The organism is Pseudomonas sp. S2_C11, assembly GCF_054668395.1.
Window position 1 is genome coordinate 2,394,412 of sequence record NZ_CP162765.1, and the last position, 922,746, is coordinate 3,317,157.

Below are 922,746 nucleotides of genomic sequence, written 5' to 3' on the forward strand. Positions count from 1 at the left end.
AGTGCCGATCTGTGCGGCATAGCCGAGCACTTTGTACAACGTGTGATCGCCTTCGAGCATGAACGCTCGCAGCCCCTTCCAGCCGCAACCGGGCACATCGCTGACGCTGTGCAACTCAAGCAGATAGACCGGTTCGCCGTCGAGATGACCAATCCCGTGCTCAGCGAGGACTGAAAGGTCCTGGCGCTTGAGCCACTCGCGCGGGAACAGTGCGCCGTTGTCATCGAACAGGAAGCCTTCGGGGCTGCGCGCTACGGCCCAGCCGCCGGGTTGATCGGTGTCGAGTACTGCAGTGGTCCAGCGAGAGATCATGGTTAACTCAATCCAGAAATTCGGGTTTCTGTTTGCTCATGTGGGCGGCCATGGCCACGCGCAGATCGGTGGATTGCAACATGGCGGCGTTCCAGGTGGCAACGTATTCAAGACCATCGTCGATGCGATGGTCGCGCATGTAGCTGATCATTTCCTTGGTACCGGTCACGGCGATCGGCGACTTCGCAGCGATGTCACGGGCAATGCCGAACACGCCTTCGAGCAGCGTGTCCTTATCGCCGTAGACGCGATTGACCAGGCCCATGCTGCGTGCTTCCTCGGCGCCAAAGGTGCGACCGGTGTAAGCCAGTTCACGCAGCATGCCGTCTCCGATGATTCGCGGCAACCGTTGCAACGTGCCGACATCAGCGGCCATGCCGATGTCAATTTCCTTGATGGAAAATTGCGCGTCCTCGGCGGCATAACGCATGTCACAGGCGGCGATCAGATCGATTGCCCCGCCCAGGCAATAGCCCTGAATTGCAGCAAGCACCGGTTTGCGGCAATTGTCGACGGCGTTGAACGAGGCTTGCAGATTGAGAATCTTGCGCCGCAACAGGCGCGCATTACGGCCCACGTCCTTGCCCAGTTCATTGGCGACACCGGCGAGCATCATCAGGTCGATGCCCGATGAAAAATGCTTGCCGTTACCGCTGAGCACCACCACGCGGACTTCGTCGGTATCGTCAACCCAGTGAAAGATTTCGACGATTTCGCTCCAGAACGCCGCGTTCATTGCGTTGATCTTTTCCGGGCGATTGATCTGCACATGGGCGATGTTGTCGGCCAGTTCGACGCTGAAGGCGGAGTATTGAGTCATGGCAGTGATCCTTTACCGGGCTGGGAAATAAGCCTCGAACTATAACAAGGCAAGGGGGCGGCGGTTCGGCCAAATGCGGGACTGCCCGAAGTCTGCGCAAGATGCGCGGGCCTCTTCGCGAGCAGGCTCGCTCCCACAGGGAGACTGCATTTCAATGTGGGAGCGAGCCTGCTCGCGAAGGCGTCGGATCATTCACCGCACGCAATTATTTCAGCCCCAGCCTGTACAGCGAGCCATTCTCTTCATCTGTCAGCACATACAGATAGCCATCCGGCCCTTGACGCACGTCACGGATACGCTGATTCAACTCACCCAGCAAACGCTCCTCATGGACCACCTTGTCGCCATCGAACTGCAGGCGAATCAGCTCCTGGGTCACCAGTGCGCCGATAAACGCGTTGTGCTGCCACGGCGTGAAGCGATCCGCGTCATAGAAGGCCATGCCGCTAACCCCGGGGGATTTTTCCCAGACATGGTGCGGCGCCACGGTGCCTTCAGCAGTTTTGCCCTTCGCCTCAGGAATCGGTTGCATCGAATAGTTGATGCCATGGGTCGCCAACGGCCAGCCATAATTCTTGCCACGTTCGATGATGTTCACTTCGTCGCCGCCACGTGGCCCGTGCTCGTTCTCCCACAGCGTGCCGGTCCACGGATTGAGCGCCGCGCCCTGCGGGTTGCGCAGGCCATAGGACCAGATTTCAGGCCGGACACCAGATTGGCCGACGAAAGGGTTATCGTCCGGCACCTTGCCATCCGGGAAGATGCGTACGACTTTGCCTTGCAACTTGTCGAGGTCCTGCGCAGTCGGCCGATCGTTGTTTTCACCGAGGGTGATGAACAGATACCCGTCGCGATCGAACACCAGCCGTGAACCGAAATGGTTGCTCACTGACAGTTTCGGTTCCTGACGGAAGATCACATTGAAGTCCTTCAGCGTCTTCAGGTCATCGGAAAGCCGTCCGCGCCCTACCGCCGTACCAGCCTTGCCGCCTTCCCCACCGCCCTCGGCATAGGACAGGTAAACCATGCGGTCCTGCTTGAAGTCCGGCGACAGCGCCACATCGAGCAAGCCGCCCTGCCCTTTGGCCCAGACTTGCGGCACGCCACTGATCGGCTCCGACAGTTTGCCGTCCTTGCTCACGACGCGCAGATGACCCGGGCGTTCGGTCACCAGCATGCCCTTCTGATCAGGCAGAAACGCCAGTGCCCAAGGATGTTCCAGGCCTTGGGCAATGGTGGTGACTTCAAGAATGCCCTGCTCGCTTTTCAGCTCTTTGGGCGCGGCGGCGAACGCCGGGGCACTGATCAGCGCGGCGGCGCAGCAGGTGGCTAGTAGGGTTTTACGCAACATGCACGATTCCTTTTGTTCGTGTGAAAGGCTGACAGAACATCAGTCCTGCCGTTCAACGGTTGCTGCCGGTGCCCCGTGGGGGCGGGTTGGGAATGAAGGTTGGCGGATTGCTCGGCACCGAGCGAATCGGTTGACCATTGCCGATGCCGCGATTTTCAACGGTCGGCTGACGTGGCACGGGAACGGTGTTCGGCCCGCGAAGCGGCGGAGCGCTGGGCTGGGTGCCCTGCATGCTGTTGGGATTGGCCCGGCGAATCGGGCTGTTGTAGGGATTGTTGCTGTTCCCGGTGGGGCTTTGAGCGAGCACTACATCGGCATGAACCAGGCCACCACTTAAGACGAGGACGGCGATGCCAATCAGAAACCGGTTCATGGGAATACCTCTCGATGTGCGTGGACTAGAGCCTTGGAGCCCAAGCTACGCCGTGGGTTCGGATTTGTTAACCCTCGTGCCTTAAACAACATGTAACACGGCTTGACCGTACCGCTGGAAGCCGCGCAATCACTGGAAACTTTCTCGCCGCGCCACGGGTCACCTGATCATCACTCGGAGGACTGGTCATGGCTCGGGCAATCTGGAAAGGCGCAATCAGTTTTGGACTGGTACACATCCCCGTGGCGCTGGTTTCAGCGACGTCGTCCCAAGGCGTGGACTTCGACTGGCTCGACAGGCGCAGCATGGACCCGGTGGGCTATAAACGCATCAACAAGGTCACCGGCAAGGAAGTCACCAAAGAGAACATCGTCAAAGGCGTGGCATACGAAAAGGGCCGCTACGTGGTGCTCAGCGAGGAAGAAATCCGCTCGGCGCACCCCGTCTCGACACAGACCATCGACATTTTCTCTTTCGTCGACGCCGAGCAGATTCCGCTGCAGAACATCGACACGCCCTATTACCTGGCGCCAGACAAGCGCGGCGGCAAGGTTTACGCGTTGCTGCGCGAAACCCTGAGCAAAACCAACAAGGTCGCCCTTGCCCGCGTTGTCCTGCATACCCGTCAATACCTGGCCGCGTTGATGCCGCTGGAGTCGGCGCTGGTTCTGGTGAAACTGCGCTGGCCGCAGGAAGTGCGCAGCCTCGATGAGCTGGCGCTGGGCAGCGAAGTGACCAAGCCGCAACTGGCCAAGGGCGAGCTGGACATGGCTAAACGTCTGGTTGAAGACATGACCTCGGAGTGGTCGCCTGAGGACTACAAGGACGAGTTCGAAGACAAGATCATGGCGCTGGTCGAGAAAAAAGCCCACGAAGGCAAGATCGAGGACGTCGAGACCACCACTGGCGAGGAAGAACGCAAGACTGCCGATGTTATCGACTTGACCGAGCTGCTCAAACGCAGCCTCGGTGGCAAGGCACCGGCCAAGCCCAAGGCCAAATCAAGCAGTAAGGCGGCGCCGGCGAAGAAGACCAGGAAGGCGTCTGGGGAGTAAGCGTTGGGCCAGCTAGAGGTATGTTTGAAGTGAAGCCGCCTTCGCAAGCAGGCTCGCTCCCACAGGGAAACGCATTTCAAAATGTGGGAGCGAGCCTGCTCGCGAAGAGGCCGGTACTGACACCGCAAGTCTCAGATCAGAATAAAGATCGCCAACAACGCCGCAAAAATCGCCCACTTCTCCAGGTAATACCGCGTACGGTTGCGCTTCTTCAGCTCTTTGCCGCGCAAACGGATCTTGTAGATCTTGGCAAACAAGCGGTTGATACCACCCGTCTTGTCCCCCGCATCATTCGGCGCGCCCGCCGCTGACATCACGGTGCGGCTGAACCAGCGGTTGAACGCCGCCGCCCAGCGGTACTTCAACGGCCGCTCAATGTCGCAGAACAGAATGATGCGATTCTGATCCGTGGTGTTTTCTGCGTAATGAATAAACGTCTCGTCGAACATCACCGCTTCGCCATCGCGCCAGTGATAGTTCTCACCGTCGACGTTGATGTAGCAGCCGGGATCATTCGGCGTATCCAGACCCAGGTGATAACGATAGGAACCGGCGTACGGATCGCGGTGGCGCACCAGCTTCGAGCCCGGTGGCAGCTCGGCAAACATCGCCGCCTTGATTGAGCCGATGCTCTGCACCAATTCAGTGGTGCGCGGGCACAGCTTCATCGCCGATGGATGGCTGTCGCCGTACCACTTGAGGTAGAAGCGCTTCCAGCCAGTCTTGAAGAAAGAGTTGAAGCCGACATCGTCATACTGATTCGAGCGCTTGATCTCGCCGGCACGCAACAGATTCTGGCCCTCCTCGCGAATCTCTTGCCAGTGCGCCTGCAACGGGCTCAGATCCGGGAAATCCGCCGGATTCAGGTACGGCTTGTTGGGGATTTTCGAAAACAGATAGAGGAAGCAGTTGATGGGCGCGAGAAACGTCGAGTGGTCACTCAATTGTCGCCCCAGTTTGTGGCGCACGCGTCCACGCAAGTGAACGTAAGCAATGGAGATGACATAAACAGCGGCAATGATGAGTTTCACGGAAAAGGGTCACACGTCAAAAGTGAACAAACTGCGCGCGTGGCGACCTGAGGCCCAGCGTCTTATGCAGCGGTCTTGATGCACAGGGCGCGTCCATGGCCCGCGCCGTTTCCGGGCGCTCGGTGAAAGGGTGGCATTTTAGCCACAGTTCGTAACCGATAGTGAACCCTCAACTGTGAAAAACTGTCTTGCCTGCGTTTGTGTAATACCTGCGCGTTGTACAAGAGGCAATACGCCCGTTGCTCATTTGGATGGAACCACGCTTGGCACGCGCTCCTCTATCGCTTTACCAATAACGGAGGAACCCCCATGATCGCCCCACAAACCGGTATGAAACCAGGTCAGCGCTATCGCATTGAAAGCGTCGAGCGCGCGCCGCAATTCTCTGGCTTTTTTCTCGATGGAAAGTATTACCTGGGGCCTGAATTGCAGACCGCCGTCGGCTGGCTTGAAGGGCAAATATTTTTCTACGACCAGCTCGACCCGACCGGTGAGCCGGTTTATCCGGGCAGGATTGCCGGCACGATCGAAGGGCTGACGCTGGTGATGCCGGACGGCTTACGGCTGGAGATTGAAGAAGCGCCTTATCTGGCGGAACCTCTTGCGCCGGTGCGCGCCTCCCTCGCCGGGCGCATCGAGCGTATCTCGCGGCAGCCGATTCGCCCTTCGCCGCTGTTGGTAGCCGGGGCCGCGATGCTGGTAGGAGTTTGTCTGCTGACGATCTCGCGCATCAGAAATCGCTGAAGGCCACCGCGCGAGCAGTGGCCCAACTATCGGTCACTGCTCGCGGGTTACCGTCAGTGCGACCACGGCGATGCGCTCGGCGCGCTCATATTCAGGCTTGAGCAGTTCCTCACTGAACACATCCGGATCGAGTTCACGATAAGTCCAGCCAAAACGCTCGCCCTTGAGCAAAGGCGCCACGGCCTCGCGGAACGGGTCCTGCCCGGCGACGATCGCCACGCCGGTGTACACCAGCAACGTGCCGCCGACTTCCAGACGTGGTAACGCCTCACGCACGATACGCACCGACAAGCCCTCGCCCAGCGCTCCACCTCCGTGGCGATAGGCGCGCTGTTGCTGGTCGTTCATATACGGCGGGTTGGCGATGATCAAGTCGAACTGACCTTCGACACTGGCGAGCAGATCGCTGTGGTACACCGACACGTTGTTGGCCCCGGCCAGCTCAGCGTTGACGGCACTCATGCGCAACGCCTGCGGATTGATATCCACCGCCAGCACTTGGGCATCCGGCCGTGCCTTGGCGATGAGCACCGCGCCGGCGCCGCTTCCGCAGCCGATGTCTACTGCGCGCCTGATCGGCGAAAAGCGCTGCTGCAACTGCGCTTCTATGGCCTGAGCGAAACGGTAGGTATCCGGACCGAAGAACACCGCATCGCTCGCGGTTGTCGGGAAGGCGGAATGAGCGAACAACCGCTCATTGAGCGTCGACCAGCGCACTTGACTGCGCCACACCGCGCCATCGCGTGCAACTACGCCGGCCTGCTCCAGCGTGGCCAGTTCTTCTGCGCGAAACAGCTCTGAAGGAAACGGCATCGACCAGCCAAACACATCACGCAGATCTTTCGCCAACGGCGTGGCAAAGCGCTGCAGAAAACGTTCGTGGGTCAACGGCGTTGGGGTAATGAAGTGATAACCGCTGTCGAGCAGGCGCTTGCCCAGCTCGAACAGCGCTCTGTCCGATGTTTCTTGTGCCGACATGAAGCCTCCTTGTTTCAACGCAAGCGGGCGCGCAGTTGCATGAAGCGACGCGTCGCGAAAAGTCCGGCCGGACGCCAGTGCCGCTGGGGTTGCAGCCATGGCATCAACAATGACATCTGTTCGGCGGCAGGCTTGTTGGCCAGTGCCGCTTCCAGGTTGAGCAGATCGGCGTCATCGTCAAAGGTTTCTTCGACGGCAGCTTCGCGGCGTACGTAAGGCCGAGGCCGTGAGGCCGGGCAATCCTGAGTGATCCAGTCGCGCAACAGCTGTTTCTCATAGCCATTGAACACCCCGAACATCGCCGCATCGCTGCCGTCGATCAAACGCCAGAAACGACTTTCTTCCACCGCCTCACCGCGTTTGATCCAGCTTTTGCGCTCCAGCGCCGAAAGAAACTCGCCCATCTGTCCCGGCGTGGCCAGCCATTGATTGATGGTGCGGTTTTCAATACGGCAGTAGTCGGAATGCATGTGCCGGCCAAAGACCGCCTTGCGCTCAAGCATGGCGATGACTTCGTGGTCCAGATCAAACTCTGTGATGACGGCGGTAGTGCCTTTGCCCACGTCGTTGAGGCGATAACCGACGGCCATGCGCCGGTAGAACTCATCGCGTTCATCGCCCAGCGGCATCAGTTCGAGCATTGATTGCACTGCCTTGCGCGCATGGCCGGTGCTGGCGTTGTCGATGGTCACGTGCAGGCGGAAATAGTGCGGATCGATGCCCAGCTCCGCTAGCTCATAAGCACTGATCAACAAGTGCAGCGGCAGTTGTTCGTAGCCGAGGTTGAAGCCGATGACTTCTGGCAGAAACTGCCCGCCGAAACGTCCCAGTGCCAGCTGCACCGCGCCTTGCAGAAAATACTCGTCGGCAAGACCGCTCAGATCAGAGCATTCATGCTCGGCGAGCAGCTTGCGATAGATCACCACATGATTCTGCCGTGGCACGCCCTCGCCCAGCTCTTCAAGATAGGTATCGAGCAAATCGTCGAAACGCGGGTCCTGCCACTGCGGCAGCAGCCCGGCCAGCCAGGCGCCATCGACCTCTTTGGTCGGTGCCACATGCAGAATGAAATACAACGCGTGGGATTTGTTGCGGAAATAGCGGCGCGGTGCGCCCTGCTGACGTTGTTCGAGGTAATCGGCGTACTCGGCCGCCACGCTGGCGCAGCGGGTTTCCGACCATTGCAGCAGCTCTTCGGCGCTGGCCGGCAAATCGTCAGACAGCGCAGCCGCCTTGCTCAGCTGCTGGCGCAGGAAGTCCAGTGCCGCACGATCAACCGTGGAGTCTTCCGCCAGCAATCGGTCATAAAGCCGGCGCTCGGTATCCGCCGGCGTGGATGTTTTACCCGAAGACTTCCTGGTCGGGATTTCGATCAGCGACATGACTCATTCCCCTGCGTTATTGGCATTGCCTATAAACGAAAGAGTGATTGGCGCTGAAAAAAATTCCTTTTTTGTGCGGGGCGATGCGCTCAGTGGTGTGGATGGTTGACTAACCCAAAGCCGTGTCGAGAAACATCATCACGCCGAAGCCAAGCATCAACCCGAGCGTGGCCGGTGTTTCGTGGCCGTTGCGGTGAGTTTCCGGAATGACCTCGTGGGACACCACGAAAATCATTGCACCAGCGGCCAGGCCCATCGCCACCGGGAAGCCCAAGGCGAAGCTGTTGGTGATGCCCAAACCGATAATCGCGCCCAACGGCTCCATCAATCCTGACGCAGCGGCAATCAACGCTGCACGCACTGCGGAAATGCCGGTGACCCGCAGCGCCAACGCCACGGCCAGACCTTCGGGGATGTCCTGAATGGCGATCGCAGTGGTCAGCGGCAAGCCGATTTTCATGTCGCCGGTGGCGAAGCTGACGCCGATCGCCATGCCTTCCGGCAGGTTGTGCAGGGTGATCGCCAGCACGAACAGCCAGACCCGATTGAAGCGCTTGGCTTCCGGGCCGCGCCGGCCGCTTTTTTCATGTTCGTGAGGAACGAAGCGGTCGAGGCCGACCATCAACGCCACGCCCAAGGCCATGCCGGCCACAACGACGGCAGCGGCGAGCATGGGACTGCTCACCGCCTCCTTCGCCGCCGCAATGCCCGGCAGGATCAGTGAAAAGGAACTGGCTGCCAGCATCATCCCCGCCGCAAAGCCAAGCATGGTGTCCTGGGTTCGCGAAGTAATCGCCCGCAGCGCCAAGGCCAATAACGCACCGACTGCCGTAGCCGCGAAACCCGACAGCCCGCCGAGGGTCGCTAGGCGTAGCGTGTCGCGGCCGGTACTGACCAATCCGGTGTAGCCGCTGATCAACAGCAACACGGTTACAATGATCAGGGTGAGCCAGAAAATCCGCCCTCCCCAGCCCGTACGTGTCAGGCTGACGAACCATGCGCGCACGGGGGCGGCGAACGAAGATGACGGTAGCGCCATGAAAAGTCCTCGGTTTCAGGTGGCCGGTACGAACGGCGTGGTTTCATCCAGCTGCGCCAGCGGAACATCGCTGCCACCCGGCGTCAGAATCACCTTGCGGCATTCTTCCTGCTTTTTATTGAAGATCTTGTAACCCTCGGCGGCCTGCTCCAGCGACAGCCTGTGGGTGATGATCGCTTCAGGCTGCAACTTGCCGGTTTCGATATAGCCAAGCAGCTCCGGCAGAAAACGCTGTACGTGAGTCTGGCCCATTTTGAAGGTCAGGCCCTTGTCAAAAGCATCGCCGAACATGAAGCCATGGATAAACCCGGCATACACCCCCGGAACGCTGACCACACCGCCACGGCGGACGGCGGCGATGCACTGGCGCAAAGCCTTGCCGCTGCTGCCTTCAAGCTTGAGTGTAGCCATGACCGTTTCGGTGGTGCTGCCCTTGGCTTCAAGGCCGACGGCATCGATCACGGCATCGACGCCGCGATGGCCGGGAGTCTGGCTGGTAATGGTGTCGGCCGGGTCATCGTCCTTATCGAAGTTGATCGGAATCACCCCGTAGGTGCGCTGGGCATAATCGAGACGGTACTGGTGGTGATCGACCATGAAGATCAGCTCGGCACCGAGCATCCTGGCGCAGGCTGCGGTGAGCAAACCGACCGGCCCGGCGCCGTAGATCGCCAGACTCGAACCCTGTTTAACGCCGGCGTTGATCACCGCTTGCCAGGCAGTCGGCAGGATGTCAGAGAGAAACAGCACTTTCTCGTCCGACAGCGTGCCCGGCACCTTGAACGGGCCGGTATTGGCTTTCGGCACGCGCACCAGTTCCGCCTGGCCACCGGGAATTCCGCCATACATACGGCTGTAGCCGAACAGCGCTGCTGGCGGCGGAATCATTTTCTTGTTCAGCGCCGCGCCGGGGCCTTCGTTGGTGGTCTCGCAAGCGGCGTAAAGCTCTTGCTGGCAGAAGAAGCAATCGCCACAGGCGATCACGAACGGAATTACCACGCGGTCGCCGCGCTGCACGGCCGTGACGGCTGGGCCGGTTTCTTCGACGATGCCCATGAACTCATGACCAAAGATATCGCCGTGCTCGACGGTGGGTATTTTGCCTCGGTACAGGTGCAGGTCCGACCCGCAGATGGCGGTGGCGGTGACGCGCAGGATGATGTCGTCGGCGGCTTCAAGTTTCGGGTCCGGTACGGTTTCGACGCGCACGTCATGGGCGCCGTGATAGGTCATTGCTCGCATGGCTTGGTCCTCACTCGTTTGAACGAAAATGGCTGCTGCTCCACTTTCCGAAGTGAAAATGGCCGAGTGAGTTCATTCGGGTTTTCGAGATTTTGATCAGCGGATATCGGGGACTTCTCGGACGAGCCGATGCGTACGCCCGTTTGCCTGCCATATAACTGCCGTCTGAGTTATGCGACAATGCGCGCCAATGTCCAACAAGAACCCCGTACTCGTCGCTCAGCAGCTTGCCTTCAACGGCCCCAGTTGCGGACGGCTTATGCGCGTTGGCTCAACTCAAGCACAGACTGGGGGGAGCTGGAAAAGCTCCAGATTGGTACTCAGGTTTGTACCAGGCACCACAGACCAGCTCTAACCCATTGATAGGTAAGGTAATTGATCTCCACAGCTAACATCACGATGCAGTTTGGCGCCAAGCCGCTGTTCGAAAACGTTTCGGTCAAATTCGGCGCAGGCAATCGCTACGGTCTGATCGGTGCCAACGGTTGCGGCAAGTCGACCTTCATGAAAATCCTCGGCGGCGATCTCGATCCGTCCGGTGGCCAGGTCATGCTCGAGCCGAACGTGCGTCTGGGTAAGCTGCGCCAGGATCAGTTCGCCTACGAAGAATTCACCGTGATCGACACCGTGATCATGGGTCACGAAGAGCTGTGGAAGGTCAAGGCCGAGCGCGATCGCATCTACGCGCTGGCTGAAATGTCCGAAGAAGACGGCATGGCAGTTGCCGAGCTGGAAACCGAGTTCGCCGAGATGGACGGCTACACCGCCGAATCCCGTGCCGGCGAATTGTTGCTGGGTCTGGGCATTCCGCTGGAACAGCATTTCGGCCCGATGAGCGAAGTCTCGCCAGGCTGGAAACTGCGCGTGTTGCTGGCGCAGGCACTGTTCTCCGATCCGGAAGTGCTGTTGCTCGACGAACCGACCAACCATCTGGACATCAACACCATTCGCTGGCTGGAAAACATCCTCACCCAGCGTAACAGCCTGATGATCATCATCTCCCACGACCGTCACTTCCTGAACAGCGTGTGCACGCACATGGCTGACCTGGATTACGGCGAGCTGCGCCTGTTCCCGGGCAACTACGACGAATACATGACCGTGGCGACCCAGTCCCGCGAGCAACTGCTGTCGGACAACGCCAAGAAGAAAGCGCAGATCTCCGAGCTGCAATCGTTCGTCAGCCGCTTCTCGGCCAACGCCTCGAAAGCCAAGCAGGCCACCTCCCGCGCCAAGGCGATCGACAAGATACAGCTGGCCGAGGTCAAGCCTTCCAGCCGCGTCAGCCCGTTCATTCGATTCGAACAGAACAAGAAGCTGCACCGTCAGGCGGTCATGGTCGAGAAAATGGCCAAGGGTTTCGATGGCAAGCCACTGTTCAAGGACTTCAGCTTCCAGGTTGAAGCCGGCGAGCGCGTTGCGATCATCGGCCCGAACGGTATCGGCAAGACCACCCTGCTGCGTACCCTGGTCAACGAACTGACCCCGGATGCCGGTAGCGTGAAATGGACCGACGCCGCCGAGCTGGGCTACTACGCTCAGGACCACGCTCACGACTTCGAAGACGACGTCACCCTGTTCGACTGGATGGGTCAGTGGACCCAGGGCGAGCAGATGATTCGCGGTACTTTGGGCCGGATGCTGTTCTCCAACGACGAGATCCTCAAGTCGGTCAAGGTCATCTCCGGTGGTGAGCAAGGTCGCATGCTGTTCGGCAAGCTGATCCTGCAAAAGCCCAACGTGCTGATCATGGACGAACCGACCAACCACTTGGACATGGAATCGATCGAAGCACTGAACCTGGCGCTGGAAAACTACCCGGGCACGCTGATCTTCGTCAGCCACGACCGTGAGTTTGTATCGTCCCTGGCCACGCGCATCATCGAGCTGAGCCCGAACGGCGTGACCGACTTCAGCGGCACTTATGACGACTACCTGCGTAGCCAAGGCGTCGTTTTCTAAGAGCAGCTTTTAGTTTCAAGCTGCAAGCTGCAAGTTAAAAGCCCTGTCCTCTGTGACGGGGCTTTTTGCATTCGGCGTTTGGACATTGCTGGTGCGCAGATATTCGCGAGCAGGCTCGCTCCCACAGGGGAATGCATTTCAAATGTGGGAGCGAGCCTGCTCGCGAAGGGGCCGTCAGCAGCCCCATCAATCCCAAGGGAAAGTAGTTAGCCTGCTTTCTTTTATCCCAGCCCCGCGCCATGATGTCGGCAACTCTCCCACCGCCGCCCGCGAACGAGTGCTCATGTCTGCGCAGCCACTGCCACCGCAAAGCTCCCTGGCGATCACCCTGCAGATCGTCTCCATCGTTTTCTACACCTTCATTGCCTTCCTCTGCATTGGTTTGCCGATTGCGGTATTGCCCGGTTACGTCCATGAGCAACTGGGTTTCAGCGCGATCATTGCCGGCCTGGTGATCGGTTCGCAGTATCTGGCCACCCTGCTCAGCCGGCCAATGGCCGGGCGCATGTCGGACACCCTCGGCACCAAGCGGGCGATCATTTATGGCTTGTGGGGGATTGTTCTCAGTGGCGCGCTGACGTTGCTGTCGACCTTGCTGCAAAGTTTTCCGCTGACCAGCCTGTTGATCCTGATCGCCGGGCGCCTGCTGCTTGGCATTGCCCAAGGCCTGATCGGTGTCGGCACCATCAGTTGGTGCATGGGCCAGGTCGGTGTCGAGCACACGGCAAAATCCATCGGCTGGAACGGCATCGCCTCTTACGGCGCGATTGCCATTGGTGCGCCACTGGGCGTGGTGATGGTCGCTGAATATGGCTTTGTCAGCCTTGGCATCGCGCTGTCGGCGTTGGCGGCAGGCGCGCTGTGGTTGATCCGCAACAAACCTTCGGTGCCGGTGATTCGTGGCGAGCGCCTGTCGTTCTGGGCGGTGTTCGGCAAGATTGCACCGTACGGCACCAGCCTGACGTTGGCCTCGATCGGCTACGGCACGCTGACCACCTTCATCACCCTTTATTACCTCAACCGAGGCTGGACCGGCGCGGCGTACTGCCTGACCGTGTTTGGCGTGTGTTTCATTCTGTCGCGGCTGTTGTTCATCTCGGCGATTGCCCGGTTTGGCGGGTTTGCCTCGGCCATCGTTTGCATGTCGGTTGAAACTGTCGGGCTGGTGCTGTTGTGGCTGGCGCCCTCCACTGCGTATGCGTTGATTGGCGCAGGGCTGGCGGGGTTTGGGCTGTCCCTGGTGTACCCAGCGCTGGGGGTTGAAGCGATCAAACAGGTGCCGAGTTCCAGTCGTGGTTCAGGGTTGGGGGCTTATGCAGTGTTCTTCGATCTGGCGCTGGCGATCGCGGGACCGTTGATGGGCGCGGTGGCGTTGAATCTGGGCTATTCGTGGATTTTCTTCAGCGCGGCGTTGTTGTCGGTGACCGGGCTGGGCCTGACCTTGTTGCTCAAGCGTCGTGCACTTCCCTGAAAACAGACAATTCAATCTCCGTGGGAGCGAGCCTGCTCGCGAAGGCGTCGTGTCAGAGAAAGATGCGCTGGCTGACTCACCGCTTTCGCGAGCAGGCTCGCTCCCACAGGGGAATGCGGTGTTTGAGTTATTGATCCGCCGTCTGCATCCCCGCCCTGCTCGATTTACCCAGTGCCTGGGCAAAAAACCGTCCGGCCTCGGAGATCAGGTTGCGATGAATATCCTCGCGATCCACCCCGTCGGCATCGGTGCACAATGCCGGCATGGCGCGGATCTGCTCTTCAGTGCACGGCGCCATGAACACGAAGTGCCCTGCCCCGGCCAGCAATTTGAAGTCCGGCGCGGTGGGCAGTTTGCGCGCCAGGGCCGCAGCGTTTTTATCGAAGGCCACCAGTTTGTCGCCGTCGCCGCTGTAGAGCAGCACCGGTACGTGCACATCGGCAAGGGTGTGGCGGCCGAACTTCAGGCTCAGCGGCGCCATCAGCAATAACGCGTGAACCCGTGGATCGGCCACTGGCTGCAAATCGTCGCGATCGACAATCAGCTCGCCTTGGGTGTTGCAGGCGTCGTGATCGTCCGGGCGTTCCTGGCAATAGCGGCGCAGACGATCCAGATCCGGTTGCGCCCCGGAAAGAATCAGCGCGGTCTCGCCACCGGCCGAATAACCGATCACACCGACCTGGTCAGCATTGACGAACGGGGCCAGCATGTTGTCGGCGAGGGTGGCGGTGATCGCTTGGGAAATCTGGATTGGCCGCCCGTAGAGATTGCTCAAAGTGCCAAGTCGGCTATGGTCGCGCCAGTTGTCGCCGGGATGAATCACCGCCACCACGACAAACCCCTTGCGCGCCAGCGAAGTGGCCAGATCATGCAAGGCCAGCGGCGTGCCGGTATTACCATGGGAGAGCATCAACATGGGAAAGCGGCCGATGGCAACTTTGGTGTCTTCTCCAGCCTCGACCGAATAGCCCTCAAGCAAACTCATATGCTCACGGTCACTGGACGGGTAAAAAGCGATGGCGCGCATCGGTTGCAGATCGAGCGGGTCGAGAAAGGTCATCTCGTGATAACCGACGCTCCAGACAGGGTGCCGCCCCGGCGCGGCCTGCACTGAATTCAGGCTGCCCAGCAGGCAAATCAGCAACATTGCACAAAGATGCCTCATGAATGCCCCACCCTGTCGGACCACATCGTCGGATGTGCTGAAACTGCATAACCCGGGCCAGATTATGTAACAGCCAGAAACAAAAAACTCAGTAATCAGCCCTTGCGGAATCAGAATACAGAGTTTTTTGGGGATTGCCTGAACAGACGCTGTTCTTTACGCAAGCCTTACGCGGCGGCGAACAGTTGCTCGCTGATCTTTGCCTGCGCAGCGCTCATGGCGTTGTTGCGCACTTCTTCGCCATAGGCCAGACCTTCAGCGCGGACGATTTCGATATCGGTGATGCCGAGGAAGCCCAGTAACAGCTTCAGATACTCTTCGTGAGCGATGCCGCTGGCCTGACCGGCATGGATGCCACCAGAGGTCGACACAATCACCACTTTCTTGCCGCCGCACAGGCCTTCAGGGCCGGCTTCGGTGTAGCGGAACGTCTGGCCGGCGACGGCGACGCGGTCGATCCACGCTTTGAGCTGGGTTGGAACGGTGAAGTTGTACATCGGCGCGGCAATCACCACGGCGTCGGCAGCGATGAATTCGGCCAGGGTCGAAGCGCTCAGCTCGGCTTCGTGCTGTTGCGCAGCGTCGCGCAGTTCGGCGGTGGTGCCGGCGGCAACCAGCGTGGTCGACGAGAAGTGGCTGATCGCATCGGCCGCCAGGTCGCGGTAGGTGACCACGGCGCTCGGCTCGGCGGCTTGCCAGGCGTCGACGACTTCACGGCTCAACTGACGGGAAGCCGAGTTGTCGCCGAGAATGCTCGAATCGATGTGCAACAGTTTCATGTGGGTTCTCCTGAAAGAATCGCCGGCGGCGACGGAATGGAGACAATCCTACGCAACAAACCAATAGCTGATTAGTCGCTGACAATGCGATAGTTCGTCCCATTGATAGAACGACTGGAAACGCGCATGCAGGACCTCAACGATCTCTACTATTTCGCCAAAGTGGTCGAAGCCGGCGGTTTTGCCGCCGCCGGGCGCTTGCTCGGTATTCCCAAGTCACGGCTTTCGAGAAGGATCGCCGAGCTGGAAGAGCGCCTCGGTGCACGTCTGCTGCAACGCACCACTCGCCAACTGAGCCTCACTGCCGTGGGCGAACGCTATTTGCGCCACTGTCAGGCGATGCTGCTGGAAGCGGAAATGGCTGACGAGGCCGTGGCGAGCATGTCTAGCGAGCCTCGCGGGCGCTTGCGGGTATCGTGCCCGACCGGTCTTGCCCATGAAATGCTGCCGACGGTGATCAGCGATTTCCTCGGCAAGTTTCCTCAGGTGCAGTTGGAGGTCGTCCTGCTCAACCGCCGGGTCGATCTGGTCACCGAAGGCATCGATGTAGCGTTGCGTGTGCGCGATCACGGCGATGAAGACCCGTTGCTGGTCACCCGGCGCTTGCGGCAGGCGCAAGCAGTGGTGATCGCCAGCCCGGCGTTCATGCAAGGCAAGACCATCAATCATCCGCAGGACCTGAAAAACCTGCCGGTACTCGGCGCGCTGGAAGCCGACCGCATGGTTCATGTGCGTCTGCTCGATCAGCAAGGCAAGAGCGTCGATCTGAGCATGGAAGCGCGGCTGGGCATTGATGACTTCGTGGTGCGCAAGGCCTGCGTGCTCGCCGGTCAGGGCTTTACCGTGCTGCCGATGATGTTCTGCGAAACCGAATTGCGTAACGGCACACTGGTGCAAGTGCTGCCGCAATGGTCATTGCCTGGCGGCTGGCTGCAAGCGGTCTATCCGCACCGGCGCGGGGTAATGCCAGCGGTGCGCGCATGGATTGATCACCTGGTCGAATCGTTCAATGCCTGCGGGGACAGATTTCTATGAAACAGGGAAGAATGAGCGAAGCCGAAGTTGCCGAGTTTTGTCTGGCCCTGCCCGGCGCGCGGGAAGATTACAAATGGGGCGGCGTGCGGGTGTTCTCGATTGCCGGCAACAAGATGTTTGCCTTGCAGGGATTACGTGGGGATTCGCTGGCGTTCAAGGTCGACAAGGATCTGTTTCTCGGCCACTGCGACCGCCCGGGGATTCATCCAGCGCCGTATCTGGCGCGGGCGCAGTGGATCATCATGCACCCGCCCTACCCGCTGGGTGCCGAGGAATTACAGGGTTTGTTGCAGCGATCGCATCAACTGGTGGTGGGCAAGTTGCCCAAGAAGACTCAAATCGGCCTGCTTTTGTAAGCACGCAAATCCTGTGGGAGCGAGCCTGCTCGCGAAGGCGGTTTGTCAGGCGACTCATCAGCGAGGATTGATCGTTCCCACGCTCTGCGTGGGAATGCAGCCGGGGACGCTCTGCGTCCCAAAAGATCGCAGCCTTCGGCAGCTCCTTGTATCTCGACTAACGCTCCGTCAGGAGCGATAGTTCTCGACTGATCATCGAGGGAGGGACTTGGAAGCCGCGCAGCTCCTTAGGCTTTTTGCCTGTGACGTAGATCGTGCTCCAGCCCTCCACACTCACTCGTACAGTTCGCACGGTATCTTGGGCCCGCCTGCGGCGAGAGCCCGCATTCGCAAGGTTGGACAGAGTGACGTGATGATCGCAACAGGGAACAAGTGGAGAATCAATCATGTCCGGTTTCGTTGGCGTCGACATCGCAAAGAACACCTTTGATATCGCTACACACCAGCCCAACGGCAAGCACAAAACCAAGGCCAAGCTGGCCAACGATCCAAAGGGCTTTAAAGAGTTTGAGGCGTGGCTAGAAAAAAATGCCGAGCGTTCGGCCCTGATCGTGATGGAAGCCACCAGCGTCTACCATTTGGAGCTCGCGGAATTCGTTTACAACAAAGGCTTCCGGGTCTGCGTCGTGAACCCGGCTACGACCAAAGCGTACGCTGACAGCGAACTGCGCCGCATCAAGACTGATAAAAGCGATGCCAAACTGATCGCCGACTTTGCCCGGGAAAAGGATCAAAAACTTCACCCATGGGCGCCTGAGCCGCTGAAATACCGCCAGTTAAAAGCAATGGTGCGCCGCCTGGATGACCTTCAGGAAATGGAACAAATGGAGCTCAATCGTCTGGACGTTTCCGACGAAAAGGTCAAAGACTCGATCAACTCCGTTCTGCGCCATATCGAAAAAGAGATCGTAGAAACGCATAAGGCGATCAAAAAACACATCGATGACGACCCGGATATGCGTCAGATGCGGGATCTCATCGTAACCATCGACGGCATCGGACAAAAAACGCTTGAACGATTGCTCGCCGAACTGGGTGACTTGCGCAAATACAGTGATCCTCGCCAACTGGTCGCTGCTGCAGGGCTCAATCCAAAGCTGCAGGAATCAGGAAAGCTCAAAGGTCACACCCTGATCTCAAGAGTAGGGTCAGCACGGCTGCGTGCAGGCCTTTACATGCCTGGCATGGTGGCGCTGAAACACAATAAGGCGATCAAGGCGATGAAAGAACGCCTGGAAGCCAATGGCAAGGCCCCCAAGCAGATCATCTGCGCAGCAATGCGCAAGCTGCTGCACTTCGTTTACGGAGTGCTCAAGTCAGGACTGCCATATGACCCGAAACTTGCGCTTGCCCGGTGAGGCTCAAGACGGTATCTACAGGGGTAAGTGTGTTTTTTAGATCAAAGACAACAGGTTGGAACCGAGAAAAATCTGGTCAATCCAGAACACCTGATGCAGCAACACGATCGCCCAGAACAGAATCTGAAACGACACCTTGCGCGTTTTGTGCCGGAATACCTGCTGCGCGATCAAAGCACCCGGCCAACCGCCCGCCAGTTCCACCGCATGCAGGATGTTTTCCGGGGTACGCCAGGCGTCGGCGCGGGCCTTGCGTTTGTCGGCCCAGTACAGAAAGAACGCCAGCACACTGACAATCCCGTACGCCGCCAACGGCACCCGCGAGATGCCGCTGAGCCACATCGACAGCGAGCCGAACAGCGGCAGCGCGCAGACGACCAGCAACACCACAAGCTTCAATTTCAGATGCTGAACGCGCCCGCCTAAAGGTCGCCCCTCAGGGCGGCTCGTGCGGGAATCGTTCATGCCTTGGCCGCCGACCAGTCCACCCAGCCGAACTGCCAGGTGGCCAGAATGAACAGGCCGAACGCAATCCGGTACCAGGCAAAGGCTGCGTAGCTGTGGCTACCGATGAACTTGAGCAGGCCGCGCACAGCGATCATGGCGAAGATGAACGCCGTGACAAAACCAATGGCGAACACCGGGAAATCCGCCGGCACAAACAGATCGCGGTATTTGTAGCCCGAATACACCGCCGCACCAACCATGGTCGGCATGGCGAGGAAAAACGAGAACTCGGTGGCGGTCTTGCGTGACAGACCGAACAGCAAGCCGCCAATTATCGTCGAGCCGGAACGCGAGGTGCCGGGAATCATCGCCAGGCATTGCGCGAAGCCGATTTTCAACGCGTCGGTCCAGCGAATCTCGTCGACGGTTTCGGCATGCACCTCATGCTGACGCTGTTCGGCCCACAACATGATGATCCCGCCGATGACCAGCGCCGCCGCCACGGTGATCGGGTTGAACAGATATTCGTGGATCAGATCGGCAAAAATTACGCCGAGCACTACGGCCGGCAGGAAGGCGATCAGCAGGTTGGCGGTAAAACGTCGTGCGCTCGGCTGGGTCGGCAGGCCGATCACCACGTCGAGGATCTTGCGCCGAAACTCCCAGACCACCGCGAGGATCGCGCCGAGCTGAATGATGATGTTGAACGCCATGGCCCGCTCGCCGCCGAAGTTCAGCAAGTCGGCGACGATGATCTGGTGTCCGGTGCTCGAAATGGGCAAAAACTCCGTCAGCCCTTCTACAACTCCTAGAATCAGTGCCTGCAAGGCGGTCCAAAGATCCATCAATCCCCCAAAGAGCGATGCACGCGGGCATGCCCCGATAGTATTTTTTCGTTCACTGCGTCCAGCGTAGCCGGTAAAAGCTGTAGCGATTGCGCGCGCACAGGATCCACACGAAACGGTAAAAATTCCGTGAAATATCAAAACCGGATTCAGGTTTTCGCGCGCGGGGCCGAAATCCTAACAGACAAGCCTTAATAGCGCTCCCCGCGTTAGGCGGCTCAAGTCGCGCAATCGCGAGCCCACAGCGGTGGCTGGATGCTGGCGATCGTTTATTACAAGAACAAGAATCCGGAGTGACAGCGTTATGAACAGCTTGCGCAGTGTGTCGATCAGCCGACGCTTGTGGCTCATCTTGATCGTGGCGGTGGTCATGTTGCTGACCTTGGGCGTGCTGATGCTCAAGCAGATCCATGACGACCTCTACCACGCCAAGGCGCAGAAAACCCAGCACGTGGTGCAGACCGCCAGCGGCCTGCTCACCTATTACCAAGGTCTTGAGACCGCTGGCACCCTGACCAGGGACGCGGCGCAAAAGCAGGCGCTGACCGCGATCCGTGGCCTGCGCTACGACCAGAGCGACTACTTCTGGATCAACGACCTCACGCCCGTGATGGTCATGCACCCGACCAACCCCAAACTTGAAGGCCAGAACCTTTCGGCGATCCGCGACCCGGACGGCTTTGCGGTGTTCAACGAAATGGTCGCCATCGCCAAGGCCAAAGGCGCGGGCATGGTCAATTATCGCTGGCCGAAGCCGGGAGCGACTGATCCCGTTGCCAAGACCTCTTATGTGAAGCTGTTTGAGCCGTGGGGCTGGGTGATCGGCTCCGGCGTGTATGTCGACGATGTGCAAGCCGAATTCCAGGGGCAGATGATCAAGGCGTCGGCCATCGGCCTGGCGATTGCGCTGATCATGGCGCTGCTGGTGATTCTGATCGCACGCAGCATCGTCCGTCCGTTGCAGGAAACCGTGAATGCGATGGCCAACATCGCCAGCGGCGAAAGCGACCTGACCCGCAGCCTCGATACCCATGGCAAGGATGAAGTCACCGAACTGGCCCATCATTTCAATGCCTTCACGGCCAAGCTGCGCCGAGTGATTGGTGATCTGCAGGTCTCGGCCAGCGCTTTGGGCCAGTCTTCCAGCGAGCTGGGTAACGATGCCTCGCAGGCGCAGCAGCGCAGCCAGCAGCAGTCGCAGCAGATGGAACTGGTGGCCACAGCGATCAACGAAGTCACCTACGGCGTGCAGGACGTGGCGAAAAACGCCGAACACGCCGCCGCAGAAATGCGCGATGCCGAAGCGCAGGCGCAACAGGGGCAGATCAATATTGACGGCAGCCTGCAACAGATCGACAAGCTCTCGGGCACGATTGATCAAGCGGTGGAAGTGATCCGCACCCTGGCGGCGGAGAGTACGCAGATTGGCAGCGTGCTGGAGGTGATTCGTTCGATTGCCGAACAGACCAACCTGCTGGCCTTGAACGCGGCGATTGAAGCGGCGCGCGCGGGAGAACAGGGTCGCGGGTTCGCCGTAGTCGCCGATGAGGTGCGCTTGCTGGCCCAGCGTACGCAGAAATCGACGGCGGAGATTCAGTCGATGATCGAGCGTTTGCAGAATCATTCGGAGGCTGCGGTGAAGGTGATCGGCGACAGCAGCAAGGCCTCGCAACTGACCATTGAACAGGCGGGACTGGCCGGAGCGAGCCTTAATGCGATTGGCCAGGCGTTACGTAATCTCAACGGTCTCAATGCGTCGATTGCCAGCGCTACGCTGCAACAGGCGCAGGTGGTTGAGGACATCAACCAGAACGTCACCCAGGCGGCCGGGCTTTCCCATAGCACCGCGTTGGCGGCTGAGCAGTCCAGTGCAGCCAGCCTGCGGCTTGGGCAACTGAGCGAACAGCTCAACGGGTTGCTGCGCCAGTTCCGGGTCTGACCGGTCACCGAGGTGAGCCCCCCCTCACCCCAGCCCTCTCCCCGAGGAGAGGGAGCAGATCACTGCGCTTTTCATGATCTGCGTTCGACGCGTTATTCCAGGTCGGCGTACCTCGACCAAACAACGCGATCAGTTCCCTCTCCCCTCCGGGAGAGGTCTCTACAGTGAGGGGCTTTTGATCGCAGATCACTGGGCTTTTCATGATCTGCGTTCGACGCGTTATTCCAGGTCGGCGTACCTCGACCAAACAACGCGGTCAGTTCCCTCTCCTTCCGGGAGAGGGTTAGGGTGAAGGGCTTTTGATCGCAGATCACTGGGCGTTTCATGATCTGCGTTCGACGCGATATTCCAGGTCGGCGTACCTCGACCAAACAACGCGGTCAGTTTCCTCTCCCTCCGGGAGAGGGTTAGGGTCGGGCTTTTGATCGCAGATCACTGCGCTTTTCATGATCTGCGTTCGACGCGATATTCCAGGTCGGCGTACCTCGACCAAACAACGCGATCAGTTCCCTCTCCCTCCGGGAGAGGGTTAGGGTCGGGCTTTTGATCGCAGATCACTGCGCTTTTCATGATCTGCGTTCGACGCGATATTCCAGGTCGGCGTACCTCGACCAAACAACGCGATCAGTTCCCTCTCCCCTCCGGGAGAGGGTTAGGGTGAGGGGCTTTTGATCGCAGATCACTGCGCTTTTCATGATCTGCGTTCGACGCGATATTCCAGGTCGGCGTACCTCGACCAAACAACGCGATCAGTTCCCTCTCCCCTCCGGGAGAGGGTTAGGGTGAGGGGCTTTTGATCGCAGATCACTGCGCTTTTCATGATCTGCGTTCGACGCGTTATTTCAGGTCGGCGTACCTCGACCAAACAACGCGGTCAGTTCCCCTCTCCCCTCCGGGAGAGGGTCAGAGTGAGGGGCTTTTGATCGCAGATCACTGCGCTTTTCATGATCTGCGTTCGACGCGTTATTCCAGGTCGGCGTACCTCGACCAAACAACGCGGTCAGTTCCCTCTCCCTCCGGGAGAGGGTTAGGGTGAGGGGCTTTTGACCTGACTAATGCAGTACAATCCGCCCCCTTCTCAACTCCCCCAAGGATCACTCATGTCCGGGCTTGAACTGTTTGCCGCTGCCCTCGGTGTCATCGCGGTGTGGCTGACGGTCAAGCAGAATCCGTGGTGCTGGCCGATCGGGCTGGTCATGGTGTTGCTCTACAGCTGGATCTTCTTTGAGGTGAAGCTGTATTCGGACATGTTGCTGCAAGTGATCTACGCCGCGCTGCAGATCTACGGCTGGTGGCAGTGGACCCGCGCCGGGACGATGCATGACGGTCGCCAGGTTACCCGCCTCGATGCACGCTCGATTCTGCTCGGCCTTGGCTTTGGAGCGATCGGCAGCCTGTCGCTGGGCGCGGCGATGGCGCACTGGACCGACGCCGCACAGCCGTGGCTCGATGCCGCGCTCACCGGTTTCAGTCTGGTCGCGCAACTGTGGATGGCGCAAAAACGTCTGCAATGCTGGGCGCTGTGGTTCGTCCTCGATGTGATCTTTGTCGGCCTGTTCATCTATAAAGGCCTGTACCTTACCGCCGCGCTCTACGCGCTGTTTACCCTGCTCGCCGTGCAAGGCTGGCGGGAATGGCGTGCCGATCCGGCGTTGCGCACATGAAAGTCGTTGTTCTCACCGGCCCGGAATCCACCGGCAAGAGTTGGCTGGCGGCAGGGTTGGAGCAGCGTTTCGGCGGCGTGCGCGTTGATGAATATGTTCGTCGGTTCATAGAAGACAACCCACGCGACACTTGCCTTGCGGATATCCCGGCCATTGCCCGGGGTCAGGTGCAATGGGAAGATCAGGCGCGCGCAAAACAGCCCTCCCTGCTTATTCTCGACACCCACCTGCTGAGCAACATCCTCTGGAGCCAGACTCTGTTTGGCGACTGCCCGGCCTGGCTGGAAACCGAGTTACTGGCGCGCCATTACGACCTGCACCTGCTGCTGTCCCCGCAACAGATCGACTGGACCGAAGACGGCCAGCGCTGCCAACCGGATCTTGCGGATCGAGTGACCTTCTTCGAGGCCACCCGCGCCTGGCTAATCCAGCATCAACAGCCGATACAAATCATCGAAGGCAATTGGGCCGAACGCCAGACACAAGCCTTTGCGGCGGTCGAGCGTTTGCTGTCCAGATAAGCCGCCCGGCGGCTTTTAACGCAAAACTGTCCGTTTTTGAAACACTCCCGACCGCGCAAAAGCCCCGCCCAAGCGTCATTCATCATTGCGTCACGTGATCTGTTACGCCGATGAAACACCTCGGCGCAAACCCCTGTTCCAGAGCTTTCCGGCGCCCATTGCCCCTCAAGCGATCCGCCCTGTGTCTCAGCGCTGAAACAGTGCCCGCAACAGGGAACTTCCCAAAGCATGTAAGCCGTTGAAATAAAAAGATAATTCAAAACCGGCACAGCTTTCGCTCTCTCCTTCACAACGCTGAATAACCCAGCCCACTGAAGAAGGAATTGCAGCCGTGGGGAAATTCAATAAAGGCCTGACCTGCCTCCTGCTGATCGGATCAGCCGCCAGCGCTTTGATCAGCGTCAGCGCCCAGGCTGAAGGCAACGGCGTGATCGTCCTTAACCGCGACGTTCAACCCATCGCGATTGGGCGCAATGGCGGCAAAGACCCCTATCCGACCACGGTCAACGCCAACCCTTCGGCGCGGATCAACCAGACCCTCAGCAGTACCGAACTCACTGACGGTGATTTCGCCAGTGTCGCCAGCGGCTCATCGATTCGCGGCAACATGACCACGCCAAGCTCCAACCTGCCCGGCATGAACACCCTGACCAATCAGAACGGCCTGCCCGGTATGCGCACTGGCAGCGGCGGTGGTTCTGGCGCCTCGATCTCCAATACCGTCAACCGGGCGATGAGCACCGGGCTGGCGCCTCTGACTCGTATGGCCGGAGGCCAATGACATGAATCGCACCCTGCTGCTTCTCGCCCTGCTCGGCTGCACCAGCGCCATGGCCGATTCGGCTTCAGTCAACAAGGCAAACATTCAGGATTCCGGCGCTCAGTATCGCGGCAACTTCAATGTCAACCAGGCTGCCGGTGACCAGATGCAACAAGCCAACACCAAGGCGATTGCCATCGGCACCGAAGCCCATGCCACTACCAGCGTCAGGCAGACCATCGACACGCCCGCCAGCCGCGCCATCGACGCGAGCGCCAACATCGGCGGCAACTCTTTCAGCAATGGCAACGGCATCCTCGGCGTGAACCAGGGCGCCGGTGCCAACAACCAAATGGCCAACGTCACGCGCGTCAGCATCAGTGCCGGCCCGCAGAGCGTTGACGACAGCGCCCTTTCACAACAGAACGTGGCGTTTTTACCGAGCTCAGGAGCAACTGGTACCTCAATCGGCAGTCGCCAGGTCACGACAAGTGATCAGGCCTTCACCGGCAGCCGCGGGGTAATCCAGGTGAACCAGAGTGCCGGGGTGGGGAACCGCATGGCTAACACCCTGAGCATCCGGGTCGCAGACTGACCCAAACAAAAAGCAGTGCAATTAGAAAAGTCCCAACACTTAACCAACTAATAAGCACGACGGAGAAACAACCATGAAACCTACAATGGCTCTCAAACCACTGGTTTTCGCACTCGCAGCAGTGATGGCAATGGCAGCACAGGCTGGCGGCCGTGGTGACAACGACGGTCATGGTAACGGGCACGGCAATGGTCACGGCCAGCCACAAGGTCCGAATCTTGAACAACTGCTGCAGATCACCGCAGGCGCCGGCGCCGCTGTACTCGACGCACAAAACAGCGACGGCAACGTGGTGAAAAACCAGGGCACCCTGAACAACGCCAATGCCAGCGACTCGCTCAACGGCTCCAACGGCAACATGGGTGCCAACGTGGCGGGCGGCGACGGCAACCAGCAGGACAACGCTGCTGCACTGGCCACCGCTGACGAAAGCTTCATCTTCGGCAATGCTGTTGCCGCCTCGAGCGCGACTCAGGTGAACAACAACAACTATGTGAAAAACTCTTCCACCTTCAACAACGCCAACCTCACCAATACTGGTAACAACGGTTCCGGCAACATCGGCATCAACGTGACCGCCGGCAACTTCAACCAACAGAAAAACAACCTCGCCATCGCCGTTTCCGGTGGTCGTGTAGCGCAGGCTGCCGCCTCTGCCAACCAGTCCTCGACTGGCCTGGTCGTGGAAAACAAAGGCGTGCAGGCTTACAAAACCGACACCCTTACCGGTACTTATGCAGCCGCTGGCGTGTTCAAAGCCAAAGGCACTGCGACCATCGAAGACGACAACGACCATGGTGGTTGGGGTAACCGTGGCGGCGGCCATGGTGGCAACGATGATCAGAAAGCCAAGTTCGAAGCCGTGGGTACTTTTGGCCTCGCTGGCGTCACCACCCAACAAGTGTTGACCAAAGATGGCTGGAAAACCCCTGCCGTCAACAACGCCAACATGACCAACTCGATGAACAACTTCTCCGGCAACGGCGGAGCCAACGTCTCGGCGGGTGTGGGCAACCAACAAAGCAACTCGCTGTCCATCGCCGCAGGTTGCAAAGCCTGCATGTAATCGCGATCGAAACGAAAGCCCCGGCAACGGGGCTTTTCCTCGGTTCCACAAGGCGTATTCGATCATGCGGACTCCTGCCCTCCTCGCTCTGCTTTGTCTGTGCGGCCTGACTCAGGCGGCCCAGATGCCCGTGGCTGCCCTGCCGGGTGGCGTGCTGGTTTACAAGGACGTGCAAAGCATTCGTGAGCGCAAGTTTGCCGACATCGTCGAACAGAAAACCGACTTCAGCTGCGGCGCTGCTGCACTGGCGACGGTCCTGCGCCAGGCCTATTGGCTCGACGTCGATGAGGAGCACATCATCAAAGGCATGCTGGTCAACGCTGACCAGGACCTGGTGCGAACCCAGGGTTTCTCCATGCTCGACATGAAGCGCTACGTAGAAAGCATCGGCATGCGCGCCCGTGGCTACCGGATCCCGCCCGAGAAACTCGAAGCGGTGACCATTCCGGTGGTGGTTCTGATGGACATTCGTGGTTACAAGCATTTCGTCGTCCTGCAGCGTTCGGACAAGGATTGGGTCTACATCGGTGACCCGGTTCTCGGCCACAAGCGCTACAAGCACGACGACTTTGTCAAAGGTTGGAACGGCATTGTCTTTGCCATCGTCGGCCCCGGTTACGACAAGGCCAACGCCTTGCGCAGCCCTCCGGTGCCGCTGACGGCGAAGAACTCGCTGGACAGTTTCAACCCGGTCAAAGATGCGGAATTGATGGATTTCGGGTTCATTCAGAGCGACTTCTTTTAATCGCCGAGTTAGAGAATGGGACTGGATGTCCCGGGAGCAGCAGATGAAAAGCTCATACTGGCTGGCCGCCGCCTGCCTGGCAGCGAGTGCGTCAGGTTTAGCCCATGCCGGATTCAAACCCATCGAAATCAAGGACCAGGAGCTCGCCGAGCTGCGCGGTCGTTACGTCATGCCGGGGCGGATCATCAGCTTCGGCATTGTCATGAGCAGCACCTGGCGCAACGCCAGCGGCGACTTGATCGGGGCCGCGACCTCGATGCAGATCCAGGCCGCAACCGTCAAACCGGAATTCTACGTCTCGACCATCAAGGAGTCGGGCAACGGCAGCGCCCTCACCGCAGGCACCGGCAGCGTAATCGGTGGCGCCGGCCTCAACAGCAGCCAGGGTGTGACGCAAAGCGTACGCGCCGCCGGCGATGGCAACACCGCCAACAACAACGTCGCGATCAACGTCAGCGAAGCCAGTCAGGCCCCGGCACTGGTCCCGTCGCAAGGCCAGGCCCTTATCGCCGGACAAACCATTACTGGCAGCAACGGCGCCGGCAGTGTCGCGGTTTCAGCCAATGGCGGTGGCGTGCAAATGGCCATTCAGGCCAGCGGCAATCAAGGCACGGCACTGCAACAAGTCGCCCAGGGCGGGCTGCTGCAGAACACCCGATTGCTGGGCAGCGCCAACGTGGTCAACAACCTTACGCAACTCAACGTCGTACTGAACAATAACGGCAGAAGCGCCGGTGCACTGGATTGCAACCTGACCCAACTCGGGGCCCTACGCAATATCGGATATTGAACTACGCTGAGTCTCGATCATTGGGCTTAAAGGGACGGCTTATTCATGTATCGATCAGTATCACTGCGTGCCGCAGTGTGTTTGAGTACCCTTCTCCCGGCGGCAATGCTGCAAGCAGCACCCGACGCCGATGTAGAAGCCCTGAAACGGGAACTTCTGGAACTGAGACAACGATACGAACAACAACAACAAGCGCTGGCGGTACTTGAACAACGGGTCCGCCAGGTAGAAGAAACACCCGCGGCCCCACCGCCAAAACGACTGGCGAAATCGCCGTCCGACATGAAAGGCAATCGCGTCGCCGCCGGAGCCGCCACAGGCACCGGTGCGGCCGCTGCATCGGGAGGCGCCGCCGGGGGCAGTGGCGCTTCCTATGGCCAATCGCTGGCCGATGATTCACAACCGGCGCAGAGCGTTTCCAACCTGTATGACGAAGCCAGCGGTTTCTTCGGCGGCGGCAAGTTCAGCGTGGAAACCGGCCTGACCTATTCGCGCTACGACACCCGCCAGTTGATCCTCAACGGTTTCCTTGCGCTGGATTCGATTTTCCTCGGCAACATCAACCTCGACCGGATCAAGGCCGACACCTGGACCCTGGACCTCACCGGCCGCTACAACTTCGATAACCGCTGGCAGTTCGACCTGAACGTGCCGGTGATCTATCGCGAGTCGACGTATCAATCCGGCGGCGGCAACGAGGGCGCGGCTGGCGTAACAACAGAAGAAACCGTCACCAAGGATCCAACCATCGGCGACGTCAACTTCGGTATCGCCTACAAGTTCCTCGACGAATCGGTCAACACCCCGGACGCCGTCGTCACCTTGCGCGTCAAGGCGCCGACCGGCAAAGACCCGTTCGGCATCAAACTGCGCCAGACCGACGCCAACTCCAACCTGTTCGTCCCCGACACCCTGCCCACCGGCAACGGCGTCTGGTCGATCACGCCGGGTATCTCGCTGGTCAAGACGTTTGACCCGGCGGTGCTGTTCGGCAGCCTTTCCTACACCCACAACCTCGAGGAGTCGTTCGACGACATCAGCTCGACGGTCAATCAGAAAAACCCGGGCAAGGTTAAGATTGGCGACAGCTTCCAGATCGGCGCCGGTATCGCCTTCGCGCTCAACGAGAAGATGAGTATGTCGTTCTCGGTCTCCGACCTGGTGCAACGCAAAAGCAAGCTGAAACAGGACGGCGGCGATTGGGAATCGGTAGTGTCCAGTGATGCCAACGCCGGTTACTTCAACGTCGGCATGACCATCGCAGCCACCGACAACCTGACGATCGTGCCGAACTTGTCGATCGGCATGACCGATGATGCCCCGGACTTTTCGTTCAGCCTGAAATTCCCGTATTACTTCTAAAGCAAAGCAAAAGATCGCAGCCTTCGGCAGCTCCTACAGTTCGTGTAGGCGCTGCCGAAGGCTGCGATCCTTTGACGTGTCGGCTTTTCGCTGCTGGTGCAACTCGCGACCACTTATCGGAAATACGTCCGCACCTGTCAGATCTGACAGGTGCGCCCTACCGCTGAATCCGCTTACATGACTCCAGCGCCTCGCACCTTGCAACAGGCCGTAACGGAGCATCGACATGAACCAGACGCCGGATGAAAACCGCATTCTCGCTCTAAATCCACCCTTTGTTTTGAAACAGGCCGTTTTGAAGGATGGGGGCTACGACGGTGGCATTTCGCTCGAGACCGTCGAAAATGATTTGCTGATCATCGTAGATCCGTGGGTAGGGATGGCGATGTATGACAACTGTAAAATGTATTTTGATGGCGTCGAAGTTGGGACAATTCCGGTCGATGAAAGCAACTTGAATAAGCGGCTCGAATTCAAAGTCCCCAAGGGTCAAGTCACCAATGGCGAAGCACTGATCGTTTACACCGTACAGCGCTTGGGTCAGGACCCGGTTAGCTCCGAGCCGGTACGGCGTGTGTGGGTCCAACTCACACAACCAGGTGGCACCGATAGCGACAGCGAAGAAGGCAACTCCGGCCTGATCTATACACTTAGTCCGGATCCGTCCAATGGCGTGAATGAGGATTTGGCCCAGCGGGGAATCCGCATGAACATCGTACCCTATGAGAACATCGCCATCTTCGACACCCTTCGGTGCCGTTGGGGTGATCAGGTGGTGACGTACTACCCGGTCACCAGAGAGCAGATCGACGATCCGGTCAACCATCCGATCTTCGCCACCTTCACCGAGGACGTCATCAGGGCGCAAGGCAACGGCAACAATATCGAAGTGAGCTATCAGGTCGTCGACCGGGTGGGTAATCTGCCGGATCCGAAGGCGCGGTGGGCGAAAATCACTTACGTCTCGGTGGATCTGAACAATCGCTTGCCGGCGCCGACGATCTGGGTCAACGGCCAGAACGTCACCACCATCGACCTGAAGGTACTGGGCACGAGCGACGCCGCCGCCCGGGTTTACTTCACAGGCGCCGACTACCAGGCTGGTGACAAGGTCGTCCTGACCTGGGCCGGTACGACGTCTGGAGGACAGCCCGTGACCGTCGGCCCGCTGGAAAAAACTGTCGACAGCGTGCCCGGCCATCACGACTTCCCGATCCCGAACGACAAGATCACAGCGATCGTCAACGGTTCGGCCAAGGTCGGCTTTCAGCTGCTGCGCACCGGCGCACCTGCGCGCCCCTCCAATGACATTGTGATCGCGGTCACCGGCGAAGCCAGTCAGTTGAAACCGCCGACGGTTGTGCAGGCGCCCGATTACAGGCTGAACCCGAATCTGCATCAAAGCGGATTTACCGTGGTGTTTGACACTTCGACGTTTGGCGCCAATCACGAAGTGCAACTGGAAATCGCCGGCAGACCCGGCGCCGGCTCAGTGCCTCCCCAGCACAAGCCGGTGGCGGGACAGTCGAAAGTGCAATTCGATATCGATTCTTCTATCACCGGGGCAAATCTGCAGCGCAGTGTGGAATTGAAATACAACTTGATCGTCAATGGCCAGCCGACGCCTGTGCAGAGTGTGACGTTGGCGATTGGCGAGCTGCTGCAATCGAGCATGCCGATGCCGAAACTTGAGGGTTTTGATGGTGAGGTGCTGGATGTTGGATTGATCGAGGATGACACGAAGGTTTTGTGTAGTGCCTGGCCGTTTCAACGGGCGGGATTATTGATCTGGTTAAGGTACGTGGAGACGTTCGCGAGTGGTGGAGAGCGCGTCAAGGAGCAGTTTGTCGGGGCGGCGCATGAACAGGGAGCCGGGCTTGATTATTTGGCCGAGGTGGAGTGGTTGCGCGAGTGTAAGGCTGATTCGAAGTTGGCTGTTGTATTGAAGGTGGGATTGCATTCGGGGGCGGTTGAGGGTGAGGCCGTGGCGTGTCGGGTGAGGAGTTATGGGGTCAAGGCTGGGTTGGATGATTTGACTACGTTTGATAACTATCATTGGAACCATTGGGCAGTCCAATATGGAGAGGGCTCCCATCCAAGAATTTCCTTTATTGAAAATGAGTATTTTCTTGAATCAGTACCTGGCCCACAGGTGCGCAGTGCCATTCAGATCGTCAAGAGTTTCCAAGAAGTTGAAGAGGGCGACCAATATGAGTTGAGTTTTGATTATAAAAACACAGAACTGTGCGTTGTAATATTCAAGCAGAATAATGAAAAAACGCAGCTCAACGTACCCAGCTCTATGCTTTGGCAGTCTCAAAACTTTCGTTTTAATGCCGCAAAATACGAGACGCCAAAAACATTAATGTTATACCTTTATGTGGGGGGAGTTGTGGCGCAAACACGTATCAAAAATATAAGGTTGCGGAAATTTTAAAATCCAATCCTATTATGAAGCAAGATCAAACGCACTATATTGGATGTTTTGTGTGACACCCTAACAAAAACAATTGCATTTATATTCTGATTCTTGCACTCACCTAATCTGATGCTTATGCAACAACCGATAAAAAGTAGGCCGCGAAACCCCTAAAACTTTCGCGGCCACACTTAAATTATCACTGTGCCGATTCAACACATCACACAACGCCTGCCGTTCCGCCCGGGTCTTGTAGTCTTCCAGCGTGCCCATCGGCGTTGCGATCGAGTGCTGACTGATCAACCCCAAATCCCGCGCCTCGATCTGGCGGCCCTCGGCCAACACCAAGCCACGCCTCACCCGGTTAGCCAGCTCGCGCACATTGCCCGGCCAGTCGTGCTTGCCCATGGCAATCAACGCATCTTCGCTGAAGCTTCTTGGTCGGCGCCCGGTTTCGTGGCTGTAGAAGTGCGAAAAGTGGTTGGCCAGCATCGACAGATCGCCATGACGTTCACGCAACGGCGCTGTGACCACTTGCAGGACGTTCAGCCGGTAATAAAGGTCTTCACGAAAGCGCTTCTTCTCGATTGCTGCTTCCAGGTCAACGTGGGTTGCGGCCAACACGCGCACATCCACCGGTATCGGCTGACTGCCCCCTACCCGTTCAATATGCTTTTCCTGCAGAAAGCGCAGGAGATTGGCCTGCAATTCCAGCGGCAGGTCGCCGATTTCGTCGAGGAACAACGTGCCGCCATTGGCCGCTTCGATGCGTCCGACCTTGCGCTGGTGCGCGCCGGTGAACGCGCCTTTTTCGTGGCCGAACAATTCTGACTGAATCAAATGCTCGGGAATCGCCCCGCAGTTGATCGCTACAAAAGGTTTGTTGTGGCGCTGGGATTGGCGGTGCAAGGTGCGCGCGACGAGTTCCTTGCCGGTGCCGCTTTCGCCGCGAATCAGCACGGGCGATTCGGTCGGGGCCAGTTTGCTCAGCAGTTTGCGCAGTTCGCGGATCGGCTTGCTGTCGCCGAGCAGTTCGTGCTCCGGCTGATCGACATGAATCGTACCCTGCCCGCGCAGGCGTGCCATGCCGAAGGCGCGGCCGAGGGTGACCTGTACGCGGGAAACGTCGAAGGGCAAGGTGTGGAAATCGAAAAACCATTCACAAACGAAATCGCCGACGTTCTGCAAGCGCAGGACTTCCTGATTGAGCACGGCGATCCACTCGGTGCCGCTGCGGCTGATCAGCTCTTTGACGGCTTCGGGTCGTTCCAGGTGGTAGGGCTGCAAACGCAGCAGGCCGACATCGCAGGCCCGGGATGCGGCGTTTTCCAGATTACAACTGTCGACATCCCAGCCTACGGCGCGCAATCCGGGCAACAGGCGATAACAGTCGTCGCAGGGATCGACCACCAGTAAACGTCTCGATGCAGGAGCTTCGCTCATGACTGTTCCTTGGCGCCAAATTTGATAAATGATCGTAAAAACAGTCATTTGGCAGACCCGGTTGTAACACTAGCAAGATTTTGACGGGGGCTTGTACCGATTGCTTATAGGCTGGGTATTAAAAGAGTTATAAGAAAGTTGGTTGTTAGTTAGCTATCGACTATTTGCGGTGAATCAAAGAGCTGCCCCTCACCCTAGCCCTCTCCCGAGGGAGAGGGCTAGGGTGAGGTATACGCGAGGTCAGCCGATCTGAAAGACCGAGCCGAACTCCAGTTTGAAAAGCCCACAACTCGGCTCCCTCTCCTCGGGGAGAGGGCTGGGGTGAGGGGTGAATTCAGCGCGGTGTTCGGACATGTGCAGGTTTAACGAAACGAACTTACGTTATGTAAAGAATCTGAAATTTCTTTGTTTCACTTGTGACCCGCCCCCCGGTTGCGTGCATCAGTACAAGTAACCAGCCGCACGGTAAGCCCAACCGACGGCACATCATTTGATTGGGCGCCAATAGAGAGAAGACCCCATGACTGCCCCGCTGCGTATCAACGAAGCTCTTTTGATTGCCAACCACGCGTTCAAGCCTTTTCAATGCGTTGCCTGGGCGCCACAAGACGGCAATGGCGAACTGAGCCTGACCGTCGTCGACCGCACCAACTCCCACATCGGTCGCAAACAGATCCCGAGCAGCGCCTACTCTGACCCGGCGCAACTCGAACAACTGCTGCAGCAGGCCCGCGCCGAGCTGAGCGAAGACGGCCACAAGTTGCAATCGTGGTCGATGCCACACTGATAACCGAACAAGGGCGGATGACGTTAAAGTCATCCGCCCTTGTTGTATGCGTAGTCAAATAAGCAACGTACTTGCAGCGCAGTTTCATCCAAAGTACTTGGCTCGCTTGCGACTGGTTCAACAAGACACTGTTCTGGCACAGTGCGACCGTCGTCTGTTTATTCGTCCAGTTGTACTTCTCGCGGTTCAGGGATTGAATGTTTCGCTCGTGCAGTAAGCCTCCCAACCACTGGGTATCGGCTCAGGCACAAGGAGACGCGTGCATGTCCACCATGAGCCCTTACGCGCTGCCTACTGCATGGGCCGCCCCCGGTTCGCTCGACCCGACATTCGCCATTGGCGGTGTTGCGCAGGTGTACTTTGCCGGCAGTTTGTCCAGCCAGACCCAACATGTCACGCTCGATGCACAGGGTCGGATTCTGGTCGCCGCCAAGGTCGGTACATCCAAGGGGAGTCGTTTTGGCCTCGCGCGGCTGCTGGCCGATGGGTCGGCGGATTTGTCGTTCGGCTTTCAGGGCAGCGTGATCGGCAGTTTCATCGAGGGTTTCGAAGCCAAGGCCGGCAAGGTTCAGGTGTTAGCCGACGGCAAGATTCTGCTGGCCGGCCTGCATTATGAAGACACCCAATGCACCCTGCCCGCCCTCGCCCTGTTCGATGCCAACGGCCAGCCAGACCGATTCTTCGGCGATGACGGTTTCCAGGTGGTGCGACTGCCCGGCGAGCTGTCCATGGGCACCCGCGACAACTGGTTGCCGCCGGGCGTGCCGGGCGTCGAAGCCTGTGACTTTGTGGTGCAGGAAGACGGCCGTATTCTGCTGATCGCCAACCATCATTTCAGCCTTGCCGACCACGCCGGCATATTGATCCGCCTGCAATCCGATGGCCTTCTCGACGAATCATTCAACGGACGCGGATTTGTAGTGGTCCGCCACCTGCTGCTCAATACCTGGCTGAGCACGCTGTTGTTGAAGGAGGGTGGGCGCATCGTCGTCGCAGGTTCCATCGACTTTCCTCAGCAAGGCCTGCTGGCGGTGTATCGGCCCGATGGCAGCCTGGACGAGCGCTTCGCCGTCGATGGCTTCATGGCCTTCAAGGCTCACGGCAACAGCGCTCAGGTCAGCCAGATTATTGAGTCCGACGACAGGCTTTATTGCTTCGGCAGCAGCCGCGATCCAATCCGCTGTTTGACGTTTGTCCTGCACGCCAACGGTCGACCGGACCTGCACTGTCATCATGGCCAGCCACAGGTGTTGGACATCGGCCCCAGCGGATGCCAATGGAACGCCGCCCAGCAAATGAGCGACGGCCGCATCGTCGCCTTGGGCGCGACCATCGGCGGAGTCGAAGCTGACTTCATGGTGGCGCGCTATCAACTCGATGGCAGCCTTGATCCAGCGTTCGGTGAGGGCCATGGCTGGTTGCGCACGCGACTGGGGCGAAGTCTCGATACCGCCAATTCACTGACCGTACATACTGACGGGGCGATTGTGGTAGGTGGCTATTCGCTGGATGGCAACTACCGAGCAATGGTTGCGCGTTATCTGAATCCATAGAGCATTCAACAGAATCGAGGTTATCGGCGACTTGATCTTCCTTGAAACATCCGGCAACTTTCGCGCTTCTAAATAAAAGGAGCAGCCGATGTCCGGTTCAATCGCCCAGGCGTTCGCGCACAACTTCCTCGGGCAATCGCCACGCTGGTACAAGGCGACCATCGTCGGTTTTCTCATTCTCAACGCCGTGGTGCTGTTCACCGTCGGGCCGGTCGCCGCAGGCTGGTTGCTGGTGATCGAATTCATCTTCACCCTGGCCATGGCCCTCAAGTGTTATCCGTTGATGCCTGGCGGCCTGCTGTTGATTGAAGCGTTGCTGTTGAAGATGACCACGCCGCAAGCGCTTTACGATGAGTTGCTGCACAACTTTCCGGTGATCCTGCTGCTGATGTTCATGGTTGCCGGCATCTACTTCATGAAAGATCTGCTGCTGCTTCTCTTCTCGCGGCTCCTGTTGGGCGTGCGCTCGAAAGCGATTCTGGCGCTGATGTTCTGCTTCTTGTCAGCGTTCCTCTCTGCGTTTCTGGATGCGCTGACCGTGACGGCGGTGATCATCAGTGCGGCTGTCGGCTTTTACTCGGTGTATCACCGCGTCGCGTCGGGCAATGATCCGCGCAAGGACAGTGAATTCGCTGACGATGAGCATTTACCGTCGCGACACCATGAGGACTTGAATCAATTCCGCGCTTTCCTGCGCAGCCTGTTGATGCACGGTGCGGTCGGCACAGCGCTCGGTGGGGTTTGCACCTTGGTCGGTGAGCCGCAGAACCTGCTGATCGGTCATGAGATGGGCTGGCATTTCGGTGAGTTCTTCACCAAGGTTGCCCCGGTATCGCTGCCGGTACTGGTGGCGGGTCTGGTTACTTGCGTGCTGCTGGAGAAGCTGCGCTGGTTCGGATACGGCACGCTGCTGCCGGACAACGTCCGCGCTGTGTTGGCCAACTACGCTGCCGAGGACAACGCCAAACGCACACCTCGTCAGACGGCGGCGCTGCTGGTGCAAGGGGCGGCGGCGCTGATCCTGATTGGATGCCTGGCGTTTCACTTGGCTGAAGTTGGCCTGATCGGGTTGATGGTAATCGTGTTGATCACCGCGTTTACCGGGATCACCGACGAGCATCGTCTGGGCAGCGCGTTCAAGGACGCCATGCCGTTTACTGCACTGCTGGTGGTGTTTTTTGCCGTGGTGGCGGTCATTCACGATCAGCATCTGTTCGTCCCACTGATCGAGTGGGTCTTGGCGCTGCCGATGGATCAACAGCCGGGCATGTTGTTCATCGCCAACGGCTTGCTCTCGGCGATCAGCGACAACGTATTCGTTGCGACCATTTACATTACCGAAGTGAAACAGGCTTTTCTCGCAGGGCACATGACTCGCGAGCACTTCGAGACATTGGCGATTGCGATCAATACCGGCACCAACCTGCCGAGCGTGGCGACACCGAATGGTCAGGCAGCGTTTCTGTTCCTGCTGACCTCGGCGATTGCACCGCTGGTGCGGTTGTCATACGGGCGCATGGTGTGGATGGCGGTGCCGTATACCGTGGTGATGGGACTGCTGGGCTGGTATGCGGTGAGCTATTGGCTCTAAGCAACACTGAATAAACCTGTGGGTTACCGGGGTTTGCACGCGCCGCGAAAACCTGTGGGAGCGAGCCTGCTCGCGAAGAGGTCGTGTCAGGCAACGAATCTGTTGAATGACACACCGCCTTCGCGAGCAGGCTCGCTCCCACATTGGTTTTGGTGTTGGGTCAGTGCGTGAGGATGTATTTCTCGATCGCCAGGACCACGCCGTCTTCAGTGTTTGGCGCTGTAACGACATCAGCCTGGTGCTTCACCGCCTCTTCCGCCTGGCCCATGGCAATCGAAAAGCCAGCGCATTTGAACATCGCCGGGTCGTTGCCGCCGTCGCCGATGACAGCGGTTTGCTCCAGCGGCACGCCGAGGTATTCGGCGATGGTCGTCAGTGCCGTGCCTTTGTTGGCCTCAAGCGCCGTAACGTCGAGATACACCGGCTGCGAGCGCGACACTTGCGCCATGCCGTTGACCTTGGGCAGGAGCTGCGCCTCCAGCTCAATCAGCAACTCAGTGTTGTTGCTGGTAGCGACGATCTTGTCGATGCGCTCCAGATACGGTTCAAAACTCTCGACCACCACCGGCGGATAGCCGAGGCCACTCTGTTCACGCGGCACCATCGGCCCGTGCGGGTCCTTGAGCAGCCAGTCGCCGCCGCTGAACACCCAGATTTCCACCTCCGGTTGATCGGCAAACAGTGCCAGTGCGATCAGCGCTGTGGTCGCCGGCAAATAATGCGCAGCCAACAAAGTGCCGTCCGGTTTGACGATGGTGCCGCCATTGAACGCCGCTGTCGGCAGATCAACGCCTAGCGCCTCGATCTGCTGCAACATGGCTTTCGGCGGACGGCCACTGGCGAGGCTGAACAGCACGCCGGCATCGCGCAGCGAGCGCACGGCTTCGATGGTGCGTTGGTTCAGCGTGTGATCCGGCAGCAACAGTGTGCCGTCCATGTCGCTGAGCAGAAAACGTATGGGTTGTTTTGGCAAATCACTCATCCCAGGCCGTGCCAGACGCGACCATCGCGAGTCAGCAGATCTTCGGCGGCTTGCGGGCCATCTTCGCCGGCCGCATACGTCTCGATGCTGGCGTCCTGCTGCCAGGCATCAAGGAAAGGCTGCACGGCTCGCCAACCGTTCTCGATGTTGTCGGCACGCTGGAACAGCGTCTGATCACCGGTCAGGCAGTCGTAGATCAAGGTTTCGTAGCCGGTGGAAGGCTGCATCTCGAAGAAGTCCTTGTAGGCAAAGCCCAACTCGATGTTCGCCATATTCAGCGCCGGCCCCGGGCGCTTGGCCAGCAGGTCGAACCACATGCCTTCGTTTGGCTGGATCTGGATGCGCAGATAAGTCGGCTGCAACTCGTCGACTTCGGTGTCGCGGAACTGTGCGTACGGCGCTGGTTTGAAGCAGATGACGATCTCGGTGTCGCGCACGCTCATGCGCTTGCCGGTGCGCAGATAGAACGGCACGCCGACCCAGCGCCAGTTATCGATCATCACCTTCAGCGCCACGTAGGTTTCCGTGGTGCTGTCGGGCGACACGTTGGCTTCTTCGCGATAACCCTTTAATGGCTGGCCATCGCGCTCGCCGGCACTGTACTGGCCGCGCACCGAGTTGGCCCGGGCTTCTTCCGTCGACCAGGGACGAATCGCCCCGACCACTTTGGCCTTCTCGCCGCGCACCGCGTCAGCGCCGAAAGCAGCCGGCGGTTCCATGGCCACCATGGCCAACAGCTGGAACAGGTGATTGGGCACCATGTCGCGCAGTGCGCCGGTGTGTTCGTAAAAGCTGCCACGGGTTTCCACACCGACAGTTTCCGCCGCAGTGATCTGCACGTGGTCGATGTAATGATTGTTCCAGAACGCTTCGAACAGGCTGTTGGAGAACCGGCTGACCAGGATGTTCTGCACGGTTTCCTTGCCCAGGTAATGGTCGATGCGGTAGATCTGCTTCTCGCTCATGACCTTGAGCAGGCACGCGTTCAAGGCTTCGGCGGTGTGCAGATCGGAGCCGAACGGCTTCTCGATCACCACTCTTCTGAACGCTTCGGGGGTTTCTTCCAGCAAACCGGCGCTGCCGAGGCGGCGCACCACTTCACTGAAAAAACGTGGCGCGGTGGCCAGGTAGAACACCGCATTGCCGGTGCCGCTGTCGGCGATTTTCGCCGCCAGGGCTGAATAGGTGCTGTCGTCGAGGAAGTCGCCCTGGACGTAGCTGATGCCTTTGGCGAGCTTGGCCCACAAGACCGGATCAAGCATCTGATCGCCCTTGCCGACCTTCGCCGCCACTTCGGTACGGATGAAGTCTTCGAGCTTCTGCGCAAAGGCTTCATCGGTAATGGCGTTGTGATCAACGCCGACGATCCGCAGGTTTTCGTCGAGCAGACCGTCGCGACTGAGGTTGTACAGCGCCGGCATGAGCAGGCGCTTGACCAGGTCGCCGTGGGCACCGAACAGGAACAGCGTGGTCGGTGGTGCGGGTTCTGCCTTGGATTTTCTGCGGATCGTACGGGTCATTTTTTCGCGGTCTCCACGTGGCCGCCGAAGCCGAAGCGTTGTGCCGACAGGATCTTGTCACCGAAGGTGCCCTGCCCGCGCGAGCGGTAACGGGAGAACAGCGAGTTGGACAGCACCGGTACCGGCACCGCTTGCTCCATGGCCGCTTCGATGGTCCATTGCCCTTCGCCGCTGTCAGCCACGGAACCGGAGAAACCGTCGAGCTTCGGATCACTGGCCAGTGCGTCGGCAGTCAGGTCGAGCAACCACGACGACACCACGCTGCCACGACGCCAGACTTCAGCGATATCGGCCACGTTCAGATCAAATCGCTGATCTTCCGGCAAACGTTCGCTGGATTTGGTCTTGAGAATATCGAAGCCCTCGGCGAACGCGGCCATCATGCCGTACTCGATGCCGTTGTGAATCATCTTCACGAAGTGCCCGGCGCCGGCGGGACCGGCGTGGATGTAGCCATGCTCGGCGCGGTGGTCATCGGACTTGCGATCCTTGGTGCGCGGAATGTCGCCCATGCCCGGCGCCAGTGCGGCGAACAGCGGATCGAGACGCTGCACGGTTTCGGCATCGCCACCGATCATCATGCAATAACCGCGTTCCAGGCCCCAGACGCCGCCGGAGGTGCCGACGTCGATGTAGTGCAGGCCCTTGTCGTTCAGCGTTTTGGCCCGGCGAATGTCGTCCTTATAGTTGGTGTTGCCGCCGTCGATGATGGTATCGCCGGGTTCGAGCAGTTCGCTCAGGGTGTTGATGGTGTCTTCGGTCGGCGCGCCAGCCGGCAGCATGACCCAGACAGCACGCGGCTTGTCGAGGCCGGCAACCAGTGCTGGCAAGTCGGCGACGCCGGTGGAGCCCTCGGCGACCAGGTTATCGATGAAAGCGGTATTGCGGTCGTAAACAACGGTGGTGTGCCCGTTGAGCATCAGACGTCGCGCAATATTGCCGCCCATGCGGCCCAGTCCAATAATCCCGAGTTGCATGTGCTGATGCTCCTTACTACAAATAAATGTGTGTCATTGGTTATAGCCCAACGCGACTGATGGAGGTTAGTCCAGAGCGTTGCGATGAAGTTTCCGGGCATTGTGCCCGATCCAGAGTGATAACGCCCCGAATCCTGCCGAAGACACACCGACCATGAAAAATAAAAAAGTTCCCTTCCAGGGCAAAAGAAATCAAAATTGGCGCCGATAGTAAGTCAAGCGCCTCAAAACGAGGAGTGACTTACAGTTGATGCACGCCATTTGCGAGGTGAGCAATGGGCACAGTACATACAGCAATGCCGCCACAAACCCTCTACGTTACGATCCGTCGCGATGAATTGCGCCAGTTGAAAGACGAGCGCGACCAGTTGAAGCACGAATTGGCGCAATTGCGCGCATTGACCCAGGGCTCGCAGCCGCAACCGCGTCCGGTTGTGCAGCGCGCACCCCACGCCTGATCCCCGCCTGCTTCGGGAACGGCCCTCGTCGTTCCCGACACGTTGCACCTCTGACCGCTTGATACACACCAACAGCGGCGCTTAACAAATCTTTCACAAGCCCTTGGGGATACTTCGCCCCATTCTGGCCGTGCCTGCGTGTACGGCCTCTGTTCGTCGGTGTCATGGAAGCGTTTCCGGCGTGGGTCTGATGATTGAGCTGGAGCGCTGAATGGCATTGTTCAAACGCAGCAAAACGACTGCGACCGGTTTCGACTGGGCCGGATTCATCTGGTTGTTCGTCTTCTTCTGGTACTTCTCGGGCATCACTCAACTGCTGATCCAGCTGACCGGCACGTCTGGTTTCACGGGATTTCGTCAGGCATTCGTGATGAGCGCGCTGTGGCTGGCGCCGATGCTGCTGTTCCCCAAACAGACGCGTCTGCTTGCGGCAATCATCGGTGTGGTGCTGTGGGCTTGCTCGATGGCCAGCCTGGGTTACTTCTTCATTTATCAGCAGGAATTCTCGCAGAGCGTCATCTTCATCATGTTCGAGTCGAACGTGTCGGAAGCGGGCGAGTACATGACGCAGTATTTCGCCTGGTGGATGATCCCGGCGTTCCTCGCCCATACCGCGTTCGCCTACTTTCTGTGGACGCGGCTGCGCCCGGTGTACATGCCCCGTGGTCGCGCACTGGTTGCAGCCACCGCAATCGTGATCGCCGTCGCCGGCTACCCGCTGATCAAACAAACCATGCGCATGGGCAATTTCGCCGAAGGCTTCGAGAAATTCGAAACCCGCATCGAGCCCGCCGTGCCGTGGCAGATGGCCGTGGCGTATCACCGCTATCTGGAAACGCTGGGGGACATGCAAGGCATGCTCGACAGTGCCAGCAAGATCCCGCCGCTGAAAAACCTCAAGGACGCCTCGCCCGGGCAACCGGCGACGCTGGTGCTGGTCATCGGTGAATCGACCAACCGCCAGCGCATGAGCCTCTACGGTTATCCGCGCAACACCACGCCGGAACTGGACAAACTCAAGGATCAACTGGCGATCTTCGACAACGTCATCACTCCGCGCCCGTACACCATCGAAGCGCTGCAGCAAGTGTTGACCTTCGCTGACGAGCAGAACCCCGACCTGTACCTGTCGACGCCATCGCTGGTCAGCGTGATGAAACAGGCCGGTTACAAGACGTTCTGGATCACCAACCAGCAGACCATGACCAAGCGCAACACCATGCTCACGACCTTCTCCGAACAGGCCGACGAGCAGGTGTACCTGAACAACAACCGCAACCAGAACTCGGCGCAGTACGATGGCGACGTCATCGAGCCGTTCAACAAGGCGCTGGCCGATGCGGCGCCGCGCAAGCTGATCGTCGTGCATCTGCTCGGCACGCACATGAGCTACCAGTACCGATATCCGCCGACGTTCGACAAGTTCAAGGATCGCCAGGGCGTTCCGGCTGGCGTGCGTGACGATCAGGTACCGACCTACAACAGCTACGACAACGCGGTGCTGTACAACGACTTCGTGGTCTCAAGCCTGATCAAGGACTACGCCAAGACCGACCCGAATGGCTTCCTGCTGTACCTCTCCGACCACGGTGAAGATGTCTTCGACTCCGCCGGTCACGGCACGCTGGGGCGCAACGAAAACAAACCGACCGCGCCGATGTACACCATCCCGTTCATGGCCTGGGCCTCGCCGAAGTGGAAGGAAAACCACGACTGGAACTTCGCCGGCGACCTCAGCCGCCCGTACAGCAGCTCGCAACTCATTCACACCTGGGCGGATCTGGCCGGGTTGAGTTCCGATGAACTGGATCGCAGCAAGAGCCTGGTCAGCGACAGCTTTGTACCGCGCAAGCTGTTGATTGGCGACCCGTACCAGGCGCCGAGGCGAGCGTTGATTGACTTCAGTTTGATGAAGCCCAAACACCCTGATCCGGCGGAAGTCGCGCAGAAGTAAAACGACAAAGGGCCGAGAAGGCCCTTTTTTGTGCCTATCGACCGCGTTGTTTCTGTAATACGCCGCAATATTTGTGCTGAACCAGCGTTAACCCATTGTTAATGGCCGCGACGCAGACTTCTTTCGCGGTCTGCTTCACGGACGAACCGACTCCCACTTGTTCAGTAGGAGGCACCATGAAAACCACCACTATCATCTTCACCACCCTGCTAGCCCTCGGCTCCACCAGCGCCTTCGCTGAAGGCGGTGCCGAACGTATGCGTTATTACTACGACAATTTCCCGGTCCAGCACGCGCAAAGCGAGCAGAAGACCGACGCCAGCGCGAAAGAAATCCGCGTCCCTGCTGACCAGACGGCGCAGGTGACCGAGTCCTATCGCGACTGAGCTTTACCGAGCAACCGATGGACCTTCCGTGGCTCCGCTCTGGCCCGGGAGATGACAGTTCAGGCGCCCTGATCGGGGCGCCTTTTTTTATGTTGGTGATTGGCGGTGAGGAGCCTTCAGGCCTGCAAATCCTTTATCCAGAACAGCATCCGCCCGTGATCTGGATTGAACATCCCCGGTGCAAAGCCGAATTTGCGATATGAACCCTGCGCCACCGCATTGCCTTCCAACACTTCCAGGGTGATCTTGCAGCAGCCACGCTGACGAGCGATTTCTTCAACTTTCTGCAGCATTTTCTGACTGAGCCCAAGGCCACGAAATTTGCCGACCACGGCGACGTCGTGAACGTTGACCAGCGGTTTACAGGCGAAAGTCGAGAAGCCTTCAAAGCAGTTGACCAGCCCGGCCGGTTCGCCGCCGACGAAGGCCAGCACGCTGAAGGCATGCGGGCGGCGGGCGAGTTCTTCGGGCAGGCGTTGCAGCAGTTCGGGCGCGATCGGATGACCACCGCCCATGGGATCTTCGGCGTAGTGGTTGAGCACGATGCCGATGGCTTCGGCGTGCACCGGGTTGCTGTAGCTGGCCTGAAGTACGAGTATTTCTGCGGAATCCATTTCCATCCCCGATAAGCAAAAAGCCCCGGCGCGCAAGGTGCTAGCTGAAAGGCCTGGGGGGGACCTTAGCTTGGGTGCGCCGGAGAGGGCAACTTGAAAAGCTGCGATCTTTTGCGGTCAGTGGCCCCAGATCAGCTCTTCGGTCCAGCCCAGTTCGGCGAAATCTTCGGCACGCAATGCGCTTTCGCCGACACAGAAAAATTCATCCAGTTGCGGTGGCTTGACCGCCGTGCCGCTGAGCATGGCGTGCACCTGGCCACGATGATGGAGCTGGTGCTCGAACAGGTGCGAGAGCATGCGCAGGCGGCTGTCATGTTGCGGCATGTCACGGGCGATGGTGACGATTCTCGACAGGTCGGCATCGCGCAGTTGCTCGCAATAGGCGATCAGGCGGCGATCAACGCGGGCCTGTTCTGCACGCAGCGCCGCAGCCTCGGTAAACGGCTCGTCTGCATTGAAGAAAACATAGCAATCAGGGTGTGGCTCGTCACCGCGCAATTCCCGCTCCAGCGCGTCGACGTAGAACCAGTCGCAAGTGAGGATGTGGTTGAGCGTGAGGCGGATGCTGGGGAAGAAGCTCACCCGTGGCGCCGCCAGTTCAGTGGTGTCGAGCTGGCTCCAGGCCTTTGCCAGGCGGTGATTGGCCCAGGCATTCTGATAGGCCATGGTCAGCAAATGATGGGACAGCGGTTGACTCATGTCGGCGCCCTCTTCTTTCAGGCTTCAGCGAAGCGCTGCAATTGCATCTCCTGCAAACGGCTGAGGGTGCGGCGGAACGGGAATTCCAGGTAGCCCTCGGTGTATAGCGCGTCCATCGGTACGCTTGCCTCGACGTACAGCGGCACCTTGCGGTCGTAGCATTCGTCGACCAGCGCGATAAAGCGGCGAACGCCGTCGTCATGCACCGATAACTGCGGCAATTCCCGGTCACCGGCGACCACGCGCTCAGCGCCATCTTCGGTGCCCCGCGCAATGCGCCCTTCGCGTTTTTGTGCGCTGAGGTTCGGCACTTCGCTCAACAGAATAGCCCGGTAGCGATCACACAGGGCAATGAAGTCCATGGCGGCGAAAGGTTGTTCGCACAGATCGCTGTAGCGGCACCACAGCACCGATTCGCTGGCTTGCACGACGTTGAGTGTGCGGTGGCCCACGGCGACTGGCTCATCGCTGACAGTCTCATCTGCAGCCAGCGACTTGAACACGGCACTCAGTGCGCAGGGCGAATCGGCCTTGTTGACAAAATAGCGCTGCTCGATCGCTCCGGGATGCAAGCGATGATCCTCGGCGCCATTCACCGCCACCACTGTCATGTGTGCCTTGATCGCCGCAATCGCCGGCGTGAAACGGTCGCGATTGAAGCCGTCCGCGTACAGGTCATCAGGCGGCAGGTTGGACGTGCAGACCACCACTACGCCTTCCTCGAACATCACTTGAAACAGCCGGCCGAGAATGATGGCGTCGCCGATGTCATTGACGAACAGTTCATCGAAGCACAGCACGCGCACTTCAGCGGCCAGCTCTTTGGCCAAAGCGCGCAACGGATCGGCGATGCCACTGAGTTGAAACGAACGCTGATGCACCCAGCCCATGAAGTGATGAAAGTGCTGACGCCGCGCCGGCACGCGCAGGCTCTGATAGAACTGATCCATCAGCCAGGTCTTGCCGCGCCCGACCGGCCCCCACAGGTACACGCCGCTGATCGAAGGGGCACCGGCGTGCAAGGCTTCATGGCATTTCTGTAACGCCCAGACCGCGTGTTCCTGAGCTTCATCCTGGATGAAACCCTTGTGGTCGACTGCGTATTGCCAGGCACTGAGGGGGGAGTCGAAAGTCATGCGCGGGAGTATGCCACGGGCGATTGGCCATTGCTGGTCGAGGCACGCATGATCGTTCCCGCGCTCTGCGTGGGAATGCCTCAAGGGACGCTCCGCGTTCCAGCTCTGGAAGGGACGCGGAGCGTCCCGGGCTGCATTCCCACGCGGAGCATGGGAACGATCAGAACAAGGGAGAGGCAACAAAACCTGACCTTTCAGGCAGTTATTGCTCGTTGCCCTCGCCGCCCTCTTCCGGCATTCTGCGCACCCATTTTCTGACCCGGCCCCGCCTTGCGGCGCGCACATCACCATGACCGCCTCTGACAAAACCCCGCGCAACAACGACCTGATCTACGGCCTCAACGACCGTCCGCACCTGACCGCCACGGTGTTCGCCGCGTTGCAGCACGTGCTGGCGAGTTTCGTCGGCATCATTACCCCGACCCTGATCATGGGCGGCGCCCTCGGTCTGCACAGTGAAATCCCCTACCTGATCAGCATGGCACTGTTCGTCTCCGGCCTTGGCACCTTTGTCCAGGCCAAGCGCTTCGGCCCGGTGGGTTCCGGTCTGCTGTGTCTGCAAGGCACCAGTTTTTCCTTTATCAGTGTGATTCTCAGCGCCGGGTTCATGGTCAAGGCGCGTGGCGGTGGCACTGACGAAATCCTCTCGACGATCTTCGGCGTGTGCTTCTTCGCTGCCTTCATCGAAGTGGTGCTCAGCCAGTTCATCGGCAAGCTGCGCATGCTGATCACCCCGGTAGTCACCGGCACGATCATCACGCTGATGGGCCTGTCGCTGATCAAAGTGGCGATGACCGACATCGCCGGCGGCTTCGGTGCGCCAGATCTTGGCGCGGCCAGCCATGTGTTTCTGGCGGCGCTGGTGATCGGCACCATCGTTGTGCTGAACCGAGTCGACGTGCCGTTTCTGCGCCTGGGCGCGATCGTCATCGGCCTGACGCTCGGCTACGTGGTGGCATGGCTGATGGGCACGGTGGATTTCGCTTCGATGCCTGAAGTGCCGCTGGTCAGCGTGCCGGTGCCGTTCAAGTACGGTTTCAACTTCGATTGGGTGGCGTTCGTGCCGGTGGCGGTGATTTTCCTCGTGTCGCCGCTGGAAGCGGCTGGTGACCTGACCGCCAACTCGATGATCTCGCGGCAACCGGTGAAAGGCCCGTTGTACATCCGCCGGATCAAATCCGGCCTGCTCGCCGATGGTCTCAACTCGGCCATGGCGGCAGTGTTCAACAGCATGCCGATGGTGACCTTTGCGCAGAACAACGGCGTGATCCAGTTGACCGGCGTGGCCAGCCGCTACGTGGCGTTTTTCATCGCCGGGCTGCTGGTGTTGCTCGGTTTGTTCCCGATGATCGGCGCGGTGCTGCAACTGATGCCGAAACCGGTGCTGGGCGGCGCTGAGCTGGTGATGTTCGGCACCGTCGCCGTGGCCGGGATCAAGATCCTCGCCGAGGCCGGCCTGCATCGACGCAACATGCTGATCGTGGCGATCTCGCTGGGCATGGGCCTGGGCATCGCGGCGGTGCCGGAAGTCCTGCGCGAATTGCCGCAAGCGCTGCGCAACATCTTCGAATCGCCAATCACTGTCGGTGCGTTGTGCGCTATCGTGCTGAACATCTTCCTGCCGGAAGAATTCATCGAGCTGGAAGAAGATGATTTCGACCCGGAAGCGTCGATTCTGCAGGTCATGGAAAACCCCGACGTCGCCGCCAAAGGTGAACCCGGCCAAGCGGCGGCTGTCGCACAGTTGAACCGCTGACGTCACGCCTCGAAAAAAGGGCTGCACCGGCGACGGTTCAGCCCTTTTTTTGTCGAGAGATTTTTATGCGCCGCGTCCACGCCGTCATCCTGTCGCTTCTGCTGTTGTCGCTCAGCGCCTGCGCGCTGTTTCCCAACCGCGATCCGGTGAACATCAACGTGGTCGGCCTCGAACCGTTACCCAGCCAGGAACTGGAAGTACGCTTCGCGATCAAGCTGCGCGTACAGAACCCCAATGAAACGGCGATCGATTACAACGGCATCGCCCTGGATCTGGAGGTCAATGGTCATTCGCTGGCTTCGGGTGTGAGCGATCAGAGCGGCTCGATCCCGCGTTTCTCTGAAGCCATTGTCACGGTGCCGGTCAGCGTCTCGGCGTTCTCGGTGCTGCGCCAGACATTGGGGCTGAGCCAGACGCAAAGCCTCGATAATCTGCCCTACGTGCTGCGCGGCAAACTGGCGGGCGGGTTGTTTGGCACGATGCGCTTTACCGACAGCGGCAAGTTGAGCCTGCCCAAGGCGAGTGCGGCGACCTGGTAAAAGTTTTCTGATCGCGCACCGATCCCTGTGGGAGCTGGCTTGCCAGCGATAGCGGTGCATCTGCCAAAAAGATGTCGACTGACATGGCCCCATCGCTGGCAAGCCAGCTCCCACAGGTTCAAAACAAGTATCAAGGTCAGGAGTTGAACCGCACCCCCGGCTTCGCACGCTCATCAACGGTCAACTCGAAGACATCCGGCCGCGCGTAGTGACCGACCACATCGTAGTCATACCGCGCGCGGATCAGTTCATCAGTGTCGATTTCCGCCGTGAGCAAGCCCGCTTCCCCGCGCAACGGCCCCGCCAGCACATCGCCCATCGGACCGACGATCACGCTGCCACCGGCAATCAACGGTCGATCACCCGGCCAATTGGCAATCTCCACCCCCAAATCATCCGGCGAGGCCTGCACCTGACAGGCGCTGACCACGAAACAGCGGCCTTCGTGGGCGATGTGGCGCATGCTGACCTGCCACATCTCGCGCTCGTCCACGGTCGGCGCGCACCAGACCTCAACGCCCTTGGCATACATCGCCGTGCGCAGAAGCGGCATCATGTTTTCCCAGCAGACCACGGCGCCAAGCTTGCCGACCTGGGTGTCGAACACCGGCAGCGTCGAGCCGTCACCCTTGCCCCAGATCAGTCGCTCGGTGCCGGTGGGCATGAGCTTGAGGTGTTTGCCGAGCAGCCCGGCCTGCGGATCGAAATACAGCACCGTGCAATACAACGTGCTGCCAGCGCGCTCGATTACGCCGATCACCAGATTGGCCCCGGTGCGCGCTGACAATCCGGCCAGCGCGTCGGTTTCCGCGCCCGGTACATCAATGGCGTTGGCAAAATAACGCGCAAAGGCCTCACGCCCCTCGGGCAGTCGGTAGCCCAATTGGGTGCCGAAGCCCTCGCCTTTCGGGTAGCCACCGAGCAGGGCTTCCGGCATCACCACCAACGCGGCGCCGGATTCGCGGATTGCGTCTTCCCAAGCAAGGATCTGTTCAAGGGTTTCGCCTTTGCCGCCGGGCAAGGCACCGATCTGCAACGCCGCCACTATGGATCTGGCCATCGTATTTACTCCATCAGGTTCAGGTGTTGCCGATTCTCCGGCGTCACGCGATCATGAATAAAGCCCTGCCGACTGCTGAATGATATGAGCCAAATGAATATCGCCGACATTGACCTCAACCTGCTGAAAGTCTTCGAAGCGCTGCACGACGAATCCAGTGCCAGTCGCGCCGCCCTGCGCCTGGGCGTAACGCAATCGGCAGTCAGCGCGGCATTGCGCCGCTTGCGTGAGGTGTATGGCGATCAGTTGTTCGTGCGCACCGGGCGCGGACTGGCGCCGACCCTGCAAGCCAATCAGCTGAAACCGGTGATCAGCGATGCGCTCAACAAATGCCGGCAAAGTCTGGCCATGCTCGATCCGGCGGCCAATCAATACGAAGGACGCTCGGTGGCGATCGGTCTGTCAGATGATTTTGAAATTGCCTACGGGCGCCACTTGATCGAGGAAATCGCCCGCCGTGCGCCGAAGCTGCGGTTGATATTTCGCCAGACCCACAGCCAGATCGTTGCCCGCGCGCTGATGGAACGCAGCATCGACCTGGCGATCACTGCCGGCGGCTTTTCCGAGCGCCTGCTCAGTCGTCAGGTGTTGGGGGAAGGCGGATATGCGTGTCTGGTCGACCCTGCCAGTCTCGCGCCAGGCCAACAGCAGATCGCGTTGCAAGAGTTCGTTGAACGCGAGCACATTCTGGTGTCGTCGGGCGGCTTTATCGGTATCACCGATGAGGGATTGGCGGCAGTGGGCTTGAGCCGGCGAGTCTGCGCGTCGACCACGCATTTCGCCCCGCTGCCCTTCCTGCTCAAGGGCAGTCAGGCGGTGGCGACCATCCCGGCCCATGCCGCCGCAAGCATCGCGGCGCTGAGCGGGCTGGCGTTGCTGCCCTGCCCTTTGGCTTTACCGCGCTATCCGGTGGAACTGGGCTGGCGCACCAGCACGCAGATCGATCCGGTGCTGTTCAAGGTTCGCGAGGCGATTGCCGCCACGTTCAGCCAGGCGTGAAGCGGATTATTTGTTCGCCGCCATCAGGCGATTGACTTCACTGCGCACCATGTTGGCGAACTCCGGCGGCGACATGCCGTCCAGTTCGGCGCGGACCCACTCCGCCCATTTGCCCTTGCGCTTGGAGCGCTCCCCAAACAAGCGCGCGGCTTCGCCTTTGGCTTTGCCCAGATTGTTCTGCCAGAGTTCGAACAGACGGGATTTCTCATCTTCCAGCGCTGCGCGCTCTGCGAGGGATTTGTCGGCCAGATTGAAACTCATGGGGATTTATCCTGCTGCGTAAAATGGCGACATCTTACACGCTCGATGGAAATCTCCGGTGCAGGTTTTTCCCTTCTCCACGAATGACATGCAACTTTTGGCCTGCCGCTACACTCCATTGGTCACTGTCCATTCACCTGCAAGGAGTCACCCAATGGCCCGTAAAACCGCCTCGCAAGCTGCCGAAGAGCAAATCAAGGATCAAGCTTTCAGCGAGCTTCAGGCTCTGATCGAAGAATCGGACAAACTGCTCAAGAGCAGCGCTTCACTGGTCGGCGAAGAAGCAGAAACACTGCGTGCACAAATCGCCCAGAAACTGCAGCTGGCACTGGATTCGGTATCCAGCGTGCGCGATCGCACCAAACCCGCCGTCGAAGCCACCGAAAACTACATCGGTGGTCACCCTTGGCAAACCGTGGCGATCTCCGCCGGTTTCGGCCTGGTGGTGGGCCTGCTGCTCGGCCGTCGCTGAGTTCCAGCGCTATAAAAAAAGCGAGCCTTCCGGTTCGCTTTTTTTATGCCAACCGCTTTGCTTTTCGATTACTGAATTCAACTCGGTATCCCAAGCGGCGTACCTCGCTCAAACCACGCGGTCAGTCCCCTCTCCCCCCGGGAGAGGGCTAGGGTGAGGGGCTTTTGACCTTGTCACTGCAATCGTCAGAACAACAAAAGACTCACTCCCCCGCCAACTCCCGCAACTGCCCCAGCGTCTGCTCATCCAGTACGATCCCTTGCGCCATTGAACGACTGCGCTGCAAATGCCGGCGATCCCCCGGCAGCCGCTTGAGCCCGACCCCGTGCATCTGCCGTACCAATTCCTCGCTGCGCTGGGCAAAGCTCTGCCCCGCCGCTTTGCTCGGGTCGATGACGATCAACAGCTGACCTGTCCACGGGGTTTTCGCGCCGGGATGGTTGGACCAGTCAAACTCGAATGAGAAATTGCCGCCGGTCAATGCCGCCGCCAGCAACTCGACCATCATCGACAGCGCCGAGCCTTTGTGCCCGCCGAACGGCAACAAGGCGCCGCCTTCGAGAACCGCTTTGGGGTCCTGGGTCGGCTGGCCGAGGCTGTCGACACCCATGCCGGCCGGGAGTTTTTCACCTTTACGGGCTGCAATTTGCACATCGCCATGGGCGATGGCGCTGGTGGCAAGGTCGAACACAATCGGCGCGGCGTTGGCCCTTGGCGCGGCGAAGGCAATCGGATTGGTACCGAACAATGGCCGATCAGCGCCATGGGGCACCACGCAGGTCATGCTGTTGACCACGCTCAGCGCCACCAGACCTTCGTCGGCGAAGGGCTCGACATCCGGCCACAAAGCGGCGAAATGATGCGAGTTGCGAATCGCCAGCACCGCGATCCCGGCATGACGCGCCTTCTCGATCAGCAGTGGTCGGGCCGCTGCCAACGCTGGCTGGGCAAAACCGTTGCCAGCGTCAACCCGGACAAACCCCGGCGCGACATCTTCAACCTGTGGCACGGCATGGCCATTGACCCAGCCGCTTTTCAGCGTCGAGACATAACCGGGGATGCGAAACACGCCATGACTGTGAGCGCCGTCGCGTTCGGCGTTGGCGCAGTTGGCGGCCAGCACCCGGGCGACTTCGCTGGAAGTGCCGTGGCGCAGAAAAATCGTTTCAAGCAGTTGCGTCAGCGCCTCGAGGGACACTGTGGACGAAGCATGATCGTGTGGCGCAGACATCTGAAGCTCCAGAATGATTATTGGAGGGAACAACAGCGTACGGTCGATTTTTGCCCACCGATTAACCGCGCCCGAGCTGCCAGCTGTCAACCCTTCGATTGATCGGCATCCGCTGGCGCGCCCAGATGCACATTTCACTGTCAGCGGGTGCGGTAACTATCTACCGCAAGTTCTCCAGCCTGCGCATCTACTGTTGAGTTCCAGCCCGATGGCGCCCGTTCTGAGTTGCAATGATGTCCACCCCGACTGCCCCGCTGTTGTTTCCAGTGATATTCGATTCACCCGGCCTGCACGCTGACCTCGGTCCGGCACACGGTCTCAACAGCAAAGACTTCGACTGGCTTGCACATGCGCAACTCGCTACGCAATCACTGCGCAACAAGCAAACCCCGCCAATGCTGGCCGAACGCATCCTGCTCAACGCCGACAAGCAACTGGCCTTGCCGCTGGCAGGCAGCTTCATACTCAGCGCAGGGCCGGATGACAACGGCGTGTTTCTCTATACGCCCTACGATGGCCTGAAAAAATTCGCTGACCGGCAAGCCCTGACTGATGCCCTGCAGAAACGCCTCGACAACGCCAGGGAAAACGATGATCTGCTGGCTTTCCTCTCGGTTTCATTGCGCAAGGAACTGGTGGAAAAACGGGGTATCACTCTGACTTGCGAAACCATCGAAGGTGATGTGTTCGAGGACCAGCAATTGGCAATCGGCGACTCTCTGGAGAGGTGCGCCCGTGACCTGCTGGACGAGCTCAAACGCCTGCCATCCCTTGCAACGCTGCTGGAAAAGATTCTCGACGAACTGCTCGAAGGGCATTTTGGCGCGTTGCAACAGTCGCTAACCCGGGTCGGTTTCTATTCGGCGACCTCCTCTGCGGACAAACAGTGGGTCGACGCGCTGTCGCTCAGTGAGGCGCTGCTGCTGCACTTTCATCGCCAGGGCTGGCCGCACGGTCAGACCGTAGAATTTACCCATCCCGCTCGTTCGGTCAGCGAAGACGATCAGTCTGCCTGGACCCATGCGATCGAGTCCGCATCGGGAAAATTGACCATGCTGTTGTTTCGGCAGCTTGAGATCTATTGGAATGGCGCCTCATTCGAGGGCTCGCCCAGACGTACTTTCTTCAGCCAGACGCTACAGGATCAAGCGCGAGCCGATCTGATGATCAAGCGCGAAACGCAGATCCTCACTGCCAGCGAATTCGACGCCCTGCACTGTCTGGTCCGTGAGCCAAGCGTTGCAGTGCGGCGGCCAACGTTCGAAACCGTGTGCCTGAGCGAAGAGACAGCCTGTGTCGAGCTGGCCGGTTCGCTGATGATCAATCATGACAAGGCTTATCTCTATACGCCCAGCCAGGGCCTGCAGGTACTCACCGACTACGCCGACCTCAAACAGACACTGACCGCCAAACTGCGAGCTGCCGGGCACGAAGACGAGCTGTACGGGCTGATGAACCTGCAAGAGCGCAATCGCTACCTTGGCTTCACTAACGCACAGGTATCCGGGGAAAACATTGGCGGTGAGATCATGACGACGCTGTTCGAGACCATCATCACCAAGCAACGTCAGAACGTTGAATTCGTTCTGCAGCGTTTTCGTCAGAGCGAGCGCACCACTGACATCCATGCGCTCTTCGACAAGGCGTTGGATATCCGCTCAATGATTCATGAACGGCTGCTCAAGCTCGACGTCAATCAGCGCTGGAGTACCCGGCCGTTGTTTACCAGTACACCGCCATCGTCACTCGTGCAGGCAGACAAGGCTGCGCAGCAGGCGGCACTTCTGGGGCGGACGCTGGATAATCTGACCAGCCACTTCAAAGACCAGCCGACCGCGCACGCCGCAGAACAGCGCGTCTTTCTCGAAGGCATTCTGTGGAAACTGGCCCAGGCATTCGAAGACGGCCTGCGTGGTGAGGCGTACCTGCGCAGCCTCAGCGGGTCATGGCTGGAGGCGGAACGAAAGATCGTCGACACCGTGTTCGATTCCAGGCACCCGACACGCAGGGACCGCCAGTCACTCAATGGTTTTCGCCCCGATGCCTGGTCACTGACCCTCAACGGAACCGAGCCCAACGCTGCGCTGCCGCTCGCTCACTGTGTGCTGCTGACCGAGCGCGGCGGCATGGACGTGAAACATTCCGGGCGCGCCATCCTCTGGACACCGGCCCTGGGCCTGGAGCTGTTTGACGACATCGCCAATGCGCAAAAGCAATTGCAACAACGACTGGACGACAACAATCAGAGTCACACGCTGCTGGAAAATCTGCCAAAGGCGCAACACAGACTGGACCAGCAATACACACTGGGCGAGTTTCAATTGATTAATGGCAGTGTCTCCCGAGACCGCATGCAATCTGCCATTGAACAGTTCCTGGCGGAATGTGAACTGCTGCGAGTTTGCATCAAGGAGCCAAAGACATTGGCGAGCTTCCTTGATCAAATGAAGAATGCTGTCATCGATACCAACCTGCGACGCGCGATCGATCTTGCAAGAACCCTTTCGCGTCATCTGGATTACCCGGACTGGTTGCGAATGGCCTCGGCGGCGGAGCAACGCACGCAACTCGCGCTGCTGGATGAACTGCGGCATGCGTTCATCGATGGCAAGGATTTCCTCGATGAGGTCCCGGCGCTGGCCACTCATATCGAGCAGACCCTCAAAACCCTGCTCGATGCCCGCTTTCCAGGCAACGGGCTCAAGCCACAGGACATCCGGATCACCCCCAATCTGATATTGGCCGGCCCTGCCTGCAACTTGCTGGAATTTGCCTTGCATCACTACAACGTCGTGCAGGGCAGCGGTTTCAAAGTCGCCTCGACAACGGCCACAGCCTTACCAAAAGAGTTTGCCCAGGCCGCGGTACGGCAATTACTGCAATCTCTTGATGTTGCTACCACCTACACCGCGAAAGTCACCGAAGCGCTGTCAGCCGACAGCCCGTCTGCTCGCACCAGCAAAGAACGATTCTTGCGCCAGTTGCCCTGGCAACTGATGCAACACGCCCACTCGATGAAATTGCAGCAACAGCTCTCGGATACCGGCTATGACTACATTTGCCAGGTCCTCGACATGCCCGACGCGATAGCGCGCGCTGCGGTCGAGGGCGTTCATGCCATCGCCTGTCCGCTATCGTTGATCAAGACCCCAGGCGCTGATTGCGTCGACACACTCGGTTTGTATGTCTTCGGTCCGGGCGCAGGGCAAACAGGCCCCCGGATCCTCTATGCGCCTTACTCCAGGTATGTGTTTCGCGAATTCGAAAACGAAGCGCAGCTGATCGAGGCACTGAATACCCCCGGGCACTTCCAGGATTTGATCATCCGGCGTCTGCCTGAAGCTCAGCAGGCGATATTCAAGAGCCTGTTGAAAACAACGATCGGCAAAGACAGTGAAATCACTCTTCATGGCGCGCCCATCAATGGCAACGTGCTCGAGCGGTTTCACCAGGACACTCTGCGTCTTCTGCCGCAACTGTTGCGCAGCCAGCCACAGATCAATGGCCAAGCGGATTGGGAAGCGGTGAAGTTTCTCTTCAGTCACGGCGTGCGCCTGGTGCCACATTTGCTACCGGGCAAACTCGCGTCCGGTTTTTTTCTGTGGCGAAGCTACCAGGACTTCAAGGCGTCCGCCGAAGGCCTTCAGGATCACCACTGGGCAAATGCCCTGAAAAGCTTCATCGCAGGGGCGATTACCCTCTTCAGCCTGGGACGTCTGTCATGGGAAAGCGAGGCAGAAACGGCCGGCTCCGAATTCGCCGCAGAGGCGCAAGCACCTGCGGGTACAGCCACAACGGTGCAAGTCTCCTCTCGCTGGGCAAAGGTGTCGCCCGTCACGCCCGCTCGGATTGATCTGCAGCCCTTTGAAAGCAGTACGGCGCTGGAATCCCTCAAGCTTGATGCCAATAAGCTGGTCTATGGGGATTCGTCGACGACGCAGAAATACGCCGCCATTGCCGGCAAGGTGTATCCGGCAGTCCAGGTCGAAAAAGACTGGTATTTGCGCAAAAAAGACGGCAGTCAGGGGCCGGCACTCGAAGAGAAAAATGCCCGTCTGGTTGTTGCAAGCGCCAGCCAGCCGGTTCATCGCTGCCGATCAAAACGTCGTGACCCTGCTCAACATGAAGTCGAGGAAAACCGCTCAATAGAAATGTATATCCAGGCCAGAGGCATGGCCCAGATCCACCGTCGCTATCCGGCCAGGGCGTTCGTGATACAGCAAGCCGTAAACCGTGCAAGAGAATACGCAGTCAACTGCCTGCATAACTACGTTACACAGCGCAGCCATCCTGCGGGCACACGGCTGGAGACGGTTTTGAAGGAGTTCTTCGAGGTGCATGAGGTAACGCCCTTGCTGCTCACAAAACTCGAGAAAGTGATAATTCCTGTCTGCCAGGAATTGACGAACCCAAAAGATGATTTGCTCTACACCGAGCGCTTCTTTACTGGTCTGAATGGGCCTGGCAGCGCCAATACCGTTGCTTTCGTTTTCAAACAGGACAAACAAAAAATAATTCATCTCACCGAGGTTTTTTTCAATCCCAGAATGGACAAATACACCGCCCATCTGCCTCCTCGATTCAATGTTGATTCACACGCACGCGCGGTAACGATTATCCATGAACTCTCGCATCTGGTTTGCGACAGCGAAGATCTGGTGACGGTCCAGGCCATGGGGCCTTATCTCGACCTTATCGACACGACGACGGCAGAGGGGCAAGCGGCCAAGGACTCGCTTGAACGTTATCGCAGGTTATTGTCGCGCTACGGCAATCTCTCGCACCTGTTTGCGGTGAAATCCGATAACCACGTCTGGACCGATCTGGACAAAATGCCGACGCATGCCGCGGATTACCTGAAAATCCTCAGCCTTACCAAAACCACAAACCTTGCAGACGCGCGCCGAGCGTTTCGCAGTCCTGTTTCAGCAGATGCGCGGGTCGACGTGATGCTCGCCAACGCCGACTCGATCGCCCTGCTCATCAGCGAACTGGGGCGCCAGCTCGACCCGCTTCCCGCGCCCATACCGCTATCGGCGCCGGTTGCAGATCAGGCGGGATCCTCGCAAGCGCTGGCGTGACGACAAAAAAAATGCGCCGGCGTAACGCCAGCGCATTGCTCATGACCAGATTCAAAAGTGATTACGGTCGGTTAGTCCTTCTGTTCGCGCAGCACATTGCCCGAGGCGCCGTCGATGCGGAACTCGTAGGCGGTGCCATCGGCCTTGCGCCCTTTGCCTTCCCAGTAGCCATCATTATCGGCGCCGATCTCATAGACTTCGACATAGCCGGCTTTGGTCTTGGCGACCTCGATGGCTTTTTCGATGGTGATCCAGCCTGCGCCCGGCTTGTCCGCCAAGGCGGCACCGGCGCTGAGCAGACCGGCAGTGGCAATCAGGGCTGCGAATGTATTTTTGATCATTTTTTCACTCCATTTATGGATAGTAGGCAGTTGCTTCCTGTTTTTTTGGGCGCCACAGGGAAAAATAAGTTCCACGTTGATGGGTAAATGCCATGACGGATGTTCTCGGCAGCCTGCCGGCGAGGTTAGAATGAGCGAAATCAGGACGAGTCAATGACCCAAGACACTCTCTCGGAAGCCGAATACGATGCGATCACCGATGCCGCCGCGCACTGGTGCATGCGTCTGCACGCCGCTGACTGCACGGACGAGGAGCGTCGCGCATTTGAGACCTGGCACGCTGCACATCCTTTGCATGCCTTCGAATACGAAGCCATGCAAGAAATCTGGGAAGTCGCCGGAGATCTGCCTCGAACCGAGCCCGAGGCACTCGCGGCGCAGCGCAAGCCTTCGCGTTCGTGGCGCAAGTTCGCGGTCATTGCTGGCGCCTGCGCCCTCGCCTTGCCACTCGCGGCCTACAGCGGCTGGAGTCTGGGCTGGGTGCCTGACAGTTATCAGCATTACGCCGCCACCGACAGTGTGCGTCAGATCACCCTGAGTGACGGCAGCCAGCTAGAACTCAACCTGCACACCGACCTGAGCTTCAGCAATTACAAACATGAACGTCGCGTCACCCTGAACAAGGGCGAGGCGTTTTTTAATGTCAGCCATGACGCGTCTCATCCATTCGTGGTTCGCGCCGGCGACGGCAAGATCCGCGTGACCGGTACGCGGTTCAATGTGTGGATGTACGAAGATCAGGTGCGGGTCAATCTGATCGAAGGTTCGGTGCTGGTCAGCAGCAATCGCGACTTGCCTGGCGACGGTCTGCGCCTCAGTCCCTCGATGCAGGCGCGCTACCGGCATGGCGATTACGCGCCGCAAATCAGTCAGACCTACCCTGGCGATACTTCGCTGGCGTGGCGCAGCGGCCGATTGGTGCTCGACAACCTTGCGCTGCACGACGCCCTGCCGCTGATCAACCGTTACCTCGACAAGCCGTTGATGCTGGCCGACACCAATACCGGCGCGATCCGCGTGGGCGGCGTCTACAACATCAAAGAGATGAACCACCTCGCCAACAGCCTGCCGAAAGTGCTGCCGGTCTATTTGACGCGCAACAAGGAAGGCAACCCGGTAATCAATTCGATGCCGCAACGCCCGCCGAAAAGCTGAAGGCCGCGTCCCTTGCGGGAGGCGGCCTTCGTTTGTTTCGAGCTGTGACTGTTTTACTGCGCTGCCACCTTCCCTGCCTGATCCTGCTTGATCGTCTGCACCTGATATTGCGGATCCGCCTGGATCTGCTGTTCGGTGAACGGCAGAACACTCCACTGCTTCTTCGAAAATGCAGCAGTCTGATCCCGCGAGTATTTCGACATCGGATCACTGGATAACGAGAACGCCAACAGTCCTTGGGCGTGCGGGCCTTTTTCATCGAAGCTCACAACTTGCAGATAGCTGGTGCCGCTGACCACTTCAAGTTTGCCGTCTTCGCGGGGCACGCTTTGCATCGCGTTGTAGATGCCCAGCGTCCCCGGCCCGCCATGAATCGGCGTTTGCTGCCCGCCGCTGCTGACCACCTGGACATCACCCCAGCGCGTGTCGGGTTTCAGGCCCATTTTTGCGACCCGCTCAACCGACGCGAGCATCGCTTCACGCAGTGCTTTGGCGACGGCAGGTTGTTCGACTGCCAGGCCGCGAGGAGTGTGTTGCGCATCTGCCGGATTGAATGCAACACGCCAGATATCCGCTGATTCAAGCAGCGCCTGCATGATGTTCTGAAAATGCACCAGACCGAGCCCGGAATCCAGATTTGCGCGGCCGTCCCAGGCTTTGAGGCTGGCGCACGCGGACTTGAGTGTCGCGGCATCGCTGCCCAGATCGGCGCCGCAGAACTTCCGCAGATCGGGCATGACCTGCGCGGCCAGATAGACCTGATCGTCCATGACCATGTGCTGCAGATCCTTGACTGCCAGCGGGCCTTTCTTGCTCAGTTCAGCCAAACGATCAAGCGCGAATCGTGAGCGCAGGCCCAGCGGTTGTCCTTCCTGACTGATCAGCGGTGAATAGCCGGTGAGCGGTTGAGCCGGGTTGGCCTGCCATGCCGAATCATTGGAGTGCTGAACGAAATCCCTGCGCAGCAATTGCGGCAACTGGCTGGAAGCGAAGATGCCCTTCTGCGCCGCGTGCGGATCGACATCCCAGGCACAGCCGCTGTTGGAACCGTCCAGCACGATCATGCGCAGACCGAGGCGTGGGTCGCTGCACTTGGCCAGTTTTTCCGCGCTTACGTTCGGTACCACCGACAGGTTCATGTACAGCGTCTGGCCCTTGTCATCCACTGCCAGGGTGTTGACCCACGGAATGCCCTGGATCTTGTGCACCGCGTCTTGCAGATCCTTGAGATTGCTGGCCTGGTTCATCGCATACCACTGTTCGAGCACGCGGTCGTTGTCGAGGTTGGCATCGCGCAAGCTGTAGGCATATTGCCTGTCCCAGTCGAGCTTGCCCGGCCATTGCACGATCGGGCCGAACTGCGAGCTGTAGATGTCGCGCGCAACCGCTACGACCTGTCCGTCAGCCTGCTTGACCTGCACGGTAACCGTCTGTTTGTTCAGCGGCAGCGACTTGCCATCGAGCAAATACCGAGTCGGATCCTTTGGATCAAGTTGCAGGCGATACAAGGTGAAGTGTTTCGACGAATCGACGGTGTGGGTCCAGGCCAGATGCTGGTTGAAACCGATATTGATCATCGGCAATCCCGGCAAAGCGGCGCCCATCACATCAAGCTTGCCGGGGATGGTCAGGTGCATCTGATAAAAGCGCATCCCCCCGACCCATGGGAAATGCGGGTTGGCCAGCAACATGCCACGGCCATTGAACGAGCGCTCGCTGCCGACCGCCACAGCGTTGCTACCGCGATCCAGAGCAAAACGTTGCTGACGCGCGTCGGCCAACTGGAACGCCTCGGTGTCGTGCTTCACCTGCGCGGTCACTTGCGGCGGCGTCGCGCCAGCAAGGGCTTCGGCGAACTGCCCCACCCCGCCTTCAACCAGCAGGCGCCGCGTCAGTTTGACCAGATCCTCGGCGCTGATGTCACGTACCCACTCGCCCTGGCATTGCTGCGGCAACCCTTGCTGACGGCGTTCAGCCAGATAGCGGTTGTAACCGGCGGCGTAGCCTTCAACCAGATCATGCACCTGCGCCGGTTGTGCCTGCCAGAATTCTTTGACTGTTTCAGGGGTATTGAGCCAGGTGAAGAACACATCACTGACGCGGTTTTGCCGTTGTTCAACAGTGAACTGCTCCGGGCCGAAATATTGGGAGCGCTGACCATTGACCGTGACGATCTCGTTGGCCAGCAGGCACAGATTGTCCTGGGCGTAGGCGTAACCGATGCCGAAACCCAGACCGCGTTCGTTTTCGGCGCGAATGTGCGGCACGCCGAAACTGGTGCGGCGAATATCGGCGCTGGTTTGTGCAGCCGGGCTCAGTGCATGGGCCGACAGGCTCAGCCCGAACAAGGTGCTGGCGAGGGCCAGCCCGGTAAGTTGCCTGGAAATAATCACGCTCGCTCCTGATCGAAAGGTCGATTGCCCCTGCGTCCACGCGCAATGAGCCTGTCGAAGAAACGAAGCTGAGGGAAAAAATTTAGCGGGTAGCCCATTGGGGCAATGCCGTCATCACAAGGCTGAGACGAATTAGCGACGAAATTTCTACATCTTTTCTTTCATGATTTGTCGTGCTGAAACGTCTTGTTTAGAGAGCGCAACAAAACCTTTCCCGATCTGGCTCTGAAAAGGAGTAATCGCATGCACAACTCGCAACTACCAACGGACGGTAGCCAGACGCCACAGGGCGTTTCCATGAGTTCGCACACCGGCAATTTCAGCCAGCGCGGCGAGCGTCCGGGCAATGAGCGTATTCGCGTGCTACTGAAGAGCTTCGGCCTGCGCACCAGCCTGATTCGCCTGAAAGTCATCGACGCGCTGCTGGTGGCGGCACAGAGCAATCGTCGCCTGGGCGTACGTGGCGTACATAGCCAGTTGCTCGATCTGGACGTGCCGCTGTCGTTTCTCAGCGTGCGAGAAGTGCTTAAACGCTTGTGCGCCGAAGGCGTGATCACCTTCAACGCCGACAAGAGTTACAGCCTGCACCCGCAGGCTGCTGCGGTCCTCAACCACGAATGAGGCTCGCCTTCAGGGCTTGACCTTGCGGCGCATCACGCCGTTGATGATGACCACCACGACCGCCACGCCGATTGCCACGTACTGGAAAGTCTTCTCGGTGATCATGCCGGCATTCTGCAGCCAGGACAGGCCCAGCATGATCGCCAGTACCGACAGAGCGATCAGAATCGAATAAATCAAGCGTTGCTTCTGGGTCATTGCGGTTTCCTGAAACATTGAAATGTAGCCGGTTGCGCGCCGAGCGTTTCCCGGATGAGGGGGATGCGCCGGGGCAAACGGGTGCTCATGTTACCGCCCCTGAGGTTTTTTGGCTGCATGGGCACCCAACCCTGAGACATGCCCGCCCTCCCTGATCCAGCGCAAACAATGCCCGCACTGACGCGGGCATCGTTGTTTGCGCCGCAATGGCAGCCAGGTAAACAGGTTTCACGCCGCGCCAATCCTTTAAACATGCCGTAAGTTTTTGAAATCTGCTGACGCAGCAAACGGCTAGGTCGGCTGTGCGCCTGCGCCTAGGCTCTGCGAACTTCCTACCACTCATAAAACAGGGATGTTCATGCAGAGAACACTTATCAATATCGGCCCCAGACAGGTTGCGGGTTTCTGTCTGGCGCTGACCGCTTTCGAACTGCTCACTTACATGGCCAGCGATGTGATCATGCCAGCGATGCTGGATGTCACCACCGACCTCGACGCGGACGTGCGGCATGTTCCCCATGCCTTCAACCTGTATCTGTTGGGTGGCGTGTGCCTGCAATGGTTGCTCGGCCCGTTGTCCGATCAATACGGCCGACGACCACTGTTGTTGTCGGGCAGCGCGCTGTTCGGATTGTCGTGCGCGGCAGCTTTTTTCACCGACAGTATTGGAGCGTTCAACCTGTTGCGGCTGTTGCAAGGCATGGGTCTGGGGTTTGTCGTCGCAGTCAGCTATCCGGCGCTACAGGAGGTGTTCTGTGAAGCGGACGCCGTCAGGCTGATGGCGTTGCTCGGCAATGTTGCGTTGTTATCGCCGCTGCTCGGGCCGCTACTGGGGATCCTGTTGCTGGAATGGCTGAGCTGGCGGGAAATCTTTCTGCTGCTGGGATTCACGGCAGCGCTGGTCTGGCTCGTTCTGTTGCTGTGGATGCCGGAAACCGTAGGCGTCGAGCGCCGCGATGGTCATCGAACACCCCGTGTGCCCTTCTCCTGGCGTTGCACTTCACGGCGCTATGGCGCGTTGTTGGGCAACCCGCGTTTTCTCTGCGCCAGTCTGGCGCTGGGCCTGATGAGTCTGCCCCTGATCACATGGATAGGCCTGGCACCGTTGCTGCTGGTGCGGGTGCTGGAACTGCCGCCGCTGGAATATGGCCTGTGGCAGATTCCGGTTTTCTCAGCGGTGATTGCCGGCAATCTGATTCTCGACCGCTTGCTGCAGACTCATTCGCTGACGCAATTGATTCAACTGGCGCTCTGGCCGTTCTGTCTGGGCCTTCTGTTTCTGGCCGCGTGCGCATTGTTCGGCGCGGGGCTTGGTCCGGTGGTGGCGAGTTTGTCGCTGTACGCCGTCGGGCTGGGCATGAGCAACGCGGCGGTGTATCGCCTGGCGCTGTTTGCCAGCGACGACAGCAAAGGTCTGGTGTCGGCGCTGACCGGCATGATTTCGATCGCCGTCATGGGCCTTGGCGGTTCGCTGATTGCGGCCATCGGTGGCGGCGGCCGTCTTGAATACTTCGCTCTCTGGGCCGCATTCGGCGGGCTGATGTGCCTGCCCATGGTGTACCGGCTCCTGCAAACCACCACAGCTGATGTGGCCTCGCCTCAGTAAGGAACACTGATGACTCACCTACCCTATGCCGACGCGCTGTGCGCGTTGAAGCAACCCTATTGCGCGGATTCAGCCGCGCCCGGTCTGTTTGATCGGGCGATGAAGGAAATCAGCCGCTTTCACTGCGACCACACCCCGGGTTACGCCCATTGGCTCAACGCCCATGGATTGGCGCCGCAAGACCTCGACAGTCTTGATGACTGGTCGCGTCTGCCGCCGATCTTTGCCAGTTTCTTCAAGCAACACTTGCTGCTCAGCAGCACGGGGGCGGACGCCCTGGAACTGACCTCGTCGGGCACCAGCGGACAGAAAAGCCGGATGCGTTACGACGAACGCAGCCTGGCGCGGGCGCAGTTCATGGTTGCGCAGATATTCCGCCATTACGGTTGGGATACTCCGGATACGCCGTGCAACTACCTGCTGCTGAGCTACGAACCCGAGGGTCACATTACGCTCGGGACTTCGTTTACCGACCAGTTTCTCTGTCGGTTCGCCCCGGTCAATCGCGTGGTTTACGCTTTGCGCAACACCGGTAGCGGCCATCAGTTCGACGTATTCGGTGTCATCGCCGCATTGCAGTCATTCGCTGAAGAAGGTTTGCCGGTACGGATTTTCGGCTTCCCGGCGTTTCTCTGGCAGACCCTGCAACGCATGCAGGCTACCGCTGTACAGGATGTGCAATTGCCCGCCGGTTCGCTGGCCTTTTTTGGCGGCGGCTGGAAAACCCAGGCTGCGCAGGAAATTCCTAAACAACAGTTTTATGCCCATATCCATCGGCAATTGGGCATCGAACCCGCCCGCTGCCGCGACGGTTACGGCGCTGTCGAGCATGCGGTGCCTTACATCGAATGCGCCCGTCACCGCTTTCATGTGCCGGTGTATTCGCGGTTGCTGATTCGCGATGCGGCGGATTTTTCTCTGCTGCCCTATGGCCAACAAGGCCTGCTCGGCTTCGTCTCGCCTTACATCTCATCAAGCCCGGCCCACGCCGTGGTGATGAGCGACCTTGCCACGCTGCACCCGGGCGCAAGTTGCGGCTGTGGATTGACCAGCGACTGGTTCGAACTGCACGGCCGCGCCGGCACCACGGCCGGCAGAAGCTGCGCGATGGCCGCCGCCGAATTACTGGGAAGTCACTGAAATGTATTTGATAAATGGACAACTGCACGACATTTACAGCCTCGACCAAGCGCTGCAAGACCTGCAACACAAGTTGCCCCAGCGTTTGGCGACGTCGCTAGACAGCAGCACGGTCATCAAGGCGATAACCGTTTTTGCCCAGCTGCTGCGTGACTCGCGCACGAACCTGCCCCTCGACAGCGAACAACGGCAGGCCTTGATCGATTTCTGCCAACCTGAAGCCTTGACGACCAAACGCCAGCGCGAACTCGGCGTCGCTGCCGACTCCCTGCGCCGTATCGATTATCGCCTGCCACGCTTCGAAGCCTGGCGCCCGCTCGGGCTGGTGGTGCACATCACCCCGGCCAACGCGCCGCTGCTGGCCTTTTGCGCGGTGGTGGAAAGTCTGCTCGCCGGCAACGTCAACTGGTTGCGCCCCAGCCGCAGCGATCAAGGCCTGACGGCGCGACTGTTGCGCGCGTTGGTGAACTGCGATGCGAGCGGACAACTGGCCGGTCACGTGGCGGTGATTCCAGCGAGCACCGAGCAGATCGGCCAATTATGCAAATCGGCCAATGGTGTCGCGGCGTGGGGTGGCGAAGCGGCCTTGCAAGCCATTCGGCAACAGCTCGCGCCGGGTTGTCGCTGGATCGATTGGGGGCATCGCATCAGCTTCGTCTATCTCACTCCTGCATCGGCTACGCCAGAGGCGCTTGATGCCGTCGCCGACGAAGTTTGCCGACTGGATCAGCAGGCCTGCTCCAGCCCGCAATGGCTGTTGGTGGACAGCGACGACACGCAAGTCTTGCGCGATATCGGTGAACGCCTGGCGCAGGCCCTGCAACGACGCGCCGCACAGTGGCCGGCACTGGTGCCGACACGCCAGGAAGCTGCGCAAATTACCACGCACACGCAGATGGCCCGCCTCGGTCAGAGTTTTGCCGGTCACACCGGGCAAGTGTGGAATGGCCCAGGCTGGCGGGTGATCTGGAGCCATGATCGGCAACTCGCACCTTCACCGCTGTTTCGCAGCGTATTGCTGCACCCGCTGCCGCAGGCGCTGCTGCCCGCCACCTTATTGCCGTGGCGCAACGTCCTGCAAAGCTGTGCGCTGGTATGCGCACAACCGCAGATTGTCGAGCTTACCCATGCGTTGATCGCTGCCGGAGTCACGCGGATCGCACCGATCGGCAACATTCACGAGGGGTACGAGGGTGAACCCCATGATGGCGTCTATGCGCTGCAACGTTTGAGTCGACGGGTATCGGTGAGTCTGGCGGCCATGCAACTGCCGAATCAGGCCAGTCTCGATCCAGCACCATCAGCGGCGACGCCGTGCGCTGCGATCATGGACAAAGAAGCCTTCGTCGCCCAGCCCATCAACGATCAGGCGCAGTTGTATTTCCGCTCTGGAGGCAGCAGCGGCACCCCTGCTCTGGCCGGCTACAGCTATCGCGACTTTGATCGGCAGATGCGCGCGACCGCTGATGGCCTGTTCGCTGCCGGTCTGGATCCAGCACAAGACCGAGTCATGAACCTGTTCTTCTGTGGCGGGCTGTACGGCGGTTTTCTCAGTTTCAACAAAGCGCTGGAATTGCTCGAGGTGACGCACCTGCCCATGGCCGCCCCTGCTGATGACGATTATCGGGAGATTGCCCAATTGATCATCGACCAACGGGTCAACGTGCTGGTCGGTATGCCCGGCACCCTGCATCGTCTGTTCCTCAATGAACAGGAGCGTCTGCGTGCTTATGCCGGAGTCGAAAAGGTCTTTCTCGGTGGCGAGCACCTGAGCGATCAGAACCGTGAATTGCTGCGCAGTTGTGGCGTCTCGACCATTCGCTCGGCGATTTACGGCAGCGTCGACGCCGGTCCGCTTGGGCATGCCTGCGAGGATTCCGCGGATAGGGTTTTCCATCTGATGAGCGAGATCCAGCAGTTGGAGATTGTCGCGTTCGATGAGGATGTGCCGGTGGCCGATGATCAGGTGGGCCGGCTGCTGGTGACCTCGCTCGCCCGCGAGGGTGGTCAGCGCGTGCAGCGTTATGAGATTGGCGACAGCGGACGCTGGCTCCCGGGCGTCTGCGCCTGCGGGCTGAAGTCGCCCCGCTTTGAACTGTTGCAACGCCACGGCAAGTTGTTGCGTATCGGCACTGACTTTATCTCCCTGAGCGAATTGGCGTCACGGCTGCAAGTGCCGTTTCAGTTGCATCTGGACCACAGCGCCGAGGGCGTCGAGCGCATGCAACTGCATTGCGAACTTACAGCCGCCACCGTTGAAACACGTCTCGCCGATTACCTGACCCTGACGACCATCATCGACAGCGGATTGCTGGTGCTGCAGATCGAGCAATGCTCGCCCGAACACTTCGCTCGAAACAAACACAGCGGCAAGACGCCGCTGGTCATTGACTCCCGCCGCTGACGCTTGCCGTGAGCTGGCTCATTCGAATCAAGAAGAACACACCGTGAAAACAACCGACTCGATTAGCGAATTAACGGGTTTCGCCCGTGAGCATTCGCCCTACTACAAGAACAGTCTCGCCAACACCCCCGAGGCGATAAGTTCACCGTGCGAACTGCCACTGCTTGATCCGGCAGACTTCTGGAAAGACAGCGCGGATCTCGCGCAATGGCCGGTCCTGACGGCCCCCATTGGGCACGCCTTGGTGTTCAAGACCGGTGGATCAACCGGCGGTGGCAGGTTGTCCGTGTATGCCCGCACGGAATGGCAGCGCACGGTGGAAGATTTCGGCCGCAGTCTGAGCGAGCAGTTCAGCCCCGGGGACCGTGTCGCCAACCTGTTTTTCGCCGGCGACCTCTACGCCAGTTTTCTGTTTATTCATGACTCACTCGCCCATGTTCAAACAGCTGTCAGCGAGTTTCCGTTTACCGGCGAGGTTGTTCCACCGAAGTTGGCCGATGCCATCAACCAGCATCGGATCAATGTACTGGCTGGCGTGCCCGCGCAATTACTGACCTTCGCCAGTTGGCTCAAACAACGCGGCCTTACGTTGCCCCTGGTTGATAGCGTGCTTTACGGCGGGGAGAGCCTGTTTGCCTCACAACGCCAGCTCCTTGAGCAAGTGCTGCCCAACGCGCGCATTGCCTCGATCGGCTACGCCAGCGTCGACGGCGGATTTATTGGCGCCAGTCATCCTGACTGCGTCGAAGGAGAACATCGCACACCCGACGGTCACGTCCTGTTGGAGATTATCGATCAGCACAGCGGCGCAACGATCGAGGCCTGCGATCAAACCGGTCTGCTCGTATTGACCAATCTGCATCGCCGCTTGATGCCGCTGATCCGCTATCCCGTCGGAGATCTTGCGTGCTGGCGCGAACCGCCGGGCACTGCACAACGCAAATTCGCCCTGAGGGGACGCAGCGGCAATAGCCAGCGGGTGCGGGTCGGCATTCTGTCGCTGATGACCGATGAAATCAGCGAAAGCGTACGGAGCATTACTGGCAGCGACGATTGGCAATTGCTGATCGAACAAGCCAACAGCGCAGATGTGTTGACGTTGAAATATGCAGTCATCGAACGATCGGCTCGCATCGACGAGAAACTTGAGGCCCGCTTGATCGAACTGTACCCGCCGATCGCGCAACTGCGGGCTGAGCGGTTATTGGAGCTGCGCATCCAGAGTTGCCGGTTCGAGGATTTGGCGCGCCATCCTCGCGCAGGGAAAAGCCTGCGGATCGTCGACTTGCGCTGCTATGGCCCGGACGAGAGGGAGGTGCGTGATGGAGTCGTTGATTCTGCGCAATTACCGTGACACCGACGCCAAGGCCGTCAGCCAGCTGTTTCGCGAGGTCTACGGTGATCATTACGTGCAAACCGACGTTTACATGCCCTGCCTGATCAATCAGAACCACGCCGACAAACGCTGGCATTCACTGGTTGCAGTGGAGGGTGAGCGGATTCTTGGTCATGCCACTTTGTATCGGCAAAGCGAAAGCTCGCACGATGCCGAACTGGCCTTGAGCGTCGTACATCCCGATACCCGTGGAAAGAACATTGCCACGCGGCTGGGCGGACAACTGCTGACTCATGCGCAGGCGTTGGGTTGTCGCAGCGTCTCGATCAAACAGGTCACCCATCACCCTTACACCCAACGCATGGCTATCAACCTCGGTTTTCACAACACTGGATTGTTGCCGGACTATGTCCGCTCACCCTTTGGCTGCAAAAAACCCGAGTCGATCGTGTTGGGTGTACGTGCTATCGATGGCTATCAACGGCCATTGCCAGAACAGGCATGGCCAGCCAGTTGCCGCCCCTTGATGGAGCGTCTGAGCGCTGTGTTCGGCGTCGGGGCTGATGCAGGACGCTGGCGCGGAGCTTCGGTTCAGGTCCAGCAGCACGGCAGCCGCCATGAAATGTGGCTGGAAAAACTCAATCCGGAACTGCTCGACCAGTTGCGATCACTGCCCGGGCATTGGCTGGTTTCGATTCGTCTACAGCTTTCGCGACAGTTTGCCGTGGATCTGCACAGCCTCAACGCCATCGGTTTTGCTTTCACCGGCCTGGCGCCTGCACAGGATAACCGAGGGGGATGGCTGGCGCTGTTTCATCGTGGCTACCGCACGCGCAGGCTGACATTGCATTGTCCGCACATGCAGCAGTTGCATGACCAGGCACAACGTCACATCACTCGGCAAGCCGTGCCGGCGGCGTAAACAGCATGAGCCCGCACACGGATGAGCGGGCATCATCAGCAGACGTTACGCCTTTGCCTTCAGGCCTTTGTCGGACGGAACTGCCGCATTGCCTTCGCCATAGGTCTTGAGATTCTGCAGGACGTAAATGGCTTTCTTGAATTCGGGGATCAGGCTCTTGCCGTAGTAATTGCCATTGAGACTGTTGGTCTGGATGGCATCGAGCTGAGTGGCGAAATATTCCAGCGCGTTGAACTTGGCCTCCGGGTCTTTCTGCACGCCGAAGCGGTCGAATTTGTCGCCGGCATTGAGCAAAGTGATCGAGGTGATCTCGGAAATCAGGCCGCGCCCGCGCAGGAATTCGCTGAGGTTGCCCAACTGCTTGACGGAAACGTTGGCCGGGTCGAAGCCCTTGATCTGCTTGCGCAAACCCTGCTTATCCATCTCCGCCACATTCAGCGCATTCGGATCGTTGCCGACCAGCGTCAGCATCTGCTGCACTTTGACGCTCTGCGAAACCTGCTTTTTCGCGCCGGTATCACGGACCATTACGCCTGCCTTGCTTTCCCAGGCGCCGGTATAGCCGATCGTCATGCGAGGATTCCTTGTGCGATGAGCATGAAATGTCCTTGTTCCAACCAATTGAATGGGCGCGAGTATCGGCCGATGCACCTGATCGCACCAAGTCTTTTGTGCGCTTTTTTACAAATCTCGTACATTCGTGACACAAGCCTGCAGCCCGTAAACATTGGTTCAGAGCCGTCATTTTGATGTAACAAACGTGGCGATCCGGGGGTTTGTACCCATCCCGATACCAACCGGTCATCGCCCAGCGTGGTTTCGGCGCGCGAGCACCTAAAGCTTCGGCCCGCAACGACGATACGCTGTGATACCCGCCCTGTTTTATTCCTGCCCTCCAACAAAAAAGCCGCTCAAGGATCAGTTCCATGCCCGCACTGCGCACTATTCAGGCTCGCTACACGCTGTTTCTGATTCTGTTCATCCTGCTGTTGTCCGTGCTGACCGTGGTCGGCATCAGCCAACTGGTGGCACCGACCCTGCGCGATACCGAAGAGAAAGTCGTGCTCAACCGCATCGCCGAAGTCGCCGTGCAGATTCAGGGCGAACTGAACAAGGTCCAGGCGCAGCAACGCAGCATCACTCAGACCATCCCTCTGCTCGACAGCGCCGCCATCGACACGGTGTTGCCAGGGCTGGTGGATCAGTACGGCGAACTGAAAGTCTTCGGCGGCGGCATCTGGCCGTTGCCGGGCCAGCGTGAAGCCGGGCGCAACAAGTTCAGCACTTTCTGGCACCGTGACGCCTCTGGCCAACTCAAGGTCAACACGTTCTGGAACAGCGATGCGGCGCCCAACTATTACGACCAGAGCTGGCACAAGGGCGGCATGGCCACTCCGCGCGGCCAGTGCGCGTGGGCCGCTGCCTATAAAGACGACGCCAGTGCCGAGCCGCGCACCAACTGCGCCATGGCCATCTACAAGAACGGCAGCGCCTGGGGCGTTTCGACCATCGACGTGACCCTGGGCTTCTTCAACGATTTGGTGGCGCGCAAGGAAAAGGACCTCAACGCCGAAATGCTCATCGTCGAGGCTGACGGCAAGATCATCAGCAACAGCTCGCGCATCAGCGGCCCGATCGTGCTGAAGAACATCAGCGAACTGGCGGCCAGCTCAACCTTCGTCAATCAGATCAAGACCGGCCTGCAGAATCGCGATACAGCACAACGCGTCGAGTTCGATAACAACGGTGAAGACGCCACCTTCTTCATGCGCCCTATCGAGGGCACACCGTGGTTCCTCGCCACCGCCCTGCCGACCAAGATGCTCACTGCCCAGCGCGACGACGTGCTCCATAGCCTCAGCCTGATCCAGATTCCGCTGGTGATCCTGCTGGTGCTATTGCAGGTTTACGCGATTCGCAAACTGGTGCTGCGCATGAAAGCGCTGAAGGCCAACATTGATTCGCTGTCCAGCGGTGACGCCGACCTGACCCGCCGCATCACCATTCGCGCCGAAGACGAACTGGGCGCCATCGGTCACTCGGTCAACACCTTCATCGCCTATCTGCAGAACATGATCGGCGAAGTCACCCAGGCCACCGGCGCCATGGCTTCCAGCCTCGACAACCTGCAGCGCACCTCGGCACATACCGGCCAGATTCTGCTGCGTCACGCTTCGGAAACCGATCAGACCGTCACCGCCATCAACGAAATGAGCTCGACTGCTGAAAGCGTCGCGCAAAACGCCGCTGAAACCGCTGCATTCACCCAGCGTGCCAATGAGAACGCAGACCGCTCGCGCGTCGTGGTGGGTGAAGCGACCAACAGCGTGGTCGCGCTGATCGACGAAGTGGCCAGCGCTACACACAAAGTTGAAAACATGCAGCAGGACGCCCAGCGCATCACCGAAATCCTCGGCGTCATCGGCGCGATTGCCGGGCAGACCAACCTGCTCGCCCTCAACGCCGCGATTGAAGCGGCCCGGGCCGGTGAACAGGGTCGCGGCTTTGCGGTGGTGGCGGATGAAGTCCGCGCCCTCGCCGCCCGCACTCAGGCCAGCACCTCGGAAATCAACGAAATGTTGACCCGTCTGACCCAAGGCGTGAGTTCGTCGGTCAGCGCCATGGAAAACACCCAGGCCAGTTGCCAGTCCGCTGCTGACGCCACCGCCCGAGTCAACTCGGGGCTGGACGAAATGGCCGGTTCGGTCAGCCATATCAACAGCCTCAGCACGCAGATCGCCACCGCCGCCGAACAGCAAAGCGCAGTGACCGAAGAGATCAACCGCAGCATGGTGCAGATTCGCCACATGGTCGATGAACTGGTGCAGAGCGGCCAGGCCAGCGAGCTCAATACCCGGCAGTTGCTCGAAGCCAATAGCCGCGTGAGCGCGATCATGGGGCGGTTCAAGGTCAGTTAAGCCAACCGCGACCACGGGGATTTCGGCCTTTACGCCAATCCCCTGTGGGAGCGAGCCTGCTCGCGAAAGCGATTTTTCAGTCACCTGGATTTGCGTCTGATCCAGCGCATTCGCGAGCAGGCTCGCTCCCACCATTGTTCGAATGTCTTGTAGCAACTGGAAACACTCAGTTGATGCCGGGATGGAAAAACCGGTCAAAATGCGCTCTTGCTGACCTTCACCGAGTCGAGAGCCCATTCCCATGCGAAGCCAACTGCGTCTGCTCGCCCTGAGCACCCTGTTCATCTCCTCCCTGGCGCAAGCCGCCGAACTGATCCCGATCGAAGTGCACCGCGATGCCAATTGCGGCTGCTGCAAAAAGTGGATCAGCCATCTCGAAGCCAATGGCTTCAAAGTCGAAGATCACGTCGAAAGCGACATGAGCAGCTTTAAACAGCAGCACGGCGTACCACCGCGTCTGGCGTCCTGCCACACGGCGGTCATCAATGGCAAATTCGTTGAAGGTCATGTGCCGGCCGATCAGGTGCTTGCGTTGAGCAAGCGCGACGATCTGCTGGGTGTGGCAGCGCCAGGCATGCCGATGGGCTCGCCGGGCATGGAAATGGACGGCATGAGCGATGCGTACCAAGTGATCGGTCTGAAGAAGGACGGCGCCGACGTGGTGGTGGCGGACTACCCGGCCCGTTGATGGGTGCGGCTTACTTCGGCCTGTTCTTTGCTGCGTTTGGTGCGGCGACGTTGTTGCCATTGCAATCCGAGGCGCTGCTGGTCGGCCTGATCGTCAGCGAGCGTTACTGGCTGTGGGGTTTGCTCGCGGTAGCGACGCTGGGCAACGTACTCGGCTCGCTGGTCAACTGGTGGCTGGGCCGTGGCATCGAACGGTTTCAGGATCGACGCTGGTTTCCGGTCAGCCCTGGGCATATGGCCAAGGCACGCAAGCACTATGAGCGCTATGGGCATTGGTCGCTGCTGCTCAGTTGGCTGCCGGTGATCGGCGATCCGCTGACCTTGATAGCAGGCGTCATGCGCGAACCGCTCGGGCGCTTTCTGTTGATCGTCACCCTTGCCAAAGGCGCGCGCTATGGCGTGCTGGCCTTGCTGACACTTGGCTGGCTAGGTTGAACCAACCCTCAGTGTGATTGCCTTTGTTTAACGTCGGCGTAATCCCGACCTTCCAGAGTCGGCCAATTTTCAAGGAGTTTGTGCTTATGTCCGTCACGCTTTCCCGCTGGCTGCCCGGCCTGGTCCTCAGCGCTGCCTTGCCGTTAATGGCGCACGCAGCCACTGAAACCGTTGCCGCCGAAGGGCCTGCCTATGGCCCGGAGCTGCAAGGTTTCCAATACCCGTACACGCTTAAACATTTCGCCTTCGAATCCCAAGGCCAGAAGCTGCAAATGGGCTACATGGACGTCGCCGCCAATGGCAAGGCCAACGGCCGCACCGTGGTGCTGATGCACGGCAAGAATTTCTGCGCAGCGACCTGGGACAGTTCGATCAAAGCCCTGAGCGACGCCGGCTACCGCGTGATTGCGCCGGACCAGATCGGTTTCTGTACCTCCAGCAAACCTGCGCACTATCAATACAGCTTCCAGCAACTGGCCACCAACACCCAGCAATTGCTCAAGGCGTTGGGCATTCAGAAAGCCACTGTGCTCGGCCACTCCACCGGCGGCATGCTCGCCACCCGTTATGCGCTGCTGTTCCCTGAGCAGGTTGATCAACTGGCAATGGTCAACCCGATCGGTCTGGAAGACTGGAAAGCCCTCGGCGTTCCGTATCGCACCGTCGATCAGTGGTATCAGCGTGAATTGAAGGTCACGGCCAAGGGCATTCGCGATTATGAGCGCACCACCTATTACGATGGCCGCTGGAAGCCGGAATTCGATCGTTGGGTCGACATGCTCGCCGGCCTGAGCAACGGTCCGGGCAAGACCCAGGTCGCGTGGAACTCGGCGCTGATCTACGACATGATCTTCACCCAGCCGGTGTACTACGAGTTCAAGGATCTGAAGATGCCGACCCTGTTGCTGATCGGCACCTCCGACACCACCGCCATCGGCAAGGACCTCGCGCCGCCGGAAGTGAAAGCCAAAATCGGTCATTACGAGGTGCTTGGCAAACAGGTCACCAAGCTGATTCCGCAGTCGACGCTGATCGAATTCCCGGGCATGGGTCATGCGCCGCAAATGGAAGAACCGGAGAAATTCCATCAGGCGCTGCTCGGCTGGCTGGGCAAGACTCCTTCCGTTCCTTGATGAGGCAAGCCGATGACGGTGCAGATTGCAGTGATCGATGACTGGCAAGACGTGGCCCGCGACGTGGTCGACTGGTCCGTGCTGGAGAGCATCGGTGAAGTGACCTTTGTGCATGATTACCCGGCCGACAACGCCACACTGGCCGAGCGCCTTGGCAAGTACGAGGTGATCTGCGTCATGCGTGAACGCACGCGCTTCGACGCCGATTTGCTAGGGCGCTTGCCCAATCTGAAGTTGCTGGCCACCGGCGGCATGCGCAATGCCGCGCTGGACATGCCGGCCGCAGCAGCTCTGGGCATCAAGGTCTGCGGCACCGATAGCTACAAACACGCCGCGCCGGAACTGACCTGGGCGCTGATCATGGCGGCCACCCGTGATCTGGTGAAGGAAGCCAATGCGCTGCGGGCCGGCCAGTGGCAGCAGGGCCTCGGCGGCGATCTGCACGGCAAGACGCTGGGTATTCTCGGTTTGGGCAGCATCGGCCAGCGGGTCGCGCAATTCGGTCAGGTGTTCGGCATGCGGGTGATCGCCTGGAGCGAAAACCTCACCGCCGAACGCGCTGAACAGGCCGGCGTGACGTACGTCAGCAAGCAACAACTGTTCGAGCAGGCCGACGTACTGTCGGTGCATCTGGTGCTCAGTGAACGCAGTCGCGGTCTGGTTGATGCCCGGGCGCTGGACTGGATGAAACCGACCGCATTGCTGGTCAACACCGCACGCGGACCGATCGTCGATGAAACCGCGTTGATCAAGGCGCTACAGAAACGGCGCATTGCCGGGGCAGCGCTGGACGTATTCGAGCAAGAGCCGTTGCCGGCCCTGCACCCGTTTCGCACGCTGGACAATGTCCTCGCCACGCCGCATGTGGGGTATGTCAGTCGGCAGAATTACGAGCAGTTCTTCCGGCAGATGATCGAGGATATTCAGGGTTGGGCAGCTGGGGAGCCGATGCGTCTGTTGAACTGAGTCCATCACTTTGAAGTTGAGTTGCTTCAACCGCCCTCTTCGCGAGCAGGCTCGCTCCCACAGGTTGTACGCGGTCCAATGTGGGAGCGAGCCTGCTCGCGAAAAGGTCATCTCAGATACCACTCTGCAATACGCTCGCACCACAACGGTGCAACTCGCCCATCCCATAGCACAAAACCGTGACTGCCCAGTCACTGTTTTGGCCCACTCCGACCGAAAAACATGCCCTTCGTCGGAGCGTTTTCCCTCCTGAACCCTCGCTAACATCCCGACACAACCGATTGTCGAACAATTTACCCATTTGCCCTAACCCGCTCTAGGATCTGGCCTAGACTGATTTTTCAGTGGCCAAACCACTCGGTCATACCGACGAAAAAAAGTCGAAACTTTTGCTTCACGCCACAGGTCATCAGAACAACTGGGCGAAAGCGACTGGTGTAATCCTTGCAACGGCCTCACCACCCATTCTGCTTGCGCGTGTTGGGTCAGCATTTGCTCACCGATGCGTGGCGCCTTTGCGCCCGGCCACAGGACTTGGCCACGAAACAGCTTGTTCGAGACAAGAATCAGATCACACACGGGAGATACATATGATCAGTGCGGCATTGGATATTCAGGGAGAGCGTGCTCACCAGTCGCTTGGAGAATCGAGCACCATCAGTGTTCCCGGCAGCCGACAGATCAACGTACCCGGCACCAAGACGCTTGCTCCGGTAGCAAGCCAGAATCCCAACAAGAAAAAAGTGTTGTTCGTGACCTCTGAGATCGCCGATCTGGTCAAGACCGGTGGCCTCGGTGACGTGTCCGCCGCCCTGCCCCGGGCCATGGCCCACCTGCATGACGTGCGGGTGTTGATTCCCGGGTATCCGCAAGTGGTGCACAGCGAAAACCCGATTCACATCATCGGCGAGCTGGGTGGCCACGCCGCGCTGCCACCTTGCAAGATCGGTCGTATGGACATGCCCGATGGTCTGGTGATCTACGTGTTGATCTGCCCTGAACTCTACGAGCGTGAGGGTGGCCCTTACGGCGCCAACAACGGTCGCGACTGGCCGGACAACCATATCCGCTTCGCCCGTCTCGGCCTGGCTGCTGCCGACATCGCCGCCAACCTTGCGCAAATCCACTGGCGCCCGGATCTGGTGCACGCCCATGACTGGCCGGCTGGCCTCGCGCCCGCTTACATGCACTGGCGTGGGCAGCGCACGCCAACGCTGTTCACCATTCACAACCTTGCCTACCAGGGCGTGACCAGCCTCGGTTCCTGCCCGGAGCTGGGGATTCCCACCCATGCCCTGCAACAGGAAGGCATGGAGTTCTACGGCAAGATGTCGTTCCTCAAGGCCGGCATGGCCTATTCGAGCCACATCACCACCGTCAGCGCGACGTATGCGCAAGAAATCACCACCCCGGACTTCGGCTGCGGCCTCGACGGTTTCCTTGCCGCCAAGACCCAGCAAGGCCTGCTCAGCGGTATCCCGAACGGCATCGACGAGAGCTGGGATTCGGCGACCGACCCGCACCTGTTTGCCCCGTTCGCCATCGGCGACTGGGAAGGCAAAGCGGTCAACGCCGCCCATGTCCGTGAGCTGTTCGGCCTGAATGACTCCACCGGCCCGCTGTTCGCCGTGGTATCGCGCCTGGTCTATCAGAAAGGTCTGGACCTCACCGAAGCGGTGTCCGAGTTCATCGTGCAGAACGGTGGTCAGATCGCGATCATCGGTCGCGGCGAGCCGGAAGAAGAGCAAGCCATGCGTGAACTGGCCCTGCGCTTTCCTGGCCAGATCGGCGTGCGCATCGGCTTCAACGAAACCGATGCCCGACGTATGTTCGCCGGCAGCGATTTCCTCTTGATGCCGTCGCGCTACGAGCCTTGCGGCCTGAGCCAGATGTACGCCCAGCGTTTCGGCTCGCTGCCGGTCGCGCGCAACACCGGCGGCCTGGCCGACACCATTGAAAACGGCGTCACCGGTTTCCTCTTCGATGAGTCCACCGTTGATAGCTACAAGGAAGCCCTGAGCCGCGCGTTCAAGGTGTTCGCCTTTCCGGAACTGCTCAACGCCATGCGCTGCCGTGCCATGGCTGCACCGTTCAACTGGAGCAAAGCGGTTGAACCGTACGCCGAACTTTACGAACAACTGGTCGCCAAGGCGTTGGGTAAAGCCAGCCACAAATAACCAGGGAGTTGCAGAAAATGCCGTCAAGGACCCAAGAAACCTGGCCCCACGGCGCGATCATGCTGGATGCCGAGCACACGCAATTTGCGTTGTGGGCGCCTGACGCGTTCTACGTCAGTGTGGAACTGGAAGATGGAAAATCGTTGCCCATGCTGCCTCAGGGTGACGGTTGGTTTGTAATCAAGGCCAATTGCCCGGCGGGCAGTCGCTACCGTTACTGCATCGATGGCGAACTGGAGGTGCCGGACCCGGCCTCCAGAGCGCAGGATGGTGACCTTGACCGCCACAGCGTGGTGGTCGACCCCCATGCCTATCAATGGCGGCACACGACCTGGAATGGTCGGCCGTGGAGTGAAGCGGTAATTTATGAGTTGCACGTCGGTGCGCTCGGTGGATTTGCAGAAGTCGAACAGCATCTGGCGCGCTTGGTGGCGCTGGGCATTACCGCGATCGAACTGATGCCGCTGGCGCAATTTCCCGGTGATCGCAACTGGGGCTACGACGGGGTGCTGCCCTACGCGCCTCAAGCCTCCTACGGCACACCGGAACAACTCAAACACCTGATCGACAGCGCCCACGGCCATGGCCTGGCGGTGATTCTCGACGTCGTCTACAACCACTTCGGCCCCGACGGCAACTATCTGCATCGTTACGCCAAGGGCTTTTTCCGCGAGGACAAGCACACGCCTTGGGGCGCGGCGATCGATTTCCGCCGCCCGGAAGTGCGCGAGTTCTTCATTGAGAATGCACTGATGTGGCTGCTCGAATACCGTTTCGACGGCCTGCGTCTGGATGCGGTGCACGCAATTGAAGACCCGGATTTCCTCAGCGATCTGGCCCGGCGCATTCGCCAGCAGATCGACCCGACCCGGCACGTCTGGCTGACCGTCGAAAACGAGCTGAACCAGTCGAGCCTGCTGGAAAACGATTACGACGCGCAATGGAACGATGACGGTCATAACGCGTTGCACGTGCTGCTGACAGGCGAAACCGACGCCTATTACGCTGACTATGCAGCGCAGCCCACTGAGCAATTGGTGCGTTGCCTGAGTCAGGGCTTCGTGTTCCAGGGCCACATCACTCGCCATGGCGAACCTCGGGGCGAGCCGAGCGAACATCTGCCCTCCACCGCTTTCGTGTTGTTCCTGCAGAACCATGACCAGATCGGCAACCGCGCCTTTGGCGAACGTCTGCATCAGCTTGCCGACCCGCGTGCGGTGCAGGCGGCGACGGTGTTGTTGCTGCTGTCGCCGATGATTCCGCTGATGTTCATGGGCGACGAGTTTGCCGCCGAGCAACCTTTCCTGTTTTTCACCAGCCACCACGGTGAACTGGCGGAACTGGTGCGTGAAGGTCGGCGCAACGAGTTCGCCGCATTCAGTGCCTTTACCGATCCGCACATGCGCGAACAGATCCCTGATCCAAATGCCGAAAGCACCTTCCACGCTTCGCAGCCGCGACTGTCCGGGAGCGGCACGCCATTGCAACAGCAGACCCATGAGCTCTACCGGCAACTGCTGAAGTTGCGCCATCAGTACATCATTCCCCATCTCTCCGGGACCCAGGCTCTGGGCGCGCAAATGCTCGGCTATGGAGCGGTCAGCGCGCGCTGGCGGCTGGGCAACGGCAGTGAGCTGCGAATTGACCTGAACCTCAGTGACACGCCAGTGGTCAACCCTGCACAGACCGATACCGAGTGGCTGTTTCAACAGCCAGCCGCGATCGAACTGTCGGACCCGAACCAACTGCCGGCGTACACCGCGCTCGTCAGCCTCACGGCCGCACCCCTTTTGCACCCCCTGGATGGAGAGCGCCTATGAGCGATGCGCAACTGGAAATACTCGCCAGTCGAGCCGGCCTTGCCGTCGACTGGATCGACGCCAACGGGCGTCAGCAAAAAGTCGCTCCCGCTGTGTTGCGCAATGTCCTGATCGGACTCGGCCACCCCGCCAGCACCGCGCAAGAAATCGATGCCAGCCTGTTGCAACTGCAAGAAGTCCAGCAAGACCGCCATCTGCCGCCCCTGCTGACCTGCGACGTTGGCGTTGCCCTCGACCTGAGTCGCTACTTCACACCGGAGACGCCCTGCGAGATTCATCTTGAAGACGGCTCGCAGATGAACCTCAAGCTGGACAACGAAGCCATGTTGCCCGGCTTGATTCCGGTCGGTTACCAGCAAGTGCACATCGGCGATCAGTATTTCACTCTCGCTGTGGCGCCTGAGCGTTGTTTCAGCGTTGGCGATGCGGTCGATAGTCCGATCCCGCGCGCCTGGGGTCTGAGCGCCCAGCTGTATTCGCTGCGCCGTCCGGGTGACGGTGGTTTTGGCGACACCCAGGCGCTGGAGGAATTGGTTCGTGTAGCGGGTGAACGCGGCGCCGATGCGCTGGCGATCAGTCCGATGCACGCGATGTTCAGCTCAGACAATGGCCGCTACAGCCCTTATTCGCCGTCCAGCCGCTTGTTTCTCAATTCACTGTACGCAGCGCCGGGCAGCATTCTCGGCGAGCGCGCATTGCGTGACGCAATCGATGCCAGTGGCCTGGCCGCGCAGTTCGACCAGTTGGAAAATCTCAAGCTGATCGACTGGCCTGCCGCCGCCCAAGCCAAGCAGAAACTGCTGCAAGCCTTATATGATGGTTTCGTCGCTGGCGAGCATCCGCTGCACGCCGACTTCGCCAGTTTCCGTCATGCCGGTGGCGAAGCGCTGGAGAACCATTGTCGCTTCGAAGCGATTCAGGAAATGCGCGCCGCCCGTGGCGAAAGCCTCGACTGGCGCGAATGGCCGGAGCACTGGCACGACCCGCGCGGCGCGGCGCTGGGCGCATTTGCCGAAGAATATGCCGAGCGCATCGGTTATTTCGCCTTCTGCCAATGGCTGATCCATCGCTGCCTCGAGCGCGTGCAATCTGCCGCGCGCAGTGCCGGCATGGGCATTGGCCTGATCGCCGACCTCGCCGTCGGTGCTGACGGTGCCGGCAGTCAGGCCTGGAGTTTCCAGGATGAATTGCTCGCCTCGCTGACCGTCGGCGCGCCGCCGGACATCCTGAACCGCAGCGGCCAGGGTTGGGGCATTTCCGCGTTCTCGCCGGAAGGGCTGATCCGCAACGGTTTCCGTGCCTTCATCGAGATGCTGCGCGCCAACTTCGCCCACGCCGGAGGCCTGCGCATCGACCATGTCATGGGCCTGCAACGCCTGTGGGTGATTCCCAACGGCGCCGCCCCGGCCGATGGCGCCTATCTGTATTATCCGTTCGACGACATGCTGCGTCTGCTGGCCCTCGAGTCGCATCGGCATCAAGCCATCGTGCTCGGCGAAGACCTCGGCACCGTGCCGGAAGGCCTGCGGGAAAAACTCGCCGCGCGCTCGATTCTCGGCATGCGCGTGCTGTTGTTCGAACAGGACAATACCCGCTTCAAACCGATTCTCGACTGGCCGGATGACGCGCTCGCCACCACCAGCACCCATGACCTGCCGACACTCAATGGCTGGTGGCATGGCCGCGATATCGACTGGAACGCGCGCCTCGGTCTGGTCGATGCCAACGGCGAAATCGACTGGCGCCGGCATCGCGAGCGTGAACGCGAAGGCCTGCGCGATGCGCTGCGTCAGGATCCGCAGAACTTCCGCGAAGAGTCCCACGAAGCCGATCAAGTGGTCGATGCCAGTGTGCGTTTCCTCGGCCATACCCGCGCGCCGCTGGTCCTGCTGCCGCTGGAAGATGCCTTGGGTATCGATGAACAGCCGAACCTGCCTGGCACCACCGATTCACATCCGAACTGGTCGCGACGTTTGCCCGGTCCCAGCGAAGCGTTGCTGGACGGCCCCGATGCCGCCCGACGCCTGGAACTGCTGGCCTGCGCGCGCCTTCAAGCCTCTGAGCGTGACCAATGAATCAACAGCAAATCCAGCCACTGCGCGCCACGTTGCGCCTGCAATTTCATAAAGGTTTTACTCTCGAACAAGCGGTGCCACTGGTGCCGTACTTTGCCCGCCTCGGCATCAGCCATATCTACGCCTCGCCATTGCTGGCGGCGCGCGCCGGTTCCATGCATGGCTACGACGTGGTCGACCCGACCCAGGTCAATCCGGAGCTGGGCGGCGAGCCGGCATTGCGCCAACTGGTCAGCACCCTGCGTGAACACAACATGGGGCTGATCCTCGACATCGTTTCCAACCACATGGCCGTGGGCGGCAATGACAACCCGTGGTGGCTTGACCTGCTGGAATGGGGACGCCTGAGTCCGTATGGCGAATTCTTCGACATTCAGTGGCACTCGCCGGACCCGTTGATGGAAGGCCAATTGCTGCTGCCGTTTCTTGGCAGTGACTACGGGGTGGCGTTGCAGGAAGGCACACTCAAGCTCAAATTCAACGCGCAGACCGGGACTTTTTACGTCGAGCATTACGACCACCACTTCCCGATCTGCCCGAACAACTATGGCGAGCTGCTCAAGTCCGACGACACGCTGAAATCGCTGGCAGATCGCTTCAGTACGCTCAGTTACCAGACCGATGCTCACTCGCTGGCGATCCCGCTGAAGCAGGAGTTGCGAGAGCTGGCAAGCGATCCGCGTGTTCTGGCCACCATCGAAAGCAATGTCGCCCAATACGATTCCACCACTGACGAGGGCTTCCACAAGCTCCACGAGTTGCTCGAGCGGCAAAGCTATCGCCTGGCCAGTTGGCGCACGGCGGCGGACGACATCAACTGGCGGCGCTTCTTCGACATCAACGAGCTTGGCGGTCTGCGAGTGGAGCGCCCGGCAGTGTTCGAAGCAACCCACGGCAAGATCTTCCAATTGGTTGAAGAAGGTCTGGTCGACGGCCTGCGCATCGACCACATCGACGGCCTCGCCGACCCGCGTGGCTACTGCCGCAAGTTGCGTCGGCGTCTGGATCACTTGGCACCGGGACGTCATCTGCCCATCTATGTCGAGAAGATCCTCGGCGAGGGCGAAACCCTGCGCCGCGACTGGAGCGTCGACGGCACCACCGGTTACGAGTTCATGAATCAGCTGTCGCTGCTGCAACACGACCCGGACGGCGAACATGTCCTCGGCGAACTCTGGCAGCGCCGCACCGAGCGCCCGGCAGCGTTCATGGAAGAAGCGCAACTGGCCCGTCAGCAAATCCTCAATGGTTCGCTGGCCAGCGACTTCGAAAGTGTTGCCCAGGCGCTGCATCAGGTAGCACGTGATGACTTGATGACCCGCGACCTGACCCTGGGCGCGATTCGCCGCGTGCTGCATGCGTTGATCGTGCACTTCCCGGTTTATCGCACCTACATCAGCGCGATGGGCCGTTCCGAGCAGGACGAAGCGATTTTCCTGCACGCCATGGACGGTGCGCGGCAGACCCTCAGCGAAGCTGACTGGCCAGTGCTCGACTCGGTCGCCAGCTGGCTTGGCGGCACGCCATGGCGCCGCAAGCCACGGGGGCGCTCGCGCAAGATCCTCAAGCATGCCTGCGTGCGGTTCCAGCAACTGACCTCGCCCGCAGCTGCCAAAGCCGTGGAAGATACTGCGCTGTATCGCTCGGCGGTGCTGTTGTCGCGCAACGATGTCGGTTACAACACCGAGCAATTCAGTGCGCCGGTCAGCGAGTTCCACGAAGTCAATCAACAGCGCATGACGGAGTTTCCCGACAACCTTCTGGCGACTGCCACCCACGATCACAAGCGCGGTGAAGACACTCGCGCCCGGCTGGCCGTACTCAGTGAGCGCAGCCATTGGTACGCCGATCAGGTCGAACTGTGGCGCGCCCTCGCCCGCCCGGTGCGCATCGAAGATGACGCGCCTTCCGCTGGCGACGAACTGATCCTCTATCAGGCATTGCTCGGCAGTTGGCCGCTGGACCTGCAGGACGACGACAAGGCCGGTTTCGCCGATTACGCCAAGCGCATCTGGCAGTGGCAACAGAAAGCCCTGCGCGAAGCCAAGCTGCAAAGCAGCTGGAGCGCGCCGAATGAAGCCTATGAAAACGCGGCCCAGGCTTTCACGGAGAAGCTGCTGACCGGTGAAGAAGGCGAGTTGCTGCGTGCGGCGCTGAGCAAGACCGTCAACAGCATCGCCGCTGCCGGCGCGCTCAACGGGCTGGCGCAAACCTTGCTGCGCATGACCGTGCCGGGTGTGCCGGATCTGTACCAGGGCAACGAGTACTGGGACTTCAGTCTGGTAGACCCGGACAACCGCCGCCCGGTGGATTACGCCGCACGCGAGCAAGCGTTGCAGGCATCCGTGCCGGGTACCGAGCTGCTTAAGGACTGGCGTGACGGGCGCATCAAACAGGCGCTGATCAGTGAGGTGTTGAACCTGCGCAAGGAACACGGCGAGCTGTTCCGCCGTGGCGATTACCAGCCATTGGAAGTATTGGGCAGTCAGGCGCACAACGTCTTGGCATTCGCGCGTGAACACGAAGGCGCGCGGGCCATTGTCGTAGTGCCGGTGCGTTGCGCAACGTTGCTGGAAAACAGTGCCATCCCGCAGGTCGATGCGCTGCGCTGGGGCGATATGCGGGTGGTTTTACCGTCTGCCGCTTCGGATGCAAACCTGAAGGGACTTTTTGCTAGCAGCGTAGTCACACACAACAGGGAGCTGAATGTCAGCGAAGCGCTGGGGGATGTCCCGGTCAATCTCTTTATCCAACACTTAACACAAGCATGAGTTCAGTTCAGGAGCATTGCGATGAGCACCGACGATAAACGCATTCGCGAATTCGCCTATCAGATCTGGGAGTCGGAAGGGAAACCTGAAGGCCACGAAGAACGTCATTGGGAAATGGCGCGCAAGTTGGCCGAGGCCGAAGCGCTGGCACCCAAGAAGCCACCCAAGGCGGCTGGCAGCAAAGTGGCTGGCAAGACTACAGCGGCAACAGCGAAAAGCACCGACGGCAAGACACCGGCAGCCGCCAAAGCCAAACCAGCGGCGAAAGCCAAGCCTTCGGCCACGGCCAAAGTAGTCCCGCCGGGCGAAAAGGCTGCCGAGAAAAAGCCGCGAGCCGCGAAGAAGCCTCCGGCGAACTGATCCGATCCATTTTTGAACTGAATGACTGTGTGGCGAGCGTGCTCGCCACAAGGGGCTCTTGCGCCCCGAAGAAAGCCCTTCTTGGGGCAAAACACACCACCCTGTGGGAGCGAGCCTGCTCGCGAAAGCGCTAGGTCAGTTGGTGAAAACGTCGAATGTACCGACGCTTTCGCGAGCAGGCTCGCTCCCACAAGGAAATCTCATTGCCTGAACTGTCCCGTTTTTTTGCAGGAGCAATCATGACCCGTCCAAAGAAAGCCGAACCCGCTGCGCACGCCGAGCCGTCGAGAATCCGTGAAGGCCTGCCCTTCCCGCTGGGTGCGACCTGGGATGGTCTGGGGGTGAACTTTGCTCTGTTTTCCGCCAACGCCACCAAGGTCGAGCTGTGCATTTTCGACGATGCCGGCGAAGTCGAACTCGAACGCATCGAGCTGCCGGAATACACCGATGAGATCTACCACGGCTACCTGCCGGATGCGCATCCTGGCTTGATCTACGGCTACCGCGTTTATGGTCCTTATGACCCGGCCAATGGTCACCGTTTCAACCACAACAAACTGCTGATCGACCCTTACGCCAAACAATTGGTCGGCGAGCTGAAATGGTCGGAGGCGCTGTTCGGCTACACCATCGGCCACCCCGACGCCGACCTCAGTTTCGACGAGCGTGACAGCGCGCCATTCGTGCCCAAGTGCAAGGTCATCGACCCGGCCCACACCTGGGGCAATGACCATCGCGTCAGCGTGCCGTGGGACAAGACCATCATTTACGAAACCCACGTGCGCGGCATCAGCATGCGTCATCCTTCGGTGCCGGAAAACCTGCGCGGCACCTTTGGCGGCTTGATGGTCGACGACGTGCTTGAGCACATTCGCAAGCTCGGTGTTTCGTCTGTCGAACTGCTGCCGATTCACGCCTTCGTCAACGATCAGCATCTGCTGCAAAAGGGCATGACCAACTATTGGGGCTATAACAGCATCGCGTTCTTCGCCCCGGACCCGCGTTATCTGGCCAGCGGCAAGATTGCCGAATTCAAGGAAATGGTCGCGCACCTGCACGATGCCAATCTCGAAGTCATTCTCGACGTGGTCTACAACCACACCGCCGAAGGTAACGAGCAAGGTCCGACCCTGTCGATGCGCGGTATCGACAACGCCTCCTACTACCGCTTGATGCCCGACGACAAGCGCTACTACATCAACGACTCCGGCACCGGTAACACCCTGGACCTGAGTCACCCATGCGTGCTGCAAATGGTCACTGACTCCCTGCGCTATTGGGCCAGCGAGATGCACGTCGATGGTTTCCGCTTCGACCTGGCAACCATTCTTGGCCGTTACCACGATGGTTTCGACGAGCGCCACAGCTTCCTCGTCGCCTGCCGTCAGGACCCGGTGCTGCGTCAGGTGAAAATGATCGCCGAACCCTGGGACTGCGGCCCCGGCGGTTATCAGGTCGGCAACTTTCCGCCGGGCTGGGTTGAGTGGAACGACAAGTTCCGCGACACCGTGCGTGCGTTCTGGAAAGGTGACGACGCCCAGCTCGCCGATTTCGCCAGCCGCATGACCGCTTCCGGGGAGATGTTCAACCAGCGTGGGCGCCGGCCGTATTCGTCGGTGAACTTCATCACCGCCCACGACGGTTTCACCCTCAACGATCTGGTGTCGTACAACGACAAGCACAACGAAGCCAACGACGAGAACAATCAGGACGGCAGCAACAACAACCTGTCGTGGAACCACGGCGTCGAAGGCCCGACCGACGATCCGGAAATCAACGCTCTGCGCCACCGGCAGATGCGCAATTTCTTCGCCACTCTGCTGCTGGCCCAAGGTACGCCGATGATCGTCGCCGGTGACGAGTTCGCGCGCACGCAGGACGGCAACAACAATGCCTATTGCCAGGACAGCGAGATTGGCTGGGTCAACTGGGACCTGAGCGAGGACGGCAAGGCCCTGCTCAAGTTCGTCAAACGCCTGATCAAGCTGCGCCTGACTTATCCGATCCTGCGTCGTGGACGCTTCCTGGTCGGCGAGTACAACGAAGATATCGGCGTCAAGGACGTGACCTGGCTGGCACCGGACGCCACCGAAATGACCACCGAGCACTGGCACGATGCGCACAATCGCTGCCTCGGCATGCTGCTCGACGGTCGCGCGCAGGAAACCGGCATCCGTCGCAAAGGCGCCGACGCGACGCTGCTGCTGGTGGTCAACGCACACCATGACATCGTCAACTTCACCCTGCCGGAAGTACCGGATGGTGGCTTCTGGACGTGCATGATCGATACCAATCAGCCGTCGATTCGCGGCCAGGAACGCTTCGAATTCGGCCACGAGTATTCGGTGACCGGGCGTTCGTTGCTGTTGTTCGAACTGCAACGCGACGAAGAAGATTGATATGGACTTTCAACATTATCTGGCCCGCCGTCCGCCAGATTACGCCGACACCAATGCCCTCGGCCGTTGCCTGCGAGCAATGGTAGAGGCCGGCCTTGACCGCTTGCCGTTGCCCGGCAGCGGTCACACGCTGGAGCGCTTTCAGCGTCTATCGGAGGTGGGCGGACACGATCTTGGGCTGTGCAAACTCTATGAAGGCCACACGGATGCGCTGGCGATCATCGAGCAATTGGGCGGTACGCCAACCCCGGGCAGCACGTGGGGCATGTGGGCCGCCGAACCGCCGCAGGCACGGGTGAAAGTCACGCCGTCCGGGCATATGGTGATGCTGAACGGGCGCAAGGCCTGGTGCTCTGGCGCTGCGGTGCTCAGCCACGCCTTGCTCACTGCGTGGGACGCTGATGATCAGCAGCAATTGGTTGCAGTCGCACTCGATCAATCCGGTGTGACCATCACCGATCAGGGCTGGCAAGCCGTGGGCATGGCGGCCACCGGCAGCGTCGAAGTGCTGTTTGAAAACGCCGAAGCGCAGGCCATTGGCAACCCCGGTGATTACCTGCAACGGCCGGGGTTCTGGCAGGGCGGGATCGGTATCGCGGCTTGCTGGTACGGCGCTTCACGGCGGATTGCCGAAGGGCTGCGTCAGCATTGCGCGCAACGCGATGAACCGCACGCCCTCGCCCATCTCGGTGCGACTGACACAGCACTGCAAGCAGCGGCCGACGTGTTGCGCTTCAGCGCGTTGCAAATCGATGCGCAGCCTGAGGCTGACGCTGAACTGCTGGCCCGTCGCGCCCGCGCGGTGGTCGAACAGTCTGCCGAACAGGTCATGCGTGAAGTCGGGCGGGCGCTGGGTGCCGGGCCGTTTTGTCAGGATCGGCATTTTGCGCGACTGAGTGCCGACTTGCCGGTGTTTCTGCGCCAGAGTCACGCCGAACGCGACCTTGCTGCGCTGGGCCAGCGGATTGCCGGTCAATCCTGCGAGGTCTGGGCGTTATGAAGGACAACCCGATCGTCGGCCAGGGCACTTCACTGCAGCAATGGCAGGGTTCGCGGCGTCTGGCCGAACTGCCCGCCATCGACGTTCTTGACCTGGTACCGCTGGGTTCGCGGGCGGTGATCATCGCGCCGCATCCGGATGACGAAGTGCTCGGTTGCGGCGGCATCATGCAGTTGCTGGCGGCAGCCGGACGGCCGTTGCAATTGATCTCGGTTACCGATGGCAGCGCCAGTCATCCCGGCTCGCAACGCTGGACGGTCGAACGCTTGAGCGTGGTGCGACCGCAGGAATCCGCAGAAGCTCTGCGCCGCCTCGGCTTGCCGATGCACAGCCTGAAATGGCTGCGCGGCGGTTTTACCGATACGCAAGTGGCGGCGCAGGAAACCGAGTTGAGCGAATTCATCGCCGGTTATCTGCATGCCAGTGACGTGGTTTTCACGACCTGGCGCCAGGACGGTCACAGCGATCACGAGGCCGTCGGCCGCGCCAGTGTCGAAGCGGCGCGACGCGTTGGTGCGACCTGCCATGAACTTCCGGTCTGGACCTGGCACTGGGCAACCCCGGAAGACGCTTCGGTGCCATGGGAGCGGGCGCGCAAGATTCTCCTTTCACCGACGCACATCGCACGTAAACGCCACGCCGCGCACGCGTTCGCCAGCCAGCTGGAAGGCGACCGCGACGTCGGGCTCGGGCCGGTGCTCGCTCCCTATGTGCTTGATCGTTTGCTGCAACCTTTTGAAGTGGTGTTCCTGTGAGCGTCGATGACCGCTATTTCGACGGCCTGTTCGCTGGCAACGACGATCCATGGGCGTTCCGCCAGCGCTGGTACGAGCAGCGCAAACGCGCGATCACCCTCGCCGCCCTGCCGCGTCCGCGCTACAGGTCGGTGTTCGAACCGGGTTGCGCCAACGGCGAACTGAGTGCAGAACTGGCTCCGCGCTGCGACCGCCTGTTGTGCTGCGACACGGCGAGCGCGGCAGTGAAGCTGGCGCGTACGCGCTTGAGCGTGTTCGAGCATGCCGAAGTCCGTCAGGGACGCCTCCCGGCTGACTGGCCGGAGGAAAAATTCGACCTGATTGTATTCAGCGAAATCGGCTACTACCTCGACGAAAAAGATCTGACAGAAATGATCCGCCGGATCAGTGAGTCACTGACGGCCGACGGACAATTGCTGGCCTGCCACTGGCGCCCGCCGATCGAGGGCTGCCCGTTGAATGCACGTCAGGTCCACGATCAGATCCACGATCAATTGGCTTTGCCGCGTCTGGTGCTGCATCAGGAAGCGGATTTCATTCTCGAACTGTGGAGCCGCGAGCCACGCTCGGTGGCGGCACTGGAGGGCTTGCGTTGATCGGTATCGTGATTCCCGCGCACAACGAAGAAGCGCTGCTCGATGAATGCCTGCGCGCCGCCCTGCGGGCCAGCCAGCATGGGCAACTGGCCGGCGAGCCGGTGGAAATCCTGGTGGTGCTCGACAGTTGCAGCGACGCCTCGGCGCAGATCGTCAGCGCTTATCCGGTGCTGAGCCTGCAGATCGACGCACGCAACGTCGGCGAAGCCCGAGCCGCCGGTGCGCGACTGCTGCTCGAGCGCGGTGCCCGCTGGATCGCCTGCACCGACGCCGACAGCCGCGTCGCCGATGACTGGCTGGCGGCGCAACTGGGACTGGAGGCGGACGCAGTGTGCGGCACGGTGACCGTCGAGCACTGGCACGAATCGATCGATGAAGCGGCGCAGATTCGCTATCACCGCCATTATCAGGCCCGCGATGGCCATCGGCACATTCACGGCGCCAATCTCGGTGTCAGCGCCGAGGCTTATCGCCTGGCCGGCGGTTTCAAACCGCTGACCTGTGACGAGGACGTGCAACTGGTGCGTGCGCTGGAGCGCAGCGGTGCGAATATCGCCTGGAGTCATCGCCCGCAAGTGCACACCAGCGCCCGTCTCGACAGTCGGGCCAAGGGCGGATTCGGTGACTTTCTGCGCAATCTGGCACAGCTGGAATAAAAAAATACGGATCAGATTGATCTGTGACGCGACGAATCGGCTGTCTTGAGCAATACTCTGCCTCGCAGTAATCCAAGGGTTGGAGCACTGCACCGTTGCTATTCATTTGCCTTCACGGGCCGCGATCAGCGTTGGCTGTTCACGACTGAGGGCGAGATACCACAAGGACGTCGCACTCATGAAATCGTCATTGATCAACGAACACGGCCTGCCAGCACAGATCTGGAACAGCGCGCCGCAACTCGACAATATTCCCGTCATCAACACCCACAGCCTGGTTCCCGCCGGCGCCCGCGCCGTGGTCATCGCCCCGCATCCGGGCGATGAAGTGGTCACTTGCGGCGGTTTGCTGCAATTGCTCTCCAGCCTTGGCCATCCCCTGCAATTGCTCTCGATTACCGACGGCAGCGCCAGCCACCCCGGCTCGCGGCAATGGTCGGAACAACGCCTGAGTGTATTCCGCCCGCAGGAAAGCGTCGAAGCCCTGCGCCGCCTCGGCCTGCCCATGCACAGCCTGAAGTGGGTGCGCGGCGGCTTTACCGACAACGCACTGAGTGATCAGCAAAGCCAGCTCACCGAGTTCATCGGCCGCTACCTGCGACCGGGCGACGTAGTGTTCAGTACCTGGCGCAAGGATGGCCCGCCGGATCATGAAGTGGTCGGCCGCGCCAGTTTCGACGCGGCGCAAAAGGCCGGGGCGACCTATCACGATGTGCCGGTGTGGGCCTGGCACTGGCCGGAGCGCGAGCAGCGCATGATTCCCTGGGAACGCGCGCGCAAGCTGCGTCTCGACACCTGGACGGTAGCGCGCAAGAGCCACGCCACCCACGCTTACGCCAGCCAGCTCAAGGGCGAACCGGCCATCGGCATCGCCCCGCTGCTGCCCCCGGTGCTGCTGGAGCGGATGCGCTTGCCGTATGAAATCGTCTTCTTCTGAACGGCGGAAGCTCACAATACCTGTGGGAGCGAGCCTGCTCGCGAAAGCGGTGTGTCATGTGTCAGATGTATTGAACGTGATGAAGTCTTCGCGAGCAGGCTCGCTCCCACATTGGCCCAGCAGTGAATCATCGGAAGGAACTGCCACCCCCTCAAACCAGTCGCATGAACAGGCATGGCCCAAATCAGAGGAGTGAACGTGTCCAGCGATCCCAAGCGTCAAGTGGTCGACGCGCCAGTCATTCATCGCCTGCGGGTACTCACGGTCAACACCCACAAGGGCTTCACCGCGCTGAATCGGCGGTTCGTTCTCCCGGAGCTGCGCGAAGCGATGCGCAGTACCTCGGCCGATCTGGTGTTTCTGCAGGAAGTGGTGGGTGAACACGAACGCCATTCGAGTCGCTACAACGACTGGCCGCAGACCTCGCAATACGAATTCCTCGCCGACAGTATGTGGAGCGATTTTGCCTATGGCCGCAACGCCGTTTACCCCGACGGCCACCACGGCAACGCGCTGCTGTCGAAATACCCGATCCGCGAATACCGCAACCTCGACGTGTCGATCACCGGGCCTGAACGGCGCGGGCTGTTGCACTGCATCCTGGATGTGCCCGGGCATGCCGAGGTGCACGCGATCTGTGTGCATTTGAGTCTGCTGGAGAGCCATCGGCAATTGCAGTTGCAGCTGCTTTGCCAGTTGCTTGAATCACTGCCCGACGATGCGCCGGTGATCATTGCCGGTGATTTCAATGACTGGCAGTTGCAGGGCAACGCCGCCCTCGCCCGTCGCGACTATTTGCACGAAGCTTTTGAACGTCATCATGGGCGCCCGGCGAAAACCTATCCGGCGCGTTTCCCGCTGTTGCGCCTGGACCGGATTTACCTGCGCAATGCCAGTAGCCACGATCCAAGGATTCTCGGCAACAAGCCATGGACGCATTTGTCGGATCATCTTCCCTTGGCGGTTGAAGTGCACCTCTAGCTGCATTTTTGACAGCCATCCAATGACAGGTCGTTCCGGCAATAACCGCTCGGAAGGACCTTTCGTCGGCGGCAAAAAACCGTCAGACGCATCCTTCGCAAGCGTTTTTCCATGCAAACAAGCACTTAGTTATGTGCAGAAAAACAAACGCTTGCAGTTGCTGATTTAAGCGCGCCATTCATCGTGCATTTTCTTGACGCGCGAGCATCGCTCTTCTTATCTCTACCTTACTACCCCCGGAATCACTACTGGGGCTGACCTTCCGGCACTCGCGAAATCGAGCAGCCGCGGTTCGCCCCGCTCTATTCGGTCGCCCCTCGTTCGGGGTAGGAGAGACGCCAAACTCGAGATGACGCATGCGCTTGCAAGGTAGACCTCCATGAAAACTTCACTGACCCCACATGAATTGAAAATCACTTTTTGCACAGTGTCAGGTTCGCTGTTGCTGTGCTCGTCCATGGAGGCGCATGCGGAATTTTCGGCGGATGAACGCGCGTGGTATCGCGCCGATGTCCCTGTGATGACCTTGCCAGTGACCGTGATAACGCCCGGACCGCTGCCATTGAGTCAGCAGAGTTCGCGCCTGATCACCGAAGATCTTGCACCCTCCGCATGGGACGAGCTGTACGGCAAAAGCGCTCGGCAAGCACAGACCGACGCACTGTCTTCCGGTTATGCGATGGCCGGTGGCGAGTTCAAAGGTCCGGCCGTGGTCACGTTGAAAAGCGCTAACGGGACTACCCAGACCCTTGGCCTCATAGGTGGCGACAATCAGGTCCAGCTGAATTCCGCTGGTGCGCTGACCCGACGTGCCCTCGCCGACCGCAACACTGACAGCCTCAACCTGCAAGGCCAGAGCCTTGGCGCCTATTATAGCCTGGTCGGCGCGCAGGGCTGGCACGTCGACCTGTCGGCCAGCGGCGGTCGGGTCAGCGGTTTCAGTCGGACCCCGCAAGGCAATCGGCAAGCCACCGAAGGCAACGCGATGACCTTTTCCGTTGAAGGCGGTTATCCGATCGGCTTGAGTGACAACTGGGTGGTCGAACCACAGGCGCAACTGATCAACCAGCGCATCAGCCTCGACGCGCCTTATGCAGGCTCGGGCAACGCCTCGTCGACCGACCTGACCGCGTGGAGTGGCCGTGTCGGTGCGCGATTGAAAGGCAGTTATGACTTGAACGGGTTGCCTGTTGAACCCTACGTGCGCACCAACCTTTGGCACACGGTGTACACCGGCAGCACGGTGACCCTCGATCAGGTCGACAAGATCAGCAGCAGCCGCAAGTCTTCAACAGTGGAATTGGGCTTGGGACTGGTGGCGCGGGTCACACCGGCGGTAAGCCTGTACATGAGCGCCGATTACAGCAGCGATGTGGATGACAATGACCTGAACGGCATTATCGGCAGCCTTGGAGTGCGGATGCGTTGGTGATCTGCTGAACGCTGAAGAACCTTGTGGGAGCGAGCCTGCTCGCGAAAGCGGTGCCACCTTCAACATCATCGTTGACTGACATGGCGCCTTCGCGAGCAGGCTCGCTCCCACAGGTGCTAGCCGTGCGGCTTGAGAATCAACACTGCCAACGGCGGAAGATTCAGTTCCAGCGACAACGATTGACCATGGCTTGGCACTTCTTCGGTCAACGCTCCGCCGCCATTGCCATAGTTGGAGCCGGCATAAATGTCGGCGTCACTGTTGAACAGCTCGGTCCAGCGCCCGGCAAACGGCACGCCGACCCGATACGCCTGGCGCGGTACCGGGGTGAAGTTGGCAACCACCAGCACTGGCGAGCCATCCTTGCTCCAGCGCAACCACGCGTAAACGCTGTTGATCGCATCGTCGCCAATCAACCACTGGAAGCCCTGCGGCGCATCGTCCTGGTCGTGCAGCGCCGGCTCTTCGCGATACAGCCGGTTGAGATCGCCAACCAGTTTCTGCACGCCCTTGTGCTCGGAATACTGCAGCAGGTACCAGTCCAGCTGCTGATCGTGGTTCCACTCGCGCCATTGGCCGAACTCGCAGCCCATGAACAAAAGCTTTTTGCCCGGATGAGTCCACATGAAGCTCAGATAGGCGCGCAGATTGGCAAACTTCTGCCAGCGATCGCCGGGCATCTTGTCGATCAACGAGTGCTTGCCGTGCACCACTTCGTCGTGGGAAATCGGCAGGATGAAGCGTTCCGACCAAGCGTAGACCAGACCAAAGCTCAACTCGTTGTGGTGATGTGCGCGGTACACCGGATCTTGCTGGATGTAGTGCAGCGAATCGTGCATCCAGCCCATGTTCCATTTGTAGGCAAACCCGAGACCGCCCTGCTGGGTGCTCTGACTGACGCCGGGCCAGGCGGTGGACTCTTCGGCAATCACCAGCGCACCCGGCGCTTCCAGCTCAACCACGTCGTTCAAATGCCGCAGGAAGTCGATGGCCTCCAGGTTCTCCCGACCGCCGTGGCGATTCGGCACCCATTCGCCAGCCTTGCGCGAATAGTCGCGGTACAGCATCGAAGCCACCGCATCGACACGCAGGCCGTCGATATGGAAGTGTTTCAGCCAGTGCAGCGCCGAGGCCAGCATGTAACCGTGCACTTCGGTGCGACCAAGGTTGTAGATCAGCGTGTCCCAATCCTGATGGAAGCCTTCCAGCGGGTTGCCGTACTCGTACAGCGCGGTGCCGTCGAACTGCGCCAGACCGTGGGTATCGGTGGGGAAATGCGCCGGCACCCAATCAAGAATCACCCCGATGTCGGCCTGGTGACAGGCGTTGACGAACTCGGCGAACTGATCCGGCGTGCCATAACGCGCACTCGGCGCGAATTGCGAAAGCAACTGATAGCCCCAGGAACCGCCGAAGGGGTGCTCCATGATCGGCATCAGTTCGATGTGGGTGAATCCCAGCTCTTTGACATAAGGAATCAGCCGCTCGGCCAGCTCCGGCCAGGTGTACTGGCGCGCGACCTCGCCGAGATCATCCAGCTCGCACTGCCAGGAACCGGCGTGCAACTCGTAGATCGACAGAGGTTTGGAGCGCTGCTGGCGATCCTGACGGGAATTCATCCAGTCGTGATCCTGCCAGTCGATCTGCAGGGGCGAGGCAACTTTCGAAGCGGTGTCCGGCGGCAGGCTGGTGGCCAGTGCCATCGGGTCGGCCTTGAGCGGCAAAATGCCGTGGGCACCAAGAATCTCGTACTTGTACAACTCCCCCGCTTGCAGGCGCGGGATGAACAGTTCCCATACACCGGACGGATGACGCAGCCGCATGGGATGGCGACGCCCGTCCCAGACGTTGAAATCGCCGACCACCGATACACGGCGGGCATTCGGTGCCCACACGGCAAAGCGCACACCGTCCACGCCATCAACGGTCTTCAGCTGCGCACCGAGGCAGGCGCTGAGGTCGCGGTGGTTACCCTCGGCGAACAGGTACAAATCCATCTCGCCGAGCAACTGGCCGAAGCTGTACGGGTCTTCTGCAACCTGCTCGCCACCGGCCCAGCGTGTGCGCAACAGGTACGGTCGCGCCTGATCGAAATGGCCGACAAACAGCCCCGGCGTCTCGGTCATCTCCAGCGGGCCAAGCTCTTCGCCGCTGTCCTTGTCCAGCACCGCCACACTCAGCGCACCGGGCAGATAAGCGCGGATGAACTGCCCACCAGCGCCATCGCCGTGCGGGCCGAGAATGGAAAACGGGTCCTGATGCTCGGCGCGTACCAAGGCATCAATGTCGCGTGCCGAGGGTAACAATGCTTCCTTTACCACACCCTGTTCCTTGTTCGAGAAACTCATGACTACTCTCCACCAAGATCGGAAAAGGGTTTAAGCCCTGTCAATAATCCATACAAGCCGTGCAATGGCACGGGCAGCCACGTTGGGCGGTTTTCCGCCTCGTAGGCCACTTCATAAGCGGCTTTTTCCAGGCCGAACAACGCCAGCGCGGCGTCGGCACCCTGAGGATCCTGCCAGGCATGCTCAAGACTAGCTGCTGCCTCGCGGTATGCCTGAACAAATGCCTCGCGTGCTTCGCGCAGATAACGCTCGGCGACACGTTTACGCGCCGCTTCGGCTTCGACGCTGTTATCAACGTTATGCACATTGATGGTCATCGCCGCTGCGTAATCGAACGAACGCAGTACGCCGCTGACGTCCTTGTACGGGCTGTGTTTACCGCGACGCTCGCTCAATGGCCGCGCCGGTTCGCCCTCGAAGTCGATCAGGTAGGCGTCGCCCTTGATCACCAGCACCTGGCCCAAATGCAAGTCGCCATGCACCCGAATGCGCAAGCCGCCGGTGGCTTTCTTCGCCAGATCCTGCACATGGGCAAGAATGGTTTTCTTCTCGTCGAGCAGACGCTTGACCAGTTTCTGATCCGACGCATTCAACTCGCCTTGATGCTGTTTGAGCAGTTTCAGGGCGTGTTCGACCTGGGCGGTGACATCCTTGCCTGTCGTGGCCATGTCCTTGCTCGACGACACTTGCGGCGCGAAGTCGGCATTGTCGGTTGGCGCAGCGAGCACCTGATGCATCTCGCCCAGACGCTGACCAAGCATGCCGGCGAAGTCCTTCAACTCGCCGAGGGCGTTGTAATGCTGCTCCTGCTCGGACATGGCGTCGGCCAGTTCATCGCGCAGCGCCCGTTCCAGGTTGTTCTGCGTCCATTCCCATGCGTCACCCTGATTGCTCAGATAGCCTTGGGCGATCATCAGCAAGTTGTCTTCGCCTTGCGCGTCGCGGCGAATCACCGAACCGAGCAGCGGAGAGATATTGGCAAACCCGGCCTCGGTCAGGTAAGCGCTCATCTCCAGTTCCGGGTGTACGCCAGAAGCGACTTTGCGTATCAGCTTAAGCACCAGACTGTTGCCGATTACCACTGAACTGTTCGATTGCTCGGCCGACAGGTAGCGCACATCCGACTCGGCGCCGAGGCCGAGTTTTTCCAGATGATCTGTCTGTTCGAAGCGGATTTCGCCTTCGATCGACTCCAGTACGGTGTTGTTCTGCATGCCTTGCAGCACGGCGCGGACGAAGGTTTCCAAGGTGAACGCATCGGTGATCAGGCCAACCTGACGCACACGGCGTACACGCGAAAGCGCCAATTGCTGCGGCAATGGCGGGCCGACATGGTCTTCGCCAATGAAGCCGAACGGCAGTTGATAACGATTGGTCTGGCCACCGCTGGTGACTTCGATTTCGCTGAGCAGCACCGGATGCTGGGCATCACCGAAACGCACGCCGTAAGCCAGATTGACCTTCTCGATCGCCGCATCCTTGCCGGCAAACCAGCGACGGTTCTGCAGCCAGCTCGGCAGGATGCTTTGCTCCAGCGTCGTCCGCGATGGCACTTCGAGCAGTTCTTCCATGCGTTTTTTCAGCACCAGCGTGGTGAAATCCGGCAGGCTCTGCGCCGGTTCGACGTGCCAGCTCGGCATCTGGTTTTCTGCCGCCAGTGCAAACCAATAGAAACCGTACGGCGCCAGGGTCAGGAGGAAATTCAACTGACCGATCGGCGGGAACGCGTTACCACCGAGCATTTCCACCGGCACCATGCCGACATACGCCGACAGGTCTAGCTCGACCGCTTGCGCACTGCGCGAGACGTTGGCCACGCACAGAATGATTTCGTGCTTGCCGTCGGCATCAGTGTATTCGCGGGTGTAAGCCAGCACGCGACGGTTGCTCGGCGAGAGCATTTTCAAGGTGCCACGGCCGAACGCCTTCGATTGCTTGCGCACTGCGAGCAGGCGCCGCGTCCAGTTCAACAGTGAGTGCGGATCGCCGGACTGGGTTTCGACGTTGACCGACTGATAGCCATACTGCGGGTCCATGATCGGCGGCAGTACCAGACTGGCCGGATCGGCGCGGGAGAAACCGCCGTTGCGGTCGATCGACCACTGCATCGGTGTACGCACGCCATCGCGATCGCCGAGGTAGATGTTGTCGCCCATACCGATTTCGTCGCCGTAGTACAGCGTCGGCGTGCCGGGCATCGACAGCAGCAGGCTGTTGAGCAGTTCGATGCGGCGACGGTCGCGTTCCATCAACGGTGCGAGACGACGGCGAATACCGAGGTTGATCCGCGCGCGACGGTCAGCCGCGTAGTAGTTCCACAGGTAATCGCGCTCGCGGTCGGTGACCATTTCCAGGGTCAGCTCATCGTGGTTGCGCAGGAAAATCGCCCACTGGCAATTCGCCGGAATTTCCGGGGTCTGCCGGAGAATGTCGGTGATCGGGAAGCGATCTTCCTGCGCCAGCGCCATGTACATGCGCGGCATCAGCGGGAAGTGGAAGGCCATGTGGCATTCGTCACCATTGACGCCAGCAGCGTCGGTGTCACCGAAATACAGCTGGGTGTCTTCCGGCCACTGATTGGCCTCGGCCAGCAGCATGCGATCGGGATAGTTGGCGTCGATCTCGGCACGGATCTGCTTGAGGACGTCGTGGGTCTCGGGCAGGTTTTCGTTGTTGGTGCCGTCGCGCTCGATCAGGTACGGAATCGCGTCGAGGCGCAGGCCGTCGATGCCCATGTCGAGCCAGTAACGCATCACCGACAACACGGCTTTCATCACTTGCGGGTTGTCGAAGTTCAGATCCGGCTGGTGCGAGTAGAAGCGGTGCCAGAAGTATTGGCCAGCAACCGGATCCCAGGTCCAGTTGGACTTTTCGGTGTCGAGAAAGATGATTCGCGTGCCGTCGTATTTCTGATCGTCATCGGACCACACGTAGAAATCCCGCGCCGCTGAACCCGGCTTGGCTTTACGCGCACGCTGGAACCACGGGTGCTGGTCGGAGGTGTGGTTGATGACCAGCTCGGTGATCACCCGCAGCCCGCGCTTGTGCGCTTCGGCAATGAAGCGCTTGGCGTCGGCCATGGTCCCGTAGTCGCTGTGCACGCCACGGTATTCGGCGATGTCGTAACCGTCGTCGCGGCGTGGCGAGGGATAGAACGGCAATAGCCAGATGGTGTTGACGCCGAGGTCGGCAATGTAATCGAGTTTGGCGATAAGCCCGGGAAAGTCGCCGATCCCGTCATTGTTGGAGTCGAAAAACGATTTGACGTGAACCTGATAAATCACCGCATCCTTGTACCAGAGCGGGTCTTTGATGAAGGCGGCTGCCTTGGGTTTCTTCGCCATGTGGAACTCCTGAAAAATTCTCTGATACACCGAGGAGCTAGCATTGGTGAGCCCCTGTGGCGAGGGGATTTATCCCCGTTCGGCTGCGCAGCAGTCGCAAATTGTTAACGCGGTGCAGCTTGAAAACAGGGGCCGCTGCGCGCCCCAACGGGGATAAATCCCCTCGCCACGGAGGCGGTGCAAATGTTACGAAGCGGTAATCCGCCAAATCCCGAACGGCTGATACGCCGGATCGATGCGCATGAACTGATACTTGCCGTGCCAGTCCCAGCGATGGCCGTTCATCAAATCTTCGCCATGGGTGGTGGCATCGTCCGGCAGGCCCATTTCCCACAGCGGCAGTTCGAAATTCGCTTCCTGCACGTTATGCGGATCGAGGCTGACCGCGACCAGAATGAAATTGCTGCCATCGGCGCTGCGCTTGCCGAAGTACAGAATGTTGTCGTTCCAGGCGTTGTAGATCTTCAGGCCCAAATGGGTGTGCAGCGCCGGGTTCTGCCGGCGGATGCGGTTGAGCTGAGCGATCTCGGCAATGATGTTGCCCGGCGCGGTGAAGTCGCGGACGCGGATTTCGTATTTCTCCGAATCCAGGTATTCCTCTTTGCCCGGCACCGGTGCCGATTCGCATAACTCGAAGCCGGAATACATACCCCACAGGCCCGAGCCCATCGTTGCCAAGGCAGCGCGGATGAGGAAACCGGGACGCCCCGACTCATGCAAAAACGCCGGGTTGATGTCCGGGGTATTGACGAAGAAATTCGGCCGGTAGCATTCGCGCCACGGCGACTGATTGAGTTCGGTGAAATATTCCGCCAGCTCGGCCTTGGTATTGCGCCAGGTGAAATAGGTGTAGCTCTGCGAATAACCGACCTTGCCCAGACGCGCCATCATCGCCGGCGTGGTGAAGGCCTCGGCGAGGAAAATCACTTCCGGATACAGCGTGCGCACATCGGCGATCAACCATTGCCAGAACGGCAGCGGTTTGGTGTGCGGGTTGTCGACGCGGAAGATCTTCACACCTTCCTTGACCCAGCCGACAACGATGTCGCGCAACTCGACCCATAGACTCGGAATTGCATCCGGCGCATAGAAGTCGACGTTGACGATGTCCTGGTATTTCTTCGGCGGGTTTTCGGCGTATTTGATCGTGCCGTCCGGGCGCCAGTTGAACCAGCCCGGATGCTCTTTGAGCCACGGGTGGTCCTGGGAGCACTGGATGGCGAAGTCGAGAGCGATTTCCAGACCGTGATCGGCGGCGGCAGCCACCAGCCGGCGGAAATCTTCACGGGTGCCGAGCTGCGAGTGAATCGCCTCGTGGCCGCCCTCTTCGCTACCAATCGCATACGGGCTGCCGGGATCATCCGGGCCAGCAGTCAGGGAATTGTTGCGGCCCTTGCGGTGGGCGCGGCCGATCGGGTGAATCGGCGTGAAGTACAACACGTCGAAGCCCATGTCCTGAATCATCGGCAGACGCGAGTGCACGTCGTTGAAAGTGCCGTGACGCTGAGGATCGTCGGTGATCGAGCGCGGAAACAGCTCATACCAACTGGCGAACTCGGCGAGTTCGCGCTCGACGTCCATGGGGAATTCGGCGCTGATGCTGAGGTAGGCGCGGTGATCGGCCTGAGCCATCAGCTCTGCACTGCGCGAGTGCAGAAACAGCGCAACCTGCTCGGTTTCGAGCAGGCCGGACAATTCATGGTGCAGCGCGGCAAGCTGCTCGCTGAGCTGACCTTCGCTGCGTTCTGCGGCTTGTTGCACCATGGTTCGGCCTTCCTGCAGCTCCAGGGAAACCGGCACAGCAGCGTTGTGCTTCTTTTCCAGTTCGTACTGGAAGCTGGCGAAATGGTCGATCCACGCTTCGATGCAATACAGATAGCGGCCCTGCTCTTCGGGGCGGAACTGGCCTTGCCAGGTGTTGTTGCCCTGATCGGACATGACCTCGGTCTGCCAGGTTTCCTGGCCTTCTTCGCGCCAGCGGATGCGTACGGCGAGCTTGTCATGGCCGTCGGCAAACACTTTGCTGGTCACCACCACTTCGCGCCCGGCAATCGACTTGACGGCAAACTGGCCGCCGTCGAGGGTCGGCATGGTGTTTTCGATGACGATTCGAGGCAGCAGCAACGCCTGCGACAATGGCATGTGCGGGTTGTAACTCAGCTCTGAAGGTCTTTCAGCAGTCATTGAGCATCTCTCCTTAACGCCCCAAGGACGCTCTTGTGCCGGAACAGTATTCGCGACAAAGCGCCGGCCCTGTCATGAACTCACTTAGGTTCCGAGCAACCGGCGCGGGGAAAAGTTCAGATGAAATTAACAAGACAAACCGGCGGATCGAATTTGCCGTGGCCGGGTCAACTCACTTAAGCACGTCCCACGCCATGTGCCATACGGAGGTCATCAGATGAACATCCCGATCCCGGCGGAAACGCCTGATCCGAACATCGACAAACCCACCCTGCCGGATACCGAGCCGCCACCGGTGCCCGAGCAAGAGCCACCCGGCACCACGCCACCGCCGAAAGAAGAGCCACCGAATACGATGCCGCCGGTGATCGTCTGACCCTGCCCCCCTGATCGTTCCCACGCTCCGCGTGGGGATGCCTCAACGGACGCTCCGCGTTCGGCTCCAGAAGGGACGCGGAGCGTCCCGGGCTGCATTCCCACGCGGAGCGCGGGAACGATCAGGCAACGATCAGGCAACGATCATCAGCCGGCGGGAAGTCAAAGGTGGTCGTTCTTGTCGACATCCTTTTCGAACACTCTCACCACGTAAGGCATCACGCTGAAGATCGCCAGTGCCAGAATGGTACTGAGCAATGCCGTCGCTTCCTTGCCCAGCCCCGCCGCCACGCCGATCGCCGCCGTCATCCATAAGCCCGCCGCCGTGGTCAGGCCTTTGACATGGGCCTCGTCGCCCTGCTGATTTTTCAGAATGGTGCCGGCGCCGAGAAAGCCGATCCCGGCAATCACACCCTGCAAGACCCGACTCATGGCATCGGATTCTGCGCCCGAGGTCTGCGGCACCAACACGAATAGCGCAGCGCCCAACGCCACCAGCATGTGCGTGCGCACGCCCGCTGCCTTGCCTTTATGCTCGCGCTCAAATCCGAGTATCCCGCCGAGAATCGCCGCCATCAGCAGGCGTACGGTGATCCGGGTCATTTGCGAGGCGTCGCCGATATCGGCAAATTCGGCTTGCATCGTGGCCCACACTTCATCCCACCAGTCTTCCATCGTGCTTCCCTTGTTATTGGCTTGATAAGCGATGGACAACAGCGACCATTAATCGGTTGCGCAGAACGAACTGCGCGCTGCGTTTCCTAACGTGCAGACCTCACTTGAAAGGACTGCCGCCATGACCGTTCGAATCGATGAATCCAACCCTGAGCAGAAAGTGTGTTTTTTCACCGTCGAGCATGGTGAGCAAATCCGTATCTGCGACACGTTGACAGTCGAGACCGATAGCGAAAAAGCCATGTCGTTCGTGGAAATCGAAGGCAAACGCGCCTACATCACCGAAGCAGAAGCCGATGTCTTGACCGTCGCCGGGGCCAAGGACGGGCGCAAACATCTGAAGACCGATGACAGTGATTCGGTGGTTTGATTGATCTCGATCAACACCCGGCGCAGGCGCCTGCAATAGGCGTTTGCGCCGCGCCCACCCTGATGCTTCAAGTTGTCGCAGGGATTGCGCCAAACCCCATCTGATCCGCTTTTTATTGCCAAACCTGAGTCTGTTCTGCAAACAGATCGGCGCTCATAGTGCATCGGCCTGATGGAGGCTGATGAGCGAACGAACATGAGCGAGCAAATCCCCGTCCGAACCGTAGAAGCAGCGCCGACGATAAGAAGCGTACCCGCACGCCCACTGAAGGCGACTGCCGGATCCACCGACAAGCAAATCCACACCCGCAGTTTCACCGGCCTGTTCCGCAATCTGCGTTTAAGCGGTGCCGGGTTTCTGTTCCTGCTGTTCTTCGGCACCGTGTGGCTGAACTGGGGCGGTCGGCAGGCGGTGCTGTGGGATCTGGCGGAGAGCAAATTCCACATCTTCGGCGCGACGTTCTGGCCGCAGGATTTCATTCTGCTCTCAGCATTGTTGATCATCGCTGCGTTCGGACTCTTCGCAATTACCGTGTTCGCCGGTCGCGTCTGGTGCGGTTACACCTGCCCGCAGAGTTCGTGGACGTGGATCTTCATGTGGTGCGAGAAGATCACCGAAGGCGAGCGCAACCAACGGATCAAACTGCAAGCGGCGCCGTGGAGCCTGAACAAACTGGCGCGGCGCGCCGCCAAGCACACGTTGTGGCTGGCGATCAGCGTGATGACCGGCCTGACCTTCGTCGGCTACTTCACCCCGATCCGGCCGCTGGCTGAAGATTTGCTGACCCTGCAGATCGGTGGCGTCAGTCTGTTCTGGGTGCTGTTCTTCGCCGCCGCCACCTACATCAACGCCGGTTGGCTGCGTGAAGCCGTGTGCATGCACATGTGCCCGTATGCGCGGTTCCAGAGTGTGATGTTCGACAAGGACACGCTGACCATTGCCTACGACGCCGCCCGTGGCGAAAACCGTGGTCCGCGCAAGCGTGATGTGCGCCCGGTCGAAGCCGGCCTGGGTGATTGCATCGACTGCCAGTTGTGCGTGCAGGTCTGCCCGACCGGCATCGACATCCGCGATGGCTTGCAAATGGAATGCATCGGCTGCGCAGCGTGCATCGACGCCTGCGATTCGATCATGGACAAAATGCATTACCCGCGCGGCCTGATCCGCTACAGTTCCGAGCGCGAATTGCAGGGCGGCAAAACCCATCTGCTGCGTCCGCGTTTGATTGGCTATACGGCGGTGTTGTTGGTGATGATCGGAGCGTTGGCGCTGGCATTGATCGAGCGGCCGATGGTGTCGCTGGACGTGACCAAGGATCGCGGGTTGTTCCGCGAGAACGCTCAGGGGCAGATCGAGAATATTTATTCGCTGAAAGTGATCAACAAGACTCAGCAGCGACAGGAATACCGGTTGAGTCTGGTTGATGGCGACGGGTTTGAGTTGCAGGGCAAAACGGCCCTGAGCCTGGCGCCGGGAGAGATTGTCGATGTGCCGGTGTCGGTGGCGATGACCACCGAGCGCCCGGCGAGCAGTTCGCAGACATTGAGTTTCAGGATTGAAGACAGTGACGAGCCGCAGGTATACAGCGTGGCGAAGAGCCGGTTTGTGGCGCCGATAAATCGTTGAGAATTTGGCATTGCTGCCCTCACCCCAGCCCTCTCCCGGAGGGAGAGTGAGCCGACCGAGGTGTCTGTCGCTATGCATCGACCTGAAAGACCGAGTCGATTATGGATTCGGCAAAGCACTGTCAGGCCGGCATATTTCATCAGCATCCCCCAATCAGCCCTCTCCCTCTGGGAGAGGGCTAGGGTGAGGGCTCCTTCCCTGACACCCCACAAAATCAAGTCCACCAAGGCCCACCGATGAAACGCTACGAAAAATTCGCCGACGACATCGCTGAACTGATCCGCTCCGGCGTCCTCGGCCCCGGCCAGCGGGTGCCGTCGGTGCGCTACGCCAGCCAGACCTACGGCGTCAGCCCGTCCACGGTGTTCCAGGCCTATTACCTGCTCGAACGCCGTGGCCTGATCCGCGCCCGGCCGCGCTCCGGTTACTTCGTCAACGCCCATACGCCGAGCACATTCTCCGAGCCGGTAATCAGCAGCCAGGTCAATGAATCCACCGAGGTTGACGTCAGCGAACTGGTGTTCTCGGTACTCGATTCGATCAAAGACCCCAACACCGTGCCCTTCGGCTCGGCCTTCCCCAGCCCGACACTGTTCCCGCTGCAACGCCTGTCGCGCTCCCTGGCCAGCGCCGCGCGGGAGATGGATCCGCGCATGGTCGTCACCGATATGTCGCCGGGCAATCCGCAACTGCGCCGGCAGATTGCCCTGCGCTACATGGTCGGCGGGCTGATGTTGCCGATGGAAGAATTGCTCATCACCAACGGTGCCCTCGAAGCGCTGAACCTGTGCCTGCAAGCGGTGACCGAGCCCGGTGATCTGGTGGCCATCGAGGCCCCGGCGTTCTACGCCAGCCTGCAGGTGCTCGAACGCTTGAAGCTAAAAGCCGTGGAAATACCCGTGCATCCGCGTGACGGCATCGATCTCGGTGTGCTCGCGCAAACCCTCGAACGTCACCCGATCAAGGCCTGCTGGTGCATGACCAGTTTCCAGAATCCGATGGGCGCGACTGTGCCCGAGGCGAAGAAACAGGAACTCGTCGAACTGCTGCGTCAGCATCAGGTGCCGTTGATCGAAGACGACGTCTACGCCGAGCTTTATTACGGGCAACAGGCGCCAAAACCGGCCAAGGCTTTTGATACCGAAGGATTGGTCATGCATTGCGGCTCGTTCGCCAAAAGTCTCGCGCCCGGTTATCGCATCGGCTGGGTGGCGGCCGGGCGTTTTGCGCAGAAAATCGAACGGCTGAAGCTGATGACCTCACTGTGCGCTTCGATGCCGGCGCAAGCGGCTATCGCCGATTATCTGCAACACGGCGGCTACGATCGGCATCTGCGTAAACTGCGTTATGCCCTGGAAGAACAACAGAGCGCGATGCTCGCGGCGATTGCCCGCTACTTTCCGGCGCAGACCCGGGTCAGCCAACCGGCGGGCGGCTACTTTCTGTGGCTGGAATTGCCGGAGCAGATGGATTCGCTGAAGCTGTTTCAGATGGCACTGGCACAAGGCATCAGCATCGCGCCGGGGCCGATATTCTCGCCGACCCAGCGCTTCAGGAATTGCATTCGGTTGAATTACGGCAGCCCCTGGACCGAGGAATCGGAAAAGGCCATGGAGACGTTGGGGCGGATTGTGCGGTCGTTCTGAGGGATAGATGTTGTCTGGACTGGCCCCTTCGCGAGCAGGCTCGCTCCCACATGGGGTCTGTATTCACAAATCCACTGTGGGAGCGAGCCTGCTCGCGAAGAGGCCGGTTTTAACACTGCAAACCCACCGGTTTACCGCCCACCCCCCAAATCAACAAACGTCCCGGTCGCATACGATGCCTTGTCCGACAGCAACCAGACAATCGCCTCCGCCACTTCATCCGGCCGCCCGCCCCGGGCCATGGGAATCGCCGATTCGAGCTTGCTGACCCGATCCGGGTCGCCGCTCAGCGCATGGAAGTCAGTATAGATGTAGCCCGGACGCACGGCATTGACGCGAATGCCCTCACCCGCGACTTCTTTCGACAGACCGATAGTGAAGGTGTCGAGCGCCCCCTTGGATGCGGCGTAATCAACGTACTCGTTCGGCGAACCGAGGCGTGCCGCGACCGAGGAGACGTTGACGATGCTGCCGCCCTGCCCGCCATGTTTGGGCGACATGCGCAGGATCGCGTGCTTGGCGCAGAGGATCGGCGCCAGCACATTGGTTTTCATGATTTTGAGGATGCGGAATTCGGACATCTCATCGACCCGCGATTTCTGTCCGACGGTGCCGGCGTTATTGACCAGCGCGGTGACACGGCCCAGTTCGGTGTCGACGCGATGAAACATCGCGATCACTTCGTCTTCGATGCTGACATCGGCGCGAACCGCGATGGCCTGCGCGCCCAAGGCGCGAACCTGCTCGAGCACGCTGTGTGCGGCCTGTTCATCCGACTGATAGTTGATGCAGATCCGGTAGCCCTGTTCGGCTGCCAGCAATGCCGTAGCCGCGCCGATTCCGCGCCCGCCCCCGGTGATGACAATGACTTTATCCATGCTGGCCTTCCCCCACGTGCACACGTAACAGTCGGGGGAAGAATAACTGCCATTCATGGCTTTTGCATGAGTTCTGGTGTTGCCGCCATCCCCTGTGGGAGCGAGCCTGCTCGCGAAGAACGATGACTCGGTATCTCAGACCACCGCCAGCCGTTGCCCACGCACGATGTCCTGCATGAAGCGCTCCGCCGGCATCGGATGGCCGAGCAGATAGCCCTGCAGCGAATCACAGCCCAGTTTGGTCAGGAAATCCTGTTGCGCGCCGGTCTCGACACCTTCGGCGACAATCCGCAGATCCAGGGCCTGCCCCAGCGCAACGATCGCCGAGACGATTGCAGCATCATCGCTGTCATGCTCTAGATCGCGGACGAAACCGCGGTCGATCTTCAGCTCATTGGCCGGCAGGCGCTTGAGGTACATCAGGCTGGAATAACCGGTGCCGAAGTCGTCGATCGACAGGTCGACACCCATGTCCGACAGCTCTTGCAGCACGGTCATGCTCGCATCGGCGTCGCTCATGGCCGTGGTTTCGGTGATTTCCAGAGTCAGGCTGTTGGCCGGCAAGTGGTGGGTTGCCAGCGCCTTGGCCACGCTTTGCACCAGCCCGGCATGGCAGAACTGCAAGGCCGAGAGGTTTACGGCAATGCGCCAGTCGGTGTAACCGAGCACGTACCATTCGCGCATCTGCCGGCAGGCTTCGTTGAGCACCCATTCGCCCATTGGAATGATCAGCCCGGTTTTCTCCGCCAGATCGATGAATTTATCCGGCATCAGCATGCCATGCAGCGGATGCTTCCAACGCAGCAGCGCTTCAGCACCGACCGGACGGCCATTGGCGGCGTCGAACTTGGGCTGGTAATGCAGACAGAACTGATTGTGCTCAATGGCCGCGCGCAGGTCCTGCAACAGTTGCAATTGTTTGCGCGCGTTGGTGTTCATCGACGCATCGAAGAAGCTGTAGCCGTTCTTGCCGCCGCCCTTGGCGTGGTACATCGCGGCGTCGGCGTTCATCAGCAGTTCCTGAGCGTTGTCACCGTTGCCCGGGTAGAGGGCAATGCCGACGCTGGCGGAAATCTGCAGATCATGTTCAGCGACGCGGAACGTGCGACCGATGAGGCTGACCTGACGCGCAGCCAGGCTCAAGGCGTCATTGGGCTCGCTCAAACGCACCAGCAGAACGAACTCATCGCCGCCGATCCGCGCAAGAGTGTCCTGGCTGCGCAAGTCTTCACGCAGACGTGCGCCGACCTCGCGCAGCAGTTGGTCGCCCATGTGATGGCCGAATGCGTCGTTGACCGGTTTGAAGCCGTCAAGGTCGATGAACATCAAGGCGAAGCAGCCACCCTGCTCTTGCACCTTTTTGATCGCCTGATTGATGCGGTCGTCGAGCAGCATGCGGTTGGGCAGACTGGTCAGCGGGTCGTGCAGGGCCAGTTGGGTGAGTTCGCGGTTGGCCACCGTCAGCGAGTGCGCCAGATCAGCCGTGCGCGCTTCGAGGCGGGCGTCGAGGATCGAGGTCAACAAGGCAATCGACAGCACCGCCAGCGTAGTGACCACGACCAGGCTATCGAGGCCGTTGCCTTTCAAGCCATTGAGCGTCGCGCCGCAGAAACTGCCGTCAGGAAATTGCGCAGCAGCCATGCCGGTGTAGTGCATGCCGACAATCGCCACCCCCATGATCACCGCCGCGCCGGCACGAATCAGCCGCACATAGGGCGATTGCTGACGCAGGCGAAAGGCAATCCACAATGCCGCTGCCGAGGCGCCGACGGCGATCAGCAGGGAGGCACTGAACAGGGTCGGGTCGTAATCGATGCCCGGTGTCATGCGCAGCGCGGCCATGCCGGTGTAGTGCATGGCGCTGATGCCCGAACCCATGATCAGCGCACCGAAAGCCAATTGCGCCAGTGGCAGTTTCGGTTGGCTGACCAGCCACAGCGCGAAGCCGCAGGACAGCACCGCGATCAGCAGCGACAGCGCAGTGAGGGCGAAGTCGTAGCCCAGGTCGATCGGCAATTTGAAGGCGAGCATGCCGATGAAATGCATCGACCAGACGCCAACGCCCATCGCCAACGCCCCGCCCGCCGTCCAGAAATGCACGGCCCGGCCTTTTGCCGTGGCAATGCGCCCGGTGAGATCGAGCGCCGTGTAGGAAGCCAGAATGGCCACGCACAACGAAATGAAAACCAGGGTGAAGGAGTAGCTGCCGATGAGCATGGACGTTCTCGTGACAAGCCGAAACCGTACTGCTTCCATTCTCGGTCGGGCAAATGCGGCGATTGTACTGATTGCGCGGAAGAACGCACTGACAAAGTAACCAAATTGCCATCAAGCCGATGAAACGCTTGTTCGATCGTCCTACAAGGCTCTGTGGTGGGCTTTAAGCACACCTTGTGAAAGCGATCTCACGCCAGACACAAATCCCTGTGGGAGCGAGCCTGCTCGCGAAAGCGTCGGCACAGCCACCATCGTAGCTGCCTGACCCACCACTTTCGCGAGCAGGCTCGCTCCCACAGGTTCAGCGGTTGTCGCTGACGTCGAGTTGGCCGTCCCAGCCGCCGCCCAGCGCGGCGATCAGTTGCACGCTGGCGATCAGTCGGTTCTGCAGAATATTCAGCACACTGCGTTCGTTGCTCAGCGCCGTGGCTTGCACCACGACCACGTCGATATAGGCAATCAGCCCGGCCTTGTACTGGTTTTCCGTCAGGCGCAGAGAATCACGGGCAGCATCCAGCGCTTCCTGGCGCACTGCCGCTTCGTCCTCATACACCTTGAGCTGGACCAGGTAGTTTTCCACTTCGCGGAAACCGTCGAGCACGGTCTGCCGGTAGCGCGCGACGGTTTCGTCATAGGCCGCCTCGCTGCGGTCGACCTCGGCCGAACGAATGCCACCGTCGAACAGCGGCAAAGAAAGCTGCGGGCCGACCGACCAGAAGCGGTTCGGCAGGCTGATCAGGTTTTTCGAGGTACTGCTGCTGTAGCCGCCGCTCAGGCTCAGGGTCAGGTCCGGGTAATACGCGGCTTTCGCCACGCCGATATTGGCGTTGGCGGCGATCACCGAGCGCTCTGCCGAAGCGATGTCAGGACGGCGTTCCAGCAGTTGTGAAGGCAAGCTCAGCGGTACCTGCGGCAGATTCGGAATGCTCTGGCTTTCGGCAATGCTGAAGTTGGCCGGTGCTTCGCCGGTCAGTACGGCAATAGCGTTTTCGAACTGTGCGCGCTGCCAGATCAGGTCGACGAGATCGGCCTGGGTGCTTTTCAACTGGGTTTGCGCCTGCGCCACCGCATCGCGCCCGGAAACCCCGGCGCGGTACTGGTTCTGGGTCATTTTCAGCGAACGCTCATAAGCGGCAACGGTGGCCTCAAGCAAACGCTTCTGCTGATCGATCACGCGCAGTTGCAGGTAGTTCTGCACCAGTTCCGATTGCTGACTCAGACGCATCGCTGCCAGATCGGCAAAACTCGCCTGGGCGTTGGCCTCATCCGCCTCCAGCCCACGGCGCAGCTTGCCCCAGACATCGGCTTCCCAACTGACGCCCAGTTGCGCGGTGTAGGTATCACGAATACCGCTTGAGGAACTGCTCAGGCTCGAACTGCTGCTGCCGGTGCCCTGACTGGAGCGGTTCTTGCCCAGACTCAGGTCGACGCTGGGGTAAAACGCCCCACGCGCGCTGCGCACCAAAGCCTGCGCTTGACGAAACTGCGCTTCGGACTGGGCAACGGTCTGGTTGGAGCTGTTGAGTTTTTCGATCAAGGCGTTGAGCTGTTGGTCGCCGTACAACTCCCACCAGGCGCCACGGGCCAGCGAGTCGCTTGGGTTGGCCTGACGCCAGCCTTCGGCTTCCTTGAACTGAGCGATTTCGGCGGTTTGCGGGCGCTGGTAGTCCGGGCCGATCGCGCAAGCGCTGAGCAGCGCCACGCACAGTGACAGGCTCAACAGGCGCGAGCCGCGAACGGTGGCCAATTGGATAAGCGAACGGTCAGTCATAGCGGAGTTTCCAGAGCGGCGTCAGTGCGCACGCCACGCCATTTGTTGAAGCGATGGCGCAGCTTGTCGAGATAGAGGTAAACCACCGGGGTGGTGTAGAGGGTCAGAACCTGGCTGAACACCAGACCGCCAATGATGGTCAGGCCCAGCGGCTGGCGCATTTCCGCACCCTCGGCGCGGCCGAGCAGCAACGGCAAGGCGCCGAGGATCGCCGCCAGCGTGGTCATCAGAATCGGACGCAGGCGTTGCAGGCAGGCGCTGCGGATCGACTCCAGCGGCGACAGGCCCTGATGACGCTCCAATTGCAGCGCCAGATCGATCATCAGAATGGCGTTCTTTTTCACCACGCCGATCAGCAGGAATATCCCCAGCAGGGAAATCAGGCTGAACTCGCCGCCCAGTGCATAGATCGACAGCAACGCGCCAACCCCGGCCGAGGGCAAGGTCGAGAGAATGGTCAGCGGGTGGATGTAGCTTTCATACAGCACACCGAGCACCAGATACACCGCCAGCAACGCACCGAGGATCATGAACGGCTGGCTCTTCTGCGTCGCGGCGAAGGCGTCCGCAGTGCCGGCCATTTTCGCAATCACATCTTCCGGCAAGCCGACCTTGGCGATCGCTCGTTCGATGGCGGCACTGCCCTGCTCCACGGTCACGCCTTCGGCCATGTCAAAGGAAATGCTTTCGGACGCGAACTGGCCTTCATGACTGACCCGGTCGTTTTCCAGGCTGTTTTCGTAATGGGCGAACGTCGACAGCGGCACCCGCGCACCGTCAGCGGTAATCACCTCGACCTGCTTGAGCGTCACCGGATCCTGGGCGTATTTCGGATTGACCTCCATCACCACCTGATACTGATTGAGGCTGTCGTAGATCGTCGAAATCTGCCTCTGGCTGTAAGCGTTGTTGAGCACGGCGGTGACCATGTTCATGTCGACCCCCAGGCGCTTGGCCTGATCCCGGTCGACAATCAGTGTCACCTGCTGCGCCCCGGCACCTTCGCGGGCATCGATGGCGGTCAGCTCGGGCAAAGCGCGCAACGCGGTGACCACTTTCGGGAACCACTTGCGCAATTCAGCGAGGTCGCCGCTTTGCAGGATGTAGGTGTATTGCGAACTGGTCTGCTCGCGGCCGCCGCCAAATTGCAGGTCCTGGTCGGCCATCAGCATCAACTGCGCCCCGGGCACCTTGGGCATTTCCTTGCGCAGACGCTCGATGACTTTCTGTGCCGACAGCTGGCGCTCCTTGATCGGTTTCAGGCGCACGATCATGAAGGCGTTGTTGGTGCCGTTGTTACCACCAATGAAGCCGGCCACGCTTTCCACCGCTTCGTCCTTGAGCACGGCGCGGCGGAAGGTTTCCATTTTCGGCTGCATGACGTTGAACGACAGACCGTCGTCGCCACGCACGAAACCGATCAACTGGCCGGTGTCCTGCTGCGGCAGGAAGGTTTTCGGCACCACCACATACAGCGCAATGTTGACGCCAACAGTGAGCAGCAGACTGAACAAGGTCAGACGCCGATGACGCAATACCCAGTCGAGGCTGGTGGCGTATTTGCCGACCATCCAGTCGTTGGTCTTGTGGCTCCAGCGTTGCAGGCGGTTTTCCTGCCCCGGCGTGTGCGGCTTGAGCCAGCGCGCGCAGAGCATTGGCGTCAGCGTCAGGGAAACCACCAGCGACACCACGATCGCCGCCGCCAGGGTGATGGAAAACTCGCGGAACAGGCTTTCGACCAGCCCGCCCATGAACAGGATCGACAGGAACACCGCCACCAGCGAAACGTTCATCGACAGCAGGGTAAAACCGACTTCCTTGGCGCCGAGGTACGCGGCCTGCATCGGCTTGACGCCTTCGTCGATATGCCGGGAAATGTTCTCCAACACCACGATGGCGTCGTCCACCACCAGTCCGGTGGCGAGAATCAGCGCCATCAGCGACAGGTTGTTCAGCGAGAACCCGTACAGGTACATCACCGCAAAGGTACCGACCAGCGACACCGGCACCGCCAGGGTCGGGATCAGCGAGGCGCGGAAGTTACCCAGAAACAGGTACACCACCAGCACCACCAGGGCGACGGCGATCAGCAAGGTCATCTCGGCTTCATGCAGCGTCGCCTTGATCACTGGCGAGCGATCCATGGCCAGATTGAGTTTGACGCTGGCCGGCAGCACCGCTTGCAGCGCGGGCAACTGCGCTTTGATCTCGTTGACCGTCTCGATGATGTTGGCGCCGGCCTGACGGTTGATCACCAGCAATACCGCCGCGTCGTCGTTGAAGAAACCGCTGTTGTAACGGTCTTCGACGCCATCGCTGACTTTCGCCACGTCCTTGAGACGCAAGGCGGCGCCGTCAGCGTAGTGAATGATCAGCGACTCATAATCCTTGGCTTTCTCCAACTGGTCGTTGGCCTGGATTTGCCACAAGCGCTCGCCGTCCTCGACCGAACCCTTGGGCCGGCGTACGTTAGCGTCGGCAATGGTCTTGCGCACATCGTCGAGGGCCACGCCGTACTGGTTCAGCGCCTGCGGTTCGAGCTCGATGCGCACCGCCGGCAGCGAACTGCCACCGATCTGTACTTCACCAACGCCCTGCACCTGCGACAGGCTTTGCGAGAGGATGGTCGAAGCCAGGTCGTAGAGCTGGCCTTTTTCCAGCACATCCGAAGTCAGCGACAGCACCATGATCGGCGCCTGCGACGGATTGACCTTTTTATACGTCGGCATGCTGCGCATCCCGCTCGGCAGCAGATTGCGCGAGGCGTTGATCGCCGCCTGCACTTCCCGCGCCGCGCCGTTGATGTCGCGGTCGAGGTCAAACTGCAGAATCACCCGCGTCGAACCCTGACTGGAGCGGCTGCTCATGGTGTTGACACCGGCAATCGCACCGAACGACCGCTCCAGCGGCGTCGCCACCGTCGAAGCCATCACCTCGGGACTTGCGCCCGGCAGACTGGCCTGGACGACAATCACCGGGAAATCCATCTGCGGCAACGGCGATACCGGCAACAGCCCGAAGCTGACCCCACCGAGCAACATGATTGCCAGGGAGAGCAGCATGGTTGCCACGGGGCGTTTGATGAAAGGGCCGGATAGGTTCATCGACTCTTGTTCTCCCCGCATACCTCTGTGGGAGCGAGCCTGCTCGCGAATGCGCCCTTACCTTCAACTTTGGCAGTGACTGACCTCCCGCTTTCGCGAGCAGGCTCGCTCCCACAGGGGAGATATATTCCGACAGTCATACCGCGACCTCTTCACCTTCGGCTTTGGATTTGCCAAAGCGCCTTCCGAGGCGGTCGAAGTACAGGTAAATCACCGGCGTGGTGAACAGCGTCAACACCTGGCTCACCAACAAGCCGCCGACCATCACCAGACCCAACGGCTGACGCAGTTCCGCGCCAGACCCCGTGGCCAGCATCAGCGGCACTGCGCCGAACAACGCCGCCAGCGTGGTCATCAGAATCGGCCGGAAGCGCAGCAACGCCGCTTGATAGATCGCCTCTGCCGGGGCCATGCCCTGGGTGCGTTCGGCGTCGAGGGCGAAGTCGATCATCATGATCGCGTTCTTCTTGACGATACCGATCAACAGAATGATGCCGATGATCGCGATCATGCCCAAATCGTTGCCGCTGAGCAGCAACGCCAGCAAGGCACCGACTGCGGCGGACGGCAAGGTCGAAAGAATGGTGATCGGGTGGATGTAGCTCTCGTAGAGCACACCGAGGACGATGTACATGGTCACCACGGCCGCCAGAATCAGCAGCAAGGTGCTCGACAGCGAAGCCTGGAACGCCTGCGCCGCGCCCTGGAACTGAGTCTGCACGCCGACCGGCATGCCGATGTCCTGCTGCACCTGCTCGATGATGTCCACGGCATGCCCCAACGCCACGCCCGGCGCGAGGTTGAACGACATCATCACCGCCGGGAACTGGCCGATGTGGGTGATCGCCAGTTGCGCCTGACGCTCTTCGACATGCGCCAGACTCGACAGGCGCACCTGCGCGCCGTCGGTGGTCTTGACGTGAATCTGATCCAGTGCCTGCGGGCCGATCTTCTCCCCGGCCTGGGCTTGCAGCACCACGCGGTACTGGCTGGCCTGAGTATAAATGGTCGAAATCTGCCGCTGGCCGAAGGCGTCGTACAGTGCATCGGTGATATTCGCCACCGACACGCCCAGGCGCGAAGCGGCGTCGCGGTCGATCACCAGATAGACCTGCAAACCTTTGTCCTGCAAATCACTGGCAACGTCGGTCAACTCCGGACGCTGGGCCAGGGCTTCGACCAGACGGCCACTCCACTGGCTGAGCAATTCGGAGTCCGGCGAGGACATGCTGAACTGGTACTGGGTGCGGCTGACCCGGTCCTCGATGGTCAGATCCTGCACCGGCTGCATGAACAGACGAATGCCGACCAGTTTGTCCAGTTGCGGTTGCAGGCGGGAAATCACTTCGCTGGCCGTCAGATCGCGCTCGCCATGAGGCTTGAGGTTGATCAGCAAGCGGCCGCTGTTGAGCGTGGCGTTGTCGCCGTCGACGCCAATGTAGGACGACAGGCTCTGCACCGCCGGATCTTCAAGAATGATCTTCGCCAGTTGCTGCTGCCGCTCGCCCATCGCCGCGAAGGAGATCGACTGCGGCGCTTCGGAAATACCCTGAATCACCCCGGTGTCCTGCACCGGAAAGAAACCCTTCGGCACGATCACGTAAAGGAATACGGTCAACGCCAGCGTGCCGATGGCGACCAGCAAGGTCAGCGGCTGATGCTTGAGCACCCAGCGCAGCATCCGCCCGTATTCCTTGATCATCCAGTCGATGAACGCACCGCTGGCGCGGTAGAAACGGCCTTGCTCGTGTTCTTGCGGTTCACGCTTGAGCAGGCGCGCGCACATCATCGGCGTCAGGGTCAGCGACACCACCAGGGAAATCAGGATCGCCACCGCCAGGGTAATGGCGAACTCGCGGAACAGGCGCCCTACCACGTCGGCCATGAACAGCAGCGGAATCAGTACGGCGATCAGCGACAGGGTCAGGGAAATCAGGGTGAAGCCGATCTGTTTCGCGCCCTTGAGCGCGGCCTGCATCGGGCTGTCACCCTCTTCGATGAAGCGCGAAATGTTCTCGAGCATGACGATGGCGTCGTCGACCACGAAGCCGGTGGCAATGGTCAGCGCCATCAACGTCAGGTTGTTCACCGAGAAACCGGCGAGGTACATCACGCCGAAGGTGCCGATCAGCGACAGCGGCACGGCGACCGAGGGAATGATCGTCGCACTGGCGCGGCGCAGAAACAGGAACGTGACCATGACCACCAGCGCGATAGCGATCAGCAGTTCGTGTTGCACGTCGGTGACCGAGGCACGGATGGTCTGGGTGCGATCGGTCAGCACCGTGACTTCGAGGCCGGCCGGCAGGTTGTCGGTGATGCTCGGCAGCAAGGCCTTGATGCGATCGACCACTTCGATAACGTTGGCGCCCGGCTGACGCTGGATGTTCAGCAACACCGCCTGATTCTGGTTGGCCCACGCGGCCAGACGCTCGTTCTCGGCGCCATCGACGATTTCCGCGACGTCCTTGAGCCGCAACGGCGCGCCGTTCTTGTAGGTCAGGATCAGATTCGCGTAGTCCTCGGGCGAGGTCAGTTGGTCGTTGGCATCGAGCATCGACACCCGGGTCGGCCCATCGAAGTTGCCTTTCGGCTGGTTGACGTTGGAGGCGCCGATCAGCGTGCGCACGTCCGACAGATTGAGGCTGTTGGCCGCCAGCGCTTCGGGGTTGACCTTGATCCGCACCGCCTGACGCTGGCCACCGGCAATGCTGACCATGCCGACGCCGCTGATCTGGGCGATTTTCTGCGCCATGCGCGTATCGACCAGATCATTGAGCTTGGGCAGCAGCATGGTTTTCGAGGTGATGGCCAAGGTCAGAACAGGCGTGTCCGCCGGGTTGACCTTGTTGTACACCGGCGGTGCCGGCAGGTCGGTCGGCAGCAGGTTGGTCGCGGCGTTGATCGCGGCTTGCACCTGCTGTTCGGCGACGTCCATGTTGATGTCGAGGCTGAAGCGCAGGGTCAGCACCGAAGCGCCGCCGGAGCTGGTCGAGGCCATTTGTGTGAGGCCCGGCATCTGCCCGAACTGGCGTTCAAGCGGCGCGGTGACGGCGCTGGTCATCACGTCCGGACTGGCGCCGGGGTACAGGGTCATGACGCGGATGGTCGGATAATCGACCTGCGGCAAGGCCGAAACCGGCAGCAGGCGATAAGCGATCAGGCCGGCCAGGACAATGGCCAGCATGCTCAGGGTGGTGGCTACCGGACGGAGGATGAACAGCCGCGAAATGTTCATGCGCCCTTCTTGGCCTTATCGGCTGTGGTCGCATCGGGATTGGCGGCAGATTTGCCTTGCAGGTGTTCGGTCGGCGAGGTCGGCACTTCGCTGCTGTCATTGACCACTTCGACTTCGCTGCCCTCCTTCAGGCGATCGGTGCCTTCAAGCACCACGCGATCACCTGCGGCGAGGCCTTCGGTGACCACGGTGTTGTCACCGTCGCTGGCACCGATTTTCAGTTGGCGAATGGTAACTTTCTTGTCGCCGTCCAGCGCATAGACAAAAGTGCCATTGGTGCCGAACTGAATCGCTGCCGACGGTGCCAGCACTACACCTTTGAGCGTGTCGGCCAGCAAATGAACGTTGACGAACTGATTGGGGAACAGCGACTGGTCGCGGTTATCGTAACGGGCCTTGAACTTGAGGGTGCCGGTAGCTACGTCGATCTGGTTGTCGAGGCTTTGCAGCACACCGGTAGCCTGCAGCTTGGTGTCGCCCCGATCCCACGCTTCGGCGGGCAACTTGGCGCCGCTGCGGTAACGGGCCAGCACGGTGTCGAGGCTGTTCTCCGGCAAGGTGAAGGCAACGCTGATCGGTTGCGTCTGGGTGATCACTGCGAGGAACGTCGTGTCATTAGCGGCGACGAGGTTGCCGACGTCGACCTGACGCAGACCGACGCGACCGGCAATCGGCGCGCGGATCTTGGTGAATTCGAGATTGAGCTTGGCGTCGTTGACCGCCGCCTGATTGGTCTTGACCGTGCCCAGGTACTGGCCAACCAGCGCTTCGGCGGTGTCGAGGGTCTGTTTGGCGATGCTGTCTTCTTTATACAGACCGCGGTAACGCTCGACGTCGACCTGGGCGTTTTTCAGTTGCGCCTGATTCTGCAGCAACGTGCCTTCGGCCTGGAGCAAAGCGTTCTGGTAAGGACGCGGATCGATCTCGGCCAGCAGGTCGCCCGCCTTGACCATCTGCCCTTCTTCGAAATGAATCTTTACCAGTTCGCCGCCCACGCGGCTGCGCACGTTGATGGTATTGAGCGCGGTAACCGTGCCCAGTGCCTTGTAATACAGCGGGAAGTCGCCCTTCACCGCCGGCGCCACACGCACCGGAATCGGCCCGGTACCGCCGCCGAAGCCAGGCCGCATCATTCCCGAGCGCCCGGTATGCCCGGCGGCCGCTTTGTCGCCGCCTGCCTTGTCAGCAGAGCCGGCGGGCCAGAATTTCCAGCACAGGACAGCGATGACCAACAGGACCAGCAGGCTGATCAGCCAGCGACGGGATTTGCGGGGGGACGATTGCATGGAGTTATTGACCATTGGGCGCGTGGGCTTCTATTACGGGAGGCTGAACGATAAGCACTGAGTGGATTTAAGCAAAGCAGCTTTACCGGCAATTTACCTTCCACTTACGTTTCAAGGTGTGAGGCAAAACCCTGATACACAAATGAAAACGGCCTGGACAGGGCCAGGCCGTTAACAATTGTAAAAGCCTTACTTGAGAACGGACAGTGCCGCTTCGTAGTTAGGTTCTTCAGCGATTTCCTTGACCAGTTCGCTGTGCAGAACGGTGTCGTTTTCGTCCAGCACCACAACGGCGCGAGCGGTCAGGCCTTTCAGCGGGCCGTCAGCAATGGCCACGCCATAGTTTTCGATGAACTCGCTGCCGCGCAGAGTCGACAGGTTCTGTACGTTTTCCAGGCCTTCAGCACCGCAGAAGCGCGCCTGGGCGAATGGCAGGTCAGCAGAGATGCACAGCACCACGGTGTTGCTGATGTCGTTGGCCTGGGCGTTGAACTTGCGCACGGAGGTGGCGCAGGTCGGCGTGTCGACGCTTGGGAAAATGTTCAGGACTTTGCGCTTGCCGGCGAAGTCTTGCAGGGTGACGTCGGACAGATTGCCGGCTACCAGGGAAAAGGCTGGCGCCTTGGAACCGGCTTGTGGCAACTGGCCGTTGACTTGAACCGGATTGCCTTTGAGGGTGACTTGAGCCATGACTTGAGTCCTTCTGTTTTTTGATTGGAAAGCATGCAAGAGGCGGAAGTTAACCACGAAATCGGCTGACGACCTATGCCCTGTTTGAAATTGTTGGGTGCTGAGCGGTGAAATTGTATACAACCCACCGCAGCTTCCCTGAAAGGGTGAGCCTGCTAGCGAAAGCGTTGTGTCAGGCAGGACATTCGAAACTGATACACCAAAATGCGAGCAGGCTCACTCCCACACTGAATACGTGTCCAGTGTGGGAGCGAGCCTGCTCGCGAAAAGGCAACCAGCCTTACTGCATCATTTGGCTTCAGATTTGAGTTTCAGATACGACTGATGCAGATCGCTTGCCCAGCCATCGATCACCGCTTTCATGTCGTCGGCTTTCATCACCTGGGAAGAGTTTTCCAGCGGTTTGCCGGTACCTTTGCGCACCACCTGCGCGATGACATGATTGGTCGCGCCGTCCATGAATACCGCTTCGGTGGCCAGCGTGGTTTCCTGGTCGCGGATGCCAGAGGCCGTACTTACCGCTGCGGCGACCAGTGCGATCGGGATCACTTCATAGACTTGCAGGCCTTCGGTCTTGCTGCTGACTGCGGTAATCGCCGGACGCACCACAATTACGCCCGGCCCGGGACCTGCGGCCAACGGCAGCGATTTGCCGAGTTCGCGCTTGAGCGCCTGATCGTAATAACTGGTTATGCCATTGAGAGTCTGCTGGGGGATTTTCTCGGTGGCTTGCGGCTTCGGGTAGAGCTGGCTTGGCTCTACGTAAACGCTGGTGAATTTATTGATGTCGAGTTTCGGGTCCATCCAGCGCATCACCTCGGCACCAGAGGGTGACTTGGCCTCCTTCAGCTGGCTGTAATCCTTGAGAAAGCCGGAATACTGGTCAGGCTCGACGGTTTTGCTGGAACAACCCACCACGCCAAGGGTGGCAATGCACAGCGTGCCCATCACGACGGCTAGCTTCATGCTGTAATTCCTTTGAGAAGGCCAAGACATTTTGCATAGGGGAGATACAGGTATAGCCAAAACCCCGGCAAATGCGATGGCCAATTGCAAAGTTCACATCCGACAGCGCGTGTGCCTCGCCAACCGGTATTACCAGGACGATGTCTCGCCACTGCGCAACGCCATCTCTCGCCGGCTATTGGCGCGCATCGCCTTGATCAGCGATACCGTTCCCACCAGCAGAATCGCCGCACCAAACAAGAAGTCGATGTTGTATAGCTGGAAATCTTCCACCGGCCCGATCAGCAATGTACGCACCACCGCAATTCCCACCAACGTCGCGAGAAAGTCGATCCCCGGTTCATCGCGGTAGAACACCAGCATCAGTGGCAGGCACAGCACCAGCAGAAGCAACAGCACCACGACCTTGAACGAGCCTTTGCGTTCGACGCTGAACGCGCACTCATGCGCCCCGTACGGCTTGTAGTCCTCATCGCGGATCATCGAGTTTTTCTCGTTGATGTAGTCGGCGCGGTTGTACTTCTGGATCGGCGTAAAGGTGTTGGACATCTCCATCAGCGTGGTGATGTTCTTGAAGCGCAAGTCGATGCGCTCGCTGCCCTTGAGGTAATACAGCACCGGTTTATAGCCGTAGCGATAGGTATCGAAGGGGAACGCGGCAGTCTGAGCGTGCACGCCGATTGCGCGAGGCTCAAGTTCGGCGAAGGCGCTTTTATTGGTCGACGAGAGGTTGCGGCTCAGCGGCTGCACCTTGACCTGCTCGAGGAAGATCGGCGTGACGCCGAACGACCACTGCAGCGGTTCCAGACGCAGGCGCAGTTCGTTGCGGCCCAGGTCGTAGCGGTTGAAGGTTCGTTCGGAAACCACCAGCGAGCCGCCAACCATGAATTCGCCGCGCAGGTTGTTGGTGACGCGCAAGGTCAGTTGATCCTTGCCCAGCAACGCCGCTTCACTGGTCGGCGGCGTGCCGCACCACGCGGTGCTTTCGCCGACACCGCCGAGCTGGCCGTTGCGGTTTTCCTTGAATACATAAAAGTAACTGGCCCACAGCGTCAGCAGCAAAAGCGACGCCGTGAGACCGAGGATTTTTTTACCCGGACTCACTGATCAGACTCCCTTCTTCGGTTCCATCGTCCAGCCGAAAACCCGCTGGCGACGGCGACTCTACCAAAAGGCCATCAGTGACCCAAGGGAAAATGCCGGATTGGCACCGAACCTAAGGGTTTCCCCGGTCTACGCCTCACTCCTCCTGCGGATGTGGCGCTGGCCCGGCGTCATGCTCAGATTGCTTGAGGGCTCAGGTGATGGAGATGCTTTTTGATGCGCTGGGCGTGATATTTTTGTGGCTGGCGGCGGGCTGCCCTCACCCTAGCCCTCTCCCAGAGGGAGAGGGGACTGACCGAAGTGTTTGTAGGACTCACGTCGACCTGAAATATCGCGTCGAGCTCAAGTTTTGAACATCACTCGGTCTGCCCCCTTTCCCCCTCGCCCCCTTGGGGGAGAGGGCTGGGGTGAGGGGGTAAGCTTTTGATCTTAACCGCGATCGCGAGGTATCAGGCTCTGCAATTGCTGAGCAAGGAAATCGGCGTCGAAGGCAAACGTATCCGGATCCTTCAAGCCATTGGTCTTACGCCACTGCCATGCGCCATCCGCCAGGCCAACCAGCGAAATACTCCCGTACCGCGCCGCCGTCAGCCCCATCACTGCCAGGGAAATCTGCCCGCCGCTGCCCATCACATCCGGCACAAATTCCACCGGTTTGCCGGCAATCACAATGCTCAATTTTTCCGTCTTGAACGTCGAGGTTTCCACCGGCACGCTCGGCCCGGATGCGACATACGCCTCGCGACTGACCTCCAGCAGATTGGGCGCCTTGACCGGTTCAAGCCATTGTTCGATCTGGTCGAACAGCGCGCCAATCCGAGCCGCCCAAGCGGCCGATTGCGTGGTGAACAGTTGCTTCTTGTGCGCTTCGCTTTCGGCATAGTGGCGCAGCATCTCGCCCAGTTGCTGTACGTCGTTCATTGCGGTGTTCCTCGGAAAGGACCTGCGAAGGGTGATAGTGGCAGATCCCCGGCGCGGCGTACGTTTAGTTCTTGCAGATGCACAGTTGCGGGAAAGATCGGCGGTACAGTCAGTCGGTACTGGCGTCGAGTCTCGAACAGAAGGAAACTTCAGGCAGCCCTGAATGCTCGACACTGACATTTGCTTGAGGAAATCCAATGCGCACCATCGGCCTTATCGGCGGCATGAGCTGGGAGTCCAGCGCCGAATACTATCGCCTGATCAACCAACAGGTTCGCGAGCGCCTCGGCCCGTTGCGCTCGGCGCAGTTGCTGATGTACAGCGTCGATTTCGGTCCGGTCGAACAGGCCCAGCACGCCGGGCGCTGGGACGATGCAGCGGCGATTCTGGTGGATGCCGCGCGCAGGCTTGAAGCCGGTGGCGCAGAATGCGTGGTGCTGTGTACCAACACCATGCACAAGGTCGCCGAGCAGATTCAGGCCGCGATCAGCATTCCGTTTTTGCACATTGCCGAACCCGCCGCGCAGGCTGCACTGGAAATCGACGCGCGCACCGTCGGGTTGCTCGGCACCGCGTTCACCATGGAGCAGGACTTCCTCAAGCAGCGTCTGATCGCCCAAGGCCTGACAGTGCTGGTGCCGGATGATGCCGAGCGCAAAGAGGTGCACCGGATCATCTACGACGAACTCTGCGTGGGTGTGATCAGCGAACAATCGCGAAAAATCTACCAAGGCGTCATCGAATCCCTGACCGCCCGTGGCGCCCAAGCGATCATCCTCGGCTGCACCGAAATCGGTCTGCTGATCAAACCCGAACACAGCGCCCTGCCCCTGCTCGACACTACCGAGCTGCATGCGCAGTCGGCAGTGGCGTTCGCACTGGGCGACTGACTCAGGGTTTCGACGAACCGCGCAGACGGGCCATGCTCAACGTGTCGACCCACTGTCCGTCGCGCACCGCGTAATCACGCAACAGCCCTTCGGCCTCGAAACCGAACTTGCGATAAAGCCCGATCGCCGCCTCGTTATCGGCGTAGACCGTGAGTTCGACGCGGTGCAGATTCATCCAGCTATCGGCGACCTCAAGCGCCGCCGCCAACAACATCGAACCGACGCCCTTGCCCTGCCAAGCCGCCCCGACTGCCATGCCGAAGCTGCCGGCGTGGGCGCGGCGCATGCGGGAATAAGCTTCCAGGCCGAGATTTCCGATCACCACGCCTTGGTCCAGGGCAACCAGTTTCAGCGCACGTTCGTTATCAGCCTGAAGTCGCTGGCGCCAGACCTCGGTGGATTGAAACGGCATTTGCAGCACTTGCCGTGCAATGACGGGGTCGTTGTAAAGCGCGGTGATACCCTCGAGGTGGGATTCGTTGGAGCGTTCGAGATGGATCGTGGAGGTTGGGTCTGACATGGGATCGGTCCTTGATCAGCGTGTGGCTGGTCACTCTAAACCGCTGATCTGGAATCTGGCGAGATGAAATTGTGGGAGCGAGCCTGCTCGCGAAAGCGACCTCATAGCCAACACCTGCTTCCCGGCAAAAACGTCTACCGTGCTGTCGCCAATTTTTTGCTTTTTAAACACCGCTGTTTAAAGGACACCTGCTGACACGCCTTCCAGGCTACAAATCCTTGCGTCGTTGCCTACAGCCAAGCCAGAATCCGCCGGCTTGTGCGCCTTGGGGGCGGGTTCTATTGTGGTGCGGTCGCTGACGAATCAGCGATCGGGTCTCGCAGCCCGTCGATCTCTGGACGCACAACACCCGCTGTTTTTATGGCGGCTGTACGTGGGAGACCTTCGGGTCTGCCGGTTCTAGAGTCCCGGTCTGCGACCCGCGTACAGCTGCCACCAACCATTTCGTATCGCAGCGAAAGGTGGCAGCTCCGTCGACTCTAGGAGCTTTACCATGATCAAACCCACACCCAACCCACCCCAAACCGACCCCACCTCTCCCTACGAATCCCTCGACTCAAAAAAACTTCACCAAGCCGCCGACCGCGCCCTCGACCACTACTTCTGCCCATCCGGCTCCACCCCGCCGCCCTTCAGCCCCCGCGCCATGTACGCCGTCACCGCCGACACCAAAAACGAAGACCTTCTGGCCAACGCCTGCGAAACCCTCGCCTCAGCGAAAACCATCGCCCAGGAATTCGCCGGATTGGTCAAGCCATCCCAGCGCCGAACGCTGATGGGGATTGCGCAGTTGATCATGCTCGGCGAACTGGCGGTGAATCGGGTGCTTGATAATCTGGAGTTGCCGCAGTAGCGGGCCTTTGATGATCGTTTCCACGCTCTGCGTGGGAATGCCTCGAGGGACGCTCCGCGTTCCAGCTCTGGGGGACGCAGAGCGTCCCGGGCTGCATTCCCACGCAGAGCGTGGGAACGATCAACGCGTAAGCAATGAAGATTCCTGTGGGAGCGAGCCTGCTCGCGAAAGCGTCGGAGCAGTCAGCATTGCAACCGAACATTACGACAAATTCGCAGGCTGGCTCGCTCCCACAACAACCGCGCAAACAAGAGCCGGCTCGACCGCTCGTCTGAATACCGCCTGTACCTGTCAGATCTGACAGGTGTGCTTTTTTTCAAACTGGAGTGAGATGGATCCCATTCAATGCACGGCACGGCACGGCACGGCACGGCACGGCAAAATTCTCAGGGAGCGCTTCCATGGATATCCAGTCTTCGATTTTCAACGAATTGTTTGTCTTGTATCCGGTCATCATCAGGGGCTGGGTCACACCGGTGAAGCCGCAGGGCATTGCCCAAGGCGGGATTCCCAAGGTGCTTTACGATGGCGAGACGCAGGGCCTGGAATGTCTGATAGATCCGTGGACGGAAATGCAGCTCGCTTCCTGGACCATGGCCGCTGATGACCGCGTCGATCTGTACGTCAACGACAACCCTACTCCCGTAACGGGCAAGACCGTTGCCCCGGGCGAAGAACAACAGCGGGTGCGCTTGTACTTGCCCCACGGCTGGCTCAATCAGGGCGTCAATCGCCTGTATTACAAGGTCACGCGCGTAGGAGGTAACGATGAATCGTCTCGGGACACGCTAGCCCTCTACCATTTGCGTCTGCCGGAATCTCTGGATCTGATCATTCCGCCGGAAGTAGTACGTGAAGGCGTGGGGCCGGAGCTCGCCGCACGAGGTGTGACATTTGCGTTTACTTACACCAACCGACGCCACTTCGACTCCATCGTTTTTGCGCTCGGCGATACCACCGTGCGCTTCGACGTGCCCGACGCGCCGGCCCCGATCAACCTGACCCTGCTCACCGATACCTTCCAGCGTGCCGGTGACAACCCGAATGCTGTGGCGGAATTCAGAGTATTTGACCAATTGGGCAATGCCGTCATGTCAGGTGAAAAGCGCGTGGACATTCACCTCGGTCGCCTTTCTCTGCTGGCACCCACCGTCCGTGGCATGAACGGCAATCAGTTCAATCCGACCACTCCGGAAATCAGAGTCCTAGTACCGCAGGGTTCGTTACTGCCCACCGACACGTTGTGGGTGAACTGGCAAGGCGCGACGGCTGTCCCTGAAGGCTCCTACCCAAGCCCGCCTCGGCTGGTCAGTGCCGGCCTGGAGATTGCGGTACCGCGCTCGGTGCTCGCCTACAGCCTGGGCCAACGGGTTGCGGTCAGTTATTTTATCGACCGCGACGACAAACCCGTGGAGTCGGCTGTGTTGCTGCTGGACATTCTGCCGCTGCCGGCAACCGCTTTGAACTCCCCGAAAATTGTCGAGGCCGATGCCAACAATTTTCTCGACATAACGGCGCTTGGCACCAAAAACGCAACCATTCATGCGCTGCTGCATACCTTGATTGAAGCCGAACAGCCCTGCTGGCTGCGGCTAGAGGGCAAGAAGGCTGATGGCACTGCACATGACTTGACTCTCTGGGCTGGGTTGCCAGCTAGAGTCAACAGCACTTGGATCAACCAGGGATTCTGGCCACAGACACTGGCAAACAGTTATCTCGTTCAATTGGGGCATGGCACGACACTGACGCTTAAATACCTGGTGGCGCTGGACAAGAGCAATATCGAAACGAACGCAGTGAAATTTCCGGATCGGGTTTACACGATCAAGTCTGTAGAACTGGTTGTGCCGACACTGGACAGGGTATTGGACTCGAACGGTGAGGAAGTGCTGGAAGGGGGATGGACGGTCAGCACTAGCTTAACGTTGTCGGGAACTGCCAGTAAGGGACTGGATATCGAGGTGTTCGATGATGATGGGTCGAGCACGGTTGCCAAAGGCCGAGCGACGGCCGACCCGCTGACGGGAATCTGGACACGGGAAGTAACTGTTGCCGAAGGGAAGCACCGGTTATTTGCGAGATCGTTGTATCACAGTGGTGAGGTGGATTCTGGCGCGCGGAGTTTTACGGTGACAGCGGATGTTGCGCCGACGATTGATTCGGTTAAAGGCTCGCCCAGCAACGTCGAAATACCTGAAGGAGGTTCAACGTCGGATACAAGTGTGACGCTGACAGGGAAAGCAGCCAACGGATTGAAAGTGAATATTCTGGACGGATTGACCTCCATTGGCGGCCCCACAGCCGATCCTGCCGATGGTGTTTGGACGATGACAGCCACTTTCAGCGTAGGCCTCCATGAAATCACCGCTGAGGCAGCGTATGGCTCAGGCAATAAGTCCGCAGTCAGAAAATTCAATGTTGTGGCTGCGCTGACCATCGACGAAAGTGTTATGAATCTAGACGCAGTGAAATTCGTACAAAGCTACGGCTGGGGCACTAAAGAAGTTCCCGGAAACGTTCTGACTCGTCAGGCACAAGGTGGCACTCCACCCTACACCTATCAATCAGATAATCCGGCCGTGGTTTCAGTGACATCTACAGGAAAGGTTACCGGATTAAAAAATGGCACAACAACGATTCGAGTGCGCGATGTCTCAGGCGCCGCCGTTTCGTTTAGTGTGAATGTTAAAAACGTTTATCGAATCACCAAGGGAAGTACGACGTATATCGGCGATCCTGGAGGCATTGCCGCGCAGCAATGGATCGGAAGCCAAGGTGGCCTCCATCTCGGCCAAATCCACAACGTTTGGCACGCCGCAACCCTTAACGCTAACTTCACAAACGTTTTCGGCGATTTGTTCGAGAGCATTCAATGGGGAAGCCCATTGTCATCGTGGGTGTACACTCACGGTCTCCCCAATGGGACTAGGTATATGTCCTGGTCAAATGGCATATCCTTTCACACCGGGACCTTTGCCCCCCCATTTCGGGCACTGTTCGTTGTCCCGACATGATGGTTGAAACTGTCCAATCGGCTTATTGATTTAAAGCCACCTGTCGCCTAAACCACACTCCGAAAAAGTGCCTAAATTACTGATGGAGGCCATACTCGCGCACCGGCAATCACCAAGTCTTACGGATGATGATCGTCCCCACGCTCTGCGTGGGAATGCCTCAAGGGACGCTCCGCGTTCCAGCTCTGGTGGGGACGCAGAGCGTCCCGGGCTGCGTTCCCACGCGGAGCGTGGGAACGATCAACGCGTAAGCAATGAAGATTCCTGTGGGAGCGAGCCTGCTCGCGAAGGCGGTGGGTCAGTCACTGAGGCTTCGACTGGCGGATTGCTTTCGCGAGCAGGCTCACTCCTACAGGGGGTCGGGTTAAGGCTGGAACCATTCGTGGCGTTCGTTGAAGGTTTGCTGGATGAGGTCGGTGAGGGCTTTGATTTCGGGGGAGTTTTGCGAGTCGGTGTTGACGGCGAGCCACGCGTGTAGCTGCATCGGTTCGGCGAATAATCCGGGCAGTGCGATGAGGCCACGGTCGAAGCGGCTCATGTATGCCGGCAGCAACCCGATGCACGCGCTGCAGCGAATCATCTCCAGCATCAATTCATAGGACTGCATCTGCACCACTCCAGCCAACCTCTCCTCCACCAATTCATTCCACGGCCGAAAGCTCTCAACCTGTCGGTCATGCTGCCATTGCACCAACATGAAATCAGCCAGATCTTCCGGCGTTTCCGGTCTAGCTGTCACCCGCGAATAGCGCTTGGCAATGTGCGGCAGATACTCGATCCGCGCGAGGTGTTGCGGTTCGCTGGTGGAAAAGGTCGGGCCGGGATTTGGGCATTCGCCTGGAGCAAGCCACAGGACAATGTCGGCGCTGACCGCACGCAATGCCAGTTCGCTATCCAGCGCGATAATTTCCAGACGCAGACTGGCATTGCGCCGCAGCAGTGCGATGAGGTCGCGGCCAAGGATGTCGTGGAGGATGGATGCGGCGACGGCGAGGCGGATCAGTGGCTGTTCGATGACCGGGAGTTTGCGTTCGTGGGCCAGGGTGATGAGTCGGGCCTGCAACTGTTGGCCTTCGCGGGTCAGGCTGAGGGCGCTGCCCTGGAAGCTGAACAGGCTGCGTTGCAGTTGCTGTTCGAGTTGCGCGAGTTGTTTGCGCAATACAGTTGAGCGCACGTTGAGGCTGCGCGCGGCTTGCATGAAGCAGCCGCAGCGAGCACTGACCAGGAAGTATTGGGCGACTTCGCTGTCGATGGTCGCGGCCTGGTTTAGCCAGGGCTCGGAGCGGGATTGCGGCGATTGATAATCAACGGTGCCCGGGCGTCCTGCGGGTTCGGTGAATGACATTGATGACTCCCTGTCGATCTAATGTGGTGTCGTTACGCAAATCTTTGTAGGAGCTGCGGCACGCTGCGATCTTTTGATCTTTAAAAGCAAAATCAACAGATCGCAGCCTCGTTTCACTCGACAGCTCCTACAGAAACACCGTGTGTCAGTTACCTATCACTTTGTTCAGTTCGGCACCGTCAATGCTCAGCGTCGCGGTGTTGAGCATGCCGTCCAGGTAAGCCTGGGCGATCTGTTCCTGGCGTTGTGCGCGCAGGGCCTGGGTCAGTTGGTCGCGCAGTTCCTCCAGCGTCGCGGTGCGGGCCGGTTGTTGTTCGGTGAGCTTGATCACGTGGAAACCGGCGGCGCTTTGCACCGGATCAGACACGGCGCCCACCTTGAGCCGCGCCACGGCGCCACGCACTTCCGGCACCAGCTGTTGCAACGGTTGCAGGCCGGTATCACCGCCCCGCTCTGCCGTGACGCGATCCTGCGAATGTTGCGTAGCGAGCGCCGCAAAATCGCCCGGTGCTGTCTGCGCCTTCTTGCTCAATTCAGCGGCTTGTTTGCGCACGGTTTCCAACGAAGCGGAATCGCTGACAGCAAGGAAAATCTGACTGACCCGATACAGCGCCGGCGTCTGCCAATTGGTCTTCCCCGCGTCATACGCCTGCTGCAACTCAGCCGCGCTCGGATACTCCGCCGGCACCTGACTCACCGAGCGCAAATAATCACGAAACACGATTTGCTCAGTCGCTGCGCGAGTCTGCCGGGCAACGTCCGGCCGCTGCGCCCAACCCTGCGCATCGGCCTGTTCAAGCACGGCTTTTTCCGCCAGCCGCGCACGAATCCAGCGCTCCAGCGCCTCACGGTTACCGCGCAATTGCTCGCGGGTTTGCGCCGGGACAGTGGCCAGCAGCGCCTGCAATTCCTCTGGCGAAACCTGCTGATTGCCCAACCGCGCCACCGCTGGCCCGGCTGCAACCGCCATTACCGGCGAGGGCTGCTGAGCGGCGACCGGATCACTGCCCGGTCGCAGCACCAGCGCCACGGCCACCACCAACAACGCCAGCGCTCCGGCGCCGATCACCATGGCAGGCTTTTTCACAGCGCGACTTCCTGTTGTTCGGCGACAGCGGGTTTGGCGGTTTGCACACCAGTGGCCTGACTGAAGTCGCGCAGGTAAACGATGAATTCCTGCAACAGGCGATCCCACAACTCCAGGTTGCCGCGCAGGTGCTCGTTGCTCACGCCTGCAGCTACGACCACGTCCATCTCCATGACCAGAAACTCACCCTGCAACGACAACCGTGCAAAACGTCGAGTAGCATTCCACTGCTCTGCAACTCCCTCAGGCAACTCACCCTGCACGCGCAGCGCACAGCTGAAGGTGAAATCAACAAAGCTGCCCTGCTCCACCGCAGGGTTGCCGAAACGCACGGCGTAGCCGATACCCTGACTGGCGCTGAGCAACTGGACGATGCCGTTCTGTTCACTCTGGTTGACGCGGTAACCGGCGGCCTGGAGGACGTCGGTCAGCGATTGCGGAGAAACGTGGGTGATCAATTGAGTCATGGCTTTCTTCCTTGCTATCAGTGAGCGATCGCCGCTTGCGGCGCGTCGAATTGGGTTTTGTACAGCTCGTCGCCGAAGCCCTGGGCCAGTTCATCGAACTTGACCCGGGCGCTGCCGGCGAAGGGCTGGCGGATCTTCATCACTTCGGCGACGTCGATGTTTTCGTAGGCCGTGAGGATCTGTTTGGCGACGCCGTACATTTGCTGATTCTTGGCTGAACATTGCTGCACTTGTGTGTCACGTTCCGCCAGTTGCGCTTGCAGCTTCGAGCGTTCGGCTTCCTTGCCGCGAGCGAGGACCAGCAACTCGTCGTAGGCTTTCTTGAACTTGCCGGTCTGCTCGGCACTGGCCGCGACTTGCGCCTGCGCCTGGCTGTGCAGGCTCTGTTGCTGCCCGGCGAGTTGCTCGGCGAGGCCTTTGGCCTTGGCCAGTTCGGCGGTCAATTGCTTGATTTGCGCTTGCGCTGCCTTGGCTTCGTTCTGCGCCGCCAGTTGCGCGGCGCTGGCCTGGGCCTGTTGGCTTTGCAGGGCCTGCAATTGCTGGGTGGTGCTGCGCAATTGCGTGCGCAAGCGTTCTTCCATGCCTTCGGCGCTCGCCCCGGTGGCAATCAACAAACCCAGGCCCAGCGCGAGAAAACGCGTGTTCATAAAGCTCTCCCGGCGCCTTAGAAGCGCGTGTTGATCTCAAGCTGCAAGACGTCGATGTCGAACGGCGCGCCGTACACCGCTTCGGTGCTCATCCAGCGACCCGTGGCGGAAACGTTCTTCGCCAGGCCGTAGTTGCCGCCCATGAAATAGCCCTTGGCGTTGGTGCCGCCGAGGTGGAACGACGAGTCGTTGAAGCCGTCGGGCAAGGCGTCCGGCTGGATGTACTTGTAGCCGGCGAACAGGTTCCAGTCGCCCTTGCGTTTGAGGTCCAGTGCGTTGCCGAGGGTGAACTGCACCATCCATGCATTGGCGCCGCTTTCGATCTCGCCGTTGCTGTCGAGGTTGTTGACGATCTGCCCGGCGGAGCGCTTGCGCATGTCGCCTTCGTCGTAGCTGAGGTTGTGGATGTAGTTGCCCTGGCTACGCAGTTTGAAGTCCTGCGGCAGGTCGGCGTCCCACACGACGTTGAGATCGAGCAGGTTGAACTCGGACGCAAGCCCGACGAATTGCGGCTGCGGTGTAGCGCTCGGGTTGAGCGGGTTCGGCGTGATGTCACGCAGCAGGAACACGCTGTTGCCCTTCTGCATGAACGCCGCGCGGGTGCCGTCGCTGTCGCAACCCGGCGCGCCGGCCCACGGTTCGCAGGGGCTGGAGCGCTGGCCCTGTATGTCATCGAAGCGGTAATAGGCCAGCGCGCCTTTGAGGCGGTTGTTGCTATTGATCGCCCATTTCGCGCCGAGCTGCGCGCCGTACAGCCACTTGTTGTCGCTCTCTTCCTTGTCGAAACCGTTGCTGCTGGAGGTGTCGTTGGTGTAGTCCACCGGGAATGCGCCGACGGTGCCGAACACCCCCCAATCGCGGTTGAGCTTGTGGTCGAAGATCGCTGCCACACCGTCGAAATTCAGGTCGTTGGAATAGAGCATGTCGGTGGACATGAACGGGTTGGCGAAGCGCCCGCCGGTCAGGGTCAGTTCGTCCGTTGGCTTCCAGCTCAGGTAACCCTGATCGAGCCAGATGTCCTTCTTGGCGAAGCCGCCACCGAGGTTCTGCGTGGTCGATACCGGGTTGTTGTCCGAACCGGTGCCGATGCGAATGCCGGCGGTCCACTCTTCCGAGATCAGCGCTTTCATGCCCAGGCGTGCGCGCAGGCGAAAGAGATTTTCGCGGTCTTCGCGGGTGTTGAGCAACGGCGGCAGGCTGGTGCTGCTGTTGGGATTCACGTCGTACGGGCCATTGTTGTTGAGCTTGGCGAAGTCGACGATTTCGTTGCTGTTGTTGCCCGAGTAGTAACGCGATTCGTCACGCAGACGAATGTCACCATCGAAACTGATGCGCGAGGCCCAGTCCGGAAAGGTATTCGGCGCTGCCCAGTTTTCCTGTTTGGCGGTGGCCATGACCTCGGCTTTGACCTGATCACGGATCTGGTCGCGCACCGCTGCCGGCACGTACTGCACGCGCACATCCCCCGGCGCGGCGACCGGTCCAGCCGCTACGGCAGTGGACGCGGCAGCCTGTTTGGCCTGCGCCGCTTCGTTCTGGGCCTGGGCGATCAGCGCGTCGGCCTTGTCCTGTTTGAGAATGCCCTGCTCGACCAGCAAGCGGATCAGATTGATCGTGGCGTTCTCCGAAGGCGCAGGCGCTGCCACGGCCTGACCGACCAGGGTCGCAATGACCATGCCGACCGCCAGGGACAATCGATTCACGTTGGAAATCATCTGCACACAACTCCTTTTGCCAAAGCTTGAATAAGTGAATTAACCCGGACGCCGCCCTTGCAGGGACAGGCGCACGGGCAAAGTAATGGAGGCCGGAGGCCGTTCGCTGAGGGCTGGCGCACCGCGTAAAGCGGCCAGCACCTGGGTATCGATTTGCGGGTTGCCACTGGACTTGATCAGCTCGACACGGGTGATCTCGCCGACGCTGCTCAGCCATACATCGGCCTGTAGCGAGAACGCGAGGTTGCGCAGCTCGGGGTTCTCGCGCAGCAAACGCTGGAAGGTGAACGCGAGAAACTGGCTGTACGTGCCCGTACCCAAACGCCCGCCGCCGGCACCGGCCATGCCGCCGCCCTTGCCCGCGCCGATGTTGAAAGCGTCGCTGCCGGCCTGCGCGTCGCCGTCCATTTGCATCGGGTTGGCCAGGTCGTCCGCCGGCGATGGCGGTGCTTCTTCTTCAGGCTTGACCTCCTCCGGCTCCGGCGTTGGCTCGGGCTCGACGACTTTTTCTTCCACCGGCGTTTCCGGCTCTGGCGGTTTCTCCGGCGGCGGTGGTGGCGGTGGCGGCAACGGAATGATCGTCGGCACCTTCGGCGCTTCGCGACGCACGCCGGCCATGTCGTTGGCCCACTGCCAGAGGAACCACGCGGCGAGTGCGCCGACCAGCAATCCGGCGCCCCACTTCACATAACGCAACGGCGACTTTTTCACGGGCGGCGGTTCGATCGGGAGTTGTGCGGTCATGACTCAGCCCTGACTCGGTTTGCCGGTGACGAGACCGACCTGGGACAGTTCGAGCCGGCGCAGCAGGTCCAGCACTTCGATGACTTTCTGGTACTGCACCGTCGCATCGCCACGCACGATCACCGGAAAATCCGGGCTCTGCGCTTTCTCGATGCGCAGGCGTTCTTCCAGCTCCGCCAACGTCACGGGATAGGCATCGAGAAACACCTGGCCGCCGTCGTTGACCGAGATCGCCTTGGTCTTGGCCTCCGACAGCGACACCGAAGCGCTGGCCTTGGGCAGGTTGATCTGGATCCCGGAAACCTGCGCGGTGGCAGTGAGGATGAACATCACCAGCACCACCATCAGCACATCGACCAGTGGGGTGATGTTGATGCTGTCGACTGCGGCATCGTCATCATCGTCGTGGGAGGCATTTACGGACGCCATGGCAGTACTCCTCAGGCCGGTACGGAGTGGTTGGCGTGATGGCCGCGCTGGTGCGACGCCTCACTGAACTGGCTCTCGCCATGCATCTCCGCCAGACGAGTGATGAACTCGTCGACGAACACGCGCATGTCGGCGCTGACTTCCTTGTTGCGGGTGATCAGGCGGTTGTAGCCAAACAGCGCCGGGATCGCGACGAACAGGCCCATCGCTGTGGCGAGCAGTGCTGCGGCCATGCCCGGCGCGATGGCATTAATATTCACGTCGCCGGCCATTGCCGTGCCGAGGAACACCACCATGATCCCCAGCACCGTGCCTAGCAGGCCGATATACGGACCGCCGGCGATGGCGTTGGACAGGGTCGAGAGTTTCGAACTCAGTTGCTGGTTCTCGCGGGTGCGCACACCGTCCATCGAGCAGCGAATGGCTTCGATGGTCGCGGCGGAAACCGACGAGGTATCGGCGCCCTGCTCGCGGCGGGTGCGGATCTCTTTGACCGCCACCAGATAGAGGCGCCACAGCGACGAATGCTGCAGACGCTGAGCCAGTTGCGCGTCGTCGGCGAACATTTCCAGACGCGTGCCGACCTTGGCGAATTGCACGCGAAAGTCTTCGTTCGCCGCAGTCACGCGGCTGAGGCTGCGGTTCTTGCGCAGCATGATGATCCACGACTGGAACATCATCAGCACCAGCACGGCGATGATCACCCAAGCGTCGATCGGCACCGCGTTGAGGAGGAAGCCGAGGCTGCCGAAACCGAAGCCGGATTGTTCTTCATCGACGCCGTAAGCGACCAGTTTCGACTCGGCGCCTTGCGAGGTGGCATCGGCCAGCAACAGCGCAGCAGGACGGGCGACCTTCGACAGGCGCAGCTCATCAATAGCGCCAGTGAATGGCTGGAACGCGCCTTCCTGCGGGTCAGCGCCAATGGCCATGACCGAGTTGAATGCCGGCATCGCCTGGGCCAACGCAGCACTTTCGCGACCGTTGATGTACAGGGTGACTTTCGAGCCCTCGGCGGTTAGTGCGAGGTGTTGCCATTGCGCCGGCGCCAGCGCTTGGGTGGCAGCGGCGCGCTGGCCGTCGATTTCCACGAACGGCAGGCCTTGGCTAACGCCGATCAGCAGGCTCTGCGAGCCTTCGCGTCGAGCGAGAATCAGTTGCTCGCCACTCGCCTGATCCAGACGCAGCCAGGCGCTGAAAGTGAACGCGCTGCCGGCGTTGTGTTGCAGTGAAGGACTGGCCGGCAGCAGCAACGGTTGACCGCTGAACTGCAACGCACGGCCGACGACGCCATTGATCGCTGTGCCGGTCGCGCTTTGCGCGGTGTTGCCGTACGCCGTGGTGTCTTTCGCCGGGGTGCCGGTGGCGCCGTCGAAGTGATACAGCGCGGTGTAATTCGGATCGAAAGTCAGTTGGCCGTTGCCGGTAGCCGGGGCTTTCTGGTTGCCGTAATACATCCAGATGTCCTGACGCTGGCCACCCTCGACATTCGGCACATCGACCCAGATCAGCGCCATGCCCATCAGCGCGTCGAAACTTTCGATCTGGTGGTTGAGCACGGTCTTGTCGTCGGCAGCGACGAAGCGCAGATCGGAGCCGTCCTCTTTCACGCCGTCGAAGGTGAAGTTGCCGGTGTGCAGGCGCACCAGCAGCGCGGTGCGGCCAAGGGCCTGATTGATCGCCGCGCCCTGCGGTGTGGTGTCGACGGCGATCTGTTTGCGGTAATGCCAGTCGTCCTGCCACCAGGCCTGAGCCGTGGCCGGGAGCACGAAGCCCAGGCAGATCAACAACGAAAGGAAGAGGCGTTGCATGGACGTGCTCCGTTAGAAAGTGGCTTGAAGGTTGAAGTGCAGGCGCGATTCCTGCTTTGAGGTGTTCGGCCCTTCGAGTAGCGGGTAGCCCCAGTCGAGGCTGCCGGACAGCCATTTACTGAGGCTGGCGCGGGTGCCGAGGCCGACGCTGGCCAGGGCGTAATTGGCATCCTGATCCGGCAGTTCGTCGCGCAGGTACAGTTGCGCACCCTCGGCGAAGGCATAGAAGCGCCAGTCCTGCATCCACGTGCCAGCGAATTTCGCCAGCGACGGTGTGCGCAATTCCTGGCTGAGCAAGTAGCCGTCATCGGCGGTACGTTCAGCCGCGAGATAGCCGCGCACCGAAGTGGCACCGCCGGCGGAGAATTGTTCGTTGGAAACCAGCGGCCCCGAGGCGAGTTGGAATGCGGCTTTGCTTGCGCTCTGCCAGTCGCTGTCGAAGGTCAAGGTGTAGTTGGTGTCGCCCTTGAGCACGGCGAAACCCGGTTTGGCGCGATAGCGTTTGTAGTCGAAGTCTTCGTCGTCGCTGCCGTAGCCGAACACGCTGCGGGTGGCGGCAACCAGGCTCAGACCGAGACCGAGCTGGCTCTTTTCGCTGTAGCGATAGCCGTTGTAGGCGAAGGTGAACGGCGCATATTTGAGCGGTACCTTGTCGCTTTCGCCGGACAGGCTCAGGCGCTCGTCGAAGTCCTTGAAGTCGATGCCGGCCGACAGTGAGTTCGACCAGTTGCCGCTCGAGGGCAGCGTATAGATCGCCGCGACGCCGTAGCTGTGACCCTTGCCGAGCACGTTGCTGCCGCCGATGGTGGCGACGTTGCTGTCGGACTGGTAACCGGAGAATTGCACGCTCCAGCGCTCGCTCAGCGGCGCGGTGTAGGACCCGGACCAGACCTTGGCGTTGTCGGTTTCCTGCGGCGCGGTGAAGAACGTCAGGTTGACGCTGTGACCGAGCTGCCAAAGGTTGTTGTAACCGAGACTGGCGACGCTGCGCAGCTTTTCGGTGTCGGCGCTGTAGTCGTTATTGAGGCCGACGCTGGCCGTCCACGGGTTCTGGTCTTCGACCTGCAAATCGACATCCATGGTGCCGGGGCGCTGCCCTTCGCGCACCAGCGGCATGACCTGGCGACCGGGAGTCTTGTTAAGTTGCGCGAGTTCGCCCTGGACTTTGGCGAAGTCCGGCACCTCGCCTTCTTTCAGCGCCGGGACGTTGTCGCGAATGTCCAGCGGCGAATAGTGTTTGGCGCCGACCACGCGCACCCGGCCGACCTTGGTTTCGCTGACTTGCAGATAGACGATGCCATCGGCCACGGCCTGCTCTGGCAGCTCGACAAACACCGATTGATAGCCGCGTTCCTGGTAGGCCTTCTGCAACGCATCGCGGGCGCCTTCGATGTCGCTCAAGGCTTTCTGCGGGCCGAGAAACGGGTACACCGCTTCTTCGATCGCCCGCGCATCAAGCACGGTGTTGCCGCGCACGAAGTATTCGTTGACGTCGACCAGTCGCTGCGCGGCGGGCGCTTCTGTGCCCTCCTCGGCCAGCGCTGGCTGCGCGCCCGCCGTCAGCAGCAGCCAGCCCCACAGCGCCAGCCGTGACGTGAAAATCCGTTCCACATTACCCCCTGAAATTCGCGATGACCTGTGGGCGTTAGCGCCCGGTGTGCTGCGTCAATTGCTGATCGTTGTGGCGCAGGCGTGCTTGCCCAGCCAGGTGTGCAACAGCGCAAAGTTCAGCGAGAACTCGGGCATTTGCAGCAAGGCACCGCAGAACACTTCGCCGATGATTTTCTGAATCAGCAGCACCGCGCGCGGCTCGTTGAGCAGCGTGGCGATGTCACGGCTGAGGGCGGTGAAACTCCAGACCTTCTGGTTCAGGCCAAGACCGACGAACCAGCGGAACAGCAGGTTGTAATTGAGCTGTTCATAGAGCTGCTGTTCGCTGGGCACCGAATACAGCAATTGCAGGAGCAGGATGTGCATCACCGTCTGCGCGGGAATGAGCATGCCGGGCGCGGCGTTGAGGTCGCGCAGCAGGTCCTGGTGGGCGTCGAGCAGATCGTCGATCTGCGGGCGCAGCAACACCAGCGAATGGCCCGGCGGAATGTAGCTGGACACTTCTTTCAAAGCGCCCTGCCAGTCATCCTGCGAGACGATCCAGACCCACGGCGCGCCGTAGCGATACACCGAAACCGGCTTCTTGCGCGCGGCTTCGACGATCTTCGACAGGCGTTGATCGAGCTCCTGCATGCCCACTTTCGAATAGCGTTCCATAGTCCCCATTGCCTCACTCCCGGCGTCCCGCCCCGGCTTGCAAAGTGCGCCCCGAAAGGCCCCTCAAGCGCGTTACACAGGCATGACCGGAATGGCTATGTGCTACCGAACTTTTGTCATAAAAGCTTCATTACCGAAGATGGCATCGGTGGTGCCGATGCCCTGTAGGAGTGAGCCTGCTCGCGATGGCGTCAGGTCAGCCAACTTCTCTGTGACTGATACACAGCGATCGCGAGCAGGCTCACTCCTACACGGGAATTGTGTGTGGCAGGCCCTCCTGGTTGTGCACATGAACCTGTGGGAGCGAGCCTGCTCGCGAAAGCGCTGTGTCAGGCAATGAGGATGTTGGATGTGCCGCCGCCTTCGCGAGCAGGCTCGCTCCCACAGGGTGGACTGTGGTTGCACCGTTGCGTGACATTCGCGTGACATTCACGGGGTTAAATCCCGGCCCGTTCAGGCGTATAACCTTCACAAGACTTTCAATCGGCACGCCGACTTCAACACAGGGTAGTGACATGACAGCAAACATCCTTGGCAACCTGTTCCCTTCGGTCAGCGACATCCCGGAAAAATATCGCCTCGACGCTCAGGTCGAGCAGCGTGAATATCTGGTCGATGGTCAATTGCGCCTCTGGGACGGCCCACTCGCGCAGGTGCGCAGCCCGGTTTATCTGAAAAGCGCAAACGGTGAAGAACAGGTGATCCTCGGCAGCACGCCGCTGCTGGATGCCGACACCGCGCTCACCGCTCTCGACGCTGCCGTTCGCGCTTACGATCGCGGCCAAGGCCTGTGGCCAACCATGCGCGTGGCCGAACGCATCCAGCACGTCGAAGCATTCCTCGGCCGCATGCGCGAGCAGCGCGAGGCGGTGGTCAAGCTGCTGATGTGGGAGATCGGCAAGAACCTCAAGGACTCGGAAAAAGAGTTCGATCGCACCTGCGATTACATCGTCGACACCATCAATGCCCTGAAAGAACTCGACCGCCGTTCCAGCCGCTTTGAGCTGGAGCAGGACACCCTCGGCCAGATTCGCCGCGTGCCGCTCGGCGTCGCCTTGTGCATGGGGCCTTACAACTACCCGCTGAACGAAACCTTCACCACGCTGATTCCGGCGCTGATCATGGGTAACACCGTGGTGTTCAAACCGGCCAAGCTCGGCGTGCTGCTGATTCGGCCGTTGCTCGAAGCCTTCCGCGACAGCTTCCCGAGCGGCGTGATCAACGTCATCTACGGCAGCGGCCGCGAGACCGTCAGCGCTCTGATGGCCAGCGGCAAGATCGACATCTTCGCCTTCATCGGCACCAACAAGGCTGCCAGCGACCTGAAGAAGCTGCACCCGAAACCACACCGCTTGCGCGCCGCTCTCGGTCTGGATGCAAAGAACCCGGGAATCGTTTTGCCCGAAGTCGATCTCGACAACGCCGTCAGCGAAGCGGTCACCGGCTCGCTGTCGTTCAATGGTCAGCGCTGCACCGCACTGAAAATCCTCTTCGTACATGAAGACGTGGTCGACAGCTTCATCGAGAAATTCAACGCCAGACTGGCCACGCTCAAACCGGGTATGCCGTGGGACAGCGGCGTGGCGCTGACGCCGCTGCCGGAGTCGGGCAAAGTCGACTATCTGCACGGTCTGGTCGCGGATGCGCAAAGCAAAGGCGCCCAGGTGGTCAACCCGAATGGTGGCGAGTCCCACGCCTCGTTCTTCTACCCGGCAGTGCTGTATCCGGTGAATCCGCAGATGCGCGTTTATCAGGAAGAACAGTTCGGCCCGGTCGTGCCCATCGTGCCGTACCGCCACCTCGATACCGTGATCGACTACGTACTGGAATCGGATTTCGGCCAGCAGTTGAGCATCTTCGGCACCAACCCGGTGGCGGTTGGGCGGCTGGTCGACACTTTCGCCAACCAGGTCGGGCGGATCAACCTCAACGCCCAGTGCCAGCGCGGCCCGGACACTTACCCGTTCAATGGCCGCAAAAACTCTGCCGAAGGCACGCTGTCGGTTCACGATGCATTGCGAGTGTTTTCAATCCGCACCCTGGTGGCGACCAAATTCCAGGAGAGCAATAAGGACCTGATCAGCGAGATCATTCGCGGGCGTGATTCGAGCTTCCTGACCACCGATTACATCTTTTGACGGGGGATCGGCAGGATTGAATGATCCTGCCGATCCGTCAGCTACCCGGCAATTCAGTGACTACACTGAGCCCAGCATTGCTGGATGCCCGGGAGGCTGACCATGCTCGATTACTTCGCATTGGGTCTGTTGGTTTTTGTCGGTCTCGTGCTGTTTTACGGGATCATCGTGCTGCATGACATTCCGTACGAGATCGCCGTCCACCGCAACCACCCGCATCAGGACGCGATCCATGCCACGGGCTGGGTCAGCCTGTTTACCCTGCATGCGCTGTGGCCGTTTCTGTGGATCTGGGCGATGGCCTATCGCGAGGATCGTGGTTGGGGGTTCGGCGATGGCAAACCCATTCAGAATCACGTCAATCAACTGGAGCAGCAGGTCGTCGAGCTGCAAGCCAGAATCGAGCGGCTCGAAGCGCAGTCGCCGGTTGCGCCTCAATCTGACAGCCGGGGGATCTGAGCATGGATCTGTTGCTCATCCTCACGTATGCCGCGCTCTGCGTCGCGATTTTCAAGATCTTCCGCATTCCGCTGAACAAATGGACGGTGCCCACCGCTGTCCTGGGTGGCGTGCTGATCATCGGCGCGCTGATTTTCACCATGAACTACAACCATCCCTATTCTGAGGTGGCGCGCTCCTACTTCGTCTCGGTGCCGGTTATTCCGATCATCAGTGGCCAGGTGATCGACGTACCGGTAAAGGGCAACGAACCCCTGGAAAAAGGCGACGTGCTGTTTCGCATCGATCCCACCCCTTTCCAGAACCGCCTGAAATCGCTCAAGGCGCAACTGGTTGCAGCCAAAGGCGACCGCTACCGCATCACCGAACTGATCCGCCGCAACTTCGGCACCCAGCGTGAACTGGACGCGGCCATCGCCCGCACCGACGATCTGCAGGCGCAACTGGACAATGCGCAGTTCGAGCTGGACAACACCGTGGTTCGAGCACCGAGCAAAGGCTTCGTCACCCACGTTTCGCTGCGACCGGGGATGATGGCGAGCAAGCTGCCGCTGCGCCCGTCAATGGTGTTTATTCCGCAGGAAGGTCAGTACTTCGCCGCCTGGATGCGCCAGAACAGCCTATTGCGTCTGACCGTGGGCGACGAGGCCGAAGTCGCCTTCGATGGCATTCCCGGCAAGGTCTTCGCCGGTCGGGTGAAAAGTGTGATCGGGGTGATCGCCGAGGGCCAGGTGCAACCTTCCGGTACCCTGATCAGCTACACCGGCTCGCCACCGGCCGGACGGGTGCCGGTGATCATTGAAATCACTGACCCAGCGTTTGCCGAATACAGCGCGCTCATGCCGGGCGGCGCCTACGGGCAAGCGGCGCTTTACAGTCAGCACTTTCACCACATCGGCGCGATGCGCAAAATCCTGCTGCGCATGTCCGCCTGGATGAATTACATTTTCCCCTTCCATTGATTTGACTGACTCACGAGGTTCGCACTGACTACTTACAGCACCCACCGCCTGCCACCGCTGTTGCGCCGTATCCTGCGTCCGTTACTGGACCCGTATCGGCGCTACCGTCACGCCCGACTGATCCATTCCGTGCGGGTGGCCTTGGGATTGTTGGCGACGATTCTGCTGACCACTGGCATCAATCTGCCCCACGGCGAATGGGCATCGGTGACCATGCTGGTGGTGATCGGCGGTTTGCAGCACCACGGCAACATCGGCAAAAAAGCCGCCGAGCGCGCCATCGGTACCTTGATCGGTGCAGGAGTCGGGTTGGCACTGGTGGCGCAACATGCGTGGCTGGGCATGCCGTGGCTGACCTACTTTTCCATGGCCGTGGTCTGTGGTTTTTTCTCCTATCACGCGATTGGCAAGGGCGGCTACACCGCCCTGCTCTCGGCCATCACCGTGTTCATCGTCGCCGGGCATGGCGACAACCCGATCACCGATGGACTGTGGCGCGGCGTCGACATCCTGATCGGCATCGCCCTCGCCCTGGCGTTTTCCTTCGCCCTGCCGCTGTACGCGGTCTACTCGTGGCGTTACAACCTCGCCGATGCCTTGCGCGATTGCGCTACGGTGTACGGACGCATCATCAACGGTGAAGCGGTCAGCGCCGACGAACACGTGCGGCTGATGAGCAAGCTCGGCGCGGTGATGGTGCAATTACGTTCGCTGATGCCGTCGGTGTCCAAGGAAGTGAAAATCTCCATGACCGAGCTCGACGCGATTCAGCGCAACCTGCGCATGTGCATCAGCACGCTGGAGATCCTCGGTAATATCCGTCCCAGTGCCAGCGACCCGCAGGCCACGGCACATCTGCAAACGGCACTGAAGGCCGAACACCGGCAGATTCGCGTGCAACTGATCGGGATGGCTCGCGCCTTGAAGACCGGTGCCTCGCAACGGCTGGAGCGGCCGATGGAGCTGCCAGCAGCGGACCTTGATGCGCCAGTCGCCAATACGCTCGACGGCTACCGTATGCTGACCCGACAACTCGCTGCCAATATCAGCGAGATGCGCCAACGCTTGGCAGCCACCGCACCGCGCTGGAACATCTGATTCTTATTGCGCCGCCAGCCGCCGGGCTTTCCAGCCCCAACCTTGTTGCATGCCGGCGGCGGCGAGCAGGATCGCTGCGACGCCTATCCATTGCAGCAATTCGAGGCGATGGCCGAAGGCGAACCAGTCAACGAAAATCGCCGCGATCGGATATATAAAGGACAGCGCGCCGGTCAATGCCGTCGGCAATTTTTGAATCGCGCCGTACAGCAAAACGTACATCAGACCGGTGTGCACGATCCCGAGAGTCAGCAGACTGGCCCAGGCATCGACGCCTTGCGGCAACGCATCGAAATGCGCAAAAGGCGCGAGCAACAACACCCCGGTGCAGACTTGAATCAGCGCGATCAGATGTGGCGGCGTGCCGGTCAGGCGCTTGATGATCAGGGCGGCAATCGCGTAGAGAAACGCCGCGCCCAACGCCAGGGCAATTCCCATCAAGTAATCGTTACCCTCCTCGCCTTGCGTGCCATGGGCGCTGACGATCGCCAGCATGCCCATGAACGAAATCGCCAGCCAGAACAGCTTCTGCAGGGTAATTTTCTCGCCGAGGAACAACGCCGCCAGGCCGACCAGCATGAACGGCTGCACGTTATAGACCGCCGTACCAATGGCAATCGAGGCGCGGGAATAGGATGCGAACAGCAGCACCCAATTGCCGACAATCGCCATTCCACTGAGCACCGCCAGCAGAAACGTTGTGCGGGTCAGCATCCCCGGACGCAGGAAGCCGAACGCGGCGCAGACCAACAGCAAGGTGCCGGCGCCGAACACGCAGCGCCAGAACACCACGTCGAGCACCGGTTGCCCGGACACCAGCACAAACCAGCCGATCGTTCCGGATATGAGCATGGCGGCGGTCATTTCCAGCGAACCGCGGCGAATTGCGTTGTCCATCATCTTCTCCTGAGGCTGTGAGCGAAGCGTGGCAAAAGTATGCCAAGCGCACCTCGGGCTGCTCCAGCGCATAAAGCAGGCTAAACTTGGTTTTCGCCTTTTTTATCGAGGGTGATTTGCGCCCTTCGCCTAATCCGGAGTTTGAATGTGACTGACGATATCGATCAGATCCTTATCAGCGCGCTGATGGAAGACTCGCGTCGCTCGCTCAAAGCGCTGGCGCAGATCAGCGGCCTGTCATCGCCCAGCGTAGCCGAGCGGTTGCGGCGGCTGGAAGAACGTGGCGTGCTCAAGGGCTACACGGTAGAGATCGATCCGAGATGCTTCGGCTATCAGTTGCAGGCGATCGTCCGTGTGCGGCCGCTGCCAGGGCAACTGCAGGAGGTTGAGCGGCAGATCATGTCGATCCCGGAGTTCACCGAGTGCGACAAGGTCACCGGCGACGACTGCTTTATTGCCCGCCTGCACGTGCGCTCGATGGAGCAGCTCGATACCCTGCTCGACCGACTGAATACGTTGGCCGAAACCAACACCGCGATCGTCAAGAAGACCCCGGTCAAGCGGCGACTGCCACCGATGGCGTAGGTGTCTTTTACCAATGATCAGGGTAGATTGGGGTTTTTTGCGGCTAAGGAATGGCGCTATGAAAATTCAGGCAATACTGCTGGCCGGCATGCTGCTCGGCGGTTGTGGCACGATTCAAACGGTGGCGCGCAACGATCAGGCTGCTGTTGACGGACTCAAGCAGCAGAAAAGTTATTGCGGCGCGGTACCGAGAATCTACAGCGGCCTCGCTTATGACTTCTGCACGCTGAACGCTCCGCTGGCCTCAGGCATCGATCCCGATGATCACCGCAACGCGGCGATTCCGGTGGTGCTGGTAGACGCCGTGGTCTCCGGCGCGCTCGACACCTTGCTGCTGCCCTACACGATCTACCGTCAGCAAGTGGACGGCAGCATCGTCATCAACTGAGCAGACACCTTTGTCCAGACGATAAAAAACCCGCCGAAGCGGGTTTTTTATTGCAGCCATTACGATCAGTCGTCGCGGCTCATGATGCCGAACAGTTGCAGCAGGCTGACGAACAGGTTGTAGATCGATACATACAGGCTGATGGTCGCCATGATGTAGTTGCGCTCGCCGCCGTGGATGATCGCGCTGGTCTGGAACAGAATGCAGACCGACGAGAACAGCACGAAGCCGGCGCTGATCGCCAGTTGCAGGCCGCTGATCTGGAAGAAGAAGCTCGCCAGCGTAGCGCCCAGCAGGACAAAGAAACCGGCGGTGATGAAGCCACCGAGGAAGCTCATGTCCTTGCGGGTGATCAGCACGTAGGCCGACAGACCACCGAACACCAGTGCGGTCATGGCGAAAGCCGAGCTGACCACTTCAGCGCCGCCCTGCATGCCCAGGTAACGGTTGAGGATCGGGCCGAGCAGGAAACCCATGAAACCGGTCAACGCGAAGGCGGATACCAGGCCCCACGCGGAATCACGGAGTTTGTTGGTGAGGAAGAACAGCCCGTAGAAGCCGATCAGCACCACGAAAATGTTCGGGTAGCCGACACGCATCTGCTGGGCTACGAAGGCCATCACGCCGCTGAATGCGAGAGTCAGAGCCAAGAGACCATAAGTGTTGCGCAGGACGCGGCTAACCTCTAGCTGCTCAGCCTGCACGCTGTTATTAACTGCGTAATCCTGTTCGCGCATGGCGACACTCCTGTTGGTTTGAAACGTTCAGTCGCAAAGATCATAACAGACGCTCTGTAACAAGCCATGCAGAGAGTTTGACAGTGTGTTTCATTCAGGTATTATGGCGCCCGCAACGCAACCGGAGGTGTGGCCGAGTGGTTTAAGGCAACGGTCTTGAAAACCGTCGACTGTAACAGGTCCATGAGTTCGAATCCCATCGCCTCCGCCATATTTGATACGACAAAGCCCTGATTATTCAGGGCTTTGTCGTTTCTGCGAGATATGTTTGCGCAGCATCGTTTGCGCATCTGTTGAGTCATTTCACAGCAGTGCCTCGTACACCTGAGGCGCTGCTGCCCGAATAGCCAATGCGTACCCGCTCAGCCAAGCGACTCAAAGACAGCCTCCGCACGCTGTTGCACCGGCGCCTGAGGTCTGAACATTTGCTGCCAGGCGAGCTGCGCCTGGACCTTGGCCACCGAATCCAGCACTTTCTGCGCCCAGCGATCATCCTCGGGATGCACCACGACCACCCGGAAGCCATGATCCTTGCCTTCAATCTGCACGCCCTCCGAATCATCGACATGCAAGTCGATATCGAACGCTGGCGGATACTTGGAAGGCGCATTCGACATCCCGTGCGCCGTCAGCGCACGGTTGTGCAGCACGCTGTTGACCACGCCATCGACGCGGATACCGTACAGCGCCAACCAGCGCCTGATATAGGACGGCGTGCGCCCGGATGAGGTGTAGACCCAGACACTGCAATCCTGGCGACGCAGCTCTCGGATCAGCGATCGTGTGCCCATCCGCAACGGTTCACCCAGCCAGCGATGAATACAGGCCGGTAGTCGACTCTTCTCCACTGCGCAGTGGTGGAGCTGGCAAGCGAGCGTGTCATCGATATCGAACGAAATTCGTATGCGCTGACGTTCGAACAACTGCGGCAAAGCGCAGCGGATAGCCTGCCCTGCCCGGCTGCCGAAGGTTCTCAATCTGGCAAATGCTGGTGCCCAGTTCATCAATGGCCACCTTGAGAGAGAGGCAAAGGCTTGCCTTTGAGAAAGAACTTCATTGGATCGGGCGCCTGTTCTTCTAAGAATGCTGCATATTTTTTCTTGATCTTGGGCAATTCGTACAACGCTTTGACGCCATGCTTGGCGGAGTTGCGGATGACCGAGGACGGGTTGAAGTAGCCCTCGGCGTTTTCCAGCGTCAACACGAATGGAGGCAGCCCCGCCCGCATGAGCAGGTAGCTGACAATGAGCGAGCCACTACGGTTATTGCCTTCGATAAACAGCTGCGGCTTGCTCAGAATGCGCACATAGACACCCGCTGCACGCTTCCAGACCGATTCACTGCGATAAGCGCAATACCAGTTGTACAAGTCCTTGATGCCTCCCTCAACATTGTTGAAGAAGTGCGCCTCAGTGGCTGCCAGATGCTGGGCGTATTCCAGCCGGCGCGCCGGATCCCGGCCACAAAGCACTGTGGCATTGATCTCCAGCATCAGGTTCAGTTGCTGCAGATCGAACAGGTCGACGCCGCGGGCAACATATTCGTCAACCAACGCATAACCTTCAAGCACATTGTTCAGGACTTCGTCAGTGAACGGGTCTCGGGGCTCGGTGAAGTGCCGGCTGAGCTCGGCGAAACGGCTCTGCACGTTACGCAGTGCGCGTTCAATCGCAGGCAAATCAAGGCGATGCGTGGCAGGCATTGGAGCTCCTTGGAAACGCTTGGTAAATGTCCGCCGGTGCCCGCCAAATCCATTTGGCTTGTGCAGGTAGGCGGCCGTGACCGGTGCTGTGACTTAGCTGAACTTGCCGCTGATGTAATCGCCGGTCATCTGTTCACGCGGGTTGTCGAAGATCTGCGCCGTCGGCCCCATCTCGACCAGATAGCCCGTGCGCGTGCCCTGGGAAATATCCACCGAGAAAAACGCTGTGGTGTCAGCAACACGGATGGCTTGCTGCATGTTGTGAGTGACCAGTGCGATGGTGTAGTCCTTCTTCAACTCGACCATCAATTCTTCGACGCGTCGGGTGGCGATCGGGTCCAGTGCCGAACAAGGCTCATCCAGCAGCAGGACTTCCGGCTCGGTGGCGATTGCCCGGGCGATACACAGACGTTGTTGCTGGCCACCGGAGAGCGACAGGCCGCTGACCTTGAGCTTGTCCTTGACTTCGTCCCACAGCGCGGCGCCTTGCAGCGCATGCTTGACACGGTCGCCGATATCGCCCTTGTAGCGATTGAGGCGAAGACCAAACGCGACGTTGTCGAAGATGCTCATCGAGAACGGGTTAGGCTGTTGAAACACCATGCCGATGTAGCGGCGCACGACCACCGGGTCGACACCCTTGCCGTAGACGTCCTGCCCGAGGAAATGCACATGGCCCTCGAAACGAAAGCCCTTCACCAGATCGTTCATCCGGTTGAGACTGCGCAGCACGGTGCTTTTGCCGCAGCCCGAGGGACCGATGAATCCGGTGATCTTGTTTTTCTCGATGGGCACGTGGCTGTCACGTACTGCCATGAAGTTGCCGTAGAAAATCTTGTCCAGTTTGCAGTCCATGACTACAGGCGCCTGGGTGACAAACGGAGCGGCTATTTGCGCAGTGGATACGTTCAAAATCAGATGCTCCCGTTCTTAATACTTGGGCTTGCCGAAAATCCGGCTGATGATGTTCACGAACAGCACGATCATCACCAGCACCAACGAGGCCGCCCATGCGAGCTCGAGCTGGTTATCGAAAGGCATGCCGGAGAAGTTGTAGATCAGCACCGCCAGCGAGGCAGTCGGATTCATGACATCGAGATTGCCCTGGTGGTAGATCCAGTAGTTGCTGAACAGCGCGGTAAATAACAGCGGTGCCGTCTCGCCTGCGGCACGCGCCACGGCGAGCATCACGCCAGTCAGGATCGCCGGCATGCCGGTCGGCAAGATGATTTTCCAGATGACCTGCGAGCGAGTGCAGCCCATGCCATAAGCAGCATCTTTCATGATCTTGGGCACCATCCGCATCGATTCTTCTGCGGTCAGCACCACGATAGGCAGCATCAGGACGGCGAGCGCCACGCCACCTGCCGGTGCCGAATACGTGCCAGTCGTCATTACAACCAAAGCGTAGGCAAATACACCTGCCAGGATTGATGGCAGGCCCGTAAGCATCTTGGCGGCAAAACGCGCGGCGTTCCCCAGCTTGCTATCCGGCCCCAGTTCAGCCAGAAAAATGGCCGCCATGATCCCGACCGGCACCGCGATCGCTGCCGCGATACCGACCATCACGAAAGTACCCGCCATCGCATTGCCGAAACCGCCACCCATCTCGAAGCCGGTCGGCGGCAGTTCAGTGAAGACTTCCAGGTTCAGACGCGCGCCACCACGAGTGATCAGCATGTAGAGCACGGAAATCAGCGGCACGCTGGCCAGCAAAGCACCTGCCCAGACCAGGGTGGTCAGGATCAGGCTGCGCAGCGCGCGGCCTTCGAACCTGCGTTGCAAACTCGGCATCGCACCGGTTGGCGCCGTCAGGTCTGTTGCTGCGGTCAGATCAGTCATCCCTTGTTACCCCGTTGGGCGTACATCATGATCATCGAGCCGAAAATGTTCACGATCAGCGTAATCAACATCAGCACGAGCGCGGCATACATCAACACCTCGATCTCGTTCGGTCCGGCTTCGGGGAAGTTCAGCGCCAGCAGAGCGGCAAGCGTGTTGGCCGGTGCAAACAACGAGAGGGAAATGTTGTTGGCATTGCCGACCAGCATGGCCAGCGCCATCGTTTCACCCAGCGCGCGCCCCAGGCCCAGCACCAGAGAGCCGAAAATGCCGGTGGCAGCCGAAGGCACCATCACCTTGAGAATCGCTTCCCAATGGGTTGTGCCCATGCCGTACGCGGCCTGTTTGGTTTTCATCGGCACAGCCGTAAGCGCGTCCTGCGACACGGCGGCAATGGTCGGCAGAATCATGATGGCGAGCACCAGAGCTGCGGGCAGCAGGCCCGGACCGCTCAGGGACGTGCCGAAAAAGGGTATCCAGCCCAGCTCGCTGTTCAGCCAGGTCGTCAGCGGCCGAATCGCCGGAATCACCACATAGATCCCCCACAGGCCATAGACCACGCTGGGGATGGCCGCGAGCAATTCGACGATGGTGCGAAACAGCGCAGCGAGCTTGGTTGGCAGGAAATCCTGGGTCAGGAAAATCGCCATGCTCACGCCAAAGACACCGGCGATCAGCAACGCGATGAAGGCGCTGTAAAGCGTGCCCCAGATGGCCGGCAGGATGCCGTATTTGCCCTGGTTGACGTCCCACACACTGCCCAGAAGCACATCGAAGCCGTGCTTCTCCATACCGGGAAGTGCCTTGCGTCCGACTTCGAACACCAGTGCAAATACCAGCGCCAGAATGAGTACCACACCGATGCGTGCGAGCGCGCGGAAGGTGCGATCAACCAGGAAATCCTTCGTCGAAGGTGGCTGGCAGGCAGAGTCGGGATTAACCGGTACGACAAAAGGTTTGTTCATGGGCTAAGTCCGGAACAGGGGGAAAACTCTCCCGGCGTGGCGCAGACGCACACGCCGAGAGAGACCTCACGGCGTTACTGAATGTTGGCGGACGCTTTGCGAACCTGTTCGACGACCGATTGCGGCAACGGGATGTAACCCATCGAATCGGCAATCTTCTGCCCCTCGGTCAGGCTGTATTCGACCATTTCACGCATGGCTTTGGCCTTGGCCGGGTTGCCATTGTCCTTGCGGAAAATCATCCAGGTATAAGAGGTGATCGGATAGGACTTGGCACCGTCCGGATCAGGCAGCCAGGCCACCAGGTTTTCCGGCATCTTCACCGCCGCCAGGGCCTCGGCACCGCTTTCGGCATTTGGTACTACGTAATTGCCAGCCTTGTTCTGCAACTGGGCAAAGTCGACCTTGGCCAGCTTCGCGAAGCCATATTCGATGTAACCAATCGCACCTGGGGTCTGGCGCACGGTAGCGGTTACGCCATCGTTTTTCGGCGATTTGATGAACTTGTCACTGGCCGGCCAGTTGACGGTGTTGCCCTCACCCAACGCCTGCTTGAACTCGGCGTTGACGGTTGCCAGGTGCTTGGTGAATACCGCGGTAGTACCGCTGGAATCTGCACGCACGACAACCGTGATCGGCGTATCGGACAGTTTCAGATCAGGGTTGGCAGCGACGATTTGCGGATCGTTCCAGCGCGTGATCTTGCCCAGGAAAATGTTGGAATAGACGTCGCGTGGCAGCTTCAGGCCCTTGGGATTGCCCGGCAGGTTATAGGCCAGCACGATTTCCCCGGCGGTCATTGGCAGCAACTGCACGCCTTCGGCGACCTTGGCGATATCTTCGTCTTTCATTGCCGAGTCACTGGCAGCGAAATCCACGGTTTTGTTCAAGAAGTCCTGTACGCCCGCGCCACTGCCCTTGGATTGGTAATCGACAGTGACGCCATCGGATTTCTTGCTGAAATCCTTGAACCAGGTCAGGTAGATCGGCGCCGGGAAACTTGCTCCGGACCCCGTCAGGCGAACATTTTCTGCTGCAAATGAGGCCGAGGTGGCACAAAGAGATACCGCAATGGCGAGCGCAGCAGACTTCATCAAACTTTTCATTAAATGACACCTAGTGATTACGGGCTCCCGAACTCTGCAGCAGTTTTGTGACGATTTCATGAAAGCAAAGTGGCAAGCGTTACCCTCATGGTCCGCAGCAGCGCCTATGGATGTAATCGGCCTCCGGGTTTCGAAAAATCGAATCTTCCTGTGCCGGGCTTGTCACTACCCCCTGATCCCGAGCAGTCACGTGCCAGGTTCACATTGCAAAAACGCTACTTTTCCCCAGCCTTTATGGCCCTCAACCGGAAATGGCGTTAGCATTTCACTCATTCGGCTGAACAAGCCTGTTTATTCAGATCAGGGTCGCATTGTGGAAAAGCTAAAACGCCTTCAAAGCGGGATCGAAGGGCTCGACGCGCTGCTTCAGGGGGGCTTTGTCGCCGGCGCTTCATACATCATTCAAGGGCGCCCGGGCTCCGGCAAGACCATCCTTGCCAACCAGCTAGGGTTTCACCATGCCCGCAACGGCGGCCGTGTGCTGGTCGCCACGTTGCTGGCCGAGTCCCACGACCGCCTGTTCCAGTTCCTGTCGACCATGAGTTTTTTCGACGCTTCGCGAGTCGGCGCGGAAATTCAGTTTGTCAGCGCATTCGATACGCTGGAAAACGAAGGCCTCGATGAAGTCGTGAAGCTGCTGCGACGTGAAATCACTCGGCAGAAGGCGACCGTCATGGTCGTTGACGGCCTGCTCAATGCACGCTCCAAAGCCGACTCGCCGATCGACACGAAAAAATTCATTTCCGAACTGCAAGGCCATGCCGCATTTGCCGGTTGCACCGTGCTGTTCCTGACCAGCTCGCGCCTGGACGACGGCAGCCCCGAGCACACGATGGTCGACGGCGTCATCGAAATGGGCGAAGAACTTTTCGGTACCCGTTCGGTGCGCCGCATTCATTTGCGCAAGACTCGCGGCAGCGGCGCGTTGACCGGTCTTCACGAGTGCGAGATCACCGATAACGGCCTGGTCGTCTACCCGCGCCTCGAAAGTCTCTACAAGCGCCCTTCCGCCCCTGACAGCGCGGACATGACGCGCATTCCAAGCGGCATTGCTTCACTGGATGACATCCTCGGGGGTGGCTTGCACAGCTCCAGCGTGACGCTGGTCATGGGGCCTTCCGGGATCGGCAAGACCACGCTGGGTCTGAAGTTCATCGCGCAGTCGACGGCCGAATCGCCGGGCCTGCACTTCGGCTTCTATGAAAGCCCGCAGCGGCTGCGGCTCAAAGGCCGTTCGCTGGGCATTGATATCGAACACATGGAACACAGCGGTGCGCTGAGCATTGCCTGGCAGCCAACTACCGAAGGCTTGCTGGACGGCCTCGGCGCACGCCTGCTGAGCCTGGTCGATGAAAAAGGCATCAAGCGCCTGTTCATCGATAGCCTCAGCGGCATGACTCGGGTTTCAACCACTCCGGAACGCATCACCGACTTTTTCAGCGCGCTGATGAATGAGCTGCGCTCCAGAGGCGTTACGGTGTTCGCCTCATGGGAAATGCGCGATTTGTTCGGATCCGAGGTCAGCGCACCGAACTCCGACCTGTCCAGTATTGTCGACAACCTGATGCTCATGCGTTTCTTTGAGAATCACGCTGAACTTCACAGGACGCTTTCCATTCTCAAGATACGTGATAGCTCCTACAACCCGTCGCGGTTCGAGGTGGTTATCCGTGATCAAGATGTGTTCCTGGAAAAGGCTTTGAAAAATGAACCTTCAGTCACAGCTGAGTCATTGCCTGGTTCAATTTCGTAAGTCTGCAAGCGGGTTGAAATAACATGACCACCATCCTGGTAGTCGACGACGAGTATCTGATTGCTGACATTCTTGGCTTTGCGCTTGAGGATGAGGGCTTCATGACTGTGACCGCGAGCAATGGCAAGAAGGCTCTCGAAGTGCTGGAAAGAGAACGTCCAGCCTTGGTCATCACTGACTTCATGATGCCGGTCATGGACGGCCTCGAATTCGCCGAAGCCGTGCGTGCCCAGCCGTCCGTCAAACACTTGCCGATCATTCTCATGAGTGGCGCGCAAGCGCACATCGGCATGCAGCGTTCGGATCTGTTTGATGTGGTGGTGCCCAAGCCGTTTGATATTGCGGTGATTGTGGCTGAGGTGAAGAGGCTGTTGGGCTCATAGATACTCGACGACAAAGGCAATTTCGGCATTGGCATCGCCCGCTCGCATTTGCGCATTTGAAGGCTCGATGCGCACGAAGCGGGCTTGCAAGGAAATATATGCATTGCCGCCTTGCGATGTGGGCGCTTTCATTATGTAGTTCTGATTCAGTTTGAGTGTCGACTTGTCACTGAAGCGCATCTGCAATGCCAGACCTTTGGCAGTGGAATTACTGTTCAGATTTACCATGCCAGTACCAGCGTCCCACACAGGGCTGCCCGCAGTGGGTGAGAAGGAAAATCGGAAGTTGTTAATTCCTGTGGGACAGTTTTTCATATTGAGAGAAAAGTATTGCTCCTTGGCAGATGCGCCGTTCTCGGGGAAATCGCTCAAGTTATAGCTGCCCATATCGACTTTCACATCGGGTGTTTCGCAAGACTGTGAGACTACCCGCGTGCCGCTGGTATTCATTGCCAAAGGCTCGATTTCAGCAGCGACAAACGTCCCCAGTTGGCCTGAAGGTATCGTCGCACTGCCGGAAATAGTGCCCGTCTTTACAAAACGCAAGATGTGCTCCGAACCATTCCAACCCCAACCGCCAGCAGTGTCGGTAGTTCCTGGAAAGCCCTTCCACGCTTTCCCCGATGGCGGTCGGACCCATTGCCAGCCGATTCCGGTATTCCCAATAGGAAAAATCTCCACGCCCGGCTGAGTAACGCCGACATTATTGCGCACACCTTCATTGTGCACTGCAGAGCACCTGAACGAACTGGGAATGGAACCCAGCGTCACGATCGGACTTTCATAGATAACCGTGCCATTCGGCGCGTCACGTGGTACCGAGAGAGTGGCCGGCAGTATAACCCGCATATTGCCCATGGAATTGTCCGGATAAAATTCGCATACCGCCGCCATTGCGTTTGACGACAGCATATACAAGAGCCCGACAATTAATACACGGCACAACTTCATAACACTCTCTCTGACTCTATCTAGCGTGTAAACAACTGAATGGCTGACGTAGCCACACCTATTTAATTGGCAGCAAAATCACCACGACCGGAACGAGAAGATAATAAAAAAAGAACACTTGAGCAAAAATTTATTTATTCAATAACAAGACAATTCTCATAGATTTATAACCAGCCAGTCAGACCTGAAAAATCTACAAACAGACACGCTATTTAGCATCACACTTACTCAGCGCAAATAACTAAAGCCAATTTAAGACTCGTCTTAAATGCACAGTGGAACTCGGCCAGTACCCTGACTGTTCTTGATAGGAGAACAGATTCCGTGAGAGCCCTCGATACCCTCAATAGCGCAAAACCCCACAGCAACGCCGCCCTCTACTGCCTGACGATTCTGGCACTGGCGCTGATCGCCATGACTGTCGTCGCCGGTTATGAGCTCAACAATCTCTTTCCACTGAAGGCCGTGGTGCAACAGCAGGAGATCCAGCTCAAGCAGCGCTCCGATACCATCCAGTCAATGACCGCTGAACTCAAGCGTCTGGCGGAACAAAAGCAGGCCCTGGAAACCGACCTGCTTACCGCGAAGGAACAGGCGAAGGCCGCCGAGGCGGCAAAGACCGAACTCGAAAACACTCAACGCGCAGCACAAACCAGCGCGGCGTTAGAGGATGAAGACTCACTCTGCGCGATCATCGAGCAAAATATCCGACTCGTAGCGGACCAACTCAGTCGCGACGACTTCTTTCGTCTGCGTGATGAGCGCGAAGCTGAAGCCGAAGCCGTGCTTGAAAGCTATGAAAAACAACTCGCCACCTGCATTGAACAACTGACGGCACACACCGAATCGCCAACACAGAGTTGAGTCAGCACTCGTTGCGCGCTGCGCTTGATCGCGGATCAAAAAAGCCCTGGCAATCAGGGCTTCCCGTTAACGTCTTAAAGCTTGAATTCCTTGGTCAATTTATTCAGCGATGCCGCCAGTTGCGACAGCTCCGCCGATGCAACTGCCGTCTGTTTCGACCCCTCTGCGGTTTCACATGACAGGTCACGAATGCTGATCAGGCTGCGGTCGACTTCCCGCGCAACCTGAGCCTGCTCCTCGGCAGCGGTTGCCATCAGCAGGTTTCGCTCGTTGATGAGATTCAGCGAGCCAGTGATGTCGGTCAGCACTTCGCCGGCGATATTGGCCATTTCGAGCGTTCTCTCGGCCTGAGCGCGGGTGTGGCTCATGGAGGAAACTGCGCGGCTGGTGCCTGACTGAATGGAGCTGACCATGGACTCGATGTCCTCGGTCGACTTCTGAGTACGCTGCGCCAGCCCTCTCACCTCATCGGCAACCACGGCAAAACCGCGACCCGCCTCCCCCGCCCGCGCTGCTTCGATCGCTGCGTTCAAGGCAAGCAGATTGGTTTGTTCGGCAACCTCTCGGATAACGTCCAGCACGCTGCTGATATCGCTCGCCATGGTCGATAGCGCCTGCACCTCAGCCGAGGTGCTGTGCACGCTGGACACCATCAGGTTGATTGCGGCTACCGTGTCGCTGACCTGGCTTCGACCGGCGACGGCTGCGGCACTTGATTCCGACGTCAACTGCGAGGTCGATGCGGCGTTGTCTGCAACCTGCTCCACCGCTGCACTCATTTCAGTGACGGCGGTGGCGGCCATTTCGATTTCATGGCTCTGACGTTGAGTGATACGCGAGATATCTTCAGTGACGCCGTGCATGACCTCCGAGGTCTCGGCCAACTGCGTGGACGAATCACGGATCATGATCAAGGCATCTCGCAGGCTGGTTTGCATCGCCGCCAATGACGACAGCATTTGCGCCGCCTCATCGGAGCCATCCAGCGCAATGGTTTCGCTCAGATCATTGGCGGCGATGCATTCCGCTACCCTCAGCGAGCCTGCAATCGGCACGGTCAGACTGCGGGTATACAACACGGCAAGGGCCAACGAAGCACCGATCGCGATGAGAATGAACACACTGACGATCAACAGCGTGTGCTCATAGACATTGTCGGCCTGCTTGCCCGCCTCATAAGCTTCTATTTCGTTGAGTGCAATCAGCTTCTTGAGCGCGACTTGTACGCCATCCGAGGCAGCACGCATCTGATTCTTTGACAACGCAATGGCCGCTTCAAGCTGCCCGTTCGCCACGGTTTGAAGGTATTGCTCCTGAGCCAGATCGTTGACCTTCTGTGCTTTGGCAAACTCCTCGAACGCCTCGCGCCCAGCGTCAGTGGCCAGCAGATCAATGAGCGCTTGCTGATGTTTTTTGATCAGCTGACGCGACTGCTGAATGTCCATCAGGGCTTGCGCCTTGCGCTCAGGGGTTTCGATGGGATTGCGCAAGCGAGCGTTGTTGCCCTTGATTTCGACGAACTCTCGATCGAGTTGGCCGAGCAGCTTGATACTCGGCACGATCGTCGTCTCGACGTACGTTTCTGCCTTGTTGAGCAAGTCGACTTGCTGCAGAGCGATCAATCCGATCGCGATAATCATGAGACAGAACAAGCCGAAACACAGCGCCGAACGAGGCGCGAGATTGAGTTTACGAAGCAGCATGATGCCTTACCTTAGAGTGTATTCAAGACAATGGGGCAAACGAGTGGGCGGCACAGCAGGCGCTGGGCAATAGCACCTCAGCGTCTACGTGGATCATCGCGGGAAGGTGCAGCAGCTAGCGGTTTGCGCACGAAGAGAGTGTGGAGTCGGTCGAGGCCGGCTCCGCAAGTTCCTTGAGCGCCGGGTCGGCCAGCATCAGAAAATCTGCCAGGCGCGGCAGATTGATTTTCGAGACCAGGCGCATCCAGCGTTGCGGATGCGGGTTGAAGAAGGTCTTCGACCACTGGTGATCATCGTTGGGATTGAAAATCAGCAGATGACGAATCAGCGGGTTTTCCCCGAAAAAGTCGAGCGGATCCATCGCCATTTCGCTGAGCAACTCAGCATTGACGACGACCAGGCTCAACCGTTGAGGGCAGTAATACGTCAGTATTTTCAGGTCACGATAAGTGCAAACGTTCAAGACGCTGAGACAGCCCAGCTTGTTGAACTGCTGTTCGATTGACAGACCTCTGCGCACATCGCTATCGGCGATCAGGATCCGCAAGGATCGACTGCGGTTATTTTCAAGAAACATCGGACACCTTTGGCAGCTCCATTCTTCCTTTCAAGAAAATAACCAAGGGCCAACCTGCCTGATATGAGACTTGTCTCAAAAATGAACGCAGGGATAGATGATAAAAAGCCACACCTTGACGACAGCCCAAGCGATCGGCGCATGGTCTGGCTCAGAAAGTGTTGAAGGAGGGATTTTGCAACGCAGGGGAGTGGCGACAAGCCAGAAGCGCGGGACGGTTCTGTGCGAACCAGACAATTCTCATTATTAACGCCCCTTTTTGTCAGTAACCTTGAAACAAGGGGCGCAGACTCATTCTTTCCAAGCCATCAAGGCAGCGTCATCGTCACTACGTAATTACCGCTCGTTATCTGGTGACCCTTGTTGTCCGTGAGCAGCAAGCGCTGGTCGTAATAATCGTCCTGCTCATGAGTATCGGCAATCACCTTCACAAACACCTGCTGGCGCGACTCACCTCGCCCTGCCGCACTGACGTTGTTCACGGTAAAAATCTGCCCGGTGCTTGCCTGGGGGCAATCAAGCAACTCGACAGAAGAATGGCTGGCGCCACTGGCGATGCAACTTGCCTCGACAATTCGACCGCTGAAGCGAATCACTCCGCTGACCGGCGCAGACTGGGCTGCGCTGACGGTGTCAAAACCGAGCAGGCAAAGGCAGGCAATCAATAAAGGACGTCGAATGATCATCGCGAAACTCCATGGTTATTACCAAGGTATCGCCCGCTGCAAAATGATCTTTAACGTCAGCTTTAATGCAAGGCCAGTCGGATGGTCATGAGCCGATACGTTTACAGCTCGATCCGTTTGATTTTCTTGATCAGATCAGCCTGTGCATGCTCCAGCTTCAATGCACTGCGATTGAGGTCCAGCGGATCGATAACAGGCGCCTCGCACTCGGCTTCAAGCTCGTTACACGCCTCAATGACCTGATGCTCGGCAACAATGCGCGCCGCCCCCTTGATGCGGTGCGCCAGGTCAGCCAACAGCCCGGGATCGCTTTCGGGTATTAGCGAATGCAACTCCTCCAGATCCTTTTCGCAACTCGACAGCGCCTCGCGCAGAAGTTCTTTCATCATGTCGAGATCGCCTCCGGTGAGCTCGTCAAGACGCTCGCGAATCGAACCCAGCTCCTTGATAGTCGCCGCAGGCGGGCTTTCAAATGGCTGGGTTTCAACATTTTTTTCCCAGCCTGCAAGCATGATCGACAAGGTGCCGAGACTGATCGGTTTGAACAGACAATCATCCATCCCGGCCTCCCGGCATTTCACTTTTTCTTCCGGCTGCGCGTTGGCCGTGAAGCCCAGTACGATGCACGGCGATCCACCACTTTCGCGTTCGTCCTGGCGAATGGTGCGGGCCAGCTCATAGCCGTTCATGACCGGCATGTTGCAGTCCGTGATCACAATGTCAAACGGCTCCGAGCGCCACAGCGCCAATGCCTGGGCACCGTCGGCGGCATCACGCACCGCCTGGCCAAGGAAACTCAGCTGCTGCGTCAACAGCAGGCGGTTGGCGCTCTGGTCATCGACTACGAGAATCCTGAGTGTCGGTACCGGTTTGTCCTGAACAACCGAAACAGGCAGCACTTTGCCGCCAAGCGGGCTGAGAATATTGAAGAACAGCGACACTTCCAGGCAGGTGCCTTTGCCAAGCGTACTGGTAATGTTCAGCCGCCCGCCCATCAATTCGCACAATGAACGGGAGATCGCCAGTCCCAGACCGGTGCCGCCTCTGCTGGAGGGGCCATGATTGGCTTGGGAAAACGGCTGGAACAGATTCTGCAGATCGGCGCTGGAAATGCCGATGCCGGTGTCCTCGACCTTGAGGTCGACCTGTAAGCGTTCGTCAGCGAGACGTTGGCCGCGAATCGAGACGGTGACATGACCGGTGTCGGTAAACTTGATCGCGTTGCCCACCAGGTTCGAGAGCACCTGCTGGAAGCGCATCGGATCAACCAATACGTCACAGCCGACAGTGGCGTCGATGTCGAGCTTAAGCACCAGACTCTTCTGCCTGGCCAAGCCGTCGAACACCCGCGCCACGGATTCGACCAATTCGCGCAGGTTGGCACGTTTCGGCGAAAGGCTGACATGGCCCGATTCGATGCGTACCACATCGAGGATATCGCCGATCAGTTCCAGCAGACCTTTTGCCGAGTCGTATGCCACTTCAATCGCCGGCCGATCGAAGTGACCTTGCTCGGCACGCTTGAGGGTAAGTTCGAGCATGCCGATCACGGCGCTCATCGGCGTACGGATTTCGTGGCTCATGGTCGCCAGGAACGTGGTTTTGGCGCGGCTCGACTCGTCAGCCAGCTCTTTCGCCGAACGCAACTCCTCGATCAGTTCACGGCGTTCGCTGATATCGATCCAGCCGCAGATCACGCCTCTGACTTCACCCGCCGTGTCGTGATACGGCTGGATCCAGTGGTAAATGATCAGCCGCGTATCACCCACATGCAGCGTGCGATCCACCTCGTAAGGTTCGTCCTGCTCGATGACGCGCAGGTAGTCGTCGTGAAATTGCAACGCCTCCTGACGATTGCGCTTGCCGCTTTCGAGCACGGTCTTGCCGATCACGTCCTTTTCTGACAGGCCAAATGTTTGCAGATAATTATTATTGCAGGTCACCAGCCGACCTTCCCGGTCACGTACGTAAATGGGATGCGGCGTGCCGTTGATCAGCGCCCCCATGAACTTCAGCTGATCGCCGAGCAAGCGCTCTGCACGACTGCGTTCGCGAATCTGCCGACGGATGTAGAAATTCCACGCCAGCGATCCCAGGATAATCAGGAACGCGCCAGCGCTGATCTGGTAGATCAGCGCCTTGTAATCGCGCCACGACAACCCCGAAAACGCTGCAATGGGACGCCACCTGTTGAGGATTACGTCCAGCTCATCCGGCGGAATGCTCAGCAGCGCCTTGTTCAGAATGCTGACCAGTTCGGTATCGGCACGCCGCGCGGCGAAAGCGAGGAAGCCTTTGTTCATGCCGACGATGTTGGAGATACGCAAGCTGTCGCTGTAGATGTGGGCGATGTAGTAGCGCGCACTGTGCAACGTGGTAATCATCGCGTCCGCTCGACCGTCCTTCACGTCAGCCAAGGCGCCCAGAACTGTTTCGTTATCAACGATCTCGATGTCGGGGTAGTCCTTGAGCAGCTCACGCTCAGCCGAACTTTCGGGCACTGCGACGCGCTTGCCGCGCAGCTCCTGCAGGCTTGAAGGCGCGCCTGCGTCCTTGGTGGTGACGATCACAAAGGGGCTGGCAAGGAACGGATGAGTGAAACGCATGCCGACTTCCCGCGAGACCGTTGGTGTCAGCAGAGAAATATCCGCGCTGCCATCCAGCAGACGCGTGCTCAGACTGGAAAAGCTGTCGGTGCGCTCGACATTGATCTGCAAGCCGGTACGCCGCTGGATGAGCTCGAGCAGATCAGCGCCGATCCCGCCAAAGTTGCCGTCACCATCAAAGAATGCAAACGGTGCCTGATCGTCATTGATCACGAACCGCGCGACCGGATGCAGCTCAAGCCAACGTGCTTCGCCGGGTGTCAGGTCAATGCGTTTGGGCGTCAGCGCCCCGCCGCCGCCCGACCAGCGCTTGGTAATTTCGGCAATCTTCGCATCACCCAGCGACTCGAGGGTCGAATCGATCAGACGCAGCAATTGGTCGTTGCCCCGGCGCAAGGCAAAGCTGAAACCGCTGGTTTGGGTTTTGACGAAAGAGTGCAGCCGCACATAGTTGAAGTAGTTGAGGTTGATCAGGTAATTGCTCGACACCGTATCGCCGAGAAACAGGTCGACCTTGCCAAAAGCCAGCGCAGCCAGTGCCAACTCGTTCGATGGAAAAAGCACGAATTCGGCGTTGGGGTATAACGCGTGTAATTGACTGGAAGGCAGGTAATCGTCGGCAACCGCAATACGCAAACCGGCCAGATTGGCCGGCATCGGGCGCCGATCATCACCGCGCATGAACATTGCCGGCACGTCTTCGACATAAGGCTTACTGAGCGTGACGAGGCCGTCGATCAACTCGAAACTGTTGGAACTGCCCAGCATGTCGATGTCGCCACGCTCGAGCGCCGCCATGGCGTCGCGACGGTCGGGATAAGCCTTGACGGTAACTTCGACATGCAAGGCCTGACCGATAATGCAGGCGATGTCGGCGGCTATTCCCTCGTACCGCGTACCGCTGGCGGTCATGACATAAGGCGGGAAATCCGGAAGCGCCGAGCCCAGCACCAGACTGCGCTTCTGCCGCAGCCAACTCCAGTCTTCATTGGCCAGATCGATCTGTAGCTCCTTGCAGTCAGACCGACCGAACACCTGCAGAGTGCGCGGCTCTGCTGCCCACAACGACCCGCTACCGAACATGACAAGCACACTGACTAGCAAAACACCGCGCAACAGATGAAACATAAGCGAGTTATCCCTGGTTGTCCGCCGTCAGGCTGTGCTGCAACTTGAACAGCTCCGCATCACCACGAATGCCAAGCTTTTTGAAAGCGGCCTGTTTTTGCCCGCTGATGGTTTTGCGACTGCGCGAGAACTTCAAAGCGATCTGCGTCACTCCCATCCCCTCGAGGCAGCAGCGCAATACTTCTTTTTCTTTCGGTGACAGCAGAGGATTACTGAGGAAGTCGTCGCCGTGCGCCGCGCCATCATCATTGGCACCAACAGGTTCGTCGACCGACGCAGGCAGCACATCGAGTTCGAAGGCCATTTCCGGCGAAAGATACAACTGGCCGGACGCAGCACTGCGGATGGCGGTGATCAGGTCATCGACCGACTGCGACTTGCCGAAGAATCCGCTGACGCCCGCCCCGATCGCCATATTCACTACCGCCGGGCGCTCTTCGGAAGATGAGACAAGGATGCGCATGCCCGGATATTGCTTGCGCAGCAGGCGGATCAGATTGAGCCCGTCCAGCTCCCCATCGTGCAGTTTGTAATCGAGTATCAGCAGGTCGATGTCGATTTCGCGCAATCCGGTGAGCAACTGCGCGCTGCTGCCATACACACCTACGACACTGAACTCGGCTTCGCGCGTCAGCCGCGACTTCATCGCCAGACGTATGAGCGAGTGATCATCAAGGATGGCAACGCGTAACGGATTCACGACTGACCAATGCATGAACAGCTCCATGATGAAGAGTGTTGGAGGACCATCAGCACTTGGCAACCGCAGCAAATCCCGGGCATCACCGAAGCATTCAGGTGCATCTGATTGATTTCTCGGCACATGATGAGTGTTTTGAAGGCGTGGCGAAATAGGGCTTTGTCCCAAAAGTCAGAATGCCGCTTGCATCAACGATCGGATGTGCCTATTGCGCGGCGCCAGGACGACTTCTGGCCTTCGAAACGCCAGTCGACCAAATGCGCCCAATTCATCGGGCGAGCATAGAAGAAGCCCTGCCCCCACTGACAACCAAGCCGCGCCAGATGCTGAACCTGATCTGCGGTTTCAATACCTTCTGCCACCACGCGCATGTCCAATTCCCGCGCCAAGGCCAACGCCCCGTGGATGACCGCGCTGTAGCGCGCCTGATGGAAATTCTGCACGAAGCCGGCGTCGAGTTTGATTTCGTTGAACGGCATCTGGCACAGCCGCTCAAGTGAAGAATAGCCGACACCGAAATCATCGATTGCCAGACTGAAGCCGAGCATGCGCAGACGCACCATGTTTTCCATGCTGATCTCGGGCATCTGCAGCAGGCCGGTTTCCGTGAGCTCGAAAATGAGCCCAGCTGGCGAGGCGCCATGGATGCGCAACAGCGCCTTGATCCGGTCGACAAGATTCGGATTGGCCATCTGCGTCACGTCGAGATTGAACGCCAGCTTGAACGGCTTGCCGTGAGACTGGACGAAGCGCTGCAGACTCAAGCCTTGCGTGAGCAGGCTGAAAAACATCTCATCGAGCAGCCCGCAGCGCTCGATCGTCGGCAAGAACATGCCCGGCGAAAGCAATCCACGACTGGGGCTCTGCCATCGCACCAGCACCTCGGCGCCATCCACTTCACCACTGCGCAGATGAAATTTGGGCTGGAAGTAGGCGCGAAACTCCTGCCGACGAATGGCTTCGAGTACCTCACCCTCTGTGGGCTGATCAAGCTGACTTTCTGCCACTTTGGCATCGATCTGATTGTGCGGCCGGTAGCGAGCCAACAACGGCGCCAGCACATCGACCATCAACGGTTTTCCGACACTGCCAAGCAACTCAAGCCCCTGCAACGTGACGATTCGATCAACCGTGCGCAACAAGTCTTCAGGCAGTGAACTGCAGATGATCACTGCACGAATCAAACCGGCCTCTCTCGCCAGGCGCAAGAACGTCAAACCATCCATCCCGGCCATGCTCAAGTCACACAATGCAACGTCCACGCCTCCAGCCTGGGATATCACAGCCAGCGCATCCTTGCCGTCAGCCGCCTGAAAGATATTTTTGTACCCCAGACTATTAAGCGCACTGACTGCCGCCGTGCGCTGAAAGGCGTGATCTTCCAAGACCAATATACGAAGCGTGTTCACAAACCTGGAACCTCTTTCTATCAGTCGTTAATAGCGAAAGTCTGAATAATCTTTCAAGCAGGACGCCCGCTCACAAACTTTGCGTTGACTGAGAATTTCTGCATCCGCGAATACTAGCCAGACAAAGACCGCACGACTTTGAGAATTGTCTCATTTGGTTCGCTGCACCATTACCGCAAATATGAATACGCCACTGCCATATTACTGACTGGCTCGCACATTTATCGCTTTAAGACAAATCCCAAAGACCCGCCACCACCGCACACCTAATATGGCCTGGCATTTCAATGCAGCACTTCACAATAACTTCGGATATAAACATGAAAAAGTTCGCTTTCGCAGTACTCACTCTTTCCGTACTGGCTGCCTCCACTGGTGCAGTGGCTGAAGAAGAAGCCGCTAAAGCTGTCAAGGGCGGCAGCGGTCAAATCAGCTTCACCGGCGTTATCAACAACGACGCCTGCTCGGTAGACGGCGCTTCGGGTAACGACAAGATGATTGCCGTGGACATGGGCAGCGTGTCGATCAAAGACATGGGCACCGACTCTGCTCCGGGCGCCGGTCGTGTGGCCGCCAACGATTTCAACCTGAAAGTGAACTGCAACGCTGGCACCAAGGTTTCGATGCTGTTCAAACCAACCGTAAACGGCGGTTCGGGCCTGGTTGATGGCAAAAAAGTTCTCAAGCTGCAAGGTACCGATGCGGCCAAAGGCGTAGGTATCGCGCTGCTGGACAGCAATGGCCAATTGATCGACCTGAGCTCCGAAGCCACCGCCAAAGTGCAGACCAGCCTGACTGGCGACGGCACCACTGGCGGCGACGGCACCCTGTCGTTCGCAGCCGCTTACGTCACCACCGGCGACAAGACCGCTGCTACTGCAGGTACCGGTAACGCCACTCTGCCGTTCGTTCTCGAATACGAATAAGCAACGCGCAATACCCGGACGGGGCCGCTGTGCCTCGTCCTTCCCCGGCCATTAATCGGTGAAAACTATGTTAAGTCGCTATTTTCCGCTTTGCCTGGGGCTTGCCGGGGTGTTGATGACGCACTCGGCATTCGCCAGCATCTCTCTGAGCTCCACCCGGATCATCTTCGATGGCGCGCACAAAGAGGCGAACGTCACGGTGCGCAACGGCGGGCAAACCATCCTCGCACAATCGTGGCTCGATGCCGGCGACACGGCTGGCAGCGCACCGCCTTTCGCTGTTACTCCACCACTGGCCAAACTTGAGCCCAATCAACAGCAATTACTGAGGATTCTTTATGAAGGCCGCGGCATGCCTGCGGACAAGGAGTCGGTGGTATGGCTGAACGTGCAGGAAATCCCCCAGGCCAGTGCTGCCGATGTCAACACGCTGCAATTGGCGGTACGTCAGCGTATCAAGGTCTTCTTCCGCCCGGACGGACTCACCGGTGATGCCGCAAAGGCACCGGAGCAACTTGCATGGCAATTGGTCACTCAGGCTGGCAAGTCGGTGCTGAAAGTAAAAAACCAAAGCAACTACCACGTGTCGCTGGCGGATCTGAAAGTCGTTGCAGGGAAAAAAGCGGAATTGGTAATTGATTCGACAATGATCGTTCCAGGGGAAGTTCGCTCATTCAATCTGAAAGATCTGCCAGCTGGTACTTCGCATTTGAGTTTTTCAGCAATTAACGATTACGGCGCACAACAACGATTCGATGCACCACTAAGCGTTGCCGAAAGCCATGCCGAGCGCGTGAAAGATGCCTCCGCCCAGTAATTCCCCCACCCCACCCTGCCAACTTACAAGCTATTCACAAGTTCCGGACTCCGGTTGAAGCAACACGGACTGATAAGGCAAATTGCATGTTTCCCTCCCAACACCACACATCTGAAAGTTGTGTTAAGCATCATGTTGCGCGCCAGAAAAACAAAGCGGCGTTGGGCTGCCTGCATCCATTGTGCTTTGCTATCAACATGGCCATTTGCGGCTTCGCCGTGGGCGCCGAAGCCCCGGCCGCAGTGGCGAGTGAATCTTTCAATACGCTGTTCCTTGAAGGTTCATCGGCGGTCGATCTGCAACCGTTGCTGAATGCCAACAGCGTCTTGCCAGGCCAATACCGCGTCGACGTGTTCAGCAATGGCACGCTGGTCGGGCGTCGCGATATCGATTTCGCGGCCAACCCGGTCAACGGCAAAGTCGAGCCACGCATCACTCTGGAACTGTTGCAGCAGCTGGGTGTGGACATGCGCAAACTTCGTGAGCAGGGTCTGGTTGACGAGCAACACCCTGCCGATCACTACGACCTGCCTGCAATGATCGAGCAAGCCAGTCTCAGCTTCGATGCCAACCGCCTGCGCCTCAATATCAGCGTGCCGCAGGTCGCCATGGCGCGTGGCATGCGCGGCTATGTAGATCCAGAGCTTTGGGACCAAGGTGTGGCCGCCGGTTTCATCAACTACCAGCTGAGCAGCACCCGCAGCAAAACCGATTACACCACGCAAATCTCCAATAACCTGGGGCTGCGCAACGGCATCAACTTTGGCGCCTGGCGTCTGCGCAACGAGTCCAATCTGAGCAGCTCCACCGGCCGGCCCAATCGTTTTGTCAGCAACCGCACGTTCATCCAGCGCGACCTCACGGCGATCAAGGGGCAACTGAGCGCGGGTGAAATCTTTTCCGATTCGGATCTGTTCGACAGCGTGCGCTATCAAGGCGTCAAGGTGGCCTCTGATGAGGGCATGCGCGCAGACAGCGAGCGCGGCTATGCGCCGATCATACGTGGCGTTGCTGAAACCAACGCCACGATCGAGGTCCGCCAGGATAACTACATTCTCTACACCACCAACGTGCCGCCGGGTCCGTTCGAGATCAGTGACATCTATCCATCGGGCTCCAACGGCGATCTGGAGATCACCATTGTTGAAGCGGATGGACGGCGCAAGGTCACCCGACAGGCATTCTCCGCCCTGCCGACGATGGTGCGTGAGGGACAGTTGAAGTACAGCCTGTCGAGCGGCAAATTCAATAACAACAGCGAGGGCTATGACAAGCCCGCCTTCCTCAGCGGCACGTTCGCCTACGGCTTGACCAGCAACCTGACAGGCATTGCCGGCCTTCAGGCCAGCAATGGTTTCAAGGCGATTTCAGTCGGTGCGGCGAAGAACACCTCGATTGGCGCAATGTCCCTGGACGTGACGCAATCGTCCAGCAAGGCATTCGGCAAAACCACCCAGGGCAGCAGCATACGCGCGCTCTATGCAAAGACCTTCACCGGCACCGATACCAGCTTCACCCTCGCCGCTTATCGTTATTCGACCGAGGGTTACCGCACGCTGACCGACCATGTCCAGGACACCAGCTCCGGGGCCACCCGGCGCCTGGGTAATTCCAAAACCCGCACCGACCTCACGGTCAACCAGACTTTGGGCGAAGCACGCCAGTTCGGCTCGCTGTACCTGAACGCCAGTGACCAGCGCTATTGGGATCGCGGTGGCTCGCGGAGCTTTTCCGCCGGCTACAACAACAATTGGCGCGACCTGAACTACAACATCAGCCTGAGCAAAACCCAGGAGTTCGGCGCGCGCGGTGACACCAGCAACGACACACAACTGAGCGTCTCGATTTCGTTTCCGCTCGGTTCGACACCCCGCGCACCGCGCGCCTACATTTCCAGTAACCATCAGAACACCGGTACCAGCACCCAAGCCGGGATCAACGGTTATCTGACCGAGGACAGCGACACCTACTATTCCGTGCAGACCGGGCGCAGTGTCCAAGGCGATCGATCTGGCTCGCTGAGCCTGAGTACCCGCACATCGATGGGCGACCTGAGCCTGGGTTACAACCGAGGCAACGGTTATGAATCACAGAACCTGAGTGCCGCCGGATCGCTGGTGGCCCATGCAGGCGGCATCAATATGGGCCAGACCGTCGGTGAAACGTTCGGTCTGGTGGAAGTGCCCGGCATGTCGGGCGTCGAAGTCAGCAGCTATTCGGGTGTGAAAACCGGCCTGAACGGCTATGCGGTTCTGCCTAACGCGCAACCGTACCGCGTGAACTGGGTAACGCTGGACACGCGTAACCTGGGCGGTGAGATCGAGCTGGACAATGCCACCCAGCAACTGGTGCCAAGACGAGGTTCGATAGTTCTTGCACGCTTCGAAGGCAGCAAAGGCAGACGCGTCCAGTTTGAACTGTACGATGCCAACGGCCAGCCGATTCCATTCGGCGCGGTGCTGTTGGATAGCGACGGCAAACAACTGGCATTGTCAGATCCGACGGGCAAGGCCCTGGCGCTGGTGACCAAAGATCACGGTGTCATCACCATCAAGTGGCAGGGCAAAAGCTGCCCCGTGCCGTACAAGCTGCCGGAAAAGGTCGAAGGCTTGAACTATGAGCAATACCGGTTGGCCTGCTCTTCGAGCGCGAAGTAGACCGACCGCGAGCTTGTCACTCTACGCCCCCTCAACCAAAACTCAGCCCTGATGATTCAGGGCTTTTTAATGCGCAGTTTGAGCATCGCGTTGATCAATACGCTGCCCCCAGAGCTGAACGTCAGGAGACCTTCCACGGATGCTCACGCCACTTGTTCTGAAAAAACTCGATGAATACTCGTATCCGTGGACTCAAATGCTTGCGATCCGAATAAAGCAGGTAGATCGGCTCGACCACACCCGTTTTGAAATCCTCAAGCAACGGCACTAGCGTTCCCGCTTTTACATCAAGCCCGATATGAAAGTCCGCAAGCTTCACCACGCCAGCGCCTGACAGCGCCATGTCGCGCAACAGATCGCCTTGAGTAAACGACGCGCTGGCGGTCACCGGTACCGAGACGCCGTCTCCATCCTGCAAAAATGACCATTTGTTCCACGGGCTGACGAAGCTGAAATTGAAGCAACGATGATTCAGCAAATCTGCGGGTGTGGTTGGTGTGCCGTGTTCAGCCAGGTACTGCGGCGAGGCACAGATCAGCCATTCACATTCGCCGATGCGTCTGGCAATGCGTGATGAGCTGGGCAATACGCCGCTGTGGATGGCGATATCGAGCCCTTGCTCGAAGTGATCGACGAATTGCGCGCCGAGTTGGATCTCAACGTCCAGTGAGGGATACAAATCCAGAAATTCCGGTAGCCACGGCACGATCTGGTGTTTGGCGAAAGAGGTCATGGTGTGGATGCGCAGGGTGCCACTGACCCTGGAGGGCAACGCCTCGGCCAGCGAGTCCGCCTCGTTCATGGCTTCAACGACGGCTTTGGCGCTGCGCAGGTAAGCGGCGCCCTCCTCGGTCAGCGTCAGCACGCGTGAGCCGCGCTGGAACAGCCGGACCTGCAAGCGATCTTCCAGGCGGGTGATCAGTTTGCTGACCGCTGATGGCGTCAGGTGATGGGCGCGCGCGGCAGCAGAAAAACTTCCACATTCGGTAGACCATATAAAAGCGAGCAGCTGCGAATAATTGTCCATGGCCGGTCCTGGCGAAAAGCTTGAAGGCATGTTGTCTCAACGCTTATGAAAAAGCGCGCCGAAGCGCGCTTTTTCCTGGGGTCCGGGTCAGCGAATGAACTGTTCGATGTAGTCGTCCGGCAAACCCAGCGTCTTGTAATGCGCTCGGGCGGCTTCAAGCTTGGTGAACACATCTTCGTAACCCACGGCAACGCCCTGCGGATCGACGTAAGTGTAGCCACCCTGCACGTGGAACCAGGTGATCATTTCACTCACATCCTCGGGGACGAACAGGGTATGCGTTTCACCGGGCGGCTCATAGGCAAAAGACCCCTCCTCCGCGACCCAGTCATGCTCCAGGTAGTACCAACGCCCCTTGAGCACGATCGCATGCACGCCGCCGGTATGGCGGTGACGCGACAGCACGCCGGCCTGACGCACCCGCAACAGGTTGATGTAATAGCCGCCGCTGGTGTTGAGCAGCAATGGCTTGAAGGAGACAGATTTTGTTACCGGCACCCACAGCGCATCGTCTTCGAGCCACTGCGTCATGACGCCCGGATGCACCATGTCGGGCGTCATGAATGGAACTTGCGGCAACTGATACGCAATGGCGAGTTCATCAGGTTTAACAGGAGTATTCATAGTCAGGCCTCTCGGTTTTTTTGACGAATTCACAGCACTTGATTGCGCCAGGATTTCGCTTGAGGGAAAGGTTATGGCGTCGCTGTACGGGAGAAAACAGCTACTTGGTCACACCTGTTGTGACGCAGGATCACAGTGTCGGGGCGGGTTCGCGCAGACTCTGACCAGCCGTGAACCAAGGCTGTCAGCCGCCGCCAATCCTTCCACCAGGCGCTGGTAGTTCAAGGGCGGTTGCATGTTTCTGGCGTAAACCGCCGATAAGGTTGCGTCCACGAGAATATTGATCTGCGCCGTCGTCAACGGCGTGCGCTGACCCAGTTCAGCGAACGTCACGGGCAGCTTCACCGCGTGCAGCAGACGCGCGACCTGTTCAATCTCTTCGGCCGGTCGCGCCTCCACCGCCATCTGCACCAGCGTGCCGAACGCCACCAGTTCGCCATGCAGCATCGACGCCATCGCCGGTATCGCGGTCAGCCCCCGAACCAGGGCATGGGACAGTGACAAACCACCGCTCTCGAAACCGACACCGCTAATCAGCACGGTGCCTTCGATGACCCGCTCGACATCATCGGTGAGTTCATGTCGACACACCGCCTGATATGCCGGGACGCCGTACTGCATCAGCGTGTCGAAAACCAGGTTGGTGAGCATCAATGCCGTGTGCAGCGGCGGTGTGCCGAAAGAGTTGTGGCCGCCGGCGGCGTAGCACTGTCGGGCTTCGAATTTCTTGCTGATGGCATCGCCGATCCCGGCCGCGAAGAACCGTGCCGGCGCCTGAACGATGACCTCTGTATCGACAATCACCGCAGCGGGATTCATCTTCAGAAACTCCACGCCCACCACTTTGTGCTCTTCGTCGTAAAGCACGATCAGCCGACTCGTTGGCGCGTCACTTGAAGCGATCGTGGGGCAGACAATGATCGGTACGTCGAGATTGGCCGCCAGCCCCTTCGCCGTATCGATGGTCTTGCCACCGCCCAGCGCAATGATCGTGTCGGGGGCGTGCAGCAATGCCTGCTCGGATAACTGCGCAATCGCAGCGCGCGTGCACTCGCCGGGAAACTCGATGTGCAATGGCTCCAATCCCTGGTCCTGCAACGCGGCGCCAACCTGCGGCCATAGATGCCGGGCGACAAACTCATCGCAAAGCACCAGCGGCCGTGATCGACCCATGTCGCTCAGCACTCTGCCCAATTGTTGCAATGCATTCGGACCCTGCTCGTAGCGACCGGGAAATCCCATCGTTTTAACCATGACAAACGTCCTCGCAAGAAGTCATCAGCGCATCAACCAGCCGCCCGCGACATCAATCACCTGGCCGGTGATGAAGTCGCTTTCGCTCGACGTGAGAAAACACGCCGCCCTTGCCACCTCAAGCGGTGTGCCCAGCCTGCGCAGCGGCGTCTCGTCGACCACGGCTTGATTGGCGTGGGCCGATACGGTCTTGAGTAATGGCGTTTCGATTCGTCCCGGTGCCAGCGCATTGGCGGTGACTCCGAACGGCCCGAGTTCGCCGGCCAGGTGGCGGGTAAAGCCGATGATTGCGGCTTTGGTCGCACTGTAGTGCGCTGCGACAATCGGCAAGAACGCGCTGCCCGCCACCGAAGACATATTGACGATGCGCCCGAACCGGCGCTCGACCATGCCGGGCGCGAGCACTCGCACCAGGTTGAAGGAGCCATTGAGGTTGATATCGACCACCCGCAGCCACTCATCCGGCGCCATGGTCCAGATCGGCGCGGGTGCGCCGTGGTGTTTGGGCGAAATGCCGGCGTTGTTGATCAGCGTATCGATGAGGCCGAGCTCACCTTGCAAGCGCTCGCAGGCAGCAGCGCAGTCTTGAAAACTCGCGACATCAGCCTGCGCCCACGCGACCGCAAAACCCGCATCACGCAACGCCCCGGCCTGCTGTTGCACCTTGTCGGCATCAGCGTCGAGCAGCGCCACGGCTGCACCTTCTTCGCAATACAACCGCGCGATCGCCGCACCGATGCCGCCCCCGGCGCCGGTGACCATTACGGTGCGCCCGGCGTGTCTGGAATGAGTCATGAGCTGTTCTCACTTGCAGATAAATGGACTGGGTCAGAGCCCCAGATAAGCACGCTTGACGTGCGGGTTCTCCAGCAGTTCCTGGCCGGTGCCGCTGAGCACCACTTCGCCGTTCTCCAGCACGTAACCTCGATGAGCAATGCGCAGCGTATGAACGATGTTCTGCTCGACGATCAACACGGTGGTGCCCAACTGGAGAATCCTGTTGATGATCTCGAAGACCTGCGACACCAGCAGCGGCGACAGGCCCAGCGAGGGTTCATCAAACATCAACAATTTCGGCTCGGCCATCAGGCCCCGGGCGATGGCAACCATTTGTTGTTCGCCGCCCGACAGTGTCCCGGCGTTCTGATCAAGACGTTCGCGCACCCTCGGAAACAGATCGAGAATATTGTCCAGACGCTGCCTGTAGCCCGCTCGTGCACTGCGTTTGTAGGCGCCCATCAAGAGGTTGTCGCGCACGCTGATGAAGGGAAACAACTGGCGCCCCTCCGGTATCAGCGTCAGGCCCGCGTCGACAATCTGATCGGGGCGATTGCCATCGATGCGCTGGCCTTCGAATTCGATCGTGCCTTGGGACGGTGTGACGATGCCGCACAAGCTGCGCAGGGTCGTGGTTTTGCCGGCGCCGTTGGCGCCGACGATGGTCACCACCTCGCCGGCATTGACCTCGAACGACACGCCACGAAGGATCTCCGTACCGCCATAGCCGCTGTGGACGTTGTCGAGTTTAAGCATGGCTGTACTCCTTACCGAGGTAGGCTTCGATAACCTGAGGATCGTTGATCACATCGTGAGGCGCGCCCTGCATCAGCAGCGTGCCGGAACTGATCACGACGATGCGGTCAGAAAGGCTCATGGTGGCTTGCATCAAGTGCTCGATCATCAACACGCTGACGCCCGAATCACGCACCCGGCGAATCACTGCGATGGCCTTGGCAACATCCGTCGGGTTGAGGCCGGCCATGACCTCGTCGAGCAGCAGGATGCGCGGGCGGGTCGCCAGAGCGCGGGCCATTTCCAGGCGCTTCATGCCGCCGACCGTCAAGTTGCGCGCCCGGGTGTCGAGCAGCGCGGTGAGTTCGGTCAGCTCGGCGACTTGCTCGGCGATCGCCCTCGCCTCCTTCGCGTCGGCGGTGTGCATGAATGCACCGAGCATGATGTTCTCGCAGACACTCAAATCAGCGAATGGCTGCACGATCTGAAAGGTCCGGCCAATGCCTGCCCGGGCGAACTCGGCCGGGCTGTTCGGGGTGACCCAGTCGCCATTGAGCAGGCGCACTTTCACTTGGCCTTTGGATGGCAGAAGAAACCCGGAGAGCTGGTTGAACACCGTAGTTTTGCCGGCGCCGTTCGGGCCGATCACACCCACGATTTCGCCTTCGGCCAAGCTCAGCGAAACATCGTTGGTGGCGTGCAGTCCGCCAAAGAACTTGTGCAGGTTTTCTGCGACCAGAACCGGCTCACCGTGCATGGCCGAGTGGGCTTGCGCCAAGGTCGGCCCGATCGGTGCTTTTGTATTTGCCATCGAACGACGGCCGCCGGGCAATGAGTCGATCCAGGCAAATATCCGGGCCCCAAAACGCCCCACCACGCCTTGCGGAATAGTCAGCACCACCACGACCAGCACGATGCCATAGACCAGACCGTGCACCCCGCTGCCCAGATCGCCAAGCCAGCCGCGTGCCAGTTCAGCCAGCGGCAGCACCAGCAAAGTGCCGATCAGCGGTCCCGATACCGTGCCCAGTCCACCAATCAACGCGAACATGGCGATCTGAATCGACATCTCGAGAGAAAACATCGAGCCGGGTTCGATGAAGGTCAGGTACATCGCATGAAAGCTGCCGACCAGGCTGGTGATAAATGCGGACAACACCACGGCGATCAGCTTGACCTTGACCGAGTTCACGCCCACCGCATGGGCGGCGTCTTCACGCTCACGCACGGCGATCAGGTAATAACCCAGTCGGGAATTCTTGATCTTCCACGACACTGCCAATGTGATGAGCAGAAACGCGAAGGCGATCAGCAGGTATGGCCAGCGCGGGCGGAACAACATCCACTCGAAACCGAGCTTCAGCGGTACGCCCAGCCCTGCCGCACCACCGGTCACGTCATGCTGATTGATCGCCACCAGACGCACGACCTCCAGCACCGCAATGGTCGCCAAGGCAAAAAACGGCCCGCGCAATCTGAAGCACGGCCAACTGATCAGCACCGCGACAATCGACGACAGGATTGCGCCAGCGAACATGCCGATCCATGGACTGATGCCCAGTTTCATCATCAGCAGCGTCGTCGTGTAAGCGCCCACCCCATAGAACACGGCATGCCCCAACGACAGCTGGCCGGCAAACCCGCCGACGATGTTCCAGGCACTGGCCAGTGCCGCATAACTGCATATGAGGATGAACAGGTGATAAACGAACGGCGAACCAACGCTCAATGGAATGATCAGTAACAGCGCCAGGGCCAGTGCACTGACATAGACACGCGGGTGCAAAATATTCATGAACATCTTCCTCACTCAGACCCGCGACCGGCGCCGAAAAGACCTGTCGGACGAAACACCAGGATGCCCAGGAAAATCGTGAAGTAGACGACCTCCTTGAGGTCCGGCGCGATGTAGTAACCGGCGAGACTGTCGACGATGCCGATCAGCATTGAACCGATCAGTGCGCCGGACAGGCTGCCCAGACCGCCCAGCACCACAATCACAAACGCCGTCAGCACGAAGAAAGTGCCAACGGTTGGAAAGACCGGATATTGCGGAGCGATCAGTCCCGAGGCGACGCCCAGGCAGGCGCAACCCAGGCCGAAGGCAAACACATAGATGTTCTTGACGTTGACGCCCATCAGTTGCGCCGCGTTGCGATGCTGTGCAGTAGCGCGGACGGCCCGGCCGAGAAATGTGTTCTGCAAAAACCAGTGCAGCCCCGCGACCAGTGCGAGCGACGCGACAAACGTGATCAACTGACCGCTGCTGACGCGAAAGGCGCCGAAGCTGACGGTCGTGGTACCGACGCTGATGTTCTTCACCGTCATGACGTCGGCACCGAAGATCAGCAACGCGCCGTTCATCAGGGCAATCGAGACGCCCACGGTGGCGAAAATCTGGATATGTCCCTCGGCGCCAAGCAACGGTTGAATGATGAAACGCTGCATTGCCGCACCAGCGGCAAACAACAGGATCGTCGCAGGAATGATCGCCATATACGGGTGGATGCCGAAGTGCGAATTCAGCAAGTACACGGCATACAGGCCGATCATCAGAAACTCGCCATGGGCGAAGTTGACCACTCGCACGATGCCGAAAATCAGAGTCAGGCCGATGCTGATGATGGCCAACGTGCCACCGAGCAATAAGCCGTTTAACAGGAGCTGGATGAAAATTTCCACGGTTGGCGCCCTCTTTGCGAGCGAACGAACCCGTGAAGCTCAATGATCAAGCTTCAGCAGATTGCGGGGTTCAGGTATCAGGGTTGGTCGGAAAAACGCGCTTGGGCAACGGCGGCTGCCTGGGGGTAAACGGTTTTCAGCAGTCCGTTCTGCCACTGCATGATTGCCGTATTGGCGCGCTGGTTCTGGCCGTTCTTGCCAAACCTGGCACCGATGCCGGCAGCCGTGCCGCCGAGAGGAATATCGATGGTTGCCACCGAGGCACGGATCGCATCGGCGTCCAGCGAAGTACTGTTTTCCATGGCATCGAGGAATATCTTCGCCCCGACATAGTTGATCAGGCTGTGGCCCGAGCGCGGTTCGCTGCCGTAGCGATCCTTGTATGCCTTGGCGAACGCCCCGATACCGGGAGCGCCGTTTTCATTGGTCTGGAACTGTGGGAAATCGACATCGAGCACGCCTTCCATATTGGCTGCGCCGACGACCTTGACCGTGTCCTGCATGGAATAGCCGCCGCCGGCGCCGATAACGGCTTTGGGCCTGAAACCGGCTTCGCGGATCTGGCGGAAAAACAGCGTCGTGTCGTTCTGATAACTGGTCTGCAATACCACATCCGCCTGGGCGCCTTTCAAACGCAGGATCAGCGATGAGAGATCGACCGCTTTGGCCGAATACGGTAGTACCTCGACCACGTTCAGACCTTGCTCCTGAGCGATTTTTTTCTGAAACCCGGCGATGGTCGTACCGTACAGCGCATCCTCGTGGATGATCGCGACCTTCAATTGTTTCGGATCGACCTTGAGCGATGGGCTGACAATGTCCGTGATGGCGGTGATGGTGCCTTCGGCGAAATTCCTGGCGGTCGGGTTGCTGCGCATCACGTAGCTCAGATCACGCTCAGTGATGTGGTCGGACACCGCACCCAATTCGAAAAAGGGCACCCCCGCCATCTCCGTCACCTGCGTGGCCGCAAATGACAGCGCCGAGGAATAGCTGCCAAATACAGCAGTGACGTTTTCAACAGAGGTGAGCCGGCGCGCGGCACCGACCGCTTGTCCCGCATCGACTGCGTCGGCCTTGAGCAACTTGATCGGCTCGCCCTTCAAACCGCCCGAGGCATTTCGTTCGGCGACGGCCAGTTCGAGGCCACGGAAGCTCTCGTCGCCCAGCAACGCCAGGGATCCACTCAAGGGATAAAGCGCACCGATCCTGATGTCCGCGAGCGCGGCAACCGGAGTGGACAGGCAAAGCAGGATGCCGGCAGCTTTCAGCCAGCTTTTCGCGGTAGCCGCCACGGCCACGGCTTCCTCTTGAGCGAGTCTCATTGGATTCATCTCCCGCAGATATTGTTTTTATTGTTCCTTCAAATGATCCGTGCCGAGCACAGACATCGTCGGATTACAGTGGCGATGACACGCAAGTTTCTGCGCCACTGTTTGCAAGAGTACGGCTCGCCAAGATTGGCTGGATATAGCTGAAAAAGCACACCTGCTGTGAATTTTCGGCACAGCTTCTATCGCCGATTGATCAGTCCCAAGGCGCCGGCAACCACGCTTCCACCAGCCTGTCGATGAACAGCCGAATCTTCGGCGACAGGTGTCGCTTGCTCGGATAAATCACCCGGATCGGCTCGGCAGCCTCGGCGTAATCTGCGAGCAACTGCACGAGCTTGCCACTGCGCAAGTCATCGTTGACCACATAGGATGGCAACGTCGCGATACCGAGGCCTGCGGCAGTCGCCTGATGCAAGGCCTCAGCGCTGTCCATCTGCAGCCGCCCGGCATGAATGACCGACACAGGCTGACCATTGACGCGAAAATTCCACGGCAGCAATCGGCCACCGCTGACGAAGTGCAGGCACGCATGCCCGGCCAGATCTTCAGGTCTCTGCGGTGCCGGATGTTCATTCAGGTAATTGGGCGAGGCACAGGTGATCATTTGCTGGTAAGCCACCGTGCGCGTGAGTAGCCCGGAGTCTTCCTTGGGCGGACCGATGCGAATCGCCAGATCGAAACCCTCGTCGATCAGGTCGACCAGCCGATCGGAAAACGTCGCGTCGATGGCGAGCGACGGCCAGTCTCTCAGGCAGCGCTCGATGTGCTGCACAAGGTGCAGCCGGCCCAGTGCTACCGGCAGGCTCATGCGCAAGCGGCCGCTGGGCGTCGAACGGCGGAACGCCAAAGCCTCTTCGACCTCGTCCAGATCCTGCAAGATGCCCACACATCGCTCATACAGCACCCGACCATCGTCGGTCAGGCTCAGGCTGCGGGTGGTGCGGTTGAGCAGGCGGACCTGCAGACGCGATTCGAGCCGCACGATCGATTTACCGACGGCCGAGCGGGTCAGCCCGAGTTGCCTGGCCGCCGCCGTAAAACTTCCGGTATCCACCGAGGCGACGAAGGCCGCGATGTCGTTCAGGTTATGCAGTTCCATGAGGCCTCCGGGTTTGGCATTCAGGCGGGTTGGCACCGGTTATGGGGAACCCTATTCCCCAATCATGAGCATAACATCTCGATTAGTTAAGCCATCACCAACGCATGATCGAGGTCATATGAACACTGAAGTAAAAGCAGCTGTGCAAACCTGGGCCAACAGCCTCAGCGATCTGGTGCCCGTGCTCAAGGGTATCGATACCACCACTAAGATGAGCGACATCCGCGATGCCTACGCAAAAATGCTCGGGCAGAATCAACCACCGGCTGGCGTGAGGTTTGAAGCAGTCGACATGGGCGGCGTGCCCGCTACGCTGGTGACTCCGGATGAACTCAAGACCGACGCGGTGCTGATGTACATCCACGGCGGTGCCTACATCGTCGGTCGACCTGACGGCTACCACGGCATCGGCGGCAACTACGCAAAAATGCTCGGCGCGCGGGTGTACATGCCGGATTACCGCCTCGCACCCGAGCATCAATTCCCCGCCCCCATCGATGACACTTTGCGCGCCTATGAGTGGTTGCTTGAGCAGAACATCGCCGCCAGCAAGATTGCCTTCGCAGGCGAGTCGGCGGGTGGCGCGATGGTGGTCAGCGTGATGGTCGCGGCAAAATCCAAAGGCTTGCCCTTGCCTGCGGTGGGTTCGTCCATCTCGCCATGGGCCAACCTCGAACACACCGGCGCCTCCATGAGCAATCGTGAAGGCCTTGACCCGCTAAACTCCAAGCCAGTGCTGGACATCCTCGCGCGAGCCTTTCTCGGCTGCACCCTGGCCAACCATCCGCTGGCCTCGCCGGTGTTCGCCGACGTCACCGGACTGCCACCGATTCTGGTGCAGATCGGCGAAAACGAACTGATGCTCAGTGACGCCATGCGTCTGGCCAATCACCTGGCGGACAACCGCGTCCGGGTCAATCTTGAAGTGTGGCCCGGCATGTTTCACGCCTGGCATTTCTACGCGGGCATGCTGGCCGAGGGGCAGCAGGCGCTGGAGAGTTCGGTGCGGTTTATCGAGGCGGGGTTGACTGAGGCTAATCGCTGACCAAACTGCGTCCGCTGCTGATCGGCGACACTTCTGGCTGTATAGCTCGGCGCCTTGGCGGTATGGTGGTTTGCCGACCGCCGAGGAACCGTGAATGCCGAAAAAACCACCAGCCCCTGAGAACAGCGCCAGCGCAGCCGACATCGAACGCGCCATTCAGGCCTTGAACAAAATGGCCGAACGCCTGTGGGGCGACGGGCGTGAAGCCGAGGCCAAGGCGCTGCTCGATGCACTGGATGCGCTGAATCGCGCCCTCGACCGGATCCGCATCGGGGAAAGTCGCAGGGCCGTCACCCTGCACTGAATCAGACCTGATAGAACTCGCGATACCACTGCACGAATGCTTGCACGCCCTGCTCGATCGGCACCTGCGGGCTGAAGTCGATGCAGCGTGCCAGCGCCGACACGTCGGCCCAAGTCTTCAATACATCGCCCTCCTGCATCGGCAGATAACGGCGCTGGGCCTTCATGCCCAATGCCTGCTCCAGGCATTCGACGAAGATCAATAGCGCTACTGGACTGCCGCGACCGATATTGAACAGCCGGTTAGTACCACGCTCGGCGCTGAGTGCGGGCGGTTTGTCGAGCAGTCGCAAAATCCCTTCGACGATGTCATCGATGTAGGTGAAATCCCGCGCCATTTCGCCTTGGTTGTAAAGGTCGATGGCGCGCCCCTGCAGCATCGCTTCGGTGAACCTGAACAGCGCCATGTCCGGTCGCCCCCACGGGCCGTACACGGTAAAGAAGCGCAGGCCGGTGGCCTGCAACCCGTAGAGATGGCAGTAACTGTGCGCGAGCAATTCGTTGGCACGCTTGGTCGCGGCGTACAACGAAACCGGTTGGTCGACCGGGTCGTCTTCTGCAAACGGCATCTTGGTATTGGCGCCATACACCGAGCTGCTCGAGGCGTAGATAAAGTGCTCCGGCGGATGACGACGGCATGCCTGCAGAACGTTGAGAAACCCGACCAGATTCGATTGCGCATATGCATCAGGATTGTCCAGCGAGTAGCGCACACCGGCCTGGGCGGCCAAGTGAATGACCTGTTTGAAGTGTCCGTGCTGTAACAGCGCGTTCAACGCCGCCTGATCAACAATGTCCAGTCGATGGAAAGTGAAATTGGCCAACGTCTCAAGTCGTTGCAAACGCGCCTCTTTGAGTTTGACGTCGTAATAAGGGTTGAGATTGTCGATACCCACAACCTCGAGCCCCTCGCGACACAAACGCATGACCGTGTGATAACCGATAAAACCTGCGGCACCTGTCACCAGAACACTCATGATCACCTCGGCTCACCGGTTGGACTTTAAGGAGATACACAGCACCGAACATTTACCGGCCAACAACGGAAACTATTGATAGACGACCCTAGTTACCCTGGCCAGCAGCATCCGACGCGAGGTATTTAAAAGTCGAACTGCCGATGAATCGAAAGATGTAAGATTGAAACTAATTTGCTATCACGGACGCCATCTAACACCCGCGACTTCAATAACTTCGAAAAGTTTAAAAAATCCGACGAATAAATTTCACCGTTCACAAACAATGACTTACGGAACACGGCCATTATCAGCGGATGAAAGGTAATGTTTTTGACTATTAGCAATTGACAGCTTGCAAAGACTGGCCGATAACTAATCACTGCCCGATGAGCTCGCGCCGACGCGCACTTTTCTGCTCTCCGGCTATTTATGTAATTGGATCCTGAAGGTCGCAACTGCGAACCGTGCGGTAGCTTTGCTCAAACAAAAGCGCGGACTCGTTATAGCCAAGACGGCCATGGATATAACAACAACCCAATCAAGTTGATTCATTTTTGAAACACTTCTTCTGCCAATAAACATTGATGCATCTGGCTCGGCACTTTGCCTTGATCAGCCTACTACCTACTAGCAAGCATGACGGCTCGTCCCACGTTATCGGCCGCCCTGCTTACACGATCGCTATGTATGGAGTACTCCAGCATGCTAACGGTTTGCCGCAACGGCTCTAACTGGTATTTATTGCAGTGCAAGCCCCGCCAGGATGAACGGGCACAACTCAATCTGCAGCAACAGAACTATTCGACCTTTCGGCCGCAGCTGATGAGCGAGCGAAGTATTCGTGGCAAACGCCAACGAACACTGGAATCGCTGTTCCCCGGCTACGTATTCATTGAACTGAGCCGCGACGATAACTGGGCACCGATTCGCTCGACCCGCGGTGTCAGCCGCATCGTCGAATTCAACCATGTGCCCGCCCGGGTCGACGAAGACGTGATTGCGCAACTGCGCGAACGCAGCCAGGAGTCGCTCGGTTTTCCTGCCGAACCGACACTCAAGCCCGGCGAACCTCTGCAAATCGTCCAGGGTCCACTGTCCCCGCTCGAAGGCGTGTTCCTGTCCATGCAGGGCGATGAGCGGGTAATGATCCTGCTCAATTTCCTCAACCGCCAACAGCACGTCAGCGTCCCGCTGAGTTACCTCGAACGCCAGCGACAATAGTCCGGATCCGCTTCGCCCTGACCCCGACCCCCTTAATCAGGAGCGTGATCCATGGCTCTGAAGCCTCGCTGTTCCCTGGTTTTAGTCGTCGCCTGCTGTGCCCCCGAAGCTGCCTGGAGCGTTGAGCCGCAAGCGATCAATGTGTACGGCTTCGATTTCACCCCGACCTTTGCCTTGTCGGAAAGCTACGACGACAACTTTCGTGAAGTCGAACACGATGTCGAATCGACCATGGTCACCCGCCTGGCGCCGGCCTTCGAGCTCAAAGCCGAGGACCGCAACAGCGCCACGCGGGTGATCTGGGAGCCGACCCGCTACATCTATCACAGCGCCTCGGACGCTTCGAACACCGCCCAGCGTCTGCGCGCCGACAGCATCATGGAGTTCACCGACCGGCATCGGCTGAAACTCGAAGCCGAGGCACGCAAGTACGAGCGCACCACCTCGACCGCCGTCGACGGCATCAACGACAAAATCGAGAGCCAGCGCGTCGGCGGCGTCTACACCTTCGGCGCGCGCAGTGCGCTGAACCAGATCGACCTCGGCGCCAGTTACGCACAACTGCGCTATGACAACGCCGACGGCATCAACGATGACAAGGAGCGCAACACCAGCAATCTGTCCAGCACCTGGTATCACCGCCTCGGCAGCAAGACCCGTGGCCTGCTCGAATACGACCACACCCGCTTCGACTACCTGCAATCGAACAGCCCGCGCAGCAGTCGCTCCGATGCAGTGCTGGCTGGGGCCGAGTGGGACATGACAGCGAAAACCACCGGCAAGCTGCGCGTCGGTTACGAGCGAAAGAATTTCGACCAGAGCGGTTCCGACGACCTGAGCAACCCCACCTGGCAAGTGGATCTGGCGTGGAAACCGCGCACCTACTCGACCTTCACCTTCCTCGCGCGCCAGGCCATGGCCGAAGGCGATGACGGCTCCGACGCGGTGAAAGCCACCTTCACCCAGATCGGTTGGCGTCACGGCTGGACCGAGCGCATCACCACGATTGCTGAAGCCGGCATGGGTCATTACGTCTACGAAGGCCAGGACCGCAGCGACGATCTGCAGGACTACAAACTCGGCGTGAATTACGCAATGCGCCGCTGGCTGGACGTCGAAGTCGCCTATCGCCACCGCGACAACGACTCCGATGCCGACAACGAAAGCTTCACCCGCAATGTTTTCCAGATCACGTTCGACGTCAGTCTTTAGGAGGGTTGGGCCATGCACACGCGCCTGATTTTATTGTTGTTGCTGCTCTGGACAGTGCCCACGGTCGAGGCGGCGGACAACAACACCGATTACCGCCTGGCCGCTGGCGATGTCTTGCGCATCATCGTGTTCGGCGAGCCGGAACTGAGCTTCAAGAAGATCCGCCTCAACGATGCCGGCACCTTTTCCTATCCGTTTTTAGGCGAAATCGTCGCCAAGGGCCTGACGCCCAATCAGGTCGAACAAAAGCTCGTCGACGGCCTCAAGCAAGGCTACCTGGTCGATCCGAAAGTCAGCCTCAGCCAGATCGAGTACCGCCCGTTCTACATCAACGGCGAGGTGCAGAAGCCCGGCAGCTATCCGTTTCAGCCCGGCCTGACCCTGGAAAAAGCCATCGCCCTGGGTGGCGGCCTGACCGAACGCGCCTCGATGAAACGCGTGACGATTTTGCGCGGCAGTGGCGGCCCACCGGTCACTGAAAACATCTCGCGCACCACCGTCATCGCTCCCGGCGACACCATTTCCATTGCACAAGGCTTTTTCTGATCATGGACAACAGCCCAAGCACCTACCTCGAACGTCCGCTCCAGGGCCACTCGCAAACGCAAGCGGCTGATGAGTCGGACACCCTTGATCTGCTGCACCTGTGGCGCGTGGTCTGGTCGGCGAAGTGGAACATCGCCTGGCTGGTGCTGCTCAGTTGCGCGCTGGCCGTGGTGGCGCTGTCGTTCATCACGCCGCAATACGTCGGCAGTGCGACGTTGCTGATCAAGGACAAGACGCCACCGGTGTTGAGTTTTCAGCAGGCCGCCGAATCCGGCGGCGCCACCACCACTGACTACTTGCAGACCCAGCAAGCGCTGCTGCAATCGCGGGAGCTGGCCGAGCGCGCCGTACGCAAACTGGGCCTCACCACCCACCCGGTCACCGATCCACGCCAGCAGGCGCAGAGCTGGTTCACCCCGCGCCAATGGCTGGCGGAGCTCAATCGCGACCAGTGGCTGCCATGGCTGGACCTGTTGCCGCCGCCGAAGCCGCCAGCGACCGAAGAGCAAGTGTTCAATGACGTCACGCAAAACCTGATGCTGCACACCAGCGTCAAGTTTGTCGGCAAGAGTCAATTGCTGGAGATCGACGTCGAACTGCCCGACCCGGCACTCGCTGCGGCGGTGGCCAACGCCCTCGCCCAAGGCTTTATCGACAGCCAGCAGGACACCAGCCTGAAGTCCTCGCAAAACAACACCAGCTGGATGAACACCCGCCTGGTCGAGTTGCGCGACAACCTGCGCGTTGCCGAAAACAAGTTGCAGGCCTACCGCGAGGAACAGGGTCTGGTCGATGTCGACGGTGTCGCCACCATCAGTGCCAACGAGCTGCAGATGACCGGCAACCGCATGATCGATGCGCGCCGCGACCGTGCTGAAGCGGAGAGCCAGTTCCGTCAGGCGCAAGCCTTGAGCAACGGCGACATCAGTCGTTTGTCCAGCGTGCCGGCAGTGCTGAGCAATCCGCTGATTCAGCAGTTCCAGGCCGACCTGGCCAAGGCTCAGGCCAAAGTCGAAGAGTTGTCGGGCCGCTACGGGCCGAAACACCCGGCGCTGATCTCCGCCCGATCCGAACAGCGCACCGCCGCCAACAGTCTGCGCCTGCAAGTGCAGCAAGTGGTCGCCGGCATCGAGCGTCAATACCAATTGGCGGTGGCCAGCGAAGACGCCCTGCGCAAATCCTTCAACAGCAACAAAGCGCAGATTCAGGACATTTCGCGCAAGGAATTCCAGCTGCGCGAATTCCAGCGTGAAGTCGACAGCACCCGCGCGCTGTATGAAACCTTCGTCACCCGCCTCAAGGAAACCGCCGCCACTTCGGACATGGATTCGGCCAAGGCGCGCATCGTCGACCCGGCGATCGCACCGCTGGAAGCGAGCAAACCGCGCAAGAATCTGATTCTCGCGATTGTCGCGCTGGTCGCAGCGATCGTCGGCGTTGCCCTCGCCTTCCTCTTCGATACGCTCAGCAATACCTTCAAGACCGACGACACCGTCGAGAGTCTGCTCAATGTGCCGTTGCTCAGCGTCGTGCCGCTGGTGATGAAGAAGAGCCGGCGACAGTTGGCGCGGCTGTTCGAAGACAACGACCACCCGCGCTTCTGTGAAACCATCCGTAATCTGCGCACCTGGCTGATGCTGCAGAACAACGAACGCCCGGCGCAGGTGGTGCTCGTCACTTCCTCGGTGTCCGGCGAAGGCAAAAGTACCATCGCCAACAACCTTGCCTCGTCACTCGCGCCACTGGAACGGGTGCTGCTGATCGATGCCGACATGCGTCAGCCGACACTGTCGCTGAACTTCGATTTCCCGCCGCAGAGCCCCGGCCTCGCCAACCTCATGGCCGGCAGCGCACGGCTGGAAGACTGCATCCGCAGCGTCGGTAATCTGGACATGCTCCCGGCCGGCTGCCTGACGCCCGCAGCGCTGGACCCGTTCGAGGCACCACGCTTGAAAGTCTCGAGCAGTTCGAGCAACGCCGTGGCCCCCGCGCAGGACTTGCTCAGCTCACCGCGCCTCGGTCGGCTGTTGCAGATTCTCAAGTCGCGCTACCGGCACATCATCATCGATTCGCCGCCAGCGGAAATCGTCAGTGACGCGCTGTTGCTGGCGCAGCATTCCGATGCGGTGATCTACGTGGTCAAGGCGCAGAGCACGCCGGTCGGCCAGGTGCGCAAAAGCATCGCCGTATTGCAGCAGAGCCAGGCGCCGGTGTTCGGCGTGGTGCTCAATCAGGTCGATCTGCGCAAGGCGCGCAAGTACGGCCATGGCCATTCCCGTTCCTTCTACGACTACGACTTCGCCCCGCGCTGATCCTTCGGGCCGTGCCGCCCGGCCGCAGCCTGTCCTTCCCTGTACGACGAATCGGAGATCGCGCCGATGACCTCGCAATATTCCGCGCAAATGGCACACCGTCGCGGCCTCACCTTCTGGGGGCAATGGTTGTGCGCAATGACCCTGGTCAATCTGTTGCTGATTGTTCTGGTGCACTGGCGCATCGGCGCCTTGCCCAGTGAATACCGGCTACTGATCATCCTCACGGTGCTCGGCTCGATGCCGGTCTACAGCCTCGTTCAGGTCTACCACAAACGTCATGGCCTGCTGGTCGGGCTCGGCCGTTTGCTGGCCGGCTGGCTGATTCTGCTCGGACTGCTGATGAGCATCGCCTTCGTCACCCAGACCAGCGCGTTGTTCTCCCGGCAGGTGGTGATTGTCTGGGCGGTGGTCGGTTTTCTCGCCCAGGCGGCGACGTTTCTGCCGCTGCATCTGTTCGTGCGCATGTACACCAAAATGATTTGCAACGAGCGCCGCGCGGTAATCATCGGCACCTGCCCGACCGCCCATGAACTGGCGCGCAAACTCCTCGACCCGGATCGCGCGTTACTGCTCGGGTTTGTCGCGGCGAAAGCCGACAGCGGCCCGGCGCCGAGCATTCTGCCGCTGCTCGGTGAGGTCGAGGACATCCGCGAAATCATCACGCGCTTGCAGGCGCGGCGGGTGTACATCGTGCTGCCGATGGCCGAGGCGGCGACGATCGAAGCGTTGTACATCAATCTGCTCGACATGAACGTCGACGTGGTGTGGATTCCGGATCTGGGCAGCATGGTCTTGCTCAATCATTCGATCTCCGAGATCGAGCGGATGCCGGCGATTTACCTCAACGAAAGCCTGCTTACCTCGCACCCCGGCAGCCTGTTCTGCAAGGACCTGTTCGAACGCAGCGTTGCAGCGGTGGCGCTGATTCTGCTCAGCCCGCTGCTGCTCGGCGTGGCCATTGCGGTCAAGCTGACGTCGCCGGGGCCGGTGCTGTTCAAGCAGAACCGCCATGGCTGCGACGGCGAAGTGATCCGCGTGTGGAAGTTTCGCTCGATGCGCGTGCACAACGATCAGCAAGTGCGTCAGGCCACCCGCGACGACGACCGCGTCACACCGCTGGGACGCTTTCTGCGGCGCAGCTCCATCGATGAGCTGCCGCAACTGTTCAACGTGCTGTTCGGCCACATGGCGCTGGTCGGGCCGCGTCCGCACGCGGTCACCCACAACATCTATTACACCGGCAAGGTGCGCGCCTACATGGCACGGCATCGGCTCAAGCCTGGCATCACCGGTCTGGCGCAGATCACCGGGCATCGCGGCGAAACCGAGACCGTGGAAAAGATGCAGCGCCGGGTCGCTCAAGACCTCAATTACATCAATCAATGGTCGCTGTGGCTGGACATCAAGATCCTCCTGAAGACGCCCTTCACCCTGTTCTCGAAAAACATCTACTGACAGCGGCCAGCGCTCTGGCCCACCCCGCCACGCATGAGGTTTTCCCATGAATGTGAGTGTATTCGGTATCGGTTATGTCGGACTGGTCCAGGGCGCCGCGCTGGCCGAGGTCGGCCACAACGTGCTGTGTGTGGATGTCGACGCGGCCAAGGTGCAGGCCTTGAACGACGGCACTCTGCCCATCTACGAGCCGGGTCTGAAAAGCCTGGTGCGGGACAATCATCACAGCGGCCGTCTGCAATTCGGCAGTGATCTGGTCGCTGCGGTAAAGCACGGCGATGTGTTGCTGATCGCGGTCGGCACGCCGCCGGACGAGGACGGCTCGGCGGATCTCAAACATGTCCTCAGCGTCGCCCGTACCATCGGCGAACACCTGCGCGGCGAGCAGATCATCGTCGACAAATCCACGGTGCCGGTGGGCACGGCGGACCGGGTACGCGAATGCATCAGTGCAATCCTCGCCGAGAGCGGCCGCGCTGCGCTGACCTTCGATGTGGTTTCCAACCCGGAATTTCTCAAGGAAGGTTGCGCGGTCGACGACTGCATGCGCCCCGACCGGATCATCATCGGCACCGACAGCCCGCGCGCCGAAGCGCTGATGCGCGAGCTCTACGAACCGTTCAATCGCAACCGCGAAAAAATCATCGTCATGGATGTGCGCAGCGCCGAACTGACCAAGTACGCCGCCAACTGCATGCTGGCAACCAAGATCAGCTTCATGAACGAGATGGCCGGGCTTGCCGAAAAGCTTGGCGCCGACATCGAAATGGTTCGCCATGGCATCGGCTCGGATCCGCGCATCGGCTACCAGTTCATTTATCCCGGCATCGGTTACGGCGGTTCGTGTTTTCCCAAGGATGTGCGCGCGCTGATCCACGCCGCCCACGGCGTCGACATCGATGCGCGCCTGCTTCGCGCAGTCGAGTCGCGCAACAACGAGCAGAAAAGCACGCTGTTCCACAAGATCGCCGAGCACTTCAACGGTGCGCTGGAAGGCAAGACCTTCGCGCTGTGGGGCCTCAGTTTCAAGCCCAACACCGATGACATGCGCGAAGCGCCCAGCCGCGTGTTGATGGAGGCGTTGTGGCGAGCCGGCGCCAATGTGCAGGCATTCGACCCGAAAGCCATGGAACAGGCGCAGCAGCTTTACGGCCCGCGCGATGACCTGGCGCTGGCCGGCACCAAAGAGGCGGCGCTGAAAAATGCCGACGCGCTGGTGATCGTCACCGAGTGGCAAGCGTTTCGCGCGCCGGACTTCGAACTGCTCGCCCGCCAGCTTAAAAATCCGCTGATCTTCGATGGCCGCAATTTGTTCGATCCGCAACGCCTCAGCGCACGCGGTTTCACCTACATCAGCGTCGGCCGGCCAACCTGCGCCGCTGAAGCACAGGATCTCGCGTCATGATCCGCCTGGAATTGCTCGACCGTTATTCGCCGGCCCTGCTGGACTCCAACCGGGCCTTCTCCTTTCTCAACTTCGCCTCGATCGGCAGTTTCATCCGTCAGCCGCCGTCGTCGCTGGCGTATTTTTGCGACGGCATGCTGATGTCCGGGTTCATGTCGCGCATCACCGGGCGCGCGGTGCAGCGGGTCAGTTTCGATTTCACCTCGATTGCCGATCCGGTGTTGCGTGAATCCGAGCAGCGCGGCAAACGCGTCTACGTGGTCGGTGCGCGGCAGGCCGAGCTTGATCGTTTCGTGGAAAAGCTCGGCACGCAGTACCCGCGCCTGCAACTGGTCGGCGCGCACAACGGTTTCTTCGATGCCAAGCAAGGCGCCGCGCTTCAGGCTGATATCCGTCGGCAGCGGACCAACCTGTTGCTGGTCGGCCTCGGCGCCGGTCTGCAGGAGCGCTTTGTCCTCGAAGCGCTGCGCGGCGGTTTCAGCGGCGTGGCGTTCACCTGCGGCGGTTTCATTCGTCAGGAAGCCGATGCCGGCGAGCGTTACTACCCCGACGCCATCAACCGCCTGCACCTGCGCGCCTTCTACCGCATGTACCGCGAGCCGCACACGATCAAGCGCTACCTGCTCGACTACCCGAGCAATGCCCTGCGCCTGACCGAACTGATTCTGCGCCAGCAAGTGGCAATCAATGTCACCGCCCCATGAGGATTGTGCCGATGCATATTCTGTTCACGCTCAAGGATTACCAGACTGGCGGCGGCGTCGAGTGCGTGCAGCAGCGCCTCGCCGAGCAGTTTCTGGCGGACGGCCGGCGGGTGAGTTTTTTCGTCATGAACGGCGACTCGCCCAACGTCGACGGCGCGCCGAGCATGGCCGGTGGCGGCAGTGGGCTCGCGGGCTGGCTGAAGTCGATCGTGCTGTTGCGCCGGCTGATTCGCCGCGAAAGCGTGACGCACCTGATTGGCGCCAAGGAACAGGCCAATCTCTGCACCTGGTTCGCCACCCTGGGCAGTCCCTGCAAAGTCATTTACACCCGCCACGCCGCGCTGGATTGCGCCGAGCAGAACACCGGACGCGCCAGCCTGCGCCTGTTGTACGCGCTGTACCTGTGCGGCAGCGGCAAGGTGGTCGCGGTGTCCCACGGTCTGCGCCAGTCGCTTGCCGGATTGATGCCGTGGGGGCGACCGCGCATCCGTTATTGCCCGAACGCAGTCATCAGCGAACAACTGATGCGCGCGGCACAAGCGCCGCTGCCCGGTGGTGTGCCCCATCATTACTGGCTGGGCATCGGCCGACTGGTGCATACCAAGGGCTTCGATTTGCTGCTCGACGCCTATGCGCTGGCGGCGCAACAACGCACGTTGCCGTATCTGGTGATTGCCGGCGACGGCCCGTTACGCGCAGAGCTTGAGGCGCAGGCGCAACGGCTGGGCATCGAACGCTTGGTGCATTTCACCGGGCATCTGCGTAATCCCTATCCGCTGATCCGCCATGCGCAACTGTTGGTGCTCAGTTCTTTGCACGAAGGTTTGCCGACGGTACTGGTCGAGGCGCTGGCGTTGGGTACGGCGGTAATATCCACCGACTGCGGCAGCGGGCCGCGCGAGTTGCTCGACGATGGACGCCTCGGGCGTTTGGTCGTCGTCAACGATGTGCCAGCCCTGGCCGAGGCGCTGCTCGACAGTCTGGCCAGCCGCGAACCGGCAGCTCCAGCCCGACATTCAGTCAGCGAAGCGATCCTGCCCTACACCAGCCAGTACGCCGCCCAGGCCTATTACCAAGTGTGGAACCGATGAAAAAGCTGCTGATCATCCTCCAGGACCTCGGCGCCGGCGGCGCGGAGAAAATGATGGTGCGCCTCGCCGGCGCCTTGGTTGAGGCCGGCAATGAAGTCACGCTGCTGATGCTCACCGGTGCCGGCATCAATCAGCCGGCGCTCGACCCACGAGTCAGACAAGTGCTGCTCGACAGTCCGCGCAGCGCGGCGGCTGTGCCGGCACTGACACGGTTTTTACGCAGCAATCAGTACGACGCGCAACTGGCCGCCCTCACCCACGTCAACGTCGTGGCGATTGCCGCCGCCGCGCTGTCCGGGACGCTGGCGCGGCTGCATGTCAGCGAGCGCAATGCCTTTTCGCGGGACAAACACGTCAACCCGGCGCTGTCGGTCAAGCTTGCCTACTGGCTGGCGCCGTGGCTGTACCGGCTGATTCCCAACCCGGTGATCTGCGTGTCACAAGGCGTCGCCGAGGATCTGGTCGACACCACCATCGCCCGCGCGCGCGATGTGACGACCGCTGACAACCCGGTGCTCGACAACGATTTTCGTGACAAACCCGCCGCCGCGCCCAGCCATCCCTGGCTGAAGGACAAAACCACCCCGGTGATCGTCGCCGTGGGTCGACTGGCGCAACAAAAGGGCTTCGACACTCTGATCGACGCCTTCGCCCGTCTGCCGCAACGCGATGCGCGGCTGATCATCTTCGGCGAAGGCGCCCTGCGCGGCGAACTGCTGGCCCAAGCGACAGCGCTCGGCGTCGCAGAGCGTTGCGATCTACCGGGATACGCCAGTGACCCTATCGCCGAGATTGCCCGAGCGGACTGTTTCGTCCTGTCGTCGCGTTTCGAGGGCAGCCCCAACGCGTTGGTCGAAGCCCTGTCGACCGGCACGCCGGTCGTGGCGACCCGCTGCCCGTACGGCCCGCAGGAAATCCTCGGCGATGGCGCCGTCGCCCCCTTGGTCGATGTTGACGATCCGGCCGCGCTCGCCAGCGCAATCAGCGCACAAATGGCCGCGCCACGAGCCCTGCATCGCCAGCGGCGGATTGATGCCGCCGCGCGCTTCGTCAGCGGCCGCGCGGTGCAGACCTACCTCAAGGCGTTACTTGGGAGGCGCTGAGATGAACCGCCTGCAAGTGCGTTATTCGACGCTGGCCGATGCCTTCACCCTGTTCGGTGTGCTGTTCTATACGCAAGTGATCGGCTTCTTTCTGCGCCTGGGTAATGTGAGCACGCTGGACGATGCGCAGCAGGATCTGGAAGGCAATCTGGCCAATCAGGTCTGCGGCTTGCTGACGTTGCTGGTGCCGCTGTTCTTCTTCATTCGCCACAAAGTGTTCCTCAGCAAGAGTTTCTACCGGCAGAACCTGTTTTTGCTGTTGTTTCTCGGCTGCGTGGCGGCGTCGATCAGTTGGTCGAGCGAGCCGATGCTCAGTTTCAAGCGTTTCGTTGCGCTGCTCAGCGTGGTGTTTTTTGCCGGTTTTATCGCTTGGCGCTACAGCATCGAGCGGATCGCTTTTCTGTTCGGCTGCGTGATCGGTGCAGCGGCGCTAGTCGGGTTGATCTTCGCCGTGATTCGCCCGGACATCGCCTTTATTTCCGGCGGCATCCGTGACGGTGCGTTTCGCGGGGTGTTCGCGGAAAAGAATGCCGGTGCACGCCTGAACGCTATTGCGATCCTGTTGCTGCTGCCGATGATCCGCCAGCGCAACCCAATGGCCATGCTCTACGGCCTGTTCGCGCTAATTGCCATTGGCCTGGCGCAGTCGGCCACGGCGATTGCGTTGATCGTCGCCGGCACCGCCAGTTACGCCTACTTCATCACCCTGATCCGCTTGCGCATCAACCGCTCACTGTTGGCGTTCACGGCGGCGACGCTGGTGTTCTTCCTTCTGTGTGGCGTGCTCTACGCCAACTACGCGATGCTGCTGGAACTGGTTGGCCGTGACCCGTCGCTGACCGACCGCACGCTGATCTGGGAACTGTTGCAACCGCTGATCGATGCGCAATTTCTCAAGGGCTACGGTTTCGGCGCGTTCTGGGCCAGTGCCGATGCAGATGCGTTCATTACGCGCTGGGGCTACATCGGCAACGCGCACAGCGGCTACGTCGAAACCCTGCTCAATGGCGGCCTGATTCAGTTGATCGCCCTGCTGCTGATGTTTGCCCAGACCCTGAGCAAGCGCTATCGCGCAATCACCGCAGATCAGTCCGCGCGCTATCAGGCCTGTGCGCTGGTGATCATCGGCCTGTTCGTCGTTACCAATTACGTCGCCTACGTGATCCCCAACTATCGCTCGGGTGAGTTCCTGATTTTCTGCGTGCTCAGCCTGACCTTCCGCCATCACCTCGTCGCCCGTCCGCAGCCGCTGCCAGCGGCGAATGCTCGGCCAATGCGCGGCACTTTCCGGGAGCAACGCCCATGCTGAATGATCCCTCGGCCGTCACCGTGTGCGTGGTGGTTCCGCTGTACAACGCCGCCGCCAGCATTCAACGCACACTGGACTCGGTGTGCGCACAGACCCGCCCGCCGGACAAAGTCATTGTCGTTGATGACGGTTCCAGCGATGCCGGGCCAGAGATCGTCAGGCAGTACGCCGCGCCCTTCCCCATCGTGCTGTTGCAGCAGCCCAACCAAGGCCCGGCCAGTGCACGCAATCGCGGCGTGTTCAGCGCCGAAGAAACCTTTATCGCTTTCCTTGATGCCGACGACCGCTGGCATCCGGAAAAACTGCAAAAACAACTGGCACTGCACGCGGAATTGACCCGACAGGGACGCAAAGTCGGTTTGATCGATTGCTTTCAGATGAGCGAATTCAGTGATGGCAAACGCCAATTGGAGGATCGCTGTAAACACGGCGAGCACTTTGCCGACTTCATGCGCGAGAACATCATCAACGGCACCTCCGGCGTACTCGCCCTGCGCGAGATCATCGTCGCCATTGGCGGCTTCGATCAGAGCCTGCGTTTTGCCGAGGACCGCCTGTTGTGGACGCGCATCGCGGAAATCAGCGAGATCCACAGCGTGCCGCAGATTCTGCACTGGCGCGCCGTCAATGCCGCCAACATCACCGCGCAACCGCACAAGTATTACCCGCACAAGCTGCGCTTCATCCAGCTGTACCTGGCGCGTTACGGCACCCGGCTGAACCAGCAGCAGCGGATCTATTTCGTTCTCGCCAATCACGCGGAATTTCTCAATGCCTTTTCCCGGCGCGGCGATCATCGCCGGGTCATCGAGGTGTTCCGACAGATGCTCGGGCATTCGTGGCAGACGCTGTTGTTCTCCCGGGGCAAACCGACCCTGCGCTACCTCTACGCCTGCTTGAAAAGTCTGGGCAACAGCCGCTGAATTTCAGGGATCGCGCCATGGCCAACCGTCGCCTGATGACCCTCGCATGGATTTTCACCGAGAAGTTCGGCCTGATTTTCCTGTCGATGATCACCTTTGTCGTGTACGCGCATTTGTTGACGCCGACGGAGTTGGGCATCGGCACGTTGATCATCGCCGTGGTCGAAGTGGTCGGCATTCTGTTCTCGTCGATGCTGGAAGACCCGCTGGTGCGCCTGCAGCGGATGGAAGACAAACACATCAGCAGCGTGTTCTGGTTTGCCGTGCTGGTCAGCCTGCTATCGATTGCGTTGATCTCGTTGGCGGTGGTGCTGTATACGCCGTCCACCGCGTTGCGCTGGATGACCGCCGTGGCCTCGGTGAAAATCCTTTTCACCCTGATGGCGCGGGTGTATGTGGCGAAAATGCGCCGCAGCGGCAATTTCAGGCTGCTGGCCTCGCGCACCTTGCTCGGCAAAGTGGCTGGCGGGGTTGGCGGCGTGGCCGTGGCGCTGCTGGGTTTCGGCCCGTGGGCGGTGGTCGCGCAGGCGCTGATCATGGACGGCGTTTCCACGCTGGTGCTGATGCGCAGCGAACGTCGGCGCATTCCCTTGCTGATCGACCGCCAGGTGCTGGGCGAACTGCTGCGCGCCGGTCTGCCGGTCTGTGTCAACGTGATGAGTTCGCAAACCCTGCAACGCGGCGTCAATCTGATTCTCGGCCTGACTGCCGGGGCGCACGCGGTGGGCATGTTCAATCTGGCCATGCGCATCATCGACCTGCCGCGCTCGGCGATCTACAACGGCTTGATGAGTTACGCCTTGCCGGTGTTCGCCCGGCGCAGTGCCGAACCGGCGCGGCTGATCGGGATGATTGGCGATTCCACGGCGATCAGCGGCTTCGTGCTCACGCCGCTGTTCTTCGGCATCGCCCTGACCGCCGAAGACATCATCCTGCTGATCTTCGGCGCGAAATGGGCCGACGCGATTCCCTTGCTGCAAGTGCTCGCCTGCACGGCGGCGCTGGGCAATCTGGCGCTGTATGCAACCACTGCGCTGGTGGCGGTCAATCGCACGCACCTGACGCTCAAGGCCGAAGTTGCCACCACCCTGCTCGCGCTGGCGCTGGTCTATCTGCTCGGCGCGACCTACGGCGGCATGGCGGCGGCGCTGGCATTGCTGCTGCGCATGCTGCTGATCACGCCGTTGCAGGTACGCGGCCTGCACGCCGCGATCGGTTACGACTGGCGCAGCTTCTTTCAGTCCAGTTACCGCAGCCTGCTTGCCTCTTTCGTGATGGTCGTCGTGGTGATGTGGCTGTCGCGGCAGACCGGCCTGTCCGGTTATGCGCACCTGGCCGGCGACATTGCCATCGGCACGCTGACCTATGCCTTGGCCTACAGCCTGCTGCACCCGCGCTGGCCGCAAGAATTCAAGTTGGTGTTCACCGCCCGCTGAGCTGCATTTCCTCGCAATGGAGTACGTCGTCATGCGCAAAACCACGTTGATCACGGGCGGTGCCGGCTACATCGGTTCGCACACGGCATTGCAACTGATCGAAGCCGGACACTCGGTGCTGATCCTCGACAATCTGTGCAACAGCAGCCGCGAAGCAGTCGCACGGCTGGAGCTGTTGAGTCATTCGCACGTCGATTTCATCGAGGGCGATATCCGCGACGCCGCACTGCTGGACGAGATTTTCAGCACCTACGCGATCGACGCCGTGCTGCATTTCGCCGGCCTCAAAGCCGTTGCGCAGAGCGTGCGCCGGCCGATGGATTACTACGCCAACAATGTGTTCGGCACGCTGAACCTGTGTCAGGCGATGGCCCGCGCCCACGTGTTCAATCTGGTGTTCAGTTCCTCGGCGACGGTGTACGGCGAGCCGGCCCGCATGCCCATCGTCGAAGAGCACGGCACCGGCAAACCGGTTAATCCCTACGGGCGTTCCAAGCTGATGATCGAAGAATTGCTCAGCGACCTTGCCCTCGCGGATGCGCGCTGGAACATCGCCGTGCTGCGGTACTTCAACCCGATCGGCGCGCACCAAAGCGGATTGATCGGTGAAGCGCCCAATGGACGGCCGAACAATCTGCTGCCGTGCCTGACCGAGGTTGCCAGCGGCCAGCGCGCTGCGTTGACCGTGTATGGCAACGACTATCCAACCGTCGACGGCACCTGCGTTCGCGATTACATCCATGTGCTGGATCTGGCCGAAGGTCATCTCAAGGCGCTACAGGTTTTGCAGGGCGACGAGCATGGCCTGCACGTGTGGAATCTCGGCAGCGGCAACGGCTACAGCGTGTTGCAGATCATCAGCGCCTTCGAAGACGTCACCGGCCTGCGCATTCCCTACCGCTTCGCCCCACGCCGCGCCGGAGATATCGCCGAGTGCCGCGCCGACGCGAGCAAGGCTGGGCGCGAGCTGGGCTGGCGGGCACAACGCGAGCTGACGCAGATGCTCATCGACAGCTGGCGCTGGCAGACCAGCAACCCATGGGGCTACCGCCCGCAACCGGCGCCGCTGCTGGCGGTGGGCACTTGAACCGGGGCAAATCCACGTTAGGGACGACTCATGAACAGATCACGATGCTTGCTGTTGGTTTTGCTAATGCTGAGCGCCGGCGTCAGCGCCAATATTCCACGACCGGTCACCGATGGGCTGGTGTTGTGGCTGGACGGCAATGATCCGGCCTCGATGAGTCTGGAGGGGCAAAACCAGGTCGTGCGTTGGCTGGATAAATCCGGCAAGGGCAATGACGTGGTCGTCGACAACCGCACGGCGACGACTTTGCCGACGCGCGTCGACAACGCCCTCAACGGCCACGGCGTGGTGCGCTTCAGCGGCACGGCGGCATTCATGGGCCAGGCGATTCGCACGAGCAAAGGCCCGGTGACGGTGTTCGTCGTCTCGCGGCGCTTGCCCGAGCAGGCCGGCGGCAAGGGCTGGCAGCGCCTGTTCAGCTCGCGGCCGCAACTGGCGGACAACGACAACGTCGCACCGAATTTCGGCATCAGTGTGCAGCAGACCACCGCCTACGAGCCGGCGCTGGCGTTGCTGGAAACCAGTGACGTGCCGATCGGCCCGTTCGCGGTGGCGCGCAATGTGGTGGGCACCTCGGAAATCCTCCGCGGTGACATCGCCGAAGTACTGGTTTATGACCGCCCATTCAGCAGCCAGGAAGAACGCCGCAACGTGTTCGAGTATCTGGCGCAAAAGTGGGCGGTCGCCATTCCGCAACAGGTCGATGCCTGGACTCGCGTCGGCCCATTAGGCCCGACCCCGACGCACGTTACGCCCGACCTGCCGTTATCGGACCAGGCCAATGCCGGCGGTTGGAAACGCGATACGCGGCTGTCCGACGAATTCAACGGCAGCACCCTCGATGCCGAACGCTGGCACGTCAACAACGCCACCAGCACCGATTCCCTCGGGCGCAAACCGGCGCTGTTTTTGCCGGAGAACGCCAAGGTCGGCAACGGCAATCTCAACATCACTTTCCGCAAACAGACCTTGCCGGAAAAATACGTAGCCCTGGGCTATAAGGATTACAGCTCGGCGATGGTGCGAACCAACGAACGGGGGATGTACGGCTATTACGAAGCCCGGGCGAAACCGATGAACTCTGCCGGTTCCAGTGCGTTCTGGCTGGCGTGGACCGGGCTGCCGGACAATGCCACGGAAATCGATATCTTCGAAATCGGCGGCAAGACCCGCAACGAAGCCTTTGATCGCCTGTACAACATGAACGCGCATGTCTGGACCAGACCGCAGAACGATCAACACCTGAGCTCCGGCAGCACCTGGATCGCACCGTGGCGGCTGGCCAATACTTTTCATGTCTACGGCTTTGACTGGCAACCCGAGACTTTGCGCTGGTACGTCGACGGCGTGCTGGTGCGAGAGGCGAAAAACAGTTACTGGCACTTCCCCATGCAAATCGTCTTCGACAGCGAAGCGATGTGGGACTGGTTCGGCGTGGTCGACGATGCTGACCTGCCGTCGGTGTTTCGCATCGATTACGTCAGGGTCTGGACCCGCTCGCCGCAGTAGTGCTGTGTTCAACGGGTTTGGACCTTCGCTTGCATCCGCCACAGCGTGCGGAAACCTCCCTGACGCTCGCGCAGTTCTTCCGGCGTGCCGTCCTGCACTAACTCGCCTCTCTCCAAGCGCCATCCCCCGCCCCTCGATACCCGCAAACATCACTCGATCCTGCTCGCAAAGGTTGACGTGCGCCAAGCCAACCGAGCGGCTGCCCTCGCCCTTTGCTCTACCATCCATCGGCTGTGTTGGAAAATCATCAAACCCAAGTGCAAGTCCGTTATCAGAATCGGTAACCACTCCAGCAACAGACATCCTCGAGGACACTCATGGCTAATGATCCCTCCAACTCCGATCGCATCTGGTCCAGACCGGAGCATGCGGTCGAGACAACCTTTCCTGCCAGCAATCCGATTTCACCGTGAGTCTTGACCGGCGCAGCCTCAATCTGGTCGCGGCAGCGTTCGCGCTGACCGCCTTGTCCTATGGCCTCGCGCGCTTCGCCTATGGACTGCTGTTGCCGCAGATTCGTCAGGATCTGACGCTCAGCGTGACCGCTGCCGGCTGGATCGGTGGCGGTGCGTTTGCGGCTTACTGTGTGGGCATCGTTGCGACGTTTGCCTGCAACGGCAAAGTCAGTCCGCGTGGGTTGACGGTGATGGCCGGCGCCGCTGCGACGCTGGGCATGGGACTGGTGGTTGTCGCTTCGTCGGGGCTGACGTTGGGCTGCGGTGTGGCGCTGGCGGGATTGAGCACCGGTTTGACTTCGCCGCCATTGGCCAGTGCGGTGGCAGCGCGTCTTGATGATGCGGATCGCCCGCGGGCCAATGGTTTTATCAATGCCGGGACGGCGGCGGGCATCGTTTTTTCCGGTTTGGCGGCGATATTGGCGGCCGGGCAATGGCGCCGGCTGTATGCCCTGTTTGCCTTGATCGGCATCGGCGTCACGATCTGGCTCTGGTTTGCGGTACCGCGCCGGGTCGAGCGTGACGTCGCGCAGAGCTTCTCGCTGGCAATGCTGCGTCGACCCGGCGTACTGCCTTTGTGCGCCAGTGCTTTCCTGATGGGGTTGGCGAGCACGGCGATCTGGACATTCGGCGCCGATATATTGCGCAGTGAGGCTGGTTTCTCCGATCAGGCGATTGCGTGGGCTTGGATCGTATTGGGCGCTGCGGGAATCAGCGGCTGCATGACGGGCGTGCTCACTGGCCGCTTCGGTGTCGCACGCATGCAGCATCTGGCGCTTGCCGGGATCGCCCTCGGGACATTGGGCCTTTCTGCCGCATCAGTTTCCGCCGGATCGGGCCTCGCCGCGATGTGCCTGTTTGGCGCGCCCTACATCGTTTCTTCAGGCGTTTATCTGCTGCAAGGCATTCGTTTGTTGCCGGACCGCCCGGACCTGGGACTGGGCATTCCGTTTCTGCTTCTGGCGCTCGGTCAGACCGCTGGCACGCCGGTTTTCGGCGCGGTGCTGGAGGCTGCCGGTGTGATCGTTGCCCTTTGTGTTTTCGCGGCGGCCGCTTGCGCCGCTATGGTGCTGTGCCCAAGAGATGGTGAAAGTCCGCGCAGACAGATGTGCCAATCCACCGAAGGCTTGGGTCGCTAATGATTTTTATCGTCAGGAGTACAAACCATGGCCGTAAACATCAGCAATCTCACCCTCTCCACTCCGGTACCCGTCTCGGCGACCAATCCGGTCGCACTGGAGCTCAACGGCGCCGAAGCCATTGCGCAATTTCCCAGCATCGTCACCGTGCTGCCGGACGGATCGCTGCAACTGTCCGCGCCGACCAAAGGCGCCTCAAGCAAGAGCACCCACCGCACCCGCTGCGAATGGAAAGAATCCTTCTATTGGTCGCTGGCCAGCGCCGCTGACCACCTCAACTATCAGGAGATGACCGTGACCAAGGTCAACTCTGCGCAGAAAGTCGTTATTTCGCAGATGCATGTGAAAAACGACGACAGCCCCGCCATCAAGGTGTTCTGGCAGAAAGGCAACATCACCATGGGCTTCCGCCAGAGTTTCAACCAGCCCACCCCGGTCAACACCACGGTGCTCAAGGGCGTACCGCTGGGCGCGAAATTCAAGGTGACCATTCGCGCCAACTCTGCCGGCGTGGCCCGCGTCACCGTCGACTACAACGGCGTTGTCGGAACATCAGGTGATTTGCAGCTCGACTCAACCTGGAATTCGCAGGTGTTCAATTTCCACGGCGGGGTCTACAACCAGATCGACTACACCGACGCCACGCCGCCAGAGGATGGCTCGATCTGCATCATCAGTGATTTGTTGATTTCGCATACCTAGGCGCTGAAACGAGCAAGGGCCTGCGTAGTTTTTGCATGCAGGCCCTTGTCGGAGCTCAGCCCGATGATTGATTTTCAGCCTCCTCTCGAACCTCAAAACAGCCTGCGTCCTAACGTCGCAGCCTTCAGCTCTTGGCAAATCCTGCGCAAGCCGTAGAATCCCGCGCGCTCTCGCATCGCGCGTCTGGTCACAGACGCGAACTTGCAGGGCTGGCCATGTCGTCCGACGTCACCACCCTGCCCGATCGGCAGACCCCCTGCACAACACCTGTTCCAGCCTGGCAACCGCACGCGCAGTGGCGCACGTTGCGCTGTTCGATTTCTTGAGGTTTTTTATGTCTCCGCGTTTGCTGGCCATGGCGCTGGCGCCCCTGCTCGGGCTGTTCATTATTGCTCTGGGCAATGGTTTTCTGTCTTCCCTGACCACCCTTCGCCTGGACGCCGCCGGTGCCTCGGCGACGATGATCGGAGTTGTTTCGTCGGCCTACTTCATCGGCCTGACGCTGGGCGCGGTGTTCAACGACCGGCTGATTCTGCGCATCGGCCATATTCGTGCCTACGGCAGCTTCGCCTCGCTGATCGCCGTGACGATCCTGTTGCAGGGGCTGTTCTATGACACCTGGGGCTGGCTCGTCCTGCGCCTGATCAATGGCTGGGCCACGGTGGGTGTGTTTCTGGTGATCGAGAGCTGGCTGCTGCTGGCCGGGGACGAGAAGATTCGCGGGCGCTTGCTCGCGCTGTACATGATCGTCCTTTACGGCGCTGGCGTTCTGGGCCAAGCGACGCTGGGAACCATCACTGGCATGAGCGACAGCGCGCCGTTCATGGTCGCCGGCATGCTTGCTGCGCTGTCGGTGCTGCCGATCGTGATCCTGCCGCGCGTGTCGCCGCTGCTCGATCAGGTCGAGCCGCTCAAGCCCCGGCAACTGCTGGGCGTGACGCCGACCGGGCTGGTCGGCTGTTTCGGCTCGGGGGTGACCATCGCGGCGATTTACACCTTGTTGCCGCTGTATCTGCAACGCAGAGGTCTGGACGTCGGTGAAGTCGGCAGCATGATGGCGTGGACGATTCTCGGCGCGATGTTGCTGCAGTATCCGGTCGGACGCTGGTCCGACCGCACCGATCGCTTGCAGGTGTTGACGCTGCTGACGGTGGCGTGCACCGCGTTATCACTGGTGATTGTGCTGCTGCCGCTGTCTTCGACAATGCTCGCGGCGATGCTGTTTCTGCTCGGTGGCGGCGTCTTCGCGCTGTACCCGGTTGCCGTCAGCCACGCGGCCGACCGCGCGCCGGCCGAAGCGTTGGTGCCGATGATTCAGGGTTTGCTGCTGATCAACTCGCTGGGCTCGGCCATCAGTCCGATGATGATCTCGCCGGTGATGAACTCGTTCGGCGCCAACGGCCTGTTCTGGGTATTTGCGGTGGTCAACCTGAGCATGGTCAGCTTTTTCTTCTGGCGCCGCGGCAAACGCCCGGTGCCGGCCAACCCCGCACCTTTCACGGCGGCAGCAACCTACTCGCCGACGGGTGCGGAGTTGCGCGTCACCGAGGATTTGCGTGTGGCCGCTGAGGAGCATCCGGCGATGATGGATGCGATCAGCGGGGAACTGGTGACGCAGCCACGGTGACCGCTGATCAGCAACTGCCCGGCGGGATGCCGTCCTTGTTGAAGTCCTTCAAGCGCTCGCGCTCTTCTTCGGTGGAATGCGCCGGGGTGGTTTGATCCGGTACTTCTTGCGGCACTTCGGTTTTTTCTTCAGTCATGGCTTTGCCCTCGTTGTCGATGCTATTTCGGCATCGGCGAGGGCCGGCAGTTCCGGATTTTCAACTCCACCGCAGCCATGCGCTTCAGTTACGGCGAGCATTACCTTCAGCGAACAGCGCCAGATGCTTGCCTCAAGAGCGGGCACGCTCAATCAACATCCTCTGCAACGTGTTGTCCTTCACCCAGTAATGGTGGAACAGCCCCGCCAGCGCGTGCAGGCCGATCAGCCAGTAGCCGGCACTGCCAATCCATTCGTGCCAGTACTTGAGTTGTTTGGCCAGGTCCGGATCAATAGCCACCGGCGCCGGCACATGGAAACCGAAGTACGGAAACGGTTTATCGCCCGCCGCGAGCATGAGCCAGGCCAGGACAGGCGTGACAATCATCAATCCATACAGCGCCAGGTGCGTCAGGTGCGCAACTGCGGTCTGCCACGCCGGCGGTTTGGGGGTGATCGGTGGACGCGGAGTCAGGCGGCCGATCAGGCGAATCCACACTAACGCGAAGATGCTTGCGCCAAACAGCCCATGCATACCCATCAGCAGGCCGCGTGCTTCGCTGCCTTTGGGCATATAGCCTTTTATTTCGACGCACGCATACACACCAACGAACAACGCCAGCATCAGCCAATGCAGGATGATTGAGAGTTTTCCATAACGGGTTACAGCGGTGTCGCGAATCATAGGAAACGCCTCGTGATTGTTGTGGAGCGACGATCATCTCGCTCGAAATTATCGATCCGGTTGCCCTGAATCAAGGCTAACCATGCTTGCCCAGCCTTAAGGGAGTCTGAAGATCGGCGCTGCGGTTAACGGTTTTTCATCTTCAGACTTCGTTAAGAAATGGCTTGGATACTGCGCTCAAACCCATTGAGGGAGGCGTTCTGCCCATGCCCGAATTCGACTGGAACATCCCGCTGCCCCTGCACTTCGGCCAGGCCGAATCGTTGCCGATGACGCTGAGAAACGCGTTGCCGGAGGACGAGCTGCGCGCGCCCTTCGAAGCCTTTATCCAGCAGCGTTTTCGCACGGCTCACGGTGCCGAAATCCGCCATTTCATGCCCGAGCTGTTCGGCATGCACAACAGCGATGGCCAGTTGTGCGCAGTGGCCGGGGTCCGTCGAGCGCATCTGGAGGCACTGTTTCTCGAGCGCTATCTGGATGAACCGATCCAGTCGTTGATCAGTGCCGCCGCCGGTCGCGCAGTGGATCGCACGGTCATTGTCGAAGTCGGCAACCTCGCCGCCAGCGATACCGGCAGTGCGCGCCTGAGCATCATCGCCATCACCTATCTGCTGGCCATGGGTGGCCTGGAATGGGTGACCTTCACCGGCAACATCGGGCTGGTCAACAGCTTCCATCGCCTGGGTCTGAAGCCCGTGACATTGTGCGCCGCTGATCCACAGCGACTGGGTGACGAGCGTCGGCACTGGGGCAGTTATTACGAAAGCAAACCCTGGGTGCACGTCGGCAACATTCGCGCGGGATTTGTTCATCTGCGCAATATTGGCCTGTTCACTCGCCTGGGTTTGCCGACTTCCGTTGAAGGAGCCTGCCATGTCGCTTGAATTGCAGCGTTTCCAGGAAACCCTGCGCGACCATGCCCGGCGCAATGACAACGCCTCAGCCCTGTGGGGCGACACGCTGAGAATAGATTACGCCACGCTGTATGCCGAGGTGTTGTATCGCCAGGAGCGGCTGCGCGATGAGCAGGTGCAGGTGATTGCGCTGGCGCTGGACAACGGCGTCGACGCGATGCTTTGGGATCTGGCTGTGTTGTTCGAAGGCTTGACCTGCGTAACGCTGCCACCGTTTTTCAGTGCCGCGCAGCGCGCCCATTGTCTGGAGCAGAGCCAGGCCGAACGGGTGATCGCCGAGCCGGTACTGCAAGCCGAGCTGCTGGCGGCGGGCTATGAATTACGAGGTGAATTCTGGTGTCGCTCGTTCAATGGCCCGAGTCGCATGCCGGCGGGCACCGCGAAACTCACGTTTACCTCCGGGACCACCGGCACGCCGAAAGGGGTGTGCCTGAGCGCCGACAGCTTCCTGCGCGTTGCCCGGGAGCTTGATCAGGCAAGCGCAGCCACTGGACCGGAGCACCATCTGGCGCTGTTGCCTTTGGCGATTCTGCTGGAGAACCTGGGCTGTTATGCCGCGCTATACGCCGGTGCGGTGTTGAGCCTGCCAAGCCAGACAACCCTCGGCATTCAAGGTGCCAGCGGCATCGATGTTGCGCGCCTGCTCGGTTATCTGGCCAAGCGTGCGCCGGAGAGCCTGATACTCGTGCCACAGCTGCTGCAAGTTCTGGTCAGCGCCGCTGAACAGAAGGCTTTCGATCCGCAAACCTTGCTCTTCGCCGCGGTCGGTGGCGCGCGGGTGTCAGCGGATCTGCTGCACCGCGCGCAACGGGTCGGGTTAGCGGTTTACGAGGGATACGGCTTGTCCGAGTGCGCCTCGGTCGTATGCCTCAATCGCCCCGGCGCGCGCCGTCCGGGCAGCGTCGGGCGCCCTCTGCCTCATATCGAGGTGCGGTTGGCCGAGGACGGGGAAGTGCTGATCAAGGGTTCGGTGTTGCTCGGTTATCTGGGGGAGCCGGCGTATACCGATCAATGGTGGCCGAGTGGCGATCTGGGCGAGTTCGATCCGGAAGGTTTTCTCTATCTCAAGGGCCGCAAAAAACACCAATTCGTCACCAGCTACGGGCGAAACGTCAACCCGGAATGGGTCGAGTCGGAACTGACCCAGCGCCGCCACATCGCTCAAGCGTTCGTCTATGGCGAGGCGATGCCGCACAACCACGCCCTGCTCTGGCCGCATCGTCCGGACTGCAGCGATGCCGAGCTGGCCGCTGCCGTCGCCGAAGCGAACGAGGCGTTGCCCGATTACGCCCAGGTGCATCAGTGGACGCGCCTGGCGCAGCCCTTCACCGCCGCCAACGGCCTGCTCACCGCCAATGGCCGGCCGCGCCGTGACGCCATCATCGCGCAGTACCGCACGCAACTCACCGAATCCGCCACTTCCGAGGAATCCGCATAATGAGTTTTTTCGACACCCTGCAAGAAGCCACGCAACGCGAACGCCACGAGCTGTTCAACCTGCCGATCATCGTCGATGCGTTGCAAGGCAAGGTCAGCCTCGACAGCTATCGGGCCTTTCTTGCCCAGGCTTACTACCACGTGCGCCACACCGTGCCGCTGATGATGGCTTGCGGTGCACGCCTGCCGACGCGCCTGGAATGGCTGCGCAAAGCGGTGTGCGAGTACATTGAGGATGAATACGGCCACGAGCAGTGGGTACTCAACGACATTGCCGCCTGTGGTGGTGATCGCGACACCGTGCGCGATGGCCAGCCGTCATTGTCAATCGAGCTGATGGTCAGTTTTCTCTACGACCTGATCGCCCGGGGCAATCCGGTGGGTCTGTTCGGCATGGTAAACGTGCTCGAAGGCACCAGCATTGCCCTGGCGACCCACGCGGCGGGGAGCATTCGCGATCGCCTGGCGCTGCCGGAAACGGCATTCAGCTATCTGAGCTCCCACGGCGCGCTCGACATCGAGCACATGCAGACCTATCGGCGGTTGATGAATCAGCTGGAAGACCCTGACGATCAAGCGGCGGTCATTCATGCCTCGAAAGTCGTCTATCGCCTCTACACCGACATGTTCCGTGATCTGCCGCGCGACGCTGAGGCTCAACATGCAGCTGCATGAAGCCCGCGTGGTGCTGACAGGTGCCAGTGGCGGCATCGGCCTGGCCATCGCCAGTGCCTTGTGCGCCGCCGGTGCCAGGGTATTGGCCGTGGCGCGGCATCAGGAGGCGCTGTTGCCGCTGCTTGAGCGGTATCCGCAGAACCTGTGCTGGGTCGCCGCCGATCTGACCTTCCTCAGCGATCGGCGCAAAGTGTTGGCCGCCGCCGACGCCATCGGCGGCATCAACCTGCTGATCAACGCCGCCGGGGTCAATCACTTCGCCATGCTCGAACAGCTCGATGACAGTGACATCAACGCGATGCTGGCGGTGAACATCAGCGCGCCAATCTGCCTGACCAAAATGCTCTTGCCGCTGCTCAAGCAGGCTGACAGTGCGATGGTGGTCAACGTCGGCTCGACCTATGGCTCGATCGGCTACCCAGGTTACGCCAGTTATTGCGCGAGCAAATTCGCCCTGCGCGGATTCTCCGAGGCGTTGCGCCGCGAGCTGGCCGACACGCGGGTCAGCGTGTTGTATGTAGCGCCCCGGGCCACCCGCACCTCGATGAACAGCGCCGCTGCGCAAGCCTTGAACGATGCCCTCAAGGCCAGCGTTGACGATCCGCAGACCGTGGCGTCGGCAGTGATGCATGCGATTGCCGGCGACCGTCGTGATCTCTACCTAGGCTGGCCGGAGCGATTTTTCGTCCGTTTGAACAGCTTACTTCCGCATCTGGTGGATCGCGGTCTGCGCAAGCAATTGCCACTGATCCGCCGTCTCAGTGAAAAACCTGACAACGAGGCTTCAAAGCCATGAAAAAACTCTCCACATGCCTGCTGTTTGCCGCCCTCAGTCAAAGTGTCTGGGCGCTTGAGCCGGCTGATCAGCAACGTCTCACCGGCATCCAGCAGAACTGGGCGCACATTCAATACGAGGTCGCGGAAAAGCAGCGCGCCGCGGCGTTCGAGCAATTGGCCAACGAAGCCAACGCGTTCACCACGCAACGTCCGAATGTGGCCGAAGCCTGGATCTGGAAAGGCATCGTCACCAGCAGTTGGGCCGGTGCCGAGGGCGGGCTCGGTGCCCTGGGCAAAGCCAAGGACGCCAAAGCGGACCTGGAAAAATCCCTGACGCTTGACCCTAAAGCCCTGCAAGGCTCGGCATACACCAGCCTCGCTGCATTGTACGATCGGGTACCGGGCTGGCCGATCGGCTTCGGCGACAGCGACAAGGCCGAGCAATTGCTCAAACAAGCCCTGCAGCTCAACCCCGATGGCATCGACAGTCTGTACTTCTGGGGCGACCATCTCTACCGTCAGAAGCGCTACGCTGAAGCCAAGGCAGCGCTGATCAAGGCCAGACAAGCCGCACCCCGTGCGGGCCGCGAAAGTGCCGACGCCGGACGTCGCAAAGAGATCGACACCTTGCTGGTGGACGTGAACAAGAAACTCGACTGAAAGGAGTGCGCGTGCGTTTATTACTGATCGAGGATGACGTAGCGCTGGGTGAAGGCATCTATCAGGCGCTGGGCCGCGAGGGATACACCGTCGACTGGCTCAAGGACGGCAGCAGCGCCTTGCATGCACTGCTCAGCGAAACGTTTGATGTCGCCGTGCTGGACCTCGGTCTGCCGCGCATGGATGGCCTTGAAGTGTTGCGTCGTCTGCGTGACAGCGGTTCGAACCTGCCGGTATTGATTCTCACCGCGCGCGATGCCACCGAGGACCGCATTGCCGGACTCGACGCCGGTGCTGACGATTACCTGGTCAAGCCGTTCGACCTCGCCGAACTCAAAGCCCGTCTGCGCGCCTTGTTGCGCCGCAGTGCCGGGCGCGCCCAGGCGCTGATCGAACACGCCGGCATCAGCCTCAACCCCGGCACCCAGCAGGTCAGTTATCAAGGCCAGCCGGTCGCGCTCACCCCCAAGGAATATCAGTTGCTGCACGAACTGCTGTCGCCGCCGGGGCGGGTGATGACTCGCGATCAATTGATCCAGTTGCTCTACGGCTGGAATGAAGAAGCGGAAAGCAACACCCTGGAAGTGCACATTCATCACCTGCGCAAGAAGTTCTCCACCGACCTGATCCGCACCATCCGCGGCGTGGGTTATCTGGTGGAGGAGCGTCGATGACCTCGATCCGCCGGCGCACGCTGACCCTGATCATCGGCCTGTTACTGGCCGGTCTGGCGGTACTCAGCCTCTTCAACGTGCATGACAGCAACCACGAAATCGCCGAGGTCTACGACGCGCAATTGGCGCAGAACGCACGCCTGCTGCAGGGCGTGATGCGTATGCCGATGGCGAGTACCGAGCACGCGCAGTTGTATCAGGCGTTCAATCAGGCTCTCGGGGAAGCCAAGCCACGGGTTGACGGACATCCTTACGAAAGCAAAATCGCCTTCCAGGTGTGGAACCCGCAAGGCGAGGTGCTGGTACACACCGCCAGTGCGCCCTCCTTCACTGCGCCGCCGACGAGAACGGGCTTCAGCGACGTTGTCGATCTGAAAGGTCGGCAATGGCGAGCGTTCATGCTGGAAGACAAGCAGAACGGCCTGCGCATCTGGGTCGGCGAGCGCGACGATGTGCGCACCGACCTGGTCGACCGCATCGTACGCCACACGCTGTGGCCGAACATGCTTGGCAGCCTGATCCTCGCCGCGATGATCTGGCTGGCCATAGGCTGGGGACTCAAGCCCCTGGCAGACATGGCGGCGACTCTGCGCGCCCGTCACAGTGGTTCACTTGAGCCGCTGCAACTGACGCCCCTGCCCAGTGAGCTGGAGCCAATGCAGGCAGCGCTAAATCGCATGCTCGCGCAGATTCAGGAAGTGCTCGGCCGGGAACGTCGCTTTATCGCCGATGCCGCGCACGAAATGCGCACGCCGCTGGCGGTGCTGCGGGTGCATGCACAAAATCTGCAGGAGGCCGGTACCGAAGAGGAGCGTCGTGAGTCACTTGAGTTTCTGATCTCCGGAGTCGACCGCACGAGCCGACTGGTCAATCAGCTGCTGACCATGGCGCGTCTTGAACCCAAACCCAACCCGCCGCCACTGCAACGCATTGATCTCAGCGAAACCGTACGCAACAGCCTGGTGCAATTGACACCATGGTTGCTGAGCAAACACCTTGAATTGATCTTCGAGGTCAGCGACCAACCGTTTCATGTCCTCGCCGACCCCGCCGCCATCGACATTGCGCTGAATAACCTGATCACCAACGCGGCGAATTTCTCCCCCGAACACGGTGCGATCACCGTGCACCTGAGCGAGTCCGATGGCTTCTGTCATTTGACGGTCGACGATCAAGGGCCGGGAATCGATGAATCGGACAGAGAGCGATTGTTCGAGCGTTTCTACAGCCGTGGCACGGCGCATGGAGCCGGGTTGGGGTTGACCATTGTCAACACCATCGCGATGCGACTGAACGGACGGATTGAACTGACAAACCGCGCAGAGGGAGGTTTGAGGGCGACGTTATCGATTCCGGCAGGGGAATAATCATCCGATTGATTCAGCTGTATGCCGCCGGCCCCAAATACCTGCTGCTCAGCGCTCTGCTCTACGCGCCTGGCTCGTTGATTTACCTGGGCACGCTGAAAACACGTCAGGGTCAGCCGCTCAGCGGTCCGGAAACGGGTGTGTTGATCATCATCTGGGCCGCCGCGATTTACGCTGGCCGGATGTTGTGGGCCGGAACGCTGACTTTGTAAGGTGCACCAGCGTTTGCGCTAGACCGCCAGTACGCTGCAGGGGTCCTGGTACAGTGAAAAACCTGAATATCGAGGCTTGTCCACCACCCTTGCGAAAGCGCCTGGAAAACCGACAAAGCGGCGATGAAACTGGCGAGCGGCATTGATCTGGATCAATCGCTGCGACGACAAACTGGATCGAAATAGGGTCATGATTCGGCGGCGCCCGCGTTTCGGATCAGGGACAGTCACAAGCTGCTCGAACACGTGAAAGTTACAGATGCGGCCACAGGGTGACAGGTCCGCAACCCACCCTCATTCTTGCTTTGCGAGGTTCACGATATGGTCATCAATGATCCAGCCATGACAACCGCCAATGTCCGCGACGCAATCGATGACAGTGGCGCACTGTTTCACGAAGCCGATCGGCTCAGCGAACAGGCCTATGCCGTCCTTGAAGAGCCGTTTTCTCCAGACACCATGCACAAGTTCAGCGAAGCGAGGAAACGCGCCGATGAGAAATATCGGCACGCCTGGCAACAATGGCAATACGCACATGGCGGGCGCAGTCACTGATTGATTACCCTCAACCGATTACCATCAACTGCTGCGATGACCGGTCAGGCTGTGGCAGGGATTGCCTTGACCATCAACAAGCTGCAAGGAGCCCGGTTCTCCAGGCATTCGGCCGTGCCGCCGATGAAGCCGTCCAGCGCTTGATGGTGACAGATACCGAGCACCAGCAGGTCGAACGCGTTCTGCCGGGCGAAGTCTTCGATCACCCGGTACGGGACACCTGCAAACATGTGGCTGTGCTGTTCATCGAGACCATAGCGCTCGGCCAGCGTATCGAAGGCTTCCTGCTGAGTGTCGTTGATCGCATCGCGCAAACTGTGATCCAGACTCAAGTTCGGCACACTCATCGCCGCATCACCCACCACCGACCAGTTGCTCACATTCAACAAGTGCAGCGACGCATCGCATTTCGCTGCCAATGTCGATGCAACGCCGAGTATCCGGTCGTTGAGCCCTTGGGTCAGATCCTCGAGATGCGACAGGTCAATGGCCGCCAGTATCTTCAAGGGTTTCGGATGTGCGGCCTCGGTGACCAGATGCACGCAGGCGGGACAATCTCGTATTAATAGCCAGTCCAACGGCTGGTGAAACGTTTGATTGAGCGCCGAAACATGGTGAGCATCCTTGATCACCAGATCAACATGAAAGTCGTTGATGTACTCAAGTACATGCGCCGGCGTGGCCCTGGCCCAGACCACTTCGGTGCTGATTTGCACGCCAGCGCCACGTTGAAACCGGGCCTGCTGCTCCAGCCACTGGCGATGCATCTGCAAATAGCCTTCACGCGCTTGCGCCATGGCGTCGTGGTCGAACAGACCGGCCAACGCCAGGGACTGGACATGATCGAACGCCACGATGTGCAGCAACGCGCCAGTGGCCCGAGCCAGCGCCTGGGCGCGATCAAACGCCGGGGTGCGGGTCATTTCGGCAGGTGCGATCAACAGAATTCGTTTGAGCCTGAACATCACGAGTGTTTCCAGTCAGCGCCATCGGACGATTCTGCAACTCTGCCAACCGCCACGCTTGATATGCATCAAGTTTCCCCATTAACCCTGCAATACAAGAGCGGCGAAGAGCCCGACGCCTCTGTGAGTTCCCTCCCCGCCGTTCGTCCGTAATCACGCTGGCACGCCAAACGAAAAGTACGTGCGCTGCGAAGACTTCTATGCTTATCACACTCATTGGAGGCTGCTTATCCATGCTTGAAGCCCACTCGCCCCCGCCGATTCTCAAAACTGCCTGTTCCAACTGCAGCGTGATTGAGTTGTGCCTGCCGCTCGGTCTGACTGGCCCGGAGGTTGATCGACTCGACACACTGATCGTGCAGCGATACAAGGTGAAGAAAGGCGCTGCTCTCTACCGGACGGGGGACCCGCTACGCTCGCTGTACGCCGTGCGAATAGGCTCGTTCAAGACCAGCGTGGTCTCCGTCGACGGCCGCGAGCAAGTGACCGGTTTTCATATTCCCGGCGAAATGCTCGGGCTCGACGCCATCAGTATCGATCAACACGCGTGTACTGCGTATGCGCTGGAGGACAGCGAGGTCTGTCCGATTCACTTCGCACAGCTGGAAAAACTCGCGCAAAGCCTGCCATCCCTGCAGCACAATCTGAATAAACTGCTGAGCCGGGAAATTGTGCGCGATCACAGCATGTTGATGCTCATGGGCAACATGAACTCAGATGAGCGCCTCGCGGCTTTCCTGCTCAACCTCTCACAACGCCTCAGCTCCCGTGGCTATTCCTCGAAAGAGTTCGTGCTGAAAATGCGCCGTGAAGAAATCGGCTCCTACCTTGGGCTGCGTCTCGAAACCATTTGCCGCGGCATTGCCCACTTGCGCGATCAGGGTTTGGTGGAAATCACCGCACGCGACGTAAAAATCCGCAACATGGACGGCCTCAAGCAGATGGTGTCGGGCTGCAACCGCCAGCAGCATTGAGCCCGTCCATGAGTTCCTGCCATGCCTTCGCCATCCCTCGGGCAAGCCATATCGAAGCGATGGGCGCGCTGTTTCGATGCACTTGAAATCACCTGTCTTTCTAACCGTTGAACGTCGCTTGAAAAGCTGCGTACTGCCGATGCCGGCAAAACCTTGTGCGTTGGCTGAGCGGTGATGCGTTGCGCAAATCGAGGGAACTCCGATGGCCGACTCAAGCAAGAAAATGAGCCTCATGGGGCTCACCACACTGGTGACGGTGAACATGATGGGCTCAGGCATCATCATGTTGCCGACGAGCATGGCCCAACTCGGGGCTGTTTCATTGTTGTCATGGATCGTCACCGCTGTCGGCTCCGTGGCCATCGCGTATTGTTTTTCCCAGTGCGGCATCTTCTGCCTGCGCTCTGGCGGGTTATCTGCCTACACCGAAGAGGCGCATGCAAAGTCAGGATTTTTTCTGTGCTCTTACCTGTACTTCCTGTCGCTGGCCATCGCCAACGTGGCGGTGGCCATTTCGGCAGTGGGATACATGACATCGTTCATGCCCTGGCTGGGAAGCGGCGCCATTCCCTTATTCGTTGGGACAGTCGGTCTGCTCTGGCTGACCACCGTGGCGAATTTCGGCGGCCCAGGCATCACCGGCAGGATTGGTGCGGTTACGGTGTGGGGGGTGATCATTCCTGTAGCGGGCTTGAGCATCATCGGTTGGTTCTGGTTCAAACCCGATCTGATCATCGCCGCCTGGAACCCGAATCAACTGCCGATATCCGAGGCCATCAGCAAAGCGATTCCCCTGACACTCTGGGCGTTTCTCGGCATGGAGTCGGCAGCCCAGGCCTCAGATGCGGTGGAAAACCCCAAGCGCACCGTACCGCTGGCCTGTCTGTTCGGGACATTGGGCGCAGCGGTGGTCTATGTGCTATCGACGACGGTCATTCAGGGCATTATTCCCAACGCCGAACTGGCCAACTCATCTGCTCCTTTCGCGCTCGTTTATGCGCACATGTTCAATCCCCTGGTCGGCAACATCATCATGGCGCTCGCGGTAATGGCCTGTGTCGGCTCGCTGCTGGGCTGGCAGTTCACGTTGGCGCAAACGGCCAAGGTGACCGCTGATCAGGGCATGTTCCCGAAACTGTTCAGCAAGGTCAGCGCACGCAACGCCCCCATCGTCGGGATGCTGGTCTGCGGCGTACTGCAGACCTTGATGGCGCTGTCGACCATTTCGCCGAACGCGAGCGCGCAGTTTGGAAAACTCGTCAGCCTCGCCGCGGTGACCAACCTGATTCCCTACGTGACGGCGGCCACCGGGCTGCTGGTCATGATGTACAAAGCCAGAGTCAGCGCCGCCGTATACACGCGCAATACCCTGCTGTTAGTGGTTGCCGTGGCCTATTCGTTGTATGCGCTGTATGCCTGCGGCAAGGACGCGGTGTTCGGCGGCATCCTGGTCCTGGTGTTCGGCTACCTGCTTTACGGTTTCCTCGCCAAACGTTTTGTCGCTGCCCCTGCGCCTGTCGGCCCCCGGCCTGATAACCCTTGATCGAAGTCTTCGGTACAGCACAGATATCTGAATTCGAGGAACCGCGCGCATGAACGTGAAACTGATCAGAGCCCACCACCTGCTGCTCGTCTGCGTCCTTGCGCTGCTACCGGTAGTGACCCATGGCAATACGCTGGAGCGCATCCGTGCCAGTCAAGCGATCACCCTTGGCTACGTGCCTGACTTCATGCCTTTCAGTGATCAGACCGCCGATAAAGCCAGCGGTTATGCCATCGATCTCTGTCTGAAAATAGCCGAGAAGGTCAGGATCGATCTGAATCTGCCGACGTTGAAAATCCAGTACCAACCGGTCTCGCTCAACGACGAGATGAGCGCCTTCAGTTCCGGCAGGATCGACATTCTTTGTACTCCGACCCCACCCACGCTGGCGCGGCGCAGGATCGTCAGTTACTCGGTGCCGATTTACACCGCTGGCCTCTCGGCTGTGGTGCGCCAGGATGCGTCCGAAACCTTGCTCAATGTGCTGAATGGCAAAGTGGCCCATACCGGACCAACGTGGCGAGCCACGGTGAACCGTGGTCTGGCCAACCAGACGTATGCCGCCATCGCCGGCGGGGTCACCGAAACGTGGATACAACAGCAGATGCGATTGCTGGGTGTGGTAGCCACGCTGGTCACCGTAGAAAACGCAGAAGCCGGTCTGAAGCTGGTTGCCAATGGCAAAGCCGATGCCTTCTTCGCTGAACGCATGATGCTCAAACATCTGCTGACCAGAAATTATCCATCGGGCAACCTGGTGCTATTGGAGCGGATTTTCGAGTACGCACCGACGGCGATGGCAGTGGATCGAGAGGATGAGGACTTTCGTCTGCTGGTCGACACGGCGCTGAGTGAAATGTACCGATCCGGCGAAATTGAACAGGCATTCGACAAACATCTGGGCGGCGCCAACAGTGCCGCCAAAAAGCTCTTCAGGATCTATGCAATACCCTAGCGAGCCAGCGAACAGGCCGGCTCGCTACGCTGCGATCATGCTCACCGCACAGGCTCTTTCCTCACCGCCAGAATGCTCCCTGGCAGCGAATACAATGCGCGCTCGGTGGTGCTGCCGATCACGCGTTCGATGCCCACGCGATGAACCGTGCCCATCACCACCACGTCGGCCAGGTACTGCTCGACGAACTCATTGATGACCTGCACTGGATGGCCCATGACGAAGTGTCGACGCTCAGGTGGCACACCGTGACGATCGGCTAGCGCGACAAAAGCCTGATGCAGTGTCTGACGCAGCTCGTTCGCCAGATCTTCGTTCCAGCCACCGTTGATCATTGGTGCATCGCCGTTGAAAGCGGCGGACAAATCGTAGGCGCATAGCAGGTGCAACGGCACGTCGCAGTGCAACGCCAAAGCGTTCGCCGATCGTATGATGACGTCGTTCAAGCCATTGATTTGGGTATCTGGATCAAACGGGTCAACGGCCGCGACGACACGATGCGGCAACGCATAGCGAATCTGATTGACCAGATGCACGGGGATCGGACACTCACGCAGCAGGTGACAATCGAGCGGCGTGATGAACACGCGCTTGAGCGCCGGTTCCAGTCGCACATCCTTGATCAACAGGTCGGGCTTGAGCACATGGACGGTCTTGAGGATGTCCAGCAGCGGATGGCTGGAGAAGACCACATCAACGGTGCCGTCCAGCCCATGGTTGCTGAGCTGCTCGAGCTCATCGGCCACCCAGCGACGGTAGCGCCGCTGATAGCGCTGAGCATCCACGTCATCGATTTTTTCCTCCCACAGATGGGCGATCGGCACCGGCTCGACGAAGGCCCGCACATCCAGTGCCGCCCCGCTCGCCTTGGCCAGCGCGATGGCACGCAGCATCGCCGCCGATTGATGCAGCGTCTGGTCGGCGACCAGCAACAGACGTTCATATTGGCCCATCACACACCTCCGCTCGGCACCGGCGCGGTGGGCCGGCAGGCTTCAAGACTGCGCCCGCTCGCCCTGGCCGGGCGTTGATTTACATCAAACCCGGGTCAATCAACGAGGCGCATGGCAGCTGTCTGATGTAGATCAGATGTCGCCATGGGCAACCGCGTAGAAGGGAGGCAAGCGGACGCTTTTTCAACGCCCGCCAGCCTTTTGAACCGGATGGAGAATGACCATGCTCACCGTCAAAGACCACAACGATCAGGCCGTGGCCGCTTACGCGGCGGTTTCCGGTCAATACTGGATTGAGGCGCTCAAGGACGGTCGCCATGTATTGATCCGGCCGCTCACGGAGAAGGATCGCTTGCGCGAATACGACTTCATCAAGCGCCTGTCCCCCGAATCCAGGCACATGCGTTTTCTCGCCCAGATCGGCGAACCCGGCACTGCTCTGCTCGACCAGTTGATGGACACCGATAACAAACAGCGCACCGCCTTCATTGCACTGGTTCACGAGAACGGCAAGTTGATCGAAATCGGCATCAGCCGCTATGCCGGCACAGGCAGACATCAATGCGAGTGCGCGGTGACGGTCGCCGATGAATGGCAGCACTTGGGCTTGGGCACGTTGCTGATGGAACACTTGATCAAGGCAGCCCGCCACAACGGATTTCGCCAGATGTACTCGGTCGATGCCGCCAGTAACGCGGCGATGCGCGATCTGGCCAAAAGCCTGGGCTTCGAAACCCACAATGATCCGGACGACGCACGCCAGGTCATTCATCGTCTTGACCTGTAAATGAATCGCCCCGAGGTGAGTCGGCCAACGATTCACCTCGGGGCGTTCGTGTTTCAGGATTGCAGTGTGGGTTGCGGCTTGATCGCCAGCACACTGCAAGGTGCCCGATGCAGCAGCTGTTCGGCGGTGGTGCCTAACAACTTGCTCAAGCCGTGGTGCTGCACTGTGCCCATGACAATGACGTCGATCTGCTTGTTGATGGCGAACTCGCAGATACTGCGCACCGGTGCGCCCTCGATGAAGTGCCGGCGTGAGACCGGCACGCCGTGGCGCTCGGCCAGGGCCGTAAATGCCTCATGCTGCGCAGTGCCCAGCGCTTCATGAATCCCGGTGGCCAACGGCAATGCGCCGAACCCCATGTCCGTGGCGTAAACCGCCGTCCAGTCGTAAACATGCACCACATCAAGACTGGCATCGCACTGCGCGGCCAGTTGGGTGGAGGCATCGATGATTTGATCGTTGAACAGGCAGTCCTGCTCTTCGCTGCGCAAGACATCGACGATGGCCAGCACACGGCGTGGGCGCGGATGAGTGTCGTCGGTCACCAAATGCACCGGCACCGGGCAATCGCGTAACAGTTGCCAGTCCAGCGGGGTGTAGAAAATACGCTCCAGCACGGATTCGTGCTGCACATCCTTGATGATCAATAGCAACGGCATCTCGTTGATGAACTGCAGGATCTCGGCGAAGGGATCCTGAACCCACACCACCTCGCTGGTGACCATGATCTGATGCCTTGCCAGCAATGAAGCCTGCTCTGCGAGCCACTGCCGGTGAGTGCGCAGATAACCATCGCGGGCGAGGCGAATCTGCTCGGGGGCAAACAGCCCTGCCACGGCCAGCGCCTGCAAGTAATCGAAGGCCACGATGTGCAACGGCAACTGCATGGCCTGGGCCAGTGCAGCCGCGCGCTCGAACGCCGGCGTGCGCTCCATGGCTGAAGGAGCGATCAACAGTAAACGCGGAATCTGTGACATGGGATACCTCGGCATGCGGCCAGCCAGAACAAACAGTCTTCAGGGTGAATGCTGTGGCCATTGGCAGCTTGATCTTTATCAGCAAGAGCACCGATTGCGCTCAAAACAGCACAGTGCCCGCCCACATGGCCAAGGTCAGCAACAACTGCCCCGGGATCACGCAGGCAGCGAAACGCCTGCCGCCGCTGACCCACGCCACCACGCATTTGCTCACCGAGTTACTGCTGACGGCAATCAGCGCTGGCACGACTATCGAGTCATAAGGCACCTGGCCCGCCTTGGCCAGGCTGGCGATGGACGCTGTGGCAGAGTGCGCATCGGCAAAGCCCGAAAGCATTGCGGTAAGCCACAGACCCGCCTGACCAAAGTGGCTGAGCATGGCCGAGGAGACGAATGTGATGCCGGTAAGAGTCAGTGTCACGATGACCGCGAGTTTCAGATTGAACGCCCCTGCCGTGTCGACCGGTTTGCTGCGGCTCCCTCGCGTGGGGTCGGGGAACATCAGGCAGGCGCCGTACAACAACGTAGCGATCAAGCCGAAAAGCAGTGGCGTCCATACACTGTTCAGCAGATTCGGATCAACCATCATGAGGATCAGTCCGACCTGTATCACCGTTGCCAGATTGGAGAAAATCGCAGCGGCGCTGAGGATGCGGATGTTGCCCGGCTCATGGGCAAGGCGTTGGCCCATGGTCGCGATCGTCACGGTACTGGAGGCGAAGCCGGATGCAATCGCGCTGATGACGTAGCCATAGCGCGAGCCCAAAGCGCGCACGGCAATGTGGCCGAACGCGCCGACCAGCATCAGCAACACCGTCACGGTACAAATGGTGCGCAGATTGATCGCGGCGTACGGGCCGATATAGCGGTCCGGTGCCAATGGCAGTATTACCAGCGCTGCGATCAGCAAGATCAGGCCATCGCGCATTTCAGTTTCGGACAACTGGCTGTTGGCAAAGTGATGCAGCGTCTGGCGATAAGTCAACAAACCCGCGATCACCACGCCAAGGGCAATGGCCAGCGCCGGCGCGGTTGCGCACAACGCGCCCAGGATCAGCACCGCGATCAACGCCACCTCGCTGGTCAGCCCAGGGTCGTCGCTTTGACTACGCCAGTACGCAACGCTGGTCAGCAACGTGACACAGCCGGCGACAATCCCCAGCAGCAGGCCACCGCCGACCTGTAGCGCGACATACCCCAACAGCGCGGTAATGGCGAACGTGCGCAAACCGGCGCAGTGTCGCGCATCGCCGGTGCCCTTGTGCCGTTCACGCTCAAGACCGATGAGCATGCCGATCCCCAGCGCCGCAGCGGCGCCGGACAGATCAAAAACCTCATTCATGATGGGTAGCGTCCCGCAGGGTTTGCGCACCCTGCTCTGCACTTGGCTTATGGCGAGCATTCAGCACTTGCGCTGATGCGGCGAGCCGTTGCCGGCCTCGCTGGCAACGGCTGGGCAAACGCATTCGGCCACTCATGAGGAGCGTTGATACGGGCCTCAAGCACCTCGACAAATTCCTGCGCAGCCTTAAGGCTCCTGAAGCCCACATCCCAGTCATCCATGTGCACGACCCAGCCATGGGGAGCGTGTTTTTCAGTGATCTTGATGTTCATGGAAACCCCCGCTTCAGCGGCCTGCCAATGGCTTTCAAGGAGTGATTGCGACTTTCATGACCCCGTCGCGTTGATGAGCGAACAACTCATACGCCTGCTCGATGTCGTCCAGTTTGAAACGGTGAGTCACCAGCGGTGACAGATCGACGGCGCCGCTCTGCACCACCGCCATCAGGCGCCGCATGCGCTCCTTGCCGCCGGGGCACAGGGTGGAAACGATGCTGTAATCGCCCAGTCCGGCGGCAAACGCGCCGAGCGGGATGTGCAGATCGCTGGAATACACCCCGAGGCTGGACAAGCGCCCACCCGGGCGCAGCACACGCAACGCCGACTCGAATGTGCCTTGGGTGCCCAGTGCTTCAATGGACACATCCACGCCACGGCCATCGGTCAACGCCATGATCTGCTCCACCACATTGCCGTCCTTGAAATTGACGGTATGGGTCGCGCCCAGTTGGCGCGCCATTGCCATGCGTTCGGGCACCGCGTCGACACCGATAATCGTGGTGGCGCCCTTCAGGCGCGCTCCGGCCACGGCGCAGAGGCCGATGGGACCCAATGCAAATACTGCGACAGCGTCGCCGATGGCGATCTCGCCGCGCTCGGCCCCCGAGAACCCGGTGGACATGATGTCCGGACACATCAGCACCTGTTCATCGCTCAACTCATCGGGGATCGGGCACAGGTTGGCCTGTGCATCCGGCACCAATACGTACTCGGCCTGGCAACCGTCGATCGTGTTGCCAAACTTCCAGCCGCCAATGGCCTTGAAGCCGTGCCGGGTGTCGGGGCCGTCCTGCGAGCCGCAGCCACACAGGCACGCGTAACTGTGCCCGCTTGGGGTGATGGCACCGGCGATCACTCGCTGCCCTTCGATAAAACCGCGTACTTGCGAGCCCAATCGCTCAATGATGCCGACCGGTTCGTGCCCGATGGTCAGCCCTTTGGCCACTGGATATTCGCCGCGCAGGATATGTACGTCGGTGCCGCAAATGGTTGTGGTGGTCACGCGGATCAACGCATCCAGCGGCCCGACCTCGGGAATCGGCTTGTCATCAAGCACGATGCGGTTTTTTTCAACGAATATTGCGGCTTTCATGGTGGCCATGATGACTTTCCCTCCGCCGACAGGTGAGTGCAGAGCAGAGCTTGAGCCGCGGCGACAGGGTCGTAGTTGATAATGGTCAACTATCCGAGGATCAGTAGTCTTGCTCGACCGTACATCCGCTCACGACCACGCGCTGATGTCTGGTTGATAAATATCAACCCCGCCCTGCTGTCTCGCTCCAGGATAAGCGCATGCGCCACTACTCACTCCTGGCATGCAGCGCAATGCTTGGGTGACTACCTCGGGAGTTTTGTCATGTCTGAGCAATCGCGTTTCATGCTGGTCGTGTCGCCGCTGATGAAAAACAGTCCCGCATTCGACCGCGCCGCCGCACTGGCCAAAGCGTCGGATGCCGCACTGCATATTGTCGCGTTTGATTATCTGGAGGGCCTGGCGACCGCAGGAATGGTCAACGAGCAAGCCCTGGAGCAGATGCGCCTGGGCTATGTCGAACGCCATCATCAATGGCTCGAAGACCAGGCCCGGCCGCTGCGCAAGATCGGAGTGACCGTCACCACCGAGGTCGTCTGGGTGGACAATCCTTTGAAGGAAATCCTCATCCATTTGAAGGAACAGCCGATGGCCGCCCTTGTAAAGGCTCTGGAGCACGAATCATTTCTGTCGCGGCTGATGTTCACGCCGCTGGATATCCACCTGTTGCGCGAACGCCCGGTGCCGCTGCATTTTGTCAGCCACGCTCAAAACGCACTGCCACGCCGAATCGTCGCGGCGGTCGACCCCTTCCATCGTGATGGCCAATACCAGGGCCTCAACGACCGGATCCTGCGCGAAGCAGCAAGACTGGCCGGTATCTGCAATGGCAGCCTGGACGTAATTTATGCTCATGACCTGTCATCGATCAACGCTGCCGAATTCGGCTTCAATAACGCGTCCGCGATCTTTTCTTCCAGCGCAGCCAAGAAACTGTTCGACGCCCAAGGCGAAGCTTTCCAGGCGCTGGCTGCGCGCAACAACATTCCGGCAGAAAACCAGCACATGATTGTGGGCGATCCCGCCAAGGTGCTTTCCAGCTATGCCGATGCTTACGACATCGATGTGATCGTAATGGGCCGCGTCACTCATCGAGGAATAGGCAGACTGGTTGGCAGCACGGTTGAGCATCTGTTGTACAAAATGCCTTGTAGCGTATGGGTGGTAGCGCCAGAAACGCTTACTCGCTGATGGATGCAGTCGACGCTGAAGAAAGGAGTGGATCTCCAGGCACCAGACGGCGACGGAATAGCCAGTCAGGAGCGTGGAAAACATTTCCACGGCACAAAAAATAAGGGCTTGCATGACATATGTCATGCAAGCCCTTGATATTTATGGTGCCCGAAGCCGGAATCGAACCGGCACGCCCTTACGAGCGGGGGATTTTAAGTCCCATGCGTCTACCAGTTTCGCCATTCGGGCGGTAGCGCGGTATTGCTCTGCTCAGCCTTGCGGTTGGATCCTGACAGGATGACCGCTTGAAAAGCCGAGCGGGGAATATATACATCACGTCCCGGTGAAGCAAGTTTGGAGTGCGCGATTTGAGAACTAAATATCGCTGACCGCAGAAAATCAAAAAGCCTCAGAAATCAGGGAGCTACGGAGTTTGCTTGAAGTAGAGGCCGAGGTAACTGGCAAATCGCAGCAACCAGACTGGAAATTGTGGCGATAAACTCAAAAGATTCAGATGCTCACCATCACCTTGGCTGCACGGGTGACAGATGTTTCATCGATTGAGATTATGAGCAGGCAACCCAAGTCTGGACGGGATGTCTACGCTAAAGGTTGGCGCCGAAATCAATAATCAAAGGGTATCAGCACGCCCCCCTTCAACCACGATCACGCCTCACAGAACGTCACCAGAGCAGAGCTCAGGGATGTACAAGCAATCAGGAGATTTGATTCCATGCAAATGAGTGACACCGTTCTAAAAGCGTCTTTAAGCCAAGAGGAGCGCTCGGCGATCGCCGAGATCGAAGCGACCACCAATATCCTGCAGCTTGTCACCCGTCTGACCGGTACACGCTTTGCCGGAATCGCAAAATTCACGGAAACGGAATGGATCGTCTGTTCGGCATACGATCCGATTGAACTGGGAATAAACGTAGGCGATACGCTGGATCTGGAAACTACGCTCTGCAGTGAGTTTCGACGAAATCCTCAAGCCCTCTTCCTTCCACAAATCAGCAAGGATGGACGACTGTCGTCACGTCCTGTGGTGAAGCAGTATTCAATTGAAAGCTACGCAGGCGCGCCTGTTTTCCTGCCGGACGGAAGACTCTGGGGTGCCCTATGTGCTTTGGATTCAAGGGCCGTTCTGTTTGATAACCCGGATCTTGCGGACACACTGACGTTATTCGCACGCCTTATTGGCTGCATCTTTTTCTCGAATCTGACGGTGGAAGGTGCCAGCCATATCAAGACCGGGGCGTGTCTGACTGAGTGACCCTACTCAAACGATGCGGAACACCACACTTTTCCCACAAGCAACAAAAAACCCCGTAGATCATTGATCTACGGGGTTTTTTGATAGTGGAGGCCGAGGTCGGAATCGAACCGGCGTAGGTGGATTTGCAATCCACTGCATAACCATTTTGCTACTCGGCCTCAAAGTATTTGCTGTCAGTAGCGCAACAACAAACACTGTACAAATTGGAGCGGGAAACGAGACTCGAACTCGCGACCCCGACCTTGGCAAGGTCGTGCTCTACCAACTGAGCTATTCCCGCTTGGTGTGGCGCATTCTATAGAATTAAGAAGCCCCGTCAACCCCTTGATTCAAAAAACTTTTATTTCTTTTCTACATCAGTCTTCAGGTGCGGCCAGGCGGCGCGAAGGTATTGAACCATCGACCACAGGGTCAGCCCTGCCGAGACGATCAGCAGCGTATAACCGAGCACGACCCAGAAGCTCAATGCCTTTGGATGAGCCAGCAGAATCACCAACGCGAGCATTTGCGCCGCTGTTTTCCATTTGCCGAGATTGGAAACGGCCACCTGTGCCCGGGCGCCGAGTTCGGCCATCCATTCGCGCAGCGCCGAAATCACGATCTCGCGACCGATGATGACTGCTGCGGGCAGCGTAAGCCAGAGATTGCCGTGCTCCTGCACCAGCAAGACCAGGGCAACAGCGACCATCAGCTTGTCGGCGACCGGATCGAGGAAGGCCCCGAACGGTGTGCTTTGCTCCAGTCGGCGCGCCAGATAACCATCGAGCCAGTCCGTTGCGGCCGCGAAGGCGAACACCGAAGCGGAGGCCATGTAACTCCATTCGTAGGGCAGATAGAACAGCAAAATAAAGATCGGGATGAGCAGGACGCGTAGAACGGTAATCAGATTAGGGATATTCATCGGCACAACTGGCTACGAGGTGAAGGGGCATTCTACTCACTATGCAGGTTCGCATAAATCGACTCAGCGAGCTTTTTACTGATCCCCGGGGCTTTGGCGATCTCTTCGATGCTTGCACGAGACAGCTCCTGCAATCCACCAAAATGTTTCAACAGGTCACGGCGGCGCGTCGGCCCTACCCCTGCGACACCCTCAAGCGTCGAGGTTCGGCGGGTCTTGCCGCGACGGGCGCGATGCCCCGTAATTGCAAAGCGGTGTGCCTCATCGCGGATCTGCTGAATCAGGTGCAACGCGGGCGAATCGCCGCGCAAGGTGAACTCGTGCGCTGCATCATTCAGATACAACGTTTCGAAACCGGCCTTGCGCGTGGCGCCTTTGGCGACGCCCAACAGGATCAGATCCGGTACGGCCAGCTCGTTGAGCACATCGCGGGCCATCGACAATTGGCCCTTGCCACCGTCGACCAGCAGGATGTCCGGCAACTTGCCCTCGCCGTCCTTGAGTTTGCTGAACCGGCGGGTCAGCGCCTGGTGCATGGCCGCATAATCGTCGCCGGCAGTGACGCCTTCGATGTTGTAGCGGCGATAATCCGACTTGATCGCGCCTTCCGGCCCGAACACCACGCAGGAGGCAACCGTCGCTTCGCCGCTGGAATGACTGATGTCGTAGCATTCCAAACGTTGCGGCGGCTCATCCAGATTCAGCACTTCGGCCAGCGCGTCGAATCGCGCGGCGGTGTGCTGACGGTTGGCCAGACGCGCGCCCAAGGCTTGCTCAGCGTTGGTCACTGCCAGTTGCTGCCAGCGCGCACGGGTACCGCGTACCCGGTGACTGATGGCCAATTCGCGGCCGCGCAAGGTATGAATCCCTTCGATCAGCGCTGGGAAATCTTCATGAACCACGTTGACGATCAGTTCGCTCGGCAAATCCCGCTCGGGGCTGCTGATGTAGTACTGGCCGAGAAACGCCGCCATGACTTCGGAAACATCTTCCTCGATGCCGACCTGCGGGAAGAAATTCTTGCTACCCAGCACTCGCCCGCCGCGCACGCTGATCAGGTGGACACAGGCGCCGCCGGGGTTGACGAATGCGGCAATAACGTCGATATCGCCGGTTCCGCCTTCCATGCTCTGCTGGTCCTGTACCCGGCGCAGCAATCCGATCTGGTCACGCAATTCGGCCGCGCGCTCGAACTCGAGATTGATCGCTGCCTCTTCCATCGCCATGGACAGCTCGTTGGTCAGCGCATGGCTGCGACCTTCGAGGAACATCACCGAGTGGCGCACGTCTTCGGCGTAGACGTCAGGCTCGACCAACCCCACGCACGGCGCCTTGCAGCGTTTAATCTGGTATTGCAGGCACGGACGGGTGCGGTTCCTGTAATAGCTGTCTTCGCACTGACGGACGAAAAAGGTTTTTTGCAGGATGCTCAGGCTTTCGCGTATGGCACCGGCACTCGGATATGGGCCGAAATACTTGCCCTTGGCCTTTTTTGCCCCGCGATGGATACTCAGGCGCGGAAACTGCCCGTCGGAGAGAAACACGTACGGATAGGATTTATCGTCGCGCAGCAGGATGTTGTACGGCGGGCGCCACTCCTTGATCAGCGTCTGTTCCAGCAGCAGCGCTTCGGTTTCGTTGGCGGTGATGGTCGTCTCGACCTGAGCGATACGGCCGACCAGTGCGGCCGTCTTCGGCGCCAGCCCGGTCTTGCGAAAGTAGCTCGCCAAACGTTTCTTCAGGTTTTTCGCTTTGCCGACATAGAGCAGGCGCGCTTCGCTGTCGAACATGCGATAGACGCCGGGCCGACCGCTGACGGTCGACAGGAAAGCACTGGAATCAAATTTCTCGGTCATGGTCAGGCGCTGGCATCCACCATGCCGTGACGCACCGCGAGCAGTGTCAACTCGACGTCGCTGCTGATCGAAAGCTTCTCGAAAATGCGATAGCGGTAGGTATTCACGGTTTTCGGCGACAGGCACAACTTGTCGGAAATGATCTGGACCTTCTGGCAACCGACAATCATCAACGCAATCTGGATTTCCCGCTCGGACAACGCATCGAACGGCGAATCATTGGTGGGCTGGAATGATTTGATTGCCAACTGCTGAGCGATCTGCGGACTGATGTAACGCTGCCCGGCGAAGACCAGACGAATGGCCTGAACCATTTCCGGCAGACCCGCGCCCTTGGTCAGGTAACCAGCCGCCCCGGCCTGCAGCAAACGCGTCGGGAAAGGGTCTTCCTCGCACACCGTAACGGCAACCACCTTGATGTCCGGGTGGCTGCGCAGCAGCTTCCGCGTGGCTTCGAGGCCGCCAATGCCGGGCATCTTGACGTCCATGAGCACTACGTCAGGCTTCAATTCACGGGCCTTGATCAGGGACTCTTCACCTGACTCGGCCTGACCCACCACCTGCAGGCCATCGATATCGGCCAGCATTCGTGTAATGCCTGTGCGAACGAGATCATGGTCGTCGACCACTAGCACCCTAATCAAGCAGACACCTCGCGATATGGTCTTATTGGGATGCCGGACACCTTAGCAAAAAGTGCCAGACAGACCTAGCGGAAAGCCGCATTTAAAAAGTTTCAATTCATCATTCAGGGCTTGCCGGCTGTGGGTTTCAGAGCACAGCTGTACTCAAATCGAGCTGCATCCTGAGGAAACACTCATCCCTGCCCACGATGCGCAGTCCTTTGCGTGCATACAGTTCTTGCGCCCGGTTATTGTCAAACACTGTCAGTCGCAGTGCCGGTCGTCTTGCCTGACGAGCCATTTCGGTAACTTGACCAATGGCCCAGGAACCGGCGCCCTGCCCTTGCCAGAGATGATCAATCTGCAATTCGCGTATGTACAGCGCCCGCGCATCCTGGCTCAGACTGAAAAAACCGATCGCCAGTTCATCCTGGAGGATCATCCAGTTGTCACGATACTGCCAGCCTGCGTCGAACGCCTCGTCCTGCCACAACAGGTCGTGGTCAATGTAATAGCGCAGCATGTTGCGACAGGTCAGATCCCGCGCAAGAGCAAGATCATCACGGGTGGCATGCCGGATTCGATAACTCATTCAGCTTTCTCCATGACTGCAAAGTTGCCCTTCACCCGCATGGTTTGCCAGTGATAGGCGTTTCGAGCGGCGGGCAATAGCATTTTCTGATTGCTGATGCGTATCAGCGTCGAGTAAGCTCGGCGCATTCAACGGAGACAGCACATGTTCAACACCCTTCCACAGTCTTGCACCACCAGCGCCCTGCGCTCGGTCGCGGCTGCCCGGGTGAATCACACTTGCGCTCCTGACAATTTTTATTTTGGGTATTGGTTTAGCCACTGGCGCGCCTGATACCCAAACGGCGCCCATGATAACGGGTCGCCTACCAGAGATTTCTCAACCCCCGGTCGGCCTCCCGACCGGGGGTTTTGTTTTTTCAGGCCCATCACTTTCAGCGACACACCACATTTCGAGGATTACACCATGAACCACGCCACTTATTACCGTTACGACAGCTTTAGCGCCTGGCGATTTACCAGCCTCCGCTCGGGACAGCCTGCCGCCTCCGATCGGTCACCCACAGGTGGCAAACACACATGCCTAGCCAGTACGGCCATTTGTCGAACACCCCAGTAGGGCCGAGTGCGCGGGAAAAACCCGCCATCCGCCCAGGAAGACCGAACATGAACTCTTCAGTTTCCGCTTTGCCGCTGTCCACCCTCGATTCTGCCAACGAAGCACTGACCCTGCGTCTGCCCAGCTCGTTGCAGCTCAAACAGCAATTGCCGCTCAGCCATTCCCTGCATCAACAGGTCAACACTCATCGCCAGGCGGTGCGCGCCATCCTTGACGGTGAAGACCCACGCCTGCTGGTCATCGTTGGCCCCTGCTCTATCCATGACCCGCAATCAGCGATTGAGTACGCCAGCAAACTCGCTCGTCTGGCCGAAGATGTCAGCAGTGAAATGCTGCTGGTCATGCGCGCCTACGTCGAAAAGCCGCGTACGACGGTCGGCTGGAAAGGTCTGGCCTACGATCCGCATCTGGACGGCACTGACGATATGGCTGCCGGTCTGACGCTGTCGCGCGGACTGATGCTGGAAATGATCCAGCTCGGACTACCGGTCGCTACCGAACTCCTGCAACCCATGGCCGCCAGCTACTTTGATGACCTGCTGAGCTGGGTGGCCATTGGAGCCCGCACCACCGAGTCGCAGATCCACCGCGAAATGGCCAGTGGCTTGAACATGCCCGTGGGCTTCAAGAACGGCACCGACGGCGGCGCCGCCATTGCTGTCGACGCCATGCGCTCGGCAGCCCATGCGCATCGGCACTTCGGCGTGGACAGCCAAGGGCATCCGGCGATCGTGCAGACAGCCGGCAACGCTGACACCCACATTGTGCTGCGCGGTGGCCATCAAGGGCCAAACTACGACGCAACCAGCGTAGCCAACATCAGCGCCGAACTCAGCCGACTGAAGATTCCCAGCCGGATCATGGTCGATTGCAGCCATGCCAACAGCGGCAAGGATCCACTGCGTCAGCCAGCCGTGTTCAACGAGGTGCTTGAACAACGCCTGCGTGGCAACCACTCGCTGATCGGCGCGATGCTGGAATCTCATCTGTTCGAAGGCTGCCAGCCGCTGAGCACCTCTCTACGCTACGGCGTATCGATAACTGATGGCTGCCTCGGCTTTGACGCAACGGAACAGTTGCTGACCGACGCCGCACGGCGCCTCGCTAACGCCAGGGCCTGATCGCAGATCGCCCTCCCGTTCCATACGAAGCGCGGAGGGCTGACCTTCCCCAGGTTATGCCACTATGCTGATCCGCCTCACGGCAGATTGCTGACTGGTATCGTCCAGACGTTCGATGGTGTAGGCAATCTCCACCGTCGTGCCGTGGTGCTCGCGCCAGAACCGATGGGGAACAATGAAACTCACCGGTTGCCCGGCCGCCTCCCGAGTGATTTCAAGATCATCGCGATGACTGAAAAAATCACCATCGCACTTGAGATAGACCAACTCGTCTTCCTGCACCAGCGGGTCTTCAATCAGAATGGAAACCCCCTCTATCGAGTCCTTCACCGACAGCACATCACCGATCGTCCCAACAATATCCGGCGCGGCCAGTTCAGCACGCACTGCCGGCCCAATGAAAACCGTCGCAGGCTCCGAGGTTCGGATGGCTCCACAGCGTTGTTCAACACGGTAGGCGACCACCACCTCGCCACCACGATGCGCTTCGACGTAGCTGGCCGGCACCCAGAAGGACAGGCTTTGCGCGACGGCGCAGGCCTCGACCTTCAACGAGTCGGTGAATATTTCAGGCGAAGCATCTCCATGCCACGACAGCATGATCCGGTCGCCCGCTGACATCCGAGCGTAAGGCTGCAGGGTCACCAGGGTGCCTTCGACCACTCGCGACGGCTCCAGCGCTCCGTTTACCGAGCCTTCTATTTGCGGCGCCAACAGATGCGGTCCAACGTCCCCGACAGACAGTTGCAGGCGAGCAGATTCCACTGCCTTGGGCGCGGACGCACTTTGCAGTGTCCAGTAAACCTCCAGCGAGCCCCCGTCCAGCGCAGCGACATGCATCGCCTTGATGACGAAGATGACGTCTTTGCCAACCTGGACCTGGCTGATGAATCGAACACTCTCGTATTGATAGGCAAAGCCTTCGATATCCAGCCCCTCCCAAGACAGCACGATCTGATCGCCGCAGCTCATGTTGGCATAAGGGGAAATGCGAACGATGGCCTTGGCCAGCGAAGGATCCAACACGCTCCCTTGGAGCCCGTCAATCGTTGGCGCGACCAGAGGTTCGATAGACACTTCGGCAACCATCGGCTGGCGCATCCGCCAGCAAAACTCGATTTCATGGCTATTCATTTTCGCTTCCACTCCCTGGAAAACGTGCCGCCCCGAATGACGACACTGACATCTACATTGAGGACCTATTTGAACGTTCCGGATGTCAGCCGAATCCACCGCGACAACGGGGTAACCGCTACTCGCAAAGTAGGCAACAGCAGAGGTCACGCGATTATGCCGACAAACGACCCACTGAACTTCCGATTCGGATTTCACAGCTCTCCGAAATTTCGTACGCCTCGTAGTCCATTTTCAAACGCAATGTGAAGCCTCTTCGTACTTCTTCAACGGGAGGAGTGTTTTAGAGTGGCCCGGTGATTTCCCGATGAACTTCTACGAAAAAGGTAAGAACATGCAACGGAATGCTACAACTCGTTATCCCATCCTGTTGGTCCACGGTCTGTTCGGGTTCGAGCATATCGGTCATTTCGAGCTGTTCCATGACGTCAAGTCCGCGCTGAAAACCGCCGGATGTCGATTGTTTGTTCCACACCTTTCGGCCACCCACGACAATGAAAAGCGGGGTGAGCAATTGCTGTCACAGATTGCTTGCGTGCTACGAGGCACAGGCGCGAAGAAAGTCAACCTCATAGGACACAGTCAAGGCGCACTCGCTGCACGCTATGCGGCGGCGCTTGCGCCAAACGTCGTCGCTTCGGTCACCTCCGTCAGTGGCCCGAACCACGGCTCGGAGCTCGCCGACTTCCTGCGCAGGGCACTGATTCCGGGCAAGCTTCCCGAAGCCGTCGCACAGAATGTCGCAACGCACTTCGCCGACTTACTGTCGCTACTGAGCGGCAGCGCGACATTGCCGCAGAATGCGTTAGCCGCACTCAACGCATTGACCACGGTCGGCGTCGGTCAATTCAATGACAAATTTCCCCAGGGACTGCCGCAAACCTGGGGCGGGCATGGTCCTGAGCAAGTCAACGGCGTGCGCTACTACTCGTGGAGCGGGGTTGTTGCGCAATCCACGTTGCCAGTGCTGGATCCGGTTCAAGCAACCTGCCGGGTCCTGTCGCAATATTTCACCACCGAACCCCAGCAGAATGATGGTTTCGTCGGACGCTTCAGTAGCCATCTCGGCCAAGTGATCCGCTCCGATTACCCAATGGATCATTTGGCCAGCCTGCGGCGGAGCGCGGGCACAAAAGCGCCCTCGCCGGATCCGATCGACCTGTACGTCGAACATGCCCAGCGTCTGCAAGCGGCGGATCTATGAATCGGGCAAGGAACGCAGAATGGAACTTTGCCGAGAATTCGCCGACTGATTCCGGTACGCTCCACCTTTTATTGAAACAGTTCGGAGAATTCCCCATGGCCAAAGCCACTGCCCGCCACATCCTGGTTTCCAGCGAAGACAAGTGCAACGAACTCAAGGCTCAGATCGAAGCCGGCGCCGATTTCGCTGAAGTCGCCAAAGCCAACTCCACCTGCCCGTCCAGCCGTCAGGGCGGCGATCTGGGCTCGTTCGGTCCAGGCCAGATGGTCAAGGAATTCGACACCGTGGTATTCAGCGCGCCGATCAACGTCGTGCAAGGCCCGGTAAAAACCCAGTTCGGTTATCACCTGCTGGAAGTCACCAGCCGTCAGGACTGACTCGTCGTCCGATTGCTGACAACGGCCCGCCTTCTGGTGGGCCGTTGTGTTTCAGTTACACATACGGCTGGCGAGTGGCGCGCGGGTCGCGTACAACTTGCGCTTATCGATTTTGCGTTCCAAGGCTGACGATGCGACTGGTTTTTCCCACACTGATGCTCACCGCCCTCGCCTTTCTCATTGGCGCCGCTGGCGTGAACGCTGCCCCGCAACACGCACTGACCGTTTACGGCGAACCGGCCAAATACCCCGCCGGTTTCAGCCATTTCGACTACACCAATCCGCAAGCGCCGAAGGGCGGGACGATGCGGCGCTCGGCCATCGAGATCGGCCACTTCGACCATTTGCTGCCTTATATAGACAAAGGCATCGGCGTGACGCAGATCGACGGCCTGCTGTACTCGCCGCTGGCCCAACGCTCGCTGGACGAGCCTTACACCGTCTATGGTCTGGTTGCGCAGAAGATGGAACGTTCGGACGACGGTCTTTCGCTACGTTTCTTCATCAACCCGAAGGCGCGCTTTGCCGATGGCAAACCGATTACCGCCGAAGACGTGCGCTACACCTACAACCTGCTGATGACCCAGGGCAGCCTGCGTTATCGCACCCAGTTTGCCGACGTCAAAGGCGTCGAAATCGAGGCACCGCTGACCGTGCGCTTCGACTTCAAAAGCAACGAAAACCGAACTTTGCCGCTGGACATCGCGACCTTGCCGGTATTCCCCGAACACTGGTGGAAGAGCCGCGATTTCGCCGGCGGCGGTGGTTATGAACCGCCGCTGGGCAGCGGGCCGTACCGGGTTGGCAAGGTCGACTCCGGGCGCAGTATCACGTTCGAACGCAATGGCGACTGGTGGGGCAAGGACCTGCCGGTCAGCCGCGGCCTGTACAACTTCGACCATTTCAGCATCGAGTATTTCGGCGACACCGATGTCGCCCGCCAGGTGCTGCGTGGTGGCGCCTATGACTACAACCGCGAGTTTTCCGCGACCGGCTATTCGATCGGCTACGACAGCCCTGCCCTCAGCGATGGCCGTTTGCAGAAAGCCCACCTCGCCACTGAAGCGCCGCAATCGGCCCAGGGTTTCGTGTTCAACCTGCAAAAGCCGATGTTCCAGGACCGCCGCGTGCGCCAGGCACTGGCGATGCTCTGGGATTTCGAATGGAGCAACCGGCAGATGATGCGTAACGTCTATATCCGCCAGCAGAGTTACTTCTCCAACACCGATCTCGCCGCCCGGCAGTTGCCCGATACGCAGGAGTTGAAAATCCTTGAACCGCTGCGCGGTCAGGTGCCTGAGGAAGTGTTCAGCAAAGTCTTCGAAGCACCGAAGACCGATGGCAGCGGCATCATCCGTGACAAGCAGTTGCAAGCCCTGGAACTGCTCGAGCAGGCCGGCTGGAAACCGGATGGCGACCAGTTGGTCAACAGCGCCGGCGAACCGCTGAGCTTCACTTTTCTGGTCAGCCAGAATGGAATGGACCGCCTGCTGTTGCCTTACAAGCGCACGCTGAAACAGATCGGCATCGAGCTCAATATTCGCCGCATCGACGCCTCGCAATACGTCAATCGCCTGATGAGTCGCGACTACGACATGATCGTCACCGGCTACCCCGTTACTACTTCTCCGGGCGGCGAGTTGCTCAACTACTTCGGCTCGGCAGCGGCCAACGATCCGGGCGCGAACAATTACATGGTGCTGAAAAATCCGGCAGTCGACACTTTGATCAACGGCCTGATCCGCGCCTCGACCCAATCAGACATGCTGCATTACGCCCATGCGCTGGACCGGGTGCTGCAATGGAACTACTACTGGATTCCCAATTACTACCCGCCAGGCACCTCGACCGTCTGGTGGAACCGCTTCGGCATTCCCACGGTGCAGGCGAGCAATGACGAAGCCATCGAGAGCTGGTGGGAAATCAGCCGCACGCCACTGACCAATCAACAGATGACCGCTGAGAAAATCAGTCGCGGCAGACCCGGAGGACCGCACTGATGTGGGGTTACATACTGCGGCGCCTGCTGCTGATCATTCCGACGCTGGTGATCATCCTGCTGGTCAATTTCGTGATCATTCAGGCCGCGCCCGGCGGACCGGTCGAACAAGCCATCGCCCATCTGCAAGGCATCGGCGGCGCCAGTGTCGGCGGCGGTGCCAGCGAGACATCGAGCAACGCTTCGCGCGCCAGCCGTGGCCTCGACCCGCAACTGATCAAGGACATCGAAAAGCAGTACGGCTTCGACAAACCGGCCCACGAGCGTCTGTGGCTGATGCTGAAGAATTACGCGCAACTGGACTTCGGCAAGAGCTTCTTCCGGGGCGCTACAGTCACCGACCTGATTCTGGAAAAGATGCCGGTGACCATTTCGCTCGGGCTGTGGGCGACGCTGATCACCTATCTCGTGTCGATCCCGCTGGGCATCCGCAAGGCTGTGCACCACGGCAGCCATTTCGATATCTGGAGCAGCACGGCGATCATCATCGGTTACGCCATGCCGGCGTTTCTGTTCGCGATGTTCCTGATCGTCGTATTCGCCGGCGGCACTTCGCTCAACTGGTTTCCGGTGCGCGGGCTGGTGTCGGACAACTTCGAATCGCTGTCGACACTGGGCAAGATTGCCGATTACTTCTGGCATCTGGTGCTGCCGGTCACGGCGCTGGTGATCGGTGGATTCGCGACGCTGACGATCCTTACAAAAAACTCGTTCCTCAATGAAATCACCCGACAGTACGTAGTAACGGCCCGCGCCAAAGGCTTGAGCGAACGCCGCGTGCTGTACGGACACGTGTTTCGCAACGCCATGCTGTTGGTGGTCTCGGGGATACCTCAGGCGTTCATCAGTGTGTTCTTCGCCGGCTCACTGCTGATCGAAGTGATCTTCTCCCTCGATGGCCTTGGGCGCATGAGTTACGAAGCAGCGGTATCGCGGGATTATCCAGTGGTGTTCGGTTCACTGTTCATCTTCACCCTGTTCGGCCTGCTGATAAAACTGATCGGCGACCTGTGCTACACCCTGGTCGACCCGCGTATCGACTTCGCCGCGAGGAATGCCTGATGTTCAAGCTCTCGCCTTTGGGTCGTCGCCGTTTCGAACGGTTCAAGAAAAACCGTCGTGGCTGGTGGTCGCTGTGGCTGTTCATCGGCCTGTTCATCCTGACGCTGGGTGGCGAGTTGATCGCCAACGACAAACCGTTGATGGTCAGTTATCAGGGCCAGTGGTACTTCCCGGTGTTCAAGCGCCATACCGAACAGGAGTTCGGCGGGCAACTGCCGTTTCAGGCCGATTATCGCAGCGAGTACGTGCAGAATCTGATACGCAAGGACGGTGGCTGGTTGCTGTTCCCGCCGATTCCGTTCAGCGACGACACCCCCAACTATGACCTGAACAAACCGGCGCCAAGTCCCCCGACTTCGGTGAACTGGCTGGGCACCGACGATCAGGCACGCGATGTGCTGGCGCGGGTCATCTTTGGCGCTCGGGTGTCGATTCTGTTTGCCTTGATGCTGACATTTGTCAGTGCGCTGATCGGTATCGCCGCCGGCGCGTTGCAGGGGTATTACGGTGGCTGGGTCGACCTGCTTGGACAACGCGTGCTGGAAGTCTGGTCGGGGCTGCCGGTGTTGTATCTGCTGATCATCCTCTCCGGTTTCGTCGAGCCGAATTTCTGGTGGCTGCTGGGGATCATGGCGCTGTTTTCCTGGTTGGCGCTGGTGGACGTGGTGCGCGCCGAGTTCCTGCGCGGGCGCAATCTGGAATACGTCAAAGCCGCACGTGCCCTGGGCCTGACTGACCGCAAGGTGATCTTCCGGCACATTCTGCCCAACGCAATGAACGCGACGCTGAGTTACCTGCCGTTCATTCTGACCGGAGCGATTTCGACGCTGACCGCGCTGGATTTCCTCGGCTTCGGCATGCCGGCCGGCAGCGCTTCGCTGGGTGAACTGATCGGTCAGGGCAAGCAGAACCTGCAAGCACCGTGGCTCGGGTTGACCGCGTTCTTTACCCTGGCGCTGATCCTCTCCTTGTTGGTATTCATCGGCGAAGCGTTACGTGACGCTTTTGACCCTCGATCCTGAAGCGTGACCATGACTGAAAACCTGATTGAAATCCGCAACCTCAATGTCGCCTTCCATGGTCAGACTGTGGTGCGTGACCTGTGCTTGGATATCCGCCCCGGTGAGTGCTTGGCTCTGGTGGGCGAATCGGGCTCGGGGAAATCGGTGACCGCGCATTCGATCCTGCAACTGCTGCCTGAGAGCGAGGCGCAAACCCGTGGCAGCATCCGCTATCGCGGGCAGGAACTGCTCGGTGCTGATCCGAAGGTCTTGCGAGAACTGCGCGGCAATCGCATCGCCATGATCTTTCAGGAACCGATGACTTCGCTCAATCCGCTGCACACCATCGAAAAGCAGATCGGCGAGACCCTGTTGCTGCACCGCGGCCTCGGCGGCAAGCAAGCGCAGCAGCGCATTCTCGAATTGCTCGGGCTGGTCGGCATCCAGAAACCCAAGGAACGCTTGAAAGCCTATCCGCACCAACTCTCTGGCGGGCAACGGCAACGGGTGATGATCGCCATGGCCCTGGCCTGCGAACCGGAGTTGTTGATTGCCGACGAGCCGACAACGGCACTGGACGTCACCGTGCAACGCAAGATTCTCTTGCTGCTCAAGTCCCTGCAACAGCGGCTCGGCATGTCGCTGCTGCTGATCAGTCACGATCTCAATCTGGTGCGCAGCATCGCGCAGCGGGTGTGTGTGATGAAGGCTGGCGAGATCGTCGAGCAGGCACCCTGCGAAACCCTGTTCACCGAACCCAAACACCCTTACAGCTGCGTGCTGTTGAACGCTGAGCCGGAAGGTGAAGCCCTGCCCCGTGACGAACGTGAAAATGTACTGGAAGTCGCTGACTTGCGCGTCAATTTCCAGGTCAGCGGCGGGCTGTTCAGGCGCAAGCAGTATCTGCGCGCTGTCGATGGCATCAGCCTGAATATCCAGCGCGGCAAGACCTTGGGCATTGTTGGCGAGTCCGGTTCGGGCAAGTCGACGCTGGGTCAGGCGATCCTGCGCTTGCTGGATTCCGAGGGCAGCATTCGCTTTCAGGGCGAAGCGCTGGACGGCCTCAATCAAAAGCAGCTGCGGCCGTGGCGGCGGCAGATGCAGGTGGTGTTTCAGGACCCGTTTGGCAGCCTGAGCCCGCGCATGTCGGTGGCACAGATCATCAGCGAAGGTCTGGAAGTGCATTGCGAGTCGACCGCTAATGAATGTGATGAGCAAGTGATTCGCGTGCTCAGGGAAGTCGGCCTCGACCCGGAAAGCCGCCATCGCTACCCGCATGAATTTTCCGGCGGCCAACGCCAGCGCATCGCCATCGCCCGGGCCTTGGTGCTGAAACCGGCGCTGATCCTGCTCGATGAACCGACCTCGGCCCTCGACCGCACTGTGCAGAAACAAGTGGTCGCCCTGCTCCGTGATTTGCAGGAAAAATACGGTTTGACCTACCTGTTTATCAGCCATGATCTGGCGGTGGTGCGCGCGTTGGCACACGACATGATCGTGATCAAGGACGGTCAGGTGGTCGAGCGTGGTGCCAGTCACGACGTGTTTGACAACCCGCAGCATCCCTACACCAAAGAGCTGCTGGCGGCGGTGCATCCGGGGTAGGTATTTTCTGCTGATTCGCGGCGCGGCATTCGCGAGCAGGCTCGCTCCCACATTTGGAATGCAGGCCCCTGTGAGAGCGAGCCTGCTCGCGAGGGGATCGTTACCGGCAACAAACAATCAGGACCAGCCTCCATGAACACCACCGAAAGCCTCAAGGACTACCAACGGGTGCGCACTCTGGCGATCCGTTCGCTGTTCGAGATCATCGAGCAATCCAGTGAGGGCACGGTGATTGTCGATCGCGATGCGAACATCGTCTGGATGAACGAACGCTACGCCCGGCGCTTTGGTCTCGATTCAGCGGCAGGCGCTATCGGCAAACCCTGCGAAAGCGTGATCCCCGGCAGCCTGCTGCGCGAGGTGGTGCGCACCGGCCGGCCGATTCTGCTGGACATGCAGGACACGCCAAAGGAGCCGCTGGTGGTGATGCGCCTGCCGATCCACGACGATGCCGGCAGCGTGATCGGCGCCATCGGTTTTGCCCTGTTCGACGAGTTGCGCACGCTGTCGCCGATGCTCAAGCGTTACCTGAGCATGCAGGAAGAACTCGCCTCGACCCGCTCACTGCTGCGTGCGCGGCAGACCAAATACAACTTCGCCCATTTCATCGGTACCAGCGCCGCCAGCCTTGAAGTCAAACGACGTGCGCGACGAAGCGCCAGCGCTGATTCGCCCGTGTTGCTGTTGGGAGAAACCGGCACTGGCAAAGAGTTACTCGCACAAGCCATTCACAGCGCTTCGCCGCGCGCGCACAAAGCCTTCGTCAGCATCAACAGCGCGGCAATTCCCGAGGCGCTGCTGGAGGCCGAGTTCTTTGGCACGGCACCCGGCGCCTTTACCGGCGCCGACCGCAAGGGCCGCACCGGCAAACTGCAGATCGCTCAGGGTGGCACGCTGTTTCTCGACGAGATCGGCGATATGCCGCTACCGCTGCAAAGCAAACTGCTGCGCGTGTTGCAGGAAAAGGAGTTCGAACCGGTCGGCTCCAATGAAGTGATTCAGAGCGATGTGCGGGTAATCGCCGCGACGTCGACGGATTTGCAGGCGGCGATCAAGCGCGGCGAATTTCGCGCCGATTTGTACTACCGCCTCAATGTCCTGCCGATCCAGGTGCCGCCGCTGCGCGAACGTCTCGATGATCTGCCGGCGCTGAGCGAGGCGATTCTCGAAGAACTGCGCAGCCAGCATGAACTGCACCGCGATGCGCTGGCGCTGTTGGGCCAGCATGCCTGGCCGGGCAACATCCGTGAGTTGCGCAATGTGTTGGAGCGGGCGGCGTTGCTCAGTGATGACCTCATGCTGACCGAGCAGGATATTCGCGGGGCGATTGGCACGTTTACTCCCGTTGCGCGGACGTCCGAGCCGAGCACGCACGCATCGGCTCGGGAGACATTCGCGCAGGCGCGGGCGCGCTTTGATCGGCAGTTGATCGAATCGACCCTGGCGCAATGCGCGGGGAAAGTACCGGAGGCTGCGGTTCGGCTGGGTCTGGGGCGGTCGACGCTCTACAAGAAAATGGCTGCGCTGGGGATTGCCGAGTCTACATAAAGAGATATCGAATCTCTGTATGAAGACAAAACAAAAGCTTCGCGAGCAGGCTCGCTCCCACAGGGGAATGCATGTCAAATGTGGGAGCGAGCCTGCTCGCGAAGGCTCCGGCCCATTCAAAGAAAATCTCAACTAAGAGACAAAAACAGCTTCGAGAACTCGACCGAAATCTAATTTCCTTATATTTCAAACAGTTAGAAGATTGGCACAAATCTCGCTAACGCACTCTCCACACCCGTTTCACCCACAAAAATAACAATCTGGAGAGACACACCATGAGTGTGATCATTGCCTTGGCAGCCCTGACGCTGCTGATGCTCGCCGCCTACCGTGGCTACAGCGTCATCCTCTTCGCCCCGATCGCTGCTCTCGGCGCGGTGCTGCTGACCGATCCGTCCGCCGTTGCCCCCGCGTTCACCGGGGTGTTCATGGACAAGATGGTCGGTTTCATCAAGCTCTACTTCCCGGTATTTCTGCTCGGCGCGGTGTTCGGCAAGCTCATCGAACTGTCCGGTTTCTCGCGCTCGATCGTCGCCGCTGCGATTCGCCTGCTCGGCACCAAACAAGCAATGCTGGTGATCGTGCTCGTGTGCGCCCTGCTCACTTATGGCGGCGTGTCGTTGTTCGTCGTAGTCTTCGCCGTGTATCCGTTTGCAGCGGAGATGTTCCGCCAGAGCAATATCCCCAAGCGTTTGATTCCGGCGACCATTGCCCTCGGTGCATTCTCGTTCACCATGGACGCCCTGCCCGGCACGCCGCAAATCCAGAACATCATCCCCAGCACCTTCTTCAACACCACCGCATGGGCGGCGCCGTGGCTGGGTGTGATCGGCACGATCTTCGTGTTCTGCGCCGGCATGCTGTTTCTGCAGCGCCAACGCAACAAGGCGCAACGTGCCGGCGAAGGCTACGGCACTGAACTGCGCAACGAACCGGAAACTGCCGAAGACCTGAAACTGCCCAACCCGTGGATTGCCCTTTCGCCATTGCTGGCCGTGGGCATCATGAACCTGCTGTTCACCCAATGGATTCCGCAGTGGTATGGCAAGACCCACAGCCTCGCACTGCCGGGCATGGCCGCGCCGGTCACTACCGAAATCGCCAAGCTCACGGCGATCTGGGCGGTGCAGGCGGCGTTGCTGGTCGGCATCCTCATGGTGCTGGCGTTCGGCTTTAAGGCGATTAAAAGCAAGCTCGCCGAAGGCAGCAAAAGTGCGGTCAGCGGTGCGTTGCTCGCGGCCATGAACACCGCGTCTGAATACGGCTTTGGTGCGGTAATCGCTTCGCTGCCGGGCTTTCTGGTGCTGGCCGACTGGCTCAAGCAGATTCCCAATCCGTTGGTCAACGAAGCGATCACCGTGACGCTGCTCGCCGGCATCACCGGTTCGGCCTCGGGCGGCATGAGCATTGCGCTGGCAGCGATGTCCGAGCAGTTCATCAGTGCAGCACATGCGGCGAATATCCCGTTGGAAGTGCTGCACCGCGTGGCCGCGATGGCCAGTGGCGGCATGGACACCCTGCCGCACAACGGCGCGGTGATCACCCTGCTGGCGGTGACCGGATTGACCCACCGCGAAGCCTACAAAGACATTTTCTGTATTACGCTGATCAAGACCCTCGCGGTTTTCGTGGTGATCGGCACTTTCTACGCCATTGGTATTGTGTGAGGTATTCATGACCACTCTTTCCGGCAAGACAGCTTTGGTGACCGGCTCCACCAGCGGTATCGGCCTGGGCATCGCGCTGACTCTCGCGAAAGCTGGCGCCAACCTGATTCTCAATGGCTTCGGCGATGCTTCGAAGGTGATCGCCGAAGTCGCTCAGTTCGGCGGCAAGGTCGGCCATCATCCCGCCGATGTCAGCGACCCGGCGCAGATTGCCGACATGGTCGCCTACGCCGAGCGCGAGTTTGGCGGCGTCGACATTCTGGTCAACAACGCCGGCATTCAGCACGTTGCGGCGGTAGAAGAGTTTCCCGTTGAGCGCTGGGATTCGATCATTGCGATCAACCTGTCATCGGTGTTCCACAGCACCCGTTTGAGTCTGCCGGGCATGCGCCGCAAGAACTGGGGGCGCATCATCAATATCGCCTCGGTGCACGGCCAGGTCGGCTCCATCGGCAAAGCCGCGTACGTCGCCGCCAAGCATGGCGTGATCGGCCTGACCAAAGTGGTCGGGCTGGAAACCGCGACCACCAATGTCACTTGCAATGCGATCTGTCCGGGCTGGGTGTTGACGCCGCTGGTGCAGAAGCAGATCGACGATCGCGCGGCCAAGGGGGTCGATCCGCAGCAGGCGCAGCATGATCTGCTGGCGGAAAAACAGCCCTCGCTGGAGTTCGTCACACCGCAGCATCTGGGTGAGCTGGTGCTGTTCTTGTGCAGCGAAGCCGGCAGCCAGGTGCGCGGCGCGGCGTGGAACATTGATGGTGGCTGGCTGGCGCAATAAACACCTGGCCATTGTGGGAGCGAGCCCGCTCGCGAATGCGGTTTATCAGACACAGTTCGGGATACTGAGACAACGCTTTCGCGAGCAGGCTCGCTCCCACAGGGAATGATCTCCCTGGCCTGTACGAATCCGATAAGAAGAGGCAAACCCATGTCCGACATCCTCTGGCAACCCGACACCCAGCGTATCGCCGGTTCGCGTATGGATGCCTTCCGGCGCGATATCAATCAGCGGAATTCGCTCGAGCTCGACGGCTACCCTGCCCTGCACCAATGGAGCATCGATCAGCGCCCGGCGTTCTGGCAGGCGATCGTCGATTTCTTCGACATCCGCTTCCACACTCAGCCCGACGCCGTCTTGCGTGAAGGTGCAGAAATGCCCAGCGCCGAGTGGTTCCCCGGCGCGACCCTGAACTTCGCTGAACACCTGTTGCGCCGCCGCGACGATGCCGTGGCCGTGATCGCAGTTGCAGAGAATGGTCAGCGCGAACAACTGACCTGGGCCGAGCTGGCCGAACAGGTCGCCGGGTTTCAGGCGAGCCTGCGCGCGGCGGGCGTTGGCCGGGGTGATCGCGTGGCGGCGTGCATGCCCAACACCTGGCAAACCCTGGTGGCGATGCTGGCCACTACCAGCCTCGGCGCGATCTGGTCCTGCTCGTCGCCCGACTTCGGCACACACGGCGTGATCGATCGCTTTGGCCAGATCGAACCGAAAGTGCTGCTCACCTGTGCCGGCTATCAATATGCTGGAAAAACTTTGGATCAAACCGCCAAGCTCAACGAAATCCTGACACAGCTGCCGTCGCTGCAGCAGTTGATCATCGTCCCGTACGCCCGTCCGCAAGCGCGCATCGAGGATTACCAAACCCACGCTGATGTCTGCTTCTGGGAAGACTTCTATCAACCCGGCGGTGAACCGGATTTCACCCCGGTGCCGTTCAATCATCCGCTCTACGTGCTGTACTCCAGCGGCACCACTGGCGTGCCGAAATGCATCGTCCACAGCACCGGCGGCGTGCTGCTGCAACACGTCAAAGAGCACGGCCTGCACTGCGATCTCAGTCCCGGTGACCGTTTGTTCTACTACACGACCTGCGGCTGGATGATGTGGAACTGGCTGGTCTCGGCACTCGCAGTGGGCAGCGCCGTGGTGCTCTACGACGGCTCGCCGTTCCACCCGAATCACCAGCGCCTGCTCGACCTGATCGACGATGAACGCATCAGCGTGTTTGGCACCAGTCCGAAATTCCTCGCGACGCTGGAAAGCAGCGGCGCCAGGCCACGGGAAAGCCATGATTTGAGCAGTTTGAAAACCCTGCTGTGCACAGGCTCGGCTTTGTCACCGCAAAGCTACGATTTCGTTTATCGCGACTTCAAAACCGAGGTGTGTCTGGCCTCGATGTCCGGTGGCACCGACATCGTTTCGTGCTTCGTCAATGGCAATCCGCTGTCAGCGGTACGTCGCGGAGAAATCATGGGCAAGAGCCTGGGCATGGCCGTCGAGGTGTGGAACGACGCTGGCCAGCCGGTGATCGGTGAGAAAGGTGAACTGGTCTGCACGCGGCACTTCCCGGCGATGCCGATCGGCTTGTGGAATGACCCCGACGGCTCAAAACTCCGCCAGTCCTATTTCAGCCTGTTCCCCGGCGTCTGGGCACAGGGTGATTACGCCGAGCAAATGCGCGATGGAGCGATGATGATCCATGGCCGCTCGGATGCGGTGTTGAATCCGGGCGGCGTGCGCATCGGCACGGCGGAGATTTATCGGCAGGTCGAGAAAATCAGTGAAGTGCTGGACTGCGTCGCCATCGGTCAGCAATGGCAGGAGGATGTGCGCGTCGTGTTGTTCGTGCGTTTGCGCGACGGCGTCGAGCTGGATGAAGGGCTTGAACAGCGAATCCGCGAAGTGATCCGCGCCAATACCACACCCAGGCATGTTCCCGCACGCATCGTCGCAGTAACCGATATACCGCGCACCATCAGCGGCAAAATCGTAGAGCTGGCGGTGCGCGATGTCGTGCATGGGAGGCCAGTGAAAAATACCGATGCACTGGCCAATCCCGAAGCGCTGGAGCAGTTTCGGGATCGGCGCGAACTGGCCATGACCGAAGTTATTCAACACTGAATTTCGTCTGGCGCAGCCTCAATTCAGCTGTATTACAACTTCACCGGTGAGGGGCTGATCTCCACTGGCTTCGATCGCTGCGCGCATGATGCTGAGATTCAGCGAAAACAACGCTTCGTTTGTTTTCAACAAACTGAGCAAGGCAATAACGAGCATCAGCGAGTCTGCATTGAGGAGCGCTTGAGCACTTTCGTGAAAACTGCCAGTGATAGGCTCAGATCGGGGCAAGCGTCCCTTTGCCAAGTTTAGTAAAGGCGCCACATCCAAACCGACCTTACCATCTCGGGTCGCCCCCTCGGCAGTGATCAGACTGGTCTTGGCGGGGTTGACCCGAATCATTTCGTGGATGAGGTCATCAGCGATTTCGCCGTAACCTGTCAGGCTGAATCGCTGGTTGAAGTTACGTGTATTGACCGTCATGTACTGAACACGCTTTTTATCTGTAGCTCCTGCGCTCTTCCATTTACTGTAATCGAATGGATTTACCTCAATGACGCCATCATCTAGTTTCAGGCTATCCAACAGGAAATTACTGGCGGACGTTCCGCCGAAATCCAGCCTGATGGCGCTTAGCAGATTGGACAATTCGTCACGCGCCGCCGCGGTACTGCCAAAAAACAATCCAATCGCGGGGTCGGTTTTGAAATTCAGCGCCGGCGAGCCCAGCATTTCAATTGCGCTGTCTATTTTGAAACGGGCCAGTGGCAGACTGCGCTCGAGAATGTGAGCTGTAAAAACACCCGGAACCGGTTTCTGCAGTAATGGCAGACTAAACTTCTCTTGCAGGTCGAAATTGACGAGTCGTTTTCCCCACGGCTTACCTAGCCGATTGGCCGCGTACCACTCACTGCTTTTCTTGATGGCACAGACATTGAAAGAAGACGCGGTGCTTCCAAGCGGGCGCCACCTCCCGAAACCAACATCGGTAGCATTCGCCAGCTTGTGAAATTCCCGCGCCGTACCGGTCAGTCTGCTCATCTGGACAACGGCAGATTCCACGACTTTTGCGCCCGACGCGCCCAAATGCATGACGCTTTTGAAAAATGCTTTTGACGCTTGGTATCCAGCAGTTGGCAATCCATCAATCGGATTGAAAGTCGAGACTGTCAGAGAAATGCCAAACCTGACGAGGCTGCCGATTTTTGCCGTTAACGAAACTGTTTTGGCTGCGATATGCAGAATTTTAGCCGGGGCACCCAGTACAGTGAAGAAAATACCGATAGCATCCATCGTGCACGCGTAAATTCCGTCAACCACCTGATTTCTATTTCCGGAAGCCAAGTCTTCGATACATTTCTTGAACGGGACACACAGGTCAATGATATACGTCAGCACCTCGTTATAAGTGTTCTCCGCACGCTCTTTATCAGTGTATTCGGTGAAGACTTCCCTGAAATCCTGGAGGCTGCCCAAAGGTCTGTTCTTCACAACAAATTGGGCAATATTTTCGATATGCTCATTTACGAAAAACTGATAATGATTACGAACGACCCGCGACGCAGAAGTCGGAGCCATAACAGTGCCAAGTTTCTCTATAACCATAATCCCAGAGGCATTCGGCGACGGCTTTTTTCCGACAATGTAGCTATCGAAATCAGTTGGAACGTTATGCGTGGGGGGCAAAGGGAAAAATGCATCATTGGGCTTCCCTGTATATTCAACCCTTCCAGGCATGTTCATTTTTTGGGTATAAATAATCAATTTGCCTAGCTCATCGTTTCTTCTGCACTCCCCCAGCAAGGTAAACATTTCATAGCATAAAGTCTGATTATTCCCGAAGGAAGCTATCATAATTACGCCGAACCGCCCCACCGCCTGGTCTTTCTTCAGCTGAACTTCGATATTTTTGGGTGGCTGATTACCCGCGCCGACCAAGTTATAGTTAGCCGATGATGGATAGTAAACCTCTGCAACCGAAGGACGTACAGTAAAAAACGTGATCTCGCTTGAGGCAAAGACATCTCGATCGGCTCGAGGCATTCCTGCTATCGCCAGCTTTAAGTTTGAAGCCATCGCCTTATGAATATTGCAGTGATAGCTAACGAGCTCAGCTTCGAATGCTGGTTTGATGGCAGGCAAGGCCGAAAGCTGCGGATACTTATCGAAAATGCCGGGCTCTTTATTCCAATCCCATGTTCCGGACGCCAGCAACCCTTCGATATGAAGATCAAGCATCGACACTCTCATTGCAGAATAAGTCTCAGGACGCAAAAGAGGTTGTTCAATAACATCAAAATCAGCAACCGCCTGCTTCAATGCAGTCATCGCCAGTCGTTTCCGATTGGGCGGAGCCGCCCCAAATGCCTTGATTCCCAAAACAATATCATCCACGTGCGTTTTATACGCATTCAAAGCGTCTTGAGCTGCTGTAAGAGCAGACGTGTTCAGCTGCTCATGAGTGATGACTTCATTCACCAATGCCCAGTCAATGATAGGGTCTATCGCAGTTATACCTTGCAGCTCCCCCAGTACCGGGCTGACCGTTTCCATGCTTGCAAACTTCATGACTTGTTCATATGTCATGAAGCGAGAGACGCCTCGACAATTGATCTCGATAAAGCTCACCGCCTGGCAAAACGTCACCCAGCCGATCGAGCCAGCGTAAAGCTCTTGGGGCAGATTTTTAACCAAGAGACAAGGCGCTACATGAGCCAGGAGCAGGTGAGAAGCGAGAGGAATAATCGAGTGCGAATGGCCCTTTGCTACAAGGTAAGCCTCAAAATTTTCACGTATGGCATATAACGGCCTATCAGCCATGGTGCTCGAATCGTATATATCAAAGGTTCCGATGCAGTTGCGCTTGCCAGTAACGCCTATGGATGAATCCAACTGCAAAATTATTGCGGTGAGCAATACCTGAGCTAGATCGTCACTACTGATTTCCTCGGAATCCTTCGCCCCCCACCAGTCCAGTGCAATGACGTATTCCTTGGCAATTTTCTGCGACGCTGGATGACGAACCAGCATTGCAACGACCTCGTTAGCGCTGTCCCAATTAACGGTAGTAACGTTATACGGTCTGACGCTTCTGAAGATTGTGTTAAGTAGATTCTCATTCGCAGGGAAAAGTTTACTCGTCACTGCGCGAATCTCTGCACACTGCTGTGGTGTCAAGGTGATCGACGTATCATTTAGCCCAGTTATCTGCCCCCAGTAATTACCAAAATCATCTCCTTCAGGCCACTTCCACTCCAAAAAGCCAATCAAGCTTTCTAGTTTTTCTCTGTCATCCGGCACGTTGAACCCGTGAAAACGCAACCACTGCGACAACAGCACTGCGTTATCAAGGTGAACGAATCCACCAAGACCTGCTGCAATAGCAACTAACTTCTCGAACTTCTCATTCGCGCCGGGATTACTCTTGACGTTATCCGATACATCCATCCACCCTTCATGAGTAACGTATATGTGAATTTCACCCGAAGACGTAACTCTACTGTAGGTGCCGGAACCGAGTAAGCTCATCAGATCCTGAAGCATCTCGCTGGCCGGTTTCTGTAAACGTCCAAAAGAGGATTCAGGCGAGAGCCAGATGATCTTTTGGTCATCGTTTGAAATATCCCGTGCAACGTCTTCCGGAGCTTCGACAAGAAATCTTTTCAACTGGCCTAGAAGTGCCATTCGCTCTAATTCATCTGCGGCAGAACAACGCACATTATCGGCAGCGCTCAATTTGGAAAGAGCACCTGCACCACATCGATTTTTCATTTTATTGACCTGTTTATTTACATGGACTTGCTATCGAGATCGCAAATCTAATAAAAACAGGCGAAACCACAACTAACCGAGTATTAGTCTAGATTTCAAACATCTATCACCTGACCGCTCAGCCGCCTACAGACACGACAACTTACTCCACCAACCCCCAATCCCCTGTCGATGCTTTTTCGTTGATTGGAGAATCAAGTTTAAGCTTGATGCCTAACCGTAAGTTGTTTGTCGAATCCGCGTTTTTCAAAGCTTCTTCTACTGTAATAACACGCGCAAGGACTAACTGTAACAGTGCAGCATCGAATGTCTGCATGCCTGAGTCTTCGGATTTCTCCATGATACTTTTCAACTCAGCCAACTCATTGCGACGGAGCGCATCAGCGACAGTCGGCGTACCTAATAACACTTCCACGGCCGCCCTGCGCTGGCCGTCGACAGTGCGTACCAAGCGCTGCGAGATAAAGGCTTTCAGGTTGTTGCCCAATGTCTGCAACAGCTGCTCGCGCTTCTCCTCGGGAAACATATTGATGATGCGATCCAGCGCCTGATTGGCGTTGGTCGCATGTAATGTCGACAACACCAGATGCCCTGTATCGGCAAACGAGAGCGCGTGCTCCATGGTTTCGCGGTCACGGATCTCACCAATCAGGACGACGTCCGGTGCCTGGCGTAAAGTGTTCTTCAGCGCGGCATGAAAGCTGCGCGTATCGACGCCAACCTCACGCTGATTGATGATCGAGCGCTTGTGCCGATGGATATATTCGATCGGGTCTTCGATGGTAACAATGTGTCCGGCACTGTGGCGGTTGCGATGATCGATCAGCGCCGCCAGGGAGGTCGACTTGCCCGAACTGGTAGCGCCGACAAAAAGAATCAGGCCACGTTTGAGCATCACCGTTTCCAGCAACACCGGCGGCAGTTTCAAGTCTTCGAACCGCGGGATGTCGAGCTTGACGTTGCGGATAACGATCGAAACGTCGTTGCGCTGCTTGAAAATGTTCACCCGGAACCGGCCGACGCCCGTTCGGGAGATTGCCAGGTTCATTTCCAGATCCCGGTCGAACTCCCGGCGCTGCTCGGCGTCCATCAGGGAGGTGGCGATGGCCGCGGTTTCGCCAGGTTTGAATGGCTGATCGCTGAGCGCCGTCAGCACACCATCAATGCGAGCGCTCGGTGGTGCGCCGGTGGAAAGGAAGAGATCCGAACCGTTTTTTTGCGACAATGTTGACAACAGTGCATCGATTTCCATGGCTGAAAGCACCCGCGAAGCATTGAATGAGCAGATTTGGCCTACGCTTGGCGCGGCTCCTGCAACAATGATAGACCCCGTCTCACCGAACCACGCTCAGGATTGAAACATGAATGCTGTACCCACCACCGATGACGCCCAGGCCCTGATCGCCCGCACCGACTGGAGCCGCAGTCCGCTGGGCGCCGCCGGCACCTGGCCGCAGAGCCTGCGCACAGCGGTGGACATCGTGATTCATTCGCCGATGCCGATGCTGCTGTTGTGGGGGCCGCAACTCACGCAGATCTACAACAATGGCTTTGCCCTGCTCGCCGGCAGCAAGCATCCCGAAGCCTTCGGCCAGCCAACGCATGAGATCTGGCCGGAAGTACGGGATTTTGCCGAGCCGATTTACCAGGCGGTGCTGCAAGGTCAGGTGCGCAGCTTCAGCGAGCAACGTTTCAGCGTGCAGCGGGACGGCAAAAAAACCGATTTCTGGCTGGATCTGACCTACAGTCCGATTCGCGATGAAACCGCACAGGTCGCCGGCATTCTGATCACTGCCATTGAGACCAACGAACGCCGCCGTATTGCCCTGGAATTGCAGCGCCGTTCCGAGGAAAGCCTCAAGGCTCAGCGCCAGTCCGAAGAGCGTCTGCAACTGGCCCTCGCCGCCGCCGACGCGGTCGGTACGTGGGACTGGGACATTGGCGAAGACCGATTCATTGCCGATGCGCATTTTGCCGAACTGCATGGCGTTGATCCGAGCAAGGCCGGGCAATTGCCGATCAGCGAATATATGCACGGGGTGCACCCCGAAGACCGCGCAATGGTTGCGCGCGGCATCAAGCACTGCATCACCCACGGCACCGAGTACGCTGAGGAATATCGCTTGTTGCAGGCCGATGGCACGCTGCGCTGGGTGTTCGCGCGGGGGCGTTGCTATAAGGATCATCATGGTCGGCCGATGCGCTTTCTCGGCGCGGCGCTGGACCTGACCGAACGCAAACACACCGAACAAGCGCTGCGTCAGAGCCAGACCGAATTGCAGTTGATCATCAACGCCATGCCGATCCTGATCAGCTATGTCGACGCCGAAGAACGTTTTCGCTTGAACAACGCAGCGTATCTCGACTGGTACGGCCTCACACCGCAAGAGTTGTACGGGCGCAAGATTCGCGAAGTCATCGGCGAAGAGGCGTATTTCCTGCGTGCACCGTACATCGCCGAAGCGCTGGCCGGGCGCGCCTGTTCCTTCAGTTTCTACACACCGCACCGCGATGGCAGCATCCGTCATGCCCTTATGAATTATCTGCCGCGACATGGTGCGGACGGTGCAGTGAACGGCTTCTACATCTTTGTCATCGACGAGACCGAGCGCAAGAAAACCGAAGAAGCCCTGCGTAATCTCAACGAGACCCTCGAAGAGCGGGTCAGCGCGCGCACCGAGCAACTGGCTCAGGCCAACGAGCGTTTGCAGAACGAGATGTTCGAACGCGAGCGCGCCGAAGATGCCTTGCGCCACGCGCAGAAGATGGAAGCCGTCGGCCAGCTCACGGGTGGCATCGCCCACGACTTCAACAACATGCTCACCGGCATTATCGGCAGTCTGGACTTGATGCAGCGCTACATCGCCAATGGTCGTGCCGACGAGATCGGCCGTTTTACCGAAGCGGCCGTGTCATCGGCCAATCGCGCGGCGGCGCTCACGCATCGCTTGCTGGCGTTCTCGCGGCGCCAGTCGCTGGACCGCAAGCAACTGAACGTCAATGAGCTGGTGCACTCGCTGGAAGATCTGATCCGCCGCACCAAAGGCGATCCGATCGACCTGCAACTGCGCCTGCCCGAAGACGTTTGGCCGGTGAGCACCGACGTCAGCCAGCTGGAAAATGCCTTGCTCAATCTGGTGATCAACGCCCGCGACGCGATGCCCGAAGGCGGCACGTTGCTGATCCAGACTGCCAACGTCTACCTCGACAGCAGCGACATCACCATTCTCGAACCGGTCAAGGCCGGGGAATATGTGATGCTCGCGGTCAGCGATAACGGCACCGGCATGACTCCGTCAATTCGCTCCAAAGCGTTCGATCCGTTCTTCACCACCAAGCCGATCGGCCAGGGCACCGGGCTCGGGCTGTCGATGATCTACGGTTTCGCCCAGCAATCCGGTGGTCACGTCAGCCTCGACAGCGTGCCGGGGCAAGGTACTTGCGTGCGCCTGTACTTGCCGCGCTTGCTTGAGCCGACGCCGGAAACCTCATCTGTGAAGAAAGCCGAACCGATTGCTGCTTCATCTTCTGGCGAAACCGCAATCGTGGTCGAGGATGACGCGGCGGTGCGCATGCTGGTGCTCGATCTGCTGAGGGAGCTGGGCTATAAAACCTTCGAAGCGGCAAACGCCAAAATCGCCCTGCCCTTGTTCGAGTCCGCGCAACGTGTCGATCTGCTGGTCACCGATGTCGGGCTGCCCGGCATGAACGGTCGCCAGTTGGCGGAAATTGCGCGCCAGCATCGTCCCGGCCTTAAAGTGCTGTTCATGACCGGTTACGCGCAGATTGCTGCCGAGCGCCAGGGCTTTCTTGAAGAGGGCATGGACATGGTCGCCAAGCCTTTTGTCCTGGAAGTGTTGGCGAGCAAGATTCGCAAGTTGAGCAACCCGACCCCGTGACTTGAGGCATAATCGCGCGCCCCGCTGTCACCCCGTTATCAGGTATTGCACGATGAAAGCCCAAGCCCGCCACATTCTGGTGAAAACCGCCGAAGAGGCCGAACAACTCAAACAGCGCATCGCCAAGGGCGAAGCATTCGATGTGCTGGCGAAGAAGTTTTCCACCTGCCCGTCCGGCAAACGCGGCGGTGATCTGGGCGAAGTACGTCCAGGACAGATGGTCGGCGCGATTGATGCGGTGATTTTCAAGAAACCACTGCGCACCGTGCATGGACCGATCAAAAGCAAGTTTGGTTATCACCTGGTGCAGGTGTTTTATCGGGATTGATCGGCTGGCTGTCGAGCTTCTTCGCGAGCAGGCTCGCTCCCACATTTCGACCGGATTTTCATTGTGGGAGCGAGCCTGCTCGCGAACCGATTGCGCAGCAAGCGGCCATTCTCTGACTACCTGGGGATCAGCGCTCCTGGCACCTGTATCACCTGACTGGCCAATTCATGTCCCGCTTGGGCCGCCTCTGCCGGGCTGCCGCCGAGCAAGCGCCGGGCCAGATATGCCGCACTGAACGAATCCCCCGCCGCCGTGGTGTCGACAACCTTGTCGACCTTTTGCGCCGGCACCTCAAACGTCTCCCCCTGACAACGAATCAGGCACGCCTCCGCGCCACGCTTGAGCACCACTTCTGGCGTGCCAATCTGCGCATACGTCGCAAACACCTCAGCGCAATCGGCAAACCCGAACAACGCCTGTTCGTCATCCACGGTGAGCAACGCCAGATCGACATAGGGCAAGACGCTGCGATATGCCGCGCGGGCCTCTTCCACAGAAGCCCACAAGCGTGGGCGGTAGTTATTGTCAAACACGATGCGCGCATCGCGCTGCCGGGCTTCGCTCAACGTCTTGATCAGGCGGGCACGGCCTTGCATGCCAAGTACGGCGAGGGTGATTCCGCTGAAATACAGCACGTCGTAGTCCGGCAAGGCCGCGAGAATCGGCTCGGCCGCAGGAGTGGTAAAGCAATCGCGCACCGCCGCTTCATTGCGCCAGTACAGGAAACGCCGCTCGCCGTTGGCGTCGGTCTGTATGCAATACAAACCGGGAAGCCGACCAGGCAAGCGCTGCACCAGATCGAGGCCGATGCCTTCGCTGCGCCAGATCTGGCACATTGCATCACTGAAACTGTCATCGCCCAGCGCGGTAACGTAATCGACTTGCGCCTTGTCGCCCAGGGCGCGGGACAGGTACACGGCCGTATTGAGGGTATCGCCACCGAAGCTTTGCTGCAGACTGCCGTCGGCACGTTGTTGCAGTTCGATCATGCATTCGCCGATCAGGGCGATGCGCGGGGTGTTGCGGAGGATTTTCATCGGGTGGGATCTCGGGTGGTTCAGTGGTGGCTAAGCGGGCGTCTTCGCGAGCAGGCTCGCTCCCACATTCAAATGCGTCCTCTGTGGGAGCGAGCCTGCTCGCGAAATAGCCGCCGCAACGCAATCTCAAGCCTTAGAAACAAGTCGCCATGGTCTCGATGACCGCCAACTGCTCATCCACCAGCAACCCAACACGCCATTTGTCAAACGTCAGGCACGGATGCGAAGTACCAAAGGAAATGATGTCGCCGACCCGCAGTTCTACACCCGGCGCCACGGTCATGAACGCATGCTGATCCATCACCGCCGTGACCTTGCACGCACCGATATCATCACCTGTCGCCGGCACCACACCGGCCTTGTAGCGCAACAACGGCACCGGCAAACCGGCGTCGAATGCGACGTCGCGCTTGCCCAAGGCGATCACCGCGAAACCCGGTTCCGGCAGCGACTGAACATGAGCCCAGACTTCCAGCGCCGGGCGCAGGCCTTCGTGCAGATCGCTGCGACGGTCGAGCACGCAGCACTGCGCCTCTTTGTAGATACCATGGTCGTGGGCCACGTAACTGCCCGGGCGCAACACACTGAGGAAGCGGCCAGCGGCGTTCTGGGTTTCGAAGGATTCGGCGATCAGGTCATACCAGGCTGAACCCGATGCGGTGATGATCGGTTTGGCAATGGCGAAAGCGCCGCTGTCCTGCAGCTGCACCGCCAGGCGTACCAGCGACGCGGCGAACTGGCGAATGCCACTGACCGCATGATCGCCATGAATCACGCCTTCGTAACCTTCAATGCCGGTCAGTGCCAGCGCCGGTTGCGCATCGATGGCCTTGGCCAGCTCGATGACTTCCTGCTCGCTGCGGCACCCGCAGCGCCCGCCGACCACGCCATATTCGATCATCACGTTGAGCTTGACCCCACGGGAAGCGAAGTAAGCCCCGAGGTCGGCGACGTTGTCCGGGTGATCGACCATGCAATAGAAATCGAACGTCGGATCGGCAAGCAGATCGGCAATCAACGCCATGTTAGGCGTGCCGACCAGTTGATTGGCCATCAGCACCCGGCGCACGCCGTGGGCATAAGCGGCGCGGGTCTGGGTGGCGCTGGCGAGGGTGATGCCCCAGGCGCCGGCGTCGAGCTGACGCTTGAACAGTGCCGGAGTCATGCTGGTTTTGCCGTGGGGCGCGAGTTCGGCGCCGCTGTCGCTGACAAATTTCTGCATCCAGCGAATGTTGTGCTCGAGCGCCTCGCGGTGCAGCACCAGCGCCGGCAGGCTGACATCGCGGGTCAGTTGCGCGCCGAGGGTGGCGTCGCCTTTTTCTACGGCAGAGTTGATGGCAGTGGTCATGGTCCAGTCCTCACAGTCGCGGCCGCAGGCAGCCGCGGTTATTCGTTGATCCGCCGGGCGAGGCTGTTGGCGCTCTCGATCAGCACCCGGCGATAGTCGTTGTAATTGTTTTTCGCATCGGCCCGTGGGGCGACGATGCACAACGTGCAAATGGCCACGCCTTGCGGGTCTTTCACCGGCGCGGCGAAGCAATGGGTGAACGTGTCGGCGACGCTGTCGAAGGAGAAGAAGCCATCGATACCGGCCTGACGAATCTCCGCCAGAAAGCGTTCCAGCGGCAGGCGTTCGCCGTCGGGCAGGATGTAGTCGTCCTCGTCGATCAGGTCGATGATCTGCTGATCGCTCAAGTGCGCGAGCAGCAAGCGCCCGGAGGCGGTCCACGGGATCGGCGCGTTTTCGCCGATATCCGATGAGATGCGGAAATGCCGCTCGCCCTCCTTCATCAACGCCACCGTGTATTTGCGCCCGTTGAGCAGGCACATCTGCGCAGTTTCGCGGGTCTGGCTGACGATCTCCTGCAAGGCGTGATCGGCCTCGCGGCTGAGGTCGAAATGGCGCAGATGCGCTTGGCCGAGGAAGTACAACTGGCGGCCGAGATAGACGTGGCCGTCCTTGCCCACCGGTTCCAGAATCCGCCGCTCCAGCAAGGATGCGACCAGCTCGTAGACCGTGGATTTCGGGCCGCCGATGCCGTTGGCGATGTCATTGGGGCGCAGGGGCTGGCCGATTTCCTTGAGAAAATCGAGGATATCGAACGCCCGGTCCAGACCACGTGCCCGGCGCTTGATGGTGTCTTCGGTCATGTCAGTGGTTTCCATTCAAAGTCGCCGGGAGTTTACCGAGAGTCCAGTGTCGCCTGTTACATCGCTTTCGCGAGCAGGCTCGCTCCCACAGGAAAACGCATTCCAAATGTGGGAGCGAGCCTGCTCGCGAAGAGGGCTGCACTTGTTTCAGGCCTTCTTCTTGTAGGCAATGCAGTCGATCTCAACCTTGCAATCAACCATCATGCTCGCCTGCACACAGGCCCGCGCCGGGGCGTGTTCGGGTTTGAAATACTCGGCGAAGACCTTGTTGAAACTGCTGAAATCCCGTGGATCGTCCAGCCAGACGCCAGCGCGGACCACGTCCTCGAGGCCATAGCCAGCCTCTTCGAGAATGGCGATCAGGTTCTTCATGGTCTGGTGGGTCTGTTCGACGATGCCGCCGACGATGATCTCGCCATCCACCGCCGGTACCTGGCCGGACACATGCAGCCAACCATCCGCTTCAACAGCGCGGGCGAATGGACGAGGCTGGCCGCCGGCGGCGGTGCTGCCGGTGCCGTAACGCGTAATGCTCATGGGTGTTTCTCCTGATTGCAAAAGTGCAGATTCAAAACCGCGTGCTTTTGAGAAATTCCGCCAGACGCGGCGATTGCGGGCGTTCGAACAGTTCCTTGGGAGGCCCCTGCTCTTCGATTCGCCCTTGATTCATGAAAACGATCTTGTCCGAGACCTCGAAAGCGAAACGCATTTCGTGGGTCACCAGCAACATGGTCATGCCGTCCTCGGCCAGCCCCTTGATCACGTTGAGCACCTCGCCAACCAGTTCTGGGTCGAGGGCCGAGGTGACTTCGTCAAAGAGCATCAGGCTCGGGTTCATCGCAATCGCCCGGGCAATCGCTACGCGCTGTTGCTGACCGCCGGACAACTGACCGGGAAAGTGATTGCGCCGCTCCAGCAGGCCGACACGCTCCAACCATTTTTCGGCAAGCACCACGGCTTCGTCCTTGTGCATCTTCTTCACCTTGAGCAGGCCCAAGGTGACGTTCTGCAACGCGGTCAGGTGCGGGAAGAGGTTGAATTGCTGGAAGGCCATGCCGGTCATCGCACGATGACGGGCAATGACCTTTTCCGCATGGCGAACGCGTTTGCCGTTGACCTCGTCATAGCCGATGGATTCGCCGTCGAGCAGAATCTGCCCGCCCTGAAACTCTTCAAGCATGTTCACGCAACGCAGCAGCGTGGTCTTGCCCGAGCCACTGGAGCCGATCAGCGTAACGACGTTGCCACGCTGCATGCTCAGGTCGACACCCTTGAGCACTTCCACCGCGCCGTACTGTTTGTGCAGACCGCGAATATCCAGCAGCGCCTGATTCTGTGAAGCAACTTGAGTTTGAGTCATGGCAGGGCCACCCGCTTTTCAATGTGCCGGCCGAGTAATTCGATGCCGTAGTTGATGACGAAGAACAGAAAACCGGCGAACAGGTAGAACTCCAGGGTCATGAAGTTCCGGGCGATGATCTGTTGCGTGCTGAGCAGCAATTCGGCGACGCCGATCACCGAGAGCAAGGTCGAAGCCTTGACGATTTCGGTGGACGAGTTGACCCAGGTCGGCAAAATCTGCCGCAGCGCCTGAGGCAACAGTACATAGCCGAGGGATTGGTAGAACGTCAGGCCGATGGCTTTCCCCGCCTCCATCTGCCCGCGCGGCAAGGCTTGCAGCGCGCCACGAACGATTTCGGCAACGTGCGAGCCGCAGAACAGCGTCAGGCCCAAGGCTCCGGCCTGAAACGCGCTGATCTGCCAACCGAGCGCCGGCGCCATATAAAAGCAGGCCAGCACCAGCACAAACACTGGCGTGCCGCGAATCAGATCGACGTAAAGCCGAAACGGCGCGCGCATCCAGAATCTGCCGTAAGTCAGGACCAGGCCGGCAACCACGCCGAGCATGGTGCCCAACACAATGGCCAGCGCCGAGACCTGCACACTGGTCAGAAAGCCCTGCCACAACGGCTCGCGGGCGAGCCACAATTCATGCAACCAACTGGGGGATTGGTACATCGCAGCCTCCTATCGGCGGATCGCCAGACGCTGCTCGAGGTAACGCAGCAGCATGGCAATGAGGTAACAGGCCGCGACATACAACGCCGTGGTCACCAGCCAGGTTTCGATCACCCGGTAGCTCTCGACGTTGATCTTGCGCGCGTAATAGGTCAGCTCCGGCACCGCAATCGCAGCCGCCAGCGAGGTGTCCTTGAACAGCGAAATGAAGTTGTTCGACAGCGCCGGCAGCACATTGCGCAGCATCACCGGCACGGTGACGTAAGCCTTGACCTGCCATTCACCGAGACCGATTGCCAGCCCGGCTTCGCGCTGGCCTTTGGGAATGCTCAACAAGCCGCCACGGAAGACTTCGGTCAGGTACGCGCCGGCATACAGCGACAGCGTGATGATGAACGAAGGAATCTTGTCCAGACGAATGCCAAGGCTGGGCAGTGCGAAGTAGATCAATAGAATCAACACCAGGATTGGCGTGTTGCGCACTACCGTGACGTACACCGAGGCCAGCACCCGCAAGGCGCGATGTTTGGAGAGCAAGGCAAACGCCATCAGCAGGCCGATCACGCAGCCGATGGCGATCGACACCAGCGCCAGCTGCAAGCCCAGCCCGAGCCCTGCCAGCAAGGTGTCGAAATCGCGCCACACGGCGGCAAAGTTCAACTGATAATTCATGGTCAGCAGTACCTTGAGCGGGGCGACTGAAATCGCCCCACTCTCACGGGATCATTTGAATTCGACTGGAAAACCGATCGCGGGCGACGGCAGATCGACACCGAACCATTGCTTGAAGGAGGCGGCGTAGGTCGGGAACTCAACCCCGGTCATGGCCTCATGCAGCGCGGTGTTTACGAAGTTCAGCCAGTCCTGATCGCCACGTTTGACTGCGCAAGCGTAAGTCTGCGGGCTCCAGGCATAGCTTGGGCTGCGGTAGCGGCCCGGGTTCTGCACCATCAGGTATTTGACCGACGACTGATCGGTTGCGGCGGCATCGGCACGGCCAGAGTTCACTGCCTGATACATCAGGTCGACGCTGTCGTACTGATCGACCTTGGCCTTGGGCAATGCCTGATGCACCAACTCTTCGGCGTAGACGTTTTGCAGCACCGCAACGGTAACGTCATCGCCCGCCGCCTGCAGGTCTTCGATTTCCTTGTACTTGCTGTTATTCGGCAACAGCAGGCCGACGCCTTCGCGGTAGTACGGCAGAGTGAATGCCACTTGCTGGGCGCGGCTCGCGGTGACGGTGATGAACTGGCAGCTCATGTCGACCTTGTCGGTCAGCAGATTGGGGATCCGCGCATCGGACGACTGCACCACGAACTCGACTTTACTCGGGTCGTTGAACAGTCCCTTGGTCACCATCCTGGCGATGTCGATATCGAAACCCTGCAACTTGCCGTCCGCGCCCTGAAAGTGCCACGGCGCGTTGGTGCTGCCGGTGCCCACGATCAACTTGCCACGGGCGAGAACACTGTCGAGCTTGCTGTCGGCCGCCTGGGCCAGACCCATAACCGAGGAAGAAGCCGCAAGGACAAAAACACACGCTTTGAACAACGAAGGATGGCGACGCATGGCAAGCACTCCACAATTGTGTTTATTCCGCTATACCGGAACACGGTTTGTTACTACGGAATAGACAGCAGAAAGTGTGCCACAGGAATCTCCCGAAATCTGTAAGTGCGTTGAACGCTTTTGGAATCAACAAGATATGTTTCGTGGACCAAAGGGTTTGGCCCGACCAGGAGCGAAGGAAACACCTGACAAAGCCAGGAAAGGGGTAATGCGTTCCCAACTTGGGTCAGATCGCGCCATTGTGGTGCGAATCAGGGTGACAGTTGAGCAAAACCCGGTATCAGCGCTTTAGCGCCTGCCTGTAGACATCACCACCCTGCCGTTTCGCGACGGCTATCACCGTGACGACAGCACTTCTCGTGGTTACGCAGTCCACCTGTAATTTCTGACAGTAGACCCCGACATGCCTACTCCTTTAACGTCAAGCAACCTATCCGCTCGTTGAAAAGGACCCTTCGATGAACGTCACCAACACAACTTCCGCGCTGGCCCCGGTTTACCGCAAAGTCCTGAAAACCTGGCGTCCGGTCATTCTTTATTTCGCCAATGAACATTGCCCCGCCTGCGAATGGTCCGGGCCGATCTTTCGGCAGATTGCCGAGCCTTACCGACTGCGCGCCGCCATCTATATGCTCAACACCAGCCAATCGCCCAAGCACCCGAATGTCACGGGCACGCCAACCGTGCTGTTCTATAAAAACGGCAGGCTGCTGAAAAAGCTCAAAGGTATCGGCACTGAAGAAACCCTCGCACGGGATTTCGCCGTGCACATCGGCAAGACCAAAGCCCCCTTTGCCGCGCGTAAACGGAAGCATGATCTGCCTTGGCTGCGTCAGACACTTCGTACTTTGCGTACCGTCCCACATGGGCGCCTACGGAGGATGTACTGAACGAGCCTCCTCAGAGGTATGGAGTGCCTGCCAAATTGCCTTCGCGAGCAGGCTAGCTGCCACATTGAACCGCATTGCAATGTGGCAGCGAGCCCGCTCGCAAAAAAGGCCGGCACAGCTTTTAGAAAACGCAAGTATTACGCGGCAGCGCGCTCCAGCAACACCCGCGTCACCCTCCGCTCTTCCACCGCTTTGACAGTCAATTGCCAGCCCTCGTATTCCAGTTGATCGCCGGTCATCGGCAAGCGATCCAGCAGACTCATCACCAACCCGGCCATCGTCTGATAATCCTCGGTCGGCTCGGCATCGAAGCCGGTACGCTGGCGAACGCGAGCCAAGGGCAGCGCGCCGCTGACCAGAAACCCGCCGCGCTCTTCGACCACGTCCGGGCCTTCGATTTCGCTGGCATCGGGTAGTTCGCCAGCGATCGATTCGAGGATGTCGGTCATGGTCAATACGCCGACGAAATCGCCAAACTCGTTGACCACGAAAGCGATGTGGGTCGAGGCCGCGCGCATCTGCTCCAGGGCATTGAGGATGGAATAACTGTCGAGCAGATTGATCGTCTTGCGCGCCAGATGCTCAAGGTTCGGCTCGTTGCCGGTCAGATACTCCTTGAGCAATTCCTTCTTGTGTACGAAGCCGAGCGGCTCGTCCACCGCGCCATCGCGAATCAACGGCAAGCGCGAGTAGGACGAATGCATCAAATTCGTGCGAATGGTTTCGGCGTCATCCGCAAGATCAATCAGGTCAACGTCGGCGCGCACCGTCATCAGGTTGCGAATCGGCCGCTCCGCCAATTGCAGCACGCCGCTGATCATCACCCGCTCACGACGGTCGAACAGCTCGGCCACCGGCGCTTCACCGTTGTCCAGCAAGTCGGAGATTTCCTCGCCAACCTCCTCCGCCGCCAGCTTGCGCCCGCCGAGCAGACGCATCACCGCATGGGCCGTGCGCTCACGCATTGGCCGCACGCCCTGCATCGAACGTTTGCGCCGCGCCCGGGCGATCTGATTGAACACCTCAATCAGGATCGAGAAACCGATGGCCGCGTACAGGTAACCTTTCGGGATATGGAAGCCCAGACCTTCGGCGGTCAGGGCAAAACCGATCATCATCAGGAAGCCCAGGCACAGCATGATCACGGTCGGGTGCGCGTTGACAAAGCGGGTCAGCGGCTTGCTGGCGACGATCATCAGGCCGATGGAAATGATCACGGCGATCATCATCACCGCCAGTTCATCGACCATGCCCACGGCGGTAATCACCGCGTCGAGCGAGAACACGGCGTCGAGCACCACGATCTGCGCCACGATCGGCCAGAACAGCGCGTAGGTCGTGTTGGCCGAGCGCTCGCCGACATGGCCTTCGAGGCGTTCATGCAACTCCATCGTCGCCTTGAACAACAGGAACACGCCACCGAACAGCATGATCAGGTCGCGGCCGGAGAAGCTCTTGTCGAACACCTCGAACAACGGTTGCGTGAGCGTAACCAGCCAGGAAATGCTCGCCAACAGGCCCAGGCGCATGATCAACGCCAGCGACAAGCCGATGATCCGCGCACGATCACGCTGATGCGGCGGCAGTTTGTCGGCAAGAATTGCGATGAACACCAGGTTGTCGATACCCAGCACCAGTTCCAGCACGATCAGAGTCAACAGGCCTAACCAGGCCGTGGGATCCGCTAACCATTCCATAAAACGTCTCGATCTCTCTTCAGTGAATTCAGGCGGCCGGACACGGCGAAGTGCAACGCGAAGGCTCAAGGGCCGCGTTATCAACCATAGTCGGGAGTCGGAAGACGGGATGCTGCGAATGGATCAAGACCGCGCGAAGGCGTGCTGGAGAGTGCTGACTGGGAGGCTCCGAGAGGGTGTTCATGTAGATCCTGAATGAAAAATGGCCTTCGAGCGTACAGCGTCGACCGACCTGCTCCACAGCGGTAAATCATTTCAAAATCTGTATGAATGACCTTGATCGGAGACTTTCAGCGTTGCCGAAAAAGCCTTCGCGAGCAGGCTCGCTCCCACAGGGTGCGAGCGGTGCGGCGGATTTCAGCGTAGACCCAGCTCATCGATATGCTGATACTGCGCTTGCAGCGCGGTCGCCAGATCCTTCGCCCGGCCCAGTCGAATCGGCCCGCGTTCGATGTCGATCAGCAATCCCGGGCACGCCAGCACCGGCAACCCCGACAGCTCTTTCAAGCGACCATCGGTCACGATCAGGCAGCGTTGCTGTTCGGCGGGAAAGCGCTTGCGTCTAACCGTCAGCCATTGCTGCGCCTGCTCCAGCGCCGCGAGCAACGGCGTGCCGCCACCAGCGCCCAGACCGTCAAGCCAGGTGCTCAGGCCGCTTGAGGCCTTCAAGCCTTGCACCTGCCATTTCGGCGCAGAACCACTGGCGGTCAGCAACGCCAGCCGCGCCCGCTGGCGGTAAGCATCGTCGAACAACTGCGCGAGCAGGCCCTTGGCATCGCTCAAGGCCTGATGGCGACGGGTCGAAGCCGACGCGTCGACGATCACCAGCCAGATTTCATGGGGTGAGCGGGTGCGCTGTTGAAACAGCAAATCGGCGCGTCGCTGAGGGCGGCCGTTGAGCAGCGTGCCCGGCCAGTTCACCGAACCGCTGCTGGCGCTCTGGCGTTGGCCCTGACGACCATTATCGAGTTGTCCGGCACGGGGTCTGGCATTCGCCCCCGCGTCGGATCGGGGGCGAATGCCTAGGGCTTTTTTGCCAGTGGCGGCCAGCTCGGAACTTCGCGGCGGGCACCGGTGGCTTGCGCCGTTGCCGGCATCTCGCCCCACTGGCCCTGGCCTTCGCCGGATTTGCTGTCTGTGCCTGACGGAGATTGCGCTTGTGATTGGGCGCTGGATGAAGGTTGTTCGCGACGGCGATGGCGCAGGGAAAATTCGGCCACCGCGTCGATGTCCTCTTCAGCAATCGCATCCGCCCCACGCCACGCGGCATGGGCGCGGGCCGCGCGCAACCAGACCAGATCGGCGCGCAAGCCATCGACGCCAGCAGCGAAACAGCGCTCGGTAATCAACGCCAATGCCGCGTCATCCAGTGGAATGGCTGCCAGGCGCTCGCGGGCGCTTTCACAGCGCGAACGCAGGATGTGTTGCTCGCTCGCCCACTGCGCGCAGAACCCTTGTGGATCGCTGTCGAAATCCAGCCGCCGGCGAATGATCTGTCCACGTTCGGCGGGCGCGGTGTGGCCGCTGAGGGCAACGTTCAAGCCGAAGCGGTCAAGCAGTTGTGGCCGCAGTTCGCCCTCTTCCGGGTTCATGGTGCCGATCAGGACGAATTTCGCCGAATGCCGATGGGAAATGCCGTCACGCTCGATCAGGTTGGTACCGCTGGCGGCGACATCGAGCAGCAGGTCGACCAGATGATCGGGCAGCAGATTGACTTCATCGACGTACAGCACGCCACCGTCAGCCTTGGCCAGGACACCGGGCGAAAACTGCGCGCGACCGTCGCTCAGGGCAGCGTCGAGATCGAGGGTGCCGACCAGGCGCTCTTCCGTGGCGCCCAGCGGCAAGGTGACGAACTGGCCGCTGGCGAGCAGATCCGCCAGGCCCCTCGCCAGCGTCGACTTGGCCATGCCGCGCGGGCCTTCGATGAGTACGCCGCCGATTTTCGGGTCGATGGCGGTCAGGCACAGGGCGAGCTTCAAGTCATCGGCGCCGACCACGGCGGAGAGCGGGAAATGCGGGGTGTCGGTCATGGGTTTCTCTTTCGTGGTCGTGGATGGTCGTGACGTTGTGGTGTGTCAGTTGTTGCCCTCACCCTAGCCCTCTCCCAGAGGGAGAGGGAACAGACCGTGATGGCCTCTCGAGTTCTGTCGACGTGATGCATCGGGTCGACGCAAACTTCGACAGCGCTAAAGATCGGCCCCCTCTCCCTCCGGGAGAGGGCTGGGGTGAGGGTAGCTTTTTAGCGGCTACATATCTTCCTCGATATCCAACAGCAAATTCTCCAGCGCTTCTTTATAAGCCCCCGGCTCCTGCCACATCCCGCGCTGCTGCGCTTCGAGCATGCGTTCGGTCATGTCGCGCAGCGCATGGGGATTATGCTCACGAACAAAATCCCGGGTCGCCGGATCGAGCAAATATGCCTCCGCCAGCAACGCATATTGATGGTCGTCGATCAATTGCGTAGTCGCATCGAAGGCGAACAGATTATCAACCGTCGCCGCCAGTTCGAACGCGCCTTTGTAGCCGTGACGCTTGACCCCGTCGATCCACTTCGGATTCGCCGCGCGCGAGCGCACCACGCGGTTCAATTCTTCCTTTAAGGTACGAATCTTCGGCAGATCCGGCTGGCTGTGATCGCCGTGATAACTGGCCGCCGCTTCGCCACGCAGCGTTTCCACCGCAGCGAGCATGCCGCCCTGGAACTGGTAGTAATCGTTGGAATCGAGCAGGTCATGCTCGCGGTTGTCCTGGTTTTGCAGCACCGCTTGCACCTGGCTCAGGCGCTGGCTGAATTGCGCACGGGCGGCCGTGCCCTCGTCGGCACCGCCGTAAGCATAGGCGCCCCAGTTCAGGTAGACCTCGGCGAGGTCTTCGCGCGACTGCCACAGACGTCCATCGATAGCGCCTTGCACCCCGGCGCCATACGCCCCCGGTTTCGCGCCGAAGATGCGCCACCCGGCTTGACGCCGCGCGGTATCTTCATCGACGCCCGACTGCAACAGCGCCTCGCGTTCGGCGCGCACCTTGGCGGCGAGTGGGTTCAAGTCATCCGGCTCGTCCAGCGCGGCCACCGCTTGCACGGCGGCGTCGAACAGGCGGATGAGATTGGCAAACGCATCACGAAAAAACCCCGAAACCCGCAGCGTCACGTCAACTCGCGGACGATCGAGCAGGCTCAGCGGCAGAATCTCGAAATCATCCACGCGCTGACTGCCCGTGGCCCAGACCGGACGCACGCCCATCAAAGCCATGGCCTGAGCGATGTCGTCGCCGCCGGTGCGCATGGTCGCGGTGCCCCAGACCGACAGGCCGAGCTGGCGCAAGTGATCGCCGTGGTCCTGCAGATGCCGTTCGAGAATCAGCGTTGCCGACTGGAATCCGATGCGCCACGCGGTGGTGGTCGGCAGATTGCGCACGTCCACCGAATAGAAGTTGCGCCCGGTCGGCAGCACGTCGAGGCGGCCACGGCTGGGCGCACCGCTGGGGCCGGCCGGGACGAAACGACCGCTGAGGGCGTCGAGCAGACCGCGCATTTCGGCGGGGCCGCAAGCGTCGAGGCGCGGGGCGACGACTTCGCGCAGATGGTCGAGTATCGAATCAACCTCAGCCCAACCCGCCCCTTGTGGGAGCGAGCCTGCTCGCGAACTCGGTGTGTCATTCAACAATGATTTACCTGACGCACCGCTTTCGCGAGCAGGCTCGCTCCCACAGGGGACATTCAGTGCTTGGAAGATCAGGTCTGCGGCGAAGAGTTCGAGGCGTTCGCGGGTGTCGCCGGCGGTGCGCCAGACTTCTTCGCTGATGGCCTGCAACTCGATCGGACACGGGCCATTCCAAGGATCGGCCAATGCACAATCCAAGGGGTCGAAGCCCAACTCAAACGCCTTGGCCAACGCTCGCAACAAGCTCGACTGCGCGCCTTTACCGTCACCGCGCGGGATGCGCAGCAACGCCAGCAAGGTGTCGATACGCAAGCGCCCGCTCGGCGATTCACCAAAAATGTGCAACCCATCGCGAATCTGCGATTCCTTCAGATCGCACAGATAAGTGTCGAGACGCGGCAACCAGATCGCCGCATCGGCATCGCTGTCCAGCGCGGCATCCAGTTGCAATTCGCGGTCGATTTGCGTGTCCCGCACCAATTGCAGAATGTCGCGCTGCAACTCGCGGGCACGGCGCGGATCGAGCAGTTGCGCCTCGTAATATTCGTCGGCCAGCAACTCCAGATTGCGCAGCGGCCCATAGGTTTCGGCGCGGGTCAGCGGTGGCATCAGGTGGTCGATGATCACCGCCTGCGTGCGCCGCTTGGCCTGGGCGCCCTCGCCCGGATCGTTAACGATAAACGGATAGATATTCGGCAACGGCCCGAGCAATGCGTCGGGCCAGCAGTTTTCCGACAGCCCAACACCTTTGCCCGGCAGCCATTCGAGATTGCCGTGCTTGCCGACGTGGATCACGCCGTGGGCGCCGTAGGTGTTGCGCAACCAGAAATAGAACGCCAGATAGCCGTGCGGCGGGACCAGATCCGGGTCGTGATACACCGCGCTCGGATCGACCTGATAACCCCGGGCCGGCTGAATGCCGACAAAGGTCAGACCGAAGCGCAGACCGGCGATCATCAGGCGACCGTCGCGGCACATCGGATCATTGTGTGGCGATCCCCAACGCTCGACTACCGCCGCGCGATTCGCCTCCGGCAACGCGTTGAACATTGCCAGGTAATCGTCCATCGCCAGGCTCTGCTGGCACGGGCGCAGGTCGAGACTGTCGAGGTCGTTGCTGACACCACCGAGCAATTGCTGGATCAGCTCGGTGCCGCTATCGGGCAACTCGGCCGTGACTGGATAACCCTCTTCGCGCAAAGCGCGCAGGATGTTCAGCGCCGCCGCCGGGGTATCGAGGCCGACACCGTTGCCGATGCGGCCGTCGCGGGTCGGGTAGTTGGCGAGGATCAGCGCGATGCGTTTTTCGCCATTGGGCACCCGCCCCAGAGCAATCCAGCGCCGCGCCAGTTCGGCGACGAAATCCATGCGTTCAGGTTGGGCGCGATAACAGACCACATCGGACTGGCTGCGCTCGCTGCGCCAGGCCAGATCCTTGAAGCTGATCGGGCGGCTGATGATGCGTCCGTCAAGTTCGGGCAAAGCAATGTGCATCGCCAGATCGCGCGGCCCGAGGCCCTGCTCGCTGTCGCGCCAGCCAGGCTCGTTGTCCTGGGCGCAGATCGCTTGAATCACCGGGATGTTGCGGCGAAACGGGCGCAGATGCGGCGCCTCGGGACTCGATTGGGCAAAACCGGTGGTGTTGAGAATCACCCCCGCCTCGACTTCATCCAGCCAGTCCTCGACCACCGACAAGCAACCGGGTTCTTTCAGACTGGCCACCGCGATCGGCAGCGGATTGAGCCCGGCTGCCTGCAAACGCTGACAGAACACATCGATGAACGCCGTGTTCGCCGCCTGCAAATGCGAGCGATAAAACAACAGCGCCGCCACCGGTTGACCGGGCAGCCATTCGGCTTGCCAGTCACTCAGGGCAGCGCTGTTTTTCTGTGGGTGATAAATCGCCGTGCGCGGCAGGGTTTGCGGCTCGTTCCACGGGTAATCGCGGGCGAACCATTGGTCGCCCAGACAACGGAAGAAATCCAGCGCATTGCCCATGCCGCCCTGACGCAGGAATTGCCAGAGTCGATCGCGCACGTCGGCGCTGACCGTGCTCAAGTCACTGAGCTCGGGGTCCGGGCGGTCATCGCCGGGCACCAGAATCAGTTGCACGCCGCGTTCGGACAACTCGACCAGCCGCTCGACACCGTAGCGCCAATAGGCAATGCCGCCATGCAGGGAGATCAGAATGACCTTGGCGTGGCGCAGCACTTCGTCGACATACAGATCGACCGAGGCATGATTCTGCACCTGCATCGGGTTGGCCAGACGCAGGCTCGGATAGTCATCGGGCAGTTGCTGCGCAGCCTCCGCGAGCAGCGCCAGGCTGGAATCGCCGCTGCACAGGATCACCAGCTCGGCGGGGGTTTGTCCGAGGTCGGCAATGTTGTCATCCGAGACGAATCCGCCGGGCTGGGTCCTGAGCAGGTGCATGGCTTAAACGCTGAGCGCAGCGCGCAATTGCGCTTCGAGTTGTGCCGCATCAAGCTCCTGACCGATCAGCACCAGACGCGTGACGCGCGCTTCTTCGGCGCCCCACTGACGGTCGAAATGCTTATCGAAACGCGTGCCCACGCCCTGGATCAACAGGCGCATCGGCTTGTTCGGAATCGCCGCGAAGCCTTTGACCCGCAGGATGCCGTGCTGCACCACCAGTTGCGTCAGCGCGTCGAGCAGCAAGCTTTCGTCGGCTTGCGGCAATTCGATGGAGATCGAATCGAAGGCGTCGTGATCGTGGTCGTCGTCATCACCGTCGTGATGGTGATCGTGGTGACTGTGGCGGCTGTCGATATGCTCCTCAGAGCCGGCGCCGAGGCCGATCAGCACGTCCAGCGGCAGGCGGCCATTGCTGGCTTCGATGATTTTTACCGCTGGCGGCAGCTCTTCGGCGACTTCAGCACGCACGCGAGCCAGATCTTCCGCGCTGGTCTGGTCGGCTTTGTTGAGGATGACCAGGTCAGCACTGGCCAGTTGATCGGCGAACAACTCGTGCAGCGGCGACTCGTGATCAAGGTTCGGATCGAGTTTGCGCTGGGCATCGACCTGATCCGGGAACGCGGCGAAGGTGCCAGCAGCGACGGCCGGGCTGTCGACCACGGTGATGACTGCATCGACGGTGCAGGCACTGCGAATTTCCGGCCACTGGAAGGCTTGCACCAACGGCTTGGGCAGAGCCAGGCCGGAGGTTTCGATGAGAATGTGATCAAGGTCACCGCGACGGGCGACCAGTTCGCGCATCACCGGGAAGAATTCTTCCTGCACCGTGCAGCAAAGGCAGCCGTTGGCCAGCTCATAAACGCGGCCGCTGGCCTCTTCTTCGGTGCAGCCGATGGTGCATTGCTTGAGGATTTCACCGTCGATGCCCAGCTCGCCAAACTCGTTGACGATCACCGCGATGCGCCGGCCCTGAGCGTTATCGAGCATGTGCCGCAGCAGCGTGGTTTTGCCCGAACCGAGGAAACCGGTGACGATGGTGACGGGGAGTTTGGCCAGTGTTTTCATCGGTATGCCCTTTGGCAAGCGGCGGGCATACGGGACGAGAACCGGCAGCGCGCATGCACGCCGGAAGCATTCGCCACCGGATCACCCCGCCCGGTTGTAGTGAGAATCTGTGACGAGGCAGGTCTCCTGGCTGACGGCGTTCAGGCGTTGGGCCTGGCGTCCATTGCGCCTTCCCGCTGGCTCATCGGTTGAGCTGGCAGTGGCGTGGCAACGAACATCACCGTTCACAGTTGCGGGGGCAGCCGCGGCTTTGACCGCGTTCCCTTCTTAGCTTCGGCGAGTGCCGAAGAACCTCGAAAGCGCAAGGCTACGCATGGGTCCGTCGTGGGTCAATGGTCGGTGAGTCTGAAACTGGGGGTATATCCGTTGCTGCGGTAACGGCTTCTTATGGTTTCGCTCTTACAGCGAGTCCCTTTTTCAAACGCCAAAAAGGAACCAAAAGGCTTTGCCCCGGCGTACGGCCCGCTCGCTGGGGCTCGGGGTACCTTCGTTACGGGACCGATCCGGGCGCAGCGGCTACGGTTTGCTTCGCTGCACCTCCTTCCGCTGTGTACGACTGCGTCGTACGGTCGCTGCGCTCCCACCCCCGGATCGATCCCGTAACGAAGCCTGCCGAAGGGGCAAAAGATCAAAAGCCAGAGCAAAAGCAAAGGCAAAGGCAAAAGCAAAAGATCGCAGCCTTCGGCAGCTCCTACAGTTGGATCGCGCACCAGCTCAAGAACAGGTCGGCTGTCAGGCCGCCTTCGCGAGCAGGCTCGCTCCCACAAAAGCAAAAGCAAAGCAGCGCAGCTGCCCGCGGCGAAGCCGCCCCACTCAACAATGAGCGTTAGCTCGGGTGCTCTTGATCTTGATCCACCGGCGACGTCGGAAGGCTGAGTGGAGGGATTGATCCGGGCGTGGGAGCGCAGCGACCGTACGACGCAGTCGTACACAGCGAGTGTAGGTGCAGCGAAGCAAACCGGAGCCGCTGCGCCAGGATCAGTCCCGGAGCGAAGGAACCCGAGCCTGCGAGGGCCGAACGTAGGAGCAAGCCTTTTTGGGTGCTTTTTCGGCGTTTGGAAAAAGTGCCTCGCCGTAAGGGCGAAACCGTAATCAGCAACACCCGCAGCAACGGATATACACACAAAAACATCAGAAAAATCCCCCACTGCAGCACCGAAAACTCCCCGGAAATTGACTAAAAACCCAAACCCATGTTCTCCTGCCCACCTTGTTACGGGTGCCCTTCACAGGGTGAAACGGGAAACCGGTGAATCATGTGCTTTACTCAAAGCCATGTCAGTCCGGTGCTGCCCCCGCAACGGTAAGCGAGCGAAGCGTCAGATCCACTGTGCCCCGGCATGGGAAGGTGATGCTTGCAGGTCGGCGACCAGCCAACCCCTCGCGAGCCCGGAGACCGGCCCGCAACACCCAGCGCGCGCAAGCGCCGCTGAACACAAACAAACCCGCGGTGGGCGGGCGCTGTTCGAAATCCCTGCGTGCCCGGCCCGCAGGGATTTTCATGCGCTCTGTTTACCCGCTGACATTTCAGAGGGAAGCGCTATGTCGATCATCAGTAACACCGTCAGCCACACTGACCACATCTCCAGCAGCACCACACTCGGCCAACGCGTCGCCGCCGCCCTCTTCGCCTCGATCCTCGGTGCCAGCCTGGTCTGGTTCGCCGGTTTCTCGCACATCGAAGCGGTGCACAACGCCGCCCACGATACCCGCCACAGCGCCGCGTTCCCGTGCCACTGAGGCCTGCCGAAATGATCAAGCGTATCGCGCAAACCGCAGGCTTCACCGGCTTGCTGGCCGCCCTGCTCCTGACCCTGCTGCAGAGTTTCTGGGTATCGCCACTGATTCTGCAGGCCGAATCCTTCGAGAAATCCGAACCGGTCGCGCAAGTCCACGAACACGCCGCCGGCACCGCCGCCCACAGCCATGATGGCGAAGCCTGGGAGCCGGAAGACGGCTGGCAGCGCGTGGTCTCGACCACTGGCGGCAATCTGGTGGTGGCGGTGGGTTTCGCCCTGATGCTCGCCGGCCTGTACACCTTGCGCGCGCCGACCAAGACCTCGCAAGGGCTGCTCTGGGGTCTGGCCGGTTACGCCACGTTCGTTCTCGCGCCGACCTTGGGCCTGCCACCTGAATTGCCGGGCACTGCGGCTGCCGATCTGGCATCGCGGCAGATCTGGTGGATCGGCACCGCCGCTTCGACCGCGGTCGGTCTGGCACTGATTGCCTTCAGTCGTCACTGGCTGATGAAGCTTCTCGGTGTGGCGATTCTCGCCGTGCCGCATGTGATCGGCGCGCCGCAACCGCAGGTGCATTCGATGCTCGCTCCAGAGGCACTGGAAACCCAGTTCAAAATCGCTTCGCAGCTGACCAACGTCGCGTTCTGGCTGGCCTTGGGCCTGATCAGTGCATGGTTGTTCCGCCGCAAAAGCGCAGGCCCATATCAGGCATGACCGATGACCGCGCAGCGCCGACCCTCGTGGTCGGCCTCGGCTGCCAGCGGGGCTGCCCGGCCAGTACGTTGCGTGCGTTACTCGATCAAGCGTTGCAGGCGCACCGCATCGAGCTGCGAGCGGTCAAGGCTTTGGCGAGTATCGACCTCAAGCGCGACGAACCGGGGTTGCTGGAACTGGCCACACAATTGAACCTGCCGCTGCAGTATTTCAACAGTGCCGAACTGGCGCCCTATCAGCAGCGCCTCAGCCATCAATCGCAGATCGCCTTTGAGCGCACCGGCTGCTACGGCGTGGCGGAAAGCGCCGCGCTGGCGCTCGCCGAGCAACTGATTCAGGCGCCGGCGAAACTGCTGATCCACCGGCAGAAATATGCGCAGGCCACGCTGGCATTGGCCGGCGCTGCATAAAATCCCGATAATCCCCGCCATCGATCATGAGCACGCTTCATCTGCAGTGTGCCTGCGCCTCTTCACAAGGATTCAACGATGACCGTCTACTTCATCGGCGCCGGCCCCGGCGACCCGGAACTCATCACCGTCAAAGGCCAACGGCTGATTCGCAGCTGCCCGGTGATCATTTATGCCGGTTCGCTGGTACCCGCAGCGGTGCTGGAAGGTCATCAGGCCGAAATCGTGGCCAATAGCGCTGAACTGCATCTGGAACAGATCATCGATCTGATCAGGACTGCCCATGCCCAAGGCCAGGATGTGGCCCGTGTGCATTCCGGAGACCCAAGTCTGTACGGCGCGATTGGTGAGCAGATCCGCTACTTGCGTGAGCTGAACATTCCTTTCGAGATCATTCCGGGCGTAACCGCGACGGCGGCATGCGCAGCGCTGCTGGGCGCCGAGTTGACCCTGCCGGACATTTCGCAAAGCGTGATCCTGACCCGTTACGCCGACAAGACCGCGATGCCCGCCGGCGAAGAACTGGCGAGCCTGGCGCAGCACGGCGCGACCATGGCCATTCATCTGGGGGTCAATCATCTGGAAAAGATACTGGTTGAACTGCTGCCGCATTACGGCGCGGACTGCCCGATTGCCGTTATTCACCGCGCGACATGGCCGGATCAGGACTGGGTGGTAGGTACATTGGCGGACATTGCCGCAAAGGTCGAGGCCAAAAGCTTTCGGCGTACGGCGCTGATTCTGGTCGGGCGGGTGCTGGGCAGCGAGGTGTTCAGCGAGTCTTCGCTGTATCGCGCCGGGCATGCGCATCTTTATCGGCCTTGAAGACGCCTTCGCGAGCAGGCCCGCTCCCACAGGTCATTGCATTTCAATGTGGCAGCGAGCCTGCTCGCGAATGGGGCGGCAAAAGTTGCCCATAAAAAAACGGCGCTCACGGGGCGCCGTTTTTCATGATCGCAGCGAACACCTTAGTAGTAGGCGTTTTCTTTCTGCGTGTGGTCGGTCACGTCGCGAACGCCCTTGAGCTCCGGAATGCGCTCGAGCAAGGTGCGCTCAATGCCTTCTTTCAAGGTTACGTCAGCCTGGCCGCAGCCCTGGCAACCGCCGCCGAACTGCAACACGGCAATGCCGTCCTCGACAACATCGATCAGGCTGACCTGACCGCCGTGACTGGCCAGCCCCGGGTTGATCTCGGTTTGCAGGTAATAGTTGATGCGCTCGTTGACCGGGCTGTCGGCGTTGACCATCGGCACCTTGGCGTTTGGCGCCTTGATGGTCAGCTGGCCGCCCATGCGGTCGGTGGCGTAATCAACGACCGCGTCATCAAGAAACGCTTCGCTGAAGGAATCGATGTAGGCGGTGAAGCTTTTCAGCCCCAGCGCGGTGTCTTCAGGCTTCTCTTCGCCCGGCTTGCAGTAGGCAATGCAGGTTTCGGCGTACTGGGTACCAGGCTGGGTAATGAAAACGCGGATGCCGATGCCCGGGGTGTTCTGCTTGGAGAGCAGATCGGCCAGGTAATCATGGGCGGCGTCAGTAATGGTAATAGCGGTCATAAAAACTCCTCGCAGGCGTGGGCGCAGTTTACGCCAATCGGCGCGGCTGACAAAGTCCTAGTATTTTTGTCGGGAAAGAATCTCGTAACACGCCTGCGAATCATCAAAGGTTCTCGTACCGATTCATATCCAGCACGCCCTCTTCCACCGGGTCGGTTTCGTGGATGTATTGGCTCAGATCGTGGAAATACAGCCAGAACTGCGGGTGACTGCGCCGAATGCCCCAGCGTTCGACGATCTTTTCGAACCGATTGGCATCCTTGGCATTCTCCATCGCATCGACAAACGCCGGCACCTGCTCGGCCGGGACGTTGAACATGAAATTCGGGTAACTGGTGAGTACGCCCGGATAGACAGTCAACGTGTCGAGCCCCGGCTGATAGCGCAGCGACTCACCGAGCAAAAACGCCACGTTGCTGTGGGCGCGGTTGCGCAGCACGCTGTAGACCTCGCGCTTGCCACTGGCGGTTTCAACGCGCAGCAAGGTCGCTTCGGGCAACTGGTCGATGACTTTCAACCCTGCGGCCGGGCGCGAGGCCAGACGGCTCAGGGCCTGCTCGGCATCCTGCAACGCCGGATCGATATTCGGTCGCGAGCAATAAGCGCCGTCGCAGCGATTGATCGGGTCTGGCCGCGCGTTCAGATCACCGTAGCGCGCCAGCAACTGCATGGCGAAATCATGTTTCGGGTCTTTTTCGTCGAGTTTCAGCGCGGTCGGTTTGTCGTCATCGATGGCCTCGTAATCGAGCCACATCTTGAACTGGCCGCCGTCCTGGTACCAATCGTTGAGGTAGTCCTCGCGCGAGTCGGCGGGCATCAGGCGCAGGAAGTTCTGCTCCGCGCCGTTACGGATCAGATCGAAATACAGACGGGTCTGCGCCTGATGGGAAACGTTGCCGAACACGTCGAAATTGACCGCGAGCTGGTAATAAGTGCGCTCCAGCAGCGGATAGTCGAACAGCCACATGGTTTGCGGCACCTCACCGATAAGCCCCTTGGTCACCGAAGCGCTGTCGAAATGGCGGAAAATGCTCAGCAAGGCGTTGTCGTTGCCGGCCCACAGCGTCGACCAGCTCGGCGCCGGCAGATCGGCATAGCTGTCACGGCGCAGTGCCTCGTATTCGTTGCGCTTGTCGCGATAGTTGCGCCACAGACTCAGCACGCTGCCGACATCGTCGTTCTGCCCCGGCATCGCCAGCAGCGGCGTGGCCTGGCCGCGGTAGTTCGGGTCGGTGATATAGAGATCATGTTCCGGCGCCTGGAACAGCGCCCAGAAGTTGTCGCGGATCACGTCGGTCGCGATCTGCCCACGGCACACCGGGCCGCGAATGAAGGTGCGGACGAAGTATTCGGCGTTATCGAGCATGAACTGATAGCGCGCCTGCGCCGGAATCGCTTCGAAAGTGGCAAACGGATTGGCACGGCTTTGCGGGCCGTAACCCGGCAGCGCGTTGACCTGCCAGTTGCCGCTGTAGAACAGGCTTTTGATCCGGGCCATTTTCGCCGCGCTCAGCGGATAAGTGATGTGCGTCTTGTGCACGATCACCCCTTGCACCGGCCACATGCGGTAATACACCTGCGTGCCCGGGTCGTCGTTGGGGCGGCGAGTGGCGATCAGATCAATCGGCTGGCCGCTCGGCGTGCGCGAACGCACCCACTGGAAATAATGCCCCGGCTCGCCGTCCTTGAAATAGATGTGCGCCAGATACCAGTGCTCGAACAACCAGCGCCCGACCAGACTTTGCCGAGCACCGGGAGCATTGAGCAGGTTCTCCCACTGCAGGATCTGCATGGCCTCTTTGGCACTCGGCGCCAGGCTCTGTTCGTCGATCGGCGCGCCAGACGCCAGCCAGCGCTGCAAGGTCTGGTATTGCTGGTCGGTCAGGCCAGTGACCGCCAGCGGCATGCCCTCTTTCGGGTGCGCGCCGGCATATCCGTCGAACTCCGCAGGCATTGCGCATAGATTGTTGCGATTGAGCCCAAGAACAATCTCTTCTGGCAGTTTGGCGTTCGGCGTCAGCGGCGTCTTGTGGCCGAGTTCAAGCATGCGTGCCATCAGCGCGGCCTGGCTGCCCTGGGCATCGAGTACCGAATAGAAGTCTTTCTGCTGCCAGGCGCGCTTGCCGAAGGCGTCGTAAAACAAGCGCGTGGTCGGTGCAGCCTGGGTGCGTTCGCCGTCATATACCGGCATCTTGCTCGCGCCACGGGCGGCGCCTTCGCCACTGCCGAGATTGAGCTGACAGGCCGAGTCATAGCACGCATGGCAGGCTACGCACTTCTCGGTGAAGATCGGTTGGATATCTCGGCTGTAGGAGATGGAAGAAGAAATGGCGGGATCTTGCGCCGCAACGCTCCCGCTCAGGACCAGCAACCATAAACTGATGAAGCGGTGCGGCATGCTGCTGATCTCGATGATAAAAAAAGGCTGCGATTCTACCGTTATGACGCTCGTACCAACATGAGCGATATTCATGCAAAAGCTGCACATGCTCCAAAAGCGCACAGGTTTGCTATGATCGCGCTCCTTCGTAATGGTCTTTCCGAGTAGTCCACATGTCCGATCGCAGCGTCCGCCTTCAAGCTCTCAAGCAAGCCCTCAAAGAGCGCATCCTGATTCTCGACGGCGGGATGGGCACGATGATCCAGAGCTACAAGCTCGAAGAACAGGATTATCGCGGCAAGCGCTTCGCGGACTGGCCGAGTGACGTCAAGGGCAACAACGACCTGCTGGTGATCACCCGTCCGGACGTGATCGGCGGTATCGAAAAAGCCTATCTGGACGCCGGCGCCGACATTCTCGAAACCAACACCTTCAACGCCACGCGCATTTCCATGGCCGATTACGGTATGGAAGAGCTGGCGTACGAGTTAAACGTAGAAGGCGCACGTCTGGCGCGCAAGATTGCCGACGCCAAGACCGCCGAAAACCCGGCCAAGCCGCGCTTCGTGGCCGGCGTGCTCGGCCCGACCAGCCGCACCTGCTCACTGTCGCCCGACGTCAACAACCCCGGCTACCGCAACGTCACCTTCGATGAATTGGTGGAAAACTACACCGAAGCCACCAAAGGCCTGATCGAGGGCGGCGCCGACCTGATTCTGATCGAAACCATTTTCGACACCCTCAACGCCAAAGCGGCGATCTTCGCCGTACAAGGTGTGTTCGAAGAGCTGCACCTCGAATTGCCGATCATGATTTCCGGGACCATCACCGACGCCTCCGGCCGAACCCTGTCGGGGCAGACTACCGAAGCGTTCTGGAACTCGGTAGCGCACGCCAAGCCGATTTCCGTAGGCCTGAACTGCGCCCTCGGCGCCAGCGAACTGCGCCCGTACCTGGAAGAGCTGTCGAACAAGGCCAGCACCCACGTTTCGGCGCATCCGAACGCCGGCCTGCCCAATGAATTCGGCGAGTACGATGAACTGCCCTCGCAAACCGCGAAAGTCATCGAAGAGTTCGCCCAGAGCGGTTTCCTCAACATCGTCGGCGGTTGCTGCGGCACCACGCCGGGGCACATCGAAGCGATTGCCAAAGCTGTGGCCGGTTATGTGCCGCGGCAGATTCCGGACATTCCCAAGGCCTGCCGCCTTTCGGGTCTGGAGCCGTTCACCATTGATCGCAGCTCGCTGTTCGTCAACGTCGGCGAGCGCACCAACATCACCGGTTCGGCAAAATTCGCCCGCCTGATCCGTGAAGACAACTACACCGAAGCCCTCGAAGTCGCGCTGCAGCAGGTCGAGGCCGGCGCGCAGATCATCGACATCAACATGGACGAGGGCATGCTCGATTCGAAGAAGGCCATGGTCACCTTCCTCAATCTGATCGCCGGCGAACCGGATATCTCGCGCGTGCCGATCATGATCGACTCGTCGAAATGGGAAGTCATCGAAGCCGGCCTCAAGTGCATTCAGGGCAAGGGCATCGTCAACTCGATCAGCATGAAAGAAGGCGTCGAGCAGTTCATCCATCACGCCAAGCTGTGCAAGCGCTACGGCGCTGCGGTGGTGGTGATGGCCTTCGACGAAGCCGGCCAGGCCGACACCGAAGCGCGCAAGAAAGAGATCTGCAAACGCTCCTACGACATTCTGGTCAACGAAGTCGGCTTCCCGCCGGAAGACATCATCTTCGACCCGAACATCTTCGCCGTCGCCACCGGCATCGAAGAACACAACAACTACGCAGTCGATTTCATCAACGCCTGCGCCTACATCCGCGACGAACTGCCGTATGCGCTGAGCTCCGGCGGCGTGTCCAACGTGTCGTTCTCGTTCCGTGGCAACAACCCGGTGCGTGAGGCGATTCACTCGGTGTTCCTGCTCTACGCGATCCGCGCCGGGCTGACCATGGGCATCGTCAACGCCGGTCAACTGGAGATCTACGATCAGATCCCGGTGGAGCTGCGCGACGCGGTCGAAGACGTGATCCTCAATCGCACCCCGGACGGCACCGACGCCCTCCTCGCCATCGCTGACAAGTACAAGGGCGACGGCAGCGTCAAGGAAGCCGAGACCGAAGAATGGCGCAACTGGGACGTCAACAAACGTCTGGAGCACGCGCTGGTCAAGGGCATCACCACGCACATCGTTGAAGACACCGAAGAATCCCGCCAGTCGTTTGCGCGGCCGATCGAAGTGATCGAAGGCCCGCTGATGTCCGGCATGAACATCGTCGGCGACCTGTTCGGCGCCGGCAAAATGTTCCTCCCGCAAGTGGTGAAATCCGCCCGTGTGATGAAGCAGGCCGTGGCGCACTTGATCCCGTTCATCGAACTGGAGAAAGGCGACAAGCCGGAAGCCAAGGGCAAGATCCTCATGGCCACAGTCAAGGGCGACGTGCACGACATCGGCAAGAACATCGTTGGCGTGGTGCTTGGTTGCAACGGCTATGACATCGTCGACCTCGGCGTGATGGTCCCGGCCGAGAAGATCCTGCAGGTCGCCAAAGAAGAAAAATGCGACATCATCGGCCTTTCCGGCCTGATCACCCCGTCGCTGGACGAGATGGTCCACGTTGCCCGCGAAATGCAGCGTCAGGACTTCCATCTGCCACTGATGATCGGTGGCGCGACGACGTCGAAAGCGCACACTGCGGTGAAGATCGAGCCGAAGTACAGCAACGATGCCGTGGTCTACGTGACCGACGCCTCGCGCGCCGTCGGCGTGGCGACACAGTTGTTGTCCAAGGAGCTCAAGGCCGGTTTCGTCGAGAAGACCCGCCTGGAATACATCGACGTGCGCGAGCGCACTTCCAATCGCAGCGCCCGCACCGAACGCCTGAGCTATGCCGCCGCCATCGCCAAGAAGCCGCAATTCGACTGGGCCAATTATCAGCCAGTGGTACCGACCTTCACCGGCAGCAAGGTGCTCGACAATATCGATTTGAACGTGCTGGCCGAGTACATCGACTGGACGCCTTTCTTCATTTCCTGGGACCTGGCCGGCAAGTTCCCGCGCATCCTTGAAGATGAAGTGGTCGGTGAGGCCGCCACTGCGCTGTACAAGGACGCCCGGGAAATGCTCACCAAACTGATCGACGAAAAGCTGATCAGCGCCCGTGCGGTGTTCGGTTTCTGGCCAGCCAATCAGGTCAACGAAGACGACATCGAGCTGTACGACGATAACGGCAAGCCATTGGCCAAGCTGCATCACTTGCGCCAGCAGATCATCAAGACCGACGGCAAGCCGAACTTCTGCCTCGCCGACTTCGTTGCGCCCAAAGACAGCGAAGTCACCGACTACGTCGGCGGCTTCATTACCACCGCCGGCATCGGCGCCGAAGAAGTGGCCAAGGCTTATCAGGACGCTGGCGACGACTACAACTCGATCATGGTCAAGGCCCTCGCCGACCGCTTGGCCGAGGCCTGCGCCGAATGGCTGCACCAGCAAGTGCGTAAAGAACACTGGGGTTACGCCAAGGATGAAACCCTCGACAACGATGCACTGATCAAAGAGCAATACCGTGGCATCCGCCCCGCTCCCGGCTACCCGGCCTGCCCGGATCACACCGAGAAAGCGGCACTGTTCACCCTGCTCGATCCAGAGGCTGCGGAAATGCGCGCCGGGCGCAGTGGCGTGTTCCTCACCGAACACTACGCAATGTTCCCCGCCGCAGCGGTCAGCGGCTGGTACTTCGCCCATCCGCAAGCGCAATACTTTGCGGTGGGCAAGATCGACAAGGATCAGGTGCAAAGCTACACCGCACGCAAGGGACAGGATCTGAGCGTGACCGAGCGTTGGCTGGCGCCGAATCTGGGTTACGACAGCTGAGGCTTGTTGCAAGCCCGATCCGGTAGTTTGCGACTCCCGGATCGGGTCAGCTCCTCAGTCCCGACGCGAGGACGGCCCCGGTTGCGGTGACGCCGGGCGTGTCTGCGAATCCCCTGCAGCGACCCGCGCAAGGTTTACCAGTTCCTGGCGAGACAGCTCCTTGAGTTTGTCGGTGCGTGCCTGCGCCAGCTCGATTTCCAACTGGCTCATCGCTTCCACGTACAGTCTTCGCGAGTCCTCGTCGTTCCACTTGTCTGGATGCGCATCCTCGACTTCTTCCTGACGATGTGTGGCGCAGCGTTCAAGCTCATCGAAGATGGCGGCGTGTCGGTCGCGCATGTAGCGAATCCAGTAATCGCGGGCAATCAAGTCCTCGAGGAACAGGTCTGACGCTTCGTCGGCCAGCACAGAAGCGCGTGCCTCGCTCAGCAGTTGTCCCTCGATCGGTGTCCTGTACAACATGTGATCCGGTTGCGCAGGCAGCTCTAACCCGTCGGGCCAGCCGCGCGTCATGCCGATTCGGTACTGCAGACGGATTTCGGCCCGATCCTGGAACCTGCCAGCTGCTTCCGCCAGCCTGTCGACCCTTTCCAGTCGGAACAGGCGCCGCGTCAGCTCGACCAACGCCATGCCGCGCTGATCAGGCAGATGGCGTGGGATGTCGCGCAATGCGGTGTATTCATAGACCCGCGTTTCCAGCTCACTGAATGACAGTATTCGGCCATCGGGGCAAGTGCCGTGAGTCGCGGAGTTGAAGAAGAGCAACTCGCGCAACTCCGTGTTTTCGCTTGCCGCTTCTATCACCCGCCATACCCGTTGCGTCAGATCAGCGCCCGACACACTGAAATCGGCAGTGTCGTGCAACATCGACAGCAGGTGAAAGAACGCCTCATGGTTGGGTTCGCGCGCCAATTGCAGCCATAGCGCTTGCCGCGTTTCGCGCGTCTGGGTCCGGGTGTAATTGAGCCAGGTGTTCATTGCCTGCTCATCTACGTCTTGCTGCGGATTGGCGATGATTTCGTCTGCTTCTACGGCTTCATGCCTGTCCACGCGTCCGGCACCGCCGGCATTACTGTCATCGCTATCGCTACTGTCGGAATCAAAAGGCGTATCGGGCTCGCTTTCGGACGTCGCTTCATACTCGGTAATTGCGCGCTCGAGAGATGCAAACGAATACCCCATGACGCCACGGTTCGCGTTAGCCGCACTGTAGTCCCTGAGCTGTTCCAGACTCTCGAGAGGCAGTCGGTTTCCGCGCAGGTCGGTGCCTGCCACCAGTCGCTCATGGTTGCCATCCAGCAGCGTGTCGGGAAATAGGGAAATACGGTTGCCAAGAAGATTTAGAGTTTGCAAATGCTCCAGTGCCTGTACCCCATCAGGCCAGTGGCTTATCGAATTGAGAGACAGATTCAGGCGCTCGATCCGGGTGAGTGCGCTGGCGTTGAATTGGCTCAGTTGGTTATGACTCAGATCCAGCGAACGCAGGCGATTGCCCATTTGCTGCAAAACGCCAGGCGCTTCAGCAAAATGGTTAATGCGTAGCTCCAGATGCTCCAGCCTCTGCAATGTACCGACAGCCTCCGGTAGCCCCTCCAGATTGTTGGAGTTAAGCACCAGCGTGGTCAGTTCAGGGAAAGCGCTGCAAAAATCATTCAGGCTCTGCAAGGAAAACCCTACCGAAGTCAGGTCGAGCGTTCGTACTTGCGTAAACGCGTTCGACAGAGGCGGCAACTCAACAATGTGCAAGCCGCTGAGGTCGAGCTTGCGACCCGCTTCTTCGGTATGACGGGTCAGTCCATCGACCCAGCAATCACGGATTCTCATCGCCGTGAAGACTCTGTCTTGCGTCGAAACCCTCGCGGCCGCCGGCTTGAAGATCCAACCGTTCAACTGACGCGTCAGCGCCTCGTCACTCTCTCGCCAGTCCTTGATCCGGGCATCAATCTGCGCTTCATCCAACCCTGCGCCGCTCAACCGCGCCATACAGTGCTGGGCCTGTTCCTGGGAAAGATCCGGATTCAATTCCCGCAACCGCCTGACCAGACCTGCGCTACCTTCAGCCGCAGATGACGCAGTACGCAGCGGTAACAGAAACTCGTGGATCCGGGAAAACGCGGTGCCTGGCACCGAGGTGTTCGCAGCGACCAGGTAGCCGGCCGGCTGACTTTCATAGCTTTTCAATGCACCTCGAGGCAAACCGTTGCTCGCCTCGATACGCCCGCGCGCCGTCGTCAGAGCTGCCTCTGCCTCAGCGCTGAACGGGTTCCCGGTCAGATGGCTCTTGAGCAATACGCTGTCGATGGCAAGAACGCGCTCGGGCAGCGAATCGAGGCTGTTGTCTCGCAGATCCAGCCACTTCAACCCGGACAGATTTTCCGCCCCCGCTGGCCACGTTTGAAGGCTATTGCCACTCAAATCCAGCACTTCGAGCTTCGGCATGGCCGTCACGTCCAGCGCCGTCAAACGGTTGCGCCGCAAGTTCAGAAACTCAAGCGCCTTGAGCTCGGCGAACTGGCTTTGAATTTCCCCCGTAGAGGTGATCTGGTTGCTGGACAGGTCCAGCCGCGTCAGCTGCGCAAAATCCGCCGGTTTCACCGGCAACTCGGTCAATCCGCAGCCTGTGATTTGCAGCGTCCGCACGCCGCTGAACGCTTGCAGAAAAGCCTGAATCTGTCCAGCCGGCACGTTCAACCGATCCAGACGTAAGGTCTGCACATGGGAAAATGTACCGGCCGGCAATGGCACAAGCTCGCTGATGGCCGCGCCATGGTTCAAACCGTCTGTGTCAGACAGCTCGAATACCAGAGAATCGTCCCCCAGGTCGAGCAGGCGATAGCGTTTGCGTACGCTCGCGCGCCAGTTTTCCTCAAGCTCACGCACCACCGCGCTGTTCGGCGGCGACTGCCAGCGCGGCTCGCGTGCAGCGCCACGCAGGCCATCGGACGTCGTCGGTTGATAAAACCGGCGGAAGATCCCGGCGTGTTCCAGGCGCAGCAGTTCGATCGCTTTCAACCGGGTTTCCGGGGTATTCCAGACAGTCATGATGTGCTCAGGCAACGGATCGAGAAAGCGGCCTTCACCCGTGAGGAATTTCAGTTCACCGAGGCAGTACTGGCGGACCATCAAGTTCAGGTCCATCAGATGCCCCATGGACCCCGAATAATTTTTGACGTACTCGAATGCTGGTTTGAATGCCTCATGGGAGAAGTTCGACCAATTCAGTGACAGGCCCGCCCACAGTTTTTCATGGCCGGTATAGAGCGCTGGAGGAATGGAAGCGATTGACGTCCGAAACAGATCCAGCCTCTGCAGCTCGGGAAGCGCTTGTACCGATGCTGGCCATTGCGTCATGCCGGGTGCTTCGATCTTGAGTCGTTTCAGGTGTTTGAGCGCGGCCAATTCCAGTGCCGGCGGGTTCTCGTCAATGAATCCTTGAAAATCGAGTTCAAGGGCTTCGAGCGAGGTCAACATTTTCACCCGCTGAGGAAAATCTGTGGCCATTGCCGGGGCCGAGGTCCTCAGCTTGAGCGTTTTCAATGAAGGCATCCTGGCTAAGCTTGCGGGCAGAGAGGACAGCGACTGCTGGTGCATACCCAAATCAAAATAACTCTCGCGCTCACCCAGCGAGAGTTTTTCCAGGCCGGGAAACAGGGCAAGAAAAGCGTCGGCATTGCCATCAGTAATACCATCTCCGCGAAGGGACAATTTACGCACGTGGGAAAAGTCTGCTGTCAGCGCGGGCAAAGCATCGTAAGTCACCAGGCGCAGTTGATCCGCATTGGGCACTTCATCGACCAAAAGGGCATTGCGCCAACTGGTTTTAAGCGCTTGCGCGACCAGCAGATTCTGAACAGTACCGGAAGGTTCCCAGGGAGCCATCGCGTTGGTCCCCGCCCACTCGTCCAGTGTTGCCTCAAGTTGTTGCCACTCTTCGCGTCGCGACTGCAACCACCGAAAAATCTCCCGGTTGTTTCTGCCCGCACGCACCTGCTCAAGGATCAATCCACTGGCCTGCTGATCGGTGAGGCCCGGGTAGAGGTCGCGCAGGTCGGCAACCAGATTGCGCTCCAGCCAACCCGCTCTTCCGCTGGCGGGATAGCCGATCAACGCTTCGTTTACCCGTACCGGCGGTCTCATCCACTGCGCTGGCTGTTCCAGCAATGCGGCCGCCATGCCGTGGTGCTGGTCAGCGTGGGCGATGATTTTCTTTTGCAGTTCGGCCGACTGACTGACCTCGGGCACCCCCAGGGCGCGCCGCGCGTGATCCGGCAGAGCGTGCATGAGAGAGGCATAAAAGTTGTCGCCGTGGCGTGGCAGGCTGTTGAGCGTTTCGCCTCGGTCGTTGAATGCCTGAAATTGCTGGCCGCTTTTGATCAGGTACTTTCTCTCGAAGGCCGTCTGGCTGCCAATGCTCTCAAGCAACGGACCGCTGTCGCTGCCCTCGCGTATTTCAAGGCGCAAGTTGTCCGGCCAGCCGGGCAACCGTTCAAGCGTGTGCAACGCCAGGCATCGACTGTCCGCCGAGGCAATATTCTCGCTGCGCAGCCCCGCATATGCCCGCACCTGCCGGCTGCGGCGCGCATACCAGCGAGCTTCCTCCAGCATGCGCAGCGGTATGGGACGAGTTGAGCCGAGCCGTTGCAGTTCATCCGGCCGCGCCTGCGCCAGCACTTGCTGTGCAGCTGACTCACTGAGTCCCGGACAGGCGTTCTGCAATTGCCTGACCTGATCGGCGACAGGCTCGGTGCCCTGATAAATACTGTCGTAAATGGCCGATTGGCGGGTTTGGGCATAGGCCGCAATTTGCTTGGCGAGTTCTGCAGGTCTCGCTTCTCGAACCCGCGCACCTTCACCTCCGAGCAGGTGGACGATTTCCGATTCATCCAGTCCGCCCAGAACAAGCTGCGGCAGGTCGCCGCTGAGGACGTCCGCCCGGGAAATCCGGATCGGTGCCTTGCCCCCGACACCCCGCACCCGATATCCGCCGCCATACTTGACGGATCTGCCGGTCAGTTGCGTCCCCTCAAAGACTTCCAGTACGCGATTGGCCGGCCAGCGCGGCATGTCAGTGACCAGTGGCAGGGCATACAGATACTTGTCATCGACCGGCGCCCCACCCTCCAGTTGCTCAATGACTTGCGCGGCTTGTGCATCGGTTTTCAACAAGCGCATGGCCTGAATCAGCTCCGGTGGCGGCACTCCATGGTCGAGGTGCATCTTGCGCAACATATCGTCGCTGACGCCGCTGATATCCATCGCTTTGAGCAGCTCCGTATCGGATAGCGGCTCGCAGATGTGGCCCATGCGCCGCAACAGCGTCAGACGATCCCATTCCAGAGGACGCTCCAGGGTATGGCGCCACGCTCCATGGCCATTACTTTGCAGAACAGGTTGATAGGCTGCAGGATCGGTCGGGTGCTTGATGCGCCACTGGTTGATCGAGTCGTCGAAGACCTGCTCATACACCTTGTTGTCCTGACGGATCCAGGTTTTGCCATCCACCGCATACTGCCCGGAAGGATTCGGGGTCAAGTGTGCGTCAAGGACAACAGCGGCCTCGTAGCCGCTGAGATCAGGTTTCCACAGGCGGGTTTCGCCATTGGGTAACGTGACCGGACTCAACTGTTCGATGACCGGTACAGCCCTGGCGGCCGAGAACTTCCTTACACCTGCTCCAACACCCGCCATCACGGCAACCTGAGCGAGATTCTCGGCCACGTCGACCAGGTGACCCCTGGCGGCCCTGCGATCACCTTCACTCCACTCGATAGCGCCTTCAAGGGTTTCATACAGCAGTTGTCCCGCCATCACGACCATCATTGTTTCGCCCAGCACAGGCACGAACATCGACACCAGATTCAAGCCCAGCATGCCGATCTGCATCAGATGGGCCAGTTTGGCATCTCGTGCGTTCGCATCGACATCGGCAGTGGGTACCGCGTGGCTTCGCGCGTCGGCCAACACCTTGGCGCGATTCTGCGCATAAAGGTATTGCCACAAGTCCTCGTTGGGCGCCCAAAGCCCCCTGCCCTTGCGTTCGACTGTCGAAGGCGCGATGTACGGATCAACCGCCGGCTCCCACTTGACTGTGCGTTCGGGTGGAACCTGTTCGATGGTGGTGAATGTAAAACCACCGGTAAAACCCTGTACGAAGGCCAGCCAAGGGGAACGCAGAACGTCCCAGGCATCGCCAGGTGAGTCGGCTGCCTTTTGCCTGAACTGGCTGAAATAGTACGGGCGCTGATCATAGGGCAGGAACTGACTTAAAAAACGCTGGTATGCGGTGGGCTCTGCGCTGGTCTGTTGCGACGCATCACGTGCAGTGAGCAAGCGCTTGAGCTCTTCGCGCATTTGCTCGAACGTGTAGCGCTTGAGCGGATGTTCCGGGTCGTTGGGGATGTAAAGGATCAGTTCATCGGTGTAACGGTATTTTTCGCAGATGACGAAAGCCACGCACCCGGTCAGCCTTTTTTTCATCAGGCCGAGGTCCTGGAACCAGACTTGCTTGCGCCCCATCCACGGGTGCATTTCGCCGTCGATGACCGAGAGGATCATCGCGTGATCTGCCGCCTCGATGTCATTGCGCAATAGCGCCTGTTCGGCTGCAGCGCGCATCGCTGCCTTCTGGCTGGCGATGAAGCGTTCGCTGAGCACCGCCTCTGCCACCGCGTCCCGCGGATGGAAAAATTCCTGCAGGTACGTCTGGTATTGCTGACCTATATCCAGAGTGCGGCAAAGGCGCAAAAACTGGCTGACCGTGAGGCCTGTGTCGACGTGCTTGAATGTGTCCGCAGCAGGCGTCGCCACAACAAAACCGGAGCTCGAATGATAGGTCCCCTCGCATTCGTCAGCTTCGAAGTTGTGCAGCGAGGCTTCCAGCAGCGTGATCTTGAGAACCTCGAACGAGGCCAATACGGTTCTCTGAATACCCATTTCGACCGGGCGCCGTAAACATAACAGGGTTTTGTCTACATCGATTTCCAGCGCGTATTGGTCCTTCAAGGCTTTGATCAATAACGGCCTGGCGAATGTTTCGACATCCACGAATTTCGCCATGCTCTTGTCGAGACTGTTCTGGGCGATAACGCTGGCCTTGAAAGTCTCGTCGAGGGTTTTACGTTGGGCCGGCGTCGCATGCTGATACCAGGCCGGTAACGCGGTCGGGACCGCCTTGAGCGCTTCGCGCCGATGCGGCAAAGCGCTGGTCAACCATTGCGGGATCGATGTCTCGAGAAACTCGCCGTGCAGGCTTTGTGTTGCGATGAGTTTTGCAGACCGGTTGGGGGCTGCCTGCTGAGCGGTGGACGCAGGCTGCGTCGACACTGGTTCGGGGGGGATAACGTTCATGGTCACTCCTTTTTGATGGAGCGGTCAGCAAACCATGTCACGTTATCGCTTCTGCGTTATTCGGGTATCGCTCAAACTTGTCCGGGCTGCTTCGATGGCATCCCGGACCCAGCGGATTGGCTATGCTTCAGGAGGATGACTTTTCGCAGAGGGATTTATGGACGATCCAGTCGACAACAAACCGCCGAGTTTCTGGCAGATGCTGCACAGCGTCATGGCGGCGGCGTTCGGGGTTCAGAGCGGCAAGAACCGGGAAAGGGATTTCACCCACGGCAAACCCAGTCACTTTGTGATTCTGGGAGTTTTGTTCACGGCGGTGTTCGGCCTGACGCTGTTTGCCATCGTCAAGCTGGTGCTGTATCTGGCCGGGGTGTGATGGCACTGAACAGGCATCTGCCACAGGTTATCCGGGCCTTGGGAGAACGGCCCGGAGCGCGGATGTTACTGGTGACTGACCCAGAAGACCGCTGTTCCTACTACGAGAATGATCAGGAACAAAATGGCCCACGCGTCGACACTGCTGTCGCTTTTTCTGGCTTTGGTCGGGTTGCTCATTGCATCGCCTCTTGTCGGTTTTATCGGTGATTGCACAAAGACTCGATCACAGTTAAGACGATGATTGTCCGCACGACAAATGTGGATTAGATGACCGGCATTCGCGTTAGGCGATTTGGTTCTTTACATATACTCAAACATCACTTTTGCGCATAACTGCAAACGGGTATATTGCCCCGGCTCCGTGACGGAGTGCGCGGCCGTGCGCGCAGAATTGCAGAGGCAACATCGGACTCCAGCAAGCGAAAACGCAGCGTTTTCCGAGAAGCCCAAGCCTGAGAACAGGACTTATATGTACGTATACGACGAGTACGATCAGCGGATCATCGAGGACCGCGTCAAGCAGTTCCGTGATCAGACCCGACGCTATCTGGCAGGTGAGCTGAGCGAAGAAGAATTCCGCCCCCTGCGCCTGCAAAATGGCCTGTATATCCAGCGTTTCGCGCCGATGTTGCGCGTGGCCGTGCCTTACGGCCAGCTGACTTCGCGCCAGGTGCGCATGATGGCGAAGATCGCCCGCGACTACGACAAGGGCTATGCCCACATCAGTACGCGGCAGAACGTGCAGTTCAACTGGCCGGCGGTTGAAGACATCCCGGACATCCTTGCTGAACTCGCGACCGTGCAGATGCACGCCATCCAGACCAGCGGCAACTGCCTGCGCAACGTCACCACCGACCAGTTTGCCGGCGTCGCCGCCGATGAAGTGATCGACCCGCGTCCATGGTGCGAAATCGTCCGTCAGTGGACCACGTTCCACCCGGAATTCGCCTACCTGCCGCGCAAATTCAAGATCGCCGTCAACGGTTCGACCAGTGACCGCGCAGCCATTGAAGTCCACGATATCGGTCTGGAACCTGTCTATAACGCTGCCGGCGAGCTGGGCTTCCGAGTGCTGGTCGGCGGTGGCCTCGGTCGTACGCCGGTGGTTGGCGCATTCATCAATGAATTCCTGCCGTGGCAAGACCTGCTGAGCTATCTCGACGCCATCCTGCGGGTGTACAACCGCTACGGCCGTCGCGACAACAAATACAAGGCGCGGATCAAAATCCTCGTCAAGGCGCTCACGCCTGAGGTGTTCGCGCAGAAAGTCGACGCGGAAATGGAGCACCTGCGCGGTGGCCAGACCACGCTGACCGAGGCCGAACTGCATCGCGTCGCCAAGCACTTCGTCGATCCGGACTACAAGACCCTCGACAACCAGACCGCGCAACTGGCCGATCTGGACAAAGAGCATCCGGGTTTCGCCCGCTGGCGCAGCCGCAACACCCTGGCGCACAAAAAACCGGGCTATGTCGCTGTGACGCTGTCGTTGAAGCCGACCGGCGTTGCCCCGGGCGACATTACCGACAAGCAGCTCGACGCCGTCGCCGATCTGGCCGAGCGCTACAGCTTCGGTCAACTGCGCACCTCCCACGAGCAGAACATCATTCTCGCCGATGTCGAGCAGAGCCAGTTGTTCACCCTGTGGGGTGAGTTGCGTGAAAGCGGTTTCGCCACGCCGAACATCGGCCTGCTGACTGACATCATCTGCTGCCCCGGTGGTGACTTCTGCTCGCTGGCCAACGCCAAATCGATTCCGATTGCCGAATCGATCCAGCGCCGTTTCGATGACCTGGATTACCTGTTCGACATTGGCGAACTGGACCTGAACATCTCCGGCTGCATGAACGCCTGCGGTCACCACCACGTTGGCCACATCGGCATCCTCGGTGTGGACAAGAAAGGCGAAGAGTTCTACCAGGTTTCCCTCGGCGGCAGCGCCAGCCGTGATGCGAGCCTGGGCAAGATCCTCGGCCCGTCCTTCGCTCAGGAAGCCATGCCGGATGTCATTTCGAAGCTGATTGACGTGTACGTCGAACAACGTACCGAAGACGAGCGCTTCATCGACACTTATCAGCGTATTGGCATCGACCTCTTCAAGGAACGCGTCTATGCAGCGAATCATTAAGAACAACGAAGTCGTCGACGAAACCTGGCACCTGTTGCCGAAGGATTTCAACATCGATGAGATCAGCAACTGCGACGATCTGATCGTTCCTCTGCAGTTGTGGCGCGAGCACAGCCGCATGCTCAAGGCCCGCGACGGCGGTCTGGGCGTGTGGCTGGATGCTGACGAGGAAGCCGAAGAAATCGGTGAAGACGTCGGTGAGTTCCAGGTAATCGCGCTGAATTTCCCGGCGTTCACCGATGGCCGCAGTTACTCCAATGCCCGTCTGCTGCGTGACCGTTATGGTTTCAAAGGCGAGCTGCGCGCGATTGGCGACGTGCTGCGGGACCAGCTGTTCTACATGCACCGCTGTGGCTTCGACGCTTTTGCCATTCGCGCGGATAAAGACCCGTACGAAGCACTGGAAGGTCTGAAGGACTTCTCGGTGACCTACCAGGCCGCCAGTGACGAACCGCTGCCGCTGTTCCGTCGGCGCTAAGCCAGCGGGTTTATTGCGGACACAAAAACGCCGGTCATTGACCGGCGTTTTTTTATGCCTGGTGTTTACCAGAAACGTTGCTGAGTGAGGCGACTCCACCAGCTCAACAGCACGCGGTCTACCGAACCGCTGGCGGCCATGCCGATGCGTTCCTGCAGGCTTTTACGCTCGGCGTAGTGCAGGTGATAAACCTCAGCCTGTTTGGCTTTCTGCGCCAGGTATTCATCGCTGGTCTTGAGCTCGTCCACCAGTTGGTTTTCCAGCGCAGCGATACCGAGCCACACCTCACCGGTAGCCACTTCATCGATCGCCAGTTGCGGGCGGTACCGCGCCACGAAGTTTTTGAACAAGCGATGGGTGATGTCGAGGTCTTCCTGGAACTTCTCGCGGCCCTTTTCGGTGTTTTCGCCAAACACGGTCAGTGTGCGTTTGTATTCACCTGCGGTCAGCACTTCAAAGTCGATGTCGTGCTTTTTCAGCAGGCGATTGACGTTAGGCAATTGCGCGACCACGCCGATCGAACCGAGGATGGCGAACGGTGCACTGATGATCTTGTCGCCGATGCAGGCCATCATGTAACCGCCACTGGCTGCGACCTTGTCGATACAAACTGTCAGTGGCACGCCCGCATCACGGATTCGCGCAAGTTGAGACGACGCCAGACCGTAGCTGTGCACCATGCCGCCGCCACTTTCCAGACGCAGGACTACTTCGTCCTTCGGCGTGGCCAGGGTCAGCAGTGCGGTGATCTCGTGGCGCAGGCTCTCGGTGGCGGAAGCCTTGATATCGCCGTCGAAGTCGAGCACGAACACCCGGGATTTGGTCTCAGGTTTGTTCTTCTGTTTTTTCGCGCTTTTTTCCGTTTTTGCCTCGCCCTTGCGCAATGCCTTGAGCTGATCCTTGTCAAGCAAGGTCTGCTCAAGGCGTTCACGCAGCCCCTTGTAGAAATCGTTGAGCTTGCTGACCTGCAACTGCCCTGCCGATTTGCGCCGGCCCTTGCTGCGCAACGCGGCGAAACTGGCGAGCACCACCAGAATGGCGATCACCAGTGTGACGGTCTTGGCCAGGAAGCTGGCGTATTCGGTGAAAAAATCCACAGAGACTCCTCAAAGCAATGCGTGACGGTGTATCACACGCGGAATGGCTCCAGCATACCCATGCGTCGGCTCGTCGGCCAGCCGTGAAACCTCTGGCAACACGCCTGTAACGGGCATTTCAAACAAGCGTATGTTTTTTCATTGACAGCTTTACGCCATCCTCATAACCTCGCCTGACCTTCAACGTACCGGGACGACGCGGACGTGGGCAGCATCTACTTGATACGACATGGCCAGGCCTCCTTTGGTGCAGACGATTACGATGTCCTGTCGCCGACCGGTGTGCGTCAGGCAGAAATTCTCGGCCAGCACCTTGCCGACCTTGGTATCAGCTTCGATCGTTGCCTTGCCGGTGACCTGCGTCGCCAACAGCACACGGCCACCAGTGCACTGGAGCAATTCAGCGCCAGAGGCCTGCCGGTTCCAGTCCTCGAAACCGATTCCGCTTTCAACGAATTCGATGCCGACGCGGTGATCCGCGCCCTGCTCCCGGCCATGCTGCCGGAAGAGCCGGAAGCCCTCGACATCCTGCGCAACGCCGCGCAGAACCGCGGTGAATTCCAGCGCATCTTCGCCCTGATCGTCGAGCGCTGGCTTGCTGGCACTTATGACACTCCTGGCCTGGAAAGCTGGCTGGGCTTCGTCGAACGGGTTCAGGCCGGTTTGCACCGCATCCTCGATCTGGCGGAAAAGAACCAGAAAATTGCCGTGTTCACCTCCGGCGGCACCATCACTGCCCTGCTCCACCTGATTACGCAAATGCCTGCCAGACAGGCCTTTGAATTGAACTGGCAAATCGTCAACACCTCGCTCAACCAATTGAAGTTTCGTGGTCGCGAGGTGGCCCTGGCTTCCTTCAACAGTCACGCACACCTGCAACTGCTGAAGGCCCCGGAACTCATCACTTTTCGCTGAGTCCGGCTTACTGTGACCCTGGCTGTAACCACCCAGCTCCCATGACCAAGAAAGGATCGAACCATGACCTCCGTAGCTGATGCCGTAAAAGCAATGCAAGCCAAGTTCAACCCAGCCGCCGCTGCCGGTCTGGATCTGGTCTTCGGTTTCAAAATCACCGACGAAGACAAGCAATACGCACTGATCGTCAAAGACGGCACCTGCAACATTCAGGAAGGCGAAAACCCGGACGCCAACTGCACGCTGGTGCTGGATAGCGAAACCCTGAAAGGTATCGTCAGCGGCGAGACCGACGGCATGCAGGCCTTCATGAGCGGCAAGCTGCGCGTTGAAGGCGACATGATGCTGTCGATGAAACTGTCCGAGCTGTTCCCTTCGTAAGAAGCTTCTTGGTAAAACACAAATCCCGCTTATTGGCGGGATTTGTCGTTTCAACCATTGAAGACATGGCAACGTGAGTTAACGCTTGGCTGAAGCCGTCCCATCAAGCTCTTTTTTTACCTGGAGGTATGCCGCCTCTTCATCACTTTTTTCGATCAGATTCGAAGCCATCGAGCGGGGCAGGAGTTTCTTTTCTGTCACGTCCCAATCGATCGTAACGACCACGGTCTTGTTTGCAAACGTGATGAAAAGCCAATAGGAATCCACCGGCCTGTCAGGCTCGGCAAATGAACTATAGGCATACCGTATCTGGCGGTGCAGGTCCGGCGTATTCAGAATGAGGTCTTCGGTGTCCAACTTCGGAAACTGTCGCCCTACAGCGAATAACGCTTCGGTCAAGAGAACATCATTCTCAATATGTCGCAAACTTTCAGGCTTATTGCGCAGCATGGTCACTGGGCTCTCTTCAGGCGGAGTACCCATGAGACGCGGGCGATACATACCTGAACTGAACCACCGGCTGGCATCGAAACGGTTTTCTTCCGGACTCCACGGGCCGTAATACATCATTGCTTTGGCTGGCATCTGGGCTTCCTTGGCGTAAATAAATAGTCCTGCAAAGCTGGCAGCAATCAACAAGACACATAAGACGTGACGTTTGCCTATAAACTTCAGGAGCGTCATAGCGGTTTATAGGCAAGCAGGTGTTTGGGTACGCCGTCCGGTGTATCACCTGATCGAACGTCACGATGTGCGCCTAAGGCATCCAGCGGAAATCCAATCTTTCGTTCATACAATGCTCGGCTGTCATCGTGCGCCAGCAAATTGCGCTCTTCTTCAGAGACTGTTGGCGTCGGCGCCTGCGGCGCCTGTTCATCAGGTAATTGCGCCGTTGGGTCTTTGAGGGTCTTGCGATGTTCGATCAGCTTTCGTTCATAAGCGGTTTTTCGACTCAAATAATTCCGCATCGCTTGCCCATCAGCTGCTTCTCTTTCACGAATGCCCGGCACAGATCCCCGTTCCGCGGCAGTACCATAAGTTGTGTCGTAGTTGCTGCGTCTTGGAAATGCCCACACGGTGGTCCGGGTAGCATTAGCAAGAATCTGCGCCAGGCTGCGCTCGTAATGAGGATCTTCTGTTTCATTGACCTTGAAGTCGGCATCGATACCCAAACCTGTGCGACAAGCGTAGGAGTGAATTTTCGCACCATAGGCAAACGCTTCGGGTTTGAACATATACGCCTGTGCATCACGCAGACGGTAGCTATCGTTTTTATCCAGCTCGTAGCCCAACTCGATACTGCCCACCACACCATGGGAAAAAAAGTCGAGCTGTTTGATCTCGCGCCCGCGGCGTTGCCGAGCTGCGATGAAATCCACAAGACCGGATATCGAGTCCATCTCTCGGTACTGGGCCCCGTGCTGATTTTCGACAACGTCCTTCAAAGCCGTCAGCAAGTTCTCCGGATAGTCATTTTTGAAAATCAGAAATACACGCTGGATCGTGAAGTTTGGAGTGCCGGTTGGATACTTTGTGAGTTGGCGGATACCCTGATTGATAAAGCGCATCTTGTTGCCCTTCTGGCCACGAACCTTTTCATAAAGGGACATGTAAGACGCACCCACAACCGTTACGTAATCCTGTGCCAGCGTACCTTTCACTTGGGTCGTTGTATGTCGATCGCTTGTTCGAGCTTGATTCTTTTTGGGGGCTGCCACCTGCCACCTCCCTTAGTAATCTAGGCCGAGCGCATCGAGATGGGCGGCGGCTTCCTTACCCCACTGCACAACTATCGAAGTCGGGTTGGCCGTAAACACTCGCGCGGCGTTACCATGACTGTCGGTATGGCCTACGAGACGCTGCCCGTCACCCGTTTCGATGCAATAGAGCATGTCGGGAATAGCTTCGCCAGTGGCCTCATCAACCAGTTGGAAGCGCTCGCTGTGTTTAGGAACAGTGATAATCGGGGAGAAAGGTGCGGAACCGACCTGGGTGCCGACAAAAACGTCGCCAGAGCCCGTGATTATCATGCCTCCGTGGGCCGTCGCACTGCCCAAGAAAGCAATAGGCTTGCCATTGATCAAAATATTGCTGATGCCTTCGGTGACAGTGTCTCCGCACGCTGTGGTGTCTCCGACACGCAAAACTGGCATTCCATTGATGTTTACATCACCGGAACCGCTGTTACTGGGATTGGTGCCATGGCCTGTGATCGGGCATGCATTAAGATCGCTGAGTCGAGCGGCAGGCTTTGCCATCTTTAACTTCCTTGTAGTAAGCGTGGGCGCGAAATGTACCGGATCTTTATATTGGTTGAAAGCTTCAATCCAGACGTAGAATGCGAGCCGCCGCGAATGTAGCTGGCAGCGACTCATCGGCCCTTGATCGCTCCCGGAACCTGGAAATTGTCGTGTCGGATTCGCAGGCCCACACAAATCCGATCAACCCTCCTGCAACAACCGCGTATCCAGCCCAAACCGCTCTTGCGAAACCATCCTGAACTGACCTTCCGCCAGATCGCAACTCACCAGCAAATTCCACGAGTGTCGGGTGGCCACCGAAGGCACCAGAATAAATGGATGTTCAGCCAGCAGTGCGTCGGCAAACTTTCGCTGGTTGGGCGAGGTTTTTATCGGGGTGAGCCAATGCGGATTGGGCACGTCTTCCGGTTGCACGATTCTGATGCTGGCGTCGTGGGTGATTTCAAAACAGGTCAATACGTAGGGCTCCTGATCAAGTGCATCGAAGCTGCCATGGGCGGCCACCTCCAGTATCGCCGTGGAGGGGTCGACCGACGCATAAACGACTCTGCGGCCGGGCGTATTCCAGCGACCGCCGTCCCGTTTCGACCCCAGGCCGCTGTCCCAGGTCTCGCTGTACACCTCGCGATCCAGCCGCCACGCGTACCAGCGATCATCCCAGGGCAAGGGATTCATTGATAAACCCCGTATTTGATCTGGTTCAGATACTCCTCCACCATCCTGAAGCCCAACGCATTTCCAACCAGATCGAGCGGCACATAACCGTAGAAGTAAGTGGCGCGTTGCTCCAGCCATGATTCGGCCTTGGCCTGTCGCCCGAACACCTCGATGGCCAGTTCCAGCGCTGCCGCATATTGGTAGGCGATGATGCTCTGCGGCGTGTCCAGGCGCACCGACGCGCCTTCCTTGAGCAGACGTCGCACGGTTCTCACAGATTTGCCGGTGATACGTTTGACCATCTCTCCCTGTTGGTACAGTTCGGAGGTTGCGATCATGTTGACCACATCGAGCAGCGCAAATCCTTCGGCTGTGCAGCGCAGAATGAGCATCGGATCGTCGCCGGTGTCCTGCCCTCGCAACAGCAATTCCAGAGGTTTGCCCTCAAGCTTCTTCAAGCCCGTGAGCCGGGGCACTTTGGCGCTCGGCATGGCAACGTCCTCCGAGGGGCATCTCGCGCGGTCGTCGCGCCAGTAATGGCGAGGCGAGTAAGCAGGCGTATGGCTTTCAATCAGTGGGATTCGCATAGTCCATCCTTTGTCCAGGTCCAGAGCGATCTGTGCGCTCGATGACTTCAATGTCAGGACTGATCCTATAGATCCGGCGTCCGACGACCAACCTGAAAAAGTCGTCAGAAATATCCCCTCATCTGATCAAAACGCTCCTGTTTCCGTAGGACTTAAACGGAATTTTCAGCGGTTTAATCCGTTGTGGCTTTCAAGTTGGGGAGAGGGACTTTTGACTTACAATGCGCTCCACCTCCAGACACCGGCCCTGCCCCATGGACATCGACCTCGCCCGCACTTTCCTCGAAATCGTCCGCCACGGCAGTCTTGCCGCCGCCGCGCAGAAGCTGTTCGTCACACAAACGGCGATCACCGCACGGGTGCAGAAACTCGAAGGCCAGCTGGGCAGTACGCTGTTCGTGCGCAATCGCGCCGGGGCGAAGTTGACGGCCAATGGCGAAGCGTTCGTGGTCTACGCCAATCAACTGGTGCAGACCTGGGAAGCCGCGCGCCGCGACTTGCCGCTGCCCGAGGGTTATCACAACGTTCTGCACATTGGCGGTGAGGTCAGCCTGTGCAACCCGCTGATGCTCAGTTGGGCGGCGGAACTGCGGGAGAAAATCCCCGGCCACGCACTGCGCATGGAAATTCGCGACGGCGAAAATCTTTTGCGTCAGCTCGAACTCGGTGTGCTCGATGCGGCGCTGGTTTATCAACCGGAATACTGGCCGGGATTGCAGGTCGAGCAAGTGCTGGAGGAAAAACTGATTCTGGTGCGCGCGCCCGAGCGTCCGGAGCCTTACGTCTACATCGATTGGGGACCGGACTTTCGTCGTCAGCACGACGCCGCCCTGCCGGAAAAAGCCAAAGCCGCGCTGAGCTTCAACCTTGGCCCACTGGCCCTGCAATACATCCTCGAACATGGTGGCAGCGGTTATTTCCGTACCCGGGTCGTGCGCACTTATCTGGAGACCGGCGCGCTGGAAGCCGTCACCAAAGCCCCGGAATTCGGTTATCCGACCTATCTGGTGTATTCCCGCGATCGCGACTCGGCAGTGCTGCAACAGGCCTTCGATCTGTTGCGCGAGGTGATCCGCACCGATGATGACTGGTCGCAGCGCTGGAACCCGTTGAGCTGACGGGCGGCTTCAGTCCAGAGCATGGCGCTTAAGGCCGCAAGGTTCGCCCTGCACAAGTCAGCGGATCGGCTAATCTGCCGGGTATAACAACAATACCCGCAGGTGAAAGCGTTGAGGCAGACCACCGAGGCATTCCGCAGCCGCTACCGTGCGGCCATTCATCCTTTATACAATCCGTGGTTGCATGGCGCGTTCGTGTTGCTGTTCGGCATTTTCACCGTCGCTGCGTTCTGGCGCACGGTGCATTCAGTGAGCTGGCTGGAATGGCTGACAGTGCCGCTGAGCCTGTTGTTGTTCAACTTCGGCGTGTACATGGTCCATCGTCATTTAGGCCATCACAAAAAAGCTTTCGCAAAGATGTTCTACGCACGACATGCCGGGGACCATCACAGCTTTTTCACCCCCGGCCATATGACCTACGACAGCGCGCGGGACTGGCGAGTGATTCTGTTTCCAGCCTGGCTGATCGTCATTCATACGCTATTGATCACCCTGCCCCTCTGGTGGCTGCTCGCGCAGGTCAACGCCAATGTCGCCGGGCTGTTTGCCGGGTGCATGGTGTTCGGTTATCTGCTCTATGAGGTATTCCATGCCTGTGAACATCTGCCACCGCAAAATCCGTTGACTCGTTTGCCGTGGATTCGCCAGATGCGCGGTCTGCACGAACTGCATCACCGCCGCGAGCGCATGCAGGAGCGCAATTTCAACATCGTTCTGCCCTTGATGGACTACCTGTTCGGCACGCTGTACCGCGAGCCGGAACCCGCCCCTTTGAGTTATTCAAAAATGCCCATGACGCGCATGCAGCACCAGATCGATATCGCCGGCGAACCGGTCGCCGTGCTGGCTTATGCCGCCAGCGTCAGTCACTGGCCGGACTGGCATCCCTCCTCATTGAAGATTGACGGTCCGCAAGGTCCACTGCATGCCGGTGCACGTTTCGAAGAGGACATCCATGCCGGCGGACGTGCCGGTCACTTGCGCTGGGAGGTTACTGAATATCTGCCGGGCCGGCGCTGGTGCGCACGCGCGCAAAGTGATCAGGGCTTGTCCCTGCGGTTGACTTACGAGTGCTCAGTGGAGGCTGGCGGCACGCGTTTCTCGCGCACGCTGGAATATCGCTTTGACGGTTTGCTCATGCGTCTTGCCAATCGCCTGTTGCTCAAGCGGCGCATCGAGCGGGAATCTGCCGCGTCCATGCTCGCCCTGCGCGACATGGCTGCGCAATTTATCGGCGCGGCGAGGGCCAGCGCGTGAAATTACGTTATGTGCTGTGCCTGCTGATCGTTCTCGTCATCGCCTTCTTGTTGTTGCTGCCGACCAAGGTCGAACCGGTCGCCTGGACGCCGCCACTGGCGCCGTCATTGAAAGACGGCATCTACGCGGACAACCAGCGCCTCAAAGCTGTGGCGAAGGTCGGGCCGAGCGACATCGAAGGGCCTGAGGCGTTGCTACTGGAAGACGAATTCCTCATCACCGGATTGCATGACGGCAGGCTCATCCGTAGCAGCCTCGACGGTACGCAGCGCAAGGTCCTGGCCGACACCGGTGGCCGTCCACTGGGCCTGGCCCGTCATCCGAATGGCATGCTGGTAGTTGCCGATGCGGTCAAAGGCTTGCTGTCGCTGGATGCGCAGGGCCGCGTGATTCCGTTGACCACCGAGGCCAACGGCGTGCCATTTGGATTTACCGATGATGTAGCGGTCGACAAGTCAGGCCACTACGCCTACTTCAGCGATGCCTCGAGCCGTTGGGGCTATGGTCATGACGGCGAGGCGATCATTGAACACGGCGCCGACGGACGTCTGCTGCGCTACGACTTTCAAACCGGCAAGACCAGCGTCTTGCTCGACAAGTTGCAGTTTGCCAATGGCGTCACTCTTGGTCCGGACGAGGCCTATGTGCTGGTCAATGAAACCGGCGCTTATCGCATCAGCCGTTACTGGCTGAGCGGGCCGAAGGCCGGTACCCATGATGTGTTCATCGACAACTTGCCGGGGCTTCCGGACAACCTCTCGTTCAATGGCAGCAATCGCTTTTGGGTAGCGCTGTATGCGCCGCGCAATGCCTTGCTCGATGGCACCGCTGAACACCCGTTCGTGCGCAAGATGATCGTGCGGGCGTTGACGGTTTTGCCCAAGCCTGTCGAAAAGCGCGGGTTTGTGCTGGGACTGGACCTGGACGGCAAGGTGATTGCCAATCTGCAGGACGCGAGCGAAGGCAATTATTCGCCGATTACCACGGTGCGCGAGTATGGGCAGTGGTTGTATTTCGGCTCGTTGAAGGCCATGCATATGGGGCGAATGGGGTTGGATGCGGCGCTTAAGTAAAACAGAAAAATTTTCACCGTATGGACCGACGATATCGCTGGCAAGCCAGCTCCCACAGTGTCCGTGTGAACTCCAAATATGTGTTCACCAGATGAACCTGTGGGAGCTGGCTTGCCAGCGATAGCGGTCTGTCAGTTGCCGGACCGGTCGAACTTCTCCGGATCTTCATCCTCCGGCAGTTCTTTCACGGTTTTTTCCGGATGCGCTGTGGTATGCGCCGGGCTGTTCGGTTCAGGACGGGTAGGAATCGGGTCGAAACCACCCTGCTCTTCACTGGGGAATTTGGGGTCGTTCATATGGCACCTCGCAACGAGTCGATGGTTTGCAGACTCTGCACATTGGAGGTGCCATTGGCCGTAGCCGTTCCCTTCAGAAAATGACCACGGGTCGGGCGACTACTGTCCCGTCAGCGGCTGCCCGGCGAGTTGAGCAACGATCTGTTCCTTGACGATCACGCGCTTCTCTTTGAGCTTTTTCAATTCGTCGTCAGTGGGGGCGTCTGACTGGGCGTTCTCGGCTTCGACCACGGCTTTATCCACGTCGAAGTACTTGTTGAGCAGCGAATCCAGCTTCGGATCCTCGGAGCGTTTTTGCTCGATCTCTTCCTTCTTGCAGCCCAGGTCCTGATACAGATCATGTGAAACCGGCATGAAACACCTCCATCAATTTGATCGACAACCAGCGCGACCGATGCGCTGACTCATTATCAGCATGGCCTTGCCCGATGACTTCTGTCGACTCCCTGTCAGACCAGCGGTTGCCGTTCGTCGCCCTGTCGTAAATGCGATAAAACCTTTGGCGTCTGCGCTCGCTCCATTGGATAACGCTCACAAAAACCTGCGTGGAGATACCCAATGGACGGATTCAACCTGCGTCATCTCGCTCTGGCTGTTGCACTGTCTGCCGGCATGGGCAGCGCCTTTGCCGCGACCGACAACGACTTTGTCGACAATGCCGCCGCTGGTGGCATCGCCGAAATCGAAACCAGCAAGCTGGCACTGGAAAAAAGCCAGTCAGCCGACATCAAAGCCTTCGCTAACCAAATGATCGCTGATCACACCAAGGCCAATGAAGAGCTGAAGAAGATCGCGACCACCAATGACATCGAAGTCCCTGACGACACCACCCTGGTCAAGCAGGCCAAGGAAAAGATTCTCGACATGCGCGATGAATCCTTCGATGCGGCCTACGCCAACAACCAGGTCAAGGCTCACGAAGAGACCATCGCGCTGTTCAAGAAGCAGGCGAACACCGTGACCGATGACAAGGCCAAGGGCGCTACTGAACTGAAAGCGTTTGCGCAGAAGATGTTGCCAGCGCTGGAAAAACACCTGGCCCACGCCAAAGAGCTGCAAGCCAAACATCCGAGCAAGTAACCGGCCGGCAATAAAAAGGCCGCATCCTTCGATGCGGCCTTTTTGCGTTTCAGCGATCAACCGCCATCGGTGTCAATATCGGCGTCGGTGCTTTCGCCCGGTTCAGGACGGTCAGGGTCAGGCTTGAAGCCGGGGCTGAAGTCGTTGCTGTTGTCGTTGTGATGCTGCTTCTGATCGACCTCGGCAGCCGCGCTGTCCGCCTGCCCTTCTTCAACCGGCGCGGGAGTATTTTGCCCCGGTGTTTGCGGGTCGATGGCCGGGTCGTTGCGGTTAATTGACTCTGAGGACTGATTTTGCTGTTGCGGAGCTTGCTCGTTCATATCCACCTCATTCATAGTCCTGCCTCCTTCTTCCAGCACGACTGGAAAACGTCGGGCATGCAGATTCGAAGCCTGACGCCGTAGATTCGTTCAAAAGATCGTTGCCTGCCGCCACGCCGACTAGAGTTACCGGGGCGTTCGACGCGGCAGGCAGAAAAATTCATCGCTAGCTGAACAACTATTTCAAGCGGTAAATGTCAGTCAAATCGCGCCGGTCATTTCGCCGAGCCGGCCCATATACGTAACGGAGCGACACGCACATGGCAGCACTGCAGAACAGCACAGTTGAAGCAATCAAGAACAACCAGACTCAGCTGTTGAGCGAGTGGACCAAACGCCTCGAAGCCAGCGGCGCCACACGCAACCTCAAGGAACACGACCTCGCTCAGCAAACCCGCGACTTGCTGGGCCTGCTCCTGGCGGGTCTGGAAAACGGCAACGGCAGCAAGATTGCCGCTGCGGGTTGGGAGGATACCCGTCAGTTCCTTGAAAAGCTGTCGCAGAGCCGCGCCCTGCTCGGCCAGGATTCCCAGCAAACCGCCAATTTCATCTTTGCCCTGAAAGGCCCGTTGTTCGCCCTGCTGCAAAACCATTATCAGGACCAGCCAGCACTGCTTGCCGAGCAATTGCTGGAAATCTCCGAATTGCTCGACACCGTCGGTATGCACACCATCGGCACCTTCCAGAAATCCCGCGAAGCGGTGATCAAGCGTCAACAGGAAGAGCTGCTGGAACTGTCGACTCCGGTGGTCAAGCTGTGGGATGGCGTCCTCGCCCTGCCAATGATCGGCACCCTCGATTCGCAGCGCACCCAAGTAGTCATGGAATCGCTGCTGCAACGCATCGTCGACACCGGTTCGGAAATCGCCATCATCGACATCACCGGCGTGCCGACCGTTGACACTCTGGTCGCCCAGCACCTGCTGAAAACCGTGACCGCAATCCGCCTGATGGGCGCTGACTGCATCATCAGCGGCGTGCGTCCGCAGATTGCGCAAACCATCGTGCACCTGGGTCTGGATCTGCAAGGCGTAGTGACCAAGGCCAATCTGGCCGACGCATTGAAACTGGCCCTGACCCGCTTGGGTGTCAGCCTCGTCAAGACGGCTTGACCATGGAACGTATTCCGATTCTTCAAATGGGCGATATCTTGCTGGTGACCATTCAGGTCGACATGCATGACCAACTCGCCCTGACCCTGCAGGACGATCTGTCCGAGCGCATCAGCCGGACATCCGCCCGGGGCGTGCTGATCGACATCACGGCGCTGGATATGGTCGATTCGTTCATCGGGCGCATGATCGGCGACATTTCCGGGCTGTCGAAAATCATGGACGCCAAAACCGTGCTGGTCGGCATGCAGCCGGCAGTGGCGATCACGCTCGTTGAGCTGGGCATGACTTTGCCAGACGTGAGCACCGCCCTGAACGTCGAACGCGGGATGAAACTGCTGCGGGAACGAGTACTTGCACAATGACCGTGCGCAGTAGCGGTACGCAACCCATTCTCATTGAACAGGACGTAGTGCTGGCCCGCCAGACCACGCGCAAACTCGCCACCGAATGTGGCATGCGCCTGATCGACCTGACCAAACTGGTGACCGCTGTCAGTGAGCTGGCGCGTAACACCATGGTCTACGGCGGCGGCGGCGACATGGACTGGCAGATTCTCGAGGAAAACGGCCGGGTCGGTTTGCGCATCACCTTCCGCGACGAAGGCCCTGGCATCCCCGACATCAAACTGGCGATGACCGACGGCTGGACCTCCGGCAGCGGGTTGGGCCTTGGCCTGACTGGCGCCAAGCGCCTGGTCAATGAATTCGAACTCGACACTGAGCCCGGCAAAGGCACGCGCATTACGATCACACGATGGACATGAATATCACCGGGTCGTTGACCCAGGTTCTGCCGATCGAGGACAGCAGCCAGATCGGCCACGCGCGGCGCACCGCGCAGAAACTCGCCGAGCAGCATGGCTTCGACGAAAACGATGCCGGCCGCGTGGCGCTGGTCGCGACCGAACTGGCGAGCAACGTGCTCAAGCATGCCCAGCGCGGCGAGTTTCATCTGCGTGTGCTGGCTCGGCCGGATAGCGGTTTCGGCATCGAAATGCAGACCGTGGATCGGGCGCAGGGCTTTGATCTGGATGCCTGTCTGGCGGATGGCTTTTCCACTGGCGGAACGCAGGGCATCGGCCTCGGCGCCGTATCGCGGCAGACCAATGTCTTCGATGTCTACGCCGACCACCGTGGCGCGGTGTTGCTGGCGCGGATCTTTGCCCGCAGCGATCGGCAGGCCGATATCCGCTTCGGGGTCAGCCAGCATTCGCTGCATGCCGATCCGGCGTGCGGCGATGTCTGGCATCTGAAATATGAAGGTTCGCGGATCAGCGCGCTGGTGGTCGATGGCCTCGGCCATGGCGAAGACGCCGAACGTGCCGGCCTGGCCGGTGCCCGGGCATTCGCCCGGGCACCGTTTGCCGATCCTGTGGTATTGATGGAAGACCTGCATCAGGAAATGCTCGGCACGCGCGGTGGCGCCGTCGCTTTCGCGCAGTTTGACAGCCAGCGCGACGGCCTGACGTTCGCCGGTGTCGGTAACATCGGCGCCAGTCTGCTGGAGCCTGGCAAATCCCGCGGTCTGGCCTCACACCCCGGTATCGTTGGTGGCCAGTACCGTAAAGCCAAACCCTTTGACTATGCTCACGTGAACGGACATTTATTGATCATGTACAGCGACGGCCTACAGTCCCGTTGGAATCTTGCAGACTACCCCGGCCTGGTGCATCGCCATCCTGCCGTGATAGCCAGCGTCCTGCACCGCGACTTTTGTCGTGGCCGCGATGACGTGACGGTGCTGGTCGTGGCTCTGGAGGCCGCCCATGGCTGAATCGACAACCCTGAGCCCTGCTGAACAGGCGGCGCTCATCGCTCAGTTGCAGCGCGAAACCACTGCCCTGCGCGAAGAACTCGATGAAACCAACCAGGGTGTTCTGGCGCTGTACGCCGAGCTCGACAATCAGGCCGAAGAACTGCGTCAGGCATCGGATCTCAAGAGCCGTTTCCTGTCGTACATGAGCCATGAATTCCGCACACCGCTGGGCTCGATACTGAGCATCAACAGTCTGCTCGCTGACGAACTCGACGGTCCGCTCAGCCCTGAACAGCACAAGCAGGTAGCCTTCGTCAGCACCGCTGCCCGCGAGCTCAGCGACATGGTTGATGACCTGCTCGATCTGGCGAAGATCGAAGCCGGGCGCATCAGCATTTCCCCGGCCTGGTTCGACATGTTCGACCTGTTCTCCGCCCTGCGCGGGATGTTCCGGCCAATCGTCGACGCCTCGGCGGTGGATCTGATCTTCGAAGAGCCGCTGGGCCTGCCGCGCCTGTATACCGATGACAAGAAGCTCGGGCAGATCCTGCGCAACTTCATTTCCAACTCACTGAAATTCACCACCCGTGGCGAAGTGCGGGTATCGGCGCGAATGGAAGGTGAAGACAAAGTGCGCTTTGCCGTCAGCGACACCGGCATCGGCATCGCGGCCGAACTGCATGACACGCTGTTCGAAGACTTCTCCCAAGTCGATTCGCCATTGCAGAAACGTCTGCGCGGCACCGGTCTGGGTCTGTCACTGTGCAAGCGTTTCGCCGCCCTGCTCGGCGGTGAAGTCGGGGTAGACAGTACGCCGGGCGTCGGCTCGACGTTCTTTGTCATCATCCCGCTGGCAATCGCTCTGGAGAACGTCGATGAATCGTGACATCCGCCTGTTGATCGTCGATGACAACGTCGCCACCCGTTACGCCCTGCGCCGGCGCCTGGAGAACCATGGCTACACGGTGCTCGAAGCCGGCACCGGCAGCGACGGACTGGCCCTGATCGAGAGCGAAGCCCTCGATGCGTTGATCCTCGACGTCAACCTGCCGGACATGAGCGGTTTCGACATCGTCCGCCTGCTGCGCGCCGACCCGGGCACCGCGCTGCTGCCAGTGATTCATGTGTCAGCGGCGTCGATCCAGACCGGCGACATCATCACCGGCCTCAACGCGGGCGCCGATGCCTATCTGATTCACCCGGTCGACCCGGATGTGCTCTTGGCGACGCTGCGTACCCTGCTGCGGGTGCGCGACACGGAAAATGCCCTGCGCGAAAGCGAGGCGCGTTTCCGCGAGATCTTCGCTAACGTCTCGGCGCCGATCGCGGTGCTCGATGCCAATCTGAAAGTGCATGAGTGCAATCACGCATTTGCCCAATTGATCGTCGATAACCGCGATCAGCAGGCGCTGCGTGAATGCTTCGCCGAAGATCAATGCTCGATCCTCGATGAACTGCGTCTGCGTCTGGTCGACGGCGAGCGCTGGAAAGGCACGCTGAACATGCGCGTGCAGGGCGAGATTCGCGAGACGCAATGGCAGATTTCGCCGTATCGCACGCCGGAGCTGAGCCTGGTGTTTGTCGAGGACGTCACCGAACACCGCCACCGCGAGCGCTCGCATCTGGCGCGACTGGATGACACCACCACGCAGCTGGCCAAGGAAGTCGCCGAGCGCGTGCACGCCGAAGCGCAATTGTTGCAAGTGCAGAAAATGGATGCGCTGGGCAAGCTCACCGGCGGTATCGCCCACGACTTCAACAACCTGCTCACCGGGATCATTACCAGTCTGGAACTGATCCAGAAACGCGTGGCCGATGAGCGTCTGGACAAGGTGCAGTTCTATACCGAAGCAGCGCTGAATTCAGCGATGAGCGCGGCCTCGCTGACCCATCGTCTGCTGGCATTTGCCCGTCAGCAGCCGCTCGATACACGGCCGGTGGACATCAACGAGCATGTCCGCTCGCTGGAAGAATTGCTGGTGCGCACCATCGGCGAGCGCATCACCCTCAAGCTGGAACTGACCAACAAACCGGCGATTGCGCTGGTCGACCCGGTGCAGCTGGAAAGCGCGGTGCTCAATCTGGTGATCAACGCCCGTGATGCCCTGCCCTCGGGCGGCAATATCTGGGTCAATACTTACGCCGCTTATTCCCATGGCGATCCGAATCTGGCCGATGGCGCGTACGTGGCGCTGTCGGTACGCGACGACGGCACCGGCATCGAACATAACGTGATCGACAAAGTGTTCGAACCGTTTTTCACCACCAAGCCTTTGGGCCAGGGCACCGGGCTCGGTCTGTCGACGATCTACGGTTTTGCCCGTCAGTCCGGCGGTGACGCGCACATCCGCAGCGTCGCCCGACGTGGCACCGAAGTGACCATCATGCTGCCCGGCACCAACGACCCGACCGGGGCCGACGCACCTGTGCCCGTGCCTGACGCGAAAGGCAGTGGCGAGCATGTGCTGATCGTCGAGGACATGGCCACGGTGCGCTTGTTCGTCACCGAAGTGCTGGAGGATGCCGGCTATCGCTGCACGCAAGCGGCGGATATCGAATCGGCGCTGGAGCGCTTGCAGAACGACCCGTCGATCGACCTGCTGCTGACCGACGTCGGCCTGCCGCGCATGAGCGGGCGGGAGTTGGCGGATGTTGCCCGTGGCTGGCACGAAGGGCTGCCGATCCTGTTCATGACCGGCTACGCCGAAACCGCGCTCAACCGCCAGGTCTTCCTCGGCACCGGCATGGACATGCTGGTCAAACCGTTCCAGATCAGCGAACTGCTCGACAAGGTCCGCCGTACGCTGGATGGCGCCTGAACTGGCGCCATCGCTGGCAAGCCAGCTCCCACAGGGGGCATCAGTGTGCGCAGATTTTCGGCAACAACTTGAATTTCTGTGGGAGCTGGCTTGCCAGCGATGGCGGCCAGCAAGGCGCTGCAGTTATCGGCTTAAAGCACGGGCAAGAAACGGCGCGGTCTTGCTCTTCTTGCTGGCGGCGACTTTCTGCGGTGTGCCGGCAGCGACGATCCTGCCGCCCTGATCGCCGGCCCCGGGGCCGATGTCGATCACCCAGTCACTCTGCGCGACGACGCGCATTTCGTGTTCGACGACGATCACCGTGTGCCCCGCCGTTACCAGCGTATCGAGTTGTTCCAGCAACCGATCGACATCTCTCGGGTGCAATCCCGTGGTCGGTTCATCCAGTACATACAAGGTCGCGCCACGCTGGCTGCGCTGCAACTCGGTCGCCAGTTTGATCCGCTGCGCTTCACCACCGGACAGTTCCGTGGCCGGTTGCCCCAGGCGCAGATAACCCAGGCCGATATCGCGCAGCACTTCCAGCGAACGACGAATCCCCGCCTGCTCGGCAAACACCGCCACCGCCTCATCGACGGTCAGTTGCAGCACCTGGGCGATGCTCAAGCCCTGCCAGAGAATCGCCAATGTCTGCGGGTTATACCGCGCTCCGTGGCAGGTCGGGCACGGCGCATACACGCTGGGCATGAACAGCAATTCCACACTGACAAAACCTTCGCCCTCACACGTGGCGCAACGGCCCTTGGCGACGTTGAAAGAAAACTGCCCGGCATCATAGCCCGCCGCTTGTGCCTCAGGTGTCGCGGCGAACAGCTTGCGCACGTTGTCGAACAAGCCGGTGTAAGTCGCCAGATTGGAGCGCGGCGTGCGTCCGATGGGTCTCTGATCAACCTGCACCAGCCGTTTGATCGACTCCAGGCCGGCGCTGATCTGCCCGGTGCTGGGCGGCGGCGTGTCATCTTCCAGGCTCGGTTCTTCTGACTCGGCCTCGGCCACTGGACGGCCCAACTGCGCGCCGACCAGTTCCAGCAAGGCCTGACTGACCAGACTCGATTTGCCAGATCCCGATACGCCGGTCACCGAGGTGAAACAGCCCAAGGGGAATTCGGCGCTAAGATTATTCAGGTTATTGCGCGTCACGCCGTCGAGCTTCAGCCAGCCGCTCGGCTTGCGCGCGGCGCGCTCAGGGCGTTGGTTTTCGGCAAACAGATAAGCGCGGGTCTGCGAATCTGCAATATCAGCAAGTCCCGCAGGCGGACCGCTGTACAGCACGCGCCCGCCCTTTTCGCCCGCCGCCGGGCCGACGTCAATCAGCCAGTCGGCACGGCGCATGGTTTCGACATCGTGTTCGACCACAAACAGCGTGTTGCCGTCGGCCTTCAAGCGCTGCAATGCCTCGAACAACGCCTCGCCATCCGCCGGATGCAGACCGGCAGACGGTTCGTCCAGGACATAAATCACCCCGAACAGCTGCGAACCCAATTGCGTGGCCAGGCGCAAACGCTGCAACTCGCCCGACGACAAGGTCGGCGTACTGCGTTCCAGCGCCAGATAACCCAGGCCGAGATCGGTCAGGGTGCTGACCCGCTCCAGCAAATCCTCAGCGATGCGCTGCGCCGCCAGACGCTTTTCCAGCGACAGGTTCGGCGTATGGCGCACGTCCGGCGCGCTGGCGTGACCGCTGGCCCCATGGGCGACCCGCTGCTGACGCGCCTCGCGGGTTTGCGCATGGCTGAGGGTGTCGCCGCTCTCCTCGGCCTGTTCCAGATAATTCGCCGCCGCTACAGGCCGCAGCACTTCGGCCACTTGCAGCAACGGCATCTGCGACAACTCGCCAATGTCGTAGCCGGCAAAGGTCACCGACAACGCCTCGCGCTTGAGCCGTTTGCCCTCGCACAATGGGCACGGGCTACCGCGCATGAACTGTGAAACACGCTTCTTCATCAGCGCACTTTGCGAGTGAGTGAAGGTGTGCAGGATATAGCGCCGGGCGCCGGTGAAGGTGCCCTGATAACTCGGTTCCATCTTGCGCTTGAGCGCGACGCGGGTTTCTTCCGGGGTCAGCCCGGCGTACACCGGCACCGTCGGCGTCTCTTCAGTGAAGAGAATCCAGTCGCGCTGCTTTTTCGGCAGTTTTTTCCACGGAATGTCGACATCGATGCCCATGGTCACGAGGATGTCGCGCAGGTTCTGCCCTTGCCAGGCCAAGGGCCAGGACGCCACTGCACGCTGGCGGATGGTCAGGTTCGGGTCCGGCACCATCAGCGCTTCGGTGACTTCATAGACGCGACCAAGTCCATGACACTCCGGACAGGCGCCCTGCGGCGTGTTCGGTGAAAAATCCTCGGCATACAGCATTGGCTGCCCCGGCGGGTAACTCCCGGCGCGGGAATAGAGCATGCGGATCAGGCTCGACAACGTCGTCACGCTGCCCACCGACGAACGCGCGCTCGGCGTGCCGCGCTGCTGTTGCAAAGCGACGGCGGGCGGCAGTCCTTCGATGGAATCGACATCCGGCACGCCGACCTGATCGATCAGCCGCCGCGCGTACGGCGCCACCGATTCGAAATACCGCCGCTGGGCCTCGGCATACAGCGTGGAAAACGCCAGCGACGACTTGCCCGAACCGGAGACACCGGTGAACACCACCAGCGCATCGCGCGGAATATCGACATCAACGTTCTTCAGGTTATGTTCGCGGGCGCCGCGCACACGAACCATGCCGGCGGGTGCTTTGGAATTGCGCTTGGAAATCATCGGCCTGCCTTGATTGAAAAACTGGGCAGCGCTCGGCATCAGGTGCCGAGCACCTCGCAAATCATCTGCAGTAAAGCTTGCGGGCTGTAGGGTTTGCCGAGCAGATGCGTATCGGGGCTGAGCTGGTGGTCGCGGGAAATGATGTCGCGGGTGTGACCGGAGGTGAACAGCACCGGCACCGGCGGTGTCTGCACCTTGGCCCACGCGGCCAGATCGGAACTCTTGATCAGGCCGGGCATGACCACGTCGGTGAAGATCAGATCGATCTCGATGCCTTCCAGCAACATCTGCATGGCCACGTCGCCATTGCACGCGGTCATCACCCGATAGCCTTCTTCGCGCAGCAACTCGACCGCCGAAGCGCGCACCGCGTCATTGTCTTCCACCACCAGAATGGTTTCGTGGCCGCCGCTCTTACGCTCTCCGACACTGGCGGTCTCTTCACGAACCGGACGCAGACTGCGCGGGAAATACAACTGCACCCGCGTGCCTTCGCCGAGCTTGCTGTCGATCTCGACGTGGCCGCCACTCTGTTTGACGAAGCCGAAGACCATGCTCAGACCGAGGCCAGTGCCCTGCCCGTCGGCCTTGGTGGTGAAGAACGGTTCGAAAACCTGTTCCAGCATTTGTGGGGCAATGCCCACGCCGGTGTCGGTGATCGCCACGCGCACATACTCACCGGACGCGATGCCCTTGCCGACGCAGTATTCGCTGTCCAGACAGACATTGGCGGCACTGAGGCCGATAACGCCCTCGCCCTTCATCGCGTCGCGGGCGTTGATGGCCAGGTTGAGAATCGCGTTTTCCAGTTGGTTGCGGTCGACGTTGATGTGCCAGGGCTGCGGCGGCAACTGCACGTCGATCTGAATGGTTTCGCCCAATGCACGTTGGAGTAATTCGCCCACGCCTTCGAAAATTTGTTCTGGATTGCACACGGCCGGTGACAGCGGTTGCCGCCGGGCAAATGCGAGCAATTGCGAAGACAGTTTGGCACCGCGTTCGACCGCCGCCAACGAAGCCACGACCCGGCGTTGTACGTTGGCATTGTTGGGCTCATGTCGGGCGAGCAGATGCAGGTTGCCGGCGATGACTTGCAGCAGATTGTTGAAGTCGTGGGCAACGCCACCGGTCAGGCCGCCGATGGCTTCGAGCTTCTGCGATTGGCGAAGTTGTTCCTCGGCTGCCAGCCGCGCATTCACTTCGGCGGCCACGCGCTGTTCGAGATTACGGGTGAATTTGAGCAGTGATTCTTCGGCGTTTTTGCGCTCATGGATGTCGATCAGCACACCGGGAAAGCGAAACGGCTTGCCTTGCTCATCGAACTCGCAGGCACCACTGGCCAACACCCACAGGTACTGGCCGTCGGCCCGCTGCACGCGGTATTCAGCGTTGTACGGCTCGCCAGTGCGCACGCTATGGGCAACTCGCTCCTGCACCCACCGATGATCTTCGGGATGGATGCGCGATTCGGCGATGTCTTGTTGCAGATCGCTCAGGTCCTGATCCGGCGGGTAGGAAAAGGTGCGGGCGAAACGTTCGTCAGCAGAGAAGCGATTGTTCTTGATGTCCCAGACAAACGAGCCAAGCAGTGCGCCGGCATTCAGCGCCAGACGCACGCGCTCGTTGTCGGCGCGATAGGCATCTTCGGCCGCCTGACGCAGGCGTTCGGAATGCACCAGTTCGGTGGTTTCGACCACCATCGCCATGACGCCGCCGGGCACGCCTTCGTCGTTGGCCACCGGGCTGTAATACAAGTCCATCCAAACGTCTTCGGGCACGCCGTCGCGCAGCAATACCAGCTCTTTGTTGCGATAGGACAAGGTGCCGCCGGCCAGGCAAGTGTCAACGACGTGGCGGTTGAATTCGGCGACTTCCGGCCAGCCCAGCTCTACCGGCACGCCAAGCAGATAGGGATGGCGGCCACCGGCGAATTCGGAGTAGGCGTCGTTGTAGATCATGTAGCCGGCATGGCCCCAGAGCATCACCATCGGCAGCGGCGAAGCCAGCATCAGCTGCACGGTGTTACACAGGCTGGCCGGCCAGTCGGCGAGCGGACCCAGTTCGGTGAGGCTCCAGTCGAACGCACGGATGCGTCCGGCCATTTCGCCTTTCCAGCCCTCACAGCCGTGGCTTTCGGATAAAAACTGCATCGCCTGACTCAGTGTCCTTTTTTGCGGTTTTCCGATCTATCGCAACGCTACAACGACGCGACGCCCGTGTGTTTCGAGGCCCTGAAAACGCATTGGTTTCATTGGAGGTATAGCCGATTTGCGACACAGAGCCATTCAGACGCCAATCAAGTGTTTGAGTGGGTGATAGCCGGTTTTCATTTTTGCAGCAACGTCGAGAATCGCCTTCTCGATTCCGTTGAGGTGCGTGCAGGTCAGCTCGATCGCGGCGCTCTGATTACCGGCCTCGATGTACTCAAGCAAACGCAGGTGTTCATCGTCGCGGCAGGCTTGATGACTGTCGTCATCGAGCGCGGCGGCATACAGTGAAGCGCGCGAGATCAGCTTCTGGAACCAGTCGAGCAGCACCGGATTGTTCAGGCTGCGCGCCAGTTTGAGGTGGAATTCGCCGAGCAGATGGATCAGCCGTTCATGGTCGCCGGCCGCATGGGCGGCATCCTCCAGCAACAAGTGCTCACGCAGATCCTGCATCGCAACGGTGTCTTTGCGCCGGCACAGTTCGGTGACGATGCCGATTTCGATCAACCGCCGGGTTTCGAACAGCGAACGCAGCTCTGCGTCACTGGGCAGCGACACCGATGCACCTTTGTTGGGCTCAGTGGTGACCAGACCATCGGCTTCCAATTGCTTGAGCGCAGCACGCACCGACGTGCGGCTGACATTGAACAACTCGGCCAGCGAGGCCTCACCCAGCTTCATGCCCGGGCGCAACGAACGCTTGCTGATCGCCGCGTAAACCCCTTGGTAGACGCGATCGACCGTGGTTTCCAGTTTCTTTTCGCTCATTCGAACACTCCTTTGGCGTCGGGCAATTCATCCTGGCAGTGGCTGGCCATGGAGATTGATCGGGTTCCCGTACCGGTGTGAAGCGCAGAATATCTGCCTTCGGTCCAAAGGTGCAGCCTTTTGATTTATCTCGATTTTGAATAAACAGCCAAAACCTGTGGGAGCGAGCTTGCTCGCGAAGGCGGCGGCACAGTCAACATCGTCATTGCCTCAGACTGCGCTTTCGCGAGCAGGCTCGTTCCCACACTCATACGGGGTAAATCCACCATCTTCATCGCAACCAAATTCCCTGTGGGAGCGAGCCTGCTCGCGAAGGCGGCGGCACAGTCAACATCGTCATTGCCTCAGACTGCGCTTTCGCGAGCAGGCTCGTTCCCACAAAGGTCAGTGGAAATCCCGGCTCTGCACGTGAATGCCGTTGAGCAGCGGGCTAAGGTCGCTCATGCGCCCGGCGATCAGGTGGCGCACATCGCCTTCGCGTTCCCAGCGGCCGTCGACCTTGAGCAATTGCGACCCCACCAGCACTTGGCGCTGCCGCTCGGCCAGGTCACGCCAGACCACCACGTTGACGTTGCCGAACTCGTCTTCCAGGGTCACGAACGTCACGCCGCTGGCCGTACCGGGGCGCTGTCGGCCGGTGACCAGACCGGCCACGCTGACCGGCCGGCCATGTTCGATATCCATCAATTCCCGCGAGCTGCGGCAACGCCGGGCCTGCAACTCGCCACGCAACAACGCCAGTGGATGCGGCCCCAGCGTCGTCCCCACGGTCGAGTAATCAGCATGCAGGTCTTCGCCAACGCTGGGTTTGGGCAGGACGATTTTGACTTCCTCTTCGTTGGGCAGGCCGGCGAACAGGCCGAGTTGTTTCTGCACCCCGGCTACTTCCCAACGCGCACGATGACGATGCCCGGCCAGACCGCGCAAGGCGCCGGAGTCTGCCAGCAAGGCCTGCGCACGACTGTCGAGGGCGGCGCGCTCACCCAGGTCAGCGACATCGGCAAACGCCCCGTGTCGGCGCGCGGCTTCGATGCGCCGTGCGTCCTCTTCGCGAAATCCCTTGATCATGCGCAGGCCCATGCGAATCGCCGGTTGCCCGGCACTCAGCGGCTCGAGGCTGCAATCCCAGTCACTGGCGCGCACGTCCACCGGACGGATCTGCAATTGGTGCCGCCGCGCGTCCTGCAGAATCTGATCCGGACTGTAAAAGCCCATCGGCCAACTGTTGATCAATGCACAGGCGAACGCCGCCGGCTCGTGGCATTTCAGCCAGCAACTGGCGTAGGTCAGCAAGGCGAAACTGGCGGCGTGGGATTCGGGGAAGCCATAACTGCCGAAGCCTTTGATCTGCTCGAAGATCTGCGCAGCGAATTCCGGTGTGTAGCCGTTCTTTTTCATGCCGGCGGCGAGGCGCTCCTTGTGCGGCTCCAGTCCGCCATGGCGCTTCCACGCCGCCATCGAGCGGCGCAACTGATCGGCCTCACCGGGGCTGTAGTCGGCAGCGACGATGGCGATCTGCATGACCTGTTCCTGAAACAGCGGCACGCCCAGGGTTCTTTTGAGTACGACTTCGAGCGCCGGCGACGGATAGGTTTCCGCCTCTTCGTTATTACGTCGGCGCAGATACGGATGAACCATCCCGCCCTGAATCGGCCCGGGCCGGACGATCGCCACTTCAATCACCAGATCGTAGAACGTCTGCGGTTTCAGGCGCGGCAGCATCGACATCTGCGCCCGCGACTCGATCTGGAACACACCGACGGTATCGGCGCGGCTGATCATTTCGTAGGTCGGTTTGTCTTCAGGTGGAATCGTCGCGAGTGTCAGGTTCAGATCACGATGCCGGCGCAGCAGATCGAAGCAGCGGCGAATCGCACTGAGCATACCCAAGGCGAGAATATCCACCTTGAGCAGGCCGACCGCATCGAGGTCGTCCTTGTCCCATTGGATGATGGTGCGGTCGGCCATGGCTGCGTTTTCCACTGGCACCAGGGTATCCAGCGGTTGCTCGGAAATCACGAAACCACCGGGATGCTGCGACAGGTGCCGGGGGAAGCCGATCAGTTGCCCGGTCAGGCTCAGCACCCGGCGCAGCACCGGACTGTCCGGGTCGAAGCCACCTTCGCGCAAACGTTCCAGCGGCGGCGTTTCATCGCTCCAGCGCCCGCAGCAATCGGCCAGCGCGTTGATCTGATCCGGTGGCAGGCCGAGGGCCTTGGCTACATCGCGCACGGCACCGGTGGCGTGATAGGTGCTGACCACCGCGGTCAGCGCCGCACGTCGCCGGCCATAACGGTTGAACACGTATTGCAGGACTTCCTCGCGGCGCTCGTGCTCGAAATCGACATCGATGTCCGGCGGCTCGTTGCGCTCTTTGGACATGAAGCGTTCGAACAGCAGCGTAGTACGATCCGGATCGATCTCGGTGATGCCCAGGGCAAAACACACCGCCGAGTTGGCGGCCGAACCACGGCCCTGACAGAGGATGTTCTGCGTGCGGGCAAAGCGCACCACGTCGTGCACGGTGAGGAAGTAGCTTTCGTAGCCGAGTTCAGCGATCAATTGCAGCTCGTCATCGATCTGCTTGAGCACCTTGGCCTGAGGCCCTTTCGGCCAGCGCCAGGCAATGCCCTCCTCGGTCAGATGACGCAACCAGGAACTGGCATTGTGGCCCTTGGGCACCAGCTCTTTCGGATATTGATAGCGCAGCTCGCTCAGATCGAAGGTGCAGCGTCTGGCCAGTTTTAGCGACGCTTCGAGCAAGTCCGGCGGATACAGTGCGCGCAGCTCATCGAGGCAACGCAAATGCCGCTCGCCATTGGGATGCAGGCGCAAACCCGCTTCGGCCACGGGGACGTGATGACGGATCGCGGTCATGGTGTCCTGCAAGGCACGGCGCCCCCCGGCATGCATGTGCACATCGCCGCTGGCCACGGCTGGAATCTGCAGCTCAGCCGCCAGAGCCAACAATGCCGCGAGCCGCTGCTGATCGTTCTGCCCGCGATGCAGTTGCACCGTGAGCCACAGGCGGTCGCCGAAGGTTTGTTTCAGCCAGCGCCCTTCTTCCCGGTCATCCACTGAATCCGGCACCCACAACACCAGCAAACCCGGCAGTGCTTCGTCGAAGTCTTCGCGCAGCAGCTGATACTGGCCTTTCTGCGTACGCCGCCGGGCCTGGGTGATCAAGCCGCACAGGGCCTGATAACCAGCAAGGTTTTCCACCAGCAGTACCAGTTTCGGGCCGTTGTCGATGCGCACCTCGCTGCCGATGATCAGCGGCAACTCCACGGACTTCGCCGCTTGCCATGCACGAACGATCCCGGCGAGGGTGCACTCGTCGGTGATCGCCAGTGCCTGATAGCCGTGCTTTTTCGCCCGCTGAAACAGCTCCAGCGCGCTGGAGGCACCGCGCTGGAAACTGAAATTCGACAGGCAATGCAGTTCGGCGTAATCGGCACTCATGCGAACCAGCCTTGCAGCCACAGCGGGCCGCCCTCACCCACAGCGCGCCAGGCCCAGCCCTGCTGACCGGCGCGGTTCTGGATCAGGTAGTAATCACGCCGCACGTCGCCACCGTCCCACCAACCGGATTCGATGCGCTCCGGCCCCATGAGAATCCGCGCCGAACCTTCCGGCACGCTCTGCGGTTCGTTGAGCAGCCAGCCCGGGCGCTGGACGCTGGGCAAACCTGTGCAAGGCTGTTTGTCGACGCCATTCTGCCACGCGCACTCGGGGCGATGATCGGCCTGAAAGCGCAAGCCCTGCACCGCGTCATCACCCAGCCGTGCGCGCAGACGTTCGCGCAATTGCTCCCAGGGCAAGGTCTGCTGCGGGCGGTCGTCGAACAGTTCCTGATACTGCGGAACGAAACTCGGCAGGTCTTCGGCGCGCAAGCGAAAACCACGCACCGGCGCCTCGACCTGGACTTGCTCCAGCCGGCCACGGGCCAGTTCAAACAGCATCGCCGCGTCACGCTCGGCACTGAGCAGGCCGACCTTGATCACCGTGTCCGGCAGCCCTGCGTGTTCCAGATGCAGATCAAAACGCTGCACGCCACTGTCGCGCCCACAGAGGAACGCCGACAGGTCGCCGGTCAAGCGCCGTAACGGGAACAGCAAGGCCTGATGGGATTGCACGTCGAAATTCAGTTCGATGCGGATATCGAAACGGTCTGGCGGCAGATAGAACGCCAGCGCCAGCGGGCGTGCGCCGAACAGCGTGTCGAGGTGCTTGAGCATCTGCGCTTCGAAACGCCGGGCCAGTGCCTGGCGTGGCAGGCTTTGCACCTGACTGAGATTGCGCAGGCCCATGCGCGACAACGCCGTGGCGACATTCGGCTCCAGCCCCACACGATCAACCGGCAATTGCCCGAGATGATGCTGCAAGGCTTCGCTGTCCGGCACCACCAGGCCATCGTAGGCATTGGCCAGCACTCGTGCCGCCACCGGGTTCGGCGCGGCGACGATGCGATGGCGAAAGCCCAGATCTTTCAATTCCTGGCGCAGGCGAGCTTCAAATTGCGGCCAGGTACCGAACAGTCCGAGGCTCGATTCGATCTCGAACACCACGGTACGCGGGTAATGCACGCTGACCTGCGCGCTGAAGCGATAGGCCCACGCGGCGAGAAACTGCTGCCAGTGCTCGACCTCGGCCACCTCGTAATCGGCGGTGGCAAAGCCTTTGCTCATGGCTTGCGCGGCGGTCATCGACATGCCGGGGCGCAGGCCGAGTTTGCGCGCCGCCGGATTTACCGCTTGCAGCACTCGGCGTTGGGCCGGACCGCTGAGCAGCACCAACGGCTCTTCAGGGTCGGGCCGCTGACGCAGCACAGCGTCGAGGGCCAGTTGCGGAAAGAGAATACATACCCAGCGCATGACGATCAGTGCCCCACGGCAAAGGCAATCGGCGCCGCACGCGCCAGCCCGCCACGGCATTTGAGTACGCGGAGTTGCGCCGGTTTGGCATCGATGGCTATGCGCAACGCTGCCGGTGACGGGTTGACCGCCTCGCTCAACGGGCGCCAGGCAAAGGCCAGGGTCTGGCCGGTTTCCGCCGCTACCTGCAAACGCCGCAAAGCCCGGTCGTCGGCCTTGTTCGGCCAGCACAGCACCGCGCCGCAACTGCCCGAGCGCAGACACTGCTCCGCCGCCCACAAGGCATCGCGTTCGCTGGCCTGAATCACCGACAACTGGCGCAAATCGACCCCGGCATTGGCCCAGGCCTGCGGGTACGGCACGAACGGCGGCGCCACCAGCACGATGCGCTCACCGGCCGCGGACAATCGCGCCAGGGTTGGCCAGACCAGTTGCAGCTCGCCGACACCAGGGCCGGCGAGAAGGATTTCGCTCAGCGCCGCTTCCGGCCAGCCGCCGCTGGGCAGAGCTGCGTCCAGTCCCGCATGCCCGGTCGGCTGCGGACTCGCCGCCGGTGGCGCAGGCCTGCCGCGCCAGACCTGGCCGCCATTGAACAGCGTATCCAACGCAACGACGGCGCCCATCAGCCTTGCCTCACCAGACCACAGAACACGCCTTCAATGGCCAGATCCTGATCATCACGCACGACAATCGGCTTGTACGCCGGGTTGCGCGGCAGCAGGCGCACTTCATCCCCGACCCGTTCGAAGCGTTTGATGGTGACTTCACCGTCCAGACGCGCAACGACGATCTGGCCGTTCAGCGCCTCGGGATTGCGCCGCACACCGACCAGATCGCCATCGAGAATGCCGTCTTCGATCATCGAGTCGCCCTGCACCCGCAGCATGTAATCCGGGGTGCGGGAGAACAGCGCCGGGTCGAGCAGCAAACGGTTATGGATATCGGCATCGGCGCCAATCGGCGCGCCGGCGGCCACACGACCGAGTACGGGGATCTCCAGCAGCTCCGGACGCGATGGCTGGCCGAGCAAACGAATGCCCCTGGCCTGATGCGGGTTGACCTCGATGAAACCTGCTTCCGTGAGCGCCAGCACATGCTTGCGCGCCACGCTGCGCGAGGCAAAACCAAAAGCCTCGCTGATTTCAGCGAGGCTTGGGGGCTGACCGTGCTCGGCGATGCGATCGCGGATAAAGGTCAGAATGGCGGTACGGCGGGGAGTCAGATTGGTCATGGAGTACATTTGTACTCCTGTGGGAAATTCCTGACAAGAACCGCCAGTCGGCGCAAGCCGACGCAGGCAGCTGCCGAAGGCTGCGATCTGATCGTTCCCACGCTCTGCGTGGGAATGCCTCAAGGGACGCTCCGCGTCCAGTGACGCGGAGCGTCACGGGCTGCATTCCCACGCGGAGCGTGGGAACGATCATCGGATAAGGTCAGGAATTCAGTTGCGCCAGGTACTCCCACGGATAAATCCCGCGTTGATGCCCGTCGCTGAACACCAGTTGCACGCCATACCCCTGCGGGTTGAGTTCGATCAGACGCACGCGCTCATCGACCAGCGGCGTGACGCCGCGCAGGCGAAATGCGCGGCATTGCGAGCAAGGGCATTGCCGGCGCAGATCGGCATGCTTGAGCAGCGATTCGCGCCCGTCCGGCCAGCTCAGGTGTAACGTGCGCTCACTCTGCGAGTTGCCCACCGACAGCGGAGTCATTGCAGCTGACTCAACGCGATGCGCACGGCTTTGCGCACTTCCGGGTCGCCGTCGTCCTGCGCTGCCTGCAACGCGGCCACGGCGCCGCGATCGTTCAACTCTCCAAGCGCCAGCGCGGCCTCCTTGCGCAGGTTGCTGATGCGGTGGCCGAGAGTGTCGATCAGCGCGTCCAGCGCCGGGACGAAACGCAAGCGGCCAAGGCTGCGAGCGGCGCGCAGGCGCACTTGCCAGTAATCATCGCTCAGCGCTTCGACCAAGGTCGGGCCGGCGTCGCTGTGGCCAACCTTGCCCAGTGTCGTCGCGGCTTCTTCGCGCACTTGCCAGGCGGGGTCGTGCAAAGCCTGGCGCAACGCCGGCAATACTTCGGCGCCACTGGCCAGACCCAGCGCACCTGTCGCGGCGCGGCGCACTTCGGTGTCCGGGTCGTCGCTGGCCAGTTGCGCCAGGGCTGGCAGCGCGTCGAGCTGTTTGAGCCAGCCGAGCACGCCAACCGCTTCGCGCCGAACATGAGCATCGGCATCTTCCAATGCCGCGACAGCAGCCGGCGCGGCCTCGGCAAAGCGCAATTCTCGCAACGCCCGAAATGCGGCGATGCGCACACTGACATCGGCATGTGCGGTCCACGGCAGAATCACGCGCCCCGCCGCTGCAGTCTTGAGCAGGCTCAGGCTTTGCGCCGCTGCCGATTGCACAGCGGGCGACGGATCCGTCAGCGCTTCGCACAAGGCTTGCACGACCGCATCGTCCTCCCACGCTTCAAGCAATCGCGCAGCTTCAGCGCGAACATCCTCGGCAGGATCCTGACGAAGTCGATCAACCAGCCAGAGCAAGCCATCCGGTTCTTCGAGATCGGCCAGATCGATCAGGGCAATGCGCCGCACGCCAGCGTCTTCCGCCGTCAAGCGCGGATGCAGGGCGAGGATGTCTTCGTGGTCGGTCACAGCAAAAATAGAGGTCATAAGGCAAATCGCGGCAAAGGGTTTTCAGGAGGCAGGCCGAGCGGATTGAGGCGCGGCAGCGGTCGGTCGTTGTCGTGGCGCAGCAGGTCGAGGCAGTGGCGCTTGAGGCGAGCGAATTCCGGGCTGGTGACCAGTTCGCTGGTGCGCGGACGCGGAAAGTCCAGAGGCAAATCTTCGATGATTCGCCCCGGTCGCGCGCTCATCACCAACAAGCGATCGGCTAGAAACAGCGCCTCGTCGATGTCGTGAGTGACGAAAACCACCGTGGTGCGGATGCGCGTCCAGATGTCCAGCAGCAGTTCCTGCATGTTCAGACGGGTCAGCGCATCCAGCGCGCCGAACGGTTCGTCCATCAGCAACAGGCGCGGGCGATTGACCAGCACCCGGGCGATTTCTACCCGTTGCTGCATGCCCCCGGAGAGTTGATCCGGCCAGCGCTCGGCGAAGCCTTCGAGGCCGACCAGTTTGAGGATGTCGTCAGCGGCGCGATGGCGCTCAGCCTTGCCGACCCCGCGCATTTTCAAGCCGAAGGCGACGTTGTCGCGCACCGTGCGCCACGGGAACAGCGTGTGGTGCTGAAACACCATGCCGCGCTGCGGCGACGGGCCGGTCACCGCGCTGCCGTCGACTTTCAGGCTGCCGGTACTGGCATTCAAGTGGCCGGCCAGGGCGCCGAGCAAGGTCGACTTGCCGCAACCGGACGGGCCGAGAATGCACACGAACTGGCCGGATTCGATCTGGCAATCGAGGCCCTGCACCGCTTCGAAGGCTTCGCGGCCCTGGCCGAGGACGATGGACAACTGGCGAATGTCGATCCGCCCTTCCGGGGTTTGCATCACGCTCATCAGGCTTTGCCTCGCGGTCGATGCCAAGGCGTGAACAAGCCGCCCAGGCGTTTGATCAGCCAACTGCTGCCCATGCCCAACACGCCGATCAGGAGCATGCCGACGACAATGTCGGCGTAGTTCTGAATGGTGTAGGACTCCCAGGTGTAGTAACCGATGCCGAACTGCCCGGAGATCATTTCCGCGGTCACCAGACAGAACCACGAAGTGCCCATGCCGATCGCAAGGCCAGTGATGATGCTCGGCGCAGCGCCCGGCAGGATTACTTCCAGCAGAATCGCCCGACGCCCGGCCCCGAGGCTCTTTGCCGAGGCAATCAGACGTGGATCAACGCCTTCGACGCCGTGCACGGTGTTGAGCAGAATCGGGAACAGCGCGCCAGTGAAGGTGATGAAAACCATCGACAACTCCGAGGACCGAAACATCAGGATCGCCAGCGGAATCCACGCCACGGCGGGGATCGGGCGCAGGACTTCCAGCGGTGGCAGCAGAATGTCTTCGGCCCATTTCGACCGGCCGATGGCCAGGCCCAGGGCGATGCCGAGGATCAACGCCGCCAGATAGCCGGCGAAGACGCGGCCCAGGCTGCTGCTCAAGTGCTGCCAGAGTTTGCCCGAGTCGCCCAGGCCCAGTGCGGCTTCGATCACCGCCAGTGGCGTCGGCACGTTGGCAAAGGTGACCAGGCCGAGGTTCCAGTCGTGGCTGGCGGCGAGTTGCCAGAAGAGCAGGCAGAGCAGCAGTGAGGCGGCTCTTGATGTCCAGCGCAACGGTGTTTTCATAGTCCGGTTTCCAGTTCGGGTTCTGTGTGATGGCTGAGATTTACCCCCTCACCCCAGCCCTCTCCCCCAGGGGGGCGAGGGGGAAAGGGAGCCGATTTGCGTGCTTTTCACGACCTGAGTTCGACTCGGTACTAAACGTCGGCGTATCTCACCAACAACTCGGTCAGTCCCCTCTCCCTCCGGGAGAGGGTTAGGGTGAGGGGCTTTTGATCTTCAGCGCTTGCAGACCTCAGTTCGACTCGGTAATTCACGTCGGCGTATCTCTCACCAACAACTCGGTCAGTCCCCTCTCCCTCCGGGAGAGGGTTAGGGTGAGGGGCTTTTGATCTTCAGCGCGCAGCAACAACCTGCGCAGTGGCATCGCTAAAGTCGAACACCTTGCCACCCTGCGCCGCAGCGTATTGCTGGGCCTGGCCCTTGAGCAGAAATGCGCTGAGGCGACCCTTGGCATCGCTGGCAAACCACGCTTGTTCGGCGAGCAACTTGATCCCGCTGTCACTGGCCTGCGCATATACCGCACGAATGTTCTTGCCCTCCTGCTTCAATCCCGCCAGCGCGGTGAACGCCGCTTCAGCCGAGCCGTAACGGCGGACTTTTTCCTCACCGCGCACCCAGATTTCCGCGACATGGCTGACGTCGGTGATGGCATTGCCCGTCGCCGCATCCACGCCCGGCAATGGCGTCTGCGCGTAGTTGGCCAGTTGCGCGGTGTAATCGAGGTTCGCAGCCTTGAAGGCGGCGCGGATGTACTGGTCGTCGATGAAGTTGTTCAGGTCGAGCCCGCGATCGGCTTTCTTCAGCAGCGTCAAGGTATCGATGGCGGTACCGACAGCCTGGCGGTATTCAGGTTTCCAGCTCAGGTCGCGGGTCTGTACGCCGAGCGGGCCGTGAAACAGGTAGTTGACCTCGGCATCGACCCCGGTGACTTTGGCGATCAGTTCGCTGTACTTCTCGGGTTCGGCGGCAAGCAGTTGGTTGGCTTCGATGCTCGCGCGCAAATAGGCGACGACGATTTCCGGGTACTTCCTGGCGTAGGCCTGATCCACCAGTGCGCCATGGAAAGTCGGCGCGTTGGCCTGGGCGCCGTCGTAGATCTTGCGGGCGAAACCACGGCTCGGGAACAGCTCGGCGAACGGCACGAAATCGGCGTGGGCTTCGATCTTGCCGGCCTGCAATGCCGAGCCGGCGACTTCCGGTGGCTGGGCGATGATGTTGACATCCTTGAGCGGGTCCCAGCCCTGCTCTGCCACGGCGCGCAGCAACATGCCGTGAGCCGTCGAGGCGAACGGCACCGAAATGGTCTTGCCCTTGAGTTCGCTCAGGCTCTGCACCGACGAAGCGCTCGGCACGACGATGCCGTTGCCGCTGCCCTTGATGCTGCCCGACAGCACGCTGATGAACAGGCTGTGCTTGCCCGCCGTTTCGAACGCCACACCATTGAACGCACCGGGGAAATCGGCCATGGCACCGAAATCGAGTTTGCCGGCGACCATCTCATTGGTCAGCGGCGCGCCACTGGTGAAATTCTTCCACTGCACGTCGTACTTCGCGTCTTTGTAGGCGCCATCGTGGGGCAGGTATTTTTCCAGCAGCCCCAGTTCCCTGATCAACAGGCCACCGGCGGCGCAGTTGATGGTGGTGTCCTGAGTGCCGATGGCGATGCGGATGGTTTCGGCCGAGGCCGACAAGGTGAATGAAGCCAGTACCAGACCGGCAAGTGCTGCACGCAACATGAGTGTTTCCCCTCGAATCATTTGTTTGAAGTTCGTCTCCGCCGCGATCAGGGCGCGGTGGGAAACGAGGGGTGTTTTGCATTCAGCGTCCGGGGTTCACCGGATGGCTATTGGATAATCACAATTGCAATGTGGGAGCGAGCCTGCTCGCGAAGGCGGCGGGTCAGTCACCATCATTGTTGAACGAACGATTGCTTTCGCGAGCAGGCTCGCTCCCACAATGGATTTGGGGTCAACGCAACAAATAGGGGATGTCGACCTTCACCGCCCCCGTCGGGCAATCCTTCTCGCACGGCATGCAGTACCAGCATTCATCGAATGCCATGTACGCTTTTTGCGTGGCCGGGTTGATCGCCAGCAGGTCCATCGGGCAGACGTCGACGCACACGGTGCAGCCCTTTTCGGCGATGCATTTGTCCTCGTCCACGGTGACCGGCGCGTTGGAGCGGAAGAAGATTTCCTGAGCTTGATAAGCCATGGTTCGGACTCTCTTTCTAGTGATGCATCAAGCGGCGAAGGCGCCGACCCGCAGGCGGTCATAGGCCTGCATTTCCTCGGCATCGAGCGGGATGATGTAAGGCTCGACGGCTTTCTTGAAACTGGTCATGCGCCCGTCCTCGCCCTTCTTCAGATGGCAATGGCAGAACCACTCGGCGTCGTTGCGTTGCGGGTGATCGACGCGATAGTGGTACAAGCCCCAGCGGCTTTCGGCGCGGAACAACGACGCGCGGGCGGCCATTTCGGCGCAGTCGCGGATCACGCTGGTTTCCATGGCGCGCATCAATTCGTGAGCATTGCTGGCCTTCATCTGCTCAAGATCGCGTTCGATGTCGCTGAAACGCTGCAGGCCGATCTGCATCTTCTTGGTCACTTTCGGCGGTTGCAGGTAGTCGTTGACGAAGCGGCGCAGCTTGTATTCCACCTGCGCCGGCGGCAGACCGTGTTCGCGGTCGAGCGGCGCGTAGACCCGGGCTTTTTCCTTGGCGATCTGCTCGCTGTCCAGTGCGGAAAACTCGCGGCCGGCGACAAAGTCCGCCGCGTTGTGCCCGGCGAACCAGCCGTAAGTGAACGCGCCAAGCATGTAATTGTGCGGCACCGCAGCCATGTCGCCGGCCGAATACAAGCCTTTCACTGAAGTCTCGGCACGCTCATTGACCCACACGCCGGACGCCGAGTGGCCGCTGCAAAAGCCGATTTCCGAAATGTGCATTTCAACCATCTGCGTGCGGTAGTCGGTGCCACGGTTGGCGTGGAACTGGCCACGGCTCGGGCGCTCATTGCTGTGCAGGATTTCCTCGATGTTCTGGATGGTTTCCTCGGCCAGGTGATCGAGTTTGAGGAACACCGGACCGTTGCCGCTCTCCAGTTCCTGATGGAATTCCCACATCATCTGCCCGCTCCAGTAGTCGCACTCGATGAAGCGTTCGCCCTTGTTGTTGGCGGTGTAGCCACCCAGCGGGCCGGTGACGTAGGCACAGGCCGGGCCGTTGTAATCCTTGATCAACGGGTTGATCTGAAAGCACTCGAGATTGGCCAGTTCGGCGCCGGCGTGATAGGCCATCGCGTAGCCGTCGCCCGCATTGGTCGGGTTTTCGTAGGTGCCCATCAGGTAGCCCGACGACGGCAGGCCGAGGCGCCCGGCCGCGCCGCAGGCGAGAATCACTGCTTTGGCCTTGATCACATGGAAGTCGGCGGTGCGGCAATCGAAGCCCATCACACCGTTGACCGCGCCCTCCTCGTCGGTCAACAAACGCGTGCAGACCAGGCGATTGGTGATGCTCACCCGCGCACGTTTCAACTGCCGATACAGGACTTTCTTGATGTCGTGCCCTTCCGGCATCGGCAGCACATAGGCGCCCATGTGGTGGACCTTTTTTACCGCGTAGTCACCGGTCTCGTCTTTCTCGAACTTAACGCCCCAGCGGTCGAGTTGTTCGATGGTTTCAAAACTGTGCGTCGCATAGGCGTAGACCGCCGCCTGATTGACGATGCCGTCGTTGGCGATGGTGATTTCCTTGGTGTACTGCTCCGGCGTCGAGTGGCCGGGGATGATCGCGTTGTTCAGGCCGTCCATGCCCATGCTGATCGCGCCGCTGCGCTTGACGTTGGCCTTGTCGACCAGCAACACGCGCAAATCGCGGTTCTTCTCTTTGGCCTTGATCGCCGCCATCGGCCCGGCCGTACCGCCGCCAATCACGACGATGTCGTATTCCTGTTCTAGAACGTTGCGGGTCATGCCTGCTCCCCTTTTTGCCGGTCGATCCGCAGGCGGTACTGGAACGCATCGCCACGGTAATAAAGGTGTTCGAAGTCCAGCGGCTGGCCGTGGGCATCGTGGGTCAGGCGCTCGATGCGCATGATCGGCGAGCCCGCTTCGACGCTGAGTGCCTGGGTCAGGTCGCTGTCGGCCAGCACCGCATCGATGGCCAGATCGGCGTGGCCGAGGGCGATGCCGCAGTCGTTTTCCAGAATCAGAAAGATGTCGCGAGTGACCAGATCAGCCTTCTCCAGCCGTTCGCCGACGGCTTTGGGCAGGTAGGTAATTTCCAGCGAGATCGGCTCGCGGTTGATCAGGCGCACGCGTTTGATCTGCGCGACGATTTCACCCTCGGCGAGCTGCAGACGCTCGGCCACACGCTTGTCGGCCGGAATGAATTTGAAACTGCGCAGGCGGTTGATCACTTCATAACCGCGCCCGGTCATCGACTCGGCGAGGCCTTGCAGGCTGCTGACGTTCTGAAAGGTTTTCGGCTTGGCGACAAAGGTGCCCTTGCCGTGGATTTTGAAGATCAACCCTTCCTTTTGCAGATCACCCAGCGCCTGGCGCACGGTGATACGGCTGACTTTGAACAGCGCACCCAGCTCGCTTTCGGAAGGCATTTGACTGTCTTGCGGGTATTCACCGTCGAGAATCCGCGCACGCAGGACGTCGCGCAGTTGGGTGTGCAGCGGAACGCTACTGAGGGAGAGAACGTTATCGGTCATCACGGAATCACTTGTCATAACGAGTTATGACGTGATGTTAGAGATGTGATGCCGAGGTTGAGAAATATTGTTTGGGCATAACCTTAGATGCGTGTTGCGCCGGAAGACCTGTGGGAGCGAGCCTGCTCGCGAAAGCATTCTGTCAGTCATTACCCCCGTGACTGACACACCGCATTCGCGAGCAGGCTCGCTCCCACCGGGGATCGTGAGCTATTCAGCGTTTGAGGATCCAGTCCATTACCCAATCGGTCTTGACGGCTTGCTCGGCCACGGCGGGATGCTGTGAATCACCCCGAATATGCGCATTCATCCCCAGCACGTGATGCCACTGAATATGCTCATGGTGGGCAATCTCCAGGCTGATCTGCTCGTCGGCAAACAGCTGCACCGGATGTTCATCAAACACCGAAAACCCGATCCGCCCTTTGCTGCCGATAATCTCGACGCGATCTTCACGGCGGTCCGCAACAAAGTTCCAGCAGCCCATGCCCAACGCCCCGGAGGCGAATCGCCACGTGGCGCTGACCGCATCTTCGGCGGCGTACAGACCCGCCTGACGCGCGGTGAAACCGGCGACTTCAACGATGTCGCCAAGCAGATACTGGAACAGGTCCAGGCCATGGCTGGCCAGGTCGGCAAAGTAGCCGCCGCCAGCCACCGCCGGGTCGGTGCGCCAATTATCGCGACCCTCAAGATCAGCCGGTGACGGCGCTTTGGTCAGTGTCCAGCTCAGATGGCGGACATCGCCGATGCGCCCCTCCTCCAGCCATTGCCGCACCTGGGCAAAGCGCGGTAGCGAGCGGCGGTAATACGAGACGAACAAGTGCAGACCGGCAGCGGCAAACGCTTGCTGCATCTCGCGGCTTTGCCCGGCGTTGAGTGCCATGGGCTTTTCCACGCAGCAATGCTTGCCGGCGGCGGCGACTTTCAGGCTGTAGGCGTGGTGGCTGTCGGGTGGCGTGGCGATGTACACCGCGTCCACTTCGGGATCGTTGATCAGCGCATCGACGTCGGTATAGACGCGGCTGATACCGTGGCGCGCGGCGTAGTCGGTGACGGCTTCGAGGCGTCGGCCCATCACCGCAACCAGCGCCGAACCGGGCACCTTGTAAAAGGCCGGCCCGCTCTTGCGTTCAGCGACGCTACCGCAACCGATCATGCCCCAGCGCACCACGTTCATATGCAGTCCTCAGCCGATGCGCAGCGCGCGCAGATCAAGGCGTCCGTCCTTGAGCGGCGGGCACCAGTAGTAGCCGCCGGTGATTGGCCGGCTGATCTGGTACAAGCCATCGGCAATACCGTCCTCCAGCCCGCTCATGCGCCGCAGTTGTGCTTCGAAGGCATCCAGCGAAAAGCCGAAGGCGAGGAACATCAAACCGGCACGATCGCCTTCGATCCACGGCATCGAACGGCGCACGACGAACGCTTCCGGCGCAAAGCTTTCCTGCGCGGTGCGTTTCACGTGGGCGGAGATCGGCGCGTCGTCGATTTCTTCGTTATCGCTCAAGCGCCGCCCCATGATGTCGTCCTTGGCACCGGCAGACAGGCGATGAAAGCCCTTGAGGTCGTGCTGCCATTGCTGGATCGCGGCGAAGCTGCCACCGACCAGTCCATCAGCACCACTGCTTAGCAGTGCGGCGGCGACAGCGGCGTCATCGTGGGGGTTTTCCGTGCCGTCTTCGTAACCGGTGAGGTCGTGGCCGTCCATGTGGCGGAAGGCTTCCTGCATCTCGACCAGACGCAAGGCCGGGGCCAGCGCGGCTTCGATAGCGTTGCAGCGGTTGAGCAGCTCACCACGGTCAACACCGTGCAGCCAGATCCACAGGGCATGCTGGGTCGACGGGTTATTCACGCCAACGCCGGTCAGCGCCGGGAAGCTGCGCAGGCCAGCGATTTCGACATTCAGCGCCTTGGTCAACGACTCACCAAAGCCAACCACCGCCGACTTGCCGTCCACCAGCATCAGCAGGCTGTCGATCGCTTGCGGCAAGGCTTCAACCGACGCCAGGGCGAAAAACAGATGACGTGCTTGCGCAGGAACAGGGGTAGCGAGAATGCCCGGCTGGTAGTAACTCATGTGAACTCCTTGAAAAAGTGCGCGGAGTTTACCTGTAGCCGGATCGTTTGTGTGGGTAACGAGAGCGTCGTCGTTCAGCGCTCACCGCCTTCGATCAACGCCTTCAAAGCCAGCGCATCGGCGGTGGCGGCACCGCTGGCGGTGTTGTCGAAGATGCACCAGATGTGTTTGCCCTCGGCACTGGCGCGCAGCAGGTTCCGGGCAAGCTGTTGCAGATAGGCCGCTTCATAAGCGCTGTGATAAATCCGTGGCGAGCCGTGCAGGCGCCAATACTGCAGGCCTTGCCATCCACCCGGCGCGGTGTCGCTGCTGATCCGCGAGGGATCGACCACCGCTTGGGCGATTTGCAGATCGACCAGCATCGCCTCAGCGCCAGTCCACGATTCGTGTCGCGGTTCCAGCACCACACTGCCTTTGAACCGCTCGCGCAGGGCACGAAAAAACGCCTCGGCGACCGGCGCCTCAAACGCCAGTTTCGGTGGCAGTTGCACCAGCAGGCAACCGAGTCGATCACCCAAGCCCTGGCACTGTCCGAGAAACTCATCGAGCGCGGCCGCGCTGTCCGCCAGCCGCTGTTCATGGGTGATGAGCTTCGGCACTTTCACGGCGAAGCGAAAGTCCGGCGCCACCGAGTCGGCCCAGCGCTCGTAGGTCTGGCGCCGATGCGGGCGGTAGAACGAGCTGTTGATCTCCACACAGTTGAAGCGCGCGGCGTAGCGTTGCAGGTGCGTGCCTTCGGCGGGGAATGCCGGCCAGTGCTCGCGACCGAGACTCCAGCCGGCGCAACCGATGTAGATGGTTGACTCGTTCAAGCGCACACCGTCATTTCTTCCCGGGCAACACAGCGCCGAGCACCTGCTTGGCAGTCTGCACGATCACCCCGGCTTCATCCGGATCGCCCTTGAGCAGGGTCGTGGCGAACTTCTTCGCTTGCTCAAGCTTGATGTGCGGCGGCAGCGGCGGCACGTTCGGGTCGGTCTTGAACTCGATCAGCACCGGCACTTCCGAGGCGAGCGCTTGCTCCCACGCAGCGGCGACCTCTTCTTCACGATCAACAAAAATGCCCTTGAGGCCAATGGAGATCGCGAACAGGTGATACGGCACGTCCGGGATGCTCTGCGACGCTTCGAACTTTGGATCGCCCTCCATCACCCGCTGCTCCCAGGTGACTTGATTGAGATCCTCGTTGTTGAACACCGCGCAGATCCATTTCGGGCTCTGCCATTGTCGCCAGTATTTGGCGACGGTGATCAGCTCGGCCATGTTGTTCATCTGCATCGCGCCATCGCCGACCAGGGCAATGACCGGGCGTTCCGGGTAGGCGAACTTGGCCGCGATCGCATAGGGCACCGCCGCGCCCATCGAGGCCAGGCCACCGGACAACGAGCATTTCATGCCGCGACGGATTTTCAGGTCACGGGCGAACCAGTTGGCGCAGGAGCCGGAATCGCTAGTGATGATTGCCTGCTCAGGCAAACGCGGTGACAACTCGTAGACCACTCGTTGCGGGTTGACCGGATCGGCTTTGGCCATGGCGCGTTTTTCCAGGGTCTTCTCCCAACTGCTGCGCCAGCCTTCGATCTTCTTGCGCCATTTGTTCGAGGTTTTCTGTTCCAGCAAGGGCAGCAACGCGGCAAGGGTTTCCGCTGAATCGCCGACCAGATTGACCTCCATCGGATAACGCAGGCTGAGCATGTCCGGCTGCAAGTCGATCTGCACGCCGCGCGCCTGGCCTTCCTTGGGCAGAAACTCGGAATACGGGAAGCCCGAACCGATCATCAGCAAGGTGTCACACTCGCTCATCAGCTTGTAGCTGGGCTCGGTACCGAGCAGGCCGATGCTGCCGGTGACCCACTGCAAGTCATCGGGGAGTGCCGCTTTGCCAAGCAAGGCTTTAGCGACACCGGCACCGAGTTTTTCTGCCACAGCGATGACCAGATCGGTCGCCTCCAGCGCACCGGCACCGACCAGAATCGCGACTTTCTCGCCGCTATTCAGTACCTCGGCGGCGCGTTGCAGATCGGCTGCATAAGGAACGACTTTCGGCTTGCTGTAGCCGACGCCGGAATGCGCGGTGCCATGGGCGCGCGCCGGTTGTTCGTAAGGCAGATCCTGCAAGTCATTGGGCAGAATCAGCGCGGTTACGCGGCGCTCGCCGACCGCAGTGCGCACCGCGCGATCAAGCAGATGGCGCACTTGCGACGGCGCCGAAGCCTGCTGCACAAACGCACCGGCGACATCCTTGAACATCGACACCAGATCCAGCTCCTGCTGGTAGTGGCTGCCCAGCGCCGTGCGCGCCTGCTGACCGACAATGGCCAGCACCGGCATATGGTCCATGCGCGCATCGTAGAGCCCGGTGATCAGGTGCGAAGCGCCGGGGCCGGAGGTGGCGATGCACACGCCCAGCTCGCCGGTGAACTTGGCGTGGGCCGAGGCCATGAACGCAGCCATTTCCTCGTGCCGTGCCTGAACGAATTCGATCTTGCCTTTGGCCCGGCTCATGGCGCCGAACACGCCGTTGATGCCATCCCCCGGATAACCAAAAATCCGCGTGACGCCCCATTCGCTGAGCCGCTCAACCAGAAAATCACCTACTGTCATCGTCATGTTGACCCTCGCCATTTACCGCTGCATGGACATGTAAGGGTCTGGACAGCCCGGTGCGCGATGAAGTTTCGCTGGATTGTCCGGGCATCAACTTCGGCGCCGTGTTTGCGCGGCAATGATTTTTTGAGGCGTGCGCCCTGCTCTGTGGTCGATTGAGAAATGATCGAAGGAGGATGGGCCATGACTGAAGTACAAACCCTGCTGCTGCAACGCAATGACTGGGTGCCGAACAATCCGCGTCTGCCAGTGCTGATCTACCGCAGCGCGATTGCCGTTGAAGGCGACGATCCGGCGGCGCGCTTCGAGCAGACCTTCGGCGCCAATGGCTGGCCGGCGCAGTGGCGCTACGGCATTTATGACTATCACCACTACCACACCGAAGGCCACGAAGTGCTTGGCGTGGCGGCCGGTCAGGCGCGGTTGATGTTGGGCGGGCCTGACGGGCAAGCCGTCGACGTCAGTGCCGGGGATGTGTTGTTGCTGCCGGCGGGAACCGGGCACTGCAATCTGGGCTCGAGCGAGGACTTTCTGGTGGTGGGTGCTTATCCGCCGGGGCAGCAGGCGGATATTTGCCGGGCCGCGCCAAGTGGTGCGCAGTTGGCGCGGATCGAGGGGCTGGCGTTTCCTGAGACAGATCCGGTGCAGGGACTCGGGGGTGCGGTTGGGCGGTATTGGAGCCATTAGGCGCGGCGACCCTGCCGACGCTTTCGCGAGCAGGCTCGCTCCCACGGGAGACTTGTGCCTGACTCCGAACCTGTGGGAGCTGGCTTGCCAGCGATTGCGGTGGGTCAGCCAATATTGATGCTGGATGTGCCGCCGTCATCGCTGGCAAGCCAGCTCCCACAAGGTAGTGTTCTCAATCCTTTCGAGATACGGTGTCTACCTGTTCTCTCCCAGCATCGACGAGGTCCGTTTCATGAGCAATGCGTCTTACGTTCCGCCCAAGGTCTGGAAACACGAAGCCCCGTCCGGCGGCCACTTCGCCAGCATCAACCGGCCGATCGCCGGGCCGACCCACGACAAGGAACTGCCGGTCGGCAAGCATCCGTTGCAGCTGTATTCGCTGGCCACGCCCAACGGCGTCAAGGTCACCATCATGCTCGAAGAGTTGCTCGCACTCGGGCACAGCGAGGCCGAATACGATGCGTGGCTGATCCGCATTGGCGAAGGCGATCAGTTCTCCAGCGGCTTTGTCGAGGTCAACCCGAACTCGAAAATCCCGGCGCTGCTGGACCCCAGCGTCGAGCCGCCGATCCGGGTGTTCGAGTCCGGCTCGATCCTGCTGTATCTCGCGGAAAAGTTCGGCGCCTTGCTGCCCAAGGATCCGGCCGGTCGCACCGAAACCCTCAACTGGCTGTTCTGGCAAATGGGCTCGGCGCCGTACCTGGGCGGCGGTTTCGGGCATTTCTACGCGTATGCGCCGGAGAAGCTCGAATACCCGATCAACCGCTTCACCATGGAAGCCAAACGGCAGCTGGATGTGCTCAACCGCCGTCTCGCCGACAACGCCTATCTGGCCGGCGACGATTACACCATCGCCGACATTGCCGTGTGGCCCTGGTACGGGCAACTGGTACGCAACAACGTTTACTCGGCGGCGGAATTTCTCGCCGCGCACGAGTACACCCATGTGCAGCGCTGGGCGGAAGAAATCGCCAAGCGGCCAGCGGTCATCCGTGGGCAGCGAGTGAATCGCACCTGGGGTGATGAAGACAGTCAGGTACCGGAGCGGCATGAGGCGAAGGATCTGGACTGATTTCAAAAAAACCGCATAACCCTGTGGGAGTGAGCCTGCTCGCGAAAGCGTCGTATCAGACAACGCATCTGTTGAATGACACACCGCCTTCGCGAGCAGGCCCGCTGCCACATTTGCCTGCGGAGGCCATCAAATCCAATTGTGAAAAAATCATTAACTAACTGACTCGTACGGGTTTATTCCCCCGGAAACTTCCGACATACTAATGCGAATAATTCTTACATTCACTCGCATTAGTTTCGTTTGGGTAAATCTTGGGGAAGCAGATAGATGTCGTTTCACACCATTCACCGCCGCTCGAACCTTTCACCTAACCTCCTCGCACTCGCCATCGGCATGGTCAGCATCGCACCTGCCCTCGCCGAAGAAACCGCCCCCACCGCGCCAGCCAATGGCCCGCTGGAACTGCAAGCGACCGAAATCGGCGCTACGCAGATGAGCAGCACCACCGAAGACACGCAGTCCTACACCACCGGCCCGATGCAGACCGCGACCAAGCTGTCGCTGACCATGCGCGAAACGCCGCAGGCGGTGACGGTGATCACGCGACAGCGCATGGACGACCAGAACATGACCAGCGTCAACGACGTGGTGCGCGGTACGCCGGGGCTGTTCCTCAGCGAGGCCAGCGGTCCGGGCCGGCAGACTTACAAGGCGCGCGGTTTCGACATCGACAACATCATGTACGACGGCCTGCCCAGCTCGTATTCGCCTTACACCCTGGCGGTGCAACCGAACCTGGCGATGTTCGACCGGGTGGAAATCGTTCGTGGCGCGACCGGCCTGGTCACCGGTGCCGGCAACCCGTCGGCGGCGATCAACATGGTGCGCAAGCGTCCAACCGCTGATCAGCGCGTAACCCTCACCGGCGCCGCCGGCAGCTGGGATGACTACCGTGGCGAAGTCGATGCCTCCAGCCCGCTGAACGACAGCGGCACCCTGCGTGGCCGGGTGGTGACGTCGTATCAGGGCGCGGACAGCTTCCGCGACAAGGAAGAAAACGATCACGGCCTGTTCTACGCCATCGGTGAAGCCGACCTGAGTGACAGCACCACCGCGACCCTCGGTTTCTCCCGGCAGAACGATCAGACCAACTATTTCTGGGGCGGCCTGCCGATCGGCGAAAACGGCCACCACCTCGACCTGCCCCGCTCCACCTACCCGGGCACCGATTGGGAAAACCGCAAGCTGCAGGTCGACACCGTGTTCGGTGAAGTCGAACACCGTTTCGCCAATGACTGGAAACTGCACCTCGGCGGCTCGACTTCGACAACCGAAGGCGAATTCTCCGGCACGTACCTGTCGCGTTACGACGGCCCGCTGGAAACCACCGCCTACCAATCGCACCACACCGACAAGCAACGCGCCTTCGACGGTTTCGCCAGCGGCCCGTTCGAAGCGTTCGGCCGCACTCACGAACTGGTGGTCGGCGCCAGCAACCGCGTGTACGACGCCACCACCAAGGAATACTCGCCCTACGACACCGGTCTGCCGATCGCCGCGCCCAAGCCTGACTTCGTCCGCAGTGGCAAGTCGCGTAACGTCACCACCCAGGACGCGGTTTACCTGACCACGCGCTTGAGCCTGGCCGACCCGCTGACGTTGATCCTCGGCAGCCGCCTAGACTGGTATGACTACGACGATCGCAGTGCCGACGGTGACTTCAAGGTCACGCGCAACCTGACCCGTTACGCCGGCCTGATCTACAAACTCGATGACCATCACTCGGTCTACGCGAGCTACACCGACATCTTCACCCCGCAAACCCAGAAGGACCTCGGCGGCAAAGTGCTCGAGCCGATCGTCGGTGAAAACTACGAAGTCGGTATCAAGGGCGAATATTTCGACGGCGCGCTGAACGGCAGCGTGGCGGTGTTCCAGATGGACCAGACCAACCGCGCCACCCAGGCGGCGACCCAGCTCGGCTGCCCGGAACTGACCTGCTACGAAACCTCCGGCAAGGTTCGCGCCCAAGGCGTGGACATGGAACTGCAAGGTGCGCTGACCGAGCAATGGCAAGTCGGCGCCGGCTACACCTACACCCGCGCCCACTACATCAAGGACGAAAACCCGGCCAACGATAACCAGAAATTCGACACCGACATGCCCGAGCACCTGTTCAAGGTCTCCACCGTGTACCGCTTCAAAGGCCCGCTGGAAAAACTGCGCGTGGGCGGCAACGTCTACTGGCAGAGCCGCATGTACAACGACATCGCTCTGGCCAACGGCGGCAGCTATCGCCTCGAACAGGGCGGCTACGCGGTCACCGACCTGATGGCCGGTTACGAGGTCAACAAGCACCTCGACCTGCAGGTCAACGCCAACAACATCTTTGACCGCAAGTACTATTCCTCCATCGGCACCGACGTGACCTGGGGCTCGACCGATAACTACGGCACCCCGCGCAGCTACATGATGACCGCCAAGTACAAGTTCTGAGGCGATAGCGCTCAGCAAGCACCGCACAGGGCGTCGGGAGTTTTCCCGGCGCCCTTTTTTGCAGGTTCATTAGGCATGGCCGGCAATTACCGATAGTCTCTGGCGACACTTTCGCGAAGCGCCGGCCATGCCCCAGACAGATTTCTCCTCCGACCTCCAGGCCATCGGCAGCATCGACGCTGTGCCGGTGATCCTGAGCATGGTCAAGCATACGACCGGCATGCGCTTCGCCGCTGTAGCGCGGGTCACCGAGAGCAAGTGGATCGCTTGCGCCGTGGATGACTCGATAGACTTCGGCCTGTTGCCCGGCGGCGAACTGGTACTGGAATCGACGATTTGTCATGAGATCCGTCAGCACCATCAGCCGGTGATCTTCGGCCATGCCAGCCAGCACCCGGTTTTCTCCACGCACCACACGCCGAAAACCTATGGTCTGGAAAGCTACATTTCGATTCCGATCATCAAGGCCAATGGCGAGTTTTTCGGCACACTCTGCGCCATTGATTCGGTTCCGGCGAACCTCGACGACCCGGCCATCGAAAAGACCCTCACCCTCTTCGCCCAGCTGATTGCAATGAGCCTGGATACCCAGGGCCATTTGCACGCGACCAAAACCGCACTGGCCGATGCCAACGAATTGGGCCGTCTGCGCGAGCAGTTCATCGCCGTACTGGGCCATGACTTGCGCACGCCACTCAGTGCCATTCGCATGAGTGCCGATCTGCTGCAAAGCAAAGCCGAAGACAAGCGCTCGCATACGCTGCTATCGGCGATCCGTACCAGTTCGGTGCGCATGGGCGTGCTGATCGAAAACATCCTCGACTTTGCCCGGGGTCGGCTCGGCAGCGGGATTCCGGTGCAACGCAAACTGGTCGATGACTTGCAGCAAACGCTGCGCCAGACCCTTGAAGAAATCCAGGTGGCGTACCCGCAGGCGAAGTTCATTGATTCGCTTGAGGTACCGACCGGGGTCTATTGCGACCCGTTGCGCATCAGCCAGTTGTTGTCGAATCTGCTGGGCAACGCGGTGACCCACGGTTCTACGGCCGAACCGATCGTGCTCAAGGCGTTTGCCGAGGGCGATGAGATGGTGATTTCGCTGACCAACCAGGGCGCGCCGATTCCACCCGCGCTGATGCCGCTGCTGTTTGAACCGTTCTCACGTTCCGAAGCCGGTCAGCGCAATGAAGGGCTGGGGCTGGGCTTGTACATTGCCGGGCAAATTGCCAATGCGCACAACGGCACCTTGACCGTGACGTCCGACAGCGAGGCAGGCACCTGTTTCGTGGCGCGCTTCCCTGCCCGCTTCAAGTGGGTCTGAGCGCTGCTCTAAGTATTCAGTGGCGTCTGCGGCGTGTCCGGGTTGAGCTGGCGGCGACGAAACTGCCCCGGTGGCTGGCCATGAATCTGGCGAAAACGTCGAGAGAAATAGGCCTCATCAGCAAATCCACACAGCCGCGCGACCTCGCCCACCGAGCGCGTGCTGTTGAGCAGGAAATTGCGCGCCGCGTGCATGCGCCGCTCCAGCACCAGCTCGGTGAAGGTCTTGCCGATCTCCTTGCGCAGCCAGTGCGTCAGGTAGGTCGGTGACAGATAGGTCGCAGCAGCGACTTTGATCAGGTTGAGATCAGGATCGGCGATGTTCTTCCGCAAGTATTCGAACATGCGGCTCAAAGCGTCGCGACGGCTGTTTTCGGCGGCATTCTCTTCTGCCAAGCGCTTGAGCGGCTCGGCGTAAAGAAAACATACGCTGCCAATCATCTGCAGCAACAAGCCCTTGAGCATTTCCCGCGTGCCGAACTGACGGTTCTCATCAAGGCTGCGCATCTGCTTGATCAGGCCGCAGACCTGAGCGAAATCCTCATCGCCCAAAATGAAATCCAGATGCTCCTGAAAGCGGAACGGTGACAGTTCAGGCGCGAGCAGGATTGACACCTCTTCCAGATCCATCGGGTCGCACTGTAGATGCGGCAAGAGGAACGTCTGGGAAAAATTGATGACGATGAAATTGCTGTCTGCGGGATGCGGAATCACATGCACGCGGTGCGGCAGGATGAACGCCAGAGTGTTGCGCGGGAACGGCCGCTGCACGCTGCCGATGTGCTGCACGGTGTCGCCACCGAGGTTGATCTGGATCTGGAAATACTCATGCCGGTGAGGCGCGGTTTCGGCGCGCCGACCCTTTTTGTCGCGAATGTAGAAATCGGTCAATTCGCTGCGTTGCTGCATGACGTAGGTCGGGATACGGCTGGGTGAAGACATGGGCGGGAGGTCCTCCGGGCAGTGAGGTGGCGCCCGTCATCTTGCAGGGTTGTGCGGTGGGCGGCAACGAGTCATACGATGACGTTGTCTTTTTTGAAAGAAGCCTCGCGATGAGCCTGTCCAAAAACCGCATTATCGTAAAAGTAGAGATAGTCGTTATTTTTCAGTTATTTATGCTTTAAACCTGATCTTTATTCTCAAGACAAATCGTATTTATCTTTTTGGACACGTTCGCCAAATCCACTTTTTTCAAGAAAAAACGTTCTAACCCATCGGTTGATTTAGAACCGTTGTACGACCACTGTAATGACCAACGCAGCCCAACCTCTTTCAAAAACAATCAAAGGTGCGCACGTCATGATCCTGCTATTTCCCCTCGCCGCCCCGCCCGACCTCCCCTTGAAATCAGTCGCAGAAAGACGTTCCTGAACGTCTGAAAGCCGCGCTGCAACCCGTTCGATTGCCTTGCCCCACACCTTGCGGGCAACGGCATCGGCTGCTCGAAAAATCTCGACTCTTCTAACAATAACGAGGTCTCCGCATGTCCAACTCCCATTCTTCCAGTGCCACGGTGCCGCCGGTGATAGCCGGCGCACGCGATGCCGTTTCGGCGCAGCGTCTGCCTACCCGGCGGCGCTGGTTCATGCTGTCGTTGCTGCTGATTGCGACGATCATCAATTACATCGACCGGGTGAACATTTCGATTGCCGCGCCGTTCATGGCCAAGGACCTGGGCCTGGACAAGATCGAAATGGGCCTGATCTTTTCCGCCTTCGCCTGGACCTATGCGCTGGCACTGGTGCCGGCCGGCTTCATCGCTGATCGGTTTGGCTCGCGCTTCACCTACGGCGTATCGCTGATCAGTTGGTCGACCGTCACCGTTTGCCAAGGTTTCGCCACGGGATTTGCCTCGCTGTTCGGCCTGCGCCTGGCGGTCGGCGCCATGGAAGCCCCGGCTTTCCCGGCCAACAGCCGCGCCGTGACGGTGTGGTTCCCGGCGCGGGAACGTGGGATGGCCAGCAGCATTTACGTGTGCGGTCAGTACCTCGGCACGGCGCTGTTCACCGGCGCGCTGCTGTGGCTGGCGACCACCTTCGACTGGCGCCACGTGTTCTACAGCACCGGCGCACTCGGCATCGTCTTCGGTGTGCTGTGGCTGTACCTGTATCGCGATCCGCTGAACTGCAAGAAAGTCAGCCAGGAAGAATTGAAGTACATCGAAACCGGCGGCGGTCTGGTCAAGAGCAGCCAGGAGCGCACCCGCTTCAACTGGCGGCAGATTGCCGAGCTGTTCAGCTATCGGCAGATCTGGGCGATCTGCATCGGCAAGTTCGCCAGCACCTCTGCACTGTACTTCTTCCTCACCTGGTTCCCGACCTACCTGATCGAAGAACGCAAACTGACCATGATCAAGGCCGGGATCTTCGCCGTGCTGCCCTTCGTCGGTGCGACGGTGGGGATTCTGCTGGCCGGCATCGTTTCCGACTTGCTGATCCGTCGCGGCTACTCGATGTCGTTTGCGCGCAAGTTGCCGCTGGTGGTCGGTTCGATGCTGGGCATGTCGATCGTGCTGGTGAATTTCACCGACTCCAACCTGATCTGCATCGCCGTGTTGACCATCGCGTTCTTCGCCCAAGGCATCGCGTCCTCATCGTGGGCGGCGGTATCGGAAGTGGCGCCAAAAGAGCTGATCGGCCTCACCGGCGGCATTACCAGCCTGGCGGCGAACATCGGCGGCATCGTCACGCCGATCGTGATCGGCGCCATCGTCCACGCCACCGGCACCTTCGCCTATGCCTTCTGGTTTATTGGCGGCGTCGCGCTGATCGGCACGCTCTCCTATTCGTTGTTGCTCGGACGTCTGTACCGCATCGAGCTGAAGGTGCGCTGAGGCGAAAAGCCCGGATTTGTCCAAACGCAGGCGGCTTTCGTCCAACTTCGCCGACGCCAGCCGCCGTACGCTGCCCTTTCAAACAGGATGACCCGCAGGATGAACATGACCGAATACGTCTTTACCCCGGATCTGCCCGTGACCTTGCCGGTCCTCGGCACCGAGCAGCGCTTCCCCGTCGGCCGGGTGTTCTGTGTCGGCCGCAACTACCCATGGCCGGACTCTCAAGGCCAGTCGCGCCAGCCGCCAGTGTTTTTCATGAAACCGGCAAGTTGCGTGGTCGATGCCGTCGGCGACGTCGCCTTCCCCTCAGTGTGCGAGGACTTCGTTCACGAAATCGAACTGGTCGTGGCCATCGGTGAAGGCGGCGCCCATATCCCCGAGGATCAAGCGCTCGCCTACGTGTGGGGCTACGCCGCCGGCCTCGACCTGACCCGCCGCGATGTACAACGCGCAGCCAAGAGCAACGGTTTGCCGTGGGAAGGCGCCAAGGTGTTCGACGGCGCCGCGCCGATGACTGCCGTTGTCCCGGTGAGCCGCTCTGGCCATCCCGAAGGCGAGTTGTGGCTTAACGTCAATGGCGAAGAACGCCAGCGCGACAACCTCGACAGCCAGATCTGGTCGGTAAGTGAAGTAATCGCGCGCATCTCGCAATCCGTGGCCCTGCGCGCCGGCGACCTGATCATGACCGGCAGCCCCGCCGGGGTTGACAGTCTGCAACCCGGCGATGTGATCAGCGCTGGCATCGACGGCATCGGCCACCTGGAAATGCGCGTCGGCCCACGGCCCTGATCCTGCGGATTAAGAAAAAGGAGAACAACAATATGACAACCTCTTTGAAAGTCGCGCTGGTGACCGGCGCCGGCAGTGGCATCGGCCGCGCCGTGGCACTCGGCCTGATGGCCGACGGCTTTACCCTTGTGCTCGCCGGACGTCGGCCCGAGCCCTTGCAAGCGCTGGTCGAACTGGCGCAGAGCCAGGGTCACCCAGCGCTGGCGGTACCCACCGACGTGCGCGATCCGGCCAGTGTCGACGTGCTGTTCGCGACCATTGCCGAGGTCTACGGGCGCCTCGATGTGGTCTTCAACAACGCCGGCGTCAACGCCCCCGCCGTGCCGCTGGACGAGCTGACCTTCGAGCAGTGGCGCAACGTGATCGACACCAACCTCAACGGAGTCTTTCTGTGCGCTCGCGGCGCGTTTGGGCTGATGCGCAAACAACAGCCGCAGGGCGGGCGGATCATCAACAACGGCTCGATTTCCGCACACACGCCGCGCCCGTTCAGCAGCGCCTACACCGCGAGCAAACACGCCGTGCTCGGCCTGACCAAATCCCTGGCGCTGGATGGCCGCGAATTCAACATCGCCTGTAGCCAGATCGACATCGGCAATGCCCTGACCGAAATGTCGGTGCGCATGACCAAAGGCGTACGCCAGGCCAACGGCAGCATCGCCGTCGAGCCGATGGTCGACGTCAAACACGTCGCCGATGCAGTGCGCTACATCGCCGGCCTGCCGCTGTCGGCCAACGTCCTGAACATGACCGTCATGGCCAGCGCCATGCCGTTTGCCGGCCGTGGTTGAGCCGGCCTTTTTATTGCGTAACGAGGTAGCCATGAAGCCAGAAATCCTGCAACTGAGCCCGATCCTGATCCCTGAAATCAACGCGCGTCTGGACGAACTGTTCACCGTACGCCGCTACTTCCAGCAAGCGGACAAACCCGCCTACATAAAGGAACACGGCGCCAACATTCGCGGCGTCATTACCGGCGGCCACACCGGCATCAGCCAGGCGCTGATGGCGCAACTGCCGAAACTGGAAGTCGTCGCGGTCAACGGCGTCGGCACCGATGCCGTCGATCTGGCCTACGCCCGCGACCGCGGCATCCGCGTCACCGCCACCATCGGCGCCCTCACCGAAGACGTCGCCGACCTCGCCATCGGCCTGCTCATCTCGGTCTGTCGCGGCCTGTGCACCAGCGACCGCTACGTGCGCTCCGGCCAATGGCCACAAAGCCCGACCCCACTCGCCCCGCTGCCCTTGGCCCGACAAGTCTCCGGCATGCGCATCGGCATCGTCGGCATGGGCCGCGTCGGCCGCGCCATCGCCACCCGCGCCGCCGCCTTCGGCTGCCCGATCAGCTACACCGATCTGCAACCGATGAGCGACGTCCCCCACACCTTCGTCGCCGACCTCAAACAACTGGCCCGCGACAGCGACGCCCTGATCCTCGCCGCCGCGGCGGACAAGGGCGAAGCGATCATCGACGCGCAAGTGCTGCAAGCGCTGGGCAAGGACGGTTATCTGATCAACGTCGCCCGGGGCAAACTGGTGAATGAGACGGCTCTGGTTGCCGCGCTTTCAGCGGGAGAGATTGCCGGGGCTGGGCTGGATGTATTCGTTGATGAACCGAATGTGCCGGAAGCGTTGTTTGGTAATGAACAGGTGGTGCTGCAACCGCATCGGGCCAGCGCCACGCTTCAGACACGCACGCGGATGGGGGAAATGGTTGTGGCGAGTCTGGTAGATACGTTTGCGGGAAAAGTGCCGGTTGGGTGTGTGACGGGGTGAACGGGTTCCGGAGCGCTGTTCGTGATCGCGGCACACACCGCCTTCGCGAGCAGGCTCGCTCCCACAGGTTTGATTGCGTACATTCAGTGAGAAATGGGGCGTCTGTCAGGCCGCCTTCGCTGGCAAGCCAGCTCCCACAGTTTTTTGTGGCGTAGACAGGAACTGGTCAACACCCAAAGTCCAATGCAGGCTTGCTCTCAACGGAAAAGCAAAAGCGAAGGCCAGATCAAAAGATCGCAGCCTTCGGCAGCTCCTACAGTTGGATCGCGTTCCGCTCAAGAACAGGTCGGCTGTCAGGCCGCCTTCGCGAGCAGGCTCGCTCCCACAGGAAAGCAAAAGCAAACCAAGCAGGCCGTCCCGCCACCCAACACGATGAGCGCAAGCTCGAGTAGCTTTTGATCCTGGAGCCCGTCGGCAGGCTGAGTGGAGGGATTGATCCGGGTGTGGGAGCGCAGCGACCGTCTGGCGCAGCCAGACACAGCGGAAGGAGGTGCAGCGAAGCAAACCGGAGCCGCTGCGCCCGGATCGATCCCGGAGCGAAGGAACCCCGAGCCCCAGCGAGCGGGCCGAACGTCAGGGCGAAGACCTTTTGGTTCCTTTTGGGGCGTTTGCCAAAAGGGACTCGCCGTAAGGGCGAAACCGCCAGCCGCAACACCACCAAAAAAGGATATACACCCAAAAACCCCAAAGCATGGTCGGCCCAAAGGCCGCCAAGTCCAAAAAAAAGCCCCACAACCGAAAACCAGTGTGGGGCGAAAAAATTGGTTGGTTGCGGCCAACCAAAGGAGCTCTGTCAAAACCCGTCAAGCGCTCAGATCAAATGCACTCCTGAGCCGCCCGCTCAAAACTCGAAGGCAACAAATTCGACGCCAGCAAATGCCGCTCATAAATGAACACCTTGCCACCCTTCCCCGCCTTGTACGCCTCCAGCACGTTATCCGCCGACACCTTGCTCGGCACCACAATCCGATAACTGCGCTGACTCTGCGAAACCGTCGGATTCAAAGCACTGCCCTGCAACTTCGTCACCACGCAATCGGCGTACTGCGCCGGCGTCTTGCTGGTCTGCAACGTCAGAGTCGGATCGTTCGGCGCCGAAGCACAACCGCCGAGCAACAGGGAAACAAAAGCCATGGCTGGCACGAATAAAGGACGCATCGGGGTAATCCTGAAAATAAAGGTTCGGTTCAACCGGCAACGGTTCGACTTCACGGGATCGCCTCTGCCATTCAATTTTTTGGAGAATCAGCTCGACGCCACCAGGGCCTTGAGCGACACATCGAATTGCTTCAGCGCATTGAGTTGCAGATCACGCTGCTGATTGATCTGTGCCGCGATCTGCGGCGCCGCCCGGTCATGCACCCAGACCGAAGGCAGCTCCTGCTCGATTGCCCCCTCGGCCTTGCCGATGTATTGCAGGTCGGCGTCGTAGAACCGTGCAGAGAAGCGCGCCTCGACCAGACTGTTGCGCTGGGTCAGCAAGCGGTTGAAGGTGTCGAGCTTGACCACCACGTCCGGATGGGCCTTAACCAGCGCATCCAGATTGTCGTAGACGGTCACTGAGGCGAACTGTTGTTGCAGTGAACTTACCAGCCAGTCGAGGGCCAGTTCCGGGTCGGAACTGCTGACAAAGGCGTCGCGGATTCGCGAGTCCAGTGCGTCTTTGGCGCCGTTCAGCGCCATGTCGTGGTAACGCTCCAGGTATTGCAGGTTCTGCAAGGTGTTTTCGCTCAACAACACACCCACGGTCTGCGTGTGCTGCAGGGCCGAGGCGCTGGCGGCGATGGGTTGCAGGTGACACGACCGGGCGTCGTCTGCGTAAGCCGGTGCGGTAACTACCCCGCCCATCAGCAGGGCGATCATTGCCAGTCGAGTCAGAATGTTCATCGCGCAATTTCCTTGAGCTGCGTCTTCGATGGAGGCGATTTTCCGCCGATCGCCGGCAAAGCAGAACTTGCGTTTCTTGATGGTCACTATTACTTCCAGCAATAGTTGCGCGTCGCGCAGACTGATGCACACTGAGCACATTCAAGAAAAATGATGAGGGTCTCGCCTTGAGAACGTTTGATCTGATCCGTGACGCCGTGCTGCCCGAATATCGCGACCGCGTAGCCGAATACCTGGTGCAGTACGAAAGCGTCCTGCTGGACAAAAACACCCGCGATGCGCAATTGATCCGCGATACCGCCCAGCAACTGCGCGGTTATCTGCGCGGCCTCAATACCACGCGGGTGCTGGGCATGGCCTATTGGGAAGAGCTCGATCGCCGCGTGGTAGACACCTGGCTAAGCCCGCAAGAGTGACCGCTGAAGCGCCAGTGGTCTGCCCGGCAACGCGCCCCCTGCGAAAAACCTGACCAAACGCTTACAATCGCAGGCCTATTGCCATACAGACAGGCCTGCCCGGAAATGCCGCTCGACCCGCCAACGATGCTGACCATCACGATCGCCCTCGCAGCCGCTGCCGCGCTGTACCTGGCGGTCGAGTGGCGCAGCATCCGTGAGCCTTCGCTACTGTTCTGGAGCGCCGGTTTCGCCACCATCACCATCGGTTCCACCCTCGCGCTGCTGCGCAGCAGCGGTTTTCTGCTGCTGGGCATCTGGTTCGCCAACGGCCTGCTGGTGACCGCGCATTTCTTTTTCCTGCTCGGTGTGGCGCGCTTCACCCAGACCCGACTATCGCCGGCGTGGTACCTGATTTTCGCAACCTGGCTGATCATGTTGACGTTGCCGGACGGGCCGCTGTGGTCCAAGGCCATGCTGGTGGCCAACTCGCTGCTGGTGGCGATCCCGACGCTCAAGGCCAGTTCGCTGCTGCGCCCGCACGGCAAGTCGTTGAGCGTGGGCGCGGTGCAACTGCGCTATGTGCTGCTCGGCCACGGCATCTTTTATGTGGCCAAGGCCCTGACCGTGGTGATCCCCGGCACGCTGATCGATCTGGCGGCGTTTCGTGGCGAGATCATTCAGATCTCGCTGGTCGAAGGTGCGATGGCGATCATGTTGATCGCCCTGTCGATGACCGGCACCGAGCGTTATCGCCGGGAAAAGCAGATCGCCCGCCTCGCCGAGCGCGATCCGCTCACGGCCCTCTACAACCGCCGCGCCCTGGAAAAGCGCACGCCACGCCTGCTGGCCGGCGTATCCGCGCAAAGACCGGGTGCGTTGCTGTTGATCGATATCGACAACTTCAAACTGGTCAACGACCAGTACGGGCATATCGCCGGTGATCGCTTGCTGATTGCTCTGAGCGAGATGATCCGCGCCCAGCTGCCGCCCCATGCGCTGACGGCGCGGCTGGGTGGCGATGAGTTTCTGATGCTGCTCAACAATGCCTCAGCCGAAGCTATCCTTGAACTGGGCAATGCCTTGCGCGAACAGTTTCTGGCCTTGGCGTCGCACACCTATCCCACGTCCGCTGCGGTGACTTTGAGCATCGGCGCCACCCTGTTCGACAAACCGCCGGCCAGTCTCGCGGCGCTGATCGAACTTGGCGACGCCGCGCTCTACGAGTCCAAACGCGGCGGACGCAACCGCTTGCGCCTGTCCGGCCTCGCCACTCCAGGATGACCCCAGCCATGTCCAGCCACGCCACCCCGCTGCAAGACCTCGCCGCCCCCGAAGGCGTTTGTTACGGCTGCGGCGGCCGCAATCCGCAAGGCCTGCATGTGAAAAGTCGTTGGGATGAGGACGGCCACCACGTCATCGCCGAGCATCTGCCCGAAGCTCAATACTGCGGCTGGCCGGATCTGGTTTACGGCGGGCTGATTGCCATGCTTGTCGACTGTCATTCGAACTGGACCGCCATGGCCTGGCACTACCGCGCGGAAAACCGCGAAGCCGGCAGCCTGCCGCGCATCGACTGCGTGACTGGCAACCTCGGGATCAAATTCATCAAACCCACACCGATGGGCGTGCCGCTGCTCTTGCGCGCGCGAGTCGAAGGTGAAGTCGGGCGCAAGACCCGGGTGATTTGCGAGGTGTATGCCGGGGAAGTGCTCACGGCGGTGGGTGATTCGGTGTTTGTGCGAGTGGATACGGGGCAGTTGGCAAACGCCGCGCATGGCCGCGAAAGCCAAAGCCCCTCACCCTAGCCCTTTCCCAAAGGGAGAGGGAACTGACCGAGGTGCTTGGTGCAGATACGCCGACCTGGGAAACCGAGCCGAACTCAAATCTTGAAAAAACCCTCACCCTAGCCCTCTCCCAAAGGGAGAGGGAATTGACCGAGGTGTCTGGTGGAAATACGCCGACCTGGGAAACCGAGTCGAACTCAAATCTTGAAAAAACCCTCACCCTAGCCCTCTCCCAGAGGGAGAGAGAACTGACCGAGGTGCTTGGTGCAGATACGCCGACCTGGGAAACCGAGTCGAACTCAAATCTTGAAAAAACCCTCACCCTAGCCCTCTCCCAAAGGGAGAGGGAATTGACCGAGGTGTCTGGTGGAAATACGCCGACCTGGGAAACCGAGTCGAACACAAATTCTGAAAAGCTTGAAAATCGGCTCCCTCTCCCTCGGGAGAGGGCTGGGGTGAGGGGCTGCGGTTCAAGCCACGCAGCCACACTCAAGCCGAAAGCGAAACGTTCTGAGCCAGCTCTTCAACGCGACAAAGCCACCACACCAGCCCGCGCCGCGTGCAGCTTTTTATAGCTTTCGATCAAGCGCAAATGCCGATCCAGCCCTTCCAGCTTCATGCTCGTTGGCGTCAAACCGTAAAAACGCACACTGCCATTCACCGACCCAATCGCCGCATCCATACGCTCGTCACCAAACATCCGGCGGAAATTGGCTTCGTAATCCTCAAGCTCGAGATCCTCGTCCAGCTCCATCTCCAGCACCACATTCACTGCCTGATAGAACAAGCCGCGCTCTACGGTGTTGTCGTTGTATTGCAGGAACGCCTCAACCAGATCCTTGGCCTCGTCAAACTTCTGCAGTGCGAGGTAGATCAGCAGGCGCAGTTCCAGAATCGTCAGCTTGCCCCACGGCGTGTTGTCATCGAACTCAATGCCGATCAGCGTGGTGATATCGGTGTAGTCATCCTGCTCGCTGCGTTCCAGGCCTTGGACCAGATTGCGCAGGCCAACCTTGCTGAGGTTGTGCAGATTGAGGATGTCGGCACGGAATTGCAGGGCTTTGTTGGTGTTGTCCCAGATCAGGTCTTCGATCGGGTAGATCTCCGAGTAATCCGGCACGAGGATGCGGCAGGCCTTGGCGCCGATGTGCTCGTAGACCGCCATGTAGACTTCCTTGCCCATGTCTTCGAGGATGCCGAACAGGGTCGCGGCTTCTTCGGCGTTGGAGTTTTCGCCTTGGCCTGAGAAGTCCCATTCGACGAATTCGAAATCTGGTTTGGCGCTGAAGAAGCGCCACGACACCACACCGCTGGAATCGATGAAGTGCTCCACAAAGTTGTTCGGTTCGGTCACTGCCTGCCCCGAGAACGTCGGCTGCGGCAAGTCATTGAGGCCTTCGAAGCTGCGGCCCTGGAGCAGCTCGGTCAGGCTGCGTTCCAGCGCGACTTCCAGGCTCGGGTGCGCGCCGAAGGAAGCGAAGACGCCGCCGGTGCGCGGGTTCATCAGGGTCACGCACATCACCGGGAATTCACCGCCCAGCGAGGCGTCCTTGACCAGCACCGGGAAGCCCTGCTCTTCAAGGCCTTTGATGCCGGCGAGGATGCTCGGGTATTTTTCCAGTACCTCTTGCGGTACATCCGGCAGGGCCATTTCGCCCTCGAGGATTTCGCGTTTGACCGCGCGCTCGAAAATTTCCGACAGGCACTGCACCTGCGCTTCGGCCAAGGTATTGCCGGCGCTCATGCCGTTGCTCAGGTAGAGGTTTTCGATCAGGTTCGACGGGAAGTACACCACTTCACCGTCCGACTGGCGCACGAACGGCAGCGAGCAGATGCCGCGCTGGGTGTTGCCGGAGTTGGTGTCGTAAAGGTGCGAGCCACGCAGTTCGCCGTCGCGGTTGTAAATGCCGAGGGTGTAGTCGTCGAGAATTTCGCTTGGCAATTCGTCTTTCGGACCCGGCTTGAACCACTTCTCGTCCGGATAATGGACGAATTCGGCATTGGCGATGTCTTCGCCCCAGAACTGGTCGTTATAGAAGAAGTTGCAATTGAGGCGCTCGATGAACTCGCCCAGCGCCGAGGCCAGCGCGCCTTCCTTGGTTGCGCCCTTGCCGTTGGTGAAGCACATCGGCGAATGCGCATCGCGGATATGCAGCGACCAGACGTTGGGCACGATGTTGCGCCACGAGGCGATTTCGATCTTCATGCCGAGGTCGGCAAGGATCTTCGACATGTTGGCGATGGTCTGTTCCAGCGGCAGGTCCTTGCCGGCGATGTAGGTGCCTGCCTGGGAATCGGACTGAGGCATCAACAAGGCCTGGGCATCGGCGTCGAGGTTGTCGACTTCTTCGATGATGAACTCGGGGCCGGTCTGCACCACCTTCTTCACGGTGCAGCGGTCGATGGAACGGAGGATGCCCTGGCGATCCTTGTCCGAAATATCGGCGGGCAATTCGACCTGGATCTTGAAGATCTGGTTGTAGCGGTTTTCCGGGTCGACGATGTTGTTCTGCGACAGGCGAATGTTCTCTGTCGGAATATTGCGGGTGTCGCAGTACAGCTTCACGAAGTAAGCCGCGCACAAGGCCGACGACGCCAGGAAGTAGTCGAACGGCCCCGGTGCCGAGCCGTCGCCCTTGTAGCGGATGGGCTGATCGGCGATCACCGTGAAGTCGTCGAACTTGGCTTCAAGTCGAAGGTTGTCGAGAAAGTTGACCTTGATTTCCATGCGGGATTACCAGAATACGGCTAAACGAATGGCGGCCATTATCCGGTTTTTGTGCGGGAAGTCTCGCCCTTTCGGGATTCGCCGCTGGCCGGCGCTGCTGGAAATTCCGGCAGATTCGCTACACTTTGAAAAAATCCAGGCGATACCAATAACAACAATCTGAACATTGTGCGCTCGCCATTGTTCTAGATTCAGAAGACACCGGATCAAGGACGAGCACATGGCCGTTACTCTCCCTGCGCAGCCAATCCCCACCCCGCAACGCGCTGTGACCCGGCGCCTGGCCATCGCCGTTGGCGCACTGTTTGTTGCGGGTGTCATCGCCGCGATCAGCACCTTGCTTGGGATCGCCAATACCCTTGACGCGAAGGATCTGGAACAGAACCAGTTCTATTCCGTGCGCGCCGTGGAAAACCGCATCACCGCGTCGAAAAACTACATCACCAGTTATGCCTACTGGACCCGCGCCTACGAGGCCTTGAGCGGGCCGATCGACGTCAACTGGGCCTACACCGAACAGAACATGGGCAAGACGCTGTTCACCAGCGACGGCTACGACGGCGTGTTCGTCCTTGATCGCAATCGCACCAAGTACGCGGTGATTCGCGGGCAGATGGTTGAAACCGACGTATCCAGCGTACTGCAAGCGCCCGCCTCGGCGCTGGTCGAGCAGGTGCTGAGCCAGCCTGATCTGACCAAGCCGATCAGCAGTTATTCATTGTTCGAAGGCTGGCCGGCGCTGATCACCGCTGCCGCGATCATTCCCAATGACGAGCGCCCGCTGGATGAATTGAGAAACACCTCGGTGCTGGTGTTCGTCGACAAGCTGACCCCGACCAAACTGCGCAAGATCGGCAGCGGTTATGGCCTGACGAACCTGACCCTGGTCCCGGATGAAACCATTGAGAAAGGCCATCCAAGGGTGCCCCTCGACAGCACCGGCTACAGTCTGGTCGCCGACCTGCAACGGCCCGGTCAGCAATTGTTGTGGACGCTGGTGCCGCCGCTCGGCGCGACGTTTCTGGTGCTGATGCTGCTCACCGCCTATTTTTTCCGCCATGCATTGCGCTCATCGCAATACGTCGACAACAGCATTCATGCCATGCAGGCCTCGAATCAGGCACTCGAGAAAGCCAATCATGCCCTCGAAGCCAGTGAAGAACGCTTTCGCGCCGTGGCCGAAGCGGCGTCGGACTGGATCTGGGAAGTTGATGATCAGTTGGCGCTGACCTATCTGTCGGCGCGCTTCAGCGAAGTCACCGGCTACCCGCAAGCCCTGTGGCTGGGCCAGGACATCGGCGAATTACTGTCTTGCGACACCACACCACTGGAGCTGTGGCTGCGCAAACTCAGCGAGGAAAACAGTGCCGGCGACTTGCGCTGCACTTATCGCGATCACTCCGGGCGGCCGCGCCACTGCCGGCTCTCGGCGCGGCCGATTTTCGACAAGAACAGCGTCGTCGGCTATCGCGGCACTGCCAGCGACATCACCGACGAAGTCGCCGCCCATGCGCAGATCCAGCACCTGTCGATGCATGACGCCCTGACCGGCCTGCCCAACCGCAACAAACTGGCGCGTTATCTCGACGACGTCCTGGTATTGAAGGAACACGCGCCGCCGCTGTCGCTGCTGATGATCGATCTGGACAACTTCAAACCGATCAACGATTCCCTCGGCCATCCTGCCGGTGACGCGGTTCTCCAGGAAGTCGCCACGCGCCTGCGCGAATGCACCCGCGAGCACGACCTCGTCGCCCGCCTCGGTGGTGATGAATTCGTCGTGGTGCTCAATGGCATGGACAGCCATAACGAGATCGACAAATTCTGCACACGGCTGATCGGCAGCCTGCATCAGCCGATCCTCTACGAACAGCATCCACTGCATATCGGTGCCAGTGTCGGCATCGCCCTGAGTCGTCGGCACGGTTTCGTCGCCAGCGATCTGATCCGCTACGCCGACATCGCGCTGTATCAGGCCAAGTCCGATGGTAAGAACACTTGGTGCTATTTCGAAGCGCACATGAGCGACCAGATCCAGACGCGCCGGCAAATGGAAGATGACCTGCGCCATGCGCTCAAGCACAACGAATTCGTCCTGCACTATCAGCCGCGCTACAAGGTCGATGGCAAGCACATCGTTTCGGTGGAGGCGCTGGTGCGCTGGCAGCATCCGACCCAGGGCTTGCTCGGGCCGGACGTGTTCATTCCGCTGGCCGAACAGACCGACCTGATCGTACCGCTGGGCCGCTGGGTGCTGCGCGAAGCCTGCGAAACCGCGCTGGAATGGCCCCATGACATTCTGCTGTCGGTCAACCTCTCGCCTGCGCAGTTCGCCCTCAGCGATGTCGTCGAGGATGTTCGTGAAGTGCTGGTGGATACGCGTTTCCCCGCCAGCCGTCTGGAACTGGAGATCACCGAGAACGTGATGCTCAATGACACAGACGGCGCGCTGACCACCATGAATCAGCTCAAGGAGCTCGGCGTGCGTCTGAACATGGACGACTTCGGCACCGGTTATTCGTCGCTCGGTTACCTACGCGCCTATCCATTCGACGGGATCAAGATCGACAAACGCTTTATCGCCTCGATCAGCAGCGGCGCCAACGACCGTGCCGTGGTGCAGGCGATCATCGGTCTGGGCAAAGCCATGGGGCTGACGGTGACGGCCGAAGGCGTCGAGACCGAGGAGCAACTGGCGATTCTCGGCAAGGATCAATGCAACGAGGTGCAGGGTTATTTCATGAGTCGGCCGATCGACAAGGCGGCTTTTGCTGATCTGCTACGAGCTTCGCGACTGTCGCTGGTGAGCAAAAAAGGTCGGGTGACGTGAATCTCAACCATCGTTGGCAACGCGCACCTTGCCGCTGAACACGCGGAAACCGAAGGTGTTGTAGGCCAGGGTGATGGGGATCAGCACGGCGAATCCGACCAGCATGAAGATCTGGCTGGTGGGGCTTGAGGCTGCTTCGCTCCAAGTCAGATCCGGCGGAATGATGAATGGATACAGCGCGACCAGCATCACCGCGAAAGCCAGCACGAAAACGCCCAGTGCGGCGAACAGCGGGATGAAGTCGAAGCGGCTGTGAAAGCCTTTGCTGAATACCCATCCCAGAGCACAGAGGATGACCCCTGCCGGCAACCACAGCCGAATTTCGGCAAGCCGCCGGGCGTATTGCGGCTGCAACGTCGCCGTCCATGCGATCAGCACCAGCAATAGTGCCGCGACGACCAGCGCCAGCATGCGGGCCTGGTGGGCCGAGTGCTGCTGCAGTTCATCCAGGGTGCGCCAGTACAGCCAGCACGTCCCCAGCCAGACGTAACCGAGCACCAGCACCAAACCGCAAAACACCGGGAACGGATTCAGCCAGTCGCGGCCATCGCCAATGTATTGACCGCCCTGATGCGCAACGCCTTGCACGAGAGTGCCGAGCACCATGCCCTGGACCAACCCGGTCAGCAGCGAAGCCAGGGCCAGCACACCGTCGACGATGCGCTTGCGTCGCTCGTTCGGTGCGTAATCGCGAAATTCCAGCGCCATGGCCCGCGCGATCAAGGCGAGGAACATCACGATAAAAGGCACGTACAAGGCCGGCAGCAAGATCGCGTACGCCAGCGGAAACAACGCCAGCAGCCCGCCGCCGCCGAGCACCAGCCAGGTTTCGTTGGCGTCCCACACCGGCAGAATCGACACCGCCATGGCTCGTCGCTGGTGTTTGCAATCCGTGAGGCCCATGAGCATGCCGACGCCCAGATCGGTGCCGTCGAGCACCACGTAGTTCATGACCGAAAACGCCAATGCGGCGGCGCACAACAGAGTCAGCCAGTCCGTGTCCATGTCTGCTATTCCTCAGTGCCCGGTTTCGTCGGCAAGGGTGGGCTGCGGCCCGGGTTGATCCTGCTGCGGCGGCTCGCGCAACAGGCGCAGCAACACCCACAGACCGATGCCGAAGATCAGCAGATAAAACAGCAGAATCAGCCACGTCGACCCGACGACTTGAGCCCTGGACACCGATGACAGACTGTCCGCCGTGCGCATCAATCCGTAAATCGTAAACGGCTGTCGCCCCACTTCGGTGACGACCCAGCCGCTGAGCATTGCCAGAAATCCGGCCGGTGCCAACAGCACGCACGCGCCCAGCCAGAGCCGCGCCGTGTACAGGCGATTACGTCGGCGCAGGATCAGGCTGACCACACCCTGCCCAAGCATCAACAGCCCCAGCCCGACCATCAGCCGGAACGCGAAAAACACCGGCGCCACGGGCGGGATGTCCTCAGCCGGAAATTCATCAAGCGCGGCGATGGTGCTGGTCAGGTCATGCTGCAGGTAGAGGGAACCAATGCGCGGAATCGCCACCTCCCAGTGGTTGCGGCGCTCTTGCATATCCGGCCATGCGAACAGCCGCAGTGGCTCCCCTGCCCCTTGGGCCGGGCGCGTCCATGAGCCTTCGATGGCCGCCACTTTCTGCGGCTGGGCGTGCAAACTGTGCCGGCCATGCAGGTCCCCGACGACAATCTGCACCGGCATCAGCAGCGCAATCACCCATAGCCCCATGGAGAATTGCAGGCGAGCACGCGGGTTTTTCGGGGCCTTGCGCAATTGCCAGGCACTGATCCCGGCAATCAGCGTCGCGCTGCCGATGAACACGGCAAGCAGCATGTGCGCCAGGCGATAGGGAAACGAAGGGTTGAAGATGATTGCCCACCAGTCCTCGGCAAGGAACCGCCCGTCCGCGCCAATCGAATAGCCGGCCGGGGTTTGCATCCAGGAGTTGGCAGACAGAATCCAGAACGCGCTGATCAGCGAGCCCACCGCCACAGCGCAGGTGGCAAAAAAGTGCAGACGCGGGCCGACTTTCTTCAAGCCGAAGAGCATGATGCCAAGGAAACCCGCTTCGATGAAAAACGCCGCCATCACTTCATAGAACATCAGCGGACCGAGGACATCACCGGCCTGCACCGACAGCCGCGACCAGTTGAGGCCGAACTGATACTCCAGAATCAATCCCGACGCCGTGCCCACGGCAACGTTGAGGGCGAATACCTTGAGCCAGTAACGATAAACATCCAGATAAACCTGGCGCCCGGACCTCAACCACAACGCCTCCAGCACCACGAGGAAATTCGCCAGACCGATGCTGAACGCCGCCAGCACGATGTGAAAGCTGATCGTGATTGCGAACTGAGCGCGGGCCGCCATCAGGGCCGAATCAACGGGCTCCATCCATCAGCCGCTGTAGAACACAGCTAGCTTGTTGCCTTCGGGGTCGCGCAGATAGGCCACGTAAAAGTCCGGCGTATAGGCCTCGCGAGTGCCGGGCGCGCCTTCGTCGCTGCCGCCATGGTCGAGCCCGGCCTTGTGCACCTGATCGACCTTATGCCGCGAGTCGGCGCGAAACGCCGGCATCATGCCGTTGCCGGGTGTCGCCGGCTCACCATTGAACGGTTGCGAGATGTGCACACTGCCGGGGCCGTTGGACTTGTCGGCGCAATCGGGCAGGTAAAAACAGTAGTGTTCTTCGCGATCATGCCGGTAGCCGAGCGGCGTCAGAATCGCCTTGTAGAAAGCTGCCGAACGCTCGACATCGTTGGCGCCGATAAACAGATAACTGAGCATGGGGCGTCCTCCAATGACAGCTGTCAGCGCTGTGGCTGTTCTTGGTTCAAGGTGAACACGTTGCCGGCGTCACGCACCAACTGGCGCCATTCGGCACTGGTGATCAGGCCTTGCTCCTCCATCTGATCCGCAGCCTTGAGCAGCTCGTCATATTGCTGTTCCGGATCCAGATCGCCCTCGGCCTGCTCTGCCATCTTCCGCCATGCCGCCAGTGATGCCTGCTTTTGCTGATCGAACATACCGGTATCTCCTGAGGGACTTACCCGGTAGAAAAATCAGCGCGAGAGAGGTTCAGGGCAGACGACGGATGGACGGTTGATGCGCAAAACCTTGTCGGAGTGAGCCTGCTCGCGATAGCGGTATATCTGTCAAATTAAATTTGAATGTTCCTCCGTCATCGCGAGCAGGCTCACTCCCACAGAAAAGCAAAATCAAAAGATCGCAGCCTTCGGCAGCTCCTACAGTTGGATCGCGTACCACCTCAAGAACAGGTCGGCTGTCAGGCCGCCTTCGCGAGCAGGCTCGCTCCCACAGAAAAGCAAAATCAAAAGATCGCAGCCTTCGGCAGCTCCTACAGTTGGATCGCGTACCACCTCAAGAACAGGTCGGCTGTCAGGCCGCCTTCGCGAGCAGGCTCGCCTACAAAGCAAACGCAAAGCAGCGCAGCTGCCCGCGGCGAAGCCGCACCACTCAACAATGAGCGCAAGCTCGAGTACCGCTTTTGATCTTGATCCACCAGCGACGTCGGAAGGCTGAGTGGAGGGATTGATCCGGGCGTGGGAGCGCAGCGACCGTACGACGCAGTCGTACACAGCGAGTGTAGGTGCAGCGAAGCAAACCGGAGCCGCTGCGCCAGGATCGATCCCGGAGCGAAGGAACCCGAGCCTGCGAGGGCCGAACGCAGGAGCAAAGCGTTTTGGTTACTTTTGGGCGTCTGCAAAAGTGACCCGCTGTAAGAGCGGAACCGCCAGCCGCAACACCCGAAAAAACGGATATACACCCAAAACCCCAAGAGCCTGGTCGGCCCAAAGGCCGCCACGCCCAAAAAAACCGCAAATGTCAAAACCGCTCCGCCACCCGCTTGTACGCATAATCCGGCTCCCGATACTTGCCCGGCTTCTGCCGTTTCGGCAACTCGACCTTGTCGCGCTTCACCTCTTCATAGGGGATGCGACTGAGCAGATCAGTGATGATGTTCAGCCGTGCACGACGCTTGTCATTGGAGTCGGCAACCCTCCACGGCGCCCAATCGGTGTCGGTGTGCTTGAACATCTCGTCCCGCGCCCGTGAGTAGTCATACCAGCGGCTGTAGGACTTCAGATCCATGGGTGTCAGTTTCCAGATCTTGCGCCCGTCATTGATTCGCGCTTCGAGCCGGCGGGTCTGTTCCTCCGGACTGACCTCAAGCCAGTACTTGAGCAGGATCACCCCCGAATCAACGATGGCGTTCTCCACCCAAGGAATCGACTTGAGAAACTTGTCGGCCTGCTCCTCCGTACAAAAACCCATGACCCGTTCGACACCGGCGCGGTTGTACCAACTGCGGTCGAAAATCACCACCTCGCCGCCCGCCGGCAGATGCGGCAGATAGCGCTGTACATGCATCTGACTTTTTTCTCGATCGGTTGGCGCCGGTAATGCCATCACGCGGAACACCCGTGGGCTGACGCGCTCCGTGATCGCCTTGATCACCCCGCCCTTGCCCGCACCGTCGCGCCCTTCGAAAACAATACACACCTTGACACCTTTGGCGATGACCCACTCCTGCAGCTTGACCAGCTCAACGTGGAGCTTGCGCAGCTGTTCCAGATAGTCCTTGTTTTTCAAGCGTGGACGTTCGATTGCCTTTGCAGGTTTCTTCTTGTCTTTCGCCATGAACCTGTCCTCGCGCTTCAACAGCCCGCTGAATTTGTTTATTGACCCGAAGGGCCTGATCCGTGAGGTTAGTTCACGCCCGGTTGTTTGCCATTGCCGGGCAAAAAAGCCCTGTCGCCATGTGTTTCCTGAGGTTGTTCCGACGTCGCACTGTTCATTGCCCGATCCCCTGTTTGCTGGAGTTTTTTCGATGCCGTCGTCCAAATCATTGCCCACTGCCCTGCTCGGTCTGGCCCTGGCCTGCCCGGCGATGGCCGAGACCCAAGGTCTGGAGCTGGGGCAAGTGCTGATTTCGGCAGATGAGCGCAGTGGCAGCGATGCAGCGGTCGAAGAAGCGCGGGAACGCCTTGAGCAGGTTCCCGGCGGCACCAACGTGGTCGACATGCGCCAGCCGTTGCAGGGCCGCGTTGCCAGCAATCAGGATGTGCTGGCCTATCAGCCGGGGGTGTATGCACAGTCGGCGGGCAACGAAGGCGTGAAGATTTCCATCCGTGGTTCAGGCATCAACCGCGCACCCGGCGCCCACGCCTCGGGGCTGTACACGATGCTGGATGGCTTGCCCCTGAGCGGCCCCGGCGGCACACCGTATGAATTGCTCGAGCCACTGTGGGTCGACCATGTCGAAGTGCTGCGCGGCGCCAACGGTTTCGATCGCGGCGCGCTGGCACTGGGCGGCGCTATCGATTACGTCAGCCACACCGGTTACACCGCGCCGAAGCTGCAAGTGCGCTACGCCACCGGCAGCCATGGCTTTCAGCAGCGCCAGGTCAGCTCGGGGCAAGTGCTGGGGAATTTCGATTACTACGTGTCCCTGACCGATGCCAACGCCGACGGCTATCAGGACCATACCGCCAGCGAGAGCAAAGGCCTGATCGCCAACTTCGGCTATCGCTTCAACCCGAATCTGGAAACCCGCTTCTATTTCCGCTATCGCGAGACCAACAACGACCTCGCCGGTCGCGTGACCAAGCATTCCATCGAACACAGCCCACGGGCAGCCAACCCGGCGTATGTGGCCCGCGATGACAGCCGCAAGCAACCCGGCAGTACCTTCATCGGCAACAAGACCACGTTCTACCTCGATGACGATTCGAGCATCCAGACCGGCCTCGCCTACCACGACTACCCGATGGATCTGCGCGAAGGCCCGAACCGGCTGAAGGTGGCTTATACCGACGTTAGCGGCACCTTCGACTACAAACGCCGCGACACTTTGTTCGGTATGGAAAGCCGCAGCAACGTCGGCCTGCGCGTGACCAAGCACCTGCCCAACGATGGCGCCAGCGAGTTCGTGCGCATCCCGAGTGGCAACACCGCCAGCTACGCCCCGGGCACGCGGATGCGTAATTTCACTTATCAGGGTTCAGATACCGTGCTGCATTTCGGCAATGACCTGGAAATTGCCGACGACCTGTGGCTGACCACCGGCCTCGCCGCCATCTACACCCGCCGCGAAAGCGCCGTGACCTATCCGCAGGGCGGCGGCAAAACCAGTCTCAGCGACTGGGACTATGCACCGCGCATCGGCCTGCGCTATCAGATCACCCCGGACGTGCAAGTGTTCGGCAACCTCAGCCGCTCCGTCGAAGCACCGCACCCGTGGTCGCTGATCTACAGCTCCAACGTGCGCTTCCCTGCCGGCAACGGCGCCGCCACCGGCACCCAGCGCGACCCGGTCGAACTGCAAAACCAGACCGCAACCACTCTGGAACTCGGTGGCCGTGGCGACAGCAAACTGGGCGAATGGAGCCTGGCCTGGTACTACGCGCAAGTTCGTCACGAACTGCTCTCGGTACTGCCGGACGCCAACGCCGTCACGCCCTACGAACTCAACGCCAGCACGACCGTGCACCAGGGCATCGAGGCCAGCCTCAACAGCAAACTCTGGACCGCCGCCGACGGCCGCCAGTTGAGCTTGCGCCAGGCCTACACCTTCAGCGACTTCCACTACCGCGACGATGAGCGCTTCGGCGACAACCGCTTGCCGGGCTTGCCGATGCATTATTACCAGGGCGAACTGCGTTACGACTGGCCGCAGGGCTTCTTTGCCGCCGTGAACACGCAACTGGTCTCCAAAGTTGCCGTGGACTACGCCAACAGCTACTACGCCGATCCCTACGCCCTGTTCGGCGCCACCCTGGGCTACAACGCCCCGAAGGGCGACTGGCAAGGCTGGGTGGACATGCGCAACCTGACCGGCAAGCGTTATGCGGCAACGGTCACGCCGGGGTATGACGACAAGGGAGTGGACGCCGCGCGGTCGACGCCGGGTGAAGGGATGGGGGTTTATGTTGGGGTTTCGTGGAGTTTGCTATAAGACCCAACGCGAAATTCAAATGTGGGAGCGAGCCTGCTCGCGAAAGCGGTGTATCAGCCGTGAGTTATTTCAACTGACACGACGCCTTCGCGAGCAGGCTCGCTCCCACAGTTGGCTTTGTGGTGTGGGTTAGAACGACGCAGGATTCGAATCTCTGGACGAGTATCATCGTGACAGCACGTCTCCTCGGACCGACCAGATAATCATCGCTCTCCACTGAAAATAACGGACTGACCTCATGGATACTTCCCAAGAAAACCCATTGGAAACATCACTCCGGCTGGCCGCGGACGAACCCGCGCATCGCCCTGAGTTCTATCACACCCTGCTGGACTCGAACGTCTACATCCTCGGCACCGCCGGTGCTGCTCAAGGCCATGTCAATCTCGAAGCCGGCAGCAATATCAGCATCGCTCATTGGCAGAAGCCCGATGGCACGCCAGTCATTCCGTTCTTCTCCTCACTGCCAACGCTGCAACAATCCATCGACAGCGAGCAGAGCTATGTAGAAATCCCTGCCCGATCATTGTTCGAAATCACGCTGGGCGCGCTGCTCTTTCTCAATCCGAAGTCGCCGTACGGCAAGGAATTCTTTCCGGAGGAAGTGCAACGCCTGCTCTCAGGCGAAATCGGCCGGCCCGCCACGCAGCGTACCGTTGAAAAAGAAACCAACGTCTTGCTTGGACAGCCTTCGGACTACCCATCGACGATGGTCCATTCGCTCTCGCAACTGCTGGCCAAACACGCCAATGTGAAACGCGCGTTCCTGGCGCTGATGCACGACCCCTCGGTTGATGAAAAACCGCACTTGATCGTCGGCATCGAAGCGGATGGCGATATCGAACAGGTCATGCGCGAAGCCGGCAATGTCGCTGCGGACACAGCCCCTGATGGCGGGCCGGTTGATTTTTGCCGCGTGCTGACGGGACAAGCCGGGCTGAGTGATTACTTCCTCAGGGAGACCAAACCGTTCTACGAGCGCAAGTCACCGAGCAAGCTGCGTTCGTTCTTTGGCTTTGGTTGAATACGATCTGATGAAAATCGCAGTCGCCTGCATGTCGCTTGATCAGCAGGCCAGTGGTCGATTCTCATGAGCGTGACCTTGGATTCTCTCAACCCGCCCTCATAACAGTGGGTATCCCCCCATCGTCTCGAGAGGAAGCACACACCATGACCACTCAAACCGAAACTGCCATTCTCGCCGGCGGCTGCTTCTGGGGCATGCAGGATCTGTTGCGCCGCTATCCGGGTGTGCTGAAAACCCGCGTCGGCTATACCGGCGGCGATGTGCCGAATGCGACCTATCGCAACCACGGCAACCACGCCGAAGCCATCGAGATCGAGTTTGATCCGGCCGTGATCAGCTACCGGCAGATCCTTGAGTTCTTCTTCCAGATCCACGACCCGAGCACGCCTAACCGTCAGGGCAACGATCTTGGCCCGAGCTACCGCTCGGCGATCTACTACCTCAACGACGAGCAGCGTGCCGTCGCTGAAGACACCGCCGCCGATGTAGACGCATCGAAGTTGTGGCCGGGCCGAGTGGTTACGGAAATAGAACCGGCCGGCCCGTTCTGGGAAGCGGAACCCGAGCATCAGGATTACCTGGAGCGGATTCCGAACGGCTACACCTGCCATTTCATCCGGCCTAACTGGAAACTGCCGAAGCGCGGTTGAAGAAACTGCTGGCGGGGTTCAATGCCCCGCCACCACCGAAGCTTCTACAGAGCGCGGGCCCGACTTGAAACCGTGGGCCCGGGCACCCCAGGCAATGGCGAAGGCGATAGCGACCAGTGCCAGCATGGCCCACGGAAATGAGGTAACGCCCCACTGATCGAGCAGCACGCCGCCGACGACACCGCTGCCAGCGATCGCGCTGTTCCACGCCACTACGTTCAACGACAAGGCGACATCCGCTCCGTCGCCCGCCGCATCAGCCAGCGCCGTTTGCAACAGCGTCGCCGCGCCGCCAAAGGTTAAACCCCATGCCGCCACGCCGAGATAAATCACCTCTGGGCTGCCTCCGCCAAATCCCAGCGCCACGCAGACGGCGGCAAAGGTCGCCAAACTCAGCAGAACCGTCGAACGCAGCAGCGGCTCGACCAGCTTCGCCGTCAGCCATATCCCGACCAGAGCGGCGATGCCGAAGCTCAACAACACCACATCCACCCGCTCGGCCATGCCCGCCGGCGCCACGAACGGAGCGATATAGGTGTAGAGAATGTTGTGCGCCAGCATCCAACTGATCACCACTGCTAGCACAGGACGCACGCCCGGGGTAGTCAGGACTTTGCTCAGCGATAGGCGTTGATGGGCCGGCTGCGGCGGGTAGTCGGGCACTTTCACCAGTACCCAGACGATCAGTACCAAGGTCAGCGCCGACATCAGACCGAATGTAGTGCGCCAACCGACCAGCCCACCGAGCCACGTACCCAGAGGCACGCCCAGCGACAGCGCAATCGGTGTGCCGACCATCGCCAGCGCCAACGCCTTGCCCTGCTGTTCGGGCTCAACCATGCGTCGCGCATAGCCGGCCAGCAGACTCCATGCCAGACCCGCCGCAACCCCGGCGAAGAACCGCGCGACCAGCGTCACGCCGTAATGCGACGACAGCGCGGTAATCGAATTGAACAGCAGGAAACCGACAATCGTCAGCAGCAGCACGTTGCGGCGCCGCCAGCCCCGGGTGGCGATGGTCATCGGGATCACCGCCAGTACGGAACCCAATGCGTACGCGGTAACCATTTGCCCGGCCATGGACGGCGAAATCGCCAGGCCTTCACTGATCAACGGCAACAGGCCCGCCGGCAGGGTTTCGGTGACGATGCAGATGAAGCCAGTCATGGCCAGCGCCAGCAAAGCGCCGATGGGCAGACCTTTTGGCGTAGCCGTTAACGTGATTGAAGGTGTCACTGGAAGCTCCTCGAAAAAACCGACTCAGATTTAAATACCGATCGATCTAGATCCTGAGGGTGCATGCGCAGCGTTGTCAACAATTTCTGTATCGACTAGTCTTTATATTAAATCAATGAGGAGTCAGGTCATGGCGAGAACCGGTCGCCCCCGTCAGTTTGATCGCGACGACGCCGTCGATCAGGCTTTGCAACTGTTCTGGCAACACGGCTACGACGCGACATCGCTGGCCCAATTGAAGGCAGGCCTGGGTGGCGGTATCTCTGCACCTAGCTTCTACGCCGCGTTCGGTTCCAAGGAAGCGTTGTTCGATGAATGCGTGCAGCGTTATTTAACCACCTATGCGCAAGTCACCGAGTGCCTGTGGGACGACAGCCTGCCACCACGCCAGGCGATCGAGACCGCTTTGCGCCAGTCGGCACGCATGCAGTGCGACGACACACACCCCAAGGGCTGCATGGTTACCCTCGGCGTCATGAGCGCACCGAGCCCGGAAACCGCCCATGTGGCGCAAGCCCTGACCCACTCAAGGCAGCGCACCCGTGCCGGCATTCAAGCCTGCGTCGAACGCGCTGTGAATGCCGACGAGCTGGCCAGCGGCACAAGTGCGGCGGCGATGGCGACGGTATTCGACAGTTTCCTGCAGGGCATATCCATCCTCGCCAGAGACAACACCGCGCTGGATAACATTGATGCTGCTATCACTCAGATCATGCAAATCTGGGAAATTGCCGCCACGCGTAAGGCGGATTGATCAAATCACAAATGCACCGGTGCCACCGGCGCCGAACCCGGCTCCGGCACATCGACATTGACCTTCAGGGCAATCAGCAGCGCGGCCAGCAACATCAGAATTCCAGCTGCTACAAACACGCCATTGATGCCGCTGAAACTGAACACCGAACCGCCGGCGGCAGCGCCTGCGGCAATCGCCGACTGCACCGATGCGACGACCATGCCGCCCGCGCTTTCGGCCTGATCGGGTATCGAGCGCGCCACCCAGTTCGACCATGCCACCGGCACGCCACCGAAGGCCATCCCCCACAGAGCCAGAAGCAACGCCTGCCCGGTGAGCGACGCCGGTAACCCGACCAACGCCAGAGCAGCAACGCCCACCAACACCGGCATCAGCACCAGTGTTGCGCGTGGATTGCGCTGCAACAGCCAGCCAGCGAACAGCGTGCCGGCAAAGTTCGCCACGCCGAAGCCAAGGAGCATCAGTGCCAGCGTCTGCGGGCCGACGCCGGTGGTGCTTTCCAGAAATGGCCTGATGTAGGTGAACAACGCAAAGTGACCGGTGTGCACCAATACACAGCCAAACATGCCAATGGCAATGCCCGGTCGCAGCAACACCTCAAGCACCGTGCGCAGGCGTGACGGACGATGCGGCGCCAGACTGGGTAGCGTGAATATTTGGAAGACCAGCGTCACCACGCCAACCGCCGCAGCTGCGAAAAACGCACTGCGCCAGCCAAACTGACCGCCGAGATAACTGCCCAATGGCACCGCGACCACGGTCCCGACGGCGATCCCGCTGAAGATAATCGACAGCGCCCGTGGCAGCAGCGCCGCCGGCACCAGGCGCATCGCCACGGCCGCCGCCATGCTCCAGAATCCGCCCAGAGCTATGCCCAAAAGGATGCGCATGATCAGCAACACTGCGAGGCTCGACGACAGCGCCACCAGCAGATTCGACGCGATCATCAGTACCGAGAAACCGAGCAAGACCAGCCGCCGATCAAGACTGCGCGTCAATCCAGGTACGAGCAATCCGGCAAAGAGCGCCACCACTGCGGTCACCGTCACTGCTTGCCCGGCCAGCGCTTCGCTGACGCCAAGGTCGAGCGCCATCGGCGTCAGCAGGCTGGCCGGCAGATATTCTGCGGTGAGTAAACCGAACACCCCCATCGCCAGTGAGAAAACCGCCATCCACGCAGGAGCCATCGGCTCCTCTTCAGTTCGCCCATCACCTACACATTCATTCATTTCCAGACTCCCTCGGACATTTCGAGAGGGCAGTCTATTGACGGCAAACCGGATGATCTATGATGCGCAGTCTTGAACTTTTGATCGAAACCCCGAACATGAGCAGCACTGATTCCTTTTCACTGTCATCAGACCTGATCACAGAATTGCTGCGCAGCATGCGTCTGCGTGGCGTGCAGTATCGGCGGATCCACGCCGGTCCGCCGTATGGTCTGGGTTTCAGCGACAAATCGGGCCATGCGTATTTCCACTTCGTTGCCGCTGGATCGACGGTGTTGCGACTGGAGGACGGCAGCCTTTACGAGTTGGCGACGGGCAATGCGGTATTCATTGCCCATGGTGCCGCGCACCAGTTGCTGTCACACCCAAACGCCGAAGTGCAGGACATTGACAGCACCGTCGCCGCGCCACTCGGCGATACGGTCTGCGCGGTGCAGGTCGGTCACAGCGCCGTTTCGCCCGATAGCGCCCTGCTCTTCAGTGGCTGTATGGAGTTCGAGCTCGGCAGCCTGCAGGGCCTCGGTCGGCTGATGCCGGGACTGATGCTGATCGACGCCGGCGGCCAGCGTTATCCGGGGCTTATGCCAATTCTTGCGACCATGGAACGCGAAGTCAGCGCAGCGCGCATCGGCTTCGCCGGCATTCTCGCTCGCCTTGCCGACGTAGTGGCGGCAATGATTGTTCGTGGCTGGGTCGAATGCGCTTGCGGCAATGCCTCCGGTCTCGTCGCCGCCCTGCGCGACCCTCGTCTGTCGAAAGCTTTGCTGGCCCTGCACCAACAACCGGGGCGCGACTGGAGCGTCGCCGAACTCGCAACGCTGTGCAACACCTCACGCTCGGTCTTCGCCGAACGCTTCCAGACCACCCTCGGCACCCCGCCGCTGCGCTACGCCACCGAACTGCGCATGCGCCTGGCCAGTCAGTGGCTGACACTGGAAAGACTGCCGATCGAAGAAGTGGCGCAGCGCTTGGGCTACACCTCCCAAGCGGCGTTCAGTCGTGCGTTCAAGCGGATAACGGGAAGCTCGCCGGGAGCGAGTCGGCGCCAGCGCGCACTGTAGAAAATTGCGTTAACAGGGCGGCAATGAATCCGAGCCGCCCTCACCGCTGGATTTTCCCCAGCCCCGCGCCCACCCGTTCAGCAGCCTGCAAATCCCCACGCGCCTCCAACTCCTGCGCCACTTGCCGCAGTTGCTCAACAGTCAATCCCACATTCAGACTGATCTTCAAATGTGACTCCAGCTGTGATTCCACCCCAGCCATCGCTGCCAGCGCACCAACAGTTGCCAGTTCCCGATCCGTCCATGCCAGGTTGTCGCGGGCGAAGATGTCGCCGAACAAGTGCACTTTCAGGAACTGATCGATCGCCGGGGCGAATTCGAACAGTGGGCCGGACACTGGCGCGCCGACCAGACGGGTCTGATTGTCGGTGCCGAGTTCGGTAAGTGCATACCCCGACGGAACCGGGCCGGGCTCTCGTCCGGGCGCGTCTTCAATGCCCCGCGCGGCGCGTTCCTGCACAACCTTCATTAGCAAGGACAAGGCGTTGAGGCTGCGTGGGAACCCGGCGTAGGCGTACAGCTGCACCAGAACTTCCTTGGTTTCGCTGATGCTCAACCCGGCATCGAGGCCGCGATTGAGTGCGTCGTGCAAACGCGGCATGTCGCCGATTGCAGCGTTGGCGGCAATCGGGGCGATCGCCAGTTGCTTAAGCGTCAGAGGTTGTTCTTGCATGATCGGTTTCTCCTGTGATCGGGAAGGATTGGCGCAGAGAGGATTAACGCAGGCTGCACTGGCGAGGACCGCGCAGCCGAGGGCCACGATGCGCAGAAGACGCCCTTGCTTTAACGATCTCTGGTTCATCAATGAATCTCCTCACTCATCCAGCGTGAACGTCAACCGCACATCGCCGCGCCCCAAGGCCTCGGCCAAGTCCTGCGGCCGGTCGATGCGACCAAGACGCGAATAGCGGTAAGACGAATCGAAGGTTTTATAGAAGACCACCAACGTATCGTCGCCATACAAAAGGAAATCGCCGTTGTGGATCGTTCCCGGCCGATAGGGCTGCGTGGGCAAGGGCGGCTGCACGGTGGCGTATTTTTCGTTGCTGTGCAGGTCGCTCATGTTCAGGCTCAGCGGCAATCGCGTGAGCAATTGCCGAGTGCTCGGGTTGTCCTCAAGAGCAATGGCAAAACGGTGTTCTCCGACGGTCATCCACATCGTGGTCTCCTCCGGGTTAGCAGCAGACAGAGCAAAGGGCAGCCATGCCATCAGTACGAATCCCTTCCAGCCGTTGGCAAAAATCCGCATCGCTTTGCTCCGTCGCGTTGAAAGTTACTTCAGGTTGCTCTTGAAGAACTGCGTCAGCTTGGCAAAAGGAATCAGCTCGGCCCGGTCGTACAGATCGACATGACCGGCATTCGGCACAATCACCAGTTCTTTCGGCTGCCCCGCCAACCGAAACGCCTCTTCGCTGAACTCACGGGAGTGCGCGTCGGCACCGGCAATAAACAACATCGGGCGCGGCGAGATGCTCTCGATATCGACGAAGGGATAGAAGTTCATGAACTTGGTGTTGCTGCTCAGCGTCGGACGCGTGGTCTGTTGCGGTGTCGAGCTGGCCGGGGTGAATTCGCCGCGCGGGGTGCGGTAGAAATCGAAGAATTCACGTTGGATCGGATGGGTGTCGGCCTTCAGCTCCAGCACCGTGCCGCCGGTGTATTCGACCTTGCCGCCGGTGAACTCGGCGTAACGCTGCTCGGCCGCTTGCGCAATGATCTGCTTGCGCTGCGCAAGGCTTTGCGAATGCTTTAGGCCGTCACGGTTGGCTGCGCCCATGTCGTACATGCTGACCGTGGCGATGGCTTTCATGCGCGGGTCGATTTTCGCCGCGCTGATCACGAAGCTGCCGCTACCGCAGATGCCCAACACACCGATGCGCTCGCGGTCGATGAATGGCCGTGTGCCGAGGTAATCGACGGCCGCGCTGAAGTCTTCGGCATACATGTCCGGCAGCACGGCATTGCGCGGCGCGCCCTCGCTTTCGCCCCAGAACGACAGATCCAGCGACAGGGTGACAAAGCCCTGCTCCGCCAGTTTCTGTGCGTACAGATTGGCGCTCTGCTCCTTTACCGCGCCCATCGGATGACCAACGATAATCGCCGCGCTGCGGGCTGCCGGGTCGAGTCCTTTAGGGACAAACAGGTTGCCGACCACGGTGAGTTGATATTGATTTTTGAAGCTGACCTTCTGCGCGGTCACCTTGTCGCTTTTGAAGAAATTGTCGGCACCGTGGGACATGTCAGCTCCGAATGCAGTGAATGAACTCAGGAGAAACCCGAGCAGTATGAACAGTCGTTTCATGGGGGCGTCCTTGATCGAGAAGCCAGGCGAGGCCGGGATGGAGGTATTGTTGCGCAGGCTCGAGGCTTTGATTAGCTAATGAGTGCTTAATGCGGTTATAAACTCTGCTAATCAATAAACCCGAGCGCGCGCCCATGGCCAAACCCAATTTCAACGACCTGCTTGCCTTCGTCACGGTTGCCCGCAGCGGCAGCTTCACCCGCGCGGCGGTGCAACTGGGCGTGACGCAATCGGCGGTGAGCCAGGTAGTCTCGGCGCTGGAAGCGCGTCTGAAAATTCGCCTGCTGACCCGCACTACGCGCAGCGTGTCACTGACCGCGGCCGGCGAACGCTTGCTGCACACCGTGGGTCATCGTTTCGATGAGATCGAAGCCGAGCTGGACGCCCTGACCGAGTTGCGCGACAAGCCCGCCGGCACGGTGCGCATCACCTGCGGCGACAACATCATCAAGACCACCCTGCTGCCGAAGCTGACGCCACTATTGCTGCAATATCCGGACATCAAGCTCGAGTTCGATATCAACTACGGTTTCCGCGACATCGTTGCCGACCGCTTCGATGCCGGCGTGCGTTTCAGCGATACCGTCGCCCAGGACATGATCGCCGTACCGATCGGCCCGCCACTGCGCATGGCCGTGGTCGCTTCGCCCGGTTACTTCGCCCAGCACCCCGCCCCGCAACATCCGCGCGATCTGGCGGCGCACCGTTGCATCGACATCCGCTTTCCGACCTACGACGGCGTCGATGCATGGGAATTCGAGCGTCAGGGCAAAAAGTTGAAAGTGCGAGTCGACGGGCAACTGGTGTTCAACTCCACCGTGCACATCGCCGACGCGGCTGTGAACGGGTTAGGGATTGCCTACCTGCCTGAAGACGAGTTCGGTACGCATCTGGCTGAAGGGCGTTTGGTCAGAGTGCTGGAGGACTGGTGCGAACCGTTCGGTGGCTTCCACCTCTACTACCCCAGCCGCCGACAACCGTCGCCAGCGTTTTCACTGGTAGTGGATGCGTTGCGCGTGGTGAGAGATCCAGCCCCGTTGTAGGAGCGAGCCTGCTCCGATAGCGTCGGCACATCCAACAGAGTAAGTGCCTGACCCAGGGCTTTCGCGAGCAGGCTCGCTCCCACAGGGTTTTGCATCAGATCCCGGAAATCAATCGATTCACAAATCCATTGTGGGAGCGAGCCTGCTCGCGAAGACGCCAGACCAGGCAAATCATCTCTGCATGCCACCCCGCGCGCGCCTCACAACTTCGACACATCCCCGGTAGCCTCGGCAATCGTCGCCAAGGTTTCCTCCATGCTGGCGATGTCTTCATGCAGCTTTTGAAACACCAGATCCAGCGACTCGGGAGCGTCCACGGTCTGATGGCCACGCAGCGACTCGACGCTACTGCTCTCTACGTGTTGAAGAATGTCCACGCTTTCTCGCAGTGCCAACAGCTGATCAAAGATCGCGGCAATCTGCGCCTGGCTGCGGGTGCTCATCGCTTCCCCGGCTTACAGATCAGTGATCCCCATCCCAGATATGTGATGACCATAAATCAGCCCCTTCTAAAGAAACGATGAACACAGAAAACAAGAGCCTGCTCAGCCTTTGGTTTTTCGCGGATCGGCAGCGCGCGGGAAAGTGCGCTCTTGCGTGAATGATCAAGACCGATAATGGATTGACCTTGAGCGGTTCAGAGAGTTTGAAAGAATTGATCCCGACTCAATACGCGAACTCGTGCCCCAACTCGCTCTCCATCCACGCCAGAAAACGCCTGACCCGTGGAAAGCTCGAATGCGCCTTGGGGAATACCAAATGGTGCGCCGCCACCGCAGCACTCAGTGATTCAGGCGCGACTTCAACCAGCGTGCCCGCGGCCAGATACTTCTGCGCCAGCAATGTGCTTTCCAGCGCGAAACCCAAGCCATGACTCGCCGCTTCCAGCGACATGTACGAGCGATCGAAGCTCAATGCATAAGGCCGTTCCGGACGCGCCAAGCCATGCTGGGCAAACCATTGCGGCCATTTGAGCAGGGTGGCTTCCGACAGAATCAGATCGCACTCCAGCAGATCCGCCGCACCGCGCACGGGGCGCTGCGCGAGCAGTTTCGGTGAGGTCAGCACCGCGAACGTCTCGTTCCTGACCGTGCGCACCTCATAGCTTGGCCAGTTCGGCAGACCGTGACGGATATCGACGTCGATCTTGTCGCGACTGAAGTGCAGCGATTCATACGAGCACGACAGGTTGATCTGTATGTCCGGATGACTCGCACGAAACGCTTCCAGGCGCGGCATCAGCCAGAGCAGGCCGAAGCTTGGCGATGAGTGCAAGCGCAGGCAATCGAGGCTGACATCGCTGGCCGCACGCTCGGTGGCAACGGCGAGACTGTGCAGAATCCCGGAGACTTCCTTGAGGTATTGCTCGCCGACCGGCGTCAGCGAGACGCCACGGGCAGCACGGACGAATAATTGCCGGCCGATCATCCCTTCCAGTTTCGCCAGTTGATGGCTGACTGCCGAGGGTGTCAGGTCCAGCACTTCCGCCGCTCTGGCGACGTTGCCGAAGCGCGCGGTTTGTTCGAAGGCCTGAATTGCTTTCAGCGGTGGCAGGTTGATCGATGCCTCAGTGTCTGAGCGCATGGTGACTCCGTGGTGATTTCTTGTGATGTACGGACCGGTTTCATTCAAGCATTTGCGAAACGGCCTGACGAGTGCTGAATTTTTTTCAGCATTGAGTGATTTCCGCGTTATTGCTCACGCTCGCCCCGGAGGACAAGCTGAGTCATCGGTTACTTACACACCGACCCAATAAAAACAATTCGAGGGAATCCTCCATGCTTCTTCAAGGCAAAGTCGCAATCATTACCGGTGCCGCATCTGCCCGTGGCATTGGCCGCGCTACCGCCAGTACATTTGCGCAACACGGCGCTCGCGTGGTCATCCTCGATCTGGATGCATCCGCAGCACGTGACGCCGCCGCAGCACTGGGCGAAGGTCATCTGGGCCTGGCGGCCAACGTGGCCGACGAAGCGCAGGTTCAGCAAGCCGTCGCCGCCATCATCGAGCACTTCGGGCGCATCGATATCCTCGTCAACAACGCCGGTATCACCCAGCCACTGAAGACTCTGGATATTCGTCCTTCGGACTACGACAAAGTGCTGGACGTCAGCCTGCGCGGCACTTTGCTCATGTCCCAGGCGGTGATTCCGCTGATGCGCCAACAGTCTTCCGGCAGCATCGTCTGCATGTCGTCGGTGTCTGCCCAGCGCGGCGGCGGCATCTTCGGCGGCCCGCATTACAGCGCGGCCAAGGCCGGTGTGCTGGGGCTGGGCAAGGCCATGGCGCGGGAATTGGGGCCGGACAACATCCGCGTCAACTCCATCGCCCCGGGCCTGATTCACACCGACATCACCGGCGGCCTGATGCAGGATGAACGCCGCCACGCCATCATCGAAGGCATTCCGCTGGGGCGCCTGGGTCAAGCGCAGGACGTCGCCAACGCCGCGCTGTTTCTGGCCAGCGACCTGTCCGCTTATCTGACCGGCATCACCCTCGATGTGAACGGCGGCATGCTGATTCACTGAGTAACTCTGGGCGGGCCTGCGTGGCCCGTGCGGTTCTGGATCGATGACGCAGCCGGGCCTGATGGCCTGGCGGTCAATAAAAACAAGAGATCAGACCATCATGACTACCCTGTCGCTCGAAGCGGTTTCGACCGTGCGCTCTTCTGCCTACCGCAAAACGGCCTGGCGGCTGATGCCGTTCCTGATGCTGTGCTACCTGTGCGCCTATCTGGACCGGGTCAACGTCGGTTTCGCCAAACTGCAAATGATGAACGATCTGGCCCTCAGCGAAACAGTCTACGGACTGGGCGCGGGGGTGTTTTTCATCGGCTATTTCCTTTGCGAAGTGCCCAGCAACATCATCCTGCACAAGGTCGGCGCGCGAGTGTGGATTGCGCGGATCATGATCACCTGGGGCATCGTCTCGGCGCTGTTCGCCTTTGTCGAAACCGCGTGGCAGTTCTATGCCCTGCGCTTTCTCCTCGGGATTGCCGAAGCCGGTCTGGCGCCGGGCCTGCTGCTCTACCTCACCTACTGGTTTCCGTCCTATCGGCGGGCGCGCATGACCGTGTTGTGGTTTATCGCCATTCCGCTGTCAGGCATGGTCGGTGGCCCGCTTTCGGGCTGGATCATGAACCACTTTGCCGGTGTGCACGGCTGGGCCGGCTGGCAGTGGATGTTCGTTTTGGAAGCGGTGCCCACCGTGCTCGTCGGCCTGCTGGTACTGAGTTATCTGAAAGACGGCGTGCATCAGGCGACCTGGCTCAATGACGAGGAAAAAGCGCTCATCACTCGCGAGCTGGCCGAAGACGACCAGCAAAAGGTCACCCATGCCTCGGTCGGCGAGTTCATCCGCGACCGGCGCTTGTGGCTGCTGGCGGCGATCTACTTCTGTGTGGTCATGGGCCAATATGCGATCACCTTCTGGCTGCCGACACTGGTGCGCAACGCAGGTGTTTCCGACCCGCTGCACATCGGGTTCCTGACCAGCCTGCCTTACCTGTGCGCCATCGCCGCCATGCTCCTGGTCGGCCGCAGTGGCGACAAACATCGCGAGCGCCGCTGGCACCTGATCGTGCCGATGATCGCCGGTGCGATCGGCTTGAGCCTGGCAGCAATGATGGGCGGCAACCCGACCTTGTCGATCCTCAGCCTGTGCCTGGCCGCCTCCGGCATTCTCTCCGCCACCTCGTTGTTCTGGATGCTGCCCACCACGCTGCTTGGCGGGGTGTCTGCGGCCGCCGGCATCGCGGCGGTCAACAGCTTCGCCAACCTCGCCGGGTTTTGCTCGCCCTATCTGATCGGCTGGATCACCACCCTGACCGGTTCCAGCGCCATCGGCATGTACCTCATCACCGGCGTGCTGTTCCTCGGCGCCAGCCTGGTCCTGCGTATTCCTGCCGCTTTGGTCAATCGTTGAGTCAACGGAGTTTCATCATGACGACTAATCTTGCACACGCTGCATCGCTGAGCCTCACCCAGCGCGCGCACAACATTCGCCGCCATGCATTGCGCATGGGCCAGGTTCAGGGCCAGGGCTATGTGGGCCAGGCCCTCGGCGCGGCTGACCTGCTGGCGGTGTCTTACTTTCATGCGATGAACCATCGCCCCCAGGATCCCGAGTGGGAGCAGCGCGATCGCTTCTATCTCTCCATCGGCCACTACGCCATCGCGCTGTACGCAGCGCTGATCGAAGCCGAGATCATTCCCCTCGACGAGCTGGAAACCTACGGTTCGGATGACAGCCGCCTGCCGATGTCGGGCATGGCCGCCTACACCCCGGGGATGGAAATCACCGGCGGTTCGCTGGGTCAGGGCCTGGGCATCGCAGTCGGCGCCTGCCTGGGCCTCAAGCGCAAAGGCTCGGCCTCGTTCGTCTACAACCTGCTGTCCGATGGCGAACTCAATGAAGGCTCGACCTGGGAAGCGGTGATGTCGGCGTCGCACTGGCAGCTCGACAACCTGATCGCCATCGTCGACGTCAACAACCAGCAGGCCGACGGTTACTCCAGCGAGATTCTCTCGTTCGAACCCATCGTCGATCGCTGGCAAGCCTTCGGCTGGTTCACCCAGCGCGTCGACGGCAATGACCTCGACGCCCTGGTCGCTGCATTCGATGCCGCCCGCAATCACCCCGGCGGGCAACCGCGCGTGATCATCTGCGACACGAAAATGGGCAAAGGCGTGCCGTTTCTGGAGAACCGGGAAAAGACCCACTTCATTCGCGTCGAAGAGCACGAATGGGACCTGGCACTGAGCAACCTTGAAGAAGGAAAAGACCAATGAGCAACGCCGCCAACACTGCGCCTTCGACTGCTACTGGCGCGCCGGTGAAAAAGCGCCTGACCACCTCGGCGATGATTGCCTCGATTGCCTCCGAGGGCCAGGCGACCCGTTCGGCACCGTTCGGCCATGCGCTCGCAGCGCTGGCAGACCAGCGCGCGGACATCGTCGGTCTCTCGGCTGACCTGTCCAAGTACACCGACCTGCACATTTTCGCCAAGGCGCATCCGGAGCGTTTCTATCAAATGGGCATGGCCGAACAGTTGCTGATGAGCGCTGCGGCGGGCATGGCGCGTGAGGGTTTCGTACCCTTCGCCACCACCTACGCGGTGTTCGCTTCGCGCCGTGCTTACGATTTCATCTGCATGGCCATCGCCGAGGAAAACCTTAACGTCAAAATCGTCTGCGGCCTCCCCGGTCTCACCACGGGTTACGGGCCGAGCCACCAGGCCACCGATGATCTGGCTATTTTTCGCGCCATGCCCAATCTGATGATTGTCGACCCGTGCGATGCACTGGAAATCGAACAGGCCGTGCCGGCCATCGCCGCTCACCAAGGCCCGGTCTACATGCGTTTGCTGCGCGGCAATGTGCCGTTGGTGCTGGACGAGTACGGTTATAAATTCGAGATCGGCAAGGCCAAGACCCTGCGCACGGGCAATGATGTGCTGATCATCTCCACCGGGCTGATGACCATGCGCTCACTGGAAGCTGCCAAGCAATTGCAGGCCGACGGCATTGATGTGGCCGTGCTGCACGTGCCGACCATCAAGCCGCTGGATGAACAAACCATTCTCGCCGAAGCGCGTAAATCCGGGCGTCTGGTGGTCACAGCCGAGAACAGCTCGATCATCGGCGGTTTGGGCGAGGCGGTTGCTGGGTTGTTGTTGCGCAATGGCGTGACGCCCACCTTCAGACAGATCGCGTTGCCCGACGCCTTCCTCGACGCCGGTGCCCTGCCGACGCTGCATGATCGCTACGGCATTTCGACGCCGGCTGTCTGCGCGCAGATCAAAGCCTGGCTGTAACTCCACCGTGGGCGGCGCTTCGATCAGAGGCGCTCGCTCATTCGAGAACAGGAGGCAGAACGTGAAAGCACATGAACTGCTGGATCCCGACTTCAAAAGCTTTTTAACCCCCGGCGCACAAGCCTGGACGTTGGAGACGCTGCCCGCGATCAGGGAGCGTGTCCATGCGACATTCAAATCCCGAGAACAAGCGCGCGGTGAAAGCCTATGGACCAAGGCCCACGACGGTGAGGATTTGCGCCTGTGTCTTTACCGGCCTGCCGCCGGGGCACCGGGCGGTAATTTTGCGGTGATCCTGTACATCCACGGTGGAGGTTTCGTCCTTGGTTGCCCCGAAATGGCCGATGACTATCTGGCTAACCTCGCCGAAGAACTTCAGGCGATCATCGTCGCTGTCGATTACCGTCTCGCGCCAGAGCACCCCTTCCCTATTCCCCTGGAAGATTGCTACACCGCCCTCGGCTGGGTTTTCGCCCACCAGCAAACGCTCAATATTGACGCCGACAAAGTAATCGTCATGGGTCACAGTGCCGGCGCCGGGCTGGCAGCAGCGCTGGCCATTGTGGCGCGGGATCGCGGCGAATATTCCATCGCCAGTCAGGTGCTGGTTTATCCGATGCTCGATTACCGTTCGGGCAGCGCAGCCTCGCCTCAGCAGAACAGCACGACCGGCGTGATTGGCTGGCCGGCGCAAGCCAACCAGTTTTGTTGGGAGTGCCTGCGCGCTGGCCAAGCGCTGGATGATCTGCCAATCGGCTGGTTTTCGCCGGCCCTGCAAGACGATCTGCGTGACTTGCCACCGACGTTTCTGGCCGTCGGGGCGCTGGATCTGTTTCTGGAAGAGGACGTTGCATTTGCCCTGAGTCTGTCGCGCGCCGGGGTTGCCGTCGAACTGCATGTCTACCCTGGGGCGCCACATATGTTTGATCAGTGCCCAGGCAGTGTTAGCGATCAGTCTGCGCAGGATATTGTCCGATCACTTCGGCGATCGATAGCTAGCGCATTAACTGCTGAGGGATAGAAAGAACAGCTGAAACGGTACGACTGGATTTCTTATACAAAGCCTTCCCCCCTCCCACGCTTATTGATTAATACCTTCGCAGACCGGCAGCTACGGAGGTTGGCCTGCGCTTTGAGAAATTCAATATCGCTTAGCCGTCGCTCTCCTCGATTCCGCCCGGATATTTTCCAGCGTCTCTTTGGATAATGTCGAAACCGACACATTTTGTTGCACCCAAAAACCGCTTGGATCCAACGTCCCGACAAACGGTAACGACTCAAATAGAACAGATTTTCAAAGAGATAAACGTGGGCAAATGGCCCATCCATACGCTCGTCAAAAATCAGGCAGCCCCATCTGACACTCCCTATCTATGGTTTTAAAACCATCCGTGGACGTCCGCCCCACCCATTTACAGGGAGTAGTAATGGACAACATCGTCATTGCCGACAAAGCCAATTCTCAGCTCACTGCCCAGAACTGGGGCAATGTTCAGCTCAATCAGCCTTCAGTTGTACAAATGCCGGTTCGGCCCGATCAATTGGCGTCGACCAGTCGCAGCGGTCAGGATTTGATCGTCAATCTGAAGTCTGGCGAGCAAATCAAAATCTCCAATTTCTTTGTCACCAGCCCTGACGGCGTGCCCAATGACATTGTCTTTCAGGGCGACGACGCGACGCTGTGGCAGGCGCGCTACAGCGCCGAGCCGTTCAACGGCTTTACCTTTGACGAAATCAATTCGCTGGATGAGCTGATCGCTGGCGTCGGTGTGGTGGATGGCGCAACGCCGGCATGGGCGATTGCCGGGCTTGGCCTGTTGGGCGCGGGTGGTGCGGCGGCCGCTGCGGGGGGAAGTGGCGGCGGCGGCGGAGGTGGTGGCGGTGGCGGTGGCGGTGGAGACGCGACGCCTCCTGCGCCCGCGACCGGATTAACTTTGTCGGCCGATGGCCGGGTGCTGAGTGGTTTTGGCGAAGCTGGCAGTGTCGTTCAGGTACGCGATGCAGCCGGCAACATTTTGGGTTCCGGAACCGTTGGCGCCGATGGCAGTTTCCAGGTCGACCTGGGTACGCCGCAGAACAATGGCCAGCCGCTCGACGTCACGCTCACCGACCCTGCGGGCAACGTTTCGACACCGGGTACGGTCACTGCGCCGGATACCACCGCGCCGACCGCACCAGGCAATCTCAGCGTGAGCCCCGATGGCACCCAACTCGGCGGCACCGGTGAAGCCGGCTCGACCATCCAGGTGCGCGCCGCCGATGGCACTCTGCTCGGTAGCGCTGTGGTGGCGGCGGATGGCACTTTCAGCGTCGCCCTCAGCCCCGCGCAAACCGGCGGCCAGCCGCTGACCGTGAATGCCACCGATGCGGCTGGCAATATCTCGACCGGCGCAACGGTCAGCGCGCCGGAGATCGTCGAACCGACGACGCCAGGCAATCTCGATTTGAGCAGCGACGGCAGCCAACTGACCGGCACCGCCCGGGCCGGCACCACGATTGAAGTCCGTGCCGCCAATGGCGAACTGCTCGGGCGCGCGGCGGTGGCCGCTGACGGCACTTTCCTGCTGACGCTGGTTCGTGCGCAGGCCAACGGTGAAACCTTCAGTATCGTGGCGGTCAACAGCGCCGGTGCGCAATCGCCGGCCGTCACCTTCAATGCACCAGACATCACCGGCCCCACCGCTGCAACGGATCTGGCCGTGAGCAGCGATGGCCTTTCGGTGACCGGCCGTGGCGAACCCGGCAGCACGGTCAGCGTCACCAATGCGCAAGGTACGCTGCTCGGCACAGCGCAGGTGGCAGCCGATGGCTCGTTCACCGTGCAACTTAACGCCGCGCAAATCGATGGTGAGGCGCTGAGCGTGCTGGTCACCGACGCCGCCGGCAACCCTTCGCCAGCAGCGACCGTTATCGCCATTGATCTCGATGGCCTGACTCAACCCAGCGACATCGCGGTAAGCGTCGATGGCACGCAGTTGAGCGGACGCGGCCAGCCCGGTTCGACCGTAACGGTGCGCGACGCCAACGGCAATGTGCTCGGCACGGCCGTGGTGGCGGCGGACGGCACGTTCAGCCTGCAACTGAGCAGTCCGCAGAACAACGGCGAAACACTGCAGATCAGTGCCAGCGACGCCGCTGGCAACACTTCCGCACCACTGAACTACGTGACGCCTGACACCCAAGGGCCGACGGCCGTCTCCGATCTTGCGCTCGACGCTCAGGGGCAGACGCTCACCGGTAAGGGTGAGTTGGGTGCGTCGGTCACTGTGCGCGATCCGGCCGGCAACATCATCGGCACGGGCACGGTAGATGCCGATGGCAATTTTACCGTTCCACTTTCCACACCACAGACCGATGCGCAACAACTGCAAGTGATCCAGACCGACGCGGAAGGCAATCCTTCGGCGCCGGTCAACGTCACCGCACCCGATCTGACTACACCGGTAGCCGTGACCGATGTAAGCATTTCCGCCAATGGCGCCGTGGTCTCCGGCGCGGGTCAGATCGGCGCCACCGTTACTGTTACTGACACCAACGGGACCGTGCTGGGAACAGCTTTGGTCGGCAGCAACGGCCGGTTCGAAGTCACCCTGTCCTCGCCACAAACCAATGGCCAGAACCTCAGCGTGGTGCAGAGCGATGGCTCGCCCACTGGCTCCCCGGCAGTTCCAGTTGAAGCGCCGGATATCCAGGCCCCCACTGCCCCTTTCAATCTGGCGCTGAACGCAGGCGGCACTGAACTGAGCGGCACCGGCGAACCCGGCGCCACGGTGACGGTCAAGGATTCGGCCGGCAATACCTTGGGCACTGCGATCGTCGACGGCACCGGCACCTTCACGGTGACGCTGAACAGCCCGCAGATCGATGGCCAACAACTGCAAGTGAGCCAATCGGATGGCGTGAACGTCTCCCCCAACACGCCGCTGACCGCAGCGGACACCACCGCGCCGCTGGCGCCGGACAATCTCGTGCTCGCCAGCAACGGCGTGACGTTGACCGGCACCGGACAAGCCGGCAGTACCGTAACCGTGAGCGCAGCGGACGGCACGGTGCTCGGCACTACGGTGGTCGCCAGCGATGGCAATTTCAGCGTCAACCTGAGCCCGGCTCAGCTCGACGGTCAGGTGCTGAGCGTGATCCAGACCGATGCGAGCGCCCTGCCGTCGCCCGCCACACCGGTCACCGCACCGGACATCACCGCCCCACCTGCACCGAGCGGTCTGCTCATCGATCCGGCGGGTGCCACGGTCACCGGCACCACGCAGCCCAATAACACGGTGCAGGTGCTGGATGCCGACGGCAACGTCATCGGCACCGCGACCGCTGACGGCACGGGCGCCTTCACGGTCAACCTCGATACTGCGCAGACCAATGGCGAAGCCTTGCAAGTCGTGGTGTCGGACGGCGCCAACAGTTCGCTTCCCGGCAGCGTCACTGCGCCGGACAGCACCCTGCCGGCGCCAGTCAGCGATCTCGCGCTCAATCCCGCCGGCACGCAGGTCTCTGGCCTTGCCGAACCGGGCACCACGGTCACCGTCAGCATTGCCGGCGGTGGCGCTGTGCTGGGCACCGCGACGGCCGATGCGGACGGCCGCTTCGTCGTGACCCTCAGTCCACCGGCCGAGCCTGGCGGCAATCTGGAAGTCATCAGCACTGACGGCGGCGGCAATGATTCGCCCGTTGTGCCGCTGGCAGGACTGGACGGTACCCAGGTCGCGACCCCGACCGATCTGGCCTTGAGTGCCGATGGTTTCACCCTGACCGGCGCCGGAACGCCCGGTTGCACCGTGACGGTGACCAGCAGCAGCGGCACGGTGCTCGGCTCAGGTCTGATCAACAGCTTCGGCCGCTTCACCCTGTTGCTCAGTAGCAAACAGATCAATGCGCAAGTCCTCCAGGTGACGGCCACCAGTCCCGACGGTGACGTGTCGATTCCGGGCACGGTGACGGCGATCGATGGCACGGCGCCGGACGCGGTGACCAATCTGGCGCTGAATGCCAACGGCACGACACTCACAGGACGCGGAGAGGCCGGGGCGACGGTCACTGTCACCGACGCCACAGGTACCGTGCTCGGTACTGCACTGGTCGCCAGCAATGGCACGTTCAGCCTGACGCTGACGCCGGCACAACTTAATGGCCAGGCACTTACCGCGATCCAGAGCGATGCCGCCGGCAACCTGTCGCAACCCGCCGGCATCATCGCCACCGATCTGCAACCGCCAGCCGCAGCGACTGGCGTTACGATCAATGACGTCGGCACCGTGGTCAAAGGCCAGGGCGAAGCCGGCAGCACCGTGACCGTGCGCGATGCCGCCGGCAATGTTCTGGCCACCGGCGTAGTCGATCAGAGCGGCAACTTCCAGGTCACCTTGCCCAACGCGCAGAACACCGGCGAAACCCTGCAGGTCACCCTGACCGACGCCAACGGCAACGCCTCGATTTCCACTGGCGTGGTCACCGTCGACGGCACCCCGCCGGCCGCCGTGCAGAATCCACTGATCAGCGCCGATGGCAGCACCCTCAGCGGCACGGGTGAGGCTGGCGCAACCGTCAATGTCACCACCGCCAACGGCACCGTGCTAGGCAGCGCCGTAGTTGGCGCGGACGGCTCGTTCAGCGTGACCCTGGCGCCAGCGCCGACCAATGGTGAAGCGCTCGCGATCAGCCAGACCGACCCTGCCGGCAACGTCTCGCCATCGACCAGTGTCAACGCCCCCGACATCAGCCCGCCGGCGGCACTGACCCAGGTTGCGGTGAATGCTGACGGTGTCACCGTCACCGGCCACGGCGAGCCCGGCGCCACCGTGTCTGTGCGCAGCGCCGACGGCACCTTGCTCGGCACCGCACAGGTCGGCAGCGGCGGCGCGTTCACTGTCACCCTCAACGCAGCACAACTGAATGCTGAGGTGCTGACCGTCACTCAGGAGGATCCGCCGGGCAATGTGTCGACTGCGGTTGAAGTCACCGCCGTGGATTTGACTGCGCCGGCGATTCCGAGCGCATTGACCCTCAACGCTGCCGGCGTGCAACTGTCGGGTAACGCCGAGGCCGGCAGCACGGTGACCGTGCGTGACAGCCAGGGCAACCTCCTCGGCACCTCCACGGCGGCCGCGAACGGCACTTTCCAGATTACCCTCAACAGCCCGCAGACCAACGGCCAGTCGCTGAACGTGACGGCCACCGATGCGGCAGGCAATCCGTCAGCCCCGGCAATCCTCAATGCGGTCGATAGCACGGTGCCGTTGTTGGCGAGCGATCTGGCGGTCAGCGCCAATGGTGCCACCCTGACCGGCATCGGCGAGGTCGGCGCCAGCGTGGAAGTTCGCGATGCCGGAGGTGTTTTGCTGGGTACTGCGACCGTTGCCAGCAATGGCAATTTCAGCGTCACGTTGTCCCCGGCTGCGGTGGCTGGATCGAATCTTTCCGTGGTGCAGATCGATGCTGCCGGCAACACCGGACCGGCAGCGCCGGTGACTGCACCGGGCAATCTGGCGGAAAGCGCACCGACCAATCTGGCCCTCAGCGCTGACGGCCTGACCCTGACCGGCTCGGCCACCGCCGGCAGCACCGTGAGCATTCGCAATGCCTCGGGCGTGTTGCTCGGCAGCGCGCTGGTGGCGGCCAATGGCACTTTCAGCGTCACCCTCAACGCCGCGCAACTCAACGGCGAACAGCTGTCTGCCGTGGCGACGTCGAGCACCGGTATCAATTCATCCCCGACCGACTACACCGCTGCCGATATCGCCGCGCCAACGCCGCTCAGCGAGCTGAGCCTGGCACCGAACGGCACGGCTCTGACCGGGCGCGGTGAAGCCGGCGCCACGGTGACCGTGCTCGGCACGGGCGGAGTGGTTCTCGGCAGCGCCGTGGTGGCGGCCAATGGCACGTTCAGCGTCACCCTCAGCCCGGCACAGACCTCTGGTCAGACTTTGAGCCTGAGCCAGGCCGACACCGCCGGCAACGAATCGAACAGCGTCAACCTGATCGCCCCGGATCTGCTCGCGCCCAATGCGCCGGCTGCGCTGGTGGCAAGCACTGACGGCACCTTGCTCTCGGGTACCGGTGAGGCCGGCACCACGGTCAACGTGTACAACGCTGCCGGAGCGCTGGTCGGGACCGGCACCGTGAGCATCGACGGCACGTTTGCGATAACCCTGACTACGCCACAAGCCAACGGTCAGGCGCTGACCGTGTCACTGACGGATGCAGCGGGCAACACCTCGGCAGCCACGCCGTTCACTTCGGTCGACAGCACACCGCCAGCGGCCGTTTCGCAACTGAGCATCGGCGGCGACGGCGCAAGCCTGACCGGGCGCGGCGAACCCGGCGCGCAAGTCCGGGTCATCGACAGCGACGGCAACGTGCTTGGCACCGCCGTGGTCAGCGCGACCGGTACCTTCACCCTGCCACTGAACCCGGCGTTGACCAATGCCGAAGTGATCACCGTGGTTCAGGCCGACGCAGCGGGCAACGACTCGCCTGCGGTGAACCTGACCACGCCGGACTTCACTCCGCCTGATCCACTGGACAACGTCGATATCAACTCGTCCGGCGCGCTGGTCATTGGTACTGGCGAACCCGGCGCGACCGTGACCGTGCGCGATGCCAACGGCACTTTGCTCGGCACCAGCGTGGTACTCGGCGACGGCACCTTCAGCGTCACCCTCAATCCGCCGCAGATCAACGAACAGATTCTCAGCGTGCAGCAGGCCGATCCACCCGGCAACGTCAGCGCCCCGGTCACGGTCACCGCCCCGGATCTGACCCCGCCAGCGACGCCGGCCGATCTGCAACTGAATGCCGATGGCGGTCTGCTCACCGGTACCGGCGAAGTCGGCGCCATTGTCCGCGTGACGTCGGCCGATGGTACCGAATTGGGCACCGGCACCGTGGGCAGCGATGGCCGTTTCGAGGTCACGGTGACCCCAACACAGACCAATGGCCAAGCGCTGTTCGTGGTGTTGGCGGATGCAGCCGGCAATGCCTCGCCTGCCGGCACCCTGACGGCGCCTGACAGCACGCCTCCTGCCGCACTGACGGATGTCGAGATCGACGCCAGCGGCAGCCTCATCACCGGCTCCGGTGCGGCTGGCTCGCAGGTAGTCGTCACCAACGCGGTGGGCACCATCGTCGGCACCGGCACCGTCGCGGCCGATGGCAGTTTCAGCGTCACCCTCGACCAGCCGCTGCTCAATGGTGAAGCCTTGTCGGTGATCCAGCGTGATGCGGCGGGCAACCCTTCGCCGATCGTGCCCGTCACTGCGCCGGACATCACCCTGCCCGCTGCGCCCACCGACCTCGTTCTCACGCCCAATGGCGTGACACTGACCGGCAGCGGTGAAGCCGGCGCCACGGTGCGTGTACTCAGCGCGACTGGCACTGTGTTGGGCTCGGCAACCGTGGCCGGCAATGGCTCGTTCAGCGTGACCCTCAACCCGCCGCAAGTGAACGGCGAGCTGTTGAGCGTCAATCAGACCGATCTGGCATCCAACACATCGCCGACAGCGCCCGTGCAAGCGGGCGATATCACCGATCCACTGGAGGTGGCCGACCTCAATGTCAGCCAGGACGGCTTGACCGTGACCGGCACCGGCGAGCCCGGAGCGACCGTCACCGTGCGCGACGGCACGGTGGTGCTCGGCACGGCGACCGTGGCCGCAGATGGCAATTTCAGCGTCACGTTGTCGGCTGCGCAAATCGATGGCCGCGCACTGTCGGTCGTGCAAGCCGACGCGCAAAACAACCAGTCCGAGCCCGTACTGGTCGACGCGCCGGACAGCACTGCACCGATCGCACCAACGGTGACATCGCTGACCGGCGCCGGCACCTTGCTCGCCGGAACCGCCGAAGCCGGCAGCACCGTGACTGTGCTGTCCGCCACCGGCACCGTGCTCGGCACGGCGGTGGCATTGGGCGACGGCACCTATACCGTTACGCTGAATCCGGCCCAGGCCAATGGTCAGTTGTTGTCAGTGATCGCGACGGATGAGGCGCAAAACGCATCGCCAGTGCTGCTCTACCCGGCGGCTGATACTACCGCTCCAGATGCCGTCACCGGTCTGACCATCAGCGGCGATCTGAGCCAGCTCGCCGGTCGTGGCGAAGCCGGCGCGAGTGTCGAAGTGACCGATGCGCTGGGCAATATCGTCGGCACCGGCACAGTGGCCGCCAACGGTACGTTCCTGATCGATCTGGCGCCGGGCATCACTGCCGGCCAGGTGCTGACGGTGAATCAGATCGACGTCGCAACCAACGTTTCGGCAGACGCTAACCTGACTGTCCCGGCGGTTCCGGCACCGGACGCTCCAGCCAATCTGGCGCTTACGGCCGATGGTCTGACGCTGACCGGCACGGCGGCGCTCGGCACCACCATTAATGTTTATGGGCCTGACAACAGTCTGATCGGCACCGGCGTCACCGGCGCGGATGGCACGTTCAGCGTGGTGCTGACGCCTGCGCAAACCAACGGCCAAAGCCTCGAAGTCACCGCCAACACTGCGTTGGGTGGCGCCTCGCTGCCGACTGAAATCACCGCAGGTGACACCTCGGCGCCGGCGCCACTCAGCGATCTGGCGGTCAACGCCAACGGCACTTTGGTTACCGGTCGCGGCGAAGTCGGCGCGTCGGTGACCATCACCGGCGCTGGCGGCGTGGTGCTGGGCAATGCGACGGTTGGCGCCAATGGCACTTTCAGCGCACAGCTCAATACGCAGCAGGTCAACGGTCAGGTGCTCAATGCGACACAGACCGATGCGGCCAACAACACCTCATCCGGTCTTAACGTAACTGCGCCCGATATCACTCCCCCGGCCGCTCCGACAGCACTGGTCCTCAGCGGTGCCGGTCTGGTGCTCGGCGGGCTCGGTGAAGCCGGCGCGACCGTCACTGTTCGCGGTGCGGGAGGCGCGGTGCTGGGCACGGCGACGGTGGCGGGCAATGGCTCGTTCTCGGTGACCTTGTCATCGGCGCAACTCAACGGCCAGCAACTGAGCGTCACGCAGAGTGATGCGGCGGGCAGCGTTTCGCCGGTTACCAACCTCAGCGTCGCCGATACCACCGCGCCAGCGCCGCTGAGCAATGTCAGCTTGAACGGCACCGGCCTGGCGGTCAGCGGCACGGGTGAGGCCGGCGCGACCGTCAGCGTGACCAACGCAGCCGGTACCGTCCTCGGCACCGCCGTGGTCAATGCTGGCGGCACCTTCACCGTGCAACTGTCCAGCGCGCAACTTAACGGCCAACAGCTCAACGTCCAACAGGCCGACCCGACGGGCAATCTGTCGCAGGTCTTCAACCTGACGGCCCCTGACGTGCAGGCGCCGATTGCAGCCAGCGGTCTGACGCTCGCTGCCAACGGTCTGACTTTGAGCGGTACGGGCGAAGCCGGTGCGACGGTCAACGTCTACGGCCCGGGCGGCGCGCTGATTGGCACTACCACCGTGGGCAGTGGCGGCACGTTCAGCTTCAACCTGAACACCGCACAACTCGACGGGCAGCTGTTGACCGTGCGTCTGGTCGACCCGGCCGGCAATCTGTCGCCCAACGCCAGCCTGACAGCGCCGGACATTACCGCGCCCGGCGCGCCGACCGGCGTCAGCGTCAATGGCAGCGGCACCGTGCTCACTGGCGTCGGTGTGCCCGGTTCGACCATCAGCGTACGCGGCGTCGGCGGTGTGGTGCTCGGCACCGCGACCGTTGCCGCCAACGGCAGCTTTTCGGTAGTACTGGCATCGGCGCATATCAACAGCCAGGTGCTCAGCGTCACCCAGGCCGATCCGAGCGGCAACGTATCGGCTGCGGCGAACGCGACGGCGCCAGACCTGACGCCTCCAGCGGCGGCCACCGCGCTGCTGGTCGGTGCCGATGGCCTGACCGTTACCGGTACCGGTGAAGCCGGTGCAACCGTCACCATCAAGTCGGCCAGCGGCGCCGTTCTGGGCACCGCCACGGTCAACAACCTCGGCGTGTTTACCGTCACCCTGAGCAGCGCGCAGATCAACGGCGAAAACCTCACCGTCAATCTCAGCGACGCACGCGGCAACGTTTCGGTGGCCGCCAACGTCATTGCGCCGGACGTCGACGTCAACGCGCCAGTGGTCGCCAGCGATAACCTCGCCGTCGGCACCGTCACCCTGGCACCGGTCACCGCGTCGCAGACCCTCAACGACTCGTTCACCACGCTGCTGGCCGGATTCTCGAAAACCTTCACTTTCACCGTCGCCGGCGGCACGCGTCTTGATCCGACCCTGACGCTGACCACCAGTAGCCTGATTTCGCTGATCGATGGCGTGGTCTACACCCTGCAAGTGAAGGATGCCAGCGGCAACTGGGTCACTCTGGATGTCAACGGCAGCGGCGGCCTGCTCGACCTGATCGCGCTCGCCGGCCAAGGCGTGCGGGTCGACATCGGTAACCTGCTGTCAGGTGATTATCGACTGACGGTGTCGAGCACCGGCATCGGCGTGCTGACCACGGTCAATACCCAGCTGCAACTGGATGTCAGCAGCCTGACCCAGTTCAACGGCATTGCCGGGCCAGCGGTGACCGGCAACGTCATCACCAACGTCGGCGTCGATGGCACGGCCGATCAGACCGGCCCGGACAACGGCGCGCAGTTGCAGATCTTCAAGAACGGCGCCTGGGTCAGCGCCGGCGCCGGCACCACGGTGCAAGGGTTGTACGGCACGCTGACCATCGACGCCAACGGCAACTACAGCTACAAACCGAACGGCAGTGTCGGCAGCGTCGGCAAAGTCGACGTGTTCAACTATCAACTGGTGCACCCGAACGGCTTGAGCGACACCGCCAATCTGTACGTGCGCATCGACAGCCCGCAAGCCAGCGAAGTGTGGAATGACGCCAACCTTGGCAGCCCGGCACTGGTGGTTGATGCCACAGCGGACATCGCCTCGACTGACGTCACCCTGATCAACCGCGAAGTCACCACCAACTCTGCCCTTGGCACGTTCAATGTGCTGCTGGGCGGCGGCAGCGGTAACTACAACACCGTGGTCGCGGCCGATACCGTCAGTGACCTGACCGTGGTGGTCAATTCGAGCAACCTGTTGGCGCTGCTCGGTTCGATGACGGTGGGCCTGTACAAGCTCAACACCGCCACCAACCAGTACGTGCTGGTCAAGAGTTACGGCGGCAACGCGCTGGTCAATCTCGGCGGCGGCAACTACGGGATCAAGTTCGACGACCAGACCGCCGGCAGTTATCAGGTGCGGGTGGCAGTGGGCGGCCTCGGCCTGCTGACCAGCGTCAACACCAGCCTGATCAACGTCGCGACCTACAACAATCAGTTCGTGGTCGGCGGCTACACGCCGGTATCGGGCAATCTGCTCACCGACACCGCTGGCGGCGGCGCCGATGTGTTGGGCTCGGTCTACACCTTGCTCAGCGTGCTGGTCGCCGGCAGTTACGTTGCGCCGGGTTACAACGGCGTCTCGCTGGTCGGCAACTACGGCACCCTGGTAGTCCAGGCCAACGGCAACTACACCTACACGCTCAAGGCCGGGCTGACCGATGCGGTGATCGGCCAGGAAGACACCTTCACCTACCAACTCACCCACCCCAACGGCACCGTGGATACCGCGACGCTGACCATCGACCTGAACAATGCCGGCGCATTCGCCAGCACCGCGTTCTCGGCACTGGCCAGCGATGACCTCGGTCTGGCCCATGTCGCTGGCAGCGAACTGATCCAGGGCACCGAAGGCAACGACACCCTCGACGGCTCGCACGGTGGCGCCGTCACGCTGCAAGGTGGCGGTGGCGACGACACGCTGATCATCGCCGATCAGCAGTTCACCTCGGTGGACGGCGGCAGCGGCACCGACACCCTGCTCTGGGCCGGTGGCGATGTGTCGATCAACCTCGGCGATCTGCAGAGCAAGATCCACAACGTCGAAATCCTCGACCTCAACCATTCCAGTGCGGTTGCGCTGACATTGAATCTCGGCGATCTGCTGGCGATTACCTCTTCGGACAACAACACTTTGCTGATCAAGGGTGACGACAGGGACAGCGTGCACATGACCGATGGCTGGGTCGCCGATGGCACGCAACAGGCCGACGGCATCGACTATGTTCAATACACGGCACAGGAGGATCCGAGCCACCACTTGTGGGTGCAGAACGGCATTCAAGTGGTTTGAAACAAGACATCAAACGTCGGTCTCTCAACAGTAAGGGAAGTCTGTGGAGTCAGTTTTTCGCCAGAAATGGCCGGTGGTCCTGTTGACCATCGGCCTCTACCCCGCTTTCACCGTCGGCGTTCGCGCCGACGACAACCTCGACAGCAGCTTGCGCAGCATCAGCCCGTCGCAACTGCAACAACCTGCAGGCAATGACAATCGTCAGCGCCCTGCCCCTGCTTCAAAAACGGCCGCCAACGCGGATACTTTGGGGCTGGAACAAGCGGTCAGGCTGGCCGTGGACTGGCACCCACGCATCGGCGAGGCCATCGGCACCCTGTTCCAGCAAGGCGAAGGGGTCAACGTCGCCGAATCCGGTTATTACCCGCAGGTCACCGGCGGCATCAAGGGTGGTTACACCAGCGGTTACGGCAGCGATGCCGGCAGCCAGTCGGTGAACATTTCCCTGAAACAGATGCTGTACGACTTCGGCAAGGTTTCCAGTTCGGTCGACGCCGCCCGCGCCCGCGTGGCGCGCAGTCAGGCCGGGATTCTGCTGGCGATCGACGATATCGCCCGCGACACCGCCAGAGCCTACATCGAAGTGCAGCGTTATCAGCGTCTGCTCGAGGTTGCCCGTGAACAGATTCAGGGCATCGGCGGCATCGTTGATCTGGCCAAACAGCGCAGCGACATGGGCGCCAGCACTCGCTCCGATATGGTCCAGGCGCAGTCCCGCGCAGAAGGCGCGACGGCGACGTTGCAGGAATTCAAGGCGCAATACGCACGGTGGCAAGCGACTCTGACCAGTCTGCTCGGACGACGCACGCCGCCAGCAGTCAGCGATGCCGCCGCGCCGACGCTGACCCAGGCCTGCGACGCGTCGCAGATTTCCGACACCCTGCCCGCCGTTCTCCAGGCGGCTGCGCAACGCACCCAGGCCCAGGCCGAGCTGGCCCAGGCCAAAGCCGAGGCCTACCCGACCCTGTCGCTGCAACCCTCGGTCAACCAATATCTGGATGACCACTACGACGATCAGAACTCGCGCGCCGATCGCACCCAGGTCGGGATCTTCCTCAACCTCGAAGTGCCGATCTATCAGGGCGGTGCGATCAGTGCGCGCAGCCGCGCCGCCGGGCATGCGCTGACCGCAGCGGACTCGGCCGAAGACTTCGCCCGTCTGCAAGCGCGCCAGGGTCTGGCCGAAGCCCAGGCGCAAACCTCGGGTCTGAACCGGCGGCTGCGCTCGCTGGAATTTCGCCAGACCAGCATCACCGAGGCACGCATGTTGTATGGCCGCCAGTACCTGGAGCTGGGCACGCGGCCGCTGCTGGACTTGCTCAACGCCGAGCAGGAAATCCATCAGTCGCGCTTCGATCTGGTCAACACCCAGGCCGAGCTGCAACGTCTGCAGATCGACTGCTTCTACAACAGCGGTGCGATTCGCCGGGTCTTCGGCATCGACCACAGCGCCATCCAGAATGTCGAGATCCTGCCATGACCGATGCCAGCATTACTGTTCCCGAACCCGCTGCTGCCGAAGCTCGCGAAGATTATTCGCCATGGCTGGAAGCGGTGCTCAAGGTCGCCCGCCACTATCGCCTCGACGTCTCGCCGGAAAGCGTGCGCCTGGCCTCGGTGCACAGCGAAGGCCGCGTCGAAGAAGTGGTTCGGCACATGGCGCGGCAGGCCGGTTTAAGCGTGAAATTCGCGGCATTCGACAACAAGAGCCTGAGCCGCTGGCGCACGCCGCTGGTGGTGCAACTGCGCGATGGTCAGGTCGGCGTGCTCGAAAGCATCGGCGAGACCGGCGAGCTGGGCATCTGCTTCAGTGGCGACCAGGGTTTGCAGAGCCGCATGGACGCCACCGCGCTCGCCGAGCAAGCCCTGCGCACGGTGATTCTGCGTCCGACGCAACCGGTGGCGGACGTGCGCACCAACGATTACATCAAGCCCTACGACGAGCACTGGTTCCGGCGCATCGTCCTCACCGATCTGCGGCCCTACAGCCAAGTGATGATCGCCTCACTGGTGGCCAACCTGCTGGGCATGGCCGGGGTGCTGTTTTCCATGCAGGTGTACGACCGGGTGATTCCGGCCGAGTCGCTGCCGACCCTGTACGTGTTGTTCGGCGGGGTGATGCTGGCGCTGCTGTTCGATTTCGTCATGCGCATTCTGCGTCTGCGCATCACCGATGTGCTGGGCAAGCGCGCCGATTTGCGCGTCTCCGATCTGGTCTTCGGCCACGCCCTGCGCCTGCGCAATTCCGCGCGGCCGAAATCCACCGGCTCGTTCATTTCACAGTTGCGCGAGCTGGAGCAGATCCGCGACCTGATCACCTCCAGCACCGCCACGGCGCTGGCGGACATGCCGTTTTTTCTGCTGTTCCTGCTGGTGTTCTATTTGATCGGCGGGCCACTTGTGTTGATTCCACTGGTGGCGTTGGTGTTCATGTTGCTCCCCGGGATCATCGCGCAACCGCGTCTGGCGCGACTCGCCAATGCGTCGATGCGTGAAGCGGCGCTGCGCAACGCCATGCTGGTGGAAAGCATTCAGGGCCTCGACGACATCAAGGCGCTGCAGGCCGAGCAGCGTTTCCAGCAACAGTGGAATCAGTACAACGCCGCCTCGGCGGACAGCAGCCTGCGCCTGCGCACCTTGACCAACAGCCTGGTGGCGTGGACGCAGAACGTACAAGGCGGAGTGTTCGCGGTGGTGATCGTGTTCGGCGCGCCAATGGTGATTGCCGGCGACCTGACCACCGGCAGTCTGGTCGCGGCGTCGATTCTGTCGTCGCGGATGATGGGGCCGATGGCGCAACTGACCCACGTGCTCACCCGATGGCAGCAGGCCAAGGTCGCGCTCGAAGGCTTGAACCGGATCATGCAGATGCCGGTGGATCATCCCGAAGGCAGCCAGCGCGTGCACTTGCCGGCGATTCGCGGCGACTACCGCCTGCGTCAGGCCAGCTTCCGCTACAGCGAAGAATCGTCCCCGGCGCTCAACAACATCGACCTGAGCATTCGCCCCGGCGAGCGCATCGCCCTGCTCGGCCGCAACGGCGCTGGCAAGTCGACGTTGCTGCAAGCACTGGGCGGCGCGATGGATCTGAGCAGCGGTGAAACCACTCTGGACGGCATCGCCCTGGCACATCTGGATCCGGCCGACCTGCGCCGCGATGTCGGCCTGCTCTCGCAACAGGCGCGACTGTTTCACGGCACCTTGCGCGACAACATCACCCTCGGCGCCGGTCAGGCCAGCGATCAGGAAATCATCGCCGCGTTGACTGTCACCGGTGCGCTGGACTTCGTTCGGCAGCTGCCCAAAGGCATGGATCATCTGGTGCTTGAAGGTGGCTTGGGCCTGTCGGGCGGTCAGCGTCAAAGCCTGTTGCTGTCGCGCTTATTGATCCGCCAGCCACAAGTGCTGCTGCTCGACGAACCGACCGCCGCGCTCGATGACGTCACCGAGCGGCTGCTGCTGGAAAAACTCGCGACCTGGACCCAGGGCCGAACGCTGGTGGTTGCCACGCATCGGGTCAGTGTGTTGCAACTGGTCGAGCGGATCATCGTTCTCGACAACGGCCGCATCGTCATCGACGACCACCGCGACGCGGCATTGGCGCGGCTGCGCGCACCGGGTAAAGGAGTGGCGGTATGAAGCCGATGATGACCGACGTGCCGGATCCGATGTCCTACCTCGATGGCCGCGATGAGCGCGCACTTGCCGGTGGCGCAAAGGTGATCTGGGGTTGCGCGCTGATGCTCGCCTGCTTCATTGCCTGGGCCGCGTGGTTCGAGATCGTCGAGGTCTCGACCGGCACCGGCAAAGTGGTGCCGAGCTCGCGCGAACAGGTGATTCAGTCGATGGAGGGCGGCATTCTTGAGCAGCTCAATGTCAGCGAAGGCGCGTTGGTCGAGCGCGGGCAGATCCTCGCGCAACTGGACCCGGTGAAGAACCAGTCCAACGTCGGCGAAAGCGCGGCCAAGTACCGCGCGGCGCTGGCCAGCGTCAACCGCTTGCAGGCCGAGGTCAGCGAAAAGCCCCTGACCTTCGACGCATCGCTGCAAGAGTTTCCTGATCTGATCCGCGCCGAAACCGAGCTCTACCAGACCCGGCGCAAAGGTCTGGCGGAAACCCTCGACGGCATTCAGAGCTCGCTGAAACTGGTACGTAGCGAACTGGCAATCACCGAGAATCTGGCGAAGATCGGCGCCTCGAGTCGGGTCGAAGTGCTGCGCCTGACCCGTCAGCGTTCGGAGCTGGAATTGAAAGCCACCGAAGCCCGCTCCGATTACATGGTCCGCGCCCGCGAAGACCTGGCCAAAGCCAACGCCGAGGCGCAAATGCTCGAAGCGGTGATCCGTGGGCGCACCGATTCACTGTCGCGCCTGACCCTGCGCTCGCCGGTGCGCGGCATCGTCAAGGACATCGAGGTCAGCACGATTGGCGGCGTCATTGCGCCCAACGGCCAGGTCATGCAGATCGTGCCGCTCGACGAACAACTGCTGATCGAGACGCGCATCTCGCCGCGCGACATCGCCTTCATTCACCCAGGCCAGGCGGCGAAAGTGAAAATCACCGCCTATGACTATTCGATCTACGGCAGCCTCGACGGCGAAGTGGTGACGATCTCGCCGGACACCATCCAGGACGAAGCCAAGCCGGAGATCTTCTACTACCGCGTGTTCATCCGTACCGCGTCGGATGAACTGCGCAACAAGGCCGGCAAACGCTTCGCCATCGTGCCTGGGATGATCGCCACGGTGGACATCCGTACCGGCGAAAAAACCGTGCTCGACTACCTGATCAAACCACTCAACCGCGCCCGCGAAGCGTTGCGCGAACGCTGATCAGCGGCTGGCCAGTTTGGTCGCTGGTGGCGCTGTGGGGGTGATGCTGGCCTGATAGCGCGACCACTCGCGATTGATCTCCGCGTACGGCAAAAAGATGCTTACGCGCGGTTGATCGAGCAAGTCCTTGCGCTTGAGGCGGCTGACATCATCGCGGGTGAGAAACGCCACGTTGATGCCAACCACTTTGCCATCGGCGGAAAACACCGGCCCGCCAGACATGCCCTTGGCCAGCGCGCCATTGTGGGTGCCGTAAAGCACGTTGCCCTCTTTGACGTCGAGGCGAACCATCGCCGGCAACGCCTGGCCGGTACCCTTGACCGACATGTACAGCGAATTGAAGCCCACCGAAGTCAGCTCCTCGCCCGGCTTGTAGCCGCGCCACGCCGGCACGCTATTGGCCTTGTGACGGAAGAACTGCACATCTGCCTGCCCTTGGAAAACCGTGCCCGACAAGTAAGGAATGTGCTTCACCGTCACGGCGAAGTCTTCATTCCATTGCACAGCCGAACCCATCAGCACGTAAGGCAAAGGCGCGCCGGAGTGGACGACAAAGGCTTGGTCTAAAACAGGATCCTGAACATAAGCGACTGGCATTCCATTGCACCCGCTGAGCAGCAACGACGCTGCAACAAGTGACTTGAGGGGGCGCATTTTCGGTACATCTTGAAGTGAGGAAAGGTGCTGCAATATGTCATTGCGCCATCACTTTTAGCAATAGGCTCAGCCTACCGCTTGTCGGCGTGCGATATAGTGAGTTAATGATTGGATCCAAGCAATTTCCCGGCAATGCACGCAATCAACAGCGAATGAACGCAAATGATCGCGATTGTCTTCAACCAGGTCGAGTGATCCCATGCTGACGAAGCTTGCGGTACAGGGTATTGCGGCTAATCCCCAGACGACGGGCAACTCGCGCGATATGCCAGTGTTCAGCTTCAATCAAGCTCAGCAGAGTTTGCCGTTCGGATACGCCCAGTGGATCGTCAACAGGTTGGTCGTCAGTTGCGGGCAGTAACTCATGCACGTCCTCCAGCGTGACCCGGCCTTCCACTGCCAACGCCACCAACGTACGCAAACAGGTGCGCAGTTGCCGGACGTTGCCCGGCCAGGGCTGCGCCAGCAAGCGCTCTCGAACTCCCGATTGCAGCCGCACAGTGGCGCCCGCCGCTTCTTCGCGCAGCAGGAGGTCGAGCAGACGGCCCTTGTCGGAACGCTCGCGCAGCGGCGGCAGTTCCACGGCGAAACCGCCAATGCGATAGAACAGGTCCTCGCGCAGGCGTCCGTCGGCCACGCAGGCTGGCAGATTCTGGTGACTGGCGCTGATCAGGCGTACATCAAGCGGTCGCGGCGTTGCGCTGCCCAGCGGCACAACCTGGCGCTCTTCGAGCACGCGCAGCAGACGGGTCTGTAGCGCGAGGGGCATGTCGCCGATTTCGTCGAGAAACAGAATGCCGCCATGGGCCTGCTCAAGCTTGCCGACCATGCCGTCCTTGCGCGCGCCGGTGAAGCTGCCGCCGCGATAGCCGAACAGCTCGCTTTCAATCAGCGTCTCGGGGATCGCCGCGCAGTTGATCGCAACAAACGGCTGGCCGGCGCGCGAGCTGGCGCGATGCAGCGCTGCCGCAAAGGCCTCCTTGCCGGTGCCGGTTTCACCCTGCAGAAACACCGGCACGTCACGCTCCAGTACACGCAACGCGCGAGCGAATCCGCGTTGCAGGCGCGGGTCTTCCAGGCACACGCGCTCATCCTTGATTGGCGGGACAGGCGCAAGGGTCAACGGCGCGGAGCGGATCGGTTCGCGCAACTGGCCGTAGAACAAGCGCCCGTCGGCCAGGCGCATCGGCCAGCAGACGTGCGCCTGAGCACTGGCCTGCTCGAGCAACTGCTCCATCGGCGTTTCCAGCAGCATCGTCAACGACTGCCCGACCATCTGCTCGCGGCTCAGGCCCAACAGATCGAGCGCCGCCGCATTCACCGAACAGATCCGCGCACTCTCATCGAAGCTGAGCAGGCCTTCACCCAGCAGCCCGACAAACCCGGCGTCGGGATGAAACCGCAGCAAATAGCGCTGCGGATCGTGGCCAAGGAAAAAACAGCTCTCGATCAACCTGGCCGACAGATTGGTCAGGGCCATGGCCTTGAAGCGTTGCTCAAGGCTGCTTTCCTCGCGCACGGAGGACAGGTTTAGCACGGCGAGCAACTCACCGCTGGCGTCGAATATCGGGCTGGCCGAACAGGTCAGGCCGACGTGCTGGCCACGGAAATGCTCGTCGCGGCGAATGGTCACGTGCTGGCGCTCGACCAGGCAGGTGCCGACGCCGTTGGTGCCCTCGTGCTCCTCGCTCCAGACCGAGCCGAGCCACAGCCCGGAGCGCTGGAACTCGCCGCGTTCGGCTTCGTTGAACACGCTGTCGATCGCCACGCCGCGCGCATCGGTGAGCAGCACGACATGGCCGTCACGTCCCAGTTGCTGGTGCAGGCTGTTCATCTGCCAGTGCGCAACGGAAATGATGTGTTCCAGCGGCGCACGGTGTTCGCGCAAACGCGCCTGTTCGAGCACATCCGGCGCGCGGCGGCTGGCCGGATCGAGCTGGTATTGATCCAGGCAACGCCGCCACGAACGGGTGATCGCCAGGTCCGCCGCCGCGCTGTGGCTGGCAACAGAGCCCTGCACGGCTTGCAGTACCTGGCGCGCGTGGGCGTTGATCGAGGCCGGTTTCATTGTTGTTGTTCTCCGCTTCGGTGAAGACACGGGTGTGTCCGCAGCTTAGATGAAAAGCTCGTTGCGGGGGAATTTCGCGCCGAGTGACACAGTGTCATCCGCGATTATCGAATTTGTGACATGTCGCCTGTGCCAAGCCTTGTCGGCCTTTGCATCAAACGCTCTGGCCCGAGTCTTTCAAGGAGATGGCCCAAGCCTTGCTCTGATGCCATGGCTTACCAAAACAACAAGATCGGGAGTGGCCCCATGAACATCGCTATTGAAACCTCTTTGCAATCGCCAACAGCGCAACTCGCCGCTTGGGTCGAACGCCTCGGCGGACGTCTGGCGCAACGAGATGTGGACGGCACGCTGGAGCTGTTTGCCGAAGAATGCCACTGGCGTGACTTGCTGCTGTTCAGTTGGAACCTCGTCACCCTGGAAGGCAAACCGGCGATTCGCGACATGCTCGAAACACGCCTTGAGCAGACCCGGCCCGAACGCTGGCAACTCGAAGGTGAAGCCACGCTTAGCGATGGGGTGCTTGAAGGCTGGATGAGCCTGGAAACCGACTCGGCGCGCGGCAAAGGCTACGTGCGCCTGAAAGACGGTTTGTGCTGGACGCTGCTGACCACCATGCGCGAACTCAAAGGCTTCGAAGAACCCAGCGGCCGCCGCCGGCCGATGGGCGCGAGCCACGGCCATGCCCACGCTGACAAGCGCAACTGGCTGGAGCGCCGCCGCGATGAAGAAGCGGCGCTGGGCATCACCACGCAACCGTACTGCCTGATCGTCGGCGGCGGTCAGGGCGGGCTCGGCCTCGGCGCAAGGCTCAAACGCATGGGCGTACCGACGCTGATCATCGACAAAGCCGAACGCCCCGGCGATCAATGGCGCGGCCGCTACAAGTCGCTGTGCCTGCACGACCCGGTCTGGTATGACCACATGCCCTACCTGCCCTTCCCCGACCACTGGCCGGTGTTCACCCCGAAAGACCAGATCGGCGACTGGCTGGAGATGTACACCAAGGTCATGGAACTCAACTACTGGCCGCGCACTGAATGCCTCGGCGCTACGTTTGACGAAGAGACTGGCCGTTGGACCGTGGAGGTCCTGCGCAACGGCGAGCCCGTCACCCTGCAACCGACGCAACTGATCCTCGCCACCGGCATGTCTGGCGTACCGAATGTGCCGGTGTATCCAGGCGCCGAAAACTTCCAGGGCCAGCAACATCACTCCAGCCGTCACCCCGGCGGCGATGCGTGGAAAGGCAAGCGCGCAGTGGTCATCGGCGCGAACAATTCAGCCCACGACATCTGCGCCGATCTGGTGGAAAACGGCACCGAGGTGACCATGGTGCAACGTTCGAGCACGCACATCGTGCGTTCGGACAGCCTGATGGAACTGGTTTTCGGCGGGCTTTATTCCGAAGAGGCGCTCGAGTCGGGGCTGACCACGGACAAGGCCGACCTGCTGTTCGCCTCGATTCCGTACAAGGTCATGCCACAGTTTCATCGGCCGATCTTCGACGCGATCAAGGAGCGCGACAAGGACTTCTATGAACGCCTGAGCCGGGCGGGTTTCATGCTCGATTTCGGCGATGACGAATCGGGTTTGTTCATGAAATACGTACGCCGTGGCTCGGGTTACTACATCGACGTCGGCGCCTCGGAACTGATCGCCAACGGCACGATCAAGCTCAAGAGCGCGCCGGGCCTCGGTGTCGAACGCATCGAAGCGGATGCGGTGGTGCTCACCGATGGCAGCCGCTTGCCGGCCGATCTCATCGTTTATGCGACAGGTTATGGCTCGATGAACGGCTGGGCCGCGAAGCTGATTTCCCAGCAAGTCGCCGACAAGGTCGGGCGCTGCTGGGGCCTGGGTTCCGGCACCACCAACGACCCCGGCCCGTATGAAGGTGAACTGCGCAACATGTGGAAGCCGACCCAGCAGCAAAACCTCTGGTTCCACGGCGGCAACCTGCATCAGTCACGGCACTATTCACTGTATCTGGCGTTGCAGTTGAAAGCCCGTTTCGAAGGCCTCGACACCGATGTTTATCGCCTTGCAGAGCGCCATCATCTGGGCTGATTCCTCAAGTGGTCGTTCGTCGGTGCGCAGACCAAGCGCACCGGCGAACTGGAAAGTGCGTGCTAGGGTGTCTAGCCCAAGCACGTTTCAATCCAGGAAAAATGAGGAGGATTCATGCCACTTCATCCCATTCTGTTCATGGGCGGCTCCGGCGCCATCGGCCATCAGACGGCCCGCGCATTGCGCGCGGCGCATCCCGACGTTCCGTTGCTGATCGGCGGACGCGACCTCGCCAGGGCTGAGCAAACCGCCGAGCAAATCGGCAATGCCCAGGGTGTGGTCATCGATGCTCGCGCAGAAGATCTGGGACTGGGTGATCGCCCGGTCAGCGCCATCGCCCTGTTCTACATGGACCACGCCCTCGCCGGACTGCGCTTTGCGCAAAAGCGCAAGGTTCCGCACCTGAGCATCTCTTCCGGCGTGTTCGAAATCGCCCCGCAAATCGCCAGTTTCATCCACTCGCCCGACGCGTCTCCCATTGTCCTCGGCTACGAATGGATGGTCGGCGCCACCACAGTTGCGACGCTGCACCTCGCCAAGGCATTCGCCCGCGTGCACGACATCCGCATTCATGCACTGGTCGACGAACAGGACGGCGGCGGCCCGACCGTGGCCGTCGATTTCGAGCACCTGAACAAAATGCTGCCCGCCGCGCTGACCCGCCGTGACGGCGAATTCATCTGGCGTGAAGGCGACGATGCCAAGGTCAGCTTCCGCGCCGTCGACGGCACCACCCTGCAGGGCGCCGGCTTCTCCTCCATCGACGTGACAGGCCTCGCCGCCGCCACCGACGCCCCGAACGTCGAGTTCAACCTCGCCAGCGGCGTCAGCTCGACCCGGCGTCATGGTCAGCCGATGTCGACGGAGATACTCATCGAACTTGAAGGCACGGATCACGATGGACAGCCATTGCGCACCCGCCACGCCGTGGTTCACCGCGCAGGCGCAGCGGCGTTGACCGGGCTCAGTGTGGCCATGTTACTGGAGCGGCTGGTTGGGCTGGATGGGCAAGCGCCGGTAAGGCCGGGGCTGTATTTTCCCTATCAGTTGCTGGAGGCACAGGTGTTTTTGCAGCGGTTGAGAGAGGACGGTGGGGAGTTGATCGAACTACTTGAGTGAGACGGCGCACAGGTCACTCGACACTTGAACTGCTCGTTTGAGAGAGTACCGGTGCTGCCCGCCACTGCTCGCAAGGATTGATTGCCATGGATTGCATCCCCACGCTTTACACCCGCCGCTTGATCCTCACGCCGCTGCAACTGAGTGATGCAGCGGCGGTGCAACAATTGTTTCCGCAATGGGAGGTCGTGCGCTATCTCGACAGCCGCGTTCCGTGGCCGTATCCGGACGACGGCGCGCTTGTTTACGTCCGCGATGTCGCGCTGCCCGCGATGGCTGCCGCAAAGGAATGGCACTGGATGATCCGCACCCGCGTTCAGCCCGAGAGCTGCATCGGCAGTATCAGCCTGTTTGATCAACCGGGTAACCATCGAGGCTTCTGGCTCGCCCCACAGTTTCAGGGCAACGGCTACATGCGCGAGGCCTGCAAGGTGATCAATGCCTACTGGTTCGATACGTTGATGCGCCCATTGATGCAGGTGCCCAAGGCCGCCGCCAACCGCGCTTCGCGCAAGATTTCCGAAGATGAAGGCATGCGGATGGTTGAAACGCGGGACGGCCAGTTTGTGTCGGGGCCGATGCCGGTGGAGGTGTGGGAGATCACGCGCAGCGAATGGCTTGCCGAAGAAACAAACCGGTCAATTGATTGTTAGAGCCGATCAAGTGCTCAATCTTGCGTATATGCTGCTGTCTGCAAAATCAGGACAAGTACTCCCCAAACGTTCGAGACAGTAGAAATGATCTCCGATCCAGGAACACCAACGCTTGATCAACTGAAAGTATTTCTGACGGTTGTAGAAGTGGGCAGTTTTGCCGCTGCGGCCAGAAAACTGCATCGCGCGACATCGGTGGTGAGTTACTCCATTTCCAATCTGGAGATGCAGCTCGGGGTTTCACTGTTTGACCGCAAAACCACGCGCAAACCGCAACTGACGGAGGCAGGTCGAACCGTCCTGGCTGAAGCACGCACTATTACCAACGGCGTAAATGGGCTGCGCGCAAAAGTCTCCGGTTTGCTGCATGGGCTTGAAGCAGAAGTTCACCTCGCGCTCGATGTAATGCTCCCTGCCGAGCGAGTAGTCGATGCGTTGAGGACCTTCAGGGAAGAATTTCCCACAGTCACTCTGCACTTGCACATGGAAGCCTTGGGGGCAGTGACCCAACTGGTGATGGAGAAGAAAGCTGGAGTCGGCATCAGCGGTCCGCTGGACATTGGCCTGGACGGCATCGAGCGCATCGGCGTGGGCAGTGTTCAATTGATACCGGTCGCCGCGCCTGCACACCCGCTTGCAACCGAGTGTTCCAAATCCCCTGGCGCTGCCAGAGAGTTTGTTCAATTGGTGCTATCGGATCGTTCAACGCTTACGGGTGACAAGGACTTTGCCGTCGTGAGCACTCGCACTTGGCGACTGGCGGATCTGGGCGCCAAACACATGCTTCTCAAAGAGGGCATCGGATGGGGGAATATGCCGGTGCCCATGGTTCAGTCTGACCTGGACGAAGGACGCCTGGTCGAGCTTGATATGCCCGACTGTAAAGGCGGCACCTATGCCTTCGATGCGATTTATCGAACCGACTCGCCGCCCGGTCCGGCTGGGCAGTGGCTGATCAAGCGGTTCGGCGAACAGCTCTTGCCGACGTAAGCAATTCAGGGAAAAGAGCAAAAATCCGACAGCCTGAGCAAGGCTGCCGGAGAGATGCATGTCAAAAAGCAGGAAAGTTGAATTGTCGAAAGCGACTGACAACAACTGTTTATCCTCTTTTGATCCCCGGAGGCGCCATGACCGCATTTCGAAAATCCGACTTCCCTTTGAGCGAGGTTCGCCAGCATCTGGAAACCGGCCCCATCGTCCTGGTGACCTCCGCCTGGCAAGGTGAAACCAACATAATGACCATGGGTTGGCACATGATGATGCAGTTCTCCCCCGCCCTGTTTGGCTGCTACATCTGGAGTGCAAACCACAGCTACGAGCTGATCCACAACAGCCAGCAGTGCGTCATCAACGTGCCCACCGTCGAATTGGTGGACCAGGTTGTTGCCGTCGGCAACAGCAGCGGTGGCGCCATCGACAAGTTTGCCCAATTTGACCTCACAGCCGCCCCCGCAGAACAGGTAAAGGCCCCGTTGATCAAAGAGTGCTACGCCAATTTCGAGTGCAAGCTGTTCGATTCCAATCTTATCGGCGAGTACGGTCTGTTCGTGTGGGAAGTGGTCAAGGCGCATGTGGCTACGTCGGTGAAAAACCCCAAAACCCTGCATTACCGCGGGCAGGGGAAATTTATGGTGGCGGGCGGAACCCTGGATTTGCGCGATCAATTCCGCCCACAGAATTTGTAATACGACACTAATAAAAAAGCCGGAATGTTCATTCCGGCTTATGCGTCAGCGCTCGGGATATAACACCATGCCCGCGTGGTACAGCACGTTATCTCGAAACTCTCCGTCTGCGGTAAAGCCAGTATCGTCCACATACTCGATGTGGTCGCCTTCCAGCCAGTAGCGCCCTTGATAAGCGCTTTTTTGCCGACCGCGAGCCTCGTCATATCGCCCTCCTGGCAGCAACTCATGGCGAATATGACCGTCGGCTGTCACCCACATGCCAACGTACTTGCCCTGATCGCCGGCTGGATTTGCCGTGGCGTTTTCTTGCGCATCAGGGGTTACGCGAATTTCGACATCGGACATTTTAGAACTCCTGTTTTCAGATCATAGTTTCCTGCCGTTCAGCAGGATTTGAAGCAAGAGTAAAAAGTCGCGGCGCGGTGCCGTTATGCAATTCCTGCGCAGGTTTTGCCCAATGCTCCAGGCGCTCGCAGAACGTCTAAGCGAAGGACTACGCGAACTTCTGCAAAGGAGAGAAGGCCCGCGCATCTTTCAGCGCCCGTGCCCACCAGGCCAGCTGGATCAACAACTGCGCCATCGAAACCCGTGCTTGCGCAAAGTGCTCCAGTCCGAGGCCTTGTTCGAGACGCTCGGCAATCTCAGCGAACTTCACATAGCCACCAACAGGCATGGCCTGCAGCTTCAACAACTCGCATCCAAGTTCGTCGACCTCATCCTCCCCGCCGGTCGTGGTGCCATAACCAACAAATGAACAAGGTCGTCCCTGGAGGTGTTCAGGCCAGCGCGCCATCAAGACTTTCAATCCATGCTGGTAACCAAGGTGACGTGCGGGCACCAAGACGATATAGGCATCTGCTGCCGCTAGCGCTCTCAAGCACACTCGACGACCGGGTTGTTCCGAAAAATCGTCTATAAATCTCAGGTCAAACGGCTCTACCACGCTCAACGCAAATTCGCTGCGGTCTTGCACCACGGCGGTAATCCATTGCACCAACGCCGTGTCTACGCCGTTGGACTGGTTGCTGTTATGGATCAGTACTAATTGCAGTGTGTGAGTCATTTCAGCCTCCGAGCAGCTATCAACTTGGCAATGTTCTACGGTTAGAGAAAACAACGTGACAGCAAGAGCGCGATGGTTGGAAGTGGCCACTTCTTTGCTTGCAAAGTCGGCAACCGTTCCATATCGCGTTGGCAAAATATTAGGCGCGCGAAATGGTAGATAAACAGCCCGTGCCCAGGCACACGATTTATGACGTGAGTTCACATGCGACGACTGGATATCAATTGCTTCGCCGAGATGAGCGTGTTCGTTAAAGTGGTGGAACGCGGAGGTTATTCAGCGGCCGCAAGAGCTTGCGCGATAACCCCCTCTGCCGTGAGCAAGCTCATGACGCGCCTGGAAAGCCGTCTTGGCGCACGTTTGCTGAACAGGTCCACGCGCAAGCAACTGCTGACGCCAGAAGGAATGGCTTTTTACGAACGCAGCGTTGCCATACTGGCCGATCTTGACGAAGCGGAACGCGAAGCATCTGCCAGTTCTGCACCGCAGGGAGTGGTCAGAATCAGCTCTAATGTGGGTATCGGCCGCCAGCTTTTTCTTCCCATCATCAACTTGTTCATGAATCAACATCCTGGGGTCAGCGTCGAACTTTTCCTCACCGATGAGGTGGTCGATCTCATCGAAGCACGTGCGGATATCGCCATACGCACCGGAGCGCTCAAGAACTCCAACCTTGTGGCGAAACGACTCGGGCAATCCAGAGGGCTTATCGTAGGATCTCCTGACTACCTGGCGACCAAGGGCACTCCGCTGGTGCCTCAAGACCTTGCCGATCACAACTGTCTGGGTTTCACCTTTTCGCCTCCCGCCATGGAGTGGGCCTTGCTCGACGAGAGCGGCGAGCAACGTATGTACCCGGTAAAAGGCAATCTGCGCGTCAGCGATGGCGACGCCTTGCGTGAATTGACGGTGCTGGGCGCAGGGCTAGCCAGGCTGGGGTTCTGCCAGGTTGCAGATGACCTGGCTGCCGGAAGGTTGGTTTGCGTCCTGCAACCATTCGTGCCTGCAAGCGTCACGGAGATTCATGCGATTTACGTCGGCCAAGGCGGACATCTGCCCGCACGCGTAAGAGCCCTGATGGATTTCCTCGCCGCCCATTTGCATGTTCATTGAACCGCAACGCGGGCAAAGGGCCGTTCCTTCAATGCATAGGCCAGCACAAGAGCCGCGGGCAAAGCAGCGCCCAGTAGGCACAGCCCTTCCCAGCCGACATACCGAATACCGAAACTTGCAACTGCGGAGCCAATAGCGCCGCCAACAAAGTTGATACTGATAAACACCGCGGTAATCCGTGAGTTGGCTGCGGGGGCCAGTTTGTAGATGACCGATTGATGGGTGATCTGCAAGCCCATTACGCCAACGTTCAAGGCCATTGCGGCAGCGATAATTATCCAGAGCCCTGTCGCCGCAAGGCTCAGCACTGCCCAGGCCAGTATCATCAACGAGGCCAACCCGAATGCCAGCGCGTGCCGGTAGCCATGATCACAGAGCCGGCCAACCACACCGGGAATCAACGCGCCAGTCACTCCCGTGAGCCCGATCAGTCCGATGCTCGAAGTCGAAAAATTGAACGGCGGTTGCGACAACAGTATTGGTAATCCAGTCCACAACATGCTGAAGCTGGCCATTCCCAGCGCACCGTAAAGCGCCCGGCGAGCAAGCGCTGGGTACTCGAGGATGAGTTGCCACAACGAGCGCATCAACTGCTCATAACGCACGGGCTGGCCTCGGCGCTCGGGCTCGGTTGGCAAGGTGATTCTGAGCAGCATGAGCAGGATCAGCGCCGCGCACCCGGCGCTGGCGTACACCAAGCGCCAACCTGCCGCGTTGCCGATACCGCCGGAGACCAGCCACGACAGCGGTATCGCGAGCAAGGCCCCGGTCATCACTACGCCGATCACTTGACCGCACCGATGCTCGGCTGCGATGGACGCTACATACGGCACAATCAACATGGCAGCGGATGCCGTGACTCCACTGATCAACACTGCGGCGCAGAACAGCAAGAAATTCGGGCTGGCCGCAGCCACAAGCAGCGCTAATGCGTTGATGGTAAACATCCGGCTCAGAAGCGCTCTTCTTTCGAGGACGTCACCGAGCGGGACGACCAGCACAATGCCCAGCGTGTAGCCAAGTTGAGCGCAACTCACCAGCAGGCCGGACGTGGCAAGCGGAATACCAAATGCCCCCGTTACCAACGACAGGATCGGCTGCAGATAATAGAGATTAGCGATCATGGCCCCCGCTGCGAATGCGCAGAGCCACATGAAAGGTCGGGACGGGGACGACGAATTCATACAAATACTCCTCGGTAAATGCCGTTCAAAATTGGGCGAGTCAACTCACTCGCCCAGTTTTTCCCGCACCGCGTCGTCCCCGTTAACTCACTCCTCTCAGGTGTTTGCCTGATTCTGTAGCGTCCATGCCATCAGTGCGGGCTTCGCCTGTCAGGCCGTCGGGAAGTCCGCGCCACGGGCGGTAGACTCCCATGCGCTGAACTCGCGGCCCATGGCGGCAAGCTTCGCCTGCGCTGCCTCATAGGCTTCATTGCCCAACAGCAGGCGCGCCGGCGGCGCTGCGCAGGTAACCGCGGCGTAGATCGCCGCTGCCGCCCTGTCTGGGTCGCCAGCTTGATTGCCAACAGATTGCTGGTACGCGCGCATCGCAGCGCCGGCGGTTGCCTGATAATCCTCGGCCACCGTTTGCGCAGCGCCCGAAGATCCCGCCCATTGGGTTCTGAAGGCGCTGGGCTGAACGGTCATCACGCCGATACCCAGTGGCGCAACTTCGGCGCGCAGACTTTCCGACAGGCCCTCAACGGCGAACTTCGTCGCGCAGTAGTGGCCGACCGCTTCGAACCCGACCAGACCGCCTACCGATGTGAGGTTGACGATCATGCCGGTGCGCCGCTTGCGCATGCCAGGCAGTACCGCGCGAATCATATGGGCCGTGCCGAAGTAGTTGACCTCGAACATCCGCCGAACAGCCCCATCGTCGCTGTCTTCTATCGATGAGAAATAGCCGACGCCGGCGTTATTGATCAGCACGTCCACTCGCCCGAAGCGATGCTCGGCCGCCTGTACGACCTGCATCGCCTGCGCCGGATCGGTCACGTCCAGAGGCAGAATCAAAGCGTCGCCGAGGGCGGCCAGATCCTCGATCTGCTGTGTGTTGCGCGCCGTGACCACCACACGCTCACCCTCATTCAGCAGCGCCGTGGCGATGTGGCGACCGAACCCGGTGGAACAGCCTGTAACCAACCAAACCTTAGTCTCGTTCATTGCAGTACTCCTCTAGATAGCGGCGGTTCAGGATTCGGCTGAACCGCGTTCGAGACCAACGTACCGAATCCGCCCCGCCACTGTTATCCGATTAATCCGCGACATTTGCCTGATCCTGCTCCCCAACACACGTCGCTGACCACAGTGGAAGGTCCACTTCGATTTCTGCTGCATTTCTAGTTTTTCGAACCTGATCATCGAAACTTGTCGGCTATTGCGCAAAGCCTCGCGATGACATCATCTGCTCCACAACGGCGCTTCATGGTGAAGCGCTGAAATCAGCGGAATCCACGTCATGTCCCACGCAGCCACAATTTCCAGCGTCACTGCTTCAACGTCTTCCAACCCCAACAGCACCGTTTCCTTGATCGGGCGGATTCTTCTGAGCGCGATCTTCATTCTTTCGGGCCTGTCGAAAATCGCGGCACCGGCCATGATGATTGGCTACATCGGCTCTGTCGGGTTGCCTTTTCCCGAACTGGCGTTGGGCGTGGCGATTGCTGTCGAGGTTCTCGGCGGCGTAGCGTTGATCGCCGGTTATCGCACACGTACCACCGCAGCGCTGTTGGCGATTTTCAGCGTACTGACCGCACTGATTTTCCATAACGCCCTGGCGGACCAGAATCAGTTCATTCACTTCTTCAAGAATATCGCCATGGCCGGTGGGCTCTTGCAGATCGTTTCTTTCGGCGCAGGGCGTTTCAGCCTCGACGCACGTCGCCACTAATCGAATCGCCGGCACGTCCATTCCTTCCGACGAGCCTTGACCATCACAACGGAGAGAATCATGAAAGCGATCCAAGTCGCGCAGTACGGCCAGGCAGAAGCGCTGGAGCTCAAAGAACTTGCGGATCTGAAACCCAATGACGATCAGGTGTTAATCAATGTTGCCGGTAGTGGGATCAATCCAATCGATTGGAAAATCCTCTCCGGTGCCATGCAGCAATTCATTCCTCTGCCACTGCCCTACACGCCTGGCGTGGAAGTCTCAGGCACAGTCGCCGCGGTGGGCAGGAATGTCAGAGATTTTGTCGTTGGCGACAAGGTGTTCGGGTTTATCGGGATTACCGGCGGATATGCGACCCAGGCCCTCTCAACGCCAGATCGTCTGGCCCACACGCCGACAACACTATCGTTGCAAGAAGCCGGCGGCGTGCCGGCGGCAGCGCTGACCGCTTGGCAAGCTCTGCATGAACACGCCGGAATTCAGGCAGGTCAAAAAGTCCTCATTCACGGCGGCTCAGGTGGCGTGGGCAGCTTCGCAATCCAGCTCGCCCGCCTTGCCGGTGCTTATGTGATCGCGACCAGCTCTGCGAAGAACCACGACTATCTGCGTTCACTTGGCGCCGATGAGGTGATTGACTACACCACGGCTAAATTCGAAGACAGCGTTGCTGACCTCGATGCGGTCATTGATCTGGTCGGCGGCGAAACTCAGAACCGTTCATGGTGTGTGATCAAGCGCGGGGGCGTTCTGGTTTCCCCCGTAAGCGCACCCACTGCACAGAAGGCAAGCGAGCACGGTGTGAGTGGCAAAAATTTCGCCACCCGCTCCGATGGCAGCCAATTGGTCGAGATTGCCGCGCTGTTCACATCCGGCAAGCTCAGCCTTGAGGCTCAAGTGGTACCGCTGACAGAAGTTGTCGACGCGGTTAAACAAAGCTGGGCCGGACACACCCGGGGAAAAATCGTGCTCGATGTCAGCGCTCAGGCCGAATCCTGAACCAGATCGCATACATCGCCGGCAGAAACACCAGCGTGATGATGGTGCCAACAAACGTGCCGCCGATCAGCGTGTACGCCAGCGTGCCCCAGAACACCGAGTGGGTCAGCGGAATGAACGCGAGAATCGCCGCCAGCGCGGTCAACAACACCGGCCGCGCCCGTTGCACTGTCGCTTCGACCACGGCATGGAACGGCGCCAGCCCTTCCTGCTCGTTGTGATGGATCTGCCCGATCAGAATCAGCGTGTTGCGCATCAGAATCCCCGACAGCGCAATCAGCCCGACCAGCGCATTGATGCCGAAAGGCTGGTTGAAGATCAGCAGCGTCGGCACCACACCGATCAAGCCTAATGGCGAGGTGAGAAAGACCATGATCATCGCCGAAATCGAGCGTACCTGGACGATGATGATGAGCAGCGTCATGGCGATCATGATTGGCAGCAACGGCAGAATCGCCTTGCCCGCCTTGCCGGACTCTTCGATGGCGCCCGCCTGTTCAATCCGGTAGCCGGAAGGCAGGTTTTCGAGGATCGGCTGCAACTGCTGGATGATCGCGCCGGAAACGTCCGGCGGCTGCAAGCCTTCGGCGATGTCGCCACGCACGGTAATGGTCGGCGTGCGATCGCGGCGCCGCAGGATCGGGTCTTCCATGCGCACTTCGACCTCGCCGATCTGCGACAACGGGATGCGCTGCCCCGCCGCACCGACCAGGGTGAAGCCTTCGATCTGCGCCGGGTTCAGGCGGATATTGCCCGCCGCACGACCGACGACCTGCACAGAACGGATGTCTTCGCGCACCGCCGTGATCGGCACGCCGCTGAGCAGAAATTGCAACTGCTGGGCGACTGCGCTGGACGTCAGCCCCACTGCCTGCAAGCGGTCCTGATCCAGGTTGAAATGCAGCGTGGGCGTCAGCGGTCCCCAGTCAGTGTTGACGGTTCTCATCATCGGGCTGTCCTGCATCACCGCCCTGACCTGCTCGGCGATGTCGCGCAGCTTCGCCGGATCAGGCCCCATCACCCGGTAGGCCACCGGGAATGGCGAATACGGACCGAACACGATCTGCGTCGCCCGAACCCGCGCCTCTGGAGCAAGCCCTTCGGCCACCGCTTCGCGCAAACGCAACTTCAGAGTTTCGCGGGCGTCCTGGCTGTCGGTCAGCACGACGATTTTGGCGAACGATGGATCCGGTAACTCCGGCGCCATCGCCAGGAAAAACCGAGGCGCACCCTGGCCGATATAGGCGGTGACGATTTTGGCCTCTTCCTGCTTGTGCAGCCAGGCTTCGACTTTGGCCGCCGCCGCGCTGGTCTGCTCGATGGACGTGCCGTAAGGCATCTGCACTTCGATCATCACTTCGGGGCGGTCCGAGGTTGGAAAGAACTGCTTCTTCACCAGCCCCATGCCTGGGATCGCAACAGCAAACAGCGCGACCACCGCACCGGCCACCAGCCATTTCCGGGTAATCACCCACGTCAAAATCCGGCGAAAGCGGTTGTAGCGTGGCGTGTCGTAGATCGCCGCGTGCCCGCCTTCGACTTTCTTGATGTCGGGCAACAGCTTCACGCCCAGGTACGGCGTGAAAGCCACGGCGACGACCCACGAAGCAATGAGCGCGATGCCGACAATCCAGAACATGTTGCTGGTGTATTCGCCCGCCGTTGATTGCGCGAATCCGTTGGGCAGAAAGCCAATCGCCGTGACCAGCGTGCCGGCCAGCATCGGCGCTGCCGTATGACTCCAGGCATAGGCCGAGGCCTTGATGCGGTCGTAGCCCTCCTCCATCTTCACCACCATCATTTCAATGGCGATGATCGCGTCATCGACCAGCAAGCCGAGCGCCAGAATCAGCGAACCGAGGGTGATCCGGTCAAAGTTCTTGCCGGTGGCCGCCATCACCACAAACACGATCGCCAGGGTCAATGGCACCGCCGCTGCGACGACCACGCCGACACGCCAGCCCATGCTGAGAAAACACACCAGCATGACCACCAGCAGCGCGACAAAGAACTTGACCATGAACTCACCGACGGCCGAGTCGATATTAACCGCCTGATCGGTGACTTTGGAGAGGGTCATGCCCAAGGGCATTTCCTCGTTGATCCTGGCCGTTTCGGCGTCCAGCGCCTTGCCCAGATCGAGACCGTTCCAGCCCTCGCGCATGATCACGCCGAGCAATAAGGCTTCTTCGCCGTTGTTGCGCACGAGGAAGGTCGCCGGGTCTTCGTAGCCGCGTTCGACCGTGGCCACGTCAGACAGTTTGAGTGTTCGGCCTTGGGCGACAACAGGCGTGTCACGGATTTTCTGTAACGTGTCGAACGCGCCATCGACGCGCAAAAATACCTCCGGCCCTTTGGTTTCGACCGATCCGGCGGGGGTCAGCACGTTTTGATTGTTCAGTGCGGCGAAGATGTCCTGCGGCGACAAGCCCAGCGTCGCCAGCCGATCATGGGAAAACGAAACGAATATCCGCTCGGCCTGCTCGCCGATGATGTTGACCTTCTTCACGCCAGGCACATGCAACAGCCGCTGGCGTAACCTCTCCGCATCACGCACCAGCAAGCGCTGTGGCTCGCCCCTGGCTTTCAAGGCGAACAGCGCGAAGGTCACGTCGGAAAACTCGTCGTTGACCATCGGCCCGATGACACCCGTCGGCAGCCTGATCGCTTCATCGTCGAGCTTCTTGCGTGCCTGGTAGAAGTCTTCCTGCACCTGCGATGGCGGTGTGCTGTCGAGCAACGAGACCACGGTGAATGCCAGTCCCGGACGCGTGTAGGTTTCCGAGCGGTCGTACCACTTCAGTTCCTGCAAACGTTTCTCCAGGGGTTCGGCAACCTGATCCTGCATCTCCTGCGCGGTCGCCCCCGGCCACGCAGTAATCACCGTTAGCTGCTTGACCGTGAACGGTGGGTCTTCCGCCCGGCCCAATTTGAAGAACGACAGGACGCCGGCAACGGCGATGAGAAAAATCAGAAACACCGTGATTGCGCGCTGGCGCACGGCGATAGCAGAAAGGTTGAACCGGCCCTCGCTCATGGACGACTCCCGGCAATCTGGCCATCGTCGCGGGCAAGCAAGCGTACTTCTTCGCCATCGCGCAGCAGATGCGCGCCCAGCGCGACAATCGGTTCACCGACGTTGAGCTGGCCAGCGACACGGGCCGAGTCATCGCTCAAGCCCAGGACCTCCACCGGGCGCCAGCTCACTGTCGCCGGTGTGCCGGCGATGACCCACACGCCGGGGCCTTTGCCCGGGTCGTAGATCGCGGCGACGGGCACCGTCAGCGCCTGTTTTGGCGCAGAACCTTGGGCGATATCAAGGGTGACTGTCGAACCGATCGGCGCATTGGCCAGTTTGCCTTCAAGTACATAGCGCGCTTCAAAGGTGCGAGTCGTGCGGTCGGCCGAGTCGGAAAGCAGACGCAGTTTTGCGCTCACGGTAGCCGACTTATCGCCATACAATTTTGCCTGAGCGGTCGAGCCCGGCGCGGGGCGCAAGGTCTCGGGCAGATGGACGATGGCCTCCCGCTGACCGGCCCGCGCCAGCCGCACCACCGGTTGTCCCGGGCTGACGACTTGCCCGGGTTCGGCGAGGGTTTCCACCACCACGCCATCAGCGTCCGCCAGCAAAACCGCGTAACCCGAGGCGTTGCGCGCTACGTCCGCTTGCGCCACAGCGGCATTGAGCTGCGCCCTGGCGGTGTCGGCTGCGGCTTTGAACTGATCGTAGGCCGATGCCGAAATAGCGCCGGCGGCGACGAGTTTGCGATTGCGCGCTTCGTCACCGGCAGTCTGTATGGCTCGGGCGCGAGCGGCGCTCACCGCTTCTTGCTGGGCTCGCGCCTGAAGGCCGAGGTCGATGGGGTCGAGGCGCATCAGTGGCTGGCCGCGCTTGACCGTCTGACCGGTATCAACCAGACGCTCGAGCACCTTGCCCGAAACGCGAAAGCCCAGGTCGCCCTGCACTCGCGCCGCCACGACACCGGTGAACGATCGGGAGCCGTCTTCTGCAGGCTGCACCGCCGCCGACCTGACAAAGGGCGCCAAGGTACGCGGATCCTGCGCGGTGGAAGAATCCCCGCACGCCGTCAGGGCCAAGGGCAACAAACATACCGCGAGGGGGAAAGGTCGGAGCCGGCGCATGGAATGCCTTTACTGAAAATAGGATGATCATCATATTCTCAGTCTTGTGACCGATATCGTCAACCGTCACCAAATCGCCGGCCCGATTTTCATCGCTGAATCAGAAGCGATAGCTGACAGAAGTACCGAGCCCGCTGGCGCTGTTCTTGTATTTCGCGCTGTACGAACCCTTGCCCGCCGAGGTGTCGTTGATCTCGACGCTCTCTTCCCAGAGATACGAATAGGCGGCGTCGATGGTGACATTCTCCGCTGGAGTCCAACCGGCGCCGAGGCTGAACACCTTGCGATCGCCGGTGGGAATACGCGGCCCGCGATTGCTGTTGTTCGCCGGAGATTGATCAACCGAGAACCCGGTACGCAGCACTGAAATAACCAAACTGCGGCGGCCATGTTGCCCTAGTGACCATACAAGTTAAGAGTCACAATCAGAACAGCGGAAATGTCGTTGCGTCAGGAACAGGATGGGGTTGGGGCGACTGATCCGAGTATTCGGATCAGCAGAGGGTCAAGGCATCAAGCTGCGCAGGATGAGGTTCGAAGTCAGCGTCGGCGCCACTTCGATAAAGTCGAGGTTGTGTTGCAGCATCAGGGGATTGACGAAGGGCCGCAGCGCCAGGTGGATCGATTCGACCGTCTCGTCCAGCGGCGTCCTGCGCTCGAACTCACCGGCCTCGCGCCCTTCACGGACAATGTCGGTGATGAAACGCTTGATCTGCGCATCGTAACGCTGCGCACTCGGCCAGTTCTCACCCGCTGCAAACGCAGCAATGTCGTAGAGCTTGCGGTCGTTGAAAAACAGGTTCACGCCCGTGGCGATCACGGTTTTCACCAAACGGCGGAAACGCTCGGTAGGCGTCAGGTCTTCCTCGTTGATCGCCTGCTCGACCGCCGCAACGATTTGCCCCAGACAGTTAGCGCAGATGGCTTCGCCAATCGCCTGCTTGGAATCAAAGAATTTGTAGATGTACGCCTTGGAGAAACCGATGGCCTTGGCCAGATCGGACACCGTGGTCTTGGCGTAGCCGTACTGGCTGAAATGCTCGTTGGCAGCCGCGACAATCTGATCACGAATGTCGTGATCGACTGGCCCACGCGGGCCGGGGAAGGATGGGGAAACTGAGGACTGGTTCATGTCGGCAGCTTACTCACCCGCCCGCCGACTGACAACGTGTGACACATTTTGAATACCACCACCCATCCACTGTGGGAGCGAGCCCGCTCGCGAATACGCCCGCCCAAACAACACAAATCTCCCGCCCATCACCTGCCAGGAAACGTGACGCTAACCAGCCTTACTGATCGCAGAAAAATTGATACGAGAAAAGCCATGCAGCAACATCCCGACAATGATCAGCGCCCCCGCCCGCAACCACGTCTCCCACCCCTGCTGACTGAGCAGCACCAGACACGACACGATCGCAAGCACCGGGACAAAGGTCGGCACGCGAAAGTGATCCTCCTCTACCCTGTCCCGCCGAAGAACCAGCACCGCCACATTGGTACTCAGAAAAACGAACAGCAACAGCAAAACCACCGTCTCTGCCAACGTTGCCAGCGTGCCTGTGAGTGTCAGGGCAATAGCGACCACGGTAGTTGCAACAATGGCAGCCCATGGAGTTTTTCGTTCAGGCAGCACCGCACCCAAAACACCCGGCAACAGCCCCAGATTCGCCATGCCATAGGTCAATCGGCTGGCCATGATCATGGTTAACAGCGCACCGTTGGCCACAGCAATCAGCGCAATGAAAGAGAACAGTGCCGGCGGGATTGCGAGGGTCGATGCGCGGACAACTTCGAGCAAAGGCGCCGACGTGGCCACCAACTTCTCGGTAGGCAATACCGAAGAAGCCGCCACGCCCACCGCCATGTAAACCACGCCAGCGGTGAGCAAAGCCGCGAACAAGGCGCGCGGGTAGACCTTGCGCACGTCCTTGATTTCCTCGGCGAGATTGGCCGAGGTTTCGAAGCCTACGAAGGAATAGAAAGCCAACAACGCCGCCCCCAACACCGCCAGCATGGGACTGACGCCCGGCTTGAACGTGAGCGTCCGCCCCAGATCCGCATCGCCTGTGCGGAAATACCAGACAGCGGCGACGATCACCAAAATCAGCCCGGACAGTTCAATCACGGTCATCACCAGGTTTGCCCCAAGCGACTCCTTGATCCCCCGCGCGTTGAGCAGGCCGATCGCCAGAAGAAACACTAGGGCGGCAATCTGCGGCGATACGTCAACGAAGGCGTTGAGGTAATCACCGGCAAACGCCAGCGACAAACCCGCAGCGCTGGTGACCGCAGCCGCCAGCATGCAGAAACCGACGAGGAAGGAAATGAGCGGTGACTTGAAGGCCTTTTCCGCGAACACCGAAGCCGCGCCGGCGTGAGGATATTTGGTCACCAACTCCGCGTAGGAACCCGCCGTCAACATGGCGAAGAACAGCGCAATCAGCAGCGGCACCCAAATCGCGCCGCCCACCTCCCCTGCGATCGTTCCGGCGAGTGCGTAAACACCCGCGCCGAGTACATCGCCGAGAATAAACAGAAACAGCATCGGGAAAGTGATAGCCCGGCGCAGAGCAGGTTTATGAGTGGGAGCCGTCACGGTCATTCCTTGATTCAGGTGGGTAGGAGCTGGAGGGTTTTCACCTCAAACAATGGAAATGGCGCCGAAAGCAAAGTTCAAAATGTGTGACCGCCCGACTGGCACGACGCTGTAAACGTTGCCAACTCGACACCTGTGGGAGCGAGCCTGCTCGCGAAGACCCCAGCCCGATCAACACAAAACATCAGCCAAAACCAATTCCCTAAACACCCCGTTTAAAACCGACATCCAGACTGTTCCAGCAAGCTACAACGCCTTGCGCCATTGCCTACGACTACGCCAGAATCCGCCGGCTTGTGCGCCTCGGGCCGTGGTTCTATCGTTGGCCGGTCACTGAAAACCAGTGATCGGGTTTGGTAGCCCGCTTTCCACATGGCGCATAACGTCATTCTATGCAGATGCTTTCGCATCGGTTTTATGGTGGCCATGCGCAGGGCGTTTTCGAGCGCGCCGGTTTTTCCATGTGGGCCGGTCTACCAACCTTCGTATGGCCACCACCCTTCGTTTGGTAGCGAGAGTGATGGCTCCCTTGGTCACATATGGAGCTTCACCATGTTCAAAGTAACGCCTAACCCTCCAGCGTCGGACGCAACCTCCCCCTCCGAATCCCTCGACTCAAAAAAACTCCACGAAGCCGCCGACCGCGCGCTCGACCACTACCTCAAACCCACCGACACCCTCAAAACCACGCCCTACCAGACCAGCAGCATGTTCCTCGCCAACCCGAAAACCGCGACCGAAGAATTACTGGTCAACGCCAGCGAATCGCTAGGCTCCGCCTCGGTAATGCTGAGTGATGTGATCGGGATGGTTGAAGGATCTGCTCGCAAGACACTGCAAGGTATCGCGCAAGTGGTGATGCTTGGCGAGCTCGCGGTTAATCAGGCGTTGGATAACGTCGTGCCGGTCGAGTAATTCTGCGGATGCAGGCGTTCGCTAATGCCTCGCCCCCATCGCGCTCCTCGATAGCCCAGCCTTGCGCTGGGCTTTTTGCTCGTCAGTGGCAGTGGTAGTCGTTGGTTTTATGGTTGCGATGGCAACCCTTTGAATCAGTGCCACCGCTGTGCGCAAACGGCCTTATGCGCTCAGGCCAATCCAGCCATGAAAGCCGACATAGAGGCCAACGCCAATGATCAGCACGCTGGACAGGTAAGGAGCGCGGCGCGCTACGGTTCCCAGCCACGGCCAGCGATTGGAAGCCTGTCTGGCACCAATGGCCGCAGCGGCACCGACAGTGACCAAAGTCAGCGCCAGGCCGATACTGAAACACAGGACGAGCATGCCGCCGAGCGCGACCTCTTTGACTTGCAGGCACAGCAACAGGACAGTGATGGCAGCCGGACAGGGAATCAGGCCGCCAGTCAGCCCGAACATGACGATCTGACCCATGGTCACTTCGCGGTTGGTGAAGCGCTTACGGATGTCGTTGGCATGAGCACGTTCGTGCGCATCCTGATAGCCATCAATCGACAGCTCCAGACCTTCGAGTTCGGAATGCGCATGCCCGTGATCATGCTCCTGGAACGTCAGGTCGTAATCATGCGAATGCCCGGCATGTCCAAGGCTCAAGCGAGCGCTGAACTCGTGCGGTTCCGGAATATCCACCGTCGACTGCAGAAAGCCTTCACGCTCGACGAACGCGAACGATTGGCTGCTGCCGTCCGGACGCGTCGTGGTCAGGCGAACATCCGAGGCTGCCCAGGCGTGTCCGCTCAAGGTCTTCAGGCGCCAGTGCGGTGGCATGCCTTCCTCGAAGATCGACAGTTCAACACGGCCATGGCCGGTATCTATTCGGTGCGTTTCATCATGATGACCATGGTCGTGTTCGCCGTGATGGTGATCATCGCTTTGCTCGAACTTGAACATCTGCTCACCGCGCCAGGTACGCCACAGCATCCACAGGGCAATCGCGATGATCAGTGCAGAGGAAGCAAGCTGGAAATACGGCTCAGTGGTTTGAGCATCCAGGCCTTTGCCCAGGTACATGCCGCCGATGGCGACCAGCCACACCACGGCGGTGTGCGAAAGCGTTGCGGCCAACCCCAACAAAACAGCCTGTTTGACCGAGCCACGGATGGCCACGATGAAGGCCGCCATCATGGTTTTCGAATGGCCTGGCTCCAGGCCATGCAAGGCGCCGAGCAGAATCGCGCTCGGGAAATACAGCCAGGCGTGAGCCCCGCCTTGCTGCAACAGTTCAGCGAAATCGGGCATGTCAGACCTAAAGGTACTTGGTGATTTGTTTGAAGGCTTCCAGCGGTGCGCGCTCGCCATTGCCTAGCGCCGAAACGGTATCTTCGAGGCAGTGGTCGATGTGATCCTGGATGAGCGTGCGTTTGGCCTGGCAGATCGCTTTCTCGACCGCATGAAGCTGCTGGGCGATATCCACGCACTGACGCCCTTCTTCGATCATGGTGATGATGCCGCGCAAATGCCCGTCCGCCCGCTTGAGGCGTTTGATGATCGCCTCATGACTTTGCTGGGTGTGGGGATGGCTGTGGTCGTGTTCGTGTTCACTCATGAGTTGAGTCTCAGGGCTCGATGAATCGCTGGCATCCTATCCCCCCAGGGGGGATTAGGCAAATCGCTTGAACGCCCTGTCGACGAGTTGAAACCTTTAACACCATGTACAGCAAAACACTGACAACGACGGCAGTAATCGCGCTTGCTCTCGCCATGTTCATGGCCTGGGCCGGGCATACCTATTCGTTGCCAGTCACCTCGGGGCAGCCAGCCTGGGAGATCGCTCAGGACGTCCACCATTCTCACGGCGAAGAGTCGTCATCCAGCCACGACCGGCGATTACCTGAGCGTCAAACAGTAGTCCGGAACACATGGAAAACGAGGCCGCAAATGCGGCCTCGTTTTTTTCTGCGCGAAGAAAAATGCTGGATTCAAATCCCGCAAATGTCCGTGCGCAACCGCCAGGCGTCTTTCGCTGGTGGCATGCCGAACAGACGGGCGTAGTCCCGACTGAACTGCGAGGGGCTTTCATAACCGACCGTATATCCCGCCTCTGCGGCATCGACCGCTTCGGTGACCATCAGCCGGCGTGCTTCCTGTAGCCGCAACTGGTTACGAAATTCCAGCGGGCTCATTGAGGTGATCGCCTTGAAATGCGCATGAAACGAGGAACGGCTCATCCCGGCGATACCGACGAGGTCATCTATCCGGCACGCTTCGTTGTAATGGCTGCGCAGCCAGGCAATGGCCTTGGCGATCTGGTTCAAGCGGTTGTCTGCTTGTGCCATCTGCCTGATGATGCTGTTGCCGTTTTCGGTTAGAAGGCGATAAAGCATTTCGCGGATCACCAGCGGAGCGAGCGCTTCGATATCCCGTGGCCTGTCGAGCAGCCCGGCCAGCCGAACCGCAGCATCCAGCAGTTCTGGAGTCGTATCGTTGAGCGTAATGCCTGCCGGCGGTGCACTGACGCTCTCTTCTCTTAGCGGATGGCGCAGCGCAAGGTCGCTCAACACAGTGGTATCGAGATCCAGCGCCAGGCACAGATAAGGAACAGCCTCACTCGCCTCGATGACCGAGCCCATCACCGGAAGGTCTACCGATGCAATCAGGTACTTGGCCGGATCGTAAACATAGACGGTAGTACCCAGCATCGCTTGTTTACGTCCCTGAGCGACAAGGCAGAGTGTTGGCTCGTACACCACCGGCATAGGCATCGTGGGCGTAGCCGAGCGAATAAGGCTGACACCCGGGATCGCGGTGCTGTGAATGCCGTTATCCCGGACGTGACGACCAACGATATCGACAAGCTTTGAAAGGGAATTCAAATACAACTCCATAACGTGGCGATGCGGCGGTTAAACATCTGGTATCGGATGATCAAGCAAGAAGTCAGGAGGATCGTGCAACAGCCCTCCTCCGCTCGTAAGTCACACTTCAGATGAAGCCCAGAGATACTGCCGTCCACTCAATGCCCCGCGCCGACGGTTCCTCGCCAATGCCCCGTATAGAACAACGGCGTCGCGGAACGCAACTAGCGGCTTACAGATAACAACAACGGCCCATCCAACTCGACGGGGCTCATCGGACAGATTAAGGAGCACAGGAAATGACGCTTGTTCAACGCCTCTCTACAGCGCTAGCACTGGTCCTCACCACACTCATCGCAGGGCCGGCGCCCGCCGTGGCCAGCGAACCGACTACGGAACGCAATCGCCAATTCATTGCGCAAGCGTTCAACCAGTGGGCTCAAGGCGGCCGGACGTTCTTCACAGATGTCCTGGCTCCCGATGTGATCTGGACAATCAAGGGGACGAGCCCCTCGGCGGGTACTTATCGCGGCCGAGATGACTTCCTGAAACGCGCAGTCCAACCCTTCGCAAAACGGCTCGCCTCGCCCGTTCGCCCGACGGTGACGGATATCTGGGCTGAAGGCGATGACGTCGTTGTGCACTGGAACGCCACCGCCACCGCAACCGATGGCGCGCCTTATCGCAACAGCTACGTATGGATCATGCGCATGCGAAATATGCAGGCAGTTGATGTGACTGCCTTTCTCGACCTGGTGCCTTACGACGACGTTGTCAGGCGAATTCCGCTTAAAGCGGGCGATGTTGAATAGATAATCCTGCCAAGATCAACTTGAGGATCTGCCTGCGGGAGGGTGCAAGATGTTGCGCAGGTGGGCATGCCGTCGAATGTCGTATTTCGGCCATTAACTGCCGGTTGCTCAATGTACGCGACACGGGCGGGCGCTACTTGAAGCCGTCCGAGTGAGTGGCGGAGCTTTGTGTTGATCACAAGCGCCGGTTCTAAGCGTTGAGCCACAAAGCCGGACCTACTGCTTTACCAAGTGACGCTGCAACCGCACACAGGGCTACAGACGGCATGGATTGACCTCGCTATTTAGTTTGCTAGACATACCATCTCCGGTGAGTTAGAAGAACAAAAATGCGAAATTTCTCTTATGCTGCGCCGACTATCCATAGGATGATTAAGTGCATAGAATCGCCCCATGCGAAACTCTGTTTTCAATCCAGATTGAAATTCGGAAACTTTTTTAATGGCAACCATAAGGGAATAGCGATGTCGTCAATAGAGCAAAAAGTAATTAGTGAAGCAGTAAAACCGGGAATGGAACTAATAAGCGCAGCCTTATCTCCGACTGTCGAGAGGGTCAGGAAGTGGGCTACAGAAAAGGATCTGAAAGGAAAACTTAACGCCGACGCGCTCGCTTCTACAATGGAGCGCTACCTAATAAAGCTCTCAGAGCGTGTGGGAGAGATAACTTCTATTACGTTTCCTCAGCTAAAGCTGGATATATTCGAAGCGTACGAACCTCTTTACATGGTGCGAAATACCCACTTCGGCACATGTGACAACTTAATTACCGCAGACGAGCTCGTCTCTTCCCCGACGAGGCCCACTATCATCGTTGATGGCGCAGGAATGGGGAAGAGTACATTTTCAAAATTTATCGTTGCAAAACTGTTATTCAAATCAGGCCGAATTCCAATACTTTTCGATCTTAGAAAAGTAGATCCGCAGCTAAACTTCACAGATAACATCGTGACAGAGCTTGATTTTCCTGACGAAAAATTTGATCGAAAGTTGTTCTATAGACTTTTGAGATTAGGGAAGTTTTTCGTTATACTCGACGGTTTTGACGAGGTCTCGATTGCTCACCAGCATTTGCTGGCAAATCAACTTCACGAGATGTCAGCGAAAGGCGGGGATAATGCGATTATTATTACCACGCGCCCGCAAGAAATTATCCCAGATTTGATCAATGCAACCTCTTTGAAGTTTGCTCCTTTCACCGAGGAGCAAGCATTGTCCTTATTAAAAAGATACGACAAGATATCGGGGCTGGATATCGGGGAAAAGCTCAGTCGAGATGTGTCTAGCATCCCTTCTAAATTTATCGAAAGTCCACTTTTAGTATCGTTGCTGTATAGGACTTACGGAGTAAACAACTCAATTGCAGATAAGATATCGACATTTTACGATGAGATATACCATGCCCTGTACAAAGGGCACGATTTAATTAATAAAAACGGATACGCGCGGGAGAAAAAATCAGGTCTTGGATTTGAGGATTTCAGAAAGCTGCTTCGAGCCCTGTGTCATTACATGATGCTTAGAACAAAGACCTCATTTGAAAGCCTTAGCGAGGCTGACAGCTTCATCAATGACGCGGCCAAGATCAGTTTGGCGATACCTAATTCTACATCAAGTTTCTTAGATGATCTCTTTGTCGCCGTCCCTCTTATGCAACGAGATGGTACAGAATATAAATTCTTCCACAAAACGCTGTTAGAGTACTTTGCTGCAGAATACATAATATTCAACGAGTCCAGCCTGCGCTTACTTAAAAAAATATTTGAAAGTCCATTGGCTGCGTCTTTTGCTAAGGTTTTCGAGTTTTTAAATGATATGAATCCGTTGCTTTTTGAGTCTGTTATCACTCAGAAATTTGCACTCGAGGCGAAAGCTCTGACTGTCAGTAAAAACGAGCAAGTCAATGCCATTAGCACCTGCCAATTTGTCAATAAATTAAAAATTGGGCTTTGGGCTGTCGAAGGGAACGCAGAGTCATTCGAAGAGGACGATGGCACCCCAGCCCTTATTTTTTCATGCCATATACATGAAAACAGCGGACAATATTCTGAGTGCTGGAGAGAGGGGACGCTTAATGGTACTCCATTTTTTCTTGTTGTAGCATATGAAGACAAACATGAAAATCTTCATAAACTGGCTTGGGAAGCTATAACTTCAGAATACACCACCAACCTCAATTCTCACAAGACACAATATATTTTTGACGGATTGGAAAAAACAATACCAGTAGGCAAGTGGGTCCACCCCAATACCAAAGTTATTAAAGAGCTACACTCGGAAAATATCGCGATCAAAGATATATTCTTAGCAATCCTTGAAGATCCCTTTAAGGCAGCAGGGATTCGCCTATTGGACTTTGAAAAGGTTGATGCTCTTCTTGCGAAAATAGAATCTAGATCCAATCTGGATATTGATATGAAAGACTTTCTTTAATCAAAGACTTATCAATCTAAAGTCTTTAGAGTTCAGTATTAGAGGTGACAATTAAATATTAACTCGCGACCCTGTTGGAACCGAACCCACCGGCGGTGGGCTGCGAAGCCCCCCAGGCTCAAGATGTCCGCTACGGGTCTAAAGCCGCCACTCATAATGGGCTGTTTGTGGCCGATTGCTGCCCGCCACCACGGGCGCCCTGCTGGCAGACCACGCATTGACCTCACGAAACAGCGCCGAAAACACCTGAACTCTCCGCAATCTCCCCTTCCCCCCGCAAAAAATCCACAAACGCCCTCAGCGGCGAAGGCATGTGACGGCGGCCGTGGTAATACAGAAACGGGCCGTCGAAGGCCTGCCACCAGTCCTCGAGAATCGGCACCAGTCGACCATCGGAGAGTGGCTCGCGTAGAAAGTCCTCGAAGGTATAGACGATGCCCAGTCCGTTGATGGCAGAGCGAATTTTCAGATCGTGCGACGACGTCAGCAGTTGCCCCTGAGGCGGGATACGCACGATACGGCCGTCTCGATGGAACTCGAACACGCCGACTTTGCCACTCTCGAAGCGATGGCCAAGCAGGTCATGGCCCGGCAGTTCTTCGGGGTGAGTGGGCGTACCGCGTTCAGCCAGATAGCCCGGGGCGGCGGCTGCAACGAAGCGTTGGCGACGCGGGCCGATGGGCACGGCGATCATGTCCTTGGCCAGGCTCTCTTCATAGCGCACGCCGGCGTCATACCCGCCAGCGTTGACGTCGACAAAGGTGTTGTCCATGACGACTTCGACACTGACCCCTGGATAAAGGCGCAGAAAACGCGCCAGCAGGTCGGGCAACAGAAAGCGTGCCACCGGCACTGGCACATTGAGTTTGAGCGTGCCGACCGGGCGCTGAGCGTCGTCGTCGAGATCGTTGAAAGCGGCGTCGATTTCTTGCAAGGCCGGGCGCAGGCGCTCGAGCAATCGTTCGCCGGCCGCCGTCGGCGTGACGCTGCGCGTGGTTCGATTGAGCAGGCGCACGCCCAGGTCGCTTTCCAGCCGACGCATGCAATCGCTCAGCGACGAGGCGGACAAACCGCGTTTTTGCGCGGCAGCACGAAATCCCCCCGCCTCGACCACCGCAGCAAATATCGACACATCGGTAAGGTTTGGTTTACGCATGAATGCTTCCTCCGCAGGCGCCTGACTGTACGCCATACCGTACGGGCCATCCACAAATGACCGACTTATCCTCGCGCATTCGTACACCGATACTGCTCACTCGCCCCGCCAACCGGGAACCTGTACCGCGAATGAGATTTCCCCAATGAGCCATTCACCCGCTACGCCGAGCAATACTGCGACCCAACGCATTCTCAAGGCCGCCCGAACGCTGTTCGCCATTTCCGCGATGGCCGGCACACTGGCTGCGCAGGCGACTTCCCGAACAGAGCCGAAGCCGGACTGGTCAACCCACGACATGCCCAGCCAGAAAGGCCGCATTGTGCTGGTGACCGGAGGGACCAGCGGCATGGGCTATGAAGACGCGCTGGCCCTGACGCGCGCCGGTGCCGAGGTGATCATCGCCGCACGCAACGCCGAGCGCGGCCGCGAAGCGATCGCAAACATCAAGCAAGCCGTGCCCGAGGCGCGCGTGCAATTCGAGACGCTGGACCTTGCCAATCTGCAATCGGTACGCGACCTCGCCAACCGTCTGCAAGGGCGCCTGCCGAGGCTCGACGTGCTGATCAACAATGCTGCGATCATGTCGCCGCCTGTACGAGGCGTTTCCGCCGATGGCTACGAGATGCAACTGGCGACCAATTACCTGGGGCATTTCGCCTTGACCGGCCTGCTGATGCCTCTGCTACGCAAAAGCGACGATGGTCGGGTGGTCAGCCTGTCGAGCATCGCCGCCGGGCGCGCAAGTCTGAACTTCGATGACCTGCAGGCTGAGCGCAGTTACGACCCTTTCGCCAGCTACAGCCAATCGAAACTGGCGGTTCTGAAGTGGAGTATTGAGCTGCAGCAGCGCAGCGATGCCGCCGGTTGGGGGATACGCAGCATCGCCGCGCACCCCGGCGTCGCCGTGACTGAGCTGATCGCCCGTGGGCCTGGCCTGGACAGTCAATTCGGCAAACAATGGGCTGTAGAGCGGGACCTGTATCATTCCGCAGCGCAGGGCGCGCTGCCCACGCTGTATGCGGCGACGGCGCTGGAGGCGGTTGGCGGTGCCTACTACGGGCCTACCGGTGATAACGAGAAGCGCGGGCCGCTGGGCTTCGCCAAGATGCCGCCGGCCGCTGCCGATCGCTCGAATTCGGCCACACTGTGGCAACTCTCCGAGCGACTGACCGGCGTCACTTACCGCTGACCGTCCGGCACGGGCAGGCCCCGTGCCATTGCCTCGACACTCCTACAGGAGCGCAACATGGATACGTCTCTTCTCGCCCACCGCGCCGGCGCCATCATCAATGCCGAGGCTCACGAGCTGCGCCCTGCGCTCAATGGCTTTCTGCTGTTCGTTTGTCTGTTCGCCGGCTATTTCATGCTCCGCCCGATCCGCGAATCGATGGGCATCACTGCCGGCGTCGAGAACTTGCAGTGGCTGTTCACCGCGACCTTCCTGGTCATGCTGGCGGCCGTTCCGCTGTTCGCCTGGCTCAGCGCACGCGTGCCGCGCCTGCATTTCGTGGACTGGGTGTACGGATTCTTCTGCACCAATCTGCTGTTGTTCGCCGCCTTGTTCCTGGGCGAGGAAAGCCCTTGGCTGGCGCGCGTGTTTTACGTGTGGATATCGGTCTACAACCTGTTTGTCGTATCGGTCGCCTGGAGCCTGATGGCCGATGTCTTCGACAGTGCCCAGGCCAAGCGCCTGTTCGCGTTCATCGCGGCGGGCGCCAGCGTCGGCGGCCTGAGTGGCCCTGCGCTGAGCGCCTTGCTGATCGGTCCGCTGGGTGAGTCCGGCCTGATGCTGCTGGCCGCTGTTCTACTGGCCGCTGCGATGTGGTTCAAGCGCCAGCTGATGCACTGGCGTGAACAGGGTGGCGCAGGACGCCCCGATGCCGCGCCGAGCGAAAGCCCTCGCAGGCCGTTGCCGGGCAATCCGTTCAGCGGTATGACGGCCGTTCTGAAATCACCCTATCTGCTCGGCATCTGCGGTTTTGTGGTGCTGCTGGCGACAGTCTCCACCTTCCTTTACTTCGAGCAGGCACGCGTCGTCGCCGAACACTTCCCGGACCGCGAGGCGCAGGTGCGCGTGTTCGGCATCATCGACTTTGTCGTGCAGGCGGGCGCCCTGCTCTGTCAGCTGTTCATCACTGGACGCCTCGCGCAAAGGCTCGGCGTCGGCGTGCTGTTGGCCATGGTGCCGCTGGTCATGTGCGCGGGTTTTATCGGGCTGATCTTCGCCCCCGGCTTTGGCCTGATCGCCGCGCTGATGATCGTGCGCCGCATCGGTGAATACGCCTTCGTGCGCCCAGGCCGAGAGATGCTGTTTGCCCCGCTCGATGCCGAAAGCAAGTACAAGGCAAAGAACTTCATCGACACCGTGGTCTACCGCGCCGGCGACGCCATCAGTGCCTGGGCAAAAAGCGCGCTGGACGCCCTCAGCCAAGGTGCAGGCATGGCAGCGCTGGTCGGCGCGTTGTGCGCACTGCTGTGGGGGCTGCTGGGATGGCGACTCGGCGAGCGGGCGGACCGCCGAGCCAGGGTGGCGGGAGTGCGGCAAAACGCAGCGTAGCGTTCAACGGTCATTGACTGAGACAGGCATTGCCGTAGAATCGCCCGCCCAAAAAATCAGCTTGCAGAGCGAGAAGGAGCTTCGATGCAACGGGTGATGATTGTTGGTCAGCCTGGGTCTGGCAAAAGTACGTTGGCGCGCAGGCTTGGTGAGCGCACGGGGTTGCCGGTCGTGCATATCGACACGATTCATTGGCAGCCAGGCTGGATCGAGCGAAGCCCGGATGAGAAGACCCGACTTTGCCTGGAGGTCGAGGCGCGCGAGCGCTGGATATTCGAAGGTGACCATTCAACCACTTGGGAAAATCGCATCGCCCGTGCAGATCTGCTGATCTGGATCGATCGTTCGCCACCGCTTCGATTCTTGCGCGTCCTGCGTAGAACGCTGCTCAACCACGGTCAGTCTCGGCCCGACTTGCCGGAAAACTGCCCCGAACAGCTGGCGAACCTGCCGGATTTTCTCAGGTTCATGTGGCAGACGAGAAAAACCTCGCGAGCCAAAATGCGCCAATTCGTGTCAACGGCGCCATCGGTTTGCCGGGTGGTTCATCTGCGGTCGAATCGAGAGACGAGGATTTTTCTTGAAAGCATTCGCCCTGCACAGGGCCAGACTTTGCAGACTGACTGACGGCTGACCGCTCCACCAGGGAACTGCCGGTGCCAGGCATCGTCCGAGCTTAAGCGTTTAAGCAAACTGCTCGCCACGAGGTTTCCGTTTGAAAGCTGCCATCGTCAAAAAATACCGTCTGATCATCAAGACCCTCGGCTACGTGGGCTGGTCTTTGTTCTGGTTGCTGCTCTGGGACATCGCCGTCACCGTCGACTTCATGCTGTTTCTCAACGCCAAGCTGAACCTGCCGTTGATGCCGCTGACCTTGCTCGGTTCGGCGTTGATCGTATTGATCAGTTTTCGCAACAGCAGCGCTTACAACCGCTGGTGGGAGGCGCGGACGCTGTGGGGATCGATGATAAACAATTCCCGCAGCTTCGCCCGGCAGGTGCTGACGCTGCTGGACGACGCTGGTGGCGAGGTGAATCCGGTCAAATCGACGCTGTTGCGCCGCCACGTCGCTTACGTAAATTGCCTCGCCGCGCACCTACAGGGCCAGCCATGTCCCGACGAGGTGCGGGCGTTTATTCCCGCCGAAGAATTCGCCCGCAGTGGCACAACCAATAACTTTGCCAACGATATCCTCACCGGCTCGGCGACTTTGCTCGCTCGCGAATACAAGGCCGGGCATCTGGACAGTATTCGCCTGGCGCGGCTCGAGTCGACCCTAGTGGATCTGTCCAACAGCCAAGGCGGCATGGAGCGGATCGCCAATACCCCGCTGCCCTACCCTTATGTGTATTTCCCACGGCTGTTCATTTCGCTGTTCTGCCTGATCGTCCCGATAGGTCTGGTGGAATCCCTCGGCTGGTTCACGCCGCTGGCGTCGACCGTGGTCGGGTTCATGCTGCTGGCCATCGAGCGCATCGGCACCGATCTGCAAAGCCCGTTTCGCCACAGCGAACACCAGATTCAAATGGAAGCGCTGTGCGAAACCATCGAAAAGAATTTGCAGTCAATGCAGCGTGATTCGTTGGGGGATGTGCGCAGGGTTGGGGAGCCCGCTTGAGGCGCTGCTTTAGCAGCAGCGCTTTTTATCTGATGCGGAGCGGCTATTGACGAGTGTCCGCCGCCTCGGCCGGGTAAAACTCGCCCTGCTTGCCCATTTCTTCAAGTCGTTCGCGCGCTACCGCTTCAACACGGGCCACTGCGTCTCGATCGTCAGGGTCAACCAACTGCAAGCACAGGCGTCGCACATTTTGGTCATGGGTCCCCTCGCTAAGCATTTCGTGGGTGAAGACTTGTTCTCCACGCCATAGGCATAACTGGGTATGGGTCCCGCCGAGCCATATCTCGTTGATTGATCTCAGATCAGTGGTGGCCAGTTGATCCACGGTAATTGTCTTATCCATTGCGCCGTACCTTGAAAATGCTTGTACAGGTACGACTGGCAGGCATAGCGAGTCGTTCAAGTCGTCGACAGTCCACCCACGCCCCACTTATTCGGAAGATTCTTATGAAATCGCCAAAAATCGAAGATTACATCGCTCAATGGCCATTACTGGGCGTGGACTCCGCTGCCCCATGGGCGGTGGTTCAGGATTGCGAGAGCCGGATTCTGGAATTGCTTGAAACGCTCGGCCCGGGATACCGGCGCCACAACAATTGTGCGATTCATGAAACCGCCATCGTTGAGCAAGGCGCCGTTCTCAAAGGCGCAATCATCATCGGCGAAAGCTGCTTCGTCGCGGCGGGGGCTTATCTACGGGGAGGTGTATACCTCGGCAAAAACTGCATCGTTGGCCCCAGCTGCGAGCTGAAAAGTACCTTCATGCTCGATGGCAGCAAGCTTGCCCACTTCAACTTCGTCGGCGACTCATTGATTGGCGAAGCGGTAAATATTGAAGCCGGTGCGATCATCGCCAACTACCGTAACGAACTGGACGGAGCCGATATCAAGATCCGCCACGAAGATCAGGTGATCGAAACAGGCGTCAGCAAATTCGGAGCGCTGGTGGGTGACGGCTGCAAGATTGGCGCAAACGCTGTGATTGCTCCTGGCGCTTTGTTGCGGCCCCACACACGTGTTCCTCGTCTGGGGTTGATTGATCAGTTTGCTTACGATTGACACCAGATATTCGAATCTATTTTTCGGCCAGAAGCTGCCGTTGGAATGTGTACCTTCCCGAGTATGTTCCGAGGTGGTGATCTGTCTGCCGGGAATATGCAAGTGCGATTAATTGGCTGTCTGCTCTTGCTTGAAAGCAGTCCGTGGTTCCAGCCTTGTCACTGAACCGTCACTCCCGCCTCCTACGCTCGACCGATCTCGACCATCGCCCCAAGAGCCCGCATTCCAAAATGCCGCCCATCACCGCCACCTCCCCAACCCGGCAAAAAATCATCCTGCGCTCCGACAACCTCACCTCTTCCGACTTCGGCGCCCTGTTCTCCAGGCTCTTCGGCAACCGCTACGCCGATACTCCGCCGCCGCCCTCCAACATCATCATCGGCGGGGTCTACGGGCGGCACGACGGGGTGAGTTTTCGGCGTATGCATTACCACGGCGACTTCAGCGTCACCCTCCCCGATCCGCAGAACGAAATCACTTTCGTCATCCCCACCGCCGGCAAGATCGTTTTCAACCACGCCACCGAGTCCATCGGCATGGCGCACATCGGTCTGGCGATCGACAAGGCGGATATCCGTTCGATGCGTTTTGTTGACGATCACGCGCATCACGGCATTTCGATCAATCGTCTGCAGCTCACCGAGCGGTTGTCGGCGCTGCTGGAGAAACCGGTCGTGCAGAAGATCGTGTTTGAGCCAAGCGTGGATCTGAATACCCCGGCATTTCAGGGCCTCAAGGCGTTGATCGATCTGGCCACGGGCACTGAGTTCGATGCCTTGATCAACAGCGGCACGTTGATGCCGTCACGGTTGCGCGAGATGTTGATCGATGCGGTGCTGGAGGCGTGGCCGAACAATTTCACCGAGGCATTACGGGGGCCGGCGCCGTGTGTGGCGCCGCGACACGTGAAGGTTGCGATGGAATTTATTCAGGCGCATCCGCAGCAGTTGGTCAGTGGCGTGGATCTGGCGCGGTTGAGCCATGTCAGCCAGCGCGCCTTGCAGGAAGGTTTTCGACGTTTTGTCGGGATGTCGATCGTGGCGTATCAGCGGCAGGTGCGTTTGCAGCGCGCCTATGAGGCGTTGGTGCGCGGGCATGCAGGCTCCGTGACGGAGGTGGCGTTGAGCTTTGGCTTCAGTAATGTCGGGCGCTTTTGTCAGTATTTTCAGAGTGCTTATGGCGTTAGCCTAGCGGAGTTGAAGGCCAGGCGTTGACCATTCGGTCCGGCGAAACCTGCATTTGATTGAACAGCAGGAATCTCAGGGCGACTAACCCAGACAGGTCGTTTGACGGCACCGCCGATTCAAGCGGCGTTTACCTGGCTGCGACCGACGGTGCGTTTCTGCGCGCGTCGGTGCAGGCTTCGCAAGGGGGTTTCCATGACCGAGGATTTCATCGGCTTTTTCACGACACACACGATTTTAGGAATTTCACTGGCGAACTGGGTGCTGGCGTTGCTCGCCGCAACGCTCAGTTATCTGTTGACCACCACGGCGATCCGCTTCGTTTTCCGCAAGGTGCAGGCGCGGGCCACTGCCGGCAATGGGCATCTGACGTACATGGCCAGCGAAGTGCTGGCGGCGACCAGCACCACGTTGCTGCTGTTGGCATCGATTCTGGTCGGCATCGGTTTGCTGGATTTGCCCGAGCGCTGGCTCGGGCGTGTCAGCAGTTTGTGGTTCGTGGTGGCGGCGTTGCAGGTCGGCCTGTGGACCAACCGCGCGCTGGCACTGGGGCTGCATCGCTATTTCTCGCGGCATAACGCGACCGGCTCCTTTCAAGCGAGCGCCTTGGCGACCCTGAGCCTGTGGGGCGTCAAGGTATTGCTGTGGGCGGTGATTCTGCTGGCGATGCTGTCGAACCTGGGCGTCAACATCACTGCATTCGTCGCCAGCCTGGGTGTCGGCGGTATCGCGGTGGCGCTGGCGGTGCAGAACATTCTCGGCGACGTGTTCGCCTCGCTGTCGATTGCCGTCGACAAGCCGTTTGAGGTGGGCGATTTCATCGTCGTCGGCACGCTGGCCGGTACGGTCGAGCACGTCGGCCTGAAGACCACGCGCATCCGCAGTCTCGGCGGTGAGCAGATTGTCATGGCCAACGCCGACATGATCGGCAGCACCATTCAGAACTACAAGCGCTTGCAGGAACGTCGAGTGGTGTTCGAGTTTCGTCTGACTTACGAGTGCACCAGCGAACAGATCCGCCAGATCACTCAACGCGTTGAAAGCATCATCAAGAACGAAAAACAGGCGCGCTTCGACCGCTGCCATTTCCGCAGTTTTGGTGAAAGCGCGCTGGAATTCGAGACGGTATATATCGTTCTGGACGCCAGCTACAACGTCTACATGGACGTGCAGCAACGCATCAATCTGGCAATCATGGAAGCGGTGGCCGAGCTGGACGCGACGTTCGCCTTCCCGGCGCGCACCGTGCATGTCGCCTCGCTGCCCGAACCCACCGCGCCACCGGCACGCACACAGCAACCTTCGCGTGCGCAGCATGCTTGAGCGCAAGAGCCCGGCAACCTGCCGGGCTCGCTGTGTTCAAAACGCGTAACTGGCTTTCAGTCCGCCATTGAAACCATGGCTGTCACCGCCACCGTTGGCCCCGACCTCAGCGCCCACACTCAGGGCGCCGAGGTTGGCCATCAAGTTGACGCCGCCGCTGAACTGATCGCGGTTGTCGAACGCCGCGCGCTGCTCGATATCCAGCCCCAGCAGGTGGCCTTCGCTGTCGACTTGCTGATCGCCGAGCGCACGTTCATAGCCCACGCGAACGCCCGGGACCAACTGCCACGCACCCACGGCCACCGGGGCAAATGACACGTCGAGATTGGCCACCGCGCTGCGGCGGGTCTGCTTGATGCCATCGACGTCGAGCGCCAGCTCACTGCCCTTCTCTTTGAAACCTTGCAAGTCGAGATGACTGACGCGAAAGCCCAGGCTCGGTTCGACAATCACGCTGCTCAGCGGCAGGCGATAACCCAACGCCACGGTCGCGCCAGTGAGATTGCCGTGAGTGTCGCCCTTGGCAGTGCCGAGGCCACCGCCAAGCTCGCGTTTGCTGTCGTAGTCGACGTAACCGGCGCTGGCGTTGGCATCGACAAACATGCCGCGCTCAAGGCTGGTGAGGCCGTAACGCGCACCGAGGTTGAGGAAGGTGAAGTCCGTATCGGCCTCGCCACCCGCGCCGCCCACGCTGCCCTTGCTGTAGCCAAAGCCGCCGCGCGCGCTGAGTTGTTCGTTGAAGCGCTGGGTAATGCCGAGCATCAGGCCCTGGCTGTGTTCGTTGCTGCTGTCGGCGTGGGCCGAGCCGTCCGTGCCGAGGTAGCCGGCAAGCGCGGTGCTCCAGAGGCGGTATTGGCCGATCTTCAGATCGCTGCCGCTGGCGAACGGTGCGGCGGCTTGTTCAATCATCGCGTTCTGCCGCAGCAGGTAGCTGGCCGCATCAGCGTGGACCTGACCGCCGACTTGAGATTCGACACCGCCCAGACTGCCGGCGTCGATCGCCGATTGCAGGTAGTAGTTGTAGGCGCTGTAGGTGCCGGACAGCTCGGAGTTCTGCAGCTGGCGCAGCAACTCGGCACCAGCGGCGGCATTGCCGATCAGCCCGGCCTGACCCGGCAAGCTGTTGTACTCGACCAGTTTGCCGCGCAGCACGTAAATGGTTTCCTGGGACAGACCGAGGCCCTGCTTGAGGTAGTTGTCCATGCTGCCGTACTCGGCGGCGACCTGGTCGAGACCGGCCTGCAAGTAACTGGCCTGAACGCCGAGCAGCGGCTCGTAGACAGCGGCCATGCTCGGCGGCAGCGCTTTCAAGGTCGCGGCGACACGGGCGGCGGTGTAGTCGTTGGTCGCCAGATAATTGGCCATGATCGTCGCCTCATCGACGCCAGCGATGCTCTGCAACACGGCGGCGGTCCAGCCGGTGCGGTCCTTGCCGGCGGTGCAGTGGAACAGCTGCGCAGCGTCGACACTGGCCAGCTCATTGAACAACTGGCCGAACTGCCCGCGCATGCCGGCATCGCTGACGAAAGCGCGGTTGGTTTCCTCCATCATTGCCACCGCTTCGGCGGCGCTGTGGAACGAGATATTGGTGATGTCCGCACCCGAGGTGGTGCTGCCGATGATGTCGATATCGCGGTAGGCCGCGCCCGTGATCATCGTGTCGGGCGTCGCGGCGATTTCGCTGGGCGTGCGCAAGTCGTAAATGGCTTTGATGCCCAGACCATTGAGCGTCGCCAGATCCGTCGCCGACGGCGTCAATGCGTTGGAGCGGTAGAACACGCCGCTGCGCATAACGCCCTCGTGGGCGGTGGAGTACGCGGTGGTGATGCCGGCGATGTCGCGGAAGTTGTCGATGCCGGACAAGCGCGGCGTGTCGAGGCTGACAGGCTCGGCCGCGTGGGCAGCGGCGATGGACAGGCTCAGAACGGACAGCGAACACAGAAGACGTTGGAACACAGTGCAGCCTCATGAAATCAGCGTTGGGCTGGTCACTATGGGCAGACGAGTGGGAGGGAATATGACAGTTTCGGCTGGCTACAAAATGCCTGCGCGAATGGGCCGTGGGGTGCGTGATCGGTCCATCAATCCTGCTTGAATGTGTTGAAGATCCCTGTGGCAGCGAGCCTGCTCATGAAAGCGGCGTGTCAGCCGATTATATTCAAACTGAAAAAAGCTTTCGCGAGCAGGCTCGCTCCCACAGGGTTTGGTGACGTATCCGTTTTTTCAATTTGTCGCGCGCAATCACAACCCCTTATAAGACTGCCATCACTTTCAAGAACAAGAGGCTGTACCCATGAGCAACGCCTGGAACGAAGGTTATTTCACCGACGAAGGCTACACCTACAGCTATAGCCGGGAGATCAATCCGGTGTTCCTGCGTTACTGCCTGTTGTTGCGCGGGTTCGCCACGCTGGAAAGCAACGATGGCGTGCACTGCGAACTGGGCTTCGGTCAGGGCGTGTCGATCAACATCCACGCCACCGCCAACCCGGGTTCGTTTGTCGGCACGGACTTTCACCCGGGTATGGCGGCCCATGCCATCGAACTCGCGACTGCCGCCAACAACGGCGCCCGCCTGTATGACGACAGCTTCGAACAGCTGCTGGCGCGCAATGATCTGCCGCAGTTCGACAGCATCAGCCTGCATGGCATCTGGACCTGGGTCAGCCGCGACAATCAGAAATTGATCGTCGAATTCGCTCGCCGTCACCTGAAACCGGGCGGCATGCTTTACGTCAGCTACAACTGCTTCCCCGGCTGGTCGCCATCGGCGCCGCTGCGCAATCTGTTCAGCCTGCACGATCGTTTCGCCAATGCCTCGTCGCGCTCCGACCAGCGCATCGACGCCGCACTGCAATTTTCCGAAGCACTGCTCGCGGCCAACCCGAAATACGCCGCTGCGGCACCGAGTCTCGGCGCGCGGCTGCAGAGCATCAAGGGTCAGGATCGTCACTACGTCGCCCACGAGTATTTCAACCGTGACTGGAATTGCATGTACTTCGCCGACATGGTCGACGCGCTGGCCTCGGCCAAACTCGACTACGCCACCACGGCAGTGCCGCTGGATTCGGTCGCCCCGCTCAACCTGAGCGCTGAAGGCATGGACTTTCTGGAAACCATCGAACATCCGATCATGCGCGAGCAAGCGCGGGACTACTTCGTCAACCAGCACTTCCGCCGCGACCTGTACGTACGTGGCGCGACGCGCCTGTCCGCTGCCGAACGCCGCGCGAGGATGCTGCACAGCCGTTTCGTGCTGCTGCAACCCTGGGAAACCGTGGCGGGCTCGGTCAGTGGTCCCGCCGGCGAAGCGACGCTGCAACCGGAGATTTACGGCCCGGTGCTCGATGCACTGGCGGCACAGAACTATGCGGCCAAATCGATGCGCCAATTGCTGTCCGAGGCTGCGCTGGCTTACGACGACCTCGAACAAGCCCTGGCCGTGCTGATCGGTATGGGCGCTGTCGCTCCGTGCCAGAGCGAGGCCGCCGAGTCGCAGGTCAGCGGTCGCTGCGCCGCGCTCAATCTGCAACTGTGCAAACGCTCGCTGTACGGCGCCAACATCCAGACCCTGGCCAGCCCGGTCACTGGCGGTGGCGTGACGGTCAGCCGCTTCCAGCAGCTGTTCCTGATCTCGATCAAGCAAGGCAAACAGCAGCCAGCCGAGTGGGCGCAATTGGCGTGGAGTGTGATCAGCGAACAAGGTGAAGTGCTGGTAGAGAACGGCCAGCCGCTGCTCACTGCCGAAGCCAATATCGCCGCGCTGACCGCACAGGCGCAGGTCTTCGCCGAGCAGACGCTGGTGGTGCTGAGGGCGTTGAAGATCGCTTGATTGCCAACGAACCATTGTGGGAGCGAGCCTGCTCGCGAAAGCGCTGGATCAGCCGCCAAATCGGTGACTGACGTACCGCATTCGCGAGCAGGCTCGCTACCACATTGGTCGTGGAACAGGGTCAAGCCAACCGTCCTGTTTCCGGAACTTTCCGCCCTCTGCCGTCCGTCCAGCCGGCCTGCAATAAACGAAATTTCCGCTCCACCCACTCCTCACAACTATGCATGCGCTAACGCCCATCAGGGCAAAAGCGCGATAGCCTGGTCTGAGGAAAATTTGAATGTTCATACATAACAAGCGACTTCAGTACACCGTTCGCGTGGCCGAGCCCAACCCTGGTCTGGCCAATCTGCTGTTGGAACAATTCGGGGGCGCCAATGGCGAACTGGCCGCAGCAGCGCGCTATTTCACCCAAGCCTTGGCTGAGGAAGATCCGGGGCGCAAAGACCTTCTGCTGGACATTGCCACCGAAGAATTGAGCCATCTGGAGGTGGTCGGCTCGATCATCGTCATGCTCAACAGAGGTGCCAAGGGTCAACTCGCCGAGGGCGTTCAAGAGGAAGGCGAGCTGTACCGCGCGCTGAATGGCGCCGGTAATGACTCGCACATCACCAGCCTGCTGTACGGCGCAGGCGCGCCGCTGGTCAATTCGGCCGGGGTGCCGTGGACGGCGGCTTACGTTGACTCGATCACTGAGCCTACCGCCGACTTCCGCTCCAACATTGCCGCCGAAGCACGGGCAAAAATCCTCTACGAACGCTTGATCAACATCACCGATGATCCGGGCGTCAAAGAGGCGCTTGGCTTCCTGATGACACGAGAAATCGCCCATCAACAATCCTTCGAAAAAGCCCTGCATTCAATCCAGCCGAACTTTCCGCAGGGCAAGCTACCGGGGATGCCGGAGTTCACCAACAAGTACTTCAACATGTCTGGCGAGCCCAACGTGCGCGGTCCGTGGAACGAGGGCGGTGCGTGGGAGTACGTGGAAAACCCAGAGCCTGCGGTCGACGGCGGCGACGGTCTGGCGACCGTCAGCCTTCCGGCCGAAGACGAACAGGTGCTGGAAGCGATGAAGACCCGTACAGCCTCTGACCCACTCAGCGAGCCGGTGACCGGTGCTGACCTGGGCTCCGGTTATGTACAAGGTAAAGATGTCTGAACCCGTCCGGCGGCCCCGGACCGGGGTCGCCACTTGCTCAAGGAAAACCACATGAAAAGCAGCAAAGTCCTGGCACTGACCTCTGAACATTTTCAACGTTTGATGGAGAAGGCATACGCCGGTTTTGAGCTGGACTGCAAACAGGCCTGTCGAGGATTGAAGGTCAGCATGGCGGTGAATGTATTCGGCTTGGGCACCCTTCTCCCGAATAATTTTGCCGATCAAGCCACAGTCCAGCAATCGGAGGTGGCAGCCATCCATTGACCGCGAACTGGCGGGAAGACTTGCTGCTCTGTGAGCCGAGTGTTGCCACCGTCTTCAATGCCGAACCGGGCCTTCAGAAAAGTACCGCCGCCGCTTCCCTCATGAAGATCTCGACGGTCTTCGGCCCTATCCCCTCGAACTCGGACAGGCGCTTCTCCAGCGCCTTACGGTCCGCGCTCGCGGCCACGATGTTACTGACCTTACCGTCGTACTCGGTATTGAGCTTGTTGGCCAACGCGAGCAGTCGCGACGCCGTGCTTTCGTCGTAACGAACGTAACGCGCCTGCCCCAGCATCGACACCAGTTGACGGTGCGTACACTGCGCGAGCTTTTGCGGGGTGTCTTGGTGATGCTGCTCTACTATGACTTGATACGCCTTGGCGGCAATGGCGCCCTGAATCCTTTTGCCCATCAGAAAACTCGCCAGCAGCCATTTGAACAGGCCGGTTTCGTTGGCATTGCGCAGGTCGATGTTCAATTCACCGGCCGTGATGATATCGCTCACAAGTCTCACCTCAAGGCGCGCTTCAATTACAGATGTTGACCCGGCACGGCTTTGAACGATCCAATCGCGACCGCCTGGCCAAGGCAGTAAATTGAATTCCAGGTGGAAAAGGATGGTCATCTTTCAAGAGATGAGAGATGACAAGCATAAGGACCCTCAGATGCTCGGTCGTAAGATGCCCAAAACCAAGGGGCATGACGCCGCAGAAACCGCTCCCATCAAAGCTGCCAGCGAGATAGCCGCTTTCCGCCTGACAGTCATCTTCATGCTGACGGTCATTCTGGCGTTTCTCGGCGTGGAGGGATGGCGAACCTGGCGTGACTATCATGCAGCCTTCTCGTCGGCGCGTGATTCGGTCACCAACCTCGCGCGGGCAACCGCGCAACATGCCGAAGACGCCATCCGCCAGGTCGATGTGTTGACCGCCGCCCTGGGCGAGCGCGTCGAAGGCGACGGTCTGCAGAACATCGACGTACCGCGCATCCACAACTTGCTGGTGCAGCAGGCCAAATTGATGCCGCAGTTGCATGGGCTGTTTATCTACGGCCCGGACGGCAAATGGATCGTCACCGACAAGGAAATGATCCCGGACCCGGCGAACAATGCCGATCGCGACTACTTCCAGTATCACCGCGCCAACACCGATCGAAACGTGCGTATCGGTGATGTCGTCAAAAGCAAATCCACAGACGACCTGATCATCCCGATTTCCCGCCGCTTGAATAACCCGGACGGCTCCTTCGCCGGCGTGCTGCTGGGGACGATCAAGGTCAGTTACTTCGTCGACTATTACGGTGATTTCAAGATCGACGACAAGGGTGCGCTGGTGCTGGCATTGCGCAACGGAACCATTCTCGTGCGTCGTCCTTTCATCGCTTCGGTAATCGGTCAGAGCCTCGCCGACAGTGAGGTGTTCAAGAACTACCTGCCGTTTTCCAATCAAGGGATCGCCGAGGTCCGAGCCGTCGTCGACGGCACCCAGCGTCTGTACGGTTACAGAGCTTTGAGCACCTATCCGTTGGTAGTCGAAACCGGACTGTCCCGCGAATCGATCATTGCGCCGTGGCGCTGGGACCTGATCAAAACCGGCTTTGTGTTGATGTCGGTGATCACCGCGTTCACGGTCTTCGGACTGATCGTCTTGAGGCAACTGCGCCAACGGATGGTGATGGAAAAGGATTTGCGCAAGGCACACCAGGCCATGAAGGACATGGCCTTGACCGACAGCCTGACCGGGCTGGCCAACCGTCGGCGACTGGACACTGCCTTGATTGACGAAATTCGTCTGGCCAGACGCCAGGGTTCGTCGATCTCACTGATCATGATCGACGTCGATCACTTCAAACTCTACAACGACAGCTATGGGCACGCGGCAGGTGATGATTGCCTGAGCGCCGTCGGCCAGGCCATTGCGCAGGCGGTAAAACGGCCGGGTGATCTCGCCGTGCGCTATGGCGGCGAGGAGTTTTCCGTGTTGCTGCCCAACACCGATATTCGCGGGGCGGCGCTTGTGGCTGAGGAAATTCTTGAGGCCATTCGATCCTTGCGGATGGAGCACAGAGCCCATCCGCTGGGTCACGTCACCGCCAGTGCAGGTATTGCGGTTGGCAAACCGGCCGAACATGAAGTGAGCCCTGCCACTCTTATCGAGTCTGCTGACAAAATGCTTTATGCCGCGAAGCAGAAAGGCAGGGATCGCTACTGTATCGGCGAGGAAGTGCTCGGCGCCTAGCCACCGCTCTTCAACGGGAGCGCAGCATCACGGCTGCGCGAACCCGCTGTACGCCAAACACCGTCATGCGCAGGAATTCCTGGTGACTGACCGGCAAGTGCTGGCAGTCCAGGCCGCGCTTGAGTTTGCTGTGGTCGACATCAGGATCATGCAAGTAGACGAAGTCCTCGTCACACCCGGTGATGATGACCCAATGCGGCGCTTTCAAGCGGGTGAATCGGTAGCTGCTGATCAGCACCAGCGGTTTGTATCCGGCCGCCAACGCAGCGCCGATCTGCAGATAATCACCCAGAACCTGCTCGACTTGCGTGGCAGCCAGTTCCTGGGCAAACCCGTCCTCGACCAGTTTCATGATCGACTTCTTCTCCGTGCTGCGTACGCCGTGAAGAAAAAGCGAGCCCGGGTGACTTACCTCAAGGCGCACATCGAAACCGCGCCGCCAGGCCGCCAGTGCGAGGCCCTGAGGACTGCAGCCACCGTGCCCCGCCGTCATGAAAATGGTGGTTGCCTCGCGCCACAACTGGATTTCCTCCGCTCGGGTCATGGCACGGTTCGCATCGATGGCGGACATGGCCATCAGCAGGCACGCGGCGCCGCAGGTGAACTCGGTGGTCTGCTGGTAATACGGCACTTGCCGGGCGGGGGCAGGTGTTTCGCGCAGGATGCGTTTCTCGTAGCGCAACGCCTCGCAGTGGTCTTCGTAGTAGTCCTCGACGCTGGCAAAGCGCTGATAGCCATTGGCTTCGTAGAGGCGGATGGCAGCGGTATTGTCAGCGCGCACCTCCAACCGCAGCCATGCGCAGTTGCGCGCCAATGCGCAGGCCTGGGCCTGTTCCAGCAGACGCTGGCCAAGCTCATGTCCGCGCCACGCAGGGCTGACCGCAATCGAATACAGGCGTCCAAGTGAGGTGCCTCGGTGAAAAAGCACCAACGCGTAACCGCAAAGTGTTGCGCCCGAGGTGACGACAATCAGCGCGGCATTCGCTCGACTGAGCATCCAGCTGAAATTGCGCTGGTTCAACCGGTCGAGGGTGAAACACACCCGCTCCAATTCGACCAGATCGTCGATATCGTCAGTGGATGCAAAGCGAAAATCAAAAGACATGACCGCACCGTAAAGTTTGAGTAACGAACCGGGACAGACCGAAAGGCCCGTGATTTATTGAAGCGGCGTCTTCTTCAACAGGGATTCATTACTCATGTCAGCGGTGCAAGCCAACGTGAACGAAGTATTAGACAAAACCGAGCATTCGACAATCTCCCTCAGCGAGGAACCTCCCAGTATCAAGCCCTCGGGAAGTCGATTGCTCATACTGGTCGAACGCAAGGATGACTGGGCTGATTACCTGCCCAGCGAGAGCCTGATGCTGGCTCAGGATTACCTTGAACACAGCGATGATTTTCCTCATCGCACCCAGGTCATAAACCTCTGCCGCAATTACAAATACCTCGGTCAGGGCTATTACTGCTCATTGCTGGCCGAAGCGCGCGGACACAAGGTTTTCCCCTCGGTACGCACCGTCAGCGAGCTGGCGCGCAAAGCGCTTTACGGGGTCGGGCTGAATGATCTGGAGCGCACCCTGGAGCGGGCGCTGGCCAACCATCCATACGGCGAAACCGAAGCCTTCACGCTTTCGTTGTACTTCGGCAAGGCCTCGATCGAGCCGCTGCAAGAGATCGGCCGTCAGCTGTTCGAGGCGTTCCCCTGCCCTATCCTGCTGGTGGAATTCCGCCGTGGTGAGAGCTGGCAGATCGCAGGCATCAAGGCCGGTGCACTGCACAAACTTCGCGATGAACAGCAGCATGTTTTCGCTGATGCGCTGGATGCCTTCAATCGCAGAACGTGGCGTCAGCCCGCCTCCAAACGTGTGGCCCGCTACGACCTGGCCATCCTGCATGATCCTGACGAAGCCCTGCCGCCGTCCAACCCCGAGGCATTGCAGCGCTTCATCGCTGCGGGCGAGCAGTTGGGTATCGATGTCGAGCTGATCGAGAAAAAGGACTACGCGCGTCTCGCCGAATTCGACGCGCTGTTCATCCGCGAAACAACGCGAGTGGATGATCACACCTATCGGTTCGCGAAAAAGGCTGAAAGCGAAGGCCTCGTGGTGATTGACGATCCGTCGTCGATCCTGCGCTGCACCAACAAGGTTTATCTGGCCGATTTGCTCAAGCGTCGCGGGCTGGGCATGCCGGCAACGGAAATACTCTACAAGGATCGTCCGCAGGAACTCGAAAACGCAGGGCGTCGCCTCGGTTTTCCCTTGGTATTGAAAATCCCCGATGGCTGTTTTTCACGGGGTGTGATCAAGGTCGCCGATGCACAAGCGCTGGCCACGGCCGCGCAGGAGTTATTCGAACACTCGGTGCTGCTGCTGGCGCAGGAGTATTGCTACACCGAATACGATTGGCGCGTCGGCGTGCTCAATGGCGAAGCGCTGTATGCCTGCAGGTATTTCATGTCAAAGGGGCATTGGCAGATTTACAACCACAAGGCGCTGCCCGGCGAGATCAACGGAATGTGCGAAGCGGTGCCCGTCGAGCAAGCCCCTAGCGCAGTCGTGCAGCTCGCCGTACAGACGGCGCGGCTGATCGGCGACGGCCTCTACGGCGTCGACCTCAAGCAGGCGGGTGATCGGGTCCTGGTCATCGAAGTGAACGACAACCCCAACCTCGATGCGGGCATCGAAGACGCGGTGCTGGGCGACGAATTGTACCGGCGCGTATTACAGGCTTTTACCCAAAGGCTCGAGCTCAAACACCGTGGCCAAGCGTGGTGAGCGATGATTGAAGGCTATTGCATTGATTGCGGCGCCCTGCACAGGACATCGCAGGACCAGGCGACTGTCTGGCTGTGTGTCGCCCCGGACGCAGCCGAGCAACTGGATTTGCACAGACGCCTGGGCATTGGCGCACAAGCGATAGAGTCGTCGCTGGACCCAGATGAAGTGGCCCGCATCGAGGTCAAGCCAGATCACCTGTTCCTGATCTGGAAGCGTCCGGAAAGCTTCGACGGGCGCGCATTCAACGTTTCGTCCTTCGGAGTGGTGCTGAGCGAAAAACGCCTGGTGGTCATTTGCGCGAGCAACTCGCTGCTTTCGGGTCTTGAGCACGATGCGCAAATGACCGGGCCGCTGGACGTGCTGATGGCGTTACTCGCTGAAAGCGTTCATCACTATCTCGGGCATTTGCGCGTGGTCAAACAGATCGCCCGGGAGATTCAACAGCAATTCACGCGGGCAATGGACAATCAGCAATTGGCGCAGATGTACAACCTGAGCGAAAGCCTCGTGTACTACGTCAATGCGATTCAAAGTAACGGTGCGGTGCTGACGCTGCTGCGCAACCACGGCCAGCGTCAGGGCTTCAGCGACAGTCAACTGGCTGCGCTGAACGATCTGATCGTGGAAAACGAACAAAGCTTTCAGCAGGCCAGAATTCACGCCAAGGTGTTCGCCAACCTCATCGAATCCCATGGCAACCTTGCCAACAACAGCATGAACCGGGCCCTGCGCAAGCTGACACTGATCAACGTCGTATTCCTTCCTTTGAACCTGATCGCCGGCATCGGTGGCATGTCGGAGTTCAGCATGATGACGTCCGGCGTCCCATGGTGGATGTCCTTTCCCGTGCTGATCGCCTGCATGGGCCTCGTGGGCGCGGGGATGGTGCTGGTATTGCGGCGCATGGCCTGAATTCAGAGCACATTCTGCTAACGCCTGCGCCGCATGCGGGCGTCAATTGGTGCGGCTGACCACCCGGATATGCGTAATCCCTACCCGCTCAGCCTGCTCGAGAATCTGCTCTGGCGTCGAATCCGCCGTGGGCATGACCAGGCTGTTTTCGGCATCGCCCAGATGCAGTTCCAGCAGATGCATCGCCGCGTCGTGCTCGGCCAGTTGCGCTTCCTTGAGTTCGAGCAGATAAGTACGAGGCTCGCCGTTGAAACGGTATTCGATGTGATAGGTGTACATGTTGTCGTCCGCGTCGGTGGGAAAAGGCACTGTTTATCCTGACGCAGCGGTCAGCTTTTAGTTCAACCTGACTGCCAAATTGCATTTGCGAACAAACTTTTTGCGCAGCGAAGCGTCCTCTTCTTAACTCTCCACAACAGCTGATCACAGCTAAGGACTGGCAATGACCTTTTTCATCTTCCTCTTGGCCTGCGCGGCGGCGGCAACCACTGGCGTGATGTTCAAACCTGGTCCGTGGTACGAATCGCTGACCAAACCCTCTTTCACCCCGCCCAACTGGGCCTTTCCGGTAGCGTGGACGATCATCTACCTGCTGCTGGCCTGGGCCGGCTATCGCCTGAGCCTGATCCCCGGCAGCCAAACGGTGCTGGCCTTGTGGGCCGCGCAAATCGCCCTGAACACGCTGTGGACGCCGGTGTTCTTCGGCGCGCATCAGGTGCTGGCGGCGCTGGTGATTCTGGCGGTGCTGTGGGTGGTGGTCGCGGTGATGGTCGTGCTCGCCCTGCAACTGGACGTGGTCACCGGGCTGATTCTGTTCCCGTACCTGGCGTGGCTGTGCGTTGCGGCGGCGCTGAACTGCTCGATCCTGATGAAGAATCGCCTGTGAGCGATTTTCCATGGCCGCAAGGCGAGCGTGAGCTGGCACAGGTGCGTGGGTTCAACAGAAAGCTCGCCTGGCTGCCACGCTTCAAGATCCGCAATCGGCTCACTCCACGGCTGATTCAGGCGTTGCTGCGGACGGGTCAGCTCGGCGGCGACGGCAAGCTGCGCCAGCATGGGCTGAGCGCCGAACGGAAGATCATCGACACGGTGCCGGTACGCATCATCCGCCCCAAGGGCAAAGCCAGAGGCGTGGTGCTGGATTTCCATGGTGGCGGCTGGGTGATCGGCAATGCGCAGATGAACGACAACTTCAACATCGCCATCGTCAACACCTGCGACGTGGCGGTAGTGTCGGTTGATTATCGGCTGGCCGTGTCGACGCCAATCGAGGGCTTGCTGGACGACTGTCTACGCGCCACTCGCGGCATCTTGAACGATGGCGAATTTGCCGGACTGCCTGTGGTCGTCGTCGGTGAATCGGCCGGCGGGCATTTGGCGGCGGCCACCCTGCTCGCCCTCAAATCTTCGCCGCAACTGCTACAACGGATCTGCGGCGCGCTGCTGTATTACGGCGTCTACGACCTGACCGGCACGCCCAGCGTGCGCACCGCACCCGCCGATACTCTGGTGCTCGATGGCCCCGGCATGGTCGAAGCGTTGCGCCTGCTCACGCCGGACATCAGCGACGAACAACGACGCCAGCCACCGCTGTCGCCGCTGTACGGCGATTTCAGCGGACTGCCACCAGCGCTGCTGTTTGCCGGCGACCTCGATCCGCTGCTGGATGACACGCGGCTCATCGCCGAGCGCTGGCGACACGCGGCGCCGGTGGAGATGTACGTGCTGCCGGAATGTCCGCATGGGTTTATTCACTTCCCGACCGCCACTGCTGACCATGTGCTGGGTTACAGCCGCAAATGGATTTCGGCGCGAGTGGCAAGCTACTCAGTGAAATCCGCCGAGATCAGCCCGGCGCTTTCGTAGCTGACGATTGCATGGCGAGCCGTAAAAAACCGAGACAAACAAAAGGCGTCCTCACCGGCGCCTTTTTTTGTTTGCGCTGAACCCTGCGCGATCGTTCACCCCATGCCGATTGTGGCTCAAACCGTAAACAGTCTTTACCCAATCCGCGCCTGTTTCCCCCGCCAGCCGCCGCATAGAGTTTGTTCCAGCAGCACACTCAACTTCAGCAAAGGAAAATACCCATGAAAGTCTCAATGCTCGTCCTCACACTCTTCGGCTTCAGCTCGGTGGTCATGGCTCAGGACTCGACTACCACGCCTCCCGTCGAGCAATACACCTACGCCAGTCACCTCGACGTCGCCAAAATCATCTCGGAAGATCCCGTGCCGGATGTCTGCGCCGTAGTGCCGGTGCACATGACTTATCAGGACTCCCAAGGCAAACAGCACATCCTGCAATACGAGGTCATGGGCAGCGGTTGCAGCAACGGCTGATCCGGCCAATATCTCGCACACCCATTGCGTCTCAGAGTTGGCTCGCTGAGACGCAAATGCTTTACCGCTTCAATCGATAAGCGCCTGAGCAGTGCTCGCCAACTGCGCGCCGACCCGGGTTTTCAAGGTATCGATGAATCGCGTGATCTTCGCATCGACAAACTGGCGAGACGTGTAGACCGCGTAAACATTGCGCTCGTAGGTGTGGTAATCGGGCAGCACCCGCACCAGCCTGCCGGCACGCAAATCGTCGATCGCCGTGAAGCCTGCCAACAGACCAATCCCCGCCCCTTCGCGAATGGCAACGGCCATTGCGTCCATATCGTTCACGCTGAAACTCGGCCCACTCGGAATGAACGTCGCATCGCCCGCCTTGCTTTTGAGCTGCCATTCATCGCGCACGTAATCCACGGTACCGAGCAGCAGGCATTGATGATCGCAAAGCTGCTCCGGCGTTTCGGGGGCGCCATGCCGCGCCAGGTATTGCGGAGAGGCCACCAGTACGCAGTGACTGACGCCGATCTTCTGGCTGACATACGCCGAATCCGGCAGCGTTCGCGCGATCAGAATGGACACGTCCAACTGATCCTCAAGCAGATTGGGCATGCGTTGGGAGAGCATCAAATCGACGGTCACTTCGGGAAACGCCTGGCGATATTCCAGCACCGCGCCGGTCACCAGTTGCCGCGCCAGTCCGGGCACGCAGTGCACGCGTAACGTCCCTCGTGGTTGCAAGGCGGCATTGCTCGCCTCGGCTTCGGCGCTTTCCAGGTCAGCGAGAATCTTCACGCAGCGTTCATAAAACCGCCGGCCCGCGTCGGTCACCGAGAGACGCCGGGTCGAGCGTTGCAACAGGCGGGTGTCGAGCACGTTTTCCAACGCCGAGACCGCACGCGATACGTTACCGACGGTGGAGTCGAGATGGTTGGCCACGGCAGTGAAACTGCCCATCTCGACTACCTTGATGTACACCGACATGTTTGAAAGTTTGTCCATCCTGATCGTCCTGTAGAACTGCCACTCACTGCGGATAAGGACGGATGCTACACGCTCGCCCCTGCGCTCGATATTACCTTCTGGGACAACAATGATTCCCTCGTGGCCGGCTAAATCAAACGGCACGCCTTCCATAGACTGGATTCCACGGGACGCCTGAACCACTGCGTACAAGGCGCCGAATGAATCCTTAACCATGAAGGCGACATCCATGAACACTCCTTACGATCCGCTCTATCTCTTCATCGGTGGTCAATGGCTCACCGCCCAGGACCGCGCGACCGCCGCCGTGGTCAACCCGGCAACCGGCGAGGAAATCGGCCAGGTGCCACTCGCCACCGCCCAAGACCTGGATCACGCCCTCGAAGTGGCCCGACTGAGCTTCGACCAATGGCGCCAGACCGTGCCGGACCAGCGCGCAAAAATCCTCAAGCGCGCCGCCGACCTGATCCTCGAACGCGCCCCGCACATCGCTGCGCAAATGACGCTGGAAGAAGGCAAGCCACTGCGCGAAAGCCTCGATGAAGTGACCCGTGCGGCGGAATATTTCGAGTGGTTCGCCGAAAGCGCACGACGCATCGACGGCCGTGTCGTACCGGCCAATCGTCCGGGTGTACTGCAACTGGTCAAACGCCAAGCCATCGGCCCCGTCGCAGCGTTCACACCGTGGAATTTCCCGGCCATCACCCCGGCGCGCAAGCTCTCGGCAGCGCTGGCTGCCGGTTGCAGTGTGGTGCTCAAGCCTGGCGAGGAAAGCCCCTCCACCGCGCTGGCCCTGGCCCGGGCGCTGGACGATGCCGGCTTGCCGAAAGGCGTGCTGCAAGTGGTGTTCGGTGTGCCGGATCAAGTGTCCAGCCATTTGATTGCCTCACCGATCATTCGCAAAGTGACCTTCACCGGTTCGGTGCCGATCGGTCGGCTGCTCTCGGCCCGCGCTGCCGAAGGCGTCAAGCCGATCACTCTGGAACTGGGCGGCCACGGCCCGGTGCTGGTGTTTGCCGACGCCGACATCGAAAAGGCAGCTGTGGAAGGCGTCGCCAATCGCTTTCGCGGCACCGGCCAAGTGTGCATTTCCTCGACTCGTTTTCTCATCCAGCGTGAGGCCTACGCCGAGTTTGTCGAGCACTTCGTCGCGGCCACCCAGGCGTTGAAAATCGGCGATGGCATGGATCCGCAAACCCAGGTCGGCCCTCTGGCCAACCCACGGCAACTGGCGAAGATGGAGCACCTGATCGCCGACGCCGTGGAGAAAGGTGCACGGGTGCTGGCCGGCGGTGAAGCGTTGCCGGGCGCAGGCTTCTTCTTTCAGCCCACCGTATTGGCCGATGTGCCGATGAGTGCGCGAATCATGCACGAAGAACCCTTTGGCCCCATCGCGATACTGATGCCTTTCGATGAGTTGAGCGATGGCCTGCAAGAAGCCAACCGCCTGCCCTACGGCCTCTCGGCCTACGCGTTCACTTCCAATGCGCGCACCGCGATCGACGTCGCCGATGGCCTGGAAGCCGGAATGATCGGCATCAACCAGTACCGCATCGTCGCCACCGAACTGCCCTTCGGCGGCATGAAAGAAAGCGGCCACGGTTCTGAAGGTGGCATCGAAGGCATCGAGCACTATCTCACCAACAAATTCATCAGCCAGGTTTAAGGGGATTTCCATGTCGACTATCGATTTCAGCAGCCCACGCGAAGCCGCCCGCGCCTTCACCCCGAAACTAGCGCAATTCGTGGACTCAACGCTGTACCCGCAGATCTGGAGTGACCCCGCCTTGTCACCCCGCGAGCGCAGCCTGATCACTGTCGCCGCGCTGATTGCCGGCGGCCACTGCGAAGAGTTGCCCGCGCACCTGCGCCGCGCTGTCAGCAATGGTGTGAGCCATGAAGAGTTGTCGGCGGCGATCACTCACTTGGCCTTTTACGTCGGTTTTCCGGGCGCCATCACCGCCTCGGCCATCGCCAATGCCACCCTTGCCGACACGGAGCAACGCTGAGATGAAAGCCATCAACCTGAAAGCGTTCGGTCCGGCAGAAGTGCTGCAACTCGGCGAAGCGCCCAACCCTGAAGTGCGCCCGACCGACCTGCTGGTGCGTGTCTATGCGGCCGGCGTGAACCGTGCCGACCTGACTCACCGAACCGGCGGCTACGGCCATGCGAACTTCGGCGACTCGTTGATCATCGGTCTGGAGATTGCCGGGGAAGTGCTCGAGACCGGCAGCGAGGTGAGTGGATTCGCCGTCGGCGACCGGGTGATGGGCGTCGTCGGCGGCGGCGCCTACGCCGAACTGGCGCGCATCGACTACCGCATGGCCATGCCGATTCCGGCGCAGCTCGACTATGTGCACGCCGCGGCGATTCCCGAAGTGTTCGTCACCGCCCACGAAGCGATGCTGCACCTGGCCCGACTCCAGTCAGGTGACTCGGTGCTGATCCATGCCGCCGCCGGCGGCGTCGGTTCCGCTGCCGTGCAACTGGCCTTTGCCACGGGCGCCACGGTGTACGCGACCACCGAAGGCAGCAAGCTGTCGCGCGTCGAACACCTGGGCGCCGACGTGGCCATCGACTACAAAAACGAGGATTTCGCCGCAGTCATCGCCGACAAAACCCAAGGTCGCGGGGTCGACGTGATCATCGACTTCATTGGCGCACCCTACTTCGCCCGCAACATCGCCTCGCTGGTCCACGGCGGGCGCCTGGTGCAGGTCGGCATTCTTGGCGGCGGCGGCAAGGTCGACGTGGAGCTGGAGCACATCCTCTACCGACATCTGCAAATCATCGGCACGGTGATGAAGTCGCGCACCCAGCCGGAGAAGCACGCGATGATCCAGCGCTTTCGCGACCACTGGCTGGAACGCTTCGCCGGCGCTGCGAGTCTGGAACCGGTGGTGGACAGCACCTTCCCGCTATCCCGCGCAGCCGATGCCCATCGGCGTATGGAATCCTCGCAGAATGTCGGGAAGATTATTCTGACGATGCAGCCGGAGGATTTGCGCTAGGACAGACATAAAAAAAGGCCAGTCCGTTGAGCTGACTGGCCTTGGTTTGTCTGACGTTTTCGCTGATCAGCTCACCTTGATCACAACCTTGCCAAACGCCCCTTTCGCCAGATGCTCATAGGCCTCGCGCGCCTGTTCGAATGGATAGACATGGTCGATCACCGGGCGAATGTCGTGCTCGGCGAGGAACACGTTCATCCGGTCGAACGATGAACGCGGTGCCACCGCAATGCCGCGAATGGTGGTCTGGCGGAAGATCAGCGGCATCAGGTTCAGCTCGACGGTCTGCCCTGTCAGAAAGCCAATCTGCGCTATCCGCCCCGAGGCCTTGGTCGCTGCTACCGACTGATTGATGCCATTGCCTCCCGCCACATCGAGCAGCAGGTCCACACCCTTGCCCTCGGTGAGTTTCAGCACCTCGTCCGCCCAGTTCGGCGTGCTGCGGTAGTTGATACCGGCGACCGCGCCCAGACGTTTTACCGCGTGCAGGTTTTCATCGCTGCTTGAGGTAGCGATGACTTTGGCGCCCAGCGCGGTGGCGATCTGCACGGCGAAAATCGATACGCCGCCGGTACCCTGCACCAACACAGTCTGGCCCGGTTGAATAGCGCCGAAATCCACCAGCGCATACCACGCAGTCAGTGCGGCGATCGGCAGTGTCGCCGCCTCTTCATCGCTCAAGTTGGCCGGCGCGCCGACGGCGCTGTCCTGATGAATGATCATGTACTCGGCGAGGCCACCGGGCAGCGGCGAACCGAAGCAATAATCCGGCTCGCTCGGCCCCGGCTCGCCATCCAACCAGCGCGAGTACAGATGTGAATTGACGCGGTCGCCAACCTTGAAACGAGTAACACCGGCGCCGATTGCAACTACGGTACCGGCGGCATCGCTCACCGGAATCAGCGGTTTCGGCACCAGGTGCGGCTCGTAGATACCGTCAACGATGGCCTTGTCGCGAAAATTCAGCGAGACCGCGCCGACCTTGACCAGCAGCTCGCCAGCCTTGGGCTGCGGGGTTTGCGTCTCGCCCAGTTGCAGATTGTCGAGCCCGAAATCTTTCAGTAACCACGCTTTCATGATGTGTCTCCAAATGCATTATTGGCCGCAAACCCTCAGCGGGCTTGCCTTGGGGCCATGATTGGCTTTTACATCAGCGCAATAAATGCTTGGAAACAGACATGATTGTTCTATTCTCAGGCAACAAATCCAGATACTGAAGCTCACCGGAAAAGTCATGGAATTACTGCAATCAATGCGCCTGTTCGCCCGACTGGCGGAGCTGGGCAGTTTCACCAAAGCCGCTGAGTCGCTGGACATCGGCCGGCCGCAGGTCACTCGCTATATTCAGGAACTGGAAACATCGCTGGGCGTGCGCCTCTTCCAGCGCACTACGAGGAAAGTCGCACTCACCGCCGAGGGTGAACTTTTCTATCAGCGGGTCCAGGAAATTCTGGCCGAGATCACCGCCGCCACCACAATGTTCGATCGCACCGGAGCCACGCTGTCCGGCCGCCTGCGCATCGACATTCCCACGGCGTTCGCGCAGCTGGAATTCATCAAAAGCCTGCGCGAATTCACCGACACCTACCCCGGCATCGATATGGTGCTGGGCGTCACCGATCGTGCGGTTGATCTGGTCGGCGAAGGCATCGACTGCGCGCTGCGCATCGGCGAGCTGCCCGACTCAACCCTGATCGCCCGCCCTATCGCCTTGGCGACCATGGTCACCTGCGCCGCGCCCGAATACCTGCGCGAGCACGGCACACCGGAAACGCTTGGAGATCTGGCGAACCATCAAGGCGTGAACTTTCTCTCGGGCCAGAACAACCGCACCTTGCCCTGGCAGTTTTCAGTTGAGGGCAAACAGAAATCCTACGTCAGCCGCCAAGGTATTACCGTCACCGAGTCGAACGCCTACGTGCAGTGTGGCGTGTCGGGCTTCGGCATTATTCAGGCACCGGGTATCGCGGTGGCAGAGCATCTGGCTAACGGTGCTCTGGTGGAAATTCTGCAACCGCTGCGCCCGCTGCCTCGGCCAGTGACGCTTTTGTACCCGAGCCGCACGCATTTGCCGGCGCAGGTGCAGGTGTTTATCGAATGGCTGCAGGTGCGGTTTGTGCAGTTGCATGGGGGGTGGGTGGTAGGTTGAATCTGGCTTTATCCCGCAGTTTCTGCAGCGTGCGCACCTAGGATTTAACACTGATCCCGCGAGCAGCAAAGACTTCACGCGCAGCCGTTATACCGTTCAAGGCGCTGGGAAATCCTGCGTATACGGTCATTTGCAAGATCACATCGACCACCGCCTCCGGTGTGCACCCGACGTTCAGGGCGCCGCCGATATGCACTTTCAGTTGTGGCTGTGCATTGCCCAGTGCGGTCAGTGCCGCAACGGTTGCCAGCTCACGAGTGCAGTGATCGAGCCCGGGGCGGGCGAAGACATCGCCGTAGGCAAAACTCAGAATCCAGTCCGCAAGCTCTGGAGCAGTATCCTTCAATGAATCAACCACTGCCTGACCAGGTCCGCCAGTAATCTGCGTCAGAGCGGCTTCTCCGCGCGCTCGACGATCAGTCATGTCCACGGGCGCTGCCACACTGGTCACGCTTGCGCCAATCAATGTGGCGGACAGCAAGCGGTTGAAACCGGGAAGTTTACGGATCATGGTGATGCTCCTTTTGCTCGAGTTGGTGATAGATCTGAATCTTGTTATCCAGAACCTCCAGGGACTGGCTCAACTGGCTGATCTGCGCTTGCACGTCCCGGCGATGCTGCTCGAGAAGCTCGCGGCGTTCTGCCAGGGTCGAGTCGCCTGATCGGCGCAGTTCGGCATACCGCAGCATTTGCTGGATCGGCATTCCGGTCGCCTTCAACCGGAGCAGAAACTCGGCCCACAGCACATCCTTCTCGGCGTACACCCGGTGGCCATTGCCACCGCGCCCAACCGGGTCGAACAGCCCGATGCGCTCGTAATAGCGGATCGTGTGAGCGCTCAAATCAAGGCGCTTGGCCAACTGTGAAATTGTCAGTTCTGGATTCATGTCATCACCGTAAAGGTTTGAGCGTGCTCTAAGTCAATGGCTATTTTCAATCAGTTGGAATCAGACAAATCGCGGGCACTATCCGCGCGGTCCGTCGCTATCAGTCTCGACGGTTCAACCCCTGTTATATTCGCTTTACCAGATATATGACTATGCGTATATTCGGTTATCCGTATCCATTGCTCGGCAATCATCCCGCCGCCTTTCACCCTACGCGTCACGACATCCGCAAGCGCATCAGGCTCTTCGTTTTGGTCAAGACACAAGCTTCTGGAGGATGTATGACAGAACCCATGACCCCCACCACTTTGTTCAAGTGTCTGGCCGATGACACCCGAGCCAAAATTTCCCTGCTTGTCGTGCGCGAAGGCGAATTGTGTGTATGCGAGCTGACGGCAGCACTCGACCTCAGTCAACCGAAGATTTCCCGTCATCTGGCGCTGCTGCGCTCCGCCGGTTTGCTGCTGGATCGTCGCCAGGGTCAATGGGTGTACTACCGGCTGAATCCTGATGTGCCCGCGTGGGTGGCAGCAGTTCTGAAGGAAGTGGCAGACGCCAATCAGCCATGGCTGGAAACCGAGGCCAAGCGCCTGTGCTGCATGAGCGACCGACCGATCAATCAGGCCATGTGCAGCTGATTCATGCCCACCGGATCAACCACCCTGGCACTGCGCCTCAGTTTCTGAATCAAGGAATCGTCTGATGAAAATCTTGTTCATGTGCACCCACAACAGCTGCCGCAGCATTCTGTCCGAGGCGCTTTTCAACCATTTGGCGCCCGAGGGCGTAGACGCTGTCAGCTCAGGCAGCTTTCCCAGTGGCCGGGTGAATCAACGGGCACTGCAAACGCTGGAGGCGGCGGGTATTTCCACAGTGGGCTTGAGCAGCAAGGCTTCGGATGCTTTTGAGGGCTCGCCTCCGGACATCGTGATCACCGTCTGTGATCGGGCTGCGGGAGAAGCATGCCCGATCTTTTTCGGCCCAGCCTTGAAGGCGCATTGGGGGCTGGCCGACCCGTCTGAGGCTAGCGGGTCGGAAGCCGAGATCACCGCAGCGTTTGCAACCACACTGGCCAAAATCCAGGAACGCGTGAGTGCGTTTCTTGCACTGCCGCTCAAGACCATGAGCCCTGACCAACTGCAAGCTGAACTGAACCGCATCGGTTCGCTTTGAAGATCAACCGAGGCGCCCCCCCTCCAGGTGCCGCCGCAGGAGTTCATATGCAAGACACATTGCCAAACGTACACGCCGACCTGATCGACATTCCTACGCTGGAGCAGCTGTCTCCGCGTAATCCTTCGCCCCACAAACCTCGCATTTTGCTGCTATACGGATCGACGCGAGAGCGCTCGTTCAGTCGTCTGGTCACGCAAGAAGCGGCACGCCTGCTGAATGAGTTTGGCGCCCAAACCAAAATTTTCGACCCCTCGGGTCTACCGCTGCCTGATGACGCCCCCGACACTCATCCCAAAGTCGCGGAGTTGCGCGAGCTGATGCAATGGTCAGAGGGTCAGGTGTGGTGCTCTCCTGAGCGTCACGGCTCCATGAGTGCCGTGTTCAAAGCGCAGATCGACTGGGTTCCGCTGGCGCTGGGCGCTGTACGACCTACGCAAGGCAAAACCCTCGCTGTGATGCAGGTCTGCGGCGGCTCGCAGTCCTTCAACGTGGTCAATCAGTTGCGGGTACTTGGCCGGTGGATGCGGATGTTCACCATCCCGAACCAGTCTTCCGTGGCCAAGGCGTTCACAGAGTTCGATGAAGCGGGTCGCATGAAGCCTTCTTCGTACTACGACCGCTTGGTGGACGTGATGGAAGAATTGATGAAGTTCACGCTGCTCTTGCGCGATCGTCAGGATTACCTGGTCGACCGTTATTCCGAGCGCAAGGAATCCGCCGAAGAGCTGTCCAGACGAGTCAACCAGCGTTCAATTTGATACCTGTGTGCGGAAACGGTATGAGCGCACCACGATCTTTCACACGTTGAGGCCTTTGCGCCGGGAGGATGCTGGTGAGTCAGAATTCGACACTTGATGTTGTGGTCATTGGTGGTGGTCAATCCGCGCTGACAGTCGCCTATTTTTTGAAGCGCACAGGCTTGTCTTACGTGCTGCTCGATGCCGAGCCGGGACCGGGAGGCGCCTGGCGGCATGGCTGGGATTCGCTGCGACTCTTCTCGCCGTCGGCATGGAGTTCGATTGCAGGCTGGCCGATGCCGGCCATATCCGAGGGGACGCCCGGGCGGGACGATGTTGTCGAATACCTGACTCAGTACGAGCGCCGGTATGACTTCCCCATCATCCGCTCCACGCGGGTGACCGGTGTCGAGAAGATCGAAGGCGGGTTGCGCGTTATCTCAAAGGACAATTACTGGGACGCCAAAGCGGTTATCAGTGCAACAGGCACCTGGAGCCGCCCGTTCGTACCGGACTATCCCGGCCAGGCGTTGTTTGCAGGCAGGCAGCTTCATTCCGCTCATTACGTCGGGCCGAACGGGTTTGCGGGTAAAACCGTCCTTGTCGTCGGTGGCGGCAACTCCGGCGCCCAGATTTACGCCGAGGTCTCCAAAGTGGCGCAGGCAACCTGGGTCACGCAACAGGCCCCAACGTTTCTACCTGATGAGGTGGATGGACGCGTCCTGTTCGAACGCGCTACTGCTCGACTGAAGGCGCAGCAGGATGGCGTCGAGCCTCAACAGCCCGTTGGAGGGCTGGGAGACATCGTCATGGTGCCACCGGTGAAGGAAGCTCGCGAACGCGGTGTACTGAACGCAGTACGGCCGTTCACGCGTTTTACTTCGACGGGGGTTGTGTGGTCATCGGGCATCGAGACAAAGGTGGACGCTGTCATCTGGTGCACGGGTTTTGCTCCGGCGCTCGACCACCTGAACAGCCTGGGCGTTGTAGGCCGGGATGGCAAAGTGATTGTGGACGAAAGCCGAAGCGTTGCGATACCCGATCTGTGGCTGGTGGGTTATGGCGACTGGACGGGGCTCGCTTCTGCCACATTGATCGGCGTAACCCGCACCGCCCGGGATGTAGTCAGGCAAGTGCAAAGCTATCTCACTGGCGGAACCTGATTGCTCGCGGCGCCGTGAAGCCATAAGGTCGCTAGCCTGTAAATCATCTTCAGCGAGCAGAATCAGGCAAATCGCCAACAGTATCCGCCTAACGCCGACACCGCCCTGCCCCCTAATCTGAACCCATGCAGAACACACCACTGCAACGGGTTAACCAGATACGGATCTGAACGACCCGGACCTCAATCTCAACTTGACCGGAGTCACCGCCATGAAAACTGTAAGCCAACTGATCGCCGTCGCCACTTTCGCCCTCAGCGCCAGCGCATTCGCCGTACCGAGCAATCAGGAAGATCGTTTCTTCACCCAGGTCAACGAACCACAGCAGACTGTTGCTGCCGATGGCTCGGAACGTACGCCGCAAGGCCAGGCCATCGCTGCCGACGGCTCAGACCGCACCTCAATGGGCCAGGCCCTCGCCGCTGATGGATCAGACCGGACCCCAGGTCGTCGCGCAGCTTAAGCGCATGATGCTGAGACAAGAAAAGTCCTGCAGGTTTGAAACCTGCAGGACTTTTCCGTTTGTTGAGGCAAGACCTGATCGAAAACCCTATTGATAGGAACAGGCAATACTCCGATCCGATTCGGCATCGTCCGCCAGCGTTATCCGTCCTAGCATGGCCCCTCCAATTGCCTGCAGGAGTACAGATCCATGAAGACCCTTTTCATCACCGGTGTCAGCAGCGGCTTTGGCCAAGCGCTGGCCAAGGAAGCACTTGCCCAGGGCCATAAGATCATCGGCACAGTGCGCAGTGGCAGCCTTCGAAGCGCTGTCGCCCGAACGCGCTCATGGGTGGTGCTGGACGTTACCGATTTCGATGCCATCGATGGGGAGGTTGCGGCAGTGGAGGATCGCCACGGCCCGGTGGAGGTGCTGGTCAACAACGCAGGTTATGGCCACGAGGGGATTTTTGAAGAGTCGTCGCTGCAGGAAATGCGCCGCCAGTTCGACGTCAACGTGTTCGGCGCGGTGGCGGTGGCCAAGGCGTTCGTCCCGTATTTTCGCCAGCGCCGCGCGGGGCATGTTCTTAATATCACGTCGATGGGGGGCCATATCACCATGCCCGGGATCGCGTATTACTGCGGCAGCAAGTTTGCGCTTGAGGGCATCTCCGACACCTTGAGCAAGGAGCTTGCACCCTTCAATATTTTTGTCACCGCTGTGGCGCCGGGGTCATTTCGCACCGACTGGGCAGGCCGCTCGATGCAACGCACGCCGCGTAGCATCAGTGACTACGACGCAAGCTTCGATCCGGTGCGCAAGGCCCGGGAGGAGAAAAGCGGCCAGCAGCTGGGCGATCCGCTGAAAGCTGCACGGGCCATGCTGACCATCATCGACAGTCCAGATCCGCCGGCCCACCTGCTGCTTGGCAGTGACGCTCTGGCGTTGGTGCGCGACAAGTTGCAGCAGACGGCGGAGAGTATTGAGCAATGGGCAGCGCTTAGCCGTTCGACGGATGGCTGAAAGATCAAAAGCACCCTCACCCCAGCCCTCTCCCGGAGGGGAGAGGGAGCCGATCGCGGGTGGATTCAACCCCGGCGTTCGGCACAATATTACAGGTCGGCGTAGTACCAGAAAGCACCACGGTCAGTCCCCTCTCCCTCTGGGAGAGGGCTAGGGTGAGGGCTCTGTCTGACACCCCGCCAATCAGCCAGACAGGTTCGAACGCGCCTTTTCACAAGGAAACCCACAGCCCATGCCGAAACCGAAAGACCCAATCACCGCGCGCATGGTCCAGCTAATGAGCCAGCTCGCCCCGCTGGAGGGCTACAACCTGAGCCCGCTGGACGATGTACGTTTCCTGCGTTCCAACCGACCGCTGACCCGCACGCCGGTGCTGTATGAACCGGGCATCGTGATCCTCTGTCAGGGGCGCAAACGCGGCTATCTCGGCGATGAAATCTACGTCTACGACGCTCAGCACTATCTGGTGGTGTCGGTGCCGGTACCCTTCACCATGGAAACCGACGCCAGCGAAGCCGAGCCAATGCTCGCGGTGTACGTACGTCTGGATTTCGCCCTGGCTGGCGAGCTGATTCAGCAAGTGGATGAGCTGTGGGATTTCCCCACAGCGCAGCCGATGGGCATGTACGCCTCGCCTCTCGACGAACCGCTACGCCAATCGACCCTGCGCTTTCTTGAAGTGATGAGCAACGATGCCGACGCGCAAATCCTCGGCCCGGCGATGCTGCGCGAGCTCTACTACCGTATCCTCACCGGCGAACAAGGTGGCACCCTGCGCGCCGCCATCGCCCAACAAGGCCAGTTCGGCAAGGTGACCCGCGCCATCCACAAGATCCACAGCTGTTATCACCAGCATCTCGACGTAGAGACCCTGGCAGAGGAAGCGCAGATGAGCGTGCCGAATTTTCACCTGCACTTTCGCAAGGTTACCGATTCCTCGCCGATGCAGTATCTGAAGTCGACGCGGCTGCACCAGGCGCGATTGCTGATGCTGCGTAACGACCTGACCGCGGCAAAATCTGCGTTTCTGGTCGGTTACGAAAGCGCCTCGCAATTCAGCCGCGACTTCAAACGCCTCTTCGGCCGCACGCCGCTAGCGGAAGTGGCGTGGATGAAAACGGCCTATGCGCTGCCGGCACCGACGAGTGCTTCGCCGTTTGTGTCGTCGCACTGATTTTCAGTGCCACGCTCCGCGCACTTATTGCAGCAAATTCCCCGTTCGCATAGTGCTTGCCCCCTCCTGCGTTTCCTCGCCCAATCATGCAGGTCAGTCGCCTGCATCAGGATGGGAACATGAACACCACAGCCATTCCCGAAGGTTTTACTCCGTTCACCCGCAGCAGTCCTTTGCTGGATCTGCTCGGCCCGATCTACGCCAGGGGTCAGGGGCTGCACTTGGAACTGGGTTTACTGACCGACTCCCGCCACGCCAATGGCCGTGGCACTTTGCATGGCGGTGTATTGGCGACACTGGCGGACGTGGGCATGGGTTACGCCATGGCCTTTTCCAGCGATCCACCGCAGCCGTTGATCACGGCGAGCATGACCCTGGATTATCTCGGTGCAGTGCAAATCAACGAATGGCTCGAAGTGCGCCTTGAGCACTCCAGAAAGGGCCGCCAACTGGCGTTTGCTGGCGTCAGTCTGCACGTCGGTGAGCGAACGGTTGCGCGCGCCAGTGCCGTGTTCGCCGTGCCGATGAATTGAATCGACTGACTCGACTCATCGTCACATCTGGACGGCAGGCTGGGATTTTCCGCCCCGCCCGCACGGTCATTACCTTGAAGGCATTGTGTTCGCCATCGTCACCCCATACGCAGCCAGAAGCATATCCGCCGCCCGCTCACCAATAACGACACACGGCGCCATCGTGTTGCCAACGGTAATGCGCGGCATGATCGAGGCATCTGCAACGCGCAGCCCGTCGATCCCGTACACGCGTAATTGGTGGTCAACCACCGACAGCGCATCGCGGCCCATTTTTGCCGTGCACGACAGGTGCCAGTAGGTCACGGCCGAATTGCGGATGAACTGTTCCATAGCGCGACGCTCTCTGGGACCGGGCACGACTTCGCGCTTGATCAGCGCATTGAATGCCTGGCTGTTGCCGAGTGCGCGGCACAGTTCGATCGACGCATGGGCTGCGGCCATGTCCTCGGGCTCGCTCAGGGAGTTCGGCTCAATGATCGGTGCATCCAGCGGCCCAGCACCCGACAACCGCAAGCGCCCACGACTGGCCGGTCTGGCCAGCCCGGCGAACATGGTCCAGCCATGCTCCGGCGGCTCGATGGCGACCTCAGGCGGAGACGGTACCGCGAATGCCAACTGGCACTGCAACAGGTCCGGGGCTTCCAGGCGGCTGTCGCTTTTCCAGTACAAGGTGGTTTCGCATCCACTGCCCGCGACGGCCTGGGGTTTTCGATACTCCCACGTGCAAGCGAACGCCAGATGATCCTGCAAATTCTCGCCCACACCGGGTAGATGAACGACCGGTGCGATGCCGTGTTTTCGCAGTTCATCCGCCGGGCCGATGCCCGACTGCATGAGCACTTTCGGTGATTGCACCGCGCCCATGGACAGGATGACTTCAGCTGCGGCATGAAAGCAGCGCCGCTCGCCGGCAATCAACACTTCGACACCGACGGCCCGGGTGCCGTCCAGCAATACGCGGGTCACTAAGGCTCCGGTCAGCACCGTCAGATTTGGACATTGCAAGCGTGGCTGGATGTAGGCGTCATAAACCGATTCACGCTTGCCGTGTTTGATGCGCAAGTCGGTGATGGCGACCCCGCCCGGGCCTTCCATCATCTCGCCGTTGGGACTGTCGAATCGGGGGATGCCCAGATCGCTGGCCGCCTCCAGCGTTGCCCACGCAAGGGGTTGAGGCGTGGCCGGCTGTTCGACATGTACCGGCCCACCTGAACCACGCCGAGTGGCGTCCGGGCTGCCTTGCCAGTTTTCGATCCTGCGGTAGTAATCGAGAACCGATGCGTAGCCCCAGGCCGGGTCGCCAGACTCGGCAGCAAAATGCTCCCAATCGGCGCGATGGCCGCGCGACCAGACCATCACGTTGATGCTCGAACCTCCACCGAGCCCCTTGCCCATGCTCAGCGGGAGCCGTCGACCGTTGAGGCGTGGATCGGATTGCCCCTCGAATGCCCAGTCGCGCGCGGAGCCCAGGTTCAGCGGCCATTGCGCCGGTTCGGTCACCTCGGGGCCTGAGTAACCTTCGCCGGCTTCAATCAGCAGAACCCGTGCGCCTGACTCATCGGCAAGCCGCGCAGCGACCACGCAGCCCGACGTGCCGGCACCACAGACAATGAAGTCATAGTCGTGAGCGCTTCGAGGGTTCATACGTCCACTCCCCTTCGATGCCGCGATCACTGCTCAGCAACGCTGTGCACGGCTTTGAGAATCACCGCCGCGACTTGCGCCGGCTGCGACTGCTGCGGGACATGGCTGGACTTCACCTCGGCGAGGGTCGCACTGATGCGCTTGGCGGCAGACCGCTGGACGTCGGGATGAATCATCCGGTCTTCGGTAGCGAGCAGGTACCAGGACGGCTTGGTTTTCCAGGCCGAAGCGGTGGTTTTATCTTCGAAAGCCGAGGCCTTGATCGGCCCCTGTGTGGCGGTCATGACGGCGGTCTGCGCGGCCGGCAGATCCTGAGCGAAATCCTTGGCCATGCCTTCAGCGGTGAGATAGAGGAAGCCGTTACCGTCGGCCTTGATCTGACTGATGCCCGGCGGCGTCGGCGCACCTTTGCCCTGTTCGCCACTGGTTTGCCCGGCGTCTGGCGCGAAGGCGGCGACATACACCAGCGCGCTGACTTTCTGGTCGTTACCGGCTTCGGTGATCACCGTGCCGCCCCAGGAGTGACCGACCAGCACCACCTTGCCCTGCTGGTTGTTCAGCGCGCGGCGCGTGGCGGCAACGTCATCGGCCAGCGAGGTGAGCGGGTTTTGCACAACGGTAACGGCCACGCCTTTGGCTTGCAGCAGTGGCACCACTTTGGCCCAGTCGGAACCGTCGGCGAAGGCGCCATGTACGATCACCACCGAAGGCGTTGTATCCTGCGCGTGGCTGGCGCCGGCCATGAAGGTACTGGCCAGGGCAAAGGCGACGGTGGCGAATTTCGATTTGATTGTTTTCATTGGATGAGCTCCTGTTCGGGAGTTCAGAGTGTGCTGGCCGGCCTGCGATGTGGGCATCGGTCAATTATCCGACCCCGGGGCATTTTTCATGGATAGTGGCTTGCAACTGGACATCTCACTGGACGGCGCACTGGCAACCATCGCCCAGGTCGGTGACCTCAGCATGGGGCAACCGCTCGGTCACTCCCGGCGCGTTGCCGCTTTGGCGCGGATGCTCGCGCAGGCACGCCACGGCGACGGTGAGCATCTGCAGGTTGCAGAGCAGATTGCCTTGCTGCGCTGGTCTGGGTGCACGGCCAACGCCGAAGGCTTTGCCGACCTGCTCGGCGACGACGTCGATGGTCGCCGCGCCATGCTCGATCTGACCCTGGGCAATGAGCAGATGAACGCGGTGCATCAGGCAACCCCGCTGGCCGTGGTGCACTGTGAAGTGTCCGGTGCAATCGCCAAAACCCTCCAGCTCGGAACCGCCGTCGAAGCGGGCCTGTGTCGGGTGTTCGAAACCTACGACGGCACTGGCCGACCGCTCGGCGTGGCGCATGAACATATTCCGGAGGTGGCCTATCAGGTGGTCATGGCCGGTGATCTGGATATTCTCACTCGCGCTCACGGTCTGGACGCGGCGTTGCGCTGGATCAACGAGCAGTCGGATCGGCGCTATCCAGCGTCGCTGGTGTCGTTGCTGGTGGCCAATGCCAAGGCCTGGCTGGCGGATCTGGAAACGCTTTGCACCAAAGTTGAACCCGCGCCTGAGCAGCGTCGTGTCTCGCTGACTTTGGTCGGAGACGTCATTGACTTGAAGCTGCCATGGCTGGCCGGGCATTCGCGTCAGGTCGCCCATGTCGCCGTGGAAGCTGCGCGCCTGTGGGGGCTGGGTGAGCCGGCTTTGGCAAACATTGGCAAGTCCGCGCTGATTTACGGTCTCGGCCGCGCAGCCGTTTCCAATCACCTATGGAATAGCCCGGGGTCGCTGCCCTACGGTGCGGCAGAGCGAGTGCGGCTGGTGCCTTACTGGACGCAACAGGCGCTCCGACCGGTTCCTGAACTGGCCGCGCCCGCCGAGATAGCCACCCACGCGTATGAACGGCTCGATGGCAGCGGCTATTTTCGCGGCGTGGCCGGTGATGCACTGAATGCCGAACATCGGCTGTTCGCCACCTCGGTCGCCTGGGTAGCGTTGAGGCAAGCCCGGCCATGGCGAACAGCCCACGACGAAGCCGCAGCAGCCACGCTACTCAGACAGGATGCTGGCCGTGGTCTGTTCGATAACGATGTCTGCGAAGCGGTCATTGCCGCCGCCAGTGGCGAGCGCCGCCTGCGGCAGCCCAAGCCTTCGCTGCTGACAGCCCGTGAGTGCCGCATTCTTCTGGAGATCAGCCGTGGCGCCAGCAACAAACAAGTCGCGCTACTGTTGGATATCAGTCCGAGCACGGTACGCACGCACATGGAAAGCATCTTTCGCAAATTGCAATGCTCGACCCGTGCAGCCGCCACTCTGAAGGGGCTGACACTGGGCTTGATCGCCTGAATACCGTGCCGGGTCAAGCCTGACTGGCGCGCGCCAACTCAATGAATGCCCTGGCGGCCGCAGAGGGATTGCGGCGGTTCGGGTAGTACAGGCACAACCTGTCTCGGGGCGGGGTCCAGTCCTTGAGTACCTGCACGAACTCGCCGCTGCGGATTTCGTCACGAACGTCCTGCTCCATGAAAAAGCCCAGCCCCATATCCGCCTGCACCGCCACCTTGACCACGCTCGATTCATCCAGGGTCAGCGGCCCGTTCACATCCAGACGAATGACTTCGCCGTCGCGCTCGAAATACCAAGGGAAAATCGCCCCGTTCGGCAGTCGTACGCGGATGCATCGATGCCCGGGCAGATCGGACGGCGAGCGCGGTTTGCCGTGTTGTGCAAAATACCCCGGCGAACCGACCACCGCGTAACGTTGCGGCGGGCCGACTGGCACCACAATCACATCGTTGGGCACCAGGCCTGCCGAGCGCACGCCGAAATCGAAGCCGTCAGCCACGATATCCACCAGGCGCCCTTCGGTCACAAGGTCAATGTGGACTTTCGGATGCTGCTGCAAAAACTCGATCACCAGTGGCAGCAGCGCCGAACGCGCAGCGCTGGCGAAGGCATTGATGCGCAGCGTTCCCGAGGGTCCGGCATTCTGCGATCGCACTGCATCCAGTGCCGCGCGCAAGTCGTGCAAGGCTGGCCCCACTTGCTCGAGAAACACCCTGCCCGCTTCGGTGATGGCGACGCTGCGGGTGGTGCGGTTGAACAGGCGCGATTCGAGGCGCGCTTCGAGTTGCGCAATGGTGTTGCTCAGCGCGGTGGTCGAAACGTCGAGATCAATGGCAGCCTGGCGGAACGACCCCCTGTGTGCCACCGCTATAACGGCATCCAGTTCATTAAGGGCTAAGCGATCCTGGGCCATGGATTGTCCTGTTTTCCGGGATGGGTCATTACGATTTGTCCCAGTTGAACAAACTATCTGCAGCGCAGCAAGATGACTCCAGACCATCAATCAGGAGTCAGGCAATGAACCTTCAACTTTCCAACGTCGTGCAAACGTATCTCACGGTCACCGACGAGAAAAAAATCTCCGACGCAATCCATCAATTCCTCGCGCTGGAGATCTCGCCATGCTGAATTCAGGATTGACTGGCAAGCGGGTGCTCGTCACCGGCGGCACCAAGGGAATCGGCAAAGCAGTGGTCGAGTGGTTCCTGGCCGAGGACGCAAAGGTCATCACCTCGGCTCGGCAAGTGGAGGTCGAAATGCCGGGCGCACTGCTGGTTGCGGCTGATCTTTCGACACGGGAAGGTTGTGACGCACTCATCGCTGCGGTCCAACAGCAACTGGGCGGCGTCGACATAGTGATCCATGTTCTGGGTGGCTCGTCGGCCCCCGGTGGTGGTTTTGCAGCGCTGGACGAGGAACAGTGGCAACGCGAGCTCAACCTGAATCTGCTGCCGGCGGTGCGCCTTGATCGCGCCCTGCTGCCGGACATGCTCGAGCGTCGTAATGGCGTGGTGATCCATGTCACATCCATCCAGAGTCGGCTGCCACTGCCGGAATCAACGACGGCGTACGCGGCGGCCAAGGCTGCGCTGTCGACCTACAGCAAAAGCCTGTCGAAAGAAGTGTCACCCAAGGGGGTTCGCGTCGTGCGGGTATCGCCGGGCTGGGTTGAAACCGAAGCGTCGGTGGCATTCGCCGAGCGACTCGCGCAGGAGGCAGGCACTGACTATCAAGGTGGCAAAGACATCATCATGCAGGCCCTGGGCGGTATCCCGCTCGGCCGCCCGTCGACGCCAGTTGAAGTGGCTGAGCTGATCGGGTTCCTGGCATCGCCGCGAGCAGCGTCGATCACCGGGAGTGAATTTGTGATCGACGGCGGCACCATCCCGACCATTTAGCCGCCAGTCTGCGGGTCATGGACGACCCGCAGAATCCGCACAGCACGTCTACATCCGATGCTGCTCCAGCAAAAAATCCACAAACAAGCGCACCCGCACCGGCATCGCCGCGCCGCCGACGAACACCGCATGAATCGGTTCCTCATCGCCCGGGTTGAACGCTTGCAGCAGCGGGATCAGCGCGCCGCACTGCAAGTCTTCCCTGACGGTGAACTCGCCAATCCGCGCAATTCCGGCGCCGAGTCTGGCGAACTGGGCCAGTGCTTCGCCGCTGCTGCATTCGATGTTGCCGCTGACTTTCAGCGAGAACTCCTTGCCGTCGCGGATGAACGGCCAGTTGGCTTCGGCGCGGCGGAAGTTGAAGCGCAGGCAGTTGTGCTTGAGCAGGTCTTCGGGTTGCTGAGGCGTGCCATGACGTTCCAGATAGTCGGGCGATGCCACGACCACCTGGCCGGTGTGGCCGAGCCGGCGCGCGGTCAACGGGCTGTCGGGCAGATGGCCGAAGCGTATGGCGACGTCCGCCTGGCCGGCGAGGATGTCAACGACTTCGTCGCCAAGGCTGAGGTCGACCACGATGTTCGGGTAACGGGCGGTGAAGGCTGCGACCAGCGGCACAATGGTCAGCCGTCCATGGCCAAGGGCGGCACTGACGCGCAAGCGGCCCTTGGGTACGCCTTGATCGGTGATGGCCCCTTCCACTTCATCCATGTCGGCGAGAATCCGCCGGGCACCGCGCAGAAAGGCTTCGCCCTCGGCGGTAAACGTCAGCGCGCGGGTGGTGCGCAGCAACAGACGAGTGCCGAGTCGCTGTTCGGCGCGGGCGATGATCCGACTGACCGCCGAAGGCGTCAGCCCCAGCGCACGCGCAGCAGCTGAGAGGCTGCCCTCCTGCGCCACGGTGACGAACACGCTCATTTCCCCTGACCTGCCGTTGAAGTCCATTCGTGCCTCTTGCGCAAAGGTGATTGCCAAAATCGCCATCTACCGCCTGGAAACCATGGATCGTAGCATTGGCGGCATAGATGAGGAGACTTTCCATGCGTATCAATCCACCACTTGTTGCACTCGCTGTCGGCGCCTTTGGCATCGGCGTCACCGAGTTCGCGCCGATGGGCATGTTGCCCGGCATCGCCGCCGATCTCGGCGTTTCCATTCCCGCTGCGGGGTTGCTGGTCAGTGCCTACGCCTTGGGCGTGCTGCTCGGCGCGCCGCTGATGACCCTGACCACTGGCAAGATCCCCCGGCGCTATCTGCTGATCGGGCTGATGGCGATTTTCACCCTGGGTAACCTGATGTCGGCGCTGGCCACCGATTACTCCAGCCTGATGGTCGCCCGAGTGATCACCTCGCTCAATCACGGCGCATTCTTCGGAGTGGGCTCTGTGGTCGCCGCCAGCGTGGTCGCGCCGGAAAAACGCGCCGGCGCAGTCGCGGCGATGTTCATGGGCCTGACCCTGGCGACCATTGGCGGTGTGCCGCTGGCAGCCTGGTTCGGTGAGCTGTTCGGCTGGCGCACGGCGTTCTGGGGCATTACCGGCCTCGGTGTGCTGACCATGATCGCCTTGTGGTTCGCCCTGCCCAATCTGAAAGCAGAGCAAGGCGCGGGTGCGCTGGCAGAAATACGGGTATTGGGCCGCGGTCCGGTGTTGGCCGCGCTGGCCCTGACCGTGGTCGGCTCAAGTGCGATGTTCACCGTATTCACCTACATCGCGCCGATCCTCAGCAGCGAGACCCATGCCTCCGCCGCGTTCATCACCGCCATGCTGGTGTTGTTCGGAATCGGTTTGACGCTGGGCAACATGTGGGGTGGCAAGGCTGCCGACCGTTCGATCGACCGCACCCTGATCGTGTCGCTGAGCGCATTGATTGTGGTGTTGCTGGCGTTCACGGTGCTGATGCGCTGGCCGCTGCCGGCCGCCGTGGCCATTCTGATCTGGGGTATCGCCAGTTTCGCCCTGGTGCCACCGCTGCAAATGCGCGTGATGGAAGCGGCCAAGGACGCGCCGAATCTGGCTTCGGCGGTGAACATCGGTGCCTTCAATTTCGGCAACGCGATCGGCGCGGCGCTGGGTGGCGCGGTGATCAATGCCGGGCTGGGTTATCCGGCGATTTCCCTGGCCGGCGCGGCGATGGCTGGTCTGGGGTTGCTGATGGTGCTGACGTTCGCCTGGCGCTCCAGAGCCAGTGCCGCTGCGCTGGCGTAAGTCTTCGCAGCGCTACGCCCCGCCCTGCTGATACTCGCGGGGCGTGCAGCCGAACTCGCGACGGAACACCGTGTGCAGGTACTGCGCCGATTTGAAGCCGCAGGCCTGGGCAATGTCGGCAATCGCAGCATCGGTGTTCTTCAAACCGCTGGTAGCCGCCGCCAGTTTGAAACGCAGAATCTCGTCATGCACGCTGCAACCGCGCTCGGCGCGGAAATGCGCTTCCAGCGATGAGCGCGACACGCCGACATACGCCGCCACTTGCGCGGTCTTGATGCCCTGACAGGCATATTGGCGGATGAACAGCAGCGCTTGCATGACGTAGGGATTGCCCAGCGGTTGGTGCAGGCTCGACACCTGCACATTGACCGCATCAGGCGGAATCAGGATTTGCGTGCCGGTGGACGGCATGCCGTGGAGCATCTGGTGCAGCAATTGCGCAGCGGTGCGGCCCATGGTTTCGGTGCCCTGAATCACCGAACTCAGCGGTACACGCGTCAGGCTGCGGGTCAGCGGGTCGTTGTCGATGCCGATCAGCGCGACCTGCTCCGGCACGGCGATGCCGGCGGTCAGGCAGGCTTGCAGCAACTGGCGGGCGCGGGCGTCGCTGACGGCGATGATGCCGATCGGTTTCGGCAGGCTGTGCAGCCAGGCGATCAGTTGTTCGACGGCGCTGTCCCACAGCGGCGCGCTGGTGCCCATGCCGCGATAGATCTCGGCGTGCAGGCCGTCTCGTTGCATCAGTTTGCGAAAGGCTTTTTCCCGCTCCTGCGCCCAGCGATTGGCCTGCGCTTCCGGCAGGCTGAAACAGGCAAAGCGCTGCAACCCCGCCTCGACCAGATGCGAATAAGCCAGTGTGATCAGTGCGTTGTTATCAGTGGCAACGTAGGGGATCGCTTTCGGATAAGCGCGAGCATCCTCGTAAGAACCGCCGACCGCCACCACCGGCAAATGAATGTCGGCCAGCGCCTCGCCGATCAGCGGATCGTCGAAGTCAGCAATGATGCCGTCACCCTGCCAACGCTCGATGCCCTTCAAGCGGCAAAGAAAGTCCTCTTCCAGAAACAGGTCCCAGGAAGCGCGGGTGCTGCTCAGGTAGTTGCCGATGCCGCTGATGATTCCACGGTCGTAGATCTTGCTGCCGTTGAACAACAGGGCGATGCGGTGCACGGGCGGTAGGCTTTTCATTCAGTATCCGGATTTTGCGTAAAGCCATTCGCGAGCAGGCTCGCTCCCACACGGTTTTGTGCACGACACGAATCAAATGTGGGAGCGAGCCTGCTCGCGAAAGCGGCCTCAAATTGTTTTTGTACTGTTCCGGGCCGCCATGTTGCGGCGACGATGGACACAGACTAGGCCTGCGAGCGCTGAAGCTCAATACGCAAAATCGCACTCACGGTTGAGGCTTTTCATAATCAGCGGGCAGGGGGGCGTTGCTAGTATCGAGACACCGCCAAGAACAACAAGGACAAGGTCCATGCAGTATTTCCCCAATATCGAGCCGGTTCGCTACGAAGGCCCGAACAGTGATTCGCCCCTCGCTTTTCGTCACTACGACGCCGACAAACTGATCCTCGGCAAACCCATGCGCGAACACCTGCGCATGGCCGCCTGCTACTGGCACACCTTCGTCTGGCCGGGCTCCGATGTGTTCGGCGCCGGCACCTTCAAACGCCCCTGGCAACGCAGCGGCGAGCCGATGGAACTGGCTATCGGCAAGGCTCAAGCCGCCTTCGAGTTCTTCAGCAAACTGGGCATCGATTACTACTGCTTTCACGACACGGACGTCGCCCCCGAAGGCAATTCGCTGAAGGAGTACCGCGAACACTTCGCACAAATGGTCGATCGCCTCGAACAACATCAGGAACAAAGCGGCATCAAGCTGCTCTGGGGCACCGCCAACTGCTTCAGCAACCCACGTTTTGCCGCCGGTGCCGCGAGTAATCCCGATCCGGAAGTGTTCGCCTGCGCCGCCGCGCAAGTGTTCAGCGCAATGAACGCAACCCATCGCCTCAAGGGTTCCAACTACGTGTTGTGGGGTGGCCGTGAAGGCTACGAAACCCTGCTCAACACCGATCTGAAACGCGAGCGCGAACAACTCGGGCGTTTCATGCGCATGGTGGTCGAGCACAAGCACAAGATCGGTTTCACCGGTGACCTGTTGATCGAGCCCAAGCCGCAGGAGCCGACCAAGCACCAGTACGATTACGACAGCGCTACGGTATTCGGCTTTCTCCAGCAGTACGGCCTGGAAAAGGAAATCAAGGTCAACATCGAGGCCAACCACGCGACCCTGGCCGGTCACAGTTTCCATCACGAAATCGCCACGGCTGCCTCGCTGGGGATTTTCGGCAGCATCGATGCCAACCGTGGCGATCCGCAGAACGGCTGGGACACCGACCAGTTCCCCAACAGCGTCGAAGAAATGACCCTGGCGACCTATGAAATCCTCAAGGCCGGCGGTTTCAAGAATGGCGGCTTCAATTTCGACTCCAAGGTGCGCCGGCAGAGCCTCGACGAGATCGACCTTTTCCACGGTCACGTTGGCGCCATGGACGTTCTTGCCTTGTCGCTGGAACGCGCCGCCGCGATGGTTGAGAACGATCAACTGCAAGTGCTCAAGGATCAACGCTACGCCGGCTGGCGTCAGCCGTTCGGGCAAGCGGTGATGGCGGGCGACTTCAATCTTGAGTCGCTGGCCGAGCACGCGTTCACCAACGAGCTGAACCCGCAAGCCGTCAGTGGCCGTCAGGAAATGCTCGAAAACATCGTCAACCGCTATCTCTATCGCTGATCGCCGAGACCCTCTGCCGACGCAACCACGCTGTGACAATTGCACGACAATTCTGTGCCTGCTGCGTCGGCAGATTCTCTACAGTTCTACCAGCCCGATTCATCGTCAGGCCGTGTCTTTCCAACAAAAATAAAAGGACGCACCACCATGAAGAACTTGAAACGTACGCTGTTGGCCAGTGCCCTGGCGTTGTTGGCCCTGCCGGTAATGGCTGACGCTACCCACCCGAAAATCGGGTTTTCCATTGATGACCTGCGTCTGGAACGCTGGTCGCGCGACCGCGATTACTTCGTCGCGGCGGCGGAAAAAATGGACGCCAAAGTCTTCGTGCAATCGGCGGACGCCAACGAGCAGAAGCAGATTTCGCAGATCGAAAACCTTATCTCTCGCGGCGTCGATGTGATTGTCATCGTGCCGTTCAACGCGACAGTGCTGACCAACGCCGTGGCCGAGGCGAAGAAAGCCGGGATCAAAGTGGTGTCTTACGACCGGCTGATTCTCAACGCCGATGTCGACGCCTATATCTCCTTCGATAACGAAAAGGTCGGCGAGATGCAGGCCGGCGGCGTGCTGAAAGCGGCGCCCAAGGGCAATTACTTCTTGCTCGGTGGCGCGCCCACCGACAACAACGCCAAGATCCTCCGTGAAGGCCAGATGAAGGTGCTGCAACCGGCCATCGACAAGGGCGATATCAAGATCGTCGGCCAGCAGTGGGTCAAGGAATGGAACCCGACCGAAGCGCTGAGCATCGTCGAAAACGCCCTGACCCGTAACAACAATAAAATCGACGGCATCGTCGCCTCCAACGACGCCACCGCTGGCGGCGCCATCCAGGCATTGGCCGCGCAGCAACTGGCCGGCAAGGTGCCGATTTCCGGTCAGGACGCTGACCTCGCAGCGGTCAAACGCGTAATCGCCGGCACGCAAACCATGACCGTGTACAAACCGCTGAAACTCATCGCCTCCGAAGCGGCCAAGCTCTCGGTGCAACTGGCACGCAACGAAAAACCGGCCTACACCTCGCAGTACGACAACGGCAGCAAGAAAGTCGACACCATCCTGCTCACGCCAACGCCGTTGACCAAGGACAACATCGACTTGCTCGAACAGGATGGTTTCTACACCAAGGCGCAGATTGCCGGGCAGTGATCCGGTCGTAAATCTTGATCAGACCTGTGGGAGCGAGCCTGCTCGCGAAAGCGGAGTGTCAGTCAGTACAGCTCTGGCTGAAAAGGCCCCTTCGCGAGCAGGCTCGCTCCCACACAGGTTCAGTGGTGTTTGAGTCCCTGGTATACGAGCCTTTTCCATGTCCGACTATCTGCTGCAAATGAACGGCATCGTCAAAACCTTCGGCGGTGTCAAAGCGCTCAACGGCATCGACATCAAGGTCCGGCCCGGTGAATGCGTGGGCCTGTGCGGCGAGAATGGTGCCGGCAAGTCGACGCTGATGAAGATCCTCTCGGCGGTCTATCCCCATGGCACCTGGGACGGTGAAATCCTCTGGGACGGGCAACCGCTCCGGGCGCAATCGATCAGCGAAACCGAGGCCGCCGGCATCGTCATCATCCATCAGGAATTGACGTTGGTTCCCGACCTGTCGGTCGCCGAAAACATCTTCATGGGCCATGAGCTGACGCTGCCCGGCGGACGCATGAACTACCCGGCGATGATCCACCGCGCCGAAGCCTTGATGCGTGAATTGAAGGTGCCGGACATGAATGTTTCGCTGCCGGTTTCGCAGTACGGCGGCGGCTATCAGCAACTGGTGGAAATCGCCAAGGCCCTGAACAAACAGGCGCGCCTGCTGATTCTCGACGAACCCTCCTCAGCCCTGAGCCGCTCGGAAATCGAAGTGCTGCTGGACATCATCCGCGACCTCAAAGCCAAGGGCGTCGCCTGCGTCTACATCTCGCACAAACTCGATGAAGTCGCCGCCGTGTGCGACACCATTTCGGTGATCCGCGACGGCAAACACATCGCCACCACCGCCATGGCTGACATGGATATTCCGCAGATCATCACGCAGATGGTCGGGCGCGAAATGAGCAACCTTTATCCCAGCGAGCCGCACGAGATTGGCGAGGTGATTTTCGAAGCGCGCCACATTACTTGCTACGACGTCGACAACCCAAAGCGCAAACGGGTCGACGACATTTCCTTCAGCCTCAAGCGCGGCGAGATTCTCGGCATTGCCGGGCTGGTCGGAGCCGGCCGCACCGAACTGGTCACCGCATTGTTCGGCGCTTACCCCGGCCGCCACGAGGGCGAAGTCTGGCTGGACGGCCAGCCGATCGACACGCGCACGCCGCTGAAAGCGATCCGCGCCGGCCTGTGCCTGGTGCCTGAAGATCGCAAGCGCCAAGGCATCATTCCCGACCTCGGCGTGGGCCAGAACATCACCCTCGCCGTGCTCGAGAGCTATTCGAAAATGACCCGCATCGATGCCGAAGCCGAGCTGGGCTGCATCGACCGGGAAATCTCCCGTCTGCATCTGAAGACCGCAAGTCCGTCCCTGCCGATCACCAGCCTGTCGGGCGGCAATCAGCAGAAAGCCGTGCTGGCGAAAATGCTGCTGGCCAAACCGCGCGTACTGATTCTCGACGAGCCGACCCGAGGCGTGGACGTCGGCGCCAAGTACGAGATCTACAAATTGATGGGCGCGCTGGCCGCCGAAGGCGTGTCGATCATCATGGTTTCGTCGGAACTGGCCGAAGTGCTCGGCGTCTCCGACCGCGTGCTGGTGATCGGCGAAGGCCAGTTGCGTGGTGACTTCGTCAACCATGAGCTGACCCAGGAACAGGTACTCGCCGCCGCCCTCAGCCAGCCGGGCAGCCATAACAATAATGATCGGAAAACCGCGTAAATGAATCAGGTCAAACAACTGTTCACCCGCTACAAGATGCTCGCGCTGGTATTTGCCGTGGTGCTGATCTGGCTGTTCTTCAGCTGGCAGACCGAAGGCGGTTTCCTCACCCCGCGCAATCTTTCCAACCTGCTGCGGCAGATGTCGATCACCGGAATCCTCGCCTGCGGCATGGTGCTGGTGATCATCAGTGGCGAGATCGATTTGTCGGTGGGCTCATTGCTCGGCCTGCTCGGCGGCCTCGCGGCGATACTCGACGTGGTCTATCACATTCCGCTGCTGGCGAATCTGAGTCTGGTCGCCCTGTGCGGTCTGGTCATCGGGCTTGCCAACGGCTACATGGCGGCGTACTTGCGCATCCCCTCATTCATTGTCGGCCTCGGTGGCATGTTGGCGTTTCGCGGGATTTTGCTGGGGATCACCGGCGGCACCACCATCGCCCCGGTATCGCCGGAGCTGGTCTACGTCGGCCAGGGTTATCTGCCCCACGCGATCGGCACCGGCCTGGGTGTGCTGCTGTTTGTGCTGACGGTTTTTCTGACCTGGAAACAACGACGCAACCGCGCCCTGCATGGCCTGGCGGCGCATTCGCTGGTGCGTGATGTTGTGCGCGTGCTGGTGATCGGCGCGGTGCTGGCGGGTTTTGTTCAGACCCTCAACAGTTATGACGGTATTCCCGTGCCGGTGCTGCTGTTGCTGATTCTGCTCGGCGTGTTCAGCTACGTCACCAGCCAGACCGTGTTCGGCCGCCGGGTCTATTCGGTCGGCAGCAACATGGAAGCCACGCGCCTGTCGGGCATCAATGTGCAGGCGGTCAAGCTATGGATCTTCGGCATCATGGGCGTGATGTGCGCCCTCGCCGGCGTGGTCAACACCGCACGCCTCGCCGCCGGCTCACCGTCCGCCGGCAGCATGGGCGAACTCGACGCCATCGCCGCCTGCTTCATCGGCGGCACCTCCATGCGCGGCGGCTCCGGCACCGTCTACGGCGCCCTCCTCGGCGCACTGGTGATCACCAGCCTGGATAACGGCATGTCGATGCTCGACGTGGATAGCTACTGGCAGATGATCGTCAAGGGCAGCATTCTGGTGCTGGCGGTCTGGGTGGATGTGAGTACGCGCACGGCGCGGCGTTGAAACGTTGCAGGTGAGTTGGTAAAACGCAAATGAGGCCTGATCACAGGCCTCACTTTTTCCTATCAACGGCGTGCACCGTCTCTTGCGACTGGCTTAAGCGTGCTTTTCCGGGTTCTGGCCAGCCCGTCAGGGCATCCACTGCCACGGCGGCTGGCACCGACGCTACATTCAAACGCCATCCACCGCCGGATAATCCCCATACCCTTCCCAACCCTGGCTGAACCAAGTGCTCATTTCGCTTTCCGCCAATGGCAACTGCCGAGCGAATCTCAGCGGCAGATCCGGATTGGCTATAAACGGCCGTCCAAACGCAATCGCATCGGCGAGCCCGGCATCCAGTTGCGCTTGTGCCCTGGCGAAACCGTAGTCCGAATTGAGGATCAGCACGCCTTTGAACACGTCGCGAATCATCCCGGCCAGTGGCGGGCGTTCGGACTTGCCGAAGGTGCCGTCCAGCGGTGGTTCGCGGACTTCCAGATGAGCGATGCCAATCGCTGACAGCACTTCGGCGGCGCGGATGAACAGCGCTTCGGGATCGCTGTCGCGGATGCCCTGCTCGTAGCTGCTTGGAGTCAAGCGCACGCCAGTGCGGTCGGCGCCGATGACTTCGGCCACCGCCTCGGTCACTTCCTTGAGCAAGCGGATACGGTTGTTGATCGAGCCGCCGTACGCATCGGTGCGAAAATTGTCGCTGTCGCGCAGGAACTGGTCGAGCAGATAGCCGTTGGCGGCGTGGATCTGCACGCCATCGAAACCCGCCTCGATTGCGTTGCGAGTGGCCTGACGAAAGTCTTCCAGCAGTGCGGGAATTTCTTCCAGCGGCAACGCACGCGCCGGTGTATACGGCTGCTTGCCGGCGTACGTATGCGCCTGTCCCGGCGCGGTGGTGACCGATGCGGAAACCGGCTGGCCGCCGCCAAGGAAACTCGGGTGCACGACCCGGCCCATGTGCCAGAGCTGCGCGATGATCCGGCCGCCAGCGCCATGCACGGCATCGGTGACCTTGCGCCAGCCGGCGACCTGTTCGGCCGACCAAATGCCTGTCGCATACGGCCAGCCCAGACCTTGCTGGCTGATGCCGATCGCTTCGGAAATGATCAGGCCGGCACTGGCGCGCTGGCGGTAATACTCGACCATCATCTCGGTCGGGACGTGCTCGCGAGTGCCGCGCGCGCGGGTCATCGGTGCCATCAGGATGCGGTTGGGCAAATCGAGCGCGCCGAGGCGCACGGAATCAAATAACGATGTCATGTTCAGGCTCTCAAAAAGGTGGGCAGGATCAAACCAGGCGTGCGCCGCCGTCGATGTTGAGCACGGCGCCGTTCATGAAGGTGTTGCTCATCAGGAAAACCACTGCCGCGCCCGCTTCTGCAGCTGTGCCGAGGCGATGCAGGGGCAGCACCTGCTCAAGAGAAGCGACAAATGCATCCCGCCCCTCGCCCAGTGCCTTGCCCAGAATCGGGGTGTTGATCGGGCCGGGCGAAAGCGTGTTGACTCGCACCGGTGCCAACTCAAGGGCCAGACCGCGAGCCAGTGCTTCCATGGCTGCCGAGGCGGCGGCGAGTACGGCGGTGCCGTAGGCATTCGGGCGATCAGCGAGAGAACCGGAGATAAACGTGATCGAGCCGTCTTTTGCCAGCCTGTCGCCAAGGACCCGAATCGCATTGATCGATGCCCAGATGCGTTCGTCGAACGCGCGGTGCAGATAATCGAGATCAGCCGCGCGCACGGTGCCAGCGACAAACGTGCCGGCGAGCAGAACGAGGTGATCGACCTGAAGGATATCGGCCAGTGCAGTATCGAGAGCCTGGCTATCGGTCACGTCGGCCGCGCGCCAGCCATCGAGCCCGTGCTCGCTGGCGGCCTGCTCGGCACGTGCAGCGTTCGAGCCGATGACGATGACCTTGGCGCCAGCGGCTTTCGCTTGCACCGCAGCGGCCAGGCCGATGCCGGAGGTGCCGCCGAAAATGACCACGGTTTTGTCGGTGAGTGTGGAAGGCAGGGTTTGGCTGATGTTCATGCTGAGTCTCCATCTGGAACACCTGAATGGCGTTCGATGGGCAAAGACTACGTTTTGGAAGCCACATTGATAATTGGGCCAGAAGTCGCTTTACTAGTGCCATGAAGGCACAAATTGGATTGGATCGTTTAACCGGGCTCATCGCCTTTGCACGAGCGGCTTCGCTGGGCAGCTACACGGCTGCCGCTCGGGCACTGTCGGTGTCGCCGTCGGCCATCAGCAAAAGCGTGCAACGGCTCGAAGAGCATTTCGGCCTGATGCTGTTTACTCGCACCACGCGCTCGCTGGTACTCACCCCGGAGGGCCGTGATCTATACGAACGGGCGCTGCGGATTCTGCGCGAAGTCGAAGACATCGATCAGGCCGCCGTTGCTTCACGCGCTGAGCCATCGGGCGTATTGAAGGTCACCGCGCCGTTGCCGATTGGACTGAATATCCTCGCGCCGGCCCTGCCGAGATTTCGCGAGCAATATCCAAAGGTGACGATCGATCTACGACTCGGCGATCAGTATGCCGACCTCATCGAACAAGGCATCGACGTCGCGGTTCGGGTTGGCAATCTTGCGGATTCGCGACTGATTTCTCGCCCGCTGGGCCCGCATCGAATCGGTGCGTTCGCATCACCGGACTATCTGCAGCGCAAGGGTACTCCGCTTACGGCCGAGGATCTCGCCGAGCATGAGTGCGTGAATTTCCGCTATCAAAGCACCGGGCAGAGTTTGCGCTGGCCGTATCTAGCCGGTGACAGACAGTTGGAACTGGCACCCGACGCGGCCTTCACCGTTGATGCCAGCGATGCGGTCGCGGCGGTGCTGGCTGCCGGCGGCGGCATCGGTATTTCGCCGCACTACGTAGCGGCGGCGTATGTTCGTCGGGGCGAACTGGTCCCGGTGCTGCCACAGTTCACCGTCGAACGCTTCGCCATTACCGCGTTGTGGCCGGAGAGCCGTCGCGGTAGCCCGAATGTCAAAGCGTTCACGGCGTTTTTGCTTGAGTTGTTCCCTGCAACGCCGCCTTGGGATGAGGTCATCCAGACGTACGTAGAGGGTTCAGGTCCGGCCTGACGGTTCATAGCGAACGTTTTGCAATCCACTGCTTGTACTGTCCGGTGCGAAAGAACATCGCCAACTGTTGTGACAGCAATCGCGCAACCTACTGTGGAAACGGGCTTGCTCGCGAAAGCGCTCTGCCGGTCGCCATCCGTGTTGACCGCTCTGGCCCCTTCGCGAGCAAGCTCGCTCCCACAGGTTTTTTGGCATGGCTGGGGATTGGTGGCGTGCCAGCACCGACTGGTTTTCGTCAGTGCGCCAATTTTCATCGTCCCGCCCCCAGTCCATAACCTTTGAACTGACTTGAAACCTGTACGCGTCGGCAGGCCAATCAAGCGCTCACGTTGCCCGAATCACTTATGCACAAGCAGCGACTTGCGCGCTGCCTTGTCCTGCTTCATGGCGGCGATTTCCCGCTCGCACGCTTCGACATCGAACGACTTGTCCCACTTGGCAATGGCAATGGTGCCAATGCCGTTGCCGATCAGGTTGGTCACCGCTCGCGCCTCGTTGAGGAAGCGGTCGATGCCCAACAGCAACACCAGGCCCACCAGAGGTATCGAGTGAATGGTGGTGAGCGTGGCCGCCAAGGTCACGAATCCTGCCCCCGCCACACCGGCCGAGCCCTTGGAGGTCAGCAGGAACACGCCGAGCAGAATCATCTGGTCCATGAAGGTCAGCGGCGTGTTGGTCGCCTGGGCAATGAAAATCGCCGCCATGGTCAGGTAGATGCAGGTGCCGTCTGCGTTGAAAGTGTAGCCCGTCGGCAGGACCATGCCGACCACGGATTTCTTGCAGCCGAGCTTTTCCAGTTTGACCATCATTCGCGGCAGCACCGCTTCGGTCGAACAGGTGCCCAGCGTGATCAGGATTTCATCCTTGAAATAACGCAGAAACTGCATCAGCGGCATGCCCGACCATCGCGCCACCGCGCCCAGTACCACGACGATGAAGATCAGCGTGGTGATGTACAGCGCGACCAGCAACTGCCCCAGCGACAGCAGAGTGCCGATGCCGTATTTGCCGATGGTGAATGCCATGCCAGCCCCCGCGCCCAACGGCGCCAGACGCATGACCATCGCGACGATTTTGAACAGGCCTTGCAGGAACAGGTCGATGGTGTTGATCAGCGGTTTGCTGGTTTCGCCCATTTGCACCAAGGCGACGCCCATCAGCACCGACAACAGAATCACCTGCAGCATCACGCCGTTGGAGAAGGCGCCGAGGAAGGTATGGGGGATGATATTGAGGAAGAATTCGACCAGACCGCCCTGCTCGCTCGCCGCCTGGCTGTATTTGTAGACAGCGCTGCCATCGAGGGTACCGGCGTTGATGTTCATGCCGGCACCGGGCTTGACCACGTTGACTACGATCAGGCCGACCACCAGAGCGATGGTGGAAAGAATCTCGAAGTAGATCAGCGCTTTCACACCGATGCGGCCGACCTCCTTGATGCTGCCCATCTTGGCGATACCGACCACTACCGTGCCGAAAATGATCGGCGCCAGGAGCATCTTGATCAGTTTGATGAAACCGTCGGCAAACGGCTGCAGCTTGGCGCCGATGTCCGGCACGAAGTATCCGATGGCAGCGCCGATGACGATGCCAATCAGCACTTGCACATAGAGCTGGCTGTACCAGCGTGATTTTGAAGTTTCCACGGAAGCACCTCATTTTATTGTTGTGGTGGGCATGTGGCTTTGGCGTCGAGGATGACGCCTGAAGGTGCGGCCTCGGAAATCGAGGCCGCAGATAAAACCGAATCAGCCCTCGCCCAGTTCGCGCATGACGGCATAGAGCGCAGATTTGGCTTCGAAGCCGACGCCCGGAATTTCCGGCAGCCCGACGTAGCCGTTTTCTACGCGGATGCCATCGGCAAACCCGCCGAAGGGCTGGAACACGTCCGGGTACGATTCGTTGCCGCCCAGGTGCAGACCAGCGGCGATGTTCAGCGACATCTGGTGACCGCCATGTGGCACCACGCGGCGCGAAGACCAACCCAGCTCTTCCATCACTTTCAGGGTGCGCATGTACTCGACGAGACCGTAGGACAGCGCACAGTCGAATTGCAGGTAATCGCGGTCAGGGCGCATGCCGCCGTGGCGCAACAGGTTGCGGGCGTCCTGATGGGAGAAGAGGTTTTCGCCGGTGGCCATCGGCAGTTCGTAGTGATTGGCCAGCTCGGCCTGGAGCGCATAATCCAGCGGGTCGCCGACTTCTTCGTACCAGAACAGGTTGTACTTTTTGATCGCTTCGGCGTAGGCGATACCGGTCTGCAGATCGAAGCGGCCGTTGGCATCGACCGCCAGGCGCTGGCCGTCGCCCACCACTTCGAGCACCGCCTCAATGCGGCGGATATCTTCGTCCAGCGGCACCGCGCCGATCTTCATCTTGACCACGTCGTAGCCACGATCCAGATAGCTCTGCATTTCGGCCTTGAGTTTGCTCTGGTCCTTGCCCGGGTAGTAATAGCCACCCGCCGCGTACACCCAGACTTTGTCATCGGCCACACCGTTGCGATAACGATCGGCAAGCAGGCGATACAGCGGCTTGCCTTCGATCTTCGCCACCGCGTCCCACACCGCCATATCGATGGTGCCGACCGCTACCGAACGCTCGCCATGCCCGCCCGGTTTTTCGTTGGTCATCAGGGTTTTCCAGATGGCGAACGGATCGAGGTTATTGTTCTCATGATCGATCAGGGTTTCCGGGTCGGCTTCGGTGATCCGCGCCAGAAAGCGATCGCGCATCAACGCGCCCTGGCCGTAGCGACCATTGGAGTTGAAGCCGTAACCGATAACCGGTTTGCCGTCGCGGATCACGTCGGTAATCACGGCGACGACCGAGCAGGTCATCTTCGAAAAGTCGATGTAGGCGTTGGCAATCGGAGAAGCGATGGAGACGGTTTTTTCACGGATATCAACGATACGCATGACGGGTTCCTCTTGTTGTGGTGGCCCAACGTTATGCTTTGCGACGACACCCGCCCAATGCTATTAATGCCGCGCCCTATGCACAGGAGGCATTGCCCTTGGAACTGGTTTGGCTTGAGGATTTTTCCGCGCTGGCCGAGTACGGCAGCTTTGTCCGGGCCGCTGAAGCGCGCCATGTGACGCAACCGGCGTTCAGTCGCCGAGTGCGTTCGCTGGAGAACTGGATGGGCGTAGAACTGTTCGTGCGCACCCCGCAAGGCGCGACGCTGACCGAGGCCGGCAGGCAGATTTTGCCCAGCGCTCAGGAAGCGGCCAGACGCCTGTACCGCATGCGCTCCGAGGCTCAGGAAGTGGCTGGCATGGCGGCGAAAACCTTGCAGTTTGCTGCCACTCACTCGCTGTCATTCACCTTCTTCCCACGCTGGTTGCGCAGCGCCGAAAGTGGCGCGCCGATCGACGCGGTTCGCCTGCATTCCGACAGCATGGCCGTGTGCGAACAGATGCTGATTCATGGTCAGGTGCAATTTCTGTTGTGCCATCGCCACCCCGACGTTCCGCCATTACTGGCGCCTGATCAGTTCATTGGCAAGAAGGTCGGCGAGGACGTACTTGTGCCGCTGGCGAGTGCTTCAGCCCAGTTCGACACATCGCCTGAAACCCTGCCCTATCTGGCCTACACCCACGAATCCGGCCTGGGCCGAATCGTCGCCCACAGACTGCACGGCAAGGCCGATTATCTGCATTTGAAACCGCTGTTCAGCAGCCATCTGGCGGCAGTGCTGATGTCGATGGCGCTGGAAAGCAAAGGCGTCGCCTGGCTGCCGAAAAGCCTGACCGAACAGGAAATGGCCGACGGGCGTCTGGTCAGGGCGCTGGATGACAGTTGGGACATTCCACTGGAAATACACCTGACTCGCCCGACCGCACCGATCAGCCCTTCGGCGGAGGAATTCTGGGCGAAGCTGGGAGAGTAACTCTATCGAGCAGCCCCTCACCCCAGCCCTCTCCCGAGGGAGAGGGAGCCGATCTGGGCGCTGTTCAAGAACTGAGTTCGACTTGGTATTTCAGGTCGGCGAATTTCTACTAAACACCTCGGTCAGTCCCCTCTCCCCCCGGGAGAGGGTTAGGGTGAGGGGCTTTTGGCCTTTGACTCGATTTATGCCACCGTGAGCCCCGTCCATTGCTCCGACACCGCCCAAAGTCGCTCAGCCAGCTCAGCATCCGCCGCCCATTGCGCAACGCCCTTGCGGCCCGCTTCAGGTTGATTGATCGGCGCAACATTGCAGTCTTCGCAATACACGCCACCCAAATCCGCAAGCAATGCACTGGTCGCACACCACAATCCCGTCGCGGCGCCCTGCTCCAGCGTTTTCAGACCGTTGTGGGCATCCAACCGTGGTCGACCGTGTTCATCCAGGGCGTCGAATGCGGCGAGTTCCGCCGTGCTCAAGTGCCGTGTCAGATCCGTCAGAATCTGCCCCGGATGCAATGAGAACGCACGAACGCCATGACTGCGTCCGCGCCGATCCAGCGCGATGGCAAACAAGGCATTGGCTGTTTTTGACTGACCATACGCGGCCCATTTGTCATACGGCCGTTGCAGGAAATCAATGTCGTCAAAGTCGATCCCGGCAATCTGATGCCCGCGCGAGGACACTGACAACACCCGCGCCTGCCCAGCCTTGACCAGCGCGGGCCAGAGGCCGCAGGTCAGGCGATAGTGGCCCAAGTGATTGGTCGCGAACTGGCTTTCATGGCCATCGGCATCGCGCAGCAACGGCGCGGCCATGACTCCGGCGCAGTTGATCAGCAATGACACTGGCTGACCCGCGCTGACCACGCTGTGGCTGAACGCCGCCACCGATTCAGCCTGCATGAGGTCCATGGGCAGCACGCGGACACCGTCAACACCCGCCAATGCCACCTCTGCCCGCTCCGTATCTCTGGCCGGCACAATGACCTGCGCTCCTGCCGCCGCGAGGCTTTTCACCGTCAGCAGACCCAGGCCGGAATAGCCGCCGGTCACCACTGCGAGTTGCCCGCGCAGATTGATGCCGGCCATGACTTCAGCCGCTGTGCTGGCGGCGTTGAACGGTGATTGCACAGGTTGTTGGAGCGTAGCCATGAGCGTTAATCCTGAGTGAGCTATCGAAGGTCTTCATTCTTGGCTAAGCTTTGCGGACGAACCAGTCTGATAAATCCAGGTTTCTGTCGTGATCATCCAAAATCCTGCTGGCGATCCGCTTTCTGCCGTATTGGCACTCTCCGAGTTGCAAGCAGCCTGCTCGGTTCGCTTGCAAGCGGGAGGCGTCTGGGCGCTGCGATTTCAACCCATCGAACTGAAATTCAACGTGGTGCGACGAGGCGAATGCTGGTTGCGCATGCAGGGCTTGCCGGCGCAGTTGCTGCGGGCCGGCGACTGCTTTGTGGTGTCGCGCACGCCGTTCATTCTGGCCAGCGGCGCCGACGTCGAGGCGGTGAATGCAGCGGATGTTTTTGCCCATGACGGCGTCTCGGCGACGTTTGGCGTCGGCGAGGAAGTCGAGCTGCTGGGCGGCAGCGTGTCGCTATCGGGACCCGGCGCAACCGAACTGCTCGACGTGCTGCCAACCTCGCTGATCATTCGCGCCGAGGCCACAGGTGCCTCGTCGTTCGGTTGGCTGCTGGATGAACTGGGCCGCGAGTGGCCATCACACCAGGCCGGCTCGCAGGCGATGTGCAACGACTTGCTGCGGCTGATCTTCATCCATGCGCTGCGCCATCACATCAACAGCGCGGATGCCGAACAATTGGCCTGGCTGGGCGGGCTACGGGAACCGGCGATTGCCGGCGTCTTGCGCGCCGTTCACGCTGCTCCGCAGAAGCCTTGGCGACTGACGCAAATGGCCGAGATTGCCTGCATGTCGCGATCAGGTTTCGCCGCGTTATTCAAAACTTGCATGGGTGTAGCGCCGGTCGAATATGCCACGCGCTGGCGGATGCGCGTGGCCGCGTTTCGCTTGCGCAATGGCCGGGACACTGTGGCGACCATTGCTGCTTCACTGGGCTATCTGTCCGACGCGGCGTTTGGCGCTGCCTTCCGCCGCGTGCACGGCATATCGCCGGGCCAATACCGCCGCGATCCACTCCTGTAGGCCAATGATCGAGGTTATGATCGCGACAACCGCCGCCAAGGACATCCGCCGATGCCTGCCATGAAAACCCGCCCCACCCCCGCGCCATTGCTCAAGCCAGGCGAAACCGTGGTGCTGTTCGACGGCGTGTGCAAACTGTGCAACGGCTGGGCGCGCTTTCTGATTCGCCATGACCATCAGCGCCATGTGCGTCTGGCGACCGTGCAATCGCCCGAAGGCCAGGCCTTGCTGGCGTGGGCCGGTTTGCCCCTGGATGAGTTCGACACCATGGCGGTGATCCGCGACCGGCAGTTCTGGGAACGCTCGGATGCGTTTCTCGAAGTGGTCGGGCAACTGCCAGGGCGCTGGCAGCCGCTGAAACTGCTGCGGATTTTCCCGCGCCGCCTGCGTGACTGGGCTTACGATCGAATCGCGCTGAACCGCTATCGGCTGTTCGGCAGGTACGACACTTGTCTGCTACCAACAGCGGATCATGAAAGCCGCTTTCTAAAAGCCCACGGTTAACCCGACCAGTTGCACCGGCGTCATCTTCGTCACCATCATCAGCACGATGACAAACATCCCGGCGAACCCGGCAATGCCCATCCAGAACCACCAGCGGTAAGTGCTAGCAAAGCGATCATCCAGAGGCAGGCCACTCTCGCCCGCGCTCAGCGCCATCTTCTGCAGACGCTTTTGCAATACAAGTACAGGCAGCCACAGTGCGCCTACGCAGAAGAAAATGATCAGCGAAGTCAGCAGCCATTCAGTGCTCATCGAAAGCCCGGAAAGCCGCATCAGCAGATAGCCGGTAATGACCTGCACAAACCCGGCCGGCGTGGTGATCCACGTATCAAAGCGCACCACCATTCGTGCGACATGGGCGATCACTTGCGGGTTGCCGCTGCGGCTGGCGGCGATCAGGTAGAGGTAGGAGCCCATGCCGAAACCGAAGAGGAAAATCGCCGCGATTATATGCAGGTACTTCAGGCAGAGATAGAGCATCTCAACGCTGTCCATCGGAGAATTGAACCGACAGGCTCAAGTTGGCCGGATCGTTGATCGCCGCCAGATATTCATCGACGCTGATTTCGCCAACACACGGCCGCGCACCAGGTTGCGGTGCATAACCCCGCGCCATTTTGATTGCCAGGGCGACGGCGGCGCAGCTGGGGATTTCCGGGCCTTTGTCATTCAGCGCGGTGAGTTGCGCGGTCAGGCTCAGCGGCTGGTCGTCAACTCCGATGCCCTGAACATCGATGTACATCGCGCTCTTGCCATCACCGAAGCGTTCGAACCTCGTACCCAGCCGATGCAGGCGCGCCGCCCAGCGCACATGATCGCGCACCAGCCCGAAGCGCAAGGCCTGCGCCAGCAAGGCGTTGGCAACGCCGCCGAGCTTCAGGCCGGCGCCAGCCTTGAAGCGCAGTGTGTGCGCACCATAGCGGCGGGCAAATATATCCATGTCCGGTACATCGACATTGGCCAGCACCCGGGTGCCCAGTTGTGGCATCGTGCGCAGGGTCAGATCGAGCCAGCCCAGCACTTCGTGTACCTGGCCGTGCTTCAATTGTTTGATCGGCTTACCGGCATAGGCGAGCACGCCTTCGACCGTGGACAGCCCCGGCATCTTCGCCGAGGAGGAAATGCCATGCTCGATCGAATCGATTCGCGCAAAGCGCTGGCGCTGCTGATCGATGATTGCCGAGGACAAGGTCGGCACCGAACTGCAACCGCTGAGCACGGCCACACCAGCCTCCCTGGCGCGGGCGTCGAGCACGTCAATGCCGTTGACGAAAGTGCGGCAGTCAGCCAGATCGCAATAATTCACACCGTCATCGATGCAGCTTTGAGCAACTGCGTAGGATTGCCCCTGAAACGGCCCGCCGGTGTGCACCACCAACTGAACATTGAACTCACGCAACGCCGCTTGAAAACCTGCGCCCATTGCATCGCCGCACCAGCCTTCGCACGGACGGCCTGATTGCGCTTGCAGCTCAGCGACCTTGCCCTGCAACTTGCGCGCATCGCGGCCCGACAACAGCAGTTCAATCTCTGGCATGAGCGCCAGATGCCGACAAACGATGCTGCCGAAATTGCCGTAGCCACCGACGACCATCACCCTGAATGCCATTGCCCTGTCCCTGTTCCAGCCTAAACGTATGGCGCAGAGGATATAGGCCGCAGCGGCGATCAGACATTTATTTTGCAACCGGGTATCACCCCGCCCGCTTGTCCAAGGCAAAAAGAATGAACCCAACGCCCCTCTCGTCGCCTAACGCACAGACCATCAGGAGCTAAGCCTATGCAAATCGAAACCGTGTGGATCGTATTGGCGGTCATTCTCGTGCTGATCGAGCTTTGGGCCATCAACCGGGTGCGTAAAAGCGAGGGGAAATCCAGTAGTAAAGGCGTGTGGATCGTGCTGATCGTGTTCGTGCCGCTGTTCGGCCTGATCGCCTGGGCATTGGCGGGACCCAAGCATGTCGGTCGCATTTCGCCTTCCCAGGCTAACCGTTGAAGCGGCTAGCGCTGCCCCTTTCCAAGCATCACCACAGCCCGGCTTTTGCCGGGCTTGTTATATGCAATGCCCGCCGCGCGGATTTCTTGCAGGCTGCACGAAAGCATTGTGCCTGCTTCGATGCCAGCCCTTGATTTAGAAGGGTTGCGCTTGATCGGCAAGTTGGCATGAGTCCTGCGATAGCCTCTTCCTGAATACACAGCAGCGCGAAAAAAGAACGCTGTGTTCAATCCGTGAAAAGCAGAGGCCTCAAAAAATGAATGCCATCGACCTTCTCAAAGCCGACCATGAAAAAGTCAAAGCCATCCTCAGCCAACTGAGTGAATCCACCGACCGCGCGCTGAAAAAACGCGTCGAGTTGCTGGGCAAACTGGAAATGGAAATCACCATCCACACCCGCCTAGAAGAAGAGATTCTCTACCCTGCGTTCAAGGAAGCCGGCAGCAAGGAAGAAGACATCATGTACTACGAAGCCAAGGAAGAGCACCGCACCGTGGATTCGCTGGTGCTGCCTGATTTGAAGGAAACCGATCCGGGCAGCCCGGAATTTGCCGGTCGGGTCAAAGTGGTCAAGGAGCTGCTGGAGCATCACATCGAAGAGGAAGAAGAGGAAATGTTCCCGAAAGCGCAGAAGCTTCTGGGCAAGGCCAAGCTCGAGGAACTGGGCGCGCAAATGGAAGCCATGAAGGCGAGCCACAAAAAGGAAATGGCGGCCAACAAGATCGCTGCGTAAAGTGCTGAAGACACGGAAGCCCGGCAGCGATGCCGGGCTTTTTTGTGCGCCCAAACAGGCCCTCGCTTCCACATTGGATATACGTGTGTTCGGAAATTCCTGAACAAGCCACGAAACCTGTGGGAGCGAGCCTGCTCGCGAAGGCGTCAGGTCAGCCACATCAACTATGACTGACACTGCGCTTTCGCGAGCAGGCTCGCTCCCACAATGGATATACGTATGTCCGGCAATTCCTGAACAAGCCACGAAACCTGTGGGAGCGAGCCTGCTCGCGAAGGCGTCAGGTCAGCCAGATCATCTATGACTGACACTGCGCTTTCGCGAGCAGGCTCGCTCCCACAGGGTCAGTGTCGGTCTTGATGCAGGTTGTGATCAAACCGCCCAAGGTGGCGCCGGATCGAATTTCCCTTCAATCCACTCCTTGAACGCCACCACCGCCGCCGCTGGAAACCGCGATGACGGCCTGACCAGATAGACGCCGCCCGCCGAATCCAGATGCCAGCCGGGCAACACACGAATCAACCGACCTGCCGCCAGATCACGGCTCATCAGCCAGTCGCCGGCACCGAGTATGCCGGCGTCGGCGCGGGCGGCGGCGAGCAGGGATTCGCTGTCGCTGGCAGTCAGGTTGCCGTGGGGCGTGATGGTCTGCACCTCGTTGCCGCGATGCAGGCGCCACAGCGGGAACGACGCCAGCCCGCTGAAGCGCAGGCAATTGTGCTGAAGCAGGTCCTGCGGGGTTTGCGGCATGCCGTGGGCCTCGATGTAGGCCGGCGATGCGCAGAGAATCCGTCGATGGTCACTGAGCTTTTTTGCAATCAGCCGATTGTCATCAAGCTCGCCGATGCGGATGGCCGCATCGAAGCCCTGCTCGATGATGTCGACCAGGCCTTCGCTGTAATCGGCGATTACCGAAACATGCGGATGAGCCTTGAGAAATTCCGGCAGCAGCGGCCCCAGCCACAAGCGCCCCATCGCCGCCGGCAACGCCAGGCGCAAGGTGCCGCGTACTTCGCTGGCGCCCTGCACCGCTTGTTGCTGCGCTTCGTTCATCAACTCGACGGCCGCGCGCAAGCGTTGTTCAAGTTGAAGGCCGGCCTCGGTGATACGCACGTGTCGCGTCGAGCGTTCCACCAACCGCACGCCCAGTCGCTTCTCCATCGCCGCGAGGCGCTTGGAAACGATGGTCGGATGACGCTGCAACAAACGCCCCGCCGCGACAAACGAGCCTTGCGCGGCGACGGCCAGGAAAGCAGCGATTTCATCGCTGTGCGGGTTGCTCAGAACATCCAGATTCATGGTTTTAAAATGATCGCCCCTGATGATCGGCCCGATTCAAGATCGGCGTGCGCTTGTGCCGCGTCAGCCAATGAATAACGCGCGCGGATTTGCGGCGTGATGATACCGGCGGCAACAGCGGCCAGCACATCTTGTGCGCGCTCCTGATATTCGGCTGTCGTGGCGGTGTGCGCGGCCAGCGACGGACGGGTCAGGAACAGCGAGCCCTTGGCGTTCAGCGTGGCCATTTCCACCGCTGCCGGCGCGCCGGTCTGCGCGCCGAACGAGACCATCAATCCGCGTGGGCGCAAGCTGTCCAGCGAGGCCTGAAAAGACACCCGACCAATCGGGTCATACACCACGTCGACCTTGCGCCCCTCGGTGATACGCAACACATCGGCGGCGAGGGTTTCGGCATCGAACACCAGCACTTCGTCACAGCCCGACGCGCGTGCCTTGTCGACACTGGCCTGCTTCGACACCACACCGATCACCGTTGCGCCAAGGTGTTTGGCCCATGGCACCATGATTTCCCCCAGACCTCCCGCGACACCGTAAAGCAGCATCGTCGTGCCCGGCCCGACCGGATAAGTCGCCTTCAGCAGATACTGCGCGGTGATGCCTTTGAACAACACCGCCGCCGCATCTTCGAACGACAACTCATCGGGGATCTTCACCAGACGCTCCGCCGGAAACAGCCGCGCCGAGGCGTAACCAACCAAGGGGCCAGTGGCATAAGCAACTCGATCGCCGACGCGGACATTGCTCACACCGGCACCGACCGCTGCCACCCGACCCGCGCCTTCCAGACCCAGCCCCGAGGGCAACGCCACGGGCACTGCACCTTTGCGCTGGCTGACATCCAGGTAATTAACACCCACCGCCGCTTGCTCCAGCCAGACCTCGCCGGACCCGGGGGGCTGTTCGCTGACAGTGTGCAGTTGCAGGACGTCCGGTGCGCCGGTTGCGGTGAAGCGGATTGCATTGGCCATGGTCATCTCCATTCATCGTTAGCCGTTGAGCTCAGTCTGAAAGCTCAGCATTCAACGAACAACCCAACCTGAATGCAGTTCATTGCTGCATCTGATGCAGCTATGCATGAATAAAAAAGGAGCGGCAGGTGCTGCCACTCCTCTTTGCAGAATCAATCGAACGCGCCGTTGAGCACTTCGTAGATCAGCCCGGTAGCCAGCGCGACGAGGATCAGGTCGGTGCCCACCTGTTGCCATTCGTAGCCGTCGTAATGAGGCAAATGGCCGAGCAGCCGCCCGTCCAGCTTCTTGGCGATGCCCGGAGGCAGCGGTTTGCCCCGCGCCAGATTCTTTTGAATGCCCGGCGGCAGTGCTGGCCCCGGATTCCAGTATTCGCCGCGATAGCCGCCGACGATGCCGAGAATATTGCCGCGATCAATGCTCGGTCCGCCGCCGCGATAGCCAGAGTGTTGCTGGCCTTTGTTGCCATTGCCCTGACCGCCCCCACCCGGTTTACCATGATCCTGCATGTTCTGCGGTTTGCCCTTGCCGTTGCCCTGGCCGCCCTGGCCCTTGCCATTGCCGGGGTCGGCCAGTGCCGTCGTGCTGCCGACTACAAGCGCGAGGCAAGACAGCGCGACAATCAATCTGCGAGCTTTTCTCATGTGCGATTCCTTCGGTTTGGGGGGCTCTTGAGTAGGGGGAATGTGCTCAGCTTAGTGGATTTCTCCTTGCTGACCACTCGGCCTTGCGTCAGGATTCCCACCCTCTCCACCCGCGATCGAAAAAACATGAATCGTCAAAAGAAGCTGCAGCAGTTGTTCAAGGAAAAAGCCAAAAAGGCCAACGCCAAACTGGCGCCGAAAAAGCCCAAATACATCTGCAAGGCTGATCGCCTGAAGCTGGAAGCCGAAGCCGCGCAGGCTTCAGTGGAAAATACCGAGAGCTGAGTCAGGCTTTCTGCCGCGACGTCAGCCACGTCATCAGCGCCGCCAGCACCAGCAATGCCGCGCTGGCGAAGAAGGTCAGCCGATAGCCACTGCCGTCGAACAGCAGACCACCGACGGTCGACCCCGAAGCGATCGACAACTGCACCACCGCCACCATCAGCCCACCGCCGGTTTCGGCATCGTCAGGCAGCGTGCGCGCCAGCCAAGACCACCAGCCTACCGGCGCCGCCGTGGCGATCAATCCCCACACGCCCAGCAACACGAACGTCGCGACCACTGAACTGCCCATCCCAATGAGCGCCACTGCGATCATCGCCATCAACAGCGGGATGGCGATCACCACGCGATACAGCCCCTTCTTCAACACGGAACCGATGACCACGGTGCCGATAAACCCGGCCACACCAATGACCAGCAGAATCATCGACAGCACCGAAACATCGACCCGGGTCACGGTTTCCAGAAACGGTCGCAGGTAAGTGAACAGCACAAACTGGCCCATGAAGAACAGGCCGGCGCCGAGCATGCCGAATGCCACCCGGCGGCTTTTGAACAACGCAAAGCCGTTGGCTGCGCTGGCTTTGCGTGGCGCGGCGGGGAGCGCGGGCAAGCTGATCCATTGCCAGAGCAGCGCAATCAACGCCACCGGTATCAGGCAGAAAAACGCCCCGCGCCAGCCAATCACACTGCCGAGATAACTGCCCAGCGGCGCCGCGACCACCGTAGCCAAAGCATTGCCGCCGTTAAAAATTGCCAATGCCTTGGGCACGCTGGCGGAGGGCACCAGACGCATGGCCAACGCTGCCGACATCGACCAGAAGCCGCCAATCACCACGCCGATCAATGCGCGACCGATCATGTAAACCGTGTAGTTGGGCGCCAGGCCCACCACCAGCCCGGACGCACACATCAGCGCCGTCAACAGCAGCAACAGGCGCTTGCGATCCATCGAACCGGCAAGCCTGGTGATCGTCAGGCTGGTCAGCACCGCGAACGCGCCGGAGATGGCGATGCCGTAGCCGGCCAGGCCTTCGCTGATGTGCAAGTCCGTGGCCATGGGCGTGAGCAGACTGACCGGCATGAACTCGGAGGCGATCAGCGCGAAGACACACAGGGTCATGGCGAACACGCCGCTCCAGTACGCCGGTTGCTCGCCGGCAGTGGACACGCCCATGGGCTGGTTTGTCGGGTTGTCGATTGCTTGGGCCGTCATGCAAAAACCTGTTTGGAAGAACAAATGGTCGAGGCACTTCTGCCCCGCTACTCAGGCTGCAAAGCTTGACGGATCGGACTTAACTTGATTAGTAGCGGTAATCTTCATGTGCTTTTGAGAAAAATTCAGCAATGAGCAACGCCAAAGTCAATGACCTGCAGGCCTTTCTGGCGGTGGCCCAGGATCAAAGCTTCACCAAAGCCGCTGCTCGCCTCGGCGTCACGCCCTCTGCGTTGAGTCATACGGTCCGCGCGCTGGAGCAGCGTCTGGGTATCCGCTTGCTGGCTCGCACGACGCGCAACGTCTCGCCGACCGACGCTGGCGAGCGCTTGATGCGTTCGATTGCGCCGCTGTTCGAGCAGATCAGCGCCGAGCTCGAAGCCCTTGGCGAATTGCGCGACAAGCCCAGCGGCACCATTCGGATTTCCTGCACGGACGATCAGATCGAGTTGTGCATTCGGCCGATGCTTACAAAGTTTTTGCAGGACTATCCGGACATCACCTTGGAGTTTTACGTCGATTATGGTTTCACCAATGTGGTCAAGGAGCGCTTCGACGCTGGTATCCGTCTCGGTGAGTCGATCAGCAAAGACATGATCGCCGTGCGCATCGGCCCGGACTGGCGCCTGGCCGTGGTGGCCTCGCCGGATTACTTCGCTCGCCACCCGAAACCCGCCACGCCACATCAGTTGACGGAGCACGCCTGCATCAACATTCGCCACCAACCGGCCGGCGCGATATACGCCTGGGAGTTTGCGCACAAGGGTCAGGATTTCAGCGTGAAGGTCGACGGGCAGTTGGTGTTCAACAGCATCATGCACGTGCTCAATGCCGCCGTGGATGGCATCGGCGTGGCGTACGTGCCCGAGCAATTGGTCGCGCCGTATCTGGCCGACGGGCGACTGGTAGAAGTGCTGGAAGAGTGGTGCCCGACGTTTCAGGGCTATCACCTGTACTACCCGAACCGGCGCCAAGGCTCGGCAGCGTTTGCAGCGTTTGTCGAAGCACTGAAATACAACCGCTGACAAACGCAACTCTTCAATCCAAGCCAAATCCCTGTGGGAGCGGGCTTGCCCGCGAAGGCGTCGGCACATTCAACCTCATCATCGCCTGACCCAGTGCTTTCGCGAGCAGGCTCGCTCCCACAATGGTCCGGGGCAAGGCCAAAATCTTCAGCGCAACCAAAATCCCTGTGGGAGCGAGCCTGCTCGCGAAGGCGCCAGATCAGATACATCCACATTGAATGACACACCGCTTTCGCGAGCAGGCTCGCTCCCACAATGATCCGGGTCAAGGCTACGTTTTCACAGGCTGGCTCACCACAGCGGCGCACCGAATCACCGCCGCACAACGACGAAGGGAGGCCCATTAAAGGCCTCCCTTGTTTCTCCCCGTCAGGACGTACCCAACCCCTGCGACAGATCCGAAGAAGACGGCCGCGCCGGATCCGGTTTGGTCTCGACTTCGGTTTGTTCAGTGGTTCGGGTCACCGTGTCACGCACGGCTTCATAACCTTCCTGAGCTTTTTGCTTGGCTTTGTCGACCATGCCAGCGCTGGTGCGGCCCATGTAGCGCTGTTCAGTGGAGGTGGTCGGCAACGCCGCGCCGAGCAAGGCACCCAAAGCGACCCCAGCGGCAGCCACCATCAGCGGTTGCTCCTTGAGCAGGTGACTGAACTGCTGGCCAAGCACTTGCGAATTACGCGACAGTCGATCACTGGCGTCATGCATCGCATGGCTCAGGTTTTCCTTCGCCGCACCGACGTTTTCACCGAGGTGGCTGGCCTTGCCTTTCAGCGACTGGTAGCCGTCCTTCAGCGAGTCAGTAGTGGAGTGCAGACGCGCGCGCGCACTGTCGATGCCGTCGGCCAAACCGTCGGCCCACTCGCCGGCCTTGTCCTGATCCGGCCCGCTGCGATAGGTCGGCTGCGGCACCGGTGGGCGATTCTGGCTGATCATCAGCCAAAGCAGGCCCACGGAAGTCAGCACCGCTGGCACCGGATTATTGCGCACGCTGGTGCCGAGATTGGTGAAGAACGTCGAGCCGTTGCTCTGCATCATCCCCCAGGCCTGATCGATCATCTGCCCGGGGGTGAACTTGCTCTCCAGTTGATCGACGATGTTGCCGATGCTGGCGCGCTGCGCATCGATTTCGCGCTCGATCTGCTCCGGGCTTTTTTCCGCTTCGATATCCAGTTCGCTTTTCATGAGACTTTCCTCCGCAGCGCTTCCTGATCCTTGTTCAAGGCGTCGAGGGTGCGATCAGGTTTGAAGTGAGATGGCTCGAATTGCTTCTTCCCGGATTGCAGCATGGCGAAGCCGATGATCATCACCACCACGCCGACGATCAGCGCGGCCAACCATGGCGCCATGAACATGCTCAGGCCGTACACCGCCGACATCAGCAGAATGATGAAGCCGGCGAGGAACACGATCGCGCCGCCGGCCACCGCAGCGATGCCCGCCTTCAGCGTGCTGAGGCTGTTGTGCAGTTCGGCTTTTGCCAGTGCCAGTTCCTTGGTGAACAAGGCCGGTACCTCGCGGGACAGTTGCCGCAACAGGCCGACCACGGAGGCGTCATCCGTTTGGCCAAGGGGCCTTGCCCCGCTCAGATCAGATTCATCTCTGTTCATCACAGTTCTCCTTTGGCGTCGGGTGCGTGCGGTACGGAAGCCGCGGCAAAATCAGCGGGGTGATCGCTGTCACTGGGCGAGTTAGGGGTAATGCCGGTAGCCAATCCCGGATTGGCGTGGGTCGACGACGGCATCGACGATTCATAGGGTCGCTGCGCGCCGTAATCGGCTGGCGGTGGCGTCGAGGTGGAGCCCGCCGCCGGATCGTGTTCGGCACTGACCGTCGCTGCTGCAGAGGTGCCTGCTTTGAGAAACCGCGACAGGCCGAAACCGATGGCAATGCTGCCGGCGATGAACAATCCCGGATTGCTGCGCGCCAGATCCGCTGCATCGTGCAGTAACTGCTCGGCACTCTTGCCGCGCAGATTGCCCGCCAGCCCGGTCATGGAATCCGCCATGTCGGTCAGGTAGTCGGACATACCCAGCGTGTCCTTGTCCTGCAGCTCCGAGACAAAGCTTTTCGCCCCTTGCGCCAAGGCTTCGATCTGCTCGGCCGCCGTGTCGCGATACTGGCCGAATTGCGCATCGGCCTGCTGCCGCGCACCGCCCAGTGCTTCGCTGACGTTGTCCTTCAAATGATCAAAACTTTGCTCAGGCTTGCCGTTGGGATCACCTGATTCATACCCTGACCTGCTGTCTGAAGTATTCATGTCGCCCCTCGCCTTCTCACTGAAAACGCAAAAACGGAGCTACACGGCAACATTGCCTCGAGCCCCCACATAGGAGATGACGGAGCAGCTTGCGCGAGAGTTCAAAGAGGTTGATGAGCGTGCGACATCAGGTCTGGATCAGTGACGAAAGGTTGCGCTTGGCAGGATTGTGTTGAGCTTCTGCGCCGGTCTGCGGTCAAGACAAGGCACGGGGGTTCATCCAGATGATGGCAGTGAAACCCTCAACGCCGCCGATAGATGGCAGAATCCCCACACCCTGATCACTTCGGAGACCGCAATGCTTCGCCTGTTTGAAGAAAGGCTCGACCCCTTCCCGCCCGACGAGGCGCCGCCACCGCCAGTCGGCCTGATGCGTTTCTTGTGGGCCTGCACCCGGGGCGCGCGCGGTTACATTCTGGCCTTCGCCCTGCTCAGCGCCAGCGTGTCGATCTACGAGGCATGGCTGTTTTCGTTCCTCGGGCAAGTGGTGGATCTGCTCTCGACCTGGCAATCCGGCGGCGCTGCTGGTGATGAGGAAAGCCGCGTGTTGTGGGGCATCGGCATTGTGCTGGTGGTCAGCATCGGGCTGGTGGCGCTGCGCACGATGGTCCAGCACCAGATCCTCGCGATCAATCTGCCGCTGCGTCTGCGCTGGGACTTCCATCGGTTGATGCTGCGGCAAAGCTTGTCGTTTTTCTCCGACGAGTTCTCCGGCCGGGTCACGACCAAGGTCATGCAAACCGCGCTGTCGGTACGCGAGGTGCTGTTTACCCTGATCGAAATCCTCCCCGGCATCGGCGTGTACTTCATCGCGATCATTGCGCTGGCCGGTGGCTTTGCGCTGAAACTGATGCTGCCGTTCCTGGCGTGGATCGTTTTGTTCGGGCTGGCGATGGTGTATTTCGTCCCGCGTCTGGGCAAGGTCGGCCAGGAACAGGCCGATGCGCGCTCGTCGATGACCGGGCGGATTGCCGACGCCTACACCAACATCACCACGGTCAAACTGTTCTCTCACTCCAAGCGTGAAGCGCATTTTGCCCGTGCGGCGATGGAAGATTTCAAGCTCACCGGGTTCCGCCAGATGCGTCTGGTCAGCCAGTTCGAGATCGTCAATCAGGCGCTGGTGGTCGCGTTGATTATCGGTGCCGGCGGTTACGCGCTGTGGCTGTGGCATCAGGGCGAAGTCGGCACCGGCGCTGTTGCGGCGATCACCGCCATGGCGTTGCGCATCAACGGCATGTCGCACTGGATCATGTGGCAGATGACGTCGCTGTTCGAAAACATCGGCACCGTGCAGGACGGCATGGCCACCCTGACCAGCGGCCCGAATGTCCAGGACGCGCCGGATGCCAAGGTGCTTGAGCCTGCCGGTGGCGAAGTGGTTTTCGACAATGTCAGCTTCAACTACAACGGCGAACGCCAAGTGCTCGACGGCTTGACCCTGCACATTCGCCCCGGCGAAAAAATCGGCCTGGTCGGCCGCTCCGGTGCAGGCAAGTCGACGCTGATCAACCTGCTGCTGCGCTTCTATGACGTTGATCGCGGCGAGATCCGCATCGATGGGCAGAACATCGCCGAGGTCACCCAGGACAGCTTGCGCAGCGTGATCGGCATGGTCACCCAGGACACGTCACTGCTGCACCGCTCGATCCGCGACAACATCGCCTACGGACGCCCGGACGCCACCGACGAAGACATCCACCGCGCTGCGGTGAACGCCCAAGCCGATGATTTCATCAGCCAGTTGAGCGACAAGCAGGGCCACAGCGGTTACGACACGCTGGTCGGCGAACGCGGCATCAAGCTCTCCGGCGGCCAGCGCCAGCGCATCGCCATCGCCCGGGTAATGCTGAAGAACGCGCCGATCCTGCTGCTCGACGAAGCCACCAGCGCACTGGACTCGGAAGTCGAAGTCGCGATCCAGGAAAGCCTCGATGAAATGATGCAGGGCAAAACCGTGATCGCCATCGCCCACCGCTTGTCGACCATTGCGGCCATGGACCGGCTGATCGTCATGGACGAAGGCCGCATCATCGAACAAGGCACCCACGCGCAATTGCTCGAGAAGAACGGCACCTATGCGCGGCTGTGGCAACACCAGAGCGGCGGGTTCCTCGGTGAGGATCGGGGTTTGGTTGAGGTGATGGAGGAGTGATCAGGCTGGAGGGCCGGGGCCGGCCCTCCATCGATTGGCCTAGATGGTGACGGGGCTTTCTGCATTAACCGGAAGCTTTACGCGAAACACGGTTCCGCCTTCCAGGTCAGAGCTGACCTCGATCGAGCCGGCATGCGAGGCGACGATTTCCGAAGCGATAAACAGGCCTAGACCGAGCCCGGCAACCGGCCCGTGATCAACCACGGAGCGCTGCGAGAACCGCCCCATCGGGTTGAAGATGAACGGCAATACATCCCCCGGGATCGGTTCACCGCCGTTATGTACGGTGAACACCGCGCAATCCTCGCGGACCTGCAACTGGACCGAGACCGGAAACTTATTGTCGCCGTGGGTCACCGCATTGCTGATGATGTTGGAAAAGACCTGTTCCATCCTCGCGCCATCGAACGCTCCCATCACCGCTTCCTTTGCATCGAACCGCACGTTGGCCTGCGGATGAAAGGCGCGGATTTCCTCGATCACCCGTTCGCACACAGGGCTGAGATCGATCAGGGATTTTTTCACCGGAATACCCGGCCCCATCTGGCAGCGCGTCAGATCCAGCAGGTCGCCGACGATCTGGCTGGCGCGCTGCACGCTGGCGTAGATCTGCCTGGCCACTTTTCTGGTGCGCGGGTCGGTGGCTTCGGTACGACGCAACATATCCGCACCAAGCAGAATCGCCCCCAGTGGCGTGCGCAAGTCATGGCCGAGAATCCCCAGAAACACGGTGCGCGACGCCTCGACGGCGCGCGAGTAGCTGGCAATCGACTCGGCCAGCGCCTGGTCGATGGCTTCGTGAAAACGCGTCATGTCGTCGACATTCACCGATTTGCCATCCTTGACCTGACGCAGCCACTGGCTCAGCACACTGGTGCGCAGCGCGCGGTATTCGGAAACCATCTGATCGATGGTGAAACCGGCCATCAGCCGCGTCACCGCGTGGGTTTCCGCAGCCGTTTCTTCATCGTCGCGCGGCGCATGACCCTGGGCCTTGGCAATTTGCTCGCTGATGGTCTGCTTGCTCCGCAGATCGATAACGATGGCGTGCAACATCTGCTCGGCGTGATCGCGCAGCGCAGCGTTATCGAGTTCCGCACCTGGTGTCTCGATGGTGCGGGCGAAATCTTCCCAGGCCTGCAGTATCGGCTCTAGGTTTTCGAGAATGAAATCTGGCAGGCGCATGGCTGTAGTCCATAGAGGAAATCCATCTGCGCCGACAGGCGCGCCGGCGCAGACAGTAAAAGAACAAACTCAGGAGTACAGAAGGTACGGCTGACCTCGTGCAGCCTAACATCATTGCATTGGTTCAACGCGGGAGGAAAATCGGCAACAGCCACTTGTGACGAAAGCCATCAGAACACTCAGCTACCTGTACTTGAGCCACTGTCCGGAACGCTCAAGTCGCCACCCGGAAAAGCACCACCCTCAATGTGATACACGCTCGGCTCTGCGGAAAAATAATCCTCCAGCCCCAGCATGAAGCGCTGATGGTCGTCACTCTCTTCAAACCCCGGCGAGTGATCCTCAAGCGATTGCCAGCGCACGATCAGATTGAACTGCTCGGGGATTTCAATACCTTGCGCCAGCAAGTGGCCGCCGTATCCCTTGGCGCGGGTCAGCAACGGTTCGACTTCGGCAAATGCCCGTCGAAAGGCTTCAGTCTGTTGCGGGTGAACGGGCAGGACTGCGATTTCATAAACCATGATGCTTCTCCAAAATCAGTGAGCGGATTCAGACGATGAGCGTAGGCTCGACGGCGATGGCGATTTTTCCCAGCAGACCGTTGTTGGCGCTCTCCAGTCGAGCGTGGGCGAGCGGGATGTCGGCGAGCGAATAGACGGCGCCCACATGTGGCCGCAACTGGCCGCGCTCGACCAACGCGCTCAATTCATCGAGCTTGCCGCGATTCTGCCGGGTGAAGACGAAGTGGTAACTGGCGTTCTTGCCCCAGGCCTGGACGAGGTTTTGTGGCTGCGCGATGTCGACGATCGAGACCACGCGGCCAAGCTGAGCGAGCACGTCGGCGCTGCGGGACAGGGTATCGCCGCCGATGGTGTCGAACACCACATCAACGCCATGCCCGGCGGTTTCGCGCATGATCGCTTCGACGTAGTCCTCTTGGGTGTAATCGATCACCACGTCGGCACCCAGGCTGCGGACGAACTCGGCGTTGGCCTCGCGCACGGTGGTGAACACTCTGGCGCCCATGGCTTTGGCCACCTGAATCGCCACATGGCCGACCCCGCCGGCGCCGCCGTGGATCAGAATGCTTTCGCCAACGCGGAGCACAGCGCGCACGGTGAGCGCTTCCCAAACCGTACCGCCGACCAGACTCAGACTGGCCGCCTCAAGGTGGCTCAGCGAGGCAGGCTTTCTGGCGATGATGCTTTCGGCTGCGACGTGGTACTCGGCATAACTGCCCTGCCCGTCGAATATCTGCGGGGTGTACCAGACCTCGTCGCCCGGCGCGAAAGCGCTGACGCCCGGCCCGATGGCTTCAACCACGCCCGACACGTCGTGACCGGTAATGGCTGGCAGCGGCACCAGGTCGGGATAGTCACCGCGCCGAACCTGGTAATCCAGCGGATTGATGGAAGTGGCGTGCACTCGGACTAGCACTTGGCCCGCTTGCGGAACCGGTTTGGGCACTTCGCTGAGTTCGAACGAATCAGGACCGCCGAAGGATTTCAGAATCATCGCTTTCATGGCAAAACCTCGTATCGATAAAGAGGGATATCGAGATTTCTCGATATCCTAGAGTAAAAAAATTTACAGCTCTTTCCCTATGATCTCTGCAAGCGCGCTGATTGCTGCCTCATTGCGTTTGTAGTAGGTCCATTGACCGATGCGCCGCACCTCCACCAGCCCCACCCGCTGCAACGTGGCCAGATAACTCGACACCGTCGACTGCGACAGGCCGATACCTTCCTGGATACTGCTGACGCAGACACCCTCAACAAGAACGTCACCCTCATCCTGCGGGGGGAAGTTCTTCACGGGATCCTTCAGGCCTTCAAGGATCTTGAGGCGCGTCGGGTTCGAGAGGGCTTTGAAGATTTCGATCAGTTCCATGCGCCGAGGATATCGAGATTTTTCGATATGTCAATGCGCGATATTAATCTGATCGGCAGTCGGCGACAGGCGGCAACGGGATCCGATTTGCCACCCTGCCGTGCGGCTCAGCCTTGGGGCGCATCCAGCAACACCCACAGTCGCACGATTTTCCCTTCGCTGATTTCTGCCACATCGACGCCGCTGACGATGACCGGCCCATCGCCCGGGCCTGCGTGCCAGCGCAGATAACCCAAGCCGTGATGCCCAACTGCAGTGCCCTCCGCAACAAAAGCGAAGTCCGGCCCGAACTGATCCAGCAACGCACCGGCCACTGCCGAAATCGCCGCTTGCCCGGTGACGATGCCAGCCGGTTCATACATCGTCGGTGCGTCTGCAAAAAGCTCCTGCACCGCCGCCAAGCGCCTTTGTGCATCGCGTTGGTTGAACACCCGCTGCAGATTGGCCCGTAGCAAGGCGTCGTAGTTTTCAACTTCATCAGTATTTCGCGAATCTGAGCCAGCCATTTTTGATTCCTCGATTTGTGTGTGAAGCCCGGTTGCCCGGGCTCAGCGATTAACCATGTTTGACCAGGTTCAAGGCTGGCAGCGGTCCGCCCGGAAACTGCGCAAGCATTCCCTGCTGCACACCGCCGAGATCGATGCCGTAAAAACCCAATTGATCAATCAGCTCTGCAACCTTGGTTTTGCTCGCGGCATCTTCACCGGAATAAAACAGCACACGCTTGCCGCCCTCGGCGGAGGGATCGCTCAGCAGAGCCGCGAGCAAATGGTTGAAGGCCTTGACCACGTGCGCACCGGGCAGCATCTGCGCCACCACTTGCGAAGACGGCTGGCCGCCCAGATCGAACGGTTTGAACAGTGGCGCCTCGATCGGGTTGCTGGCATCGATCACGATGCGCCCATCCCAAGGCCCGAGATCGCGCACCGCGTCGGGGATTTTCGACCAGTTCACCGCCAGAAAAACGATGTCCGCCTGACTGGCTTGCTGAGCCGTCACCGCTTGTGCGAGTGGACCCAATTTGCTGACCAGATCGGCAAGGCTCTGCGGCCCGCGGCTGTTGGCCAGGCTGACCGGCAGGCCTGCGTTGACGAGCAACCGAGCGATGGCGGTGCCGATGGAGCCTGTACCAATGATGCTGATAGTCATGATGCTCTCCTTACGCTGTGAAGCCGCCGTCGACGATTAATTCTGCGCCGGTGACAAACCCTGCCTCTGCACTGGCCAGGTACGCCACCGCGCTGGCGACATCCTTGCCCTCGCCGTACCGCCCCATGGCGATGTTCGGGCGTAGGAAGTCCGCAATAGGCCCGTCGGCCGGGTTCATGTCGCTGTCGGTCGGGCCGGGATGAACGGTGTTCACAGTGATGCCGCGCGGCCCCAGGTCGCGCACCAGTCCACGACTGAAACCGGTCAGCGCACCTTTGCTCAGGGTGTAGACGGAGGCGGTAGCGAACGCAGCGTATTGCACCATCGAGCTGCCGATGTGAATGATGCGGCCGCCCTGCCCCATGTGTTTGAGCGCTTGCTGAGTGGCTACGAAGACGCCGGTCACGTTCACCGCAAGGATGCGTTGAAAGTCCCCAAAGACGATGTCCTCGGGGGCACCGAGCAGGCTGATACCAGCGTTGTTCACCAGAATGTCGATCTTACCGAACCGCTGTGCAACCTCGGCAATCGCTGCACGTACAGCCTCGGGATTGCCCGCATCGGCCGCCAGCGCCACAGCCTGGCCGCCCGCCGCAACGATTTCCTGCACGACCGCTGCGGCGCGATCTGGCGATGCGTTGTAGGTGATAGCGACGGTTGCGCCATCTGCCGCGAGCCGTTTGGCGATGGCTGCGCCGATGCTGCGTGAACCACCGGTAACGATAGCGATTTTGCCGGTCAGTGGAAGCGTGGGTGTGTTCATGGTCGAGCCTCTGGGTGGTTGAAGTTGATGAGGCTATGAGACGCTTTCTGATCTTCCACCAGTAGTGGAAGACACCTAGAATCACTTTCAATCATTAGTTGAAGGTGCACGGATGGAAACGTTAGGCAATTTGCTCTCATTCGTGCGCAGCGCCGAGGCGGGAAGCTTCTCTGCCGCCGCGCGGCGGCTGGGCCTGACTCCGGCGGCGGTCAGTCGCAATGTCGCGCAACTGGAGGCCAACCTCGGCGTACGCTTGTTTCAGCGCAGCACGCGCAAACTCACGCTGACCGAAGCGGGAGAACGTTTTCTGGCCAACGTCGGTTCGGGATTGGAAAGTGTTCAGGCGGCGATCGCCGATGTGGCCGGCAATGCCGGAGAGCCTTCCGGCACCCTGCGTCTAAGTGCGGCACCGGGTTTTGCCAGGGATTTCCTGCTGCCGCTGATGCCGGAATTTCTCAATCGATATCCCGCCGTGATCCCCGAATGGCATGTCGACAATCGCCAGGTCGATCTCATCGCGGACGGCTTTGATGCGGCTATCGGCGGCGGCATCGAACTCGCGCAAGGTGTGGTCGCCAGAGCCATCGCCCCGGCGCATCTGATTCTGGTGGCCTCGCGGGAGTATCTGTTGCGGCGCCCGCGCGTCCAGCGCATTGAAGAGCTGTCGACGCTGAATCACCTGGCCATGCGCTCGGTGCAGACCGGCAAGGTGCGCAGCTGGATGTTGCAAGGCCCCGACGGGCAACGAGCACCACTGGAGTTGGCGCCGCGCCTGTTGGTCAACGATCCGCAGGCGCTGTGTCAGTGCGCGCGACTGGGGTTGGGGGTTGCGCTGTTGGCAGTTCCGGATGTTTTGCCTTATCTGCAGGACGGTACGCTGGAAAGGGTTTTGCCCGATTGGTATGTCGATGCAGGGCAAATCTATTTGTACTTTTCCAGCCAGAAACTATTGCCAGCAAAAACCCGGGCTTTTGTGGATTTTCTGGTCGGTCAGGCTCGTGAGGATGGGTGGGCAACTCGACTTGATGCTCGTGCCTAGCAAGCAAGTTATACGATCTCTGAAACTCAAACAGCATCACGCCTAAGCGGATTTTCAAGCCTTTCGAGCTTGCCGCGCCTGCTCGATTACGGTACAAATCGGGCAGTTGTACGACAACATAATAAAAACCTGAGCCACCCCGAGTGGCTATCATTTTTGAGATCTGCCATGTCCCGTCCTGAGTTTGCGCCAACCGTACCGCCGCCCTTCCCCCGTTATCTCGCCGTGATCATTCTGTTGTGCATGGGTTGTGCCTTCGCCGGCAACCACGTCGCGGCACGGGTCGCTTTTGATGATGGCGCGGGCGTGTTGCTGGCGATTCTGATGCGCTCGGGCGGGACCTTGCTGGTGCTTGCCATTCTCGTTCTGTGGCAGCGGCAAAGTCTGCGTGTGCCGGCGGGCGCGTGGCGTTGGCAGTTACTGTTGGGGCTGTTGATCACCGCGCAGAGCCTATGTCTGTATTCCGCCGTAGCACGGGTGCCGGTTGCTTTGGCGCTGCTGGTGGCCAACGTGTTTCCGATCCTGCTCGCCTTGCTGACCTGGGCGATGGGCGGCCCACGACCAAGCGCGCGCACCGCGATGTTGATGGGCTTGATTCTCGTGGGATTGGTGTTCGTACTGGACGTCCCCGGACGTCTGTCAGACAGCGCCAGCGTCGGTCCGGAATGGCTACTGGGAGTTGCACTCGCCTTCTGCGCCGCCAGCGTATTCGCCTGCGCGCTGTGGATCACCGATCACAAACTGTCGCAAGTGCGCGGCTCGGTGCGCAGCCTGCTGACCATCTTCATCGTCTTCAGCAGCGTCAACCTGGCCGGCCTGACCGGCGCCCTCCCCGGCGGACTCAACCTCCCCGCCACCTCAACCGGCTGGCTGGCCCTTGCCACGCTCGTCGTGCTCTATGGGACCGGCTTCATTGTGTTGTTCATTTCCGTACCCAGGCTGGACATGCCACGCAACGCACCGGTGATGAACATTGAGCCATTGGCGACGTTGTTGATGGGCTGGATTGTGCTGGATCAGATGCTCAGCAGAGGACAGATCATCGGTGGCGTGATTGTGGTGAGCGGGATTGTTTTGCTGACGTATCGCAAAGCGGCGGTGAAGGTTGGGGCGAAGGCTGAGGTTTGAGGGGGTGTGGTGGCGGGACTCTTGGTTGGCGAGTCCTGCTTATCGCCCCCGGCTCGATACCGGATCAGCAGAATTGCAGGCTCTCGAGGTCTACCTGGACATAGCTTCCTATTTCACCCTTGTAGAGATAAATCGCAGTTACCTCCAGCTCCGTTCGTAAGAATTCCGCCAGCCTCCTGAGTCTGGTGCTTGTGGTCATGGCAGGGCGCACAACCGTCGCGCCACCGGGTTGGTCATCGTAAATTCTGACGAGAAACTCATCGACACCATCCAGAATCAGGTAATTGAAACCTCGATACTCATAGCCTGCGCCGTAGTCGACATCATCGAAACGGTCGACCTTTTCTATTCTCAAGACGCCGCCCCGCTAATTCGACCCAGCGAAATTGAAACGGTCTGGCGCCTGAAAAGTAGATGCTGCTCCATCCACGTCATTTACCAGCTACCGTACGGGATGCCGAACTTATCAATGTATCGCTTGGCCTTTTCGCTCACGGGATAAGCATAGCGCCCGCCATGCTTGCCCTGCTCCGGGCCGAGAGGTTCGAGTTCGCCTTGAGCATGGGAGACTTTTATCGGGCGGTGGCAGGAGTCCCTGACCCACGCTTGAAGCACTCCCCCCGGGGCGAGCCCCACAAGCAGCGTTGCGGAGTAACGTGCGGTTCTTTCGGGAGTCTTCGGGCACCGCTGATGTGTGGACTGCACCATCAGTTGCCTCGCTTCTTCTGGAATCTCTATGAAGCCTTTATAGGTTTTCTGCTCCGATATCGACTGCCAACGGACAAAAATCATTCGAGGAAGGTCAGCACCGGTAACCAAAACTCCAGAACCACCGACTGTTCCCCAACTTCGGGCAGACTCCGTCCCATCTTCTGGTTCGCCTCCGGGAGCGGATTTTCCACCGACTCTGAAAAACATTCTGTTATTGATATCCAGCACCGAGCTGTCCTCAACCCAGATCTTCATGTAATTCGGCTCAACGAATCCTATTTGCCACCAAGGAGACTTGGGGTCATTTTCTCCACTTTCGAAACCTCCTTTCTGGCAGCCCATTAACAATAAGGCGACAAGCAGAGCGATTACAGACTTCATTACCAGAGCTTCCAATCAGCTACGTGAGGATGTTGTACACGGATCGCGTCTTCCGTCGGGGCGTTGATGTAAACAGCATCAATACCGCTCCCGTCTCTTCTTCCAAGGGGATGATTCCAGTTTGCAGAGGTATGAATGTACTTCAGCTTGAGCAAAGCCTCTTCTTCTGCAGTTGTTCTATAGTTTCCGGTGAGAAATCGGTCACAAAGAGGTTGCAGCTCTGCCGGCACGGAGTATTCGTCATCTTCCGGTATATCAATGAATTGAACACCCTTTTCTTTTGCCAGCTGATACATGACTCTTAAATAAACTCTCGAAAGTTTTCCACTCACCGGACGTTTCAATTGTAGAGCGGCATATACGCGCTTCTGCCCCGGTGAAAGCCTGTCTTGATGCTCCTGCGGAATTTCGAAGGCAGCCGGGGTAACAATATCCAGCAGATGCGCAGGCCATCCTTTAGCAAGCCACTCGCTTTTTACGCGCGCGGCGTCGTGATAAATCGACGTCGTTGAAACGTCTACGTACCGAGGTACATCGAGAGTTTGCATCGGACTGACAAGCACGCGTTCCTCTACTTCATCAAGATAGCTGCCGCCAATATCCGAATGAACCCCGGGAAGAGTGTACTCAGGGTGCGCGGGCTTCACCCGGCTGAGCGCAAAATTAGCGCGACACTCATCGCGCGCTACGAGATGTACGACATCCGTGAAGTATCGACGGTCCAAGTAAAGCCTCACACCGGGAGCTATAGGACTTTTCACCCGGCCAAGATTGGTGAAGCCAGCAATTGAGGGCACCGTGTCAAAGAGCCCGATGAAACCCATTTTGATGCCGTTTCCGTATTTATTATCAAAGGTGCGACTGAAATCTGCGGCGTTCCGGTTTAGGAGATCTCCTAAAGCTCCTTGCTTACCCCGCACCACTTCATTTGCGAAGTGCCGTGCAGCAGCAGCCCCACGACTGAAGCCAAATGTATCGAACGTCAGGGACGCAATTTCACTGTCGGGGTTCTCTTGCAGTGCCTCTTCGATAGCTTGTTTTATCTGCATGAAGGACGCTTGTACGCGACTCGTAACACCAGTCTCACCTCGCCCCGTTCCAGCACCTACAGCGCTATCCATCTGATCGCTTTCAGTGCCTATACCTTCGACATATATTGGGCTTGAGACGAACTTAAGAAAGCCATCGCCTTCGGCTTTCTGGGTCTTTTTATACAGAGAAAACAATTTCTTGATATTCGTAGGCCCGGCGCCATAACTACTATCCGGGTCACTCATATAAGGCATGCAGCTAGCTGGTATATCCTCAGGCGCAATCGGATGCTGAGCACCACACAACAACCCCGCAGCAGAGTTGTTCGCATTGTTGCCAGTGCCATCAAAGAAAACCCCGATCCTCAACGCAATGCCTATCTTCTCAGGCTCGCGCGCGGGCTCTTTCCCGTGCTTCTCATATTCGGCCCAGTGCTGGGCGTGCAGGTCGACGGGTTTGGCTTGTTCGTAGCGGTAGTTTTTCGGCGGGTTTGGAACGTAACCACTCAATCCTTGATTCCCTGTTCTGATCCTTGAAGAACGGCCCGAAGGGTGACAGTCGAGACCGGGTGGTGCAAGCCGTGGCCGTGTGCCAGCCATCGTGCGCCCGGGGGATGCGACGAGGTTTTGCGCTCGTCGCGTTGCGGGTTATTTGGCTATTTCGACTTTATCCAACGCCTGATTTACCGCGATTTCGCCGAGCATGACGACCTGGGCGATGCCTAGAAGGGTTTTGCGGCGCGGGTTGTCGAGCAGCGCGGCGAAGTCGTAGAGCATGGTGGTGGCCGAGCCGAGGGATTCGCTGGCGTTGGCCAGCAGGGATTCGGTGTCGTATTTCGGGTTGGCGAGGAACATCTGTTCCGGGGTGTTGGTGCTGGCCAGGATGTCTGCCGGGCCGAGGTAGTGATCGAGGGCGCGTTCGGCGGCTTCGTGTAGTTTTTTCGATGCACCGGATTCGTAGGGTGATGCGGGGTCGGTGGTTGGGGGATTGGGTGTGACCTTGAACATGGTGAAACTCCTGATTATTCGTCTGGAGCTGCCAACATCACTTGCAGATGATGGGTGGCAGCTGTGCGCGGGTCTGCAAGACCGGGAAATCAGGAACCCGGCAGACCCGAAGGTCTCCCGCACAAAGCCGCCATTGAGCGGACACGAACGAATGTCCTTTGGCAGGGGTATGCGACTGATTTCCGACGGGCTTGCAGACCCGATCACTGATGAGCAGTGACAGGAATCAAGTTACGGAGGGAACGGCAGACGCACAAGCCGGCGGATTCTGGCGTAGTCGTAGGGAATGGCGCAAGGCGTTGTAGCCGTTTGCTTAATGCTTGATTTACTGTTTAAACGGGCTAAGGGTTTTCTGTTTATGTGGCGGTGAATGGGCTGGCGTCATCGCGAGCAGGCTCACTCCTACAAGGGGATCAGGCGATGGGCAGTCACAGCATTCTGCTCCTGCACATTCAACTGTCGCTTCTTAAGCAGCGGGTCAATCTCCATTTTGCTCCTCGGTCGTGTGCCGCTAGTTGTCCCTGGTACTTCAAAGCCTCAATCAAAAACCCGAGCGCTCTACGAAAGGTCGGGATGCATAAAGATTTCCTTATCGGTTTAAACGATCAATCGGGGCGGCATCAACCCTGCGTTACGAGCGTCAATTTCGGCCAGATCTCGAGCCATCTCTTCGACTGCAGGCGCTCCAGAAACACCACGTATTTATCACTTTCAAATCGGGCGGTTGGCCGCACTTTCAGCGCAAACAAATCCTCCAGCCCCAATGGCGCCGAAACCTCTATCGCACCATGCCGATCAAGCCTGACACCTACTGCCGTAGCAGTTTCCGGCCAGAACGTCATTGCATCCGCAGCCGCCCCATAAGGCGCATCGGCGTTCCGCTGGTGCATGCGTGCCTGGTTTTTCACCGACCACTTCAAGTCACTGCACAGTGCTGCAAGCTCGACCTCCAAGGCCAAATCCGTTTGATCACCGGGACGTGTTCTGTCAAACCATATGACATCAATGTCCTCGGGCAACGGCGAAGGTTGGCGCTGATGCAGATGATCCCAAACCAGGCTGCGCACAAAACCTGCGGCAACCCAGCAGTCCGGCAAGTTGAGAACCCTGACTATGCGCAAGATGTGCATGCGGACGGGATCTTCAGCAATCAGATCCCGCAGTTGCGCTTCCAGATTCATTTATTTCAATCCAATGACCATGGTTGCGAGAGCCTATCAGTGATCTCTGTAAGCGCTCGGTCCCTTGTGCTGAATGACGAGTGCAGGCGAACTTTGCAGGATAGGGCCAACTGCCGACCACTTCTCAAACCTTGAACTCTTCCTTAAGCAAATCGGCAAACTTGTCTTTTGCGCGATTAGATTCAACGTGCCTGTTCCAGATAAAATAATTCTGCACAGGCTTTAAGTCATTGAAGAAGAATCCTTGAATACCGCCGAGCTGGCGGAACTGTTCAAACATGCCTCTGGGCACCAACGATATCCCGGCGCCTGAACTTACGCAGCCAAGGATGGTGCCATAACTGGCTATGCTTGTTATCGGATTGAAAACTTTGTACCGTTCCAGCCAGGTTACCAAAGCCTTTCTGTAGGGACATCCTTCAGGCCACATGAATAAATCCACACCGCGCAGGTCCTCTGGCTGGTTTATCACCCCCGCGGACGGCGAGGCAATCACCACTAGATCCTCTTCATAGATCTCCAGACTCTCGATGTCCGGATGTTCTGGCCTGACGGCAATTATTGCCCCGTCCAACGTGTAGTTGACCACTTCTGCGGATAATTGTGACCAATCGCCAGTGCTGAATTGCATTTGTACAGCCGGATAAAGTTGATGAAACCTGGATAGCACTTTGGGTAACCGGCCGGTAGCGGATGATTCTATGGCACCAATCCTGAGTTCTCCCGAAGGAGCTGACGACGGATCAAGCGCTCGTTGCGATTCTTCGCACAAAGACAGGATTTTGTTGGTATAGCCGAGAAAAAGCCGACCTGAAGGGCTGATGATCAATCCTCTGCCTTTCCTTATAAACAGGTCAACTCCAAGCTCACGTTCCAGAAGCTTGATGCGGTTGGTGATGTTGGACGGCACGCAGTGCAATCGCTCCGAGGCACGGACGATACTGCCCAGATCGGCTACTGCCTTGAACATGACCAGTTGCGAAAACTCCATGTAAACGCTCATTAAAAATGAATGATTTGGTCAGTATAAGTCACTTGTCGCAGGCCAACAAATCGGGCTAATTTCGCCGCTGCAAGGCAAGAAAGTGCGTTAAAACCAAACATTTCATAGGTCTTTAGGGAGAAGGACACATCATGAGCTCAGCATCGCCACAGAGTCGTTTGGAACCGCTTGAACATAAATCCATGCAAGAATTTGGCGAGACATTTATCCAGGCCCTGCCCAAGCACATACGCAACTTGAAAATTCACGGACGTACCTTAGAAGAAAACCAACGGCGTCAACCGTTGCTGGCCTGCGTCGGCAACGTTGCTGAGATACAGGACGCCATGCTTGAGGTACTCAATCATTCCATCACGCAAGACGCGCAACTGGCGGCTGAAAGCGCATTCAGGGCGTTCCTCGAAAAGCCAGTAATAGACTCGTCGGTATTGAGCTTTTTCAATGGGTGGAATGAAACCCATAAAACCACCAGCCTTGTCTCGGCAAAAATCATCATGCGCCTGTCGGCGGATGCGATATCGGTATCTGCCGACAGACGTGAGGGTTACCACAATGTCATGGCGCATATGCATGAAGTGGCGAAAGATGATTTCGGTCTTGGACATCAGGGCCATGACGGAATGTACAACTACATGACTGCAGCTTTTGGTGCGTCAGCCTGGGTTGAAGAACAATTCAAAATTGCTGAATGCAATGACTTCGCGGACTTCCTATACAACACCGGGGTCGCCAAGCATAAAACGGCACTAAACTCGCAGGAACACAAATCTTCAATTATGGATGCGATGATGGTTTCAATCTCATCTGAACTGTGGAACGGTCGTGAATACAATTTCATCGCTCAATATATTGAAGCAAAGCTCCTCGCGGCCAATCCGTTCTTGAGGACAAACACGCAAAACCTGCGTAACGCCAAAGGCTACGTAATGGGGCACTCCGGAGAAGTTGAGAACAAACACGGATTGCATGCCTTGGCGGCCGCGCAAGCTTACGGTCAGACGGTAGGTCTGGAATTCAAGCCTGCGCGACTGAAGGGCATCATGCTCAATTACAATGAAAGAGTCGGCAATGCATTCTCCGCCATGCATCGGATTATGACCTGTTGATCTCTATGGATTAACGAAGCATGCCGATGAACTCTCATAATGTGAGCTTGGAGAATGATCGGCATGTTTTGACGATATTTAAACCAAACCACGAGCGACTCATGAACCTTCCGGCCAAATGACGTTCCGCAGGGATCTATCGCATGGATGTTGAACACGCTGTTCTTGCATTGGGTTTCTTCGCGTTTTGTGGTGGCCTGATAGACGCTGCGGTCGGTGGCGGGGGCCTGGTACAGGTGCCGGCACTTCTACATGCTCTACCCCAGTACAGCCTTGCCACCATTTTCGGCACCAACAAACTGGCCGTTCTGGCAGGCAATATTTCATCAATATCGGGTTACCTGAAGCGCATAAAAATTCGCTGGAATTTAATGCTTCCGACCATGCTCGCCGCTTTTTTATTTTCTTTTCTCGGAGCTCTCTCGGTATCCCTTGTTCCTAAAAGATTGATGGAGATCGTTGTCTTTTTCATATTGATAGTCATGGCTATCTACACGTTTATGGAAAAAAAACTTGGTTTGGCAGGCAAAGACCGCCACTTCGGAACGAAAGACATTTGCCTTGGAGTTTTCTTTGGCAGCCTGATCGGTTTCTACGATGGTGTCTTCGGCCCGGGCAGTGGCAGCCTGCTGCTGTTTATCTTCGTCAAGGTCTTTGGCTTTGATTTCCTCAATGCATCAGCCTCTGCAAAACTGGTCAACCTGGGGACGTTCAGCGCTGCGCTCATATTTTTTATCCCCTCCGGTAATGTCTTGTGGGCGATTGGCGGCATAGTTGCTTTATGCAATATGGCCGGTGCACTGACCGGTGTCTTTTTGGCATTACGTTATGGAAGCAGTTTCATCAGAGTTTTTTTCCTGATCCTGCTCGTATTCCTGATCGGCAGAATGGGGGTCAACATTTTTTCGTAGACCCTGGTCACGTCATACCATCCGCCGCGAATCGCGCCGCACCGCCTGCGGCGGCACGTCAAACCCGCGCATGAACACCTCGCGCATGTGCCGGCGGTCACGAAACCCGGTTTCTCTGGCGACCACATCCAGACTGTGACTGCTTTGCTCGATCAGCAAACGCGCTGCTTCCAGCCTTAGGCTCTCTATCGCCTTGGCTGGAGACTGGCCGGTTTCGGCGGTAAACACCCGGGTGAATTGCCGCGGACTCAGGTGCACCACCTCGGCCAGTTCTTCGACACTCAGCGGGCGATTGAGGTGCTTGCGCGCGTAATCCAGCGCACTCTGAATGCGATCGGATTTGGGTGACAGCGACAGCAATTCCGAGTGCTGCGACTGCCCGCCCGAGCGGCGCTGATGCATCACCAGCCGATGGGCCACCGAGCGCGCAATGTCGCTGCCCAGATCTTTTTCAACCATGCCCAACGCCATGTCGACACCAGCGGTCATGCCCGCCGACGTCCACACCGGGCCGTCGATAATAAAGATCCGGTCGTCCTCGACATTCACCGAGGGATGCATCCTGCGCAGCGCCGGGGCGAACGCCCAGTGCGTGGTCACGCGGCGATTATCCAGTACACCGGCCTGCGCCAGTACGAACGAGCCGGTGCAGATGCCGGCCACGCGGCGTGCGCCGTCGGCGAGCCCGCGCACGCTGTGCAGCACGTCAGCATCGGGCGGCGTCATCGGTGTCAGCGTTCCCGCCACCAGCCAACTGTCGGCCAGCCCCGCTTGCGTCAGCGGCAACGTATCGACGTGCAAGCCCAGCGAGGAGCTGACGATGCCGCCGGCCTGGGAAAAGTTCTGCACCTTGTACACGGCTTTGCCGGTGACGATGTTGGCGAACTCGAACACCGACTGGGTCGCCAGCGCCATGACCTGAAAACCTTCCGTGAGCAGATAGCCGACTCGATGCATGGTCGCGCTCCGTTTGTTGAATGTCCTGAAACACTACCACATACGTCATTCAGGTCGGTTCAGGTTTTCTCCATCATGGCTTGCATACCAATCAATCCACTTGCGGGACGCAGCTCATGAAACTTGAAGCCAACACGATCTTCATCACCGGCGGCACTTCCGGCATCGGCCGCGCACTGGCCGAGGCCCTGCATCAGCGCGGCAATAAAGTCATCATCGCTGGCCGTCGCCAGGCCCTGCTGGCAGAGATTGCCCAGGCGAATCCGGGCATCGACACCGTGCGGCTGGACATCAACGATGCGCAGCAGATCAAGGACGTCGCCGCCGAAGTCATCCGCCGCCATCCGTCGTTGAACGTAATCATCAACAATGCCGGGATCATGCCCTTCGACAACGCGGGTTCCGGCGACTACGACGATGAGCAGGCCGTCGGTCTGTTGCAGACCAACCTGCTCGGCCCGGTGCGCGTCAGCGCCGCGTTCGTCGAACACCTCAAGCGCCAGCCCGAGGCCTACATCATCAACAACAGCTCGGTGCTGGCCTACCTGCCGCTGGCGACCACGGCGCTGTATTCGGCGACCAAAGCGGCGATCCATTCCTACTCGCTGTCGCAACGTTTCATGCTGCGCGACACCAGCGTCAAGGTCCTGGAAATCGCGCCACCTTGGGTCGATACCGACCTGATTCACAAGAGCGGCGACGAGCGCGCCATGCCGCTGGGCGAGTTTATCGAGGAAACCCTGATCAAGCTGGAAACCGCCACCACCGAAGTGCTGGTCGACCGAGTGTTGCCGCTGCGGGCCAACCAGGGCGCGAACGAGCACGGGTTGATCGAGCAGTTCAACCTGTCGCTGCTGGAAAATCCTATTCCGGTGGCCTGAACTCACCGACAGAAACATCCGGGCTCAATGCCCGGGTAGCCTGGCTGTTGATCATGTTCATTCACAACGCGGCAAGCCAAACACCACCCGCGCCCCCCTCGGCTCATTGCGCTCGGCCCACAATTTGCCGCCATGTCCTTCAATGATCGTGCGGCAAATCGACAGGCCCATGCCCAGCCCGGTGGATTTGGTTGTGAAGAACGCCGTGAACACTTGCTCCGCCCGCTCGCAGGCAAAGCCCGGCCCCGAATCGCTGACGCTGATGTGCACGTTATCGCCCAGCGCCTCACTGCGAATCAGCAGACGTCGCTGCCCCTCTGCCATGATCGTCATGGCTTCGAGGCTGTTGATGATCAGGTTGAGCAACACCTGTTGCAGTTCGACCCGGTCCGCCACTACGAAAGGCAAATCTGCCGCCAGCTCAACGCTGACTTCGGCGCCGTGCTTGAGCGCTTCGCCCCGGCTGAAACCGACCATTTCTTCAATCAGCAGATTGAGGCTGACAGGCTGACGCTGCGGTGGCGTTTTGTGAATCAGCGCGCGGATGCGCCCGAGTACGTCGGCGGCGCGGTTGCCGTCGAGAATGATATGCCGCAGGCCCTGCTCGACCTCGTTGATATTTGGTGGCTTTGCACCGAGCCAGCGCAACGCGGCATTAGCATGGGTCACCGTGGCGGCGATCGGCTGATTGACTTCGTGGGCAATCGATGCGGCCAACTGACCCATGGTTGCCACACGATTGGCGTGGGCCAGTTCCGTTTGCACCTGACGATAACGACGCTCGCCTTCGCGCACTTGCTCTTCAGCCAGCTTGCGTTCGCTGATATCCAGCACAAAGGCCAGGCCCTGTTGCTGACTCGCTTCGAAGGCAGCCAGACCGACAATCACCGGCAGCCGACTGCCGTCCTTGCGGATGTACTCCTTTTCGAATGGCTGGGCCCGGCCAGTGTGGATCGCCGTTGCCAGTGCAATATCGCTGTTAGCGCGCATCGCCGGCGGGGTCATGTCACGCCAATGGACACTGCCCGAAAGCAACTCATCACGGGTGTAACCGACCATGCGCAGGAACGCGTCATTGGCCTCGATGATTTCCCCTTCCACGCCCCAGACGATGATGCCGATGATGTTGGCGTCGACCAGCCGACGGATCTTCGCTTCTCGCTCGGCGAGGTCGCGGTACAGGCGCGCGTTGTCCAGCGAGATCGCTGCCTGCGACGCCACCAGGCGCAACACGGCGAGACGCGTCGGGCTGAACACCCCGGCGGACAGGTTGTTTTCCAGATACAGCGCCCCGGCGACCCGCGCCTGATTCATCAATGCCAGGCACAGGATCGAGCGCGCGCCTCGTTGCTGAACGTATGGATCAGCGGCGAACAGCGGATCGGCAACCGCGTCGTCCAGGCACAGGTTTTCGCCGGTGCGCAGCGTCTGGTAGAGCACTGACTCTGCCAGCGCCACCGTGTGCAGCGGCGCGTTGCACAGCTGCGTGGCACCGTCGCCGATACGGGTTCGCGCAGCGACATAGGGAATGTCGGCGTTCAACAAAATGAGCAGGCCATGCTCGGCCCCGGCCTGTTCGATCGCGGTGCGCATCACCGTTTCGATCAAACGGTCCAGGACGATCTCGCCGGAGACTGCTTGAGAGACCTTGAGCACCGTTGCCAGGTCGAGATGTTCAACTGGCGTAATGAGCGTGGTGACCGGATTCGGTTGCGCCTCTTCGGCACGCAGAAAACGATGACGTCGCTCCAGCTCCCGCACCTTGCCAGCAGCCCCCCAACGCAGATAGGCGTAGCGTGCGTCGCGCAGGTAAACCCGGGATATCCTGACCAGCCCGCGAGCGCCGTAGAACCGTGCGGCCAGTTCGTTGGCCAGCGCTTCGATATGGAGCAAACCATTGTCCTGAGCCAATTGAATGGCTTGCTCGTACTGCAATTCGGCTTCGAGCAACTGTCCGGTGACGCGCGCCATTTCCGCGCCGACCAGCGCCACCTGACTGGCGAAGGTCTCTGCACACAAGCGCGCCCACGTCTGCAACTGTTCATGATGTTGACCCAGACGCTGCAAAGCACCGGCGTCAGTTTCGCCGTGGGCCGCCAAGGTCAACGCCGCGTAGAAATGGTATTCGGCCTCCTCGAAAAACGCCGAAACCACCCACAAAAGTCCCTGCGCCTGGGCCGCGCACTCAGCGGCCGCCGCGTAATCCCCGGCCAGATAGCGCGCCTGCAACTTGCGTACCCAGTACTTGCCGCGCGCCAGCGCCAGATCCGCCGAACCGGCCAGATGCGCCTCGACAGCTGTTTCATCGAACCCGTCATCGTCGAAACAGCCGAACGTCGGCGTCTGCCCGCGCAGCATGCGGATCAGCGTCAACTGGCAGCGCATGAAATCCGCCACCAGACCGAAACCGACCTTTTGTGCATAGACCAGCCCTGATTCCGCTTGCGCCTGCACCTCGGCCAGCGGCTCGCCGATAAACAACAGATCGGAAATCAGGCTGTTTCCGGCGAACGCGGCATACGGCAGATCGCCGCTGCGATGGGCCGCGTTGAGCGCACGGCGCAACAGTTCGCGGCACTCGCGCACTGGCCGCATCCAGCGCACCACGAAGATCGAGAAGCACAACCAGGTGCTCGCCTCATAACGCGTGAGCCCGCGCCGATCAACCAGATCGCAGCCCAGACGGCCAAATCGATAACCAGCGGCATAGTCGCCAAAACGCGGCCCCGACACGCGCCCGAAGTTGGCATAGAGCAGGCAGGAGGCGTCGCAGTTGCCATATTGCAGGCTCAGGCTGATCGCTTTGCAAATGGTCAGGCTGGCGAGGTTCAGATCCGACTGCACCGCCGGCGCGAAGAGTTTGCCCAGCGCATCGAGGGTGGCCCGCGCGGCAGGATCCTCCATCAGCGGCAAGTCGATCATCTGCTCGATACTGCGCCCGCGCAGGCTGGTCCAGACCTGCTGATATTCGTCGCGCACCTGAATATCGTCCGGACGCGCTGGCCAATCGATGCCGACCTGACGCAGAAAGGCCAGACACACCGTCACCGCCCGGTCACTGCGATCAAGCAGCAAGTAGACATCCATCTGCAGGCACGCCACCGCCGCGCGCTCGACGGTGGTCACGGCGCGCTCGGCCAATGTCGCCAGGCGCGAGTCGGCAAGCTGCAGTTGGCCGGTGAGAAATTCGCACTCGGCACGGTTCAGCTCCAGAGCGAAACCCAGTTCATGCCGACTGTCATAACCCTGCTCGCCCAACAGTTCTGCGCCGGCGCCCAGATAGGTCAGTGCTGAGGTATAAGCGGTCGAGGCCTTCGCTCGCTGGCCGGCGAGCAGGTTGAACTCGGCCAGTTGCTCGCGCTCGGCACGCAGGCTGATCAGATGCGCACCGCGATTGAGCTGGCCGACAATCTCGAAGATCGCCTCCTCGCGCCGCTCACCCTGGGTTTGCAGTGCCAGCAGCCGGCCGATGCGCAAGTGCATTTGCGCCCGTTCGGTTTCAGCGATCAGCGAATACGCCGCCTCATGGATGCGATCATGCACAAACCTGTAGGCACCGTCCTGACGCTCGACCAACTCAAGCCGCACCGCCGGCCACAATGCGGAGTGAACGTGAGGCACCGGCACATCAAGGACTGTGGCCAGCGTGTCGAGACGCGCGACGTTGCCCAGGCAGGCCAGTTGTTGCAGCGCCTGGCGGGTTTCCTGGGGCAGCCGCGCCAGTTTGCCGACCATCAAATCGACGACATTGTCGGTGTAGCCCTTGCCGTTGATCAGGTGCACATCCCACCGCCAGCGCTGGCACGCAGGCTCGTATGTCAGCAGCTTCTCCTCGGCCAGGGCGTGCAGAAACTGGATGACGAAGAACGGATTGCCAGCGGTCTTGTCCAGCACCAGCCGCGCCAGCGCGACAATGCTCGCCGGCGGGCAGCGCAGTGACTCGCTGATCAGTTGTTCGATGTGCGCGCCAGCCAGTGGCGCCAGACGAATTTCGTCAATGTGTACGCCGGCGTGATGCAGGGTCTTGAGTGTGCGGCTGAGTGGGTGATCGCCATCTACCTCGTTGTCGCGATAAGCACCGACCAGCAGCAGATGAGGGGTCTCTGCGCGACTGAGCAAATCTTCGAGCAGATCAAGGGTGGCCGCGTCGAGCCATTGCAGGTCGTCAAGGAACAGCGCCAACGGATGCTCGGACTGAGCGAACACGCCGATAAAACGCTGCAAGACCTGAAGGAACCGCTGCTGCGCCTGTTGCGGCTCCAACTCAGGCACGGGCGGCGGCTCGCCGATGATCAGCTTGAGTTCGGGGATCAGATCGGTGATCAACCGCGCATTCGCTTCCAGTGCCCGCAACAGTGCTTCGCGCCAGCCCGCCAGTACGTCGGTGCGCTTGCCCAACAGCGTCCGCACCAGCCCCTGAAAGGCCTGAACCAGAGTCGAATAAGGCACGTCGCGCTGGTACTGGTCGAACTTGCCGGCGGCGAACAAGCCACGCGACGGCACCAGCACCTTGTGCAGTTCACTGACCACCGACGATTTGCCGATGCCGGAATAGCCGGATACCAGCACCAGTGTCGGCGCGCCTGTCTGCACCACATTGGCGAAGGCATCGATCAACGTTTGCACTTCGTGTTCGCGGCCGTAGAGTTTTTCCGGAATCAGCAAGCGCTCGCAGGCGCCCTGCTCGTCCAACGTGAACGTCTCGATCTGCCGCATACGGCGCCAGTCATCGAGGCAACGGCGCAAGTCATGCTCGACACCGACTGCGCTCTGATAGCGCTCCTCGGCAGTTTTCGCCAGCAGTTTCATGACCACTCGCGAGAACATCGGCGGCACCGTCGCCACCCGTTCACACACGGGCATTGGCAGCCGCGCGATATGGCAATGCACCCACTCCATCGGTTCACTGGCACTGAACGGCAGCGAGCCGGTGAGCATCTGGTACAGCGTCACGCCAAAGGCATACAGATCACTACGCGAATCGATCGAACGATTCATCCGCCCGGTTTGCTCCGGCGCCATGTAAGCCAGCGTGCCGGCGATAGATTCCGGTGGCGTGGGCGCTTGCCGTTCCCGTGGCAAGCGCGTGGCCAGGCCGAAGCCGGTCAGCCGCGCCTGCCCGTCATGGCAATGGACAAAGACATGCTGCGGTTTCAGGTCTTTGTGCACCAGACCACACTGATGCATATGGCCCAGTGCCTTGGCGATGTTCGTGGCCAATTCCAGACAGGTTTCGATATCCAGCGGAGCGACCAGCAATCGCGACAACGGCTCGCCACCCGGATCGTCGAACAGCAGACGAACTCGGGTGCCCGTACGCTCGAAAGCTGTCGGCTGCAACGCCCAGGCAGGATTGAGGTCGTCCCTGAGGCTGTATTCATGCGCCAGACGCTCCAGGGTGCTCGGCAATGGCTGGCCCATCGCCGGACGCACCGCCAGTAGGCTGCCATCATTCGAACCGCGCTCACGGGACAGCACCCGCTCGCCGTCGTCCCACAAAATCTGTTTTCTGCTGGCCATCTGCGTCAACACTGCTCAGGTTTTTTGCCGCACGGTGAGTTGCACGTCGCCAGCGCTCAGGGGTTGCGCTGGACAGGCTCGATGCCCAGCGCTTCTGCGATACGCACCAGATCGGCCACTGAACGTGCGGCCATTTTGCGCATGACCTGGCCACGGTGGACCTTGACCGTGACCTCGCTGAGGTTGAGCTGTCCGGCAATCTGTTTGTTCATCAGCCCGGCAATGACGAAGCCGAGCACTTCGCGCTCACGTGCGGTCAGGGTTTGGTAAGCCCGACACAAAACGGCGCCGGAGTGTTCGGCTGCTAGCCGCGCACGGTCGCGAGCCAACGCACTGGCCACGGCGTCGAGCATGTCCTGATCACGGAACGGCTTGGCCAGAAAATCCACCGCGCCGGCCTTCATCGCCTTGACACTCATGGCGATGTCGCCGTGGCCGGTCATGAACACCACAGGGATGCGCAAGCCATTTTTTTCCATCTGTTCCTGAAACGTCAGGCCACTTTCGCCGCGCAGGCGCACGTCGAGCACCAGGCAACCGGGTACCTCACGTTGCGCTTGCGCGAGAAAATCTCCGGCGCTGTCGAAGGTTCGCACCTGCAAGCCGATCGAGCGCAGCAAGCTGTCGAGCGCCTGCCGCATCGAGGCATCGTCATCGACCACGTACACCACTGGTTCGCCGAGCACATCGGGACTTTGCGCAGGGCTGGAATGCGACCACAAGGTCATTGTGTCTCCTCGGCGAGATCGCAGCACGCATTGGGCTGGTCAATAAATCTAGTTCAGGATGGCCACCGCAGCCAGACACCGGCCGGACGGTCAGCAATCAGGCTAACAGTCAGCACCATTGCCGGCCGGCCAGAAACCCCTGAAAATCGGCCAGGCTGAGGCAGTCCCGCCTCTAGCGCTGCAAACAGGCAGGCCCGCGATGTCCACTCATCCCGCTTTTACAACGGCCCCGCGCGACGTGGTGTTTATCGCCTACCCACGGCTGAGCCTGCTCGATCTCAGCGGTGCGCAGACCGTGTTCTGGGCGGCGAGCAAAGCCTTGGTCGAGCGCGGGCAGCCCGGTTATCAACTGCACACCGCCAGCCTCAGCGGCGGCTTGATCCCGACCGTCGAAGGGCTGGCCATCGACACCCAAGCGTTAACCACGCTCGACACCACCGCGCTGGACACGCTGGTCGTGCCCGGCGCCCCTGACATCTGCCAGACCCTTGAGGAGCACCGCGAACTGAGCGACTGGCTGCAGGACCATGCTCACCTCGCCCGCCGCGTGGTCTCGGTGTGCAGTGGTGCGTTTCTGCTGGCTCAGGCCGGATTGCTCGACGCCCGCCGCGCTGCCACTCACTGGGCGATGTGCGACGCTTTGCGCGATCGCTTTCCAGCGGTCGAGGTAGATGCCGACGCGATCTTCATTCAGCAAGGCAAGGTCTGGACCTCGGCCGGAGTCACCGCCGGGATCGATCTGGCGCTGGCGCTGGTAGAGGCCGATTACGGCCGTGAAGTGACGTTGCAAGTCGCGCGGGAATTGGTGGTGTACATCAAACGCCCCGGCGGCCAGGCGCAATACAGCACGCTGCTGCAATCGCAGGCGCAGGACGCTGCGATGTTCGATGATCTGCACCTTTGGCTCATGGAGCGCCTCGGCGACCCGAATCTGACGGTGGAGCGCCTCGCCGAGCAAGCCGCAATGAGCCTGCGCAACTTCACGCGGGTCTATAAAGCGCGCACCGGGCGCACACCGTCGAAAGCGCTCGAGCTGTTCCGGCTCGAAGCGGCCAAACGCCTGCTGGAAAACTCCCCGCACAAAATCGAACGAATCGCCCGCCTCTGCGGCTTCAACGATGAAGAACGCCTGCGCGCCTGCTTCCAGCGCCACCTGTCGATCTCCCCGCGCGACTACCGCAGTCGCTTCAGCCGCGATGGCTGAACCGCTATACCTACGTATAGTTTTGCCCGCTGGCCATCAGCGTATGGTGCAAGAACGACAGGAGTCACCAGCTCGGCCGCCCGGCCCGGGAGCTTTATGTACAAGACGCATGTCATTGCGGTAGTGGACGACGACGAGGCAATGCGCACATCGCTGAGCAGCCTGCTGCGAGCGTCGGGGTATCAGGTGTTCTGCTATGCGGCGCCAGCGGACTACCTTGACTCGGACGGGCCGGCGCAGACTGATTGTTTGATTTCCGATATTCAGATGCCGGGCATGGGTGGTTTGCAGATGCTGGATTCACTGCGGGCGCAAGGCTGGCGGATGCCGGTGATTTTTGTGTCGGCGCATGCGGGCAAAATGCCCAACAGCGTACCCGGGGTCATCGCGTGTCTGGCCAAGCCATTTCAGGCTGAACGTTTGCTCGCCTGCCTGGAAAAAGCGCTGGGTTGATCCTTTTTCCCCATACCTTCGTATACCCCCCTTCCACCCATGCGTACCCCACGCACACCGATGGACAACTGCGCTCGTAGCCTCCCCGCCCTAGCATGGCTCTACACAGCGGGCGATTGAGCGCCAGGCAGTACGGCAAGCAGTTACGGCGGCCAGTGATCGTCACGCCAGAGTCCGCATCGGACTCGGGTGTCATCCATCCATCAGCGTCAGGGAGCACATTATGAAACAGCAATTATTGGTGATCGGTGCAGGGTTCGGCGGGCTGTGGAGTGCGCTGAGCGCTGCGCGTTTGCTGGATATGCATGCCCGTCAGGATGTCGAGATCACGCTGCTCGCCCCGCAAGCGGAATTGCGTATTCGCCCGCGCTTCTACGAGCCGGACGTGCACAGCATGTACGCGCCGCTCGACGCGCTGTTCGATGCGGTGGGTGTGCGCTTCGTCAAAGGCACCGCTGAAAGCATCGACGCCCGGGCGCGCCGAATCGGTTACCGCGACGAGGCCGGGCGTCCGGGTGAACTGGCCTACGATCGGCTGGTTCTCGCCAGCGGCAGCCAGCTCGCTCGGCCTCCGGTGGTTGGCCTCAAGGAGCATGCGTTCGATGTCGATCAGATCGAATCCTCGGCGCGTCTGGAACGCCATCTCATCGCCCTCGGCAACCAACCGCCCAGCGTTGCGCGCAACACCGTGGTGGTCGCCGGTGGCGGTTTCACCGGGATTGAAACTGCGACGGAAATGCCGGCGCGCCTGCGCGCGATTCTCGGTGAGGATCAAGACCTGCGCGTGATCATTGTCGATCGCAGCAAGGACATCGCTGCGACCATGGGCGATGGCATTCGCCCGTCGATCATCGAGGCGTCCAATGACCTGGGTATCGAATGGATCGTCGATGCCAGCGTTGCCGCTGTGGATGCCAATGGCGTCACCCTCGCCGATGGCCGCCACATCGAAAGCCACACCGTGATCTGGACCGTAGGTTTCCGCGCCAGCCCGCTCACCGAACAACTCGACGCCGAACGCGATGGCCAGGGCCGCTTGCATGTCGATGGCAACCTCAAGGTGCACGGCATCGATCACGTCTTTGCCGCCGGTGATGTCGCTCGCGCCGCCACTGACGACCTCGGCAACTATGCCGCGATGTCTTGCCAGCATGCGATCAGCCTGGGTCGCTACGCCGGCAACAACGCCGCCGCCGATATCCTCGGCGTCGCTCCGACAATGTATCGCCAGCCCAAGTACGTGACTTGCCTGGATCTGGGCGCCTGGGGCGCGGTGTACACCGAAGGCTGGGATCGTCAGCTGAAACTGGTGAAGGCCGAAGCCAAAGAGCTGAAGACGCAGATCAACACGGTGTGGATCTACCCGCCCGCCGCCGAACGTCGCGCCGCCCTCGCGGCCGCCGATCCGCTGATCCCTGTAGCCTGATTTCACCCTCCGCTTTAGCCCTGAGAACAAGGAGAACACCATGACCCTGCATCTGGATTCCTTCACCGCCAACCGCGCGGTGGCCCTGCAAACGCAAAGCGAAGAACTGGTGCCGTCGCGCTACGCCCTGCGCCTGGGCGACATTGACGTGATGGTGATCAGCGACGGCGTGTTGCCGTTGCCGACCCAGACCATGTCAACCAATGCCGCCCCCGCCGACCGTGCCGCCTGGTTCAAGGAAATGTATCTGGGCCCTGACGCCTTCGACTGGGCGCTCAACGTGCTGGTGGTGCGTAGCGGCGAACAAGTCATCCTCGTCGACGCCGGCCTCGGTGGCCAATTCCCCGGTTTCCCGCGCGCCGGGCAGTTCCCCAAGCGCCTGGCCGCTGCCGGGGTGGACCTCGCCGACATCACTGATATCGTCATCACGCACATGCACATGGACCATATCGGCGGCCTACTGGTCGACTCGGTGAAGAGCCGTCTGCGCCACGACGTGCGCATCCACGTCACCGCTGCGGAAGTGAATTTCTGGTCCACGCCAGACTTCACCAGCACCGACATGCCCGCACCAGTACCAGACGTCCTGCGCAGCACCGCCAACGCGTTCATCAACCACTATGAAAGCAAGTTGCACATATTCGAAGACGAATGTCAGGTTGCACCGGGCGTAGTTGCAAAACTCACCGGTGGTCATACGCCAGGGCACTGCGTGGTCTACGTCAACTCCGGTGGCGAGCGCCTGACCTTTGCCGGTGACGCGTTGTTCCCGGTGGCGTTCGATCACCCTGACTGGCACAACGGTTTCGAACACGATCCGACCAAATCGGTGGAAGTGCGCGTGCGCATGCTCAAGGAAGCCGCCGCCAGCGGCGAGCTGTTTGTCGCCACGCATCTGGCCTTCCCTTCGGTGGGTAGGGTCGCGATCAATGGTGCTGCTTTCCGTTGGATACCTGCGATTTGGGATTACTGATTGCGCGCCTGAAATCTTCGCCCGGCTTCTGCCGGGCGAAACCTTTTTCACCGCCATTGCTACGCAGAACCGTGCGGGCGGTGACCATACTTCGGTTGCTGTGTACCCTTTCTGCATCAAGCAAATCTGAGCAGAGGATGGAGTGTTGGCATATCTGGATTGGGTGCAATGGCCGGCGATGCTGGTCACCGTTCTGGCCGCCTGGCTGATCGGTTCGCAACGACCGCAACGGCGCATGAGCGGCTTCGTTTGTTTCAGTCTGAGCAATTTGCTGTGGGTGATCTGGGGCGTCCATGCCGGGGCTTACGCGCTGATCGTTCTGCAGCTTTGCCTGTTCCTGATGAACCTGCGCGGCTTCATGAAGAACCGCGTTTCAGAGCGCTGAGTGACGATGATCATCTGGCCAGAAAATCCTTTGAATTTTTCTTGTCGGACAAAATCATTTACGTATGAGCGTAAGGAGGAACTCATGCGTAGCACCGATATTTTCGTCATCGAATACAAACATCACGACCAGCCAAAATCATTCGTCATCCGCGCCAAGAGTATGCGCAACGCCGACGCTTGGCATTGGGCGAGCTGTGACGCCGGTATTGCGCCGATTCCGAAACCGGGTAAACCACCGTTGAAAGTGGTTTCCAAACCCCAGGCCGAGCGCTATGGGATTACGGAGGTGAAGTGGCGCGAGACGGCAGCGCTGGACTGGACGGAGGCTTAGGCAAATCGGGTCGCCTGGCTAAGCTTGCACGCCAGCCAGGCGCCCCACAACAGACCATGGGGGGCATTCCGGTGGGGAATGTGCGGTTATCGTCCCGGTGAAGTGACCAGTACCTGACCGCGCGAAACTGATCGTTCCTCACGCTCCGCGTGAGAACGATCAATAACAACTAAGACCAGAACCCTTTATGCGGCTCAGCCGCCTCTTCCTCCAGCATCGGCCCGAAAACGCTCACCGTGCGCTGCCCTCTGGCAAACACCTCGCGACACGGCAACGAGAATGTCGGGTTCTCGGGATGATCGCCAGTCAGCCCGAGCAAAGCATGTTCCGATAACGCGTACACCACTCGCCCGACACCGGTCCAATACACCGCGCCCGCGCACATGCAGCAAGGTTCGGCGCTGGTGTACAGCGTGCACGCCTCCAGCTCCGTGGGTGACAACCGCTTCGCCGCCGCAGCCACCGCGACCAGTTCGGCATGCTGGGTGGGATCACCCTCCGGCGGCATCGAATTGTTGCCCGCTTCGGCAATGACCTTGCCGTCGCGGTCCGCCACCAGCGCCGCAAACGGGTGCCGGCCACGTTGTTTCGACGCCTGCGACAGGGCGATGGTCTGGCGCAGCAATGCCAGGTCCAGATCGCTGACGCCGGCCGGGACAAGCTGAGTGAATTGATTCATGGGTAACTCCTGGGCAGTGAGAAAAGACAAAAGTCAGTCGGCCAGTTCGGCCGTGGAAGCGCCGACGGCGTCGGTCGATGGTTTTTGTTTGTTGAGCAAGAGGTTGAGCAGAATGGCGGTGATCGCACCGAGAAAAATGCCGCTGTCGAGCACCAGTTTCAGCGTTGGGCCGACATGTTCGAACAGGGCCGGAAACGACATTGGCAGGACGCCGACGCTGACCGACACCGCGACAATGATGGCGTTGCGTGTGCCTTCGAACTGCACCCGTGACAGTTCCTGAATGCCCGCCACCGTGGTCATGCCGAACATGACGATCGCGCAGCCGCCCAGCACCGGCGTCGGCACCGCCGCAATCAGCGCGCCGAGCTTGGGGAACAAGCCCATCAACACCATGATCGCGCCAGCGGCCGCAACGACGAAGCGGCTCTTGATGCTGGAAAGCGCAATCAGGCCGGTGTTTTGCGTGAAGGCGTTATAGGGAAAACTGTTGAACAGACCACCGAGCATGGTCGACAAGCCGTCGGCGCGGAACGCGTTGCCAAGGGTTTGCTGGGTGGTGGGTTTGCCGACCAGTTTGCCAATGGCCAGGCAGTTGCCAGTGGTCTCGGCCATGATCACCAGCATCGCCAGGGTCATGATCAGAATCGGTACCAGAGAAAATTCCGGCGGACCGAACGCCATTGGCGCGCTCAACTCGAACCACGCCGCCTCGCTGACCCGATTGAAGTGCGTCATGCCGCAGGCGGCAGCGATCAGGCTGCCGACAAACAAGCCGATGAGCACACTGAGGTTACCGATGAAGCCGCTGAATTTCGCATAAATCACCAGCGTCACACTGACCGTGGCCAGACCCAGCAGCAGATTGGCCGGGCGACCGAAGTCAGGCGAATCGGGATTGCCACCACCCAGCCAGATTGCCGCCGCCGGCATCAGTGAAATACCGATGATGGTGATCAGGCTGCCAATCACCACGGGTGGAAAGAATCGCAACAAGCGGCTGAACACCGGCGCCAGTGCGATGGTCAGGAAGCCGGCGGCGATCACCGCCCCGAAGATCTGGCTGAGGCCGAACTCCTTGCCGATCATGATCATCGGCGCCAGCGCAATGAACGAGCAGCCCTGAATCAACGGTAAACGCGCGCCGAACTTCCAGAAGCCGAGGGTCTGAATCAGCGTCGCCACACCAGAGGTCAGCAGGTTGGCGTTGATCAGTAAAACCACCTGAGCCGACGTCAGCCCCATCGCACTGCCGAGAATCAGCGGCACCGCCACCGCTCCCGCATACATCACCAGAACATGCTGCAGACCGAAGGTGAAAAGCTGCCGCAGGGGCAACACCTCATCGACCGGGTGAACGCGTTGTGTAGTCATGGCACAAGCTCCTGAAGGGGCAGCGTTGGGTGTAATCGCGGGCGCTCAGGGACAGACGCACAAACAGAATCGGCCCCGGCGTTCGAAGACGCGGGGTCATCCTTGAATGTTTTTAACGATGAAACAAATTGGCAACCATCGCTTTTTTCGATGGCAAAGACGCGGCACAATCGCCGTCTCGCTCAACCTCGGAGTACACCGCGTGCGCTTCTCACTCGATCAGTTGCTGATGTTCGTCCAGGTGGTGAAAAGCGGCTCGTTCTCCGCCACCGGGCGCAAGCTGGGCAAGACGCAATCGACCATCAGCGCGGCGATCGCCAATCTGGAAACCGACCTTGGCGTCGAGTTGTTCGACCGCAGCAATCGCAGCCCTGCCCTCACCGCCAGCGGGCATAAATTGCTGGTCCAGGCAGAGGCGGTACTGGAGCGCTGCATGACCTTCGAGGCCCACGCCGATTGCCTTTCCGATAGCGTCGAACCGAGCCTGACCCTGGCGATTGAAACGCCATACGGCCCGATCATGCCGGTGCTGCAAGCGTTCGAGCAGGCCTTTCCGTTTGTCGATCTGATCATTCGCCACCCGGTCTACGGCGATGTCAGCGAACTGGTCAGCAGTGGCGAGGCGGTGCTGGGCGTGGCGTTTTCGCAGCCGGGCTATCCCCGGGAACTGGCGTTCCAGCAACTGGGCAAACTGATCATGCTGCACGTCTGTCATCCCGATCATCCGCTGGCGAAACTGGACAACGTCACGTTCGACGATTTGCACGTGCATCGGCGCCTGGCGTTCAGTGCGCACGCCAGCAAACTGCCGAGCAGTGAATACCTGCGTTCGACGCAACTGTGGCAAGCGGAAAGCTATCTGGCCCTGCTCGAAATGGTCCGCGCCGGCCTCGGCTGGGCGACCCTGCCGCGCCAGCTGATCCAGCGTGAACTGGGCAATGGCGAACTGGTCGAGTTGCAGCTGTCGGCGTACCCGCATACCGACTGGCAAATCGGCGTCGACCTGTTATGGGCACGCCAACGGCCACTAGGGACGGCCGAGCGCTGGCTTAAGGAAAAGCTGCAGGCCAACAAGGTTTATGAGCGCGATCGCAACGGGCAGATCACTACGCTGTGATTACTTGGCGAACACCTGGCCCATGTCCTTGAACGCCTTGAATTCCAGCGCATTGCCGCAGGGGTCGAGCAGAAACATGGTCGCCTGTTCGCCGACCTGCCCCTTGAATCGAATGTAGGGCTCGATCACGAATTGCGTGCCGAATGACTTCAGTCGCTCGGCCAGTGCTTCCCATTGCTGCCACTCTAAAATGATGCCGAAGTGCGGGACCGGTACGTCGTGGCCGTCGACCGGGTTGCTGTGAACGCTTTCTTGGGCAGCTGTCTGCGGCTGTTCATGGATGACCAATTGGTGGCCGTAAAAATTGAAATCGACCCACTGCGCGCTGGACCGGCCCTCGTCCAGGCCGAACACTTCACCGTAAAAACGCCGGCAAGCGGCAAGGTCGTAAACCGGGATGGCGAGGTGGAAAGGCGAAAGACTCATCAGGCACTCCGGTAGTGGCGTTGCTGGAAATATGGCAACGGCGCACCGCTGCTGATCGAGGATCGAAAACAGCCTAGATCAAAAACCCTGCGAATGCCGGCTCGACTTTTCATGCCATGGAGATAGCGCGGCTGAGAATACACGCCACGGCTATCTGCCGGCTTCCTTACCGGCGCGTCACCACTTTTCGGTGACAGTCCGCCGGGGCCAGCACCGCGCCCGCCCTGGAGCGCACGACGATAGTCTCGACGGGCTCGGCCCGTTCGTTGTCGAGCAGGATCGAGTGCTCCTCGCCTTCCGTAAACAGAAAACGCTCGCCCCACTGCCGCAGGCTGACGACGATGGGGAACACCGCGCGGCCCATGTCGGTGAGCACGTATTCCTTGTAGGCGCTGCCATCGGACGCGGGCTGAATCTGCAACACGCCGAGCTCGACGAGCATTTTCAGTTTGACCGTGAGGATGTTCTTGGCCAGGCCCAGACGTTTCTGGAATTCACTGAAACGGCGCACGTCATCGAACGCATCGCGAATGATCATCAAGGCCCAGCGATCGCCAATGGCTTCGAGGGTTCGGGCCACCGGGCATTCGCTCTGCGCCAATGTTTGTTGTCGGGCCATGTGATTCCTGATGGACTCGGCTATTGAATGTGGTTGCATTTAACAACCCGAATGAATAAAGATCAACGCATCGGTTTCAATTCAAAACCACACTACGAGGAAGCAAGGATGCCGTGTCAGACGCAAACCCTGATCAATGCGCAAGCCGCAGCTGACAGCGCAACGACCAGGCTGAGTCGTTTGCAGACTTTACTCTTTGCAATCACCTGCGCCATGGCAGTGGCCAATGTTTACTTCGCACAGCCATTGCTGGAATCGATGGCCGCCAGCCTCGGCGTTTCACCCGGTGCAATCGGCGTTGTGGTCACGGCCACGCAAGCCGGGTATGCGGTCGGGCTGCTGTTCATTGTGCCGCTGGGTGATCTGCTCGATCGCAAGAAACTCATCGTGAGCCAACTGCTTTTGTCTGCAACGGCGCTGTGTGCCGTGGGCCTGTCCGAGAGCTGGGGAGTGTTGCTCGGCGCCATGATGCTGGTGGGTCTGCTGGCGGTGGTGGTGCAAGTGGTGGTCGCCTGCACCGCCAGCCTTGCTCGCCCGGAGCAGCGCGGCGCCGCGGTGGGCACCGTCACCAGTGGCGTGGTACTGGGCATTTTGCTGGCGCGTTTCGTTTCCGGCGTAGTGGCTGATCTGGCCGGATGGCGCGGCGTGTATTTTGTCTCGGCAGTCACGATGGTCGGTATGGCTTTGGTGCTTTGGCGCACCCTGCCCGCCTCGGCAAAACCGCCCGCACAGGGCAGCTATCGGCAATTGCTGCGCTCGATGTTCCAACTTTTTTTGACTGAGCGGGTATTGCGCATCAGAGGCATCTTCGCCCTGCTGATTTTCGCAGCGTTCAGTGTGTTGTGGACGTCGATGGTGCTGCCGCTCAGCGCCGCGCCCCTGTCGTTGTCCCACACGCAGATCGGCCTGTTCGGACTGGCCGGGGTAGCGGGCGCGCTCGCCGCCGCACGGGCTGGGCGCCTGGCCGATCGCGGCTTGGGCAATCGCACCACCGGCATCGCTCTGGCGCTGTTGACGCTGTCCTGGCTACCCATCGCATTTGTCGACAGTTCGCTGCTGGCGATGGCCGTCGGAGTGATCCTCCTCGACTTCGCCGTGCAAGCGGTGCACGTCACCAACCAAAGCCTGATCTTCGCCGCACGGCCCGATGCGCAGAGCCGACTGGTCGGTGCGTATATGTGTTTTTACTCGGTGGGCAGTGGTCTGGGCGCCATCGCGGCGACGTATACCTATGCGCACTCTGGCTGGGTGGCGGTGTGTTTTCTCGGAGGAGGGATCAGTGCTGTGGCGCTGATGTATTGGGTGTGGCTGGAGTACGTTTATTCACACGACTGAACCAATGTGGGAGCGAGCCTGCTCGCGAAGACGGAGCATCACTCAGCACAGAGTTGTCTGACCTGACGCCTTCGCGAGCAGGCTCGCTCCCACAGGGATTACTCGCCAGCAGCTACTTGCCGTCCTCGGGCTTCTCGGTCTGCATCTGCACCGATGGTTTGCTTTTGTCACCGTCCTTGTTGGGTGCATCGTTGGAATCGAAGCAGCCGCTCAACAGAAACATTGAGCAGAACCCCAGACATACGCAGATTTTCTTCATGACAATCTCCTTTCAGCAGTGGTATTGCTACCCGGTTCAAGCTTGACCTAGCATCGTTTACCTTCTTCCGGAATGTGCGCAAATTCATTGCAGGACTGCATCGGGCTCTCAGCCCTTACTGTGCTCCGGCGACGAAGGCCCTTCCTTGACGCCGCGCGGGCCAGCGATGCCCCACACGATCAGGCCGAGCACCGGGAAGACAATCAAGCCGATCGCCCAGGCGGCTTTGATGCCGACGCTCTTGTTGCTGCGAAACACACTGACAATCGCCCACAGGTCGACCAGCAGAATGATCACCGCCACGGCGATGGAAAAGTAACTCGCTGCCTCGTTCATTTCGCAATCCTCCGATGACTTGTAAGCATTGGGCTGCGGGGCTTTTTCAGCGTTCAAAAAAATTGCGCGTGCGCGGCGCCAAAGCTTCAGCCGCCTTCCGGATCCTGGCGGATCACGGAAATCTTGCCGTTGCGCTCGATGATCGCGAACTTGATCTGGTCGATGGTTTCAATGCCCTGACTGGAGCGTGCCGCCTCCATGACATCCGCCTCGACCAGCCGCGCATGGCGCAGACGCCGCTGCAACAGCTTGCCGTTCTCGACAATGATCGTCGGTTCGCCATCAATCAGCCGCGAGATCCAGCTGGAACGCTGCTTGAGCAAAGAGAACCCAACGTCGATGGCGATCAGGGTGATGATCACCAGAAACGCATTGGTCAGGGAAAAATCATCCCCGAGCAGCGCTTGCTGGGTGGCTTCACCGATGATCATCAGCAAGACGAAATCAAACGTAGTCAGCTCGGCCAACGAACGCCGACCGGCAATTTTGAACAACACCATCAGTGCCAGATACATCGCGAGTGCGCGCAACACCGAGTCCATGGGTCACCTATGGATAAATGAATTGAGTGAGCATCACTTCGCTCGAGCCCGGCGCGCGGATATGACTGCGAAACAGCCCCAGTCCGTCACCGCGCAGGGTCAGATAAAGCGTTGCCTGGCCCTGCGCATCCGCCTGCAACCACAAATGCATGCCCTGCGCTGAGCTGCGCATACGCACTGGCGCCGGTTGCATGGTTTCGATGCTGAAGCCATCGAGCATCTCGCCGCCGATGTCCAATTCGACGGTAGCTTCAGGCGTCGCGTGCACGCTGAGTTTCAGCGGGTTGGTCGAGCCGTTGCGGTGGAACATCTCGTACTCGACCTGGACTTTGCCATCGTCGCTGCGGGCGTCCTGCGAACTGAGCACGCCCCGGGAAAACAGCCCCAACAGACCCAGCAGCATGCACAGCACCAGCAGATACCAACCGATGCGCTCGAAGCGCCAGACCTTCAGTTGATAGGCCATGTCCTCCTGCACCGGGAACTGCCGACTGCGCAGATCGGGATGCTCAGCGTCAGGCTTCATCGGCGCCACCCTCCTTCGCCGCGCAAGGCGCGACGGTGATAGGCCGGCAACTGCTGCAAGGCGAACTCACAGGCCAGGGTCTGCACTTCACTGCGCGATCCGGGAAACCATTGCCGGGTGCTGAACAGAAAATGTTGGTCATCGAACTGGAATGCCCAGGCGAAACACACCGTACCGGCCTTGATGCCGTCCATATCATCGGGTCCGAGAATGCCGGTGGTGGCGACCGCGACGTTGGCCGTGCTGTCGCGCAACGCACCGATGGCCATTTCACTGGCCACTGCAACGCTGGTCAGATTGAAGGTTTCCATGGTCGCCGGGCTGACGTGGAGCAAGCGCTGCTTGGCTTGCGGCGAATAGACCACGTAGCCGCATTCGATCAGCTCGCCGCTGCCGGGCACTTCCGACAGCAACATGACAATTTCCCCGGCCGTGCAGGATTCGGCAGTGGTGATGATCAGCGAATGTTGGCGCAGGTATTCAATCGTTTCCTTGGCGATGGACATGGCACGCTCTCGAAGCTGTTATTGCCGGTTGACCGCCCGCTGCGCTGATCATTCCGCTGGACTGGATGAGCGTACAAGCGCCTCTTGCCGAGAAAGTTTTCCGCTCCATTCGGCGCGATCACCTACCCTCATAGACTGTGTGATCCACTCGAGCCCGCCGCCCCCATGCGTTGTTCATTCAAGTCGTTGTTTTTGATTCTGTTCCTGCTGCTGATGCCGGGCAGCGCTGCGCCGTGGGCAGCGGAGCCTGCCGCGCCGGCAAACTCCGGCGCTGCACCACTGCCGGTAATTTCGCAGAGCGATCTGCAAGCCCTGCAACAACGCCTCGACGGGCTCAAGCAGCAGATTTCGGCGGCAAACAATTACAACCAGCTCGAAGGCCCGCAGGATCGAGTGCAGGCGTTCATTCTCGATGTCGATCGATTGTCGGCAGCGCTGTTGCCGCAACAGGCGCAACTGGCGGTGCAACTGGGCGTGCTCGGCACCGCTCCAGACGCTGAGGTGGCTGCCGAGCAAGCCGATATCGTCGCGCAGCGGGCCGCGCTGGCGGAACAGAAAAGCAAGGTCGACGGCACCCTGAAAAGCCTCGCCGCACTGAAACAGAATGCCGCCGACCTGATCACGCAAATCGCCGGCATCCGCCGCACACTACTGGAAAGCGAACTGACCCTGAGCACACGCAGCGTGTTGAGTCCGCAGTTCTGGGCGCCACTGATCAATCCAAGCGAGGACGACCGCGAGCGGCTGCGACTGTTCGTCGAGCAGGTGGGCGACGTCTGGGCCACGGTCTGGGCGCCGGGCGAGCGTTTTTACACCTGCGTGCTGGTGCTGCTGGCGTTGCTCGTTTGGACCTTTGGCCGGCGTCTGGCTGAGCGCGGGCTGACCTGGTTCTGTATTCACCGCGTGGCAGAGGGCCGCTTGCGCCGCAGTGCCTTGGCATTCGCCTCAGCTCTCGCGACCTTCATCACCACCGCCATCGCCCTGAAACTCCTGTTCTACGCCTGCACCCGCCACGATGCTCTGCCGCCGGTGCTGGAAACCTTCTCCGAAGAGTTCGAGAAAGTCGTTTATGCGTGCGTGCTGATCACCGGGCTTAGCCGTGCATTGTTGTCCACCGAGCACCCTTCGTGGCGCCTGCCGGCGATTGCCGATCCGGTGGCGCTGGCCCTCAAGCCTTATCCGCGAATCCTCGCCTGCTCGTTGCTGGTGCTGGTGACGCTGGTGCAAGTCGCCAATGCCACGGGTATGAGCAGTCACATCGTCATGGCCGGACGCGGCGTGATTTCCATGGTGGTGCTGGCGATCATCGGCACGATGCTGGTGCGCGTGGGCAAAGTGCGCAAGGCCTTGGTCGCCGCCAACGACGCTTCGGCGACGAACAGCGTGTTCGCCGGGCTGATCTACAGCGTCGCCAGCGTCTCGATGTTTGTCACGGCCATTGCCCTGCTTGCCGGCTATGTTTCGCTGGCGCGGTTCATCAGTTATGAACTGGTGTGGAGCTACGTCGTGCTGTCGGGTTTCTATTTGCTCATTCAGTTGGTCAAGGACGCCTGTGAACACCTGTTTTCACCGAAACACGCGAGCGGCCAGGCGCTCAAGCAATTGCTCGGGGTCAGCGATCGACGCCTTGAGCAAACGTCGATCCTGTTGTCCGGCGTCAGCCGCGCCGGCCTGATGCTGATGGCGCTGATTTCGTTGTTTGTCGGCGGCATCGGCACCACGCTCGGCCAACTGGTCACCAACATCATGTCGATTCTTGGCGGCGCCGGTTTGCGCAAGCTGAATATCGTCCCCGGGCACCTGCTCAATGCGCTGCTGGCGCTGCTGATCGGCATCTGGCTGATCCGTACATTGAGCCGCTGGCTCGACAACGAATTCCTGCCCAAGACCGACATGGACCCGGGCATGTGCGCGTCGCTGAGCACGCTGTTCTCCAATATCGGCTACGCCTTCGTGATTCTGCTGACGCTGTCGTCGCTGGGCGTGCAGTGGACCAATCTGGCGTGGATCGTCAGTGCGCTATCCGTCGGTATCGGCTTTGGCTTGCAGGAGATCGTCAAGAACTTCGTCTCCGGCCTGATTCTGCTCACCGAGCGCCCGGTCAAGGTCGGCGACCTGATCAGCATCAGCGGCGTCGAGGGCGACATCCGCCGGATCAACGTGCGCGCCACGGAAATCCAGCTCAGCGACCGCTCGATTGTGATCGTGCCCAACTCGCAGCTGATCTCGCAGAACCTGCGCAACGTTACCCTCGGCGGCAGCGCTCAGGGCGTGGCATCGCTGGAGCTGGTGTTTCCGTTGGATATCGATCCTGAGCAGGTCAAACAACTGCTGCTGGATGCGTATCACGAGAACGAAACCATCCTCGATAAACCGGCGCCATTCGTGCGTTTCAGCAAGTTGTCGCCGGACGGCATAACCCTCACGGTCACCGGCTATGTGGGCAGCCCGAGGATTGTCGGGCTGACCAAGAGCGATTTGTTGTTTGAAGTGTTGAAGCGGTTGGGCGCGGCGGGGATTGCGCTGGCGAAGCCGCCAGCGGCGTGATCCGGTTAGCGCTTGCCCGAGTTGTCGATGCGGGCCGTGCTGCTGCGTGGCGTCAGCTCGAACGGCAGGACGACATGCCTTTCTGCCAGCGGCCGTTTTTCGATCAGGGCAATCAACATCTCGACCGCCTTGGCCCCGAAGGCCTCGGCTGGTTGCGAGATGGTGGTCAGCGGCGGATCGCAGAACGCAGCCATGGGAATGTCATCGAAACCCACCACTGAAATATCCTCGGGCACACGCAGCCCGGCCTGCCGGATGCGCTTGAGCGCTCCAATGGCCATTTCATCGTTTTCGCAGAACAGCGCACTCGGTCGCTCGGCCAATGCGAGCATCTTTTGCGCGCCGGCAAAACCGGCCTCGAGGCTGAAATTGCCATGGCAGATCAGTGCTTCATCGATGGCAATCCCGGCTTCGCGCAATGCCGCTTCGTAACCCGCCAGTCGATCCAGGGTCAGCGGGCTGTTTTTCGAGCCCTTGATCAGGCCGATGCGTCGGTGTCCCAATGCGATCAGGTGGTCGGTCATGGCTTTGGCGGCGGCGACGTTGTCCAGGCTGATGGTTGGATAACGCCCGGCCTTGAGCACTTCGCAGGCGTTCACGATCGGCGGCACATCGGCGTCGGCCGGAGCGTTTTCGAAAGGATCGTAGGCGCGCAACTGAATCACCCCGTCGGCCTGATAGGCGTACACCAGCTCGGCGAATTGTCGCTCCAGTTCTTCCCGGCCCTGAGTGTCGCAGAGCAGCAAGCGATAGCCAGCCGCCTGCGCCGCTTGCTGCGCGCCGCTGATGACCCGGGCAAAAAAGGTGTTGGCGATGGTCGGCACCAGAATCACCAGATTGCCGGTGCGCCGCGAGCGAAACTGCACGGCCATCAGGTTCGGCCGATAGCCGGCCTGCTCCACGGCCGCCATGACGCGCTCACGGGTTGGCGCGAGCACACGCTCGGGCGATTTCAAAGTCCTCGAAACCGTCGCCACGGAAACGCCAGCCAGCCGAGCCACTTCGCGGATATTGGACAAAACCACCTCGTTGTTTCATGCCGATCAGGCGCGGAGCTTACCGCAGGCGACGAGCGATCGAAACGCTGTCGATCATCCGCTGGCATTTGACACCCGGCTAATTCAAGCCTAGATTTCGCCCACGATGTAACCGGTTACATCACTCATCAGCATTGCATCCAGCTACCGAGACGACTGCCATGTACGCTGCCGCAAAAATAAGAATGGGTTTTGTTGGAGGCGGTGAAGGTTCATTCATTGCCCGTGCCCACCGGCAAGCCGCCGGCCTCGACGGACGCTTCGAACTGGTCTGTGGCGCGTTCAGCCGCGACTCAGAGAATAATCAGCGCACCGCTGCGACCCTGGGAGTGTCCGCCGAACGTTGTTACGGCGACTGGCAAACCCTGCTCGCTCGCGAGGCCGCCCTGCCCGCCGAGCAACGCATGCAACTGCTGGTCATTGTCACCCCCAATCATCTGCACGCACCGATTGCCCGTGAGGCATTGAGCGCCGGTTTTCACGTGTTCAGCGAGAAACCCGCGGCGCTGAATCTCGCCGAGGTGCAGGCGCTGCATTCGGTGGTGATCAACAGCCAGCGAATTTACGGGCTGGCGCACACCTACCTCGGTTACGCGATGGTCTGGCAGGCCCGCGAAATGGTCGCCAGCGGCGTGCTCGGGCACGTGCGCAAAGTCATCGTCGAGTACCCGCAAGGCTGGCTCAGCACCGATGTCGCCGGGCAAGGCAACAAGCAGGCCGGCTGGCGCGACGATCCGGCGCAATCCGGGATCGGCGGCTGCATTGGCGACATCGGCACCCATGCGTTTTCCCTCGCCGAGTTCGTTGCCGGCCAGTCGATCCAGTTCATCAGCGCAATGCTCGGTTCGCATGTCGAGGGTCGGCAACTGGATGACGATGTGGCGATGCTGTTCAAAATGAGCGACGGCGCCAGTGGTGTATTGCTCGCCAGCCAGGTCTGCGCCGGTGAGGAAAACCCGCTGAAGATCCGCGTCTACGGTGACAAGGGTGGGCTGGAATGGCGTCAGGAAGAGCCGGCCAGTCTGATTCATCGACCGTTGAATGAACCGATGCGTATTCTGCGATCCGGAGTCGGTCAGCCGTGGTTGTGTGACGCTGCCAGTCAGCGCATGCGCCTGCCCGCCGGGCATCCCGAGGGTTATCTGGAAGCGATGGCCAACCTGTACGGCGATCTCGCCGAGGCGATTGTTCAAGGCGTCGAAGGCCATCAGGCCCCGGGCGTACCGGGCATCGAGACCGGACTGCGCGGCATGGCCTTCATTGAAACCGCCATCGCCAATCACCTTGGCAATGAAAAGTGGAGCGAAATCCCCGGCCAACTGACAGGAGCCCAGCACAATGAACAGTGATCAGCAAAATTCGACTGGCCTTAAAGGTCCGGGGATTTTTCTCGCGCAATTCATCGCCGACCAAGCGCCTTTCGACTCCCTCGCCAACATCGCCGAATGGGCGGCCTCGCAAGGCTACAAAGCCATTCAGGTACCGACCCTCGGCACGCGGTTCATCGATTTGCAGCGCGCCGCTGAAAGTCAGGATTACTGCGACGAACTCATCGCCGTCTGCGCCCGCGCCGGTGTGGTGATCAGTGAGCTGTCGACGCACCTGCAAGGGCAATTGGTCGCTGTGCATCCGGCGTTCGACAGTCTGTTCGACGACTTCGCCCCGCCAGCGCTGCGCGGCAAGCCGCAGGAGCGCACCGAGTGGGCCATCGAGCAGTTGAAACTGGCGGCCCGTGCCAGCCAGCGTCTCGGACTCAAGGCCCATGCGACCTTCTCCGGCGCCCTGCTCTGGCCCTACGTCTATCCATGGCCGCAACGTCCGGCCGGTTTGGTCGAGCAAGGTTTCGCCGAACTGGGCAAGCGCTGGCTGCCGATTCTCGACTGCTTCGAAGAGGCTGGCGTTGATCTGTGCTACGAAATCCATCCCGGCGAAGACTTGCATGACGGCGCTTCGTTCGAGCAGTTTCTCGAAGCGGTGAATCATCACCCTCGTGCCGCGATTCTTTATGACCCGAGCCACCTGCTGCTGCAGCAAATGGATTACCTCGGCTTCATCGACCGTTACCACCAACGCATCCGCATGTTTCACGTCAAGGATGCCGAGTTTCGCCCCGATGCGCGCTCCGGCGTCTACGGCGGTTATCAGGGTTGGGTCGAGCGTCCCGGGCGCTTCCGCTCGCTGGGCGACGGCCAGATCGATTTCAAATCGATCTTCAGCAAATTGTGCCAATACGACTTCAACGGCTGGGCCGTGCTGGAGTGGGAATGCTGCCTGAAAGACTCTGCACAGGGCGCGGCGGAAGGCGCGGCGTTCATCGAGCGACACATGATCCGCAAGACCGCCAAGGCCTTCGACGATTTCGCCGGGGTCAGCGCCGATGCCGCTTCCAACCGGCGCCTGCTCGGCCTGACCGACGACTGATTCATCCGCGTTACCGACATAAAAACAATACGGTGATCTGAAATGAACGTAATGAATGCGCGACTGAGCGTGATGATGTTTTTGCAGTTCTTTATCTGGGGCGGCTGGTTCGTCACCCTCGGCACTTTTCTGGCCACCACGCTCGCTGCCAACGGCGGCCAGGTCGGTATGGCCTTCGCCACGCAATCATGGGGTGCGATTCTGGCGCCGTTTGTCATTGGCTTGATTGCCGACCGGTTTTTCAATGCCGAACGCATTCTGGCGGTGCTCCATCTGCTGGGCGCGGTGCTGCTCTATCAGCTCTATCGCGCGGCAGACTTCAGCGCGTTTTATCCCTATGTGCTCGCCTACATGATGGTCTACATGCCGACATTGGCGCTGGTGAACGCCGTGGCGTTCCGCCAGATCAAAGACCCGGCGCTGGAGTTCTCGCGCATTCGCGTATGGGGCACAGTGGGCTGGATTGTCGCCGGTGTGGTGATCAGCTTCGTGTTCGCCTGGGACTCGCAGCAAAGCATCGCGGCGGGAGGCTTGCGCAATACGTTCCTGATGTCCGCCGTCGCATCACTGCTGTTGGGGCTTTACAGCTTCAGTCTGCCGAACACCGCGCCGCTGAAAACCGCAGCCGGCTCATCAAGCCTGAAGCAGATGCTCGGCGTCGATGCGTGGGGTTTGCTCAAGGATCGCAGCTATCTGGTGTTCTTTCTCGCCTCGATCCTGATCTGCATTCCGCTGGCCTTCTATTACCAGAACGCCAACCCGTTTCTCGCGGAGATCGGCGTGACCAACCCGACAGCGAAGATGGCCATCGGTCAGGTGTCGGAAGTGCTGTTCATGTTGCTGTTGCCGCTGTTCATCCATCGTTTCGGCATCAAGATCGCCCTGCTGGTCGGCATGGCTGCCTGGGCGTTGCGTTACGTGCTGTTTGCCTTCGGCAATAACGACGATCAGGCATTCATGCTGCTGATCGGCATTGCCCTGCACGGCGTGTGCTATGACTTCTTCTTCGTGTCCGGGCAGATCTACACCGATGCAAAAGCACCGGAACGCTTCCGCAGTTCGGCGCAAGGTCTGATCACCTTGGCCACGTACGGGTTGGGCATGTTGATTGGCTTCTGGATTGCGGGACGGATTACTGACCACTTCACTTCGAGTGCGGGCCATGACTGGAGAAGTATCTGGCTATTTCCAGCCGGTTTTTCCGTGGCGGTGCTGCTGTGTTTCTGGGCGACGTTCAAGGGCCGCGATCGGGACAAGGCTGTGTTGCCGAGTGCGGTTTAGAGCAGAGTTCTGATGCATGAACAGAACGAATGCCGCCTGTGGTTGAGGCGGCATTCGTTATCGATGCTCATGGTTGCGCTCAAGCGGTGCGACGTTCGAGCAGACGGTCAGCGCCACCTTCGGCGACCCGATTGCCTTGCAGATGATCGGAACCGTCAGAGGCTACTGCATCGCTGAACAGTGGATCGGTTTCGGTGGCGGCTACTGCGTCGCTGAATAGCGGGTCGGTTTCGGTGGCGGCTACTGCGTCGCTGAACAAGCGGTCCGTTTGAGTGGAGGCGATCGCGTCGCTGAACAGTGGGTCGGTTTCGGTGGCGGCGAAGGCATTCAGTGCAAAAACCGAGAAAGCGATACCGAGGATAGTCTGGCGTTTCATGATGATGTGCTCCGAGGTGCAGTGGTTAGGTATGGAGCCGATCTTACGCTGCACCGTGGATATGGGAACTTCATTGACTTAATGGTTGTTATTGACGCAATCAATGATGAGTTGAGTAAAAGCAGCTGCTTACCTAACCGTTAAGCTGGTGCTTACGCGTCCAGACGAAACGCCCTACAAAGTCTAAAGCACAAAACTGACAAATCGTATTTCTGACAGCTTTACGCAAGCAAAAAAAAGACCCGAATCGATCGAAACCGAAACGGGTCTTTCCCACTCAGACGACCCTTATTTCAAGTCGTCAAAGTGATCTCGCAGGAACTCGTAAAAGCGCAAAGCTTTCAACAATCTCCATACAAGGCTCAGCGTACGCAGCAAAAGCTTCATACGTTTTGGCCTCCAGGGCTGGCGGCCAAACCTCCAGCAAACTTACCGGACCATGCGTGCCTTCAGCCTACATGTTGGTGTAGCTAGTGAGGCGGCCGGTTGAAATCCCTCCGAGACATCATTCCGGCGCGGGTGCGAATCCGCGTCAGAGGGCGTGAAACCTTTTGCGCCCCCCAGCCAAACCTCACTGCTCTACCAACAAGATGAGCGTGGGCATCTTAACGCAGAAATCAGAAGAGAAAACCCGAGTAACCAAGGTTATCCTGCGGCTACGCCTGAACCTTTGTAAAATCGTATTTCTGACAATGTTTATTGACAGATCTGAATTCAGTTGCATGCGCTGGCCGCTCCGAAAAAACCTCCCACATCACGCTAAACCTACGTTGCACTGACGGGAGAAACTTAATACCATGCGCGGACATGTTGGTGTGGCTAGTGAAGCACATGGCCTCGGCTCCAAACCGAGGATTGAAAAACCGCCCCGCGAAGGCGGTTTTTTTTCGTCTGTGTTTTCTGGTCCCCCTCCCATCCAAGGCACATTGCCTGACTCGATCCCCCTGCGCCCCTGCACAAATCTTCTAAACACTCTTCTCCCCCACGCGGTATTTTAGAAACGCCCCTGCTCAACCGCCCTATGGAATCGTCCCATGGACAAACGCAACTGGATCTCTCTCTCCCAGGATGTCGATACCGGGATCGAGTCGATTCGTGCGCATTTCCGTGGGCATGCCTACGATCCGCACTGGCATGACAGCTTTCTCGTCGGCGTTACCGAGCAAGGCGTCCAGCAATTCAACTGTCGCCGGGTGCGTCATCGCAGTACGCCGGGGCATGTGTTTCTGCTCGAGCCGGGAGAAATCCACGATGGCCATGCGCCGACCGAGGACGGCTTTACCTATTCGATGCTGTATCTGGATCCGCACTGGCTGGAGCGCGAACTGCACGCGCTGTTCGAAGAGGCGCCCGCCGACAGTCAGCCAGGCTTTGCCGACACCCTGAGCCACGATCCGCGCCTGTCGACTGCGATCGTGCAAGCCTTCCACGCGTTACATGACGGCGATCTGCGCATCGTCCGGCAGACTGCGCTGGATGGCCTGCTGGCGTCCCTCACCCGCCACCTCGACTGGCGCAAGCGTCAGCACTTCGATCCGCGCCTGCCACTGGTTGCCCAGGTTGCGCGGGACTATCTGCATGCCCACACCTATGAAGACATCGGCCTCGACGACCTAGCGCAAGCCTGTGGCGTTGATCGCTTTCGCCTGACACGCGCGTTCAAGGCGGCGTTCGGTCTGGCACCGCACGCTTACCTGATCCAGTTGCGCCTGGCCAAGGCGCGGCAATTGCTCGCGCGCGGCGAGACGCCAGCGCAGGTGGCCAGCGTGCTCGGTTTTGCCGATCAGAGTCATCTCGGTCGCTGGTTCCGCCGCGCCTACCAACTGACCCCGGCGGACTACCGCAGACGCTGCTCAAATCTTCCAGACTGAGGCCTTCGCGCTGACGATCATGGTGTCCTGTTTCGACATTCAGGAATTTGCACCATGGCGTCTTTACTGCCCTTTCTGCTGTTTGCTTTCGTTGCCTCGATCACCCCGGGGCCGACCAATATTCTGGTGCTGAGCCACAGTTCCCGGCGCGGATTGATTGCCACATTGCCGATCATTTTTGGCGCCTGTGCGGCGGCGGCGCTGATTGTGCTGGTGGTCGGGCTCGGTGCTGGCGAAACCCTGTTGCGCTTTCCGCGCGTGCAACAAGCGATGGCGTGGGGCGGTGTGCTCTGGCTGAGTTGGCTGGCGTGGCAGATCTTTCGCAGCCCGCCGCCATCGCTGGACCCGAATGCCGCGAAGGAACAAGGTTTGAGCGTATTCGGCGCGGCGCTGCTGCAACTGGTCAACCCGAAGGTGTGGATGATGGCTGTGGCCGTGGTCAGCGTATTTGTTGGCGGCGCCGACAAGACGCTGCGCCTGCTGGTGTTGTCGCTGGCATTTCTGCTGGTGTCGTTGCCGTGCATGACGCTCTGGGCACTTCTCGGCGTTGGCAGCGCGCGGTTGCTCAGCTCACCGCAAGCGTTCAAGCGCATGAACGCGGCACTGGCCCTTCTTCTGCTGCTCTCGGCCTGGCTGGCCGTGTTGGTCTAATGCCCGGTGGCTTGCCGGTATTCGCGTGGTGTAAACCCGGTCGAGGCTTTGAACTGACGGGTGAAAGCGCTGTGATCGGTGTAGCCGCATTGCAGCGCCACCTCGGTAATCGGCAAGTCGCTGTGCAGCAATCGATGCGCATGTTCCAGGCGGACTTTCTGAATCATCTGCCGTGGTGTCAGGTGGAAAACGCGTTTGCAATAGCGCTCCAGTTGCGCCACGGAAATCCCGGCGATCCGCGTCAGTTCACCCAGCGTCACCCGCCGATTGAAGTTGCCGCGAATGTATTCATCGACAGCCGCCAGGCGCTCGAAAGCCGGATGGGTTTCGCTGGCTGACTGCAGATCCACCGAGATCCCCACCAGACCGATGATCGTCCCGTCACGGTTGTAGATCGGCCTCTTGTGGGTCAGGCACCAGCCCGGCTCGCGACTGCCATACAGATGCAGTTCGAGCTGATCCTCCAACACGAAACCTTCCTCCAGCACCTTGCGATCCTGCTCGGTATAACCCGGCCCCAACTGCGCCGGGAACACCTGCGCACTGGTTTTGCCGAGCAACGGGCGCAGGTCCTTCAAGCCACAGCGCTGCACCAGCGTACGGTTGGCCAGCACATAGCGCGCTTGCAGATCCTTGATGAAGATCGCCGCATTGGGGATCACATCGAGTATCGGCAACAGCTGCGCGGCACCGGCGACCATCTCTTCGAGGGTCTGCGCACGCAAGCCGTCAGTGCCTTGGCACAGGATCGAAAACGCTGACTGCATCAAAGACTTCCCCTCGAATTGAACCACCGCAAATGTCACTCGCCAGCAGATTGCAGCAACGTCGCGACCCTGTCGAGGCCGCGCATTCATCGGTGCCATTGTGCTGAATTCGTCATCGATCCCGGCATAAAACATCAATCGCCGCCACTGCCGGGCGGTGCAAAGTCTGCTCGTCCCCGTGACACAACTGCCTATCCAATAACTCACAAGAAGGCGATGCCATGTCAGGCCAAGGCAAGTTCAAAAAACAGCTTTCATTGATCGACCTCACCTTTATCGGACTCGGCGCGATCTTCGGCTCCGGCTGGTTGTTCGCCGCCAGCCATGTCTCGGCGATTGCCGGTCCGGCGGGGATTTTCTCCTGGTTGCTGGGCGGTTTTGCCGTGTTGCTGCTGGGCATCGTCTACTGCGAACTGGGCGCGGCATTGCCCCGTGCCGGCGGCGTGGTGCGCTACCCGGTTTATTCCCACGGCCCGCTGCTCGGCTACCTGATGGGCTTCATTACGCTGATTGCGTTTTCCAGTCTGGTGGCGATCGAAGTGGTCGCCTCGCGCCAATACGCGGCGGCATGGTTTCCCGGATTGACCAAGGCTGGCAGTGGCGATCCGACGATCCTCGGCTGGCTGGTGCAGTTCGGCCTGCTCTGCGTGTTTTTCCTGCTCAACTACCGCAGCGTAAAGACCTTCGCCAAGGCCAACAATCTGGTCAGCGTGTTCAAATTCATCGTGCCGCTGCTGGTGATCGGCGTGCTGTTCACCTTCTTCAAACCGGAGAACTTCCAGGTTCAGGGATTCGCTCCATTCGGCCTGTCCGGCGTGGAGATGGCGGTCTCCGCCGGCGGGATCATCTTTGCCTATCTGGGCCTGACGCCGATCATTTCCGTCGCCAGCGAAGTGAAGAATCCACAGCGCACCATTCCCATCGCGCTGATTCTTTCGGTACTGCTGTCGACCTTGATTTACGTGCTGCTGCAAATGGCTTTTCTCGGCAGCATCCCGACGGAAATGCTCGCCAACGGCTGGGCCGGTATCAGCAAGGAATTCGCCCTGCCCTATCGCGACATCGCCCTGGCGCTCGGTGTGGGCTGGCTGGCGTATCTGGTGGTCGCCGATGCGGTCATTTCGCCGAGCGGCTGCGGCAACATCTACATGAACGCCACGCCGCGAGTGATCTACGGCTGGGCGCAGACCGGCACCTTCTTCAAGGTCTTCACCCACATCGATGAAAAGTCCGGCATCCCGCGGCCGGCGCTGTGGCTGACTTTCGCCCTGTCGGTGTTCTGGACCTTGCCGTTTCCATCGTGGGAAGCGCTGATCAACGTGGTCTCCGCCGCGCTGGTGTTGAGCTATGCGGTGGCGCCGGTGTCGGTTGCGGCGTTGCGGCGCAATGCGCCGGACATGCCGCGCCCGTTCCGGGTCAGGAGCATGGGCCTGCTCGGGCCGGTGTCGTTCATCATCGCCGCGCTGATCGTTTACTGGTCGGGCTGGAACACTGTGTCGTGGCTGCTCGGCCTGCAAATCCTGATGTTTGTCATCTATCTGTTCTGTGGCCGCTTTGTGCCCACCGCTCACCTGAGCCTGGCGCGTCAGGTGCGTTCATCGGCGTGGCTGATCGCCTTCTACGCGGTGACCATCGTGCTGTCGAAACTCGGCACCTTCGGTGGCCTGGGCATCCTCGCCCATCCGTTCGACACGATCGTCGTCGCCGCTTGCGCCACCGGCATTTACTACTGGGGTGCAGCAACCGGCGTGCCTGCCCATCTGCTGCGCCTGGACGACGAGGACGAAGAAAGCGAAAGCCCTGCGCCCTCGTCCACCGTCACCGCCCGCCCTGCCGGCGCCTACTGAAATCATCCAACGGGATCTCTTCATGAAACGAGTACACGTCATTGATTCCCACACCGGCGGCGAACCGACACGGCTGGTGATGAGCGGCTTTCCCGAGCTGTCCGGCAAAACCATGGTCGAGAAACGCGATGCCTTGCGCAACCAGCATGACAAGTGGCGCCGCGCCTGTCTGCTCGAGCCGCGTGGCAACGATGTGCTGGTCGGCGCGCTGTATTGCCCGCCGGTCTCGCCTGATGCCACCTGCGGGGTGATCTTCTTCAACAACGCCGGATACCTGGGCATGTGCGGCCACGGCACCATCGGCCTGATCAATTCGTTGCAGCATCTGGGGAAAATCCAGCCGGGCGTGCACAAGATCGACACACCGGTGGGGCAAGTCAGCGCGACGCTGCACGACGATGGCTCGGTCACTCTGGGCAACGTGCCCGCCTACCGTTATCGCAAACAGGTGCCAGTGGACGTGCCCGGTTTTGGTCGCGTAGTCGGTGATATCGCCTATGGCGGCAACTGGTTTTTTCTGGTTTCCGAGCATGGCCAGACATTGACCATGGACAACGTCGAACACCTGACCGCGTACACCTGGGCGATGCTCAAGGCGCTGGAAGATCAGGGCATCTTCGGCGAAGACAGTGCGGTCATCGACCACATCGAATTGTTCGCCGATGACGATCAGGCCGACAGCCGCAACTTCGTCATGTGCCCCGGCAAAGCCTATGACCGCTCACCGTGCGGCACCGGCACCAGCGCCAAACTTGCCTGCCTGGCAGCCGACGACAAGCTGCAACCGGGCGCACCGTGGATCCAGGCGAGTATCACCGGCAGCCAGTTCGAAGGCCGCTTCGAATGGGAAGGTGAACGCGTTCGCCCGTTCATCACCGGCCGCGCCTACATGACCGCCGACAGCACCTTGCTGATCGACGAAACCGACCCGTTCGCGTGGGGCATCTGAACCGCCACGCCGATTTTTCACCTCGAATCAAACGAAATGCCAAGGAGTTGAACCATGAGCGACAACATCTTCACCGGTTGCATGCCGGCCCTGATGACCCCGTGCACCGCCCAGCGCAAACCGGACTTCGATGCGCTGGTGAGCAAGGGGCGCGAGCTGATTGATATCGGCATGAGCGCTGTGGTCTATTGCGGCTCGATGGGCGACTGGCCGCTGCTGACTGAAGCCGAGCGTCAGGAAGGCGTGGCGCGCCTGGTCGCTGCCGGGGTGCCGACCATCGTCGGCACTGGTGCAGTGAATACCCGTGAAGCGGTTTCCCACGCAGCGCATGCGGCGAAAGTCGGCGCGCAAGGCTTGATGGTCATTCCGCGCGTGCTGTCACGTGGCGCTTCAGCCACCGCGCAAAAGGCCCACTTCGCCGCCATCCTGCAAGCCGCGCCGAACTTGCCGGCGGTGATCTACAACAGCCCTTACTACGGCTTCGCCACCCGCGCCGATCTGTTTTTTGAACTGCGTCGCGAATACCCGAACCTGATCGGCTTCAAGGAATTCGGCGGCGGCGCGGACCTGCGCTACGCGGCTGAGAACATCACCTCCAAGGACGATGACGTGACCCTGATGGTCGGTGTCGACACGCAAGTGGTGCACGGCTTCGTCAACTGCAACGCCACCGGCGCCATCACCGGTATCGGCAACGCCCTTCCTCGCGAAGTGCTGCAACTGGTCGCGCTGAGCAAGCAGGCCGCGCAAGGCGATGCCAAGGCCCGACGTCAGGCGCGGGAGCTGGAATCGGCATTGGCAGTGCTGTCATCGTTCGACGAAGGCTGTGATCTGGTGCTGTATTACAAGCACTTGATGGTGCTCAACGGCGACAAGGAATACACCCTGCACTTCAACGAAACAGACGTGCTGAGCGACTCGCAACGGCGCTATGCCGAGAAGCAGTATTCGCTGTTCCGTCACTGGTACGAGAACTGGTCTGCCGAACAGAACTTCGCCTGACCACCACCTGCTGCGAGTCATCACGATTCGCGGCAGGCCTCGCTCATTTCACAGGAAGACACCATGACTCTGACGGGCAACATGCTGATCGGCCAGCAAGCCGTGACCGGTAATCGTCCAGCCTTTCGCGCGATTGATCCGGCGACCAACCAGGCACTTGAACCGCAGTATGCCGGGGCATCAGCCGAACAGGTGGAACAAGCCTGCGCCCTGGCCTGGGCGGCGCAAGACGCGTATTGCGAAACCAGCCTGAGCAGCCGTGCGGCATTTCTCGAAAGCATTGCCGAGCACATCGAAAACCTTGGCGATGAACTGATCGAACGCGCCCACGCCGAAACCGGTTTGCCGCGTGCACGCCTTCAGGGCGAACGTGGCCGCACCTGCTCGCAATTGCGCCTGTTCGCGCGTACGGTGCGCGCGGGTGAGTGGCTGGACGTGCGCGTCGACAGTGCGCAACCGCAACGCCAGCCGCTGCCGCGCTCCGACCTGCGGCAACGACAGATTGCCTTGGGGCCGGTCGCGGTGTTTGGTGCGAGCAACTTTCCCCTGGCATTTTCCGTGGCCGGTGGCGACACCGCTGCGGCATTGGCGGCTGGTTGCCCGGTGATCGTCAAGGCGCACAGCGCACATCCCGGCACCAGCGAACTGGTCGGCCGCGCAGTCGCGCAAGCGGTCAGGGCCTGCGCTCTGCCCGAAGGCGTGTTTTCCTTATTGTTCGATTCGGGGTACGAAGTCGGCATCGCATTGGTCAGTGATTGGCGCATCAAAGCCGCTGGTTTCACCGGCTCACGGGCTGGTGGACTGGCCTTGATGAAAGCCGCGCAAGTGCGGCCGGAGCCGATTCCGGTGTATGCGGAAATGAGCTCGATCAACCCGGTTTTGCTGTTTCCCGCCGCGCTGGAAAATCGGACGCAGGCGTTGGCCGAAGGGTTTGTCGCGTCGCTGACACTGGGCGCCGGGCAGTTCTGCACCAACCCGGGATTGCTGATTGCCCGCAAAGGCCCGGCGCTCGACGGGTTTCTCGGCGCGATAGCGGAACTGATCCCGCGCAGCGCGGCGCAAACCATGCTCACGCCCGGCATCTTCGGCGCCTATCAAGCAGGCGTGACTGCTCTGCAAGACAATCCCCGTGCGCGTGCGGTAGCGGTTGGCCAAGTTGGCAGCGGCCCAAATCAGTGCCAGGCGTATCTCTTCAGCACCGACGCGGCGGATTTCCTCGCCGATCAGCATTTGCAGGCTGAGGTGTTCGGCGCGACATCGCTAGTGGTGCAATGCAGCAGTGACGAGGAAATTCGTCAGGTCTGCGAACATCTGGAAGGTCAACTGACCGCGACCTTGCACATGGACGACGCCGACCTTGCACTGGCGCGCGCGTTGCTGCCAACCCTCGAGCGCAAGGCCGGGCGCTTGCTGGTCAATGGCTGGCCGACCGGCGTGGAAGTCTGCGATGCAATGGTGCATGGCGGGCCTTACCCGGCAACCTCGGATGCGCGCAGCACCTCGGTGGGCACTGCGGCGATCCTGCGTTTCCTGCGGCCGGTGTGCTATCAGGATTTCCCCGACAGCCTGCTGCCGACGGCGCTGCAACAGACCAATCCGCTAAACCTTCGGCGCTTGCTCGATGGCCAACGGGAAGCGACACACCATGGCGAATAACCCTTCGCACGACATCGCGGTGGTCGGCGCGGGGATCATCGGCGTCGCTTGCGCACTGCGCCTGGCCCGCCAGGGTTTGCGTGTGGTGGTCATCGATCAGCAGGAACCGGGGCACGGCGCTTCATTCGGCAATGCCGGGCATCTGGCCACCGAGCAGGTGTTTCCGATTGCTGATGTTTCGATCCTCAAGCGTTTGCCGGCCATGCTGATGGACCCGATGGGGCCGCTGCGTCTGGACTGGAAATACCTGCCGCGCGCCCTGCCGTGGTTCACCCGCTTGTTGCTGAATCTGCGGCCTGAGCCTTTTCAGAAAACCGTCGCCGGCTTGCGCGCGCTCAATGAAAGCAGCCTCGACGCGTGGCAGCGCTTGCTCAGCGATATCCAGCGCACCGATCTGCTCAAGGTTGACGGCTCGTTACTGGTCTTCGAAAAACCTGAATCCCGGCAGGCCATCGAAGCCTTGCAGGCACGACTGCATCAGCAGCAGGTGCCGGTGGACTATTGGCAAGCGGGGGCGATCCGCGAAACGGCGCCGCAGCTCAGCGAGCAAATTCAGGGCGGACTGTTTTTCCCGCGAACCGGGCATTTCCTTGACCCTTATCGCGTGGTGTGTGCGCTGGTCGAGTCGGCTCGCAGCAGCGGCGTGAGTTTTCTCAAACAGCAGGTTCAGGGCGGCTACGTGCAGGAAAACGGTGTCTTGTTGATGACCGGCAATGGCGGCGTAACGGCCAGCCGCGTGTTACTGGCCTGCGGTGCGCATTCGGCGAAACTCACCGCCGCTCTGACCGGCAAGCAAGTACCGTTGGACACCGAACGTGGCTATCACCTGATGCTGCCCAACGAGCATGATCGCCTGCCCTTCCCCGTCACCTCGCTGGAACGCAAATTCATCATGACGCCGATGCGCGAAGGCCTGCGCCTGGCCGGCACGGTCGAATTCGCCGGACTGGAGCGGCCGGCGAACATGGCGCGCGCCTGGCAGTTGCAGCGCCTGAGCCAAGGCCTGTTTCGCAAGGACCTGAACGCTGATGGCGCCACACCGTGGATGGGCTTTCGTCCGTCGCTGCCGGATTCGCTGCCAGTGATCGATCAGGTTTGCGCCGGCAAGGTCTTGCTTGCCTTCGGTCATCAGCATCTGGGCCTGACGCAGGCGGCGGTGACGGCGGAATTGATCGGGCAGATGGTCTCAGGCGCGGCCGGCGAGTTGCCGAATGCCGACGCCTACCGACTGGCACGTTTCTAAGCGTGCTTCAGCGCGTCGCCGTGATGCATGGCCAGGTGGCCGGTCTTGTCGCTCTTGACCTCGTATTGCGGCGCGTCTTTCGAGGCTGGCCGGTGGCGGCCCATGAACTCGGTGTCGCGGGTGTGCACCTTGACCACTTTGCCGTGAATCTCGCCGGCCTCGGAATTCCAGCGCACCGTATCGCCGACTTTGAATGAGCTGCTCATCATTGCGTCCTCGCCTCTGGCTGTTGGTTTATGGAGCCGCGCGCGTCGGAGAAATTCCGCTTTTTTGCGAGGCGACCGAAGGCAGGCAAAAAAATCGAACGGCGAAAATCGCCCGCACCTCCAACCTGCACAAGCCGTAGAAAACGGCCATGACGAGGTGTGAGATGAATAACGATCAAGGCAAGCAAGGTGACGATCCGCTCCCAACCACGCCCGACCCGCTGAGTCCGGGGCGTACCGAGGTCGATCCGATGAAGGAACGCGGCATCGACGAACTGCCCGACAACGAAGGCGAAATCCCGCTGGATGATGACAGTACCGGGCTGGATCCGGAGCGCGTACGTCAGGAAACCGATAACGCCGAGATGGACGACCAGCCCAATCCGCGTTGAGCCTGAACAGGCAGCCGTCGCCATACGGCTGCCTGTCGGTTGCGCAATCAACAGCAGAATCAGGCAAGCATTTCACAGAAATGCACTACTTCGCGCTCCGACCCAGGCGCAACAATGGGCGTCCGACAACCCATGGAGGATGCTCACATGCTCGTACAAGCCTACGGCGCCCACGCTGGCGACAAACCCCTTGAGCCCATGCAGATCAAACGCCGTGCGCCAGCCGCGCACGACGTGCAGATCGATATCGCCTTCTGCGGCATCTGCCATTCCGACCTGCACCAGGTGCGCGCGGAATGGGCCGGCACGCAATTCCCTTGCGTCCCCGGCCACGAAATCGTCGGCCGCGTCTCGGCGGTCGGCGATCACGTCAAGGACTACAAGGTCGGCGATCTGGTCGGTGTCGGCTGCATCGTCGACAGCTGCCAGCACTGCGATGACTGCGAATCCGGTCTGGAAAACTACTGTGACGGCATGATCGGCACCTACAACTTCCCGACCCCGGACGCACCGGGCTGGACCCTCGGCGGTTACTCGCAAAATATCGTCGTGCACGAGCGCTATGTATTGCGCATCCGTCATCCCGAGGCGCAACTGGCCGCCGTCGCGCCGCTGCTCTGCGCCGGCATTACCACCTACTCGCCGCTGCGTCAGTGGCACGCTGGCCCTGGCAAGAAAGTCGGCGTGGTCTGCATCGGCGGCCTGGGTCACATGGGCATCAAACTGGCCCACGCCATGGGCGCCCATGTCGTCGCATTCACCACTTCCGAATCCAAGCGTGAAGCGGCCAAGGCACTGGGCGCGGACGAAGTGGTGGTGTCGCGCAATGCCGAGGAAATGGCGGCACACACCAAGAGCTTCGACTTCATCCTCAATACCGTCGCAGCGCCGCACGATCTCGACGCCTTCCTCGTCCTGCTCAAGCGCGACGGCGCGTTGACCCTGGTCGGCGCGCCCGCCTCGCCGCATCCGTCGCCAAACGTGTTCAACCTGATCACCAAGCGGCGCACCATTGCCGGTTCAATGATCGGCGGCATTCCCGAAACTCAGGAAATGCTGGATTTCTGCGCCGAGCACGGCATCGTTTCCGACATCGAGTTGATCCGCGCCGATCAGATCAACGAGTCCTACGAGCGCATGCTCAAGGGCGATGTGAAATACCGCTTCGTCATCGACAACGCAACGCTCGCCGGCTAAGCGCAAGCGCCCATCGGCAGCGCCGTGCTGCCGATGGTTCGAGTAATTCCATCACGTAATTGACAGCGCCAGCGTTGCTCGCCAGAGTCGCACCCCTTTTTCCACCGCAGGGTGAACAGGGGTTTGCGTTGAACCAACAGACATTGTCCATGCGTCTTGAGCGCGTCGCCGCCCATGTGCCGCTCGGCGCGAGACTGGCCGATATCGGCTCCGATCATGCTTACCTGCCGGTGGCCTTGCTGCGCCGGGGCCTGATAACAGCAGCGGTCGCTGGCGAGGTCGCGTTGACGCCATTCCACGCGGCGCAACGCACCGTCAACGAAAGCGACCTGCACGGCCAGATCAGCGTGCGCCTGGCCGATGGTCTGACGGCAATCAAACCTGGCGACGCCATCAGCGCCATCACCCTGTGCGGCATGGGTGGCGAAACCATTCGCGATATTTTCGACAGTGGTAAAGCCCATCTCAGCGGCCACGAACGATTGATCCTGCAGCCCAACGGCGGCGAGCAAGCGCTGCGCCAGTGGTTGATGGATAACAGTTACCGGATCGTTTGCGAAGAAGTGCTGCACGAAAACCGTTTCGACTATGAAATCATCGTTGCCGAGCCAGCCATTGAACCGCTGACTTACAACGCCAGGGAACTGTTTTTCGGACCGCTGCATCTGCAGGCGCGCTGCCCGGCATTTCTGCACAAATGGCAACGCAGGCTGAAGCAGCGGCAGAAGACGTTGGGGCAGTTTACGCGAGCGCAACAAGCGCTGCCGGCGGACAAAATTCTTGCGCTGGAGCAAGAGATGCAGTGGATCAGTGAATTGCTCGGGTGACTGTGCCGCCGTCTTCGCGAGCAGGCTCGCTCCCACAGGAAATTGCATTTCTCCTGAGCGAACACAGTCAACTGTGGGAGCGAGCCTGCTCGCGAAAGCGGTGGGTCAAGCTACAGAGCAACCAAGTTGGCCGCAGCCGTCGGAAAAAAAGCCTGCTGTTAAAAGCAGGCTTTTTCGTGGGTGGTGAACTTACTTCTGCTGCGTCAGCGCCGAGTAGCTGTTCATCAGGTTGCGGTAGTTGGGAATGCGCTGCGACAGCAGGTTACCCAGACCTTCGATGTCGTTGCGCCAGTCGCGGTGCAGCTCACAGGCTACAGAGAACCAGTTCATCATCTGCGCGCCAGCCTGAGTCATGCGGCTCCATGCGGCTTGCTGCACGGTGGTGTTGAAAGTGCCGGACGCATCAGTCACCACGAACACATCAAAACCTTCCGCCAGCGCCGACAGGGTCGGGAACGCTACACACACATCCGTTACGACACCGGCAATGATGATCTGCTTGCGCCCGGTGGCCTTGATCGCCTTGACGAAATCTTCGTTGTCCCAAGCGTTGATCTGACCTGGACGAGCGATGTACGGCGCATCCGGGAACATCTCTTTCAACTCCGGTACCAGCGGGCCGTTCGGGCCTTGTTCGAAGCTGGTAGTGAGGATCGTCGGCAGGTCGAAGAACTTGGCCAGATCCGCCAGCGCCAGCACGTTGTTCTTGAACTCGTTCGGCGAGAAGTCCTGCACCAGCGAGATCAGACCGGTCTGGTGGTCAACCAGCAGCACGATAGCGTCGTCTTTGTTCAGGCGGTTGTAGGTTGGAGTGGTCATGGTGTGCGTCCCTTTTCAAGTTTGAAGTTTTGTTGTTGCGTTCAAGTTGGGTACAGATTACTGACGCACAGCAAAGGGATAAATCGGCTGAAAAGCGTTTCACCGTCCACTCAAACGGGACAATCGAAAGCTGCCTCCTACAAAAACGCGTGCAGGCCGTTCTGATTAGATACACCGAAGTACAAATGATGTACCTCAGCCCCCATTTATCAACTCGGCGCAACTTCCTAAAGTCTCCTCCAACAGCCACCCGCCATCCTGACGGGCCAGCGACAGAGGAAATCATCATGAGCACATCGAAAAAAGTAGTTGTCATCACCGGCGCCTCGCAAGGCATTGGTGCAGGTCTGGTCGAAGGCTTTCGCGCCCTTGGCCATCAAGTGGTCGCAACCTCGCGCTCGATCAAAGAGTCGAGTGACCCGGATGTCCTGACCGTTGCCGGCGACATTGCCGATCCGCAAACCGCCGAGCGCGTGATTCGCGCCGCCGTCGCCCGCTTCGGTCGCGTCGATACGCTGGTCAACAATGCCGGGATCTTTCTGGCCAAGCCGTTCACCGCTTACAGCCAGGCGGACTATGCCCAGGTCGTGGCGACCAACATGAGCGGCTTCTTCTACATCTCGCAACTGGCCATCGCCGAGATGGAAAAACACGGCAACGGCCACGTCGTCAGCGTGACCACCAGCCTGGTCGATCATGCAATCGACGGCGTGCCTTCGGTATTGGCGTCGCTGACCAAAGGTGGCATCAACGCCGCGACCAAATCCCTGGCGATCGAGTACGCCAAGCGTGGCATTCGGGTCAACGCGGTATCGCCGGGCATCATCAAAACGCCGATGCACGCCGAGGAAACCCATCAGGCGCTGGGCAGCCTGCACCCGGTCGGCCACATGGGGGAAATCGACGACATCGTGCAAGCGATCCTCTACCTCGACGGGGCGAATTTCGTCACTGGCGAGATCCTGCATGTCGACGGTGGCCAGAGCGCCGGCCATTGATCGAAACCCTGCAACGCCGCCGGTGGATACCGGCGGCGTCGTTGGTTGTGGTACACAGAGGATGAACGTCCGTCGATCCTCGGTGCGAGCCACAATGAAACGCCATTTTGAAGATTTGCAGTTAGGCAGTATCGAACTGTTCTGCCTGGCCGCCGAAGCCGGCAGCTTCACCGCCGCTGCGCAACTGGCCGGGGTCACGCCCGCTGCGGTGAGCCGGTCGATTCTGCGTCTGGAGCAACGCCTGGGTTCGCGACTGTTCGCCCGTACTACGCGCAGCATTCGCCTCACCGACGCCGGCCGCAGCTTCTTCGAACAATGCAGCCAGGCCCTGACGCAACTGGTCGAAGCGCAGCAGGAAGTCATGGGCGCGCAGACATCGCCGTCGGGGCGACTGCGCATCAGCCTGCCGACCACCTACGGGCATCACCGCATCCTGCCGCTGCTGCCGAAATTTCGCGCGTTGTACCCCGAGGTCACGGTCGACGTGCACTTGGGCAATCGCAATATCGACTTCGTTGAAGAAGGCTACGACCTGGCGATACGCGTACGCGCGCAACCGGACTCGACCCTGATCGCGCGCCTGCTGGAAGACGCCGCCCTGGTGGTGGTCGCCGCCCCCGAATATCTGCATAGAGCCGGCACGCCGCAGACCCTCGACGATCTCATTGCGCATGAGTGCATCCAGTTCGAATTGCCCAGCAGCGGGCGGCGGATTTCCTGGCTGTTTCAGGAAAACGGCCGGGACCTGGAAGTGATTTCCGACGGTGGCTATTCCTGTTCCGACGATGTGCTCGGCGGCGTGACGCTGGCCAAGCACGGCGCCGGGCTGTTTCAGACTTACCGGTTCATCGTCGAGCAGGAACTCGCCGATGGCCGCCTGATTGAAGTGCTGCAGCCGTACGCCGGACGTTCGCGCCCCTACACCCTGCTCTACCCGCACGGCCGCTATGTGCCGCAACGGGTGCGGGCATTTGTGGATTTTCTGCTGGGGTTTCGTGAGGAATGGGCGGAACCCGCGCGCTAAACAGGGCGTCAACCGGTCTGGCGCAGGCGGCTGAGTTCCTTGGACGGCGGGCAGCCGAACTGGCGGTTGTATTCGCGGCTGAACTGCGAAGCGCTTTCGTAGCCGACGCGGTAGCAGGCGCTGGAGACGTCCAGCCCTTCATTGATGATCAGCCGCCGCGCCTCTTGCAGGCGCAGCTGTTTTTGATATTGCAGCGGGCTCATGGCGGTGACGGCTTTGAAGCGGTGATGCAGCGCCGAATTGCTCAGATTGGCCACCTGCGCCAGCGCGTCGATGCGCAGCGGTTCAGTGAAATTCTTGTTCAGCCAGTCGATGGCCCGCGTGACCCGATGGGTCTGCGAATCGCTGACGGCGATTTCATACAGCAGATGCCCGTGCTGGCCGCGCAGCAGGCGGTAATACAGCTCACGCAACACCATCGGTGCGAGCATGCCGATGTCGCGCGGATTATCCAGCAGGCGCACCAGACGCAACATGGTGTCGAGCAGGGTCACGTCGATCTTGTCGAGAAACATGCCGCGCCCGGCGTCTTGCGGCATGCCGGTCAGCGGCGACTCGGCAATCAGTTGCGTCAGTTGCGCGGGATCGAAGTCCAGCCGTACGCAAAAATACGGCGCCTCGGGTGAGGCTTCAATCACCCGTCCCGACACCGGCAACGTCACCGACACCACCAGGTAATTCAACGGGTCGTAGAGGAAACGTTCGTCGCCCAGCCCGACTTCCTTGCGGCCCTGCACGATCAGGCACAGCGCCGGGCGGTGCACGACATGGATCAGCTCGGACGGCCCATCGAGACGGATCACGTGCAGCGGCGCAATCGCGGTTTCGTAGGTGCCTGGCGCATCGAAGCGCTGAGTCAGCAAGCGCACCAGCTCGGCGCGATACACCGCCGTGTCGTGGAGGATGGAAGCGTCGTGGTTATCCATGCAAAGGGCCTCGAAAGCAGACGAAGGTAGGTCAACTGCCCAGGAAGATTAGCCAGTTTTACCCAGCGGCGACTAGACCAAAGATGCTGCAGATTTGCCTGATTCTGCGTCGGTCAGATCGGGGTAAACCATGGGCACATCATCTGACGTGCCCATGGTTTGCCGCACTGCTATCAGCCTGCCGTTACCGTCATGCCGCCATCGGCCATGACTACCGAGCCGACCATGAAACTGGCGCGGTCGGAGGCCAGAAAGGTCACGATCTCGGCGATCTCTTCCGGCTGCGCCGCCCGACCGATTGGCGCTGCTTCGCCGTGCTGCGCGAGGAAGCCCGGGCCGTCCTCGACCACATCGTTGAGAATATTGGTCACCACATCGCCGACGCCGATCGCGTTGACGCGAATGCCGTGCTCGATGACTTCCAGGGCCAGCGTGCGGGTCAGTTGTGCCAGCGCACCTTTGGAAGCGGTGTAGGCGGCGATGGTCGGGAAGGCAAAGTACGAGGCATAGGAGGCGATATTGACGATTGCACCGGACTTGTTCGGGATCATCGCTTTCACCGCTTCGCGACAGTGCAGGAAGGCTGCCGTGGCATTCACTGCCTGGATCTTTTCCCAGTCGTCGCGGCTCATGTCGATCACGGCTTTGTTGATGATGATCCCGGCGTTGTTGACCAGAATATCCAGGCGCCCGAACTGCTCGACGGCAAGGCCTACTGCGCGTTCGGCGGCGCCGTCCTCGGTGATGTCCGCCACCAGCGGCACCAGATCGGGACGAGCCAGTGCTTCGACAGCCGGGTTGAGGTCTTCGGCAATCACCTTGGCGCCGCGAGCGTGCAGCATCAGCGCAATCGCCTTGCCGATGCCACTGGCCGCGCCAGTGACCAGTGCAACTTTACCGGCGACTTCTTGGGGCAGGGTGTGGTTGAAATCAGTCATGGTTTTAACTCCTCGATAGCGAATCGGTGTTGCGCCTGATGGCGCGGTCGTGAACACGGCTTCACTGTCGCGCACTGTCCGCCGCCGGGCTTTCGGGTGATTGCCGGGACTGTCGGGGTTTTGCGCTGGAGTTTCTCGTTCGCCCGCCCTAACCTTCAAAATCATTCGCAGCCGAAGCTTTTGATGGAGCGTCCTGTGCCCTCTGCCAGCCCTGCTACACCGACAATCAGCCAGCCCGCGCGCATCGCCGCCGAAGCAATGCCAGAGCATTTGCCCGGTGTTGCAGAAACGAAGGCACCCCAGCCGCAGATCAAGGATGCAGTGGTGCAGCTGTTCCGCCATCAAACCCTGCTTGAGCCGATCCGCGTGCCCTGCGTGGCCGAACCGCTGCTGGTGCTGGTATTGGCCGGCACTGCCCGGGTCGAAGAACGTTCGTTGGGCGGAGAGTGGCAGGCGAGCCAGGTCACGGCGGGCGATTTTTTCCTGACCAACACCCGGGAACCCTACGAAATGCGCTGGCAGACCGAAGGTTGCGAGGTCTTCGAAGTCATGCACCTCTACCTCGGTCTGGGCCTGATCGAAAAAGCGGCGCGCGAAGCGTTCGGCGAACAGGCCGGTGCGGTGACGTTTGTCGATGTGTCCGGTGCGCGTGACGAGCAGGTCAGCTTCATTCTTGAGCAACTGCGCGTCGAACTGACCGAACAGCGCCAGCCCAGTGCACTGCTGGTGCACAGCCTGGCTCAGGCGTTGGCGATCCATCTGCTGCGTGATTACCTCGACCCCGACAGCAACCCGCGCCGCGACAACGCCCTGCCCGCCTACAAACTGCGCCGGGTGATCGAAGCCATGAATGCGAATTTGGCGGAGGATTTCAGTCTCAGTCATCTGGCCGCCATCGCCGGGCTGAGCGACTACCACTTCAGCCGCACCTTCAAGCGCGCTACCGGTTTATCGCCCTCGCAATACTTCATCCGCCTGCGCATCAGCCGCGCGCGTCATCTGTTGCTGGAGACCGCACGCAGCGTGATCGACATTGGCCTGGAAGTCGGCTACTCCAGCCCCAGCCACTTTTCCCAGGTGTTCCGCCGTGAAGTCGGGGTCACTCCTAGTGCCTACCGCGATGCGCCACGCGGGGCCTGAAAACCTGTCGAAAAGCGATGCAGCAGAATTGGGCAAATCCCGTGGAGGAATCGATTAATAGCCCATGAGCCACCGCACTTAATCTTCTTCCAGGCCCACTCACGGGCACACAGAAGAGGACGACATCATGCTGAACATTCAAGACAAAGTGATCGTGATTACCGGCGCCAGCAGCGGCATCGGCGAAGCCACCGCACGCCTGCTCGCCGAACGTGGCGCCAAAGTGGTGTTGGGGGCTCGGCGCACCGAGCGTCTGGCAGTGATTGCCGAAGGGATCAATAGCGCCGGCGGCCACGCGCAGTTCCGCGCACTGGACGTCACCGATCAGCAGGATGTGCAGCGCTTCGTTGATTTCGCCGTCGAGCATTACGGCCGCGTCGATGTGCTGGTCAACAACGCCGGGGTCATGCCGTTGTCACGGCTGGACGCGCTGAAGGTCGATGAGTGGAACCGCATGATCGACGTCAACATCCGTGGCGTGCTCCACGGCATCGCCGCCAGTCTGCCGTTGATGCAGCGCCAGCGCGCCGGGCAGATCATCAACATCGCCTCGATCGGCGCCTACGCGGTCAGCCCCACCGCAGCGGTGTACTGCGCAACCAAATACGCAGTGCGGGCCATTTCCGAAGGCTTGCGCCAGGAAGTCGGTGGCGATATCCGCGTCACCGTCATCGCACCGGGCGTGACCGAATCGGAACTGGCCGAGAGCATTTCCGATGAAGGCGGCCGCGCCGAGATGAAGTCATTCCGCAAGATCGCCATCCCCGCCGAAGCCATCGCCCGCGCGATTGCGTATGCCGTCGAACAACCGGCGGATGTCGACGTCAGCGAACTGATCGTGCGCCCGACCGCGAGCCCTTACTGAGGCCAGGAGTGAATCTGTGGGAGCGAACCTGTTCGCGAAAGCGCTGGGTCAGTCGAGGATGATGTTGAATGTACCGCCGTCTTCGCGAGCAGGCTCGCTCCCACAGGGGGTCGTGGCACCACCAAATCATTGGTCAACACGGAACATTGTGGGAGCGAGCCTGCTCGCGAAAGCGCGGGTCAGTCGGCAAAGATGCTGGATGTGCCGCCGTCTTCGCGAGCAGGCTCGCTCCCACCGGGGATTTAGCGCACGGATATTCCAACCCTGGCCGGTCGATACTGGTTTTCACGATGTCGGTGACTGAACTGCATAAGGGTGCGCGGGAGAGCCTCTCACTCTAATTCCAGAGTGGGAGGCATCGATTAAATCGCTCGATCAGCGTGACGGCGGATGTTCGGTTGACACCGAGTTGGCCGCATCCACATCTGACATATCTTCCTCGATCGGTGCCTCATCGTCCGGCGGCAAAGGCACCTCGGGATTTTCCCGCTTGGGATCGTGCCCGGTCTCGTTGTCGGTGGTGCGCGTCACGGCTTGTTGCGACTGGTTGCCCGGTGCGTTTTCATCAATGTCCATGTCGTTCTCCGAGGTGTTCAGCGATAGGTACCTGAACGTGTGAAATGCCCTTGCGTGACAAGTGCCCGACAATGGACGAACGGCGTTCTGTAGAAAACGCAAAAGCCTGCTTTCGAAGCAGGCTTTCGCTTTGGATTTAACGCTTACTTCTGCTGCGTCAGCGCCGAGTAGCTGTTCATCAGATTGCGGTAGTTGGGGATGCGCTGCGACAGCAGGTTACCCAGGCCTTCAATATCGTTGCGCCAGTCGCGGTGCAGCTCACAGGCCACCGAGAACCAGTTCATCATCTGCGCGCCAGCCTGAGTCATGCGGCTCCACGCGGCTTGCTGCACGGTCGTGTTGAAGGTGCCGGACGCATCAGTCACCACGAACACATCAAAACCTTCCGCCAGTGCCGACAGGGTCGGGAACGCTACGCACACATCCGTCACCACACCGGCAATGATGATTTGCTTGCGCCCGGTGGCCTTGATCGCTTTGACGAAGTCTTCGTTGTCCCAGGCGTTGATCTGACCTGGGCGAGCGATATACGGCGCGTCCGGGAACATTTCCTTCAACTCCGGTACCAGCGGGCCGTTCGGGCCTTGTTCGAAGCTGGTGGTGAGGATGGTTGGCAGGTCAAAGAACTTGGCCAGATCCGCCAGCGCCAGCACGTTGTTCTTGAACTCGTTCGGCGAGAAGTCCTGCACCAGCGAGATCAGACCGGTCTGGTGATCTACCAGCAGCACGATAGCGTCGTCTTTGTTCAGGCGGTTGTAGGTTGGAGTGGTCATGGTGTGCGTCCCTTTTCAAGTTTGAAGTTTTGTTGTTGCGTTCAAGTTGGGTACAGATTACTGACGCACAGCAAAGGGATAAATCGGCTGGAAAGTGTTTCACCGTCCACTCAAACCGGACAATGGCAAGAGCTGGAATGCTCGACGGTTAATCCGCCAGAACGACGCCATGCTATGCTCCGACAGAGAAAACGAGGGGTTAACAATGAGCGAATCAGCCACTGACAGCGTCGCGAGCGAAGTTCGCAAGCTCGCGGAAAAACACAGGGTAGGCGCCGAGCGTGACGGCCTGAGTCGCATGGCGGTGACGATAACGCGGCTGGCCGGTGATGCCGTTGAACTGGACAGTGTTGAGCAACTGCTGGTCAACCTGAAGCGAAAGGGTGTCTTGAACAAGTCTGAAATCATGGCCTTACAAGGGCGTTACCTTCAGGAAAAAAGGCATTCGAAGAAGCAGCTCAGCGCATGACGTTCGACCCCTTCGGCGATTTCGAAACTGAAGGCTACCTTCGCAATTCGCTCAAGCTGAAAGACTCGGCTGAAGTAAAGGAATCGGAACATCTCTCTTTCGAAGCCAGTATCGAAGAAGCCCTTGCTCATCTGGCAAAAAAGAGATCCATCGACTATCAAGCGATACTCAAAACTCATGAAATCCTGTTTGCCGGTTTCTACCCATGGTCAGGCAAAGACAGGAATGAGCTTGTTCCCCACCTCGCGGTTTTCAAAGGATCAAAAGACGATCCGCATCACACACCTTTCGAGCGACCTGAGCTGATCAAAAGATCCGTCGAATATGCGCTGGAGCTCGCTGCAAACAAAAAACGCTTCCACGAGCGCCCTGGCGAGGTGATGGGCCAATGGCTTTCGCTCATCCGTTTCTGGATGGTAATGGGCGGACCATCCTGCTCGTTCACATGGAACTATGCTATCGAGCCAAGTTCGCCATCGATTGGTCGAAGACCAACAAAGATGCGTATTTACGGGCGCTCAGCGACGAGATCCGCGATCCTTCCAGAGGCCACCTGGACGATTATCTGAAGCCTCACGTCGTAAACATCTCAAGCCGTGAGGAATGGCCCGGAGTGATTGGCGATATCAAAGGGCTGGACGGTTTGGACAAGGAAGGAATCATCTACGCGAATCTCAACAATCCCGACATTCAGCAGCTGTATAAAAGCTACAGAACGCAGCCAATAAAGTGACTAAAGAGGCCTGCTGTTAAAGCAGGCTTTATTTGCCTGGCAGCCAGCGTCTCTTGACCTTGCGGTCTGCGCGACGCAGACCTGCTTACGCACCCTGACGACTCAAGCTGAAATTCACTCAATCGTAAAACGGCTCAACCAACGCCCGACTACCGACAAAGAAACTGTCCGCCACCAGGCGCAACGGTTGCAGATCCAGGTCGCTGGCCTTGTCGCTGATCAATTGCTGGAAGTGGCGATAGACCGCAGCGTACTCGCCCTCCTCCGATACGCTTTGCCGGACGCCGTCGATGCTCAGCACGGCACCGCCGTTGTCCAGGCGCAGGACGCCTTCGGCGCAGCGGATTTCGATGCTCCACAGTTCGTCGTGGCCATGGTCGAAATCGAACTCGGCGCGAACGTCCAACTGCTGCGCATCGGACATTTTGATCGAGGCGGCAATCGGCGACTGGCAGTTGCTCGGCACGCGCAGTTCGGCGGCTTCGACAAACAGCGGCAGCGCCAGCAAGTGGGTGACGATCGACAGCGCGTTGATGCCCGGGTCGAAGACGCCGAGGCCGCCCGGTTGCCAGATCCATGCCTGACCCGGATGCCACTTGCGCACGTCTTCCTTCCAGTCAATCTGTACGCTTTGCAGGGTGCGGCTGGCCAGCCAGTCGCGGGCGGCGGCGATGCCCGGTGCGTAGCGTGAATGCCAGGCGAACAAAGCGCTGACGCCTTGATCGGCGACTTGATCGACCAGGGCCATAGCCTCGCCCAATGTCGCACAGGGAGGTTTTTCCACCAGCACGTGCTTGCCGGCCGCCAATGCCTGTTGCACCAGCGCGAAGCGCCCTTGTGGCGGCGTGCAGAAAGCAATGGCATCGACGCTCGGGCCGTTCTCGAGCAGCTCGCCCAGCGACTGGAAGTTTTCCACGCCGACGCAAGGTTTGCCTTGGGTAGCGACCGCCACCAACTGGAACGCCGGGTTGGCGAGGATGGCGGGGACGTGTTGATCCTGGGCGATCTTGCCGTAGCCCACCAGGCCGAGACGAATCGGTTGCATTACAGACTCCTGTTGTTGTTTTGGTCTTTGCAGCGCAGCGGCAAGAGTACGTGTTTCTGCGCTCGCGTCCAATCGTCATACTATTTAAATCAAGTTTGGTCGCGGCGAACGCATCGCTTATTCGTCATTTCTTCTTACACCTTTTGTCGTCCGATCCCGCACCGCGCGGCGATCGGCAGCCGGCGATCAGCCTCAGTTTGCTATCATGCGGCGCTTTTACGGTTAACCCCCCGCCAGTCCTGCCGACTCGCGGGCTGCAAAAGGCGGTATTAGATGACGGCTTTGTTGACTCGCCGCAAGGTACTTGCGGGAATGGGCGTGCTCGGGCTCGGCCTGCTCGCCGGTTGCGATACCCGTGGCCAACTGTCGTACAAGTACGGCAAGGATCTGAGCGACAAGATCCTCGGACGCACCTTCAAGCTGAAGAATCCCGAAGGCGAAACCATGTCGCTGTCGAGCTTTCGCGGGATGATGCCGATGATCTTTTTCGGCTTCACCCAATGCCCGGCCGTTTGCCCCACCACCCTGGCCCGCGCCGCGCAGATCAAGAAACTCATGGGCCGCGACGGCGACCGCCTGCAAGTGGTGTTCATCACCCTTGACCCTGAGCGCGACACGCCGCAGATCCTCGACGCCTACGTCAAAGCCTTCGATCCGAGCTTCGTCGCGCTGTACGGCACACTTGAGGAAACCAAGGCCACCGCCAAGGAATTCGACGTGTTCTACGAGAAGGTCCCGGCCGGCGACACCTATACCATCTCCCATACGTCCACCAGCTACGTCTACGACTCGCGTGGTGAGTTGCGCCTGGGCCTGTCCACTTCGCTGACAGCCCAAGAGTGCACGGAAGATTTGCTTACTGTTATGGAGGTCTGCTGATGCATCCCGTTCTGAATCACCTCAAACGCACCGTATGTGCACTGTCCCTGCTCGGCCTGGCCTTCCAGGTGTCGGCGCAGACCAAAGTCGACGATGCCTGGGTCCGTGCCACCGTGCCGACCCAGTCCGCCAGCGGCGCGTTCATGACCGTCACTGCCGACACCGACAGCAAGCTGCTCAGCGTTGCCTCGCCAGTGGCCAAGGACGTTCAGATTCATGAAATGAGCATGAAGAACGATGTGATGACCATGGGCCCGGTGAAGTCCGTTGAGCTGCCTGCCGGCAAAGCCGTGAGCTTCGACCCGAACGGCTACCACGTCATGCTGATGGGCCTGAGCGGTCAGTTGAAGGAAGGCGACAGCGTGCCGCTGACCCTGACCGTGGAAAACGTCAAGGGCGAGAAAGAAACCATTGAAGTCAAGGCACCGGTCCGCGCGCTGACCAACATGGGCGGCCACGATCACAGCAAGATGCATTGATCGCTGACGGAAAGACTGTTCGCCCGACACATAAACGGGGCGGCCTGATCGATGATCGGGCCGCCCCGTTTTTTTGCCCGGAAGAGGGTTTACGCGGCTAAACCTGTGGGAGCGAGCTTGCTCGCGAAGGCGTCAGGTCAGTCAACTCATCTGTGGCTGAAACTCCGCTTTCGCGAGCAAGCTCACTCCTACAGTAGTTCCGGCTGATGCCCAATCCCTCAACTCCCCGCACCACCATGCGCCTCTTCAAAAAAGTAATCCTTCCAGCTCGCCGCCTTGTTTTTCAACACACCCAGTTCCTGCAATTTTTCGGCATATATAAACGTGCGTTGTGGCACGACGGTGAAGTCGATTTCCGGGTCTTTGACGATTTGCTCGACCAGAGCCAGCGGCAGTTTCGATTGTTCGACGCGGATGTAGGCCTGGGCAGCCGCGGGTTTGTCGGCTTTGATGATCTGCTCGGCTTCGGCCAGTGCGTCGTAGAACGCCTTGTAGGTTTTCGGGTTTTCGTCGTGGAATTTTTCCGTGGTGTAGAGCACGTTGAACGTCGCCGGGCCGCCGAGGATGTCGTAGGAGCTCAGCACTTTATGCACGTTCGGGTTTTGCAGAGCCTGGTACTGAAACGGTGGGCTGGAGAAATGCGAATTGATTTCCGAGCCGCCGGCGATCAGCGCGGCGGTGGCGTCCGGGTGCGGCAGGCTGACTGAAATGTTATCGAATTTCTTGAACTGGTCGTCGCCGAACTCCTTGGCGGTTTCAATCTGCAGGGTGCGCGACTGAAAACCCACGCCGGCGGCCGGCACGGCGATACGGTCCTTGTCGCTGAAGTCCTTGAGGGTTTTGATGTTCGGGTTGTTGGTCAGCAGGTAATTGGGCATCGAGCCCAGCGCGGCGATGGCTTTGACGTTCTGCTTGCCCTTGGTGCGGTCCCACACTGTGAGCATAGGCGGCACGCCGGCCGAGACGACGTCCAGCGCTCCGGTGAGCAGCGCCTCATTCATGGCCGTGGCGCCAGAAATGCTGTTCCAGTCGACCTTGATGTCCAGCCCCTGAGCCTTGCCGTGCTTCTCGATCAGTTGTTGATCGCGCACGACATCAAGGATTAGATAACCAATGCCGAATTGCTGGGCGATGCTGATCTTACCCTCGGCTTGGGCGCCGCTACTGAACAGCGCACCCGCTGCCAGAGTAGCGGCCAACAGAGTCAGCGCAGAACGTTTGAACGGTGTGGCCATGACAACCTCGCAGCATGGGGGTGGGCTGAAAGGCCTGACTTTATAGCTATAAAAAACAGAAATTAAATATCCTTATCGCATATCGATAGCACTGAGCGATTTGACGTCTGCTGCTGGAATTCAGGAGCAGTGGATGAACCTACAACAGTCTGAAACAAAAAACTGCCCTCGGGAAAAATGGCACTACTTCCCACAACCCACGCCCGCTATGGGCACGCGCCGTTTCGGGGATCGCCGGCCGCAGGTTTAAAAAGCCGATCAGCCTTCCTGCCCTTGATATCATCACCCACACTTTTTTGACCCTTTGATGACAAGCAGGCCTTTTTTGTGAGCGCTCTTTTCAACTGGCTGCGGCGGCCGAATGCCCGCCTTCTTTCTCTAATCGTTTTGGTAATGATCGTGCCGGTGTGCCTGCGTGCAGCGTTGGGCTGGTCGACACCGCTGGGCTTTTTGTCGGATCTGGCCGTGGGTAGTCTGCTGGTGGTAGCGCTGCATCGCCGTATGTGGTGGCTGGCCTTGCCGGTGCTGGTGTTTTGGGCGCTGCTGGCGATCGCCACGGCAGAATTGGTCAGCGCCGTCGGCCGCCTGCCGACGCCTTCGGATGTTCACTACCTGATCGACCCGCAGTTCGTCGAGAACTCCACTGGCGGCGGACTTGCGCACCCTGCCCTGGCCATTGCTTTGCTGGGTGCGTTGGTTTTCTGGCTGCTGGCCCAATTTATAGGGCGCGGTCTGGCTCGGCCGGCATTGCCGCGCGCTGCCTGGGCCGCGCCGATCGTTTTGTTCGCCGCGCACTGGGGCGCGCAAAACCTGTGGCCGAATGACGGCGATGCCTGGCGTTTGTACAACCTGCCGCATCAATTGCTCGCCAGCGAAGTGGCCGACTTGCAGATCCAGGCCGAAGAGTGGCTGGACGGCGACGTCGAAGAACCGACACCGGCGATGGCCGGGCTCACCGACGTCGACCTCAATGGCCAGAAGCTGCTGGCCGCGCCGGGTCAGGCGCGCAATGTGCTGATCATTGCCCTGGAAGGCATTCCCGGCGCCTACATCCGCGCCAACCGCGAAGCGATCGGCAGTCATTACCAGGAAGACCTGATGCCCAACCTCAGCCGCTGGGCCGAGCGCGGCATGAACACTCCGGATTACGTGCTGCACACCCATCAGACCATTCGTGGTCTGTACGCCATGCTGTGCGGTGACTACGACAAGCTCAACAACGGCACGCCCAAAGGCGTGGAAATGCTCACCCTCAACGAACGCAACCAGGCCTGCCTGCCGGCGCAGCTGCGCGAACACGGCTTCAGCACTCATTACTTGCAGGGCGCCGGCCTGCGCTTCATGGCCAAAGACAAGATCATGCCGCACATCGGTTTCGATGCGACCCACGGCCTGGAATGGTTCAGCAACAGCAACTATCTGGAGTTCCCGTGGGGCAAGGATGACAAGGCGTTTTTCGAAGGTGCGCTGGATTACGTCGGCCAGTTGAAAAAGCAAAAGCAGCCGTGGATGTTGACCCTGCTGACGGTCGGCACCCATCAGCCCTACTCCGCACCGGAGGATTATCTGCAGCGTTATGAGACGCCCAAGCAGGCTGCCGTCGGTTATCTCGACGATGCGCTGGATCAGTTTCTTTCAGGGCTGGAGCGCCAAGGAGTTCTCAAGGACACACTGGTGGTGATCACCTCGGATGAATCCCATGGCATCGACGGCGTGCGGCTGGCCTCCTCGTGGGGTTTCAACCTGACGCTGGCACCGGAGCAGGCGCAACTGCCGCGTCTGAATGCCGGGGTTTATGGTCACGTCGATCTGAGCACCTCGATCCTCGACTATTTCGACCTGCCGGTGCCGACTGCGCTGAGCGGGCGGTCGCTGTTTCGCGACTACGATTCGGGGCGAGAAATCATGTCGTTCACCAACGGCAAACTGCGCTACCACAACGGTCAGGGCATCTTCTCCGAGTGCGATCTGCCGCGCCGCTGCCGCTATTACCAAAGCACCGGCTTCATCGCCGAAAGTGCCACATACAAAGGCACCTACAGCGGCCACCCGGCCCGGCAAATCGCCGCGCGCGCCGATGCGCTGGACCTGTCCTTGCTGCGCACACCGCTCAATCATCGCTACCAGTTCGGCAGCAACAACATCATCCCTCTGCAAGCGCAGATCAAGGATGACTGGGCTGACAACCTGATCGGCGCGCAATACCTGGAAATGCCCAAAGGCTCGCACACCCGCGTGCGCCTGACCGTGCGCTCGGTCGATCCGCAGCAGGCGGCGTACATTCAGCTCAAGGCCAAGGAATTTGAACAGGACGTGCAACTGGGCCTGCCAGCAGAGATGGTAGCCACGGCGGATCAGCCGCTGGAGATGGATTTCAGCTTTGAAAACCCGCAGCCGCGCAAAGCCTTCTCGTTCCATTTGCTGGGCTACGGCAATGGCGCGGTTGAAGTATCGGACTTCAGCGTGATCACTGAACTGCCTGGGCAGGATGACATTCTTGATGACGTGCCCGAGGACGACACCGCGCAATCGAGTTGACGTTTTTATCTATAAAGGCTGCACTCGCCTGTCACTTTGCTTCGGGGTATCGAGTGTAAGATCGAATTTGCCTGTCACTTTCCTGGCTTTTCCCAGATCCAGAGCAAAAGTGCCTGCTACGTTTTTGCGAAAATTGGCAAAGGTGACGATGAGTTCACCCTCAATAATGGGTTGGTCAAAATGATTGATCATAACCTTCCAATACCGTCCCATGGTTGGAAAAGTCACTGTGTGAGGACCATCTCCCTCCAACGCATTCGGCACAGACAACTCGACCGTGTGTATAAAATCGTCAGTTCCGATGATGATAAATTCCGTCTCGGTCTCTGCATAAACACATAACTTGCTCTCCAAAAATTTAACGTCATCGAGAAACGCGACAAAGCTACCGGTAGCATTTCGTTTGTTCAGAAGGTCACTTGTTTCGTCCTGAGACATGTCGATATTCCCTTGAGGTGAAGGTGACGTTGCGTTGACTCCAACATATTGTGATTGCGTGGTATCAACCACTGTCAAAGCTGACAGTTTTTAAGATCGCTTCGAAATAACGCCGCTTTTGCATCACGATATCGAGGTAGCAAAAGAGCCTGCCTATCGCCTGCCAAGACTGCGGCTATTAGCCGACTTGCCAACTCGGGTCTAGCCTTACCAGTCCGAAGTCGGCACGAGCCGGCCGCAGACCTGATAGGGATCCGAACATGGCAAACGAATCGAAATGCCCGTTCAACCACGCCGCCGGCGGCGGTACGACGAACCGTGACTGGTGGCCGAATCAACTCAATCTGAAAATCCTCAGCCAGCATTCCCCCAAGTCCGATCCACTGGGCCAGGACTTCGACTACGCCAAAGCCTTCAAAAGCCTCGACTTCCAGGCGCTGAAACAAGACATCAAAGCACTGATGACTGATTCTCAGGACTGGTGGCCAGCCGATTTCGGCCATTACGGCCCACTGTTCGTGCGCATGGCCTGGCACAGCGCCGGGACCTATCGCACCGCCGACGGCCGTGGCGGCGCCGGCTCCGGTCAGCAACGCTTCGCCCCGCTCAACAGCTGGCCGGACAACGTCAGCCTCGACAAGGCCCGCCGCCTGCTGTGGCCGATCAAGCAGAAATACGGGCGCAACATTTCCTGGGCCGACCTGATCGTGCTCACCGGCAACGTCGCGCTGGAGTCCATGGGCTTCAAGACCTTCGGTTTTTCCGGGGGCCGCGCCGATGTCTGGGAACCGGATGAAGATGTGTACTGGGGTTCGGAAACCGAGTGGCTGGGCGGCGACAACCGTTACGGCAAGAGCAATGGCCCAGTGCAAGAGCCCGGTGACGGCACGCTGGTGGCTGAGCCCGATTTGCATGGCCGTGAAGAAAGCCGCACCGATCAGGGCGAACGCAATCTGGAAAATCCCCTCGCCGCCGTGCAGATGGGCCTGATCTACGTCAACCCTGAAGGCCCGGAAGGCAACCCGGATCCGGTGGCCTCGGCCAAGGACATTCGCGAAACCTTCGGCCGCATGGCCATGAACGACGAAGAAACCGTGGCCCTGATCGCCGGCGGCCACGCGTTCGGCAAGACCCATGGCGCCGGCCCGGCTGACAATGTCGGCCCCGAACCGGAAGCGGCCGGTCTGGAGCAACAGGGTCTGGGCTGGAAAAACGCCTTCGGCACCGGTAAAGGCGCCGACACCATCACCAGTGGTCTGGAAGTGACCTGGACCACCACGCCAACGCAGTGGAGCAACAACTATCTGGAAAACCTGTTCGGCTTCGAGTGGGAGCTGACCAAAAGCCCGGCGGGCGCCAATCAGTGGCAACCGAAAAACGGCGCGGGTGCAGGCACCGTTCCCCACGCTCACGATCCGAACAAGAAGCTCTCGCCGACCATGCTCACCTCCGACCTGGCGTTGCGCTTCGATCCTGCATACGAGCAGATCTCCCGGCGTTTCCTGGCCAATCCCGATCAGCTCGCCGACGCATTCGCCCGCGCCTGGTACAAGCTGATCCATCGTGACATGGGTCCGCTCTCTCGCTACCTCGGCCCGGAAATGCCACAAGAGGAATTGCTCTGGCAAGACCCGCTGCCCGACGTGACGCACCCGCTGATTGACGACAGCGACGCTGCGGCGCTGAAAACCAAGGTGCTGAATTCAGGACTGTCGGTGTCGCAACTGGTTTCGACCGCGTGGGCGGCGGCGTCGACGTTCCGCGGCTCGGACAAGCGCGGTGGCGCCAACGGCGGACGCTTGCGTCTGGCCCCGCAGAAGTTCTGGCAGGCCAACCAGCCCGAACAACTGGACAAAGTGCTGAGCACGCTGGAAAGCATTCAGAACGAGTTCAACGGTTCTGCTGCCAATGGCAAGAAGATCTCGTTGGCGGACCTGATCGTCCTGGCCGGTAATGCCGGGGTGGAAAAAGCCGCGCAGAACGCCGGGCATTCGGTGTCGGTGCCGTTTTCACCGGGCCGCGTCGATGCTTCGCAGGAGCAGACCGATGTCGAATCGTTCGGCTTCCTCGAACCGATCGCCGATGGCTTCCGCAATTACAGCAAAGGCAAATACACGGTTGCGGCAGAAACCCTGCTGATCGACAAGGCGCAGTTGCTGACTCTCACGGCACCAGAAATGACCGTGCTACTGGGTGGTTTGCGGGTATTGAACACCAATGTCGGCCAGACGCGGCATGGCGTGTTCACCGATAAAACCGAAACGCTGAGCAATGACTTCTTCACCCACCTGCTGGACATGGGCGTGGAGTGGACCCCAACGTCACGGGATGCTGATGAGTTTGAAGGCCGTGACCGCAAGACCGGGGCGCCAAAGTGGACGGCGACGCGGGTGGATCTGGTGTTCGGCTCCAATGCGCAATTGCGCGCCTTGGCCGAGGTCTATGCCAGTTCCGACGCGAAGGCGCATTTCGTTAACGATTTCGTCAAGGCCTGGACGAAGGTGATGAATCTGGATCGGTTTGATCTGCGTAAATAGCTGTTTGTTGTGCCAATAAAAATGCCGCTCGTTGAGCGGCATTTTTTTGTTGATCGTTCCCACGCAGAGCATGGGAACGATCAATTAAAGGCCCCAACATTTAATCGGCGTTACGCCAGGCTTTTGCTCACCACTTCATACACATCGCTGGACAGCGACCCGGACGCCAGAATCCGCTCCAGCTCAGCCTTCATCAACGCCTGACGCGCGCTGTCGTATTTGCGCCAGCGGGTCAGCGGGGCCAGTTGGCGCGAGGCGATCTGCGGGTTGAAGCCGTTCAGTTCGATCACCAGATCGGCAAGGAAGCGATAACCGGAACCGTCCGCCGCGTGGAAGTTGATCAGGTTCTGCCCGGCGAACGCGCCGATCAGTGCCCGCACCTTGTTCGGGTTCTTGATGTTGAACGCCGGGTGCTGCATCAACGCCTTCACCCGCGCCAAACCGCCCGGCAAGGTGCTACCGGCCTGCACGCTGAACCACTGATCCATGACCAGCGGATTGTCCTTGAAGTGCTCGGCGAAGCTGGCCAAAGCCAGGGCCTTCTGCTCTTCGAAAGGCGAGTTGACCAGCACCGCCAGCGCGGTCAGGCGCTCGGTCATGTTGTCGGCAGCCTCGAATTGCTCCGGCGCCGCTGCCAGCACTTCCGGCTTGCCGCTGAGCATCAGGTACGACAGGGCGATATTCTGCAAGGCGCGACGGGCGAAGTGCTCGGCCTCGGCCACGTACGGAGTCTTTTTCGACAGATCGCGGTTGGCCTGATAACGCAGCCACAGCGCTTCGAACAAGCCTTCGGCGAGTTGCTTGCGGGCGAACTCGCGAGCGACGTGAATCGCCTCGACGTCAGCCACTTCGCTGATCTCGGTGAGATAGGCCTCACCCGGCAGCGAGAGCATTTCGGCAACCATCGCCTGATCCAGCGACTCGTCGGACAGAACCGTGCGCAGTGCCGACACCAGACGCGGATCGAGCTTCAGGCTCTCGCCTTTCTGATGCTGGCCGATCAACTCTTGAAGCACTTGCACCGACAGTTGCTGACCGGCATCCCAGCGATTGAAGCCGTCGCTGTCGTGCTGCATCAGGAACATCAGTTGATCGCGGTTGTACGGGAAGCTCAGTTTCACCGGTGCCGAGAAGCCGCGCAGCAGCGATGGCAGCGGCTGTTCGTTGATGTCGACGAAGGTGAAGGTCTGCTCGGCTTCGGTCACCGAGATCACCCGAGTGGTGCCTTGTGCCGAAGCTTCACCAGCCAGACGCAGAGCGATTTCATTGCCCTGGCTGTCGAGCAGGCCGAGCTCGACCGGGATCACGAACGGCAGTTTTTCCACCTTGTCCGGGGTCGGCGGGCAGCTCTGGCGGAAGGTCAGGCTGTAGGTTTTCGCCGCTGCGTCGTAGGACTCGCTGACGGCCAGACGCGGTGTGCCGGCCTGGCTGTACCAGCGTTTGAACTGGCTGAGATCAACGCCATTGGCATCTTCCATGGCCTTGACGAAGTCGTCGCAGGTCACGGCCTGACCGTCGTGGCGTTCGAAATACAGATCGCTGCCCTTACGGAAGCCTTCGGCACCGAGCAGGGTGTGGATCATGCCGACCACTTCCGAGCCTTTTTCGTACACGGTCAGAGTGTAGAAGTTGGAAATCTCGATGAAGCTATCCGGGCGCACGGCGTGGGCCATCGGCCCGGCATCTTCGGCGAACTGGTGGGTACGCAGGTACGCCACGTCCTGAATGCGCTTTACCGTCGCCGAGTTCATGTCCGAGGAGAAACCGGCATCGCGGAACACCGTGAAACCTTCCTTGAGCGACAGCTGGAACCAGTCGCGGCAGGTCACGCGGTTGCCCGACCAGTTGTGGAAGTATTCATGGGCGACGATCGCCTCGACCCGCTGGTGCGCGGCGTCGGTGGCGGTTTCGGCGCGGGCCAGCACGGCGCTGGAGTTGAAGATGTTGAGGCCCTTGTTCTCCATCGCGCCCATGTTGAAATCGTTGACCGCGACGATCATGAAGATGTCCAGATCGTACTCGCGACCGTAGACCTCTTCGTCCCAGCGCATGGATTTCTTCAGGCTGTTCATCGCGTGCTGGCACTTGTCGATGTTTTCCGGCTCGACGTAAATGCGCAGCGCGACGTTGCGCTGGCTCATGGTGGTGAAGGTGTCTTCGACGCACCACAGATCACCGGCGACCAGCGCAAACAGGTACGCCGGTTTCTTGAACGGATCTTCCCAGGTCGCCCAGTGCCGGCCGTCTTCGCCGGGGCCGGAAGCGATCGGGTTACCGTTGGAGAGCAACACCGGGTAGCTGTGCTGTTCGGCCACGACGGTGGTGGTGAACTTGCTCATCACGTCCGGGCGGTCGAGGTAATAGGTGATCTTGCGGAAGCCTTCGGCCTCGCACTGGGTGCAGAACATCGTGCCGGACTTGTACAGGCCTTCCAGCGCGGTATTGGTTTCCGGATGGATGCGCACGCTGGTGTCGAGAGTGAAGGTTTCACTGGTCGGTTGCAGGGTCAGGTGGCTGTCGGAGACTTGATAGTCAGCGGCGCTCAGCTCCTGATCCGCCAGCGTTACCGAGAGCAGCTCGAGTTGCTGGCCGTCGAGCACCAGCGGCGGCAGGTCGGCGCCGCGCTCCGGGTTGCGGCGCATCACCAGTTGCGCGTGAACCAGGCTGTGGTCCTCGAACAACTCGAAGGTCAGGTGCGTTTCGTCAATCAGGTACTCGGGCGCCTGATAGTCCTTGAGATAGATCATCTTCGGTTGTTCGGTGCGCATGCTGGAATCCTTATTGATGCACGGCGAGCTGGTACGCCGTGTATTTACGAATGTTGATCACGCCGGTGTCGAAGATCAGGTACTGGCCCTTGATCCCCAGCAGCGTGCCTTCGGCAATCGGGTTCTTGTCCAGGTTGAAGCTGACGATTTTCGCCGGGTATTGCTCGACGGGATAGCGGATTTCCAGCGGTTCGACATCGGCAATCGTCTGAATCGCCTGTAGGCCGAATCGCTCCTGCAACCCTTGCAGGCCTTCGGCGCAGCTTTCGAACAACTGATCGCGCACCTGCGCCAGATCCACCGCCGCCGCATCACCTTTGAGCAGCGCGCGCCAGTTGGTCTTGTCCGCCACCTGGCTGCGGAACAGGTCCTCGACAAACCCCGATTGCTGGCGTGTTGATACACGCATGATTGGCAAGGCTTGACTCGCACCCTGGTCGAGCCAGCGGGTCGGCAACTGCGTAGCACGGGTGATGCCAACCTTGATGCCTGACGAATTGGCCAGGTAAACCACATGGTCGGTCATGCAGAATTTCTCGCCCCACTCCGGATCGCGGCAGGTGCCGGCGTCGAAGTGGCAGCGCTCCGGACTCATGATGCACAGGTCACACTGCGCCAGTTTGGTCATGCACGGGTAGCAATAGCCCTGACTGAAACTGGTTTTGGTTTTGCGCCCGCAATGGGTGCAGTGAATCGCCCCCAAAAACTCCAGACGCAGCGTGCTGCCGATCAACGGATTGACCGGCACCTCGACGTCATCCAGACGAAACGCGTACTGCACGTTCGACCCGTCCAGACGCGCCGACATTTTGCTGATTGCACCGCGGCCAATCTCGATCAATGGATGGCATCCGACTTGAACAGGATGTTCGGCACTTCGATCGACTTCGACGCACATTCTTGCGGGCCCATGTAGCCAGTGCGCTGGTCTTCCGGCAGGTTCTGGATTTCCCAGGCAATCATCGCCTGCAACGACAGCTCGCGCTGTTCGGCAGTGAGCTTGTTGCCGTCGGACCATTTACCGATTTCCACGGCCAGTTTCAGGCTTTCGTAGATGTCCGGGGTGATGTTGTTGATCATGTCGTTGAAAGAGGACATCAGGGTCTCCGTGCTCTTTGCTGAAACAAAAATGTTAGGCGGCCAGTTTACGGCGGTTATACAAACCGCCCAACAAACCGGTAAAGCATCCGATGAGTAACCCGCTCAGGTGCGCGGCGTTGGCAATCTGGCCGAAACCGATCAGCGAGATCAGCCCGGACATGCACACCACCAGCCATACCAGCATCATCACCAGCACGCCGCGCGGCAGACGATAGGCCGGGTTCGGCGCCAGCAACTGGAAGATCCAGCAATGCCCGAGCAAGCCGTAAAGCACACCAGACAGACCGCCGAACAGGCTCGGGCCGCTCCAGACGAACTGGGCGTAGTTGGACACCAGACTGAACAACAGCGTCAGGCCGATCAGGTTGATGCTGCCCTGGCGCGACTCGATGCGCCGCCCCAGCTCCCAATACCACATGCCGTTCATGGCCAGATGGAGGATGCCGAAGTGGATCAGCATCGGCGTGACCAGCCGCCACCACTGCCCCGCCGCGAGGCTGTCGGCCAGCGGCGTGAAGTGGATGTACTCACCGATCACGCGAAAATCGAGGAAGGTCAGCCAGCGCAGCGTTTCCAGGTTTTCGCCGAGAAAGGTCAGGCCACCGACGATGAGGCTCAACAGCAGAATCAACCCGGTGGCTTTGGCGTGTTTCAGCTGTTCGGCGAAACCCGGGCGCTTGAAGGTCTGGCCCACGGGAATGTCCAGTTGCTGATCCGGGTCGCCTGCCGGGAAGCGCTCGTACAAGGAACGCACGTCCTCGCTGATTTCCTCCGGCGCCCACAGCACCTGCTCGCCCGCCTCTTCGCTGACCCGATGGGGCACTTGCATGCGTTGCAGCAGCTTGACGAAACCGCTCAAATCCACCGCCAACGGCAGGCGCAATACCGCTATCGCACTCATTGCAGCACCTCCGGCCGCTCGACATCGACCCAGACGAATTTTTGCGGATCCAGGCGCGTTTCCTGGTCCAGACGATAGGCCACCAGTTTGCCGTAGAGCACGGCGCTGTAATCCAGGCACGCGAGGTTCGGGCGGATCGGCGCCGGTTTGCCGCTGCGCCAGTAGTGGCCGACGAACAGCAACGGCTCGTCGACGCCATAGCGCAGCAGGGAATTCTTTTCAGTGGACGTCAGCGGCGTCTGCGCGACAGGTTCCGGCAGTGCATCGGGCTGAAACACGATGTCGCCATAGGTTTTCGGGTCGTCCTCCCAGAACTTGGTGCGGAAAAACGAACGCACCAGACCGTCGCCGCTGGTCATGGTCAGGCCACCCGGCAGGCGCATGTCAGTGCCGCGCAGCAAGCGATCGAACACAGTGCAAGCGAAGCTGCCGGGCACCGCCGAGGCCTGGAGGAAATGCTCATCGACGCAGCCATTGGGGAACAGCGCCCGCAGCGGCTCGATCAGCCCGGCATCCCAGCAGGCGTGGACGACGCGAAACCGCCCGGCATCGACGAACAGCGGCAACTCGTAGAACCACTGCTGGAAGTCATGCCAGTCACCGGGATGGTCCTCGAATTGGCTCAGGGTTTCCTGCAACAGCCGCGCATGGCGCTTGGTGTGTTCGCGCACGAACTGCTTGCCGCTGCCCGGTGGCGCCGGGGTGACCCAGCCGAGCGCGTTGAATTCGTGGTTGCCCATGATGCACAGCGCCTGCCCCGCCTCGACCATGTCGTGAACGATGTGCAGCGCCTCGCGAATGCGCGGGCCACGGTCGATGATGTCGCCGACGAACACCGCCATGCGTGACGGATGCCGCCAGACCCCGCCCTGCTTGTGATAACCGAGACGGTCCAGCAAGTGTTCGAGGGTCATGGCGCATCCGTGCACGTCACCGATCAGGTCGTAACTGCGCGCGGGATCGAGCATCAGTCGCCTCCGCCCCCCAGCTTGCTGCCCCAGCCAAGCTTGGTGCGGCACACCTCGTAGTAATTGTGATCGAGCGGATGAATCAGGCGCAGCTTCTGCGCTTTCTTGCTCACGGTAATGGTGTCGCCCGGTGCGCAGGTGAAGTGGTTCTGCCCGTCGCAGGACACCTGCGGGTAGATCTGCATATCTTTGGACACGACGATTTTCAGCTCACTGTTGCCATCGACCACGATCGGCCGTCCCGACAAGGTATGGGGGTACATCGGCACAATCACAATAGCGTCGAGCTTGGGATGCATGATCGGCCCGCCGGCAGACAACGCGTAGGCAGTGGAGCCGGTCGGCGTCGCGACGATCAGGCCGTCGGCCTTCTGGCTGCAGACGAACTGGCCGTCGATGTACAGCTCGAATTCGATCATCCGCGTCGATTTGCCCGGGTGCAGCACCACATCGTTGAGCGCATCGCCCTGGCCGATGGCCTCGCCATGGCGACGCACTTCGGCTTGCAGCAGGAAACGGTTTTCTACCAGATAGTGGCCGTCGAGCACTTCGGCGACCTTGATTTCCAGCTCGTCGGGGCGAATATCGGTGAGGAAGCCAAGGCTGCCACGGTTGATGCCCAGCACCGGAATATTGTGCCTGGCCAGCGCTCGCGCGGCGCCGAGCAGGCTGCCGTCACCGCCGACGACGATGACCATGTCGCAGACTTCGCCGAGCATCTTGCGCGACGAGGTTTGCAGGCCGTGGCCGGGCAGGACTTCAGCGATGGTGTCTTCGAGGATCACATGCAGGTGACGGTCGAGCAGAAAGCGTTTCAGTCGGCGGACGGTATCCAGCACCTGGGAACTGCCCAGGCGACCGATGATGCCGATATTACGAAATTGCTCCATGGGACCTCTGCGGACAATCGAAAACGCGAAAACCCGATTATGGGCGAAAGCGCCAGATAGACAAAATCCTTTCAGCCTCAAGGGTGCACTCAGGTTTAAGGCTATGCTCGCAAGATGATCCTGTTCCCCGACTTGTTGCAATTGCCCCATCGATTACGCCATCCCGAAGTGCGGGACCTGGCGTGGGTGATCCTCGCGCCGCCGATGCTCGCCGCCACGCCGTGGCCCCAGCGCCATCCGCTTGCCGGCAGCGACTGGGTGCACGACCCGCAGCGCCTCGAACATTGGCTGCACCAGCTCGACCGCGACAGTTACGGCCTGCTGCAATGGCTGTCGCAGGCGCGCACCCGGCGTCTGGGTCTGTATTACGAGCGTCTTTGGCAGTTCGCCGTCTCGCATGCGCCGGGCATCGAACTGATCGCCGCCAACCTGCCGATTCGCCGCGCCGGGCACACCCTCGGCGAACTCGACATGCTGCTGCGTGACCGCGACGGCGTGCATCATCTGGAACTGGCGATCAAGCTCTACCTTGGCCCGCAGGATGGCGATGGCCGCGATCCCGCGCAGTGGCTGGGGCCGGGTTGTCATGACCGGCTGGATCGCAAACTGGCACATCTGGCCGAGCATCAATTGCCGATCTCGGCGCGCCCGGAAAGCCGCGAGGTGCTCGCGACACTGGATATCGAAACCTTCAGCGCGCAGTTGTGGCTGGGCGGCTATCTGCTGTATCCGTGGCCCGGCCAGGCCGACTCACCGAACGGCGCGCATCCACAACATCTGCGTGGCAGTTGGCTGCATCAGAAGGACTGGCCGGCGTTTGTCGCACAGCGCCCGCCGGGCCGCTGGCAACCCCTGCCCCGCCATGCGTGGCTGGCGCCGGCGCATTACCCGGCGGATCAGGTCTGGACAGATGAGCACCTGCGTTTGTGGCTGGCAGACCTGCCAGCACTGGCCCCGGCGCAGTTGATGGTACGCCTGACCGAGAATGCCCAAGGCGAATGGGAAGAGGCGGAGCGGTTGTTTCTGGTGGCGGATCTTTGGCCGAATGTCCCCGGCCAAACCTGAGATTTGTGGTGTCCGACCCAATTCGCGAGCAGGCTCGCTCCCACAGAGAATGCATTTCAAATGTGGAATGCGATCCCTGTGGGAGCGAGCCTGCTCGCGAAAAGAGCAACTCGGTCTATAGGGATAACCGCACCGCCAATGCCGCCAACGTCACCAGCAACACCGGCACCGTCAACACAATCCCGACACGGAAGTAATAGCCCCAGCCGATATGGATGCCTTTGCGCTCCAGCACGTGCAGCCACAGCAAGGTCGCCAGGCTGCCGATCGGAGTGATCTTCGGCCCCAGGTCGCTGCCGATCACGTTGGCGTAGATCATCGCTTCCTTGATCACGCCGCTGGCCTGACTGGCGTCGATCGACAGCAAGCCGATCAGTACCGTTGGCAGATTGTTCATGATCGACGACAGCAGCGCCGTCAGCACCCCGGTGCCCATCGCCGCGCCCCACACCCCGTGGCCGGCGAATACGTCCAGCCACCCGGCGAGGTAACCGGTGAGTCCGGCATTGCGCAGGCCGTACACCACCAGGTACATGCCCAACGAGAAAATCACGATTTGCCACGGCGCTTCTTTCATAACCTTGCGCGTGGAGATCTTGTGGCCGCGCGCGGCAATACCCAGTAGCAGCGCGGCGCACACCGCCGAAATTGCGCTGATCGGAATGCCCAGCGGTTCGAGGGCAAAGCAGCCGATCAACAGGATCACCAACACCGCCCAACCGGCGTAGAACGTCGCTTTGTCGTGGATCGCGGTGTGCGGGTTTTCCAGCTGTTCCGGATCGTAAGCGGCCGGGATGTCGCGACGGAAAAACCACAGCAACATGCCCAACGTCGCCGCCACGCTGACGAAGTTCACCGGCACCATCACCGCTGCATAGCGGTTGAAGCCGATGTGGAAGAAGTCCGCCGAAACGATGTTGACCAGGTTCGATACCACCAGCGGCAGGCTCGCCGTGTCGGCAATGAACCCGGCGCCCATGACGAATGCCAGCGTCGCCGCCGGTGAAAAGCGCAACGCCAACAGCATCGAAATCACGATCGGCGTGAGAATCAGCGCCGCACCGTCATTGGCGAACAGCGCCGAGACCAGCGCGCCGAGCAGCACCATGAAGGCAAACAATTTGCGCCCACTGCCCCGCCCCCAACGCGCCACGTGCAGCGCCGCCCAGTTGAAAAAACCAGCCTCGTCGAGCAACAGGCTGATGATGATCAGCGCGACGAAGGTGCCGGTCGCATTCCAGATGATCTGCCAGACCAGCGGGATGTCCGTGAGGTGAACGACGCCAAAAATCAACGCCAGCACGGCGCCCAACGTTGCACTCCAGCCGACGCCGAGACCTTTGGGTTGCCAGATAACGAGGGTGATGGTCAGCAGGAAAATCAGTGACGCAGCGAGCATTCGCAGAAGCCTTCAAATAGCGAAACGGGTGGAAATCGAACAAATGTGGGAGCGAGTCTGCTCGCGAAAGCGGTGTGTCAGACTAGAAATTGTTATCTGACAGTCCGCCTTCGCGAGCAGGCTCGCTCCCACAGTGAGTTTCGGTAAATTTATTTCTTGTGTTGCTCGACGAACTGGCCGTACGCATCGATGAATTTCTGCAGGAACGGTTTCACCGAGTCGCTCAGTTTGCCCGCTTCGTCGAACGCATTACCGGCGCCGCCCAGGTAGGCTTCCGGCTGTTGCAGGCAGTGAATATCGAGGAAAACGAAGGTCTGGCGCAGATGCTGGTTGGCGCCGAAGCCACCGATGGCGCCTGGCGATACGCTGATCACCGCGCCGGGTTTGCCACTCCACGCGCTCTGGCCATAAGGGCGCGAACCGACGTCGATGGCGTTCTTCAACGGTGCCGGGATCGAGCGGTTGTACTCGGGGGTAACAAACAGCACCGCGTCGGATGACGCCACTTTCTGACGGAAAGTGCTGTAGGCTGCCGGCGGAGAATCGCCGTCGATGTCTTCGTTGTACAGCGGCAGTTCACCGATTTCGACAATCTCGAGTTTGAGATTGGCCGGTGCCAGTTCGGCGAGGGCCAGTGCGACTTTGCGATTGATCGATGCTTTGCGCAGGCTACCGACCACTACAGCGACGTTGTAGACATTGCTCATGGATGACTCTCGATGGTCCGTGGGAAGAGTCGCTAGTTATAGATGATCCAGTGACATTTTCACCAGTGGTCATTGGTTTTTCCTGCGCGAGGAATATTTTTTTCATGTAGGAAAACTTACCGAGCTTGCTGACGGTCTACAAAGCCGCAAATCAAGCGTTTTATCTCCAGAGGTTCTAAGCAGATGGCAGCAGTACTCGTCGGTCAGTTTCATGCAAGAGATGCGGAAGGCCGCGTTTATTCCGTGCATGAATTCCAGGAATCGAACCCGTCTGCAGACGGATCCACTGGCTCGGAGCCCATTTACAAACTCGCCATTGGCGATCGGGTCAACAAGGTCAGTGACAGCGAGTTTCTCCTGGTTCAATCAGGCATTACCCTGATCCGCGAACCCGAGCCAACCGTTGCTTCATAACCCTGCATTATGAGCAGAAGTCATGCGAGCGGACTTGGGGTAGGATTCAGCGTCTGACCCCACCTGCTGAACATGGACTTCACGCATGCGTTTACGCCACATCGAAGTGATTCAGGCGCTCTTGCAGACCGGTCACCTGGGCACCGCCGCCGAATGGCTGCAACTGCCGGTGACCGAGGTCGAAGAGCGTTTGCGCGAAGCCGAGAGTCAGTTGGGGTTCATGCTGTTCGCCAGCGTTCGCGGTCGCCTGCAATCGACCCCCGAAGCGCGCGCCCTGCAAGTGGAAATCGCGCACATCTATGAGGCGCTGGAGCCGGTGCAGCGTCTGGCCAGCAGCCTCAAGCAATACCTCGCCCCACCCCTGCGCATCATCGGCACCCCGCCGCTGGCCCAGCAATTGCTGCCACAAAGCCTTGCGACTCTGCGTCGACGCCTGCCCGACGCACCGTGCAGCCTGCTCAGCGCGCCGACTCGCGACATCGTCCGCAGCCTGTTACTGCGCGAAAGCGATCTGGGCCTGAGCCTGCACGATCCCGAACACTCCGATATCCACTGCCAGCCGTTGGCCCAGGGCAAGCTGCAATTGCTCGCTCCGCACGGCTGGCTGCAGCCGAAACAGAAATACATTTCCCTCGCGGATCTGGCCGGTCAGGCCATGGTCGGTCTCGAAGGTCAGGATCCGCTGAGCCCGGCGCTGGAAAACAAACTTCAGGCCCTGCGCCCGGCGCCAAGCATTCAGACCCGCGTGCAGACCCATCAGATGATGCGCAGCATGGTCGAGGCCGGCGAGGGTCTGGCCATCGTCGATCCGTTCACCGCTCTGGGCGCCCGCGCCGGTGGTCTGGACGTCTGCCCATTGTCACCGGCGGTGCCGATCAGCCTCTACGCCCTGACCTTCAAACATGCCGCGCCGTCGGCGGCGATTCAGACACTGCTGACCATCGTCACGGAACAAGCCGAGGCGATGTTGTCGAGCTGAGTGGTTTTTCCAGCGGATTATCGAACAGGCGATACCAGAACAACGCGACTTCGGCGGTATGCGGATCGATGCCGCGATAGCGCAACTGGTCGATGCCGCCGATCACATAACCGCAGCGCTCATACAGACGACAGGCACCGAGATTGTTGTTCTGGGTTTCGAGCATGATGCCCGGCAGCTTCTTCTTGCGACTCCAGAACTGCGCGACATCAAGCAACGCCTTGGCCACGCCGTGGCGACGGGCCGGGGCGTGCACCGCCAGTTCATCGATATGGGCAAAGCCGTTCCAGTTGGTGCTGATCACCAGGTGGCCGACCGGCTCGTCGTCCAGATACGCCATGAAAATCGCACTGTCGGGCGCGTTGTGAAAGGCGCTGAATTCTTCGGGATCGATGCCGTAGCACTTGCGGTACGGCACGATTGGCGTTACCGGCCACTGCTCGACCGGTTTGCCGATCACGGCAGCGCCGTAGGCAGCGACCTCGAAACTGAAGTCGCTGCCCCAGATATACGGCGCAAAACCTTCGTCGGCTACACGCACCGACAACCCTGGGTATTTCGGATTCATGACCGGTTGCATACTGGGAAAAGTCCTCATTCCTTGACGCAGCCGACGGTGTCGACCTTACCGTCGCGATGGATGATTGCCAGCGCAAATTTCAACTCTTTGTACATGAGACTCAGTGTCCTGAGGCGGCAGATTTGCACCTGACCAGTGCACTCAGGGTAGAGGGTTGCGACGAATGTGGCGAGAGTGGCAAGTTGGCTCCATGTCGCCAAACGCAAAAAATCGCTGCCTTCCTGGTCCCTACTATGGAATGCAATCCCCGTAGATACCGTCTTGAGCCTCACCGGGCAAGCGCAAGTTTCGGGTCATATGGCAGTCCTGACTTGAGCACTCCGTAAACGAAGTGCAGCAGCTTGCGCATTGCTGCGCAGATGATCTGCTTGGGGGCCTTGCCATTGGCTTCCAGGCGTTCTTTCATCGCCTTGATCGCCTTATTGTGTTTCAGCGCCACCATGCCAGGCATGTAAAGGCCTGCACGCAGCCGTGCTGACCCTACTCTTGAGATCAGGGTGTGACCTTTGAGCTTTCCTGATTCCTGCAGCTTTGGATTGAGCCCTGCAGCAGCGACCAGTTGGCGAGGATCACTGTATTTGCGCAAGTCACCCAGTTCGGCGAGCAATCGTTCAAGCGTTTTTTGTCCGATGCCGTCGATGGTTACGATGAGATCCCGCATCTGACGCATATCCGGGTCGTCATCGATGTGTTTTTTGATCGCCTTATGCGTTTCTACGATCTCTTTTTCGATATGGCGCAGAACGGAGTTGATCGAGTCTTTGACCTTTTCGTCGGAAACGTCCAGACGATTGAGCTCCATTTGTTCCATTTCCTGAAGGTCATCCAGGCGGCGCACCATTGCTTTTAACTGGCGGTATTTCAGCGGCTCAGGCGCCCATGGGTGAAGTTTTTGATCCTTTTCCCGGGCAAAGTCGGCGATCAGTTTGGCATCGCTTTTATCAGTCTTGATGCGGCGCAGTTCGCTGTCAGCGTACGCTTTGGTCGTAGCCGGGTTCACGACGCAGACCCGGAAGCCTTTGTTGTAAACGAATTCCGCGAGCTCCAAATGGTAGACGCTGGTGGCTTCCATCACGATCAGGGCCGAACGCTCGGCATTTTTTTCTAGCCACGCCTCAAACTCTTTAAAGCCCTTTGGATCGTTGGCCAGCTTGGCCTTGGTTTTGTGCTTGCCGTTGGGCTGGTGTGTAGCGATATCAAAGGTGTTCTTTGCGATGTCGACGCCAACGAAACCGGACATGATTGATTCTCCACTTGTTCCCTGTTGCGATCATCACGTCACTCTGTCCAACCTTGCGAATGCGGGCTCTCGCCGCAGGCGGGCCCAAGATACCGTGCGAACTGTACGAGTGAGTGTGGAGGGCTGGAGCACGATCTACGTCACAGGCAAAAAGCCTAAGGAGCTGCGCGGCTTCCAAGTCCCTCCCTCGATGATCAGTCGAGAACTATCGCTCCTGACGGAGCGTTAGTCGAGATACAAGGAGCTGCCGAAGGCTGCGATCTTTTGATCTTCTGATCTTTTGATTTTTCAGACCTGCGCATCAGCCTCGGCAATCTGCGTCCACAACGCCGGCGCTCCCGCCGATTTGGCGATGATTTCCAGCCGCACCAGATGCGCCGCCAGTTCTTCTTCGGTCGCCCGGATGATGCGTGCTGGCTGGCGATCGACCGGCAGGCGGCGGATTTCGGTAGCCGAGTTGTCGGCGCCCTCGCCCGTGCCATTGCCGTCAGACGCGTTGCCAGCCAGCGACAGGCTGGTCTGGCCGCCGGTCATGGTCAGGTAGACGTCGGCGAGAATCTCCGAGTCGAGCAAGGCGCCGTGCAGTTCACGGCCGGAGTTGTCGACGCCGTAACGTTTGCACAACGCATCGAGGCTGTTGCGCTGCCCCGGGTGACGTTCCCGGGCCATCATCAGGGTATCGAGGATGGTGCAATGCTGGGTGATATCGGCGCGATCGTGCTGGCCCATCAAGGCAAATTCGTTGTTGATGAAGCCAACGTCGAACGCCGCGTTGTGGATGATCAGCTGCGCGCCCTGGATGAACTCGAAGAACTCATCGGCAACTTCGGCAAAGCGCGGCTTGCCGACGAGGAATTCGTTGGTAATGCCATGCACACCGATCGCGCCTTCGTCGCTCTCGCGATCCGGTTGCAGATAAACGTGGAAATGCCGGCCCGTCAGGCGCCGACCGATCAGTTCGACGCAACCGATTTCAATGATCCGGTGACCATCGGTCACCGGCATGCCGGTGGTTTCGGTATCGAGTACAACGGATCTGGTGGCCATCAGTGCTCAGCTCTCAACGGGTCAATCGTGCAAAAGCGCGGATGTTAACACGCTGGACTCGAACCCTGTAGGAGCTGCCGAAGGCTGCGATCTTTTGATTTTTCCTGCAACAAGATCAAAAGATCGCAGCCTTCGGCAGCTCCTACAGGGGAATGCATTCCAATGTGGGAGCGAGCCTGCTCGCGAATGGCAGCGCCACGGTTTATAAGCGAAATCAGCTCTGCTTGTAACCACGCACTTCGTCAACGCCACGATTGGCCAGTTGGTCAGCCCGCTCGTTACCGTGATGGCCAATGTGCCCGCGCACCCATTTCCAGGTGACTCTGTGGCGGTTGACCTGCTCGTCCAGCTCTTTCCACAGATCGGCATTCTTCACCGGCTCTTTCGCAGCCGTTTTCCAGCCGCGCTTCTTCCAGTTGGCCATCCACTCGTTGATGCCTTTCATCACGTATTGCGAGTCGGTGACCAGCAGCACTTCGCAGGGGCGCTTGAGCGCTTCGAGGCCACGAATCGCGCCGAGCAGCTCCATGCGATTGTTGGTGGTGTTGGCCTCGCCGCCCCACAGTTCCTTTTCGACGCCCTTGCACACCAGCAGCGCGCCCCAGCCGCCGGGGCCGGGGTTGCCCTTGCAGGCGCCGTCGGTGAACAGTTCTACGGTGTCGACGCTTTCCACGCTTTCGCTCATGCCAGTCTTTCCAGAAAAATGCCTGTCCTGCCAATCACGGATCGACAATGACCGCGACCGGGACAAGCCCGGCCACAAATAAAAGAAGATTTACGGTTCGATGCGGCGGCGGTTGACCTTGGCCATCGGCAGCGGAATCAGCTTGCCCATCGGCTCGCGGCGTTCCTGGCGCAACGGCCTGAGCCCCACCACGATCTTGCGCGCCACCAGCAGATAGAAGCCGCCGCCGGACAATTGCCAGTCACCGGCCTTGCGTTCCCAGCCGGCCAGACGGTTCTGCCACTTGGGTGATGCGAGCGGCGGACGATAGCACCCGAAGCGGCGTTTCTCCAGCGCGAAGCCCAGCAGATTGAGCCAGTCGGCGACCCGCGACGGCGAGATGCAGCGCGCCTTGCGCAGGGCATCATTGGCGAAGAAATGCCGCAGCCCCCAAGTGCTCCAGGGGTTGATGCCGATGATCAGCAGATGCCCGCCGGGGCGCACGCTGCTCGCTGCTTCACGCAGCAAACCGTGGGGCGACAGGCAGAAATCCAGGCCATGCTGCATCACCACCACGTCGGCGGCGTGCTCGCTCAACGGCCAGGCCTGCTCTTCGCAAACGATCTCGACTCCGGGCAACGGTGCGCCGAGACGCACGTTGCGCTGCACTTGCGGCGCGGCCGGCGGGGTTTCGGCGGACGGCCCGTAATGCACCAGATAACCGCCGAAGAAGCGGCCGAGCTCGTCATCGAGCATGCGCCGCTCTTCATCCAGCAGAAATTGCCCGAGCGGCCCCGACAGCCATTCGCGGGCGGCGCTGATCAATGCCAGCCAGTCGGGATCGGCCTGAGCGAACGCTTTATCGGTCATGTCATTCTCCAACGCGCCAGGAACTACTAAGATGCGCCAATGTTTTCTGCTTGGCGAATTCCGACGATGATACAGATCAGTGCCCTGCCCGCGTTCACCGACAACTACATCTGGTTGTTACAGGATCATCAGACCCAGCGCTGCGCGGTGGTCGATCCGGGCGACGCCACCCCGGTGCAGGCGTGGCTTGACGCGCATCCGGGCTGGGTGCTCAGCGATATTCTGATCACTCACCATCACCATGACCATGTCGGCGGCGTCGAGCGCCTGAAAGCCGCGACCGGCGCCAAGGTCTACGGCCCGGCCAGCGAAAGCATCCCGGCGCGCGACGTAGCGCTCAAGGACAACGACAGCGTCAGCGTGCTCGGCTGGGACTTCGACGTCTATGCGGTACCCGGTCACACCCTGGGGCACATCGCCTATTACCACCATGGTCTGCTGTTCTGCGGCGACACCCTGTTCGCCGCCGGTTGCGGCCGGCTGTTCGAAGGCACACCCGAGCAGATGTACCGCTCGCTCAGCCGTCTTGCGGCCCTGCCGGAAGATACGCTGGTCTACTGCACCCATGAATACACCTTGAGCAATCTGAAATTTGCCGCCGCCGTCGAGCCGGGCAACCCGGAAGTCGCCGCCCGTCTGGAAAAGGTCACGCAGCAACGGCAGAACGGCGTGATGACATTGCCGTCGACTTTGGCCCTGGAAAAGCTGACCAATCCGTTTTTACGCACTTCTGAAACATTGGTTACACAAAAAGTGGACGAACGGGAAGGCGCTCAAAACCGGGAGCCGAGCGAGGTATTTGCGGCTCTGCGGGCATGGAAAGACAAGTTCTGACAAGCGCGCCGGCCGGGACAAAAATTCTCAATGGTTGACCGCAGGGGGTGCGCTTTCTAGAATCGCCCGACATTTTTGCCCGGAACTTACTTCCAGCCAATGTCGTCATCCATACGTAAGTCCGTCAATTCAGATGCTTTGACCCGCCTGGCACAAGCCATCGCGGTGGCTGTGTCCGCCACGCTGGCGGGTTGCTCCAGCCACGCTCCGCAGACTGAAGCGACGCATACGCCGAACATTGCTGCGCGAGCCAAGCAGAAGCCGATCTGGCTGACCGAGAAGCCCACTCCAGTGGCGCCCCAGGACATCTGGGAACGCATGCGTCAGGGCTTCCAGTTGCAGGAAGGCCTTGGCGTCAATCCGCGCATTGAGCAACAGCGCCTGTGGTTCGCCAGTAACCCCTCTTTTCTCGAGAATGCCGGCGAACGCGGCAGTCTCTACATTCATTACATTGTCGAACGCCTCGAAGAGCGCAACATGCCGCTGGAACTGGCCCTGCTGCCGGTGATCGAGAGCGCCTACAACCCGATGGCCTATTCCCGCGCCGATGCGGTGGGCCTGTGGCAATTCATTCCGTCCACCGGGCGCTACTTCAACCTGCGCCAGACCCGCTTCTACGACGGTCGTCGCGACATTACCGCCTCGACCACGGCCGCGATGGATTATCTGACCCGCCTGCACGACATGTTCAACGGCGACTGGCTGCTGGCTCTGGCGGCCTACAACGCCGGTGAAGGCACGGTCAGCCGGGCGATCGAGCGCAACGAAAAGCTTGGCCTGCCCACTGACTACTGGAACCTGCCGCTGCCGGCGGAAACCCAGGCCTATGTGCCGAAGTTGCTGGCGCTGTCGCAAGTGGTGCTGGCGCCGGAAGCCTATGGCGTCAACCTCAATCCGATCGCCAACGAACCGTACTTCCAGGTCGTCGAAATCAACCAGCGCATGGACCTGTCCAAGGTCGCTGCGGTGGCGAACATCGATGAAGACGAACTGTTCCAGCTCAACCCCGCGTTCAAACAGCGCACCACCATCGACGGTCCGCAGCATTTGCTGGTGCCGACGTCCAAGGCACAACTGCTGACTGCCAGTCTGCAGACCATGCGCCCGGACGAACTGATCAGCCCACGCTCGCTGAAACCGGTGTTCGAAGGCGCCGATCCGTCGGAAGTGGCGCAGCTCAAGCGCGCCTATCGGGTCAAGCGTGGCGACAACCTCGGCTCCATCGCCAAGGCCAACAAGGTCGAAGTCAAGGATCTGCAGCGCTGGAACAAGCTGACCGGCAAGAATCTCAAGGTCGGCCAGACCCTGGTCATGCAGGACAACACCAAGCGTGCACCGGCGCGCAAGTCCGGCCGGGTCAACACCGTGGTCGCGGCGAATACCAAGACCAAAGGCAAGGACGAGAGCAAGCAGCAGACCCAGTACAAGGTCAAGCGCGGCGACACCCTGTATGTGGTGGCCAAGCGGTTCAACGTCGAGATGCAACATCTCAAGCGTTGGAACCCGGGTGCGGGCAAGGCGTTGAAGCCGGGGCAGATGCTTACGGTTTATCAGCCGCACTGATTGAAGAGCCTCTGATATTTCAGGGGCTTTTTTTGGATGAAGTTTTTGTGGTGTGCTTTAGATCCATCCCAGCCCTCTCCCCCAGGGGGGAGAGGGGGAAATGGAGCCGATCGGGGGCTTTTCAGAAACTGACTTCGACTCGGTATCGCACGTCGGTGCAATTCGCCCAGCCACCACGATCAGTCCCCTCTCCCTCCGGGAGAGGGTTAGGGTGAGGGGCTCTTCGCGCAAACGATTAACCCGGCATTAACCCGCATCTTTTTCCTGTCCAGACAAGCTGTTACTGTACGGCCCACAAAGCCCAAGCCGCTGGATCGGATCTGACTTGAAGCGTGCCCTCTCCCTGCTCCTGATCAGCCTGGCCTTGAGCTCACCCGCAAGCGCGACGATTACCGAAAGTCATGGTTATGCGCAGTTCGGCACGCTCAAGTACCCGGCCAGATTTACCCACTTCGACTGGGTCAACCCGCAAGCGCCCAAAGGCGGTACGTTGCGGGTGATGGCGTTCGGCACCTTCGATACGGTCAATCCGTACACCTTCAAGGGCACCAGCCCGGTTACCACCGCCAATTTTCTCCAGTACGGCATCAACGAGCTCAACGAGCCGCTGATGGTCGGTACCGGACAGTATTCGCCGTCCGGAGACGAGCCGGCGTCGAGCTACGGTTTGATCGCACAATCGGTGGAGTACAGCGAAGATCGCAGCTGGGTCGTCTTCAATTTGCGCCCCGAAGCACGCTTTCACGACGGCGCGCCGATCACCGCCTACGACGTGGCGTTCTCCTATCGAACGCTGCTCAAGGACGGTCATCCGCTGTATCGCACGGCCTTGCAGGAAGTGCTACGGGTCGACATCCTCAACAAACAGCGCATTCGTTTCGTGTTCAAGCGCTCGGGCAATCCGCTGCTGATCCTGCGCCTGGGCGAGTTGCCGGTGCTGCCGCAGCATTACTGGAAAGACCGCGACTTCAAAGCCACCACCTTCGAACCACCGCTGGGAAGCGGGCCGTACCGCATCACGTCGGTCACGCCGGGTCGGCAGCTGATTTTCGAGCGGGTCAAGGATTACTGGGGCAAGGATCTGCCGGTCAATCGCGGCAAGTACAATTTCGATCGCATGGACGTCGAGTTCTACCGCGACAGCGATGTGGCCTTCGAAGCATTCAAGGCCGGTGAGTTCGACATCTACATCGAGCATCAGGCGAAGAACTGGGTCAACGGTTACAACTTCCCTGCTGTACGTCGTGGCGAAGTGATCAAGGTGCAGATCCCGCATCAGATCCCGACCCAGACTCAGGGCCTGTTCATGAACAGCCGCCGCGCAACCTTCGCCGATGTCAGGACGCGCGAAGCGTTGGGCCTGATGTTCGACTTCGAATGGACCAACCGCGCGCTGTTCAGCGATGCCTATAAACGCACCAGCAGCTACTACCCCAACAGCGAATTCACTGCGTCCGGCCTGCCGGTCGGCCATGAATGGCTGATGCTCAAACCCTACAAGGAGCAACTGCCGGCCAGGCTGTTTACCGAGCCGTTCACCCTGCCGAAAACCGACGGCCGTGGCATTCCGCGCGAGACTATGCGCAAAGCCCTCGCCCTGCTCGCCGAGGCCGGTTGGAAGCTCCACGGCCAGCGCCTGCAAGACAAAGACGGCCAACCGCTGCGTTTCGAACTGCTGCTGGTCAACCCGAGCCTGGAGCGGCTCTATCAGCCGTACATCGAAAACCTCAACAGCATCGGCATCGACGCGCGCCTGCGCACCGTTGATCGTGCGCAATACAAACAGCGCCTCGATCAATTCGATTTCGACATGATCTCGATGACCCTCGGCCAGACCCTGAGCCCGGGCCTTGAGCAGTGGCAGTACTTCCACTCCAGCCAGGTGAACGTCAAGGGCAGCAAGAATTACGCGGGCATCGCCAATCCGGTGGTCGATCACCTGCTCGAACAATTGCTCGCCGCCCGCACTCGCGACGAGCAGGTGGCCGCCGGCAAGGCGCTCGACCGCGTGCTGCTCTGGCAGCACTACAGCATTCCCAACTGGTACCTCAATTATCACCGTCTGGCCTACCGCAACCGGTTGGCCTTTGTCACCACGCCGCCCTACACCCTGGGCCTGAGCGCATGGTGGCTGAAGTCTTCGGAGAAAGATCGATGAACGCTGTTCGCACCCTGCTCGTGCAGGCCGGCGGCTTGCTGTTCGCCGGGCTGGCCTGGGCCGCCCCGCAACACGCCGTGACCCTGTACAACGAGCCGCCGAAATACCCGGCCGATTTCAAGCATTTCGACTACGTGAACCCTGATGCGCCCAAGGGCGGCGTATTCCGTCAGGCCGGCTTCGGTGGCTTCGACAGCCTCAACCCGTTCATCAACAAAGGCGTGCCCGCCGATGACATCGGCCAGATCTACGACACCCTGACCAAACACAGCCTCGACGAGCCGTTCACCGAATACGGCCTGATTGCCAGCAAGATCGAGAAAGCCGACGACAACAGTTGGGTGCGTTTCTACCTGCGCCCGGAAGCACGCTTCCACGACGGCCACCCGGTGCGCGCCGAAGACGTGGTGTTCAGCTTCGAGACGTTGACCAAGGAAGGCTCGCCGATGTTTCGCGGCTACTACAACGACGTCGCCGAAGCCATCGCCGAAGACCCGTTGAAAGTCTTGTTCAAGTTCAAGCACAGCAACAACCGCGAGCTGCCGCTGATCCTCGGCCAGTTGCCGGTCCTGCCGAAACACTGGTGGGCCAGTCGCGACTTCAACAAGGGCAATCTGGAAATCCCGCTGGGCAGCGGCCCGTACAAGGTCACCCAAGTGAAGGCCGGCCGGTCGGTACGTTACGAGCGGGTCAAGGATTACTGGGGCAAGGACTTGCCGGTCAACCGTGGCTTCTACAACTTCGACACGATGACCACCGACTATTACCGCGACAACACCGTCGCCCTCGAAGCGCTGAAGGCCGGGCAGTTCGATTACTGGCTGGAGATGACCGCGAAGAACTGGGCCAGCGCCTATAACGTTCCGGCGGTCACCGAGGGGCGTTTGATCAAGGAGCTGATCCCCAACAGCAACCCGACCGGCATGCAGGGCTTCGTCTTCAACCTGCGCCGCCCGGTGTTCCAGGATGTGCGCGTGCGTCAGGCGCTGGGGCTGCTGTTCGACTTCGAATGGACCAACAAGCAATTGTTCAACGGCGCCTACGTGCGCACCCGCAGTTACTTCGAGAACTCGGAAATGGCCGCCACCGGCCTGCCCGACGCCGAGCAACGGACGATCCTCGAACCGTTTCGCAGCAAACTGCCGGCCCAGGTGTTCAGCGAAGCCTTCGAAAATCCCAAGACCGACGCCAGCGGCATGATCCGCACCCAGCAGCGTGAGGCGTATCAACTGCTGCAAGAGGCCGGCTGGAAAATCGTCGATGACAAAATGGTCGACGCCACTGGCAAACCGGTGGTGATCGAATTCCTCCTCGCCCAGACCGAGTTCGAACGGGTGCTGCTGCCGTTCAAGCGCAACCTCAGCGACCTCGGTATCGATCTGGTGATCCGCCGCGTCGACGTCTCGCAGTACATCAACCGCGTGCGCTCGCGGGATTTCGACATGATGGTCGGCAGCTTTCCCCAGTCCAATTCGCCGGGTAACGAGCAGCGCGAGTACTGGATGAGCGCCGCCGCCGACAAACCGAGCAGCCGCAACAGCATGGGGCTCAAAGACCCGACCGTTGACCAACTGGTGGAAAGCCTGATCAACGCCGACTCGCGCAAAAGTCTGGTCGCCCACGCTCGCGCCTTGGACCGGGTGCTGCAATGGGGCTACTACGTGGTGCCGAACTGGCACATCAAGAGCTGGCGCGTGGCTTACTGGAATCATATAGGCCACCCGAAAACCTCGCCCAAGTACGACATCGGCATCAATACCTGGTGGGTCAAGCCTGACGCCAAGCCTGCCGTAGAAGTCGAAACCCAACTGCAAGCCGACCCTGCGGGCACGGAGTAATCAGATGCTGGCGTATATCTTTCGGCGACTGCTGCTGATCATCCCGACCCTGTTCGGCATTCTGCTGATCAACTTCGTGATCATCCAGGCCGCGCCCGGCGGGCCGGTCGAGCAGATGATCGCCAAGCTCGAAGGTTTCGAAGGCGCCACCAGCCGGATTGCCGGCGGCGGTGCCGAAGTGGCGGTGGCCGGCTCGTCCTACCGTGGCGCGCAGGGGCTGGACCCGGCGCTGATCAAGGAAATCGAGCACATGTACGGGTTCGACAAATCGGCCCCGGAACGCCTGTGGATCATGGTCAAGAACTACGCGCAGCTGGATTTCGGCGACAGTTTCTTCCGCGACGCCAAGGTCATCGACCTGATCAAGGAAAAGATGCCGGTGTCGATCTCGCTGGGGCTGTGGAGCACGCTGATCATGTACCTGGTGTCGATCCCGCTGGGCATCGCCAAGGCCACGCGGCACGGCAGCCACTTCGATGTCTGGACCAGTTCGGCGATCATCGTCGGCTATGCGATCCCGGCGTTCCTGTTTGCGATCCTGCTGATCGTGGTGTTTGCCGGCGGCAGCTATCTGGACTGGTTCCCCCTGCGCGGGCTGACTTCGAACAACTTCGATGAGCTGAGCCTGGGCGGCAAGATCCTCGATTACTTCTGGCACCTGGCATTGCCGGTCACCGCACTGGTGATCGGCAACTTCGCGACCATGACCCTGTTGACCAAGAACAGCTTTCTCGACGAAATCAACAAGCAGTATGTGGTCACCGCCAAGGCCAAGGGCCTGACCCGCCATCGCGTGCTCTACGGCCACGTGTTCCGCAACGCCATGCTGCTGGTGATTGCCGGTTTTCCGTCGGCATTCATCGGTATCTTCTTCACCGGTTCGTTGCTGGTGGAAGTGATTTTCTCCCTCGACGGCCTCGGCCTGATGAGTTTCGAAGCGGCGATCAATCGCGATTACCCGGTGGTGTTCGGCACCCTGTTCATCTTCACCCTGCTCGGGCTGGTGGTGAAACTGATCGGCGATCTGACCTACACCTTTGTCGATCCGCGCATCGACTTCGCCAGCCGGGAGCATTGAGATGAACCTGTCCCCTCTCAACCGCCGACGCTCCGAACTGTTCAAGGCCAACAAGCGTGGCTGGTGGTCGCTGTGGCTGTTTCTGATCCTGTTCGGCCTCAGTCTGGGCGCCGAGCTGATTGCCAACGACAAGCCGCTGGTCGTGCATTACGACAACAACTGGTATTTCCCGGCGATCAAGCGCTATCCGGAAACCGCGTTCGGCGGCGAATTCCCGCTGGAAGCCAACTACAAGAGTCCGTACATCCGTGAGCTGCTGAAGGCCAAGGACGCGTGGATTCTGTGGGCACCGATCCCCTACAGCTACCAGAGCATCAACTACGACCTGAAAGTCCCGGCCCCGGCGCCGCCCTCGGCGGACAACCTGCTGGGCACCGACGATCAGGGCCGCGACGTGTTGGCGCGGGTGATCTACGGTTTCCGCATTTCCGTGTTGTTTGCGCTGACGCTGACCGTGCTGAGTTCGATCATCGGCGTGATTGCCGGGGCTCTACAGGGCTTTTATGGCGGCTGGGTCGATCTCGCCGGGCAGCGTTTTCTCGAAATCTGGTCGGGGCTGCCGGTGCTGTATCTGCTGATCATCCTTGCCAGTTTCGTCCAGCCGAATTTCTGGTGGTTGCTGGGCATCATGCTGCTGTTCTCGTGGATGAGCCTGGTCGATGTGGTGCGCGCCGAGTTCCTCCGTGGCCGCAATTTGGAATACGTGCGCGCCGCCCGCGCGCTGGGCATGCAGAACGGCGCGATCATGTTCCGCCACATCCTGCCCAACGCCATGGTCTCGACCATGACCTTTATGCCATTCATCCTCACCGGCGCCATCGGCACCCTCACCGCTTTGGACTTCCTCGGTTTCGGCTTGCCGGCCGGCAGTCCATCGCTGGGTGAACTGGTCGCCCAGGGCAAATCCAACCTGCAAGCGCCGTGGCTGGGCATGAGTGCCTTCGCCGTGCTCGCCTTGATGTTGAGTTTGCTGGTGTTTATCGGCGAGTCCGCTCGCGATGCCTTCGACCCGAGGAAGTGAAATGAATCAGGACAATCTGATCGAAGTGCGTGACCTCGCCGTCGAGTTCGGTTTCGGCGAGCGCGTGCACCGGGTCGTCGAAGGCGTGAGTTTCGACATCAAGCGCGGCGAAACCCTCGCGCTGGTCGGCGAATCCGGCTCGGGCAAATCGGTGACCGCGCACTCAATCCTGCGCCTGCTGCCCTACCCGATGGCCCGCCATCCGGCCGGCAGCATCAACTATGCCGGGCAAAACCTGCTGGGCCTGAGCGAAAAAACCATCCGTCACATTCGCGGCAACCGCATCGCCATGATCTTTCAGGAGCCGATGACCTCGCTCAATCCGCTGCATTCGATTGAGAAGCAGATCAACGAAGTGCTCGGCATCCACAAGGGCCTGAGTGGCAAAGTGGCGACCAAACGCACGCTGGAGCTGCTGGAAATGGTCGGCATTCCCGAGCCGCACAAGCGGCTCAAGGCGCTGCCCCATGAATTGTCCGGCGGCCAGCGGCAGCGGGTGATGATCGCCATGGCCCTGGCCAACGAGCCGGAATTACTGATCGCCGACGAACCGACCACCGCGCTGGACGTGACCGTTCAGCTGAAAATTCTCGATTTGCTCAAGGATCTTCAGGCTCGATTGGGCATGTCGCTGCTACTGATCAGTCACGATTTGAACCTGGTGCGAAGAATTGCGCATCGCGTATGTGTCATGCAGCGCGGTTGCATCGTCGAACAGGCATCGTGCGCAGAGCTGTTCCGTTCGCCGCAGCATCCGTACACTCGGGAATTGCTCGGCGCGGAGCCCAGCGGCGGCCCGGCGAGCAATGAAATCGGCGCGCCGCTGCTCGAAGTCGAGGACCTGAAAGTCTGGTTCCCGATCAAGAAAGGCCTGCTCAAACGCACGGTGGATTACGTCAAGGCAGTGGACGGCATCAATTTCAGCCTGCCTCAGGGGCAGACTCTGGGGATCGTCGGCGAAAGCGGTTCCGGCAAATCCACCCTCGGTCTGGCGATTTTGCGGCTGATCGGCAGCAAAGGCACGATCCGCTTTGAAGGCAAGCAGCTAGACTGCCTGACGCAGAACGAGATTCGGCCGCTGCGGCGGGAGATGCAGGTGGTGTTTCAGGACCCGTTCGGCAGCCTGAGCCCGCGCATGTGCGTCAACGACATCGTTGGCGAAGGCCTGCGGATACACAGAATGGGCACCGCAGCCGAACAGGAAGCGGCGATCATTGCGGCATTGAAGGAGGTAGGTCTGGATCCGGAAACCCGGCACCGCTACCCCCACGAATTTTCCGGTGGGCAACGGCAGCGAATCGCCATTGCCCGGGCCTTGGTGCTGAAACCGGCGCTGATCCTGCTGGACGAGCCGACTTCGGCGCTCGACCGGACGGTGCAGCGGCAAGTGGTGGAGCTGTTGCGTTCACTGCAAGCCAAGTACAACCTGACGTATTTGTTCATCAGCCATGACCTGGCTGTCGTCAAAGCGCTGAGCCACCAGCTGATGGTGGTCAAGCATGGCCAAGTGGTCGAACAGGGAGACGCGCAAAGTATCTTTGCCGCCCCCCAACATCCGTATACACAGCAGTTGCTGGAGGCCGCTTTTCTGGCACCAGCCACTGCGCAATAACCTGAAAGAGGAGCAACACATGGGTTTTCTCGCCGGTAAGCGCGTACTGATCGTCGGTGTCGCCAGCAAGCTGTCCATCGCATCCGGCATCGCTGCCGCCATGCATCGCGAGGGCGCTGAGCTTGCCTTCACTTATCAGAACGACAAACTCAAGGGTCGCGTCGAAGAGTTCGCACAAGGCTGGGGTTCGAGCCCTGAGCTGTGCTTCCCGTGCGACGTGGCCAGCGATGAAGAAATCGCCAAGGTCTTCGAAGAGCTGAGCAAGAAGTGGGACGGTCTGGACTGCATCGTGCACTCCGTCGGGTTCGCCCCGGGCGACCAACTGGACGGCGACTTCACCGAAGCCACCACCCGTGAAGGCTTCCGCATCGCTCACGACATCAGCGCCTACAGCTTCGTGGCCCTGGCCAAGGCCGGTCGCGAAATGATGAAAGGCCGCAACGGCAGCCTGCTGACCCTGTCGTACCTGGGCGCCGAGCGCACCATGCCGAACTACAACGTGATGGGCATGGCCAAAGCCTCGCTGGAAGCCGGCGTCCGTTACCTGGCCGGTTCCCTCGGTCCGGACGGCACCCGCGTCAACTGCGTATCGGCTGGCCCGATCCGCACCCTGGCTGCTTCCGGCATCAAGAACTTCCGCAAGATGCTGGCTGCCAACGAAGCGCAGACTCCGCTGCGCCGCAACGTCACCATCGAAGAGGTCGGCAACGCCGGCGCCTTCCTGTGCTCCGACCTGGCGTCGGGCATCAGCGGTGAAATCATGTACGTCGACGGCGGCTTCAACACCACCGCGATGGGCAACATCGAAGAGTGATCTTCCTGTAGCCGTTAAAAAACCCGCCGGATCCGGCGGGTTTTTTTATGCCTGCAGAAAAGCTCGCCCAACTACATATGTACCGCCAACCACCCTGCCCTGCCTTTGATACTCGGCGCTCGATGCTTATCAGCCGCCAGGGAGGCGCAGATGGACGACACACCGGTACACGAACAGACGCTGATTCACAATCTCATCGCAGAATTGACCGCCGTACCGGTGGTCAGCGCCGCCACACCGGCGCGCACGCTGGAGGTTCCCCGTGCATGCCGGCTGCGCGAATGGATGGAGCTTTACTGGAGCGCCCTCGAACGCCCTGAATTTCTCGATTGGGCCAGTGGCTTTAACATCGATCTGGACACCTTGCAGATCAAGGGCGATACCCTGCAAGCGCAATCACCCTCGAACGGCTCCAGCGATGTCCGCACGTTCACGCTGGAAGATGATTCGGGCTGGTGGCAGATGGCGCCGATGCTGCTGTCGATTTCCCAGCGTATCGATCCTGCGGGGCTGGGCCTGCCCTACATCGGCGGTAAATCCGCCAATCCGCTGTATCGCTTTCCACGGCAAGTGGTGCTGGCGTTCTACGGTTACCCGGAACCGCAAAACCAGATTCAGGCCCGAGTCATCCTCGCCGAGCTGAAGAAAACCGGGCTGGCGGCCATCGATGAAAACGGCCAGAGCACGTCGGCGCTAGTGAAGGAACGCAACGCGCAACTGGAAGACTTTCGGGCGATCGCCGATCGAATCGATGAAGTGTTGCTCGCGAGCGACCCTTTCGAGCAGCGAGGCTTTCTCGACACGCCGGTAACCCTCACTTCGGCCTCTGTTTCTGCACCCGCCAGAGGGCCGCGCCTCAAACTGGGCGAGCTTCTGGGCCGCTATGAGTTTGCGTTGCCGCAAGATGCCCGCGAAGCCAAGGCACTTGCGCAACGCCTGCGCCAGCAAAGCTGGCCGGCGCTGCCCTACGTCAGCGATTACGTGCAAAGCAACGACCCCATCCGCAGTTATCGTGAAGAATTTGGCGCTCTGGAAGATAACCGGCACATCGTGCGACGCCTTGAAGCGCTGAGCTGGAACAAAGCGCCCAAGGCCAAGATCGATTACGAGGAAATCAGCGAGCCCCATCCGGATTCCGCGCTGGCGGGACGGATGAAGTATGGCCAGCGTCAATTGCAGACACTCAGCGCCGATGAGGATTTTCAAGCCATCCTGCAGCAGCACGGACTGCCCGCCGACAGTCAATTGCTCGTCACCGAATCCGGTCATGTCGGTACTGCCAGCGTAAAAGGCTGGGTCACCCTGACGGCGCAGGTGGAAAAACAGGCTGATCTGAAACTCTTTCGCGACCAGCTCAAGGCCAAGGCAAGCAAAGCCGGCGGCGCCCTGCGCTCAAGCGGTAAAGTCACCCTTGGGCAAATGCTGCGCTTCTACAATCTGCTTTTGCCGAACACTGTCGAGCAAGCCCTCGCGCTGGTGAAATGGTTCAGGATCAATCTGCACACCCGTCCCGGACATATGAATCACTGGTATCTGCTGGGCCAGCCGTGGACACAAACCGAGCGGTTCACGGCGCAACAGCGTCAGAGCATCATCGACACCACACAGGCGTTTTTACCCGTAGACTCGCCGCCGTTGATCGACTACCTCAGTGAGGGTGTCGATACCGATCTGCCGCTCAAAACGCTCCAGGCAAAAGCCGACTACCTGATCAGCCGTATTCTGATCACACCGCGCGCGCAAACGCTGGGCAATCTGCTGGTGAAGACTCTGGGCGCTCCGGCGCAGGAGAAACGCCTGCTGGCCACCAACCGCGATCGCCTGTTGCTCGCTGCATTGATTCTCAGCCTGGAGCCGAACGCGGGTGAGGATTTGAACCGTATTGTCGTGCAACGTCTGGAGGGGCGTGATTTCTGGGGCGACAGCTATGACGAGGTACGCCGCTTCATTGATCGGCAGCCCGCTCTTGCATCGGTCAAAAACAAGACGTTGGCCACCCATCTGTTGTTGTCCGGTATAGCGCCGGAGTTTCTGACCCGGCATATTCCGCCATCACTCTGTTACATGAGCTGTTCGCGTTGGGTCAGGCTGAAGCAGGTCGTGCTGTATATCGAAAGCCAAATGCCGGGTGTGGCACGCCTGATGAGCTATGAGCAACTGAGCCAACTGACCAAAGGCCCGGCCCCCACGCACTTCTACAAATTCCTGCGCGAGGATTCCTGTGCCTCACTGGTCGTTGACTGGGCGGTTGCCAGAGGGCTGATCCAGCGCAACGCCGAATTTCCGGTGACTGTTTATGACGCCACGACGCTGAAGCAGGCCGATGTCCTGTTCCGCAACCACAATCGCCTGTTGAACGATCTTTATCGGCGGGCGTTCCTTTCGGCACCGCCCACTCCCGTCACGGTTGCCCTGGCCGATCTGCGCAAGGTGTTCAGCGATTCCCCCTACCTCACGGAGAAGGCGCTGTTTGCTCCCGACTCCAACACGCAGACCTCTGCAGCGCACTATTCGCTGAGCGAACTGCATGTCGCCGGCAAGCTGACAGGTGACCTGCAAGGATGGCAATCGAGCAATGCACAGTTGCAACTGGCCCCCATGCTTGCCTCGTTGCCCAGACTGCACAATGTGGCGACCTACTTCCATGCGGCACTGAGCGCACGCCTGAGGCAAATGAAGGACGCACATATCGCATTTCTCAAGGAAGCGTTCTGTCGCTTGCCGTTCGCGCAGCGAATCGACATCGAAGATCACGAGCTGGAACTGCTCGCCCTGCGGCCAGTATCGGCAGCCACGGACAAGCTGGCTGACGCCAGCACTGCGCCATTCGGCATCTTGGCGCTGCTGAGTGGGAGTCCAGCCAGAGTCTTCGAGATTTTCACTGGCAGGAATGAAGTGGTGCTGCGTCGCGATATCGACCTTGCATTACTCAAACCATCGGGGGCAAATGATGCGGCGAAATCGCTGCCCGTCGACGCCGAAGCCTACAGGCACGGCTCCCAGCCTCGCTTGAATGCCACTTGTAACGCGTTCATTACTCGCCTCGATATTCAGGGCGCCCCCCTGGCGCAACAGGAGCGCGCCGCCGTGCCCGATACCTTCGCCTCCAACACAGTCAACGCCATCGCCAGCACTGCCGTCAGGCATCTGTTCGATGCTTTCAAAGCGCAAGCCTTGCAAGACGCATTGCGCGTGCCCGAACTCGAGGATGCCGCTGCCAGTGACGAGAAATGGCTGGCGTTTTACCAGAAGCTGAGCCCGCCCAAGCGCTGAGCACTGGCGAATCCGGCGATAGATCGACTGACGCCTTCGCGAGCAGGCTCGCTCCCACATAGATGGTGCTGAACTGAAAAAATCCTCCGCGCCATCGAGACCTGTGGGAGCGAGCCTGCTCGCAAAGACATTCCATCAGCCAGCATCAAATTGCCTGACCCACCGCCATCGCGGGCAAGCCCGCTCCCACAGGAATTCAAGGTGAACTCACACCTCATTAACGTCACTGGACTCTGTGGGAGCCGGCTCGCCAGCGATGGGGCCGTTACTAACAGCCTTTCAGAACTTGCTTGTGCGCATACATTGCGCCATCCGCATCGGCGAGCAGGCGATCAACGGTTTCGTGGCGTGTGGGGTCGTATTCGATCTGGCCGACGCTGAAGCGAATCGCGTAACCACGGTGCAGCGTGGCGTTGCGCTCTTCGAGGATTTCCTTGAGCCGCGCCATGATCCGCGTGGTTTCAACGTGGCTCGAGCCGGTCAGCAACGCGACGAACTCATCACCACCCAAGCGCCCGACCACATCGCTCTCGCGAAAGGCAATGCGCAACACATCGGCGAAGGTCTTCAGCGCACTGTCACCTTCGGCATGCCCGTACAGATCGTTGATCTGCTTGAAGTCGTTGAGATCGAAAAACAACAGCGTCGCCGGTCGGTTCAAACGTGCGCAGGCATCCAGCGCATGCTGGGCCAGTTGCTTGAAACCACGGCGATTGGACAGCAGCGTCAGTTCATCCATGCTTGCCATCTGCACCGCCGTCAGCTCTTGCTCGGCCATCTCCGCGAGGTCGCGCAACAAGGCTCGCTCTTCGTCGTCGAGATGGCGGGGTTTGGTATCGATCAGGCACAAGGTGCCCATTTTGTTACCGTCCGGTACGGTCAGCGGATAACCGGCGTAAAAGCGAATATTCGGTGCGCCGGTGACCAACGGGTTGTCATGAAAGCGCAAATCTTCCAGCGCATCGGGCACCAGCATCAGCTCGTTTTGCAAAATCGCATGGCCGCAGAACGAGACATCGCGGGACGTCTCGCTGACATCCAGACCCACACAGGACTTGAACCACTGGCGATCCTTGTCGACCAGCGTGACCAAGGCGATCGGCACGTTGAACAGGCGCTTGGCCAGGCGTGTCAGACGATCAAAGCGCTCCTCCGGCGCCGAGTCGAGGTTGAGGCCGTGCAAGGCGTCGATTCGTGCAGCTTCATTGGCAGGTTTTCCGGGCACCAGCATGCGCACACTCCGTAGACAGTCATGCGTTCAGCGTAGCGCTTAATTGTCGGGGCATCACATTTGCGCCACCGGACAAGGCCCGCCGGCATCGGCCCAGAGCTTGAACTGCGCGACGAAAATATCGTGCGGCACCGGCACCGGTGCGCGCCCTGCCCCGGGATTCCAGCCCCAGAGCACCAGTTTGTCTTCGCTGACGTGTTTTAACAGTGCGGCAAAATCCCGATCGCCGTTGCTCGCGCGGTCCTTGATCATCGCGCAGAGCTTGTCCGAGGGCAGGCCGATCCAGGCCATTTTGTGTGCCGCTGGCGGCAGGCTCCAGTGCGGCGCACCCGGCGGCGCATGGGGGCCATAACTGGCCGGCGGATTGCTTTCAGCGTGACAGGTGGCGCAGGGCAAACCGGCGGCGCCCTTGCCATCCATGCCGCGCACTACATTCATCGCGTGAGGGATGCCAGCGTCGAACTGCAACGGCGAATCGCCGGGAATGTGGCAGTTCTGGCAGCGCGGGCTCTGGAACACTTTCTGCACCGTGCCGAAGGCCTTCAACGCTTCCTGATCCTCGGCAAACAGGTCCGAGGCATAGCCACCAAGACCGAGCAACACGACGGTGCCCAACACAAGATGTCGTTTCATCTCACACCCCCGACAATTGCAGTGGCAGTTCGCGCAGACGCTGCCCGGTCAAGGCGAACACTGCGTTGGCCACCGCCGGCGCGGTCGGTGGCACGCCGGGCTCGCCGATGCCGCCGGGTTTTTCGCTGCTGGGGACGATGTGCACTTCCACCACCGGCATTTCGTTGAGCCGCAGCACTTGATAATCGTGATAGTTGGACTGCACGACGCCGCCATCCTTGACGGTGAGCTTGCTGTGCAGGGCCATGCCGAGGCCGAAAGTGATGCACGATTCCATCTGCGCGGCGATGCTCTGCGGATTCACCGCAATGCCGCAATCCACTGCGCAGACCACCCGATGTACACGTATTGCCAGATTGTCCTGCGACACCTCGGCGACCTGCGCCACGTAGCTGCCGAACGACTCGTGTACCGCCACGCCCAGAGCATGCCCGTCCGGCAACGGCGCGCCCCAGTTGGCCTTCTCCACCGCCAGATTGAGCACGCCGAGATGGCGCGGGTGCGCTTTGAGCAGCGTTCGTCGGTACTCCACCGGATCCTTGCCCGCCGCCGTCGCCAGTTCATCGATCAGCGATTCCATGACAAAACCCGTGTGGGTGTGGCCCACCGAACGCAGCCACAACACATTGATGCCGGTCTGCGGCGAATGCAGGTCGACCTGATGATGAGGCAGATCCTTGATGTACGGACTGTCGGCCACGCCCTCGACCGAGGTGGCATCGATGCCGTTCTTGACCATCGCTGCCTCGAGCATCGTCCCGGCCATGATCGACTGGCCGACCAGCACATGCTGCCAGCTCATCGGCAAACCATCAGCACCCAGCCCGACCTGCGCCTTGTGCAAATACATCGAGCGGTAGTAGCCGCCGCGAATGTCATCTTCGCGCGCCCACACGGTTTTCACCGGCAGGTCCGCCGCTTTCGCCACTTGCACCGCTTCGGCGACGAAGTCCGAAGTCGGATTGGCGCGGCGACCGAAGCCACCGCCGAGAAATTCCGTGTGAATTTCGACCTGCTCGGGCTTGAGCCCGGTGATCTTGCTGGCGACCATTTGGTCGAGGGTCTGAAACTGCGTGCCAGTCCAGATTTCGCATTTGCCAGCGCTGATTTTCACCGTGCAATTGAGCGGTTCCATCGGCGCGTGGGCCAGATACGGCACGCTGTATTCGACCTCTATTTTCTTCGCGGCTTTGCCGAAATTGGCCTTGGCATCTCCAGCCTGCGTGGCCGAGGTGCCCGGCGTCGCTGCCAGTTTGCGGAAACTCTCCAGCAGCTTTTCACTGCTCATGTCGGCCAACGGCCCCAGGTCCCAATCGACCTTCAGCGCATCACGGCCCAGCTTCGCCGCCCAGAAATGCTCGGCCACCACCGCCACGCCGCTGGGCACCTGCACAACTTTGTGTACGCCTGGAATGGCCAGCGCTGCGGCGCCTTCGAAGGATTTCACAGTGGCGCCAAACACCGGCGCGCGGGCGACCATCGCGGTCATCAGGCCTTCAAACTGCACGTCCATGCCGAACTTTGCGCGGCCGGTGATCTTCTCCGGGGTATCGAGGCGCTTGGTCGGTTTGCCGATGACTTTCCAGTCCTTGGCTTCCTTGAAAGTGATGGTTTTCGGGTCCGGCACCGGCAGTTGCCCGGCGGCATCGGCCAGTTCGCCGTAGGTCGCGCGTTTGTCCCCGGCGATGACCACGCCGGACTCAGTGCGAATTGTCGACGGGGCGACGTCGAAGCGTTTCGCCGCCGCTTCCACGAGCACCTGCCGCGCCGTCGCCCCGGCGAGTCGATAGCGGTCAAACTCCATCCAGGTCGAAGTCGAACCTCCGGTGATCTGCATGCCGCCAAATGCCGGCAAGCCGTAATCCGCCGCCGAGGCTGGCGAGTGCTCGACGCGGATTTTCGACCAGTCGGCGTCCAGTTCTTCGGCGATCAGCATGGTCAGGCCGGTCCAGATGCCCTGGCCCATTTCCGAATGACCGAGCAGCACGGTGACGCTGTTGTCCGCCGCGATGCGCAGGAACGCGTTGGGCGCGAAGGTCTTGTTCTGATTTTCTGCCGCCCGGGCAAAGCGGTTGGCCCCGGGCACCACAAACGCCACCATCAGGCCGCCGCTTAACAGTGCGCTGCCCTTGAGAAACCCGCGACGCGATACAGGACTGTTCATCGTTCCTCTCCCAGAGAATGACTCAGCCGATTTCGGCGGCGCGTTTGACCGCAGCGCGAATGCGCGGATAGGTGCCGCAGCGGCAGATATTGCCGGAGAGCGCCTGATCGATATCGCTGTCGGTGGGCTTGGGAATTTTCGCCAGCAATGCGGCGGCGGACATGATCTGCCCGGACTGGCAATAACCGCACTGCACCACGTCCAGCTCGGCCCAGGCCTGCTGCACCGGGTGCGAGCCATCGGTGGACAAGCCCTCAATGGTGAGGATTTTCTGCCCATGGGCGACGGCAGTCGCCGGGGTAATGCAGGAGCGTAATGGCGCGCCGTCGACGTGCACGGTGCAGGCGCCGCACTGGGCCATGCCGCAACCGAACTTGGTCCCGGTCAGGTGCGCGATATCGCGCAGAACCCAGAGCAGCGGCATGTCAGCGGGGACATCGAGCTCTTGGTCCTTGCCATTGATATTCAGGGTCAGCATCGGGTGATTTCCTCAGACTCACGTATTGCAAAGGGGCGTCGCTGTGGTCGCAAAAACCTACGGACGCCCGCGCTTATCCCTTTCAGCAAAGCCTAAATTGCGCAGCAAGCCACACGTTGTGACCAGCGGTCATGCAGACCCCGGCATTGCTCCTACAGTTGATAACGGCTCGCACTGAGTCGTCGTATCTCTGCGCAACCGGCCCGCGAACCTCGCGGTTGTCCATCACAGGTCAGGAGTAACGAATATGGGCTTTGTCACCACTCGAGACGGCGTCGACATCTTCTACAAGGACTGGGGGCCGCGCGACGCGCCGGTGATCCACTTCCACCACGGCTGGCCGCTCAGCTCGGATGACTGGGATGCGCAAATGCTGTTTTTCCTGGCACAGGGCTTTCGGGTGATTGCTCATGATCGACGCGGGCATGGCCGCTCCAGCCAGGTCTGGGACGGCCACGACATGGATCACTACGCCGACGATGTGCTGGCAGTGGTCAATCATCTGGGTACGCGCGACGTTGTCCACGTCGGCCATTCCACCGGCGGCGGCGAAGTGATCCATTACATCGCCCGACATGGTCAGGACAAGGTCAGCAAAGCGGTATTGATAAGCGCCGTACCACCGCTGATGGTGCAGACCGAAAGCAACCCGGGCGGTTTGCCGAAATCGGTGTTCGATGGCTTTCAGGCGCAGTTGGCGGCGAATCGCGCGCAGTTCTATCGCGATGTGCCGAGTGGACCTTTCTACGGCTACAACCGCCCTGGCGCCGAGCCGGCGGAAGGAATCATCGCCAACTGGTGGCGCCAGGGCATGATCGGCGGGGCCAAGGCGCATTACGACGGCATCGTCGCGTTCTCGCAGACTGACTTCACCGAAGACCTGAAAAAAGTCACCGTGCCGGTGTTGGTGATGCACGGCGAGGATGACCAGATCGTACCTTACGCCAACTCCGCACCGTTATCGGCGAAACTGCTGCCCAACGGCACACTTAAGTCGTACCCGGGATTTCCGCATGGCATGCCGACGACGCAGGCTGAAACCATCAATGCTGATTTGTTGGCGTTTATTCGCGGTTAACCGCCTCAATCAGGCTTACTGCAATTGGCAAACACTGATCCCCTGTGGGAGCGGGCTTGCCCGCGAGGCGTCTCTCCAGTCCAATTATCTGCGAATGACACTCCGCTTTCGCGAGCAGGCTCGCTCCCACAGTTGGGATTGGGTATATCCGTCAGAGACTGGTCGGCTGGAAGGCCGCCATCGCTGGCAAGCCAGCTCCCACAGGGATCAGGGCAGGTCCGCTGTTCATTCGTATCTTTGAGATAGCTATCGCGAGCAGGCTCACTCCTACAAGAGCAAGAGCAAGAGCAAAAGATCGCAGCCTTCGGCAGCTCCTACAGTCTCCGCGTTCGCCTTAGGCCGAGTGTCAGCTCGCCTGCTTTTGATCTTGATCCACCGGCGACGTCGGAAGGCTGAGCGGAGGGATTGATCCGGGCGTGGGAGCGCAGCGACCGTCTGGCGCAGCCAGACACAGCGGAAGGAGGTGCAGCGAAGCAAACCGGAGCCGCTGCGCCCGGATCGATCCCGCAGCGAAGGAACCCGAGCCTGCGAGGGCCGAACGCAGGAGCAAGCCTTTTTGGTTACTTTTTCGGCGTTTGGAAAAAGTGACCCGCCGTAAGGGCGGAACCCTAAGCAGCCGTTACCGCAGCAATGGATATGTACCCACTCAAAAAAAACCACCGCCTGACAAAAAGCCTTCGCGAGCAGACTCGCCCCCACAGAAATCGCAAGCGTGCTGAAGGCTGAATCAATCCCCTACCCCTCTGCCCGCCCTTCGCCTTCACGATCACCACGGTAATGCCTGGCCAGCGGAAAATCCGGCAGCCACGATTCACGCCGCACAATCCAGCTCTCATAGGTCGGCTTCAACTGATCCGGCGCATCCAGCGCGCCGAGGTTCACCTCGACCTCATCAACACTGCGGTTGAACACTTACGAGCCACAGCGCGGGCAGAAATCTCCATCGCGCCCCTGGTGTCACGCCCCCCAGAGCCTATAACAGTCGGCGCTGCAATGCAGGCGATGTTTCAGATGAAAGAACTTGATGTCGCCGCACTGCAACGGGCATTCGACGGCCAGAGCTAATACACTCAGGCGCTGACCTGCCGGGACAATCACGATGAAACACGCCGCTGCGAAAAACCCCGAGAAAGCCCCGCGCTTCTGGCGCGACGACGCCCTGCCCTTCATCGAAGCGCGGGCGATCGCGGATGGGCGTGAAGTCTGTTATGCGCGGCATTCCCATGCGCACTTTTCCATCGGCGCAATCACCGCCGGGCGCAGTACCTATGTGCATGAGCAGGCGCAGTATGAAGTGGCAGCAGGCACCGTGGTGCTGATGAATCCCGGCGATGTACACGCCTGCAATCCGATCGATGATCAGCCGTGGTCGTACGTGATGTTGTATGTCGAAACGCCGTGGCTGACGGATTTGCAGCATCAATTGGGGTTTGCCGGGGAGCTGGAATTCCGGCGATTTTCCGACACGCATCTGGCTGATGCCGAGCTGTTCGGCAAATTGATGGGGTTGTATGAGGTTTTGCTCGACGACCAAATGGAGGCGCTGGCGAAACACAGCGCGGCGGTAGAGTTTTTCAGTGATTTGCAGGTCCGCCTCAATCCGGCAGATGAGCCCGTCGATGAGCCGAATTTCAAGCTGGAACGCGCCGCTGATTTCATCCGTGGACATTGCACAGAAGTGCTCAGCCTCGAGGCAATTTGCGCGGCGGCGCAGCTGTCGCCGTCGTACTTGATTCGCGCGTTCAAGCAGCGTTACGGGATGACGCCCCATGCCTTCCTGGTCAACCAGCGCATCCAGTTCGCCCGCGAGCGCTTGCGCAGCGGCCAGTTGATTGCCGATGTCGCGCTCCAGGCCGGGTTTGCCGATCAGGCGCATTTTCAGCGAGCGTTCAAACAACATCTGGCGGCAACGCCGGGGCAGTATCGCGGCTGACTTTTATCTCCCGTACATGCAAACCCCTGCACTCGTCAGCTCCTACAGCAAATCAGGTGATCAGCAGATAACCCGCACTCACCGCCAGCAACAACGCCATCAACCGATTGAACCAGCGCATCCCTGCCGCATTGCTCAGATACCCGCGCAAAAACGTCCCGGCATACGCCCAGCAACCCACCGACAGATAGCAGATCACCAGATACACCGCCGCAAACTGCCAGACCAGCCGCGCCTCGCCGTCGGCGACAAACGCGCCCATGCCGGCCACGCATGCCAGCCAGGCCTTGGGGTTGAGCCATTGCATCACCGCGCCATAGAGCATCGACGGCGCACGGCCGGACTCGCTGGTGTTCAGTTGGCCGTCATCGCTGGCCAGTTTCCAGGCCATGAACAACAGAAACGCCACCCCGGCCCATTGCACCACGCGGGTCATGAACGGCCACAATTGCAGCACCTCATGCAGGCCCAAGCCCATCAGCACCAGCAACAGCACAAACCCCAACGTCGCCCCGGCCACGTGCCGCTGGCTGGCGCGGAAACCGTACTGCGCGCCGGAACTCAAGGCGACGATATTGACCGGCCCGGGGGTGATGGATGCGGCGAGGGCAAACGCCGCCATGGAAAGAATCAGACTCATTGCACACCTGCTTCAATCGAGGAACGAGGTGGCTACGGTAGCGAGCGGGGGATTTGCGGTATTGAAGAAAATGACCCTGAGGATACGAATCTGATCTGATCGTTCCCACGCTCTGCGTGGGAATGCAGCCCGGGACGCTCTGCGTCCCATTCAGAGCCGAACGCAGAGCGTCCGTAGAGGCATTCCCACGCAGAGCATGGGAACGATCAAAACCTACAGGGGGCACTCAGGCGAGGCGCGGCACGGTGAAGCGGAATTCGCTGCCCTGCCCCGGCTCGCTCTCGGCGACGATCTGGCCGCCATGGGCTTCGACGATGCCTTGGGTGATGTACAAACCCAGGCCAGTGCCGGTCGGGTTGCCTTCCTTTATCGTCCAGTAGCGGTCGAACACATGCGGCAAGTGCTCCTTGGGAATGCCTTCACCACTGTCACGCACGATGAACACGATCTCGTCGCCCACCGATTTCGCGTGTACGCCGACGGTGCCCATGCGCGGGGTGAACTTGATGGCGTTGCCCACCAGGTTCGACAGCACCTGAAACAGCCGCTCGGGGTCGGCGTGGATGCGCAGGTCAGGATCGGCCTGGAAGGAAATGCTGATGTCCTTGTCATGGGCCAGAGGCGACAGCAACGCTTGTGCCTCTTCAAAGATGTGCCCGACCTCCAGCGCCTGCGGGGTGATCGAGTAACGCCCGGCATCGATTTTCGAGGTATCGAGCAGGTCTTCCAGCAGCGTGTTCATCCGCGCCGTGGCCTGCTGCATGGTGTCGATTGCAGTGGAGATACGCCGCGAAGTGTGCGCGCCTTCCGAGCTGAAGGCTTTCTGCATCATGCCGCAGAGCATCGAAATCACCGTCATCGGGTTGCGCAGGTCGTGGGAAACCACCGCCACCAGATCATCGCGCGCCTGCACAGCCGCCTGCTCGCGACGTACCTGACGGGCCAGATCGTTTTCCAGCGCTGAACGGCGCAGATCATTGGCGGCGAACCGGTCACCGTGGCTCCACTTGGTGGAGATCCCGGCCATCTCGACCTTCCAGATCTCGAACGAAGTACGCGGACGCAGGCGCATCCCGGCGTCGGAGGTTTCCAGATCCAGCGGCTTGCGCGGGTCACCGCTCCAGTTGATGTTTTCCTTCACTTCCGGACGGAACCACAGCACGCCGTTGTCCACCGGTTTGGGCAGGCTCATGGCGAGCACACCGCTGGCCACAGACTGATACTGCGCCGCCGGCGGGTAAACGCTGGACAGGTGATGGCTGGCGAACACCGGCTCGCCGCGCGCCTGCAACCACTTGTGCAGCGCGCGAATTTCTTCCGGCGCCGGGCAGTTGCCGTAACGGTGCAACTGCTTGTCTTCGATGATCGCGATGCCGCCGGCATTGACCAGCGCCATCAGCGTCGCTGGCTGCTGGGCGAGGCCGTCGAAAACATTTTGCGGCGAATCGACCATCGCCTGATTGAGCCGCGCCAGCGCTTCGACCTTCTCTTCACGCTGGCGGGTCAGTTCAAGGGTTTCCATGGCACTGATCTGCAACGACAGGACCTGGCCGATGGTCTGGCAAGCCATGCGCAATTCATGCGGCACGTGCAGCGGCTGGCGATTGCCGCAGCTGATCAGGCCCCAGAGCTTGTCGCCCTTGAGCAGCGAAATGCTCATCGACGACAGCACGCCCATGTTCTTCATGTACTGACAGTGAATCGGCGAGACGCTGCGCAGCGTGGCGAAACTGAGGTCCAGCGGCGTCTGCGTGTCCGGGCGCAGCTTCGGCACCAGTGGCACTGGCTGATAATCGGCGTTGGGGATGATCCGCAACCAGTTGGTGCGATACAGCTCGCGCGCCTGCTCGGGAATGTCCGAAGCCGGGAAGAAAAGGCCGTTGAACACTTCCATCGACGGATCGGACGCTTCGGCGATGACCTGACCGTGGCCCTCTTCCTCGAAGCGATAGATCAGCACCCGGTCGTAACCGGTCATCGCCTGGATTTCCTTGACGCTGATGTCGTACAGGGCCTGCAGCGTGGTCGCCGCTTGCAGGCGCTGGAGCATGCGGCCCAGGTGGGTATTGACCCCGGCGACGTTGCGCGGCTGGAAATTCTTCACATGAATTTCCAGCTCGAGAATCAGCACGCCCTGATGGCGGTGCAGCAAACCTTCGAATTCAGTGCCGTTGAGCTCGAATCGTAGCGGCGCCGCCTCGGAAAACGCTGTCTGCTGCAAGGCTTCGAGCACGTGCGCGGTGTGTTCGGCGCCGATCAGGCTGTGCAGCGGCTGGCCGATCAAGGATTCGGGCGCGCGGGCCAGCAGGGCTTCGACGTTGGCGCTGACCTGAATGATCTGCAGCGCAGGCTCGGTCAGGGTCAGCAGCAAACCATGGGGCTGGATCGCGCCAGGAAAGCGGATCGGCTCGTCGGCACAGTTGGCCAGCAGTTCTTCAAAGGCTTGTGGGTCTTGCGGGTTCATGCCAGTACCTCCTGGCGCTCGAGCCACTGCTCGAAACAGCTGAATGTGGTTTGTGCTGCGCTGACCACGGCCGCGCGTTCGCTGGCCGCCATGGGCCGGTTGCTCAGGTATTCGATGAACTCGCGCCAGCGCCGCCCGGTGGCCGCGCCGTAGACATCGAGGAAGGCAGCGCCATTGTCGGCGTCCAGATTCAGCCGCGCGGCGATCTCCCGACGCAGGATCTGCCCGCCGAGAGTGGCGCCCTCGAGCACGTACAAAACACCGAGACTGGCGGCGCTGGAGTCGATCACCGGCAAGTCCTCGCACAGCGGCAAATCATTGGTCGTCGCGCCCAGTGCGCGCAGGTCGGCGTGCAAGGTCTCGGCCTTCAAACGAGGCGTCAGATCGAAATCATCCGGGACAGCGCCACTGGCGAGCAACGCCCGTTCCAGCGGCTGATAAAAACCGTAATAGGCCGCCATCAAGCGCTCGAATGCGGGGGTATCGAGGGTATCGGTAAAAAAAGGAAGGCGTTTTTCCAGTGCGATGTGCAGTTCGGCTGTGCCGGCCCGCAGATCTTGCAGCACCGGTGGCACATAAACCTCACGGGCCTTTGCTTGCATGTAGATCGCTCTTGGTGGGACCCGGCAGGGGCCATTCTGGGTGGGCTCGACGTGGGGGGAATTTATCACGCCACGCGGCTTTTTCTGCCTGCCGAAGCGTTTTTTCTGTCGAACTGCGACCCTATGACAGGTTCAGAGTGGCGCCGGATCAGAAAAGTTCGACCGACGCCACTATCCCGCCACTGCTGACCACCTCAATCAGCGCCGTCGTTCTGCACCGATGGGTCGCCGTTGGCCGGTACGCTGCTGTCGGCAACGGGTTTCGAAGGATTGTTTTTTTCGGCCCCGGGATAACCGGGCAGGCCGCGAGTATCGTCCGGCGTCATGACATCTTCGTTGTCACGACTGACATCCCAGTCGGTGGTGGCGTTGGGGTCTTCATCGCGCCCGGCCGTGCCGATGGCGAAGCCGTCGTCGTTGGGATTGACGGTTTGGTTAAGCGCTTTGTCGTTGCTGGATGGGTTGCTCATGTCTGCCTCCAGAACACGTTGATCGGACTTGTTTGGAAACGCCTCGGCCGCTCAAGTGCAATGGACAAGACCAACGGTGCATTCGCGGGGCACTGGTCGCCTGGCGTGAACCACCGCAACGGCGCACGGTTCTCAAGAGAACCACTTGCTCGAGCACTGTCATGAGCCACCCGCGATTCGGCATTGAGGAAGAGTATTTTCTCACTGACCTGCAGAGCCTGCGCATGGTCGGCAGTCCGCCCCCACAGGCCATCGAGGCTTGCCGGGCGGCGCTGGGTGTGTGGTTTGCCACGGAGATGTTTCAGGGCCAGATCGAAGTGGCTTCGCCGGTGTTCAGCGACTTTGTGCACGCTGGCGATTTTCTCCGTGGCAGCCGTCAGGCCTTGGGTGCAGCCCTTGAACCGTTTGCTCTGGGCGTGCTCAGCGCCGGCAGTCATCCGCTGGCCGACTGGCGCGAGCAGGTTCCGACCGACGAGGAACATTTCCATCATCTGTTCGAGCGCTACGGCCATGTTGTCCGCCGCAGCGTGTTGTCGGGGCTGCATGTGCACGTCGAGGTGATCGAGCCGCTGGATCGCATCGCCGTGATGAACGAAGTCCTGCCGTGGACGCCGCTGCTGTTGGCGCTGAGTTGTTCGTCGCCGATCTGGGATGGCGCCGCCAGCGGTTTCATGAGCTATCGGCAGACCGCGAGTGACGAATGGCCACGCATGGGCATCCCGCCGCTGTTTGTCGATCAGCGCCATTACGACGAACACTTGGCGTTTCTCATGCGTATCGGCGCGATCAGCCAGCCCGGCGAGTGTTGGTGGGGCGTGCGCCCGGCAGCGCGTTTTCCGACCCTGGAACTGCGTATGACTGACGCTTGCCCTCGGGTCGAGGATGCGCTGACCCTGGCGGCGTTTTTCCGCGTATTGGTGGCTCACGCCAGTGCGCAGCGGCGGCCAGGATTGCTCTATGACCAGACCGCACGTTCGATGCTGGAGGAAAATCGCTGGCGGGCCAAACATCAGGGGATTCATGCGCGCTTTTTGGTCGAAGGCATCGACGGCGACTGTTCGCTCGCGCAATGGCTGGAACTGGCCGAGCAGCGTTTTGCCGAAACGGCACAGGTATTGGGCGCGGCGCAGTTGTTCGAGCGTGCCCGGACGATCATCGACAGCGGCACCAGCGCCGATCGGCAACTGGCGCTGTTCAATCTGGCGTCTGAACAAGCGCAAAACGGCCGTTCGGCCCTCGGGCAAGTGGCCGAGCTGCTGCTTCAGGAAACCGCTGGCTGATCGCTCTCGGACGGGCCTTTGAGTTCGACCTGATTGCCGTCCGGGTCAAAACAGTACAGCGACAAGCCGTAACCCTCGGCGCCAAAACGCCTGGCGGCTTGTGCAACGGTCAGCCCGAACGATTGCAGATGGGCGATGAGCGCGGCTTCGTCGAACGGTTCGATGCGCAGGCAGAAGTGGTCGACATTGCGTCGCTGCGCCTGCGCCGCGCCACCGCCCTTGCGCCCGAGTTCGCCCGCCAAATCGACGAGATCGATCATCGACGTACCGGCCCGCAGGTGCACCAGCCCCAGTGGCTGGTTATGCCTGACCACTTCGGCGCCAAACACCCTGGCGTAGAAATCGATGCTGCGTTGCAGGTCGGCGACGCGCAGGACGATATGATCGATGTGCTGAATGGAAAACGGATGCATGAGTTGGCTTCCTCGAAAGCGGCGACCCGCTCATTGTGCTGCACAAGGGAAAAATTCACTGTCGATTTTTCGGTGGAGCCATCGACAAAGCGGATTTACTCTCTGGCCATGAACATACCAGCCGCTGTCCTGCCGCCCCACGCCGAAATGGTTCGCGCCATGCTCGAGCGCGACACTGCCTATGAAGGCGTGTTCTTCACCGCCGTGAAAACCACCGGGATCTTTTGCCGTCCCAGTTGCACGGCGCGCAAGCCGAAACCGGAGAACGTCGAATTCTTCGCCCACGCCGACGAATGCCTGTGCGCCGGCTACCGCGCCTGCCTGCGCTGCAAACCGCTGGACGCAGCGGCCATCGCCCCGGACTGGGTGCAGCGCCTGCTCAATGCGGTGGACGCCGATCCCGAACGGCGCTGGAGCGATGCGCAATTGCTCGCCGAGGGCATCGAACCGCTGAAACTGCGACGCTGGTTCAAGCAGCACTTCGGTATGACCTTCCACGCCTGGCTGCGCACACGTCGCCTTGGCATGGCCTTGGGCGGGATCAGGCAAGGCACGTCGATCGATCACGCGGCGTTCGACTCCGGCTACGAGTCGCTCAGCGGTTTTCGCGATGCGTTTCAGAAGTCCTTCCACATCACCCCGGGCCGTGCGGCGAACAGTGAGCCGTTGCTGTTCACCCGCCTGACCACGCCGCTGGGGCCGATGATTGCCATGGCTGAGCAGCGTGGGCTGGTGTTGTTGGAGTTTCTCGATCGACCGGCGCTGACCCGCGAAGTCGAAGCGCTGCAGAACCGTTATGGCTACGCGATTGCACCGGGGCATAACGCCCACTTGCAGCAGATCGAGGTGCAACTGGCGGATTATTTCGCCGGCAAACTCACTCAGTTCAGCGTGCCGCTGCACCTGCCCGGCAGCGCTTTTGCACGCGAGGTGTGGGCGGCGCTGCTGCAAATCCCCTACGGTCACACCAGCACGTACGGCGCCATCGCGGCAGGCTTGGGCAAACCCGGCGCCAGCCGTGCCGTCGGCCTGGCCAACGGGCACAATCGGCTGTCGATCGTGGTCCCGTGCCACCGAGTGATCGGCGCAGACGGCTCGCTGACCGGTTATGGTGGCGGACAACCGCGCAAGGCGTTCCTGCTCAGGCTGGAAAACGCTGCGCTGCAAATGACTCAACAATTGGCTTTTTGAGCCTTGCGATCCAACACGCAAACAGGGATTTCGATGGGTATGTCCGAATCACCGCAACATGGCTGACATGTATGAGATGGCCAGCGCTTTTCTGGCCGCGATAGACACTGACTGGCAGCGCCATGTCAGCGTCGTCGGGCCATGTCTGCATCAGCCACATCCGGCGCGCGACCCGTATGAATCGCTGGTCCGGGCGATTGCCTATCAGCAACTGCACGCCAAGGCCGGCGATGCGATCCTTGGGCGTTTGGTGGAGTTGTTCCCCGGCCAGGCGTTTCCGCATCCGCAGCAGATTCTGGCTACCGAGGTCGAGCGACTGCGTGCTTGTGGTTTTTCGGCGAGCAAGATTGCGACGATTCAAGGGATCGCCCAGGCGTCGCTGGACGGCGTGGTGCCGGATTACCCGACTGCGCGGGCGATGGACGATGAAACCCTGATCGAACGCCTGACCAGCCTGCGCGGGGTCGGCCGCTGGACCGTGGAGATGCTGTTGATCTACAGCCTCGAACGCATGGACATCCTGCCGGCGGATGATTTTGGCGTGCGTGAGGGATATCGGCGCTTGAAGGGACTGGAGGTGCAGCCGACGCGCAAACAGATGATCGAGATTGGCCAGGCGTGGAAGCCTTATCGGACGGTCGCGGCCTGGTATCTGTGGCGCGTGGCCAAGGTTTAGACCGCGTTATCGTTCTTCGCGAGCAGGCTCGCTCCCACACTGAATCAGCGTTCGGCGCTCTGTTTCCGCGCTCCCAGGGTGAGGGGAAAATCGAACTGGCGCTGCAAATCTTCAGCCTTGAGAATCTCGAACAACGCCTGCGCCGCCGCCGACAGTTCATTGCCCGGCTCGGTCAATACACCAATCGCCCGCTCCGCAGAATCATTCAAGGTCAGGCAATGCGCACCGAGCTCGCGCATTTGCCCCGCGCACAATGCCGGCACCGCGCTGACCCCAAGCCCGCTGGCAACCATTCGGCCAACGGTCGCCAATTGATGACTCTCGAACTCCACCGGCAACTTCATTCCGCGCGCCTGCAAATGCTCTTCCAGCATCACCCGCACCGTTGATGGCCGCTGCAGGGTGATGAACGGTTGCTCCAGCAAGGTCTGCCAATCGATGTCGGCGCGACCGGCCAGCGCTGAATCGGCCGGCACCACGGCGACAAAACGATCGACATACAAAGGCGTGAACGTCATCGATGTGCTCTGCATCGGCGCGAACGCCACGCCGAGTTCAACCTGACGATCGCGGACCATTTCCAGCACTTGCTCGTTGATCACGTCGTTGACCGTCACGTTGACGTTCGGATAACGCGCGCGGAAGCTCTTGAGAATCGGCGGCAGCAGATTGCCGGCAAACGACGGCATCGCCGCCAGCGTCACGCGTCCGCGTTGCAGGCTGAAACGCTGGCGCATCTCGTCTTCGGCGTTGTCCCAGTCGGCGATCAAGCGGCGCGCCAACGGCAGCAGGGACTCGCCTTCCGGGGTCAGCGCGACATTACGCGTGTTGCGGCTGAACAGACGCCCTCCCAGGCCCTCTTCCAGCGCCTTGATGGTCAGGCTGAGCGCCGATTGCGACAAATGCAGACGCTCGCAGGCCACAGCGAAGCTCAGGCTATGGGCCACGGCGAGAAAGGCCCGGATCTGTTTGATGGTCATGGTCGCTTTGCTCCAGTTGCGAGCGGCAAGCGTCAAGCTGCAAGCCGTGATGCGATGGCCCTGATCGTTCCCACGCTCCTGCGTGGGAACGATCATCGCCGAACGCGTATTGGTGAGATTTATCAATCAATCAACCGGAAAAATCAACTTAACAAATATATCCAGCAGAGAGACACTCCAGTCATTCGGCTAGCCAGCCGCCCGCAAATAATAAAAGAGGTGCCTATGGCAGGTTTCGACAAGCGTGTGTATTCCTACGAGGAAGCGATGGCCGGGCTGGAAGACGGCATGACAGTCATCGCCGGCGGCTTTGGTCTGTGCGGCATTCCGGAAAACCTGATCGCCGAGATCAAGCGCAAGGGCACCCGTGATCTCACCGTGGTTTCCAACAACTGCGGCGTCGATGGTTTCGGCCTTGGCGTGCTGCTCACCGACCGCCAGATCAGCAAAGTCATCGCCTCCTACGTCGGCGAGAACAAGCTGTTTGAAGAGCAACTGCTCAAGGGCGAGATCGAAGTCATCCTCACCCCGCAAGGCACCCTCGCCGAGAAGATGCGCGCGGGCGGCGCCGGCATTCCGGCGTTCTTCACCGCCACTGGCGTTGGCACCCCGGTTGCTGAAGGCAAGGAAGTGCGCGAGTTCAAGGGCCGCAAGTACCTGATGGAAGAATCCATCACCGGCGACTTCGCCATCGTCAAAGGCTGGAAGGCCGACCATTTCGGTAACGTCGTTTACCGTCACACCGCGCAGAATTTCAACCCGCTGGCCGCGACCGCCGGCAAGATCACCGTGGTCGAAGTCGAGGAAATCGTCGAGCCCGGCGAACTCGACCCGACGCAGATCCACACCCCGGGCATCTACGTCGACCGGGTCATTTGCGGCACGTTCGAAAAACGCATCGAACAGCGCACCGTCCGCAAATAATTCAGGCCTACGGAGAACAACAACATGGCACTTACCCGCGAACAAATGGCTCAGCGCGTCGCCCGCGAAATGCAGGACGGCTACTACGTGAACCTCGGCATCGGCATTCCGACCCTGGTCGCCAACTACATCCCCGAAGGCATGGAAGTCATGCTGCAATCGGAAAACGGCCTGCTCGGCATGGGCCCGTTCCCGACCGAAGAAACCATCGATGCCGACATGATCAACGCCGGTAAACAAACGGTGACGGCTCGGATCGGCGCGTCGATCTTCAATTCCGCCGAATCCTTCGCGATGATCCGCGGCGGCCATGTCGACCTGACCGTCCTTGGTGCCTTTGAAGTGGATGTTGAAGGCAACATCGCTTCGTGGATGATCCCCGGCAAACTGGTCAAGGGCATGGGCGGCGCGATGGATCTGGTGGCCGGCGCCGACAACATCATTGTCATCATGACCCACGCGTCCAAGGACGGTGAGTCCAAGCTGCTGGCCAAATGCAGCCTGCCGCTGACCGGTGCCGGCTGCATCAAGCGCGTGCTGACCGACCTCGCCTATCTGGAAATCGAAAATGGCGCTTTTGTCCTCAAGGAACGCGCACCTGGCGTCAGTGTTGAGGAAATCGTCGCCAAAACCGCTGGTAAACTGATCGTCCCGGATCACGTACCGGAAATGCAGTTCGCTGCCCAGTGAGGAATTCGCACATGCAAGACGTCGTCATTGTTGCCGCCACGCGTACCGCGATCGGCAGTTTTCAGGGCTCCCTGGCCAATGTATCCGCAGTAGACCTGGGCGCGGCGGTGATCCGCCAGTTGCTCGAGCAGACCGGCCTCGACGGTGCGCAGGTCGATGAAGTGATCATGGGCCAGGTGCTCACCGCTGGCGCCGGGCAGAACCCGGCACGTCAAGCCGCAATCAAGGCTGGCCTGCCCCACGCCGTACCGGCCATGACCCTGAACAAGGTTTGCGGTTCCGGCCTCAAGGCTCTGCACCTGGGCGCGCAAGCGATCCGTTGCGGCGACGCCGAGGTGATCATCGCCGGCGGTCAGGAAAACATGAGCCTGTCCAACTACATCATGCCGGGTGCGCGCACCGGTCTGCGCATGGGCCACGCGCAAATCGTCGACACCATGATCAGCGATGGCCTGTGGGATGCGTTCAACGATTACCACATGGGCATCACTGCCGAGAATCTGGTCGACAAATACCAGATCAGCCGCGAACAGCAGGACGCCTTCGCTGCCGCTTCCCAGCAGAAAGCTGCCGCTGCGATCGAGGCCGGGCGCTTCGTTGATGAAATCACGCCGATCCTGATCCTGCAGCGCAAAGGCGATCCGGTCGCGTTCAAGGTCGACGAGCAGCCACGCGGCGATACCACCGCACAATCTCTGGCGAAACTGCGTCCGGCGTTCAAAAAGGACGGCAGCGTCACCGCAGGCAACGCCTCGTCGCTGAACGACGGTGCCGCCGCCGTGATTCTGATGAGTGCCGAGAAAGCCAAGTCGCTGGGCCTGCCGGTTCTGGCCAGGATTGCCGCCTACGCCAACGCTGGCGTCGATCCGGCGATCATGGGTATCGGCCCGGTATCGGCCACCCGCCGCTGCCTGGACAAGGCCGGCTGGAGCATCGATCAGCTCGACCTGATCGAAGCCAACGAAGCGTTCGCTGCGCAATCGCTGGCCGTGGCCAAAGACCTACAATGGGATCTGGACAAGGTCAACGTCAACGGTGGCGCCATCGCCCTCGGTCACCCGATCGGCGCATCAGGTTGCCGCGTGCTGGTGACATTGCTGCACGAAATGCTCAAGCGCGATGCGAAAAAAGGTCTGGCGACCTTGTGCATCGGCGGCGGTCAGGGCGTGGCTTTGGCGCTGGAACGCGGCTGATACGGAGTTCAAGGTTGACGGCGGATCCACGACATCCGCTGTTGGCTGGCAACAAAAAACCCGGTGCGATTTGCGTTGCACCGGGTTTCTTTTTGCCTGTCTACAATCGGTGGTGAATGTTCTGGCCCCTTCGCGAGCAGGCTCGCTCCCACATTCTGCAACGCATTTCCCTGTGGGAGCGAGCCTGCTCGCGAAAGCGCTTGTTCAGGCGCCAACCACTCAAGGCTTGCGCAACAGATAGGTATCCATGATCCAGCCATGCTCCGCTCGCGCCGCCTTGCGCACCCGTTCGATCTCATCGGCCACTTCCGCCAGCCGGCCGCTGAGCAGTATCTCGTCCGGCGTGCCCAGGTAAGCGCCCCAGAAAATCTCGGTCTGCCGATCCGCCACCCGCTGGTACGAATCCTCGGCATCGAGCATTACCACCAGACTGTCCGCTTCACTCACCTGCCCCGCCGCCAATCGCCGGCCTGTGGTGATTTCTACTGAGCGACCAATCGTGTTCAAAGGTATTCTGTGCTGCGCAGCCAGGGCCTGAACGCTGGTGATCCCCGGTATCACTTCGTATTCAAACTGACAGCGGCCTGATGCCTGAATCGCCTGAAGAATCCGCAGTGTGCTGTCGTACAACGCCGGATCGCCCCAGATCAGGAATCCGCCGCACTGGCCGTCGGACAATTCTTCATTGATCAGCCGTTCGAAGGTCTGCTGCTTGGCGAGGTTCAGTGCATCGACGCTCGCTGTGTAGTCGACATCGCCGCGCTCCCGCTCCGGGCTGCTGGCTTCGACAAAGCGATAAGCGTGGTCAGTGATGTAGCGCTCGCAGATCTCCCGGCGCAGGTCGATCAGCGTCTGCTTGCTCTGGCCTTTATCCAGCAGAAAGAACACATCGACCCGATTCAGCGCTTTCACCGCCTGCATCGTGATGTAGTCCGGATTGCCGGCACCAATGCCGATGACCAGCAGCTGTTTCATCAGTGTTCCTCTTCAAGGGCCATGCCCGGCAAGCGTAGCCGCCAGATGCCATTGAAGCGCAAGTCGATCATCGCCAGTGGCTCGACGTCGATCGCATTGAACGCTGCGCCCTGCAGCACCTGCATCAGCGCCGCGCGCATGACGAACGGATGCGTGACTGCCACTACATGTCCTGGGGTTTCGGCGATGGAGTCCAGCCACATTGAGACCCGCTGCGTCAGTTGCCTGACCGATTCGCCGCCGTGGGGTGCGGCTTCAGGATCGGCCAGCCAGGCTTGCACAGCCTGGTTTTCATTGGCTTGCAGATCCTTGACCGATTGCCCGTGCCAGCGTCCCCAATCGCAATCGCGCAGAGCTTGATCAATCTGCGCATCGACGCCAAACCATGCTGCCGTTTGCTGAGTTCTCAACTCCGGGGCACACACCAGCCGCCGTGTTACCGCCAATCGCGCCCTGAACGCGTCGGACGGAACAGCCAGATTTTCAACAGGCTCGTCCGTAGGAAAACGCGCCAGTTTCTGTGCGATGGTTCGCGCATGGCAAATCAGTGTCAAACGGCTACTTGGCACAAGCAGGTTCTCGGTCGAAAGATAAAACAAACAATGGCACACAGCCGATACGCGTCGCATTGTGCCGTAAAACATCGGCGTTCAGGGTTGTCACCGGCCAGTCGCTGAGCTTGGGATAGGCAATGTCTGACACAGCAATCGGCAAAGGACTACAACAGCGCGTTACTTCGACGTAGCCCTTATTACACGGGCACCTTGCACACTTTTGGTGCTCGAAAAACCTGTACAAAAATTCGCTAGACATGTAGCACCCATTACATAAATACTCTTTTAACGGAATGTGAAACAAATTCGACACCCCATCCAGCAGGAGCCCGGATGCCCCCTCTCAGAGACCTGATCACCGATCCTGGCCTGGACCTGACGCCGTCGGAGCGCAAAGTCGTTCGCGCCCTGCTTGATCAGTATCCACGCAACGGTCTCGGGCCTATGGCGCGACTGGCCGAACATGCCGGTGTCAGCGATCCGACCATCGTGCGTCTGGTGAAAAAGCTCGGTTTCGGCGGTTATGCCGAATTCCAGGAAGCCCTGCTCAGCGACATGGACCATCGCCTGCGTTCACCGCGCACGCTGTTGCAGCCGCGCTCGCAGCAGAACAAGGACGATGCCTGGGCGCATTACCTGGCGGACAGCCAGCGTTTGCTGGTCGACACCCAAGCCCTGACCCAGCCTGAGGACGTGCGCATCCTCGTGGAATGGCTGCTCGACAGCCGCCATCAGGTCTACTGTTTTGGTGGCCGCTTCAGCATTCTGCTCGCCAACTACCTGCTCAACCACCTGCGTCTGCTGCGTCCCGGCTGTTTCGCCATGGAAGATAACGCGCTGCTGCCTGACCGCTTGTTCGACCTGCAACGTCAGGACGTGGTGCTGGTGTTCGACTACCGGCGCTACCAGACCCAAGCTTTGCGCGTTGCGCAGGCGGCGAAAAACAACAACGCGCGAGTGGTGTTGTTCACCGATGTCTACGCCTCGCCGCTGCGCGAATTGGCCGACCTGATCATCAGCGCGCCGGTGGAATCGGCGTCGCCGTTCGACACCATGGTGCCGGCGCTGGCGCAGGTCGAGGCGTTGATTGCCTGCCTGACCTTGCGCGTGCCGGACCCGGCCGATCGCCTGGAAGGCATCGATGCCCTGCGCAACGATTTTGCGACTCACCTGCTGGAGGACAAATAAGGATGTTCAGCCTTCCCCACCGCTCGCCACGGGACCTGCCGTTTGCGACCGACCACACCGCTTTGTTGCTGGTGGACATGCAGCGCGCCTGGCTCGAACCGCAATTCGACCCGCACCTGAGCGGCGCGGATGCCGAGTATTTTCTCCAGCGCACGCGCAGCCAGGTGGTGCCCAACCAACAGCGCCTGCTTGGCGCCTTTCGTCAGGCGCAGCAGAACGTGCTGCACACGATTATCGAAAGCCTGACCGCCGACGGTCGCGACCGCTCGCTGGATCACAAACTGTCTGACATGCACTTGCCCAAGGGCAGCGTGCAGGCTCAGGTCATCGCTGAACTGACCCCGACCGAGAACGAAATCGTGCTGCCGAAGACCTCCTCCGGGGTGTTCAATTCAACCAACATCGATTACGTGCTGCGCAATCTGCAGACCCGGCATCTGATCATCGCCGGCATCGTCACCGACCAATGTGTGGACATGGCTGTGCGCGATGCCGCCGACCGTGGCTATCTGGTCACGCTGGTGGAGGATGCCTGCGCCACTTACACAGCTGAACGCCATCACGCCTGCCTCAACGCGATCAAGGGTTACTGCTGGATCACCGACACCGACACCGTGCTCGGTCGTCTGCGGGAGATGCAGCCATGAGCCCGCGCCTGACGCCTTTACCGATGACCACGCTGGTCACCACCGACCTGATCGGCATCACCCGGGGCCGCTCGTTTCCTACCGATGAGCTGGAGCATTACCAGGCAGCGGGTTGCGGCTGGGTCCCCGCCAACAGCGCGTTGACGCCGCAGGACATCATCGCTTCGAGCAGTCCGTGGGGCGCGTACGGCGATCTGCGGCTGATTCCGGATCTGAGCAGCCGCGTCACTGTCGGCAGCGGCCCGGACGCCAATGCACCGGTGCTGGATTTCATCCACGCCGATATTCGCGAGACTGACGGTCAGGCGTGGGGCGCCTGCCCACGCACATTGCTGCGCGATGAAATCGAGCGCTATCACGATGAGCTGGGGTTGCAAGTCAACGCCGCCTTCGAACATGAATTCAACCTGCACGCAGGCATTGCCGAACACGCGGCGTTCTCTCTCGAAGCGCAGCGCCAGGGCGCCGAATTCGGCGGCTGGCTGCTCAGTGCCCTGCGCGCCGGCGGCGTCGAGCCGGAAATGTTTCTGCCGGAATACGGCAAGCACCAATACGAAATCACCTGCCGCCCGACTCTCGGCGTAGCGGCGGCGGATCGTGCGGTCAACGTGCGCGAAATCACCCGGGAAATCGCCCGGCAAATGGGCCTCGACCTGAGTTTTGCGCCGAAGACTGCCGCCGAAGCGGTGTGCAACGGTGTGCACCTGCACGTCAGCCTGCTCGACCTGGCCGGCCAGCCGATGTTGTACGACGCCGGCACCAGCAACGGCCTGTCGAGCATCGGTCAGCATTGGGCTGCCGGAGTCCTGCATTTTCTACCGGCGCTGTGCGCGTTCACCGCGCCGACGCCGCTGTCCTACCAGCGTTTGCAGCCGCACCACTGGAGCGCCTCCTATGCGTGTCTGGGGCAGCAGAACCGTGAAGCGGCGCTGCGCATCTGCCCGACTGTGACCCTGGGCGGCAAGTCCGCCGCGCAGCAGTTCAACCTGGAATTCCGCGCCATGGACGCCACCGCCTCGCCGCATCTGGCCATGGCCGCGCTGCTGATTGCCGGGCGGCTGGGCATCGAACAGCGTCTGGCGCTGAACGCGATCACCGATGAAATTCCCGATTCACTCAACGACGAGCAACGCAAGGCCCGGGGCATCGTCGCCCTGCCCGCCTCGCTGGCTCAGGCGCTGGATTGCCTGCGTGACAGTGCAGCCTTCAATGAATGGCTGCCCAAGCCGTTACTCGACACGTATTACGCCCTGAAAACCGAGGAACTGGCGCTGACGGAACAGCTCTCGCCCGCTGACCTGTGTGAGCACTATGCACGCCTGTACTGAATCCGCTGAGCTGGGGTTGTACACCCGCCCGGTCTACACCCTGAGCCGCGAGGACTCGACGAATCCGTTGATCCTCGTGTGCGAACACGCCAGTCGATACATCCCCGAGGCCCTGAACAATCTGGGCCTGGACGAGGCGGCCGCACGCGAACATATCGCCTGGGACATCGGCGCGCTGCAACTGGCCGAACAGTTGTCGGAACAGCTTGGCGCCACGTTACTCAGCGCCAATTACTCACGGCTGCTGATCGACCTCAACCGACCGCGCCATGCGCCGGACAGCATCCCGCTGCAGAGCGAGATCTACCCGATACCCGGCAACCGCGAACTCGACGAAGCGACCCGCGAGTACCGCCGGCAAACGCTGTTCAAACCGTTTCACGCGCGCTTGCAGACCTTGATCGACGAGCGCATTGCCAAAGGTCTGCCGGTGCGTGTAGTCGGTATTCACAGTTTCACCCCGGTGTATTACGGCCAGCCGCGACCGCTGGAAGTCGGCGTGTTGTTCGGCCAGGCCAAAGACTATGCCCTGCGTTTGCTCGACGGGCTGCAAGTGCATCCGCTGAAGGTGGCGGGCAACCAGCCGTACAGAATTGATCCCTTGGGCGACATGACCGTGCCGGTGCACGGTGATGCCCGGGGCCTTGAGGCAGTACTGATCGAGGTGCGCAACGATCTGCTGCGCAGCCCCGAAGCAGTGTCGCGCTGGGCCGGCTACCTCGCACCTTTGCTGTAAATGACGGACCGATAAAACATAAACCGACCGATGGCTGACAAGGAGTTGCGCTTCATGGAAATTGAAGAATTCGGCTACAAGCAAGAGTTGAAACGTAGCCTGACGCTGACCGATCTGGTGGTGTACGGGATGATCTTCATGATCCCCATCGCCCCGTTCGGTGTGTATGGCTACGTCAACGCCGAAGCACCGGGGATGGTGCCGCTGGCGTACATCATCGGCATGGTGGCGATGCTGTTCACCGCCCTGAGTTACGGCAGCATGGCCAAGGCCTTTCCGGTTGCCGGCTCCGTATATTCCTACGCGCAACGCGGCCTTAATCAACACGTCGGCTTCATCGCTGGCTGGCTGATGCTGCTCGATTACCTGCTGATTCCGCCGCTGCTGTACCTGTATTCGGCGATGGCGCTCAACCATTTGTACCCGGACATTCCCAAGGTCGGCTTCATCCTGGCGTTTCTGGTCAGCGCAACATTCGTCAACCTGCGCGGCATCACCTTCACCGCGCGGATGAACATGCTGTTCCTGCTGGCACAACTGGTGGTGCTGGGGATCTTCCTGTTCTACGCCTGGAACGCCCTGCACAACGGTGGCGGTAACGGTGAGCTGACGCTGGCGCCGCTGTATCACCCGGAAACCTTCAACTTCGCTCTGCTGATGCAAGCGGTGTCGATCGCCGTGCTGTCGTTCCTCGGCTTCGACGCGATCTCCACCCTCGCCGAAGAAATCAAGGAAGATCCGGGCCGCAGCGTCGGCAAGGCAGCGCTGATCACCCTGGCGGTGATGGGCACGATTTTCGTCGTACAGACTTGGATTGCCACCGATCTGGCGGCGAGCATGGGCTTCAAATCCGCCGACACCGCGTTCTATGAAATCGCTGAAATCGCCGCTGGCAGCTGGCTGGCGACCCTGACCGCCGTCGCCACGGCGTTGGCCTGGGGCGTCGCCGTGGCAATCACCTCGCAGGCCGCCGTCTCGCGTCTGCTGTTCGGCATGGCCCGCGACGGCAAGCTGCCGAAGGTGCTGGCCAAGGTCCACCCGAAACACAACACGCCGTACCTGAGCATTTATCTGGTGGCGGCGTTGTCGCTGCTGATCTGCTACCTGTTCATCGACGCGGTCGACATCCTCACCTCGCTGATCAACTTCGGCGCCCTCAGCGGTTTCATGCTGCTGCACCTGACGGTGATCAACCACTACTGGCGTCGGCAGAAGTCGGGGCAGTTTGTGCGCCATCTGCTCTGCCCGGTGATCGGCTTCATCATCGTCGCCGCCATCATGTACAACATGGGCGTCGATGCGCAGAAACTCGGCCTGATCTGGATTGCCGTGGGCCTGGTGTACCTGTTCTTCCTCAACAAGCTCGGCGCCAGCACAGCGCTGCCCGATCCGAGCAAAGGCTGACAAGAAAAAGAGCGGCGTCTGACAACAAATCAGGCGACCGCCGATTCAACGCGTGGACACCGACAGTGATAGTCAGGTTCGGCGAATCGGCCGAACCTTTTGATACAGGAGTACATCCATGCTGGTCTTACGCCCAGTCGAGCAGAATGATCTGCCCCAGCTACAGCGCCTGGCCCGCGAGAGCCTGATCGGCGTGACTTCGCTGCCGGATGACAGCGAACACCTGCGCGAAAAAATCGCCGCGTCGTGCGCGTCTTTCGACAGCGCCGCCACAGCCCAGGGGCCGGAAAACTATTTCTTTGTACTGGAAGATCTCGAACGCCAGCAATTGGTCGGCTGCTCGGAAATCCTTGCCACCGCCGGCTTCAAGGAGCCGTTCTACAGCCTGCGCAATCGCCACTTCACCAGTGCTTCGCGGGAATTGAACATCGAGCATGGCGTGCCGGCGCTGTCGCTGTGCCATGACCTCAGCGGGCATACCTTGCTGCGCGGTTTCCACATTGACGCCGCGCTGGTGCGTACGCCGTTTTCCGAACTGTTGTCGCGAGCGCGCCTGCTGTTCATTGCTGCGCATGCACAGCGGTTCTCCGAAGCGGTGATCACCGAGATCGTCGGCTACAGCGACGAGCAGGGTCACTCGCCGTTCTGGGATGCGCTGGGCAAGCATTTCTTCGACCTGCCGTACGCGGAAGCCGAGCGCCTGTGCGGGTTGCAGAGCCGCACGTTCCTCGCCGAACTGATGCCGCAATACCCGATCTACGTGCCGATGCTGCCGCCAGCAGCGCAGGAATGCATCGGCCGCGTGCACCCGGACGGCCAGGAAGCGTTCGACATCCTCGCGCGTGAAGGCTTCGAAACCAACAGCTACATCGACCTGTTCGACGCCGGCCCGACCCTGTATGCGCGTACCGCAAACATTCGCTCGATCGCTGACAGCCAGACCGCCATTGTCCGCCAACAAGTATCGACCGACGCCCGTGGCCGTTATCTGCTGAGCAATGACGCCCTGCATGACTACCGCGCGATTGTCACCGAACTCGATTATCACCCCGATCAGCCGCTGCCCCTGACGCCCGCCATCTGCGCGGCGCTGAAAGTCAGCGAAGGCAGCTCGATACGGCTGGTCGCTCTGTGAGCCGCGTTAGCCATCCGCGCCTGAATCGGTACGCCAAAGGAGTTGGAGCATGATTGTCCGTCCGGTAAAAGTCAGCGACCTGCCAGCCTTGATGACCCTCGTCGAACAGGCTGGACCAGGTTTCACCACCCTTCCGGCCAACGAGGACCGACTTGCGCACCGGGTGCGCTGGGCGCAACGGGCGTTCGCCGAACAGGTGGAGCGCGCCGATGCCGATTACCTTTTTGTCCTCGAGGATGATGAGCAGCGCGTGGTCGGTGTCAGCGCGATGGCCGGCGCCGTTGGCTTGCGCGAGCCCTGGTACAACTACCGGCTCGGGGTGACCGTCAGTTCGGCGCCGGACCTGGGCATTCAGCGGCAGATCCCGACGCTGTTCCTCAACAACGAACTGACCGGGCAATCGGAGCTGTGCTCGCTGTTCCTGCGCCATGACCAGCGCAACGGCAGCAATGGCCGCCTGTTGTCGCTGGGTCGTCTACTGTTCGTCGCCGAATTTCCGCACCTGTTTGGCGAGAAGATGATCGCCGAGTTGCGCGGCAGTGCCGATGAAAACGGTTGCTCGCCATTTTGGGACAGCCTTGGCCGGCACTTCTTCCAGATGGATTTCACCCACGCCGATCACTTGTCCGGTCTGGGCAACAAAGCCTTTATCGCCGAACTGATGCCGCGCCAGCCGCTGTACACCTGCCTGCTCACCGAACAGGCGCAGGCGGCGATAGGCCAGACTCACCCGAACACCCAGCCGGCGTTGAAGATTCTTCAAGCCGAGGGTTTCACGCACAAAGGCTATATCGACATTTTCGACGGTGGCCCGGTCATCGAAGCGCCGATCCGCAGCATCCGCACGGTGCGCGACAGTCTTGAACTGACCCTGAGCCTCGGCACCCCGGACGAGCAGGCGCCGCTATGGCTGATTCACAACCGCCGGCTGGAAAACTGCCGTATCACCGTGGCCCCCGGGCGACTGGTGGGCAACAGCCTGGTTGTCGATCGTCTCACTGCCAAACGCCTGCAACTGCAGCCGGGCAATTCAGTGCGCGCAGTGCTCCTGCCCCATCAACAGCAACATGCCGTGGCGGCCTGATATTTCCGGCACGGGAGATTAAACCTTTCAGCCGCCAGTCCTGCCGCGCAAATTCGTCATGATTCTTGACCCATTCGCGTGATAGCCTTTTCATTCTTCGGCGTTGACACCTTTGCTCAAGCCTTTCCATTCCTTATGTATTGGTGGAACTCGTATGACCAGGCTTTCCCATCAAGATTTGCGCCGTAACTTCCGTCAGCTGCTGGCCTCCGACACCTGCTACCACACGGCTTCGGTATTCGATCCGATGTCCGCCCGCATCGCCGCTGACCTGGGTTTTGAAGTGGGTATTCTCGGCGGTTCCGTGGCCTCCCTGCAGGTGCTTGGCGCGCCGGACTTCGCCCTGATCACCCTCAGCGAATTCGCCGAACAGGCCACGCGCATTGGCCGCGTCGCCCAATTGCCAGTGATCGCCGACGCCGACCACGGCTATGGCAACGCTCTTAACGTGATGCGCACCATCGTCGAACTGGAACGCGCTGGCGTCGCTGCACTGACCATCGAAGATACCTTGCTGCCCGCGCAATTCGGGCGCAAATCCACCGACCTGATCACCGTGGCCGAAGGCGTCGGCAAGATCCGCGCGGCGCTGGAAGCCCGGGTCGACACCGAGATGGCCATCATCGCCCGCACCAACGCTGGCATTCTGCCGAATCAGGAAATCATCAGCCGCACCCGCCAATATCAGGCGGCAGGCGCTGACGGTATCTGCATGGTCGGCGTGCAGGACTTCGATCAGCTGGAACAGATCGCCGAACATCTGACCGTGCCGCTGATGCTGGTCACCTACGGCAACCCGGCCCTGCGCGACGACAAACGCCTGGCCGAACTGGGCGTGCGCGTGACCATCGACGGCCATGGCGCCTACTTCGCCGCGATCAAAGCAACCTACGACAGCCTGCGCGAACAGCGACAGATCTTCACCCAGGCCGCCGATCTGAGCGCGACCGAGTTGACGCACACCTATACCCAGCCGGAGGAATACATTCTCTGGGCCAAGGAGTACATGAGCGTCAAGGAGTGATGCACACGCTGCACCGGCCCCTTCGCGAGCAGGCTCGCTCCCACAGTTGAAATGCGGTCCCCTGTGGGAGCAAGCCTGCTCGCGAAAGCGTCTATTGCGGCACCGCTAAACCGGCGTCTTATACCCCTCCTCCCGCTGCGCCGCCCGCGCCTGAATCACATTCAGAATCGCGCAGCCCTCGCGCATCAGCAGATGAACCGCGCTGGTCACCCGCGCCAGATCACAATCGGAGATGCCCTTGAGGTTGAGGCTGGCGAAAGTGTCGGCCAGATCGCGCACGACCAAAAACCGGTGCATCGCACAGGCGGCCAAGTCGCTGAGTTCAGTGTGGGTATTGATGAAGAGCACCGGCGATTCGGCGTCGTAGGTGTCGATGGGGAGATAGCGCGGCATTACTTGGTCGGTCATAGAGTTCACTCCAGAAAGGTCAGGTTCTGTATTCGACCGGCCAAGATCGTCGCAGGGTTATCTGCGAACCGAGACTATAAGAGCCGCGCCCGACGGCCGCAACGAGAGCTTCTGTCGGACTTTTCGGTATTTTTTGTGCGCCGTCCTCGACTGCCACTTTTCCCACAAAAGCCCCTCACCCTAGCCCTCTCCCAGAGGGGAGAGGGGACTGATTGGGGAATGCTCTGGATCTACGCCGACGTGAGAGATCGCGTTGAATGCGAATTTGAATTCAACTTGATCTGGCGGTTGCCACATGGACCACAAACAACGCGGTCAGTCCCCTCTCCTGGGGGAGAGGGCTAGGGTGAGGGGTGAGTCAACTGACACCCCGCCCCAAACATTCACACCACCAATCCCATCACCGCGGCTTGGCCAACTCCATGATCATCCGTGACAACAAATAAATCCGCGGCGCCACGCTCGCCACCTCGGCATATTCCTCAGGCGTGTGAATATTGCCGCCGACAATGCCGAAGCCATCCAGCGTCGGCGTCCCTACGCCTGCGGACAGACTGGCATCCGCCGCGCCGCCGCTGCCCTCCTCGGTGAGCTCGCGGCCAATTTCGCCGTAAATGCCTTGAGCCATGGCCATCAAGCGATCGGACTCAGCGGTCTGCGGCATCGGCGGCAAACCGCGCTGCAAGGACGTTTTCACTTCGGTATCGGCAATCAACTTGTCCTGCGAGACCCGCGCCAGATCCTTCTCGATGCGATCAAATTCCTCCGGCACTGCCGCGCGCACATCCGCCTTGGCCGTGGCCTGATCAGGAATCACGTTGGTGCGATCGCCGGCCTTGAGCACGGTGAAGTTGATGGTGGTCTTCTTCGCCTCGTCACCGAGCTTGCCCAGTTGCAGAATCTGATGCGCCGCTTCCATCGCCGCGTTCCGGCCCAATTCAGGCGCGACGCCGGCGTGGGCGGCCTTGCCTTTGACTTCGACCAGCGCCGTCGCACTGCCCTTGCGCCACACCACCAGGCCATCGGCCGGGCGCCCCGGTTCGAGGTTGAGGGTGACGTCGTGCTGTTTGGCGGTTTTCTTGATCAGGTCGGTGGCGACGTCCGAGCCGGTTTCTTCGCTGGCATCCAGCAGGAAGGTGATCTGCGCGTAATCCTTGAAGTCGAGGTTCTTCAGCACTTTCAATGCGTAGATGCCGGCGACGATGCCGCCCTTGTCGTCCATTACACCCGGCCCGTAGGCGCGGCCGTCCTTGATGTGGAAAGGCCGCTCGGCGGCGGAGCCTTCCTTGAACACCGTGTCCATGTGCGCCATCAGGAGAATCTTCGCTTTCCCGGTGCCTTTGAGCGTGGCTAGCACGTGGTTGGATTTCTCCGGGGTGTTCGGCACCAGTTCGATAGTTGCGCCGAGCTTTTTCAGCTCATCGATGGCGATGTCGCTGACCTGTTTCAGGCCCGGCTCATAACCTGAGCCGGAGTCGATATTGACCAGTCGCTCCAACATTTTCAGGGCTTCGGGCTGATACTGCTCGGCATCGGCGAGCACTTGTTTGTGCGGTTCGGCAGCGTTTGCGGCCGAGAATGCGAGGGACAGACCGAGGCTGGCGGCCAGCAGAGAGCGGGGAAAGGAGAACGTCATGAAGCAGTCCTTGTTTCGTGTCGGAGGGATTCAACCGTAACCGACATCGGCGCAAGGCTCTATAGCGGATGCGACACTGATCTAACCGACAACACATACCCCGGTGGGAGCGAGCCTGCTCGCGAAGGCGTCGTGGCAAACGATATTGATACCGCCTGACCCAGCGCTTTCGCGAGCAGGCTCGCTCCCACAGGTATCAGCTCGCCCGTCAGACCGAATCCAGCAGCGCCTGCCTCGGCTTGTTGTCGCTGTTGCAGATCACCCGATTGCGCCCACTGGCCTTGGCTTCGTACAACGCCTGATCGGCCTCATCCAGCCAACGCGTGGCGTCGGCATGGCTCGGGTCGTACGCGGCCAGGCCAATGCTCAGACTGACCTTCAACGCCGGGTTCTGCTCGTAGCCCATCACCGCAAAACGCTCGCGCAAGGCTTCCATCGCCTGAGCCGCGTTGAACAGTGGCAGCTCCGGCAAAATCACGCAGAACTCGTCCCCGCCATAGCGCCCCGCCACATCCGTGGCGCGCAGATTCTGTTTGAGCAGTTTGCTCAACTGGCGCAGGACGATATCGCCAGCGACATGCCCATAGGTGTCATTGATCGCTTTGAAGTGGTCGATGTCGATCAGCGCAATCGCCGCGCCCTGCTGCTGGCGTTTGCAGCGCTGGAACGCGAGGTTCAGCTGATCCTTCCACGCGCCATGATTGAGCAGGCCGGTCAGGCTATCGGTGCGACTCAACGCCAATAGCTCGCGCTTGTGCCGACCGAGGGTCGAGGCCTGGCGAAAGCAGATCCAGCCTAGCGCCAGCGGATACAGCAACAGCAACGGCAAACAGGCGTACAGCTGCAGCGGCGTTGTTGGCGGGATGAACGCCGGCGCAAACACCACCAGCCCCACGCCCATACCGAATAGCTGTGCCGCCGTGCCCGCCAGCAAAAAACGCCCGCCACCGATGGCGACGTTGTTCATCGCCATCATCGAAATCGTGGTAGCGCTGGGCAAGGGATTGAACTGCATGGCGGCGACCCAGAAGCCGCCCATGAATGCATCGATCAGCAAATTGCGGTGTTCGGCGCGAAACGGCACGCTCGAGCTTCGCGCCCATAGAAAGGCCAGATGCGGCCAGACCAGGCCGTTGAACAGCATCAGGCCCCACACCCACAGCGGCGGATCGAGCGCGTGCATCGCCACGCTGACACACATCAGCCCGAGCAGCAGCCCGAACACCCGCGACCTGTACAGCCTCCTGGCCAGTGAAAGTCCCTTTCCTCGCGTATTTCCCATAAGGGCCTCGACCGCGCGATGCATGGTTACATCCCGACAAGGATGTGTCCGGAGTCTATCAGGGCGCCGCTAAATAGCCATCACCGGCCAGCGGCCTGAATAGAGCGCTATCAGCGCCGCACGCGCGGCCCAGAGTTGGCTATAAATGAAAGAGGGGAAATGGAAAAACAACTATAAAAAGGGGGCACATGCATACCTACGCTGTGTTGATCATCGGCAGCGGTTTCGGCGGCCAGTGCGCGGCGGTCAACCTGCTCAAGGCCGGAATCGACGATTTTCGCATTCTTGAGCGACGCGACTTCTTCGGCGGCACCTGGTGCCAGAACACCTACCCCGGCGCAGCGGTGGACGTCCCGTCGCCGCTGTATTCGCTGTCATTCGCGCCCTACCGCTGGTCGCAGATGTTCGCCGAACAGGCGGAATTGCGTCGCTACACCGAACAGCTGATCGAGCAGTTCGGTTTGCGCGAGCGCGTGGAGCTGGGGGCGGATGTCGAGCGCGTCGAGTGGGACGAGGCGGAAAAACACTGGACGGTGCACACCCGCGCCAAAGGCATCTTTCACACGCAGTTTTTGATCAACGCTTCCGGGCCATTGAGTCAGCCGGTCATCCCGCACTTTGCTGGGATGGATCGCTTTCAAGGCAAGACTTTTCACACAAACAATTGGGATCACAGCTACGACTATCGCGGTAAACGCGTCGCGATCGTCGGCAGTGGTGCCAGCGCCGCGCAGGTGATCCCGGCGATTGCGCCACAAGTCGAACACCTGCATGTATTCCAGCGCACGCCGCATTGGGTGCTGCCGCGTGCCGATCGCAAATTCGGCCGTTTCCAGCGCTGGCTGCTCGGTCTGAAGCCGGCGTACAAGCTGCTGCGCTGGCTGATCTACTGGCAATTCGAAACACGGGTAATCGCCTTCAAATACTCGAGACCGGCGATTCATCTGGTCCAACGACATGCGCTGCGTTTTCTCAAACGCCAGGTTCCGGACCCGGTACTGCGGCAGAAACTCACCCCGGACTTCACCATCGGCTGCAAACGGGTGCTGGTGTCCAGCACGTACTACCCGGCGCTGAGCCGCGCCAACGTCACGTTGCACAGTCGCGAGCACGGCATCGCTTCGATCGACGAAAGCGGGATCAACACCGTGGACGGTGAGCATCTCGATGTTGATCTGATCGTCTGGTCGACCGGTTACGACGCCACCGACGGGGTGATTTCCTACCCGGTCAGCGGCAAAAACGCGGTGCAACTCAGAGATGTCTGGGCCGAATACCCGCGCGCGTACCTCGGCACCAGCCTGCCGGATTTCCCCAACCTGTTTATCGTCACCGGGCCGAACACCGGCATTGGCCACACCTCGGCACTGTTCATCATCGAATCGCAGATGAACTACATCCTCGACTGCATCCGCACCGTACGGGCCAAAGGCCTGAGCAGCATCGAAGTGCGCCGTGACGCAGAACGTACCTACACTGCAATGATCCACAGGGAAATGCAGCGCACGGTGTGGAAATCCGGTGGTTGCCACAGTTGGTACCAGAGCAAGAGCGGTCATGTGATCGCGATGTTTCCCGGCTTCAGTTTCAGCTATCACCTGCTGACCCGGGCGCTGAAACCGGCCGACCATATTTTGTCCTGAACACGTATAAGGAAGACGTCGATGCTTTTGCTGTTTGTCGCACTCGCGGTTTTCGTGGCCTGGAGCTGGTTGAGTTACCCGGCGGTCGGCCATTGGTTGTACAACCTGGCCATGGCCAGCGAGGCCAGGTTGTACAAATTGCACAAGATCGAAGTGCCGATCGCCGAGATGACCGTGTCGACCTGGCAAGGCGGGCCGTACGAGGCGTCCAGCGCGATCCTGATGCTGCACGGCTTCAGCGCCGACAAAAACCTCTGGCTGCGCTGCGCCCGGCATTTCGTCCGTCAGTATCGGGTGATCATTCCGGATCTGGCCGGCCACGGTGAGACTGGCTTCAAGGCTGGCGGCGGTTACGACATTGCGGTTCAGGCCAAACGCATGATTCAACTGCTCGACGTCTGCGGCGTGGAGAAAGTCCATGTCATTGGCAACTCCATGGGCGGCTACATCGCCGCGTGGCTGGCGGCGACCTATCCGGAGCGGATCGCATCGCTGGCGCTGATCGACCCGGCCGGCGTCACCGCACCGGAGCCCAGCGACATGGAGCGCCATCTGGCGCGCGGGCACAACCCGTTCCTGATCAACTCCCGCGAAGAATTCCAGCGCTTCTACGCGATGACCATGGAGTCGCCGCCGTGGGTACCGAAACTGGTGCTGGACGCCGTCGCCCAGCGCTACGAGCAACAACGTGACGAGCTCGAAGAAATCTTCCGCGACTTCCGCGCGAGCCCGCCGATGGAGCCGAAACTGGCCGAGATCAAATGCCCGGCGCTGTTGCTCTGGGGGCGCAAGGATCGCCTGATCGACGTCAGCAGCGTGCCGGTGTGGAGCAAAGGCATCGCCAATCTCGAAGTGGATGTGTGGGATCACGTCGGGCACATGCCGATGGTCGAACAGCCGGGAAATACCGCGCGGCTGTACGGGGAATTTCTGGAACGACAGCGATGAAGATGGATATTCGCAATGCCCCAGGTGGCGCAACTGATCGTTCCCATGCTCTGCGTGGGAACGATCAGCGGAGACAGAAGGTTGGCGTTCCCATGAACATCCTTTACGACGAACGCCTCGACGGTCCGTTGCCCGAGGTGAACAAGGGCGAATTGCTCAAGGCTCTGCAACAAGCCCTGCCGGACCTGGACATCCTCTGGCGCGAAGATGAACTCAAACCCTACGAATGCGACGGTCTCTCCGCCTACCGCACCACGCCAATGCTGGTCGCCCTGCCCCGTCGACTCGAACAAGTGCAAACCTTGCTGAAACTCTGCCACCAAAACAACGTGCCTGTCGTCGCGCGGGGTGCCGGTACGGGCTTGTCCGGCGGCGCGCTGCCACTGGAAAAGGGCCTGCTGCTGGTGATGGCGCGGTTCAACAACATCCTGCACATCGACCCCGCTGCACGTATCGCGCGGGTTCAGCCGGGGGTGCGCAATCTTGCTATCTCCCAGGCGGCGGCCCCATTTGGCTTGTATTACGCACCGGATCCGTCATCGCAGATCGCCTGCTCGATCGGCGGCAACGTCGCGGAAAACGCTGGTGGCGTGCATTGCCTCAAGTACGGCCTGACCGTGCACAACGTGTTGAAAATCGAAGTACTGACCATCGAGGGCGAACGTCTGACGCTGGGCTCCGAGGCGCTCGATTCAGCCGGTTTTGACCTGCTCGCCTTGTTCACCGGCTCCGAAGGCCTGCTGGGGATCATCACCGAAGTCACGGTGAAACTGCTGCCCAAACCGCAAGTCGCCAAGGTCCTGCTCGGCAGTTTCGATTCAGTCGAGAAGGCCGGCCGAGCGGTTGCCGAAATCATCGCTGCCGGGATCATTCCCGGAGGCCTGGAAATGATGGACAACCTGGCCATTCGCGCCGCCGAAGATTTTATCCACGCCGGTTACCCGGTCGACGCCGAGGCGATTCTGCTGTGCGAACTCGACGGTGTCGAAGCCGACGTGCACGACGATTGCCAGCGGGTGCGCGAAGTCATGACAGCAGCCGGCGCCACTGAAGTGCGCCAGGCCCAGGACGAGGCCGAGCGCGTGCGTTTCTGGGCCGGGCGCAAAAATGCGTTTCCGGCGATCGGCCGGTTGTCGCCGGATTATTACTGCATGGACGGCACCATCCCGCGCCGCGAATTGCCCGCTGTGCTGCAAGGTATCGCCAGCCTCGGCGAGGAATATGGCTTGCGCGTGGCCAACGTGTTCCATGCCGGCGACGGCAACATGCATCCGCTGATTCTGTTCGACGCCAACCAGCCGGGGGAGCTGCATCGCGCCGAGGCATTGGGCGGCAAGATCCTCGAACTGTGCGTGAAGGTCGGCGGCAGCATCACTGGCGAGCACGGCGTCGGCCGCGAAAAAATCAATCAGATGTGCGCGCAGTTCAACAGCGACGAGTTACTGCTGTTTCATGCAGTGAAAGCCGCGTTCGATCCGCAGGGCTTGCTCAATCCCGGCAAGAACATTCCGACCCTGCACCGCTGCGCCGAATTCGGCGCGATGCACATTCACGCCGGGCAACTGCCCTTCCCCGAGCTGGAGCGATTCTGATGGCTGATTTCGACGCCGCCAACGCCCTGCTCGATCAGGTCAACGCCGCGCGGGCCAATGCCACGCCGCTGAAGATTCAGGGCGGCAACAGCAAGGCCTTTCTCGGTCGCGAGGTGGCCGGCGAAGTGCTCGACACCCGTGCTCATCGCGGCATCGTTCAATACGATCCGACCGAACTGGTGGTCACCGCACGCGCCGGCACGCCATTGTCCGCGCTGCTTGCGGCGCTGGATGACGCCGGGCAAATGTTGCCCTGCGAACCGCCATCCTTCGCCGACAGCGCCACGGTCGGCGGCATGGTCGCCACGGGACTGTCCGGACCTCGCCGGCCGTGGTCCGGCTCGGTACGCGACTTCGTTCTCGGCACGCGGGTGATCACCGGCCTCGGTCAGCATCTGCGCTTCGGTGGCGAAGTGATGAAAAACGTCGCCGGTTATGACCTTTCGCGACTGATGGCCGGCAGTTTCGGTTGCCTCGGCGTGCTCACCGAAGTGTCGCTGAAAGTCCTGCCGAAACCGCGCCAGTGCCTGAGCATTCGCCTCGATATCGACTGCGCTCGGGCCTTGAGCAAACTTGCCGAATGGGGCCAGCAACCGCTGCCGATCAGCGCGGCATGTCACGATGGCCAGAGTCTGTATCTGCGTCTGGAAGGCGGCGAAGGTTCGGTAACGGCGGCGCATCAACGCCTCGGTGGTGAGCCGTTGGACTCGGTTTTCTGGCGCGACCTCAACGAACAGCGCCTGAGTTTTTTCGACGAAGGTTTGCCGCTGTGGCGCCTGTCATTGCCGAACAATCTCGGCCCGCTCGAGCTGCCCGGCGAGCAACTGATCGACTGGGCCGGCGCGCAACGCTGGGTGAAATCCGAAAGCTCTGAGATTCACGCACTCGCCCATTCCTTGGGCGGCCATGCAACGTGCTTTACCCATGGCGCCACGGATTCGCCGTTTCAACCCTTGGCGCCAACCCTGCTGCGCTACCACCGGCAACTCAAGGCGCAACTCGACCCGCAAGGGCTGTTCAACCCCGGACGCATGTACGCGGAGGTCTAGCCATGCAAACCACCCTCAGCGAGCAATCGCGAAAATTGCCCCGGGCTGGCGAAGCGGAAAAGATCCTGCGCACCTGCGTGCATTGCGGCTTTTGCAACGCGACGTGCCCGACGTACCAATTGCTCGGCGATGAACTCGATGGGCCGCGCGGGCGCATTTATCTGATCAAGCAAGTGCTGGAAGGCGCACCGGCCACCGAGCAGACGCAGCTGCATCTGGATCGCTGCCTGTCGTGTCGCAACTGCGAAACCACCTGCCCGTCCGGCGTCGATTATCACAACCTGCTCGACATTGGCCGCGCAGTAGTCGACAGCGCGGTGCCGCGCCCGGCCGCTCAGCGCTTGCTGCGCGAAGGCTTGCGTGCGTTGGCGCCCAATCCCGGTTTGTTCAAAGGCTTGCTGCGCATGGGCGCGACCTTTCGACCGCTGCTGCCGCGCCTGCTGGAAAGCAAACTGCCGCAACACTTGGGTGTTATGGGGTCGCGCCCCGCTCCTCGGCATGCGCGCCGGGTGTTGTTGCTCGAAGGCTGCGTGCAACCGGGTCTGTCGCCGAACACCAATGACGCGACCGCGCGGGTGCTCGATCGTCTGGGCATCAGCGTCACTCCGGTGAGCGAGGCGGGTTGCTGCGGCGCGCTCGACTATCACCTCGACGCCCAGGCCAAAGGTCTCGACCGCGCTCGACAGAACATCGACGCCTGGTGGCCGCACTTGCAGAATGGCGCCGAAGCCATCGTGCAAACGGCCAGCGGTTGTGGCGCGTTCATCAAGGATTACGGGCATTTGCTTGCGGACGATCCGATCTACGCGTTGAAAGCCCGGCAGATCAGCGAAATGACTCGGAACCTGGTGCAAGTCATCGCGCAGGAACCGCTGGAACAGGTCTGCGCCGCCAGCGAACGGCGCATCGCCGTGCATTGCCCGTGCACTTTGCAGCACGCACTGAAACTCGGCGGCGCCGTGGAAACAGTGCTGACCCGACTCGGCTTCAACCTCACGCCGGTACCGGATGGCCATTTGTGCTGCGGCTCGGCGGGCACTTACTCGCTGACCCAACCGGTGCTGGCGCGGCAACTGCGTGACCAGCGACTCAACGCTCTGGAAAGCGGCCGGCCCGAGTTGATCGTCACTTCCAATGTGGGCTGTCAGAGCCATCTGGCGAGCGCCGGGCGCACGCCGGTCAGACACTGGATCGAGCTGGTGGATCAGTCGTTGGCAGAATGAAGTTCGTAGGATTCTTCGTTTGCCCGCGTGGGCGAAGGCTGCGATCTTTTCGGGCATCCATTTCGTCACCGTGGCAGGAATTTTTTTCATGACCGTGCAGCCGTTCGTCAGCCCCGACCTGATCCGCCAACGCTTCTCCCGAGCGATGTCCGACATGTACCGCGAAGAGGTGCCGCTGTACGGCGCGCTGATGGAACTGGTGGAGAAAACCAATCGCGAAGTGCTGGCACGTCAGCCTGACATCGCCGGACAGCTCAAGCGCACCGGCGAAATCGAACGCCTGGACATGGAACGCCACGGCGCCATTCGCGTCGGCACCGCGAGCGAACTGGCTACCCTCGCCCGCCTGTTCGCGGTGATGGGCATGCAACCAGTGGGTTATTACGACCTGACCCCGGCGGGCGTGCCGGTGCATTCAACGGCGTTTCGCGCGGTGCATGAAGAAGCGCTGCAGGTCAGCCCGTTTCGCGTGTTTACCTCGTTGCTGCGCCTGGAGCTGATTGAAGACGCTGAATTGCGTTCGTTTGCCGAGTCGGTACTGGCCCGTCGTTCGATTTTTACTGAAGAGGCGTTGCGCCTGATTGAACAGGCGGAAACGGCTGGCGGACTGAATGACGACGAAGCCGCAGAATTCGTCCGACAGGCCCTGGAGACTTTTCGCTGGCACCACAGCGCCACCGTCAGCGCCGCGCAGTACCAGAAACTCAGCGCCCAGCACCGCTTGATCGCCGATGTCGTTGCGTTCAAAGGCCCGCATATCAATCACCTGACCCCGCGCACGCTGGACATCGACACCGTTCAGGAGCAGATGCCTGCCCATGGCATCACACCCAAAGCGGTGATCGAAGGTCCACCACGCCGCAACTGCCCGATCCTGCTGCGCCAGACCAGTTTCAAGGCGCTGGACGAGCCGATCGCCTTCACCGATCAGCCCGAAACCCGTGGCAGCCACAGCGCGCGCTTCGGCGAAATCGAACAACGCGGCGCCGCCCTCACGCCCAAGGGTCGCGCGCTGTATGACCGCTTGTTGAATGCCGCTCGCGATGAACTGGGCGACTTCCCCAATGAAGCCAATGCCGCACGCTACAACGCGCTGATGACTCAGCACTTTGCCGAATTTCCTGACAGCGTCGAGGGTATGCGCGAACAGGGGCTGGCGTACTTTCGTTATTTCGCTACGGAAAAGGGCATCGCGCCGCACGGACTTGGCGAATCGTCACTGGAGGATTTGCTGCGCGATGGCTACGTGAAAGCGGAGCCGCTGGTGTACGAAGATTTCCTGCCGGTGAGCGCGGCGGGGATTTTTCAGTCGAACCTGGGGGATGCCGCACAGGCGCATTACGCCGAACACTCCAATCGACAGGCTTTCGAACAGGCGCTGGGGCGTTCGGCCATCGATGAGTTGGGGTTGTATGCCGGGACGCAACGGCGGTCGATTGAGGAGTGTTTGACCCGACTCGCGCGTTAAAACATCAAAAGATCGCAGCCTACGGCAGCTCCTACAGGGGAAATGCATTCCAAATGTAGGAGCTGCCGCAGGCTGCGATCTTTTGATCTGAAGCTATGAGGCAATCTTTGCCTCCATAGCAATCTTTGCCTCCATAAAGGCATCTGGCCATTGTGCGCAAGAAGTTGCGCAGTGGCCCGTAATATTTCAGGGCCTAAATCCTCTGCAGCTCAAGCGGCGCAAGCCCTGCAGCCAAGTGCGCAAGAAGTTGCGCAGTACTGCGCAACTTCTTGCGCACTTTCTCCCGACTTTCCCGCTGAAAATCGCCCCGAATGATCACCGACTACCGTGGCGCCCCCGCCATCCGGGCACCGCGCAAAACCTGGCACGCTCCTTGATAACTCTCAGCCACCCACCGGGCGATTTCGCCTCCGGGCACCCTAACTTTATCCGCAAGGAGAGCACCCCATGGCAACACCAGCGTACATGTCGGTTACCGGCGAAAAACAAGGCCTGATCACTGCCGGCGCTTTCACCGCCGACTCCGTTGGCAACACCTACCAGGAAGGCCACGAAGACCAGGTCATGGTTCAGGCTTTCACCCACGACGTGATCATCCCGCGTGACCCGCAATCCGGTCAGCCAACCGGTCAGCGCGTACACAAGCCAGTTGTGATCACCAAGGTCTACGACAAGGCTTCGCCACTGCTGCAAGCAGCTCTGACTTCCGGCGAGCGCATGAGCGAAATCGTTATCCAGTGGTACCGCACTTCGGCTCAAGGCACCCAAGAGCACTACTACACCACCAAACTGGAAGACGCGATCATCGTCGCCATCAACAACAAAATGCACAACTGCCAGGATCCAGGCAACGCGCACTTCACCCACCTGGAAGAAGTGCAGTTCACCTACCGTAAAATCACCTGGACCCACGAAGTATCCGGTACTTCGGGTTCCGATGACTGGCGTGCTCCAGTCGTTTAATTACGGCTGACCGTTACACGCATCGGCCAGCTCTGCTGGTCGATGTTGTTTACGCCCCTCCAGAATTTCGCGTACGTTGAGCCGCTTTTTTGCGGCCGTCGACGAGCGCCGCTGTACAGCACGAGGAACAAGGGATGTTCGCGCCGGCCAATGAAACCCACTTTGCCCTGACCATCGAAGGGCTTTCCGCCGACTTTCAGGTGTTTACCCTCACCGGCCGGGAAGCCATCAGCCAGCCTTTTGTTTTCGAGGTGGAACTGGTCAGTGAGCAGCCGTCGCTGGACCTCGAAACCCTGCTGCACAAACCGGCCTTTCTGCAGCTGTCGCCTGACGGCAGCGGCATCCATGGCCAGATCTACCGCGCCGCGCAAGGCGATTCCGGCAAGCGCCTGACTCGTTATTCGGTGACGCTGCGCCCACAACTGGCGTATCTCGCGCACCGCATCAACCAGCGCATCTTCCAGAACCTCAGCGTGCCGAAAATCATCGGCATGGTGCTGGAAGAGCACGGCATCCAGAGCAACGCCTACGAATTCAAGACCGGTTCGATCTATCCTGAACGCATCTACTGCGTGCAATACGACGAGTCGGATCTGCACTTCATCCAGCGCCTGTGCGAGGAAGAAGGCATTCACTTCCACTTCCAGCACAGCGCCAACGCGCACAAGTTGGTGTTCGGTGACGACCAGACGGTGTTCCCGAAACTGGCCCCTGTGCCCTATCAGCAAGACTCGGGCATGGTCGCCAGCAACCCGGTGATCAAGCGTTTCGACCTGCGCCTGGAAACCCGCACCAGCCGCACCACCCGCCGCGACTACGACTTCGAAAAACCGCGTCTGACCCTGGAAAGCGAAAACCGTGGCGACGCCCTGCCCGACCTTGAAGACTACGATTACCCGGGGCGCTTCATCGACCGCGAGCGCGGCAAACATTTGGCCAAACGCGCCCTCGAACGCCACCGCAGCGACTTCCAGCTCGCCGAAGGCAAGAGTGATCAGCCACTGCTGGTCAGCGGCCATTTCCTCGCCCTGACCGAACACCCGAAAGCCAAGTGGAACGACCTGTGGCTGCTCACCGAAGTGCTGCATGAAGGCAAGCAGCCGCAGGTGCTCGAAGAGTCGGTGACCAGCGACACCACGGCGCTGAAAGACGATTTCCACCAGGGCTACCGCAACCGCTTCCAGGCCACGCCGTGGGACGTGCCCAATCGCCCGCCGCTACGCCACCCGAAACCGCGCATCCTCGGCAGCCAGAGCGCAGTAGTCACCGGCCCGAAAGGTGAAGAAATCCACTGCGACGAGTACGGCCGGGTCAAAGTCCAGTTCCATTGGGACCGCGAAGGTCAGGCCGACGACAAGACCAGTTGCTGGCTGCGCGTCTCCAGCGCCTGGGCCGGCGCCCAGTACGGCGGCATCGCCATCCCGCGCATCGGCATGGAAGTGCTGGTCACGTTCCTTGAAGGTGACCCCGATCAACCGCTGATCAGCGGCTGCCTGTACCACAAGGAAAACACCGTCCCCTATCCACTGCCGGCGAACAAGACCCGCAGCACCTTCAAGACCCTGAGCTCCATGGGCGGTGGCGGCTACAACGAACTGCGCATCGAAGACAAAAAAGGCCAGGAACAAATCTACCTGCATGCCCAGCGCGACTGGGACGAGAACATCGAACACGACCAGAAAATCCGCGTCGGCAACGAACGCCACGACACCGTCGAAAAGAACAGCTACAGCGAATTCAAGGCCGAAGAACACCACACCGTCTACGCCGACCGCAAAGTCGAGGCGCGCGCTAACGATCATCTGACCGTGGGCGTCAATCAGCACATCAAGATCGGCACCGGCCAGTTCATCGACGCCGGCCAGGAAATCCACCTTAGCAGTGGCATGAAAGTGGTGATGGAAGCCGGTGCGGAGCTGACCCTGGTCGGCGGCGGCAGCTTCATCAAGATTGATGCTGGTGGCGTGACCATGAGCGGCCCGGTGATCAACATGAACTCCGGCGGCAGCCCGGGCGTTGGCACGGGCGCCGCGCCGTTGATGCCCGGGCCGTTGAAGCAAGCTGATACGGATAAAGCCGGGCAGTTGCTGGTGCCAGCGCAGCGGCAGGCGTTGATGCAGAAGAAGCCGATTTGTGCGGTGTGCGAAGCAGCCAAACAGGCTGCACAAAGGGAGCTACATTAAATGATCGAGCTACCGCCACTTCCGATTGATCTGCCATGGGAAACCCCAGCTTATCTGCTGCTGGATGGCGTCAGTGTTCCCGATCTCGCGCAGCAATTGTTTCAATGGGATAACCAAGCCTACAGCCTGTACCAGTCCACTCGCTGGCAGGAGTTGTCAGATATTTCGCCCTATCTGATCGAGCTTAAAGGTGCCAGCGATCCGCTCTTGGCGTACTTCAGAGAACATGCGGCCGAGGAGTGGGGTTATCTGCTGTTCAGCGACGCAGATGCGCATTCGTTGTGGGGCCATTGGCGTCACTTGCTGAGCGTGAAGCACCCGAGTGGCATAGAAGTCATGCCCCGTATTGCCGACCCTGCGGTCATGCACCAGCTGTTTGCATTGGCAGAAAAAAAGGGCAGCGCGAAATGGTTCGGACCGGTCAGACATGTCTGCCTGCCGGACGGAGTTGGCATCAACTGGCATCAACACATTTGCCACCGACCCGCTATAGCCGAACCCGAGACCTATCGTTTGACGGATGAAGAACTCACTGCGTTGGGCGAAGTAGAATTTCGTAACTTCATATCTGATCTAAATGAGCATTTGCATACGTACTTTGCGGACTTCATGGCGACTTTTGCATCTGAAGATCGTCGGCCCTATGCGCAAGCACTCGCGGAAGATGCCTATCAAAAGGGTTTCGCTTCTGAACAGGAAATCACCCTCTATGCGAACGTTTTCGGCTATCTCGCTGGTGAGCCGGTCACTGATCATCCCGACATCGTTCAGCTACTCGCGCAATCGACGTCTGAAGCACCACTGAAACGCGTTGAGCGCGCTGCAGAACTGGCCGAACGCCGTGCCGCCGATCGACAAGGAAGCCAATCGTGACCACTCAACAACCGCCTAAACCCAGCGCCAACACCGCCGCAATGGCCAAGCCGGCGAAAGACACCCGAGTGCCGATGGGTGTGTGCCCGTTGATGAACAAGAAAGTGCAACTGCTACCTCTGCGCTATGGCCTGGTCCAACATCTCGATCCAGCTGCCGAGGTGTCCATGCCGTACAAAACCAAAAGCCAGCCGCTGGGCATTCGTTTGCTGCGCGATGGGTATCTGTACATCATCAATGGCACCACCGGTTACTTGCACGAATACCGGATCGAGAAAGGCCAGATCACCAAGCTGCTGTGGAACAGTCAGGAAGTATCGGCCGACACTCGGACCAGTTCAGTCGGGGAACCGCATCTGATTTTCACTCGATCTCACACGCTTTACGCCAGTTATTCCGAGATTCAGTGGACAGCTTTCAAATGCTCGCAAGTGCTCAACTCCAAGGATGAGCGCAAACGCTTGATGCAGCAGCTCGAGTTGACAAGCGCCTGCCCGGAAAAGGGTGGCGAGCATTTGCTGAGTAAGCAGCAGGCGGAGAGCTGGCTGGCCGAGGTCAAGGAAGATCAGTCTCGATCCGATGCCAAACCAGAGGGTTCGAATCAGCAGGAAAGCGTGGCCTATCACTGGGAGGATCAGCCACTCTTCAAGCAAACCACCATTGAAAGTCTGACCAGTAACGTGCAAGGCCCGTACAAGAACGACTACCTGTTTCTGGTGCTACGAGACGACATTGGCGTGATGCGTGATCTGGCCAGTGCGCAGTTGAAAGTGGCTGACTGGATTGAACAATGGAGTGCTGATGAACGATGCCAGGCTCAATACCTTACTGGCTCTTACATACAGTCGCTCTACGACGTCAATGGGCCCCGACTTGACGCTCTGAGCAAAACAGACCCTGATATCAAGTCGTTGAAAGACGACACCAACGAAGAGCAGCAGAACAAGATTTATGAGTATCTGAAGGTTCGCCGGGATAACAGAGATCCGGGGATCTATGGAGACGAAGCGCACTGGCGAAAAATGGCTGAAAAGGATCCTTATGCCCGTGCGTACATGGACATGACGGATTCGCTGGGCAATCCGTTATACCGTAAACATCAAGACACCTTGAATAAACTGAGCCTGCAAAGCTGGTACGCATTGCATGGCAAGGAGCTCGGTCAGCGTGGCGTCGATGACTTGGTTAACCGACCGGAGATGGAGGCATTTCTCCTCAAACAGCAAATACTGCTGAGCCACTGGCACGGACGGTTGAAGAACATTCGTGATGATCGCCTGACGATGTTTACCAGTGGCTACTTCCACGGAGCCGCCTGGTACTACGATTTCAAGCTCGATGCGCAAATCAAGCATCGTCTGGAGACTGAATTCGTCTGTGTCGCCGCCATGTGTGCTGACCCGAAGGCCGTCGCGAAACTTGCGGCTTACATGGAAGCCAATCTGCTGACCGTCGTACCTGGGCTGGACACGCTGACTCTGGCCGCACAAGTCGACGTAGCAAAAAAACTCGCGGACTTGAGCAGTTTCTCGATCAACGTGATCTCCGCCAAGGAAAACCTGGCCAACGTCAACGTCCTGACCAATCAGTTCCACAGTCTGATGACCGAGCGCCTGCCCAACTACGCCAAACTGAACACTCAGTTCATGGGCATGCAAAGCTTGCTGGACGAGGCCTATAACCCGGCTCGACAGATGAAAATTGCCGATCAGTTGGACAAAGCTCACGTAGCCTTCGCGCGTGCACAAACCGTCGATCCCAACAGCTACATTCGCGAAATCGGAGCGCCTGCGCGTTTACAGTTACTACGAGAGTTTTCCCGGCAAGGGCTGACATTGCGTGCAGCGTCTGCCGCCGAAATCAACGCCTTCAACCTTGCCCGAGATCAGGCGTTGGACCTGCGCGGCCAGTTGAAGGAAACCTACAAGCTGCGCAATCGCGAATTGTCCCGGCAAACCACCGGCTCCGCCATGCCGGGCAGTGAAACGCAGTACAACCAACGGATTGCCCAAATCAAAAATTCGCTGTTACCTTTGGAACAGAGGCTCTGCGACGCGTTGACTGTAGGCGGAGACAGCCCGGCAAAAATCGGCACGGTGATCGATGGTCTGGATCCGCAATTGCGGGCAGAGATGGGCCGGACCGTACGAGACTTCCGGGCTACAGGGACGTTCAATAAGCCGCTCGCAGGGGTCATGAGGTCGAAGGGGGATGGGATCGCGTTTGCGTTGTTTGTGATTCAGGGGCAGAAGTTTATTGAAGCGCTGAATACCTTTGTAAGAAAAGAAAATCGTTCACTAAGTGACAAAATAGCTTTCACCGAATCATTCGTAGGTATGACAGCAGCTGGCTTTGCAACAGTTCAAGGCCTTTCAGTAACCATCTTTCAGTCTCATATCGAACAGATGGAAAGCGTTGGAGGTAAACTGAATACAATGAGCCGACTGGGACGATGGACCGGAATCGCGGGATTTTGGGCATTCGTATCAGGTGGCGTAGTTGCATCGCTAGACTTAGGAAAACACTCATTGCAGTGGGGTAAAGCGTTAGCGGAAGGCGATTACAAAGCCTTGGGCGCCACCACACTGCAGATAAGCGGTGACACAATGCTAGTCGGTACCAACACTTGGGCGGCCAAACACACCGGCTCAGTCGTGAAGAACATCATGAAGACACCGACTGAGCTACGTGCATTGGCATGGGCTGAAGCCAGCCCTCGACTTTTAGCGATAGGCGCGCGCGCAAATCTAATAGGTTTGATCGCTACCGCCCTGCAATTGGTAGGGGAAGGCCTTTACAACTACTTCAATCTAGACGACCTGCAAAAGTGGATGCGGAGCAGCGCTTGGGGGAACAAGACCGAAAACCGTACCGCACAGGATGAGTGGAACGAATTGGCAAAAGTTGTGCAAAAACCTACCTGCGAAATGATCCGCGATGTCAAACAGACCTATTTGAAACTGGTAGTTCCTGGTGTGAGCACACAGGAAATGGACACCCGCAAATTACAGTTGAAAGCGTACGAGCAGTATCGCGACACTCCAAAAAATATTGGATACGCGCCAGGTCCGTTCCCGTTAAGGTGGCAGGAACGCTCGTCCGCTTGGGTCACCCGCTTTGTTGTGGTTAGCAAAAGCAACGAGGCATTGACACTCCACCTGCCGATAAGTGACTCGCTGCAAACCACCGATTTTGCCTTGGCGCTGAACATCGCCTATCAATTGGAAGCCGAGCGCGACATCATGCACGAAACCTGTTTTGTACTTCGTGACCTGCATATCACTGGCGCATCATATAAACGCACCCCAACGCGAGGTGTCTTTAAGGTAGAGTCCGTAGACACATTGCCGAATGGCATAAATAAATCTCAATTCATTTTGTTCAAACAAGAAGACCTGGCGACTGTCGATGTTTAAGAGCCTTTTGAAGCGCAAAGATAAAATCGTATCGACCGAAGCCGCACCAGATATACGCAGCAAGCGCCCAAACGCGGGGGAAATCCGCGATAGCGGGTTGAATGAAACTCTATTTCTCTCGCCATTGCCCGTTTACACAGGACAGACGCAGTCCTCTCGTAGAAATTTTTCGGAGGTGAATGACACATTTTTAGAGCTAGGTGGGAGTAACTGGGGGACCGTTGAGCAGGGAAAAATATTAGCGGCAGGACTATGGTTCCCCATATTTCTGGCGTTCATAATGCCAAGCCTTGTGATTGCTTACGGAGTGATTTTTTACCCCGAGAACTTTAGTGATCCGTGGCGCGAACTATTCGGTTTTATTCAAGTGTCCATAAGTGTTTCCCTACTCTCCTTTCTTCCGATAGGCGCTTACGTCTACGGAATGATCTCTAGCGTCTACTCATCAGCAAAAACCTACCCCGTCCGCTTCAACCGCCAACGCCGCGAAGTCTGCTACGTCGACAGCAAAACCCGCCGCGTCCTCATCGTACCTTGGGAAAGCGTAGTCGCCTGGGTCTCCAACACTCAGGGCGTCACCAGTTATGGCGCTACTCGCCAGTACACGTTCGGCATGGGTCTGGAGGATGAGGAGCAGGACAAAGTGCAATTCCTCCTGCTACCACAACCCAGCGATGCACATGCTTTAGGGATGTGGACTTCAATTCGTAATTACATGGAAGACGGTCAGTTGGTAGATGCTCCAAACCCGATGCTCAAGGCACTGGGTTTGACTCCATCCGGTGATCGGCTCAAACCGTACGAAGGCCTACACACTTTTGAAATCGAACGCGAAGACGCACGCGCGATGGGGTCGCTGGACGAGGGTGGCGACGAACTGACGCCCGAGCAGCGCGAGCATTACGGTTACTCGAAAAAATCCCGTTGGCCACTGCGCCGCTGGTACATGTGGCGCGTGCTGAGCTTCTGGAAGATGCCTTACATGCTAGCCGAATGGGCGCATCGCAAAGGGCGGCCTACCCTTCCGGAGCAAGTGCAGACATGGTCTGAGGCGTTGCCACCAGAGCAATGGGCCAAGCCCAGCGCTGCATTGGTGAAAGCCAATCAAATGGTCAAGACTGCCATGGACAAAAAAGGCACCACGTTCGTCGAAGCGTGCAAAGCGGCGGGTTTGCATGGATGAAATGTGAGCAACCAAGGTCGTCTATTTCTTTGAATTTTTAACATCTGTTAAAACGTAAAGCCGATTTGTTTCGGTTTATCCGAGGCCATAAGTCGGAAATTTCGAGTCTGAAAACCCAATGAATATCCGTCAGATAACGCTTGCCAATCGATGGACCGCAACCTTTCAAAACATCGGCGAGTTTCGCATGGGCGTCGAGGGCTGGGGCTTGCTTCTACAGGGTCCGAATAACCAGACGATCAAATACTTCGTAGACCAGATTGTTCTAGCGAACGACGAGGACGGCAACCAAGCCAACACCTGCATCCTGCTCTCGGTCGATGGCGTTTACGGCTGTTTGCATACGGCCGTAGACGGCGACTGGGTGATCGATTTTGCACGAGGGATGATTGCCCCTCATCGAGTAACGATTCGCCACCATCACGACGCTTACGACGAAAGCCTCGCACTATACGAACAGCCGGCCTTCAAACGTGCGCGCCAGTACATCAGTGTTGTCGGAAAACACATCTATCTGACTTTTCCGCTAACCAGAGATGAGGATTTTCCCAAGGTATGGGACGAATACCTGGCAATCCGCAAGCGCCAACTGGATGAGCTTTACTTCGCAACCTGATGAACGCATGGCTACATCCGGTAAGCATCCCAACCGTTTTACGTCCTCACACTTCTCCAGTGTCCCCCCTCCCAAATTAAGCTTCACCTAAGCTTCCCCCGCTAGCATCCCGGCTCATCAACCTGTCGTCTTGAGCCGTGATGAGTCCCTCCGACATGAAAGCCTTCGATCTGCCTACCCAGCCGCATCCCGACTTCAGTCTGGTTCTGGTCAATTACAAAACCCCGGACATCACTCGCATGTGTCTGGAGCTGTTGCGCGAGCATGTCCAGGCGCAGGGCATTCCAGTGTGGGTGGTGGACAACGATTCGGCGGATGCCAGCCTCGATTATTTGCGTTCGCTGGACTGGATCAATCTGATCGAGCGGCCGTCGCCCGGTAAGGAAATGGGGCATATTGCTCATGGCAAGGCGCTGGATCTGGCCTTGGCGAAAGTTGAGACCGATTATTTGTTTCTGCTGCACACCGATACCTTTGTCTACGACATGGAAGTGTTCGCGATGATGATGCGCGAATGCACGAAAAGTGCGGACATGGCGGCGGTGGGTTGTGTTGAGCAACTTGATCGTGGGTGGCTGCGAGACACCTGGCGGTTAACTTCGCGGTTCTGCAAACATCATGTTCGTCGGCTAAAAGTTCATTTCGGCCTGCGTTCGAAACCACCACGCCCGTATAAAGAAACGCATCTGAAAAGTTTCTGTACGCTGTGGAATGCGCGTTTGATGAAGTCGCTCGGGCTGCACTTCTGCATGGATGAGGAGGTGCCTGGTTACACGCTTCAGGATCGAATGGTCGGGTTGGGCTATGGCGTCAGGTTCCTCTCGCCGCGGAAGATTTTCCGCTACCTGGATCACATCCAGGCCGGCACCGTCGCGGCGGCAGGCACGTATGGCAAGGATCACCGCCGTACAAAAATGTACCAGCAGACACTCAAGCGCTTGCAGGGGCAGCATGGCAAAACCGGTATGCAGGCTTCGACTTGATCGAAAACAATAAAAAAGGGCGACTTCAAAGTCGCCCTTTTTGTTTGCAGATTCTGTATACAACTTTCGCCAGTAGTGGAGTTCGCCCAGTGTTACGGCCTGGCAATCCTTGCACCGGTAAAGAGCCCTGACACTGGGCGAACGCCGAGGATTTTAATTCAAACAAGTGGACCTGTCGTCATGGGCAAACATGAAATTTTTGCACTGAAAAGTTAAAAACTGTGTTTTGCCGATTTATCCCGGGAATTGTCTTACAAAAACCTTTATATGATTGCTCTCATACATAAAGTTGTACAAGAGCAATAAACTTGTAGAGTTAATACTCAACTATCGTGCTGACTGGTCACTTTCAGGATATCGGTATAAGTGACAATAACGCTCTGCCCTACTTTCAGATCTTTCAACTTGGCCTGAATCTCCGGCTTCTTCACATCGAGCGTCTTCGATTGTCCGGACGGATCTTGGAGGGTGACCTGATTGGTCTTCAAATCGATTTTGCTGATTTTCAGCTGCACCTGAACCTGACGATAGCCCTCGCCGCCCGGGTTATCGCTGCCCGGGGCCTTGCGCAGTTCGCCGGTACGTTCGGTGGTGCCCGGCAGACCTTTATCTACATCGGTGTCGAGATAAGCCGCGACAGACCGCTGCACTTCGATCTTCACTAGGTCCCCCACCTTGAGATTGGCGAGATTTTTCGCTTTGTCGCTGAGCTGAACGTGGACCTGACGTCCCTCGGGGCCTTCCAGCACGACCTGGTGATTGGCCGGGTCGACGGCGAGCACTTTGGTGGTAACGGAATCGGCCTCAACGACGGCAGATAACGGAATATCGGCAGCCAGAGCGCCGAAACTGGCAGCAGAAAGCAGCGTTGCGAGAGTGATGGCCTTGGCCAGAGCGTCGAGCTTCATATGCATTACTTTCCCTGTGATGAAATGGCGACGCCCGCCACCGAAACGACTTCTGCAGCAGGCGTGCCAGTGAGCATAGACGCTGTTCAGGGCTTGACTTGGGTTTGTGGCCAACGGGTATGTGGCTTGGCGGTCTCTTGCGCAGTGGATTCGCCACTCGGCGTGCCCTTGCCGCTGTCCTGCCGCTGCTTGGGATCGGTCGGGCGCAGGGCATCATTGTCGCGCTCGGTTTCACCGGCCGGGCGTGGTTCGTCGGGGTTGTCGTTCTGGTTGCTGGTGGTATTCATGGCAGGAGTCCTCAGGCTTCGGGATCTTCGAGTTCGCGGGCGACGTTGACCTCGGGTGACTGCTTGTGCAGATCGTCGGCTTTGGCGCGCATCAACTGCCATTGCTCAAGATCGATTGCGCCTTGGCCGAGCAGGTCATCGGCGATGCGTTGCAGATCGAGGTAGTGAGCGTCAGGGGAGTTCTGCCAGTAGGCTTGATCGTCGAACAGGCGCTGCCAGGTGTCGAGGTCTGGGGGTTGCAGGTCGTCGCTCATGGGTGAGTCCGAAAATGGCGGGTTTCTGGGTAGAGCGGAGAGCGCTGGCGAGAGTTCCAGTCAGTTAACTCAGCGGTCACAGCGCTGACGCTTTCGCGAGCAGGCTCGCTCCCACAGGGAAGAAAGCGGTGCCGCCGTTAATACCCGGTCATTTCCAGATAGCCTTGGCCAGGATGGCTGCCATCAATCTTCACCGGCCCTTCCCAGTACGGGATACGCAAATCCATCCACGCATTGCGGTTGATCGCGTCAACGCTGATATCGAGTTTCTTGTCAGGAATGCGGATCGACCATTTCACCGGCATCGGTCGATCGGCAACCTTTGCCGTGTCCTGCGGCACAAGGCTGATCTGCTCGCTGCGCAACGTCTGAATCTGCCCGTCAGCGGCGATCCAGGTGCCGGTCAGATAAGGCGCGCCGGTCTTCTGCCGCATGCGATAAAGCATCACGTGTTCGCCGCTGTCCAGATGCAGCGAGAACCAGTCCCAGCCAGTTTGATTGGCGGTGAGTGGCTGACTGCTCCACTCGCGATCGAGCCACGCCGGGCCGCTAACGGTGTAGGCCTGGCCGTCGATCTGCAGCGTGCCGCTGGCCTGGAAAAATGGCTGGCCGTAGTAATACGACGCCTGGCCTTCTTCGGATTTTTGGCTGAAACCGTTGTCGCCCTGCAGCACCAGCGGTCGGCTGGAGGTAAGGCGCAGTTGATAAGCGAAATTCTTGTCACGAGCACTGAGTTGCATATCGCTCAACGGATCCTGCGCCTGACTGGCAAACATCCAGTCATCGATCCACGCCTCGAACGGCGCCAAGCGCACGCCGGCCTGGCCTACTCCGCCCCGGGCGTAGCGCTCGGCGGCATGATGCACCGAGCGCGAAGTGACTGCCGCATGGCCCAGCCAGATCGTTTGGTTGCCCCAACCGGCCTGCTCGGCGACGGGTTTCAGGGCGCTGCGAAACAGCGTCCATTGCACGCCGAAATCATTGCCCTGCTGATCCTTGAGGTTGGCGGTGACGTACCACCACTCAATGCGAAAACCATCATGCGCGCCATGATCGGCCGGAAAGCTGAATATCCGACCGGGCACCACCGGGGTGAAGGATTGCGCCTGATCGCCCATGCCGGCAAAGCCCTTTTCCTCGGGTGCAGGCTGATCGCAGCCAGCGAGCAGCAGCGCAATCATCAGCACGAGCCATTTAGTCCTCATGGGCAAATGTCCTCAGCAAGTCCGCCGGTTGTGTGCGGTACAGCGAATACAGCGGCCATGCCGAAGCCAGTAAAGTCGCGAGCAAGGCCAGGCCCATCAGTTGCAACAACTGCAACGGGAACACCCGCAGCGGCAGTCGCCAGCCGAACGCCTGCACGTTGATCACCGCATCGAGGCACCACGCCAAAGCGATGCCCAACGGCAGCGCCAACAGCAACGTCAATACGGCAAGCAGCCAGGTCTGACCGAGGTTGAGCAGCATCAATTGTTTGCGCGTAACGCCCAGCGCCCACAGCGGTGCGAGCTGACTGAGGCGACTCTGGCTCTGAGTGAGCAGACTGATGAACAGCGCCACGCCAGCCACGGCCAGGGTCAGGCTGTTCAAAGCTGCTGTCGCAGCAAATGTGCGTTCAAAGACTTGCACCGACCAGCCCTTGAGCCGCGCCTGATCGACGATGCGGTTGTCATCCAGCGCAAAACGCGCCTGCAAGGCGTTGAGCAGCGCTGGAATCTGTGCTGGATCGATACGCAAATTGAAGCGGTTCGGCGTGAGTTGCGGCCAGCCGCGCAGCAGGTGCTCACTGCTGATCAGCACGTGACCCTTCGGATTGCCGTAGTCGGCGTAGATGCCGACGATGCGCGGCGACCATGTGCCGTTCGGCGTGGGAATGTTCAGATGCTCGCCCGGCTTCACTTTCAGGCGTCGCGCCAGTTGTTCGCTGAGCATCACCGCATCGTCCGTGGCCAGTTTGCCCCACGGATCGCTGCCACTGCTGTCGAGCAACGGCCAATGCTGGCGATAGTACGAGTGGTCGATGATGCCGTAGACATCGGCCGGCCAGCCTTGCAGCGTCACCGAAACCTGCCAGTTGGGCAGCACAGCGGTCACGTTGCGCTGCTGCTTGAGCCAACTGTGCATCTCGCGGGCCTGCGCCGGGTTGGCCGGGTTGACGTACAACTCGGCGCTCAGGCGTTGTTCGAGCCAGTCGTTGAAGGTCTGGCGAAAACCGGCGGTCATGCTGCCGGCGCCGATGTTGGCGGCGAGCGCCAACAGCAGCGCCATCAGCGCCAGACTCAGGGCTGGCAGTTGCTGGCGGCAGTCGGCGAGAAACCACTGGCCGAGCACCGACCGACTGCGCCCGAGCAACGGGTTCAACAACGCGCTGAGCAACACCGGCAAGGCCAGCGCGGCACCGAGCAACAGCCCGGCCATGAGCACGAAACCGCTGCTCAGGCTGTCGCCCCAGATCAGCGCCGCCAGCGCAATTGTCAGCAGCGCTGTCGCCAGCCAACCCTGTCGGCGCAACCAGCGCGAATACTGTTGATGCCAGGCCTGCGGATCGGCCACCGCCAGCAACGGCAGACGCGCCGCCCGCAGCAGACTGTTGGCCCCGGCCAGCAACGCGCCGAGCAGGCTCAGCCCTATGCCGCTGAACCACCACCAGGGACTCAGGCGCAACTGCCCCGCCACTTCCGCGCCATATAAACCGCGCAGGCTGGCGGCGACGTCCGGCAGCAGCACGCTGGCCAGCCAATAGCCGCTGATCACACCGAACAATCCGCCGATCAGCGCCAGCACACCCAGTTCAACCACCAGACATGCGATCAGCATTCGTGCACTGACGCCACAGGCGCGCAAGGTGCGCAGCAAACCTCGGCGCTGTTCCAGAGCGAGGCCGATGGCGGCGTGGACGATGAACAGGCCGACCAGAAACGACAGAAATCCAAGGGCATCGAGATTGAGGTGAAAGCTCTCGGTCAGCCGCGCGAGGTTGTTTTCTTCGCCGCTACTCTTGAGCTGCAAGCGATCATTGAAACTGGCCGGTAATTCTTGATGAAAGTCCTTGGGTAGCAGCAGTCGCGACAATTGCTCGGGTTGTTCGAGCAGGCGCTGCGCTACGCCGATGTCGACCAGCAACAGGCCCGGCGCCATGTCCTTCTGCGCGAGCAGTGGCGGCAGGGTTTGGCCGTTTACGGTTTGCGGTGTATCACCTTCGCGCAAGCCGAGCATTTGCAGGGTGTCCGGAGAAATCCAGGTGCTGCCCGGCGGGCTGAAAAATTCGACGATGCGCTCGATCGGCATCGCCTGCCCGGCCACTGCCGAATCCGTCGGCAGCGACACCGGCTCGATGCCCATCACCTGAATCCGCTGGTCTTCGTGGCCCTTGAGCGTCATCCGGCCCTGCAACACCGGCGACACCGGCCAGCCCTGACGGCGCAATTCGATAAACCAGCGCTGTGGAAACAGCGCCCCATTCGGCGTGCTGAGGCTGGCCTGTGGTTCGCCGCCGATCATCTGGCTGGCCCGCGCGTAGCTGTCACGTGCCTGACTGTTCAGCGCCTCGACGCCAGTGAGCAGACTGGTGGCCAGCCACAACCCGGTCAGCACGCTGAAAAACTGCACGGGATGGCGCCGCCAGTGGCTGAGCAGCGCGCGCAGGGTTTGCCGCCAGATCATCAGGCGACCCGCCCGTTCGACAACACCACACGCTGGGCCAATCGCGCCGCGACGCGCTGACTGTGGGTGACCATCAGCAGGGTCGTCGGCGTGTCATCGAGCAATTCCAGCAACAGCCGCAGCACTTCATCGCTGGTCGCTTCATCGAGGCTGCCGGTGGGTTCATCGGCCAGCAGCAATTTCGGCTGCGAGGCCAATGCCCGGCCCAATGCGACTCGTTGCTGCTGGCCGCCAGAGAGTTGCTCGGGGTACCGCGAGAGCAGATCGCCCAGACCCAGACGCTGCACCAGATGCGCTTGCCAGCGTGGCTCATGGCGCCCGGCCAGGCGCGCCTGAAAGGCCAGATTGTCTTCCACGCGCAGGCTGCCGATCAGGTTGAACTGCTGAAACACCAGACCGATTTCCGTGCGTCGCCAGTTGGCCAGTTGCGCTTCGCTCATGGCTTCCAGACGATGTCCGCCGCTGCGGATGCTGCCGCTGTCGACCTTGTCCAGCCCCGCCACCAGGTGCAGCAGCGTGCTTTTGCCACTGCCCGATTCGCCCATCAGCGCCAGGCTGCCACCTGCTTCCAGCGTCAGGTCGACGCCTTGCAGCACCGGCAACAATCCCTGTGGCGTGGCATAGCTTTTGAAAACGTCGCGAACCTCAAGCATGGGCAAACCCGATCAGTGAACCTGGGCCTAGGATAGCGGCCCTGAATGGTTTTTGTCCGCTGATGATCATCGTCAACCCAGCGCCGCGCCCTAAGCTGCTGGCTGTTCGGCCATAACGATAAAAAAACCGGAGACACCCATGCCCCGTTTCATCCTGAGCCCGCGTGGCCTGCTGACCTGCCTGATCACCACTTGCCTGAGCCAGCCGTTGCTCGCTGCTGACGGTCCGGTGGCGCCGAGCATGCAAACCGCCGCAAGCAACGCTGCCGTACTGCAAACCCTGCCTTTCAGCGACCGCACCGATTTCGAATCCGTCAGCAAAGGCTTGATCGCACCGTTCAAGGGCCAGATCAAGGATGCCGCCGGCAAAGTCATCTGGAACGTCAATGCCTATGATTTCCTCGCCAAAGACAAGGCGCCGGAATCGGTCAATCCGAGCCTGTGGCGACTGGCACAGCTCAATGCCCACGCCGGTCTGTTCGAGGTCAGCCCCAAGCTGTATCAGGTGCGCGGCCTCGACCTGGCCAACATGACCATCATCGAAGGTGACGACGGGCTCATCATCATCGATCCGCTGACCATGGCCGAAACCGCCAGGACGGCGCTGGATCTGTACTACGCCAATCGCCCACGCAAACCGGTCGTCGCGGTGATCTACAGCCACACTCATGTCGATCATTTCGGCGGCGTGCGCGGGGTGATCGACGAGGCCGATGTCAAGTCCGGCAAGGTCAAGGTGTATGCGCCAGCGGGCTTCATGGAACACGTGATGAGCGAGAACGTCATGGCCGGCAATGCCATGAGCCGCCGCGCGCAGTACCAGTTCGGCAGCCTGTTGCCGCGCAGTGAAAAAGGTCAGGTCGATGCTGGCCTCGGCAAGAGCGCGCCCAGCGGTGGCACGGTCACACTGATCGCGCCTACCGATCTGATTGCCGAGCCGTTGGAAACCCGCACCATCGCTGGCCTGCAAGTCGAATTCCAGCTGACCCCGGGCACCGAAGCGCCAGCGGAAATGAACCTTTATCTACCGCAGCTGAAAGCCTTGTGCATGGCCGAAAACGCCACGCAGATGATGCACAACATCCTCACCCCGCGCGGTGCGCAGGTGCGTGACGCCAAAGCCTGGTCGCAATATCTCGATGACAGCCTGGCGCGCTATGGTGACAAGGCCGACGTGCTGTTCGCCCAACACAACTGGCCGACCTGGGGTGGCGAGCGGATTCGTACTTTGCTCGCCGATCAGCGCGACATGTACGCGTTCATCAACGACCGCACCCTGCACTTGCTCAACCAGGGCCTGAAGCCGCTGGAAATTGCCGAAGCAATCAAGAAACTGCCCGGCTCGCTCGATCAGAAGTGGTACACCCGTGGCTATTACGGCTCGCTGAGTTTCAATACGCGCGCGGTGTATCAGCGTTACATGGGTTTCTACGACGGCAACCCGGCCAACCTCAACCCGCTGCCGCCGGTCGATGCGGCTAAACGCTCGGTCGAGGCCATGGGCGGTGCCGCGTCGGTGCTGGAAAAAATGCGCAGTGCGATGGCCAGCGCTGACTACCGATGGGCCGCGCAGTTGGGCAACCAGTTGCTGTTCGCCGATCCGGACAACGCGGATGCCCGCAACGCTCAAGCCGAGACGCTGGAGCAGTTGGGTTATCAAAGCGAGAACGCCACCTGGCGCAACATGTACCTGACCGGTGCGATGGAACTGCGCAACGGCGTACCACCGCAGTCTGCCAATACCGTATCGGTGGACATGGTCCGGGCGATGAGTCCGGAAATGTTCTTCGATTACCTCGCGGTACGCCTGGACAGCGACAAAGCCGTGGCCCATGACCTGACGCTGAACTGGACGTTCGACGATGTGCAAAAGGATTTCACCCTGACCCTGCGCAACGGCGTGCTGACTCACCGCGCCGGCTTGAATCCGGCGGCGGATGCGAGCGTCAGCCTGAGCCGCGATACGCTGGAGAAGATCAGCCTGAAGCAATTGGACTTCCCGACGGCGATGCAAAAAGGACTGGTGAAGTTGCAGGGCAATGGTCAGAAATTCGGATTATTGATGGGCAGCCTGGATACGTTCGGGCCGCAGTTCAATATCGTCACGCCGTAAGTCAAAAGCCCCTCACCCTAGCCCTCTCCCAAAGGGAGAGGGGACTGACCGTGTTGGATGTACGAGATACGCCGAGGTGGGATACCGAGTAGAACTCAGATTCCGAACGCCATGAAGATCGGCTCCCTTTCCCCCTCGCCCCCTTGGGGGAGAGGGGGAAATCTTGCTGGCACCCTCAATAACGATCAATCACCTCAATCCTGCTTTCAACAAACCTGCCCCGGATTCAACCGGAACTGCTTCGGCGTAATCCCGAACTGTTTGCGAAACGCGCGGATAAAGTTGCTCGGCTGGCGATAACCCAGCCGCTCAGCGATCCGTTCGATCGGTTGATCGCCCGCCGTCAGCCAGTGCCGCGCCATCGTCAGATTGTCCTCACGCGCAGGCGCGCAAGTTGCAGCGTGCCAGTGGCGCAGCATGCTCTGGTGCAGAAACGGGTTGGCGCCCAGCAAGGCCTGATCGAGCCTGGAGCGCGGCAAGGTCAGGCACAGATGCTCGCCTTGCTCCACCGCGATACCCACTCCACGCAGCCAGCCACCGGCCATTTGCGCGGGGCGCAGGCTGACACTGACAAACAAATCTCCAGGCGCCCCGCCGAGTCGACGGGCAATGTTGCGCACCAGCGTTATCGCCGCCGCATCCAGAGCGAAATGATGGAGCTGCCCCTGCTGCGAACGCAGGCGCAAATGAGCAAAATCGCCCGCCTCGACCAATTCCACCGCAATGTAATTGATCACCCTTGGCAAGCAGTCGATGAAGCACTTCAGACTGGCCCGCAGGGTCGCGGCCGAGTCGAGCAGAATATTCAGTCCTTGCAGGCAATCGGTCGCCATCCCGTCGGACAGTTCGCAGCCAAACGTCGGCGCTACCCCGGCCCACTCACACTCACGCCACAACCGTTCAACCGCTTGTGCGGCGATCAATTGATGCTGTCCGGCAAGCACAGACGGGCAGATCCCGACGCGCGCCATCAAGCGTTGCGGGCACAGCCCGGACTGGCGAGCATGCGCGAGAATCGTGCGGGTGCACGCGCTGGAGGCGAACAGAGGCTGAGACATGAAGGCGGCCATCGAAGAACAGGCGTGTACTTATGCCAGCGGACGTGCTATCGATCCAATGCATTAAAAGTATTCGCAAAATGCAGGAGACGCATGATGGATCTTCGCCAGCTTCGCCACTTGGTCGCCCTCGCTGATTACCGCAACTTCGGTCGCGCCGCCGAGGCGATCAACCTCAGCCAACCGGCGTTCAGCCGCAGCATCCAGACTCTGGAGCGTGACCTTGACTGCGCGCTGGTCGAGCGCAGCAGCCGCGAATTTCGCCTGACCGGGCAAGGCCAACTGGTGCTGCAACATGCGCGGCGCCTGCTCGCTGGCAGTCAGGCGCTGCACAACGAATTGACGCAATACAACGGCCTCACCGGCGGCGAACTGCAATTCGGTTGCGGCCCGTATCCGGCACAGGTGCTGGTGCCGGAAGCGCTGGCCGACTTCATTGATGCGCATCCGGCGATTCGCACGCGGTTTCATCAGGGCGACTGGCAGCAATTGACGCTGTGGTTGCGCGAGCAGCAGATCGAGTTTTTCGTCGCCGATGCGCGGCACTTCGTCAGCGATCCGCAGTATGAGGTGCACCTGCTGCGCACGCGGCCGGGACGGTTTTTCTGTCGCGCCGGCCATCCGCTCCTCGCGCAACGCGACCTGCGCTTGCGCGCCCTGCTCGATTACCCGATCGTCGGCACGCGCATTCCACCGATGATCCGCAAGGTGCTCGCCGATATCCTCGGTGAGCAGGACTTCACCCCAAGCGTCGAGTGCGCACAATTTGACGCGATCCAGCGCGTAGTGCTGCGTTCAGACGCGGTGGGGCTCGCCACGCTTGAGGCCTTGCGTGAACAACTTGATCGAGGCCTGATCGAGCTGCTCGACTTTGTCGACGTCCCCCATGACGAGCCGGCGCTGCAACTGGGTTACGGCATCGTCAGCCGCGCCGGTTTTACCCTGACGCCAGCAGCGCGGGCGATGATCGAGGCGATCCTCAGCGTCGATCAGCGTTTGCTGGCGGCTAACGGAGCTACGGGAGACGCGCGCACAACATGAGCAAAATCGATCCGCAACCCGTCAACGCTTTTTACGCGCCGACCCTGCTGCCGGCCATTGAAGAATTGCTCGCGCGCGGCGTTACCCAAGGCGCAATCGAAGCGCAGCTGCGCCGCAGCCTGTTCGATCTGCGCACGCCGTTCACGCGCATGCCGCTGCTGATGTCGCGGCGCTTCTGGGCGTTTGCCGTGGAACAGAGCGGGGATCCACTGATCGGTCTGGCGGCGGGTGAACGTTTCGTTTCGACGGCCACCAACGGGCTGACCTATCTGTTCGATGTCGCCGTGTCGCTGGAACGTGCCTGTGCGTTTTTCGCCGAGTACTTTGCGTTTTTCAACGGACATTTCCGTGTGCAAATCCTGCGTGAAGATGACGGCGTAACACTGCGTCTGGTCGAAGCCGGCAGTCTGGGTGCTCCGGCGGCGCTGACCGATTACATCCTTGTCAGCCTGTGCAGCCTGGTACGACGCAAATTGCTCGCCAGCGGCGTGAATCGTGATCCGGTGCTAGGTGTGGCATTGGCATCGGCAAGCCGCGAGCAGCATCAATCGGCATTGCGCGCCCCGGTGAGCGCAGAGCAATCATGCGCGGCGATTTATCTGGATCCTCAGCTGTTCGTGATGCCGTTGACACCGGGCAATCCGGCATTGGAGACAACGCTTGTCGATCTGCTGGAACAGACCCGACGTCTCAGTGAATCGACCTTGCTCGGACAGCTCAGCGATTATCTGATCGAAGATCTGGCTTCAGCGGATTGGCAGCAGTTCTGTGTTACACAGCATTTGCTTGAGCGCACGGCGGCAAGGCGTTTGAAGGCGTTGGGCTGGACTTTCAGCGAACTGCTTGATGAGCATCGCCGCTATCGTGCCGAGGACCTGCTGCAATCCGGGGCGCTGGAGCTGGTCGAAGTGGCTGATCGGTTGGGTTACAGCGATGTGCAGGGATTCAACCGGGCTTTCGCGCGCTGGCTGGGGTGCGCGCCTGGGGAGTATCGCGCGCGGTGGCTGAAGCTTTGAATTGGCTGGTGTCAGTGCTGGCCCCATCGCTGGCAAGCCAGCTCCCACAGAGGCCAGTGCTGACACAGGATTTGTGAACAACCTCGAACCCTGTGGGAGCTGGCTTGCCAGCGAAGAGGCCCGCCCGAGCAACCCAAAACTCACTGCCCCGAAGCCACACTCGCCGGCGCCCGCTCAGGCGTAACAATGCTGCCCAGATCGATATGCTTCCACTCAGGCTTGGCCCCCAAGCGCGCATTGAAGCGGTAGTTGAAAGTGAACTCATCCGCCGTCGGCACGCTCAGCGGTTTGCCATATACCGCTTCGATTGCGCCCAAGTCGTAGCCCATCACCTGCAACAGTGTCGGGAAGATGTTGTAGTGGCTGGAGCGGTCCTTGTTTGCTGGCAGATTCGCCGCCCAGTCCGGCGCCTGCAATCCACGGCCCTGAATCACCACCAGCGGCACCAGCCCCTCCTCTTCCACCGGGTCGCCGCCGCAATGGGTATTCAAGCCCGGGTTGCCACGCTCATGCAGATCCTGGCCATGATCGGAGGTATAGATCAGCAGCGCATTGTCCAGATTGGCCTGGGCAAACACCCGGGCGAAGAACTCGCCGACGTTCCACAACAGCGTGTTCTTGTAGGCATTGCGATACAGCACCCAGTCATCCGGCTGGCCGTTGAAACCGGTGCGTTCGCCAGTGTCGGCGACTTCAGTGAACTGCCCGCGCGGCAGCGTTGGCCGGTAGGCCATGAACGCGTCCGGGTATTTGTCATGCACCGGAAAATGCGCGCCGACCTTGTTGATCACGATCAGCTCGGGGCGATCGTCATTGAGCAATTCGATCAGCTTCGCCGCTGCCGCCATATCGCGGTCGCGCACGCTGGTCTGGTCGAATTGCACGAAACTGTCGATGTCGTTTTTCTCGGCAGCGGTCATCAGGTTCTGCAAATTGCCGGCCGTGCGCTGAGCGTCGATGTAGACCGTGCCGAGCCCGGCCTTCTTCGCGTACTGCCAGATCGACGGCAACGTGCTGTTGATGCGCCTGTAATCGGCGCGGGTGCCGCCGTAGCGCAGGGTGACGTTGGTGTCGGCGCTGCAGTTGGCAATGGACGCGGCATAACCGAAGTTGAAGACATCGACCCCGGCCGGCGCTTGCTTGAGGTTGCTGTGCACGCCGAACGGCGCGTTGATGTCGAGGTAATTGCCGGAAATGCTTTCGTCGATGATCAGCACGATGTCGTGGCCGACGGCGGGCGTGGCGCGCGCAAGCGTCACCGCTTCACGGGGGCCGACAGTATCGTGCAACGCTTCATAGGCAAACAGGTTCAGGTAGGCCAGCGGCGTGTACATGATCGGCAACCCACGTGCGCCCTCACCCGCTCGTAGAAACAACAATCCGCTGAGCATCAATACGCCAACGAGGGGCGCCGCGACCCGCAACGTGTTGGGTATGAACAGCGCATGACGCGGCTTGAGTCCGATGCCGAATAACAGCAGCAAGCCACTGAGCAGCGCGCGCAGGATCGCATCGCGATACTGATAGGCCGCTTCCTGAACGAAGCCGCCGGAGTACACCAGCGAGACAAAATCGCTGTACCTCAGGTAATCCGCCGTGACCCGGGTATAGACATCGAAAAAAACCGCCGCAACAAACAGCGTTAATGCGAACGCATGTCGAACAAGAGCCTGACGTATATAGGCAGTTAGATATAACGCGAAAGTAAGCGCCAAAAACATCGCGCCAAAAACAAGTACATTCAAACCCCACCCGATAGCATTTAACCGATCCACGTAATAGTCGGAAAAGAGCAACAGATGGGCAACTAAGAGCAGTTCCTTGGCGTATTTGAACATGGCGATACCGGTGATCGGAAAAGGGCAAATGTCAAAGGTTTGTCGGTCAGAACCTGACACTAGCACCCGGCCATCAAAGCGCAAGAAATGACTGATAGGCGGGGAAAGCGTCAAAAAAACGGTGACTCAAATCTGACACACCTGTAGCGGTGAAAGCCTTTAATTTCGGGGACTTAGACCGTCTGTCGGTTAAATTGAATCTGAACAAATCTGCAAAGAAAGAACAAATTCAATCGCAGCAATGACTTGATGGCCAATCGCCAAAAACGCCTCAAGTGTTATACCCGTGCAACATGTCATTTTGCTGACACGCTTTTCAAACCCTGCGCTATACCCCTTTAACAATCTCATTCCGTAGTTAACTTTTCTGGTTTTATTGAGGTGCGCAGATGGACGTGAGCGTATTTGGCACTGGCTATGTCGGACTTATACAAGCCGCTGCACTTGCCGATGTCGGTCATCGGGTTTTATGCATTGATATTGATCCCAACAAGATCAAACAACTGCAACAAGCGGTACCGCCCATCAGTGAACCAGGCCTGTCCGCAACACTTGAAGAAAACATCAAGGCCGGGCGCTTGTTGTTCAGCACCCAGGCCAGTGATGCGGTGACTCACGCCGAGCTGATTTTCATCGCCGTCGGCACCCCGGCGGACGAAGACGGCTCAGCCGACCTCAGCCATGTACTCAACGTCGCCCGGCAGATCGCCGGCCTGATGGAGGCCGATCGCACGCTGATCATTAAATCCACAGTGCCGGTCGGGACTGCCGATCAGGTTCTGGCCACGGCCACCAGCGAATTGCTGCAGCGCGGAAAAACCGAGCTGCAGGTGCGTGTGGTTTCCAACCCGGAATTTCTCAAGGAAGGCAGTGCCCTCGCCGACTGCATGCGCCCGGACCGGATCATCATCGGCACCCGCGACGACGCTGCCCGCGAGCAGATGAGCGAGCTGTACGCGCCGTTCTGCCGCAACCACGAAAAACTGATGTTCATGGACAACCGCAGCGCCGAGCTGACCAAATACGCGGCCAACGCGATGCTCGCCACCCGCATCAGTTTCATGAACGAACTGGCCAATCTCACCGAGCTGCTCGGCGCCGACATCGAAGCGGTGCGCAAAGGCATCGGCTCCGACCCGCGCATCGGCTACCACTTCATCTATCCGGGCTGCGGCTTCGGTGGCTCGTGCTTTCCCAAGGATTTGCGGGCCTTGCTGCACACCGCAGAACACAACGGCATGCCGTTGAAACTGCTGCGCAGCGTCACCGACGTCAATGACAGCCAACGGCACATCCTGTTCAGCAAATTGCGCGCGCAGTTTCCCCAAGGCCTGGCCGGCAAATCCATCGCGGTCTGGGGCCTGGCGTTCAAACCGAACACCGACGACATGCGCGAAGCCCCCAGCCGTTACCTGATGGACGCGTTGTGGGCCGAAGGCGCCAGCGTGCAGGCCTACGATCCGGAAGCCATGTCCGAGTGCCGACGCATCTACGGCTATCGCAACGACCTGCACTTGTGCGCAACCCGCGACGACACCCTTGAAGACGCCGACGCGCTGGTGATCTGCACCGAGTGGAAAAACTTCCGCGTGGTCGATTTCGAGCTGCTCGCCGAGAAGCTGCGTTCGAAGGTGATCATCGATGGGCGCAACCTGTACAACCCGGAACAGGTTGCCGCCGCCGGCCTGCATTACAGCGGCATCGGCCTGCGCCACATCGCCCCTGAAGGGCTGCGGCCATGAAGATTCTGGTGACCGGTGCCGCCGGTTTCATTGGTGCCCATTGCGTCCTGCGCTTGCTGCGCGACGGGCATTCGGTGGTCGGCCTGGACAATTTCAACCACTACTACGACCCGCAGCTCAAGCACGACCGCGTGCAGTGGGTGCGCGAGCAGGTCGGCGATTTTCCGCTGGCCACGGTGGATCTGGCCCACGCTTCGGCGATCGATGCGCTGTTTGCCCGCGAGCAGCCACAAGTGGTGATCCATCTGGCTGCGCAGGCCGGGGTGCGTTATTCGCTGGACAATCCACGGGCGTATCTGGACAGCAACCTCAACGGTTTCCTGAACATTCTCGAGAGCTGCCGCCACCACCCGGTCGAGCACCTGATCTACGCCTCGTCGAGTTCGGTGTACGGCGCCAATCAACACACGCCTTACTCGGTCAAGGATGGCGTCAACCATCCGCTGTCGCTGTACGCCGCGACCAAAAAAGCCAATGAACTGATGGCGCACAGCTACAGCCATCTGTTCGGCATTCCCTGCACCGGCCTGCGCTTTTTCACCGTGTACGGCCCTTGGGGTCGGCCGGACATGTCGCCGATCCAGTTCGCCCGGGCGATCAGCGAGGGCGAGCCGCTGAAGCTGTTCAATTACGGCGAGCACCAGCGCGATTTCACCTACATCGACGACATCATCGAAAGCATCGCACGCCTCATCGATCAGCCACCGCAAGCCAATCCGCAGTGGGATCGCGAGCAGCCCGACCCGGCCAGCAGCATGGCGCCGTGGCGTCTGTTCAACATTGGCGGGCAGCAGCCGGTTGCACTGAAAACCTACCTCGCGCTGATGGAAAAACATCTCGATCGGCAAGCCATTGTCGAGCTGCTGCCGCTGCAACCGGGCGACGTGCTCAACACCTGCGCCGAGGCCAGCGATCTGGCCCAGGCCACCGGATTCCAGCCCCGGATAGAACTGGATGAAGGACTGGGCCGCTTCATCGCCTGGTTCCGCGACTACTACCCCATTGCCCGTGCGCCGCTTGCGGCTGATTGAATGCGGAGGACGCCATGACTGGACATGAAAGAAGTGTGTCGATTGCACAGATGCGCCCTGACAAGCGCGTCGACCCGGAACATCGCATGCGCCTCGACGCGGCGATCCACCGTCAGGGTCGCGGCTGGCTCAGCGGCCGCGATGGCGGCCGCCCATGGCAGCTGTCGCGGACCAACCGGGTGGTCGCCTGCCTCGGCGCGCTGACGATTCTCGTGCTGATCTCGCCAGTGCTGCTGGGCCTGGCCCTGGCCATCAAGCTCACCAGCCCGGGGCCGGTGCTGTTCGTGCAGAAACGCACCGGTTATCGCGGGCGCAAGTTCGGCATGTTCAAGTTCCGCACCATGGTCAGCAACGCCGAAGAACTCAAAGAGTCGCTGCGCCACCTGAACAAACACGGGGCTGACGCCATCGACTTCAAGATCGACAAGGACCCGCGTGTCACCGGCATCGGCAGTTTTCTGCGGCGCACCAGCCTCGACGAGCTGCCCAATCTGATCAACGTAGTGACCGGCGACATGCGCCTGGTCGGCCCTCGTCCGACCTCGTTCAACGCCTACCGCTACAAGGACAATCACCTCGCGCGTCTGGCGATCTACCCCGGCATGACCGGTCTGTGGCAGATCTCCGGACGCAGCAACATCGACTTCGACCAGCGCGTTGAGTTGGACCTCAGCTACATCGCCGAGCAGAGCCTTCTGCTTGATCTGAAGATTCTGTTGAAAACCCCCTTCAAAGTATTCAGCGGCCACGGAGCAAGCTAATGGACGGTTCAACCAATAAAAGCCTGAGCATCGCCAGCCCCAGCGAATCGAATCTGACTTCGACCGTGCTGGATCTCGATCTGCGCATTCTGTTCCTGACCGCCGCCAACCCCGGCGCCGGCACCACCACCAGCGCTCTGGCACTGGCCAGTCAGCTGGCGCAGATGAGCAGCGGCCAGGTGCTGCTGGTCGACGCCAGCCAGTCGGCGAACAACCTCACCCAGCAGATGAACCTCGGCAAGGAGCGCGGCCTGCGCGACCTGCTGTTCAACCCGGGCAACCCGCCGCTGTTGCAGGACTGCGTGGTGCAGGTCTCGAGCCTGCCCTTCCATGTGCTGCCCAACGGCCGGCCGATCCGCACGCTGGAACACCTGACCGCCGAGCGCCTGAGCCCGTTGCTCGACCAGTTGGGCAGCCAGTACCGCTTTGTGGTGATCGACGGCGACGCGGTGTATTCCGCCGCCGACACCCTGGTCATCAGTACTCAGGTCGACGGTGTGGTGTTTGTCGTGCGCGCCGAAGACACCCGCTGGGAAGTCGCCCAAGCCGCTGTGCAACGCCTGACTCAGGCCGGGGCGAAAGTGGTCGGCAGCGTGTTCAACCGGCGCAAGTACTACATGCCCAAATGGCTTTACAAAAACCTGTAAGCGAACGCAAAGGATGACGCCATGAACGCCAGAATGCTTGTCCTGCTGTTGCTGCCGCTTGCGGGCTGCTCCAGCACTTCCGACACCCAGAACATGCCGGTGAATATTCTCACCGCCTCCCCGGCCAACGCCCAGGCGACCGATATGCCGAAGATCGAGCAGACCCTGCGCCCGCAGGATGTGCTGGACGTGATCTTCCATATCAGCACCAGCGGCTCGGACGCTTACCGCGTGCAATCGGGCGACCAGATCGGCCTGAATTTCACCGCCGCCAGCCAGCTCAACGGCAATCAACTGGTGCTGCCCGACGGCACCATCGAACTGCCGGGCGCCAACACCTCGGTGAAAATCGCCGGGCTGACCAGCGAAGAAGCGCGCCAGGAAATCCAGCGCGTGTATCAGCGCAAACAGCTGTTCCAGCCCAACCGCAATCAGCTTACCGTGCAGATCATCAGCCCCTTGAGCAACGAGCAGAACCTTAAAAGTGCGCTGAACCACCCGGCCACCGGTATGAGCCGGGAGATCACCGTCGGCACTGACGGCTACGCGAGTTTTCCGGAAATCGGCGCCGTGCCGCTGCAAGGCATGACCGTCAATCAACTGGAAACCTTCCTCAACAAAAAGTACGCGCAACTGCCGGGCCGCATGACCGTGGACGTGCTGCTCAAGTCCACCGCAGGCAACGAGATCTACGTGCTCGGCGAGGTCGCACAACCGGGCTCGTATCCGATCCGCCGGCCGGTGTCGGTGCTCGAGGCGCTGACCCTGGCGCGCGGTACCAACGTCAAGGCGCGGCTGGATTCGGTGGTGATCATGCGGCGCAACGGCAATCAGGTGAAAGCGGTGCGCTACGACGTCGAAAAAGCGCTGTCCGGCGACGCCCCGCAAATCGCCTACCTGCAACCGGACGACATGCTCTACGTGCCAAAAACCAAACTGGCCAGCGCCGGCGAACTCGCCCGCCAACTGGCTGATGTGGTGCTGTTCCAGGGCGTCGGTTTCAGCTTCGGCTACCGCGTCGACAACAAAGACAGTGACAACTAACTCACAGGTGACCGACATGAACCCAAAGGAAAACTACCTGCATGAGTTCTTCAGGATTTTCTTCGCCAACAAGCAACTGGTGAAGCGCGTCTTCCTGACCTTTGCAGTCATCGCCCTGCTCCTGCCGTTGCTGCTCAAACAGAGCTTCGATATCACCGCGCAGGTCATCGTGCAGTCGAAAAAACTCTCACAGGGCGACGCCACCACGTCGCTCACGGTGGACAACGCCACGTTCATTCCGCCGTCGCTGGCGGACATGGAAACCGAGAGCAACATCCTCCGCTCGCCAGCACTGATCCGTCAGACCATCAGCGAACTGCGCGACAACGGTGAATACAGCCCGCCACCTGGGGTGTTCGCCAAGTTGCTCGGCGAACCATTCAAGCGCTACGTCTCGACGCCGCTGCGCGAGTACGTGATCAATCCGCTTCGCGACGGGCTCGGCATGGAAACCGATCCGGTGCGTGACACCACCCTCGACGCCCTGACCCAGCAAGCCGTCGACAGCCTGAAAATCGAAACCCTGCCCGGTTCCAACGTGATCTCGATCACCTACAGCTTCCCGGATCCGCAGCAAGGCACGACGTTTGTCAGCGCCCTGCTGCAGAACTATCTGGTCAGCCGTCAGGCCCTGCAATCGATCGACTTGCCGCAGTCGTTCTACGAGACCAAAAAGCACCAGTATCAAGTGCGTCTCGATGGCCTGGAAGGTAATCGTCAAGCACTGCTGGAAAATGTCGGCGCAGCGGATCCGAAGGAGGAAATCACCTTCCGCCTCAACGCCATCAACACTGAAGAACAGGCGCTGAACCTGTATCAGGACCGCCTGCTGCAAAGCCAGCGCTGGCTCGAATATCTGAAAACCGCGCTCGCCGCCGCCAGCAGTAGCAAGCTCAACGACTACACCTTCCCCTACACCTTCACCACCACCGTCGACAACGTGGCGTTCGAGGACCGGGAAATCAAACAGATGGGCGAGCAACTAACCAGCCAGGTCAGCCGTTACATGAACGATCTGGCGGTGTTCCAGCCCGGCAGCGAACCGATGCTGTTGACCCGCGAGCAGATCGCCCGCACCCGTCAGCAGTTTCTCAAAGTGGTGAGCAACCGCATCCAGGAACGCACCGCCGATCTGACCGTGGTCAAGCAGGTGATCGAGCAGAAAACCGCGCGCATCGCCGAGTTCAAGAACCGCATCCGCGACCTGCAGCAGACCCAGAGCAAACTGCGCCAGATGGACACCGAGATCGATGCGCTGCACGCAGCGTTCTCGACCTATGCCCAGCGTTTTGCCGAAAGCAGCACCACGCGCTCGCTCAACGATGACCTGTCCAACGCCCGGGTACTCAGCCCGCCGTTCGAACCGACCGAGGCAGCGTTCCCGAAACCGCTGCTGATCATCCCGTTCGGGCTGTTCACCGGTCTGCTGCTGGCAATCGCGTTCGTCTACGTGCGTGAGTTCTTCGATCACCGCTTCAAGCATCCGGCGCAAATCAGCCATGAGCTGGGCCTGCCGGTGCTGTTGGTGCTCAACGAAGAAACGTCGCAGCCGGGCAATCCGCACAAGAACTGGACCATGCCGAGCCTGGTTCACTGGGTGCGCAATTGAACGCGGTGTCCACCCCAATCGTCGCCCTGCCGATCATTCATTTGCTCAGCAGCGGCGGCTTCTACGGGGCCGAGCGGATGTTGCTGGATCATTGCCTGGCCACGCCGGGGCAGCATCAGGTGCTGTTCCTCGACGCACCGCCTGAGCTGATCTCGCGCTTTCGCGAGGCTGGGGTGGACGCTCGCGCTTGTTCAGGGCCGGGCGAGCTGTTGCGGCACTTGCGTCAGCGCCGTGGCGACAAACCGTTGCTCAACACCCACAACTTCAAAGGCCTGCTGTTCGGCTGGGTCGGCGCCACGCTGTTGCGCCTGCCGCTGGTGATCACTCAGCACGGCTTCACCCCACGCAGTCGCAAGCAGAAGTTCTACACCTGGCTAAGCCTGCAACTGTGCCGCACGGCGTCGGTGAAACGGGTGGTCTGCGTGGCGGAAAGTATCGCCGTGCTGCACCGTCAGGCCAACGTCCGGACGGAGAAGTTGCAGGTGATTCCAAACGGTTTACCAGCGGCGCCAGCGACGCCGCCGCTGGCAGAGCGGCAACGCTGGCTGGCCGGTTACGTCGGGCGGTTGAGCAGCGAGAAAGGCCCGGACCTGTTCCTCGATGCGCTGATCGCATTGTGTCACCAGCATCCGCAACTGGACGCGGTGATGCTCGGTGACGGACCGGAACGCGAGGCCCTTCAGGCGCGCATCGATGCTGCCGGGTTGCAGCAGCGGATTCGCCTGCCGGGCTACCAGACGGCGATGCAAGGCTGGTGGCAGCAACTCGATGCGTTGGTGATCAGCTCGCGCACCGAGGGCACGCCAATGATTCTGCTCGAAGCGATGCAGGCCGGCGTGCCGGTGGTGGCGTTCGCGGTCGGCGGTATTCCCGATGTCCTGCAGGACCGTCACAACGGCCTGCTCGCGGCGCCGACGGATACCGCCGCCCTCGCCCGCCAGCTCGACACACTGCTGGCCGAACCGAAGCTGGCCGCGCAGTTGCGTGAAAACGCCAGACGCACCCAACAGGAGCGCTACGACCTCAAGGCTTTGGCCGAACGCTGGTCGCAGCTGTACATCCAAACGGCACGGGAGACACGCGCATGATTTTCCCGCTCTCGATCGTCAGTCTGTTCGCCCTGGTCAGCCTCGGTTTGCTGGCCAGTCCCTGGCCGTATCTGGCGCCGGGGGCGGTGATTGGCCTGGTCGGTTTCACCGTCCTGTACCGCAAGCCGACATGGGGCCTGCTCGGCATTGCCGCGCTGGTACCGTTCGAAGGGTTCTTCAAAGACAGTTCAGTGTCGGGAAGCAAGTTGCTCGGCGCCTCGCTGGCGGTGATCGTGATGCTGCAACTGGCGCTGCACCAGATTCCGTCGCAACGCCTTCGCAGCAACCTGTGGCACTGCCTGATCGGCTTCATGGTTCTGTATTTTCTCAGCCTGCTCAATACCGATGACATGGGCATGTCGCTGGGGCATCTGCGCGAACTCAGCGTTGGTCTGGTGCTGTTTGTCATTACCTTGTTGATCGGCCGCGAACTGAACCTCGACCTGTTCGCCCGGCTGGTGACCCTCGCCGTCACCGCGACCTGCGCCATGGCAATGTTCTCGGCGAAGTTTCAGGATCAGGGCCGCGCCGCCGGCCTGCTCGAAGACCCCAACGCCTTCGCTATGCTCATCGCCTTCGCCATTCCTCTGGGCCTGCTGCTGGTGATCCGCAGCCCGAACCTGCTGCACCGCTTGTTCTGGGGCGCCTGCTGCCTGCTGTTGCTGGGCGGCATGACCAAGACCGAATCGCGCTCAGGTCTGGTGGTATTGGCGTTGAGCCTGCTCATCGGCATTTGGCACTACCGCGCGCAACTGACCCACATCCGCCCACGGCATCTGGGTTTCGTCATGCTCGGTGCGGCCATCGTGATTCCGCTGGCGATCTACGCCATGCCGGCCGGTTACATGGCGCGGATCCAGTCATTGAGCATCCTCAGCGCCGGCTCCAAGGCGCAGGACGAATCCCTCGGCCGCCGTGCTTCCTACATCGTCGTCGGCGGCCAGATGATCCGCGAACATCCGGTGCTCGGCTCCGGTCCCGGGACCTTCCCGTTGCATTACGCGACCACCGGTTACGCCAAGGCGTTTTCCGCCAACCGCAAGATCGGCGATCTGTACCGGCGCGCCCACAACACCTATCTGGAAATCTTCAGCGAACTGGGCGTGCCCGCCGGGCTGTTCTTCGTCGGCATGCTCGGGCTCGGTCTGTACAACCTGATTCGCGCGCGGGCGGCGTGGATGCTGCGCGGTGATGGACATCGGGCGGACATGATGACCCACATGGGGGTGAGCTTTCTGTCGCTGACACTGTTCCTGATGTTCCTCAGCGCGCCGAACCAGAAATACGTGTGGATCATGCTGGCGCTGACCAGCGTCCTGCGCATCAAGGCCGAGCAGGCGCCACTGACCCCGGAGACGCAGGCATGAAGCGGATCAGCATCGTCATCCCGATGTACAACGAGGCGCGGCACATTGGCCGTACCCTGCTCGCCGCGCAGAAAGCCGCACACGCGGCCAACGTCGAGTGCGAGCTGATCGTGGTCGACAACGGCTCGACCGATCAGGGTCCGCAGATTGCCCGGCAGTTCGGCGCAACCGTGCTGAGCTTGCCGGGGCTGTTGATCGGCGCGCTGCGTAATCGCGGCACGGCGATCGCCAGCGGGGAATGGCTGGCCTTCATCGACGCCGACGTGGAAATGCCTGAAACCTGGTTGCAGCCCTTGTTCGACATCCAAGCCAGTGGCCAAGCCGATGTGTTCGGCCTGGATCTGCATACGCCGGCCGAGGCGCCATGGTTCGCCACGGCCTGGCAGCGGCGCACTTCGCAGCCGTCGCACCGCGTCAGCCACAGTGTCGATTGGCTGCCCAGTTCCAACCTGCTGATGCGTCGCGACTGGTTCGACAAGGTCGGCGGTTTCAACGAGGCCCTGCGCACTGGCGAAGACAAGGAATTCACCCTGCGCCTGCACGAACAGGGCGCGCGTCTGCTGTCGGTCAATGACAAGGTCGCGCTGCACTGGGGTTACGAGATGAACTGGCGCGAATGGATGGGCAAGGAAATGTGGCGTCAGGGCAGCCATCTGCAACTGCTGCGCACCCATGGCATGAGCCTGCGCCTGCTGCGCTTTCCAATATTGTCGTTGTTGGTGTGGATCCTCGATTTCCTGGCGATTTCCGCACTGCTAGACGGCTTTCCCCATCACGCGGCGGTGATGGTCACCCTGACCGTGATCCCCGGTCTGGTCCTGAGCGTTCGCCAGAGCATCAAGCACCGCGATCCGATTCTGCTCCTGCAACTGTGGGGCCTGCACTGGCTGCGCCTGCACCTGGCCGGCGCGGCGTTCATTTTGAGTCTGTGTCAATGGAACGCAAGGAGGCCTGCCCGTGGCTGAGTTCATTTTCTGGATGTGCCTGTTGCTGCCGGTCTACGCCTACGTCGGCTACCCGCTGTTGCTGACGATCCTCGCGCCGCTGTTTCCAGCGTGGCGACACACGCCGGCGCCGCCGCTGAACGTCAGCATCGTCATCGCCGCGCACAACGAGGCGCGGCATATCGAGCACAAGTTGCGCACGCTGCTGGCCCAGGATTATCAACCGGCAACGCTGCAGATCATTCTCGCCAGCGACGGCTCTACCGATGACACCGTGGCCTGCGCGCACAAAGTGATTGATCCGCGCATCACCGTGCTTGACCTGCCGCGTCAGGGCAAAGCCGCCACGCTGAATGCCGGCGCGGCCCTGAGCAGCGGCGACATTCTGGTGTTCACCGATGCCGACAACCAATGGTCACGCGACACCCTCGGTCACTTGCTCGCGCCGCTGAGCGATCCACAGGTCGGCGCTTGCGCCGGGCACATGGTGATCCCGGTCACCGGTGGCGGTCTGAGTGTCGGCGACAGCCTCTATCGGCATTACGAAGGCTGGTTGCGCCGGGTCGAGAACCGCACCGGTTGCATGGTCTCGGCCGACGGCGCCCTGCTCGCCCTGCGCCGCGAGCTGTTCCAGAACGTACCGGCCGAGGTCAACGACGACTTCTTTATCAGCACCTGCGCGCCGGTAGCCGGCAAGCGCATCGTCTACGTGCCCGAAGCGCAAGTGATCGACCATGGCGTCGACGAGGCGGACAAACAGTTTCGCCGCCGTCAGCGCGTCACCGTCGGCGGCCTGCAAAGCCTGGCCCAGCGCCGCGAACTGCTCAATCCGCTCAAGCATGGCCTGTATTCCCTGGCGTTGATCAGCCACAAATTGATCCGCCGCCTGGCGCCGGTACTCCTGCTGCCATTGCTGCTGAGCAATTGCTGGCTGTGGGACGAGCACGCTTTCTATCGCCTGAGCCTGATCGCGCAACTGTTCGGCTACAGCGTGGCAATTGCCGGGCTGCTGGATGCGCAACACCGCTTGCCGAAACCGTTCCGCCTCGCCGCGTTTCTGCTGGTCACCCTCGCCGGGATGAGTCTCGGCCTGTGGCAGTTCCTGCGCGGTCAGCGGTATGCCCAGTGGAATCCGGAACAGAACCGTTAAGAGGACCGAAGCCATGGCGATCAAACAACTGATAAAAAGCACCAGTGGCTGGCTCTATCTCAACTCGCCGGTGGGCCGTCAGCAGTTGCAGGGCGCGGGGGTGATTCTGATGCTGCACCGCGTGCTGTCGAATGACCGCGCCGCCGACCTGCCGCACCGCAATGAACTGTGCGTCGGACCGAAAGCGTTCGAGCATTTGCTGGTGTGGCTGCGCAAGCATTTCGACTGCGTGCCGCTGATGGAAATTCTCCAGCCCAACGCCCTGCGCAGTGAACGCCCAAGGGTGGCGCTGACCTTTGACGATGGCTGGCGTGACAACGCCGTCAACGCCTTCCCGTTGCTGCAGAAACACCAGGTGCCGGCGAGCATTTTCCTCTCCACCGATTTCATCGGCAGCCGCCAGCGCTTCTGGTGGGAAAGCCTTGGCGAAACCCTATGGGGCAGCCATGGCGATAAAGCACGCATGCACCTGATCGAATGCCTGCATGCGCGCAAACATCCGCTGCCGGTGCTGCTTGATGACATCGATGTCGAGCGCCGCAGCCTGGCGCTGCTGCATTACCTGCAAGGGCTGAAAAGCCTGGCCCCGCAGGAGCTGGAAGAACTCACCGACGAATGCCCGAAGGACTCGCTGCCACAGGCACTGGACTGGCATCAGGTGCGGGCAATGGAAGCCTCCGGTCTGGTGCGGTTCGGCCCGCACGGCGCCAGCCACGCAATCCTCACCGGTCTCGATGATGCGCGCCTGAGCGAAGAAATCCGCCGCAGCCGCGACGCATTGAACAACGGCTGCAACCGACCTCTACCGGTCTATTGCTACCCCAACGGCGACAACGATGATCGCGTTCGCCAGCAGGTCGCGGACCACGATTACCCGTTTGCGCTGGGCACCGGCACCGGGATCTATCGCGGCGACGGCGATCCGCTGAACCTGCCGCGTTTCGGCGTCAGCCAGCGCACCGCGCGCCATCCGCAATTGCTGTCGTGGCGGATCTACCGGGGAGCGCGGCCATGAGCCGAGGCAACTACCTCAAGCACCTCGCGTTGAGCATGGGCACCAAGCTGGCGATGATCGCCTTGCGTTTGCTGCGCAACGTCTTGCTCGCGCGGATTCTCGGCCCCAGCGAACGCGGCCTGTTCGCCCTGCTCAGCACCCTGCCTGACCTGATCAGCGCGGCCACCAGCGGCGGTTTGAATTCGGCGGTCGGTTATCAGGCGGCCAAGCAGCGGCCGATGGGTTTGCTGCTCAGCCAGGTGCTGGTGTTCGGTTGTTTGCTGGCCGGTTTGCTGACTTTGCTGGTGGTGGCGCTGGTGCGCGAATTCGGCACGCAACTGGACGTGACCACGCAACTGGGCCTGCTCGCCTGGCTGTTGCTGCTGGCGGTGCCGTTGACCGTGTTGAAAAGCGGCCTGCTGACCCTGCACAACGCCTCGGGTGGCGTGGTCGCGTTCAACGTCTTGCGCCTGATCGAATCGCTGGCGCCGCTGTTGCTGTTCGTCGCGCTGTTCTGGATGTGGCAGAGCGCGGCGTTGGAGGCAGCGCTGATCAGTTGGCTGGCCGGTATCAGTCTGGTGGTGCTCGCCGGTTGGGTCTGGCTGAAGCGGGCGCAGCCATTGCAGCTGCAATGGGATCGCGCCAGCCAGAAGGAGCTGCTGCGCTACAGCGCGCGCAGCCATCCCGATCTGCTGTTCCAGCAAGTGATTTTGCGCTCCGATTACCTGTTTATCGGCGCCCTGCTCGGTAGCACCGCGCTGGGCCATTACGCCATGGCCAGCGCTGCTGCCGAATTGCTGTTGATCGTCCCCGAAGCGGTGACTACGCCCCTGATGAAACGCCTGCTGCAACAGGATGAAGGCATGGACAAGGTCACTCCGCTGGCGCTGCGCCTGACCGCGACGGTGATGCTCGGCGCCTGTTTGAGCATGGCCGTGATCGGCGAGTGGTTGATCGTCACCCTGTTTGGCGCTGCCTACCAACCGGCGTACCCGGCGCTGCTGGCGTTGCTGCCGGGGCTGTTGGGTCTGTGCTACGCGAGCATTCTGCGCCTGGACTTGCTGGGCAAGAATCGCCCCGGCTCGGTGTCGTTGTTGATGGGCCTGGGCGCGCTGCTCAATCTGGCGCTGAACCTGGTGCTGATTCCGGCCTACGGCATCGTCGGCGCCGCCGCCGCATCATCGATCGCCTATCTGGCGGTGACCGTGGCCATGCTCGTGCTGTATTGCCGTTTGAGCGCTGTGCCGTTCTGGCAAACCCTGATCATCCTGCCCCGCGACGTGCTGCCGATGTGGTCGATGCTGCAGAGGAAGCCCGCATGAAAGGCTGGTACCTGCTGTTCGGTCTCGGCCTGTCGCTGGACGCTTTGGCGGCGTCGATGCGCTGGGGCGAAATTCGTGACGGCAGTCTGTTTCTGCAAACCGATCAGCCTGACAGCGTGACCGTGCGCTGGACCCCGGCGTGGCAAGCGGATGCCAACGAAGAGCAACTGTACCTGCTCGACGGTCGCGGCAAATTGCTCGGCGAACGCTTGATCAAGGCCAGCGAAACCCGTGGCAGCCAGACCTGGCCGCTGCTGCCCGGCGCGGCGAGTTATCGACTGGAAATTCCCGGCTACAGCTTCCGCCACTACCGCATCGAACACGATGAACGCACCGTTGCCCTGTTTGCCCCGGCCAAAGTGCACTTCAGTGCCGAAAGCAAAAATGGCGACGTGCTGTATTTCAAAGTCGCGGCCGGTGAGCATGCAGTGCTCGCCGGCAAGTTTCACGGCGGCGTCACCGCGCTACAGGCGCAGCGGATCGGCGACCACCAGGCGCTGACTCTCGCACTAAAGCCCTATCGCGCCTATTGGCAGTTCGATCAGGTCGCGTTGCCAGTCAGCCCCCGCGAGCAGGTCTGGCGCCTGCAACTGCAGGGCAGCGGCAAAGCGGCGTTCTGGCTTGATGGCACGACTAATCTGTTTGCGCAGAATCCGCAGCAACTGCAACCGCTGCGCGAAGACGTCGGAGATGTCCGGCTGGTGCTGCATGACAAAGTCCTCGGGCGCACGCCGGATCTCGGTATTGCCCTGCCCTACGTGATGCCGCCCGCAGCCAGCCACGCGCTGCTCGATGCGCTGAAGCCGACGGCGGCGAGCTATTACAGTTTCGTCGACGTCACGGCGCAGAACCCGCAATTCGAAGACGCATTCCGCCGGGTCTATCAGCAGCGCTTCGGCATTCGCAACGACATCACCCTGCTGGCCGGCAGTCAGCGCCAGGCCGATCTGCGCGCCGACGTGCAGAGCAACAGCGGCCTCGACGCCTGGCTGGCGAGCACCCGCGCGCTGGGCGGCAATGGCACGCATTACATCGGCTTTGCCGACGAACCCAATCTCAACTATTCCAGCTACGGGCAATATCAGGCGATTTTCACCAGCATGGCCCGTCAGGTGCGCAGCGACCCGGCGAATGCCCGCGCCGGTGTGCGCATCGCCATGCCGGCCAGTTCGCGACTGGTCAACGGCCCGTTCGCCGATAACGCGGCGGACAAGCGCGGAATCGATTGGGCACGGCGCCTGCTCAGCGAGTCAGCCGATCAGGTCGATGCACTGGCCTGGCATGAATGGATGATTCGCGATCTGCTCGCCACCCGCGTCTACCGCGACAGCGTACGCCGTGCCGCCGAACTGGTCGGCCGCGACGCCAATGGTCAGCCGCGCAAGGCCTTGCTTCTCGATCAGACCAACCTGTCCAGCGGCTCCAGCCTCAGCCCCTACGATCAGGAAACCCACTACACCTCGCTGTGGTGGGCCTCAGTGGTGATCAATGCCTCGCAGGACGGTTTGCTGAGCATGCTCAACTGGTTTCAGGCCGCTGACGAACCGCATTACCCCAAAGGCATGTTGCGCGTGTTGGGCGACGATCGCTTCGAGCTGAAACCGGTCGGCCTGGCCCAGCAATTCATCGCCCGCCACTGGCTGCACCAGGTGCTGCAACTGGACAACGATGCCTTTGAGGTGGATGTGCTGGCGATGGCCGGCGACGAGCAGCGCACGTTGCTCGGAGTGAACAAAGGTACGCGCCTGCAACGCGTCGATCTGAGCGGCGCCCGATGCCCGCTCAACCATGGCGCCCTGCGTTACTTCGGCGCCGACAATCGCAGCCGCGACGCACCGTTTGCCTGCGACAACGGGCGCGTGCGTTTCGAACTGCCGGGACAAACCCTGTTTGCCCTGAGCTGGAGCGCTTCATGAGCCGCCCTTCGATGCTCTGCCGCGTGGGCTTGATGCCGCGCATGGCACCCTCATCAGGAGAAGAGACCATGGATGTTTTGCAAAAACTCAGCGGACATATTCGTCGTAAAGGCCTGCGAGCGACCTTGGGCAAGATCCGCAAACTGTACATTTTTTCCCATCAGCAACTGCTGTGGATGGAGCGCGACCTGGTCAGCCCGGTGCCGCCGCACAAGCTCAAACCCTATCCGCCGCTGCGCGTGGTCAGGATCACCGCGGACAACGCCAGCGCTTTCGCGCGTTACTTTGGCGACCGTGTCGGCACGATGGCCGAGCTGGCCAAAGAGGGCCACACCGGGCACATGCATGTCGACGAGCAAGGCGATGCCGTGGCGTTTATCTGGGGCACGCCGCGCAGTTATTTCGATCGGCACTACTACGGCTGCCGATTCCCGGTGAAGCCCGGCGAGTTCTTCGAGTTCGGCGGCGAACTGGCCCGGGCCTACTGGGGGACAGAGCTGTCGGTGGACCTGCAATTGCGCCTGTGGGAAGCCATGGCCGCCCAGGGCTGCCGAAAAGTGGTCGATGTCTGTGAGTCGACCAACATCCCGGCACTCAAGCTGCATCTGCGCATGAGCTATACCGAACAACGGCGGATCATGAATATCTACACGCTGTTCGGCCGCTGGCGCTTCTATCGCGAAACCCGCTACAGCGGTTCGCGCCTGGCGGCGCTGGGTAAAACTTCCCGTCCACCTGTCAACGCAACGGCGGCCTGAACCTATGGTGATGCGATTCGAATGGTGCACGTCCCTGTGCGCCGCCGACTTCCCGGCAACCGCGTATGAAACGCTGCGCCTGGGCGTGACCGACCATACGCCGTTCAACAATCTCGGCTGGTTATGTGCGGCGGAACAGGCTCTGGGTGAGGATCAGCGCCTGCACATTCTGCTCGGTTGGGAAGCCGCAGAACTACGCCTGTGCCTGCCGCTGGTAGCCAGCCGCGAGCGCTTCGCCGGCGTGCCGTTTCGGGTCTTGCATCACTTGGGTTATCCGCTGGCTGATCGTCTGGCCCTGCTGTCGTTGCTCGGCGGCGCGGACATGCACGAGGCGCTGCTGTTGATTCGCCAGCGCCTGCCCCATGCGCTGCTGCAACTCAATGAATTGTCGGAGCCTGCGGGTGAAGAAAGTGCCGTCACCGCATGGATGGCGCGCAGTTCCACGGCCGAGCGACGCCTGAGCTGCCGGGTGCCAGTGCATCTGATCAGCGAAGCCGACCATCAGGAAGTCTCCGGCGACCCGCGCTACAAACTGCGCCGGGCACGCAAACGGATTGCCGCGTGCGGTGCGCAGATCCGCCGGATTACCCCGGATGCGCTGAGCATGGCTGCCTTGTTGCAGACCATCAGCGAAGTCGAGGCGGTGAGCTGGAAAGGCGATGAAGGCGTCGGGATTTTCGCCACACCGCGCAGTCGCCAATGGATCGAACGCGCTTTCACCGCCCTCGCCGGCCAAGGCCTGGTACGCGTGGTGATGCTCGAGCTGAACGGCCGCTGCATCAGCTATCGCCTCGGCCTGCTCGAACAGGGCCGGCTCTACGATTACAACCTCGCCTTCCTGCCGCAGTACGCCGATCTCGGCAGTGGCCGGGTGTTGCTGGAGGAATGGATTCGCTGGGGCCTGGACGAGCACTGGCGCTGGATCGATGCCTCGCGGGTCAGCCTGGAAAACTCCAGCCATCAACTGCACGAACGCATGACCGGGCAATTGGAACACTGGCGCTGGAGTTTCTATTCGTGGCGCCCAAGTGGGCTGGCATTGGGTCTGGCGCTGCGCATCTGGTATCGCTGCAAGCCCGCCGTGCAGCAGTGGCGCACCAGGCGCGCCAACAAAAAATCGGCAGCACTGGTGCAACCTGTCGCAATCACTCCGGAGGGCGGCCATGCCTCGCCAAGTCATAGTCAACGCTGATGACTTCGGTCTCAGCGCCAACGAAAACGCAGTGATCTTCGCTGCCTTCCAGGCCGGCCTGATCAGCTCGGCCACGGCCATGGCCAACATGCCGGCGTTTGAAGCCGCCTGCACCATGGCCCGCCATCCGACGCTGCAAGGTCGGATCGGTCTGCACTTCAACCTGACCTACGGGCGCCCGCTGAGCCAGGCGATCCTGGGGCGGCGGACCTTTTGCGATGGCAACGGCGTGTTCGACCTCAACCTGCCCCGCCACAGCCTGTGGCTGAGTCGCGCAGACCGTGACGCGGTGCGCGCCGAGTTACAGGCGCAGTGGCAACGCTGCGTCGATCACGGCATGCGCCCGAGCCATATCGACTCGCACCAGCACGTACACAACATCTGGCCAATCGGCGAAGTCGTCGCGAAGTTTGCCGCCGAGCAAGGCGTACCGATTCGGCTGGCGCGCAACCTCGGGCACAACCTCACGTTGCCCAAGCGCCTATTCAAGGGTTTGCTCAATGGCCGTTTGCAGAGTCTGGCGCGGGTCACCGCCGATTACGTCTGCACGCCGGTGGACCTGCGCAATGCCAGCGTCCCCAGCGACGGCGTGCTGGAAATCGTCGCCCACCCGACCCGCCTCGGCGTCGATTTCGGTGATGCCTATCTCGACTCCGGCGAGTCTTTGAGCGAGGTAATCGAACAGGGTTTGAGAGGCGTCGCGCGAGTCTCGTATGCCGACCTCAATCGAGAGGAAACGCAGGGCGCTACGGCGCTCGAATGAATCACCGCTGTAACGACACTCACCACAACATCCGGGCCAAGACCCTGGAGGGCATCATGAGCATCATCACCAAAGTGCAAGATCGCATCAGACAGAAAGGCCTGGGCCGCACCGTCGGCACGTTGTGGAAACGCTACGTGTTCTTCCACTGGGAACTGCTGTGGATGGAGCGCGACCTGGTCAGCCCGGTGCCGCCACACAAACTGCGCCCGTATGAAGGCCTGCGCAAAGTCGACATCACCCCGGAGAACGCCGTGGCGTTCAGCAAACACTTCGGCGACCGAGTCGGCACCATGGCCGAACTGGCTGCCGAGGGCCACACCGGGCACATGTACCTCGACGCCGATGGCCACGCCGTGGGCTTTATCTGGGGCAGCATTCGCGACTACCACGACCGCCACTATTACGGCTGCACCTTCCCGGTCAAACCCGGCGAGTTCTTCGAATTCGGCGGCGAAATGATCCGCGCCTACTTCGGCAGCAGCCTGTCGGTGGACGTGCAGGTCGCGCTGTGGCAAGCGATGGCGGCGCAGGGTTGCACCAAGGTGGTCGACGTCTGTGAAACCCACAACATCCCGGCGCTTAAACTGCATATCCGCATGGGTTATCAGGAACAAGGTCGGGTGACCCACGTTTACTGCCTGTTCGGCCGCTGGAAATTCTTCCGCGAAACCCGCTATGAAGGCTCACGCCTGGACCCGTTGCGCAAACCGGGCCGGCCGGTGGTAAGTGCCGCGGCGCAGGCTTGATCCGGCCTTGTGAAATGTGGCGGTCGCAAGGCCGCCATCGCGAGCAGGCTCGCTCCCACACTGGAATGCGTTTCCCTGTGGGAGCGAGCCTGCTCGCGAAGAGGCCAGCCGTCGCAAAAAAAGTTCTCAGGCCTTGCTCGCCACCAGGCTAAAGCACATCGGCAGCTGCGCCTGCTGGTTCAGGTAGCAGTCATACACCTCTTCCCGGTTCGAATGCGCATATTCCTTAAAATCCACAATGCTCAGCCCCGCTCCAATGGCGCCGCTGAAGATCGCGCCCAGCGTATGCACGAACCAGTACGACTTTGCCGCCGGCTGCTCGACTTTACCTACGTAAACGATCGGCTCTTGCTGCACAAACGGCTCGGCACGGAAGTACGAGCTGGCGAGGCGGTAGGGATCTTCAGCCTGCGGATCAACCATTTCCAGAAACGGATGGGTTTCGTAGATCACCAGCTTGCCGCCCGGCTTCAGCACCTGCGCGACATGACGGAAGAATTCGCCGATGTCAGGCATCCAGTTGAGTACCCCGATGGTGATCAGGGCGACGTCGAAGCGGTTATGCAGCGATGCGGGCAGATGGTGGATGTCGCTCTCGACGAATTCGGCAGTATGCGGCGAGCGGCTGTTGAGCTCGCGGGCCTGCTCAAGAAACGCTGCCGATTGATCGACGCCGACGACACTGCGCGCACCCAGCGCAAACAGCGACAGGCTCTCCCGACCGTTATTGCAGCCCAGTTGAATCACGTCTTTGCCGTCGACTTCCAGCAAGCCGCGCAAGGTGTCATCGAGGCAGCAAAACTCCCCCTGCGCAACATCGCTGAGCAATGCCTGCCAGTCCGGTGAATCCTGATGATGGCGAGCGGAATCGTTCCACGCCTGTCGATTGCTTTCGATGGCGGTTTTGGGGTTGGGCACTTCCATGGCGCTACTCCGGGTGAAGCTCGTGATTGAGCGGCGTGAGTGTAGAACAGACGCGGGGTGGCGGTTGTTCCAATGTTGTAATCACACTGCGCAGTCCTCTTCAGCGAGTCCTACAGAAAAAGGAAGGAACTCGGGAAACCCCAACCGTTTTCCTACATCTTCCGTCGGTTGGCCGTCGGAAGCGCTCAGTCTAGGATTTGTCGAACTACAAGTACTCATGGAGCTCGACCAAGATGCAGTTCATCCAGACAACGACGACAGCAATCCCTGTACCGAATAGACTGCCAGGCATTGATCCCGGAGGCACTATGGACGGCAAAATCTTTCCCGACGATTCAGGGTTTGAAAACAACGAGCAGGCTGCCAGTCATGATCGCTGGTTGCGAGCCAAGGTGCAGGCGTCCAGAGATGATCCCCATCCGAGTCTCCCCCATGAGGACGTGATGGCGGACATGCATGCCTTGATCGAATCCATGCGAAAAAAGGCCGATGCAGATTGAGTGGCGGCCCGAAGCCAAGGCCGATCTTTCGAACATCCTCAGATACATTGGCGAGAGAAACTTTGCAGCCGCAGTGAGTCTCTCGAAATCCATCGAAGAATCCACAACCTCACTCTCCGTTCATCCCCATCTCTACCGTAAAGGTCGATCTCCCGGCACCCGGGAAATCGTTGTCCATCCTAACTACGTAGTGATTTATGAGGTGACGGATCGAATCGAGATACTTAGCGTTTTGCATACCCGACAGGAATATCCATAAAGACATCGCAGGAAACGGTGTGACCTTCGCCCGATCGATAACACGCCGTTTGTTTGCCCAGTAGGCACCACTATCAAAGATTCACATGACTCTGGTTAAGCCGCTCACGCAAAAACTCCACCAGCGCCTGCACCGGCCGCGAAGCCTGGCGATGCTGCGGATAAACTGCCGACAGGGTCAGCGGCTCCGGGCGTAAATCATCCAGCACCGGTACCAGCCGCCCGTCCTTCAGCGCCGCACCGACGATGAAGGTCGGCAGATAAGTAATGCCCATCCCCTGCACCGCGGCGTCTCGCAGCAGTTCGCCATTGTTGACGCGCATGCGGCCGGCGACGTTGATCAGCAGCGGTTTGCCCGGCGCTTCGTTGAAACGCCATTGCACCGAGCGCCCGTGGCCGTAAGGCAGGCAGTCGTGGCTGTGCAGGTCTTCAGGCTTTAGCGGTGTGCCGCGTTCGGCGAGGTAGGCCGGGCTGGCGCAGTAGACCCGTTCGATGCTGGCGATACGTCGGGCGATCAATGTCGAGTCCTCCAGCACGCCGATGCGCAGGGCCAGGTCGTAGCCTTCGCCGAGCAGGTCGACCGGACGATCGCTCAGATCCACTTCGACGGTGACTTCGCGATAACGCTGCAGGAATAGCGGTAGCAGACAACCCAGATGCGCCACGGCAAACGACAACGGCGCGCTGAGGCGAATCGTGCCGCGCGGCTCGGCGGTTTCGCCGGCGATGCCCTGCTCGACCTGTTCCACCTCACCCAACAAGCGCAACGCCGATTCGTAATAGCTCTGCCCCAGCGGGGTGACGTCGAGCCGGCGGGTCGAGCGATTCAACAAGCGCACACCGAGGCGCTCTTCCAGTTGCATCAAACGGCGGCTGACGAACTGCTTGGACAGCCCCAACTGATCGGCCGCGGCGGTGAAGCTGCCGGAGTCCATGACCTGGCAAAAAATACGCATGTCTTCGAACGGGTTCATTGTCACTCTCTGGTGGACAGTTAAACGCTTTATAGCCGCTTTTTCGCTTTTCAGCAGCCCATTAATCTGTGCTCACGGTTTGAAAACAACCCTGAACACAAAGAGCTGCCGAAGGCAGCCATCTGATCGTTGGGACGCGGAGCGTCCCCGGCTGCATTCCCACGCAGAGCGTGGGAACGATCAGATCGCAGCCTTCGGCAGCTCCTACATCACACATTCAAAAATGGAATTGAACATGAGCATCAAGAAAACCCTCGCCGCATCCCTCCTCGCCCTGTCCGTCAGCAGCGCTTTCGCCGCTGGCAGTCCTGGCGTCGAACACAACACCCAGGCGTTCCTCGATGCCCTCGCCGCTGGCGGTGGTCGTCCGCTGGAGCAACTGAGCCCGAAGGACGCCCGTGCAGTGCTGACTGGTGCCCAAGCTTCGGTAAAGGTTGATCTGTCCGGCGTGGAAGTCAGCGACAAGGCGATCAAGGTCGACGGCCAGACCATCAACCTGAAAGTGGTGCGCCCGGCCAAGGTCAAGGGCGAGTTGCCGGTGTTCATGTTCTTCCACGGTGGCGGCTGGGTGCTGGGTGACTTCCCGACGCACCAGCGCCTGATCCGTGATCTGGTGGTCGGCTCTGGCGCTGTTGCGGTGTATGTCGATTACACGCCATCGCCGGAAGCGCAGTACCCGACCGCGATCAATCAGGCTTACGCCGCGACGAAATGGGTGGCCGAACACGGCAAAGACATCGGTGTCGATGGCAAACGTCTGGCAGTGGCCGGCAACAGCGTCGGCGGCAACATGGCGGCGGTCGTGGCGTTGATGGCCAAGGAGCAGAAAACCCCTGCCCTGCGCTTCCAGCTGTTGATGTGGCCGGTGACCAATGCGCAATTCGACGACGGTTCTTACCAGCAATTTGCCGAGGGCCACTTCCTTACCAAGGGCATGATGCAGTGGTTCTGGGACAACTACACCACCAACCCGGCCGAGCGTGCGCAGATCCATGCCTCGCCGCTCAACGCCAGCGCCGAACAGCTCAAGGGCCTGCCCGCTGCGCTGGTGCAGACCGCCGAGTTCGACGTGCTGCGTGATGAAGGTGAAGGCTATGCGCGACACCTGGATGCGGCCGGCGTGCCGGTGACCTCGGTGCGTTACAACGGGATGATTCATGACTTCGGCCTGCTCAATCCGCTGAGCCAGATTCCGGAAGTCAAAGCGGCGGTGCGTCAGGCGGCGGCCGAGCTGAAGACTCATCTGAATCCATAAAAGCAAAAGATCGCAGCCTGCGGCAGCGCCTACCCTGGAATACGATTCCCTGTAGGAGCCGCCGCAGGCTGCGATCTTTTTTCTCACCAGCGTCGCGGAGTACCGGTCATGACCCTTTTCTACGCCCACCTGCTGTCCTGGAGCGCTGTGCTGTTGCTGCTCGACGCCGCGCTCTGGCATTTCTCGCCCTTCAGCCATCGCGCGCCGCGAGTCGGCGTGCGTCTGGCGCTGTTTCTGGCGTTCAGCGCGCTTGTGATCAACGCCGGTGTCAGCCCGTTGCAGGCGCCGCTTTTCGCTGATGATCGCGTGGCACAACTGGGGGCGACGGCGCTGGGGATTCTCTGGTGGCTGTATGCGGCACGGGTGCTGACCGAAGTGATCGGCCTGGCGCTGATGCGCCGCATTGGTCACAGCGGTCGCTTGCTGCAGGATGTCATCGGTGCGCTGGTGTTTCTGGTAGCGATTGTCGCGGCAGCCGGTTACGTGCTGGAGCTGCCGGTCAAAGGTCTGCTCGCCACCTCCGGGGTGGTCGCCATCGTGGTCGGTCTGGCGCTGCAAAGCACCCTCGCCGATGTGTTTTCCGGCATCGTCCTCAACACCACCAAGCCGTATCAGGTGGACGATCTGGTGATGATCGACGGCGTCGAAGGCAAGGTCTTCGATATCGACTGGCGCGCCACGCACCTGCTGACCAGCGCCGGCACCATGGCCGTAGTACCGAACTCGGTGGCGGCCAAGGCGAAAATCGTCAATCTCAGCCGGCCGAGCAACATGCACGGCGTCTCGATCAGTATCAAAGTGCCGAACCACATTCGCCCGCGGCGGGTATTGGATGCCCTTGATCGTACCTTGCAGGGCAGCAGTTCGCTGTTGCTCAGCCCGGCGCCGAAAGCCGTACTCAAAGAAGCCGGCGAAACCATGTCGGAATACGTTGCCAGCGGTTTCATCGCTGAGCTGGGCAAGAAGAGCGAAGTGCGCAATCAACTGTTCGACCTCGCCCACCGTCATCTCGAAGCGGCGGGTATTTCCCGGCATCCCGACGGCGTGATCGAACCGTCGAGCCGCGCCCGTGCGTTGCTGGATGAGGTGAAGATTTTCCGCTCGCTGAGCAGCGAGGAACGTGATCGCCTGGCTGAGTCGATGGTCGCGCAGCAGTACACGGCCGGTCAGGTGGTGCTGGATCTGGACGAGGTGCCGGACAGTCTGTTCGTGATCGCCACGGGCGTGGTCAGCGCGACGGTGCCGGACGGCAATGGCCAGACCGAGGCCGGGCGCATGGGGCCGAGCGAAGTCATGGGCGAACAGAGCATTCTTGCCGATACACCGTCGCAGGCGACGTTCACAGCGCTGACGTCGAGCATCATCTATCGTCTCGACAAACAGTTGACCCGTGAGTGCATGGACAAGCGCAGCGAAGTCGGCCGGGCCTTGAACAAATTGCAGGCGGTGCGTCAGCAGAACAGTCGCCTCGCGTTGATGGCCAAACCGGTGGCGGTGAAGAAAGGTGGTTTTTTGGGGTGGTTGCAGAAGCGCTAACAGCAAAAGATCGCAGCCTTCAGCGGCTCCTACGGGAAAATGCATTCCCATGCAGGAGCTGCCGAAGGCTGCGATCTTTTGATTTTCTTACTTGGCGGTGAACTTGGTGTAGCTGTTGATCAGGTTGCGATAGTTAGGCAGACGCTCGGACAGCAGATGCGCCAGGCCTTCCATGTCGTTGCGCCAGTCGCCTTGCAGCTCGCAGGCCACAGCGAACCAGTTCATCAGGTGTGCACCGGCGGCCGACATCCGCGCCCACGCCGCTTGTTGCACGGTGGTGTTGAAAGTACCCGACGAGTCGGTGACCACGAACACTTCGAAGCCTTCAGCAATCGCCGACAGGGTCGGGAAAGCTACGCAAACGTCGGTCACTACACCGGCGATGATCAGTTGCTTGCGGCCGGTGGCCTTGATCGCTTTGACGAAGTCTTCGTTGTCCCAGGCGTTGATCTGGCCTGGACGCTGAATGAACGGCGCGTCAGGGAATTGCTCGAGCAGTTCCGGCACGATCGGGCCGTTTGGACCTGCGTCGAAGCTGGTGGTCAGAATGGTCGGCAGCTTGAAGAACTTGGCGATGTCGCCCAGTGCCAGCACGTTGTTCTTGAACTCGTTCGGCGAGAAATCCTGCACCAGCGAGATCAGACCGGTCTGGTGGTCGACCAGCAGGACGACGGCATCATCTTTGTTCAGACGCTTGTAAGGAACGCTCATGGCAAAACTCCTGGATGGATGGTTGTTACGGGAAGCGCCGGCCCTGATGACCGGCGCTTTTTTAAAACTCAGAACGCGAAGCAGGAACAGCCGAACGCGCCCCAGAAACCGGCGAAATCGCTGACCGGTGCATTCGACATCCGCGCTTTTTCATGGCTGTGGGTGTGCACGGCGCATGGCCCGCTGCACTGGTGAACCTGCGCTTGCAGTGGCGAGTTCGGGCGCCAGTGGCCCGGGACTTTGACTACCGGCGACCAGTCCGGCAGCACCGGAATCGAGCGCGGGCCGAGGTCTTCGAAATCGCCGGCGGCGTAGACGATCTTGCCGCCGACCACGGTCATGACCGACTCGATCCACTTGATCGCTTCTTCTTCAACGCTGAAGAAGTCCGCGCTCAGTGCCGCCAGGTCTGCCAGTTGGCCGACGCGGATCTGGCCCTTCTTGCCCTGCTCCGAGGAGAACCACGCGCTGCCGTGGGTGAACAGCTCCAGCGCGGTGCTGCGTGGCAAGCCTTCTTCGTAAAGCGCCAGACCGCCAACGGTGCGGCCGCTGACCATCCAGTACAGCGAGGTCCACGGGTTGTAGCTGGACACGCGGGTGGCGTCGGTACCGGCGCCGACCGGCACGCCTTCGGCGAGCATGCGCTTGATCGGTGGCGTGGCTTCGGCAGCTTGTTTGCCGTAGCGATCGACGAAGTATTCACCCTGGAACGCCATGCGATCCTGAATCGCGATACCGCCGCCCAGCGCTTTTACACGCTCAATATTTTGCGGGGTGATGGTTTCGGCGTGGTCGAAGAACCACGGCAGACCGTTGAACGGAATGTCGCGGTTGACCTTCTCGAACACGTCGAGCATACGGCTGATCGATTCGTTGTACGTGGCGTGCAGACGGAACGGCCAGCGCTGCTCAACGAGGTGGCGCACCACCGGTTCCAGTTCCTGTTCCATGGTGTGCGGCAGGTCCGGGCGCGGTTCGAGGAAGTCTTCGAAGTCGGCGGCAGAGAACACCAGCATTTCGCCGGCGCCGTTGTGGCGCAGGTAATCGTCGCCCTGATGCAGCTTGACGCTGCCGGTCCAGTTCTGGAAATCGGTCAGCTCTTCTTTCGGCTTCTGGGTGAACAGGTTGTAGGCGATGCGTACGGTCAACTGGTCGTCTTTGGCCAGTTGCTCGATGACTTGGTAATCGTCCGGATAGTTCTGGAAACCACCGCCGGCGTCGATCGCACTGGTCAGGCCGAGACGATTGAGTTCACGCATGAACTGGCGGGTCGAGTTGACCTGATATTCCAGCGGCAGCTTCGGCCCTTTGGCCAGGGTCGAGTAGAGAATCATCGCGTTCGGCCGCGCGACCAGCATGCCGGTCGGGTTGCCGTTGCTGTCGCGGACGATTTCGCCACCCGGCGGGTTTGGCGTGTCGCGGGTGTAGCCGGCCACACGCAGGACAGCGCGGTTGAGCAGCGCACGGTCGTAGAGGTGCAGGATGAACACCGGAGTATCCGGCGCGGCCTGGTTGATTTCTTCCAGGGTCGGCATGCGTTTTTCGGCGAACTGGAACTCGTTCCAGCCACCGACCACACGCACCCACTGCGGGGTGGGCGTGCGATCGGCCTGATCCTTGAGCATGCGCAGCGCGTCGGCGAGCGATGGCACGCCTTCCCAGCGCAGTTCGAGGTTGTAGTTCAGACCGCCGCGAATCAGGTGCAAGTGCGAGTCGTTGAGGCCAGGGATGACGCAGCGGCCCTTCATGTCGACCACTTGTGTGGCGCTGCCCTTGAGGGCCATGGCCTCGGCATCGTTACCGACGGCGACGAAACGGCCATCCTTGATCGCCACCGCACTGGCCAGTGGTTTTTCCCGGTCTACGGTATGAAATTGGCCATTGAATAAAATCAGATCGGCGCTCATCGCAGTTCCTCAAGCGAAAGTGAAAAGAAGCAAACCCCGCTCAACGCGGCGAGGTTTCTTGGGAATCGAGGTGTTCGTGGGCCTGACTGGCTTCCAGCCACGGGGTAAACAAACGGGTGACCGGCGGCATCACCACGTAGACCACCGAGAGGACGATGGTCAGGGTGATCAGGAACGTGGCGACCACGTAGTTGGACAGAAGCGGATGCAGCGCCAGCAGCGGGCCCCAGATCAGCGGCACCAGCAGGGTGTGCGGCAGAATCACCAACAGTGTGACGACAGCCTGCTTCCAGCGCGGCGGCGGCGAGCCGGCCTCGGCCAGCGGTGTGAACCAGAATTCATTGACCGGCGCGACTTCGGTCTGATCACCGTCAGCCAGCATCGGTGCGGCTTCAGCCACCAGCGCCTGACGCTCGGAGGATTCCAGCCAGCCCTGCATCGCTTCGGTGGAGCTAAAGCGCAATACGCAAGTGTAGAAATCCAGACGCCCGCGCTTGCCGCGCACCACGTCGACACCCAAATGCCCTTCGCGCTGCCCGGCGACGCGCACGATATTGCGCAGCCATGCTTCATACGCCGATTCGAAACCGGTTTTGACCGAGTGTTTGATGATCAACGTGACGGTCTCATCGGCCCCCGGTGCTTGTGAATTGAGGACTTCAGGCATAACGCAGCACTCCGGGCAAACGAACAGGGATCGCCAGCCGTCCCGGCCCGGCAATCAATACGGTGGTGAAAAGAATCAACAGCAACCAGCCAAACTGCCCTTCAGCCACACTCCATTGCGGATGCACGACCAGCAGCGCCACGAGCAGTACAAAGAGAATAGGCAAACAAGCCAATCGCGCCAGCACACCGGCGACGATCAGCAACGGGCAGAGGACTTCGGCGAAAATCGCCAGGATCAGGGTCAGGTGAGCGCCGAGGTGGAACGGGTCTTCGATCAGTTGCAGCTGCGCGGTGAAGTCCAGCAACTTCGGCAAGCCGTGCACCCACAACAGAAACAACCCGCCGCTGACTCGCAGAAACAGCAACCCGATGTCGCGCGCCTGTTCATCCCTCGTAGCAATCATGACCCGACCCTTTGAATGTCATTGACGGGAATCATGCCAAGGCCGGCGCGGGAGAAATTGGATGGGTGTGCTTAGTTGCTTTTCAGGTCTTTGATGTTCTGCCGCCAGCCACAAAACAATGTGGGAGTGAGCCTGCTTGCGAAGGCGTCAGGTCAGTCACATCCACACTAACTGACACACCGCTTTCGCGAGCAGGCTCGCGCCTACAGGTTTTTGTGGTGACCAACAATGTTCATTCCACCCCGAATCCCTGTGGGAGCTGGCTTGCCAGCGATTGGTCGGCACATCCACCACCTTCTTTGACGGACCCACCGCAATCGCTGGCAAGCCAGCTCCCACAAGTCTATGTGCCGAATCACAAAGCCCGGTCAGCCCCGAATTTCTCTGTGGGAGTGAGCCTGCTCGCGAAGGCGTCAGGCCAGTCACATCCACACTAACTGACACACCGCTTTCGCGAGCAGGCTCGCTCCCACAGGGATTGGCGGCGTGCATTCAATTTGCAGACCGCCACAAAAACAATGTGGGAGTGAGCCTGCTCGCGATTGCGTCAGGCCAGTCACATCCACACTAACTGACACACCGCTTTCGCGAGCAGGCTCGCTGCCACAGGAGAACTGCTTGTGTAATCGAGGGCGGTTAAAGCGCCGGAATATCCAGCGGCGCCGCCATGAACTGGCTAATGCGCGAGCGCAGCCATTTCTCTGCCGGGTCGTTGTCGTGCACCCCGCTCCAGGCCATGGACAATTGCGCGGCATCGATCGGGAATGGCGGATCTTCGGCACGCAGGGCGCAGCCTTCGACCAAGGCACAGGCGGCGTAGTCCGGGACCGTCGCGATCATCTCGGTACCGGCGAGCAAGGCGCGCAAGCCGCTGAACTGCGGCACGCCGAGAACGACTCGGCGGCAACGGCCGATCTTGGCCAGATCCAGATCGATATTGCCGCTCAGGTCACCGGAGAACGACACCATTGCATGCGGACGTTCGCAATATTCGTCCAGGGTCAACGGCCCCGGACGGTCGTCGCCGCGCAGCACTTTGCAGGGAATATCACGCAGCTTCTTGCGCTTGGCGTTGGCAGGCAGATCCGTGGTGTAGCTGACGCCCACGGAAATTTCTCCAGAGGCCAACAACGCCGGCATCAACAGATAGTTGGCGCGGCGCACCACCACGACGATCCCCGGCGCCTCCTGCTGAAGCTGGCGCAACAGCGGTGGAAACAGACCGAACTCGGCGTCGTCCGACAGACCGATGCGAAATACGTCGCAACTGCTGGCCGGTTCGAACTCCTTGGCGCGGCTGACTGCGCCGGAAATCACGTCCATTGCCGGTTGCAATTCCTTGAGGATCGCCAGCGCCCGCGCTGTCGGCTCCATGCCGCGACCGTTGCGCAGCAGCAACGGATCGTCGAACAGATCACGCAAGCGCCCCAGTGCAGCACTGACCGCCGGCTGGCCCATGAACAGTTTTTCCGCCACACGGGTCAGATTCTTTTCGAACATCAGCGCTTCGAAAATCACCAGCAGGTTCATGTCGACGCGGCGCAGATCGTTACGGTTCATGGGTGTGGTTTCCTTATCGGTGTCAGACGCTTTTTGCCACAGGCGTTGGGCACTTTACTCGATCAATGGCACTTTCGCCGCGCGTTTGTACGGACCGTACTCCACCGGCACCCATTGGAAATGTTTGCCCTCGGCGGTGATGTGGCCGATGCCCGGGAACGGCAGATGCGCTGCCGTCACCCAGGTCTTGCTTGCCGCCGCAGAACTGAACACTGCCTGACGACTGCTGATCGCTTGCTGACTGTTGACGTCGAAACCGATCGACACTTCCGGGTGCAAAAACTGCACCGCGAGGTTGTGCACCAGATCGCCCATGAACACGATGCTCTGTTGCTGCGAGGTGAAGCGGTACGTGGTGCTGCCCGGCGTGTGGCCGGCTTCCAGGGTTGCTTCGACCAGCCCGGGCAGCGGTGATTGCCCGGCGGCAAACGTCTTGAAGCGACCGGCGGCAACATAAGGCGCCGTAGAGTCCCGGGCTATCTTGAAAAACTCTTTGGCGCCCGCCGGGGCCTTGGCCAGCGCTGCCGGATCGAGCCAGTAGTCGGCCTCGGCTTTGGCTGCAAACACGGTGGCGTTGGCGAACACCGGTTTCTTTTCGGCGTCGACCAGACCGCAGACGTGATCGAGGTGCAGGTGCGTCAGCAGAATCGTGTCGACCTGTTCAGGCTTGTAACCGGCGGCCTGCATGTTGGCCGAGAGTTGGCCTGCGGTGGCGCCGATGCACTGTCCTGCGCCCGTGTCGACCAAAATCAGTTGTTTGCCAGTGTTGACCAGAAAGGCATTGAACGCCGTCTGCACGCCAGGGGTTTCAATCGAACGGCGCGCAAGCAGCGCGCGAATCTGACTCTGGCTCATGCCCTGCAACAACTTCGGCGACAAATCGTTGTAACCGTCGAACAACGCGGTGACTTCGTAATCGCCGACAGCCAGCCGGAAATAACCCGGCGCCTGAGTGCCAACCTGCGGTGCCTGCGCCATGGCGCCGGACATTGCCAGCACGACCGCCAGCGTCGTTGCCGCTTTCACCAAGCTTTTCATTGCATTCCCCTTTGAACCTGGCCAACGGCGGCCATGCTTTGTCGACATCGTCGCGCAAAGCGCCGGGCGCTGACTTGCAAGGATGTGCTGAGTTCCAGCCTGAGCGAGGAAATTAACAACGATTAACTCGTCAGTCTCAAGGCATCGCCCAACAATGAAGCCCTCTGCGCAGCGTTGCTTTTTTGACCTGAGGGAATGCGCCGACCGTGCCTTCCCCACCGACACGGACCTTGGCCATGGCTTATCTACAGCAATCCGTCGCCCTCGCCCCTGCCAGCGAACCGCGTAAAAACACGACTGGCGGACTCAGTCCGCAGCGCGAACGCCAGATCAAACAGTTGATCCTCGATCGCTTGGGCGAAAGCCTCGAAGTAGCTGAGCTGGCCCGGGCATGTGCACTGTCACGCAGTCATTTCTCCCGCGCATTCAAGTGCAGCACCGGCCTGTCGCCACAGGACTGGATCCGCGCCCAGCGCCTGGCTCGAGCCAAGTTGCTGATCCAGCACACCGACTTGAGCCTGACGCAAATCAGCCTCGAATGCGGCTTCTGCGATCAGGCGCACTTCTGCCACATGTTCACCCGCAGCGAGGGCATCAATCCCTTCGCCTGGCGCTGTCGAGTCATGGATAAACCGAAAAACACCGCAGCGCAGCCTGCGGTGTTTTGACTGCTGCCGTTACGCCACCCGTTGCACTGATGCTCAAACCTGAGGATTATGCCCGGACACCCCGGATCAGACGGCCTGCGCTTGCGCCAGGCACTGATTCGCCCTGTCCGCCGCATCACCGCAGGAGCGCGCTGTTGAGTTTTTCCCCGAATCAGGCCATTGCGTTTGGCCCCTATCGGATTCATCCCGGGCAACGATTGCTACTTGAAGGCCAACAGCCTTTGCGCCTGGGACGGCGGGCGATGGACATCCTCCTGATTTTGCTGGCCCATGCCGGTGAAGTGGTGAGCAAACAGCAATTGATGGCCGGGGTCTGGCCAGACAGTGTCGTTGAAGACATCAATTTGCGCGTGCACATGGCAGCGCTGCGCAAAGCGCTTGGCGACGGGCAGAACGGCCAGCGCTACATCGTCACCGTGGCGCAGCGCGGCTACAGCTTTGTCGCACCGTTCGTGCTCGACAGCATCGAAGCAACGCCTGCGGTCGCCGCGCCCCGGCACAACCTGCCGCTGCGTCGTACGCGGATGATTGGTCGCCAACCCCTGATCGATCACTTGATTACGCAACTGCCGCGCCGACGCTGCATCACTCTGGTCGGCCCCGGCGGCATTGGCAAGACCACCGTCGCCCTGCGCGTCGCCGAACAATTGCTCGACCAGTATCGCGACGGCATCCGCCTGGTGGATCTGGCGCCCATCGCCGATCCCGCGCTGATCGGATCGCATCTGGCGACGCTGCTTGATCTGTCCGCAGCTGAAGGCGATGCGCAGGCTGGTCTGGTCGACGGCCTGCGAGAACAGCAAATGTTGTTGGTGATCGACAACTGCGAGCACTTGATTGATGCGGTCGCCGCGCTCAGCGAGCAGATTCTGCGGGGGGCACCAAAGGTGCATATCCTGGCGACCAGCCGCGAGAGCCTGCGCGCTGAGGGTGAGTTCGTGCAGCGTCTGGAATCGCTCGAATGCCCGTCCATGTCGACCCCGATGGAGCCGGCCCAAGCACTGGGCTTTGCTGCGATGCAGTTGTTTGTCGAGCGCGCCACCGCAGCCAGGGAAAACTTCCGACTGAGCCACGCCGAGTTGCCGCAAGCGATCGAAATCTGCCAGCGCTTGGACGGCATTCCGCTGGCACTGGAACTGGCCGCCGCGCAGGTCAGCGAATTGGGCATGGACGGATTGCTCAAGCAATTGCGCGAGGGTTTGCCGCCATTGTCGGCCGGACACCACAGCAGCGCCGAACGCCACCTGACCCTGCGCGCGACGATGGACTGGAGTTTCAACCTGCTCAACGTCTGCGAGCAAACCTGTCTGCGGCGACTGGGGATTTTCCGCGGCAGCTTCACCCTCGCCTCGGCGGCAGCGGTGATCATCGGTCAACAGATTGATCCCGGCGCGGTGTTCACCGCCGTCACGCAATTGGTGGCCAAATCCCTGCTGAGCGTCGAAGTGGGCGACGAAGATGTTTTCTATCGCTTGCTCGACACTACCCGCCACTACGCACTGGAAAAACTCGAACAGGCCGACGAGCTCAACGCAACCCGCCAACGCCACGCCGAGCGATGCCTGACACTGATGCAGCAGGCGCAGGCGGATTGGGACAATACTCCGACTGTATTGTGGATGGAGCGCTATGCCCGGGGTCTGGAGGATTTGCGCGCGGCGCTGGACTGGAGCCTCAACGGCCCGGGACCGGATGAGCTGGGGGTGCAACTGGCAGCCGCGTCGGCGCCTTTGTGGCAGGAGCTGTCGTTGCTGCGCGATTACAGCCGCTATGTACGCCGGGCACTGAGTCTGCTGGAGGCTTCGCCAGCAGACTCGCTGCTACCGCCCTGCCCTCGCCTGCAAATCGCCTTGAAACTGGCGCTCGGTAGCGCCAGCTACCACACCTGGGGCGGCACGCCACAAACTATTCAGGCCTTCGTCGACGCCTGCCAATTGGCCGAGGAACACGGCGATCTGGCCGGGCAACTGCGTGCGATATCGGGGCATATGGCGGTCAATCTGAGTTGCGGGCATTACCGCATGGCGCTGGCGCAGAGTGAGCAATTCGACCGCATCGGACTGCATGGCGAACCGCTGCTGTCACTGAGCACACATCGCTTGCGGGTGCTGGCCCTGCATTATGCCGGCGACCAGCCGCAGGCCCGCGTACATGCCGAGCAGGTGCTGCAACGCATGGCGCACAGCGGCCATCTCAATCGTTTCACCCATGGTTTTGGCGTGCAATACGACCAGAGCGTCGCTTCGCTGACAGTACTGGCCCGAGTGCTGTGGTTGCAGGGTCTGCCCGAGCAAGCCTGGCGCGCCGCACGGCAGGCGCTGGACATCGCCGTGCAGATCAATCACGGCACATCGATCTGTTACACCCTGGCGCTGGCCAGTTGTCTGATCGCTCATTACAACGGCGAGCATGTAAACGCCCGCGCGCTGCTGCAGTTGCTGCTGGAACAATCGCAGAAGCACTCGGTGCTGCTGTTCAATAACTGGGGCCGGCAGTATGCGCAGGTGATCGATCCGGATAATGCCGTGCCCGTACCAGCACAGAGCAGCGGTCTGATTCGGGAAGTGATGGTTACGCTGGATGAGCGTTTTGTCGATGATGCACTGGTGGAGCGCGCGCGCAATGGCGATGCGGGATGGAGTGCAGCGGAGATATTGCGGGCGCGGGCGGCGGCATTGTTGAAGGGTTCATCCTGTGGGAGCGAGCCTGCTCGCGAATCGGCCCGCTCAGACACCGCTGAAACCCGAGAAGCCGAACAAACCCTGCAACAAGCTCTGGCCATCGCCAGAAGCCAGGGCGCCCTCGCTTGGGAACTGCGCAGCGCCACGGACCTCGCCCGATTATGGCAGCGCCAGTCCCGCCATCGCGAAGCATGGGATTTGCTCAGCCCCATTTACCAGCGCTTCACCGAAGGCTACGCCACACCGGACTTGCGCAAGGTCCGCCTGCTACTCGACAGCCTCCACGAGCAGTGCCCGGCCTGAAGCGTTGCGCGTTCTGCTGAGATAGCGCGCATGGCGCTGTTTCAGTTCGAAATTGTCGTCACTGCGCTCGAACTGATCACGAGCATAGCGGCGCACGGTGTTGAGCATCCAATAGCGGGCCGTCGCACGGTTGGGTTCTCGAACAAGCAACGATTTGCGCGCCAACCCTTCGATTATCGCGGACAGTCTGGAACCCGCCACATCCGCGCTGCTGATCACACTCAGTGCGGCCTCCAGGGTAAAGCCCGCGCTGAATACCGACAGACGCAGCAGCACACGCTGTTCCATCTCCGTCAGGTACTGGAAGCTCCAATCGATCGCAGCGGCCATCGACTGATGGCGCGGTTCCGCGGTGCGCCGGCCTTGGCCAAGCAACTGCAGGCCGTTTTCAACCTGTGCCTGCAAGCCGATCAAGCCAAGCGCGTCGATCTGCGCAGCGGCGAGCTCGATCGCCAGCGGCAGACCGTCCAGTTGACGGCAGATCTCGCGCACACCTGGCAAATCCTGCTCACGCAAACAGAAGCCATGCTGCCGTGCCCGCGCGCGATTGACGAACAACTGCACCGCCGGATAGCCCATGGCTTCTTCGACGGTGTTCAATGTCGAGCGCTTGGGAATCGCCAACAGCGGCACGTAATGAACGGTCTCCTGCGCGACTTGCAAGGCTTCGCGGCCGGTGACCAGAATCGACAGGCGAGGCGCAGCATGCAACAGCGTTTCCACCAGTGCCGCACAGCTGTCGCGCTGGTGGTCGCAGTTATCCAGGATCAACAAGGCGTGCCGGCCGGTCAGTGTGAAAAAGTCTGTCTTCAGGGTGTGCAACAGGCGCTCGAGTAATGGAATGTCATCTTCGAGGCTGGCAAGGTCGACCCACCAGGCGCCATCGCGAAAGTATTGCAGGAGCAATTCCGCCACGCGCAATGCCACAGTGGTCTTGCCAACACCCGGCGCACCGGTAATCGTCATCAAGCGGCATACCGGCATTTGTCGAACCAGACTACCAATCAGGGCGTCGCGCCCACTGACTGGCGTCAGTCGTGCCGGAAGATTGTGCAGGGGCATGAGCGCGGCAGCGGGCATGGTCAGCGCATCACTGGTGCCCTGCTCCACCGGGGCGACAAAACTGTAGCCGCAGTGCGCCACGTGAATGATGAAACGCTGCCCGTTTACGCCGTCACCCAGTGCGCGGCGCAACGCCGCAATGTGCACCCGCAGGTTGATCTCTTCGACGACCGAGGTCGGCCACACTCGAGCAATCAACTGCTCTTTGCTGACCACCTCACCCGCGTGTTCGAGCAGCGCCTGAAGGATGTCCATGGCGCGCCCGCCCATGCGCAACGGCTGCTCTCCTTCAAGGACCAGACGTTGGCGCACATGAAAGGCGTAGGGGCCGAAACGCAGCACTGAACCGTGGCTTGTGTCGTTGTGATTATTCATGCCAAACATCTTGGCACTCTCGCGTGACGATACAACCGCCAGAGCCGACGCAGCACGGACATCCGACTGCGTCAGACGGACAGAACCGCTCTAGCTGAACTGTTCGCGGTATTGTAACGGTGTAAGACCGAGCTTTTCGGCGAACAACGAGCGCATGTGCCGGACACTGCCAAAGCCGCTTTTGTAGGCGATGGTCTTGAGCGGCAGATCGCCGGTTTCCAACAGGTTTCGCGCGCAGTCAATGCGGGCATTCTGCAAAAACTCCATCGGCGTCATATTGACGTCACGGGCGAACAGGCGAGCAAAGTGCCGTGCGCTCATGTTCGCCAATCCAGCCATGCGCTCGACGGTGAACGCTTCATCCAGATGTTCAAGGACGTAATTCTGTGCGCGGGTGATGGGCGTTTCTTGCGGTGAGACTGCCGCCATCAACGGGCTGAACTGCGCTTGACCGCCCTGGCGCTTCATGACCACCAACAAGACCTTGGCAACGTCCTGGGCGATTTTCTTGCCGTGATCTCTGGCCACCACCGCCAGCGCCAGGTCGATGCCGGCCGTAACGCCACCGGAGGTGATGAGATTACGATCCTCGACGTAGATCTGATCGGTGGTCACCGTGGTTTTCGGGAAAGCCTCGATCAGCCGTTCGGTGTAGTTCCAGTGCGTGGTGACGCGATAACCATCAAGCAGGCAGGCGTGGCCGAGGATGAATGCGCCAGTGCAAATCGAACCGTAACGCTCCGCGCGCGGCACGGCTTTTTTCAACCAGCCAAACAGCTCGGGAAATCTCTGGTTATAGGCGCCGGGTCCGCCCGGCACCAATAGCAGGTCATAGCGCTCGGCCGCTTCGTCGATGTGCAAGTCAGCCTGAACCTGCACGCCGTTGGACGCCCTCAGCAAGCCGCGCTCTGTGCCGAGAGTCGTCAATTGATAGTGCAGATCAGGTTTCAGATAACGGTTGGCGACTGAAAACACCTCCAGCGGCCCCGCCATGTCGAGCATCAGAAAGTCAGGGAACAGCACCATTGCCACGGTTTTCATGGGAGGTTTCACACATATTCAAGGGTCAATACGCACGCTTCAGCCAAGGCATTATGGCGGACCGAGTGTTCAGGAGCGTGATCGAATGGGTGAACCATAACGCAAAACTGTCAACCTGAGCCGGACAGTCTTTCAATTTCCATCTACTTATTGCCTCACCGGGTAACCAGTAACCTTCTCCTCACTCGGACGAATTCACGTCCCGCCAGGAGATTTCATCATGCTGACTCTTCGCAAAGCCTCCGATCGCGGCCTCGCCAATCACGGCTGGTTGAAGTCGTTTCACACCTTTTCTTTCGCCAGCTACCGCAACCCGCGTGAACAGGGTTTCTCCGATCTGCTGGTGATCAACGATGACCGGGTCGCCGCCGGCAAAGGCTTTGGCCAGCACCCGCACCGCGACATGGAGATCTTTTCCTATGTGCTCGAAGGCGCGCTGGAACACAAGGACACCCTCGGTACTGGCTCGGTGATCCGCCCCGGGGACGTGCAATTGATGAGTGCCGGCAGCGGCGTGGCGCACAGTGAGTTCAACCACTCGGCCACCAAGCCCGTGCACTTTCTGCAAATCTGGATCGTGCCGGATGTCAGTGGCGCCAAGCCGCGCTATCAACAGGAACACTTCAGCGCGCAGAAAAAACGTGGTCGCCTGCAACTGATCATCTCGCCGGACGGTAGCAATGGCTCCCTGAAAGTCCGTCAGGATGCGCGGGTCTACGCCGGGTTATTTGACGGCGAGGAAAGTGCCACGCTGAAATTGCCGGCCAATCGTTACGCTTACTTGCACGTTGCGCGTGGCAGCGTCGAACTCAATGGCCAAGCCTTGCAGGAAGGCGACGGCGTGCGGGTTCGTGAAGAACAGCTGCTCACCTTGAGCAACGGGGTCGATGCCGAAGTGCTGGTGTTCGACTTGCGGCCTCAGGAGTTGCCGGAAATGCCATGATCTGGCGCGATGCAGAACGGCCTTCCACTGAAGGCCGTTTCTTATTGCGGCGGCACTGCTGAGGGTTGTACGACAGGTTTGGGTGACGATACCTCTTTGCCAATCTGAATCGCTGCCAGCGTGGTTTGTATCGTGGTCAACACCGCCGCCTGATTGGCAAAATGTGCGCCAACCAGCAAGGAAGCCACGCCGAGGAAATGCACAGTGGTGGCAGCCCAGTAATTGGCCTTTACCGTCGATGCCTGTCTGATCGCTTCCCGCGATTCGTCGGCGATTTTCTGCACGCCCATCCACATCAGGTCATAACGCTTGTCCCGTTCCTGCAGGGCCTTGTCCCGTTCAACATAGACCTTGTCCCGCTCTGCCTGAGCAGCCAGGAACCCGCGAATGTCGGCGCGCATTTCTGCCACGCGGCCATCCATCCTCGTCTCGATGGTTTCTATCCTGGCATCGAATTCTTCGCGACTTATGCTGCTCATGATTTGCCTGTCCCGCCCCGCGTCCGATCTGTCCGTGACTGCATATTGATTCACTTCCCTGATTTTCAATTCGACACCTTTCTGCGGCTACGCGGCCTTCCCTGGCTCTTCGTTTCGATGCGTCACTGAGGTCTGCATCGAGCTGCAGTGACAATAGAACTCATCACGGACTACAACAAGCCGGCCCATTCTGTCTCGGACGTAGGCTGTTTCGTCAGCAGTTGTAGCCTCGGCAAAACCCTGAACCACTTATTCGTTTTCCAGCGCAAAAGCCTCAACGATCTGCTCGATGACCGCCCGTACCCGCGCGGTGTGACGCAGGTCGGCGTGGGTGACCAGCCACACTTCATACGGCAGCGGCCGGGTCCGCTCCGGCCAAAGTCTGACGAGGCCATCGCGTTCGCCCATGTATACCGGTATCTCGCCTATCCCGAGGCCTGCGGCAAGGGCTCGACGCACCAAAAGGCTGGAGCTGAGCGTGGCGACGATGCGTCCGCGGGTCAACGGTTCAGAGACCAGCGTGAGGTCTTTTTTGCTCTGTAAGTACGGCTGATACACCACCAGATCATGGCCCTCGAAAGCGTTGCCGGGCTGCGGTTCTCCATGGCGCTCGACATAGGCCTGTGCTGCGAAAAGTCCTACAGGCCAACGGGCGATTCGCCGAGCGATGAGATCCGGGTTATCCGGCCGAGTATTGCGCACTGCGATATCGGCTTCGCGCTTGGCCAGACTGAGGATTTGCGTCGACGCATCCAACTGGATCTGCACGTCGGGGTGCTGGTCATGCAGGCGCGCCATCGCCGGGATGATGAAGTCGATGGCCATCGAGTCGGTGGTACTGACCCGTACGTTACCGGTCAGACGATCGTCCAGCCCGTGGATGTGCCGCTCCAGTTCCAGTGCCGAATGCTCCATTTTTTCCACACTTTTACGCGCCGCTTCACCAACACTGGTCAGCGCGTAGCCATCGGAGGTACGCAGGAACAGCGTCGCGCTCAAAGACTTTTCCAGCGCGGTAATACGCCGCCCGACAGTGGCCTGGTCCACGCCCAGAACCCGTGCAGCACCGCGCAAGGTGGACTCGCGACAGACCGCCAGAAAAACCCGCGCATCATCCCAATTCATGCTGATCCTCATCGAAGCATTTTTGCATCACTCTGCCGCTTAATCGCTGCATATGCGCAGCCAGGATAGCCGATAAGCTGAGCGCCATACACCTCTTGTGAGATCGCTATCATGCGTACTGCAAATTCCTCCGGCATCTGGCTGCCGATCTTCGCCGGGCTTTGCGCCAGCCTGGTCAGCATTGGCCTGGCGCGTTTCGCCTACACGCCGCTGATCCCTTCGCTGATTCAGGCACAGTGGTTTTCCGCCAATGATGTCGTCTATCTCGGCGCGGCCAATCTGGTTGGCTACTTGATCGGCGCCCTGCTCGGTCGGCCCATGGCCCATCGACTGGGTAACCGCAACGCCCTGCGCCTGATGATGCTCGCGGTCACGGGAGCATTTTTTGCCTGTGCTTATCCGCTCTCGGTGAGCTGGTTCTTCGGCTGGCGTTTGCTGTCCGGCATTGCCGGTGGCGCGATCATGGTGCTGGTGGCGGCAACCGTGCTGCCTCACGTTCCGGTGGCGCGCAGAGGTCTGGCCAGTGGCGCAATCTTCCTGGGCATCGGCCTCGGAATCGCCGGCTCCGGGACCATCGTGCCGCCGCTGCTGAGCCTCGGCTTGCAAGCGACCTGGCTGGGACTGGGCGCGCTGGCGTTGTTGCTGACCGCGGTGAGCTGGTTCGGCTGGCCTGCGGATACCGCGCACCCTGTGGCTGCGCACGCAACGTCGGCTGATGAGCCGACACCGCCGGGCGTCTACCTGTTGTTTGCTCAATACGCGTTCATGGCCGCCGGGCTGGTGCCTGCCATGGTGTTTCTGGTGGATTACGTGGCTCGCGGACTGGGCGCCGGGGCGCATATCGGCGCAATGGTCTGGGTGATGTATGGCCTGGGAGCGATTGTCGGGCCGGTGACGTACGGTTTTCTGGCCGACCAGCTTGGTGCACGCACTGGCATTCGCGTGGTGCTGGTAGTTCAAGCCATTGCCCTCGGTTTGCTCGCCGTCTCCCATGCGTTTCTGGCGCTGGCTTTACTGGCGGTGATTCTCGGCTCGTTCCCGCCGGGCATCGTGCCTCTGGCTTTGGCCCGCGTGCATGAGCTGGTGCCGTCGCATCACCGTCAGCAGATCGCCTGGAGCCGTGCCACTGTGTCATTCGCAACCTTTCAGGCGCTGGCCGGGTTTGCCTATTCGGCATTGTTCAATGCCTCGGGCGGCCAGCACACGCTGCTGTTTGTGATCGCCGCTGGCGCAATCGTCGTGGCTCTACTGCTGGAGCTAGCCATGCGCTGGCTGCCCTCTGCTAATGAAACGCGCTGCGCGGCGAACTGAGGGGAATCATTGCACCCTGTCTGCGCTCCCATCTACACGACCTTCTCCACAGGAATAGACATGTCACTGCCTAAAGAAATGACCCGTATCGAAATCACCCAACCCGGCGGCCCTGAAGTATTGCAAGCCAGGCGCGTATCTCTGCCCACTGCTTCCGAGGGCCAAGTGCTGATCCGTGTTCACGCCGCGGGAATCAATCGTCCGGACGCCTTGCAGCGCGCCGGCAAGTACCCGATGAAGCCCGGCATGGACCCGATCCCCGGTCTGGAAGTGGCTGGCGAAGTGGTTGCACTGGGTCCCGGAGTTACGCGGTTCGCTGTGGGCGATCGTGTGTGCGCACTGACCAATGGCGGTGGCTACGCCGAGTATTGCGCGGTTCCGGCCGGCCAGACTTTGCCTGTGCCGGATGGAGTCGATTGGGTCCAGGCCGCCGCAGTTCCAGAAACCTTTTTCACCGTCTGGGCCAACCTTTTCGGCCTCGGCGCCGCCAAGGCCGGGCAGCGCGTGTTGATTCACGGTGGCACCAGCGGTATCGGTACCACCGCGCTGATGCTCTGTCGTGAATTTGGCATCGAGGCGTTTGCTACCGCAGGCAGTGCTGAAAAATGCGACGCGATCCGTCAGCTTGGCGGGCAACCGATCAACTATCGTGAGGAAGATTTCGCCGAGGTCATTGCCCAGAAAACCGCAGATCAAGGCGTGAACGTGATTCTCGACATCATGGGTGGCTCGTATCTGAACGGCAACATCAGCGCACTGGCAATGGATGGCCGACTGGTGATGCTCGGTTTTCTCGGCGGCGCCCGCGCCAACGACATCGATCTGCTGGCGATCCTCGGCAAACGCGCAGTGGTCACCGGTTCGCTGCTGCGCGCGCGTACGGCTACGGAAAAAGCCGCCATCGCCGATCAACTGCAAGAACACGTTTGGCCTGCCCTCAGCGCCGGGCGCTGCCTGCCGATCATCGACAAGGTTTACCCGCTGGCTGACGCGGCTCAGGCCCATGCCCGCATGGAGGGCGGCGATCATATCGGCAAGATTGTGCTGCAGGTGGCGTGATCGATTGCAGCATCTTGTAATCGTTGGGCGTGCACGGTGGTCGAAAAACAGTCACGCGCAGACCGAGGCATCTGGTAAAAAGCGTTCTTTGTCTGCGCTGTGGTGAAACGATTAATGTTCCTGTCCTTCCTGACCCGTCTGCGACGCCGCCGCTTGGCGTTCGCCATGATGGCCGCGCTGATCATTGGCGTGCCGACGAGTTGTGCGGTGCTGGAACACACCGAGCGCAAACTGTTGTTTCGCATCGAGCCGGGCACCGCCGGCTGGTATCGCGGTCTGCCCGGCAGCGTTCAGGAACTCGATCTGCAACCGAAGAGTTTCAAGGCCGGGCAGAACATCCATGCCTGGTGGTGGCCGGCGGAACGTGCCAATGCCCCGGCAATCCTTTACTTGCATGGTGTGCGCTGGAACCTCACCGGACAGTTATTCCGCATAGAACAACTACGCGCGGCGGGCTATTCGGTGCTGGCCATCGATTATCGCGGGTTCGGCCAAAGCAAGGGTGATCTACCATCCGAAAGCAGCGTTTATGAAGATGCCCGCGTGGCCTGGGAGCGCTTCCAGCTGCTGCAACCGGACCCGAACAAGCGCCTGATCTACGGCCACTCTCTCGGCGGTGCGGTGGCGATTGATCTGGCGGCCGAGCTCGGACAGAACGCGGCGCGCAACAACACACCTCTGCCGGTTCGCGGTCTGGTCATCGAATCTACCTTCACTTCTCTCGCCGACATAGCTGCCGCCGTGGCCAACACCTCGCTTCCTGTGCGTTGGCTCCTGTCGCAGAAATTCGATTCCATCGACAAGATCGCCGACATTCACATGCCACTGCTGGTGGTGCATGGCCTGGCTGATGCCTTCGTGCCGCCGCGCTTCAGCGAGCAGCTATTCAATGCCGCAGAGCAGCCCAAACGCCTGCTGCTCGTGCCCGGCGCGACGCACAACAACAGCATGGCGCTTGGCGGCCAGGGCTATCGCAAGGCTCTGGATGCACTGATGCAGACCAAAGCGGCGCCGCGGGTTGCCGGGCCGGCAGTGGCCAAGGGCTCTCGCGATTCCTGAGCTGTGTAAATCAGTCCTGAGAAACCGGCATCAGCGCCGAGCCAACTCATGGCGTACGCATTGTTCGTAATAGGTCTGCTTGACCGCTGCCGGTTTGAGCTTCGAACTGCTGTTGTAGGTCTGCTCGGTAATCCCCATCGCTGTCATGCGCATCCAGGGTTGCTGGAATCGGCGAACCTGCAATTGCTTGCGCGCGCCATACAGCGAAACCCCGGACAGTTTTGATCGCTGCGCACCGGCAGCAATATCCGAGCCCCAGGTGCAGGCAAAGCGATGGCCCTTGCTCAACTCTTTTGCCTGCACTCCCGAGGCGATCAAAGCCAGGGAGAGCGTCACAACGGTGATGACAATCGTGCGCATGTAGCCAACCTAACCTTTTGAAAAAAGGCGATTTTGCCGGTGCGAAACACCTATGGGGGCCAGCAATTTGCCTGCTGTCGCGAGATTTTTGATCCGGCTGAATACAATCAGGCTTCGCCGCTCGTCCAGTACTGCGCACCTTTGGCAGACAGGCTTATCCAAAGCAGTACATACCACCGCGTAGAAGGCCCACGTGATGAACAAGAAAATCTTCGCAATGTCGTTTTTCAGTCTGTGCTTGATTGGCCCGCTCCACGCTTGGGCAGCCGAAACGACAGCGGGCGCTGCCACCCCCGCCACCGCCCTGCCCGGTGTCAATCATGCACAAAGCTCTAGTGACCATGATGAGAAGGCCAACAAGAAAGGTGAAGAGTCTTCAGGCGCCAATGCGGGCTCAGAACCGCACGAGACGGAGAAGGATGCGGCGACGTCGAGCGACTCTGAAGATCTTGAGAAAAAACCCGCTCAGTAACCACGGACTTTGCTATTCATAACGAAATACCGACGCCGAACTAGCGCAATCCACGGTGATATCAATATGATGCGCGCACTGGCCACCATAGAAGGTGGCCAGAGGAAAATACATCCAAGGAATGCAAATGAAAGATTTCGTCATCGGCGTCAACAACATCGTTCTCTACATCGCACTGGCGGTCATCCTGATCGTTTCCCTCTTCATGATGAGCCAGAGCTTTCTTTCGGGTCTCGGCATGTTTGTAGGCGGCACCCTGGGCTGGTGCATCGTCTCTGGCTTCTGGTTCGTGCAATCGGCGACCTACGAAGAACTGCGCAAGCTGAACTCGAAAACCAGCTGATCTGCGCCGAGCATTCGTTAAAGAAAAAGGCCAATGTCATCGACATTGGCCTTTTTATTTCAGCTTCGAAAGGACTGATTAGTCATTGCTTGGTGCACTGAGCGCCCAGTCCCATGCCCATGGAACCCAGGGCAACCATCGGGCCGCTCGGCAGTTCGCACGTATATTCGCCACTTTCGGTTTGCGCGGTGTAGAAGGTTGTATTGAAGTCGCTGCGGATATTTGAAACCTTGATTACGGGTTTACCGATGGTGGTCTGTGCGCGATTCTTGAGATCACTCTCTCCCGGTTTGACGGTCTGGCATCCAGTAACTGCGAGCGCCATTGTTGCGAATAAAGCGAGAACCGGGATAGTCCTTGATGAGTTCATTGCAGATCGACCTTTTTGATTTTCATACCGGAGAAATACTGGCAATAACCTGCCAAGCGAAAGGACTTTAAGGTCGAGCCAGACCGGGGGCAATTAGGTCGGATGTGCTAATGGCTGAAGGCTAGCCTCACCTGCGATGAGGTTGTGCAACTGCTTTCCGGTTGCCGGCCGCTGTTAATCGGTTTGGAAAACGTCTACCCGCAAGCGATCGCCGCCCTCCTCTCGGCAATCGATACGGACCGGCAAAAACAGGTGAATGACTTCGATGTTGCTGCGCAGATGATCAGTCATGCGCGGCGTGGTGAACGATCCGCCACCGGCCAGCGCCATCGGCAACAGCAACTGATCGGCCAGATGCTCAGCGACAGCAGCATTACTGCACAACCAGTCGACGGCCTGATTGATTGCGGCATCGGCCACCTTCTCGGCGCGTAACGACACTTGGCCAAATGCGCTGAACACCTCAGTGACATGCTCGAAAACATACTCCAGCAATAACACATTGCCCGGGCCGCGTGCCGGGTCAAGCGCCACAGGTTGCAGCACCTCCACTGGCCAGTTCAAACGCTTGGCCACCTGACTCAGCTCTCGCTGAGCGACAGTGGGTGCGAGACCTGCGGTCAACGCCAATGCGCGTCGTGAGACTGCCCCGCCGCGCTCACACAGGTCCAGGCGCGTGAGGCGCGAGGGCTGCACCTTCACCGCAATTTCGCCACCGCCAACCGGTACGAAACCATGACGCAGCAACTCCAACTCGACATCGCCGCCCATGCGCCGCAGCAGCGGCAACCAACTGCGCGACAGGAAATCCGTCGGCGGTGCCAGCGGATTATGCGTGCCACCGGAGATCGTCACCCGACTGGCCTTCGATGCCCGCAACAAGGCTGGCAGCAACGTCTGCAGCACCAGCGTGCAGCTGCCGGCCGTGCCGATGGCGAACTGAAAGTCGCCGCCGCGAATTTCGCCCGGTTCGAAGCTCAGGCCTTGCGACCCCAGATGCGCACCAGATATCTGTGCACCACAAATCTCGCCCGCCGCCATCACGGCTGTCAGGTGCTGACGCAGCAATCCCGGACGACTGCGTCTGGCGCGAATCTGTTTAATGCGAAACGCCCGGCCTGTCACCATCGACAGGCTCAGCGCACTGCGCAACACCTGGCCGCCACCGATGGCGCCGTCCAGTTCGATTATCTCTTTCATTGCAAATCCTTACGCGTATAGCCCGACGGTGTCTCTGAGGTACCGTTAAACCGTCGTGGGTCTTCCTGAGTTACGATCAATATTGATAATTCGCGCTTCAGCTCAGCCGCGATGAACCAGCGCACTGCCGACGCAGAATTCTCGCCAGCGCGGTAGTTCCTTAGCCTTTGACGCACACCACCTGACGCAGGGTGTGCAGCACTTCCACCAGCTCACGCTGGGCGTGCATGACTTTATCGATGTCCTTGTAGGCCATCGGAATTTCGTCAATCACCGCTTCGTCCTTGCGGCACTCCACATGGGCGGTGGCGCGGATCTGATCGGCAACGGTGAAGGTATTCTTGGCCTTGGTTCGGCTCATGGTGCGGCCGGCGCCGTGGCTGCAGGAACTGAACGACTCTGCGTTGCCCAGACCGCGAACGATAAAGCTCTTGGCGCCCATCGAGCCCGGAATAATCCCCAGCTCGCCCTTCTTCGCTGACACCGCGCCTTTGCGGGTAATCAGCACGTCTTCACCGAAATGCCGTTCCTTCTGCACGTAATTGTGGTGGCAGTTGACCGCCTCCAGCGCCACTTCGAACGGCTTGCGGATGATCTGCCGCGTGGCCTGAACCACCGCGCGCATCATCAGTTCGCGGTTCTGTCTGGCGAAGTCCTGCGCCCACCCCACTGCTTCCACGTAATCATCAAAGTGCTGGCTGCCTTCTTCGAAATAGGCCAGGTCACGGTCCGGCAGGTTGGCAATGTGCTGACGCATATCGGCTTGGGCCATCTGGATGAACAGGTTGCCGATAGCGTTGCCGACGCCACGCGAACCGCTGTGCAGCATGAACCACACCCGGTTGGCTTCATCCAGGCACACTTCGACGAAGTGGTTGCCACTGCCGAGCGTCCCCAAGTGCCCACGGTTGTTGGTGTTGGCCAGTTTCGGATACTTGTCGGTGATCAGTTTGAAGCGCGGCTGCAACCCCGCCCAGGCCTGATCGGCTTGCTGAGGAATCTCGTCCCAGGCGCCTTTGTCTCGCCGCGAACGATTCGAACTGCGGCCATGTGGCACCGCTTGCTCGATGGCGCTACGCAGTCCGTGGAGGTTGTCCGGCAGATCCGAAGCCATCAGCGATGTACGGGCAGCGATCATTCCACAACCGATGTCGACGCCCACTGCTGCGGGAATGATCGCGCCGACCGTTGGAATAACGCTGCCGATGGTTGACCCCTTGCCCAGGTGCACATCCGGCATCACCGCCAGATGCTTGAAGATGAAGGGCATTTTCGCAGTGTTCATCAATTGCGCGCGGGCTTCATTTTCTACCGGAACGCCTTCGGTCCAGAGTTTGATGGGCTTGCCGTCGGCGACTTCGAGAAGCTGGTAGGTTTGGTCTTTCATATCTTGGTGTCCATGTTCGTTTCCACCAGCATTGCAGCCGCTGTGCCAGCTTTGGATGCGGCTATGGTTTTTTCTGCTATGTTTCTGATTTTAATAGCTTTTATCTCTGATGCGACGCGTCTCGATAATCTATGGAAGACAAATCAGACCAGCAAAATTATCATTGCATATCGTCATTTATCTTATGAGATAAGCATGCCCAACAAACGCACGGTCGCCATCGGATTTATCGGAGCCACCCTGGATCGTGTCGGCAAAGGTGCCAGCCGTTGGAATTATTGGCGACCAAGCGTAGGCCTGTGCCAACAAACAGACCTCCCTATCCACCGACTTGAATTGATTCACGGCCTCGACGCGCGCGACGTCAGCCTCGCCGAGCGCGTTCGAGTGGACATCCAGCAGATTTCTCCAAGCACCGAAGTGCGCCTGCATCCAATGTCGCTGCGCAACCCTTGGGACTTCGAGGAGGTGTACGGCGCCCTGCACGACTTCACCACTGCGTACAATTTTGACACCGAGCACGAGGATTACCTCGTCCACATCACCACCGGCACCCACGTCGCACAGATCTGCTGGTTCCTGCTGACCGAGGCGCGCTATCTGCCAGCCCGGCTGATCCAGACCTCCCCCGCCAAGCGCAAGAACGAGAACGAGCCCGCCTGCGGCACTCACGCGCTGATCGATCTCGATCTGTCGCGCTATGATCGCATTGCCTCACGTTTCGCCAGCAAACGCCTCGAAGGCCTGGAATTTCTCAAGTCCGGCATCGCTACACGCAACCCGGCCTTCAACCGCTCCATTGAACAAATCGAGCGCGTAGCCCTACGCTCAAAAGCGCCCATGCTGCTGATCGGCCCGACCGGCGCCGGCAAATCCTTCCTGGCGCGGCGCATCTACGAACTCAAACGTAACCGTCATCAAATGCAGGGACGCTTTGTCGAAGTCAACTGTGCAACCTTGCGTGGCGACGGCGCGATGTCGGCCTTGTTCGGTCACGTCAAAGGCGCATTCACCGGAGCGCAAAACGCTCGCGATGGCCTGCTGCGCGCCGCAAACGGCGGCATGCTGTTTCTCGATGAAATCGGTGAGCTCGGCGCGGACGAACAAGCGATGCTGTTAAAGGCAATCGAAGAGAAACGCTTCTTCCCGCTGGGCTCGGACAAGGAAGTCGAGAGTGATTTTCTGATAATCGCCGGCACCCACCGCGACCTGCGCAGCCGCGTCGCCGAAGGCCTTTTTCGCGAGGACCTGTACGCAAGGATCAACCTCTGGACATTCGACCTGCCCGGCCTCGCCGGCCGCCGCGAGGACATCGAGCCAAACATCGATTTCGAACTGGAACGCCACGCGCGCGAACATGGGCAACGCGCGCGTTTCAATCTCGAAGCACGCCGACGCTACCTGGCCTTCGCCAGCTCACGTGAAGCAGCGTGGCTGGGTAACTTTCGCGAACTCTCCGCATCGATTACACGGATGGCGACTCTGGCCGATAGCGGGCGCATCGATGAAGCGCAGGTAGACGATGAGATCGATCGATTGCGATATGCGTGGGGGTTGGCGCAACCCACTGCTGTATCAACTGAGTTGCCGGGAGATAGCGATAGCATGGACCTGTTCGATCGCTTACAGCTGAAGGCGGTTATAGAGGTATGCCGGCAGGCGGACAGCCTGTCCGATGCCGGCCGACAGCTGTTCGGTGTTTCCCGGCAGGCCAAGGCGCAACCCAATGATGCCGATCGCTTGAGGAAGTACCTGGCGCGGTTCGGACTTGAATGGGGCAAGTTAGTGGACACGAAGTGAAGCACAGCGCTCTTGATCACACTGCTTCAATGATGACTGTAGAAAAAATGAATTAGCCGCCTGATCTCTCGGTCAAGAATTATGAACGCAGTAAATCTGACGAGGTGACAGCAATGACTATCCAGGCAGAGACACTCGTACAACTGACCGAAGCGCTCCAAGAGCGAGGCATGAAAATGGTCTCAGACGTCCATTTCACCCGCGCACCCTATCGATACAACCATCGCTGGATCTGCATCGTTGAGTGAACATGCTTGTTGCCGGCGCCTGGATCGAAGCGTCCAGCCGCCGGCGCCGCTCAGCTTCGCCCTCCCAAGCCCAAATAACCGTCTGCGCCCGGGGATGTCGATAGAGGGTTGGGCGGCAATAAAAACCCGGCGCGATGGCCGGGTCTCGTGAACTATTACAATTGATCGGGCTTACTTAGCGCCGCCATTATCTCGGCCCGTCTGAGCGTCCTGATCAGAGCCAGGATTGCCGGGTGGCGGATTCCAGTCCTCTGGTCGTTCGTCGGTGCCCTGCTTCGGCTCAGAATCAGCCTGCTCCAGGCCGGAATCATGACCCTCGCCAGAATCAGGGGTTTGTTCGTCTGGTCCCGGATATGGCGCTTCAGGGCCGTTGTTGTCGTCGATCATCATTCTCTCCCGTCAGTGGCGCAGGGGCTGCGCTTAATAAGTAAGAGAAGATCGGCGCACAGAGAGTGCTATTTGCTCGACGAGCGGACTTTCTTACAAATCCAAACACTTGGTGCGAGTCGCAGGCGTGATCGAGTAGCCCCGCAAATCTCACACACATGAAAAAGGCCAATGCTGTGAACATTGGCCTAAGTCATTGAAAAATATGGTCGGGACGGAGTGATTCGAACACTCGACCCCTAGCACCCCATGCTAGTGCGCTACCGGACTGCGCTACGCCCCGACTGATGTTGCACCCCGTTCTTCACCTCGAAGAACGCTCAAGAATATATCGCAAGCTTTTGAAAACTGGAAGTATTCAAACGCAGCTTTTTATTTCTTGAGTACCACCAGCACATCTTCCAATTCGGCAATCATCTGCCGAATCATCTGTTTGTACTGTGTGGTGTCATCTTTGGCTTCGTCGCCGGACAGGCGCAGACGTGCGCCGCCGATGGTGAAACCCTGATCGTAAAGGAGCGCGCGGATCTGCCGGATCATCAGCACGTCCTGGCGCTGATAATACCGGCGGTTCCCGCGGCGTTTGACGGGGTTGAGCTGAGGAAACTCCTGCTCCCAGTAGCGCAGCACGTGTGGCTTTACGGCACACAGCTCGCTGACTTCACCAATGGTGAAGTAGCGTTTGCCCGGGATGACGGGTAGTTCGTCGTTATGACTTGGTTCCAGCATAAGCCTCAACTCGGGCCTTCAACTTCTGCCCTGGACGAAAGGTGACCACACGGCGAGCCGTGATCGGGATTTCTTCCCCCGTTTTCGGGTTGCGGCCAGGCCGCTGGCGTTTGTCCCGAAGGTCGAAATTGCCGAAACCGGACAATTTGACCTGCTCGTTGTCTTCAAGAGCGTGCCTGATTTCCTCGAAAAACAGTTCGACCAATTCCTTGGCTTCCCGCTTGTTCAGGCCCAGCTCTTCATACAGACGTTCCGCCATCTCAGCTTTCGTCAAAGCCCCCATACGTCACTTCCTTAACGTGGCGTTCAACCTTTGTTCGAGCGAGGTGAGGATATTTTGCGTCGTCGAATTCACCTCTTCGTCATTAAGAGTGCGCGATGGATGCTGCCAGGTCAAGCCGACTGCAAGGCTTTTTCTATCAGGATCAATACCTTTACCCTGATACACGTCAAACAGCCTGAGCTCTGTGAGCCATTCGCCTGCATTTTCACGGATTACGTCCAGCACAGCCGAGGCCGCGACGTCTTTGTGCGCGATCAGTGCAAGGTCACGACGCACTTCAGGAAAGCGCGACAACTCGTGGAATTTCGGCATTTTACCGAGCGCCACTTCCGCCAGAACCAGCTCGAAGACGAACACCGGACGATCCAGCCCCAAGGCTTTCGACAATTCTGGGTGGATCGCACCAATGAAGCCTACTTCGCGACCTTCACGCTCGATGCGCGCGGTCTGACCCGGATGCAGCGCCGGGTGCTTGCCCGGAGCAAAGGTGAACGAATCCAGGGCACCGGCGAAACCCAGCACCGCTTCCACGTCAGCCTTCACGTCGAAGAAGTCGACAGTATCCCGACCCTGCGCCCAGCCTTCCGGCAAGCGACTCCCGCAAACAACCCCGGACAGCATCGGCTCTTGCTTCAAGCCTTCAAGCTGACCAACGAAGCGCAGGCCGCTCTCGAACAGACGCACGCGATCCTGCTGACGGTTGAGGTTGTGCTGCAACGCCTTGACCAGACCTGGCCACAACGACGAGCGCATGGCGGCCATATCGTTGGAGATCGGATTGGCCAGCAACAGCGGCTCGACACCTGGACTGAACAGTTCGAACTGACGCGGATCGATGAAGCTGTAAGTGATCGCTTCCTGATAACCACGAGCAACCAGCAGACGACGCAGCTCAGGCAGATCACTACGCGCTTCGGCCTTGGCTTGCGGCGCCAGACGCGCTTGCGGGTAGCGAACCGGCAAACGGTTGTAACCGTAAAGACGCGCCAACTCTTCGATCAGGTCGACTTCCAGGCTGATATCGAAGCGGTGGCTTGGCACTTCAACGCGCCATTGGCCTTCGCCGTCAGCAGTAATGCTCAGGCCCAAGGCACTGAGCAGACGCTCGACCTGTGCCGAATCCATCTCCATGCCGAGCATCTGAGTGATGCGCTGAGCACGCAAAGTGATCGGTGCAATCGATGGCAGATGTTGTTCGCTGACGGTCTCGATGATCGGACCAGCTTCGCCGCCAGTGATTTCCAGCAGCAGGCCAGTGGCGCGCTCCATGGCTTCACGTGCCAGCTGCCAGTCAACGCCACGCTCGTAGCGATGCGAAGCGTCGGTATGCAAGCCGTAAGAACGTGCCTTGCCGGCAACCGCAATCTGATCAAAGAACGCAGATTCGAGGAACACATCACGGGTGGTCGCGGAAACACCGCTGTGCTCGCCACCCATCACGCCGGCGATCGCCAGTGCACGAGTGTGGTCAGCGATGACCAGCGTATCGCTGCGCAGGCTGACTTCCTGACCATCAAGCAGAACCAGCTTCTCGCCCTCTTCAGCCATGCGCACACGAATGCCGCCATTGATTTCGGCGAGATCGAAAGCGTGCAGCGGTTGGCCGAGCTCGAGCATGACGTAGTTGGTGATATCGACGGCAGCGTCGATGCTGCGCACGTCGGCGCGACGCAGACGCTCAACCATCCACAGCGGGGTTGGCTTGGACAGGTCGACGTTACGGATGACCCGACCCAGGTAACGTGGGCAGGCCGCCGGGGCCAGCACCTCGACCGAGCGGACTTCGTCGTGTACCGCTGCAACCGCAGCCACCACAGGACGGGTTACCGGCACGGCGTACAGCGCGCCGACTTCACGAGCCAGACCGGCCAGGGACAGGCAGTCGCCACGGTTCGGGGTCAGGTCGACCTCGATGCTGGCGTCTTCCAGATCCAGATACACACGGAAATCTTCGCCCACCGGCGCATCGGCCGGCAGCTCCATCAGACCGTCGTTGCCCTCACCGACCTGCAGCTCTGCCTGCGAGCACAGCATGCCGTTGGACTCGACGCCACGCAGCTTGGCCTTCTTGATCTTGAAGTCGCCCGGCAGCTCTGCGCCAATCATGGCGAACGGAATCTTCAGGCCCGGGCGCACGTTTGGCGCTCCGCACACGACCTGGAAGGTTTCCGCGCCATTGCTGACCTGGCATACGCGCAACTTGTCGGCGTCCGGATGCTGCTCGGTGCTCAGCACCTCACCCACCACCACACCACTGAATACGCCGGCGGCCGGAGTAACGCTATCGACCTCAAGACCGGCCATCGACAGACGGGCAACCAGCTCGTCGCGATCTACCTGCGGGCTTACCCAGCCACGCAGCCATTGTTCACTGAATTTCATCCTGCTCTCCTAAGAATTCGTTACGACTAGCGAAATTGCGCGAGGAACCGCAAGTCGTTGTCGAAGAACAGACGCAAGTCGTTCACGCCGTAACGGAGCATGGCCAGACGCTCGACACCCATGCCGAAGGCAAATCCGGAGAACTCTTCCGGATCGATGCCGGACATGCGCAGCACGTTCGGGTGAACCATGCCGCAGCCCATCACTTCCAGCCAGCCAGTCTGCTTGCAGACGCGGCAGCCTTTGCCGCTGCACATCACGCATTCCATATCGACTTCAGCGGATGGCTCGGTGAAGGGGAAATACGAAGGACGGAAACGCACGGCCAGTTCTTTCTCGAAGAACACCCGCAGGAATTCTTCGATGGTGCCTTTGAGATCGGCAAAATTGATATCGCGATCAACCAGCAGGCCTTCGACCTGGTGGAACATCGGCGAATGGGTGATATCGGAGTCGCTGCGATAGACGCGGCCCGGGCAGACGATGCGGATCGGCGGCTGCTTGGATTCCATGGTGCGGACCTGTACCGGCGAGGTATGGGTGCGCAGCAACATGTTGGCATTGAAATAGAAGGTGTCATGCATCGACCGGGCCGGGTGATGGCCTGGGATGTTGAGCGCTTCAAAGTTGTGGTAGTCGTCTTCGACCTCAGGGCCTTCGGCGATGCCGTAGCCAATGCGGGTGAAGAACTGCTCGACACGCTCCAGAGTCCGGGTGACCGGATGCAGACCGCCAGAGGTCTGGCCACGGCCCGGCAACGTCACGTCGATGGATTCGGCAGACAGTTTGGCAGCCAGTTCGGCTTCTTCAAACAATGCCATGCGCGCATTGAGAACGCCTGTAACACGTTCCTTGGCAACGTTGATCAGCGCACCGACTTGCGGACGCTCTTCGGCCGGCAGATTCCCCAGGGTCTTCATCACCTGAGTCAATTCGCCCTTCTTGCCAAGGTATTGAACCCGGATTTGCTCCAGGGCATTGATATCTTCAGCGCTTTGCACAGCCTCTAGTGCTTGAGAGACCAGCGCATCCAGGTTTTCCATGTACAGACTCCAGATACAAAATAGGGGAAGAGCTTGAAGGCTCTTCCCCTATTTATGACGTTTAACACCTGGCCCCACAGAGGTGAGGCCGGGTGACTGTCGGGGGTACTTAAGCCAAGGTGGCTTTAGCTTTCTCGACAATCGCAGCAAACGCCGCTTTTTCGTTCACTGCCAGATCAGCCAGAACCTTACGGTCGATCTCGATGGACGCTTTTTTCAGGCCAGCGATGAAACGGCTGTAGGACAGACCGTTAACACGAGCACCAGCGTTGATACGAGCGATCCACAGAGCGCGGAACTGACGTTTTTTCTGACGACGGTCACGGTAGGCGTATTGGCCTGCCTTGATTACCGCTTGCTTGGCAACACGGAATACGCGGGAGCGTGCGCCGTAGTAGCCTTTAGCAAGTTTCAGAATTTTTTTGTGACGCTTACGGGCAATGACGCCACGCTTTACACGAGCCATGAGTTACTTCCTCTATTCTTGACTAAATTAACGAAGGCGCAGCATGCGCTCGACTTTTGCCACGTCAGACGGATGCAGCAAGCTGCTACCGCGCAGTTGACGCTTACGCTTGGTCGACATTTTAGTCAGGATGTGGCTCTTGAAAGCGTGCTTGTGCTTGATGCCGTTAGCAGTTTTCAGAAACCGCTTGGCAGCACCACTTTTGGTTTTCATTTTTGGCATGTTCGGATACTCCGCATTCAGTTGATAAACATAATCAGAAGGCCTGCCGTGCCCTGTTGATTACTTCTTCTTTTTCGGGGCGATGACCATGATCAGCTGGCGTCCTTCCATCTTAGGATGCTGTTCGACCGAACCGTACTCGAGCAGGTCTTGTTCAACCCGCTTGAGGAGTTCCATCCCCAGCTCCTGGTGGGCCATCTCACGGCCGCGGAATCGCAAGGATACCTTGGCCCTGTCCCCGTCACTCAGGAAACGTACCAGGTTGCGCAGTTTTACCTGGTAATCCCCTTCCTCCGTCCCTGGACGAAACTTGATTTCTTTAACCTGAATCTGCTTCTGGTTTTTCTTCGCCGCGGCAATCTGCTTCTTCTTCTCGAAGATCGATTTGCCGTAGTCCATCACCCGGCAAACAGGCGGGACTGCATCTGCGGAAATTTCCACCAGATCAAGCTTTGCTTCTTCAGCGATACGAAGCGCTTCATCAATCGAGACGATGCCAATCTGCTCGCCATCAGCGCCAATTAACCGAACCTCGCGTGCCGAGATATTCTCGTTGATCGGGGCTTTCGGTGCAGCTCGTTTATCTTGTCTCATTTCACGCTTAATAATAATTACTCCGAATCTGGGCGACCACGCCGGGAAACCGCTTGCGCGAGAAACTCAGCGAACTGGGCGACGGGCATCGAGCCCAGGTCAGCACCTTCACGAGTACGCACAGCGACAGTCTGCATCTCGACTTCCTTATCTCCGATAACCAAAAGATAGGGAACCTTGAGCAAAGTATGCTCGCGGATTTTAAAGCCGATCTTTTCATTTCTCAAGTCGGACTTGGCACGAAATCCGCTTTCGTTGAGAGTTTTTTCAACCTCTGCAACAAAATCTGCCTGTTTATCAGTGATATTCATGATCACCGCCTGGGTCGGCGCGAGCCAAGCAGGGAAAGCACCTTCGTAGTGCTCGATCAGAATCCCGACGAAACGCTCGAACGAACCGAGGATCGCGCGGTGCAACATCACCGGGTGTTTGCGGCTGTTGTCTTCGGAGACGTATTCAGCGCCCAAACGGACAGGCAGGTTAAAATCGAGCTGCAAGGTACCACACTGCCAGACTCGACCGAGACAATCTTTCAGCGAGAACTCGATCTTCGGCCCGTAGAAAGCACCCTCGCCCGGCTGCAGATCGTACGGCAGGCCAGCAGAATCAAGGGCTGCAGCCAATGCAGCTTCAGCGCGATCCCACAGCTCATCGGAGCCGACGCGTTTTTCCGGACGAGTGGACAGTTTCATCTCGACTTCGGTAAAGCCGAAATCGCGATAGACATCCATGGTCAGCTTGATGAACGCAGCGGACTCGGCCTGCATCTGCTCTTCGGTGCAGAAGATGTGCGCGTCGTCCTGAGTAAACGCTCGCACGCGCATGATGCCATGCAACGCACCCGACGGCTCGTTACGGTGGCAAGCACCGAACTCGGCCAGACGCATCGGCAACTCGCGGTAGCTTTTCAGGCCCTGATTGAACACCTGCACGTGGCATGGGCAGTTCATCGGCTTGATGGCGTAGTCGCGGTTTTCCGACTGAGTGGTGAACATGTTGTCGGCGTAGTTGGCCCAGTGCCCGGATTTTTCCCACAGGCTGCGGTCGACGACTTGAGGAGTCTTGATCTCAAGGTAGCCGTTGTCGCGCTGGATCTTGCGCATGTACTGCTCGAGCACCTGGTATAGAGTCCATCCATTCGGGTGCCAGAACACCATGCCCGGCGACTCTTCCTGAGTGTGGAACAGGCCCAGACGCTTGCCGATCTTGCGGTGATCGCGCTTCTCGGCTTCTTCGATGCGCTGAATGTAAGCCGCCAGCTGTTTCTTGTCCGCCCAAGCGGTGCCGTAGACGCGCTGCAATTGCTCGTTCTTGGCGTCGCCACGCCAGTAGGCGCCCGACAGCTTGGTCAGCTTGAAGGATTTCAGGAAACGCGTGTTCGGCACGTGCGGACCACGGCACATGTCGACGTATTCTTCGTGATAGTACAGACCCATGGCCTGCTCGTTCGGCATGTCTTCAACCAAACGCAGCTTGTAGTCTTCGCCACGAGCCTTGAACACTTCGATCACTTCAGCGCGCGGAGTGACTTTCTTGATGACGTCGTAATCTTTCTCGATCAGTTGCTGCATGCGCTGTTCGATAGCCGCCATGTCTTCCGGCGTGAAAGGACGCTCGTAGGCGATGTCGTAATAGAAGCCTTCGTCGATGACCGGGCCGATGACCATCTTCGCGGTCGGGTACAGCTGCTTGACCGCGTGGCCAACCAGGTGCGCGCAAGAGTGGCGAATGATCTCCAGCCCCTCTTCATCCTTTGGCGTAATGATTTGCAAGGTCGCGTCGCTGCTGATGATGTCGCTGGCGTCGACCAGTTGGCCATTGACCTTGCCCGCGAGCGTGGCCTTGGCCAGGCCTGCACCAATGGATGCGGCGACCTCGGCTACGGAAACCGGGTGATCGAATGAACGTTGACTGCCGTCGGGAAGAGTAATAGTTGGCATGGCGCCTCCTCTCCTAGTGGTGACCCCTACCAAAGGTCACGTGGGTTGGGATGAGCCAGTACAAGATCCGATCCAGGCCATTCAATGACGAACGCCTGCCTTACAGCGGCAGGAGCCTTGCGGCCAACCGGAAAACCGAACCAGAGTGACTGGGATTCAAATCGGAAAAATTCGCACGCCGACCGCTTCGGGACTGAAGGTCATCCGAAGCCTGAGAACGCTTGAGCCCGGCATGCTAGCACAGATGAGCGGTCGCTTACGCCCTGATTTGGCAGAAGGCCAAATGTCCGTTTTTATGCCAGAGTGCTGAACTTGATCGGCCTTTGCGCCCTCAGATAACAAGACATTGACCCACAAGGAGCATCCTCGCATGCGTCTGAAAAGCTTATTCGCCCTCGTCGCCCCCGTCGTTCTGCTGCTGCCACTGAGCGCCCATGCCGACTGGCCAAAAGGCGAGCGCGAGAAGTACATGGCCCAGTGCACTCAGGCTGCCACCCAACAAATTGGTGCTGCTGCCGCCAAATCCCACTGCGCTTGCGGTGCCGATGCCATCAAGTCTTATCCGGCCAGCGACATTCAGGCACTGATGGACAACAAGGCGACTCCTGAATTGCAACAGAAAGCCCTTGGCCAGATCGCCAAATGCAAGGCAAATACCGCCCCGAAAAAATAAGAAAACCGGGCATTAACATCGGCTGAAAGGCGGAAAAAAGTGCTGGAAATGAGGCTTTTCAGACGATTTATGCAGGTTTTACAGGTTTTTTTATCGTCTTTACGTTTCGCTGAAAGCCTTTCAAACCGGGGCTTTCAGCGCAACCAGGTGGTAAAGAAAACACGACTGATTGGCAAACAGCACGTCCGGGGGGCTACCAAAGCGAACATTTCGACTATGATACCCGGGTGTGCCCAGTTGGCCTGAGCAGCACAGCACTACTGAAAATATATGTTTCTTGGAGATACACCATGTCTAATCGCCAAACCGGCACCGTTAAATGGTTCAACGATGAAAAAGGCTTCGGCTTCATCACTCCTCAAGGTGGCGGTGACGACCTGTTCGTACACTTCAAAGCTATCGAATCCGACGGTTTCAAAAGCCTGAAAGAAGGCCAGACCGTCTCTTTCGTGGCTGAGAAAGGCCAAAAGGGTATGCAAGCTGCACAGGTTCGCCCAGAGTAATTTCTCGGCGCACTAAAAAAACCCCGTCCTGGTGACGGGGTTTTTTATGCCTGAGACAAAAGGACTCAGCCGCAGTTGACGCGGGTGACTATCAGGTTGTTGTCGGTGTTCAGGTTCAGGCGATCGGAGCGGTATTCCAGGGTGATCATGTCGTTCGGCTTGAGAAAACGCGCATTTTGCGCCCCAGCCTTGGCACGCGCCTGATCCAGCAACTCAGGGGATGCCTTCTTGCCGATGGCAAATTGCGCCGCCGATGCTTCGCAGCGGCTATTTCCTGATTCAGCCGCCACGGGCTCCTTTGCCGACTCGCTGGAAGTTGTGCTGCAACCAGCCAACAGAGCAGCGGCCATAAGTGCACCCAGTGTCGCGAACTTCAAAGGCATGAAGCCTCCTTGTTTTCAAATGTTTAAGCAGAGATCGTGCGACCGCCAATGCGGCGTTTGGTTTCAAGGCTCAAGCCATGCCCTGCCCCACGAGCGGAAAAATGCCGAGTGTGCCTGAGCCGCCCTGTCCGGCTCATCAAACATTCGTGACTGAATATTAACGACCTCAATAAACGTCGATGTAGTCGTAGGGCGGATTCGGCCAGTTGTCTTTGAGTGCGTTGAAAATCTGCATCACCCAGACTTCATCGCTGGCTGCGACGTTACCCACATAGCCCGACCCCTTCGCCCAGGTTTCCAGGCGAAACAACAGACCCTCGATATCCTGCCCACCGGTCACCGTAGACAGATAGGCAATGCCATCTTTGGTCACGCGCAATTGGTTGTGCACGTCGTCACTGCCCGAGGCAAGCAATTGGCGAACTGCTTCGAGTGTGAGGCCGTCAGGGGTATTCAGATCAATCTGCACAGCGGGGTCCTTTGCAAGCCAGAAAAGACCAAGTGTCGCATAGGGCTCCGCTCATGCCTAAGTCGCAGTGCCAAATGCCGCACAAAATGGTTAACTCGAAAACAGACATCCTGACCTTTCGAGCCTCCCATGACCAGTGTAAGCATCGACGCCGCCATCAACGCCAAATGGGCCGAAGGACACAGCTCTTACAGCCCCGGCACGACGGAAGAATTGGCGCTGATCGGCATTGATTTACTGGTCAAGGAGCTGGGGATAGAAGCGGCGCAGCATTTTATCAATCAGGTATTCGAACGCTATCCGATCGGTCAGGCCGAACAGCCGCAGTGAAAACCCGCAGGCAACCGCCTGCGGGTTGACGACTTATTTCAGGCGTTTCAGGCGCTCGGTCAGCAGATCAAAGAATCCCTGGGCGTCGCCATTTTCGACCCAGAATGCATTCTTAGGCGCTTTCAAGCCGTCGTACCAGTCGACAATGGTCTGGCCGAATGTCGGTCCTTCACGGCTATCCACCACGACGTTGACCGCCCGACCGGTAAACAACTCAGGCTTGAGCAGATACGCCACAACCGTCGCGTCATGCACCGGGCCACCGGGAATGCCGTAGTGCTCCATATCGCCCTTGATGTATTCGTTGAGAATGTCGCCGACGATCTTGCTCGCATTGTTGTTCAGCGCGGCGATCTGCTTCAGGCGTGCATCGCTGGTCAGGATCTTGTGGGTCACGTCCAGCGGCAGATAGGTGAGTTTCACCCCGCTCTTGAGCACCACCTCGGCAGCCTGCGGATCGGCGAACAAGTTGAATTCAGCCACAGGGGTGATGTTGCCACCGTTGAAATGCGCCCCGCCCATGATCACCACTTCCTTGATGCCCTGAACGATTTCCGGCTCCTGGATCAATGCCAGAGCCAGGTTGGTCTGCGGACCGAGCATGGCAATGGTGATGCTGTGCGGTTTGGCCGATTTAAGAGTGTCGATCAGATAATTGACCGCATTGCCTTTCGCCAAGCCTTTCTTCGGTTCGTGAACCGTGACGCCTGACAAACCTTCCTTGCCATGAATGTTCTCGGCGTAGATCGGCGTGCGCATCAGCGGCTTCGGTGCGCCAGCGTAAACCGGCACGTCTTCGCGCCCTGCCCATTCGCGAGCGAGTCGCGCGTTACGCGAAGTCTTGTCCAGGCGCACGTTGCCGGCGACAGTCGTTAACGCGCGGATATTCAATTCATCCGGCGACGCCAGCGCGAAGAGCAAAGCGACAACGTCGTCAGCGCCTGGATCGGTGTCGATGATCAAATCGATTTTTTCAGCGGCCTGAACGCCGGTCGCAGTTATCACAGACAAAAGCAGCAGACCCCGAAGCATTTGATGGAGTTTTTCAGCATAGCGTTGCATAGCGCATTCCTTGTGCAGGTGATATCGGAAATCAGAATGTAACCCCGGCGACCAGAACGATGTTGCAGTACGGCTGACATTCTCCTGTACGAATGATCGCCCTGGCTTGTCGGCTAAGCACCTTGAACTGCTCGTGGGTGAGCAGATCCCTACGGCCCAGCGCGCCCTCTTCGTTCAACGCGTCCAGATCGGCCAGCGCCGTGGGTTGTTTGTCGAAGATCTCTTTGGCCAGCACATGGCTCTCGACCTGCATCTCGCTGAGTACAACTTTCAGCGTGCTGACGAAATCAGGGATGCCATGGGTCAGTGCCAGATCAATCAACTCGACACCCGGTGGCACGGGCAAACCGGCATCGCCAATCACGACCATGTCACCGTGGCCAAGAGAAGCGATCAGTCGCGACAGCGCGACGTTAAGCAGAGGAGTCTTTTTCATGCGGGTTTGAACGCCTGTACTTCGGACATGGTTGGAATCGACGGTTGCGCACCGGCGCGGGTAACCGACAGTGCAGCGGCGATCTGCCCGTAGCGAATCGCCTCGGCCTCAGTCTTGCCATCGGCCAGCGCTGCGGCAAAACCGCCGACGAAAGTGTCGCCCGCCGCCGTGGTATCGACCGCCTTCACGGTCGGCGCGGGGAAATGTTCGAAGCCGTTGCCGTTGGCGAACAATGAGCCTTGCGCGCCTAACGTGACGATGACTTTGCCCGCGCCCATGGCAATCAACTGAGTGGCAGCCGTTTCTGCCGACTGCAGCGAGTCGACAGCGAGCCCGCTCAATGCGGCGGCTTCGCTTTCGTTGGGAATCAGATAGTCGATGGCGGCAAACCAGTCAGCCGGCAAAGGACGGCTGGCCGGCGCCGGGTTGAGGATGACGGTTTTGCCCAGCTCACGCGCACGCTTGAGCGCATGCCCGACCGTCGCATCGGGAATCTCGAGCTGACAGATCACTACATCGGCGACCTGTAAAACCGCATCAAAGCGGTCGACCACTGCCGGCGTCATTGCGCCATTGGCACCGGCGACAATCACGATGGCGTTCTGGCTGTTGTCATCCACCACAATCAGCGCTACGCCACTGGAATCCTCTACGACACTGACAGCCTCGCAGTCGATGTGCTCGGCGAGCAAGGCATCACGCAATCGCACACCGTAGTCGTCATTTCCGACGCAACCGATCATTGCCACCTTAGCGCCCAAGCGCGCAGCAGCAACCGCCTGATTGGCGCCCTTGCCGCCAGACACCGTGGCAAAGGAATGACCGATCAGCGTTTCACCGCCGCGTGGCAGCCGTGGCGCCCGGGTGACCAGGTCCATGTTCAGGCTGCCTATTACCACTACATTTGCTGGCATACATCACTACTCATCAATTCGGTTTCAGCGATATTCGGTGAACACGCCGGACAGCGGCGCGGTCGATTCGCGCAGGACAATGCTCGGGGTCACGATGCGTTGATCGGTGCCCGAATCCGGCGCAGCAATTCTGCGCAACAGCACTTCGGCGGCCATCTCGCCCAGTTGCAGGATCGACTGGCCGACCGTGGTCAGCGCCGGATAGACATAACGGCTCATCTGAATGTCATCGAAGCCGATCACCGACAGCTCGGCCGGTACCCGGACATTACGTTCAGCCGCCGCACGCAGCACACCGATGCCAATCATGTCGTTACCGGCAAAAATCGCGCTCGGCGGATTGATCTCGAGCAGCCGGGCAGCGGCGTTGTAACCGCCAGTGCTGGTGAAGTCGCTTTCGAGCATACGCTCCTCGCGCACCTCGATTCCCGCTTCTCGCAGCGCTCGGCAATAACCGGCCTGACGCATTTGCGCCACGCTGGTACTGGCCGGACCGCCGATGGTGGCGATGTCGCGATGCCCCAACTCGAGCAGGTGACGGGTTGCCAGATAAGCGCCGTATTCGTGGTCGATGCGCACCAGATCGGCATTTACACCCTCCAGGCCTCGGTCGACGATGACCATCGGCGTCTTCACGCCCGCCAGCCCTTGCGCCAGACCACTGTCACCGCCGGCGGAGGCGACGATCAAACCGTCGATGCGTTTTTCCAGCAACACGCGCAGATAACTGCGCTGCTTGTCCGGATTGTCGTCGGAGTTACAGAGGATCACGCAGTAACCGTTGCGCTCGCAGTAATCCTCGATTCCGCGCGCCAATTCAGCGAAGTACGGGTTGAGGCTGTTAGGCACCAGCAGGCCGATGGTCGCCGTGGTTTTGGCTTTCAGCGAGCGCGCCACGGCACTGGGAACGTAGTCGAGGCTCTTGATCGCCGCCTCGACTTTGCGCCGCACTTCTTGACTCACCGGGCGGGTGTTGTTCACCACGTGCGACACGGTCGTGTAGGAAATACCCGCAAGCGCCGCTACATCCTTGATCGTTGCCATGGTTCAGCCCCGGCGACTGGCGCGTTGACTGCGATAGGTGTCGAGCACCACGGCGATAACAATTACCGCACCGGTGATGATGCGCTTGGTCGGCTCCGTCGCACCAATCTGCGCGAGACCGGCCGCGAGCACGGAAATGATCAGCACGCCAAAGAAAGTACTGATTACCGAACCGCGTCCACCCATCAGGCTGGTACCGCCGATAACCACCGCCGCGATCACTTGCAGTTCCAGACCCGAACCTGCGTTCGGGTCAGCCGCTTCCAGGCGCGAAATCTGAAACAGAGCGGCAATGCCCGCCAGCAGCCCCATAAGGCTGAACACCAGAATCTTGTAGGGCTTGGGATTGATCCCGGCCAGCCGCACGGCTTCTTCGTTGGTGCCGATGCCGATCAGGTAGCGGCCGAAAACCGTGCGGGTCAAAACTGCCTGCGCGATGAAGATCACCAGCAAAGCGATGATGAACGACGGGGAAATGCCGAACGCGATCGGATTCGACAGCCAGGCGAACGCATCGCCAATGTAGGCAGTGCGCGACCCGGTCATCTGATACGCCACACCACGGGCCATTTCCAGCACGCCGAGGGAGACGATGAACGACGGAATCCGCCAGGCCACGGTGATCGAGCCAGTGATCGTCCCGGCCAGAGCCGCCACCGCCATGCCGAGCAGCGCCGCTGGCAAAACGCTCCAGCCCCAGCCGAGAATCGCAACGCTGACCGTCGATGCGGCTAACGCCAGCACCGAGCCGACGGACAAATCGATGCCGCCGATGATCAGCACAAAGGTCATGCCCACGGCCAGCACCATCAGGTCGGGAATCTGGTTGGCCAGGGTGCTGAAAGTGTTGTACGAAAGGAAATGGCTGCTCAGAACCGAGAACAGCGCAATCATCGCCAGCAAGGCACCGGCCAGGCCCAGATATGTGCCCAGGCCGAAGAAATTGCCACTACGTTTACTGGCAGAAGATGCAGTTTTCATGGGAGATCCCTAGGCGCTGCCTCATTGAGCAACGCATCACGTTTTTGGTAGCCGGCGAATGCGGCGGCAAGCAAATCATCCTGGGTCCAGCTGTCGCGCTCGAAGGTGTCGATCAGACGCCCCGCCGAAAGCACGCCGATCCGGTCGCAGATCAGCATCAACTCGCGCAAGTCACTGGACACCACCACCAACGCCTTGCCCTGGCGGGTCAACTCGCCGAGCAAACCGTAAATGTCGAACTTGGCACCGACATCGATTCCACGAGTAGGCTCGTCGAACAGCAGCACCGAACAATCGCGCTCCAGCCAGCGACCGATCACGACCTTCTGCTGATTGCCGCCGGACAGCTCCGAAACCAACTGCGTCGGGCTCGAACTACGGATACGCATGGCCTCGATCTGACGCTGCGCCAGGGAAATTTCGTCGCCGTTGTTGACGAAACCGCCACTGGAGATTTCCGGCATGTTGCCCAGAGCGATGTTGGCGCTGATCGACTGACTGAGCAGCAGCCCTTCGCCCTTGCGATCCTCGGTGATCAACGCGATGCCATTGCGTACGGCATCGACTGGCGAGCGAACACTCACGACCTTGGCCGGGGAGCCGAGCGCGATGGTGCCGCTGTCGGCAGCATCGGCACCGAATATCAGCCGCAGCAATTCCGTGCGCCCAGCTCCGATCAATCCGGAAATGCCGAAGATCTCCCCGGCACGCACCTCAAAAGAGACGTCGCGGACTTTGTCAGAGCGGGTCAGGCCTTTTACCGTCAACGCCGGAGCGCCGATCTTGCGCGGCCCCATGTCGATGTGTTCACCCAGTTCGCGACCGACCATCAAGGTGACCAGTTGCTCGCTGTTGTAGTTGGCCATCGGCTCGACGCAGACCAGATTGCCGTCACGCAGCACGGCAATACGCTGCGCCACCCGCGCCAGTTCTTCGAGACGGTGAGAGATATAGATGATGGAAACGCCGCGGGCCTGCAATCGGCTGATCTGCTCGAAGAGCATTTCGACTTCGCGCGCCGTGAGCATCGCGGTCGGCTCGTCAAGGATCAGCACATGGCAGTCGCCGATCAGGTTGCGCGCGATTTCAACCATCTGCTGATGGCCGATACCGAGTTCGCCGACCAGCGTGTCCGGATCGATCGCATCGAGGCCGACTTGCGCCATGGCTTCTATCGCGGCCTTGCGCAACTGCTTGCGGCTGATCCAGCCCGCGCTGCTCGGCAGATTATCCAGAAAGAGGTTTTCCGCCACCGACAGCGTCGGCAACAGATTGAGTTCTTGCATGACCATGCGCACGCCAAGCTCTTCAGCCTGGGTACGGCTGCCCGGACGATAGTCCTTGCCGTGGAATTGCATCTGGCCGGTAGTGGGTGTGACCAGACCACCAATGATCTTCGACAGGGTACTTTTGCCGGCACCATTTTCGCCGGTCAGCGCCAGTACTTCACCGCGCATCAGCGTCAGATCGATGCCGGTGAGCACCGGTTGCGCATAGGTCTTGCCGATACCGCTGACCGAGAGGACAGCGTTCGGGGCGGAAACTGACATAGAAATCTCCATGCGCTCGCCCGGACGGACGAGCGCCGTTGTGTCGCCAGATGACTTACTGGGTGACCAGCTCGACCGGTGTTTCGATCACGCCGTTGGCACCGCTGTCGACTTTCTCGCCTTTGATGATCTTCAGCGCGGTTTCGATGCCGAACACGGCCTGCTTGGCTGCAAACTGATCAGCCGTCGCCAGCACGCGGCCGTCCTTGAGCATTGGCTTGATGGCATTGATATTGTCGTAACCGACGACTTTCACCTGCCCAGCCTTACCAGCGGCACGGACTGCGGAAACGGCACCGACCGCCATGCTGTCGTTACCGGCCAGCAGCGCTTTGACATCCGGGTATTCACTGAGGATCGAAGCCGCAACCTTGTTGCCCTTGTCGATTTCCCAGTCACCGGACTGCAGCGAGACCACTTTGATCTGCGCGGCTTCCATCGCGTCCTTGAAACCGGCCGTGCGCGCCTGCGCGTTGGTGGTGGTGGACACGCCTTCGATGATGCCGACCTCGTCGCCCGCCTTCAGTTGCTTGGCCAGATATTCGCCAACCAGACGTGCACCCTTGCGGTTGTCCGGACCTACGAACGGCACGTTGATGTTTTTGCTTTTGACCACGGCGGGATCAAGCTGGTTGTCGATGTTGATCACCGTGATACCGGCGTCTACGGCCTTCTTGATCACAGGCACCATGGCCTTGGAGTCAGAAGGCGCGATCACCAGTGCATTCACCTTGGCCAGGATCATCTGTTCGACGATGCGAGTCTGGCCGGCAGTGTCGGTTTCGTCCTTGATACCGTTGGAGATCAGATCGAAATCGGCGGAGTGTTCTTTCTGGTACGCCTTGGCGCCGTCTTCCATGGTCAGGAAGAATTCGTTGGCCAAGGATTTCATGACCAGCGCGACTTTGGGCTTTTCTGCAGATTCGGCGAACGCCGAGGAGACAGGTAGTGCGGCGGCTGTGGCAGCCAGCATAGCGACAGCAAGAAGACGTGCGGCGAATGGCAGCTTCATGGGTTCACTCCGATCTTATGATTATTGTGAGCAACGTTTGCGCTGACGTAAGCTACGTCACGACTCCGGGAGCAGATGCCCTTCCAAGTCGCGCAAACGTTTGCGTAGACCGAACTATGAGAATCCCGCTGACATTTGTCAACAATCAGAAATCGTCTTTTGTTGTAGGCCGAATCGCTGAGTCGGCCATCAGACGCTTCAGGCGGTCGTGTTGACCAGGCCACCGCTGGTAGCGCTTTTCGACATCTCCTTGACCAACGCACCCGCCACTTCTGCCAGTGCGGCGCTGGTTTGCGCGATCTGGCCCTGAATCGACATCACTGCCTGGGACTTCGCTTCGGGAGTCGGATAGCTTGCAGCCTGAGCCGCAGCCAGTTGCTGTTGCTGCTCCTGAAGTTGCTTCTGCAATTCCTTCATCCGCTTGAGCAACGTCTTGACGGTGATGCTGAGATTGCTGTCAGCCTCGGTTTCACTGTTTTCCTGCACAGGCCCGCCACCGGTTCTGACCTGATTCTTCTCAGTCTTTTCGGTACCCAGCGCCTGCGCCGAAGTCTCATTGGTCGCATCGTTCAGGCTGTTGATCGTCGCTGCAGTTTTACCGCCAATGGTGACTGCAGCGGGATTGGCAAAACCGACCGTCAGTGACATGTGAACTCCTAAGATTTGGTTTCCTTGAGGACGCATCGGCCTGAGAGCACATTTCTTTAGCGGGGATTTGTCACCCGCCTGGCTTTTCAGAGATTGCCTATCGGCGAGCCGAACACGAATCCGTCTGTCGTTCGGAATCCCGGATGGATGGATCCTCAACGATGCTCTAGCCCTCGACAAATATTGATTTAAATCATTGGGTTAAACATTTTCCGCCAGCACATTACGCATGGTATGAATCCTGCTCCCGTCCTTGCACCTCGAGCATTCAGATCGGCTTGGGGCGCATCTAGATGAACCTGCATCAGCACCGTCTCACGACTAGAGAGAAAAATAATGAAATCTGCTTTCAATACCTTGATTCCGGGCGCATTGGCCCTCCTCCTGCTCCTGCCTACTGCCCTTCAGGCAAAAGAAGCCGAAACCCAGACGAAACTGGCCAACGTCGTCGTCCTCGCCACAGGCGGCACCATCGCTGGCGCCGGCGCCAGTGCTGCCAACAGCGCCACTTATCAGGCAGCAAAAGTCGGCATCGAACAACTGATTGCCGGCATTCCCGAGTTGAGCAAACTGGCTAACGTGCGTGGCGAACAAGTCATGCAGATCGCTTCGGAAAGCATCACCAACGACAACCTGCTGCAATTGGGTCGTCGCGTTTCCGAACTGGCTGACAGCAAGGACGTGGACGGCATCGTTATCACCCACGGCACCGACACCCTCGAAGAAACCGCTTACTTCCTGAACCTTGTCGAGAAGACCGACAAGCCGATCATCGTCGTAGGTTCGATGCGTCCGGGCACTGCCATGTCGGCAGACGGCATGCTTAACCTGTACAACGCCGTCGCCGTGGCGAGCAGCAAAGAAGCACGCGGCAAAGGTGTGCTGGTGACCATGAACGACGAGATCCAGTCCGGTCGCGACGTCAGCAAAATGATCAACATCAAGACCGAAGCATTCAAAAGCGCGTGGGGTCCGCTGGGCATGGTGGTCGAAGGCAAATCCTACTGGTTCCGCCTGCCGGCCAAGCGTCACACCATGGATTCGGAATTCGACATCAAGGACATCAAGAGCCTGCCTGACGTAGAAATTGCCTATTCCTACGGCAACGTCAGCGATACCGCCTACAAGGCACTGGCTCAAGCCGGCGCCAAAGCCATCATCCACGCCGGCACTGGCAACGGTTCGGTATCTTCCCGCGTGGTTCCATCCCTGCAAGCGCTGCGCAAGGATGGCGTGCAGATCATTCGCTCGTCCCACGTCAACGCCGGCGGCTTTGTCCTGCGTAACGCCGAACAGCCCGACGACAAATACGACTGGGTTGTCGCTCACGACCTGAACCCGCAGAAAGCCCGCATCCTGGCGATGGTTGCACTGACCAAGACCAACGACAGCAAAGAGCTGCAACGGATGTTCTGGGAATACTGATTGAACATCGCCTGATCACTTCTCGATCGGGCAATTGCGCATCACCTGTCAGCTTGGCAGGTGGTGCCCCGCTTACACCCTTCCAATACTTTTCCCACAAAAATCTCGACAAGTCCTACACCAAAATCGGAAACCCGCTGTCAGAGGATTTTCTTGAATTTTAAGCAGTTGCGAAATCGCTTACAGTTAAATACTGTATGCACGTACAGCTTAATAAGGATAACCTCGTGGCCACCTCTCCTGCTGCTCCTGACGCTTATGAACGCATGGGTATGCGCGTTCAGAAAATCATCAATTCCCCCACCGCACAAAAAGCCAAAGCCGCACTGATTTTCCGTCTGCCGGATGAGCCGATAGACGACTGGGAGCGCTTGCTCGAGGAAATCGACGAGAACGACAACGTCACCCTCGCCTATCGCGATGACGGTGGCGTGCAGATTTTTTGGGTTGTGCCGAAGGAAGATTGATTCAATGACTGTCCGCTGTGTTGCTTTGCTGTTGTTGTTTTTCGCCGTGGGCGCCCAGGCTGGCGCCCCACGTACATTTTCCGAAGCCAAGAAAGCTGCATGGAAACTTTATGCGCCGCAGTCCACGGAGTTTTACTGCGGCTGCAAGTACACCGGCAACCGCGTCGATCTCAAGGCTTGCGGCTATGTGCCGCGCAAGAACGCCAAGCGTGCATCGAGGATCGAGTGGGAGCACATCGTGCCAGCGTGGCAGATCGGGCATCAGCGGCAGTGCTGGCAGCAAGGCGGACGCAAGAATTGCACGCGTTACGATCCGGTTTATCAAAAGGCCGAAGCTGACCTGCACAACCTGGTACCGAGCATCGGTGAGGTCAACGGTGATCGCAGCAACTTCAGCTACGGCTGGTTGCCGGTGCAGTCCGGTCAGTATGGATCCTGCCTGACGCAGGTCGACTTCAAGGCCAAGAAGGTCATGCCCCGCCCTTCGATCCGCGGCATGATCGCCCGCACGTATTTTTACATGAGCAAACAATACGGACTGCGGCTGTCGAAGCAAGATCGGCAGTTGTACGAAGCGTGGGACAAGACCTATCCAGTGCAGGACTGGGAACGTCAGCGCAACCAGAGCGTGGCGTGCGTGATGGGGCGTGGCAACGAGTTTGTCGGCTCGGTAAATCTGAAAGCCTGCGGCTGATCGCAGCACAAAAAAAGGCCTCGAGTGTTATGCTCGAGGCCTTTTTCATGTCTGGCGTTCAATCTGTGTTGAAGGCGCTTCGCTTATGGCGTGAGCGGATGCTCAATCACCACCGACTCGATATTTTGTTTCTTGGCTTTTACCAACGCCGCATCCACCTGCACCTTGCGCGCTTCGGCATCAGCCTGGGAGTTGAACGGACCTATCAGAATTCGTGTTTTACCGTTGCCGTCCTTCACGACCGTCGGAACGAAAGCGTGCTCGATCAACCAGCCGCTCAGATCACTGACGGCCTGAGGAGTCTCGCCACGCACTTCCAGATCCCACTGTGGCGCGGCGGCCGCCGGCGCTGCCGCGACCTTTGTCTCAGGCTTGGGCGCATCTACACTCTTGCCTTCACCGCAGCCTGCCAATGCCAGTGCCGCTACCAGCCAAACCAATTTGCGCACAACGCTTTCCTCGGAATTCACAAAGCGGCGATCTTATCATTCATAAATACTTCGCGAGCCCCGCAAAATGGGCACAAAACAACGAGAATGATGATTGCAGCCTCTGTATAGTTACGCCCTGGGAATTAATGCCGCTTCTGCGCGTCAGAAAGATGCACCCAAACCGTGAGACTTCGCACTAATCTATAGATACCACCGACCTCTGCACTGTCTGAATCAGGTGCCCTACAAAGCAATCAAGGAGAAGACCATGCTGATACTCACCCGCAAAGTCGGTGAAAGCATAAACATTGGTGATGACATCACGATCACCATCCTCGGAGTCAGCGGCCAACAAGTCCGCATCGGCATCAACGCTCCGAAAAACGTGGCAGTGCACCGTGAAGAAATTTACCAACGCATCCAGGCCGGCCTGACCGCTCCGGACAAGCCGCAAACACCCTGAGCCACTTTGCATTACGTAGCCAGTCCTATTGCCGTCGCGCAAGACTGGCTAAAGATTCACGCGCCGTTTAGCCATCCGCATTTCACCCCGCTGGGCACGGCGCCTGAAGCACACTGACTCCTTTCACTTGTCACTCCCTCCTTTCTTGCGCCGATATTACCTTTCACTCCTGGAGCTGGCTGTCGGACGTTTCCGATAGAGCGCGGAGAATTTCGCCTTCTAAGCGAATATCACGCCACGCGCCATGCCCGTCGCCGCGACCATCATCAGGATTAGCAGCAGCGCTTCAACATGACTGATTCGCGCGTACAACTTCGCACGCCCGGCTTCAGGCGCTACCCCGCGCGACGATGCGATGCGCCATTTGATCAGCGTGATCATGGGTGCAAGCTCTACCAGCAGGATCAGCACTAACAACGTCATCTTCAGATGAAACAGCGGCTGATGCAGGTAATAGTCAGAGCCTTTCTCGTAACCACCAAACGCACGCATCGCTCCGGTAATAAGCAGCGTCAAAGCTGAAAGCCCCCAGAGGTTATCCGCGAGCAGCACGCGCTTGAGCTCTCCCGTGCCCGCCGAGAGCTGGCTGAACGCTGTGCCGCGCGTCAGTACCGCCCAGAAAGCCAAGGCAAACGCGAATAGATGAACAGCCGCAAGGATCCACTGACTCAGCATCGACGCACCCCCTTACAAAGAGTTGAAAATCGGCCAGTCAGTAGTAGACGAAAAAGCGGGGCCTCGCTTGGAGCTGACGGCGAGACAGATGCCAAACGCCAAAACGCAGGCAAAAAAAATCCCAAGCAGCTGATGGAAGCTTGGGATTTAAAAATGCATAAACCGTGGTGGTGAACGCGGAACGGATGTTACTTAAATTCCCAATATGCAACAAGGCTTTTTCGATAACCGGTTGGAGAAAAATAGCTGTAAGCCTTTGGATATTCAGGTGTTTTCAACAACAAAATGGTAGAAAACGCACCAAAATGGCGCTTGATCACTTTGCCCAAATAGTAATGAATGGAGAGCTGATCAGAGCGAAGCGGAAATGACCGGAAACAAGCGTTGCGCAAATCGCAGACAACAAAAAAGGGCACACCTTTCGGTGAGCCCTTCCAGACCGCCCAGCAGAGCGGATTTTGTTTGGTAGGCGCGATTGGACTCGAACCAACGACCCCCACCATGTCAAGGTGACCCCGAAACCCACGCAACCCATTGATGCATAAAGGAAACACACCGAAATTTGCAGGGTCAAAAACTGACCTTACCCGCTATAAGAATCAACAACTTAGCGCTGTATTTTCCTACAGTGCTCCACCCTTCTCCGGCGTTCTGCCGATCAAATTTCTCTCTGCTATTCTGGTTTCGTCCAAGGAGGAAACCAATGCCAAACTCTGATCTGCTCCCTTCCCTACTGTTCAAAATCAACGAAAACCAGCTCGCCCTTGAAGCCGCCATCATGGAGCTCACCCTCTGGGTCGAGCAGCGCGGATCCGCCGACGTCGCGGAAAACGTCCGCAGCTCTCTGGCCGCGCTCGATCGAAATGAAGAATTCATCAAAATGACCTTGGCTGTTTTGATGACGCCAGACTGAAAGCTATCGACAGCTGTCGCGATGACAGCGCGGGGTAGCCTCGATTGTCTTGCGGTTCTACCTAGAGAAGCGATATCCGATAGGGGGCGGGCGCATAAACCGACCACTATTTTCACGATTACGTTTCCCATACAATGCGCGCCGTAGAACTTTTTGAGTCAGATTAAAGATGAGCCTTGACCTATTAGATAAGACAACCCGAAAGCAGTCACTATCAAAATGTGATAAAACTTCGAATACAAACAACTTAAGCCTGAGAAAATTCGTAGCACTGGCATTTGTAGCAATTTTATTCATCATACTTCGAATCGAGTTTTCTGACGGCCCGATAAATGTAGATGAAAATATTGCACCCTCCGTAGCTCGCTCTATGGTTGAGCGAGGCGATTTCAACGGCAACTGGCGACTTGCCGAAAACATAATGCCGTACTTCAAACGCGACATGCACAATTTTTATAGTTACAACTTATTCGCAATCCCCTTTTTGAAGCCTACAGAAAACGAAACTATCGCAGCTCTGCGTTCGGCTAATATTGCCCTTCAGCTCGGAGCGCTTGCATTCATTTGGTTCGCAATGAAGAACGGAGGGATTGCTTTTTGGCGTAGATTCTATACATCGACAGCTATAGCGGTTCTCCCTACGATGGCGTTTGATGCTCATCTAGCAAGAGCGGAAAGCCTTCTTTATTTCTTAGCAGCAGCCGTGATTTTTGTCGCCTCTGTAAATCGAAGTGTGCTTTTGAGATGGAGTTTAGCAGCATTTATAATTGGAGTCGGCACAGCTTCCAAGTTAACATTCGCGGCCACAGCAATAATATTTCTGCCTGAGGGCTTAAAATTATTAAGAAACGAACCCACTAAAACGATTCGCTTGCTGGCAATATCAGCGTTGGCAATGTTAGCTGGGTTTGCGGCAACCTCACCCTACACATTCATCGAGCCAAACGTATTTTTTGACGGTCTCGGCAGGCTGATGAGGCAGTATTCAACACAACATCTCCCGCACTCTAATCCTGGAACCGGGATGCTTGATTGGGCGAGCCATTTAGTTCTATTCGCCGTAGGTATTTCTGGCGCAGCTTGCATCGCCATTAGAACACCTTTGCGTAGTTCACCGAATTGGATGATTGGCCTTTCAATTATGGCGTCCGTAATTTATATATACTTCGCAACCAAACCTGTTTTTTTTGAGCGAAATATAAGTTTAGCGCTCTTGGCATCGATAATCGTGGCATTTAGCCTTCCACGTTGGCGCTCAACAAACCTCATTCTCACCGCGTCACTTATAGTCATGACATACTGGTCTATCAACATCGCTTTGCTGTCGTCAAGCCGAGGCTCTCAAATCACAGAATGGGAGATTAATAAATTTGGCATGGCAATCGATAGGACGTGGCCATTAACCGGAGCGGCCGACCTTTTGAGCACATGCGGAGACAGAATTATTGGAGTTAGCGATTATGGAGACGTCACTTCTCAGCGAATCAAAAATGAAATAGGAATAGAACCCATGGCTACACGAAATGGAGCATTTTCTAAACTGCCAACCTCTACGCTCAACACCTACCTTGAGACAAGTATTGACTATTATCAGTGCTACGGAGGATCTAAATAGACCAACCTATCGAGCTTGAATAGTTAACTCTATATCTTGCTGACGTACATCCAGCACGCTGTCATTCGTCCAAGACATGGTAATCACAGTACATCCTTGAAGAATAAGTGGCCACCAAGTCTGAGGGTTTGCTTCGCCCTCAGGGACCACGTCGGCGGTTTGATGCTGGTGGCGTAATAGTGCGTCGCGCCGCCGGTAGGGTCCGGCACCTTTCCGTCGATCACCTGGTCAGCGGCGATCCGGCACTGCGCCAGCTCGCGGAACGGGATTTCCTTCACGCCAATCAGGAACTGGTAGTTCGGGTCGATCTTGTTCCAGCAGCTGAACTGCCAGGGCTTTTTGCAGACGCCGGCGTAGCCCTCGCCCCACCACGACTTTTCCTTTCCGTCAAACACACGGTTGCGGATCGCCCAGGCCACGGCGATCTGGCCGGCGGGCCCCTCCCCTCGCGCCTCTCCCCAAAGAGTGAGGGCAAGAATTTCGCGGTCTTTTTCGGTTACAGGCATCACTTTTCTCCAGACAAAAAAAAACCCGCACTCGGCGGGGATCTATAAACGAAGGGGCGGCTACAGCTCTGAGCGAATGCTATCGGATACAGACTTGGACAGCTCGGAATATCCAGATTCGGTGTAATGCACGTCGGTGTCGGACTCATACATCTGGGCCGGCAATGTAGCCGACACGGCAGATAAATCATTGACAGATATGCCAAAGCGCTTCATGACTTCAGTGGCGACTTGATTGTAACGGACGACATCACCTGCATGCCTGCCAGGCTCATTGTCCGGAACGAAAGTGGTGGTTTGGAAGATCACCTTGGCGCCGGTTGCCTTTAATCGGCTGGCAATCAACGAAAGATTCTTCTCGTACTGTGCAAGAGGGACCGCGACGGCACCATTAACCTTGTCTCGATTTTGAAAGGTGATCGGTCCTGGACGCCGGTAGCAGAGATCCCATAGACCGAAGTTGAAGCTGATCACGTCCCACTTTTTTGCACCAACCCACCGCTCCACATTCCGAACCCCGTTATTTGAGTCCTCGGAGTTTCCTTGGCTGTGAATCACGACTGCATCAGATGACAGGGCTTGCGTTACGTAGGGTGTATAGCCAAGCGATATGGAGTCACCGATGATCAGCACTTTCGGAGAAGTATCGGGATGGCTGGCGCAGCCAGCCAATGAGATCGCGACCATAATGGCCAGGACTTTAATGAGTGTTCGTCTTAGCACTGCAGTGTTCCCTAGATGGCTTCGATCGACAGTCTACATAGGCGCTGACTCGTTTCAACATCAACCTTCTGCAATAGTCCTGCTTTCTAGGCAACATCGCATCGATGTGCGTGCTGCCGGGTTTCCGATTTCATTGGCCTATTCCGGTCGGGCGGGTCGTTGGGCTGAGTCGGGAAAGCCCTCAGCACCCTCTTTCCAGGCGCGAACTTTGGTGCGATACGAAAGCCACTGCGATCGAGTGCCCGGAAGCGCGCCGGCGGCCTCTCCTGTGGACTCACTCTCTTCCAAGGCCATGAGTTGATTGGCTATCGATCCAATTTCCTGTTCGCGCCATTTGTTCTCGGCAACCACCAACAGCGCCTGCTCTTCAGCGGCCGCGAGCCTGTCGTAGAACCATTGTGGTATCTCGCTGACCAATGTTTCACCTTCGGAAAGCTCGCTTTCCCGAAAGTCAGCACCCACCGCATTCCATCCTGTTTCGTTGATTACATAGAGCATTATCTATCGTTCCCATAACCGTAAACGTCAAGGGTCAAAGATCCGGCCGTTACCCATCTGGTGATCTGCTGTGTCGGACTTGTAGCGAGTCGCATTGCACTTCTTAAACGCCCGGTGCTTCCGTTGGCAGCCTGGAGAATTTTCGGCTGTACTTCGGGGGTACTGAAATATATATCGAAGTCAATACTGCCGGGATTCCCCGTAGCGATTAATAAAGCCGTTCGTGTGGTAAGTGGAACAACGGCGGACAAGTCCGTGGTAGTCGGGGTTGTGGCGGGTCCCCCCAATAGAACCCTGAAGGGTGCGTCAGTGAAATTTTCCATGTATTGGATAGTGTCACCCATCCATAAAAACGAAAGCAGGCCAGAAGATCCAGTCTTCAAGGCGCAGATAAATCGCCGACTGGTGTTTGCTGTCTTTGTGCGCGCTGTCCCGCTATACGGTGCGGCAGGGGCTGTGGTCACCAGTTCAACGGCCGTTACGCCGGCGTTGTCGTATAGGTAAAGGTAGTACCAGGTGTTAGCGGTCAATGACAGGCCCGAGAGCGTCAAGGGCGATGCTGCGACCATAGGCTCTTGCGCGCCCGGGATGTAAGCGGTACCGGGCGAAACAGTGATCGATGTCGCCGAATTCCACTGAGGGATCAAGCCCTCAATGTAACCAGCCGATACACCGCCCTGAGCGGCAGTGACAGCTTTCGTCAGGCCGTTCAGCTCTGTGATATCAGTGTTCGCCCCGGCAGCAGCCTTCCCGGCTTGAAGTTTTCCTAACGCCGCCAGAATCGTGTCAGTCGAAACGACCGGTGTTTTCACTGTCAGGTCAAGTCCGGTCAGCGTGATGCCGCGAACAGTAGCTGGTGTCGCATATTTATTGGTTTGACCTTCAGGCAGCCCATCGGCAGTCGCGAGGTTGAGCGCCTGCCTTACTCCAGTCTGCGTGGGCGTCTCGCCAAGCACAGCCAGTACGCCGCCAAATTGATTGACCAGTGCTCGAAGCGCGTCGGCCGAATCCTTGACGTAACCCTGCATCGGCGCCAGCGCGTAAACACCAGACGCGTTGGTCGAGCCTTGATAGTTCGGCGAGATCGACAGCGCTGTATCGCTGGCAATATTCGTTACCTCGTACCAACCACCATCAGGGCCGCGAAAGGCATCGCCAACACGGCTATTCGCAATGAAGGCCGTACCCGTGCCGATCACCGCATTGGAATTTTGGGTGACAGAGACCGTTCCCGTCTTGTACCAGGGCATGGTGTGCATCCTATAAATGGGGTTATGCGGCTTGTTTTGCGAACACTGCCGGCAGGAAGAAAGCGAAGGGGTTCGATGCAGCAACGGTGATGGCATAGAGCGTGTTGTTTGGGAAATCCCACCAGCAATAAAGATCACGGGGGATGCCGCTTCCCGAAGTCATGGGCATGCCGAATGTGTTCAGCAACATGAATTCGTTTTCAGGAAAGTTGAACGGGACGCTGTAGAAAATGCGTGTCAGCCCCTGCTGGCTGGTGTCGTAGCGGACGTAGTTCCAGTTCTGAAATGCTCGGGTGAATGTTGCGTTTGGGGTACCAGAGTCAAACAGCAACTTACCTGCGCCGTCCCACAATCGCATGCCGTACTGCGCGACTGGCTGGGCACCAAACGCAGCTACAAAATAGCGTCCATTCAGCCCGGCAGCGTTTACGTCGTATGCCCTGACATAAAAGCCAGTCCAGTTACCTGCTGAGCCAAGAACCCTCATTCGGCAAAGCCCGGCTATACCGTTGATCGTATCGGGCCGGACAAATACAAGTGGAGGCTCCTCAGAAGTAACCGGCCGAGCGAAGGTAGTGACCGAGCCGAGCCCCGCCTCCTGTGTTGGTGCATACCGCCCTGACGCAATTACCATCAGCCGCGAGAACTCTGAATCCAAAGTCACGACGTTGTTGTTGTTCGTGAACTGAACGCCATAACTCATCAGCTCCACCTCATCACGATCAGGCGCATGGTTCCAGAAGACGTGGTGCTCGCTGCGTACGTCCGGGTGTAGTTGTAGACGCGGACAACTCCGTCGAGCATCTCGGTTTCGAACTGCATTTGAGACTCCGGGTAGGCTCCAATGGGGACCACGATTGCCGTTCCGTTACCAGGGCCTACGCCGGGGACGGCGAAATCCTGCGTTCCTTTGCTGGCACCAAGCGCGAAGGTCACTTGCACCGAGAGCACGACTCGAATCGTGAATGAGTTCTCATCCAGCTGGAGCGCCCCATCGGCGCCCCATATCCTCATGCCGTAACTCATGCGTTGAGATTCCCCCACTGGTAGCGCTTCACGCCGTTCTCATCGAACACCTTACCGCCGTTGTTGTTAATGACCTGGCGAGCCCCTCCGCCCAGCGGGCTGTTCAACTCGAAGTTGCCAGCCTTGTCGATGCGCCAGCCTTGAACCCCGGCGATGTAGTTGTCCGACTGGATGAAGAAACCGATCTTGGCGTTTCCGATAGATGCGTCCTGAATGAACGCCGAGTTCATGAACACCTGCCCGCCCTGCACTGCGAACGGCACTGAGATGGCGCCGCCGGCAATCGTGTTGACGATGGCGAAGCGGTCGGCGCTTACAAGGAACTGGCTCTGCAAGCCGGCACCGGTATTCTCGATGCCGAGACCGATGCCGGCCGCGACGTATTGCCCATTTGCCGTGACCTGCATTTTCACCGACCACATGGTGGAGAGCTTGCCGGTGGTGTCGGCGTAGGCAGTTGACGTTTCCTGAATGGCGGCGCTGTTCTCGCCAACCTTGACGCTTACTTGAGTGATAGCCTGCGCGGTTGCTTCCTTGTCAGTGGCGACAACCTGCCGAAGGTCCGTAACATTCGCCGCGCTTTCTGCCACCGTCGCATCGAGGGTCGTCAGCTTCTGCGCGGTGGCAAGGTTTTCGGAAGACCTAACTCGATCTTCATTCGCAATCGACGCGGTACTGCTCCAGCCTTTCAGTGCATCATCCAAATCTCCCTCGCCGTCGTCATCGCGGAAGGATGCGCGCAAGGCCTGGAACGCTGTCGCTTGAGCAGTAACCTCTCCATCAAGTTCGACTATCTCGGCGGTGTTGGTCGCCACCTGCTGGGCAAGACCATTGGCGGTCTCGACCGTCTGCCCAACGTCGAGCCAGTAGAGCGGGTTCGGCGGCGGCAAATTGACCGGTACCGGGCCAGTGGCCTGGTAGATCCGCTTACCCTGCACCACCAGGTCATACTCTTCATAGGTGGCTTCCGGGTCGTAGCCTTTCAGGCCGTCGAGCGCGTCGATCTGCTCCTGAAGCCCGGGGATCTTGTCGATCTCGTCGAGGATGTCTTGCCCCAACTCGGTACGGCCGATCTCACCCGCGATCATCTCGAGAATGGCCGCTGCGTCGGAACTGGATTGCCCTTGCACGCCAAGCCCAACCGGGTACCACGGACCGATGTTGCCGATCTTGTCGACGATTCGACCCCAGAAGTAGAAGGTCACGCCGGCGCGCAGGCCGAGCATCGAGAAATCGCTCTGCGGATAAGCCAGGTCTGTCAGCTTGGTCGCAGCTTCCAGATCAGTCGTAGGCCCGTACCAGATTTCCGTGCGCTGGCTGTCCTCGGCACCAGCAGGGAAACCCCACTTGAGATAGATGCCAAACAGCAGCGGCGTGGCAATCAGGAACGCCAGCGCCGGCGGCAGCCCCTGCTTACCACTGAGATTGGTCAGGATCGAATTACGCCAAATCGACGAGATATCGAACGCGCTGACCGCGCGCACCCGCGCCACGTAGGCCCCGGCGTATATGCCGACCACGTCGACGTTGGTCATGCCGGTGCGCTGCAGTTTGATCCAGTTGCCACTGTCCTTGCGCCATTCGACGTCATAGCCAACCGCGCCATCCACGGCGGGCCAACTGATCGTCATGGTGGCTACGGCCAGACCCTGTACGACCGATGAAGTCGACGACAGCGAAACGCTGGCCGGCGCCGGAACAACGGTGATCGGGATCACGCTGATCGGACGTTCTTCCAGGCGAGCACCGGTGTCGATGAACGCGAACTTGCTCGGTTCGAACTGGAGCGCGCTGATTTCGTAGTCGCCCTCGGTGGTGCGCTTGGTGCGCAGCACGCGGTACAGCGGAATGGCCAGGTCATCGGCGTCGAGCGCCCATTGCAACTGCACGACCGGCGGTTCGCTGTAGGCAACCGTGACGGTCACCGCGCGCCCGTTCACGCTCTGCACGGTGCGACCTTCGGCGCGGCCGCCCGGGAGATTGATGATCAGCCGGTCGCCGGCCTTGGCTTGCGTGTCGCGGTCGAGCGTGATCACCCGTCCCGCCACCACCGAGATTCGGCCGCCCACTTCACGACCAGCCAGCAGCGAATCCGCCACTGGGATGATGTGCCCGGGCAGCGGGATAACGCCTTCCATACCGGTCTTGAACGAAACGGTGCGGTCTTGGTTGTTGCTGAGGATCGCCCACTTGCCACGGCGCTGGGCCTCTGATGCGCGGGTGCAGCCAATGGCGCTCAGCTCGGTCGGCCGGTCACCATAGCGGCGTTGCAGATCCAGATCGGCGAACGGGATTACGTCGGTGTCGTAGTTGTTCGCCGGGTTGTCGTAGCTGACCAGCGCCCGTGTGTAACGGGTCTTCGCCGAGGCACTGCCATAGGAGAACTTGCCGTCGATCACGTTCGACCGTGTGAACACATAGTCGAAGTCCTGCGCGCGCGGCATGTCCGCCTGCATCACCAGCTGGCCCTGAGCCCAGTACGTCATGCCCCGGTAGATCGCCGAGATATCGCGCAGCAGCGACCAGGCATCAGCCTTGCCTTGCAGATTCATGTCGCAGAGGAAGCGCGGTTCCTGCCCGCCCAGTCCGTTCGGCACCAGCTGATCGCAATACTGGGCAATGCGGTACAGCTCCCACTTATCCACCATGAACGGCTTGATTCGCTTGCCGAGGCCGAAGCGGTCTTCGGTGCAAATGCCGTAGGTGATCCACGCCGGGTTATTGGTCCAGGCCGATTTCATCGAGCCGTCCCATGTCCCGGTGTAGGTGCGCAGGATCGGGTCGTAGTTGCTCGGCACCATCCAGCGGCGCGCCTTGCACTTCACGGTCACGGCCGGGATGTTGGTGAACTGCTCGGCGTCGAATTCGATGTAGAGCAGCGCGGTGTTCGGGTAGCGCAGCTTGGCGTCGATCACTTCGGTGTAACCGGCCACCAGCATGGTGTCGGCGATCTTGTTGGTGTTCTGGTTCGGGGTCAGGCGGCGCACGCGGATCTGCCAGCCAGTGGTGGCGTCCGGGAGATCGATACGGCGCGAGCGCTCGTAGCGCGTGGTGGTCTTGCCGTCGACTGCGTCCACCAGCACCTGCTGATAGGCGCCGCCATCGGTGGCCACGTCGATTGCGTATTCGATCCGGTAGCCGCCGACATTGCCCTGGTCATCGGAGCGCTGGAGCGCCGGCCAAGCCAAGCGCATGCGCACGGCGGAAAGCTGGGTATTGGTGATCGAGCGCACCCACGGCGAATCGCTGCGCAGCTCAATGTTCAGCGACGTCTCGTTCTCAACCGAAGGAATGCCGGGGATGTACGTCTGATCCACCGAGCCCGGGCGCCAGTCCCACTTCACGTTCGGGAAATTGTAGTTGCCGCTGGCATCGCGGATCGGCGTGTTGTCCAAGTAGATGTCGTAATCGGTAGGGACGCTGTCGAACTCCCCCTCGCCCACGGCAATCAGCAGCTTGGCCAGGTTGGTCGAGCGCAGGCTGTCGCTGGCTTCGGTCGGCGACTTCGGCTTGCTGCTGCCGCCCTTCTCGCCGTGGATATCGATCTGTGCTGCTGCGCCCATGCTTTCCTCCAGGCATAAAAAAACCGCCTCGCGGGCGGTCGCTGTGCTGCTGTCCTGATTACGCTTTGTCTTCAGCCAAGATCGAGGCAGAGATGATCATCCCGCCCCAGCGGCGTTCACCGATGCAGATCGGTACCGGGTTGCCGCTGGCAGTGGTGTTCTTGGCGCTGCCGAAGGCGTAGGAAGGAGAGTTCTCGGGGGATGCGCTTTGCTTCAGCCCCGAGGCTTGAGGGCTGAGCATCTGGATGACGCCGCCTGCGACAAGCGCAACCCCTACGGCAAATGTCGATCCGCCAGTGAAATATGACGCTGCTATCAATACGGCGCCGATAACGGTTTGGAGAATGCCAGCGCGCTTGCTACCAGTAACAACTGGGATCACCCTGACTTCCCTGCATCCTCCCAAGCCAAAGGCATTTTCACCAACGTTCTGCCTGTTCCTGAAAATCGAGAATCGCAAACCCAAGCGATCCAAGCGACGAATCTCATCCTCGAAACCGGGCAAGGTGGCTTTCAACGCCCGAATGACTTCCCATGTGTCGCCAGAGTCTAGCTGTCGTGTATGGAGCCTTCCAAATCGTTGAGCGAGAGACCCGGATAGCTTGATTGTGACCGTGGGTGAATAAACGATTGCACTCACCTTGCCTCCTTGTGACGAAGAATCAATCGACTACGATCCAGCCAAGGCCCGCCGAAGACAAAGACCTCAGACGGCCTGCCGTAAAGGTGGTGCAGCAGGAACGGGCCGGGGCCGAAGGTTGCAGCATCCTCACCTGGCAGCGCTGGGTCAGTGCCGAGGAATATCCCGGCGTGGTTCGGGTAAACGGTGCGCCCCACTTCCATCACGATCATGTCGCCGCGCTGCGGCTGGTCGACTCGGTAGAAGCCGGCGGCCTCGTAGTTCGCCTCGTACAGGCTGGTGTTGTCCTTACTTTCCCACCAGCCATCGGCGCGCTTGAAGGCTTCAAATTTCAGCCCCCACTCGCGCTTGTACCAATCGGCGCAGACCTGCCAGCAGTCCCAGGCGCCGTGCACGAACGGCCGTTTCAGCAGCGGTACTTCGCCGGTCGGCACGACGGTGCGTAAATCACCCTCCGGCCAGCTCAGGATGTGCCAGGGCATCGCCGTCGCTTCGCACATGGCGAGGTCGCGCGGTGAAGGTCGGCTGGTGGCGTCCGGATGTGAATGCACCACGCCGATCACTTCGCCCACGTCTTCGGCCGCCGCGTACTGCTCGGGATCGATCCGGAACTCTTCGTTCGGCTCGATCGAGACGTTGATGCAGGGGAAGTATTGCTGCTTGCGCCCAATCGCCAGCAGGAGCCCGCAGCACTCTTTCGGGTACTCGGCGGCCGCGTGCGCCTGGATCGCGTTCAAGATGTGCTTTCGCATGTCAGCTCCTTGAGATTAGGGATACAGCGGGAAAGCCGCCGAACGGCAGCGGGGTTCCCTCGCCGAAGCGCGGGATGCAGCCCTTGCCCAGCGTGGCGTCGCATTCGTCAAGCTCAGGATTGTCAGTAATGACGCCGTCCTTCGTGACGTAGGGCCCGGTGTAGCCACAGTTCGGCCCACGATATCCGCCGGTGAGACACCAATGGCAAAGCGTTGTGGCTTGACGTCCGATGGACTCATTGCCCACGTCGCCCGGGCTCGCCAACTCCCAACTGACCGTCTCCCCGTCCTCGTTCGTCTTCTGGTCGATGTACCAGACTTCGATCGTCTCTTGGGTAGGGTCGGCAGTTGGGTTGCCGGCCGGGAAGTTAGCCGCGTCGAGGTAGCTGCCGAGCGTATGCCGCATCGTCAGCTTGAACTCGAGCAAATCCTCGAATGCCAGACAGAGCGCGGTGATGCGCCCGTTGACGTTGCCGACGGACAGTGTCGGCCGAACAGCAGTGCCGTCGCCGTTCGCCTCAATGCCGTCGATCTGCATTGGCCAGGCGCTGTACTCGTTGCCCTGCCAGTAGATGGCCTTCGCTGGCAGTTGGTCAGCATCGGCGCCAGCGGCGATCAACTCTGCCGGCGTGTGCGGTATCGCGTGCCCGTGGAAGCGCAGAACGTCCGCGCCATAGTCCGTGCCGTCCAATTCAAAGAGCAGCACTTCGCTGCCAGGCTCAAGAACCTGGATGTCACTGATCAGCGGCATGGTTGCCCCTTATGGATGGAATGCCCGCTCGAACGTGGCGGTGAGTTTGAAAACGCCGCCGCCCACTGGAGTGGGTACGGGGTTCTTGCAGGTGAACAGGCCAAGCTGGCCCAAGGGTGTGGTCCAGAGGAAGGCTTTCGCGCCGGCGTGCCGATCAAGGAACGCCATGATCTCCAGCACCTTGGATTGAGGGCCGCTGTAGGTGATCGGATACGCGTCTTCCTTGTTGTTCGGGCCGTCGCCAACTTCCTGCTTGTAGCCGCCGCCAAACTGCGAGGTGCGCACCCGATATAAGATCTCCGGCACGTCACCGTGCTGGGTTGGCCAGGTGAATGTTTCGATGGCCATCAGCCCCTCCCGTTCGTCAGTTTCCAGATTGATCCGCCGGGTTGCAGCGCTCGGGCGATCGCAGTTTCAGCTTCGGCTTTCGCCGCCTGCTGAATGCCTTTGCCAAGCTGCGTCGTGTCTTCTGTGCTGGCCGCGCCGCCAGCGCCTTGTGTTTGCACCGATACCGCGACGGGGAAGTTGTAAACGTTGCCGCCACCACTCCCACCGCCGCTGATTGCGCGGACTCCCAGTTGACCGCCGGCGGTGCGGGTCAGTGGCATGATTGCCTCAGGTCCTGCCTCGCCCATGATGCCGGTCTGCCCCCCTGCCATCCCGAACGCTGTCGGCTTGCTGACCACGGAGTTGGTGAACGCGGCGCCATTGGCGAACATCTGGACGCCCGACGACCAGGCACCACCGAGCGCCTGCGGGAAGTAGGTGCTGGAGTAACCTGCCGAGGACGCGCCCAGATTCGAAGATGTCGCACCGGCAGATCCAGCCGCCAGCCCGTTACCACTGCCTCCGCCAGTGAAGTAACTGGTGGCCGCACCAACCAGACTGCTCAGCAGCGTCGAACTGGCCTGCCGGGTAGCAATCCGCGCCATGTCCGCCAGAATCGACTTGGTGAAGTCAGCGAACGACAGCTTCCCGGTCATGGCGAAGTTGACGACTGCGTCTTCCATGGAACTGAAGGCATTGGTGAACAGGCTTTTCGTCTGTCCCGCGACATCACGGGCTGATTCCAAGTAGTTCTGCCACGCTGAGGAAGCACCGGCGCTCCAACTGCCTTGGGCGACTGTCATGTCGTCGTAGTTCGCCTGCACCGTGTCGTGCAGATCTTGCTGCGTGGCTTTCAGCGCGGCGAGCTTCTGGGTGTACTCCTCGAGGCTCATACCGCGTGAGCCATCGCCGTACTGGTTGGCCAACTCCAGACGCTGCTGATTGAATCGATCGTCGATTCCGTTCTGCTGCTCGGTCAGTCCGCGCTGCCGGTCTCCCTGTCCGAGGCCGGACGCGGCCCGCAGCCCCTGCTGGCGAAGGGTGTCGACCTGCTGTTGCAAAGCACTCGTGTAAGAGTTGACCGCCAGAGTCTGCTTACGAAGACGGCCCTCTTCGTTGGTCGCGATCAGGGCCAACTCGCTGTCGCTGTCCTGCTGCGCCTTAACCATGGCACTGCGGGCGTCGGCAATTTTCTGGTCAATCTGAATGATCTGAGCGCTGGTCGTGCCCTTCTTGGCCTTGACCGCTTCGAGGGCATCAATTTCAGCCTGGTAGCTTAGGGAAACTTCGTTGGCCTGCTGGTTGAGTAGGCTCACGCGCTGCTCGGTGTAATCTGCTTGGGAGATGACACCGGCGCGCTGAGACGCCTCAAGTTCCTTGTCAGCATTTTTGTAGTAGGCCAGTGTCTCGGCCAAAGCGTTTTTCGCGTTATTGAAGCCTGTAGTGTCGACGCTACCGGCTGGTGTTTTTGGATCCTTGAACTTGTCGTTGATGTTCGCAATGTTCTTGTCGATAGCTGCCTGGCTCAGGCGCGGATCGTTCGGAGCGACCTTGCGTATGTCATCGAGTTGGCGCCTGTACTCCTTTATAGCCTCGGTGCGCTTCTGCTCGTTCGTCCAAGTGGACTTGGCCAACGCGTCGATCTTCGACATCGACGACACTGCATCGCCCTGCGCTTTCGCCTGCTCGCCTTCCCATTTTGCGATATCGGCCTGGGCTGCCTTCTGGTCCTCCAGCATGTTCAGCTGATTGGAGTAGAGCTCGACCATCTCCTTCTGGTTTTGAAACGCCCCGACGTCGCCCTTTTGTGCGGAAGCGAGATTGCGCCGGGCCTGCTCAATATCAGCATCGATATCGGGACGGCCGATGTTCTTCAGATTGTCTGCCGCGCGCGCAACCGCGTTATATCCCTTCTCCCAAAAGCTCAGGTTCTCCAGAATGCGCGGCGTGCGCTCGTTGATCGCATCGGCGTACTGCTCAGTCGCAAGCTTTACCGCGCCAGCGTGGTCGCCTTGCTGTTCCAGCGCTGCAATCTGCGAATAAACCGAAGCGGTCAGATAGTGGTACTGCTCATTGAGCGCGGCGGACGCTTTTACCGGGTCATCGGCGAGCTTGGCGAATTCGGCAACCGTCTCGCTGACTGCCTTGCCGGTAGCCTCCTGCATCGACACAGCAGCCTGGGTGATCCCGGCAAAACTCTCTCCCGCAATTTTTCCATTTCCCGCCAGCAGCGCGAGCAATTCAGCCGCCTGACCGGTAGTGCCTACAGTCGCACTCACCTGACGAGCCATTTCGCCCAACTGACCGGCGCTCACACCTGCGTAGTTGCCGGTGAGGATCAAGGATTTGCTATAGGCGTCCTGTTCTTCGCTGCCCTTGTAATAGGCGACGGCCAGCGCGCCAACAGCTGCGGTAGCCAGTGCGAGTGGCGCAAGAATAGCGAGTAAGCCAGCAGCACCGGAGCCGGCCCCGGCTCCCAGCTGAGCAACGGCGCGAACCCCACTTCCCCAGTCTCCAGACGACAGGGCATTACCCAGCTGCACGACGTTCTCTTGGGCCTGGCGGGTGCCGAGGCGAAGTTTGTCGAAGCCGGTGGTGGTTTTTTCGAGCTTGTCGTAGTCCTTGTGGATCTTACTCAGCGCTGAGTTGTATTGGTCCTGGCTGATGCGACCGGCGTCTAAATGCTTGCCGAGTTGCTCAACCTGCGTGTCCAGTTTGGACAGCGCAGCGCGGGCCGGGTCAATTGCGCTCAGCAGGCTGTTCAGAGCCTTTTGCTCATCCATGGCCGACTTGGCCAGCGCCACCTGCTGCTTGTCGAGCTGCGCTGATATCTTCGCTGCCTCAGCCTCGCCATAGGCGCCGATTTTTGTCAGCTTTGCCAGTGCTTCGCGCTGCTTTGCGAGATCCTGAGTGGTCTTGGCGCTGGTAGATAGCGATTTCCCCAGCGCCTGCATTTCGTTCATCAACGAAACGGCGGACTGCTCTGCGCGGCCGCCGGCCTTCGCCATTTCATCCAGACTGGTTTTAGCCTGAATTGCATCGGCCGAGTCGATCTTGACGCCGAGCTCTGCAATGTTCATCGACTCACCTTGAATAAATGCCCGTTCTACGGGCTGTTGTCGCGGGCCGCAGCCATGACTGCGATCGCCTCCGATTCCATGACGCGAATGTCTTGGAACACGCGTGAACGCTCCTCGGCAGGAATACCGAGAAGCTTCATCACGCCAGGCAGAACGCCGTAATCGAGACCGGTTGCGCCGCATGCACCAGTGCGCCACTGGGTCCACATCGAGTCCATAACAAGGAATGATTTCCAGTTGTCCGGCCAGACTTCGAAGGTTTCGTCGTAGTCGTCAGGAGAAAAGCCGAACATCGCCATCTGCTCGGCATCACTCTCAACCTCGTAAAGCGCACGGGCAGCGGCGGTTAGTTTCCCAGACGGGCCTTGCCGAAGGCCTCGCTATAGGCTTTCACGACGGCATCTGAAACGCCGATGCAGCTCTTCACCAGCGCCGTTATCGATTCATCGTTGAGCTTGTCGCCGAACCCCCACGAAACAACCAGATCTTTGATCTGATCGACGCCCTGTTCGACTTCCGCAGCAGTGACTTCGGCAAGCGTCGGCTCTGTGCCTTTGAAACGTTCGCCGATAGCCTCTGCCTTGGCCTTCCAGGAGTCGAACAACTCGGCAAGCGCGGTTCGATCGCGATACTTAAAAGTAAACGGCACCATGGCCGGCTTTTCGCCGACTTGCGGGATTGCCACGTCGACCGTAAAAGTCGGTTTCGGCGCGATGGAAAACTTTGCCATTGGACCCCCTTAGGCGTTGTAGCGAGTTGGGCGAGATGCGAACGACAAAGTGATGGTCCGCGTCATGATGTTGTTTCGGCTCAGTGTCGGGGTCGCAGTGATCGACACGTACGCGTAGTAGTAAATCGTCGCGCCGCCGGGCAGGTTTGCGCGAATGAGGCGCGGCTCCTTGTCTTCGTCAGCCGCTTCGACAATCGAGACATAGGCCTGCGCTGGGTCGTCAGCGACCGGCAGCGTCATGCTGCTGGCGGACTTGTTGGTTGGGAGTTGGCGGTCATCATCGTCTTCGAGGAAGCCGTAGGTCAGAAACTGTTGCTCACCACCGTTCGCAGTTGGCTCGGTGATCTGAGCGATTTGCGTCCAGCCGGTCGCCTCGCGGAAAGTCCCCGCGCCGGAGCCTACCGGGTAACTTTTCACGCTGGTGGTGTCCACGCCCTCGGCGGAGAATTCGCCAGTATCCGAATCGATAACGCGAGCCGGGCGGCCATTCAATTTTGCCCAGGCAGAATCGATCACGATCACGTCGCCATCGGTCAGGCCGTGGGCCGCGGCAGTAAGCACTGCTGGTTTGGCGTTGCTGATCGCAGTGAACGCTTTCGGCACGCTCAGAGTGGCGGCGATTTCGAATGTGGTGCCGTTGGGGATTTTGACGCTCATGGGTTTTCCTCTTTGCAGAAATGACAAAACCCGCTCGGTGGCGGGTTCAGGATTTGCCCAGTGGGCGAATTATTTGGCGGTTGCGCTATTCAGGAATACGGCAGTCTTGATATGCCTCAAGGGGCAGGCCAGATTTGGACCCAATGACGACGCCGGTAAGGCCGCAGGAAGGACAGCAGGCATGCTTTTCCAGATACCACTTCGTAATTTGACTCGGCGTGGACCATTCTCCGCAGGCGGTGCAGATGCACCTGTCGCTGGCAATAATCTCGTCTCGGTTGTTCCAGGCGTGATCATCGGCCGACTCATCCAGCCACTGTAATCGCGCTTTTGTATCCTCATCCATGGTAACGCCCCTATCTACCCATTGACGTGGAGCGATTCTAGCGCGAGCTACTCAATTGGTGTCGGACCGATATGAGAACGACAGCGGGACGGTGTAGGTTGAATCGCCTGTGATGCCTGGGCCGACGTCTACAGGTGTCATGGGCGTAACTACCAAACCGTTTTTTTCGTCGCGCACATAAAGTGGAAATAACGCGATGATCTCGGCGGCAATGGGGTTGGCTTTCGCTTTACCTGTGCCTGCCGGGCAAATAATGCTCACCTGAAACACGCCGGTGTACAGCCGGTGGTCGCCGCCGAGCGTGTTGCTCGCCGTGTCGCCCGGGATGGTGAACGCACGCAGATAGGTGTCGCCTGCCGCCGGGGTGTAGGCCATGTTCTCAAAAACGATCTTTAGCTTTTCCAGCCTGGCATTGTTCCAGGCGATCAGCTTTGCCTCGTAGATCGAGGCGATGATGGCGTGACTCATACCTGGTTGTTCCTGATGGCCTCCAACACGATTTGCTGGAAGCGAGCCACGGTTACCCGAACCATTCCGCCGGGGGCCTGGGTCGAATGGCCGAACTCCAGCGGAATCGCATAGGGCAAATTGTTGATGATGTAGGCCATCTGGCCAGCGGTGAAATCACTCATTGCTGCGACCAGCGCGGCGGTAGTTTCGGCGCCGCTCGGGTCAACCTCGTCGAAGGTGACGCTTTCGACCACACCGAGGGAAATATGCCAGTTCGCACGGAACCGGCCGCCGACGTAGCCTTCTGGCGCCTTGATGTCCATGCCGTCGTTGAGCTTGCGGCCTTTCTTGAGCCTGCCGCCCTTGGTCAGATTGGCCGAGTCGCTGCGCAGAGCAGTGTTGTGTTCGTCGACCGCCTTGTTGTACTCGGTTGCGACTGCGTTCTGCGCCCAGATCTCCGGGTTGCCCACGGGAGACATGCGGATCAGGCTGCTACCGATCTCGATGATTATTTCGCGCACACTGGCGTCGATGGCTTCGCTGGTCTGCGCCGCGAACTCGGCCAGGCTCAGAGCGAAGCTGCCGGATTGGCCGGCCCCCGCGCGACTCATGACCGCACCTGCAGCTCATAAAGAATCGCCGTCCCGGCGGGATTCACCTCTTTCAACGGCGGCACAATTGACCAAGTGCGCCCCAGGATGATCACCTTGTTCAGCAAATCCGGAACCCACTCCAGCCCCTGCGCGGCGAGCTTGAGCTTCTTGTCGCCCTGCTTGATGAGGCTGTTATTCTGGAACTCCTGGCCTGTGAAATCGAGCAGGATGCCTTGGACGATTTGCTCAGTGGTTGTGCCCGGCGCTTCGCCGCCCGTCTCTGGGTCGTACTCTCCCAGCTCCGTCTTGCTGATAGTCACGGGCTGGCCGAACTCTGTGATCATATCCAGAGCCATCACGGCCATTTCGTCGTAGAAGGCCATGTCTATCCCCCTGGGAATTGATTGATGACGCCGAAAGTACTCCGCCAGCTACGTCGGACAGCGCTTAGTCTGAGCTTCGCTATAAAGCACAAGCATCCACGAGCCAAGAGGCAGCGCTTGGAAATCCAACTCCAAACGCTGTTGACAGAGGCGCTAGCAGGAACGAAATTTAATCATTTAGCTGGCAACATATTTGAGAAATATGTGCTTGATGATGGAGAGTTCCTGTATTCAGATTTTGACCGAGACCTTCGGGCCTGGGATCTCAGGGGATCTCCGCCGCACCGCCTTACTGGGAAAATCTTAGAAGACGACTTGGGGCTATAGCTCAAGCCCGGACAGCGAACAGCCCCCGCTTTTGTAGGTAGTCAGCAAACTGCGTTGCGCTCGGCCGGTCAGGCGCCGCGGGCATCAGTCGGCCGCTGGTGTTCGGGATCGTCGCGTACTCACGAGTTACCGCGCCCTCGACACGCTCCAGCGTAACGGCGCCTTTGCGCTTCTCGATCGGGTCGACGTCATCAGTGTGGATCTCGGCGGCCAACGCCATCTGGCCGTACTGGATACGCGCCGGCAGGTAGTTGTCGGGCTTGATTTCGTAATCCAGTTCGACGCCGCGGCGTGGCCAGGACAGCGCCTGTTCGCTGTTGGACTTTCGCCCTTTCCACGTCATGCCATCCATTGCCAGCGCGGACCGGCGCAGCAGCGCTTCCTGTGCTGGCACTTCCGCCGGGATGGTCACGCCGAATTTCACGGCGTACATGGCCAGATCTTCGGCAGATGCGTAGCTTTCGGCGTCAGGTTTTCCGGTACCGTCCTCGATGATGAGAGTCATGAATCAGCTCGCTGTGGTGCGCTGGATCGGGCGCCGTGTTGTCAGCGCCCGGGTGGTTACGCCTGGTGTAGATCAGCAACTGCCTTTTCCAGCGATTCTACCGAAGCATTCGCCCGATACGTCACATTGGCGGCGTCGAGTTGCGCTTTGAGGCTCGCGATCTTCTCAGCATTGTCGACGGGCTCCGCTGCTGCCTTGAGCCGTGCAACTTCGCCACGTAGCGATTCAACTTCGCCCGCCAAGTTGTCGCGTTCACCCGTGAGGGTTTCGAAACCTTCGTGAATGGCTTTCAGCGCACCGAACAAGCGGATCGGCAATTCGCCGGCGCCCGGGTGTTCCAGCTCGGTCAGGCCTTCTGCGGCTTCGATCAGCAGCACGATGCCATCGCGCTCAGCATTCAACTTGTCGATCAGCTCTTGCAGCGCGGCGTGATCACCACTATCGGCGATCAGCAGCACAGGCGCCGGCTCAACCTGCCGCACCGTCACCTCCGGCACATCATCGGCCTCTTCATCGCGACTTTCGGTGATGTTCGCGTCGATGATGCGCAGCCCGTGTTCCTTTGCCAGCGCCTTCACGTCTTCCTGGTACCGGTGAAACGGTCCGGGTAGATACCAGATTTTGTTGCTCATGATTGCATCTCCGCCAAGCCGGGCACAGGTCCCGGCTTGGACATCACAGGGTTACTTGGAGGCGTCACCGATCAGAGCGACACCGGCTGTGTGCTTGATGCTGGTAGCGGTCTTGTCCCAGTTGGTACCGGTCGCCAGTTCGGCGTCGGTTGGCGACTTGCCGCCGGTGGTGGTGTCCCAGGTGTAACCCTTCAGACCCAGGCCGAAGGTGTAGTCGGTCTGCAGAGTGGTTTCGATACGCTCCTTACCGTTGGTGGTCTGAACGTTGCTGATGATGTCGCGGCCGTCGTGGACCAGCGCAGCGCCTTGCACCAGGGACAGGATGATTTCCTTGTTCGGGGTGCCGGCCTGCATCAGCGCAGGGGCATCCGTCACAACGGAGATCTTGCCGAGGATGTCCACAACTCGAACGTTGCCCGCCTGGAACAGCTGCTGCTGGTTCGCCAGGTTCTGGCCGACCAACTTGTGGTAGCTGGTGCCCTGCATCACCTGAGTGACCAGGTTCTGGCTCGCATCGCCAAACTTCGCATGCGCGTTGTTCAGGCCGGCGTAGGTGATGCCTGCGGTCGCCGACACATCGTTGACTGCGGCGGCTTGGGCCGTGATTGCTGCAACCAGTGCCGCGATCGCAGTGTTCAACTGGTCCTTCAGCAGGATTTCAGCGAACGCGCGACTGGCAACCTCGATACCTTGCGCGGTCGGGCGCTCCAGCCAGGTCATCTGCGATGGCTCATAGCGGATCGGGCCGAAGCCGCCGGCAACTTTTACCGAAGTGTTCTTCAGCTCGGTCAGGTCGGTAGCAGCAACAGCAGCGTTCGCGCTGTAGCGGTCAACGCGGCGCTGGGCAGCAGCCAGGGTTTGGAAGAACGACTCTTGGAGGAAATCGCCAGTGAAGCCGTCCGGGGACAGCACAATTGCGCCGCGGCTCGCAGCGTTGAACGCGGCGAGATATTGATCCAGCGTCTCGAGAGTCGCCGGCATGATGTATTCGTTGAAAACCTGCATTTGCGACAGGGACATGAGTTATTTCCTTAAGATTGAGGGAGATCTGGGAACCGGCTTGCGATTGCAGCCGTGCGTTCCTCTTTGGTACCGCCGATTTTTCCTTTCGGGGCCCCGCCCCCACCACCTGCACCGCCGGCCCCGCCGCCAGATGCCTTGCTACCCGCGATCAACGGCGCGAACGCCGCGTCATTCGCGATTTCTGCTTTCAGCTCATCCAGCGTTGCCGCCGAAAGCTTGCCCTGTGCATCGAGGACGACCACAACAGGCTTCCCATCGCGCTGCTCGACGCTCAGACGGCGTTCGATGTGCGGCAACAGGGCTTTGGCGCTGCCTTGAACAGCCAAGGCAGACGCGATGTCAGTAGCGGTACGGCCGACAGTCAGATCCCGGATCTGCCCGCTCAGCGTTCCACGCTCCTGTTCCAGCATGCCGTTCAGCTCAGCCTCGCGGCGGTTGTATTTCTCGGACCAGGAACGTTCGAGCTCTTCGACGTTGCCGGATTTGCGAGCGGCCTCTTCACGCTCCAGCCGTGCTGCTTCTTCAGCTTCACGCGCCTTTTTCTCGGCCAGTTTTTTCTCGCCGAGTAGTTCATCAACCTTGGCCTTCAGGCCGGATACATCTTCTTGCTGCGGTAGACCTTCAATGCCGAGTACGAACTTGCCGTCCTTCTCGGTGTAAAGGGCGCGCACGGCTTCATCTACCCCGTCGAGGGTATCCAGTTGGAATTTCAGCATTGGTTGTCTCCCAGAGACTTAGATGTGCAGGCCCTGCCTGCAGATAGGAAAAACAAAGGTTGCGGGCGCGTCATTTATTTCATATATTTCATTTGGGAAATGAAAAAGAGGAAAAACCATGACCCTGAAACAAAATGTGCAGTTCATTAACGACGAGAAAGGCCGGCCTCTATTCGCCGTGCTTCCTTACCACTTTTACGAGGTTCTTATGACCAACCATCCGATGGCAGAAACACTGCCAACCCCCCTACTGAAAGACGACCGCTACATCGAACTACCTGAAGCTGATGGCGAACACATTGACTTGGTACGTTTGGTCGATTACTGCCTGCGCCAAGCGACAGTGTCGTTCGGAGCCGACGACGACAGAGCGGAAAATTTTGAGCTTTATCGTGACAGCTTGCCCGTCAACGCTCGCACCCAAGCCCTTGAACGCTTCGACAGCCAGTTCTCTGGCGGACTGGACCCGCTGATCCGCCGCTTCTTCCTGCCGAAGGACTCGCCTTATCGCAACACCATGCAGGCTACGACGGCGGTAGTTGACGCCCTCGTAAAAACTGGCATTTTCACGAAGACAAAGCGGAAGTTTGATTTCTACCGCCCAGTAAACGCTCTCGACTTCAACGTGGAAGCAGGTCGCGCTTATCTGGACGGCAAGCCAGCGGTTGAGAATCCGATCCCCACGTATTTTTGGCACAGCCAAGAAACCTACCGCTAAAAGTCTAGCCCCGCGCGTTCGAATGCAAGGGGCTCGATTGCCTTCATCTGAGCAAGTGTCATCGGTACAAAATTGCGATCCAGCTGAAGCTCGGCGAAGCGATCGACACTCAGCCCGCCTTCGCGGAACAGCTTCGCCCGTACCGGTCCTATGGCCTTGTCTTGAAACGCCGCAGGCTGCTGCTTGAGCCAGTCGTAGTAGCTGAGGTCTGCCCTCACCTGCTGCGCGCCGCCATCACCGATGGATGCACGGGTGGCATCCTTGGCGAACAGCGCGCTGAAGCGAGTCACCGCCACCACCGTCGAGCGGCAGTTGATGTGGATCGGCGGCCGCGGCCCCTCCGTCAGCTTGAACCGGCGCTTGTCGAGCGTCCGGCACTGGCTGGTCGTCTTCGTGTCCAGGGTGCTGACCCACTCCACCGACGGAACGACATCGGAGTTCGCCTTCAGCGTTGCCATGCGTGCCTGGGTGGCGACGTGCTGCACTGCCGTCCGCACAATTGCACCGGCATTGCGATTGGTCGTGGCCAGGATGCCGTCGTTGTACTTTAGCGCCTTGGTACCGCGGATGTTCTTGATGATCTGGAAGTTGGTTTGGCCTTCGAAGAAGCCCTGCCGGATCGCACCAGTAACGCGTTGCCGCTCTGTACTGGTGAAGCCGTCAATGAACGACTTGAGCAGCTTGCCGCCGTCCGCGCCTCGAACACTGAGCGGGTTGGCGAGGATTGCCGCACGAATCGCAGCAGCACCAGGCACCGCCGCGTCGAACGACACGCCTACCGGCGCCGCTCGGGTCAGGCTAGTCGCTTCAAACTCAGCCTCGTAGTTGGCGATATCTACCAGGTCGAGGTTCAGCTTCTCGCTGTACCGGTCGAAGATGCCCAGCAGCAGACTATCGACTTCGCTGAGCAGTCGTTCCAAACGCACAACGGTGTAATCCGCCAGATCAGCCCGGGTCAGCCGCTCGCGGATCGAGCGGTCGATCTCCTTGAGGAAGGGCGCGAACTTCGCGACCTCCCCCGACTTCAACTGCTCAAGGAAGACGGCATGGCGGATTGTGGCATCAAGGATTGCTTGGTTTGCCGCCATTCGGAATTGCCTCTTCGTCATCTAGGTCAGGCCCAGTGCTTTGCGCTTCCAGCTCTCCCCGGATTTCATCGTCCGTTTTCTCCGGGTTGATCACGCCTCGATCGCGCAGGTACTGCCAGAAGTCGCCTTCAGGGAGCTTGCCGCCCTGCACTGCACTGAACAGTGCAGCCAGGATCGTCGCGTCGAGAGTGATCTGGCTGAAATCCTGATTGAGCTTGTAGACCACTTCACCGGAGGCGTTCACGAACTCAGCCATCCATTCAAGGCACTGGCTGTAGGCCTCGCTGACGTTGCTGACCACCAGCGACAGCACGCTGTGTTCGGCGGCGCTGTCGTTGTCGGCCTGGGTTGCTGTCTTCACCGCGCTGCCGCGCTCAATCAATCGGGCGCCGAGCGACACCATGTCTTGCTTCTTGGCATCCATCGCTTCCTTCACGAGGGTGTTCGGCTCGGGTTGAGCAAATCCGCACGATCCATTGGCGGGAAGCGTCAGCGGTGCCCTGGAGCCGACGTAAATACCGTTGGCTTCAAGATGGTCGCGCCATGCTTCGTCCAGCCCAGAGATCCAGAACTGCGGCTGGCCAGAGAACCAGACAGAGTCCTCATAGTCCGCGCTGTTGCAGTAGTGACCGATGTTCAGCACCGCCATGTCGTACAGCGGCGAGTCATCGATGCTGGTGTCGTTGTTCTCGCTGCCGAGAAATTGAAAGGGGATCAAGCGCCAAGGCTGGCCGGCGCCGTTCAGTGGCGTGAACGGTGGAGTGGTCATCGAAGTTTCGCTTGAGCTCTCCTGCCATACCTCTTGGGTATAGACGCCAGCCTCATCCAGTCGCAGCACTCGATACTGGGTAATCTTTTCGCTGCCGAACCCATCATCGGTATCGACATCCACAGATTCCTGCAACACCACCAAGCTCAGCAGGTGCTGCCCGCCAACTTTGCGGGTCTTCCAGTTCCTTATCGACTCAGCGGGGTAGCTCGCAACACTCGCTCGAGCGCGTCCGGCCTGCTCGTCCGCTTTGCTCACCGTGCCCGCCTGCACCGCGGCGTAATCCACCAACAAACCGTGTCGGCCAACTTCGAGCAGGTGCCCAATGACCGATTGAGACTGTTGGTAAACGCTTACGCCCTGCCCGTCGATATCCTTGGACACGTAATCGAGTGCGCCGGGGACAGTGAGGGTTGGCCAAGTGCGGAACACCGCGCCGACCAAGCTGTGTTTCGTACGCCCCGTAGCGTTGTAAAACACTGCCCGCTGCTTGTAGGACTTGTACCGCTCGACGTTTTCCCGGCTGGTGTCGTGATGGTTGGGCTTCGGCAAATACACATCGCCGCGAGCCTTCACAGTCTCGGAACCCTTGCACACGTCGCGCACCAGCCGCCAACGGGACTGTGCCGCGTCGTATTCCGGGCGGGTGTAGGTGACGTCTGCCATTAGCGTGCGAATCCCATTTTGATTGATTTGACCGGCTTCTTTGCGCTCTTGGCGACAGCGAAGTACCGGAATGCATCGGACGGGTGAGACGCCCAGTCGTGAAGCGGCTTGTCTTTCCAGCAGCCTTTCTTGTCGTCCCACTCTTTGCGGTAGTTCTCGAGCGCGGTTATGCCCTCTTCGCACTTCGCCTCGTCAAAGGCGCAGAGCCCGAGGATTTCCCGCGCTTGGTCGATGCCGTCGTCGACGCCGATCTTCGGCACGACCTGGAACGTCATGCGGTAGTGCTGACCGTCGATCTCGTAGCCTTCGCGCGCCATTTCCCGACGGGTTTTGGCATCGCTGCCGAACTCGCGGTTGTCGATGTCGTGCGGCCCCCAGTGTTCGGAGTAGGTGTAGCCCTTGTCCTTGAGCACCTTCATGTAGTGCCGCAGGCCTTCCCCGCTGTTCTGGTAGAAGTCGATGACGTGGTACTCGTTGCCGACCTGACGCACGAACCAGATAGCCGTGGAGTCGCCGACGCCGATGTCCCAGAAGGTCATCACCGGCAAGTGGCTGTTGTCTGGCAGCGTGCCGATGCGCTGAGCGGCGTACAGCTTGGTGAACTGCTGGGCGTAGTAGGCGCCCTCGATCGACTGTTGGAAGGCTTCGGCCGGTATCGACGGGTATTCCCGCTTCATGTCGTCGCCGAGGGTCTTCTCCTTGGCGGCGTACCAGGCGCGCTGGCCCGGATTGGTGTCGATGCCGTGCTTGGCGAACAGCTCGTTGAGGTAGTCGGTCAGGCGCTGCGGAATGATCGCTTCGGCAGGATCGAGCCAGTAGGCCTTGTTCTTCCACCAGCTGAAGAAGAAGAACTTCCAGTCCAGCTTGCCGAGCGGCGTGCCTGACAGCAGTTGCTTCTCTGCGCTCTGCGAGTAGTCGAAGAAGTAGCCCGCCCGCCCCTCCGCCGTCGATTCGATCGTGACGAAGCAATCGGTGGCGACAGCCTCGAAGGCGCCGGTGACGATCTCTCTGGCCTTGTGGGGAAACTTGGCGCAGATCTTCCCGAACTCAGATACGTGCAGATACCGTAGAGTCCCGCCCCGGAAGGACGTGGACACGTAGAGCGATCCGCCTTTGCTGAACACAAGCTCACCAGCAGCATCGTTTGAAGCAGGATTGGCGGCGCGTATCTCTTTAGGCAGGTTGTCGTAGGCATATTTGACCTTCTCCCGGAACAGGCGCTTGGCGTCGTTCAGGGTGTGGGCGATCAGCGCGCACTTGGCCGACTCGAACAGAGCGGCGTCCAGCTGGATGATGCAGCATTCAGTGGTGAAGCCGAGCTGCCGAGCCTTCAGGATGATGTTGCGGGTATGCATCCCATCGAAGTATTCAATCTGCTCGTCCGTCATCCGGAAGCGGACTTTCTTGCCCTGCTTGTCGGTGATGAAGTAGAGATTGTTCAACCGCCAACGCTTATCCCGGAGCAGCTTCATGTGCTCGGGCTTCATGTCAGGCGTCCTTCGATAGTTCGTCCATCATCTTCGAGAGTTCGTCGGCTTCGTCCGTCTTCTCCTTCTCGTCCAGGCTATATGCCTGACGCTCCAGAACCTGCAGGTTCTTCATTGCAGAGGAAAGCTGGAACAGTGTTTTGGAATTGCTGGGCAGCGAGACGGCGGCGAGCATTGAGGCGCGGCGCATACCGTTGTTGTCTTCGGATGTCTCGGCCTCGATGTCTTCTTCGATCTCTTCGCGGCGCTGGATGGTCGACAGCAGATCATCCATCAACAGGTTCGCAAGAGTCGTCGCCTTGCGAATGTCTCGCCGATGGCTGCGAACCACCCGGGCGCCTTCCTCGGCGGCCTCTTCGATGATCTCGGCGTCCAGTTCGCAGTTCGCGCCTTGATCGTTGCGAACCTCCCCGCGAACCAGCTTGCTGCGAACCTCTTTGCGTACCTGATCAGAAAGGTCTCTTGCCCATCCAAGGGCCTTGGCCTTCTTCCTGATCGCGGTGTCGCTCACGCCTTGGCGCTCAGCGATGGTTCGGATGGAAAGCGAACCTGCCCGGTAGGCGCGTTCAATCGCCTCCCAGTTGGGCTGCTTGGTTGTCATTGACTCTCCGAATAAAGAAAGCCCCGCACTTGGCGGGGCTCGTTTGACTGTTTGTTAGCTTCGTCCGTGATAGGCCTCGTCTACTTCCTTCAACGAAGCCACATCGAAAACATCCTGATGTTTGGTCTTTCCATCGAACCACACGCACATTGCACCGTCTTCGATGCCCTTCATTTCCCAGTTTCCGAGATCCTGAATGGTCATAGCGGGCCCACCACTTTTTAACTCAACAACATCGCCCTTCTTGAAATCTGACATCTCACAACTCCTTTGCATGAATGATCTGCAACCATATGCGCCGGGCGATATCATTTCAATGGCAGTCACTCTGTCTCCAGCAGCACATCAATCAGCTTCTGCTCTCCCAGGCGCATCGCACCCAAGCATTGCAGGTCGTCGCACTTGGGGCCCAGACCGAACACGTTCACTTGGCCTTTCGGGCCGATGATGGTCAGTGCGCCTACAGTGCATTCCGGATGAACTCCTGCATCAAGATCATCTGCGATCTTGCGCAGCGTCTTGGCGGCGTCACGCCATCCCTCGCGCTTGAAGTCGATCAGCTTAGCGGTCACGGGCTCACCTTCTGCTGCCACTCTTCAATGATGCGCTGCACTACCGGCTCGGTGAGGATGGCGGATGGTTGCTTGCCGTCGACCACTGACTGGATCAGCGCGCGTGGAATGACGTGAGGTCCGTCACTGGCTGCCACCATCAGGTGAGGACGGTGGTCCGCTAGATGGTGGACATCGGCCGGCTTGAACGCCTCGCATCGCACACAGCTACCACATCCCGTGCCGAGCCGCATGTCGCCTCGGCAGGCTGGATTCGTACGCCCGTGAACCATGAGTTTCTCCTTGTGGTGTCGCGACACAATTTGCACTCTCGCGAAACGTGTCGCGACCTACTTGCTCTGACTGCGCTTGATCTGCGCGTCGACCTGATCTGCGCAGGTATCGAGCAAATTGATGGCTTGATTCTTCAGCTCCCACAGCTGGCCGTTGTCGGCGAGGTCTTCATCAGCTACCCGCTCGCAAGGCACCAGCTCAGGGGGCTCGACTCTTACTGCCGCCGTCTTTGTTACCACTGGCGGCTTTCCCGCGCAGGCCGTCAGGAAGAGGCTGAGCAGCCCAATCACGAACAGGCTTGCTGTTGCGTTTGAGTTCTTCAAAGTTCTTCTCCGCCTTTCTGGCTTTGGCCTGGCTGGCCTGTAACCGCTTGTTCAGGTCTTTCTGGTAATCGGCGTTGCGCTGGGCTTCGGCGCGTAGCGTGGTGATCGTGGCCTGGCTTTCGAGGTTGGCGGCGAGCGCCTCGTTCTTGCTCTTGGTCTCGACCTGCACCTCACCACGCAGGGCGATGACGCGGTACTGCTGAATGCCGACCAGCAAGATGCCAACCAGGGCGATGATGAACGCTGTAGCTATCGCTTTCATGCTGAGTCCGCCTTGCGCCCGAGGAACTTGATGATCAGCTCCCGAATCGCGGTAACACCGATGAAACCGATAGTGCCGCCGGCCGCAACCGAAAGACTCGATGGCCAGGCCATCCACTCAATGACGCTACTGGCAGAAAGGCTCAACGATCCGCAGATCATCGCCTCAAGGATCACGCGCCACTTGTTGGCCTCTTTGCCTTCGTAAAGAACGCGCAATAGCGAGACCGTGGACGCCATGATTGCACCCTGCCAAAGCGGGGTACTGAGGACGAGCCAGACCTGCGCCCAGAAGTCAGGATTTTTCTCAGGCATCTTGGGCATCCGACTGTCCTCCCCCTCGGGGAGTGAATAAATCCGGCGTCCGCTGCACTCCCAGCTCGGGGCTATGGGTGTGGGGAGCCGGAAACGAAAAAACCCCTGCGAATGCAGAGGCTTTGAATATGGAAAAGGTAGCGCGTCAGCGGGCATACTGGGCGTTGAATAATCTCTATCACAGCAAATCATTACGAGGATGGCGGAGTGGCCAAAAGCAATCTCGGACATCTTTCGCTAGCCTTATTGGCTTGCCTCACCGGTCCAGCAAACGCGGTGCCACTTGGCGTTTCACCCGGAGCTGAAGCGCTGTACTTCAAGGCATTGCCTTACCTGGATGAGATTGACGACTTAAACAACGAGCTATTCAGTCTTCAGCATCAGCTACTCAAGAACGAAAAAATCCCAGATGGGAAAAAAGAAGCACTAAAAAACAAAATAAGCTCACTGCTGGTGGAGGCAACCCCGTTACTCAGGCTCTCATCTGATGAAGGTAATCCCGCCGCACAATACCGACTTGCTTGGCTTGCAATAGAATTTGATCCCAGAGAGCAGGTGGTAGGTCAGGTTTGCTCTTTGTTGAAATCAAGCCTGACAAAGGGATTCGCTCCGGCTGGTCTACAGATGATCAGCTACTGCTTCAACGATGTAAAAACCGTCGAGTTTCGATCGCTGGTTGATGCCTTGCCTGAACCGACAGGCGCGTACAGTAAGTACTATCCGCAGCCAGTACTTTTGCCGAAATGCGACCGTAAGCACGCCTCCAACCGTGAAAATGCAATCGATTCACTTGATGAAAAAGCAGTTCGTGCGGATCTCTACATGAGCCTCGCCACTCAAATGTGGACGCAGAATCTTAAGCAAGAACAAATGAGATATCTCAAAAAGTCTGCAGAATACGGATGCGCTCGCGCTATAGAGCGACTAAAGCTCGAAGCAGGTATCTAGGCCTTCCCGAAGGCTGTCCTGGCTACAGGTAAATTCGAGCCAATAAAAAACCCGGCGCTGTGGCCGGGTTTGGTGTGTCAATCCGTTACGCGCAAGATCGACAGGATGGGTAAATATTCTCTCACTTTCTCACTCACTGCAACGGCTTTTTGCTACGCCGCGCAACTTTCGATCAAACCCTCCGCATCGAGCAGCTCCTGCGCTGCCGTCAGTGCTTCGTTGACCTGATCATCGAGCGATTTTCGAATCGATGATCGCCACCGATACCGAGTCGACTCCGGCTTGCCGTCGTTGTCCCAGTTGGTAATGTCGTACCAGGCAGAAGGCAACACCGCAGACGAACGCTTTCCGTCAGTGCCGCCAATTTGCGGAATCGCCCAGGTCAGCACTGCGCACTCACGGAACCGTTGTGGCGCCGGAGACCTGACCGAGTTCAGCAACTCGAGGATCGCGCTGTGCTTGCGCTCTTCGTGCGTCGAATATTTCGCTACCAGTGCGCGCCAGTGCGCCGGCGTTAGCGACTTGTGGAGACGGCCGAACACCCAGCAGTCCTGGAGAAAGGCGGCTTCTTTGCCGACTATCTCCCCTTTCTGTTTGGCGCATTGGACCTTTGGCTCGAAGTCGCAGCCCCCAGTCGAGCTGATTGTCTCGGCGGCCAGCGCGCGGACTACGGCGGAAATCACGTTGCGATAGGTCATGCTGCAGCCCTCTTCAGTTCGCGGGTCTTGGCCCGGTATTCGGCCTTGATGGTTTTGATTTCTTCGACGGTGTACTTGCGGGACTCATGAGGCCCTTCCAACCAAATCACTTTTTCGGCGCCGATGCGCAGTACCAACCGGATGCGGTACTCCACCGCGTTACCGGACAGGTTGCGGTTGCACTTCACGCACTGGCGGTGAATATTCAGCGGCTCGAAGCGCAGCTCCGGACAGGCACCGACAGATCGGTAGTGCCCGGCGTCCCAGCGGCTGCCGGTCATGAGGTCGTTGTCGTTCGGCATCGAGTCGCAGCTGATGCACGGCAGGTGTGCGTCACGCAGGCGGACGTATTCGTTCACCGCGGCCTGGGCTTCGCGAAGGTGATCCGCCCTGGTCTTCAGCTTTTCCTTGCGGACCTTGATCTCGCGGCGACTAATCTGGGCCAACGCCTTGCCGGCCTTCGCCTGATTGACGTCCTTGATGGCCAGGCCGCACTTGTACCCACATACCGCCTGCCCGAGGCGCTGCGGGACGAATGAGTCCCCGCACGCTGGGTTCTTGCACTTCTTCGGCTTGGGCGCCTTCGATTCCTTGATGGCTACGCGCATCAATACCGCCCTCCCCACTTGTCCTGCTCGGTCCATCGCACGTCATGCTCGGCGCCGAAGGCATGCATCAGCTCGAACAGATCGCTGAACCACTTCTGCGATTGCTTGCGGGTCGATACGGCCATCACCACGAAGCCACCGTCGAGACCTGGCTCCGCGCGCTGCTTCTCCAGCGAGGCACTGAAGAGGCACTTCCAGTCCTCACTGGTCAGCTTCTTGCCGTGCCAGACCACCTGCTCTGATACGTCCTTGAGCATTGCCCACATCTTGCGGTTGCAGACGTCAGGGCGCTTCTCGTCCTTGATGACCACGATCTTGGGTTTGGTGAAGTCGGTTGCATGCAGGACGCCCATGAGGCGGCTGATATCGCGCTGGCTGCGGATTGCGAACTCGTTCATGGCTGCACCGCCTTGGCCATGGCACCGTCCACAAGTGCGTCGAGGTCTTCGCCGGTCATCCCGGTAGCGTGCGGTCCGATCCACTCGACGACTTCGATGTAGCCACTGTGACCGTGCTGAAGCCAGCGGTAGCGCTCGGCATCCTTGCGCAGCGCCTCGTTCTGAGCCTTGAGTTGCTCAATCTCCTTGAGCGTCCCAGCCTTGGCATCCGCTGCTGCGGCGTCGGCGATCCCCTTCACCGCTTCGGTAACGGCCGCGCGGATGATTTGGTGCTCCGGCGATGCGCAAAGGCGATCGTTCTCCGCCAGCAGCTCCAGCGCCACCTCCTCCACTGTCTTCTCCCCGAGGAATTCCTGCAGCGCCTCGGTGTTGCGCTTCCAGTCTGCGCAGTCGGCACGGAATGACGCGGCTTCGGCCCACAGCAGCTTCTGAAGTTCTTGTTTGTCGATGGTCATGTCCGTTGCTCCGCTTCGGCTTCCATTTCATCCAGCTTCTGCCAGGCCTTGGTCTTGAGTTCTTCGAACTCTTGGGCGTCTGCCACAGGCATTGGCACGAACAGCACACCGTGTTTGGCGAATGTCTCCGCCAGAATCAGAACGGCGCGAAGGTCTTTCACGTTGGCTCGCATCAGAAACCCTCCTTGCCGCGCTGAGATTCCCAATCGAACGGGACCACGATCATTCCGCCCTCGCGCAGACGGTCGACGCAGCGATCACCCATGGCGGCCGGCAACTGGCTGGCTTCGAGGTTGGAGATCACCACCGTCGGGCGCTCCTGCTCGTACCGGCCGTTGATGATTGCGAACAGAGTGGTCAGCTCGAAGTCGCTCGGCTGCTCCTTGCTCACGCCCACCTCGTCCAGCACCAGCAAATCGGGGTCGATGAGGCTCGACAGAATTTCCGCCTCGCTGCGTTCGCTGTGCTTGTCGTACGTGGAGCGGATCGCCTGAAGGATGGCGCCGACAGTGCGGTATACGGCCGTCCGGGACGTGTTGTGCAGCAGTTCGTTGGCCATGCCGGCGCCAAGGTGCGTTTTCCCGGTACCGGGCTTGCCGATCAGCACCATGCAGCGACCGGTCTTCAGGATCTCGTCAAAGATCTGGACGTAGTGCTGGCAGAAGCGGAGGGCTTTGCGCTGGCCGTCGTTCTCGGCTTGGTAGTTGCCCAGGGTGCGCGTGGTAAAGCGTTTCGGGATCAGCGCATCGCCCAGCTTGCGAGCGAGGGACATGCGCAGCTCCATCGCCTTGTTGGCTTGCTCGGCGGCTTCGGACTTCTCGCGGGCGATGCGAGTGCACTCAGGGCAGTTGCTTTTCAGCTCCCGACCCAGCACAGGAAAGACCCGCTGCTCGTAGGCACCGTGGGTTTCGCACTCGGCTGGCTGAATGCGAGTGCCCGGCGGCAGTTCCGGCGTGGCTTGGACTGGTTCAGAGCGCATAGCTGCCGTCCTCCCGTTGTTTCAGACCGGCGTGATAGTCGCGTTCAGCGAAGCCGGTGTGACGGGATTGCGGGAACTGGTGCACGTTGCTGGCGACTTTCACCTCGTCTTCCCAGCGCTTGCCGTTCAGCCATGTCGCCGGGTGGGGAATGAACTGCCCGCCGTCCTTCACCCATGCCTCGCAAATGACTTGCGCAGCCAGGCCTTCGGCAATCTGGCCGAACAGGTCAGCGGTGACCTTGAGCTTCTTCCAGGCTTTTTCAGCTGCGGCCTTACCCTTCTTGTTCGGGTACATCTTCCAGAACTTCGGGAAGAGGTCATCCACCATCGGTGGAGTGTTGTTTTTGTTCTTATCTGTATCTGTATCTGTATCTGTATCTGTATCTTTATGGTTGCCATTCCGTTGCAACGGATCGTCAACGTTCGTTGAACGGTCGTTGAGTTCTTGTTGTTTTTTGAGGGCCTTTGCCCGCGCGGACGCCTTGCCCGCGTTGGAGGCGGTAACGACTTTGCTGTTTACAGCCTCAAGATCTGCTTCGACGCGGAACTGAACCCAGTGCGTTTCCGTTACGTGGAAGAACTCACTCAACGTATCGGCAACGGACGGCCAACGTTCGTTGGGAATCCGTGCGACGGTTGCGAGGCGATCGATGCGCAAAGGCTTGCCTGTCTGCCAGTAGCTGAACAGCAGGAGCATGTACGCCCCATGCTCTTCCGCAGTCAGGTGCGTGGTGTCGGCCAGATAGTCGGCGACGTAGAACTGCATGTACGGAAGCGCGGCCATCATTCGACCCCCTTGAGATTGTGCTGAGCCCACAGGCCGGCAATCCAGTTGACGCCCTTGGGGGTGAATTTGGACTGGTTGTAGGCGTGGCCGCTGTCGCTGGTGCCGGCTTTGACTTCAAAGCGGCCAGCGTCGATGTGAGGCTGATACGCCTGCCACTCGCCGCCCATGCGGTACATGATCTTTTTGTCGAGCAGGAATTCGCGGAAGCGCGATTCGTTGGCCTTGAGCAGCTTCGCCACCTGGCGAAAACCCTTCAGCCCAGTTGATTCCACGTAGCGCTCAACGAAGGCAATCTTAGGCGCGGCCTCAATCAGGGCCTGATTGGCAGCCTGTTGAAGCTCGAATTGCTCAGCCCACGCGCGGGCGGCTGCGGCAGGATTGGAGAAGTCCGGGAGCGTGGCGAGAACCCGAGGGGCTTCCAGCTCCTTGAGCTTTTGAAGAACGGATCGGCGAACTGCTTTCGATTCGCGCATCCCTACCAGCATGCATTGGTCGAGAGTCAGGCCGTAGGTAGCAACCTGGTTACCGTGAAGGGGGGTGTAATATTTTTGCACCCCCTCCAGATCATCGCCCAGCTCGTCTTCTACCCGGGAAAGGAAATGGTCGTTGCGAACCTTTGGCTCGCCGGCTTGCTGACGCGCCTCGTTGATCATGTCGCGGAGGGCGATTGTTGAAATGATGCGCGACACGTTTTCACCGTTGCCAAATTGTGTCGCGACACTGGCCGGGGTATTGATCGTTTGGATTGATTGGTGCATGATTTGCTCCACAACGCGTTTTAAGAGAGCCGGGTCACTACCCCGGCTTTTTTTCGTCTCGAATTTGGCAGAGGCCCTCTGGATTACCCCGAAGAGTCCCTGCCAGAGGCCCTCATTGGGGTCACCAGTTGAAGGACTGGCGCCTTCTTCCTTCCCACCTCGGAAAGAGCCCCACTCGCGATGGCGGTTTCCGTCATTTCGTTGATCGCACGGCTGAAGCTCCAGCCGTTTACGCGCATCAGTTCCTCCACTCGCTGTCGAGTACTCGGAGGCAGCCTTTCAAGCTCTACGGTCATTTGGCCCTCCAAAGGGGCTTCAGCCCGCGATATCTTCTTGTTTGTCCTGCATGAGTTCCTCGATCACGCCATTGGCCACTGCCCACTCGATGATTTCGTAGAGGTAGGTGGCGTGCTGCATACGGGTTTTGGTCGCGGCTTTACGCAGAATCCGATCAAGCACTGGTTCGAATCGAACCTTCACCGGGATGGCGCGCTTTTGATTGGGGTCCATGTACATGCTTCGATGCTCCTGGCTGTTGAAATTGGTTATGCAGCTGAAAGTGCTTGGCTGGGCGCAGACTGGATTTGCGCCCAAGGAAAAGATGGGCAGAGGTCGGCGCGATCAACTGCGCCTCCGGTCAATGCCTCGATTTCGATCGCGCGCTTGGCAGGAACGGCACGTTCTCCGGAACACCACTGGTTAACTGTTGGCGCAGCAACCCGCAGGCGGCGCGCCATTTCCGCTTGGCTGCCGAGCAAGCGGGATGCTTCTTTGGCTGCTTCTGCTGGTTTCATGAGTTCTCTCCTGGAGATGTTGCGATGAATATAAGGCATTACCTTATCTCAAACAAGCCATTGCCTAACCAACTCTTCGAAAGGCTAAATTAGGCAATGCTTACCGGGCCAGAATTAGGCGCCGCCATTGAGGCCGCGCGGATCGCCAAAGGCGTATCCAAGAAACAACTCGCAGACGACTTCTCCGTGAAGCCTCCGTCGGTACAGGGGTGGGTAAAAAACGGCAGGATCGACAAGTCCAAACTGATGGACGTGATCGCATATTTCTCAGACGTAGTTGGCCCTTCCCACTGGGGAATGCGGCAAGGCTTCACATACGAGAGCCTCGGCGAGGGATCGGGAAATGGGCTTGTTGTCGAAGAGCCCGAAACAGGATCGACTGCTGCCGATAAGTTTCGCGCGATGCTTGCCGGCAAAAGGCTCGACGAAGGCAAGTTGACGAAGTTGCTCGCGATCGCCGAGAACGACGCGCTCGATGAATCCGGTGGCGCCCTGGTGCAAGACGCCTATCGGCCCGGCAAAGTCGGCGATGAGGTATGGATAGCCCACTATGACATTCGTGGTGCGATGGGGGGTGGAGAGGTCAATCATGACTACCCCGAGCTGCTACAGGATGTGCGCGTTAGCCCTTCCCAGCTGCGCGCAATGGGTGTCGAATTCAAAGAACACTTCCACCTCAAAATGATTACCGGCTGGGGCCAGTCGATGGCGCCGACGATCAAGCACGGCGACCCGTGCCTCGTGGACGTCAGCATCAAGGACTTCATCGGTGACGGGATCTACTTCTTCTCCTACCAGGGCTTTCAGTACATCAAGCGCCTGCAGATGAAGGGGAAGGAAAAATTCAAGATGATTTCTGACAACCGCAAGCACAAAGCAGAAGACATTTGGCTCGAGGAAACGTACATCCAAGCGCGAGTGCTACTGGTGTGGAATGCACACTTAGTTTGATTCCGCCTGGATCACGACTCTTAAGCATCTCCAAAATTTTCAGATGGCGGTCGATATGGCTAATTTATTAATCACCTACGATGAAGCTGTACGATTTTTTACTCAGGTCACAAAAGTCGGGAGCTGCCCGATGTGCGGAACGGATGGCTGGTCAATCGCTATAAACAGTGAAGACTTAAGATATTGTTATCTCCAACCGTCCGGACCTCAACACCATGGAAAGCCAGGTTTCGACCTTGTTGTGGATTGCACCAACTGCGGTTTTTTGAGGGTGCATAGGGCGAACACCATAATGCGCTGGCTTGAGGAAAATCCCATCAATAAGGGGTCAGAGTAATTGAGCTTTCAGCCGATCGTTGTTACAGAGGAAAACTCCTCGAGTTTCACTAAAGGTGACGCGAACTCTCCCTTACCTCATACTGCTTCCATGACAAACATCACTCGCGAAGAACTCAATGCCAGACTCGAAAATCAGCAACTGAAGGTCGACGCGCGCCTAAAGGAATTTGAGGACAAGGTCACTGGAGGACTGACTCAGATGAACCATAGCCTCCAGTTGCTCGACAAGGATCTCGCAGGCGTGCGCGGGCTGAAGGGCACGATAATCCTTAACTCTATTCTTTCGGTGATCGCCATTGTCGGAATCGTGATCGCTGTCATGTCCTATGGCGTTGCGAATTTTGATTCTGGTCGTGATACATCAGCGGCAATCCAAGATATGAAGCAACAGTCCCTTGAAACCAAGGCTCTGCTTGAGCAGATCAAAGCGCATCAGACCCCGAAGCAATAGAGCTACACCGCCAAAAGCCCGGCCACTGCGCCGGGCTTTTTTATGCCTTTCAGAAAGGCGCCACCTCCATCACCGGCTCTTCTTCTACCAGCACCATTCGCTCCTCTTCTGATGAAGGTTCCCAGCGCAGCGTGACGGAGTCGTCTTCATCGTGACGCGTCATAGCGATGCCGTCAGCTTCGGATAATGCGCCCAGTATTTCCGACCACTCTCTCTCCCCGTCCGTGTCCAGTCGATGTATCCGCACCTCGCGCCGCTCTTGGGCGATCGGGTGATTGATCATCGACGACACGCGCAGCTGAAGCCGCTCCATCGAATGCATCGGTCGAATTCCTGACTCTTTCTTATTGCTTTGCAGCGCCATAAAACCTCCTGAACAATGCTGTATATCCATACAGTTTAGGCAAAGCTTAACGGCTTACCTTGGAAAAGCAATCCCTTCCCGACCAGTTCACGCGCAGAAAAAAATCATGAAAATAATTAGGCATTACCTATTTACAGAGATTAGGCATTGGCTTATCGTTCACCCATCGCAGCGACACACAGCCACTGCGAAGGGCCTCAACAGACCCGCCACTCTTTAACAGTCAGGAATCTTCGCGGATCGATCCCCGGCAACGGGCATAGCGCGAAACACAAACTTCGATCCCCATGCAGGCTCTGGAACCTGCCGGACTCCCCATATGGGAGGACGCCAAACCATGCAAGCCAGCCGGCGAATAACACCGAACACGAAATGTGTGACGCCGGCCAGGTGGGGAAACCGCGGCGCCGAGCATGGGGCGGATAGCGCCACGGAATTTTTCACTGATGCACCTGGTGACGGGTGCATTGGGAAAATAACCGAGGGCAAGACGATGGGATTGGATATCACGGCTTACAGCAAGCTTGTTGAGGCACCTGACGCCGAGCGCGATAGCGATGGCGAGCTGGTCGATTATGACAACCACACCACGTTCTACAGCAACGAGGACTTTCCAGGGCGGACTGAAGGCCTTATTGAAGGAATGGCTTACCGCACCGACGGCGAGTGCTCAGGCCTCAGCACCGGCTACGGCACCTACAGCGCTTGGCGCGAGGAGCTGGCGAAGCTCGCGGGTTACCCAGCTGAGATGCGCGAGCAATACGGGCGTCAGGTTGAGAGCTACTGCGTTGCTTGCTGGGGTGGCGCAGAGGGGCCTTTCGCTGAGCAGATCAACTTCAGTGACTGTGAAGGCACGATCGGCCCGGTAGTAAGCGCGAAGCTTGCCAAGGATTACGCCGAGTTCGCCGAAAAGGCTGAGGCAGTAGGTGGCTACTTCTGGGAGAAATACCAGGAGTGGCGAGTTGCTTTCGACCTCGCCGCAGATAACGGCGCCGTCGTATTTCACTGAACAACCAGCGCCACGACAGCCTGTCGTTAACTGCCCGATCCTCTCTATGAGAGCGCATCGGGGTGTGATCTGAGGCCAAGCCTCGGGCAGCGGATGTGCAAACCGGTTGCCTATAGGGCCGTCCCTTCCGCCGAATGCCGGTTGAGCCCCGGCCAGATCACACCCCGATGCGACACCCGATAGCTCAAAGGTTGCAGCTGTATTGATATTCGAATGGGAAAAAGACGGTATCGACCACCAGAGAAAACGGCGCGTCGATCAGCAAAAAGGGTATCAGCTTTCCTTTGGAGGTACCCACCAACCACCAGTCGAATCGCACGCCAATGTAGGGGCACCGGTGCTTGTCATAGTCCATGCGCATGGCGGTTGCCATACACCCACCCAGGCTGGCAATCAGCACCAGTAAAATCGCTCTTCGAACCACGTAACGTCCTTATTACTTCTTTGTGCGGAGCTGGATAGACGCTGGCGCGCAGAGTTAGTCACCCTTCCCCGACACCACCCGAATGCACTCCCCTCCGCGCCCAACGGCAACCAGCGGAGCGGATGAGTGCATCCGAGTTTTGTTGGATCAACACCCGCCACCACGGAGGCGACCATGACAACCAGCTATGCAGACAGTGCGCAGGCCCGAGAGTGGGATCGGCGCTTTGATGAATGGGGGCGCCCGAAAGCGCCGAAGGTTGAAGACTTTCACGACTACGAAGCCGCAGCTCAAGAACTGACACAGCGTCAGGCGCTGATGGCAGTTCAAGAACTGGTCGACCGCAAGGCGCGGGCCAAGCGAGTCGGGGCAGCGGTGGTCGCATACGGCGAATTCTGGGGGCTCAAATGAACATCCAGCAGCGTAACCATCAAACGGCGGTGACGTGGATCGAGGGCGAGATCAGCAACATGATCCGCGACCTCGGCAAGCCCAACGCCAGCGCAGCAGCGACATCCTGCATCACCCTGGCCTTCATGCTTCGTGCCATTGATGACAACGAGCACCGTCACTACCGCGCTCGCATTGACCAGATTTACACCTCCTACAACGCATCCGTCTCGCAAGGAGCTGCAGCATGACAACGCCTCCGGTAAAAACGCTGGTCGATGAGCAGCTCGACGATATCGAGCGTCGCATTGCGATTCTCGGCTTCGGCCTGCCCTTCAACGAAGTGATCGGCCGCAAGCGCGAGGATCTGGTCGACAGCCTCCCGAAGCGCCTGTCGGTGACCATGAAAGGCGGACGCATCGCTGTGAGGGCTCGGCCATGAAATTCATGTTTTGGTGTCTTGCCGCTGGCCTGTTAGTGGTTATGGCTGCTTACAGCGCAGCTCAATATTCGCCCGGCGTGTGCCAGGTGCCGCGCTCAACCACCTACCAGGTATTCCGATGACCAGCCGGCAGATGGCCCGCCGCATCCTCATTCGGCGCGGATCGTTCTCCGCTATCGGCATGTTTACCTTCCTGATGCTGCTCAGCGCCCTCGCCGACCGCATCACTCAATAACCCAAGCATTCAATCGCTGCGCATGTCGCGGCAAGGATTTCCCGTGAGCGCAGTAATGAAGCAGGAAGACCAATTGCCTGCGATGTCCGAGGCGGCACTTGTTGAGGTGCTGAGCAACAGCCTCTACCCAGGCGCAGAAAAGAACTCGGTGGTGATGGTGTTGGCTTACTGCCAGGCCGCGCATCTGGACCCAATGCTGAAGCCTGTGCACATCGTGCCGATCTGGAACACCAAAGCGAAAAAGATGCAGGACACGGTAATGCCGGGCATTGGTCTTTATCGCATCCAGGCCGCGCGCACTGGGCAGTACGCAGGTATCAGTGACCCTGAATACGGACCGCCGATTACTGCAAAGCTGGGCGGCGTGGACGTCACCTATCCAGAGTGGTGCCGGGTGACCGTCAAGCGCCAAATGTCGAACGGCCTCGTTGCCGAGTTCACCGCAAACGAGCGCTGGCTTGAGAACTACGCAACGGCCGGCAAGGACACGATTGCCCCAAACACCATGTGGAAGCGCCGCGCCTTCGCCCAGCTCGCCAAGTGCGCTGAGGCTCAAGCGCTGCGCAAAGCGTTCCCCGAGGCTGGATCAGCGCCAACGGCCGACGAAATGGAAGGCAAAACATTCGAAGAGGCGCAGCGTGATGTGAGTCCGCAGCGGCAGCAAGAGCCTGAGCCAGAAGCTCTTGCGCCCTACTCCGACGATCTCCTGAAAGAGAACATCGCCAAATGGCAGCCACTGGTTGATGCCAACCGAACCAGCCCAGAACACCTGATCGCGACTATCAGCAGCAAATACACGCTGAGCCCGGCCCAGATCGAAAAAATCCAGAATCTCAAAGCCATCGACGGAGACGCAGCATGAAAATTCACAACGTAGCTCAAGGCTCCGCCGAGTGGCACGCATTGCGCGCTCAGCACTTCACCGCCTCCGAGGCGCCAGCAATGATGGGCGCTTCGAAGTACCAGACCCGCACCGACCTGCTGACCATGAAGAAAACCGGCATTACGCCGGAGGTCACTCAGGCGCAGCAGTACATCTTCGACAAAGGCCACGCAACTGAAGCGCTCGCCCGGCCACTGGTTGAAGTCATGATCGGCGAGGAGCTATATCCAGTCGTGGGCACCGACGGCAATCTGCTCGCCTCCATGGACGGCGCGACGATGCTGGGCGAGACGCTATTCGAGCACAAGCTTTGGAACGAATCATTGGTCGCCCAGGTGAAGGCCGGCGAACTGGATCCTCATTACTACTGGCAGCTTGAGCAGCAACTGCTGGTGAGCGGCGCCGAGCGCGTGATTTTCGTTTGCTCCGATGGCACCGCCGAAAACTTCGTGCACATGGAATACCGACCTGTCGCCGGCCGCGCCGCGCAGTTGGTCGAAGGCTGGAAACAGTTCGAGGCCGACCTGACCAACTTCGAAATGGCCGAGGCGCCGTCGATTATCGTCGGCAAGGCCCCGGACGAGCTGCCAGCGCTACGCATCGAACTGACCGGCATGGTCACCGCGAGCAACCTCAAGGTGTTCGAGGATTCGGCTCTCGCTGTCATTGACTCTGTGAAAACCACCCTGCAGACCGACCAAGACTTTGCCGACGCCAAGAAGGCGGTCAAGTGGTGCAGCGATGTCGAAGAAGCGGTTGCGGTAGCGAAGAAACAAGCGCTCTCCCAAACCCAAAGCATTGACGAGCTTTTCTCGTCTCTTGATCGAATCAGTGCACATGCTCGCGAGACGCGCTTGAAAGTCGACAAGCTCGTTAAGGCTCAAGAGCTGCTGGTGAAGACAAACATCAAGCAGAAGGCTGAGCAGGCGCTGGCGGATCACGTCGCGGCCATCAATAAAACACTGGGCCGGGTAACGCTGCCAGTGGTTGCTTCCGACTTCGCCGGCGCGATGAAGAACAAGCGCACGATCGCCAGTTTGCAGGATGCCGTTGACACCGAGCTGGCTCGAGCAAAAATCGCCGCGAGCCAGTCGGCAGATGCCATTCGCTTGAATCTGACCAGCCTGGCCGAGCTCGCGCCCGACCATGCATTCTTGTTCAACGACATCCAACAGCTTGTTCTCAAGGCCAACGATGACCTGGTCGCGCTGATCAAGGTGCGAATCTCTGAGCACCAGAAAGCCGAGGAGGAGAAAGCCGAGGCGCAGCGCGAGCAAATCCGGCAACAGGAGCTGCAACGGATCGAAGCTGAGGCGAAAGCCAAGGCCCCTGTTGAGCCTGCACCAGTCGCCAGTCCAGTGCCGGTAAAAGGAGCCTCGCCGGTTCAGTCTGCCTCGAAGCCAGCAGCAACAACTGCGGCGCCGACGAACCTGCAAGCCGAAGTGTTTGATCTGGAAGAGCTGATCAAAGCAGTTGCCTACGGCCAAGCGCCTATCTCTGTGCTGACCGTGGACTGGGAGAACCTCGACGCGCTGGTCGCAGATCAGGGCAGCAAATTCAGCATGGCCGGCGTAAGGCTGGTAAAGGTGGCGGCATGATCAGTCTCAACCTCAACGCGGTTCGGGCAAAACAAACTGAGTCGGAACAAATCACGGCGGCGATGGCTGACTTCTGGACGCGGCCCGGCGGCAGCTTTAAAGAGTTGCCGCCGACTCGCATGAAGCCAATGCCTGCGCGGCGCGACTGGGTAGACCCTGAAACGGTCCTCAAGCGGCGGCCGAAGCCAATATCGGCCGCCGAACGAAAAGCGCTGCGCAAAATGGCAGACTCTCTATGAAGTCGAAACGCAAACCTAACAACGGTTTCGCCCGGGCTGAGCGCAGCTGCCGGGCGCTGCTGCGCACCAACCAGGTTGCGGTCGTGAACATCGACCCCAGCGGCAGCCAGATGATGGCGAACTGGAAGAGCTGCAAGCAGATCCGCAGTCTGGCGATCGCCAACGCGATATTCGACTTCTCCTACCGCTGGACGATCTACATCGCCGCCATGTGTCGAGACGAGCGCGGTGCTGAGTACATCAAGTCGGTGAAGATCTCGCCCGAGGGCATCTACAAGGTCGAGCGTCTCACCGATGCGATCGAGCATTACTACCTTGAGCTGCGCAACAGCGCGAACCCGACCCACCTGGTCGCATCAGGCTGGATCGCGATTCCGGACGAGATCTCGATGGATGAAGCCCAAGCCGCGAAGCTGTTCTATGCCGCCGGCGCCTGGCATCAGGTGAAGGTCGCAGCGTGAGACGTTCCAGACCCCAACAACGCAAACGACAGACCTGGCTGGACTTGCCGGCCAGCGGAATTGAAGAGGTAGGCCATGGCCGAGGAAAAGGAACTGACGGAGGAAGCCAAGAAGCAGCGCAGGAAGCGCGAGAAGGCAGCAGCAAAGGACGCTGCATTGGGCGTCGAGAAGTTTACGGTTGAAGTGGCCGGGGTGTTCAAGCCTGACCTCAAGCGGGTCATGGCAGCGCATGGCATCAACAACCAGCAGGAGGTTTACCAGCTGCTGCTGATGAACTTGATCGCCGCCGACTTCGAAGCCCAGGCCAAAATGCTTCGCTGTGTCACGACACCTTATTTAGTTACCGAAAAAGTGTCGCGACTAATCAGAGAGGCTGGCATGAAGTCGCTCGCCGATGATCCGCCAGAGCCTGAGGACGAAGTTGATGTGCCCAGTCTGTAATCACCAAATCGTAAATCAGTCAAAAACGAAGTTTTTATCAAGAGTTTTGCGAGCAATATCTAGGCAGCTCTGCACCAGACCAAGCGTAAACTCAAGGTGATTATCAGTTGGCCCTGTAATCAATCCAACTTGCTCATCCGTGATATGGAAAGAAGAATCCATAGATCTGAAGGTTGCATGGCTTGCTGCGACTGAAAGGCCGCGATAAAGGGTGTCGTAAATCGGCATCAGATCAGCAACGCGCGCAGCGTCATGGGTTGAAAAACCAGGTGCATTTCCTTCTCCTCGACGAACGACCTCAATTAAGTCCGCTTTGTTTTGGTCGGTCAATCCCCTGCTAGATAGAGATTCGATCATCGCCTTAGCTTGCTTCCTCTCATCGATATCACACTGTCGGGAGATCCGAGAAAATACGGATGGGTCGTTGATTAATGCCACGCCGTGGAATAAGGCTTCCGCCGCTGAACGGGTAACGGTTTGAGCATCAACGACAAGCCCGCGCTCGCATAGAATTATTGCTGCCTGGCTACTTCTTATAGTCCGTTGTAGGAATACTAATGCCGCCAACATGTGCAGCTCTTGACAGTCGACGCCTGCCGCCATCATAGAGCGCTGAGCAATATCAGATGCATACTCGGCGCTCTCGAAAGACTTTTTGAAAGTCGTCCTGAAGCTCTTCCGGACATATTCCATTGAGGGAGAGAGGAACCCTCTTGAATTCAGAGCCTCATTAAGCTCGGCTTGATCCATTTGAACACCCCCAGAAAATTGAATTCGTTCTAAGCCCCGCTTCGAGTAATGCTGGGCCGAACATAAATATCCCACTTCTGCGAATCACGCCAGCCGGAGAGACTAAAAACAACCAAGATCGAGCAAGCCCAAAATTCATAGCGCGCGGTATGGAGCTTTCGAAGGCACTACCGCAATGTAATCATCGAAATGTATGTCAAAGCCGTTTCTGTCCTGTATTCCTCTCACAAAAGACTCCATGGATTTGCATGCGAGCTCTTGGTGCTTCATAGGTCCCACATGAATCGCCTTGATAAATTTACGACTCACAGGTACGGACAAATAAGGTATCAAGATATCGCCACGCGCTCTGTATTGAACGTCTAAGTTACGTAAATCGCACGCTTGGACGCACCTTATTTCCTTTTCCTCATAGAATGCATCATGCTTAAAGGTTAAAGCCTCTCTAATCAGGCCTGCATATGATTCCAATGCTTGCTCCGTCAGCATGCCATTATTGTTTTTAAGGTCGTTGGAAATTATTGAAATACAATCACCAACTGCAGAACTAGAATGCCTGATTTTTTCATCGCGCTTGTATACGCACTTACTAAGACTTATTGCCTCGCCAAGTGCATCTCCGTCGAATTGCACTGCGTAGTTTCCATATGAACGCCATTGACTGAGTCGGTCACCCGCGCTACTGAATGAGCATACAAATAAGGGGTGACTCTCTATGCCAAAAGATACATGCTTCTCAAACAGGTCTGAGACGATGTCTTTTGCCTTTTCAAGATGATCCCAGCTAGCTAATAAACTAGGCTGATAATTGCTGAGGCCACTGCGGAGATATTCAATTCCCCCTTTCATCTCTTCTGCATCGTTCAGATAACGAAAATCTGTTAGCCACAACTCCTCTTTTGAAACGATCGACATAACGGCCGCTGCATCCGTGTAGTGGAAAAGCTGCATTGTTGTCCCCTCATTTTTCCCAGTGCGCAATATACATTCAGGTGCAGCTGTGCACATCACTTAAAGCTTTCCCTCCTATCCTCCACCGCCCGGGCATGCCCAGGCATAGGACGCCCCATGCCCACAGAAAACAAACCGGCCGAGCCGCTGAAGGTTGAGCGCTCGACAGTCACCAAGCTGATGATCACCGGCGCGCCGCGTCTCGACGCTATTACCGTGTTCCTCGAGGACTTCGGCCGCCGTGACTGCCCTACTGAATCCGACCCGAGCTATCAGACCGCCCAGGGCAAAATCACGGTCAATTGCTGGGACCACAGCTGGAGCGCCTACTGGGGCGGCATGGGCCCGCGCACGGTGGCCGAGTTCGTGGCCGACTGTGATTGGCATTACGTCCTGAACTGCCTCGATCGCGGTATCAGCAGCACCGTGTTCAGCGGTAAAGCCCTCCACGCTCTGGCCAAGAAGTGCATCGTCCAGCGCCGCCGGCAACAGACAGGGCGCCATGAGTGGGAGCTGGGTGAGCTGAGTAAAGACGAAGCCCGAGAGCTTTGGCGCGACATCGAAGAGCTGCGCGGCATAGAGAGCGCTAACGAGTGCTGGCATCAAAGCAGGTTGCTGACAGAACTGTTTGGTGATGAATGGCATTACCCGATCGACGGCAAGGCGGTCGAAGAGAACCACAAATTCACCTACCTGCGCCGCGTTGTTGAAGCGGTGCAGCACGCGCTGCGCCAGGAACAGCAGCAGGAGGCAGCATGATCAATCTCTTCTGGCGAATCATCGCCAAGGTACTCGCGCGCCCAGCCATCGCAGAATGGCTCATCGCCCGCGCCAAGCTCACCCCGTACCAGCACATCATGTCCGCCGACGGCACCGAGATGTACATGGGCCGCTGGTGGCTGTTCAACCCGTACAGCCGGCAGACGCACAAGCCGGCACTGTGGTGGTGCCCGTGGTCGTTCCGCATTCACCACATCATGCGTCCGGACGAAGATCGGGATTTGCATGACCACCCTTGGAACGCCCGCACGATCATCCTGCGCGGCTGGTACACGGAGCAGCGTCCGGCCAGCGCTGAATGGAAGGAGAAATTCAAGTCCTGCCTGATACCGAATCCAGATCCAAAGCTCGTGGACTGGGCCACCAACGATGCCTGCGAGTGGATCGAGCGCGACCAGGGCGACACCGCCCGCCTCAACCACGGCGAATACCACCGCATCGACCAGGTATCCCCCGGCGGCGTCATCACACTCTTCATCACCAGCAAGTGGCGCGGTGACTGGGGATTCCTCGTAAACGGCGTGAAGGTGCCTTGGCGCACCTACACCGGTACCGACAATTGAAAGGGGCATTCGAAGTGAGCGAACTCAAAGTGATTTACCTCGGCCCGGCCTGCCAAGAGCAAGGCGACGGTCGCGAGTGGTGCCAGGATGACGTTTGGCAGCCATGCGAATGCGGTCACACGTCAGTGAAATTCGTCGCCAGCACCGAGCTAGACCGGGTCACCGCCGAGCGTGACGCCCTGCAGCAGCGTCTGAACGCAGCAGATCAGCGGATTGATGAGCTGACCAGGCCCCACGGCGAGCAGGTGGCACATATGCCGGTTGAGCGCTGCTACGAGGTCCGCGCGAAGATGATCATTGCGTTCAACGAAGCCAAGAAGAGCGGCGGTGATTTGGATGATGCGCTCGACGCCGCATACAAGTCAGCCTTGCGCTTCTCACCAAATCCTCTGGCTACCGAGCAGCCCGATCGTTCGCCAGAGAACTATGCAATCGAGCATGCCGAGTACATGGCCAAGTCAGCCGACGTCGTACTGGCGAAGTTCCAGGCATACGGATTGGCTCTGCTGGCAGTCGATGAAGGCGGTGACGATGGCGAAGGCGAGCTGCTTGAATCGATCGATTCCACCCGTCAGGACCTGCAGGAGTCGCTGGTAGATTTGCGCGGCATGGTTTACGAGTTCCGCAAGCGCTCCAATCGCTGCACCCCGCAGTAACCCCCTCCCCCTTCAAAGTCAGCCGCTATTTCGAGGACGCTGACTTAGGACTCGCACTTCCAGCAGCAGCCAACTGACGAGCTCGGCTTACGCCCCAAGCCATAGCTCTGGTCATTGATTCACCCGGACTTGGGTTAACGGTTTCTTCATGCAACGCCATGCCACCGGAAGCATAAACACCGATGAACATTTGAGTTTCGCCGGTACGAGATAGCCTGACCTGCACGTCGATGTGAGTTCCATTACTGAGAGTTTCATCATGTGTTCGGTTGTGGATCTCGGGATCTGCCCAAGCCCAGAAAATGTCGCCGCGAAGCCTCATACCGCCCTCCTGCCTGTTCCTTGATAGGGGCTTAAAACTCCTCCAAAGATAGACCTGATCGAACGAAGCGCAACGGCGCCGAAGCGGTTACGGACGGCTGGTTTCAATACCTCTACAGCTCCAATTCCCTTGTACATATTTTAGCCGCTATAGCGGCAAGGACGAGTGTTGCCGTGAGCATCATCGATGACGTAATGACCGACAAGATCACCCTACACGGCCTCGGGTTCGTGCAGGTTCAACTGCAAGGCAATCAACGCCTGCACGTTTGGCATCCAGAGCTGCCGCGCCGCGCTTGCTTCAAGCACTCGGCAATCCATGACCATCGCTTTAACTTCACCTCGCGGGTGATCGTGGGCAAGCAGATCAATCACTGCTATGAGTTGGAGCGCTGTGACGATGGCGGATTTGTGCTGTATCTGCATGAAGGCGCTCGCACACCGGGCGGCGGTAGGCCGTGGACTCCAGACGGTCGCGCCCACCTGATACCGGATGGCGTGTTCACCGTGGAAGCCGGCAACGACTACAACACCCAGGCATATCACTACCACCGCACCGAGCCAGGTGGTGATGGCCGAGTCGCCACGATCATGGCGAAGCGCGGCGAGTACCCGGCCGGCGCCCACTCGACCTGCACCTACGGCGTACAGCCGGACACGGACTTCGACCGGTACCAATGGTCACCGGCCCAGCTCTGGGAAATTGTCTCCGACGTGATGCTCGGCCAGAGGCTGACGCCATGATCACCAAGTGCTTACTCGGCTGCACCCTCTTCTTCTGGCTTCCATTGGTACTGACTATAAAGGCGGTGATCGGATGAGCGACTACACCATCATGGTCGGCGATTGCTTGGAGCTTCTGCGGCGAATGCCGGACAGCAGCGTCGACAGCATCGTCACTGACCCGCCCTACGGCCTGTCCTTCATGGGCAAAAAGTGGGACTACGACGTTCCGGCAACTGAGGTGTGGGTCGAGTGTTTGCGCGTGCTTAAGCCCGGCGGGCACTTGCTGGCCTTCGCCGGGACGCGTACTCAGCACCGCATGGCTGTCCGCATCGAGGATGCCGGGTTCGAGATCCGCGACATGATTGCTTGGGTGTATGGCTCCGGGTTTCCGAAGTCTCGAAACATTGGCAACGATGTCGATGGGATGGATGGTTGGGGCACAGCGCTGAAACCCTCACTTGAGCCAATAACCTTTGCCCGAAAGCCACTGATTGGCACCGTCGCGGAGAACGTCATCGCCTATGGCACTGGGGCACTAAACATCGATGCCTGTCGTGTCTCGCCAACTGGTGAGCGGCTTGGCGGTGGCGACGAAAACGGAAAATCAGCCAAACCGGAAGGCTGGGCGAGGCCTTGGATGGACGACGCCGAACACGTGGCGCCTCACAACGCCAAGGTCACGGTGAATGTAGACAGGGCATCCCGCCTTGGGCGCTGGCCCGCAAATCTCATCCATGACGGCAGCCCCGAGGTAATCGCTGCTTTCCCGAATGCACCTGGACAGCTCGCCGCCGCCAGCACCAGCGACACCCAGCGCGCAGGGCTGAACGTGTACGGCAACATGAAGCGAGGCCGCGGAGCCGAACCCAGCGCCAGCAGCGAAAACGCCGGCGTTGTCGGTTTCCACATGAGACCCGGCGCCCGACGGCTCGATAGCGGAAGCGCTGCTCGGTTCTTCTACTGTGCCAAGACCAGCCGCAAAGACCGAAACGAAGGTCTGGTCAGTTCAAACGATCCCGCTGTTGCCAAGGACGCAACCATGCGCGACTGCGAGACCGCCGAGTGGAGTGCTCGCAACGGCAACAGCCATCCCACGGTTAAGCCGACTGACCTGATGGCTTATCTGCTGCGCCTGGTGACACCGCCCGGCGGCGTTGCGCTCGATCCATTCATGGGCAGCGGTAGCACCGGGAAGGCCGCAATGCGCGAAGGCTTCCAGTTCATCGGATGCGAGATCGACGAGCAGTACGCGGCGATCGCCCGGGCGCGGATCGATCACGAAATCACCCGACAGCAAGAGCTGCAAGCCGAATCTGATCAGCTCGATCTGTTCGGTACCGCCTAACCCCTCCCCCAACTCAACAGCCTGCCGGTGTACGGCGGGCGAGGAATTCGCATGCCAAAAGTAATGCGATCGGTCTCAGATCCAGGCGCGGAACACGGTTTCCGAGTTGAGCCTGCAACATATGAACAGGCCGAAGCGGCAGCCGGGTTCAGGCTTGATCGTCGGCGCAAGTACTGGATCACCGAAGACGGCGATGTCGAGGAAGAAGGCGTTGTGACCCTGTCCTGTAGCGGGTGCAGTTGCGGATGTGAGGGTGGCTGCAGTTGCGGCCCATCGTCCGGATGCAGCGAGTGCGGCTATACGGGCAGGCGGCGCTTTCACTTTGGGTACCCCGCTCAATCCCCTGAGCAGCGAAAAGAACTTCGAAACCTTTAACCTTCTGCCGCCACGCGCGGCATGGAGCATCACAATGGCAAAAATTCTGGCCCAAATCACGGTCAAGTTGCCGCGCCTTATGGAGGCAGGCGAATACAGAAAGCTCCGATACGTCGGCGGCAAGCCGAGTTTGCAGCAGTTGAAAAAATGGATTGAGGAAGGCGAAGTGGTAGGAGAAGTAAAAGGCGGGATGTATTTCGTGGATGTGCAGGCGGCCGTGATGGGGTCAGATGATCCCCTGCTGGCCAAGATGTTGGAGATAGGCTGATGGCTGCCCGGCCGCGCACGCTCAAAAACAGGAAGCTACCGCCAAATCTTTACCCGAACGGTAAATATTTTCGGTACCGGAACCCCATTACCGGCTTGATGACCAGCATCAACCGCCCACTTGAGGAAGCAATCAAGCTCGCGCACGCAGCAAACCTCAAGGTCGCGGCGCTGGTCGTCGATGACGGGGCGCTGCTCACCCTGCTGACCGGCGACCGGTTGCCAACGGTGAGCAACCTGCTACAGCGGTTCAATGACGAATGGCTGGTGGACAAGGGTTATGCGGCGCGGACATTGGAAGAGATCAAATTCAAGCTCGAGCGGTACCGGCAAGATCTCGGCGATCGCCTGATCGGGCAAATGGACGTGCTGGCCATGGCTGAATACCTGGACCAGTTCAGCAACAACGCCTACACCAAGCATCGCGGGCTGTGGGTGCAGATATTCGCTTTCGCCGTGGCAAAGGGGTTGGCCGAGCGCAATTGCGCCGAGCTGACGCTGGTCAAGAAGGAAGCCGAGAAGAAGCGCCAGCGGCATACGCTGGAGGGATTGCAGACCATCATCGGCGCGGCGACCACGCCGCCATGGCTGAAGCGGGCAATCCGCCTGGCACTGGCCAGCCTCCAGCGCCGCGAAGATATCGTTACCTGGTTGAAGTCGGCGGTCGACATGGACAAGAACACGCTGACCGTGTCGCCGGGCAAGACTCAGGGTTACGACAATCCGGTTCACCTGAAGATCACGATGGGCACCGCGCTGCGTGAAGTCGTCGGTGAGTGCCTGCGCTCGCCGCTGGTCTCGCCCTACCTGATCCACTACAAGCCGAAGGCCCGGCGCCGTGAACAGATCGACGCGAAGGACCACTGGACGTCGGTAACCCCGGATTATCTGACCAAGGAGTTCAGCAAGGCGCGGGACGCGGCACACGCTTATGACCATGTGCCGGCCGGTGAGCGCCCCACTTTTCACGAGATCCGCGCTTTAGGTGCGTGGCTGTACGAGCAGCAGAACTTCCCACAGGAATACATCCAGGCGCTGCTGGGCCACGCGGACGAGAAGATGACGAAGCACTACCAGGAGGGACACGGCGACAAGACGATCGACTATGTTGAGGTAAGCGCCGAACTGGCGTTCTGAGGTGGGGGTTTTGCAAAAGTTTTGCAAAAGTTTTGCAAATCGCAGACAACAAAAAAGGGCCCACCTCTCGGTGAGCCCTTCTAGACCGCCCAGCAGAGCGGATTTTGTTTGGTAGGCGCGATTGGACTCGAACCAACGACCCCCACCATGTCAAGGTGGTGCTCTAACCAACTGAGCTACGTGCCTGCTGTGAGGCGGCATTCTACGGAATTCCGGAGGGGTGTCAACACCTTTTTTTCACCTAACCCTATGAATATGCAAAATATTTAATTTCGCCTCAGCGACGAAGATTTTTCTGTAGCTGGCGGAGGTTTTTCAACTCGGGTAGGATCGACGCACTCGTAAAATATATTAAACAGAGGCGGCAGGATGGCTAACACCCAATACCCAGAGTCTTATTACGCTGCGTCGGCCAATGCCGTACCACCACGCCCTGTGCTGCAGGATGATGTGGAGACGGACGTCTGTGTGATCGGCGCCGGGTATACCGGGCTGTCGTCTGCCCTGTTCCTGTTGGAGAACGGTTTTCGCGTAACCGTGCTGGAAGCGGCGAAAGTCGGTTTTGGCGCCTCGGGCCGAAACGGCGGGCAGATCGTCAACAGCTATAGCCGCGACATCGACGTCATTGAACGCACGGTCGGCCCCAAGCAGGCGCAACTGCTCGGCGAAATGGCCTTTGAAGGCGGCCGGATCATTCGCGAGCGCGTGGCCAGATACAACATCCAGTGCGACCTGAAAGACGGTGGCGTATTCGCCGCCCTTTCCGCCAAACAAATGGGCCACCTTGAATCGCAGAAACGGTTGTGGGAACGCTTTGGTCACACTCAGCTGGAACTGATGGACCAACGCCGCATCCGCGAGGTGGTCGGCTGCGATCAGTACGTCGGCGGCATGCTCGATATGAGCGGCGGCCACATCCATCCGCTGAATCTGGCGCTCGGTGAAGCAGCGGCAGTCGAGTCTCTCGGCGGCACCATCTATGAGCAATCACCTGCCGTGCGCATCGAGCGCGGGGCCAATCCGGTTGTGCATACACCGCAAGGCAAGGTCAGGGCCAGGTTCATCATCGTCGCCGGCAACGCCTATCTTGGTAATCTGGTGCCCGAGCTGGCGGCCAAATCGATGCCGTGCGGTACCCAGGTGATCACCACCGAGCCGCTGGGCGATGAGCTGGCGAAGGCGCTTTTGCCACAGGATTACTGCGTGGAGGATTGCAACTATCTGCTCGACTACTATCGCCTGACCGCCGACAAACGCCTGATCTTCGGCGGCGGTGTAGTCTATGGCGCTCGCGATCCGGCGAACATCGAAGCGATCATCCGCCCGAAGATGCTCAAGGCCTTCCCGCAACTCAAGGATGTGAAGATCGATTACGCATGGACCGGCAACTTCCTGCTGACCTTGTCGCGCTTGCCTCAGGTCGGACGACTGGGCGACAACATCTATTACTCGCAGGGCTGCAGCGGTCACGGCGTCACCTACACGCATCTGGCTGGCAAAGTCCTCGCCGAAGCGTTGCGCGGTCAGGCCGAGCGTTTCGATGCCTTTGCCGACCTGCCCCACTACCCCTTCCCCGGCGGGCAACTGCTACGCACACCATTTGCCGCGCTGGGCGCCTGGTATTACGGGCTACGCGATAAGTACGGCCTATAGACACCATTGTGGCGAGGGGATTTATCCCCGTTGGGGGTGCGAAGCGCCCCCTCTTGAGCAGGAGGGGACTGCTGCGCAGTCCAACGGGGATAAATCCCCTCGCCACAGTAGATTCAGCAAGGCTTAGGATCAGAGCTGATCCCGAGCGATCCCGCTGCGAATCCGCAGGATATCCGCCAGCACCGCCAGCGCAATTTCCGCCGGTGTCTTGCTGCCGAGGTTGAGGCCGATCGGCGCATGAATCCGCGCCAGCTGCGCCTCGCTCAAACCACCAATGCGACGCAAGCGCTCAAAGCGTTTTTGCGATGTCTGCCGCGACCCCATCACACCGATATAAAACGCCTCCGTGCGCACCGCCTCCATCATCGCCAGATCATCGATACGCGGATCGTGGGTCAACGCCACTACCGCCGTATCGCGATGACAACCACCGTCGGCAATAAACACCGAAGGCAACTGTCGACGAATTTCCACGCCATTGAGCACCACACCTTCCAGCACCTCGTCGCGCGGATCGCAGAGAATCACTTCGAAGCCAAGTCCTACCGCGAACTCGGCACAGGCCTGCGCCACACTGGAGTAGCCGGCGAGCAACAAACGCTGTGCTGCACCGATACGAATGCGCACCCGATCAATCTCACGCTCGATCCGCGCACCCTGCTCGCGGTCAGCGAAAAGAGTGCGCGCACCGCTGGCCAGATCAACTTCGCGAAGCAGACGACGCTGCCCCAGCAGCGCCGATTCCAGTTCACGCAGGTGCGCCTGCACCGCGCAGTCGGCGTCAAGTTTCTCAACCAGCACATCAAGAATGCCGCCGCAAGGCAGACTGACCCGCGAGCGCGGATCATCGCCTTCGCCGTAACGCACGACGCTTACTGCTTCGAGAAACGCACCTTCGGCAACGCGCTGAAGAAAATCCTCCTCAACGCAACCCCCTGACAGCGAGCCGATCCACTGCCCGCCTTCGTTCACCGCGAGCAGCGAACCCGGCGCCCGCGGTGCCGAGCCGTAAGTGGTCAGCACCGTGCACAGCCAGATTCGCTGCCCGGCCACCGACCATTCCAGCGCCCTACGCACCACTTGCAGATCGAGATGCTGCATATCAGTGGGCCTTGTGCTCGACGCTCGGCGCGTCGGCTTGCAGCTTCTGCACTTCGCTCACCGCCAGTTCAGCGCTCTGGCCGCCCCAACCCTGACGCAGGTAGTTGAGCAGATCAGTCAATTGCTCAGGACTGAGCTTTTCAGCAAAACCCGGCATCGGCTGCATGTGCTCGAAGCCGGAGAACTTCTGTTCGCCGATGCCGTCCTCGATCACTCGCAACAGATTGCGCGGATCTTCCAGACGCAACGTCGTGTTGCCACGCATGGCCACTGCAATGTGCGGTTTGCCTTCACCGCCAACCGCGTGACAACCGGCGCAGACGTTCAGATATTCCTGACGGCCGCGCTGGGCACTCGGGCTGAGCTTGTCCAGCGGTACTTCGACGAGCTCTTTGGCTGGTGGCGGTTGCTCGCCAAGCAGGAACGTCGCCATTGCCGCCAGATCAGCATCGCTCAGACCTTGAGTGCTGTTGTGAAACACCGGGAACATTTCGTTGAACATCGTTCCTTGCGCGCTCATGCCATGCTTCAGAAACGTGCTCAGATCCTGCTGATTCCAGCCGCGCGCGGCCAGGTCGGTGGCCAGCAGGCTCGGCGCGAGATAACCATTGAGAATGCCGCCGGTCATGCGCTTGTCCATTTGCATCGCGCCCGGCAGGCCGCGTGGCGTATGGCATTCACCGCAATGGCCGAGGACGTCGACCATATACTGGCCACGCTTCCACGCCGCACTTTTGCCTTCGGCGGGCTCCAGCTTGACGTCTTTGCCGTAGAGCATGTTCCAGCCGGTCAGGCCCAGACGCACATTGAACGGAAAGCTCAGGCTGGTCACCGGCGCGGCGCGTTCGATCGGCTCGATGGTTTTCAGATACGCGTGAATCGCATCGGAATCGGCGCGCGGCATCAGGTGATACGAAGTGTACGGCATCGCCGGATACAGATTCGCACCGTCGCGCCGTTTGCCTTCGGTCAGCGCAGCGAAGAACTCGTCATCGTTGTACAGACCGATGCCGTGCTCTTTGCTCGGGGTGATGTTGGTGCCGTAGATCGTGCCGAACGGCGACACGATCGGCAGGCCGCCGGCATAGGGCGCGCCACCCGGTGCGGTGTGGCAGGCCATGCAGTCAGCGGCGCGGGCGAGGTATTCGCCGCGCTTTACCTGTTCATCGGCGTGGACCGCCAAAAACGGCGCAGCCAGTCCGACCGCAAAAGTCAGGCGGGTCAGTAAACGCTTCATGCTCAACCCTCCTTGACCAGACCAAGATCGGTCAGCACGTTGCGCGTGGCGTTGTAATAACGCACGTACCCGGTGCAGCGGCAGACGTGATGGCCGAGGCTGTCCTCGATCACCTGTTCCAGCTGACTTTTGACAATCGGCTGGCGCTGCAGCTTCTCGACCAACACCGTCGCGGCGTTGACGAAGCCTGGCGCGCAGTAGCTGCACTGGAAGGCGAACTCGTCGACAAAGCGCTGCTGAATCGGATTGAGCTCGGTGACCTGGCCCTGCTCGTCGCGAGTGGCGTGGCCTTCGATGGTGCGGACTTTCTTGCCCTCGAAGTAGTGCGCGCCGGTGATGCAGGTGCGCACTTCTTCGCTGGTACCGTCGGGGTTATCGACGATCACCACGCAGGCGTGGCAGATCCCCTGACCGCAGCCCAGCCGCGAGCCGGTGAGGTTTTTGTATTCGTGCAGGTAGTCGATCATCGGCAGGTCATCAGGGATGTCCACCGGGCCGACGGATTGACCATTGAGGGTCAGTTGAAGCGGACGGTTAGCCATTGAGGGCCTCCTTGATGCGCGCAGCAGTGATGGGCAGGTCGCGAACACGTTTGCCGATGGCATGCGCCACGGCGTTACCGATGGCACCGACAATCGGGATCATCACCACTTCGGCGATGCCCTTGGACGGATCGCTCGGCGACAGCGGCGGCAGAATCTCCGCAGTCTGCTTCCACACGGCAACGTGACGGGCCATCGGCAGACGATAACGGTTGAAGTTCCAGTCACCCTCCCCCGGCCCGCCTTCGTACAACGGCATTTCTTCCATCAGCGCATGACCAATACCCATGGCGATACCGCCTTCGAGCTGGCCCTTGACCAACTCTTCAACCAACACGCGCCCGCACTCGATCCAAGAATGGTGGTTGAGCACCTGAACCTCCGCCGAGCCTTTGTTGACCTTCAGCTCGACCAACGTGGCGACCGGGCTGTAATAGGTCACGGCAGCGTTGTTCAACTGCACTACCGGGTAGTTGACGTTCTGCCGATCAAGCAAGTGGAAGCCGGCGCTGTTCATCTGCGCTTTCTTCGCTTGTGGCGCGCCATCGCCGTATTTCACCGCCAGACCGTCGAGCGGCAAGCGCTCGCGCACGCCGTCGATGCTGTATTCGGCTTCGGCCCAGCTCCAACGGTTGAAACCGTGCACCGTGGCGCCCGTCACCAGCCCGCGTTCGTGGGCGCGCTTGGCCAGCTCTTCGAAACTCAGCGGCTGCATGCCGTTGGCGGTCAGCTTGCCGTCGACCCAATGCGCATCTTCGCGACGCACCACGTAAGGGTTGGCCTGGCCGCCGTACGGCCCCTGACGCCATATCTCCAGCGCCGCCGGCCACAAACCATGGTTGAACAGCACGCGCGCGGCCTCACGGGTTGCATGGCTGAAGTAATAGGCGGAGTTGGTCGCCGAAGACGCCGACGCCAGCTTGCCGACCCAGCGCGGGTTGCGCAGCAGATTGTCCTGCTCGGCCTGACTCATGATGTACGGGTTGCCGCTGGTGATCAGCTGCATTTCCTGCCACTCGGTTTCTCCGGTCTTCACATCATGCGCCGGGCTGCCGAGGAAATCGGCGACGACCAAGGCTTGCGAAGTGGACATGCCGGTGCCGATTTCGATACCGATGTGGCGCAGGGTGATGCGCCCGTCTGCGGTGAATTCGATGCCGGCCATCGGCGCTTCGGAGCCGGTGCCGAAGTCTTTCTGGCAAATGGCGAAGCCGACGCCGTACCAGTTATCCGGGTCTGCCGCTTCACGTTGTTGCTTGATCGTGTCGCGGTTTTTCCAGACTTCGTGCACCGAGGCCTTGTCGAGAATTTCGTGCAGGCGCAGTGCACCGGCCGGGATTGCGCCCTGGGTGTTTTTCATGCCGGACCGCAGTGCATTCCTGCGGCGCAAATCGATGGCGTCGACACCCAGACGATTAGCGATTTCGTCGACCATCATTTCGGTCGCCGCCATGCTTTGCAGGGTGCCGTAACCGCGCATCGAACCCGCTTCGACTGCGCGCGAGTGATAGGCGGTGACCTGCAGATCGTTCTGCGGCATGTAGTAGATCGACTGCGCAGCCGTGGCGCCAACCGCTGCCACCGATGGGCTGTAGTTGACCCGACCGCCGCCGTCGACGCTCATTTCCGCGCGGAAAATCTTGAAGGTGTAGTCATTCTTGTCCACGGCCAACTGGTAGCGGATGTCGAACGGGTGACGCTTGATGCCGCTCTGGAATTGCTCATAGCGGTCGTTGGCCAGACGCACCGGCACACCGGCGCCGTACAGCGCGGCCAGGGCTGCATAGTAGACAAAAATGTTGTGGTCTTTGGAGCCATACCCGACGGTATAGCCCGGATGCATGTTCAGGTTGGCCAGGCCGAAACGCGACGGCCCGATCATCTTCGCTGTCTCGGTCGCGACTTCCAGCGGGCACTGCGTCGCCACGACGAAATGCAGGGTTTTGGTTTTCGGGTCGTACCAGCCGTTGCCGTTGTCCGGCTCAAGGGCGGCCGGTTCGATCGACGGCGTCTTGTAGCGCTCATCGAACACCAGCCAGTTGTCTGGCGGCGTGTCGATCTCCTGCTTCATGCGGTCGGCGTAGAACAGACCGCGCTCGGTGAGGTTGCCATGCAGGTTCGGCGATGCATTCCACACTGGACGGCGGTTCTTCAGCATCGGGAACAGAATCGAATCCTTGAGGCTGGCGAACTCGTCTTCATCCGCCGAGGTCGCGCCACCGACGCGCACATAGCGGAAGCTGCCGTAGGGATCACCTTCGTAGAACGGCACTTTGGCGCCGTAACGAATCGCCTTGTCATTGAATTTGAGTTGATTCTTGGCCTGACGGAAACGCTCGAAATCGTTCCAGATCAGGATCGCCACCGGGTGACCGATGAACATCGGCACTTTACCTTCCGGCAGCAATGGATCAGGCGCGTGCTCTTCGGGGAAGACGATACCGTCCTTGTCCAGATCGGCAGCGGTGACGATGCGGTCCGGCTGCAGATCCGCGCCGAGCCACGACAGGTCGTAGCCTGCGTAGATACGATCGGCCTTGATGGTTTTCAGCAGCATGGCGTGGCCTTGTTGCTCAGGCCAGCCAGGCATGTCCTTGGCGCGGATGTCGCGGGCAAACACCTTGCTGCCGCAGACCTTGGACATGGCATCGTTGCGTTGACGGGCCTTGCCGTTATTGCCGAGCCATTTCTCGGACGGCACGGTGACGCTGTTTTCCATCAAGGCAGCCAGCGCCTGACTGCTGAGCGGCGTAAGCGTAACGCTCACACCCGCCACCAGCCCGCCCTGGATGAACGAGCGCCGGGATATTTCACGGTTGGACATGGATCATCCTCTGGGCGGTTATAGGTCCGCCCTTGTGGTTATCTACTGGGGATCTCGAGTCGTGCAGAAGCTCTTTCTGGCGAAGCAAAGAGCTGTGTTGACAGTGCAAAGCTGACCGAAAGGTTAACTTTAAAGGTTTCTGCGCCCACAGCAAACAACCAGTTACAAAAACCTGACTAAATAATCAAAAAACCAATGCGACGTAGCACCGCAGAAGGCTTGCAGAGATTCTTGTAGGAGCTGTCGAGTGAAACGAGGCCGCGATCTTTTGATCTTGCTTTTTAAAATCAAGATCAAAAGATCGCAGCGTGCCGCAGCTCCTACAGGACGATTTGCGTAGGAGTTCGAGAGAGGAATAGCTAAATTTCAGACACAAAAAACCCCGGTCTTTCGACCAGGGTCTTTGCTATCGATCCGATTCAGCCAATGGCTTATCTCGGCGCTTCAAGGCGTTCAGTGGTCCTTGAAACAGATATGGCGCAGCGGACGGGACTCGAACCCGCGACCCCCGGCGTGACAGGCCGGTATTCTAACCGACTGAACTACCGCTGCGTATCGCTTTGAGCTTGCGCTCAAGTAACTCGTTTTGATTGCCGGCTTCGGTGCCTTGCAATCGCGAATCAGATGAATCTGACTCGTAAAATATGGCGCAGCGGACGGGACTCGAACCCGCGACCCCCGGCGTGACAGGCCGGTATTCTAACCGACTGAACTACCGCTGCGCGTCGGTGCAGGCACTTTCAGCCTACTCTCTTGCTTGCGCAAGCTTCTCGGGAGTGGTGGGTGATGACGGGATCGAACCGCCGACATTCTGCTTGTAAGGCAGACGCTCTCCCAGCTGAGCTAATCACCCGTTTGCATCTCCGAGGCCGCGAAATTTACGCAGGTGGCGAAGCTAAGTCAATAGCAGGATTGGAGTTTTTTTTAAAAACGGGTTTTAGCTGCAAGCTGCAAGAAAAAGCAGGATCACCTAAAGCAGGCACACCAGCGTCTTGCTTTAACTTGCAGCTTGAAGCTTGAAGCTGCCTTTCACTGCTCGTAGATCATCTTCTTGGTCATGCCGCCATCGACGACGAATTCCTGCCCGGTGACAAATCCCGCATTGCGCGACAGCAACCACGCCACCATCGCCGCCACGTCTTCCACCGTCCCCACCCTGCCCGCCGGATGCTGGGCGTGATCGGCATCGGCCAACGGTTCGGCGCGACGCACCGAGGGATCACGCGCATCGATCCAGCCAGGACTGACTGCGTTCACGCGGATTTCCGGCCCAAGGCTGATTGCCAGCGCATGGGTCAGCGCCAACAGCCCACCCTTGCTCGCCGCATACGCCTCGGAGTCCGCCTCCGACTGTCGCGCACGGGTCGAGGCCAGATTGACGATCGAACCGTTGTGCGCACGCAGATAAGGCGCACAGTGCTTGGCCAGCAACATCGGCCCGCTCAGATTCACCGCCAGCACCCGATTCCAATACGCCAGATCGAGGCTTTCCAGGGTGATGTTGTGCGGATCGGCCACCGCCGCGTTGCAGACCAACGCATCGAGGCGACCAAACTGCCCCAGCACCTCGGCCACGCCCAGTGCGACCTGATTTTCCTCGGCGACGTCCATGGCGATGAACCAGGCGTTTTCGCCGAGCACCTTCGCCACTTTCGAACCACGCACCCGATCAAGATCGGTCAGCACCACTTGCCAGCCTTCGCTGATCAGCCAGGCGGCAATTCCGAGGCCGATACCGCGTGCAGCGCCAGTGACCAGCGCCACGCGGCCATGGGTATTGGCCGCCGGTGTGGACAACTCGATCACAATGCCGCCAGACCGCGCGCCAGGTCAGCCTGCAGGTCAGCCACATCTTCCAGACCAACCGCGACGCGGATAAGGCTGTCGCGAATCCCCGCCGCTTCACGCTCCTGCGGCGCCAGACGGCCGTGGGAGGTGGTGCTAGGATGGGTGATCGTGGTTTTGCTGTCGCCGAGGTTGGCGGTGATCGAAATCAACCGCGTGGCATCGATAAAGCGCCAGGCGCCTTCTTTGCCGCCCTTGACCTCGAAGCTGACCACCGCACCAAAACCCTTCTGCTGGCGCTGAGCCAACTCGTGCTGCGGATGGCTCTTGAGGCCGGCGTAATGGACTTTCTCGATGCCGTCCTGCTGCTCCAGCCATTCGGCCAGCGCCTGAGCGTTGGCGCAATGCGCTTTCATGCGCAGATTGAGGGTCTCGAGGCCTTTGAGGAAGATCCACGCGTTGAACGGGCTGAGGGTCGGCCCGGCGGTCCGCAGGAAACCCACCACTTCTTTCATCTGTTCACCGCGACCGGCGACAACGCCGCCCATGCAGCGACCCTGACCGTCGATGAACTTGGTCGCCGAGTGCACGACAATGTCCGCGCCGAGCTTCAGCGGCTGCTGCAACGCCGGGGTGCAGAAGCAGTTGTCGACCACCAGCTGCGCGCCCTTGGCATGCGCGATTTCTGCCAGCGCGGCGATATCCACCAGCTCGGCCAACGGGTTGGACGGCGATTCGACAAAAAGCAGTTTGGTGTTGGACTTGATCGCCGCGTCCCAGGCTGACAGATCGGCCAGCGGGACGTAATCGACTTCGACGCCGAAGCGTTTAAAGTATTTCTCGAAGAGGCTGATGGTCGAGCCGAACACGCTGCGCGACACCAGCACATGATCGCCAGCACTGCACAGGCTCATCACCACCGCCATGATCGCGGCCATGCCGGTTGCCGTGGCGACGGCTTGCTCGGCGCCCTCCAACGCGGCAATGCGTTCTTCGAACGCGCGCACGGTCGGGTTGGTGTAGCGCGAATAGACGTTGCCAGGCACTTCGCCGGCAAAGCGCGCCGCTGCATCGGCAGCGGTGCGGAACACGTAACTGGAGGTGAAGAACATCGGGTCACCGTGTTCGCCTTCCGGCGTGCGGTGCTGACCGGCACGGACGGCCAGGGTATCGAACGCTACGCCTTCGAGGTCGCTGTCCAGCCGACCGGCATCCCATTCCTGACTCATGCTGTCTCTCCTTGCTGTTCTCGAACAATAAATATCAGATACAAAACCGGCCCCTCAGGGCCGGTGGAAACTCAGTTGTTGTACAGATCGATGATCGCACTGACTGCCTGGGTCTTGACCTTCGAGGCATCGTTGCGCGCCTGTTCGATCTTGTTCAGGTAAGCCTCGTCGACGTCACCGGTCACGTACTTGCCGTCAAACACTGCGCAATCGAAGTGCTCGATCTTGATCTTGCCGCCGCCGACCGCTTCGATCAAGTCAGGCAGATCCTGATAGATCAGCCAGTCTGCACCGATCAGGTCGGCCACGTCCTGAGTCGAACGGTTGTGCGCGATCAGTTCGTGGGCGCTCGGCATGTCGATACCGTACACGTTCGGGAAGCGCACCGCAGGTGCCGCCGAGCAGAAGTAGACGTTTTTCGCGCCAGCTTCGCGGGCCATCTGGATGATCTGCTTGCAGGTGGTGCCGCGCACGATCGAGTCATCGACCAGCATGACGTTCTTGCCACGGAATTCCAGCTCGATGGCATTGAGCTTCTGGCGTACCGACTTCTTGCGCGCAGCCTGGCCCGGCATGATGAAGGTGCGACCGATGTAACGGTTCTTGACGAAACCTTCGCGGAATTTCACGCCCAGGTGATTGGCCAGCTCCAGCGCTGCGGTACGGCTGGTGTCCGGAATCGGGATGACCACGTCGATATCGTGTTCAGGGCGCTCGCGCAGGATCTTCTCGGCAAGCTTCTCGCCCATGCGCAGACGCGCCTTGTAAACCGACACGCCGTCGATGATCGAGTCCGGACGCGCCAGGTAGACGTGTTCGAAAATGCACGGGGTCAGCGACGGGTTGGTTGCGCACTGACGGGTGTGCAGCTTGCCGTCTTCAGTGATGTAGACCGCTTCACCCGGGGCCAGGTCGCGAATCAGGGTAAAACCGAGCACGTCCAGCGAAACGCTTTCCGAGGCGATCATGTACTCGACGCCTTCGTCGGTGTGTCGCTGGCCAAACACGATCGGGCGGATGCCGTGCGGATCGCGGAAACCGACGATGCCGTAACCGGTGACCATCGCCACAACGGCGTAACCACCAACGCAACGGTTGTGCACGTCGGTCACGGCGGCGAACACGTCTTCTTCGGTCGGCTGCAGCTTGCCGCGCTGGGCCAGCTCGTGGGCGAATACGTTGAGCAGCACTTCCGAATCGGAACTGGTGTTGACGTGACGCAGATCGGATTCGTAAATCTCTTTGGCCAACTGTTCAACGTTGGTCAGGTTACCGTTATGCGCCAGTGTGATGCCGTACGGCGAGTTGACGTAGAACGGCTGGGCTTCGGCCGACGTCGAGCTGCCGGCAGTCGGGTAACGGACGTGGCCGATACCCATGTGGCCGACCAGACGCTGCATGTGACGCTGCTGGAACACGTCACGCACCAGGCCATTATCCTTGCGCAGGAACAACCGGCCATCATGGCTGGTCACGATACCGGCAGCGTCCTGGCCGCGGTGCTGGAGCACGGTTAGCGCGTCATACAGCGCCTGATTGACGTTCGACTTACCGACGATACCGACGATGCCACACATGCGACGCAACCCCTACTTAATGGATCTGAACTGAACAGCACTCACTGAGGCGTTTTCGCCGTCGGCAAGAGCTGCTCCTTGAACGGAATCTCAGCGGGTACGCTGATTCCGCTGGCAAGCCACTGACTGCTCCACCCGAGTATCAGGTTTTTGGACCAGTCGGCGACCAATAGAAACTTGGGCACGAGCTGTGATTCTTTCCACCAGCCGTCCTGCTGTACCGGCCCCAGGCTCAACAGCCCGACCGCCACGACCACCAGCAACACGCCACGCGCTGCGCCGAAGGCCATGCCGAGGAATCGATCAGTCCCGGACAACCCGGTGACGCGAACCAACTCGCCGATAAGATAATTGATCATTGCGCCCACGATCAGTGTGGCGACAAACATGATGGCACAGCCCGCGATCACGCGAGCCGACGGGGTTTCGATGTATCCGGCGAGGTACTCGGACAGTGAGCCACCAAACATCCAGGCAACCGCTCCTGCGATGATCCAGGTCAGCAGCGATAAAGCTTCCTTTACGAAGCCGCGGCTCAGACTGATCAAAGCGGAGATGGCGATGATTGCAACGATCGCCCAGTCAACCCAGGTAAATGGCACAGTGCAGCCTACAGACGGATAAGGCGGCGCATTTTAGCAGAGCGCATGGCTGTCGGTAAGCTGCGATTGTCAGTGCTTTTCAATCGAGGTGATAGATTTCAGCCACGTTCAGGCTGAAAACGGACAACGAAGCCCTTGAGGTTCTGCTGACGACTCAGCAGATCGCGCAGACGATCGGCTTCGGCACGCTCGATCAGCGGACCGACGAACACCCGATTCTTGCCATCGGCAGAACGAATGTAGGCGTTATAGCCCTGGCTGCGCAGGTTCTTCTGCAGGCTTTCGGCGCTGGCGCGGCTCGACAGACTGGCCAGTTGCACCGACCAGCTCACCGACAGACCGTTGGCATCGACGCGGCTCTGCGTGGTATCCGACTTGCTCGTTGCCGATGTGATCGGCTGGGCCGGCGCAGGAATTGGCTTGGCCACTGGCGGCGGCGTTGCCGGACGGGCAATTTGCGCAGGGATGGTCGGTGCCGGGGCGGCCGGGGCGGCCGGGGTGGCCGGTGCAGCGGGCGCAGCTTCTTCAGCGACTTCTTCGTCAGTCGGCACAGGCTCTTGCGGCAAGGCTTGCGGCTCGGGCACGGCGACCGGGTCCATTTGCACTTGCGGCATGGACGAAGGCTGAGGCGCAGCCGGGGCCTCGACGGTCACCTGACGCTGCTCGTCCTGACGGGAAAACAGCATCGGCAGGAAGATCACCGCCAGCGCCACCAGCACCAGCGCGCCAACCATGCGCTGCTTGTACGCTTTATCCAGCAAAGCCATTTGCCGCTTCCTCCGTGGAGCGCCGGGCCAGCCATTCAAGGGCCTCGGCGACACAATAAAATGATCCGAACAAGAGAATCTCGTCGTCGCTGGTCGCAATCGCGCACTGCCCTTCCAGAGCGGCCGCAACGCTGGCATAGGACGTAACCGAAGCACCAAGGTTCTGCAGCGCGGCCTCAAGCTCAGCCACCGGACGCGCGCGCGGCGAATCCAGCGGCGCGACAGCCCAATGCGCGACACTAGCATTCAATTCGCCAACAACACCATCCAGATCCTTGTCGGCCAGCAATCCGAACACCGCCAGACGCTTGCCAACCGGCGGCCGCGCGGCCAGACGCCGGGCGAGATACTCAGCGGCGTGCGGGTTGTGACCAACATCAAGCAAAACGTTCAGGCGCTTGCCATTCCATTCGAATGACCGACGATCGAGGCGTCCGACCACGCGCGTCGCCTGCAATGCAGGGACAATCTGTTCGGCATTCCACGGCAAACCTGTCAGCAGATAAGCTTGCAGCGCCAGCGCGGCGTTTTCCATCGGCAGATCGAGCAGCGGCAAGTCGCGCAACTCGACCACTTGGCCTAGGGCATCGGTGCCGCGCCACTGCCAATGCTGCTCGGTGAAGCCAAGATCGAAATCGCGTCCACGCAGGAAGAACGGGCAAGCCAGTTCGTGCGCCTTGTCGAGCAGTGGTTGCGGAGGATTCAGGTCGCCACACAGAGCAGGCTTGCCCTGGCGGAAAATTCCGGCCTTCTCGAAGGCCACGGATTCGCGGGTATCGCCCAGATAATCGGCGTGATCGACGCCAATGCTGGTGACCAGCGCAATATCGGCATCGACCACATTGACGGTATCCAGACGCCCGCCCAACCCGACCTCAAGCACCACAGCGTCAAGCGCCGCCTGCTGGAACAGCCAGAACGCTGCCAGAGTGCCCATTTCGAAGTAAGTCAGGGAAGTGTCGCCGCGGCCCGCCTCGACCGCAGCAAAGGCTTCGCAGAGCTGCACGTCAGTGGCTTCGACGCCGTTGAGCTGCACCCGCTCGTTGTAACGCAGCAGGTGCGGAGAATTGTAGACACCAACGCTCAGGCCCTGCGCACGCAGCAATGAAGCCACGAACGCGCAGGTCGAACCCTTGCCGTTGGTGCCGGTGACCGTGATCACCCGAGGCGCCGGCTGGCCCAGCCGCATGCGGGACGCTACCTGTTGCGAACGCTCCAGGCCCATGTCGATGGCCGACGGATGCAACTGCTCAAGGTAGGCGAGCCATTCACCAAGGGTGCGCTGGGTCATACGTTGGCAGGCACCGGCGGCACCACGATCGGTTCGATCGGCGCGGCGACGAACTTCGGCGTCGGCTTGCCGGTCATCTGTGCCAGCAGGTTACCCAGACGCGGACGCAATTCCTGACGGTGAATGATCATGTCGATCGCGCCGTGCTCGAGCAGGAACTCGCTGCGCTGGAAGCCTTCCGGCAGTTTCTCGCGCACGGTCTGCTCGATTACCCGCGGACCGGCGAAGCCGATCAGGGCTTTCGGTTCGCCGACGATGACGTCGCCAAGCATCGCCAGACTGGCGGAAACGCCGCCGTAGACCGGGTCGGTGAGTACGGAAATGAACGGAATGCCTTCTTCACGCAGACGCGCAAGCACGGCCGAAGTCTTGGCCATCTGCATCAGCGAGATCAGCGCTTCCTGCATGCGTGCACCACCGGAGGCGGCGAAGCAGATCATCGGGCAGCGGTTTTCCAGTGCGTAGTTGGCAGCGCGAACGAAGCGCTCACCGACGATGGCGCCCATGGAACCGCCCATGAAGTTGAATTCGAATGCCGAAACCACTACCGGCATGCCCAGCAAGGTACCGCTGACCGAGATCAGCGCGTCTTTTTCGCCGGTCTGCTTTTGCGCGGCAACCAGGCGATCCTTGTACTTCTTGCCGTCGCGGAATTTCAGACGGTCAACCGGCTCCAGGTCAGCACCCAGTTCGTTGCGGCCTTCCGGGTCGAGGAAAATGTCGATGCGCGCACGTGCGCCGATGCGCATGTGATGGTTGCACTTGGGGCAAACGTCCAGGGTCTTTTCCAGCTCCGGACGGTACAACACCGCCTCGCAGGACGGGCATTTGTGCCACAGACCTTCAGGCACCGAGCTCTTCTTGACCTCCGAGCGCATGATCGAAGGGATCAGTTTGTCTACTAACCAGTTGCTCATGCTTTCTTTCTCCAGTACCGGCGGCCCGAACGCTCTGGTTCGCAGCCCCGCGTATGCCCTTGAGCTAAATTCATGTGTGTGGCGATGGTTGCCGAACAGTGGCGGTCAGCGCGGAACATGACCTGCGACGATTCAGCAACCCTCAGCCGCGCCTGCTTTGTGCAAGTGCATTGATGGACGGCGGCAGACTGCCAGCCGTCACATCGACGATGTATTGCCGCGCACCGCGTTGATGAATGCGCGAATCCTGTGGTGATCCTTGATGCCTTTGCTCGCTTCTACCCCGCCGCTGACATCCACCGCGTAGGGTTTGACCCGTGCTACCGCGTCGGCAACGTTCTCCGGCGTCAGGCCGCCGGCCAGAATCAGCGGTTTGCTCAAGTGTTGCGGAATCAGTGACCAGTCAAACGCCTCGCCGGTTCCACCGGGCACCCCTTCGACATAGGTGTCGAGCAGCACGCCACTGGCGCCGGGAAAGGCATCGCAGGCAGCAGCAATGTCATCACCCGCCTTGACCCGCAGCGCTTTGATGTACGGACGATGCCAGCCTTCACACTCCTCCGCACTTTCGTCGCCATGGAACTGCAGCAGATCCAGCGGCACCGCATCGAGGATTTCCCCCAGCTCGCAACGACTGGCATTGACGAACAGCCCCACGGTGGTAACGAACGGCGGCAGCGCCTTGATGATCGCCCGCGCCTGCTGCACGTTCACCGCTCGCGGACTCTTGGCGTAAAACACCAGGCCGATCGCGTCGGCACCGGCTTCGACGGCGGCCAGCGCATCTTCGATGCGGGTAATGCCGCAGATCTTGCTGCGAACGGCTGACATGTCAGGAAAACCTCAAGGCAAAATCCGAAAACGTCCCGGATGGTAACAAAAGCGTTCGAGGGCGTCAGCCGTCAAGTTCGGAGAAACCCGTAAGGAAATGTGGCCCGATAAAGCGCTCGGGCAACGGAAATTCGTCGTGGTACTCGACCTGCACCAGATACAACCCGTAGGGATGCGCCGTGACCCCGCCGGAGCGACGCTCGCGACTTTCCAGCACTTCCTTCATCCACTCCACCGGACGCTCACCGGCACCGATGGTCATCAGCACACCAGCGATATTGCGCACCATGTGATGCAGGAACGCGTTGGCCCGAATGTCGAGCACGATCATCTTGCCGTGACGGGTCACGCGCAGGTGATGCATCTTCTTGATCGGCGACTTTGCCTGGCACTGACCGGCCCGGAACGCACTGAAGTCGTGGGTACCAATCAGGTACTGCGCGGCCTCGGCCATGCGCTCGGCGTCGAGCGGACGGTGATTCCAGGTGATTTCTTCATTGAGGTGCGCCGGGCGGATCTGATCGTTGTAGATCACATAGCGATAACGCCGGGCAATGGCTTTGAAGCGCGCATGAAAATGCGCCGGCATGACCCTGGCCCAACTGACGCTGATGTCGTGGGGCAGATTGATATTGGCGCCCATGACCCAGGCTTTCAGCGAGCGATCAACCTGGGTGTCAAAGTGCACCACTTGGCCGCAGGCATGCACGCCGGCATCGGTACGCCCGGCGCATTGCAGGGAAACCGGCGAATTGGCGACTTTCGACAGGGCTTTTTCAAGCTCTTCCTGCACCGTCGCCACTCCGGTCAGCTGCCGTTGCCAGCCGCTGTAGCGCGAGCCTTTGTACTCAACGCCCAGCGCGACGCGGTAAAAGCCGTCGGGCGCCATTTCGGCGACCGGGTTATCTATGTTTGCCAAGGTGGGACAGCCTGCTGATTTGCAAAGGCGGGCATTATAAGGCGGTGGGCCGGGGATGCCAGAGTTCTCTATCGCATGATCTGCCGCCATCGCTGGCAAGCCAGCTCCCACATTGATTTGCGGCGTGCACCCAACCTGTGGGAGCTGGCTTGCCAGCGATGACGACGGCACTCACAACCCTTCATCCGGCACAAACAAAAACGGCAGCCCCACCGGGCTGCCGCTTGTTGTTTACCGCTGAACTTACGCCAGGTTGGAAAGCATTTCCTTGGCCTCGCCCCGCTGCTTCTCGTCACCCTCGGTCAACACTTCGTTGAGGATGTCACGCGCACCGTCAGCGTCGCCCATGTCGATGTAAGCCTGGGCCAGATCGAGTTTGGTCGCTGCTTCGTCGGTGCCGGCGAGAAAGTCGAAATCGTCTTCGCCCAGATCATCGCCCAACGCAGCGTCCGCTTCGGTGAAGCTCGGCTCGGCAATGCTTTGCGACAGGCGATCCAGCTCGGCATTGACGTCGTCGAGCTCGGCCGCGAAGGCGTCCGGCTCGGCGGCTGGGTTGGTGTCCATTTCGTCGGCAAGCGACAGGTCGAAATCGGCTGGGAGTTCCAGATCGTCCTGCGGCACGTCAGCAACTACCGGCGTCTCGACCGGCGGCAAGTCCTTCACGCCGTCGTCAAGATCCAGCAGGAAGTCATCTTCAGCCAACGTGGCCGGCGATGGTTCGGCGCCCAGATCCATGTCCAGATCGAAGTCCGACAGATCGTCGAGATTGTCTTTCATCTCGGTCTGCTCTTGCAGCACCGAAGCGAAGCTCAGATCGTCTTCGGCCGGAAACGCGTCGAGCTCGACAGGCGCTTCTGGCTCGACCGCTGGCGCAGGATCGACCGGGGTGATGTTGTCGAGGTCGTCCAGGCTCAAATCGAACGCGGTGTCGAGATCGTCAGCGGCAGCCTCGGGCGCTTGCGGCTCGTCTTGCAGCAATTCCTTGACGTACTGCGCGTCCAGTTCGGCAGCGACGGCGGCAGCTGCCAGCCCACCGGCAGCGACCACAGCCATGGCCGGGAAGCGGCTTTTCAGCGCTTCGACCTTGGCGAAGTTATCGCCATTGGCCACCAGTTGACGCTCTTGCGCAACGAACGCATCGCGGTCGCCCTGCTGACCGTAGACTTCCATCAGCTTCAGGCGCAGATCGCTGCGTTCCGGCTCAAGGCTGACGCCCTCTTCCAGCAGCGCAGCGGCCTGATTAAGGCGGCCGGCATTGATGTGCGATTGCGCTTTGTCGAGCACATCATCAGAGCGTTCGCCGGCCGGGGCCACCAGTGGTGCGGCAATCGGCGCAGCCATCACCACCGGAGTGACGACCGGTGCAGGGGCTGGCGCAGGTGCCGGAGCTGGCGTGTTGAGCTTGACGCTGGCTGCCGGGGTTTCCAGGCCGGAGAAGCTGCTTTCCGGCAGATCCTGCTCAGCGGAGAACTCTTGCTCTTCAGCCAGAGCGCGGGCCATGCGCAGGTGCTTTTCGGCTTCCTGCTGGGCTTTGCGACGGCGTGCCAGCAGCAACAGCAGAAGCAGCAGAACAATCGCACCGCCGCCGATCAGGCCGAGCAGGATCGGATTGGTCAGCAGCTCATTGAAGGCTTTGTCGTCATCGGCGGCAGCAGGCGGCGTAGTTTCGACCACCGGCTCGACGACTGGCTCAACCGGGGTTTCCGCTGGCGGCGCGATGGCCGACTCTGGAGTCGGTGAAGCCGCTGCGGCGTCGGCCGGGGTGGCTGGCGGTGTTGCGGCCAGTTCGGCAGTGATCGCCGGCACCGGCGGCACAGCAGCAGTGGCGCCAGGCGCAGCGCCGGCGCCGTCGGCCTGCATCTTCGCCAGTTGATTGTTCTTCAGCTCGATCAGCTTTTGCAGCTTGTCCAACTGGCTCTGCAGATCAGCCATGCGGCTTTTCAGTTCCTCGTTGTCACGACGGGTCGTGTCGAGGTTTTCCTGAGTGATTGCCAGTTTGTTGCTCAGCGCCTTGGCGTCGCCGGCCGGGCCTTTCGCACCGGGCTTGGCGCTTTCCGCCGAGACCAAGCTCAGATTGTCCTGGGTGTTGGCCGCTGCACCGGTATTGCCACGGCCACGATTGGTCGCATCCAGCTGCTGCTGACCGGTGCCAGGCTTGCCTACGTAACGACGGCCCTGACGCCAGGCTTCGTTCTGCGCCGCCACTTCAGCGATGGCAGCCGACTGCGGCAGCGCTGTGCTTTGTACCGGGTCCGGCAGACGCAGCACCTGGCCGGTTTTCAGACGGTTGATGTTGCCGTCGATAAAGGCATTCGGATTGAGCGCCTGAATCGCCAGCATGGTCTGCTGCACCGAGCCGCCGTTGCGCGCCTTCGCGGCGATTTCCCACAGGGTATCGCGCGGCGTGGTGGTGTATTGATTGCGATGGGTGGCGCCAGTGGTTGGCGCGGTGATGGTCTGCGACGGCGCCGGTTGCGCGGCGGCGTCTGCGGTCTGCGGCGAGAATTTCGACGGATCGAGCAGCACGCTGTAATCACGCAACAAGCGGCCATTGGGCCACATCACCTGCACGAGGAACTTCACCATCGGTTCCGACAGCGGTTGGCTCGAGGTCACGCGCAACACGCTTTTGCCGTTGGCGTTGAGCACCGGGGTGAACGTCAGGTCATTGAGAAAAGCCTGACGGTCGACGCCGGCCTTGGCGAAATCTTCAGGGGAAGCCAGGCTCGGCACCACTTCGGCAGCGGTGAGATCCTTGACGTCGAGCAGCTCGATTTCAGCCACCAACGGCTGGTTCAGGGTCGACTTCAGGGTCAGCTCCCCGAGCCCGAGGGCATGCGCCATACCGGAGGACAGCGCCGAGGCGGCCGCTATTGCTAACACCAGTTTGCGAACTTGAACCATAGCCTCATCCTTTGTTTGAACGTTCCTCGGCCAGCGAGAAGCTTTTGAATACCGCTGCCGTAAGGCATTGCGCGCGACGACGGGGGTCGCCGCGCGCGATCATTTCGGTGCTGCCCCGGAAAGTCCCGGAGGGTGACTCGTCATCGACGCGCTTCGGGCAAGCATAGCGCTCACCTAGAATCAGTCGACAAATTGTTGCCAAGTATCTTTTACAGCAGGTCTTTTATCAACAACTCAGCCAGTTGCACGGCGTTGAGCGCCGCGCCTTTGCGTACGTTATCTGACGTCAGCCAAAGATTTAGTTCCGCCGGGTCGTCGACGCCCGTCCGCACGCGGCCTACGTAGACCACGTCCTGCCCCACCGCATCGCCGACCGCGGTCGGATAATCACCGGCCTCGACCAGCTCGATGCCCGGTGCAGCCTCAAGCGCTGCGTTGACCTTTTCCAGGTCAACAGCGCTGCCTGACTGCAAGGTCACGCTAAAGCTATCGCCAAAAAACACCGGGGCTTGAACGCAAGTGGCAGAAATCTTCAATAAAGGTTTTGCCAGAACCTGGCGCAGCTCTCGAACCAATCGTTTTTCCAGCAGCGTGTGGCCCTGCGCATCAGGCGTACCGACTTGTGCCAGCAGGTTGAACGCCATCTGCCGATCAAAGAACGTCGGCTCCAGCGGGCGCATGTTGAGCAGCTCGGCGGTCTGCCGCGCGAGCTCGGTGACTGCCTCGCGGCCTTGTGCCGAAACGGCCAGATTGGCGGTGACGTTGACGTATTGCAGATCGAGCAGATCGAGCAACGGCGCCAGCACCACCGCAAGCGTCGTCGCAGACGGGCTTGGGCTGCTGACCTGGAATGGGCTTTTCAGACTGGCGAGAATATCGGCATTGGCCTCGGGCACCACTTGTGGCGCCTGATCGGCGGGCAAGGCGCCGGACAAGTCGATCAACGAGCAACCGGCAGCATGGGCGCGGGCGGCGTAGCTCAGCGACACAGCAGCGCCGGCGGCGAAGAACACCAGTCTGACCTTGCTGAAATCGAACTCGTCGACCTCGCGCACGCGGACGTTTTTGTTGCGGAACAGCACCGAGCTGCCGGCCGATTCACTGCTGGCCAGCAGGTGCAGATTGCCGACCGGGAAGTCGCGTTCTTCGAGAATCTGTACGAGGGTTTCGCCGACAGTACCGGTGGCGCCGATAACGGCGATATCGAAAGTCTGGGTCATGGAGCTACCTCTGGCAAAACGGGGGGAGCGGCACTTTACCGGGTGGGTGGCGCGCAGGCAATTTCTGCAGGATTTGCGGCGGCTGGACCGGCCCTTTCGCGAGCAGGCTCGCTCCCACAGGGACCGCATTTCAATGTGGGAGCGAGCCTGCTCGCGAAAAAGGCAGTACAGACACCGGAGAAATCCTTGGCATAAAAAAACCCGCACCTCTCACAAGGCACGGGCTTCTTCAATGCTTCAAGCGATCAACGCTCCAGCAGGATCCGCAGCATGCGGCGCAGCGGTTCGGCCGCGCCCCACAGCAGTTGGTCGCCGACGGTGAAGGCGCCGACGAATTGCGAACCCATGTTCAGCTTGCGCAGACGACCGACCGGTACATTCAGGGTGCCGGTGACCTTGGTCGGGCTCAGCTCCTGCATGCTGATCTCGCGGTTGTTCGGTACCAGCTTGACCCAAGGGTTGTGCTGGCTGATCAGCCCTTCGATATCGGCGATCGGTACGTCTTTGTTCAGCTTGATGGTCAGCGCCTGGCTGTGGCAGCGCATGGCGCCGATGCGCACGCAGATGCCGTCGACCGGGATCGGGCTCTTGAAGCGACCGAGGATCTTGTTGGTCTCGGCCTGGGCCTTCCACTCTTCGCGGCTCTGGCCGTTCGGCAGTTCCTTGTCGATCCACGGGATCAGGCTGCCGGCCAGCGGTACGCCGAAGTTTTCGGTCGGGTACGCGTCGCTGCGCATGGCTTCGGCCACGCGACGGTCGATGTCGAGGATCGCGCTGGCCGGATCGGCCAGTTGATCGGCGACAGCGGCGTGGGTCGCGCCCATCTGCTTGATCAGTTCACGCATGTTCTGCGCGCCGGCACCGGAGGCCGCCTGATAGGTCATGGCGCTCATCCACTCGACCAGACCGGCCTCGAACAGACCGCCCAGACCCATCAGCATCAGGCTGACGGTGCAGTTGCCGCCAATGTAGTTCTTGGTGCCCGCGTCCAGTTGCTGGTCGATGACCTTGCGGTTGACCGGATCGAGAATGATCACCGCGTCATCGTTCATACGCAGGCTCGACGCCGCGTCGATCCAGTAACCCTGCCAGCCGGCTTCGCGCAGCTTGGGAAATACTTCGCTGGTGTAGTCGCCGCCCTGGCAGGTCAGGATCACGTCGAGGGTCTTCAGCTCGTCAATGCTGTAAGCGTCCTTGAGCGGAGCAATGTCCTTGCCCACGGACGGGCCTTGGCCACCGACATTGGACGTGGTGAAAAACACCGGCTCGATAAGATCGAAATCCTGCTCTTCCAGCATCCGCTGCATGAGCACGGAACCGACCATCCCGCGCCAACCGATCAGACCTACACGTTTCATCGCAACTACACCTTCTTGAAAAGTGGGCCGCTGCTTTGTATTGAATTTCGCAGCGGGCCCGAGAGATTACAGATTCCGCAGCGCGGCGACTACTGCGTCGCCCATTTCCTGCGTACCGACTTTGGTACAACCGGCCGAGTGGATGTCGCCAGTGCGCAAGCCCTGATCGAGCACGACACTGACGGCTTTTTCGATGGCATCGGCAGCGTCGTGCAGATTGAAGCTGTAACGCAGCATCATCGATACCGACAGGATCGTCGCCAGCGGGTTGGCAATGCCTTTGCCAGCAATGTCCGGCGCCGAACCATGGCACGGCTCGTACATGCCCTTGTTGTTGGAATCCAGCGAGGCCGACGGCAGCATGCCGATCGAACCGGTGAGCATCGACGCTTCGTCAGACAGGATGTCGCCGAACATGTTGTCGGTGACGATCACGTCGAACTGCTTGGGTGCGCGCACTAACTGCATGGCGGCGTTATCGACGTACATGTGGCTCAGTTCGACTTCCGGGTAATCCTTGGCCACTTGCTCGACCACTTCGCGCCACAACTGGCTGGATGCCAGGACGTTGGCCTTGTCCACCGAGCAGAGCTTCTTGCCACGAACCATGGCCATGTCGAAACCGACACGGGCGATGCGGCGGATTTCGCTTTCGCTGTACGGCAGCGTGTCGTAGGACTGACGCTCGCCGTTGTCCAGCGTACGGGTGCCACGCGGCGCGCCGAAGTAAATGCCGCCGGTCAGCTCACGGACAATGAGGATGTCCAGACCGGCAACGATTTCCGGTTTCAGGCTCGACGCGTCGGCCAGTTGCGGATAGAGGATCGCCGGGCGCAAGTTGCCGAACAGGCCCAGTTGCGCGCGGATTTTCAGCAGGCCGCGCTCAGGGCGGATGTCACGCTCGATGGTGTCCCATTTCGGGCCACCGACCGCGCCCAGCAGCACGGCGTCGGCAGCGCGGGCGCGATCAAGGGTTTCGTCGGCCAGCGGCACGCCATGCTTGTCGATGGCCGCGCCGCCGATCACGTCGTGGCTCAGCTCGAAGCCCAGGCTGTACTTGTCATTGGCCAATTCCAGCACCTTGACCGCTTCGGCCATGATTTCCGGACCAATACCGTCACCCGGGAGAATCAGAATCTGCTTGCTCATGCTTTCCTCGTGTCTTCAAGCGGTGCGCCAGTGAACGGCGCGCCGGGAAAAATTCTTATCGCTCGGCCATCAGTACGATCACATCGGTACTGAACGAGCCGTCGGCATCTATCTCAAAATACTCACGCACTTCGTTGCCCATCGACTGCTGCAACTGGCGGATCGCCGCGCGCATCACGTCAGGTGTGCGCATGCGCTCGACCCAACTGCTGTACTCCAGACGCAGGCGCTGACGGGTGGTGCTGCGCACATGCAGACCGGCCTCGCTGACCTGGCGCAGCCACTCGGCGGCGGAGTAGTCGCGGACATGGCTGGTGTCGCGCAGCACTTCAACGCTTTGCAGGTAAGTGTCGAACAACGCACTGCCCGGTGACAACACATCAACGAACGCTGCCACCCCGCCCGGCTTCAGCACCCGGCGCACTTCGCGCAAGGCGAGACCGAGGTCGCTCCAGTGATGCGCCGAATAGCGGCTGAACACAAAATCGAACTCGCCATCGGCGAACGGCAAGCGCTCGGCAGCACCCTTGACGCTAATGATATTGCTCAAGCCGCGATCGACGGCAGCGCCGGCAACCACATCAAGCATTTGCTGCGAAAGGTCGTAAGCCACCACTTCCTTGACCAATGGAGCGACGTGGAAACTGACATGGCCTGCGCCGCAACCCAAGTCCAGCAAACGAGCCTCGCCCTGCCCGGCCAGCTCAGCCTGCAGCAATGCGAATTCGGTGCCTTGAGCGTGCACGGCGCTGCTCAGGTAGGCGGCGGCCTGTTCACCGAATTGCTTTTGTACGACCTGAGTGTGTTGGGCGGTGCTGGTCATGGATCACATCCTGTAAGCAGTGTTATTTGAAATACATTCCCTGTGGGAGCGAGCCTGCTCGCGAAGAGGCCCGCCCTGACTACATCAATCCCGAATCAAGCGTCGCGAAACAACCACGGCTGACTAACCCGATGCTTGGCTTCAAACGTCGCAATCGCATCGCCGTCCTGCAAGGTCAGGCCGATATCGTCCAGACCATTGAGCAGGCAGTGCTTGCGGAACGCATCGATCTCGAAGCTGTACACCTTGCCATCCGGGCGGGTCACGGTCTGCGCTTGCAAGTCGATCTGCAATTGATAACCCGGCTCGGCTTCAACCTGCTTAAACAGTTCATCAACTTCTGCATCGCTGAGAATGATCGGCAGCAGGCCGTTCTTGAAACTGTTGTTGAAGAAGATGTCGGCGTAACTCGGCGCGATGATGCTGCGGAAACCGTACTCTTCCAGCGCCCACGGCGCGTGTTCACGGCTCGAGCCGCAGCCGAAGTTCTCGCGGGCGAGCAATACGCTGGCACCCTGATAACGCTCGGCGTTGAGGACGAAATCCTTGTTCAACGGGCGCTTGGAGTTGTCCTGATACGGCTGGCCGACATCCAGATAACGCCACTCGTCGAACAGGTTCGGACCGAAACCGGTGCGCTTGATCGACTTCAAGAACTGCTTGGGAATGATCTGATCGGTGTCGACGTTGGCACGATCCAGAGGCGCGACAAGACCAGTGTGCTGAGTAAATGCCTTCATCTTTACTGTGCTCCTTGGATCAATTCACGAACGTCGATGAAACGGCCGTTCACCGCTGCTGCTGCCGCCATGGCCGGGCTGACCAGGTGGGTACGGCCACCGGCGCCCTGACGGCCCTCGAAGTTACGGTTGGAAGTCGAGGCGCAATGCTCGCCGGACTCCAAACGGTCCGGGTTCATCGCCAGGCACATCGAGCAGCCCGGCTCGCGCCATTCGAAACCGGCTTCGAGGAAAATCTTGTCCAGCCCTTCGGCTTCGGCCTGAGCCTTGACCAGACCCGAGCCCGGCACGACGATCGCCTGCTTGATGGTCGAGGCGACCTTGCGGCCCTTGGCGATGACCGCAGCGGCGCGCAAGTCTTCGATGCGCGAGTTGGTGCAGGAACCGATGAATACGCGATCAAGCTGAATGTCGGTGATCGCCTGATTGGCGGTCAGACCCATGTATTTCAAGGCGCGAACGATCGAGTCACGTTTCACCAGATCCATTTCCTTGGCCGGGTCCGGCACGTTCTGATCAACAGCCAAAACCATCTCAGGCGAAGTGCCCCAGCTGACTTGCGGCTTGATCTGCGCGGCGTCCAACTCGACCACGGTGTCGAATTCGGCATCGGCGTCGGAGACCAGGTCTTTCCAGGCTTCGACGGCCATGTCCCACTGCTCGCCCTTCGGCGCGAATGGACGACCTTTGACGTAGTCGATGGTCTTCTGATCCGCCGCCACCAGGCCGACGCGGGCGCCGGCTTCGATGGACATGTTGCAGATGGTCATGCGGCCTTCGACAGACAAGTCGCGGATCGCGCTGCCGGCAAACTCGATGGCATGGCCGTTACCGCCGGCGGTGCCGATCTTGCCGATCACCGCAAGGACGATGTCCTTGGCGGTCACGCCGAACGGCAATTGGCCTTCGACGCGCACCAGCATGTTTTTCATTTTTTTGGCGACCAGGCACTGGGTGGCGAGCACGTGCTCGACCTCAGATGTACCGATACCGTGGGCCAATGCCCCGAATGCGCCGTGGGTCGAAGTGTGCGAGTCACCGCAAACCACGGTCATGCCCGGCAAGGTTGCGCCCTGCTCCGGGCTGATCACGTGAACGATGCCCTGACGCACGTCGTTCATCTTGAATTCGACGATGCCGTATTCATCGCAGTTGTCGTCGAGGGTCTGCACCTGCAAACGCGAAACCTGATCGGCAATGGCTTCGATCCCGCCCTTGCGCTCCGGAGTGGTCGGTACGTTGTGGTCCGGGGTCGCGATGTTGGCATCGATGCGCCAAGGCTTGCGCCCGGCCAGACGCAAGCCTTCGAAAGCTTGCGGCGAAGTCACTTCGTGGATGATGTGACGATCGATGTAGATCAGCGCCGAGCCATCGTCGCGCTGCTTGACCAAATGCGAATCCCAGAGCTTGTCGTAGAGCGTTTTGCCGGCCATCAGACGGTTCCTCATCAGCTTGTTTCTATGCCCTGGGCTCATCAATAACCCTTTGGCTTGTGAGGCCGATCCTATGGGGTTAGATTAAATAACTCAAATTCATATTTTTTATGCTTTGGATAACCAACTGGAATGCGACATGGATCTGGCTAACCTGAATGCTTTTATTGCCATCGCCGAGACCGGCAGCTTCTCCGGCGCCGGCGAACGCCTTCATCTGACCCAACCGGCGATCAGCAAGCGCATCGCCGGGCTTGAGCAGCAATTGAAGGTACGCCTGTTTGATCGACTGGGTCGCGAAGTCGGTCTGACCGAGGCGGGTCGCGCCCTGCTGCCAAGGGCTTATCAGATTCTCAATGTGCTCGACGACACCCGCCGCGCCCTGACCAACCTGACCGGCGAGGTCAGTGGCCGCCTGACCCTGGCCACCAGTCACCACATCGGCCTGCATCGCTTGCCGCCTCTATTAAGGGAGTTCACCCGCCGCTACCCACAGGTTGCGCTGGATATTCAGTTCCTTGATTCGGAAGTGGCCTACGAGGAAATTCTCCACGGCCGCGCAGAACTGGCGGTCATCACCCTCGCGCCAGAGCCGCACACCCTGGTCAAAGCCACGCCGGTGTGGGACGACCCGCTGGATTTCGTCGTCGCCCCGGAGCATTCGCTGATCAACAACGGCGCCGTCAGTCTGGCGGACATCGCCGGTCATCCGGCGGTTTTCCCCGGCGGCAACACGTTTACCCACCACATCGTCCAGCGTTTGTTCGAAGCCCAGGGCCTGACGCCGAACATCGCCATGAGCACCAACTATCTGGAAACCATCAAGATGATGGTCTCCATCGGCCTGGCCTGGAGCGTGCTGCCGCGCACCATGCTCGACGAACAAGTGGCAAGCATCGCATTGCCGGGCATACAGCTCACTCGCCAGCTAGGCTATATCTTGCACACCGAACGGACGCTATCGAATGCAGCACGCGCCTTCATGGCCCTGCTGGATGCACAAATCGATCGGCCAGGGATCCCGGCCTGACTTGTGCTACTCCTATAGAGCCGCTCCTGTGCCTCACGCCACTCAGCTCAAGGCCCGCTGACAATGCCGAAATCTGTTGACCGAACTCCGCCGATGCCGCGAATCCAGGCTGTCGATCCGCGCCATTCCGAGCAGAGCTGGGAAAGCGCGCCGCAATTGCTCGCCGCGCTCAACGGCGCGCGGCTCGGTGCCTGGTATTGGGACATCGAGCGCGGGCAGATCAGCTGGTCGCGGGGCACTCAGGCATTGTTCGGTTTCGATCCACGGCAGCCATTACCCGCCGATTTGGAATACCTCGACCTGTTGCCGCCGGAAGACCGTGCGAAAACCGTGCGTGCTTTCCACGCGGTGATCGCCGGCGCCCCGCTGGAGCAGGCGATGCATCACCGTATTCGCTGGCCCGACGGCAGCCTGCACTGGCTGGAGATCAGCGGCAGCCTGCTGCCAGACAAGAACGGCCGGCCCCGAATGATCGGGGTGATTCGCGAAATCACCCACCAACGCCAGCGCGAGCAGGCCCTGAGCAGCTCGGAGAAACGTTTCGCGACACTTTTCCACCTGTGCCCGAACATGGTTCTGCTGACCCGTCAGGATGACGGTCTGATCAGCGAGGCCAACCAGTATTTCGAAAGCCTGTTTGGCTGGCCGGTGCAAAGCGCAATCGGCCGCACCACCCTGGAACTGGGCCTGTGGGTGCATCCCGAGCAACGCGCCGAACTGGTGAAAAAAACCAAAGCCAAGGGCGAGCTGATCAGCATGGAAGTGCAGTTTCGCGCCAGCAACGGCCAAGTGCACGACGGCATCCTCAGCGCGCAGAAGGTCGAGCTCGAAGGCCAGCCCTATCTGCTCAGCACGTTCCTCGACACCACCGAACGCAAAGCCGCCGAACTGGCCTTGAAGGACAGCCAGGAACGCCTCGACCTGGCGCTGGACTCGGCGCAACTCGGCACCTGGGACTGGCACATCCCCAGCGGCATGCTCTACGGATCGGCGCGCGCTGCGCAATTGCACGGGCTGGAGCCGATTCCATTCCATGAATCATTCGAGGAGTTTTTCGAAGGCGTGCCGGGCGAGGAACGCGACAGCATGCGCGACGCCTACCGCAGCCTGCGCGAAGGCCCCGCCGGCAATTATCAACTGACCTATCGCGTGCAATTGCCCGACGGCAGCTCGCGCTATCTGGAAAGCCGCGCGCGACTCTATCGCGACGACAACGGCGCACCGCTGCGCATGGCCGGCACGTTGCTGGACATCACCGATCAGGTCGAGCGCGAGCAGCGGCTGGTAGCCTCGGAAGAGAAATTCGCCACGCTGTTTCAGGTCAGCCCCGATCCGATCTGCGTGACGCGCCAGGAAACCGGGGAATTCATCGAGATCAATTCGAGCTTCAGCCAGACCTTTGGCTGGAGCGCCGCCGATGTGATTGGCCACACCGCCGAGGAAATCGGCCTGTGGGACGCCTCGGCGAAGAGCCTGCAACGCATCGAACGGGTGATTCGCGAACAAGGCCTGAGCAACGTGGCCATTCTCGTCCAGCACAAGGACGGCCAGTCGCTGACCTGCGTGATTTCCAGCCGGCAGATCAGCGTCGGCGACCAGCCGTGCATCGTCACCACCCTGCGCGACATCACCCAGCAACAACGCTCGGAAGCAGCGCTGAAGGCCAGCGAAGAAAAATTCGCCAAGGCGTTTCACTCCAGCCCCGACGCCATCACCATCACCGAGCGCGACACCGGGCGTTATCTGGAGGTCAACGACGGCTTCTGTCGCCTCACCGGCTATCGCGCCGACGAAGTGGTGGGCAAAACCGTTTATCAGGTGGGGATCTGGGCCGAAGAGAAACAGCGCTCGACCTTACTCGCCGAGTTACAGATCAAGGGCCGCGTGCATCATCAGGAAATGCTCGGGCGCAACAAGCGCGGCGAATTGCTCACGGTGGAAGTCTCGGTCGAGCCGATCACCCTCAATGAAACCGCGTGCCTGCTGCTGACCGCGCGCGATGTCAGCCTGTTGAAGAACGCCGAAGCGCAGATTCGTCACCTGGCCTATCACGACCCGCTGACCAACCTGCCCAACCGCGCCCTGCTGATGGATCGCCTGAGTCAGCAGATCGCCCTGCTCAAGCGCCACAATCTGCGCGGCGCCTTGCTGTTTCTCGACCTCGACCACTTCAAGCACATCAACGATTCCCTCGGTCACCCGGTCGGCGACACCGTGCTGAAAATCATCACCGCGCGGCTCGAAGCCAGCGTGCGCATGGAAGACACGGTAGCTCGCCTCGGTGGCGATGAGTTCGTGGTGTTGCTCAGCGGCCTCGAAGGTTCGCGCAGTGAAGTCAGCGAACAAGTGCGCGCGCTGGCCGACACCATTCGCGAATTGCTTTCGGAGCCGATGTTCCTCGATGGCCAGCGCCTGCAAGTGACGCCGAGCATTGGCGTGGCGCTGATTCCCGATCACGGCTCGACCCCGACCGACCTGCTCAAACGCGCCGACATCGCGCTGTACCGGGCCAAGGATTCCGGGCGCAACACCACGCAGATGTATCACAACACCATGCAGAAAGCGGCCAGCGAACGCCTGCGCATGGAGACCGACCTCCGCCTGGCGCTGTCGCGCGGCGAGTTCAACGTGCATTTTCAGCCACAGGTCGATGCCCGCGACAACCGCATCATCGGCGCCGAAGCCCTGGTGCGCTGGAACCATCCCGAACTTGGTGCGCAATCGCCCACCGAGTTCATCAAGGTGCTGGAAGATAGCGGCCTGATTCTCGAAGTCGGCACCTGGATCCTCGATGAAGCCTGTAACGCCTTCAAACAATTGATCGCGTTGAAACTCGTTGACCCGCTGAACTTCAGCCTGTGCGTGAACATCAGCCCGAGGCAGTTCCGCCAGAACGATTTCGTCGAACGCATCGAACACAGCATGACCAGCCACGGCCTGCCCTGCTCGCTACTGAAACTGGAAATCACCGAAGGCATAGTCATTCAGAATCTGGAAGACACCATCAGCAAAATGCGCCGCCTGAAAAAGCTCGGCGTGAGCTTCGCCATGGACGATTTCGGCACCGGTTATTCATCGCTGACGTATTTGAAGCGGCTACCGGTAGACACCCTGAAGATCGACCAGTCGTTCATCCGCGATGCAACCACTGACTCCAATGTCGCGGAGATCATTCGCGCAATTGTCGCGATGGCGCGCAGCCTTGAGCTGGAAGTCATTGCCGAAGGCGTGGAGACGCCCGCGCAACTGGCATTTTTACAGGGGCTGGAATGCCATTTGTATCAGGGCTATCTGCATAGCCGGCCGGTGGGGTTGGAGGATCTGAAAAAACTGCTGCCCTGAACCGGCCGCTGCACAGACTGGCAACAGAGCAACAATTGCCACGCTTTGCCTCAGCCTGTAGGGTCGCGTTTTTTGCGCCGCTTCGAGATCAACCATGCAGGATGCATCCCTTCCTCGCCCGGCCCTGCTGGGCATCGACCTTGGCACCACCAACAGCCTGATCGCCGTCTGGCGTGAAGGCCGCGCCGAACTGATCCGCAACGCCCTCGGCGATGTGCTGACACCGTCGGTGGTCAGCCTTGATGAAGACGACACGATTCTGGTCGGCAAAGCCGCCCGCGCCCGCCTGACCACGCACCCGGAACGCACTGCCGCCGCGTTCAAGCGCTTCATGGGCAGCGACAGGCAAATCCAGCTCGGCTCTTGCCAGTTCAGCCCGGAAGAGTTGTCGGCGCTGGTGCTTGGCTCCCTCAAGCAAGACGCGGAAGCCTTTCTCGGCCAGGCGGTCACAGAAGCGGTCATTTCCGTACCGGCATATTTCAGTGACGAGCAGCGCAAGCGTACCTTGTTCGCCGCCGAACTGGCCGGGCTGTCCGTGACGCGCCTGATCAACGAACCGACCGCTGCCGCCATGGCGTACGGCCTGCACGAACAGAAGTTCGAACGCACGCTGATTTTCGATCTCGGCGGCGGCACGTTCGACGTCACCGTGCTCGAATACGCATTGCCGCTGATCGAAGTGCACGCCTCCACTGGCGACAACTTTCTTGGCGGCGAAGACTTCACCGCAGCCCTGTTGCAGGCCTGCCTGAAAAATTGGCAACTCACCCCCTCAACGATCGATGCACAAGCCATGGCCAGCCTCGGTGATGCCCTCGAACAGCTGAAATGCAAACTCGGCGAAGGCGCGCAGCAGTTGAGCTGGCGGCATGCCGAGCAGACATTCGAATGGGAACTGGATGAAGCCGCTGCAGTGAAAATATGGGAGCCGTTGCTGGCCCGCTTGCGCGCGCCAATCGAACAGGCTCTGCGCGATGCCCGACTGAAACCGCGCGACCTCGACAGCCTGGTGCTGGTCGGTGGCGCCACGCGCATGCCGGCGGTACAGCAAATGGTCGCCACGTTGTTTGGACGCCTGCCTTATCGGCATCTTGATCCAGACACTATCGTGGCGCTGGGGGCGGCGACGCAGGCGGCATGCAAGGCGCGGGACGGTGCGGTTGAGGAATTGATTCTGACCGATGTCTGTCCGTATACGCTGGGGATTTCGACCAATCGTGGCGAAGGCGTCAGTGGCGCGTTCTCGCCGATCATCGAACGTAACACGGTGATTCCAACGTCACGGGTGCAGCGTTACTCGACGACGTTTGCGCAACAGACTGAAATCCGTATCGCGGTTTACCAAGGGGAACGCCCGTGGGTACGCGACAATATTTTCATCGATTCTTTCGACATCCAGTTCACCCCTAGTGAGCAGCTGCAGAGCCTCGATGTGCGTTTCAGTTATGACATCAACGGCCTGCTGGAAGTAGACGTCACGCTTCTGGAAACCGGCGAACGTTACGGCCACAGCATCGACCGCAGCCCGACCGGACTGGATGAACAGGCGCGCAGAGACAGCCATGCCCGGCTCGCGACGCTCAAAGTCCACCCTCGCGACGCCCTGCCCAACCGCACCCTGCTCGCACGTCTGGAGCGAGCATGGATGCAAAGTCTGGGCGACGAGCGCGCGCGCATTGCCGAGTGGATGGATACCTTCAACACCGTGCTTGCCGGCCAGCAACCCGGCGCAATCGCCAGCCACCGCTCAGCGCTGAATGATGCGCTGGATCAGATGCGTCTTTAGCCGTTCAGTCGCCGCAGAGCCGCCTGCAATCCGCCGGACAACATATCTGCCCCACCGTCCGGCGGCACGCCGTAGCGATTGGGCAGTTTGTCTCCTGGAAAACCGAAGAGCACCAGCGGCAGGAATGGCAGAAACGGCGACAATCCCAGAAATATCAGCAGTGTCGGTATGCCCCGGCCCATATCGTGCAATCGCCGCAGAACTGCCGCGAACAACAGCAGCACGCCAAGCAAAAAGATGACCATCCCGCCAATCGTCGTGCCCGTTATCAGCCCGGCTATTGGGGTTACCACTACGCATCCCAGGACCTGAGCGATAAAAGCCTTGCGCCCCAGCCGTGATCCGAGGCGCCAGAAAGCTTTCGCTGGTACTGGCTGGACATCACTGTTGGCTAGCAGCAACCGCTCCGACCACGACAGCAACGCGCAAAGTGCCAAGCGCACGCCGACGCTGTTCTGCACGTCATCCTTACCCTGCTGCAGTTGCCGCAATACTCGGGTTTTCGGCACACCGGCAGCGCCGTAGCGAATCAAGCTCTTGAGCGCATCCAGCGCCTCATAGGCCAATAGTTTGTCGACACCGAAATCCGTCAACACCTTGCGCGGTGGCCACACCGGTTCGCCCTTGATCAGTCCGTCGCGAAAACCTTCGAACCAGTCATCCTCGCAACTGACCGCTGCAATCGACTGCAACAACGCCTGGTGTTGCTCGGCGCTCAGGCCTGGATCGTGGTAGAGCACGCCCCAGAACATCAACAAGCCCAGCAGGTCATCACCGCACGCCGCACGGTCACTTTCGACGCAGGTGTAAAGCAGGGTATTGGCGGGCAGCCTGGCGCTGTCGAGGGCCTGCTCCACGCTGAATAATTGTTGCACCAGCAATCCGTGTACGGGATCGTCACCCTGCAGCCAGCCGAGCAAACCGGCGCCATCGCCCTGCTCACGCAGCAAGCGCCGCAATAGCGGCTGCAGTCGGCTCAAAGGATGCGCAGGATTGAACGGCAAACGCTCCAGACACTGCGCATCAATCAATTGCAACCAGCGCTCGGGTTGTTCCAGCAATGCCAGCAAAAACACGGTTTGAGCGTGCCAATCCCAGATCGCCGTTCCCAACCCGATCGGCGGCAAACCTGTCGCGCGTCGACTCAACTGGAGCATGAGATCAAGCTCCGAGAGGTCATTGCCGTCTTTGACCGCACTCAGTTCGAACGCGTCGGCAATGCGTGCAAGCGCCGTGTCGCTATAGGGCCGCAAGCGCTGCAACCACAGACGACAAACCTTGTGCAGCGCACCTTCGGACAACGCGAGCGGCAATTGCGGTGAAAGTGTTTGCGAGTCAGTGAAAGCGCTCATGGCCTGCGCAACAGGCGCCTTGGCCAGCCAATGCAGATGTTGCCTGGCCTGATACTTCAGGCCGCTCAAAACCAGGCATTCCAGCGCATCCACCGGCAGCGGTTCGTCGACAATCTGCTGCAACAAGGCCGAATCACCACGATGCAGCGCCCAGGCGTGCCGGTACAGACGCAGCAAACGGCTGTCGTGGTTTTCGCCGATCAACTGCGCGAGCAATGGCAGCTCGTCGCCCGCCATGCGCCAATCAACAAAGCTTTGCGCCAGTGCATCAAGCTTGAGCCGTCCGACACCCAACCAACGCGTCAAGGTCTCGGGCCGCTGTGACGGACTGCCATACACCTGGCACTCAGCACCCAGCTCGTCCGGCCAAACGGCGCAGTCCTCCAGACGATCGAACGCCTGAATCAGCAACGGCAGAAAGGTCGGCTGACGCTTGGCACACAGCTCCAGCAAGCGACTCTCTGCCGCGGGATGGCGATGTTCGCTCCAGAGCCGAATCCAGCATGGAAACGCTTGATCGTCGTGCCCCAACAGACTGTACTGACACGCCAGCAGGTACAGCCAGTCGACGTTATCCGGCGCGGCATCGTGCTGTTCGGCACAGCACTGCAGGAACGTCGGCGCGCCCATCCCCGCTTGGGTGAACTGCACCAGCAGACGCTTGAGGTACGCGGCATCGTTGGGCAACGGCAAGCACGTGTGCCGACTGGCGAACTCGGCGAACTCGTGAAGCGGACGCTGAGTAAAGATGAAATCGAGGCTACGGGCATACCACAGCGACTCGGTCTGTGCCGGCTCTGACCAGGCGCTCATCAGATCCGTGTCGAACGGGTCGGGCGCCTTGATGCGCTGCAAAAAGCCTTCTACCGCTTGCGCATCGTCGAATGCCAAATCCAACAGTTGCTGGTCCCAGGCCATGCGTTGCGCCAACAGATTCGCACAACGGTAGGACAACGGACCGGCGCCGGACAGTCGGTGGTACAAGCCCCAGTTGAGGTCATCGAAAACCTCCAGTGACAAGTCATCCAGCGTCCGGACGAATGCCTGCCACGCCGCGTGATTGAAGCGTCGCGCGGGATCATCCAGCAGCGCACAGAAATCCAAGAAAGCTTGAGGCGCCCGAACGACATTGGCTTGTGCAGCGTCAATCTCGTCTTCAGCCTCTTCCTGCTGCTCTTCACGGGCCAGACGCAGGGCACTCTCGTAGGCCATGCGCAGCGCCTGAAAACCTTCCGGGTCGGTTTCCGGATGGTGCGCCGGCAAACGGGCGCGATAGGCGCTGCGAATCAGGGTTTCGTCAGTAGTCGGTTCAATGCCCAGTCGAATCCAGCAACTCATGACCAGTCGAACTCCCCAAGCGATGCCGGACGAGACGGCGGATCAATATCCATGTGCCAAGGCAGATCGGCGAGAAAGTGTGGAATGTTTTGCGCAAGGCCTCGGGCAATCCTGGTGTTGAAAGCGCTGGTGCCCTCACGACTCATCTCGACCGCCAGTTCATCATCGCTTTTGCTCATGCAGCACCAAAAAGTTCGTCCCACCAGAAAGCCGTTGAAATAAGCCATCCAGCTGCCGTAATGAAACTGCGCCCTCAACGCCAGACGACTGTGCAACCAGTTGCTCTCGGCCAGATCGATCCATTGATTACGCACGGCGCAGCGCAACAGAAAGCCCATCCGGCCGTAATCCCAGGACAGAATGCCGCCGGGACCACAGCTGCCGAAGGTACGGCTGGCAAATTCATGCAGGACGCGCTCGCGCGGGCTCAGATCATTGAGCAACGACTGCCATTCACTCGGCAGGCATCGCTGCCACGCCAGATAGGCCCCGCTGAGGTGCTTGGCATGGCCGTCGTCGGTCATCCATCCGAGCATGTCGAACAACTGTTGCCGATCATCGATACCCCAACTTTCCTTGAGGTTGATGTAACGATCGTTGCAGAACGCCGGGTCGTCATACCCGGCGCCGGTGTTGAGCGCGGCCATTGGTGCGGACAACGCGCACAGCCAGCGCTGTTGAATCTCGTCCATGAAAAAAGGCTCCAGGCCGACCGCTGGGATATGGGGGTCGGCAAAACTGCGCAGATTGTAAAGAGCCCCGACAACAGCGGCAAACCCTGCATCGCTTTGACTGCGCGCACAAAAAAGGCCCCGACGTATCGGGGCCTTTCGTTCAGCGGCTTATCGCCGATTCGGGCGATTGTGTGTCAGCACATGAATCAATGCTGCAACGCCGGCTGCTGCGCTCCATTGATCGGGATGCGCTTGGCTTTCGCTTCTTCCGGGATCACACGGAGCAGGTCGATGCTCAGCAGGCCGTTGCGCAGCGCAGCGTCCTTGATCTCGATGTGATCGGCCAGACGGAACGACAGCTTGAAGGCTCGCTGGGCGATGCCTTGATGCAAGAACGTGACGCTTTCGTCAGTGTCACGCTTGCCGCCACTGATGGTCAGCACACCCTTCTCGACCTGCAGGTCCAGGTCTTCTTCCTGGAAACCGGCGGCCGCGACGACGATACGGTATTGATCATCACCGTGTTTTTCGACGTTGTAGGGTGGGTAGCTGCTGCCTGGCTCGTTGCGCAGGGCGGTTTCGAACAGGTCGTTGAAACGGTCGAAACCTACCGAGGAACGGAACAGTGGCGCGAGAGAAAATGCAGTACTCATGATTCAAATCTCCTGAAAACAATCAGCAAGGTTTTGTGTCTCCGCGACCCGAATTCGGCATCGCGTAACCCTTAGATAGGGACCGCTGTTTTGATTTCAAGAGAATATTTTGAGATTTTTTATGCGGCTTCGACGAGCGGCAATCCGAGCAAGCGCGAGACTTGATCCGGCTCGGTTTCGCGACGCAGAACAGTGAAAAGCTCGGCGGCTTCCGGGTAGTTGCGCGTCAACATGGCCAGCCATTGCTTGAGGCGACCGGGCGATTGGCGTGCGGTCATCTGCGCCTTGGCCTGCAGCCAGAAGTCCTGAATCAGCGGCATCAGCTCGGCCCACGTCATCTCGACGACCTCTTCGCCAGCGCGCGCCGCAGCGATCTGCCGAGCGAGATCCGGGCGGGAGACCAGCCCCCGACCGAGCATGATGTCTTCGACACCACTGATTTCGCGGCAACGGCGCCAGTCTTCGACGCTCCAGATGTCCCCGTTGGCGAAGACCGGGACCTTGACCACATCCTGCACACGCGGGATCCACTCCCAATGAGCCGGCGGTTTGTAGCCGTCCATTTTCGTCCGCGCATGTACGACGATGTGCTCTGCCCCGCCTTCGGCCAGCGCCGTGGCGCAGACCAGCGAGCCGTCAGGACTGTCGAAACCCAGGCGCATTTTCGCGGTGACCGGGATGTGCGCCGGTACGGCGCGACGGACATGCTCGACGATCTGGTTGAGCAGCTCCGGCTCCTTGAGCAGCACGGCGCCGCCACGGGATTTGTTGACGGTCTTGGCCGGGCAGCCGAAGTTGAGGTCGATCACTTCCGAGCCAAGCTCGCAGGCCAACGCCGCGTTTTCCGCCAGGCACACCGGATCGGAACCGAGCAATTGCACGCGCAGCGGCACGCCGGACGCGGTGCGAGCGCCGTTGAGCAGCTCGGGGCCGAACTTGTGGAAATAGGCCGGCGTGAGCAACTGGTCGTTGACCCGAATGAACTCGGTCACGCACCAATCGATGCCGCCAACGCGGGTCAACACGTCGCGCAGGATGTCGTCGACCAACCCTTCCATGGGCGCCAGAGCAATTTGCATGGGGAAACACTACTTGAAGAAAAAACGTGCGGCAGTTTACTGGATATCGCACAAATCCGCAGAACTACACATATCTCTGTGGGAGCGAGCCTGCTCGCGAAGACGGTCTGTCAGTTGACGCATGCGTAACTCACGCGATGCTTTCGCGAGCAGGCTCGCTCCCACAGGGTGAGATTCACATGGCTTCTGCAATCTGGATCGCCGGGCCATAGCCTTCGATAAATTCCGCCGGCATACGCTTGGGCTTGCCGGTCGACAGTTCGATGCACACAAATGTGGTCTGCGCGCGCAACAGGGTGGCGTTGTCGCTGGGGCGTTTGAGCTGGAAATGCCGGGTCATTTTCAGGCGCTGATCCCAATCGACGATCCAGGTCGCCAGTTGCAGTTCATCGCCTTCATAGGCGGCGGCCAGATAATCGATTTCGTGGCGGACAACGGCCATTGCTCGGTCCAGACGCCGGTATTCGACCAGGTCCAGGCCGAGGCGCTGCGAATGGCGCCAGGCGCAGCGCTCGAGCCAGGTCACGTACACCGCATTATTGGCGTGCCCGAGCCCGTCGATGTCTTCGGCGCCTACTTGCAGATCAATGGTAAACGGCGTTGCCCGATCCCAGCCCATGCTCCACTCCCGGTCAAAGTATTCAACCGGGGCAGTGTAACGGAGCTCAGGCCGATTGGCGCGCCTGAAGACTGCGACCGGCGAGCAGTGATAACACGCCATCAATCACTCGAGGGTCGGCCAGCACGCGTTGATGGCCGCCGCTTTCGAGGCGCAGCAGGCGGCTGTCGAACCAGGCTTCGTGAATCAATTGCGATTCTTTGACCGAGACAAAATTGTCGTCCTCGGCATGCACGATCAGGCCGGGCATATCCAGTTGATAGTGGGCCACGTCCAGCGTCGCGGCGCGCATGCCGACGTCCTGCTCGACCTGACGAATGAACGCCGAACGCGCGCGCGGCGGCATGCCGACCATGCGCGCGAAACCGCGCAGCACGCCGAGGATGCGCGACGGTGCGGCGATGCTGACCAGGGTTTCGGTGCGCAGCCCCAATTGCACGGCGAGCATCGCGCTGGCGCCGCCCATGGAATGGCCGATAACCGCTTGCAGCGGCGGCAATTCGGCAGCGGCTTCGAGCATGGCGCGGGCGAACAGCACTACATTGGCTTCTCGCCCAGGGGAGCGACCGTGGGCCGGGCCATCGAGCGCGACGACGGTATAGCCGGCATCAACCAAAGCGTTTATCAGCGAAGCGAATTGCGTTGGCCGCCCTTCCCAACCATGCATCAGCAACACTGCAGGACCTTGGCCCCAACGCAGCGCCGACAGACCGAAGCGCAATGTGATGCGTTCGGAGCTGGCCAACAGCGGCAGCTCCCAATCGCGCAGCGGTAGAGCGCGGGGCGTCATGAACGCCAGACGCATTTTGCTTGCCACCAGTCTCGGTGCAAACCAGCCCAAGGTACCGTTAACGCCACGAACCCACTTCAACGCGTTCATCGCACTCTCCTCAGGCTTGTTGCCTTCAGGTCAACGCACCGCCGACTTGGCGGCGCGCAGCAATCGATCGGATAAATCTCCCGGACCCAGCGCTCTGGCCAAGGCCAGACCACCGACCATCAACGCGACATCGGCCAAAGCCTTGTCGGTGTCTTCAGGGCTGGCCGCCAGCTGCGCGACCATCAATTCCAAATGCTCGTTCAGCGCTATGCGGAACGACTCCGGCAAACGCCCCAGCTCGCCAATCGAGGCCGGGATCGGGCATGCAGCCTCGCTGGAATCCCGGTGTTTGCGTGACAGGTAGAACGCAGCCACCAAAGCGCGACGCTCTTCGCCGGTCAGATCGGCGTCCATGTCGGCAATCAGGTCGCGACGGCGGCCCAGCAGCTGTTTGAACGCCTCGAGCATCATCGCGTCCTTGCTTTCGAAGTGCGCATAGAAGCCGCCGACAGTCAGCCCGGCGGCGCCCATCACTTCACCCACGCTCGGGTCTGCCGGGCCGCGTTGAATCAATGCGGCGCTGGCAGCCTTGAGGATGCGTTCGCGGGTTTGAGCTTTTTTATCGTTCATCGTTGCCTCCGAATATTACGACTAGAATATTATTCGCATAATAATATTCCGCAAGTCATGAATATGACCGCTGGTCTGAAGCACAGTGTAAGGAAAAAGGAGAGTTGGCCAAACGCCAGACAAACAAAAGGGCCATTCAATAATTGAATGACCCTTATAAAATCCCGCAGAGCGGGTAATCGTGGCGTCCCCTAGGGGACTCGAACCCCTGTTACCGCCGTGAAAGGGCGGTGTCCTAGGCCACTAGACGAAGGGGACACAAACCCTTCTATACAACTGATCAGTGCTGAGAGCTGATCGATTCAAGGCCGGTGTGGCCAGACCTTGAACTGTAAAATTGGTGGAGCTAAGCGGGATCGAACCGCTGACCTCCTGCATGCCATGCAGGCGCTCTCCCAGCTGAGCTATAGCCCCGGATTTTTCGCCTCGCGGCGGAGTGATCTCTTGCAACATCACTTCTGTAAAACTGGCGTCCCCTAGGGGACTCGAACCCCTGTTACCGCCGTGAAAGGGCGGTGTCCTAGGCCACTAGACGAAGGGGACGCAAACCCTTCTATACAACTGATCAACGCTGAGTGTTGATCGCTTCAAGGCCGGTGTGGCCAGACCTCGAAGTGTAAATTGGTGGAGCTAGACGGGATCGAACCGTCGACCTCTTGCATGCCATGCAAGCGCTCTCCCAGCTGAGCTATAGCCCCTCATCGCTGAGGACGGGGCGAATCTTAAGGGCGTATCGAAAGCCTGTCAAACTTATTTTTGAAAAATTTCAAAATTTTTTGCCGGGATAACAATCACTTACCGCCCTCCCCCGTAAATTCGGGAGAAACGCCGAAGGCAGGATCAAAAGATCACAGCCTTCGGCAGTCCTGCAAAGAAGCAAAAGCAATCAGGCGATGGCGCCCAAGAGCTTTTCCCATTCCTTGTTTTCTTTCTTCGATACGCCGCCCAGCAGGTCAATCGCCTGGCGCAAGCGGAAACGGGTGAGATCCGGGCCGAGGATTTCCATCGCATCGAGCACCGACACCGAACTCGCCTGCCCGGTGATCGCAGCAAACATCAACGGCATCGCATCGCGCAGTTTCAGCTCGAGGGATTCGACCACCGCCTGGATCGTCGCGGTGATGCTGTCCTTCTCCCACTGCCGCAGACTTTCCAGTTTCCACAGGATCAACTGCATCAACTGGCGAACCTGATCGCCGGAGAGCTTTTTCGACTCGAAGAGCTTGGCATCCGGATTCACGCCGCCGGCAAAGAAGAACCCCGCCAGCGGTGCGACCTGGCTGAACGTTTCAACACGACCCTGTACGTGCGGCGCGATCTTCATCATGTATTCGGAATTGAACGCCCACTTCTGCACGCGGGCGGCAAATTCTTCCACCGGCAGATCGCGCAGCCACTGGCCGTTGAGCCACGACAGCTTCTCAATATCGAAGATCGGCCCGCCGAGGGATACGCGCTTGAGGTCGAAGTTGTCGACCATTTCCTGCAGCGAGAACTTCTCGCGCTCGTCCGGCATCGACCAGCCCATGCGGCCGAGGTAGTTGAGCATCGCTTCCGGCATGAAGCCCATGCGCTCGTAGAACGTCACCGAGGTCGGGTTCTTGCGCTTGGACAGCTTGCTCTTGTCCGGGTTACGCAGCAGCGGCATGTAGCACAGCTCCGGCTGTTCCCAGCCGAAGTATTCGTACAGCAAAATCAGTTTCGGTGCCGATGGCAGCCATTCTTCGCCACGCAGCACGTGGGTGATGCCCATCAGGTGATCGTCGACCACGTTGGCGAGGAAGTACGTCGGCAGGCCGTCGGTCTTCATCAGCACTTGCATGTCCATGCGATCCCACGGGATCTCGACGTCGCCACGCAGCATATCCGGCACCACGCAGACGCCTTCGCTCGGCACTTTCATGCGGATCACGTGTGGTTCGCCAGCGGCCAGGCGCGCCGCGACTTCTTCCTTCGACAGCAGCAGCGCGCGGCCGTCGTAGCGCGGAGTTTCGCCACGAGCCATTTGCTCGGCGCGCATCTGATCGAGTTCTTCAGCGGTGCAGAAGCACGGGAACGCATGCCCCATGTCGACCAGTTGCTGGCAGTACTTCTGGTAGATGTCGCCGCGCTCGCTCTGCCGATACGGGCCGTGCGGGCCGCCGACGTCCGGGCCTTCGCTCCAGTCGATGCCGAGCCAGCGCAGGGCGTCGAAGATCTGCTGTTCGGACTCGCGGGTCGAACGCAACTGATCGGTGTCTTCGATGCGCAGGATGAACTCACCGCCATGCTGCTTGGCAAAGCAGTAGTTGAACAATGCGATGTAAGCGGTACCTACGTGGGGGTCCCCGGTAGGCGATGGCGCGATGCGAGTGCGGACGGTGGTCATGGCTTGTCTCGAAAAAATGAAGAGCAGAACAATCAAGCGGCGAATGGTAACAGGCGACACCCGCCCCGCTCCAGCGGGCAGGGTATTTAAGCCAGATGCCCTAAGCCCTTCGGATGGTGTGAAGGCCATTCGCGAGCAGGCTCGCTCTTACAGAGATACACAATGATCGTTCCCACGCTCTGCGTGGGAAAGCATCCTGTGACGCTCTGCGTCACGCGAGCGATGGGACGCAGAGCGTCCCGGGCGGCATTCCCACGCAGAGCGTGGGAACGATCCCTTAAACCGTAAGCAATCGTTCGCGCAGTTTGGCAATCTCATCACGCATCTGCGCCGCCGCTTCAAACTCCAGATCCCGCGCCAATTGGTACATCTTCTCTTCCAGCGCGCGGATGCGTTTGGTGATTTCGCTTGGCGAGCGCAGTTCGGCTTCGTACTTGGCGTTCTCTTCGGCGGCCTTGGCCATGCCTTTGCGCTTCTTGCTGCGCGAGCCCGGTACGGTGGCGCCTTCCATGATGTCGGCGACGTCCTTGATCACACCTTTCGGGGTGATGCCGTTCTCAAGGTTGAAAGCGATCTGCTTCTCGCGACGGCGCTCGGTCTCACCAATCGCCCGCTCCATCGAACCGGTCATGCGATCGGCGTAGAGAATCGCCCGGCCATTGAGGTTACGCGCCGCGCGGCCGATGGTCTGGATCAGCGAGCGCTCGGAACGCAGGAAGCCTTCCTTGTCAGCATCGAGAATCGCCACCAGCGACACTTCCGGCATGTCGAGGCCTTCACGCAGCAGGTTGATCCCGACCAGCACATCGAACACGCCGAGGCGCAAATCGCGGATGATCTCGACGCGCTCGACGGTATCGATGTCCGAGTGCAGATAACGCACGCGCACGCCGTGGTCGGCGAGGTAATCGGTCAGGTCTTCGGCCATGCGCTTGGTCAGCGTGGTGACCAGCACACGCTCTTCGATCGCCACGCGCTTGGTGATTTCCGAGAGCAAGTCATCGACCTGAGTCAGTGCCGGCCGCACTTCAACCTGCGGGTCGACCAGGCCGGTCGGCCGCACCACTTGTTCGACCACGCGCCCGGCGTGCTCGGCTTCATAGTTGCCGGGGGTCGCCGAAACGAAAATGGTCTGCGGGCTGACCCCTTCCCACTCGTCGAAACGCATTGGCCGGTTGTCCAGCGCCGAAGGCAGGCGGAAGCCGTACTCCACCAGCGTTTCCTTGCGCGAACGGTCGCCCTTATACATCGCGCCGACCTGCGGCACGCTGACGTGGGATTCGTCGATCACCAGCAAGGCGTCGGCAGGCAGATAGTCGTAAAGCGTGGGTGGCGCCGCGCCGGATGGACGCCCGGAAAGGTAGCGCGAGTAGTTTTCGATGCCGTTGCAGTAACCCAGTTCGAGGATCATCTCGAGGTCGAAACGGGTGCGCTGCTCCAGGCGCTGGGCCTCCACCAGTTTGTTGTTACTGCGCAGGTATTCGAGGCGCTCCTGCAATTCGACCTTGATGCCTTCGATGGCGTCGAGCAGGGTTTCCCGAGGCGTCACGTAGTGGCTCTTCGGATAGAAAGTGAAGCGCGGCATCTTGCGGATGACTTCGCCGGTCAGCGGATCAAACGCGGAAATGCTCTCGACCTCGTCGTCGAAAAGCTCAATGCGGATCGCTTCCAGATCGGATTCCGCCGGGAAGATATCGATCACATCACCGCGCACGCGGAACGTCGCCCGGGCAAAATCCATGTCGTTGCGGGTGTATTGCAGGTCAGCCAGGCGCCGCAACAGCGCGCGCTGATCGAGCTTGTCGCCGCGATCCACGTGCAAGACCATTTTCAGATAGGTTTCCGGGCTGCCCAGACCATAGATGCACGACACCGTGGTGACGATGATCGCGTCCTTGCGCTCCAGCAACGCTTTCGTCGCGGACAGTCGCATCTGCTCGATGTGGTCGTTGATCGACGCGTCCTTCTCGATGAAGGTGTCGGACGACGGCACATAGGCTTCGGGCTGGTAGTAGTCGTAATAGGAAACGAAGTATTCAACGGCGTTGTTCGGGAAGAACGCCTTGAACTCACCGTACAACTGCGCGGCCAGGGTCTTGTTCGGCGCCAGAACCAGCGTCGGACGCTGTACCTGGGAGATGACGTTGGCGATGCTGAAGGTCTTGCCCGAGCCGGTCACACCGAGCAATGTCTGGTGCGCCAGTCCGGCGTCAATGCCCTCAACCAACTGGCGAATGGCTTCCGGCTGATCGCCGGCAGGCTCGAAGCGGGTGACTAGCTGGAATTCCGACATACACACCTCTGGATTCGCGGCGCTCCGCGTCAGACGGAGCACCACGAGGACGACCGCAAACGACCGATGTCGCGCAAGAAAAAACCTGGATTGTGCTGAATGTGGTGGCGATTGCCTGACCTTTCAAGGCAAACGTCCTACATCCGGTAAAGAGTCTGACAAAGTCAATCGACTAACGGTCCAGAAATAATCGGAAAAACTTACCCCAAAAGCCGATTCGCCTGTCGCCATTGCGCAGTGATGGCCTCTATACTAGCTCCCCGTTTGTGCACCGCTCTAGTGCATTCGGCTGGAGCGCTACACGTCCCTCCACTCTCCATTCAGAGCCGCCGTAATAATGAGCCTGTTCTCCGCTGTCGAAATGGCACCCCGCGATCCAATCCTGGGCCTCAACGAAGCATTCAACGCCGATACCCGGACCACCAAGGTCAACCTGGGCGTAGGCGTGTACTGCAACGAAGAGGGGCGAATTCCACTGCTGCGCGCGGTGATCGAAGCCGAGACGATTCGCGTCGCGCAACACGCTTCGCGCGGTTACCTGCCGATCGATGGCATCGCTGCCTACGACCAGGCCGTGCAGAAACTGCTGTTCGGCAACGACTCGCCGCTGATCAGCGCCGGTCGCGTCATCACCACTCAGGCCGTCGGCGGGACCGGCGCACTGAAAATCGGTGCCGACTTCCTCAAGCAACTGCTGCCGAACGCCGTCGTGGCGATCAGCGACCCGAGCTGGGAAAACCACCGCGCGCTGTTCGAAACCGCCGGTTTCCCGGTGCAGAACTACCGTTACTACGACGCTGCCACCCACGACGTGAACCGTGCCGGCATGCTCGACGACCTCAACGCCCTGCCGAACGGCTCGATCGTTGTCCTGCATGCTTGCTGCCACAACCCGACCGGCGTCGACCTGACCCCGGCGGACTGGAACAAGGTACTGGAAGTGGTCAAGGCCAAAGGTCACGTGCCGTTCCTCGATATGGCTTACCAAGGCTTTGGCGACGGCATCGATGAAGACGCCGCCGCTGTGCGCCTGTTCGCCGAATCCGGCCTGACCTTCTTCGTCTCGAGCTCGTTCTCCAAATCGTTCTCGCTGTACGGCGAACGCGTTGGCGCACTGTCGATCATCAGCGAATCGAAAGAAGAAAGCGCGCGCGTGCTGTCGCAGGTCAAGCGCGTGATCCGCACCAACTACTCCAACCCGCCGACCCACGGCGCCAGCATTGTTGCTGCCGTTCTGAACAGCCCGGAACTGCGCGCACAGTGGGAAGCCGAGCTGGCCGAGATGCGCCTGCGCATTCGCGGCATGCGCGAGCAGATGGTTGCCCTGCTGGCGGAAAAAGCCCCGGGCCGCGATTTCAGCTTCGTCGGTCGTCAGCGCGGCATGTTCTCCTACTCCGGCCTGACCACTGAACAAGTGCATCGCCTGCGCAACGAGTTCGGCATCTACGCCCTGGACACCGGCCGCATCTGCGTGGCTGCGCTGAACCAGAGCAACATCAAGGCTGTGACGGACGCGATCGTTCAGGTCATCTGATTTCGTCGCGCGATGAAAAACGGGAAGCCTTTGGGCTTCCCGTTTTTATTTGTCTCTGGAAACGCCTTGCAACCTCTAGACTGCACACAATTCAAATCTGTGGGAGCGAGCCTGCTCGCGAATGCGGTCGACCAGTTGATGTTATGTCATCTGACAAGACGCTTTCGCGAGCAGGCTCGCTCCCACAGGACATGAGCCGAACCCGGAACCTTGCGAGAACCCACATGAAAAACGACAACCTGCGCGCCGACCGTGACGACCTGGATGATTTCGTCCCGCGCGCTCCGGCCAAGCGTGAAAAGAGCCTGGTGCTGCAAGTCGCCACCGGGGTATTCCTCGGTGGCCTGGCCCTGTGGCTGGTGCAACTGGCGGCGACAGCGGTCTATGCCAAGCTGATGCTCGGCACGATTACTTTCGGCAGTTAAGCCAGTTCAGCCGAGCGCTGGGTGGCGGCATCGTCGTAAATCACATACAGCGATTCGGCGACCTGGCTTTTGATGGCCTTGCTGCTTTCGAGACCGAGGACGAAACCTTCGGCCTTGCCGCCGGCGCGGTTCAATTCTTCGGCGGTACTGGCGCCGGTGATTGCATCGAAGAGTTTTTCGGCGTGCGGGCCGATCCCTTTGGGCAGGCTGATCTGTGCAGTGCTCATGCGAGCACCTCGATGTTACGGGTGATTTGAGTCATGGCGCGTACCTTTGCGGCGAATGGCCGGTAGCGCGTGTGACCACTTCCGGGCTGCCATGGTAGACCTCTGAAGTCTTTCTGGTAACCGCCAATCGCTGACAAAATGCCGTCCGTCCCCATGAATCGCAAAAGTTGCCAGGCGACGCTTGACTTCTCTTTTTGAATCAGTAACATACGCACCAATTCCGCAATAGCTCAGTTGGTAGAGCAAGTGACTGTTAATCACTGGGTCCCTGGTTCGAGTCCAGGTTGTGGAGCCAAATAGCAAAGCCCCTGAATCGCAAGGTTCAGGGGCTTTTTTGTGGGCGCATTAAAAATACCAAAAGGCCGATCTGTTTGGGCAGATCGGCCTTTCCTGTTTCAGACGCAGCAGTCAGACATGTTCGCTGCTTTTCACCTGCACCTTTGGCGCGCCGTGGCCATGGTCGTGGTCATCCGGCTCGATCACCGGCACTTCCTTGCCATCGCAGTCATGCAGCTTGCCGTCGCTGAAGTAATCGCCTTCACGCAGCGCGGCGAGATCGCGATAACGCAGGGTGCGCTCTTCCGCTGCGGCGAACACCGACTGTTGATCCGAGTTGCCGGTCGTGAAGTGGTTGAACGCCAGGTTGAGCAGGATCGCCATGATTGCCGATGAACTGATGCCCGAATGGAAAATCGTCGCGAACCAGCTCGGGAAGTGATCGTAGAAGTTCGGCGCTGCGATCGGGATCATGCCGAAACCGATCGAAGTGGCGACGATGATCAGGTTGACGTTATTGCGGTAGTCCACCTTCGACAAAGTGCGAATGCCACTCGCCGCCACGGTGCCGAACAGCACGATCCCTGCGCCGCCGAGGACCGAAGTCGGCACGGCGGCAATCACCCGCCCCATGAACGGCAGCAGCCCGAGGACGACGAGAAACAGACCGCCGGTGGCGACCACGAATCGGCTCTTGATACCGGTCACCGCCACCAGGCCGACGTTTTGCGCGAAAGCGCTTTGCGTAAACGATCCGAAGATCGGCGCAAACATGCTCGACAGCATGTCGGCGCGCAGGCCGTTGCCCAAGCGTTTGGAATCTACCTTGGTGTCAATGATTTCGCCCACGGCGAGGATGTCTGCCGAGGTTTCCACCAGCGTCACCATGACCACAATGCACATCGACAGGATCGCGGCGAAATGGAAGGTCGGCATGCCGAAGTGGAACGGTGTCGGGAAGCCGAACATGGGACCGGTGGTGACACTGGAGAAATCCGCCATGCCGAGGAACACCGCCAGCACCGTGCCGATGACCATGGCCAGCAGAATCGACAGCCGAGAAATGGTCGCGCTGCCAACCTTGCTCAGCAGCAACACCAGCACCAGCGTGACCGCCGCCAGACCGATGTTCTGCATGCTGCCGAAGTCCGGCGCGTGGCTGTTGCCGCCCATCGCCCAGCGTGCGGCCACCGGCATCAGCGTCAGGCCGATAGTGGTGATCACAATGCCGGTGACCAACGGCGGAAAGAACTTGGTGATGCGTGAGAACACCGGCGTGATCAGCAAGCCGATCAACGAGGCGGCAATCACCGCGCCCAGCACCGATTGGAAACCGCCCTCCCCGCCACTGCTGACGATCGCGACCATGGTCGCCACGCCGGAGAACGATACGCCCTGGACCAGCGGCAGCTGACAGCCAAAAAACGGCAGACCCAGGGTTTGCAGCAACGTCGCCAGCCCCCCCGCAAACAATGAAGCAGCAATCAACAGACCAATGTCCGCCGGCGACAGACCGGCCGCCTGGCCAATGATCAGTGGCACCGCAACGATACCGCCGTACATGGTCAGAACATGTTGCAGGCCGTAAGCCATATTCGCGCCGACCCCGAGGTTTTCGTCCTCGGGCCGTTGGTGTGAAACATGGGGCGTTTTCATGGTGGGGGGTTCCCTGGTTTTTGTTATGCGCACACTGTATTCAATACTCAGGACAAATGTCCATAGAGTTGTATACAACTTGTCAGTCACATAATGGTTAGGTAGCCATCCAACCTTCTAGTCTGCGCTTCTTGCCCCAACAAATTCGGCAACACATCCCCGCTGCGTCCGCGCCAGTGCCCACCAGGCTGAAGTGTTCAAGGCGACCGACGGTGCAGTCGCGCTCTTTCAGCGGCAATCGGGGAGATCCGTCGCGTATTGGAGCCTGATGTAAAGCCTTAGATGGAGGCTGGCGCGATTACCCGAGCCAGCGCTTGCCGCACACGCGGTGAATCAGGCACTTGAAGATCAAACTCACGCCGCAGCAATTTCATCAGCTCGTCGACATCCGCCACCTCGCGCCGCTCACTGTCCGCGCCCATGTGATGAATGGCAAAACTGCCGTTGTTCAGGGTTTTGCGCCAACCAGCGCCGGTGCGCGCCAGCATCAGGCGCTGGGCAAAAGGTGACTCGGGATGCGTCGAGACGTACCAGTTGCCGACGGTGTAATCGATGTCTTCCTGGCGCTGCAGATCAAACAGGTACATCGGCCGCCATTCACCTGCGACCTTGGCGCGCAGCAGGTAGCCATCGGTTTGCTTGTCGATGCAATAGGGTTCGTGTGGGGTGGGTTGTTCATGTTCGCTGTCGAGCAAAAGCGGCGCGGTGGGCACCATGCCGCCAAAGCCGACGTCGGCGATATAGCGAGTGCCGTCGATGGTGACCAGGCTCAAACGATGGGTGCGCGCCGTCCAGCTGCCTTCCGGTTGATTCATCACCACGCGCCCGCTGATGCCGCGCGCCTCAAATCCCAGTTCAAGCAAAAGCGCATAAAACAAATGATTGAGCTCGTAGCAGTAGCCGCCCCGCCCTTGCTGCAGCACCTTGCTTTCGATGGAGTCCAGGTCGATCAACACCGGTTCACCCATGATCGTAGCCAGATTCTCGAAAACAAATTCGGCGGTATGGCGCAGTTGCAACTGACGCAACGTATCCAGTGTCGGCGGCGGCGGCGCATCGAAACCCAGACGTTGCAGATACAGATTGGTATTGCTCAGCCGTGGCGCACTCATTGCTCGATCCTTATGCGTGGGGCCGCAGAACACTGCGTGGATATTGCCCTGTATACGGGATCAAGCACGGCTTCCGACAATTGATTTCGCCAATCGCCCGCTCAGCGCTTTTTCCGCGAAGCGATGCGAATCCATGTCGGTGCATGGTCGCTGGCGTGCGGTTCGTTGCGCACCCAGGCGTCGACGCCGGCATCGTGCAGATACGGGCTCAATGCCGGGTTGAGCAGCAGGTGGTCGATGCGCAGGCCGGAGTTGGTTTGCCAATGGTTACGGAAATAATCCCAGAAGGTGTAGATGCGTTCTTCGGGATACACGTGGCGCAGGGAATCGGTCCAGCCCTGGCCCAGCAGGCGCTGATAGCACTCGCGGCTTTCGGGTTGCAACAAAGCATCCTTGAGCCAGGATCGCGTGTTGTAGATGTCCATGTCGGTGGGCACGACATTGAAGTCACCGGCGAGCACCACCGGGTGATCGCTGCCTTGCAGGTCTTTGGCGTAATTGATCAGACGCTCGAACCAGGCCAGTTTGTAATCGAATTTCGGCCCCGGCTGCGGGTTGCCGTTGGGCAGATACAGGCAACCGACCAGCACACCGTGCACCGCCGCTTCGATATAGCGGCTGTGCGTGTCATCGGGATCGCCGGGCAAACCGCGTCGACTCTCCAGCGGCTGCGCATCACGCGCCAGAATCGCCACGCCATTCCATGACGCCTGGCCCTGCCAGATCGCGCCGTAACCGGCGGCCTCCAGTTCGGCGGCGGGAAACGCGCTGTCGACTGACTTGAGCTCTTGCAGGCAGGCGATGTCCGGCTGCTCGCGCTTGAGCCACTCCAGCAGATTCGGCAGCCGCGCGCGCATGCCGTTGACGTTGAAGGTGGCGATCCGCAGGTTTTTCATCGTCTGCAACTCCTGCCCGGTGGGATTGCAAATTGTGACCCTGAGAACGCCGCGCAGGTTGCATCGAATGACAATGCGACAGCTCAGACGCGATTACGCAGCCATTGCAGGAAGCCTCTTTTCGGCGCGACCACGGGCGCGTCCTCGGTCAGCGACTGCGCCTTGTGCAGACGAAAATCGAGCAACGCCTGCATCGCATCATGGATGTCATGGCGCGCGTCCAGGCACGGTTTCAGGTAGGACTTCTCGATGCGATACAGGGCGCAGAAAGTCTTCGCGGAAAAATCCGCCGGCAACGCGGTGTCGGAAAGAATCCCGGCCTCGCCGATCACCTCGCCCGGCCCCATGCGCCCGGATTCCAGGGGTGCACCATGGCGCTTGAGCGTCACCGAAACCACGCCGGATTCAATGATGAACAAATGATCGCTGACCTCCCCGCCCGCCAGAATCGTTTCGCCGGCGCGGAAGGTTTGCAGGGTCATGTTCTGGCTGAAGGTGTCTTTCTCTTCTTCACGCAGAGTCGAGAAGATCGGTGAGCTTTCTAACAACGCCCTTGGCCGCGACAACTGCGGTGCGGCGCTGGTCTCGTTGCTCGACAGCAGGTTGACGCCGGAGGCCTGCAAATGCCGGTAAGCGAGGTCGAACAACTGATTGCGCACCACGCGCTTCTCGCCCATCGAGGCGACAAATCCACTGATTTCGTATTCCGCGCCGCCGCTGGCAGAACTCTTCAACGATACGCTCGGCGCCGGCGTGTCGAGCAATTGCCGGCAACCCTGCATTGCCCGCTCCAGCGCCTCGATCACTGAGCTGGGCCGGGCATGGGGGCTGACAGGCACGCTGACGGAAACGCCGAACATATTGCTCGGTCGGCTGAAGTTGATGATTTTGGCTTTCGCCGCCAGCGAGTTGGGTATCACGGCCATGCTGCCCTGGCTGGTTTGCAGACGCGTGGCGCGCCAGTCGATGTCGGTGACGCGGCCCTCGGTGCCGTCGATGGAGATCCAGTCATCGAGTTGATAGGGCTTGGTGGTGTTGAGGACGATGCCGGAGAACACGTCGCTCAACGTGCTCTGCAAGGCCAGACCGACGATGATCGCCAACGCGCCGGACGTCGCCAGCACGCCTTTGACCGGCAGATCGAGCACGTACGCCAGCGCCGCAATGATCGCGATGAGGAAAATCACCGCGCCGAGCAAGTCCTGCAACAGCCGGCCGGTGTGGCCGACCCGCTGCATCATCACCGCGCCGATCAGCACCGTCAGGGTCCGCGCACCAAACAGCCACCAGCCGATCTGCAACCCGGTCGCCGCCAGATGCAGCGGCACGTTGTCGGCCCACGGCGCCGGCTCCATCGGGTTGAGGCCTTCGTTGAACAGCACAATGCTGAACAGGGCGAAAATCAGTACCCGCACCAACAGCTTCCATCCGCTGCCGCGAGAGCTGATCAGCCGCCACAGGCCAAGATCGAGCAGGATCAGGATCAACGCGCTAAACAACGGGTGTTCGGTCAGCAGAGACAGCATCAAACAACTCCGACAAAGGCCAATCGCGAGAAGATCGCACAGATTGGCACAGTGTAGGAGCAATTGATTTCGGCGGATGAACAGCGTCTCGAAAACGCTGAAAAACCTGTGGGAGCGAGCCTGCTCGCGAAGGCGTCCTGTCAGTCACTACCTCTTCGACTGAATCAGAGCATTCGCGAGCAGGCTCGCTCCCACAGGGAATTTCAGTTGCCAGTAAAGCTTCGGTTCAGGCGTGCATCTGGCCAAAGCGCCCGGACTGGAAGTCGGCGAAGGCCTGTTGGATTTCCTGCTCGGTATTCATCACAAACGGGCCGTGGCCAACGATCGGTTCGTCGATCGGCTCGCCGCTGAGCAGCAATACCACCGCGTCTTCGCGGGCTTGGAGAGTGAGTCGATCACCGTCGCGTTCGAACAGCGCCAACTGCCCGACCCCTACCGATTCCGCACCGTTAACCTGCACCGAACCTTTCAGCACCACCAGTGCGGTATTGCGTCCTTCGTGCAGATCAAGCGTCAGCAACTTGCCAGCATTGAGGCGCAAATCCCACACGTCGATTGGCGTAAAAGTCCGCGAAGGTCCGGTGTGCCCGTCGAATTCACCGGCGATCAGACGCAGACTGCCGGCGTCGTCCTTGAGCGCGATGCTGGGAATGTCGCGGTCGAGAATGGTCTGGTAACCCGGCGCGGCCATTTTGTCCTTGGCCGGCAGGTTGACCCACAGCTGGACCATTTCCAGCTTGCCGCCGGTTCTGGCGAAATTCTCCGAATGAAACTCTTCATGGAGGATGCCGGACGCTGCGGTCATCCACTGCACATCACCCGGGCCGATGGTGCCGCCGCTGCCGGTGGAGTCGCGGTGTTGCACTTCGCCGTCGTAAACGATGGTCACGGTTTCGAAACCACGGTGCGGGTGCTGGCCGACGCCACGCTGTTCGGTGGTCGGGGTGAATTCGGCGGGACCGGCGTGATCGAGCAGCAAAAACGGGCTGATGTGCTTGCCCAGGTTGTCGTAAGAGAAAAGTGTGCGCACCGGGAAACCATCGCCGACCCAATGGCCGCGCGGGCTGGTGTAAATGCCGATGATGTTTTTCATGGGGTCTCCAATGTGTAAATGCATTGGATTAAGCCTAAAGGCATATCGAATATTCGACTAGACGGTGAAAACCGGCTTGAGTGTTCCATGTGCAGAACAATTGGGTCAGCAGCGCGCATTTCGCGAGCAGGCTCGCTCCCACAGCAGACTGCATTGGTTCAGAGGCACCGTGCGAGGCCGTGCATGGCTTCGCGCAACCTGTCGATGGCACGGTTGATAACTGCGTTTTCACTGCCTCGGCAAGCCGTTTCCAGCTCAACACACGCCGCAACAACCCGCGCAGCGCCGACCATTTGCGCGCCGCCCCTGATGCGATGGGCCAGCTCACGCAGGCCGTTGCGGTCGCCGACGTGGATATGATCCAGAGCCTGGAGATCATCACGCAGGCTGTTGCCGACTTCCTTGCGCAAACGCTCGATCAACGAGTGATCGGTCCCGGCCATCTGCTCCAGGGCACTCAGGTCAATCTCGACCGACTCGGCGCCAGGCGGTTCATCTTCGTGAAGCTCGCAACGGCGGGCGCCGTTCATGGCTTCAGCCAGATCGTGCAAGCGAATCGGTTTGAACAGGCAGCCGTCCATGCCGGCATCCAGACAACGCAGGCGCTCTTCGATTTGCGCGTTGGCCGTAAAACCGAGGATCAGACAGGGCCTGCGGCCGCTGGCGGCTTCTTCGTTGCGAATCGCCTGTGCCAGTTCATAGCCATTGCGTCGCGGCATGTTGCAGTCGGTGATCACCACATCGAAGGCCTGGGTTCGCCAGCGGTCCAGCCCCTGTTCGCCATCGCCCACATCTACCGTGCGATGCCCGAGTTCGCTCAATTGCCAGCACATCAGCAAGCGATTGACCGGGTGATCGTCCACCACCAACACGCTTAATACACACGTCGCGGCTGCCGCCTCGGGCGTTGCCAGTGTGGTCGTCACCGACGTCAGCAGCGGCAACTGGATATTGATTTTTACTCGCGTGCCTTGCCCGAGATCACTATCGAGACCCAGCGTGCCGCCCATCATTTCGCAGAGGTTACGGCTGATCACCAGCCCCAGGCCGGAACCGCTGCGCGCCGCTTGGAGGCTATTGCTCGCTTGAACGAACGGGCTGAACAGGCGCTTTTGATCTTCAGCACTTATACCGATGCCGCTGTCTTCGATCAGCACTTGCACACTCACTTGCTCGTGCGATATCGCAACGATCTGCAGACGCAGGCTGACCTCGCCTGCCTCGGTGAATTTGATCGCATTGCTCAACAGGTTGGACAGCACCTGTTTGAAGCGCGTCGGATCGATCAGCACATCCACGTCGGCGCGCGGATCAAGTTCGATGCGCCACAAGAGCCGTTTCTGCCTCGCCAGCCCTTCAAAAACCCGACACACCGATAACACCATCTCGCGCAGGTTGGCCCGCTCGGGCGCGAGGGACAAATGCCCGGACTCGATACGAGCGATATCGAGAATGTCGCCAATCAACGCCAATAATTGCTGGCCGGCATTCGACGCCACCTGAATCGCCAAGCGGTCGGTGACGCCCTCCTCTGCGCGCTTGAGGGCCAGTTCGAGCATGCCGATCAGGGCGTTCATCGGCGTGCGGATCTCGTGGCTCATGGTCGCCAGAAAAGTACTCTTTGCCCTACTGGCTTCGTCCGCCGCGTCCTTGGCCTGTTGCAGTTGCAGCAACCATTGCTGACGCTGGTGGATCTGCCGGCGCTGCCAGCCAATCCACAGCAGTGCCAACAGAAGCAAGGCAGCTGCGCTGGCGAAACCCAGCAGAATCTCCTGACGGTGGCGCAGCCAGTAGCTGTTCTCGACCACTACATCGTGGCTCCAGCGCTCGACCAGTTCATCCATTTGCTGCGGCGCAATGCTCAGTAACGCCTTGTTCAGGATCGAGTGCAGCAATGCCGATTGCGGCGCCGTGGCCAATGCGATGCGCGCCGGCTGATCGCCAACGGTGCCGGTAATTCGCAGGCGATCGCGGTACTGCCGGGCAATCAGAAAACGCGCCACCAGCAACGAGCTCACCGTTACGTCGACCTGTCCTCGGGCAATCAGCGCCATGCCTTCGGCGGGGCTTTTGACTTCGACCAGACGTAGTCCGGGCACGCGTTGCAGCAGGTATTCGCGCAACGGGTGGCCGCGATAGATGGCCAGGCGTTTGCCCGCCAGGTCGTCGAGCGGCAATGGATGTGGCCCGTTCGCCGCACTGACCAGCACGAACGGATTGTTCAGATAGGCGCGAGTGAATTGCAGCTGCGCTTCCCGCTCGGTGCTCGGCGTCACTACCGGCAGGACATCAAGTTCACCCGCCTGGAGCTGCTCGAACTGATCGTTCAACGAGGTGCCACGCACGATCTCGAAATGCAGCCCGCTGCGCTGGGCGATGAGGCTCAACAACTGCGCTGCCAGGCCGTTGAAGCGTCCATCGGCATCGAAAAACGCCAACGGCGCGAAGTCTTCGACCGCGCCCACCCGCACCACCGGGTGCAGATCAAGCCACTGCTGTTCAGCGGCGCTGAGCTGTACCCGGGACTGCTCGGCCATCTCGGCAAGGCCGACACTCCAGCGCTGTTCGATCAGATGCCGACGTTCCATGGGCACGGCCAGCAAGGCCTTGTCGACGATGCGTTTGAGCACCACATCGCTGCGCAACAACGCAAAGGCGAACGGATTGGCATCAAGCCCCGACGGCCCGGCCAATTGCAGGTCGTTGCGATAGTTGGTGTTGATCAGATAATTGGCGCTGATGAAGTCGCCCAGGTACACGTCGTCGGCACCGAAGGCGACCGCGCCGAGTGCATCCATGGCCGAAGCATAAAGCTGCACGTGGGCGCCGGGGTAGAACGCCTGAACATGGGCCAGTGGCAGGTAATCCTCGACCATGGCGATGCGTTTGGCCGTCAGGTCGGCGGTCAGCTTCTCGTCGTGGCGGGTGACCAGCATCGGCTGATCTTCAGCATACGGCCGCGACAGAACAAAGGCCGGATCCGCCGCTTCGAAACTGTTCGAGGTGCCCAAGAGATCAACGTCGGCGCGCTTGAGTGCGGCCATCAGTGCCGGCCGATCGGCGAAACGCCGCACTTCGATCCTGATGCCGAGCAGTTGCGCCATCAGGTCGGCGTAATCGGCGGTCAGCCCTTCCAGCTCATGCTGTTGGCGGGTGATTTCGAAGGGCGGGTAATCCGGGCCGGAGATGCCCATGCGCAAGACTGGATGCTCACGCAGCCACTGGCGTTCCCGATCATCGAGGCGGACCTGGATACCCCCCGGTTCGAGGCGCGCCAGCACCTCCAGCGTCTGCGGTTGGTCATTCGCCCAGACCGAGGCGGCAAGCCCCAGCCAAATCCCCAAAACCCGCAGCCCCTGCGTCATGTCGAGGTACTCAGATCAAGTGATTGCGCTTGGCAAACTCACGCAGAAGCACCAGCGAACCCAGGCCAAGTTTCGCCATCATGCGGGTCTTGTAGGTGCTGACGGTCTTGTGACTCAGGTGCATCTCCTGGGCGATGGCTTTGTTTGGTTTGCCCAACGCCAGGTTCACGAAAATGCATAACTCTCGATCGGACAGCTGAGCGATCAGCTCCTGTTCAGTGCGTTGCACCGCGTTGTACAGACCGCTGGTATTGGGCAACGCAGAGAAATAGGTGTGGCCGGACATCAGCGCCTTGATAGCGTCGTGCAGCAGCGTCAGATGATTGCTCTTGGTCACGTAACCCCGCGCGCCCGCGCGCAGACAGCGCTCCTGGTAATGCGTGGGCTCATGCATGCTGAACACCAGGATCCGGCAGCGTGCCGTCGGCGCTTTGATCTGGATTCGCGCCAGCACTTCCAGCCCGTCCATGGACCCCAAGCCGAGATCGAGCACGACCAGGTGCGGATCATGCGCGCAAATCAACGGCACGACTTCATTGCCATTGGACGCTTCATGAATCTGCGTGAAGCCTTGAGCCTGCAGGACAATGCGAATGGCCGCGCGCACGACTGGGTGATCATCGACGATCAGCGCTGACTTCATTGGTACTCCTGCAAAATCGAAGACACCGCAACAGTCTGTCCCGGAGTCGGTGGCTGCGCCGGCACTGTTACATGGATGAGCAAGAGAATCACCTGTCAGGTCTGACAGTTGTGCAGAGTGGTTTTTTATGCATTGGCATGGCGCAACGACGCGTGAGAGTCGGGCGGTGCCTGGCGTTCGTCGCAAGCTTCGACTCTCGCCATCACCTGCCCGATGAGCTGTGAATTTGGCAATGGCGTCGGGCTGATCTGCGCGTTTTCCTGAGCAAACCCCGCAACCGCCTGCAAGGGCGCCGACGGTTCGTTGTAGATCAGAGCGTGGCGAACCTGTGGGTGATCGAGCAGAAAGCCCGACAGATCCAGGGAGCCTGCCGCCAGCTCGGCATTGATCACCAATACATCGAACGGCTCGCAGCCGTAGTCGACCAGGGTCAACAATTCGCCGAGATTCTGCACCGGGGCGACGCGGTAGTAGCCGAGCGAGTTGAACAGGCGCTCGATTTTCATGCGATGAAAATGCTGCGGGTCGGCGATCAGGATGCGCAACGCTTTGTTGCTCATGGTCATTCTCCCGGTGAGGTTTGGGGAGGGCAAGACTACGCAAGCGTCGGGGATAGCTCTGTAGGACTTTTCCTAAAAATCCGCTCATTCATCCGGCGGCCCTGACGCATCAATATCCCCTGTGGGAGCGAGCCTGCTCGCGAAGGCGGTATACCTGTCAGAAATTTATTGACTGACACGGCGCCTTCGCGAGCAGGCTCGCTCCCACAGGGGAGAGCATCCCATGGCTGCTATTGCCAGCCGAATCGACGGATGTAGAAGCCCTTCACTGCCTGGGTCAGGGCCATGTACGCGAGCAGAATCATTGGCAGAAACGCGAAATACAGCGACGGCAATGCCTGCAACTTGAAGTAATGCGCCAGCGGGCCCATGGGCAGGAAGATGCCGACTGCCATGATAATCGCCGTCATCACCATCAGCGGCATGGCGGCGCGGCTTTGCAGGAACGGAATCTTCGGCGTGCGGATCATGTGCACGATCAGCGTCTGGGTCAGCAACCCGACCACGAACCAGCCGGACTGGAACAGCGTCTGGTGATCCGGGGTATTGGCGTCGAACACGTACCACATCAAGGCGAATGTCGTGATGTCGAAGATCGAACTGATCGGGCCGAAGAACAGCATGAAGCGCCCGACGTCAGCCGGCTGCCAGCGCTGCGGCCGTTTCAGCATCTCGTCGTCGACGTTATCGAACGGAATGGCGATCTGCGAAATATCGTAGAGCAGGTTCTGCACCAGCAGGTGCATCGGCAGCATCGGCAGGAACGGGATGAACGCGCTGGCAACCAGCACCGAGAACACATTGCCGAAGTTGGAGCTGGCAGTCATCTTGATGTACTTGAGCATGTTGGCGAAGGTGCGCCGCCCCTCGAGCACGCCCTCCTCCAGCACCATCAGGCTTTTTTCCAACAGGATGATGTCCGCCGCTTCCTTGGCGATGTCCACCGCGCTGTCCACGGAAATGCCGATGTCGGCGGTGCGCAGCGCCGGCGCGTCGTTGATGCCATCGCCCATGAACCCGACCACATGGCCGTTGCCCTTGAGCACACGGACGATGCGCTCCTTGTGCGACGGCGTGAGTCTGGCGAAGACGTTGGTCGTCTCGACCGCCATTGCCAGCTCAGCATCGCTCATGCGCTCAATGTCATTGCCCAGCAGCAAACCCTGTTGCGCGAGGCCGACCTCGCGGCAGATTTTCGCCGTCACCAGCTCGTTGTCGCCGGTCAGCACCTTGACCGCCACGCCATGCTCGGCCAAGGCCTTGAGCGCTGGCGCGGTGCTTTCCTTCGGCGGATCGAGGAACGCCACGTAACCGATCAGCGTCAGTTCCTGTTCATCAGCCAGGCTGTAAGTCTCGCGCCCTTCTGCCATTGAGCGAGCCGCGACCGCCACCACGCGCAGACCTTCAGCGTTGAGGGCTCCGGTGACCTGGCGAATCCGCGCCAGCAATTCATCGCTCAAAGCCTCATCAACTTCGCCGTGACGCACCCGGCTGCACACCGCCAGCACTTCTTCCACCGCGCCTTTGCAGATCAATTGATGGGGCTGACCGCGGCGCTCCACGACCACCGACATGCGCCGGCGATTGAAGTCGAACGGGATCTCATCGACCTTGCGAAACACGCTGCCGACCTTGAGTTCGCGATGGACTTCCACGTGTTCGAGCACGGCGACATCCAGCAGGTTTTTCAGGCCGGTCTGGTAGTAGCTGTTGAGGTAGGCAAGTTCCAGCACAGCGTCAGAATCCTCACCCCAGACGTCGACATTACGCGCCAGAAAGATCTTGTCCTGAGTCAGGGTGCCGGTCTTGTCGGTGCACAGCACGTCCATGGCGCCGAAGTTCTGGATCGCGTCGAGGCGTTTGACGATGACTTTTTTGCGCGACAGGAACACGGCGCCTTTGGCCAGGGTCGAGGTGACGATCATCGGCAGCATTTCCGGAGTCAGGCCGACGGCAATCGACAGCGCGAAGAGCAGCGCTTCGGTCCAGTCGCCCTTGGTGAAACCGTTGATGAACAGCACCAGTGGCGCCATGACGAACATAAAGCGGATCAGCAGCCAGCTGACCTTGTTGACGCCCTGCTGGAACGAGGTCACCGCGCGGTCCGTCGCGCCGACCCGTTGCGCCAGCGCACCGAAATAGGTGCTGTTGCCGGTGGTGAGAATCAGCGCAATCGCACTGCCGGAGACAACGTTGGTGCCCATGAACAGAATGTTGTCCAGCTCCAGCGAGTTACGCGTGTCGCGATCGGTGTACCGGGTGAATTTCTCCACCGGCATCGATTCACCGGTCATCGCTGCCTGGCTGACGAACAGGTCCTTGGCGCTGAGCACGCGGCAATCGGCGGGAATCATGTCGCCGGCCGAGAGTACGATCAGATCGCCGGGCACCAGTTGCTTGATCGGCAGCTCCCGGCGTGGGCCATCGCGGCGCAGCACCGTGGCGGTGTTGCTGACCATGGCTTTGAGCGCATCGGCGGCCTGATTGGATTTGCTCTCTTGCCAGAAGCGCAGCAGCGTCGACAGCACCACCATGGAGAAAATCACCACGGCCGCCTTGAGGTCTTCGGTCAGCCAGGAGATCACCGCGAGCAAGGTCAGCAGCAGGTTGAACGGATTTTTGTAGCAGTGCCACAGATGGGTCCACCACGGCAGTGGCTGCTCGTGTTCGACTTCGTTGAGGCCGTGTTGCGCACGCAGTGCATCGGCTTCGACCTCGGTGAGCCCCTCGCCGTGCGTGCCCAACGACGACAGCAACGCGGCGCTGTCGGCATGGGCCGCAGCAACCAGCGTACTGGCCAGCGTCGGCGGCACTTCACGGCTGACCCTGGTGTCGTTGATCGAATCCAGCAACGCCAGACGACGGAAGTGCCGGGCGATGTGACGGCTGCGCAGAAAGCCTGCGAAAAATTCCTTGAGCGTGAGTTTCATGGCTGTGTCCCCTGTGGTCAGCCGGGAAACCGTCGAGCAGGTACCGCCGCGCCCTGGCACCGGGACAACCGGCGCGGCAAGGCTTGGCGCGCCCGTCGGGAATGACAGGCGTGTCGATAGGCGGCGATGACGATTGAGGTCGTCAGCACGCTTGGTTCAGCGTCGTTGAGAAGGACGTCGAGACACGTTCCGGAACGGGTCGTGCACGGGATGCCGCTGCTCGCTGTTACGGCGAGACAACGGCAGAGAAAGACTGCGCGTTATCTTGCCGAGAATCTGCCGGTGATCGAGACCGGCCGACAACTGTCACTCGAACAAGTACCCACTGTGGGTCTCCGCAATTGATGAAAACGCGCGCAGCTTACGCCCGCAGCGAAACGGCTGGAAGAGGTGTTTGCCGGGAATGTGGGGGGTGTTCAGGAAGGGTTCAGAATTTCCCCGCGATCGTTCCTACGCTCAGCGTAGGAACGCCTCATCGGACGCTCCGCGTTCGGCTTCTGAAAGGGACGCGGAGCGTCCCGGCTGCATTCCCACGCAGAGCGTGGGAACGATCATATGTGGGGCTTTCCATGGCCCCTTCGCGAGCAGGCTCGCTCCCACATTCTGGCCTGCGTTCACAGAACCATTGTGGGAGCGAGCCTGCTCGCGAAGGCGATATGTCAGGCGATGCAGATTCAGCTGGCAGTCGCCAACAACAGCTCCGCCACGGAACGGCTGTGCCCGCGCTGTTTGCCATGCTCGTACAACGAGCCAGCGATTTCATCGGCGCGAATCGGCAGCACCGACAGCAGCGTATCGCTCAGGCCATGGCTGGCCTGGCAGAAGCCCTGCATATATATGCCGGCCTTGCAGCGCTCGTCGGTGATCAGTTTGTAGTTGCGATCGACTTCGAATTCGCCGAGATATTCCTCCAGCGGCGCGAGCAACTTGCGGTGCATCTGCCGCTCGTAACCGGTGGCCAGCACCACGGCGTCATAAATCCGTACCGTGACTTCGCCGGTGGCATTGTTGCGCACGGCCAGTTCGATGCCGTTTGCCGTCGCAGTGGCGCTCTCGACGGTGGTCAGGGTGCGGAACGCATGGCGGGCAATCCCGGAAACCTTCTGCCGGTAGAAGATGCCGTAGATGCGTTCGATCAGGTCGATGTCGACCACCGAATAGTTGGTGTTGTGGTACTCGTTGACCAGACGCTCGCGCTCGACGCTGTTCTGCTGGAACACCAGATCAGTGAATTCCGGCGAGAACACTTCGTTGACGAACGGGCTGTCGTCCGCAGGCTTCAAGGCCGAGCCGCGCAGGATCATGTCGACCTGCACCGACGGGAATGAATCGTTCAGATCGATAAAGGCTTCCGCCGCGCTCTGTCCGCCTCCGATGATGGCGATGCTCATCGGTTGATTGTTCACGCAAGGCTGTCTGGCCATTTGCGACAGATACTGCGAATGGTGGAACACGCGATGATCGCCCTTCAGCGCCTTGAACGCCTCCGGAATGCGCGGTGTGCCGCCAGCGCTGACCACCACCGAACGTGTGGTACGCACGAATTGCTGGCCGTCGCTGCCCCGAGAAATTACCCGCAGCGCTTCAACCTGCTGGTTGTGCAACACCGGTTCGATAAACTGCACTTCTTCACCATAACGGCTCTGCTCGGTGAACTGCCCGGCCACCCAGCGCAGGTAGTCGTTGTACTCCATGCGGCATGGATAAAAAGTGCCGAGGTTGATGAAGTCGACCAGACGCCCGTGGTGCTTGAGGTAATTGACGAAAGAATACGGGCTGGTCGGATTGCGCAGGGTCACCAGGTCCTTGAGGAAGGAAATCTGCAACTCGCTCTGCGTCGACAATGTATTGCCGTGCCAGCTGTAGGTGGCCTGCTTGTCGAGGAACAGCACATCCAGTTCGCCCTGGATCCGGCCGCGCTCTTGCAGGGCGATGGCCAGTGCCAGGTTCGAAGGGCCGAAACCGACGCCGATCAGGTCGTGAACGATGGGCGATGCAATTGCCTGTGTCATTTCCAGTGTCCTCTGGATGAACCCCTCAACGCGGGGAAATAAAGCCTGGGTGGCCTGACCGGCCTGAATCAGGTCAGCAGGTCGTCTGTTGAGTAGGAACGAGGACGATGAAAGGAAATTTAACCGGCGCGGATCACTGGCCATCCCATTGCTGGATGCGCAGGCGGCAATGTTTCATGGCGTTGACGATGTGTTTTTCCACCAGCGCCCGGGAGATGCCGAGGGTCTGGGCGATTTCCGGATGGGACATTCCTTCGATCTTGCGCAGCAGAAAACTGTCGCGGCACAGCGGCGGCAGCTCGGCCAGTGCGCGCTGGAGCATTTCCAGACGCTGGCCGTGATCGAGGGTGCCGTGGGGGGACGGGGTGAAATAGCGCTCTTCGTTGTCGAGCACGTCCAGCGATTCGACCTGACGCAGCGCGTTGCGGCGGTGATCGTCGATGACCAGGTTCAATGCGGTGCGATAAAGGAAGGCCCGTGGTTGTTCGATCGGCACCTCGCTGGAGCGCTCCAGCACGCGTACGTAGGCGTCATGCACCACATCCTCGGCGACCTGACGGTTGCCCAGTCTGGCGTTGAGGAAACACACCAGCTCACGATAGTAGTTTTCCAACATGACTCCCGACCGCATCGATGCCGTTTCTGTCCTTGAGCGCACTGATCAGACCTGCGGATCACGCAGTAGCAAGATAGTGGCAACTTGAGGTACGTAATTTATAGTAATTCTCATATAGATTTAAAGAGTTGATTCCATATCCCGGACAAATAGTCGTCGCCCGGCGTGCGGTAACTCGATGTGTCTGCGGCTAAATTCCGTCGCCCATGCCTCGTTTACATGACAGCCCCTGTGTCTGTCGTGCCTTGCGACGGGCCGCAACCACTGGCCGGAACCCTGCATGAATCGTCCCCGCCCCGCCCGTCGCGCGCTGTTTGCCGCCCTCTGTCTGATTCCCGTGATCGCCGTCGCTGCCTGGCAAGTCTTGCCACCCGGTCGCGACGCCGTTGCCACTGTGCAGGTCAGCCGCGGCGATATCGAAAACAGCGTGACGGCGCTCGGCACCTTGCAGCCGCGCCGCTATGTGGATGTCGGCGCACAGGCTTCGGGGCAGATTCAGAAGATTCACGTCGAGGCTGGCGATACGGTCAAGGAAGGCCAGTTGCTGGTGGAAATCGACCCGTCGACACAGAAAGCCAAGCTCGATGCCGGGCGCTTTTCCATCGAAAACCTCAAGGCGCAGTTGCAGGAGCAACGCGCCCAGCACGATCTGGCGCAGCAGAAATACCAGCGCCAGCAGAAACTCGCCGCCGGTGGCGCCACCCGCGAAGAAGACGTGCAGACCGCGCGCGCCGAGGTTCGCGCAACCCAGGCGCGCATCGACATGTTCCAGGCGCAGATCCGTCAGGCCCAGGCCAGCCTGCGCAGTGACGAGGCCGAACTCGGTTACACGCGCATCTATGCGCCGATGAGCGGCACCGTGGTCGCCGTCGGTGCGCGGGAAGGCCAGACCCTCAACGCGCAACAACAGACCCCGCTGATCCTGCGCATCGCCCGGCTGTCGCCGATGACGGTGTGGGCCGAGGTTTCAGAGGCCGACATCGGCCACGTCAAACCGGGCATGACCGCCTACTTCACCACCCTCAGCGGTGGCACTCGGCGCTGGAGCAGCACGGTGCGGCAGATCCTGCCGGTGCCACCACGTCCGCTCGAACAGAACCAGGGCGGCAGCCCCAACAGTGGTCGCAGTGGCAGCGAACGGGTGGTGCTGTACACCGTGCTGCTCGATGTCGATAACGCCGACAACAGCCTGATGACCGACATGACCGCCCAGGTGTTCTTTGTCGCGCAACAGGCGCAAGACACTTTGACCGTGCCGACTGCCGCCCTGCAACCGGGTTCGCGTCCGCAGTGGCAGCGGGCGCAGATCGTCGCTGCCAACGGCGATATTCAGGCGCGTGAAGTACGCACCGGCATCAGCGATCGCCTGCGCACCCAGGTGCTCGAAGGTCTGGCCGAGGGCGAGCATGTTCTCAGCGCGCCGGCCACTGGTCATGGAGGCTGAATGCACACGCCCCTGATCGATCTGCGGCAGATCCGCAAAGCCTATGGCGGTGATGACAGCCCGCTGGTGGAAGTGCTGCGCGGGATCGATCTGTCGATCCATGCCGGCGAGTTCGTTGCGATTGTCGGCGCCTCCGGTTCGGGCAAATCGACGCTGATGAATATCCTCGGTTGCCTCGACCGTCCCACCAGCGGCGAGTATCTGTTCGCCGGGGAAAATGTCGCGCATCTGGACAGCGATGAACTGGCCTGGCTGCGCCGCGAAGCCTTCGGGTTTGTCTTTCAGGGCTATCACCTGATCCCGTCCGGCTCGGCGCAGGAAAACGTCGAGATGCCAGCGATCTATGCCGGCACCCCGGCCGCCGAGCGCCATGCCCGAGCTCACGCGCTGCTGGAACGTCTCGGTCTCGGCACTCGCACCGGCAATCGTCCGCATCAGCTTTCCGGCGGCCAGCAACAGCGGGTGTCGATTGCCCGTGCGCTGATGAACGGCGGCCACATCATCCTCGCCGACGAGCCGACCGGCGCCCTCGACAGCCACAGCGGCGCTGAAGTGATGACCCTGCTCGACGAACTCGCCGATCAGGGCCATGTGGTGATCCTTATCACCCACGACCGCGAAGTGGCGCAACGGGCCAAACGCATCATCGAAATCCGCGACGGCCTGATCATCAGCGACAGCGCCGAGCACGCGTGCGCGCCGCCTGTGGCCAATCCCGGGGCGTTGCAAGCGGTCGACCTGCGCCAGCGCCTGAGCAACGGCAGCAGCCAGACCGGCGCCTGGAAAGGTGAACTGGTCGACGCTGTACAAGCGGCGTGGCGAGTGATGTGGATCAACCGCTTTCGCACCGCGCTGACCCTGCTGGGCATCGTCATTGGCGTGGCCTCGGTGGTGGTCATGCTCGCCGTCGGCGAAGGCAGCAAGCGTCAGGTCATGGCGCAAATGGGCGCGTTCGGCTCCAACATCATTTACCTCAGCGGCTCGGCGCCGAACCCGCGTACACCGGAAGGCATCATCACCCTCGACGATGTCGCCGAACTGTCCGCCCTGCCCCAGGTGGAGCGCATCATGCCGGTCAACGGCTCGACCGCCGGCGTGCGCTTTGGCAACGCCGACCACAGCAGTTACGTCGGCGGCAATGACACCAACTTTCCGCAGATTTTCAACTGGCCGGTGATTCAGGGCAGCTACTTCACCCAGGCCGACGAGGACAGCGCCGCCGCCGTCGCGGTGATCGGCACCAAGGTCCGCGACAAGTTACTCAAGGATGTCGCCGACCCGATCGGTCAATACATCCTCATCGAAAACGTGCCGTTCCAGATCCTCGGCGTGCTTGCGGAAAAAGGCGCCAGCTCCGGCGACTCCGATAGCGACAACCGCATCGCCGTGCCCTATTCGGCGGCGAGCACGCGCCTGTTCGGCAGCCGCAATCCACAATACGTGGTGATCGCGGCCAAGGATGCGCGCAAGGTCAAGGACGCCGAACAGGCCATCGAACAGGCGATGTTGCGTCGGCACCACGGCAAGAAGGATTTCGAGCTGACCAACAATGCCGCGATGATCCAGGCCGAAGCGCGCACGCAAGGCACGCTGTCGCTGATGCTGGGGGCGATTGCAGCAATTTCCCTGCTGGTCGGCGGCATTGGCGTGATGAACATCATGCTCATGACCGTGCGCGAACGTACCCGCGAGATCGGTATTCGCATGGCCACAGGCGCCCGTCAGCGCGACATCCTCCGTCAGTTTCTCACTGAAGCATTGATGCTCTCGGTGGTCGGCGGTATCGCCGGAATTGGCCTGGCGCTGCTGGTCGGCGGCGTGTTGTTGCTCAGCGGCGTGGCGATTGCCTTTCAAGCGCTGGCAGTGATCGGTGCGTTTGCCTGTGCGCTGGTCACCGGTGTCATCTTCGGCTTCATGCCGGCCCGCAAAGCTGCCCGGCTTGACCCGGTCACGGCCCTTACCAGTGAATGATCGACCTATGAAAGTGCGACTGACGTTCCTCGCCGCCAGCCTGCTACTGGCGGCCTGCAGCAGCCCGGCGCCGCGCCTGGACAGCGGCGTGCAGCCACCGAGCGCGTGGCAGTCCGCCGACAGCCACGGCGCGCTGCAGAGCAATCGACAATGGTGGACGCAATTCGGCAGCCCCGAGCTGGAGCGGCTGGTGGAACAGGCGCGGCTGGGCAGCTACGACCTCGCCGCCGCCGTGGCTCGGGTCAGACAGGCCGAAGCCAGCGCAACCATCGCCGGCGCCCCGCTGCTGCCCGAACTCAAGGCCGGGCTGAATGCCAATCGGCAGAAACTGATCCACGGCAAGGGCTACAGCCAGTTGGATGTCAGTCCCGAGAATCGCTCGCTGGATTATTACGACGCCGAGCTCAGCGCCAGTTACGAAATCGATTTCTGGGGCGGCAAGCGTGCCGCGCGTGACAGTGCCGTGTTCGGTGTGCAGGCCAGCGAGTTCGACCGCGCCACCGTCGAGCTGACCTTGCTCAGCGGCGTCGCCAACAGTTACACCCAGGCCCTGGCCTTGCGTGAGCAGGCGCGGATCGCCGAACTCAATCTGGCTAATGCGCAAAACGTGCTGCATCTGGTGCAGACCCGTTTCGACGCCGGCAGCGCCACTGCGCTGGAACTGGCCCAGCAGAAAAGCCTGGTGGCGGAACAACAGCGTCGCCTGCCGCTGGTGCAACAACAGGCCCGCGAAGCACTGATCAGCCTCGCCGCCCTGCTCGGCCAACCGGTGCAAGCGTTGCCGTTGCCCGAGCAAGCCTTCGCCCAATTGCACTGGCCGGACATCGCCAGCGGCGTGCCGAGCGACTTGCTCAGCCGCCGCCCGGACATTGCCAGTGCCGAGGCCAAGCTTGCGGCAGCCCAGGCTGATGTCACCGTCGCCCGCGCCGCGATGCTGCCGAAAATCACCCTGACGGCGAGCCTCGGCAGCGGCGCCGACCTTGCCGCCGACCTGCTGCGCACGACGTTCTACAACCTGTCCTCGGGGCTGACCGCGCCGATCTTCAACAACGGCCGCCTCAGCGCCGAACGCGACAAGGCCAAGGCCCGACAGGATGAACTGCTGGAGACCTATCGCGGGGCAATCATCAACGGCTTCGCCGACGTCGAAAAAGCCCTCAGCAGCATTCGTGGCCTCGACGAACAACGGCAATGGCAAAGCGAAGAACTGAGCCAGGCACAAACCGCCTTCGACATCGCCCAGAGTCGCTACCAGACCGGCGCCGAAGACCTGCTCACCGTCCTGCAAACCCAGCGCACGCTGTATGCGGCGCAAGACCTGAACGTCCAACTGCGCCTGTCGCGCTTGCAGGCGAGCATTGCCTTGTACAAAGCGTTGGGGGGTGGTTGGGAAGTGATCTGAGGGCGATGCGTCGACTGAACTGACGCCTTCGCTGGCAAGCCAGCTCCCACAGGGATCAGGGTAAATCTGCTGTTCATTCGTATCTTTGAGATCGCTATCGCGAGCAGGCTCGCTCCCACAGAAAAGCAAAGCAGCGCAGCTGCCCGCGGCGAAGCCGCCCCACTCAACAATGAGCGTTAGCTCGAGTGCTTTTGATCTTGATCTACCGACGACGTCGGAAGGCTGAGCGGATCGATCCCGCAGCGAAGGAACCCGAGCCTGCGAGGGCCGAACGCAGGAGCAAGCGTTTTTTTGCTTACTTTTTTTAGGCGTTTGTAAAAAAAGTGAGTCGCCGTAAGGGCGAAACCTTAGGTAGTCGTTACCGCAGCGATGGATATGTACGCCACCATAAATACCCCCTGTAGGAGTGAGCCTGCTCGCGAAGGCGGTGGGTCATCCGGCATAGCAGCTGATTGACACAACGCCATCGCGAGCAGGCTCACTCCCACAAGGGGATTGCGACCTATCCTGAGTATGTGTTGAACCAATCTAGAGCTGTCGGCCCTTGACCTTCAGGTGCCGCGCATACCAAGGGCGCTGTGGCACTTTGCGGAACAGCTCGGTCATGTTGTCTTCGTCGCCAAAAGTGATACGCAGCGCCAGCTTCATGGTCTCCGGGTCCATCTCCACTGAGCGTCCGACTTGCAGCCCGGGCACGGTGCTGCAGCCGTGGGTGTCGGGGCCGAGCCAGGGGTCGGCGACTTCCACCCAGCGTCCCGGTGCAAACCACGGAACGCCGTTGACTTCCAAACGACTCACTTCGCCCGGGTGAAAACGTTCATGGGCGCGGAACCAGTCTTCCAGGCGATCATCAATCCAGCCATGGAAACGCCAGAAAACCGGATTCACATGGGAGGAAAACGGATCACCGAGAAAGTCGTTTTCCGGCGCATACCAGCGCGCAGCGAAGTCCGCCTGATCGCGCGCCATCGGCACTGGAATGTCGTTGGATGGGTCACGCGCCACCGAAGCCCAGCGCATGTGCAGCCAGTCGTGCAGGCCCAGTTCGACTTCCGAACCGAACTGGCCAAGGGTCAATTTCGACAAGTAACGCGGGTCACGGTACTGCGATTCCCAGACCAGGAAATTGCTCTGGAAAGTCTCCGCCGCTTTGATGTCGCTGACCCACTTGGTGTACTCGTCATCGCCCTCGGCCAGCCAGGTCGGCGGCAGGGAATTGCCGTCGTGATTGTCGAAATAGCGGGCGAATCCCTGTCGGTCCCGTTCCAGCTCAGGCTGCGGCTGCGGGAACGCCGGCCAGGAAGGCAAATCCTGCATCGAGCGGGCGATGCCTAGCATGTGCCGATGCATAAAGAAAAAATCCACGCCCGAGCCATTGCGATCCTTGCTTGGCCCACGGGCGTCGCGCTCCTTGTCACGCGGCCCGGGCTGCCAGCCGATGCCGCGCAGCGCTTCGCGTTTTTTCTCCGGGAGCTTGTGCCACTTGTCGCGGGTGGCGTGCCAGAGCTGATGGAACAAACGATGTTCGGGCGCCACCAGCCAGGCCAACAGTTGCGGATTAAGCCCGGTGCGTTCACGGGCCTCGGGAAAACGCCGTTTGATGGCGATGAATTGATTGTCCAGCTCGGGCAACGCCAACGGCCGATTCAGACGCAGCACTTGCCCGGTGAACGTGGCGCTGCCGGCATTGCCGAACGCCGCCCAGACCTCATCCAGTTTGACTTTTAATTCATACACCGGTGGCGCCAGCGGCTCATCGGTGCGCAGCAGGCGCCAATACATCTCGGCGCCGTTGCCCGGTGCCAGATCGCCAACCACTTGATAACGCACAGGCCCTTCGGCACGCAGATTCGCTCCGGTGTCGAGATAACCGCGCAGGCCGCGCCCACGATGAGCGATGTCGAGAAACAGTTCCAGACCTTGCGCCGGCAGACCATCAAGCCCGGCCGCCGCACCGGTAAAGCGAATGTCCCAGACCCCACGCAAATTGTCCGCCAGCTGTTGCCCGGCGGTGTCCGCCAGATCGACCGTGGCCTCGCCCGGGGTGATCGGAAACTCCTCGCGGGTCAATTCACGATGTGCATAAAAAGCGGCAGGCAGCGCGGCGCCCGTGAGTGCCATGCCCGCCATGAACCAGCGTCGAGAGATCGTCATTGCCCTACCTGTGTCAGCCATGAAGCAGGCTTTATCCAAGCTAGAACGTTTGCTCGGCGGGGAAATTTACGCCGCCGGCAAAACATCCCTGCGCCGCTGCCGGGCATTTGTAACGCACACCTAAATTAGCCCTGCGGCCACTCGTTCTTCCCAGATAGCAAAGGCCCCTGCGCCTGCACCTCGACGGCGAACCTGAATGAGATGGCAATGACAAAACCGCGTTGGAAAAAGGCTCTATTCATCGGCCTGCCGCTGGCCCTGGCGATCAGTGCCGGCGCAGGATTTCTGGCCTGGGATTACCTGAACAACCCCGGCTACCCGGTGAAGGTGATGAAACAGGCGACTGAATTGCAGGAGCGCCTGCTGTCGTTCGACAGCCACATCACCGTGCCGCTGAGTTTCGGCAGCCACGACCACGAAGCCGACAAGGATGGCTCGGGCCAGTTCGACCTGGTCAAGGCCAATCGCGGACGCTTGTCCGGCGCAGCATTGACGGTGTTTGGCTGGCCGGAAATGTGGAACGGCCCGAACGCCCCGCACCGTCCCACCGAGGGTTTTGTCGAAGAAGCGCGCAATCAGCAGGAGGTGCGTTACAAAATCATTTCCGGGATCGTCCGCGACTTTCCCAATCAGGCCGGCATCGCCTACACGCCGGATGATTTCCGCCGCCTGCACGGCGAAGGCAAGTTTGCGATTTTCATCAGCATGCTCAACGCCTACCCGCTGGGCAATGATCTGAGCAAGCTCGACCTGTGGGCCGGGCGCGGCATGCGCATGTTCGGTTTCAGTTACATCGGCAACAACAGCTGGGCCGACTCGTCGCGGCCGCTGCCGTTTTTCAATGATTCGCCCGACGCCCTCGATGGTCTGTCGGACATCGGCAAACAAGCGGTGCAGCGCTTGAACGATCTGGGCGTGATCATCGACGTTTCGCAGATGTCGACCAAGGCCCTCGAGCAAGTCGCCGAACTGAGCCGTACACCGCTGGTGGCCTCGCACTCGGCGCCACGGGCGGCGGTGGATATCCCGCGCAACCTCAGCGACAAAGAACTGCAACTGATCAAAAACAGTGGCGGCGTGGTGCAAGTCGTCGCCTTCTCGCAGTACCTGAAACCGCTGACCCAGGGCACGCAGGACAAACTCAATGCGTTGCGTGCGCGCTTCGATCTGCCGCCACTGCCCAATCTGGCCATGGCACTGATGCCGGGCGATCCGATCATCACCGCCTGGTCGGAACAGAAGCTCGGCCAATACGCCAGCGGCCTCTACGCGATCCTCGAAGAAGAACCGAAAGCCACCCTAAAGGACTTCGGCGACGCCATCGATTACACAGTGCGCAAGATCGGTATCGACCACGTCGGCATCGCCTCGGACTTCAACGACGGCGGCGGCATCAAGGGCTGGGAAAACGTCGGCGAGATTCGCAACGTCACCGCCGAACTGCTGCAGCGCGGCTACTCCGAAGCGGACATCGCCAAGCTCTGGGGCGGCAACTTCATGCGCGTTTGGGATCAGGTGCAAAAAGCCGCGAAACCGGCGCTGGCGTCACGCCAGGAGGTGGCCCGGCCATGACCGATCGTCGCACTTTTCTCAAGCAGGCCAGCCTGCTCGCCGCCGCCCTGCCCCTGGGCGCCAGTCTGACTGCACCGGCGGCCATCGCTGCCGTGCCCACTGCGTCGCGAGACAAATGGGCGCAGTTGCGTCAAATGTTCGATCAGGATCCCCAAGCGATTCACTTCGCCAATTTCCTCGTCACCTCGCATCCGAAACCGGTGCGCGAAGCGATCGAACGCCATCGCGCGGCGCTGGATCTGAATCCGGGTCTGGCGATGGACTGGGATCTGGGCGTCACCGAGAAGTGCGAAGAAAACGTGCGCCATTGGGCCGGCCAGTATCTGCAAGCCAAACCGGCGCAGATCGCCCTGACCGGCAGCACCACCGAAGGCCTCGCGATGATCTACGGCAGCGTGCAGGTGCGCGCGGATCAGGAAATTCTCACCACGGTTCACGAGCATTATTCGACGCGCAACATTCTCGATTTCCGCAGCCGTCGTGACGGCACGCGCGTGCGCAAACTCAAGCTGTTCGAAACCCCGCAGAGCATTTCTCTGGATCAGGTGCTCGACACGATCAATCGCAATATCCGCCCCGAAACCCGCGTGCTGGGCATGACCTGGGTGCATTCCGGCAGCGGCGTGAAGCTGCCGATCAGCGAGATTTCGCGGCTGGTCGATGAGCACAACCGCCAGCGCGACGACCAGGACCGGCTGATTTACGTGGTCGATGGTGTGCACGGTTTCGGTGTCGACGACTTGAGTTTCCCGCAGATGAACTGCGACTTTTTCATCGCCGGCACGCACAAGTGGATGTTCGGCCCGCGCGGCACCGGCATCGTTTGCAGCCGCGCCGAAGAACTGAAATACGTCAGCCCCAGCGTGCCGACCTTCTCCGAGGCCACGGCCTTCTCGACCATCATGACCCCGGGCGGCTACCACGCCTTCGAGCATCGCTGGGCGCTGGACGAAGCCTTCAAGTTGCACCTGCAACTGGGCAAGGCCGAGGTGCAGACGCGCATTCATCAGCTCAACAGTTACCTCAAGCAACGCCTGCAAGAGCACCGCAACATCGAACTGGTCACCCCGCTCGACTCGCAGTTCTCCGCCGGCTTCACTTTCTTCCGGATCAAGGGCCAGGACAGCGATGAAGTGGCGGCCTGGCTGATGCAGAACCGGGTGATCTGCGACGCGGTCAGCCGCGACGTCGGGCCGGTGATTCGCACCGCACCGGGCTTGCTCAACAACGAAGCCGAAGTGGATCGCTTCATGGACATCCTCGGCACCAAGCTGCGTGCCTGACCCTCGACTGCCGTTTTCCTTTCAAAGAGACGACCCATGAAAAAGCCTCACGCGTCACTCATCTCCAAAGCCCTGCCCGCACTGGCGCTGAGCGCCCTCTGCGGCGCACTGATGCCCGGCACCGCGCAGGCGGCGACAGGCCCCGCCGCGGGTAAAGTGTTCAAGGACTGCAAGGACTGCCCGGAAATGGTCGTGCTGCCGACCGGCAGCTACACCATGGGCACGCCGGACGATGAAGTCGGCCGCCAACCCGACGAAGGCCCGCTGCACACGGTGACGTTCAGCAAACCATTCGCTATCAGCCGCTCGCAGGTGCTGGTGGGCGAATGGGACGCCTATGTCCGCGAGACCGGCAACAAACCTTACGACTTCGATGACCGCCCCGGCCGCCGCTGCACCGCCGGCAAGCCGGAATTCAAACAGACGCCACGCGACCCGGCCGTGTGCATGAACGTCGCGGAAGCCCAGGGCTACATCGACTGGCTGTCGAAAAAGACCGGGCACGCCTATCGCCTGCAAAGCGAATCGATCCGCGAATACGCCGCCCGGGGCGGCAGCACCGGGCCTTTCCCGTTCCCGTTCGATGAGGGCAAGGATTACCAGATTTCCAGGCACGCCAACACTTACGGCGCAGCCGACGGCTACAACTTCACCTCGCCGGCCGGCACCTTCCCGGCCAATGCGTTTGGCGTGTTCGACGCCCACGGCAACGTCTACGAATGGACCGCCGACTGCTACCACCCGGACTACTCCGGCGTGCCCGCCGACGGTCGCCCATGGACCCAGGAAAACTGCGAACGCCAGGTCATGCGCGGCAATGACTGGGGCGAGGCGCCGATATTCTCCCGCTCGGGCAACCGCAACAGCAGCTGGCCGACCAGCAAGGGCGACTGGCTGGGCTTTCGCGTAGTACGCGACCTCTGATCCCGCCCTCGACGAGCGCAGCCACGCCTGCGCTCGGCTAAAGAAACTCCGCGACCATTCGTTTTCCTTAAGTACCGGCACTCCCTCCGCATCGAAGCAGGAATCCTCCATGACCAAGCCTACGCGTGGGGCGATCAACGAATTGTTCGCCCTGCTCAAGCCCTTCCGCCTGATCGTCTCGGCGTCCATCGTGCTCGGCATGCTCGGCGGCCTGAGCGTCACCGTGCTGCTGGCGACCATCAACAACGCCCTGCATTCCGATGACGGCCTGACCCGCACCGTGGTGATGATCTTCGCCGGCCTGTGTGCCCTGGCCCTGCTGACCACGATCCTGTCGGACATCGGCACCAACTACGTCGGCCAGCACATCATCGCCAAACTGCGCAAAGAGCTGGGGGAGAAAGTCCTGTCGGCGCCGATCGACCAGATCGAACGCTATCGCAGCCATCGCCTGATTCCGGTGCTGACCCACGACGTCGACACCATCAGCGACTTCGCCTTCGCCTTCGCGCCGCTGGCGATTTCCATGACCGTGACCCTTGGTTGTCTCGGCTATCTGGCCATGCTGTCGTGGCCGATGTTCCTGATGATGCTGGTGGCCATCGCCATCGGCACCACCATCCAGGCCATCGCCCGGGCCAAGGGCATGCGCGGTTTCTACGCCGCCCGCGATTCCGAAGACGAACTGCAGAAGCACTACAACGCAATTGCCGAAGGCGCCAAGGAACTGCGCATTCACCGCCCGCGTCGCCAGCGCATGTTCGTCGCCGGCATTCAAAAAACCGCCGAGAAAATCTGCGATACCCAGATCAGATCAATCAACACCTTCGTCATCGCCAAGTCATTTGGCTCGATGCTGTTTTTCGTAGTCATCGGCATGGCCCTGGCCCTGCAATCGCTGTGGCCGAGTGCCGACAAAGCGGTGATGAGCGGTTTCGTTCTGGTGCTGCTGTACATGAAGGGGCCGCTGGAACACCTGATCAGCACCCTGCCGATCATCAGCCGCGCGCAGATTGCCTTCCGCCGCATTGCCGAACTGAGTGAACAGTTCTCTTCACCTGAGCCGCACCTGTTGCTGCAGGATCAGGGCAGCAAGCCAGCCGCCGTCAACAGCCTGGAACTGCGCAACGTGCGCTACGCCTTCCCTCCCGTGGAAGGCAGCGAGCCGTTCCGCCTCGGCCCGGTGAACCTGCGCATCGAACAGGGCGACATTGTGTTTATCGTCGGTGAGAACGGCTGCGGCAAGACCACGCTGATCAAATTGCTGCTGGGCCTGTACGCGCCGACCGAGGGCGAAATTCGCGTTAACGACAAGCCGATCACTGCGGTCAATCGCGATGATTACCGGCAGAACTTCACGACGATCTTCGCCGACTACTACCTGTTCGATGATCTGATTCAGGGCGATCGTGAAGTGCCGCAGGATGCCACCCGCTACCTGGAACGTCTGGAGATCGCGCACAAGGTCAGCGTGCGCGACGGCGCCTTCAGCACTACCGACCTGTCCACCGGCCAGCGCAAACGCCTGGCACTGGTCAATGCCTGGCTCGAAGAGCGCCCGGTGCTGGTGTTCGATGAATGGGCGGCGGATCAGGACCCGACATTCCGGCGGATCTTCTATACCGAGCTGCTGCCCGACCTCAAGCGTCTGGGCAAGACCATCATCGTGATTTCCCACGACGACCGTTACTTCGACGTCCCCGATCAACTGGTGCGCATGGAGGCTGGCAAGGTCAAAAGCGAACTGCAACCCGCCTGATCGAAGCAGCCGCGACCGGGCCGGAGAAAAAACTTTTCCGGTTTGCCGCGGCTTCCTCGTCTTAATGAGATGAATAAGAACCATTAACAACTATACCTGCCAAGGTCTTAACCTCATGTCCGCATCCCGTTTCATGCTTCGCCCTCTGACTCGAGCCCTGCTGATGCACGGCGCGACCCGCACACGCCTGGCCGGTAGCGGCCTGGGTCTGGCACTGACCCTCGCGGCAGCGCCGTATGTCCAGGCCCAGGAATGGACCCTGAATATCCCGGCCCAACCGCTGGCCCAGGCCCTGCAAACCCTCGGTCAGCAGACTAGCCTGCAAATCATCTACAGCCCGGAAAGCCTGCAAGGCCTGCGCTCCAGCGCCCTCAATGGCCGCTATCAGGATGACGAGTCGCTCAAGGCCATGCTCAGCGGCACCGGCATCCGCTATCAGCGTGACGGCAACACCGTCACCGTGCTCGGCGCGGCCACCAGCGGCAGCGCGATGGAACTGGCGCCGACCAACGTCAACGCCAACCGCCTCGGCGCCACCACCGAAGGCAGCAACTCCTACACCACCGGCGGCGTGACCATCGGCAAAGGCGTGCACTCGCTGAAGGAAACGCCGCAGTCGGTCACGGTGATGACCCGCAAGATGCTCGACGACCAGAACCTCAACACCATCGAACAGGTGATGGAGAAGACCCCGGGCATCACCGTCTACGACTCGCCAATGGGCGGCAAATATTTCTACTCGCGCGGTTTCCGCATGACCGGCCAGTACCAGTACGACGGCGTGCCGCTGGACATCGGCAGCAGCTACGTGCAGGCGGACAGCTTCAACAGCGACATGGCCATCTACGACCGCGTGGAAATCCTCCGCGGCGCGGCCGGCATGATGAAGGGCGCGGGCGGCACCGCCGGCGGCGTCAACTTCGTGCGCAAGCGCGGCCAGGACACCCCGCACACGCAACTGTCGCTATCGGCCGGCACCTGGGACAACTACCGCGGCCAGGTCGACACCGGCGGCCCGCTGAACGACGCCGGCACTGTCCGTGGCCGCGCCGTGGTGACGCAGCAGACCCGTAAGTATTTCTACGACGTGGCCGAACGCCGTGATCAGATCTACTACGGCGCCCTGGACTTCGACCTCAGCCCCGACACCACCCTCGGTCTGGGCATGGCCTATGAAGACGTCGACGCCACCCCGTGCTGGGGCGGCCTGCCGCGCTACGCCGACGGCTCCGACCTGCACCTGAAACGCTCCACCTGCCTGAACACCTCGTGGAACAACCAGCGCAGCAAACGCGCCACCTACTTCGCCGACGTCAAACACCAGTTCAACGATGACTGGTCGCTGAAAGTCGCCGGTGTCTACTCGCGCAACACTCAGGACATGGAATATTCCTTCCCGAGCGGCACAGTGCCGTTGGGCGCCACCGCCACCAACACGCTGATGCTCGGCAGTACCTATGATTACGATCAGCGCGACTACGGCTTCGATGCTTACGTCGACGGCAAATTCGACGCCTTCGGCCAGCAGCACGAACTGATCGTCGGCGCCAACGCCAGCCGTTCGCACAAGGACGACTTCTACGCGGTGGCGGCATTGCCACAGCGCCAGAACGTGTTCAACCCGAACCACAACATCCCGCAGCCGGATGAAAGCTACTACCTGGCCAACGCCTCCCGTGGCGGCCCGGTGGACATGCACATCAAGCAATACGGCGCCTACTCGATCGCCCGCCTGAAACTCGCCGACCCGATGACCCTGGTACTTGGCAGTCGGGTCAGCTGGTACAAATCCGACACTGACTCGGTGCAGTACTTCCGTGGCGAGGGCACCGAGGTCAACACCCAATCCACCGAAACCGGCCAGGTCACACCGTTCGCCGGCCTGCTCTACGACCTCAACGACAACCTGACCGCCTACGCCAGCTACACCGACATCTTCACCCCGCAAGGCTCGTACAAAACCATCGACGGCAGCACGCTCAAGCCGCTGATTGGCCAGAGCTACGAGCTGGGGATCAAGGGTGAGTGGTACGACGGTCGTCTGAACACCACGTTCAACCTGTTCCGCACCATCCAGAAAGATGCGGCCCAGGATGACCTGCGGTGCGAAGACAGTTCGTGCCAGATCAACTCGGGCAAGGTCCGCGCCCAGGGCTTTGAAGCTGAAGTCAGCGGTGAAGTGATCGACCGCCTGCAACTGTTGGCCGGTTATACCTACACCCAGACCAAGGTGCTGGAAGATGCCGATGCCACTCAGGATGGCGCGGTCTACAACTCCTACGTGCCGCGTCACCTGTTGCGCGTCTGGGGTGATTACGCCCTGAGCGGGCCGCTGGACCGTGTGACGATTGGTGCGGGTGTCAATGCGCAGACGGGCACCTACCGGGTTTCGCCTCTGGGCGGGGACAATGTCGACGGCGCGGGTTATGCGGTCTGGAACGGTCGCATTGGTTATCGGATTGATGACACCTGGTCGGTGGCGTTGAACGGCAACAACCTGTTCGACAAGCGTTATTACGCGACCATTGGTACCGAGGGGTTCGGTAACTTCTACGGTGATCCGCGCAATTTTGTGATGTCGGTGAAGGCTGATTTCTGATTGCTCTTAGTTGTGTGGAAGCCCCGCTTTGGCGGGGCTTTTTGGTTTTTGGGATTGGGGGGCATATCCGTTGCTGCGGTGAAGGCTACTTAGGGTTCCGCCCTTACGGCGGGTCACTTTTTCCAAACGCCGGAATGCCGGCCCAGCGAAAAGTAACCAAAAAGGCTTTGCCCCGGCGTACGGCCCGCTCGCTGGGGCTCGGGGTACCTTCGTTACGGGACCGATCCGGGCGCAGCGGCTCCAGTTGGCTTCGCTGCACCTACACTCGCTGTGTACGACTGCGTCGTACGGTCGCTGCGCTCCCACCCCCGGATCGATCCCGTAACGAAGCCTGCCGAAGGGGCAAAAGATCAAGAGCCGGATCAAAAGCCAAAGCAAAAGCAAAAGCAAAAGCAAAAGCCAGATCAAAAGATCGCAGCCTTCGGCAGCTCCTACAGTTGGATCAGGCGCGGGCATAGAGAAATCGGTCGGCTGTCAGGCCGCCTTCGCGAGCAGGCTCGCTCCCACAGAAAGCAAGGCAGCGCAGCTGCCCGCGGCGAAGCCGCACCACTCAACAATGAGCGTTAGCTCGAGTGCTTTTGATCTTGATCCACCGGCGACGTCGGAAGGCTGAGTGGAGGGATTGATCCGGGGGTGGGAGCGCAGCGACCGTTCGACGAAGTCGAACACAGCGAGTGTAGGTGCAGCGAAGCAAACCGGAGCCGCTGCGCCCGGATCGATCCCGGAGCGAAAGAACCCGAGCCTGCGAGGGCCGAACGCAGGAGCTAGCGTTTTTTGCTTACTTTTTTAGGCGCTTGTAAAAAAGTAAGTCGCCGTAAGGGCGAAACCGCCAGCAGCAACACCAAAAAAAACGGATATTCACCCCATCCAAAAAACCCGCGCAAGCGCCCCACCAACCCGCAAATAAACCTCCAGAACCCCAGGCACCACCGCCCCCAACCGCAACAAATCATGAGTCAACCCGGCACAAACCTCGACCTCGACCTCAACCCCCTGCCCACGCAGCCTGTCGACATAAGCCTGCCCCTCATCCAGCAACGGATCAAACCCCGCCAATACGACAATGGCCGGCGCCACCCCACGCAAATCCTCCGCCAGCAACGGCGAAAAACGCCAATCCAGATAATCCTCCGGCCCTCGCGCATAGTGCTGATAAAACCACTCCAGCGTGTCGTTCTCGAGCAAATACCCCTCGCCAAACAACAGCCGCGAATCATGCACCCGCGAAGCATCGGTCACCGGATAACACAACAACTGCGCCTTGGGCGCGATAGCCACCGTGTGCGGCCGCCGCACTGCCTGAATCGCCAGCACCGTCGCCAACGTGGCGCCCGCGCTGTCGCCACCAAACGCAACGCGCGAACCATCCAGGCCGAGGCTCACAGCCTGTTCGGCCAGCCAGGCCAAAGCGTCCTCGCCATCCTCCAGCGCTGTCGGAAAGCGATGCTCCGGCGCCAGTCGATAACCGACCGAAAGCACCGCACACGGCGTGCGCTGACAAAACTCGCGGCAGACGCCGTCGTGGGAATCCAGACTGCCAACGACAAATCCGCCACCGTGGAAATACACCAGCACCGGCAGCGGCGATTCAACACCGCTGGGCCGATACAAACGTAACGCCAGCGCCGCACCGTCACGGGCATGTGTTTCGATCTCGGTGACTTCAAGATCCTGCGGCGCCGGCCAGCGCAGTTGCGCGGTGGTCTGCTCGAAGGTGGCGCGGGCCTCGCTCGGGGTCAGTTGGTGCATGGCCGGCAGGCCGGCGTCCTGGCTGTCTTGAGCGAGGTCAAGGAAAGCTTCCAGATCAGGGTGTAACGACATCGTTAAAAATCCTTGTATCCGCAATAGGACGGGCGCGCCTGGGCAGCGCCCGCGCAAAAGACCGGGCGATCAACCCGCCCGCGCCATGCAGTGTTCGATCAACGCTTCAAGCTCACGCTGGTAATCGCTCACCAGCGCATCCATGGTGCCGGCGCGGTAACGCTGGCTGCTGTAGATGCAGCGCAAGGCCAGTTGCCCGTCATAGACCTGGCCGACGATTTCCAGCCAGTTGCCCAGGTTGGCCTTGAGGCTGTAGTTGTCGCCGGTTTCTTCCAGTGCCGGCACCAGCAACGCCTGTTCATCGAAGCTCTGGTCGAACTGCCCGAGGTAGTTGAACGTCACCCGTGCCTGCGGCAATGCAGCCAGTTGCGCCGAGATTTCCGGCCCGGCCAGATGACGCAGCACGCCATAGCCGATGCCTTTCTGCGGTACGCCCGCCAGTTGCGCCTGCACATCGATGATCGACTGGCCGATGTCATCGCTGTCCGGGCGCAAACGCACCGGGAACATGCTGGTGAACCAGCCGAGGCTGCGGCTCAGGTCGATCGATTCGAAGAGGTCTTCGCGCCCGTGCCCTTCAAGCAAAATCAACGCCGACGGTTGCTGGCTCCAGCGGCACAGGGCGCGGCTGAGCGCTGACAACAGCAAGTCGTTGATCTGCGTGCCGTACACCGCCGGGGCCTGTTTGAGCAGTTGTTCGGTGTGCTCGCGGGACAGCTTGAGCCGCGCCTGCGCCTGTTGCCGCACGAGGTTCTTGCCGCGCGGGTTGTCGCACGGCAGATCAACGCCGGGCTGATCCAGTTGCTCCAGCCAATAGCTCAATTCCTGCTCGGCAATCACTGGGGCCTGCGCCTGCAATGCCTCGGCAAACGGACGATAGCTGCTGGTGCGAATCGGCAGTTGCGGCGCCAGCCCCTGCACGCACGCCTCATAAGCGACTTTCAGATCGTCGAGCAGAATCCGCCACGACACGGTGTCGACCACCAGGTGATGAATCACCACCAACAACCGCGCCTGACCATCCGGCAAGGCCACATGCATGACCCGCCAGACCGGCCCGTCATCGAGTTTGAGGCTGCGCTGCGCGAGGTTGGCCAAAGCTTCGACCTCTTCGCTGCTTTGCGCTTCACGGCGCCACAGCACAGCCTCGTCGGACGCGCTGCTGCTATAGCGCTGCAACCAGCGCCCGCCGTCATTGGAAAAACGCAGACGCAACGAATCGTGATGCTGTTCGATCAAGCTCAGGGCCTGTTCGAGTGCGTCGAGATCCAGCGGCTGACGTGCGCTGAGCAGCAACGACTGGTTGTAGTGATGCGCCTCGGCCATGCCTTCGGCGAAGAACCATTGCTGGATCGGCAGCAAATTGAACGCACCCTCTGCAGCGACCTGAGTCAGGTCCGGCAACGCTTGCCCGGCGCCCTCCTTCGCCACTTGCTGCTCTACGATGCCGGCGATGGTTTGATAGCGCATCAGATCACGCAGCTTCAGCTCCATCTGCAGGGTCGGGTGGTTTCTCACCCGCGAGATCACTTGCAGGCTGAGGATCGAATCGCCGCCCAGTTCAAAGAAGTTATCGCTGATACCGACCTGCTCGACCTGCAACACCTGCGCCCAGATTTCCGCCAGCAGGCGTTCCTGCTCGGTGCGCGGGGCAACATATTCGTCGCTTTTGAACTCCGGCTCCGGCAAGGCCTTGCGATCGAGTTTGCCGTTGGGCGTGATCGGGAATGCGCTGAGGCAGACGATCTGCGCCGGCACCATGTATTCCGGCAGCGAAGCGCGCAGCCCGGCCTTGAGTTCATCGCCGATATCATCACCCGTGGCGGTGACTACATAACCGATCAGTTGTTTGCCGGAGGCATTGTCGCGGGCAATCACCAGCGCATCGCTGACCGCCGGCAACTGGCGCAGACTGGCCTCGACTTCGCCTAGCTCGATGCGGAAGCCACGCACCTTGACCTGATGGTCGATGCGCCCGACGTAATCGACCACGCCGTCCGGGCGACGACGCACCAGATCGCCGCTGCGGTACAGGCGCTCGCCCGGGGCAAACGGGTTGGGCACGAAGCGCTCGCCGGTCAGGTCGGGGCGTCCGTAGTAACCGCGAGCGACGCCGTAACCGCCGATGTACAACTCACCGGCAAAACCCGGCGGCAGCGGATTCAGATCGTCGTCGAGCACGTACAGCGAACGCGCACCGACCGCGCGGCCGATCGGCGCGTATGCCGCTTCGCACTGCTGGCTGATGGCGACTTTCCAGAGCATCGGCGTGACCACGGTTTCGGTCGGGCCGTAGCCGTTGGTGAAGTACTGCGGACGCAACGCCGCTTTCACCTGTTCGAAAGTCTGTTCCGGCACCGCGTCGCCACCGAAGCAGTAGATGCGTACCGGTGGCGGCGCGATGCCGCTGGCGGCCGCGTACTCGGCCAGTTGCTTCAGATAGGCCGGCGGGAAACAAGCGATGGTCACGCCGTAATCGTGCAGGGCCTGATAGGTCTGCTCCGGGGTCCACAGGCAACCGTCGCGGATCACCAGACGACCGCCGCTGTACAAGGTACTCAGCCAGCGTTCATGGGCACCGTCGAAAGCGAAGGACATGAAGTGCAGCTCGCAACTGCTCGCGTCCATTTCGTACAGCTCAGCGATGGCCTGGCAGTGCATGCTCAGCGGTCCCTGGGTGACGGCCACGCCTTTTGGCCGTCCGGTGGAACCGGAGGTGTAAACCAGATACGCCAGGCTCTGCTCGTGAACATCGCAGACCGGTGCGGCATCGCTGTAAAGACTGCGATCGAGTTGATCGATTTCCAGACGCAACACGCCATGCGGCGCCGGTAACGTCGCGCGCAGGCTGGTTTGCGTCAGCAGCAGGGCCATGCGCGAATCTTCGATCATGTAGGCCAGACGCTCCGGCGGGTAATCGATGTCCAGCGGTACGTACGCCGCACCGCTCTTGAGCACGGCGAGGAAACTCACCAGCATTTCCAGCGAGCGCGGCAACGCCACGCCGATCACCACTTCCGGCCCGGCACCGTGGGCGATCAGGCACTGCGCGAGTCGATTAGCCTGCCGCTCCAGCTCTGCGTAGCTCAGGCTCTCGCCGGCGCATTGCACTGCGATCGCATCCGGTTGCTGTTGCGCATGACGGCTGATCAGCTCCGGCAACAGGCGCGGTTCATGGCGGTGCGCCGGTTCGGCGCTCCAGGTCTGCGCCGCTTGCCATTGCTCGGCGGACAGACGCTGCAAGTTACCCAGCCGCTCATACGGAGCGGCCATCATCGCCGCGAGGGTGTTTTCCAGGGTCAGGCGAATGCCTTGCACCGCCTCGGCGCTGAAGTGGCTGCGCAGGTACAGGTACTCGATCGACAATTCATCGCCGAGCATCACCGCAAGGTCCATCGGCACGTTGGTCACGCCGTGGCCGATGGATTTGCCGAAGGTCAGCTCGGTGTCGGTTTCTTCCTGCAAGCGCTCGTCGATCGGGAAGTTCTCGAACACCACGATGCTGTCGAACAGCGCCTGACCACCGAGGTTCGACCAGCGCTGCACATCGGCCAGCGGCGCCTGGGAGTAATCGCGAATGTCGAGGTTGTAGGCCTGCACTTCGCCCAGCCAGTCGGCCAGGCGCTGATCGGCCCGCGGCGTCTGAATGATCGGCAAAGTGTTGATGAACAGGCCGAGCATGTTGCCGACGTTCGGCAAACTTTCCGGACGCCCCGATACGGTGGCGCCGAAGGTCACCGTCTGCTGGCCGGTGTAGCGTTGCAACAGCAGCAGCCACGCGCCCTGAATCAGCGTGTTGGGGGTGATGCGCAAATCGCGGCAGAACTCCAGCAGGCGCGCGGTTTGCGCTTTGTCCCAGTTCGAATAGATAGCATCGTGACCAGTAACGTCGGCACTATGACGCGGGTGCATCGCCTGACTCAGCGCGGTCGGTTCGTTGACCACCGCCAGACGCGCTTTCCAGAACAGCTCCTGGGCATCCTGATCCTGCGCCTGCAACCAGGCAATAAAGTCGCGATAGCGGCCGTTCTCGCCAGTCACCTGGCCCGTGGAATAGAACTGCAAGACCTCGCCGAACAGCCGCGAACTGCTCCAGCCGTCCATCAGAATGTGGTGGCTGGTCCAGATCATCTGGTACTGCTCGTCGCCCAGCTGCAGCAGGGTCACCCGCTGCAATCGCGCTTCAGCCAAGTCGAAGCCCAGCGCGCGATCAGCGCTGGCGAACTCGGCAATCGCCGCCTCGCTGCAGTCCTGCTCACGCCAATCGAGCACCTGCATCTGCAGTGGCGCATGGCGATGGACGACCTGCAGCGGTTTGGCCAGGCCGTCCTGCCAATGGAAACTGGTGCGCAGGATCGCCTGACGCACAATGATGAATTCCCAGGCCCGGCGGAAACGCTCAACGTCGAGGCCCTTGATCGGCAGGCTGACCTGTTGCACGTAAAGGCTGCTGCCGTTATCCGACAGGGTGTGGAAGAGCATGCCTTCCTGCATCGGCGACAGCGGATAGACGTCTTCGATCAGCTCCGCCGGCACCGGCAAGGCATCGAGCTGCGCCTGATCCAGTTGCGCCAACGGGTAGTCGGCAGCGCTGGCGGATTGCGCGTCTGCCAGCGAAACCACTGCGGCCAGTTTCTGCACCGTCTGCTGCTGGAACAGGTCTTTGGGCGTGAAGCAAATGCCCTGCTGCCGCGCGCGGCTGACCAGTTGAATCGAGATGATCGAATCACCGCCGAGGGCGAAGAAATTGTCGGTCACGCCGACCTGCTCGATCTTCAGAATGTCCTGCCAGACCTCGGCCAGCTGCTGCTCCAGCGGCGTCGACGGCGCGACATAATCGCGTTGTGCCTGGCTGGCATCCGGTGCCGGCAAAGCCTTGCGATCAAGTTTGCCGTTGGGTGTCAGGGGCAATTGTTCGAGGAACAGCCACTGCGCCGGCACCATGTAGTCCGGCAGATGCGCCTTGAGCGCGGCTTGCAACTCAGCACTCAGCGCGTCCAGTTGCGCGGGGCTTTGATCGGCCTCGGCCGGTACCACATAAGCCAGCAGTTGCTGGCCGCCAACGCCGTCCACCGCCAGCACCACGCCTTCGCGCACGCTGGCCTGGGCCAGCAGACGCGCTTCGATTTCCCCCAGTTCGATACGGAAGCCGCGCACCTTGACCTGATGGTCGATGCGGCCGACGTATTCGATTCGGCCGTCATCCAGAAAACGTGTCAGGTCGCCGGTGCGGTACATGCGCTCGCCGTTGCTCGCCAACGGGTTGGGCACGAAACGTTCGGCGGTCAGGCCCGGGCGCAACAGATAGCCACGGGTGATGCCCTCACCGGCCAGATACAGCTCCGCTGCGATGCCGAGCGGCGCTTGCTGCAATTGCCCGTCGAGCAGGTACGCGGTGGTGTTGCGCAGTGGCCGGCCGATATTGGCCTGGCCACCGAGTTCGCGGCGGGTCCAGGTCGAATACGTGGTGTCTTCGGACGGCCCGTACAGGTCGTAAACGTGGGCAACCGAAGTCTCGCGGTACAGCGTGTCGACCAGCGCCTGCTTGAGCGGCTCGCCGGCCAGATTGATGATGCGCACGCCCGCCGGGATCTGGCCGATGCGTTGTAGCGCGGCAATCGCCGATGGCACGGTGTTGATCAGGCGCACCTGATCACGCTCGGGCAAGTCGGGCAGCTCCAGAGCATTGCGCGCCATGACTATGGATCCGCCGCGCGCCAGGGTGACGAAAATCTCCCACACCGACAGGTCGAAGCACACCGACGTCGAGGCCAGCACGCCTTGCAGATCGTCCTCGCTGTAGACCTCGGCGGACCAATGAATCAGCGCCTGTACGTTGCGATAGGCGATGGCCACGCCTTTCGGTTTGCCGGTGGAACCGGAGGTGTAGATCACGTAGGCGAGATTGCTCGAGTCGGCGCGCGCCGGCAGGTTGTCCGGCGCTTGCGCGGCGAACGCCTCACCGCCGGCCTCGACCAGCACCACCTGCGCTTCGGTGAACGGCAGTTGCGCCAGCAACGCTTGCTGGGTCAGCAGAACTTTCGCCTGGCTGTCGTCGAGCATGTAGGCCACGCGGTCGGCCGGGTAGTCCGGGTCCAGCGGCACGTAGGTGCCGCCGGCCTTGAGCACCGCCATCAGGGCGATCACCAGTTCCGCCGAACGCGGCAGCGCCACGCCGACGCGCACTTCGGCGGTGACACCCAGCGTCACCAAATGCCGGGCCAGCTGATTCGCCCGCAGGTTCAGTTCGCCATAGCTCAGGGCCACGCCGGCATGACTCAACGCCAGTGCCTGCGGATGCGCTGCGACCCGTGCTTCAAAGCTCTGCGAGATCAACCGCTCGGCCGGATAAGCCGCGTGATTGTCGTTCCACTGCGCCAGCGTCTGCCGTTCGGCCAGCGGCAGCAGACCGATCTCGCCGAGTGCCCGCTGCGGCGCTGCGATAAATTGCTCGAGCACTTCACGCAAATGCGCCGCCAGACCAAGCACGCTGCGCTCGGCGAAGTGTTCGGTGAGGTAGTTGAAATCGAGGTTGAGCACTTGGCTGACGCCGGCGATCAGGGTCAGACCGTAGTTGGTCTGCTCGCGGTGCTCCAGACCGGAAAAACGCAGCCCGCCCGGATTGGCCTCCAGCGCTTCGGACACCGGGTAGTTCTCGAACACCAGCAAAGTGTCGAACAGCGCTTCGCCACTCAATGCGGCCAGACGCTGAATGTCCTGCAACGGCGTCTGTTCGTAGTCGCGCAACAGCAGGTTCTTGTCCTGCACGCTGCGCACCCAGTCGCCCACACTGAGGGTGGCCTGCGGACTGGCGATCACCGGCAAGGTGTTGATGAATAGCCCCAGCTGTTCTTCGATGCCCGGCAAATCCACCGGACGCCCGGATACCGTGGCGCCAAACGCCACGGTGGCCTGGCCGGTGTAGCGCTGCAACACCAGCAGCCATGCCGCCTGCACCAGGCTGTTGAGGGTCACCTGTTGCTGACGGGAGAAGCTGTTCAGACGCTGGGTCAACGCTTCATCGAAATGCAGACGATGCATCTGTTTGCCCGGCCCCGGCACGGTGCGTCCGTGGCAGGCGGAGGCCAGTCGGGTCGGCTCGTCGAGTTCGGCCAGTTGCCCGCGCCAGAATTCCTGCGCGGCCGCCTTGTCCTGGCCCTGTAGCCACACCAGAAAATCCCGATAGCGACCCTGCGCGCTCGGCACCGGCTGGCCGGCGTAATCCTGCAGCACCTCGCCGAACATCCGCGAGTTGCTCCAGCCATCCATGAGGATGTGGTGGCAGGTGAAAATCAGTCGATGGCGATCGTCGGCAGTGCGCAGCAGGCACAGGCGCAACAGCGGCGGATTCTGCAGATCGAAGCCACGTTCGCGGTCGGCCTGCGCCCGTGCTTCAAGCACCGCCGGCAGATCGGCGGCATCGCGCACATCGATTTCCGGCATTTCCAGGGTCAGTTGGCGGTTGATCACCTGCAACGGCGCATCGAGGCCATCGCGGCCCCAGATGAAACCGGCGCGCAGCACTTCATGGCGATCGACCACCCGTTGCCAGGCTTGCTGGAACCGCGCGACGTCGAGGCCGTCGATGTCCAGCAGCATCTGATAGACGTAGGCGCTGGCATCCGCGTCGTACAGGCTGTGGAACAGAATGCCCTGCTGCATCGGCGCCAGCGGGTAGATGTCCTCGATGCGCTGGGCGGCGATCGGCAGGCTGTCCAGATGCGCCTGGGACAAACCGGCCAGCGGCACGTCGGACGGAGTCAGCCCCCCGGAATGACTGAGGCAGTGGTCGATCAATTCGCTCAGCGCCACTTCGTAGGCACGGGCCAAACCGACAATGGTCGCCTCTTCGAAAACGTCGCTGCTGTAGGTCCAGGTCAGGCTCAACTGGCCCTGATAAACCCGGCCATCGATGGTCAGCCAGTTGGCCATCGGCGCGTTCGCGTCCTGACCGGCGCCCTTGTCCTCGGTGGCCGGCCGCCACAAGGCGTCTTCATCGAAGTTGTTATCGAACTGGCCGAGGTAGTTGAACGTCACCTGCGGTTGCGCCAGTTCATGGAGTGCCGCTTGTGCTTCGGCGGTGCCGAGATAACGCAGCAAGCCGAAGCCGATGCCCTTGTTGGGGATCGCGCGCAGTTGCTCCTTGATGCCTTTGATCGAGGTTTCCAGGCTGGCGTTTGGTGTCAGGCGCACCGGGAACATGCTGGTGAACCAGCCCACGGTGCGGCTCAGGTCGATGTCATCGAAGAGGTCTTCGCGGCCATGGCCTTCGAGCTGCACCAGCGCACTGTCGCTGGCGGTCCACTCGCAGAGCACCCGCGCCAGTGCGGTCAGCAGCAGGTCGTTGACCTGAGTGCGGTAGGCCGCCGGGGCCTGTTGCAGTAACTGGCGAGTGCGTTCGGCGTCCAGCCGCGTGTCGACGCTGCGTTCGAAGCGGTTGTTCAACTGGCCCTGCGGATTATCCAGCGGCAAACCGAGCGGAACGTCGCGCAACTGCTCGCGCCAGTAGCTGAGTTCGCTGCCCAGCGCCGCGCTGCGCGCATGTTCTTGCAGGCGCAAACCCCAGTCCTTGAACGCGCTGGTCTTGGCCGGCAGATGCACGCTCTGTCCGCTGCTGATCTGCTGATAGGCGTTCTGCAGGTCTTCGAGCAGGATCCGCCACGACACGCCATCGACCACCAGGTGATGAATCACCAGCAACAGACGCTGACTGGCGTCCGGCATATCGATCAGCGCCGCGCGGATCAGCGGGCCGTTGTGCAGGTCGAGGCTGCGTTGCAGGTCCAGGCACAGCGCTGGCAGTGCCGCGCTGTCGTCCAGCGTAAAGCTGCGCAACAAGTCTTGTGGCTGATCCGCCGCGCCGTGGCTTTGCTGCCAGCCCTGCTCGGTTTGGCGATAACGCAGACGCAAGGCGTCATGCTGTTTTTGCACCTGCGCCAGGGCCTGTTGCAGCGCAGTGGCTTGCAGGGTTTTCGCCGGGGTCAGCAGGATCGACTGGTTCCAGTGATGCCGCGCCGGGATGTCGCTGTGGAAAAAATACTGCTGGATCGGCGTCAGTGGCGCATCGCCAAACACTTCGCCCTGCTCCGTTTGCACCGCGTCGCTCTGTTGCGCGACGGTGGCCAGACGCTGCACGGTCTGATGCTGGAAAATGTCCTTGGGCGTAAAGCGAATGCCAGCCTGCCGAGCGCGGCTGACCACTTGAATCGAAATGATCGAATCGCCGCCCAGCTCGAAGAAATTATCGTGAAGCCCTACCCGCTCGACCTTGAGCACGTCCTGCCAGATCTCCGCCAGACGCTGTTCCAGTTCGCTGCGCGGCGCCACGTAGGCTTCTTGCACCTGCGCAACGTCCGGCTGCGGCAGTTGCTTGCGATCGAGCTTGCCGTTGGCGGTCAGCGGCAGCCGGTCAAGGAACGCCCAACTGACCGGGACCATGTAATCCGGCAGGGTTTCGCGCAGGTGCGCCTTGATCGAATCACGCAGCGCGCCCTGCTCGTCCGCGTTCAATGTCTCAACCGGCACGACCCAGGTCGCCAGTTGCTGACCGCTGAGACCGTCCACCGCCAGCACCACCGCTTCGCGCACCTGTGGATGCTTGAGCAGTTGCGCTTCGATTTCGCCGAGCTCGATGCGGAAACCACGGATCTTCACTTGGTGGTCGATACGACCGATGTACTCGATCACCCCATCGCCGCGCAGCCGTGCGAGGTCGCCGGTACGGTACAGACGCTGGCCGGCCTTGCGGTTGAACGGGTCGGGCACGAAGCGGGTAGCGCTCATGCCAGCCTGATTCAGATAACCGCGTGCAAGACCGGCACCGGCGATGTACAACTCGCCGATGCAGCCTTGCGGCACCAGGTTGAGCGAGCTGTCGAGCAAGTACCACGACAGGTCGACAATCGGCGCGCCGATCGGGCTGCTGTGATTGCTCTGCAGATCCGCCAGCGACAATGGCCGGTAGGTCACGTGCACGGTGGTTTCGGTGATGCCGTACATGTTGATCAGCGTCGGCGCGCGGTCGCCAAAACGTTCGAACCACGGGCGCAGATTCTGTACTTCCAGCGCCTCGCCGCCGAACACCACGTAACGCAGGGTATTACTGCGGCTCGACTCGCAGGCGACCTGCATCAACGGCTTGAACGCCGACGGTGTCTGGTTCAGCACCGTGACATTTTCATCGCACAGCAGCGTGTAGAAATCCTCTGGCGAACGGCTGACATCGTGGGGCACGACCACCAGTTTGCCTCCGTACAACAGCGCGCCGAAAATCTCCCACACCGAAAAGTCGAACGCGTAGGAATGGAACAGCGTCCAGCTGTCCTGCGCGCCGAAATCGAACCAGTGCGCGGTGGCGCTGAACAGGCGCATCACGTTGCCGTGCGGCAGCAACGCGCCCTTGGGTTTGCCGGTGGAACCGGAGGTGTAGATGACGTAGGCCAGATTGTCCGGCGTGGTCAGGCATGGCGGGTTGCTTGCGATGCCGTGCTCCGGCGCCTGATTCAGATCGAGGCAGATCAGCCCCGGCGGCAGCGGCAATTGCCCGAGCAAATGGCCCTGGGTCAACAGCAATTGAATACCGCTGTCGTCGATCATGTAGCTCAAGCGGTCATCCGGGTAGCTCGGGTCCAGCGGCACATAGGCGCCGCCCGCTTTCAGCACCGCGAGAATGGCGACGATCATGTCCAGCGAACGCTCCACCGCCACGCCGACGCGCACGTCCGGGCCGACGCCCTGCTCGAGCAGCGTATGCGCCCACAGGTTGGCGCGGTGATTGAGTTCAGCGTAAGTCAGGCGTTGCCCGGCAAAGCTCACCGCCACCGCATCGGCATGCCGCTCGGCCTGGGCCTCGATGGCTTGCTGGATGCACTGGGTCAGCGGTTGTTCAATCAGCGACGGATTCCATTGCGCCAACAGCTGTTGCTGCTGGCCGGCGTCGAGCATCGGCAATTGGCCGATGCGCCGAGTCGGCTCGGCGACGATCGCCTGCAACAGCGCGGTCCAGTGTTGCGCCAGTCGCTCGATGGTCGCTGCGTCGAACAGGTCAGTGGCGTACTTGAGCACCGCTTCGATGCCGTGAAGCTGTTCGGTGGTGTTGAGGGTCAGGTCGAATTGCGCGGTCTGGCTCTGCCATTCCAGCGGTTCGATGTTCAGGCCGTTAAGGCGCGTCGCAACGCTCGCACGGCGCTCGGCCTGGTGGTTGAACATCACCTGGAACAGCGGACTGTGGCTGAGGCTGCGGCCCGGCTCCAGCGCTTCGACCAGTTGTTCGAAGGGCAAGTCCTGATGCGCCTGCGCCTCCTGGGCGGTCTGTTTGACCTGACGCAGCAGTTCGACAAACGGCAGCTCTGCGTCGATGTCCGCCTTGAGCACCTGGGTGTTGACGAAGAAGCCGATCAGCCGCTCGATTTCTACCCGGCCACGGTTGGCCACCGGCACGCCGACACGGATGTCGCTTTGCCCGCTGTAGCGATGCAGCAAGGCCTGAAACGAAGCCAGCAGCAACACGAACAGGGTGACGTTTTCCTGCCGGGCAAACGCTTTGAGGGCATGGCTCAGCGCCGGGTCGAGAATCAGGTTGTGGCTGGCGCCGGCGAAGCTCTGCTCCACCGCGCGCGGGCGATCCAGCGGCAGTTCCAGTACCGGTTGTTCGCCGCCGAGCTTGGCCTGCCAGTAGGCCAGTTGTCGCTCCTGCTCACCGGCCTCCATCCACTGGCGCTGCCACAACGCGTAATCGGCGTATTGAATCGGCAGGGCCGGCAGACCGGCGTCGTGACCGAGGTTGAAACCGGCATAGAGCTGCACCAGTTCCTCGATCATCACTTGCAGCGACCAGCCATCGGAAACGATGTGATGCAGGGTCAGCACCAGCACATGCTCAGCGGGGTTGACCTGTAGCAGCGCGGCTCGCAGCAACGGGCCGTGCTGCAGGTCGAAAGTCTTCTGGCTCTGGGTCTGGACGAAAGCCTGGATCGAACGCTCCGGGTCATTCGCCAGATCAGCGCTCAGGTGATGAATCTCCAACGCAAAAGGTCCTGCGGGCAGGACCACTTGCAAGGGTTGCGCGCTGTCTTGAGAGAACACCGTGCGCAAGGTTTCGTGGCGTTCGATCAGCGCCGCGATGCTGCGTTCCAGTGCCGGCGCATCCAGCGGCCCCTGCAAGCGCAGGGCCGTCGGAATGTTGTAGGCCGCGCTGTGCGGTGCCCACTGCCAGAGGAACCACTGGCGCTGCTGAGCGTAGGACAGCAGCAACGGCTCTTCAGCCGTGCGCTTGAAAACCGGGGCAATGTCAAAGAGGTTGACGCCTTTCTGCTTGAGCAGAACCGCCAGAGCCTTTCTTTGCTTAGCCGAAAGTTGTCCTACCGACTCGATTAACTCTTGCACGCGTTTTTCCCTCTCAAGAAATCAGTTTTTCCAGATCATCGAGGGATAGACGTTTGAGGGCCTCCAGTGATTTAGCCAATTCATCCTGAACGGGCGACATTTCGACGCGCAGCGCTTCGATCCGCGCGCAGAAATCCTTGAGCGTGTCGGTTTCGAACAGCGCCTTGAGCGGCACCTTGTCGCCCAGACGTTCCTGCACCCGGGTCACCACCAATGTCGCCAGCAACGAATGGCCGCCGAGCTGGAAGAAGTTGTCCGCCAGCCCGACCCGCTCGACTTCCAGCACCTCCTGCCAGATCGTGGCGACCTCCCATTGCAGATCGCTTTGCGGCGCCTGGTATTGCTCCTGCGTCGGGCTCTCGCCCAACGCCATCAGCGCCTTGCGATCGAGCTTGCCGTTGGGCGTCAGCGGGATCGCGTCGATCAGGTGCAGATGCCCCGGCACCATGTGCGCCGGCAAGCGACTGGCCAACGCATTGCGCACCCGCTCGGCCAGCGTCGACCGCTCGCTGTCCGGCGCCGCGACGAGGTAGGCATGCAGGTGTTTGCCAGCGGCGCCGTCCTGCGCCAGTACCACCGCTTCGCCGATATCGTCGAGTTCCAGCAGACGCGCTTCGATCTCGCTGAGCTCGATGCGGAAGCCGCGAATCTTCACCTGATGGTCGGCGCGACCGATGTACTCGATGTTGCCATCGTCGCCCTGGCGCACCAGATCGCCGGTGCGGTACAGGCGCTCGCCATTGCTCGCGTAAGGATTCGGCACAAAGCGTTCGGCGGTCAGCGCGGCGCGGCGCAGATAGCCGCGCGTCACCCCGGCACCCGCCAGGTACAGCTCGGCCGCCACGCCCTCGGGCAGCGCCTGCAACTGACTGTCGAGCAGGTAGGCCACGGTGTTGTCCAGCGGCCGGCCAATGTTCGCCCGGCCCTGCGGTGTGCGCAGGGTGAAGGTCGAATAAGTGGTGTCCTCCGACGGCCCGTAGAGGTCGTAGACCTGCTGCACCTGAGTGCTGGCGTAGAGTCTGTCGACCAGACTCTGCTTGAGCGGCTCGCCGGCCAGATTGATGGTGCCGACTGAAGTCGGGATCTGCCCGGCCCGTTGCAACGCGGCAATCGCCGACGGCACAGTGTTGATCAGGGTGACCTGCTCGCGCGCCGGCAAATCCGTCAGCGCCAGAGCGTTGTCGGCCAGCACCAGGCAGCCACCGCAGGCCAGCGTGACGAAGATTTCCCACACCGACAGATCGAAGCAGATCGAGGTCGAGGCCAGCACACCGCGCAATTGTTCTTCGCGATAGACACCCGCTGACCACTGAATCAGCGCCGACAGATTGCCGTGGCTGATGGCTACGCCTTTCGGCTTGCCGGTGGAGCCGGAGGTGTAGATCACGTACGCCAGATTGTCTGCCGCGAGATTAACCAGTGGCGCAGCATCCGGGTATTCGCTGGCGACGTTCTCGTCCACCAGCAGCACCTGCGCACTCAAGGTTTCGGGCAGCATCGCCAAGGCCGCTGGCTCAGTGAGCAGCACCGCCGCGCGGCTGTCGTCGAGCATGTGCAGCAAGCGCTCCTGCGGGTAATCCGGGTCCAGCGGCACATAAGCGCCACCGGCCTTGAGGATCGCCAGCAAGCCGACCAGCATGTCCGGCGTGCGGCGCATGCACACGCCGACGCGCACTTCCGGCCCGACGCCCATGCCTTGCAGCTTGTGCGCCAGACGATTGGCCCGGGTATCGAGGTTTTGGTAAGCGATGGATTGCTCAGCGAACAGCACCGCGTTCGCCTGTGGCTGTCGTTGCACTTGCGCGGCGATGTGCGCCAGCACCGTGCGTTGATCCGGCGTGGTAACCGGCGCCTTGCCCCACTCGATCGCTTGTTGCCGTTGTGGCTCGGCGAGCAGTTGCAGCGCGCCCAGCGGCTGCGTGGCGTCGGCGAGGAACTGCTCGAGCAGGCCTTGCAACTGCGCACTCAACGCGCGGATCGCTTGAACGTCGAAGCTGGCCTGATCGAAACTCACGCCCAGACTCAGCTCGCGGCCGGTGACCGCGACCAGCGTCAGCGGATAGTTGGTCTGCTCCTGCCGGCGGATTGCCGAGAACTTCAGACCCGTCTGCGGTCCCTGCGCCAGCGCTTCGGCCATCGGATAGTTCTCGAACACCAGAATGCTGTCGAACAATGCCCCGGCACCCGCCCCGGCCCAGCGCTGAATATCATACAGCGGCGTGTGTTCGTGCTCGCGCAAGGCCAGATTGAGGTCTTGCACCTGTTGCAGCCATTGGCTGACGCCGATCTCCGGCGATGGCGCCGCCACCACCGGCAAGGTGTTGATGAACAGACCGATCTGCTGCTCGACGCCCGGCAAATCCGTCGGCCGCCCGGCGACCGTCGCGCCGAACGCCACGTGATCCTGGCCGGTGTAGCGCTGCAACAGCAGCAGCCACGCCGCTTGTACCAGCGTGTTGAGGGTGACTTTCTGCTCGCGGGCGAAGCGGTTCAGTTCGGCGGTCAGCGGTTCGCTGAACACATGCTCGTGATCGGCATAGCCACTCGCCGTTTGCCTGACCGGCATGGCACTGGCCAGTCGCGTCGGCTGTTCAAGGTCCGCCAGCGCTGCGCGCCAGAACTGCCGACTGGCTTGCTGATCGCGCTGGCCGAGCCATTCGATGTAATCGCGATAACGCCCCTGCCCTGCGCCCGGCGTGATGCCGGCGTAGCGTTGCAGCACTTCGCCGAACAACTGCGAAGTGCTCCAGCCGTCCATGAGGATGTGATGGCAGGTGTAGATCAGGTGATGAGTGTGTTCAGCGATGCGCACCAACGTCACGCGCAACAGCGGTGCGTCGAGCAGATCGAAACCGTTGTGCAGGTCTTCAGTGGCGAGATGATCAAGTGCTGAATCAAGGCCGGCGCGACCGCGCCAGTCCTGCACCTGCCACGGCATCTGCACACGGCTGCGGACCACCTGCACCGGCGCGGCGGCATCCTGCGGCCAGACGAACGCCGTACGCAGAATATCGTGGGCTTCGAGGGTCTGCTGCCAGGCCTGGTGGAAGCGCTCGGCGTCGAGCTGCTCGACGTCGACGCGCAGCTGATTGGTGTAAGCCGGACTGTCCGGCTCGTTGCGGCTGTGGAACAGAATGCCTTGCTGCATCGGCGACAGCGGGTACAGATCGACGATGTCACGCGGCGCCATCGGCAGCGCCGACAGCTGCGCCTGGGTCAGGTTGGCGAGGTTGAAATCCGAGGGTGTCACGCCACCTGCGCCGCTCGCGCAGCAATGTTCGATCAGGCGTTGCAGTTCGCGGCGATAGGCCTCGGCCAGCGCCTCGATGGTCTCGGCGCGGTACATGCCGGTGCCGAAGGTCCAGGTCAGTTCCAGCTCACCGCCGAGAACCTGTCCGTCGACGCTCAGCCAATTGCCCAGCGGTGCCTGTCCATCCTGATTGGCGCCAGTGCCGTCGCTGCTTGGCAAGAACAACGCGCCTTGCTCGGCGCTGAACGCGCCGTCGAACTGACCGAGGTAATTGAAGGTCACCCGTGGTTGCGCCAGCGTCTGCAACTCGGCAGCACGCGTGAGGTAACGCAGCACGCCATAACCGATGCCTTTGCCCGGCACGGCGCGCAGTTGCTCCTTGATCGCACACAGCGATGCAGCGGGATTGGCCTGCGGGGTCAGGCGCACCGGGAACAGGCTGCTGAACCAGCCGACCGTGCGGCTCAGGTCGATGTCGTCGAACAGGTCTTCACGACCATGGCCTTCGAGCTGGATCAACACCGAAGGCTGCTCGCTCCAGTCACACAACACCCGCGCCAATGCGGTCAGTAACAGGTCGTTGATTTGCGTGCGGTAGGCCGCCGGGGCGACTTTCAGCAGTTTGTCGGTCAATGTCTGGCTCAGGCGCGTACTGGCGCGGGCAGCCTGGGCGCGGGTCTGGCTGTCCTCGGCGAAATCCCGTGGCAGTGCCGCGTCAGCCGCCGCCAGGGTCTGGCGCCAATAAGCGCTTTCGGCCGCCAACGTTTCGCTCTGTGCATAACGATGCAACTGCTCGGCCCAGTTGTGCAGCGAACTGCTCTGGCCCGGCAACACCGGCGCCGTCCCCGCCGCCAATGCCTGGTAAGCCTGCTGCAAGTCCTCAAGCAGAATGCGCCACGACACGCCGTCGACCACCAGATGATGGATCACCAGCAACAAGCGCTGCTCGGCGTTCGGCAGGTTGACCAGCACCGCGCGCAGCAAGTGCCCGCGTTGCAAATCCAGGCTGCGCTGCGCCGCGTCGGCCACGGCCGGCAAGGCATCGAGGCTGTCCAGCTCGCGTACCCAGAGCAATTCGGCATCACCCTGCGGCTGCGGCAGTGCCTGCCAGTGATCGCCCGACTGCACAAAGCTCAAGGCCAGCGCTTCGTGCTGTTCGACCAACGTCGCCAGCGCCTTGCGCAAATGCACGGCGTCCAGCGCCAGGGTCGGTTGCAGCATTACCGACTGGTTCCAATGCTGGCGCTGGGCAATCGGCGTCTCGAAGAAACGCACCTGAATCGGTAGCAACGGCAACGGCCCGCGAGCCACTGGTGCGGCGACGGCAGCCGGTTTGGCTTCGATCAGTCTGGCCACGGCAGCCAGTTGGCCGATGGTCTGTTTTTCGAACAACTGCTTGGGGCTGAGCTTGATGCCCTGGCGCTTGGCCCGGGCGATGATCTGCAAGCTGAGGATCGAGTCGCCGCCCAGTTCAAAGAAGTTATCGCTGCTGCCGACCCGCTCAAGCTTGAGCACCTCAGCCCAGATCGCGGCCAGTTTCTCTTCGATCTCACCGACCGGCGCGACGAACTGCTGGCTGACCACGCCGGGCACTGGCAAGGCACGCTTGTCGAGTTTGCCGTTGGCGGTCAGCGGCAGCTTTTCCAGCAACACTAACTGCGCCGGCACCAGGTAATCCGGCAGCCGCGCCTGCAATTGCTCGCGCAGATCCTTCGCCTGCACCTTCGCGCCCGCTGCCGGCACGCACCACGCCAGCAGTTGCAGGCGTGCCGGATCGTCATCCAGTGGCAGCGCGAGCACGGCGGCTTCGCTGACGTCATCGAGGCTGAGCAACACCCGCGCGACTTCCGCAGGCTCAACACGGTAGCCGCGCACTTTGACCTGATCGTCGGCACGACCGATGAATTCCAGCGCCTGCTTGCGGTTGCGCCGGACCCGGTCGCCGCTGCGGTAGACCCGCGCGCCCGCTGCGCCGAACGGGTCGGGCAGGAATCGTTCGGCGGTCAGCGCCGGCTGATTCAGGTAACCAAGGGCAACGCTGTCGCCGCCGATGTACAGCTCACCGGCGACCTGATCGGCTACCGGGTTGAGCACATCGTCGAGCACATAGACATGGGCACCGGCCAACGCCGTGCCGATAGGAACACTGCGCGCCTGCGCGGGGAGTTCTTCGACCTCATGGGTCAGCACACCCACGGTGGTTTCGCTAGGGCCATAGTGATTGATCAGGCGACAGCCCGGTTTAAATTGCTGCACACGCTCGACCAGTGCCGGCGAACAGGCTTCGCCGCCGACGATCAGTGCGTGTTCCGGCAGCACATCGGCAGGCTTGGCCGCCTGCAACAGCGCGGCGAGATGCCCGGGGACGATTTTCAACATGCCAACGCGATGGCGGGCCATGTATTCGGCAAAACGATCCGGGTCGAAGCCGAGTTCTTCTGGCAGCACATGTAGCAAACGACCGGAGCACAACGCGCCGAACAGCACGGTGAAGCCAAGGTCGGCGGCGATGGTCGAGACCAGCGCCATGCTCGCCTCGGGCGCCGGCGCCAGACGCTCGAGTACACCGCGCACATAACTGCCCAGCGCGCCGTGGCTGACCAGCACGCCCTTGGGTTGCCCGGTGGAACCGGAGGTGTGAATCACGTAGGCCGGCGACTGCGCATACAGCGTCAGCTCAGGCGCGGACGTCGGCAGCGAGCGCCACTGCCCCGGCGCAAACTCCAGACCCTGACAGCCCTCAGCCGCCAATTCGCTGAGCCGTGCGTCGCCTTCAGCACCGATCAGCGCCCGCGCCTGGGCAGCGCCGAGCATCTGTTGCAGGCGCGCGCTTGGCGCCTTGACGTCGAGCGGCATGTACACCGCGCCAGCCTTGAAAATCGCCAGCAGGCAAGTCAGCCAGTCCAGCGAACGCTCCAGCAGCACCGCCACCGGTTCGCCGACACTGACGCCCTGCGCACGCAAATAATGGGCGAGACGGTTGGCTTGTTCATCCAGCGCCTGGAAAGTCACCGTTTGCTTGAGATCCCGAGCGGCCAGCGCCAGCGGCTGCCGGGCCACTTCACGCGCCCAGTGTTGCAACACCGTCAACGCCGGTTCGCGTTGGCTGGCAAGCGCAGCAGGCCGTGGCGTCGCTACCGTGTGGAGCGGCGCCTGCGGCGAGTTGAGCAACTGTGTAAACAGGTCCAGCAACATCGGCACAAAACCGGCGACCGTTTCCGCCCGATAGAGATCGCTGGCGTAGGTCATCTGGCCGTGGATCAGCGCGCCGTCGTCGGTGATATCCAAGGCCAGATCGAAGTGCGTGCCGTCCTTGGCCAGCGGGTATTCGCCGACAGTCAGGCCGGGCAAGGCCATCGAGCGTTGTTTCTGCATGCCGACGTTCTGGTTGAACTTGGCCTGGAACAGCGGGTTGTGGCCCAGGGTGCGTTCGGCGACCAATTCGTCGACGAGTTGCTCGAACGGCAACTCCTGATGTGCCTGTGCGCCGAACGCCGCTTCACGCACCTGCGCGAGCAAATCGGCGAAACTGCCGCGCTCATCGACCTGGCAACGCAGCACCTGGGTGTTGACGAAGAAACCGATCAGTCCCTCGACTTCGGCGCGGCCACGGTTGGCATTCGGCACGCCGACACGAATGTCGCGCTCGCCGGCCAGACGCGAAAGGAACAGCGAGAACCCGGCCAGCACCAGCATGAACAGGCTGATGCCCTGGCTGCGGGCGAAGACGTTGAGCTGTTGCGACAGGTCGGTGCCGAAATCAAAGCTCAGGGTCTGTCCTGCAAAGCTTTGCGTCAGCGGTCGGGCAAAGTCCGGCGCCACTTCCAGCAGCGGATGTTCGTCGCCCAATTGCTGACGCCAGTAGTCGAGCTGGCGTTCACCCTCGCCGGCCTCCAGCCAGCGCCGCTGCCAGATCGCATAGTCGGCGTATTGCAACGGCAGCGCCGGCAATTGCGGCTCGCGCTGCAGGCTGAACGCCTGATAGCACTGCACGAATTCCTTGACCATGACGTCCATCGACCAGCCATCGGAGACGATGTGATGCATGCTCACCACCAGCACGAACTCATCGTCGGCCAAAGCAAACAGGCTGGCGCGCAACAGCGGGCCGTGGCGCAGATCGAACGGTTGCGCGGTGACGTCTTGCACGTGTTGCGCGAGCAGTTCTTCGCGCTCTTGCGCGGCGACGTCGGTCAGATCAAAGCGGTCCAGGGCAATTTTCTGCTGCTCGAGAATCACCTGATGCGCTTGATCGCCGTCGGTGTGAAACACCGTGCGCAATACTTCATGGCGCGCCAGCAGATGATCGAACGAGCGGCTCAGGGCCGACTCATCCATCCGGCCTTTCAGACGCAAGCCAGCGGCCATGTTGTACGCGGCGCTGTGCGGTTCCAGTTGCCACAGGAACAGCAGGCGTTGCTGGGCGAACGACAGGGGAATCTGCCCGCAGTCGTGGCGGCTGACCGGCAACGGCAACAGGCTGAAGTCCTTGCCCTCCTCGCGCAGTTTGGCGAGAAACAGCCGACGCTGTTCCAGCGGCAAGCCGACGAACCTTTTTGCAATACGTTCCGCCATCGTGCCGCTCATACTTCTTCTCCTTGCAAAGCATTCATGAACTGATCCAGGTCGGACCAGTCGTCGTCGCCGCTCGCCTCGGCCAGTTGCCCGAGCACTTCGGCGAGATCCGCCAGCAGCGGTTTTTCGAACAGGCTGCGCAGCGGCAGCACCACCCCCATCTGCTCCTTGACCCGGGCAATCACCTGCGCGGCCAGCAACGAGTGGCCGCCCAGTTCAAAAAAGTGATCGTCCAGGCCCACACGCGGCACGTGCAGCACCTCGGCCCAGACCTGTGCCAGACACTGTTCGGCCGGCGATTGCGGGGCGCGGTAATCGCCCTGCAACTGCGCCGGATCCGGCGTCGGCAAAGCTTTGCGGTCGAGCTTGCCGCTCGGCGTCAGCGGCAGGTTCGCCAGCAACAGCAGATGCCCCGGCACCATGTAATCCGGCAGGCTGGCTTGCAGCGCAGCGCGGGTCTGCTGACGGAATGCCGCTTGCGTCGCCGCGCTGGCGAGCACCGCAGGTTCTGTCACAACGTAGGCGACCAGTTGCGCACCGCCCGCGAACGGCACCGCCAGCACCACTGCTTCGCGAACGCCCGGACATTGCTGCAGGCGCGATTCGATCTCGCCCAGTTCGATGCGAAAGCCACGAATCTTCACTTGATGATCGACCCGGCCGACATACTCCAGCGCGCCATCGCCGCGCAGCCGCGCACGGTCGCCGGTGCGATACAGGCGCTGGCCGTCGGCAAACGGATCGACAATGAACCGCTCAGCGCTGAGGCTCGGCTGACGGTGATAACCGCGCGCCAGCCCCGGCCCACCGATGTACAACTCGCCCACCGCGCCTTGCGGCAGCAGGTTCAGATCATCGTCGAGCACGTACAGACGCCGCGCCGCCAGGCGCTTGCCGATCGGCATGCCGCGCCACGACACGTCCTGCGCGGTCAGCGCAGTGCAGTCATGAATCGTCGAGACCACCGTGGCCTCGGTCGGGCCGTAGGTGTTGAGCAGGCGCACATGGCCGAGCCCGGCCTGCTGCCACAGGCGCAAACCGTCCACCGCCATGGCTTCACCGCCGACGTGAATCTGCCGCAGCGCGCCGAAACTTGCCGGCGGTTTCGCCGCGTATTCCTGCACCAGCCAATACCAATAAGCCGCTGGCAGATCGGCCAGGGTGATGCCCTGATCGATGATCACCTGATGCAGCGTCGCGCTGTCCCACAACGGCGCATCGCGCATGACCACGCTGGCGCCATGGCACAGCGGCGGGAAAAATTGCTCGACGAAACCGTCGAAACTGCTGGTGGCAAATTGCAGAACACGGTCGCCTTCGCGCAGATCGCTGTAATCGATGGCGCGGGCAATGAACTCGCTCAGCGCGCCATGACTGACCGCCACGCCTTTCGGCCGCCCGGTGGAGCCAGAGGTGTAGATCACATAAGCGAGGTTGTCGGCTTCGACCGTGACCGGCAGGTTGCCGCTCTGCTCGCTGGCGGGCAACTGCTCCAGGCACAGGCATTCGATGCCGTCGAGCGTCGGCAGGCTGGCGAGGCTTTGCTGATCGCTGAGCAACAGCTTCAAACCGCTGTCAGCGAGCACATGGCGCAAGCGTTCGGCCGGGGTCTGCGGATCCAGCGGCACGTAGGCACCGCCGGCCTTGAGCACGGCCAGCAGCGCCACCGCCAGTTCCAGCGAGCGGCCCAGCGCGACACCGACCAGCACGTCCGGGCCCACACCCTGTGCGCGCAACTGGTGGGCCAGACGATTGCTGCGAGTGTTGAGTTCGTCGTAGCTGAATGCCGGCGCAGGCGCTGTGGCCAACCGCACCGCCGGCGCTTGCGCGGTCCGTGCGACTTGCGCTTCGAACAGGCTTTGCACGCTAATGAAACGAGGCGCTGGTGCGGTGGCCTGGATCAAGGCGTGGCGTTCGTCTTCGGCAAGCATCGCCACATCGCCGATCAACTGCTGCGGGTCGCGGCACACCGACTGGAGAATGTTGCGCCAATGCCCGGCCAGCGCGGCGATGGTTGAAGCATCAAAAATATCCGTGGCGTAAGTGAAGGCAGCAAACAATTGCTCGCCCTCCTCGCGAGTGTCGAGCATCAGGTCACTGGTGGCCGCATGTTGCCGGCCGCTGCCGGCCAGTTGCTCCTCGCTCAAATAGCCCACGCGCAAACCCGAGGCCAGTTGCGCCTGGTGCAGATCGGTGACCAGCGGCTGGTGGTTGAACATCACTTGGAACAGCGGATTGTGGCTCTGGCTGCGCGCCGGTTGCAGGGCTTCGATCAGGGCGTCGAACGGCAGATCCTGATGGGCCTGGGCGCCGAGGGCGGCCTGGCGCAGGTTCTGCAGCAACTCGGTGAAGGGCGTTTGTGCGGTGACCACGCTGCGCAGAATCTGCGTGTTGACGAAGAAGCCGATCAACCCTTCGGTTTCACTGCGGGTGCGGTTGGCGATCAGCCCGCCGACACGAATATCGGTCTGGCCGCTGTAGCGATGCAACAGGGTCTTGAACGCTGCCAGCAACACCACGAACAAGGTTACGCCCTGACGCTGGGCAAGGTTTTTCAGCTCTTCGCGCAGGGGTGCGTCGATCACCGTTTCCAGGCGTGCGCCCTGATGACTGGACTGCGCCGGATAGGCGCGATCGGTGGGCAATTCCAGCACTGGATGTTCGTCGCCCAGTTGCGTGCGCCAGTAGTCCAATTGCCGCTCGCGCTCACCGGCCTCCAGCCAGCTGCGCTGCCACAGTGCGTAGTCGCGGTAATGCACGCTCAACGGCGCCAGCGTCGGATCACGCCCGGCGACCAACGCGTCGTAAGTGCGCATGAATTCGTCGATCAGAATGTTCATCGACCAGCCGTCGGCGATGATGTGATGCAGGGTCAGCAGCAGCACATGTTCCTGCTCGGCCAGGCGTAACAGACGCAGACTCAGCAGCGGGCCGTTCTGCAGGTCGAAGGCCTGGGTCGCCTCGGCCATCATGTGCTGCTGCGCCAGCGGCCAGCGCTGCGCTTCGGGCACCGTGCTCAGGTCAGTGACGGGCAGTTTTAGTGGCTTTGGTTCGGCCACACGCTGGAAGGCACACTCGCCGTCCTGGCCGAAGGTGGTGCGCAAACATTCGTGGCGCGCCGCCAGACGGCTGAAGGCCTGCTCCAGTGCCTCGACTTGCAACTCACCATCCAGACGCACCGCCATCGGCAGGTTGTAGGCGGCGCTGGTCGGCTCCAGCTGCCAGAGAAACCACATGCGCTGCTGCGCGTAAGACAGGCCGTCACGCTCGGCGATGCCGTCGCAGGCGGTCATGGGAAGCTGCGCAAAATCGATGCCTTCGCGGGCCATGCCGGCGAGGAACAGACGGCGTTTGTCCTGGGGCAATTCGATAAAGCGGCGGGCTAGTTTCTGTGCGTCTGCGGCATTCATGCGTGGAGTCCTTGCTGATCGGCGGCGTGACCTGGAGACCCGGTCGTATCAACAAGAACGAATGGCCCGCGCGATGATTTAGCGCGCCAGCGGCAATCACGGCCCGACGGTTCAAAGGCCAGACAGACAAATGCCGAAGCCGGTACAGGCCCGGATTCGGCATTTGAGTTGAAGGGTTGCGAACAGGTCAGCGCACGTCCTGCGAATGCCCCTCGGCCATGGCCACGATGACTTTGCGCGGCCCTTCGAACGGTGAGCGCGCGTGAGCCGAGAGCATGTTGTCGAGCATCAGCACATCGCCCTCCTGCCAGGGGAAACTGATCGCACAGTCGTCGAGCACCGCGCGAATCTGCGCCAGCACTTCGTCTTCGATCGGCGAGCCGTCGCCGTAGTAGACATTACGTGGCAGGTCTTCTTCGTCGACGATGTCGAGCAAGCTTTCGCGCACGTCCGCTGGCAGGTTGGAGATGTGAAACAGGTGCGCCTGATTGAACCAGACGTGGTCGCCGGTCACCGGATGCACCGCCACCGCCTGACAGATCTGGCGCGTGCGCAGCTCACCGTCGTCCTTCCACTCGCAGACAATGCCGTGGGCCTTGCAGTAGGCCTCGACGACTTCTCGGTCTTCGGTGTTGAACACGTCTTCCCATGCCACATCGAGGCCATTGCCGAAGTTGCGCACGTACATCAGGCCTTTACTGACGAAACGCTCGCGGATCGCCACCGGGATGCGTCGGTAGACTTCGCGGCTGTCGGCAATCGGCGTCTCGCCTCCCGACTTGGCGGCGATCATGCTGTAGAACCAGATCTTCATCGGCCAGTCGCGGGAATAGGCCTGTTCGTTGTGCAGCGGAATGCTCTGGTGCGCCGGGTATTCGGTGGAGGTGTACACGCCTTGGGTGACGTTGGTACGCGGCGTCGAGCCGAACTCGTAGTTGAGCAATGGATGGCCGAAACTCGCGGCAAACTGGCGAAACTGCTCGGCGCCGTCGAGGCGGAAGCCGCGAAACAGCACGCCACCGTCGCGCAGCAGGTGCTCGTCGACCAACGCCTTCAATTCATCGAATACCGCCAACAGATCGGTGTCGGCATCGCCCGCCTCGACCAGCAGCGGCAAGCGCCCGCGCTGCGGCAGCAGCGGCCGCACGGAAAATCCCAGAGCAACAGCCATGACTGGCCTCCTGAAAATGATAGATGAGTCGCGTCTCAGAACGCCGGTTGCGCGGCCTGCGCATGGCGCCGGTGATGCACTTCCAGATGAGTCTTGATCGTGCGAATGACCCGCGCTTCATGTTCATGAATGAAGAAATGCCCGCCGGTCATCATGTCCACCGAGAAGCTGCCCAGGGTCTCCTTGCTCCAGCCGATCAGTTGTTCGGTGGTGGCGCGGTCTTCCTTGCCACCGAGCACGTGCACCGGGCAATTGAGCAAGGGCCGCTCGGCAGGCGTGAAGCGCCCGCACATCATGAAATCGGCGCGCAGCACCGGCAGGGTCAGGCTCATCAGCTCTTTATTGGCGAGGACTTCTTCGCTGGTGCCCTGAAAAGTGCGCAACTGTTCGATGAGTTCTGCATCGCTGCGCGGTTCGGCAAAGCCTCGGTCGTAATCGCTGCGCATGGACGGTGCGGCGGTGCCGGAGGCGAACAGCGCCAGCGGCTCCGGCACACCCAATTCGCGAAAGGCATGGGCCATTTCGCAGGCGAGCAACGCACCGAGGCTATGCCCGAACAACGCATACGGGCCTTGCAGCCCCGGCTTGTGCTCGCGCGCCAGTTGCCGCGCCAGTGCGCGCATGTCGGTTTGCAGCGGTTCATCGAACCGCGCGCCACGTCCCGGCAGTTCCACCGGTTGCAATTGCAGCCACGTCGGCAGTTGACGCCGCCAGCGGCTGTAAACCATGGCGCTGGCGCCCGAATAGGGCAGGCACAGCAATGTCAGCTTGGTCACCGCGCTTTCCTTGAAAAATGTGTCTGCAAGAAAGACGGATCACTCGCCGGACAAATTAGTCGCCCGGTCGCTAAATTCCCCCGCCAGCCGCTCGTTGCCTGTTCAGGAAAAAAACAACAATCGCGAGGGAATCACCGTGGACCTGCAGAGCATTCTGGGCAAGTTGTTCGCCAACGCCGGCGCGGTCGGCATCGAGGGCGTTTTCCAGTTCATCTTCAGCGCGCAACAGGCGTACTGGTACGACATCAAGACCAGCCAGCGCACGGAAATCGGGCGCCATCCAAGCCCGGACGTGACCATCGAAGTGGCGCAAAAGGAATTTCTCGGGATCATGGCCGGCGTGGTCAATGTCGAGGAACTGTTCGCCAGCGGGCGTCTGAAGATCGGCGGCAACATGGGCCTGGCGACGATGTTGCCGCAGATCATCGACCACGCTCGCCAGGGTGGCGGCACGGTGGAAAAGGTTGACATGAACAAGCGCTACCCGACGCCACCGCGCTTCAGCGAAAAGCTCACTGCCGCGCTGCCTCGGCAGACCAGCATCGAACGCCGTGCGCGCGAAGGGTTGAGCCGGCACGAATTCGAAACCCGGTATCTGCCCAACGGCATTCCATTGGTGATCAGCAATGCCCTGCACGACTGGCCATTGTTCAGCCTGAGCCGCGAGGAATCGCTGGTGCATTTCGCTGAACTGCAGGGCATCACCCGCCATGGCGATTATGTGAAGAAGACCTTTTCCACCGAGCGTGATTTCCGCTCGACCTCGATGGCCGAATTCATCGCCTCGCTGGACAGCCCGGCAGTCAAAGGCGCCGACGGCGAGCCGCCGGCGTACATGGGCAACAACATCCTCCCCGCGCAATTGCTGCAGCAGATCCAGTACCCGCCCTACTTCGACACGTCGCTGTTCATCCCGCCGCGCATCTGGATCGGCCCCAAGGGCACGCTGACGCCGTTGCACCGCGATGACACCGACAACCTCTTCGCCCAGGTCTGGGGGCAGAAAAAATTCACCCTTGCCGCACCTCATCACCGCGAGGCACTGGGCACCTGGTCGACCGCGCCCAAGGGTGGCCTGGATGGCTGCGATTTCAACCCGGACGCGCCGGACTATGAGCGTTTCCCGGCAGCGCGGGAGGTGACGTTTTTGCGGGTGACGCTGGAGGCTGGGGATCTGCTGTTTTTGCCAGAGGGCTGGTTCCATCAGGTGGAGTCGGTGTCGACTTCGCTGTCAGTCAACTTCTGGGTCGACTCAGGACGCGGCTGGTAACCCGATCCCTTGCACTCGTCAGCTCCTACAACAGGATTTTTATTTCAAGTGACGGAAACTTTGGAACGCTGAAATCAGCACCACCGCCCCCGCCGCAATCGCCAGCCAGAAGCCGCTGCGCGCGCCAAACGCATCCACCAGCGCGCCGGAACCGGCGGCGCCGATCGCCACGCCGATGCTCAGCCCGGTCACCAGCCAGGTCAGGCCCTCGGTCAGTTTGGCCGGTGGCACGATGCGTTCGATCAACGCCATCGCCACAATCAACGTCGGCGAAAAGAACAGTCCGGCGATAAATACCGCGATCGACAAGCCGAGGATGTTGCTCGCCAAAAGCAGCGGCAGCGTGGTCACCGCCGTCGCCACACCGCCGTAGAGAAACAGGCGCGGCAACGGCAGTTTCGAACGCATCGCACCGAAGGCGATCCCGGCCAGGCACGAGCCGATTGCGTATACCGACAAGACAATACTGGCCGCTGCCGGCTGGCCCTGATGTTGAGCGAAGGCGACGCTGACCACATCGATGACTCCGACGATCACGCCCATCGCCAGCATCAACGCCAGCAGCCATTGCACGTCGGTCGAGCGAATGATCGAGCCCTGATGCTGCGACTCCTGCGCGTGCACGGGCGGCTCGGTGCTGCGCTGGGCGACAAACGCCGTCACGCCAATGGCCAGAGCCAACAGCGCCGCCAGCGGCCCGGCCTCGGGAAACACCGCGACCGACAGGCCCACCGACAGCGGCGGCCCGACGATAAAACACACTTCGTCGAGCACCGACTCCAGGGCATACGCCGTCTGCAATTGCGGCTGGCCACGGTAGATTTCAGTCCAGCGCGCCCGCACCATCGCCGACATGCTCGGCATGCACCCGGCCAGCGCGGCAAAGACGAACAAAGTCCAGTCCGGCGCCTGCAAACGCGTGCACAGCAGCAAACTCAATAACCCGCCGCCACCGGTCAGCGCTGCGATCGGCAGCACCCGCCCCTGACCATAACGGTCCACCAACCGCGATACCTGCGGCGCGCAAAACGCCGTGGCCAAGGCAAACGTCGCCGCCACCGCCCCCGCCAGCGCATAACCGCCGTTCAACTGCGCAAGCATGGTGATGAGGCCGATGCCGGTCATGGAAATGGGCATGCGCGCCAGCATCCCGGCCAGCACAAACGCACGGGCGCCGGGGGCGGTGAACAATTCGCGGTAGGGATTTGCCATCGATTGCAGCCTCATCAGGGGCGGCCAAGTTGCCATAGCCTTGAATGCCGTGGAAGCGCGCAATTGTTAGCGGTCTGTGAAGGCCCCTTCGCTCGCACATTCGAAATGCCGTCCCCCGGTGGGAACGAGCCTGCTCGCGAAGGGGCCGGCGCAATCACCGCATCCAGCAAATGAACTCTCAGCGTCTGCCATCAGTCAGCTACTTAAGTCTCTGGAACCAAGGCGCGAATCGTCATGCAGATTTCCCTCGCTCATCAGGTGGCGCTGGTCACGGGTGCCAGCTCCGGCATCGGCCATGCCGCAGCTAAAGCACTCGCTGCGGCCGGTGCTGCGGTCGTGATCAACTACAACAGCAGCGCCGAACCTGCCGAAGAACTGGCCGCGCAAATCAACGCTGAGGGCGGCAAGGCCCTCGCTATCGGCGCGGATGTTTCGAAAGAAGAAGATGTCGAGCGGCTGTTCAAAGAGACCGTCGAAGCCTTCGGCTCGCTGGATATTCTGGTGGCCAATTCCGGCCTGCAAAAAGACGCTGCCGCCGTGGACATGACCCTCGACGACTGGAACACGGTAATCGGCGTCAACCTCACCGGGCAGTTCCTCTGCGCGCGGGCGGCGTTGCGGATTTTCCAGCGTCAGGGCGTGCGCGAAGGCGTGTCGCGCGCGGCGGGCAAGATCATTCACATGAGTTCGGTGCACCAGCGCATTCCATGGGCCGGGCATGTCAATTACGCGGCGTCCAAGGGCGGCGTCGATCAGTTGATGCAGAGCCTCGCCCAGGAAGTCAGCCACCAGCGCATCCGTATCAACAGCATCGCGCCCGGTGCGATCAGCACGGCCATCAACACAGAAGCCACTGAAGGCGCGGCCGGCGACAAACTTCTTGAGCTGATTCCGTACGGGCGCATCGGCGATGTCGAGGATGTCGCCAACGCAGTGGTTTTCCTCGCTTGCGACCTGTCCGATTACATCGTCGGCACCACCCTGTTCATCGATGGCGGGATGAGCCTCTATCCGGAGTTTCGCGGCAATGGCTGAGCCTGAAGTGGAACAACAAAGTCCCATCGGTGCCCATGGCATCATCGGCGACATGCGCAGCGCCGCACTGGTTAACGACAAGGGCAGCGTGGATTTTTTCTGCTGGCCGGAGTTCGACAGCCCGACGATCTTCTGCTCGCTGCTCGACACCCCGCAAGCAGGGATTTTCCAGCTCGCGCCGGACTTGCCGGATGCACGCCGGGAACAGATTTATCTGCCCGACACCAACGTCTTGCAGACCCGTTGGCTGAGCGAACACGCAGTGGTGGAAATCACCGATCTGTTGCCCATCGGGGACGATGTCGACGCCCTGCCGCTGCTGATGCGCCGGGTGCGCGTGGTCAGCGGCTCGGCGACGTTCAATCTGCGTTGCGCGGTGCGCCACGACTATGGCCGCGCCGACACCCGGGCAGAGATGAACGAAAAAGACGTAACGTTCCACGCCGCTGGCCAGCCGTCGATACGCCTGGCTTCAGATCAAGCACTGCAAATCGATGCACAAGCGGCCGTCGCGCAGTTCACCCTCAAGCACAATGAAACCGCCGCATTCATGCTCGGCGGCAGCGACGATCCGCGTTTTGCCGAAGGCGCCGGCGAGTTGTGCATGGAGCGCACCCTGAAATACTGGCGCGGCTGGATCGGCCAATCCAACTATCGCGGGCGCTGGCGGGAAATCGTCAATCGCTCCGCCCTCGCCCTGAAACTGCTGACCTCGCGTCGCCACGGTGCGATCCTCGCCGCCGCCACCTTCGGCCTGCCGGAAACCCCCGGCGGCGAACGCAACTGGGATTACCGCTACACGTGGATCCGCGATGCCTCGTTCACGGTTTACGCGTTCATGCGCCTGGGCTTTGTCGATGAAGCCAACCACTACATGCAATGGCTGCGCGGACGGGTCAGCGATTGCTGCGGCAAACCGATGAAGCTCAACATCCTCTATGCCATCGACGGCCAGCAGGAGTTGCCGGAAACCGAACTCACGCACCTGTCCGGCCACGGCGGCGCGCAACCGGTGCGCATCGGCAATGGTGCCTACGATCAGGTCCAACTGGACATCTTCGGCGAGCTGATGGACGCGGTGTATCTGGTCAACAAGTACGGTGATGCGATCTCCCACGAAGGCTGGCGGCATGTCGGCGAAGTGGTCGATCAGGTCTGCGAAAACTGGCAGAGCGAAGATGTCGGCATCTGGGAAATGCGCGGCGAGACTCATCATTTCCTGCACTCGCGGCTGATGTGCTGGGTGGCGCTGGACCGGGCGATCCGTCTGGCTTCCAAGCGTTCGCTGCCGGCGCCGTTCGCCCGTTGGGATGACACCCGGCAAGCGATCTACACCGACATCTGGGAAAACTTCTGGGACGAAGAACGCGGGCATTTCGTCCAGTACAAGGGCGGTACCGCACTGGATGGCTCGATGCTGCTGATGCCGCTGGTGCGCTTCGTCAGCGCCAAGGATCCGCGCTGGCTGTCGACTCTGGAAGCGATCGAAAAAACCCTGGTGCGTGACGGCATGGTCTATCGCTATCGCAACGAAGACGCCAACATCGATGGCCTCAGCGGCACCGAAGGCGCGTTCGCCGCGTGTTCGTTCTGGTACGTCGAATGCCTGGCCCGCGCCGGCCAGGTGGAAAAAGCCCACCTGGAGTTCGAGCAATTGTTGCGATATGCCAATCCGCTTGGGCTGTACGCCGAAGAGTTCGACAGCCATGGGCGGCACCTGGGCAACACGCCGCAAGCGCTGACGCATCTGGCGTTGATCAGTGCGGCGAGTTTTCTTGATCGCAAGCTGAGTGGCGAGAAGAGTTCCTGGCAGCCGTAGCGTTGAGCGCTTTTTCGCCAGCGCTTGTCAGACCGATCTCTGATCGACAGGTATGTTTCCACAACGGGCCTGCATGCCAGACAACTGGCTCAGGCCCATATTCATGGTGAAACCTGCGCAGCGGTGACCCGCATTCCGTTCGCAGATCCAGAGTGTCTGAATACGATTCAAACGGAGTGGTTCGTCATGATCGAGAGCGTTCTTACCCCAACCCTGACCATTGCCTACGAACAGCACGGTCCGAACAACGGCGCCCCGGTAATTCTGCTCCACGGCTTCCCCTATTCCCCGCGCACCTTCGACGAAGTCGCCCCGGCGCTGGCCGCGCGAGGCTACCGCGTCATCGTGCCGTACTTGCGCGGTTACGGGCCGACCCGGTTCAACAGTGCGCAAACCCTGCGCTCCGGTCAGCAAGCTGCGATGGCGCAGGACTTGCTCGATCTGATGGATGCGCTGGGCATCGAACAGGCCACGCTTTGCGGTTATGACTGGGGCGGTCGGGCAGCGTGTATTGTCGCGGCGTTGTTTCCGGCGCGGGTGCGCGGACTGGTCAGCGGCGACGGCTACCTCGTGCAGGACATCGCCCATGCGAACCAGCCGTTGGACCCGGAAGACGAGCATCGGCTCTGGTATCAGTACTACTTCCACACGCCGCGTGGCGTCGAAGGACTTAAGCAGAATCGCCGGGCGTTGTGTCAGTTGCTTTGGCGGCTGTGGTCGCCGACATGGGCGCGAAAGGACGAACGCTACCCGCTGACCGCTGGCGCTTTTGATAATCCTGACTTTGTCGACGTGGTGATTCATTCCTATCGGCATCGCTTCGGCTACGCCCCGGGCGATCCAGCCCTGGAGTGGATGGAAGAAGCGCTGGCCACACAGCCGGTGATCCGCGTACCGAGCATTTCGCTGTGCGGTGGCGATGATGGCGTCGGCCCGCCTTCGCTGATTGATGAAGATGCCGAGCATTTCAGCGGCTTTTATGAGCGGCGCGTGCTCGCGGGTGTCGGCCACAACATTCCCGAAGAAGCGCCGCAGGAAACCCTCAAGGCAATACTGGATCTGCTGCAACGCTGACCGAAAACCGCTCCCGATAAGCCTGCGGCGTCACGCCAATCGCTCGCAGAAAACTGCGCCGCAGCGTCTCTTCGCTGCCAAACCCGCAATTGGCGGCGATGCGTTTCACCGGCAAACCGGTATCGCTGAGCAGTCGCCGCGCGGTTTCGACGCGGATCAATTCGATCGCCCGCGCCGGGGTCTGGCCGGTATCGGCGCGGTAGTGGCGGATGAAGCTGCGTTCGCTCATGCCAGCCTGTTCGGCGAGGGTCGGGATGCCGAGGTCGCAGGTCAGGTTCTCGGCGATCCAGGCGTGCAGTTCATCGAAGCGGTTGCCCTGTTGTTGCAGCGACAGCGTCACGCTGAACTGCGACTGCCCGCCCGGGCGTTTCAGGAAGACGACCAAGTGCCGGGCGACGTCGAGGGCGATGTCGCGGCCGAGGTCTTCTTCAACCATGGCCAGCGCCAGATCGATACCGGCCGTGACCCCGGCGGAAGTCCACACCGGGCCGTCGTTGATGAAAATCGGATTGGCTTCCACGTGCAGATTCGGATGCTTCGCGGCCAGTTGCTCGCAGCGCGTCCAGTGCGTGACCACGCGGCGACCATCAAGCCAGCCGCTGGCCGCGAGCAGAAAGGCCCCGGTGCATACCGAAGCCACGCGCCGGCAGTGAGTGCCGTGCTCGCGCACCCAATCAACCAGTTGCGAGTCTTCGGCGGCGGGATAAATGCCCCAGCCACCGGCAATGATCAAGGTATCGCTGGGCGTCTGCGGCAACGGTTCGGCCAGCACCGCCAACCCCGCCGATGACATCACCGCCCCGCCGCCGCTGGCGATCACGCTCGGCGCATAGGGTGTGGGCAAACCGCGCTGGCGAGCCAGATCGTTGGCCGAGGCGAACACCTGCAGCGGCCCGGTGACATCGAGAATCTGCATATTGGCAAACGCGAGGACGTGAATGGATTTGGGCATTTGGCGTAATTCGTGGGGTGATTGGCGTATGCGCCAGAACCTACCCGCCTACAGTGAAGTCGTCCACTTCTTTCAACGGAGCAAGAACGATGACGCTGCAGATCGGTTTTCTGTTATTCCCGCAGGTCCAGCAACTCGACCTCACCGGCCCCTACGACGTCCTCGCCTCGTTGCCCGGCGTGCAGATCCACCTGATCTGGAAGGATCTGATGCCAGTGACATCCAGCACCGGGCTGCTGCTGAAACCGACTACAACTTTCGAGGATTGCCCGGATCTGGACGTAATCTGCGTACCCGGCGGTGGCGGCGTCGGGCCGTTGATGGAAGATCAGCAGACGCTGGACTTCATCAAACGCCAGGCCGCCCAGGCACGTTACGTGACCTCGGTGTGCACCGGCTCGCTGGTGCTTGGCGCGGCTGGCCTGCTGCAGGGCAAGCGCGCGACTACGCACTGGGCCTATCACGAGTTGCTGCCGACGCTGGGCGCGATTGCCGTGAAAGATCGGGTGGTGCGCGACGGCAATCTGTTTACCGGTGGCGGAATCACCGCCGGGATCGATTTCGCCTTGGTGCTGGCGGCGGAACTGGTCGATGCCGACACGGCGCAACTGGTGCAGTTGCAACTGGAATATGCCCCGGCACCGCCGTTCAATGCCGGCAGCCCGGACGTGGCACCGAGTGCGGTGGTCGATGAAGCGCGGTTGCGCGTGGCGCCGTCGTTGAAGCTGCGTACCGAGATTACCGAACGCGCAGCGGCCAAACTGGGCCTGCGCTGATATCCAGCCGAATGCAAAACCTGTGGGAGCGAGCCTGCTCGCGAAGGCGGAGTGTCAGGCGCCAGTGACGTCATCTGGAAGACCGCATTCGCGAGCAGGCTCGCTCCCACATTTGATTTGTGTCTGGCATGACTGCCACACCTTCACTTGTCCCACCTCCCTCGCCCGTGTAGAAAGCCCCTTCCAGAAATCTCGCACAAGGACTTTCGATGAAGGCGCTGCCCTGGCTCTATCTCGCGCTGCTCGGCCTCGGTTACGGACTGGCCCTGAGCTACGGCCAGCTCGGTTGGCTGGCGTTGATCTCCGTCGGGCTTCTGTTGTTCGCCGCATTCGCCGTGCGTCAGCAAGAGGTGCCGGTCGCGCGTTGGCTCGGCCATGGCCTGTTCATTGTTTTAGCGGTGGCACTGGCGCTGCACTGGCTGCCGGGCTTCGCCAACGGCCGGGTGATCAATCCGCAACGTTTCACTGACAACGCCGTGCCGTTCGCGATGTACTTCAATCTCGACAAACCGCTGGTGGGCTTCTGGTTGCTGCTGGTTTGTCCGTGGATCGTCGCGCGGCGATCGTTGCGCCTGACGGTCTATGCCACCGCCCTCGCCCTGACGCTGTGCGCGATTCTCGCCCTCGGCGGCGCGCTTTTACTTGGCGTGATCGCCTGGGCACCGAAATGGCCGGATCAGGCCTGGCTGTGGGTGCTGAACAATCTGCTGCTGGTGACGCTGGTCGAGGAAGCGCTGTTTCGCGGCTATATACAGGGCGGGCTGAGCCGTCGCCTCAAGCACCTGCCCTACGGCGACAACCTCGCGCTGCTGTTGGCCTCGCTGTTGTTTGGTCTGGTGCATGCCGGCGCTGGCTGGACCTGGGTGTTGCTGGCGGGACTGGCCGGGGTCGGCTATGGTCTGGCCTACCGTTTCGGCGGACTGGGCGCGGCGATCGCCACCCATTTCGGCCTGAACCTGTTGCACTTCGGCCTGTTCACCTATCCGATGCTGGCCAGTTGACGCAAGCGCGGTTTTGCGACGGCGTACTTAAATCTGAAAAAAAACTTCAATAAAAACCTGTCGGCGCCGACAACCATTCAAAGCCTTGCGGATTGAAAAACCATGCGTAACAACCAGCCCATTACACAACGCGAGCGGACCTTTCCAGCTCAGCAACGGTTGATTTCCACCACCGATGCCAAGGGCGTGATCACCTACTGCAACGACGACTTTGTCGAGATCAGCGGGTTTTCGCGGGAGGAACTGATCCGGGCGCCGCACAATCTGGTCCGCCACCCTGACGTGCCATCGGCGGTGTTCTCGCACATGTGGGGCACACTGAAACAAGGCTTGCCATGGATGGGCATCGTCAAGAATCGCTGCAAATCCGGTGACCACTATTGGGTTAACGCCTATGTCACACCGGTGTTCGATGGCAGCCAGGTGATCGGTTACGAGTCGGTGCGCGTCAAGCCCACCGCCGAACAGATCCGCCGCGCCGAAGCGCTCTACCAACGCATCAACCAGGGCAAGTCGGCGATTCCATCGACGGACAAATGGCTGCCGCTCCTGCAGGACTGGCTGCCGTTCATTCTGGTCAGCCAGCTGAGCTTCATGATCGGCGCGACGCTGAACTCGCAGTGGGGCTTCGCCCTCGCCGCCGGTCTTTCGGTGCCGTTGGGCCTGATGGGCCTGCAATGGCAGCAACGCGGGCTCAAGCGCCTGCTGCGCCTGGCCGAACAGACCACCTCCGACCCGCTGATCGCGCAGATGTACACCGACAGCCGTGGCGCCCAGGCGCGTCTGGAAATGTCGATCCTCAGCCAGGAAGCGCGCCTGAAAACCTGCCTGACCCGCCTGCAGGACACCGCCGAGCACTTGACCGAACAGGCCAAGCAGTCCGACGCCCTGGCACACAACAGCTCAACCGGCCTGGAACGCCAGCGCGTGGAAACCGAACAGGTCGCCACCGCCGTCAACCAGATGGCCGCCACCACCCAGGAAGTCGCCAGCCACGTACAGCGCACCGCTGACGCCACCCAGGAAGCCAACCGCCTGACCGGCCGCGGCCGCGACATTGCCGGCGAAACCCGCGAAGCGATTCAGCGCCTGTCGGTGGTCGTCGGCGAAACCGGCCTGACCGTGACGCAACTGGCCAAGGACAGCGACGAAATCGGCGGCGTGGTCGACGTGATCAAAGGCATCGCCGACCAGACCAACCTGCTCGCCCTCAACGCTGCGATTGAAGCAGCGCGTGCCGGTGAAATGGGCCGTGGTTTTGCGGTAGTGGCTGACGAAGTCCGCCAACTGGCGCAACGCACCAGCGAATCCACCGGGCAGATTCACGCCCTGATCGCCAAGTTGCAGCAGACTGCCTCCAGCGCCGTGCAAACCATGGAAGCCGGGCATCGCCAGGCTGAAGAAGGCGTGGCGCGGGTCCTGGAAGCGGATCAGGCACTGGTCGGCATCAGCGAAGCGGTGGCCAACATCACCGACATGACCACCCAGATCGCCGCCGCGACCGAAGAGCAAAGTGCCGTGGCTGAAGAGATCAGCCGCAACATCAGCAATATTTCGGAACTGGCGGATCAGACCTCGGAACAAGCGCACAACTCGGCGTTGCTCAGTGAAGAACTGACGAAGACGGCCAACACGCAGTATTCGTTGGTGGCGCGGTTTAACCGCTGATTGGAAGGCTGGAATGAAAAAACCCGGATGGCGTGAGCCTTCCGGGTTTTTTGTTGTGTCAATGAACTACTCAATAGGATGTGAGTAGATTGAGACTGTGCTTGAGTAGTTCAGTCATGCATTGCGCCGCCTGCCAAACCGAGACATCTAATATTGAACTTCATCAGAAAGTTTTGCGCTGCACATTCGGAAATCCTGGCGAAAATCCACAGAACACAGCGTATGTCTACTGTCAGGTCTTACAGTAGACATTCAAGCTTCAGGGGCATATCTATAAATCGTTGAACAGATGGTTTTCATTGTTATCACGATATGACCAAGGAGCTAAAAAATGAGTAAACATAGCATCCTCATCCCAAAACCAGGTGCCATTGCAAAACAGTCTAATGTCTTCACTTGGCAATTCGGCACCAACCCTGAAACCACGGCCACTATAATTTCTTTTGAGCTACGTCATTTTATTCCGACGGGCGAAAAGAGCTGGTCAATCTCAGGGTCCACAGGAACGCTGGAGGAGAAGAACATCTTTCTCTACTCTTTCTCGATCCCCTATACCAGTGACGCCCCGTTCCATAAAACTTATACGTTGGAAGACGGGCTGACATTCCAGCACGGCCACTCGTCACCTGGACCCTCTGGGTTTTATGGATTTACTTATGTTGATGCTGATGAAGCCACGGTCACTATCGACATCCATCCCACCAAGGGGATTGCTAAAGGTACATTTGAAGCAAAGTTCAAAAGCCATGGATACCGAACGCAGCCTATAGGTACTTTCAACTTGCTTAGGGATGATTTGTGATTTTTCGCGACAACGTTTCGATCAGATTGCATCCCCGCACTTTTAGCCGTATGGCGCTTCGCGAGCAGGCTCACTCCTACATTGGATCTGCGGTGATCACAGATTAGGTGCCAGACACCAATCCCCTGTGGGAGCGAGCCTGCTCGCGAAGAGGCCATAACAGCCAGCGAAATTATTGAGGCAACTTGAGCTTGTCCAGCAGTCGATTGACCAACAGCTCGTTGAGCATGATCACCTGTTGCAGCGCCAGCAGTGGTTTGCGTTCCGGGCCGCCCATCGAGTTGGCGATGTTACCGGCCATGGCATGCGCGTATGAAAGCGACTCGCAGGCCTCGACCAACAGGGTTTCGTCATCCAGCGTGGGGTCCACGACATAGATCGGGCGATATTTTGGAGAGCTTGGTGGAGCGGCCAGATCTTCGGGTTTGAGGTAGTAATCGAGGGCGCGGTCGGTGGCTTCCTGGATTTTTTGCGGATCGAGAGCGCGGTCGTGGGGGGGTGGCGGGTTGGGGGTGACTTTGAACATGGGCGTACTCCGGTTTCGAATATTGGGAGCCAACACCCTCGCTACCAAACGAAAGGTGGTGGTCATACGCAGGTTGGTAGACCGGTCGAAACAGGAAACCCGGCGCTCACAAAGGAGCCCCACGCATGCCCACCATAAAAGTCGAGCCCCGAAACGGGACTGCATACGGTGACGCTATACAACGGTTTCGACGCGGGCTACCAAACCCCATCACTGTTTCTCAGTGACAGACAAACGATATAGCCCGCCGCCTAGACGCGTAAGCCGGCGGATTCTGGCGTAGGCGTAGGCAATGGCGCAAGGAGTTGTAGCCGGGATGGCGTAACGGGTCGTGTAGTTTAAACGTGGCTATTTGATGATGTTTAAGTGCAGGGATTGCCTCTGACAGGCAGGTGGTTTGATGTCGTCTGGAAGGGAGCTTTCGCGAGCAGGCTCGCTCCCACATTTGGATCGGGTACATCAGTGGGGGATTGGTCGGCTTGGAGGCCGCCATCGCTGGCAAGCCAGCTCCCACAGGGATTTGGTCCAAACGGTAGAGATTGGTCGACTGGGAGACCGCCATCGCGAGCAGGCTCACTTCTACAAGGAGCGCGGTGTACATCAGGAAGAATCAGGTCGGCTGTCAGGCCGCCTTCGCGAGCAGGCTCGCTCCCATATTTGGATCGGGTACATCAGTGAGGGATTGGTCGGCTTGGAGGCTGCCATCGCTGGCAAGCCAGCTCCCACAGGGATTTGGTCCAAAAGGTAGAGATTGGTCGACTGGGAGACCGCCATCGCGAGCAGGCTCACTCCTACAGTTGGACTGGGTACAACCGCAAGAATCAGGTCGGCTTTAAGGCCGCCTTCGCGAGCAGGCTCGCTCCCACAGAAAAGCAAGGCAGCGCAGCTGCCCGCGGCGAAGCCGCACCACTCAACAATGAGCGCAAGCTCGAGTGCTCTTGATCTTGATCCACCGGCGACGTCGGAAGGCTGAGTGGAGGGATTGATCCGGGCGTGGGAGCGCAGCGACCGTCTGGCGCAGCCAGACACAGCGGAAGGAGGTGCAGCGAAGCAAACCGGAGCCGCTGCGCCCGGATCGATCCCGCAGCGAAGGGACCCGAGCCTGCGAGGGCCGAACGCAGGAGCTAGCGTTTTTTGCTTACTTTTTTAGGCGCTTGTAAAAAAGTAAGTCGCCGTCAGGCGAAACCGCCAGCCGCAGCTCCCGAAGCAACGGATATGCCCCCAAGAGCAAGATCAAAAGCTAGCCCCCTCACCCCAACCCTCTCCCCCAAGGGGGCGAGGGGGAAAGGGAGCAGATCTTCATGCAAGGCAAAATCCCGGCCCGGCTCAAAATCAGTCACCGAGAAATTCAGCCACCTTCTGCGCAGCACCCGCCAAATGATCGGAATGCGTAAAGCCAGAAGCCTTGAGCGGCTTCAAATCATGATCCCCCGCCACCAACCAAAACACCTCAATCCCCGGCGCTAACGAATACCCCTCAACCGCCTCGCGATTCCCCAGAGCATCCCGCTCCCCCTGCACAATCAACGTCCGAGTCTTCAAACCAGCCAAATGCTCAACCCGAGGCTTCTCCGGCTTCCCCACCGCATAAAACGGATATCCCAGACACACCAACGCATCCACCCCCAGCTCATCCGCCACCAGACTCGCCATTCGCCCACCCATCGACTTACCGCCAACAGCCAAAACCCCAGCGACATGATGCCGCACAAGCGCAAACACCTCCCGCCAGCAATCCAACAGTTTCGGCGCAGGATTCGGCGGCCGCTTAACCCCATCCACCCGCCGCTGCGCCATATACGGAAACTCAAAGCGCAACACGTTGACCCCAAGCCCGGCAAGGCGCCCAGCCATGTCGTTCATCCAGTCGCTATCCATCGGCGCCCCCGCCCCGTGCGCCAGAATCAGCGTTGCCGAAGCCTCACCAACAGCGGCATCCCAAAGCCACCCATGATCGAGCACACACTGCGCCCATTGATCCCCGTCAATACTGGCCTTGTGCTGTTTGTCCATGCTTGCCTCGCTTTTAGTCTGCCTATAACTCCAGGCGAAGGATTCGCGTCGTTTGCGCGCGCTCACTTCGGCTGAACCGTGGATGGGGAACCATGAACACTTCTATCAGTACCGCCTACAACTACAAGGTGGTCCGCCAATTCGCCATTATGACGGTGGTGTGGGGCATCGTCGGCATGGGCCTCGGGGTTTTTCTCGCGGCGCAATTGGTCTGGCCGGAACTCAACTTCAATTTGCCCTGGACCAGTTTCGGCCGTCTGCGCCCGCTGCACACCAACGCGGTGATCTTCGCCTTCGGTGGCTGCGCGCTGTTCGCCAGCTCTTTCTATTCGGTGCAACGCACCTGCCAGACGCAATTGTTCGCGCCGCAAATCGCCGCGTTCTGCTTCTGGGGCTGGCAACTGGTGATCCTGCTGGCGGCGATCAGCCTGCCGCTGGGTTACACCAGCTCCAAGGAATACGCCGAACTGGAATGGCCGATCGACATCCTGATCACCATCGTCTGGGTCGCCTACGCGATCGTGTTCTTCGGCACGATCATGCAGCGCAAGACCAAGCACATCTATGTGGGCAACTGGTTCTTCGGCGCGTTCATCATCACCGTGGCGATCCTGCACATCGTCAACAACCTTGAGTTGCCGGTGAGTTTCACCAAGTCCTACTCGGTGTACGCAGGTGCAACCGACGCCATGGTGCAGTGGTGGTACGGCCACAACGCTGTGGGCTTTTTCCTCACCGCCGGTTTCCTCGGCATGATGTATTACTTCGTGCCGAAACAGGCCGAGCGTCCGGTGTACTCGTATCGCCTGTCGATCGTGCACTTCTGGGCCTTGATCACCCTGTACATCTGGGCCGGCCCGCACCACTTGCACTACACCGCGCTGCCGGACTGGGCACAGTCACTGGGCATGGTGATGTCGCTGATCCTGCTGGCACCGAGCTGGGGCGGCATGATCAACGGCATGATGACCCTCTCGGGCGCCTGGCATAAGTTGCGCAGCGACCCGATCCTGCGCTTCCTCGTGGTGTCGCTGGCGTTCTACGGCATGTCGACCTTCGAAGGGCCGATGATGGCCATCAAGACTGTCAACGCCCTCTCCCACTACACCGACTGGACCATCGGCCACGTTCACGCCGGCGCCCTCGGCTGGGTAGCGATGATCTCGATCGGCGCGCTGTACCACATGATCCCGAAAATCTTCGGCAAAGCGCAGATGCACAGCGTCGGCCTGATCAATGCGCACTTCTGGCTGGCGACCATCGGCACCGTGCTCTACATCGCCTCGATGTGGGTCAACGGCATCGCCCAGGGCCTGATGTGGCGCGCGGTCAACGAGGACGGCACGCTGACTTACTCCTTCGTCGAAACCCTGGTGGCCAGCCATCCGGGCTTTGTCGTGCGGCTGATCGGCGGGGCGATTTTCTTAAGCGGCATGTTCCTGATGGCTTACAACACCTGGCGCACCGTGCGGGCCTCGCAGCCTGCCGACGTCGTCGCTGCCGCGCAGATGGCCTGAGGAGTCCGCCATGAAACACGAAACGATTGAAAAGAACGTCGGCCTGCTGATGCTGTTGATGGTGTTCGCCGTGAGCATCGGCGGCCTGACCCAGATCGTCCCGCTGTTCTTCCAGGACGTCACCAACAAACCGGTGGAAGGCATGAAGCCCTATACCGCGCTGCAACTGGAAGGTCGCGACATCTATATCCGCGAAGGCTGCGTCGGTTGCCACTCGCAGATGATCCGTCCGTTCCGCGCCGAAACCGAACGCTACGGGCACTATTCGGTGGCCGGCGAAAGCGTCTGGGATCACCCGTTCCTGTGGGGCTCGAAACGTACCGGTCCGGACCTCGCCCGGGTCGGCGCGCGTTACTCGGATGACTGGCACCGCGCGCACTTGTACAACCCGCGCAACGTCGTGCCGGAGTCGAAGATGCCGGCCTACCCTTGGCTGGTCACGCAAGCGGTCGACAGCAGCCATACCGAAACCAAGCTGAAAACCATGCGCACCCTCGGCGTGCCTTACACCGACGACGACATCAGCGGCGCGGTCGCCAGCCTCAAGGGCAAAACCGAAATGGACGCCCTCGTTTCCTACCTGCAAGTGCTCGGCACTGCAATCAAGAGCAAGAGGTGAGCCATGGTCATTGAGATGAGCACTGGCCTGATCCGCGGTTTGGGCACGGTTGTCGTGTTTGTAGCGTTCGTCGGCCTGACCTTGTGGGTGTTCAACCGCAAACGCACCCCGGAATTCGCCGAAGCACGCCTGCTGCCGTTCGCCGACGAACCACTACCCGAAACAATTTCAGCCCCTGAAACAAGGAGTACCCGGCCATGACCACCTTCTGGAGTACGTGGATCTGCGTACTGACCATTGGCAGCCTGATCGGCCTGACCTGGCTGCTGATCGGCACCCGCCGGGGCGAGACCAAGGGCAGCGTCGACCAGACAATGGGCCACAGCTTCGACGGCATCGAGGAATACGACAATCCGCTGCCGCAGTGGTGGTTCATGCTGTTCGCCGGCACGCTGGTGTTCTCGGTGGGCTATCTGGTTCTGTATCCGGGCCTGGGCAACTGGAAAGGCATCCTGCCCGGCTATGAGGATGGCTGGACCGGCGTGCACGAATGGGAAAAGGAGATGAACAAGGCGGACGCCCGGTTCGGGCCGATCTTCGCCAAATTCGCGGCGATGCCGCTGGAAGAAGTGGCCAAGGACCCGCAGGCGCTGAAAATGGGTGGTCGTCTGTTCGCCTCCAATTGCTCGGTGTGCCACGGCTCGGATGCCAAGGGTGCGTTCGGCTTCCCTAACCTTGCCGACAGCGACTGGCGCTGGGGCGGCGATGCCGAGACGATCAAGACCACCATCATGGGCGGCCGCATGGCGGCTATGCCGGCCTGGGGCGAAGTGCTCGGTGAGGCCGGGGTGAAAAACGTTGCCGCCTACGTGCGCCACGAACTCGCCGGCCTGCCGCTACCTGCCGACAGCAAGGCAGACCTGCAAGCCGGGCAGCAGGCGTTCAGCACCACGTGCGTGGCTTGCCACGGCGCAACTGGCCAAGGCACCCCTGCCATGGGCGCACCGAATCTTACCCACCCGGCCGGCTTCATTTATGGCACCAGCCTGACCCAACTGGAGCAGACCATTCGCCATGGTCGTCAGGGGCATATGCCAGCGCAGAACGAATTGCTGGGCAACGATAAAGTGCAATTGCTCGCCGCTTATGTGTACAGCCTGAGCCACAGATTGAACACAGAAAAACTGATAACTGAAGACAATAAGAAATAGCAATTGCGTACACCACTGCCGCAGCTTTCTCGCTGCGGCAGTTTCCCGCCCCTTTGCGACGCATTGTCGCACCCCTTGGATCCTCTCCTTTCGGAACCCCGGATTCGGGTCTACGCTTCATCGAAGCGGACCGGCTGAAGTCGGTTTCCAGATCAATCCCGAACGATGCGCGCCGTGAACCGGTTGATGGATTCGCCGCAAACGCAGGTAGATAACGGCTGTTGCGCCGATCGCCCGCAATTTCCCGATCACGACCTGTGAACGGGCACCGTTGACGGCGATCCGGATTGCGAGCTTTTTACGCGCACTGCGACATTTTGTCAGAGGCCATTTTTGACCCTACGCGGCGCATGGAAAGGCCGCAGAATCAGCGTTGGAAAGCATTGACCCAGGTCATGGCGCGTTGCAATGACCCCCTGCTTTATACATACTTGCGGCCGATTTTATCCCTATAAAAATACCCAAACCGTGGAACCTTAGAATGAGCACAGCAATCAGTCCGACTGCTTATAACTATAAGGTAGTCCGCCAGTTCGCCATCATGACGGTGGTCTGGGGGATCCTTGGCATGGGGCTCGGTGTCTTCATTGCCTCGCAACTGGTCTGGCCGGAACTGAACTTCGGTCTGCCGTGGACGAGCTTTGGACGCCTGCGCCCGTTGCACACAAACCTGGTGATTTTCGCCTTCGGCGGTTGTGCACTGTTTGCCACTTCCTACTATGTCGTGCAGCGAACCTGCCAGACGCGACTGATTTCCGACAGCCTCGCGGCCTTCACCTTCTGGGGCTGGCAAGCGGTCATCGTCGGCGCAATCATTACCTTGCCGCTGGGTTACACCACCACCAAGGAATACGCCGAGCTGGAATGGCCGATCGCCATTTTGCTGGCCATTGTCTGGGTCACCTACGGTCTGGTGTTCTTCGGCACCATCACCAAGCGCAAAACCAAGCACATCTATGTCGGCAACTGGTTCTACGGCGCGTTCATCGTCGTCACCGCGATGCTGCACATCGTCAACCACATGTCGCTGCCGGTCAGCCTGTTCAAGTCGTACTCGGCCTACTCCGGCGCCACTGACGCGATGATCCAGTGGTGGTACGGCCACAACGCGGTGGGCTTCTTCCTCACCACCGGTTTCCTCGGGATGATGTACTACTTCGTGCCGAAACAGGCCGAACGCCCGATCTACTCCTATCGTCTGTCGATCGTGCACTTCTGGGCGCTGATCACCCTGTACATCTGGGCTGGCCCGCACCACCTGCACTACACCGCCCTGCCGGACTGGGCGCAATCGCTAGGCATGGCGATGTCGATCATCCTCCTGGCGCCAAGCTGGGGCGGCATGATCAACGGCATGATGACCCTCTCGGGCGCCTGGCATAAGTTGCGCACCGACCCGATCCTGCGCTTCCTCGTGGTGTCGCTGGCGTTCTACGGCATGTCGACCTTCGAAGGGCCGATGATGGCGATCAAGACCGTCAACTCGCTCTCGCACTACACCGACTGGACCATCGGCCACGTCCACGCCGGCGCCCTCGGTTGGGTAGCGATGATCTCGATCGGCGCGATCTACCACATGATCCCGAAACTGTTCGGCCGGGCGCAGATGCACAGCACCGGGCTGATCAACGCGCACTTCTGGCTCGCCACCATCGGCACCGTGCTCTACATCGCGTCGATGTGGGTCAACGGCATCACCCAGGGCCTGATGTGGCGTGCAATCAACGATGACGGCACCCTCACCTACTCGTTCGTCGAAGCGCTGCAGGCCAGCCACCCGGGCTTCATCGTCCGCGCGCTGGGCGGTGCTTTCTTTGCCAGCGGCATGCTGCTGATGGCTTACAACGTGTACCGCACTGTCCGTGCGTCGGATCCGGTTGAAGCCGAAGCCGCCGCCAAGATTGCCGTCGTTGGAGCTCACTGATGAAGCATGAAGCTGTCGAGAAGAATATTGGCCTGCTGGCCTTCTTCATGGTCATCGCCGTCAGCGTCGGTGGCCTGACCCAAATCGTTCCGCTGTTCTTCCAGGACGTCACCAACAAGCCGGTCGAGGGCATGAAGCCGCGCTCGGCGCTGGAACTGGAAGGCCGCGACGTGTACATCGCCAACGGTTGTGTCGGCTGCCACTCGCAGATGATCCGCCCGTTCCGCGCTGAAACCGAACGCTATGGCCACTATTCGGTTGCCGGTGAAAGCGTCTGGGACCACCCGTTCCTGTGGGGCTCCAAACGTACCGGTCCGGACCTGGCCCGCGTGGGCGGTCGTTACTCCGATGACTGGCAACGTGCGCACTTGTACAACCCGCGCAACGTGGTCCCCGAGTCGAAAATGCCGGCTTACCCGTTCCTCGTGGAAAACAAGCTCGACGGCAAGGAAACCGCGAAAAAAATGGAAGTCTTGCGCACCCTCGGCGTGCCGTACACCGACGAAGACATCGCCGGTGCACAGGATGCCGTGAAGGGCAAAACCGAAATGGACGCGCTGGTGGCCTATCTGCAAGGCCTGGGCACCATCATCAAAAGCAAACGGTGAATCTGATGGATATCGGGATGATTCGAGGCCTGGGCACCGTGGTCGTGATGGTGGCCTTCATCGGTCTGGCCTTGTGGGTGTTCAGCCCCAAGCGCAAGTCAGAGTTTGACGACGCGACCATGCTGCCTTTTGCCGATGATCCCGAAGCCATCAAGCACGTCGAGCAAGCTTCTAGGAGTAACAAAGAATGACTACATTCTGGAGTCTGTACGTCACAGTCCTCAGTCTCGGTACGATCTTCGCCCTGACCTGGCTGCTGCTGTCGACCCGCAAGGGCCAGCGCAGCGAACAGACGGACGAGACGGTCGGCCACTCCTTCGACGGGATCGAGGAGTACGACAACCCGCTGCCGAAATGGTGGTTCATGCTGTTCGTCGGCACCATCATTTTTGCCCTGGGTTATCTGGTGCTGTACCCGGGTCTGGGCAACTGGAAAGGTCTGCTGCCGGGCTACAACTATCTGGATACCGAGAAACAGACCGCGTTCGCCAACGGCCAGACCGGCTGGACCGGCGTCCACGAGTGGGAAAAGGAAATGGCCCGTTCGGACGCGCGCTTCGGTCCGATTTTCGCCAAGTTCGCGGCGATGCCGATCGAAGAAGTTGCCAAGGATCCGCAAGCACTGAAGATGGGCGGCCGTCTGTTCGCGTCCAACTGCTCGGTGTGCCACGGTTCCGACGCCAAGGGTGCCTATGGCTTCCCCAACCTGACCGACGCCGACTGGCGCTGGGGCGGTGAGCCGGAAACCATCAAGACCACCATCATGGGCGGCCGCCACGCGGTGATGCCGGCGTGGGCGGAAGTGATCGGTGAGCAAGGCGTGGCTGACGTAGCGGCCTTCGTGGTGACCAACCTCGACGGGCGCAAACTGCCGGAAGGCACCAAGGCCGACCCGGCCAACGGCCAGAAACTCTTCGCCGCCAACTGCGTGGCTTGCCACGGCCCTGCCGGTAAAGGCACGCCGGCCATGGGTGCGCCCGACCTGACCCATCCGGGCGCATTCATCTACGGCTCGAGCTTCGCGCAACTGCAGCAGACCATCCGCTACGGTCGTCAGGGCCAGATGCCTGCGCAGGAACAACTGCAGGGCAATGACAAGGTGCACCTGCTGGCGGCGTATGTTTACAGCCTGTCTCACGGTGAAAAAGCACCGGAGTCGAAGGCTGAGTAAGGCCAACGCTTGAAGCAAAAAAGGCCCCGCCAATGGGATTTGGCGGGGCCTTTTTTCATGCTCGCATTCATGATTCGAAACGCTTGCTTAATGGACCTCAGCTGCGATGCACGGTAGGTTTTTTCGCCCGATAAGCCTATCGGGTCCACTTCAAGGATGAAGCCCCAATGTCGAAAGATCACCAAAGCACACTGCAAAATCAGCCTCAACCCGGCTCTACCCATAGGGCAGGGTTCGAACGAACACCTGTGAAACCGTTACTCAAGGTATCGCAGCAAACCATGAACAGCCCCGGCCACGGTGGCGGACTCGACGGCCTCGGCGGCGGTAGATTGCTCTGACAAGGGCAGCAAAAACACCGAATTTACGCCCTATATCCAGCGCCTCGCGCCTTGGCGAGAGGCGCCTTCGCCGGTGCCCTTATGAAATTGACAAACCGATCGTCCCCGACCTGCCTTTCCGATTGCGGGGAAAATCTCAAAATAGTAACGTTCCTACATCAGAATTTCTGGAGGCCAAACATGATGGCCATCACCACTATTTCCAGCCGCGAGTTCAATCAGGACACCAGTGCAGCCAAAAAAGCCACGCGTCAAGGTCCAGTAATCATTACTGACCGAGGCAGGCCTGCCCACGTATTGCTCAGCATCGAGGAGTACCAGAAACTGACCGGTTGCGAGACCAGCATCGTTGAGCTGCTGGCGATGCCGAATGCGCTTGAAATCGAATTCGAACCCGAGCGCGCTGTCATCAATCCTCGCAGCGTGGACCTTTCCTGATGTTTCTACTGGATACTAATGTAGTTTCCGAGCTGCGGAAAAACCAAGCCGACAAGCATGTGGTGAAATGGGCAAACAGCGTTTCCCCAGCCAGCCTGTATCTATCCGCAATCACTGTGCTGGAACTGGAAACGGGCGTCCTGCGTATCGAACGTCGTGCCCCTTCACAAGGCCAGCTGCTGCGCAACTGGCTGGAACACCACGTCAAACCGGCGTTCTCTGGAAGAATCCTGCCGGTCGATACCAACGTCGCCACCCGGTGCGCACGATTGCATGCTCCCGACCGCAGCAGTGAATGCGACGCCTTGATCGCCGCCACCGCGCTTGTGCACGGGCTTACGCTGGTAACTCGCAACATTGCGGACTTTCAACTCAGCGGCGTCAATCTGATCAACCCATGGATCGCTGCCAGTAACTGAGTGCTGAACACCCCGCCTTATCACCGGCGGGGCTTTTTTCATGGGCGTTGGGCAAAGATTGAATGCACAACCGTGGTATCGATCAGCGTCCGCTCACGCCACTGGTTGTTCTTCACCAGATAGACCTGCAACTGCTTGCGATCCTCGGTGAAATTCGCAGTCAGGTAGGTTTGCTGAGAGGTGCTTCCGCTGAGATACATGGGAACGCTGCCTTCCCAGTAGGAACTTCCTCCCTCGGTATGCAGGTGGCCGGCGAAAATGGCCGTCACCTGGTACTTGTTGACCATGTCATGGAAACGCTTCTTCTGCTCGGGGCTGCCCTGGTGCCGCAAGGGTTTATGCATATTGATAATGATGGCGTAGCCCGACGCTCGCGCCAGTCGCAGATCGGTCTCGAGCCAGTCCAGTGCGTCGTTGATTTCGAACGTTGTCGGGTTCAACGGATGAGCAATCCGGGTGGTGTAGGTCGGCTCGTTATTAAGCTGAACCATATGCACTTCGCCGATATTTTTCGAATAGGCGAGGCTACCGGAATACGTCCTGCTCAGAAAACCGTCAGTGATTTTCAGATCAAAGTTATCGACTTTACCTTCATGATGTTCTTTGAACTCGACAATACTTCCTGCAGCACAGTTATTGGTAAAGCAATCATCAACATTGTTTTCATAGTCGTGATTACCCAAGCCGTAAAGATATTCACCATTGAAGTGCCTGTTCAGCGAATCCTTCATGAACGAGCGCTGCCAGCCATGACCAAAAGCGGTTATATCGCCATTGATCATCAAAGGAACCTGCGCTTGAGAGCCGTGTTGATTTCTGAATTCGGCAATGCTCGCAAGTTGGGTTTCAATCAGCCATTTCGAGCGCGCCGTGAATTCTGAATCCGATTCGGGTTCGCGGATATCGGTCTTGTCTGTCCACGGATATTGAGTATCCGAAGCAAAGACCATATGTTTCGGCATGCCAGTTGTAGCCTGAGCGGTAATAGCCGAAGCTACCAGACAAGCACCCATAAAGATGCTCATGAATTTATTCAAAGCCATGCTTGAAATTCCATTTCAATTAATTTTCGGTACGCAAAAGAAGTTTCGCACGAACAGAACTTATTCGAATACAGCGAAAACTTCAAAGCCTTCACCTACAACAATCGAGTGAATATATTTCAGACCCAACAACTTACAACATACGAATCAATAGAAACCCGTAGCGTCCGGCCTGAGTTGTCGCCTGGACGAAAACAATCACGGGTGTTATTCAACTTGCGAAATCAACGGCAGTGGCGTGAACAAACAATTGAAAGGATGAACTAGCCACTTCGGCAAAAACGTCCATACTCAACAAGTCAATTGATCTGCGTCAGGCTTTTGCGCAATCGCTACACCATCCGCATTTTTTACCCAACGCGACCAAAGGTCGCACCCTTGAGCCAGAGCGGCAGGCGTATCATCGCGCTACTGCAACAGCCTTTTTGACCTCGGTTGGCACGTATCGACCGAGGCATTTTTCCACTGCCGTGGGATGCAATGATGAGCAATCAGATTCCGGTACACGACGTCACGCCACCGAGCAAGAACGCGAACAACAGCGTCGATCTTTATGCCTCACGAGAAAAAATCTACACCCGGGCTTTCACCGGCCTGTTCCGCAATCTGCGGATGCTCGGCGGTGCGGCGTTGTTTCTGCTGTATTTCGGCACGGTGTGGCTGAACTGGGGCGGTCATCAGGCGGTGTGGTGGAACCTGCCGGAGCGCAAGTTCTTCATCTTCGGCGCGACTTTCTGGCCACAGGATTTCATCCTGCTCTCGGGCCTGTTGATCATTGCCGCGTTCGGCCTGTTCTTCATCACTGTCTATGCCGGGCGCGTCTGGTGCGGGTATACCTGCCCGCAGAGCGTGTGGACGTGGATTTTCATGTGGTGCGAAAAGGTCACCGAAGGCGACCGAAACCAGCGCATCAAGCTCGACAAGGCGCCGATGAGCGCCAACAAATTCCTGCGCAAGCTGGCCAAACATTCGCTGTGGCTGTTGATCGGTTTTGTCACCGGCATGACCTTTGTCGGCTACTTCTCGCCGATCCGCGAACTGGTCATCGAGTTCTTCACCGGTCAGGCCGATGGCTGGTCGTATTTCTGGGTCGGTTTTTTCACCCTCGCCACGTACGGCAATGCCGGTTGGTTGCGTGAGCAGGTGTGCATCTACATGTGCCCGTATGCGCGCTTCCAGAGCGTGATGTTCGACAAGGACACGCTGATTGTTTCCTACGACCCGCGCCGTGGCGAAAGCCGTGGGCCGCGCAAGAAAGGCATCGACTACAAGGCGCTGGGGCTGGGTGACTGCATCGACTGCACGATGTGCGTGCAGGTCTGCCCGACCGGCATCGACATCCGCGATGGCCTGCAGATCGAGTGCATCGGCTGCGCTGCGTGCATCGATGCCTGCGACAGCATCATGGACAAGATGGATTACCCGCGCGGCCTGATCAGTTACACCACCGAACACAACCTCTCCGGGCAGAAAACCCATAAACTGCGACCGCGCCTGATCGGCTACGCCGTGGTGCTGCTGGCGATGATCAGCCTATTGGTCGCCGCGTTCTTCATGCGTTCGCTGGTCGGCTTCGACGTCAGCAAGGACCGCGTGCTGTACCGCGAAAACGCCGAAGGCCGAATCGAAAACGTCTACAGCCTGAAGATCATGAACAAGGATCAGCGCGACCACACTTACCTGCTGCAAGCCGAGGGTCTGCCGGACCTGCGCCTGCAAGGCAAGCGCGAGATCAAGGTTGCCGCCGGGGATATCGTCAGCATGCCGGTCGAGTTGTCCAGCGCACCGGAACAACTGCCATCGAGCACCAACGAGGTGAAATTCATCCTCAAGGACGCCGATGACAACAGCGTCCACGTTGAAGCCAAGAGCCGATTCATCGGCCCACAAATCCGTTGAGAGAATTTTGAACATGCCCGCTGCAAACGCCGCAAGTCCTTGGTACAAGCACCTCTGGCCGTGGATCATCATCGCGATTCTGGCCTGCTCGGTGGCCTTGACCCTGTCGATGGTGACCATCGCGGTGAACAACCCGGACAATCTGGTCAACGACAACTATTACGAAGCAGGCAAAGGCATCAACCGTTCACTGGATCGCGAGCTGCTGGCGCAAACCCTGAAGCTGCGTGCAGCGGTGCATCTGGATGATGTGACCGGGGAAGTCGACTTGCGCTTGAACGGTGACAGCCAGCCGCAAACGCTGGAGCTGAACCTGATCTCGCCGACCCAGCCGGAGAAGGATCGCAAGATCGTGCTGACCCGCAGTGGCAGCGAGAGCGGGCGCTACATCGGCCAGTTGAGCGACAAGGTCGAAGGGCGGCGCTTTGTCGAGTTGCTCGGCAGCCAGGACGAGCACGTGTGGCGCATGTTTGAAGAAGAGCTGGTCAGCCATGACAAGGAACTGCTGCTGGGGGATGAGCCACTGCAGGGTGCGGAAGACCTGAAGAAGTGAATCAAAATCAAGAGCCCCTCACCCTAGCCCTCTCCCGGAGGGCGAGGGGACTGATCTCGGTTGCTTGGAAGCGGGGCGTATGACAGTGACAATGTCGGCGACTGAAGCCGCTCTTCAGGCTTACACCGATCGGCTCCCTCTCCCTCCGGGAGAGGGCTGGGGTGAGGGCAAGCGAACACCCCCAATGCAAGGGCTCATACCCTCATCAATGCCATGACCACCCCAGTTCCCTGCTACCACTGCGCCCTGCCCGTCCCGTCCGGCAGCCGCTTCACCGCCGTCGTCCTCGGGCAGGCCCGCGAGTTCTGCTGCCCGGGCTGTCAGGCGGTAGCCGAAGCCATCGTCGCCGGTGGTCTGGAAAGCTATTACCAGCATCGCAGCGAAGCGTCGGCCAATCCCGAAGCGCTGCCGGTGCAACTGAGCGATGAACTGGCGCTGTACGACCGCGCCGACGTGCAGCAGCCCTTCGTGCGCCACGAAGGCGATCTGGCTGAAACCACGCTGTTGATGGAAGGCATCAGTTGCGCCGCCTGCGGCTGGTTGATCGAGAAACACCTGCGCACCCTGCCCGCCGTCGCCGAAGCGCGGTTGAACCTGTCCAACCATCGCCTGCACGTGCGTTGGGCCGACGCACAATTGCCGCTGAGCCAGATCCTCGCCGAGCTGCGCCACATCGGTTACGCCGCCCACCCGTACCAGGCCGACCGCGCCAGCGAACAGCTGGCCAGCGAGAATCGCCTGGCCCTGCGCCAGCTCGGCGTCGCCGGGTTGCTGTGGTTTCAGGCGATGATGGCGACCATGGCCACCTGGCCGGAATTCAACATCGACCTCAGTCCCGAGCTGCACACGATCCTGCGCTGGGTCGCGCTGTTTCTGACCACACCCATCGTGTTCTACAGCTGCGCGCCGTTCTTCAAAGGCGCGATGCGCGATTTGCGTACGCGCCACCTGACCATGGACGTTTCTGTTTCACTGGCGATCGGCAGCGCTTACATCGCCGGGATCTGGACATCGATCACCGGGGTCGGCGAGCTGTACTTCGATGCTGTCGGCATGTTCGCGCTGTTTCTGCTTGCCGGACGCTATCTGGAACGCCGCGCCCGCGAACGCACCGCTGCCGCCACTGCGCAACTGGTCAACCTGTTGCCCGCCTCGTGCCTGCGCCTGGATGCGAATGGCCAGAGCGAACGCATCCTGCTCAGCGAATTGCAGGTCGGCGAGCGGATTCTGGTGCAGCCGGGCTCGATTCTGCCGGCTGACGGCAAGATCATCGACGGTCAGTCGAGCATCGACGAATCGCTGCTGACTGGCGAATACCTGCCGCAGCCACGCACGCTCGGCGATGCTGTTACTGCGGGCACGCTCAATGTCGAAGGCGCATTGACCGTGCAAGTGCAGGCGCTGGGACAGGACACGCGTCTCTCCGCGATCGTGCGCCTGCTTGATCGCGCTCAGGCGGAGAAACCGCGTCTGGCCGAAATCGCCGACCGCGCCGCGCAATGGTTCCTGCTGCTGTCGCTGATTGCTGCAGCAGTGATCGGCGTGCTGTGGTGGCAACTGGATTCTTCACGGGCGTTCTGGATCGTCCTCGCCATGCTGGTGGCGACCTGCCCGTGCGCGCTGTCGCTGGCGACGCCGACCGCCCTCACCGCCGCCACCGGCACCCTGCACAAACTCGGCCTGCTGCTGACACGCGGCCATGTGCTGGAAGGCTTGAACCAGATCGACACGGTGATTTTCGACAAGACCGGTACGCTCACCGAAGGCCGCTTGGTGCTGCGCTCGATTCGCCCGCTCGGCGCGCTCGACAGCGAACAATGCCTGAGCCTTGCCGCTGCGCTGGAAAACCGCTCGGAACACCCGATCGCCCGCGCTTTCGGTCGCGCGCCGCTGGCCGCCGAGGACGTGCACAGCACACCCGGTCTGGGCCTTGAAGGCGTGGTCGGTGAGCAACGCTTGCGCATCGGTCAGGCGCCGTTCGCCTGTGCCCTGAGCGGCGCGGCACTGCCGTCAATGCCTGATGAAGCCGGACAATGGTTGCTGCTCGCCGACACTCAGGGGCCGCTGGCATGGTTCGTCCTCGACGATCGCCTGCGTGACGATGCCCCCGCCCTGCTCGCGGCCTGCAAAGCGCGGGGCTGGCGCACCTTGCTGTTGTCCGGCGACAGTTCGCCGATGGTCGCCAGTGTCGCCGCCGAACTGGGCATCGACGAGGCCCGTGGCGGCTTGCGCCCCGATGACAAACTGCAAGTGCTGCAGCAACTTCATCGCGAAGGTCGCAAAGTGTTGATGCTCGGTGACGGCGTCAACGACGTGCCGGTGCTGGCTGCGGCCGATATCAGCGTGGCCATGGGCTCGGCCACCGATCTGGCGAAAACCAGCGCCGATGCAGTGTTGCTGTCCAATCGCCTTGACGCTCTGGTGCAAGCCTTCACGCTGGCGCGACGCACGCGCCGGGTAATCATCGAAAACCTGCTGTGGGCGGCGCTGTACAATGGCCTCATGTTGCCGTTCGCCGCCCTCGGCTGGATCACTCCGGTGTGGGCGGCGGTCGGCATGTCGATCAGTTCGCTGACCGTGGTGCTCAACGCCCTGCGCCTGACTCGTCTGCCGAGCGCACCGGCCGCCAGCACCGCAACAGCAACCCGCCCGCTGCCGGCCTGAGCCGCGCGGGCCTGGAGTTACCGATGCCAGCTCTCTATGTGATGATTCCCGCTGCCTTGCTCATCGTCGCCATCGCCGTGTACATCTTCTTCTGGGCGGTGGACAGCGGTCAGTACGACGACCTCGACGGCCCGGCACACAGCATCCTTTTTGACGATCAGGACCCCAACCACACCGCTGCGGTGGACGAAGCCAACGCCGGCAAACCGGACGACAAGGCGCCACCCCATGCTTGAACTGGCGCCCCTGCTGGTCTCGGCGCTGATCCTCGGCCTGCTCGGTGGCGGCCACTGTCTGGGCATGTGCGGCGGTCTGATGGGCGCGCTGACCCTGGCGATCCCCAAGGAGCAGCGCAGCCGGCGCTTTCGTCTGTTGCTGGCGTATAACCTCGGGCGGATTCTCAGTTATGCCACGGCGGGACTGCTCATCGGCCTGGCCGGCTGGGCAGTCGCCAACAGCCCGGCGGCGCTGTTCATGCGCGTACTGGCCGGGTTGCTGCTGATCGCGATGGGTTTGTACCTGGCCGGCTGGTGGAGCGGGCTCACCCGTATCGAAGCGCTCGGGCGTGGCTTATGGCGCTTTATTCAACCGGTGGCGAATCGCTTGCTGCCGGTTTCCAGCCTGCCGCGTGCCTTGCTGCTCGGTGCGCTGTGGGGGTGGCTGCCGTGCGGACTGGTTTACAGCACCTTGCTGTGGAGCGCGAGTCAGGGCAATGCGCTGGACAGTGCGTTGCTGATGCTCGCTTTCGGCCTCGGCACCTGGCCGGTGCTGCTCGCCACCGGGCTGGCGGCTGAACGGGTTACGGCGATCCTGCGCAAACGCAGCGTGCGCATGGCGGGTGGCTTGCTGGTGATCCTGTTTGGCCTGTGGACCCTTCCCGGCCCGCATCAGCATTGGCTTATGGGCCATTAAATGTGTGGCGCGGCCTTCGCGAGCAGGCTCGCTCCCACAGGTCTTGAGTACGCTGCAAATCCAATGTGGGAGCGAGCCTGCTCGCGAAGACGCCCGCACGAACAACACAAATCCTCGCCGTTGATGCAAATCAAGATGCCCTGTAACGCACTCCCCTAGACTCGCCACACTGCCAGCCTATCCGGGGGAATGCCCGCATGCTCGACGCCATTCGTTGGGACTCTGATCTGATCCGCCGCTACGATCTGGCGGGGCCACGCTACACCTCGTACCCGACCGCCGTGCAATTTCACGGTCAGGTCGGCACTTTCGACCTGTTCCACGCCCTGCGCGACAGCCGCAAGGCCCAGCGGCCGTTGTCGCTGTACGTGCATGTGCCGTTCTGCGCGAACATTTGCTACTACTGCGCCTGCAACAAGGTCATCACCAAGGATCGCGGTCGCGCGCAGCCGTATCTGCAACGGCTCGAGCAGGAAATCCAGTTGATTGCCTGCCACCTCGACCCGGCGCAAACCGTCGAGCAGCTGCATTTCGGTGGCGGCACGCCGACCTTTCTCAGCCACGACGAATTGCGCCAGCTGATGGCGCACCTGCGCAAGCATTTCAATTTGCTCAACGATGATTCCGGCGATTACGGCATCGAAATCGACCCGCGCGAGGCTGACTGGTCGACCATGGGCCTGCTGCGCGAACTGGGTTTCAACCGGGTCAGCATTGGCCTGCAGGATCTTGACCCGGCGGTGCAGCGCGCGGTCAATCGCCTGCAAAGCCTGGAAGAAACCCGCGCGGTCATCGATGCGGCGCGAACCCTGCAATTTCGCTCGATCAACATCGATCTGATTTATGGCCTGCCCAAGCAGACGCCCGACAATTTCGCCCGCACCGTCGAGGAAGTGATCAGCCTGCAACCGGATCGTCTTTCGGTATTCAACTACGCGCACCTGCCGGAACGCTTCATGCCGCAACGGCGAATCAACAGCAGCGAACTGCCGAGCCCGGCGCACAAGCTGGAAATGCTCCAGCGCACCATCGAGCAACTGACCGCTGCCGGCTACCGTTACATCGGCATGGACCACTTCGCCCTGCCTGATGACGAACTGGCGATTGCCCAGGAAGAGCACACCCTGCAACGCAACTTCCAGGGTTACACCACCCACGGCCATTGCGACCTGATTGGCCTGGGCGTGTCGGCGATCAGCCAGATCGGCGATCTGTACTGCCAGAACAGCAGCGACCTCAACGCGTATCAGAACAGCCTGGCCAGCGCGCAGCTGGCGACCAGTCGCGGTCTGGTGTGCAACGCCGACGACCGCTTGCGCCGCGCAGTGATTCAGCAGCTGATCTGCAATTTCAAACTCGAGTTCGCCGAGATCGAGCAGCAGTTCAACATCGATTTTCAAGGCTACTTCGGCGCGCTCTGGCCGCAGTTGCAAGGTATGGCCGAGGATGGCCTGATCAGACTCGAGCGCGAGCGCATCGAGGTGTTGCCAGCGGGCCGATTGCTGGTGCGCTCGGTGTGCATGGTCTTTGATGCGTACCTGGAGCAGCAGAACCGCCAGCGTTTCTCGCGGGTGATTTAAGGCTTGGTCAGCAACGAGCCGACTTTGAGGTTCTGGTCAGGATTGAGCGCCGACTGGTTCATGACTTTCGACAGGGCGAGGTTGGCGGTGATCAGGCCACTGTTGAGGGCGGCGATGGCGCCCCGCAGTGCGGCGAGCTTGTTGATCTTTTCCTCGGTGGAGAGGGTTCTGTCTGACATGACCGCCGCCATGCGCGCTTTTTTCTCGATGATTTCTTTTTGGATCTTGCGAATCATCTTCAGCAACTGCTGGATGTTCTCCGGCAAGCCACTGTTGTCGATGTCACTGTTTTCGCCGCCGACAGCGGCGGATTTGGCGATGGCCGCGCCGGACAGCGACACTTTGACGCCCTCGACCAAGGTCGGGGTTGCCGTGTGCGACAAGTCTTCATCGCGATCGATTGCAGCGTCGGTGCTGGTCATCTCCGGCGAAGCAGCAACGCCGCTGCTGCCGGGGCTTAGCGTACCAATGGCGGTCATCGGGGCCTTCCTTGGTTGAGTGCTGATAGCGGGTTATCGGCCGCCGGTGCTGCGGCTTTATGTCTGTAGGACAACGCCGCCACGTGCTGGCCTGAATGTCCTCCCGTGGGTTACCCTTACGGCTTATGTGTGTTTTCCCACAAGGATTGAAGAAATGTCCGAGCCAGTCAAACTGCGCGCTCACAACCAGGCCCACTGCAAGGATTGCAGCCTGGCCCCGCTCTGCCTGCCACTTTCTCTGAATCTGGAAGACATGGATGCGCTCGACGAAATCGTTAAACGCGGCCGCCCGCTGAAGAAAGGCGAATTCCTGTTCCGCCAGGGCGACACCTTTGATTCCGTTTATGCAGTCCGCTCTGGTGCCCTGAAGACTTTCAGCCTGAGCGATGCCGGCGAAGAACAGCTGACCGGTTTCCACCTGCCGAGCGAACTGGTAGGACTGTCGGGCATGGACACCGAAAAACACCCGGTCTCGGCCCAGGCGCTGGAAACCACTTCGGTCTGCGAAATCCCCTTCGAGCGCCTTGATGAACTCGCGCTGCAATTGCCACAACTGCGCCGCCAGTTGATGCGGGTGATGAGCCGCGAGATTCGTGACGACCAGCAAATGATGCTGCTGCTGTCGAAGAAAACCGCTGACGAGCGCATCGCTACTTTCCTGGTCAACCTGTCGGCACGCTTCCGCGCTCGCGGCTTCTCGGCCAACCAGTTCCGCCTGAGCATGTCGCGCAATGAAATCGGTAACTACCTGGGCCTGGCGGTGGAAACCGTGTCGCGGGTGTTCACCCGTTTCCAGCAGAACGAGCTGATTGCCGCAGAGGGCAAGGAGATCCATATCCTCGACCCGATTCAGCTGTGCGCGCTGGCCGGCGGTTCGATCGAAGGCTGATCACGACCCGCGGTTGAGCGAATCGTTTCAGCCGCGGGTATACTGCGCCGTTTGCAGCCCTGCCAGGACACCCCGATGGTCTTCGACTCCTTCGACATCAAATCCCTGATCCGCCCCGTGATCGACTTCCCGAAACCGGGCGTGATCTTTCGCGACATCACCCCGCTGTTCCAGTCGCCGACGGCCCTGCGCCTGGTGATGGACAGCTTCGCCCATCGCTACGTCGAAGCCGACTTCACCCACATCGGCGCCATGGATGCCCGTGGTTTTCTGATCGGTTCGGTACTGGCCTATCAGTTGAACAAGCCGCTGGTGCTGTTCCGCAAGCAAGGCAAACTGCCGGCGGACGTACTGGCCGAAGGTTACGCGACCGAGTACGGCGAAGCGTTTCTGGAAGTGCACGCCGACAGCCTGTGTGAAGGCGATTCGGTGGTGATGTTCGATGACCTGATCGCTACCGGCGGCACGCTGATCGCAGCAGCCAACCTGATTCGCCGCATGGGCGCGCGGGTGCATGAAGCGGCGGCGATCATTGACCTGCCAGAGCTGCAAGGCTCGCAGCGCTTGCAGGACATGGGCATTCCGACGTTCTGCCTGACGCAGTTTGCGTTGACTGATAAATAAGCAGCGTCTGACAGGCCGCTTTCGCGAGCAGGCTCGCTCCCACAGGGGAATGCATTTCAACTGTGGGAGCGAGCCTGCTCGCGAAAGGGGCCGGCAGCTACACCGCAGGACTTAGAGCCCCATCTGCTTGCTGATGATTTCGTTCATCACTTCCCGCGTTCCGCCGCCAATCGACAGAATGCGATTATCCCGATACAGCCGCTCCACCAGGCTTTCACGCATGTAACCGAGCCCGCCAAGAATCTGCACGGCCTCGGTGGTGATCCGGTCGGAGGTGTCGGTGGCGAAGTTCTTCGCCATGGAAATCTCCTTGATCACGCTCTGCCCCGCCGCCATTTTTGCCGCTTGCCGGTAAGTGAACTCCCGCGACACTTCCAGCGCCGTGGCCATTTCGGCGAGCCGATGTTTGATTACCTGAAACTTGCCGATGGGTTTGCCAAATGCCTCACGCTCGCGCGCCCACTTCAGGCTCTCCTCCAGCGCCAATTGCGCCGTCATGTTGGCCATCAGCGCCAGCGCCAGGCGTTCGCTCTGAAAATTGCCCATGATGCAGGCGAAGCCCATGTTCTCAGCGCCGATGAGGTTTCCTACAGGCACGCGGCAATCGTCGAAGAACAATTCAGCCGTGTCCGACGCCCACCAGCCCATTTTCTTCAATTGCCGACCGACACTGAAACCCGGCGTGTCCTTCTCGATCAGCAACAGGCTGATACCGCCGAACCCCGGCGCACCGGTGCGCACCGCGACCGTGTAGAAATCCGCGCGAACGCCACTGGTAATAAAGGTCTTGCTGCCGCTGACCCGGAAGCAATCGCCGTCACGCACGGCGCGGGTTTGCAGGTTGGCGACGTCGGAGCCGCCACCGGGCTCGGTCACCGCCAGGGCGCTGATTTTCTCGCCGCTGAGCACTTGGGGGACGACTCGCTCTCGCACTTCAGGCCGCGCCCATTTGACGATCGGCGGCAGACCGATATCCAGCGACCCCAACCCCGCCACCAGTCCGCCTGAGCCACAGCGCATCAACTCTTCACTGGCGGCGACCTTGGCGAACAGATCGCCTTCATGGCTGCCGCCAAGCACCTCGGGATAGCCGATACCGAGAATGCCCGCCGCACCGGCCTTGAGGTACAGCTCACGGGGAAAGCTTTCGGCTTCTTCCCACTGATCAATGTCCGGCAGGATCTCACGTTCGACAAAACGTCTGACGCTGTCGCGGACCAATTGGTGGCTGGGGTCGAAGTATTCCTGAAAGGCAGGCATGGGCGAGCTCCACGGAAGGGTTCGCCGACGTTAACCGAGCGCTTGCTTGGTTATCAATGAAATTGTGCGAATCAGATGGACCGCGGCGCGGCCATCGCTGGCAAGCCAGCTCCCACAGGGTTCGGTGTGGACACATATGCTGTGGGTCACATCCAACACTGTGGGAGCTGGCTTGCCAGCGATGTGGCCCGCAAGGGCGATAGAGACTTACAGGGAGATAGGTTTACGCCCGGCAAACGAATGCGCCAGCGTGCCGCCGTCGACCAGCTCCAGCTCACCGCCCAGCGGCACGCCGTGGGCAATCCGCGAGGCGACCAGGCCTTTGTTGTTGAGCAACTGCGCGATGTAGTGCGCCGTCGCTTCGCCTTCCACCGTCGGGTTGGTGGCGAGGATGACTTCGGTAAAGGTCCCCGCCTCTTCAATCCGCGCCATCAATTGCGGAATACCGATCGCTTCCGGCCCCAGGCCATCCAGCGGCGACAAGTGCCCCTTGAGCACGAAATAGCGGCCACGGAAGCCGGTCTGCTCCACCGCATAAACGTCCATCGGCCCTTCGACAACGCAAAGCAGCGTGTCATCGCGGCGCGGGTCGGCGCATTGCGGGCACAGATCGTCTTCGGTCAGCGTGCGGCATTGGCGGCAATGGCCGACGCCTTCCATGGCCTGGCTCAAGGCCTGGGCCAGACGGGTACCACCGCTGCGATCACGTTCGAGCAACTGCAACGCCATGCGCTGAGCGGTTTTCTGACCCACGCCCGGCAAGGTGCGCAGAGCGTCGATCAGTTGGCGAATCAAGGGGCTGAAGCTCATGGGTAAACAGTCCGACTAAACAACGAGACGCGGTTTATACCCGCGCCTCTGGCCAGCGTCAAATCCTCAGTCCTGGGCGACCCGGACCACCAGTTTGCCGAAGTTGCGCCCTTCCAGCAGACCGATGAACGCCTCGGGCGCCTGCTCCAGGCCTTCGACCACGTCCTCGCGGAACTTCACCTTGCCGTCGCGTACCCACGGCACCATGTGGCTGATGAATTCCGGCTGACGATCACCGTAATCGTCGAAGACGATGAAGCCCTGAATCCGCACACGCTTGGTGAGCAAAGTGCGTTGCAGCATCGGCAGACGATCCGGGCCGGTCGGCGCCTCGGCGGCGTTGTAGCCGGCGATCAGGCCGCACAACGGGATGCGCGCCTTGGGGTTGAGCAACGGCACGACGGCATCGAAGACATGGCCGCCGACGTTCTCATAATAAATGTCGATGCCGTTGGGGCAGGCCTTGGCCAGTTGCTCGGCAAAGTCATCGGCCTTGTGGTCGATGCAGGCATCAAAACCCAGCTCCTCGACCACGTATTTGCACTTCTCGGCACCACCAGCCACGCCGACCGCGCGCAGGCCTTTGATCTTCGCCACTTGCCCGACCACCGAGCCGACGGCACCGGACGCTGCAGCCACTACCAGGGTTTCGCCCTCTTTCGGCTGGCCGATGTCCATCAGGCCCATGTACGCGGTCATGCCCGGCATGCCCAGTACGCCGAGGGCCATCGACGGGCTCGGCAGGCCGGCCGGGATCGGCATGATGTTGCGACCGTCGCTGATGCTGTGGCTCTGCCAACCGGTGGCGCCAACCACCAGATCACCTACGTGGAATTTCGGATGATTGGACTGCTCGACCCGGCTGACCGCACCACCGGTCATGACTTCGCCGATTTGCACTGGCGCAGCGTAGGACGGAGCGTCGCTCATGCGCCCGCGCATGTAAGGGTCGAGCGACAGGTACAGGGTTTTCAGCAATACCTGACCGTCCTGCAGGTCCGGCAGCGCCTCGCGCTCCAGACGGAAATTCTCCGGGGTCGGCGCGCCGCTCGGGCGCGAGGCGAGGACGAAGCGTTGATTGAGGGTGAGAGGGTCGGACATGTCAGCGTCTCCTGTGAATGGGGAATTCGGTGTATAGGGAGCAGACCTTGGTAGCGGTGGTGTGTTCGATGTTTCTTCAGTTGTGCCGAGGTGACTTCATTCGCGAGCAGGCTCGCTCCCACACTTGGAAATGCAATCCCTGTGGGAGCGAGCCTGCTCGCGAAAGCGTCAGTCTGCGGCACATGCCCATCAGGCAGAAACAAAAATGCCAGGCACAATGCCTGGCATTTTGTGTAGCTCATCTGCCGCCCAAAGGCGAATCAGAATGGCAGTTTCATACCCGCTGGCAGGTTCATGCCGGCGGTCATGCTGCCCATTTTTTCCTGGCTGTTGGCTTCGATCTTGCGCACGGCGTCGTTGACGGCGGCAGCGACCACGGCTTCCAGCATTTCCTTGTCGTCTTCGCTCAGGCCTTCGACCAGGCTTGGGTCGATGCTCACGCTTTTAACGTCGTGACGACCGGTCATCACCACGGTGACCATGTCGCCGCCGGCCTTGCCGGTGACTTCGGCGTTGGCCAGTTCTTCCTGCATCTTGGCCATTTTTTCCTGCATCTGCTGCGCCTGCTTCATCAGGCCGGCCATGCCACCTTTCATCATGGGAATCACCTCAAACGTACTTGGATAAAACAGCGCCCGGCCATCTTGGCCGAGCACCTTCAGTTATTAGCCTTGGGTGACCAAGGCGTCGACAGGTTCAATAGTATCGCTTCGCACCACCGCGCCGAACTGCTGAACCATCTGCTGGATGAACGGATCACCGTGGATCGATTCCTCCGCCTCACGCTGGCGATTGGCGCGGCGGCGCGAGGCGGCCTGGGCCGGGGTTTCCTGCTCGGGCTTGATCAGCTCGATGGTCAGGGTCAGCGTGCGCCCGTGGAACTGGTTCAACGCGTCGTTGAGACGACGCTGTTGCGTGGCGTTGAACAGGGCGCTGTGAGCCG

At 60.1% G+C, this 922,746-nt stretch carries 811 protein-coding genes, 15 tRNA genes, 7 pseudogenes and 2 riboswitches (2 of these 835 cut by a window edge); of the genes and pseudogenes, 406 read left to right on the forward strand and 427 right to left on the reverse strand.

Annotated elements, in window-relative coordinates:
• From nudC to AB4N48_RS10855, 4 genes are all read right to left on the reverse strand, one after another.
• Window positions 1-312, reverse strand: the 5' end (the start) of a protein-coding gene (gene nudC, locus AB4N48_RS10840) for an NAD(+) diphosphatase (protein WP_095180000.1). It extends 519 nt beyond the left edge of the window; the window shows 312 of its 831 coding nt (coding positions 1-312); its start codon is at window positions 310-312; its stop codon lies beyond the left edge, outside the window.
• A 7-nt stretch (window positions 313-319) separates the two neighbouring features.
• Entirely contained in the window at window positions 320-1,132 is an 813-nt protein-coding gene (locus tag AB4N48_RS10845; protein ID WP_310215941.1) for a crotonase/enoyl-CoA hydratase family protein, read from the reverse strand.
• A 205-nt stretch (window positions 1,133-1,337) separates the two neighbouring features.
• Window positions 1,338-2,483 carry a PQQ-dependent sugar dehydrogenase gene (locus AB4N48_RS10850; RefSeq protein ID WP_150742116.1) on the reverse strand — a complete coding sequence of 382 codons (1,146 nt, stop codon included), beginning with the start codon at window positions 2,481-2,483 and terminating at the stop codon, window positions 1,338-1,340.
• A gap of 52 nt (window positions 2,484-2,535) precedes the next feature.
• Window positions 2,536-2,856 (reverse strand): hypothetical protein, encoded by a 321-nt coding sequence (locus AB4N48_RS10855; protein ID WP_150635343.1) that lies wholly within the window; start codon window positions 2,854-2,856, stop codon window positions 2,536-2,538.
• A 188-nt stretch (window positions 2,857-3,044) separates the two neighbouring features.
• On the opposite strand from AB4N48_RS10855, the gene ku reads away from it, so the two are divergent.
• Window positions 3,045-3,911, forward strand: a complete 867-nt coding sequence (ku, locus tag AB4N48_RS10860) for a non-homologous end joining protein Ku (protein WP_460095410.1) — start codon at window positions 3,045-3,047, stop codon at window positions 3,909-3,911.
• 131 nt (window positions 3,912-4,042) lie between these two features.
• Here the strand turns inward: ku and lpxO are convergent, their stop codons facing one another.
• A complete protein-coding gene (lpxO, locus tag AB4N48_RS10865; protein ID WP_460095412.1) occupies window positions 4,043-4,942 on the reverse strand; it encodes a lipid A hydroxylase LpxO in 900 nt (299 codons plus the stop codon).
• 309 nt (window positions 4,943-5,251) lie between these two features.
• On the opposite strand from lpxO, the gene AB4N48_RS10870 reads away from it, so the two are divergent.
• Window positions 5,252-5,686 (forward strand): short chain dehydrogenase, encoded by a 435-nt coding sequence (locus AB4N48_RS10870; RefSeq protein WP_323621323.1) that lies wholly within the window; start codon window positions 5,252-5,254, stop codon window positions 5,684-5,686.
• Between the two features lie 33 nt (window positions 5,687-5,719).
• Here AB4N48_RS10870 and AB4N48_RS10875 read toward each other — a convergent pair whose 3' ends face one another.
• From AB4N48_RS10875 to AB4N48_RS10890, 4 genes are all read right to left on the reverse strand, one after another.
• Entirely contained in the window at window positions 5,720-6,664 is a 945-nt protein-coding gene (locus AB4N48_RS10875; protein WP_460095413.1) for a methyltransferase, read from the reverse strand.
• 14 nt (window positions 6,665-6,678) lie between these two features.
• On the reverse strand, window positions 6,679-8,046 hold the full coding sequence (locus tag AB4N48_RS10880; protein WP_460095414.1) for an iron-containing redox enzyme family protein: 1,368 nt from the start codon (window positions 8,044-8,046) through the stop codon (window positions 6,679-6,681).
• A 109-nt stretch (window positions 8,047-8,155) separates the two neighbouring features.
• Window positions 8,156-9,085 (reverse strand): ZIP family metal transporter, encoded by a 930-nt coding sequence (locus tag AB4N48_RS10885; protein ID WP_460095415.1) that lies wholly within the window; start codon window positions 9,083-9,085, stop codon window positions 8,156-8,158.
• A 15-nt stretch (window positions 9,086-9,100) separates the two neighbouring features.
• A complete protein-coding gene (locus AB4N48_RS10890) occupies window positions 9,101-10,327 on the reverse strand; it encodes a zinc-dependent alcohol dehydrogenase (protein WP_150635349.1) in 1,227 nt (408 codons plus the stop codon).
• A 375-nt stretch (window positions 10,328-10,702) separates the two neighbouring features.
• Here AB4N48_RS10890 and AB4N48_RS10895 point away from each other — a divergent pair, with 375 nt between their 5' ends.
• Window positions 10,703-12,289, forward strand: coding sequence for an ABC-F family ATPase (locus tag AB4N48_RS10895; protein ID WP_460095417.1), 1,587 nt, complete (start codon window positions 10,703-10,705; stop codon window positions 12,287-12,289).
• 283 nt (window positions 12,290-12,572) lie between these two features.
• Window positions 12,573-13,760: an MFS transporter gene (locus AB4N48_RS10900; RefSeq protein WP_056785939.1), complete on the forward strand. Its 1,188-nt coding sequence runs from the start codon at window positions 12,573-12,575 to the stop codon at window positions 13,758-13,760.
• 127 nt (window positions 13,761-13,887) lie between these two features.
• Here the strand turns inward: AB4N48_RS10900 and AB4N48_RS10905 are convergent, their stop codons facing one another.
• Both AB4N48_RS10905 and AB4N48_RS10910 read right to left on the reverse strand, forming a co-directional pair.
• Complete coding sequence (locus tag AB4N48_RS10905) at window positions 13,888-14,925, reverse strand: alpha/beta hydrolase family protein (RefSeq protein ID WP_150635350.1); 1,038 nt, start codon at window positions 14,923-14,925, stop codon at window positions 13,888-13,890.
• Window positions 14,926-15,092: 167 nt separating this feature from the next.
• A complete protein-coding gene (locus tag AB4N48_RS10910) occupies window positions 15,093-15,704 on the reverse strand; it encodes an FMN-dependent NADH-azoreductase (RefSeq protein ID WP_460095418.1) in 612 nt (203 codons plus the stop codon).
• 126 nt (window positions 15,705-15,830) lie between these two features.
• Here AB4N48_RS10910 and AB4N48_RS10915 point away from each other — a divergent pair, with 126 nt between their 5' ends.
• The 3 genes from AB4N48_RS10915 to AB4N48_RS10925 all read left to right on the forward strand — a co-directional run bounded on the left by AB4N48_RS10915 (window position 15,831) and on the right by AB4N48_RS10925 (window position 18,453).
• The gene (locus AB4N48_RS10915; RefSeq protein WP_460095419.1) at window positions 15,831-16,739 is read left to right on the forward strand and encodes a LysR substrate-binding domain-containing protein; all 909 of its coding nucleotides are present in this window, start codon (window positions 15,831-15,833) and stop codon (window positions 16,737-16,739) included.
• A complete protein-coding gene (locus tag AB4N48_RS10920) occupies window positions 16,736-17,095 on the forward strand; it encodes an MmcQ/YjbR family DNA-binding protein (RefSeq protein WP_110645259.1) in 360 nt (119 codons plus the stop codon). The genes AB4N48_RS10915 and AB4N48_RS10920 overlap by 4 nt, the downstream gene beginning before the upstream one ends.
• Window positions 17,096-17,481: 386 nt before the next feature.
• Window positions 17,482-18,453, forward strand: a complete 972-nt coding sequence (locus AB4N48_RS10925; RefSeq protein ID WP_056786210.1) for an IS110 family RNA-guided transposase — start codon at window positions 17,482-17,484, stop codon at window positions 18,451-18,453.
• Window positions 18,454-18,489: 36 nt separating this feature from the next.
• Here AB4N48_RS10925 and AB4N48_RS10930 read toward each other — a convergent pair whose 3' ends face one another.
• Window positions 18,490-18,918 (reverse strand): DUF1294 domain-containing protein, encoded by a 429-nt coding sequence (locus AB4N48_RS10930; RefSeq protein ID WP_460095420.1) that lies wholly within the window; start codon window positions 18,916-18,918, stop codon window positions 18,490-18,492.
• Window positions 18,915-19,745, reverse strand: a complete 831-nt coding sequence (locus AB4N48_RS10935) for an undecaprenyl-diphosphate phosphatase (RefSeq protein WP_016774688.1) — start codon at window positions 19,743-19,745, stop codon at window positions 18,915-18,917. The genes AB4N48_RS10930 and AB4N48_RS10935 overlap by 4 nt, the downstream gene beginning before the upstream one ends.
• Window positions 19,746-20,049: 304 nt before the next feature.
• On the opposite strand from AB4N48_RS10935, the gene AB4N48_RS10940 reads away from it, so the two are divergent.
• From AB4N48_RS10940 to AB4N48_RS10985, 10 genes are all read left to right on the forward strand, one after another.
• On the forward strand, window positions 20,050-21,684 hold the full coding sequence (locus AB4N48_RS10940) for a methyl-accepting chemotaxis protein (protein ID WP_095179989.1): 1,635 nt from the start codon (window positions 20,050-20,052) through the stop codon (window positions 21,682-21,684).
• A 1,100-nt stretch (window positions 21,685-22,784) separates the two neighbouring features.
• Entirely contained in the window at window positions 22,785-23,348 is a 564-nt protein-coding gene (gene pnuC / locus AB4N48_RS10945) for a nicotinamide riboside transporter PnuC (protein WP_236168847.1), read from the forward strand.
• Window positions 23,345-23,869 (forward strand): AAA family ATPase, encoded by a 525-nt coding sequence (locus AB4N48_RS10950; RefSeq protein ID WP_236168848.1) that lies wholly within the window; start codon window positions 23,345-23,347, stop codon window positions 23,867-23,869. Before pnuC ends, AB4N48_RS10950 begins: the two co-directional genes overlap by 4 nt.
• A gap of 331 nt (window positions 23,870-24,200) precedes the next feature.
• Window positions 24,201-24,650 (forward strand): hypothetical protein, encoded by a 450-nt coding sequence (locus AB4N48_RS10955; RefSeq protein ID WP_150742105.1) that lies wholly within the window; start codon window positions 24,201-24,203, stop codon window positions 24,648-24,650.
• 1 nt (window position 24,651) lies between these two features.
• Entirely contained in the window at window positions 24,652-25,224 is a 573-nt protein-coding gene (locus tag AB4N48_RS10960; protein WP_041479691.1) for a hypothetical protein, read from the forward strand.
• Between the two features lie 73 nt (window positions 25,225-25,297).
• Window positions 25,298-26,290 (forward strand): heme utilization protein, encoded by a 993-nt coding sequence (locus AB4N48_RS10965; RefSeq protein ID WP_460095422.1) that lies wholly within the window; start codon window positions 25,298-25,300, stop codon window positions 26,288-26,290.
• 64 nt (window positions 26,291-26,354) lie between these two features.
• A complete protein-coding gene (locus AB4N48_RS10970) occupies window positions 26,355-27,035 on the forward strand; it encodes a C39 family peptidase (RefSeq protein WP_024012915.1) in 681 nt (226 codons plus the stop codon).
• Window positions 27,036-27,078: 43 nt separating this feature from the next.
• A complete protein-coding gene (locus AB4N48_RS10975; protein WP_041479693.1) occupies window positions 27,079-27,825 on the forward strand; it encodes a hypothetical protein in 747 nt (248 codons plus the stop codon).
• A gap of 45 nt (window positions 27,826-27,870) precedes the next feature.
• Window positions 27,871-29,187 (forward strand): hypothetical protein, encoded by a 1,317-nt coding sequence (locus AB4N48_RS10980; RefSeq protein WP_041479694.1) that lies wholly within the window; start codon window positions 27,871-27,873, stop codon window positions 29,185-29,187.
• Window positions 29,188-29,413: 226 nt separating this feature from the next.
• Window positions 29,414-31,624 carry a hypothetical protein gene (locus tag AB4N48_RS10985; protein WP_460095423.1) on the forward strand — a complete coding sequence of 737 codons (2,211 nt, stop codon included), beginning with the start codon at window positions 29,414-29,416 and terminating at the stop codon, window positions 31,622-31,624.
• Window positions 31,625-31,723: 99 nt separating this feature from the next.
• Here AB4N48_RS10985 and AB4N48_RS10990 read toward each other — a convergent pair whose 3' ends face one another.
• Window positions 31,724-33,049 carry a sigma-54 dependent transcriptional regulator gene (locus AB4N48_RS10990; protein WP_041479695.1) on the reverse strand — a complete coding sequence of 442 codons (1,326 nt, stop codon included), beginning with the start codon at window positions 33,047-33,049 and terminating at the stop codon, window positions 31,724-31,726.
• A gap of 520 nt (window positions 33,050-33,569) precedes the next feature.
• On the opposite strand from AB4N48_RS10990, the gene AB4N48_RS10995 reads away from it, so the two are divergent.
• The 3 genes from AB4N48_RS10995 to nhaB all read left to right on the forward strand — a co-directional run bounded on the left by AB4N48_RS10995 (window position 33,570) and on the right by nhaB (window position 36,980).
• On the forward strand, window positions 33,570-33,836 hold the full coding sequence (locus tag AB4N48_RS10995; protein ID WP_016774677.1) for a hypothetical protein: 267 nt from the start codon (window positions 33,570-33,572) through the stop codon (window positions 33,834-33,836).
• Between the two features lie 263 nt (window positions 33,837-34,099).
• Window positions 34,100-35,389, forward strand: a complete 1,290-nt coding sequence (locus tag AB4N48_RS11000) for an NHL repeat-containing protein (protein WP_460095425.1) — start codon at window positions 34,100-34,102, stop codon at window positions 35,387-35,389.
• Window positions 35,390-35,477: 88 nt separating this feature from the next.
• Window positions 35,478-36,980 carry a sodium/proton antiporter NhaB gene (gene nhaB, locus AB4N48_RS11005; protein WP_460095426.1) on the forward strand — a complete coding sequence of 501 codons (1,503 nt, stop codon included), beginning with the start codon at window positions 35,478-35,480 and terminating at the stop codon, window positions 36,978-36,980.
• Between the two features lie 160 nt (window positions 36,981-37,140).
• Here nhaB and AB4N48_RS11010 read toward each other — a convergent pair whose 3' ends face one another.
• Genes AB4N48_RS11010 through gnd form a run of 3 tightly spaced genes read right to left on the reverse strand, consistent with a single transcriptional unit; the run spans window position 37,141 to window position 40,459 of the window.
• A complete protein-coding gene (locus AB4N48_RS11010; RefSeq protein WP_460095427.1) occupies window positions 37,141-37,962 on the reverse strand; it encodes an HAD family hydrolase in 822 nt (273 codons plus the stop codon).
• A complete protein-coding gene (gene zwf / locus AB4N48_RS11015; protein WP_460095428.1) occupies window positions 37,959-39,482 on the reverse strand; it encodes a glucose-6-phosphate dehydrogenase in 1,524 nt (507 codons plus the stop codon). Before zwf ends, AB4N48_RS11010 begins: the two co-directional genes overlap by 4 nt.
• Window positions 39,479-40,459: a phosphogluconate dehydrogenase (NAD(+)-dependent, decarboxylating) gene (gene gnd, locus AB4N48_RS11020; protein ID WP_095179978.1), complete on the reverse strand. Its 981-nt coding sequence runs from the start codon at window positions 40,457-40,459 to the stop codon at window positions 39,479-39,481. Before gnd ends, zwf begins: the two co-directional genes overlap by 4 nt.
• Window positions 40,460-40,734: 275 nt before the next feature.
• Here gnd and AB4N48_RS11025 point away from each other — a divergent pair, with 275 nt between their 5' ends.
• From AB4N48_RS11025 to AB4N48_RS11035, 3 genes are all read left to right on the forward strand, one after another.
• Window positions 40,735-40,917 (forward strand): DUF6026 family protein, encoded by a 183-nt coding sequence (locus tag AB4N48_RS11025; protein WP_016774671.1) that lies wholly within the window; start codon window positions 40,735-40,737, stop codon window positions 40,915-40,917.
• A gap of 211 nt (window positions 40,918-41,128) precedes the next feature.
• Window positions 41,129-42,871, forward strand: a complete 1,743-nt coding sequence (locus tag AB4N48_RS11030; protein ID WP_252869507.1) for a phosphoethanolamine transferase CptA — start codon at window positions 41,129-41,131, stop codon at window positions 42,869-42,871.
• Window positions 42,872-43,047: 176 nt separating this feature from the next.
• On the forward strand, window positions 43,048-43,257 hold the full coding sequence (locus AB4N48_RS11035; protein ID WP_252869506.1) for a hypothetical protein: 210 nt from the start codon (window positions 43,048-43,050) through the stop codon (window positions 43,255-43,257).
• Between the two features lie 116 nt (window positions 43,258-43,373).
• Here the strand turns inward: AB4N48_RS11035 and AB4N48_RS11040 are convergent, their stop codons facing one another.
• The 3 genes from AB4N48_RS11040 to zapE form a co-directional block, all read right to left on the reverse strand.
• Window positions 43,374-43,871, reverse strand: coding sequence for a GNAT family N-acetyltransferase (locus AB4N48_RS11040; RefSeq protein WP_024012903.1), 498 nt, complete (start codon window positions 43,869-43,871; stop codon window positions 43,374-43,376).
• A 117-nt stretch (window positions 43,872-43,988) separates the two neighbouring features.
• Window positions 43,989-44,570, reverse strand: a complete 582-nt coding sequence (locus tag AB4N48_RS11045; RefSeq protein WP_056785884.1) for a DinB family protein — start codon at window positions 44,568-44,570, stop codon at window positions 43,989-43,991.
• Window positions 44,571-44,587: 17 nt separating this feature from the next.
• Window positions 44,588-45,706, reverse strand: coding sequence for a cell division protein ZapE (gene zapE, locus AB4N48_RS11050; RefSeq protein WP_353187702.1), 1,119 nt, complete (start codon window positions 45,704-45,706; stop codon window positions 44,588-44,590).
• Window positions 45,707-45,995: 289 nt separating this feature from the next.
• Here zapE and AB4N48_RS11055 point away from each other — a divergent pair, with 289 nt between their 5' ends.
• The gene (locus AB4N48_RS11055) at window positions 45,996-47,462 is read left to right on the forward strand and encodes a nucleobase:cation symporter-2 family protein (RefSeq protein ID WP_016774665.1); all 1,467 of its coding nucleotides are present in this window, start codon (window positions 45,996-45,998) and stop codon (window positions 47,460-47,462) included.
• A 65-nt stretch (window positions 47,463-47,527) separates the two neighbouring features.
• The gene (locus AB4N48_RS11060) at window positions 47,528-48,001 is read left to right on the forward strand and encodes an LEA/WHy family protein (protein ID WP_024012900.1); all 474 of its coding nucleotides are present in this window, start codon (window positions 47,528-47,530) and stop codon (window positions 47,999-48,001) included.
• A 136-nt stretch (window positions 48,002-48,137) separates the two neighbouring features.
• Here AB4N48_RS11060 and AB4N48_RS11065 read toward each other — a convergent pair whose 3' ends face one another.
• The gene (locus AB4N48_RS11065; RefSeq protein ID WP_460095429.1) at window positions 48,138-49,061 is read right to left on the reverse strand and encodes a carbon-nitrogen hydrolase family protein; all 924 of its coding nucleotides are present in this window, start codon (window positions 49,059-49,061) and stop codon (window positions 48,138-48,140) included.
• Window positions 49,062-49,145: 84 nt separating this feature from the next.
• On the opposite strand from AB4N48_RS11065, the gene AB4N48_RS11070 reads away from it, so the two are divergent.
• Window positions 49,146-50,060 carry a LysR family transcriptional regulator gene (locus AB4N48_RS11070; protein ID WP_460095430.1) on the forward strand — a complete coding sequence of 305 codons (915 nt, stop codon included), beginning with the start codon at window positions 49,146-49,148 and terminating at the stop codon, window positions 50,058-50,060.
• Window positions 50,061-50,066: 6 nt separating this feature from the next.
• Here AB4N48_RS11070 and AB4N48_RS11075 read toward each other — a convergent pair whose 3' ends face one another.
• Window positions 50,067-50,321, reverse strand: coding sequence for a hypothetical protein (locus AB4N48_RS11075; protein ID WP_003224595.1), 255 nt, complete (start codon window positions 50,319-50,321; stop codon window positions 50,067-50,069).
• A gap of 154 nt (window positions 50,322-50,475) precedes the next feature.
• Here AB4N48_RS11075 and AB4N48_RS11080 point away from each other — a divergent pair, with 154 nt between their 5' ends.
• On the forward strand, window positions 50,476-50,793 hold the full coding sequence (locus AB4N48_RS11080; protein WP_016774661.1) for an ElaB/YgaM/YqjD family protein: 318 nt from the start codon (window positions 50,476-50,478) through the stop codon (window positions 50,791-50,793).
• Between the two features lie 202 nt (window positions 50,794-50,995).
• Here the strand turns inward: AB4N48_RS11080 and AB4N48_RS11085 are convergent, their stop codons facing one another.
• On the reverse strand, window positions 50,996-52,024 hold the full coding sequence (locus tag AB4N48_RS11085; protein ID WP_460095431.1) for an Ldh family oxidoreductase: 1,029 nt from the start codon (window positions 52,022-52,024) through the stop codon (window positions 50,996-50,998).
• Window positions 52,025-52,257: 233 nt separating this feature from the next.
• On the opposite strand from AB4N48_RS11085, the gene AB4N48_RS11090 reads away from it, so the two are divergent.
• Window positions 52,258-57,105 carry a dermonecrotic toxin domain-containing protein gene (locus AB4N48_RS11090; protein WP_460095433.1) on the forward strand — a complete coding sequence of 1,616 codons (4,848 nt, stop codon included), beginning with the start codon at window positions 52,258-52,260 and terminating at the stop codon, window positions 57,103-57,105.
• 71 nt (window positions 57,106-57,176) lie between these two features.
• On the opposite strand, the gene AB4N48_RS11095 is transcribed toward AB4N48_RS11090, so the two are convergent.
• Window positions 57,177-57,446, reverse strand: a complete 270-nt coding sequence (locus tag AB4N48_RS11095; RefSeq protein WP_236168861.1) for a PepSY domain-containing protein — start codon at window positions 57,444-57,446, stop codon at window positions 57,177-57,179.
• A gap of 153 nt (window positions 57,447-57,599) precedes the next feature.
• On the opposite strand from AB4N48_RS11095, the gene AB4N48_RS11100 reads away from it, so the two are divergent.
• Window positions 57,600-58,601 carry a FecR family protein gene (locus AB4N48_RS11100; RefSeq protein ID WP_236168862.1) on the forward strand — a complete coding sequence of 334 codons (1,002 nt, stop codon included), beginning with the start codon at window positions 57,600-57,602 and terminating at the stop codon, window positions 58,599-58,601.
• 53 nt (window positions 58,602-58,654) lie between these two features.
• Here AB4N48_RS11100 and pvdQ read toward each other — a convergent pair whose 3' ends face one another.
• Entirely contained in the window at window positions 58,655-60,994 is a 2,340-nt protein-coding gene (gene pvdQ, locus AB4N48_RS11105) for a bifunctional acylase PvdQ (protein ID WP_460095434.1), read from the reverse strand.
• 243 nt (window positions 60,995-61,237) lie between these two features.
• Here pvdQ and AB4N48_RS11110 point away from each other — a divergent pair, with 243 nt between their 5' ends.
• Window positions 61,238-61,615, forward strand: a complete 378-nt coding sequence (locus AB4N48_RS11110) for a fe2+ zn2+ uptake regulation protein (protein ID WP_460095435.1) — start codon at window positions 61,238-61,240, stop codon at window positions 61,613-61,615.
• Window positions 61,616-61,624: 9 nt separating this feature from the next.
• Here the strand turns inward: AB4N48_RS11110 and AB4N48_RS11115 are convergent, their stop codons facing one another.
• On the reverse strand, window positions 61,625-61,813 hold the full coding sequence (locus tag AB4N48_RS11115; protein ID WP_041480969.1) for a hypothetical protein: 189 nt from the start codon (window positions 61,811-61,813) through the stop codon (window positions 61,625-61,627).
• 358 nt (window positions 61,814-62,171) lie between these two features.
• Between AB4N48_RS11115 and AB4N48_RS11120 the strand changes: the two genes are divergently transcribed.
• Genes AB4N48_RS11120 through AB4N48_RS11140 form a run of 5 tightly spaced genes read left to right on the forward strand, consistent with a single transcriptional unit; the run spans window position 62,172 to window position 69,221 of the window.
• Entirely contained in the window at window positions 62,172-63,419 is a 1,248-nt protein-coding gene (locus AB4N48_RS11120) for an MFS transporter (RefSeq protein ID WP_305383076.1), read from the forward strand.
• Window positions 63,420-63,428: 9 nt separating this feature from the next.
• Window positions 63,429-64,559, forward strand: a complete 1,131-nt coding sequence (locus AB4N48_RS11125) for a LuxE/PaaK family acyltransferase (RefSeq protein ID WP_460095436.1) — start codon at window positions 63,429-63,431, stop codon at window positions 64,557-64,559.
• Window position 64,560: 1 nt separating this feature from the next.
• Complete coding sequence (locus AB4N48_RS11130) at window positions 64,561-66,963, forward strand: aldehyde dehydrogenase family protein (RefSeq protein WP_460095437.1); 2,403 nt, start codon at window positions 64,561-64,563, stop codon at window positions 66,961-66,963.
• Window positions 66,964-67,006: 43 nt separating this feature from the next.
• Window positions 67,007-68,317, forward strand: coding sequence for a phenylacetate--CoA ligase family protein (locus AB4N48_RS11135; RefSeq protein ID WP_460095438.1), 1,311 nt, complete (start codon window positions 67,007-67,009; stop codon window positions 68,315-68,317).
• Entirely contained in the window at window positions 68,286-69,221 is a 936-nt protein-coding gene (locus tag AB4N48_RS11140; RefSeq protein ID WP_095179965.1) for a GNAT family N-acetyltransferase, read from the forward strand. Before AB4N48_RS11135 ends, AB4N48_RS11140 begins: the two co-directional genes overlap by 32 nt.
• Before the next feature lie 45 nt (window positions 69,222-69,266).
• On the opposite strand, the gene AB4N48_RS11145 is transcribed toward AB4N48_RS11140, so the two are convergent.
• Complete coding sequence (locus tag AB4N48_RS11145) at window positions 69,267-69,794, reverse strand: hypothetical protein (RefSeq protein WP_024012886.1); 528 nt, start codon at window positions 69,792-69,794, stop codon at window positions 69,267-69,269.
• A gap of 353 nt (window positions 69,795-70,147) precedes the next feature.
• Between AB4N48_RS11145 and AB4N48_RS11150 the strand changes: the two are divergent.
• From AB4N48_RS11150 to AB4N48_RS11240, 19 genes and pseudogenes are all read left to right on the forward strand, one after another.
• Window positions 70,148-71,230: pseudogene (locus tag AB4N48_RS11150) on the forward strand (cache domain-containing protein); the annotation flags it as partial.
• A gap of 381 nt (window positions 71,231-71,611) precedes the next feature.
• Window positions 71,612-72,139 (forward strand): annotated as a pseudogene (locus tag AB4N48_RS11155) (methyl-accepting chemotaxis protein); the annotation flags it as partial.
• Window positions 72,140-72,380: 241 nt separating this feature from the next.
• Window positions 72,381-72,827, forward strand: coding sequence for a DUF411 domain-containing protein (locus AB4N48_RS11160; RefSeq protein WP_460095439.1), 447 nt, complete (start codon window positions 72,381-72,383; stop codon window positions 72,825-72,827).
• Window positions 72,827-73,261 carry a YqaA family protein gene (locus AB4N48_RS11165; protein WP_150742084.1) on the forward strand — a complete coding sequence of 145 codons (435 nt, stop codon included), beginning with the start codon at window positions 72,827-72,829 and terminating at the stop codon, window positions 73,259-73,261. Before AB4N48_RS11160 ends, AB4N48_RS11165 begins: the two co-directional genes overlap by 1 nt.
• Window positions 73,262-73,347: 86 nt before the next feature.
• Complete coding sequence (locus AB4N48_RS11170) at window positions 73,348-74,394, forward strand: alpha/beta fold hydrolase (RefSeq protein ID WP_460095440.1); 1,047 nt, start codon at window positions 73,348-73,350, stop codon at window positions 74,392-74,394.
• A 12-nt stretch (window positions 74,395-74,406) separates the two neighbouring features.
• Entirely contained in the window at window positions 74,407-75,360 is a 954-nt protein-coding gene (locus tag AB4N48_RS11175; RefSeq protein WP_305383064.1) for a D-2-hydroxyacid dehydrogenase family protein, read from the forward strand.
• A 590-nt stretch (window positions 75,361-75,950) separates the two neighbouring features.
• A complete protein-coding gene (gene glgA / locus AB4N48_RS11180; protein ID WP_016774645.1) occupies window positions 75,951-77,537 on the forward strand; it encodes a glycogen synthase GlgA in 1,587 nt (528 codons plus the stop codon).
• A 17-nt stretch (window positions 77,538-77,554) separates the two neighbouring features.
• Window positions 77,555-79,357 carry a malto-oligosyltrehalose trehalohydrolase gene (gene treZ, locus AB4N48_RS11185; protein WP_460095441.1) on the forward strand — a complete coding sequence of 601 codons (1,803 nt, stop codon included), beginning with the start codon at window positions 77,555-77,557 and terminating at the stop codon, window positions 79,355-79,357.
• Entirely contained in the window at window positions 79,354-81,432 is a 2,079-nt protein-coding gene (gene malQ, locus AB4N48_RS11190; protein WP_095179954.1) for a 4-alpha-glucanotransferase, read from the forward strand. Before treZ ends, malQ begins: the two co-directional genes overlap by 4 nt.
• The gene (locus AB4N48_RS11195) at window positions 81,429-84,203 is read left to right on the forward strand and encodes a malto-oligosyltrehalose synthase (protein ID WP_460095442.1); all 2,775 of its coding nucleotides are present in this window, start codon (window positions 81,429-81,431) and stop codon (window positions 84,201-84,203) included. Before malQ ends, AB4N48_RS11195 begins: the two co-directional genes overlap by 4 nt.
• Before the next feature lie 21 nt (window positions 84,204-84,224).
• On the forward strand, window positions 84,225-84,563 hold the full coding sequence (locus tag AB4N48_RS11200) for a DUF2934 domain-containing protein (protein WP_236168874.1): 339 nt from the start codon (window positions 84,225-84,227) through the stop codon (window positions 84,561-84,563).
• A 239-nt stretch (window positions 84,564-84,802) separates the two neighbouring features.
• Complete coding sequence (gene glgX, locus AB4N48_RS11205; RefSeq protein ID WP_041480983.1) at window positions 84,803-86,962, forward strand: glycogen debranching protein GlgX; 2,160 nt, start codon at window positions 84,803-84,805, stop codon at window positions 86,960-86,962.
• Between the two features lies 1 nt (window position 86,963).
• Window positions 86,964-87,962: an acyl-CoA dehydrogenase family protein gene (locus tag AB4N48_RS11210; protein ID WP_460095444.1), complete on the forward strand. Its 999-nt coding sequence runs from the start codon at window positions 86,964-86,966 to the stop codon at window positions 87,960-87,962.
• Complete coding sequence (locus tag AB4N48_RS11215; protein ID WP_460095445.1) at window positions 87,959-88,717, forward strand: PIG-L deacetylase family protein; 759 nt, start codon at window positions 87,959-87,961, stop codon at window positions 88,715-88,717. The genes AB4N48_RS11210 and AB4N48_RS11215 overlap by 4 nt, the downstream gene beginning before the upstream one ends.
• On the forward strand, window positions 88,714-89,313 hold the full coding sequence (locus AB4N48_RS11220; RefSeq protein WP_056785814.1) for an SAM-dependent methyltransferase: 600 nt from the start codon (window positions 88,714-88,716) through the stop codon (window positions 89,311-89,313). Before AB4N48_RS11215 ends, AB4N48_RS11220 begins: the two co-directional genes overlap by 4 nt.
• Entirely contained in the window at window positions 89,310-89,969 is a 660-nt protein-coding gene (locus tag AB4N48_RS11225; protein WP_095179947.1) for a glycosyltransferase family 2 protein, read from the forward strand. The genes AB4N48_RS11220 and AB4N48_RS11225 overlap by 4 nt, the downstream gene beginning before the upstream one ends.
• A gap of 178 nt (window positions 89,970-90,147) precedes the next feature.
• A complete protein-coding gene (locus AB4N48_RS11230) occupies window positions 90,148-90,906 on the forward strand; it encodes a PIG-L deacetylase family protein (protein ID WP_056785811.1) in 759 nt (252 codons plus the stop codon).
• Between the two features lie 198 nt (window positions 90,907-91,104).
• On the forward strand, window positions 91,105-91,887 hold the full coding sequence (locus AB4N48_RS11235) for an endonuclease/exonuclease/phosphatase family protein (protein ID WP_056786852.1): 783 nt from the start codon (window positions 91,105-91,107) through the stop codon (window positions 91,885-91,887).
• 379 nt (window positions 91,888-92,266) lie between these two features.
• Window positions 92,267-93,319 (forward strand): autotransporter outer membrane beta-barrel domain-containing protein, encoded by a 1,053-nt coding sequence (locus AB4N48_RS11240; RefSeq protein WP_460095446.1) that lies wholly within the window; start codon window positions 92,267-92,269, stop codon window positions 93,317-93,319.
• Window positions 93,320-93,435: 116 nt separating this feature from the next.
• Here the strand turns inward: AB4N48_RS11240 and glgB are convergent, their stop codons facing one another.
• The 3 genes from glgB to AB4N48_RS11255 all read right to left on the reverse strand — a co-directional run bounded on the left by glgB (window position 93,436) and on the right by AB4N48_RS11255 (window position 101,195).
• A complete protein-coding gene (gene glgB / locus AB4N48_RS11245; RefSeq protein ID WP_056785807.1) occupies window positions 93,436-95,667 on the reverse strand; it encodes a 1,4-alpha-glucan branching protein GlgB in 2,232 nt (743 codons plus the stop codon).
• Between the two features lie 2 nt (window positions 95,668-95,669).
• Entirely contained in the window at window positions 95,670-99,011 is a 3,342-nt protein-coding gene (treS, locus tag AB4N48_RS11250; protein ID WP_460095447.1) for a maltose alpha-D-glucosyltransferase, read from the reverse strand.
• A 186-nt stretch (window positions 99,012-99,197) separates the two neighbouring features.
• On the reverse strand, window positions 99,198-101,195 hold the full coding sequence (locus tag AB4N48_RS11255; RefSeq protein ID WP_305383056.1) for an alpha-1,4-glucan--maltose-1-phosphate maltosyltransferase: 1,998 nt from the start codon (window positions 101,193-101,195) through the stop codon (window positions 99,198-99,200).
• A gap of 217 nt (window positions 101,196-101,412) precedes the next feature.
• On the opposite strand from AB4N48_RS11255, the gene AB4N48_RS11260 reads away from it, so the two are divergent.
• Complete coding sequence (locus AB4N48_RS11260) at window positions 101,413-101,571, forward strand: hypothetical protein (RefSeq protein ID WP_167351302.1); 159 nt, start codon at window positions 101,413-101,415, stop codon at window positions 101,569-101,571.
• 161 nt (window positions 101,572-101,732) lie between these two features.
• On the opposite strand, the gene AB4N48_RS11265 is transcribed toward AB4N48_RS11260, so the two are convergent.
• Window positions 101,733-102,245, reverse strand: a complete 513-nt coding sequence (locus AB4N48_RS11265) for an MgtC/SapB family protein (protein ID WP_056785798.1) — start codon at window positions 102,243-102,245, stop codon at window positions 101,733-101,735.
• 121 nt (window positions 102,246-102,366) lie between these two features.
• Between AB4N48_RS11265 and AB4N48_RS11270 the strand changes: the two genes are divergently transcribed.
• The 3 genes from AB4N48_RS11270 to mapR all read left to right on the forward strand — a co-directional run bounded on the left by AB4N48_RS11270 (window position 102,367) and on the right by mapR (window position 105,887).
• Window positions 102,367-102,615, forward strand: a complete 249-nt coding sequence (locus AB4N48_RS11270) for a DUF3203 family protein (protein WP_460095448.1) — start codon at window positions 102,367-102,369, stop codon at window positions 102,613-102,615.
• Between the two features lie 195 nt (window positions 102,616-102,810).
• Complete coding sequence (gene ccoG / locus AB4N48_RS11275; protein WP_457263244.1) at window positions 102,811-104,241, forward strand: cytochrome c oxidase accessory protein CcoG; 1,431 nt, start codon at window positions 102,811-102,813, stop codon at window positions 104,239-104,241.
• A gap of 236 nt (window positions 104,242-104,477) precedes the next feature.
• Window positions 104,478-105,887: a GntR family transcriptional regulator MpaR gene (gene mapR / locus AB4N48_RS11280; protein WP_041480995.1), complete on the forward strand. Its 1,410-nt coding sequence runs from the start codon at window positions 104,478-104,480 to the stop codon at window positions 105,885-105,887.
• Between the two features lie 131 nt (window positions 105,888-106,018).
• Here the strand turns inward: mapR and AB4N48_RS11285 are convergent, their stop codons facing one another.
• The 10 genes from AB4N48_RS11285 to AB4N48_RS11330 form a co-directional block, all read right to left on the reverse strand.
• A complete protein-coding gene (locus tag AB4N48_RS11285; protein ID WP_041480996.1) occupies window positions 106,019-106,765 on the reverse strand; it encodes an SDR family oxidoreductase in 747 nt (248 codons plus the stop codon).
• A 135-nt stretch (window positions 106,766-106,900) separates the two neighbouring features.
• A complete protein-coding gene (locus tag AB4N48_RS11290) occupies window positions 106,901-108,982 on the reverse strand; it encodes a putative bifunctional diguanylate cyclase/phosphodiesterase (RefSeq protein ID WP_041480997.1) in 2,082 nt (693 codons plus the stop codon).
• A 301-nt stretch (window positions 108,983-109,283) separates the two neighbouring features.
• Entirely contained in the window at window positions 109,284-110,753 is a 1,470-nt protein-coding gene (locus tag AB4N48_RS11295) for an efflux transporter outer membrane subunit (protein WP_460095449.1), read from the reverse strand.
• Window positions 110,750-113,857, reverse strand: coding sequence for an efflux RND transporter permease subunit (locus AB4N48_RS11300; RefSeq protein WP_071172349.1), 3,108 nt, complete (start codon window positions 113,855-113,857; stop codon window positions 110,750-110,752). Before AB4N48_RS11300 ends, AB4N48_RS11295 begins: the two co-directional genes overlap by 4 nt.
• A gap of 136 nt (window positions 113,858-113,993) precedes the next feature.
• Window positions 113,994-117,095, reverse strand: coding sequence for an MdtB/MuxB family multidrug efflux RND transporter permease subunit (locus tag AB4N48_RS11305; protein WP_375123669.1), 3,102 nt, complete (start codon window positions 117,093-117,095; stop codon window positions 113,994-113,996).
• Window positions 117,092-118,396, reverse strand: a complete 1,305-nt coding sequence (locus AB4N48_RS11310; RefSeq protein WP_041481001.1) for an MdtA/MuxA family multidrug efflux RND transporter periplasmic adaptor subunit — start codon at window positions 118,394-118,396, stop codon at window positions 117,092-117,094. Before AB4N48_RS11310 ends, AB4N48_RS11305 begins: the two co-directional genes overlap by 4 nt.
• 174 nt (window positions 118,397-118,570) lie before the next feature.
• The gene (gene tpx / locus AB4N48_RS11315) at window positions 118,571-119,071 is read right to left on the reverse strand and encodes a thiol peroxidase (RefSeq protein ID WP_076563099.1); all 501 of its coding nucleotides are present in this window, start codon (window positions 119,069-119,071) and stop codon (window positions 118,571-118,573) included.
• 288 nt (window positions 119,072-119,359) lie between these two features.
• On the reverse strand, window positions 119,360-120,037 hold the full coding sequence (locus AB4N48_RS11320; RefSeq protein WP_071172345.1) for a DUF3313 domain-containing protein: 678 nt from the start codon (window positions 120,035-120,037) through the stop codon (window positions 119,360-119,362).
• A 129-nt stretch (window positions 120,038-120,166) separates the two neighbouring features.
• On the reverse strand, window positions 120,167-121,141 hold the full coding sequence (locus AB4N48_RS11325; RefSeq protein WP_150635397.1) for a hypothetical protein: 975 nt from the start codon (window positions 121,139-121,141) through the stop codon (window positions 120,167-120,169).
• Between the two features lie 429 nt (window positions 121,142-121,570).
• The gene (locus tag AB4N48_RS11330) at window positions 121,571-122,062 is read right to left on the reverse strand and encodes a hypothetical protein (protein WP_252878121.1); all 492 of its coding nucleotides are present in this window, start codon (window positions 122,060-122,062) and stop codon (window positions 121,571-121,573) included.
• A 197-nt stretch (window positions 122,063-122,259) separates the two neighbouring features.
• Between AB4N48_RS11330 and AB4N48_RS11335 the strand changes: the two genes are divergently transcribed.
• A complete protein-coding gene (locus tag AB4N48_RS11335) occupies window positions 122,260-122,952 on the forward strand; it encodes an aspartate/glutamate racemase family protein (RefSeq protein WP_236168885.1) in 693 nt (230 codons plus the stop codon).
• A 1-nt stretch (window position 122,953) separates the two neighbouring features.
• On the opposite strand, the gene AB4N48_RS11340 is transcribed toward AB4N48_RS11335, so the two are convergent.
• Window positions 122,954-123,472 carry a GNAT family N-acetyltransferase gene (locus tag AB4N48_RS11340; protein ID WP_460095450.1) on the reverse strand — a complete coding sequence of 173 codons (519 nt, stop codon included), beginning with the start codon at window positions 123,470-123,472 and terminating at the stop codon, window positions 122,954-122,956.
• A 493-nt stretch (window positions 123,473-123,965) separates the two neighbouring features.
• Between AB4N48_RS11340 and AB4N48_RS11345 the strand changes: the two genes are divergently transcribed.
• Entirely contained in the window at window positions 123,966-124,325 is a 360-nt protein-coding gene (locus AB4N48_RS11345; protein ID WP_252887895.1) for a DUF6124 family protein, read from the forward strand.
• 401 nt (window positions 124,326-124,726) lie between these two features.
• Window positions 124,727-127,339, forward strand: coding sequence for an Ig-like domain-containing protein (locus tag AB4N48_RS11350; RefSeq protein WP_460095451.1), 2,613 nt, complete (start codon window positions 124,727-124,729; stop codon window positions 127,337-127,339).
• Between the two features lie 364 nt (window positions 127,340-127,703).
• Here the strand turns inward: AB4N48_RS11350 and AB4N48_RS11355 are convergent, their stop codons facing one another.
• From AB4N48_RS11355 to AB4N48_RS11400, 10 genes are all read right to left on the reverse strand, one after another.
• Window positions 127,704-128,684 (reverse strand): LysR family transcriptional regulator, encoded by a 981-nt coding sequence (locus tag AB4N48_RS11355; RefSeq protein WP_056785761.1) that lies wholly within the window; start codon window positions 128,682-128,684, stop codon window positions 127,704-127,706.
• A gap of 145 nt (window positions 128,685-128,829) precedes the next feature.
• Entirely contained in the window at window positions 128,830-129,771 is a 942-nt protein-coding gene (locus tag AB4N48_RS11360) for a peptidylprolyl isomerase (RefSeq protein WP_305383043.1), read from the reverse strand.
• Window positions 129,768-130,238, reverse strand: a complete 471-nt coding sequence (locus tag AB4N48_RS11365; protein WP_305383042.1) for a YbjN domain-containing protein — start codon at window positions 130,236-130,238, stop codon at window positions 129,768-129,770. The genes AB4N48_RS11360 and AB4N48_RS11365 overlap by 4 nt, the downstream gene beginning before the upstream one ends.
• Window positions 130,239-130,255: 17 nt before the next feature.
• Window positions 130,256-130,885, reverse strand: a complete 630-nt coding sequence (locus tag AB4N48_RS11370; RefSeq protein WP_056785753.1) for a hypothetical protein — start codon at window positions 130,883-130,885, stop codon at window positions 130,256-130,258.
• Window positions 130,886-130,902: 17 nt separating this feature from the next.
• Complete coding sequence (locus AB4N48_RS11375; protein WP_310219922.1) at window positions 130,903-132,600, reverse strand: putative porin; 1,698 nt, start codon at window positions 132,598-132,600, stop codon at window positions 130,903-130,905.
• Window positions 132,601-132,639: 39 nt separating this feature from the next.
• Window positions 132,640-133,344 carry an energy transducer TonB family protein gene (locus tag AB4N48_RS11380; protein WP_122692655.1) on the reverse strand — a complete coding sequence of 235 codons (705 nt, stop codon included), beginning with the start codon at window positions 133,342-133,344 and terminating at the stop codon, window positions 132,640-132,642.
• Window positions 133,345-133,347: 3 nt separating this feature from the next.
• Complete coding sequence (locus AB4N48_RS11385; protein ID WP_003201710.1) at window positions 133,348-133,773, reverse strand: ExbD/TolR family protein; 426 nt, start codon at window positions 133,771-133,773, stop codon at window positions 133,348-133,350.
• Window positions 133,774-133,784: 11 nt separating this feature from the next.
• Entirely contained in the window at window positions 133,785-135,584 is a 1,800-nt protein-coding gene (locus tag AB4N48_RS11390) for a DUF2341 domain-containing protein (protein WP_460095452.1), read from the reverse strand.
• A 12-nt stretch (window positions 135,585-135,596) separates the two neighbouring features.
• The gene (locus tag AB4N48_RS11395) at window positions 135,597-137,153 is read right to left on the reverse strand and encodes a ShlB/FhaC/HecB family hemolysin secretion/activation protein (protein ID WP_460095559.1); all 1,557 of its coding nucleotides are present in this window, start codon (window positions 137,151-137,153) and stop codon (window positions 135,597-135,599) included.
• Window positions 137,154-137,249: 96 nt separating this feature from the next.
• On the reverse strand, window positions 137,250-137,861 hold the full coding sequence (locus tag AB4N48_RS11400) for a transposase (protein WP_095179898.1): 612 nt from the start codon (window positions 137,859-137,861) through the stop codon (window positions 137,250-137,252).
• A 506-nt stretch (window positions 137,862-138,367) separates the two neighbouring features.
• On the opposite strand from AB4N48_RS11400, the gene AB4N48_RS11405 reads away from it, so the two are divergent.
• From AB4N48_RS11405 to AB4N48_RS11420, 4 genes are all read left to right on the forward strand, one after another.
• Window positions 138,368-139,990, forward strand: a complete 1,623-nt coding sequence (locus tag AB4N48_RS11405) for an NADP-dependent glyceraldehyde-3-phosphate dehydrogenase (RefSeq protein ID WP_460095453.1) — start codon at window positions 138,368-138,370, stop codon at window positions 139,988-139,990.
• 102 nt (window positions 139,991-140,092) lie between these two features.
• Entirely contained in the window at window positions 140,093-140,449 is a 357-nt protein-coding gene (locus tag AB4N48_RS11410) for a DUF3302 domain-containing protein (protein WP_016774599.1), read from the forward strand.
• Between the two features lie 2 nt (window positions 140,450-140,451).
• Window positions 140,452-141,411, forward strand: a complete 960-nt coding sequence (locus AB4N48_RS11415; protein WP_016774598.1) for an HlyD family secretion protein — start codon at window positions 140,452-140,454, stop codon at window positions 141,409-141,411.
• A 57-nt stretch (window positions 141,412-141,468) separates the two neighbouring features.
• A complete protein-coding gene (locus tag AB4N48_RS11420) occupies window positions 141,469-142,509 on the forward strand; it encodes an FUSC family protein (protein WP_056785732.1) in 1,041 nt (346 codons plus the stop codon).
• A gap of 3 nt (window positions 142,510-142,512) precedes the next feature.
• Here the strand turns inward: AB4N48_RS11420 and AB4N48_RS11425 are convergent, their stop codons facing one another.
• Window positions 142,513-143,406, reverse strand: coding sequence for a DMT family transporter (locus AB4N48_RS11425; RefSeq protein ID WP_056785729.1), 894 nt, complete (start codon window positions 143,404-143,406; stop codon window positions 142,513-142,515).
• A 147-nt stretch (window positions 143,407-143,553) separates the two neighbouring features.
• Here AB4N48_RS11425 and AB4N48_RS11430 point away from each other — a divergent pair, with 147 nt between their 5' ends.
• On the forward strand, window positions 143,554-143,991 hold the full coding sequence (locus tag AB4N48_RS11430; RefSeq protein WP_095179888.1) for an Lrp/AsnC family transcriptional regulator: 438 nt from the start codon (window positions 143,554-143,556) through the stop codon (window positions 143,989-143,991).
• 58 nt (window positions 143,992-144,049) lie between these two features.
• Window positions 144,050-144,379: a YceK/YidQ family lipoprotein gene (locus AB4N48_RS11435; protein ID WP_130910296.1), complete on the forward strand. Its 330-nt coding sequence runs from the start codon at window positions 144,050-144,052 to the stop codon at window positions 144,377-144,379.
• Window positions 144,380-144,444: 65 nt separating this feature from the next.
• On the opposite strand, the gene AB4N48_RS11440 is transcribed toward AB4N48_RS11435, so the two are convergent.
• Window positions 144,445-145,116 (reverse strand): Bax inhibitor-1/YccA family protein, encoded by a 672-nt coding sequence (locus AB4N48_RS11440; RefSeq protein WP_008006561.1) that lies wholly within the window; start codon window positions 145,114-145,116, stop codon window positions 144,445-144,447.
• 123 nt (window positions 145,117-145,239) lie between these two features.
• Here AB4N48_RS11440 and AB4N48_RS11445 point away from each other — a divergent pair.
• Window positions 145,240-145,327, forward strand: a tRNA-Ser gene (locus AB4N48_RS11445).
• A 151-nt stretch (window positions 145,328-145,478) separates the two neighbouring features.
• Here the strand turns inward: AB4N48_RS11445 and AB4N48_RS11450 are convergent.
• The 6 genes from AB4N48_RS11450 to pstS form a co-directional block, all read right to left on the reverse strand.
• On the reverse strand, window positions 145,479-146,120 hold the full coding sequence (locus AB4N48_RS11450) for a hypothetical protein (RefSeq protein ID WP_315435017.1): 642 nt from the start codon (window positions 146,118-146,120) through the stop codon (window positions 145,479-145,481).
• Window positions 146,120-146,818 (reverse strand): hypothetical protein, encoded by a 699-nt coding sequence (locus AB4N48_RS11455; RefSeq protein WP_071172327.1) that lies wholly within the window; start codon window positions 146,816-146,818, stop codon window positions 146,120-146,122. Before AB4N48_RS11455 ends, AB4N48_RS11450 begins: the two co-directional genes overlap by 1 nt.
• Before the next feature lie 93 nt (window positions 146,819-146,911).
• Window positions 146,912-147,673, reverse strand: coding sequence for a phosphate ABC transporter ATP-binding protein PstB (gene pstB, locus AB4N48_RS11460; RefSeq protein ID WP_016774591.1), 762 nt, complete (start codon window positions 147,671-147,673; stop codon window positions 146,912-146,914).
• 75 nt (window positions 147,674-147,748) lie between these two features.
• Window positions 147,749-148,660, reverse strand: a complete 912-nt coding sequence (gene pstA / locus AB4N48_RS11465; protein ID WP_016774590.1) for a phosphate ABC transporter permease PstA — start codon at window positions 148,658-148,660, stop codon at window positions 147,749-147,751.
• Window positions 148,657-149,625: a phosphate ABC transporter permease subunit PstC gene (gene pstC, locus AB4N48_RS11470; RefSeq protein ID WP_095179884.1), complete on the reverse strand. Its 969-nt coding sequence runs from the start codon at window positions 149,623-149,625 to the stop codon at window positions 148,657-148,659. The genes pstA and pstC overlap by 4 nt, the downstream gene beginning before the upstream one ends.
• A 74-nt stretch (window positions 149,626-149,699) precedes the next feature.
• Window positions 149,700-150,731 (reverse strand): phosphate ABC transporter substrate-binding protein PstS, encoded by a 1,032-nt coding sequence (gene pstS / locus AB4N48_RS11475; RefSeq protein ID WP_051600442.1) that lies wholly within the window; start codon window positions 150,729-150,731, stop codon window positions 149,700-149,702.
• Window positions 150,732-151,044: 313 nt separating this feature from the next.
• Here pstS and AB4N48_RS11480 point away from each other — a divergent pair, with 313 nt between their 5' ends.
• Together AB4N48_RS11480 and AB4N48_RS11485 are read left to right on the forward strand one after the other, a co-directional pair.
• Complete coding sequence (locus AB4N48_RS11480; protein ID WP_130899380.1) at window positions 151,045-152,484, forward strand: ATPase domain-containing protein; 1,440 nt, start codon at window positions 151,045-151,047, stop codon at window positions 152,482-152,484.
• 23 nt (window positions 152,485-152,507) lie between these two features.
• The gene (locus tag AB4N48_RS11485) at window positions 152,508-152,867 is read left to right on the forward strand and encodes a response regulator (protein ID WP_016774585.1); all 360 of its coding nucleotides are present in this window, start codon (window positions 152,508-152,510) and stop codon (window positions 152,865-152,867) included.
• Here AB4N48_RS11485 and AB4N48_RS11490 read toward each other — a convergent pair.
• The gene (locus AB4N48_RS11490; protein WP_150635413.1) at window positions 152,862-153,818 is read right to left on the reverse strand and encodes a fimbrial protein; all 957 of its coding nucleotides are present in this window, start codon (window positions 153,816-153,818) and stop codon (window positions 152,862-152,864) included. The two genes, AB4N48_RS11485 and AB4N48_RS11490, sit on opposite strands and share 6 nt — an antisense overlap.
• A gap of 324 nt (window positions 153,819-154,142) precedes the next feature.
• Here AB4N48_RS11490 and AB4N48_RS11495 point away from each other — a divergent pair, with 324 nt between their 5' ends.
• The gene (locus tag AB4N48_RS11495) at window positions 154,143-154,682 is read left to right on the forward strand and encodes a hypothetical protein (RefSeq protein WP_095179878.1); all 540 of its coding nucleotides are present in this window, start codon (window positions 154,143-154,145) and stop codon (window positions 154,680-154,682) included.
• Between the two features lie 74 nt (window positions 154,683-154,756).
• On the opposite strand, the gene AB4N48_RS11500 is transcribed toward AB4N48_RS11495, so the two are convergent.
• The 6 genes from AB4N48_RS11500 to AB4N48_RS11525 all read right to left on the reverse strand — a co-directional run bounded on the left by AB4N48_RS11500 (window position 154,757) and on the right by AB4N48_RS11525 (window position 163,491).
• Window positions 154,757-156,385: a methyl-accepting chemotaxis protein gene (locus AB4N48_RS11500; RefSeq protein ID WP_095179876.1), complete on the reverse strand. Its 1,629-nt coding sequence runs from the start codon at window positions 156,383-156,385 to the stop codon at window positions 154,757-154,759.
• Between the two features lie 115 nt (window positions 156,386-156,500).
• Complete coding sequence (locus AB4N48_RS11505) at window positions 156,501-156,962, reverse strand: hypothetical protein (RefSeq protein ID WP_056785680.1); 462 nt, start codon at window positions 156,960-156,962, stop codon at window positions 156,501-156,503.
• Window positions 156,963-157,270: 308 nt separating this feature from the next.
• Window positions 157,271-157,648 carry a type 1 fimbrial protein gene (locus AB4N48_RS11510; protein ID WP_016774580.1) on the reverse strand — a complete coding sequence of 126 codons (378 nt, stop codon included), beginning with the start codon at window positions 157,646-157,648 and terminating at the stop codon, window positions 157,271-157,273.
• Between the two features lie 101 nt (window positions 157,649-157,749).
• On the reverse strand, window positions 157,750-161,337 hold the full coding sequence (locus AB4N48_RS11515; RefSeq protein ID WP_460095454.1) for a transporter substrate-binding domain-containing protein: 3,588 nt from the start codon (window positions 161,335-161,337) through the stop codon (window positions 157,750-157,752).
• A gap of 52 nt (window positions 161,338-161,389) precedes the next feature.
• The gene (locus AB4N48_RS11520) at window positions 161,390-162,097 is read right to left on the reverse strand and encodes a response regulator (protein WP_460095560.1); all 708 of its coding nucleotides are present in this window, start codon (window positions 162,095-162,097) and stop codon (window positions 161,390-161,392) included.
• Window positions 162,098-162,270: 173 nt separating this feature from the next.
• Window positions 162,271-163,491 (reverse strand): EAL domain-containing response regulator, encoded by a 1,221-nt coding sequence (locus AB4N48_RS11525; protein WP_095179872.1) that lies wholly within the window; start codon window positions 163,489-163,491, stop codon window positions 162,271-162,273.
• 320 nt (window positions 163,492-163,811) lie between these two features.
• Here AB4N48_RS11525 and AB4N48_RS11530 point away from each other — a divergent pair, with 320 nt between their 5' ends.
• The 3 genes from AB4N48_RS11530 to AB4N48_RS11540 all read left to right on the forward strand — a co-directional run bounded on the left by AB4N48_RS11530 (window position 163,812) and on the right by AB4N48_RS11540 (window position 167,891).
• A complete protein-coding gene (locus AB4N48_RS11530) occupies window positions 163,812-164,417 on the forward strand; it encodes a fimbrial protein (protein WP_083352866.1) in 606 nt (201 codons plus the stop codon).
• 67 nt (window positions 164,418-164,484) lie between these two features.
• A complete protein-coding gene (locus tag AB4N48_RS11535; protein WP_041478776.1) occupies window positions 164,485-165,234 on the forward strand; it encodes a fimbrial biogenesis chaperone in 750 nt (249 codons plus the stop codon).
• 197 nt (window positions 165,235-165,431) lie between these two features.
• Window positions 165,432-167,891, forward strand: a complete 2,460-nt coding sequence (locus tag AB4N48_RS11540) for a fimbria/pilus outer membrane usher protein (protein WP_305383019.1) — start codon at window positions 165,432-165,434, stop codon at window positions 167,889-167,891.
• A gap of 121 nt (window positions 167,892-168,012) precedes the next feature.
• Here AB4N48_RS11540 and AB4N48_RS11545 read toward each other — a convergent pair whose 3' ends face one another.
• From AB4N48_RS11545 to AB4N48_RS11585, 9 genes are all read right to left on the reverse strand, one after another.
• A complete protein-coding gene (locus tag AB4N48_RS11545) occupies window positions 168,013-168,918 on the reverse strand; it encodes a LysR family transcriptional regulator (protein WP_016774575.1) in 906 nt (301 codons plus the stop codon).
• A gap of 87 nt (window positions 168,919-169,005) precedes the next feature.
• Window positions 169,006-169,542 (reverse strand): 2,4'-dihydroxyacetophenone dioxygenase family protein, encoded by a 537-nt coding sequence (locus AB4N48_RS11550; protein ID WP_024012829.1) that lies wholly within the window; start codon window positions 169,540-169,542, stop codon window positions 169,006-169,008.
• A gap of 108 nt (window positions 169,543-169,650) precedes the next feature.
• Window positions 169,651-170,796 (reverse strand): glycerol dehydrogenase, encoded by a 1,146-nt coding sequence (locus AB4N48_RS11555; protein ID WP_460095455.1) that lies wholly within the window; start codon window positions 170,794-170,796, stop codon window positions 169,651-169,653.
• 24 nt (window positions 170,797-170,820) lie between these two features.
• Window positions 170,821-171,591 carry an SDR family oxidoreductase gene (locus AB4N48_RS11560; protein ID WP_460095456.1) on the reverse strand — a complete coding sequence of 257 codons (771 nt, stop codon included), beginning with the start codon at window positions 171,589-171,591 and terminating at the stop codon, window positions 170,821-170,823.
• 33 nt (window positions 171,592-171,624) lie between these two features.
• Window positions 171,625-172,329, reverse strand: a complete 705-nt coding sequence (locus AB4N48_RS11565; protein ID WP_073474647.1) for an ABC transporter ATP-binding protein — start codon at window positions 172,327-172,329, stop codon at window positions 171,625-171,627.
• Entirely contained in the window at window positions 172,322-174,103 is a 1,782-nt protein-coding gene (locus AB4N48_RS11570; RefSeq protein ID WP_460095457.1) for a branched-chain amino acid ABC transporter ATP-binding protein/permease, read from the reverse strand. Before AB4N48_RS11570 ends, AB4N48_RS11565 begins: the two co-directional genes overlap by 8 nt.
• 11 nt (window positions 174,104-174,114) lie before the next feature.
• Complete coding sequence (locus AB4N48_RS11575) at window positions 174,115-174,990, reverse strand: branched-chain amino acid ABC transporter permease (RefSeq protein WP_024012825.1); 876 nt, start codon at window positions 174,988-174,990, stop codon at window positions 174,115-174,117.
• Window positions 174,991-175,067: 77 nt separating this feature from the next.
• Window positions 175,068-176,315 carry an ABC transporter substrate-binding protein gene (locus AB4N48_RS11580; RefSeq protein ID WP_016774568.1) on the reverse strand — a complete coding sequence of 416 codons (1,248 nt, stop codon included), beginning with the start codon at window positions 176,313-176,315 and terminating at the stop codon, window positions 175,068-175,070.
• A 202-nt stretch (window positions 176,316-176,517) separates the two neighbouring features.
• Window positions 176,518-177,423, reverse strand: coding sequence for a LysR family transcriptional regulator (locus AB4N48_RS11585; protein WP_460095458.1), 906 nt, complete (start codon window positions 177,421-177,423; stop codon window positions 176,518-176,520).
• A 118-nt stretch (window positions 177,424-177,541) separates the two neighbouring features.
• Here AB4N48_RS11585 and AB4N48_RS11590 point away from each other — a divergent pair, with 118 nt between their 5' ends.
• Window positions 177,542-178,468: an alpha/beta hydrolase gene (locus AB4N48_RS11590; protein ID WP_252883737.1), complete on the forward strand. Its 927-nt coding sequence runs from the start codon at window positions 177,542-177,544 to the stop codon at window positions 178,466-178,468.
• Window positions 178,469-178,562: 94 nt separating this feature from the next.
• Complete coding sequence (locus AB4N48_RS11595) at window positions 178,563-178,772, forward strand: hypothetical protein (protein WP_460095459.1); 210 nt, start codon at window positions 178,563-178,565, stop codon at window positions 178,770-178,772.
• A gap of 1 nt (window position 178,773) precedes the next feature.
• On the opposite strand, the gene AB4N48_RS11600 is transcribed toward AB4N48_RS11595, so the two are convergent.
• Window positions 178,774-179,748, reverse strand: a complete 975-nt coding sequence (locus tag AB4N48_RS11600; protein ID WP_460095460.1) for an NAD-dependent epimerase — start codon at window positions 179,746-179,748, stop codon at window positions 178,774-178,776.
• A 684-nt stretch (window positions 179,749-180,432) separates the two neighbouring features.
• Here AB4N48_RS11600 and rfaH point away from each other — a divergent pair.
• The 17 genes from rfaH to AB4N48_RS11685 all read left to right on the forward strand — a co-directional run bounded on the left by rfaH (window position 180,433) and on the right by AB4N48_RS11685 (window position 200,969).
• Window positions 180,433-180,951, forward strand: coding sequence for a transcription/translation regulatory transformer protein RfaH (gene rfaH, locus AB4N48_RS11605; protein WP_110599474.1), 519 nt, complete (start codon window positions 180,433-180,435; stop codon window positions 180,949-180,951).
• 51 nt (window positions 180,952-181,002) lie between these two features.
• Window positions 181,003-182,163, forward strand: coding sequence for an outer membrane beta-barrel protein (locus AB4N48_RS11610; protein ID WP_353187778.1), 1,161 nt, complete (start codon window positions 181,003-181,005; stop codon window positions 182,161-182,163).
• Window positions 182,164-182,175: 12 nt separating this feature from the next.
• A complete protein-coding gene (locus AB4N48_RS11615; RefSeq protein ID WP_460095461.1) occupies window positions 182,176-182,709 on the forward strand; it encodes a polysaccharide biosynthesis/export family protein in 534 nt (177 codons plus the stop codon).
• 2 nt (window positions 182,710-182,711) lie between these two features.
• A complete protein-coding gene (locus AB4N48_RS11620) occupies window positions 182,712-185,021 on the forward strand; it encodes a GumC family protein (RefSeq protein ID WP_460095462.1) in 2,310 nt (769 codons plus the stop codon).
• Between the two features lie 66 nt (window positions 185,022-185,087).
• Window positions 185,088-186,479 carry an undecaprenyl-phosphate glucose phosphotransferase gene (locus tag AB4N48_RS11625; RefSeq protein ID WP_056785633.1) on the forward strand — a complete coding sequence of 464 codons (1,392 nt, stop codon included), beginning with the start codon at window positions 185,088-185,090 and terminating at the stop codon, window positions 186,477-186,479.
• A 46-nt stretch (window positions 186,480-186,525) separates the two neighbouring features.
• Window positions 186,526-187,884, forward strand: a complete 1,359-nt coding sequence (locus tag AB4N48_RS11630; RefSeq protein WP_460095463.1) for a UDP-glucose dehydrogenase family protein — start codon at window positions 186,526-186,528, stop codon at window positions 187,882-187,884.
• Complete coding sequence (locus AB4N48_RS11635) at window positions 187,881-188,588, forward strand: WecB/TagA/CpsF family glycosyltransferase (RefSeq protein WP_460095465.1); 708 nt, start codon at window positions 187,881-187,883, stop codon at window positions 188,586-188,588. The genes AB4N48_RS11630 and AB4N48_RS11635 overlap by 4 nt, the downstream gene beginning before the upstream one ends.
• An 11-nt stretch (window positions 188,589-188,599) precedes the next feature.
• Window positions 188,600-189,679 carry a glycosyltransferase gene (locus AB4N48_RS11640; RefSeq protein ID WP_460095466.1) on the forward strand — a complete coding sequence of 360 codons (1,080 nt, stop codon included), beginning with the start codon at window positions 188,600-188,602 and terminating at the stop codon, window positions 189,677-189,679.
• Window positions 189,676-190,782, forward strand: a complete 1,107-nt coding sequence (locus tag AB4N48_RS11645; protein WP_150635431.1) for a glycosyltransferase — start codon at window positions 189,676-189,678, stop codon at window positions 190,780-190,782. The genes AB4N48_RS11640 and AB4N48_RS11645 overlap by 4 nt, the downstream gene beginning before the upstream one ends.
• Before the next feature lies 1 nt (window position 190,783).
• Entirely contained in the window at window positions 190,784-192,091 is a 1,308-nt protein-coding gene (locus AB4N48_RS11650) for an O-antigen ligase family protein (RefSeq protein WP_460095467.1), read from the forward strand.
• On the forward strand, window positions 192,085-193,014 hold the full coding sequence (locus AB4N48_RS11655) for a glycosyltransferase family 2 protein (protein ID WP_056785618.1): 930 nt from the start codon (window positions 192,085-192,087) through the stop codon (window positions 193,012-193,014). Before AB4N48_RS11650 ends, AB4N48_RS11655 begins: the two co-directional genes overlap by 7 nt.
• A 17-nt stretch (window positions 193,015-193,031) precedes the next feature.
• Entirely contained in the window at window positions 193,032-194,450 is a 1,419-nt protein-coding gene (locus tag AB4N48_RS11660) for an oligosaccharide flippase family protein (RefSeq protein ID WP_460095468.1), read from the forward strand.
• A gap of 31 nt (window positions 194,451-194,481) precedes the next feature.
• Window positions 194,482-195,537, forward strand: a complete 1,056-nt coding sequence (galE, locus tag AB4N48_RS11665; protein WP_460095469.1) for a UDP-glucose 4-epimerase GalE — start codon at window positions 194,482-194,484, stop codon at window positions 195,535-195,537.
• Window positions 195,538-195,567: 30 nt separating this feature from the next.
• Window positions 195,568-197,046, forward strand: a complete 1,479-nt coding sequence (locus AB4N48_RS11670; RefSeq protein ID WP_460095471.1) for a family 16 glycosylhydrolase — start codon at window positions 195,568-195,570, stop codon at window positions 197,044-197,046.
• A 409-nt stretch (window positions 197,047-197,455) separates the two neighbouring features.
• Window positions 197,456-198,640: an MFS transporter gene (locus tag AB4N48_RS11675; protein WP_460095472.1), complete on the forward strand. Its 1,185-nt coding sequence runs from the start codon at window positions 197,456-197,458 to the stop codon at window positions 198,638-198,640.
• A gap of 27 nt (window positions 198,641-198,667) precedes the next feature.
• Window positions 198,668-199,342 carry a polysaccharide lyase family 7 protein gene (locus AB4N48_RS11680; RefSeq protein ID WP_056785602.1) on the forward strand — a complete coding sequence of 225 codons (675 nt, stop codon included), beginning with the start codon at window positions 198,668-198,670 and terminating at the stop codon, window positions 199,340-199,342.
• Between the two features lie 334 nt (window positions 199,343-199,676).
• A complete protein-coding gene (locus AB4N48_RS11685) occupies window positions 199,677-200,969 on the forward strand; it encodes an MFS transporter (protein WP_095179835.1) in 1,293 nt (430 codons plus the stop codon).
• A 7-nt stretch (window positions 200,970-200,976) separates the two neighbouring features.
• Here the strand turns inward: AB4N48_RS11685 and AB4N48_RS11690 are convergent, their stop codons facing one another.
• On the reverse strand, window positions 200,977-201,105 hold the full coding sequence (locus tag AB4N48_RS11690) for a hypothetical protein (RefSeq protein ID WP_024012797.1): 129 nt from the start codon (window positions 201,103-201,105) through the stop codon (window positions 200,977-200,979).
• 132 nt (window positions 201,106-201,237) lie between these two features.
• Window positions 201,238-201,789: a cytochrome b gene (locus AB4N48_RS11695; protein WP_460095473.1), complete on the reverse strand. Its 552-nt coding sequence runs from the start codon at window positions 201,787-201,789 to the stop codon at window positions 201,238-201,240.
• Window positions 201,790-201,995: 206 nt separating this feature from the next.
• Here AB4N48_RS11695 and AB4N48_RS11700 point away from each other — a divergent pair, with 206 nt between their 5' ends.
• The 9 genes from AB4N48_RS11700 (at window position 201,996) to AB4N48_RS11740 (ending at window position 209,060) form a co-directional block, all read left to right on the forward strand.
• On the forward strand, window positions 201,996-202,673 hold the full coding sequence (locus tag AB4N48_RS11700) for a thermostable hemolysin (protein ID WP_460095474.1): 678 nt from the start codon (window positions 201,996-201,998) through the stop codon (window positions 202,671-202,673).
• Window positions 202,663-204,141, forward strand: coding sequence for an AMP-binding protein (locus AB4N48_RS11705; RefSeq protein ID WP_460095476.1), 1,479 nt, complete (start codon window positions 202,663-202,665; stop codon window positions 204,139-204,141). Before AB4N48_RS11700 ends, AB4N48_RS11705 begins: the two co-directional genes overlap by 11 nt.
• On the forward strand, window positions 204,141-204,815 hold the full coding sequence (locus AB4N48_RS11710; RefSeq protein ID WP_252869432.1) for a TenA family transcriptional regulator: 675 nt from the start codon (window positions 204,141-204,143) through the stop codon (window positions 204,813-204,815). The genes AB4N48_RS11705 and AB4N48_RS11710 overlap by 1 nt, the downstream gene beginning before the upstream one ends.
• Window positions 204,802-205,611: an SDR family oxidoreductase gene (locus tag AB4N48_RS11715; protein ID WP_095179828.1), complete on the forward strand. Its 810-nt coding sequence runs from the start codon at window positions 204,802-204,804 to the stop codon at window positions 205,609-205,611. The genes AB4N48_RS11710 and AB4N48_RS11715 overlap by 14 nt, the downstream gene beginning before the upstream one ends.
• Entirely contained in the window at window positions 205,608-206,252 is a 645-nt protein-coding gene (locus AB4N48_RS11720) for a tetratricopeptide repeat protein (protein WP_122704553.1), read from the forward strand. The genes AB4N48_RS11715 and AB4N48_RS11720 overlap by 4 nt, the downstream gene beginning before the upstream one ends.
• An 11-nt stretch (window positions 206,253-206,263) precedes the next feature.
• Window positions 206,264-206,926, forward strand: coding sequence for a response regulator (locus AB4N48_RS11725; protein WP_016774538.1), 663 nt, complete (start codon window positions 206,264-206,266; stop codon window positions 206,924-206,926).
• Entirely contained in the window at window positions 206,923-208,293 is a 1,371-nt protein-coding gene (locus tag AB4N48_RS11730) for an ATP-binding protein (RefSeq protein ID WP_460095477.1), read from the forward strand. Before AB4N48_RS11725 ends, AB4N48_RS11730 begins: the two co-directional genes overlap by 4 nt.
• Window positions 208,294-208,301: 8 nt before the next feature.
• Entirely contained in the window at window positions 208,302-208,505 is a 204-nt protein-coding gene (locus AB4N48_RS11735) for a hypothetical protein (protein WP_224787232.1), read from the forward strand.
• Between the two features lie 342 nt (window positions 208,506-208,847).
• The gene (locus AB4N48_RS11740) at window positions 208,848-209,060 is read left to right on the forward strand and encodes a hypothetical protein (protein ID WP_252869429.1); all 213 of its coding nucleotides are present in this window, start codon (window positions 208,848-208,850) and stop codon (window positions 209,058-209,060) included.
• Window positions 209,061-209,104: 44 nt separating this feature from the next.
• On the opposite strand, the gene AB4N48_RS11745 is transcribed toward AB4N48_RS11740, so the two are convergent.
• Window positions 209,105-210,025 carry a universal stress protein gene (locus AB4N48_RS11745; RefSeq protein ID WP_460095478.1) on the reverse strand — a complete coding sequence of 307 codons (921 nt, stop codon included), beginning with the start codon at window positions 210,023-210,025 and terminating at the stop codon, window positions 209,105-209,107.
• A 233-nt stretch (window positions 210,026-210,258) separates the two neighbouring features.
• On the opposite strand from AB4N48_RS11745, the gene fnr (AB4N48_RS11750) reads away from it, so the two are divergent.
• From fnr (AB4N48_RS11750) to AB4N48_RS11760, 3 genes are all read left to right on the forward strand, one after another.
• Window positions 210,259-210,999, forward strand: a complete 741-nt coding sequence (fnr, locus tag AB4N48_RS11750) for a fumarate/nitrate reduction transcriptional regulator Fnr (RefSeq protein ID WP_252869427.1) — start codon at window positions 210,259-210,261, stop codon at window positions 210,997-210,999.
• 202 nt (window positions 211,000-211,201) lie between these two features.
• Window positions 211,202-212,542 (forward strand): putrescine-ornithine antiporter, encoded by a 1,341-nt coding sequence (gene potE / locus AB4N48_RS11755; RefSeq protein WP_460095479.1) that lies wholly within the window; start codon window positions 211,202-211,204, stop codon window positions 212,540-212,542.
• Between the two features lie 49 nt (window positions 212,543-212,591).
• The gene (locus AB4N48_RS11760) at window positions 212,592-213,497 is read left to right on the forward strand and encodes an amino acid ABC transporter substrate-binding protein (protein WP_460095480.1); all 906 of its coding nucleotides are present in this window, start codon (window positions 212,592-212,594) and stop codon (window positions 213,495-213,497) included.
• A 41-nt stretch (window positions 213,498-213,538) separates the two neighbouring features.
• Here the strand turns inward: AB4N48_RS11760 and AB4N48_RS11765 are convergent, their stop codons facing one another.
• On the reverse strand, window positions 213,539-214,450 hold the full coding sequence (locus AB4N48_RS11765; protein WP_460095481.1) for a universal stress protein: 912 nt from the start codon (window positions 214,448-214,450) through the stop codon (window positions 213,539-213,541).
• Window positions 214,451-214,673: 223 nt separating this feature from the next.
• Between AB4N48_RS11765 and AB4N48_RS11770 the strand changes: the two genes are divergently transcribed.
• Entirely contained in the window at window positions 214,674-215,237 is a 564-nt protein-coding gene (locus tag AB4N48_RS11770; protein WP_252883742.1) for a GNAT family N-acetyltransferase, read from the forward strand.
• A gap of 53 nt (window positions 215,238-215,290) precedes the next feature.
• Here the strand turns inward: AB4N48_RS11770 and AB4N48_RS11775 are convergent, their stop codons facing one another.
• From AB4N48_RS11775 to AB4N48_RS11790, 4 genes are all read right to left on the reverse strand, one after another.
• Window positions 215,291-216,214, reverse strand: a complete 924-nt coding sequence (locus AB4N48_RS11775; RefSeq protein ID WP_460095482.1) for a universal stress protein — start codon at window positions 216,212-216,214, stop codon at window positions 215,291-215,293.
• Window positions 216,215-216,314: 100 nt separating this feature from the next.
• Window positions 216,315-217,556 (reverse strand): MgtC/SapB family protein, encoded by a 1,242-nt coding sequence (locus AB4N48_RS11780; RefSeq protein ID WP_460095483.1) that lies wholly within the window; start codon window positions 217,554-217,556, stop codon window positions 216,315-216,317.
• Between the two features lie 47 nt (window positions 217,557-217,603).
• A complete protein-coding gene (locus AB4N48_RS11785; RefSeq protein ID WP_236168978.1) occupies window positions 217,604-217,828 on the reverse strand; it encodes a hypothetical protein in 225 nt (74 codons plus the stop codon).
• A 34-nt stretch (window positions 217,829-217,862) separates the two neighbouring features.
• Window positions 217,863-218,936 carry an NAD(P)-dependent alcohol dehydrogenase gene (locus AB4N48_RS11790; RefSeq protein WP_252869420.1) on the reverse strand — a complete coding sequence of 358 codons (1,074 nt, stop codon included), beginning with the start codon at window positions 218,934-218,936 and terminating at the stop codon, window positions 217,863-217,865.
• A gap of 255 nt (window positions 218,937-219,191) precedes the next feature.
• Between AB4N48_RS11790 and AB4N48_RS11795 the strand changes: the two genes are divergently transcribed.
• A complete protein-coding gene (locus tag AB4N48_RS11795) occupies window positions 219,192-220,118 on the forward strand; it encodes a universal stress protein (RefSeq protein WP_460095484.1) in 927 nt (308 codons plus the stop codon).
• 144 nt (window positions 220,119-220,262) lie between these two features.
• On the opposite strand, the gene AB4N48_RS11800 is transcribed toward AB4N48_RS11795, so the two are convergent.
• Window positions 220,263-220,349, reverse strand: a tRNA-Leu gene (locus AB4N48_RS11800).
• Window positions 220,350-220,839: 490 nt separating this feature from the next.
• On the opposite strand from AB4N48_RS11800, the gene AB4N48_RS11805 reads away from it, so the two are divergent.
• The gene (locus AB4N48_RS11805) at window positions 220,840-221,373 is read left to right on the forward strand and encodes a GAF domain-containing protein (RefSeq protein WP_164488345.1); all 534 of its coding nucleotides are present in this window, start codon (window positions 220,840-220,842) and stop codon (window positions 221,371-221,373) included.
• Window positions 221,374-221,460: 87 nt separating this feature from the next.
• Here AB4N48_RS11805 and AB4N48_RS11810 read toward each other — a convergent pair.
• From AB4N48_RS11810 to AB4N48_RS11835, 6 genes are all read right to left on the reverse strand, one after another.
• Window positions 221,461-221,534: transfer RNA gene (locus AB4N48_RS11810), tRNA-Cys, on the reverse strand.
• Between the two features lie 46 nt (window positions 221,535-221,580).
• Window positions 221,581-221,656: transfer RNA gene (locus AB4N48_RS11815), tRNA-Gly, on the reverse strand.
• 60 nt (window positions 221,657-221,716) lie between these two features.
• Window positions 221,717-222,277, reverse strand: coding sequence for a CDP-diacylglycerol--glycerol-3-phosphate 3-phosphatidyltransferase (pgsA, locus tag AB4N48_RS11820; protein ID WP_056785283.1), 561 nt, complete (start codon window positions 222,275-222,277; stop codon window positions 221,717-221,719).
• A 32-nt stretch (window positions 222,278-222,309) separates the two neighbouring features.
• Window positions 222,310-224,133, reverse strand: coding sequence for an excinuclease ABC subunit UvrC (gene uvrC, locus AB4N48_RS11825; protein WP_252869366.1), 1,824 nt, complete (start codon window positions 224,131-224,133; stop codon window positions 222,310-222,312).
• A gap of 2 nt (window positions 224,134-224,135) precedes the next feature.
• A complete protein-coding gene (gacA, locus tag AB4N48_RS11830; protein ID WP_024012761.1) occupies window positions 224,136-224,777 on the reverse strand; it encodes a response regulator transcription factor GacA in 642 nt (213 codons plus the stop codon).
• 127 nt (window positions 224,778-224,904) lie between these two features.
• Window positions 224,905-225,348, reverse strand: coding sequence for a GNAT family N-acetyltransferase (locus AB4N48_RS11835; RefSeq protein ID WP_056785278.1), 444 nt, complete (start codon window positions 225,346-225,348; stop codon window positions 224,905-224,907).
• A gap of 605 nt (window positions 225,349-225,953) precedes the next feature.
• Between AB4N48_RS11835 and AB4N48_RS11840 the strand changes: the two genes are divergently transcribed.
• Window positions 225,954-227,027 (forward strand): 3-deoxy-7-phosphoheptulonate synthase, encoded by a 1,074-nt coding sequence (locus tag AB4N48_RS11840; protein ID WP_460095485.1) that lies wholly within the window; start codon window positions 225,954-225,956, stop codon window positions 227,025-227,027.
• A gap of 54 nt (window positions 227,028-227,081) precedes the next feature.
• Here the strand turns inward: AB4N48_RS11840 and AB4N48_RS11845 are convergent, their stop codons facing one another.
• The gene (locus AB4N48_RS11845) at window positions 227,082-228,161 is read right to left on the reverse strand and encodes a hypothetical protein (RefSeq protein WP_460095486.1); all 1,080 of its coding nucleotides are present in this window, start codon (window positions 228,159-228,161) and stop codon (window positions 227,082-227,084) included.
• 334 nt (window positions 228,162-228,495) lie between these two features.
• Between AB4N48_RS11845 and AB4N48_RS11850 the strand changes: the two genes are divergently transcribed.
• The 10 genes from AB4N48_RS11850 (at window position 228,496) to AB4N48_RS11895 (ending at window position 241,529) form a co-directional block, all read left to right on the forward strand.
• The gene (locus AB4N48_RS11850) at window positions 228,496-229,365 is read left to right on the forward strand and encodes an esterase/lipase family protein (RefSeq protein WP_460143640.1); all 870 of its coding nucleotides are present in this window, start codon (window positions 228,496-228,498) and stop codon (window positions 229,363-229,365) included.
• A gap of 95 nt (window positions 229,366-229,460) precedes the next feature.
• Window positions 229,461-229,742 (forward strand): peptidylprolyl isomerase, encoded by a 282-nt coding sequence (locus AB4N48_RS11855; RefSeq protein ID WP_041478733.1) that lies wholly within the window; start codon window positions 229,461-229,463, stop codon window positions 229,740-229,742.
• A 131-nt stretch (window positions 229,743-229,873) separates the two neighbouring features.
• The gene (locus AB4N48_RS11860; RefSeq protein ID WP_150635512.1) at window positions 229,874-231,742 is read left to right on the forward strand and encodes an extracellular solute-binding protein; all 1,869 of its coding nucleotides are present in this window, start codon (window positions 229,874-229,876) and stop codon (window positions 231,740-231,742) included.
• On the forward strand, window positions 231,742-232,803 hold the full coding sequence (locus tag AB4N48_RS11865) for a microcin C ABC transporter permease YejB (RefSeq protein ID WP_039758569.1): 1,062 nt from the start codon (window positions 231,742-231,744) through the stop codon (window positions 232,801-232,803). The genes AB4N48_RS11860 and AB4N48_RS11865 overlap by 1 nt, the downstream gene beginning before the upstream one ends.
• The gene (locus AB4N48_RS11870; protein WP_041478730.1) at window positions 232,803-233,825 is read left to right on the forward strand and encodes an ABC transporter permease; all 1,023 of its coding nucleotides are present in this window, start codon (window positions 232,803-232,805) and stop codon (window positions 233,823-233,825) included. Before AB4N48_RS11865 ends, AB4N48_RS11870 begins: the two co-directional genes overlap by 1 nt.
• 9 nt (window positions 233,826-233,834) lie before the next feature.
• Window positions 233,835-235,409: an ABC transporter ATP-binding protein gene (locus AB4N48_RS11875; RefSeq protein ID WP_460095487.1), complete on the forward strand. Its 1,575-nt coding sequence runs from the start codon at window positions 233,835-233,837 to the stop codon at window positions 235,407-235,409.
• Window positions 235,410-235,541: 132 nt separating this feature from the next.
• Complete coding sequence (locus AB4N48_RS11880) at window positions 235,542-236,957, forward strand: sigma-54 interaction domain-containing protein (protein ID WP_460095488.1); 1,416 nt, start codon at window positions 235,542-235,544, stop codon at window positions 236,955-236,957.
• A 275-nt stretch (window positions 236,958-237,232) separates the two neighbouring features.
• Window positions 237,233-238,624: a GntP family permease gene (locus AB4N48_RS11885; protein ID WP_460095489.1), complete on the forward strand. Its 1,392-nt coding sequence runs from the start codon at window positions 237,233-237,235 to the stop codon at window positions 238,622-238,624.
• A 7-nt stretch (window positions 238,625-238,631) separates the two neighbouring features.
• Window positions 238,632-239,405: a 3-hydroxybutyrate dehydrogenase gene (gene hbdH, locus AB4N48_RS11890; RefSeq protein ID WP_375123553.1), complete on the forward strand. Its 774-nt coding sequence runs from the start codon at window positions 238,632-238,634 to the stop codon at window positions 239,403-239,405.
• 150 nt (window positions 239,406-239,555) lie between these two features.
• Complete coding sequence (locus AB4N48_RS11895; RefSeq protein ID WP_460095490.1) at window positions 239,556-241,529, forward strand: acetoacetate--CoA ligase; 1,974 nt, start codon at window positions 239,556-239,558, stop codon at window positions 241,527-241,529.
• 18 nt (window positions 241,530-241,547) lie between these two features.
• Here the strand turns inward: AB4N48_RS11895 and AB4N48_RS11900 are convergent, their stop codons facing one another.
• Together AB4N48_RS11900 and AB4N48_RS11905 are read right to left on the reverse strand one after the other, a co-directional pair.
• Complete coding sequence (locus AB4N48_RS11900) at window positions 241,548-245,237, reverse strand: hypothetical protein (protein ID WP_460095491.1); 3,690 nt, start codon at window positions 245,235-245,237, stop codon at window positions 241,548-241,550.
• 142 nt (window positions 245,238-245,379) lie between these two features.
• Entirely contained in the window at window positions 245,380-246,489 is a 1,110-nt protein-coding gene (locus AB4N48_RS11905) for a PilT/PilU family type 4a pilus ATPase (protein ID WP_095179759.1), read from the reverse strand.
• Between the two features lie 109 nt (window positions 246,490-246,598).
• On the opposite strand from AB4N48_RS11905, the gene AB4N48_RS11910 reads away from it, so the two are divergent.
• Together AB4N48_RS11910 and AB4N48_RS11915 are read left to right on the forward strand one after the other, a co-directional pair.
• Window positions 246,599-249,136 (forward strand): PAS domain-containing hybrid sensor histidine kinase/response regulator, encoded by a 2,538-nt coding sequence (locus AB4N48_RS11910; RefSeq protein ID WP_150635518.1) that lies wholly within the window; start codon window positions 246,599-246,601, stop codon window positions 249,134-249,136.
• Between the two features lie 52 nt (window positions 249,137-249,188).
• Window positions 249,189-249,464 (forward strand): peptidylprolyl isomerase, encoded by a 276-nt coding sequence (locus tag AB4N48_RS11915; RefSeq protein ID WP_007912322.1) that lies wholly within the window; start codon window positions 249,189-249,191, stop codon window positions 249,462-249,464.
• A gap of 116 nt (window positions 249,465-249,580) precedes the next feature.
• Here AB4N48_RS11915 and kdgK read toward each other — a convergent pair whose 3' ends face one another.
• The 8 genes from kdgK to AB4N48_RS11955 form a co-directional block, all read right to left on the reverse strand.
• Complete coding sequence (kdgK, locus tag AB4N48_RS11920; RefSeq protein WP_315435849.1) at window positions 249,581-250,501, reverse strand: 2-dehydro-3-deoxygluconokinase; 921 nt, start codon at window positions 250,499-250,501, stop codon at window positions 249,581-249,583.
• A gap of 133 nt (window positions 250,502-250,634) precedes the next feature.
• Window positions 250,635-251,849, reverse strand: a complete 1,215-nt coding sequence (locus AB4N48_RS11925) for an amino acid deaminase (RefSeq protein WP_095179754.1) — start codon at window positions 251,847-251,849, stop codon at window positions 250,635-250,637.
• Between the two features lie 38 nt (window positions 251,850-251,887).
• The gene (locus tag AB4N48_RS11930) at window positions 251,888-252,652 is read right to left on the reverse strand and encodes an IclR family transcriptional regulator (protein ID WP_041478714.1); all 765 of its coding nucleotides are present in this window, start codon (window positions 252,650-252,652) and stop codon (window positions 251,888-251,890) included.
• 147 nt (window positions 252,653-252,799) lie between these two features.
• On the reverse strand, window positions 252,800-253,189 hold the full coding sequence (locus tag AB4N48_RS11935; RefSeq protein ID WP_016774497.1) for a RidA family protein: 390 nt from the start codon (window positions 253,187-253,189) through the stop codon (window positions 252,800-252,802).
• Between the two features lie 31 nt (window positions 253,190-253,220).
• Window positions 253,221-254,012: an amino acid ABC transporter ATP-binding protein gene (locus tag AB4N48_RS11940; RefSeq protein WP_095179750.1), complete on the reverse strand. Its 792-nt coding sequence runs from the start codon at window positions 254,010-254,012 to the stop codon at window positions 253,221-253,223.
• On the reverse strand, window positions 254,009-254,671 hold the full coding sequence (locus AB4N48_RS11945) for an amino acid ABC transporter permease (RefSeq protein WP_041478712.1): 663 nt from the start codon (window positions 254,669-254,671) through the stop codon (window positions 254,009-254,011). The genes AB4N48_RS11940 and AB4N48_RS11945 overlap by 4 nt, the downstream gene beginning before the upstream one ends.
• Before the next feature lie 9 nt (window positions 254,672-254,680).
• Window positions 254,681-255,343: an amino acid ABC transporter permease gene (locus AB4N48_RS11950; RefSeq protein WP_024012746.1), complete on the reverse strand. Its 663-nt coding sequence runs from the start codon at window positions 255,341-255,343 to the stop codon at window positions 254,681-254,683.
• Between the two features lie 51 nt (window positions 255,344-255,394).
• Entirely contained in the window at window positions 255,395-256,243 is an 849-nt protein-coding gene (locus AB4N48_RS11955; protein WP_460095492.1) for a transporter substrate-binding domain-containing protein, read from the reverse strand.
• 458 nt (window positions 256,244-256,701) lie between these two features.
• Between AB4N48_RS11955 and AB4N48_RS11960 the strand changes: the two genes are divergently transcribed.
• Window positions 256,702-257,133: a thioredoxin family protein gene (locus AB4N48_RS11960; RefSeq protein WP_406228970.1), complete on the forward strand. Its 432-nt coding sequence runs from the start codon at window positions 256,702-256,704 to the stop codon at window positions 257,131-257,133.
• Window positions 257,134-257,270: 137 nt separating this feature from the next.
• On the opposite strand, the gene AB4N48_RS11965 is transcribed toward AB4N48_RS11960, so the two are convergent.
• From AB4N48_RS11965 to cobW, 5 genes are all read right to left on the reverse strand, one after another.
• Window positions 257,271-258,830: a TerC family protein gene (locus AB4N48_RS11965; RefSeq protein ID WP_252869348.1), complete on the reverse strand. Its 1,560-nt coding sequence runs from the start codon at window positions 258,828-258,830 to the stop codon at window positions 257,271-257,273.
• A gap of 357 nt (window positions 258,831-259,187) precedes the next feature.
• Window positions 259,188-259,880, reverse strand: a complete 693-nt coding sequence (locus AB4N48_RS11970) for a vWA domain-containing protein (RefSeq protein WP_460143641.1) — start codon at window positions 259,878-259,880, stop codon at window positions 259,188-259,190.
• On the reverse strand, window positions 259,853-260,863 hold the full coding sequence (locus AB4N48_RS11975) for an ATP-binding protein (protein ID WP_095179744.1): 1,011 nt from the start codon (window positions 260,861-260,863) through the stop codon (window positions 259,853-259,855). The genes AB4N48_RS11970 and AB4N48_RS11975 overlap by 28 nt, the downstream gene beginning before the upstream one ends.
• Before the next feature lie 216 nt (window positions 260,864-261,079).
• Window positions 261,080-264,928: a cobaltochelatase subunit CobN gene (gene cobN, locus AB4N48_RS11980; protein ID WP_460095494.1), complete on the reverse strand. Its 3,849-nt coding sequence runs from the start codon at window positions 264,926-264,928 to the stop codon at window positions 261,080-261,082.
• A 3-nt stretch (window positions 264,929-264,931) separates the two neighbouring features.
• Entirely contained in the window at window positions 264,932-265,996 is a 1,065-nt protein-coding gene (cobW, locus tag AB4N48_RS11985; RefSeq protein ID WP_024012737.1) for a cobalamin biosynthesis protein CobW, read from the reverse strand.
• 99 nt (window positions 265,997-266,095) lie between these two features.
• Window positions 266,096-266,307: riboswitch (cobalamin riboswitch) on the reverse strand.
• A gap of 889 nt (window positions 266,308-267,196) precedes the next feature.
• A riboswitch (cobalamin riboswitch) is annotated at window positions 267,197-267,415 on the forward strand.
• Between the two features lie 123 nt (window positions 267,416-267,538).
• On the opposite strand from cobW, the gene AB4N48_RS11990 reads away from it, so the two are divergent.
• From AB4N48_RS11990 to cobM, 4 genes are all read left to right on the forward strand, one after another.
• Window positions 267,539-267,736 carry a CbtB domain-containing protein gene (locus AB4N48_RS11990; RefSeq protein WP_016774486.1) on the forward strand — a complete coding sequence of 66 codons (198 nt, stop codon included), beginning with the start codon at window positions 267,539-267,541 and terminating at the stop codon, window positions 267,734-267,736.
• A gap of 11 nt (window positions 267,737-267,747) precedes the next feature.
• Window positions 267,748-268,449, forward strand: coding sequence for a CbtA family protein (locus tag AB4N48_RS11995; protein ID WP_122751413.1), 702 nt, complete (start codon window positions 267,748-267,750; stop codon window positions 268,447-268,449).
• The gene (locus tag AB4N48_RS12000) at window positions 268,446-268,859 is read left to right on the forward strand and encodes a cobalamin biosynthesis protein (protein ID WP_122507089.1); all 414 of its coding nucleotides are present in this window, start codon (window positions 268,446-268,448) and stop codon (window positions 268,857-268,859) included. The genes AB4N48_RS11995 and AB4N48_RS12000 overlap by 4 nt, the downstream gene beginning before the upstream one ends.
• Window positions 268,860-268,937: 78 nt before the next feature.
• Entirely contained in the window at window positions 268,938-269,684 is a 747-nt protein-coding gene (gene cobM, locus AB4N48_RS12005; protein ID WP_460095495.1) for a precorrin-4 C(11)-methyltransferase, read from the forward strand.
• Between the two features lie 143 nt (window positions 269,685-269,827).
• Here the strand turns inward: cobM and nfuA are convergent, their stop codons facing one another.
• Complete coding sequence (nfuA, locus tag AB4N48_RS12010) at window positions 269,828-270,412, reverse strand: Fe-S biogenesis protein NfuA (protein ID WP_003225494.1); 585 nt, start codon at window positions 270,410-270,412, stop codon at window positions 269,828-269,830.
• Between the two features lie 103 nt (window positions 270,413-270,515).
• Complete coding sequence (locus AB4N48_RS12015; protein WP_460095496.1) at window positions 270,516-272,810, reverse strand: fatty acid cis/trans isomerase; 2,295 nt, start codon at window positions 272,808-272,810, stop codon at window positions 270,516-270,518.
• Window positions 272,811-272,965: 155 nt separating this feature from the next.
• Between AB4N48_RS12015 and metH the strand changes: the two genes are divergently transcribed.
• Window positions 272,966-276,676, forward strand: a complete 3,711-nt coding sequence (gene metH, locus AB4N48_RS12020) for a methionine synthase (RefSeq protein WP_460095497.1) — start codon at window positions 272,966-272,968, stop codon at window positions 276,674-276,676.
• Between the two features lie 54 nt (window positions 276,677-276,730).
• Here the strand turns inward: metH and AB4N48_RS12025 are convergent, their stop codons facing one another.
• Window positions 276,731-284,023, reverse strand: a complete 7,293-nt coding sequence (locus AB4N48_RS12025) for a dermonecrotic toxin domain-containing protein (RefSeq protein ID WP_460095498.1) — start codon at window positions 284,021-284,023, stop codon at window positions 276,731-276,733.
• A gap of 157 nt (window positions 284,024-284,180) precedes the next feature.
• On the opposite strand from AB4N48_RS12025, the gene AB4N48_RS12030 reads away from it, so the two are divergent.
• The 3 genes from AB4N48_RS12030 to AB4N48_RS12040 all read left to right on the forward strand — a co-directional run bounded on the left by AB4N48_RS12030 (window position 284,181) and on the right by AB4N48_RS12040 (window position 287,007).
• A complete protein-coding gene (locus AB4N48_RS12030; RefSeq protein WP_016774481.1) occupies window positions 284,181-284,399 on the forward strand; it encodes a DUF2970 domain-containing protein in 219 nt (72 codons plus the stop codon).
• Window positions 284,400-284,870: 471 nt separating this feature from the next.
• Window positions 284,871-286,529: a nitrite/sulfite reductase gene (locus AB4N48_RS12035; RefSeq protein WP_056785207.1), complete on the forward strand. Its 1,659-nt coding sequence runs from the start codon at window positions 284,871-284,873 to the stop codon at window positions 286,527-286,529.
• Window positions 286,513-287,007: a DUF934 domain-containing protein gene (locus AB4N48_RS12040; RefSeq protein ID WP_041478697.1), complete on the forward strand. Its 495-nt coding sequence runs from the start codon at window positions 286,513-286,515 to the stop codon at window positions 287,005-287,007. The genes AB4N48_RS12035 and AB4N48_RS12040 overlap by 17 nt, the downstream gene beginning before the upstream one ends.
• Before the next feature lie 65 nt (window positions 287,008-287,072).
• On the opposite strand, the gene sohB is transcribed toward AB4N48_RS12040, so the two are convergent.
• Window positions 287,073-288,104, reverse strand: a complete 1,032-nt coding sequence (gene sohB, locus AB4N48_RS12045) for a protease SohB (protein ID WP_016774479.1) — start codon at window positions 288,102-288,104, stop codon at window positions 287,073-287,075.
• Window positions 288,105-288,308: 204 nt separating this feature from the next.
• On the opposite strand from sohB, the gene AB4N48_RS12050 reads away from it, so the two are divergent.
• Both AB4N48_RS12050 and AB4N48_RS12055 read left to right on the forward strand, forming a co-directional pair.
• The gene (locus AB4N48_RS12050) at window positions 288,309-289,019 is read left to right on the forward strand and encodes a histidine phosphatase family protein (protein ID WP_016774478.1); all 711 of its coding nucleotides are present in this window, start codon (window positions 288,309-288,311) and stop codon (window positions 289,017-289,019) included.
• 63 nt (window positions 289,020-289,082) lie between these two features.
• Window positions 289,083-289,400 carry an SCP2 sterol-binding domain-containing protein gene (locus AB4N48_RS12055; RefSeq protein WP_095179730.1) on the forward strand — a complete coding sequence of 106 codons (318 nt, stop codon included), beginning with the start codon at window positions 289,083-289,085 and terminating at the stop codon, window positions 289,398-289,400.
• A gap of 78 nt (window positions 289,401-289,478) precedes the next feature.
• Here AB4N48_RS12055 and AB4N48_RS12060 read toward each other — a convergent pair whose 3' ends face one another.
• The 5 genes from AB4N48_RS12060 to AB4N48_RS12080 all read right to left on the reverse strand — a co-directional run bounded on the left by AB4N48_RS12060 (window position 289,479) and on the right by AB4N48_RS12080 (window position 292,905).
• Window positions 289,479-289,985, reverse strand: a complete 507-nt coding sequence (locus AB4N48_RS12060) for a hypothetical protein (RefSeq protein WP_150635533.1) — start codon at window positions 289,983-289,985, stop codon at window positions 289,479-289,481.
• Between the two features lie 95 nt (window positions 289,986-290,080).
• Window positions 290,081-291,118: a hypothetical protein gene (locus AB4N48_RS12065; RefSeq protein WP_156388169.1), complete on the reverse strand. Its 1,038-nt coding sequence runs from the start codon at window positions 291,116-291,118 to the stop codon at window positions 290,081-290,083.
• Between the two features lie 12 nt (window positions 291,119-291,130).
• Entirely contained in the window at window positions 291,131-291,658 is a 528-nt protein-coding gene (locus AB4N48_RS12070) for a PAAR domain-containing protein (RefSeq protein WP_041478692.1), read from the reverse strand.
• 183 nt (window positions 291,659-291,841) lie between these two features.
• Window positions 291,842-292,336, reverse strand: coding sequence for an RES family NAD+ phosphorylase (locus tag AB4N48_RS12075; RefSeq protein WP_252869340.1), 495 nt, complete (start codon window positions 292,334-292,336; stop codon window positions 291,842-291,844).
• Window positions 292,333-292,905 carry an MbcA/ParS/Xre antitoxin family protein gene (locus tag AB4N48_RS12080; RefSeq protein ID WP_353957144.1) on the reverse strand — a complete coding sequence of 191 codons (573 nt, stop codon included), beginning with the start codon at window positions 292,903-292,905 and terminating at the stop codon, window positions 292,333-292,335. The genes AB4N48_RS12075 and AB4N48_RS12080 overlap by 4 nt, the downstream gene beginning before the upstream one ends.
• A gap of 254 nt (window positions 292,906-293,159) precedes the next feature.
• On the opposite strand from AB4N48_RS12080, the gene AB4N48_RS12085 reads away from it, so the two are divergent.
• The 3 genes from AB4N48_RS12085 (at window position 293,160) to AB4N48_RS12095 (ending at window position 296,353) form a co-directional block, all read left to right on the forward strand.
• Entirely contained in the window at window positions 293,160-294,023 is an 864-nt protein-coding gene (locus AB4N48_RS12085; protein ID WP_056785192.1) for a LysR family transcriptional regulator, read from the forward strand.
• 111 nt (window positions 294,024-294,134) lie between these two features.
• The gene (locus tag AB4N48_RS12090) at window positions 294,135-295,280 is read left to right on the forward strand and encodes a sterol desaturase/SRPBCC family protein (RefSeq protein WP_252869339.1); all 1,146 of its coding nucleotides are present in this window, start codon (window positions 294,135-294,137) and stop codon (window positions 295,278-295,280) included.
• Window positions 295,277-296,353, forward strand: a complete 1,077-nt coding sequence (locus AB4N48_RS12095; RefSeq protein ID WP_150635537.1) for an SMP-30/gluconolactonase/LRE family protein — start codon at window positions 295,277-295,279, stop codon at window positions 296,351-296,353. Before AB4N48_RS12090 ends, AB4N48_RS12095 begins: the two co-directional genes overlap by 4 nt.
• Before the next feature lie 131 nt (window positions 296,354-296,484).
• Here AB4N48_RS12095 and AB4N48_RS12100 read toward each other — a convergent pair whose 3' ends face one another.
• Together AB4N48_RS12100 and AB4N48_RS12105 are read right to left on the reverse strand one after the other, a co-directional pair.
• Window positions 296,485-296,649, reverse strand: coding sequence for a hypothetical protein (locus AB4N48_RS12100; protein WP_016774471.1), 165 nt, complete (start codon window positions 296,647-296,649; stop codon window positions 296,485-296,487).
• 99 nt (window positions 296,650-296,748) lie between these two features.
• Window positions 296,749-297,003: a DUF465 domain-containing protein gene (locus AB4N48_RS12105; protein ID WP_041478686.1), complete on the reverse strand. Its 255-nt coding sequence runs from the start codon at window positions 297,001-297,003 to the stop codon at window positions 296,749-296,751.
• Between the two features lie 204 nt (window positions 297,004-297,207).
• On the opposite strand from AB4N48_RS12105, the gene AB4N48_RS12110 reads away from it, so the two are divergent.
• A complete protein-coding gene (locus AB4N48_RS12110) occupies window positions 297,208-297,729 on the forward strand; it encodes a DUF4142 domain-containing protein (protein ID WP_460095499.1) in 522 nt (173 codons plus the stop codon).
• A gap of 56 nt (window positions 297,730-297,785) precedes the next feature.
• Here the strand turns inward: AB4N48_RS12110 and AB4N48_RS12115 are convergent, their stop codons facing one another.
• The gene (locus AB4N48_RS12115) at window positions 297,786-298,049 is read right to left on the reverse strand and encodes a hypothetical protein (RefSeq protein ID WP_110647015.1); all 264 of its coding nucleotides are present in this window, start codon (window positions 298,047-298,049) and stop codon (window positions 297,786-297,788) included.
• Between the two features lie 260 nt (window positions 298,050-298,309).
• On the opposite strand from AB4N48_RS12115, the gene AB4N48_RS12120 reads away from it, so the two are divergent.
• The 7 genes and pseudogenes from AB4N48_RS12120 to AB4N48_RS12150 form a co-directional block, all read left to right on the forward strand.
• Entirely contained in the window at window positions 298,310-299,161 is an 852-nt protein-coding gene (locus tag AB4N48_RS12120) for an STAS domain-containing protein (RefSeq protein WP_150741992.1), read from the forward strand.
• A 2-nt stretch (window positions 299,162-299,163) separates the two neighbouring features.
• Window positions 299,164-299,526, forward strand: a complete 363-nt coding sequence (locus AB4N48_RS12125) for an STAS domain-containing protein (RefSeq protein WP_056785183.1) — start codon at window positions 299,164-299,166, stop codon at window positions 299,524-299,526.
• Window positions 299,523-299,927, forward strand: a complete 405-nt coding sequence (locus AB4N48_RS12130) for an anti-sigma regulatory factor (protein ID WP_016774465.1) — start codon at window positions 299,523-299,525, stop codon at window positions 299,925-299,927. The genes AB4N48_RS12125 and AB4N48_RS12130 overlap by 4 nt, the downstream gene beginning before the upstream one ends.
• The gene (locus tag AB4N48_RS12135; protein WP_041478792.1) at window positions 299,924-300,937 is read left to right on the forward strand and encodes an ATP-binding protein; all 1,014 of its coding nucleotides are present in this window, start codon (window positions 299,924-299,926) and stop codon (window positions 300,935-300,937) included. The genes AB4N48_RS12130 and AB4N48_RS12135 overlap by 4 nt, the downstream gene beginning before the upstream one ends.
• Window positions 300,930-301,805 carry a sensor histidine kinase gene (locus tag AB4N48_RS12140; protein ID WP_252869336.1) on the forward strand — a complete coding sequence of 292 codons (876 nt, stop codon included), beginning with the start codon at window positions 300,930-300,932 and terminating at the stop codon, window positions 301,803-301,805. The genes AB4N48_RS12135 and AB4N48_RS12140 overlap by 8 nt, the downstream gene beginning before the upstream one ends.
• Window positions 301,795-302,778: pseudogene (locus AB4N48_RS12145) on the forward strand (ATP-binding response regulator); the annotation flags it as partial. The gene AB4N48_RS12140 and the pseudogene AB4N48_RS12145, both read left to right, overlap by 11 nt.
• 249 nt (window positions 302,779-303,027) lie before the next feature.
• Window positions 303,028-303,738, forward strand: a pseudogene (locus AB4N48_RS12150) (response regulator); the annotation flags it as partial.
• Between the two features lie 123 nt (window positions 303,739-303,861).
• Here the strand turns inward: AB4N48_RS12150 and AB4N48_RS12155 are convergent.
• From AB4N48_RS12155 to AB4N48_RS12245, 19 genes are all read right to left on the reverse strand, one after another.
• Window positions 303,862-306,495, reverse strand: a complete 2,634-nt coding sequence (locus AB4N48_RS12155) for an excinuclease ABC subunit UvrA (protein WP_375123539.1) — start codon at window positions 306,493-306,495, stop codon at window positions 303,862-303,864.
• Between the two features lie 38 nt (window positions 306,496-306,533).
• Window positions 306,534-308,645: an ATP-binding protein gene (locus tag AB4N48_RS12160; protein WP_460095500.1), complete on the reverse strand. Its 2,112-nt coding sequence runs from the start codon at window positions 308,643-308,645 to the stop codon at window positions 306,534-306,536.
• 135 nt (window positions 308,646-308,780) lie between these two features.
• A complete protein-coding gene (locus AB4N48_RS12165) occupies window positions 308,781-309,470 on the reverse strand; it encodes a GntR family transcriptional regulator (RefSeq protein WP_076563214.1) in 690 nt (229 codons plus the stop codon).
• Between the two features lie 384 nt (window positions 309,471-309,854).
• Entirely contained in the window at window positions 309,855-312,932 is a 3,078-nt protein-coding gene (locus tag AB4N48_RS12170) for an error-prone DNA polymerase (protein WP_460095501.1), read from the reverse strand.
• A complete protein-coding gene (locus AB4N48_RS12175; RefSeq protein WP_095179720.1) occupies window positions 312,929-314,344 on the reverse strand; it encodes a Y-family DNA polymerase in 1,416 nt (471 codons plus the stop codon). The genes AB4N48_RS12170 and AB4N48_RS12175 overlap by 4 nt, the downstream gene beginning before the upstream one ends.
• Before the next feature lie 5 nt (window positions 314,345-314,349).
• Window positions 314,350-314,967 (reverse strand): translesion DNA synthesis-associated protein ImuA, encoded by a 618-nt coding sequence (gene imuA / locus AB4N48_RS12180; RefSeq protein WP_041478676.1) that lies wholly within the window; start codon window positions 314,965-314,967, stop codon window positions 314,350-314,352.
• Window positions 314,967-315,584, reverse strand: coding sequence for a transcriptional repressor LexA (lexA, locus tag AB4N48_RS12185; RefSeq protein WP_041478675.1), 618 nt, complete (start codon window positions 315,582-315,584; stop codon window positions 314,967-314,969). Before lexA ends, imuA begins: the two co-directional genes overlap by 1 nt.
• 193 nt (window positions 315,585-315,777) lie before the next feature.
• Entirely contained in the window at window positions 315,778-316,056 is a 279-nt protein-coding gene (locus tag AB4N48_RS12190; protein ID WP_460095502.1) for a DUF971 domain-containing protein, read from the reverse strand.
• Window positions 316,053-317,015 carry a HEAT repeat domain-containing protein gene (locus tag AB4N48_RS12195; protein ID WP_460095503.1) on the reverse strand — a complete coding sequence of 321 codons (963 nt, stop codon included), beginning with the start codon at window positions 317,013-317,015 and terminating at the stop codon, window positions 316,053-316,055. Before AB4N48_RS12195 ends, AB4N48_RS12190 begins: the two co-directional genes overlap by 4 nt.
• Window positions 317,012-317,860, reverse strand: a complete 849-nt coding sequence (locus AB4N48_RS12200; protein WP_252877982.1) for an ABC transporter ATP-binding protein — start codon at window positions 317,858-317,860, stop codon at window positions 317,012-317,014. Before AB4N48_RS12200 ends, AB4N48_RS12195 begins: the two co-directional genes overlap by 4 nt.
• On the reverse strand, window positions 317,860-318,639 hold the full coding sequence (locus tag AB4N48_RS12205; protein WP_460095504.1) for an ABC transporter permease: 780 nt from the start codon (window positions 318,637-318,639) through the stop codon (window positions 317,860-317,862). The genes AB4N48_RS12200 and AB4N48_RS12205 overlap by 1 nt, the downstream gene beginning before the upstream one ends.
• A gap of 329 nt (window positions 318,640-318,968) precedes the next feature.
• Window positions 318,969-320,393: an ABC transporter substrate-binding protein gene (locus AB4N48_RS12210; RefSeq protein ID WP_460095505.1), complete on the reverse strand. Its 1,425-nt coding sequence runs from the start codon at window positions 320,391-320,393 to the stop codon at window positions 318,969-318,971.
• Window positions 320,394-320,604: 211 nt separating this feature from the next.
• Window positions 320,605-320,850: a 4Fe-4S dicluster domain-containing protein gene (locus AB4N48_RS12215; protein ID WP_003225615.1), complete on the reverse strand. Its 246-nt coding sequence runs from the start codon at window positions 320,848-320,850 to the stop codon at window positions 320,605-320,607.
• Between the two features lie 27 nt (window positions 320,851-320,877).
• Window positions 320,878-322,608 carry a fumarate reductase/succinate dehydrogenase flavoprotein subunit gene (locus AB4N48_RS12220; protein WP_460095506.1) on the reverse strand — a complete coding sequence of 577 codons (1,731 nt, stop codon included), beginning with the start codon at window positions 322,606-322,608 and terminating at the stop codon, window positions 320,878-320,880.
• Complete coding sequence (locus AB4N48_RS12225) at window positions 322,605-323,357, reverse strand: GntR family transcriptional regulator (protein ID WP_252885886.1); 753 nt, start codon at window positions 323,355-323,357, stop codon at window positions 322,605-322,607. The genes AB4N48_RS12220 and AB4N48_RS12225 overlap by 4 nt, the downstream gene beginning before the upstream one ends.
• 214 nt (window positions 323,358-323,571) lie before the next feature.
• Window positions 323,572-324,537, reverse strand: a complete 966-nt coding sequence (locus tag AB4N48_RS12230; RefSeq protein WP_460095507.1) for a Gfo/Idh/MocA family protein — start codon at window positions 324,535-324,537, stop codon at window positions 323,572-323,574.
• 9 nt (window positions 324,538-324,546) lie between these two features.
• Window positions 324,547-325,434 (reverse strand): Dyp-type peroxidase, encoded by an 888-nt coding sequence (locus AB4N48_RS12235; protein WP_071172020.1) that lies wholly within the window; start codon window positions 325,432-325,434, stop codon window positions 324,547-324,549.
• A 74-nt stretch (window positions 325,435-325,508) separates the two neighbouring features.
• Complete coding sequence (locus tag AB4N48_RS12240; protein WP_460095508.1) at window positions 325,509-326,246, reverse strand: DUF72 domain-containing protein; 738 nt, start codon at window positions 326,244-326,246, stop codon at window positions 325,509-325,511.
• Between the two features lie 10 nt (window positions 326,247-326,256).
• Window positions 326,257-328,044, reverse strand: coding sequence for a thiamine pyrophosphate-requiring protein (locus tag AB4N48_RS12245; RefSeq protein ID WP_041478664.1), 1,788 nt, complete (start codon window positions 328,042-328,044; stop codon window positions 326,257-326,259).
• 180 nt (window positions 328,045-328,224) lie between these two features.
• On the opposite strand from AB4N48_RS12245, the gene AB4N48_RS12250 reads away from it, so the two are divergent.
• From AB4N48_RS12250 to AB4N48_RS12265, 4 genes are all read left to right on the forward strand, one after another.
• Window positions 328,225-328,728 (forward strand): cupin, encoded by a 504-nt coding sequence (locus AB4N48_RS12250; protein WP_460095509.1) that lies wholly within the window; start codon window positions 328,225-328,227, stop codon window positions 328,726-328,728.
• A gap of 232 nt (window positions 328,729-328,960) precedes the next feature.
• Window positions 328,961-329,800, forward strand: coding sequence for a glutathione-dependent disulfide-bond oxidoreductase (yghU, locus tag AB4N48_RS12255; RefSeq protein ID WP_460095510.1), 840 nt, complete (start codon window positions 328,961-328,963; stop codon window positions 329,798-329,800).
• 270 nt (window positions 329,801-330,070) lie between these two features.
• On the forward strand, window positions 330,071-332,239 hold the full coding sequence (locus tag AB4N48_RS12260) for a TonB-dependent siderophore receptor (RefSeq protein ID WP_460095511.1): 2,169 nt from the start codon (window positions 330,071-330,073) through the stop codon (window positions 332,237-332,239).
• A gap of 127 nt (window positions 332,240-332,366) precedes the next feature.
• Window positions 332,367-333,560: a GAF domain-containing sensor histidine kinase gene (locus AB4N48_RS12265; protein ID WP_460095512.1), complete on the forward strand. Its 1,194-nt coding sequence runs from the start codon at window positions 332,367-332,369 to the stop codon at window positions 333,558-333,560.
• Between the two features lie 8 nt (window positions 333,561-333,568).
• Here the strand turns inward: AB4N48_RS12265 and AB4N48_RS12270 are convergent, their stop codons facing one another.
• A complete protein-coding gene (locus AB4N48_RS12270) occupies window positions 333,569-334,501 on the reverse strand; it encodes a helix-turn-helix transcriptional regulator (RefSeq protein ID WP_460095513.1) in 933 nt (310 codons plus the stop codon).
• 541 nt (window positions 334,502-335,042) lie between these two features.
• On the opposite strand from AB4N48_RS12270, the gene AB4N48_RS12275 reads away from it, so the two are divergent.
• The 4 genes from AB4N48_RS12275 (at window position 335,043) to AB4N48_RS12290 (ending at window position 338,963) form a co-directional block, all read left to right on the forward strand.
• On the forward strand, window positions 335,043-336,392 hold the full coding sequence (locus tag AB4N48_RS12275) for an MFS transporter (protein WP_056785134.1): 1,350 nt from the start codon (window positions 335,043-335,045) through the stop codon (window positions 336,390-336,392).
• 99 nt (window positions 336,393-336,491) lie between these two features.
• A complete protein-coding gene (locus AB4N48_RS12280) occupies window positions 336,492-337,184 on the forward strand; it encodes a fumarylacetoacetate hydrolase family protein (protein ID WP_056785132.1) in 693 nt (230 codons plus the stop codon).
• Window positions 337,185-337,216: 32 nt separating this feature from the next.
• On the forward strand, window positions 337,217-337,975 hold the full coding sequence (locus AB4N48_RS12285) for an SDR family oxidoreductase (RefSeq protein ID WP_095179705.1): 759 nt from the start codon (window positions 337,217-337,219) through the stop codon (window positions 337,973-337,975).
• 31 nt (window positions 337,976-338,006) lie between these two features.
• The gene (locus AB4N48_RS12290) at window positions 338,007-338,963 is read left to right on the forward strand and encodes a 2-hydroxyacid dehydrogenase (protein ID WP_460095515.1); all 957 of its coding nucleotides are present in this window, start codon (window positions 338,007-338,009) and stop codon (window positions 338,961-338,963) included.
• Window positions 338,964-339,779: 816 nt separating this feature from the next.
• On the opposite strand, the gene AB4N48_RS12295 is transcribed toward AB4N48_RS12290, so the two are convergent.
• Window positions 339,780-340,121, reverse strand: a complete 342-nt coding sequence (locus AB4N48_RS12295) for a hypothetical protein (RefSeq protein ID WP_460095516.1) — start codon at window positions 340,119-340,121, stop codon at window positions 339,780-339,782.
• Between the two features lie 87 nt (window positions 340,122-340,208).
• Window positions 340,209-340,850: an ATPase gene (locus AB4N48_RS12300; RefSeq protein WP_460095561.1), complete on the reverse strand. Its 642-nt coding sequence runs from the start codon at window positions 340,848-340,850 to the stop codon at window positions 340,209-340,211.
• Between the two features lie 167 nt (window positions 340,851-341,017).
• Between AB4N48_RS12300 and AB4N48_RS12305 the strand changes: the two genes are divergently transcribed.
• The 3 genes from AB4N48_RS12305 (at window position 341,018) to AB4N48_RS12315 (ending at window position 343,053) form a co-directional block, all read left to right on the forward strand.
• On the forward strand, window positions 341,018-341,266 hold the full coding sequence (locus AB4N48_RS12305; RefSeq protein WP_056785124.1) for a hypothetical protein: 249 nt from the start codon (window positions 341,018-341,020) through the stop codon (window positions 341,264-341,266).
• 105 nt (window positions 341,267-341,371) lie between these two features.
• On the forward strand, window positions 341,372-342,529 hold the full coding sequence (locus AB4N48_RS12310) for a GGDEF domain-containing protein (RefSeq protein ID WP_160768977.1): 1,158 nt from the start codon (window positions 341,372-341,374) through the stop codon (window positions 342,527-342,529).
• An 8-nt stretch (window positions 342,530-342,537) separates the two neighbouring features.
• The gene (locus AB4N48_RS12315; RefSeq protein ID WP_150635562.1) at window positions 342,538-343,053 is read left to right on the forward strand and encodes a PaaI family thioesterase; all 516 of its coding nucleotides are present in this window, start codon (window positions 342,538-342,540) and stop codon (window positions 343,051-343,053) included.
• Between the two features lie 502 nt (window positions 343,054-343,555).
• On the opposite strand, the gene AB4N48_RS12320 is transcribed toward AB4N48_RS12315, so the two are convergent.
• Entirely contained in the window at window positions 343,556-345,760 is a 2,205-nt protein-coding gene (locus tag AB4N48_RS12320; RefSeq protein WP_056785113.1) for an OsmC domain/YcaO domain-containing protein, read from the reverse strand.
• Window positions 345,761-345,980: 220 nt separating this feature from the next.
• On the opposite strand from AB4N48_RS12320, the gene AB4N48_RS12325 reads away from it, so the two are divergent.
• Complete coding sequence (locus tag AB4N48_RS12325) at window positions 345,981-348,590, forward strand: bifunctional diguanylate cyclase/phosphodiesterase (protein ID WP_460095518.1); 2,610 nt, start codon at window positions 345,981-345,983, stop codon at window positions 348,588-348,590.
• A gap of 3 nt (window positions 348,591-348,593) precedes the next feature.
• On the opposite strand, the gene cydB is transcribed toward AB4N48_RS12325, so the two are convergent.
• From cydB to ppk2, 5 genes are all read right to left on the reverse strand, one after another.
• On the reverse strand, window positions 348,594-349,595 hold the full coding sequence (cydB, locus tag AB4N48_RS12330; RefSeq protein ID WP_460095519.1) for a cytochrome d ubiquinol oxidase subunit II: 1,002 nt from the start codon (window positions 349,593-349,595) through the stop codon (window positions 348,594-348,596).
• 12 nt (window positions 349,596-349,607) lie between these two features.
• The gene (locus tag AB4N48_RS12335) at window positions 349,608-350,957 is read right to left on the reverse strand and encodes a cytochrome ubiquinol oxidase subunit I (RefSeq protein ID WP_460095520.1); all 1,350 of its coding nucleotides are present in this window, start codon (window positions 350,955-350,957) and stop codon (window positions 349,608-349,610) included.
• A 27-nt stretch (window positions 350,958-350,984) separates the two neighbouring features.
• Window positions 350,985-351,374 carry a VOC family protein gene (locus AB4N48_RS12340; RefSeq protein WP_236169030.1) on the reverse strand — a complete coding sequence of 130 codons (390 nt, stop codon included), beginning with the start codon at window positions 351,372-351,374 and terminating at the stop codon, window positions 350,985-350,987.
• Window positions 351,375-351,397: 23 nt separating this feature from the next.
• Entirely contained in the window at window positions 351,398-351,613 is a 216-nt protein-coding gene (locus AB4N48_RS12345; RefSeq protein WP_095179697.1) for a hypothetical protein, read from the reverse strand.
• 820 nt (window positions 351,614-352,433) lie between these two features.
• On the reverse strand, window positions 352,434-353,249 hold the full coding sequence (ppk2, locus tag AB4N48_RS12350) for a polyphosphate kinase 2 (RefSeq protein ID WP_056785103.1): 816 nt from the start codon (window positions 353,247-353,249) through the stop codon (window positions 352,434-352,436).
• Window positions 353,250-353,439: 190 nt separating this feature from the next.
• Here ppk2 and AB4N48_RS12355 point away from each other — a divergent pair, with 190 nt between their 5' ends.
• From AB4N48_RS12355 to msrA, 3 genes are all read left to right on the forward strand, one after another.
• Entirely contained in the window at window positions 353,440-355,566 is a 2,127-nt protein-coding gene (locus tag AB4N48_RS12355; protein WP_460095521.1) for a TonB-dependent receptor family protein, read from the forward strand.
• Between the two features lie 238 nt (window positions 355,567-355,804).
• Window positions 355,805-356,590, forward strand: a complete 786-nt coding sequence (sseB, locus tag AB4N48_RS12360) for an enhanced serine sensitivity protein SseB (RefSeq protein WP_056785098.1) — start codon at window positions 355,805-355,807, stop codon at window positions 356,588-356,590.
• A gap of 146 nt (window positions 356,591-356,736) precedes the next feature.
• A complete protein-coding gene (gene msrA, locus AB4N48_RS12365; protein ID WP_016774420.1) occupies window positions 356,737-357,243 on the forward strand; it encodes a peptide-methionine (S)-S-oxide reductase MsrA in 507 nt (168 codons plus the stop codon).
• An 18-nt stretch (window positions 357,244-357,261) separates the two neighbouring features.
• Here msrA and AB4N48_RS12370 read toward each other — a convergent pair whose 3' ends face one another.
• Complete coding sequence (locus AB4N48_RS12370) at window positions 357,262-358,479, reverse strand: MFS transporter (RefSeq protein WP_076563247.1); 1,218 nt, start codon at window positions 358,477-358,479, stop codon at window positions 357,262-357,264.
• A gap of 130 nt (window positions 358,480-358,609) precedes the next feature.
• Between AB4N48_RS12370 and AB4N48_RS12375 the strand changes: the two genes are divergently transcribed.
• Window positions 358,610-359,233 (forward strand): TetR/AcrR family transcriptional regulator, encoded by a 624-nt coding sequence (locus AB4N48_RS12375; RefSeq protein ID WP_056785092.1) that lies wholly within the window; start codon window positions 358,610-358,612, stop codon window positions 359,231-359,233.
• Between the two features lie 5 nt (window positions 359,234-359,238).
• Here AB4N48_RS12375 and AB4N48_RS12380 read toward each other — a convergent pair whose 3' ends face one another.
• Window positions 359,239-360,465, reverse strand: coding sequence for an MFS transporter (locus AB4N48_RS12380; protein WP_460095522.1), 1,227 nt, complete (start codon window positions 360,463-360,465; stop codon window positions 359,239-359,241).
• Between the two features lie 59 nt (window positions 360,466-360,524).
• Here AB4N48_RS12380 and AB4N48_RS12385 point away from each other — a divergent pair, with 59 nt between their 5' ends.
• Window positions 360,525-361,526 (forward strand): cupin domain-containing protein, encoded by a 1,002-nt coding sequence (locus AB4N48_RS12385; RefSeq protein ID WP_460095523.1) that lies wholly within the window; start codon window positions 360,525-360,527, stop codon window positions 361,524-361,526.
• A gap of 40 nt (window positions 361,527-361,566) precedes the next feature.
• Here AB4N48_RS12385 and AB4N48_RS12390 read toward each other — a convergent pair whose 3' ends face one another.
• Genes AB4N48_RS12390 through AB4N48_RS12400 form a run of 3 tightly spaced genes read right to left on the reverse strand, consistent with a single transcriptional unit; the run spans window position 361,567 to window position 363,828 of the window.
• Window positions 361,567-362,328, reverse strand: a complete 762-nt coding sequence (locus tag AB4N48_RS12390; RefSeq protein ID WP_460095524.1) for a carboxymuconolactone decarboxylase family protein — start codon at window positions 362,326-362,328, stop codon at window positions 361,567-361,569.
• A gap of 12 nt (window positions 362,329-362,340) precedes the next feature.
• A complete protein-coding gene (locus tag AB4N48_RS12395) occupies window positions 362,341-362,775 on the reverse strand; it encodes a cyclophilin-like fold protein (protein ID WP_406228918.1) in 435 nt (144 codons plus the stop codon).
• A gap of 24 nt (window positions 362,776-362,799) precedes the next feature.
• On the reverse strand, window positions 362,800-363,828 hold the full coding sequence (locus tag AB4N48_RS12400; RefSeq protein ID WP_150742621.1) for an alpha/beta hydrolase: 1,029 nt from the start codon (window positions 363,826-363,828) through the stop codon (window positions 362,800-362,802).
• 134 nt (window positions 363,829-363,962) lie between these two features.
• Here AB4N48_RS12400 and AB4N48_RS12405 point away from each other — a divergent pair, with 134 nt between their 5' ends.
• Window positions 363,963-364,871: a LysR family transcriptional regulator gene (locus tag AB4N48_RS12405; RefSeq protein ID WP_056785081.1), complete on the forward strand. Its 909-nt coding sequence runs from the start codon at window positions 363,963-363,965 to the stop codon at window positions 364,869-364,871.
• A gap of 200 nt (window positions 364,872-365,071) precedes the next feature.
• Here the strand turns inward: AB4N48_RS12405 and AB4N48_RS12410 are convergent, their stop codons facing one another.
• Window positions 365,072-365,314: a hypothetical protein gene (locus AB4N48_RS12410; protein WP_041480449.1), complete on the reverse strand. Its 243-nt coding sequence runs from the start codon at window positions 365,312-365,314 to the stop codon at window positions 365,072-365,074.
• A 223-nt stretch (window positions 365,315-365,537) separates the two neighbouring features.
• Entirely contained in the window at window positions 365,538-366,455 is a 918-nt protein-coding gene (locus AB4N48_RS12415; RefSeq protein WP_252879970.1) for a LysR substrate-binding domain-containing protein, read from the reverse strand.
• A gap of 194 nt (window positions 366,456-366,649) precedes the next feature.
• Here AB4N48_RS12415 and AB4N48_RS12420 point away from each other — a divergent pair, with 194 nt between their 5' ends.
• The 9 genes from AB4N48_RS12420 (at window position 366,650) to AB4N48_RS12460 (ending at window position 388,681) form a co-directional block, all read left to right on the forward strand.
• The gene (locus tag AB4N48_RS12420) at window positions 366,650-367,399 is read left to right on the forward strand and encodes an SDR family NAD(P)-dependent oxidoreductase (protein WP_024012667.1); all 750 of its coding nucleotides are present in this window, start codon (window positions 366,650-366,652) and stop codon (window positions 367,397-367,399) included.
• A gap of 100 nt (window positions 367,400-367,499) precedes the next feature.
• Complete coding sequence (locus tag AB4N48_RS12425) at window positions 367,500-368,798, forward strand: MFS transporter (RefSeq protein WP_041480451.1); 1,299 nt, start codon at window positions 367,500-367,502, stop codon at window positions 368,796-368,798.
• Between the two features lie 17 nt (window positions 368,799-368,815).
• Entirely contained in the window at window positions 368,816-369,664 is an 849-nt protein-coding gene (locus tag AB4N48_RS12430) for a transketolase (RefSeq protein WP_130903057.1), read from the forward strand.
• Window positions 369,661-370,689 carry a transketolase family protein gene (locus tag AB4N48_RS12435; protein ID WP_071171997.1) on the forward strand — a complete coding sequence of 343 codons (1,029 nt, stop codon included), beginning with the start codon at window positions 369,661-369,663 and terminating at the stop codon, window positions 370,687-370,689. Before AB4N48_RS12430 ends, AB4N48_RS12435 begins: the two co-directional genes overlap by 4 nt.
• 61 nt (window positions 370,690-370,750) lie before the next feature.
• Window positions 370,751-371,710 (forward strand): alpha/beta hydrolase, encoded by a 960-nt coding sequence (locus AB4N48_RS12440; protein WP_252877959.1) that lies wholly within the window; start codon window positions 370,751-370,753, stop codon window positions 371,708-371,710.
• 406 nt (window positions 371,711-372,116) lie between these two features.
• Window positions 372,117-383,849 (forward strand): BapA/Bap/LapF family large adhesin, encoded by an 11,733-nt coding sequence (locus AB4N48_RS12445; protein ID WP_460095525.1) that lies wholly within the window; start codon window positions 372,117-372,119, stop codon window positions 383,847-383,849.
• Window positions 383,850-383,892: 43 nt separating this feature from the next.
• The gene (locus AB4N48_RS12450) at window positions 383,893-385,329 is read left to right on the forward strand and encodes a TolC family outer membrane protein (RefSeq protein ID WP_122750731.1); all 1,437 of its coding nucleotides are present in this window, start codon (window positions 383,893-383,895) and stop codon (window positions 385,327-385,329) included.
• Entirely contained in the window at window positions 385,326-387,488 is a 2,163-nt protein-coding gene (locus tag AB4N48_RS12455; protein WP_056785069.1) for a type I secretion system permease/ATPase, read from the forward strand. The genes AB4N48_RS12450 and AB4N48_RS12455 overlap by 4 nt, the downstream gene beginning before the upstream one ends.
• A 5-nt stretch (window positions 387,489-387,493) precedes the next feature.
• A complete protein-coding gene (locus AB4N48_RS12460) occupies window positions 387,494-388,681 on the forward strand; it encodes an HlyD family type I secretion periplasmic adaptor subunit (RefSeq protein WP_370593533.1) in 1,188 nt (395 codons plus the stop codon).
• Here AB4N48_RS12460 and AB4N48_RS12465 read toward each other — a convergent pair whose 3' ends face one another.
• Together AB4N48_RS12465 and AB4N48_RS12470 are read right to left on the reverse strand one after the other, a co-directional pair.
• The gene (locus tag AB4N48_RS12465; protein ID WP_150742630.1) at window positions 388,682-389,278 is read right to left on the reverse strand and encodes a trypsin-like peptidase domain-containing protein; all 597 of its coding nucleotides are present in this window, start codon (window positions 389,276-389,278) and stop codon (window positions 388,682-388,684) included.
• A 238-nt stretch (window positions 389,279-389,516) separates the two neighbouring features.
• Complete coding sequence (locus tag AB4N48_RS12470; RefSeq protein ID WP_460095526.1) at window positions 389,517-391,406, reverse strand: sigma-54-dependent Fis family transcriptional regulator; 1,890 nt, start codon at window positions 391,404-391,406, stop codon at window positions 389,517-389,519.
• A gap of 246 nt (window positions 391,407-391,652) precedes the next feature.
• On the opposite strand from AB4N48_RS12470, the gene AB4N48_RS12475 reads away from it, so the two are divergent.
• The 5 genes from AB4N48_RS12475 to AB4N48_RS12495 all read left to right on the forward strand — a co-directional run bounded on the left by AB4N48_RS12475 (window position 391,653) and on the right by AB4N48_RS12495 (window position 396,933).
• Window positions 391,653-393,476: an NAD(P)/FAD-dependent oxidoreductase gene (locus AB4N48_RS12475; RefSeq protein ID WP_122601619.1), complete on the forward strand. Its 1,824-nt coding sequence runs from the start codon at window positions 391,653-391,655 to the stop codon at window positions 393,474-393,476.
• A gap of 114 nt (window positions 393,477-393,590) precedes the next feature.
• A complete protein-coding gene (locus AB4N48_RS12480) occupies window positions 393,591-394,595 on the forward strand; it encodes an NAD(P)-dependent oxidoreductase (RefSeq protein ID WP_460095527.1) in 1,005 nt (334 codons plus the stop codon).
• 86 nt (window positions 394,596-394,681) lie between these two features.
• On the forward strand, window positions 394,682-395,248 hold the full coding sequence (locus AB4N48_RS12485) for a GNAT family N-acetyltransferase (protein WP_258708025.1): 567 nt from the start codon (window positions 394,682-394,684) through the stop codon (window positions 395,246-395,248).
• An 84-nt stretch (window positions 395,249-395,332) separates the two neighbouring features.
• Window positions 395,333-396,238, forward strand: coding sequence for a LysR family transcriptional regulator (locus AB4N48_RS12490; protein ID WP_024012654.1), 906 nt, complete (start codon window positions 395,333-395,335; stop codon window positions 396,236-396,238).
• 137 nt (window positions 396,239-396,375) lie between these two features.
• Complete coding sequence (locus AB4N48_RS12495) at window positions 396,376-396,933, forward strand: flavin reductase family protein (protein ID WP_460095528.1); 558 nt, start codon at window positions 396,376-396,378, stop codon at window positions 396,931-396,933.
• Between the two features lie 45 nt (window positions 396,934-396,978).
• Here AB4N48_RS12495 and AB4N48_RS12500 read toward each other — a convergent pair whose 3' ends face one another.
• Entirely contained in the window at window positions 396,979-397,194 is a 216-nt protein-coding gene (locus AB4N48_RS12500) for an Atu4866 domain-containing protein (RefSeq protein ID WP_056786820.1), read from the reverse strand.
• A 235-nt stretch (window positions 397,195-397,429) separates the two neighbouring features.
• A complete protein-coding gene (locus AB4N48_RS12505; RefSeq protein ID WP_016774391.1) occupies window positions 397,430-397,999 on the reverse strand; it encodes an NAD(P)H-dependent oxidoreductase in 570 nt (189 codons plus the stop codon).
• A gap of 204 nt (window positions 398,000-398,203) precedes the next feature.
• Between AB4N48_RS12505 and AB4N48_RS12510 the strand changes: the two genes are divergently transcribed.
• A complete protein-coding gene (locus AB4N48_RS12510) occupies window positions 398,204-399,112 on the forward strand; it encodes a LysR family transcriptional regulator (protein ID WP_150635588.1) in 909 nt (302 codons plus the stop codon).
• On the opposite strand, the gene AB4N48_RS12515 is transcribed toward AB4N48_RS12510, so the two are convergent.
• Window positions 399,106-400,296, reverse strand: a complete 1,191-nt coding sequence (locus AB4N48_RS12515) for an MFS transporter (RefSeq protein ID WP_460095529.1) — start codon at window positions 400,294-400,296, stop codon at window positions 399,106-399,108. The two genes, AB4N48_RS12510 and AB4N48_RS12515, sit on opposite strands and share 7 nt — an antisense overlap.
• A 150-nt stretch (window positions 400,297-400,446) precedes the next feature.
• On the reverse strand, window positions 400,447-401,280 hold the full coding sequence (locus AB4N48_RS12520) for an oxidoreductase (RefSeq protein WP_056785051.1): 834 nt from the start codon (window positions 401,278-401,280) through the stop codon (window positions 400,447-400,449).
• A 295-nt stretch (window positions 401,281-401,575) separates the two neighbouring features.
• Between AB4N48_RS12520 and AB4N48_RS12525 the strand changes: the two genes are divergently transcribed.
• Complete coding sequence (locus AB4N48_RS12525) at window positions 401,576-402,007, forward strand: DoxX family protein (RefSeq protein ID WP_460095531.1); 432 nt, start codon at window positions 401,576-401,578, stop codon at window positions 402,005-402,007.
• A gap of 60 nt (window positions 402,008-402,067) precedes the next feature.
• Window positions 402,068-403,003 (forward strand): NADP-dependent oxidoreductase, encoded by a 936-nt coding sequence (locus AB4N48_RS12530; protein WP_460095532.1) that lies wholly within the window; start codon window positions 402,068-402,070, stop codon window positions 403,001-403,003.
• On the opposite strand, the gene AB4N48_RS12535 is transcribed toward AB4N48_RS12530, so the two are convergent.
• The 5 genes and pseudogenes from AB4N48_RS12535 to AB4N48_RS12555 form a co-directional block, all read right to left on the reverse strand.
• On the reverse strand, window positions 402,981-406,040 hold the full coding sequence (locus AB4N48_RS12535; RefSeq protein ID WP_460095533.1) for an efflux RND transporter permease subunit: 3,060 nt from the start codon (window positions 406,038-406,040) through the stop codon (window positions 402,981-402,983). The two genes, AB4N48_RS12530 and AB4N48_RS12535, sit on opposite strands and share 23 nt — an antisense overlap.
• Entirely contained in the window at window positions 406,037-407,146 is a 1,110-nt protein-coding gene (locus tag AB4N48_RS12540; RefSeq protein WP_460095534.1) for an efflux RND transporter periplasmic adaptor subunit, read from the reverse strand. The genes AB4N48_RS12535 and AB4N48_RS12540 overlap by 4 nt, the downstream gene beginning before the upstream one ends.
• Window positions 407,147-407,246: 100 nt before the next feature.
• A pseudogene (locus tag AB4N48_RS12545) lies at window positions 407,247-407,510 on the reverse strand (outer membrane protein transport protein); the annotation flags it as partial.
• A gap of 141 nt (window positions 407,511-407,651) precedes the next feature.
• The gene (locus AB4N48_RS12550; RefSeq protein ID WP_016774383.1) at window positions 407,652-408,278 is read right to left on the reverse strand and encodes a TetR/AcrR family transcriptional regulator; all 627 of its coding nucleotides are present in this window, start codon (window positions 408,276-408,278) and stop codon (window positions 407,652-407,654) included.
• Window positions 408,279-408,428: 150 nt separating this feature from the next.
• Window positions 408,429-409,751, reverse strand: a complete 1,323-nt coding sequence (locus AB4N48_RS12555; RefSeq protein ID WP_457263427.1) for an APC family permease — start codon at window positions 409,749-409,751, stop codon at window positions 408,429-408,431.
• Between the two features lie 546 nt (window positions 409,752-410,297).
• Between AB4N48_RS12555 and AB4N48_RS12560 the strand changes: the two genes are divergently transcribed.
• Window positions 410,298-410,660, forward strand: coding sequence for a DUF6124 family protein (locus tag AB4N48_RS12560; RefSeq protein ID WP_460143639.1), 363 nt, complete (start codon window positions 410,298-410,300; stop codon window positions 410,658-410,660).
• Between the two features lie 82 nt (window positions 410,661-410,742).
• Here the strand turns inward: AB4N48_RS12560 and AB4N48_RS12565 are convergent, their stop codons facing one another.
• From AB4N48_RS12565 to AB4N48_RS12580, 4 genes are all read right to left on the reverse strand, one after another.
• Window positions 410,743-410,844: a YHYH domain-containing protein gene (locus AB4N48_RS12565; RefSeq protein ID WP_460095562.1), complete on the reverse strand. Its 102-nt coding sequence runs from the start codon at window positions 410,842-410,844 to the stop codon at window positions 410,743-410,745.
• The gene (locus AB4N48_RS12570) at window positions 410,823-411,959 is read right to left on the reverse strand and encodes a nickel/cobalt efflux protein RcnA (RefSeq protein ID WP_460095536.1); all 1,137 of its coding nucleotides are present in this window, start codon (window positions 411,957-411,959) and stop codon (window positions 410,823-410,825) included. Before AB4N48_RS12570 ends, AB4N48_RS12565 begins: the two co-directional genes overlap by 22 nt.
• Before the next feature lie 7 nt (window positions 411,960-411,966).
• Window positions 411,967-412,266, reverse strand: coding sequence for a metal-sensing transcriptional repressor (locus AB4N48_RS12575; RefSeq protein WP_460095537.1), 300 nt, complete (start codon window positions 412,264-412,266; stop codon window positions 411,967-411,969).
• Between the two features lie 373 nt (window positions 412,267-412,639).
• Window positions 412,640-413,533, reverse strand: coding sequence for an AraC family transcriptional regulator (locus AB4N48_RS12580; RefSeq protein ID WP_460095538.1), 894 nt, complete (start codon window positions 413,531-413,533; stop codon window positions 412,640-412,642).
• Window positions 413,534-413,814: 281 nt separating this feature from the next.
• Between AB4N48_RS12580 and AB4N48_RS12585 the strand changes: the two genes are divergently transcribed.
• Both AB4N48_RS12585 and AB4N48_RS12590 read left to right on the forward strand, forming a co-directional pair.
• Window positions 413,815-414,327 carry a nuclear transport factor 2 family protein gene (locus AB4N48_RS12585; RefSeq protein ID WP_460095539.1) on the forward strand — a complete coding sequence of 171 codons (513 nt, stop codon included), beginning with the start codon at window positions 413,815-413,817 and terminating at the stop codon, window positions 414,325-414,327.
• Window positions 414,328-414,791: 464 nt separating this feature from the next.
• Window positions 414,792-416,759, forward strand: coding sequence for an NACHT domain-containing protein (locus AB4N48_RS12590; RefSeq protein WP_305382776.1), 1,968 nt, complete (start codon window positions 414,792-414,794; stop codon window positions 416,757-416,759).
• A 223-nt stretch (window positions 416,760-416,982) separates the two neighbouring features.
• Here AB4N48_RS12590 and AB4N48_RS12595 read toward each other — a convergent pair whose 3' ends face one another.
• Window positions 416,983-417,915 carry a LysR family transcriptional regulator gene (locus AB4N48_RS12595; protein ID WP_305382775.1) on the reverse strand — a complete coding sequence of 311 codons (933 nt, stop codon included), beginning with the start codon at window positions 417,913-417,915 and terminating at the stop codon, window positions 416,983-416,985.
• A 145-nt stretch (window positions 417,916-418,060) separates the two neighbouring features.
• On the opposite strand from AB4N48_RS12595, the gene AB4N48_RS12600 reads away from it, so the two are divergent.
• The 4 genes from AB4N48_RS12600 (at window position 418,061) to AB4N48_RS12615 (ending at window position 422,093) form a co-directional block, all read left to right on the forward strand.
• Window positions 418,061-419,107 (forward strand): SDR family oxidoreductase, encoded by a 1,047-nt coding sequence (locus tag AB4N48_RS12600; RefSeq protein ID WP_460095540.1) that lies wholly within the window; start codon window positions 418,061-418,063, stop codon window positions 419,105-419,107.
• Window positions 419,108-419,164: 57 nt separating this feature from the next.
• Window positions 419,165-420,475 carry an NTP/NDP exchange transporter gene (locus AB4N48_RS12605; protein ID WP_460095541.1) on the forward strand — a complete coding sequence of 437 codons (1,311 nt, stop codon included), beginning with the start codon at window positions 419,165-419,167 and terminating at the stop codon, window positions 420,473-420,475.
• A gap of 84 nt (window positions 420,476-420,559) precedes the next feature.
• Entirely contained in the window at window positions 420,560-421,102 is a 543-nt protein-coding gene (locus AB4N48_RS12610) for a P-loop NTPase family protein (protein WP_460095542.1), read from the forward strand.
• Between the two features lie 88 nt (window positions 421,103-421,190).
• Window positions 421,191-422,093: a bestrophin family protein gene (locus AB4N48_RS12615; protein WP_460095543.1), complete on the forward strand. Its 903-nt coding sequence runs from the start codon at window positions 421,191-421,193 to the stop codon at window positions 422,091-422,093.
• 43 nt (window positions 422,094-422,136) lie between these two features.
• On the opposite strand, the gene AB4N48_RS12620 is transcribed toward AB4N48_RS12615, so the two are convergent.
• Window positions 422,137-422,436, reverse strand: a complete 300-nt coding sequence (locus tag AB4N48_RS12620) for a hypothetical protein (protein ID WP_207807237.1) — start codon at window positions 422,434-422,436, stop codon at window positions 422,137-422,139.
• A gap of 104 nt (window positions 422,437-422,540) precedes the next feature.
• Between AB4N48_RS12620 and AB4N48_RS12625 the strand changes: the two genes are divergently transcribed.
• The 3 genes from AB4N48_RS12625 to AB4N48_RS12635 all read left to right on the forward strand — a co-directional run bounded on the left by AB4N48_RS12625 (window position 422,541) and on the right by AB4N48_RS12635 (window position 425,659).
• On the forward strand, window positions 422,541-423,152 hold the full coding sequence (locus AB4N48_RS12625) for an LbetaH domain-containing protein (RefSeq protein WP_460095544.1): 612 nt from the start codon (window positions 422,541-422,543) through the stop codon (window positions 423,150-423,152).
• 230 nt (window positions 423,153-423,382) lie between these two features.
• A complete protein-coding gene (locus tag AB4N48_RS12630) occupies window positions 423,383-424,366 on the forward strand; it encodes a helix-turn-helix transcriptional regulator (protein WP_460095545.1) in 984 nt (327 codons plus the stop codon).
• Between the two features lie 165 nt (window positions 424,367-424,531).
• Complete coding sequence (locus AB4N48_RS12635; protein WP_252877936.1) at window positions 424,532-425,659, forward strand: mechanosensitive ion channel family protein; 1,128 nt, start codon at window positions 424,532-424,534, stop codon at window positions 425,657-425,659.
• 36 nt (window positions 425,660-425,695) lie between these two features.
• Here AB4N48_RS12635 and AB4N48_RS12640 read toward each other — a convergent pair whose 3' ends face one another.
• On the reverse strand, window positions 425,696-427,615 hold the full coding sequence (locus tag AB4N48_RS12640) for a tyrosine-protein phosphatase (protein ID WP_460093540.1): 1,920 nt from the start codon (window positions 427,613-427,615) through the stop codon (window positions 425,696-425,698).
• 337 nt (window positions 427,616-427,952) lie between these two features.
• On the opposite strand from AB4N48_RS12640, the gene AB4N48_RS12645 reads away from it, so the two are divergent.
• The 3 genes from AB4N48_RS12645 (at window position 427,953) to AB4N48_RS12655 (ending at window position 430,917) form a co-directional block, all read left to right on the forward strand.
• Complete coding sequence (locus AB4N48_RS12645) at window positions 427,953-429,491, forward strand: methyltransferase regulatory domain-containing protein (RefSeq protein ID WP_460093541.1); 1,539 nt, start codon at window positions 427,953-427,955, stop codon at window positions 429,489-429,491.
• A gap of 280 nt (window positions 429,492-429,771) precedes the next feature.
• On the forward strand, window positions 429,772-430,653 hold the full coding sequence (locus AB4N48_RS12650; RefSeq protein WP_041480494.1) for a manganese catalase family protein: 882 nt from the start codon (window positions 429,772-429,774) through the stop codon (window positions 430,651-430,653).
• 51 nt (window positions 430,654-430,704) lie between these two features.
• Window positions 430,705-430,917, forward strand: a complete 213-nt coding sequence (locus AB4N48_RS12655; RefSeq protein ID WP_252869279.1) for a hypothetical protein — start codon at window positions 430,705-430,707, stop codon at window positions 430,915-430,917.
• 73 nt (window positions 430,918-430,990) lie between these two features.
• Here the strand turns inward: AB4N48_RS12655 and AB4N48_RS12660 are convergent, their stop codons facing one another.
• Complete coding sequence (locus AB4N48_RS12660; RefSeq protein ID WP_460093543.1) at window positions 430,991-431,422, reverse strand: HhH-GDP family DNA glycosylase; 432 nt, start codon at window positions 431,420-431,422, stop codon at window positions 430,991-430,993.
• 160 nt (window positions 431,423-431,582) lie between these two features.
• Here AB4N48_RS12660 and AB4N48_RS12665 point away from each other — a divergent pair, with 160 nt between their 5' ends.
• On the forward strand, window positions 431,583-433,154 hold the full coding sequence (locus AB4N48_RS12665) for a sensor domain-containing diguanylate cyclase (RefSeq protein ID WP_258708006.1): 1,572 nt from the start codon (window positions 431,583-431,585) through the stop codon (window positions 433,152-433,154).
• A 10-nt stretch (window positions 433,155-433,164) separates the two neighbouring features.
• Here the strand turns inward: AB4N48_RS12665 and AB4N48_RS12670 are convergent, their stop codons facing one another.
• Window positions 433,165-434,259: a GNAT family N-acetyltransferase/peptidase C39 family protein gene (locus tag AB4N48_RS12670; protein WP_252869276.1), complete on the reverse strand. Its 1,095-nt coding sequence runs from the start codon at window positions 434,257-434,259 to the stop codon at window positions 433,165-433,167.
• Between the two features lie 94 nt (window positions 434,260-434,353).
• Between AB4N48_RS12670 and AB4N48_RS12675 the strand changes: the two genes are divergently transcribed.
• Both AB4N48_RS12675 and AB4N48_RS12680 read left to right on the forward strand, forming a co-directional pair.
• Window positions 434,354-435,934, forward strand: coding sequence for a RimK family protein (locus AB4N48_RS12675; RefSeq protein WP_460093545.1), 1,581 nt, complete (start codon window positions 434,354-434,356; stop codon window positions 435,932-435,934).
• A gap of 3 nt (window positions 435,935-435,937) precedes the next feature.
• A complete protein-coding gene (locus AB4N48_RS12680) occupies window positions 435,938-436,849 on the forward strand; it encodes a magnesium transporter CorA family protein (protein ID WP_150635616.1) in 912 nt (303 codons plus the stop codon).
• Between the two features lie 42 nt (window positions 436,850-436,891).
• Here the strand turns inward: AB4N48_RS12680 and AB4N48_RS12685 are convergent, their stop codons facing one another.
• On the reverse strand, window positions 436,892-437,158 hold the full coding sequence (locus AB4N48_RS12685) for a hypothetical protein (RefSeq protein ID WP_041480507.1): 267 nt from the start codon (window positions 437,156-437,158) through the stop codon (window positions 436,892-436,894).
• A gap of 133 nt (window positions 437,159-437,291) precedes the next feature.
• Here AB4N48_RS12685 and tspO point away from each other — a divergent pair, with 133 nt between their 5' ends.
• The 3 genes from tspO (at window position 437,292) to AB4N48_RS12700 (ending at window position 439,188) form a co-directional block, all read left to right on the forward strand.
• Window positions 437,292-437,735: a tryptophan-rich sensory protein TspO gene (tspO, locus tag AB4N48_RS12690; RefSeq protein WP_041480509.1), complete on the forward strand. Its 444-nt coding sequence runs from the start codon at window positions 437,292-437,294 to the stop codon at window positions 437,733-437,735.
• Window positions 437,732-438,715: an alpha/beta hydrolase gene (locus tag AB4N48_RS12695; RefSeq protein WP_460093546.1), complete on the forward strand. Its 984-nt coding sequence runs from the start codon at window positions 437,732-437,734 to the stop codon at window positions 438,713-438,715. The genes tspO and AB4N48_RS12695 overlap by 4 nt, the downstream gene beginning before the upstream one ends.
• 221 nt (window positions 438,716-438,936) lie before the next feature.
• Window positions 438,937-439,188, forward strand: a complete 252-nt coding sequence (locus AB4N48_RS12700) for a DUF2790 domain-containing protein (RefSeq protein WP_252869272.1) — start codon at window positions 438,937-438,939, stop codon at window positions 439,186-439,188.
• Window positions 439,189-439,257: 69 nt separating this feature from the next.
• Here the strand turns inward: AB4N48_RS12700 and AB4N48_RS12705 are convergent, their stop codons facing one another.
• Complete coding sequence (locus AB4N48_RS12705) at window positions 439,258-440,184, reverse strand: LysR family transcriptional regulator (RefSeq protein WP_252869271.1); 927 nt, start codon at window positions 440,182-440,184, stop codon at window positions 439,258-439,260.
• A gap of 211 nt (window positions 440,185-440,395) precedes the next feature.
• Between AB4N48_RS12705 and AB4N48_RS12710 the strand changes: the two genes are divergently transcribed.
• The 3 genes from AB4N48_RS12710 to AB4N48_RS12720 are packed head-to-tail and all read left to right on the forward strand — an operon-like array spanning window position 440,396 to window position 443,178.
• The gene (locus AB4N48_RS12710) at window positions 440,396-441,832 is read left to right on the forward strand and encodes an NAD-dependent succinate-semialdehyde dehydrogenase (RefSeq protein ID WP_258708003.1); all 1,437 of its coding nucleotides are present in this window, start codon (window positions 440,396-440,398) and stop codon (window positions 441,830-441,832) included.
• A gap of 10 nt (window positions 441,833-441,842) precedes the next feature.
• Window positions 441,843-442,175 carry a carboxymuconolactone decarboxylase family protein gene (locus AB4N48_RS12715; RefSeq protein WP_110599182.1) on the forward strand — a complete coding sequence of 111 codons (333 nt, stop codon included), beginning with the start codon at window positions 441,843-441,845 and terminating at the stop codon, window positions 442,173-442,175.
• A gap of 1 nt (window position 442,176) precedes the next feature.
• Window positions 442,177-443,178, forward strand: coding sequence for an NAD(P)H-quinone oxidoreductase (locus AB4N48_RS12720; RefSeq protein WP_460093547.1), 1,002 nt, complete (start codon window positions 442,177-442,179; stop codon window positions 443,176-443,178).
• A gap of 66 nt (window positions 443,179-443,244) precedes the next feature.
• Here AB4N48_RS12720 and AB4N48_RS12725 read toward each other — a convergent pair whose 3' ends face one another.
• Window positions 443,245-444,255: a zinc-dependent alcohol dehydrogenase family protein gene (locus tag AB4N48_RS12725; protein ID WP_460093548.1), complete on the reverse strand. Its 1,011-nt coding sequence runs from the start codon at window positions 444,253-444,255 to the stop codon at window positions 443,245-443,247.
• Window positions 444,256-444,412: 157 nt separating this feature from the next.
• Here AB4N48_RS12725 and AB4N48_RS12730 point away from each other — a divergent pair, with 157 nt between their 5' ends.
• Window positions 444,413-445,327 carry a LysR family transcriptional regulator gene (locus AB4N48_RS12730; protein ID WP_056784938.1) on the forward strand — a complete coding sequence of 305 codons (915 nt, stop codon included), beginning with the start codon at window positions 444,413-444,415 and terminating at the stop codon, window positions 445,325-445,327.
• A gap of 37 nt (window positions 445,328-445,364) precedes the next feature.
• Here the strand turns inward: AB4N48_RS12730 and AB4N48_RS12735 are convergent, their stop codons facing one another.
• Window positions 445,365-445,757 (reverse strand): carboxymuconolactone decarboxylase family protein, encoded by a 393-nt coding sequence (locus AB4N48_RS12735; protein ID WP_370593534.1) that lies wholly within the window; start codon window positions 445,755-445,757, stop codon window positions 445,365-445,367.
• 70 nt (window positions 445,758-445,827) lie between these two features.
• Window positions 445,828-446,214 carry a MerR family transcriptional regulator gene (locus AB4N48_RS12740; protein WP_056784936.1) on the reverse strand — a complete coding sequence of 129 codons (387 nt, stop codon included), beginning with the start codon at window positions 446,212-446,214 and terminating at the stop codon, window positions 445,828-445,830.
• A 281-nt stretch (window positions 446,215-446,495) separates the two neighbouring features.
• Here AB4N48_RS12740 and AB4N48_RS12745 point away from each other — a divergent pair, with 281 nt between their 5' ends.
• From AB4N48_RS12745 to AB4N48_RS12780, 8 genes are all read left to right on the forward strand, one after another.
• Window positions 446,496-446,852 carry a metalloregulator ArsR/SmtB family transcription factor gene (locus AB4N48_RS12745; RefSeq protein ID WP_056784934.1) on the forward strand — a complete coding sequence of 119 codons (357 nt, stop codon included), beginning with the start codon at window positions 446,496-446,498 and terminating at the stop codon, window positions 446,850-446,852.
• Window positions 446,853-446,916: 64 nt separating this feature from the next.
• A complete protein-coding gene (locus AB4N48_RS12750; protein WP_095179654.1) occupies window positions 446,917-447,387 on the forward strand; it encodes an arsenate reductase ArsC in 471 nt (156 codons plus the stop codon).
• A gap of 47 nt (window positions 447,388-447,434) precedes the next feature.
• Complete coding sequence (gene arsH / locus AB4N48_RS12755; RefSeq protein WP_460093549.1) at window positions 447,435-448,148, forward strand: arsenical resistance protein ArsH; 714 nt, start codon at window positions 447,435-447,437, stop codon at window positions 448,146-448,148.
• Window positions 448,149-448,216: 68 nt separating this feature from the next.
• Window positions 448,217-449,290: an ArsO family NAD(P)H-dependent flavin-containing monooxygenase gene (locus AB4N48_RS12760; protein ID WP_460093550.1), complete on the forward strand. Its 1,074-nt coding sequence runs from the start codon at window positions 448,217-448,219 to the stop codon at window positions 449,288-449,290.
• Window positions 449,291-449,501: 211 nt separating this feature from the next.
• A complete protein-coding gene (locus AB4N48_RS12765; protein ID WP_406228859.1) occupies window positions 449,502-449,753 on the forward strand; it encodes a hypothetical protein in 252 nt (83 codons plus the stop codon).
• Between the two features lie 189 nt (window positions 449,754-449,942).
• Window positions 449,943-450,755, forward strand: a complete 813-nt coding sequence (locus AB4N48_RS12770) for an oxidoreductase (RefSeq protein ID WP_460093551.1) — start codon at window positions 449,943-449,945, stop codon at window positions 450,753-450,755.
• A gap of 232 nt (window positions 450,756-450,987) precedes the next feature.
• Complete coding sequence (locus AB4N48_RS12775) at window positions 450,988-451,929, forward strand: AraC family transcriptional regulator (protein ID WP_252883624.1); 942 nt, start codon at window positions 450,988-450,990, stop codon at window positions 451,927-451,929.
• Window positions 451,930-452,048: 119 nt separating this feature from the next.
• A complete protein-coding gene (locus AB4N48_RS12780) occupies window positions 452,049-452,462 on the forward strand; it encodes a PaaI family thioesterase (protein WP_056784917.1) in 414 nt (137 codons plus the stop codon).
• A 69-nt stretch (window positions 452,463-452,531) separates the two neighbouring features.
• Here AB4N48_RS12780 and AB4N48_RS12785 read toward each other — a convergent pair whose 3' ends face one another.
• Together AB4N48_RS12785 and AB4N48_RS12790 are read right to left on the reverse strand one after the other, a co-directional pair.
• The gene (locus AB4N48_RS12785; RefSeq protein WP_323621011.1) at window positions 452,532-454,109 is read right to left on the reverse strand and encodes a GMC family oxidoreductase; all 1,578 of its coding nucleotides are present in this window, start codon (window positions 454,107-454,109) and stop codon (window positions 452,532-452,534) included.
• A 26-nt stretch (window positions 454,110-454,135) separates the two neighbouring features.
• A complete protein-coding gene (locus AB4N48_RS12790; RefSeq protein ID WP_460093553.1) occupies window positions 454,136-454,909 on the reverse strand; it encodes an alpha/beta fold hydrolase in 774 nt (257 codons plus the stop codon).
• Between the two features lie 88 nt (window positions 454,910-454,997).
• Between AB4N48_RS12790 and AB4N48_RS12795 the strand changes: the two genes are divergently transcribed.
• Window positions 454,998-456,437, forward strand: coding sequence for an HD domain-containing phosphohydrolase (locus AB4N48_RS12795; protein ID WP_460093555.1), 1,440 nt, complete (start codon window positions 454,998-455,000; stop codon window positions 456,435-456,437).
• Window positions 456,438-456,450: 13 nt separating this feature from the next.
• On the opposite strand, the gene AB4N48_RS12800 is transcribed toward AB4N48_RS12795, so the two are convergent.
• Window positions 456,451-457,350, reverse strand: a complete 900-nt coding sequence (locus AB4N48_RS12800; protein ID WP_460093556.1) for a LysR family transcriptional regulator — start codon at window positions 457,348-457,350, stop codon at window positions 456,451-456,453.
• A 208-nt stretch (window positions 457,351-457,558) separates the two neighbouring features.
• Here AB4N48_RS12800 and AB4N48_RS12805 point away from each other — a divergent pair, with 208 nt between their 5' ends.
• Complete coding sequence (locus AB4N48_RS12805; protein ID WP_457263475.1) at window positions 457,559-458,335, forward strand: SDR family oxidoreductase; 777 nt, start codon at window positions 457,559-457,561, stop codon at window positions 458,333-458,335.
• Window positions 458,336-458,383: 48 nt separating this feature from the next.
• Here AB4N48_RS12805 and AB4N48_RS12810 read toward each other — a convergent pair whose 3' ends face one another.
• Entirely contained in the window at window positions 458,384-459,277 is an 894-nt protein-coding gene (locus AB4N48_RS12810; protein WP_095179644.1) for a LysR family transcriptional regulator, read from the reverse strand.
• 95 nt (window positions 459,278-459,372) lie between these two features.
• Here AB4N48_RS12810 and AB4N48_RS12815 point away from each other — a divergent pair, with 95 nt between their 5' ends.
• Window positions 459,373-460,539: an MFS transporter gene (locus AB4N48_RS12815; protein WP_041480537.1), complete on the forward strand. Its 1,167-nt coding sequence runs from the start codon at window positions 459,373-459,375 to the stop codon at window positions 460,537-460,539.
• Window positions 460,540-460,551: 12 nt separating this feature from the next.
• On the opposite strand, the gene AB4N48_RS12820 is transcribed toward AB4N48_RS12815, so the two are convergent.
• Window positions 460,552-461,727: a XylR family transcriptional regulator gene (locus tag AB4N48_RS12820; protein ID WP_016774329.1), complete on the reverse strand. Its 1,176-nt coding sequence runs from the start codon at window positions 461,725-461,727 to the stop codon at window positions 460,552-460,554.
• Window positions 461,728-462,016: 289 nt separating this feature from the next.
• On the opposite strand from AB4N48_RS12820, the gene xylA reads away from it, so the two are divergent.
• The 4 genes from xylA to AB4N48_RS12840 all read left to right on the forward strand — a co-directional run bounded on the left by xylA (window position 462,017) and on the right by AB4N48_RS12840 (window position 467,333).
• Entirely contained in the window at window positions 462,017-463,333 is a 1,317-nt protein-coding gene (gene xylA, locus AB4N48_RS12825; protein ID WP_110599155.1) for a xylose isomerase, read from the forward strand.
• Between the two features lie 147 nt (window positions 463,334-463,480).
• The gene (gene xylF, locus AB4N48_RS12830) at window positions 463,481-464,482 is read left to right on the forward strand and encodes a D-xylose ABC transporter substrate-binding protein (RefSeq protein WP_016774327.1); all 1,002 of its coding nucleotides are present in this window, start codon (window positions 463,481-463,483) and stop codon (window positions 464,480-464,482) included.
• Window positions 464,483-464,639: 157 nt separating this feature from the next.
• A complete protein-coding gene (gene xylG / locus AB4N48_RS12835) occupies window positions 464,640-466,196 on the forward strand; it encodes a D-xylose ABC transporter ATP-binding protein (RefSeq protein WP_039758957.1) in 1,557 nt (518 codons plus the stop codon).
• Window positions 466,197-467,333, forward strand: coding sequence for a sugar ABC transporter permease (locus AB4N48_RS12840; protein WP_076563313.1), 1,137 nt, complete (start codon window positions 466,197-466,199; stop codon window positions 467,331-467,333).
• 168 nt (window positions 467,334-467,501) lie between these two features.
• Here AB4N48_RS12840 and AB4N48_RS12845 read toward each other — a convergent pair whose 3' ends face one another.
• Window positions 467,502-468,584 (reverse strand): alkene reductase, encoded by a 1,083-nt coding sequence (locus AB4N48_RS12845; protein ID WP_150635635.1) that lies wholly within the window; start codon window positions 468,582-468,584, stop codon window positions 467,502-467,504.
• 28 nt (window positions 468,585-468,612) lie between these two features.
• Complete coding sequence (locus tag AB4N48_RS12850) at window positions 468,613-469,353, reverse strand: SDR family oxidoreductase (protein ID WP_056784894.1); 741 nt, start codon at window positions 469,351-469,353, stop codon at window positions 468,613-468,615.
• A gap of 119 nt (window positions 469,354-469,472) precedes the next feature.
• On the opposite strand from AB4N48_RS12850, the gene AB4N48_RS12855 reads away from it, so the two are divergent.
• Window positions 469,473-470,417 carry a LysR family transcriptional regulator gene (locus AB4N48_RS12855; protein WP_256808770.1) on the forward strand — a complete coding sequence of 315 codons (945 nt, stop codon included), beginning with the start codon at window positions 469,473-469,475 and terminating at the stop codon, window positions 470,415-470,417.
• 338 nt (window positions 470,418-470,755) lie between these two features.
• Here AB4N48_RS12855 and dctA read toward each other — a convergent pair whose 3' ends face one another.
• Window positions 470,756-472,063, reverse strand: a complete 1,308-nt coding sequence (gene dctA, locus AB4N48_RS12860) for a C4-dicarboxylate transporter DctA (RefSeq protein WP_056784889.1) — start codon at window positions 472,061-472,063, stop codon at window positions 470,756-470,758.
• A 102-nt stretch (window positions 472,064-472,165) separates the two neighbouring features.
• Window positions 472,166-473,335 carry a mandelate racemase/muconate lactonizing enzyme family protein gene (locus tag AB4N48_RS12865; RefSeq protein WP_056784884.1) on the reverse strand — a complete coding sequence of 390 codons (1,170 nt, stop codon included), beginning with the start codon at window positions 473,333-473,335 and terminating at the stop codon, window positions 472,166-472,168.
• Window positions 473,336-473,433: 98 nt separating this feature from the next.
• Here AB4N48_RS12865 and AB4N48_RS12870 point away from each other — a divergent pair, with 98 nt between their 5' ends.
• Window positions 473,434-474,309 (forward strand): LysR family transcriptional regulator, encoded by an 876-nt coding sequence (locus AB4N48_RS12870; protein WP_431078520.1) that lies wholly within the window; start codon window positions 473,434-473,436, stop codon window positions 474,307-474,309.
• Window positions 474,310-474,491: 182 nt separating this feature from the next.
• Here AB4N48_RS12870 and AB4N48_RS12875 read toward each other — a convergent pair whose 3' ends face one another.
• Window positions 474,492-475,460 (reverse strand): oxidoreductase, encoded by a 969-nt coding sequence (locus AB4N48_RS12875; RefSeq protein ID WP_460093561.1) that lies wholly within the window; start codon window positions 475,458-475,460, stop codon window positions 474,492-474,494.
• Window positions 475,461-475,548: 88 nt separating this feature from the next.
• Here AB4N48_RS12875 and AB4N48_RS12880 point away from each other — a divergent pair, with 88 nt between their 5' ends.
• Window positions 475,549-476,469, forward strand: a complete 921-nt coding sequence (locus AB4N48_RS12880; protein ID WP_460093562.1) for an AraC family transcriptional regulator — start codon at window positions 475,549-475,551, stop codon at window positions 476,467-476,469.
• 51 nt (window positions 476,470-476,520) lie between these two features.
• Entirely contained in the window at window positions 476,521-476,973 is a 453-nt protein-coding gene (locus AB4N48_RS12885; protein WP_252883606.1) for a thiol-disulfide oxidoreductase DCC family protein, read from the forward strand.
• On the opposite strand, the gene AB4N48_RS12890 is transcribed toward AB4N48_RS12885, so the two are convergent.
• Window positions 476,956-477,453: a DUF2269 family protein gene (locus tag AB4N48_RS12890; RefSeq protein WP_460093563.1), complete on the reverse strand. Its 498-nt coding sequence runs from the start codon at window positions 477,451-477,453 to the stop codon at window positions 476,956-476,958. The two genes, AB4N48_RS12885 and AB4N48_RS12890, sit on opposite strands and share 18 nt — an antisense overlap.
• A 1-nt stretch (window position 477,454) precedes the next feature.
• Window positions 477,455-478,582 carry a saccharopine dehydrogenase family protein gene (locus tag AB4N48_RS12895; protein ID WP_460093564.1) on the reverse strand — a complete coding sequence of 376 codons (1,128 nt, stop codon included), beginning with the start codon at window positions 478,580-478,582 and terminating at the stop codon, window positions 477,455-477,457.
• Between the two features lie 171 nt (window positions 478,583-478,753).
• Here AB4N48_RS12895 and AB4N48_RS12900 point away from each other — a divergent pair, with 171 nt between their 5' ends.
• Together AB4N48_RS12900 and AB4N48_RS12905 are read left to right on the forward strand one after the other, a co-directional pair.
• Window positions 478,754-478,969: a PLD nuclease N-terminal domain-containing protein gene (locus AB4N48_RS12900; RefSeq protein WP_041480553.1), complete on the forward strand. Its 216-nt coding sequence runs from the start codon at window positions 478,754-478,756 to the stop codon at window positions 478,967-478,969.
• A 256-nt stretch (window positions 478,970-479,225) separates the two neighbouring features.
• Complete coding sequence (locus tag AB4N48_RS12905) at window positions 479,226-479,702, forward strand: hemerythrin domain-containing protein (RefSeq protein ID WP_016774305.1); 477 nt, start codon at window positions 479,226-479,228, stop codon at window positions 479,700-479,702.
• A gap of 372 nt (window positions 479,703-480,074) precedes the next feature.
• Here the strand turns inward: AB4N48_RS12905 and AB4N48_RS12910 are convergent, their stop codons facing one another.
• The 3 genes from AB4N48_RS12910 to AB4N48_RS12920 all read right to left on the reverse strand — a co-directional run bounded on the left by AB4N48_RS12910 (window position 480,075) and on the right by AB4N48_RS12920 (window position 482,616).
• On the reverse strand, window positions 480,075-481,001 hold the full coding sequence (locus AB4N48_RS12910; protein WP_460093566.1) for a LysR family transcriptional regulator: 927 nt from the start codon (window positions 480,999-481,001) through the stop codon (window positions 480,075-480,077).
• The gene (locus AB4N48_RS12915) at window positions 480,998-481,972 is read right to left on the reverse strand and encodes a quinone oxidoreductase family protein (RefSeq protein ID WP_460093567.1); all 975 of its coding nucleotides are present in this window, start codon (window positions 481,970-481,972) and stop codon (window positions 480,998-481,000) included. The genes AB4N48_RS12910 and AB4N48_RS12915 overlap by 4 nt, the downstream gene beginning before the upstream one ends.
• Before the next feature lie 152 nt (window positions 481,973-482,124).
• Entirely contained in the window at window positions 482,125-482,616 is a 492-nt protein-coding gene (locus AB4N48_RS12920) for an anti-virulence regulator CigR family protein (RefSeq protein WP_460093568.1), read from the reverse strand.
• Between the two features lie 126 nt (window positions 482,617-482,742).
• On the opposite strand from AB4N48_RS12920, the gene AB4N48_RS12925 reads away from it, so the two are divergent.
• Entirely contained in the window at window positions 482,743-482,901 is a 159-nt protein-coding gene (locus tag AB4N48_RS12925; protein ID WP_081932631.1) for a DUF2986 domain-containing protein, read from the forward strand.
• A 1-nt stretch (window position 482,902) separates the two neighbouring features.
• On the opposite strand, the gene AB4N48_RS12930 is transcribed toward AB4N48_RS12925, so the two are convergent.
• The gene (locus AB4N48_RS12930) at window positions 482,903-484,114 is read right to left on the reverse strand and encodes an MFS transporter (RefSeq protein WP_460093570.1); all 1,212 of its coding nucleotides are present in this window, start codon (window positions 484,112-484,114) and stop codon (window positions 482,903-482,905) included.
• 131 nt (window positions 484,115-484,245) lie between these two features.
• Here AB4N48_RS12930 and AB4N48_RS12935 point away from each other — a divergent pair, with 131 nt between their 5' ends.
• Complete coding sequence (locus AB4N48_RS12935; RefSeq protein ID WP_460093571.1) at window positions 484,246-485,139, forward strand: LysR family transcriptional regulator; 894 nt, start codon at window positions 484,246-484,248, stop codon at window positions 485,137-485,139.
• Window positions 485,140-485,508: 369 nt separating this feature from the next.
• On the opposite strand, the gene AB4N48_RS12940 is transcribed toward AB4N48_RS12935, so the two are convergent.
• From AB4N48_RS12940 to AB4N48_RS12950, 3 genes are read right to left on the reverse strand one after another with little or no spacing between them, the layout of a single operon-like run.
• Complete coding sequence (locus AB4N48_RS12940; RefSeq protein ID WP_460093572.1) at window positions 485,509-486,321, reverse strand: DUF3618 domain-containing protein; 813 nt, start codon at window positions 486,319-486,321, stop codon at window positions 485,509-485,511.
• Window positions 486,318-486,746, reverse strand: coding sequence for a phage holin family protein (locus AB4N48_RS12945; protein ID WP_052392217.1), 429 nt, complete (start codon window positions 486,744-486,746; stop codon window positions 486,318-486,320). The genes AB4N48_RS12940 and AB4N48_RS12945 overlap by 4 nt, the downstream gene beginning before the upstream one ends.
• Window positions 486,746-487,396, reverse strand: a complete 651-nt coding sequence (locus AB4N48_RS12950; protein WP_460093574.1) for a hypothetical protein — start codon at window positions 487,394-487,396, stop codon at window positions 486,746-486,748. Before AB4N48_RS12950 ends, AB4N48_RS12945 begins: the two co-directional genes overlap by 1 nt.
• 298 nt (window positions 487,397-487,694) lie before the next feature.
• Between AB4N48_RS12950 and AB4N48_RS12955 the strand changes: the two genes are divergently transcribed.
• On the forward strand, window positions 487,695-489,551 hold the full coding sequence (locus AB4N48_RS12955; RefSeq protein ID WP_457263492.1) for an ABC transporter ATP-binding protein: 1,857 nt from the start codon (window positions 487,695-487,697) through the stop codon (window positions 489,549-489,551).
• 39 nt (window positions 489,552-489,590) lie between these two features.
• On the opposite strand, the gene AB4N48_RS12960 is transcribed toward AB4N48_RS12955, so the two are convergent.
• The 7 genes from AB4N48_RS12960 to AB4N48_RS12990 form a co-directional block, all read right to left on the reverse strand.
• Window positions 489,591-490,736 carry an ATP-binding protein gene (locus AB4N48_RS12960; protein ID WP_460093576.1) on the reverse strand — a complete coding sequence of 382 codons (1,146 nt, stop codon included), beginning with the start codon at window positions 490,734-490,736 and terminating at the stop codon, window positions 489,591-489,593.
• Window positions 490,737-490,915: 179 nt separating this feature from the next.
• Complete coding sequence (locus AB4N48_RS12965) at window positions 490,916-491,257, reverse strand: antibiotic biosynthesis monooxygenase family protein (RefSeq protein WP_460093577.1); 342 nt, start codon at window positions 491,255-491,257, stop codon at window positions 490,916-490,918.
• Window positions 491,258-491,285: 28 nt separating this feature from the next.
• Window positions 491,286-492,260, reverse strand: a complete 975-nt coding sequence (locus tag AB4N48_RS12970; RefSeq protein WP_423518789.1) for a zinc-dependent alcohol dehydrogenase family protein — start codon at window positions 492,258-492,260, stop codon at window positions 491,286-491,288.
• Between the two features lie 63 nt (window positions 492,261-492,323).
• Complete coding sequence (locus AB4N48_RS12975) at window positions 492,324-492,626, reverse strand: ArsR/SmtB family transcription factor (protein WP_024012559.1); 303 nt, start codon at window positions 492,624-492,626, stop codon at window positions 492,324-492,326.
• A gap of 107 nt (window positions 492,627-492,733) precedes the next feature.
• A complete protein-coding gene (locus AB4N48_RS12980; protein ID WP_252883597.1) occupies window positions 492,734-493,132 on the reverse strand; it encodes a nuclear transport factor 2 family protein in 399 nt (132 codons plus the stop codon).
• A 49-nt stretch (window positions 493,133-493,181) separates the two neighbouring features.
• Window positions 493,182-493,778, reverse strand: a complete 597-nt coding sequence (locus AB4N48_RS12985) for an NADPH-dependent F420 reductase (RefSeq protein WP_460095563.1) — start codon at window positions 493,776-493,778, stop codon at window positions 493,182-493,184.
• A gap of 7 nt (window positions 493,779-493,785) precedes the next feature.
• Window positions 493,786-494,538, reverse strand: coding sequence for a 3-oxoacyl-ACP reductase family protein (locus AB4N48_RS12990; protein WP_460093578.1), 753 nt, complete (start codon window positions 494,536-494,538; stop codon window positions 493,786-493,788).
• A 112-nt stretch (window positions 494,539-494,650) separates the two neighbouring features.
• Between AB4N48_RS12990 and AB4N48_RS12995 the strand changes: the two genes are divergently transcribed.
• Both AB4N48_RS12995 and AB4N48_RS13000 read left to right on the forward strand, forming a co-directional pair.
• Window positions 494,651-495,577, forward strand: a complete 927-nt coding sequence (locus AB4N48_RS12995) for a LysR family transcriptional regulator (protein ID WP_460093579.1) — start codon at window positions 494,651-494,653, stop codon at window positions 495,575-495,577.
• A gap of 168 nt (window positions 495,578-495,745) precedes the next feature.
• Entirely contained in the window at window positions 495,746-496,705 is a 960-nt protein-coding gene (locus tag AB4N48_RS13000) for an EamA family transporter (RefSeq protein WP_460093580.1), read from the forward strand.
• A gap of 64 nt (window positions 496,706-496,769) precedes the next feature.
• Here AB4N48_RS13000 and AB4N48_RS13005 read toward each other — a convergent pair whose 3' ends face one another.
• The 6 genes from AB4N48_RS13005 to AB4N48_RS13030 all read right to left on the reverse strand — a co-directional run bounded on the left by AB4N48_RS13005 (window position 496,770) and on the right by AB4N48_RS13030 (window position 502,008).
• The gene (locus AB4N48_RS13005) at window positions 496,770-497,060 is read right to left on the reverse strand and encodes a hypothetical protein (protein ID WP_460093581.1); all 291 of its coding nucleotides are present in this window, start codon (window positions 497,058-497,060) and stop codon (window positions 496,770-496,772) included.
• An 80-nt stretch (window positions 497,061-497,140) separates the two neighbouring features.
• On the reverse strand, window positions 497,141-497,797 hold the full coding sequence (locus AB4N48_RS13010) for a DUF2931 family protein (protein WP_460093582.1): 657 nt from the start codon (window positions 497,795-497,797) through the stop codon (window positions 497,141-497,143).
• Entirely contained in the window at window positions 497,797-499,338 is a 1,542-nt protein-coding gene (locus AB4N48_RS13015) for a T6SS phospholipase effector Tle1-like catalytic domain-containing protein (RefSeq protein WP_252887712.1), read from the reverse strand. The genes AB4N48_RS13010 and AB4N48_RS13015 overlap by 1 nt, the downstream gene beginning before the upstream one ends.
• Window positions 499,339-499,476: 138 nt before the next feature.
• Complete coding sequence (locus tag AB4N48_RS13020) at window positions 499,477-499,836, reverse strand: DUF6124 family protein (protein ID WP_252887711.1); 360 nt, start codon at window positions 499,834-499,836, stop codon at window positions 499,477-499,479.
• A gap of 620 nt (window positions 499,837-500,456) precedes the next feature.
• The gene (locus tag AB4N48_RS13025; protein ID WP_252869238.1) at window positions 500,457-501,017 is read right to left on the reverse strand and encodes a nucleotidyltransferase family protein; all 561 of its coding nucleotides are present in this window, start codon (window positions 501,015-501,017) and stop codon (window positions 500,457-500,459) included.
• A gap of 124 nt (window positions 501,018-501,141) precedes the next feature.
• Window positions 501,142-502,008, reverse strand: a complete 867-nt coding sequence (locus tag AB4N48_RS13030; RefSeq protein WP_252887710.1) for a LysR family transcriptional regulator — start codon at window positions 502,006-502,008, stop codon at window positions 501,142-501,144.
• A gap of 143 nt (window positions 502,009-502,151) precedes the next feature.
• Here AB4N48_RS13030 and AB4N48_RS13035 point away from each other — a divergent pair, with 143 nt between their 5' ends.
• Both AB4N48_RS13035 and AB4N48_RS13040 read left to right on the forward strand, forming a co-directional pair.
• Complete coding sequence (locus AB4N48_RS13035; protein ID WP_460093583.1) at window positions 502,152-503,126, forward strand: hypothetical protein; 975 nt, start codon at window positions 502,152-502,154, stop codon at window positions 503,124-503,126.
• Window positions 503,127-503,269: 143 nt separating this feature from the next.
• Complete coding sequence (locus AB4N48_RS13040; RefSeq protein ID WP_056784810.1) at window positions 503,270-504,037, forward strand: sulfite exporter TauE/SafE family protein; 768 nt, start codon at window positions 503,270-503,272, stop codon at window positions 504,035-504,037.
• A gap of 12 nt (window positions 504,038-504,049) precedes the next feature.
• On the opposite strand, the gene AB4N48_RS13045 is transcribed toward AB4N48_RS13040, so the two are convergent.
• Window positions 504,050-504,994: a GlxA family transcriptional regulator gene (locus AB4N48_RS13045; RefSeq protein ID WP_460093584.1), complete on the reverse strand. Its 945-nt coding sequence runs from the start codon at window positions 504,992-504,994 to the stop codon at window positions 504,050-504,052.
• Between the two features lie 116 nt (window positions 504,995-505,110).
• Here AB4N48_RS13045 and AB4N48_RS13050 point away from each other — a divergent pair, with 116 nt between their 5' ends.
• Window positions 505,111-505,875 (forward strand): SDR family oxidoreductase, encoded by a 765-nt coding sequence (locus AB4N48_RS13050; RefSeq protein WP_460093585.1) that lies wholly within the window; start codon window positions 505,111-505,113, stop codon window positions 505,873-505,875.
• A 57-nt stretch (window positions 505,876-505,932) separates the two neighbouring features.
• Here the strand turns inward: AB4N48_RS13050 and AB4N48_RS13055 are convergent, their stop codons facing one another.
• Complete coding sequence (locus AB4N48_RS13055; protein ID WP_056784805.1) at window positions 505,933-511,395, reverse strand: trifunctional serine/threonine-protein kinase/ATP-binding protein/sensor histidine kinase; 5,463 nt, start codon at window positions 511,393-511,395, stop codon at window positions 505,933-505,935.
• A gap of 56 nt (window positions 511,396-511,451) precedes the next feature.
• Window positions 511,452-512,123, reverse strand: a complete 672-nt coding sequence (locus tag AB4N48_RS13060; protein ID WP_056784803.1) for a response regulator transcription factor — start codon at window positions 512,121-512,123, stop codon at window positions 511,452-511,454.
• Window positions 512,124-512,322: 199 nt separating this feature from the next.
• Between AB4N48_RS13060 and AB4N48_RS13065 the strand changes: the two genes are divergently transcribed.
• From AB4N48_RS13065 to AB4N48_RS13090, 6 genes are all read left to right on the forward strand, one after another.
• A complete protein-coding gene (locus tag AB4N48_RS13065) occupies window positions 512,323-513,327 on the forward strand; it encodes a GlxA family transcriptional regulator (protein WP_056784802.1) in 1,005 nt (334 codons plus the stop codon).
• A 96-nt stretch (window positions 513,328-513,423) separates the two neighbouring features.
• Window positions 513,424-513,780: a response regulator transcription factor gene (locus tag AB4N48_RS13070; RefSeq protein WP_460093586.1), complete on the forward strand. Its 357-nt coding sequence runs from the start codon at window positions 513,424-513,426 to the stop codon at window positions 513,778-513,780.
• A gap of 223 nt (window positions 513,781-514,003) precedes the next feature.
• Complete coding sequence (locus AB4N48_RS13075) at window positions 514,004-515,206, forward strand: NAD(P)/FAD-dependent oxidoreductase (RefSeq protein ID WP_095179611.1); 1,203 nt, start codon at window positions 514,004-514,006, stop codon at window positions 515,204-515,206.
• Between the two features lie 40 nt (window positions 515,207-515,246).
• Window positions 515,247-516,179: an MBL fold metallo-hydrolase gene (locus AB4N48_RS13080; RefSeq protein ID WP_252877893.1), complete on the forward strand. Its 933-nt coding sequence runs from the start codon at window positions 515,247-515,249 to the stop codon at window positions 516,177-516,179.
• 178 nt (window positions 516,180-516,357) lie between these two features.
• Complete coding sequence (locus AB4N48_RS13085; protein WP_370593551.1) at window positions 516,358-516,564, forward strand: hypothetical protein; 207 nt, start codon at window positions 516,358-516,360, stop codon at window positions 516,562-516,564.
• 84 nt (window positions 516,565-516,648) lie between these two features.
• Window positions 516,649-516,897 (forward strand): DUF6555 family protein, encoded by a 249-nt coding sequence (locus tag AB4N48_RS13090; RefSeq protein ID WP_041480580.1) that lies wholly within the window; start codon window positions 516,649-516,651, stop codon window positions 516,895-516,897.
• A 169-nt stretch (window positions 516,898-517,066) separates the two neighbouring features.
• Here the strand turns inward: AB4N48_RS13090 and AB4N48_RS13095 are convergent, their stop codons facing one another.
• Window positions 517,067-517,576 (reverse strand): nucleoside deaminase, encoded by a 510-nt coding sequence (locus AB4N48_RS13095; protein WP_041480581.1) that lies wholly within the window; start codon window positions 517,574-517,576, stop codon window positions 517,067-517,069.
• Between the two features lie 33 nt (window positions 517,577-517,609).
• Window positions 517,610-518,950, reverse strand: a complete 1,341-nt coding sequence (locus AB4N48_RS13100; protein ID WP_252877892.1) for a nucleobase:cation symporter-2 family protein — start codon at window positions 518,948-518,950, stop codon at window positions 517,610-517,612.
• Window positions 518,951-519,152: 202 nt separating this feature from the next.
• Between AB4N48_RS13100 and AB4N48_RS13105 the strand changes: the two genes are divergently transcribed.
• The gene (locus AB4N48_RS13105; RefSeq protein ID WP_460093587.1) at window positions 519,153-520,067 is read left to right on the forward strand and encodes a LysR family transcriptional regulator; all 915 of its coding nucleotides are present in this window, start codon (window positions 519,153-519,155) and stop codon (window positions 520,065-520,067) included.
• Here the strand turns inward: AB4N48_RS13105 and AB4N48_RS13110 are convergent, their stop codons facing one another.
• On the reverse strand, window positions 520,068-520,493 hold the full coding sequence (locus AB4N48_RS13110; protein WP_150635660.1) for a VOC family protein: 426 nt from the start codon (window positions 520,491-520,493) through the stop codon (window positions 520,068-520,070).
• Window positions 520,494-520,659: 166 nt separating this feature from the next.
• Entirely contained in the window at window positions 520,660-521,112 is a 453-nt protein-coding gene (locus AB4N48_RS13115) for a winged helix-turn-helix transcriptional regulator (RefSeq protein ID WP_217850067.1), read from the reverse strand.
• Window positions 521,113-521,220: 108 nt separating this feature from the next.
• Between AB4N48_RS13115 and AB4N48_RS13120 the strand changes: the two genes are divergently transcribed.
• Complete coding sequence (locus tag AB4N48_RS13120) at window positions 521,221-522,447, forward strand: MFS transporter (protein ID WP_460093589.1); 1,227 nt, start codon at window positions 521,221-521,223, stop codon at window positions 522,445-522,447.
• A 112-nt stretch (window positions 522,448-522,559) separates the two neighbouring features.
• Here AB4N48_RS13120 and AB4N48_RS13125 read toward each other — a convergent pair whose 3' ends face one another.
• From AB4N48_RS13125 to AB4N48_RS13145, 5 genes are all read right to left on the reverse strand, one after another.
• Window positions 522,560-522,706 carry a hypothetical protein gene (locus tag AB4N48_RS13125; RefSeq protein WP_177434183.1) on the reverse strand — a complete coding sequence of 49 codons (147 nt, stop codon included), beginning with the start codon at window positions 522,704-522,706 and terminating at the stop codon, window positions 522,560-522,562.
• A gap of 108 nt (window positions 522,707-522,814) precedes the next feature.
• The gene (locus AB4N48_RS13130) at window positions 522,815-523,042 is read right to left on the reverse strand and encodes a PLD nuclease N-terminal domain-containing protein (RefSeq protein ID WP_056784773.1); all 228 of its coding nucleotides are present in this window, start codon (window positions 523,040-523,042) and stop codon (window positions 522,815-522,817) included.
• A gap of 86 nt (window positions 523,043-523,128) precedes the next feature.
• A complete protein-coding gene (locus tag AB4N48_RS13135; protein WP_016774256.1) occupies window positions 523,129-523,584 on the reverse strand; it encodes a DUF421 domain-containing protein in 456 nt (151 codons plus the stop codon).
• A 7-nt stretch (window positions 523,585-523,591) separates the two neighbouring features.
• Window positions 523,592-524,110, reverse strand: a complete 519-nt coding sequence (locus AB4N48_RS13140) for a hypothetical protein (protein ID WP_460093592.1) — start codon at window positions 524,108-524,110, stop codon at window positions 523,592-523,594.
• A complete protein-coding gene (locus AB4N48_RS13145; RefSeq protein WP_460093593.1) occupies window positions 524,107-524,616 on the reverse strand; it encodes a CinA family protein in 510 nt (169 codons plus the stop codon). Before AB4N48_RS13145 ends, AB4N48_RS13140 begins: the two co-directional genes overlap by 4 nt.
• Window positions 524,617-524,781: 165 nt before the next feature.
• Between AB4N48_RS13145 and AB4N48_RS13150 the strand changes: the two genes are divergently transcribed.
• Window positions 524,782-527,163, forward strand: a complete 2,382-nt coding sequence (locus tag AB4N48_RS13150) for a DUF3772 domain-containing protein (protein ID WP_460093594.1) — start codon at window positions 524,782-524,784, stop codon at window positions 527,161-527,163.
• 5 nt (window positions 527,164-527,168) lie between these two features.
• Here AB4N48_RS13150 and AB4N48_RS13155 read toward each other — a convergent pair whose 3' ends face one another.
• Window positions 527,169-528,182 (reverse strand): LacI family DNA-binding transcriptional regulator, encoded by a 1,014-nt coding sequence (locus tag AB4N48_RS13155; protein WP_150635665.1) that lies wholly within the window; start codon window positions 528,180-528,182, stop codon window positions 527,169-527,171.
• A gap of 203 nt (window positions 528,183-528,385) precedes the next feature.
• Here AB4N48_RS13155 and AB4N48_RS13160 point away from each other — a divergent pair, with 203 nt between their 5' ends.
• Genes AB4N48_RS13160 through AB4N48_RS13170 form a run of 3 tightly spaced genes read left to right on the forward strand, consistent with a single transcriptional unit; the run spans window position 528,386 to window position 531,902 of the window.
• Window positions 528,386-529,549, forward strand: coding sequence for a Gfo/Idh/MocA family protein (locus AB4N48_RS13160; RefSeq protein WP_460093596.1), 1,164 nt, complete (start codon window positions 528,386-528,388; stop codon window positions 529,547-529,549).
• Window positions 529,539-530,621, forward strand: coding sequence for a sugar phosphate isomerase/epimerase family protein (locus AB4N48_RS13165; protein ID WP_252885780.1), 1,083 nt, complete (start codon window positions 529,539-529,541; stop codon window positions 530,619-530,621). Before AB4N48_RS13160 ends, AB4N48_RS13165 begins: the two co-directional genes overlap by 11 nt.
• 42 nt (window positions 530,622-530,663) lie before the next feature.
• Window positions 530,664-531,902, forward strand: a complete 1,239-nt coding sequence (locus AB4N48_RS13170; protein ID WP_305382693.1) for a nucleoside permease — start codon at window positions 530,664-530,666, stop codon at window positions 531,900-531,902.
• 79 nt (window positions 531,903-531,981) lie between these two features.
• Here AB4N48_RS13170 and AB4N48_RS13175 read toward each other — a convergent pair whose 3' ends face one another.
• Complete coding sequence (locus AB4N48_RS13175) at window positions 531,982-532,278, reverse strand: hypothetical protein (RefSeq protein ID WP_056784752.1); 297 nt, start codon at window positions 532,276-532,278, stop codon at window positions 531,982-531,984.
• A 1,034-nt stretch (window positions 532,279-533,312) separates the two neighbouring features.
• Here AB4N48_RS13175 and AB4N48_RS13180 point away from each other — a divergent pair.
• Together AB4N48_RS13180 and AB4N48_RS13185 are read left to right on the forward strand one after the other, a co-directional pair.
• Entirely contained in the window at window positions 533,313-534,149 is an 837-nt protein-coding gene (locus AB4N48_RS13180) for an AraC family transcriptional regulator (RefSeq protein ID WP_056784749.1), read from the forward strand.
• A 54-nt stretch (window positions 534,150-534,203) separates the two neighbouring features.
• Window positions 534,204-534,800: a LysE family translocator gene (locus AB4N48_RS13185; RefSeq protein ID WP_460093598.1), complete on the forward strand. Its 597-nt coding sequence runs from the start codon at window positions 534,204-534,206 to the stop codon at window positions 534,798-534,800.
• Here the strand turns inward: AB4N48_RS13185 and AB4N48_RS13190 are convergent.
• Window positions 534,797-535,567 (reverse strand): AraC family transcriptional regulator, encoded by a 771-nt coding sequence (locus AB4N48_RS13190; protein WP_110599539.1) that lies wholly within the window; start codon window positions 535,565-535,567, stop codon window positions 534,797-534,799. The genes AB4N48_RS13185 and AB4N48_RS13190 overlap by 4 nt on opposite strands.
• 221 nt (window positions 535,568-535,788) lie before the next feature.
• On the opposite strand from AB4N48_RS13190, the gene AB4N48_RS13195 reads away from it, so the two are divergent.
• From AB4N48_RS13195 to AB4N48_RS13215, 5 genes are all read left to right on the forward strand, one after another.
• Window positions 535,789-537,414, forward strand: a complete 1,626-nt coding sequence (locus AB4N48_RS13195) for an APC family permease (RefSeq protein ID WP_305382690.1) — start codon at window positions 535,789-535,791, stop codon at window positions 537,412-537,414.
• Between the two features lie 22 nt (window positions 537,415-537,436).
• On the forward strand, window positions 537,437-538,363 hold the full coding sequence (locus AB4N48_RS13200) for a 4-hydroxyproline epimerase (RefSeq protein ID WP_305382688.1): 927 nt from the start codon (window positions 537,437-537,439) through the stop codon (window positions 538,361-538,363).
• A gap of 54 nt (window positions 538,364-538,417) precedes the next feature.
• Entirely contained in the window at window positions 538,418-539,365 is a 948-nt protein-coding gene (locus AB4N48_RS13205; protein ID WP_116657459.1) for a dihydrodipicolinate synthase family protein, read from the forward strand.
• Window positions 539,366-539,428: 63 nt separating this feature from the next.
• Window positions 539,429-541,021, forward strand: coding sequence for an aldehyde dehydrogenase (NADP(+)) (locus AB4N48_RS13210; RefSeq protein ID WP_460093600.1), 1,593 nt, complete (start codon window positions 539,429-539,431; stop codon window positions 541,019-541,021).
• Window positions 541,011-542,264: an NAD(P)/FAD-dependent oxidoreductase gene (locus tag AB4N48_RS13215; protein ID WP_095179595.1), complete on the forward strand. Its 1,254-nt coding sequence runs from the start codon at window positions 541,011-541,013 to the stop codon at window positions 542,262-542,264. The genes AB4N48_RS13210 and AB4N48_RS13215 overlap by 11 nt, the downstream gene beginning before the upstream one ends.
• Here AB4N48_RS13215 and AB4N48_RS13220 read toward each other — a convergent pair.
• On the reverse strand, window positions 542,261-542,470 hold the full coding sequence (locus tag AB4N48_RS13220; protein ID WP_095179594.1) for a hypervirulence associated TUDOR domain-containing protein: 210 nt from the start codon (window positions 542,468-542,470) through the stop codon (window positions 542,261-542,263). The two genes, AB4N48_RS13215 and AB4N48_RS13220, sit on opposite strands and share 4 nt — an antisense overlap.
• Before the next feature lie 164 nt (window positions 542,471-542,634).
• Between AB4N48_RS13220 and AB4N48_RS13225 the strand changes: the two genes are divergently transcribed.
• The 3 genes from AB4N48_RS13225 to AB4N48_RS13235 all read left to right on the forward strand — a co-directional run bounded on the left by AB4N48_RS13225 (window position 542,635) and on the right by AB4N48_RS13235 (window position 544,886).
• Entirely contained in the window at window positions 542,635-542,862 is a 228-nt protein-coding gene (locus tag AB4N48_RS13225) for a hypothetical protein (protein ID WP_056784730.1), read from the forward strand.
• A gap of 147 nt (window positions 542,863-543,009) precedes the next feature.
• Complete coding sequence (locus AB4N48_RS13230) at window positions 543,010-544,059, forward strand: NAD(P)-dependent alcohol dehydrogenase (RefSeq protein WP_460093602.1); 1,050 nt, start codon at window positions 543,010-543,012, stop codon at window positions 544,057-544,059.
• Window positions 544,060-544,187: 128 nt separating this feature from the next.
• Window positions 544,188-544,886, forward strand: coding sequence for a tRNA (adenine(22)-N(1))-methyltransferase (locus AB4N48_RS13235; RefSeq protein WP_460093604.1), 699 nt, complete (start codon window positions 544,188-544,190; stop codon window positions 544,884-544,886).
• 189 nt (window positions 544,887-545,075) lie between these two features.
• Here the strand turns inward: AB4N48_RS13235 and ycaC (AB4N48_RS13240) are convergent, their stop codons facing one another.
• Entirely contained in the window at window positions 545,076-545,705 is a 630-nt protein-coding gene (ycaC, locus tag AB4N48_RS13240; protein ID WP_016774235.1) for an isochorismate family cysteine hydrolase YcaC, read from the reverse strand.
• 287 nt (window positions 545,706-545,992) lie between these two features.
• Here ycaC (AB4N48_RS13240) and AB4N48_RS13245 point away from each other — a divergent pair, with 287 nt between their 5' ends.
• Both AB4N48_RS13245 and AB4N48_RS13250 read left to right on the forward strand, forming a co-directional pair.
• Window positions 545,993-546,703 (forward strand): SDR family NAD(P)-dependent oxidoreductase, encoded by a 711-nt coding sequence (locus AB4N48_RS13245; protein ID WP_041480604.1) that lies wholly within the window; start codon window positions 545,993-545,995, stop codon window positions 546,701-546,703.
• Window positions 546,704-546,797: 94 nt separating this feature from the next.
• Window positions 546,798-547,727 (forward strand): LysR family transcriptional regulator, encoded by a 930-nt coding sequence (locus tag AB4N48_RS13250; protein WP_236169551.1) that lies wholly within the window; start codon window positions 546,798-546,800, stop codon window positions 547,725-547,727.
• An 8-nt stretch (window positions 547,728-547,735) separates the two neighbouring features.
• Here the strand turns inward: AB4N48_RS13250 and AB4N48_RS13255 are convergent, their stop codons facing one another.
• Entirely contained in the window at window positions 547,736-548,653 is a 918-nt protein-coding gene (locus AB4N48_RS13255) for an AraC family transcriptional regulator (protein ID WP_095179591.1), read from the reverse strand.
• A gap of 173 nt (window positions 548,654-548,826) precedes the next feature.
• Entirely contained in the window at window positions 548,827-549,591 is a 765-nt protein-coding gene (locus tag AB4N48_RS13260) for an SDR family NAD(P)-dependent oxidoreductase (RefSeq protein ID WP_056784713.1), read from the reverse strand.
• A gap of 258 nt (window positions 549,592-549,849) precedes the next feature.
• On the opposite strand from AB4N48_RS13260, the gene AB4N48_RS13265 reads away from it, so the two are divergent.
• Window positions 549,850-550,731, forward strand: coding sequence for a helix-turn-helix domain-containing protein (locus AB4N48_RS13265; RefSeq protein WP_460095564.1), 882 nt, complete (start codon window positions 549,850-549,852; stop codon window positions 550,729-550,731).
• 127 nt (window positions 550,732-550,858) lie between these two features.
• Entirely contained in the window at window positions 550,859-551,596 is a 738-nt protein-coding gene (locus AB4N48_RS13270) for an SDR family oxidoreductase (RefSeq protein ID WP_460093605.1), read from the forward strand.
• A gap of 375 nt (window positions 551,597-551,971) precedes the next feature.
• On the opposite strand, the gene AB4N48_RS13275 is transcribed toward AB4N48_RS13270, so the two are convergent.
• Together AB4N48_RS13275 and ycaC (AB4N48_RS13280) are read right to left on the reverse strand one after the other, a co-directional pair.
• Window positions 551,972-552,172, reverse strand: coding sequence for a hypothetical protein (locus tag AB4N48_RS13275; protein WP_315435610.1), 201 nt, complete (start codon window positions 552,170-552,172; stop codon window positions 551,972-551,974).
• A 143-nt stretch (window positions 552,173-552,315) separates the two neighbouring features.
• The gene (ycaC, locus tag AB4N48_RS13280) at window positions 552,316-552,945 is read right to left on the reverse strand and encodes an isochorismate family cysteine hydrolase YcaC (RefSeq protein ID WP_016774235.1); all 630 of its coding nucleotides are present in this window, start codon (window positions 552,943-552,945) and stop codon (window positions 552,316-552,318) included.
• 205 nt (window positions 552,946-553,150) lie between these two features.
• On the opposite strand from ycaC (AB4N48_RS13280), the gene AB4N48_RS13285 reads away from it, so the two are divergent.
• Both AB4N48_RS13285 and AB4N48_RS13290 read left to right on the forward strand, forming a co-directional pair.
• The gene (locus AB4N48_RS13285; protein ID WP_217850025.1) at window positions 553,151-553,414 is read left to right on the forward strand and encodes a hypothetical protein; all 264 of its coding nucleotides are present in this window, start codon (window positions 553,151-553,153) and stop codon (window positions 553,412-553,414) included.
• Window positions 553,411-554,147: pseudogene (locus tag AB4N48_RS13290) on the forward strand (Fic/DOC family protein). Before AB4N48_RS13285 ends, AB4N48_RS13290 begins: the two are co-directional and overlap by 4 nt.
• Before the next feature lie 118 nt (window positions 554,148-554,265).
• On the opposite strand, the gene AB4N48_RS13295 reads toward AB4N48_RS13290, so the two are convergent.
• Window positions 554,266-555,192: a Gfo/Idh/MocA family protein gene (locus AB4N48_RS13295; protein ID WP_460093608.1), complete on the reverse strand. Its 927-nt coding sequence runs from the start codon at window positions 555,190-555,192 to the stop codon at window positions 554,266-554,268.
• Window positions 555,193-555,465: 273 nt separating this feature from the next.
• Between AB4N48_RS13295 and AB4N48_RS13300 the strand changes: the two genes are divergently transcribed.
• Together AB4N48_RS13300 and AB4N48_RS13305 are read left to right on the forward strand one after the other, a co-directional pair.
• A complete protein-coding gene (locus AB4N48_RS13300) occupies window positions 555,466-556,071 on the forward strand; it encodes an SCO family protein (protein ID WP_016774221.1) in 606 nt (201 codons plus the stop codon).
• The gene (locus AB4N48_RS13305) at window positions 556,071-556,550 is read left to right on the forward strand and encodes a copper chaperone PCu(A)C (RefSeq protein WP_406228794.1); all 480 of its coding nucleotides are present in this window, start codon (window positions 556,071-556,073) and stop codon (window positions 556,548-556,550) included. Before AB4N48_RS13300 ends, AB4N48_RS13305 begins: the two co-directional genes overlap by 1 nt.
• Window positions 556,551-556,768: 218 nt before the next feature.
• On the opposite strand, the gene AB4N48_RS13310 is transcribed toward AB4N48_RS13305, so the two are convergent.
• Window positions 556,769-557,785, reverse strand: coding sequence for an ABC transporter substrate-binding protein (locus tag AB4N48_RS13310; RefSeq protein WP_150742724.1), 1,017 nt, complete (start codon window positions 557,783-557,785; stop codon window positions 556,769-556,771).
• A 327-nt stretch (window positions 557,786-558,112) separates the two neighbouring features.
• Between AB4N48_RS13310 and AB4N48_RS13315 the strand changes: the two genes are divergently transcribed.
• Window positions 558,113-560,323 (forward strand): LTA synthase family protein, encoded by a 2,211-nt coding sequence (locus tag AB4N48_RS13315; protein WP_460093609.1) that lies wholly within the window; start codon window positions 558,113-558,115, stop codon window positions 560,321-560,323.
• Between the two features lie 9 nt (window positions 560,324-560,332).
• Here the strand turns inward: AB4N48_RS13315 and AB4N48_RS13320 are convergent, their stop codons facing one another.
• On the reverse strand, window positions 560,333-560,761 hold the full coding sequence (locus tag AB4N48_RS13320) for a hypothetical protein (protein WP_095179584.1): 429 nt from the start codon (window positions 560,759-560,761) through the stop codon (window positions 560,333-560,335).
• Between the two features lie 260 nt (window positions 560,762-561,021).
• Here AB4N48_RS13320 and katG point away from each other — a divergent pair, with 260 nt between their 5' ends.
• On the forward strand, window positions 561,022-563,298 hold the full coding sequence (gene katG / locus AB4N48_RS13325; RefSeq protein WP_460093611.1) for a catalase/peroxidase HPI: 2,277 nt from the start codon (window positions 561,022-561,024) through the stop codon (window positions 563,296-563,298).
• A 110-nt stretch (window positions 563,299-563,408) separates the two neighbouring features.
• Here katG and pepN read toward each other — a convergent pair whose 3' ends face one another.
• The 6 genes from pepN to AB4N48_RS13355 are packed head-to-tail and all read right to left on the reverse strand — an operon-like array spanning window position 563,409 to window position 569,926.
• Complete coding sequence (gene pepN, locus AB4N48_RS13330; RefSeq protein WP_460093613.1) at window positions 563,409-566,066, reverse strand: aminopeptidase N; 2,658 nt, start codon at window positions 566,064-566,066, stop codon at window positions 563,409-563,411.
• A 10-nt stretch (window positions 566,067-566,076) separates the two neighbouring features.
• Complete coding sequence (locus AB4N48_RS13335; protein WP_186569239.1) at window positions 566,077-566,907, reverse strand: DUF2797 domain-containing protein; 831 nt, start codon at window positions 566,905-566,907, stop codon at window positions 566,077-566,079.
• Window positions 566,904-567,164 (reverse strand): YeaC family protein, encoded by a 261-nt coding sequence (locus AB4N48_RS13340; protein ID WP_016774215.1) that lies wholly within the window; start codon window positions 567,162-567,164, stop codon window positions 566,904-566,906. The genes AB4N48_RS13335 and AB4N48_RS13340 overlap by 4 nt, the downstream gene beginning before the upstream one ends.
• 34 nt (window positions 567,165-567,198) lie before the next feature.
• Entirely contained in the window at window positions 567,199-568,068 is an 870-nt protein-coding gene (locus AB4N48_RS13345) for a rhomboid family intramembrane serine protease (RefSeq protein WP_056784680.1), read from the reverse strand.
• Window positions 568,065-569,036, reverse strand: a complete 972-nt coding sequence (locus AB4N48_RS13350; protein WP_095179579.1) for a metallophosphoesterase — start codon at window positions 569,034-569,036, stop codon at window positions 568,065-568,067. Before AB4N48_RS13350 ends, AB4N48_RS13345 begins: the two co-directional genes overlap by 4 nt.
• Window positions 569,036-569,926, reverse strand: a complete 891-nt coding sequence (locus AB4N48_RS13355) for an NAD(+) kinase (RefSeq protein ID WP_041480619.1) — start codon at window positions 569,924-569,926, stop codon at window positions 569,036-569,038. The genes AB4N48_RS13350 and AB4N48_RS13355 overlap by 1 nt, the downstream gene beginning before the upstream one ends.
• A gap of 114 nt (window positions 569,927-570,040) precedes the next feature.
• On the opposite strand from AB4N48_RS13355, the gene AB4N48_RS13360 reads away from it, so the two are divergent.
• Window positions 570,041-570,991, forward strand: a complete 951-nt coding sequence (locus AB4N48_RS13360; RefSeq protein WP_460093614.1) for a DUF1853 family protein — start codon at window positions 570,041-570,043, stop codon at window positions 570,989-570,991.
• A 115-nt stretch (window positions 570,992-571,106) separates the two neighbouring features.
• Here AB4N48_RS13360 and AB4N48_RS13365 read toward each other — a convergent pair whose 3' ends face one another.
• Together AB4N48_RS13365 and AB4N48_RS13370 are read right to left on the reverse strand one after the other, a co-directional pair.
• On the reverse strand, window positions 571,107-572,390 hold the full coding sequence (locus AB4N48_RS13365; RefSeq protein WP_095179577.1) for an arsenic transporter: 1,284 nt from the start codon (window positions 572,388-572,390) through the stop codon (window positions 571,107-571,109).
• A gap of 149 nt (window positions 572,391-572,539) precedes the next feature.
• Window positions 572,540-573,097: an NADPH-dependent FMN reductase gene (locus AB4N48_RS13370; RefSeq protein WP_039763234.1), complete on the reverse strand. Its 558-nt coding sequence runs from the start codon at window positions 573,095-573,097 to the stop codon at window positions 572,540-572,542.
• Window positions 573,098-573,280: 183 nt separating this feature from the next.
• On the opposite strand from AB4N48_RS13370, the gene AB4N48_RS13375 reads away from it, so the two are divergent.
• Together AB4N48_RS13375 and AB4N48_RS13380 are read left to right on the forward strand one after the other, a co-directional pair.
• Window positions 573,281-573,511 (forward strand): hypothetical protein, encoded by a 231-nt coding sequence (locus AB4N48_RS13375; protein WP_041480622.1) that lies wholly within the window; start codon window positions 573,281-573,283, stop codon window positions 573,509-573,511.
• 85 nt (window positions 573,512-573,596) lie between these two features.
• The gene (locus AB4N48_RS13380; RefSeq protein ID WP_460093615.1) at window positions 573,597-574,490 is read left to right on the forward strand and encodes a LysR family transcriptional regulator; all 894 of its coding nucleotides are present in this window, start codon (window positions 573,597-573,599) and stop codon (window positions 574,488-574,490) included.
• Here AB4N48_RS13380 and AB4N48_RS13385 read toward each other — a convergent pair.
• The 5 genes from AB4N48_RS13385 to AB4N48_RS13405 form a co-directional block, all read right to left on the reverse strand.
• Window positions 574,456-575,070 carry a GNAT family N-acetyltransferase gene (locus AB4N48_RS13385; protein WP_016774208.1) on the reverse strand — a complete coding sequence of 205 codons (615 nt, stop codon included), beginning with the start codon at window positions 575,068-575,070 and terminating at the stop codon, window positions 574,456-574,458. The genes AB4N48_RS13380 and AB4N48_RS13385 overlap by 35 nt on opposite strands.
• Window positions 575,071-575,338: 268 nt before the next feature.
• The gene (locus tag AB4N48_RS13390) at window positions 575,339-576,310 is read right to left on the reverse strand and encodes an IS110 family RNA-guided transposase (protein ID WP_056786210.1); all 972 of its coding nucleotides are present in this window, start codon (window positions 576,308-576,310) and stop codon (window positions 575,339-575,341) included.
• 288 nt (window positions 576,311-576,598) lie between these two features.
• Entirely contained in the window at window positions 576,599-577,357 is a 759-nt protein-coding gene (gene dnaQ / locus AB4N48_RS13395; RefSeq protein ID WP_041480624.1) for a DNA polymerase III subunit epsilon, read from the reverse strand.
• 214 nt (window positions 577,358-577,571) lie between these two features.
• A complete protein-coding gene (rnhA, locus tag AB4N48_RS13400; protein WP_460093616.1) occupies window positions 577,572-578,042 on the reverse strand; it encodes a ribonuclease HI in 471 nt (156 codons plus the stop codon).
• A 90-nt stretch (window positions 578,043-578,132) separates the two neighbouring features.
• Window positions 578,133-578,891, reverse strand: a complete 759-nt coding sequence (locus tag AB4N48_RS13405; RefSeq protein WP_041480625.1) for a class I SAM-dependent methyltransferase — start codon at window positions 578,889-578,891, stop codon at window positions 578,133-578,135.
• Window positions 578,892-578,957: 66 nt separating this feature from the next.
• On the opposite strand from AB4N48_RS13405, the gene gloB reads away from it, so the two are divergent.
• The 9 genes from gloB (at window position 578,958) to AB4N48_RS13450 (ending at window position 593,082) form a co-directional block, all read left to right on the forward strand.
• Window positions 578,958-579,725 carry a hydroxyacylglutathione hydrolase gene (gloB, locus tag AB4N48_RS13410; protein WP_305382666.1) on the forward strand — a complete coding sequence of 256 codons (768 nt, stop codon included), beginning with the start codon at window positions 578,958-578,960 and terminating at the stop codon, window positions 579,723-579,725.
• A gap of 99 nt (window positions 579,726-579,824) precedes the next feature.
• Window positions 579,825-581,288, forward strand: a complete 1,464-nt coding sequence (locus AB4N48_RS13415) for a transglycosylase SLT domain-containing protein (protein WP_041480626.1) — start codon at window positions 579,825-579,827, stop codon at window positions 581,286-581,288.
• A 325-nt stretch (window positions 581,289-581,613) separates the two neighbouring features.
• Window positions 581,614-583,446, forward strand: a complete 1,833-nt coding sequence (locus AB4N48_RS13420) for an extracellular solute-binding protein (protein WP_310215735.1) — start codon at window positions 581,614-581,616, stop codon at window positions 583,444-583,446.
• Window positions 583,443-585,284: an extracellular solute-binding protein gene (locus AB4N48_RS13425; protein WP_056784665.1), complete on the forward strand. Its 1,842-nt coding sequence runs from the start codon at window positions 583,443-583,445 to the stop codon at window positions 585,282-585,284. Before AB4N48_RS13420 ends, AB4N48_RS13425 begins: the two co-directional genes overlap by 4 nt.
• Before the next feature lie 4 nt (window positions 585,285-585,288).
• Entirely contained in the window at window positions 585,289-586,362 is a 1,074-nt protein-coding gene (locus AB4N48_RS13430; RefSeq protein WP_016774154.1) for a microcin C ABC transporter permease YejB, read from the forward strand.
• A gap of 1 nt (window position 586,363) precedes the next feature.
• Entirely contained in the window at window positions 586,364-587,383 is a 1,020-nt protein-coding gene (locus AB4N48_RS13435) for an ABC transporter permease (RefSeq protein ID WP_460093617.1), read from the forward strand.
• A 1-nt stretch (window position 587,384) separates the two neighbouring features.
• Window positions 587,385-588,995 carry an ABC transporter ATP-binding protein gene (locus tag AB4N48_RS13440; RefSeq protein ID WP_460093618.1) on the forward strand — a complete coding sequence of 537 codons (1,611 nt, stop codon included), beginning with the start codon at window positions 587,385-587,387 and terminating at the stop codon, window positions 588,993-588,995.
• A gap of 19 nt (window positions 588,996-589,014) precedes the next feature.
• Window positions 589,015-589,809 (forward strand): enoyl-ACP reductase FabI, encoded by a 795-nt coding sequence (gene fabI / locus AB4N48_RS13445; protein ID WP_003202751.1) that lies wholly within the window; start codon window positions 589,015-589,017, stop codon window positions 589,807-589,809.
• Window positions 589,810-589,914: 105 nt separating this feature from the next.
• Window positions 589,915-593,082, forward strand: coding sequence for a hypothetical protein (locus tag AB4N48_RS13450; RefSeq protein WP_460093619.1), 3,168 nt, complete (start codon window positions 589,915-589,917; stop codon window positions 593,080-593,082).
• A 268-nt stretch (window positions 593,083-593,350) separates the two neighbouring features.
• On the opposite strand, the gene AB4N48_RS13455 is transcribed toward AB4N48_RS13450, so the two are convergent.
• From AB4N48_RS13455 to AB4N48_RS13470, 4 genes are read right to left on the reverse strand one after another with little or no spacing between them, the layout of a single operon-like run.
• A complete protein-coding gene (locus AB4N48_RS13455; protein ID WP_460093621.1) occupies window positions 593,351-594,313 on the reverse strand; it encodes a sensor domain-containing diguanylate cyclase in 963 nt (320 codons plus the stop codon).
• Window positions 594,314-594,367: 54 nt separating this feature from the next.
• Complete coding sequence (locus tag AB4N48_RS13460; RefSeq protein WP_016774149.1) at window positions 594,368-594,946, reverse strand: hypothetical protein; 579 nt, start codon at window positions 594,944-594,946, stop codon at window positions 594,368-594,370.
• Between the two features lies 1 nt (window position 594,947).
• A complete protein-coding gene (locus tag AB4N48_RS13465) occupies window positions 594,948-597,110 on the reverse strand; it encodes a xanthine dehydrogenase family protein molybdopterin-binding subunit (protein ID WP_460093623.1) in 2,163 nt (720 codons plus the stop codon).
• A 22-nt stretch (window positions 597,111-597,132) separates the two neighbouring features.
• On the reverse strand, window positions 597,133-597,588 hold the full coding sequence (locus AB4N48_RS13470; RefSeq protein ID WP_041478642.1) for a (2Fe-2S)-binding protein: 456 nt from the start codon (window positions 597,586-597,588) through the stop codon (window positions 597,133-597,135).
• 247 nt (window positions 597,589-597,835) lie between these two features.
• On the opposite strand from AB4N48_RS13470, the gene AB4N48_RS13475 reads away from it, so the two are divergent.
• Window positions 597,836-598,666, forward strand: a complete 831-nt coding sequence (locus AB4N48_RS13475; RefSeq protein ID WP_460093624.1) for an alpha/beta fold hydrolase — start codon at window positions 597,836-597,838, stop codon at window positions 598,664-598,666.
• 735 nt (window positions 598,667-599,401) lie between these two features.
• Here the strand turns inward: AB4N48_RS13475 and AB4N48_RS13480 are convergent.
• Window positions 599,402-599,602: pseudogene (locus tag AB4N48_RS13480) on the reverse strand (GFA family protein); the annotation flags it as partial.
• A 163-nt stretch (window positions 599,603-599,765) separates the two neighbouring features.
• On the opposite strand from AB4N48_RS13480, the gene AB4N48_RS13485 reads away from it, so the two are divergent.
• Window positions 599,766-600,599, forward strand: coding sequence for an AraC family transcriptional regulator (locus tag AB4N48_RS13485; protein ID WP_252883560.1), 834 nt, complete (start codon window positions 599,766-599,768; stop codon window positions 600,597-600,599).
• A 52-nt stretch (window positions 600,600-600,651) separates the two neighbouring features.
• Here the strand turns inward: AB4N48_RS13485 and AB4N48_RS13490 are convergent, their stop codons facing one another.
• The 4 genes from AB4N48_RS13490 to AB4N48_RS13505 all read right to left on the reverse strand — a co-directional run bounded on the left by AB4N48_RS13490 (window position 600,652) and on the right by AB4N48_RS13505 (window position 604,775).
• A complete protein-coding gene (locus AB4N48_RS13490) occupies window positions 600,652-601,239 on the reverse strand; it encodes a LysE family translocator (protein ID WP_110645838.1) in 588 nt (195 codons plus the stop codon).
• Window positions 601,240-601,465: 226 nt separating this feature from the next.
• The gene (locus AB4N48_RS13495) at window positions 601,466-603,703 is read right to left on the reverse strand and encodes an ATP-binding protein (protein WP_315435683.1); all 2,238 of its coding nucleotides are present in this window, start codon (window positions 603,701-603,703) and stop codon (window positions 601,466-601,468) included.
• Window positions 603,700-604,305, reverse strand: coding sequence for a biliverdin-producing heme oxygenase (locus AB4N48_RS13500; protein ID WP_041478637.1), 606 nt, complete (start codon window positions 604,303-604,305; stop codon window positions 603,700-603,702). Before AB4N48_RS13500 ends, AB4N48_RS13495 begins: the two co-directional genes overlap by 4 nt.
• Before the next feature lie 194 nt (window positions 604,306-604,499).
• A complete protein-coding gene (locus AB4N48_RS13505; protein ID WP_122746962.1) occupies window positions 604,500-604,775 on the reverse strand; it encodes a hypothetical protein in 276 nt (91 codons plus the stop codon).
• Between the two features lie 161 nt (window positions 604,776-604,936).
• Between AB4N48_RS13505 and AB4N48_RS13510 the strand changes: the two genes are divergently transcribed.
• Complete coding sequence (locus AB4N48_RS13510) at window positions 604,937-606,055, forward strand: carboxylate-amine ligase (RefSeq protein ID WP_460093627.1); 1,119 nt, start codon at window positions 604,937-604,939, stop codon at window positions 606,053-606,055.
• Here the strand turns inward: AB4N48_RS13510 and AB4N48_RS13515 are convergent.
• Window positions 606,037-606,468: a VOC family protein gene (locus AB4N48_RS13515; RefSeq protein ID WP_375123428.1), complete on the reverse strand. Its 432-nt coding sequence runs from the start codon at window positions 606,466-606,468 to the stop codon at window positions 606,037-606,039. The two genes, AB4N48_RS13510 and AB4N48_RS13515, sit on opposite strands and share 19 nt — an antisense overlap.
• 108 nt (window positions 606,469-606,576) lie before the next feature.
• Between AB4N48_RS13515 and AB4N48_RS13520 the strand changes: the two genes are divergently transcribed.
• Both AB4N48_RS13520 and AB4N48_RS13525 read left to right on the forward strand, forming a co-directional pair.
• Window positions 606,577-607,659, forward strand: a complete 1,083-nt coding sequence (locus AB4N48_RS13520; protein WP_460093628.1) for a bifunctional transcriptional activator/DNA repair enzyme AdaA — start codon at window positions 606,577-606,579, stop codon at window positions 607,657-607,659.
• Between the two features lie 58 nt (window positions 607,660-607,717).
• Entirely contained in the window at window positions 607,718-608,335 is a 618-nt protein-coding gene (locus tag AB4N48_RS13525) for a DNA-3-methyladenine glycosylase family protein (RefSeq protein WP_460093629.1), read from the forward strand.
• A 44-nt stretch (window positions 608,336-608,379) separates the two neighbouring features.
• On the opposite strand, the gene AB4N48_RS13530 is transcribed toward AB4N48_RS13525, so the two are convergent.
• Window positions 608,380-609,315, reverse strand: a complete 936-nt coding sequence (locus AB4N48_RS13530) for a LysR family transcriptional regulator (RefSeq protein WP_150742752.1) — start codon at window positions 609,313-609,315, stop codon at window positions 608,380-608,382.
• Window positions 609,316-609,540: 225 nt separating this feature from the next.
• Here AB4N48_RS13530 and AB4N48_RS13535 point away from each other — a divergent pair, with 225 nt between their 5' ends.
• From AB4N48_RS13535 to AB4N48_RS13545, 3 genes are read left to right on the forward strand one after another with little or no spacing between them, the layout of a single operon-like run.
• Entirely contained in the window at window positions 609,541-610,239 is a 699-nt protein-coding gene (locus AB4N48_RS13535; protein WP_110645843.1) for a CoA transferase subunit A, read from the forward strand.
• 24 nt (window positions 610,240-610,263) lie between these two features.
• A complete protein-coding gene (locus AB4N48_RS13540; RefSeq protein WP_016774134.1) occupies window positions 610,264-610,929 on the forward strand; it encodes a CoA transferase subunit B in 666 nt (221 codons plus the stop codon).
• 11 nt (window positions 610,930-610,940) lie between these two features.
• A complete protein-coding gene (locus tag AB4N48_RS13545) occupies window positions 610,941-612,122 on the forward strand; it encodes an acetyl-CoA C-acetyltransferase (protein WP_460093630.1) in 1,182 nt (393 codons plus the stop codon).
• Window positions 612,123-612,341: 219 nt separating this feature from the next.
• On the opposite strand, the gene cobF is transcribed toward AB4N48_RS13545, so the two are convergent.
• Both cobF and AB4N48_RS13555 read right to left on the reverse strand, forming a co-directional pair.
• Window positions 612,342-613,097, reverse strand: a complete 756-nt coding sequence (cobF, locus tag AB4N48_RS13550) for a precorrin-6A synthase (deacetylating) (protein WP_460093631.1) — start codon at window positions 613,095-613,097, stop codon at window positions 612,342-612,344.
• On the reverse strand, window positions 613,097-613,507 hold the full coding sequence (locus AB4N48_RS13555; RefSeq protein WP_460093632.1) for a histidine phosphatase family protein: 411 nt from the start codon (window positions 613,505-613,507) through the stop codon (window positions 613,097-613,099). Before AB4N48_RS13555 ends, cobF begins: the two co-directional genes overlap by 1 nt.
• Before the next feature lie 477 nt (window positions 613,508-613,984).
• Between AB4N48_RS13555 and AB4N48_RS13560 the strand changes: the two genes are divergently transcribed.
• The 8 genes from AB4N48_RS13560 (at window position 613,985) to AB4N48_RS13595 (ending at window position 622,197) form a co-directional block, all read left to right on the forward strand.
• A complete protein-coding gene (locus AB4N48_RS13560; RefSeq protein ID WP_256811151.1) occupies window positions 613,985-614,839 on the forward strand; it encodes a MurR/RpiR family transcriptional regulator in 855 nt (284 codons plus the stop codon).
• Between the two features lie 2 nt (window positions 614,840-614,841).
• The gene (locus AB4N48_RS13565) at window positions 614,842-615,486 is read left to right on the forward strand and encodes a cysteine hydrolase family protein (protein ID WP_056784610.1); all 645 of its coding nucleotides are present in this window, start codon (window positions 614,842-614,844) and stop codon (window positions 615,484-615,486) included.
• Entirely contained in the window at window positions 615,483-616,814 is a 1,332-nt protein-coding gene (locus AB4N48_RS13570) for a type I glutamate--ammonia ligase (protein ID WP_460093634.1), read from the forward strand. Before AB4N48_RS13565 ends, AB4N48_RS13570 begins: the two co-directional genes overlap by 4 nt.
• Window positions 616,798-617,550, forward strand: coding sequence for an N-formylglutamate amidohydrolase (locus tag AB4N48_RS13575; RefSeq protein ID WP_460093636.1), 753 nt, complete (start codon window positions 616,798-616,800; stop codon window positions 617,548-617,550). Before AB4N48_RS13570 ends, AB4N48_RS13575 begins: the two co-directional genes overlap by 17 nt.
• Window positions 617,551-617,604: 54 nt before the next feature.
• On the forward strand, window positions 617,605-618,954 hold the full coding sequence (locus AB4N48_RS13580) for an APC family permease (RefSeq protein WP_460093637.1): 1,350 nt from the start codon (window positions 617,605-617,607) through the stop codon (window positions 618,952-618,954).
• A gap of 118 nt (window positions 618,955-619,072) precedes the next feature.
• Window positions 619,073-620,089 (forward strand): arginine N-succinyltransferase, encoded by a 1,017-nt coding sequence (locus AB4N48_RS13585; RefSeq protein WP_460093638.1) that lies wholly within the window; start codon window positions 619,073-619,075, stop codon window positions 620,087-620,089.
• Window positions 620,090-620,138: 49 nt separating this feature from the next.
• A complete protein-coding gene (astA, locus tag AB4N48_RS13590) occupies window positions 620,139-621,173 on the forward strand; it encodes an arginine N-succinyltransferase (protein ID WP_041478621.1) in 1,035 nt (344 codons plus the stop codon).
• A 154-nt stretch (window positions 621,174-621,327) separates the two neighbouring features.
• Complete coding sequence (locus tag AB4N48_RS13595; protein ID WP_024012471.1) at window positions 621,328-622,197, forward strand: isocitrate lyase/PEP mutase family protein; 870 nt, start codon at window positions 621,328-621,330, stop codon at window positions 622,195-622,197.
• A gap of 105 nt (window positions 622,198-622,302) precedes the next feature.
• On the opposite strand, the gene AB4N48_RS13600 is transcribed toward AB4N48_RS13595, so the two are convergent.
• From AB4N48_RS13600 to AB4N48_RS13610, 3 genes are all read right to left on the reverse strand, one after another.
• On the reverse strand, window positions 622,303-622,605 hold the full coding sequence (locus AB4N48_RS13600; RefSeq protein ID WP_460093639.1) for a hypothetical protein: 303 nt from the start codon (window positions 622,603-622,605) through the stop codon (window positions 622,303-622,305).
• A 400-nt stretch (window positions 622,606-623,005) separates the two neighbouring features.
• The gene (locus tag AB4N48_RS13605) at window positions 623,006-624,241 is read right to left on the reverse strand and encodes a M20/M25/M40 family metallo-hydrolase (protein ID WP_460093640.1); all 1,236 of its coding nucleotides are present in this window, start codon (window positions 624,239-624,241) and stop codon (window positions 623,006-623,008) included.
• Window positions 624,242-624,449: 208 nt separating this feature from the next.
• Window positions 624,450-625,523: a diguanylate cyclase gene (locus tag AB4N48_RS13610; protein ID WP_056786785.1), complete on the reverse strand. Its 1,074-nt coding sequence runs from the start codon at window positions 625,521-625,523 to the stop codon at window positions 624,450-624,452.
• Window positions 625,524-625,711: 188 nt separating this feature from the next.
• On the opposite strand from AB4N48_RS13610, the gene AB4N48_RS13615 reads away from it, so the two are divergent.
• The 13 genes from AB4N48_RS13615 to AB4N48_RS13675 all read left to right on the forward strand — a co-directional run bounded on the left by AB4N48_RS13615 (window position 625,712) and on the right by AB4N48_RS13675 (window position 643,663).
• Window positions 625,712-627,166: a flavin-containing monooxygenase gene (locus tag AB4N48_RS13615; RefSeq protein WP_460093641.1), complete on the forward strand. Its 1,455-nt coding sequence runs from the start codon at window positions 625,712-625,714 to the stop codon at window positions 627,164-627,166.
• Between the two features lie 21 nt (window positions 627,167-627,187).
• Window positions 627,188-628,114 carry an alpha/beta fold hydrolase gene (locus tag AB4N48_RS13620; protein WP_016774118.1) on the forward strand — a complete coding sequence of 309 codons (927 nt, stop codon included), beginning with the start codon at window positions 627,188-627,190 and terminating at the stop codon, window positions 628,112-628,114.
• 92 nt (window positions 628,115-628,206) lie between these two features.
• A complete protein-coding gene (glcD, locus tag AB4N48_RS13625) occupies window positions 628,207-629,706 on the forward strand; it encodes a glycolate oxidase subunit GlcD (protein WP_122880115.1) in 1,500 nt (499 codons plus the stop codon).
• Window positions 629,706-630,755, forward strand: a complete 1,050-nt coding sequence (gene glcE, locus AB4N48_RS13630) for a glycolate oxidase subunit GlcE (RefSeq protein WP_252869183.1) — start codon at window positions 629,706-629,708, stop codon at window positions 630,753-630,755. The genes glcD and glcE overlap by 1 nt, the downstream gene beginning before the upstream one ends.
• A 2-nt stretch (window positions 630,756-630,757) precedes the next feature.
• Window positions 630,758-631,978, forward strand: a complete 1,221-nt coding sequence (glcF, locus tag AB4N48_RS13635; RefSeq protein ID WP_460093642.1) for a glycolate oxidase subunit GlcF — start codon at window positions 630,758-630,760, stop codon at window positions 631,976-631,978.
• Window positions 631,979-632,066: 88 nt separating this feature from the next.
• Window positions 632,067-633,446, forward strand: a complete 1,380-nt coding sequence (gene hglS / locus AB4N48_RS13640) for a 2-oxoadipate dioxygenase/decarboxylase HglS (protein WP_460093643.1) — start codon at window positions 632,067-632,069, stop codon at window positions 633,444-633,446.
• A gap of 447 nt (window positions 633,447-633,893) precedes the next feature.
• The gene (locus AB4N48_RS13645; RefSeq protein ID WP_007949952.1) at window positions 633,894-634,409 is read left to right on the forward strand and encodes an Hcp family type VI secretion system effector; all 516 of its coding nucleotides are present in this window, start codon (window positions 633,894-633,896) and stop codon (window positions 634,407-634,409) included.
• A gap of 134 nt (window positions 634,410-634,543) precedes the next feature.
• Complete coding sequence (locus tag AB4N48_RS13650; protein ID WP_252869180.1) at window positions 634,544-636,592, forward strand: type VI secretion system Vgr family protein; 2,049 nt, start codon at window positions 634,544-634,546, stop codon at window positions 636,590-636,592.
• Window positions 636,593-637,465, forward strand: a complete 873-nt coding sequence (locus AB4N48_RS13655; RefSeq protein WP_150741578.1) for a DUF4123 domain-containing protein — start codon at window positions 636,593-636,595, stop codon at window positions 637,463-637,465.
• Window positions 637,462-640,881 (forward strand): toxin VasX, encoded by a 3,420-nt coding sequence (locus AB4N48_RS13660; RefSeq protein WP_460093644.1) that lies wholly within the window; start codon window positions 637,462-637,464, stop codon window positions 640,879-640,881. The genes AB4N48_RS13655 and AB4N48_RS13660 overlap by 4 nt, the downstream gene beginning before the upstream one ends.
• Entirely contained in the window at window positions 640,874-642,064 is a 1,191-nt protein-coding gene (locus AB4N48_RS13665) for a DUF6708 domain-containing protein (RefSeq protein ID WP_460093646.1), read from the forward strand. The genes AB4N48_RS13660 and AB4N48_RS13665 overlap by 8 nt, the downstream gene beginning before the upstream one ends.
• Window positions 642,065-642,182: 118 nt before the next feature.
• A complete protein-coding gene (locus tag AB4N48_RS13670) occupies window positions 642,183-642,680 on the forward strand; it encodes a hypothetical protein (protein WP_460093648.1) in 498 nt (165 codons plus the stop codon).
• A 155-nt stretch (window positions 642,681-642,835) separates the two neighbouring features.
• On the forward strand, window positions 642,836-643,663 hold the full coding sequence (locus AB4N48_RS13675; protein ID WP_252869545.1) for a glycosyltransferase family 2 protein: 828 nt from the start codon (window positions 642,836-642,838) through the stop codon (window positions 643,661-643,663).
• Between the two features lie 323 nt (window positions 643,664-643,986).
• Here the strand turns inward: AB4N48_RS13675 and AB4N48_RS13680 are convergent, their stop codons facing one another.
• The 6 genes from AB4N48_RS13680 to AB4N48_RS13705 form a co-directional block, all read right to left on the reverse strand.
• Window positions 643,987-644,571: a hypothetical protein gene (locus tag AB4N48_RS13680; protein WP_252883546.1), complete on the reverse strand. Its 585-nt coding sequence runs from the start codon at window positions 644,569-644,571 to the stop codon at window positions 643,987-643,989.
• A gap of 86 nt (window positions 644,572-644,657) precedes the next feature.
• Window positions 644,658-644,858, reverse strand: coding sequence for a hypothetical protein (locus tag AB4N48_RS13685; protein ID WP_460093649.1), 201 nt, complete (start codon window positions 644,856-644,858; stop codon window positions 644,658-644,660).
• Window positions 644,859-644,869: 11 nt separating this feature from the next.
• Window positions 644,870-645,112 carry a hypothetical protein gene (locus tag AB4N48_RS13690; protein WP_056784562.1) on the reverse strand — a complete coding sequence of 81 codons (243 nt, stop codon included), beginning with the start codon at window positions 645,110-645,112 and terminating at the stop codon, window positions 644,870-644,872.
• A gap of 137 nt (window positions 645,113-645,249) precedes the next feature.
• Entirely contained in the window at window positions 645,250-646,317 is a 1,068-nt protein-coding gene (locus tag AB4N48_RS13695; protein ID WP_460093651.1) for a lipocalin-like domain-containing protein, read from the reverse strand.
• Window positions 646,307-648,775, reverse strand: a complete 2,469-nt coding sequence (locus AB4N48_RS13700; RefSeq protein ID WP_423662825.1) for an ABC transporter permease — start codon at window positions 648,773-648,775, stop codon at window positions 646,307-646,309. Before AB4N48_RS13700 ends, AB4N48_RS13695 begins: the two co-directional genes overlap by 11 nt.
• Window positions 648,775-649,428 (reverse strand): ABC transporter ATP-binding protein, encoded by a 654-nt coding sequence (locus tag AB4N48_RS13705; protein WP_252879843.1) that lies wholly within the window; start codon window positions 649,426-649,428, stop codon window positions 648,775-648,777. Before AB4N48_RS13705 ends, AB4N48_RS13700 begins: the two co-directional genes overlap by 1 nt.
• A 139-nt stretch (window positions 649,429-649,567) precedes the next feature.
• On the opposite strand from AB4N48_RS13705, the gene AB4N48_RS13710 reads away from it, so the two are divergent.
• Window positions 649,568-651,541, forward strand: coding sequence for an alkyl/aryl-sulfatase (locus AB4N48_RS13710; RefSeq protein WP_460093652.1), 1,974 nt, complete (start codon window positions 649,568-649,570; stop codon window positions 651,539-651,541).
• 206 nt (window positions 651,542-651,747) lie between these two features.
• On the opposite strand, the gene AB4N48_RS13715 is transcribed toward AB4N48_RS13710, so the two are convergent.
• Entirely contained in the window at window positions 651,748-652,599 is an 852-nt protein-coding gene (locus tag AB4N48_RS13715; RefSeq protein WP_460093654.1) for a helix-turn-helix domain-containing protein, read from the reverse strand.
• Window positions 652,600-652,695: 96 nt separating this feature from the next.
• On the opposite strand from AB4N48_RS13715, the gene AB4N48_RS13720 reads away from it, so the two are divergent.
• Together AB4N48_RS13720 and AB4N48_RS13725 are read left to right on the forward strand one after the other, a co-directional pair.
• Complete coding sequence (locus AB4N48_RS13720; protein WP_460093655.1) at window positions 652,696-653,640, forward strand: LysR family transcriptional regulator; 945 nt, start codon at window positions 652,696-652,698, stop codon at window positions 653,638-653,640.
• A complete protein-coding gene (locus tag AB4N48_RS13725; RefSeq protein WP_460093657.1) occupies window positions 653,637-654,656 on the forward strand; it encodes an AraC family transcriptional regulator in 1,020 nt (339 codons plus the stop codon). The genes AB4N48_RS13720 and AB4N48_RS13725 overlap by 4 nt, the downstream gene beginning before the upstream one ends.
• Window positions 654,657-654,796: 140 nt before the next feature.
• Here the strand turns inward: AB4N48_RS13725 and AB4N48_RS13730 are convergent, their stop codons facing one another.
• On the reverse strand, window positions 654,797-656,494 hold the full coding sequence (locus tag AB4N48_RS13730) for a sulfatase-like hydrolase/transferase (RefSeq protein WP_460093658.1): 1,698 nt from the start codon (window positions 656,492-656,494) through the stop codon (window positions 654,797-654,799).
• Window positions 656,495-656,883: 389 nt separating this feature from the next.
• Between AB4N48_RS13730 and AB4N48_RS13735 the strand changes: the two genes are divergently transcribed.
• The 17 genes from AB4N48_RS13735 (at window position 656,884) to AB4N48_RS13815 (ending at window position 675,571) form a co-directional block, all read left to right on the forward strand.
• Window positions 656,884-658,236: a UDP-glucose dehydrogenase family protein gene (locus AB4N48_RS13735; RefSeq protein WP_056784540.1), complete on the forward strand. Its 1,353-nt coding sequence runs from the start codon at window positions 656,884-656,886 to the stop codon at window positions 658,234-658,236.
• Window positions 658,233-659,267 (forward strand): NAD-dependent epimerase, encoded by a 1,035-nt coding sequence (locus AB4N48_RS13740; protein ID WP_252869169.1) that lies wholly within the window; start codon window positions 658,233-658,235, stop codon window positions 659,265-659,267. Before AB4N48_RS13735 ends, AB4N48_RS13740 begins: the two co-directional genes overlap by 4 nt.
• 14 nt (window positions 659,268-659,281) lie before the next feature.
• Window positions 659,282-660,028 carry a sugar transferase gene (locus tag AB4N48_RS13745; protein WP_016774101.1) on the forward strand — a complete coding sequence of 249 codons (747 nt, stop codon included), beginning with the start codon at window positions 659,282-659,284 and terminating at the stop codon, window positions 660,026-660,028.
• A complete protein-coding gene (locus AB4N48_RS13750; RefSeq protein WP_024012451.1) occupies window positions 660,028-660,675 on the forward strand; it encodes a CpsD/CapB family tyrosine-protein kinase in 648 nt (215 codons plus the stop codon). The genes AB4N48_RS13745 and AB4N48_RS13750 overlap by 1 nt, the downstream gene beginning before the upstream one ends.
• 21 nt (window positions 660,676-660,696) lie before the next feature.
• On the forward strand, window positions 660,697-661,719 hold the full coding sequence (locus AB4N48_RS13755) for a polysaccharide biosynthesis/export family protein (protein WP_041478599.1): 1,023 nt from the start codon (window positions 660,697-660,699) through the stop codon (window positions 661,717-661,719).
• Between the two features lie 16 nt (window positions 661,720-661,735).
• Window positions 661,736-663,328 (forward strand): GumC family protein, encoded by a 1,593-nt coding sequence (locus tag AB4N48_RS13760; RefSeq protein ID WP_150741567.1) that lies wholly within the window; start codon window positions 661,736-661,738, stop codon window positions 663,326-663,328.
• Window positions 663,325-664,416 (forward strand): glycosyltransferase family 4 protein, encoded by a 1,092-nt coding sequence (locus AB4N48_RS13765; RefSeq protein ID WP_460093660.1) that lies wholly within the window; start codon window positions 663,325-663,327, stop codon window positions 664,414-664,416. The genes AB4N48_RS13760 and AB4N48_RS13765 overlap by 4 nt, the downstream gene beginning before the upstream one ends.
• The gene (locus AB4N48_RS13770; RefSeq protein ID WP_256811202.1) at window positions 664,413-665,783 is read left to right on the forward strand and encodes an O-antigen ligase family protein; all 1,371 of its coding nucleotides are present in this window, start codon (window positions 664,413-664,415) and stop codon (window positions 665,781-665,783) included. Before AB4N48_RS13765 ends, AB4N48_RS13770 begins: the two co-directional genes overlap by 4 nt.
• Entirely contained in the window at window positions 665,780-666,748 is a 969-nt protein-coding gene (locus AB4N48_RS13775; protein WP_150635725.1) for a glycosyltransferase family 2 protein, read from the forward strand. The genes AB4N48_RS13770 and AB4N48_RS13775 overlap by 4 nt, the downstream gene beginning before the upstream one ends.
• Window positions 666,741-667,877, forward strand: coding sequence for a glycosyltransferase family 2 protein (locus AB4N48_RS13780; RefSeq protein ID WP_150635726.1), 1,137 nt, complete (start codon window positions 666,741-666,743; stop codon window positions 667,875-667,877). Before AB4N48_RS13775 ends, AB4N48_RS13780 begins: the two co-directional genes overlap by 8 nt.
• A 13-nt stretch (window positions 667,878-667,890) precedes the next feature.
• Complete coding sequence (locus tag AB4N48_RS13785; RefSeq protein WP_041478593.1) at window positions 667,891-668,892, forward strand: polysaccharide deacetylase family protein; 1,002 nt, start codon at window positions 667,891-667,893, stop codon at window positions 668,890-668,892.
• Window positions 668,889-670,193 (forward strand): oligosaccharide flippase family protein, encoded by a 1,305-nt coding sequence (locus AB4N48_RS13790; protein WP_130899478.1) that lies wholly within the window; start codon window positions 668,889-668,891, stop codon window positions 670,191-670,193. Before AB4N48_RS13785 ends, AB4N48_RS13790 begins: the two co-directional genes overlap by 4 nt.
• Window positions 670,190-672,109 (forward strand): hypothetical protein, encoded by a 1,920-nt coding sequence (locus AB4N48_RS13795; protein ID WP_305382626.1) that lies wholly within the window; start codon window positions 670,190-670,192, stop codon window positions 672,107-672,109. Before AB4N48_RS13790 ends, AB4N48_RS13795 begins: the two co-directional genes overlap by 4 nt.
• 68 nt (window positions 672,110-672,177) lie before the next feature.
• Window positions 672,178-672,867: a GNAT family N-acetyltransferase gene (locus tag AB4N48_RS13800; RefSeq protein ID WP_095179528.1), complete on the forward strand. Its 690-nt coding sequence runs from the start codon at window positions 672,178-672,180 to the stop codon at window positions 672,865-672,867.
• A gap of 4 nt (window positions 672,868-672,871) precedes the next feature.
• A complete protein-coding gene (locus AB4N48_RS13805) occupies window positions 672,872-674,059 on the forward strand; it encodes a GNAT family N-acetyltransferase (RefSeq protein WP_252877833.1) in 1,188 nt (395 codons plus the stop codon).
• Window positions 674,031-674,822: a carbohydrate deacetylase gene (locus tag AB4N48_RS13810; protein WP_041478588.1), complete on the forward strand. Its 792-nt coding sequence runs from the start codon at window positions 674,031-674,033 to the stop codon at window positions 674,820-674,822. Before AB4N48_RS13805 ends, AB4N48_RS13810 begins: the two co-directional genes overlap by 29 nt.
• 56 nt (window positions 674,823-674,878) lie before the next feature.
• Complete coding sequence (locus AB4N48_RS13815; protein WP_041478587.1) at window positions 674,879-675,571, forward strand: GNAT family N-acetyltransferase; 693 nt, start codon at window positions 674,879-674,881, stop codon at window positions 675,569-675,571.
• Window positions 675,572-675,697: 126 nt separating this feature from the next.
• On the opposite strand, the gene AB4N48_RS13820 is transcribed toward AB4N48_RS13815, so the two are convergent.
• Entirely contained in the window at window positions 675,698-676,495 is a 798-nt protein-coding gene (locus AB4N48_RS13820) for a class I SAM-dependent methyltransferase (RefSeq protein WP_236169330.1), read from the reverse strand.
• 308 nt (window positions 676,496-676,803) lie between these two features.
• Between AB4N48_RS13820 and relB the strand changes: the two genes are divergently transcribed.
• Both relB and AB4N48_RS13830 read left to right on the forward strand, forming a co-directional pair.
• Window positions 676,804-676,995, forward strand: a complete 192-nt coding sequence (gene relB, locus AB4N48_RS13825; protein WP_236169329.1) for a type II toxin-antitoxin system RelB family antitoxin — start codon at window positions 676,804-676,806, stop codon at window positions 676,993-676,995.
• Window positions 676,985-677,254 (forward strand): type II toxin-antitoxin system RelE/ParE family toxin, encoded by a 270-nt coding sequence (locus AB4N48_RS13830; RefSeq protein ID WP_082228561.1) that lies wholly within the window; start codon window positions 676,985-676,987, stop codon window positions 677,252-677,254. Before relB ends, AB4N48_RS13830 begins: the two co-directional genes overlap by 11 nt.
• A gap of 73 nt (window positions 677,255-677,327) precedes the next feature.
• Here the strand turns inward: AB4N48_RS13830 and AB4N48_RS13835 are convergent, their stop codons facing one another.
• Window positions 677,328-678,227: a LysR family transcriptional regulator gene (locus AB4N48_RS13835; protein WP_041478583.1), complete on the reverse strand. Its 900-nt coding sequence runs from the start codon at window positions 678,225-678,227 to the stop codon at window positions 677,328-677,330.
• Window positions 678,228-678,462: 235 nt separating this feature from the next.
• Here AB4N48_RS13835 and AB4N48_RS13840 point away from each other — a divergent pair, with 235 nt between their 5' ends.
• Window positions 678,463-679,482 (forward strand): alpha/beta hydrolase, encoded by a 1,020-nt coding sequence (locus AB4N48_RS13840; RefSeq protein WP_460093662.1) that lies wholly within the window; start codon window positions 678,463-678,465, stop codon window positions 679,480-679,482.
• Between the two features lie 108 nt (window positions 679,483-679,590).
• The gene (locus AB4N48_RS13845) at window positions 679,591-681,018 is read left to right on the forward strand and encodes a mechanosensitive ion channel family protein (RefSeq protein WP_073474277.1); all 1,428 of its coding nucleotides are present in this window, start codon (window positions 679,591-679,593) and stop codon (window positions 681,016-681,018) included.
• 87 nt (window positions 681,019-681,105) lie between these two features.
• Here AB4N48_RS13845 and ycaC (AB4N48_RS13850) read toward each other — a convergent pair whose 3' ends face one another.
• The 6 genes from ycaC (AB4N48_RS13850) to AB4N48_RS13875 all read right to left on the reverse strand — a co-directional run bounded on the left by ycaC (AB4N48_RS13850) (window position 681,106) and on the right by AB4N48_RS13875 (window position 687,307).
• The gene (ycaC, locus tag AB4N48_RS13850) at window positions 681,106-681,729 is read right to left on the reverse strand and encodes an isochorismate family cysteine hydrolase YcaC (protein WP_016774080.1); all 624 of its coding nucleotides are present in this window, start codon (window positions 681,727-681,729) and stop codon (window positions 681,106-681,108) included.
• A gap of 68 nt (window positions 681,730-681,797) precedes the next feature.
• Complete coding sequence (locus tag AB4N48_RS13855; protein WP_460093664.1) at window positions 681,798-683,636, reverse strand: amidohydrolase; 1,839 nt, start codon at window positions 683,634-683,636, stop codon at window positions 681,798-681,800.
• Window positions 683,637-683,676: 40 nt separating this feature from the next.
• Window positions 683,677-684,303 (reverse strand): antibiotic biosynthesis monooxygenase, encoded by a 627-nt coding sequence (locus AB4N48_RS13860; protein ID WP_110646470.1) that lies wholly within the window; start codon window positions 684,301-684,303, stop codon window positions 683,677-683,679.
• Window positions 684,296-684,709: a DoxX family protein gene (locus tag AB4N48_RS13865; RefSeq protein WP_024012430.1), complete on the reverse strand. Its 414-nt coding sequence runs from the start codon at window positions 684,707-684,709 to the stop codon at window positions 684,296-684,298. Before AB4N48_RS13865 ends, AB4N48_RS13860 begins: the two co-directional genes overlap by 8 nt.
• 636 nt (window positions 684,710-685,345) lie before the next feature.
• Window positions 685,346-686,269 (reverse strand): LysR family transcriptional regulator, encoded by a 924-nt coding sequence (locus AB4N48_RS13870; protein ID WP_039762138.1) that lies wholly within the window; start codon window positions 686,267-686,269, stop codon window positions 685,346-685,348.
• Window positions 686,270-686,323: 54 nt separating this feature from the next.
• Entirely contained in the window at window positions 686,324-687,307 is a 984-nt protein-coding gene (locus tag AB4N48_RS13875; protein WP_150741525.1) for an MBL fold metallo-hydrolase, read from the reverse strand.
• 236 nt (window positions 687,308-687,543) lie between these two features.
• On the opposite strand from AB4N48_RS13875, the gene AB4N48_RS13880 reads away from it, so the two are divergent.
• Window positions 687,544-687,975, forward strand: coding sequence for a helix-turn-helix domain-containing protein (locus AB4N48_RS13880; RefSeq protein WP_041478577.1), 432 nt, complete (start codon window positions 687,544-687,546; stop codon window positions 687,973-687,975).
• A 134-nt stretch (window positions 687,976-688,109) separates the two neighbouring features.
• Window positions 688,110-690,959, forward strand: a complete 2,850-nt coding sequence (locus AB4N48_RS13885; protein WP_460093667.1) for an ATP-binding protein — start codon at window positions 688,110-688,112, stop codon at window positions 690,957-690,959.
• Here the strand turns inward: AB4N48_RS13885 and AB4N48_RS13890 are convergent.
• Both AB4N48_RS13890 and AB4N48_RS13895 read right to left on the reverse strand, forming a co-directional pair.
• Window positions 690,924-692,396, reverse strand: a complete 1,473-nt coding sequence (locus AB4N48_RS13890) for an ATP-binding protein (protein WP_460093669.1) — start codon at window positions 692,394-692,396, stop codon at window positions 690,924-690,926. The genes AB4N48_RS13885 and AB4N48_RS13890 overlap by 36 nt on opposite strands.
• 90 nt (window positions 692,397-692,486) lie before the next feature.
• A complete protein-coding gene (locus AB4N48_RS13895; RefSeq protein ID WP_056784478.1) occupies window positions 692,487-693,437 on the reverse strand; it encodes a GlxA family transcriptional regulator in 951 nt (316 codons plus the stop codon).
• A 220-nt stretch (window positions 693,438-693,657) separates the two neighbouring features.
• Between AB4N48_RS13895 and AB4N48_RS13900 the strand changes: the two genes are divergently transcribed.
• Window positions 693,658-694,380, forward strand: a complete 723-nt coding sequence (locus tag AB4N48_RS13900; RefSeq protein WP_460093670.1) for a pirin family protein — start codon at window positions 693,658-693,660, stop codon at window positions 694,378-694,380.
• A gap of 41 nt (window positions 694,381-694,421) precedes the next feature.
• Here AB4N48_RS13900 and AB4N48_RS13905 read toward each other — a convergent pair whose 3' ends face one another.
• Window positions 694,422-694,928 carry a hypothetical protein gene (locus tag AB4N48_RS13905; RefSeq protein WP_460093671.1) on the reverse strand — a complete coding sequence of 169 codons (507 nt, stop codon included), beginning with the start codon at window positions 694,926-694,928 and terminating at the stop codon, window positions 694,422-694,424.
• 180 nt (window positions 694,929-695,108) lie between these two features.
• Window positions 695,109-695,984 (reverse strand): LysR family transcriptional regulator, encoded by an 876-nt coding sequence (locus tag AB4N48_RS13910; protein WP_056784468.1) that lies wholly within the window; start codon window positions 695,982-695,984, stop codon window positions 695,109-695,111.
• 111 nt (window positions 695,985-696,095) lie between these two features.
• Between AB4N48_RS13910 and AB4N48_RS13915 the strand changes: the two genes are divergently transcribed.
• From AB4N48_RS13915 to AB4N48_RS13925, 3 genes are all read left to right on the forward strand, one after another.
• Window positions 696,096-697,295, forward strand: coding sequence for a YbfB/YjiJ family MFS transporter (locus AB4N48_RS13915; RefSeq protein ID WP_252887659.1), 1,200 nt, complete (start codon window positions 696,096-696,098; stop codon window positions 697,293-697,295).
• A 60-nt stretch (window positions 697,296-697,355) separates the two neighbouring features.
• Window positions 697,356-698,354: an NAD(P)H-quinone oxidoreductase gene (locus AB4N48_RS13920; protein WP_460093672.1), complete on the forward strand. Its 999-nt coding sequence runs from the start codon at window positions 697,356-697,358 to the stop codon at window positions 698,352-698,354.
• Window positions 698,355-698,468: 114 nt separating this feature from the next.
• Entirely contained in the window at window positions 698,469-699,413 is a 945-nt protein-coding gene (locus AB4N48_RS13925) for an alpha/beta hydrolase (protein ID WP_460093674.1), read from the forward strand.
• Between the two features lie 30 nt (window positions 699,414-699,443).
• On the opposite strand, the gene AB4N48_RS13930 is transcribed toward AB4N48_RS13925, so the two are convergent.
• Window positions 699,444-699,773, reverse strand: a complete 330-nt coding sequence (locus AB4N48_RS13930) for a hypothetical protein (RefSeq protein ID WP_041478568.1) — start codon at window positions 699,771-699,773, stop codon at window positions 699,444-699,446.
• A 196-nt stretch (window positions 699,774-699,969) separates the two neighbouring features.
• On the opposite strand from AB4N48_RS13930, the gene AB4N48_RS13935 reads away from it, so the two are divergent.
• Window positions 699,970-700,245, forward strand: coding sequence for a hypothetical protein (locus tag AB4N48_RS13935; RefSeq protein ID WP_041478567.1), 276 nt, complete (start codon window positions 699,970-699,972; stop codon window positions 700,243-700,245).
• Between the two features lie 127 nt (window positions 700,246-700,372).
• Window positions 700,373-700,588, forward strand: coding sequence for a hypothetical protein (locus AB4N48_RS13940; protein WP_041478566.1), 216 nt, complete (start codon window positions 700,373-700,375; stop codon window positions 700,586-700,588).
• Between the two features lie 82 nt (window positions 700,589-700,670).
• Here AB4N48_RS13940 and AB4N48_RS13945 read toward each other — a convergent pair whose 3' ends face one another.
• From AB4N48_RS13945 to AB4N48_RS13955, 3 genes are all read right to left on the reverse strand, one after another.
• Window positions 700,671-700,958, reverse strand: coding sequence for a hypothetical protein (locus AB4N48_RS13945; protein WP_041478565.1), 288 nt, complete (start codon window positions 700,956-700,958; stop codon window positions 700,671-700,673).
• Window positions 700,959-701,132: 174 nt separating this feature from the next.
• Window positions 701,133-702,158: an RNA 3'-terminal phosphate cyclase gene (gene rtcA, locus AB4N48_RS13950; RefSeq protein WP_353187866.1), complete on the reverse strand. Its 1,026-nt coding sequence runs from the start codon at window positions 702,156-702,158 to the stop codon at window positions 701,133-701,135.
• Window positions 702,159-702,318: 160 nt separating this feature from the next.
• Window positions 702,319-703,545, reverse strand: coding sequence for an RtcB family protein (locus AB4N48_RS13955; RefSeq protein WP_460093675.1), 1,227 nt, complete (start codon window positions 703,543-703,545; stop codon window positions 702,319-702,321).
• A gap of 195 nt (window positions 703,546-703,740) precedes the next feature.
• Between AB4N48_RS13955 and rtcR the strand changes: the two genes are divergently transcribed.
• On the forward strand, window positions 703,741-705,345 hold the full coding sequence (rtcR, locus tag AB4N48_RS13960) for an RNA repair transcriptional activator RtcR (RefSeq protein ID WP_423662878.1): 1,605 nt from the start codon (window positions 703,741-703,743) through the stop codon (window positions 705,343-705,345).
• 419 nt (window positions 705,346-705,764) lie between these two features.
• On the opposite strand, the gene AB4N48_RS13965 is transcribed toward rtcR, so the two are convergent.
• The 10 genes from AB4N48_RS13965 to thrS all read right to left on the reverse strand — a co-directional run bounded on the left by AB4N48_RS13965 (window position 705,765) and on the right by thrS (window position 713,639).
• Entirely contained in the window at window positions 705,765-705,980 is a 216-nt protein-coding gene (locus tag AB4N48_RS13965) for a hypothetical protein (RefSeq protein ID WP_076567342.1), read from the reverse strand.
• Between the two features lie 206 nt (window positions 705,981-706,186).
• A tRNA-Pro gene (locus AB4N48_RS13970) sits at window positions 706,187-706,263 on the reverse strand.
• Window positions 706,264-706,352: 89 nt separating this feature from the next.
• Entirely contained in the window at window positions 706,353-706,709 is a 357-nt protein-coding gene (locus tag AB4N48_RS13975; protein ID WP_003179985.1) for a MerR family transcriptional regulator, read from the reverse strand.
• Window positions 706,690-706,992 carry an integration host factor subunit alpha gene (gene ihfA, locus AB4N48_RS13980; protein WP_002553164.1) on the reverse strand — a complete coding sequence of 101 codons (303 nt, stop codon included), beginning with the start codon at window positions 706,990-706,992 and terminating at the stop codon, window positions 706,690-706,692. The genes AB4N48_RS13975 and ihfA overlap by 20 nt, the downstream gene beginning before the upstream one ends.
• Window positions 706,993-706,995: 3 nt before the next feature.
• A complete protein-coding gene (gene pheT / locus AB4N48_RS13985; RefSeq protein WP_460093677.1) occupies window positions 706,996-709,374 on the reverse strand; it encodes a phenylalanine--tRNA ligase subunit beta in 2,379 nt (792 codons plus the stop codon).
• 26 nt (window positions 709,375-709,400) lie between these two features.
• Window positions 709,401-710,417, reverse strand: coding sequence for a phenylalanine--tRNA ligase subunit alpha (gene pheS / locus AB4N48_RS13990; protein ID WP_003226365.1), 1,017 nt, complete (start codon window positions 710,415-710,417; stop codon window positions 709,401-709,403).
• A gap of 109 nt (window positions 710,418-710,526) precedes the next feature.
• Window positions 710,527-710,883, reverse strand: a complete 357-nt coding sequence (gene rplT / locus AB4N48_RS13995) for a 50S ribosomal protein L20 (protein WP_002553161.1) — start codon at window positions 710,881-710,883, stop codon at window positions 710,527-710,529.
• Between the two features lie 27 nt (window positions 710,884-710,910).
• Window positions 710,911-711,105: a 50S ribosomal protein L35 gene (rpmI, locus tag AB4N48_RS14000; protein WP_002553160.1), complete on the reverse strand. Its 195-nt coding sequence runs from the start codon at window positions 711,103-711,105 to the stop codon at window positions 710,911-710,913.
• 60 nt (window positions 711,106-711,165) lie between these two features.
• Window positions 711,166-711,717, reverse strand: a complete 552-nt coding sequence (infC, locus tag AB4N48_RS14005) for a translation initiation factor IF-3 (protein ID WP_169432615.1) — start codon at window positions 711,715-711,717, stop codon at window positions 711,166-711,168.
• On the reverse strand, window positions 711,717-713,639 hold the full coding sequence (gene thrS / locus AB4N48_RS14010) for a threonine--tRNA ligase (protein WP_024012407.1): 1,923 nt from the start codon (window positions 713,637-713,639) through the stop codon (window positions 711,717-711,719). The genes infC and thrS overlap by 1 nt, the downstream gene beginning before the upstream one ends.
• A 370-nt stretch (window positions 713,640-714,009) precedes the next feature.
• On the opposite strand from thrS, the gene AB4N48_RS14015 reads away from it, so the two are divergent.
• The gene (locus AB4N48_RS14015) at window positions 714,010-714,312 is read left to right on the forward strand and encodes a hypothetical protein (RefSeq protein ID WP_041478556.1); all 303 of its coding nucleotides are present in this window, start codon (window positions 714,010-714,012) and stop codon (window positions 714,310-714,312) included.
• A 290-nt stretch (window positions 714,313-714,602) separates the two neighbouring features.
• The gene (locus tag AB4N48_RS14020; RefSeq protein WP_003179963.1) at window positions 714,603-714,815 is read left to right on the forward strand and encodes a cold-shock protein; all 213 of its coding nucleotides are present in this window, start codon (window positions 714,603-714,605) and stop codon (window positions 714,813-714,815) included.
• A 65-nt stretch (window positions 714,816-714,880) separates the two neighbouring features.
• On the opposite strand, the gene AB4N48_RS14025 is transcribed toward AB4N48_RS14020, so the two are convergent.
• Complete coding sequence (locus AB4N48_RS14025; protein ID WP_095179508.1) at window positions 714,881-715,198, reverse strand: I78 family peptidase inhibitor; 318 nt, start codon at window positions 715,196-715,198, stop codon at window positions 714,881-714,883.
• Between the two features lie 166 nt (window positions 715,199-715,364).
• The gene (locus tag AB4N48_RS14030) at window positions 715,365-715,667 is read right to left on the reverse strand and encodes a hypothetical protein (protein ID WP_056784439.1); all 303 of its coding nucleotides are present in this window, start codon (window positions 715,665-715,667) and stop codon (window positions 715,365-715,367) included.
• 129 nt (window positions 715,668-715,796) lie between these two features.
• On the opposite strand from AB4N48_RS14030, the gene AB4N48_RS14035 reads away from it, so the two are divergent.
• Window positions 715,797-715,997, forward strand: a complete 201-nt coding sequence (locus AB4N48_RS14035; RefSeq protein ID WP_016774045.1) for a hypothetical protein — start codon at window positions 715,797-715,799, stop codon at window positions 715,995-715,997.
• 33 nt (window positions 715,998-716,030) lie between these two features.
• On the opposite strand, the gene AB4N48_RS14040 is transcribed toward AB4N48_RS14035, so the two are convergent.
• From AB4N48_RS14040 to AB4N48_RS14075, 8 genes are all read right to left on the reverse strand, one after another.
• Entirely contained in the window at window positions 716,031-717,059 is a 1,029-nt protein-coding gene (locus AB4N48_RS14040; protein WP_460093679.1) for a nucleoside hydrolase, read from the reverse strand.
• Window positions 717,060-717,090: 31 nt separating this feature from the next.
• Window positions 717,091-717,495: a D-ribose pyranase gene (gene rbsD / locus AB4N48_RS14045; RefSeq protein ID WP_041478553.1), complete on the reverse strand. Its 405-nt coding sequence runs from the start codon at window positions 717,493-717,495 to the stop codon at window positions 717,091-717,093.
• On the reverse strand, window positions 717,492-718,409 hold the full coding sequence (gene rbsK / locus AB4N48_RS14050) for a ribokinase (protein WP_236169314.1): 918 nt from the start codon (window positions 718,407-718,409) through the stop codon (window positions 717,492-717,494). The genes rbsD and rbsK overlap by 4 nt, the downstream gene beginning before the upstream one ends.
• A gap of 24 nt (window positions 718,410-718,433) precedes the next feature.
• Window positions 718,434-719,453 (reverse strand): LacI family DNA-binding transcriptional regulator, encoded by a 1,020-nt coding sequence (locus AB4N48_RS14055; protein WP_056784428.1) that lies wholly within the window; start codon window positions 719,451-719,453, stop codon window positions 718,434-718,436.
• 3 nt (window positions 719,454-719,456) lie between these two features.
• Entirely contained in the window at window positions 719,457-720,434 is a 978-nt protein-coding gene (locus tag AB4N48_RS14060) for an ABC transporter permease (protein WP_016774040.1), read from the reverse strand.
• Window positions 720,431-721,984: a sugar ABC transporter ATP-binding protein gene (locus AB4N48_RS14065; RefSeq protein ID WP_041478550.1), complete on the reverse strand. Its 1,554-nt coding sequence runs from the start codon at window positions 721,982-721,984 to the stop codon at window positions 720,431-720,433. Before AB4N48_RS14065 ends, AB4N48_RS14060 begins: the two co-directional genes overlap by 4 nt.
• Window positions 721,985-722,039: 55 nt before the next feature.
• Entirely contained in the window at window positions 722,040-722,996 is a 957-nt protein-coding gene (locus tag AB4N48_RS14070) for a sugar ABC transporter substrate-binding protein (RefSeq protein ID WP_024012403.1), read from the reverse strand.
• Window positions 722,997-723,194: 198 nt separating this feature from the next.
• Window positions 723,195-723,644, reverse strand: a complete 450-nt coding sequence (locus AB4N48_RS14075) for a hypothetical protein (protein ID WP_041478549.1) — start codon at window positions 723,642-723,644, stop codon at window positions 723,195-723,197.
• 336 nt (window positions 723,645-723,980) lie between these two features.
• Here AB4N48_RS14075 and AB4N48_RS14080 point away from each other — a divergent pair, with 336 nt between their 5' ends.
• The 3 genes from AB4N48_RS14080 (at window position 723,981) to AB4N48_RS14090 (ending at window position 726,230) form a co-directional block, all read left to right on the forward strand.
• Window positions 723,981-725,069 (forward strand): asparaginase, encoded by a 1,089-nt coding sequence (locus AB4N48_RS14080; RefSeq protein ID WP_137215736.1) that lies wholly within the window; start codon window positions 723,981-723,983, stop codon window positions 725,067-725,069.
• A gap of 197 nt (window positions 725,070-725,266) precedes the next feature.
• Window positions 725,267-725,536: a DUF1654 domain-containing protein gene (locus AB4N48_RS14085; RefSeq protein ID WP_217863818.1), complete on the forward strand. Its 270-nt coding sequence runs from the start codon at window positions 725,267-725,269 to the stop codon at window positions 725,534-725,536.
• A 4-nt stretch (window positions 725,537-725,540) separates the two neighbouring features.
• Window positions 725,541-726,230 (forward strand): endonuclease, encoded by a 690-nt coding sequence (locus AB4N48_RS14090; RefSeq protein WP_375123397.1) that lies wholly within the window; start codon window positions 725,541-725,543, stop codon window positions 726,228-726,230.
• A gap of 83 nt (window positions 726,231-726,313) precedes the next feature.
• Here AB4N48_RS14090 and AB4N48_RS14095 read toward each other — a convergent pair whose 3' ends face one another.
• Window positions 726,314-726,679: an SPOR domain-containing protein gene (locus AB4N48_RS14095; protein WP_041478546.1), complete on the reverse strand. Its 366-nt coding sequence runs from the start codon at window positions 726,677-726,679 to the stop codon at window positions 726,314-726,316.
• A 250-nt stretch (window positions 726,680-726,929) separates the two neighbouring features.
• Here AB4N48_RS14095 and csrA point away from each other — a divergent pair, with 250 nt between their 5' ends.
• Complete coding sequence (gene csrA / locus AB4N48_RS14100) at window positions 726,930-727,124, forward strand: carbon storage regulator CsrA (protein WP_003179932.1); 195 nt, start codon at window positions 726,930-726,932, stop codon at window positions 727,122-727,124.
• Window positions 727,125-727,343: 219 nt separating this feature from the next.
• Here the strand turns inward: csrA and AB4N48_RS14105 are convergent, their stop codons facing one another.
• Window positions 727,344-727,799, reverse strand: coding sequence for a DUF2214 family protein (locus AB4N48_RS14105; RefSeq protein ID WP_460093682.1), 456 nt, complete (start codon window positions 727,797-727,799; stop codon window positions 727,344-727,346).
• 463 nt (window positions 727,800-728,262) lie between these two features.
• A tRNA-OTHER gene (locus tag AB4N48_RS14110) sits at window positions 728,263-728,332 on the reverse strand.
• Window positions 728,333-728,502: 170 nt separating this feature from the next.
• Here AB4N48_RS14110 and AB4N48_RS14115 point away from each other — a divergent pair.
• Both AB4N48_RS14115 and AB4N48_RS14120 read left to right on the forward strand, forming a co-directional pair.
• Window positions 728,503-728,712 carry a hypothetical protein gene (locus tag AB4N48_RS14115; RefSeq protein WP_122602544.1) on the forward strand — a complete coding sequence of 70 codons (210 nt, stop codon included), beginning with the start codon at window positions 728,503-728,505 and terminating at the stop codon, window positions 728,710-728,712.
• 169 nt (window positions 728,713-728,881) lie between these two features.
• Entirely contained in the window at window positions 728,882-730,327 is a 1,446-nt protein-coding gene (locus tag AB4N48_RS14120; protein WP_457263647.1) for a hypothetical protein, read from the forward strand.
• An 83-nt stretch (window positions 730,328-730,410) separates the two neighbouring features.
• Here the strand turns inward: AB4N48_RS14120 and AB4N48_RS14125 are convergent, their stop codons facing one another.
• From AB4N48_RS14125 to AB4N48_RS14230, 22 genes are all read right to left on the reverse strand, one after another.
• Window positions 730,411-730,833 (reverse strand): cell wall hydrolase, encoded by a 423-nt coding sequence (locus tag AB4N48_RS14125; protein WP_460143616.1) that lies wholly within the window; start codon window positions 730,831-730,833, stop codon window positions 730,411-730,413.
• Between the two features lie 60 nt (window positions 730,834-730,893).
• Window positions 730,894-731,556 (reverse strand): SGNH/GDSL hydrolase family protein, encoded by a 663-nt coding sequence (locus tag AB4N48_RS14130; RefSeq protein WP_150635449.1) that lies wholly within the window; start codon window positions 731,554-731,556, stop codon window positions 730,894-730,896.
• Between the two features lie 138 nt (window positions 731,557-731,694).
• Entirely contained in the window at window positions 731,695-732,054 is a 360-nt protein-coding gene (locus AB4N48_RS14135; protein ID WP_460093684.1) for a hypothetical protein, read from the reverse strand.
• A complete protein-coding gene (locus AB4N48_RS14140) occupies window positions 732,054-733,304 on the reverse strand; it encodes a hypothetical protein (protein WP_460093685.1) in 1,251 nt (416 codons plus the stop codon). Before AB4N48_RS14140 ends, AB4N48_RS14135 begins: the two co-directional genes overlap by 1 nt.
• 22 nt (window positions 733,305-733,326) lie before the next feature.
• Window positions 733,327-734,007, reverse strand: a complete 681-nt coding sequence (locus tag AB4N48_RS14145) for a hypothetical protein (protein WP_460093686.1) — start codon at window positions 734,005-734,007, stop codon at window positions 733,327-733,329.
• Window positions 734,007-734,318 (reverse strand): hypothetical protein, encoded by a 312-nt coding sequence (locus tag AB4N48_RS14150; protein ID WP_122602622.1) that lies wholly within the window; start codon window positions 734,316-734,318, stop codon window positions 734,007-734,009. The genes AB4N48_RS14145 and AB4N48_RS14150 overlap by 1 nt, the downstream gene beginning before the upstream one ends.
• Window positions 734,319-734,326: 8 nt before the next feature.
• Window positions 734,327-737,893, reverse strand: coding sequence for a TipJ family phage tail tip protein (locus AB4N48_RS14155; protein ID WP_460093688.1), 3,567 nt, complete (start codon window positions 737,891-737,893; stop codon window positions 734,327-734,329).
• A 58-nt stretch (window positions 737,894-737,951) separates the two neighbouring features.
• Entirely contained in the window at window positions 737,952-738,533 is a 582-nt protein-coding gene (locus AB4N48_RS14160; RefSeq protein ID WP_460093689.1) for a tail assembly protein, read from the reverse strand.
• Window positions 738,530-739,285 carry a C40 family peptidase gene (locus tag AB4N48_RS14165; RefSeq protein WP_460093691.1) on the reverse strand — a complete coding sequence of 252 codons (756 nt, stop codon included), beginning with the start codon at window positions 739,283-739,285 and terminating at the stop codon, window positions 738,530-738,532. The genes AB4N48_RS14160 and AB4N48_RS14165 overlap by 4 nt, the downstream gene beginning before the upstream one ends.
• Before the next feature lies 1 nt (window position 739,286).
• Window positions 739,287-740,036, reverse strand: coding sequence for a phage minor tail protein L (locus tag AB4N48_RS14170; protein WP_460093692.1), 750 nt, complete (start codon window positions 740,034-740,036; stop codon window positions 739,287-739,289).
• Between the two features lie 9 nt (window positions 740,037-740,045).
• A complete protein-coding gene (locus AB4N48_RS14175; protein WP_460093694.1) occupies window positions 740,046-740,384 on the reverse strand; it encodes a phage tail protein in 339 nt (112 codons plus the stop codon).
• A complete protein-coding gene (locus tag AB4N48_RS14180; protein WP_460093696.1) occupies window positions 740,384-743,443 on the reverse strand; it encodes a phage tail tape measure protein in 3,060 nt (1,019 codons plus the stop codon). Before AB4N48_RS14180 ends, AB4N48_RS14175 begins: the two co-directional genes overlap by 1 nt.
• A gap of 26 nt (window positions 743,444-743,469) precedes the next feature.
• Complete coding sequence (locus tag AB4N48_RS14185; protein ID WP_460093698.1) at window positions 743,470-743,742, reverse strand: DUF1799 domain-containing protein; 273 nt, start codon at window positions 743,740-743,742, stop codon at window positions 743,470-743,472.
• Window positions 743,743-743,789: 47 nt separating this feature from the next.
• Window positions 743,790-744,173 (reverse strand): phage tail assembly chaperone, encoded by a 384-nt coding sequence (locus AB4N48_RS14190; protein ID WP_122706993.1) that lies wholly within the window; start codon window positions 744,171-744,173, stop codon window positions 743,790-743,792.
• Window positions 744,174-744,182: 9 nt separating this feature from the next.
• Window positions 744,183-744,830, reverse strand: a complete 648-nt coding sequence (locus AB4N48_RS14195) for a phage tail protein (protein WP_460093700.1) — start codon at window positions 744,828-744,830, stop codon at window positions 744,183-744,185.
• A 397-nt stretch (window positions 744,831-745,227) separates the two neighbouring features.
• Entirely contained in the window at window positions 745,228-745,644 is a 417-nt protein-coding gene (locus AB4N48_RS14200; RefSeq protein WP_460093701.1) for a phage tail terminator-like protein, read from the reverse strand.
• The gene (locus AB4N48_RS14205; RefSeq protein ID WP_460093703.1) at window positions 745,641-746,237 is read right to left on the reverse strand and encodes a hypothetical protein; all 597 of its coding nucleotides are present in this window, start codon (window positions 746,235-746,237) and stop codon (window positions 745,641-745,643) included. Before AB4N48_RS14205 ends, AB4N48_RS14200 begins: the two co-directional genes overlap by 4 nt.
• Complete coding sequence (locus AB4N48_RS14210; protein ID WP_460093705.1) at window positions 746,234-746,602, reverse strand: hypothetical protein; 369 nt, start codon at window positions 746,600-746,602, stop codon at window positions 746,234-746,236. The genes AB4N48_RS14205 and AB4N48_RS14210 overlap by 4 nt, the downstream gene beginning before the upstream one ends.
• Before the next feature lie 328 nt (window positions 746,603-746,930).
• Entirely contained in the window at window positions 746,931-747,434 is a 504-nt protein-coding gene (locus AB4N48_RS14215; protein ID WP_125915844.1) for a DnaT-like ssDNA-binding protein, read from the reverse strand.
• Window positions 747,435-747,490: 56 nt separating this feature from the next.
• Window positions 747,491-748,066 (reverse strand): hypothetical protein, encoded by a 576-nt coding sequence (locus AB4N48_RS14220; protein WP_460093707.1) that lies wholly within the window; start codon window positions 748,064-748,066, stop codon window positions 747,491-747,493.
• A gap of 51 nt (window positions 748,067-748,117) precedes the next feature.
• Window positions 748,118-749,086, reverse strand: coding sequence for a major capsid protein (locus AB4N48_RS14225; protein ID WP_008431834.1), 969 nt, complete (start codon window positions 749,084-749,086; stop codon window positions 748,118-748,120).
• An 11-nt stretch (window positions 749,087-749,097) separates the two neighbouring features.
• Window positions 749,098-749,805 (reverse strand): hypothetical protein, encoded by a 708-nt coding sequence (locus tag AB4N48_RS14230; RefSeq protein ID WP_460093709.1) that lies wholly within the window; start codon window positions 749,803-749,805, stop codon window positions 749,098-749,100.
• A 118-nt stretch (window positions 749,806-749,923) separates the two neighbouring features.
• Between AB4N48_RS14230 and AB4N48_RS14235 the strand changes: the two genes are divergently transcribed.
• Window positions 749,924-750,523 carry a hypothetical protein gene (locus AB4N48_RS14235; RefSeq protein WP_460093711.1) on the forward strand — a complete coding sequence of 200 codons (600 nt, stop codon included), beginning with the start codon at window positions 749,924-749,926 and terminating at the stop codon, window positions 750,521-750,523.
• Here AB4N48_RS14235 and AB4N48_RS14240 read toward each other — a convergent pair.
• The 10 genes from AB4N48_RS14240 to AB4N48_RS14285 all read right to left on the reverse strand — a co-directional run bounded on the left by AB4N48_RS14240 (window position 750,520) and on the right by AB4N48_RS14285 (window position 756,887).
• Window positions 750,520-751,611 carry a minor capsid protein gene (locus AB4N48_RS14240; RefSeq protein ID WP_460093713.1) on the reverse strand — a complete coding sequence of 364 codons (1,092 nt, stop codon included), beginning with the start codon at window positions 751,609-751,611 and terminating at the stop codon, window positions 750,520-750,522. The genes AB4N48_RS14235 and AB4N48_RS14240 overlap by 4 nt on opposite strands.
• Entirely contained in the window at window positions 751,586-753,046 is a 1,461-nt protein-coding gene (locus AB4N48_RS14245; RefSeq protein WP_460093714.1) for a DUF4055 domain-containing protein, read from the reverse strand. The genes AB4N48_RS14240 and AB4N48_RS14245 overlap by 26 nt, the downstream gene beginning before the upstream one ends.
• Entirely contained in the window at window positions 753,046-754,533 is a 1,488-nt protein-coding gene (locus tag AB4N48_RS14250; protein ID WP_460093715.1) for a terminase, read from the reverse strand. The genes AB4N48_RS14245 and AB4N48_RS14250 overlap by 1 nt, the downstream gene beginning before the upstream one ends.
• Window position 754,534: 1 nt before the next feature.
• On the reverse strand, window positions 754,535-755,134 hold the full coding sequence (locus AB4N48_RS14255) for a hypothetical protein (RefSeq protein WP_460093717.1): 600 nt from the start codon (window positions 755,132-755,134) through the stop codon (window positions 754,535-754,537).
• A 54-nt stretch (window positions 755,135-755,188) separates the two neighbouring features.
• Window positions 755,189-755,392: a YodC family protein gene (locus AB4N48_RS14260; RefSeq protein WP_236169771.1), complete on the reverse strand. Its 204-nt coding sequence runs from the start codon at window positions 755,390-755,392 to the stop codon at window positions 755,189-755,191.
• Window positions 755,393-755,457: 65 nt separating this feature from the next.
• Window positions 755,458-755,706 carry a hypothetical protein gene (locus AB4N48_RS14265; protein ID WP_236169770.1) on the reverse strand — a complete coding sequence of 83 codons (249 nt, stop codon included), beginning with the start codon at window positions 755,704-755,706 and terminating at the stop codon, window positions 755,458-755,460.
• The gene (locus tag AB4N48_RS14270; protein ID WP_460093718.1) at window positions 755,703-755,846 is read right to left on the reverse strand and encodes a hypothetical protein; all 144 of its coding nucleotides are present in this window, start codon (window positions 755,844-755,846) and stop codon (window positions 755,703-755,705) included. The genes AB4N48_RS14265 and AB4N48_RS14270 overlap by 4 nt, the downstream gene beginning before the upstream one ends.
• A 189-nt stretch (window positions 755,847-756,035) precedes the next feature.
• The gene (locus AB4N48_RS14275) at window positions 756,036-756,173 is read right to left on the reverse strand and encodes a hypothetical protein (protein WP_016773998.1); all 138 of its coding nucleotides are present in this window, start codon (window positions 756,171-756,173) and stop codon (window positions 756,036-756,038) included.
• A 4-nt stretch (window positions 756,174-756,177) separates the two neighbouring features.
• Window positions 756,178-756,564: a hypothetical protein gene (locus tag AB4N48_RS14280; RefSeq protein ID WP_460093719.1), complete on the reverse strand. Its 387-nt coding sequence runs from the start codon at window positions 756,562-756,564 to the stop codon at window positions 756,178-756,180.
• The gene (locus AB4N48_RS14285; RefSeq protein ID WP_206420641.1) at window positions 756,561-756,887 is read right to left on the reverse strand and encodes a phage holin, lambda family; all 327 of its coding nucleotides are present in this window, start codon (window positions 756,885-756,887) and stop codon (window positions 756,561-756,563) included. The genes AB4N48_RS14280 and AB4N48_RS14285 overlap by 4 nt, the downstream gene beginning before the upstream one ends.
• A gap of 198 nt (window positions 756,888-757,085) precedes the next feature.
• Here AB4N48_RS14285 and AB4N48_RS14290 point away from each other — a divergent pair, with 198 nt between their 5' ends.
• Window positions 757,086-757,826, forward strand: coding sequence for a hypothetical protein (locus tag AB4N48_RS14290; RefSeq protein WP_460093720.1), 741 nt, complete (start codon window positions 757,086-757,088; stop codon window positions 757,824-757,826).
• A 152-nt stretch (window positions 757,827-757,978) separates the two neighbouring features.
• Here the strand turns inward: AB4N48_RS14290 and AB4N48_RS14295 are convergent, their stop codons facing one another.
• The 10 genes from AB4N48_RS14295 to AB4N48_RS14340 form a co-directional block, all read right to left on the reverse strand.
• Window positions 757,979-758,524: a hypothetical protein gene (locus AB4N48_RS14295; RefSeq protein ID WP_122706949.1), complete on the reverse strand. Its 546-nt coding sequence runs from the start codon at window positions 758,522-758,524 to the stop codon at window positions 757,979-757,981.
• Window positions 758,521-759,132 carry a recombination protein NinG gene (locus AB4N48_RS14300; protein ID WP_460093721.1) on the reverse strand — a complete coding sequence of 204 codons (612 nt, stop codon included), beginning with the start codon at window positions 759,130-759,132 and terminating at the stop codon, window positions 758,521-758,523. Before AB4N48_RS14300 ends, AB4N48_RS14295 begins: the two co-directional genes overlap by 4 nt.
• On the reverse strand, window positions 759,132-759,530 hold the full coding sequence (locus tag AB4N48_RS14305; protein ID WP_064361207.1) for a recombination protein NinB: 399 nt from the start codon (window positions 759,528-759,530) through the stop codon (window positions 759,132-759,134). Before AB4N48_RS14305 ends, AB4N48_RS14300 begins: the two co-directional genes overlap by 1 nt.
• Window positions 759,527-759,985 carry a hypothetical protein gene (locus AB4N48_RS14310; protein ID WP_460093723.1) on the reverse strand — a complete coding sequence of 153 codons (459 nt, stop codon included), beginning with the start codon at window positions 759,983-759,985 and terminating at the stop codon, window positions 759,527-759,529. The genes AB4N48_RS14305 and AB4N48_RS14310 overlap by 4 nt, the downstream gene beginning before the upstream one ends.
• Window positions 759,982-760,158, reverse strand: a complete 177-nt coding sequence (locus tag AB4N48_RS14315) for a DUF1382 family protein (RefSeq protein WP_210555634.1) — start codon at window positions 760,156-760,158, stop codon at window positions 759,982-759,984. Before AB4N48_RS14315 ends, AB4N48_RS14310 begins: the two co-directional genes overlap by 4 nt.
• Window positions 760,158-760,964, reverse strand: a complete 807-nt coding sequence (locus AB4N48_RS14320; RefSeq protein WP_460093724.1) for an ATP-binding protein — start codon at window positions 760,962-760,964, stop codon at window positions 760,158-760,160. The genes AB4N48_RS14315 and AB4N48_RS14320 overlap by 1 nt, the downstream gene beginning before the upstream one ends.
• Complete coding sequence (locus tag AB4N48_RS14325; protein WP_460093725.1) at window positions 760,954-761,751, reverse strand: YdaU family protein; 798 nt, start codon at window positions 761,749-761,751, stop codon at window positions 760,954-760,956. Before AB4N48_RS14325 ends, AB4N48_RS14320 begins: the two co-directional genes overlap by 11 nt.
• Window positions 761,748-762,509 (reverse strand): phage antirepressor KilAC domain-containing protein, encoded by a 762-nt coding sequence (locus AB4N48_RS14330; RefSeq protein WP_460093726.1) that lies wholly within the window; start codon window positions 762,507-762,509, stop codon window positions 761,748-761,750. The genes AB4N48_RS14325 and AB4N48_RS14330 overlap by 4 nt, the downstream gene beginning before the upstream one ends.
• Before the next feature lie 315 nt (window positions 762,510-762,824).
• Window positions 762,825-763,025, reverse strand: a complete 201-nt coding sequence (locus AB4N48_RS14335; RefSeq protein WP_039012569.1) for a hypothetical protein — start codon at window positions 763,023-763,025, stop codon at window positions 762,825-762,827.
• A 29-nt stretch (window positions 763,026-763,054) separates the two neighbouring features.
• Window positions 763,055-763,303, reverse strand: coding sequence for a transcriptional regulator (locus AB4N48_RS14340; protein WP_131671955.1), 249 nt, complete (start codon window positions 763,301-763,303; stop codon window positions 763,055-763,057).
• A gap of 96 nt (window positions 763,304-763,399) precedes the next feature.
• On the opposite strand from AB4N48_RS14340, the gene AB4N48_RS14345 reads away from it, so the two are divergent.
• On the forward strand, window positions 763,400-764,254 hold the full coding sequence (locus AB4N48_RS14345) for a S24 family peptidase (protein ID WP_460093729.1): 855 nt from the start codon (window positions 763,400-763,402) through the stop codon (window positions 764,252-764,254).
• Window positions 764,255-764,591: 337 nt separating this feature from the next.
• Window positions 764,592-765,044, forward strand: coding sequence for a hypothetical protein (locus AB4N48_RS14350; protein WP_460093730.1), 453 nt, complete (start codon window positions 764,592-764,594; stop codon window positions 765,042-765,044).
• 49 nt (window positions 765,045-765,093) lie between these two features.
• On the opposite strand, the gene AB4N48_RS14355 is transcribed toward AB4N48_RS14350, so the two are convergent.
• Complete coding sequence (locus AB4N48_RS14355) at window positions 765,094-765,408, reverse strand: DUF1654 domain-containing protein (protein ID WP_460093732.1); 315 nt, start codon at window positions 765,406-765,408, stop codon at window positions 765,094-765,096.
• 337 nt (window positions 765,409-765,745) lie between these two features.
• On the opposite strand from AB4N48_RS14355, the gene AB4N48_RS14360 reads away from it, so the two are divergent.
• On the forward strand, window positions 765,746-766,417 hold the full coding sequence (locus AB4N48_RS14360; protein WP_460093733.1) for a hypothetical protein: 672 nt from the start codon (window positions 765,746-765,748) through the stop codon (window positions 766,415-766,417).
• A 184-nt stretch (window positions 766,418-766,601) separates the two neighbouring features.
• Here AB4N48_RS14360 and AB4N48_RS14365 read toward each other — a convergent pair whose 3' ends face one another.
• On the reverse strand, window positions 766,602-766,790 hold the full coding sequence (locus AB4N48_RS14365; RefSeq protein ID WP_016773976.1) for a YceK/YidQ family lipoprotein: 189 nt from the start codon (window positions 766,788-766,790) through the stop codon (window positions 766,602-766,604).
• Window positions 766,791-767,015: 225 nt separating this feature from the next.
• On the opposite strand from AB4N48_RS14365, the gene AB4N48_RS14370 reads away from it, so the two are divergent.
• From AB4N48_RS14370 to AB4N48_RS14405, 8 genes are all read left to right on the forward strand, one after another.
• Window positions 767,016-767,252, forward strand: a complete 237-nt coding sequence (locus AB4N48_RS14370) for a hypothetical protein (RefSeq protein WP_460093734.1) — start codon at window positions 767,016-767,018, stop codon at window positions 767,250-767,252.
• Window positions 767,249-767,482 (forward strand): hypothetical protein, encoded by a 234-nt coding sequence (locus tag AB4N48_RS14375; RefSeq protein WP_460093735.1) that lies wholly within the window; start codon window positions 767,249-767,251, stop codon window positions 767,480-767,482. The genes AB4N48_RS14370 and AB4N48_RS14375 overlap by 4 nt, the downstream gene beginning before the upstream one ends.
• A complete protein-coding gene (locus AB4N48_RS14380; RefSeq protein ID WP_460093737.1) occupies window positions 767,479-767,673 on the forward strand; it encodes a hypothetical protein in 195 nt (64 codons plus the stop codon). The genes AB4N48_RS14375 and AB4N48_RS14380 overlap by 4 nt, the downstream gene beginning before the upstream one ends.
• A gap of 290 nt (window positions 767,674-767,963) precedes the next feature.
• Window positions 767,964-768,770 (forward strand): phage recombination protein Bet, encoded by an 807-nt coding sequence (gene bet / locus AB4N48_RS14385; RefSeq protein WP_460093738.1) that lies wholly within the window; start codon window positions 767,964-767,966, stop codon window positions 768,768-768,770.
• Window positions 768,767-770,389: a YqaJ viral recombinase family protein gene (locus tag AB4N48_RS14390; RefSeq protein ID WP_460093739.1), complete on the forward strand. Its 1,623-nt coding sequence runs from the start codon at window positions 768,767-768,769 to the stop codon at window positions 770,387-770,389. The genes bet and AB4N48_RS14390 overlap by 4 nt, the downstream gene beginning before the upstream one ends.
• Complete coding sequence (locus AB4N48_RS14395; protein WP_431078446.1) at window positions 770,386-770,628, forward strand: hypothetical protein; 243 nt, start codon at window positions 770,386-770,388, stop codon at window positions 770,626-770,628. The genes AB4N48_RS14390 and AB4N48_RS14395 overlap by 4 nt, the downstream gene beginning before the upstream one ends.
• Window positions 770,625-771,089 carry a hypothetical protein gene (locus tag AB4N48_RS14400; protein ID WP_460093740.1) on the forward strand — a complete coding sequence of 155 codons (465 nt, stop codon included), beginning with the start codon at window positions 770,625-770,627 and terminating at the stop codon, window positions 771,087-771,089. Before AB4N48_RS14395 ends, AB4N48_RS14400 begins: the two co-directional genes overlap by 4 nt.
• 75 nt (window positions 771,090-771,164) lie before the next feature.
• Window positions 771,165-771,530, forward strand: a complete 366-nt coding sequence (locus AB4N48_RS14405; RefSeq protein ID WP_460093741.1) for a hypothetical protein — start codon at window positions 771,165-771,167, stop codon at window positions 771,528-771,530.
• A 15-nt stretch (window positions 771,531-771,545) separates the two neighbouring features.
• Here AB4N48_RS14405 and AB4N48_RS14410 read toward each other — a convergent pair whose 3' ends face one another.
• Together AB4N48_RS14410 and AB4N48_RS14415 are read right to left on the reverse strand one after the other, a co-directional pair.
• A complete protein-coding gene (locus tag AB4N48_RS14410; protein WP_460093742.1) occupies window positions 771,546-772,280 on the reverse strand; it encodes a DUF5677 domain-containing protein in 735 nt (244 codons plus the stop codon).
• A 135-nt stretch (window positions 772,281-772,415) separates the two neighbouring features.
• Window positions 772,416-773,231 (reverse strand): DUF2971 domain-containing protein, encoded by an 816-nt coding sequence (locus AB4N48_RS14415; protein ID WP_460093744.1) that lies wholly within the window; start codon window positions 773,229-773,231, stop codon window positions 772,416-772,418.
• A 117-nt stretch (window positions 773,232-773,348) separates the two neighbouring features.
• Here AB4N48_RS14415 and AB4N48_RS14420 point away from each other — a divergent pair, with 117 nt between their 5' ends.
• The 3 genes from AB4N48_RS14420 to AB4N48_RS14430 are packed head-to-tail and all read left to right on the forward strand — an operon-like array spanning window position 773,349 to window position 775,230.
• On the forward strand, window positions 773,349-773,990 hold the full coding sequence (locus tag AB4N48_RS14420; protein ID WP_460093746.1) for a hypothetical protein: 642 nt from the start codon (window positions 773,349-773,351) through the stop codon (window positions 773,988-773,990).
• The gene (locus AB4N48_RS14425) at window positions 773,987-774,574 is read left to right on the forward strand and encodes a hypothetical protein (protein ID WP_460093748.1); all 588 of its coding nucleotides are present in this window, start codon (window positions 773,987-773,989) and stop codon (window positions 774,572-774,574) included. The genes AB4N48_RS14420 and AB4N48_RS14425 overlap by 4 nt, the downstream gene beginning before the upstream one ends.
• 14 nt (window positions 774,575-774,588) lie before the next feature.
• Window positions 774,589-775,230, forward strand: coding sequence for a hypothetical protein (locus AB4N48_RS14430; protein WP_460093750.1), 642 nt, complete (start codon window positions 774,589-774,591; stop codon window positions 775,228-775,230).
• Window positions 775,231-775,255: 25 nt separating this feature from the next.
• Here AB4N48_RS14430 and AB4N48_RS14435 read toward each other — a convergent pair whose 3' ends face one another.
• Window positions 775,256-775,552, reverse strand: coding sequence for a hypothetical protein (locus AB4N48_RS14435; protein WP_083386928.1), 297 nt, complete (start codon window positions 775,550-775,552; stop codon window positions 775,256-775,258).
• 194 nt (window positions 775,553-775,746) lie between these two features.
• Here AB4N48_RS14435 and AB4N48_RS14440 point away from each other — a divergent pair, with 194 nt between their 5' ends.
• The 4 genes from AB4N48_RS14440 to AB4N48_RS14455 all read left to right on the forward strand — a co-directional run bounded on the left by AB4N48_RS14440 (window position 775,747) and on the right by AB4N48_RS14455 (window position 779,401).
• On the forward strand, window positions 775,747-776,295 hold the full coding sequence (locus AB4N48_RS14440; RefSeq protein WP_460095565.1) for a hypothetical protein: 549 nt from the start codon (window positions 775,747-775,749) through the stop codon (window positions 776,293-776,295).
• A 73-nt stretch (window positions 776,296-776,368) separates the two neighbouring features.
• On the forward strand, window positions 776,369-777,622 hold the full coding sequence (locus tag AB4N48_RS14445) for a DNA-methyltransferase (protein ID WP_460093752.1): 1,254 nt from the start codon (window positions 776,369-776,371) through the stop codon (window positions 777,620-777,622).
• A 409-nt stretch (window positions 777,623-778,031) separates the two neighbouring features.
• Window positions 778,032-778,265 (forward strand): hypothetical protein, encoded by a 234-nt coding sequence (locus AB4N48_RS14450; RefSeq protein ID WP_016773953.1) that lies wholly within the window; start codon window positions 778,032-778,034, stop codon window positions 778,263-778,265.
• The gene (locus tag AB4N48_RS14455) at window positions 778,265-779,401 is read left to right on the forward strand and encodes a tyrosine-type recombinase/integrase (RefSeq protein ID WP_252874199.1); all 1,137 of its coding nucleotides are present in this window, start codon (window positions 778,265-778,267) and stop codon (window positions 779,399-779,401) included. The genes AB4N48_RS14450 and AB4N48_RS14455 overlap by 1 nt, the downstream gene beginning before the upstream one ends.
• 109 nt (window positions 779,402-779,510) lie before the next feature.
• On the opposite strand, the gene AB4N48_RS14460 is transcribed toward AB4N48_RS14455, so the two are convergent.
• Window positions 779,511-779,587 (reverse strand) — tRNA-Val (locus tag AB4N48_RS14460).
• 183 nt (window positions 779,588-779,770) lie between these two features.
• Here AB4N48_RS14460 and AB4N48_RS14465 point away from each other — a divergent pair.
• The gene (locus tag AB4N48_RS14465) at window positions 779,771-781,054 is read left to right on the forward strand and encodes an NAD(P)/FAD-dependent oxidoreductase (RefSeq protein ID WP_041478544.1); all 1,284 of its coding nucleotides are present in this window, start codon (window positions 779,771-779,773) and stop codon (window positions 781,052-781,054) included.
• A gap of 129 nt (window positions 781,055-781,183) precedes the next feature.
• On the opposite strand, the gene AB4N48_RS14470 is transcribed toward AB4N48_RS14465, so the two are convergent.
• From AB4N48_RS14470 to leuC, 23 genes are all read right to left on the reverse strand, one after another.
• Window positions 781,184-782,155, reverse strand: a complete 972-nt coding sequence (locus AB4N48_RS14470) for an XdhC family protein (RefSeq protein WP_460093755.1) — start codon at window positions 782,153-782,155, stop codon at window positions 781,184-781,186.
• A 1-nt stretch (window position 782,156) separates the two neighbouring features.
• Window positions 782,157-783,392, reverse strand: coding sequence for a c-type cytochrome (locus tag AB4N48_RS14475; protein ID WP_460093756.1), 1,236 nt, complete (start codon window positions 783,390-783,392; stop codon window positions 782,157-782,159).
• 2 nt (window positions 783,393-783,394) lie between these two features.
• Window positions 783,395-783,934: a (2Fe-2S)-binding protein gene (locus tag AB4N48_RS14480; RefSeq protein ID WP_016773947.1), complete on the reverse strand. Its 540-nt coding sequence runs from the start codon at window positions 783,932-783,934 to the stop codon at window positions 783,395-783,397.
• The gene (locus AB4N48_RS14485; protein ID WP_460093758.1) at window positions 783,927-786,758 is read right to left on the reverse strand and encodes a xanthine dehydrogenase family protein molybdopterin-binding subunit; all 2,832 of its coding nucleotides are present in this window, start codon (window positions 786,756-786,758) and stop codon (window positions 783,927-783,929) included. Before AB4N48_RS14485 ends, AB4N48_RS14480 begins: the two co-directional genes overlap by 8 nt.
• Before the next feature lie 475 nt (window positions 786,759-787,233).
• Window positions 787,234-787,310 (reverse strand) — tRNA-Asp (locus tag AB4N48_RS14490).
• A 93-nt stretch (window positions 787,311-787,403) separates the two neighbouring features.
• A tRNA-Asp gene (locus AB4N48_RS14495) sits at window positions 787,404-787,480 on the reverse strand.
• Window positions 787,481-787,535: 55 nt separating this feature from the next.
• Window positions 787,536-787,611: transfer RNA gene (locus AB4N48_RS14500), tRNA-Val, on the reverse strand.
• Window positions 787,612-787,787: 176 nt separating this feature from the next.
• Window positions 787,788-788,564 carry an SDR family oxidoreductase gene (locus tag AB4N48_RS14505; protein WP_217879703.1) on the reverse strand — a complete coding sequence of 259 codons (777 nt, stop codon included), beginning with the start codon at window positions 788,562-788,564 and terminating at the stop codon, window positions 787,788-787,790.
• Entirely contained in the window at window positions 788,561-789,772 is a 1,212-nt protein-coding gene (locus AB4N48_RS14510; RefSeq protein WP_016773944.1) for an O-succinylhomoserine sulfhydrylase, read from the reverse strand. Before AB4N48_RS14510 ends, AB4N48_RS14505 begins: the two co-directional genes overlap by 4 nt.
• Window positions 789,773-789,843: 71 nt before the next feature.
• Window positions 789,844-791,349, reverse strand: a complete 1,506-nt coding sequence (gene purF / locus AB4N48_RS14515) for an amidophosphoribosyltransferase (protein ID WP_016773943.1) — start codon at window positions 791,347-791,349, stop codon at window positions 789,844-789,846.
• 41 nt (window positions 791,350-791,390) lie between these two features.
• Entirely contained in the window at window positions 791,391-791,951 is a 561-nt protein-coding gene (locus AB4N48_RS14520) for a CvpA family protein (protein WP_016773942.1), read from the reverse strand.
• Window positions 791,952-792,049: 98 nt separating this feature from the next.
• Window positions 792,050-792,718: an SPOR domain-containing protein gene (locus tag AB4N48_RS14525; RefSeq protein WP_460093761.1), complete on the reverse strand. Its 669-nt coding sequence runs from the start codon at window positions 792,716-792,718 to the stop codon at window positions 792,050-792,052.
• Window positions 792,702-794,009 carry a bifunctional tetrahydrofolate synthase/dihydrofolate synthase gene (folC, locus tag AB4N48_RS14530; protein WP_460093763.1) on the reverse strand — a complete coding sequence of 436 codons (1,308 nt, stop codon included), beginning with the start codon at window positions 794,007-794,009 and terminating at the stop codon, window positions 792,702-792,704. The genes AB4N48_RS14525 and folC overlap by 17 nt, the downstream gene beginning before the upstream one ends.
• Complete coding sequence (accD, locus tag AB4N48_RS14535; RefSeq protein ID WP_016773939.1) at window positions 794,006-794,926, reverse strand: acetyl-CoA carboxylase, carboxyltransferase subunit beta; 921 nt, start codon at window positions 794,924-794,926, stop codon at window positions 794,006-794,008. Before accD ends, folC begins: the two co-directional genes overlap by 4 nt.
• Window positions 794,927-795,124: 198 nt before the next feature.
• Window positions 795,125-795,757, reverse strand: coding sequence for a phosphoribosylanthranilate isomerase (locus AB4N48_RS14540; protein WP_095179496.1), 633 nt, complete (start codon window positions 795,755-795,757; stop codon window positions 795,125-795,127).
• Between the two features lie 64 nt (window positions 795,758-795,821).
• Entirely contained in the window at window positions 795,822-796,646 is an 825-nt protein-coding gene (gene truA / locus AB4N48_RS14545) for a tRNA pseudouridine(38-40) synthase TruA (RefSeq protein WP_016773937.1), read from the reverse strand.
• 273 nt (window positions 796,647-796,919) lie between these two features.
• Complete coding sequence (locus tag AB4N48_RS14550; protein WP_460093766.1) at window positions 796,920-799,580, reverse strand: FimV/HubP family polar landmark protein; 2,661 nt, start codon at window positions 799,578-799,580, stop codon at window positions 796,920-796,922.
• A 209-nt stretch (window positions 799,581-799,789) separates the two neighbouring features.
• Window positions 799,790-800,800: an aspartate-semialdehyde dehydrogenase gene (locus tag AB4N48_RS14555; RefSeq protein ID WP_095179494.1), complete on the reverse strand. Its 1,011-nt coding sequence runs from the start codon at window positions 800,798-800,800 to the stop codon at window positions 799,790-799,792.
• Between the two features lie 245 nt (window positions 800,801-801,045).
• Window positions 801,046-802,158 (reverse strand): aspartate-semialdehyde dehydrogenase, encoded by a 1,113-nt coding sequence (gene asd / locus AB4N48_RS14560; RefSeq protein ID WP_016773934.1) that lies wholly within the window; start codon window positions 802,156-802,158, stop codon window positions 801,046-801,048.
• 66 nt (window positions 802,159-802,224) lie between these two features.
• Window positions 802,225-803,307, reverse strand: coding sequence for a 3-isopropylmalate dehydrogenase (gene leuB, locus AB4N48_RS14565; protein ID WP_016773933.1), 1,083 nt, complete (start codon window positions 803,305-803,307; stop codon window positions 802,225-802,227).
• Window positions 803,308-803,362: 55 nt separating this feature from the next.
• The gene (locus AB4N48_RS14570) at window positions 803,363-804,130 is read right to left on the reverse strand and encodes a class I SAM-dependent methyltransferase (RefSeq protein ID WP_460093769.1); all 768 of its coding nucleotides are present in this window, start codon (window positions 804,128-804,130) and stop codon (window positions 803,363-803,365) included.
• Window positions 804,131-804,225: 95 nt separating this feature from the next.
• On the reverse strand, window positions 804,226-804,870 hold the full coding sequence (gene leuD, locus AB4N48_RS14575; protein ID WP_024012386.1) for a 3-isopropylmalate dehydratase small subunit: 645 nt from the start codon (window positions 804,868-804,870) through the stop codon (window positions 804,226-804,228).
• A 2-nt stretch (window positions 804,871-804,872) separates the two neighbouring features.
• Window positions 804,873-806,303: a 3-isopropylmalate dehydratase large subunit gene (gene leuC / locus AB4N48_RS14580; protein WP_039762041.1), complete on the reverse strand. Its 1,431-nt coding sequence runs from the start codon at window positions 806,301-806,303 to the stop codon at window positions 804,873-804,875.
• 139 nt (window positions 806,304-806,442) lie between these two features.
• Between leuC and AB4N48_RS14585 the strand changes: the two genes are divergently transcribed.
• The 3 genes from AB4N48_RS14585 to AB4N48_RS14595 all read left to right on the forward strand — a co-directional run bounded on the left by AB4N48_RS14585 (window position 806,443) and on the right by AB4N48_RS14595 (window position 812,461).
• Window positions 806,443-807,333, forward strand: coding sequence for a LysR family transcriptional regulator (locus AB4N48_RS14585; protein ID WP_024012384.1), 891 nt, complete (start codon window positions 806,443-806,445; stop codon window positions 807,331-807,333).
• A gap of 63 nt (window positions 807,334-807,396) precedes the next feature.
• The gene (locus AB4N48_RS14590) at window positions 807,397-810,675 is read left to right on the forward strand and encodes a PAS domain S-box protein (protein WP_024012383.1); all 3,279 of its coding nucleotides are present in this window, start codon (window positions 807,397-807,399) and stop codon (window positions 810,673-810,675) included.
• 94 nt (window positions 810,676-810,769) lie between these two features.
• Complete coding sequence (locus AB4N48_RS14595; protein ID WP_460093772.1) at window positions 810,770-812,461, forward strand: Hsp70 family protein; 1,692 nt, start codon at window positions 810,770-810,772, stop codon at window positions 812,459-812,461.
• On the opposite strand, the gene AB4N48_RS14600 is transcribed toward AB4N48_RS14595, so the two are convergent.
• From AB4N48_RS14600 to uvrB, 13 genes are all read right to left on the reverse strand, one after another.
• Complete coding sequence (locus tag AB4N48_RS14600; protein ID WP_236169450.1) at window positions 812,458-815,151, reverse strand: DUF805 domain-containing protein; 2,694 nt, start codon at window positions 815,149-815,151, stop codon at window positions 812,458-812,460. The two genes, AB4N48_RS14595 and AB4N48_RS14600, sit on opposite strands and share 4 nt — an antisense overlap.
• Window positions 815,148-815,843, reverse strand: coding sequence for a DUF1266 domain-containing protein (locus tag AB4N48_RS14605; protein ID WP_217850860.1), 696 nt, complete (start codon window positions 815,841-815,843; stop codon window positions 815,148-815,150). The genes AB4N48_RS14600 and AB4N48_RS14605 overlap by 4 nt, the downstream gene beginning before the upstream one ends.
• A gap of 188 nt (window positions 815,844-816,031) precedes the next feature.
• A complete protein-coding gene (locus tag AB4N48_RS14610) occupies window positions 816,032-816,478 on the reverse strand; it encodes an Hsp20 family protein (RefSeq protein ID WP_016773925.1) in 447 nt (148 codons plus the stop codon).
• Between the two features lie 119 nt (window positions 816,479-816,597).
• A complete protein-coding gene (locus tag AB4N48_RS14615) occupies window positions 816,598-817,557 on the reverse strand; it encodes a tRNA dihydrouridine synthase (RefSeq protein WP_016773924.1) in 960 nt (319 codons plus the stop codon).
• 175 nt (window positions 817,558-817,732) lie between these two features.
• Window positions 817,733-818,176, reverse strand: coding sequence for an acyl-CoA thioesterase (locus AB4N48_RS14620; protein ID WP_016773923.1), 444 nt, complete (start codon window positions 818,174-818,176; stop codon window positions 817,733-817,735).
• 46 nt (window positions 818,177-818,222) lie between these two features.
• Window positions 818,223-819,056 carry an alpha/beta fold hydrolase gene (locus tag AB4N48_RS14625; RefSeq protein ID WP_150635760.1) on the reverse strand — a complete coding sequence of 278 codons (834 nt, stop codon included), beginning with the start codon at window positions 819,054-819,056 and terminating at the stop codon, window positions 818,223-818,225.
• 30 nt (window positions 819,057-819,086) lie between these two features.
• Window positions 819,087-819,626 carry a TetR/AcrR family transcriptional regulator gene (locus AB4N48_RS14630; protein ID WP_041478525.1) on the reverse strand — a complete coding sequence of 180 codons (540 nt, stop codon included), beginning with the start codon at window positions 819,624-819,626 and terminating at the stop codon, window positions 819,087-819,089.
• 182 nt (window positions 819,627-819,808) lie between these two features.
• Window positions 819,809-819,884, reverse strand: a tRNA-Glu gene (locus AB4N48_RS14635).
• A gap of 80 nt (window positions 819,885-819,964) precedes the next feature.
• Window positions 819,965-820,040, reverse strand: a tRNA-Ala gene (locus AB4N48_RS14640).
• A 53-nt stretch (window positions 820,041-820,093) separates the two neighbouring features.
• Window positions 820,094-820,169: transfer RNA gene (locus AB4N48_RS14645), tRNA-Glu, on the reverse strand.
• Window positions 820,170-820,248: 79 nt separating this feature from the next.
• Window positions 820,249-820,324, reverse strand: a tRNA-Ala gene (locus tag AB4N48_RS14650).
• 188 nt (window positions 820,325-820,512) lie between these two features.
• Entirely contained in the window at window positions 820,513-821,994 is a 1,482-nt protein-coding gene (gene gltX / locus AB4N48_RS14655) for a glutamate--tRNA ligase (protein WP_016773920.1), read from the reverse strand.
• Between the two features lie 277 nt (window positions 821,995-822,271).
• Complete coding sequence (gene uvrB, locus AB4N48_RS14660; protein WP_016773919.1) at window positions 822,272-824,287, reverse strand: excinuclease ABC subunit UvrB; 2,016 nt, start codon at window positions 824,285-824,287, stop codon at window positions 822,272-822,274.
• A gap of 337 nt (window positions 824,288-824,624) precedes the next feature.
• On the opposite strand from uvrB, the gene AB4N48_RS14665 reads away from it, so the two are divergent.
• Together AB4N48_RS14665 and AB4N48_RS14670 are read left to right on the forward strand one after the other, a co-directional pair.
• A complete protein-coding gene (locus tag AB4N48_RS14665) occupies window positions 824,625-825,821 on the forward strand; it encodes an amino acid aminotransferase (protein WP_016773918.1) in 1,197 nt (398 codons plus the stop codon).
• A gap of 224 nt (window positions 825,822-826,045) precedes the next feature.
• Window positions 826,046-826,246, forward strand: a complete 201-nt coding sequence (locus tag AB4N48_RS14670) for a hypothetical protein (RefSeq protein WP_056784354.1) — start codon at window positions 826,046-826,048, stop codon at window positions 826,244-826,246.
• Here AB4N48_RS14670 and AB4N48_RS14675 read toward each other — a convergent pair.
• Window positions 826,243-826,473, reverse strand: a complete 231-nt coding sequence (locus tag AB4N48_RS14675) for a hypothetical protein (RefSeq protein ID WP_024012377.1) — start codon at window positions 826,471-826,473, stop codon at window positions 826,243-826,245. The two genes, AB4N48_RS14670 and AB4N48_RS14675, sit on opposite strands and share 4 nt — an antisense overlap.
• Window positions 826,470-826,682 (reverse strand): hypothetical protein, encoded by a 213-nt coding sequence (locus AB4N48_RS14680; protein WP_252879790.1) that lies wholly within the window; start codon window positions 826,680-826,682, stop codon window positions 826,470-826,472. The genes AB4N48_RS14675 and AB4N48_RS14680 overlap by 4 nt, the downstream gene beginning before the upstream one ends.
• Before the next feature lie 10 nt (window positions 826,683-826,692).
• Here AB4N48_RS14680 and AB4N48_RS14685 point away from each other — a divergent pair.
• Window positions 826,693-826,768: transfer RNA gene (locus AB4N48_RS14685), tRNA-Asn, on the forward strand.
• A 113-nt stretch (window positions 826,769-826,881) separates the two neighbouring features.
• On the opposite strand, the gene AB4N48_RS14690 is transcribed toward AB4N48_RS14685, so the two are convergent.
• From AB4N48_RS14690 to AB4N48_RS14740, 11 genes are all read right to left on the reverse strand, one after another.
• Entirely contained in the window at window positions 826,882-828,405 is a 1,524-nt protein-coding gene (locus tag AB4N48_RS14690; protein WP_024012376.1) for a nucleobase:cation symporter-2 family protein, read from the reverse strand.
• 278 nt (window positions 828,406-828,683) lie between these two features.
• The gene (locus tag AB4N48_RS14695; RefSeq protein WP_460093776.1) at window positions 828,684-829,517 is read right to left on the reverse strand and encodes an arylamine N-acetyltransferase family protein; all 834 of its coding nucleotides are present in this window, start codon (window positions 829,515-829,517) and stop codon (window positions 828,684-828,686) included.
• A gap of 101 nt (window positions 829,518-829,618) precedes the next feature.
• Window positions 829,619-830,413, reverse strand: a complete 795-nt coding sequence (gene xth / locus AB4N48_RS14700) for an exodeoxyribonuclease III (protein ID WP_252887644.1) — start codon at window positions 830,411-830,413, stop codon at window positions 829,619-829,621.
• An 83-nt stretch (window positions 830,414-830,496) separates the two neighbouring features.
• Window positions 830,497-831,939 (reverse strand): mechanosensitive ion channel family protein, encoded by a 1,443-nt coding sequence (locus AB4N48_RS14705; protein ID WP_252887643.1) that lies wholly within the window; start codon window positions 831,937-831,939, stop codon window positions 830,497-830,499.
• Between the two features lie 226 nt (window positions 831,940-832,165).
• Window positions 832,166-833,032, reverse strand: a complete 867-nt coding sequence (locus tag AB4N48_RS14710) for a pirin family protein (RefSeq protein ID WP_460093779.1) — start codon at window positions 833,030-833,032, stop codon at window positions 832,166-832,168.
• 158 nt (window positions 833,033-833,190) lie between these two features.
• The gene (locus AB4N48_RS14715; protein WP_460093781.1) at window positions 833,191-836,397 is read right to left on the reverse strand and encodes a transporter substrate-binding domain-containing protein; all 3,207 of its coding nucleotides are present in this window, start codon (window positions 836,395-836,397) and stop codon (window positions 833,191-833,193) included.
• Between the two features lie 10 nt (window positions 836,398-836,407).
• Window positions 836,408-837,040 carry a response regulator transcription factor gene (locus AB4N48_RS14720; RefSeq protein ID WP_076567062.1) on the reverse strand — a complete coding sequence of 211 codons (633 nt, stop codon included), beginning with the start codon at window positions 837,038-837,040 and terminating at the stop codon, window positions 836,408-836,410.
• Between the two features lie 125 nt (window positions 837,041-837,165).
• Window positions 837,166-837,600, reverse strand: a complete 435-nt coding sequence (locus tag AB4N48_RS14725; protein ID WP_460093783.1) for an ANTAR domain-containing protein — start codon at window positions 837,598-837,600, stop codon at window positions 837,166-837,168.
• Between the two features lie 230 nt (window positions 837,601-837,830).
• On the reverse strand, window positions 837,831-840,530 hold the full coding sequence (mgtA, locus tag AB4N48_RS14730) for a magnesium-translocating P-type ATPase (protein WP_460093785.1): 2,700 nt from the start codon (window positions 840,528-840,530) through the stop codon (window positions 837,831-837,833).
• A gap of 674 nt (window positions 840,531-841,204) precedes the next feature.
• Entirely contained in the window at window positions 841,205-842,542 is a 1,338-nt protein-coding gene (locus tag AB4N48_RS14735; RefSeq protein ID WP_041478512.1) for a lysine N(6)-hydroxylase/L-ornithine N(5)-oxygenase family protein, read from the reverse strand.
• Window positions 842,543-842,675: 133 nt separating this feature from the next.
• Entirely contained in the window at window positions 842,676-843,158 is a 483-nt protein-coding gene (locus AB4N48_RS14740; protein WP_016773904.1) for a sigma-70 family RNA polymerase sigma factor, read from the reverse strand.
• A gap of 280 nt (window positions 843,159-843,438) precedes the next feature.
• On the opposite strand from AB4N48_RS14740, the gene AB4N48_RS14745 reads away from it, so the two are divergent.
• The 3 genes from AB4N48_RS14745 to AB4N48_RS14755 are packed head-to-tail and all read left to right on the forward strand — an operon-like array spanning window position 843,439 to window position 847,975.
• The gene (locus AB4N48_RS14745) at window positions 843,439-844,602 is read left to right on the forward strand and encodes an efflux RND transporter periplasmic adaptor subunit (protein WP_122706863.1); all 1,164 of its coding nucleotides are present in this window, start codon (window positions 843,439-843,441) and stop codon (window positions 844,600-844,602) included.
• Window positions 844,603-846,573, forward strand: coding sequence for a MacB family efflux pump subunit (locus AB4N48_RS14750; protein WP_460093788.1), 1,971 nt, complete (start codon window positions 844,603-844,605; stop codon window positions 846,571-846,573).
• Window positions 846,574-846,580: 7 nt separating this feature from the next.
• A complete protein-coding gene (locus tag AB4N48_RS14755) occupies window positions 846,581-847,975 on the forward strand; it encodes an efflux transporter outer membrane subunit (RefSeq protein ID WP_460093791.1) in 1,395 nt (464 codons plus the stop codon).
• Between the two features lie 528 nt (window positions 847,976-848,503).
• Here AB4N48_RS14755 and pvdP read toward each other — a convergent pair.
• The gene (gene pvdP / locus AB4N48_RS14760) at window positions 848,504-850,129 is read right to left on the reverse strand and encodes a pyoverdine maturation tyrosinase PvdP (RefSeq protein ID WP_460093793.1); all 1,626 of its coding nucleotides are present in this window, start codon (window positions 850,127-850,129) and stop codon (window positions 848,504-848,506) included.
• A gap of 207 nt (window positions 850,130-850,336) precedes the next feature.
• On the opposite strand from pvdP, the gene pvdM reads away from it, so the two are divergent.
• The 5 genes from pvdM to AB4N48_RS14785 all read left to right on the forward strand — a co-directional run bounded on the left by pvdM (window position 850,337) and on the right by AB4N48_RS14785 (window position 858,266).
• A complete protein-coding gene (gene pvdM / locus AB4N48_RS14765) occupies window positions 850,337-851,701 on the forward strand; it encodes a pyoverdine-tailoring dipeptidase-like protein PvdM (RefSeq protein ID WP_252869110.1) in 1,365 nt (454 codons plus the stop codon).
• Complete coding sequence (pvdN, locus tag AB4N48_RS14770; RefSeq protein WP_460093795.1) at window positions 851,698-852,984, forward strand: pyoverdine-tailoring periplasmic protein PvdN; 1,287 nt, start codon at window positions 851,698-851,700, stop codon at window positions 852,982-852,984. The genes pvdM and pvdN overlap by 4 nt, the downstream gene beginning before the upstream one ends.
• A 36-nt stretch (window positions 852,985-853,020) precedes the next feature.
• Complete coding sequence (gene pvdO / locus AB4N48_RS14775) at window positions 853,021-853,908, forward strand: dihydropyoverdine dehydrogenase (protein WP_353187679.1); 888 nt, start codon at window positions 853,021-853,023, stop codon at window positions 853,906-853,908.
• A 109-nt stretch (window positions 853,909-854,017) separates the two neighbouring features.
• Window positions 854,018-855,667, forward strand: a complete 1,650-nt coding sequence (locus AB4N48_RS14780; RefSeq protein ID WP_460093798.1) for a cyclic peptide export ABC transporter — start codon at window positions 854,018-854,020, stop codon at window positions 855,665-855,667.
• 115 nt (window positions 855,668-855,782) lie between these two features.
• Complete coding sequence (locus AB4N48_RS14785) at window positions 855,783-858,266, forward strand: TonB-dependent siderophore receptor (RefSeq protein ID WP_252887633.1); 2,484 nt, start codon at window positions 855,783-855,785, stop codon at window positions 858,264-858,266.
• A gap of 858 nt (window positions 858,267-859,124) precedes the next feature.
• On the opposite strand, the gene AB4N48_RS14790 is transcribed toward AB4N48_RS14785, so the two are convergent.
• The 6 genes from AB4N48_RS14790 to AB4N48_RS14815 form a co-directional block, all read right to left on the reverse strand.
• Window positions 859,125-860,087, reverse strand: coding sequence for an alpha/beta hydrolase (locus AB4N48_RS14790; protein ID WP_150635780.1), 963 nt, complete (start codon window positions 860,085-860,087; stop codon window positions 859,125-859,127).
• Window positions 860,088-860,156: 69 nt separating this feature from the next.
• Window positions 860,157-872,471 (reverse strand): non-ribosomal peptide synthase/polyketide synthase, encoded by a 12,315-nt coding sequence (locus AB4N48_RS14795; protein ID WP_460093801.1) that lies wholly within the window; start codon window positions 872,469-872,471, stop codon window positions 860,157-860,159.
• Window positions 872,472-872,484: 13 nt separating this feature from the next.
• Window positions 872,485-880,308, reverse strand: a complete 7,824-nt coding sequence (locus AB4N48_RS14800) for an amino acid adenylation domain-containing protein (RefSeq protein ID WP_460093803.1) — start codon at window positions 880,306-880,308, stop codon at window positions 872,485-872,487.
• Window positions 880,305-883,706, reverse strand: a complete 3,402-nt coding sequence (locus tag AB4N48_RS14805; RefSeq protein WP_460093806.1) for an amino acid adenylation domain-containing protein — start codon at window positions 883,704-883,706, stop codon at window positions 880,305-880,307. The genes AB4N48_RS14800 and AB4N48_RS14805 overlap by 4 nt, the downstream gene beginning before the upstream one ends.
• A 187-nt stretch (window positions 883,707-883,893) precedes the next feature.
• Window positions 883,894-884,877 carry a TauD/TfdA family dioxygenase gene (locus tag AB4N48_RS14810; protein WP_460093808.1) on the reverse strand — a complete coding sequence of 328 codons (984 nt, stop codon included), beginning with the start codon at window positions 884,875-884,877 and terminating at the stop codon, window positions 883,894-883,896.
• Window positions 884,878-884,912: 35 nt separating this feature from the next.
• The gene (locus AB4N48_RS14815) at window positions 884,913-885,653 is read right to left on the reverse strand and encodes a thioesterase II family protein (RefSeq protein WP_056784290.1); all 741 of its coding nucleotides are present in this window, start codon (window positions 885,651-885,653) and stop codon (window positions 884,913-884,915) included.
• Window positions 885,654-885,789: 136 nt separating this feature from the next.
• Here AB4N48_RS14815 and AB4N48_RS14820 point away from each other — a divergent pair, with 136 nt between their 5' ends.
• Window positions 885,790-886,923 (forward strand): cupin-like domain-containing protein, encoded by a 1,134-nt coding sequence (locus AB4N48_RS14820; protein WP_460093810.1) that lies wholly within the window; start codon window positions 885,790-885,792, stop codon window positions 886,921-886,923.
• A gap of 39 nt (window positions 886,924-886,962) precedes the next feature.
• Here AB4N48_RS14820 and AB4N48_RS14825 read toward each other — a convergent pair whose 3' ends face one another.
• The gene (locus tag AB4N48_RS14825) at window positions 886,963-888,135 is read right to left on the reverse strand and encodes an MFS transporter (RefSeq protein WP_460093812.1); all 1,173 of its coding nucleotides are present in this window, start codon (window positions 888,133-888,135) and stop codon (window positions 886,963-886,965) included.
• 234 nt (window positions 888,136-888,369) lie between these two features.
• On the opposite strand from AB4N48_RS14825, the gene AB4N48_RS14830 reads away from it, so the two are divergent.
• The 3 genes from AB4N48_RS14830 (at window position 888,370) to AB4N48_RS14840 (ending at window position 892,063) form a co-directional block, all read left to right on the forward strand.
• Entirely contained in the window at window positions 888,370-889,170 is an 801-nt protein-coding gene (locus tag AB4N48_RS14830; protein WP_095179462.1) for a glucose 1-dehydrogenase, read from the forward strand.
• Window positions 889,163-890,989: a glycoside hydrolase family 15 protein gene (locus tag AB4N48_RS14835; RefSeq protein WP_460093815.1), complete on the forward strand. Its 1,827-nt coding sequence runs from the start codon at window positions 889,163-889,165 to the stop codon at window positions 890,987-890,989. Before AB4N48_RS14830 ends, AB4N48_RS14835 begins: the two co-directional genes overlap by 8 nt.
• Window positions 890,990-891,175: 186 nt before the next feature.
• On the forward strand, window positions 891,176-892,063 hold the full coding sequence (locus tag AB4N48_RS14840; RefSeq protein ID WP_252885669.1) for an alpha/beta fold hydrolase: 888 nt from the start codon (window positions 891,176-891,178) through the stop codon (window positions 892,061-892,063).
• Here the strand turns inward: AB4N48_RS14840 and AB4N48_RS14845 are convergent.
• Window positions 892,032-893,015 (reverse strand): GlxA family transcriptional regulator, encoded by a 984-nt coding sequence (locus AB4N48_RS14845; RefSeq protein ID WP_460093817.1) that lies wholly within the window; start codon window positions 893,013-893,015, stop codon window positions 892,032-892,034. The genes AB4N48_RS14840 and AB4N48_RS14845 overlap by 32 nt on opposite strands.
• An 89-nt stretch (window positions 893,016-893,104) precedes the next feature.
• Between AB4N48_RS14845 and inhA the strand changes: the two genes are divergently transcribed.
• The 4 genes from inhA (at window position 893,105) to AB4N48_RS14865 (ending at window position 897,262) form a co-directional block, all read left to right on the forward strand.
• On the forward strand, window positions 893,105-893,791 hold the full coding sequence (gene inhA / locus AB4N48_RS14850) for an isonitrile hydratase (protein ID WP_460093818.1): 687 nt from the start codon (window positions 893,105-893,107) through the stop codon (window positions 893,789-893,791).
• A gap of 209 nt (window positions 893,792-894,000) precedes the next feature.
• The gene (locus AB4N48_RS14855) at window positions 894,001-894,792 is read left to right on the forward strand and encodes a CPBP family intramembrane glutamic endopeptidase (protein WP_150635803.1); all 792 of its coding nucleotides are present in this window, start codon (window positions 894,001-894,003) and stop codon (window positions 894,790-894,792) included.
• A gap of 102 nt (window positions 894,793-894,894) precedes the next feature.
• Window positions 894,895-896,460: a methyl-accepting chemotaxis protein gene (locus AB4N48_RS14860; protein WP_056784262.1), complete on the forward strand. Its 1,566-nt coding sequence runs from the start codon at window positions 894,895-894,897 to the stop codon at window positions 896,458-896,460.
• Window positions 896,461-896,791: 331 nt separating this feature from the next.
• On the forward strand, window positions 896,792-897,262 hold the full coding sequence (locus tag AB4N48_RS14865; RefSeq protein ID WP_052392185.1) for a hypothetical protein: 471 nt from the start codon (window positions 896,792-896,794) through the stop codon (window positions 897,260-897,262).
• Window positions 897,263-897,434: 172 nt separating this feature from the next.
• On the opposite strand, the gene AB4N48_RS14870 is transcribed toward AB4N48_RS14865, so the two are convergent.
• Both AB4N48_RS14870 and AB4N48_RS14875 read right to left on the reverse strand, forming a co-directional pair.
• Entirely contained in the window at window positions 897,435-897,788 is a 354-nt protein-coding gene (locus tag AB4N48_RS14870; RefSeq protein ID WP_460093821.1) for a DUF6124 family protein, read from the reverse strand.
• A 1,332-nt stretch (window positions 897,789-899,120) separates the two neighbouring features.
• Window positions 899,121-899,801, reverse strand: coding sequence for an alpha/beta family hydrolase (locus AB4N48_RS14875; protein ID WP_460093822.1), 681 nt, complete (start codon window positions 899,799-899,801; stop codon window positions 899,121-899,123).
• Between the two features lie 92 nt (window positions 899,802-899,893).
• Between AB4N48_RS14875 and ccoN (AB4N48_RS14880) the strand changes: the two genes are divergently transcribed.
• The 10 genes from ccoN (AB4N48_RS14880) (at window position 899,894) to AB4N48_RS14925 (ending at window position 907,989) form a co-directional block, all read left to right on the forward strand.
• Entirely contained in the window at window positions 899,894-901,318 is a 1,425-nt protein-coding gene (ccoN, locus tag AB4N48_RS14880) for a cytochrome-c oxidase, cbb3-type subunit I (protein WP_217850964.1), read from the forward strand.
• A gap of 10 nt (window positions 901,319-901,328) precedes the next feature.
• On the forward strand, window positions 901,329-901,937 hold the full coding sequence (gene ccoO / locus AB4N48_RS14885; protein WP_003223389.1) for a cytochrome-c oxidase, cbb3-type subunit II: 609 nt from the start codon (window positions 901,329-901,331) through the stop codon (window positions 901,935-901,937).
• A 3-nt stretch (window positions 901,938-901,940) separates the two neighbouring features.
• Window positions 901,941-902,138: a cbb3-type cytochrome oxidase subunit 3 gene (locus AB4N48_RS14890; protein WP_041479081.1), complete on the forward strand. Its 198-nt coding sequence runs from the start codon at window positions 901,941-901,943 to the stop codon at window positions 902,136-902,138.
• Window positions 902,135-903,088, forward strand: coding sequence for a cytochrome-c oxidase, cbb3-type subunit III (gene ccoP, locus AB4N48_RS14895; RefSeq protein WP_460093824.1), 954 nt, complete (start codon window positions 902,135-902,137; stop codon window positions 903,086-903,088). Before AB4N48_RS14890 ends, ccoP (AB4N48_RS14895) begins: the two co-directional genes overlap by 4 nt.
• 481 nt (window positions 903,089-903,569) lie before the next feature.
• Window positions 903,570-905,012, forward strand: coding sequence for a cytochrome-c oxidase, cbb3-type subunit I (ccoN, locus tag AB4N48_RS14900; RefSeq protein ID WP_024012334.1), 1,443 nt, complete (start codon window positions 903,570-903,572; stop codon window positions 905,010-905,012).
• The gene (gene ccoO, locus AB4N48_RS14905; RefSeq protein WP_007917161.1) at window positions 905,012-905,620 is read left to right on the forward strand and encodes a cytochrome-c oxidase, cbb3-type subunit II; all 609 of its coding nucleotides are present in this window, start codon (window positions 905,012-905,014) and stop codon (window positions 905,618-905,620) included. The genes ccoN (AB4N48_RS14900) and ccoO (AB4N48_RS14905) overlap by 1 nt, the downstream gene beginning before the upstream one ends.
• 5 nt (window positions 905,621-905,625) lie before the next feature.
• Window positions 905,626-905,811, forward strand: coding sequence for a CcoQ/FixQ family Cbb3-type cytochrome c oxidase assembly chaperone (locus AB4N48_RS14910; protein ID WP_016775513.1), 186 nt, complete (start codon window positions 905,626-905,628; stop codon window positions 905,809-905,811).
• The gene (ccoP, locus tag AB4N48_RS14915) at window positions 905,808-906,791 is read left to right on the forward strand and encodes a cytochrome-c oxidase, cbb3-type subunit III (protein ID WP_041479083.1); all 984 of its coding nucleotides are present in this window, start codon (window positions 905,808-905,810) and stop codon (window positions 906,789-906,791) included. Before AB4N48_RS14910 ends, ccoP (AB4N48_RS14915) begins: the two co-directional genes overlap by 4 nt.
• 524 nt (window positions 906,792-907,315) lie before the next feature.
• Complete coding sequence (locus AB4N48_RS14920) at window positions 907,316-907,570, forward strand: type II toxin-antitoxin system Phd/YefM family antitoxin (protein ID WP_041479165.1); 255 nt, start codon at window positions 907,316-907,318, stop codon at window positions 907,568-907,570.
• Window positions 907,570-907,989 (forward strand): PIN domain-containing protein, encoded by a 420-nt coding sequence (locus AB4N48_RS14925; protein WP_460093827.1) that lies wholly within the window; start codon window positions 907,570-907,572, stop codon window positions 907,987-907,989. The genes AB4N48_RS14920 and AB4N48_RS14925 overlap by 1 nt, the downstream gene beginning before the upstream one ends.
• Before the next feature lie 38 nt (window positions 907,990-908,027).
• Here AB4N48_RS14925 and AB4N48_RS14930 read toward each other — a convergent pair whose 3' ends face one another.
• Window positions 908,028-909,032: a metallophosphoesterase family protein gene (locus AB4N48_RS14930; RefSeq protein WP_460093828.1), complete on the reverse strand. Its 1,005-nt coding sequence runs from the start codon at window positions 909,030-909,032 to the stop codon at window positions 908,028-908,030.
• Window positions 909,033-909,515: 483 nt separating this feature from the next.
• Between AB4N48_RS14930 and ccoG (AB4N48_RS14935) the strand changes: the two genes are divergently transcribed.
• The 6 genes from ccoG (AB4N48_RS14935) to hemN all read left to right on the forward strand — a co-directional run bounded on the left by ccoG (AB4N48_RS14935) (window position 909,516) and on the right by hemN (window position 916,640).
• On the forward strand, window positions 909,516-910,931 hold the full coding sequence (ccoG, locus tag AB4N48_RS14935; RefSeq protein WP_041479087.1) for a cytochrome c oxidase accessory protein CcoG: 1,416 nt from the start codon (window positions 909,516-909,518) through the stop codon (window positions 910,929-910,931).
• A gap of 13 nt (window positions 910,932-910,944) precedes the next feature.
• Window positions 910,945-911,484: a FixH family protein gene (locus tag AB4N48_RS14940; protein WP_056784237.1), complete on the forward strand. Its 540-nt coding sequence runs from the start codon at window positions 910,945-910,947 to the stop codon at window positions 911,482-911,484.
• A 213-nt stretch (window positions 911,485-911,697) separates the two neighbouring features.
• A complete protein-coding gene (locus AB4N48_RS14945; RefSeq protein ID WP_460093830.1) occupies window positions 911,698-914,148 on the forward strand; it encodes a heavy metal translocating P-type ATPase in 2,451 nt (816 codons plus the stop codon).
• Between the two features lie 23 nt (window positions 914,149-914,171).
• The gene (gene ccoS / locus AB4N48_RS14950) at window positions 914,172-914,384 is read left to right on the forward strand and encodes a cbb3-type cytochrome oxidase assembly protein CcoS (RefSeq protein WP_039763029.1); all 213 of its coding nucleotides are present in this window, start codon (window positions 914,172-914,174) and stop codon (window positions 914,382-914,384) included.
• Window positions 914,377-915,060: a sulfite exporter TauE/SafE family protein gene (locus AB4N48_RS14955; protein WP_041479091.1), complete on the forward strand. Its 684-nt coding sequence runs from the start codon at window positions 914,377-914,379 to the stop codon at window positions 915,058-915,060. The genes ccoS and AB4N48_RS14955 overlap by 8 nt, the downstream gene beginning before the upstream one ends.
• A gap of 197 nt (window positions 915,061-915,257) precedes the next feature.
• Window positions 915,258-916,640: an oxygen-independent coproporphyrinogen III oxidase gene (gene hemN, locus AB4N48_RS14960; protein WP_236169137.1), complete on the forward strand. Its 1,383-nt coding sequence runs from the start codon at window positions 915,258-915,260 to the stop codon at window positions 916,638-916,640.
• On the opposite strand, the gene AB4N48_RS14965 is transcribed toward hemN, so the two are convergent.
• Window positions 916,637-917,119 carry a hypothetical protein gene (locus AB4N48_RS14965; RefSeq protein WP_150741395.1) on the reverse strand — a complete coding sequence of 161 codons (483 nt, stop codon included), beginning with the start codon at window positions 917,117-917,119 and terminating at the stop codon, window positions 916,637-916,639. The genes hemN and AB4N48_RS14965 overlap by 4 nt on opposite strands.
• Window positions 917,120-917,273: 154 nt before the next feature.
• On the opposite strand from AB4N48_RS14965, the gene fnr (AB4N48_RS14970) reads away from it, so the two are divergent.
• Window positions 917,274-918,008 (forward strand): fumarate/nitrate reduction transcriptional regulator Fnr, encoded by a 735-nt coding sequence (fnr, locus tag AB4N48_RS14970; protein WP_016773865.1) that lies wholly within the window; start codon window positions 917,274-917,276, stop codon window positions 918,006-918,008.
• A gap of 75 nt (window positions 918,009-918,083) precedes the next feature.
• A complete protein-coding gene (locus tag AB4N48_RS14975) occupies window positions 918,084-918,632 on the forward strand; it encodes an adenine phosphoribosyltransferase (RefSeq protein ID WP_024012326.1) in 549 nt (182 codons plus the stop codon).
• Between the two features lie 111 nt (window positions 918,633-918,743).
• Here the strand turns inward: AB4N48_RS14975 and AB4N48_RS14980 are convergent, their stop codons facing one another.
• The 5 genes from AB4N48_RS14980 to dnaX all read right to left on the reverse strand — a co-directional run.
• Window positions 918,744-919,892: an acyl-CoA dehydrogenase family protein gene (locus AB4N48_RS14980; RefSeq protein WP_460093832.1), complete on the reverse strand. Its 1,149-nt coding sequence runs from the start codon at window positions 919,890-919,892 to the stop codon at window positions 918,744-918,746.
• A 207-nt stretch (window positions 919,893-920,099) separates the two neighbouring features.
• Window positions 920,100-920,702 carry a recombination mediator RecR gene (gene recR, locus AB4N48_RS14985; RefSeq protein WP_016773861.1) on the reverse strand — a complete coding sequence of 201 codons (603 nt, stop codon included), beginning with the start codon at window positions 920,700-920,702 and terminating at the stop codon, window positions 920,100-920,102.
• Between the two features lie 66 nt (window positions 920,703-920,768).
• The gene (locus AB4N48_RS14990) at window positions 920,769-921,803 is read right to left on the reverse strand and encodes an NADP-dependent oxidoreductase (RefSeq protein ID WP_095180857.1); all 1,035 of its coding nucleotides are present in this window, start codon (window positions 921,801-921,803) and stop codon (window positions 920,769-920,771) included.
• A 260-nt stretch (window positions 921,804-922,063) separates the two neighbouring features.
• Window positions 922,064-922,402, reverse strand: coding sequence for a YbaB/EbfC family nucleoid-associated protein (locus tag AB4N48_RS14995; RefSeq protein WP_003223337.1), 339 nt, complete (start codon window positions 922,400-922,402; stop codon window positions 922,064-922,066).
• A gap of 66 nt (window positions 922,403-922,468) precedes the next feature.
• On the reverse strand, window positions 922,469-922,746 hold the end of the coding sequence (gene dnaX, locus AB4N48_RS15000) for a DNA polymerase III subunit gamma/tau (RefSeq protein ID WP_315435802.1). Its footprint extends 1,807 nt past the window's final position; 278 of the gene's 2,085 nt are visible here — the last part of the coding sequence; its start codon lies off the right edge, out of view; its stop codon occupies window positions 922,469-922,471.

Coding starts and splice junctions, on each gene's coding strand:
- AB4N48_RS14085 (WP_217863818.1), top strand. CDS start 725,267: ATGCACGTACAGCTTAATAAGGATAACCTCGTGGCCACCTCTCCTGCT.
- AB4N48_RS12840 (WP_076563313.1), top strand. CDS start 466,197: ATGAATCAGGTCAAACAACTGTTCACCCGCTACAAGATGCTCGCGCTG.
- AB4N48_RS12725 (WP_460093548.1), bottom strand. CDS start 444,255: ATGAAAGCGTGGTTACTGAAAGATTTCGGGCTCGACAATCTGCAACTG.
- AB4N48_RS13095 (WP_041480581.1), bottom strand. CDS start 517,576: ATGAATCAATTCACTCAGCTTGTCCCGGCCGGCGTCAGCGATCTGGAC.
- AB4N48_RS11770 (WP_252883742.1), top strand. CDS start 214,674: ATGCTCACCGTCAAAGACCACAACGATCAGGCCGTGGCCGCTTACGCG.
- AB4N48_RS14315 (WP_210555634.1), bottom strand. CDS start 760,158: ATGCGAGCCAACGTGAAAGACCTTCGCGCCGTTCTGATTCTGGCGGAG.
- AB4N48_RS11265 (WP_056785798.1), bottom strand. CDS start 102,245: ATGGAAGACTGGTGGGATGAAGTGTGGGCCACGATGCAAGCCGAATTT.
- ccoO (WP_007917161.1), top strand. CDS start 905,012: ATGAAGCATGAAGCTGTCGAGAAGAATATTGGCCTGCTGGCCTTCTTC.
- AB4N48_RS14805 (WP_460093806.1), bottom strand. CDS start 883,706: ATGAATGCCGCAGACGCACAGAAACTAGCCCGCCGCTTTATCGAATTG.
- AB4N48_RS14825 (WP_460093812.1), bottom strand. CDS start 888,135: ATGGCAAATCCCTACCGCGAATTGTTCACCGCCCCCGGCGCCCGTGCG.
- mgtA (WP_460093785.1), bottom strand. CDS start 840,530: ATGAAACTCACGCTCAAGGAATTTTTCGCAGGCTTTCTGCGCAGCCGT.
- AB4N48_RS10975 (WP_041479693.1), top strand. CDS start 27,079: ATGAAAAGCTCATACTGGCTGGCCGCCGCCTGCCTGGCAGCGAGTGCG.
- AB4N48_RS11200 (WP_236168874.1), top strand. CDS start 84,225: ATGAGCACCGACGATAAACGCATTCGCGAATTCGCCTATCAGATCTGG.
- AB4N48_RS12000 (WP_122507089.1), top strand. CDS start 268,446: ATGACCGATGACCGCGCAGCGCCGACCCTCGTGGTCGGCCTCGGCTGC.
- AB4N48_RS13365 (WP_095179577.1), bottom strand. CDS start 572,390: ATGCTCGCTGCGTCACTGATTTTCCTGCTGACCATCACCCTCGTTATC.
- AB4N48_RS12865 (WP_056784884.1), bottom strand. CDS start 473,335: ATGCGTATCGTTGATATCCGTGAAAAAACCGTCTCCATCGCTTCTCCG.
- AB4N48_RS14975 (WP_024012326.1), top strand. CDS start 918,084: ATGGTCTTCGACTCCTTCGACATCAAATCCCTGATCCGCCCCGTGATC.
- pstB (WP_016774591.1), bottom strand. CDS start 147,673: ATGGACTGCAAACTGGACAAGATTTTCTACGGCAACTTCATGGCAGTA.
- AB4N48_RS11730 (WP_460095477.1), top strand. CDS start 206,923: ATGACCTCGATCCGCCGGCGCACGCTGACCCTGATCATCGGCCTGTTA.
- AB4N48_RS14215 (WP_125915844.1), bottom strand. CDS start 747,434: ATGACTCTCATCATCGAGGACGGTACCGGAAAACCTGACGCCGAAAGC.
- AB4N48_RS13725 (WP_460093657.1), top strand. CDS start 653,637: ATGAGCAAAATCGATCCGCAACCCGTCAACGCTTTTTACGCGCCGACC.
- AB4N48_RS12875 (WP_460093561.1), bottom strand. CDS start 475,460: ATGGCTACGCTCCAACAACCTGTGCAATCACCGTTCAACGCCGCCAGC.
- AB4N48_RS13470 (WP_041478642.1), bottom strand. CDS start 597,588: ATGCTGACCCTGAATATCAATGGCAAGGACCAAGAGCTCGATGTCCCC.
- hemN (WP_236169137.1), top strand. CDS start 915,258: ATGCTCGACGCCATTCGTTGGGACTCTGATCTGATCCGCCGCTACGAT.
- AB4N48_RS14910 (WP_016775513.1), top strand. CDS start 905,626: ATGGATATCGGGATGATTCGAGGCCTGGGCACCGTGGTCGTGATGGTG.
- AB4N48_RS14280 (WP_460093719.1), bottom strand. CDS start 756,564: ATGAAAGCGATAGCTACAGCGTTCATCATCGCCCTGGTTGGCATCTTG.
- AB4N48_RS12215 (WP_003225615.1), bottom strand. CDS start 320,850: ATGGCTTATCAAGCTCAGGAAATCTTCTTCCGCTCCAACGCGCCGGTC.
- AB4N48_RS13965 (WP_076567342.1), bottom strand. CDS start 705,980: ATGATCGACGACAACAACGGCCCTGAAGCGCCATATCCGGGACCAGAC.
- rtcR (WP_423662878.1), top strand. CDS start 703,741: ATGCCCAACAAACGCACGGTCGCCATCGGATTTATCGGAGCCACCCTG.
- AB4N48_RS11935 (WP_016774497.1), bottom strand. CDS start 253,189: ATGAGCATTACGCGTTACGGCACCGGCAGCACCGCCGCCGGCGGCCAG.
- ccoG (WP_457263244.1), top strand. CDS start 102,811: ATGAGCGAGCAAATCCCCGTCCGAACCGTAGAAGCAGCGCCGACGATA.
- AB4N48_RS10915 (WP_460095419.1), top strand. CDS start 15,831: ATGCAGGACCTCAACGATCTCTACTATTTCGCCAAAGTGGTCGAAGCC.
- AB4N48_RS12805 (WP_457263475.1), top strand. CDS start 457,559: ATGCTGAATTCAGGATTGACTGGCAAGCGGGTGCTCGTCACCGGCGGC.
- AB4N48_RS14020 (WP_003179963.1), top strand. CDS start 714,603: ATGTCTAATCGCCAAACCGGCACCGTTAAATGGTTCAACGATGAAAAA.
- AB4N48_RS12850 (WP_056784894.1), bottom strand. CDS start 469,353: ATGAACATCAGCCAAACCCTGCCTTCCACACTCACCGACAAAACCGTG.
- AB4N48_RS11400 (WP_095179898.1), bottom strand. CDS start 137,861: ATGGGGACTATGGAACGCTATTCGAAAGTGGGCATGCAGGAGCTCGAT.
- AB4N48_RS11390 (WP_460095452.1), bottom strand. CDS start 135,584: ATGCAACGCCTCTTCCTTTCGTTGTTGATCTGCCTGGGCTTCGTGCTC.
- AB4N48_RS10885 (WP_460095415.1), bottom strand. CDS start 9,085: ATGGCGCTACCGTCATCTTCGTTCGCCGCCCCCGTGCGCGCATGGTTC.
- AB4N48_RS12085 (WP_056785192.1), top strand. CDS start 293,160: ATGGACATCGACCTCGCCCGCACTTTCCTCGAAATCGTCCGCCACGGC.
- ycaC (WP_016774235.1), bottom strand. CDS start 552,945: ATGACCACTCCAACCTACAACCGCCTGAACAAAGACGACGCTATCGTG.
- ccoN (WP_024012334.1), top strand. CDS start 903,570: ATGAGCACAGCAATCAGTCCGACTGCTTATAACTATAAGGTAGTCCGC.
- AB4N48_RS14595 (WP_460093772.1), top strand. CDS start 810,770: ATGCAGGATGCATCCCTTCCTCGCCCGGCCCTGCTGGGCATCGACCTT.
- rtcA (WP_353187866.1), bottom strand. CDS start 702,158: ATGAAAGAGATAATCGAACTGGACGGCGCCATCGGTGGCGGCCAGGTG.
- AB4N48_RS14195 (WP_460093700.1), bottom strand. CDS start 744,830: ATGAGCGTCAAAATCCCCAACGGCACCACATTCGAAATCGCCGCCACT.
- AB4N48_RS11310 (WP_041481001.1), bottom strand. CDS start 118,396: ATGGTCAATAACTCCATGCAATCGTCCCCCCGCAAATCCCGTCGCTGG.
- AB4N48_RS11720 (WP_122704553.1), top strand. CDS start 205,608: ATGAAAAAACTCTCCACATGCCTGCTGTTTGCCGCCCTCAGTCAAAGT.
- AB4N48_RS11915 (WP_007912322.1), top strand. CDS start 249,189: ATGAAAGCCCAAGCCCGCCACATTCTGGTGAAAACCGCCGAAGAGGCC.
- AB4N48_RS12535 (WP_460095533.1), bottom strand. CDS start 406,040: ATGAGCGAGGGCCGGTTCAACCTTTCTGCTATCGCCGTGCGCCAGCGC.
- AB4N48_RS11365 (WP_305383042.1), bottom strand. CDS start 130,238: ATGACTCAATTGATCACCCACGTTTCTCCGCAATCGCTGACCGACGTC.
- AB4N48_RS12015 (WP_460095496.1), bottom strand. CDS start 272,810: ATGCCGCACCGCTTCATCAGTTTATGGTTGCTGGTCCTGAGCGGGAGC.
- AB4N48_RS14590 (WP_024012383.1), top strand. CDS start 807,397: ATGCCGAAATCTGTTGACCGAACTCCGCCGATGCCGCGAATCCAGGCT.
- AB4N48_RS11175 (WP_305383064.1), top strand. CDS start 74,407: ATGACGGTGCAGATTGCAGTGATCGATGACTGGCAAGACGTGGCCCGC.
- AB4N48_RS13810 (WP_041478588.1), top strand. CDS start 674,031: ATGCCTCGCCAAGTCATAGTCAACGCTGATGACTTCGGTCTCAGCGCC.
- ccoG (WP_041479087.1), top strand. CDS start 909,516: ATGAGCAATCAGATTCCGGTACACGACGTCACGCCACCGAGCAAGAAC.
- AB4N48_RS12465 (WP_150742630.1), bottom strand. CDS start 389,278: ATGCCAGTCGCTTATGTTCAGGATCCTGTTTTAGACCAAGCCTTTGTC.
- AB4N48_RS13265 (WP_460095564.1), top strand. CDS start 549,850: ATGCCAGAGCATTTGCCCGGTGTTGCAGAAACGAAGGCACCCCAGCCG.
- pstC (WP_095179884.1), bottom strand. CDS start 149,625: ATGAACAAACCTTTTGTCGTACCGGTTAATCCCGACTCTGCCTGCCAG.
- AB4N48_RS13805 (WP_252877833.1), top strand. CDS start 672,872: ATGGTGATGCGATTCGAATGGTGCACGTCCCTGTGCGCCGCCGACTTC.
- AB4N48_RS14690 (WP_024012376.1), bottom strand. CDS start 828,405: ATGAAAACGCCCCATGTTTCACACCAACGGCCCGAGGACGAAAACCTC.
- AB4N48_RS13920 (WP_460093672.1), top strand. CDS start 697,356: ATGTCACTGCCTAAAGAAATGACCCGTATCGAAATCACCCAACCCGGC.
- AB4N48_RS12125 (WP_056785183.1), top strand. CDS start 299,164: ATGGAACGTATTCCGATTCTTCAAATGGGCGATATCTTGCTGGTGACC.
- AB4N48_RS13415 (WP_041480626.1), top strand. CDS start 579,825: ATGTCGTCATCCATACGTAAGTCCGTCAATTCAGATGCTTTGACCCGC.
- AB4N48_RS12520 (WP_056785051.1), bottom strand. CDS start 401,280: ATGAACGAGACTAAGGTTTGGTTGGTTACAGGCTGTTCCACCGGGTTC.
- AB4N48_RS12420 (WP_024012667.1), top strand. CDS start 366,650: ATGCTTCTTCAAGGCAAAGTCGCAATCATTACCGGTGCCGCATCTGCC.
- AB4N48_RS14675 (WP_024012377.1), bottom strand. CDS start 826,473: ATGAGCACTGCACAGATCAGCCTGCCCAAAGGGATCGGCCCGCACGCC.
- AB4N48_RS11045 (WP_056785884.1), bottom strand. CDS start 44,570: ATGAGTCAACCGCTGTCCCATCATTTGCTGACCATGGCCTATCAGAAT.
- AB4N48_RS11625 (WP_056785633.1), top strand. CDS start 185,088: ATGACCTCGCAATATTCCGCGCAAATGGCACACCGTCGCGGCCTCACC.
- AB4N48_RS13620 (WP_016774118.1), top strand. CDS start 627,188: ATGCTTTTGCTGTTTGTCGCACTCGCGGTTTTCGTGGCCTGGAGCTGG.
- AB4N48_RS13895 (WP_056784478.1), bottom strand. CDS start 693,437: ATGAAAACCGTGGCAATGGTGCTGTTCCCTGACTTTCTGATGCTCGAC.
- AB4N48_RS13880 (WP_041478577.1), top strand. CDS start 687,544: ATGGCTTATCTACAGCAATCCGTCGCCCTCGCCCCTGCCAGCGAACCG.
- AB4N48_RS13085 (WP_370593551.1), top strand. CDS start 516,358: ATGCTGGTCACCGTTCTGGCCGCCTGGCTGATCGGTTCGCAACGACCG.
- AB4N48_RS13680 (WP_252883546.1), bottom strand. CDS start 644,571: ATGAAGCTCGACGCTCTGGCCAAGGCCATCACTCTCGCAACGCTGCTT.
- cobM (WP_460095495.1), top strand. CDS start 268,938: ATGACCGTCTACTTCATCGGCGCCGGCCCCGGCGACCCGGAACTCATC.
- AB4N48_RS13075 (WP_095179611.1), top strand. CDS start 514,004: ATGAAACAGCAATTATTGGTGATCGGTGCAGGGTTCGGCGGGCTGTGG.
- AB4N48_RS14235 (WP_460093711.1), top strand. CDS start 749,924: ATGACCCTGAAACAAAATGTGCAGTTCATTAACGACGAGAAAGGCCGG.
- AB4N48_RS14295 (WP_122706949.1), bottom strand. CDS start 758,524: ATGACCTATCGCAACGTGATTTCCGCCGTAGTCCGCGCGCTGGCCGCC.
- AB4N48_RS11535 (WP_041478776.1), top strand. CDS start 164,485: ATGTTAAGTCGCTATTTTCCGCTTTGCCTGGGGCTTGCCGGGGTGTTG.
- AB4N48_RS11510 (WP_016774580.1), bottom strand. CDS start 157,648: ATGATCATTCGACGTCCTTTATTGATTGCCTGCCTTTGCCTGCTCGGT.
- AB4N48_RS13220 (WP_095179594.1), bottom strand. CDS start 542,470: ATGAGCAGCTCATTCAAAGTCGGCGATACGGTGCGCTGGAATTCCGAG.
- AB4N48_RS13535 (WP_110645843.1), top strand. CDS start 609,541: ATGGCAGGTTTCGACAAGCGTGTGTATTCCTACGAGGAAGCGATGGCC.
- AB4N48_RS13060 (WP_056784803.1), bottom strand. CDS start 512,123: ATGACCTTGTGGTCGCATTCCAGCCCTGCGCAAAGTCCCGATGTGCTC.
- AB4N48_RS14040 (WP_460093679.1), bottom strand. CDS start 717,059: ATGCAACGCTATGCTGAAAAACTCCATCAAATGCTTCGGGGTCTGCTG.
- AB4N48_RS13665 (WP_460093646.1), top strand. CDS start 640,874: ATGTTTAAGAGCCTTTTGAAGCGCAAAGATAAAATCGTATCGACCGAA.
- hbdH (WP_375123553.1), top strand. CDS start 238,632: ATGACCACTCTTTCCGGCAAGACAGCTTTGGTGACCGGCTCCACCAGC.
- AB4N48_RS13090 (WP_041480580.1), top strand. CDS start 516,649: ATGCGTAGCACCGATATTTTCGTCATCGAATACAAACATCACGACCAG.
- AB4N48_RS11165 (WP_150742084.1), top strand. CDS start 72,827: ATGGGTGCGGCTTACTTCGGCCTGTTCTTTGCTGCGTTTGGTGCGGCG.
- AB4N48_RS14375 (WP_460093735.1), top strand. CDS start 767,249: ATGAACATCCAGCAGCGTAACCATCAAACGGCGGTGACGTGGATCGAG.
- uvrC (WP_252869366.1), bottom strand. CDS start 224,133: ATGACCGAGAAATTTGATTCCAGTGCTTTCCTGTCGACCGTCAGCGGT.
- rpmI (WP_002553160.1), bottom strand. CDS start 711,105: ATGCCAAAAATGAAAACCAAAAGTGGTGCTGCCAAGCGGTTTCTGAAA.
- ccoP (WP_460093824.1), top strand. CDS start 902,135: ATGACCACCTTCTGGAGTACGTGGATCTGCGTACTGACCATTGGCAGC.
- AB4N48_RS13675 (WP_252869545.1), top strand. CDS start 642,836: ATGAAAGCCTTCGATCTGCCTACCCAGCCGCATCCCGACTTCAGTCTG.
- AB4N48_RS14150 (WP_122602622.1), bottom strand. CDS start 734,318: ATGAGGATATGGGGCGCCGATGGGGCGCTCCAGCTGGATGAGAACTCA.
- AB4N48_RS14205 (WP_460093703.1), bottom strand. CDS start 746,237: ATGAGTCGCGCGGGGGCCGGCCAATCCGGCAGCTTCGCTCTGAGCCTG.
- glgA (WP_016774645.1), top strand. CDS start 75,951: ATGATCAGTGCGGCATTGGATATTCAGGGAGAGCGTGCTCACCAGTCG.
- AB4N48_RS13735 (WP_056784540.1), top strand. CDS start 656,884: ATGGACGTGAGCGTATTTGGCACTGGCTATGTCGGACTTATACAAGCC.
- AB4N48_RS12460 (WP_370593533.1), top strand. CDS start 387,494: ATGATGACCGACGTGCCGGATCCGATGTCCTACCTCGATGGCCGCGAT.
- csrA (WP_003179932.1), top strand. CDS start 726,930: ATGCTGATACTCACCCGCAAAGTCGGTGAAAGCATAAACATTGGTGAT.
- galE (WP_460095469.1), top strand. CDS start 194,482: ATGCGCAAAACCACGTTGATCACGGGCGGTGCCGGCTACATCGGTTCG.
- AB4N48_RS13270 (WP_460093605.1), top strand. CDS start 550,859: ATGCTGAACATTCAAGACAAAGTGATCGTGATTACCGGCGCCAGCAGC.
- ccoN (WP_217850964.1), top strand. CDS start 899,894: ATGAACACTTCTATCAGTACCGCCTACAACTACAAGGTGGTCCGCCAA.
- AB4N48_RS11195 (WP_460095442.1), top strand. CDS start 81,429: ATGAATCAACAGCAAATCCAGCCACTGCGCGCCACGTTGCGCCTGCAA.
- AB4N48_RS12260 (WP_460095511.1), top strand. CDS start 330,071: ATGTCGTTTCACACCATTCACCGCCGCTCGAACCTTTCACCTAACCTC.
- AB4N48_RS11405 (WP_460095453.1), top strand. CDS start 138,368: ATGACAGCAAACATCCTTGGCAACCTGTTCCCTTCGGTCAGCGACATC.
- AB4N48_RS13670 (WP_460093648.1), top strand. CDS start 642,183: ATGAATATCCGTCAGATAACGCTTGCCAATCGATGGACCGCAACCTTT.
- ccoP (WP_041479083.1), top strand. CDS start 905,808: ATGACTACATTCTGGAGTCTGTACGTCACAGTCCTCAGTCTCGGTACG.
- AB4N48_RS14060 (WP_016774040.1), bottom strand. CDS start 720,434: ATGAAAACTGCATCTTCTGCCAGTAAACGTAGTGGCAATTTCTTCGGC.
- AB4N48_RS13135 (WP_016774256.1), bottom strand. CDS start 523,584: ATGGACTCGGTGTTGCGCGCACTCGCGATGTATCTGGCACTGATGGTG.
- AB4N48_RS14840 (WP_252885669.1), top strand. CDS start 891,176: ATGATCGAGAGCGTTCTTACCCCAACCCTGACCATTGCCTACGAACAG.
- AB4N48_RS11555 (WP_460095455.1), bottom strand. CDS start 170,796: ATGGTTAAAACGATGGGATTTCCCGGTCGCTACGAGCAGGGTCCGAAT.
- ycaC (WP_016774235.1), bottom strand. CDS start 545,705: ATGACCACTCCAACCTACAACCGCCTGAACAAAGACGACGCTATCGTG.
- AB4N48_RS12340 (WP_236169030.1), bottom strand. CDS start 351,374: ATGCTCAGTTATCTGTTTATCGGCGCCAACGATGTCGAGCGTTCGGCA.
- AB4N48_RS12575 (WP_460095537.1), bottom strand. CDS start 412,266: ATGAGTGAACACGAACACGACCACAGCCATCCCCACACCCAGCAAAGT.
- AB4N48_RS11845 (WP_460095486.1), bottom strand. CDS start 228,161: ATGAATAGCCATGAAATCGAGTTTTGCTGGCGGATGCGCCAGCCGATG.
- AB4N48_RS11030 (WP_252869507.1), top strand. CDS start 41,129: ATGGCATTGTTCAAACGCAGCAAAACGACTGCGACCGGTTTCGACTGG.
- AB4N48_RS11100 (WP_236168862.1), top strand. CDS start 57,600: ATGACCCAAGACACTCTCTCGGAAGCCGAATACGATGCGATCACCGAT.
- AB4N48_RS11035 (WP_252869506.1), top strand. CDS start 43,048: ATGAAAACCACCACTATCATCTTCACCACCCTGCTAGCCCTCGGCTCC.
- AB4N48_RS12890 (WP_460093563.1), bottom strand. CDS start 477,453: ATGCTCTATCTCTGCCTGAAGTACCTGCATATAATCGCGGCGATTTTC.
- AB4N48_RS10880 (WP_460095414.1), bottom strand. CDS start 8,046: ATGTCGCTGATCGAAATCCCGACCAGGAAGTCTTCGGGTAAAACATCC.
- AB4N48_RS14800 (WP_460093803.1), bottom strand. CDS start 880,308: ATGAGCGGCACGATGGCGGAACGTATTGCAAAAAGGTTCGTCGGCTTG.
- AB4N48_RS14260 (WP_236169771.1), bottom strand. CDS start 755,392: ATGTCAGATTTCAAGAAGGGCGATGTTGTTGAGTTAAAAAGTGGTGGG.
- AB4N48_RS11965 (WP_252869348.1), bottom strand. CDS start 258,830: ATGGAATGGTTAGCGGATCCCACGGCCTGGTTAGGCCTGTTGACTCTG.
- AB4N48_RS13295 (WP_460093608.1), bottom strand. CDS start 555,192: ATGCAACCGATTCGTCTCGGCCTGGTGGGCTACGGCAAGATCGCCCAG.
- AB4N48_RS11040 (WP_024012903.1), bottom strand. CDS start 43,871: ATGGATTCCGCAGAAATACTCGTACTTCAGGCCAGCTACAGCAACCCG.
- AB4N48_RS12795 (WP_460093555.1), top strand. CDS start 454,998: ATGGATAGTGGCTTGCAACTGGACATCTCACTGGACGGCGCACTGGCA.
- AB4N48_RS12960 (WP_460093576.1), bottom strand. CDS start 490,736: ATGCGCCTGCCAGATTTCATTCTCGAAAACCTAGAGCCGATACTGCAG.
- AB4N48_RS13615 (WP_460093641.1), top strand. CDS start 625,712: ATGCATACCTACGCTGTGTTGATCATCGGCAGCGGTTTCGGCGGCCAG.
- AB4N48_RS11580 (WP_016774568.1), bottom strand. CDS start 176,315: ATGAGACTCGCTCAAGAGGAAGCCGTGGCCGTGGCGGCTACCGCGAAA.
- AB4N48_RS12135 (WP_041478792.1), top strand. CDS start 299,924: ATGAATATCACCGGGTCGTTGACCCAGGTTCTGCCGATCGAGGACAGC.
- AB4N48_RS12415 (WP_252879970.1), bottom strand. CDS start 366,455: ATGCGCTCAGACACTGAGGCATCGATCAACCTGCCACCGCTGAAAGCA.
- AB4N48_RS11610 (WP_353187778.1), top strand. CDS start 181,003: ATGGCTCTGAAGCCTCGCTGTTCCCTGGTTTTAGTCGTCGCCTGCTGT.
- AB4N48_RS14470 (WP_460093755.1), bottom strand. CDS start 782,155: ATGCAGCATCTCGATCTGCAAGTGGTGCGTAGGGCGCTGGAATGGTCG.
- AB4N48_RS11650 (WP_460095467.1), top strand. CDS start 190,784: ATGAACCGCCTGCAAGTGCGTTATTCGACGCTGGCCGATGCCTTCACC.
- fnr (WP_016773865.1), top strand. CDS start 917,274: ATGTCCGAGCCAGTCAAACTGCGCGCTCACAACCAGGCCCACTGCAAG.
- AB4N48_RS14945 (WP_460093830.1), top strand. CDS start 911,698: ATGACCACCCCAGTTCCCTGCTACCACTGCGCCCTGCCCGTCCCGTCC.
- AB4N48_RS12905 (WP_016774305.1), top strand. CDS start 479,226: ATGAATGCCATCGACCTTCTCAAAGCCGACCATGAAAAAGTCAAAGCC.
- glcF (WP_460093642.1), top strand. CDS start 630,758: ATGCAAACCACCCTCAGCGAGCAATCGCGAAAATTGCCCCGGGCTGGC.
- AB4N48_RS13230 (WP_460093602.1), top strand. CDS start 543,010: ATGCTCGTACAAGCCTACGGCGCCCACGCTGGCGACAAACCCCTTGAG.
- AB4N48_RS13115 (WP_217850067.1), bottom strand. CDS start 521,112: ATGGCCCGACAACAAACATTGGCGCAGAGCGAATGCCCGGTGGCCCGA.
- AB4N48_RS13185 (WP_460093598.1), top strand. CDS start 534,204: ATGGCGTCTTTACTGCCCTTTCTGCTGTTTGCTTTCGTTGCCTCGATC.
- AB4N48_RS12105 (WP_041478686.1), bottom strand. CDS start 297,003: ATGCCGGTTTCACATGATCTGTATCAGGACCTGGGCTGCAAGAAGGAA.
- AB4N48_RS10990 (WP_041479695.1), bottom strand. CDS start 33,049: ATGAGCGAAGCTCCTGCATCGAGACGTTTACTGGTGGTCGATCCCTGC.
- AB4N48_RS12995 (WP_460093579.1), top strand. CDS start 494,651: ATGGAAACGTTAGGCAATTTGCTCTCATTCGTGCGCAGCGCCGAGGCG.
- AB4N48_RS10920 (WP_110645259.1), top strand. CDS start 16,736: ATGAAACAGGGAAGAATGAGCGAAGCCGAAGTTGCCGAGTTTTGTCTG.
- AB4N48_RS14600 (WP_236169450.1), bottom strand. CDS start 815,151: ATGAGTTGCTGGATTCGACTGGGCATTGAACCGACTACTGACGAAACC.
- AB4N48_RS11995 (WP_122751413.1), top strand. CDS start 267,748: ATGATCAAGCGTATCGCGCAAACCGCAGGCTTCACCGGCTTGCTGGCC.
- AB4N48_RS12390 (WP_460095524.1), bottom strand. CDS start 362,328: ATGAACCAGAGATCGTTAAAGCAAGGGCGTCTTCTGCGCATCGTGGCC.
- AB4N48_RS13010 (WP_460093582.1), bottom strand. CDS start 497,797: ATGAAGTCTGTAATCGCTCTGCTTGTCGCCTTATTGTTAATGGGCTGC.
- AB4N48_RS13860 (WP_110646470.1), bottom strand. CDS start 684,303: ATGCCTGAAGTCCTCAATTCACAAGCACCGGGGGCCGATGAGACCGTC.
- AB4N48_RS14930 (WP_460093828.1), bottom strand. CDS start 909,032: ATGGCTTTGAATAAATTCATGAGCATCTTTATGGGTGCTTGTCTGGTA.
- AB4N48_RS11630 (WP_460095463.1), top strand. CDS start 186,526: ATGAATGTGAGTGTATTCGGTATCGGTTATGTCGGACTGGTCCAGGGC.
- AB4N48_RS14270 (WP_460093718.1), bottom strand. CDS start 755,846: ATGGTGGCAGCCAGTGACGGACCTCACGTCATTCCACGCGCGCTGATC.
- AB4N48_RS12665 (WP_258708006.1), top strand. CDS start 431,583: ATGCTCGGTCGTAAGATGCCCAAAACCAAGGGGCATGACGCCGCAGAA.
- AB4N48_RS12760 (WP_460093550.1), top strand. CDS start 448,217: ATGCTGGTGAGTCAGAATTCGACACTTGATGTTGTGGTCATTGGTGGT.
- AB4N48_RS14310 (WP_460093723.1), bottom strand. CDS start 759,985: ATGACCATCGACAAACAAGAACTTCAGAAGCTGCTGTGGGCCGAAGCC.
- AB4N48_RS11990 (WP_016774486.1), top strand. CDS start 267,539: ATGTCGATCATCAGTAACACCGTCAGCCACACTGACCACATCTCCAGC.
- AB4N48_RS14890 (WP_041479081.1), top strand. CDS start 901,941: ATGGTCATTGAGATGAGCACTGGCCTGATCCGCGGTTTGGGCACGGTT.
- AB4N48_RS13495 (WP_315435683.1), bottom strand. CDS start 603,703: ATGAACCCGCAAGACCCACAAGCCTTTGAAGAACTGCTGGCCAACTGT.
- AB4N48_RS13405 (WP_041480625.1), bottom strand. CDS start 578,891: ATGACCGATAAAGCGTTCGCTCAGGCCGATCCCGACTGGCTGGCATTG.
- zapE (WP_353187702.1), bottom strand. CDS start 45,706: ATGACTTTCGACTCCCCCCTCAGTGCCTGGCAATACGCAGTCGACCAC.
- AB4N48_RS13720 (WP_460093655.1), top strand. CDS start 652,696: ATGGATCTTCGCCAGCTTCGCCACTTGGTCGCCCTCGCTGATTACCGC.
- AB4N48_RS12975 (WP_024012559.1), bottom strand. CDS start 492,626: ATGGAACTGATCGAAATCTTCAAAGCCCTCTCGAACCCGACGCGCCTC.
- AB4N48_RS13560 (WP_256811151.1), top strand. CDS start 613,985: ATGCCCCCTCTCAGAGACCTGATCACCGATCCTGGCCTGGACCTGACG.
- msrA (WP_016774420.1), top strand. CDS start 356,737: ATGACCACTCAAACCGAAACTGCCATTCTCGCCGGCGGCTGCTTCTGG.
- AB4N48_RS14220 (WP_460093707.1), bottom strand. CDS start 748,066: ATGAGCAACAAAATCTGGTATCTACCCGGACCGTTTCACCGGTACCAG.
- AB4N48_RS12940 (WP_460093572.1), bottom strand. CDS start 486,321: ATGAAAAGCGAACTGGATATCGAAGCGGAAAAAAGCCCGGAGCAGATC.
- AB4N48_RS13650 (WP_252869180.1), top strand. CDS start 634,544: ATGTTCGCGCCGGCCAATGAAACCCACTTTGCCCTGACCATCGAAGGG.
- AB4N48_RS12080 (WP_353957144.1), bottom strand. CDS start 292,905: ATGCGAATCCCACTGATTGAAAGCCATACGCCTGCTTACTCGCCTCGC.
- AB4N48_RS14665 (WP_016773918.1), top strand. CDS start 824,625: ATGAGCCTGTTCTCCGCTGTCGAAATGGCACCCCGCGATCCAATCCTG.
- AB4N48_RS11880 (WP_460095488.1), top strand. CDS start 235,542: ATGAACACCACCGAAAGCCTCAAGGACTACCAACGGGTGCGCACTCTG.
- AB4N48_RS13820 (WP_236169330.1), bottom strand. CDS start 676,495: ATGGAAGTGCCCAACCCCAAAACCGCCATCGAAAGCAATCGACAGGCG.
- AB4N48_RS11840 (WP_460095485.1), top strand. CDS start 225,954: ATGAACTCTTCAGTTTCCGCTTTGCCGCTGTCCACCCTCGATTCTGCC.
- AB4N48_RS11340 (WP_460095450.1), bottom strand. CDS start 123,472: ATGTCAGACCCAACCTCCACGATCCATCTCGAACGCTCCAACGAATCC.
- AB4N48_RS14740 (WP_016773904.1), bottom strand. CDS start 843,158: ATGTTGGAAAACTACTATCGTGAGCTGGTGTGTTTCCTCAACGCCAGA.
- AB4N48_RS12200 (WP_252877982.1), bottom strand. CDS start 317,860: ATGAGCGTGATGCAAACCCCGGAAGGGCGGATCGACATTCGCCAGTTG.
- AB4N48_RS13700 (WP_423662825.1), bottom strand. CDS start 648,775: ATGATCTGGCGGCAAACCCTGCGCGCGCTGCTCAGCCACTGGCGGCGC.
- AB4N48_RS13510 (WP_460093627.1), top strand. CDS start 604,937: ATGAGCCACCCGCGATTCGGCATTGAGGAAGAGTATTTTCTCACTGAC.
- AB4N48_RS12740 (WP_056784936.1), bottom strand. CDS start 446,214: ATGAATCCAGAACTGACAATTTCACAGTTGGCCAAGCGCCTTGATTTG.
- AB4N48_RS13260 (WP_056784713.1), bottom strand. CDS start 549,591: ATGACTGATTTCAACCACACCCTGCCCCAAGAAGTCGCCGGTAAAGTT.
- AB4N48_RS12445 (WP_460095525.1), top strand. CDS start 372,117: ATGGACAACATCGTCATTGCCGACAAAGCCAATTCTCAGCTCACTGCC.
- AB4N48_RS11065 (WP_460095429.1), bottom strand. CDS start 49,061: ATGGCCAGATCCATAGTGGCGGCGTTGCAGATCGGTGCCTTGCCCGGC.
- AB4N48_RS12270 (WP_460095513.1), bottom strand. CDS start 334,501: ATGTCTTCACCCAGCCGTATCCCGACCTACGTCATGCAGCAACGCAGC.
- AB4N48_RS12965 (WP_460093577.1), bottom strand. CDS start 491,257: ATGGTTTATGAAATCGCAGTCCTGCCCGTTCACCCGCAACAGACTGAA.
- AB4N48_RS11700 (WP_460095474.1), top strand. CDS start 201,996: ATGCCCGAATTCGACTGGAACATCCCGCTGCCCCTGCACTTCGGCCAG.
- AB4N48_RS13190 (WP_110599539.1), bottom strand. CDS start 535,567: ATGCAGTCAGCGTTTTCGATCCTGTGCCAAGGCACTGACGGCTTGCGT.
- AB4N48_RS11025 (WP_016774671.1), top strand. CDS start 40,735: ATGGGCACAGTACATACAGCAATGCCGCCACAAACCCTCTACGTTACG.
- AB4N48_RS11850 (WP_460143640.1), top strand. CDS start 228,496: ATGCAACGGAATGCTACAACTCGTTATCCCATCCTGTTGGTCCACGGT.
- AB4N48_RS11085 (WP_460095431.1), bottom strand. CDS start 52,024: ATGTCTGCGCCACACGATCATGCTTCGTCCACAGTGTCCCTCGAGGCG.
- cobN (WP_460095494.1), bottom strand. CDS start 264,928: ATGCACCTGCTCAGGACCCAGCCCGGCGGATTCGTCTCGGATGACAAC.
- AB4N48_RS12490 (WP_024012654.1), top strand. CDS start 395,333: ATGATCTCCGATCCAGGAACACCAACGCTTGATCAACTGAAAGTATTT.
- AB4N48_RS12955 (WP_457263492.1), top strand. CDS start 487,695: ATGCTTCGCCTGTTTGAAGAAAGGCTCGACCCCTTCCCGCCCGACGAG.
- ccoS (WP_039763029.1), top strand. CDS start 914,172: ATGCCAGCTCTCTATGTGATGATTCCCGCTGCCTTGCTCATCGTCGCC.
- AB4N48_RS12590 (WP_305382776.1), top strand. CDS start 414,792: ATGTCGTCAATAGAGCAAAAAGTAATTAGTGAAGCAGTAAAACCGGGA.
- AB4N48_RS12765 (WP_406228859.1), top strand. CDS start 449,502: ATGAAAACTGTAAGCCAACTGATCGCCGTCGCCACTTTCGCCCTCAGC.
- purF (WP_016773943.1), bottom strand. CDS start 791,349: ATGTGTGGCATCGTCGGTATCGTCGGTAAGTCGAACGTCAATCAGGCG.
- AB4N48_RS11130 (WP_460095437.1), top strand. CDS start 64,561: ATGTATTTGATAAATGGACAACTGCACGACATTTACAGCCTCGACCAA.
- AB4N48_RS13610 (WP_056786785.1), bottom strand. CDS start 625,523: ATGGGAAATACGCGAGGAAAGGGACTTTCACTGGCCAGGAGGCTGTAC.
- AB4N48_RS12130 (WP_016774465.1), top strand. CDS start 299,523: ATGACCGTGCGCAGTAGCGGTACGCAACCCATTCTCATTGAACAGGAC.
- AB4N48_RS12510 (WP_150635588.1), top strand. CDS start 398,204: ATGCGACGACTGGATATCAATTGCTTCGCCGAGATGAGCGTGTTCGTT.
- AB4N48_RS13050 (WP_460093585.1), top strand. CDS start 505,111: ATGAAACTTGAAGCCAACACGATCTTCATCACCGGCGGCACTTCCGGC.
- AB4N48_RS11790 (WP_252869420.1), bottom strand. CDS start 218,936: ATGGCCACCATGAAAGCCGCAATATTCGTTGAAAAAAACCGCATCGTG.
- AB4N48_RS13465 (WP_460093623.1), bottom strand. CDS start 597,110: ATGAACAGTCCTGTATCGCGTCGCGGGTTTCTCAAGGGCAGCGCACTG.
- AB4N48_RS13925 (WP_460093674.1), top strand. CDS start 698,469: ATGTTCCTGTCCTTCCTGACCCGTCTGCGACGCCGCCGCTTGGCGTTC.
- AB4N48_RS11550 (WP_024012829.1), bottom strand. CDS start 169,542: ATGAATACTCCTGTTAAACCTGATGAACTCGCCATTGCGTATCAGTTG.
- AB4N48_RS14525 (WP_460093761.1), bottom strand. CDS start 792,718: ATGGCTTTGCTGGATAAAGCGTACAAGCAGCGCATGGTTGGCGCGCTG.
- pstS (WP_051600442.1), bottom strand. CDS start 150,731: ATGAAAAGTTTGATGAAGTCTGCTGCGCTCGCCATTGCGGTATCTCTT.
- AB4N48_RS13900 (WP_460093670.1), top strand. CDS start 693,658: ATGCTGACTCTTCGCAAAGCCTCCGATCGCGGCCTCGCCAATCACGGC.
- AB4N48_RS14070 (WP_024012403.1), bottom strand. CDS start 722,996: ATGAAGCTGCCATTCGCCGCACGTCTTCTTGCTGTCGCTATGCTGGCT.
- AB4N48_RS11615 (WP_460095461.1), top strand. CDS start 182,176: ATGCACACGCGCCTGATTTTATTGTTGTTGCTGCTCTGGACAGTGCCC.
- AB4N48_RS10900 (WP_056785939.1), top strand. CDS start 12,573: ATGTCTGCGCAGCCACTGCCACCGCAAAGCTCCCTGGCGATCACCCTG.
- AB4N48_RS12845 (WP_150635635.1), bottom strand. CDS start 468,584: ATGACATCGTTATTTGATTCCGTGCGCCTCGGCGCGCTCGATTTGCCC.
- AB4N48_RS14230 (WP_460093709.1), bottom strand. CDS start 749,805: ATGCTGAAATTCCAACTGGATACCCTCGACGGGGTAGATGAAGCCGTG.
- AB4N48_RS11655 (WP_056785618.1), top strand. CDS start 192,085: ATGCTGAATGATCCCTCGGCCGTCACCGTGTGCGTGGTGGTTCCGCTG.
- AB4N48_RS14140 (WP_460093685.1), bottom strand. CDS start 733,304: ATGCCCTGGTACAAGACGGGAACGGTCTCTGTCACCCAAAATTCCAAT.
- AB4N48_RS11440 (WP_008006561.1), bottom strand. CDS start 145,116: ATGCGCGAACAGGATTACGCAGTTAATAACAGCGTGCAGGCTGAGCAG.
- AB4N48_RS14715 (WP_460093781.1), bottom strand. CDS start 836,397: ATGACGCAGGGGCTGCGGGTTTTGGGGATTTGGCTGGGGCTTGCCGCC.
- AB4N48_RS11450 (WP_315435017.1), bottom strand. CDS start 146,120: ATGAACTGGGCACCAGCATTTGCCAGATTGAGAACCTTCGGCAGCCGG.
- AB4N48_RS14480 (WP_016773947.1), bottom strand. CDS start 783,934: ATGGCTAACCGTCCGCTTCAACTGACCCTCAATGGTCAATCCGTCGGC.
- xylG (WP_039758957.1), top strand. CDS start 464,640: ATGTCCGACTATCTGCTGCAAATGAACGGCATCGTCAAAACCTTCGGC.
- AB4N48_RS13935 (WP_041478567.1), top strand. CDS start 699,970: ATGAACAAGAAAATCTTCGCAATGTCGTTTTTCAGTCTGTGCTTGATT.
- hglS (WP_460093643.1), top strand. CDS start 632,067: ATGACCGTGCAGCCGTTCGTCAGCCCCGACCTGATCCGCCAACGCTTC.
- AB4N48_RS14475 (WP_460093756.1), bottom strand. CDS start 783,392: ATGAAGCGTTTACTGACCCGCCTGACTTTTGCGGTCGGACTGGCTGCG.
- AB4N48_RS12750 (WP_095179654.1), top strand. CDS start 446,917: ATGAAAATCTTGTTCATGTGCACCCACAACAGCTGCCGCAGCATTCTG.
- AB4N48_RS13645 (WP_007949952.1), top strand. CDS start 633,894: ATGGCAACACCAGCGTACATGTCGGTTACCGGCGAAAAACAAGGCCTG.
- AB4N48_RS12950 (WP_460093574.1), bottom strand. CDS start 487,396: ATGAATACTTCAGACAGCAGGTCAGGGTATGAATCAGGTGATCCCAAC.
- AB4N48_RS13655 (WP_150741578.1), top strand. CDS start 636,593: ATGATCGAGCTACCGCCACTTCCGATTGATCTGCCATGGGAAACCCCA.
- AB4N48_RS14305 (WP_064361207.1), bottom strand. CDS start 759,530: ATGAACGAGTTCGCAATCCGCAGCCAGCGCGATATCAGCCGCCTCATG.
- AB4N48_RS14965 (WP_150741395.1), bottom strand. CDS start 917,119: ATGACCGCCATTGGTACGCTAAGCCCCGGCAGCAGCGGCGTTGCTGCT.
- AB4N48_RS12380 (WP_460095522.1), bottom strand. CDS start 360,465: ATGAATGAATGTGTAGGTGATGGGCGAACTGAAGAGGAGCCGATGGCT.
- AB4N48_RS14955 (WP_041479091.1), top strand. CDS start 914,377: ATGCTTGAACTGGCGCCCCTGCTGGTCTCGGCGCTGATCCTCGGCCTG.
- AB4N48_RS12790 (WP_460093553.1), bottom strand. CDS start 454,909: ATGAAAACAATCAAATCGAAATTCGCCACCGTCGCCTTTGCCCTGGCC.
- AB4N48_RS13145 (WP_460093593.1), bottom strand. CDS start 524,616: ATGTCCATCGCCAAGGAAACGATTGAATACCTGCGCCAACATTCGCTG.
- AB4N48_RS14810 (WP_460093808.1), bottom strand. CDS start 884,877: ATGGCTGTTGCTCTGGGATTTTCCGTGCGGCCGCTGCTGCCGCAGCGC.
- AB4N48_RS14465 (WP_041478544.1), top strand. CDS start 779,771: ATGGCTAACACCCAATACCCAGAGTCTTATTACGCTGCGTCGGCCAAT.
- AB4N48_RS14745 (WP_122706863.1), top strand. CDS start 843,439: ATGAATCGTCCCCGCCCCGCCCGTCGCGCGCTGTTTGCCGCCCTCTGT.
- AB4N48_RS11090 (WP_460095433.1), top strand. CDS start 52,258: ATGTCCACCCCGACTGCCCCGCTGTTGTTTCCAGTGATATTCGATTCA.
- AB4N48_RS14210 (WP_460093705.1), bottom strand. CDS start 746,602: ATGGCCTTCTACGACGAAATGGCCGTGATGGCTCTGGATATGATCACA.
- AB4N48_RS14835 (WP_460093815.1), top strand. CDS start 889,163: ATGGCTGAGCCTGAAGTGGAACAACAAAGTCCCATCGGTGCCCATGGC.
- AB4N48_RS14750 (WP_460093788.1), top strand. CDS start 844,603: ATGCACACGCCCCTGATCGATCTGCGGCAGATCCGCAAAGCCTATGGC.
- AB4N48_RS10995 (WP_016774677.1), top strand. CDS start 33,570: ATGACTGCCCCGCTGCGTATCAACGAAGCTCTTTTGATTGCCAACCAC.
- AB4N48_RS13945 (WP_041478565.1), bottom strand. CDS start 700,958: ATGAACTCATCAAGGACTATCCCGGTTCTCGCTTTATTCGCAACAATG.
- AB4N48_RS11715 (WP_095179828.1), top strand. CDS start 204,802: ATGCAGCTGCATGAAGCCCGCGTGGTGCTGACAGGTGCCAGTGGCGGC.
- AB4N48_RS12220 (WP_460095506.1), bottom strand. CDS start 322,608: ATGACCCGCAACGTTCTAGAACAGGAATACGACATCGTCGTGATTGGC.
- AB4N48_RS11295 (WP_460095449.1), bottom strand. CDS start 110,753: ATGACTGACCGTTCGCTTATCCAATTGGCCACCGTTCGCGGCTCGCGC.
- AB4N48_RS14425 (WP_460093748.1), top strand. CDS start 773,987: ATGATCAATCTCTTCTGGCGAATCATCGCCAAGGTACTCGCGCGCCCA.
- AB4N48_RS13595 (WP_024012471.1), top strand. CDS start 621,328: ATGACCAGGCTTTCCCATCAAGATTTGCGCCGTAACTTCCGTCAGCTG.
- AB4N48_RS14420 (WP_460093746.1), top strand. CDS start 773,349: ATGCCCACAGAAAACAAACCGGCCGAGCCGCTGAAGGTTGAGCGCTCG.
- gnd (WP_095179978.1), bottom strand. CDS start 40,459: ATGCAACTCGGGATTATTGGACTGGGCCGCATGGGCGGCAATATTGCG.
- arsH (WP_460093549.1), top strand. CDS start 447,435: ATGCAAGACACATTGCCAAACGTACACGCCGACCTGATCGACATTCCT.
- AB4N48_RS13575 (WP_460093636.1), top strand. CDS start 616,798: ATGCACGCCTGTACTGAATCCGCTGAGCTGGGGTTGTACACCCGCCCG.
- AB4N48_RS13130 (WP_056784773.1), bottom strand. CDS start 523,042: ATGAACGAGGCAGCGAGTTACTTTTCCATCGCCGTGGCGGTGATCATT.
- AB4N48_RS14605 (WP_217850860.1), bottom strand. CDS start 815,843: ATGGACGAGATTCAACAGCGCTGGCTGTGCGCGTTGTCCGCACCAATG.
- AB4N48_RS14090 (WP_375123397.1), top strand. CDS start 725,541: ATGACTGTCCGCTGTGTTGCTTTGCTGTTGTTGTTTTTCGCCGTGGGC.
- glgX (WP_041480983.1), top strand. CDS start 84,803: ATGACCCGTCCAAAGAAAGCCGAACCCGCTGCGCACGCCGAGCCGTCG.
- AB4N48_RS13795 (WP_305382626.1), top strand. CDS start 670,190: ATGAAAGGCTGGTACCTGCTGTTCGGTCTCGGCCTGTCGCTGGACGCT.
- AB4N48_RS12630 (WP_460095545.1), top strand. CDS start 423,383: ATGCCGCCCATCACCGCCACCTCCCCAACCCGGCAAAAAATCATCCTG.
- AB4N48_RS11565 (WP_073474647.1), bottom strand. CDS start 172,329: ATGCTTAAACTCGACAACGTCCACAGCGGCTATGGCGGTACGGAGATC.
- leuD (WP_024012386.1), bottom strand. CDS start 804,870: ATGAAGGCATTTACTCAGCACACTGGTCTTGTCGCGCCTCTGGATCGT.
- AB4N48_RS12245 (WP_041478664.1), bottom strand. CDS start 328,044: ATGACGATGACAGTAGGTGATTTTCTGGTTGAGCGGCTCAGCGAATGG.
- zwf (WP_460095428.1), bottom strand. CDS start 39,482: ATGACCCGTACGATCCGCAGAAAATCCAAGGCAGAACCCGCACCACCG.
- AB4N48_RS11900 (WP_460095491.1), bottom strand. CDS start 245,237: ATGAAAAATCGATGTGGTGCAGGTGCTCTTTCCAAATTGAGCGCTGCC.
- AB4N48_RS13955 (WP_460093675.1), bottom strand. CDS start 703,545: ATGAAAGACCAAACCTACCAGCTTCTCGAAGTCGCCGACGGCAAGCCC.
- tspO (WP_041480509.1), top strand. CDS start 437,292: ATGACCTTTTTCATCTTCCTCTTGGCCTGCGCGGCGGCGGCAACCACT.
- AB4N48_RS13525 (WP_460093629.1), top strand. CDS start 607,718: ATGGCTGACATGTATGAGATGGCCAGCGCTTTTCTGGCCGCGATAGAC.
- AB4N48_RS12120 (WP_150741992.1), top strand. CDS start 298,310: ATGGCAGCACTGCAGAACAGCACAGTTGAAGCAATCAAGAACAACCAG.
- AB4N48_RS14830 (WP_095179462.1), top strand. CDS start 888,370: ATGCAGATTTCCCTCGCTCATCAGGTGGCGCTGGTCACGGGTGCCAGC.
- glcE (WP_252869183.1), top strand. CDS start 629,706: ATGGCTGATTTCGACGCCGCCAACGCCCTGCTCGATCAGGTCAACGCC.
- AB4N48_RS13915 (WP_252887659.1), top strand. CDS start 696,096: ATGCGTACTGCAAATTCCTCCGGCATCTGGCTGCCGATCTTCGCCGGG.
- astA (WP_041478621.1), top strand. CDS start 620,139: ATGATTGTCCGTCCGGTAAAAGTCAGCGACCTGCCAGCCTTGATGACC.
- AB4N48_RS14415 (WP_460093744.1), bottom strand. CDS start 773,231: ATGCAGCTTTTCCACTACACGGATGCAGCGGCCGTTATGTCGATCGTT.
- AB4N48_RS12935 (WP_460093571.1), top strand. CDS start 484,246: ATGAGCAACGCCAAAGTCAATGACCTGCAGGCCTTTCTGGCGGTGGCC.
- AB4N48_RS11940 (WP_095179750.1), bottom strand. CDS start 254,012: ATGACTCAAACTCAAGTTGCTTCACAGAATCAGGCGCTGCTGGATATT.
- mapR (WP_041480995.1), top strand. CDS start 104,478: ATGAAACGCTACGAAAAATTCGCCGACGACATCGCTGAACTGATCCGC.
- AB4N48_RS11680 (WP_056785602.1), top strand. CDS start 198,668: ATGGCCGTAAACATCAGCAATCTCACCCTCTCCACTCCGGTACCCGTC.
- AB4N48_RS12355 (WP_460095521.1), top strand. CDS start 353,440: ATGCCGTCGTCCAAATCATTGCCCACTGCCCTGCTCGGTCTGGCCCTG.
- AB4N48_RS14155 (WP_460093688.1), bottom strand. CDS start 737,893: ATGGGCGCAGCAGCACAGATCGATATCCACGGCGAGAAGGGCGGCAGC.
- pvdN (WP_460093795.1), top strand. CDS start 851,698: ATGACCGATCGTCGCACTTTTCTCAAGCAGGCCAGCCTGCTCGCCGCC.
- AB4N48_RS12030 (WP_016774481.1), top strand. CDS start 284,181: ATGGACGATCCAGTCGACAACAAACCGCCGAGTTTCTGGCAGATGCTG.
- AB4N48_RS11955 (WP_460095492.1), bottom strand. CDS start 256,243: ATGCGTCGCCATCCTTCGTTGTTCAAAGCGTGTGTTTTTGTCCTTGCG.
- AB4N48_RS13355 (WP_041480619.1), bottom strand. CDS start 569,926: ATGGAGCAATTTCGTAATATCGGCATCATCGGTCGCCTGGGCAGTTCC.
- AB4N48_RS12235 (WP_071172020.1), bottom strand. CDS start 325,434: ATGAGTTACTACCAGCCGGGCATTCTCGCTACCCCTGTTCCTGCGCAA.
- AB4N48_RS14300 (WP_460093721.1), bottom strand. CDS start 759,132: ATGCGCGTAGCCATCAAGGAATCGAAGGCGCCCAAGCCGAAGAAGTGC.
- AB4N48_RS11835 (WP_056785278.1), bottom strand. CDS start 225,348: ATGAGTTATCGAATCCGGCATGCCACCCGTGATGATCTTGCTCTTGCG.
- AB4N48_RS12670 (WP_252869276.1), bottom strand. CDS start 434,259: ATGTCTTTTGATTTTCGCTTTGCATCCACTGACGATATCGACGATCTG.
- AB4N48_RS11590 (WP_252883737.1), top strand. CDS start 177,542: ATGAACACTGAAGTAAAAGCAGCTGTGCAAACCTGGGCCAACAGCCTC.
- AB4N48_RS14135 (WP_460093684.1), bottom strand. CDS start 732,054: ATGCTCTATGTAATCAACGAAACAGGATGGAATGCGGTGGGTGCTGAC.
- rbsK (WP_236169314.1), bottom strand. CDS start 718,409: ATGCCAGCAAATGTAGTGGTAATAGGCAGCCTGAACATGGACCTGGTC.
- AB4N48_RS13310 (WP_150742724.1), bottom strand. CDS start 557,785: ATGGCCACACCGTTCAAACGTTCTGCGCTGACTCTGTTGGCCGCTACT.
- AB4N48_RS11945 (WP_041478712.1), bottom strand. CDS start 254,671: ATGTACCAATCCCCCAGTTGGTTGCATGAATTGTGGCTCGCCCGCGAG.
- AB4N48_RS14175 (WP_460093694.1), bottom strand. CDS start 740,384: ATGGCCATCGAAACATTCACCTGGCCAACCCAGCACGGTGACGTGCCG.
- AB4N48_RS11520 (WP_460095560.1), bottom strand. CDS start 162,097: ATGCATTGGTCAGTCGTGAATCCGTTACGCGTTGCCATCCTTGATGAT.
- AB4N48_RS11570 (WP_460095457.1), bottom strand. CDS start 174,103: ATGAATATTTTGCACCCGCGTGTCTATGTCAGTGCACTGGCCCTGGCG.
- AB4N48_RS14165 (WP_460093691.1), bottom strand. CDS start 739,285: ATGCGAAAGCACATCTTGAACGCGATCCAGGCGCACGCGGCCGCCGAG.
- AB4N48_RS10870 (WP_323621323.1), top strand. CDS start 5,252: ATGATCGCCCCACAAACCGGTATGAAACCAGGTCAGCGCTATCGCATT.
- AB4N48_RS10910 (WP_460095418.1), bottom strand. CDS start 15,704: ATGAAACTGTTGCACATCGATTCGAGCATTCTCGGCGACAACTCGGCT.
- AB4N48_RS14335 (WP_039012569.1), bottom strand. CDS start 763,025: ATGTACATGGACCCCAATCAAAAGCGCGCCATCCCGGTGAAGGTTCGA.
- AB4N48_RS12400 (WP_150742621.1), bottom strand. CDS start 363,828: ATGAAACGACTGTTCATACTGCTCGGGTTTCTCCTGAGTTCATTCACT.
- leuC (WP_039762041.1), bottom strand. CDS start 806,303: ATGGCCGGCAAAACGCTCTACGACAAGCTCTGGGATTCGCATTTGGTC.
- AB4N48_RS13845 (WP_073474277.1), top strand. CDS start 679,591: ATGACCCTTTTCTACGCCCACCTGCTGTCCTGGAGCGCTGTGCTGTTG.
- fnr (WP_252869427.1), top strand. CDS start 210,259: ATGCTTGAAGCCCACTCGCCCCCGCCGATTCTCAAAACTGCCTGTTCC.
- AB4N48_RS13835 (WP_041478583.1), bottom strand. CDS start 678,227: ATGAACCCGTTCGAAGACATGCGTATTTTTTGCCAGGTCATGGACTCC.
- AB4N48_RS13910 (WP_056784468.1), bottom strand. CDS start 695,984: ATGAATTGGGATGATGCGCGGGTTTTTCTGGCGGTCTGTCGCGAGTCC.
- tpx (WP_076563099.1), bottom strand. CDS start 119,071: ATGGCTCAAGTCACCCTCAAAGGCAATCCGGTTCAAGTCAACGGCCAG.
- AB4N48_RS14115 (WP_122602544.1), top strand. CDS start 728,503: ATGCCAAACTCTGATCTGCTCCCTTCCCTACTGTTCAAAATCAACGAA.
- AB4N48_RS14370 (WP_460093734.1), top strand. CDS start 767,016: ATGACAACCAGCTATGCAGACAGTGCGCAGGCCCGAGAGTGGGATCGG.
- AB4N48_RS14860 (WP_056784262.1), top strand. CDS start 894,895: ATGCGTAACAACCAGCCCATTACACAACGCGAGCGGACCTTTCCAGCT.
- AB4N48_RS12195 (WP_460095503.1), bottom strand. CDS start 317,015: ATGACCTCTATTTTTGCTGTGACCGACCACGAAGACATCCTCGCCCTG.
- AB4N48_RS12600 (WP_460095540.1), top strand. CDS start 418,061: ATGAGCCATTCACCCGCTACGCCGAGCAATACTGCGACCCAACGCATT.
- AB4N48_RS11855 (WP_041478733.1), top strand. CDS start 229,461: ATGGCCAAAGCCACTGCCCGCCACATCCTGGTTTCCAGCGAAGACAAG.
- AB4N48_RS12300 (WP_460095561.1), bottom strand. CDS start 340,850: ATGAACATTCTGACTCGACTGGCAATGATCGCCCTGCTGATGGGCGGG.
- ku (WP_460095410.1), top strand. CDS start 3,045: ATGGCTCGGGCAATCTGGAAAGGCGCAATCAGTTTTGGACTGGTACAC.
- AB4N48_RS11885 (WP_460095489.1), top strand. CDS start 237,233: ATGAGTGTGATCATTGCCTTGGCAGCCCTGACGCTGCTGATGCTCGCC.
- AB4N48_RS14185 (WP_460093698.1), bottom strand. CDS start 743,742: ATGGCGATGTTCGGCTTTTCTCCTGACGACTACGACGAAACCTTCGAA.
- AB4N48_RS14720 (WP_076567062.1), bottom strand. CDS start 837,040: ATGAAGTCAGCGCTGATCGTCGATGATCACCCAGTCGTGCGCGCGGCC.
- AB4N48_RS12250 (WP_460095509.1), top strand. CDS start 328,225: ATGACTGAAGTACAAACCCTGCTGCTGCAACGCAATGACTGGGTGCCG.
- pvdP (WP_460093793.1), bottom strand. CDS start 850,129: ATGACGATCTCTCGACGCTGGTTCATGGCGGGCATGGCACTCACGGGC.
- AB4N48_RS14105 (WP_460093682.1), bottom strand. CDS start 727,799: ATGCTGAGTCAGTGGATCCTTGCGGCTGTTCATCTATTCGCGTTTGCC.
- AB4N48_RS13360 (WP_460093614.1), top strand. CDS start 570,041: ATGATCCTGTTCCCCGACTTGTTGCAATTGCCCCATCGATTACGCCAT.
- AB4N48_RS13000 (WP_460093580.1), top strand. CDS start 495,746: ATGTCCCGTCCTGAGTTTGCGCCAACCGTACCGCCGCCCTTCCCCCGT.
- AB4N48_RS12425 (WP_041480451.1), top strand. CDS start 367,500: ATGACTACCCTGTCGCTCGAAGCGGTTTCGACCGTGCGCTCTTCTGCC.
- AB4N48_RS12035 (WP_056785207.1), top strand. CDS start 284,871: ATGTACGTATACGACGAGTACGATCAGCGGATCATCGAGGACCGCGTC.
- AB4N48_RS11910 (WP_150635518.1), top strand. CDS start 246,599: ATGAATGCTGTACCCACCACCGATGACGCCCAGGCCCTGATCGCCCGC.
- AB4N48_RS12115 (WP_110647015.1), bottom strand. CDS start 298,049: ATGAACGAGCAAGCTCCGCAACAGCAAAATCAGTCCTCAGAGTCAATT.
- AB4N48_RS13030 (WP_252887710.1), bottom strand. CDS start 502,008: ATGGAGTTTTCGCAACTGGTCATGTTCAAGGCAGTAGCCGATCTGGGC.
- AB4N48_RS11690 (WP_024012797.1), bottom strand. CDS start 201,105: ATGACTGAAGAAAAAACCGAAGTGCCGCAAGAAGTACCGGATCAAACC.
- AB4N48_RS11380 (WP_122692655.1), bottom strand. CDS start 133,344: ATGACCGCACAACTCCCGATCGAACCGCCGCCCGTGAAAAAGTCGCCG.
- AB4N48_RS11070 (WP_460095430.1), top strand. CDS start 49,146: ATGAGCCAAATGAATATCGCCGACATTGACCTCAACCTGCTGAAAGTC.
- AB4N48_RS11455 (WP_071172327.1), bottom strand. CDS start 146,818: ATGCCTGCCACGCATCGCCTTGATTTGCCTGCGATTGAACGCGCACTG.
- AB4N48_RS12480 (WP_460095527.1), top strand. CDS start 393,591: ATGCCACTTCATCCCATTCTGTTCATGGGCGGCTCCGGCGCCATCGGC.
- AB4N48_RS13715 (WP_460093654.1), bottom strand. CDS start 652,599: ATGTCTCAGCCTCTGTTCGCCTCCAGCGCGTGCACCCGCACGATTCTC.
- AB4N48_RS10985 (WP_460095423.1), top strand. CDS start 29,414: ATGAACCAGACGCCGGATGAAAACCGCATTCTCGCTCTAAATCCACCC.
- AB4N48_RS14680 (WP_252879790.1), bottom strand. CDS start 826,682: ATGTTACTGATTCAAAAAGAGAAGTCAAGCGTCGCCTGGCAACTTTTG.
- AB4N48_RS11870 (WP_041478730.1), top strand. CDS start 232,803: ATGTTCAAGCTCTCGCCTTTGGGTCGTCGCCGTTTCGAACGGTTCAAG.
- AB4N48_RS14400 (WP_460093740.1), top strand. CDS start 770,625: ATGAAGTCGAAACGCAAACCTAACAACGGTTTCGCCCGGGCTGAGCGC.
- AB4N48_RS14145 (WP_460093686.1), bottom strand. CDS start 734,007: ATGAGTTATGGCGTTCAGTTCACGAACAACAACAACGTCGTGACTTTG.
- AB4N48_RS13600 (WP_460093639.1), bottom strand. CDS start 622,605: ATGACCGACCAAGTAATGCCGCGCTATCTCCCCATCGACACCTACGAC.
- AB4N48_RS14510 (WP_016773944.1), bottom strand. CDS start 789,772: ATGAGTCAGGAATGGGATGCCGGTCGGCTGGACAGCGACCTCGAAGGC.
- AB4N48_RS11215 (WP_460095445.1), top strand. CDS start 87,959: ATGAAGGACAACCCGATCGTCGGCCAGGGCACTTCACTGCAGCAATGG.
- potE (WP_460095479.1), top strand. CDS start 211,202: ATGGCCGACTCAAGCAAGAAAATGAGCCTCATGGGGCTCACCACACTG.
- AB4N48_RS11560 (WP_460095456.1), bottom strand. CDS start 171,591: ATGACTCATTCCAGACACGCCGGGCGCACCGTAATGGTCACCGGCGCC.
- AB4N48_RS13800 (WP_095179528.1), top strand. CDS start 672,178: ATGGATGTTTTGCAAAAACTCAGCGGACATATTCGTCGTAAAGGCCTG.
- AB4N48_RS12915 (WP_460093567.1), bottom strand. CDS start 481,972: ATGGCCAATGCAATCCGCTTCACCGCAACCGGCGCACCGGACGTCCTG.
- AB4N48_RS12475 (WP_122601619.1), top strand. CDS start 391,653: ATGAACATCGCTATTGAAACCTCTTTGCAATCGCCAACAGCGCAACTC.
- AB4N48_RS14435 (WP_083386928.1), bottom strand. CDS start 775,552: ATGAGGCTTCGCGGCGACATTTTCTGGGCTTGGGCAGATCCCGAGATC.
- AB4N48_RS13790 (WP_130899478.1), top strand. CDS start 668,889: ATGAGCCGAGGCAACTACCTCAAGCACCTCGCGTTGAGCATGGGCACC.
- AB4N48_RS11095 (WP_236168861.1), bottom strand. CDS start 57,446: ATGATCAAAAATACATTCGCAGCCCTGATTGCCACTGCCGGTCTGCTC.
- AB4N48_RS11515 (WP_460095454.1), bottom strand. CDS start 161,337: ATGTTCGGTAGCGGGTCGTTGTGGGCAGCAGAGCCGCGCACTCTGCAG.
- AB4N48_RS14670 (WP_056784354.1), top strand. CDS start 826,046: ATGAAAAACGACAACCTGCGCGCCGACCGTGACGACCTGGATGATTTC.
- AB4N48_RS13490 (WP_110645838.1), bottom strand. CDS start 601,239: ATGAGTCTGATTCTTTCCATGGCGGCGTTTGCCCTCGCCGCATCCATC.
- AB4N48_RS11740 (WP_252869429.1), top strand. CDS start 208,848: ATGACAACCGCCAATGTCCGCGACGCAATCGATGACAGTGGCGCACTG.
- AB4N48_RS12190 (WP_460095502.1), bottom strand. CDS start 316,056: ATGACTCCGCTGTCGGTGGGCAACTCGCAGAGTGAGCGCACGTTACAC.
- AB4N48_RS13200 (WP_305382688.1), top strand. CDS start 537,437: ATGAAACGAGTACACGTCATTGATTCCCACACCGGCGGCGAACCGACA.
- AB4N48_RS13195 (WP_305382690.1), top strand. CDS start 535,789: ATGTCAGGCCAAGGCAAGTTCAAAAAACAGCTTTCATTGATCGACCTC.
- AB4N48_RS11160 (WP_460095439.1), top strand. CDS start 72,381: ATGCGAAGCCAACTGCGTCTGCTCGCCCTGAGCACCCTGTTCATCTCC.
- xylF (WP_016774327.1), top strand. CDS start 463,481: ATGAAGAACTTGAAACGTACGCTGTTGGCCAGTGCCCTGGCGTTGTTG.
- AB4N48_RS11585 (WP_460095458.1), bottom strand. CDS start 177,423: ATGGAACTGCATAACCTGAACGACATCGCGGCCTTCGTCGCCTCGGTG.
- AB4N48_RS14240 (WP_460093713.1), bottom strand. CDS start 751,611: ATGGCGGCAAACCAAGCAATCCTTGATGCCACAATCCGCCATGCCGTC.
- AB4N48_RS11705 (WP_460095476.1), top strand. CDS start 202,663: ATGTCGCTTGAATTGCAGCGTTTCCAGGAAACCCTGCGCGACCATGCC.
- gltX (WP_016773920.1), bottom strand. CDS start 821,994: ATGACCACCGTCCGCACTCGCATCGCGCCATCGCCTACCGGGGACCCC.
- AB4N48_RS14630 (WP_041478525.1), bottom strand. CDS start 819,626: ATGAACGATAAAAAAGCTCAAACCCGCGAACGCATCCTCAAGGCTGCC.
- AB4N48_RS11545 (WP_016774575.1), bottom strand. CDS start 168,918: ATGGACAATTATTCGCAGCTGCTCGCTTTTATATGGTCTACCGAATGT.
- AB4N48_RS11745 (WP_460095478.1), bottom strand. CDS start 210,025: ATGTTCAGGCTCAAACGAATTCTGTTGATCGCACCTGCCGAAATGACC.
- AB4N48_RS12810 (WP_095179644.1), bottom strand. CDS start 459,277: ATGGACTTCAACGGCAGGTCAGGGGAAATGAGCGTGTTCGTCACCGTG.
- AB4N48_RS14245 (WP_460093714.1), bottom strand. CDS start 753,046: ATGGCAGACGTCACCTACACCCGCCCGGAATACGACGCGGCACAGTCC.
- AB4N48_RS14870 (WP_460093821.1), bottom strand. CDS start 897,788: ATGTTCAAAGTCACCCCCAACCCGCCACCCCCCCACGACCGCGCTCTC.
- AB4N48_RS13165 (WP_252885780.1), top strand. CDS start 529,539: ATGAACAGTGATCAGCAAAATTCGACTGGCCTTAAAGGTCCGGGGATT.
- AB4N48_RS13760 (WP_150741567.1), top strand. CDS start 661,736: ATGAACCCAAAGGAAAACTACCTGCATGAGTTCTTCAGGATTTTCTTC.
- AB4N48_RS13865 (WP_024012430.1), bottom strand. CDS start 684,709: ATGATTGCTACGAGGGATGAACAGGCGCGCGACATCGGGTTGCTGTTT.
- AB4N48_RS12225 (WP_252885886.1), bottom strand. CDS start 323,357: ATGACCGATAACGTTCTCTCCCTCAGTAGCGTTCCGCTGCACACCCAA.
- AB4N48_RS12675 (WP_460093545.1), top strand. CDS start 434,354: ATGTCAGCGGTGCAAGCCAACGTGAACGAAGTATTAGACAAAACCGAG.
- AB4N48_RS13755 (WP_041478599.1), top strand. CDS start 660,697: ATGAACGCCAGAATGCTTGTCCTGCTGTTGCTGCCGCTTGCGGGCTGC.
- AB4N48_RS12170 (WP_460095501.1), bottom strand. CDS start 312,932: ATGAGTGCCGATTACGCCGAACTGCATTGCCTGTCGAATTTCAGTTTC.
- AB4N48_RS11055 (WP_016774665.1), top strand. CDS start 45,996: ATGACCGCCTCTGACAAAACCCCGCGCAACAACGACCTGATCTACGGC.
- AB4N48_RS14785 (WP_252887633.1), top strand. CDS start 855,783: ATGTCCGCATCCCGTTTCATGCTTCGCCCTCTGACTCGAGCCCTGCTG.
- AB4N48_RS11905 (WP_095179759.1), bottom strand. CDS start 246,489: ATGGAAATCGATGCACTGTTGTCAACATTGTCGCAAAAAAACGGTTCG.
- AB4N48_RS14075 (WP_041478549.1), bottom strand. CDS start 723,644: ATGTCACTGACGGTCGGTTTTGCCAATCCCGCTGCAGTCACCATTGGC.
- AB4N48_RS14455 (WP_252874199.1), top strand. CDS start 778,265: ATGGCTGCCCGGCCGCGCACGCTCAAAAACAGGAAGCTACCGCCAAAT.
- AB4N48_RS12320 (WP_056785113.1), bottom strand. CDS start 345,760: ATGGAAATCAAGGTCAACTTTCTCGACAACCTTCGACTTGAAGCCAAG.
- AB4N48_RS14015 (WP_041478556.1), top strand. CDS start 714,010: ATGCGTCTGAAAAGCTTATTCGCCCTCGTCGCCCCCGTCGTTCTGCTG.
- AB4N48_RS14995 (WP_003223337.1), bottom strand. CDS start 922,402: ATGATGAAAGGTGGCATGGCCGGCCTGATGAAGCAGGCGCAGCAGATG.
- AB4N48_RS13685 (WP_460093649.1), bottom strand. CDS start 644,858: ATGAATACCACCAGCAACCAGAACGACAACCCCGACGAACCACGCCCG.
- AB4N48_RS13340 (WP_016774215.1), bottom strand. CDS start 567,164: ATGTCCTCTTTCAACGACATGATCAACAACATCACCCCGGACATCTAC.
- AB4N48_RS11490 (WP_150635413.1), bottom strand. CDS start 153,818: ATGAAGTTGTGCCGTGTATTAATTGTCGGGCTCTTGTATATGCTGTCG.
- treS (WP_460095447.1), bottom strand. CDS start 99,011: ATGGCGAAGAAACCCAAGGCAGCCGCCTTCATCAAAGACCCGCTCTGG.
- AB4N48_RS13180 (WP_056784749.1), top strand. CDS start 533,313: ATGGACAAACGCAACTGGATCTCTCTCTCCCAGGATGTCGATACCGGG.
- glgB (WP_056785807.1), bottom strand. CDS start 95,667: ATGAGTTTCTCGAACAAGGAACAGGGTGTGGTAAAGGAAGCATTGTTA.
- AB4N48_RS12525 (WP_460095531.1), top strand. CDS start 401,576: ATGTCCCACGCAGCCACAATTTCCAGCGTCACTGCTTCAACGTCTTCC.
- AB4N48_RS13205 (WP_116657459.1), top strand. CDS start 538,418: ATGAGCGACAACATCTTCACCGGTTGCATGCCGGCCCTGATGACCCCG.
- AB4N48_RS12945 (WP_052392217.1), bottom strand. CDS start 486,746: ATGAACAGAGATGAATCTGATCTGAGCGGGGCAAGGCCCCTTGGCCAA.
- ycaC (WP_016774080.1), bottom strand. CDS start 681,729: ATGAGCGTTCCTTACAAGCGTCTGAACAAAGATGATGCCGTCGTCCTG.
- relB (WP_236169329.1), top strand. CDS start 676,804: ATGGACGGCAAAATCTTTCCCGACGATTCAGGGTTTGAAAACAACGAG.
- AB4N48_RS12290 (WP_460095515.1), top strand. CDS start 338,007: ATGAAGCCAGAAATCCTGCAACTGAGCCCGATCCTGATCCCTGAAATC.
- AB4N48_RS14395 (WP_431078446.1), top strand. CDS start 770,386: ATGATCAGTCTCAACCTCAACGCGGTTCGGGCAAAACAAACTGAGTCG.
- truA (WP_016773937.1), bottom strand. CDS start 796,646: ATGGCGCCCGACGGCTTTTACCGCGTCGCGCTGGGCGTTGAGTACAAA.
- AB4N48_RS14055 (WP_056784428.1), bottom strand. CDS start 719,453: ATGGCAACGATCAAGGATGTAGCGGCGCTTGCGGGTATTTCCTACACG.
- AB4N48_RS13475 (WP_460093624.1), top strand. CDS start 597,836: ATGGGCTTTGTCACCACTCGAGACGGCGTCGACATCTTCTACAAGGAC.
- pgsA (WP_056785283.1), bottom strand. CDS start 222,277: ATGAATATCCCTAATCTGATTACCGTTCTACGCGTCCTGCTCATCCCG.
- AB4N48_RS14170 (WP_460093692.1), bottom strand. CDS start 740,036: ATGCCGCTGATCAGTGACATCCAGGTTCTTGAGCCTGGCAGCGAAGTG.
- AB4N48_RS11010 (WP_460095427.1), bottom strand. CDS start 37,962: ATGAGTGATTTGCCAAAACAACCCATACGTTTTCTGCTCAGCGACATG.
- AB4N48_RS11410 (WP_016774599.1), top strand. CDS start 140,093: ATGCTCGATTACTTCGCATTGGGTCTGTTGGTTTTTGTCGGTCTCGTG.
- AB4N48_RS12710 (WP_258708003.1), top strand. CDS start 440,396: ATGAACACTCCTTACGATCCGCTCTATCTCTTCATCGGTGGTCAATGG.
- AB4N48_RS11710 (WP_252869432.1), top strand. CDS start 204,141: ATGAGTTTTTTCGACACCCTGCAAGAAGCCACGCAACGCGAACGCCAC.
- AB4N48_RS11060 (WP_024012900.1), top strand. CDS start 47,528: ATGCGCCGCGTCCACGCCGTCATCCTGTCGCTTCTGCTGTTGTCGCTC.
- AB4N48_RS11530 (WP_083352866.1), top strand. CDS start 163,812: ATGAAAAAGTTCGCTTTCGCAGTACTCACTCTTTCCGTACTGGCTGCC.
- thrS (WP_024012407.1), bottom strand. CDS start 713,639: ATGCCAACTATTACTCTTCCCGACGGCAGTCAACGTTCATTCGATCAC.
- AB4N48_RS14570 (WP_460093769.1), bottom strand. CDS start 804,130: ATGACCAGCACCGCCCAACACACTCAGGTCGTACAAAAGCAATTCGGT.
- AB4N48_RS14445 (WP_460093752.1), top strand. CDS start 776,369: ATGAGCGACTACACCATCATGGTCGGCGATTGCTTGGAGCTTCTGCGG.
- AB4N48_RS12605 (WP_460095541.1), top strand. CDS start 419,165: ATGGATACGTCTCTTCTCGCCCACCGCGCCGGCGCCATCATCAATGCC.
- AB4N48_RS12920 (WP_460093568.1), bottom strand. CDS start 482,616: ATGAGAAAAGCTCGCAGATTGATTGTCGCGCTGTCTTGCCTCGCGCTT.
- AB4N48_RS11925 (WP_095179754.1), bottom strand. CDS start 251,849: ATGACCACTGCCATCAACTCTGCCGTAGAAAAAGGCGACGCCACCCTC.
- AB4N48_RS13570 (WP_460093634.1), top strand. CDS start 615,483: ATGAGCCCGCGCCTGACGCCTTTACCGATGACCACGCTGGTCACCACC.
- AB4N48_RS12650 (WP_041480494.1), top strand. CDS start 429,772: ATGTTCATACATAACAAGCGACTTCAGTACACCGTTCGCGTGGCCGAG.
- AB4N48_RS11875 (WP_460095487.1), top strand. CDS start 233,835: ATGACTGAAAACCTGATTGAAATCCGCAACCTCAATGTCGCCTTCCAT.
- AB4N48_RS14725 (WP_460093783.1), bottom strand. CDS start 837,600: ATGAGCAACAAAGCGTTGCGCATCCTGATCGCCGACCCGCAGCATTTT.
- AB4N48_RS13690 (WP_056784562.1), bottom strand. CDS start 645,112: ATGAGCGACGACCTGCAACCCCCAGACCTCGACACCTGGCAGCGCCTG.
- AB4N48_RS13930 (WP_041478568.1), bottom strand. CDS start 699,773: ATGCGCACGATTGTCATCACCGTTGTGACGCTCTCCCTGGCTTTGATC.
- AB4N48_RS11895 (WP_460095490.1), top strand. CDS start 239,556: ATGTCCGACATCCTCTGGCAACCCGACACCCAGCGTATCGCCGGTTCG.
- AB4N48_RS13455 (WP_460093621.1), bottom strand. CDS start 594,313: ATGCTGGTGCCCGGAAAACCTGCCAATGAAGCTGCACGAATCGACGCC.
- AB4N48_RS12930 (WP_460093570.1), bottom strand. CDS start 484,114: ATGACGGCCCAAGCAATCGACAACCCGACAAACCAGCCCATGGGCGTG.
- malQ (WP_095179954.1), top strand. CDS start 79,354: ATGAGCGATGCGCAACTGGAAATACTCGCCAGTCGAGCCGGCCTTGCC.
- AB4N48_RS12970 (WP_423518789.1), bottom strand. CDS start 492,260: ATGAAAGCGATGATTCTGAAATCCTTCGGCGGTCCTGATTCGTTCGAA.
- xth (WP_252887644.1), bottom strand. CDS start 830,413: ATGAAAAACCTGCGGATCGCCACCTTCAACGTCAACGGCATGCGCGCG.
- AB4N48_RS13160 (WP_460093596.1), top strand. CDS start 528,386: ATGGGTTTTGTTGGAGGCGGTGAAGGTTCATTCATTGCCCGTGCCCAC.
- AB4N48_RS11320 (WP_071172345.1), bottom strand. CDS start 120,037: ATGAAGCTAGCCGTCGTGATGGGCACGCTGTGCATTGCCACCCTTGGC.
- AB4N48_RS14200 (WP_460093701.1), bottom strand. CDS start 745,644: ATGAGTCACGCCATCATCGCCTCGATCTACGAGGCAAAGCTGATCGCC.
- AB4N48_RS14990 (WP_095180857.1), bottom strand. CDS start 921,803: ATGTCCGACCCTCTCACCCTCAATCAACGCTTCGTCCTCGCCTCGCGC.
- AB4N48_RS11775 (WP_460095482.1), bottom strand. CDS start 216,214: ATGTCACAGATTCCGCGTTTACTGTTGATCGCTCCTTCAGCCATGGAG.
- cydB (WP_460095519.1), bottom strand. CDS start 349,595: ATGGACACGGACTGGCTGACTCTGTTGTGCGCCGCCGCATTGGCGTTT.
- AB4N48_RS12560 (WP_460143639.1), top strand. CDS start 410,298: ATGTTCAAAGTAACGCCTAACCCTCCAGCGTCGGACGCAACCTCCCCC.
- rfaH (WP_110599474.1), top strand. CDS start 180,433: ATGCTAACGGTTTGCCGCAACGGCTCTAACTGGTATTTATTGCAGTGC.
- AB4N48_RS13855 (WP_460093664.1), bottom strand. CDS start 683,636: ATGAGCGCCGATCTGATTTTATTCAATGGCCAATTTCATACCGTAGAC.
- AB4N48_RS13370 (WP_039763234.1), bottom strand. CDS start 573,097: ATGAGCAATGTCTACAACGTCGCTGTAGTGGTCGGTAGCCTGCGCAAA.
- ihfA (WP_002553164.1), bottom strand. CDS start 706,992: ATGGGGGCTTTGACGAAAGCTGAGATGGCGGAACGTCTGTATGAAGAG.
- pheS (WP_003226365.1), bottom strand. CDS start 710,417: ATGGAAAACCTGGATGCGCTGGTCTCTCAAGCACTAGAGGCTGTGCAA.
- AB4N48_RS11780 (WP_460095483.1), bottom strand. CDS start 217,556: ATGAATGAGGTTTTTGATCTGTCCGGCGCCGCTGCGGCGCTGGGGATC.
- AB4N48_RS14320 (WP_460093724.1), bottom strand. CDS start 760,964: ATGCGCTCTGAACCAGTCCAAGCCACGCCGGAACTGCCGCCGGGCACT.
- AB4N48_RS14340 (WP_131671955.1), bottom strand. CDS start 763,303: ATGAAACCAGCAGAAGCAGCCAAAGAAGCATCCCGCTTGCTCGGCAGC.
- AB4N48_RS12715 (WP_110599182.1), top strand. CDS start 441,843: ATGTCGACTATCGATTTCAGCAGCCCACGCGAAGCCGCCCGCGCCTTC.
- AB4N48_RS11230 (WP_056785811.1), top strand. CDS start 90,148: ATGAAATCGTCATTGATCAACGAACACGGCCTGCCAGCACAGATCTGG.
- AB4N48_RS14755 (WP_460093791.1), top strand. CDS start 846,581: ATGAAAGTGCGACTGACGTTCCTCGCCGCCAGCCTGCTACTGGCGGCC.
- accD (WP_016773939.1), bottom strand. CDS start 794,926: ATGAGCAACTGGTTAGTAGACAAACTGATCCCTTCGATCATGCGCTCG.
- AB4N48_RS12295 (WP_460095516.1), bottom strand. CDS start 340,121: ATGCGTCCTTTATTCGTGCCAGCCATGGCTTTTGTTTCCCTGTTGCTC.
- AB4N48_RS12745 (WP_056784934.1), top strand. CDS start 446,496: ATGACAGAACCCATGACCCCCACCACTTTGTTCAAGTGTCTGGCCGAT.
- AB4N48_RS13255 (WP_095179591.1), bottom strand. CDS start 548,653: ATGGATAACCACGACGCTTCCATCCTCCACGACACGGCGGTGTATCGC.
- AB4N48_RS13435 (WP_460093617.1), top strand. CDS start 586,364: ATGAACCTGTCCCCTCTCAACCGCCGACGCTCCGAACTGTTCAAGGCC.
- recR (WP_016773861.1), bottom strand. CDS start 920,702: ATGAGCTTCAGCCCCTTGATTCGCCAACTGATCGACGCTCTGCGCACC.
- AB4N48_RS10875 (WP_460095413.1), bottom strand. CDS start 6,664: ATGTCGGCACAAGAAACATCGGACAGAGCGCTGTTCGAGCTGGGCAAG.
- AB4N48_RS13705 (WP_252879843.1), bottom strand. CDS start 649,428: ATGCTTGAGGTTCGCGACGTTTTCAAAAGCTATGCCACGCCACAGGGA.
- sseB (WP_056785098.1), top strand. CDS start 355,805: ATGGATACTTCCCAAGAAAACCCATTGGAAACATCACTCCGGCTGGCC.
- AB4N48_RS13500 (WP_041478637.1), bottom strand. CDS start 604,305: ATGCAAGCAAAGGCCCGTGAGGTTTATGTGCCACCGGTGCTGCAAGAT.
- AB4N48_RS13770 (WP_256811202.1), top strand. CDS start 664,413: ATGATTTTCCCGCTCTCGATCGTCAGTCTGTTCGCCCTGGTCAGCCTC.
- AB4N48_RS12655 (WP_252869279.1), top strand. CDS start 430,705: ATGAAAAGCAGCAAAGTCCTGGCACTGACCTCTGAACATTTTCAACGT.
- AB4N48_RS10925 (WP_056786210.1), top strand. CDS start 17,482: ATGTCCGGTTTCGTTGGCGTCGACATCGCAAAGAACACCTTTGATATC.
- AB4N48_RS11170 (WP_460095440.1), top strand. CDS start 73,348: ATGTCCGTCACGCTTTCCCGCTGGCTGCCCGGCCTGGTCCTCAGCGCT.
- AB4N48_RS13785 (WP_041478593.1), top strand. CDS start 667,891: ATGGCGATCAAACAACTGATAAAAAGCACCAGTGGCTGGCTCTATCTC.
- AB4N48_RS11435 (WP_130910296.1), top strand. CDS start 144,050: ATGAAAATTCAGGCAATACTGCTGGCCGGCATGCTGCTCGGCGGTTGT.
- pnuC (WP_236168847.1), top strand. CDS start 22,785: ATGTCCGGGCTTGAACTGTTTGCCGCTGCCCTCGGTGTCATCGCGGTG.
- AB4N48_RS13080 (WP_252877893.1), top strand. CDS start 515,247: ATGACCCTGCATCTGGATTCCTTCACCGCCAACCGCGCGGTGGCCCTG.
- AB4N48_RS11350 (WP_460095451.1), top strand. CDS start 124,727: ATGGATATCCAGTCTTCGATTTTCAACGAATTGTTTGTCTTGTATCCG.
- dnaQ (WP_041480624.1), bottom strand. CDS start 577,357: ATGGCCACCAGATCCGTTGTACTCGATACCGAAACCACCGGCATGCCG.
- lexA (WP_041478675.1), bottom strand. CDS start 315,584: ATGTACTCCATGACCAATCTGACTCCCCGCCGTACCGCCATTCTGACC.
- AB4N48_RS12595 (WP_305382775.1), bottom strand. CDS start 417,915: ATGCGTAAACCAAACCTTACCGATGTGTCGATATTTGCTGCGGTGGTC.
- AB4N48_RS11415 (WP_016774598.1), top strand. CDS start 140,452: ATGGATCTGTTGCTCATCCTCACGTATGCCGCGCTCTGCGTCGCGATT.
- AB4N48_RS13710 (WP_460093652.1), top strand. CDS start 649,568: ATGCCCCGTTTCATCCTGAGCCCGCGTGGCCTGCTGACCTGCCTGATC.
- AB4N48_RS12885 (WP_252883606.1), top strand. CDS start 476,521: ATGCCTGCCATGAAAACCCGCCCCACCCCCGCGCCATTGCTCAAGCCA.
- AB4N48_RS12910 (WP_460093566.1), bottom strand. CDS start 481,001: ATGAATCTGGATGTTCTGAGCAACCCGCACAGCGATGAAATCGCTGCT.
- AB4N48_RS13035 (WP_460093583.1), top strand. CDS start 502,152: ATGAGCTCAGCATCGCCACAGAGTCGTTTGGAACCGCTTGAACATAAA.
- AB4N48_RS14620 (WP_016773923.1), bottom strand. CDS start 818,176: ATGGGCTGGGATCGGGCAACGCCGTTTACCATTGATCTGCAAGTAGGC.
- pepN (WP_460093613.1), bottom strand. CDS start 566,066: ATGCGCACCGAACAACCGAAGATGATCTATCTCAAGGACTATCAGGCG.
- AB4N48_RS11695 (WP_460095473.1), bottom strand. CDS start 201,789: ATGATTCGCGACACCGCTGTAACCCGTTATGGAAAACTCTCAATCATC.
- AB4N48_RS12775 (WP_252883624.1), top strand. CDS start 450,988: ATGCCGAAACCGAAAGACCCAATCACCGCGCGCATGGTCCAGCTAATG.
- leuB (WP_016773933.1), bottom strand. CDS start 803,307: ATGAGCAAGCAGATTCTGATTCTCCCGGGTGACGGTATTGGTCCGGAA.
- AB4N48_RS12075 (WP_252869340.1), bottom strand. CDS start 292,336: ATGAATCCCTTGCCCTGGGATGATCGCTGGTACGCGTGGCGGCTGGAT.
- AB4N48_RS12160 (WP_460095500.1), bottom strand. CDS start 308,645: ATGCAGTTTTTATCCGAAAGCCACGGCTGTGAGGGCTGGAAAGGCGAA.
- AB4N48_RS14550 (WP_460093766.1), bottom strand. CDS start 799,580: ATGGTTCAAGTTCGCAAACTGGTGTTAGCAATAGCGGCCGCCTCGGCG.
- AB4N48_RS11860 (WP_150635512.1), top strand. CDS start 229,874: ATGCGACTGGTTTTTCCCACACTGATGCTCACCGCCCTCGCCTTTCTC.
- AB4N48_RS12925 (WP_081932631.1), top strand. CDS start 482,743: ATGAATCGTCAAAAGAAGCTGCAGCAGTTGTTCAAGGAAAAAGCCAAA.
- AB4N48_RS11305 (WP_375123669.1), bottom strand. CDS start 117,095: ATGAACATTTCGCGGCTGTTCATCCTCCGTCCGGTAGCCACCACCCTG.
- kdgK (WP_315435849.1), bottom strand. CDS start 250,501: ATGAAAATCCTCCGCAACACCCCGCGCATCGCCCTGATCGGCGAATGC.
- AB4N48_RS12505 (WP_016774391.1), bottom strand. CDS start 397,999: ATGACTCACACACTGCAATTAGTACTGATCCATAACAGCAACCAGTCC.
- AB4N48_RS12700 (WP_252869272.1), top strand. CDS start 438,937: ATGAAAGTCTCAATGCTCGTCCTCACACTCTTCGGCTTCAGCTCGGTG.
- AB4N48_RS14120 (WP_457263647.1), top strand. CDS start 728,882: ATGAGCCTTGACCTATTAGATAAGACAACCCGAAAGCAGTCACTATCA.
- AB4N48_RS13175 (WP_056784752.1), bottom strand. CDS start 532,278: ATGAAACGCCAGACTATCCTCGGTATCGCTTTCTCGGTTTTTGCACTG.
- AB4N48_RS14330 (WP_460093726.1), bottom strand. CDS start 762,509: ATGCACCAATCAATCCAAACGATCAATACCCCGGCCAGTGTCGCGACA.
- AB4N48_RS13520 (WP_460093628.1), top strand. CDS start 606,577: ATGAACATACCAGCCGCTGTCCTGCCGCCCCACGCCGAAATGGTTCGC.
- AB4N48_RS14710 (WP_460093779.1), bottom strand. CDS start 833,032: ATGAAAAACATCATCGGCATTTACACCAGCCCGCGCGGCCATTGGGTC.
- AB4N48_RS12345 (WP_095179697.1), bottom strand. CDS start 351,613: ATGTTCGATCAGCAAAAGCAGGCATCACTGGCGGCATGGCGGAAGATG.
- AB4N48_RS14345 (WP_460093729.1), top strand. CDS start 763,400: ATGCTTACCGGGCCAGAATTAGGCGCCGCCATTGAGGCCGCGCGGATC.
- AB4N48_RS13505 (WP_122746962.1), bottom strand. CDS start 604,775: ATGAGCAACCCATCCAGCAACGACAAAGCGCTTAACCAAACCGTCAAT.
- fabI (WP_003202751.1), top strand. CDS start 589,015: ATGGGTTTTCTCGCCGGTAAGCGCGTACTGATCGTCGGTGTCGCCAGC.
- bet (WP_460093738.1), top strand. CDS start 767,964: ATGAAGCAGGAAGACCAATTGCCTGCGATGTCCGAGGCGGCACTTGTT.
- AB4N48_RS12055 (WP_095179730.1), top strand. CDS start 289,083: ATGACCTCCGTAGCTGATGCCGTAAAAGCAATGCAAGCCAAGTTCAAC.
- AB4N48_RS13055 (WP_056784805.1), bottom strand. CDS start 511,395: ATGGCCAGCAGAAAACAGATTTTGTGGGACGACGGCGAGCGGGTGCTG.
- AB4N48_RS13140 (WP_460093592.1), bottom strand. CDS start 524,110: ATGAAGCCTGACGCTGAGCATCCCGATCTGCGCAGTCGGCAGTTCCCG.
- AB4N48_RS11635 (WP_460095465.1), top strand. CDS start 187,881: ATGATCCGCCTGGAATTGCTCGACCGTTATTCGCCGGCCCTGCTGGAC.
- AB4N48_RS13375 (WP_041480622.1), top strand. CDS start 573,281: ATGGCAGCAGTACTCGTCGGTCAGTTTCATGCAAGAGATGCGGAAGGC.
- AB4N48_RS12310 (WP_160768977.1), top strand. CDS start 341,372: ATGCCGCTCGACCCGCCAACGATGCTGACCATCACGATCGCCCTCGCA.
- AB4N48_RS12280 (WP_056785132.1), top strand. CDS start 336,492: ATGAACATGACCGAATACGTCTTTACCCCGGATCTGCCCGTGACCTTG.
- AB4N48_RS14365 (WP_016773976.1), bottom strand. CDS start 766,790: ATGGCAACCGCCATGCGCATGGACTATGACAAGCACCGGTGCCCCTAC.
- AB4N48_RS10850 (WP_150742116.1), bottom strand. CDS start 2,483: ATGTTGCGTAAAACCCTACTAGCCACCTGCTGCGCCGCCGCGCTGATC.
- AB4N48_RS11285 (WP_041480996.1), bottom strand. CDS start 106,765: ATGGATAAAGTCATTGTCATCACCGGGGGCGGGCGCGGAATCGGCGCG.
- AB4N48_RS11125 (WP_460095436.1), top strand. CDS start 63,429: ATGACTCACCTACCCTATGCCGACGCGCTGTGCGCGTTGAAGCAACCC.
- AB4N48_RS14390 (WP_460093739.1), top strand. CDS start 768,767: ATGAAAATTCACAACGTAGCTCAAGGCTCCGCCGAGTGGCACGCATTG.
- yghU (WP_460095510.1), top strand. CDS start 328,961: ATGAGCAATGCGTCTTACGTTCCGCCCAAGGTCTGGAAACACGAAGCC.
- AB4N48_RS13320 (WP_095179584.1), bottom strand. CDS start 560,761: ATGTCTCAGGACGAAACAAGTGACCTTCTGAACAAACGAAATGCTACC.
- AB4N48_RS12385 (WP_460095523.1), top strand. CDS start 360,525: ATGATGCGCAGTCTTGAACTTTTGATCGAAACCCCGAACATGAGCAGC.
- AB4N48_RS14225 (WP_008431834.1), bottom strand. CDS start 749,086: ATGTCCCTGTCGCAAATGCAGGTTTTCAACGAATACATCATGCCGGCG.
- pvdO (WP_353187679.1), top strand. CDS start 853,021: ATGAAAAAGCCTCACGCGTCACTCATCTCCAAAGCCCTGCCCGCACTG.
- AB4N48_RS12800 (WP_460093556.1), bottom strand. CDS start 457,350: ATGGCCCAGGATCGCTTAGCCCTTAATGAACTGGATGCCGTTATAGCG.
- AB4N48_RS11500 (WP_095179876.1), bottom strand. CDS start 156,385: ATGCTGCTTCGTAAACTCAATCTCGCGCCTCGTTCGGCGCTGTGTTTC.
- AB4N48_RS13150 (WP_460093594.1), top strand. CDS start 524,782: ATGCGTTGTTCATTCAAGTCGTTGTTTTTGATTCTGTTCCTGCTGCTG.
- AB4N48_RS12980 (WP_252883597.1), bottom strand. CDS start 493,132: ATGGCTGGCTCAGATTCGCGAAATACTGATGAAGTTGAAAACTACGAC.
- AB4N48_RS12175 (WP_095179720.1), bottom strand. CDS start 314,344: ATGCGCTGGGTATGTATTCTCTTTCCGCAACTGGCCCTCGACGCTGTG.
- AB4N48_RS11765 (WP_460095481.1), bottom strand. CDS start 214,450: ATGGGCCAATATGAACGTCTGTTGCTGGTCGCCGACCAGACGCTGCAT.
- AB4N48_RS11425 (WP_056785729.1), bottom strand. CDS start 143,406: ATGGACAACGCAATTCGCCGCGGTTCGCTGGAAATGACCGCCGCCATG.
- pvdM (WP_252869110.1), top strand. CDS start 850,337: ATGACAAAACCGCGTTGGAAAAAGGCTCTATTCATCGGCCTGCCGCTG.
- AB4N48_RS13045 (WP_460093584.1), bottom strand. CDS start 504,994: ATGCATCGAGTCGGCTATCTGCTCACGGAAGGTTTTCAGGTCATGGCG.
- AB4N48_RS11660 (WP_460095468.1), top strand. CDS start 193,032: ATGGCCAACCGTCGCCTGATGACCCTCGCATGGATTTTCACCGAGAAG.
- AB4N48_RS12770 (WP_460093551.1), top strand. CDS start 449,943: ATGAAGACCCTTTTCATCACCGGTGTCAGCAGCGGCTTTGGCCAAGCG.
- AB4N48_RS12435 (WP_071171997.1), top strand. CDS start 369,661: ATGAGCAACGCCGCCAACACTGCGCCTTCGACTGCTACTGGCGCGCCG.
- AB4N48_RS13245 (WP_041480604.1), top strand. CDS start 545,993: ATGAGCACATCGAAAAAAGTAGTTGTCATCACCGGCGCCTCGCAAGGC.
- AB4N48_RS12895 (WP_460093564.1), bottom strand. CDS start 478,582: ATGGCATTCAGGGTGATGGTCGTCGGTGGCTACGGCAATTTCGGCAGC.
- AB4N48_RS11260 (WP_167351302.1), top strand. CDS start 101,413: ATGAACATCCCGATCCCGGCGGAAACGCCTGATCCGAACATCGACAAA.
- AB4N48_RS11760 (WP_460095480.1), top strand. CDS start 212,592: ATGAACGTGAAACTGATCAGAGCCCACCACCTGCTGCTCGTCTGCGTC.
- AB4N48_RS11385 (WP_003201710.1), bottom strand. CDS start 133,773: ATGGCGTCCGTAAATGCCTCCCACGACGATGATGACGATGCCGCAGTC.
- AB4N48_RS14780 (WP_460093798.1), top strand. CDS start 854,018: ATGACCAAGCCTACGCGTGGGGCGATCAACGAATTGTTCGCCCTGCTC.
- AB4N48_RS13580 (WP_460093637.1), top strand. CDS start 617,605: ATGGAAATTGAAGAATTCGGCTACAAGCAAGAGTTGAAACGTAGCCTG.
- AB4N48_RS13515 (WP_375123428.1), bottom strand. CDS start 606,468: ATGCATCCGTTTTCCATTCAGCACATCGATCATATCGTCCTGCGCGTC.
- AB4N48_RS12155 (WP_375123539.1), bottom strand. CDS start 306,495: ATGATTTCCAAGCGCAATTCCAAAGCACCCGCCGGCATGGTTCGTGTG.
- AB4N48_RS11145 (WP_024012886.1), bottom strand. CDS start 69,794: ATGACGATCGGCTATACCGGCGCCTGGGAAAGCAAGGCAGGCGTAATG.
- AB4N48_RS13430 (WP_016774154.1), top strand. CDS start 585,289: ATGCTGGCGTATATCTTTCGGCGACTGCTGCTGATCATCCCGACCCTG.
- AB4N48_RS12455 (WP_056785069.1), top strand. CDS start 385,326: ATGACCGATGCCAGCATTACTGTTCCCGAACCCGCTGCTGCCGAAGCT.
- AB4N48_RS10855 (WP_150635343.1), bottom strand. CDS start 2,856: ATGAACCGGTTTCTGATTGGCATCGCCGTCCTCGTCTTAAGTGGTGGC.
- AB4N48_RS14355 (WP_460093732.1), bottom strand. CDS start 765,408: ATGGCGCTGCAAAGCAATAAGAAAGAGTCAGGAATTCGACCGATGCAT.
- AB4N48_RS14585 (WP_024012384.1), top strand. CDS start 806,443: ATGGATCTGGCTAACCTGAATGCTTTTATTGCCATCGCCGAGACCGGC.
- AB4N48_RS12540 (WP_460095534.1), bottom strand. CDS start 407,146: ATGCGCCGGCTCCGACCTTTCCCCCTCGCGGTATGTTTGTTGCCCTTG.
- AB4N48_RS13840 (WP_460093662.1), top strand. CDS start 678,463: ATGAGCATCAAGAAAACCCTCGCCGCATCCCTCCTCGCCCTGTCCGTC.
- AB4N48_RS11000 (WP_460095425.1), top strand. CDS start 34,100: ATGTCCACCATGAGCCCTTACGCGCTGCCTACTGCATGGGCCGCCCCC.
- AB4N48_RS10980 (WP_041479694.1), top strand. CDS start 27,871: ATGTATCGATCAGTATCACTGCGTGCCGCAGTGTGTTTGAGTACCCTT.
- AB4N48_RS13875 (WP_150741525.1), bottom strand. CDS start 687,307: ATGAAAAGCTTGGTGAAAGCGGCAACGACGCTGGCGGTCGTGCTGGCA.
- AB4N48_RS14540 (WP_095179496.1), bottom strand. CDS start 795,757: ATGTCAGCCGTTCGCAGCAAGATCTGCGGCATTACCCGCATCGAAGAT.
- AB4N48_RS13210 (WP_460093600.1), top strand. CDS start 539,429: ATGACTCTGACGGGCAACATGCTGATCGGCCAGCAAGCCGTGACCGGT.
- AB4N48_RS11620 (WP_460095462.1), top strand. CDS start 182,712: ATGGACAACAGCCCAAGCACCTACCTCGAACGTCCGCTCCAGGGCCAC.
- AB4N48_RS11240 (WP_460095446.1), top strand. CDS start 92,267: ATGAAAACTTCACTGACCCCACATGAATTGAAAATCACTTTTTGCACA.
- ccoO (WP_003223389.1), top strand. CDS start 901,329: ATGAAACACGAAACGATTGAAAAGAACGTCGGCCTGCTGATGCTGTTG.
- AB4N48_RS14380 (WP_460093737.1), top strand. CDS start 767,479: ATGACAACGCCTCCGGTAAAAACGCTGGTCGATGAGCAGCTCGACGAT.
- AB4N48_RS11595 (WP_460095459.1), top strand. CDS start 178,563: ATGCCGAAAAAACCACCAGCCCCTGAGAACAGCGCCAGCGCAGCCGAC.
- AB4N48_RS12620 (WP_207807237.1), bottom strand. CDS start 422,436: ATGGATAAGACAATTACCGTGGATCAACTGGCCACCACTGATCTGAGA.
- AB4N48_RS13380 (WP_460093615.1), top strand. CDS start 573,597: ATGCGTTTACGCCACATCGAAGTGATTCAGGCGCTCTTGCAGACCGGT.
- AB4N48_RS12705 (WP_252869271.1), bottom strand. CDS start 440,184: ATGGACAAACTTTCAAACATGTCGGTGTACATCAAGGTAGTCGAGATG.
- rplT (WP_002553161.1), bottom strand. CDS start 710,883: ATGGCTCGTGTAAAGCGTGGCGTCATTGCCCGTAAGCGTCACAAAAAA.
- AB4N48_RS14485 (WP_460093758.1), bottom strand. CDS start 786,758: ATGTCCAACCGTGAAATATCCCGGCGCTCGTTCATCCAGGGCGGGCTG.
- AB4N48_RS14855 (WP_150635803.1), top strand. CDS start 894,001: ATGAAGGCGCTGCCCTGGCTCTATCTCGCGCTGCTCGGCCTCGGTTAC.
- AB4N48_RS13830 (WP_082228561.1), top strand. CDS start 676,985: ATGCAGATTGAGTGGCGGCCCGAAGCCAAGGCCGATCTTTCGAACATC.
- AB4N48_RS14875 (WP_460093822.1), bottom strand. CDS start 899,801: ATGGACAAACAGCACAAGGCCAGTATTGACGGGGATCAATGGGCGCAG.
- AB4N48_RS14255 (WP_460093717.1), bottom strand. CDS start 755,134: ATGACAACCAAGCAGCCCAACTGGGAGGCGATTGAACGCGCCTACCGG.
- AB4N48_RS10935 (WP_016774688.1), bottom strand. CDS start 19,745: ATGGATCTTTGGACCGCCTTGCAGGCACTGATTCTAGGAGTTGTAGAA.
- AB4N48_RS10960 (WP_041479691.1), top strand. CDS start 24,652: ATGAATCGCACCCTGCTGCTTCTCGCCCTGCTCGGCTGCACCAGCGCC.
- treZ (WP_460095441.1), top strand. CDS start 77,555: ATGCCGTCAAGGACCCAAGAAACCTGGCCCCACGGCGCGATCATGCTG.
- AB4N48_RS12040 (WP_041478697.1), top strand. CDS start 286,513: ATGCAGCGAATCATTAAGAACAACGAAGTCGTCGACGAAACCTGGCAC.
- AB4N48_RS12230 (WP_460095507.1), bottom strand. CDS start 324,537: ATGAACGTGGTGCGCTGGGGCATGATCGGTTGCGGTAGCGTCGCTGAA.
- AB4N48_RS12315 (WP_150635562.1), top strand. CDS start 342,538: ATGTCCAGCCACGCCACCCCGCTGCAAGACCTCGCCGCCCCCGAAGGC.
- AB4N48_RS12820 (WP_016774329.1), bottom strand. CDS start 461,727: ATGAAAAGCCTACCGCCCGTGCACCGCATCGCCCTGTTGTTCAACGGC.
- AB4N48_RS11345 (WP_252887895.1), top strand. CDS start 123,966: ATGATCAAACCCACACCCAACCCACCCCAAACCGACCCCACCTCTCCC.
- AB4N48_RS11115 (WP_041480969.1), bottom strand. CDS start 61,813: ATGACCCAGAAGCAACGCTTGATTTATTCGATTCTGATCGCTCTGTCG.
- AB4N48_RS10890 (WP_150635349.1), bottom strand. CDS start 10,327: ATGCGAGCAATGACCTATCACGGCGCCCATGACGTGCGCGTCGAAACC.
- AB4N48_RS12635 (WP_252877936.1), top strand. CDS start 424,532: ATGACCGAGGATTTCATCGGCTTTTTCACGACACACACGATTTTAGGA.
- AB4N48_RS12900 (WP_041480553.1), top strand. CDS start 478,754: ATGCAAATCGAAACCGTGTGGATCGTATTGGCGGTCATTCTCGTGCTG.
- AB4N48_RS13605 (WP_460093640.1), bottom strand. CDS start 624,241: ATGACGTTCTCCTTTCCCCGCTCTCTGCTGGCCGCCAGCCTCGGTCTG.
- AB4N48_RS13940 (WP_041478566.1), top strand. CDS start 700,373: ATGAAAGATTTCGTCATCGGCGTCAACAACATCGTTCTCTACATCGCA.
- AB4N48_RS10970 (WP_024012915.1), top strand. CDS start 26,355: ATGCGGACTCCTGCCCTCCTCGCTCTGCTTTGTCTGTGCGGCCTGACT.
- glcD (WP_122880115.1), top strand. CDS start 628,207: ATGAACATCCTTTACGACGAACGCCTCGACGGTCCGTTGCCCGAGGTG.
- AB4N48_RS12070 (WP_041478692.1), bottom strand. CDS start 291,658: ATGGCAAAGCCTGCCGCTCGACTCAGCGATCTTAATGCATGCCCGATC.
- nhaB (WP_460095426.1), top strand. CDS start 35,478: ATGTCCGGTTCAATCGCCCAGGCGTTCGCGCACAACTTCCTCGGGCAA.
- AB4N48_RS12730 (WP_056784938.1), top strand. CDS start 444,413: ATGGAATTACTGCAATCAATGCGCCTGTTCGCCCGACTGGCGGAGCTG.
- AB4N48_RS13545 (WP_460093630.1), top strand. CDS start 610,941: ATGCAAGACGTCGTCATTGTTGCCGCCACGCGTACCGCGATCGGCAGT.
- AB4N48_RS11865 (WP_039758569.1), top strand. CDS start 231,742: ATGTGGGGTTACATACTGCGGCGCCTGCTGCTGATCATTCCGACGCTG.
- AB4N48_RS11640 (WP_460095466.1), top strand. CDS start 188,600: ATGCATATTCTGTTCACGCTCAAGGATTACCAGACTGGCGGCGGCGTC.
- AB4N48_RS11270 (WP_460095448.1), top strand. CDS start 102,367: ATGACCGTTCGAATCGATGAATCCAACCCTGAGCAGAAAGTGTGTTTT.
- AB4N48_RS12285 (WP_095179705.1), top strand. CDS start 337,217: ATGACAACCTCTTTGAAAGTCGCGCTGGTGACCGGCGCCGGCAGTGGC.
- cobW (WP_024012737.1), bottom strand. CDS start 265,996: ATGAAAACACTGGCCAAACTCCCCGTCACCATCGTCACCGGTTTCCTC.
- AB4N48_RS14705 (WP_252887643.1), bottom strand. CDS start 831,939: ATGCTGTCTCTGCTGACCGAACACCCGTTGTTTAGCGCGTTGATCCTG.
- AB4N48_RS11110 (WP_460095435.1), top strand. CDS start 61,238: ATGCACAACTCGCAACTACCAACGGACGGTAGCCAGACGCCACAGGGC.
- AB4N48_RS13740 (WP_252869169.1), top strand. CDS start 658,233: ATGAAGATTCTGGTGACCGGTGCCGCCGGTTTCATTGGTGCCCATTGC.
- AB4N48_RS14920 (WP_041479165.1), top strand. CDS start 907,316: ATGGCCATCACCACTATTTCCAGCCGCGAGTTCAATCAGGACACCAGT.
- AB4N48_RS11355 (WP_056785761.1), bottom strand. CDS start 128,684: ATGTCATTCACCGAACCCGCAGGACGCCCGGGCACCGTTGATTATCAA.
- pheT (WP_460093677.1), bottom strand. CDS start 709,374: ATGAAATTCAGTGAACAATGGCTGCGTGGCTGGGTAAGCCCGCAGGTA.
- AB4N48_RS12625 (WP_460095544.1), top strand. CDS start 422,541: ATGAAATCGCCAAAAATCGAAGATTACATCGCTCAATGGCCATTACTG.
- AB4N48_RS14845 (WP_460093817.1), bottom strand. CDS start 893,015: ATGCCCAAATCCATTCACGTCCTCGCGTTTGCCAATATGCAGATTCTC.
- AB4N48_RS12785 (WP_323621011.1), bottom strand. CDS start 454,109: ATGAACCCTCGAAGCGCTCACGACTATGACTTCATTGTCTGTGGTGCC.
- katG (WP_460093611.1), top strand. CDS start 561,022: ATGGCAAACGAATCGAAATGCCCGTTCAACCACGCCGCCGGCGGCGGT.
- AB4N48_RS14125 (WP_460143616.1), bottom strand. CDS start 730,833: ATGCCTGTAACCGAAAAAGACCGCGAAATTCTTGCCCTCACTCTTTGG.
- AB4N48_RS10845 (WP_310215941.1), bottom strand. CDS start 1,132: ATGACTCAATACTCCGCCTTCAGCGTCGAACTGGCCGACAACATCGCC.
- AB4N48_RS11290 (WP_041480997.1), bottom strand. CDS start 108,982: ATGCTCATCGGCAGCTACTCCTTCACCCTGGTTTTCATTTCGTTGTGC.
- AB4N48_RS11505 (WP_056785680.1), bottom strand. CDS start 156,962: ATGTTTCTTGAAAATAACCGCAGTCGATCCTTGCGGATCCTGATCGCC.
- AB4N48_RS14940 (WP_056784237.1), top strand. CDS start 910,945: ATGCCCGCTGCAAACGCCGCAAGTCCTTGGTACAAGCACCTCTGGCCG.
- AB4N48_RS12375 (WP_056785092.1), top strand. CDS start 358,610: ATGGCGAGAACCGGTCGCCCCCGTCAGTTTGATCGCGACGACGCCGTC.
- AB4N48_RS12990 (WP_460093578.1), bottom strand. CDS start 494,538: ATGAACACACCCACGCTTCCACTGACCGGCAAAATCGCTATCGTTACC.
- AB4N48_RS12265 (WP_460095512.1), top strand. CDS start 332,367: ATGCCCCAGACAGATTTCTCCTCCGACCTCCAGGCCATCGGCAGCATC.
- AB4N48_RS12555 (WP_457263427.1), bottom strand. CDS start 409,751: ATGACCGTGACGGCTCCCACTCATAAACCTGCTCTGCGCCGGGCTATC.
- AB4N48_RS13775 (WP_150635725.1), top strand. CDS start 665,780: ATGAAGCGGATCAGCATCGTCATCCCGATGTACAACGAGGCGCGGCAC.
- AB4N48_RS14865 (WP_052392185.1), top strand. CDS start 896,792: ATGAGTAAACATAGCATCCTCATCCCAAAACCAGGTGCCATTGCAAAA.
- AB4N48_RS12495 (WP_460095528.1), top strand. CDS start 396,376: ATGACCGCATTTCGAAAATCCGACTTCCCTTTGAGCGAGGTTCGCCAG.
- AB4N48_RS11540 (WP_305383019.1), top strand. CDS start 165,432: ATGGCCATTTGCGGCTTCGCCGTGGGCGCCGAAGCCCCGGCCGCAGTG.
- AB4N48_RS13100 (WP_252877892.1), bottom strand. CDS start 518,950: ATGACTACACAACGCGTTCACCCGGTCGATGAGGTGTTGCCCCTGCGG.
- AB4N48_RS13565 (WP_056784610.1), top strand. CDS start 614,842: ATGTTCAGCCTTCCCCACCGCTCGCCACGGGACCTGCCGTTTGCGACC.
- AB4N48_RS12720 (WP_460093547.1), top strand. CDS start 442,177: ATGAAAGCCATCAACCTGAAAGCGTTCGGTCCGGCAGAAGTGCTGCAA.
- AB4N48_RS13225 (WP_056784730.1), top strand. CDS start 542,635: ATGAATAACGATCAAGGCAAGCAAGGTGACGATCCGCTCCCAACCACG.
- AB4N48_RS13425 (WP_056784665.1), top strand. CDS start 583,443: ATGAACGCTGTTCGCACCCTGCTCGTGCAGGCCGGCGGCTTGCTGTTC.
- AB4N48_RS14180 (WP_460093696.1), bottom strand. CDS start 743,443: ATGAACATTGCAGAGCTCGGCGTCAAGATCGACTCGGCCGATGCAATT.
- AB4N48_RS12335 (WP_460095520.1), bottom strand. CDS start 350,957: ATGGCGGCCCGCGCTCAGTTCGCAATCACGATCAGCTTTCACATCGTG.
- AB4N48_RS13020 (WP_252887711.1), bottom strand. CDS start 499,836: ATGTTCAAGGTCACACCCAATCCCCCAACCACCGACCCCGCATCACCC.
- AB4N48_RS11080 (WP_016774661.1), top strand. CDS start 50,476: ATGGCCCGTAAAACCGCCTCGCAAGCTGCCGAAGAGCAAATCAAGGAT.
- AB4N48_RS11335 (WP_236168885.1), top strand. CDS start 122,260: ATGCGCACCATCGGCCTTATCGGCGGCATGAGCTGGGAGTCCAGCGCC.
- AB4N48_RS13275 (WP_315435610.1), bottom strand. CDS start 552,172: ATGGACATTGATGAAAACGCACCGGGCAACCAGTCGCAACAAGCCGTG.
- AB4N48_RS12165 (WP_076563214.1), bottom strand. CDS start 309,470: ATGAGCGAAAAGAAACTGGAAACCACGGTCGATCGCGTCTACCAAGGG.
- AB4N48_RS14615 (WP_016773924.1), bottom strand. CDS start 817,557: ATGCAAATTGCTCTGGCGCCCATGGAAGGGTTGGTCGACGACATCCTG.
- AB4N48_RS12325 (WP_460095518.1), top strand. CDS start 345,981: ATGGCCGTTACTCTCCCTGCGCAGCCAATCCCCACCCCGCAACGCGCT.
- AB4N48_RS12470 (WP_460095526.1), bottom strand. CDS start 391,406: ATGAAACCGGCCTCGATCAACGCCCACGCGCGCCAGGTACTGCAAGCC.
- AB4N48_RS14190 (WP_122706993.1), bottom strand. CDS start 744,173: ATGGCAAAGTTTTCCATCGCGCCGAAACCGACTTTTACGGTCGACGTG.
- AB4N48_RS13250 (WP_236169551.1), top strand. CDS start 546,798: ATGAAACGCCATTTTGAAGATTTGCAGTTAGGCAGTATCGAACTGTTC.
- AB4N48_RS11485 (WP_016774585.1), top strand. CDS start 152,508: ATGACCACCATCCTGGTAGTCGACGACGAGTATCTGATTGCTGACATT.
- AB4N48_RS14450 (WP_016773953.1), top strand. CDS start 778,032: ATGGCAAAAATTCTGGCCCAAATCACGGTCAAGTTGCCGCGCCTTATG.
- AB4N48_RS13975 (WP_003179985.1), bottom strand. CDS start 706,709: ATGCTGGAACCAAGTCATAACGACGAACTACCCGTCATCCCGGGCAAA.
- AB4N48_RS13870 (WP_039762138.1), bottom strand. CDS start 686,269: ATGAACCGTAACGATCTGCGCCGCGTCGACATGAACCTGCTGGTGATT.
- AB4N48_RS13745 (WP_016774101.1), top strand. CDS start 659,282: ATGACTGGACATGAAAGAAGTGTGTCGATTGCACAGATGCGCCCTGAC.
- AB4N48_RS13440 (WP_460093618.1), top strand. CDS start 587,385: ATGAATCAGGACAATCTGATCGAAGTGCGTGACCTCGCCGTCGAGTTC.
- AB4N48_RS11255 (WP_305383056.1), bottom strand. CDS start 101,195: ATGACTGCTGAAAGACCTTCAGAGCTGAGTTACAACCCGCACATGCCA.
- AB4N48_RS12100 (WP_016774471.1), bottom strand. CDS start 296,649: ATGAACGACCCCAAATTCCCCAGTGAAGAGCAGGGTGGTTTCGACCCG.
- AB4N48_RS13065 (WP_056784802.1), top strand. CDS start 512,323: ATGTCCACTCATCCCGCTTTTACAACGGCCCCGCGCGACGTGGTGTTT.
- AB4N48_RS14440 (WP_460095565.1), top strand. CDS start 775,747: ATGACCGACAAGATCACCCTACACGGCCTCGGGTTCGTGCAGGTTCAA.
- AB4N48_RS13300 (WP_016774221.1), top strand. CDS start 555,466: ATGACGGCTTTGTTGACTCGCCGCAAGGTACTTGCGGGAATGGGCGTG.
- AB4N48_RS12515 (WP_460095529.1), bottom strand. CDS start 400,296: ATGAATTCGTCGTCCCCGTCCCGACCTTTCATGTGGCTCTGCGCATTC.
- AB4N48_RS11300 (WP_071172349.1), bottom strand. CDS start 113,857: ATGAACCTATCCGGCCCTTTCATCAAACGCCCCGTGGCAACCATGCTG.
- AB4N48_RS12550 (WP_016774383.1), bottom strand. CDS start 408,278: ATGAACCAGTCCTCAGTTTCCCCATCCTTCCCCGGCCCGCGTGGGCCA.
- AB4N48_RS14360 (WP_460093733.1), top strand. CDS start 765,746: ATGCAAGCCAGCCGGCGAATAACACCGAACACGAAATGTGTGACGCCG.
- AB4N48_RS12140 (WP_252869336.1), top strand. CDS start 300,930: ATGGCTGAATCGACAACCCTGAGCCCTGCTGAACAGGCGGCGCTCATC.
- AB4N48_RS11975 (WP_095179744.1), bottom strand. CDS start 260,863: ATGACCGACACCCCGCATTTCCCGCTCTCCGCCGTGGTCGGCGCCGAT.
- cobF (WP_460093631.1), bottom strand. CDS start 613,097: ATGAAACAGCTGCTGGTCATCGGCATTGGTGCCGGCAATCCGGACTAC.
- folC (WP_460093763.1), bottom strand. CDS start 794,009: ATGACCCAGCGCACCCTTGGTGAATGGCTCGCCTACCTTGAGCAGTTG.
- AB4N48_RS12645 (WP_460093541.1), top strand. CDS start 427,953: ATGAGCAACGCCTGGAACGAAGGTTATTTCACCGACGAAGGCTACACC.
- AB4N48_RS12485 (WP_258708025.1), top strand. CDS start 394,682: ATGGATTGCATCCCCACGCTTTACACCCGCCGCTTGATCCTCACGCCG.
- pstA (WP_016774590.1), bottom strand. CDS start 148,660: ATGACTGATCTGACCGCAGCAACAGACCTGACGGCGCCAACCGGTGCG.
- AB4N48_RS13305 (WP_406228794.1), top strand. CDS start 556,071: ATGCATCCCGTTCTGAATCACCTCAAACGCACCGTATGTGCACTGTCC.
- AB4N48_RS11330 (WP_252878121.1), bottom strand. CDS start 122,062: ATGAACGACGTACAGCAACTGGGCGAGATGCTGCGCCACTATGCCGAA.
- AB4N48_RS11210 (WP_460095444.1), top strand. CDS start 86,964: ATGGACTTTCAACATTATCTGGCCCGCCGTCCGCCAGATTACGCCGAC.
- AB4N48_RS13345 (WP_056784680.1), bottom strand. CDS start 568,068: ATGAGTGCGATAGCGGTATTGCGCCTGCCGTTGGCGGTGGATTTGAGC.
- AB4N48_RS10950 (WP_236168848.1), top strand. CDS start 23,345: ATGAAAGTCGTTGTTCTCACCGGCCCGGAATCCACCGGCAAGAGTTGG.
- AB4N48_RS14080 (WP_137215736.1), top strand. CDS start 723,981: ATGAAATCTGCTTTCAATACCTTGATTCCGGGCGCATTGGCCCTCCTC.
- uvrB (WP_016773919.1), bottom strand. CDS start 824,287: ATGTCGGAATTCCAGCTAGTCACCCGCTTCGAGCCTGCCGGCGATCAG.
- AB4N48_RS14325 (WP_460093725.1), bottom strand. CDS start 761,751: ATGATGGCCGCGCTTCCGTACATGCAGTTCTACGTCGCCGACTATCTG.
- AB4N48_RS12815 (WP_041480537.1), top strand. CDS start 459,373: ATGCGTATCAATCCACCACTTGTTGCACTCGCTGTCGGCGCCTTTGGC.
- AB4N48_RS11795 (WP_460095484.1), top strand. CDS start 219,192: ATGTCTGAGCAATCGCGTTTCATGCTGGTCGTGTCGCCGCTGATGAAA.
- AB4N48_RS13350 (WP_095179579.1), bottom strand. CDS start 569,036: ATGCTCGATCCCGCGCGCAGTTACGACCTGATCGGTGACGTGCACGGA.
- AB4N48_RS14025 (WP_095179508.1), bottom strand. CDS start 715,198: ATGCCTTTGAAGTTCGCGACACTGGGTGCACTTATGGCCGCTGCTCTG.
- AB4N48_RS11785 (WP_236168978.1), bottom strand. CDS start 217,828: ATGAACATCAAGATCACTGAAAAACACGCTCCCCATGGCTGGGTCGTG.
- AB4N48_RS14035 (WP_016774045.1), top strand. CDS start 715,797: ATGACCAGTGTAAGCATCGACGCCGCCATCAACGCCAAATGGGCCGAA.
- AB4N48_RS11645 (WP_150635431.1), top strand. CDS start 189,676: ATGAAAAAGCTGCTGATCATCCTCCAGGACCTCGGCGCCGGCGGCGCG.
- AB4N48_RS12530 (WP_460095532.1), top strand. CDS start 402,068: ATGAAAGCGATCCAAGTCGCGCAGTACGGCCAGGCAGAAGCGCTGGAG.
- AB4N48_RS14735 (WP_041478512.1), bottom strand. CDS start 842,542: ATGACACAGGCAATTGCATCGCCCATCGTTCACGACCTGATCGGCGTC.
- AB4N48_RS14065 (WP_041478550.1), bottom strand. CDS start 721,984: ATGTCAGTTTCCGCCCCGAACGCTGTCCTCTCGGTCAGCGGTATCGGC.
- AB4N48_RS14555 (WP_095179494.1), bottom strand. CDS start 800,800: ATGACCCAGACTTTCGATATCGCCGTTATCGGCGCCACCGGTACTGTC.
- AB4N48_RS13890 (WP_460093669.1), bottom strand. CDS start 692,396: ATGAATAATCACAACGACACAAGCCACGGTTCAGTGCTGCGTTTCGGC.
- AB4N48_RS11140 (WP_095179965.1), top strand. CDS start 68,286: ATGGAGTCGTTGATTCTGCGCAATTACCGTGACACCGACGCCAAGGCC.
- AB4N48_RS12500 (WP_056786820.1), bottom strand. CDS start 397,194: ATGTGGGTGACAGCCGACGGTCATATTCGCCATGAGTTGCTGCCAGGA.
- xylA (WP_110599155.1), top strand. CDS start 462,017: ATGCAGTATTTCCCCAATATCGAGCCGGTTCGCTACGAAGGCCCGAAC.
- AB4N48_RS11075 (WP_003224595.1), bottom strand. CDS start 50,321: ATGAGTTTCAATCTGGCCGACAAATCCCTCGCAGAGCGCGCAGCGCTG.
- AB4N48_RS12680 (WP_150635616.1), top strand. CDS start 435,938: ATGATTGAAGGCTATTGCATTGATTGCGGCGCCCTGCACAGGACATCG.
- AB4N48_RS12025 (WP_460095498.1), bottom strand. CDS start 284,023: ATGAACGTTATCCCCCCCGAACCAGTGTCGACGCAGCCTGCGTCCACC.
- AB4N48_RS13385 (WP_016774208.1), bottom strand. CDS start 575,070: ATGCAACCGGTCATGAATCCGAAATACCCAGGGTTGTCGGTGCGTGTA.
- AB4N48_RS14980 (WP_460093832.1), bottom strand. CDS start 919,892: ATGCCTGCCTTTCAGGAATACTTCGACCCCAGCCACCAATTGGTCCGC.
- AB4N48_RS14285 (WP_206420641.1), bottom strand. CDS start 756,887: ATGCCCAAGATGCCTGAGAAAAATCCTGACTTCTGGGCGCAGGTCTGG.
- AB4N48_RS12405 (WP_056785081.1), top strand. CDS start 363,963: ATGGCCAAACCCAATTTCAACGACCTGCTTGCCTTCGTCACGGTTGCC.
- AB4N48_RS10940 (WP_095179989.1), top strand. CDS start 20,050: ATGAACAGCTTGCGCAGTGTGTCGATCAGCCGACGCTTGTGGCTCATC.
- AB4N48_RS13460 (WP_016774149.1), bottom strand. CDS start 594,946: ATGAAACGACATCTTGTGTTGGGCACCGTCGTGTTGCTCGGTCTTGGT.
- AB4N48_RS13110 (WP_150635660.1), bottom strand. CDS start 520,493: ATGAGTCTTTCGCCTTTCCACCTCGCCATCCCGGTTTACGACCTTGCC.
- AB4N48_RS12430 (WP_130903057.1), top strand. CDS start 368,816: ATGACGACTAATCTTGCACACGCTGCATCGCTGAGCCTCACCCAGCGC.
- AB4N48_RS13120 (WP_460093589.1), top strand. CDS start 521,221: ATGCCGTGTCAGACGCAAACCCTGATCAATGCGCAAGCCGCAGCTGAC.
- AB4N48_RS12395 (WP_406228918.1), bottom strand. CDS start 362,775: ATGCGGATTTTTGCCAACGGCTGGAAGGGATTCGTACTGATGGCATGG.
- AB4N48_RS13070 (WP_460093586.1), top strand. CDS start 513,424: ATGTACAAGACGCATGTCATTGCGGTAGTGGACGACGACGAGGCAATG.
- rbsD (WP_041478553.1), bottom strand. CDS start 717,495: ATGAAAAAGACTCCTCTGCTTAACGTCGCGCTGTCGCGACTGATCGCT.
- AB4N48_RS11950 (WP_024012746.1), bottom strand. CDS start 255,343: ATGAATTATCAGTTGAACTTTGCCGCCGTGTGGCGCGATTTCGACACC.
- AB4N48_RS13170 (WP_305382693.1), top strand. CDS start 530,664: ATGAACGTAATGAATGCGCGACTGAGCGTGATGATGTTTTTGCAGTTC.
- AB4N48_RS13750 (WP_024012451.1), top strand. CDS start 660,028: ATGGACGGTTCAACCAATAAAAGCCTGAGCATCGCCAGCCCCAGCGAA.
- AB4N48_RS11370 (WP_056785753.1), bottom strand. CDS start 130,885: ATGAACACGCGTTTTCTCGCGCTGGGCCTGGGTTTGTTGATTGCCACC.
- nfuA (WP_003225494.1), bottom strand. CDS start 270,412: ATGACCGCTATTACCATTACTGACGCCGCCCATGATTACCTGGCCGAT.
- AB4N48_RS12210 (WP_460095505.1), bottom strand. CDS start 320,393: ATGATTCGAGGGGAAACACTCATGTTGCGTGCAGCACTTGCCGGTCTG.
- AB4N48_RS11960 (WP_406228970.1), top strand. CDS start 256,702: ATGAACGTCACCAACACAACTTCCGCGCTGGCCCCGGTTTACCGCAAA.
- AB4N48_RS11670 (WP_460095471.1), top strand. CDS start 195,568: ATGAACAGATCACGATGCTTGCTGTTGGTTTTGCTAATGCTGAGCGCC.
- AB4N48_RS12410 (WP_041480449.1), bottom strand. CDS start 365,314: ATGAGCACCCGCAGCCAGGCGCAGATTGCCGCGATCTTTGATCAGCTG.
- AB4N48_RS14610 (WP_016773925.1), bottom strand. CDS start 816,478: ATGAGTACTGCATTTTCTCTCGCGCCACTGTTCCGTTCCTCGGTAGGT.
- AB4N48_RS12275 (WP_056785134.1), top strand. CDS start 335,043: ATGTCCAACTCCCATTCTTCCAGTGCCACGGTGCCGCCGGTGATAGCC.
- AB4N48_RS14695 (WP_460093776.1), bottom strand. CDS start 829,517: ATGAGTGCGCCACGGCTGAGCAATACCAATCTGTATCTGCAACGTCTG.
- ppk2 (WP_056785103.1), bottom strand. CDS start 353,249: ATGGCGAAAGACAAGAAGAAACCTGCAAAGGCAATCGAACGTCCACGC.
- metH (WP_460095497.1), top strand. CDS start 272,966: ATGTCCGATCGCAGCGTCCGCCTTCAAGCTCTCAAGCAAGCCCTCAAA.
- AB4N48_RS14410 (WP_460093742.1), bottom strand. CDS start 772,280: ATGGATCAAGCCGAGCTTAATGAGGCTCTGAATTCAAGAGGGTTCCTC.
- AB4N48_RS11685 (WP_095179835.1), top strand. CDS start 199,677: ATGTCTCCGCGTTTGCTGGCCATGGCGCTGGCGCCCCTGCTCGGGCTG.
- AB4N48_RS13530 (WP_150742752.1), bottom strand. CDS start 609,315: ATGACCATCAAACAGATCCGGGCCTTTCTCGCCGTGGCCCATAGCCTG.
- AB4N48_RS11120 (WP_305383076.1), top strand. CDS start 62,172: ATGCAGAGAACACTTATCAATATCGGCCCCAGACAGGTTGCGGGTTTC.
- AB4N48_RS13125 (WP_177434183.1), bottom strand. CDS start 522,706: ATGAAGAAAATCTGCGTATGTCTGGGGTTCTGCTCAATGTTTCTGTTG.
- AB4N48_RS12570 (WP_460095536.1), bottom strand. CDS start 411,959: ATGCCCGATTTCGCTGAACTGTTGCAGCAAGGCGGGGCTCACGCCTGG.
- imuA (WP_041478676.1), bottom strand. CDS start 314,967: ATGGGCGCCGTCGTTGCGTTGGATACGCTGTTCAATGGCGGCCAGGTC.
- asd (WP_016773934.1), bottom strand. CDS start 802,158: ATGAAACGTGTAGGTCTGATCGGTTGGCGCGGGATGGTCGGTTCCGTG.
- AB4N48_RS11600 (WP_460095460.1), bottom strand. CDS start 179,748: ATGAGTGTTCTGGTGACAGGTGCCGCAGGTTTTATCGGTTATCACACG.
- rnhA (WP_460093616.1), bottom strand. CDS start 578,042: ATGAGCGAAAGCGTGGAAAGCGTCGACACCGTAGAACTGTTCACCGAC.
- AB4N48_RS13215 (WP_095179595.1), top strand. CDS start 541,011: ATGGCGAATAACCCTTCGCACGACATCGCGGTGGTCGGCGCGGGGATC.
- AB4N48_RS12780 (WP_056784917.1), top strand. CDS start 452,049: ATGAACACCACAGCCATTCCCGAAGGTTTTACTCCGTTCACCCGCAGC.
- AB4N48_RS12110 (WP_460095499.1), top strand. CDS start 297,208: ATGGACGGATTCAACCTGCGTCATCTCGCTCTGGCTGTTGCACTGTCT.
- AB4N48_RS10930 (WP_460095420.1), bottom strand. CDS start 18,918: ATGAACGATTCCCGCACGAGCCGCCCTGAGGGGCGACCTTTAGGCGGG.
- AB4N48_RS13040 (WP_056784810.1), top strand. CDS start 503,270: ATGGATGTTGAACACGCTGTTCTTGCATTGGGTTTCTTCGCGTTTTGT.
- AB4N48_RS10905 (WP_150635350.1), bottom strand. CDS start 14,925: ATGAGGCATCTTTGTGCAATGTTGCTGATTTGCCTGCTGGGCAGCCTG.
- AB4N48_RS13695 (WP_460093651.1), bottom strand. CDS start 646,317: ATGAGGACTAAATGGCTCGTGCTGATGATTGCGCTGCTGCTCGCTGGC.
- AB4N48_RS14925 (WP_460093827.1), top strand. CDS start 907,570: ATGTTTCTACTGGATACTAATGTAGTTTCCGAGCTGCGGAAAAACCAA.
- AB4N48_RS13285 (WP_217850025.1), top strand. CDS start 553,151: ATGAGCGAATCAGCCACTGACAGCGTCGCGAGCGAAGTTCGCAAGCTC.
- AB4N48_RS12060 (WP_150635533.1), bottom strand. CDS start 289,985: ATGCCAGCCAAAGCAATGATGTATTACGGCCCGTGGAGTCCGGAAGAA.
- AB4N48_RS13540 (WP_016774134.1), top strand. CDS start 610,264: ATGGCACTTACCCGCGAACAAATGGCTCAGCGCGTCGCCCGCGAAATG.
- AB4N48_RS12205 (WP_460095504.1), bottom strand. CDS start 318,639: ATGAAAACACCGTTGCGCTGGACATCAAGAGCCGCCTCACTGCTGCTC.
- AB4N48_RS11375 (WP_310219922.1), bottom strand. CDS start 132,600: ATGATTTCCAACGTGAATCGATTGTCCCTGGCGGTCGGCATGGTCATT.
- gloB (WP_305382666.1), top strand. CDS start 578,958: ATGATACAGATCAGTGCCCTGCCCGCGTTCACCGACAACTACATCTGG.
- AB4N48_RS13485 (WP_252883560.1), top strand. CDS start 599,766: ATGAAACACGCCGCTGCGAAAAACCCCGAGAAAGCCCCGCGCTTCTGG.
- AB4N48_RS14405 (WP_460093741.1), top strand. CDS start 771,165: ATGGCCGAGGAAAAGGAACTGACGGAGGAAGCCAAGAAGCAGCGCAGG.
- AB4N48_RS14250 (WP_460093715.1), bottom strand. CDS start 754,533: ATGAAGCCCGAGCACATGAAGCTGCTCCGGGATAAGCGTTGGCGGTTG.
- AB4N48_RS14625 (WP_150635760.1), bottom strand. CDS start 819,056: ATGAACGCGTTGAAGTGGGTTCGTGGCGTTAACGGTACCTTGGGCTGG.
- AB4N48_RS13815 (WP_041478587.1), top strand. CDS start 674,879: ATGAGCATCATCACCAAAGTGCAAGATCGCATCAGACAGAAAGGCCTG.
- AB4N48_RS11805 (WP_164488345.1), top strand. CDS start 220,840: ATGAGTGACACCGTTCTAAAAGCGTCTTTAAGCCAAGAGGAGCGCTCG.
- AB4N48_RS12610 (WP_460095542.1), top strand. CDS start 420,560: ATGCAACGGGTGATGATTGTTGGTCAGCCTGGGTCTGGCAAAAGTACG.
- AB4N48_RS13390 (WP_056786210.1), bottom strand. CDS start 576,310: ATGTCCGGTTTCGTTGGCGTCGACATCGCAAAGAACACCTTTGATATC.
- AB4N48_RS13730 (WP_460093658.1), bottom strand. CDS start 656,494: ATGTTCAAATACGCCAAGGAACTGCTCTTAGTTGCCCATCTGTTGCTC.
- AB4N48_RS13025 (WP_252869238.1), bottom strand. CDS start 501,017: ATGAATCTGGAAGCGCAACTGCGGGATCTGATTGCTGAAGATCCCGTC.
- AB4N48_RS11930 (WP_041478714.1), bottom strand. CDS start 252,652: ATGACCGAAGACACCATCAAGCGCCGGGCACGTGGTCTGGACCGGGCG.
- AB4N48_RS14790 (WP_150635780.1), bottom strand. CDS start 860,087: ATGTCGTTACACCCTGATCTGGAAGCTTTCCTTGACCTCGCTCAAGAC.
- AB4N48_RS13585 (WP_460093638.1), top strand. CDS start 619,073: ATGCTGGTCTTACGCCCAGTCGAGCAGAATGATCTGCCCCAGCTACAG.
- AB4N48_RS12585 (WP_460095539.1), top strand. CDS start 413,815: ATGACGCTTGTTCAACGCCTCTCTACAGCGCTAGCACTGGTCCTCACC.
- AB4N48_RS10965 (WP_460095422.1), top strand. CDS start 25,298: ATGAAACCTACAATGGCTCTCAAACCACTGGTTTTCGCACTCGCAGCA.
- inhA (WP_460093818.1), top strand. CDS start 893,105: ATGACGCTGCAGATCGGTTTTCTGTTATTCCCGCAGGTCCAGCAACTC.